A 922746-nucleotide genomic window follows, 5' to 3' on the forward strand; every position below is an offset into this window, starting at 1 on the left:
CGCGGAGCTCGCGTGCTGACATTGGTGGATTCGAGTCTTGCTCGAGCGCAGGAACTTGCGCGGACGTTGGCAGTGCAGTTTCCCACTCAGAGCGTGGTAGCGAAGCACACCGACGACCTGGCCGATGCACTCGCCGGCGCCGACGGGTTGATTCATGCCACCCCGATGGGAATGGCCGCGCACCCCGGTATGGCGTTCTCCCCGGATCTTCTGCGCCCGGACCTGTGGGTTGCGGAGATCGTGTACCGCCCCCTCGAAACAGAGCTCCTTCGCCAGGCGCGCTTGATCGGTGCCCCGACGCTCAGTGGCGGCGGGATGACCGTTTTCCAAGCCGTCGACGCCTTCCGGATCTTCACCGGTATCGAGCCGGACAGTGATCGGATGCTTGCCCACATGACCGCCCTTGTTCAGGGTGAGCAGGCGGCGGTAGCACGATGAGCACTCCGGTTCGAACGTCGATAGCAACCGTGTCACTCAGTGGCACCCTCGAAGAAAAGCTGGTTGCGATTGCCGCGGCGGGCTTCGACGGTTTTGAGGTGTTCGAGCCGGATTTTGTCGCCTCTCCGTGGTCGCCGAAGGAACTGCGCACGCGGGCCGCGGATCTGGGGCTGACCCTGGATCTGTATCAACCGTTTCGTGATTTCGATTCCCGGAGCGAGGATCAATTCGCCCGGAATCTTGTTCGGGCGCAGCGCAAGTTCGAGCTCATGGAAGAGCTGGGCTGCGAAACACTGCTTGTGTGTTCCTCGCCGTTGCCGACGGCAAGCCATGACGACGGTCAGTTGGTCGAACAATTCTCGGCGCTGGCAGAGCTGGCGTCCGAGCACGGCAAGAAGGTGGCGTACGAGGCGCTGGCCTGGGGCGGACACGTCAATACTTACCGGCATGCGTGGAAGATCGTCGAGGAAGTCGATCATCCGTCACTCGGAACCTGCTTGGACAGCTTCCACATCCTGTCCCGCGGTGACGATCCCGCTGGAATCCGGGATATCCCCGGTGAGAAGATATTCTTCCTGCAGTTGGCGGACGCACCGTTCATGGCGATGGACATCCTTCAGTGGAGCAGGCATCACCGAAACTTCCCGGGGCAGGGCAGCTTCGACCTGAGCACTTTTGCCGGGCACGTCCACGCCGCCGGCTACACGGGACCGTGGTCACTCGAAATCTTCAACGACGTGTTTCGTCGGGCCGACACACAGCGAACGGCAGTCGACGCCCACCGGTCGCTGCTCCACTTGGAGGAGCAGGTGTCCGCCGCCGTGTCGGTTGGGGACGGACCCGAGTTGTTCACGGCACCGGAGCGGACTCCGCTCGAAGGTATCGTCTCGCTGCGCGTCGCGGCCGGACCGGCCAAGCAGGATCAGCTTCACACGATGCTGTCTTCGGTGGGCTTTCACCTGGTCGGACGCCATCGTGATCACGATCTGCAGTTGTGGCGCCACGGCCTTCTGACCATCGCCGTCGACGCGACGGCTGGGACGGTGTGGAGCGCGCCCGGTCTCCCGGCCGACCTGCCGGTTCTCACTCAGATCGGTATCCGCGCAACTGAACCCGAGGTGTGGGGCCGGCGAGCACTCGCGTTGGAGGTGCCGGTCGAACAGGTGCGGTTGCCAGGTTCGGCGGACGAGAATGCCGAAGTTCCGGACGTCGTCCGCCTGAAGGTCACCGACGCGACGTCGATCGACCTACGCGGCCCAGGCAGTGCGGCGGCGTGGGAATCGGCGTTCGACATCTACCCGCTCTCGGCCGCCCGCAACCGCGCGGAGGCGTCGGTGCTCACGGGCATCGACCATGTTGCCCTTGCCGTCCCGGCCGAGAGTTGGGACTCCGTCATGCTGCTCCTGCGGTCTGTCTTCGAGATGCATCCCCACGAGGGGCTGGATGTCACCGATTCTGTGGGACTCATGCGGAGCCAGGCGCTCACCCTCGTTCAGGACGGTTCGGGAAACACTCTGCGCATCTCGCTGAACATGGTGGACGGCAGCCGAAGTGGGTTGCCCACCGTGCGCCGCGGCGGCGTCAGCCACGTTGCCTTCTCGTGTGAGAATATTTTTGCCGCGGCAGCCACCATGGCGGACTGGGGCTATGCGCCGCTTCCCATATCGCCGAATTACTACGAAGATCTCGAAGCGCGCTTCGGTCTCAATGCCGAACTGCTCGACCGTATGCGCGGCGCGGGAATCCTCTACGACGTGGATGCTCACGGCGAGTTCTTCCACCTGTTCACCCCGACCGTCGGCGCCGACCTGTTCTTCGAGGTCGTTCAACGCGTGGGTGGGTACGAGGGTTACGGCGAGGTCAACTCCGCTGTGCGACTGTCGGCTCAGCTGCGCGCGGAGTAGCGACGACCTCGATTCGGTGCGGGTGGGAATAGACGTTCATCGAATCGCCGCGGATGAAACCGGCAAGCGTCAGTCCCGACTCCTTTGCCAGTTCCACGGCAAGTGACGACGGAGCCGAGACGGCACCGAGGATCGGAATGCCGGCCATGACGGCCTTCTGGACGAGTTCGAACGACGCCCTGCCACTGACGATCAAGATCGTGTCGTACAGGGGTACTCGGCCGTCGGTGATGGCCCAGCCGATCACCTTGTCTACCGCATTGTGACGGCCGACGTCCTCGCGGAGAGCAAGCAGTTCGCCTGTGGTGGTGAACAATCCGGCTGCGTGCAAGCCGCCGGTGGTCTCGAAGATGCGCTGTCGTCGTCGAAGCGTGAGCGGCATTGACGACAGCGTGGTCGAGCGGACGGTGGTGGTGTCGCCGACCAACGGGTGCTTGGTGGTTGTCCGGACGGCGTCGAGTGAGGTTTTGCCACAGACACCGCACGCAGAACTCATGACGGTATGTCGGTCCGTGGTGTGATCCGGCAACGGCACTCCGGGAGCCAGGGCGATGTCGAGGACGTTGTACGTGTTTGCACCGGTCTCGTCGACGCCGTCGCAGTAGCGAACGATGCTGACATCGTCACGGGTGGCGATGACGCCCTCGCTGAGAAGAAATCCGTGCACGAGGTCGACGTCGTTGCCCGGTGTTCGCATCGTCACCGCCAGCACCTGGCCGCCGACCCTCATTTCGAGTGGTTCCTCGACGGCAAGTGTGTCGGGGCGGGTGAGCACTCGATCGCCCGAGATTCGAACGACCGGTGTTCGTGCGGTGACTCGTCCCATCTCAGGCGCCTGATGCTTCGAGTCGAACGGTGACGGCCTTCGAGACCGGCGTGTTCGACTTGGCTGCAACGTGTTCGAGGGGAACGAGCGGATTTGTCTCCGGGTAGTACGCCGCAGCATTGCCACGCGGCGTGTCGTAGGAGACGATGCGGAATTCCGTGACCCGCCGCTCTTCCAGTGTGCCGTCAGGTGTTGTCCACTCGGACACGATGTCGACGAGATCGCCGTCGCGGAATCCGAGTGCGGTGATGTCGTCGGCGTTGACGAGAATGACCTTGCGGCCGCCCTTGATCCCGCGGTAACGATCGTCGAGGCCGTAGATCGTGGTGTTGTACTGGTCGTGGCTTCGCATGGTCTGCAGAATCAATCGGCCGCTAGGGGTGGGCAGCCACTTCAGTTCGTTGACGCCGAAGTTGGCTTTGCCGGTGTGCGTGTGGAATTCGCGCGAATCGCGCGGCGGGTGTGGCAATTGGAATCCGTCGGGTTGGCGGACGCGGGTGTTGTAGTTCTCGCAGCCCGGCACGACGCGTGAGATGGAGTCGCGGATCAGGTCGTAGTTTCCCTCGAAGGCGGACCAGCGTACGGAGTGATCACTGCCGAGGAGTTCGCGGGCGAGTTGGCAGATGATGGCGACTTCACTGCGCAGGTATGGGCTGACCGGGTTCAGTCGCCCGCGCGAGAGGTGCACCATCGACATGGAATCCTCCACGGATACCAGCTGTTTGCCGCCGGCTTGGACGTCGAGGTCGGTGCGGCCCAAGGTGGGGAGGATGATCGCGGTTTGCCCGTGGACAACGTGGCTGCGGTTCAGTTTGGTGGAGACCTGAACGGTGAGTTCGCATTGGCGCAGCGCGGTTTCGGTGGCCGCGGTATCGGGACTGGCCTGGATGAAGTTGCCGCCCATCGCCATGAAGAAGCTTGCCTTGCCTGCGTTCATGGCCCGGATCGCGTCGACGGTGTCCCAGCCGTGCTTTCGCGGCGCCGTGATCTTGAACTCGGTGTCGAGAGCGGCCAGGAATTCTTCCGGCATCTTTTCCCAGATGCCCATCGTGCGATCGCCCTGGACATTGGAGTGCCCGCGAACGGGGCAGACACCGGCGCCTGGCTTGCCCATCATTCCGCGCATCAGCAGGAGATTGACGGCTTCCTCGATGGTCGCGACTCCGTGTGCCTGCTGAGTCAGACCCATCGCCCAGCAGATGACGGTGCGTTCGGAACGAGCGAGGGCCGACGCTGTTTCGGTCAGTTGCGCCATCGTCAGCCCGGTTGCTTCGAGAACGGTGTCGAGATCAACAGCGCGAACGTTCTTTTCGTAGTCATCCCAGCCCGCGCAGTACGTGTCGACAAATGCGCGGTCGACGACCGTGCCCGGGTTGCGGTCCTCTTCCTCGAGAAGAAGCCTGCCGAGTCCCTGGAACAACGCCATGTCGCCGCCGAGACGAATCTGCAGGAATTCGTCCGCGATGTCGACACCGTGACCGACCACGCCGGAGACCTTCTGCGGATCCTTGAAGCGTCGCAGTCCGGCCTCGGGAAGCGGGTTGACTGCGATGATCTTGGCGCCGTTGCCTTTTGCTTTCTCGAGTGTCGAGAGCATTCGAGGGTGATTGGTGCCCGGGTTTTGCCCGGCGATGAGTATGAGGTCGGCGTTCTCGAGGTCGGGAACCGTCACGGAGCCCTTGCCGATGCCGATCGACGCGGTGAGGGCGCTGCCCGATGATTCGTGACACATATTCGAGCAGTCCGGCATGTTGTTCGTGCCGTAGCTGCGAATCATCAACTGGTACAGGAACGCGGCCTCGTTGGAGGTGCGACCGGACGTGTAGAACACGGCTTCGTCAGGGGAGGTGAGGGAAGTCAGGTGATCGGCGATCAGCGCGTAGGCGCCTTCCCAATCGATGGGTTGGTAGTGCGTCGCACCGGGAGTGAGCACCATCGGGTGCGTCAGACGTCCTTGCTGACCGAGCCAGAAGTCGGTCTTGCCGTCGAGTTCCGCGATCGAGTGCTCGGCGAAGAACTCCGGTGTGACGGTGCGCAGAGTCGCTTCCTCGGCAACGGCCTTTGCGCCGTTCTCGCAGAACTCGGCAGGCTTGCGGTGACCTGGAGTTTCGGGCCACGCGCAACCGGGGCAGTCGAAACCGTGGCGTTGATTGAGCCTGGCCAAGGTGCGCGCGGTCCGGAGAGCGCCCATCTGTTCGACACCACGTTGCAACGAGACGAGGACAGCGGGAACGCCCGCGGCGTAATCCTTCGGGTGCGTGACCTCGAGGTCGGATTCGTCGATGTCCTTGATGGGGCCCTTGCGCGTCATGCCTCCATACTCTCCCGAATGCGACGGGTATGCCATGAAAGCGGAAATGTGTGTCGCGGCGCCTTGCCGGTACGCTCGCACGATGGGTGTGAACGTGCGGCCGGCTGAAACCGCAGATATTCCAGCACTTGCAGAAGTCCTCGCAGACGCGTTCGAGGATGACCCGCTGATGGTGTGGATACTGCCCGACGAGGAATCTCGCCGCGCGCGGTTGGCACGTTTGTTTGCCGCCGAAGTTCGCTATCACCACCTGGCCGGAGGTGGGTCGGAAGTAGCGGTCGACGAGAACGGCGTGATCGGGGGAGCGGCACTCTGGGATCCGCCGGGGCGATGGAAGCAGTCGACGTGGGAGTCCGTGATCAGTTTTCCGGCGGTGGTGCGCGCATTGGGAACCCGCATGATGGTGGGTGCCGAAGTGGGTGGGGTCCTCGAGAAGGCTCACCCACAGACGCCGCACTGGTATCTCGCCACCATTGGTACCGGAGCGCAGGCGCGCGGCGGCGGGTACGGCAAGGCGCTGCTGAACTCGAGGCTCGATCGGTGCGATCGCGATCGGATACCGGCTTATCTCGAATCCAGTAAGAAGGAGAACATCCCGTACTACAACCGTTTCGGATTCGTAGTGACCGATGAAATCGTGATACCTGATGGAGGACCTACCGTTTATCCGATGTTGCGGGAGCCGAAGTGATGTTGCCTGAACTGCACGGCGGTACGCCGTTCGACGAGTTGGACGATTACATCGCCTTGCCGAGACTGTCGGGTCTGGCACTCTCGGTGGACGGATCGAGGCTGATCTGTGGGCGCGCGGTTCTCGACGACACCGGTACCGAATACGTATCGTCGCTGTGGGAATTCGATCCGCAAGGCCGTCGGCAGGCCAGGCGATTGACCTGGGGCACAACCAGCGAGTCCGGTGCCACGTTTGCTTTCGACGGCGACATCCTCTTCACCGCAACACGTTCCGTGCCGGGGGAGGACTCGCCGCAACCGGCACTGTGGCGGTTACCTGCCGACGGTGGTGAGGCGAGCGTGGTGTGCCGTCGCGGCAGCGGCGTGTCTTCGGTGACGGCCGCGCGGTCGGCCCCGACCTTTGTTGCGCACACCCCGGTGATGGCGTCGGCGCGTGGGCTGGAGCACGACGACGAGATCCGCGCGGCCCGCAAGGACGGCAAGGTCACGGCGATGCTCCACACCGGATATCCGGTGCGGCACTGGGATCACGATCTGGGGCCGGATCAACCGCATCTTGTTGTCGGGGAATCCGATTCGGAGGGTGCTGTTGTTCTGCGCGACGTGACACCGAGCGCCGGTGCGGCACTGCGCGAGGGTTCGATGTCGATCAGCGCTGACGGTTTGTTTGTCGTGTCCACGTGGGCCGTGGGAGATTCCGGCGCTGCCCGTCGCTCGACCATCGTGCGGATCGACACGGTGAGTGGGGATCGAGCCACACTGGTGGACGACGCCGAGGCCGACGTGCACAGTCCGTCCGTGTCTCCGGACGGCACTCGCGTCGCGTTCATTCGCGAAACTCTCACAACTCCGGATCATGCGCCACGAGTGTCCTTGGGGCTCTACGATTTCCGAACGGGCGCCGTAACCGCTGTTGCCGACGGCTGGGATCGCTGGCCGACGTCGCTCGCGTGGCTCTCGGACGGATCGGGCTTGGTCGTCACTGCCGACGATGGCGGTCGCGGGCCCGTCTTCACCATCGATCTGTGGGGTCAGCCTGTGCGGCTGACCAAGGATGCTGCCGCCTACACCGACATTCGAGTGTCTGCGGAGGGTGAGTTCCTCTACGCGCTGCGCGCATCGTACGAGGCTCCGCCGCACGTGGTGCGTATTGCTCTTCGCTCGGGTGAGGTATTGCCGTTGCGCGGGCCGGACGCGTTGCCGGAACTGCCCGGCACCCTGACGGAGATCAGCGCCAGGGCGCAGGACGGGACACAGGTTCGGAGTTGGTTGGCGTTGCCGACCGGTGCTGCTGCTCATGCGCCGGTGCCGTTGTTGTTGTGGGTGCACGGTGGTCCGTTGAATTCGTGGAACACGTGGTCGTGGCGGTGGAACCCCTGGCTGTTGGTGGCAAAGGGGTACGCGGTGCTGTTGCCGGACCCGGCCTTGTCCACGGGATACGGCCAGGACTTCGTGCAGCGGGGGTGGGGCCAGTGGGGCAAAGCTCCCTTCACCGACTTGATGGCTGTGACCGACGCCGCCGTGGCGCTTCCCGAGATCGATCCGAACCGCACCGGCGCAATGGGCGGTTCATTCGGTGGCTACATGGCGAATTGGATTGCCGGCCATACCGACAGGTTCGACGCGATTGTCACCCACGCGAGCCTGTGGGCGCTGGATCAATTCGGTCCGACGACGGATTCGGCGTGGTATTGGCAACGGGAAATGTCACCAGAAATGGCCGTCGACAACTCACCGCACCTCTACGTGGCGGATATCAACACCCCGATGTTGGTGATTCACGGCGACAAGGACTACCGCGTTCCGATCGGTGAGGGGCTGCGCCTCTGGTACGAACTTCTTGCGGAGTCCGGATTGCCTGCCGACGCCGACGGAAAGACCGATCACCGGTTCCTCTACTTCCCGGACGAGAACCACTGGGTCCTCAAACCGACTCACACCAAAATTTGGTACGAGGTGGTGATCGCTTTCCTGTCCGAGCACATCCTGGGTGAGGACGTCTCCCTGCCGGAGATACTCGGCTGATCAGGACTGTCGGCGCCTCACATCGCGGCAAACGTCGCCGTGAGGAAAGAGTGATTGACCCGCAACGTCGGACACGAAGGCCCGAAACATCGGCATCCGATGATCGATATCGACCTTGATTCTCGGTCGAAGGGATGCAAGGAACGATGGGCGCTCAACTCGGTACTACTCAGCTCGGAACCACTAGTGTCGACACACTCTGCGCATACTGCGGAGTGGGTTGCGGTCTGGTGCTCGACATCATCACCGATCCGGAAACGGGACGTAGGAAAGCGGCACAGTCGTCGGGTCTGAAGACTCACCCCACGAATTTCGGGCGGTTGTGCACCAAGGGCAGCACAACTGCGGACATGTTGGCCGGACCTGGGCGCATGGAGTCCGCATACCTACGGCACAGTCGCGGCGGTGCGATCGAGGCAGCGGACATCGATGCTGTGATCACCGAGACGGCGCACCGGCTGCGCTCGATGGTCGACGAGCACGGCCCGGATGCCGTTGCGTTGTACGTGTCGGGGCAGATGTCTCTCGAGGCCCAGTACCTGTCGAACAAACTGGCCAAGGGATTCATCGGAACCAATCAGATCGAATCCAATTCTCGGCTGTGCATGGCCAGTGCCGGCACCGGTTACAAGCAGTCCCTGGGCGCCGACGGACCGCCCGGTTCCTACCAGGACTTCGAACACGCAGATGTGTTCTTCGTGATCGGCGCGAACATGGCGGACTGCCATCCGATCCTGTTCCTGCGGATGATGGAACGCGTCAAGGCGGGCGCGACATTGATCGTCGTCGACCCTCGACGCAACGCCACTGCCGACAAGGCAGACCTGTTTCTTCAGATTGCACCCGGCACGGATCTTGCGCTGCTCAACGGACTGCTGCACCTCCTGGTCGAGGACGGTCGCACCGATCCCGAGTTCATCGCCGAGTTCACCGAAGGCTGGGAGGTCATGCCCAGCTTCCTCGCGGAGTACACGCCGGACAAGGTCGCTGAATCCACCGGTATTCCCGAGGCGGACATCCGCGCCGCCGCCCGGTTCATCGGTGAGGCCGGCAACTGGATGAGCTGCTGGACAATGGGTTTGAATCAGAGTACCCACGGAACGTGGAACACCAACGCAATCTGCAACCTGCATCTCGCCACCGGCGCGATCTGCAAAACCGGTAGTGGCCCGTTCTCGCTGACCGGTCAGCCGAACGCCATGGGTGGCCGCGAAATGGGATACATGGGGCCAGGTTTGCCTGGTCAGCGTGCGGTGATGTTCGACGGCGACCGTGAATTCGTCGAGGACCGGTGGGGCATCCCACACGGGTCGCTGCGCACGGACGTCGGCGGTGGAACCATCGACATGTTCACCCGGATGGCGGCCGGAGAGATCAAGGCGTGCTGGATTATCTGCACCAATCCCGTTGCAACGGTGGCCAATCGAAAGACGGTGCTCGCCGGCCTGGAGCAAGCTGAGCTTGTCATCGCACAGGACGCATTCCTCGGCACCGAAACGAACGAATACGCCGACGTTCTGCTCCCGGCGTCGTTGTGGACCGAATCCGACGGAGTGATGATCAACTCCGAACGCAACCTGACGCTCTTTCAGCAGGCGTTGGACCCGGTCGGCCAAGCATTACCGGATTGGCAGATCATCGCCAGGATCGCGTGCGAGATGGGTTATGCCGACGCATTCACCTATACGTGTGCAGAGGACGTGTTCGAGGAGATCAAGCAGTTCTGGAATCCGAAGACCGGTTACGACCTGAGGGGGGTGACGTACGAGCGCCTCCGCAAGAACTCGATCCAGTGGCCGTGCCCACCCAACAGTGATCAGGACCGCCACCCCATTCGATACCTCAATGACGGTGTCAGTCAGCAATTGCTTGTCCGGGACGATGGCAGTACTCCGCGCCTCGCGTTCCCTACCGCCAGTGGCCGCGCGTCGTTCTTCGCCCGGCCACACATGCTGCCCGCCGAAATGCCCGACGACGACTACCCGTTCCTGCTCAACACCGGACGTCTGGCACATCAGTGGCACACCATGACCAAAACCGGCAAGGTCGCCAAACTCAACAAACTCAACCCCGGCCCATTTGTCGAAATGCATCCCGACGACGCCGCTCGGTTCGGTATCGCCGACAAGGACGCGATCGAGGTTGCCTCACGCCGCGGCCGCGCGGTGCTGCCCGCTCTGGTCACCGACCGGGTGCGCCCGGGGAACTGCTTTGCGCCATTTCACTGGAACGACGCATTCGGTGAATACCTGACCATCAACGCCGTCACCAACGATGCAATCGATCCGGCGTCGCAGCAACCGGAGTTCAAGGCCTGCGCTGTCACCTTGACCAAGGTCGCCGTCAGAGCGCCGGAAGCTACTCCCGTCGAGAGGACAACGCACGTGTCGAGGGTCGACGTTCTCGCTGATGTCTTCGGTCAAACCGATGCGCCTGCACCAGCATTCGATCCACTCGAACAGCAGTATCTCGCCGGACTTCTCGCCGCGCTGCGATCGGATGCCGACCGTACGCCTGGGGTTCCGACCTTGCCACCGACTGCGCCCTTCGATTCGGGCAAGCGGATGTGGGTCGACGGTGTCCTGGCCGGCTTGTACTCACGATCTCTCGTTTCGGGTGGCCCCCCGAAGCCCGACGCGCAGCGGGAACAGATCGTTGTGCTCTGGGCGTCGCAAACCGGCAACGCCGAGGAATTTGCCGCAGCCTGTGCGACTCGGTTGGGGGGAGTCGGCTTGCCGGTGCGGGTATACGGGATGGATGAGTTCTCGGTCGCCGATCTTGCGGACACTCGTGAACTGCTGCTGATCACCAGCACGACCGGCGACGGAGATCCGCCGGACAACGGCAGCGGATTGTGGGACGCGTTGACCGGGGACGAAGCGCCTTCGCTAGCCGGGACCCGCTATTCCGTCATCGCTTTCGGTGACTCCAACTACGACGACTTCTGTGGTCACGGGCGCAAACTCGACGCTCGGCTCGCGGAACTCGGCGCAACCCGCATCGTCGATCGTGTCGATTGTGAACCGGACTACGAGGACGATGCTGCCGGTTGGTTGGACGCAGTCGCGACTGCAGTGGGGGACGTGACTGCAGTAGGAGATCAGCCCAGCCCCGTTGTGGTCGGATCGTCTCGTGTGAGTTCACCGCCGGACAGTTCGCGCCAGTACAGCAAGAAATCTCCACTGATCACCAGCCTGACCCGAAATGTTGTTCTCAATCGCCCGGGTTCGACAAAAGATGTGCGCCAGTTGGGCTTTCATCTGCCGGAGGGCACCGTCAGTTACGAGGCCGGCGACGCACTGGGTGTCTGGCCCCGCAACAGCACTCCGATCGTGGACGAGTGGCTCTCGGTTTCCGGTCTCGACGGCGAGAGCACAGTCGAACTGGGGGAGTACGGCGCGATGACGCTGCGTACCGCGCTCTCCGAACGCCTCGAGATCACGCGCGTCAACAGTGATCTACTCCGATTCGTGCATCAGCGAACCCGGGACACTGACCTGGCGGAACTGCTGAAGCCGGAGAACAAGGCCGTGCTCAAGGATTGGTCGTGGGGCAGGCAATCCGTCGACGTGTTGGCCCAGTCTCCGGTTCGGGCTTCCGTCGACGACTGGCTCGGCGTGCTCAAACCTCTTCAACCGCGGCTGTATTCGATTTCGTCGAGCCCGAAGGAGAATCCCAACGAGGTGCAGCTGACTGTCTCCGCCGTCCGGTACAACGTTGTGGGCGTCCCGCGGCGCGGGGTGTGCTCGACGTACCTGGCCGATTACGCCGGTAGTGACGACATCGGCATTTACGTGCAAAAATCCAGTCATTTCCGGCCGCCGTCGGATCCTGCGGCGCCCATGATCATGGTGGGGCCGGGCACCGGCATTGCGCCCTTCCGAGCGTTCCTGCACGAACGACGAGCATTGGGGCATACCGGACCGAACTGGCTGTTCTTCGGGGAACAGCACGCCGCTACCGACTTCTATTACCGCGAAGAAATCGAAGAACTCCGCAGAGACGGATTCCTCACAGAACTCGACGTCGCGTTCTCCCGGGACCAATCGGAGAAGATCTACGTCCAGGACCGAATGCGTGAGCGGGGTGCGCTGCTGTGGGAGTGGCTGCAGAACGGCGCACACTTCTACGTGTGTGGTGACGCGGAGCGGATGGCCAAGGATGTCGACGGCGCCTTGAGCGGTGTGGTCGCACAATACGGAAAGCTTGCACCGCGTAGCGCCGAGGCATACGTCAAGGCACTGGCAGCGGAGAAACGCTACGTGCGTGACGTCTACTGATTTATGAAGCCTCAGTTGCGGCGGTGAGAGGTGCAAATTCACGCTGGACGGGGGAGTCATTAGGATCAAGGCGTGACCAGTGCAGCTCCAGAGAACCCGCAGACCCCCGCCGACGCCCTCCCCAAAAGCTGGGACCCCAGTGCTGTAGAGGCTGATTTGTATCAGGGCTGGGTGGATGCGGGTTACTTCCGCGCCGACGCCACCAGCGACAAGCCCGGATACTCGATCGTGCTTCCGCCGCCGAACGTGACCGGCAGCCTGCACATGGGCCATGCGCTCGATCACACCCTCATGGATGTGCTGAGCCGCCGCAAGCGGATGCAGGGCTTCGAAGTTCTGTGGCTGCCGGGCATGGACCACGCCGGTATCGCGACGCAGTCCGTCGTCGAGAAGCAGCTGGCAGCAGAGGGCACCAAGAAGGAAGACCTGGGCCGTGAAGCCTTCATCGAGAAGGTCTGGGAGTGGAAGCGCGAATCCGGTGGCACCATCGGCGGCCAGATGCGCCGCATCGGTGACGGTGTCGACTGGAGCCGCGAGCGCTTCACTATGGACGAGAACCTCTCGCGTGCGGTGCAGACCGTATTCAAGCGCATGTTCGACGAGGGCCTGATCTACCGCGCCGAGCGTCTGGTCAACTGGTCGCCCGTGCTGCAGACCGCGATCTCCGACATCGAGGTCAAGTTCGAGGACGTCGAAGGTGAGCTCGTTTCCCTTCGCTACGGTTCACTCGACGACAGCGAGCCGCACGTGATTGTCGCCACTACTCGTGTGGAGACGATGCTCGGTGATACCGCGGTGGCGGTTCATCCCGACGACGAGCGCTACAAGCACCTGCTCGGAACCACGCTCGAGCACCCGTTCACGGGCCGTCAGATCCCGATCATCGCGGACGACTACGTCGACCCCGAGTTCGGAACCGGCGCAGTCAAGATCACGCCGGCTCACGACCCCAACGACTTCGAGATGGGCGTGCGGCACAACCTGCCCATGCCCACCATCATGGACAAGACCGGCAAGATCGCCGACACCGGAACGCAATTCGACGGCATGGACCGCTTCGAAGCGCGCGTCAAGGTTCGCGAAGCTCTGGCCGAGCAGGGTCGCGTCGTCGCCGAGAAGCGCCCGTACCTGCACAGCGTCGGACACTCCGAGCGCAGTGGTGAAGCCATCGAGCCGCGCCTGTCGCTGCAGTGGTGGGTCAAGGTCGAAAGCCTGGCCAAGGCTGCCGGTGACGCAGTCCGTAACGGCGACACCGTCATTCATCCGGCCAGCCAGGAGCCGCGTTGGTTCGACTGGGTCGACAACATGCACGACTGGTGCATCTCGCGTCAGCTGTGGTGGGGTCACCGCATCCCCGTCTGGTACGGCCCCGAAGGCGAAGTTGCCAGCTTCGGTCCTGACGAGACGGCACCAGAAGGCTGGGTCCAGGACCCTGACGTTCTCGACACGTGGTTCTCGTCCGGTCTGTGGCCCTTCTCGACCATGGGATGGCCGGAGAGCACCGCCGAACTCGAAAAGTTCTACCCCACCAGCGTTTTGGTGACGGGTTACGACATCCTGTTCTTCTGGGTTGCTCGCATGATGATGTTCGGCACGTATGTCTCCGAAGACGAGTCGATCACTGCCGGAGCCGGCAAAACGGGTCCGCAAGTTCCGTTCAAGGACGTGTTCCTGCACGGGTTGGTCCGTGACCAGTTCGGTAGGAAGATGTCGAAGTCGCGTGGCAACGGTATCGACCCGCTGGATTGGGTCGAGCGTTTCGGTGCCGACGCCCTGCGGTTCACACTCGCCCGCGGTGCAAACCCCGGCAGTGACCTCTCCGTCGGTGAGGATTCCGCACAGTCCTCGCGCAACTTCGCTACAAAGCTGTTCAATGCCACCAAGTTTGCACTCATGAACGGCGCTGCACCGGCACCGCTGCCGGCGCGCAGTGAGCTCACCGACGCCGACCGGTGGATTCTCGATCGCCTGGATGCCGTTGCGGCCGAGGCCGATTCGGCGTTCGATCGCTACGAGTTCAGCAAGGCGTGCGAAGGCCTGTTCCACTTCGCGTGGGACGAGGTCTGTGACTGGTACCTCGAATTGGCGAAGGTTCAGTTTGCCGCCGACGAAACCGTCGCCGCCAACACCCGCGCGGTGCTCGGCAACGTGCTCGACGCATTGCTGCGCCTGCTGCACCCGGTCATCCCGTTTGTGACGGAGACCTTGTGGAAGGTCCTCACGGGCGGTGAATCGGTTGTTGTTGCCGAGTGGCCGACTCAGTCCGGCAATGCTGTCGACGCTGATGCTGCTACTCGCATCGAGGACACCCAGCGTTTGATCACCGAGGTTCGCCGCTTCCGAAATGATCAGGGCCTCAAGCCTTCCCAGAAGGTTCCGGCGCGCGCCTCCGGTCTCTCCGAAGCTGGTCTCGACGGCCAGTTTGCGTATGTGCAGGCTCTCGCCAAGCTCACCGAACCCGAAGAAGGCTTCACCGCCTCCATTTCGGTGGAGGTGCGCCTGAGCAAGGGCACAGTCACGGTCGATATCGACACCTCAGGCACCATCGACCTGGGTGCCGAGAAGAAGCGGCTCGAGAAGGACCTGACGGCAGCACAGAAGGAACTGGTCACCGCAGACAACAAGCTCGCCAACGAAGCCTTCCTCGCGAAGGCTCCCGACGCCGTCGTCGACAAGATCAAGACGCGCCGTCAGATCGCCGTCGAAGAGATCGAGCGCATCACCAACCGTTTGAAGGAGTTGGGCGACAAGTGAGCTCGGTAGAACCTCCGGAATTCGGGGAGTCCGGTTTCCCGCCGATCAGTTCGGTGCCGACTCCGGTCGACATCGCCGAGTTGGCGCTGGTCGAGGCAGAACTCGACAAGCGGTGGCCGGAAACCAAGATGGAGCCGTCACTCACGCGCATCGAGGCCCTCATGGATGTGCTCGGCTCGCCGCAGCACAACTATCCGTCCGTGCACGTCACCGGAACAAACGGCAAGACCTCGGTGACCCGGATGATCGACTCGCTCATGACCGCGCTGCATCGCCGCACTGGCCGGACCACCAGTCCGCACCTGCAGATCGCGACCGAGCGGATCAGCATCGACGGAGCGCCGATCTCCCCGCGTCTGTACGTGGACACGTTCCGCGAGATCGAACCGTACGTGCAGATGATCGATCAGCAGTCCGAAGCCGCCGGGGGACCGGCCATGAGCAAGTTCGAGGTGCTTACCGCGATGGCGTACGCCGCGTTTGCGGAAGCACCCGTCGATGTGGCTGTTGTCGAGGTCGGATTGGGTGGACGATGGGATGCCACCAACGTCATCGACGGCCAGGTTGCGGTCATCACCCCGATCAGCCTCGATCACGCCGAGTACCTGGGCAACGACCTCGCGGGAATCGCGGAGGAAAAGGCCGGGATCATCAAGAAGGGCCGCGAGAGCCTGGTGCCGGTCGACACTGTCGCGATCATTGCCGAGCAGACCCCCGAGGTCATGGAGGTGCTGCTGCGCCGCGCCGTCGAGGTCGACGCTGCGGTGGCCCGCGAAGGTTCCGAGTTCAAGGTGCTTGGCCGCCAGATCGCCGTCGGCGGCCAACAGCTCGAACTTCAAGGACTCAGCGGCGTCTACACCGAGATCTTCCTGCCGCTCCACGGTGAGCACCAAGCGCGAAATGCGGCACTAGCCCTGGCAGCCGTCGAAGCCTTCTTCGGGGCGGGGCCCGATCGGCAACTCGATCAGGACGCCATTCGCGCCGGTTTTTCCTCCGTCGTCAATCCTGGTCGCCTCGAACGAGTTCGGAGTGCGCCGACGGTTTTCCTCGACGCGGCACACAACCCGGACGGAGCGCGCGCACTCGCGGCGGCGCTGGCGGCCGAGTTCGACTTCCGCAAGCTCGTCGGAGTGGTCAGCGTCATGAAGGACAAGGACGTCGACGCGATCATGACCGCGTTCGAGTCCGTGTTCGACGAGATCGTGGTGACGCATAACGGTTCACCGCGCGCGATGGACGTCGAGGAACTCGCGAACATCGCCGTCGCCAAGTTCGGCGACGAGCGGGTGGTCGTCGCTCCGCAGTTGGTGGACGCCTTGGAGACCGCCATCGAAATTGCGGAACAAGTAGCCGAACCAGGCGAAGCAGTATCCGGGGCAGGTGTTGTGGTCACCGGATCCGTCGTGACAGCCGGCGCGGCCCGCACATTGTTCGGAAAGGACCCAGCGTGAGTACCCCGTCAGAATCGAACCCGGAGTCCGGGCGATCTCAGTTCGGCGCGCCGACCAAGGATCCGTGGAAGGGTTTCCGCGGAATTGCGTCGGGAACCTTGATTCTCGAGGTCATCGTTGTCCTGCTGACGATCCCCGTCGTGCAGGTTGTCGGCGACGGACTGAACTGGTTCTCCGGTACGTACATTCTGGGCTTGGCAGTGTTGATGATCCTGGGCTGCGGTATCCAGGGACGTCCGTGGGCGATGAAGTACAACATTGCTCTGCAGGTCCTGCTGATCCTCGGGTTCTTCGTTCACTACTCCATCGGCATCATGGGAATCGTCTTTGCCTTGGTGTGGGCGTACCTGGTCTACCTGCGTAAGGACATCGCGCGACGGATGGATGAGGGCCTGCTTCCGGGTCAGCGCGACTGACCATTTAGGCTGGCCGACGTGACTGAGCGCACCCTCGTACTGATCAAGCCCGACGCCGTTGCCCGTGGATACGTGGGAGAAATCCTGAGTCGTATCGAGCGCAAAGGCCTGACCATCGCAGCACTCGACCTTCGCACCGCTTCCGAAGACGTGGCTGGTAGCCACTATGCGGAGCACGCCGAGCGTCCGTTCTACCCGAGCTTGTTGGAGTTCATCACGTCCGGTCCGTTGGTTGCCGTAGTGCTCGAAGGCCCTCGCGCCATCTCCGCATTCCGTCAGCTCGCCGGCGGTACCGACCCCGTCGAGAAGGCACTACCGGGCACGATTCGTGGCGACTTCGGTCTCGAATCGCAGCAGAACCTGGTGCACGGAAGCGATTCCGTCGAATCTGCCGAGCGTGAGATCGCGCTGTGGTTCCCGGCTCTGTCGTCCATCTGACTCTTCGACGCGTTTCCCCGAGCAGTACTTGTCCCACATTGGTGCGCCCTTGCAAGTAACGGGCGCATCGGTGTGGGATACTGCTATTGGTTGAAGCGCAATTTTTGTTCGACGTGTGTTCAACCGGATGACACCCAAGTTTCGATGTGACACCAGGTTCGACGTGACATTGCGCTCGATGCCCTTTCATCGCTGCTATCGGTCAACAGGAAATCCCTGGACCTTTGCACGCTGGATGATCAGGCGCTCGGGCCACGAACCTCACGGACAACAGCCATCCAGCCAGGCACTTCATGTGTACGCAGTGAATAACGGGCACTACGGACCATGCGGAGCGAGACCTTACAATCTCGCACTCACTTCTGAGTGCGAGTACACACAGCGCGCCCCTGCGTGGCCGCGTGACAACTCGATTGCAGAGTTGGACGCGCCCGGGGGCTGAGGAGACTTACGTGGCCGATCAAGCCCCAACAGATTCAGAATCGAACGAAACTCCGGTCTTTCCGGACAAGATGCGCGTACATGCGCTGGCTAAGTTGCTGGGAATCACCAGCAAGCAGGTCCTCGCGGAGGCTGCTGCGCTCGGAACCGAGATTCGCAGCGCTCAGTCGAGCGTGCACCGTGATGTCGCCGAGCGCATCCATGCGTCTCTGCATGCTGTTGCCGATGCCATCGAGCCGGTAGCTGCAGAACTCGACGCTCTGATCGACCCCGTTGTCGAGAAGCCTGTCGAGACGCCTGAGGCTCCGTCCGTTGCGGAAAAGCCGGCCCGTGCGCGTCGTTCACGCAAGAAGGTTGTCGCAGAAGAGCCGGCAGTGGTTGAGTCCGCAGTCGCTGAGCCCGCTGTGGTTGACCCCGCGGTTGCCGAGATCGCCGCAGATCTTGATGCGGCCGCAGCGTTGCAGGTTAGCGAGCCCGAGCAGTCGGATCTCTTCACGTCCTTCGAAGCAGCGCAGACTCACGCACCCGAAGCGGAGCAGGCACCGGCTCAGGTCCCGCTCTTCCTGCAGCCTGACATGGAAGCGGTCGAGGTTGCGCCGCGTCGTCGCCGGGCTCGTCGTGAACCGGCAGCACCGGTGGTCGAGGAGAAGCCGAGCGCACCGGTCGAGACCGAGAGCGCACCGGCCGAAACAGCTGTCGTCGAGGCAGCGGCAGTCGAAGCTGGAGTCGAAGCAGCTGGAGTCGAAACCAGGCAGACCCCGGAGACCGTCACCGCACCGCAGGCTGAGGGCGAGAACGCCGAGGCTGAATCCGACGAGGAAGACGACGACCAGCCGCGTCGTCGTCGCCGTGGACGCCGTGGCCGTGGCCGTGGGCGCGGTGAGCAGGCAGGCGAACAGAATGAGGACGAGTCCGAATCGGACGAATCGACCTCCGAGTCGGCTCCTGATACCGCCAAGAGCACGTCGACGGACGTCGCGGTCAAGTCCGAAGAAGCCGAGAGCGACGCAGAGTCCGAGAGCAGCGAAGATTCCGATCTCGACGCGGATGGCAACAACCGTCGTCGCCGTCGTCGCCGTCGTCGTAAGACCGGCTCCGACAGCGGAGCCGATGCCACAACGACGTCCGAGGACGACCCGCCCAACACGGTCGTTCACGAGCGCGAACCGCGCAGCAAGACGCGTGTCGTGCGCGACGAGGTTCAGGGAATCAGTGGCTCCACGCGACTCGAAGCCAAGCGTCAGCGTCGCCGCGACGGGCGTGATGCGGGGCGTCGTCGTCCGCCGATCCTGACCGAGTCCGAGTTCCTGGCCCGCCGCGAGGCCGTTGATCGCGTGATGGTTGTACGCGATCGCGCCGACAGCGGTCAGCCGCACGCAACGACGCAGGTAGCAGTCCTCGAAGACGGCGTCCTCGTCGAGCACTTCGTCACCAACTCGGCCGCCGCGTCGATGGTGGGCAACGTGTACCTGGGCCGCGTCCAGAACGTGCTGCCCAGCATGGAAGCTGCGTTCATCGACATCGGGCGTGGACGTAACGGTGTGCTGTACGCCGGTGAGGTCAACTGGGAAGCTGCCGGTCTCGGCGGCAATTCCCGCAAGATCGAGCAGGCTCTCAAGCCGGGCGATCAGGTTCTGGTGCAGGTCAGCAAGGATCCGGTCGGACACAAGGGTGCCCGTCTGACCACGCAGATCTCTCTGGCCGGACGTTTCCTCGTCTACGTGCCCGGTGGTTCGTCCACCGGTATCAGCCGCAAGCTGCCAGACACCGAGCGCAAGCGTCTCAAGGAAATCCTGCGCGACATCGTTCCGGCCGACGCCGGCGTGATCATCCGCACGGCGTCCGAAGGTGTCAGCGAAGAGGAGTTGGCGCGCGACGTCACTCGTCTGCAGGCTCAGTGGGCGGGAATCGAAGAGCAGGCCGCCGCGGCGGACTCCGGAAAGTCGGGCAGCCCGCAGGCGCTGTACGAAGAGCCGGACATGCTGGTCAAGGTTATTCGTGACCTGTTCAACGAGGATTTCTCCAAGCTGGTCATCGAGGGCGACAAGGCTCACGGCACGGTGGAGAACTACATCAACTCCGTCGCTCCGGATCTCCTGCCGCGCCTCGAGAAGTACACGCCGAACAACGGCATCGACATTTTCCAGGCCCGTCGCATCGACGAGCAGTTGGCCAAGGCTCTCGATCGCAAGGTGTGGTTGCCGTCCGGCGGCACGCTGGTGATCGACCGCACCGAGGCCATGACTGTCGTCGACGTCAATACCGGCAAGTTCACCGGCGCCGGCGGCAACCTCGAAGAGACCGTGACGCGCAACAACCTCGAAGCTGCCGAGGAGATCGTTCGTCAGATGCGCTTGCGCGACATCGGCGGAATGATCGTCGTCGACTTCATCGACATGGTGCTCGAATCGAATCGCGATCTAGTCCTGCGTCGACTGACCGAATGCCTGGGCCGTGATCGCACGCGTCACCAGGTATCCGAGGTCACGTCGCTCGGTTTGGTCCAGATGACCCGTAAGAAGCTGGGCACCGGGCTGGTCGAGGCCTTCTCGACAACCTGTGAGCACTGCCACGGTCGCGGCATCATCGTCCATTCCGAACCGGTCGAGATGAAGACCGCTGACGACGGCGGTGCACGGTCATCGCAGCAGCGCAGCGAATCCGGAAGCTCACGCAAGAACAAGCGTGGCCGCTCGGACAAGCCGGCCGCCGCAGAGTCCAACGGACACGAAGCGTCGACGCCGGAGGTTCCGGCAGTCGACGCGACAGTCAAGCGGGCACATCCCGTGGCGTTGGCGATGGCTGCACATCACGACGAGCACAGTCACGACGAGCAGAGCGCTGTGCCGGCGGAGGTAGATGCATCCAAAAGTGCCGAGCCGACGCCGGTGGCCGCGGATTCGTCCGCTGCCGATTCTGGCCGGGCTACTGATGTTGCTGTGGATGGTGTTGCGGCGCAGGCAGATAGCGCTGGTGATGCCGCAGCAGTTGAGACCGCTCCGCGGAGTCGTCGTCGCAGTCGCAGGGCGTCTCGGGCTGCGGCAGCGCCCAGTGTCGAGGCACCGGAGGTCGGCACGGTCTTTGTCCTGCCGACGCCCGAACCTGTGGCGGAAGCCGTAGCGGAGCCTGTTGCTGCCGGCGCAGCGGCGCCGGTCGAAGACGACGTCGTTGTGGTCAAGAGGCCGCGTCGACGCCGAGCAGCAGCACGTCCGGCCGGTCCGCCGGTTGACGGCGAGTAAGAACTACCTCCTTTCGGAAATTGGCTTCGGTGCCCGACCCGCTGTGGCGGGCGCCGAAGCCATGACCCGAAGTTTCTGCTGGTAGACGCAGTAAATGCAGGATCGTTTCACCCCTCGGCGGGGCGGTTTGACCATGACGGTTGCTTTCCCGTAACCTTGCATAGTCGCCACCCGGCGGTAGAGATTCCGTGTGCCTAGAGTGCGGGAATGTCCCGATGCATCAGCATCGAGCCGAGGTGACATAAACCAGACCAGTCGCGATGCATTTGACGCCTCAGGCAGCAGCGCGAGCAAGTTCGAAGAAGCAAGGGGTAGCCCTCCGATGGCAACGTACGCGATCGTCAAGACCGGCGGAAAGCAGTACAAGGTCGCTGTTGGTGACCTCGTCAAGGTCGAGAAGATCGAGGGTGAGCCCGGCACTGCTGTCTCGCTTGCTCCCGTTCTCGTGGTTGACGGATCTGACCTGACCACCGACACGGCCAAGCTGGCCAAGGTCGCAGTCACCAGTGAGATCGTCGAGCACACCAAGGGCCCGAAGATCCGCATCCACAAGTTCAAGAACAAGACCGGTTACCACAAGCGTCAGGGCCACAGGCAGCCGCTTACGGTGCTCAAGGTCACGGGCATCAAGTAACCAGTTCTTTCTAGCTAATTTCACCCGAGGAGGGTCAATAGCATGGCACATAAGAAGGGTGCATCCAGCTCCCGTAACGGTCGCGATTCAAACGCCCAGCGCCTCGGCGTGAAGCGCTTCGGCGGCCAGTCCGTCAGCGCAGGCGAAATCCTGGTTCGCCAGCGCGGCACGCACTTCCACCCCGGCGTCAACGTCGGCCGTGGCGGCGACGACACCCTGTTCGCTCTCGCTGCCGGTGCAGTCGAGTTCGGCCAGAAGCGTGGACGCAAGACCGTGAACATCGTTCCGGCCGTCGTTGCGGCTGAGGTCTAGTCTCTCTCGCTAGTTGTGTGTCACAGGTGCTGCTGTTTTCAGTGAGGCCGTGACGCGTTCCAAGCTCCCAATAGGGGCGGACCAGGGTTGAAATAACCCGGTCCGCCCCTATTGTTTGTTTAAGCAGTACCTATTACCCCCCGAGCAACCCTGCTCACCAGAAGTTCAGCTCATCGCGTGAGACCCGCAATTGACTGAGGAAGGATCCGGCAGTCATGTCCCGATTCATTGACCGTGTTGTGCTGCACGTCAGCGCTGGAAAAGGCGGCAATGGTTGCGCCTCCGTACACCGCGAGAAGTTCAAACCGCTCGGCGGCCCGGACGGCGCGAACGGCGGACGCGGCGGCGACGTCGTTCTCGTCGTCGACGAGAACATCCACACTCTCCTCGACTTCCACTTCCATCCCAATGCGAAGGCCACCAACGGCAAGCAGGGTGCCGGCAGCAACCGTGAAGGTGCCAACGGCGAAGATCTCATCCTGAAGGTTCCGGACGGCACCGTCGTGCTCGACACAGACGGCAATGTCCTGGCTGACCTCGTCGGCGTTGGTAGCCGCTACGACGCCGCTCAAGGCGGACGTGGTGGACTCGGCAACGCGGCATTGGCCTCGAAGGCCCGCAAGGCCCCCGGCTTCGCGTTGCTCGGTGAAGACGGCGTCGAGCGTGATCTGGTTCTCGAGCTCAAGTCGGTTGCCGACGTGGGTCTGCTCGGATTCCCCTCCGCCGGTAAGTCTTCACTGGTTTCCGTCCTCTCGGCAGCCAAGCCGAAGATCGCGGACTACCCGTTCACGACACTGGTCCCCAATCTCGGTGTCGTCTCCAGTGGTGAGACCACGTTCACCGTCGCCGACGTTCCCGGACTGATCCCCGGTGCCAGCGAAGGCCGCGGTCTGGGTCTGGACTTCCTGCGCCACATCGAGCGCTGCGCCGTACTCGCGCACGTGATCGACTGCGCAACTCTGGATCCGGGACGCGATCCGATGTCCGACATCGACGCCCTCGAAGCGGAACTGGCCGCGTACACGCCCGCGCTGTCCGGCGACTCGGGACTCGGCGACCTCGACAAGCGCCCGCGCGTTGTCATCCTCAACAAGGCGGACGTGCCTGAGGCTGCGGAGTTGGCCGAGATGGTCACACCGGAGATCGAAGCCCGCGGATGGCCGGTATTCACGATTTCGGCCGTGAGCCGTGAAGGTCTGCGCCCGTTGACATTCGCGTTGGCGAAGATGGTGCGCGACTACCAGGAGGCTAACCCCAAGCCGGAGCCGAAGCGTCAGGTCATCAGGCCGATCAAGGTCAAGGATTCCAGCTTCACCATCGAGAAGGACCCCGATATTCCCGGTGGATTTGTCGTCCGCGGTACGCGTCCGGAGCGGTGGATCCGTCAGACGGCCTTCGACAACGACGAAGCCGTTGGCTACCTTGCCGACCGTCTCGCACGGTTGGGCGTCGAAGATGCACTGGTCAAGAAGGGCGCACAGCCCGGGGCGTCGGTCACGATCGGTGACGTCAGCTTCGAGTGGGAGCCGATGACTCCGGCCGGTATCGACTTGACCCGTACGGGCCGCGGTACCGATCCGCGACTCGATCAGGTCGAGCGCATCGGCGCCGACGAGCGTAAGCACGCTCGACGCGTTCGCCGCGGCCTGCTCGACGAAGACAGCTAACACACGCGAAACCAGAAGCGAGGGAACGGGACTGTGCTCGGTTCCACCAGGGAGTCGATTGCGTCGGCTCACAGTATTGTCGTGAAGATCGGGTCGTCCGCACTGACCAGTTTGGTTGCGGGCCTCGATACCCATCGGCTGGATCTGCTGGCCGACGCCATCGAAGCTCGCATGCGTGCGGGTTCGGACGTCGTTGTGGTGTCCTCCGGTGCCGTGGGTGCCGGATTGGCTCCACTGGGGCTCACCAAACGACCTCGCGACCTCGCAACAAAGCAGGCGGCAGCCAGCGTCGGACAGTTGGCGCTGGCTCATGCCTGGGGTACGTCCTTTGCGCGCTACGGGCGAACCGTGGGGCAGGTTCTGCTCACCGCTGACGACATCGCTCGGCGGACACAACACCGCAACGCTCAGCGCACCCTCGATCGACTTAGGGCATTGCACGCGGTGGCGATCGTCAACGAAAACGACACTGTCGCAACAACAGAACTCCGTTTCGGTGACAACGATCGACTGGCCGCATTGGTGGCTCACCTCGTCGGAGCAGACGCGCTGATTCTCCTGTCGGATGTCGACGGTCTGTACGACGGTGATCCCCGGAAGGGTAGTGCCACACTGATTCCCGAGGTCAACAGCCCCGAGGATCTTGACGGCGTCGTGGCCGGTTCGGGTGGCGCGCTGGGTACGGGCGGCATGGCGTCCAAGCTCTCAGCTGCCCGTTTGGCCGCCGATTCCGGTGTGCCCGTTCTGCTTGCGGCTGCGTCCGACGCGGCTGCAGCCTTGAGCGGCGCCGATGTGGGAACCGCGTTTGCCGCGCGGCCCACCAGGCTCTCGGCCCGCCGGTTCTGGGTGCGTCATGCCGCAGATACGCAGGGCGACGTGCATCTCGATGAAGGCGCAGTTCGGGCGGTCGTCACAAAGCGCCGTAGCTTGCTGTCTGCCGGAATCGTCGGTGTCTCAGGTGATTTCCATGCCGGCGACGTGGTGTCGTTGATGGGGCCGGGGGAGAAGCCCGTTGCCCGTGGTGTTGTCGCGTTCGATGCGTCGGAGATCGAGGAAATCCTCGGACGCTCCACCGCGGATCTGCCGGCGGATATGCAGCGTCCGGTTGTTCACGCCGATGACTTGGTAGCGCTGTAGCTTTCGCTCGCCGCGAGAGCGGAAAGTGCTTCGGTGCAACCGATGTCGAGTTTGAGGGCGGCTAATTCGTCACCGCGGGTGAGTCCACGATTGACTATCGCAACGGGCTTTCCCGCTTTCGCGGCGTAGCGGACGAACCGTAGTCCCGACATGACGGTCAACGACGAACCGGCAACCAGTACGGCGTCGGCTTCGTCGACCAGGTTGTACGAGCGGGCAACTCGTTCCTTGGGGACGGACTCACCGAAGTACACGATGTCGGGCTTGAGAATTCCGCCGCACGCGCCGCAGTCGACAACGCGGAAATGCGCGGTCGACTCGATGACCGCATCTGCGTCCGGTGCTATCTCGACTCCCTTTGCCGCAGCAACAGTTTCGGCGAATCCTGGGTTGGCTTCCTCGAGTTGTTCGGCCAGTGTTGTCCGCGAGATCAAACGCTGACAGTTCAAGCAGCGAACCTGTGCGTACGTGCCGTGTAGGTCGATGACATTGCGGGCTCCGGCCTTGGTGTGCAGGAGGTCGACGTTCTGGGTGATGACTCCGACGGCTCGGCCACTGCGCTCCAGCGTCGCCACCGCCCGGTGGCCCTGGTTTGGCCGGGAGCTGTCCATGTACCGCCAGCCGATGTGGTTGCGCGCCCAGTAGTGGCGCCGGAACGCGGAATCGCCGATGAACTGCTGGAAAGTCATCGGATTGCGCGGCGGGGAATCGGGTCCGCGGTAGTCAGGGATTCCGGAGTCGGTGGAGATGCCCGCGCCGGTCAGAATTGCGAGTCGGCGCCCGGACAGGAGCTCGGTAAGGGCGTCGAGGCGACTGTCACTGGTTGGCACCATTCCAGGATAGGCCGTCAGCGTCAGTAGGCGCGCGCTTCCACTTTCAATATATAGCCGACTGGGGGGCTTGCGGCAAGGCCGGGGCAGTGCCGCAGAATGGCTCTTCCGATCCCAGGTGACTGAGGGATCGGAAGAGCCATGGAAGTGGAGGGGCACGTGCCAACCCAGGGGTACGAAGACGAATTGAGCGCCGAGCAGGCTTACGTGGAGGGGCTTTACGCGCGGCTCGATGCCGAGCGTGCGCGAGTGAAGGGGAGGTACACCACAGCATTGCGGGGAGACGGCGGAAACCTCTTGCAACGCGACGACGAGGTGCGCGCCCTTGCCACCGAGGCAAAGCGGCTCGATGTGGCAGACAACGGGCTGTGTTTCGGACGGCTGGACAGTCTCGATGGTGAGCACAGTTACATCGGTCGCATCGGCCTTCTGGACGCGGACAACGAGTACGAACCTGTGCTGCTCGATTGGCGGGCGCCGGCATCACGTCCGTTCTACGTCGCCACCGCTGCTCACCCGGAAAATATGCGTCGACGCCGCCAGTTCCACACGCGCGGACGTCGTGTGGTCGATTTCACCGACGAGGTGCTCGGCCGGCCGGGTGGTACCGAGCGGGGCGACGCGGCGTTGCTCGCGGCGGTCAACGCACCGCGCGGCAACGGAATGCGCGACATCGTGGCAACGATTCAGGCGGAGCAGGACGACATCGTCCGGCTCGATCACCCCGGGGTACTGGTGATCGAGGGTGGACCGGGAACCGGGAAGACCGTGGTAGCGCTGCACCGCGTCGCGTATCTCCTGTACACCCAGCGGGCGCGGATGGAACGTCACGGCGTACTGGTGGTCGGGCCCAACCCGGCATTCCTCACCCACATCGGCCGGGTACTACCGTCGCTGGGCGAATCCGACGTGGTGTTCATGACGACGGGTGATCTGGTGCCCGGTCGCAGTGTCACGGCTGAGGACCTCCCGGAGGCTGCCCAAATCAAGGGTTCCCTGAAGTTCCTGGACGTGCTCGCGGCTGCTGTTGCCGACCGGCAACAACTGCCCACGGAACCGGTGGTGATCGAACTCGCGGACGCTACGGTGCGGATCGACGCCGAGACTGCGCAGTGGGCCAGAGAAGAGGCACGCGCCAGTGGTCACGCGCACAACGACGCCCGGGCGGTGTTCACCGAGGTACTCACGTGGGCGCTCACCGAGCGCGCGATATCACGGATCGGCCGGGGCTGGCTGAGCCGGTCGGATCGCGACGCGTGGGAACAACTGCGGGAGGACCTGATCGAGGAGCTCACGGAACATGCCGGGTTCATCGCCGCGCTTGACGAACTGTGGCCGATCCTGACGCCGGAAACGCTTCTTGCAGAGCTGTATACGTCTACCGCGCGACTGCAGGCGGCGGGCGGCGACGACGTGCTGCTGCGCGCGCAGGGTGACGCGTGGACGGTTTCGGATGTGCCGTTGCTCGACGAATTGGTCGACCTGTTGGGCCGGGACAAACCCGTCGATCAGGCCGCCCAGCACGAACGCAAGGAGGAAGCCGCCTATGCCGCCGGCGTGCTGGACATGATGATCAGCCGCGAGGACCTCATGGACGACGAGGACCATCTGCTGGCTCAGGACATGCTGTACGCCGAGGATCTGGCCGATCGCTTTGTCGAGCTCGATACCCGCGACCTCGCCGAACGTGCTGCCGCTGACCGGGATTGGACGTACCGGCACGTCGTGGTGGACGAGGCCCAGGAACTATCCGAAATGGACTGGCGGGTGTTGATGCGTCGCTGCCCCGATCGATCCTTCACCGTGGTGGGCGATCTTGCTCAACGACGGTCTGCCGCCGGCGCGACCACGTGGAGCGCGATGATGGAACCGTACGTGCCTGGCCGTTGGGTCTACCGATCACTGTCGGTGAACTACCGCACTCCCGCCGAGATCATGAGCGTCGCTGCGGCCCTGCTCGCGGAGTTTGCGCCGTCGGTCTTGCCGCCGGAGTCGGTCAGGTCGTGTGGCGTCGCCCCGTGGTCGAAGCGAGTCGACTCCGGTGAACTCGACTCTGCCATAGCGGAATTCGTACGCGATGAAGCCGGTCGCGAGGGCACAAGCATTGTCATCGGTCCACACGGTGTGCCGGGCACAGTGCCGGCGTCGGAGACGAAGGGCTTGGAGTTCGACGCCGTTCTGGTGGTGGAACCGGAACGGATCCTGGCCGAGGGTTCCCGAGGTGCAGCCGAACTGTATGTAGCCCTCACCCGTGCCACCCAACGCCTCGGCGTCCTGCATCATGGCCCGTTGCCGGTAGCCCTGGCCGAACTTGACGAAGCCTGAGGATCAGTAGCCCGCGATTGGATCGACCAGTGCTGCGAGGGTCTCTCCGTTCGCAAACCGCGTCACGTTCTTGGACACGTGATCGGCGAACGCGGCCGGCCGCACTCCGGGGGGATTGGAATCGTGGGGAGTGATGATGGCGTTGGTCAGATCCCACAGCGGGTGGCCGTCGGGTAGCGGTTCGGGATCGGTGACGTCGAGTCCGGCGCCGCCGATCCGTTCCGTCGCGATCGCGTCCACCAGCGCATCGGTGTCCACGAGGGAACCGCGGGCGACGTTGATCACCCAGGAGTGTGGCTTCATCGCGGCGAGTTGCGTCGCTCCGATGAGATGGCGGGTTTCGGGCGTTGCCGGGGCCGCGATGACGAAGTGATCTGCGCGAGAAAAGATTTCGTTCATACGCATTGCCGGGTAGGTCGACACGGCGCCGGGCACGGGGCTGCCGCTGCGATTGACTGCGATGCTGTCCGCCCCCTGTGCGGCCAGCATCGGGATCAACGCACGGCCGATCCCACCGGCGCCGATAATGGCCACGGTGGAACCCCGCAGTGTGCCGACCTTCGAGAAGAACTCGAACTGACGCCACGTCTTTGCCTCGATGTGGGCCGGCAGATGTTTGACTCCGGCCAGCAGCAACATCAGGGCGTGCTCTGCCACCGACGACGAGAACGCGCCCGCAGCAGACGTCCACGTGATGTAGGTGTCCTTCGGAATCACCCCGGCCTCGAACCAGTCCTCGATCCCGGCCGAGGGGAGCTGCACCCACCGGATCGACGGCGGCAAATCCCTCGGAAACGAATCCGGTGATCCGGCCCAGATCAGGGCGTCGGCCGACTCGAGCGGACTGATCAAACCGCCACCCCGAAGCACAGCACTGTCGAGCAGTGCATCGGGGGACGGGCCGATCGCTACACGTGGTGAGGTGTCAGTCGTCATGGTTTGACGCTACGCGGGCACCTCGACGAGTGGGTAGATTCCGTTCTCGTCATGTACCTCACGCCCGGTGACCGGCGGATTGAACACACACAGCATCCGCATTTCCGTGTCAGGTTCGACGCGGTGACGCTCGTGCCCGTTGAGCAGGTACATCGATCCGGGAGCGAGGTCGTACTCGGTGTTGTTGTCGAGGTCGATCAGCTTTCCGGTGCCTTCGACGAGCCAGACGGCCTCGACGTGGTTGGCGTAGTGGAAGGTGTTGACCGATCCTGCCTTGATGGTGGTCTCGTGGAACGAGAATCCGACGCGGTCGCCACCCAGGACGATGCGCTTGCTGCGCCAGTTGCCGTCCTCGCTGGTGATGTCACGATCGGTGTCGGTGATCTCGGTGGTGGTGCGCACGATCATGGGGGAGTTCCTTTCTCTAGCTGCATACCTTGACGGTCGCTTCGGCCAGAATGGAGAGGCCGTGTTCGATCTCGTCGTCGGTAATCGTCAGCGCGGGAAGCAATTTCACTACCTGGTCGGACGGGCCGGAGGTTTCCGCCAGCAATCCCTCGTCGAATGCCAGTTGGCAGACCTTGCCGGCCCGCTCGGGCTGCTCGAAGACGAGGCCCTGAACCAGGCCCCGGCCGCGGGTCGAGACCTCACCGGGGAACTGATCGGCGAGATTGGCGAAGCACTCGCTGATACGCGCGCCCTTCTTCAGGGTGCTCTTGGTGAGTGCGTCGTCCGACCAGTAGTGATCGAGTGCAACCTTCGACGTCACGAATGCCGGGTTGTTGCCGCGGAACGTTCCGTTGTGCTCGCCCGGGCCCCACACGTCGAGTTCGCGTTTGAACAGGGTGAGTGCCATCGGCATGCCGTAGCCGCCGATCGACTTCGAGAGTGTGACGATATCCGGAACGATGCCGGCCTCTTCGAAGGAGAAGAACGGACCTGTACGGCCACAACCCATTTGGACATCGTCGACGATCAGGAGGATTTCGCGATCGGAGCACAGTGTTGCGAGCGCCCGAAGCCACTCGGGGCGAGCGACATTCACGCCGCCCTCGCCCTGGACCGTCTCGACGATGACTGCGGCGGGACGGTTGATTCCGCTACCCGAATCGTCGAGGACGCGGGAGAACCACTGGAAGTCCTCGGTGACGCCGTCGAAGTAGTTGTCGAACGGCATCGGTGTCGAGTGCACGAGTGGTATGCCCGCGCCGGCGCGCTTCATCGAGTTGCCGGTGACGGACAACGCACCAAGAGTCATGCCGTGGAAAGCGTTGGTGAAGTTGATGACTGCTTCGCGGCCGGTCACCTTACGAGCCAGTTTCAGCGCGGATTCGACGGCATTGGTGCCGGTCGGGCCGGGGAACTGGACTTTGTAGTCCAGGCCGCGGGGTTCCAAGATGTTGCGCTGGAAAGTCTCGAGGAAGTCGCGTTTGGCAACGGTGGACATATCAAGTCCGTGGGTAATTCCGTCGCTGAGAATGTAGTCCACGAGTGCGGATTTCATGACCGGGTTGTTGTGCCCGTAGTTGAGTGCGCCGGCGCCGGCGAAGAAATCCAGGTAGTCGCGGCCGTTCTCGTCACGAATCCAGGATCCGGATGCGCTGGTAAATACTGCGGGCCAATCACGGCAATAGCTGCGAACCTCGGATTCGAGGGTTTCGAAAATGCTTGCTTCAACGGTATTCATATCTTCTTTGTTCCTCCGGGGCAGGTTGTTTACCAACGCGGAAACGCGCTAGTTGCCGATTCGGTACAGATCTTCGGCTTCGTGTCCATCGGGAAAGTTGTTGGGCGAGAACAGGCTCTGCCTACTGATCGGCACATCGCGCCGTCGGGCAAGCGCAGTGAAGAGTGCGATCGAAGCCTCGTTGTCGGGGCTGATCGTCGTCTCCATAGTTGTAACGCCGAGTGGTGCAGTGCGATCCATCAATGCGCCGAGCATGCGGCCGGCAATCGCCTTGCCGCGCTGGTCTTCGTCGACAGCCACCTGCCACACGAACAGGGTTTCCTGCTCGCTGGGGCGGGTGTAGCCGGAAACAAATCCGACCACACGTCCGTCTACTTCCGCAACGATGGACGTTGCACTGAAATCCCTGCACCACAACAGGTATGCATAACTCGAATTGAGGTCGAGCACTCGTGAATCACGTGCGATCTGCCAGAGCCGGACTCCGTCATCGATCTGTGGGCTTCGTAACAACACCGCGTCCGGCGCGGTGGTCGGGATAGCTCTCGTATCAACTGGCTTCATCGGTCATCTGAACGTAACAAGCATCGACACAGAAGTCATGCAGATGTCCGTTTAGGGCCGTGTGGAAGCGGGTACGGCCCAGGTGAGGCCATGTATGTGACGGTCCTCACATTATGTAACTTTTGGTGTTGTCCGAGCGACTATTTGGGGCTCGCGAGCGCCAGTGGGAGGATCGAGTGAGCGCCCGCTTGACGCAATGCGCGGGCTGCCATCGTGAAAGTCCAACCGGTGTCGGCCGTGGCGTCGACCAGGAGCACTGGCCCGCTGTGGGCACTCATATCCGGGACATCCCAGGCGTCAACCAATCCGGCTACGCGATAGGCGGAGTTTGCCGCTGAGACGGGCGGGTGTTCCGGGCGTAGTGACAGCACACCCAGATCTGTGAGTCGACCCACCTGAGCCAACTTTGCTGCGAGGCTGCTGACAAGCAGTGGGTGAGTGTGGGATTCGAGCGCCATCACACCGGTGGGTCGCTCGGCCCAATCCCAGGCCGCCAGCACGCTGATGCAGGCGCTGACCACTGCGTCCGGCGCCTCGGCATCGGGGCCGTCGAGCAACGCGCGCAGGCGCTGGCCCCAACCCAGATCCGACAGGCGACCGAGGATGCGTCCGGATTCGGGCCCGTCCTTGATCTTTCCCGAAAGGTTGACTCCCAGCTTGCTCAGCCCGGTCGGCCACATCTTGCGAGGTTCGAGGTCGAAACCGGGCCGCTGCAAGCGCGCCCGAGTCTCGTCGAGCGCTGCGCTGTCGACGGAAGTGTCGTACCGCTGACCGGTGCAGTTGTCGCAGCGTCCACACTGCGAGTTGTCCGGCGTGAGTCCGGGATCGTCGAGTTGTTCACGGAGAAAAGTCATTCGACAGGTGGTGATGCTCTGGTACTCGACCATGGCGGCCTGCTCGCTCAGGCGAGCTTCGTCGAGACGGCCGTAGCGTTCGGCGTCGTAGACCCACGGTTCGCCGGTGCTGATCCAGCCGCCCTTGACACGTTTGACGGCTCCGTCGACGTCGAGCACTTTGAGCACCATCTCCAGGCGCGTGCGATTCAGTTCGACAAGGGGTTCCAATGCCGGTGTCGATGTTGCCTTTTCGGTGTCCAGGTGCTCGATCACACTGCGTACCAGGTGTTCGCGAGGGAAGGCAACCGACGCGAAGTAGCTCCAGATCTGCTTGTCTTCGGCGCCGGGAAGCAGGATGACGTCGGCGCGATCGGTCGAACGACCGGCGCGGCCGACCTGCTGGTAGTACGAGATCGGCGACGACGGAGCGCCGAGATGGATCACGAAACCGAGATCCGGCTTGTCGAAACCCATTCCGAGTGCAGACGTTGCAACCAGAGCTTTGACGCGGTTGCCCAGCAAGTCCTGTTCCAGGGATTCGCGCTCGGTGGGGTCGGTCTGTCCGGTGTAGGCGGCGACGGTATGCCCACGCTCGGACAGCAGACTTGCCAGATCTCGGGCAGCTGAGACGGTGAGGGTGTAGATGATGCCGGAACCCGGCAAGGTGTCGAGCATCTGCGCAAGCCAGGCTGCGCGCGCTGTTGCCTCGGGAATGTGCACGACGGACAGGTGCAGCGATTCTCGCTCGAGTCCGCCGCGCAGGATCAGTGTTTCCTCGCCGCCCACACCCAGTTGTGCCGAGACGTCGGCCACTACCCGGTCATTGGCCGTAGCCGTTGTCGCGAGGACGGGAATGCCGTCGCCGAGTTCGGCGATCAAGGTGCGGATGCGCCGGTAGTCCGGACGGAAGTCGTGACCCCAGTCGGACACACAGTGCGCCTCGTCCACCACAACGAGGCCCGCATCAGCTGCCAATGACGGCAGCACCTGATCGCGGAAGTCGGGGTTGTTGAGACGCTCGGGGCTGACCAGGAGAACGTCGAGATCGTTGGCAGCTACCCGCGCGTGGATGTCGTCCCACTCGGTGACGTTGCCGGAGTTGATGGTGGCGGCTCGAACACCCGCTCGCTCGGCCGAGGCAACCTGGTTGCGCATCAGGGCCAACAGTGGCGAGACGATGACAGTCGGGCCGTGACCGGACGCACGTAGCAACTTCGCGGAGATGAAGTAGACCGCGGACTTACCCCAGCCCGTGCGCTGCACCACCAGCGCGCGCTTGCGCTGCACCACCAGAGCCTCGATAGCCGTCCACTGGTCCTCGCGCAGGCGGGCGTCTGGCCCGGCGAGTTCACGGAGCAGACGCTCGGCTTCATCGCGCAGTACGGGTGCAGTGGTGGCGGTCATGGCTTCCATGGTGCAGGACGGCACTGACAGGTGGGCGTTTCAGACCTTCTCGATCGGCTGCTGAAGTTCGGTTACCCAGCCGTCGGCGTCACCCGTGAACGCCAAGGTCACCTCGCGGCTCGGCCCGGCCGCGCGGTATCCGCCCTGCTCGATCCAGTGGCCAAGTGCCTGGTAGGCGGGTAGGCAGTTGTCCATCGACCCGGTGTGCAGGAGCGTCGCCATCTGGGGTTCGGCAGGCAGATCGGTCACGGTGAAGTCATATTCGTCACTGAGGTCCGTTTCTACTGGCAAAGCGGCGTGGACGACGGTTTTCGCCCCGTCATCGGCATCTTCGTAGTACGCGATCGCGGGGCCGGTCGGAACCATACCGGCGCGTCCTAATCCGGCGCTGAGCTGGTCGTAGAGTCCTTGGACAACCGGGCCGATCGACGACGGGTCCATGGCTTCGGCGGTGCCGGTCAACTCCGCCACCCGGACGGTGGGCACGGACTTCACGGAAACTTCGTAGTCGGTCATCTTTCAGCCTCGTTTCGGTAAGTGACGCTCGATGGAGGATCGGGTCGGCGATGACACCGCTGCGCCGTTCACAGTAGTTGCGAGAGCGCCTGCGATGGCGGCAAAGTGCAGAGCGCGATCGCTGTCGAGTACCCATTCCACCGCGAAGGCACCGGTGAAGGCGTCACCCGCGCCGGTGGTGTCTACGGGCGTCACCGTCGGGGAATCCGCGTGAACGGTCGTGTCGCGCTCGCGCAGATCGGCACCACCCGCGCCCAGTGTTGTGACGAGGTACGGAACTCGATCGGTGACCGAGCCGAGCTGGGTCGATTCGGTGTGATTCACGATCAGGATGTCCACCGAGCCGATCAGCTCTTCCGGAAGGTCCTGCACCGGTGAGGGATTGAGGATGACGACGGTGCCGTTGCGCCGGGCGTGTCGCGCCGCGGCGGTAACAGTGGCAAGGGGAATTTCGAGCTGGCACAGCAGGATATCCGCGCCAGCGATGGCACCGAGGTCGTCTTCGGTCAACTCGGTGACGGAAGCATTTGCGCCGGCAACCACGATGATGCTGTTTTCGGCGTCAGCGTCGACGGTAATTGCGGCAACTCCACTGGCACCGTTCACGCTACGCAGCAGTGAGGTATCCACCCCGGCGTCGGCGAGAGTGCTGCGCAATTGGGTAGCAAAACCGTCGTCGCCGACTGCGCCGATGAACGTGACGTCACCGCCTGCCTTTGCTGCCGCGATCGCTTGATTACTGCCTTTGCCACCTGGCGTAGTGGCAAAGGCAGTGCCGAGCAGGGTTTCACCGGGGGCAGGAAATCGGGGGACCGAGGTGGTCAGGTCCATGTTGATGCTGCCGACGACAACAATGCGGGGCTTGCTCATACCTCCAGGTTATCGGCGGCAGCAGTTTTCTTCCGTCGAACCCTGCGGATGATCCGCCTGGCCTCTTCGTCGGTGGACACCGCCGGTGGTGAGCCTTCGAGTGGCTTGCGCGCTGTTTCCGGAATCATCAGCACCGCGATGCCGCCGATGACTGCGGCGATCATCATGTACATCGGCGCGACAAGATTGCTACCGGTCGTACTCTCGAGTGCCGTCAAGACCAGGGGAGTGGTGCCGCCGAAGATCGACACGGCAAGGTTGTATCCGATTGCCAAGCCGCCGTATCGGATTCCGGTCGGGAACAGTGCGGGAAGGACCGAGGGGAACACTCCGACAAACAGGAGAAGCAGTCCGCCGAGAATGGCGAGTCCGAGGAAAACGGTGACGTAGTTGCCCACTCCGATCAGCAGGTACGCAGGCAGCGACAACACGAAGAATCCGATGAAACCGCTGAGCAGCAACGGCTTACGTCCCACCCGATCGGATAATTTGCCGACGTAGCTGATGCCGACCATCATGACGAGCATGACCACGATCATGAGAACCAGTCCGTGGGATTCGTCGTAGCCGAGGGTATTTGTCAGATAGGTCGGCATGTAGCTGAGCAGACCGTAGTGAGCGATGTTGTAGGTCGCGACCAGCACGATGCACAGAACAAGTGGTCGCCAGTTCTCGACCAGCGTTTCGCGCAGTTTCTTCCCCGTGGATTCGTCGGCGAGAGAACGTTCTTCGGCCTGTTCCATCTGCTGAAACGCGGGCGTCTCCTCGAGTCGAAGGCGCAGGTAGAGGCCGATCAGGCCGAGAGGCCCGGCAAGGAGAAACGGTATGCGCCAGCCCCACTGGAGGAGCTCTTCCGGGCTGACCACTGTTTGGATGATCGTCACAAGGCTCGCCGCGGCGACATAGCCGGCCAGGGTGCCGAATTCCAGGAAGCTGGAGAAGAAGCCGCGACGCTTGTCCGGCGCGTATTCGGCGACAAACGTACTGGCACCGCCGTATTCGCCGCCCGTGGAAAACCCCTGCAGTAAGCGAAGGAGTACGAGCAGTATCGGCGCGGCCATGCCGATGGATTCATAACTCGGTACGAGGCCGATGGCAAAGGTGCTGCCGGCCATCAGAATTATGGTGGTGGCCAGGACTTTCTTGCGGCCGATGCGGTCACCCAGTGGCCCGAAGAACAGGCCACCCAATGGCCGGACGATGAAGGCAGCAGCGAAGATCGCGAAGGTCGACAGCAATTGCGCACTGCCACTGGCCTCTGGGAAGAACACTTTGCCGATAGTGGTGGCCAGATAGGCGTAGACGCCGAAATCGAACCACTCCATGGCATTTCCGAGCATGGTCGCTTTGACTGCCCGTTTCACCGATGCGTCGTCGGTGACGGTGACATCAGGTGATTCGGCCACTTCGAGAGCGCTGATCGAGTTCTCTGGTGTTGTCATGACATGCGCTCCCCAGCGCAATCATCGAACCGAGCGGGGCACGTACCTGATGCACGCATCTTTGTCTTGCCCACTCGCCGATGAGCCGGTTGGGAACATGATGTCCGCGGGCCCTGTGGCTCGATGCGACCCCCGTCGCTCGGCTCTGGCTCGCGGCAGTGTCCGAAGCCCTGGTGGGCTCCGGACGTCCGGCAAGTAAGACATTCACGGTATCAGCCTCACCCCCGCATGGCGGCGAGGGACTCGGCTTCGAGGAGCGGACCGACGACGGAAACTTCGACATCTGCGGCGGCGATGATCTCCGCGCATCCCAGCTTGAATCGCGGACCGCCGTCGAGGATTTTCGAGAACTCTGATTCCGTCGCCGCAAAAACTATGTGGGTGATGCCCGCCCACACCATTGCGGCGCTGCACATCGGGCATGGTTCACCGCTCGCGAACATCGTCGCATTTGTAGTGGAACCGTCTGCGGCGCCGCGGATCGCGACCAATTCTGCATGCGCCGTCGGGTCACCGGAAGACGTCACTTCGTTGCGGCCTTCGGCAATGACGGTTCCGTTCTCGCCGACGAGTACGGCGCCGAACGGCCGATTGCCGCCACCTGCGGCTTCGGCCGCGAGTGCGATTGCCCGGCGGAGGTGGACGTTGTTCATGCCGTCAAATCCAATTCTGTTCCCACGCCGGCTGCGCGGGCACGGGATAGCAGTATTCGAGCGGTGACAAGGTCTTGAAGGCCGATTCCGACCGAGTTGAACAACGTGATCTGGTCGCTCGATGTGCGCCCAGGCTTCTGTCCGGTTATGACGTGTCCGATTTCGGTGTGAAGGTCTTCAGCGGTGATGGCGCCTTCGGCAATAGCGAGCAGGGCATCTCCGGATTTGGCAAGAGTCGTCGATGTGGCGTCGACGAATAGTGATGCCACTCGCATTCCGGCAGAATCGATTTCGCGCCAATCTCCTCTCGGAGGAGCGCCGACGGCATTGACGTGAAGGCCCGGGTGGAACCAGTCTCCCGACACGATCGGAGAGTGCGACGGCGTCAGCGTGCACAGAATATCGACTGCCGAGGTCACGGCCCTGGGGGATTCGGCTCGCTCGACGGCCAGGTTCAAATCGGCGATACGTTCCTCGAACGTCCGGATCGTGGACGCGGAGCGCGACCAGACGAGAACCTTGTCGATTCCGCGAACGCGTGCAATCGCGCGCGTGTGTTCCACAGCCAAGGTTCCCGCCCCGACAACGCCGAGTACGGTGCTCGTTTTTCTGGAAAGATATTCCGTGGCAACAGCACTGGCTGCGGCCGTACGGATTGCGGTAATTGCTCGCCCGTCGAGTACCGCTTCGCATTCGCCGGTTTCCGCACACGAGAGAATGATCGTAGAGCGCTGAGTCGGCAGGCCGCGAGCGGCATTGGCAGGCATGTCCGAAAGAAGTTTGACCGAACTCGACTGCGCTGTTGCCGCAGTCATCGGAATCGAGTTTCCGCCGTTCGGCAACGGCATCGCGGATGGTTGTGGGTTGAAAGCGTCGCCCCGAGCCAGGTCGGCATGGGCACGCTCGACAGCGTCGTAGATCTCGCTGCGGTCGATCAACGTCGTGATGTCGGAGTGGTTGAGAATCAAAGTCATGAATGGGTCCTTATCGGCTGTTGCCGGTGTAGGGAATGGTCAAGCAGGACGGTGCGCTACGGCTCCCGATGAATCCGCTGATCGCGACGATCGCGATGACATACGGCAGCATGACGAGCAGTGCGTATGGAATGTCGATGCCGAGAGCGGGCAATGCAAACTGCAGTGCTTGTGCGATTCCGAAGAACACGCAGGCATAGACGATGCCGAGTATTCGCCATCCGCCGGCGATGACGGCAACCACTGCGAGGTAGCCGAGGCCACCGGTCATGTTGTCGCTGAACGAATGAACTTCCGAGAGTGCAAGTTGCGAGCCGGCAAGGCCGCCCGCGGCAGCAGCAAGAAGGACACACAGATATCGAACGCGTCGTACCGGTAGTCCGGTCCAATCGGCCGAGAGTGCGTCCTCGCCGATAGCGTCGATGGTCAGACCGGGCACAGTCCGTTTGGAGAACAGAACGGCCATGGCAACGACGAGTGCGATGCAGAGATATCCGAGCAGGGTCTGGCCGAACAAGGTGGGCCCGATAAAAGGTATGTCACTGAGTACGGGGATATCGACGCTGTGGAATCCGTCGATCGATTGACCTTTTCCGTCGGACAGGAGTACTCGGGATCCGAAGGTTGTCAGACCCAAGGCGAGAGCATTTCCGGCGACTCCGATGACGATCTGATCTGCGCGTAGGTGAACGCTTAGATGAGCCTGTGCGATGCCGAAAACGGTGGCCGCGATGACTCCGGCCACCACACCGAGGACGGGGGAGCCGGTGGTAACAGTCGCAAGAACGCTCGCGAAGGCGCCGGTCAGCATCATTCCCTCCATGCTGAGGTTGAGTACACCGGCACGTTCACTGATCGATTCGCCGCTTGCCGCAACCAACAAGGGAATGGCGAAGCTGACTCCGCTGGTAACGATTCCGGTGATCACTGCAGTACTCATACCGATACAACTTCCTGGCTCGGTGCGGGCTTTCTCGTGCGCACGGCGGACGTCGTGGTCCACAGTGCGCTGCCTGCGATGAGGATGATGAGAACGGATTCGACGACTGACACGGTTGCCGCGGGAACACCCACTGCCAGTTGGAGATTGATGCCACCCGAGACGAGGAATCCGAGAAGTAGGGAAACAGCCGCGACTGCCGTCATGGACCCGCGGGCGAGCAAGCCGACAACAAGTCCGGTGAACCCCAATCCGGACGAGAAACCTTCGGCTAAAACGAAAGGTGCGGTGGCGACAATCATGCCCCCGGCGACTCCGGAAAAGGCCCCAGCGGCAGTCAGACTCAGGAATCGGGTTCGATCGACGGAGATTCCGAGACGGTGAGAAGCTTTCTGCGACAAGCCGACCGATTGCAGCTTCAGTCCGATAGCGCTGCGCTGGAGCAGGACTCCCACTGCGACGACTGCGACGAGTGCGATGAGCAGTGCGATGGTTGCGGGTGACTTGTGCAAGCCGAGTAGTGCAAGCTGGCCGGATTCTTTCAGCGGCTCGGACTGTGGAAGGGTCTCGGACGAAGTCACGGGCTGGCGCAGTAGCGCAGGTTCGTGAACAACGAGTACGACGGCCGCGAGACCCACGAAGTTGAGGAGGAGGGTCGTGATGATTTCGCTGGTACCGCGCCGAACCTTCAGGTACGCAGCGATCGACGCCCAGAATGCCCCACCGGCGGCAGCGGACGCCAGTACCAGGACGATGCCCAGTCCGGCCGGAACTCCCTCCGGAAGCGACACACCGACGGCTGTCGCGCAGATGCCTCCCAAGGCCATCTGGCCTTCGCCGCCAACATTGACCAAACCCGCCCGGTAGGCGATGGTGAAGCCCGCTGCGATGAGCATGAGCAGTGCTGCGTTGTTCAAGGACGTGCCGATGGCGAAGGGTGTCCCGAACATGCCGTCGAAAAGCGCTTCAGTGGTCTCGGCCGGGCCGGCACCGGCGGCCGCGGCGAGAAGGAGGCCGATCAGTGCGGCAATCGCGAGGGCGGCCGATCCGATGACCAGTGGGTGTCGTCTCACGCTGCCACTCCCATCATCAGTTCGGTGATCTTGTTCTGTGCAGCAGCAGAATTCGCATCAATCGGTCCCAGCAACTGCCCGCGGTAGGCCACGAAGATCCGGTCGCACACAGCCATCAGTTCGTCCAATTCGCTGGAGATGACAAGCACGGCAGTCCCGGCGTCGGCGACCCGGCGGAGTCTGTCGAGCACAAAGCTGACTGCGCCGATATCGAGACCACGGGTCGGTTGCGCTGCGACCACCGCTGCGAGCCCGTCGATCGAGAGTTCGCGGGCGAGTACAACTTTCTGCTGATTACCCCCGGACAACGAGTGCATCGGGGCGCCAGGGCCATCGGCGCGGATGGAGTATTCGTCGATCGCACTTGCCGTTCGGGCAGCCATCTTGGCGCGGTCGAGCAGTCCGAACCGCGTGTAATCCTTCAACCGGCCGAGAAGCAGGTTGTCGGTGACTGTCAACTCCGAGACGATCCCCTCAGCGTGTCGATCTTCGGGGACCACCCCGAGGCCGATCCTGGTTCGTGCTGCGGGGTCGAGACCCGTGATGTCCACCGCGTCGAGAAGGATTTTCCCGGTGTCTGCCGTTATTGCGCCGGAGAGGATCGAAGCCAACTCGCTCTGGCCGTTACCCTCGACGCCCGCGATACCGACGATTTCACCTCGATACACGGTCAGGTCGACACCGGTGAGTGCTTCGCTTCGATCCGGGCGCGTGAACGAGATGTTGGCGAGTGTCAGTCCGGGCTCGCGCGAAGCGGGGCGCCTGACCACCCGGGCGTGGGAGAGGGGCGCAGCAGAACCCACCATGTCGGTGAGAAGGTCGGAAATCGATGTATCCGTGAGAAGCCCACCGCCACTGACTTTTCCGCCGCGCAGTACCGTTGCCGCGTCGGCTGCGCGGGCGACCTCACCGAGTTTGTGCGTGATGAGTACGACTGATGTGCCGGCCGCGGCCAGTGCATGGCATGTTCCGATCAGTGAATCGATTTCACCGGGGTCGAGGACAGCAGTCGGTTCGTCGAGTAGCACCAGCTCGGGATCTCGTAGCAGAGCTTTGACAATTTCCACTTTCTGGCGAGATCCGACGGGCAGGTCGGACGTCAACGCGTCGAGGTCGACGGTCAAGCCGTACTGCTGTGAGATGACGTCGAGCTTGGCGGTCAGCGCATCGACCGGAAGGCGAAAACCTTTGGTGCCGAGCAGGAGATTCTCACGGACGGTCATGGTCGGAATCAGGGAAAAGTGTTGATGGACCATCGCAATTCCCGCAGCTATGGCGTCGGCGGGGGACTGCGGCGTATAAGTACGGCCGTTGAGTGTCATCGTGCCTGATGACGGTGTCGTGGAGCCGAAGACGATGTTGCACAGCGTCGACTTTCCCGCGCCGTTCTCGCCGAGGATGCAGTGCACCGAGCCCGGGGCGACGGTCATCGTGACATCGGTCAACGCGGATACCGATCCGAAACGCTTGCCAACGCCGTTCAGTGTCAGTGTGGCCATTGGTCAGTACAACTTCACGGTGCCATCGGCCACGGTTGCCTTGGCCTTCGTCAACGCGGCCGCGACTGCGGGGTCGCTGCTGCACAGCACGTAGTCGGTGCCGCCCTTGTCGGAAGTGAGTCCGAAGGGAACCTGTTCGGCGGCCCACGTGCCGTCGAGTGTCGAGGACACCGCGTATTCGATTTCGGTTCCGATGTCGGTGCGGACGTAGCCGAGATAGGTGGGATCGCTGCAGTCGCCGGGGATGGGTCCACCGCTCATGGTGCCGCCGGCTTCGCGGGCAGCCTGCTGCAATCCCTGCTTACCGAGGTTGACGATCTGTCCGAGAACGTCAGCGCCACCGGAAAATTCGGCGCTGGCAGCTTGCTTGGCCTTGGCTGGGTCGTTGAAGTCGCCGACATATTGTGGGCTGAGGACTCGAATATCCGGGCGCGTCAGTGTGGCTCCGGATTGGAATGCCGATGCTGCGTTGACAATTGCGGGGAGTTCCACGCCACCGACAAATCCGACGGTGCCGGTCTTGGACACGCTCGCAGCAACTGCGCCGGAAAGGAATTCGGCTTCGGCCTGCTGGGGGTCGTAGTAGGCCAGATTGTCGAGCGGAACTGCATCGGCCGGGCCGCCGATTTCGACGAACTTGACGTCGGGGAACTGTGCGGCGATTTTTCGGACGTCGGCGTCGGTTTGGCCGCCGACGGAGATGACCAGGTCGTTTGTCGACGCGAATCGCTGGAGGGCTTGCTGGTAGTCCGCTGCGGCGACCTGCTCGACGTAGCTGGCGTCGATCCGGTCGCCGTACGTCTCGACCATTCGCTGGTAGCCGAGGTAGCCGGACTCCATGAAGCCTGTATCCGAGATCGAACCGGGAAAGAAGACGCCGACGGAGAGGGCGTCACTCGACGGTTCGGAGTCGGCTGAACTGCAGGAAGTCAAGGTCAATGCGGTGGCTGCGACTGCTGCGAGTGCGAGAGGAAGTTTCATCGGGTTCTCCTGAGTTCGTTCGAGCACTTAGCGGTATACCGTTAAGTAGAAGAATGGAGGACCCGTATTTCGTCGGTGTTACCGATACGTAAGGGACTGCACACCGCGTCCCGGGGGATCGTGCACCGCTACGCTCAACTCGAGTGCAGAAGAAGATCGAAGGAGTGCCCGTGTCGACAGAAGTTCCGGTGGATACTCGAAAATCATTGCGAGACATCGCCTATGACGAGATTCGTGGCCGCATCGTCAATTTGGTGCTGGCTCCGGGCGCTCGACTGATCGAACGCGATCTGGCTGCTGAATTGAATGTCTCCCGCATCCCGCTGCGCGAGGCGCTCTCACTGCTGCAACAGGATGGACTTGTTGTCCTGGTGCCGAGGCAGGGAGCGATTGTCTCTCCGTTTACCGTCGACGACGTGCGGGACCTCTTCGATGTTCGCGAGAGTCTCGAAGTGCTGGCAGCGAGGCTGGCCGCTGAACGCGCGGACGCCGACTCGCTGAATGCGCTTTCTGCCCAGCTCGAAACAGCGCGGGCGGCAACCGCATTGAACGACAAGCCGGCGATTGCCGCGGCAAACGCACGGTTCCACTCGATGATTGTCGAGATGTCGGCGAACCCGCTGCTCGAGTCGTTGCTCAGGCCACTCGAGGCGCGCGTCCAGTGGCTGTTTCATCTCACCAAAGACCGTGATCCCGGACAACAGTGCGCCGAACACGAACACCTCTATGCGGCGATAGCCGAGCGCGATCCGGATCGCGCTGCTGCATCTGCATTTTCACACGTCCATTCCGGTCGGGAAATGAGCTTGCACCTCGCGTCGATCTGGGCCGAGCGCAGCATCGATCCCGTCGAAGCGACAAAGACTCGACGCCGCGGCCGCCTTCGAAGCTGAGGTGCCTGCGCCTGCCTTCAGAATGCGCGGGCGTACTGCGACGGAACTCGCGGTCCTACTTCGGCATTCAGCTCACGTGCGGCGCGCCGTGCCCAGTAGGGATCACGCAGGAGTTCGCGTCCCAACAGCACGGCCACCGCACTGCCGTCCTCGACGATCTTCTCTGCCTGCTCGGGTTCGGTGATCAGTCCGACTGCCGCTGCGGGAACCAGGGATTCGTTCTGGATCCGGCGGGCGAAGGGAACCTGGTAGCCGGGCTCGACCGGGATCTGTACACCCGGCGAATTACCGCCAGTGGACACGTCGACGAGGTCGACGCCGTAGTCGGTGAGGATGTTGGCAAGTGACACAGTCTGATCCGCAGTCCAACTGCCGACCTCGAGCCCACGCTCCTCGCTGACCCAGTCCGTGGCTGACACACGGACGAACAGGGGCAACTCGGCGGGCCACACTTCTCGAACCGCCGTGAGGATTTCGAGGAGGAAGCGGATGCGGTTCTCGAAACTGCCGCCGTAGTGATCCGTTCGCTTGTTACTGAGCGGGGAGAGGAACTGGTGGATCAGGTATCCGTGCGCCGCGTGAATTTCGACGACCTTGAACTCCGCCTGAAGCGCGCGGGTGGCTGCCGCCGCGAAGTCGGCGACGATGCCGGCAATCGCATCTGTTGTCAGTTCCGCGGGCGTTAGGTAATCACCGAATGCCACGGCGCTCGGGGCGACGGTCGTCCAGGACAGGCGGTCTTCCTGGTCGAGCGATCTACCGCCACGCCACGGAACCTTCGTCGACGCCTTGCGGCCGGCGTGCGCCAGCTGAATTCCGGGCACCGCTCCGAAGTACGCGAGCTGCGCGTTGATCTCGGCAAACGCGCGAGCCTGCCGCTCGTTCCAGATACCGAGATCGGCGGGGCTGATTCGTCCTTCCGGGCTCACAGCGGTCGCCTCGGTGAGGATCAGGCCGACACCACCGATAGCTCGGCTCGCCAGATGCGTTCGATGCCATTCGTTGGGCACTCCCACCTGATCGCCGATGACATCAGCGGAGTACTGGCACATCGGTGCCATCCACACGCGGTTGGGAATGGTGACGCCGCGCAAGGTGAGAGGTTCGAACAGCACGCTCACGGAGTAACTCCTGACTCGGGGAAGGGGAGGATCACCCGAAGGTGGTCGATCCCGTGCAACAGCGGTAACAGTCCGAATCATTCCCGAAAGGAACGCGTCGGAGCCAATGGCTAATGTGTATTCATGACTGCTGTAACTTCCACAGGCTCGGACACTCGCGACGTAGTGCACGAGGCTGCCCGCCGGGCGCGTAAGGCTTCGCGTGTCCTGGCGTTGCTGACCACAGCACAGAAGGACCGCGCGCTCCACGCCGCGGCCGACGCGGTTCTTGCCGCAAGTGATCAGATCCTGGCGGCAAATGCCGTCGATATCGACACCGCGAAGGCTGCGGGTACCGAGGAATCGCTGCTTGATCGATTGCGTCTGACAGCGGATCGCATCGAAGGCATCGCTTCGGGTCTGCGTCAGGTTGCCGGACTACCCGACCCCATCGGTGAAGTGCTCCGCGGCTCCACACTGCCCAACGGCCTGGAACTGCGTCAGCAGCGCGTCCCGCTCGGTGTTGTCGGCATGGTGTACGAAGCTCGCCCCAATGTCACCGTCGACGCGTTCGGTCTGACCCTCAAGTCGGGAAATGCTGCACTGCTTCGCGGTTCGTCGTCGGCAGTCAAATCCAACGAAGCTCTTGTGGTCGCTCTTCGTGCGTCGTTGACTGCGCAGCAGCTCCCCGAAGACGCCGTTCAACTTCTGCCGAGCGCAGACCGGTCCACGGTGACGCATCTGATTCAGGCCCGTGGTCTCGTGGACGTTGTCATCCCGCGCGGTGGCGCGGGCCTGATCAGTGCCGTCGTTCGTGATGCCACGGTCCCCACCATCGAGACCGGTGTCGGAAACTGCCACGTCTACGTACACTCGGCTGCCGATCTGGTGATGGCCGAGAAGATTGTGCTCAACTCCAAGACCCGTCGGCCAAGCGTGTGCAACACCGCCGAGACGATCCTGGTCGACAAAGCCATTGCCGACACCGCGGTTCCCGCACTGCTTCAGGCGCTGCAGATGCATGACGTTGTTGTTCACGGCGATCTGCCCGGCCTCGTTCCGGCCACCGAGGACGACTGGTCGAACGAGTACCTCACGCTCGACGTCGCACTGAAGGTTGTTGCCGACCTGGACGAGGCAGTCGAGCACATCGACACGTACGGCACCGGCCACACCGAGGCCATCGTGACGTCGGATCTCTCGGCTGCCCGCGAGTTCACCGCGCGCGTCGACGCAGCAGCCGTCATGGTCAACGCATCAACTGCCTTCACCGACGGCGAGCAGTTCGGATTCGGAGCCGAGATCGGCATCTCGACGCAAAAACTTCACGCACGCGGCCCCATGGGGTTGCCGGAACTGACGTCCACCAAGTGGATCGTCTGGGGCGACGGACACACCCGACCCGCCTGATCGTTCACCTGGACTTGCCCCACCCTTTTTAGGAGTTAACCGTGGACCGAGCTCTTCCCGATACAACACCGTTCTTCTCGAGCGTCGACGACGTCATCGAGCGTTTGGCCGAGACGGGTTACCTGTCCGACAAGGGCACTGCAACGGCGGTGTTTCTCGCCGACCGACTGGGCAAGCCCCTGCTCATCGAGGGACCGGCCGGTGTCGGTAAGACCGAGTTGGCGCGCGCGGTAGCCCAGACGACAGGCGCCGAGTTGGTGCGCCTGCAGTGCTACGAGGGCGTCGACGAGGCTCGTGCGCTGTACGAGTGGAACCACGCGAAGCAGATCCTGCGCATCCAGTCCGGCTCGGACCACAGCTGGGATTCCACCAAGGCTGATGTGTTCTCGGAGGAATTCCTTCTCGCGCGTCCACTGCTCAAGGCGATTCGCCGCGAAGACCCGACAGTCCTGTTGATCGACGAGACCGACAAGGCCGACGTCGAGATCGAGGGACTGCTCCTCGAAGTTCTCAGCGACTTCGCGGTCACCATCCCGGAACTCGGAACCATCACCGCAACACGTAAGCCGTTCACGGTGCTGACGTCCAACGCCACCCGTGAGCTGTCCGAGGCACTCAAGCGTCGTTGCCTGTTCCTGCATCTCGATTTCCCCGATGCAGACCTCGAACGTCGCATTCTTGCCAGCCGTGTCCCCGAACTGCCCGAAGCCATTGCCGAGCAGCTGGTCAACACCATCCGCGTTCTGCGCGGCATGCAGCTCAAGAAGGTTCCCTCGGTGTCCGAAACCATCGACTGGGGTCGCACGCTCCTCGCCCTTGGCATGGACACACTCGACGACGACGCCGTACGCGCAACACTCGGCGTCATCCTCAAGCACCAGTCCGATCAGGTGCGAGCCACCGCCGAACTTCGGCTGAACTGAGGTCTGGTCATGGCACTCGGAGGTACGTCACCGATCAAGCCGGGTGGACTGGCGGCGCCATACGGTCTGCCAGGTCACCTCGTCGATTTTGTCGAGGCCCTTCGCCGACGCGGCATCATGGTCGGCCCCTCCGAGACCGTCGACGCCGGCCAGGTCATGTCGGTCCTCGATCTTCTCGACCGTGAAGCGCTCCGCGAAGGGCTGGCCTGCTCGCTGCTGCGCCGGCCCACCCATCGCGCGACCTTCGACGCCGTTTTCGACCTGTGGTTCCCGCGGGCGATCGGCGACCGTGCGGTGGGCGACGTCGACGTCAGCCTGCCGCGTAAGCCTGACGGCAGCCTCGATCTGCAGGCGCTGCGGGAGCTGATCGCCGAACTGCTGACCGACGGCAGCGACGAGGCCATGGAGCTGACCGAGCTTCTCACTGCCGCGATGGTCGAAGAGCTGGGGCAGTACCAGTCGAGCAACGGACCGTCGTTCTCCGCATACCAGGCGTTGCGGGACGTCGCTCCCGAAACACTGCTCAACAAGATCCTCGAAGGACTACTCGGTAATCAGCAGGGCGGTAGTGAGGGCAAGGACAACTCCGACTATCAATCGGAGGTTGCCAAGCGGACAGCGGCCCAGCGCATCGCGGACTTCCGCAAGATGGTCGAGAAGGAAACGCGTCGACGTACGGCCGAGAATCTCGGCAAGGAGCGCGTCGCCACCTACGGTGTTCCGAAGCTGGCCGAAGAAGTCGACTTCCTACGCGCGTCCGACGCGGAACTCACGACGCTCAAGAAGAACGTGACTCCGCTGGCACGGTTGCTCGCCAGCAGACTTGCCGTCCGTCGCAGTCGCAGCCGAGCCGGTTCCATCGACTTGCGTCGAACCTTGCGTAAATCGATGTCGACGGGCGGGGTGCCGATCGATCTGGTGCAGCGCAAACCCAAACGCGCGCGTCCCGAACTTGTCGTGATGTGCGACGTGTCCGGTTCGGTAGCCGGGTTCAGCCACTTCACCTTGCTGTTGGTCAACGCTCTGCGAGAGCAGTTCTCCCGCGTACGCGTATTTGCGTTCATCGACACCACCGACGAGGTCACCCGGTACTTCGATTCGAATGCCGACCTCGGATCCGCGATGTCACGGATGGTTCGTGAAGCGGAGCTGATCACGTACGACGGTCACTCCGACTACGGCCACGCCTTCGGGGTATTCCAGGAGAAGTTCGCACAGAGCATCACCAGTCGCACATCACTGCTGGTACTGGGCGACGGTCGCAACAACTACCGCGACCCAAACCTGCAATCACTCGCGCAGATGGTTGCAGTGGCCAAGCACGCACACTGGCTCAATCCAGAGCCCAAGGGGCAGTGGGGGTCGGGCGACTCGGCTGCCAAGGTGTACAACGAGGTCATCAGCATGCACGAGTGCCGCTCCGCCCAGCAGCTGGCCGACGTGGTGTCCGGCCTGCTGCCGGTGTGAGACACGTAAGCTCGGCAGCTGTGCAGAAGGGACAATCGGTGGAACGTGCTCGACGCCTCGGCGTGATGGGCGGCACTTTCGACCCCATTCACCACGGTCACCTCGTCGCAGCGAGTGAGGTCGCCGACAGGTTCGGACTCGACGAAGTGATCTTCGTCCCCACCGGCCGACCGTGGCAGAAGGAGGCTCGAGGCGTCAGCCCGGCAGAGGACAGGTACCTCATGACGGTCATCGCCACCGCCTCCAACCCGCGGTTTTCCGTTTCCCGGGTCGATGTCGACCGTGAAAAAGTGACGTACACCGTGGACACACTTCGCGACCTGCGGGCTTATCATCCGGACGCGGAACTGTTCTTCATCACTGGTGCCGATGCGCTGGCCAGCATCCTTTCCTGGCAAGATTGGGAAGAGTTGTTCGCATTGGCAAAATTTGTCGGAGTATCGCGACCGGGTTTCGATCTCAACACCGAGCACCTGGCCGCTCACCTCGACACGATGCCCGCCGATGCGGTGACGTTGATCGAGATCCCGGCTCTTGCCATTTCGTCGACCGAATGTCGGCGTCGAGCAAGCGAAGACCGTCCTGTCTGGTACCTCGTACCGGATGGAGTGGTGCAGTACATCTCGAAGCGGAACCTGTATCGACCTGTCGACGCGGAGCGCCGTGACGGTGCGACAACCATGTCGGAACCGGCGCCTGGCAAGACGGCCGATTCGAACTAGAAGCAATACCAAGAAGACGAAACTGGAGAACATCGAGTGAGCGCAACAACCGAAGCCATCGACATGGCACGCATCGCGGCCCTGGCAGCCGACGAGAAGCTGGCCACTGAAGTGGTGGTGCTCGATGTGTCCGAGCAATTGGTCATCACGGACTGCTTTGTCATCGCATCCGCCGCTACCGAGCGTCAGGTGAACTCGATCGTCGAGAACATCGAAGATCGCCTCCGCGAGGCCGGCCACAAGCCGATCCGTCGTGAAGGCACCCGCGAGGGTCGTTGGGCACTTCTCGACTACGCCGAGATCGTTGTTCACGTGCAGCACGACGAGGAGCGCAATTTCTACGCTCTCGATCGTCTGTGGAAGGACTGCCCGGCAGTCGAGGTCGAAGGACTCGGCCTGAACATCCCGGGACCGGCTGACGCACACACAGTGTTCGACACCGACACGGTTGCCGAGCCGGACGCGCAGGAACCTTCACTGTGACCTCCTCGGCGCCGGGAGCGGCGTCGAATCCTGTGCGGCGGCTGATTCTGCTCCGCCACGGGCAGACCGTGTACAACGCCGATTCTCGGATGCAGGGGCAACTCGACACCGACTTGTCGGAGTTGGGGCGCACGCAAGCGAAGAGTGCTGGTCCGGTGATCGCCGACCGTGCGCCGCTGACTATCGTGTCCTCGGACCTCAAGCGCGCGTACTTCACGGCAGTCGCTGTCGGTGATGCGGCCGGGCTTCCGGTCCTCACCGACACGCGTCTGCGTGAGACGCACCTCGGCGGCTGGCAGGGATTGACCCACAGCGACGTCGACGAGCAGACACCTGGGCTCCGGGCGTCGTGGCGAGCTGACGCGACATTGGCCCCGCCTGGCGGTGAAAGCCGCATCGACGTTGCGAAGCGCAGTGTGCCGGTGGTGACGGAACTTCTGGCGGCACTTCCCGACTGGGCCGAGAGGCCGGTTGTCCTGGTGGCACACGGCGGCTTGATCGCGGCGTTGACCGCTGCACTGCTCGACTTGCCGATCGACCGCTGGGCGATTCTGGGCGGTCTCGGAAATACGAGTTGGGTTCAGCTCAGCGGACACGGAGATCCGGCTTCCATCGAATGGCGACTCGACGTATGGAATGCTTCTGCGAGTGTCGCAAATGACGTCCTCTGAGAGTGCCGACGGGCAGCGCCCCGTCCTTCTGGTTATTGCCGATTCGCTGTCGTATTTCGGCCCCAAAGGCGGACTGGCCGCCGACCATTCGCGGATCTGGCCCAACCTCGTCGCCGAGGAGTTGGGGTGGGACGTCGAGCTTGTCGCGCGCATCGGCTGGACGTGTCGCGACGCGTGGTGGGCGCTGACCCAGGACCCGCGAGTGTGGGCTGCTGTCCCGCGCGCCGGGGCTGTTGTGTTTGCCGTCGGCGGTATGGATTCTCTGCCGTCACCGCTGCCCACCGCGTTGCGTGAAACCATCCGCTACGTGCGGCCACCGGCCCTACGGCGCGTGGTCCGCGAGGGATACCAGTGGCTTCAACCGCGCCTGGCACCACTCGGCCGCCCCGTGGCGCTGCCACCGAAGCTGAGCGTCGAATACCTCGAGAGCTCACGAAACGCGTTGGAATACATGCGTCCCGAACTGCCGATGATCGCGACGTTGCCGTCCGTGCATCGCAGTGACGCGTACGCGAGTGTCCATGCCGGTCGTCCGGCCGCAGTATCTGCGATCACCGAATGGGCAACAGCCAACGAGGTACCCATCGTGGATCTTGCCGAGGCGGTACGCGAAAACGTGTTCTCCGACAATGGCAACCCGGACGGAATTCACTGGGGTTGGGACGGACACATCGGTGTCGCCCGGGCCATGACTGCCGCAATTCGCGCCGCCGAAGCTCAGCGTGCGCCCACGTCCGCAAGTGAGGTCGGGTAGCGAAGTGTCAGTTGTCGTCGTCACGGATTCGTCTGCCTGCGTCCCACACGAATCTTCCGAAGCGTGTGGGCTTCAAATCGTTCCGTTGCACATCCTTCGTGACAGCACTGATTTCCTCGAAGGCGTCGACACCATTCCCGACGACCTGTCCGGGCTCTCGACGGCTGGTGCCTCACCGGCAGAGCTGACCGAGGCCTACGGGCGCGCACTGGACCTGAGCCAGGGCGACGGTGTTGTCGCAGTCCACATCTCGCGGCAACTTTCGAGCACCTGGGACGCCGGGAGGCAGGCGGCCGAGGAATTCGGCGGCAAGGTACGCATCGTCGATTCAGCGTCCACCGGTATGGGTTTGGGATTCCCGGCCTTGGAAGCGGCGCGATTCGCAGCGACCGGATCTCCGCTCGACCTCGTGTACGACCGCGCCGTCGACGTAGCCGAACGCGGGCGCGCCTTCATCTTCGTCGACAAGCTCGACCAATTGCGTCGTGGTGGCCGGATCAGTACAGCGGCAGCTTTGTTGGGTACCGCCCTGGCGATGAAACCGCTGCTGCACCTGGTGGACGGCAAACTGGTCTTGAAAGAAAAAACTCGCACCAGCACCAAAGCGCTCGCGAGATTGGTTGATGCGGCAGTGGAGCGAGCGGGGCGCAGCCGCGTGGCCATCGCCGTCCATCACATGAAAGCTCGGGAACGAGCCGAGGGCATCGCCGCACAACTGTCCGAGCGAATCCCGAATGTCGCCGAAACCGTGGTCACCGATTTCAGCGCAGTCCTGGGCGTGCACGTAGGCGTAGGCGCGATCGGTGTTGTGGTGTGCCCACTTCCGGAAGATGTGCCCTGACCAGTCGGTTATCCACAGACTGACAGTTATCCCCAACACGATTTCTCTCGCTGCACAGATCAGTGGCCGCTCGCTAGCGTCGCCTCATGCGGATCAATCAAGAGCGGGAGAGGGTGCGTGATCGACTTTCCGCGATGAGCGGCGACGTCGCCCGTCCGGCAGTGCCCGAGTGGCTTCTGGATGTCGACGAAGAAGACGGATCTGAGGAGGATGCTCGGTATTCCGCGGTGCCCGAACGTTGGCGCGGTATGCGATGGAGTCCGCACCGGCGCGGTGCAATTGTGTTGGTTTTCATTGCGCTTGCTGCCGCAGGGCTCGGTGTTTTTGCACTGTGGTGGGATTCGCCGACAATCCAGGCGGTGCCGGCACTGCCTGCAGCTGTGGGAATTCCGGTCGCGACATCGAATCAGGCTCAGCCGTCAGCGCTCGTCGATGACTCTGGTCCGGCATCGGTGGTTGTCAGTGTTGTCGGGCTGGTGCACAATCCCGGATTGGTGACACTGCCCGATACCTCACGGATCGCTGATGCACTGAGCGCGGCCGGTGGGGTGCTCGACAACGCTGACACTCTCAGCTTGAACTTGGCACAGAAACTGTCCGACGGCGATCAAGTAGTTGTTGGTGCGGTGGGTGATTCGCCGGATCAGCAGATCAGTTCGACTACAGCGGGCGGGGGGTCGGCTACGCCGAGTGCATCCGCTCCCTCGGGTGCAAATGGGGCACCGATCAATCTGAATACTGCGACGGAAGCCGAACTCGACGGGCTTCCCGGAGTTGGACCCGTCACGGCGAGCGCGATCCTCGCATGGCGTACGTCCAACGGAAAGTTCACGGACATAGAACAATTGGGTGAGGTGGACGGCATCGGTCCGGCGCGGCTCGACAAGCTGCGAGCTCTGGTCACAGTTTGAACGGGGATGCAGAGCAGCGGATTCTCGACGCGAGGCTTGTGCCCGCAGCGGTTGCGGTGTGGGGAGCAACTGCTGCGGGCATCGTGTTCGGGTCCGGACTTGCGTGGTGCGTCGCGGTGACTTCGGGCATTGCCTGCGCCGGCCTGGCTGTTTGCGTGTGGCGGTGGGGATCTACGGACTGGATTCCGGTCCTATTGGTGGCCTGCGTATTCGGCGGTGCATTCAGCGCTGTGACTGCGTGGCGGATGGCAGATGTCGAAGCACATCCACTGGCGCGCGCTGCGTCGTCCGGAGGGTGGGTGACCGCGGAGGTGAACCCCACCGAGGACCCACGGGCGACGGCGTCGTCGATGGGTCCCGGTCAGGTGTATTTCCGGGCATCGGTGCGATCGGTGACCGTGGGTAATCAGCACTACGACGCACGCGGCGCCGTGACAGTACGCGCGCCGAGCGGGCTGTGGCCGGAAACGCTTCCCGGACAGGCGCTTACGATTCGGGGAAAGGTAAGCGTTCCATCGCGCTCGGATCTGACGTTGGCAGTGATCACCACCGAAGGCGGGCCGCTCGAGATCGGCGGCGCACCGTGGTATCAGCGGTGGGCCGGCGTCGTGCGGTCTCGATTTGCGGAGGTATGTGCTCAGGCGCTGGCTCCCGATGCGGCGGGCCTGCTGCCTGGTTTGGTCGTGGGGGACACCTTTGCCTTGTCTCCGGTAGTCAAGGACAACTTCACGGCGGCCGGTCTTTCTCATCTCACCGCCGTGTCCGGTGCAAACATCAGCATTCTCCTGGGCGCTGTGTTACTGCTGGTGCGGGCTGCCGCACTCGATCCGCGGATCGGGGCGGCACTTGCAGCTGTGACGATCCTGGCGTTCGTGATTGTGGCGCGGCCGTCGCCGAGTGTGCTTCGCGCCGCGGTGATGGGCACGATCGGATTGTTGAGTTTGGTGACGGGACGACGCAAACAGGCACTGCCCGCGTTGGGCGCGGCCGTCATCGTGTTGGTGATCGTGATGCCGGAACTGGCCGTTGACTGGGGATTTGTGTTGTCGACCACGGCAACCGGGGCATTGGTGATCCTTGCGCCCGTGTGGGTCGACGCACTTCGGCTGCGCGGTTGGCCGCGGTGGCTGGCAGAGATGACGGCAGTGTCGAGTGCCGCGTTTGCTGTCACCGCGCCGGTAGTGGCCGCGATGGCAGGCACGCTCAGTGTCCTGTCGATAGCCGCAAACCTGTTGGTGGCACCGGTGATCGGAGTTCTCACGGTATTGGGGGCACTGATGGCGCTGCTCGCCTTGGTAAGTGCGCCCGCGGCCGCACTTCTGGCTTTGGCTGTGCGGCCGCCGATGTGGTGGCTGCTCTCCGTCGCAGACCGGGCTGCCTCGGTGCCAGGGGCAAACCTCACCGTGCCGTCGGGATTGCTCGGGGCACTTGTAGTCCTGGGGCTGGTGCTTGTCTCGATACTCCTGCTGTGGAATCGCATCTCGCGGTGGCTACTCGGCGCAGTGCTGACGGGACTGGTGCTGGCACTGGCGTTTCACCACGTCTTCTCCGGTGGGCGGCTGGCGCCGGGATGGGCCATGGTGATGTGCGACGTGGGGCAGGGCGACGGACTGGTGCTGGCCACGGGGGATGGCCGGGTAATCGTGATCGACGTCGGGCCCGATCCGACGTCGATGGACCGTTGCCTGAACATGTTGGGGGTCGACGATATTGCGCTCGTTCTGATCAGTCATTTTCACGCCGATCACATCGCCGGACTCGACGCCGTGCTTGCCGGTCGTTCGGTGTCGGCTGTGGGTGTCGGCCCGATGTTGTTGCCGGAATCAGGTTTTCGCGATGTGGACGCGGCCGCACGAGCCCATGGAGTTCCGCTGGTCGGTCTGCGCGCCGGGTCCACGTTTGTTCTCGGGACGGTGCAGTTCGACGTTCTCGGTCCCGTGTTGCCGGTACCCCGTGATGTCGTGGACGCGGACGCGTCGGCCAACGATCAGTCCCTGGTGCTGATGGCGCACACGAGTGCAGGCCGCATACTGTTGACCGGCGACTCGGAAACCGCGGGTGAAGCGTCGATCATGCGTAGCGGAATCGACGTGCGGGCAGATGTCCTGAAACTGCCGCATCACGGCTCACGAACTACATCGAAAGCATTTCTCGAGGCGGTTCGCCCCCGGCTGACCTTGGTGAGCGCCGGCGCCGGCAACACCTTCGGGCATCCGCATCCGCAGGTGTTGAGCGAGCTGGAATCGTTGGGCGGCGTCGTGGCACGTACCGATCAAGGTGGCACGCTCGCGGTGTACGGAAGCGTCGACGGGTCCGTGTCCGTGGTGTCGGTACCTCGTGGGACGATCTTCGGGTGAGTACTCCGGCTGGCCTCGACCCGTTGCACCTCGTTCTCGGAGACGACGAATTCCTGATCGAACGGGCAGTGTCGACGTTGATCAAGGCCGTTCGTGGTGATCGTGGGCAGGGAATCTCGGATCTGCCCATCACCCGGATGCGTGCCGGCGATGCCAATGCGCCAGAACTTGCCGAACTGCTCAGTCCGTCGCTGTTCGCGGAAGATCGTGTGATCGTTCTGGAAGCGGCAGCGGAGGCCGGCAAGGACGCCGTTGCACTGGTACTCGACGCAGCCCGCGAACCGTCCGAAGGTGTTGTGCTGATTGTTCTGCACTCCGGTGGTGGACGCGCAAAAGCACTGGCGCCCGCGCTGGAGAAGTTAGGCGCCGTAGTTCATCAGTGCGCCAAACTCAACAAATCTCAGTTGACCGATTTTGTTCGGGCCGAGTTTTCGTCCGCAGATGTCAAGGTTTCACCCGCTGTCATCGGGGCAATGATCGAAAGCGTCGGCTCGAACCTGCGTGAGTTGGCATCGGCGTGTTCCCAGTTGGCTGCAGATACCGGCGGGAAGATCGACGTCGACGCTGTCCATCAGTACTACTCCGGCAGGGCCGAGGTGTCGGGGTTCGACGTCGCGGACAAAGTAATCGTCGGGGATACCCGGGGCGCGCTCGAAGCACTTCGCTGGGCTGACCAGATCGGAACCCCGCACGTTCTTCTGGCGGACGCCCTTGCCGACGCCGTGCATACCGTCGCGAAGGTCGGCCCGTATGCCCGGGGCGGTGATCCGTTCCGGTTGGCGTCGGAGCTCGGGATGCCGCCGTGGAAGGTCAAGAAGGCAATCAAGGAAGTGAAGGGCTGGGACCCGGCGTCGATCGGCGCAGCGATGCAGATTGTTGCCGCGCTCAACGCCGATGTGAAGGGTGCGGCCGTCGACTCGTCCTATGCGCTGGAATCAGCGGTGCGTAAGGTTTGTGCGCTGCGTAAGTAAGACGCGCTCGGCACGCCGTATTATTCGAACGCATTATTTGAACGCACAATAGCCGCTCTGGTCGAGTAGACCGGAGCGGCTATTGAAACACCACTGATGACGGCGAACCGTCAACGAGGATGTGTCAGATCTTGTTTGCAGCCTGCGCGAGTGCAGACTTCTTGTTTGCAGCCTGGTTGGCGTGGATAACGCCCTTGCTGGCTGCCTTGTCGAGCTTGCGGCTGGTGGCGACGAGGAGCTCGTTGGCCTTGTCCTTGTCACCGGCTGCCGCAGCCTCGCGGAATGAACGAATCGCGGTACGCAGCGAGGACTTCACCGACTGGTTACGGAGTCGGGCCGCCTCGTTGGTACGGATTCGCTTCACCTGGGACTTGATGTTGGCCACGCGTAAAATCCTTGTCGTCTTTAGCTGGTTACGGTCGAGAAAGCTGTGGGCGCACTGATGCACCGACTGGCAAGATTACCAGTCCAGGGTCGAATATCCCAAACCGCCGCACGATGCGCCTGATTGAGAAGGTTACACCGGGTTTGCGGGGATGTTTCCGCACTGCTCAAATCGCGGACGTGTAGCAGCATGTTTGCTATGACGCCGACGACAGACAATGTGGTGAATACAGGCTCGGCCACGACGCGGGCGCGTCCCTCCGGAGTGTTCGACGGATATGCGGACATCGGTCGCTACGAGTTGGCTTTCGACGAGATGTTCGACGCCGACGGATCAGTGCGCGAGTCCTATCGAGGGGTGTACTCCGCGCTGGCGCCGACGAGCAGTAAGGACCTCGGGGCCCGCGCAGACGCTCTTGGTCGCGCCTTCATCGATCAGGGGGTGACGTTCTCGCTCTCGGGGCAGGAAAGCCCCTTCCCGTTGGATGTGGTTCCGCGCGTTATCGCGGCGCAGGAGTGGGCGCACCTCGAAAAGGGCATCAAACAACGGGTCAAAGCGCTGGAGTTGTTTCTGGCAGACATTTACGGCGAACAGCGGATTCTGCGTGATCACGTGCTTCCCCGGCGGCTGGTCACCTCGTGTGAGCACTTCCACCGGGAGGCCACGGGAATTGTGCCGCCCAACGGCGTGCGTATTCACGTGGCCGGGATCGACCTGGTGCGGGACGAAGTCGGTGACTTCCGGGTGCTAGAGGATAATCTGCGATCACCGTCCGGGGTCTCCTATGTGATGGAGAACCGTCGGACCATGACGCGGGTGTTCCCGGACCTGTTCATGTCGCACCGGGTGCGCGCTGTCGGTGATTATGCAACTCATTTGCTGCGCGCCCTGCGAGCCGGTGCGGCCACGAACGAAGCCGACCCAACTGTGGTTGTTCTCACACCGGGTGTCGCGAATTCGGCGTACTTCGAACACTCGCTGCTCGCGCGACAGATGGGTGTCGAGTTGGTGGAGGGCCGCGACCTCTTCTGCCGCGACAACGTCGTCTACATGCGCACGACGGAAGGTGAACGTCAGGTCGACGTGATCTACCGACGGATAGACGATGACTACCTCGACCCGATGCACTTCCGCCCGGACTCGATTCTCGGTGTGGCCGGCGTGCTCAACGCGGCCCGGGCCGGCAACGTCGTGATTTCGAGTGCTGTGGGAAACGGCGTCGGAGACGACAAACTTGTCTACACCTATGTGCCGCAGATCATCGATTACTACCTCGGCGAGAAACCGTTGCTGCAGAACGTCGACACGTTCCGTTGCTGGCTCGACGACGAGTGTGAGGAAGTACTCGACCGCGTCGCGGAACTGGTGATCAAACCCGTCGAGGGGTCCGGTGGGTACGGCATCGTGTTCGGCCCGGACGCGAGCCCGGCGGAACTGGCCGAGATCACCGGAAAGATCAGAGCCGATCCGCGCGGCTGGATCGCTCAACCGGTGGTGCAGTTGTCGACAGTGCCCACGAAGATCGGGGACGTGTTGTCGCCGCGTCATGTCGATCTGCGTCCCTTTGCGGTCAACGACGGTGACGACATCTGGGTATTGCCCGGCGGGTTGACTCGCGTGGCGCTCCCGGAAGGCTCGTTGGTGGTCAACTCGAGCCAAGGCGGGGGAAGCAAGGACACATGGGTATTGGCCGCGGCGACATCAACCGACGCCGGAGAACTGGCGGGTGAGGAACTTGTCGGCGAACCGCCGGAATCCGCAGAACCTGACAAGGGCCCGGAACTGACTCCGTCACAACTGAATCAACAACAACAGTGATCACGCCGAAGCGGTCAACAGAACGGAGTGTGATGTAAGGATGCTTGCCAGAAATGCCGAATCTCTCTACTGGATCGGCCGTTACGTGGAACGGGCCGATGACACCGCGCGCATCCTCGACGTGACCGTCCACCAACTGCTCGACGACACGACCCTCGATCCGGATCGAACGTCGCGGTTGTTGCTTCGGGTCCTCGGAATCGACGCGCCGGAAGAGGAACTGGATGTGCGGTCGCTGACGGATCTTGTTGCGTTCAGTCGCAATCAGGTCGGATCGATCGTCGACTCACTGTCGAGCGCCCGGGAAAACGCTCGTGGCGCACGTGAGGTGACGTCCAGTGAGATGTGGGAGTGCCTGAACACGACGTACAACGGATTGGGGGAGCGCGAGCGAGCGTCGCGCTACCTCGGGCCACACGAGTTCTTCCGCTACGTCGAGGAACGCGCGGCAATGTTTGCGGGACTGGCGGATTCGACGCTCAGCCGCGACGACGGTTACCGGTTCCTGCTGTTGGGTCGCTCCATCGAGCGAGTCGACATGATCGTGCGCATGCTGCTGGCTCGTGCGGGGGACAAGCCGACGTCGCCTGCCTGGGTGTCGGTGCTGCGCTCGGCCGGCGCGCACGACACGTACCTCCGTACCTACCGTGGTGCTCTCGACGCGAACCGGGTCGTGGAGTTCATCCTTCTCGATCGGCTGTTTCCGCGGTCGGTGTTCCACTCGATTCGGCAAGCGGAGAAGTGCCTGGAGGAACTGGACCCGCAGCAGGCCAGCCGGGTCGGGATCCGCGCTGAGGCCACCCGATTGCTCGGTAGGGCACGAAGTGAGCTCGAGTTCCTCCCCCAGGGAGTGTTGCTCGAGGATTTGCAGTTGAGACTGTTGGGTTGGCAGGAGACGTGTCGCGAACTGGGTGAGGCTATTTCGTTGCAGTACTTCCATGCCGCGCCATGGGTCGCGTGGACTGACGCAAGTGCTGTCTACGCCGAGGCGACTGTGGAGGGGGAACTGTGAGTTGGCGAATGAGGGTTGTACACACGACCGGATATGCCTACGAAGCTCCGGTGACGTCGTCGTACAACGAGGTACGACTGACTCCACGGGGTGACAACCGGCAAACGGTCATCCTGAACCGCGTCGAGACCCAACCGGCTTCGCGTGCCTACCGGTACACCGACTATTGGGGTACTGCGGTGACGGCTTTCGATCTTCATGCGCCGCATAAGGAACTGGAAGTCACCGGTCTTTCCGTTGTCGAGACGGAACCGTTTGTCGCGCCGGAAGAAAAGGTCGGCTGGGACGAGTTGGCCGGTAATTCGATCAAGGATCGGTTCAACGAACAATTGAGTTTCACGGATTATGTCCCGCGAGACGAGAAGTTCACGGCAATTGCCGAAGAATTGCGACAGGGTTTATCGCCGGAGGAAGCGGTAGTGACCGTGTCGAAATGGGTGCACAGCGAAATGTCGTATGTGCCCGGGACTACCGGTGTCCACACGTCGGCGGTCGAAGCCTGGGCCGCACGCGAAGGTGTGTGTCAGGATTATGCGCATTTGACACTCGACATACTGCGCACCATGGGAATTCCGTGTCGATATGTTTCCGGATATCTGCATCCGACGCGCGATGCCGCTATCGGGGACACGGTGGTAGGGGAATCACACGCCTGGATTGAGGCGTGGACGGGTGCCTGGTGGGGATACGACCCGACAAACGTGATAGCTGTGAATGAACAACATGTCGCGGTCGGGATAGGTCGGGACTATTCGGATGTGCCGCCGCTGAAGGGAATCTATTCCGGCGGTCGATCGACAGATCTCGAAGTTGTTGTGGAGATCACTCGCCTTGCGTAAAGTCCGGCAAATCTAGACGCGTGAGCATTACTGCCGTTTCATTGACGAAGAAGGTGGGAATATGTCTCCAACTGCACAGGAATTAACCGAGGTCGAACCGATTTCGGACGTCAAGAAATATGTGGCCGAAGCGGTGGGGACATTTGTACTGGTGTTCTCCGCCGTCGGCACCGCCGTATTTGCCGGTGCGAAAGTCGGAAACCTCGGGGTTGCTCTGGCTTTCGGTTTGACCTTGCTGTTTCTGGTGTACGCCATCGGCCCGATTTCGGGTTGTCACGTCAATCCCGCAGTGACCGTCGGCCAATTTGCCATCGGGCGAATCTCGGCAGTGAATGCGGGCATCTACATCGTCGCTCAGATAATCGGTGGTCTTCTTGCGGGTGTTGTCATCTACACCGTCGCAAACAGCCTTCCTGCCTACAACAGAGTCGCAGACGGCCTGGGTGCTAACGGCTGGGGAGCGCACAGTCCGTCGGCCGAGAAAAATCTCCTCGGAATGGTGGTGTCCGACGGCTACGGCATCGGCGCCACGATGATCATCGAGATCTTGCTGACCGCGCTACTGGTGTTCGTCGTTCTGGCGTCCACCGACCAGATCTCCGACGTTCCGCTGGCCGGTGTGTCCATCGGCTTCACGCTCGCCGTGATCCACCTGATCTCGATCCCGATCGACAACACGTCCGTGAACCCCGCCCGCAGCCTTGCCGTCGCCCCGTATCAGGTCGGTGCCATGGGCCAAGTGTGGCTGTTCATCGTGTTCCCGATCATCGGCGGCGCACTCGGCGCACTGATCTATCGCGCGTTGTTCGGCCGATTCAATCGCTTGAACAGCTGAGCCGCCTCAACAGCTGAGCGTTTCGGTAGTGCTTTGTCCTTCGGGTCGGCTTCAGCTCCAGCTGAAGTCGGCCCGAAGTTTGGTGGCCACCAGTTCGAACTTCTTACGGTCCATGACGGCTCCTTCGCGGCGAATACCGGCTTCCGGGACGTCGAGAACACGATCCAACCTGATCCAACTTGGGCGGCCTTCGCTGTCCCACGGGCCGGACCCGATGGCGACCCAATCTCGCTCGCCGTTGCGCTTGCTCTGCGACGACAGCATCAAGCCCAGGAGTGTGTCCCCGTCTCGGCCGACAACCAGAACCGGGCGGTCCTTGCCCTGCGTCGGGTCCTCTTCGTAGGCGACCCAGGTCCAGACGATCTCGCCGGGATCGGCTTTGCCGTCGAGATCGGGGGAGTATTCGACCTTGCGGGCGCGATGCGCGGTGGGAACGGTGCGCGCCGCGACCGGTCGGCCGGACGGGCCCGTCGACGCGTTCGACGACTGCAGTTGGCGTAGCAGTGTCGGGCCCTTGTCCAGAGCGAAGTTACCGAGGGTTCTACCGAGCTGCTTCCACATGCTTGCCATGGCGACCGAGCATAATCGCATGGTGCGCGGGAACCCTGAGCGCTTGGTGCGGGCACACCCGAGTGCTCTGTGCGGGAACCGCTGGCGCGGCGGCGGTGAGACTTGGATATCCTAAGGGTTGACAGTGGCCCGGATCCGGGCCGGTGCCGGTCCGATTAAGGGGTCTCCCATCAGCAGCTTCGCCGACAAGACGTTCACGGATCCTGCGCAGATCCGGAACTTCTGCATCATTGCGCACATCGACCACGGTAAGTCGACGCTGGCAGACCGCATGCTGCAGCTCACCGGCGTGGTCGAAGAGCGGGCGATGCGCGCGCAGTATCTGGACCGCATGGACATCGAGCGCGAACGTGGCATCACCATCAAGGCCCAGAATGTGCGCCTGCCCTGGACTGTCAACGGTGAAGAGTTTGTCCTCCACCTCATCGACACCCCCGGCCACGTCGACTTCACGTACGAGGTCTCGCGTGCGCTCGAAGCGTGTGAAGGCGCGATCCTGCTGGTCGACGCAGCTCAGGGCATCGAAGCTCAGACACTGGCCAACCTGTACCTGGCGATGGAGAAGGATCTCAAGATCATTCCCGTCCTCAACAAGATCGACCTCCCGGCTGCCGATCCCGACCGCTATGCCGAGGAAATTGCGCACATCACCGGCTGTGAGCCCGGCGATGTCCTGCGCGTCTCGGGTAAGACCGGCATGGGCGTCAAGGAACTGCTCGACGAAGTAATCGTGCAGATTCCCGCACCCGTCGGTGATGCCGACGGTCCGGCTCGCGCGATGATCTTCGACTCGGTCTACGACGCGTATCGCGGCGTGGTCACGTACGTGCGTGTTGTCGACGGCCGGATCCGTCCGCGCGAGAAGATCACGATGATGTCCACCGGCACCACGCACGAACTGCTCGAGGTCGGCATCATCTCGCCCGAGCCGAAGGCCAGTATCGGCCTGGGTGTCGGCGAGGTGGGCTATCTCATCACGGGTGTGAAGGACGTTCGTCAGTCGCGAGTCGGTGACACTGTCACCACCACGCGCAACGGTGCCACTCAACCGCTCGTCGGCTACCGCGATCCCAAGCCGATGGTCTACTCGGGTCTGTACCCGATGGACGGCTCGGACTACCCCGTGCTGCGCGACGCTTTGGACAAGCTCCGCCTCAACGACGCGGCCCTGGCGTACGAGCCCGAGACATCGGTTGCTCTGGGATTCGGTTTCCGCTGCGGCTTCCTGGGACTGCTGCACATGGAAATCACCCGTGACCGTCTCGAGCGCGAGTTCGGTCTCGAACTGATTTCCACGGCGCCCAACGTCGTGTATCGCGTCGTGATGGAAGACGGGTCCGAGGTCATCGTCACCAACCCGTCGTACTGGCCTGAAGGCAAGGTTCGTGAAGTGTACGAGCCGGTCGCCAAGTGCACCGTCATCGCGCCGAGCGAGTACGTCGGCGCCATCATGGAGCTGTGCCAGTCGCGTCGTGGTGAGCTCGGCGGCATGGACTACCTGTCGGAGACCCGCGTCGAACTGCGCTACGAATTGCCCATGGGCGAGATCATGTTCGACTTCTTCGACGCGCTCAAGTCCCGCACAAAGGGCTACGCCAGCCTCGACTACGAAGAGGCCGGCGAGCAGCAGGCAGACCTGGTGAAGGTCGACATTCTGCTGCAGGGCGAGGCCGTCGACGCGTTCTCCTCGATCGTTCACCGCTCCAATGCCGGCGCCTACGGTGGCCGCATGACATCGAAGCTGCGCGAGCTCATCCCGCGTCAGCAGTTCGAAGTTCCGATCCAGGCCGCGATCGGCGCGAAGATCATCTCGCGCGAGAACATTCGCGCAATCCGCAAGGATGTCCTTGCCAAGTGCTACGGCGGCGACATCAGCCGTAAGCGCAAGCTGCTCGAGAAGCAGAAGGAAGGCAAGAAGCGGATGAAGACCATCGGCCGCGTCGAGGTTCCGCAGGAAGCATTCGTGGCAGCACTGACATCCGAATCGGTCGGCGAGAAGCCCAAGAAGTAGGAGCGCATGATCACCACCTGGTTGTCCCGAGAATTCGGAATCGAGATCCCCGTACTCGGGGCACCCATGGGTGGGCGGGCCGGTGGTGCCCTCGCCGGCGCGGTCTCCGCTGCCGGTGGGCTGGGTCTGCTGGGGGCGGCCAGGTACAACACACCCGAGTGGATCGAGGCCGAAGCCGACGTGGCTCGGTCGATCGGCGGGAAATTCGGTGTCGGGCTCATGACGTGGTCACTGCCCGAGAACGAATTGATGCTCGACACCGCGATCGCGGTCAAACCGACCATGATCACCTTGTCGTTCGGTGATCCCGCCGCCTATGTCGGCCGCATCCACGATGCCGGGATTCCTGTTGTGTCACAGATCAATACGCTCGAGGACCTTCGTATCGTGGAGGCCGCGGGAGTGGACGCCGTCATCGCGCAGGGCGGTGAGGCCGGCGGGCACACCGGCCGCATCGGGACGTTGCCTCTGCTGCAGGAGATCCTCGAAGCAACCTCGCTGCCGGTGCTCGCTGCGGGTGGAGTCGGGACCGGGCGCGGTCTGGCCGCGGTTCTTGCTGCCGGCGCGGAGGGCGTGATGATCGGGACCGCGTTGCTCGCCAGCCCCGAAACTGTCGGCCCGGATTACGCGCGTGATCGCGTCGTCGAAGCTGGGAGTGCGGACACCGTCTACACGTCCGTGTTCGACCGAGCGCGCAGTCAGCCGTGGCCGCAGCGTTGGGGTGGCCGAGCCATCGCCAACGACTTCACGGCAGCGTGGGACGGCGTCGATGCCGATGAGGAAACTCTCGCAAAGGCGTACGACCCGTCCGATCCGAACAACGGCGTCGTGTATGCCGGAGAAGCGGTGGGACTCGTGCATGGAACTCACCCCGCCGGTGACGTGGTTCGGCGGATCGGCGCGGATGCGGAGCGCCACCTATCTGCTGTGCGCCTTTCTTTAACCGCGGGCGGTTGAGAAAGGCGCACAGCAGGGGACTTACGTCGCGTTGTGCGCAGGCTGGAATGCGCCGGCTTCGGCGGCCTCCTCGGCGCGGATCACGTGCACCACGGCGTTGATCAATGCCAGGTGGGTGAACGCCTGCGGGAAGTTTCCGAGATGACGGCCGGTGTGTGCGTCGATCTCCTCGGCGTAGAGCTTGAGCGGGCTGGCAAATCCGAGTAGACGCTCACACAGGTGCTTCGCGCGCTCGAGTTCGCCGATCTCGACCAACGCCGAGACCAACCAGAACGAACAGATGGTGAATGTGCCTTCCTCGCCGCTCAATCCGTCGTCGGTGGTTTCGACGCGGTAGCGCAGAACCAGGCCTTCTTCGGTGAGTTCGTCGGCGATGGCAAGCACGGTTGCCCGGATGCGGGGATCGTCGGCCGGAAGGAAACGCAGGAGCGGCGCGAGAAGCAGCGATGCGTCGAGTGAATTGTGGCCGTATCGCTGGGTGAGCACACCACGAGAGTCGACGCCGTGAGCGAGGATATCCTCTTTGATCTCGTCGGCAATGGCGGACCACTGCTGCGCAAAGCTCTTCTCGCCCTGCATTTCTGCGAGCTTGGCGCCGCGGTCGAGAGCAACCCAGCACATGATCTTCGACGATGTGAAGTGTTGCGGTTCGCCGCGCACTTCCCAGATCCCGCGGTCGGGTTGACGCCAATGCTTGATGGCTTCCTCGACCTGCCGCTTGAGGAGCGGCCACAATGCTTCGGGGACACGCTCACGGGTGCGGATGTGGAGATACACCGAGTCGAGCATGGTGCCCCAGATGTCGTGCTGTTTCTGGTCGAACGCGCCGTTGCCGATCCGTACCGGCCGGGCACCGTCGTAGCCGGACAGGTGGCTCAGTTCGGACTCCTCGAGGGTTCGCTCACCGCCGATGCCGTACATGACTTGCAACGGGTGTGGTTTCCCGTGGTCGGAGCTGGAGACGTCGTAGATGAAGTTGAAGAAATCGTTGGCCTCGCGGTCCAGTCCGAGGGTGTAGAGGCCCCAGAGTGCGAAGGTGGAATCGCGAACCCACGCGTAGCGGTAGTCCCAGTTACGTTCTCCGCCAGGTGTTTCCGGGAGAGATGTCGTGGAGGCGGCAAGGAGGGCGCCGGTGGGGGCATAGGTGAGCCCCTTGAGGGTGAGTGCGCTGCGCTGGAGGTAGGCCCGCCACGGATGGTCCGGGAACTTGCCGATGGTGACCCATTCCCGCCACGATTTTGCGGTCTGCCACATCATCTCGGCGGCTTCGTCGAAGGTCTGCGGCGACGGCAGTTCGGACCACGACAGTGCGACGAACGCGTTGTCGCCCTCGACCAGCCGGGTGCGGGCACGGGCTTCGCGCCCCTCGAGTCCGAGGCGCAGATCGGTGGTGAGGCGCAGTGACGGATGATCGCCGGGCCGCGAGGAATGGCACGTGGCCGTCGCTTCCTCGTACACCTTGCCGGTGTACTCCCAGATTGCGGCACCCCGGTGGTAATCGAAGGCCGGTTCGCAGCTCATTTCGAGTTCGACAGTGCCGCTGACGCACTTCACAGTGCGGAGCAGGATGTGTTCTGCATCCCAGTCGGTGGGTGTGCGCCGATGAGTGCTGGAACGCTTGTCGACGTTGTGCCACGGGCCGAGAACCAACGCGTCGCGCACGACCAGCCATCCCGTCTCCGTCTGCCAGGTGGTCTCGAGAATGAGCCCGCCGGGAAGGTAGCGGCGAGCTGCCGGAACGTTCTGGCCGTACGGGCCGATCCGGAAGTGCCCTGCACTGCGATCCAGGATCGCGCCGAAGACGCTCGGAGAGTCGGGACGCGGGACGCACATCCACTCCACTGATCCGTTCCGGGCGATCAAGCAGGATGTCTCGCAGTCGGACAGAAATGCGTAGTCGTCGATGGGCGGGAAGGTGCTTCGGTGGTGGCCTGCCGTGGTGGAGGGGACGGCCTGCATTACTTCGTCGTCGACACTCATTCGGACATTGTCCGGCCAGATCTGAGGCACGTCCACTCCGCAGCTGTTCGGTGCCCGCGGCGGCGAACGATAGGGTGATGAGCGTGGAGCGAATTGCGGGTTGGTGGGACGGCGTGGAGCTGTGGATTGCCGGCCTTCCCTTCATCCCACAGGTCGTGTTGGTCCTTGCCGTTGTTGTTCCACTGTGTGCCGGCATCGCGATCGGTCTGGATCGTGGATTGTCAGCAGTGTTGTCGTCGCCGGTCTTCGAGTGGCTACGACGCACCCCAGCGGCAATCTCCGAGAAAACCCCCGAGAAATCTTTCAGAGAAGTCGAGGAAAACTGATGCCCCGCTCACGGGTCACTCTTGCACTGATCGCCCTGATCCTTCTTTGTATCGTGGCGTGGCTTCTCACTCGTTAGAGATTCGATTCGAGACCGCCGGAATGCTCTGCTAGAGTCCTCGACGTGTCCGAAGCAGCAGCTCCCCAGATCCGCCACCAGTTGGCGTTGATCGCTGTCGGCATGCTTGACGTCGCTGACGTCGCCTGTTGTTGATTTCCCTGTAGTTCGAATTCCTCGGTGGCGCACGTGCGCCCCGCTCGAACTCTTCTGCGCGTAGTTCGCGCCCCCCGACCATGGGCATCTTAAAGCCCCGTCGGCTCTTCATGTCCGAACATTCCGATGGATTCAGCCCCAGAGGTCTCGGACTTTCACGCTGTGTCAGCCCTTTTCTGTCAGCCCTCTCGGAAGGTATCTGCAATGAAACGCCGTTCCCGCACACTCCTCACTGCTATCGCGACCATGGGGGCCGTGGTACTCACAGCGTGCAGCGGTGGCTCGAGCGATACCGTCGGCGCCGATACGGTTGCCAGCGACGGTAGCGCCGGCACGATCAACCTGTTTGCCTACGCGGTCCCGAAGCCCGGCTTCGACAAGCTGATTCCCGCATTCCAGGCGACGGAAGACGGCAAGAACGTTGCGTTCAACCCGTCGTACGGCGCCTCGGGCGACCAGTCGCGCAAGGTGAAGGACGGCGCGGAAGCCGACTTCGTCAACTTCTCCGTCGAGCCCGACATCACTCGCCTCGTCGACGCGGGCCTGGTGGACAAGAACTGGAATCAGGACGCCTACAACGGAATTCCGTTCGGATCGGTTGTCACCATCGTGACGCGTCCCGGAAACCCGAAGGGCATCAAGGACTGGGACGACCTGCTCCAGCCCGGCCTCGAGGTTGTCACCCCGAACCCGTTCAGTTCGGGCTCGGCCAAGTGGAACCTGTTGGCGCCGTACGCGGCAAAGAGTGACGGCGGCAAGAACCCGCAGGCCGGCCTCGACTACATCACCGCGCTCGTCAACGATCACGTCAAGATCCAGCCGAAGTCGGGCCGCGAAGCATCGGAAGCCTTCTTGCAGGGCAGCGGCGACGTTCTGATCAGCTACGAGAACGAAGCACTGTTCATCGAGGGCAACGGAGATCCGGTCGAGCACGTCACCCCGCCGACGACGTTCAAGATCGAGAATCCGGTCGCTGTGCTGTCGAACAGCAAGGTTCTGGAGCAGGCAACGGCGTTCAAGGATTACCTCTACACCACCGAAGGCCAGAAGCTGTGGGCCGAAGCAGGATTCCGCCCGGTTGATCCCGCGGTTGCCGCCGAGTTCACCGACAAGTTCCCGGAGCCCACGAAGCTGTGGACCATCACGGATCTGGGTGGCTGGAAGACCGTCGACTCCACACTGTTCACCAAGGATACCGGTTCCATCGCCGTAATCTACGACAACGCAACCAAGTAAGACTGCCGTGACCGACACCATTGAACGCACACCCGTGACCCGCAAACCCAAACTCGCGCGGGTCACGGGAAGCGTCGGGCCACTCGGCATCGGCGTGGCCACACTCTGGCTTTCCATCATCGTCCTGCTGCCGCTCGCGGCGCTGACCGTCACCGCTTTCGACGACGGTATCGCCGGGTTCTGGGACGCCATCACCGCACCGGTCGCGCTGGCGTCGTTGCGGGTGACGCTGTTCGCCTCGATCGTCGTGGCGTTGATCAACGTCGTGATGGGCACGATCATCGCGTGGGTGCTTGTGCGAGACGAGTTCCCGGGCAAGCGAATTGTGAACGCGATGATCGACCTGCCGTTTGCGTTGCCGACCATCGTGGCGTCGATTGTTCTGCTGTCGCTGTACGGGCCGCAGTCACCGATCGACATTCACCTCAACGCAACCCAGCCCGGCCTGATCGTCGCGCTGGCATTCGTGACTCTGCCGTTTGTGGTGCGTTCGGTGCAGCCGGTTCTGATGGAGGTCGATCGTGAAGTCGAGGAAGCGGCAGCATCTTTGGGTGCGTCCAACTGGACGATCTTCCGTTCCGTTGTGTTGCCGACGCTGGCTCCTGCCGTGATTTCAGGAGCCGGCCTGGCGTTTGCGCGAGCGATCGGTGAGTACGGTTCGGTGGTTCTCATCGGCGGCAACATTCCGCGCGTGACGCAGGTGACGTCGCAGTACATTCAGCAGCAGATCGAAATCGATCGTCCGACCAATGCTGCTGCGGTGTCGGTGGCCTTGCTGCTCATCGCGTTCGTGACGCTGTTCGTGCTGCGTCTCTTCTCTTCTCGGGGTCAACGACGTGAGGAACGCGGCTGATGAACATTTCCACGAAATCGCGGATCGGACTGCGGTCCGTCGCGCTCCTGTACCTGTTCGTTCTTCTTGTGGTGCCGATCGGTGTGATCTTGACGCGTACGTTCGAGAACGGGATCGGCGCGTTCATCGACTCGATCACGACGCCTGCGGCGATTTCGGCACTGAATCTGTCGCTGCTCATCGTGGTGATCGTGGTACCGATCAACGTGATCTTCGGAATTGTCACCGCACTTGCCTTGGTGCGCGGGCGTTTTCCCGGTCGCGGTGTTTTGCAGTCCGTCGTCGACCTGCCGTTTGCGGTCTCGCCTGTTGTGGTCGGTGTGTCGCTGATCCTGCTGTGGGGCGCAAACGGATGGTTCGGCGGAATCGAGTCCTTGGGATTCAAGGTGATCTTCGGATTGCCTGGCATGGTGCTCGCAACCATCTTCGTCACGTTGCCGTTTGTCGTCCGCGAGGTCGAACCCGTCCTGCACGAGATCGGTGACGAGCAGGAGCAGGCCGCGGCGACGCTGGGGGCTTCGGGGTGGCAGACGTTCTGGCGCATCACGTTGCCCGCGATTCGGTGGGGCTTGACCTATGGAATCGTGTTGACCGTTGCCCGCTCTCTCGGTGAATTCGGGGCTGTCATCATGGTGTCGTCGGGCTTCCCAGGGGTATCCCAGACGTTGACCTTGCTCGTGCATTCGCGATACATCGACGATCACAACACCTTTGGTGCGTATTCGGCAGCTACTCTGCTGATGGGCATCGCCATCATTGTCCTGTTGCTGATGACGCTGCTGGACCGCAAGAGGAGCAACACATGATCACTGTGACCGGGGCGCGTAAGAACTACGGTGACTTCGCGGCGCTCGACGACGTGTCCGTCAACATCCCGTCCGGTTCCCTGACCGCACTGCTCGGGCCGAGTGGCTCCGGCAAGTCGACGCTATTGCGGTCGATCGCGGGTCTCGAGCAACTCGATTCCGGCACCATCACGATTGCGGGAAAGGACGTCACCGGCGTCTCCCCGCAGAAGCGTGACATCGGGTTCGTGTTCCAGCATTACGCCGCGTTCAAGCACATGACGGTTCGCGACAACGTCGCGTTCGGTCTCAAGATCCGTAAGCGTCCGAAGCCGGAGATCGAGAAGAAAGTCAACGAACTTCTGGAGATCGTCGGCCTCGACGGCTTCCAGCATCGTTATCCGGCACAGCTGTCCGGTGGTCAGCGTCAGCGGATGGCATTGGCGCGTGCCCTTGCCGTCGATCCGCAGGTGCTGCTGCTCGACGAGCCTTTTGGCGCGCTGGACGCGAAAGTTCGCGCAGACCTGCGCACCTGGCTCCGCCGGTTGCACGACGAAGTGCATGTCACGACGGTTCTGGTCACCCACGACCAGGAGGAAGCCCTCGATGTCGCGGATCGTATCGCTGTGCTGAACAAGGGACGGATCGAGCAGATCGGTGAACCTGCCGACCTCTACGACCGCCCGGCCAACGATTTTGTGATGTCCTTCCTCGGATCTGTCGCCAAGCTCAACGGCCAGTTGGTGCGCCCGCACGACATCCGGCTCGGCCGCGACCCCAGCATGGCTCTCGCTCAGGAAGCCGGAACCGCAGAATCGCTCGGCGTCACCCGGGCGACGGTCGAACGTGTGGTGTACCTGGGCTTCGAGGTTCGTGTGGACCTGCGCAACGAAGCGACGGGGGAGCTGTTCTCAGCTCAGGTCACGCGCGGAGACAGTGCTGCTCTGCATTTGGAAGCCGGCGAGACGGTGTACGCCCGTGCGACTCGGGTTCCGGACCTTCCGGAAGAGCCGGTGGACTCTCCGACGGTTGTGAGCCTCGTAGGCCAGGTGTGACGCGGTTTCTCACCCCTCGCGGCACACCATCACCGGGCACTGGGCGTGGTGAATGAGGCTCTGACTGGTGGATCCCACGATCGAGGCCATGAACGGGCTTCGACCGTGGCTTCCCACGACAACAAGTTGAGCCTCGGCTGAATGTTCGAGAAGCGCCTTCATCGGTCCACTTCTCTGCACGCTGCGAGTGACCTCGACCTCGGGGTACTTCTCGGTCCAGCCGGCGAGGCATTCGGAGAGCAGCGCGTTCTCGTGCTCCTCGTACGGACCCCAATCGGTGAACCGCCGCGCTTCGGAGTAGCCCCCGAGCGAGGCGTGTTCGTTCCAGGTGTGGACGGCAACGAGGGGCACACCGAGAAACGCCGCAAACTCGAAGGCGTGGCCGGTGGCGAGTTCGCTGAGTTTGCTGCCGTCGATACCGACGACGATGGGCCTGGTGTCGGTGTTGGCGTGATCGCCGCTGCCGCGGAAGACGGTCACCGGGCAATGGGCGCGGTTCACCACTCTGATCGTGTCGGATCCCAGAAACACCGACTGCATCTCGGTGGTTCCGGCTTGTCCGAGTGAGAGGATTCGTGCGGTTTTCGAGAGTTCGACGAGCGCTGCCGCCGTGGTACCGGAGACGAATACACGCTCGATGGTGACGTCGGTGTGGTCGTCACGAATGGCGTTCTCGGCCTCCTCGACCAACTTCGCACCTTCGATACGGACGTGACGATCGAACATCTCTTCGTCGGTCACGGCGCCGCCTTCGCTGAAATCCGGTTGTCCGCGCAGCACATGTGTCAGGCGCAGCGGTTCGTCGAATTTCCGGGCCGCAGACGCCGCCCATCGCGCAGCGTTCACCGCGCCGGGGGAGCCGTCGATTCCGGCCACGATTCCGTGTCGAACAGATGCACTGGTCATGGGAGTCTCCTCGCGTCGCCTCCTTCCAGTGTGTCCCTGCTCGCCTCGGGTTCGCTACACGGAAGCCTTTGCCCGCCGGGCAAGCACGTCGGTGGAGACCGAGGGCAGTGATCGACGTGGCCGCAATGACAGCAGGGCAGTGATGAATCCGTTACCGAGAAGTGTCATGTCGACGTTTTTCAGAACGGTTCTGCGCATCAGGGCGAGGATCGCTGCGACGCCTGTGACGGCCATCCACATGGGAAGCGGGTAGAGCGTGAGACGTTCACCGAGTCCGAAGGTGAGGGTTCGGCCGAGGAGAAGGACAGCACCGACGAGTCCTGTTGCCGCGCAAAGGCCTGACCACACTGCGATCCACCGCTGGTGGTTCCAGAACGAGACGGTGAGAAGCACGAGGACGGCGTGGCGGGCGACAAATCCGGGCAGGACAGCAGTCCAGTGGACGAAGGTTCCGTCGTTGGCGGGGAACATTCCGGTGGCAGCGGTACTCAAGGCCACGACGACTGCCAGTCCCAGTATCCATTTCTTCGTGCGACCGTCCGGAATGTACTTGTGCAGCAACGCTGCTCCGAGAATGGTGAGTGCGCCGAGGATCATGAACGCGGCATTCATCACGTCGTGTAGCGGTGAACACGAATCGGTGCTGCAGGTTGTGACGCCCAGCGAACTGATGGAATCACGCGCAAAACTGTAGGGAGTCTTCCAGGCGCCGGCTGTGAGGATCTCGACCAGTAGATACAGGACGGACAGGACCCAGGCGACGCCGGCGGTGCCGAGACGGAAATTGTGAGTGATCGTCTTGCTCCCAACTGGTTGGTGGAACCAACAGTACGGTAACAATCTGATAACGGCCTGTGAAATTGCTCAGGCGGAGCGAATCAACCGGCCGGGAAGAGTTTCAGCAGCGGCGTTGTATCGGTCGATCATCGTCTCGATCAGCAGGGCGTGGGCACCGATGGTGTCTGCAAAAACCGTGCCGTCGAAAGCGGTAGTTGCGGCAGCACTGAGGCGATCGGTCAGAAGGCCGGGTGCAAGAAACCATGGCGCAACAACTATGCGGTTGGCGCCGCCTTCGCGGAGTGCGGAAATTGCGGCCCCCACGCTGGGCTGCGCCGAGGTGGCAAAACAGACTCGAACACCGGACCACTTCGTTCCGGTAGCGAGGGCGCCGGGAATCTCGGCAGTTGCGGAGTTGGCTTCCGCGTCGGACGAGCCGACCGCGGCAACCGCTACACCCACCGACGGATCGTCGGGATGCGCACCGGCTTCGAGAATTCGCTCCCGCAGCGCCTCGATCAATCGATCGTCACGACCCAGTACCTCGGCTTGGGTCACGGTCAACTGCGGGTGGCGCAGTGTGGCCGCTGCGAGGAGCCCGGGCAGGTCGACGCGGGCGTGGAAAGCGTGGCCCAGCAACATCGGAACAACAACGGCGTGAGTGTGGCCGTCGTGTGCAACACCGTCAAGGACCTGATCGATGGACGGCGCATTGAGATCGAGAAACGCCAGCCGGACATCGAGACCTGGCTGGGCTTCACGAAGAGCCGCCACGGCAGCCGTGATCGCCCGAGCGGAACGGGGATCACGGCTTCCGTGTGCAACAGCAATGAGCGGAACCATCTTCTTAGACGCGCTCGCCCAATTCGACAGCGGAAATGACGTCGCCGACCAGGCCGGCTGCGAGAGTGTTTCCACCAGCGGGATCGATCAACAGGAAGCTGCCCGTGTGGCGGTTGACGGCGTAGTCGTCGGCCACGATCGGCTCGGCTACCCGGATCGAGATCTTGCCGATCTCGTTGAGCTCGAGTGTTTCCGGGCCCTGATCCGTGGTGAGATCCTGCTCGTTGAAGCGCTCCACCAAGCTGCCGACGATGGCCTGCGTCGTGCGTGTGCCGTGCTTGAGCAGCAAGCGTGCACCGGGGCGAAGCGGCTTCTCGGCCAGCCAGCAGACGGTGGCGTCGAATTCGCCGATGGGCTCGGGTGCGTCCGACGGCGACGCGATGGTGTCGCCGCGTGAGACGTCGACGTCGTCGGCCAGGATCAGCGTGACGCTGCGCCCGGCGTGAGCGACATCCAGTTCACCGTCGGCGGTGTCGATCCGGACGACAGTGGTGCGCGTACCCGAAGGCAGGATCACCACTTCGTCTCCTGGCACGACGGAACCGGCAGCAACCTGGCCGGCATATCCGCGGTAGTCGAGGAACTCCGCGGTGCGCGGGCGGATCACGTACTGAACCGGGAATCGCAGGCCGACGCGGTGCGGCTCGGCGTCGACCGGAATCGACTCGAGGTGCTCGATCAGCGTGGGGCCGGTGTAGTACGGGGTCTTGTCCGAGCGGATGGCGACGTTGTCGCCGTGCAGAGCCGACACCGGGATCTCGACGACGTCTTCGCTTGCCCAGCCCAGTGAGCTGGTGAGTTCGTTGAACTCTGCGGAGATCGAGGTGAAGACCTCTTCGGGGTTCTCGACGAGGTCGATCTTGTTCACGGCGAGAACGAGCTTCGGGACACCGAGCAAGGCGAGAACCGCTGCGTGCCTACGAGTCTGCGCGATGACACCCTTGCGGGCATCGACCAGCAGGATCACGAGCTGAGCCGTCGACGCTCCGGAGACCGTGTTGCGGGTGTACTGCACGTGGCCTGGTGTATCGGCCAGCACGAACGTGCGCTTGGGGGTCGCGAAGTAGCGGTACGCCACGTCGATGGTGATGCCCTGCTCACGCTCGGCGCGCAGACCGTCGACCAAGAGCGAGAGGTCGGGGGTATCGAGGCCGCGGTCCACCGACGCGCGGGTCACGGCGTCGATCTGGTCGGCGAGAACGGATTTGGTGTCGTACAACAGGCGGCCCACGAGGGTGGACTTTCCGTCATCGACGCTGCCGGCAGTTGCCAGTCTCAGCAAGTCGCTCATGATCAGAAATAGCCCTCTCGCTTGCGGTCTTCCATGGCCGCTTCGGAAACTCGGTCGTCGCCGCGGGTCGCGCCGCGCTCGGTCAAACGTGATGCCGCAACCTCGGCCAGGATGGCTTCATTGTCGGCTGCATCGGAGAGAACAGCACCGGTGGTCGAACCGTCGCCGACGGTGCGGTAACGCACCGAAAGGGTCTGCAGCTCTTCGCCTTCGGCCGGTCCACCCCAGACGCCGGGGGTCATCCACATGCCGTCGCGCTGGTACACCGGACGCTGGTGTGCGTAGTAGATGCTGGCGAGTTCGACGTTGTCGCGGGCGATGTAGCGCCAGATATCGAGCTCGGTGAAGTTGCTGAGCGGGAAGACGCGGACCTGCTCGCCGGGGGAGTGGCGACCGTTGTACAGGTTCCACAGTTCCGGGCGCTGCTTCTTGGGATCCCACTGGCCGAAAGCGTTGCGCAAGGAGAAGATTCGCTCCTTGGCGCGGGCCCGCTCTTCGTCGCGGCGAGCGCCACCGAAGACGGCGTCGAAGCGGTTCTCGGAGATCGCGTCCAGCAACGGAACGGTCTGCAGCGGGTTGCGGATACCGTCGGGACGCTCGGTGAGGCGACCGTCCGCGATGTACTCCTCGACGCTGGCCACGTGCAGGCGCAGGTTGTACTTCGCCACGACGTGGTCACGGAAGTCGAGGACTTCCTGCAGGTTGTGGCCCGTGTCGACGTGCAGCAGCGTGAATGGCAGCGGTGCAGGCCAGAAGGCCTTGATCGCCAGGTGCAGAAGAACCGTGGAGTCCTTGCCGCCCGAGAACAGGATGACCGGGCGTTCGAACTCGCCGGCCACCTCTCGGAAGATGTGGATCGCTTCGGACTCGAGGGCGTCGAGAGTATCGAACTGTGTGCCGTCGAGCTGAGGACGTGAAAGTGTCAAGTCAACTGTCATGATGCGTGCAACCCGCATTCTGTCTTGGAGGCACCGGCCCAACGACCGCTACGCGGATCGCTGCCGGGGGCTGGCTTGCTGGTGCAGGGCGCGCAGCCGATGGATGGATAGCCCTCGTCGACAAGCGGATTGACGAGGATGGAATGGGTGTCGATGTAGTTCTGCATCTCCTCGTCCGACCACGGAGCGATCGGATTGATCTTGACGAGTCCGAAGCCCTCGTCGAAGGAGATCAGCGGAGCGTTGGCGCGAGTAGGAGCTTCGACGCGGCGGATGCCGGTAACCCAGGCGCTGTAGCCGGACAACGTCTGCTTGAGCGGCGCGACCTTGCGAAGTGCGCAGCAACGGTTGGGATCGCGGGCGAAGAGGTCCTTGCCCTCCGCGATGTCCTGCTCACCGACGCTTGCCAATGCGCGAGCGTTGATGACGTTGACGCCGTACACCTGCTCGACAGCGTCACGCGTGCCGATGGTCTCGGGGAAGTGGTAGCCGGTGTCGAGGAAAAGTACGTCGACGCCCGGATGTACCTGTGCGGCAAGATGAACCAGCACACCGTCCTGCATATTCGATGCAACGATGTACGAGTCGCCGAACGTGTCCTCGGTCCACTGCAACAGTTCCTGCGCGATGGCTCCGTCGAGTTCTACGGCACCGCGTTCGGCGATCGCCCGAAGCTCGTCGACGGTTGCTCGCGAAATGTCCACTGTCATCGCAAATCTCCTTCGTCTGCTCGCACTGCCCATTCGGCGAACCGCTCACCTTCGTTGCGGTTCTTCGCGAACTGACGTACGACGCGGTCGATGTAGTCACCCATCTCGACGCTGGTGACCTTGTGCTGGCGCAGCTTGCGTCCGAAGGCGCTGTCGAATCCGAGGCTGCCTCCCAGGTGAACCTGGAAACCCTCCACTTGATTCCCGTCACCGTCGTCGACGAGCTGGCCCTTGAAGCCGATGTCCGCGACCTGCGAGCGGGCGCACGAGTTGGGGCAGCCGTTGATGTTGATGGTGATCGGCACGTCGAGCTGGCTGTTGATGTCGGCCAGACGCTCTTCGAGTTCCGGAACGAGAACCTGCGAGCGCTTGCGGGTCTCGGCAAACGAGAGCTTGCAGAACTCGATGCCGGAGCAGGCCATCAGGTTCTTGCGCCAGTGCGACGGACGGGCGGGAAGGCCCAGTGCGTCGAGGTCGGCGATCAGCGGCTCGAGCGTGTTGTCTGCAACGTCGAGGATGATGAGCTTCTGGTACGGGGTGAAGCGGATCCGGTCGCTGCCGGCCTTCTCTGCCGCGTCGGCGACCTGCGCCAGGATATCGCCGGACACGCGGCCGGCGATCGGCGCGAAACCGACTGCATTGAGGCCGTTTCGGGTCTTCTGGATGCCGACGTGATCGATCGGGCGCGTGGGCTTCTCCGGTGCGGGACCGTCGATGAGCGGACGCTTCAGGTACTCGGTCTCGAGAACTTCGCGGAACTTCTCGATGCCCCAGTCCTTGATGAGGAACTTGAGCCGGGCCTTCGCGCGCAGACGACGGTAGCCGTAGTCGCGGAAGATCGAGACAACACCTTCCCAGACGTCGGGAACCTCGTCGAGCGGAATCCAGGCGCCGACGCGTTGCGCGAGCATCGGGTTGGTGGACAGTCCGCCGCCGACCCAGAGGTCGAGGCCGGGGCCGTGCTCGGGGTGGTTCACGCCGATGAAGGCGATGTCGTTGATCTCGTGAACAACATCCTGCTGACCGGAGATGGCGGTCTTGAACTTGCGCGGCAGGTTGGAGTACTTGGGGTCGCCGATGTAGCGGCGCACGATCTCGTCGATCGCCGGAGTGGGATCGAGGACTTCGTCGAACGATTCGCCGGCCAGGGGAGAACCGAGGACAACGCGGGGGCAGTCACCGCAGGCTTCGGTGGTCTTGAGTCCGACGTCTTCGAGACGCTTCCAGATCTCCGGGACGTTCTCGATCTCGATCCAGTGGAACTGAACGTTCTCACGGTCGGAGAGGTCTGCGGTGTTGCGGCCGAACTCCTTCGAGATACCGGCGATGGTGCGCAGTTGCTCGACGTTGAGCGCGCCGGCGTCGCAGCGCACTCGCATCATGAAGTACTTGGCCTCGAGGAGATCGAGGTTCTCGTCGCCGGTGAAGGTGCCGTCGTATCCCTGCTCTCGCTGGGTGTAGAGGCCCCACCACCGCATCCGGCCGCGCAGGTCGCTCTTGTCGATGCTGTCGAAACCCTGCTTCGAGTAGATGTTCTCGATGCGCGCTCGCACGTTGAGCGGGTTGTCGTCCTTCTTGGCCTGCTCGTTGGCGTTGAGCGGCTCGCGGTATCCGAGGGCCCACTGACCTTCGGCGCGCTGCTTCGTGGGGCGAGCAGCGCGAGCGGGCCGTGCCTCGGCGGGCGCTGCCGAATCGGCAGTCGGGGCGGCGTCGGTTGTCGACGTCATCGATGAACTCCTGGATCTTCGGCGGTGTTGATCAGGCACGAGGCACGCAAACGCTGCAGCATTGTGACTCTGTCCGATCGGGGTGCACCGGACCGTGTCGAGTGAGGGGGCTGTCCTCGGGCTCGAAAGGCTTGCGGCCGGCAGATGTGCTCACCAAGCAGGCAGCGGAAACGCTGAAGGCTGGGGAAACAGGTGGAGATGAGCGGGGAAGGCTTGTTGATCAGTTGAAGATCAACAGCAACAGCAGTGCAGACACGTGGAACTGCACACGCGCTTGAAGTCGACGTGGCGACGCGCCACAAGTCGTACTCCTGGTCCGGTCATGCGGACCATTGTGCCACGTCAACTCGATAATTCCGACTCGGGGACCTATTTCCACGAAAAATGGGGGAAATAGCGTGCTCAGGGGACTTGGTGGTCCGGCCAGGTCGGCGAATAGGTCGGCACGCGCGATGCTGGGAGACTGGTGGAGTGAATGTCACCGCTACAACCCCCTTCGTGTTGCCCGCTCGCTCGCTCGAGGGCGTCGGGACGCGGCCGTTCGGGATCTATGTCCACGTCCCGTTCTGTGCGACGCGATGTGGCTACTGCGACTTCAACACGTACACCGCGGGCGAGTTGGGGACCTCGGCGTCGCCGCAGTCCTGGCTTGAAGGGCTCAAACGCGAACTCGACCTCGCGGCGCAGATGACCGGAGCACCGGCGGCCGAGACGGTGTTTGTCGGTGGCGGAACCCCGTCGCTGCTGGGCGGCGACGGTCTGTCCGAGGTGCTCGAGGCAGTACGGAGCAGTTTCGGTCTGGCTCCCGGTGCCGAGGTCACGACGGAATCGAATCCCGAATCGACGTCGCCGGAGTTTTTCGACGCCCTGCGCAGCGCCGGTTTCACGCGAATTTCTCTCGGTATGCAGTCGGCGGCCCAGCATGTGCTCAAGATCCTGGACCGCACGCACACACCGGGCCGGGCAGTAGCGGCCGCAAAAGAGGCGCGCGCGGCAGGGTTTGCGCACGTGAACCTCGACTTGATCTACGGAACGCCGGGGGAGCGGGATATTGATCTCGATGCTTCCTTGGATGCAGTTCTTTCCGCCGACGTCGATCACGTCTCGGCCTATGCGCTGATCGTGGAGGACGGCACTGCGATGGCGCGCAAGGTTCGCCGTGGTGAATTGCCCGCGCCCGACGACGATGTGTTGGCGTCGCGGTACGAACGGATCGACGCGCGGCTGTCCGAGGCTGGATTGTCCTGGTATGAGGTCTCCAATTGGGCGAAGGCGGAAACGGTCGAATCCGGGGATACCCGTTGCCGTCACAACCTCGGTTACTGGGACGGCGGCGACTGGTGGGGTGCCGGTCCCGGCGCGCACAGTCACGTCGGCGGAGTGCGGTGGTGGAACGTCAAGCACCCGGCGCGCTACGCGGAGCAACTCGCACAGGGTGAACTGCCCGTCGGTGGCAGTGAGGAACTGTCCGCCGACGACATTCACATGGAGCGGGTGATGCTGACCGCACGGTTGCGCACCGGCCTGCCATTATCGGAATTAACTGTGTCCGAACATGATTCGGCCGATCAGGTTGTCGCCGACGGTTTGGCGATCGTCGACGACGGCCATCTGATCCTGACCGATCGTGGTCGGCTGCTTGCTGACGCCGTCATCCGCACGGTACTGACCTGAGTAGCTACTTCGGGTAGGTGTTTGTCACCTGAGTGAAGTTGTCATCGCCCCAGGAGATGATGGTGCCGTCGGATTTCAGGGCCGACGAATGGTTGGCGCCGGCACTGACGGCGGTGAAGCCGCTACCCCTGGGCGTATTCGTGACCTGCTTGTCGTTGTCCCAGCCCCACGAGGTGATGGTGCCGTCGAATTTCAGTGCCACGCAATGGTGTGCGCCGGCGGCGACCGCAGTAAAACCGTTGCCCCGAGGAGAGCCGGTGACCACCCGGTGGCTGTCGCCTCCCCAGGAGACGACGGTGCCGTCGGATTTCAATGCCACCGAGTGGTAGTTGCCGGCGGCGATGGCAGTGAAGCCGTTTCCAGTGGGGGTGTTCGTGACCTGGTTGAAGCCGTCGTCTCCCCAGGATGTGATGGTGCCGTCGGCATTGAGCGCCACCGAATGGCTGTCTCCGGCGGCGATGGCGGTAAACCCGCTGCCGGTAGGTGTGTTCGTGACCTGTTTGTAGGTGTCCCAGCCCCAGGATGTGATGGTGCCGTCGGATTTCAGTGCCGCCGAATGGTAAGTGCCGGTGGCGATGGCGGTGAAGCCGCTACCGGTGGGGGTGTTCGTGACCAGCTTGGAGCCGTCGTTTCCCCAAGATGTGATGGTGCCGTCGGATTTCAGCGCCAGCGAATGGCTGCCGCCTTCGGCGTAGGCGGTGAAGCCACTACCTCGAGGGGTCTTTGCGGCGAGGGCGGAGCCGTCCCATCCCCAGGAGGCCACGTTTCCGAGTGGTTCGACCGGCATGTCATCTGGTCCGGCCGCAGCGATTGTCACAGCAGCAAGAGTGAGCACACCTCCAGTCAATACGACGGCGAGACCCTGTAAACGACTGACAGGGCGTAATCGGCGCCGGTGAACCATGGCTGTGCCTCTCTGCGGCAAAATCCCGCACAGGGGCGGTGTGGCACCGTCGGTAACCACTGAGCAAAGATAACGGACAGTTGGGTCAAAAGCACGCATTATTTAGGGCCATTTTTGGCCACTATGTGCGTGTGGACGAAACTGGCCACTGCGATGTGGTGGTGGGGGCTCAATTATTCGGGGCGATGCCGAACAGTAGTGCGTCGATTCCGGTTTCGAATGCCGTGTTGTTGTCTATCGATTCTGTTGTGGGTGCTGATTCTGTTGTGGGTGTGCTGATATCGGTGCTCGCATACAGTGCCGCCAGGTGCGGATAGTCGCCGTGGGCGAGTAGTGCGCCGATGTGTTCGGCCCCGCTGTTGGCAGAGGAGCGGGCGGACATTCCCGCAGATTCTTGCGCTGCGAAGCTGGTAACCCAGCCTGTGAGTAGTGCGATTCCGGTCATCGTCGCTGGTGCGCTCAGGCCGGTCGGTGACAGCGCGCCGACCATCTGGTCGAGGTAGCGCATCGACTGCGGGCCGAGGCCGGTCGGCTGGATCTGACTGAGCCAAGGGTGTCGGCGGTGAATCGCCCGCGACTGCACGGCGATGGCGAGGACGTCGGTGCGCACGTCTCCGGTCAGTGGCGGGTAGTCGTATTCGGCCCCGACGGAGTCGGCCATGAGTGCCATCAGGTCGTCCTTGCCGTTGACGTACCGGTACAACGACGCGGCGGCCGTGCCCAGTTCTTGTGCGACACCGCGCATCGACACTGCGCGGAGCCCCTGGTCGTCGGCGATTCGGACGCAGGTGTCGGCAAGTTGTTCCAGCGTGTAAGCCGGGCGGGGTCCTCGTTTGGTGTCCTCGCCTCGCAGCCACAGCGAGGCCGGTGGTCCGGCGTTGGTCATAGCACCAAGCATGCCCCACTTCGGTAGTTGCGAACACTGTTCGCAGTTGTCTATTCTCTAATTGCGAACAGTGTTCCCAATTGAGGAGGTAGACGTGCCGGCTATCGAAGTGGAATCAGTCACCAGGTGTTACGGAAAGCGCACGGTGGTCGACGGTGTGAATCTGAGCGTCCCCGCGGGGACTGTTCATGCGTTGCTCGGACCGAACGGTTCCGGCAAGACGACGATCGTGCGGATGCTTGCCACGCTGTTGCGGCCCAGTGCGGGCAGCGCTCGTGTTCTCGGTTTCGACACAGTCCTGGCCGCCGCGCAGGTGAAGAAGAACATCGGACTGGTCGGACAATTTCATGCCGTGGATCCTCGTCTGACCGGCGCCGAGAATCTCGCTATGTTTGCTCGGCTCAATGGATATGCGGCTAAGGCTGCGCGTCTGCATGTGGGGGAACTACTAGAAAGATTTGAACTCCTCGATGCTGCCGACCGGCAGGTGCAGACGTATTCCGGCGGCATGCGAAGGCGACTCGACATCGTCGCGGGAATGGTGGTGCGCCCGGCCGTTCTGTTCCTCGACGAACCGACGACGGGTCTCGATCCGCGAAGCCGACACGAAATCTACGAATACGTACGAAGTTTCGTGAACGACGGCACGACCGTCGTACTGACCACCCAATACCTCGACGAGGCCGACAAGCTGGCGGACAGCGTCACCATCATCGACGCCGGAAAAGTAGTTGCTGCCGGAACCCCGGACGAGATCGTCGAGGCTGTGGGAACAGGTCTCGACGTGGTGATCGCCGACGAGCACCGATGTGGTGAGGTCACCGAGATTGTCGGGCGATTCGGCGGCCGGCCAGGTGCTTCTCACGATTCGGCGACGGAACTGTCCTTTGCCTTCGACGGGCAGTCGATCGCGCTGCTGCCGATACTGCGGGCGCTCGACGACGCCGGAATTGCCGTGCAGGACATCGGGCGTCGCCGGGCAACACTCGACGACGCCTTCCTGGCCCTCACCGGCCACACCAGCGAGAGGATTTCCGCATGACCACGCCCACCCGAAGTGCCGTCTCGGCGTTTACCGGCACCCGAATTCTGTTCATGCGGATCGTTGCGGTGTATCGCCACGCGCCCGCACTGGTTGCAGTAACTCTTGCTGCGCCCCTTGGCATGATGCTGCTGTTCGGTTTCGTTTTCGGTGGTGCACTGTCCGGTGGCGCCGACGGGGTCGCGTATCGGTCGTATCTCACTCCGGGTGTACTTGTCCTTGTTGCGTCGATGGGCTTGGTGGTCACCGCTTCGACAGTGAATGCCGATCTGCACAGCGGCCTGACCGACAGGCTTCGCGCATTGCCCATCCATCCTGTTGCTATGCCTGCGGGTCTGGCACTGGCGGAAACCGTCACCGGCGCAGTGGCTTTGGCCGCTATGGCGGGAGTCGGGTATCTGTCGGGATGGCGGATCGACGCGTCGGCCACAGACGTGGCGCTTGCGCTAGTGCTGCTCGTCGCATTCCGGTGGGCACTCGCGTGGCTCGGGATCGTGCTCGGCAGTGCCATCCGGGACGAGCAGTTGCTCCAACAGCTCGCCCCGCTGATCTTCGGGACGATCATGCTCTCGAACGTCTTTGTCCCCACCGAGACCATGCCGAGTGTTGTTGCAACGGTGGCCGAGTGGAATCCCGTCAGTGCGGTGGTCGCGGCGCTGCGTGAGCTGTTCGGTTCGGGTACCAGTGTTGCGCCCGATGCATCGTGGCCCATGCAGCATCCCGTTGCCGCGGCGTTCGGGTGGACTGCGGTGCTGCTAGCGGTCGCGATCCCGATTGCAGTGCGGCGCTACTCGTCATCGCAGTAACCGCGCTGTCGCAGTAACCTCACCTGCGTGGCCCTCATACACAGTGCGCAATTGAATCCTCGAAGATCGAACTGCTCAGTGCTTGGGTGCCTGGGCAACCGTGGGTCGGATCCGCCGATACCTCGAGCCTCGAGCACATCGACGCGTACCGCTTCGATGATCCGGACGGCGAGGTCGGCATCGAGACGCATCTGCTCCGCACTGCGGACGGAGCGGTTCTCCAGATCCCGCTCACGTATCGAGGTGCTCCACTAGTCGGGGCGGAAGCCTTCCTGGTCTCCACCATGGACCATTCCGTCCTGGGGCAGCGCTGGGTGTACGACGCGTGCTGCGATCCGGTGTACGTCCGCGCACTGGCAACGACCATCGTCACCGGAGGAACCGAAGCGGCGCTGGAGTTCGCTGACCCCGGCAATGCCCGTGAGGTCACAACACATGTGTTGGGTAGCGGGTCCGGAGACGTTCCGTCGATCGGGGCGGTGAACTGCTCCACCGCGGGTTCGGCAACAACGATGGGTTCGGCAACAACGATCACATCCGGGATGCTGGAACTGACGGTGTTCAGAGTGATCGACGCCGGCGCTGAATTGGGTGAACTCACCCTGACCGGAACGTGGCCCGGCCAGGCTGAGCGCGCCTTGCTCGCGTCGCTGCAGATCGGTTAGTGCGAACCTTCGATAATTCCGGGCATCGCGTCGTAGTCGAAGACTCGCGCATGGAGAACGACGCGATTCCGCAGTGCTGAACGCACCGCCCGGTGCAGGCCGTCTTCGAGGTACAAGGTGCCCTTCCACTGGACGGCGTGTGGGAAGAGATCGCCGTAGAACGTGGAGTCCTCCGACAGAAGGCGGTCAAGCTCGAGGACCTTGGTGGTGGTCACGATCTCGTCGAGCCGGACCTGACGCGGCGGAAATTTGGACCAGTCACGAAGGGACAGTCCGTGGTCGGGATACGGCTTGCCGTCCATCACGCCCTTGAAAATCATGACTCCACAGTAAGGCCACCACCCGAGACTGGCGCTCGGGCGATTAGACTGCCAGTTGAGATCAGTGCACACAGCGCGCGGGAAACGGAGGTCGCAACGATGTCGAGTACCGACGACAGGCGATTCGAGGTTCTGCGCGCAATTGTCGCGGACTACGTTTCCACGCAGGATCCGGTCGGATCGAAGGCTCTGGTCGAGCGTCACAACCTTGGTGTGTCGAGTGCCACCGTGCGCAACGACATGGCGTTTCTCGAAGCCGAGGGCTACATCGCCCAACCCCACACGAGTTCTGGGCGCGTGCCGACAGACAAGGGATACCGTGAGTTCGTCGACCGCATAGCCGACGTCAAACCGCTGTCCGGGCCCGAGCGCCGCGCCATTCTGGAATTTCTGGAATCCGGCGTCGACCTCGACGACGTGCTGCGACGCGGTGTGCGTCTGCTGGCTCAATTGACCCGGCAGGTAGCCGTAGTTCAGTACCCGACACTCTCGGCGTCGTCGGTCCGTCATCTCGAAGTGGTGGCGTTGACCCCGGCGAGGTTGCTTCTCGTTCTCATCACCGACTCCGGGCGCGTCGATCAGCGCATCGTCGAGTTGGGTGACGTTCTGGTGGACGAGGATCTGTCCAGGTTGCGTGCACTGCTGGGCGGCGCGCTGGAAGGCAAGCGTCTGGCAGCAGCCTCCATCGCCGTCTCCGAACTGGCCGACGAGGCTCCCGACGATCTGCGCGACGCCGTTGTCCGGTCCGCGACGATCCTGGTCGAGACGCTGGTCGAGCATCCCGAGGAGCGTCTTGTCCTCGGCGGAACGGCCAACCTGACGCGCAACGCCTCCGACTTCTCCGGCCTGGCCGGATTCCCGGGTTCGTTGCGGGCGGTTCTCGAAGCGCTCGAAGAGCAGGTGGTGGTGCTGAAACTGCTGGCATCGACCCAGAACGCCGGGATGGTCACCGTCCGGATCGGTGAAGAAACTCAGGTCGAGCAAATGCGCGGGACCTCCGTGATTTCGACGGGCTACGGTGCGGCCGGTACCGTTTTCGGTGGTGTCGGTGTGCTCGGTCCCACTCGGATGGACTATCCGGGAACAATTGCATCGGTTGCCGCCGTTGCCAGATACATCGGCGAAGTCCTCTCCGAACGATGACGTGCGTCGCCGCAGGCCGACGCTCCTCTTCGTGAGGTACGAGGAAAACTAGAAGTAAGAGAAGGACGAGAGAAAAAACGTGGCACGGGATTACTACGGATTGCTCGGCGTCGACAAGAACGCGACCGATCAGGAACTCAAGCGCGCATACCGCAAGCTGGCTCGCGAACTGCACCCTGACGTCAACCCGGACGAGGCAGCGCAGGCCCAGTTCAAGGAGATCTCGACGGCGTACGAGGTTCTCACCGATCCGGAGAAGCGTCGCATCGTGGACCTCGGCGGCGATCCCCTCGAATCCGGTGGGGGCGGCGGTGGCGGCTTCGGCGGTGGATTCGGTGGCGGCGGCCTCGGCGACGTCTTCGAAGCGTTCTTCGGTGGCGGCGGTGGCGCAGGCCGTGGACCTCGCGGACGCGTGCAACCCGGTGCCGATTCCCTGCTGCGCACCAAACTGACTCTCGAAGAATGTGCGACGGGCGTCAGCAAGCACGTCACCGTCGAGACCGCGATTCTGTGTGACAGTTGTACGGGCGCCGGCACGAACGGTGATTCCAAGCCTGTCCGTTGCGAGACGTGTAACGGCGCCGGTGAAGTGCAGTCTGTCCAGCGTTCGTTCCTCGGCCAGGTCATGACGTCGCGTCCGTGCCCCACGTGCCGCGGCGCCGGCGAGACCATTCCCGATCCGTGCCACAAGTGTGGTGGCGACGGCCGCGTCCGCGCGAAGCGCGACATCACCGTGAAGGTTCCGGCGGGTGTTGCAGGCGGCATGCGTATCCGTTTGACCGCGCAGGGTGAGGTCGGCCCCGGCGGTGGACATCCCGGCGACCTGTACGTCGAGATCGTCGAGCAGCAGCATGAGGTCTTCGTCCGCGACGGCGAAGATCTGCACTGCACCATTCGCGTCCCCATGGTCGATGCGGCGCTGGGTACGACGGTCACCGTTGACACCATCATCGACGGCCCCAAGGAAATCGTCATCGAGCCGGGAACTCAGCCCGGTCACGTCGCCGTTGTTCGCGGACATGGTATGCCGAAGTTGCGGTCCGGTACGCGCGGCGATCTCCACGCTCACCTCGAAGTGGTCATCCCGAGCCGCCTCGACAACAAGCAGTCCAAGTTGCTCAAGGAATTCAAGTTGCTCCGCGATCGTGACGAGGCCGAAGTTGTCTCCACCGGGTCGCAGAACAGTGGCGGGTTGTTCTCGCGTCTTCGCGAAGCATTCAGCGGCCGCTGACAGTGGCTGCGACGGTCTTTTTCCTCGACCCCGTTCCGGGCGTCGGTGAGACTGCGGTTCTGGACGGTCCGGAGGGTCGCCATGCGGCGACCGTCCGCCGGATCGGTGTCGGTGAGCGCCTTGTACTGGCTGACGGCCGTGGCCGCGTCGCCGACGCCGAGGTGACCGCAGCCGGGAAAGACCGCTTGGAACTTCTGGTCAGTGACGTACAGGTACTCGAGCAACCGAAGCCGCTGGTGACACTCGTTCAGGCATTGCCGAAGGCGGAGCGTTCCGAGTTGGCTGTCGAGTTGGCCACCGAGGCCGGTGTCGACGCCGTCATTCCGTGGCAGTCACTGCGGTGCGTCGCCAAATGGGAAGGCGCGAAGCTCACCAAAGGCGTCGCTCGTTGGCGTAGTGCCGCGGTGTCGGCGGCCAAGCAGTCGCGCCGGGCATTCGTTCCGGAGATCGCCGAACTGCACAAGACCGCGGCTGTGGTTGCGCTGGTTCGCGAAGCCGTTGCGCGCGGCGCCGTCGTAGCTGTTCTGCACGAGTCGGCCACCACTGCGCTCGCGGCACTTCCCCTGGCAAGTGCGGAAGAAGTATTTCTGGTTGTCGGACCTGAAGGTGGGCTCGACGACTCGGAAATCGCTGCACTCTCGGAGGCGGGCGCAACTCCCGTGCTACTCGGCCCGACTGTGCTGCGAACCTCGACGGCCGGTGCAGTTGCATTGGGCGCCATCGGTGTTCTGACCGACCGCTGGGGACCGCGACCACTGCACTGAGCGGTATGTGATCTGAAGCCGATTGAGACCAAGCGCTCAGCGAAGTGTCAGCCAAGACCACTATCGTTGAATTGCCCGGCGGTGTTCCGCGGGCTCGTTCGGAAATCTCAGGAGGAAAGATGCGCTCACGTGCGCACAAGCGGGTTGCAGGCGCGGTGGCTGCCGTCGCGGCAATGATGCTGGCTGCGGGGTGCACCGTATCCACTGACGACAAGGCCGATCCGGCTGCGAGTGCTGTTGCCACAACGGCAACCAGTATCGCTGTCATCTCGGTGTCGCCCGCAGAAGGCGGCACTCCGATCAACCCACTCGACCCCATCACCGTCGAGGTCGCCAAGGGCACTTTGACGAGCGTCACCCTCACCAATCCCGAAGGTAAGGACGTCGCCGGAATCATCACCCCCGACAAGACGGCGTGGAAGCCGAGTGAACCACTCGGCTACGGCAAGTCCTATGACCTGGTTGTCGATGCAGTCGATTCGAATGGTGTTGCCACAACCAAGAATACGACGCTCTCGACGGTCGCCCCGAGTAATCAAACGCGGGCATACATCAACACCACCGGCGGCGCGTCCATCTCCGAGGGCGGCACGTACGGCGTCGGCACCGTCGTTGCGGTTCACTTCGACGAATCCATCGGAGACAAGGCCGCTGCTGAGAAATCGCTACTGGTGACGACCAATCCGCCCGTCACCGGATCCTGGTACTGGGTGGACAGCCAGAACGTGCACTGGCGCCCGCAGGAGTACTACACGCCGGGAACCACGGTGTCGGTGAGCGCAAACATCTACGGCAAAGAGTTAGGCAAGGGTCTGTACGGCGAGCAGGACGACACCGTCGCCTTCACGATCGGTGACTCTCACATCTCCATTGCCGACGACAACACCAAGATGGTGACCGTGTACGAAAACGGTCAGGTGATCAAGGAAATGCCGACGTCCATGGGCATGGGTGGAACCGAAACCATCGGCGACACCACACTGTCCTTCTGGACACAGCCAGGCACGTACACCGTCATGGACAAGGCAAACCCGGTCATCATGGATTCGTCCACGTACGGTCTGCCCATCAACTCGCGGCTCGGGTACAAGGAGACCATCAACTGGGCGACGCGTATCAGCACCGACGGTATCTATCTGCACGAGTTGGAAAGCACCGTCTGGGCTCAGGGCAACACCGACACGTCACACGGTTGCCTCAATCTCAGTGCGGCCAATGCCAAATGGTTCTTCGACTTCGCGCAGCCCGGTGACGTTGTCGAGATCAAGAACACCGGTGGCGCTCCGCTCGAGGTGTGGCAGAACGGCGACTGGACCCTGTCCTGGGACCAGTGGGCCGCGGGCAGCGCCCTCGCCTGAGCTAGGTTTTCCTGGTGTCTCGGATCAAGATCTCCTACGGTTCCCACGGTCAGCAGTTCGGTCATCTGTACGTTCCCGACACCGTTGACGGCCCAGTTCCTGTGGTCATGCAAATCCACGGCGGATTCTGGAGCGGGCAGTACGGGCTGAACCTCGGCACCGCGTTTGCCGTCGAACTCGCGCGAGCTGGTGTGGCGGTCTGGAACATCGAGTACCGGCGCCTCGGGGCCGGCGGCGGCTGGCCGGAGATGTCCACAGACGTGAAAACCGCGTACGACGCGATTCCCGGGATTGTGGCCGAAGCTACCGAGATCGAATTCGACCTGACGAAGGTTCGCCTTGTCGGGCACTCCGCCGGTGGGCACCTCGCAGTCTGGTTGGCGGGGGAGAAGGACGTGTTCACGCGCCCGGAGCGCGTTGTCGCGCAGGCCGCCGCACTGGATCTTGCGTCGGCGGCCGAGCGTGGTCGACGTATCAGCTACATCGAGGATCTTTTCGGCATCCCCTTCGAATCGGATCCGGATCTGTATCGGAGTGCGTCGCCGCAACATCGGTTGCCGATCGGCGTCCCCGTCGTGTGTGTGACGGGCAGCGATGATCTGCAGGTGCCGGCGAAGGTCAGTGCGCGGTATGTGAAGGCGGCGCAGGCAGCCGGTGATCCCGTGGCATTGCGTGTGGTCGAGGGCGAGGGGCACGATGCTTTTCTCTCGCCCGGGGCCGAGTCGTGGAGGGTCTCCCGTGAACTGGTTCTGGAAGACCCACCGGCTACGTCACACTGATACCAGAGCCTTTTTGCGCGGCAGGATGAACGCGACGACGATCGCGCCGACGAGCAGTGCGAGGCCGCCCGCCCAACTGGCGGCCGAGATCGCGTCGGCATACGCGGCACCGGCTGCGTCGAGTAGCGGCTGAGCTCGAGCCGCGGCCAATGGATTGTCGGCCATCTCTTCGGCGACCAGGGAAGCGCCGCCGACGGATTCTCCGGATACTTCGAGTGCGTAGGCGGCTTGCTCGGCCAGTTCGCCGGTCAGTTGCGGGACCTGCATTCCGCTGATGAATCCTGCAATCGAATCTTTGTAGCTTGCAGCCAGAATCGAGCCGAGGACGGCAATTCCGAGTGAACCGCCGAGTTCGATGGCAGTGTCGTTGAGACCGCCGGCGGCACCAAGATCGTCCTCGGAGAAGTTGTCCATGATGGCGTCGGTGGCCGGTGGTTCACTGAGGCCGATGCCGAGACCGAGCAGGATCAGCGGGACCGCGAACATCCAGTAGCCGGAGTCACCGTCCACCTGCGTGAGGATGAGGACGCCGATCGCAGCGATGAGCATGCCACCGACGATGGATGCGCGTACACCGATCAGCGGGGTGATCCGGCCGCTGACCACCGCACCGATCGACACGGCAATTGCCAAGGGCAACAGACGGACACCGGTCTCGAGTGCTCCGTATCCGAGAATGAACTGGAATTGCTGCGAGATGTAGTAGATAGCGCCGAATGCGGCCAGGAACAGAAGCAGTACGGCAAGTGTTGCGCCGCCGACCACACGCTGACCGAGTTTACGGACGTCGAGGAGCGGTTGGGGATGACGCAGTTCCCAGACGACAAACATCGCGAGGCCGAGTGCGGCAAGCACTGCTGCGCTGATGGGTCCTGCGGTCCACCCGAAGTGAAAACCGTTGATGATCGAGTAGACAAGTGCGCCGATGGTGACGACCGACAGCGCGCCGCCGATCCAGTCGATGCGGCCGAGGCGCTCGGCCTTGCTCGGCGGCACCAGGAATACGGCGGCCAGGGCCGCAATTGCTGCGATCGGGACGTTGATCAGGAATGTGGCACTCCAGGAACGACTTTCGAGAATCCACCCGGCCAGCAGAGGGCCGAGCGCGATGGCAAGACCCGAGGTGGCTGCCCAGGCCGCGATGGCGCGTGAGCGTTCGGATTTCGGAAAGGTCGCGACCAGGAGCGAGAGCGTCGCGGGCATGATGATCGCGGCACCGACGCCCATGATCATGCGGGCCGAGATGACGGCGGTGGTGGTGTCGGCAATGCTGCCGAAGACTGCGCCGCCGGCGAACACCGCGAGTCCGGCGAGGAGTGCACCGCGACGACTGTACTTGTCGCCGATCACGCCGAACAGCAGCATCAACGCGGCGTAGGGGACCGTGTAGCCGTCGATGACCCATTGAAGTTGTGTGCTGGTGAGTCCGAGGTCGCGGGTCATGTCCGGCGCCGCGACGATCAGTGCCGTGTTGGCCATGACCACGATCAACAAGCTCAGACACAGCACCCCGAGCGCGGCCCATCGCCGTGGATACGGCTGGTCCATTTCTGTGACCGGTTTGCTCACGAGTGTTGTCATGGCGCGACTCCGTTTCTGATCTATTTGCACAGTGCTGTGTAAGTTAATAACTTGCACACCATTGTGCAACTATCATTGATGTAGATCACACGAGGAAGGTGGACAACGCGTTGACGGAATCGGGAACTGCTGTGCCGGCAACGCGGCAGCGACGCAGTCAGGCGCGGGCGAACCGCAGTCGCATCATCGAAGCGGCGATCACAGCATTTGCAGTCGATCCCGACGCCAGCATGGACGACGTCGCAAAAGCCGCCGGCGTCGTGCGGCGGACCGTGTACGCACACTTCGAGAGCCGTGACGCCCTGATCAACGGAATCGTGGACGAGGCGTCCGCTGATCTGGTGGCGGCATTGAGTCGCGCGGGGGAGCCGCCAGAGAACCCGGAACTTGCGACCGCCGTGCTGGCGTTGTTGGCCTGGCCGGTGGGAGATCGGTTCCGGGTGCTGCTCAGTTTCGCCCGAAAGGAATTGGGTGAGCAGCGCATCCTCGACCTGATGGAACCCGCTCGCGCCTTGAGTATCAGGGTTGTCGAGCAAGGCCAGCGAGAAGGTATCTTCTCGACCTATCTGCCGGCCGAAACCTTGGTTGCGATGACCGAATCGGTGACCATCACGCTGTTCGACCAGGCAAACAGTGGGGTGATCACGGACTCGGGAGAGTCCTTCGCGATCGTGTGTCTCGTCCTGGTCGGGATCAGCCCGGACCGCAGCGCGGAGATAGTCGCGGACGCCTGGAAATGGATCCGAAAGTCAGTGCCGCCCGTTGCGCCCGGGGATTAACAAGTGGGCGGTGTCGGACTCGGGCGCTAGACTTCGAAGTATCGGAGCCCTCGGGTCGAGCGGGCTCTTTCGGACCAGGAAGCAGGCCATATTCTCCACGTGAGTGAACACAGTGAGTTCGGCGGCAACCGTACATCCACCGTTACCGAGCGCGCTCTGCCCGCAGAGCGCACCGTCCGATCGAGTATGGACCTGGCGCCGGAGACCGTGCGTCAACTACTGGGATCGACGGACGAAAATCTCACCGCGATCGAACGTGAGCTTTCTGCCGATATTCACGTTCGTGGCGGCACCATCACACTGTCCGGAACACCGGCCGACGTTGCTCTCGCGGAGCGGGTATTCGCCGAGCTGGCCGTGATGGCCAGGCGCGGGCAGCCCATCGCACCCGACGCCGTCCGCAGAACCATCGGCATGCTCACCAACGAGGTCGGGGAGTCCCCGGCCGAGGTGCTCTCGCTCGACATCTTGTCGCGGCGCGGCAAGACAATTCGTCCCAAGACGCTCAACCAGAAGCGCTACGTCGACGCGATCGACGAGAACACCATCGTCTTCGGCATCGGGCCGGCAGGCACCGGTAAGACGTACCTTGCGATGGCCAAGGCTGTGCAGGCCTTGCAGTCCAAGTCGGTCTCACGCATCATCCTGACCCGTCCGGCCGTCGAGGCGGGCGAGCGGTTGGGATTCCTGCCCGGCACGTTGCACGAGAAAATCGATCCGTACCTGCGCCCCTTGCACGACGCCTTGCACGACATGATGGATCCCGAAGCCATTCCGAAGTTGATGGCAGCCGGGGTCATCGAAGTAGCGCCACTGGCGTACATGCGTGGTCGCACCCTGAATGACGCGTTCATCATCCTGGACGAGGCGCAGAACACCACGGCCGAACAGATGAAGATGTTCCTCACCAGGCTCGGATTCGGATCCAAGATCGTTGTCACCGGAGACGTCACGCAGGTCGACCTGCCTGGCGGTGCGCGATCGGGACTACGGGCGGCATCCGAAATCCTCACGGGCATCAACGATATCCACTTCGCGAAGCTCGACAGCAGCGACGTCGTCCGCCATCGATTGGTCTCCGACATCGTCGACGCCTATGAACGCCACGAAACGGATCGCGACGGGGAGCCGAGGCTCGGCAACCGAGCACAACGCCGCGCTGCGCATGCTCATTCACCTCGACGGTAGGCTGAGCGACGCACCAACCCCTACTTTTCCCAGGAAAGAGCGTCGCACATGAGCATCGAGGTCTCGAACGAATCGGGCATGGACATCTCCGAACCGGAGTTGATCAGTGTCGCCCGTTTCGTGATCGCACGGATGGATGTCCATCCGGCGGCCGAGCTGTCGATGGTTCTCGTCGACTCCGCGACGATGGCAGATCTGCACGTCCGGTGGATGGATCTTCCGGGTCCGACCGACGTCATGTCCTTCCCGATGGACGAACTGGAGCCAGGCGGACGCCCCGACTCCCCGGAACCCGGACCGTCGATGCTCGGCGACATCGTCTTGTGCCCGTCGTTCGCGGCCGATCAGGCAGACAAGGCCGGGCATTCACTGGCCCACGAGCTTGCGTTGCTGACGGTCCACGGGGTGCTGCACCTCCTCGGCTACGACCACGCGGAGCCGGAAGAGGAGAAGGAGATGTTCGGACTGCAGAACAGTCTCCTCGAAGAGTGGTACGAGGATTTGCGTCGGATCGAACGCGAGGCCGCGCTGGCGGAGCGAGATCAGAAACTGCTCGGCAAGACCGGGTTCGTCGACGGCGCAGACCGATAATCGAACAGCCGGGGGATCTGTAGTGAGTAGCGCAATCGCGCTGTTGGTACTAGCCGTTGCTCTGGTCCCGGTCGGTGGACTCTTCGCCGCCGTGGATTCGGCGCTCAACACGATATCGTCGGCACGCATCGACGAGATGGCAAAAGAGGAGCGAGCAGGCGCGGAGCGCGTGCAACGCATTCTGACCGATCGTCCGCGCTACGTGAATCTCATGGTGTTGCTTCGCATTTTGTGCGAGATCACCGCAACAGTCGTGTTGGCGGGCGCACTCATCGATGTCATGTCGATGGGCTGGGCTCTGACAACCACGGCTGCTGTCATGGTGCTGGTCTCGTACGTGGTGATCGGTGTCGGGCCGAGGACGCTTGGTCGTCAACATGCGTACTCGATCGCTCTGACGGCGTCGTTGCCGCTGTTGTGGATCGGTGTTCTTCTCGGGCCGGTCAGTCGCATCCTCATTCTTCTGGGTAATGCGCTGACGCCGGGTAAAGGTTTCCGGAACGGCCCGTTCGCGTCGGAAATCGAACTGCGTGAACTGGTCGACATGGCACAGGCTCGCGGCGTCGTGGACGACGAAGAGCGTCGCATGATCCAGTCCGTGTTCGATCTCGGCGACACGTCCGCCCGCGAGGTCATGGTGCCGCGCACCGACATGGTGTGGATCGAGAACGACAAGAGCGCCGGACAGGCAACGTCGTTGGCAGTGCGCAGCGGACACTCGCGCCTACCGGTGATCGGTGAGAACGTCGACGACGTTCTTGGTGTCGTGTACCTGAAAGATCTGGTGAAACAGACCTATCACCTGCCCGACGGCGGCCGCAGTGTCAATGTCTGTGAGGTGATGCGTCCGGCGGTATTCGTTCCGGATTCCAAGCCACTCGACAGCCTGCTCGCCGAAATGCAGCGCGACCGCAACCACATGGCGATCCTCGTCGACGAGTACGGCGGAATTGCCGGCCTCGCGACCATCGAGGACGTCATCGAGGAAATCGTCGGCGAGATCGCGGACGAGTACGACGAAGACGAGACACCACCCGTCGAAGATCTTGGTGACGGGATGTTCCGCGTCTCGGCGCGCCTGCCCATCGAGGACCTCGGCGAACTGTTCGATCTGGAACTCGAGAACGACGAAGTCGAGACCGTCGGCGGTTTGATCGGTTACGTGCTCGGCCGGGTGCCGCTACCCGGATCCGAGGTGGAGTACGACGGTTTGATCCTGCGCGGTGAGGGAACGAACACCGGCCGTGGACGTGTGCGCATCAGCACGGTTTTTGTGCAGCGTGCGCCTCGCTCGGAAGACGATGCGGCAGAAGACAACGATGACTGAGCGAGACGTTCTACGAGGAGTAGGTATGAGTAAGAAGGAATTCCGGTCGGGGTTCGTGTGTTTCGTCGGCCGGCCCAATACGGGTAAGTCCACGTTGACCAACGCGTTGGTCGGCAGCAAGATCGCCATCACGTCCTCGCGTCCGCAGACGACGCGCCACACGATCCGCGGCATCGTGCACCGCGAGAATTCCCAGCTGATCCTGGTGGACACCCCGGGTTTGCACAAGCCGCGCACCCTGCTCGGCCAGCGCCTCAACGACCTGGTTCGTGACACGTACTCCGAGGTCGACGTCATTTGCCTGTGCATTCCGGCTGACGAGCCCATCGGCCCCGGTGACCGCTGGATCGTGCAGCAGGTCCGCCAGATGGCGCCGAAGACGACGCTGGTCGGCATCGTCACCAAGATCGACAAGGTCAGCCGCGACGCCGTCGGCAAGCAGTTGCTAGCACTGTCCACCCTGCTCGGACCCGAGTGCGAAGTTGTGCCTGTGTCCGCCCAGTCGGGTGAGCAGGTCGAGATACTGGTCGACGTGCTGTCCGGTCTGATGGACGAGGGTCCGGCCTTCTACCCCGACGGTGAATTGACGGATGAGCCCGAAGAGGTGCTCATGGCCGAACTCATCCGTGAGGCCGCGCTCGAGGGTCTGGGCGAGGAATTGCCGCACTCTCTCGCCGTCGTGATCGAAGAGGTCATTCCGCGTGAAGGACGCACCGAGAAGCAGGGCGAGATGCTCGACGTCCACGCTTTGCTCTATGTCGAGCGGCCCAGCCAGAAGGGCATCGTCATCGGCAAGGGCGGAGCGCGCCTACGGGAAGTCGGCACCAGCGCGCGTCTGCAGATCGAGAAGCTCCTCGGTGTGCGGATCTTCCTGGAGTTGCACGTCAAGGTTGCCAAGGACTGGCAGCGCGACCCCAAGCAGTTGGGCCGGCTCGGGTTCTAGGGCGCAGCCCCTTTGAGTACCAACAGGATCGACGACGCGACATCCGCGTTGTCGATACCTGTTGCCAGGCGGCGCAGTTGTAGGCCCACGATCATCGCGACGAGGTAGGACGCGACGGATTCCGGATCAGGTGCCCCGAGCGCGGTCAGGACTGCGACTCCCAAAGAGTCATACGCCGCAAAACACTCCGCGGCAATCTGGTGAAGTTCGTGATCGCGGCCTGCGGCGACGAACATTTCGAACGGTGCGATCCGCTCGACCACAAAAGCGATGTCCTGCGCGATGCTCTCCGTGGCCGCCGCCGCATCCTCCGCGCTCAAATCCTGGTCGCGGTACTGCTCGACGAGCTCGAGTATGCGGGCAGTCTCCTCGGCGGCAAACCGGGACAGTGCGGCCCGGAGCATGTCCGACTGGCTCGGAAAGTGATACGTGACGGAACCCAGTGACACCCCGGCGTCGGATGCAATGCGACGGTTACTCACACCGGAGATACCTTCGGTGGCAACGATGTGAAGTACCGCGTCGAGGATGCTTGTTCGGATGTCTACTGCGGCCATTTGGGCTCACCACCACTGTTGAGGACGACTCTGATCCCAGCGGAGCACCGACTCCAATTGCGAGGCGAGCGAAACCAGCAACGGCTCAGTGCTCTCGCTACCCATCAATTGTGCTCCGATCGGCAGTCCGGCGCTGCTGAATCCCGCGGGGATATTGATCGAGGGCCACCCGAGGACATTCCATGGCCAGGCATACGGGCACGCCGCAGTCATCACCTTGTCGGTTTCCCAGCCGCCGATACCGTCGATAGCGGTGACCGGGATCGGCGGAGTTGCCGTGGTTGGCGCAAGGACAACGTCGTACTTGTCGAAGATCGCGCCGATGCGCCTGCGCATCCTCGGCTCGGCCGCCCGAGCGGCACGCAACGGTGCCCCGCGAAGTAGCTTGCCGCTCTGTGCATTTCCGCGAGTTCTCGGGTCTGCGAGCGCCGGGTCGGGGAGGCGCCCGAGCCAATCGTGTACCCCGACGAGTGAGCGTGGCAGGAAGTTGAGGCCGAAGATCAGTCCGTAGGCGGGATCATCCACGACGACGCGATGGCCGAGACTGCGCAGCGTGTCGGCGACGGCATATACAGCCCTTCGCACTTCGGGATCGAGTGTGACCGGTGTAGCGGTGAACGGATTACGCAGGGAGAGAGCAATGTTCAGCCTTCCGGGATCGCGGCCGACCGCGTCGCTGACCGTGAGTGGCGTCGGCGTGTGTAGGTCGCCGTCATGGTTTCCGGCTGCTACGTCGAGGAGAAGGGCTGCGTCGGCGACCGTGCGGGCAAGCGGTCCGTTGACGGTCAGGCCGTAGAACGCTTCGGCGTCGGGCCACGTGGAGATGCGGCCACGCTGTGGTTTGATGCCGACCAGATTGGTCCAGGCCGCCGGTATCCGGATCGACCCGGCTCCGTCGGAACCGATTCCGGCGCTGACCAATCCGGCCGCAACCGCGGCTGCGGTACCGCCGGACGAACCGCCGGGAGTGTGCTCACGTGACCATGGATTGCGGGTGTATCCGAAGGCGCTACCGCTGGTGAGCGGCCACTGGCCTAGTTCAGGGCTGTTGGTCTTGCCGACGATGACAGCGCCGGCGGCGCGTAACCGTCGAACCATCTCGGAATCTTCCGTCTTGACGGGGAAGTCGCCGGGGCAACCGAATGCGGTGGGCTCGCCGGTGATGTCGACATCGTCCTTGACCGCGATGGGTACGCCCAGGAGCGGGAGTCGCTCACCGCGGGCAAGCCGGCGGTCTGCGTCGGCGGCTTCCTCGAGTGCTTTCTGGCGGCGAACGATCTTGAATGCATTGAGAGTCGACTGCGCTGCGTCGATGCGGTCGAGTGTCTCGGTCGTGGCCGTTACGGACGACGTGGCGCCCGACGTCAGACCGGCTACCTGATCGATCAAGGTAGGGGCATCGCGCAGTTCCGTATGCGGTCTCGGCGGCATTGAACTCCTTTATTCGGAACTTATCGAGCGACCGATCAGCAACGCGTTTCAGTATTGACGACGGTGGGTGGCGCGTCAAGATTCCGTCAAGACGGTTGTCCGCTGTGTAAACGGATCGTCAGAGAGCGTCAAAGCCGGCATTTTCAGGTCGAAGCTGGGAGAGCGCTCCTGGTGCGTCATGGCTGCGATGAACTGCAGCACGGTTTTTGATGTCGAAGAGGGAAGCTCATGGCCGACTTGGCCTACGTTGCTCTGATTCTTGGTGGTTTTCTCGTGTGCGCACTGGTTCTTCGCGCCTTACAAGCGAGCGCTCCCAAATGACGGTCGCCGGTGTTGTCAGCGTCGTGCTGATTGCCGTGGCCGCGGCTCTGGTTGTTTATCTCCTTGTTGCGCTCGTAGATCCTGAGAGGTTCTGATGTCGCCCGCTCTGGCAGCCGGACTGCAGATTGCGTTTGTTCTGATTGTGTTGGCGATCGCGTACGTTCCGGTCGGCGATTACATGGCTCGGGTGTACACCTCGACCCGTGATCTGCGGGTGGAGAGCGTCATCTACCGAGTCGGCCGGATCGATTCACGGGCTGAGCAGAAGTGGTACGGCTACGCCGCCAGTGTGCTGGGATTCTCGCTCGCGAGTGCGTTGCTGCTCTACTTCCTTCAGCGGATCCAAGGTGTATTGCCGCTCAGTGACGGGCTGTCAGGGGTGAGCCCGGCGGTGGCGTTCAATACGGCGATTTCCTTTGTGGCCAATACGAACTGGCAGTCATACACTCCGGAAACGACGATGAGCAATGTCGTTCAGCCGTTGGGTTTGGCTGTTCAGAACTTCGTATCGGCAGCTGTGGGTATGGCGGTGGCGATTGCGCTCGTTCGCGGCTTCGTCCGAGTAGCGAGGGGCGGTGAGATCGGGAACTTCTGGGTAGACCTCACGCGAGGATGCCTTCGTATCCTGTTGCCGTTCTCGTTTGTGATCGCACTGATCCTGTTGAGTCAGGGCGTGATTCAGTCGTTCCACAGCGGATTTGCGTCGACGGGTCTCGACGGAAATGCCGTCACCAATGCCCTCGCACCGGTGGCGTCGCAGGAAGCGATCAAGGAACTCGGAACCAACGGCGGCGGAATCCTTGCTGCTAACTCCGCCCATCCGTTCGAGAATCCGACGCCGCTCAGCAACATCGTCGAAATTCTGGCGATACTGCTGATTCCGGTCTGTCTGACAAGGACTTTCGGAACGATGGTCAGTGACCGCCGTCAAGGGCTGACGCTGCTCGCTGTGATGGGTCTGTTGTGGAGCGGATTGCTGGCCGTCACGTTGGCCGCTGAATCCGGTGCTCGCGGTGTCGCCGCAACCGCAGCAGGTTCGATGATGGAAGGTAAGGAAGTCCGCTTCGGGATTCCCGGATCGGCATTGTTCGCGGTGAGCACCACCGGAACATCCACCGGCGCAGTCAACTCCGCACACGACAGTATGTCTCCCTTGGGCGGCGGTGCGGTCCTACTCAACATGATGCTCGGAGAAATCGCTCCCGGCGGGGTCGGAACCGGTCTGTACGGCATCTTGGTCCTCGCGCTGATCGCGGTGTTTGTCGGCGGACTCCTGGTTGGCCGCACGCCCGAGTACCTCGGTAAGAAACTCGGCCGACGTGAAATCACCCTGGCAGCGCTCTCGATTCTGGTGATGCCTGCGCTGGTGTTGATCGGCACCGGCAGCACAGTGATTCTCGGGTCGACCTTGGGATATCAAGGAAACGGCGGAGATCCGGGTTCACCGGGGTCCATCCACGGCTTCAGTGAAGTGCTGTACGCCTTCGCGTCGGCGTCGAACAACAACGGCAGCGCATTCGGCGGTTTGACCGTCACGAGCGACTGGTTCCAGTCCTCGCTCGGTATCGCCATGCTGTTCGGCCGCTTCCTGCCCATCATCTTTGTGCTCGCATTGGCCGGAGCATTGGCGTCGCAGAAGAAGGTGGCGCCCACCGTCGGTACCCTGCCCACGTCGGGGCCGATGTTCACCGGACTCCTCACCGGCACCGTTGTGTTGGTTGCCGCACTCACATTCTTCCCGGCCCTCGCACTGGGCCCTATCGCGGAGGCGCTCCAATGACCATGAATACCGAAGCGACCCTCAATACCGAAGAAAAACCTGTGGCGGTGGACAGCGTCGACGGCGCCGTCCATTCCCACCACGTCAAGGCCGGCGCGTTCAACCCGCGGCAGATGATCACTGCACTACCGGGCGCCGTACGCAAGCTCGACCCGCGGCATCTCGCCCGCAATCCGGTGATGTTCGTAGTGTTCGTCGGCTCCGTCATCACGACGGTCATGGCGATTGCCGAACCGTCCGTCTTCTCTTGGGTGATCACACTGTGGCTCTGGTTCACGGTGATCTTTGCCAACCTCGCCGAATCCGTGGCCGAGGGGCGAGGTAAGGCACAGGCCGCCAGTCTGCGAAAGGTGAAGCAGGACACTACTGCCCATCGCATCACGCAGAGTGGTGCCATCGAGATGGTGTCCGGTACCGACCTCGTTGTCGGCGACCGGGTGATCGTGGTGGCGGGTGAGGTCATACCGGGCGACGGCGATGTCGTCGAAGGCATCGCGTCCGTCGACGAGTCCGCCATCACCGGCGAATCCGCGCCGGTGGTCCGCGAATCGGGCGGTGACCGGTGCGCCGTCACCGGTGGTACGACGGTACTTTCCGACCGCATCGTCGTAGAGATCACGGCGGCACCAGGCCAGTCGTTTGTGGACCGGATGATTGCGTTGGTCGAGGGCGCTTCGCGTCAGAAGACACCGAACGAGATTGCGCTCAACATCCTGCTTGCGTCGCTCACGGTGATCTTCCTGCTCGCGGTCGTTGCGATCGGTCCGATGGGGTTGTACGCCGGCCACGAACAGGATCCGATCAAATTGATCGCCCTTCTGGTGTGCCTGATCCCGACAACAATCGGTGCTCTGCTGTCCGCTATCGGCATCGCCGGGATGGATCGTCTGGTGCAGCGCAACGTGCTTGCGATGTCGGGACGCGCCGTCGAAGCTGCCGGGGATATCGACACACTGTTGATGGACAAGACCGGAACCATCACCTTCGGTAATCGCCGGGCCACGGCACTGCATCCCGCTCCGGGTGTCTCGGCGCTCGAACTTGCTGCCGCAGCGCGGTTGTCGAGCCTTGCGGACGGAACTCCCGAGGGGCGCAGCATTGTCGAACTGTGCGCCGCACAGTTCGGCCTGGGAACCGAACCGACAGCGGACGAGAACCGGGCAGAGTTCGTTCCGTTCACAGCGCAGACGCGTATGAGTGGACTGGACCTGCCTGGTCGCGAGATCCGCAAAGGCGCGGCCGATGCCGTCCTGGGCTGGATTGCGCGAAACGGCGGAACAGTCGATGTTGCCGTCACCGATTCCGTGGGCGAGATAGCCCAGGCGGGCGGTACACCACTTGTTGTGGCTGTGGCAGAGGGTGAGAAAGCGTCGGTTCTGGGCGTCATCGCACTCTCGGACGTCGTCAAGCCCGGTATGGCAGAGCGGTTTGCGGAACTGCGCGCCATGGGAATCCGCACGATCATGATCACCGGAGACAATCCGTTGACCGCCAAGGCCATTGCGGACGAAGCTGGTGTGGACGACTTCATGGCGGAAGCAACGCCGGAAGACAAGCTTGCCCTGATCCGAAAGGAACAGGAGGGTGGTCGCCTCGTGGCGATGACCGGCGACGGTACCAATGACGCTCCCGCACTGGCGCAATCGGACGTCGGCGTCGCGATGAACACCGGTACCTCGGCGGCCAAGGAGGCCGGGAACATGGTGGATCTTGATTCCGATCCCACCAAGTTGATCGAGATCGTCGAGATCGGCAAGCAGTTGCTCATCACTCGCGGCGCGTTGACCACGTTCTCGCTGGCAAACGACCTCGCGAAGTACTTTGCGATTCTGCCGGCTCTGTTCAGTGGTATCTACCCGCAGTTGGATGCGCTGAACATCATGCGACTGGCCACTCCCGAGTCGGCAATCGTCTCGGCCGTGATCTTCAATGCGCTTGTCATCATCGCGCTGATTCCACTGTCCCTGAAGGGCGTTCGATATCGGCCGTCGACGGCATCGGCGCTGCTCGGCCGAAATCTGCTGGTGTACGGACTCGGCGGTGTGATCACGCCGTTCATCGGTATCTGGCTGATCGATCTTGTTGTTCGTTTGATTCCCGGGATTGGGTGACCTGCCATGCGTTTCACTATCGGTTTTGCCAAACAGGTGTGGGCGGGCCTTCTGGTGCTGCTGTCGCTCACCGTGATTCTCGGCGTGATCTATCCCGCCGCGGTCTGGGGAGTTGGCCGGATCAGTTCCGGTTCCGCTGAAGGATCACCAGTGACCGATGCGGCCGGGTGCGTAGTCGGAAGTGCTTGGGTAGGCGTCGATCCGCAGGTGCCGGAGGGAGCGCGCGACCCGTTTTTCCACAACCGGGTTGTGGGCTCGGTTGCGGACGAGGACCCCTTTGCGACGGGTGATCCCGCCGCTGCGTTGCCCTTGAACCAGGGGCCTAGCAGTGAGATTCTTGCCGACTTCATCGCCGAGCGTCGGGCCGCCATCGCGGATCGCGAGGGCGTAGACCCGTCGTCCGTCCCCGTTGACGCCGTCACCGGTTCGGGCTCGGGCATCGATCCGCACATCAGCCCGGCTTACGCGCTGCTGCAGGTGCCCCGGGTTGCCTCGACCAACGGGATATCCGAAGACGCGGTACAGGAATTGGTGAGCGAGCACACCGACGGGCGGCAGTTGGGCTTCCTCGGTGAGGAGCGCGTCAACGTCCTCGAACTGAATCTTGCTCTCGGTTTGACGGCGCCTACGTGTGCCACGTCGACCGCTGGTGGATGATTGTCACGTGAGTTCTTCTGAGAAGGTCGGTACGCGCAAACGAGGTGAACTGCGCATCTACCTCGGCGCAGCGCCAGGCGTCGGAAAGACCTTTGCGATGCTCGGCGAGGCTCATCGCCGCCGGGCCCGTGGAACTGATGTGGTCGCGGCCGTTGTGGAATCACACGGCCGCGCCCGCACCGCCGAGCAGATCGGCGACCTCGAGATCATCGCGCCCAAGCTGGTCGAATATCGGGGCACACGGATGCCGGAACTTGATGTCGAGGCGGTGCTGGCTCGTCGTCCCGCCTTGGTGTTGGTGGACGAATTGGCGCACACCAACACACCGGGAAGTAAGAATCACAAGCGGTGGCAGGACGTGCAGGAGTTGTTGGACGCCGAAATCGACGTCCTCTCGACCGTCAACGTGCAACACCTCGAAAGCCTCAACGACGTAGTCGCGCACATCACGGGGGTCACACAGCAGGAAACGGTTCCGGATGAAATTGTGCGCGGTGCGGCGCAGGTCGAGTTGGTCGACATCACTCCGGAAGCATTGCGACGCAGACTGTCCCACGGAAACGTCTATGCCCCCGAACGAGTCGACGCGGCCCTCGGAAACTACTTCCGGCGCGGAAACCTCACCGCGCTACGCGAGTTGGCGCTTCTGTGGGTAGCCGATCAGGTGGACGCGGCGCTGGCGAAGTACCGGGCCGAGAACAAGATCACCGACACCTGGGAAGCGCGCGAGCGCGTTGTCGTTGCGGTGACCGGGGGACCGGAGTCGGAAACCCTGGTACGACGCGCTTCTCGGATCGCCTCCAAGTCGAGTGCCGAACTCATGGTGGTGCACGTCGTTCGCGGCGACGGCCTCACCGGTGTCTCGGCACCGGAGATGGGAAAGGTGCGCGCACTGGCAACCGGAGTGGGCGCAACACTGCACACCGTGGTCGGCGACGACGTACCGTCGACGCTCCTCGAGTTCGCGCGTGAGGAGAACGCCACGCAGTTGGTCTTGGGGACGTCGCGGCGGTCGCGGTTGGCCCGAATTCTCGACGAGGGGATCGGCGCGGCGGTCGTTCAGCAGTCCGGCGGCATCGACGTGCACATGGTCACCCACGAGGAAGCGACCGTCCGCCGTCGGATCTCTTTGTTCGGCCGATCCGAGCGACGCCTGCTGTCGTGGATTGCGGCAGTGGTGGTTCCGACGGCCGCAGCCGGACTCATGGGTTTGATCGACCGGATCTCCGGTGTGCAGGGCGAAAACGCGTTGTTCTTCGTGGTGGTGGTTCTGGTCGCGCTACTCGGTGGTGTTGGGCCGGCCATGGTGTCTGCTCTGATATCGGGACTACTGCTCAATTACTTCTTCACCGACCCCAAATACAGCTTCACGATTGCCGAACCCGACAACTTCATCACGACGGTCGTTCTGCTGATAGTGGCTGTGGCAGTGGCTGTTCTGGTGGATGCGGCCGCCAAAAAAGCGCGGGAAGCGAAGCGCGCTTCGGAGGAAGCGGAACTTCTGACACTGTTTGCGGGGTCGGTTCTCCGCGGCGCTGACCTGTCCACGCTGCTCGAGAAAGCTCGCGAAATCTACCGTCAACGTGGGGTTTCGGTGGTGCATCATGAGGACGGCGTAGTCGCGGCAGTGGGCGCCGAACCGCCGGCACGTGAGGCTGACGCGGATACCGTGTGCGAGGTCAACGACGGCGAATACGCGCTACTGCTATCGGGGCCGGAGCTGAGTGCGCGTGATCGACGGGTGCTGACCGTTGTCGCGCACCAGGCGGTCGGCATGATCCGTCAGGACAAGCTCACAGTCGAAGCGAGCAAAGCGGCAGCACTGACCGAGGCCGATCAACTGCGCCGAGCGTTGCTTTCGGCTGTGAGCCATGACCTTCGGACACCTCTTGCCGGCGTCAAGGCTGCTGTGTCGAGCTTGCGCAGCGACGACATCGAGTTCTCACCCGAGGACACGGCAGAACTACTGGCCACCATCGAGGAGTCTGCGGATCAGTTGACCGCTCTGGTCGGCAACCTGCTCGATTCGTCCAGACTGGCTGCGGGAGTGGTCAAGCCGACGTTGCGGGCGGTATACCTCGACGAAGTTGTTCACCGGGCGCTGCTCGGATTGGGCATCGGCGGCCGGTCGGACTCCCGATCCCACAGTGTGATCGTCGACGTGGGTACTGTTGCCGTGCAAGCCGATCAGGGTTTGCTCGAGAGAGTGATCGCCAACCTCGTCGACAACGCTTTGCGGTACGGCGGCAGAACACCGGTGCGGGTGGGAGCAGCACGCGTCGGAGACCGTACCGTCATCACCGTCGCAGATACCGGCCCCGGTGTACCGCGCGGCGAAGCCGAATCGATGTTCCAGCCGTTTCAGCGAATGGGGGATCGCGACAACACGGGCGGCGTCGGGCTCGGACTGTCCGTGGTTCGCGGATTTGTCGACGCGATGGGCGGAACGGTCAGTGCCACCGACACTCCGGGCGGTGGGTTGACGATGATGGTCGAACTGGCCGGTGCAGGAACGAATGGAAGCGAGTCATGAGCCGGATACTGGTTGTCGACGACGAACCGCAGATCTTGCGGGCACTACGCATCAACCTCACTGTGCGTGGATACGACGTGGTGACGGCGTCCACCGGAGCAGGGGCGCTGCGCGCTGCAGCGGAACGGCCGCCGGACGTGGTGATTCTCGACCTCGGTCTGCCGGACATGGACGGCACCGAAGTGCTTGCCGGATTGCGCGGCTGGTGTACCGCGCCGGTCATCGTGTTGTCGGCACGCACCGACTCCGCAGACAAGGTCGAAGCGTTGGACGCCGGTGCGGACGATTACGTCACCAAGCCGTTCGGGATGGACGAATTCCTGGCGAGGGTGCGCGCGGCGGCGCGACGAGGAGTATCGGCAACCGACACGTCGGAACCGTCGGTGGAGACGGCCTCGTTCACCGTCGATTTGTCGGCGAAGACGGTCAGCCGGCGCGGCGAGCAGGTACATCTGACGCCCACCGAGTGGGGAATGCTCGAGATGCTGGTGCGCAACCGCGGAAAGTTGGTCGGGCAGAAGGAACTTCTCCGTGAGGTGTGGGGACCGGCCTACGACACCGAGACCCACTACCTGCGGGTATATCTGGCTCAACTGCGTCGCAAACTCGAAGACGACCCGGCTCACCCCAAGCACCTGATCACGGAAGCGGGGATGGGTTACCGCTTCGTGGTGTGAGAGCTCGGTGGTGTGAGAATTCGGGTGGTGTCGGCTCAGGGGTGCGTGACGATCAGCAGTGGACACAACGCTCGGTGTAAGAGGTTTCGACTTGTCGAGCCCAGCAACATGGACTTGAAACCGCCGCGTCCCCGTCGGCCGACAACAACCAATTGCGCAGACTTCGACTCGGTGATTAGCTCTTGAGCAGGGTTGTCGTGCACCACAACTCGACGAACGACGACGTCGGGATACTGGTCCTCCCATCCGGCAAGCCGTTCGGCGAGAACTGCGTGCTCGGCAATAGCGACGGCATCCCAGTCGAGAGACTCGCCGTCGGGATCGGTGCGGAATGCTGTGGACAGGTGAGAATCGCTCCAAGCGTGGACGGCAACAAGTTCGACGCCGTGCAGCGAAGCCGTTTCGAAGGCTTGGGCCAGTGCAGGTTCGCTGTGTTCGCTGCCGTCGACGCCGACAACAACGGGACGGCCTCGCGCCGGTTCGTCCTCCGAAGGTAGTTCTCGGATCACGGCCACCGGACACCGGGCATGCAGGACAATCGCTGTACTGACAGAACCGAGAATCCCGTCAGCCCAACGGCCGAGGCCACGCGAGCCTACGACCAGCATTGCGGAGTCCGCTGATTGTTCGAGCAGAATGTCAACCGGGTGACCGAAACCGAGGTGCTCGGTGACAACCGGGCCGTCACCTGTTGCAGGCAGCGCCGCCGCTCGGCCACGGGACAGTCGGAGTTTTCCTTCCCGGCGCTTCGCGGCAAACTGCGGCGCAGCGAGAGTGAAAGCGTTTCCGTACGTGCTCGGTTCGCCGCGGATCGCGGCAACAATATGAAGAGGCCGCCGGCGGAGAACTGCCTCGTGCGACGCCCAGCGAACCGCGTCCAACGAGCGCGTCGAACCGTCCACTCCCACGACAATTGGTGCATTCATGCTCGTCCTCCTGAGTCGACAAGTTGAGGCAGTAAGACGGCAGCGCCGGTAATTCGGTCCTCGGCCAGGTCGACCAAGGCCCGATTCGCATCGGCTAGCGGATACGTGTTGGCGGTGATTTCGAGGTGGTGCTCGCCGGCAAACGCGAGGAACTCCCGAGCATCGCGCCGTGTGTTTGCGGTGACCGAACGAATTTCGCGCTCGTAGAACAAGTGGTGCCGATAGTTCAGGCTCGGTATGTCGGAGAGGTGTATCCCGGCGATCGACAGGATTCCGCCACGGTTCAACGCGGTGAGTGCAGTCGGAACCAGATCTCCGGCGGGAGCAAAGAGGATGGCTGAATCCAGCGGAGTGGGTGGACGGTCGCGGCTACCCTGCACCGAGGCTGCGCCGAGCTGAGAGGCCAGTGCGCGCGCCGATTCGCTGCGCGTCATGACGTGGACTTCTGCGCCCCGCGCAATCGCGACTTGCGCGGCAATGTGTGCGCTCCCGCCGAAACCGTAAATCCCCAGTCGCCCACCATCGGGGACCTCGGCGCGCTGAAGTGCCCGAAATCCGATGATGCCGGCGCATAGCAGCAGTGCGGTTTCGGCATTGCTGTACCCGTCCGGCAAGCGCAACGCGAATTCGGCTGTCGCCACGGCATATTCGGCGTAGCCGCCGTCGATGTCCCAGCCCGTGTACGTGGAGTTCGGGCACAGGTTCTCCCGGCCGCGCAAGCAGTACTCGCACGCGCCGCACGTGGAATGCAGCCACGGAATTCCGACGCGATCGCCAGGGGAGAAGTCCTCGACCGCCGTACCGACCTCTTCGACCACACCGACAATTTCGTGGCCGGGAACCACATTTGCGCGATGTACGGGCAGTTCGCCTTCGGCAATATGCAGGTCGGTGCGACACACTCCGCAGGCGAGAACCCGGACCAGTAATTCGCCCGAGGTAGGCACCGGCCGCGATTGCTGAACCTCGACCAATGGGTGCGTTCGGACCGGCCCAGGCTGGTGTACCTGCCACGAGGCCATTGGCGTCGAAGTTCCGGCGATGTCGTTCACCACTTAATCGTGCGCCTCAGCGCTTCCCCGTGGAAGAGGGCGAAGTGTGTCGGTGGCCTGTGCGAACATCTGTTCGTGTCGATGTCGTCAGATGCTCGCGGCGATCACCGGTCCGGTGGCGCCACGATCCTGCATGCCGATCTCGACTCGTTCTACGCCTCCGTCGAACAGCGAGACGATCCTGGTTTGATCGGGCGACCCGTCATCGTGGGCGGGGGTGTGGTGCTGGCGGCCAGCTACGAGGCCAAAGCGTTCGGGGTCCGTACCGCAATGAGTGGTGGTCAGGCGCGTACGTTGTGTCCGCAGGCAATTGTCGTTCCGCCGCGCATGGACGCGTACTCACAGGCGAGCAAGGACGTATTCGAGGTCTTTCATGACACATCGCCGCTGGTAGAGGGGATCTCGATCGACGAAGCCTTCCTGGAAGTCGGGGGACTGGCACTCATTGTCGGCACGCCACTGCAGATCGGCGCCAACCTCAGACGAGACGTGGCCGAGCAGGTTGGCCTCCCCATCACCGTCGGCATTGCCCGCACGAAGTTCCTGGCAAAGGTAGCCAGCGCCTATGCCAAACCCGACGGATTGCTGCTGGTGCCACCGGACGGTGAGCGTGAATTCCTGCATCCGCTGCCCGTGGAAAGGCTGTGGGGCGTCGGCAAGATCACTGCGCAGAAGCTGCGGAATTTCGACATCGCGACGGTGGGGGACATCGCGCGGCATGACGAGTCGTCCATCGTGTCGATTCTGGGTCGCGGCGCCGGCCGACACCTGTACGCGCTCTCGCACAACCGGGATCCGCGGCCGGTGCGTTCGTACGGCGGCCGAAGTTCGATGGGCGCTCAGCACGCATTGGGTCGAGGTGAGCACTCACGATCCGAACTCGAGGTGTCGTTGATGTCGCTGGTCGATCGGGTGTCGCGCCGCATGCGCTCCGCGCAACAAACCGGCCGCACCGTCACACTCCGGCTGCGTTTCGGCGATTTCACGCGGGCAACCCGTTCCCACACGCTGCGCCGTTCGACGGCGGAAACCACAGATCTGTTGAATGCGGCGATGGCGCTGCTGAGCGAAGCGGCGCCACTGATCGCCGACAAAGGCATCACGCTGATCGGTGTTGCCGTATCCAATCTGGACCGAAGCGGCGCGGAGCAATTGGAACTGTCCTTCGACGGCGGGCCGGATACCGCTGCCCTCGACTCCGCGATGGACAGTGTGCGGAAGAAGTTCGGCTCGGGGGCGCTCACGCGGGCAGTGCTGATCGGCCGCGATCCCGACGTTTCGGTGCCGCTGCTCCCGGACTAGCCGCTCGCTCAGCAGCGTCAGGACGTCAGCCGAATTGTTTCGTGCGTAGCGCTTGCGAGATCAGAAGCTGTGGCCTCGATCAATTGACGAGAAAGGTCGGCCAAAGCGCGTGCGACCGCAAGTTCGTCACCGATCTCGGGTACGTCTCGGTCGGCGGGATTGCAGCGCGCGAAACCAGCTCCTGCGAAGTGCGTGTCTTCCTGCGCCCGCAGTCGGGCAATCGCGCGAGTTCGGTTTGCCGTGTCGGATGTGTGTTCGTCGATGGTGATATCCACCGACCAGTGCTTTTCGTTCATGATGTGACCCCCTTCGGCGTACGTTCCATTGTCCTCGGTCGAGTGACGCGTGCGATAGGGCTGAAGGACGGTCTTCGATTGCTGCGTGGGTGGGCGTCGCAGCGCGCATGATTACTTGGCCGCCGAACAACCCCATGACGAGGAGTCACCATGAAGTCCTTCCGAAGTGCTGTCGAAGCGCGCGATACCGACGCCATGGAGGCGCTGCTCGCCGACAACGTGGTCTTCACCAGTCCTGTTGCCTTCATGCCGTATCCCGGCAAGGCGATCACGGCGTCGATCCTGCGCGGTGTGATGCGGGTGTTCGAGGATTTCCGGTATGTGCGCGAGATCGAGTCGGCAGACGGTCGCGATCATGCCTTGGTCTTCGAGGCAACAGTGGACGGCAAGCTCGTAAACGGTTGCGACTTTCTGCATTTCGACGACGACGGGCTGATCGACGAGTTCACGGTGATGGTCCGGCCGCTGTCGGGTGCCAATGCTCTTGCTGCCGCCATGGGTGAGCAGTTTCCGCGGATTCGGGAAGAGGCGATGAATGAGCTGAAGTGAGCACGGTTTGTGTGTAGTGAGCAGCTGTTTCGGCCTGCTGGAGTGCGTGTTCACTGCACAGAAACCATGTTCGCTTACCGTGTCGACGCCATAGGGGTTGTGTGAGACTCGTCGTAGCACTAAGTTGAGCCACATCGAGTTACAGGCACTGTGAGGAGACACCGATGGCCAGGTCGACATCGATCACCATGGACCAGTCGTACCGCGAGTTGCTGGCGACGCTTTCCGACGGCTCGGTGCACCGGAGGTTCGACCCCTATCTCGACATCGATTGGGACGCACCGGAATACGCGATCGATCCCGACGACCCCCGGTGGGTGCTGTCGTCGATATCCGATCCGCTCGGTGCCACGAGTTGGTATCAGGAGCAGTCCCTCGGGCGTCGCATCGCGATGGGGAAATGGCGCCAGGCCAATGTCACCAAGGTGGGTTCGGCGTTCGAGAGCATCCTGATTCGCGGAATGATGGACTACATCATGGCGCTGCCGAACCAATCCCCGGAGTTTCGGTATTGCCTGCACGAGATGACCGAAGAGTGCAATCACATTCAGATGTTCCAGGAATTCGTCAATCGGGTTGGCGTCGACGTTCCGGGGATGCGCCCGCTGTTTCGCCGAATGTCTCCGTATGTCGGCTTGCTGGGCGCTAGGTTCCCGGTCATCTTCTTCATCGGCATCCTGGCCGGTGAGGAACCGATCGATCACTTCCAGAAGGATCTCATCCGCGAAGGCAAGGACACCGTCCCGGTGATGTTGCGCACCATGGAGATTCACATCGCGGAAGAGGCCAGGCATATTTCCTTCGCGCACGATTTCCTGCGCACGCATGTTCCGAGACTGAGCCCGTTCGGCCGCGCGATGACGTCTGTCGCCTTCCCTGGCGCGATGCGTTGGCTGTCCGGCGAAATCATGGCACCGCCGAAGGAGTTTGCGGAAAAGTTCGACATTCCCGACTCGGTGATCCGGGAAGCATTTTGGGACAGTCCTACGTCGCGCCGAATCCTGGGTAACTACTTCGGTGAAATGCGCGCATTGGCAGACGAGTTGGGGCTGATGAATCCAGTCTCGCGGCGGGCTTGGAAGAAGTTCGGAATCGCCGGCGACAGGGCCCGGTATCGCGGTGAACCGAGGCGTTGGACAAAATCCCGTCGCTAGCGGTCGTATAAACCGTCGGTGCCGCGTGGGACACTTGTTCGGTGAGGTTGTATCGAGACACGGCGGTGGTGCTGCGCCTGCATAAGCTGGGCGAAGCCGACCACATCGTCACGTTGCTCACCCGTCAATTCGGGTTGGTGCGTGCCGTGGCCAAGGGTGTCCGCAGAACTACCTCCAAGTTCGGTGCGCGGCTCGAGCCGTTTGCGCATGTCGACGTCCAACTCCTGCCGGGTAAAAATCTGGACATCATCACGCAGGTCCAGACGGTGGACGCCTTTGCCACCGACATTGTCGACGATTACAGCCGGTACACCACGGCCTGCGCGGTACTCGAAACCGCGGAACGGCTAGCCGGTGAAGAACGTGCACCGGCGCCGCAACTTCAGCGGCTCACCGTCGGGGCCTTGCGGGCTATCGCCGAGCAGGGCCGTCCCGTCGAATTTGTTCTCGACGCTTTTCTTCTCCGGGCGATGGGTTACGCGGGTTGGGCGCCCGCGCTCGGGGAATGCGCCAAGTGTTCTTCTCCCGGCCCGCACCGCGCTTTCCATGTCGCGGCCGGCGGGGCGGTCTGTACGTACTGTCGCCCACCCGGATCTGCGACGCCGTCGCCCGGTGTCCTTGATCTGATGGAAGCGTTGCTGCGGGGGGAGTGGGAAGGTACCGACGTGGCACCGACCTCGCTGCGCACTCAGGCAAGTGGCCTGGTCGCAGCGCATTTGCAGTGGCATCTGGAGCGGCAATTGCGCACGCTACCGCTCATCGAACGGTCAAGGCCGCATGCGGCGGTCGAGGGAGCTGCAGCGGTGGGGCAGGATGGAACGCGTGATTCGACGACGCGAACCGCGCACCCCGCTTGATTCTGCTACAGATCGGGTGATCCGGCCCCCGGACCCACACCCGTCCGGAGCGAAACCGCCGATCCTGCAAACCGAACTGATCCCGCGCCATGTTGCGCTGGTGATGGACGGCAACGGACGCTGGGCTCAGGAGCGCGGTTTGCCGCGCACAGCCGGTCACGAGCGCGGCGAAGCCGTACTGATGGACACGGTGTGCGGGTGCATCGAGATGGGCGTCGAGTGGCTTTCCGCGTATGCCTTCTCCACCGAGAACTGGAAGCGCAGCCCCGACGAGGTGCGTTTCCTCATGGGCTTCAACCGTGACGTGATTCGTCGTCGACGCGACGAGATGAACGAGATGGGCGTTCGGGTTCGCTGGGCGGGCCGGAAGCCGCGATTGTGGGCGAGTGTCATCAAGGAACTCGAGATCGCCGAAGAGCTCACCAAGAACAACACGGTGATGAACCTGACGATGTGCGTCAACTACGGCGGGCGCGCCGAAATTGCCGACGCGGTCAAGGAAATCGCCAAGCGGGTGGCCGCCGGCGAGATCAATCCAGACAAGATCACCGAGGCCACCGTCGCGAAGTACCTCGACGAACCTGATATGCCGGACGTCGACCTGTTCCTGCGCCCCTCAGGGGAGCAGCGTACGTCCAACTTCTTGATCTGGCAGTCCGCGTACGCCGAAATGGTGTACCAGGAGAAGCTGTTTCCCGATTTCGATCGTCGTGACCTGTGGGCCGCGTGTGTCGAATATGCCTCACGCGACCGCCGATTTGGTGGAGTGAAATGACAGGTGAAAATATGACCGAGACCGACAACGCCGCACGACTGCAAGAGCGTGCCGCCGAAGCGCTGGCACATTTTGTGACCGTCGACGTGGCCGACGACGGTTCACTGGGTTTCCAGTACGCCGGCGCATTGTGCTCGGTTCAGGCGATGAACCTCTCCGAAGGCCTCGACGTTCTGTCGATGACGTGCGTGCTGGCGTGGGACCGTCCGGTCAGCGCCGCGCTGCACCGCAAGGTAGCCGAGCGCAACCGCACCATCCAGTTCGGATCCATCGCGGTGTTCGGGCACGGCAGTCTCGCAGATGTCATTCTGCGGTACACGTTCCCGGCAGCGGGACTGGAAGACGAAGCGCTCACTACGATGCTGCTCCTGGCGCTCACGGGAGCCGATACGGCTCGACAGGGACTACTTCCTTAAACCTGAACGCACCGATTCTTCGAGGAGTAGTCCATGACGCTCGAGATCCACAAGGCCTGCGAAGTCACCGACGAGCTGGTTGAAGCCTGCGCGAGACTCATTCCGCAGCTGTCGAAGTCGGCGCCACCAGTCACCGCGGCGTCGCTCGAGAAGGTTGTGGCCTGCCCCACGAACACACTTTTCGTGGCCAGGCTCGACGGTCGTATCGTCGGAACGCTGACCCTGGTCGTCTTTCCGACCCCGACCGGCTACCGCGCCTGGATCGAGGACGTTGTGGTCGACGGGGCGGCTCAAGGCCGACAGGTCGGATCCGCGCTGACCACAGCAGCCCTCGCTCGCGCCGAGGAGCTCGGTGCCCGCACTGTGGATCTGACCTCGAGGAGCTCGCGGGTAGCCGCGAATCAGCTCTACCGGAAACTCGGTTTCGAGCCGCGCGAATCCAATCTGCTTCGGTTTTCGCTGGCTGATTAAGTCGCGGCCGCGCAATCGCGGCAGGTACCAAAAATTTCGACGGTGTGACTGACGTCGGTGAAACCGTTGTCGTCGGCGATGGTCTGTGACCACTGCTCGACCATCGCGCCTTCCACCTCCACGGTGTATCCGCAATTTCGGCACACGAGGTGGTGATGGTGGCCGGAAGAGCAACGGCGATAGACGGATTCACCGGTGTCGGTGCGCAGGACGTCGATGGTTCCGGCGTCGGCGAGGGTCTGCAGGGTTCGGTAGACGGTGGTCAGGCCGATGGCTTCACCACGCTTGCGCAGTTCGTCGTGCAGCTCTTGCGCCGACTTGAACTCGCCGATGTCGTCGAGCAGTGCGGAGATCGCGCTGCGCTGTTTGGTCGATCGAATGCCGACAGTGGCGCTGCGCTTGAATGCAGACTGACCGGTGGTGTTCATGTTGGTGGTGATCATCCTTCTTCTGCGTGGGCGACAGCGTCCACGACTATGTGGGCCAGATGGTCGTCGGCCAGTCGATAGAGAACTTCGCGTCCGTGGCGTTCGCCACGCACGACGCCCGCAGCCTTCAGGACACGAAGGTGCTGGCTGATGAGCGGTTGGGTGACGCCGAGGGCGCCGACAAGTTCGTGGACGCACCGCTGCGACTGGTGGAGTTGGAGCACGATCGCGATGCGGACAGGTGCGGCGAGCGCTCGCAGGATCTCACCGGCCGCAGCCAGAGTTTCCTTGGGTGGAACCACGGCTGGGGGGACGGGTTCGAACGGGTCATGTGTGTGATCGAGCGCGTCGTGATCATGGTGGTTGTGGAGATCGCCGGTATCCGCAATGCTCACAGCGAGGCTCCTTCGAGGGGTGTGTCACAACGTTCCTGCGTAGCCATAAGACCACACTATTGCAAATCACATTCATTTTGATATGCACAAGTACGCATGTCAACCGTGGCGCGAAGTCCACTTCCGGGGCCGGTTAGTCTGGACATGCAAAAAGCGCAGGAAAACCGTGCATCTATTACCCAGATGGAGAGCAATCCAGTGGCACCCAAGTCCAAGATCGAAGCCGTCGTCAATCTCGCCAAGCGGCGAGGCCTGGTCTACCCGTGCGGTGAGATCTACGGAGGCACCAAGTCCGCATGGGACTACGGCCCATTGGGTGTCGAGCTCAAGGAGAACATCAAGCGTCAGTGGTGGCGGAACATGGTCACCAGCCGCGAGGACGTTGTCGGCCTCGACTCCTCGGTGATTTTGCCCCGCGAGGTGTGGGTTGCATCCGGACACGTCGGCGTCTTCAACGACCCGCTGGTCGAGTGCCTCAACTGTCACAAGCGTCACCGTCAGGATCACCTGCAGGAGGCGTACGCGGAGAAGAAGAAGCTCGACAACCCGGACGACGTCACGATGGACCTCATCGGGTGCCCCGACTGCGGCACCGTCGGCCAGTGGACCGAACCGCGCGACTTCAACATGATGCTCAAGACGTACCTCGGCCCCGTCGAGAGCGAAGAGGGCATGCACTACCTGCGTCCCGAAACCGCGCAGGGCATCTTCGTGAACTTCGCGAACGTGCTGACCACGTCGCGTAAGAAGCCGCCGTTCGGCATCGGCCAGATCGGCAAGAGCTTCCGCAACGAGATCACCCCAGGCAACTTCATCTTCCGCACCCGCGAGTTCGAGCAGATGGAGATGGAATTCTTCGTCAAGCCCGGCGAGGACGACGCGTGGCACAAGTACTGGATCGACTACCGCATGGACTGGTACACCGGCCTCGGTATCAACAAGGACAACCTGCGCCTGTACGAGCACGCGAAGGAAAAGCTCTCGCACTACTCCAAGGGCACCACGGACATCGAGTACCGCTTCCACTTCCAGGGCAGCGAATGGGGTGAGCTCGAGGGCATCGCGAACCGCACCGACTTCGACCTCTCGACGCACTCCAAGCACTCGGGCACCGAGCTGAACTACTTCGACCAGACAACCGGCGAGCGCTACACGCCGTACGTCATCGAGCCGGCCGCAGGTCTTACCCGTTCGCTCATGGCCTTCCTCGTCGACGCGTACACCGAGGACGAAGCCCCCAACGCCAAGGGTGGCGTCGACAAGCGCACGGTGCTGCGCCTGGATCGTCGTCTCGCTCCGGTCAAGGCCGCTGTCCTGCCGCTCTCGCGCAATGCGGATCTCACGCCAAAGGCAAAAGATCTTGCAGCGCAACTGCGTCAGAACTGGAACGTCGAATTCGACGACGCCGGCGCCATCGGCCGCCGCTACCGTCGTCAGGACGAGATCGGCACCCCGTTCTGCATCACGGTCGACTTCGACACCCTCGAAGACCAGGCCGTCACCGTTCGCGAGCGTGACTCCATGGCTCAGGAACGCGTCGCACTCGATCAGGTCGAGAGCTACCTTGCGACGCGACTGATCGGTTCTTAAGCCGTATCCGTCTCGGGCGGCCTTCCTCGATAACGAGGGAGGCCGCCCGTTTGCTGTTCCCGGCGGCCTTCGAGGCGTAAGAACAGACATATGAGACAACTCAGTGTGACCAACAGCGTGACTCTCGACGGTGTCATGCAGGCGCCGGGTGGGCCCGACGAGGACCGTCGTGGCGGCTTCGAGCACGGGGGATGGGCTGCGCCGTTCAGTGACGCGGTAATGGCGCGGAAGATGGGCGAGGGAATGGCTGCAAGATCGCAGCTACTCTTCGGGCGACGGACGTACGAGAGTTTTGCGTCGTACTGGCCGCACCAGACCGACAATCCGTTCACCGAAGTGCTCGACAACACGCAGAAATATGTTGCGTCGCGGACATTGACCGAACCGCTGCCGTGGAAGAACTCGACGTTGCTCCGCGGTGACGCCGCCGACGCGGTTGCCGAGTTGAAGGACACCGAGGGGCCGGATCTGGTGATTCTGGGTAGTGGGGAACTGATCACGTCGTTGGCGCAGCGCCAATTGATCGACACCTACATTCTGCTCATCCATCCTGTGGTTCTCGGAACGGGACGCAGGTTGTTTCCTGACGGCGCCGTACTCGCGCGGTTCACTCTCGCCGAAAGTGTTTCCACCACAACCGGAGTCATCATGGCGACGTATCAGTTGCAGTGAGTGGGGCGAAAATAATCGAGTTGCCAGCGCTGGGATTTGACGGCCTGCACACTGGTCGGCGTTACCCACGGCGGGTAGATGCGAATGGCGCGTTTACCGCCCGTGAAGTCTGTCGAAACCACTCGATTCGTGATGAGAGCGTCGACGGGAAAAATGAAGTGCCCCAGTTGTTCTCCGTCGTATACCTTCACGATGAACAACTCGACGCCGTCGGAAACATCGAACGGGCGGATCGGCCCGGCGTCCGATCGTCGCCACAGCGTCACGAACTGCCCGAGTTTGGTAGGAGTCGTCTTTGCGCGACGGTATACGGCGCTGCGCCCGTCGACAGTGAGGGAGTGAGCGCTGTACTCCGCGCCCTCGGGTTCGGGAATCGGTGTGGACCAGGTACATCCGTGAGCGTTCATCGGCAATGATGATGGCACGGGTCACCGACATCCCGGGGATTTCAGGCCGAGGGCACCTTGTCGAGGAACCCGAGAACAAGGGTCAATCGGCCGTCGTCATTTCGTTCGAGCACGTCGAATCCGTCGATCAGGGATTCTTTGCCGGCCGGGCCGAGCTTCCAGCCGAAGCGAGCTTGGCTGTGGTGTGCGTCCACCGGTCCGGCGAGGGTGAAGGTCATGCCCGGAAACTGCTGCTGCACAGCGCTGATCATCGCGTCGATCTGGCTGTGTCCGGTCACATCTGCCAGTGGATCGGTGTACCGGCCGTCGGCCGCGAACAGTTGCTCGATTCGTTCCTGACGAGCGCCGGCATCGGTTTCGTTCCACAGGTCGATGTAGGCGTGTGCGATTGCGTCGAAGTCACTCATGGCAGATCCTCCTGGTTGTCGAGGTCCGGGGTTTGTTTCCCGGCTGAGATCACTGTGCCAAGCGGATGTGTCGTCAGTCGATTACCTCGGAGGTCATGGCGTTGATTACACCTTGTCGCTACGTTGAGTGGATGACTCAGAGCACGCATGTGGGAGCCCAGCTGAAGTCGTGGCGTGAGAGACGACGGCTCACTCAGTTGGGGCTTTCCTCCGCTGCCGGAGTTTCGACGAGGCACTTGAGTTTCATCGAAACCGGTCGATCGAAACCCAGTAAGGACATGATTATCCACTTGTCCGAGTGTTTGGAAGTGCCGCTACGGCAGCGGAATACGCTGTTGTTGGCGGGCGGTCATGCACCGGCCTATTCGGAGAATGCGTTGGCGGAAACGCCGATGTCCGCGGTCAGCGACGCCATCAATCGCATCGTCGACGCCCATGGCCCGTACCCGGCTGTGGTGGTCGATCACCAGTGGGATCTGATCGTCGGCAATCGGGCGGTAAGCATCCTGACGGAGGGCGCTGCGCCGTTTCTTCTGGAGCCGCCGGTCAACGTTCTGCGGCTGAGTTTGCATCCCGAAGGCATGGCTGAGCGCATCGTGAACTTGGCGCAGTGGCGAAATCACGTGATCGCTCGGCTGCGCCGTGAGGTCGAGGTAACCGCCGACGCGCAGTTGGGTGCGCTGTTGGAAGAATTGCTGACTTATCCCAGCGGCGGCGAGTGGCATGAGGACGAGAGTTCACTGTTGGTGCCCTTGCGGATTCGCGCGGGCGACACCGAACTGGCGATGTTCAGTACCACCACCGTGTTCGGTACGCCGCGCGATGTCACTTTGGCAGAGATTGCGATCGAATGTTTCTATCCATCCGACCGCGAGACCGCGGAGTTCTTCAGAGCGAAATCAGAGTGACTTCTTGCCGAACTTCAGCTTCCAGGGAACCAGTGCCGATTCGAGCTGAACAGCCAGGCTCATCTTCGAGACGCCGTCGGTGCGCTCCTCGAAACGGATGGGGGTTTCGGCGATCTTCATGCCGCGCTGCACAACTCGGTAGTTCATCTCGACCTGGAAGGCGTAGCCGTTGCTCTGCACCGACTCGACGTCGATGGCGCGCAACGTCTTTGCGTGCCACGCCTTGAATCCGGCGGTGGCGTCCTTGACGTGCAGCCGAAGGATTGCGTTGACGTAGAAGTTGGCCCATGCCGACAGTGCCTTGCGGTGCCACGGCCAGTCGCCGGCCACGGCGCCGCCCTCGACGTAGCGCGAACCGAGCACCACCGCAGCGTCGGTTGTGGTGAGGATCTCGATCATGGCGGGGATCACTTCGGACGGATGAGACAGGTCCGCGTCCATCTGAATGACGATGTCGGCGTTCTCGGCGAGGGCCCGCGTCATTCCGGCGACGTACGCGCGGCCGAGTCCGTCCTTGGCGGTGCGATGCAGAACACCCACCGGGATGGGGCCGTCGATGCCGAGCTTGTCAGCTACCTCGCCGGTTCCGTCGGGGGAGTTGTCGTCCACCACGAGTACTGCCAGGTTCGGGATCTTCAATGCGGCGAGACGATCGACGAGCTTGGGCAGGTTTTCACGCTCGTTGTACGTGGGTACCACGACGGTAATCTGCGGAGCGACGTTGTTCATAACACCTTCGTATGATCTGTGATCCCGACTTGCCGGATGAAGCGTACGACGAGGTCGGTCGCGAACAAAGTCAGAATTTTACTACCTCGGGTAGTTGACTCAGAACCGGCCGCCGCCGCCACCGCCGCGACTGCCGCGTCCTCCACCGCCGCCGCCGAACCCGCCGCCGCCGAATCCGCCGCCCCGGCCGCTGCTGCTCGGACCGCCGTACGAACGCGGTCCACCGCCGCCGCCACGGAGAACGCTGTTGATCAGGATGCCGCCGAGAATGGCGCCTGCCGCGTTGCCGCCGCCGCCGCTGCCGCCGCGGGGACGCTGGTTTGCCTCCCATGTGCTGACGTCGCTCTGGGCCGCCCGCAGAGCATGAGTGGCCAGCGTCGTTGCAGCCTGCGCGTGCTGCAGAGCCGTCGACGGATCGGTGCCCTGCAACTGCTGAGCTGCCTGCAGATGGCGCTGCGCCTCGGCGTAGCGGGTGCGGGCATCGGCGCCGATGACGCCGCGTCGCGTATTGAGGAAATCGCCGGCAGCAGTGACCTGTGCCTGGGCCGCCAGGATGTCCTGCGCGAGGCGCTGCTGCGCCCGTTCGAGCTGTTGCTTCTGCTCCTGAGCCTCCGCGAGCAATGCGTCGAGCTGTGCGTCGGCGGCCACAATCTGGTTGAAGGCGCCGAGTGGATCACTGTCCTTCGATGTCTGTGCGTGAGCCAACGCGGCTTGTGCACCAGCCTTGGCGGCGGCCAATCGATCGCCGCCCTGGGCCAGGTAGGCGTCGGCAGCGGTGATGCCCTGCTGAACGTCGTCCATCGCGGCGGGGAGGGTAGCGATAGCGTTGCGGATGTCGTCTGCCGCGTGATCCACGGCGTCGAGAAGTTTGCGAGCCTGGTCCAGTGCCGCCTCCGCGGTCCGAATCGCTGTGACGGCGGCGCCCTGCTTACCGGCGGGCAAGGCAACGGCGTCGCGGCCCTGCTCGATGGATTGCTCGGCCAGAGTCAAGCGTTCTCCGGCCATGGTGACGTTGCCGGCGACCGGCGCCAGGGTCGGAGCGGGGAACTGGTTCTTCAGCTCGTTCAGGATCTTCTCGGACTCCGGCAGACGCACGCTGACGGCGACAACAGTCTGAGTCAGGGCATCGAGGCGAGCGGGCGCGTTGATGAGAAGATCACGCATCGTGTCGAACTCGTCGACCCGCGCATCGAGTTCCTGATCGGCACGGCCACACGAGGAAATGATGTCGATGAGCATCTGGCGCCGCTGCTCGGGTGACTCCGGGATAGCGTCGTCGAGTTTCTGCCTGATGCCGAAGGCTCCGGCGAGTGTCGCCTTGGCCTTGTCGAAAGCCTGGGCAAACGGCGCGACGGCCGCATCACCGAATTCGCTCCGCGCCAGTTCGAGTTCTTCCTGACTCGACGCGATGGCGTTGTCGGTCTCGACGAGAATGGCCTGAGCTCGCTCGTCCAGCGTCGGCAAGGGAAGTGCGTTCAAGGCGGCGATGTCGTCGGGTGCGATGTTCTTCGCGGCCTCGAGGCTGGCCTTGTCTCGATCGCTCTTCCGCTTGCGTGAGTACAGAACCACTCCACCGGTTCCGACGATGACCGCGCCGCCGCCGATGAGGAGTGTGCTTACGGACATGCCGCCGCTCTTGGCGTTTGCGTCACCGAGCGCGCCGGCGGTGGCAATGGCGGCTCCTGCCCAATCGCCGTCGGCGAGAGCAGGTTCCGTCGCGTCGGACTTGATGGAGTCGATGTCGGATTGTGTGATGTTTGTCAGTCCGGGCGGCACGTCGAGGTAGTAGGCGCCTTCCGTGGTCGCGACGGCAAGCAGGACGTCGGTGCCGCTGAGAGTGGATTTCGTTGCTGTCTGATCGGCCCACGCCTGGCCACCCATCTCGTTGAAGTCGGGGACAAACGCAACCCACAGATCGATCTGATGGTCTTCGCTGAGTTGGTCGAGCGCAGCTTGGATGTCCTCCTTCTGGCCGTCGTTGAGTACGCCAGAGGTATCGGTGATCTGGTTGGGAAGGACCAACGGCGGATCAGCCGACGCAGTGGCAGGACTGAAGATCAATGCCAGGATCGCGAAGATCGCCGCAACGGCGCTCGCGCTTCCCCAACGCCGGATCGGCCGGACGAATGCCCGGTCGTGGTCTGCTGGAGACGACTGCTCGATGTGTGCTGCGAAGGCCATGACGCAAATCTAACCGTTATGGCGCGTCGGCAGCGCGGGGGAGCGATCAGGGCTGGCACAATTGCGGGAGTGAAACCAGCTTTCGGCAACCGCTCCCGCAACTCTGCGCCCTCCGGGGCTGGCGGCGGCTTCGGCGAAGGTCTGGCTCGATGGACCCGACGCCTCATCGCCGGGGCTCTACTGATGACCTTCGTCTTGATCGGCGGAACCGCCGTCCGGGTCTGGCAGGTTGCGCGGATCGACGACACGACACCAGCCGACGCGATTGTTGTTCTCGGAGCCGCTCAGTATTCGGGAACTCCGTCGTCGGTGTTCGAAGCCAGGCTCGAGCAGGCGTACAAGCTGTACAAGCGTGGGGTAGCACCGCAGATCATCACCGTCGGCGGTAAGCAGGAGGGTGACGAGTACACCGAAGCCGCGTCCGGAAAGATGTATCTCACCGACCGCGGGATTCCGTCGAGTGCGATTACCGCCGTCGAAACCGGCTCGGACACCCTGCTGAGCATTGATGCCGTCAGTGACGAAATGGCTTCGCAGGGAATCAATTCCGCAGTTCTGGTCAGTGACCCGTGGCATTCCCTGCGCACTCGAACCATGGCCCGCGACACCGGCCTCGAAGCCTGGACCGCGCCCACCAGACAAGGGCCGGCCGTGTTCACCCGCGAATCCCAACTGCATGGCATCGCGCGCGAAACCGGCGCTCTGCTCTGGTACCAACTGACGCACTTCTCCGCTGATTTTCCCTACACGGCAGGGCAATAGGAACAACCGACATGACGGCACACACCACGTACGGCGGCGGAACCTATTCCGAGCACGATCTGGAGCGCCGCATTGTCGAGGCGCCGAAGCGAGCGGGATTGCCCGGAACTCAGATTGCCGCCGCCCAACATCGATCCGACTTCTCGCGGGATCGCGCTCGCGTGCAGCACTCCGCGGCGCTACGACGCCTGGCCGACAAAACCCAGGTAGTCGGTCCTCGCGATGGTGACACCCCGCGTACCCGGCTCACGCACTCGATGGAAGTTGCGCAGATCGGTCGCGGTATCGCCGACGGCCTCGGCTGTGATCCCGATCTCGTAGACCTCGCCGGTTTGGCCCACGACATCGGGCACCCTCCGTACGGGCACAACGGTGAGAAGGCACTCGACGAGGTCGCGAAAGACTGCGGCGGGTTCGAAGGCAACGCCCAGAACCTGCGCATCCTCACGAGCCTCGAACCCAAGATCTTGGGGCCAGGCGGACGCAGTGCCGGACTCAACCTCACCCGGGCTTCCCTCGACGCCGCGATCAAATATCCGTGGACCAGGCCGGAACCCGGAGCCAAGTTCGGCGCCTACGACGATGACGCCGATGTGTTGGCCTGGGTCCGCGACGGAGCGCCCGGGCGTCGGCAAGCATTGGAAGCTCAGGTCATGGACTGGGCCGACGACGTCGCCTATTCGGTGCACGACGTCGAGGACGGCGTGATCGCCGGCCGTATCGACCTTCGGTCACTGGCCGATCCGAGCGAGCAACGGGCACTCGCCGAGTTGGGTGCCTCGGAGTTTCGCGGCCTGGTGATCGACGATCTGATCGACGCTGCGCAGCGGTTGTCGGAACTGCCCGTCGTGCAGAGCGTCGGCAGCTACGACGGGACCCTGAACAGTTCCGTGGCATTGAAAAACCTGACCAGCGAATTGGTCGGACGCTTTGCGACGGCAGCCATCGCCCGCACCCGGCTGACCAACGGAGACCGGCCGCTGTCGCGGTACCAAGCAGACCTCGACATCCCCGAAGCGGTGGCATCCGAAGTAGCGCTGCTCAAAACCGTTGCGCTGTACTACGTGATGTCCGACAACGGGCACAAGGCCCGCCAAGACCGTCAACGTGACCGAGTTCATCGCGTCGCGGAATGGCTGCTGGCAACCGCGCCCGCCGGATTGGACCCCATCTTGCTGCCTGCCTGGGAGCGAGCGGAAAACGATGCGGCGCGCACCCGAGTTGTCGTGGATCAGATCGCGTCGTACACGGAGAGTCGCCTAGAGCGGGTCGACAAAGCCAGCCTCGGCGCGCAGGCCAGTTGGGGCTGACTGCTCAACTCGACGGCGTTTGCGTCAGCGCCCATTCTGCGACCCTGCGCGCACTCTCGGCTTCGCTGAGGTCCTCGACGCGCGTCATGATGGACCAACGCACGCCGAAGGGGTCGCGGATCGAGGCAAACCGGTCGCCCGAGACGAACGTGCTTACCGATTCACGAACGGTCGCGCCGGCTTGTACTGCGCGCTCGACGACGGCGTCGACATCTGAGCAGTACAGGCCCATCGAGTAGGAGTCGGCGTCGCCGGAAGGTGCCTCGACGAGGCCGTAATCGGGGTTGGGTTCGCCGAGTTGGAGCCGACCGTTTCCGAAATCGAGGTCGGCGTGGACGACGACGCCGCTGAACTCGGTGATGTCGACGACGCGTGCGCCGTACACCGACCGGTAAAATTCAATCGCGTCGGCGGCTCCCTTGATCGCCAGAAACGGGGTCAAGCTCGTCGAGCCGTGCGGGATGCCGTCTGTTGTGTGCTCGCCGGTCACGCCCTGCTGGGAAATGCTGTCTGCGTTCATGAAACGAAGGTAGCGCCGTCAGATGGGCTGTGGCTTGAAGATTTGCGACGAACGAGGAGGACGGCAGTTGGTCACGCCCAATGACAGTCGCGGGATTCTGTACCCGACCAAACTCCCGACGTTCCACCGCGAGCCGGCCGACGCCTCGTTGGAAGGGCGTATCCGCTGGTTCTGGATTCCGCGATGGCAGCTGGCGCCCGGCCGAACTGTCCGACAGGAAGTGCTGCCGTTCCCCGCTTCCAATCTCGTGGTCGAACCCGGCGGGGTGTCCCTGGTCGGCCCGTCGACAGGGGCGTCGCACCGTGACCTGTCCGGCAGTGGCTGGGCGGTGGGTGCGCTGTTGCGGCCGGCGGGTCTCGCGTCGTTGCGCGCTGATCCGCAGACCATCCAGAACACCGAAGTGCAGATCGCCGCGCCGGACTTGCATGAGGCAGTGATGTCGGCGATGGGTGAGGCTGACCACGAGGTGGGTAGGCAGCGTGCGATTGCGGCTTTCTCCGAGTGGGCGGCCGATCACATTGCGCCGGACGACGAGAGTGGTCGACAGGCAAATGCCATGGAAGACCTGATCGCTTCGGATCGGACAGTGATCCGTGTCGGTGATATCGCCGAACTTCTCGGCACCTCTGTCCGTGGTGTTCAACGCCTTGCCCAGCGATACGTCGGGTTGCCGCCCTTGGCAATCATTCGACGCTACCGACTTCAGGAAGCCGCACAACGGCTACGCGAAGATCCGTCGGTGAAGATCGCGCAAGTGGCGGCCGATCTCGGTTACGCAGACCACGCCCACCTGTCCGCCGACTTCCGCAACGTCCTCGGTTTCACACCGAACTCCTACCGCCAGGCTCCAGACCACCCGTGACGAACTTGCCGTGTCAAGCGCAGTTCGTGGACCGCCTAGACTGACATACGTGGCGGGCCGAATTTCTGACAGAGACATCGCGGCCATTCGCGAACGCACACGCATCGAAGACATCGTCGGTGAATACGTCTCGCTCAAGCGTGCGGGTGGCGACTCCATCAAGGGGCTGTGCCCGTTCCACGACGAGAAGTCGCCGTCGTTCCACGTTCGCCCCAACCACGGGCTTTATCACTGCTTCGGCTGCGGTGAGGGCGGCGACGTCTACTCCTTCTTGCAGAAGATGGATCACATCAGTTTTGTCGAGGCTGTCGAGCAGTTGGCCGACCGGCTGAACTACTCGATTTCCTACGAGGGCGGCGGTCCCTCGGTTCAGCGCGATCGCGGCACCCGTGCGCGCTTGATCGCGGCCAACGCGGCAGCGCAGGAGTTCTATGCGGCGCGCCTGCGGGAGCCAGACGCCCAAGCTGCGCGCGACTACCTCACCGAGCGGAATTTCGACGGCGCTGCGGCCTTGCAGTTCGGCTGCGGCTACGCCCCCGAAGGCTGGGACACACTCACAAAGCACTTGATGGCCAAGGGATTCGAGTTCAAGGAGCTCGAAGCCGCCGGCCTGGCCAAGGAGGGGCGACGCGGCCCGATCGACCGTTTCCATCGTCGACTCCTGTGGCCCATCCGGAGCGTTGCCGGCGACGTAATCGGCTTCGGTGCCCGCAAACTTTTCGACGACGACACCATGCCAGGCAAGTACGTCAACACCCCGGAAACCATCCTGTACAAGAAGTCTCAGGTCTTGTTCGGCCTCGATCTCGCGAAACGCGACATCGCCAAGGGGCATCAGGCTGTGGTGGTCGAGGGGTACACCGACGTCATGGCGATGCATCTGGCCGGCGTCAAGACCGCTGTCGCGTCGTGTGGCACCGCATTCGGCGAGGAACACCTCGCGATGCTGCGCCGACTCCTGATGGACGACAGCTACTTTCGCGGCGAAATCATCTACACCTTCGACGGCGATGCCGCGGGGCAAGCTGCCGCGATGAAGGCTTTCGAAGGTGATCAGAAGATGGCCGGGCAGACGTTTGTTGCCGTCGCACCCGACGGAATGGACCCGTGCGATCTTCGGCTGGCGTCGGGCGACGCCGCAGTCCGCGACCTCGTGGCGAGGCGAACCCCGATGTTCGAGTTCGTGGTCAAGTCGATACTCACCGAGCATGATCTCGACACAGCGGAAGGTCGCGTCGAGGCTTTGCGTCGTACCGTTCCCGTCGTCGCGCAGATCAAGGAATCGACTCTGCGTGACAGTTACGCCAACCTGCTGTGCGGATGGGTCGGGTGGGACGACCTGCCGTCCGTGCGTCGACGTGTCCGTGACGAAGCTCGCAAACGCGCGTCCACCCGTGGTTCTTCACCCGCCCCGAAGCGTCGTCAGGTCATTCCGGAGCCGAGCGACGACGCCCTTGCCCTCCCGATCGGCATCTCACGGCCCCGGCCCAACGACCCGGGGCTGTCCACGCAGCGAGCGGTGCTCAAAGCGGCCCTACAGTACCCAGGGATCGCCGGAACGGTGTTCGACTCACTGCCCGTCGAGACGTTCACTCATCCCGCCTACGTGGCAATCAGGCAGTCGATGTCCGACGCCGGCGGCACCAGCAAGGGCTTCGGCGGCGCCGAATGGATCGAGGTTGTCACCAAGGGAGTCGAAGATGTGACAGTTGCCTCAGTGATCTCCGAACTTGCCGTCGAACCGATGCCATGTGACGAGGACACAGTTCCCCGCTACATCAGCGGCGTGCTCGCGCGACTGCAGGAGGCTTGGGTCGGCGAACAGGTCGCAGACCTCAAATCGAAACTGCAGCGCATCTCACCCGCCGCAGCACCGGACGAGTACAACTCGCTGTTCGGCGACCTCGTCGCCCTCGAGCAGTACCGCCGACAGCTGCGTGAGCAAGCCGTCGGCGACAACAGCGTCTGACTAGCGGTTCTTCTTCAACTGGTCATGAGGGATCAGGATCGTGGTTTCCTCGTTGATCGGCTTCATGGGCTCCAATTTCGGCTGCGTGCTGAGCGAATCAGCCAGCTTCTGACGCGACGCGTCGAGCACCTTCTTCGTGGCAGGACTGGTCGCCACCGCCTTCGCGGCCCGACTGATCTGTTCGTACCGGGCCCGCCCTGCTTTCGTCCCCAGGACGTACCCAGCGGCAACACCGATTAACAAACGCATCATTCCTGCTTCCCTCCAGCACCGATCGTCCTGACTCCATCCTGCCTGATGACTCGCTGGGCAGGCGATTTGGTACTTCGGCGGTGGATTCGCTACAGTTTCTCAGGCAACGCCGGAACGGGCGAAGCGAGCAAGACAATCCCCTGTAGCTCAATTGGCAGAGCTTCCGACTGTTAATCGGACGGTTGCTGGTTCGAGTCCAGCCGGGGGAGCGTTCAGAAGAATCCCTGATCCGCAGCAATGCGGATCAGGGATTTTTTTGTTGCACGGTTATGTCGACGGCCTGTCACGGATTGTCACAAGTGATTTCTCGCGGCGGCGGCGTCTCAGCCCAAAACGCCCCCACCCTCGCAACGAGAGTGGGGGAGTCCTCGCTTCGAAGTTAAATCCTGTGACTTGCCTGGATATCGGCGAGCGCGTTGATGCGACGCTGCAGATACCGGGTGTGAGACCCGAACCAGACGGGTGCCCACAACCAGGTCATCACTGGCGATACTTGCACCGGCGAGTTCATCATCCCGTGCGCCTGATTCAGTCGCTTCGCAGTGCGAGATAGGCCCAGCAGTCCGTAGAACGGAATTATTTGTGACCACCATCGAGTCCAGCCCTCGCGCTCACTGCCGGTGAAGGCTGCGAGTTCGCCGTTGATGCGGTCGTACCAGACGAGATAGTAGATCCCTAGCGTGATGCCGGTCAGCCACCACAGCCCCCATGCGCCCTGTTTCCTGATTGTCGCTTGCTGAGTCGTCGCTTGAATCCCCTGCTGCGTCACTACGCTGCCCTTCGAATATTTGCCCACGCGTTGCTCGGTGGGTGCTAGATGGTCATACCAGACAGGCCGGTCGTAAGGTGATCGAATGCCTAGCCCGATGTCAGGGGGTGAGAAACATTGGAGTTGGGCCGGTATTCACTGCGACGGTCGATGCCGGGGAAGTTCTGTGCGACCAACGATGAATTCGAATATATGTGCGAAACTTTGAGCATGTCTGTCGAGTCTGCACCGACGAGTTGCCCCAGTGGGCACGCGCTCACCGGGGGCACTTGCCTCGTCGGGTGGGAGGTCTGTGGATGTGCAGAAGCCGAGAACGGTGGGCATCGGACGCACTACTGCCGAATTTGTGGCGAGACGGTGCGGACCCCGCCGTGCGCCGGCGCAATGCCGCAATCGAATCGGTGGACGAACCGGGCATGACGCCCCGTATTCCTGAGTCCGTCCGGTCGTGCCGTCTGTGAACGGTCGTGCCGTGCTTATCGTTGCGTCATGACAGCACCTTCATGGGCCGAGCTGGTCGGACGAAACATAGCCGCGGAGGCGATCTACGTTTCCGGGGAAATGCGAATGACCGGCAACACCGGTGACCACGACCTCGACGAGCGATTTCGATTCTGGCATGGGCCCAATGGACGCTGGCGTATCGAGAGTGGTGACGAGGTTGTCTATATTTCCAGCGCGGGTGGTGACGCGATCGTGCGCGTCGAGGGTCAGATGCAGCGTCAGAGAGGCGATTTCGGAACCGTCCACCTTGGGCATGCATTCAGTCCATTGGACCTGCTGGGGCCGGACTCCATGCTGCGGCGGCTGAGTGCGCGAATGGAAGCATCTGTTGCGCAGCCGGCCACGATTGGCGGAAGGGCGGCGTGGTCGATCACATTGACCTCACCGTCTGACGACAGAGCTCTGCTGACTTTCGACAGCGTTACCGGCGTCCTGGTGCAGTTTGCGGGGCCGAGAGAGAGCAGCCTGCTGGAGGTCTTCGATTTTACTGACCACGCTCAACTAGGCGCAGAGCTGTTCAGCTGGAATGGACCTGTCGTGGATGTGCCGATGGCAGGTCGACGACGACCCTCCGGGGACCCACGGAAGCAACGCGAACAACTTCTGGAAGTGCTCGCTGCCCAGATAGCGGCTCTCGAGAGGCCGCATGACGTTCTCCGAGCGATCGCAGCTGCGGACAGTGGACAGGCGGCACGTGACTCTGTCATCCAGCTTCTAGGCGTGTCGCCCATCGGAGCCGAAGCAGTGACAACGATGCAACTTATGGGATTCCGGTCTGATGTGGCAAGGCAACTCCGGGCCGAACTAGCGCGGCTGCAGGGCGAGTCGGCCGACTGAGATCTATTCGAATTGCCCGCTGGGGCTGTGGGTTTGGTTGACATCGAGCGTGACCTCGACATCCCCGGCAGGAACATCCGTGAGAAGGTGCACCGCGTCAGCGACCATGTCGGGAATCTGATCGAGTTGGCGTGCCTGGGTGAATGCGCCGTCGACCTCGGGCACCTCGACGGCCCACCAATCGCCGGATTTCGAGACTTTGGCGGTGACCTTCATCTGATGCCTTTCTTGTCGGTGGTCGTTCGAAGTCGGTGGTTGTTCGAAGCGAAAGCCCGGCGCAGGATTCTGCGCCGGGCTTCGGTGTTCATGGTGCGAGCAGCTACTTCGCTGCGCGGTCCGAAGGCTCGAACAAGCGAACGATGTGGGCCGGGTTGATGTAGTAGACCCCGTTGGGGGAGTTGAGCACCAACGTGTCCTCGGAGAAGTCCTTGACGGTGCCGTTGAGCTTTGCGCCGTCGGACATGATGATCCGGATCGTGGCCTTGGAGTTCTTGAATTCAGAGAGTGCAAGCTTCATGTGATGATCCTGTTCAGTGGGGTGTGCTCTCCAACGTTATCGGGTTCCGGCACCCGTGCGAACCAAGTCGAGGTACCCGCTTCGATATGAGTTACACCAGTCACACCCTGCCCGGTTGTGATTCGCGTCAGCGGTGCCGGTAACATTCGGACGCGCCGAGATGTCAGGCAACTCGGATGGGGCGGTAGCTCAGTCGGTTAGAGCCGTGGACTCATAATCCATTGGTCGCGGGTTCGAGCCCCGCCCGCCCCACAACTCTCTTCCACGATCGGCGATGGAATCAATACCCGCCGTGAGCGGACTATTCTCGATCCATGCCGATCACGCCGGACACAAAGAACTGGACCTGGGTGCTCGAACGCCCGTGCACAGAGTGCAGGTTCGACTCGACCACCATCACCTTCGCTGATGTTCCCGATCTGGTTCGCAGGAATGCTGCAGGCTGGGGTGAGGTGCTGCAGCGCGAGGACGTGACGGTACGGCCGAACAGCGAAACCTGGTCCGCGTTGGAGTATTCCGCCCATGTGCGTGACGTGTTCAGGATTTTCAGAGCCCGGTTGGAGCAGATGCTTCAATTCGACGATCCGCACTTCGAGAACTGGGACCAAGACGCAACAGCAATTGCCGATCGCTACAACGAGCAGGATTCGGCGACAGTTGCTTCGGAATTGGCCGACGCTGCTGCAGCCGTCGCGAGCGCATTCGAATCAGTCGCGGAGGGTCAGCTGGGGAGGCGTGGACTCCGCAGTGACGGATCGGCGTTCACCGTCGAATCATTGGCCATGTACTTCATTCATGATCCGATCCATCACTTGCACGACGTGTCGGGGTAGTCAGAGCCCACGCACCTCCTCGAGAGTTTTTCGGGCACCGACGGAGTGCAACGAGTCGAGTGTTGTTCGGAAGCTCGCGACAAATCGCCGGTTGTCGACCAGATCTCCGAAAACGGCCCGGTTGCCGATGAAGGCGAGTGGGTCGACCGCCTGCTTCTGGGCAAGGGGCACCAACGTGTCGGCCAATTGATCGACCACGGTGATCGGGTCGCCGTTCTCGTCGACGCCCTCGGCGTAGCGCGCCCAACTGGCCACGATGGCGGTGGACAGATTGATGGGCCCTCCGGTGTCGAGTTGCTTGCGGATGACCGGCAAGAGCCACTTGGGAATTCGATCGGACGATTCGGCACACAGACGCGCAATCGTGTCACGAACCTGTGGGTTCGAGAAGCGCTCGATGAGCGTCTTCTTGTACTGATCGAGGTCGACGCCGGGGACCGGGTCGAGGGTGGGGGTCGCTTCGAGGTTCATGTAATCGAGCAGGAACCCGGACAGGAGTTCGTCCTGGCATGCCTCGTGAACGAGTCGGTATCCGGCGAGATAGCCGAAGTAAGCGATGCCCTGATGGCTGGCATTGAGGAGGCGCAGCTTCATGAGTTCGTACGGGCGAACATCCGGCACCACATTCACGCCGGCATTTTCCAAAGGTGGCCGGCCCACCGTGAACTCGTCCTCGAGGAACCATGCGGTAAAGGGTTCCGCCGCGACAGGCCATTGATCGTCGACGCCGAATGCCTGGGCAATCTCGGCGGTCACCTCGGCTGTCGTGACGGGCGTGATCCGGTCGACCATGGAGTTGGGGAACGCACCGTTCTGCTCGATCCACTCTGCAAGTTCCGGATCTTTCAGGGCGGCAAAGGCTCCGAAAGCTGTTCGTGCGACGGCGCCGTTCCCTTCGATGTTGTCGCAACTCATGATCGTGAAGGGCGCGAGGCCGCGTTCTCGGCGAAGGGCGAGAGCATCGCAGACCAGTCCGAACGTCGTGCGGGGGACAGCTCCTGGCCGAAGATCATGTACGACATCGGGATTGGATGCCTCGAACTCACCGGTGGTGTGCGAGATGTTGTAACCGCCCTCGGTGATGGTGAGGGACACGATCTTTGTCGACTCCGACGCCATCTTCTCGATGACAGCACGTGGATCGTCCGGAGCAAACAGGTACTCGACAATTGACCCGATGACACGGCCTTCGAGCGTTCCGTCAGCATGCTTGAGCGCCAGCGTGTACAAACCGTCCTGGGCTCCGAGTGCATCCTTCATCCGCTTGTCCGACGGCATCACTCCGACACCGCAGATGCCCCAGTCGAAACCTTCTCCTTGGCGTAGGAGGGTATCGATGTACATGGCCTGATGCGCGCGGTGAAAGCCGCCGACACCAAAATGCACTATGCCGGTGGTGACTTTGCTCCGGTCGTAGTTCGGCACTTCGAGTGAAGCATCGAAGTCGCGCAAGGTCTTCGTGTTGAGTTCCATGAAAGTTCTAGTCTCCTTCGGCGACGATGACAACGGCCTTGATGCTGCCGGGGACGCGATCGGCTTCCAGTGCCTCGCGCGATCGTTCGAGTGAAAAGCGGGCTGTGACCATCGAATCCAGGTCGACGCGACCGGACGCGACCAGTGCCGCGGCGATCGGCCACGTGTTGGCGTATCGGAACACACCGGTGAGGACGAGCTCGCGACCCTGAATGATGGGGACGGGCAGCGGGATTTCGTCTGCGCCCATTCCGACCAACACTATTGTCCCGGCCGGCCGAACAGCATGGATGCCGTCGATCACGGCGGCTGTGGCTCCTGAGGCGTCGATGAACGCGTCGACGCCGAGTGAACGTACATCGCTCTCGCGGGGATCCACCACGGCGGTGGCGCCGAATTTCAGTGCCACCTCGCGTCGGGCGGCGTCGATGTCCGAGACGATGACCTCGGTGGCGCCAAAAGCCTTGGCTACCTGTGTCGTCACGATTCCCACCGGTCCGGCGCCCGCGATGAGGACTCGGGAACCACCGGTGATACCCGCCTTCTGGACGGAAGCGATGCCCACAGAGAGTGGCTCGAACAGCGCTGCGGCTTCATAGGACACGGAATCGGCGATGGGATGTGCGAAGTCTGCGCCAATGGTCACGTAGTCCGTCAACGCACCGTCTATGGGAGGCGTCGCGAAGAACTCCATGTGAGGGCAGAGGTTGTATCGGCCGGATTTCGATTCCGAACTGGTCGGATCGGGCTTCTGCGGCTCGATGGAGACCCGTTGTCCGATTCGACGGGGATCAACGCCGTCCCCGACGGCTGCGATCCGACCTGACGCCTCGTGCCCGAGAACGAGGGGAGCGTCGACCACGTAGGGGCCGATGCGGCCTTCGCGAAAATAGTGGGCGTCCGATCCGCATACGCCAACCGCATGGACGCGGACGAGCACTTCGCCAGGCCTGGGCGACGGTCGTGGTCTTTCCTCCATCTGCATCTTTCCGACTGAAATAAGGACATTTGCCCGAATTGTCGCAGGTAGATCGATGGATTCACCGGAAACTGTTGTGTGGGTCACAACGTAGATGTTAGCTTAATGAGCATAAGAACATCTAGTGAGCATTTGCTCACGACCAAAAGAATCAACCAAAAGAATCAACGAGGAGAACGCGTGAACCAGTCGGCTCAGCCAACGGGACTCAAGACGTCGAAAACGCCGGCGTCCGAGGATGTCCGACTCGCGCTGCGTGCGGCAACGATGTATCACCTCGAAGGTGCTACTCAGGCGGAGATCGCGGCAAAACTCGGTGTCTCGAGGCCGACTGCGGGCCGCTTGCTAGCTCGGGCGCGGTCGCAAGGCTTGGTCAGGGTCGAGATCTTGGTTCCGCCGGAGTTGGAAGGTTCGGTGAACACGGAATTGGAGTCCGAGCTCGAGAAGCGTTTCGGCCTGGCGGAAGTTTTGGTTGTCCCCGAAGCGAATTCGGATTCAGACGATCCCGACTACGATGCGTTGGGCCGTCGCGCTGCTGACGTGCTGGTTCGGCGTCTGCAGCCGTCGAGCGTTCTCGGATTCACGTGGGGGCCGGAAACCGTTGCAGTAGCGGGTTCTTTGCCGGACCGGGCGGCAAAGTGCTCGGCTGTGGTACAACTTGACGGCTCCATGACGGTGACCGACTATCAAACCGGCGTTGACTTCACTATCGGCCGATGTGCACAACAGTTGCAGGCCAATCCGATTCGCCTCAATGCTCCGTTGTACGCCGATCCGGCGACTGTGGAGTCGATGCAAAACGATTCGGTCATATCAAAGGCGCTGCAAGCTGGAACCGATTCCGACATCATGGTTTTCGGTGTTGGCGCCGTATCCACGGCCACCACGTTGTTTGCCGGTAGCTTTGTCGACTCGACCATGCTGGACGAGTTGGAAAGTCGCGGCGCGGTCGGCGAAATCGGGGGCCGTTTCTACACGATCGACGGAACTCCAGTGGAGGGGCCACTACCCGAGCGCACGGTATCCGTATCGCTCGACGCAGTGAAATCCTGTGATCAGACCATTCTGATTTCGGGGGGAACACACAAACGCCAGGCCGTTCTGGGCGCATTGCGCGGAGGTTTGGCACACGTACTCGTCACCGATGTCGAGTGCGCCCAGTGGCTGCTCGAAAGCTAGCTCTCACGAGTTCTGCCGGCTGAGCGTGCAACTGACACGTGAGTGTGAAGGAAGGTAATCCGTGAAAACAGGAAGACGAGTGTGGGGCGCTGCTGCTGCGGCTCTCTGCCTCCTGGTGTCGGGATGTGCGGGTGCGGGCGCACTCGGTGGTTCCGGCGAACGAACCGTCACCATTGCGATGGTGTCGAACTCACAGATGCAGGACGCCATCAAATTGGCACCCGCTTTCGAAGCCGAGAACCCGGGGATCGACCTCAAGTTCGTCAGCCTCTCCGAGAATCAGGCGCGCGCCAAGATCACGGCATCGACGGCTACGGGCGGCGGTGAATTCGATGTAGTCATGATCAGCAACTACGAGACGCCGCAATGGGCTGCCAATGGTTGGCTCGTGAATTTGTCCGAGTATGCCAATGCCACACCGGGTTACGACGAAAACGACTTCATTCCGTCCATCAAGACGTCCCTGTCCTACGAGGACAGCATGTACGCCGTTCCGTTCTACGGTGAGTCGTCGTTCCTGATGTATCGCAAAGACTTGTTCGACCAGGCCGGCATCACGGTTCCCGAAGATCCGACGTGGCAGGAAGTTGCCGGTTGGGCAGAGCAGTTCGACAACCCAGACGCCAAGATGTCGGGCATCTGCCTTCGCGGAAAGCCTGGCTGGGGCGAGGTCCTCGCACCACTGAACACCGTGATCAACACCTTCGGAGGTCGCTGGTACGACGAAGACTGGAATGCTCAGCTGACCAGTCCGCAGGTGGAAGACGCCGTTCAGTTCTACGTGGACACCGTCACGGAACATGGTCAACCAGGACCCGCGACCAGTGGATTCGGTGAGTGCGCAACACAATTCGCGCAGGGCAATACCGCAATGTGGTACGACGCGACGTCGGCGGTGTCGGTTCTCGAAGATCCCGCGTCGTCGAAGGTGTTCGGAAACATCGGCTACGCCAAGGCTCCGAAGGTCGAGAAATCAGATCCAGGATGGCTCTACACGTGGGCGCTCGGGATCCCGGAGTCGGCCCAGAACAAGGACGATGCGTGGAAGTTCATCTCGTGGATGACAAACAAGGATTACATCCAGCGAGTCGGCACGGAGCTCGGCTGGTCGAGGGTGCCGCCGGGAAGTCGTCTTTCGACGTACGAGATTCCGGAGTATCAGGAAGCCTCCAAGGCATTCGGTGAAATCACCCTCGAATCGATCAACAACGCAGATCCGAAAAACCCTACAGTGCAACCGGTTCCGTACACCGGAGTCCAGTTCCTCACCATTCCTGAGTTCCAGGATCTGGGCACTCGCGTCAGCCAGCAGATCAGCGCTGCCATCGCGGGTCAGAAGAGTGTGAAAGAAGCACTCGAACAATCGCAGCAGTATGCCGAGGTGGTCGGCAAGACCTATCAGGAGAACCGATGACTACGGTTGCTGAGCCCAGAACTGCGGTGGACGACGCGCCGCCGGTCCGAATCGACAAGAAGATCTCCCGCGCCGAGGGATGGCGTCGTCGAGGTCCGTTGTTGCCGGCGTTGATCTTCGCGATCGTCGTCACCCAGATTCCGTTCCTGTTCACGCTGTACTACTCCACGCAGTCGTGGAACCTCGTGCGGCCGGGATCACGGCATTTCAATGGGTTGGACAACTACATCGAGGTGTTCAAGGACAGTCAGTTCCGTGAGGTGGCTGTCAACACGGTCATCATGATCGTGGGAACGGTCATCGTGTCCGTGATACTCGGACTGGCGCTGGCACTGCTTCTCGACCGGGCGTTCCTCGGCCGCGGGATTGTGCGAACGCTGCTGATCACGCCGTTCCTCATCACCCCGGTCGCCGGCGCATTGCTGTGGAAGACAACGATGTTCGACCCGGTGTTCGGCATCGTGAACTTCGTTCTCCAGCCGTTCGGTGTCGGCCAGGTCGACTGGGTGAGCAAGTTCCCGCTCGCGGCAGTCATGATCAATCTGATCTGGCAGTGGACCCCGTTCATGATGTTGCTGATCCTGGCCGGGCTGCAGTCCATGCCCCGCGACATTCTCGAGGCCGCGCGAGTCGACGGCGCCAAGCCGTTTGCGATGTTCCGCGAATTGACGTTGCCGCATCTGCGCCGATTCATCGAACTCGGCGCCGTGCTCGGTGCGATCTACCTCGTGAACACCTTCGACGCGGTGTACATGATGACGGCGGGAGGGCCAGGAGTCGCCAGCTCGAACCTGCCGTTCTACATCTACCAGCGTGCGTTCCTCGGCTTCGACGTCGGTCAAGCTGCGGCGATGGGCGTCGTGACAGTGATCGCGACCATCATCGTGTCGACACTCGCGCTCCGATTGATCTTCAAGAGCTTCACCGGTAATGAGGAGGCTGCGTGATGACTACCGTAGATACGACAAGCGCGACGACCGACAAGCCCGTAGTGAAGAAAAAGAAAAGCAGCAAGTTCAGTCCCTGGTCGGTAGTGGCGTGGATTGCCGCTCTGGGCTTCTTCTTTCCGGTCTTCTGGATGGTTCTGACGGCGTTCAAGACCGAGGCCGATGCCTACACGGATCCGCCGAAGTTGTTCTTCACCCCGACACTCGAGCAGTTCCGTGCCGTTCTCGATTCGGGTCTGGGTACGACGCTGGCGAACTCGGCATTTGCCACGGGAATGTCCACCATTCTTGTTCTGCTACTGGGTGTTCCAGCGGCATTTGCGCTCTCGCTTCGCCCGGTGAAGAAGACGCAAGATGTGCTGTTCTTCTTCATCAGTACCAAGATGCTTCCCGTCGTGGCAGCGATCGTGCCGCTGTACGTGATCGTCAACGACATCGGATTGCTCGACAACATCTGGGCTCTGGTCATCCTGTACACGTCGATGAATCTGCCGATCGCTGTGTGGATGATGCGCTCGTTCTTCCTCGAAGTACCCAGCGAGCTCCTCGAAGCAGCCAGCATGGACGGCGCGAGTTTGTGGACCTCGGTTCGCGAGGTGATCTTGCCCCTGATCTCGCCCGGAATCGCTGCCACTGCGCTGATCTGCGTGATCTTCTCGTGGAACGAGTTCTTCTTCGCAGTCAACCTGACAGCTGTTCAAGCTCAGACGATTCCGGTCTTCCTGGTCGGCTTCATCACGGGCGAGGGCCTGTACTGGGCTCGCCTCTCTGCAGCAGCAACCATGGCGGCGTTGCCCGTCATCCTGGCCGGTTGGTTCGCCCAGAACAAGCTGGTGCGCGGCCTGTCCTTCGGCGCCATCAAATGACCCGGCGCAATCCACTAGTTCGCCCCACACTTTCAGGAGTTCGTCATGGCTGAAATCTCTTACCGGAAAGCGTCTTGCATCTACGAAGGTGCCGGAACCCTCGCTGTCGATTCGCTCGACCTCGATATCAAGGACGGTGAGTTCATCGTCCTCGTCGGACCTTCAGGATCAGGAAAGTCGACTGCGCTGCGCATGTTGGCCGGGCTCGAGGACATCGACTCCGGTGCAATCACGATCAACGGCAAGGACATGACCGATGTCCCGTCGAAGGATCGCGACATTGCGATGGTCTTCCAGAACTACGCCCTGTATCCCAACAAGACCGTCGGCGAGAACATGGGTTTCGCGCTGAAGATGCGTGGAGTTCCTTTGGAGGAACGAAAGAAGAAGGTTGCCGAAGCTGCAAAGCTCCTCGATCTGACGGAGTACCTGGACCGCAAGCCCGCCAAGCTGTCCGGTGGTCAGCGTCAGCGAGTTGCCATGGGACGTGCCATCGTTCGTGAGCCTCAGGTGTTCTGCATGGACGAACCGCTGTCCAACCTCGACGCGAAGCTGCGCGTCCAGACGCGTACGCAAATCGCGGCATTGCAGCGTCGACTCGGAACCACCACCGTATACGTCACTCACGATCAGGTGGAAGCGATGACGATGGGCGATCGCGTCGCAGTGCTCAAAGGTGGTAAGTTGCAACAGTTTGCGTCACCGACCGAGCTCTACGATCGTCCCGCAAACGCGTTTGTCGCCGGTTTCATCGGATCGCCGGGAATGAACCTGGTGACGGCGCCCGTCACGTCCGGCGGCGTTCGATTCGGATCCGTCGACGTTCCCTTGGAGCGAGAGCAGATGACGGCAATTGCTGTCGCCGGACTGGATTCAGTCACCGTCGGAATCAGGCCGGAACAATTCCAGGTGGTTCCCGCGGGAACCGGCATCGCCGCTCAGATCGATCTGGTCGAAGAACTGGGCAACGAGTCGTACATCTACGCCCATGTGCCGGGAACGGATGCCGACCCGATTTCACTCGTCGCACGTACAGGTGGGCGATCTCAACTGCAGTACGGCCAGACGCTCGGGTTCGAGCGGGTAGACGGACCGGTGCACCTCTTCGACCCCACGACGGGTGAGCGCGTGGGTAACTGAGTCCCCATCCGAAATCGTGCCCTGCTCGGCGCTCGAACTCGATCGCGCCGAGCAGGGCATTACCATGATCGCCTCAAAGTTAAGGTCTACCGATGAGTGATACCCGAAATCGATCCGTCGTGGTGTGTGGTGAGGGACTGGTCGACCTGGTGCCGGTGGGGGAGAACTTCTCACCCAAGCTCGGCGGCGGACCGTTCAACGTCGCACTCGCGTTGGGCAGACTCGGGTCGGCCGTCGGGTTTGTCTCCCGATTGTCGTCCGACGCGTTCGGTGATCGCATGATCGACTCGCTGACCGCGTCGGGCGTGGACACCAGTGCCGTGGAACGGGGTCCGGAGCCGACCACACTTGCCGTCGTCAATCTTTCCGACGACGGTAGCGCCCGGTACAGCTTCTATCTGGAGGGGACAGCGGATCGGCTTTTCAGTGCGCCGGAACTTCCCGACGCCCGCGCATTCTCGTTCGGAACCCTCTCGCTGGTCTTGGAACCCGGAGCGTCGGCGTACGAAGCGTTGCTGTTCGAGGCGCATCGACGCGGACGACTCACCATGGTGGACCCCAATATTCGACCGGCCGTCATCAGCGACCCCGACGCGTACCGTCGACGGTTCCGCACCTGGTTGCCGTCCATCGACATTCTCAAAGTGAGCGACGACGACGCGGCGTGGCTGGGTTCGGTCGACGGTCGTGAGTGGCTGGCCGACGGTGTCGGAGCAATCTTGTTGACGCGAGGCGGCGATGGATTGACAGTGCTGACATCGGGATTCGAGGTTTCGGTACCGGCGCCGACGGTTCGCGTCGCCGACACCATCGGAGCGGGGGACACGGTGCACGGCGCTCTGTTGGCTTACTTGGAGCGCCACGACGCACTCGATCCGGCAGCTGTTCGCAGCTTCACGGAACCTCAATGGCAGGCGGCGCTGGAGTTTGCGGCGCGTGCGGCTGCCGTCACGGTGTCACGACCCGGCGCGGACCCGCCGTGGTCGGCAGAGTTGTCCCACTGAGTTGTCCCACTGAGTTGTCCCACTGAGCGGGCCGATACCGAAATACCCGGCACGTGTTTTCCCTGCTCAATTGGACGTCTGACCTGCGGCACGAAAACTTTCGTTAGAACACGTTCCAATTTCCGCTATTTGTGGCTATGGTCACAGTGATAGATGCGGGTGTGCGAATGAAAGGGTGAACTGACGTGAAGACCAAGGGTGCAATCCTGTGGGGCCTGGGCGAGAAATGGTCCGTCGAGGAGATCGAGATCGGCGATCCGGTAGCCGGCGAAGTCCAGATCCGCATGGAAGCGGCCGGAATGTGCCACTCCGATCACCACATCGTCACCGGCGCCACGCCGATGCCGTCGTTCCCTGTGATGGGCGGCCACGAAGGCTCGGGCGTCATCACCAAACTCGGCCCCGAGGTCTCAGGTCTCGAGGTCGGCGACCACGTCGTGCTGTCCTTCATCCCGGCATGTGGAACCTGTCCCGCGTGTTCGGCCGGACATCAGAATCTCTGCGACCTCGGCATGGGACTCCTCAGCGGTCAGGCAATCAGTGACGGCACGTACCGAATTCAGGCTCGCGGCGAGAACGTGATCCCGATGTGCTTGCTGGGAACGTTTGCGCCGTACATGGTGGTGAACCAGTCCTCGGTGGTGAAGATCGACAAGGACATTCCGTTCGAGGTTGCCGCGCTTGTCGGTTGCGGCGTTCCCACCGGTTGGGGATCGGCGACGCACATTGCCGACGTCAAGCCAGGCGAGGATGTTGTCATCATGGGCGTCGGCGGCGTGGGAATCAGTGCGCTGCAGGGCGCCGTCGCATCCGGTGCGCGGTACGTCTTTGCCATCGACCCGGTGCCGTGGAAGCGTGAGCAGGCTCTGAAGTTCGGTGCCACCCACGCGTTCGAGAGTGCCGCTGCGGCAATTCAACCCATCATCGAGGCGACACACGGACGGATGGCGCAGAAGACCATCATCACTGTCGGTGAGATGAAGGGCGAATACGTCGAAGAGGCGATGATCCTTACGGCCAAGGCCGGACGTTGTGTTGTCACTGCGATGGGGCATCTGACGGACATGGACGTCAAGCTCAATCTGTTCCTGATGTCGATGCTGCAGAAGGACCTCCAGGGCAACATCTTCGGCGGCGGCAACGCCCGCCAGGACGTTCCGAACCTGCTCGCGATGTACAAGGCGGGCAAGCTCAACCTCGACGACATGGTCACCCGCACGTACACCCTCGAAGGTGTCAACGACGGCTACCAGGACATGCTGGACGGCAAGAATATCCGCGGCGTGATCCGTTACACCGAAGCGGACTGGTGATCTACAGCTGAATTCGTGGGCCAGTAGTCTGATCGGGTGCACAGTCTTGACGTCATCGATCAGTGGCCCGTCGACAATGCGGCAGCGGTCGTCCTCACGGGAGAACATTCCGGCGGGGGCGGCCGCATTTCTGCGTCGAACGGCGACCAGAACCGCGTGTTCCCATTGGCTTCGGTAACAAAACTCCTGTGCGCCTACGCAATTCTGATTGCCGTGGAGGAAGGCGCCGTCGAGCTGGATCAACCAGCAGGCCCCGAAGGATCCACGGTGCGGCATCTGCTGGCTCACGCGTCCGGCCTGGCCTTCGGGGAGCGGACCGTCCAAGCTCCCGTCGCGTCGAAGCGGATCTATTCGAGTGCGGGATTCGAGGTGCTTGCCGAATTGGTCGAACACGAAACCTCGATTCCGTTTGCCGACTACCTGGCTGAGGCGGTGTTCGAACCGCTGAAGATGACGAGTGCGGCGCTGGTCGGCCCGGCAGGCCACGGAGCGCAGGCATCGGCGGCCGACCTGGCCGGCTTCGCTGCTGAACTACTAGCCCCGACGCTGATTTCGCCGCAGACGTACAAAATGGCGACCTCGGTGCAATTCCCCGGGCTCAACGGTATTTTGCCGGGATACGGCTCCAAGCGGCCTAATGATTGGGGATTGGGCTTCGAAATACGCGGACAAAAGAATCCGCATTGGACCGGACTCGAGAATTCCGCGTCGACTTTCGGCCATTTCGGTCAGTCCGGAACCTTCCTGTGGGTGGATCCCGATATCGACGCTGCCTGCGTTGTCCTGACCGATCGCGCCTTCGGTGATTGGGCAAAGCCGCTATGGACTGAATTGTCCGATCACGTTATAACGGACATTCGGTAACAATTTTCTCTTGTTCCACTAGCGCAACACGGGTAACACAGGCACACTATTCAATCGAGCCTGCTTCACACATTCGACAGAGGTCGTTGGGGAAGACGTCCCTCGTCGAAGCAGGAGGCTCGAGTGCAACCGAATCACCTCGCGGAACTGACGACTGGTGTGGTCTTCATCCACTCGTCACCCGCAGCGCTGTGCCCGCACGTGGATTGGGCTTTGTCCGCCGCGTTGGGCTGTCCTGCCAAACTGCGGTGGACATCGCAGTTGGCAGACAATGGACTGCTGCGTGCAACAACGGATTGGTCGGGGCCCGTCGGAACCGGTGCCCGACTGGTGGATTCACTACGGGCGTGGCCGAAGCTTCGATTCGAGGTCACCGAGAACCCCAGTGCCGGCGTGGACGGTGAGCGCTACAGCCACGTTCCCAGTCTCGGGCTGTGGCGCGGTTCCACCAGTGCCAACGGAGACGTTGTTGTCGGCGAACTGCGGCTTCGATCCATCATCGACGCGGGCGGCGACATCGTCGGAGAAATCGACCGGGCAATGGGGGCGCCCTGGGACGAAGAGTTGGAACCGTATCGATGCTCCGGCGAGGGCGCTGAAGTGATGTGGTTGCACCGCCGCGTCAGCTGATCCGCAAGCGTGAATGAAAAGGTGAGCCTCGCCGTTATCGGCGGGGCTCACCTTGCGTTCGACGCGTTCTTACAGCGGAATATTCTTGTGCTGCCCACGCACATTCGGAGCGGCGGCAAGGGCGGCCGTGACGATACTGCGAGTTTTCGCGGGATCGATTTCCCGATCCACCACACCCATCTCGACGGCCCGGTCGACGCCGCCTGCGATGGCTTCGTGTTCAGCGGCCAACCGGTCGTGGAGGGCTTCGCGTTCGTCGTCGGGAGCGGCGGCGAGGGCGCGCTTGTGCAGGATTCCGACCGCGGCCTTTGCGCCCATGACGGCGACCTCGGAATTCGGCCACGCAAATACAGCCGTGGCACCGAGGGCCCGTGAATTCATGGCAATGTAGGCGCCGCCGTAGATCTTTCGGGTGACAACGGTGACGCGGGGGACGCTGGCTTCGGCAAAGGCATGCAACAGCTTTGCCCCGCGGCGGACGACGCCTTCCCATTCCATCGACACGCCGGGGAGATATCCGGGGACGTCGACGACTACGACGAGTGGCACACCGAAGGCATTGCAGAGGCGAACGAATCGCGCGGCCTTCTCGGCGCTCTCGGAGTTGAGGCAGCCGCCGAGTCGCAGCGGATTGTTGGCAATGACACCAACAGTGCGACCGGCCATCCGGCCGAATCCTGTGACGATGCTGCGCGCGTAGTTACCTTGCAGCTCTTCGAAACTCGACTCACCTTCGACGTTGTCGAGCAGTTCGTGAACGATCGGACGCACGTCGTACGCGCGCTTCGCCGACGCCGGCATCATCGCCCGCAAATCGGAATCGCCGAGTTCGGCGGCGCGCTGATCGAACGTGCCTTGGTCGCAGAGCATGGAGACGAGTCGACGGGCCCGATGCAGGGCGTCGGACTCGTCATGCGCGGCGATGTGTGCGACGCCTGACTTCTTGCTGTGGGTGTCCGGTCCGCCGAGCGAGACCATGTCGACCTGTTCGCCGGTCACACTGCGTACGACGTCGGGTCCGGTGACGAACACTCGACCTTCGGGCGCCATGATGACGACGTCGGTCAAAGCCGGTCCGTACGCCGCGCCGCCTGCGGCAAATCCGAGGACAACCGAAATCTGTGGGATAAGGCCTGATGCGCGGACCATTGCCTCGAAGACAAGTCCGACAGCGTGCAGAGCTTCGACGCCTTCAGCGAGGCGAGCGCCACCGGAATGCCAGAGCCCCACGATGGGGGTCTGCTCGTCGATGGCGGTGTTGATGGCGTCGACCAGATGCTTGCATCCGTCGAGGCCCATGGCGCCACCCATGACGGTGGCGTCGGAACAGTAGGCGATGGTGCGGACGCCGTCGATTTTTCCGGATGCGGCGAGCACACCTGACTTGTCGCGCGGGTGAAGCGGAACCGTGGTTCCCGGATCGAACAGATTCTCCAGGCGCGCAAGGGGATCACGCGGATCTGTCGACGATTCGGACTTAGTCACGGGGGCCAGGATGGTCATCGCGTCCTCCTTCAATACGTGCCTTCGGCAGAAATGCCGATCGGTGTGCCCGCGGGTGATGTTGTCATTTCCGTTCCAACATCACCCGCGGACAAGGTCAACGACTGGCTATGCCCGGCCGAAAGCGAGCGCAACATTGTGCCCACCGAAACCGAACGAGTTGTTCAGTGCGAAATCGAAACTGCCGGTTCGGGCTTCGCCCTTGACGACGTCGAGATCGATCTCTGGATCCTGGTTGTCGAGATTGAGCGTCGGCGGAATGATCCCGTCGCGCACAGCCAGAACCGTCAGAACGGACTCGAGGGCGCCGACAGCGCCGATCGAGTGTCCCAGTGCGGATTTCGGTCCGTACACCGCCGCGTGGTTGCCCACGGCGGAGTTGATTGCCGTTGCCTCCGCGATGTCGCCGATCGGCGTCGCGGTGGCGTGAGCATTGATGTGCTTGATGTCGGCCTTCGAGAGACCGGCCATCTCGATTGCCCGCGTCATGGCTCGAGCCGCGCCCAGACCCTCGGGATGCGGTGCCACGATGTGGTAACCGTCGGATGTGATTCCCGCGCCCAACAAACGTGCGTGAATCGTGGCGCCACGCGCCTTTGCATGCTCCTCGGTTTCGAGGATCATCAGCGCGCCGGCTTCACCGAACACAAATCCGTCGCGGTCCTTGTCGAACGGACGCGAAGCCGCGGTCGGATTGTCGTTATTGGTGCTCATCGCACGCATCATGGCAAAACTTGCGATGGGAACGGCGTCGATGAAGCTCTCGACTCCGCCGGCCACCACCATGTCCACGTCACCCATGACAAGCATGCGGTGCGCGTGGGCGATCGCTTCGGAACCCGACGAACATGCGGAAACGGGAGTGATGACGCCACCACGGGCGCCGAGCTCGAGTCCCACCGTTGCCGCCGGCCCGTTCGGCATGACCATCTGCACCGAGAACGGGGACACCTTGCGGTATCCACCTCCGCGAAGCTTGTCGACTGCGTCGATCAGCGTGTCGCCGCCGCCGAGTCCGGTGCCGATGACAACCGCGAGGCGGTCCTGATCGACCTCGGGACTGCCGGCATTGCTCCACACAGTCCGGCCGAGGGTCAGCGCGAGTCGTTCGACCCAGCTCATCCGTCGGATTTCAACTCTCGACAGACCCTCGTCCGGTGAAACTTTGAGGTGCCCGCCGATGCGAATCGGAAGGTCGAATTCGTCGATGAACGGGTCGTCGAGGACTCCGATGCCGCTTTCGCCGGCGAGCAAAGCCTTCCACGTGCCATCCACATCACCAGCCACCGACGTCGTCGTCGCGAGGCTCGTGACAACGATGTCGGGAAATTTCCCCCTGCGGGTAGAAGCGGAAGTCACGGTCGGCTCACTCTGCGTTCTTGGCTTCGGCGCCTTCGGCTTCGAGCTTCTGGATGTACGCGACGATGTCGCCGACGGTGCGCAGGCCGGCCAGATCCTCGTCCGGAACCTTGACGCCGTACTTGTCTTCCGTCTGAACTGCGATCTCGACCATGGACAGGGAGTCGATATCGAGGTCGTCGACGAACGACTTGTCAGCGGTGACCTCGGAAGGCTCGATTCCGGTGACCTCCTCGACGATCTGGCCGAGTTCCGCGATGATTTCTTCCTGAGTGTGGGCCACTGGTGTGGCTCCCTTCTTGATCGATTGAAGTGGTGAACCAAGTCCAGCTTCTGGTCAGCTGAACTCAGGGTGAAGCGCCCGGGCTAGGTCAGTCCGGACAGAGCGGAGATATCCTCCGGGTTCTTGAGGGCCACCGTCGGAGTGCCACGCATTTCGCGCTTGGCAATACCAACGAGGGTTCCGGCCGGCGGGAGTTCGACGATCGCGGTGACTTCTGCGGTCCGCAACGAAGCGGAGCAGAGGTCCCAACGAACGGGTCGAGTTACCTGCGCGGCAAGTTTGGTGAGAGCGTCCGCACCGGAGGAGACCGGTGCGCCGTCCGAGTTGGATAGCAGCGTGCGCGTGGGATCAGACGGGGTGATCTTGGCGGCAGCAGCTGCAACGGCGTCCTGGGCCGGAGCCATGAATCGGGTGTGGAAGGCACCGGCGACGGGAAGTGCCCGCACGCGAGCCTTCTCGGGTGCGCTGGCCGCAAGCTCTTCGAGGGCGCTGAGTAAACCGGCTGCAACAATCTGACCCGCAGCATTTCGGTTAGCGGCTTCGAGTCCGAGTTCCTCGATGCGGGCCAGTACCTCGGCTTCGTCACCGCCGAGGACCGCGGACATGCCGGTGGGCTCGAGTGCGCATGCCTTGGCCATCTCCGCGCCGCGCAGTGCTGCGAGTGCGACAGCTTCGTCAGCAGTGATGACGCCCGCGATTGCCGCCGCGGCGAGTTCGCCCACCGAATGACCGGCGGCAATGACGCCAGTTCCGAGGAGGCCCTGCGATTCGATTTCCTCGTAGGCAAGCAGTGCTGCTGCGACGACCAGGGGCTGAGTCACGGACGTGTCCGTGATTTCTTCCGCGGTCGCGGTGGTTCCGAGACGGACGAGGTCGAGACCTGCGGCTTTCGACCACATTTCCAGGCGGTCTTGCGCTCCGGGCAATGCCAGCCATGGGCTGAGCATGCCGGGTGTCTGAGAGCCCTGTCCCGGGGCAAGCAAGGAAATCACTTATTAAGAGAACACTGGCAGCAGTGAAGTTCGAGATGTCGGTGGCGATGAACTCTGGTGGTGTGTTTTGTAGGTTTCCCACAAATTCCCACGTCGCGTTTCCTCATCGGAATTGGACGCGAAAGGGTTACAAGGCAATTTGTCACACTGTGAACGGTGTGACGGGAGTGAACGTTGTGTCCGATTTGTTATCGATTTCGCTTAATCGGCCCACGGTAGCGGCTATACGCAGGACGTACGCGTCGCGTGGATTGGTTGGATCCCGACCGGTCACTTCGGTAATTCGTTTCAGGCGGTATCGCACCGTATTTGGATGAACAAACAGCTGACGTGCACAAGTCTCAACCGCACCTCCACAGTCGAGATAAGTGTCCAAAGTGTCGGTCAAGACGGAGCCACTTTCCGCCAACGGAGTAACGAGATGATCCTGGAGAGCGTCGACGGCAGCTTGATCGCCGAGTAGTGCGCGTTCCGGCAGTAGCTCCGTCGCAAACACCGGGCGCGGCGCTCCCCGCCATCCCACGACCGCTTTAATTCCGGCAAAAGCCTCAGACGCACTGAAATGCGCGGCGCTCAGACTTGGGGTCGTCGGGCCGATCACCACCGGGCCGCCGGCGAAGCTTCGCAGAAGATCCTGCATGAACTCGCTCTGCGCGGACTTGCTGGTCACGTCGCCGCTGACAACCATCACCAGGCGGCTGCCCTGAACGACTGCGAGTACCGCTCGGCCGTGGGCCGCAGCAGTGGCGTGGACGGTTCCTGCGACCGAGACCCGTTCATCGGGCGGCGGTGATCCGACGATGACCGTTGCCGGAGCAGTTGCATCCCAATTCAACGTGGCAGCGCGCGAGAGCATGTCCGAGCCGGTATCGCCGCGCACAACGGCGTCGACCACCAGTGCTTCCAGTCGGCTGTCCAATGCGCCACGCGATTCAGCGGCGCTGGCGTACACCGATGCGGCAGCAAATCCGAGTTCACGTCCGTACCGAAGAACGGCCTCGGTCAACGCGATGAGCTGCTGATCGTTGCGAGCCAACGCCGGCAACCACTTCTCGAAGAACTCCATGGCAACGCGAACCATGTCGACCGTCTGCCGCAGCGTCAGTCGCCGCGCCAACTCTTGAGGAATGACCGGAAAGGACTCGTATCCGAAGCTGATCTCCGAATCCAACTGCCTGAGCCATTCGAGGAAATTCACCACTGACGTCTGCACCAACAGTTGAACGTCTGCGCGGTGGGACGCGTCCAGGGTGTCGAAGAACGGGAGTTGTTCCTCCATGACCGTCACGGCTTCGGTCGCCAGCCGTCCGGAGAACTGTTTGACCCGCCGCAGCAAAGCCTCGGGCAGTGGATCGCGAACCTGACGCCGCCGCGACAGCGACGCCTGCAACCCGGAAGTCGACGACCGGATGCGTCGTACTCCTACCGGAGGTGCCCCGGATGCAGGCACATCAGAATCAGGATCAGGCATGACAAAAACCTACGCCCATCGCTGCGGATGTCGTGATGACACCCGCAGCAATGGGCGGAAGTGGTTCTCAGTAGCGGTGGAAACTATGCGCTACCGGTGTCCCCGGTCTGCTCGGGGGCAGCATTCACGTCGTCGATGCGGTACCGACCAGCTGCCTCGACGGCCTTGCTTCGGTCGATCGAACCTTCCTTGGCCAGACCGTTGAGCACGGCCACGGCGATCGACTCGGCATCGACGTTGAAGTAACGACGAGCGGCAGTGCGGGTATCGGAGAATCCGAAACCGTCGGTGCCCAGCGTGATGTAGTCGCCCGGAACCCACTGGCGGATCTGATCCGGGACAGCGCGCATCCAGTCCGATGCCGCCACAACGGGACCCTGCGCCGACGCCAACGCGTTGGTGGCGAAGGGAACCGGAGCGTCGACGCCCGGGTTGAGCAGAGCCTGACGCTCGCACTCGACACCCTCGCGGCGCAGTTCGCCCCAGGACGTGACGGACCAGATGTCAGCCGAGACACCCCAGTCGTCTGCGAGCATCTGCTGAGCCCGCAGGCCTTCCGGCATGGCAACACCGGAAACGAGGATCTGAGCCTTCGGGCCCTGCGCATCGGATGCCTTGTAGAGGTAGATGCCCTTGAGCAGTCCCTCGACGTCCAGGTCGGCAGGCTCGGCAGGCTGCACGTACGGCTCGTTGTAGATGGTGAGGTAGTAGAAGATGTTCTCGCCGCCGAAGCCGGCAACACCTTCTGTACCGCCGTACATACGACGCAGGCCGTCCTTGACGATGTGCGCCAACTCGTACGAGAACGCCGCGTCGTAGGTGACCGCGGCCGGGTTGGTGGATGCCAGGAGCAGCGAATGTCCGTCGGCGTGCTGCAAGCCCTCACCGGTCAGCGTGGTGCGGCCGGCAGTTGCGCCGAGAACAAATCCGCGGGCCATCTGGTCGGCTGCTGCCCACAGGCCGTCGCCGGTGCGCTGGAAACCGAACATCGAGTAGAAGATGTACAGCGGAATCATCGGTTCGCCATGCGTCGCGTACGACGTTCCGACCGCGGTGAACGACGCCGTCGAGCCGGCTTCGTTGATGCCCTCGTGCAGGATCTGGCCGACCGGGCTCTCCTTGTAGGCAAGCATGAGTTCGGCGTCGACAGACGTGTAGAGCTGTCCGTTGCGGTTGTAGATCTTCAGCGACGGGAACCACGAGTCCATACCGAAGGTGCGGGCCTCGTCCGGGATGATCGGCACGATGCGCTTGCCGATCTCCTTGTCGCGCAGCAGTTCCTTGAGGATGCGGACGATGGCCATGGTCGTGGCCACTTCCTGCTTGCCCGAACCCTTGCGGATGACGTCGTACGTCTTGTCCTCGGGAAGCTTCAGCGGTGCAGCGTCCGTATTGCGGGAGGGCAGGAAACCGCCGAGTGCCTTTCGGCGATCGAGCATGTACTGGATCTCGGGAGCGTCGTTGCCTGGGTGGTAGTACGGAGGCAGGTACGGATCCTTCTCGAGCTCGGCATCCGAGATCGGGATGTGCTGCATGTCGCGGAAGGCCTTCAGGTCGTCCAGCGTCAGCTTCTTCATCTGGTGCGTCGCGTTGCGGCCCTCGAAGTGCTTGCCGAGCGTGTAGCCCTTGATGGTGTGCGCGAGAATGACCGTCGGCTGGCCCTTGTGAGCCATCGCGGCGGCGTACGCGGCGTGAACCTTGCGGTAGTCGTGGCCACCACGCTTGAGGTTCCAGATTTCCGGATCGGTGAGGTCCTTGACCAGTTCCTTGGTACGCGGGTCGCGGCCGAAGAAGTGATCACGCACGAACGCGCCGTCGTTGGCCTTGTAGGTCTGGAAGTCGCCGTCCGGAGTCACGTTCATCAGGTTGACGAGCGCGCCGTCCTTGTCGGCGTGCAGCAGCGAATCCCACTCGCGGCCCCATACGACCTTGATGACGTTCCAGCCTGCGCCGCGGAAGAACGACTCCAACTCCTGGATGATCTTGCCGTTGCCGCGAACCGGGCCGTCGAGGCGCTGCAGGTTGCAGTTGACGACAAACGTCAGATTGTCGAGGCCTTCGGTCGCCGCGACGTGCGCAAGACCGCGCGACTCCGGCTCGTCCATCTCGCCGTCGCCGAGGAATGCCCACACATGCTGATCGGTGGTGTCCTTGATGCCGCGATCGTTGAGGTAGTGGTTGTACCGCGCCTGGTAGATGGCGTTCATCGGGCCGAGGCCCATCGATACCGTCGGGAACTCCCAGAAGTCGGGGAGCAGGCGGGGGTGCGGGTACGACGGGAGTCCGCCGCCCTTGTCGGCGTGGCTCTGCTCCTGACGGAAGCCGTCCATCTGCTCGGCCGGGATACGGCCTTCGAGGAATGCTCGCGCGTAGATGCCGGGGGAGGCGTGGCCCTGGATGAAGATGTGGTCGCCGCCGCCCGGATGATCCTTGCCACGGAAGAAGTGGTTGAAGCCCACCTCGTACAAGGCGGCGGAGGACGCGTAGGTGGAGATGTGGCCACCGACGCCGACGCCGGGGCGCTGCGCGCGGTGCACCATGATGGCTGCGTTCCAGCGGATCCAAGCGCGGTAACGGCGTTCGACTTCTTCGTCGCCCGGGAACCACGGTTCGTTCTCGGTCGGGATCGTGTTGACGTAATCGGTGGACGTCAGAGCGGGCAGTGCGACGTGCTTCTCGCCGGCGCGTTCGAGCATGCGCAGCATGAGGTAGCGGGCGCGGGTAGGTCCTGATCGATCCAGAAGTCCGTCGAAGGACTCGAGCCATTCAGTGGTTTCGTCCGGGTCGATGTCCGGCAGGTACGACGCGACGCCTTCGCGAATGACGCGAACACGGCCGTCCGCTCCAGGGGGTGCGCTGGGGGATGGTGAACCTGGCACTCCCGTGCCCCCGGACTCGGCGTTCGGCTCGGACGAGGGACCCTGGATCAGGTCAGACAACGTGTGCTCCTCAGAGGGGTTAGGGACGCGTGGTTGGGCGTCCTTACGTAGGTGACCGGGACCTTGTTAGGTCCGATCCACTTCCATGATGAATATGGCGCGTACCTCATCTTTCACCATCCCGGTCGGCCTGGCACACTGTGGCCCCGGTTACCGTCGGGTAGCGTTCTCGAGTTCGACGTTCGGCTGCAAGAGTTGCCGGTGGCAACGCGATGTGAGGGGGGATTCGTCGGTGATGAAGGCGGGACCGGTCAGGGGATCGGGAAAAAGCGTGGACCGGTATCGACGTCGTGGATTAGTTGTCGCGATCGGCGCGTTGACGGTGGGTTCTGTGGTGATCGTGGGGTGTTCGGGTGCCGTCGAGGGATCGCCGACTCCGAACAGGGTGCAGGCTGCTGCCTATCAGGCCGAGGTGACGGCGTCGATTGCGGCGTCGTCGTCGAAAGCTGCAGCCGACGCGGTCGAGACCGCGTTCCAGACCTGTGAAGAGCTGATACGCCGATCGAAGGACGACGTGGCCGTCTTCAACGCCTACATCGACGCCAACAACAACGACGAGTCCGACGTGACGAGCAAAGCGCAGGCAGCTGCGTCCTCGGCAGACGAATTCGCAGGGTGGCTCGACACCGCGACCGCGGACGTCCCCGCCTCGCTGTCCGGACTGTTCGGCGACCTGGCCGACAACCTCCGGTCGATCGCCGGCGTCGTCAAGCGCGACCATTCGCCGGACGAAATCAATTCGATCACCGATACGACCAATTCAATTCGGGATTCGATCCGCACCGAATGCGGAGCGCTGTGACCTGCAGATTTTCGGAGGCGTAGGGTTCCGGGCGTGTCTGCGGACACAAATCCGGAAAAGTTTTCGGCGTGGTCGGCTTGCGCTAACGCCTTCGACCATGTTCGCTTTCCCTAATCGAACGTTAAACGGTCGGTGCGCGGGGACTCCGTGCACCATCAACAAAAGGAGGACCCCACCGTGGTCGCCGCGGCGGATGCCCAGAACTACGCTCAGAAACTCGGGATTACTGCCGATATGGTGGTGCAGGAACTGGGCTGGGATGAGGATACCGACGACGGCATTCGTGCCGCGGTTGAGGAAACCATCGGCGGGGAAATGCTCGACGAGGATTCGGACGAAGTCATTGACGTCGTGCTGCTGTGGTGGCGCGACGAAGACGGAGACCTTGTCGACGCTCTGATGGATGCCATCGGTCCTCTCGCAGACGAAGGTTTTGTCTGGGTTCTCACACCTAAGACAGGGCGCGACGGACACGTCGAGCCCAGCGAGATCGCTGAATCTGCCCCTACAGCAGGACTGACTCAGACGTCTGCTGCGAACCTCGGTGACTGGTCGGCAAGCCGACTCGTTCAGCCGAAGGCTCGCCCGGCAGGCAAGCGCTGATCAAGCCGGCATCAAGCAACAGTGCATCGGATGACGCAAGTGCGACGTCCGATGCACTGTCGTATTTCCGAAACTTTTCCTATCGTCAGTGAAGGATGAAATCCATGCCTCTCGAAGTTGGTGCTCAGGCACCGGAATTCACGTTGAAGGATCAGAACAACCAGGAAGTCTCGCTCGCAGACTTCCGCGGTAAGAAAAACGTTCTGCTCGTCTTCTACCCGTTGGCTTTCACCGGAACATGCCAGGGCGAACTCTGCAAGGTCCGCGACGAGCTTCCGACGTTCGAAAACGACGACACGGCAATCCTGGCCATCTCCGTCGGCGCTTCACCGACACACAAGATCTGGTCCGCCGAGCAGGGCTACACTTTCCCGTTGCTCTCCGATTTCTGGCCGCACGGTGAGGTTGCGCAGAAGTACGGCGTGTTCAACGACAAGCTGGGCTTCGCTAACCGTGGAACCTTTGTCATCGACAAGGATGGAATCATTCGTTTTGCCGAGATGAATGGCCCCGGAGAGGCCCGTGACCACGCGCTTTGGGCAAATGCGATTGCCGCGCTAGAGTCTTAGAGCACTCCCGGTGAGGTTCTCGCCGGGAGTTCGGGCGTGTAGCTCAGTGGTAGAGCTCTGGTTTTACACACCAGCGGTCGGGGGTTCGAAACCCTCCGCGCCCACCGAATGACAAAACCCTGATCTGCGCTCCGGCGCGGTCAGGGTTTTGTTGTTTCTAGTCTCCGATGTATCCCGGTCTCCGGGTTAATCTGGCTGAGGAACCCCTTGACGCAGCGGGCCCGCCCACAGATGATCGAACTCTTGCACGTCGAACTCTGGAGCATCGGTGCCAACGCACGCCCAACATGTAGCTGTACTGATCATCGGAGCTGGGCCGACTGGCATTGCCGCCGCGACGTTGCTCGCCCAACGTGGTGTCGAGACCATGGTCGTCGAACGCCACCGCGGCATCTACCCGCTTCCTCGGGCGGTGCACCTCGACGACGAGGTTCACCGGATACTCCAAAAACTAGGTGTAGCTGACGAATTCGCCGCAATCAGCAAAACCGCCAGAGGGATGCGGTTGGTGGACGGCAGTTTGGAAACCCTGTTGGAGTTGCGCCGTGAGGGCGTCGGAGAACACGGCTGGCCCCAGGCGAATATGTTCGATCAGCCTGACCTCGAAAACCTGCTGAGGCGCAATCTTGCGGGCTTTCCCGCGGCCACCGTAGTCACCGGGGTGGAGGCGACTGTGACTCGTAGCGTGGGATCGGTTGTCGAAGTTGAACTGGTGGAACAGGATTCCGGAGGGAGGCGCACAGTCACTGCCGATTTTGTGCTCGGGTGCGACGGCGCGAACAGTCGGACCCGCGAGTTCCTCGACACGACGATGCGTGATCTCCATTTCGAAGAACTCTGGTTGGTTGTCGATGTGCGGTGCGGCGTCTCCCTCGACGTGTGGGATGGCGTCTACCAAGTGTGCGACCCGTCGCGCCCGTCGACGTTCATGCAGATCGGCCCAGACCGCTACCGGTGGGAGTTCCGGATCAATCCCGGGGAGAGTGTCGACCAACTCGCGTCGGAGGATTCCTTGCGCGCATTACTGGCGTCGTGGTTCCGCGAGGTGCCCTGGGAGGCAGCGGAAGTGCTGCGTCATACCGGATACACATTCCGTGCCGCTGTGGCCGACGTGTGGGGGCGCGACGGCGTCTTCCTGCTCGGCGATGCCGCGCACTTGACGCCACCCTTCATCGGGCAAGGCATGGGTGCAGGGTTGCGTGACGCGGCCAATCTGGCGTGGAAGCTGGCGGCGGTGGTGGACGGCACTGCTGAACGGTCGATCCTCGACAGCTATCAGGAGGAACGGAAACCGCATGTGACTCAGATTGTTCGAGCTGCTGTGGCGATCGGCTGGGTGATGGCCGGCGGAAAGGGCTTCATCTCGCAGGCGCGTCAAACCATCCTGACAGCGGTGTGCCGAGTGCCGGGGTTCAGTGGACCGGCGATGAAGTCGATTTCTCCGAGGCTGCGGGCAGGGCTGTTGGCGAGGCGCCCCGTGTTGGCGAGAAACCCTGTCGGATTGATGTTTCCGCAACAACATGCCGGCGACGACGATCGTCTTGGCACTGGTTTTGCTCTGGTGTATCGCGGTGAGATGGACACCCATCTCAGGGTTCTCGCGTCGGCGCTCGGAGCTGTGGAAGTGCTCGTCGGTAGTGACGAAACCGGTCGCGCGGTGTCGTCGTGGATGGATCGACACCGCGCCCGCGCAGTTCTCGTGCGCCCGGATCGGGTGGTGGCGGATTATGCAAAACTCGGGAACGGGCCTGCGCGCGAATCCACGTGGGCGCGTGCGCTGGTCGGTTCCCGAGTCGCGGCGAACTACTTGGACAGGATGATCGAGAACTGAATCTGGCCGGCATCCTCGACGATGATGTTGGCGAACATGGTGGGCTTGTCGATCTTGTAATCGGTCCACGTGACATCGATGGCGCCGGCGGCTTCGATTCCGGCAGCCGACCTACGGATATCGAAATCGGTTGTCACCGGACGGGTTTCGCCCTTCAAGGTGAGTTCGCCGGTGATCGGGATGGTGGTGATGGTGCCGTCGGCTGGGACTGTGCTCAGGTCAACGGGTTCGGTGATGGTGAACGTCGCCTTGGGGAACTTGCTGGCGTTCATCACGGAGTTGCTGAACTGGAAATCGCGTCGGCCGTCGTCGGTTGCGATGGTGGCAACGGCGACCTCGACGGTTCCCTCGGTCAGCTTCTCGGATTCGACGGTCGCGGTGCCGCTGACTTTCTCGGTCTGTCCGCGGACGAAGACCCGTTGTCCCTGGAGCGTTTCCCACACTTCGTAGCCGGCTTTCGATCCAGCTCCGACGGTCCACGTGCCGTCGATCTCTGCCGACGCGTCGGCGGGAGCGGCGTCGTCGCTCAGTCCGAGCGCATCCGGCTGATCACCGTGAATGAAATTTGCGTACACCCAGGGTCCGGCAAGTACGACTGCCAGCACTACGGCCACCGCGGAGCCGATCACCCACCACCATCGTTTGTTCATGAGGGCGAAGATTAGTGCAATTGTGAACCAGATGGGGGAGTTACGTTTTCGGGCGCCCCCGCAATGGTTGCCGCGATGGTTGCGCTGGCTGATAGCTCGGAGAGGTCTTGTTGCAATTCCTGAGCGCGCGTGCGGAACGCGTTGTCGTCGAGGACACGTCGGACGGCGGTGGCGATGGAACGCGCACGTGGGGTGCCGCGTCGCAGGTTGATACCGGTACCGGAGATTTCGACCCGGCGGCAGATTTCGGCTTTGTCCTCGGTGGTTCCGGCAACTACCAAGGGGACGCCGTGTGCGAGGGCGTAGTGCACGCCGCCCCAGCCTCCGTTGGTGACCATGACATCGACTTTGGGAAGAAGTTGATCGTAAGGGAGGAACTCCGCGACGCGGAGGTTCTCGGCGGTGGCCGACACGTCGGAGATCGGGCGGCCCCCCGTTGTGGCGACCACAAGTACGTCCTGATCGGCCAGGCCGCGAATTGTGGGTTCCATCAATCGATTCAGGTCACCGTTGTCGAGGGTCCCTTGTGTGACGAGCACCACTGGTCGGTCTCCGTCGAGGTCGTTCCACCAGGTGGGCGGAGTGAAATCGCTGCTCGATGTCGAGAGGATCGGGCCGCTGAACGTCAATCGGTGGTCGCGATCGCTGCGCGGATACTCGAACGATTCGGTGGTCAGCACAAATGTTTCATCGGCGAGTATGGGCCAGTTCAGAACAAACTCCGGGATCGGTGTGCCGGTCAGTTGTTGGTGTTGGCGGTCGGCGGACGACTGTGCGGCGCGCAGAATTCCATGTTCGAAGACAGCGTTGAGCGCCTGGTTGCGGATGCGTCCGACGCGGGTCGACGACGGTGGAAACCCCGGTCCGAACGGTGCGGTATCGATGCTCGTGCACATGAGAGGTGATGTGCAGATCGCGAAGACACGCGGGCGGGAAGCGGGTGATCCGCTCAGCAGCGGGATCAATCCCATGAACAAATTCTCGGCGGCAATGGCATCGACGGATGTGGATTCGATGATGCGTTCAACTGCCCTGAACTGCGCGGACATCGATGCGACGAAGATTCTCTCGAGGTCGAATCGGGAACGAAGTGGTCCGGGCCGACGTGACCGTCCGGGAAACGCGGCTTCCATGTTGTGCTCGTCGAAATCGCATTCGGGGGGAAGGGGGATGTGTGTGATTCCCGCTGAGTCGGCGCGCTGCGCGAACTTGTTGCCGGTCAGTATCGATACGGAGTGACCCGTTTCGATCAGAGCTTTTCCGACAGCGAGCATCGGAACAACGTGGCCTGTCAGCGGTGCGCTGCAGAGCAGTATCGAACTCACCGGTCTCCTTGTTTCTGTGTATCGGTCTCGGATGCATTGTGAGACTGGACAGTCCGCCAAACGACGTAGGTCCCCGTTTTGTTCTCCGATGTGATTTCATCTGAATTCTGCACACTGTAGAAGCTTCAACCAAGTGCCTCGGAGGCTCGACATGACTACCGCCTACATCAACAAGATCTCGACGGTCGTGCCAGAGCATGACATACACGATGCCTTCGTGGAGTTCGCAGACAATTCCTTCACTCTTCGGCGCAAGCAGTTGCTGTTCCGCCGTATGGCCGATCGGGCGCAGATTTCGCACCGATACTCCGGAATCAGCTCGGTTGACGACTTTTACAGCGGCGACCCCAACGGAATCAACACCGAAACGCGCATGATCGAGTTCGAACGCACCGCACCGGCACTGGCCGTGCGCGCCGTGAACGGTCTGAATCTCGGTGACCGTGCCTCCGAGGTCACCCACCTGATCGTCATCACGTGTACCGGATTCTATTCTCCCGGAATCGACTTCGAGATCATCAAACAGTGTGGGATCAGCCCGTCCGTCGAGCGCACGCAGATCGGGTTCATGGGCTGCTTCGCCGGCATCAACGGACTCAAGCTGGCGCATCACATCGTTCGTTCGGAGCCCAATGCGCGGGTCCTCGTGGTCAGCACGGAACTCTGCTCGCTGCATCTGCAGAAGTCCGAGGATCTCGAGACGATGCTCTCGTTCCTCGTGTTCGGCGACGGTTGTGCCGCCGTCCTGATCTCCGCCGAGTCCGAAGGGCTGGCGATGAATTCCTTCCAGGCAGTGATGGTTCCCGATTCCGCGGAACTGATCACGTGGAGAATCGGTGAGCTCGGCTTCGACATGGTGTTGTCCGGCAAGGTTCCCGGGACCCTGTCGCGCGCTTTGGACGATGAAAGCATGAAGCTGATTCTTGCCGGTGCGGACAAGAGTGACATCGGCTTGTGGGCTGTGCACCCCGGCGGTCGGTCCGTACTCGATGCCGTCGAAACGTCTTTGGAGTTGGCGCCGACCGATCTGGCCGCATCACGAAAGATCCTCAACGACTACGGAAACATGTCATCGGCCACCGTGCTCTTCGTGCTGGCAGAGATGATGGAGCAGAACAAGAACGGCGAGCACAGTGGAAAGGCCGGTTGTGCGATGGCTTTCGGTCCGGGACTGACCGCGGAAACCATGCGGTTCCAGGCCGTCTGAACCTGACGGCAGCGGGCGCGGGTAGAACTGTTCTGTGCTCAACGCGTCCAAGAACCGTCACCCTGTCACTGCTCGCGCCGCCGGCCTGCTCCTAGGCTTTGCGGCCGACCGCTACTTTGCCGACCCAGCAAGGTTTCATCCCGTCGCCGGTTTCGGTACGAGTGCGATTGCTCTGCAGCGGGTTTCCTACTCCGACAGCAAGGTTGCGGGCACCGTGCACGTAACGGTGTTGTTGACCGGAGTGGGGGCACTCGGACTGGTCTCCGAAAGCGTTGCTCGACGCGGCGGGTGGCTCGCACACGCCGGTGTTATGGCCGCGGCCACGTGGGCGGTGCTCGGCGGGACGTCGCTCGCGCGGACCGGACACGACATGGCGGTGCGGCTCGAGGAATCCAGGCGAAGTGGGGACCTCACCGATGCACGCGACCTACTCCCGTCGCTGTGCGGTCGCGATCCGTCGGTCCTGGACGAGGAAGGCCTCACCCGAGCGGCCCTGGAATCGGTGGCCGAGAATACGTCCGACGCGACCGTGGGCGCGCTGCTGTGGGGTGCCGTGCTCGGTATCCCGGGCTTGTTCGTCTACCGCGCCGCAAACACATTGGACGCGATGATCGGCTACCGCTCCGAGAAGTACCGCAACTTCGGATGGGCCGCAGCCAGGTTCGACGATCTGGTCAATCTTGTGCCCGCCCGATTGACCGGTGTGATCACCGCCGCATCGGCACCGTTGGTCGGCGGTTCGCCGCGCGAGTCCCTATCCGCGTGGCGTCGTGACGCGTCGGCGCATCCGAGTCCCAATGCGGGCGTGGCCGAGGCCACCGCTGCGGGAGCATTGGGTATCTCGCTCGGAGGACGCACGCAGTACTCCTACGGCGTCGAAATGCGTCCGGTGCTCGGAAACGGACCAGCCCCGACGCCGACGGATTTGCGCCGGGCGTCGAGGCTGTCCTCGATAGTTCAGATCGGAGCCGCGATAACGTCAGCGGCTGTTGCCGTAGCGGTCGGCAAGTTTGACTTCATTCGCCGTTCGCGGAACTGATTCGGGCTCCGGCTTTTTGCGACGCCCGATAGTGCGTGCCGGGGTCGGAGTCGGCGCTGGAGTCGAGTCGTCGCCAGCTGTATCGGCAGACTCTTCCTTCTCCTTGCGTCGCTCCCGCCATTCCGCACGGATGAAGTACGCCAGTCCGAGTGGTGCCATGATGCCGAATGCGAGCCACTGGAATCCGTACGAGAGATACGGGCCGGCGTCGAGTTGGGGGAGCGCAATGGTGCCGAGTCCGCCGGGCTGGTCGGGCTCGAGCTGGATGTACGCGTTGACAAGATCGGTGCCGATGAACTCGCCGATCGGGCCCGCGTCGATGGAGTAGACCTGCTTTGCGCCGTCTTCGAACATCGGAACTCGGCCGGGGGCCGTGCCCTCCGACAAGCGAACCCGGCCGTTCAAGGTGACGGGATCGGTGGGCGGCGCGGCAATCGGAGGCGCTTCCGCACCCGTGATCGGCCGCACGAAGCCGCGATTGACGAGGATGGTTCGGCCGTCGTCGAGGGCGAACGGAGTCAAGACCTCGTAGGCCGGTGCACCCTCGACGGACTGAAGGCGGACGAGGATGTCGGCATCGGGGACATAGGACCCGGTGGCTGTGATGTTTCGCCACTCGTCGGCCGGCGCGATGGTGCCGTCGGCGATGACATTGCCGATGGGCACGGTCTCCGCGTTGATGGAATTGGAGATCAGATCGTTGCGGTACTCGGTGGACGTGTTCTTTCCGAGCTGCCATGGCGCCAGCACGGTGAAGCACATGTAGGCGAAGATGCCGACCACAGCTGCCAGTACCAACCAACCGGGCCGCAACAAGAATCTGAGTCTCCGCACGACTACTACGGTATCCGTTCTTCCGAACTGAGTGAATTCAGCTCCGCGTCCTACAGTCGTTCGCGGATCCAGACCAGGATGTCCGGAATTGCCGCTTCGATCTGATCCTGGACCAGTTCGAAATCGGAGAAGTCACCGTAGTAGGGGTCCGGCACCGAGTCACCGTCGGCATCGGGGTCGAAGGAACGCAGCAGCCGACGTCGTTCCGCCGGAACGCCAAGGTGAGCGAGCTCACGATCGTGGCCGGTGTCGAGGGGTACGACGAGGTCCGCCGACAGGTGGTCGTCGTTGACCTGAGCTGCGCTGTGGCCGGTCGGGTAGTTGGCCGCGAGGAGAATCTTGTTGGTTCGTGAGTCGGCTTCCTCGCCGCTGTGCCAGCCGTCGATACCGGCGCTGGTCACCCGAACCTGATCGTCGAGACCTTCGCGTTGCAGATGGCCGAGCAGGATTTTCTCTGCCATCGGCGACCGGCAGATATTGCCGGTGCAGACAAACGTCACGTGCAGTACTGACTCAGTGCCGGCCATCGAGTAGTCCTCCCAGTTCGGTGGTCGACGCAACCGAGTGACGGGCGCCGTCCGCTTCGGATGCGTGACCGTAACCCCATTCGACGAACAGCGCGGGAATTCCGAACTTGGCTGCTCCCAGAACGTCGTGATCGCGATCGCCCACCATGATCACATCCGCGGTGCCGCCGTCGGTTGCGCTCACCGGGGTCAGCCCGAGTTCGGTCAACGAATGCGCGATGACATCCGGCTTGGCCCGACGGGAACCGTCGTCGCTGGCGCCGCCGATGAACTCGAAATAGTGGGCGAGGCCGAAGTGCTCGAGGATACGAATCGCAAACCGTTCCGACTTCGACGTCGCGACCGCCAAGCGGGTGCCGTGCGCGCTGGCCCGCGCGAGTACATCGTCCATACCGTCGAAGACCGAGTTTTCACTCCAGCCGACGGCGTCGTAGCGCTCGATGTACGCGCCGATCGCCGCCTCGACCTCGTCGGCGGGCATATCCATTGAGCGGAACGTGTCGATCATGGGCGGGCCGATGACTGCGGCGAGCATCTCTTCGGTGGGTTCGGGCCGGCCGACGGTAGCCAGCGCATGACGGAACCCGCGGTGGATTCCGGGGGCCGAATCGGTGATGGTTCCGTCGAGGTCGAAGAGGACAACGGGAAAACTATCGAGGGGAAGTGAGCTCACAGAAGGTCATTATCCCGCACGTGGGGAGCCCTGTCCGCGCCCGTAGTCTCGTCACCGTGAGTATCGCAGCGGACAACCTGGACAGTTTGCGTCACCACGGGGACGTCGACGCGCAGCCGGGGCTTCTCGATTTTGCCGTCAACGTCCAAGGAGACGGGCCTCCGGAGTGGCTTCGGGAGCGTCTGGCGCGCGAGCTGTCGAGCCTCGGTTCGTATCCGTCTGCGGCCGCGGAACTGCGGGCCAGGGAAACCGTCGCTGCGCGCCATGGCCGACGGCCCGACGAAGTGCTGTTGCTCTCCGGTGGGGCCGAGGGATTTGCGATGCTGCCCCGGCTCGGCTCGACATCGGCTGCGTTGATCCATCCCTCGTTCACGGAACCGGAATTGGCTCTGCGGGAAGCCGGTGTGCCCGTGACGCAGGTGATCCTGGAACCGCCGTATCTGTTGCGTGACGCAGCCGTCCCCGAATCGGCAGATCTGGTGGTTCTGGGTAACCCCACCAATCCGACGTCGGTGTTGCATCCGAAAGTCGATGTGCTTGCACTGCGTCGGCCGGGCCGAATTCTGGTCGTGGACGAGGCCTTCGGCGACGCGGTGCCTGGTGAAATCGAGAGTGTCGCTGATCAGTCTCTGCCGGACGTGCTGGTGCTGCGCAGTCTGACAAAGACATGGGCGCTGGCTGGTTTGCGATGCGGCTACGCGCTCGGAGCACCCGATGTGCTGACGCGGCTCACCGAAGGCCGGGCACATTGGCCACTCGGAAGTTTGCAGATCGAAGCGATCAGGGCCTGTTGTGAACCATCGGCGGTGGCGCAGTCGCAGGAGAAGGCAACTGCGATCGCCCGTGATCGCGAGTCGTTGTGCCGCGAGCTTCGCGCCCTCAGCTTTTCGGCCAACGGTATCTCGGTCCACGAGCCTGCGTCGGCACCCTTTGTTCTGCTCGAACTTGCCGATGGCGAAGCGATGCGTCTGCATTTGCGCGAGCGCGGCATCGCTGTTCGACGGTGCGATACGTTCCCCGGACTCGGCCCGAATCATCTGCGGTTGGCAGTCCGCCCGCCGCATCAGGTGTCGATCCTGATCGACGCGATGAAGGAGATCTTGTGAGCACAACCCTCGCCGACGTCATAGCTGTACTCGAGGCCGCGTACCCACCGGCATTGGCCGAGTCGTGGGACTCCGTCGGATTGGTGTGCGGTGACCCGGCCGATTCGGTGAGCCGCGTCGTTTTTGCCGTGGATCCCACCGAATCCGTGGTCGACGACGCAATAGCCTCCGGTGCAGACCTGCTGGTTGTGCACCATCCGTTGTTGCTGCGCGGAGTGGACACCGTCGGCGCGCACACGCCGAAGGGCGCCTTGGTGCATAAGCTGATCAAAGCGGGATGTGCCTTGTTCTCGGCGCACACCAACGCCGATTCGGCCGATCCCGGCGTCTCCGACGCTCTGGCGGACGCCTTGGGTCTGACAGTGCTGCGCCCGATCGAGCCGAAGCCTTCACAGCCCCTGGACAAGTGGGTGGTCATGGTGCCGATCGACCGCACCGACGCAGTGCAGGGCGCACTCTTCGAGGCCGGAGCCGGCCGCATCGGCGACTACAGCGAGTGCAGCTGGACGGTCACGGGCACCGGGCAATTCCTTCCCGGCGACAAGGCAACTCCCGCAATCGGAAGCGTCGGCGCGCTCGAGCAGGTCTCGGAAGATCGGATCGAGGTCATCGCGCCGCGCACCGAACGCGCGGCGGTACTCGACGCTCTGCGCACCGCACACCCCTACGAAGAACCGGCCTTCGACGTGTTCGAGCTGGCCACCTTCCCGAGTTCTCGGGGCCTCGGCCGCATCGGTGAGCTTCCGCACGCCGAAACGCTGCGTGAGTTCACGGCGCGAGTCGCAGGAGCACTGCCGTCGACGGAATGGGGCGTTCGCGCGGCCGGCGACCCCGACGCGATGGTGCGTACCGTCGCGGTCTGCGGCGGTTCCGGCGATTCGTATCTCGGTGTGGTGTCCGCGCTGGGCGTCGACGCGTACGTGACGTCCGACCTGCGGCATCATCCGGCGGACGAGCATCTGCGGGCCGGTGGACCGGCGCTCGTCGACGTTGCACATTGGGCCAGTGAATATCCGTGGTGTGCCCAGGCGAAGTCGGTGGTCGACGCCGCATTCGGGTCCGTTCCCGAGTGGCACAGTCGAGTCAGCACCATCCGCACCGATCCGTGGTGCCTGAGTGCGTCGTAGGTGGCCACCGATCAAGGTACGGTTGCACGAACATTTCAACAGCAGACCCGTCACCGGACATACAGCAGGAGTTACACAGCGTGAACGTCCAACCACAGGTGCAAGCCAAGCTTCTCGACCTCGCCGGCGTGGATGCGGAGCTCACCCGGATCGCACATCGACGCGGTGCGCTTCCCGAGCAGCAGGAAGTGGACCGTCTCGAGGCTGAGCGCATCAGCCGCAAGGACGCGTCCGTCGGCGTCGAAATCCAGATCGACGACATCGATCGCGATATCCGCAAGCTCGAAGGTGAGATCGACGCTGTCCGTCAGCGCGAAGACAAAGACCGCACTCTCTTGCAGAGCGGCAACGTAGCTGCCAAGCAGCTCACCGAACTCGAACACGAACTCGGCAGCCTTGTGCGTAGGCAGGGGCTGCTCGAAGACGAGTTGCTCGAGGTCATGGAACAGCGTGAGGCGCTGCAGGCAGATTTCGATCACGCCGGTGCACAGCTGTCGCAGGCAGAAGACGAATTGGTTGACGCCAAGCGTCGTCGCGACGACGCCGTGGCCGATCTGAACAAGGCGCAGGAGCGTTGCATCGCGGACCGTGAGCGTCTGGTCGGCGAGTTCCCCGCCGATTTCCTGGCTGTCTACGAAAAGCAGCGCACCCTCGGGGGACCGGGCGCAGCCCTGCTTCAGGCTCGCCGCTGTGGTGCCTGCCGGATCGAAATCGACCGCGGTGAGATCTCGCGCATTGCCGGCACGCCGTCCGACGTTGTTGTCCGTTGCCCCGAGTGCGGCGCAATCATGGTGCGTACCAAGGAGTCCGGTCTGTGAGTTTGTCACGAGTCATCGTCGAGGCCGACGGTGGATCGCGGGGAAACCCAGGTCCGGCGGGTTATGGCGCTGTCGTGTTCGACAGCTCTCGCACGGTGCTGGCCGAACGCAAGGAAAGCATCGGCACTGCCACCAACAATGTTGCGGAGTATCGCGGGCTCATTGCGGGATTGACCGCTGCCGGTGAACTCGGCGCCTCCGACGTTGATGTCCGGATGGATTCCAAACTGGTTGTCGAGCAGATGTCCGGTCGCTGGAAGGTCAAGCACCCGGACATGATTCCGCTCCAGCGCAAGGCCGCAGAGGTGGCGGCGCAGTTCGCGAGCGTGACGTACACCTGGATTCCCCGCGCGGAGAATTCGCATGCGGATCGGCTGGCAAACGAGGCGATGGACGCGGCTGCCGGAATGGAAACTGCCGGCCTTGACTCTGCAGGTATCGAGACCGCAAGCGAACCCGTCCCGGTGTCCACACCGAGAACTGCGCCCGCCGAGACCTCGTCCGAACCGCAGATCGCCGGTTCGCCTGGGTGGACGGCCAGCGTGGGCAAGCCGACGCGGATGTTGTTGCTGCGTCACGGTCAGACAGCGATGTCGGTCGATCGCCGTTATTCGGGCCGGGGTAATCCGATCCTCACGGCACTGGGGCGCGCTCAGGCCGCCGGCGCAGCAGCACGTTTCGGCAGTCGCGGTGGCATCGACGCCATTGTCTCGTCTCCGCTGGGACGCACGCGCGAAACGGCCGAGGAGTCGGCGCGGGTTCTCGGCCTGCCGGTGATCGAGCACAAAGGTCTGATCGAAACCGATTTCGGCGACTGGGACGGGCTCACGTTTCGTGAAGCGGCGCAGCGTGATCCGGAACTGCACACGGCATGGTTGTCCGACACGTCCGTGAAGCCGCCCGGCGGTGAGAGCTTCGACGAGGTTCGCGAGCGCGTTATTGCCGCGCGTGACGATCTGATCGCAACATACGGCGGGTCGACACTGCTCGTCGTCTCGCATGTGACACCGATCAAGACCCTGGTGCAATTGGCGCTCGACGCTGGTCCGTCGTTGCTGTATCGCCTGCACCTGGATTTGGCGTCGCTGAGCATCGCCGAGTTCTACCCTGACGGTGGAGCATCGGTGCGACTCGTTAACGACACGTCGCACCTGCGCTGACTACAGAACTAACCAGAGCGCGCTGACTGCCCCGAGAAGGGTCAGTGGCGTCGTAGCTAGACCGAGCAGTGTGAAGGTTGCCAGCGTGGGCGCAGCGTCCACGCTGGTGGCCACTCGCCGCCACAGCATTGTTGCGAGTGAGCCGACGTAGGTCAGATTAGGGCCGAGGTTCACCCCGATCAGCATGGCCAGTACCAGGCCGGTCGGGGCCGAGGGGCCAAGGGCCGCGATCATCAGCAAGGTGGCCGGCAGGTTGTTCACGAGGTTCGACGCGATCGCCGCGACCGCTGCCACCACGAGCAGCGAGACATAGCCGGTATCCGACGGCAGTATCCGTGCAACAGCGTCCCCGACGGGACCGTGTGCGACGCCTGCCACCACAACGCCGAGCACCAGCACAAATGCGCAGAACCACAGATCAGCCGCGTACACGATGCGCTTCAGGTCGGTTCTGCGGCGACGGAGAGCGATCGCAGACAGCACTGCCGCGCCGGCGACGGCCACCCACGCCGGTTCGATGCCGACGAATCCCGAAGCGGCAAAGCCGAACAGCGTTGCGCCGATGATCGACAACGGCAGCACGGGTGCGGGGGAGTGACGGATTTCCGGAACCGGTCCGTCGGTTGTGTCCGCGCGCAGCTCCGATCGGAAGAACCATCGAAAGATCACGTACTCGATCACGATCGTCACGATCCACGGCAGCGCCATCAGGGCGGTGAAGTGCAGGAAGGTCAGTCCAGTTGCCGAAAACGCAATGAGATTGGTCAGATTGGAGACGGGCAGCAGGGTAGACGCCGAATTCGAGAGGTGCGCAGCGGCATACGAGTTCGGTTGTGGGCTGGCGTTGATGGATCGGGCGGCAACGATCACGGCCGGCGTGAGCAGCACGACCGTTGCATCGAGGCTCAGTACCGCGGTTGTCACGGCCGCTGCGCCGAAGACGTAGGTGAGCAGGCGGCGCGGATCGCGGCGCGAGCCTTGCCGCAGTAGCTGACTCACCCAGTGGAAGACACCGAGAGCGTCGGCGGCATGCGCGAGAATCAGCACCGCAACCAAGAACACGACGGTCGGTGCCATTGCTGTCACTTCATCGCGGGCTTCACCGACAGTGACCGCGCCGGCGAGAACCACGGCAATCGCGGCGGGGCCGGCTACCACGATCTCGGGCAGCCCGCGTGGGCGAACGATCGCGAACACGAGCACAACGCCGACCAGAATGATCGGAAGCAGACTCACTTCAGAAGTTTGTGGAGTGTGTTCAGATTGCGGGTGGTGGTGTACGCCTTGAATTTCGGTTTACCGGTGTTCTTGCCGAAGGTGCTCTTGACGGTCATACCTTTCTCGACCTCCCAGTACAAAACGCCCTCACCCGGTGCTACCTGTTCGACTGCAGGGTCGAGCCCCGCGGCCGATTCGGCGAGCTCTGCGAGCACCGACGGCTCCGACGCGATCATCGCGTACGCGTGCCACCCTTCGCGGCCGGGGTCGAAGGGATATCCGTCGACGATGGCCTGCAGCGCTGCGGTGTCGAGCACGAACACCCAGGCTTCGTACCCGAATTCGCGGTTGAGGGCGGTTTCGATGGTTTTCTTCAGCGCGGGCACATCGGCGCTGGTGCTGTCGAAGAGGACATTGCCTGACGCCAGGACCGTTTTCACACGCTCGAATCCGAGTTCTGTGAAGACGCGCGCAAGGTCCACCATCTTGATGTTGATACCGCCGACATTGATGCCGCGTAGCAGGGCCACGTACCGAGTCATACAGCGACCATAGTTCGGGTCACCGACAGCCACCCGGTAACCTACTGGGGCGGACGAGTTGGCCGGGCGGCCGCGGATCAGGGAACCAGCGCGTAGTGCGCACAGGCCCCGAGTCGAGGAAAGTCCGGACTCCACAGAGCAGGGCGGTTGTTAACGGCAACCCGAGGCAACTCGCGGGACAGTGCCACAGAAAACAGACCGCCTGCCTTTCGGGGCAGGTAAGGGTGAAACGGTGCGGTAAGAGCGCACCAGCACCCCGGGTGACCGGGGTGGCTAGGTAAACCCCGCCCGGAGCAAGGTTGAAGGTCGCATCGCGTGCGGTGCGGCTGCGCAAGTGTTCGAGGGCTGCTCGCCCGAGCTTGCGGGTGAACCGCGTGAGGCACCCGGCGACGGTGTGTCCAGATGGATGGTCGCCACTCGTCACTTCGGTGTCGAGGACAGGATCCGGCTTATACGCCAACTCGTTCGCCCTGACTTTCTCAAGGCTTCGCAATCGCATACAACCCCCGCCGGCATGGCCGACGGGGGTTGTATGTCGTAGTTCGTGTGGCGGTTATCAGATGGGCTTGATGACCAACAGGGTCGCCCAGTAGGTCGCCGCGTCATGGCCCATGAGCGGGAGAAGGTAATCGTAAAGAATTGCGGACATTGCGCGCTCCAATTTCTGTTCGTAGCTTGTCGAGGGCGATCAAGCAGAACTCACCGTTCGATTGTCCGGTTTTCACCTGCCAGGCCAAGTCGAAAGAATAGCAGTCTCACAGCGATCTACAAGCCTGACTCCCACTGAAATGCCACACTGTATTCATGACTGATGAAGATCGACTCTGGTACTTCGATGTGTCCGATGGTTCTGTCTCCCAAGGCAAGGGTCCCTCATCTTTGACGAGAATGGGGCCGTACCCTGATCGGGAGTCGGCAGAGCATGCACTGCAGATCGCCGCGGAACGCAACAAAGCCGCTGATCGGGCCGACGACGACTGGAACAACTAAGTTCGGTTTATGCGCCGAATCGAAGGTGGAGGACGCGTGCCCCTAGGTCGAATAACGGTGCAGGGAATCGACTTCGGGACGATTCGGGCTGAGTTTTCGTTGCCCGACGCGTTCGGCAGTGCGGCGATGGTCGAGGCCGAGAATGCCCGAGATCGCCATGCGGACGGCCGACTGGACGCTACGCACATCGAGTTCGTCACCATCGATCCGCCCGGATCGATGGATCTCGATCAGGCAGTGCATCTGGAGAAGTCAGCAGACGGCTTTGTCGTCCACTACGCCATCGCGGACGTTGCCGCGGTGGTGGTTCCGGGCGCCGCGCTCGACGTCGAAACCCGGAGGCGGGGCCAAACCTTTTATCTCCCGGACGGTTCCGTACCCCTGCATCCGCGTGTGTTGTCGGAAGGTTCGGCCAGCCTCTTGCCGGACGTGGTTCGTCCGGCAGCGCTCTGGCGAATCGAACTCGACGTCAACGCCGAACCGACGTCGTGGTCCGTAACCCGAGCCCTCGTGAAATCCGTGGCGCGTCTGGACTATTCGACGGTTCAGGCCGACGCCGAGGCCGGCACCTTGCACCCCTCGATTGCGGCGCTGCCGGAATTCGGCCGTCTCCGCGGTGACTCGGCGGTAGCCCGGGGCGCCATCGAGTTGAAGTTGCCGGAGCAGTCCGTGGTGCGGGAAGAAGCCGGACCGGATCAATCCGGTCGGTGGCGAATTGTGTTGGAACCGCGGACGGAAGCCGACGACTGGAATGCCGAAGTGTCTCTGTTGACCGGGATGTGCGCCGGCCGAATGATGATCGACGCAGGTGTCGGATTGTTGCGGACGTTGCCGCCGGCCGAGCAATCGGCAGTGGACACGTTGCGGAGAACTGCGGTTGCGCTGGGTATTACGTGGCCGCCGGGCAAGACGGTGGGGCAGATTCTTGCCGGACTCGACGCGCAGGAGCCGTCCACGATGGCCTTGATGTCGGTAGCGCCGTCTTTGCTGCGCGGCGCCGACTATGCGGCGTTCGACGGCCAATTGCCCGATCTGACAGTGCATGCGGGCATCGGCGCGCCCTACGCTCACGTGACTGCTCCGCTGCGCCGGCTGTCCGATCGATTCAGTACCGAGATATGTCTGGCGATCAGTGCTGGTACGCCCGTACCGGATTGGGTGCGGACCGCGTTGCCTGAATTGCCGCCGATCATGAGCGGATCGGATTCCGTCGCGAACAAGGTGGATCGCGCATGTATCGATCTGACCGAGGTGACGTTGCTCGAGGGCCGCGTCGGCGAGGTATTCGATGCTGTGGTGATGCGATCCAAGGACGGCAAGCGCGCTGCCGAGGTGTTCATACCGTCGGTGACCGTGATCGCCAAGTGCGTCGGCACTCCCGACGACGGTGAGCGGGTGAAGGTGCGACTCACCGCCGTCGACACAGCTAAGCGGACTGTGGAGTTCAGCTTCCCGGCATAGAGCCGAGTTACCGGTAGGAGTCTGTTGCCTCGAGCAGGTGATGGGTGATGCCGGGTTCCATCGCGGAATGGCCGGCGTCGTCGACGATGACGAGCTTCGACTCCGGCCAGGTGTTATGGAGGTCCCAGGCGCTGGTGGCGGGGCAGACGACGTCGTAGCGGCCTTGCACGATTGTTCCGGGAATGCCGTGCAGGGCCGAACTCTTGGTCAGCAGTTGAGCTTCGTCGATGAAGCCGGCATTGACGAAGTAGTGGTTCTCGATCCGCGCGAAAGCCAGGGCAAAGCGTACTTCGGAGTTCTCCTCGACCTTCTCCGGTTTCGGGATCAGGAAGCTTGTCGAACCCTCCCATGCGGACCAGGCGACAGCGGCGCGCTCTGCCACATCCGCGTCGTCGGAATGCAGGAGGCGGTGGTAGACCGCAACCAGATCATCGCCGCGCTCGTTCTCGGGTACCGGTTCGAGGAACTTGGCCCAGCGTTCGGGGAACATATGACCCGCTCCGCCGTTGTAGTACCAGTCGATTTCGCTTCGGCGCAGGAGGAATATCCCGCGCAGCACGAGTTCGGTGACCCGAGTCGGGAAGGTTTCGGCATAGGCGAGTGCGAGAGTCGAACCCCACGACCCGCCGAACACCATCCACTTCTCGATTCCGAGATGCTCGCGTAGGGCTTCGATGTCGTGCAGCAGTTTGCCGGTGGTGTTGACCGACAGATCGGCGCCGTCGGCGACGTGCGGCGTCGACCGACCGCATCCGCGCTGGTCGAGAAGGATGATCCGGTATGCGTCGGGATCGAAGAACTGCCGCAGCGACGGGTGTGTCCCACCGCCGGGGCCGCCGTGCAGGAATACGACGGGTTTGCCGTCGGGGTTTCCGCTGATCTCCCAGTACATGCGTTGGCCGTCGCCGACGTCGAGAAAGCCCGACGTGTGTGGCTCGATCGGGGGATAGAGTTCGCGGAGTTCACCGGTTTCGGTCATCAGAAACCGACCATGCCCGAAGCGAGGTCGGGGATCTCCAGCGCGTACAGCGCGCCATCCCGGATTTCCGGGCACGTGGCCGCCATCGCCGTGTCGACGCGATCACGATGCGCAGCAAGGTCGATCAGATTGATGCCGTTCTGGCTCGCCCAGGACCCGACCAGGAGGTTGAGCGCGCCCTTGCCGAGCGTCGGGGTGACTGTTCGCCAATTCTGCAGTTCGGCTTCCATGTCCGAGCACAGCTGCTGCACCTGCGCTTCGGTGAACGTGCCCGCCGCGGCAGCGGTCGTGGTTGCCGCGGCCGATGTGGTCGGTGTTGCCGAGCTGGGCGCGGGAGAGGTTGTGGTCCCTCCCGCGCATCCGCTCAGAACCGTCACGAGAGCAGCCGAACCAACAACGGCAGCTGTGAAATGACGACGGTTACCGATCATGAACGCACCCCTGAATTTCTTTTCGAGAGACAGGCGGCGTTCGCCGGTCTCGGATCAGAAACTGTGCTCGACGGCTGGGAAGGCGCCTGTGCGAACTTCTGATGCATAGGCTGCGGCCGCGGAGCGCAGTTCGTCACCGACGTTACCGAAACGCTTGACGAACTTGGCTGTCTTACCGCTCGTGTAGCCGGCCATGTCCTGCCAGACGAGGACCTGGGCGTCGCATTCGTTGCCCGCCCCGATGCCGACGGTGGGGATGGTCAATTTGCGTGTGACCTGGCCCGCGATGTCAGCCGGAACCATTTCCATGACCACCGAGAAAGCGCCGGCTTCCTGCACGGCAATGGCGTCCGCCACAAGTTGGTCGGCACCGTCGCCGCGGCCTTGGACGCGGAATCCGCCGAGCGAGTTGACGCTCTGCGGGGTGAAGCCGACGTGCGCCATGACGGGAATACCGGCAGCAGTGATAGCGGCAATCTGCTTGGTCATCCGCTCGCCGCCCTCGAGCTTCACGGCGTGGGCGAGGCCCTCTTTCATGAAGCGGGTGGCAGTTGCCAGAGCCTGTTCGGCGGAGGCTTCGTAGGTGCCGAACGGGAGGTCGGCAACAACCAGTGCGTGGGGTGCGCCGCGAACTACACCGCGAACCAGCGGGAGAAGTTCGTCGACGGTGATCGGCACCGTCGTGTCGTAGCCGTATACGACATTGGCGGCGGAATCACCGACGAGGAGAACCGGAATGCCGGCTTCTTCGAAGATTCGGGCCGTCGAGTAGTCGTAGGCCGTGAGCATCGACCAACGTTCGCCGTTCTGCTTCATCTCGGCGAGGTGATGGACGCGGGTCTTGCGCATAGGAGCAGCCGGGGTAGCAGCTGCAGAACCGTACAGAGGAGTCTCGGACATCGTTGTCCCTTTCGTGCCTCGAGGCCTTAGGCGTTGATTGCCGTCGGGTCCCCGGGTGTGGGTGATGACACGATCAGTCTGCCACCGGAAACCGTCGGTGCGAATAGCAAAACCTGGTGCGATGGGTCACATCGGTTACCAGCCATCCGAAGTAGCGAATGGCTGGTAACCGCTGTTTCCTGGCACCATCGACGGTATGTCGAAGTTAGTTCGCCTCTCCGGTGTGTGTGCCGCAAGCGTCGCTGCTCTCCTGTTAGTTGCCGGTTGCACTGTTGCCGACGGCGACAATCCCTCCACCGATTCTTCAGGGTCCGGAACCTCTGCGGCACCCGCTTCGGTTCCGGCAGGGTTGGAGAAGTTCTACGAGCAGACCCTCGACTGGGGTTCGTGCGAACGATTTGCCACGCCAGGTGATTCGCCGCTCAGTAGTTCGGTCGACTGCGCCGCGGTGACGGTTCCCGTCGACTATGCGAATCCGACCGGAGACACGGCGCAGGTTGTCATCTCGCGAGCGGCAGCGACGGGGGATCGAATCGGATCGCTGCTGATCAATCCAGGTGGACCGGGTGCATCGGGGCTGGCGATGGCAACCCAGGGCTCCAGGACACAGCTCGCCGAGCGCTTCGACCGGATCGGGTTCGATCCGCGGGGCGTGGGTGCGTCGACGCCTCAGGTGCGCTGCCTGACGCCGGCGGAGTTCGATGCCGAGCGCGCGGATGTCGATATCGACATGACGCCCGAAGGGATTGCCGACGCGGAGCAGGACAGCAAGGACTACGCCGCCGCGTGCGTGGCGAACACCGGAACCGACTTCCTCGCCCACGTCGGCACGTATGAAGTGGTGCGCGATATGGACGTGATCCGCGGTGCGCTCGGTGATTCCGAGTTGAACTTCCTCGGGTTCTCGTACGGGACGCGAATCGGTTCGACCTACGCCGAAACCTTCCCGCAGAACGTTCGGGCGATGGTGCTCGACGGCGCGTTGGATCCGAATCAGGACGTCGTCGACGAAGTTGTACTGCAAGGAGAGGGCTTCCAGGTCGCGTTCGACGCCTTTGTCGCCGACTGCGTGTCGCAGCGGGACTGCCCGCTCGGAAGTGATCCGGCGCAGGCGCGCGAGAGATTGCAGGCGTTGCTGGAACCGCTGATCGACAACCCTGCCGACACCACGGATCCGCGCGGTCTCAGCTACGGGGACGCGATCACCGGTGTGCAGCAGGCGCTGTATTCACAGCAGTTGTGGACCACGTTGCGGATGGGGCTGTCCGGCCTGGCGGACGGCCGGGGTGATGCGCTGTTGAGTTTGGCCGACCAGTACGAGGGGCGAAATGACGACGGCACGTATTCCAATATCAACGATGCGTTCAATGCCATCCGGTGCGTCGACGATCCGGCTACAACCGATCGGGCAGAAGCCGGTGAGGCCGACACGCGGTATCGCGAGGCCGCACCGTTCCTCGACGACGGCCGAGGCACCGGTCAGGCGCCGCTGGATCTGTGTGCGTTCTGGCCGGTCCCGGCGACGGGCAGTCCGCATGAGCTCGATCCGCAGGCTCTGGCCGATGCCGGCCTCCCGACGCTGGTCGTCGTGTCGACGACGCAGGATCCGGCTACTCCGTATCAGGCCGGCGTGGATCTCGCGAAGCAACTCGGGGCCGCGCTCATCACGTTCGAGGGAACACAGCACACCGTTGTTCTGGACGGCGAACCGTGCGTCGACGACGCGGTCGTCAACTACCTCGTCTACCTGAAGGTCCCGGAGGACGGCCTGACATGTTAGCGCCTGTAGGCCCGCATGCAGGGGCTATGTGAGAGTGACGCATCACTCGGGTAACTCGTGCCGCTGATGTAACACAGATTTAACGTGGCTTGCTTACTCTCGCGTGCATGGATCGCCAAAAAGAATTCGTGCTTCGTACCCTGGAAGAGCGCGACATTCGGTTCGTCCGCTTGTGGTTCACCGACGTTCTCGGTTACCTCAAATCGGTGGCGATCGCCCCCGCGGAACTCGAAGGTGCCTTCGAAGAGGGAATCGGTTTCGACGGTTCCGCCATCGAGGGATTCGCCCGAGTGTCCGAAGCGGACACCGTTGCCCGCCCTGACGCGTCGACTTTCCAGATCCTGCCGTGGGCGCACAAGGACGGCGCGCAGCATTCGGCTCGCATGTTCTGCGACATCACCAACCCGGACGGTTCGCCGTCGTGGGCTGACCCGAGGCACGTGCTGCGTCGTCAGCTGAGCAAGGCCAGTGACCTGGGCTTCAGTTGCTACGTGCATCCCGAGATCGAGTTCTTCCTCCTCGAGAACGGTCCCTTGGACGGCACTCCGCCGATCCCGGCCGATTCCGGTGGCTACTTCGATCAGGCCGTGCACGATTCGGCTCCCAACTTCCGTCGTCACGCGATCGACGCTCTCGAGTCCATGGGGATCTCGGTCGAGTTCAGCCATCACGAGGCCGCTCCCGGGCAGCAGGAGATCGATCTCCGCTACGCCGACGCGTTGTCCATGGCCGACAACGTGATGACGTTCCGGTACGTCGTCAAGGAGGTCGCGATCGGCGAAGGCGTGCGGGCGAGCTTCATGCCCAAGCCGTTCAGCGATCAGGCCGGTTCGGCGATGCACACGCACATGAGCCTGTTCGAAGGCGACACGAACGCGTTCCACAACCCGGACGATCCGATGCAGCTCTCGGAGACCGGCAAGGCATTCATCGCCGGCATTCTCGAGCACGCCAACGAGATCAGTGCCGTCACGAACCAGTGGGTCAACTCCTACAAGCGCCTGGTCCACGGCGGCGAGGCTCCGACGGCAGCGTCGTGGGGACCCTCCAACCGCTCGGCGCTGATCCGCGTGCCGATGTACACGCCGAACAAGGCGTCGTCGCGTCGTGTCGAGATCCGCAGCCCAGATTCGGCATGCAACCCGTACCTGACGTTTGCGGTGCTGCTCGCGGCCGGTCTGCGCGGCATCGAGAAGGGCTACACCTTGCCTCCCGAGGCCGAGGACGACGTGTGGTCGTTGACCTCCGCCGAGCGTCGCGCCATGGGGTACAAGGAATTGCCGAGCAACCTCGACGGTGCTCTGCGCGAGATGGAGAAGTCGGAGCTGGTGGCCGAGGCTCTCGGCGAGCACGTTTTCGACTTCTTCCTGCGGAACAAGCGGCGTGAATGGGAGGAATACCGCAGCCACGTGACGCCGTTCGAGCTCAAGACCTACCTCGGCCTGTGATGGTCAAGCCGCCGTCCGCACGATCCGTGGTACCCGGGCCGGGCCGGCTCGGGTTGGTCGAGAACACCGCAGCCGACGAGCTTCGCCAACTCGGCTGGGTGGACTCGGAGAGCATCGAACTCCTGTGGTCACTCTCGCGTTCCGCCAACGCCGATCTTGCGTTGCGCACGTTGGTGCGCATCAAGGATTCGCTGGGCGACGGATGGAGTGACCTCGACGACGCGCTGCGTAAGGACAAGAGCCTGCGCGGACGGCTGCTCGGGCTGATCGGAGCGTCGGCGGCATTCGGTGATCACATCGTTGCCGATCCGTCCTCTTGGCGCATTCTCGACGGCACGTCACTGCCCACCAAAGCCGCCGCCACCACGGCGCTGCTCGGCGCCGTCGGCGCAACGTTGGACGAGGGCGCAACCCCAGGCTCGCAGACTTACCGTGCTGCGATGACCGGTCCGGACGCAGTTGTTGCGCTTCGGAAGTCGTACAAGGATCAGCTGATGTTGCTGGCCGCGTGCGATTTGGCGGCCACCGTCGAAAACGAACCCGTGGTTCCTTATCAGACCATCGGGCATCAGCTCTCGGATCTGGCCGACGCGGCACTGACTGCGGCTCTGTCGGTAGCGATCGCCACCGTGTGCCCCGAAGGCACGTGCCCCATCCGCCTTGCGGTTATCGCGATGGGCAAATGTGGTGCGCGCGAACTGAACTACGTGTCCGACGTCGACGTCGTGTTTGTTGCCGAACCGGCCGACGCCACTGCCTCTCGCGTAGCGGGCGAGTTGATGAGGATCGGCACGTCCGCGTTCTTCGAAGTGGATGCTGCACTCCGCCCCGAGGGTAAGCGCGGCGAACTGGTGCGTTCACTCGATTCCCACATCGCGTACTACAAGCGGTGGGCCAAGACGTGGGAGTTCCAGGCTCTTCTGAAGGCCCGTCCGATGACGGGTGACATGGAACTCGGGCGTCAGTATGCCGAGGCCATGAGCCCGATGGTCTGGACGGCGTCCGAACGTGAGGACTTCGTTCCCGAAGTGCAGGCCATGCGCCGACGCGTCGAGGAAATGGTTCCGCCCGAGATGCGTGAGCGCGAGCTCAAACTCGGTCGCGGAAGTTTGCGAGACGTCGAATTTGCCGTTCAGCTCCTGCAATTGGTGCACGGCCGCGCCGATGACACTCTGCACGTGCAGAGCACAGTCGATGCGCTGACAGCGCTGGCCGCCGGTGGTTATGTCGGCCGAGACGACGCCGCGAACCTCACGGCGTCCTATGAATTCCTGCGTCTCCTCGAGCATCGTCTGCAGTTGCAGAAGCTCAAGCGCACCCACACGTTGCCGCCGCCGGACGACGACGAGGCGTTGCGTTGGCTGGCCCGCGCCGCGCACATGCGTCCCGACGGCCGCCTCGACGCGCTCGGGGTGTTGCGCGCCGAGATCAAACGGAACTCCCATCGAATCCGCCGGTTGCACGCCAAGCTGTTCTACCGTCCGCTGCTCGAGTCCGTGGCGCGGATGGACAAGGAATCGTTGGCGCTGGGGCCGGAAGCTGCCGTTCGCCAGTTGGCGGCGTTGGGATACACCGCCCCCGAGAATGCGCTCGGGCACCTCACGGCCTTGACAGCGGGAGCGTCCCGCAAGGGCCGGATCCAGGCGCTGCTCTTGCCGACGCTACTCGAATGTCTTGCCGACACACCGGATCCCGACGCCGGACTGTTGGCGTACCGACGCTTGTCCGACGCACTGGTCGATCAGACCTGGTTCCTTCGGTTGCTTCGCGACGAGGCTGCCGTCGCCGAACGTCTGATGACGGTGCTTGGCTCTTCCGCGTACTTGCCGGATCTGCTGATCAAGGCACCAGACGTCATTCGCCTGTATGCGGATTCGCCGAGTGGCCCGCGTCTGATCGAACCGGTACCCGAGGACGTCTCGCGCGGTATTCTCACCGCCTCAGCGCGGCACAGTGACCCCAATCGCGCTGTCGCAGCGGCACGTTCGTTGCGTCGCCACGAGTTGGCGCGCATCGCGTCGGCCGACATTCTGGGAATGCTCGACGTTCCGGCGGTGTGCAAGGCGCTGTCGTCGGTGTGGGCCGCGGTACTCAACGCGTCGCTGTCCGCCGTGATCAAGGCCAGTGTTGCCGAACTGGGAACGCCCGCCCCTGCGGCGTTCTCCGTGATCGGCATGGGCCGACTCGGCGGCGGCGAACTGGGATACGGCTCCGACGCCGACGTTCTGTTCGTGTGCGAGCCCGTCGAGGGCGTCGACGAGACCGTTGCGGTCAAGTGGGCCAACAGCATTGCGGACAAGGTGCGCAAGCTTCTCGGTGCACCGAGCACGGATCCGCCGCTCGAGGTGGATACGGGACTGCGCCCCGAGGGACGCAACGGCCCGATGGTCCGCACCCTCGAATCGTACGACGCCTACTACGCAAAATGGGCGCAGGCGTGGGAGATTCAGGCACTGCTTCGCGCCCACCCGGTAGCCGGTGATCCCGATCTGGGTCTGCGATTCCTGCACATGATCGACAAGACCCGTTATCCAGAGGGCGGCGTCAGCGAAACGGCGGTTCGCGAGATTCGCCGAATCAAGGCTCGCGTCGATTCCGAACGTCTCCCTCGTGGAGCCGATCCCGCTACGCACACCAAACTGGGTCGCGGCGGACTGGCCGATATCGAGTGGACCGTGCAGCTGATCCAGCTGCGTCACGCCGACAAGATTGCGTCGTTGCACAATACGTCGACGCTGGAAACGCTGGACGCGATCGGCGCAGCCGAGTTGCTCAGTGAATCCGACGTGGAGTTGCTGCGCGATGCGTGGATCACGGCGACCAAGGCCCGCAATTGCCTTGTGCTGGTTCGCGGAAAGCCGACCGATCAACTGCCAGGACCGGGACGCGTCCTGTCCGCCGTGGCGCAGGTTGCGGGATACGGAGATGACTCGGGGGAGTTCCTCGACAACTATCTCCGCATCACGCGACGGGCAAAAGCGGTGGTGGAACGGGTGTTCGGCGGAGAGTAACGCCGACTTCAGTCTTCTCGGACGGATGCCGAGGCTGCAAACTTGCGGACCTCGGCGTCTCCCCACACATGTGCGGGAACTCCGCCGCCCAGGAGTTCACGGGCAAGGGCCGGCGACTGTGCGATCGGAACGTCGCTACCCGCGATGATCATATTTCCGTAGCGCCTGCCCTTGAGCATTGCGGGATCGGCGATGATGGCCAGGTGCTCGAACTGCGCACCGATGGTTGCAGCTTCGGCGCGCGCCCCCTGCAAGTCCGGGGTGTCGCCGCAGTTGACGAGGTAAATCCCGCCCGGCGCAAGGACGCGTCGTACGTGGGTGGTGAACTGCGCCGTGGTCAGTGGAACCGGAGTTGTGCTGCCCGCAAAGACATCTCGGATGATGATGTCCCGCGTCGAATCGGTGAGAGTTTCCGTGACCGCGCGCGCTTCGCCGACGCGGATGCGTAGCAGTGGTGCACGCGGCAGATCGAACCAGTCGCGAACCAATTCGGCTAATGCGCCGTCGATTTCGACAACAACCTGACGGGCGTCGGGGTACGTCGCGCAGATGTACCGAGCCATCGAACAGGCGCCGCCGCCGAGGTGCAGGACGCGCAGACGCTCTTTCGGATCGCGTTCCGAATCGACCAGGTGGGCGATCCAGCGCATGTACTCGAAGTCCAAGGTCTTCGGGTCGGCCAGATCGATGTGTGAGCTGGGAACACCGTTGATCTGCAGAATCCACCCCGTGTCCGAGTACTGATCACGAACAAGTTCACACGTGCCGGTGTCGATGGGGAAGACGCCGGGAACAGGTCCGTCGTCTCGGCGGTCGGGGGTGGTGCTGCGAGTCTTGGTCTTGCGCGTTCCTTTGGCCACTGCACCCACTCTAGGCGCTTGTGTTCTAGTGGCAGGTTCCGAGTTGCGTGCCCTGCTCGGTGCCGTATCGGTGACCGTGACCCGCGGGGACGTCGAGGGAGGCGAGCATGTCGACGCTGGTCTGAAGGAAACTGACCACCGGAATCCACTGCGGCATCGGGGCGTCCTGGACCGCGCGGCTCAGGTCTGGTGGCGTCGTCGCGAGGGCCGGCGACCACCACACCACAGGATCGGAGGTGTTGGCCAGAACGGTTGTCCCGTCCACTCGGGTAGCGCCGGCGGGCGGTCCGGCCCAGAGGACGGCGCACAACTGCGTCGGAAGGGACTCGGCCAGGGCAGCGCTGCCGCCCACGGCGCCAAGACTCTGGCCGTAGAGATAGAGGTCGGGGCGTTCGGTGGCGGGAAGTTCCGCGATGCGGGTGGCGACCGCGGTCAGCATTGCCTGCGCCGATTCCTCGGCATCGGAGCGTTGGAACAGAAATGCAGCCCAACTCGGTGCAGCGGAGTACTGCTGACCGACGATCGCGACGTCACTGCCGAATCGCTGCTCGATACCGTCGACGGCCCGAGTGTCGATCCACCCCGAACCGGTGGGGACGGCCACAACGACGGCGCTGCGAGCAAATCCGCCGACGCGGTCGAGTTCGGCCACCGCATGGTCGGCCCGCGATCCTGCGTCCGGTCCGGAGTTGAGATCGGCGTAGACACGCACCGAATCGGTCCCGGCGGCAAGGAACTTCAGCCCTTCCACTGACTGCGCAGACGCGGTGGCGATGCTGCCGAAAGCCAGCTGAAGTCCGAAGGCGCAGATCGCTGCTATGCCGATGGTGCGGGCAAAACCCAGGCGGTGCAGTACTTTCCGAATGCCCGATGCCACTGTGGTCAGGATCAGTACGGTCAGTGCAGCGATGCAGATGACTTCGATCCAGTAGCGAATTCCGACCGGCGGCGCCCCCATTGCAACGCGGAGTGAGTTCTGCCAGCCGTTGGCAGACGTAGCGAACAGCGCAACAACGGCGGTGGCAACGATCGCAATTCGGGTGCGCCAGGATCGAGTGTCGAACCGTTCCGATCGTGTCCGCAGCGGCAGTGCGTGCCATGCAGTCGTCAGTGCCCAGGCAACAAAGATTCCCACCGCCATGAGCACACCGCTGAAGAGTCCTTGCAGTACGGCGGTTCTCGGCAACAGGCCGGGTGCCAGAGATACTGCGGCCATCGAACCCGTGGCTACCGTTGCCGAGATGCGGGGGAGCGGGACCGCTGCGATCCGGGAGAGCACCGACGGTTGGACGGTATCGAGAACGCTCATGCTGCAACGGCTTTCTGCGAGTAGGCGCCGGCCGCGGCAGGTCGCCGTGGCCGAAGGAAGGTGAGTCCGAGTGCGGAGAGGCCGAGCACACCAGCGGCGGCGTATCCGAACCCGGATTCCTGAACCGGCGTCAGGTAGTTCTGACGCCACGAATTCCCGTTCACGGCAGTGGTTGCGATGTCGGCCATGGCAAAGCAGTAGGACCGCGACGCCGGGGATTCCCTCGTGTCACAGGCATCGTGCATTCGCTGGTCGAGTTGGCCGTCGAGCGCTTGCCGTGCCCATGGGCCGAGCTCGTCGCCGTGGAACTGTGCGTAGCGGAGCAGGTCGTAGCCAAGATCGTGGGCCTTGCAGGCGGAGTCGAACTCGTCGGGAAGGGGAACGGGGGACGAGCAGGCACCGTTCGGATTGGCGAGGTGACCGGCGACGATGACGGGTTCGTAGCCTGAGAACGCGGCAAAGTCGCGCGGCACGCTTGGTGCGGCATCAGAGCTGGTGACCGCTGCAACGGCCTGTGCGGCAAGGTGATTCTCCGGCGCTGCCGCTTGCACGTCGCGAGGCGCGGCACTGATGGTGACCGTCGCCGCTGCGACAACACTCAGCGCTGCCCAGGTTGCGCTACGCTGTGTCGCCCAGATAGCGCTGCGCTGGGGCAGCGTCGTTGCTCGTGTGATTCGCATGCAGTTGACGCTATGAACGGCGGGTGCACCTGAGCATCGCTCCGCAGAGTGGTTTGTCTGTGCTCTGGGGTGAGAGGAACCCTGGACCACTGATACTGCGGGGTTAGGGGTTTCTCACTCCGCAGTATGACGACTTTCGAGGGTTCGCTTTCTAGGCTGGACAGGTGATGAAGGCAGGAAAGATGAAAGTGGCGCAGGCGAGTGTGACCCGCGCGTCGCGGCGGTTGACCGGTGATCAGTTCGCGAACGTAGCTGTAGTTGTCGTGACGTTGATTCTCTTTACGGTCGCCTGGCCGACGTTGCACCTGACGCATGCGGTGTCACCGCCGATTCAGCCGTTCGTGGCTGCGTTGGCCGCGTTTCCCTTTGTCCTGATCCGAATCAATCCCGCTCTGGGATGGGCTGTTTCCGCGATCTCGGCGTTGGTGATTCCACACGTATTCGATCTCGTGCCCGGGTACGAATATCCCTGGCAGGTCGTTCACATCATGGTGATCATGGCTCTGCTTGCCGCGGTCAGTCTCACTGCTGCGGTACCGGTGGTGGGGGTTGCGTGGATCTCGACGGTCCTGTTGTTCTTTGCCGAGACGCCGGGCCAGGACGGTGCCGGGTGGGCGGTGGGTCTGACCGCGCTGGTGGTTTTTTGCTTCCTGATTCGGTGGCTTGTTCTTTCACGTCGTGCGTTGGCGAAGCAGGAAGAGGTAAATGAAGTCGAACGTGCCCGCCGAACCGTGTTGGAAGAGAAGGCCAGGATAGCCCGCGAGCTGCACGACATTGTCGCCCACCACATGTCGATGGTGGTGGTGCAGGCGCAGAGTGCGCCGTACCGACTCGGCGACGTGACGCCCGAGATCCGCGCCGAGTTCGATTCGATCGGTGACACGGGGCGCGCTGCGCTCAACGAGATTCGCGGGTTGCTGGGTGTACTGCGCAGCGACGCCGAAGCCACCCAGGTCGCGCCGCAACCGGGAGCGCTGCAACTCGACGAGCTACTGGCAGGCAGCGCCCGCGCGGGAATTCCGTTGGTATGGAACGTGGATGGTGATCGAACACGCGTGTCGGCGTCCACCGGTCTTGTCGTGTATCGCATCGTGCAGGAATCGATCACCAATGCCGTCCGGCATGCACCGGGTAGCCCCATCGAGGTGTCCGTCGAGTTCGGCCAAGCGTCCACGCAGGTTCGGGTGGTGAACGGACCGCCGGCGGGTGGCGGTGTCCCGACTTCCAGTGTCGCCAAGTCTTCGGATACCGCCGGTGGCAATGGAATCCGCGGGATGGTCGAGCGTGCGTCCGCCGTCGGCGGAATGGTTGACACGCAACTCCTGGCGGGCGGCGGGTTCGAGGTCCGCGCTATATTGCCGACGGTCGCCGCCTAGGCTGTCGGAGTGCCCATCACAGTATTCATCGCCGACGATCAGGCAATGGTCAGACAGGGATTCGGAGCCCTGCTCGCCGCGCAACCCGATATCAGCGTCATCGGAGATGCCCCCGACGGCAGGGTTGCGGTTGCCGAAGTAGCGCGCCTGCGCCCCGACGTCGTGTTGATGGACGTGCGGATGCCGGAGATGAACGGCCTCGATGCAGCGCGCCAGATTCTGGCAACGGGTGGGGAGCCACCGGTTCGGGTCCTCATGCTCACGACTTTCGACATCGATGACTACGTCTACGAGGCTCTGCGGATCGGTGCGAGTGGTTTCATGCTCAAGGACGCACCCGCCGAGGAACTGATTCGGGCGGTGCGCGTCGTCGCCGAAGGACATGCATTGCTGGCTCCGACCGTGACACGGCGGTTGATCGAGGAAGTGACGAGTAGGAGAACACCCACCCGGGTTCGTTCCAGCGCTCTCGATATGTTGACCCCACGCGAGCGTGAAGTGCTGGAACTGATCGCACGAGGGCTGTCGAACATCGAAATTGCCGAGCACCTGTTTGTCGCGGAACAGACGGTGAAGACACACGTCGGCAAGGTTCTCTCGAAACTGGACCTGCGAGATCGAGCACAAGCGGTTGTCGTTGCATACGAAAGTGGACTTGTCACACCGGGATGATTGCCGGGCTTGATCTGAAAAGTGACAATCCTGCGCCACCGCGCCTGCTGGGGGAAGATGGACAGCAGATCCTGCAATCACCAACTGTTGAGAGGTGCTTTTTACAATGCGAATCGGAGTCCTCACAGGTGGCGGCGATTGCCCAGGGTTGAACGCGGTTATCCGTGCGGTGGTTCGCACGTCGGACGGGCGGTACGGCAGTACCGTCGTCGGCTTCCGTGACGGCTGGCGTGGTCTGCTCGAAGATCGCAAGGTTCCCCTCGCGGCCGACGACCGCATCAATCGCATCCTCACGCGCGGCGGAACCATTCTGGGAACCGCACGCGTCAACCCCGACAAACTGCGGGCCGGACTCGATCAGATCAAACAAACTCTCGACGACAACGGAATCGATGTCCTGATCCCGATCGGCGGTGAAGGCACACTCACCGCGGCCAGTTGGCTCGCGGAGAGCGGTGTTCCGGTGATCGGAGTGCCCAAGACCATCGACAACGACATCGACTGCACCGACGTCACATTCGGTTTCGACACAGCGCTGGCCGTTGCCACCGACGCGATCGACCGCCTCCACACCACAGCGGAATCGCACCAGCGCGTCATGCTCGTCGAGGTCATGGGTCGACATGCCGGCTGGATCGCACTGCAGGCCGGATTGGCGTCCGGTGCTCACCTGACGTTGGTTCCGGAGCAGCCGTTCGACGTCGACGAAGTGTGCGCCATGGTCAAGAAGCGTTTCCAGCGTGGTGATTCTCACTTCATCTGCGTAGTTGCCGAAGGCGCGATGCCCGATCCCGCTTCCATGACTTTGCGTGAAGGCGGCATCGACGAGTTCGGACACAAGATCTTCACCGGCGTCGCGCAGCAGTTGGGCAACGAAATCGAGCGCCGTATCGGCAAGGAAGTCCGGACGACGGTTCTCGGCCATATCCAGCGTGGTGGCACCCCGACGCCGCACGACCGGATACTCGCCACCCGCTTCGGCGTCCACGCCACCGACGCAGCTCATCGCGGTGATTTCGGCCAGATGGTGGCCCTGCACGGTACGTCCATCGACCTGGTTCCTCTCGCCGAGGCAACCCGCAAGCTCAAGACCGTGCCCAAGGAGCGTTACGAGGAGGCAGCCGCATTCTTCGGCTGAGCGTCCGGCGCATAAACTAGTCACCATGACTGCTGTCGATGCGCCCGACATCCTCGATTACGACGAAGTGCTGACCAAGTACGAGCCTGTGATGGGTATGGAGGTGCACGTAGAACTCGGCACCGCTACCAAGATGTTCTGCCCGTGCCCCACCGAGTTCGGTGCCGAACCCAATACCCAGGTCTGCCCGGTCTGTCTGGGCCTGCCAGGTTCATTGCCAGTGGTGAACGCTGCTGCTGTCGAATCCGCGATCCGGATCGGTCTTGCGCTCAACTGCTCCATCACACCGTGGGGTCGATTCGCGCGCAAGAACTACTTCTACCCGGATCAGCCCAAGAACTACCAGATCTCCCAGTACGACGAGCCGATCGCAACCGAGGGCTACCTCGACGTGGTCCTCGACGACGGCACTACGTGGCGCGTCGAGATCGAGCGCGCCCACATGGAAGAGGACACCGGTAAGTCCCTTCACGTGGGTGGCGCTACCGGTCGTATCCACGGTGCCAGCCATTCGCTGCTCGACTACAACCGTGCGGGTGTTCCCTTGGTGGAGATCGTCACCAAGACCATCCACGGTGCCGGTGAGCGCGCCCCCGAGGTCGCTCGCGCGTACGTCACGGCGCTTCGTGATCTGCTGAAGTCCCTCGACGTCTCCGACGTCCGCATGGACCAGGGTTCGATGCGCTGCGACGCCAACATCTCGCTGATGCCGATCGGTTCCACCGAACTGGGTACCCGCACCGAGACCAAGAACGTCAACTCCCTCAAGAGCGTCGAGGTCGCAGTTCGCTACGAGATGCGTCGTCAGGCGGCAGTGCTCGACGCCGGTATCGAGGTCATCCAGGAGACGCGTCACTTCCAGGAAGCCGACGGCACCACCTCCGCTGGTCGACGTAAGGAAACCGCGGAAGATTACCGCTACTTCCCGGAACCCGACCTCGAACCCGTTGCCCCCAGCGCCGAGTGGGTCGAAGAACTGCGCGCCACCTTGCCCGAGTTGCCCTGGATCCGCCGCGCGCGGATCCAGAAGGACTGGGGGATCTCCGACGAGGTCATGCGCGACCTCGTCAATGCCGGTGCCATCGACCTGGTCATCGCCACCACCGAAGCCGGCGCTTCGCCAGAAGCCGCCCGATCCTGGTGGTTGTCGTACCTGTCACAGCAGGCCAACACTCGCGGAGTTGAACTCGGCGCGCTGCCGATCACGCCGTCCCAGGTCGCGCAGGTTGTTGCTCTCATCGACAGCGGCAAGCTCAACAACAAGGTCGCCCGTCAGGTTGTGGACCACGTCCTGGGCGGTGAGGGTGATCCCGAGCAGGTTCTGGCGGCACATCCCGAATTGGTTGTCGAGCGTGACGAGACCAAGCTCAAGGCTGCTGTCGACGAGGCACTCGCTGCCAACCCCGATATCGCAGACAAGATCCGCAGCGGCAAGGTGCAGGCCGCCGGAAAGATTGTCGGTGACGTCATGAAGGCCACCCGCGGCCAGGCTGACGCCGCACGGGTGAAGGAACTTGTTCTGGAGGCGTGCAGCTAGTCTGTCGCACACTCGAGTACTGAGCACTGATGCCCAGCCGAATCGAATTCGGCTGGGCATCAGTGGTTTACCGCTGTCGATCTACAAGCCAGGGACCACAACCGCGCGGCCGCTGAGCGTTCCGGCGGCCAAGCGTCGATACGCTTCCGCTCCGTTGTCGAGACTGAAGGTCTCGACCGCGATGTCGAAAATGCCGGCGTGCGCGAGGTCGATCAATTCGATCAACTCGTTGCGGGCGCCCCAGTACGGAACTGTCACCGAAGCCTCGTAAGGACTTTGGAAGAATCCAACTTTGGCGTGCGCCTGGCTGTCGCCGATCCCGACGATCGTGACGTCCGATCCGACGCCGGCAACCGCCATCGCGGTGTCGATGGTGGGCTGATAGCCGACGAAGTCGAGAACCAGTGCGGCGCCCTGACTTCCGGTGATCTTGCGGACGTTCTCGGCCGCGTTCTTGTCGGACAGGACAACTTCGTGAGCGCCCACCTTGGTTGCCAGTTCGAGCTTGTCCGCGCTCACGTCCAGTGCGATAACGGTAGCCGCCGAGAGGTGGCGGAGGAGTTGAATGGCAACGTGGCCGAGGCCGCCGGTTCCGATGACAATGGCGTACGAGCCTCCGCGAAGTTTTGGCAGGGACCGTTTGATCGCGTGATACGGCGTCAAGCCTGCGTCGGTCAACGGCACTGTCTTGACCGGGTCGAGGTCACCGATCGGGACAAGGTGGCGAGGAGAGTCGACGATCATGAACTCGGCCAGCGCGCCGGGGGCGCCCAGTCCGGGAGGGCGAATACCGAGTTCCTCTGCGCGAGAACAGTAGTTTTCGAGTCCCTGTGAGCAGTGCCAGCAATTTCCGCAGCCCCACGGGCCGTAGACCACGACGTTGGTTCCGATGTCGAGACCTTCGACGCCGTCGCCAACCGCTGCGACACGGCCGGCACCTTCGTGGCCGAGAGTGAGCGGCAGGCCGTAACTGTACTGCTCTTCCGGCAGGCTCATGATGAAGTCGTCCGAGTGGCAGACGCCGGCTGCGGTCACTTCCAGGAGCACTTCACCTGGACCAGGTTCGGGTTTGGGAATCTCCGTGAGTTCGGGTTCAGCGCCGATTCTCGTGTACTGGATTGCCTTCATTCCGACTCCTTTGTCCCGACTGCGTTGTCGTGGTTGGTCAACGGGTCCTGGCAGCGTGGTGATTAGTCCCGCTAACAAAAGGGTACGCGTCAGCGCATGTTCGGTCACGGGATCGGTGAGTCTGTTCAGAACGGTGGTGGGTCGTTGCCGTAGTCGATGTGTTTGCTAGGTGTGCGCTTTCGGGGCACATGCTGTCGGGGTGTGGAGATCGGGAAGGTTTGGCGGCGTTTGCGTTCCGCATTCTTCGCCGCCCGGTTTGAATCTTGACGCGGCGGTGTTTGCGTTCGCTTCGGATGCGGGCAGCTTTGTTCTCCAGTCGTGTCCGTCGTCTGGTGCCGCCTTCCGGTGGCGGTGGTTCCTGCATCCCGGCGAGTAGTCCGGCAGCTCTGGTGCGGTAGCAATGGCCGGTCTGCGAAGTCAGAGTGACGCTGCGGTCCGGATTCGGGGCGAGCTGCCACTTCCCGGAATGCTTGAGGCGGTGATGGTTGCGGCAGAACGCACTCAGATTCGACGCAACCGTCTTCCCACCCTTCGCGGGGTTGGTGTGGTTGAACGGATCGTTGTGGTCGAGGTCGCAGTTCCAGGCCGGGACATCGCAGTGCGGCCATTGGCAGCTTCCCTCGCTGACCCGCAGCCACGTGTCGAGTGCCGCGCCGGGGCGGTAGACCAACGCCGAAGCGGGCGCAGGTGCCGGTTCAGGTTCAGCGTCTGCCGGGACTCGCACTTCCCGAACGTCTGCGTCTTTCGCGATGTCGCGGGCATGCTCGGCGCTGATCACGCCGTACCCGTCGAGGTGAGCGGGTTCGTCGCTGCCGGGAGTGTCGCTGCCGGCGACGGTGGATTCGTGCATCACGACATGAACGAGTGGCCGGCGAATGATGATCATGCCACTGCGGTCCTGTGGGCAATCGGCGCGGTCGCAGTCGCACACCAACACCGTTGAACCGCTCACCAAAGCGCCCAACGCATCCGCTCGGCGCTGCTCATAGGTGCGGGAGTCGTGGCGGCACAACGACATCGCCAGTTCCCGCAACCGGCCGTCGAAGGCGCGGGCTTGTTCGGCCGGGATGCTGCCGAGGATGCGGGCCATCCCGTCTTCGGCGGCACTAACCCCCACGAACCGATCGGCGAGGGCTCGGCGTCGTCGTTCCCGCATGCCTTCCGGATCGACGCGGGCCACGATCCGGTCGATCGCCGCCGTCAACCGCCGACCCGTCAACCCCGTCCCACCGTCCACCGGTGGAGCCAACACCTGCTCGAGCAGCAAGCGTTCGACTTCGTCGATCAGCTCGTCGCTGACATTCGCGGTCGCGGACTCGATCAGCCCAACCCGGTAGAAGTCGAGTTCACCGCGGGCCATCGCCGCCCGCGTGCGATGCAACCGCGTCTTCAACGCAAAACCCAACCCGATGAGCTTCCCGGCAGCAGCCCGTCCCATCGTCAGGACCGCGCTGACCTCGGATTCGGCCAACTCGTGCGCCGACGACGTCCACGTGCCACCCTCGACATGCTCGGCGCTACGGCGGGTGAAGAACTCCGCGACCACGGCCAGTTTCCGCTCGACCAACATCGCCTCGCACGAATGCAATTCGGCCATCAAATCAACGAGGGCGCAATCAGTTTCGGTACCACTCAGCTGTGCCGAGATACCGAAACTTCCCACCCCTGGATCGAACATTCCCCCACCGTAATCGAAATCCTGTTCGATTGGGAGGGCTCCTGAAAATCAGTCGGAAAAGTCTGAATGCTGACTGGAAACTTCAGGGCGGCTTAGCTTTTGACGAGTATCAGTCGACTCCGCCGCCGCCGCTGGGCATGGGAATCTTCACTACCTTGTCGTCATTCGGGCCAGGTTCGCCCGCCGACTTGTTGACGGTGCTGACCCACAGCAATCCGTCCGCGCCCAACGCCAGGCCTTCGAGTTGACCGTAAGTATCCTTGGCAACAGCACCCGGCGGTGTGGTGATGGCGCCGGTACCGGGGTCGGTTGCCAGTGAAGCCACGGCTTTACCCGCGCCCAAAGCCACTGCAACAACGCCTTGTACTGCCACGCAGCCGCCTACTCCCGGGCGGTCGGGCCACGTCCAAGCCGGAGCGGTCACGGTACCGTCTGCACCTACCCGTTGGAGGCGATCCTCCAGTGCGGTGCGATCGGTGACCCACGTCGCGATGCCGGGTTCCACGCACACGCCACCGCCATTACCGATACCTGACAGGACAACGTCGGGGCGCGGGGGAGTGGCATTGGGGGCGAGGGATCGAACACGAAGCAGCTTGCCGGCCAGTGATGCGGGATCGTTTGCAGCAGCTGGATTTCCGGCATCTCCGGTCAGGACCATGAGTTGATCGGGTGCGGCAAACTCGAGGGAACCTCGGTTCCCGTTGGCGCCCCGAGGAATTCCTCCGAGGACTACCTTTGCGGTGTCGCCCGGCGCAATGCGGACCACACGATTGTCTGAGCCCGTCGTGACGTACGCGTAGATCAGGTTGTCTTCGACGAAGGTAGGGGACAGGGCAATATCGAGTAGTCCGCCGTCAGCACTTCCGTCGACGTCGATCTTGGCGACCTCGACGGGGATTTGGCCGGGGGCGACCTGCAGGATCCGGCCGGTCCGGCGTTCGGCAACCAGACCTGAGTTTCCGTCTGGCAGGGTGAGCAGTCCACCGGTGGTGTCGAGGCACGTTGCGATGACCGCCGGGTCGGCATCCACACACGGGCCGAGGGGGCCGCTGGGTGCTACGGGCGGAGCGGTAGTTGTCGAGGGTTGCGGGTTCTGCGGCGCAACTTCCGCGTTCGATTGGATGGTCGGTTCCGGAGTGAAAGGGCTTGCCGTCGATTCGTCGAAGTCGGCGCAACCGGAAAGGATGGACGCAGCGAAGGCGAGTGCCAAGGTTGCCGATGCGGCGCGTCGTGTTCTGCGCGACGTGTTGCGTCCACCCGTAGTCATGGTGAAGACGTTACGTAACCGATGCCCTGCGCCGCCACGCCGGAGTAGGTTCCCCGACCTCGTCGTGTCACCGCTTTAGGCTCTCCTACGTGACTGACGAGCGAAAAGACCCCAGCGAACTGTCGGAACCCGGCGTGGCGACGGGCAAAGTGTCCAGTCCTTACGACTCACCGACGGAGCAGTTTCCTCCGGTGAATGCCCGCAATTCGTTGCCGCGAACCGACGACGATCTCGATTTCGGTTCAGCGCAAGCAAATTCCGTGACCGAACAAATCCCGGCATATCGTCCGGGGTTACTTGATAAACCGACTGAGGTGCTCACACGCGATACCGCGTACGAGATGCCGGCCGATCCGGTCGCGGTCGCAGACCCGATTCCGGTGGCCGAAGATCCGCGGCCGAGCCGAGGAACACTGGATCTCGGTCTTTTGGCGCTCCGGTTGGCGGTGGGCGGCACCGCGTTGGTACACGGATTACAGAAGCTGACGGGTTTGTGGAACGGCCCGGGGCTGGGCGGCTTCGAAACGATGTTGGCCGAAGCGGGATTCGAACAGGCCAAGTTGTTGGCAATTTTGGGTGCGGTCGGCGAGGTGGCTGGTGGCGCACTGCTGATTTTGGGTCTGTTGACTCCGATTGCCGCGGCGTCGGTGCTGGCCGTGATGATCAATGCATGGGCGCTTCGTCAGTTGGCTGAGCCAGGTCTCGAGTACTTTGCGCCAAACGGAACCGAGTACGAGATGCTCTTGGGGATCTGCGCTGGTGTGATCATCCTCACGGGACCAGGGCGAATCGCGCTGGACGGCCGCCGAGGCTGGGCGAAGCGGCCCTTCATCGGTTCGTTGGTTGTGCTGATTCTGGGTATCGGTGCCGGCGTGTGCACGTGGATTTTCCTGAACGGGGCGAACCCGCTCATCTGATCCGATGTAGAAAAACAGCCGCCCGCCTCTCCGAAAAGGAAGGCGGGCGGCTGCTGTTTGTCGATCTGGGTTGATCAATCCTTGACGAGCACCGGTGCGGCATTGGCGGCCGGGATCGCCGTGCCGTCCTTCAGCTTGCGACCGAGTACCGATTTGCGGTGACCGTACGCGAAGTACACGACAACGCCGATCGCCATCCAGACCACAAATCGAATCCAGGTTTCGACCGACAGGTTGAGCATGAGCCAACCGCAGGCGAGAACCGCGAGAATCGGAACGAACGGCACCCACGGCACGCGGAATCCGCGCGGCAGATCGGGACGGGTGCGGCGAAGCACGATCACGCCGACGCAGACGAGCACAAAGGCGAACAGCGTGCCGATGTTGACCATCTCTTCGAGAGTTCCCATGGGGAAGAAGGCAGCGAGCACTGCGACGATGCCGCCGACGATCAGCGTGATGCGCAGCGGGATGCCCTTGCTGGTGGTCTTGGCAAGCTTCCTGGGCATCAGGCCGTCACGTGACATGGCAAACAGGACGCGGGTCTGGCCGAGCATCATGACCATGACAACAGTGGTCAGGCCGGCGAGGCCGCCGAAGTTGATGGCAGTTTGTGCCCATCCGATTCCGTTGGCTTCGAAGGCGGTGGCGAGCGTGGCACTCGAGTCGCCGACGAGCGGGCTACCGTCCTTGAGTTCGGTGTACTTGACCATGCCGGTCAGAACCAGGGTGACAGCGACGTACAGGACGGTCACGATCGCGACCGAGCCGAAGATTCCGCGCGGCAGCGACTTCTGGGGGTTCTTCGTCTCTTCGGCGGTGGTAGCGACGACGTCGAACCCGATGAAGGCAAAGAAGACCAGGCTGGCAGCGGCAAGGAGACCGTATGCGCCGTAACTGCTTCCGCCGGCTCCGGTCAGCCAAGCAAACAGCGTCTGGTGAATTCCGCTAGCCGTGCTCTCAGCGCCTTCGGCGGGCGGGATGAAGGGCGAGTAGTTCTCTTTCTTGATGTAGAACGCACCGACGACGATGACAAGGAGAACAACTGCGATCTTGATCGCGGTGATGACGGCAGAGACTCGGGACGAAACCTTGGTGCCGATCGCGAGAATAAGTGTGATCGCTCCGATGATGAGCAGTGCGCCCCAGTCGAAGCTGATGGATCCGATGTGAGCTGTGGTGCTTCCGCTCGCCCCGATCACATTGCCGAGATAGAGCGACCACCCCTTGCCGACTACGGCGGAGGCAAGTGCAAATTCGAGGATCAGGTCCCAGCCGATGATCCAGGCTGCGAATTCGCCGAAGGTTGCATACGAGAACGTGTACGCGCTGCCGGCGACGGGGACCGTCGAGGCAAACTCTGCGTAACAGAGGGCTGCAAGTGCACACGCGATGGCTGCAAGAACAAAGGCCAGTGAGATCGAGGGGCCCGCTACGTTGCCGGCTGTTCTGGCGGTGAGGGTGAAGATACCTGCGCCGATGACAACGGCGACGCCGAAGACCGTGAGGTCCTTCGCGGTCAGTTCCTTTTTGAGCTTGGTTTCAGGCTCGTCGGTGTCCGCGATCGATTGCTCGACGGATTTGGTGCGCCATATGCCGACTCCGGGCATGTATTGCTCCTTGATTGATTCCCGGCGACCTTGTGGGGGACGGGAGGTGGCTGACAGTTGTCGAATGTGATGTGGGTCTCATCGACTAGATGAGGGAACCATTGGTGAGCGCAGTGCGCAAGTCGCGGCCACTGAACTAAATAAAATGATCACTTCACTCGCCATCAACCCCCCGTACATATCTGTTTTGATCAGCTGGCTCCGTGCACACTACGGGAAGTGAATTCGATCACGCACATTTCGTACTAATGCGTCCGAATTGTCCGCAGCAGCAGCGCATTCCGGTCAGTCTCTCCGCGCGTCGTGTCGCGTCATTTCAGTACCTGTCGGTCGGTCTTGCTATCAATAAGCGATCAACCGCGACGCTCGCGGTACCCGACTTGAAGGAGATCGTGATGATCCAGGCCCATCTCGACGCGTTGCACGGGCTTCCGGCTTTCGACTTCCCAGCTGCGGGGGCGACTGATTCAGCACTGCCCGCTGCGGGTGCTGTGGCGTGGCGCATCTCGGTGGAACCGTATTCGGATGACTCGGAAGAGTTTTCCGAGGCCTGGGCACGGTTTGTCGAGAAGGTGGACCTGTCGGCGGTGCAGGCTCTGATCATCGGCCAGTGGGGTGAGTCGTACGAGGTCAACTCGTCGTCGATCGTGGAACTGGTTGTCGAGCAACGTCACCGGTTGACGTCGCTGCGGGCGCTATTTCTCGCGGACATCACACAGGAGCAGCAGGAGATTTCCTGGATTCAGCAATCCGACGTCACTCCTGTACTCGGCGCGTTTCCGGAGTTGGTCGAGTTCGGCATTCGTGGTGGCACGGAATTGCAGTTCCCAGAAACCAGTCATAGTGCGCTACGTCGATTGACCGTCGAGTCGGGTGGACTGCCCGCCGCAGTTGTCCACGGTGTGTCCTCTAGTAACTTCCCGGCGCTCGAGTTTCTCGATCTGTGGCTCGGGACAGACAATTACGGGGGAGACGCGACCATCGAGGATCTGGCTGTCATTCTCGGCGGTACGAAATTGCCGTCGTTGCGGCACCTGGGTCTGCGTAACAGCGAGATTCAGGACGATATCGCCAAGGCGATTGTTACTGCCCCGATTCTCGGGCAGCTCACCACGGTGGATCTTTCGATGGGCACGCTCTCGGATGACGGCGCCCAAGCGCTTCTCGGCACCAGTTCTTTTAAGGGTCTCGAGTTTCTCGACCTGCACTACCATTTTCTCAGTGATGCCGCGATCACGGAATTGACCCGGCATTGCGCCGAATTGGGAGTTCGGGTCGATCTGTCCGAGCAGACCGACGCGGATGAGTACGACGATGAGATCTGTCGATATGTTGCAGTCTCCGAGTAATCCCTCGTCGCCGCCTTTCCATTCGCGGTTCGTAGTTATCGGGGTTACGGGCAATCGTCGAGTTTCCGGGTTTGTCGACGCGGTCACGGCAGCGGGATTGCCGACTCCGCGTGTTCTGGGTTGGCGTGAGATTATCGGTCGAGATTATGGTTTCAACGCTGGCGAGATCGTTCGAATCGATTCGCCCGGAGAAGATTCCGTGGTGGACCGATACCTTCGCGGTACGGACGAGTCGACACGGGTTGAGGGCACCGGCAAGTGGTATCGACGATTCACTACCGAGATTCGCGAGATTACCGATCGAGCAGATCGCGTCGGTGCTCGGGTTCTCGGTGATGCGAACGAGATCGCGATGATGTTCGACAAACGGCGCTGCCATCGCCACCTCGACGCTGCCGGGGTACGGGTCCCCGCGGCGTTGGAGACTGCGCCCCGAAGCTACGCCGAACTCGAGCAACTAGCAGCCGACGCACACATGCCACGAGTGTTCGTCAAGCTTGCTCACGGCTCGTCGGCGTCGGGAGTGATTGCGCTGCAATGGGGTCCGCGCGGGCAGGTCCGGGCCGTCACGTCGGTGGAAGTGAGTGCTGATGGTGCGCTGCACAACTCACTTCGAGTGCGCACATATCGAACGAGGGCTGCCATCGCGTCAATTGTCGATCGGCTCGCGCCCGACGGACTTCATGTCGAAGCGTGGATACCCAAAGCATCGCTCGGCGGACGCACCGCCGACGTTCGTGTGGTGGTTGTCGGGGGTGTTGCCACCCATGCCGTAGTGCGGACCAGCGCTTCTCCGCTTACCAATCTGCATCTTGGCGGTACCCGCGGTGCACTCGTCGACGCGATGACTGTTGCAGGTGAGAACTGGTCACAGCTTCTGGAATTGAGTGAGCGGGCAGCAGCGTGTTTTCCGGCGGCACCCCATGTCGGAATCGACGTCTTGCCCGGCGTCGGGTGGCGACGCTTCACGGTGGGGGAGGTCAATGCGTTCGGAGATCTCCTGCCGGGGCTTACCGGTCTGCCCGGAAGCCCCGCCGAGGGAATGACTACGTATCAAGCACAAGTAGATTCGCTACAGAAATCGGAAAACGTGGAGTATGCCCGGTGAACAACCGTGACATGAACGACGTCGACATGAACGACGTCGACACGAGCTACCCCGACATGAATGAGGTCGTCGGGCAGGACGACATCCTGTTGCTCACGTTGGACACGCTCCGCTACGATGTCGCCTGCGAACTGGCCGCGAGTGGGCGCATTCCCACTCTCGCGTCGTACCTCCCCGGGGGACGGTGGGAAAAGCGCCATGCCCCGGGAAGTTTCACCTACGCCTCTCATCAGGCGATTTTTGCCGGCTTTCTCCCGACCCCGGCCAGCCAGGGTCCGCACCCTCGATTGTTCGCTGCTCGATTCGCCGGGAGTGAATCCACCGCCGACGGAACGTTTGTGTTCGAGGGCCCCAATGTGGTGGACGGTCTGCGGCAGGTCGGCTACCGCACTGTGTGTATCGGCGGGGTCGGGTTCTTCAACAAAGCCGCGCCCCTAGGTTCGGTGATGCCCTCGATGTTCGACGAGAGCTATTGGGAATCGCGCTTCGGTGTGACCTCTCCGGAATCCTTCGCAGCGCAAGTCGAGTGTGCCGAGACGGTGGTGGCCGGTCTCGAACCGGACCAGAAGCTTTTCCTGTTCGTCAATGCCGCTGCGCTGCATCAACCCAATTGGTTCCACCTTGCAGGTGCTAGCGCCGAGTCGGGAGACACCCTCCAGTCCCATGCTGCCGCACTCGAATACATCGACCGCCATATCGCACGACTGCTGCAGGCCATGAGTTCACGGCGGCGGTGCTTTGCCATCGTCTGTTCCGATCACGGCACAGCGTACGGCGACGACGGTTGGACCGGGCACCGGCTGGGTCACGACAGCGTGTGGACAGTTCCCTATGCACATTTCTTCGTGGAAGGGCCACAGCAATGAGTCTCGCAGTTACGGTACGTCCGTACCAAAATTACGTTTATGCGTATCCGCACAAGACGGCGTACCGGCCGCTACAGCATCGCCCGTCGTTGCAGAAATTGTGGGCGTCAGAGCCGAAAGACGCACTGTCGCTGTACCTACATATTCCGTTCTGCGAGGTTCGCTGCGGATTCTGCAATTTGTTCACTCGTATCGGCGCGCCGGGTGAGATGACCACCGCATACCTCGACGCACTCGAGCGCCAAGCACGTGTTGTGTCGGACGCTGTCGGCGACGGAACTCACTACGACGCCGTGGCCTTCGGCGGCGGCACCCCGACCTTTCTCGATGCCTCCGAACTCGACAGATTGTGCGACATCGCGGAACTCCGCATGGGCGCGGATCTTTCGTCTGTTCCGTTCTCGGTGGAGGCGTCGCCGTCGACGGTAACCGCCGATCGGATGTCCGTGCTGGCATCCCGCGGAACTACTCGCCTGAGTCTGGGAGTGCAGAGCTTCATCGACTCCGAGGCGAGGGCGGCAGCGCGGCCGCAGAAGCGGGCCGATGTCGACGCCGCGCTCGGGCGGATCCGGGACGCTCGAATTCCCGTGCTCAACATCGATCTCATCTACGGCATCGACGGTCAGACCGAGCAGACCTGGCGGCAATCCCTCGACGCGGCGTTGGCGTGGGAACCGGAGGAGCTGTATCTGTATCCGCTCTACGTTCGAGCGCTCACGGGTTTGGGCAAGAAAACAGCGGTCACGGAATCCGATGCCGAGTGGGACGAGCGGCGTCTGCGCTTGTATCGGTTCGGCCGCGACTACCTAGAGCAGGCCGGGTATCGGCAAGTCTCGATGCGTATGTTCCAGCGCGAGGGCGCGGTCATCGACGGGGCGGCCGACTACGCGTGCCAGACCGACGGCATGATCGGATTGGGGTGCGGCGCACGCTCGTACACCGCTGACCTTCACTATTCGTTCGATTACGCGGTGGACATGCGGGAGATCCGCGGGATCATCGACACGTTCATCGCCCGGCCGGCCGACGAGTTCGCCTACGCGGAAGTCGGTCGATTCATGACTCCCGATGAGACGCGTCGCAGGCATCTCGTGCAGTCGGTGCTTCAGGCCGAAGGGATGGATGTGTCCGACTATCTCGCGCGGTTCGGAACACTACCTACCGACGATTTTCCGGAGGAATTGAAGGCCTTCGAAGCGGCCGGGTGGTTGGCGGGTGATCTACAGTCCGATCGACTGAAACTCTCGCCCGAAGGTCTGGCGCACTCCGACGCGATCGGCCCGGCGTTGTTCTCAGCGAGTGTCCACCGGGACATGGCAGAGTACGAGGCCAAATGAACTCCTCGTTGTCGATTCTCTACCGCGGTCCGTTGGCGAGTTGTAATTACGACTGCCCGTACTGCCCGTTCGCGAAACGCCGTGATCCGCCAGCCGAATTACGCGCGGACAGAGCATCATTGGAACGGTTTGCAGCTTGGGTGGCCGAGCGGACGGATCTACGGTTGTCCGTGCTGTTCACGCCGTGGGGTGAGGCACTGGTGCGGTCCTGGTATCGGCGCACTCTCGCGGAACTGAGTTGGTTGCCTCACGTCGAACGGGTTGCGATACAAACCAATCTCAGCGCTCGCACCACGTGGCTTGCCGACGCAGACCCGTCGACGCTGGCGCTGTGGTGCACATTTCATCCGGGGCAGATCTCGCTCGAGAAATTTGTTGCGAAATGCCGGGAACTCGACGGCGGTGGCATCCGCTATTCGGTGGGGGTCGTCGGATTCCCGGAGCATCTCGATCTGGCCCGTGAGCTGCGGCAGAAACTACCCGAGAATGTCTACCTGTGGGTGAATGCGGCCGAGGGGCGAGTGTATTCGGACGATGAAGCGCAGGTCTGGACCGAACTGGACCCGCTTTTTCCCTACAGCCGGAACCCGCATCCGAGCGTCGGAAAAGCTTGCAGAACCGGAGAATCCGTCATCTCCGTCGACGGTGACGGCACTATTCGGCGGTGCCATTTTGTCCCCGAGGTGATCGGGAATCTGTACGACGGCAGCCTCGAACAAACACTGACCGCACGAGAATGTCCAAAAACGATGTGTGACTGTCACATCGGCTACGTGCATCTCGAATCGCTGCCGCTCTACGACGCTTTCGCCGGGGGAGTGCTCGAGCGCATACCGGCCACGCTTACGAGTTCGCTTGTGAGCAGGCAGTTACCCCTGCACGTAGTGCGGTGAAACAGAAGATCCCCGGCCGCGTTATCAACGCTGCCGGGGATCTTCGCTAGCTTCTGCTATCTACGGGACGTACCGAACCGCGCCCTTGTCAGCCGACGTTGCCAGCGCAGCGTAGGCGCGCAGGGCGGTGGTGACGGTGCGCTGACGGTCAACGGGGTGCCACGGACGCTCCGAGGCTTCCATCTTGGCGCGACGCTCGGCGAGGACGTCGTCGTCGACCAGGATCTCGAGTGTGCGGGACGCGACGTCGATGCGAACCTGATCGCCGTTCTGCACCAGGCCGATAACTCCGCCGGCAGCAGCCTCGGGGGAGATGTGGCCGATGGACAGACCGGACGTGCCACCGGAGAAGCGGCCGTCGGTGATCAACGCGCATTCCTTGCCGAGGCCTGCGCCCTTGAGGAAGGCGGTGGGGTGCAGCATTTCCTGCATGCCCGGTCCGCCCTTTGGTCCTTCGTAACGCACGACCAGGACGTCGCCGGCCTTGATCTTCTTCTGCAGGATCACCGAGACGGCTTCTTCCTGCGACTCGACGACCAGAGCCGGGCCCTGGAACGAGAACAGTTCCTCGTCGATGCCGGCCGTCTTGAGGATTGCGCCGTCGACGGCGATGTTGCCGCGCAGGACGACCAGGCCGCCTTCCACGGTGTAGGCGTTCTCGACGTCGCGGATGCAGCCACCGGCAGCATCGGTGTCGAGGGCAGACCATCGGTTGTCCGTCGAGAACGGTTCGATGGTGCGCACGCCGCCGGGAGCAGCATGGAACAGTTCGATCGCTTCGTCTGTTGCCTTGCCGGAGCGGATGTCCCAGTCGTCGAGCCACTGGTCGAAGCTCTTGGTATGCACGGTCGAGACGTCGGTTTCGAGGAGTCCGCCGCGGCGAAGCTCACCGAGCAGCGCGGGGATTCCGCCGGCACGATGGACGTCTTCCATGTGGTAGTCCGAGTTGGGGGAGACCTTGGACAGGCACGGCACCTTGCGGCTGATCGCGTCGATGGTGTCGAGGTCGAAGTCGACCTCGCCTTCTTGCGCCGCTGCCAGCGTGTGCAGGACGGTGTTGGTGGAACCGCCCATGGCGACGTCGAGAGCCATCGCGTTGCGGAACGCTGCCGGGGTCGCGATGTTGCGCGGCAGAACCGACTCGTCGCCGTCGCGGTAGTACTTCAGGGCAGCCTCGACCACGGTGGTGCCTGCGCGAGAGAAGAGTGCGTGACGTGCCTTGTGGGTTGCCAGCGTGGAGCCGTTGCCCGGCAACGCGAGACCGAGGGCCTCGGTGAGGCAGTTCATGGAGTTGGCCGTGAACATGCCCGAGCAGGATCCACATGTCGGGCACGCACTGCGCTCGACCTCGTCGAGGCCTTCTTCCGACACGGCGTCGTTGGCGGAGGCGGAAATTGCGGTGATGAGGTCGGTGGGGGCCTGGGCCACGCCGCCGACAACCACTGCCTTACCGGCCTCCATCGGTCCGCCGGACACGAAGACCGTCGGGATGTTCAGACGCATCGCGGCGTTGAGCATGCCGGGAGTGATCTTGTCGCAGTTGGAGATACACACCAATGCGTCGGCCGTGTGGGCGTTTGCCATGTACTCGACCGAGTCGGCGATGATCTCGCGGCTCGGGAGTGAGTAGAGCATTCCGCCGTGGCCCATGGCGATACCGTCGTCGACGGCGATGGTGTGGAACTCACGAGCGACGCCGCCGGCCTCACGAATGGCCTCGGCAACGATCTCGCCCACGTTCTTGAGATGCACGTGGCCGGGTACGAACTGGGTGTACGAGTTCGCTACGGCGACGATCGGCTTACCGAAGTCGGAATCCGTCATTCCTGTGGCGCGCCACAGGGATCGGGCTCCGGCAGCATTACGTCCGACGGTGGTGGTGCGTGACCTCAACGGGGGCATGGGCGTGTTCCTTATGTGATCGTTGCTGATCTACTTCTGCTGCGCGAACAACAGGGCTGTGTGCTTACGCGGCGAAAAGAATTGAAGCGAGGGCGATTCAACGCTACTCGCGTGCTACTTCTGTTCTGATTCGGGCTGGTCGTTCGACGGCTCGGATTCGGATTCGGGCTCAAGGGCGCTGCCGCTTGCGGACTGTTCGGCCCGTTCCGCTTCTTCGGCGTCGAAGGCGTCTGCCGCTGCCGCGTAGGGATCGGTGATGCGACCACCGCTGGCGATCGCAATTTCGGGGAGCCGGACAAAGCTGACGGCTGGCAGTGTCACCTCTGTTCCGTCGGTCAGTTCGGCGCGGGCCCAGCTGCGCTTCGGGAAACGGAAGCCCTTGACCTCGTCCCAGCTCAGCGTGCGGCTGGAGAACATCGAACGAACCTCGAGGCCGTCGGGGCTGACGGTGGTGCGGACTCGGGCGACGAAGTAGACGGCGATGATCGGCAGGATCAGCAACCAGCTGAATGCTGCGGGCCAGCCGAAGATCGGGAAGCTGACCGCGAAGAGCAGGAAGGCGCACGCCATGTAGGCGAGCTGCGAAATGCGGATGACGTGCCGAAGTGGTTTCGGCGTGTGGGATGATTGAACCGGTGGCACGGGCTGCTGCGAAGTTGACACCTCTACATCTTCGCATTGCAGCCGATGTATCTCAGATTCTGGGACGGTTGACTCACCAAGTTTGCCGTTCGCGACTAGCGCCTCTACTGTCGAGTGCGTGAAACAGAATGAGTTGCTCGTAATCGACCGGCGCGTCGTCGCCTGAGTCGATAATTTTCAACTCACCAGATAACGACGCGCCACCCTCGCTCAGCAGATGCTGACGGGGGTTTTTTGTTGCCCGGAGCCAAATCAGAGGATTTCCCAGTGAGCGCACCAACAGCACGGCCTCAACCCACGCCGCGCAAGTCAGGGACACCGAGCCCGACTACCGCGGCTGCCGCATCGCAGACGGCTACCCGTCGCCAGCTCCCCCCGGAGCGGGTAACGGGCGCGCAGTCTGTCGTTCGCGCCCTCGAAGAGCTCGAGGTCGACACGGTATTCGGCATCCCCGGCGGTGCCGTGCTGCCTGTGTACGACCCGCTCTTCGATTCGGTCAAGGTCCGTCACGTACTTGTGCGCCACGAGCAGGGTGCCGGCCATGCCGCCACGGGTTACGCGCAGGCCACCGGCAAGGTCGGCGTCTGTATGGCCACCTCGGGTCCCGGTGCAACCAACCTGGTCACGCCGCTGGCCGACGCTCAGATGGACTCCGTTCCGATCGTGGCCATCACCGGACAGGTCGCGCGTTCGCTGATCGGTACCGACGGCTTCCAGGAAGCCGACATCTCCGGTATCACCATGCCGATCACGAAGCACAACTTCCTGATCACCGACGGTATCGACATCCCGCGCATCATGGCCGAGGCTTTCTACCTGGCATCGAGCGGTCGCCCCGGCGCGGTCCTGGTCGATATCCCCAAGGACATCCTCCAGGCTCAGACCACGTTCTCGTGGCCGCCGGAGATGCGCCTGCCCGGATACCGTCCGGTCACCAAGCCGCACGGCAAGCAGGTCCGCGAAGCTGCGCGCCTGATCGCCGACGCCAAGTCTCCTGTCCTCTACGTCGGTGGCGGCGTCATCAAGTCCGAATCCTCTGCCGAGCTGCTCGAACTCGCCGAGCTGACGGGCATTCCCGTGGTCACCACGCTGATGGCCCGCGGCGCGTTCCCGGACAGCCACGATCTCAACTGCGGCATGCCCGGCATGCACGGCACTGTTGCCGCAGTGGCAGCACTGCAGCGCAGCGACCTGCTGATCACGCTCGGCGCCCGCTTCGACGACCGCGTGACCGGTCAGCTGAATTCCTTTGCTCCCGATGCCAAGGTCATCCACGCCGACATCGACCCGGCCGAGATCGGCAAGAACCGTTACGCCGACGTCCCGATCGTGGGCGACTGCAAAGAGGTCATCACCGAACTCATCGAGGCCATCCGTGCCGACATGGCCACGGGCACCACGTTCGAACTCACCGAATGGTGGGCGTACCTGAACGACATCCGTCGTACATACCCGCTGAGCTACGACCGTCCCACCGACGGTCAGCTGAGCCCCGAGTTCGTCATCTCGACCGTCGGCAAGCTCGCCGGACCGGACGCCATCTACTGCGCCGGCGTCGGCCAGCACCAGATGTGGGCAGCCCAGTTCGTCAGCTACGAGAAGCCGCGCACATGGCTCAACTCGGGTGGACTCGGCACCATGGGCTACGCGGTTCCCGCTGCCATGGGCGCAAAGATGGGCATGCCGGACACCGAGGTGTGGGCCATCGACGGTGACGGCTGCTTCCAGATGACCAATCAGGAACTGGCCACCTGCGCGCTCGAGGGTATCCCGATCAAGGTCGCCCTCATCAACAACGGCAACCTCGGCATGGTTCGTCAGTGGCAGACACTCTTCTACGAAGAGCGCTACTCCAACACCAACCTGGGAACGCACGGCGCCATCCGCATCCCGGACTTCGTCAAGCTCGCAGAAGCCTTGGGCTGCCACGGAATTCGTGTCGAGCGCGAAGAGGACGTCGAAGCTGCGATCCGTGAGGCGCAGTCCATCAACGACAAGCCTGTCGTGATCGACTTCATCGTCACCGCCGACGCACAGGTGTGGCCGATGGTCGCCGCTGGAACCAGCAATGACGAGATCATGGCGGCCCGGGGTATCCGGCCGCTGTTCGACGACGACGAGGCAGTAGCCGAGCCCGCCGTCATCCATGAAGCCATGTCACGCGAGCAAGCCGGACCCGCCGCGGGCACAGGGGAGGACCAGCAGTGAGCACCACCCACACCCTCAGCGTTCTCGTCGAGGACAAGCCAGGCGTGCTCGCTCGCGTCTCCGCCCTGTTCTCCCGCCGAGGATTCAACATCGAATCCCTCGCGGTGGGCGGCACCGAGATCCCCGAGATCTCTCGAATGACCATCGTCGTCACGGTCGACGAGTTCCCCCTCGAGCAGGTGACGAAGCAGCTCAACAAGCTGATCAACGTCATCAAGATCGTCGAGCAAGACGGTGATGCTTCCGTCGCTCGCGAGCTTGTGCTCATCAAGGTGCGCGCAGATGCAAGCGTGCGCACCCAGGTCATCGAAACGGTGAACCTGTTCCGCGCCAAGGTAATCGACGTCTCCCCGGAGTCCGTCACCATCGAGGCGACCGGTACCCGGTCCAAGCTGGATGCACTGCTGCGGATGCTTGATCCGTACGGTATCCGGGAGATCGTTCAGTCCGGGGTCGTGGCAGTCGGTCGAGGGCCGAAGTCGATCACGGCCACCCGCTAGTACTTTAGACACGTAATAATCCAAGGAGAGGTTGAGAACTGTGGCAGTCGAGATGTTCTACGACGACGATGCCGATCTGTCGATCATTCAGGGCCGCAAGGTTGCTGTGATCGGCTACGGAAGCCAGGGCCACGCCCATTCGCTGAGCTTGCGCGACTCGGGTGTCGAGGTCCGCATCGGCCTCAAGGAGGGCTCCAAGTCCCGCGACAAGGCTGAAGAAGCAGGCCTGACGGTCGGCACGCCGGCAGAGGTTTCCGAGTGGGCCGACGTCATCATGGTGCTCGCACCGGACACCGCCCAGGCAAGCATTTTCACCAATGACATCGAGCCCAACCTCAAGGACGGCGACGCGCTGTTCTTCGGTCACGGCCTGAACATTCACTTCGACCTGATCAAGGCTCCGGAGTTCGTCACCGTCGGCATGGTTGCGCCCAAGGGCCCCGGCCACCTGGTGCGTCGTCAGTTCGTCGACGGCAAGGGCGTTCCCGCGCTCATCGCCATCGACCAGGACCCCAAGGGTGAAGGCCAGGCTCTCGCTCTGTCCTACGCCAAGGGCATCGGCGGAACGCGCGCAGGCGTCATCAAGACCACGTTCAAGGAAGAGACCGAGACGGACCTCTTCGGCGAGCAGGCTGTGCTCTGCGGTGGCACCGAGGAACTGGTCAAGACCGGTTTCGAGGTCATGGTCGAGGCCGGCTACGCACCCGAGATGGCGTACTTCGAGGTTCTGCACGAGCTCAAGCTCATCGTCGACCTCATGTACGAAGGCGGCATCGCCCGCATGAACTACTCGGTGTCCGACACCGCTGAGTTCGGCGGCTACCTGTCCGGCCCGCGCGTCATCGATGCAGGCACCAAGGAGCGCATGAAGGCGATCCTGGCCGACATCCAGTCCGGCGAGTTCACCCGTCGTCTGGTTGCCAACGTCGAGAACGGCAACACCGAACTCGAAGGCCTGCGCAAGGCTAACGCCGAGCACCCCATCGAGGTCACCGGCAAGAAGCTGCGCGACCTGATGAGCTGGGTCGATCGTCCGATCACCGAAACGGCGTAATTAAGCTGTTTCAGCTTGTCTTCACTCCGGCCTGATGCCTGCTTCGGTCCAATTATCTTGGACCGGAGTGGCATTGGGCCGGAGGTCTTTGTCGGGCCAACTGAAGCCCGCCGTAATTCTCATTGAGAATTCGCCCGCAAAAGTGTCCACTATGTGGTATTGCCTACCGAGTTGTGGACGCCGAGACGGCGCGCACTAAACTACTGGGGGTTAAACCACCCCCACACCCACCTAATCAGGGAGTTTGCACGTGAGCCAGCCTGGCCGCCCCGTTGTTCTGATCGCAGACAAGCTCGCGCCGTCCACAGTCGAGGCACTCGGCGACGGTGTGGAGGTGCGGTGGGTCGACGGACCCGACCGCGCTGCCCTGCTCGCAGCTGTGCCCGATGCCGACGCGATTCTTGTTCGCTCCGCCACCACCGTCGACGCCGAGGTTCTGGCCGCAGGCACCAAGCTGAAGATCATCGGCCGCGCCGGTGTCGGCCTGGACAATGTCGAGATCCCCGCAGCCACCGAGCGCGGCGTGATGGTCGTCAATGCACCGACCTCCAACATCCACTCGGCAGCCGAGCACGCAGTTGCTCTGCTCATGTCGACGGCTCGCCAGATCCCCGCCGCAGACAAGACCCTGCGCGAAAGCACCTGGAAGCGCAGCAAGTTCAACGGCGTCGAGATCCTCGGCAAGACCGTCGGCGTTGTCGGCCTCGGCCGCATCGGCCAGCTGTTCGCACAGCGTCTCGCCGCGTTCGAAACCACCATCATCGCGTACGACCCCTACTTGCCCGCAGCTCGCGCAGCGCAGCTCGGCATCGAACTGGTCACCATCGACGAGCTCGTCGAGCGTGCGGACTTCATCTCCGTTCACCTCCCCAAGACCAAGGAAACGGCCGGCCTGATCAACGCCGAGCGTCTCTCCCGCGCCAAGGACGGCGTCATCATCGTCAACGCCGCTCGCGGTGGACTGATCGACGAAGATGCGCTGTACGACGCTCTGGTCTCCGGCAAGGTTCGCGGCGCCGGTCTCGATGTGTTCAACACCGAGCCTTGCACCGACTCCAAGCTCTTCGGCCTCGAGAACGTCGTCGTCACCCCGCACCTCGGTGCTTCGACGTCCGAAGCTCAGGACCGTGCAGGCATTGACGTCGCCAAGAGCGTTCTCCTGGCTCTGGCCGGCGACTTCGTCCCCGAGGCAGTCAACGTCTCCGGTGGCCCGGTCGGCGAAGAAGTTGCTCCGTGGCTCGAGCTCGTCCGCAAGCTCGGTCTCCTTGCTGCGACACTGTCTCCCGAAGCTGTTCAGACGGTCCAGGTTGTCGCCTCCGGCGAGCTGTCCGCTGAAACCGTCGACATCCTCGGCCTCGCTGCTCTGCGCGGCGTGTTCTCCGCAAGCAGCGACGAGGCTGTCACGTTCGTCAACGCTCCGGCACTCGCCGAGCAGCGCGGCGTCACCGTGTCCGTCGAAAAGCACTCCGAGGCACTCGCTCACCGCAGCGCAGTCGAGGTTCGTGCAGTTGCCGCCGACGGCACCGTCACCTCCGTCACGGGCGCACTCACCGGCCTGCAGCAGGTCGAGAAGATCGTCAGCATCAACGGCCGCAGCTTCGACCTGCGCGCCGAGGGTCACAACATCGTTGTCCACTACGGCGATCGCCCGGGTGTTCTCGGTGTGCTCGGTACCGTCCTCGGTAACTCCGGCATCGACATCCTCGCCGCAGCACTGAGCCAGGACGCCGAAGGCGAAGGCGCAACGGCGATCCTGCGCGTCGACAAGGTTGTCTCCGACGCCGATGTCGAGGCAATCGTCTCGCAGCTCGACGCCCGCGTTGCCCAGGTCGACCTTTCCTGATTGTTTTCACTGTGCGCCTTTGTCAACCCTTGCGGTTGATGAAGGCGCACAGTTCTACCGAATGAGGATTCAATGAAGCTTGCGGTCATTCCCGGTGACGGAATCGGTGTCGAGGTCACAGCTGAAGCACTCAAGGTGCTCGGCAAGTTGGTCCCCGATCTGGAAACCACCGAATACGATCTCGGTGCCCGTCGCTACAACGCCACCGGTGAACTGCTGCCTGCAGACGAGCTGGACCAGATCCGTCAGCACGACGCAATCCTGTTGGGCGCCATCGGCGATCCGCGGATCGTTGCGCCGGGCATCCTCGAGCGCGGTTTGCTGCTGAACATGCGTTTCCAGCTCGATCATCACGTCAATCTCCGTCCGGCGCAGCTGTACCCGGGTGCCACGTCGCCGCTCGCGGCGCAGCCCGAGATCGACTTCGTGGTGGTTCGTGAAGGCACCGAGGGCCCGTACACCGGTAACGGTGGCGCCATCCGCGTCGGCACCGATCACGAGATCGCGACCGAGGTGTCGATCAACACGTGGTTCGGCGCCGAGCGTGTTGTTCGTTACGCATTTGCGTTGGCGCAGACGCGTTCCAAGCACCTCACGCTGATCCACAAGACCAACGTGCTTTCCAACGCGGGAGCGATCTGGACGCGTGCGATCGAGACCGTCGGAGCGGAGTTCCCGGACGTCGAGACGGCGTACTGCCACATCGACGCTGCCACCATCTACATGGTGACCGACCCGTCGCGCTTCGACGTCATCGTGACGGACAACCTGTTCGGTGACATCATCACCGACCTGGCCGGCGCGGTGACCGGCGGAATCGGTTTGGCCGCAAGCGGAAACATCGATGCGTCCGGTACCAACCCGTCGATGTTCGAGCCCGTTCACGGCAGTGCCCCGGACATCGCCGGCAAGGGAATCGCAGATCCCACCGCCGCGATCCTCTCTGCCGCACTGCTTCTTCGCCATCTCGGACGCGAGGACGACGCCGCTCGCGTCGAGGCTGTGGTCGCTGCTGACCTGGCTACCCGCGGCGACGGCCCGATCTCCACCACCGAGATCGGCGACCGCATTACTGCAGCACTGTAAGCACCGCCGCTCTGTAAGATTCGTCTCACGGCTCTGACGCGCGTAAGCCTTACGGCTTGCGCGCGTCAGTCGTTTCCGGCATCCCGATAGACTTGCCAACATGCGTCTTGGTCGAATTGCCAGTCCCGATGGTGTTGCGTTTGTCAGTATCGAAGGTGAAGAGGATGCCCTCGTCGCCAAGGAAATTGCCGAGCACCCGTTCGGGAACCCCACCTTTACCGGCCGTAGTTGGCCACTAGCCGATGTGCGCCTGTTGGCGCCGATCCTTGCCAGCAAGGTGATCTGCATCGGCAAGAACTATGCGGATCATGTTGCCGAGATGGGCGGCGAGGCGCCGGCAGATCCGGTGATCTTCCTCAAGCCCAACACATCCATCGTCGGCCCCGGTGCGCCGATCGTGTTGCCGCCCAGTTCAACCGAAGTGCATTTCGAGGGTGAACTCGCGATCGTCATCGGGCAGCCGTGCAAGGACGTTCCGGCCGCAAAGGCCCTGAGTGTTGTTCTCGGATACACCGTTGCCAATGACGTGTCTGCGCGCGATCACCAGCGCCACGACGGTCAGTGGACCCGAGCAAAGGGTCATGACACGTTCTGCCCGCTCGGTCCGTGGATCGAAACGGCTTTGGATCCGTCGGACGTCGACATCAAGACCGAGGTCAACGGCGCAGTCAAGCAGGACAGCAGCACTGCTTTCCTTCTGCACGACATTCCGAAGATCATCGAGTGGATTTCGGCTGTCATGACTCTGCTCCCGGGCGACGTCATCCTCACGGGCACCCCGGCCGGGGTCGGTCCGATCGTTGACGGCGATTCCGTCTCGGTCACGGTGTCCGGGATCGGCACGCTCACCAACCCGGTGATCGCAAAACGCTGACCATCACGTTCGATCAGGGGCCTCATCCGTACGGGTGAGGCCCCTTTTCGATTTCTTGTCGGTTTGATAACTGTCTGTCCCGCCTTGCAGAAGAGTGAAATAGTTATGAGGTAGTTATCATCACAATTGCGTCCAATCAGCGTTACGGACGCGTAATTAGAAGTTCCTGAATGTGTATTTTTACCTGCATGTTTATCGCCAGAATAGGAACAAATACGACTAAAAGGGCAAATCGTATAGATGATAACCCTGGGTTTGCCAATGTAACGTTCATCCGTATTCTGGTCGATAACTGGTGTGATGCCAGTGGGGTATTAATGAGATTTCGGAAAATGGAGGCTGTGGCACATGGGCGCCTTTACTGCGTACCGGCGCACTCGGTCGATCGGGCCGAGTGAGTCCGCAGCACCGAAGTGGCGCGACAAGAAGCGATATCTGTGGCCGCTAGGTCTACTGGTGCCGCTCAGTCCGTTCGCGGCATGGTTCCTGGTGGAGAAGCTGACGCTGGGTCTGTTCTGGGCTGTCGGGGCCTGGTTGATCGTGATTGTGATTCCGCTTGTCGATCTGCTTGCCGGTGAGGACGGGAACAGTCCGCCGGACGAGAAGATTCCGGAGTTGCAGGCCGATCGTTACTACCGCTGGTGCACGTACCTGTTTCTGCCGTTGCAATACATCGGCCTCGTGTTTGCGTGCTGGTGCTGGGTGAATTCGCCGATGGCGTCGGGGGAGAAGTTCGCGCTCGCGATGACCGTCGGAGTCGTTGCCGGCGTTGGTATCAACGCGGCGCACGAAATGGGCCACAAGAGTGAGAAGCTCGAAAAGTGGTTGGCCAAAATCGCACTGGCGCAGTCTTTCTACGGCCACTTCTTTGTCGAACACAATCACGGTCACCACGTGCGGGTGGCAACACCCGAAGATCCCGCAAGTTCGCGGTACCGCGAGAATTTCTGGTTCTTCTTGCCGCGGAGCGTTATCGGGGGGCTGCGCTCCGGGTGGCAGATCGAGCGCGCTCGCCTCGAACGTGCGGGAGTGAGCACCTGGAGTTACAAGAACAACATCCTCAATGGATGGGCGATGAGTGTGGTGTTGTTCGGCTCGCTCATCGCGGTATTCGGCTGGGAGATCGCGCCGTGGCTCGTTGTGCAGGCCATTGCCGGATTCACCTTCCTGGAAACGGCGAACTACCTCGAGCATTACGGGTTGCTCCGCGCCAAGCGTGACGACGGTACATACGTTCGCTGCTCACCGGAGGACAGTTGGAACAGCGACCATGTCGTGAGCAATTTGTTCCTTTATCAATTGCAGCGTCACAGTGATCATCACGCCAATCCGCGTTTGCGCTACCAGAGCCTTCGCAGCGCCGCCGACGCACCGCAGTTGCCGGCGGGATACGCGGTCATGATCGTCTGTGCGTGGGTCCCGCCGTTGTGGCGCTCGATCATGGACAAGCGACTTCTTGCGTATTACGACGGCGACATGAGCCGGATAAACGTGCTTCCCGGACGCTGACGGTTGGCGCGCTCACCACTTTCAGGGAAAACGAAGAGTCGGCGGGACTAATCTGTAGTACGACCATCCATCATCGCCGAGCCAAGTGAGCCATGACCAACAGCGAAGTACGCGTCCGTTTCTGTCCGTCACCCACCGGAACCCCGCACGTGGGTTTGGTGCGCACCGCCCTTTTCAACTGGGCGTTCGCACGACATCACGGTGGAACCTTCGTGTTCCGCATCGAAGACACCGATGCTCAACGGGACAGCGAAGAGTCTTATCAGGCGATCCTCGACGCCCTGCGCTGGCTGGGTCTGACATGGGACGAGGGCCCCGAGGTCGGTGGACCGCATGCGCCGTACCGCCAGTCCGAGCGTCGTGATCTGCATCTCGACGTCGTCGCAAAGTTGCTTGCGGCGGGCGAGGCTTACGAGTCGTACTCGACCAACGAAGAGGTGGAAGCGCGGCACAAGGCAGCCGGACGCGATCCGAAGCTCGGCTACGACAATTTCGATCGGGATCTCACCGACGAGCAGCGCGCGGCGTACATCGCAGACGGACGTAAGCCGGTAGTTCGCCTTCGGATGCCTGATCACGACCTGACGTGGAACGACCTCGTTCGCGGCGAGACCACGTTCAAGGCCGGAACGGTGCCGGACTTCGCGTTGACGCGCGGCAACGGCATTCCTCTCTACACGCTGGTCAATCCCGTCGACGATGCGTTGATGAAGATCACGCACGTTCTGCGCGGTGAGGACCTCCTCTCGTCCACTCCGAGGCAGTTGGCTCTGTACGAGGCGATGATCCGGATCGGTGTTGCGGATTTCACGCCGTCCTTCGGTCACCTTCCCTTCGTGATGGGTCAGGGCAACAAGAAGCTCTCCAAGCGTGACCCCGAGTCCAACCTGTTCATTCACCGTGACCGCGGGTTCATCCCCGAGGGGCTGTTGAACTACTTGGCTCTGCTCGGATGGAGTATCGCGGACGACCACGACGTGTTCTCGCTCGACGAGATGGTTGCGGCGTTCGACATCTCCAAGGTCAATTCCAATCCGGCACGGTTCGACCAGAAGAAGGCCGACGCGATCAACGCCGAGCACATTCGCTTGCTCGAGCCGGCCGACTTCGCGGCCCGACTGAAGTCGTTCCTGGTCGAGCACGGCCACATCAGTGCCGACGTGGACGAAGCGACGTTCACTGTTGCGGCGGACCTCGTGCAGACCCGCATCGTCGTTCTGTCCGACGCGTGGGATCTGCTGAAGTTCCTGTTCGTCGACGAGGCGTCGTTTGCTCTCGATCCTGCTGCTGCGGCCAAGAACCTGAAGGAAGATGCGGGTCCGGTACTGGACGCGTCTCTTGCTGCACTCGACGCCGTCTCGGAGTGGACGGCGGCAAGTATCGAGGAAGCCCTCAAGAAGGCGCTCATCGAGGATCTGGAGCTCAAGCCGCGTAAGGCCTTCGCTCCGGTCCGGGTGGCGATTACGGGCTCTCACATCAGCCCTCCGCTGTACGAGTCGATGGAATTGCTCGGTCGCGACGTCTCTCTTGCCCGGTTGCGTGCCGGTAGGGCAGCAGTAAGCGCCTAAATAGGATTGTCTCCGGCCGGAAATGAAGTAAAAACGTCCCGTGACCATACGATTTGGTATTTGGGGCGGGGGTACTGGTAATCTTCTTTTCGGCCGGAGACGAGCCGCCAAGCATTACAGCGAAGCGGAGCGAGCAAGGCCAAGCAAGACCTTTGGGGTATGGTGTAATTGGCAACACAGCGGTTTCTGGTACCGCCATTCTAGGTTCGAGTCCTGGTACCCCAGCGAAAATCCGGTCGATTTTGCAGCCGGACTCAGACAAGCTAAGCTTGCTGAGCTTCCAGAGAACAGCCCGAAAGGGAAGTTCTTGAAGTGCGAAAAAATAGAACATGCTTAAAGCGTGTCCTGGCCCCGTCGTCTAGCGGCCTAGGACGCCGCCCTCTCAAGGCGGTAGCGCGGGTTCGAATCCCGTCGGGGCTACAAAAGAAAGACCCTTCGATCATCTGATCGGAGGGTCTTTCTTGTTATGCGCTCAATCAGTGAACAGTGGCGCCACAAAACAATCACCCCAGTCGAAATCGACTGGGGTGATTGTCATCTCATCTTCGGGATGGCCGCGTGCCTATCCGCTCTTGCGACGGAATTCGCGTTTGTGATCAGCGGAACCATGAGTGCTGTGGACCTTCGACTGACCGTCGCGATGATCGGCTGCAGTGGCGTTGCTGTGGTTCTTGCGCTCGAGTGCTTCGCGGAACTTGCGCTTGTTGGCCTCCGCCGGTGTTTCCGATTCAGACGTCGTTTCGGATTCCGGATTGGTACTGTCCTGCTCGCTCATCTGTGTGCTCCTTGGATTTTGGGCCTGTGGTCAAGCTACGCCTTCAGGAGCGGGAGCTGTAGACCCGGACAACGGCATCGCCGGCATTCCGAGTTTGCGGTGGTCCCAGGACCGTGTGCGCTCGGGGATGAAGCGTACCGCGACGCGTTTGTGGAGCATGGCGTCGACTGCTGGTCGTAGATCGTCGGAGTAAGGCCCGGTGTACCGCTCCCAGACGCTGATGCCGACCGCGAACAAGGCGTCGGGGTCGTCGACTATTTCTCCGACGCCCTCCATCGAGACGCCGCGGAGAGTGTCGTACGTGAGACCGTCCTCGATCAAGACCGACATCCGCGAGTCGCGTCGTAGGTTAACGGCTTTCTGGGATTTGGCCTTGGTCTCGAACCAGATCTCGCCGTCCACGATCGCAAACCACATCGCGATGAGGTGCGGCATGCCGTCGCCGCTCAGCGTGGCCATCGTTGCAGTACGGCTCTTTTCGACGAAGTCCGAGATTTCGGACTCCGTCATCGTGATCTGGCTGCGTTGTTTTCCGGTCATGACGGCAGTGATCTCCTCGGCTGCGGGTACTCCTGAAGTTCTTACTGTGGCACGGATTACATGATTACGTGTCCGATTACAGGCGCTTGTGCAGCGCTTCTGCCGCCGCGAGAAGGTCGGCTGCCCACCGTGCGCCGGGGCGCCTACCCATCCGGTCGATCGGTCCGGATACCGAAATCGCCGCCACGACAGTGCCGGAGCTGTCCCGTACCGGTGCCGCCACACTGGCAACTCCTGGCTCGCGCTCGGCCGCACTCTGGGCCCAGCCCCGCCGGCGAACTTCGAGAAGGACGCGCTCTCCGAAGGTCGCGTCGGCCAGAACCGCGCGCTGAGTCTGCGGATCTGCCCATGCGAGAAGGACCTTGGCACCCGAGCCGGCATTCATCGGCAGGCGCGCGCCGACCAGGACGGTGTCACGCAAGCCGGTCGGCGGTTCCATCGATGCGACGCAGACGCGTGCCGTACCTTCGCGTCGGTACAGCTGCACGCTCTCTCCGGTGATCTCACGCAAGCGGGGGAGGATGAGCCCCGCCGCGGCGATCAGAGGATCATTGGCAGTGGCAGCCAATTCGGCGAGGCCGGGGCCGGGACACCACAGGCCGTCGGAGTCGCGGGCGAGAAGTCGATGGACCTCGAGGCCGACGGCAAGGCGGTGTGCGGTGGCCCTTGGCAGGCCTGTGCGCGCACAGAGTTCGGAGAGGCTGCACGGTTCCTCGGCTACTGCATGAAGCACGCCCATTGCTTTGTCCAGCACGCCGATGCCGCTATGCTGTCTCATAGGTCGATACCAAGTTCTCGCATAGTGGGATAGTAGCGCATGATCTTCGACAGGTCAGCAGCATCCACTTTCGAGAATTTGATGCGCAGCATGAGAACTGTTGGGCTGTCGGACTTACATTTCACGCGCGGCGGGCCAGCCCGTAGTTCGCCGACGCGAGGCTACGTACAGAGGTGGAAGACATGGCACAGAAAGCACGCACTCTCGCCGAGAAGGTGTGGGACGACCACGTTGTAGTGAAAGGCGAGGGACAGAATCCCGACCTTATCTACATCGATCTCCACCTCGTCCACGAAGTGACAAGCCCGCAGGCATTCGACGGATTGCGGTTGGCCGGACGGAAGTTGCGCCGTCCCGATCTGACGATCGCCACCGAGGATCACAACGTCCCGACGATCGACATCGACAAGCCGATCGCCGATCCTGTCTCCAAGACACAGGTCGACACTCTGCGCCGAAATTGTGAAGAGTTCGGAGTTCGCTTGCACCGCATGGGCGATCTGGATCAGGGCATCGTGCATGTGGTCGGCCCACAGCTCGGACTGACTCAGCCGGGAACCACCGTCGTGTGCGGCGATTCGCACACCTCGACCCACGGCGCTTTCGGCGCTCTCGCAATGGGAATCGGCACCAGCGAGGTCGAGCATGTGATGGCAACGCAGACATTGTCGTTGCGCCCCTTCAAGACGATGGCTATCACCGTCGACGGTGAATTGCCGCCTGGCGTCACGAGTAAGGATCTGATTCTTGCTGTCATCGCCAAGATCGGCACCGGCGGTGGCCAAGGATATGTCCTCGAGTACCGCGGCGAGGCGATCCGGAAACTGTCGATGGAAGCGCGTATGACCATCTGCAACATGTCGATCGAGGCCGGTGCCCGTGCCGGCATGATCGCCCCCGACGAGATCACGTACGAGTTCATCAAGGGACGTCCGCACGCGCCGACCGGCGCGGACTGGGATGCAGCAGTGGCTGCTTGGGAACTGCTGAAGACCGACGACGGAGCGGAATTCGACAACGAAGTCCACATCGACGCCAGTGCTCTGACGCCTTTTGTCACGTGGGGAACCAACCCGGGACAGGGTGCGCCGCTCGGTGACCGTGTTCCGAATCCGGAAGAAATCGTCGAAGAGAACGAACGTCAGGCAGCCGAGAAGGCGCTCACCTACATGGGACTCGACGCCGGAATGCCGCTGCGTGAGGTCTCGGTCGACACCGTGTTCGTCGGTTCCTGCACCAACGGTCGAATCGAAGATCTGCGTGAGGTCGCCGGCGTTCTCGAGGGTCGCCATGTCGCAGAAGGTGTTCGGATGCTGATCGTTCCCGGTTCGATGCGGGTGCGCGCGCAGGCCGAAAGTGAAGGCCTTGGCGACATCTTTGTTGCCGCAGGAGCAGAGTGGCGCCAGGCCGGCTGCTCGATGTGCCTGGGTATGAACCCGGATCAGTTGGCGCCTGGTGAGCGTTCGGCCTCGACGTCGAACCGGAATTTCGAAGGCCGTCAAGGCAAAGGCGGGCGGACGCATCTGGTTTCTCCGCTCGTCGCTGCCGCCACCGCCGTCCGTGGAACGTTGTCGGCACCGTCCGATCTGGTCTGACGTACCTAACACTCGAGGAGAATTTTGATGGAATCCTTTAGCACGCACAAGGGAATCGGCGTACCGCTGCGGCGCTCGAACGTCGACACCGACCAGATCATCCCGGCTGTTTATCTGAAACGCGTGACGCGCACCGGGTTCGAGGACGGATTGTTCGCCGGCTGGCGCACCGATCCGAATTTCATCCTCAACCACGCGCCGTACGACAAGGGCAGCGTCCTGGTTGCCGGTCCGGATTTCGGAACAGGCTCGTCGCGAGAGCATGCCGTTTGGGCGCTATCCGACTTCGGTTTTCGCGTTGTGATCGCGTCGCGCTTCGCAGATATCTTCCGCGGCAACGCCGGAAAAGCGGGCCTGCTGGCCGCACAGGTGGAGCAGAGCGACGTCGAACTGCTGTGGAAGTTGCTCGAAGAACAGCCCGGACTGGAATTGACCGTCGACCTCGAGAACCGGACAGTGAGTGCCGGAACAACGGTGGTGCCCTTCAGTATTGACGACTACACGAGGTGGCGTCTGCTCGAGGGTCTCGACGACATCGGACTGACATTGCGCCAGGTAGAGGCGATTTCCGAGTTCGAAAAGTCAAGGCCGTCATGGAAACCGACTACCCTCCCGGCCCAAATTTCCCAGGGCTGAACGGAAATCGGGGATAGCGGGCAAGAAGAGAAATAGGTCACGATTTCGGGGCTACGTTGATTGAGAATTGGCGTGGCACATAGACTCTTGCCGTTATCAGGTTTACCGTAGTTCTCAGTCGGTCCTACGGTGGACCATTATTTGCGGAGGAATTTCAATGAACAAGGCAGAGCTCATCGATGTTCTGACTGAGAAGCTGGGTTCGGACAGGCGCACAGCAACCGATGCAGTGGAGCACGTCGTGGACACCATCGTCCGCGCCGTCCACCGTGGCGAGAGCGTGACCATCACCGGCTTCGGTGTCTTCGAGCAGCGTCGTCGTGCGGCACGTGTCGCACGTAACCCGCGTACGGGCGAGACCGTCAAGGTCAAGCCGACGTCGGTTCCGGCTTTCCGTCCGGGCGCACAGTTCAAGGCGGTTATCGCTGGCGGCCAGAAGCTTCCGGCCAGCGGCCCGGCAGTCAAGCGCGGCGTAGCAGCACCGGCCACCAAGGCAGCAGCCAAGAAGGCAGCAGCTAAGAAGGCAGCAGCCAAGAAGACGGCAGCCAAGAAGGCTCCGGCAAAGACGGCAGCCAAGAAGACGGTTGCCGCTAAGGCTCCCGCCAAGAAGGCTCCGGCCAAGACCGCAGCCAAGAAGACGGTTGCCGCTAAGGCTCCCGCCAAGAAGGCTCCGGCCAAGACCGCAGCCAAGAAGACGGTTGCCGCCAAGGCTCCCGCCAAGAAGGCTCCGGCCAAGACCGCAGCCAAGAAGACGGTTGCCGCTAAGGCTCCCGCCAAGAAGGCTCCGGCCGCCAAGAAGGCTCCGGCCAAGAAGGCTCCGGCCAAGCGCGCTTCCAAGTAGTCGCGCTCGGGCGAAAAGCCTGACGCTGGAAAGCAAGCAGTAAAAGCAAGAGGCGCGGCCCGCGATGACGATCGCGGGCCGCGCCTCTTGCGTTGTTTTCAGTACTCTTTTCTAATTGGTGACTTTCGGGAGCGGGCTGTCGAGATGATCAGCCGCGATCAGTCGGTCGCCCACGAGCGAGAGAACCCAGGTGCTGCCCTTGCGGTTGCGCGCTGAGGGCAGTGTTACACCCGCTGATTCGCTCCACCAGGCCATCAGATCCGGAATGACGCCTCCTTGGCTGCATATGACCGGTGTGCCGCCTGCAGAGGCAATCTCGAGTACCCGCGCACGGGCAGCTTCTGGATCTTCCGCGTATCCTTCTTCGCTCAGAAGTGGTTCGATCCCGATCTCCACTCCGAGAGCCTCGGCGAGCGGCATCACAGTTTCGATGCAGCGAGTTCGGTCGGCAGAATAGACGGTGTCCGCACCGAAAATGCGTAACTGCGACGCCAAGGCCGCAGCCTGTTCCTTGCCTTTGGCCTCGAGGGGGCGAAGTGTGTCGTCGCCCTTGTACCGCTTGCGACTTCCCGCTTTTGCGTGACGGACCAGCAGCACGGTTCGGGTATCGGGTGGTGCGGAGACAAAGCGGCGCAGGATCATCCGATCCATCGGATACGAGAGATGGTCAGGGACTTCGTCGATCGGAAGCCAGTGCAGAACGTCCACTTCGCTGTTCGGACCAAAATCTCCGTCGACGGCTTCTGCGGCCCAATACTCGACGCGCTTGAGTTTGCGGTGCCCAGGAACCGGATAGGTGACACCACCGAGGTGACGTCCGAAGCGGCCGGTGATCGACGTTTCTTCCTGCACTTCACGAACAGCGGCCGTCAGGAATGTTTCACCCGGGTCGAGTTTGCCTTTGGGAAAAGACCAGTCGTCGTATTTAGGGCGATGAACAACGGCGATTTCGACGGCCTCCGGATTATCGGGAGCCTTTCGCCATAACACTGCGCCGGCGGCAAAGATATTCGCTTTGACAGGTTTGTCAGCCATGGCAGCGACCGTCAGGATCCGCTGGATGTGCGACTGCGCATCAACGCATGTTGATGCTCGCGTACATCTTCGCCGTGTTCGGGGGAGGCGACCCAACTTCCGTCGGGATGGAGTACCCAGCAACGGGTGCGTGGGTCGAGCGCGGAATCGAAGATGTCGCCCAACTGCTTCGCCAACTTGGGATCCGTAACCTGAACCATCACCTCCACTCGGCGATCGAGGTTGCGGTGCATCATGTCTGCGCTGCCGATCCAGAATTCGTCGGCGGCCCGGAAATGGAACATGCGTGAGTGCTCGAGGAATCGTCCGAGAATGGAACGTACTTCGATGTTGTCGCTCAGTCCCGGTACTCCGGGCTTGAGCGCGCAGATTCCGCGAACCACGATCTCCACGGGCACGCCGGCCTTGGATGCCCGGTACAGCGCGTCGATAACCTGTTCGTCGACAAGTGCATTCGCCTTCATGCGGATGGCAGCGTCACGCCCGGCCAGCTTGTGCTCGATCTCGGCTTCGATACGTTCGACGATTCCGCGGCGCACACCGTACGGCGCGACCAGAAGGTTGCGGTAGTTGGTCTTGCGGGAGTAGCCGGTCAGCGAATTGAAGAGGTCCGTGAGGTCGGCGCCGACCTCCGGTGCGGCTGTGAACAATCCGACGTCCTCGTACAACCTCGCAGTCTTGGGGTTGTAGTTGCCGGTACCGATGTGGCAGTACCTCCGGATGGTCGAGCCTTCACGCCGAACCACGAGGCATGTCTTGCAATGAGTCTTGAGTCCGACCAGGCCGTAGACGACGTGCACGCCGGCCTGTTCGAGTTTGCGAGCCCACTTGATGTTGGCCTGCTCGTCGAAGCGAGCCTTGATCTCGACGAGAGCGACAACTTGCTTGCCGGCTTCAGCGGCGTCGATGAGCGCGTTGACGATCGGTGAATCACCGGACGTTCGGTAGAGGGTTTGCTTGATCGCGAGAACCTGCGGGTCGGCGGCCGCCTGTTCGATGAATCGCTGAACACTGGTGGAGAACGAGTCGTACGGATGATGGACGAGTACGTCGCCATCACGAAGTGTGGAGAACACGCTCTTGGGTGTTTCGCGTTCACCGAACGCCGGGTGCGTCGCCGGAACGAAAGGTGCGTCCTTGAGTGCCGGGCGGTCGACGGCGTAAACCTGCCAGAGGCAGGACAAGTCGAGCAGACCGGAAACCTCGATCACGTCGGCGGGGTCGACGTCGAGTTCACGAAGCAACAAGTCGAGCATGTGTTCGGTCATGTCGTCGGCAACTTCGAGACGGACCGGTGATCCGAAACGACGACGGGCAAGTTCACGCTCCAGCGCCTGCAGGAGGTCCTCGTCGCGATCCTCCTCGACCTCGAAGTCGGCGTTGCGTGTGATCCGGAAGGCGTGGTGCTCCACGATTTCCATTCCGGGGAACAGAACATCGAGGTGCGCCGAGATCAGCTCTTCCAACGGGATGAACGAGTCGATCGACGAGGTGGTGCTCTTGACGCGAACGAAGCGGCCGACGTTGTCGGGAACCTTCACTCGGGCGAAGTGCTCGCCGCCCGTCAGGGAATCCTTCACCGTCACTGCGAGGTTGAGACTCAGCCCGCTGATGTACGGGAAGGGGTGCGCGTGGTCGACGGCGAGTGGAGTCAGAACGGGGAACACCTGTTCGGTGAAATGCACCGAGAGGCGTTCGTGATCGTCGTCGCTGAGGTCGGACCAGCGAACGATCGAGATTCCTTCTGCCGCTAGGGCAGGGCGAACGGAATCGAGAAAGACGTGTGCGTGCTTGTCGGCAAGTTCCTGTGTCCGCTGCGCGATCAGAGCCAACTGTTCGCGCGGTGAGAGTCCGTCGGCAGAGCGGACGGACAGACCGGTTTCGTCGCGGCGCTTGAGACCGGCAACACGAACCATGAAGAACTCGTCGAGGTTGGACGCGAAGATAGCGAGGAACTTTGCGCGTTCGAGGAGGGGGAGTGACTCGTCGGCTGCCAACGCGAGAACGCGGGCGTTGAAGTCGAGCCAACTGAGTTCACGGTTGAGGTAGCGGTCTTCGGGTAAGCCACCGAGAAGGACTGCGGGAATTGCCTTCGTGGCTGCCGGCGGCGCACTCGGTATGTGCGTCGGCGATCCACTGACCGGTGGTCGCGCCGAAGGCTGCGGTGTCGAAGGCTGCTGCCCGTCACCGGTTTTTGCGGTGTTGGTGTCGCCAAGTTCTGGCGGTGTGGTCTCTACGTTGTTTGCGGACTTGCGGTGCTCGAGTGCTTCGCCGTTGCTCACCTGTCGATCATCCCCCACAATTGCGCGCTTCGACAATTGATGATCGAAAAAGGTCAATGCGTTTTGGACGTGGCGCGATGGAAGCGTGTCAGCGACGCGAGTGTTGCCGGTCCGACGCCGAGTGCGCGGGCGGTGTCGAGATCTGTTGCGGTGTCGACGTCGGTGCGAAGGCCCGGCCACTCTCCGGTGAGACGCCTGGCGCCGGAATCCGTGTGGCCACGCGCGGATTCGGGGCCGAATCGTGGATCGAGCGGCAGATCGGGATCACACGAGAACAGGGCCGCGGTCCCGGTTCCGTGGTGATCGACGACGATGGAACGGCCACCGGCGCGGGCGGCGTCGAGGGCTTCGAGCAGTTCGTCTGGTTGGAGCGACGGAAGATCCGCTTGGATGACAACAAGATCCACAGTGCCATGTTCGGTGCGGATGTGCGTGGCCGCTGCGTCGAGGGCAGAGTTGAGTGAATTCTCGGTGGACCTACTCGAATCTGGATCGGCGTACACGTTTACTCCCGCGGCGTACGCGAGTGCGGCGACTGTCGGATCCGGAGTCACGACAGTGACGCCGTCGATGGCAGGTACACCCGTAACCGTGGTGAGAGTGTCGTGAAGCATCGCGAGAACAAGATCGGCACGGGCGTCGACGTCGAGTTCGGCGGCCAGCCTGGACTTCGCGGATCGGAGGTCCTTCACCGCGACAATGGCATGCATCGGGCGCGGACGTTCCGATCTGGTTGCGCTCGGCCTCGCACTGGTCATCCTTCGATCTTGCCAGTCGGTTGCCGACATGTCTGTCTCTGCCTGTCTCACCGGGGCGTCTGGCGACTCCAGTTCGGTCCGGGCGATAGTCTGTGCAGGCGATTTCATTGCCGGGTCGCAACACAACCGGCGTCTTGGCGAACGTCACGAGGGGTAGACGAGGTGACTGTGTGAGTAAGGCAGCAGTATTGGGTGCAGGCTCATGGGGAACGGCGCTGGCGAAGGTCATGGCCGAGGCCGGCACCGAGGTGACGATGTGGGCTCGCCGGAAGGAAGTCGCCGACAGGATCAACGCGACGCACGAGAACAGTGACTACCTACCCGGTATCGCGCTGCCCGAGTCGATTCGTGCGACGGATCGTCACGAGGAAGCGATGGAGGGAGCAGACTTCGTCGTTCTGGCGGTCCCGTCGCAGTCGCTGCGGGGGAACCTCGAGCAGTGGAAGGATTCGATAGGTCCGAATGCCACCCTGTTGAGTCTGGCCAAGGGCATCGAAACCGGCACCTTGATGCGGATGAGCCAGGTGATCGTGTCGGTTACCGGCGTCGAACCCGGCCGTGTCGCCGTGCTGTCCGGACCGAATCTCGCGCGTGAGATCGCGAGCCGTCAACCGGCGGCGACGGTCATCGCCTGCACCGATTCTTCCCGTGCCTTGGCACTTCAAGATGCTTGTGCCACAGGATATTTCAGGCCGTACACCAACTCCGACGTGATCGGTTGTGAAATCGGCGGCGCGTGCAAGAACGTGATCGCGTTGGCATGCGGCATGGCGGCAGGCAGCGGTTTCGGCGACAACACTGTTGCCAGCATCATCACGCGCGGACTGGCCGAGACGATCCGACTGGGCGTCGCGCTCGGCGGCCAGGCATCCACGTTTTCGGGGTTGGCGGGCGTCGGCGATCTCGTTGCGACGTGCACGTCGGAGCTGTCACGAAACCGGACGTTCGGTGAGCACCTCGGCCGCGGCGGCTCCATGGAATCGGCGCAGCAGGCCACCAACGGTCAGGTAGCCGAGGGCGTGAAATCGTGCACGTCCGTGCGCGCACTCGCTGCCGGATACGACGTCGAAATGCCGTTGACCGATGCCGTCCACCGCGTCTGCCACGAGGGGATAGCGGTCAGCGAGGCGATCGGCCAACTGCTCGGCCGGCGGACCAAGCCGGAATGACGTCAGCAGACGGCTACGGCGATTCCACCCGGTGCGTGAGCAGCGTCGGGAGTGCGCACAGCCCTGGTCAACCCATGCAGTTGGGTCCGGTATTTGCTGCGCCGTACCAGCTTTCGGAGGACGAGGGGAGCGAGAGCGACACGTATGCCCGGGCATCGAATCCGGGGTGGCGTGGCCTCGAGGCGGCGCTCGGCATCCTTGAAGGTGCAGATCACGTCGTTGTCACAGGGTCAGGAATGTCGGCCGTCACGGTGACGTTGCGCAGCCTGCTTCAGGCCGGCGATACCGTCGTCGTTCCGTCGGACGGCTATTACCAGGTGCGTCGTTACGCGGAGGAAGCCCTGGCTCTACTGGGCATCGGCGTTCGCGAGGTGTCGACGACGGGCATGGGTGATGCGAGTTTCCCGGAGTTGCTGTCTGGGTTGCCGGGACGCATTGTCGTGGTCGCGGAGACGCCGTCCAATCCGATGCTCGACGTTGTCGATCTTCGGGCGTTGGCCGTGGTGTGCCACCGCGTCGGAGCAATCCTTGTGGTGGACAACACGACCCCGACTCCGCTCGGTCAACGTCCCCTCGAACTGGGAGCGGACGTCGTGGTGGCCAGCGGAACAAAAGCGCTGAGCGGGCACAGCGATCTGTTGATGGGTTACATCGCCACGGCCGACGCGGACATAGCCGCGAAGGTCGAGCGCGAGCGTCTGCTGTCCGGGACGGTGCTCGGTCCATTCGAAACATGGCTGGCGCATCGCAGTCTCGGAACGGCCGGCCTGCGATTCGGCCGACACTGTGACAATGCTCAGGCGCTCGCCGACATGTTGTCCGGCCATCCGGCTGTCATGTCCGTCCGTTACCCGGGGCTGCACACCGATCCGTCGTACGCCGTTGCGTCGGAGCAGATGCACAGGTTCGGTGGTCTGGTGAGCATCGAATTGGAATCCGCGGCGGCTTTCCATTCCTTTGTCTCGGCAAGTGAACTTGTTACTTCTGCGACCAGTTTCGGTGGCATCCACACCACAGCTGATCGGCGAGCTCGGTGGGGAGATCAGGTCAGCGAAGGGTTTGTCCGGATCTCGTGCGGCATCGAGGACACCGAAGATTTGTTGACGGATATACAGCGCGCCCTCGGTGGACTGACGTCCGGTCGGTAAATTATCCACTGGCCCGAGCGCGTGCCGAAGTCGATTCGACGGTACGGTTTGACGCGTGAATAACAGCCGCACCCGGGTAGCCGTGATCTTCGGTGGCCGGAGCAATGAACATTCCGTGTCGTGCGTATCCGCCGGGAGCGTCCTCGCGCACCTCGATCCGGAACGCTACGACGTCGTGCCGATCGGCATCACCGCCGACGGGGCCTGGGTTCTCGGTTCCACCGATCCGGAATCGCTGGCCATCAACGGTCGCGAGTTGCCCACAGTCGACAAGGACGGGACGGCGCTGACACTGACTGCTGACCCGACGCGTTCCGGTGCGCTGCTGGCGCTCGACGGAACCGACGTGGGTTCTGTCCTGGCAACTGTCGACGTCGTATTTCCCGTCCTGCATGGTGCTTACGGCGAGGACGGCACCATCCAGGGTCTCCTGGAAATGGCCGGAATTCCCTACGTCGGTCCCGGTGTGCTGGCTAGCGCCGCCGGTATGGACAAGGAATTCACCAAGAAACTGCTTGCCGCCGAGGGGTTGCCGGTCGGTAGGCAGGTGGTCCTGCGCCCGGGAACGGCGACACTGACCGACGAGCAGAAGGATCAGTTGGGGCTTCCGGTTTTCGTGAAGCCGGCTCGCGGTGGGTCGTCGATCGGCATCACGCGAGTCACCGGGTGGGACGGCCTCGAAGGTGCGATCGCTCATGCTCGCCTGCACGATCCGAAGGTGATCATCGAGGGCGCGATTATCGGGCGGGAAGTCGAGTGCGGTGTGCTCGAATTCCCCAGTGGCGACGTCAAGGCGAGTGTGGTCGCAGAGATCCGGATGCCCGCCGACGACGGTGACTCGGACGCGTTCTACGACTTCGACACCAAGTATCTCGACGACGTCTGCGAATTCGACGTCCCCGCACATGTGGACGCGGCTGTCAGCGATCAGATTCGCGAGTTGGCCGTGCGCGCGTTCACCGCACTCGATTGCCAGGGGCTCTCACGCGTGGACTTCTTTGTCACCGAGGACGGGCCGGTGATCAACGAGATCAACACGATGCCAGGATTCACGTCCATCTCGATGTATCCGAAGATGTGGAAAGCAACCGGAATCGATTACGGCACTTTGCTTTCGACGTTGGTCGACACTGCGCTCGCCCGCGGGACCGGATTGCGCTGACGGACGTGTTGCGCTGACGGACAGGGGCCGGGATTACCGGCCCCTCGTGTCACATCAGGGAACCGGGATCGGCGCCGGGTCGAGTGGCTGCTGCGGGATTGTTGCAGAGATGGTGTCCGAGATTTCCTGAATCGGAGTGGGGCCGGTGCCGTCGGGAACGGTGATTCCGATGTATTCGCCGCGGTCGACGGCAAACCAGGTGCTGGCCGCCAGGCCGATGTCGGTACCCGAGATCTGGAACCACTGGACGCCGTTGACTACCTGAAGTGCCGCGGCCTGATCGAATTCGGCGGGGCGGTCGAGTCCGCAGCGCAGGACGATCGGTTCACCCTCGCTGCGCTGCCACGCAGCGGCGCCGGCGGGTGCGGGTTCGACAAGTTCGGCCTTGGTGAAGTCGCCGATGTCCTCGGGGAGAGCATCAAGCAGCGAAACGCACGTCTCGGACTCCGCGTTGGGTGCCGGAACCGGGCCGAGTGCCACCGGTTCGAGCGTCGGGTTCTTTCCGGCGACCACGGCGGCGATCACCAACCCGACGATCAGGGCCACTGGCAGTGCGATGGCGGTGGCAATCAATGCCGGGCTACGACGCTCGACCTCGTCGAGGTCGTTATCGCCCTGGTCGTTCGTCTCGGGGGACGTGTTCTCAGACATGCTCAGTTCTTCGTTCGGTTCCGGGTTCGGTTGTTGCTGGGGAGCTCGCGTGCGCATCGGTAGAATTGCCACTGCTTTGACGGTACCGCAGGACGCTTTTGGTCCGATCTGCGCTGAGAAAAAAGGGAGTGCTCATCTCGTCATCAGGATCGACCTCGAACGAACAGGCATCTTCATCGCCCCGCACGGTTGCGCAGGTGGGGGAGTTCGACGTGATTGCCCGCTCCCTTGTCGGTCGAATTCAACCGCTGACGACGGAGTTGGGTCCCGGCGACGACGCGGCGATCGTGACCGCACCCGACGGCCGGGTTGTCATTTCCTCGGACATGCTGGTCGAGGGAAGGCATTTTCGGCTGGACTGGTCGCCGCCGCGCGACGTGGGACGTAAAGCGGTGGCACAGAATGCTGCCGACATCGTGTCGATGGGTGCGCGGCCGAGCGCCTTCACCGTGTCATTGGGCTGCCCACCGTCGACTCCGATCGACGTCATGGACGAAATCTCCGCCGGAATCTGGGATGCCGCAACGGATCTGGGTGCGGGCATTGTCGGCGGGGATCTGGTGCAGTCGCAGGACATTGTTGTCTCGGTGACGGTACTCGGAGATTTGGGTGGACGGCGGGCAGTCACGCGGGCCGGCGCCCAGGTGGGTGACCGTGTTGCCGTCGCCGGATTGTTCGGTTGTTCGGCAGCAGGTTTGGCGCTGCTGCTCGCCGGCGATCGATCGTTCCCGGATCTTCTCGCGCTCCATCGTGTTCCGGTCCCGCCGTACGAGTCCGCATGGGCAGCGGCCGATACTGCTCACTCCATGACCGACATCTCGGACGGGGTCGTCGCTGATCTTCGCCACCTCGCGTCTGCGTCAGGAGTCCAGGTCCGCATCGATTCGGGTGCTGTACCGACGTCGGCCGACGTACCGAAAGCTGCGGCCGCGCTGAAACTCGATCCGCTGGAGTGGATTCTCTCCGGTGGCGAAGATCACGGTTTTGCCGCGACCTTTGCAGCCGGTGAAGACCTGCCGTCGGGGTGGACGGTCATTGGGGAGGTCGTTGCCGGCGCCGGAGTTGTTGTGGACGGAGAACTGCGTGAATCCGGCGGCGGCTGGCACAGCTTTTCGGCCACGGGCACCACCGCGGTATAGGTTCTCCTCATGGCTGTTTATGCACTAGGAGACAAGGTTCCGGATATTCATCCGGACGCGTACGTACACCCGGACGCCGTGGTGATCGGCAATGTGAGCCTCGCTGCGGGAACGTCGATCTGGCCGCAGGCCGTACTGCGTGGTGACTACGGAACCATCTCGGTGGGAGTTGGATCGAACATTCAGGACGGCACCGTGATTCATTGCACGGTTACCGAGCCCACGATTATCGGCGCGGGATGTGTTGTGGGACACAACGCTCACATCGAGGGGTCCACGATCGAGGACGGGTGCTTGATCGCATCCGGGTCGATCGTGCTCAACGGTTCGGTGATCGGGGCGGGGTCGATAGTCGGAGCCGGCGCCGTGATCGCGCGCGGATTCGTAGTGCCACCGCGCAGCATGGCTTTGGGGGTGCCCGCCAAGATTCGCGAAGGCTACGAAGTTCCGCTCGGTCATCTCGAAGCGAATGTCGCGAACTACTCTGCCAACGCTGCACATTACCGCGGCGCCCTACGCAGGCTCGACTGATGGACACCCACATCGAATCCGGCTGGGCCACAGCGCTGGAACCGGTTTCGGAGCAGATCGCTCTGATGCAGAAGTTCCTCGACAACGAGACCGCCGCAGGGCGCGAGTTTTTGCCCGCGCGCGAGAATGTGCTGCGCGCGTTCACGAATCCGTTCGAGGACGTCAAAGTGCTTATCGTCGGACAGGATCCGTATCCGACCCCCGGTCATGCGGTGGGTCTGAGCTTTTCGGTTGCCCCTGATGTTCGACCAGTTCCCCGCAGTCTGGTCAACATCTACAAGGAATATCACCAAGATCTCGGTTTGCCGATACCCGATGACGGTGACCTGACACCGTGGTCGAATCAAGGTGTGTTGCTGCTCAATCGGGTACTGACCGTAGCGCCAGGGGCAGCGGCGTCACATCGGAAAAAGGGTTGGGAACCTGTGACCGAACAGGCAATTCGCGCTCTGGTGGCTCGATCTGCCCCGATGGTTGCCATTCTGTGGGGTCGCGACGCCGCGACGCTGACCCCGCTACTAGGGGATACCCCCATCATCGAATCTGCGCACCCGTCACCACTTTCGGCGTCGCGTGGGTTCTTCGGTTCACGTCCGTTCAGCCGGGCAAACCAACTTCTGACGGACATGGGGGCCACGCCGGTCGACTGGGATCTGGGATCAACCGCGAGCGTGACCGAACCACTCTGGTGAGAGCGATTCGGTCACGCGAGCCGAATCAAGCCTGCTTGGCAGCTACAAAATCGGGGCGTCGCTTCTCGACAAACGCGTCGACGCCCTCCCGGCCGATGGGACTGTTGGCGGCAGTCTTGATGGACGCTGCTTCGGCGTCGAGTTGTTCGGAGAGCGTGTTGGTTCGTGACGAGCGCAACAGTGCCTTGATGCCGGCGTACGACGAACTCGGTCCGTGTGCAAGCGTGCGGGCGAGCCGGGCTGCCTCTTCCTGAACCTCGTCGTCACCGACGAGGCGGGTGAGGATGCCGAGACGAACGGCTTCGTCGCCGCCGATAATGGAATCGCTCAGGAGGATTTCGCGAGCCCGTCCGGCGCCGACGATGCGGGGGAGTGACCAGGACATCCCGCCGTCCGGCGTGAATCCGATGGAAGGGTATGCAGGGCGAAGTTTGGTGCTGGTGCCGCCGATGGCGATGTCGGCAAGGCAGACCAGGCTCATGCCGGCGCCCGCTGCCCAACCGTGAATTCCCGCGACCACGGGAACCGATGCCGCATCCAGAGCACGCACGAAGGTGTGGAGGTTCTGGGCAACTCCTTCGACGTACTCGCCGCGATCCGGCGCTGACGCGAAGGCCCGGACGTTACCGCCCGCACAGAAGTTGGGGCCTTCACCGACCAGGAGAATGCTGCCGATGTCGTTTCCGAACGATTCCAGGGCCACTGCACCCTGGATCATCCCTTCGTCGTCGAGGGAGGTGCCGTTGGCGGCGGTGGAAATGGTGATGCGGAGTACGCCTTCTTCGAGCGTTACTTTGCTGAGGTCATCGATGGAAGTCACCTCACGCACATTACGGGTCAGGTGTCCGGGTCGTCACAGGAGGGACCCCGGCACAGGCACAACAAAAGGCACGACAAAAACAGCTCTGCCCCCGACACCGAAGTGTCGGGGGCAGAGCTTGCAATCGTTGTGCTCGGGCAATCAGCCCCGAGCGACCTTGCCTGCCTTCAGGCAGGAGGTGCACACGTTGACCTTACGGGTGTTACCCGGGGCAACCTCGGTACGAACAGACTGAATGTTCGGGTTCCAGCGACGATTGGTACGCCGGTGCGAGTGCGAGACCGACTTACCGAAGCCGGGCCCCTTGGCGCATACGTCGCAGACGGCAGCCATAGTCGCGAACTCCTTGTTAGAAATGAATATTGAAGTGGTCACCCTACACAGTAGGACGGCCAGAATGACAATTCGAATATACGCTGTGGATCTTGCGATACCGAATCGGTCTCCGACCGCTTACGGTGCAGTCGAGCGTGACAACACAGAACACTGTTGTAGACGATGCACCGAAGTGCACTGTTTGCAGCAATATTTGGTGTAGCCCGTTCGAGGCAACCGTGTAACAGTAACTGTTGACCGGTGGATTGACCAAACCGGCCTGCAAACCGGTGATTACGGAGTGTGCCCGACTACCCTCGACAGCATTCGTTTCCGTCCCCGAGGAGGGGACGTTTCCGCAGAGGGGAATTGCCAGTGGGGGACGCGCACCACCAGAGAACGGACGGGACGGCCGACGGTCTCCTGCTGCGCCGGTGGGCGCGACGCTCGGTCGATTGCCTCGAGGAGCGGCGCGGAGAGATCAACAGCCTCAACGTCTTTCCCATCCCTGATTCCGACACCGGCACAAATCTGCTGTTCACGATGCGTGCCGCGCTCGATTCGGCCGAAGCGCTCGGCGGCGACGTCACCAGCGCTACCCGCACCGCCAATGCGCTGGCGCGGGGCGCCGTGGCAGGAGCCCGCGGCAATTCCGGCGTCATCCTGTCCCAGGTGATTCGTGGGATTGCCGAGACGGTGCGCGGTGAGCGGATCAACGGACTCGATCTTGCGGAAGCGCTGCAGACGGGTACCGAGCTTGCGTCGCGCGCGGTGACGGACTTGGTCGAGGGCACCATCGTGACCGTTCTCCGAGCATCCGGTGAAGCGGCGGCGCAGTGCGTCGGCGTGGACCTCCAGTCCGTTGCGCTCGCCGCGGCAGATGCGGCCGCGAGCGCCCTGGTCAAGACACCGCAGCAACTCGACGTGCTGGCCTCGGCAGGCGTCGTGGATGCGGGCGGACTGGGCTTGCTGGTGATTTTGGACGCTCTGGTCGAGTCCGTGTCCGGGCACTCACCGGATCGGGTGGAACTGGGTGCCGGACGAAGCCGCGGTCTCATTGCAGAGGTCAGCAGACGCGACCATGACTGGGACCGGAAATCGGGTCCGCTCGAATGTGGCGACGATTCGGCGCAGGACTTCGAGGTGATGTACCTCGTCGACGAATCGGATGAGGATCTGATGGCGGCGCTCCGCACCCGGTTGGCGGTGCTCGGCGACTCGATAGTGATCGTCAGTGACGGATTCGGTGGCTGGTCGGTTCACGTGCATTGCTGTGATGCGGGCGCCGCAGTCGAGGCCGGCCTCGAAGCCGGCCGCGTGCACGGGATTCGGATCAGCAGTTTCCTCGTCGACCAACGTGATCAGTTGGTCGCCCGTCAGGAGATGCAGTTTCAGGGCCACGATGCGCGTGGTGTACTCGCCGTTGTGGCGGGGGACGGCGCCGCGGCACTGTTCGAGAGTGAAGGTGCCTCGGTACTGCGGTGCGACGAGGCGCCGGTGACCCGCGCACAGTTGCTCGGCCATATCCGCACCATGGATCGCACCGAGGTGCTGGTGCTGCCGAACGGCGCGCTGAGCGCTCAGGAATTGGTTGCGGTCAGTGCCGCGGCCCGAGATCCCCTGCATCAGGTGCTGCTGCTCTCGACATCCTCGATGGTTCAGGGGTTGGCAGCACTCGCGGTCCACGACGGAAGTCGCAACGTCGCCGACGACGGGTTCACCATGTCCGAGTCGGCTGCGGCAACTCGGTGGGGGTCTCTGCGGATCGCGGTGGAACGGTCGCTGACGTTTGTCGGAACCTGCGACCCGGGCGACGCCATCGGATTGATGGGCCACGAGGTGGTGGTCATCGGACCGGACGTCGAGGCGTCGGCAGCGCGGTTGATCGATCTTGCGCTGGGATCTGGTGGCGAATTGGTCACACTTCTCATGGGCGCCGACGCCGCCGACGGCTTGGCCGAGCGGATGGAAGCACATGTCATCAGCACCTACCCAGGCGTCGACGTGCTGATCTATCAGGGCGGTCAGCCGGGGGATCTGTTTCAGCTGGGCGTTGAGTGAGCGGTCGCCGGGGTGATCGTGTCGGGAGTTTTTGTGTCGGCGGCTACTGATATACGAATAGCTGTGCTTTTCGATCTGCTGCTTTTCGATCTGCGAGGAAACTGACATGGCAACGCTCGCCGACAACTTGGATCGGCTTCTGGGAAAGAAGACCGCGGACGCGTTGGCCGAGGCCTTCGAGATACGCACGGTCGAGGATCTCCTGCGCCACTATCCTCACCGGTACGCGTCGGCCGGTAAGGAACTTGCCGACAAAGAGCCCCCGGAGGGCGAGCACATCACGATCATTGCGCGGGTGGCGTCCGCGAGCGTGGTGAATATGAAGTCCCGGACGGGGCAGATGCTCAAGGTCTCGCTCACGACGGACACACAGACCGTCGACGTCACCTTCTTCAATCCGTACAAGGTGAAGCACGCCATCAAGCCCGGCGTGCGGGCGATGTTCTCGGGCACAGTCAAGTACTTCCGGAACAAGTGGAGTTTGACGCACCCCAGTTATCTGATCCTTCCGGAACCCCGTGCCGGGGAAGAAGATTCGGTGGTTCCTTTGAAAGCCGTCAAAGGGGCCGGCGATCTCGCGGGGCTGGCCCGTGCCAGTTCGGGGCCGGGCGCCGAACTCGACTACTCGATTTTCGAGCGTGAGTTCATCCCGCTGTATCCGGCGACGCGCGAGGTGGAGAGCTGGACGATCATGCGGTGCGTCCGACAGGTTCTCGATCAGCTTGATCCGGTTCCCGAACCACTTCCGGCCGAGACTCTCGCCGAACATCATTTTGTCGGGCTGGACGAGGCACTGAGGACGGTGCACCTGCCCGATACCAAGGACGACATCGAACGTTCCCGCGAGCGATTGCGGTTCGACGAGGCGCTGTCTCTGCAGTTGGTTCTGGCGATGCGACGTCACGACAATTCCGAGCGGGTGGCACCGGCGTGCGTGCCTGTCGCAGGCGGTATCGCCGAGCAGTTCGAGGAGATGTTGCCGTTCACACTGACGGAAGGGCAGCAAGCCGTCGCCGCGGAAATCGCGGCCGATCTCTCGCAGACTCACCCCATGAGCAGACTCCTTCAAGGTGAGGTGGGCTCGGGTAAGACCATCGTGGCGCTTCGGGCGATGCTGCAAGCGGTTGACGCGGGATATCAATGTGCACTACTCGCGCCTACCGAGGTGCTGGCCAATCAGCATGCCCGATCCCTGCGCGCGATGATGGGGCCGCTTGCAACCGGGGGAGAGTTGGGCTCGGCCGAGCACTCCACTCGTATCGCCTTGCTCACCGGTTCACTTCCGGTTGCCGCAAAACGTGCCGCGCTTCTCGACGCGGTGACCGGTGATGCGGGAATTGTCATCGGTACCCACGCGCTCATCCAGGACAGTGTCGAGTTCTTCAACCTCGGCATGGTTGTGGTCGACGAGCAGCACAGGTTCGGTGTGGAGCAACGAGATCACCTCCGCTCGCGTGCTCGCGACGGCCTGAGCCCCCACCTGCTGGTCATGACTGCTACTCCCATTCCGCGCACCATTGCCATGACGGTGCTCGGCGATCTGGAAGTATCCACCCTGCGCGAATTGCCTCGTGGGCGTAGCCCGATCAAGAGCAGCGTTGTGCCGGCAAAGCAGAAGCCCGCCTGGGTGGATCGGGCGTGGGCACGAATTCGCGAGGACGTCGCAGACGGGCGTCAGGCCTACGTCGTGTGCTCCCGGATCGGTGACGGCGAGCCTGCCGCTGGCGAGGACCAGTTCACCGAGGAGAAGCAACCCGAAACGAAGTCGGCAGTCGACGTCTTCGAGGAGTTGTCGAGCGGTCCGCTTTCCGAGCTGCGCGTCGGCCTCCTGCACGGTCGCCTGCCGTCAGATGAGAAAGACGTGGTCATGAGCGCGTTCAACGTCGGCGACATCGATGTGCTCGTCTGCACCACCGTCGTGGAGGTCGGTGTGGACGTGCCGAACGCGACGGTCATGGTGATCGTCGACGCGGAGCGGTTCGGCGTCAGTCAGCTCCATCAGCTGCGTGGCCGTGTCGGCAGAGGAAAGCACCAAGGGCTGTGCATTCTGGTGACGGGAAGCAACCCAGGTGGACCGGCGTACGAGCGGCTCTCTGCCGTTGCCGCCACCAATGACGGTTTCGAACTGGCACAACTCGATCTCGCGACACGACGTGAGGGAGACATCCTCGGAGCGGCCCAATCCGGCACCACGTCCAATCTGCGGCTGCTCTCACTCATCGCGCACGGCGACATTCTCGAATCCGCGCGAGACTTCGCGACCGGAGTTGTCGAACGCGACCCGACGCTCGCCCAGCACCCCGCACTTGCGTCGATGGTGAGCGCCGCTCTTGACTCCGATCGGATCGAATACCTCGAGAAATCGTGAGAAGTATGACGGCAAACTGAATACGAATAGCGGCAGGACCATCGGGTTTGTTTCTCGATTCAGTCTACGATGTGGGACGCCGCGTGCTTGTACACACGGAATTCGCGGTAGTTTTTCCCCATGTTCTCCAAAGTGCTCGTCGCCAACCGCGGCGAAATTGCGATCCGCGCCTTCCGCGCCGCCTACGAACTAGGTGCTGGAACTGTCGCGGTGTTCCCGTACGAGGATCGGAACTCGATCCACCGCCTGAAGTCTGACGAGAGTTATCAGATCGGGGAGAAGGGGCACCCGGTTCGGGCGTACCTGTCGGTGGAGGAGATCGTGGCCGCGGCACAAAATGCCGGCGCTGACGCGATCTATCCCGGTTACGGGTTCCTGTCCGAGAATCCGGATCTGTCGGCTGCGTGTGCGGAGGCGGGCATCAAGTTCGTCGGCCCGTCCGCGGAGATCCTCGAGCTGACCGGTAACAAGGCGCGGGCGATTGCCGCAGCGAAGGCTGCGGGTCTGCCGGTGCTGGCGTCGTCGGAGCCGTCGTCGGATATCGACGAGTTGCTCGCGGCGGCCGAGGACATGACGTTCCCGATCTTCGTGAAAGCCGTCGCCGGTGGTGGTGGCCGCGGTATGCGCCGCGTAGCCGAGCGATCACTGCTCAAGGAATCCATCGAAGCCGCGGCGCGTGAAGCGGAATCCGCCTTCGGTGATCCGACGGTGTTCCTCGAGCAGGCTGTCATCGATCCCCGCCACATCGAAGTCCAGATCCTCGCCGACGAGCACGGCAATGTTATTCACCTGTTCGAGCGCGACTGCTCGTTGCAGCGTCGCCACCAGAAGGTGATCGAACTCGCCCCGGCCCCGAATCTGTCGGAGGAGTTGCGGGCCAAGATCTGCGCCGATGCCGTGGCTTTCGCGAAGCAGATCGGTTACACATGCGCCGGCACGGTGGAGTTCCTTCTCGACACCCGTGGCAATCACGTCTTCATCGAGATGAATCCGCGAATCCAGGTGGAGCACACGGTCACCGAAGAGGTCACCGATGTCGACCTCGTTCAGTCGCAGCTCCTGATCGCGTCCGGTTCCACCCTCGACGACTTGGGTCTGACGCAGGACTCGATCAAGCTGCGCGGCGCGGCGCTGCAGTGCCGCATCACCACCGAGGACCCCGCCAACGGGTTCCGCCCCGACACGGGCCGGATCACCGCCTACCGCACGCCGGGTGGTGCCGGTATCCGCCTCGACGGCGGCGCAACTCTCGGTGCCGAGGTCGGCGCGTACTTCGACTCGATGCTGGTCAAGCTCACCTGCCGTGGACGCGACCTCGAGGCTGCCGTGGCGCGTGCGCGTCGCGCGGTCACGGAGTTCCGTATCCGCGGCGTCTCGACGAACATCCCGTTCCTGCAAGCAGTTCTCGACGATCCGGACTTCAAGGCCGGGCGGGTCACGACCTCGTTCATCGAGGAACGTCCCCATCTGTTGACGCAGCGCTCCTCGGCGGACCGCGGTACCAAGATCCTCACGTACCTCGCCGACGTCACGGTCAACAAGCCGCACGGCGAACGTCCTTCCGCGGTGTACCCGCAGGACAAGCTGCCCAAGATCGATCTCTCGACTCCGCCGCCGGCCGGTAGCCGCCAGCGGTTGCTCGAACTCGGTCCGGAAGGATTCGCGAAGGCGCTGCGTGAGCAGAAGGCTGTTGCGGTCACCGACACCACGTTCCGTGACGCACACCAGTCGCTGTTGGCGACCCGCGTCCGCACCAGCGGTCTGCTCGACGTCGCCGGTCACGTTGCCCGGTTGACGCCGGAGCTGCTCTCCATCGAAGCGTGGGGCGGCGCGACATACGATGTGGGACTTCGCTTCCTGCACGAGGACCCGTGGTATCGGCTCGCCGCACTGCGCGAAGCGATCCCGAACATCAACCTGCAGATGCTGCTGCGTGGCCGAAACACGGTGGGCTACACGCCGTATCCGGAAAAGGTCACCCGCGCCTTCGTGCAGGAAGCCACCGACACCGGTATCGACATTTTCCGAATCTTCGACGCGCTCAACAATGTCGACCAGATGCGGCCGGCCATCGACGCGGTCCGCGAGACCGGTACGGCCCTCGCCGAGGTTGCGCTGAGCTACACCGGCGACCTGTCGGATCCGAACGAAACGCTCTACACCCTCGACTACTACCTGAAGCTGGCCGAGGAAATCGTCAATGCCGGCGCACACGTCCTGGCGATCAAGGACATGGCCGGACTGCTCCGCGCCCCGGCCGCGACCAAGCTCGTGACCGCGTTGCGCTCCAACTTCGATCTGCCGGTGCACGTTCACACGCATGACACCCCCGGTGGACAGTTGGCAACGTACTTCGCCGCCTGGCAGGCGGGCGCCGACGCCGTCGACGGTGCTTCGGCGGCTCTGGCGGGCACCACCAGCCAGCCAGCGCTGTCGGCCATCGTGGCTGCTGCTGCGCACTCGGAGTTCGACACCGGACTGAATCTGCAGAACGTGTGCGACCTAGAGCCGTACTGGGAGGCACTGCGAAAGGTGTACGCGCCGTTCGAGTCCGGGCTTCCGTCTCCGACCGGGCGCGTCTACACCCACGAGATCCCCGGTGGCCAACTCTCGAACCTGCGCACTCAGGCTGTGGCACTGGGCCTCGGTGACCGCTTCGAAGAAGTCGAAGCCAAGTACGCCGACGCCGACCGCATGCTCGGGCATCTGGTGAAGGTGACACCGTCGTCGAAGGTTGTCGGCGACCTCGCCCTGCACCTCGTCGGTGCCGGTGTTCCGTCGGAGGAATTTGCCGCCGACCCGGCCAAGTTCGACATCCCCGACTCGGTTGTCGGCTTCCTGCGCGGCGAACTGGGCACCCCGCCCGGCGGCTGGCCGGAACCGTTCCGCAGCAAGGCACTCGAGGGCCGCGGCCCCGCGAAGCCGGAGACGCCGCTCTCCGCCGCAGACGAGGCGCTGCTCGAAGGCTCGTCGAAGGACCGTCAGGGCGCGCTGAACCGTCTGCTGTTCCCCGGCCCGACCAAGGAATTCCTCGAGCACCGCGACAAGTACGGAGACACCTCGCGGCTCTCGGCGAACCAGTTCTTCTACGGCCTGCGCCGCGGTGAAGAACATCGCGTCGAACTCACACCTGGTGTGCAGTTGATCATCGGACTCGAAGCGATCTCCGAACCCGACGAGCGCGGCTACCGCACCGTGATGTGCATTCTCAACGGACAGTTGCGTCCGGTCTCCATCCGGGACCGGTCCATCGCCAGCGATGTGCCCGTGGCGGAGAAGGCCGACAAGAACAACCCAGGTCACGTGGCCGCACCGTTCGCGGGCGTCGTGACGCTCGCGGTGAAGGAAGGCCAGAAGATCGAGGCCGGTGACACCGTCGCCACCATCGAAGCAATGAAGATGGAAGCGGCGATCACCACACCGCGCGGCGGCATCGTCTCCCGCATCGCGATCAGCGCAGTCCAGCAAGTCGAAGGCGGCGACCTCCTCGTTGTCGTCTCCACCGGGGAGAGCGCCGCAGAGTGACACGCATTATCTCGGGACTCGCAGGCGGTCGCCGCCTGCGAGTCCCGCCGAGCGGAACCCGGCCCACCTCGGACCGGGTCCGCGAGGCGCTTTTCAGTGCGCTCGAAGCGCGTATCGACCTCGACGGCTGTGCTGTCCTCGACCTGTTTGCCGGTTCCGGAGCCCTTGGCCTCGAAGCACTCTCCCGCGGTGCGGAGCACGTGATGCTCGTCGAGTCCGACGCAAAGGCAGCAGCAGTGATCAAGGACAACATCGGTGTTGTCGGGCTGCCTGGCGCGGTCCTGCGGGCAGCGCCGGTCGCTGCGGTCGTCTCCGGTCCGAGTGCTCGTGAATACGACATCGTCATCGCAGACCCGCCGTACGCGGTGACCGACGACGCGGTGGTGTCCATCCTCCAACACCTTCAGACAAACAAGTGGGTGGGGGAGGGCACGATCGTCGTTCTCGAGCGGTCGTCCCGATCACCGGAGACCGTCTGGCCGCACGGGTTCGAACCCGTCAAGGCGAAGAAGTACGGCGAGGCCAGGATCGAACTCGCAACCTGCTACGGTCTGGACTCATGACTGGCGCCGTTTGCCCCGGATCCTTCGACCCTGTGACCAATGGTCACCTCGACGTAATCGGAAGAGTTGCTGCGCAATTCGACGAGGTCGTGGTCACCGTGATGATCAACAAGAACAAGCGCGGAATGTTCACCGTCGACGAGCGTATCGAGATGCTCGAAGACGCGACGAGCCACCTGCCCAACGTTCGAGTGACGTCATGGCACGGGCTTCTGGTCGACTACGCGAAGCAAGAGGGGATCACCGCGATCGTCAAGGGTCTGCGCGGCGCCAACGACTTCGACTACGAACTGCAGATGGCGCAGATGAACAAGAAGCTCAGCGGTGTCGACACGTTGTTCGTCGCAACCAACCCCACCTACAGCTACCTGTCCAGCTCACTGGTCAAGGAAGTTGCCACCTTCGGTGGTGATGTCGCTGACATGTTGCCCGCAAAAGTGCATGCCCGATTGCTCGACCGCATCGCTGAACGGGCAGCCGAAAACAGCTGATACCCGACACACCGCCCCCAGACGCACCTGGTGGGCCGATCTTCCGGCAAACTTGTCGACAAGGAACGGGCGCAGATCCAGGTGGATCGGTGACGATGTGGGCCGATAGTTGGCCGGTGAAGATTGGGGTTGCTTGTGTACCGGGTATTCGAGGCGCTTGACGAACTGGTCGCGATTGTCGAAGAGGCACGAGGCGTTCCGATGACTGCCGGGTGCGTCGTCCCACGCGGCGACGTGCTCGAACTGCTCGACGACGTCCGTGACGCTATTCCGAGTGAGCTGGACGACGCCCAGGACGTCCTCGACCATCGTGACAAGTTGGTCTCGGACGCGCGTTCCACGGCGGACAAAACCGTCAGCAGTGCCAACGCGGAAGCAACGTCGACGGTCGAGAATGCCCGCGACGACGCCGATCGCATCCTGTCCGACGCCAAGGCTCAGGCGGACCGCATGGTCGCCGAGGCCAGCGCTCACGCCGATCAGTTGGTCGCCGATGCCGAGGCGGAAGCCGAGCGCACGGTCACCGACGGTCGACGCGAGTACGACGCCGTCACTGCTCGCGCGCGCGACGAGTCCGATCGCATGATCGAAGCAGGAAAGGCGTCGTACGACCGCTCGGTTTCCGACGGAGCCGAGGAGCAGGCACGTCTGGTTTCCCAGACCGAGGTCGTCCAGACCGCGCGCGCCGAGTCGGCTCGGGTGATCGACGCCGCGCACGCGGAATCTGATCGAATGCGCTCGGAGTGCGATCTGTACGTCGACACCAAACTTGCCGAGTTCGAGGAGTTCCTCAACGGGACTGTTCGATCCGTCGGGCGCGGTCGTCAGCAATTGCGGACGGGTTCGGGTGTGCCCGACTACCTCGACGACGATCGCCGCCAGGAGCGTCGCCGATAGGGTCCTTCACCGGATTGGGCCTGCTGTGCACTGTCGGGTATTGTGGGGTGGTTGCCCATCCAGTTTCAACAGTTAGGTGAGTTCTCTTTGTCAACGCATCGTCGTCATTCATCGCATCAGTCAACTGATGCGGGATTCTTGCTGGACACCGTCAAGTTAGGTCGGCGTCCAGGGTCGATGCGCACTGTCGAGAGAACGATCCAGTCGCCGAATCGCATCGGTCTCGATCTCATCGCGATCGAAGCAGGTTCGGACATAGATCTCGATCTTCGTATGGAAGCGGTATCCGAGGGCGTTCTCGTCACCGGTACCGTGCACGCACCCACTACGGGTGAGTGCTCGCGGTGTCTCGAGCCGTTCACGAGCGTTGTGGACGTCTATCTCACGGAGTTGTTCGCTTACCCGGACAGCGTCACCGAGGAGACAACCGAAGAGGGCGAGGTCTACCAGGTCGAAGACGAAGAAATCGATCTGGAACCGGTCATCGTCGATGCAGTCGGACTGGCGCTTCCGCTCCAGCCTTTGTGCAGTGACGATTGCCTGGGATTGTGCTCAGAATGTGGCATTCGCCTGGCGATTGCGGAATCTGGGCATGGGCATGACATACTTGATCCTCGCTGGGCTGGTCTCGCGGCCAAATTTGGCGTGGAATCAAACACCAGTGAAAATCTTGTGATCACCGAAGCCGAGGAGAAGTAGAAGTGGCTGTCCCCAAGCGCAAAATGTCGCGATCCAACACGCGGTCGCGTCGTAGCCAGTGGAAGACCACTGTGCCCACCCTCGTTACCTGCCCCAACCGTGGCTGTGGCGAGCAGACCTTGCCCCACATCGCGTGCCCGTCCTGCGGTACGTACAAGGGCCGCCAGGTAACCGCTGCTGTCTAGTTCTCCACGGAGAAAGACTATGACGAGCGACAATACAGTTTCAGCCGTTGGCGGCGAGGGCAATCACGACACGCTCCTCGCCGCTATCGGCGTCGATATAGAGCCTGGCCTCTTGACGCTGGCTCTCACCCACCGCTCGTATGCATACGAGAACGGTGGACTGCCGACAAACGAGCGCCTCGAGTTCCTCGGGGATTCCGTTCTCGGTCTCACTGTTACCGAAAATCTTTACCTGTCACACCCGGCCAAGTCCGAAGGTGACCTCGCCAAGATTCGTGCGAGCGTAGTCAACATGCACGCTCTGGCCGAGGTTGCGCGGACTTTGGGTGAAGGTGGACTCGGAGCGCATCTGCTTCTGGGCAAGGGCGAGGAAATGACGGGTGGCCGTGACAAGCCGTCCATCCTCGCCGACGGTATGGAATCCATTCTTGGCGCCATCCACTTGCAGCACGGAATCGATACCGCGCGCCGTGTGGTCCTCGACCTGTTCGACGACCTTCTGACCCGTGCTCCGCTTCTGGGTGCCGGTTTGGACTGGAAGACGAGTCTGCAGGAGTTGACCGCAGAACACAGTGCCGGTGTTCCCGTGTACGAGATCACGGCTACCGGCCCCGATCACGACAAGGAATTCACCGCCACTGTGCTTATCAGCGGCAATCCCTTGGGTGTCGGTGTCGGTCGGTCCAAGAAGGAAGCCGAGCAGAAGGCAGCAAGTACGGCATGGAAAGCGATGTCGGAGAAGGCTTCCGAGGGCGCTGCTGTAGCCGATGCTCCTGTCGATCTTGCCGGCTGAGTTCTTCTCTTGCCTGAACTTCCCGAAGTCGAAGTCGTTCGCCGCGGCCTACAGTCTCACGCTGTAGGTGCGGCGATCGAGGCTGTCGAAGTTCTCCATCCCCGCGCTATTCGCCGCCACGTTCTCGGGTCCGACGACCTGATCGGGCAGTTGACCGGACAGACCATCGCCTCGGCCGAGCGCCGCGGCAAATACCTGTGGCTGGTTCTGGAACCTGCCGGTGTCGGTGTAGTGGTTCACCTCGGGATGAGCGGTCAGATGCTCGTTCAGCCGCCCACTGTGGACTGGGAAAAGCACCTTCGTATCCGACTGGCTCTCGATTCCGGAGCCGATCTTCGGTTTGTCGATCAGCGCACCTTCGGTGGCTGGTCGATTTCGCCGTTGGTCGAGGTGGACGGGACGCTGTTGCCGGAGTCGGTCGCACACATCGCACGTGACCCGATGGACGAGGCATTCGATCTCGAATCGGTGGTGAGCGTTCTGCGCGGCAAGCACACCGAAATCAAACGTGCACTGCTCGATCAAACCGTGGTCTCCGGTATCGGCAACATTTATGCCGACGAATCATTGTGGCGGGCAAAGGTTCACGGCAACAGAATCGCCGAAACCCTGACAAAGCCTAAGCTGCGTGAGCTCGTGACGGCGGCCCGCAGTGTCATGGGTGAGGCGCTCGAGCAGGGCGGCACGTCCTTCGACGCGTTGTACGTCAACGTGAACGGCGAATCCGGCTACTTCGATCGCTCACTCTCGGCGTACGGGCAGGAAAATTTGCCGTGCCCGCGGTGTGGTGCGCCCATTCGGCGTGAGAAGTTCATGAATCGATCGTCGTTCAGTTGCCCGCGCTGCCAACCGGCACCCAGATCGCGGCGAAACGTAGCGTAGGTCGTCGCACTCGCCACTGCAGAAGGGTGGCAAGATTGCGGCATGGCTGAACAGATCGCTGACAACGCACCGGCACACACCGAACTCTGGGTCGAACGTACCGGCACCCGCCTCTACACCGGCAAGAGTTCGCGGGGCGCCGAAGTCCTCATCGGATCGGAATCGGTACCGGGTGTTTTCACACCGGGGGAACTTCTCAAGATCGCTTTGGCAGCCTGCTCGGGAATGAGTTCGGACTTCCCGATTTCGCGCCGTCTCGGTGACAACTACGACGCGACCATTCGAGTGTCGGGAACCGCGGATCGTGAGAACGAGGTGTACCCGCAACTGGACGAGGTTCTCGAACTCGACCTCAGTGAACTCGACGCCGACGCCCAACAGCGGTTGATCACGCTGATCGAACGATCCGTCGACAAGGTCTGCACTGTGGGGCGCACCCTCAAAGCCGGCACCAAGGTCACGTTGACCATCGACACGGACGCCTGATGCTGCGCGCCGGCAGTGTTGTCGCTGCGCTGGTACTGGGTTGTGCTGTAGCAGTGTCCACTCCGGCGGCAGCGGAGTCCACTGGGGCCGGCGACGGTTGTGGTGAGTGGAGGTCGACGCTCGTGACCTCCGGTGCGGGAATGCTCGAAAACCTGGAATTCGACAGGGCCGGGTCGATGGTGTTGTCGCAGTCGGCTCCCGTCGGCCCGGGAGCGCTGCTCACCGTGGCGCCGGACGGAAGCCGAAAGACTCTGGTGAGCAACGTGAACGGGCCGGGTGGGCTGGTTGCCCAAGACAGCGCCGTGTACTTCACCACCGGAAACACTGCAGTCTCAGGACTGTTCGGAATCGCGGACGGAACTTTGGGCAGAGTCGACGTCGGGGACGGGTCGGTGACGACGATTGCCGACGGGTTGGTGATGCCCAACGGCCTTGTGCCGCTGGACGGCAATCGGTTCCTGACGACGCGTACATTGACACAACCCGGACTGACCGTGATCGGCAGTGACGGTTCGGCGACGGTGGTGCGCGAGGATCTCGGAACCGTCGACGGGTTGGCTCGATCGGGGCAGAATATTTTTGTGACAACAACATTCGACCTCACCACCGCAATTCACATTCTGAACGCCGACGATCTGGGTGGAACTGTGCGGACTATTGCGTTGCCAGGGTTCGGTCCCGCGAACATGGCCGACGATTTGACCGTCGGACCGGACGGAGCGCTGTACGTGGCGTTCAACGCCGGTGGCAAGGTTGTGCGTGTTGATCCGGAGTGGGGCACCTCGTGTGAGATTGCTTCCGGTTTGCCGTTGACCTCGGCGGTGAAGTTCGGCGCCGGACCGGGGTGGGATCCGAATGCGCTGTACACCACCAGTTTCCTGGGTGACGTGCACAAGCTCGATCGGGTCGGCGGTGTGTCATGAGTGAGCCGGTGCGGTTGACGGCGTGGGTACACGGCTTTGTCCAAGGCGTCGGGTTCCGGTGGTGGACCCGGGCGCGCGCGTTGGAATTGGGATTGGTGGGGTACGCGTCGAATCAGCGCGACGGCCGAGTACTCGTTGTCGCGGAGGGTGATCGGGAGTCGCTCGAAAGGTTGCTGGAGTCGTTGCGCTCGGGCACCACGCCGGGAACTGTCGACCTGGTTGTCGACAGTTGGGACGCCGCGCGGGGAGACCTGTCCGGGTTCGTCGAACGCTGACCGCGATGACGGTAAAGTTCTCCGCATGCATCTCAAGAGTCTGACGCTCAAAGGCTTCAAGTCTTTTGCGTCGGCAACGACTCTGCGATTCGAACCCGGCATCACCTGCGTGGTCGGCCCTAACGGTTCCGGAAAATCGAATGTCGTCGACGCGCTGTCCTGGGTCATGGGTGAGCAGGGCGCCAAGGCATTGCGCGGCGGAAAAATGGAAGACGTCATCTTTGCCGGAACCTCCGGGCGGGCTCCGCTCGGCCGCGCCGAAGTGACCTTGACCATCGACAATTCCGACGGCGCTCTTCCGATCGACTACACCGAGGTGTCGATCACGCGGCGAATGTTCCGTGACGGCGCAGGGGAGTACGAGATCAACGGCTCGTCGTGCCGGTTGATGGACGTCCAGGAACTACTCAGCGACTCCGGTATCGGGCGCGAAATGCACGTCATCGTCGGCCAGGGCAGGCTCGCCGCGATCCTGGAATCGCGGCCGGAGGATCGCCGCGCATTCATCGAGGAAGCGGCCGGCGTGCTGAAACACCGGCGCCGCAAGGAAAAAGCGGTACGCAAGCTCGATTCCATGCAGGCCAATCTCGCCCGGTTGAGCGATCTCACCGCGGAATTGCGACGCCAACTCAAGCCACTCGGTCGTCAGGCCGAGGTTGCCAGGCGCGCCCAGACTGTGCAGGCAGATCTGCGTGATGCCAAGATGCGTTTGGCCGCAGATGATCTCGTGACCCGGCGCAATGCCCTGCAGGATCAAGCGCAGGACGAGAAGGTTGCGCGCGAGCAACACAATCAGGTGACCGCCGCGCTCGACGAGGCCAACCTCGAACTCGGGCGCCAGGAGCAAGCACTGGCCCGCCTGACGCCCGGCGCAGAAGCCGCGGCGCAGACGTGGTTCCAGTTGTCGGCGCTGGCGGAACGAGTCAACGCCACGGTGCGTATCGCACGTGAGCGTGCGCGTCACCTCGACTCCGAACCGGTTGGCGTGCGTGGCCAGGATCCCGACGAGATGGAGGCGCGGGCCGAGCGAATGGCGGCTGAGGAAGCCGAGTTGATCGAAGGCGTCGAGATTGCTCGTGCTGCGGCCGAGGCGGCGCGCGAACAATTGGCGGCAACGGAAGACGCTGCGGCAGAAGCGGAACGGGCACACATGGCCGAGGTACGCGCTGTGGCCGATCGCCGCGAGGGGCTCGCTCGACTGTCCGGGCAGGTAGACACCCTACGAACGCGCGTCGAATCCGCGGACGCCGAAGTTGCGCGGCTCACCGAATCGATCGACGAATCCCGACGCCGCGGGAATGACGCAGAAGCCGAGTTCGAGACGGTGCAGGAAAGTATCGGTGACCTCGATGCCGGCGAGGTCGGTCTCGACACCAATCACGAGCGCGCCGTCGAAGCGCTCACGATCGTCGATGCGCGGGTTGCCGAGTTGCGCGCCGAAGAGAAATCGAGCGGACAGCGCATCGCGTCGCTGACCGCTCGTATCGAAGCGCTCTCGATCGGTTTGGCCCGCAAGGACGGTGCGGGGTGGCTTCTGGAGCGCCACGACGGCGTCACCGGCGCGCTGGCCGACATGATTCGGGTGACGCCGGGCTACGAGAGTGCAATTGCCGCTGCGATGGGGCCGGCCGCGGATGCTGTTGTCGCGCAGTCGAGTGACGCCGCACGATCTGCGGTATCGGCATTGGCCGAACACGACGGTGGGCAGGCGGCGTTGATTGTCCACGGGCCGAACGACGTGTCCGCTCCGGTCGACCTCGGTCCTGGCATTCGCCGGGCCGTCGACGTCATCGAGTGCGCGGACGAACTGCGAGCGGGACTCGACGCTCTCCTGGGCGACGTGGTCTTGGTCGACACCCTTGACGAGGCGATACGAGTTGTGGCTGAACACAGCATGATTCGGGCCGTCGACCGCTCCGGGAACCTACACGGCCGGGGGTGGTTCGTCGGCGGTTCCGATCGACGCCCGAGCACGCTGGAAACCCAAGCGTCCATCGACGCATCCGCAGCCGAGTTGGTGCAGACACAATTGCGGGCCGAAGAGTTGGATGCAGCTTTGGCCGGCGCCCTGTCTGAACAGGCAATCCGGCAGGAAACCGCAGAACAGACTCTTGCCGCACTCAACGAATCCGATGCGGCGATCTCCGCGATCTACGAACAGTTGGGCCGACTCGGTCAGGCGGTGCGCGTCGCGCACGAGGAGTCGGAGCGACTGACGTTGCACCGCAGTCGCGCCGAAGCCCGTCGAGTCGAATCTCTCACTGCGCTGACCGAACTGGAGGAACGCCTGCGCCACGCGGAGGACAACGGCGGGCTCGAAGCCGGGGAACCGGAATCAACCGCCACCGACCGGGAAATGGCGGCGGCAGCGCTCGCGGAAGTACGCATCGTCGAAATGGATGCGCGACTGACCGTACGCACTGCCGAGGAACGCGCCGAATCCGTTCGCGGAAAAGCTGATTCGCTGCGCCGTGCGGCAGCCGCCGAACGCGAGGCGAGGGTGCGGGCAGAACACGCGTTGCGGGCACGGGCACATGCGGCCGCCGTGGCTGCGGCAGTCGCAGAATCCGGTCTGCGAGTGGTGAGCGAACTCGAGACCGTCGTGGCGGCAGCGGTTGCTCATCGCGACGACCTGGCGCGCGCCCGTACCGAATGCGTCGCCAAGCTCGACCAGGTTCGAGAGATCGTCAAGGCGCTGAACGGGCAGCTCGCATCGCTGACCGATGCCGTTCACCGCGACGAAGTTGCCAAGGCACAGGCAGCAATGCGCATCGAGCAATTGGAAGAGTCCATTCTCGAGCAGTACGGAATCGGACTCGACGATCTGATCGCGGAGTACGGCCCCGACGTCGAATTGCCGCCGACGGCTCTCGAGTTGGCGGAGTACGAAGAAGCCAAGGCGCGCGGCGAGCAGGTCACCGCTCCGGCGCCCGCTCCGTACGACCGCGCCACGCAGGAGCGTCGGGCCAAGCGGGCCGAGAAAGACCTCGCAACTCTGGGCAAGGTCAATCCGCTGGCGCTCGAAGAATTTGCCGCACTCGAAGAGCGGTACACATTTCTCTCCACTCAACTCGAAGACGTCAAAACAGCGCGCAAGGATCTCCTCGCGGTGGTCGCCGACGTCGACGCCCGGATCTTGCAGGTGTTCACCGAGGCCTACACCGACGTCGCCCGTGAGTTCGTAGGGGTCTTCGAGACACTGTTCCCCGGCGGCGAAGGCCGACTTGTCCTGACCGACCCGTCGGACATGCTCACCACCGGCATCGAGGTCGAAGCGCGACCACCGGGAAAGAAGGTCAAACGGCTCTCCTTGCTCTCGGGTGGAGAGAAATCCTTGACAGCGGTGGCCATGCTCGTCGCGATCTTCCGGGCCCGGCCGTCACCGTTCTACGTCATGGACGAAGTCGAAGCCGCTCTCGACGACACCAACCTGCGCCGCCTCATCGGGCTCTTCGAACAGCTGCGGGAAAAATCGCAGTTGATCGTGATCACGCACCAGAAACCCACCATGGAAATCGCGGATGCTCTCTACGGAGTGAGCATGCGCGGCGACGGCATCACGACTGTCATTTCCCAGCGATTGCGAGGGCAAGACCTCGCCGTTCGGTAAGCCTTGGTCACTTTCTGTTGCCGAGCCTGAAACAATGAGCCGGTGACTACCCAGGCTTGGATCATCATCGCGGCTGTCGCGGCCGTAGTACTTATTGCTCTTGTGGCGGGTTTCCTGCGCTACCGCAGCCGCCAGGTGTCGTTGAAGGCGCCCGAGACGAAGCCGGAGCTCGGTGCACCGGAGAAGGACAAGTCGGGCGGCTACAAAGCCGGCGGCGGGTTCAACTTCAGTGAGGGATCGACGGCAACGGCGCCACCGCCGGCACCGGCCCCGCCGGCAAAGCCGCCAGTTCCGGAGAAGCCAGTTCCGGAGAAGCCAGTTCCGGAGAAGCCGGTTGAGCCGGAACCGGCGCCGCCCGTTGTTGTAGAGCCGGTTGTCGAAGCTCCTGTTGTTGAGGAACCAGTTGTTGAAGAGCCGGTCGTTGAGGCGCCCGTCGTCGAAGAGCCGGTGGTTGAAAAGCCGGTTGTCGAGGCGCCCGTCGTCGAGGAACCGGTCGTTGAAGAGCCGGTCGTTGAAGCGCCGGTTGTCGAAGAGCCGGTCGTCGAGGCGCCGGTGGTCGAGGCTCCTGTCGTCGAGACGGCTCCTGTTGCTCCGGTCGAGCCCGCCCCTCGGGTTCTCGACGAGATCGAACCGACCGAAGGCCGACTTGATCGCCTGCGCGGTCGACTGTCTCGTTCACAGTCGGCAGTCGGCAAGAGCTTGCTCGGTCTGCTCGGTGGTGGCGACCTGGACGAGGATTCGTGGGAAGAGGTCGAGGACACCCTGTTGATCGCGGACCTCGGTTCTGCGACGACGGAAAAGATTGTTGCCACGCTGCGGGCGCAGATGGCAGCCCGCAGTGTTCGGACCGAGGCGGAGGCTCGCGCTTTGCTGCGTGAGGTACTCGTCGCGGAGCTTCGTCCGGAACTGGATCGCTCGATCCGGGCGCTTCCGCACGACAACCATCCGGCGGTTCTGCTTGTCGTCGGTGTGAACGGAACCGGCAAGACCACCACGACGGGCAAGCTGGCCCGCGTATTGGTCGCTGACGGGCGACGGGTGCTTCTTGGTGCCGCTGACACGTTCCGTGCTGCTGCGGCCGATCAGCTGCAGACGTGGGCCGAGCGCGTCGGCGCTGAGGTTGTTCGCGGAAAGGAAGGCGGCGATCCCGCTGCTATTTCCTTCGACGCCGTTACTCGTGGCATCGAGGAGGGCGTCGACGTCGTTCTGATCGACACCGCCGGCCGCTTGCACACCAAGACCGGTTTGATGGACGAGCTCGGCAAGGTCAAGCGTGTGATCGAGAAGAAGGCGTCGGTCGACGACGTTCTTCTGGTTCTCGACGCCACCGTGGGGCAGAACGGTCTCGCTCAGGCCCGCGTGTTTGCCGAAGTTGTCGATATCACCGGTGTTGTTCTGACCAAGTTGGACGGTACGGCGAAGGGCGGAATCGTCTTCCAGGTTCAGCATGAACTCGGGGTTCCGGTGAAGCTTGTCGGCCTCGGTGAGGGCGCTGACGACCTGGCTCCGTTCGAACCGGGAGCGTTTGTCGACGCACTGTTGGGCTAGCGCCCCCGTGCGCCTTTTCGGTAGTGCCCACTACTGAAAAGGCGCACAGGGATTCGAAGAATCCCAGTATGAAACTTACTTGCAACAAAGTTGGGTAATTGGTTCACGTCCGCGAAACGTAAGCGCGCCACGGACGAAACACCAGCCCAGCAGTCTTCTACTCAACGACGTGCCACCCGGCACGTGCGACTAGGAGGTAGTAAGTGAGTACCGACGATTTGTTGGCGAACTCCGGTAACGCCGCATGGATGCTGATGGCCGCATCACTGGTTCTGCTGATGACACCGGGTGTCGCGTTCTTCTACGGCGGCATGTCTCGGTCCAAGTCCGTGCTCAACATGATGATGATGTCCTTCGGTTCGATGGCCGTCATCGGTGTCATCTACGTGCTGTGGGGATGGTCCATGTCCTACGGCACCGAGAACATCGGTGGCATCTTCGCGAATCCCTTCGAGTTCTTCGGACTCAAGGACAGCATCACCGACGCGGACGGTAACTTCATTGCCGGTGCGTGGGGCTACCCCAATGTCATCGACATCGCCTTCCAGGTGACGTTCGCCATCATCACGACCGCACTTATCAGCGGTGCGTTGGCCGAGCGCGTGAAGTTCGGTACGTGGATGCTGTTCTCGGGCATCTGGGTCACGGTTGTCTACTTCCCGCTCGCTCACATGGTGTGGGGTGGCGGATTGCTCTCGGGTTCCGAGGACGGTATCGCCGCAAAGATCTTCGGCACCACCGATGACGGTGACGGTGGCCTCGTTGCCGCAGTCCCGCCGATCGACTTCGCCGGTGGCACAGTCGTTCACATCAACGCCGGTATGGCCGCTCTGGTTCTCGCTCTGATCGTCGGCAAGCGCGCCGGCTTCGGCAAGACCGCGTTCCGTCCGCACAACCTGCCGCTGGTCATGCTCGGTGCGGCTCTGCTCTGGTTCGGTTGGTTCGGCTTCAACGCCGGTTCCGCTTTTGCTGCCGACGGTTTTGCCGGTCTCGCCTGGGTCAACACCACCACCGCTACCGCCGCTGCAATCCTCGCTTGGTTGCTCACGGAGCGTATCCGTGACGGACATGCCACCAGCCTCGGTGCTGCTTCCGGTGCTGTTGCCGGTCTTGTTGCCATCACCCCGGCAGCTGGTGCACTGAACCCGGTCGGCTCGATCTTCCTCGGCGCAATCGCCGGTATTCTCTCCGCTCTGGCCGTCGGCCTGAAGTTCCGCTTCGGCTTCGACGATTCGCTCGACGTTGTCGGTGTTCACCTCGTCTCCGGCCTGTGGGGCACGATCGGTATCGGATTCTTCGGTACGTCGACCGGTCTCTTCTACGGCGGTGACTACAAGCAGTTGGTGGTTCAGATCGTGATTGCAGTTGTCGCTCTTGTCTTCACCGGTGTTCTCACCGCGATCATCGGCTACGCACTCAAGCCCCTCGGATGGCGCATCTCGGCCGAGGACGAGGCTCGTGGAATCGACGAGACCCAACACGCAGAGACCGCATACGACCTCGCGTGATCAGCACGTGATTAAAGTGAAATCGCAGCACTTCAGAGTTGGGAAAGGGATGAGCACATGAAGCTGATCACAGCAATCGTCAAGCCGTTCACGCTCGAGGACGTCAAAACCGCGCTCGAGCAGGCCGGGGTGCTGGGTATGACTGTCAGTGAAGTTCAGGGTTACGGTCGTCAGAAGGGCCACACCGAGGTGTACCGAGGCGCGGAGTACTCCGTGGACTTCGTACCGAAGGTTCGGGTGGAGGTCGTGATCGACGACGCGGCTGTCGACAAGGTGGTCGAGGTGATCGTAGAGGCTGCGCGCACCGGCAAGATCGGTGACGGCAAGGTCTGGGTCTCGCCGGTCGAGTCGGTCATCCGGGTTCGTACCGGAGAACGTGGTGGCGATGCACTCTGACCCGAATGGGTCCGGGAACTTCGGCCCTGGTTCCGTCGCTAAGGCGACGGGGCCAGGGCCGGTCTCGTCAGGGGGATCCGATGAAGCCGCGGACCTGGCCCGCGCACGCAAGGCATTACTCGACGGTGGACCCAAGAATCGTCGGCTCGACGCACCTTCGCTGCGACACGCACTGGTTGATCTCCACGAGTTCTGGCTGACCACCAAGGGCGCCGAATTGGGAATCAAGCCCGACTGCGGATTTGCGATTGTTGCTGTCGGCGGGCTGGGCCGACGCGAATTGTTGCCCTATTCCGATCTCGATCTGATTCTGTTGCACGACGATATGGACCCCGCTGTGGTGGCTCAGGTGGCGGAACGCCTCTGGTACCCGTTGTGGGACGCGCACATCAAACTCGACCACAGCGTGCGGACGCTGCCGCAGGCCTTGCAGGTCGCGGCAACCGATATCACCGCGTCGCTTGGCATGCTGGAAGCTCGCCACATTGCCGGCGACATGGAACTCACCAATTTGCTGATCAGCGGTGTGCGACGCCAATGGCGGATGGACATTCGCTCGCGGTTCGACGATTTGATCGCGCAGACCCAGTCGCGGTGGGCGAGCAGCGGCGAGATCGCCCATCGAGCCGAGCCGGATCTCAAGAGCGGGCGCGGGGGGTTGCGTGACGTGCAGTTGCTCAATGCCCTGTCCATCGCTCAGTTGACGGACGGCATGCCAGGGCTCGGTCCCAATTCGCCTGGCGGCGGTCTGGCACTGGCGCACCGGCGACTGCTCGACGTACGCACGGAGTTGCATCGCGTGGCCGGTCGGCCGCGGGATCAGCTGCGGGCGCAGGACGCCGACGAGATCGGCGCCGCCCTGCGGATCGGTGATCGATTCGATCTGGCTCGCCTGCTCAGCGAATCGGCGCGCATCATCAGCTATTCGGTGGACGTCGGAATCCGTACTGCCGGAAATTCTTTGCCCAAGCGTGGGTTGTCGCGGCTCCGGCGGCCTCCGGTGCGTCATCCTCTGGACGAGGGTGTCGTCGAGCATGCCGGAGAAGTCGTGCTGGCGCGCGATGCTCGGCCCAAGAAGGACTCAGGGTTGATCATGCGCGTTGCGGCGGCTGCCGCAACCGGTGGGATGCCGATCTCGGCGTCGACGCTCAATCGCTTGGCGGACAACGCTCCTGAACTGCGCGAGCCGTGGCCCAAGAACGCGGTCAACGATCTTCTGGTGTTGTTGGGGTCGGGTTCTCGGGCGGTGCCGGTCATCGAGGCTTTGGATCGCACCGGATTGTGGGGGCGACTGTTGCCGGAGTGGGGCACGATCCGGGATCTGCCACCGCGTGACGCCGTCCATACCTGGACGGTCGATCGGCACCTTGTCGAAACAGCCGCATACGCAAGCGGATTCACGACGCGGGTCGCGCGTCCGGATCTGCTGATGCTCGGAGCCTTGATTCACGACATCGGTAAGGGGCGCGGCGGCGATCACAGTGTGGTCGGTGCGGAACTGGCCACGGCAATCGGAAACAGGTTGGGGCTCTGGCCTTCCGACGTCGCAATGCTGTCCGCGATGGTGCGGTATCACCTGCTGTTGCCGGAAACGGCGACGCGACGTGATCTGGACGATCCGGCGACGGTGCAGGGGGTCGTCGATTCACTTGGCGGTGACGGAACGCTGCTCGACCTTCTTCATGCACTCGCCGAAGCAGATTCTCTGGCAACGGGTCCGGGTGTGTGGGGTGATTGGAAATCGTCGTTGATCGGCGAACTGGTGCGTCGATGCCGCTTGCTGATGGCGGGGGAGGATCTGCCGGCTCCGGATCCACTCGATCCCGAGCAGTTGTCCATCGCCGAGGACGGCGGTGTTCACGTGTCGTTGTCTCCGGCCGAGAACGCGCATACGTACGTCGTCACGGTCATTGCTCCGGATGCACCCGGCCTGTTGTCACGGGCCGCGGGGATTCTTGCGTTGTCGTCGCTTCGCGTGCATTCGGCTTCGCTCGGCGCCCACGCGGGATCTGCGGTCAACTCGTTTGTCGTGACTCCGCGTTTCGGGGCGCCGCCGCAAGCCGCGCTGCTACGGCAGGAGTTGATCCGCGCATCCGAGGGCGAGCTGAACCTGCTAGAGCTACTCGATGCCAAGGAAGAGGAAACTCGGGCGCAGCAGTGGGAAGATCCGATTGCGCTGAGTAAGAGTTCGGCGATCCCGGTCCTGTATGCGCAGGCACCGCCGCGGGTCATCTGGTTCGATTCGCCTGGTGAGGGTCAGGCGATCCTCGAGGTACGTACCGAGGATCGCGTCGGATTGCTGTGTCGTCTGGCCGCAGCTCTCGAACGCAGCGGCGCCGACATCAGGTGGGCAAAAGTCGCGACCCTGGGCTCGTCCGTCATCGACTCGTTCTGCCTCGAATTCGGTGGGGCCGATTCGCGGGCCAGTCGTGAGCGCGTCGAGGCCGCCGTTCTGAGTGTTGTGCCGCTGCCGCAGCCGGAGAAAAAGCCGCAGTAGCGACACGCCTGAAAGCGGTTACGTCCGCATCGGCTGGGATCGGTGCGGACGTAGCGGCTAGGCTGGTGCCCGAGAATATCCACGGCAAACTCGCACGACCTTCAGGAGCGCACTCGGTGTTCGAATCCCTTTCCGACAGATTGACCGGATCTCTCAAGGATCTGCGTGGTAAGGGTCGTCTGTCCGGCGCCGATATCGACGCGACCGCCCGTGAGATCCGCCTCGCACTTCTCGAGGCCGACGTTGCGCTGCCCGTCGTGCGCAGCTTCATCGCCAAGATCAAGGAACGAGCCAAGGGCGCCGAGGTGTCCGGTGCTCTCAACCCGGCGCAGCAGGTCGTCAAGATCGTCAACGAGGAACTGGTTCAGATTCTCGGCGGCGAAACTCGTCGGCTGCAGTTCGCCAAGAACCCCCCGACAGTCATCATGCTGGCCGGTCTGCAGGGTTCCGGTAAGACCACCCTCGCCGGCAAGCTGGCCAAGTGGCTCAAGGATCAGGGCCACACTCCACTTCTGGTCGCGTGTGACCTGCAGCGTCCCGGCGCCGTCACACAGCTGCAGATCGTCGGCGAACGCGCCGGTGCCGCCGTCTTCGCGCCGCACCCGGGTACGTCCATCGGCGGCGGCGAGAACGCTCTCGGCGTCTCCGCTGCCGACCCCGTCGAGGTAGCCCGAGCCGGCGTCGAAGAGGCGCGCAACAAGCAGTACGACGTGGTCATCGTCGACACCGCCGGCCGACTCGGCATCGACGCAGATCTGATGGAGCAGGCTGCCGGTATTCGTGACGCCGTCAACCCGGACGAGACAATTTTTGTTCTCGACTCGATGATCGGTCAGGACGCGGTCAGCACGGCCGAGGCGTTCCGTGAGGGTGTCGGCTTCACCGGTGTTGTCCTCACCAAGCTCGACGGCGACGCCCGTGGTGGCGCCGCGCTCAGCGTTCGTGAGATCACGGGCCAGCCGATTCTGTTCGCGTCGACGGGCGAGAAGCTCGAAGACTTCGACGTCTTCCACCCGGACCGTATGGCCAGCCGCATCCTCGGCATGGGCGATGTCCTGAGCCTGATCGAGCAGGCCGAGCAGGTCTTCGACGCCGAGCAGGCTGAAGCAACCGCCGCCAAGATCGGCTCCGGCCAGCTGACGCTCGAGGATTTCCTCGATCAGATGATGGCTGTCCGCAAGATGGGCCCGATCGGCAACCTTCTCGGCATGCTGCCAGGCGCAGGCGGAATGAAGGACGCGCTGGCCAACGTCGACGAGAAGCAACTCGACCGCATCCAGGCGATCATCCGCGGTATGACGCCCGCCGAGCGTGAAGACCCCAAGATCATCAACGCGTCCCGCCGTCTGCGCATCGCAAACGGTTCGGGTGTCAAGGTCTCCGACGTCAACCAGTTGGTGGACCGGTTCTTCGAGGCCCGAAAGATGATGGCCGCCATGGCCGGTCGCATGGGCATGCCCGGCGCCCGCAAGCAGGTGCGCAGCAAGAAGGGCAAGAAGGGCAAGAAGGGCGGCAAGGGTCCGACGCAGCCCAAGATGCGCGGAGGATTCCCCGGCATGGGCGGATTCCCGGGTATGCCCGGTGGCATGCCTGCCGGAATGCCCGACCTGTCGAACATGCCCAAGGGACTCGACCAGTTGCCACCCGGACTCGAAGGCATCGACCTGTCGCAGCTCAAGCTGCCCAAGAAGTAAGCCCGTGAGCGCCCTCCATCTGCGCGGCATCGGTCTGCCCGATGCTGCGCCCATCGAACTGTGGATTGTCGACGGCAGGATCACCTTCGAACCGGTCGCAGGCGCCGAGACGATTGTCGATGCTGGGTGGATCACTCCCGGTCTTGTCGACGCGCATTGCCATGTCGGTATTCGCTTCGGCGGGGGCGGCGGCGAGACCGTCGACGGTTTGATCGCTCAGGCACAGACCGAGCGCGACGCCGGTGTACTGCTGTTGCGTGACGCGGGATCACCCGTCGATACCCGATTCGTCGATGAGCGGGCCGATCTTCCCCGGATCATCCGTGCGGGTCAGCACATCGCTGCGCCCAAGCGCTACATCCCGGGGTTGCCGGTCGATCTCGACGACGAATCGCAGTTGCCTGCCGAGGTCGTGCGCCAAGCCAGGGCCGGTGACGGGTGGGTCAAGCTCGTCGGCGACTGGATCGACCGCTCTGTCGGCGACCTCGCGCCCCTGTGGAGCGACAAGATCCTGGTTGAAGCTATTGCGGCGGCTCACGCTGAAGGCGCCAAGGTCACGGCCCACGTTTTTGCCGAGGACGCACTTCCCGGCCTGATCAACGCCGGTATCGACTGCATCGAGCACGGCACCGGATTGACCGACGAGACCATCGAGATGATGGTTGCTCACGGCACCGCACTGGTGCCGACACTGATCAACATCGCGACATTCCCCGGAATCGCCGACTCCGCGACGCGGTACCCGATCTACGCGGCCCACATGCGCGATCTCCACTCGCGGCGCCATCGGACGATCGGTGCGGCGCACGAAGCCGGGATCCCGATCTACGCCGGCACTGATGCCGGAGGATCGATCCTGCACGGCCGGATCGCCGACGAGGTGGCTGAACTCCAGATCGCCGGGATGTCGTCACACGACGCGCTCGGTGCAGCCTGCTGGGACGCCCGGACGTGGCTGGGTGGATCCGGATTGGTCGAGGGTGCGCCCGCTGACCTGGTGGTATTCGACGAAGATCCGCGGGGAAACACCGCTGTGCTGGCGAAGCCCGCCCACGTGGTGCTTCGCGGCAATGTAATCGCCCGATAACGCTTGCCTGGATTTCATCCACAAGTAGGCATCTGGCACAATGGACGACTGTTCGTCGCAAACGGTTACGTACCGCTGCGACGGTCACAGGTTAGAGGCAAAACCGGGCCCCCAAATTCGTGGGGGTTGCTGAATTGCACGTGACACGCGCCGCATTGTTGTGCGCGCTGAAGGAGTACCGCAGCCATGGCTGTCAAGATCAAGCTCACCCGCCTCGGCAAGATCCGCAACGCTCAGTACCGCGTTGTCATCGCCGACTCCCGCACCCGTCGTGACGGCCGTGCGATCGAGACCATCGGCAAGTACCACCCCAAGGAAGAGCCGTCGCTGATCGACATCGATTCCGAGCGCGCTCAGTACTGGCTGTCCGTGGGCGCACAGCCCACCGAGCCCGTCGAGGCTCTCCTCAAGATCACCGGTGACTGGCAGAAGTTCAAGGGCCTCCCGGGCACCGAAGGCACCCTGCGTGTCAAGGAAGCCAAGCCCTCCAAGCTCGAACTGTTCCAGGCTGCACTCGCGCAGGCCGAGAACGAGCCGGTTGCAGAAGCAATCACCCCCAAGAAGAAGAAGGCTGCCAAGGCAGACGAGGCCAAGGCAGACGACGCCGCAGCCGACGCCGAGGCTCCCGCTGCAGACGCCGAGGCTGCTGACAAGTGAGTGCCGTCGTCGCTGATGCGGTAGAGCATTTGGTTCGCGGCATTGTCGCCAATCCTGACGACGTACGCGTCGAACTGATGACCGGACGCCGTGGACGTACCGTCGAGGTGCACGTGCACCCCGACGATCTCGGCAAGGTCATCGGCAGGGGCGGCCGCACCGCGACCGCTCTGCGCACCCTGGTCTCCGGTATCGGTGGCCGTGGCATTCGCGTCGACGTCGTCGACACCGATCAGTAGACGGCAGTATTTCACGTGGAACTCGTCGTCGGTCGTGTCGCGAAGTCGCATGGCATCAAAGGTGAGCTGGTCGTAGAGGTTCGTACTGACGAACCCGAAGAGCGCTTTGCCGTTGGAACTGTGCTGCGTGGGCATAAGCCACGCGAGTCCACTAGCAAGTCCTACACAGTAGAAGCCGCCCGGGATCATTCCGGGCGGCTCCTGCTGCGTCTCGAAGGCGTCAACGATCGCGGCGAGGCAGATGCCTTGCGTGGCACGTTGTTTGTCATCGACAGCAGTGAACTCGAACCGTCCGACGATCCGGACGAGTTCTACGATCACGAACTCGAAGGACTGAAGGTCGTTCTGGCCGACGGTACCGAGGTGGGTTCTGTGATCGAGGTATTGCACTCCGCCGCAGGCGAATTGCTTTCCATTCGCCGCACCGGTGAGGCATCGGGCGAGTTGTTGATCCCATTTGTCGCCGCCATCGTGACCAAGGTGTCGATTGCCGACGGCCTGGTTGAGATCACGCCTCCCGAGGGTCTGCTGGACCCTGACTTCGGTGACAAGTCGAACAGCGACAGCGACAAGTCGAACTCAGATCGCGACTGATCGATTCATGCGTCTCGACGTAGTCACCATTTTTCCCGAGTACCTCGAACCGCTTCGTGCCGCCTTGCTGGGCAAGGCAATCGAACGCGGCTTGATCTCGGTTGACGTCCATGATCTGCGTTCGTGGACCCATGACGTACACAAGGCCGTCGACGATTCCCCGTACGGCGGGGGACCTGGCATGGTCATGAAACCCACCGTGTGGGGTCCCGCCCTCGACGACGTCCTCGGCCGCTCCGATTCTTCCGGCCCGGATGATGCCGACACCATTTTGGTGGTGCCGACTCCCGCCGGTGTTCCCTTTACCCAGGCAACAGCGCATCGTTGGTCGAAGGCGCAGCATCTTGTGTTTGCCTGCGGCCGGTACGAGGGCATCGATCAACGAGTCTTCGACGACGCGGCCAAGCGGGTTCGCGTCGAAGAAGTCAGCATCGGCGATTACGTCCTGATCGGCGGCGAGGCTGCCGTACTGGTGATGGTGGAAGCCGTAGTTCGCTTGATGCCCGGTGTGCTCGGCAATCAGCTGTCGCACCAAGAGGATTCGTTCTCCGACGGTCTTCTCGAGGGGCCGAGCTACACCCGCCCGGCGGTCTGGCGCGACCTCGAAGTTCCGCCTGTTCTGCTGTCCGGCGATCACGCAAAGATCAAGGCATGGCGCCATGAGCAGTCGCTGCAGCGCACCGCCGAACGTCGGCCGGATCTGCTGCCCTAGCTGTTTCGCTTCAGCCAGGTGACGCTCGCGCCGTTGTCGAAGACTTCACTGGCCGTGGGCGTGAAAAGTATCGGCTCGAATGTACCGGCGATCATCGGTATCCCCGCACCCACGATGGCCGGGTACCTTTTGATTATCAATTCGTCGATCTCCGGTAGCAGTTCCCCGGCAAGTATTCCGCCGCCGCACAGCCAGATATCTTGTCCTTCTAGGGCTTTGAGTTCCTTGATCTTCGTTACCGGGTCCGTGCGCACCAGGTTGACTGCCGGGTCGTCGATATCCGGGAGCGTGGTCGATACGACGTATTGCCGAAGGTGCGCGTATGGACTGCTCACGCCGACGCTTCGTGCGGGCTCGTAGGAACCGCGGCCCATGAGGACGGTGTCGAAAACTCTGTTCGGTGGGTTGCCCATCCCGACGTGGGGCCGGATGTGCGTGGGTACGGTTTCCGGGTAACGCTCGTTCATCGACGCGGTCATCTGATCGGAGAGCGGAAAGAAATCGAACTCTCCTCCGGGGCCTGCGATGTATCCGTCCAGCGTTGTTCCGACGTAGTACACAAGCTTGCGCATGTACAACTCCGTTCGTAGTACTCTGTTTGTAGTGGTTTAATTTAGGGTCGTGACAGGAGCGGTGTCAAGTGCGAAAAAACCCGGAACGCCGGCTGGCGCTGATCGATGCGGCAATCGAGGTGCTGGCGCGAGAGGGCGCTAGAGGCTTGACATTTCGAGCCGTCGATACGCAGGCCGCCGTGCCGAACGGGACAGCGTCGAACTACTTCTCGAATCGCGACGACCTACTCACCCAAGCCGGTGGCCGGATCTACGAGCGACTGATTCCGGACGACCTCGAAGGGATGATCGATCCCGTCAACGGCACCGATCGTGAGCGCCTGGTGACGCTCATGCTCGACGTGGTCGAGCGGGTCACCTCATTCGGGACCGGATTCCTCGCATTGATGGAGTTGCGCCTCGAGGCGACGCGTCGGCCTGATCTTCGAGCGGTTCTGACGGTCCGCATCCGAGAAGACTTCGAACTCAACGTCGCCAACCATCTGGCCTCGGGAGTGCCAGGTGATGCGATGACCGTTCGACTGCTCTACATGTCGTTGAACTGGCTGGTTCTCGATCGGCTCACCCTGCCGGATCTCTTCGTGCAGGAGGACGTTCGTGCCGTCGTCGAGGCGGCGGTGGATCGGGCCTTGCCGCCACAGCGGTAGCAGGTCAGTGGTCGGTAACAGGTCAGTGGTTGTCGGTGCTGCGCCGGAACGAGAAGTATCGATGCCCCAGAAAACTCACGCCTGCCACAATCAGCATCACCACTGCCTGTGCCGGTAGTGGTGGTGCATGGAGAACCGACACCGCAAAAGTCCCCAGGATCAGATTCAGTACCAGCCCACCGGAATTGACGACGATAAACGCCCCGAGGTCGCGGGCGAGGTGACCCCGGACGCGGAAGACCAGAGTTCGGTGCAGCACAAACGCGATCAGGACGCTGATGCTGTAGGAACCGATCAGCGCGACCGGGTAGAGGTTGTCGTTGCCCAACGCGAGCATCCAGATGACGAACAGCCCGTATCCGATGGCTGTATTCGCCACTCCCACAACGGCAAATGCGATGGGCTGATGTTTCACGATTCGCAGCAGCGGGCCTGGGTCGGCAACCGGGGCGGTGTCCTCGCTCACGATGCGTTGTTCGTTGCGTCGTCGATCCGGTCGCGTCGACGGCCGCGCAGATACATCCATTCGAGTACACCGAGGCCGAGAATTCCGGCGACCATCGACGCGCCGCCGATCTTCCATCCCGGCGGACGCCAGGTTAGGACAAGTTCCGCGTCCTGAGTTCCGGCTGGAACATCCACGGTGACAAAGGACTTCGCAACAACGTCGATGGGAACAGACTCGCCGTTCAAGGTGGCGCGGTAGCCAGGCCAGCCGAGACGGGCGAAGACGACCTTCCCGCCGCCGCTCGAGCTGACTCGAAGAGTGCTCGACATGTTCGTCTCGGCGACCGACGTCGCTTCCACCCCTTCGGAGTGCGAGATTCGGCCGTTGCGGGCGGAGACCGAACCGTCGACGCGTTCGAGTACCGAGATGTAGTTGTCGTGGCCGGGGTAGTCGACCCATTTCCAGCCGTCGGGGGCCGGCTGGTTACGAGCATCGGGATACAACGCGTTCTGCAGAACCACGCGGTCCACGTTCATGAGATCGACCAGAGTGCGGCCGGTTTCGGGTTCGACGGCGAAGACCCGTGCGAACGCGTCAGGGCACACGCTCATGTCCCACCGCATGCACAGGAGATTGCCGAAGTAGTAGTGCCCGTTGGGGGTGTAACCGCTGGTGTAGGTGAGTTCCAGATCTTTCGGATAGTTTCCGAAAGCCAGTGAGCCGTATGCGCCGTCGAGGGTGCGTTGGTCGGGGGCGATGAGCGCGCGATCGGCGAGTTGCAGTGTTGTTCCGTCGAAGTCGGGGAAAGCTGCTTTCATGTCCGAGCGCGACTCCGGCAGGTTCCAGCTCATCGGTGTCGGTTGCGCGGCGCGCACCTGGGCGTAAGCGATGGGGGAGACTGCGGCAATAGCGAGGATGCAGGCCGCGGCCGTTCCCTTCGTTCGGCCGAGCCAGACCATCGCGGCGCCGAGAGCAGCGACGGCGACGGCCGAGATCACGTGCCATTCCAGGAGGCTGGGTGCAGCCGACGCCGAGCGGATCAGGAGTAAGCCCACCAGGATTCCGGCGGCCGCGCCGCGGCGACGCCAGTTGTCGGTGGTGGCGTAGCGCCCGAGCAGGATGCACACCAGAAGTAGCAGTCCGATCGCCACCATCGGGAGCACCCGAGCGGGCCAGCGGAGGGGGCCGATGGTGCTGGGTCCGGCAGTCCACATGAGTACTGCCACCGTGAAAATTCCGACGGCCGTCAGTTCGCGTGCGGCGCCGCGAGCTTTGCCCCAGTCGATGAATGCAAGCGCAGGAATCAGGAACCAGGCGATGTAGACCATCGGCATGGTCTGGATGTAACCCCACCACGAAACAAACGCGGGCATCGTGCTCGGCAGGCTGGCGTTGAGGGATTCCGACCACGGTACGGCGAGGAAGGCGTCGTTCTTGACCTCGGATGCGCCGCGCCAGGTGACGTCGGCGGTGAGCAGACTCGGCAGGTAGGTTGCGAGGCCCGCCAGCGCGGCACACGCGGAGACTGCGAGGAGCCGCAGCGATGGCAGCCAGCGTCGTTGGTAGGCCACTTCGCCGATGGCCACAGCAACGATCATCAGACCGGATTCGACTGCGGGAAACACGTATTGGACCGACATCGCGAGATACAGGAACACAAACGTCGGTATCGGACCGCTCTTGCCGCGGGAGTACCGGATCGCCGACGCCCAGGCCTGCACCATCCAGGCGGTGCCGGTAAAGGCCGTCATCCAACTGGCCTCGTCGAAGAACAGCAGGAAACCGGTGAAGGGAATCGAGACGCCGGCTACGGCCGCCCACGCGGGCTTGGAGCCGTATTCGAGGCAGATCCGAAATACACCGAGGCCGAGGATGATCGCGAAGATCAGCTTGACCAGCGTTGCGTACAACGCGAGGTTGTCGAAGGACGGCGCTATCAGGTCGATGAGCAGTTGTGGTGGGTTGAGAAGGCCGGCTTCCTCGATGGCGTAGTTCCCGGCCATCCAGTTCTCCGGCACCAGGACTGGTAGGTGGCCCTCGCGCAGATTTCGGCCCAACATCACCCACAACGGGGCGTACTGGGACTCGGTGTCATCGGTGTAGAAATGGCGTGCATTTGCCAGGACGACAGCGATGTATCCCGCGATAACACCGACCGCAGTACCGGCACCCCATTTGTACACGTCAGCTCTGGCGCGAATGCGAGTTTCCACCACGAGTTCCAGACCTTAACAGGATGGGGGAATCGTGCCATGACGCGTGCAGGTAAACCGTTGGCAAAGTACAAGAGTCGTACACGCGCGCGTGTTAAAGTTCGCGGCGGTGTGAGTCCGGTCGCACTGATCACTCGACCCTTCGTCGAGTTCCCGAAGGGAGCAGTAAGCGAGTGCACTCGATCTCCGTCGTGGTGCCTGTGTACCAGGGCGAACGCACGATTTCCGCGCTGGTCGACGAGCTGAACACTCTCACCGGTACCTGTGTCACTGCAGGTGGTGCCGAATTCTCGGTCGACGAGATCGTCCTTGTCCATGACAACGGGCCAGATCGCTCCGACGTCGTCCTTCTCGAGTTGGAACGCCGTTTCGACCACGTACGGGTGATTTGGCTGAGCCGCAACTACGGCCAGGACGCCGCAACGATTGCCGGTATGGCTGCTGCCCGCGGCGACTGGATTGTCACGATGGACGAGGACGGGCAGCATGACCCGGCGTCGATCAGCGCGTTTCTCGACACCGCACTGCGAGAACGTGCCGATCTTGTCTATTCGAAGCCGGTCAATACCCGCCCCCACGGATTCTTGCGGAACGTGACGTCGCGGGGCGCAAAGATGGTTCTGGCTACGGTGTTCGCGTTCCCGGCATCGGCGCAATTCGAGAGCTTCAGACTTGTTCGCGGCGACATCGCGAGACAACTGGCGGAGGTAGCCGCAAACGGTGCGTACCTCGACGTCGCTCTGACCTGGGTGGTGGGTAACACCGCCACCGTTCCGGTTAGCTTACGTGCGGAGGGCCGAGAGGAATCCGGCTACAACTACCGCCGGTTGTTCTCTCTGTTCTGGAAGATGGTGTTGTGCAGCGGAACCCGGGGTCTCCGATTGGTCAGCCTGCTCGGCGTGACTCTTGCGCTCGCCGGAGTGGTGGTCGCTGCGGTGATCTTCGTCCAGGCGGTGACCGGCGACAACAACGACCCTGAAGGCTGGGCATCGATGATCGTGGCGATGCTGCTCTGCTCGGGGGCAATTCTGTTCTCGCTTGGTCTCATTGCCGAATATCTCGGGGTTGCCCTGCATATTCTGGTGGGCAAACCCCTGTATCTCAAGGTCGATGCACCACGTCCGGGTGTAACTGAAATGGACGGTGTCACACGTGAACGCTGACCGCATCATCTTCAGTCGGCCCTACCGTGCCTCGAATGAATTGACCAATCTGGCAACGGTTCTGGAATCGGATCACATTCACGGCGACGGCACATTCACCGCCTCGTCCACCGCAAAGATCAAGGCGATCACCGGCGCCAAGCACGCCCTGCTGACAACCTCGTGCACACACGCGCTCGAACTCGGTGCACTTCTGTTGGAGATCGGGCCGGGCGACGAAGTCATCGTTCCAAGTTTTGCCTTCAGCTCCGCAGCAACCGCGGTCGCGCTGCGCGGGGCAACCGTCGTGTTCGTCGACATCGATCTGGAAACCGGCAACATCGATCCGGTCGCCGTCGCCGACGCGATCACACCGCGCACCAAAGCCGTGCTGGTCATGCACTACGGCGGTGTGGCAGCCGAGATGGAACCGCTGCTGGCACTCGCGAAGGAACACGGCGTTGCGTTGATCGAGGACAACGCGCACGGACTGGGCGGCACGTGGCGGGGCCGAACACTCGGCACCATCGGCACCGTCGGCACTCAAAGTTTCCACGACACCAAGAACATTCATTGCGGTGAGGGTGGCGCGCTGCTGCTCTCCGACGATGCACTGATGGAGCGCGCCGAGATCATCCGCGAGAAGGGCACGAACCGTGCTCGTTTCCTGCGTGGTCAGGTGGATAAATACTCGTGGCAGGACATCGGCTCGAGCTATCTGCCCAGTGAACTCAACGCGGCGGTGCTCGACGCTCAACTAGCCGAATTCGACGCGATTCATGCGGGCCGTCATCGCGTCTGGGACGACTACAGCGAGAACCTGTCCGATTGGGCGAAGAATCACGACGTTCAACTGATGACCGTTCCGGACGATTGTGAGCACCCCGCGCACCTGTTCTATGTCCGGCTGCCGAACGAGCGCAGCCGCGACGCCATGATCCGGCACATGGCCGAGCGCGGCGTAGTGGCACCCTTTCATTACGTGCCCCTGGACACGAGTGCGGCCGGACTGCGCTACGGCCGCACACCTGTGCCGTGCGTTCGTAGTCTGCAGTTCTCGACCACGATTCTGCGACTTCCGCTGTGGCCGATGCTCACAGCCGACCAGCAGGGCCGCGTCGTAGATGCTGCGGCGTCGTATCGCGTGTAGGTAAGACTTCTAGGGCCCGGACGCTTCCTGAACGGGCTTTTCGGTTGTGGGTGTGGAGGGCGACCATTCGTCCACCGTGCCGTCGGGGAAAATGATCTGCGCTACGCCCGTGATGGTGTCGCGGGCGTGGAGCGCACTCTCGTCGTTGGTGGCGTCTGTCATCGAGGTATCCGGGATGAGTCCGTAGTTGTCGTCGTCCTGATACTGAATATCCTCGCGCGTGGTGACAGTCACGATGAATCGGTTGTCCTCGCCGACGATGCCGGTGGTCAGATGGACCCACTGGTCGCTGACACAACACATCCATCCCTGTTTGACGGCAAGCACCGGTTCGTTGAAGAGAGCGTCCGGGAGGCCGAAGCGTTGGTCGTAGCCGTCGGCGGCAGTCGCCGTGGATTCGCGGAGGTGGTCGACGATCAGATTGATCCGGTCCGCCCCCAGCCCTGCGGTGTCGTCGAGGACTCCGTCGTAGAACGTGATCAGATCGCGCGCCGTAGTTTCGGTGTTCCACCACAAACCGTCGTACGGCGCAGTGGTGGAGGTCAACGAGTAGCGTTGCGCGACGCGGTTCACGAGGTCGGAGCCGCCGGCAGCGTCCCACAGGAGATTGGCGGCCGTGTCATCGGAAGATTCGAGCATGGCAACCATGAGGGCGCGGTCGTCGTCGCCGAGTGGGCGTTCGTCACGCGAATCTTGATAGAGCAGATCCTCGGCGATGAAAAGCTTTGCTACCGAGGCTGTTTCGATCTGCTGATCGCCGCCCACCTCGAGATAGTTGTTCGTGGTGCGGTCGAAGACGGCAATCGACGCCTCTGCGCCGCGATCAAGTGCGGCAGTACGGGCCTGTTCGAGTCGCACGTCAAGGGCCTGCGCGAGCGGCACGTTTGTATCGGGGAAGGGGGAGGTCTCGGTGGATGCTGCCTGGTTTGCGGCCGCGCTGCATGATGCCGCACAAGTAACTGCGGCAATCATTGCGATAACCCGGACGAACCGCGCAGTCATCAATTTCCCCCGGACTCCGGACACGGCGCTGTCTGCCGGTCTTCTTGTTCCAGGATAGCGGTAGGCTCGGTTCTCGTGATTCTCAAGACCGTGAACCAGCGCATTGCCGAGGAACTCGACGTCCGCGAAGGGCAGGTGGCTGCGGCCGTAGACCTGTTGGACGGCGGGGCCACCGTGCCCTTTATCGCCCGGTATCGAAAAGAAGTCACCGGCACTCTCGACGACGCTCAATTGAGACTTCTCGAGGAGCGGCTGCGCTACCTCCGCGAACTTGACGAGCGGCGCGACGCGGTTCTGGTCGAGATCGAATCCCAAGGAAAACTCGACGACGCCTTGCGTGGTCAGATCATGCTTGCCGACACAAAAGCGCGGCTAGAAGACATTTACCTGCCGTTCAAGAAGAAGCGCCGCACCAAGGCGCAGATCGCCCGCGAGGCCGGGCATGAGCCTGTGGCCGATGCTCTCATCGGGGATCCCACCACCGATCCTGCGCAGTATTCGGAGGAACAACTCGACGGTGCGCGATCGATCCTGGTCGAGCGCTTTGCCGAAGACGCGGACCTCGTCGGTGAATTGCGTGAGCTGATGTGGACCCGCGGGCAGGTTGTCTCCGCGGTTCGCAAGGGCAAGGAAACCGATGGCTCGAAGTTTGCTGACTACTTCGAGTTCTCCGAACCCTTCGCAAAACTTCCCTCCCACCGAATCCTCGCGGTACTGCGCGGAGAGAAGGAAGAAGTGCTGTCGGTGACGATGGCACCCGATACCGCGGAACTCGCACCGGGGGAGCGGACGGTATACGAAGGCCGCATCGCAACCCGGTTCGACATTGCGGATCGTGGACGCGCAGGCGACGGCTGGCTCCTCGACACCGTTCGATGGGCGTGGCGGACCAAGTTTGCAGTCACCCTCGGCGTCGACGTCCGGATGCGCCTGCGCCAGTCTGCGGAGAAGGACGCCGTCGACGTGTTCGCGACCAACCTCAAGGACCTTCTGCTGGCAGCGCCCGCCGGCGCTCGTCCGACTATGGGTCTCGACCCCGGATTCCGAACGGGCACAAAGGTTGCCGTCGTCGACGGAACGGGCAAGGTTGTTGCATACGAGACTATTTACCCGCATCAGCCCCACAACAAGCGAGACGCTGCTCTGGCCACACTGGCGAGCTTGGTAGCCAAGCACGGCGTCGAATTGATCGCCATCGGCAACGGCACCGCGTCACGTGAGACCGATACGCTGGCCGGCGACTTGATCACCAAGTCCGGCGCCACCAACCTCACCAAGATCGTTGTCTCCGAAGCCGGTGCGTCCGTGTACTCGGCGTCGGCCTACGCATCTGCGGAACTGCCGGACCTCGACGTGTCCATCCGCGGAGCCGTCTCCATCGCGCGTCGCCTTCAGGATCCCCTCGCCGAACTGGTGAAGATCGACCCGAAGTCCATCGGCGTCGGCCAGTATCAGCACGACATCACCGAATCGCTCCTCTCTCGTTCACTCAACGCCGTGGTCGAGGATGCTGTGAACTCGGTGGGCGTCGACGTGAACACGGCGTCGGTCCCGCTGCTGGCCCGTGTCTCGGGTATTGCCGGTTCGCTGGCGGAAAGCATTGTGTCGCATCGAGATCAGAATGGTCCGTTCCGAACGCGCAAGGCACTCAAGGACGTCTCGCGGTTGGGACCCAAGGCGTTCGAGCAGTGTGCGGGCTTCCTGCGCATCGCCGACGGCGACGACCCGCTCGATGCGTCGAGTGTGCACCCCGAGGCGTATCCCGTCGTCCGCAAGATCGTCGCGAGCGCAGGTGGTGACGTCAGTAGTGTCATCGGCAATGCGACGGCATTGCGCTCGGTGCGCGCCGCAGATTTTGTCGACGACCGCTTCGGCCTCCCCACCGTCACCGACATCATCGCCGAACTCGAGAAGCCGGGCCGTGATCCGCGTCCGGAGTTCAAGACGGCCACCTTTGCCGCCGGCATCGAGAAGGTCGCACACCTCAAGCCCGGAATGGTGCTCGAAGGCGTAGTCACCAACGTCGCGGCCTTCGGCGCCTTTGTCGACGTGGGAGTGCACCAGGACGGATTGGTCCACGTCTCCGCGATGTCGCACAGCTTCGTCAAGGACCCGCGGGAAGTGGTGAAGTCGGGTGACGTCGTCAAGGTCAAGGTGCTCGAAGTCGACGAGGCTCGCCAGCGCATCGCGCTGACACTGCGACTCGACGACGAGGTCGGTGCGCCGCCGCGAAAGTCCGACGGTCCTCGCGGTGGGCAGAACCCGCGTCAGGGTCAAGGCGGGCAGCAGCAGCGCCGCGGCGGTGGCCAGCAGCAGGGCGGTCGGGACAAGCGCCCGGACAACCGGGCGCCGGCGTCCGGGTCGATGGCCGATGCCTTGCGAAATGCGGGATTCGGCAAATAAGAGGGTTCGAATGATTCACCCCGCCCGGTTTGTCACAATTGAGCAGACCGGGTCGGGGGACTTCGTGGAGTGAGGGCAGTAATGGGCGAGTGGCTCGACCGCGAGATCGTCGCCCACGGCCGACTGCCGCTGTTGTTCTTTCTTCTCGGTTTTCTCGCTGCGTTCCTGTTCATTCGGCTCAGCGTGCGAATGATCCGCGCGCAGGTGAAGTGGTGGCCGGGCAACATCACTCCAGGTGGTCAGCACGTTCACCATGTGGTCTTCGGCGTTGTTGCCATGATCGCCTCGGGCGGCGCACTGATCGCGGTCTACGTGGACGGCTCCCAAACCACTGGCGCCGTCCTCGCCGCGATCTTCGGGATGGGCGCCGCGTTGGTGCTCGACGAGTTTGCGCTCATCTTCTATTTGAAGGACGTCTACTGGTCGGAGCAGGGCAGGACGTCGGTCGACGCGGTTTTTGTCGCCATCGCGGTGACAGGCCTCGTTCTGCTCGGCTTCCGTCCGCTAGAGCTGCTGGACTTGGCCGGCTTCCGCGAGGAAAGAAACCCCTGGATCAGATTGGCCTTCGTGTTTGTCGCTCTGATCAACTTCGGCCTGGCCGCGATCGTGATTCTCAAAGGCAAGATCTGGACGGGTCTCGTCGGATTGTTTGTCCTCCCACTGCTGATCATCGGAGCGATCAGACTCAGTAGGCCTGGTGCGCCGTGGGCGCGGTGGCGGTACACCCGCAAACCGAAAAGAATGAAACGGGCGCTCGAACGTGAACGAAAATGGCGACGCCCCGTTATCCGGGCCAAGATCTACGTCCAGGATCTGATCGCCGGGTCGCCGAGCGTCGAACATGCGATGGCTGCGGCGGAGGAGGAACTCGACCACACGATTCAACCGGCTCCGCCACCTCCGGTTTCGCCCTTACTGTCCGCGTCTGGCACAATGGACGGGTTGCCTGGACCAGGCAGCAGTACTTGATCTGGGCACGAACCAGTCGAGCGTCGTATCGGGCTTACCGAAGCGTCGCCGCTCGGTTCCTCTGCTCCTGCGAAATGCAAGGATGACACATGAACACTTTGGACTTCCTGGATAAGAAGTCGCTGCGCGACGACATTCCTGACTTCCGCCCCGGCGACACGCTCAACGTGAACGTCAAGGTTATCGAAGGCTCGAAGGAGCGCGTGCAGGTCTTCAAGGGCGTCGTTATTCGTCGTCAGGGTGGCGGCGTTCGCGAAACCTTCACCGTCCGCAAGGTTTCCTTCGGCGTCGGTGTCGAGCGTACGTTCCCGGTTCACAGCCCCACGCTGGCCTCCATCGAGGTTCTGACCCGCGGTGACGTTCGTCGCGCGAAGCTGTACTACCTGCGCGAGCTGCGCGGCAAGAAGGCAAAGATCAAGGAAAAGCGCTGATCTTTCTTATTGGCCCGGCACCGCGTACGCGCGGTGTCGGGCTAATCTGTTTCTGTGGCAGATTCTTCGAAGGAGCAGGCATTGTCGTCCGGACCCGAGAATCAGGATGGAACAGGTAATCCCGAGGAACAGAACACTCCTCGACCACAGACATCTCACCGCTCACCCAAGAAACAACGATCGTTCTTCCGGGAACTCCCGATACTGATCGGGGTGGCGCTGGTTCTCAGCATCGTTTTACAAGCATTCGTCTTTCGCGTTTTCCTCATTCCGTCCGAGTCGATGGAGCCGACCCTGCACGGCTGTGCAGGATGTACCGGTGACCGCATCGTGGTGGAAAAGATCGGATACCGCTTCGGCGATCCGCAGCCCGGCGACGTAGTCGTCTTCAAGGGCCCCGATTCATGGAACACCCACTACACCTCCACGCGGTCGGACAACGTCGTGATGCGCGGAATCCAGGAGGTCGGCTCGTGGGTCGGCCTGGTCCCGCCCGACGAGAACGACTTGGTCAAGCGCGTCATCGCCACCGGCGGACAAACCGTCGAGTGCTGTGACGAACAGGGGCGAATCCTCGTGGACGGCAAACCGCTCGACGAGCCCTACGTCAAGATGGACTACCCGTTCACTCCCGGCGTCCAGGATTGCCAAACCGCTGTTCAATCCGGCCGATGCTTTGCTCCCGTCACCGTGCCCGAGGGACACGTGTGGGTGATGGGCGACAACCGGAGCAATTCCGCCGATTCGCGCGCCCATGTGCAGGACGAGCTCCAGGGGACGATCCCGCTGGACAACATCATCGGTCAGGCACGCTTCATCGTTCTCCCGCCTTCACGGATGGGTAGCATCAGTTCACCTGATCCCCAAAGCAATTGAGTGCAGAAGACCGTGAGTAGTTCGAGTACTTGGCCACCCCGAGTGGTCATTCGCAGATCAACAGGTTTGCGAACGATGGAGTCTGCGCTGTATCGAACGGGGATGGGTCCGGTTGCCGGTGTCGACGAAGCCGGACGCGGTGCGTGCGCCGGCCCACTGGTCATCGCGGCGTGTGTTCTGGCGCCGAAACCGCATGTGGCCCTTGCTCGTCTCGACGATTCGAAGAAGCTCACCGAACGTGCCCGCGAAGAACTTTTTCCTGAGATCAAGCGGTTGGCATTGTCCTGGAGTGTCATTTCTGTCGAAGCCGAGGAAATCGATCGGATCGGCATCCATGTCGCCAACATCGAAGGGATGCGACGCGCTGTTGCCGGCCTCGAAACTCCACCCGGATATGTGCTCACCGACGGGTTTCGAGTTCCCGGACTGCCTGCGCCGTCGCTGCCAGTCATCGGTGGTGATGCCGCAGCCGCGTGCATCGCGGCCGCCAGTGTGCTCGCCAAAGTGACGCGCGATCACGTCATGGAAGAGATGGACGGAACCCATCCCGGATACGGCTTTGCGATCCACAAGGGATACAGCACACCCGTGCACATGGACGCGCTCGACGAGCTGGGCCCGTGCCCGGAGCACCGGATGACGTACGCCAATGTCGTTGCTGCGGGACTCCGGGTGGAGCAGCGCGCGGGGCATACGGGATGATGAAGGTTCAGACGAACTGGGAGGACTGGCTAAACCGATGAGTGCCGAGGATCTCGAGAAGTACGAAACCGAGATGGAGCTGTCGCTCTACCGCGAATACCGGGACATCGTCGGACAGTTCTCCTACGTCGTGGAGACCGAACGACGTTTCTATCTCGCCAACACGGTCGAGTTGCTGCCCCATAATTCGGATGGCGAGATCTACTTCGAACTGCGGATGTCCGACGCGTGGGTGTGGGACATGTACCGCCCCGCGCGATTCGTGAAATACGTGCGCGTCGTGACGTTCAAGGACGTCAACATCGAAGAGCTGGACAAGCCGGATCTGCGCCTGCCGGACTGAGCTTGGCTCACATGGACTTTTGCGCACAATGACGGCCTCGCCGATTTTCGGCGGGGCCGTCATTGTTCTTTGTTCGGGTCAATCGCCCTTCACATTGACGATCTGACGCAGCGTGTGACGGATTTCCACCAAGTCCTTGGCATCGTCCATCACGACGTCGATGTCCTTGTACGCTCCCGGAATTTCGTCGAGAAACGCCTTCGAACGCTTGTACTCGATGCCGACCATGGCCTTGTCGAGGTCGTCGATCGTGAACGTCCGCCTTGCCTTGTTCCTGGCGTAGACGCGACCGGCGCCGTGCGGGCTGGACTTGAACGACGGCACGTTGCCCTTGCCGACCACAACGTAGCTGGCCGTTCCCATGGACCCTGGGATGAGTCCTGGCACGCCCACGTCGGCCTTGATCGCCCCCTTCCTGCTCAACCACACACCGCGGCCCATGTGGAATTCCTTCTGGGTGAAGTTGTGGTGGCAGTTGATCCTCTCGAGTTCCTCGACGACAGCCGGCCCGCCGTCGCCCATGAAGTACGCGAAGTCCTTCACCACCCGATCCATCATTTCCTCACGGTTCAACAGAGCAAAATGCTGCGCCCAGTTCAGATCGGTGATGTAACAGTCGAATTCGGGTGTCTTCTCGACCAGGTAGGCGAGATCCCGGTCGGGGAGGTCGATGTGCCAACGGGCGCACAGATCCTGCGCGACCTTGATGTGGTGCTGTGCGATCTTGTTGCCGACACCGCGGCTACCCGAGTGCAGGAACAGCCACACGCCGTCATTCTCGTCGAGGGTGACCTCGATGAAGTGATTGCCCGACCCCAGCGTTCCCAACTGGAAACGCCAGTTGTTCTTGAACTTGTCGTAGAAGGGCAGTCGATCACCGGCCATCGATTCGAGCTCTGCGATACGGGTTTGCGCCGTTGCGGTCAGTGTTTTGTTGTAGACACCGGCAGACAGGGGGACCGAGCGTTCGATACTGTGGCGAAGCGCGCTCAGATCGCGACCGGTCAGATCCTGAGCGTTGTAGTGGGTTTTGACTGCGATCATTCCGCAGCCGATATCCACGCCGACGGCGGCAGGCATGATCGCGCCTTCGGTCGGGATGACCGAACCCACCGTCGCACCCGCACCGAGGTGCGCATCAGGCATCAATGCCAGATGTGGACGGACAAAAGGCATCTGGGACGTGCGCAACGCTTGCTCGCGAGTTTTCTCGTCGAGTATCGATGCCCAGTTCCACAGCCTTTCGGTGATCTTCTCCATCAGTTTTCTCCCACATAGTGCACGTCGAGGACCTGCTGGTCCTTGTGGTGTGCGGGATCAACCATGCGCGTCGAGAGGTGGTGTGTGCAACCGATTTTCAGGTCCGAAGACCGTCGGCAAGCTCGTAGATGCGGCCGACGTACTTCTCCTGGAAGGCTTTTCGGGCGGCTGCAGCTTGATGTTCTGCCCCCGCGTGCGTGTAGACGTACTCGAGATGGACCAAGCTTTCGCCGATGTCGACGCGGCGCTGATCGAGCACCGCCAGCTCCTCGACCAGCCGCGCCAACTCGCAGGTTGCGTCCGTTGTTTCGTCCATGGCGGTCCTCGATGTGCTCGTCGATACGTCCTGGTCCCAGGCTAGCACTCTTCGAACAGATATTCGAAGGTGAGTTTTGTCGTCAGCTGCCGGGGATGAAGCCCGGGTATACGAAGTGGCCCGGTCCACCGCCGGGGAGACCGGATCCGGACACGTTGGGCACATTGGCTTGGAGGCGAATCAATTTGTGCGGATTACCGTACTGATCGGCCTGCCAGCATCCGGTCAGAACTCCGTGAAATGCCGTGCACACAATGCGTGTGCTGGTGCCGAACGGTGACGTGAGCCGGTCTTGATTAACAAATGGATTCCAGTAATTCGGATTCTCTGGAGTGAGGAAATTCGAGTTGTCGAACGGTACCGATGGGCTCGGGTACGGAGGAATCGGCGGCCACTCGTCCTGGGCCTGCGCGATCGCCGTGCTGCCGAGGGTAACTGCTGCAACTGAAGCTGCGACGACGGCAGCTTGGGCGAAATGGCGCATTCGCGGTTTTGTCATCTGTCGAGAATAGGGGCGACGCCGCACATGACCGGGCGAATCCAGGCCACAGTTCAATGTCGAAATGGGCATCAACGTAGAAATGGGCAGAGCTACCAGCATGCGCTGGCGGCTCTGCCCATTTCCTTCCCCGAACTGAGTTAGCTCAAATTGCCGATCACATTGCCCAGGACTCCGCCGATGACGTTGGTCATCGACCCCTGCGGATCGGTGAGGGAGCCGAATACCTGACCCGATCCGGTGTTCACCGAACCGAAGCCCATGTCTTCGAGGCTGCCGGCGCCGGCCTCGACAGGATTCGGCTGCCGGATCGTGACGCACACGCCCATCGGGTTGATGTTCCAGTCGCCGGCCGCGAGCACGATGTTGGTGCCTGCGCCGCTGTCGAGCTGACTGCCGACAGTGGCATCATCGGGAACCTTGTAGGTGGTTTCCAGAGCGATGACGCCGCCGCCGGCCGTCGTCCACCCGCCGCCCTTGGCAACTACGGAAGTACCGTTGACGACGGCTGTGCCTGTGACATCTTCCCACTGTTGGTTTCCGATAAGCCATTTGACGTTAAGGCGAGCCTTGACCAACTGGAATCCTGCCGGGTGGAAGTCGCGGATCTGGTTGACGAGTGCTCCCGAACCCGACACTTTGGTGAGATAGGTGACCGTCTGCCCTGGTGCGACGGTGCCGTCTCCGACCACCTCTTTGCTGACGGTGTAAGGAAGTCCCCAGGAGCCGGCCCAATCATCGGTGACCGACTGGCTGAGCGCGCATGCGGGTGCGGCTTGTGCCACCGATGCTCCGAGTCCGACAGTGACGCCGGCGGCAAGGAGGACGAGAGACGTAGTGGTCGCTACTGCGTGGCGTAGTGAGCGGCGTGACATGTAGAACTCCATTCAGCGAAATGCAGCGGTCTTGTAGGTTCGAGCAAAAACTATAACCAGTTCTACTGGACCGACGTCCAGTTTTGGTGGGAATCGGAATATTGCCGGTATGCAACCGGACTTGTCGCTAATCGCCCACCTGCAAATGGGTAGTGCCGGGCCCTCAGAAGATTCGCAATCGTCGGGAATCGCTACTCGGGGAAGTGGTGGTGTCGATACAGCCGCCCATCCTCTGGAGTCTGCTGTCCGATTGACTAGCACATGAGGCACTGTTGTTCGAGCGAATGAATTGTTCGCGGTTTCGAACTCCGGGAGTAGGCGGAGTGAGCGTGATTCCATGCAGCAGTTCTCGTCGATTTGGCGTTTCTGGTCGCGCTGAGAGTCGTGAAGCTGAGAGTCGTGAATCAGTCTGGGACTTCTTCGCTGGTGTAAAGCTGCGCTGTTCCAACTGCTTCGTGCGCGGGGTCGATGTCAACTTGGTAGGCCGCAACGATTCGACAGACTTCGTTGTTGTAGTCGACAAGTCCCTCGACACGGATCATGTTCGGTCCCCAATTGAGCTCGACTGCCTGCATTTTGACACTCAGTTCGCCGTGGTCAGTCGATAGCATGAGGCTCGTGATCTCTGGTGACGGCATCCGATAGGGCTTGTCCTCAATCGCGAGAATGAGTAGGTAACGAACCATGGGGATCAAACTAGTGCAGTGAGGGGCGACCTGTGCCAGATCAGCTGGCCACCGATTGCCATTCGACGATCGTCAGCGCTGTCAAATGTCGAACAAGCATCAGCCTCGATCGAGACGGACTTTCCAATTTCGGAAGCTATAGTTCGACCCGTGGCCACCTTTGTATCCAACCTTGGAATCACAGTTGCCGATTGTCGGCGAATCATCGCAGATCCGATCCTGGACGGTAGCTCATTTATGCTCGACATCGATGGTGGCATCCAGAGTTTGGTTATAAGTTCCTTGTTGAGATCACGGGACGAATTGACGGTTCAGTGTGAGGGTCGGTTCTGCTTTGTCACACTGCACCTGCCAGACGACGTCGATGCGGTAGCTCAGGCCACGATTCTCTACAAACGCCGTCCCTGAGGCTCTCTGACTACTCGGGTCCCGTTGTTCTGTCGAATTCCACAGGCCTCGAGTTATCAACAGGTGGGTTTTCTTTTGTTGGGGTGCGCGGTTGGTGGGGCACTGTGACGGGTGGGACGCGTTTTGCATGGGCGGGCGCGCGGGACCGGAACGGTGGGGGCTGTGATGGCGGGGAATATGGCGTTGGGGGCGCGCGGCGAGGATGTGGCTGCGGAGTTCCTGGTCGGTGCGGGTTTGGAGATTGTCGAACGGAATTGGCGGTGTCGGTACGGCGAGTTGGATGTTATTGCGACGGTTGATGATCGGATTGTTTTTGTCGAGGTGAAGACGCGTAGTGGGGTGGGGTACGGGTCGCCGGCGGAGGCTGTGACGTTTGCGAAGCGCCGCCGGATTCGGGTGTTGGCGTTGCAGTGGCTCGGTGATTCGGGTCGGTCGTGGTCGAAGGTGCGTTTTGATGTGGTGGCGGTGTTGATTCGCCGCGATCAAGATCCGGTGGTCGAGCATTTTGTGGATGCGTTCTGATGGCGTTGGGGCGGGCGCATTCGGTGGCGGTCAGTGGCGTCGACGGTCAGATCGTGGAGATCGAGGCGGATATCGGGCGTGGTTTGCCTGGTGTGCAGTTGGTGGGGTTGCCGGATACGGCGTTGCACGAGTCGCGGGATCGGATTCGGGCGGCGGTGACGAATTCGGGGGAGGAGTGGCCGGACAGCAAAGTAATTTTGGCGTTGTCTCCTGCGACGTTGCCAAAGGTGGGAAGTGTGTACGATCTTGCTCTTTCCTTGGCGGTGTTGGATGCGGCAAAGAAATTGCCGCGCAAGGAGTTACGCGAGACGATTTTTTTGGGTGAGTTGGCGTTGGATGGCCGGTTGCGGTCGGTGCGGGGTGTGTTGCCTGCGGTTCTGGCGGCGAAGCGTGCGGGTTGGGGGACGGTGGTGGTTCCGCGTCAGGCGATGGCTGAGGCGGGGTTGGTCAAGGGGATCGAGGTGCTCGGTGCCGGTGATCTGGCTTCGGTGCTCTCGTGGTTGCGGGGTGAGATTTTCCTGCCTGTTCCGGAGCCTTTCGAGCGGGCGGTGGAGGTGGGTGTGCGTGATCTCAGTGAGGTGGTGGGGCAGGCGGATGCACGCTGGGCTATCGAAGTGGCTGCGGCCGGTGCACATCATTTGATGTTGACGGGTCCGCCGGGAATCGGGAAGACGATGTTGGCTTCGCGGCTTCCGGGGATATTGCCGCCGCTGACGGAGTCGGAGGCTCTGGAGGTGACGGCGATTCATTCGGTGGCTGGCGTGTTGACGGCGGAGCATCCGTTGATCGACATGCCGCCGTTCATTGCGCCGCATCACAGTTCGTCGGTGAGTGCGTTGGTCGGTGGTGGTAGTGGCATGGCAAGGCCAGGCGCGGTGAGTAGGGCGCACCGCGGGGTGCTCTTCCTCGACGAGTGCGCGGAGATCGGCGTCAAAGTGCTCGAAGCCTTGCGAACACCGTTGGAAGACGGCGAAGTTCGGATAGCTCGACGTGACGGAGTCGCTCGGTATCCGGCGCGTTTCCAGTTGATCTTGGCTGCAAATCCGTGTCCGTGTGCGCCGCCGCGTGACGCGGACTGCGTGTGTGCACCCGCGGCGAGGCGACGGTATCTGGGCAAACTGTCGGGACCGCTACTCGATCGAGTCGATATTCGGGTGCGGATGCAGGCAGTCGCAACGGGCGCGTTGATCGACGAAGTAGGCGAGAGCACCGAAAGCGTCCGAACCCGAGTATCCGCGGCGCGTGATGCCGCGGCGGAACGCTGGAGTGACTACGGATGGCGGACCAATGCCGAAGTTCCGGGCCCAGCGCTGCGACAGAAGTTCCGACTCTCACGCGACGCTCTGGCGCCCGTCGAGCGTGCGCTCCGCAAAGGCGTGATCACTGCGCGAGGTGCTGATCGGGCTTTGAGAGTTGCCTGGACAGTTTCGGACTTGGCGGGTGAATCAACGCCGGGCCCTGATCAGGTTGCAACGGCACTCGATTTCCGAGACAGGGGATTTCAGTGAGCACACATGACCCGCGACAACTCGCCTGGGCGTACCTGTCCGCGGTTGCGCAAGGGCCGAGCGTTCACTTGGCCGCGTTGGTCGAGCACCTCGGCGTCGAGGAGACGGCACGGGCCGTGAAATCCAGGGATCTGCCGCCGTCATTGGAGGAGAAAACCCGGGCTCGGGCGCATATCGACACTGCGCAACGCGATCTGGACCTGATGGCGGCGATGGGAGGAAGGTTGGTAACTCCGGATTCCCCGGAATGGCCGTCGTGGCGACTTCTCCCGTTCAACGATCTCGACGTGGCAGCAGGTGAAGTCCCACCATTTGTTCTGTGGGTCTTGGGTTCTCGTGATCTGACGGAACTGACGGAGAGATCTGTCGCGATTGTCGGTACGAGGGCGTCGACGGCATACGGTGAGCACGTGACCGCTGAGATAGCCGGTGACTTGGCAGTGGACGGATGGACGGTGACGTCGGGCGCAGCTTTTGGTATTGACGGCGCAGCGCATCGAGCAGCAATGGGAGTAGGTGGCACCACGGTTGCTGTGTTGGCGTGCGGAGTGGACCGCGCCTACCCGTCCGGTCATGCTCGATTACTGCGCCAGATCGTGAGTTCCGGAGCGGTGGTGAGCGAATACCCGCCGGGGACTACTCCGGCCAAGTTCAGATTCCTTGCCCGGAATCGACTGGTCGCTGCGCTGTCCGACGGGGTGGTCGTGGTTGAAGCGGGATGGCGAAGTGGTGCGAGGAACACGGCTAATTGGGCGCGGAAATTAGGTCGCCCGGTAATGGCAGTGCCCGGACCGGTGACATCATCGTCGTCTGCCGGCTGTCACAGAATGATTCGTGAGGGAGAGGCATATCTTGTTGCGAACGCGGTCGACGTCGTAGAAGTTTCCGGACCGTTCGGTGTTCTGAATTCAGAGCAGGACGCTGCTGCGGTTCGCGACATCGACTCGTTGACCGGTAATTCTCGACTCGTGTACGAGGCATTACCAGGAAGCGGTTCACGAAGCACAAATGAGTTGTCCGAGGCATCTGGGCTGCTGATTTCCCAGGTTCGTGCAACACTTCCACTGCTCGAGTTGGAGGGTTTTATCGACTCTGACGGAAGCGGGTGGTTTCGTACGAAATAGGCGTTGTGCAGTGGGTCTATTTTTGGCGTGATGGTGTGATCGGTCATTTGCCAGATCGTTGGCACAATGTTGTGTAGCGTGTCGGTTGGTTCTTCGAAAGACTGTTTATCGGCACGTCAGAGCGGTGCGGTGGGGCGCTGCACCGAATGAGAGGGGCGGCAGTTCAGGTCGGACTGTGCGGTAGGTTACGAATGCCGCTCGCGTGTCTCAGGAATGTCTCAGGTTGATGTGCTGATTTGCCGATTAGTCAGTATCGTCCAGAAAGGTGCGGGTTTCCATGTCGCGCCCGGTGGTCGAAATAGATTGCGCGCCAATGCTGTAGCGCTGGATCGAGGTAACTCGATGTCGCTAACTTATCGTTAATGCAAACCGCCGAGTCTGTTCGGTTTGTTTTTCGGTTCTGTGGGCATCTTTGTTATTGCTATGGAATTCTGTGTATTGTGAAGCGAAAGCAAATCGATCATTGAAAGAGGAGTGCAATGGCTGAGAAGCTGATTCGGCAACTCATTGACGACCTTGATGGTAAGCCGATCGACGATGGCTTCGGTGATCGAATTGAGTTCTCGTACCAGGGAACCGATTATGTGATCGACCTCCGGGCAACCAATGCGGAGAAGTTCGACGCAGCAGTCAAGCCGTTCGTTGATGCTGCAGCCAAGGTATCTGCACGTCGCGGCAAGAAGGCGCAGCTCCCATCTACGCAGGCTACATCGGGTTCTGGGCGTTCCAAGGAGACCTTGCAGGCTATTCGTGACTGGGCAGCAAAGAACGGTTACGAGGTCGCACCGCGCGGTCGTATCAAGGCAGAGATTATCGACGCATTCGATGCTGCTCACTAGAGCACATTGACCTTCGCTGGCACTTCACGGATTCCGTGGAGTGCCAGAGTTGTTTTTACTCTTTCTTTGCTGGCAGTGCCTCCGAATGAGCGAGTTGATCGCTGAAGTGAGGAGTTGTCCTTTCTTTGGCAATGATTCTTCATTCGGGTTGGTCGGTTTTCAGTCGATTAATTAGGTCATCGGAATCGGTATGTATCGCTGAGCGACGCTGACTGGCGTGGGTTGTCTTGGAATCAGCTTTCGGCCGCCACGCTCGCCATCCTGTACTCTACTTAGGTAACACTAACTTTGGAAGGATGTGGCTGTGGCCAAGCCGACGACAACCCTGACAGTTTTGCGAACTCAGAAACTGACTCCACACATGGTCCGCGTGTTCCTGGGAGGTCCGGGATTCGACAACTTCGCACCTAGTGAGTTCAGTGATTCGTATGTGAAAATCGAATTCGAGACACCGGAAGGTCAGGCTCTTCGGACCTATACCATCCGAAGTTACGACAGTAGTGCTCGCGAGATCGCGATTGATTTTGTTGTTCACGGGGACATCGGGATCGCTGGACCGTGGGCCGCATCAGTGGAAGCGGGCGCCAAGATAACAATCCGTGGGCCCGGCGGTGCCTTCGCGCCGGCAGAATCAGCCGATTGGCACCTCTATGCAGGCGATGAAACCGCCATTCCGGCAATATCAGCTTCCGTCGAGAGACTTTCGGGCGACGCGATCGGGTATGTAGTCGTCGAAGTTGGTAGTGCCGACGACGAGATTGCTATCAATGCACCGAATGGTGTTTCTGTGAAGTGGGTCCATCGAGGTGCGTCCTCGGACGCTGTTTCCGATGAATCCGCCGGCGACAATTCGCCGATTGTCACAGCAGTGAGAAACCTCGAATGGTTGCCGGGAAATCCGCAGGTATTCATTCACGGCGAAGCGCAGGCTGTCATGCATAATCTGCGCGCCTACGTCCGGAAGGAACGTGGAGTGCCGGCAGGTTCCGCGTCGATCTCGGGCTACTGGCGGCGTGGGCGCACGGAAGAGGGATTCCGGGTGTGGAAGTCGGAACTGGCAGCGGTTGAACGTTAGTTCGCAGCATCGGCCTTGCGGGCGAACAGCGCCAACGAGAGGGCCGCGAGTAACCCGAATGTCGGTATTGCGATGGCCATCGGTACGGCGGTATCCGGGCCCGCGATACCGACTAGTGGTGACACTGCTGCAGCCAATCCGAACTGACCCGCGCCCATCAATGCGGAGCCGGTTCCGGCTGCAGCAGTGACCTCGCCTTGTGCGAGCGCTGTCGCGTTGCCCATGATAAATCCGATGCTGGATACCGAAACGAACAGCGGAATGAGTAACGCGGCCGGGCTGGTTGAGTTGAAAAGCGCTGCAGTACAAAATAATACAGCTCCTGAGATTGTCAGCAGAGCAACTCCGAAGTTCAAGAGGGTGCGTGCGCTCAGGCGGCCGAGCAACCTCGCTGTGATTGTCGCCGCCACAACCATTCCCACTGCGTTGACCGCAAACACCATCGAAAACTGTGAAGGGGTCAATCCCAGGACGTTCTGCACGACAAACGGTGAAGCGGCGATGTAGGAGAACAGGGCGCCGAACCCGAATATGAAGGCCAGCGCGTAGCCGAGATAACGACGGTTTCCGGTGACATAGCCTAGGTTGGCGACGAGTGCTTTCAAACCGCCGCCGTGTCGACGCTCTGGCGGCAATGTTTCCGGAACGAGTGTGAGCACGCCGGCAACCATGACTGCGCCTGCGGCTGTCAGCACCCAGAAGATGCCTCGCCAACCAACCGGACCGAGCAGTACTCCACCGAGCAGTGGGGCAACGACTGGAGCGACGCCGCCGATGATCATCATGATGCTGAACAGTTTTGCCGCTCCGTTGCCACGGGCGCGATCGGCGATGCACGCGCGTGCGAGCACGATCGCAGCCCCGCCACTGAGGCCCTGGATCAGACGTGCACCGATCAGGAATTCGATGTTGGGTGCTAGAGCGCATGCCGCGCTTGCCAGCGTGGTGATCGCCGCGGCGCCGAGCAGAAGGCGTCGACGCCCTATTCCGTCGGAGATCGGTCCGATGATCAGCTGGCCGATTCCCAGTCCGGCCATGAATGTTGTCAGCGTCAATTGGACACTGGCGGCGGATGTATCGAGTGACTCGGCCATGATGGGAAGTCCCGGCAGATACATGTCGGTCGACAGTGGCGCTATTGCTGAAATCAGGGCAAGGATGCATAGCATTTTCAAGGGAATTGCTCGGTTCACCGGCCAACCCTATCGGCGAGGGTGCTTGAAGTTTCACGCGAGGCAGGCAACCTTATGAAGATGAGTGACGAATTACCGCGAGCGCTGTCGATCCACCTCGACGCGTATGCGGAGCACCTGAGGCTGGGGCGTGGACGGTCGGAGCACACCATCCGTGCGTACGTCGGCGATGCACGCTCGCTGTTGGAACACCTTGCTGCGCAGTCGACTGGAACCGATCTGGATGCTCTGGACCTTCGGGTGCTTCGTTCCTGGTTGGCACAGCAGTCCGCTGCCGGGACCGCGCGGACAACGGTGGCACGCCGCGCGTCTTCGGCGCGCGGATTCACCGCGTGGCTTGCGCGGACCGCGCGCATCGAGGTTGATCCCGGGGTGCGACTCGCTGCGCCACCAGCTAGGCGAACGTTGCCAGTCGTCTTACGTCAGAATCAGGCGATCGAGGCGATGGAAGCGGCGGAAAGTGGAGCGCAACAACATGATCCGATAGCTCTACGTGACCGGCTCATCGTGGAATTGTTGTACTCCACAGGAATTCGAGTCGGAGAACTGTGCGGCCTCGACATCGAATCGGTAGATGCGAACCGTCGATTGTTGCGAGTGCTCGGCAAGCGAAACAAAGAGCGTTCGGTGCCCTACGGCGTGCCGGCCGAATCGGCCATCGAACAATGGCTCGGGGTTGGCAGGCCACTGTTGGCATCGGAAAAATCGGGTAGTGCGCTGCTGCTGGGAAAGCGCGGCGGGCGGCTCGATCAACGCCAGGCGCGGTCGGTGGTGCACGAAACCGTCTCAGCTGTTTCGGGAGCGCCTGATCTATCGCCGCACGGTTTGCGGCATTCGGCAGCGACACATTTGCTGGAAGGTGGAGCTGACCTACGTGTCGTACAAGAACTGCTGGGACACGCGAGTCTGGCGACTACTCAGTTGTACACCCACGTCTCGGTGGAGCGTCTGCGTGCAGTCCACGATCAGGCGCATCCGCGAGCCTGAAAAGCTCGTCGAACGAGAGTTCCTCCCAGCCATTTGGTAGCGTCGAGACTCGGAAGGGCGGACCATCGGCACGGTTGGCACAATCGCGCTGCACCGCTCGTTGCTACGCAATATCCGGGGGAATTGTGAATCGCACAGATGTCGAACACCTGCCACAGGCCGGGGAACCGGCGTGGATTGCCGAAGTTGCTCCGGTTGTAGCTGCGCCTGCCGCGCCGTCCGAAGCGCGAGTGTGGCCGCAGGACTCCTGGTCGGCCCCGCCCCCGGTTTCGAACCAGATGAGCCAACAGCAAGTTACCAATCAAGATTTGGTAGCTGAAGCATTACTGAAGCGGTCCCGGCGAACGCCTCGCGGCGGGTGGCGACGTGGTGTTCACCGCGCGACCGGCGGATACGTCAACCTGGGGGAGTCCACCTCGGACCAGCGTCAACGCGCGTTGGTCGAGCGAATTGAACAACCGATACGGAACGACTACCGGATTGCACTCCTTTCTCTCAAGGGCGGCGTCGGAAAGACGACAGTCACCGTGGGTCTTGGATCGACCTTTGCTTCTCTTCGCGGAGATTGTGTTGTTGCCGTCGACGCCAACCCGGATTTCGGAACGCTGGGACAGCGCGTGCCGCTCCAAACCCGTTCAACTGTGCGCGATCTGATTGCATCGCGACCGGATATCAAGAGCTACTCGGACGTGCGCGCCCACACCTCCCAGGCGCCCAGTCGGCTCGAAGTTCTCGCGAGTGAACAGGATCCGGCGATCTCCGAGGCGTTCAGTGAGGACGACTATCGCCAGGTCATCGACATCCTGCAGGTGTACTACAACATCATCCTCACCGATTGCGGCACCGGCATCATGCATTCGGCCATGTCCGGGGTGCTCGATCTGGCCAACTCGCTGGTCCTGGTCAGCTCGCCCGCAGTTGACGGTGCACGAAGTGCTGCCGCCACTCTGGACTGGCTGCAACTACACGGATACGGGCATTTGGTGGAACGAACCGTAGTTGTCATCAGCGCCGCGCGGCCGGGTTCGAGCGTCATCGACATGGACGCGCTCACTGACTACTTCATGCGACGGTGCCGAGCGGTGACGGTTGTGCCATTCGACGAGCATCTCGCCGAGGGGTCGGTCATGGACCTGGAACTGCTCCGTCCGGCAACCAAGCGGGCCTTCATGGAGCTGGCCGCGATGGTGGCGGATGATTTTGCCGATGCGGCGGGCCGTCACGCTGTTGCTGAGTGGCGCTGAGCGTTCCCTAGCGTCCCAGCGGTTTGAGTCGCAGCGGCCGGTCATGGATAAGGCCGAGCGGATCCAGGTAGGTGCGATCGCGTCGTAGCCCCCAATGGAGACAGGCGGCAACAGCGCAGCCTTCGTGCCCGGGCTCGAGAGTGCCGATTACCGTCCCGAGGCCAACGCGGTCGCCCGCCGATACCACTGCGGTGACAGGTTCGTATGTGGTGCGCAATCCGCCGATGTGGTCGATGGACACCACTGGTTTGCCGGCAACCTGTCCGGCGAACACCACAACCCCGGGTCCGGCGGCAACTACGGCCTGTCCGGTCGAACCGGCCAGGTCGACCCCGCGATGTCCGGGCAACCAGTTCTTTTCGGGGTTGTCGAAGGTCCTTTCCACTCGCGGCCTTGGCATGAGTGGCCAATCGAACCGGTCTGCGGCGTCGGCGAGAGTCGGCCCGGCGCCGATCGTCACGGCAGTAACTCCGCACAGCACCAGGATTGTCCGGCGGATGGAATTCACTAGGGGCATCACTTCAGCCTGCAGTGCGCGTCCGCAGTGAAGGTGCAGATCAGGATGGTTTTCCACAGGTTCGGATTCCATCCACAGGTTTGATTCGGCACTGGCGTTGTAGTGCTGGTTATGGCATTGCGAGGCAAGGACGTACACTTGTCGAGCGGTCTGTGTTCGCACAGTCCGACTTCGCGCGCCCGCGCACGTTTTTTCGGCCTTCGGCTGGTCCTGTATTTCCGGATACGGGTCCGACGGCCGTGTGGGCGCCAGGGCGCAGTGCCACCGGCACCGCGCAGCAACCGAATGTGAAAGAGAGAACAACAATGCCTGTTGTAACTATGCGACAGATGCTTGACAGCGGTACCCACTTCGGGCACCAGACCCGTCGTTGGAACCCGAAGATGAAGCGTTTCATCTTGACCGACCGCAACGGCATCTACATCATCGACCTCCAGCAGACGCTGACGTACATCGACAAGGCGTACGAGTTCGTCAAGGAGACCGTTGCCCACGGCGGCACCGTCCTCTTCGTCGGCACCAAGAAGCAGGCGCAGGAATCCATCGCTTCTGAGGCAACCCGCGTCGGGATGCCTTACGTCAACCAGCGCTGGCTCGGCGGCATGCTCACCAACTTCACCACCGTCCACAAGCGTCTCATCCGCCTCAAGGAGCTCGAGGCAATGGAGCAGACCGGTGGATTCGAAGGTCGCACCAAGAAGGAAATCCTCATGCTCACGCGTGAGATGACCAAGCTGGATCGCACCCTCGGTGGTATCCGCGACATGGCCAAGGTTCCTTCCGCTGTGTGGGTTGTCGACACCAACAAGGAGCACCTGGCAGTTGCCGAGGCTCGCAAGCTGAACATCCCGGTCATCGCGATCCTGGACACCAACTGCGATCCTGACCTCGTCGACTACCCGATCCCGGGCAACGACGACGCGATTCGCTCCGCAGCGCTGCTCACCAAGGTTGTCGCTTCCGCTGTGGCCGAAGGCCTGCAGGCGCGTGCCGGACTGAGCGCCGACAAGGACGCGAAGCCCGAGACCGGCGCTGGCGAGCCCCTCGCAGAGTGGGAGCAGGAACTGCTTTCACAGGCAGCTCCGGCCGCAGAAGCAGCTCCGGCTGCTGAAGCCCCCGCTGCAGAGGCTGAGGCCCCCGCCGCAGAGGCACCGGCCACCGAGGCCTGATTCGTCGAAACCGGCCCTGACCAGAGTTCCTGTGGTCAGGGCCGTTTCACCGTTAGGCCCGTGCTTCATATTTAGTCCCTGGTCCGAAACAGACATATGAGGAGGCTCGCTAACCATGGCGAACTACACCGCCGCTGACGTCAAGCGGCTCCGTGAGCTCACCGGCTCCGGAATGATGGCGTGCAAGAACGCACTCGTAGAATCCGATGGCGATTTCGACAAGGCTGTCGAGCAGTTGCGCATCAAGGGTGCAAAGGATGTCGGAAAGCGCGCAGAGCGCACCACGGCTGAGGGTCTCGTTGTCGCCAAGGACGGCGTCATGATCGAGATCAACTGCGAGACCGACTTCGTTGCCAAGAACGAAGAGTTCATCAAGCTGGCCGACGAGATCGTGACCGTCGCCGCTGCAGGTAAGCCTGCTGACCTCGCTGCCCTCAAGGCACTCGAGCTCGACGGCAAGACCATCGAGACCGTCATCGCCGAGCAGTCCGCGAAGATCGGCGAGAAGCTCGAACTGAGCCGCGTCGCAACATTCGACGGCCCCGTTGCCGTGTACCTGCACAAGCGCAGCTCCGACTTGCCGCCCGCTGTCGGCGTTCTCGTCGAGTACACCGGTGAAGGCGACGCTGCTGCTGAGGCCGCTCGCGGCGCTGCAATGCAGGTCGCAGCACTCAAGGCCAAGTACGTCACGCGTGACGAGGTTCCCGAGGAGATCGTCGCTTCCGAGCGTCACATCGCCGAAGAGACCGCCCGCGCAGAGGGCAAGCCCGAGCAGGCTCTGCCGAAGATCATCGAAGGCCGCGTCAACGGTTTCTTCAAGGACGTCGTACTGACCGAGCAGTCTTCGGTTACGGATTCCAAGAAGACCGTCAAGGCGATCCTCGACGAGAACGGCGTGACCATCAAGCGCTTCGTGCGTTTCGAGGTCGGCGCCTCCGCTTAATCCGGAGCCCGTGCACATGGACCCCGCCAGAAGAGCAATGCTCATCCGGCGGGGTCTACGTGTACCTGGGGCCTCCGATGAGGCAGGATAAGAGTGCCTTCGGGAGCAGTCCCGGAAGATTGTTGTGTCGCCGGATCAAGTCGGCGATCGAATAAGGACTTATGGCCTACGGGTCTTGTATCGAACTGAGGAGAACAATGTCCGAACCAGCCAACGAACGTCCAGGATTCAAGCGGGTCCTGCTCAAACTCGGCGGCGAAATGTTCGGAGGCGGCAAGGTCGGACTCGACCCCGACGTGGTCACGAAGGTGGCTGAACAAATCGCGGAGGTCGTTCGATCAGGCGTGCAGGTAGCTGTGGTCATCGGCGGCGGTAACTTCTTCCGCGGCGCCGAACTGCAGCAGCGCGGACTCGACCGCGCGCGTTCCGATTACATGGGCATGCTCGGCACGGTCATGAACTGCCTGGCTCTGCAGGATTTCCTGGAGAAGGAAGGCGTCGACACCCGAGTGCAGACCGCGATCACGATGGGACAGGTTGCCGAGCCGTACCTGCCCCTGCGCGCACGCAGGCACCTCGAGAAGGGCCGCGTTGTCATCTTCGGTGCGGGTATGGGAATGCCGTATTTCTCCACCGACACCACCGCCGCGCAGCGCGCTCTGGAAATCGGTGCCGAGGTTGTTCTGATGGCAAAGGGCGTCGACGGCGTTTTCACCGCGGACCCGCGTCTCGATCCGACGGCAACGATGTACGACCAGATCACGCACCGCGAGGTCATCGAGCGGGAACTCAAGGTTGCCGACGCCACTGCGTTCAGCCTGTGCATGGACAACTCGATGCCGATCATGGTGTTCAACCTTCTTACCGAGGGCAATATCGCACGTGCGGTGTCCGGTGAGAAGATCGGAACACTGGTCAAGTCGTGAGCGACTCCCACGATCCGCTCGAAAATTCGACAGTGAACGACATGAATCAGAACGACATGGAGGAACAGCCGTGATTGATGAAGCGCTCTTCGAAGCCGAAGAAAAGATGGAAAAGGCTGTCGCGGTAGCCAAGGACGATCTCGGCTCGGTACGCACCGGCCGCGCTAACCCGGGCATGTTCTCTCGTATCGTGATCGACTACTACGGTTCGATCACTCCGATCACGCAGCTCGCGAGCATCAACGTTCCCGAGGCGCGCATGGTGATCGTGAAGCCGTACGAGTCTTCACAGCTGAACGCCATCGAGACGGCCATCCGCAACTCGGACCTCGGCGTCAACCCGTCCAACGACGGCAGCATCATTCGCATTTCGGTTCCGCAGCTCACGGAAGAGCGTCGTCGCGAGCTCGTGAAGCAGGCCAAGTCGAAGGGTGAGGATTCCAAGGTCACGCTCCGCAACATTCGTCGCAAGGCGATGGACGAGCTCAGCCGGATCCAGAAGGACGGCGATGCAGGCGAGGACGAAGTCGGCCGCGCAGAGAAGGAACTCGACAAGACCACGGCCAAGTACGTGCACACTGTCGAGGAACTGGTCAAGCACAAGGAATCGGAGTTGATGGAGGTCTAGACCTCCTCGCTTTCGTGTTTGTCGGTCGGTAGCAGATCAGGGAGTTTGGGTGCACGCACAAGAGGGAACCGCCGGCGGTCCCGTCACGGACGGGCCGACGGGGGGCGCTGTTGGCGCGCAGCCGCCGAAGTCGAAGGCGGGCAGGAATCTTCCCGCCGCCATCGGCGTCGGAGTTGGTCTCGGCGCATTGGTCATCGGGACACTGATCTTCCTGCCGCCGGGCTGGATTGCCGTCGTGGCGATTGCGATGTTCATCGCGACGTGGGAAGTTGCGACACGGCTTCGGGAAGCGGACATCGAAGTTCCACGGATCCCGTTGCTTGTCGGCGGTCAGGCAACGATCTGGCTCGGCTGGCCATGGGGCCCGGTTGGCGTGATCGGCGCTTTCACCGCCACGGTTCTGGTGTGCATGGTGTGGCGCCTTTTCGATCACGGACTCAAAGCCACTCCGAAGAATTTCCTGCGGGACACGTCGATCACGGTGTTCGTGTTGGCGTGGATCCCGCTCTTGGCGTCGTTCGGCGCTCTGATGGTTCTCGAAGACGACGGACCCGGTCGCGTGTTCGTCCTCATGATCGGCGTCGTGTGTTCCGACGTCGGTGGCTACGCCGCAGGCGTTCTGTTCGGGAAGCACCCCATGGTCCCGGCGGTCAGCCCGAAGAAATCCTGGGAGGGTTTCGCGGGGTCGATGATCTTCTGCGTAATCGGCAGCCTGCTGTCGGTGACGCTGATTCTCGACGCCAATTCGATGATCGGTGTCCTGCTCGGCGTTGTTCTGGTCATCGTCGCCACGGTCGGTGACCTCATCGAGTCGCAGGTCAAACGCGAACTCGGAATCAAGGACATGGGCACGCTCCTGCCCGGTCACGGCGGCATCATGGACCGTCTGGACTCGCTGTTACCGTCCGCATTCGTGACCTGGTTGATCCTGTACGCACTCGTGTGATCGAACGCAGCGTGACACCGATTCCCAGTCCGAATATCTGGCATTGGCCCGACGTGTACGAGGTGGAGAATCGTGCGCAGGACGTCGACGGCGCAATCTGGACGGCGATGCGTGCGGCTGTGGACTGGGCGGATCGTGACGTCGTGGACGTCGGCTGTGGGGCCGGTTTTCATCTGCCAGAGTTCGCGCGCACTGCGCGCCGGGTGGTCGGGGTCGAGCCGCACACGCCTTTGGTGCGATTGGCCCAGGATCGAACTCGCGACGACGCGAAGATCGACGTCGTTGCCGGGTCTGCCGAGTCGACCGGTCTGGCGGATTCGTCCGTCGATGTCGTTCATGCGCGCACGGCGTACTTCTTCGGGAAGGGCTGTGGCCGGGGCATCGCCGAGGCGATGCGAATCCTCAGGCCCGGGGGCGCATTGGTGATTGTCGATCTCGATGTCGGTGCGTCGCCGTACGGCGACTGGATGCGGGCCGATCTGCCCAAGTACGACCCGGCCGCAGTGGAAGCATTCTTCGAGGCTCAGGGATTTTCACTGAGCCGGGCTGACACCCGATGGGAATTTCGGAATCGGGACGATATGCGCAAGGTTCTCGGGATCGAATTCACCGAGAAAACTGCAGCGCGCGCGTTCTCGTCGGTGTCGGGTTTGTCGTTCCCGGTGCGCTATCGCGTGCACGTCCGATTCAAGCCGCGATCGTTGGAATTGCTGTGAATCTCTTCAGAAAGTCGCACGTCAGGCGCTCTTCATGAGCATGAGCGCCTGACGCATTCTGCACCGATTCAGAACTATGCCGAAATTAGTTCTGAGTCGGGATGTGGAAGAGGGTTGCCAGGGCGTGAATCTTCTTTGCCTTGGCCAGCCGCGGCAGGTCACTGCCATCACGTACGCGTGAGCCGTCCTCACCGAGATCGTCGATGACGTCCTGGGCCCAGGCGGCGTCGGCAACGGAGGGGCTCAAACCTGTGTTGACGGGTTCTGTTTGTGCCGGCGTCATGCAGAGCTTGCCTGCCATTCCGAGTGACAGCGTGATCGCACAATCGCGCGACAGCAGATCAAGGTCGGTACCCAACGTCGGGCCGTCGATGGGAGCGGCGATCCGGGCGGCACGGCTCGCGATGGTGAGCCGTGAGCGGGGATAGGACATGGATGTGGGGGAGTCGTCCATCCCGGTGTCGCGGCGGAAGTCGCCACTACCGAATGCCAGTCGGAACGTGCCCTCGGTTCGAGCGATTTCCGGTGCTGCCTCCAGTCCGACTGCCGATTCGACGAGAGCAAGAATCTTCGTGCCCTCTGGGAGGCGTTCGGCGGTGGCGTCTACCTGCTGACCGCTTTCGGTCTTCGCGAGCATGACGCCTTCGAGCCCTTGGAGGCCGGACAGCGCGGCGAGGTCCTCTTCCCAGAAGGGTGTGGTGGCGTCGTTGATACGCACCCAGGCACGGGCATGCCCGCTCAGGAACGCGACGACGTCTTCTCGGGCCTTCGGCTTGTGTGCCGGGGTGACCGCGTCCTCGACATCGAGAATCACGGCATCTGCAGCGCTGTTCAGCGCGGCGGTGAAGGTGTCCGGTTTGGACGCGGGGACAAGTAGCCAGGATCGCGCTTGTTCAGGTGCGATCCGCATGGTCACAGGTCTCTCCATGTGAGTGGTCACAGCAGGTCCTTTCCGGTGATTTGTACGACACCAATGATGCCTGGCAGACCACCGATCGACCCAATTGCGTAACTAGATTTCAGTCACAGCTGACGTTTGGCCGCGCGGCGAATCTGAACAATCCGGACACCGCCGGCAAGGGCCATGATGAGGGCGCCGGCAATCGCCGCCAGCAGGATGGTGATCCCGAGTGGGAAATCCAGTTGCCACGCCAGGATTTCGACCGACACGTTCTCGAGATTCTGCAGGATGAAGACAAGTAGCAGGATCAGCACAATTGCACCGATGACCAGGCCAACCCACGTTGTTGCCGCGCGAGTTCGGTCGGTGACGGCAGTTCCGGTGGGAGTCGGCGTGGGTTCTACTGGCGGCGCCGGGTCGTGTTTCTCCACGGCCGCCGTGTCATCGGTGGCGGGGAGTTGTGGGTCGGATCCGAACCCGTCGGCGGGTCCGTACACGGGTGCGTTCGAGGGATCCTCTGGTGTGCTCGACATGAGTTGATCATCACGCAAGAAGCACGAACATGCACGGGTTCTCGGCGCTCAATCGGGCCGAAGTAGGGGTGAACGCCAAATCAATGGGAGAATGGTGTAACTATGGCTGCCTCTCTTCCCCTCGTTTTCAATGCACCCAAGCGCGGAATGCCTCCTCGGCACCTCGCTGACCTCGACTCCGACGAGCGCAAAGAGGCGGTCAAGGAGCTCGGGTTACCGGCATTCCGGGCCGATCAGATCGCCCGCCAGTACTACGCCCGCCTCGAAGCTGATCCCGAGAAGATGACGGATCTGCCCGCAGCGGTGCGCGAGAAGGTGGGGGACTCGCTCTTCCCGAGGTTGCTGACACCCGTCAAGCATCTCGCGTGCGATGCCGGCGATACTCGCAAGACGCTATGGAAGGCGCACGACGGCACGCTTCTCGAGAGCGTCCTCATGCGGTACCCGGATCGCGCGACGCTGTGCATCTCCAGCCAAGCCGGCTGCGGAATGGCCTGCCCGTTCTGCGCCACCGGTCAGGGCGGCCTCGATCGCAACCTGTCGACGGCGGAAATCGTCGACCAGGTTCGCGACGCTGCTGCTGCCATGCGCGACGGTGAAATTGCGGGCGGACCCGGCCGTCTCTCCAATGTCGTCTTCATGGGCATGGGTGAACCGCTGGCCAACTACAAGCGTGTTGTCGCGGCCGTGCGTCGCATCACGTCACCGGCGCCGGACGGACTCGGACTGTCTCAGCGATCCGTCACCGTGTCGACGGTCGGCCTGGCCCCGGCAATCCGCAAACTCGCCGACGAAGGCCTGAGCGTCACGCTGGCGGTGTCCTTGCACACTCCTGACGACGAACTGCGCGACACCTTGGTACCGGTCAACAACCGGTGGTCGGTGGCTGAGGTTCTGCAGGCTGCGCGGTACTACGCAGATCAGACCGGCCGCCGTGTGTCGATCGAATACGCGATGATCAAGAACGTCAACGATCAGCCGTGGCGCGCGGACATGCTCGGAAAGAAACTCAAGAAGGCACTCGGAGGACTGGTTCACGTCAACCTGATTCCGCTGAACCCGACTCCGGGAAGTGAATGGGACGCGAGCCCGAAGGACGTCGAGCGGGAGTTTGTTCGCCGCGTCATCGCGCAGGGTGTGTCCTGCACGGTCCGCGACACCCGCGGCCAGGAAATCGCTGCCGCCTGTGGTCAGTTGGCTGCTGAAAACTGAAGTACCGCAACAAAAAACCTCCACGAACTCGAATTTCGTGGAGGTTTTTTTGTCTGCGTTGGTTATCGCGGGTGGCGACGGACGATCACGTCACGGATCAAGACGATCGCCATCAAAGCGGCGGTACCGATCAGCCACAGGTCTTCGACCTTGCCACTGTGATTGCCGATGATCATCAGGAGCAGGAATGCCGTGAAGAACCATCCGGCGATACGGAAAGTCTTGAGGCTTTCACCACTCCACCCCCATGCGGCAGAGGGAACCTCGGCCTCATCGACATGTGAGACCACGACGGGGGCGCTGGACTTGACGTCCAACTGGGTATCGGCCACGGTCGATCCTCCTGCTCAATAGGTTGCACTACTGCTCAATATGGTGGCATACGACCGACCGTCGTACGTAGTGGGGCGTCGATAAGGTTGTTCTCAGGTGTTATCGGCAACAATGGATGCGTGCAGGAAACCACACCCACCCGCGTCCTTCTCCTCGGCAGCACCGGTTCCATCGGTACACAGGCCTTGGAAGTCATCGCAGCCAACCCCGAACGGTTCGAGGTGGTCGGCTTGGCTGCGGGTGGCAACAACGTCGAGTTGTTGTCCGAGCAGATCAGGGCGACTGGCGTTACCGAGGTTGCGGTGGCGAATCCGGACGCCGCCGCCGCGCTCGACGGCGTAACTGCTCGATCGGGGCCGTCGGCCGCGGCGGAACTGGTTCGCGCCAGTGGAGCCGACGTTGTCCTCAACGCGTTGGTGGGATCACTAGGTCTGGAACCGACGCTGGCCGCTTTGGAGTCTGGCGCGCGACTGGCGCTGGCCAACAAAGAATCGCTGGTTGCGGGCGGCGCACTGGTGACCAAGGCCGCCGCACCCGGTCAGATCGTTCCGGTGGACTCCGAACATTCGGCACTGGCACAGTGCCTTCGCGGTGGCACAGCAGACGAGGTGTCTCGCCTGATTCTCACCGCATCCGGTGGTCCGTTCCGTGGATGGAGTGCCGATGCTCTTGAATCCGTGACACCCGAGCAGGCCGGTGCCCATCCCACGTGGTCGATGGGCCCGATGAACACACTCAACTCGGCGACGTTGGTGAACAAGGGGCTCGAATTGATCGAGACCAACCTTCTGTTCGGGATCGACTACGACCGCATCGACGTCACTGTCCATCCGCAGTCGATCGTGCACTCGATGGTCACGTTCCTCGACGGCTCCACCTTGGCGCAGGCCAGCCCGCCGGACATGAAACTCCCCATTGCGCTGGCACTGGGGTGGCCCGATCGGATTTCCGGTGCGGCATCGGCGTGCGATTTCACGAAGGCATCCACGTGGGAGTTCGAACCCCTCGACGAGACGGTCTTTCCCGCAGTCGCGTTGGCTCGTAGCGCGGGCAAGGCGGGCGGCTGTTTCACCGCGATCTACAACGCCGCCAACGAAGTTGCCGCGCAGGCATTTCTCGACGGCGTCATCACGTTCCCCACAATCGTCCGGACAGTGTCGGCAGTTCTCGACGACGCGTCGGAGTGGTCCGCAGAACCGACTACCGTAGACGACGTTCTGGCCGCAGACGGCTGGGCACGCACACGCGCGCGTCAGCTCGTGAAGCAGGAGGGCTAGAGCTTCCATGGTTTTTGCATTGGGCGTCATCCTGTTCGCCCTCGGAATCGGCGTGTCCATCGCCCTGCACGAAGCCGGCCACATGTGGACGGCAAAGGCGCTGGGCATGAAGGTCCGCCGCTACTACATCGGCTTCGGTCCCAAGATATTCTCCTTCCGTCGGGGTGAGACGGAGTACGGCCTCAAGGCCTTGCCGCTCGGCGGTTTCTGCGACATCGCCGGAATGACGGCGCTCGACGAGATGACGCCAGAAGAAGAGCCGCACGCCATGTACAAGAAAGCGGCGTGGAAGCGCGTCGTTGTCATGTCCGGCGGTATCGCGATGAACTTCATTCTCGGCCTGTTGCTGATCTACGGATTGCTCCTCGGCTGGGGCACGCAATCCACGGATCCTGCTCCAGCTGTTGTCGAGAAGCTCTCATGTGTCGCACCGACGCAGTACGGCCAGGACCAGAGCTGGGCGTTGGCGCCGTGTGAGGGAACCGGCCCTGCCGAAGCTGCCGGACTTGCCCCTGGTGATCGCATAACCGCGGTCGACGGAACACCGGTCGAGACGTTCAAGGAAGTGTCAACCGCAATCCGGGATACCTCCGGCACGGTGGATCTCACCGTCGAACGTGACGGCCAGATACTTCAGATTCCGGTTGCCGTGACCTCTGCCGAACGTTATGTCACGGGCGCAGGTAAGACGACGCCTGAGCTCACCAAGGTCGGGGCCGTCGGGATTGTCGGAGTCGAGCAGGCACGGGAGAGCTACAACGTGTTCACGGCCGTTCCGGCGGCCTTCGACTACACCGGCACGATCATGGTCGAGTCGGTGAAGGCGCTGGCAGATATTCCGTCCAAGGTCGGTGCGCTGTGGGAGTCGGTTACCGGTGGTGAGCGGGCGCAGGACACACCGATCAGTGTCGTGGGAGCGAGCGTGATCGGTGGTGAAGCTGCGGACCGCGCTGAGTGGCCGACATTTGTCCTGCTGCTCGCCTCGATCAACTTCTTCCTCGGCGTTTTCAACATCCTTCCGTTGCTGCCACTCGACGGTGGACACATCGCAGTGGTTTTCTACGAGAAGATTCGCGACTGGTTCCGTGCCCGGCGCGGACTTATTGCCGGGGGACCGGTCGACTACACCAAGCTTCTCCCGATCACTTACGTCTTCATCGTGATCGGTGGCGCGTTCATGTTGCTGACACTCACAGCTGACATCGTCAATCCGATCAAGATTTTCTAAGGCTGTGTGATCAGCGCAATCGTTTCGAGGCGCTCGCACAACCACGGCCCGGCTAAACTTGCAGTGAAGCTATGAAAGTAGGCACAGACGTGACCACCCCCATCGGTTTGGGAATGCCCTCCGCACCCGCAGCGATTCTCGCTCCGCGACGCACGACCCGTCAGTTGAAGGTCGGCAACGTGGGTGTGGGTAGCGATTTCCCCATCTCGGTGCAGTCGATGTGCACCACGAAGACGCACGACATCAATGCGACGCTGCAGCAGATCGCCGAACTGACCGCTTCCGGTTGTGACATCGTGCGCGTTGCCTGTCCACGCCAGGAAGACGCGGACGCTCTGGCGACCATCGCGAAGAAGAGTCAGATTCCGGTCATCGCGGATATTCATTTCCAGCCGCGCTACATCTTTGCCGCCATCGACGCCGGATGCGCCGCCGTCCGCGTCAACCCCGGCAACATCAAGGAATTCGACGGCCGTGTCAAAGAGGTAGCCAAGGCTGCCGGTGACGCGGGAATCCCGATTCGTATCGGCGTCAACGCAGGCTCGTTGGATCCTCGATTGATGGCGAAGTACGGCAAGGCCACTCCGGAAGCACTCGTCGAATCCGCGCTGTGGGAAGCCGGACTGTTCGAGGAACACGGTTTCGGTGACATCAAGATCTCCGTCAAGCACAACGACCCCGTTGTGATGGTCGAGGCTTACCGTCAACTCGCTGCAAAATGCGACTACCCGCTGCATCTCGGTGTTACGGAAGCCGGTCCGGCATTCCAGGGCACCATCAAGTCCGCAGTGGCGTTCGGCGCTTTGCTGGCAGAAGGTATCGGCGACACCATTCGTGTGTCACTGTCCGCGCCGCCGGCTGAGGAAATCAAGGTCGGCAACCAGATCCTGCAGTCCTTGAATCTGCGTCCGCGCAAGCTCGAAATCGTGTCGTGCCCGTCCTGCGGACGTGCACAGGTCGACGTCTACACGTTGGCCGATCAGGTGTCTGCTGGTCTCGAAGGCATGGAGATCCCGTTGCGCGTGGCCGTGATGGGCTGCGTTGTCAACGGACCAGGAGAAGCCCGCGAAGCCGATCTCGGAGTGGCGTCCGGCAATGGCAAGGGCCAGATTTTCGTGAAGGGTGAGGTCATCAAAACGGTGCCCGAAGCCATGATCGTCGAGACTCTCATCGAGGAGGCTATGAAGATCGCGGAAGCCATGGAAGGTGAATCTCCCGACGGCGCACCGGTTGTCACGGTGAGCTGATGAACCTGTCGGCACTGTGAGTTGAGCAATAGCCGGATGAAACCTTCCCGCAAGTTCCCGGTTCGTGGCAATCTGGGTGCACAAGTCTGCACGGCGCGGGCGCACTGAGAGCGGAGGGGTCAATCAATGCTGAAACTCCTCGGAGCCAAGCCGGTCGGGGGCCGCGATCTCGACGACGTTCGTCGTGTCCTCGACGCCGACCCCATTGCGTCGTGCATGATCGCTTCACGCGTCGAGGAATGCGGCGTTGATCCTCGCATGATCCACGGCGAACTGTGGAGCCGCGGCGGCCCGTCGTCGTCGTTGTGTTTTGCCGGCGCCAATCTTGTGCCTCTTCGCGGAGACATCGACAGCATCCGTGCGTTCGCGGATCGGGCGTGCCGGATTCCGCGAATGTGTTCGTCGGTGGTCGGCCGGGCCGAATTGGCCTTGCCGCTGTGGGAGATGCTCGAGTTGGATTGGGGGAGCGCGCGGGAGGTGCGGGCCGAACAACCTTTGCTCGCGGTGTCCGAACCCCTTTCATGTTTGTCCGATCCGTTGGTCCGGCAGGTCCGGCCCGACGAACTCGACATCTATCTACCCGCTGCCGTCGCCATGTTCATCGAAGAAGTGGGCATCGATCCCCGGACGAACGACGGCGGACGTGGATACCGTCATCGTGTCGCGAGCTTGATCGCGTCGGGCCGAGCGTGGGCAAGAATCGACGACGGCCAGGTTGTCTTCAAGGCCGAGGTGGGTTCCGTGTCGTCACGGTGCGGTCAGATCCAAGGGGTGTGGGTCAATCCCGAATTCCGTGGTCGTGGATACGGAGTGACGGGGACGGCCGCAGTCGCCGAATCGATCATGGCAACCGGCAGGGTCGCGAGTCTGTACGTCAACAGCTTCAACACGGTGGCACGGTCCACGTACGCGCGGGTCGGGTTCCGGCAGGTCGCAACATTTGCGACCGTTCTCCTCGATTGAGTCGTGCCTCCGCTGCGTCGAGTTTGTGTCGACTTAGTATGGGGTCCGATGAACACTCGGACTTTCACGCGTAGCCGCTCCGCCCAAATCCTGGCGTCCTGCACTGCTGTTTTGCTGGCGGTGGGGGTTAGCTCATGCACTCCGAAGCCGGCGGGGCCGGAACCTGTGGCTCAGCAGTTCTTGAGTGCGTTTGCAGACCGGGATATCGAGGAAGCAGCGGGGTTGACGGATCGACCTGACGCGGCCGGGGCTGTGCTGAGCGATACGTGGGACGAGTTGCAGGCCGAGTCGATGACGGCGGAGACCACCAAGGTCAAGATCGACGGCGATACCGCGACGGTTGGCTACACCTACGTCTGGCACCTCCCGAAGGAGCGTGTCTGGACGTACGACGGTGAAATGCAGATGGGCCGCAAGGACGGAGGCTGGTCCGTCCGTTGGAGTTCCACCGACGTCCACCCGAAACTCGGTGACAAGCAGACCATGTCGTTGCGGTCGAAACCGGCGCCCCGGGCTCGCGTCAACGAGCATTCGGGAACCGATGTTCTGGTTCCGGGAATCGTGTACCGGGTCAAGTTCGATCGCTCGAAGAGTTCCGACGTCGTCGGTGCGGCAAACGCCTTGGCCGCGACCTTGGCTCAGTTCGATTCCACGCTGTCGGGCCAGTCGATCGCAGAGTCGTCGACGGCTGTGAAGGGTGACTACCTGGTCACTCGTTTGCGTAGCGACGACTACGAGCGGGTAGCGGCGCAGTTGGCCGGGATTTCCGGGGTGAGCGTCTCCGATGAATCGGATCTGGTGTCCACCGATCCGGAGTTTGCACCGGACCTGCTGGGGCAGATAAAGAAGACGATCATCGACGAGGTAGACGGCAAGGCCGGGTGGAGTGTCGTCACGGTCAACCAGAACGGCGTCGATACCGATATCTTGACGGAGACTGCGCCGCAACCGGTTCCGTCGTTCACCATCAGTCTCGACCGCAATATTCAGATCGCCGCGCAACGTGCCGTCAATGTGAATGCGGATCAGGCGATGATGGTGGTGATCGAGGCTTCCACCGGCGCGATCCTGGCGGTAGCCCAGAACAAGGCGGCGGACCGCGACGGTCCGGTCGCGACGACGGGCCTGTACCCGCCCGGTTCCACGTTCAAGATCGTGACTGCGGGTGCCGCAATTTCCGGTGGGCAAGCGACACCGGAGACGATGGTACCGTGCCCCGGTCGCATCGAGATCGGTCAGCGAAGTGTCCCGAACTACAACGAGTTCTCACTCGGGACGGTACCGATGGCAACGGCGTTCGCCCGTTCGTGCAACACAAGTTTCGCGAAACTGGCCAGTGAGATGGAACCCGATGCATTGACCACTGCGGCAGCGCAGTTCGGTATCGGCCCCGATTACAACATCGTGGGATTGCCGACCGATTCCGGTTCGGTCCCGCCCGCGCCGGATCTGGTGCAGCGCACCGAGGACGGCTTCGGGCAGGGCTTGGTGGTCGTGAGTCCGTTCGGTATGGCATTGGCTGCAGCGACGGTGGCCCACGGGTCCACGCCGGTGCCGCAACTGATTTCGGGTCGGGAAACCGTCATCGACGGTGACCGCACGCCCATCAGTCCGGAGATGGTCGACGGTTTGCGCGGCATGATGCGCTTGGTGGTTACCAGTGGTACGGCTGAGCGCGTCGAGGATCAGGGTGAGGTGTACGGCAAGACCGGTGAGGCCGAGGTCGACGGCGGCTCGCATGCATGGTTCGTCGGGTATCGGGGTGACTTGGCTTTTGCGACTTTGGTTGTGCGCGGCGGAAGTTCGGACAATGCCGTCGGCGTAACGCGGGACATGTTCGCAGCTCTCCCGGAAGGTTACTGACCTTCAGCGTTCTGCGAGATGCTCCGGGTCGATCTCGGGGCCGCCTCGCCCGGATCGCTTGTTCACGGCGTAGGTGACGAGCCAGAGAACTGCTCCGATCCCGAGGAGAATCCCGGCGATCTGATATTGCACGACGGGACGGTCGGCGATAGGTGTGACCAGTAGGCCCGAGGTGATGGCGCCGAGGATTGGAAAGATTGTCGGAACCCGGAAGTGCTTGTGTTCCACGGGATGTCTGCGTAGCACCAGAACTGCGATGTTGACGATGGTGAAGACGCACAGCAGCAGTAGTGCGGTGGTTCCGCCCAGTTCCGGAACCTCGCCGACAAAGGTGATCAACCCGAATGCGACAAGCGTCGTGAAGATGATGGCGACATAGGGTGTGCGCCTGGTGCGGTGGACTTTGCCGAACGCCGACGGAAGTATGCCTTCGCGACTGATTCCGTACAGGAGTCGCGATGCCATCAGCATGTTGATCAGTGCCGTGTTTGCCACGGCGAACATCGTGATGAACGCGAAGATGCCAATGGGGAATCCGGGTGCCCCGGCCTGGACCACTTTGAGGAGTGGGGTGTCACCTTCGCCGAGCTCGCTCGGGCTTACCAAGGCAATTGCGGTGATGGAGACCAATATGTAGATGATTCCGGTGATCACCAGTCCGGTGAGGAGAACCTTCGGGAAGATCCGGGTCGGTTCCTTGCATTCTTCAGCCATGTTCACCGAGTCCTCGAAACCGACCATCGCGAAGAACGCGAGCGCGGTGCCGGCGATCACCGCGGAGAGGGTGCTGCGATCGCCGGTGTCGAATGTGGTGACTCGCGCGAAATCGCCGTCGCCGACGCCGAGTGCCCACAGACCGATCATGATGATGATCAACAGTCCGGACAATTCGATGCAGGTCAGCACTACGTTTGTCTTGACGCTTTCGCTGACACCGCGGAAGTTGACGATCGCCACTACCGCCATGAAGGCGATACCCAACAGCGTGATACCTATTCCGGTGGTGAAGTCGAGGTCGAATGCCTCGACAAAATTGGCTGCGAATGCCCGCGATGCGGTGGACGCGGATGTGATCCCGGAGCACATGACGGCAAAGGCAACCATGTACGTCAGGAAGTGGATGCCGAATGCTTTGTGTGTATACAGTGCTGCGCCTGCAGCTTTGGGATACTTGGTCACCAGTTCGAGGTAGCTGAACGCGGTGATCATCGCGATCACGAACGCGACGAGGAACGGTACCCAGACTGCGCCGCCTACCTGATTGGCGACCTTTCCGGTGAGTGCGTAGATACCAGTGCCCAGGATGTCTCCGACGATGAACAGGAGAAGCAGGCCGGGGCCCATGACGCGTTTGAGGCTCGGTTGTTCCGAGGATTGCTTGTTGTCCATGGTTTCCGACATCAGCGTCACCCTTCGTTGCGAGCGCTCTCGGCCATCCAGCCGTACATGCTCCTGGGCTGCGCCCAGTTTTACGGCAGTATGCCCAATCGTCGTGCCGTCACTACTGCTTCGTGGCGCGAGCTTGCGTCGAGCTTGCCCATTGCGCTTCTCAGGTAGCTCTTGACGGTTTCCGCGCTGACTGAGAGACGCTGTGCTGCTTCGATGTTGGTACATCCAAGGGCGACCTGTGAGAGGACGTCGATTTCGCGTGGCGTCAGGGTCACGGCCGAGGCCATGTCGCGGTCAGCGGGGCTAAGGATCGATGCGAGACGTTGCGAGAGTCCGCGGAGTTTGATCTGCAGATCGGTATCCGTGACGCTGTTTGCGACACTGCGCAGTTCGGCGTGCACGTCGCGGATCTCTTCGGTGGACATGCCGTCGCTGCTTGCGGCGGACGCGGCTTGCAGGAGCTGGAGGCGGCGGTCGACTTCGTCGCGGATCGCGAATTCCATCCCCAGTCGACGGGAGGCGGACACCATGACGTCGCCGGCGCGGTCGCCGAGTGGGGCGCTCTCACGGATTGCGGCATACAGCACAGCCCGAGATTTGCCGGCAACCATGACCGGAACGGCAATGATGGAGTGCAATCCCTCGCTCAGCACCGGTCGATCGAAGTGATGAGTGATGGATTGGGAGTTGCCGTAGTCGTGAACCAGGATCGGTGCTCGCTGCGCGACGGCGCGGCCACCCATGCCGAAGCGCGGCGGGATGGCGAGGCCCTTGAGGTTGTTGGTGCGCGTGCCGACAAATTCGGTGAGGTGCAGGGTCTCGTCCTGTACTTCACCGCCGAACAGCACGGGAACAACGCCCTGAGCGGCGATCGAACGGAGTTCGCTCCGCATGGCGTCCCCGTCTCGGGGGCGTAGAAGTGACGATGAACTTCGGGTCACGCCGCACCCCTTTCCGGGGGTAGTGAAGTTTCCTTGTGAGCTTGATCATAAGTGGTGGACACTGCGTATGACGAGTCGGTGATCAAACCCGCCGACCCACAATACGACCATGAAAAAGGAGCATGTTGATGAGCACCGATCCCACGGCGCGGGTGCGTGAGCTTTTGGATCAGTACGACACCCCCGAGGCCAGCGCCGCAGAACTGCTCTGCGACCGGCACCCCGCGGACGGCGTTGCCTTCACCGTCGTCGAGGCAGACCTTAGCTCAGTGGACCTCACGTACGGGTACCTACGTGAGCAGTCCGCTCGGTTTGCCGCGGCACTGTCGGACCTCGGAGTCGAACCGGGTGACCACGTCGCGACGCTCATGGGCAAGTCCGCCGATCTGGTGGTCGCGTTGCTCGGTATCTGGCGCCGCGGCGCAGTTCACGTGCCGTTGTTCACCGCGTTTGCCGCTCCGGCAATTGCGTTCCGCTTGACTGCCAGCGGCGCGAAGGTCGTCATTTCCGACGCGAATCAGCTGGAGAAGTTGGCACGGGGTGAAGACATTCCCGCCGACGCCCCGTGGCGCATCATCGTCGCGGGTGGCGCTGTCGGCGACGAGTTGGACTTCGGCACCCTGGTCGCGGCGCAGGACGCCGAGGATCCGAAGGGCGCTGCTCAGGCTGTCGGCGGCAACGGCCCGATGGTGCAGTTGTTCACGAGTGGCACCACGGGAACGCCCAAGGGCGTGCCGGTTCCGGTGCGTGCGCTGGCGTCGTTCCACGCGTATCAGGAGTTCGGTCTCGACGTCCGCGGCGACGACGTGTTCTGGAACGCCGCTGATCCGGGCTGGGCGTACGGCCTGTACTACGCGTTGCTCGGACCGTTGGCCGCAGGCACTCGAAGCCTGCTACTGCACGCCGGTTTCTCCGCGCCGTTGACGTGGCAGATCATCGAGAAGTTCGGTGTCACCAATTTTGCCGCAGCACCGACGGTGTACCGCAGCCTGCGCGCTGACAAAACACCTGTCCCCGCCGGTATCTCCTTGCGGCGCGCGTCGTCCGCAGGTGAGCCGCTGACGCCGGATGTTGTTGCGTGGTCCAAGGATTCGCTGGGCGTCGAGGTTCGGGATCACTACGGGCAGACCGAGCACGGCATGTTCATCGTCAACGCGTGGGCCGACGGTCTGCGTGAGGACGTACGCCCGGGTTCGATGGGTCTGCCATTGCCGGGCTGGTCCACCGCTGTGCTGGAAGACAATTCCGACGACATTGCTCCGGCCGGGACACCGGGCCGGGTGGCGATCGATACCCACAACAGTCCACTCATGTGGTTCACCGGGTACGTCGACGCACCGGAGAAGACGAAGCAGCGCTTCACCGAAGACGGACGCTGGTACATCACCGGCGACGCGGGCATGACGGATGAGGACGGTTTCTACTTCTTCTCCTCGCGTGACGACGACGTCATCATCATGGCGGGCTACCGCATCGGCCCCTTCGACGTGGAAAGCGTGCTGGTCATGCACGAGCACGTCATCGAGGCTGCGGTTGTGGGTATGCCGGACGAGTTGCGCGGAGAAGTTCTCGAGGCGTTTGTCGTTCTGCGCGAAGGCGTCGATGGTGACGACGATTTGGAGAAGGAACTGCAGACCCTGGTGAAGAAGAAGTTTGCCGCTCACGCCTACCCGCGTACGGTGCACTTCGTTCCGAGCCTGCCCAAGACTCCGAGTGGCAAGGTTCAGCGGTACATCTTGCGTAAGGGGTAATCCCACTGTGCGCCTTTGTTAACCGCGGGCGGTTGACAAAGGCGCACAGCAGGTTTTCAGAGTCCGAGTTGATCGGCAGTTTGTTCGGCCAGGGCAGGGCCGAGCGTCATTCCGCGCCCACCGGGACCGGCAACCACCCAGATGTTGTCGGCAGCTTGCGCGCGGTGAACCAGTTGTGTGGGATCGAGGCATTGGCTGTACACGCCGGCCCAACGCTTGACGATCGGTGGAAGATCGCGTCCGAGAAGGGTTTCCACGACGCCGGACAGGTGACGATACGGCTCCTCGTCCACGTCGAAGTTGAAGGGCTCCTCGTACTCGTGGGTGTCGCCGATCGTGAGCCCGCCGTGCAGGCGCTGGACGCACAGGAGTTGCATGCGGTGCTGTTCGGCAGTCGGCTCTTGAGGCTGGACTTTGTGGAGGGTATCCAGTGCGGGGCCCGCAAAGCCGGGGTAGTACCGGAAGCTGTCACCGTCGGCAATTGCGGTGGTGAGCTTTTCGCCGAGCGGCGCTGTCTGCATCATCTGCAGGCGCACTCGGCGAAGGGGAAGATCTCCGGCCAGGTCGCGGGCCAACCCGCCCAATGTGGCTCCGGGGCAGACGATTACCAGGTCTGCGTCGTAGCTGCGTCCGTGGTCGTCGCGAATGTGAACGCCGGATTCGGTGGTGGTGATCTCGCGGGCTTCCGTGCCGGCGTGGAATGTGTACCTTCCGGTGGCGCCGAGGTAGCCGCGGATTGCCGGGAGCGCTTGGCGCGATTCAACGGCTGCGTCGAGAGTGCAGTGCAAGCCGCCGAGGAACTTGCCTTGGAGTGCGGGGTTGATGACGCGAACTGCGTCGGCGTCGAGAAGTGAAAAGCCGCGGTGCTCGGCATCTTCTCGCCCAAACGCTTCCTCGGCTACCGCAACTTCCTCCTCCGTGCGCATCAGCGTGATGGAGCCGGCCGCGCGGTATCCGATTCCCGGGACGCGTACGGCTAGATCGGCCCATAGTTCTCGCGATCGGAGAGTGGCCTCGAGTTCGTGAGGCGCTCGCCCGGATACCCAGACCAATCCGAAGTTTCGTACCGTTGCACCACGGGCCTCGGGTTCACGTTCGAGATGGATGACGTCGTGTCCGCGGCGGATGGCCTCGTCGGCGTGCGTCGTTCCGAGTATCCCGCCACCGACAATCAAAATTTGCATGAAGCGATCATGACCTTTGGTCTAGACCAGCAAGGATCATCGAAACGAACAACAGGTTAACGATTGGTATAGACCAGTCACGGGGCGTCCATCGGTATGTCGGCAAGAAGTGCGGTACCGCTGCCGGCTCGAGAAATGATTTCCAACTGGCCGCCGAGGGCCTCGACGCGATCCCTGATTCCGGTCAGTCCGGACCCTTTGGCGGGGTCGGCACCTCCGGACCCGTCGTCGCGGACCGAGAGCTCGAGGTGCGTGCCGGTCGTTCTGGCTTGCAGGTGCACCCCCGACGCGCGGGCATGTTTAGCTGCGTTTGTCAGGGCTTCCGCTGCGACGTAGTACGCCGCTACTTCCGTGGATTCCGGCACTCGCGGGTCGAGGTGCAGATCCAGATCGACGGGAATCGCGGAGCGGCGGGCAAGGGCTTTCAGTGCTGGGCCGAGACCTCCCTTGGACCGGATTGCGGGATAGATTCCGCGTGAGATTTCTCGGAGATCGGCGGAGACATCGTTGAGTCCTGCCACGATGTCGGATATCTGTTCCTTGAGCGCGGCCGGTTCGGTATCCGCCGACGCTTCGGCGGACCGGAGCGCGAGCCCAAGCGAGACGAGGCGCTGTTGTGCACCGTCGTGCAGATCGCGTTCAAGTCTGTGCCGTGCGTCGTCGGCGGCGGCGACGATCCGGGCGCGCGACGCGGTCAGTTGTGTGTGGGCTTGAGCGTTGGCGATTGCGGTTGCCAATAGATCAGTGAAGTCGCCGACGCGCGCTTCGGTGTCTGGCGGCAGGGGATCGGGGCCGGTTGACCCGACCACCGCCGAGCCCCACAGGTTGCCGTCGACGACGATCGGGACGCCGACCTCCGAGTTCTGCGCCGAGTCGATCCGGGCGCAGTGGCCGGAGCGGAAGACTCGTGCCGCAATACTTTCGCCGTCGACGGGGTGGGGTGCACCGTGCGCAGACCCACCGACCGGTTCTGTGTTGGAGGCAACCAACATGGACATACCGTCAGGACTGAAGCAATACAGACCGGTCGATCGATTGCCCAGTATTCGGGTCAATTCCGCTGCGACGGAAGCGCATACGTCCGACGGGGAAGTGCCGTGCGCAATCAGGGTCGCAACGCGTCGGAGTGCGGCCTGTTGCTCTGCCAGTGCCCTGAGCTCCGCATGGCTCGCTTCGATCATCTGTTGGGCCACGCGGCGCTCCGTCACGTCGCGGCCGGCCGCATAGAGCGAATCGCGCGCCGGGACGGTGTTCCATTCGATCCATCGCGCGGAGCCGTCCTTGCAGACGAGTCGGGATTCGAATTGTGCAATTGGAAGACCTCGGGCCAGATCGTCGAGAGCCTCGATGGTTCGTGCTCTGTCGGCAGGATGGACAAGATCCAGGAAGGGTCGCTTCAACATTTCCTGTGACGTGTACCCGAGTGCCTTCTCGAACGCCGGGTTCACTCGCTTGCAGAAACCGTCGATGCCGCCGATGCAGAGCAGATCGGACGAAAGATCGAAGAACTTCTCGAGATCGTCGACGCCGACCGCGGATGCGTGATGGCTCGATTTGCGATCACGAGTCGAGCGCAACAACTCCGTCAGGCGGCCCAACAATCCGACCGTCTTACCCGGGGCGATTCTCGTCCGAAAAATATCCATGAGTAACCCGTTGCGACAAAAATTGCCGCGGCCATACCGCCCAGCGCTGACGAGGCATCGGTTTCCTGCTTCAGTCTACGGCGACGGCAGGTGACTAAGCCATCGCGCGTGCGCTTGGAGACTCGAGCAGTCAGCATGCTTGGAGGTAGGTGACAACGGCGAGTACTCGGCGGTGGTTTTCACCGGTCTCGGTGAGTTCCAGTTTGGTGAGAATGCTGCGGACGTGTTTCTCGACGGTGCCCGGTGTGACACACAGCCTGTGGGCGATACCCACGTTCGAACGTCCTTCAGCCATCAATGCCAGCACTTCTCGTTCGCGCGTGCTGAGGGCGGCAAGTGGGTCGTTGCGTCGGCGAGCCGTCACCAACTCCCGAACCAAGGCGGGGTCGATTACTGCCGCACCCTTGGCGATTCGCTGGAGGGTCTCGACAAAATCGTCCACGTCGGTGATGCGGCTCTTGAGCAGGTAGCCAATCCCTTGACCGCTTGCGAGCAACTCCATTGCCTGCTCGACGTCGGCGTGCGCCGAGAGGACCAGGATGCCGGTTTCCGGGAGTTCGTCGCGGATCACCTTGGCCGCGTCGAGTCCTTCGGTCGTATGAGTCGGTGGCATTCGGATGTCGACCACCACGAGATCCGGCGACATTTCCCGGACCGAATCCAGCAATTGCTCCGCGTCGCCGGCCTGACCCACAACGTCGACGCCCGAGCGGGTCAGCAGGCTTGCGAGACCTTCGCGGAGTAGGACGTCGTCCTCGGCCAGCACCACCCGGACTGCGCTGCGGCCGTTGCTGTCTCTATCTCGATGTGGTGCAACGAAACTGAAATCTGTCATCGTCGACTCCGAGACTCCCGGTCCATGACTGGGTGTTCACCCAAACGTCGCCGGGCCGATCAACTTCGAGCCTACCGAGTTGCGGTCTGCAGGTATACGCGAGGACGGCGATGTTGCTCCGGGGCGACTCGGTGGTGGCATTGAAGGTAGCGGGAATGGCGGCAGTGGGGGCAGTCGGTAGCGCAGATGGGCGTCAGCGGTGACGACATCGGTACGTGTGCCGACGATTCTGGGAGTCAGAAGTAATTTCGGGAGGCAACATGACCACATTGCAAGGAGCACCTGTGCCGTCAGCGCACTACCGACAAGCGTGACGGTCGTGGTCGGAAGATTGGTCTCTCGTGATCGCGACGTTCTTCCTCAGGAGGCACAGTTTCGTTATCGACAAGCGGAGCCTCGCCAGTGATAAGGATTGCGACAATGACGAATCGAATGGCGTATCAACGGATTGTAGGTACCAGATCGCACATAGAATTCCTCAATATCTTGGACGAGGAAGAATTCGATAGTCCGGATCGGACTATGGGAATTCTTCGAAACTGGGCCCGCCAGTATCTCACTGAGCCACACCAGGATTTGGGGCGAGCAGGTCCAGTGTGCCCATTTACCGGTCCATCGCTGGAACGGCGCCTTTTCTGGGCAGGAATCGTCCAAGGTGACAACATAGATTTTTCCTTGATGACAAAGATCGCGCAGGACATGGCCGACATATTTCCGGAGCTGAGTCCCAGTGACGGGAAAGATGCGATATTCAAGGCGATTCTGGCGATATTTCCGGATCTGACTGATTTCTCGGTCATTGATGCGGTTCAGTCGTATGGAAAGTCGACCTTCATCAACAAAGGCCTGATGCTGGGACAGTTCTATCCAGGGTGTACCAGGCCCGGTTTATGGAACGACGACTTCAAACCACTGGATGCACCGCTTCCGATGCTGGCGGTGAGGCACATGGTCAGCACGGACTACCCGTTCCTGACCGAACGTTCCGAATGGATGGCTGCGTATTTGAAGCGGTTTGCGCCAACTGTTCCGCCGCCTGCCCGCGCCTACATCGTCTCGAAACTGGAGTCTTAGCACGACGCGCTGGAGTTCGAACAATGGGCAGGAGTGCACCGTGAACGAATTGCACGATCAAGTTGCTGCGGCGGTCGAAGAATTCCAATTCCCGGTCATTGTTCATGACCACTCCACTTTTGATCTTCCAGTTTTATCGCCGAAAGATGTGTCAAGGACACTCGGGATTCCGCTGGGGCGGATCACGAAATCGATCCTGTTGCAACAACAGTCCGGAACCCGTCTTGTCCTTGCGGTGTGCCCGATCGATCGGCGGATCGACATGGCGTCGATTTCCCGTCATCTGGGGTTGGGTCGGCTGGAAGTGGCGGGTGAGGACAGCGTCGAGAAGAAATGTGGATATCAACGTCTCGGAGTGTCACCGCTCGGATTGCCGCGCGACATTGTGGTTGTCATCGACACATCTCTGATGGCCTACTCCACTGTCGTGGTCGGCGGCGGGAACGTCGGCGTCGAGGTCGAGCTGAGTCCGTGGGATCTTGCCGAAGCGTGCGATGGACAGAATGTGGAGATAACTGATGGATGAGATTCGACTCAGTAGCAACGACGCCCGCGTTCCCGAATCGAACGCGGATCCCGAACTTACTCCCGCCGATCCACCCTCAGATCCGTTTCCGCTGTCGTCTGCTCAATACGGTGTGTGGCTTGCGCAGCAACTCGTTCCGGAACTGCCGCACTGCATCGCCGAATACGTCGAGTTCCACGGAGAACTTGATCTTGCGCTGTTCCGCTCGGTGGCGGTAACCGCTGGACGAGAGGTCCAGTGGGCGTTCCTCCGACTGATCGAGGTCGATGGCGAGCCCCGCCAAATGCTTGATCCCAGTCAGGACAAGGAACTGGGATTTGTCGACTTTCGTGGTGAGCACGATCCGGTAGCGGCAGCACAAGCCTGGATGCGCGACGAATACACAACGCCGACGGATCCCATGCGTGAGCGTTTGATCGCGTCCTCGCTGCTGCAAGTCGGCGATGCTCACTACCTCTGGTACGGCCGGGCTCACCATGTAGCGCTCGACGCCTATGCCGCGGTGACGATGGTCAATCGCATGGGCGTGATCTACACAGCTGCTGTGGAGGGGCGTGAACCGCCGCCCAACCCGACAGCAGACCTGCGCACCTTGTACGAACTCGACTGCGCTTACCGTGCTTCAAGCCGCTTCGAGTCCGATCGCGCCTACTGGACCGAGCGACTGGGGGGCATGACTGAAGGCTCGAGTCTCGCCGAGCGGTATGCGATTCCGGTCGCCACCGACACGCTGGTGGCGTCGTCGTTGGAGGAGAATACTGTTGCGCGTCTGATGGATTCGGAAAGACACGCGAGCGGAACGTCGGCGGCCACCATCATTGCCGGGTTTGCCTGCTACCTCTCCCGGATGACGGGGCACACCGATGTCTGCGTGCAGATCCCCGTTTCCGGCCGGACAACCGCTGTGCTCCGCCGATCAGGCGGAATGCTCGTCAACATCGTTCCACTGCGGATTGATATCCGCCCCGGCGACACTGTTGGCGAACTGGTCGATCGTGTCCGACTCGAGTTGACCGGTGCACTGCGCCATCAGCGCGGCAATCTCGAAGAGATCGCCCGTGGCTTGAGTGCCGGTGCGCGGCGTTCCATGGCCACCGGGCCGATCGTCAACGTGATGCTGTTCCGTCAAGAGATCAACTTCGGATCGGTGTGCGGTGAGTTCCACGTGCTGACGTCAGGTCCGATCGACGATCTGCTGGTGAATATCTATCAAAGTGGCACTCCAGTAAGAACATTCGTCGAGTTCCGGGGAAATCCGGGTCGCTATACGGAAGGCGAGTTGCAATGCCATCATCGCGGCTGCGTCGCAGTTGTCGAGGAGTTCGCCGCGGCCGGCCCGGCGACACCGATTTCCACAATCCATGCTGCTACCGCGGTGGTGGGCAAGCGCCGGATGGAAACAGTGCAGCACCTGGGCTATTGGCGGCGCAGCCTGGCAGGTCTCCCGGCGCGGTTGGACCTGCCGACGGATCGGCGTCGCTCGACCGACAGGTCCCCGCTGTTGGAATCGCGCCAGGTCGAACTGGGTGCCGAGTTGCATCGCCAGCTTGAATCCATTGCCCGCGAGCGCGGTTCGACAGTGTTTACCGTGATGCACGCAGGTCTGGCTGTACTGCTGGCTCGCCTGGCTGCCGCCGACGACATCTCGGTGGGAGCGCCGGTTCGCAGGCGGAATGAGGCAGCTGACCCAGTCGTCGACGCGGTTGTCCTGCGGACTCGAGTCGATCCGGACATCTCCTTTGCCGACCTGATAGATCAGGTAAACCGATGCGAGCGTGATGCATTCGCTCATGCCCAGGTACCAGCGGAACGGGTCGCGGAGGCTGTAGGTTCGACTCTCTTCCACGTAATGCTGGGCGTCCGTGGCTGTGAGCCGACCACGGCGGCGGATGTGGCTCTCACCGCGCCCGACGGATGGAATCAGTCACGGAACTGCGACCTGAATATCACAGTAGGCGAAAGGTTTACCGATACCGGTCGACCTTCGGGCGTACAGGTGGATCTCGGGTTTGCCACCGACGTGTACAACCCGAAAACAATCGATATTCTCGCCGAGCGTCTGGTGCGTGTGCTCGAGTGTGGCGTCGCGAATTCCGAGGTTCGGATCTACGAGATGGATCTGCTTCTGCCGTCGGAGCATGAATACCTGACACCGGTACGGGGTGGGGCCGCACTGCCACCACGGAGTTTGCCGCTGCTTTTTGCAGAGGCCGTCGCTGCCGATCCGACCGCGATTGCTCTTGTGGGCGGCGATTGCACACTGACGTACGAAGAGCTGGATCGCCGATCGAATCGCCTGGCCCACTATCTGATCGGCCGTGAGATAGGACCCGAGTCGGTGGTGGCTATCGGACTGCCGCGGTCGATCGACTCGGTGATGGCGTTATTGGCCGTCACGAAGAGCGGTGCGGCGTTTGTTCCGGTGGATCCGGGATACCCGTCGGCGCGACTCGAACACATGCTCGTCGATTCCGGGGCGGTACTCGGTGTGGCGATCACCAGCTATGCCCGAAAACTGCCTCAGACGGTTCCGTGGCTGGTGCTCGACGACCAGGACACCGCTACCGAGATCGTGGGTTCCTCCGCTGCGCCGGTGACCGACGGGGAACGGACAGCGACTCTCGACATCGACCACCCGGCATACGTGATCTACACATCCGGGTCGACCGGGATTCCGAAAGGGGTGGTGGTGCCGCACCGTGGGTTGCTCGACCTGATGACGGAGCAGTGCACACGATTCGAGACGGGGCCGCACGCGCGAATATTGCACTGTGCGTCTCCGAGTTTCGACGCGTCGGTGTTCGAATTGATGTGGGCCTTGGGGTCGGGAGCCCGATTGGTGATCACGCCGCCAACCACATACGGCGGTGACGAACTCACGGCGCTGCTCGATCGCGAGAAGATCACACATGCCGTCCTCACACCTTCCGCGCTGGCATCACTGGACCCGCGGGGGCGAACCTCGCTCCAGTGCCTTGTTGTTGCCGGGGAGGCATGTTCGCCGGAATTGGCGGGTCGGTGGTCAGCCGGCCGGTTGATGTTCGACGCCTACGGCCCGACCGAGTCGACGGTCATGGCAAATGTCGGGGCGATCGAGTCGGGCAGTGAGCTACTGACACTGGGAGGTCCGATCCGCGGTCTCGCCGAAGTAGTCCTCGACGATCGGCTGCGACCGGTGCCGGTCGGAGTGGTCGGGGAGTTGTATCTGGGCGGCGTCGGCTTGGCGCGCGGCTATCGGAACCAGACGGGAAGAACAGCGTCGAGGTTTGTTGCCGATCCGTTCGGACCTCCGGGGCGCCGTATGTATCGCACCGGGGACATGGTGCGATGGCGCCACGATCAGGAGGGACGTCTGACAATCGAGTACTTGGGCCGCAACGATTTTCAAGTGAAGATCCGCGGTTTCCGGATAGAACTCGGCGAGATCGATGCGGCATTGACCGAACATCCGAGCGTGGCATTTGCGGTTACACTCGGACACACCGAACCCACTGGAAACACCGAACCCACTGCAAACACCAGCTTGGCATCGTATGTGCTTCCCGCCGGTGACAACAACGTCGACCCGGCTGAATTACGAACCCATGTCCGGGGATTGCTGCCCGACTACATGGTGCCGGCAACAATCACCGTGCTCGACGCTATCCCTCTGACCCCGGTCGGCAAGCTCGATCGCGGCGCCCTGCCAGAACCCGATGTCGGGGCATCAAGATCCGAGTTCCGGCAGCCTCGAACCCCCATCGAAGAGACCATCGCCGGTGTGTTCGGCGAGGTGCTGGGTATCGAGCACCTCGGCGCCGATGCACACTTCTTCGACCTCGGCGGAAATTCTCTGAGCGCGACCAAAGCTGTGGCGCGGATCAATTCAGCGCTCAACGAGGGAGTGAGCGTGCGGGACCTGTTCGACGAACCTACCGTGACGGCGCTCGCAGGCTGGATCGAGCGCACCGACGGACGGACGTCCGCGGGGCCCGCTTTGACGGCAGGTGTGCGACCCGAGAGAGTTCCGGTGTCCCTTGCCCAGCATCGTATGTGGCTGGTCAATCAATTGGACACATCGTCGCCCGCGTACAACATTCCCATCGCGCTCCGCCTGACCGGAGAACTGGATACGGACGCCTTCCGAGCGGCGCTGACAGACGTCGTCGAGCGTCATGACACCCTTCGCACGGTGTACCCCGGATCGTCGGACGGTCCGCACCAGGTGGTTGTTCCGACAGGGCAAGTGCTTCGGGATTTCAGTCCGGTCGACGTGGCAGGTGAGAGCGAATTGCTCGGGCGCATCGAGAGGCTTGCGTCGTCCGGATTTGATGTCACAGAAGAAGTTCCAGTACGAATAGCGTTGTTCAGGGATGGCCCAGAGCGGTACGTGCTGGTGATTGTGGTGCACCACATCGCTGCCGACGGTTCGTCGATGCCGCCGCTGGCCCGCGATGTGATGACCGCGTACACCGCGCGGGCGAACCGGCGAATCCCGGATTGGGCGGCGCTTGCGGTGACCTATGCCGATTACACCTTGTGGCAGCGCCGCCTGCTCGGCGTCGAATCCGATCCGGGTTCACTTGCCGGCGAGGAGCTCGCGTACTGGCAACAGGCGCTGTCGGGGTTACCGGCCGTCCTGCCGTTGCCGACGGATCGAGTCCGCCCGACGTGGCGGCAGATGCGAGGAAGCTCAGTGCACTTCGAGATCGCTGCGCAGTTACATCGCGCCCTGCAACTTCTTGCGCGCAAGCATGATTCGACGATATTCATGACCATGCATGCGGCGCTGGCCATCCTGCTCAGCCGGTTGAGTGGGAGCGGCGACATTGTGGTGGGAACTCCGGTAGCCGGGCGTGGTGAGGCTGCACTCGACGATATGGTGGGCATGTTCGTCAACACAGTGGTGTTGCGGACGGCAGTAACATCCGGGTCGTCGTTCGAGAAGGTGCTGGCGACGGTCCGAGAGAGCGATCTGGGGGCGTTCGCACACGCCCAGATCCCGTTCGAGCAAGTGGTCGAGGCAATCGATCCGGTCCGCTCGACCGCACACTCACCGTTGTTTCAAGTGATGCTCGAGTTCAGGAATGCCGCGTTGCCGGAACTGGCGCTCCCGGAATTGACCGTCGAACTTCTCGACGTGGACGTCGAGGTCGCCCGGTACGACCTGCACTTGAGTCTCGCCGAGGACTTCGATCCCGGCGACAATTCTCCCGCCGGGATGTCTGCGTCCTTCGGTTTTGCCGTCGACATTCTCGACCGGGATACCGTGCAGGGCTTTGCGGATCGATTTGTACGCATCCTCGAGGACATCGTGACTGCGCCGTCAACCCGAGTGGGGGATATCAGTCTCCTCTCGCCGGCGGAATGTGGTGAGTTGGTTCCGGTGTCGGGTGTTGCGGGTGGTCGGGTGTTGGTGTTGCCGGAGTTGTTGGCTGTGGGTGCGGCGGATCGGTCGGCGGTTGCGGTGGTGTGTGGTGATGAGCGGTTGTCGTATGGGGAGTTGGATGGTTGGTCGAATCGGTTGGCGCGGTTGTTGATTAGCCGTGGTGTTGGTTCGGGGTCGTGTGTTGCGGTGGAGTTGTCGCGGTCGGTGTTGTCGGTGGTGGCGTTGTGTGCGGTGGCGAAGTCGGGGGCGGCGTTTGTTGCGGTTGATCCGGGGTATCCGGCGGCGCGGGTGGAGTTCATGCTTGCTGATTGTGGTGCGGTGCTGGGTGTTACGTCTTCGGAGCATGTTGGGGGGTTGCCGGGTGCGGTGCCGTGGTTGGTGCTTGATGATCCCGAGTTCGAGGGTGCGTTGGCGGGGTTTGATGCTGGGCCGGTGACGGATGTGGATCGGGGTGGATCGCTGTTTCCGGATGGGGCGGCGTATGTGGTGTATACGTCGGGGTCGACGGGTGTGCCGAAGGGTGTGGTGGTGCCGCATCGGGGGTTGGCGAATTTGGTTGTGGATCAGTGTGTTCGGTTCGGTTTGGGTGCCGACTCGGTGGTGTTGCATGGCGCGTCGCCGAGTTTTGATGCTGCGGTGCTCGAGCAGTTGTGGGCGTTGGGGTCTGGTGGTCGGTTGGTGGTTGCTCCACCGGGGGTGTTCGGTGGGGAGGATCTTCGGGAGTTGTTGGTGCGGGAGAGGGTTTCTCATGTTGCGTTGACGCCGACGGTGTTGGGGACTGTTGATCCGGCTGGTCTGGAGGATCTGTCGACTGTGGTGGTGGGCGGTGAGGTGTGTTCGCCGGAGTTGGTGGCGCGGTGGTGTTCGCCGGGTCGGGTGGTGGTGAATACGTATGGTCCGGCGGAGGCGACGGTGCAGTCGAATGCGAGTGTGCCGTTGGTGGTGGGGGATCCGGTGACGATTGGTGGCCCGATTCGGGGTGTGGCGGAGGTTGTTCTTGATGGTTGGTTGCGTCCGGTTCCGGTGGGTGCGGTGGGGGAGTTGTATCTGTCGGGTCCTGGTTTGGCGCGCGGGTATGTGAACCGGGCGGGGTTGACGGCGTCGCGGTTTGTGGCGGATCCGTTTGGCGGCGGCGGGCGGAGGTTGTATCGGACGGGGGATGTGGTTCGGTGGCGCAGGGTTTCGGATAGAAGTTTGTCTCTGGAGTTTGTGGGTCGTGGTGATTTGCAGGTGAAGGTGCGGGGTGTTCGGATCGAGTTGGGGGAGGTGGAGTCGGCGTTGCTGGCCTGTGTGGGGGTGGCTGGGTCGGCTGCTGCGGTGCGGGAAGATCGGTTGGTCGGGTATGTGGTCCCGGAATCGTCTGTGACCCTAGATGCTTCGGTGATTGTGGATTGTGTGGCAGGGCGGGTGCCTGCGCAGATGGTGCCGGCTGCGGTGGTGGTGGTTGACGAGTTGCCGGTCACCCCTAACGGAAAGCTGGACCGCGACGCATTGCCCACGCCGGATCTTTCTGCCGTTCGGGCGGAATTCCGAGCTCCGGTATCCGACATGGAATCGGCATTAGCAGGGTTGTTCGAGGAGGTGCTCGGACTCGAATCGGTAGGCGTGGAGGATTCGTTCTTCGCCCTCGGCGGCGACAGCATCGTAGCGATTCAATTGGTCTCACGGGCAAAGGCGACCGGAATAGTTTTCTCCCCGCGGGATGTGTTCGAGCGTAAAACAGTGGCTGGGTTGGCGGAGATTGCGGTCTTCGGTGACGGACTGGAGGCAGCCACGTTGGAAGAACTGCCTGGGGGCGGGGTCGGGGAGGTTCCGTTGACGCCGATAATGCGCTGGCTCCTCGAACGGGGCACGTCGGGGTTCACTCGCTTCTCACAGGCACTGATGCTGAATCTGCCGGAGGCAATAGACGAACAGAGCTTGGCGAGCACGGTGCAAGCGGTGCTCGACCATCACGACATTCTCCGGGCTCGGCTCCGGCAGCAAGCCGGTGGCCGCTGGACGTGGGAGGTGTTGCCGGAAGGAGGGATTCGAGCGGACCGCCTCATCTGCCGGGTACCGATGAGAGGGAAGCCGGGAAGTTCCCAGTTCAATAACCTCGCGTCTGCGGAGTTGGATGCTGCGGCGGACCGGCTCGATCCCGGTGCCGGTGTGGTGATGCAGGTGGTGTGGTTCGAACCTGTGGAGGATGGCGCGCACGGCTGTGTTCTTGTGGTGGTACATCATTCGGCTATCGACGGTGTGTCCTGGCGAGTGTTGGTGCCGGATCTGGCGATTGCGTGGTCGCAGATCGTGGCTGGGGTGGAACCAGAGTTGCCGGCGGTTGGAACGTCGATGCGTCGTTGGGCTCATGGGCTTGTCGAGGAGGCCCGTCGGCCGGAGCGAGTAGCGGAACTCGACCGGTGGCGAGCGATGACGGCCGGCGACGATCCGGTGATCGGGTCGCGGCCCCTCGACCCGTCGGTCGATGTGAACGGATCGACGGATTATGTTTCCGTGGAGCTGCCCACCGACGTGACAGAAGCCTTGCTGACCACAGTTCCCCAGGCGTTTCACGGTGGGGTCAGCGACGGGTTGTTGGCTGCGTTGGCTGTTGCGGTCACGCAATGGCGGCGAGATCGCCGACCGATGTCGGCAGGTGCCCCGATTGCCACAACGCTCATTGCGCTCGAAGGCCATGGACGAGAGGAGAACGCGGTCCCCGGTTCGGATCTGGGTCGTACCGTCGGCTGGTTCACCACGAGTTTTCCACTGCGCCTGGATCTTGCAGACATTGATCTCGACGACGCCTGCGCAGGTGGCCCGGCATTGGCTGCCGCAGTCAAAGCTGTCAAGGAACAGATCCGGGCGGTACCCGATCACGGGATCGGGTACGGATTGTTGCGGTATCTCAACGAGGACACCGCTTTTGAGATGCGGGAGCTCGCAACACCGCAGATCGGATTCAACTATCTGGGGCGCGTCGGAGCATCAATCCCGGACGGAATCGGATGGTCGCCACTAGATGAAAATGGCAGGCTCGGCGGCTCCGACCGTGGGGGTGCTCAGGATCCTGACATGCCGATAGCGAGCGTCCTGGAGATCAACGCTATGACTCTCGGTAGCCAGGGCAAGCCCCGATTACGTGCGACGTGGTCCTTCCCAACGGGGGTGCTGACTGTCGACGAGGTGAGCGAGCTGGCACGGTTGTGGACCGAAGTGTTGACCGCGCTGGCCGACCATCCCATCGGGGGGCGGACACCGTCGGACCTGGCCTTGGTCAGTCTCGGCCAAGGTGAGATCGACGTGCTCGAGGACAGGTATCCCACATTGAGTGATGTGTGGCCGTTGTCCCCGCTTCAGTCCGGTTTGCTGTTCCATGCCCTGTTGTCCGAGGAGTCGGTAGACGCGTACGTCGTGCAATTGACCGTCGAATTGCGGGGTGAGGCCGATTCGGAGCGTTTGCGTCAGGCGGGTCAGGTGGTGCTCGATCGCTACCCGAATCTGAGGACGGCATTTGTCTCCGACCTCGAACCCGGGCCGGTGCAGGTGGTCCAGGAACACCTGACGGTCGTGTGGTCGGAGATGGACCTCTCGGAACTTGACGAGGAAGCGCGCCGCCTGGAATTGGATCGGGTGATGGCCTCTGACAGAGCACACCGTTTTGATCCCACGCGTGCGCCGCTGCTGCGCTGGTTGCTCATCACTACAGGTCCGCAGAGCTACCGGCTCGTAATGACCAATCATCATCTGCTGCTCGACGGTTGGTCGACGCCACTCTTGTTGCGTGAAGTGCTGCTGGCTTATGCCGCAGGTGAAGATGCCTTGCCCAGGGCGTACCCGTACCGCGACTACCTGGCGTGGATCAACCGGCAGGATACCGCTGGATCTGTGGACGAGTGGGTCAAACAACTTGCCGGCGCCCCGAGCCCTACCCTGGTCGCACCTGCCGATCCTGGTCGTCGGTACAGCGAGTCGCGGGATGTGTTCGGTGAGTTGACCGAGGAGCAGACTGCGGGGTTGATGTCGTTTGTTCGGGGTAGGGGGGTGACTGTGAATTCGGTGATCGAGATGGCGTGGTCGATTGTGTTGGGTGGGTGGACTTCTCGTGATGATGTGACGTTCGGTTCGACGGTGGCTGGTCGTCCTCCGCAGGTTGCGGGTGTGGAGTCGATGATCGGTTTGTTTGTCAATACGGTGCCGGTGCGGGTTCGGTTGGATCGGGGGGAGAGTCTTGGTTCGCTTCTCGGCCGGATTCAGGCTGAGCAGGCTGGGCTTTTGGATCATCAGTATGTGGGTTTGGCGGATATTCAGCGGGTGGCGGGGCCGGGTGCGGTGTTCGACTCGATGACGGTGTTCGAGTCGTATCCGGTCGATCGTGGTGGGTTGACTGCGGAGACGGATATTGCGGGTATGCGGGTGGTTGATGTGAGTGGTGTTGACGCTGCGCACTATCCGATCGGCGTCGTTGCGCACCTGGACAACCGACTACACATCAGAATCAAGTATCTACCGGAACTTTTCGACAACGACACGATGAGCAGTGCTGTGCAGCGGGTTCTGCGTGTCATCAACACCACAGTCGCAGATCCTGACCTACCACTTGCAGCACTGGACGTGCTCTCGCCCTCGGAGCGGCGGGAACTGGCTCCAGTTCAGGGTGGTTTGTCCGCGAAAGAACATGTGCTTCCGGAATTACTGTCGGCTGCGCGGGACCCGAACGCACTGGCTGTCGTGTGTGGTGATGAGCGGTTGTCGTATGGGGAGTTGGATGGTTGGTCGAATCGGTTGGCGCGGTTGTTGATTAGCCGTGGTGTTGGTTCGGGGTCGTGTGTTGCGGTGGCGTTGTCGCGGTCGGTGTTGTCGGTGGTGGCGTTGTGTGCGGTGGCGAAGTCGGGGGCGGCGTTTGTTGCGGTTGATCCGGAGTATCCGGCTTCCCGGGTCGAGTACATGCTCACCGATTCTGTGGTGACGGTGGGGATAACGAATTCGGATTGGCACAATCGATTACCTGGATTTGTGGACTGGGTGGTGCTCGACGATCCGGTGGCGGAGGTCGAGTTAGCGGGGTTGTCTGTTGCTGCGGTGACGGATGTGGATCGGGGTGGAACACTGCGTCCGGATTTGGCGGCGTATGTGGTGTATACGTCGGGGTCGACGGGTGTGCCGAAGGGTGTGGTGGTGCCGCATCGGGGGTTGGCGAATTTGGTTGTGGATCAGTGTGTTCGGTTCGGTTTGGGTGCCGACTCGGTGGTGTTGCATGGCGCGTCGCCGAGTTTTGATGCTGCGATGTTGGAGCAGTTGTGGGCGTTGGGGTCTGGTGGCCGGTTGGTGGTTGCTCCGCCGGGGGTGTTCGGGGGCGGCGAGCTTCGGGAGTTGTTGGTGCGGGAGAGGGTTTCTCATGTTGCGTTGACGCCGACGGTGTTGGGGACTGTTGATCCGGCTGGTCTGGAGGATTTGTCGACGGTGGTGGTGGGCGGTGAGGTGTGTTCGCCGGAGTTGGTGGCGCGGTGGTGTTCGCCGGGTCGGGTGGTGGTGAATACGTATGGTCCGGCGGAGGCGACGGTGCAGTCGAATGCGAGTGTGCCGTTGGTGGTGGGGGATCCGGTGACGATTGGTGGGCCGATTCGGGGTGTGGCGGAGGTTGTTCTTGATGGTTGGTTGCGGCCGGTTCCGGTGGGTGTGGTGGGGGAGTTGTATCTGTCGGGTCCTGGTTTGGCGAGGGGGTATGTGAATCGGGCGGGGTTGACGGCGTCGCGGTTTGTGGCGGATCCGTTTGGCGGTCCTGGGCGGAGGTTGTATCGGACGGGGGATGTGGTTCGGTGGCGGCGGGTTTCGGGTGGGGATCTCGCGTTGGAGTTTGTGGGTCGTGGTGATCTGCAGGTGAAGGTGCGGGGTGTTCGGATTGAGTTGGGGGAGGTGGAGTCGGCGCTGTTGGGTTGTGTGGGGGTGGCTGGGTCGGCTGCTGCGGTGCGGGAAGATCGGTTGGTCGGGTATGTAGTGCCGGAATCGTCTGTGAGTCTGGATATTTCGGTGATTGTGGATTGTGTGGCAGGGCGGGTGCCGGCGCAGATGGTGCCCGCTGCGGTGGTGGTGGTTGACGAGTTGCCGGTCACCCCTAACGGAAAGCTGGACCGCGAGGCCTTGCCCACGCCGGATCTTTCTGCTGTTCGGGCGGAATTCCGAGCTCCGGTATCCGAGATGGAATCGGCGTTAGCAGGGTTGTTCGAGGAGGTGCTCGGACTCGAATCGGTGGGCGTGGAGGATTCGTTCTTCGCCCTCGGCGGTGACAGCATCATGTCGATTCAGCTTGCTGCGCGGGCAAAAGCTCAGGGCATGGTCATCTCCCCGCGGGATGTGTTCGAGCGTAAAACAGTGGCTGGGTTGGCGGAGGTAGCAGTTGAGGAGGGTGGGGCCGACGTAGCGAAGTTTGAGGAAATGACGGGCGGTGGTGTCGGTGAGGTTCCGTTGACGCCGATAATGCGCTGGCTCGTCGAGCGAGGTGGTTCGGGGTTCACTCGCTTCTCGCAGGCAGTGATGCTGAATCTGCCGGAGGCAATAGACGAACAGAGCTTGGCGAGCACGATACAAGCGGTGCTCGACCATCACGACATGCTGCGGGCTCAATTGCGTCCCGACACACATGGATCGTGGGGCTGGAAAGTCCTGCCCGTCGGATCAATTCAAGCAGAGAAGATAATTCGGAAAGTATCGACCGGGCGGGGCGGTGCCGATTTCCGTGAGGTGACTGCATACGAGTTGGACGCTGCGGCGGACCGACTTGATCCCAGCACTGGCACCGTAGTGCAGGTGGTCTTGTTTGATCCCCCACATTCCGGCGATCAGGGTTGTGCGCTGGTGGTGGCTCACCATACGGTCATCGACGGGGTGTCGTGGCGGGTATTGATACCTGACCTGGCGATTGCGTGGTCGCAGATCAGTTCCGGTAGATCACCGGAACTGGAACCGGTCGGGACGTCTATGCGTCGTTGGGCCTACGGGCTTGTGGAGGCGGCTCGTCGACCGGAGCGGGTAGCCGAACTCGCGTTGTGGCAATCGATGGCTGGGGGCGAGGACCCCATGATCGGGTCTCGGCCCCTCGACTCCTCAATCGACGTGAGCACCACCGCGGACACCATCGAGATTGACTTACCCCCGGAAGTGACGGAGGCACTCCTCACCACAGTTCCGGAAGCGTTCCACGGTGGTGTGGTCGACGCTCTACTGGCGGCACTCGCCGTCGCGGTCACGACATGGCGGCGCGAAGATAGCCCCTCCCTTGCGGATGTGTTGATCGGGCTCGAGGGTCATGGGCGCGAGGAAGGTGCGGTCCCCGGCTCGGATCTGAGTCGAACCATCGGCTGGTTCTCCACGAGTTTCCCACTGCGGTTAGATCTTTCGGACATCGATCTCGACGATGCGTGTTCGGGTGGCCTGGCCTTGGGTGCTGTTGTCAAATCTGTCAAGGAACAGCTTCGGGCGGTACCCGATCACGGGATCGGCTACGGGCTTTTGCGCTATCTCAACGAGGACACCGGACTGGTGTTGGGGGAGTTGCCAACACCGCAGATCGGCTTCAACTATCTCGGCAGGGTTGGCGCCGGTGCTGTATCGAACGGGTCCGGGGCGGCGTGGATTCCGATCAACGGAGACAGCGACCTGGGTGGTGCACAAAATCCGGATACGCCGTTGCCGGCTGTGCTCGACATCAATGCGCTCACCGTCGACGGCGAAGACGGCAGGCCGAGACTGCGCGCAATCTGGTCGTTCCCCACAGGGATACTGGGCAAGGGCGATGTTCAAGTGGCCGCGAGGATGTGGTCCGAAACGCTGGCAGCGCTGGCCGCCGACTCGGGTAACCCGGGTGTCGGTGGCCGGACTCCGTCGGATCTGGACTTGATCAGTCTCGGTCAAGGTGAGATCGATCTGCTCGAGGACAGGTACCCCGCATTGAGTGATGTGTGGCCGTTGTCCCCGCTGCAGGCAGGTTTGCTATTCCATGCGTTGGCGTCCGAGGGATCGGTGGACGCCTATGTTGTGCAGTTGGTTGTCGAATTGCGGGGTGAAGTTGACTCGCAGCGATTGCGCCGTGCCTGCCAATCGGTGCTCGATCGCAATCCGAATCTGCGGACCGCCTTTCGCACCGACGTCGGATCTCAGCCGGTGCAGGTGGTGCACGATTTCGTCGAAGCACCGTGGTCGGAGATCGACCTTTCCGGATTGGACTCCGGCGCCCGCGCTCGTGCTTGGGATCACCTGATGGCGGAGGATCGCGCTACCCGCTTCGAACCGACTCGAGCTCCGCTGTTGCGGTGGAAGTTGGTCAGCACCGGCCCGGGAAGCTATCGCCTGGTGATGACCAATCATCATCTGCTGCTGGACGGTTGGTCGACGCCACTGCTTCTGAAGGAAGTGCTGGTGCTTTACGCAACCGATGGCGCGGCGCTGCCCCGGGTACGTCCCTATCGGGACTTTCTAGCCTGGATCGCCGGGCAGAACAAGACAGAGTCACTTGACGTCTGGGCCAAGGCATTCGACGGTGTCGACGAGCCGACGTTGGTTGCGCCTGCCGATCCTGGTCGTCGGTATCGCGAGTCGCGGGATGTGTTCGGTGAGTTGACCGAGGAGCAGACTGTGGGGTTGATGTCGTTTGTTCGGGGTCGGGGGGTGACTGTGAATTCGGTGATCGAGATGGCGTGGTCGATTGTGTTGGGTGGGTGGACTTCTCGTGATGATGTGACGTTCGGTTCGACGGTGGCTGGTCGTCCTCCGCAGGTTGCGGGTGTGGAGTCGATGATCGGTTTGTTTGTCAATACGGTGCCGGTGCGGGTTCGGTTGGATCGGCGGGAGACTCTTGGTTCGCTTCTCGGCCGGATTCAGGCTGAGCAGGCTGGGCTTTTGGATCATCAGTACGTGGGTTTGGCGGATATTCAGCGGGTGGCGGGGCCGGGTGCGGTGTTCGACACGATGACGGTGTTCGAGTCGTATCCGATCGATCGTGGTGGGTTGACTGCGGAGACGGATATTGCGGGTATGCGGGTGGTTGATGTGAGTGGTGTTGACGCTGCGCACTATCCGATCGGACTGGTCGCTCACGTCGACGCGGTAGTGCACCTGACAATCAAGTTCCTCCCAGATCTCTTCGACCACAACGTGATAGACGAGATGATGCAGCGAGTCCTCCGTGTGATCGACGCAGCGGTTACCGACCCGGACCTGTCAATCGGCGCGCTGAACGTACTCTCGCCGGCGGAATGTGGTGAGTTGGTTCCGGTGTCGGGTGTTGCGGGTGGTCGGGTGTTGGTGTTGCCGGAGTTGTTGGCTGTGGGGGATCCGAACGCACTGGCTGTTGTGTGTGGTGATGAGCGGTTGTCGTATGGGGAGTTGGATGTTCGGTCGAATCGGTTGGCGCGGTTGTTGATTAGCCGTGGTGTTGGTCCGGGGTCGTGTGTTGCGGTGGCGTTGTCGCGGTCGGCGTTGTCGGTGGTGGCGTTGTGTGCGGTGGCGAAGTCGGGGGCGGCGTTTGTTGCGGTTGATCCGGAGTATCCGGCTTCCCGGGTCGAGTACATGCTCACCGATTCTGTGGTGACGGTGGGGATAACGAATTCGGATTGGCACAATCGATTACCTGGATTTGTGGACTGGGTGGTGCTCGACGATCCGGTGGCGGAGGTCGAGTTAGCGGGGTTGTCTGTTGCTGCGGTGACGGATGTGGATCGGGGCGGAACACTGCATCCGGATGAGGCGGCGTATGTGGTGTATACGTCGGGGTCGACCGGTGTGCCGAAGGGTGTGGTGGTGCCGCATCGGGGGTTGGCGAATTTGGTTGTGGATCAGTGTGTTCGGTTCGGGCTAGATGCCAACTCGGTGGTGTTGCATGGCGCGTCGCCGAGTTTTGATGCTGCGATATTGGAGCAGTTGTGGGCGTTGGGGTCTAGTGGCCGGTTGGTGGTTGCTCCACCTGGGGTGTTCGGTGGGGAGGATCTGCGGGAGTTGTTGGTGCGGGAGAGGGTTTCTCATGTTGCGTTGACGCCGACGGTGTTGGGGACTGTTGATCCGGCTGGTCTCGAGGATCTGTCGACGGTGGTGGTGGGCGGTGAGGTGTGTTCGCCGGAGTTGGTGGCGCGGTGGTGTTCGCCGGGTCGGGTGGTGGTGAATACGTATGGTCCGGCGGAGGCGACGGTGCAGTCGAATGCGAGTGTGCCGTTGGTGGTGGGGGAGCCGGTGACGATCGGCGGGCCGATTCGGGGTGTGGCGGAGGTTGTTCTTGATGGTTGGTTGCGGCCGGTTCCGGTGGGTGTGGTGGGGGAGTTGTATCTGTCGGGTCCTGGTTTGGCGAGGGGGTATGTGAATCGGGCGGGGTTGACGGCGTCGAGGTTTGTGGCGGATCCGTTTGGCGGCTGCGGGCGGAGGTTGTATCGGACGGGGGATGTGGTTCGGTGGCGCAGGGTTTCGGATAGCGGTTTGTCTCTGGAGTTTGTGGGTCGTGGTGATCTGCAGGTGAAGGTGCGTGGTGTTCGGATCGAGTTGGGGGAGGTGGAGTCGGCGCTGCTGGCATGTGTGGGGGTGGCTGGGTCGGCGGCTGCGGTGCGGGAAGATCGGTTGGTCGGGTATGTGGTGCCGGAATCGTCTGTAATCCTGGATATTTCGGTGATTGTGGATTGTGTGGCAGGACGGGTGCCTGCGCAGATGGTGCCGGCTGTGGTGGTGGTGGTTGGCGAGTTGCCGGTGACGCCGAATGGGAAGATCGATCGGGATGCATTGCCCACACCTGACTTCGAAGCCCAGCGCGCAGAATATCGGCCGCCTCGAGAAGGCACGGAAGCCGCCGTCGCCGCGGCGTTTGCAGATGCACTGGGTATATCGCGAGTGGGCGCCGACGACAATTTCTTTGCACTCGGAGGCAATTCGTTGACAGCCACCGCAGTGGCTGCGCGATTGCATCAATCGATTGAGACCGAAGTGCCGGTTCACTGGATTTTCACCGAGTCGACGCCCGCGACGTTGGCGCACCGAATTGCGACGTGCACAGCGGAGACGAACGACGCGGTCGGGGTAATGCTTCCCCTGCGGGCCACGGGGAATCGTGAACCGCTCTTTTGTGTCCATCCCGCGATCGGGTTGGCGTGGTGTTTCAGTGGATTGGTGCAGTATGTGGATAGTGACCGCCCGATCTACGGAATCCAATCACCAGCACTGACAGATTCGTCCGTGCATTTCGATTCGCTCGACGATCTCGCGGCCCGCTACGTCCGTGAGATCCGATCCGTGCAGCCACACGGGCCCTATCATCTGCTCGGATACTCGGTGGGTGGCCAGATCGCACATGCAATGGCGGAAAGGCTTCGTCGTGACGGTGCTGACGTTGCAACGCTCGCGATGATGGACAGTCGCTTGATGACGGAGGTTGACGCTCCGATGCCGTCTGTTGCGCGATTGGTCGCCGAGTTCGCCGAGGTTGATTTACCCGATGCGCTCGAGGAAGACCCCACATTCGATCAGGTCGCGGAGTTGCTGCGCCGCAAGGGCGGATTCTTTTCGACACTGACGGCCGATCACCTCGAGACTTTGTACCGGCAGTACTGCAAGCTGGTCGATGATGCCGTGGCGCACCACCCGTCGAACCTTGATCTCTCCGATCTTCTCTACTTCAGCTCTGTGGAGTCGCGCGAAGCCGACAGGAATGGAGGACCCGAAGGCTCGATCGGGGCAGCGGACTGGAAGGACTACGTCGTGGGAGATATCCACGAGTACAAGATCCCCACGACGCATGAGCAGATGACGAGCCCTCCGGGTTTGGCAGTCATCGGTCCGATCCTGGATCGCCACCTGGCGTCGGTTGGCCTAGTGGCCGGCGCCGAGTTCGATGAGGACAACACCGGCGGCAATCAGCGCAATGCCCGCCGCCATGAGCTTCGTCAGGGCTTCGCGAAACAGGATTCGGCACGCGAGGGCAGTTAGCGCCACCCCGCAGGCCGTCCAGATTCCGTACGCCACTCCGAGGGCAAGGCCGGCGTCGAGCGCGAGTGTCAGAAACGCGAAGGAGGCCACATAGCCCACGCCCACCACGACGAACCATTTCTTGTTGCTTCCAGTTTGCGACGCCATACGCAGCGCCAGGGTGGCGGAAACCTCGGACAGGATCGCCGCGATCAGAAATATCCAGGTCACGCGGTGTCACCCGATTCGCGAGTGGCGGCTGCTTGCGAGCCGAGTTCGACACACAAGACTCCACCGATGACCAAGGCAATGCCAAGTCCCATCGTCGCGGTCAAGGGATCGCCGAAGAGAAGCGTTGCGAGAATTGCGGTCAGGACAACTCCGGTCGCTCCCCAGATTCCGTATGCAACACCAAGTCCCATACCTGCGCGGAGAACGAACGACAGCGCGGTGAAGGCTGCCACGTATCCCACAGCGACCACTACGTACCAGGCAGGGTAATCGAGAGCTGCGCGCAACGAGAGCGTGGCGGTGACCTCGGTCACGATTGCGGCAATCAGTAGTAGCCATTTCTTCACAAGCCGTGATTCTGTCAGAGCAGTAGCCGCTGCTCCGACGGAGAACTTGCGGCGACGCAGATTCTCGACTGGCATCACTCCCAGGTGCAGCGCCTGGACTCGGTGATCGATCGCGCTTCGGCCCCGTCCGGCGGAGGTTTCCTCGACAGCGAGTACCTGGCAGCGGCCCACGCCGTCGTCCAACGGAATGTTCGAGCTGTACGGGCTCGATGACACACAACCGGCTTCGACGACGCTCAGACGTGGACGCGGATCCTGCAGTCAACGACTTGCCGTGCTGGAGGCGCTGGCCCGCAGTCGCGGGAACTGGAGTGCGTCCGGCTAGCACCGTGATCGGGGGCTAGGCTGTTCGGCATGTCTGTGCGTACACCGTTGGTCCCCGGAACCGTCTCACCTGTCCTTGCTGTGCCCTCGAAGATCGAGCGGCCCGAGTACGCGTGGAAGCCGACAGCCAAGGAAGGCAACGAGCCTTGGGTCCAGACGCCGGAGACCATCGAGGCGATGCGCGTCGCGAGCAAGATCGCCGCGCGGGCGTTGCAGGAAGCGGGCAAGGCCGTTGCACCTGGCGTCACGACTGACGAGCTGGACCGCATTGCTCACGAGTACATGATCGATCACGGTGCGTACCCGTCGACGTTGGGCTACAAGAGCTTTCCCAAGTCCTGCTGCACCTCCCTCAACGAGGTGATCTGCCATGGAATCCCCGATTCCACGGTCATCCAGGACGGTGACATCGTCAATATCGACGTCACCGCATACATCGGCGGCGTGCACGGCGACACCAACGCCACCTTCCTCGCCGGTGATGTATCCGAGGAGCATCGACTTCTTGTCGAGCGCACCCACGAAGCCACGATGCGGGCGATCAAGGCCGTCAAGCCGGGCCGCGCGCTCAACGTGATCGGTCGGGTCATCGAGTCTTATGCTCACCGATTCGGATACGGCGTCGTGCGTGATTTCACGGGCCACGGCATCGGCGAGACCTTCCACAACGGCCTCGTGATCCTGCACTACGACGAGCCCGGCGTCGAAACGATCATCGAACCCGGAATGGTCTTCACCATCGAACCGATGATCAACCTCGGTGGCATCGACTACGAAATCTGGGAAGACGACTGGACCGTGGTCACCAAGGACCGCAAGTGGACGGCTCAGTTCGAGCACACCCTGGTTGTCACCGACACCGGTGCCGAGATCCTGACTCTGCCTTGACCCTGCGCGGTGCCCTGCTCGTAGCGGGTACGACCTCCGACGCGGGCAAGAGTGTCCTTGTCGCCGGGTTGTGTCGGATGCTGGCGCGTCGCGGTGTACGCGTCGCGCCCTTCAAGGCGCAGAACATGTCCAACAACTCCGTCGTCACTCTCGACGGCGGGGAGATCGGCCGTGCTCAGGCACTTCAAGCCCGTGCCTGCGGTCTCGAACCGAGTGTGCGGTTCAACCCGGTACTGCTCAAGCCGGGAAGTGACCGGACATCGCAGCTGGTCGTTCGTGGTAAGGCGATGACAACTGTCGGTGCGCGGGACTACATGCAGCACCGTGCGTGGCTGCGCGGCGTCGTCGCGGAGGATCTGGCGTCTTTGCGTAGCGACTTCGACGTCGTGATTTGTGAGGGTGCCGGTTCACCGGCTGAAATCAATTTGCGGGCAACCGATCTCGCGAACATGGGATTGGCGGAAGCGGCTTCCATTCCGGTGATCGTGGTCGGCGACATCGACCGCGGTGGGGTGCTGGCTCATCTGTTCGGAACGGTCGCGGTTCTCTCGCCGAGTGATCAGGCCTTGATTGCCGGCTTTGTGATCAACAAATTCCGTGGTGACGTCGGGCTGCTCGAGCCCGGCCTCGAACAACTCCGCGAACTGACCGGACGCCCGACGCTGGGTGTCATCCCGTTTGCCGACGATCTGTGGCTCGACGCGGAGGATTCGCTGGGAGTCACCGGTAATGCACCGGTGGGTCGCCCCGGACGGCCCGTCGGTTCGGCGTGGTTGACGGTCGCGGCAGTTCGGTTGCCGCGCATTTCCAATTCGACGGACGTCGAAGCTCTCGCCTGCGAACCGGGGGTTGCGGTTTCGTGGGTCACCGACCCGGCACGTATTCGCGACGCAGACCTCGTGGTGATTCCAGGCAGCAAGTCCACCGTGAGTGATCTCGAGTGGTTGCGCAGCACGGGCCTGGCCGACGAGATCATCGCTCGAGCAGGCCGCGGGCAAGCCATCCTGGGAATCTGCGGTGGTTATCAGATGTTGGGCAAATCCATCGTCGACGACGTCGAATCAGGATCGGGCACTACTGCCGGACTCGGATTGCTCGACCTCGACATCGAATTCGCTTCGGACAAAGTGCTGGCTCAGGTCGACGGTCACTCCGACGGTATTCCGGTGTCCGGGTACGAGATTCATCATGGACGGGTGATCCGCAACAACGATCTTCCGTTGTTGACCGCTGCCGACGGTTCGCCGGAAGGAAGTGTTCGAGGGTCGGTTCGCGGCACCCACTGGCATGGACTTCTGGAAAGCGACGCCTATCGCCGCACCTTCCTGACGGACATTGCCGGTGTGGGGTTTGTCGTGGCGCCGGATACCTCGGTGGCTGCGGTTCGTGAACAGCAACTCGACCTCCTTGCAGACCTCGTCGAGAAGTACCTCGATCAGGATGCTCTCGAGGAACTGATCGGCGGGGGAGTGCCGAATGGATTGCCCGTCATCACCTCTCACGTGAATTACGTCTAACGCTCGCTAGTTTCCTACGCGGTGATCGGGACAGCCGTTCCCGTTACAGCGATGCCTCCCTGTGCCGGAATATCGACGAGTAGGACGCTCGGACGGCCGACGTGTCTGCCCTGGTGGATTGTGATGCGCCGAGGAGTGTCAGCGGGATCGAGTGCCCGCAGGTATCCGCCGGTGGAAGCTGCCGCAGATCCTGTTGCCGGGTCTTCGGTGATGTTGCCCGCGGGGAAGAGATTTCGGGCTTCGAAAGTGTTGGCGTCCAATTGATGCAGGAAGGTCACGGTTCCGGCCCAGCCTTGTGCGTCCATGAGTGTGCGCATTGCCGCGGGGTCGAATGTGAACTGGTCGAAGGTCGATTTGTCACCGAGAACCACAATCGGATGGGTGTTTCCGGCATACGACAGCTGCGGCGGAAAGTTGGTGTCGATTGCCGACGAGTCGATGCCCACGAGGCCGAGCAGTGCAGTGAGCACGGCATGGTCGATGGGCGAGACTGCAGGTTCCACGCTGGTGAACGTTGCGAGAATGCCTGATGCCTCTGTTGTGGTCGTGATCGACACCGGTCCGACGGATGTCTCGAACGTGAAGGTTCCTGCGCCGTCGCGTTCGGTAAGCGCGACCGCGGTGGCAATGGTGGCGTGACCGCAAAACGGAATTTCCGCAATAGGGGAAAAGTATCGAATAACGTTGTGTTGCTTGTCTTCCTCGGATCCAGGCTTGGTGACAAATGCAGTCTCCGCGTATCCGATGTCCGTCGCGATGGCCTGCAACTCCGCGTCGCTCAGCCCCCGTGCGTCCAGCAACACTCCTGCGGGATTGCCGCCCGCGGGATCGGAGCTGAATGCGGTATATCGAAGGATATCGGGTGTGATGGCCATGAAGCGATTATCTCTCGTGGACGTGCCGACACGAAAGAGCCGGATGGTCGGAACCGGACTGCGAGCGTTTCGATCAGCCCGCGTAGCGCCAGCTGTAGGCGCACAGCAAGCCCCAGGTGGCCGCGAATCCAGCGACCTTGAGCCGCGTTGCGGTTCCGGGCAGCGTCGATCCGAAGATTGCGGCGTCACCGAGATCGGCTGCGGCTCGGAACGCGACAGCGCCGCGACGCGCCGGCCCGTACGGTGCCATGGCCAGCAGAAGTCCGCTCGCGACATCCCGCGCTCCAACCGCCCTGATCACGGTCGCTACTTCCGGTGCGATGCTGCCGTCAGCCTTGGTGAGTTTGCACGGCTTCGCAAGAATTCTCGGTGAGAGGACGAGGGCGGCGCTGTAGGCGGCGGTCAGGACACCGAGAGCTTGAGGGAGCAATCGCGCAGTGGGGATTGGTGTCATGATCTCTGTGTACCCACAATCCGTTGTCCTACCTCCGTCGCACATACCGTTTGTTTGTGCTGAGGACTCCAGCTGGACGCTCGTCGTCCGTGGATGGCATCAGGGGTCGGCCTTCAGTGTCATGTCCAAGGTCACGGTCACAGCCCACATCTCGGTAGGGCCTGCGACTGCGGACGGACACTGCTCCAGAGCGACGCTGTCCACCAGCGTTTGCAGAACGAACCAACTGAATGAGGTTGTACTGGTGTCGACCATTGCAGACGTCGTCCCGGTGAGGATCACCGACACGCTGCCAGGGTCGGCTCCGACGGTGCACGTGAGAGTGCTGCAGGTAGGCGTGTGGCGCAAAAGAGTGCTCGCTGCTTCGTCGACCGCGAGAACGAGGTCTGCCACAGCGTCGGCTGCTAGGTCGTGGTGTCTGCCCCTCGACCGGACGAGAGCTCGCAGGATATGGAGCTGATCAGCGGTGGCGGCTACGGACAGTGAAGGTAAAGGGAAAGACTCGTCGACAACCATGAGTGCTCCTACGATGCGATGCGTTGCGGTGTCGTGTCAGGAAGCAGCGGCGGCGGACCGTCCTGATGACTACCAGTGCGCGCATCAAAAGGTGCTCTTTCCAGTGGCCTCCCGTCGAAACGATTCGGCAGGGACAGGCCAGATGCCGTCTGTAGTGCATTCGTAGCCGGATCGAATGCGGATGGGTCGGACGTGGGAAATATCAGGTGTCGAACTCGGCAGCAAGATCCCTGGCCTGCGTCAGCTTCGTCGCCGCCCGCTCCGCGGCTTCCTCGGCGGTGCGCCGAGCGGACTCGGCAAACCGGCACTCCTGCTCGGCCTGTGACAAAGCCTCTCGGAGATCGGAGACCTTCTGCGCCGCCTCGTTCACCCTCGCAGTAGCCGAGTCGAGTTCCGAAGTAGCCTGATGCGCAGCAGTTTCCGCGTCACTGACGCGAGCCTGGGCCTGTTTTCGCGCGGCCCCAGTCGGCTGTCCTTTCGGCTCGGCGTCGGAAGGCGCCGGTGCGGTCGGTTCAGGTACCGATGCGAGCGCGGCAGGGCCGAAGCCGCTGTACGACACTGAGCCCAGCATCCGGCCGCGACGTAGATCGGCGCCGATATCGGGTTCGGAGAGCGCCGCCGACAGTGACTGCCCGATCTCGCGCATCACTGTCTCCGACAGCGGGCGGCCACGATCTTGTGCCGCGGCCGAGGCGCGTTCGGTCAGCGCTGAGATGACGGCCGCTCGCCGGGAAGCCAGAGACCGCAACTCTTCAGCGCGTAGGGCCTGTTGTGCGGATCGCAGTGCTGCCCCGAGTTCGAGCAAGCGATCGACGCTTTCCGGCTCGACCCGAACGAGAAGGTTGAGAGCCCAACCCGTTGTTGTGGGTTTGCGCAGGGCATTCAGATTTTTCGCCAGCGTCGTATCGCCCAACTCCTTGGCGCGCGCGACTGCGGCGCGTCGCGCGCCGATGAATTCGGACGGGTCGAGTGCGTAGAGTTCGTCGGCTGTGCTGTCGAAGTCCACACATCATTGTTACACCGGGAACGCCGTGGCACCGCGATCGCCAACGGGAGTCGTACTCGGACTCGCTGGGCATACATCCGGTATGGGTCAGGTTATGAAACTCGTCGTTGTTGTCAGCGCCGTGATCGCAGTAGTTGGATCGTTCATCGGTTCGGGAGCCTGGATCGGCACGCCTATCGCGGAGGCAGCAGGAGGTGCACTGAGCGCTACGTCAACGCTGGTGGCACCGGCCGGGACTGCGTTCTCGATCTGGTCGGTTGTCTACGGCGGATTTCTCGCATACGCGATCTGGCAGTTCCTGCCGGGCAGAACTGTGCGTCACGAGGCCTTGCGTCCCGCGATAGCGGTGTCGATGCTCCTCAATGCTGCCTGGATTCTCTCGGTGCAGGCCGGATTGTTGTGGCTGAGCGTCGTGATTATCGCGAGTCTGCTGGCCGTGCTTGCGCGAGTGTTCGTGCTGCTTCAGCGACAGCGCCCGGAGAACGGGATCGACGCGGTGATCACGGACGGCACCATGGGTCTGTATCTCGGCTGGGTGTGCGTCGCAACCATTGCCAACGTCACTGCCTGGCTCGTCGATCTAGGTATCACGAGTGCCGCGACGACGTGGGCAGTCATTGTTCTCGCCGTCGCTGCCATGGTCGGAGTTGGCCTTGCGACCGGTTCGCGCGGCGCGATCGCGCCGTCGATCGGCATTGTGTGGGGACTCGCGTGGGTGGCGCAGGGCCGACTGGGTGGCGAAGTGGCGAACACGGCGGTCGGTATCTCGGCAGTGCTTGCCGCCCTGTTGGTCGGTGTCTATACCGCCGGCGTCAGGCTCGACCTGACCGGCGCGCACCCGGCGAAATGAATTTTTGATCCCGGTTGGTGAGAGAAGTCATCCCGAAGCGATTCCGGTTTACCTAGATTCATGAATCGAAGTATTTCTCCACCTTGAAGTAATTCTCTACGTAAAGAAGAGGCATTCTGTGAAGATCCTGATTGTTGGCGGAACTGGCATGATCGGTGCCCACACGGCACTTCACCTTCGCGACATGGGAAACGACGTCACCGTCGCGGCGCGTAATCCACTCGCCGATGACTCGCCTGTGCGAGATTTCCCGGTCCTGCTCGGTGACTACACGGAACAAACTTTCACAGCGGATCAACTGGCACCGTTCGACGCGATCGTCTTTGCCGCCGGTCAGGACGTGCGACACATGGGCCGCGGCGTCGACGAGGCGGAATTCTGGGAGAAGACACAGTCCGGTGGGGTGCCGCGGTTCGCGGCCCTGGCCAAAGAGGCTGGTGTTGCCCGGTTCGTCCAGGTGGGAAGCTACTACCACCATCTGCGTCCCGAATTGGCAGAGACGATGCCGTACATCGCTGCGCGAAAGGCTGCCGACGAAGGAGCACGGGCGTTGGCCGACGAGACCTTCAATGTCTCGACGCTGAACCCGCCCTCAATTCTCGGCGTCATCAGTGGAACGTCTGCCAAGCGTTACCGCAAGATGTTCTCGTGGGCTGCGGGCAACGAGGCACAGATTCCTGATTTCGCTCCGGCCGGCGGCACCAATTTCATGTCGGTGCGGTCTTTGGCGGAAGCGATCTGGGGCGCGCTGCAACACGCGGAATCCGGCAAGGCATATCTGATCGGCGACCAGAATCTCACCTACCAGCAGTATTTCCAGTTGCTGGTTGCTGCGGCAGGCGGCGACCGGGAGATCGGCGAACGCAATGAGGAGCACCCCATCCTTCCGGACAGCTTCATCGTCCAGGGGCGCGGCAACGTCATCTCCTACGAGCCGTCTGACGCCGACACCGCGCTCCTCGGTTACACCCGGAACGACTGTGCGCGAGCACTTACCGAGATGCACGAGACAGTGAAGGAAGCCGTCGACGCACGCTGACGTCGTGGCCCGCTGTCCTTTTGGTGATCCTGTTTCGGTGTGTCGCCAAGCCCACGCCAGTGGACAGCGGGCCGGCCGGCCCAGCGAGCCAGGCCGCGGCTTGCGGCCGCGCTACGCGCCGCTACCGCGATCCTCGTCTTCAGTCCTCGTCAGGGTAGTTCCAGTCGAACACAACCTTCGCGGGCGGAACCGCCTCCGCGACGCGAAGCTGCAACGACTTCTCGAAGGTGGGACGCCACTTGTAGAAACCGCTGAAAATTACGGGATGCTGTGACACGACGTGCACGTCACGGGTCCCTTCGGGATTTTCTCGCCGTGAGATGACCACCTCACGTTCGAGCCGATTTTCCTCAACTACCTGCTCGAACAATGTGTAGATCGCGTCGGCGTCTGCCGGCGTGAGGCCATACACACCAAAACGGACATCGATATTCACAGACATCCGACAACTGTAGGTCGAGGTTCACCCGACAGTTGCATTGAGGTGACGGATGTTCGGCTCGGGTGCACGCGATTTCCGTTGTCCCGCACACCAACGCCTCTGTCAGGTCAGGCTTTCGGATCCGGGTTTTGGTTGTGGCTGGTGTGCCCCTGGCCGGAATCGCTTGGTGCGGCATCGTCTGGCGGGGCCGGGGTGCCGGGCGAGTTGCCTTCCGCTGTCGGAGTTGGGGTCGCAACCTCATCGGGTGTTTCTCCGATGGCTGGACCGCTCGCAGTGCTTGTCTCGGCGTTGTGGTGGCTAGCTTTTTTGGCAAGGTCGCCGACCTTGTGTTGCACCTGCGGTGCCTTCTCCTTGACGGTTTCCGCCACTTCGCTCACTTTTTCCTGGACAGTCGGGTTGTGCCACAGTTCGAGGGACTGGTCCCTCATCTTTTCGTAGGTTTGTCGTCCGGATCTGGTGCCCACGACGAATCCCGCAGCGGCGCCCGCTATGAAGATCAGTGCTTTCTGCATGACGTCTCCTGGTGTCGTCCGGCATGGAACGAGGTGGACGAGTTGTCACTGATCGCTCGTCCACCCACGAATACCCGTCAACAAGCCTGCTAACCGCGCGAGCGGCGGTATGACGGAGCGTCTTAACGATCAGCGGTGTCTTCCAAGGACATTGCGCGCGCGGAGTGGCCATCGCTGGTGATGTGAGCTTCGGCGCGCATCCGGTCGACCATGTGTGGGTAGTGAAGTTCGAACGCGGGGCGTTCTGATCGAATTCTGGGAAGTTCGGTGAAATTGTGCCGGGGCGGGGGACAACTGGTTGCCCACTCGAGCGAGTTTCCGAATCCCCACGGATCGTCGACCGTGACCACTTCGCCATATCGGTAGCTCTTGAAGACGTTCCACACGAACGGCAACGTGGATGCACCGAGAACGAACGCGAAGAGCGTGGACACGGAATTCAGCATCGTGAACCCGTCGGAAGGTAGGTAGTCGGCGTATCTGCGCGGCATTCCTTCTGCGCCCAGCCAGTGCTGCACAAGGAATGTGCCGTGGAATCCGACAAACGTGGTCCAGAAATGCCAGACGCCGAGCCGGTCGTCCAGCATCCGGCCGGTCATCTTCGGGAACCAGAAGTAAATGCCGGCAAACGTCGCGAACACGATTGTGCCGAACAGAACGTAGTGGAAGTGCGCGACGACAAAATAGCTGTCCGTGACGTGGAAGTCGAGTGGTGGGCTCGCGAGGATGATGCCAGTCAATCCGCCGAACAGAAACGTGACCAAGAAGCCGAGGGAAAACAGCATGGGTGACTCGAAAGTCAACTGTCCCTTCCACATTGTGCCGATCCAGTTGAAGAACTTGACTCCGGTGGGCACCGCGATCAGGAAGGTCATGAAGGAGAAGAAGGGCAATAGAACGGCGCCGGTGGCAAACATGTGGTGTGCCCAGACGGCGATGGACAGCGCCGCAATGGCGAGAGTGGCGTAGACCAGGCCGTTGTAGCCGAAGATCGGTTTGCGGCTGAAGACCGGCAATATCTCCGAAATGATGCCGAAGAAGGGGAGGGCCACGATATAGACCTCGGGGTGGCCGAAGAACCAGAACAAATGCTGCCACAGGACGGCACCGCCGTTGCTCGCGTCGTAGACGTGTGCGCCGAGGTTTCGGTCGGCGAGGAGTGCCATCAGGGCTGCAGTCAGGATCGGAAAGGCGATCAGGATCAGTATCGACGTGATGAAGATGTTCCAGGTGAAGATCGGCATGCGGAACATCGTCATTCCCGGCGCGCGGAGGCAGATCACGGTGGTGATCATGTTGACCGCTCCGAGAATGGTTCCGACTCCGGCCAATGTAAGACCGGTAATCCAGAGGTTGGCTCCGGCGCCGGGTGAGAACGTGTCGGTGGACAACGGCGCGTACGCAGTCCAACCGAAATCGGCCGCGCCGCCAGGGGTGACGAACCCACTGATCGTAGTAATCGCGCCGAACAGGTAGAGCCAGTAACTGAGGGCGTTCAATCGGGGAAACGCGACGTCAGGTGCTCCGATCTGCAGCGGCAGTATGTAGTTCGCGAAGCCGAAGACGATCGGGGTCGCGTACAGCAGAAGCATGATGGTGCCATGCATGGTGAACAGTTGGTTGTACTGCTCGTTGGACAGGAACTGCATTCCTGGAACAGCTGTCTCGGCACGCATCATCAACGCCATCACGCCGCCGATCAAGAAGTAGGCGAACGACGTGAACAGATACATCAAGCCGAGTTTCTTCGGATCTGTGGTCGTCAACGTGTCAAGAAGCGCCTGGCCCTTCCGCAGGCGGCGTGGGGGATACGGCCGTCGGCCTACGAGGGCGCGGACTGGTACTGCGGTCATCAGGTCTCCCATCGCACGTATGGAAGCGCGACTGCAAGAGTTGTTACCCGTACTTGAAGCTGGCGAAACAGCGCTGAACTATCTCGGATGGTGTGGGTTCTCGGCGGATCCCGGTGCGGAACAATATCCATTCCTGCGTCGTTGTCCGGGCTATGAGCGACGATACGGAAGTCCGGGACGCACTCTTCGAGCTTGTTGCCAATGGGAAACAGGGTGTTTTGGCAACCATCAAGCGGGACGGTAGGCCGCAACTGTCCAACATCATCTATCGCTGGGATTCCGAGTCGCGAACGGCATCGATCTCGATTACGGCGGACCGCGTCAAGAGCAAAAATGCCGAGCGGGACCCGCGGGTGTCACTGCATGTGAGTGCTCCGGATTTCTGGAGTTATGCAGTGATCGAAGGCATTGCGAAGTTGACTCCATCAGCTTCCGATCCACACGACGAGGTGGTCGACGCGCTGGTTGATCTCTATCGAGACATCAGTGGCAATGGGCATCCCGACTGGGAGGACTACCGCCGCGCGATGGTGGCGGAACGCCGCCAGATCCTGAGTGTGCGAGCAGATCATGTGTACGGCATGTCGGGCACCGGTTAATAACGTTACGAGATACTATGTAATGGTGAATTCGGAGACTCCACGCGCCGGCCGGCCGCGCGACCCGGGCAAGGACCAAGCTGTGCTGGTTGCAGCGCGCCGCCTCCTGGCCGAAGTTGGCTACCAGCAGACGACGATTGCCGCCATCGCCCGGTCAGCCGAAGTGAATACGCCGGCTATCTACCGCCGATGGCCGACTCGCGAAGCATTGATCGAAGAAGCAGTGCACGGGACCGGAGGCCATCCGTTGCCCGAGGTGTCCGGAGACCTCCGAGCAGACCTCGCGACGTGGGTGCGGATCTTCCTGGTTCGAGCCGCGCGACCTGCGGCCAGGGCCGGAGTTCCCGGACTGCTCGCGGACTCTCAGAGTGAGGACGCCCGGCAGCGATTACTGGCCATCGGCGCGCCGGTTCGCAAGGCCTTTCAAGAGATGTTGGACGGTGCCGCCGAGCGGGGAGAAATCCCGGCCGACGTCGACGCGACGTTCCTGTTCGATCTACTCTCGGGCGCCACCACTATGCGTGGTCTCACGCGTGGCGCCGAGGACGAGGACCGTTTCGTCGATTCACTTGCAGGTTCGCTGTTCGTGTTGGCAGTGCATGCAAGCGAGACGATCGGTCTGAAAGCAGGGCACGAATGAAGATCGATCTCCAGTTGGATTCACGTCCCGAAGACTCGGCAGCGCGCGCGAAGGAACTTGTAGCGCTGGGCGCCGACGGTCTTTTCACGTTCGAGGGCGCACACGACGTTTTTGTCCCGCTCGTCGCAGCTTCAGGTGTGGTCGAGGCGGACCTCATGACCAATGTGGCGATCGCGTTGCCCCGCAGTCCGTTGCACCTCGCTCATGTTGCAAACGACATACAGGCATTGAGCCGCGGTCGATTCCGGCTCGGTTTGGGTTCGCAGATCCGTCCCCATATCGAGCGACGCTACGGTAGCGAGTGGTCGCGGCCAGCCGCACGAATGCGGGAAACAGTACTTGCGATCAAAGCGATCTTCACTGCGTGGGAAGAGCGTTCGCCCCTGGATTTCGTGGGCGAGTTCACCCAGCACACGCTCATGCCACCAACGTTCGATCCTGGACCTAATCCGTACGGTCCGCCGGAAATCTGTCTGGGGGCGTTGGGGCCCTTGATGACTCGGGCTGCTGCGGAAGTGGCAGACGGGTTGCTGGTCATGCCCTTCAACAGTGCCCGTCATTTTCGCGAGCGGACCATGCCCGCGATCGAGGAGGGGCTCGAACTCGGCGGGCGTACCAGGGCGGATCTTGCGATCTACCCGCAGGTGCTGGTTGGTGTCGGGCGCACCGCAGACGAACTCGCCGACGCCGAGCGCGGGGTCCGGAGTCTGCTCGGGTTCTATGGTTCTACGCCGGCGTATCGGCCGGTGTTGGAGGTCGACGGCTGGGAAGATGTTCAGCCCGAACTCAACTCGCTCTCCAAGCGGCGCGAGTTTGCTGCCATGACGGACCTGATCGATCGAAACATGATGAACACGCTTGCAGTGGTGGGCACCCCCGAGGAATGTGCGGCAAAGATCGTCGCGCGATTCGGCGACCACGCTGAGCGCGTGTGCTGTTACTTTCCTGCATACTCGGTATCTGATTCCCATGTTGCGGAGATGATTTCGGCGCTCGGGAAAATGCGATGACAAGCGGGGTGCTGGTGGAGGTGGACGGCGGCGTAGCCGTAGTCACCCTTGACCGGCCGGAGCGGCGCAACGCGTTCACCGGGGCGATGGGTCGAGCACTGGGTGAGGCGTACCGGAATCTTGACGCCGATGACGACGTTCGTGCCATCGTGCTGACCGGTGCGCCGCCGGCATTCTGTGCGGGCGCAGATCTAGAGGGAGGCGCGGACACGTTCGATGCGCCTGTCGGTGACGGCTTTTCGGCATCGCCGATCAACCCACCGGCCTTCGATTTGCGTAAGCCCGTGATCGCGGCGGTGAACGGACACGCGATAGGTATCGGACTGACTATCGCGATGCAAACAGACATCCGGATTTTTGCCACGGATGCCAAGTATGCGATTCCGCAGGTTCGCCGGGGAGTGTTGCCCGACGCGATGTCACATTGGACCGTTCCGCATATTGCCGGTATGGCGGTTGCTGCCGATATCCTGTTGACCGGTCGCACATTTGACGGTGCGGAGGCTGTTCGGCTGGGACTCGCGAGCCGTTGCCTGCCCGCAGACGACGTGTTGCCCGCCGCCCTGGGCATCGCTCGGGATATCGCGGTGAATGTTGCCCCCATGTCGGTTGCGCTGTCCAAACGTCTCTTGTGGCAGTCGGCCAGACACGGCTACGGTCCCGAGCGGGTAGCGGACCTCGAGACAGAGTTGCACTTGCGTGTGATGGGTGAGCCCGACTCGTCCGAGGGGGTTCGCGCCTACCTGGAACGGCGTGACCCACACTGGGTCTCACGGCTGTCATCCGACTGGCAGGAGATTGCTCCGCAATGACTCAGTGTGGGGTCAGGCCGCGCTAGGCGTGTGCCAACAACTGTTCGAGGCGGCGGCTACAGAATGCGGTGATGTCCGCGTGCTCACCGAGTTGTAGGTGCGTGGACAGTCGCAGTAGCGGAACCGATAACAGCACCGCAGCGAGCACCTCGTTGAACAACAGGTTCCGGACCGGCCATCCTGTCAGTTCCTCGTAGCGGGCGATCGTCTGCTCCCGGGTCGGTGTGCCAGGCAGAGATGGGTGACCCTCGAACTCGCTGCAGGCCCAGTCGAGGAACAGCATCCACGCCAGGTCGGCTTCGTGATCACCCAGATACGCCATTTCCCAGTCGAGTACACCGGCAACGGAATGGTCCGGGCTGTAGAGGATGTTCGACATGCGCGCATCGCCCCAACACAACGTGACATGTTCGGGCTCGTAGATATTCGCGCGGAGCCACGACAGTGCCTTCTCCATTACCGGCGACAGACTCGGCGCTGCCCAACGCACGGCCCAGTCGAGATAGTTCACGGCCTGCTCGATCGGTTTGTCCCCGAACCTCGGCATGGAGAGAAAGTCGAGGCGAAGCTCGCCGGGGTCGAGTTGATGGATGCGGGCCATCGTCTCGACGCAGCCCCACCACATCCGCGCCCGACTCTGCTCGTCTGCCTCGAAGTAGTTTCCGGCGGTGTGATACGACGGAAAATCGCTGGGAGCCTCGGCATTTCCGATGCGTTCCATGACGTAGTACGGCCCGCCGAGAGCATTATCGGCGTTGTCTATCCAGAGCATCCGGGGGACAGGCAGATCGGTACCGGCAAGTCGCTTCGACACCAAATACTGGCGTCGTAGGTCGTAGTCGGGAAACAGGGAGATCTCGGGTGGGCGTCGGAATACGAAGCCCGCCCCCGAATTTTCGGACCCTTCCAGCTCGAACAGGTACGTCTCGGTCGAGAACCCGCGCTCGGTGCGTTGCCAGGCGACGATCTTCGCTTCCTGTGCGCCTGGAATCTGTTCGCGAACAACGGGTTCCAGGGTCGATGCCAGGGCTTCCGTGTCGACACGTTCAGTCATTGTGTGCGTCCGTCCGGTTTGCCGACCAGTCCGTGTACCCGTACCGGGGGTTCACACCCATGAAAACCATCTCGACCAGTCCGTGCCCGATCTTGTCACCCATCCGAACCTCGCACAGTGTTTCGCTGAGCATGCTCACTTGGCGGATCTCTTCGAGGTTGGTGATGTCCACTGTGAAGCTGTCGCTGAAGTCCTTGCCGCGGTACATGCCCGAGGCGTAACCGCGGTATTCGTCGTAACCGGCTAGTCCCGGCCAGAAATCACACACCGGATTCACTTCGATGACGTCGGTGGTTCGGTCGGCGCGATGCACGGTGAAGGTACCGGATTTCACGACGCGCAGATCGTCACGGAACTTCAGGTCGTGTTCGACGTCGATGATGGGTAATGGGTCCTTGTCGCTGGCGATCGGGAAGAGCACCTCGCCCTCGAACTGCCAACGCGCTCCCGTGCTCGTTTCACGCTGCGCGAAATGCACTACCTCGTCGTCGAATTGGAAGATCCCCATGTAGTACAGGACTCCCTCCGGAACCTCCGACGGCTGCAGGTTCGCGCCCTCCGACAGGCTGCCGCCCCCGCCGCCGTGGCGAACGCCCCACGAGTGGTCACGGCCGAACCACCAGTTGTCGGGATCGATCTCGATGCGCTCGCCGTCGATCTCGATCCAGCCGGTGATCGTGCCGTTCTGGTAGAAGCGACGGGCGTCCTCGCGCACTCTGCCACGGGTGCGGTGGAATGCTGCCGTCTGCTCGTAGACCGGAAAGTCGCCGGAGAAATCGAGTTGCAGGCTCAGTCCGTGCTCGTTCGACTCGACGGTCGAGCGAACCTTGCGCAGCGGTTCGACGATCTCGTAGGTGTACGGCCCGACGCTCCAGGCCGCAAGAGCGCCGGTCTGCGGGTTCAGTTCGGTCGACAGACGAACCACGCGAGCCTCTTCGCCCTTGCGTGTGACCATCGCGTAGGCGTCGAGGACGTTGCGGTTCGGGTATTTGGCCAGGCCGGTCATGACGGAGACCTCGCCGGTTTTGTCGAACCCGTACATCACGATGCGTTCGGTCCAACGCAGGTCGCTTTGCGAGACGTGGTCGAGTGTCGTGGGTAGTTGGTGGATGAGCAGTTCGTCGTGCGGAGTGATCACTGCGGGCCCTCTCGTGATGGATGGATGCCTTCAATCTATTACGGAGCGCATCGCAACGTAATAGTTTTCGGCAAATATATCTCCGGTAATGTCCGCGGATGTGGATGAACGCAGAGATCGTCGAACCGGTACCGCTGGCGTGGGGAGGCCCCGCGATCCTCAGGTAGACCTGGCCGTTCTCGCCGCCACCCGGGAATTGCTCGTAGAGCTCGGCTACCAGAAAACCACCATCACGGCGATCGCCCGACGAGCAAACTTGGGTACGGCAGCGATCTATCGGCGCTGGGCAACCCGCGAATCGATTATCGAAGAAGCGGTCTTCGGCATGCAGAATGGTGCATTGCCCGCGACTACCTCGAACTTGCGCGCGGACATACTGATCTGGACGCGATGGTTCCTCACCCAAGTGGCGGAACCGGCAACTCGCGCAGCCATTCCGGGCTTACTCTCTGCATATCAACAAGAGGAAGGCGCGTATCAGCGACTGGTTCTCAGCTCCGAGTATCCCGCCCGACTGGCACTCCTCGAGCGGGTGCGCGCCGAGTACCCGGAGCGGTCCGAGGCGGACGTTGCCGCCGCTACCGATGTCGCCTTCGATTTCCTCGTTGCGGCCACGATTGTCCGCGGACTCACCAGTGGACTCACCGACGCCGACGCTTTCTGCACCCGAACCGCCGCATCATTGGCGCTGCTGATCACCTCTACGCGCAGCGATATCAACGAGGAGTAATTGCATTCAGGCTAGGTAAGGGATTCGACACTTCGCGTCGGTCGGGCCGCTGATACTGCGCGCGGAGGATAACGGCCACAGTGACATCTGTGGCAACAATCCGGAATCAATTCGAGCTCGAAACCATTCGGTTGGCGTCAATTCCAACTATTTTCGCGAAAGTCTTGGATCAGTCCAGAAATCCGCGTCATAGTAGTGGGGTGTCCTCGACGCCGGACTTTCCAGCACAACTGCGTGACGCAGAGCTCCGTGTGACCCGACCACGGGTTGCGGTGCTCGAAGCGCTGCATGCGCGTCCACATGCCCCGACGGATTCGATTTTCGATGCTGTTCGGGCGGTTCTACCGGGAGTGTCTCGCCAAGCGGTGTACGACGTACTGCATGCGTTGACCTCAGTGGGAATCGTGCGGCGGATTCAGCCTTCCGGTTCAGTGGCTCTCTACGAGTTGAGGGTTGGTGACAACCATCATCACGTCGTCTGCCGATCGTGCCGGACGGTGTCGGACGTCGACTGCGCAGTTGGCGAGGCACCTTGTCTGACGCCACCGGATTACGACGGCTTCGAGTTCGTCGAAGTCGAAGTTGTCTTCTGGGGGATGTGCCCCGACTGCGCGGCATCACAGAGTTCGCGATCACACCCGTGATCGGAGTCGGATCTATTTGCTCATGGAGGGATTAACGTGTCCGATAGTTGCCCGATGGCCCCTGAAGGAAAGTCGCAGGGGGGAAGCGAAAGTGAAAATCCCGCGATCTCGGCTCCGACGCCCACGGCGCATCGCCCGATGACAAACCAGGACTGGTGGCCGAACCAGCCAAACCTTTCGGTGTTGCGTGTTCATTCGCCCAAATCCAACCCTCTGGGTTCGGACTTCGATTACGCGGCGGAGTTCGCGAAACTCGACGTCGACGCTCTCAAGCGCGACGTCATCGACTTGATGACAACGTCGCAGGACTGGTGGCCCGCAGACTACGGTCACTACGGTGGGCTGTTCATTCGGATGAGTTGGCACGCCGCGGGTACCTACCGCATCGCGGACGGCCGCGGCGGTGGAGGTCAAGGCGCACAACGGTTTGCGCCGCTGAACAGTTGGCCGGACAACGCAAGCCTCGACAAGGCTCGCCGCTTGCTGTGGCCCGTCAAACAGAAATATGGCAAGCAGATCTCGTGGGCCGACCTTCTGGTTTTTGCCGGCAACTGCGCCTTGGAGTCGATGGGGTTCAAGACCTTTGGCTTCGGGTTCGGTCGCGAGGACATCTGGGAGCCGGAGGAAATGTACTGGGGCCCGGAGGACTCGTGGCTCGGAGACGAGCGGTACAGCGGCGACCGTGAGCTGTCCGGTCCGCTCGGCGCGGTGCAGATGGGTTTGATCTACGTAAACCCGGAGGGGCCGAACGGGCAGCCCGATCCGGTCGCCGCTGCCCGCGATATCCGCGAAACCTTTGCGCGCATGGCGATGAACGACGTCGAGACGGCGGCGCTGATCGCCGGCGGACACACCTTCGGTAAGACTCACGGGGCCGGCCCCGCCGATCTCGTCGGGCCCGAACCCGAAGGCGCTCCGATCGAACAGCAAGGCTTGGGCTGGAAGAGTTCCTTCGGCACTGGCGTGGGGAAGGATGCGATCACCAGCGGCCTCGAGGTCGTGTGGACGAATACGCCGACGCAGTGGGACAACTCGTTCCTGGAAATTCTCTACGGCTACGAGTGGGAACTGACCAAGAGCCCCGCTGACGCGTGGCAGTGGACGCCCAAGGACGGCGCCGGTGCCGGCACGATCCCGGACCCGTTCGATTCGTCGGTGAAGCGTTCTCCGACCATGCTGACCACCGACCTTTCGCTGCGGCTCGATCCCGCATACGAGAAGATCACGCGCCGTTGGCTCGATCACCCGGACGAATTTGCCGAGGAGTTCGCCAAGGCCTGGTACAAGCTGCTGCACCGCGACATGGGACCTGTCACTCGCTATCTCGGTCCGTGGATTCCGGAACCGCAGCTGTGGCAGGATCCTGTTCCCAACGCCGCTGCCCCGGTGATCGGCGATGCGGATATCGCTGCCCTCAAGAGCAAGGTACTGGAGTCCGGGCTGTCGATCTCGCAGTTGGTGTCTACCGCCTGGGCGTCGGCGGCGAGTTTCCGTGGCACCGATATGCGCGGCGGCGCAAACGGAGCCCGGATTCGCCTCGAGCCGCAGAAGAGTTGGGAGGCAAACAGTCCCGCCGAGTTGTCGACGGTATTGAGTGCACTCGAGCAGATCCAGCAGGACTTCAATTCCCAGTCCGGCGGAGCGAAGGTCTCGCTTGCCGATCTGATTGTTCTGGCGGGAACCGCGGCGGTCGAGAAGGCCGCCAAGGACGCCGGCCACGAAGTCTCTGTCTCGTTCACCCCCGGTCGGGCGGACGCGTCGCAGGAACAGACGGACGTGGAGTCCTTTGCGGTTCTCGAACCCCGGGCAGACGGATTCAGGAACTACCTGCGCGGCGGGGAGAAGATTCCGGCCGAAATCCTGCTTGTCGACCGGGCATACATGTTGACGTTGACCCCACCGGAGATGACGGTGCTGGTCGGCGGCCTTCGCGGGCTGAACGCCAACGTCGGGGGTACCGCCCACGGTGTGCTGACCGATCGGCCGCAGGCGTTGACCAACGACTTCTTCGTCAATCTCCTCGACATGGGCACGGAGTGGAAGCCGTCCACGTCGTCGGAGAACGTCTACGAGGGTCGTGACCGGGCCACCGGTGACGTCAAATACTCTGCCACTGCCGTCGATCTTGTCTTCGGATCGAACTCGGAACTGCGTGCTCTCGCAGAGGTGTACGCAAGTGCGGACGCACAGCAGAAGTTCGTGGAGGACTTCGCGAGCGCGTGGACCAAGGTGATGGAACTCGATCGGTTCGACCTCGGCTGATCGCCGCCCTGCTGAATACGTAAGGCCCACCCGGCAATCAATTGCCGGGTGGGCCTTACGCATTCGGTCAGGGAGTCACATTCGGTCAGGGAGTCACAATCGCAAATGCCGGATCGGGACTGTCGAGTAGCCCGAGGAGTCGCTGTATCGTCGCGGGGTCGCCGGAATGCTCGATACCGTCCAGTCCGCCGCCGGCCAGCAACCCGAGCAACTGGGCTTTGGTCAACGTGAGGGTGAGATCGGCGGTTGCCTTGGTCCGCGGGTTGGGTGTCTGTATCAGCGCGCCATTGGAGAGAGTCATGCGGACTTTTGTGTCGAGATCGGTGAAAATCCACTCGATGCAGAGCTTTTCACCCCCGGCGCGGGGCCCGTTGACGCGGATGGCGAGTGTGTCGAAGAGTTGCTCCACCGTCAGTGCCGCTGCCATTCCGGTGCCGAGATCGATGGGTGGTGGGGTGATTTCGCCGCGCAGTTCCTTCGCCCCGGTGAGGTAGAAACCGCGCCAGGTCGGATTTTCGGCGCCGTAGCCGAGCGTGGTGTAGAGATCTGCGAGAGCGTTTTTCGCTTCCGTGTTGTCTGGTTCGGCAAATACAGCGTGCTTGAGCAGTTCGGCCGCGAACCGCGTGTCACCGGCATCGATGTAGCCGCGCGCCTTGTCGAGCACTGCCGGTACGCCACCGATCACGTCGACGTATCGGGCCGCCAACTGCTCCGGCGGGTGCTGCCAGAGTGAGCTGGGATGACCGTCGAACCAGCCCATGTATCGCTGGTAGATCGCTTTGACGTTGTGACTGACCGATCCGTAGTAACCGCGCACGTGCCAGGCGTCGTCGAGCGACTCGGGAAGCGTGATCGCCTCGGCGATTTCGCTGCCGGTCAGTCCGATGTTGACCATCCGCAACGTCTGATCGTGCAAGTACGCGTACATGTCCCGCTGCTCTGTCAGGAACTGCACGATATTCTCGGATCCCCATGTGGGCCAATGGTGTGACGCGAATACGACGTCGGAATCCGGCGCGAACAATTCGACAGCCTCGTCGAGGTAATGGGACCAGATGCGTGGGTCACGTACCAGCGCGCCCCGAAGTGTGAGGATGTTGTGCAGGTTGTGCGTGGCGTTTTCGGCGACGCACAATGCGCGGCTGCCCGGAAAGTGGAAGTTCATCTCCGACGGCGCTTCGGTGCCCGGCGTGATCTGGAAGACGATCCGCACTCCGTCGACGGTTTCCTCCTGCCCGGTACGGGTGATGTCGACAGTTGGGGGGATCAGACCCACCGATCCACCGGATGTCTGAATGCCGAGTCCGAGACTGGCTTGGCCCTCTGGTCCGACGTCCAATGTGTAGCCATATTGGTAGTTCGCGCGACGGTTCATTGCCGTTCCCGCATAGACGTTTTCCGATACCGCGTGTTCGAGAAATCCTTCGGGCGCGATGATCGGCACGTCGCCGGCGCCGTCCGGCAGAACTCCCATCACGCCGCCGAAATGGTCTGCGTGTGAATGGGTATAGATCAAGCCGGTGACCGGACGGTCACCGCGGTGCTCGCGGTAGAGCGCAAGACCTGCGGCAGCGCACTCGGCGGAGATCATCGGGTCGATCACGATGACGCCGGTATCGCCCTCGACGATCGTCATATTGGAAATATCGAACCCGCGGATCTGATAGATCCCGTCGGTGACCTCGAAGAGTCCGTTCTTGACGCAGAGCTGCGCCTGGCGAAACAGGCTCGGATGAACTGTTTCCGGGCACGGTTCGTCGAGATAGCTGTAGCCGGACAGATCGAAAACAATCCGTCCGTCGGCGTTCTTGATGGTAAGCGGTTCGAGCGTGGCGATGAAGCCCCGCTCGGCGTTGTCGAAATCCGTGCGGTCGGAGTAATCCAGCGCCATATCGATGCAGCTCCCTCGAAGAGTCGATGATCACGTCCTCACATGGTCGAATTCCGCACGGCTCTGCGCATCATCCGCGGCGGGTGAATCGAGTGGCACCGAACGCGACCGAACGCCTCGTGCCGACTCGCCGTCGCAGGCAGATCAGCCGGAGGTCTCACTTTTGTGCGGCAATAGTTTTCGAGTTCGCGCGCACGCGGGCCTTGTCGCCGCTGGGGCCGAACAGGTGCAGGATCTCGACAACCTGGTCATCTGCCGGGCCGAACCAATGGGGCTCCGCGGTGTCGAACTCCGCGACTTCTCCTGGCCGGAGGACAACCTCGTGCTCGCCGAGAATCAGGCGTAGGTCGCCGGCGAGAACGTATAGCCACTCGTATCCGGCATGTGTGACGAGTTTCGGCGGGCGAGGCCCGATTACCTGCTTGAAGACCTGAACCCGGCCCGGGTAGCGCGTCAACGGCACTACAGCGCTCCCGTTTCGGCGGCGACTCGGTGTGAGGTGAACTCTGGGGTCCCCGGTGGCGGGCGCCCCAACCAGTTGGTCCAGTGCCACACGGTGGGCTCGGGCAAGAGGCACAAGCAAATCGAGGGTAGGGCGACGCTTGCCCGACTCGAGTCGTGACAGTGCGCTGACGGAGATACCGGTGGCGTCGGACAGAGCTTCGAGGGTCATGTCGCGATCGCGACGAAGTGCCCGCAATCTCGGTCCGATATCGCTGAGCATCTTCTCCAGTTCGGTATCCATGTGCTCATCTTTGCAGTTTCCGCAAATTTCCTACCGAGTTTGCAGGCTCGGTTGCGACGATCCTTTCGACAGGCGACCACGGCACAGCATCAGCACAAAGGGAGTCCAACCATGAAACCTTCGAGCGGAATCGACAGACCGCAGGCGATCGGAATGCATGCCCGACGGCGGTGGGGCGTCCTGGCAATCTGCTGCACGAGTTTGTTCGTGGTCGGATTGGACACGACCATCGTCAATGTCGCGCTGCCGACGATCGGGGCAAGTTTCCACGTCGGCATCCCTGGTCTCGAATGGGTCGTCAACGCATACACACTCGTTCTGGCGAGCTTACTGATCTCGTCCGGAGCCCTGGCCGACAGGTTCGGCCGTAGACGCGTTTTCCAGATCGGACTCGTCGTGTTCGGAGTCGCGTCGATAGCGTGCGCACTTGCGCCGTCGGTAGGCGTGCTGATCGCCGCGAGAATTGCACAGGGCGTTGGCGGTTCGATGTTGAGTCCGGTCGCGCTCGCAATCGTGGTCAACGTGATGACCGACCCGAAGGAGCGAGCCAAGGCGATCGGCGTGTGGGCCGCGGTCTTCGGTCTGAGTATGGCCGTCGGGCCGATCGTCGGTGGAGTGCTCATCGAGAGCTTCGGTTGGCGCTCCGTGTTCTGGGTCAACGTCCCGGTGATCGTGATTGTCCTTTTGTTGACTGCTGTATTCGTGCCGGAATCGCGCGCTCCGCAGGCGAGAAGGCTCGACCTGCCGGGACAAATACTGTTGGTCGCTGTTGTGGGCGGTGCGGTGGGGCTGCTCATCGAGGGCCCACGAATCGGATGGACGTCACCCGGTGCTGTGGTCGGTTACATCGCAGTCGCGCTCGCTCTGGCTTCGTTCATTGCTGTCGAATCGAGGAAAGCTGAACCACTCGTCGACCCTGCACTGTTTCGGCACAGACCGTTTTCCGCGGCGGTTCTCGGCGCAGTTGTGGTGTTCGTGGCATTGAACGCGACGCTGCTGCTCGGCACGCTCTACCTGCAACAAGCGTGTGGCATGACCCCGGCCACCGCGGGCGTCGTCATTCTCCCGATGGCTGTTGCAGCAACCGTGTGCGCACCGTTGTCGGGGATTCTGGTCGGACGCGTCGGGCCGCGGTTACCGCTGCTGATCGCCGGCGGCTTCACCGCGTTGGGTGGCCTGTGTCTCGTATCGCTCGACAACAACACCGGTCTTCCGACTGTGCTTGTCGCCTACCTGTTTCTCGGTATCGGGTTCGGTTTCTCGAATGCCCCCATCACCAACACTGCTGTCAGCGGACTGCCTCAATCGCAAGCTGGACTCGCTGGTGGAATCACATCCAGTGCAAGACAGTTCGGCGCTGCTCTCGGCGTCGCACTGGCCGGTGGCTTTGTCGCGAACACTGTCGATTCGGACGTCGCGCAGGCGTCACACGCGGGGTGGATGCTCGTTGTCGCGTGCGGGTTGGTGGTTCTTGTCATCGCGTGTGCATCGGCTCAGCCGACATTGGCTCAGTCAGCATCGGTTCACCCAGCACGGGTGATTCCAACTACCCCGCCCGCCCGATAGAGATGGGGGTGTAACCGATCGTCGTAACCGAACGGGGAGTGCCATGTGCCAGACACCCAAGGACGCAACACCGGCCACTGTGACGGTGAATCGCGAAGCAGTCGAGCGATATGCGATGGAGGACCGGCAAGACTTCGTGGACGCGGATCGTGGCTTGATCGCTCCGCTACCGGGCAATGTGCTCGGCGACGACGGGCATGTGGTCTTCGATCCCGAGGCGATGGAATACATCGGTGACGACGTTCCCGCGCCGGACACCGTCAACCCCAGTCTGTGGCGCCAGAGTCAGGTAATCCGCAGAGGTGGGCTCTACCAGGTGACGGATCGCCTCTATCAGGTGCGAAACAACGACCTGGCCAACCTGACGGTCGTAGAAGGTGACGAAGGTCTGATCGTCATCGACTGCATGGCGGGTGTGGAATCGGCCCGTCAAGGCATGAAGATGATTCGCGAGCACGTCAGCGACAAGCCGGTTGCGGCAATTATCTACACGCATACGCACATCGACCACTACGGCGGCGTCAAGGGAATCGTCGATGTCGACGACGTTGCGTCGGGGAAGGTGCCGATCATCGCGCCGGGCACGATTGCCTCGTTCGACAAGTTTGCAATCGGTGAAAATGTTGTTGCCGGCAATGCGATGGCCAGGCGGTCGTTCTATGCCTTCGGTGGATTACTCGACCTCGGTCCGAAGGGTGCAGTGTCCTGCGGAATCGGTGTGCTCAGCACCAAAGGGCCTCGGATCTCGTATATTTCCCCCACCGACGGCATCACCGAAACCGGAACGAAACGCGAAATTGCGGGTCTGGAGTTCGAATTCCTTTATGCGCCGGACACCGAGGCTCCGGAGGAAATGCATATCTGGATCCCCGAACTCGCGGCCTTGACCTGTGCGGAGAACGCCAATCATTCGCTCCATAACATCCAGACCCTGCGGGGTGCGCGTACTCGCGACGCCCGCAACTTCGCTCGGTATCTGGACGAGACTCTCGAACGGTGGGGAGACGACGCGGCTGTTCATTACGGTCCGCACACGTGGCCGGTGTGGGGCAACGAGAACCTGGTTACCTTCATCGAATCCCAAAGAGACACATACAAATACATTCACGACCAGGCGCTGCGTCTGGCTAACAAGGGATACACACCACTCGAAGCTGCCGAGGTCATCGAGCTACCGGACGAACTCGGCCGCAAGTGGTACAACCGCGGATATCACGGAACACTGCACCACGACGTTCGCGCCGTGTACACCAAGGAACTCGGAATGTGGGACGGCGATCCGGTGTCGCTCCATCCGCATCCACCGGTGGAGTCGTCCAGACGGTTTGTCGATCTTCTTGGTGCACAGAAGATTCTGGACGAGGGCAAGCGAGCCTTCGATGCGGGGGACTACCGCTGGGCAGCTGAGATCCTGCACAAGTTGGTGTTCGCGCAACCAGAGAACATCGAGGCGAAGAACCTCCAGGCCGACGTCTACGAACAGATGGGGTATCAAGCCGAAGGGCCGCAGTGGCGCGGGATTTACCTGACAGCTGCCCTGGAATTACGTGAGGGCTCGCAACCCCCGCCATACATCACGGCTAGTGAGGACAGTGTCCTCGCGATGCCCATCGACATCCTGTTCGACTTCGTCGCAGTACATCTCATCGGCGACAAGGCAGCTGACGTCGATCTCCGTATCGATTTCGTGTTCACCGACCACGACGACGAGACATGGACGACGTGGGTGAAGCGCGGCGTTCTCAATGCGAGGCGGGGTGCGGCGTCGAACACGCAGCTGACGGTCTCGGGGCCGAAACCTGCGCTGATCGGCGCACTTCTGCAACCAGGTGCAGCGCCCGAGTTGGCCAGGGCCGGGAAAATCTCGCTCGACGGCGACGATTCGGCTTTGAAGACGCTCGGAGGGTTATTGGATACCTTCGATCCCACCTTCAATATCGTCACGCCGTAACCCAGAGACGAAGGGAGAGTTTCTCGATGTGTACGCGATTGGTTTACCTAGGACCGAACGACACCGTGATCACTGCCCGGTCGATGGACTGGAAGCTCGATCTCGGTACCAATCTGTGGGCATTTCCCCGTGGCATGGAGCGTGAAGGCTGCGCCGGGGCGAATTCGATAACGTGGACGTCGTTGTACGGCAGTGTTGTGGCTTCCGCTTACGACATGTGCACGACGGATGGGGTGAATGACGCCGGACTGTCCGCAAATCTGTTGTGGCTCGTTGAATCCGAGTATCCGGAATACGACGGATCAACGCCTGGCTTGTCGATTGCTGCGTGGGCGCAGTACGTGTTGGACCGGTGTGGGAGCGTCGCGGAAGCCGTCGAGGTGCTGGCAGCGGAGCCCTTCACCATCGTGACTGCGGCCGTTCCGGGAGAAGACCGCCTGGCAACACTGCACATGTCGCTCTCGGACGCCAGCGGTGACAGTGCCATCATCGAGTACATCGGTGGCCGACAGACAATTCACCACAGTCGTGAGCATCAGGTGATGACAAATTCTCCGAACTTCGACAAACAACTCGCCGTCAACGAGTACTGGAAGCAGATCAACGGAACCGTCATGTTGCCCGGTACCAATCGAGCTGCGGATCGTTTTGCCCGTGCCTCGTTCTACGTCGACGCAGTCCCGAAGACCGACGATCCGAGGGCAGCATTGGCCGCGACCTTCAGTGTCATTCGGAACGTGTCAGTGCCCCTGGGTATTTCGACTCCCGACGAGCCGAACATCTCATCGACACGGTGGCGCACCGTTGTCGATCACAAACGCGGACTGTACTTCTTCGAATCGGCTATGACGCCGAACACTTTCTGGGTGGATGTGTCGTCGATCGATCTGAGTGAGGGGTCAACCGTCCGGAAGCTCGAACTCGGGCCGGACGAGAGCACAGTCTACTCGGGTGATTCCACTGATCAGTTCAAACCCGCTGAACCGTTCACATTTGCCGGGTTGTAGGGGTGGGCGATGCTGCGGTGACGGAACAGCTACCGACCGCTCGCCACTGTTGCCCTGGCCGCGTGGGGGGCTTTCGGTTTGGCATCCTCCCATGGGAGAAGTGCTTTTGACCTCCAGACCTGTCACCCGTTCAGGGCGGCGCAGGGCGAACAGCGGGCCGTCGATGCCCAGCTAGTTTCAGCGTTTTGCCGGGGTGAAGTCTCCGGGACGCCAGCTGCCGTCGAATGCTGCGGCTTCGGGTCCGTAGATACGGATGTATGCGAACCATCCGCGACCTGGAACCGTTTCCAGCCAGTTGTCCGCCGCGTCGTCTGGTTGGGTCGGACCGAAGTGCAGCGTGATCTCATTGCCAGAGGTCAGAGCCGATGACAGTTCGAACAACGATCTGAGCGCTCCCTTGTTGCCGTCCGTCTGCACTTGCGAACGTGTTTGCGCGTCGTAGATGGTGACGGACCAGAAGAGCTTGCCAGGGACCGGCAGCGGGATAGTGAGTGTGTAGGCGTTGGCGCCGTCCAGGTATGTTCCGGTGTTGTCGCGTGTGGCGAGCCAATACAGCGATCCACTGCCCTCCACGCGCCGGAACATCGCCGGCGACGCGACGATGGCCTGCGCGAACCACCGCTCACGGGCTTCGAGATCGAGACCTGCGGGTGTCTCGAAGTCCGCGTTGTCGGGAACCAATCCCACCCATTCCCACTGCCGATCGGTCCAGGCGGCCTGGTCAGGGCGTGTTCCGGCGAATGCCGTCACCAACATTTGATCACGGCCGATTCGGGCGGCCTTCGTGAGTGCTGCGGCGTCGCGGTCTGTCGGTGCGAACGGGGTTCCTTTCCCGATTCCGAGTCCGTCGAGCAGTCCGTGCATTGGCCGGAACTCCTCGACAAGCGGTTCTTCCTCGAGGATGCCGTGCAGGACTCGCCAGAATTCGAGGTTGTCCTCCCACCGCAGACAGGTGCTGTCGACGGTCTTGGTGCTGGTGTCGATCACATCGAGTAGTTTGTCGGTGCCGAGGCGGTAGATCTTCACTCGGAGGAGTGCGTCCTTGGCTGCATCGAGATCGCCCCCTACCGGGAGGGCTCGTACTGCCACCAGCACTTTGAAGGAATTCGACCGACTGACGTCATGATCTGCCGGTACTTCTCCGGTGTGATCGGGGGGAAGTATGGCGTATTTTCCTCCAGCGCCCTGGTCGGGCCCGGGGATACCCATATCGGTGATCCACCTGTGGTGATGATCGTCGACGAGACCGATGTACGCTCCGGGCGGTAATTCGATGACCATCGGTCCCTCAGTGAGGTCCAAAGCCGCTGCCCCGTAGGGGGTATCGGAGTTAAGTGTGAATCCGACCTGTCGAGGGGTTGTCGCTGCAATTCCCATCGCCTTGTTGTCGTCGAAACCTAGTTCGCGGTTGCCGTTGAAAATCCCCTCAATGGACACTGTCGGGTACCAAAACCGGTAGGCGACGAGTGCGCGCTCCAGATAGGCGTCCTCGTGGGCTTTCTTCGCGGTCGCAGCGGTCGGGTAGCCCCCGGAGAATTCATAGGGTGTCTCAGATGTCGGATGTGTTTGGTCCATGCCACAGATCATCAACGGTCAGTATCGACGACGGCATCACCCGCGTCGGATGATCTCCGGAGCTCTGGCAAGCATTGCGTCCGACGCAGTGGCAGATCGATTTGCGGGGTAGTCGCGTGAGGGGCGCGCGACTCTATTCGGAGCCGCTACCCGATTCTGTTGTCACACGGAGAGTTACAGAAGTGGCGACGGCTGGGACCTCTGAAAGCTCGGCCGGAGCGCACCGATGGAATGTCGACGACTTACTTGGCGGCGCTCTTGCGAGGCCGACCGCGTCGAACTGCCTTAGTCGGAGGCGTGGACTTTGCGGCCGGCTCAGCCGGGGGATCGTCGCGCCAGTGAATCTCGATTTCGATTTCGACTTCGTTGCCGTCCACCTCGATCTCGAGTTCCCACCGAACCTGTTCAGGGACAGCGATTTCAATCGAGTCGCCGCCCGATCCCAGTTCCACTTCCGAGCCGCTGGCGAGAGCTTGCCCGAGCGCGATCAGTCGCTCGGCGACTTCCGCTCGCGAGAGTGCGGACTTACTTTTGATCTCCAATTTGGGCACGATCACTCCTGACCTCGGCGGATTCATTGTTCACGGTAATTGGACCATCGAAAGATTGTGGGAGTTTCGCGCGACCGCTGATTACCGCGCTCCTGTGTGAGTTGTCATTTTCAGTCCGCTGCTCGCCGACCTGGGGATTGGATCGCGTACCGTTGCCTTTCATGGAACTGACTCGAGTAGCGGTGGGCAAGGGGTCGTGCACCGTTCGGATCGACGGACCGGTCAGTAAGCACGCGGTCCTCCTTCTTCCGGGCAAGGGCGACCCTGTCGACGTATACGACAAAGTGTGTGAACGCCTCCACAATTCGGATTTGCGCACGGTTGCGGTCGAATCGATCGAGAATCTCGACGAGAAGACGGCAGTAGTTCTGCTGGACGAGTTGAACATCGCCTGGGTGAACCTGGTGGGACACCGGGAAGGGGCAGACCTCGCGTGGCTGTTGGCGGCGCGCCAGTTCGGCCGCTTCGCGAGCTTGATTTCGGTGGATCGTGGCCATCCGTCGGCGGCCGACATCGCCGGAGTTCCGCCGGTGGAGGTGCCGACAACCATCGTGGTCGGCAGTGCTGGGCGGGCGATCGCCGACGCCAGTGGACGGTTTGTGTACTCCGATTTCCGGGTGGCCGAAGTGCCTGACGTCGATGACATCGTGAAGTCCGCGCCCGCTGAACTCGCTACGGAGATCGTGTTGCGCACCAGCCCCTGGTAGACCCGAGAACCACCAAGGCGGGCATCCCCGAGGGGGTGCCCGCCTTGCGCGTTCCAGATGTCGAGCGTTTTAGATATGGAGCGTTTTAGATATCGAGTCCGAGCAACGCGTTCTCGACGACCTCGGCCAGGGCCGGGTGGATCCAGTACTGCCCACGGGCCATGTCCTGAGCGGACAACCCGAAACTCATGGCCTGGATGAGTGGCTGGATAACGGTCGGCGCGTGGGTTCCCATGACGTGAGCGCCCAGGAGACGGCCGGTGCCGCGTTCCGCGATGACCTTGCAGAGACCTTCCTGATCTTCCATCGCCCAGCCGTAGGCGACGTCGCCGTACGCCTGGACCTTGACGGTGATGTCGAGTCCGGCGTCGCGCGCCTGCTTCTCCGTCATTCCGACATCGGCGATTTGCGGATCGGTGAACACTGCGGCCGGGACAAACCGGTGATCGGTGGCGCGCAGCCCGGAAGTGTCGTTCCACGCGTCCTGGAGCAGGTTGTGCTGAACAACACGCGCCTCGTGGTTGGCCACGTGCTTGAGCTGATAGGGGGAGGAGACGTCGCCGAGTGCAAAGACGCCCTCCGCGGTGGTGCGCTGGTACTCGTCGACGACGATGGAGCCGTTGTTGTCGAGTTCGATGCCGGCCTTGTCGAGGTCCAGGAGATCTCCGTTGGGCTTGCGGCCCACTGCAACCAGCAGAACGTCGCCGGAAACGACTGTGCCATTTGCCAGTTCGACGGCGATGTTCTCACCGTCCGCGCGGACCGACTGCATCGGTGATCCGAGGTGCACGTCCCACTTCTTGACGGCGAGTTCGGTGAAACGCTCCGAGATCTCGTCGTCGAGATGACGCAGGAGGCGCCCACTGCGGCCGATGATCGACACGCGAGAACCCAAGGCGGAGAACACATGTGCAAACTCGGTGGCAATGAAGCCCGAGCCGACGATGACGAGGTGCTCGGGGAGTTCCGGCAAGCGCATGATGTCTTCGTTGGTGTAGTACTTCACACCAGAGCCGGCGATCTCCTCGGGAATGATCGGGCGTGAACCGGCCGCGATCACAACCTGGTCGGCAGTGATGGTCTCACCCGTGCCGGTGTTGATGGTCTTCGGTCCGGTGAAGGTGGCGTGGCCGCGATAGACGGTGGTGTTCGGGCTGTCCTCGCTGCGGTAACGTTCGCCGCCCGCGGAGATGGGATCGATCCGGCCGAAGACGCGCTTGACGATGTCGGACCAGCGGACGCCGTCCAGGGTGGCGTCGACGCCGAATTTCTCGGCATGCGACACCGTGTTCGCGACCTCTGCCGCGTAGACGAACATCTTGGTCGGTATGCAACCGACGTTGAGGCAGGTGCCGCCGAAGGTGCCTTCCTCGAGGATGGCGATTTTCTTGCCGTCGAATCGCTCGTCGGGCAACGAATTCCCCGAGCCGCTTCCGATGATGGCAAGGTCGTAATGCGTCACTGCGCGTTCTCCTGTGTGGTGGTGTCTGCGTCGGCGGTCAGGTGGCGCTCTAGCCACTCCAGCCACTGATCGAGTTCGGAAAAGGCTGTGGCCAACGGCTTCTGAGTCGAGAGGAAGACGTCGTGGCGCGCGCCGTCGATGGGAACGATGGTAGTCCGATCACCGAGGCAACCTGCCCACCGTGCGATCTGCCTCACATCCAGGACGGAATCTGCCAGGTCGACGCCGGGGTGGTACGCCCTGGCGAACTCCGATTTCTTCGAGCGCAGGATCAGTGCCGGCACACCGATGTCCAGGCCGCGGTGCAGTTGCGCGTGTCCGCTGCGCACGGCACGCATCCACCCGAACGTGACCGGGCAGCCTTCGAGCGGCTTCCAGTCGAGGTTGTAGTCCCACTCGCCGTTGGCGGAGACGTGGAGGCTCGAACCGTACGTCGGCAAGCCGGTGCCGGGGATGACAGTCTTCGCGGACACCCGTCCCAGTGCGTCGATGGCGGCGGTGCCGACGCTGCGCACCATCGCCGGACCTTGCAGGTCGAACCACGGGCTGTTGAGCACAAGACCCGCGATGCCGTGTCCTGAGCTGCCGCCCGGCTTGCGCTGGAGTCGGTCCAGCCACAGCGGAACGATGAGCCCACCGGTCGAATGCGCCATCAGGAGCAGTTCGCTGCCGTCGGTTTCGGAGTTCACGATGCGCAGGGCCTCGTTGAGTTCGGCGTCGTACAGTGCGAGATCCGACACATAGTGAGCGGTGTGGCCCGGTTTCAGTGAACGCCCGCACTTGCGCAGATCCAGTGCAAAGAAGGCGTAGCCCTGCTCGGCAAAGTGCTCCGCCAGATGTTTCTGGAAGAAGTAATCGGTGAACCCGTGTACGTACAGAACTGCACGGTTCGCCCGAACTGCCTCGCCAGGCGGCTGATAGCGGACGAGTGTCGCGTCGACCTCACCCTCACCGTCCGGATCGGTTCCGAGAGGAATGGTCAGCTGCTGATATCCGTCTCCGAGGACGTCTGGAACCCATGTAGTCACAGATCACAATCTAATCGTCGTTTCCCGGCGGCGTTGTAGAGCACAATTGGGGGTGGTAAACGGCGCACTTACGCCCAGGTAACCTATTCGGCGTAACACAGCAGGCGGATGCGCGCACGGCTAATGACAAGGAAGTCGATTCTCCAGTGTCGAATCAGAACGCGGTAGAGACGAAGACGGATGTAGTGCTCGTAGGTGCGGGCATCATGAGTGCCACGCTTGGCGCATTGTTGCGCCAGCTGCAGCCGGACTGGTCGATCTCGACCTTCGAGAGGCTCGACGCCGTCGCAGCCGAGAGCAGCGACCCGTGGAACAACGCGGGAACCGGTCACTCCGCGCTCTGTGAGCTCAACTACACCCCCGAGAACTCGGACGGTACGGTCGACATCAAGAAGGCCGTCAACGTCAACGAGCAGTTCCAGGTGTCCCGGCAGTTCTGGGCACACGCTGTCGAGCAGGGCGTGTTGACGCAGCCCAAGGAATTCATCAACCCCATCGCGCATGTGAGCTTCGTTCACGGCGAGGCAAACGCCAAGTACCTGCGTGCCCGCTACGACGCACTTGCCGGCCACCCGCTCTTCCGTGGCATGGAGTACATCGACGATCCGGCCGAGTTCACCAAGCGCCTGCCGCTGATGGCAAAGGGCCGCGACTTCTCGGATCCCATCGCCCTCAACTGGAGCCAGGACGGCACCGACGTCGACTTCGGAGCGCTCACCAAGCAGCTCGTCGGCTACATCGGCAAGACCGGCGGCAACATGTACTTCGGTCACGAGGTCACCAACCTCACCCAGAACTCCGACAAGACGTGGACTGTCAAGGTCACCAACCGTCGCACCGGTGAAAAGCGCGTCGTGCGTTCACGATTCGTGTTCGTCGGAGCCGGTGGCGGCGCTCTGCACCTGCTGCAGAAGTCGGGCATCAAGGAAGCCAAGGGCTTCGGCGGCTTCCCCGTCAGCGGCGCGTTCCTGCGGTGCACCAACCCTGAGCTGATCGACCAGCACAGTGCCAAGGTCTACGGCAAAGCTGCCGTCGGCGCACCGCCCATGTCGGTTCCGCACCTCGACACGCGTGTCATCGGCAACAAGCCAGGCCTGCTGTTCGGACCGTACGCCGGCTGGTCACCCAAGTTCCTCAAGCAGGGTCGCGTCACGGACCTGCCCGGTTCGGTCAAGCCCAACAACATCCTCTCGATGCTCGGCGTCGGCGTCAGCGAACTCGGTCTGGTCAAGTACCTGGTCAGTGAGCTCACCAAGAGCGAAACCGGACGTATCTGGGACCTGCGTGAATTTGCGCCCAAGGCCGAGACCAAGGACTGGGAGCTCATCACCGCAGGCCAGCGCGTTCAGGTGATTCGCCGGGCCAAGGGCAAGGGCGGCGTCCTCGAATTCGGTACCGCCGTGGTGGCTGCCGAAGACGGAAGCATCGCCGGACTGCTCGGTGCGTCACCCGGAGCGTCGACGGCTGTTCCCGCGATGCTCGACGTGCTCGAGCGCTGCTTCCCGACCGAATTCCAGGGCTGGAAGGGCAAGCTGCGCGAGATGGTTCCGTCCATCGGCGTCAAGCTCACCGACAACGAAGGACTTTTCAACCAGGTCTGGGATTGGTCCTCGAAGGTGCTCGAGCTCGATTCCTCGGCGTCAACCGATTCTCTTCCGGTCGCGGAGACCGCTGCAACTGTGTGATAGTCGCAACCATGACGGCAACAGCAGCATTGAAGCGTTCATGGGCACTCGACCTCGACAACAAGACGTTCTACGAGTTGTTGAAGCTTCGGGTAGAAGTATTTGTCGTTGAGCAGGCCTGCCCGTACCCCGAGTTGGACGGGCGGGACCTGCTGACGGAAACCCGCCATTTCTGGCTGGAGCAGGACGGCGAAGTGGTGTGCACTCTCCGGCTCCTCGAAGAGCACGACGACGGCACGAAGAGCTTCCGTATCGGTCGACTCTGCACATCACGTGAAGCACGCGGACAGGGCCATACGACGCGATTGCTGCAAGCTGCGCTGGCCGAAGTGGGCGAAGCGCCGTGCCGCATCAACGCTCAGACCTATCTGGTCGACATGTACAGCAAGCACGGCTTCAAAGCTGACGGCGAAGAGTTTGTCGAGGACGGTATTCCACACACCCCGATGCGCCGCGGTGGCGGCGAGGCGTTTGTGCTTGCCAGCTGAAACGCAGTCATACACCCGACCCAGTCGGCTCACGCAATTGTGGGCCGACTAGGGTTTTTTCGATACCGAATGCTCGCGGGGAAGTCCTGTTCGATTCAGGTGCGGTCCCGCCACTGTAAAGATCTCACGAGATCCCAGCCAGATTGCCGCGACGTTCGGATGAAGCCAAGTTCTCGGCGAGGAAACCGAGAGGTGGAGGGATGTCGACGTGCGTGTAGAAGACGATCAGGCAGCGGTGGCGGGTTTCCCGTTCAGCGCGGTAGTAGGCCAGGACCAACTGCGATTGGCGTTGATCCTGTGCGCCGTACACCCCGGAATCGGTGGCGTGCTGGTTCGTGGTGAAAAGGGCACGGCAAAATCCACCGTCGTTCGAGCCTTGACGGCTTTGCTACCGGCTGTCGACGACGCCGGTGTGAGCCGTCCGGCCAGGCTGGTCGAACTGCCAGTCGGGGCGACGGAGGACCGCGTGATCGGCTCGATCGATCTCGAGAAGGTATTGCGCGACGGTGAGCGCGCCTTCCAGCCCGGACTCCTGGCCGCAGCGCATCAGGGGGTTCTGTACGTCGACGAGGTGAATCTCCTGCACGATCACCTCGTGGACGTTCTTCTCGACGCGGCCGCAATGGGCCGAGTGCATGTCGAGCGGGACGGAATTTCGCACTCGCACGCCGCGAAGTTCGTTCTCGTCGGAACAATGAATCCCGAAGAGGGAGAACTGCGTCCACAGCTGCTGGATCGTTTTGGCCTGGCGGTCGACGTGTCGGCGTCTCGCGACGTGGATGTGCGGATGGAGGTAGTGCGTCGACGCCTCGACTACGAGCGCGATCCACAGGCGTTTGCCCGCAGGTATGCGCCGGCCGATCAGGAACTCGCCGCCGAAATCCTTTCTGCGCGTGACAAACTGGATGGCGTGGAGCTGAGCAACCGCGAACTTCGGCGCATCGCGTCGCTGTGCGCTTCTTTCGACGTGGACGGTATGCGCGCCGATCTTGTTCTCGCCCGTACTGCCACCGCTCATGCTGCGTGGCGTGGCGGCAGCGAGGTCACCGAGGAAGACGTACGAGTCGCAGCGGAACTGACACTGCCGCATCGCCGCCGACGCGATCCCTTCGACGAGCCGGGCCTCGATCAGCAGCAACTCGACGACGCGATGGATCGTGCAGACGATGATGTTCGGGCCGGCGAGCCTGAACCACCCGAGAATCCTGAAGGCGGCAAACCTGACGGCGGGGAATCCGACGGCGGTGAACCCGATGACGGGGGCCCTGATGATGACGGCCCCGACGATGATGGGCCGCAAGACGATCCGGACGGTCCGGGCGGCGGAGTGCGCGCCACCGATCGGCCGTCTGCGCCGCCGAGCAGCGCGTTCAAGGCCAAACTTCTCGAAGTTCCCGGTGTCGGTGAGGGTGCGCCCGGTCGGCGTTCACGATCCACGTCGACGCGCGGACGCGTCGTGCGGTCCACCACCGACCGCGGGCACGGTCTGCACCTGACGAGCACGGTGTTTGCCGCTGCGGAATCGCAGATTGCGCGGGGCCGGACGGTGGGCCGACTGCGGTTGGCGCCGGCCGACCTGCGCGGCGCGATTCGTGAAGGGCGCGAAGGCAATCTGATCGTGTTCGTGGTGGACGCGTCGGGGTCGATGGCGGCGCGCGACCGGCTCTCCGCTGTGACCGGCGCCGTTGTCTCGCTACTCCGCGACGCATACCAGCGCCGTGACAAGGTTGCCGTCATCACGGTCCGGGGCCGCGAAGCCGAACTGGTTCTGCCGCCGACGTCGTCCGTGGACATCGCTGTTCGCCGGTTGCAGTCAATGCGAACAGGTGGCAAATCACCACTCGCAGAAGGCTTCTTGCGTGCCCGTGAGGTGATTCTGCGTGAGCGGCTCAGGGATCCGCAGCGCCGCGCGCTCATGGTTGCGCTGACAGACGGGCGTGCTACCGGCGGCAAGGACGCGCTGCACCGCGCTCGCGTGGCCGCGCACTTACTGGCCGATGCATCGGTCGCTTCGATCGTCGTGGACTGCGAAACCGGGCTCGTCCGTTTGGGGTTGGCCGCCGAATTGGCCCGAGAACTACGAGGTGGATGCGTCCGCCTTGCCGAATTGTCAGCTCAGCAGGTCGCGGGTGTCGTCCGCGCCGCCGCCTAACGTTTTCATTTCAGGAGATCACCATGCCTAAAGGCGTACCCGACACTGTCCCCGACGACGGATTGACCACACGTCAGCGTCGTAACGCACCGGTGCTTGCCGTCCACACCGGACCGGGAAAGGGCAAGTCCACCGCAGCATTCGGGATGGCGCTGCGTGCCTGGAACCAGGGATTCGACATCGGCGTCTTCCAGTTCGTGAAGAGCGCAAAGTGGAAAGTCGGCGAGGAAGCCGCCTTCCGCGCACTCGGAAACCTGCACGACGAGAGTGGCGTCGGCGGTCCGGTACAGTGGCACAAGATGGGTGAGGGCTGGTCGTGGACTCGTAAAGCGGGTAGCGAGGAAGACCATGCGGCAGCAGCTGCGGAGGGATGGCAGGAGATCGCCCGTCGCCTCGCCGACGAAACGCACCGCTTCTACGTCCTCGACGAGTTCACCTATCCGCTCAAGTGGGGCTGGGTCGACGTCGACGAGGTTGTGCAGACCCTGCGTGATCGGCCGGGAAATCAGCATGTGGTGATCACCGGCCGTGACGCGCCGCAGGCGTTGATCGACGCAGCCGACCTGGTGACCGAGATGACCAAGATCAAGCACCCGATGGACGCCGGCCGAAAGGGCCAGCGAGGCATCGAATGGTGAGTTCGTCCACTCCCGCCGTTGTCATCGCCGCACCCGCATCGGGTAGCGGAAAGACCACGGTGGCAACGGGATTGATCGGTGCACTCCGGCGATCCGGCAGCAGTGTTGCACCGTTCAAGGTGGGTCCGGATTACATCGACCCGGGCTATCACGGACTTGCGGCGGGAAGGCCAGGACGCAATCTCGACACAGTGCTCGTCGGCGAAGAACGCATCGCTCCGCTCTATCAGCACGGCACCGCCGACTGCGATATCGCGGTGGTCGAAGGCGTCATGGGCCTCTTCGACGGCAAGATCGACGAAGCCAATGCGCAGGCATCCGCAGAAGGGTCGACGGCGCAGGTGGCCGCGGTTCTGGGTGCACCGGTTGTTCTGGTCATCGACGCTCGCGGCCACAGCCAGAGCCTGGCCGCCGTGTTGCACGGCTTTGCCACCTACGACGCTAGTGTGCGGATCGGCGGCGTCATCCTCAACCGCGTCGGCAGCGCCCGGCACGAGCAGGTTCTGCGCCACGCGTGCGACAAAGTGGGGATACCGGTACTCGGGGTTGTTCCGCGCCTGGCCGAACTGGAAGTGCCGTCGCGCCACCTGGGGTTGATTCCGGCTGCCGAGCACGGCACCGCGGCAGTCGCCGCGGTGGACGCGATGTCGGAGTTGATCGCAACTCACGTCGATCTCGGCGCGGTGCGCGCATTGGCCGCATCGAATGTTGTTGCACCTGTGTGGGATCCAGTACAGGAAGTGGGGGAGCATCGCAGCTCGCGGCCCGTGGTGGCAATGGCGGGCGGGCCTGCCTTCACCTTCGGGTACGCCGAACATCGTGAACTTCTCACTGCCGCAGGCGCGGACGTGCAGGTCTTCGATCCGCTGCGCGACGAATTGCCCTCCGGTACTGCCGCGTTGGTCCTTCCCGGCGGATTTCCGGAGGAGCATGCCGTTGACCTCGCGTCGAATACTGTTCTGCTGGCGCAGGTTCGAGAATTGGCCGACGGCGGTGGGCCGATCCACGCCGAGTGCGCGGGACTGCTCTACCTCGCCCGCAGCCTCGACGGTCATGCCATGGCCGGAGTTGTCGGCGTCGACGCCGTTTTCGGTAAACGACTCACACTCGGTTATCGGGAGGCGGTGGCGTTGACGGACTCAAGTCTCTTTGCGGCGGGTTCGCGCGTCGCCGGGCACGAATTTCACCGAACGTCTCTCGTCAGCGCCGACGCCGACGGGTGCGCAACCGCGTGGGGTTGGCGACCGTGGGACGGCGGCGCAGTGCGCGAGGGATTTGTTCGCGGCGGAGTTCACGCGTCGTATCTCCACACACACCCGGCGGGTCAGCCCGAGTCGATCGCCACCTTTGTCGAGGCCGCGCGTGGCTGAGGTCTATGTCGGACTCGGGTTCACTACATCTGCCTCTGCTGTCGAGATCGTCGACGCTGTGCGAGGGATACTGCCGCAGGGCGCGACGCTCGTTGGTCTTGCCACCGCCGCGGTCAAAGCCTCCGCCCCGGCTCTGGTCGACGCCGCGCAGATCCTGTCAGTCGATGTCACGGCGTTCACGTCGGAAGAACTTGCAGCCGTGAACGTTCCGTCACCGTCAACGCGCGTAGAGCAGGCTGTCGGTACTGCGAGCGTTGCCGAGGCGGCAGCGATCCTGGCTACCGGTCACGGACAGTTGACAGTAGGTAAGACCTCGACCGGTGCGGTGACAGTAGCCGTGGCCAGTAAAGTTCCCCCAGCGAGCGCAGGTTTTCCCGCGAGCACAGCTTTTCCAGCGAGCACAAAGATCGACGATGAAATGGAGTGCGAGTGAGCGAGCCCACCGCAGACGAGACCAACTACCTGGTCGGACTCAACCTGACCGATCGACGCGTTGTCGTATTCGGCGGCGGGACGGTCGCTCAGCGCCGCCTCGGCCTGCTGGTCGCGTCGGGCGCAGCAGTTCACGTCATCAGCCGCGAGGTCACGCCGGCAGTCGAGGGTATGGCAACGGCGGGGCAGATCACACTCGAGTTGCGTCCGTACCAGGAAGGTGACCTCGAGGGCGCCTGGTACGCAATCGCGTCGACGGACGAACCGGAGACCAATGCGGCAATCGTCGCGGAGGCCGAGCGTCATCGAGTCTTCTGCGTGCGCGCCGACAATGCAAGGCACGGCACCGCCGTCACACCCGCAAGTGCCGAGTACGACGGTATGAGCATCGGCGTCCTGGCCGGCGGCGATCATCGTCGTTCGGCGGCCGTCCGTACCGCCGTGGTCGAAGGTCTGCAGTCCGGTGTCCTCGCGGATACGGCCGAACCGGCGGCGCCTGGCGTTGCACTGGTCGGCGGTGGGCCAGGTGACCCGGATCTGATCACGGTGCGCGGTCGACGGTTGCTGGCCCGCGCCGACGTTGTTGTTGCCGACCGCCTGGCGCCGCCGGAGTTGCTGGCTGAGCTCGGTCCTGATGTCGAGGTCATCGACGCCGCGAAGATTCCGTACGGCCGGGCCATGGCGCAGGAAGCCATCAACGCGGCGCTGATCGACAACGCGAAGGCCGGAAAGTTCGTCGTGCGGCTCAAGGGCGGCGACCCCTACGTCTTCGGTCGTGGCTACGAAGAACTCGAAGCGTGTGCCGCAGCCGGTGTACCGGTGACCGTAGTGCCCGGAATCACGAGCGCGATTTCGGTACCGTCGGCAGCCGGCATTCCCGTCACGCATCGCGGTGTCACGCACGAGTTTGTCGTCGTGAGTGGGCACGTTGCTCCGAATCATCCGGATTCGCTGGTCGACTGGTCGGCTTTGGCGAAGCTGCGCGGCACGATCGTGCTGCTCATGGCCGTCGAACGCATTGATCAGTTCGCGGCTGCACTCATCGAGGGTGGGCGTGCCGCGAGCACTCCGGTCACGGTGATCCAGGAGGGCACACTGCGTACGCAGCGTGAGGTGCGGGCCGATCTGGCGACCGTTGCTCAGCGCGTCAAGGACGAAGAGATCAAGCCCCCGGCCATCATCGTGATCGGACCGGTGGCGGGCTTTTCCGTCAACGCTGGGTAACGTGAAGTCTTGTGTCTGATTCCCCAAAATCTGAAACCGCTCAATCCGCGGCCCCAGCGGTCAATGCGCCGGTAGCGACCCGAGTCATCGGACTCGCCATCATCGTCCTGAGCGGTTTGCAGATGATGGTGGTGCTCGACGGCACCGTCGCCAACCTTGCGCTTGCGCCGCTTCAGGCTGATCTCGGCCTCAGCGACAGCGGCCGAAATTGGGTGCTGACGTCGTATGCCCTGGCGTTCGGCGGGCTGATGTTGCTCGGTGGGCGACTCGGTGACGCGTACGGCCGCAAGAAAATGTTCATCGCGGGCGTTGCGCTGTTCACCGTGGCGTCGTTGCTGTGTGGTTTGGCGTTGAACGAGGGCATGCTGATCGCGGCGCGGGCACTGCAAGGTGTTGGCGCGGCCGTTGCATCGCCGACGGCTTTTGCTCTGGTTGCCACTACATTCGCCGCAGGTCCGGCTCGTAATCAGGCCATCGCGATTTTTGCCGCCATGACCGGTGTCGGTTCGATCGCCGGTCTGATCATCGGCGGCGCGTTGACCGAGGTGTCATGGCGACTGATCTTCCTCATCAACGTCCCCATCGGAATCGTGCTCGTGGGGATGGCATTCCGGGCTCTGCGCGAAACAACGCAGACTCGGCTTGCCCTGGATGTTCCCGGCGCAATTCTGGCCACGCTCGGCTGCACCGGCATCGTCTTCGCATTGACCGAGGGACCGGAAATGGGCTGGGGGAGCGTCGCTGTTATCGGTGCGCTGGTCGCCGGACTGATCGCTCTCGGAGCATTCCTCTTCGTCGAACGCACCGCCAAGAATCCGTTGCTCCCGTTCTCGTTGTTCGCGGACCGGAACCGCGTTGCGACCTTCCTGGCGATCTTCTTCGTCGGTGGCGCGATGTTCAGTATGACCGCGTTTGTTGCGCTCTTCGTGCAGGACATCATGGAGTACTCGCCGCTGCGCGCAGGTTTGGCGTTCATTCCGTTTGCCATCGGACTAGGTGCCGCAGCAACGGTCGCGTCGAAGTTGGCGGTGCGTGTACAACCTCGCTGGCTCGTGCTGACCGGTGTGCTGATCATGATCGTCGGACTTCTCTACGGCTCCACCCTCGACTCCAGTTCCACCTACCTTGCCAACCTTTTTGTCCCCGTCATCGGCATCGGATTCGGTATCGGACTGGCGATGGTGCCGCTGCCCCTGTGCGCGATCGCCGGTGTCCCCGAGACGGAGATCGGCCCGTTGACCGCCATTTCCCAGGTTGCGCAGACGCTTGGCGGCCCACTCGCGCTGTCGGTCATCGGCGCGATGGCAACGTCGAAAACTCTCTCGCTCGGCGGTATTTCGGGCAAGGCTGCCGACATGAATCCGGCCCAGCTGATTGCCCTCGGAGAGGGGTACACCTTTGCGCTTGTCGGCTGCGCGATCTGCGCGGTACTTGCCGGCATTGCGGCCGCGTGCATCAGATTCACCCCGGCCCAGGTAGCTCAGGCGCAGGCTGCGGAGAAGGCAGCTCAGGGAATTAGCTGATCAGCCCTGTTTTTGTGCGTCGCAACTGGATACGATCGTTGCAAGAGGGCCGAGATTCTCGAAGGATCGGAGTGCCGTGATGCGGATCGCGGATATCTTGCGCAACAAGGGCAACAGCATTGTCACCATCGACGCTCACACCACCGTCAACGCGTTGCTGTGCGATCTTGCCCGCCACAACATCGGCGCCATGGTCGTCCTCGACGGCGACGCTGTTGTCGGAATCATCTCCGAGCGCGATGTCGTGCGGCGTTTGCACGAGCGGGGTCCGGAATTGCTGGCCACCGAAGTGTCCGAGGTGATGACAGCGTTGATGTACACGTGCGTGCCTGCTGATTCCGTGGACAGCATTGCCGCGATCATGACCGATCGCCGAATCCGCCATCTGCCCGTCATCGAAGACGGCGAACTGCTCGGAATCGTCAGCATCGGTGACGTGGTCAAGAGCCGGATCGACGAGTTGCAGAGCGAGCGCGATCACCTCGAGTCGTACATCGACCAGGGCTGATCGATGGGCTGTCTCACGGTGGCTACTCTCGTGTGATGGCTGCAATCCAGGATTCCACAGCAGGCACGGACACTACCGTTGCCGGCCTCGAGAGCACGTTCGCTGACGAGCTTGGCGCTTTGACAGTTCCGTGGCAAGGTACTGCCGCACCTGACCCGCAGTTGCTCGTCGTGAACGAGCGGCTGGCTGCGTCGTTGCGCTTGGACGTAGAAGCGCTGCGAAGTGTGGACGGGGTTGGCGTCCTGTCCGGGTCGACGGTGCCGGTTGGGGCAAAACCGGTGGCGATGGCGTATGCGGGTCATCAGTTCGGTGGATACGCACCGATCCTCGGGGACGGTCGGGCGTTGCTACTCGGTGAACTGTCGACCGGTGACGGTCGGCGAGTGGATCTGCATCTCAAGGGCTCGGGGCGCACGCCGTTCTCTCGGGGCGGTGACGGGTATGCAGTTGTCGGGCCGATGCTGCGCGAATATCTGGTCAGTGAGGCGATGTATGCCCTCGGTGTCCCCACTACACGCGCGTTGTCCGTCGTGGCGACGGGCCGGGACGTTCGCCGCAACGGCGCAGAACCCGGTGCCGTGCTTGCACGGATTGCGTCGAGTCACCTTCGAGTGGGGACCTTCGAGTTCGCGGCCCGACAGGGCGAGGTCTTGCAGTCGCTCGCCGATTACGCGATCGCCCGGCACTATCCGGAGCTGACCGAACTGCCGGCAACGGGTGCACACAATCGGTACCTGAGGTTCCTCGAGGGGGTGGTCGAGGCGCAGGCGTCACTGGTGGCGCGGTGGATGCTCATCGGTTTTGTACACGGAGTGATGAACACCGACAACACGACAATTTCGGGGGAGACCATCGATTACGGTCCGTGCGCCTTCCTCGACGCGTTCGATCCGGCGGCAGTGTTCAGCTCGATCGACAGCGGCGGCCGCTACGCGTTCGGCAATCAGCCCGCCGTCTTGAAGTGGAATCTGGCGCGCTTGGCAGAAACACTGTTGCCGCTGATCGATTCCACACCCGACGATGCGATTTCCGCGGCGTCGGCAGTTCTCGACACCTTCGACGAGCGTTACGAGGGCCACTACGCGGCCGGCATGGCGGCAAAGCTCGGTCTGGCCCACCCGATTGTCGATCGGGCGCTAGTCGACGATCTGCTGACATTGTTGGCGGAACACGGTGCTGATTGGACGGGCAGTTTCCGTGCTCTCGCGGACGAACTGCGCGGAAATTCGGCGCCCCTCGATGACCTCGTGCCACGGGATCACATCGCGCCCTGGTTGCAGCGGTGGCACGACGCCCTGACGGAACAGGGACGCGAGGCCGTGGAGACCGCGAGCGCGATGGATCGCGTCAACCCGCTATACATTCCGCGTAATCATCAGCTCGATGCTGCTCTGTCTGCCGCGACCGACGGGGACCTCGTTCCCTTCGAGAAGCTGCTCGAGGTTGTCACGCATCCGTTCGACCGACGCGACGAGTGGTCCGACTACACCGAGGCGGCCCCGCAGTCTTTCAGTGAAACGTTCCAAACCTTCTGTGGCACTTGATTTATGATCGAACACCGCCAGCACCTCACTGCCGGCGGGCCGCTTGATCATGCGCGTTCCACCGGGAGCCACAGTTCGCACGTGGCCGTACTGAAATCATCGGCGCGGTCGAGAACTGCGACGATCGACGGACCCGGCCGGAGTCGCCACGGGTTCGACGGAAACCAGTCCGTCGCGGTCGCTGCCCAGGTCGCCTGCAACGCAGCCGGATACTCGCCCTCGGTGCGGAACACCGCCCACCTACCGGCGGGAACCTCGATCATGTCGAGATCGTCGGGCACCGGCGTCGTGTCGGTGACGGTGACGGTGACGCCGTGCAGGTAGGTCAACTCGCTTCCCTCGGTGTAATCCGGGTCGACCTCGGCGCTCACTTGGAGTAGGCCGGCCGGTTCGGTGTTGCCCAGCGCTTTGAGGCAGGCGTGCGCTGCGGTCGGCAGAGAAGCGATGTGGGCTTGGATGTGGGGGTTGACGCCCTCGTGGATGAGGGGCACGCGCGTGGCGTGGCCGACGAGGCGGAGCGCCGGTCGATCGGTGATGCGGGTGTCCATGGTGATGTTCCCTTCTACGGTCAGGCGGAACCTGAGCTGCGGTTGCGTTCGAAGGGGGCCGCCATCTCGCTTGACGTCGCCGGGGCTGACGCCGTGCACGGATCGGAAGGCTCGGCCGAAGGCTTCGGTCGACCCGTAGCCGTAGCGGACCGCGATGCTCAGCAGGTTCCCGTTTCCGAGAACGTCTGCCGCTGCGACCGACATGCGGCGACGCCGGATGTACTCCGACAGCGGCATGCCCGCCAGGGACGAGAACATCCGCCGGAGGTGGTATTCCGTCGTGCCGAGCTCAGTCGCCAATGAAGCCACATCGAGGTCGTCGTTTAGACGATCCTCGACAAGTTCGACCAGTCTGTTCAACTCCGCGATCATGGCGCCTCCTTCGACACCCACACTTCCGGGTCGTCCCGATCGGCACCCTACTATCGCGGTCCGATCGGATCGTCTTCGTACGCGCAGTCGTCCTCCGACATTCCGTTTTCAGAAGTGCTGTGCACAAACTGTCCAGCTGACTTTGCGGTGCAGGGTTGATCGGCTGGTGAAGTCGTCAATCCGTCAGGATGATCAATTCGCGCTCCGACGCGATTTCCACGCGCAGGCCCGCCTTCGACGCGACTCGGGCAACTCCCTTGATGTCGCTGGGTTCGGCGCGCGAGACCACCAGGGCGCGCGCGAGCAGACCCTTGTGATGCTTGTTGAAGTGACTGACCACGGTGCGGGTGCCGTCCGGCTTTTCGGTTAGCACGGTGGCGATTAGTGCGTCAGGAACAGGTCCGAGGTCTTGGTAGGTGCCGGATCGTAGATCGATGACAAGGCCGTCGGCTTCGGCGGCCAAGGCCTTCGGCAGCTCCGGCTTCCACAGCGAGCGCAGCGTCCCCATCCCCGGCAGCTTGGACCCGCCGGAGAGGCGGTAGGCGGGAATCAGATCACCTGCGCGGACGGCACCGAACAGGGCAGAACCGATAGCGATTCGATCGAGTGCCTTGGCCTTCTGAGCGCGCGTGAACGACTTCGCGTCAAGGGCGTCGAACAGCACACCGGTGTAGCGTTGCAGCGCGGGGCGGGTTGCCGAGACCCACAGTTTCGCGTTGCGTTCCACCTCGTCCGCCTGGGTCGGTCCGAGTCCCAGAGCCTGGCACGAGGCGTCGACGTCGGCGGCCAGATCGACGAGCGTCTGCACCAGCAATTCGCGCGTTTCGGTCAACTGGGGCATCGACAGTTCAGCCAGATCGAGGGGCGCGTCCTTGCCGCCGTCGGACTTGGTTTCTGAGGGAGGCAGCAATACAAGCACCCCGATACCGTACCGACGCCCGCGGACGGTACAGCGCCGACTATCCTTGTACCTCGTGATTACCCGTCTGTCCCACCTGTTCCTGCGTACCCTGCGTGACGATCCCTCGGACGCCGAAGTTGCGAGCCACAAACTGCTGGTTCGCGCCGGCTACGTGCGCCGAATCGCTCCAGGCGTCTACTCGTGGTTGCCACTGGGATTGCGGGTGCTGCGCGAGGTCGAGCGCGTTGTCCGCGAAGAGATGAATGCCATGGGAGGCCAGGAAATCCTGCTCCCCGCATTGCTGCCGCGTGAACCCTACGAGGCATCCAACCGGTGGACCGAATACGGCGCCGGACTGTTCCGCCTCAAGGACCGCAAGGGCAACGACTACATGCTCGGCCCGACCCACGAGGAGCTTTTTGCTCTGACGGTCAAGGGTGAGTACAACTCCTACAAGGATTTCCCGGTCACCCTGTACCAGGTGCAGACCAAGTACCGCGACGAAGAGCGTCCGCGCGCCGGCATTCTGCGTGGCCGCGAGTTCGTCATGAAGGACTCGTACTCCTTCGACCTCACCGACGAGGGTCTGACGGCGTCGTACCAGGCGCACCGCGACGCGTACGAGAAGATCTTCACGCGGTTGGGCGTCAAGTACGTCATCGTCTCGGCTACGTCGGGCGCGATGGGCGGCAGCGCATCCGAAGAGTTCCTCGCCGAGAGTGAGATCGGCGAAGACACCTACGTGCGCTGCCTCGAATCCGGTTACGCCGCAAATGTCGAGGCCGTCAAGACGGTTGTGCCCGAAGCCATTCCGTTCGACGGACTGCCTGAGGCCAAGGTCTACGACACCGCGAACACCCCCACCATCGACACCCTGGTGGACTGGGCGAACGGTGCCGACCTCGGCCGCACGATCACCGCTGCCGACACCCTCAAGAACATCATGGTCAAGACCCGCCTGCCCGGCGGCGAATGGGAACTTCTCGGCATCGGCATCCCCGGCGACCGTGAGGTCGACGAAAAGCGCCTCGAAGCTTCGCTCGAGCCCGCCGAGTTCGTGATGATCACCGAGACCGACTTCAAGAACAACCCGTTCCTGGCCAAGGGCTACATCGGCCCGAAGGCGCTGCAGGCCAACGGTGTTCGCTACCTCGTTGATCCGCGCGTCGTGGACGGCACCAGCTGGATCACCGGCGCCGACGAAGACGGCAAGCACGTTGTCGGCCTTGTTGCCGGTCGCGACTTCACACCCGACGGAACCATCGAAGCCGCCGAGGTTCGCGACGGCGACGCATCTCCCGACGGAGCCGGCACGCTGGTCTCGGCCCGCGGTATCGAAATCGGTCACGTCTTCCAGCTCGGCCGCAAGTACACCGATGTGTTCAACGTCGACGTCCTCGCCGAGAACGGCAAGCCGGTTCGCCCGACCATGGGTTCGTACGGCGTCGGCGTCTCGCGCCTCGTGGCCGTCATCGCCGAGCAGCACCACGACGAGAAGGGCCTGCGTTGGCCCGCTGAGGTCTCACCGGCCGATGTCTACCTCGTCATCGCGAACAAGGACGAGACCGCTCGCGAAGGCGCCGAAGGCCTCGCGGCGCAACTCGACCGTGCCGGACTCGAAGTGATTCTCGACGACCGAAAGGCGTCGCCTGGCGTGAAGTTCAAGGACTCCGAGCTGATCGGTGTTCCGCTGATCGTTGTCGTCGGCCGTGGTTGGGCCGACGGTAAGGTCGAAATCCGCGACCGCTTCACCGGCGAAAGCCGCGAAATCGACGCCGATTCGGCAATCGAGGAGATCATCGCCGCAGTTCGCGGCTGATCCCAGAAGATGTGCGGGCCGCCGCAGACACCGTTCGAGGTGTCTGCGGCGGCCCTTCTTTTCTGCCACAATCGTTCCTATGGAACGCGAACCGGATTGGGCAGAAGTCGACGGTTACCTTGTCTCCACGTTGGTAGGTGAAGATCCGGTCCTCGATGCGGCACTCGCCGCCAACACCGCGGCCGGCCTGCCGCCTATCGACGTAGCGCCGAACCAAGGCAAGTTGCTCCATCTGTTTGCTCGAATGTGCCTGGCGCGCAACGTCCTCGAAATCGGAACCCTCGGCGGGTACAGCACCATCTGGTTGGCCCGCGCCGTCGGACCGTCGGGACGCGTCATCAGTCTCGAATTCGAGCCGGCACACGCCGAGGTGGCGCGCGCCAACATCGAACGCGCCGAACTCGCCGATCGGGTCGATATCCGCGTCGGCGCTGCCCTCGACAGCCTGCCGTTGATCGCGAAGGAAGAACTCGGTCCCTTCGACCTGGTGTTCATCGACGCGGACAAGGAAAACAACAGCGAATACGTGCGGTGGGCCCTTGCACTGTCGCACCCGGGAACCGTCATCGTCGTCGACAACGTCGTGCGTGGGGGACACGTCTCGAATCCGGACATCGACGACGAGCGAGTCAAGGCCAGTCGGGCCGTCCTCGAGATGATCGCGGCCGAACCGCGACTCGACGGCACCGCGATCCAGACTGTCGGATCGAAGGGGTGGGACGGGTTCGCCGTTGCAGTAGTCAACGAGTGAGCGCACACTCGAAGCGGTGAGGATGCTGGGGGCAGCAAAGGCGGTATGGCAGTGGGTGCGGAGCGCACCCGGGACGTATATCTGGTTGTTGGCCCTGCTCTTCACCACACTGTTCCTGCGGCATCTTCCCGACAATGTCGAGGAACACTTTCTCGGTAAACGCTCCACTAATCTGCATCACCTCTCCGAAGACCCGATCCGCGTCCTGTTCTCGAGTGCCTTCTGGCTCGAAGGTGGTGGCTGGCTGGGGTATTTGGTTCTGTTCACTGTTTTTCATGCCACGGCAGAGCGCTGGCTCGGGACGTGGCGGTGGTTGTGCGTTGTCGTGATCGCGCACGTCGGCGCCACCTACATCAGTGAAGGTGTTCTCTACGAAGGCATTCGGCACGGATATGTCGCAGAGTCGGCGGTCAACACCCTCGACGTCGGGGTCAGCTACGGATTGGCCGGTGTCGTCGGTGTTCTCGTGTACCGGATTTCGAAGCCCTGGCGTTACGTCTACCTCGGTGCAGCAGTGATTTTCTATGCGGTGCCGTTGATCTTTGCTACGACATTCACTGCGGTCGGGCACATGTCGGCGTTACTTCTCGGAGTGGCGTGTTATCCGCTGACGCGGGCTCGGACGGGGGTGTGGAATCCGGCGGATCTATTGCCGTCGCGGAGGACCGCGCCGGCTTCGTGAACTCTTCCCAACCTAAGTTACTCACTGGTAGGTTTACGGCATCGACGAAAGGTATGACGTGTCTGACACCGACGGATTGCTGTTCAACCCCCACACCGAAGATTTTGCCCGTTTTGATCCCGAGACTCGCAGGCTGCTGCTGGCAACAGTCGAATGGTTCGAAAGCCGTGGCAAGAATCAGCTCCTGCATGACGATCGCGAAGCTGTTTGGGTGTCGGACTTCCTCGACTTCGTCAAGAAGGAGAAGTTGTTCGCGACATTCCAGACTCCGGCGGCCTACGCCGACGGCGACGAGAACCGTCGCTGGGACGGTGCCCGCAATGCGGCACTGAGTGAGGTCTTCGGCTTTTACGGACTCGCGTACTGGTACGCGTGGCAGGTCACGATCCTCGGACTCGGACCGATCTGGATGAGTGACAACGACGCCGCAAAGAAGCGTGCAGCGCAGGAACTCACCGACGGCGGAGTCATGGCGTTCGGACTCTCCGAGCGCGACCATGGCGCCGACGTCTACTCCACCGACATGCTTCTCACTCCGGCCGACGGCGACGTTGCCTTCCGGGCCAGCGGTGAGAAGTACTACATCGGCAACGGCAACGTCGCCGGAATGGTGTCGGTATTCGGCCGTCGCACCGATGTCGACGGACCCGAGGGGTACGTGTTCTTCGTTGCGGACAGCGCGCACCCGAACTACCACCTCGTCGACAACGTCCTCCGTGGTCAGATGTACGTCAGCAACTTCCGCTTGGAGGACTACCCGGTCCGCGAGGAAGACATCCTGCACACCGGTGTCGCTGCGTTCGAGGCAGCGCTCAACACCGTGAACGTCGGAAAGTTCAACCTCTGCACCGGTTCGATCGGAATCAGCGAGCACGCGTTCTTCGAGGCAATCACCCACGCGCAGAACCGAATTCTGTACGGAAATCCCGTCACCGACTTCGCTCACGTCCGAGCGGCGTTTGTCGACGCGTACTCCCGGCTGGTTGCGATGAAGCAGTTCAGCGCGCGGGCTGTCGACTACTTCCGCAGTGCGAGTCTCGATGACCGTCGCTACCTTCTGTTCAACCCGATGACCAAGGCCAAGGTCACCTCAGAAGGTGAGCGCGTTGTCGGACTTCTGCACGACGTGATTGCTGCCAAGGGCTACGAGAAGTCCACGTACTTCCGCGAAGCCGCGCAGGTGATCGGCACACTGCCCAAGCTCGAAGGCACCGTTCACGTAAATGTGGGCTTGATCCTCAAGTTCTTGCCGAACTACCTCTTCAATCCGGCAGAGTTCCCGGAGATTGTCACGCGCGACGACGCTGCGGACGACGAGTTCTTCTGGAATCAGGGACCGACTCGCGGCGCCGCGAAAATTCAGTTCCACGAGTGGAAGCCGGTGTACGAGAAGAACTCCGGTATCCCGAATGTCGCTCGTTTCTACGAGCAGGCGATCGCGTTGACCGAACTGCTGACGTCGGCGGCCCCGGACGCGGCGCAGCAAAAGGATCTCGATTTCATGCTCAACGTCGGGCACCTGTTCTCGCTCGTCGTGTACGGGCATCTGATCCTCGAGCAGGCTGACATCGCCGGACTCGACGCCGATGTCGTGGGTCAGATCTTCGACTTCCAGATTCGCGACTTCTCCGGCTATGCGATTGCGCTGCACGGGAAACCGTCGTCGACACCGGAACAGCAAGCTTGGGCGCTCGCAGCTGTGCGCAAGCCCGTCGTAGACAGTGAGCGCTTCGACCGCGTGTGGCAGCAGGTCAAGGCCTACGACGGCGCATACGAGATGCGCGCATGAGCGCGGTGGCAACCCGCGATCAGTTGATGGCGGTAGTCGAGGGATCTCCCAAAGCTGTCGGTGCACACGATCGTTCGGCGTGGGTGTCGCTGTTCAGCGCAGACGGTCAGGTCAATGATCCTGTTGGTTCGCGTCCGCACAACGGGCGGGCGTCGATCGAGAAGTTCTACGACACATTCATTGCCCCGAACACCATCACGTTCCATGTCGAGCGCGACATAGTGTGTGGCCGAACAGTGTGGCGCGACCTCAGCCTCGCCACCGAAATGTCGACGGGCGTTGTCCTGAACGTGCCGATGCATCTGCGCTACGACCTGGTGGGCGAGCCGGATTCGTTGCAGATCGGAACCCTCTACGCCCATTGGGAATTGGCGACTATGTTGAGTCAGCTTGCCACCGCGGGCGCAGCAGGCGTCAAGGCTGCGGCCAAGCTGACGCCGCAGTTGCTGTCCAACCAGGGGATCGGGGGAGCGATTGGCTTCTCCAGCGGCATCCTCGGGGTCGGGTCCAAGGGCAAGCGGGCGGCAACACGATTCCTCGACGCCGCAAAGGTCGGCCGGATTCCGCCCATTCCGGTCGAGCTTCCGGCGGGCACGCACCTGTCTACCGCAGACGCCAACGATCTTCTGGCCGGCGTGAGCCGGGGCAAGGTCCTCGCTGCCGGCCGCACGGTCACGGCAAGCGTTGTCGTCTGCGGTGAACCGGCCATCGCGCTCTTCGGATTCGAGGCCTCGGGGCATCGGATCAACCGGGTGCGGTTCTTCACCGAGAGCTGACGTTATTGGCTCGGCGCACCGATTCCGGCGCGCCGAGCCTGCGTCGTCCTTGTTTAGAGAGCGCCGAGATCGGCGGACAGCCAGGTGTGCGGTTTCATGTAAATTGCGACCTGCTCGCCCAGTTGAGAGCGGGCAAAGTCGAGATAACCGTCAACCTTGTCCGGGGTCAGATATCGCCGCGATACTTCGACCAGCATCTCGTCGGTTCCAGGCACGATTTTGTCGACGGAACCTTCGACGCTCACATAGCGGATGGTCGGCTCGAGTCGTTGAGCCATGAGGGAGAAGTGCCCAGCAGACTCTATGAGCTGGGCCTTTTTCGATCCTTTTCCCGTGAGAATCCAGGGGCTGCCACCTGGTGAATAGAGATACCAGATCGGGACTGTCAACGGACCGCGCTCGGAGTTGTTCGCCACCGACAGCGCTGCTACGTGCGGCTCGGCCAGAAACTGTTCACGCTCATTCTCGGAGAGTGCCATCACCTGAGACTACAGCGGCATTCGACAGGCTGGCCAGCGTTGTGGCGCCCTCATTTCGGGACGAGTTGATCGGCCAGGATCCGGGCGGCTTCCTCGAAACGATCTGGATGTGAACCGCCGAAGTTCAGACGAATGTATGCGGCGGTTGGTTCCGCCGGAAACCACTCGGCCCCAGGGGAAATCGAGAGGCCGTGCGTGAGGCACCTGGTTGCAAACGTTTCGGAATCGGAGCCGTCCGGCAGGCGAAGCCATAAGTTGAGACCACCGGCGGGTTTGTGGGTGAGCGTGAGTTCCGGTGCATGAGTATCCAATTCGCGGATCAGATGGTCACGCCGTTCGCGCAGTAGTTCGCGAACGTTTCGCCGATGAGTAACCCACGAAGGTTGGGTGAGGACGTCGACCGCCGCAGCTTGCAGAATCCCGGAAACGTACAGGTCATCGATGGTGCGATCGGTTTCGATTCGTCGTCGCGCCGGACCGCGTGCAACAACGGCCGCGACCCGTAGTGCCGGCGACGTGCTCTTGGTGAGCGACCGGACGTAGATCACGTGGCCGTCGGGGTCGTTCGCAGCCAGGGGAGTGGCGTCCATGTCGATTCCGAAATCGTGCGCCCAGTCGTCTTCGATCACGAATACACCGTGATCGCGCACGACCTTCATGATCGATTGCCTCTCAGCGTCCGACCAGAGTGCTCCGGTTGGGTTGGCAAAATGTGGTTGCGCATAGAACAAGCGCGCTCCGGAGAGTTCGAACGCGGTGGCAAGATCCTCCGGATCCGGCGCGTGCGTCCCGCGGGCGACGGGCACAACGCTCAGCCCGGCCTGTTTGGCTGCTGCGATGGCACCCCAGTACGTGGGCGACTCCATCACGATGGCATCGCCGGGACCTGCAAGCGCCCGGAACGTCGAAGACAGTGCACTCTGCCCTCCGGGTGTGATCAGGACGTCGGAATCGCGCACCGTGGTAGCGCCGCCCGTGGTGAGCTCGTGGGCGAACCACTCGCGGAGTTCTCCAAGCCCTGCGGTGTGCGGCCGACGTGCCGCAAGTGAGCTCCGCGCAGCCCTCGACAGTGCTCCGCGGATCTGACGAAGGGGAAGCAACTCGTCCGTTGGGTAGCCGCTGTGCAGCGAGATCGTGTCTGCCGTAACCGTGAGCATGCTTGATCCGATGGGATTGGCGTCGACCCGGCTCGGCCCGAGACTGGTTGTCTGCCAGGAATAGTCGGATATCTGAGGCACTCGCGTGCGGGCGACGAAATTTCCCGAACCTGGGCGGGTTTCCACCAGGCCTTCACCCACGAGTTGGCGGATTGCGTGCTGCACAGTGACAGGCCCCACGCCGTGCGTTGCGGCCAGCGCCCGAGTGGAGGGGAGTTGCATTCCGGCGGTCGACGACGCGATCAGCGTGCGTAAGCCGTCGACTACCCGTCGGCTACTGCTATCGTGGGACATGAATGACAATAGTAGCGCTATCGCGAACGAATCGGCACCGCTATCGGGTCTGTGGTGGGGGCTCCTGGGAGTTCTGGCGTTTTCGTTCACGGTTCCACTGACCAGAATCGCAGTCGCTGACCTTGATCCGTTGTTCATCGGCGCCGGCCGGGCTGTAGTGGCGGGAGGGTTGGCGACGATTGCGCTGCTGGCTTCGCGCGCCGCCATTCCCAGCCTTCGGCAGTGGGCACGGATTGCCCTTGTCACCATCGGAGTTGTTCTCGGGTTCCCTCTACTCACCACGTTTGCAGTGCAAACATCACCGGCCAGTCATGCCGCCGTCGTGATCGGGCTATTGCCTGCCGCGACGGCCGTACTGGCCGTACTTCGGGGGAAAGAACGGCCGAGTCAGGCATTTTGGTGGGCGAGTGCGGCCGGCGCGATATCGGTGGCAGTGTTCGTCGCATGTGCAGGCGGCGGACTCGGTTCGTTCCACCTCGCGGATCTTCTGCTGGTCGGGGCAGTGATCTGTGCTGCTCTCGGGTACTCCGAAGGAGCGTTGCTGGCCCGCGAAATCGGATCATGGCAGACAATCGCCTGGGCGTTGATTCTTGCACTGCCCGTTACGGCCACCATGACCGTTGTGTCGATGGTGAATACGTCCGTCCACGCCGACGCCAATTCATGGCTCGCGTTTGCCTACCTCGGTGCCATCAGCATGTTTCTCGGCTTCTTCCCCTGGTACCGAGGCCTGGCGATGGGGCCGATCTCCACAGTCAGTCAGACGCAGCTGGTTCAACCGGTTCTCAGCATCGCGTGGTCGGCCTTGATCCTGGGCGAGGAATTGTCGCTGTCCATCGTCGCTGGCGGCATCGTGGTCATCGGCTGTGCGTGGCTTGCGCTCAAGGCGCGCGTAGCGGCGCCGGGCACCGTGGGGGTGCGCGGCGCCGCTACGGCGTCCGGTGTGCGTGGCTCAGAAGAGCGGGCCGCCACCGAATGCAGCACGATGTGACGCCGGCTGCTTGCCGTTGGCGTCGGTGATTCCGTAGTCGAGTGCAGTTTCCGCGGTGATCAGCGTGTGCCCGCTGCGGGAGTTGACGTCGGGATCGTTGGCCAGTGCCGTGATGACCTGCCCGACGAACTCCGGGGTTTCCGCTTCGGCGAGGGAGAAGCCCTCGAAGCTCTCCATTCCGCTGGCTTCCATTCGCTCGTTGCGAATCAAGCCGAGCCAGAAGGACACTGCGGTGACTCCGGTTCCCTTCAACTCGACGGCCATGTCCGCAGCCATCTTGTCGAGGCCGGTCTTCGACATTCCGTACAGCACCGAGTGCAGGTATCCGCGGCTGCCGAACGACGAGATATGGCCGATGACACCGCTTCCGCGCGGGACCATCAACTTGGCGGCTTCCACGGACGCGACGTAATGCGCGCGCAAACCGATTCCGATCAGGGAGTCCCAGTCGGCGACGGGGCGCTTCCAGAACGGATCCGTGAAACCTGCGTAGCCGGCAGGGTTGGCCCACACGTTGTTGACGAGGAGATCGAGATGCCCGGACTGCTCGTCGGCAATGCGGGCAAAGAGATCGACGATTTGCTGATCATCGCTGTGATCACACTGCACGGCGATTCCCCGGCCACCACGCTCGGTGATCTCCGCGGCTGCAGCGTCGAGTGGGCTGTTGGTGCCGACTTCACCGCGCGCGGTCACGTACACGGTCCAGCCGTCGCTGCCCAGCGCCAACGCGATTCCTTTGCCGACACTGCGACTCGCGCCGGTTACCAGTGCAACCTTTGATCCAGTCATTCTTGACTCCCCACTGATCCCTCGGCGAGGACGGTCTCGGCTGACAGCGGAGTGGTCATCGACCACGTCTCCGTGAAGTGGCAGCGACTCATCTTCCACGCTCCGTCCTCGATCACATACGCGTCGTCGTATTCGCCCGTCATCAATTTCTGAGTCCGAGCGACGGTGTCGATCTGGCGGAACTGCAGCGTCCATCGTCCGAGCGCGGAAGTCTCCGAAGTTATTTCGATATCGGGGTGAAGTCCGTGGTGCATGTCGAGGACCGCGTAGTGGCCGTCGACTTTGCGCAGGGCGACTGCAGTGAAGATGTCGGCCATCGGGCCCGCGTCGTCGAATGCTCCCAGCTGGCCGTAGTCGATGGACGCGCCGCTCTTGATGAAACTGTTGCGGAACGCGACCGGGTCCTTGGCATCACAGGCGCGCCAGTAGTTGTACTTGAGCTTTTTGATCTCTTCGATCTGCTCGAGGGCGTCGATGCGTTGTGCAAGATCCAACGTCGGTCCTTTTCGTCCGGTTTTACGTGATGTGTCGGAACCCGACTCTATGGTGCGTTCCATCACACATGTGACGTAAATCCCAGTGGCCGGTCAGGTGTCCGAGTCGGATGCAGGCGCGGTGCCGGTGGCGGAGAGTGTTGTTGCGGCCGATTCGCCGAAGACGCTGACGCACAGTTCCCCTAACGCGGGATCCTCGTCGATGTGGTCCGGCGCTTTCATCGCGAGCAGATTGTTGATGAGCATGCCGTTGGCGATGAACATCCGGGCCTGCTCGGGGGTGCAACCGGTTCGATCACGCACCAGGCTGTAGATCTTCGACATCGCGAACCGTGAGACGGTGGCGATGTCGTCTGTGCCGGTGGCGAACCCGTGCAGCATGACGAGCAGTAGGTCGCGGTCCAGGATCAGCTCGCCGTAGGCGGAACCGAGTTCGGCCCAGAACTCCGGATCGTCAGGCTCGATATCAAGTGTGTCCAGCTTTTCGGTGAAGGTTCGGACGATTTCGTCGAGTGCTCGCGCGAACACCGCCCGGAACAGTTCTGCTTTCGTTCCGAACATGCGCACGATGTACGGCTGCGAGACACCGGCTTCCTTCGCGACCGCATCGGTGCTGGTGCCGGAGTATCCGCCGCGGGCGAAGGCCCTGGTGGCTGCTGCAAGGACAAGTGCCCGGCGCTGGGGCGCGCTCATCCTTCGCTTGGGTGGGGCGGAATCTTCGCTCGGCATATTGACAGGTTATCAGTTGATAACTTAGCGTCGAATAAGTAATCAACTGATACCTAATCGAAGGCGTGCAATGACTGTTTTGGCGAATGCCGGTGCCGCACCCGGTTCGGAAGGGACCCGCAGGCGATCAGTACCGGTTGCGATTGCGATCGTCGCGGCGTCCCTGCCGATGTTCATGGCAACCCTCGACAATCTGGTGATGACCAGCGCATTGCCGGTGATCGAGAAAGATCTGAATGCGTCCGTGAGCCAGTTGCAGTGGTTCATGAATGCGTACACGCTTGCGTTTGCGACGCTGATGTTGTCGGCGACGACGCTCGGCGATCGCTGGGGTAGGCGACGCATGTTCGTCGGCGGGATCGGACTGTTCACCGCGGCGTCAATTGCCTCCGCGCTCTCGACATCGGCAGGACTGTTGATCGCGGCACGCGCCGTTCAAGGCGTCGGCGCTGCTGCCATCATGCCGCTCTCGCTGACACTGCTCGTGGCTGCGGTTCCGGAAGCCAAGCGCGCCATGGCAATCGGCATCTGGGGTGGAGTATCGGGGCTCGGTATCGCGATGGGTCCGGTGGTGGGCGGCGCTGTGGTCGACGGTTTTTCGTGGCAAGGGATCTTCTGGATCAACGTGCCGGTAGCAATCGTCGCAGTTCCGCTCGCAATGTATGCACTGCGCGAATCGACCGGGCGGAAGCAACCTTTGGACGTCGCCGGGGTCGCGCTGGCCGGACTTGGTGTGTTCCTCGCTGTCTGGGGCATCGTTCACGGAAACGACGACGGTTGGGGTTCCTTCGGTGTTGTCGCATCGCTGGTGGGTGCCGTAGTTGCCTTGGGGCTGTTCATCGTTCGCGAACGAACCACGTCGCACCCCGTGATGCCGTTGCGTCTGTTCCGATCCAGAAGCTTCTCGATGGCAAACGTGATCGGACTGACCTTCTCGATCGGCATCTTCGGTGCGGTGTTCCTGCTCTCGCAGTACCTCCAGATCGCGATGGGGTTCACACCGTTCGAAGCCGGGTTGCGGACGCTTCCATGGACCGCGGCGCCGATGGTCTTCGCCCCGATCGCGGGCTTCCTCGCCCCGAAAGTGGGACTGCGGCCGCTGCTTCTCACCGGTCTCGGTCTACAAGCCGGCGCGTTGTTCTGGTTGGCTGCTCGCATCGGTCCCGACGCCACGTACGCGTCACTCGTCCCCGCACTTCTCATGGCCGGAATCGGCATGGGGCTGACCTTCGCGCCCAATGCCACCGCGGTACTCGTCGACATGGACGCGCCGGATCACGGCACGGCCAGTTCGACCAACGCAACACTTCGCGAGATCGGCGTCGCATTGGGAATCGCAGTCCTGACAGCGGTGTTCCTGGCCGCAGGTGGAGCGTTGACGCCGCTGGGATACAGCGAAGCACTGACGCCGGCCCTGCGAGTCGGCGGATGTTTTGTACTGGTCGCGGTAGTGGCGGCATGGTTTGTGCCGACTCGGAAGTGAGTTTTGCTGTGCGCCTTTATCAACCGCGGGCGGTTAATGAAGGCGCACAGCACTATTCGCCGGGAAACGCCGATGTTGCGGGAGTTGTCCCGAGTGCGAGGTTCCAGCCGGCCCCGCGGATCGAGGCGTCTGTGAGCGCCTCGACTCCGAAAGTGCGGAGATCGTCGGAATCGGCCTGTTCGATCAACGCGCGATACGCAGCCGCGGTATCGGCTTCGATCTGTGCCGCCAACTGCGCCGCCGTGATGGCGTCGGTGACCGGGAAAGGGATGTCGTAGCCGGCGGCGGCAATCGGGGGAGTGAGGCCCGCGTCGACGGCGATGACGGACAGAGCGTCACGGCGCGCCCGGTGGGTTGCCATGTGGGTGGCAACCTCGCTGGCCCGAGCCGGGTTGGAGAACGCTGCGACGACGCCGTAAGCGAAGATTGCGGCGTTCTCGGATTCGATGGCGTCGAGCACGGCTGAATCACTGGTTGTCGATGTGCGCAGAATGCTCATGGCAGCAGTACCGCCGTCTGGGTGGCGCACGCCGCGCTGATCGAACCGAGCAGTCCGGCGCGATAGCCCGATGTCGTCCGAGCGAGATCGGCAGCGCTGCGAGCGGACTCCGCTAACGACGCCCGCACAGCGTCGATCCCCGCGGGCGCTGCGGGTGCGGTCGACGACGCTGACGGCGTTGACGTGGTGCCGGCACCCCCGCCTGCCGCTCGCGCGATCTCGGCGTCGAGGGCATCGGCATGAGCGGTGCGCTCCGCGCTGATCGTCGTGAGCGCGGCAACACGTTCCGGTGCGAGCGCGATCGAATTGCTTGCAGCGGCGGCGTCTGCTCGTGCGCGATCGGCCTGCGAGGTCAGCTGGTCGACTTCTACGGCGGCCTGGGCGGAGCCGTTGTCAGTACACGCTGTGGCCGCGAAGGCGATGGCGCCGATCGACGCCGCACCTGCGATCTTCAGCGCACTCCGGCGGGAGTGGGAGGTGGTGGATAGGGGCGTCAGCACTCGTCCATGGTGCCAGGTACCGCGCGATTCGTTCGAATCAGGCAAACGTGTTCACGTGTGATGTGTAACGGTCGGTCTGGTCGCAGGCATCTCGAAGGGGCGGTACTCTTGGATGCTTGGCCGGACAGTGTGGCGAATGGTGTCTTTGGCATGCCCACAAACTGGGTACCTGCTACTTCGAGACCTGCATCACACAGGCCTGAGCCACACAGACTGACAACACCGAGTCGATGCGAGTCGACGACAACTGAAACGAGGAGTTCGCGAGATGCCGGTGCCATCCAAGGACAGGGTTATCGAGCTGGTCTCCGAACTCGTGCAGTCCAAGGGCTACGACGTCGAGGACGTCGTAGTCACTAATGCGGGCAAGCACAGCGCCGTTCGCATCATGGTCGACAGTGACGCCGGTATCGAACTGGATGCCGCTGCCGAGATCAGTCGGCTCGTCTCCGAGTTGTTCGACAGCCTCGAGGAAATCGGGGAAGCGCCGTACACGCTCGAGGTCACGTCGCCCGGGATCGATCGGCCGCTGACAGCAGAGCGACATTGGCGTCGCGCACGTGGGCGCAAAGCACGCATCGATCTTGCCGACGAGACCGTCGTCGGTCGAATCGGTGTCCTCGGCGAGGATTCGGTTGCAGTGGTGATGAACGGTCGCGGCGGGCTGACAGTCCGCGAGATACCACTGGCAGACGTGCAGAAAGCTGTTGTGCAGGTCGAGTTTTCGAAGCCGAGCGACGCAGAGCTGGAGCTTGCCGGAGGAATCCCGGAGGGTCGGGCAGTGCATACGGACCTCGACGAGTCCGATGCACAGGTGCTCGATTCCGAAGAAGACGTAGAAGACGTAGATAACGAAGAAGGGTTCGACAAGTGAATATCGACATTGCAGCGTTGCGAGCGATCGAGGCCGAAAAAGGCGTCCCGATCGAAACGGTGATCGCCACGATCCAGACTGCGCTGCTGACGGCATACCGACACACCGAGGGCCACAAGCAGAACGCTCGGATCGACGTCAATCTCAAGACCGGATCGGTGCGAGTCATGGCTCACGACACCGACTCCGACGGAAATATGGTGGGCGCCGAGTGGGACGACACCCCCGAGGGCTTCGGCCGGATCGCGGCGACCACCGCGCGTCAGGTGATTCTTCAGCGTCTGCGTGATGCCGAGCACGAGCGCAGTTTCGGCGAGTACTCGACGCACGAAGGTGAAATCGTTGGTGGTGTGATCCAGCGAGACACCCGCGCGAACTCGCGTGGCATGGTTGTCGTGCGAATCGGCAGCGACGCGCATGGCACCGAAGGCCTGCTCCCGCCGGCCGAGCAGGTTCCGGGTGAAAGCTACGAGCACGGCGAGCGCATCAAGTGCTACGTCGTCGGGGTTGCCCGCGGCGCGCGCGGCCCGCAGATCACGCTGTCGCGCACCCACCCGAACCTGGTTCGGAAGCTGTTTGCGCTCGAGGTTCCCGAAATTGCCGACGGCAGCGTCGAGATCATCAATGTTGCCCGCGAAGCTGGTCACCGTTCCAAGATCGCAGTTGCGTCGCGCGTTCACGGGCTCAATGCGAAGGGTGCATGCATCGGTCCCATGGGGCAGCGCGTGCGTAACGTCATGAGCGAACTTGCGGGCGAGAAGATCGACATCATCGACTACGACGAGGACCCCGCGACATTTGTGGGCAACGCACTCTCTCCGTCGAAAGTGGTCTCCGTCACTGTTGTCGACCTCGATGCCCGTGCAGCTCGGGTTATCGTGCCTGATTTCCAGCTGTCGCTAGCCATCGGCAAGGAGGGTCAAAATGCCCGCCTTGCTGCACGGTTGACCGGTTGGCGTATCGATATTCGAAGCGATGCAGCACCGGTCGACGACGCGTCGGATCGCTCCGGCGCGTCAAACGGATAACGGTGGAATGCAGTGTTCCAGACAGTTCGACGGTAGAGTAGACGATGGTTCGACGTGAGTCCTCGGATTTTGCGCGCGCGACGCCCGGTTCGCCGGTCAGAACGTGTGTGGGATGCAGGGAACAAGGGTCGGCTGCCGATCTGTTGAGGGTCGTGGTTGGTGGGCAGGGGCCGGAGGGTTCCCTGCTTGTCCCCGACGTATTGCGAAGGCTCCACGGTCGAGGTGCATGGCTGCACCTGGATCCGAGTTGCCTGAGCCTGGCAGAGCGGCGCCGAGCATTCAGCAGAGCACTGCGAGTGTCCGGAAATCTGGACACGTCCGCTGTCGACCAGCTGGTCGACGCAGTTCACACAAAAGCAGTACCTCTCGAGAAGAACAGGCACAAGCACTCATGAGCACACCGTGAAGCACCAACGATGAACGTCCATCGGCTATAACCCGAGGTCGTGTGGGACCCACATCTGTGGGATGCCTCCTGCTCGACCTCATCAGTGAGGAGAGCAGTGGCAGGCAAGGCCCGCGTACACGAGTTGGCTAAAGAGCTCGGTGTTACCAGCAAGGAACTACTCGCAACGCTCAAAGAGCAGGGCGAGTTCGTAAAGTCTGCGTCATCCACAGTGGAGGCGCCCGTCGCACGTCGTCTGCGGGAATCATTCCCGTCTGCCGGTGGTGCAGAAACCAAGCCCGCGTCCGGCGATGCAGCGGCAAAGCCCGCAGCAAAGCCAGGCGCACCGTCGCCGTCGGCAGCAAAGCCCGGCGCACCGCGTCCCGGGCAGCGTCCCGGCCCCAAGCCGGCTGCACCGGCTCCCGCAGCACCGGCAGCCCCGGCTGCTGCAGCTCCGGCCCCGGCAGCACCGTCCGCTCCCGCAGCACCGGCTCCTACGACGCCGGCAGTTCCCACGCCGACGTTCAATGCGCCCGCTGCACCCAGCAACGCTCCGAAGCCGGCTCGTCCGGCTCCGGCAGCTCCCGCGGCACCGGCAGCACCCGCTGCAGCTGCTCCGGCAGCACCGTCGACCGGTGCAAAGCCCGGTGGACCTCGTCCGATGCCCAAGGCTCCGCGCGTCGGAAACAACCCGTACTCCTCGGCTCCGGCTGAGCGTCCGGCACCACGTCCGGCTCCGGGCCAGAGCGGTCCTCGTCCGGGCGCTCCGCGTCCCGCGGCGCAGGGTGGATCTCGTCCGGCTCCCGGCCAGGGTGGACCCCGTCCGGCTCCCGGCCAGGGCGGTCCTCGTCCGGCTCCCGGCCAGGGCGGTCCTCGTCCGGCTCCCGGCCAGGGTGGACCCCGTCCGCCCGCAGGTCAGGGTGGACCCCGTCCGAGCCCCGGCTCCATGCCTCCTCGCCCCAACCCGGGTGCAATGCCTGCTCGTTCCGCTCGTCCCGGCGGCGGTGGCCGTCCCGGTCAGCGCGGCGCAGCAGCAGGCGCATTCGGTCGTCCCGGCGGCGCTGTTCGTCGTGGACGTAAGTCGAAGCGGGCAAAGCGCGCCGAGTACGAGAGCATGCAGGCTCCCGCAGTCGGTGGCGTCAGGCTGCCTCGCGGCAACGGCGAGACCATCCGTCTCGCTCGCGGCGCGTCGCTGTCCGACTTCGCAGACAAGATCGATGCGAACCCCGCAGCACTTGTGCAGGCACTGTTCAATCTCGGCGAGATGGTCACGGCAACGCAGTCGGTCAACGACGAGACGCTGGAGCTTCTCGGCGGTGAAATGAACTACGTCGTTCAGGTCGTCAGCCCTGAGGACGAAGACCGTGAGCTGCTCGAACACTTCGACCTCACCTACGGCGAGGACGCCGGCGGAGAAGAGGACCTCGAGTCCCGTCCGCCTGTGGTCACCGTCATGGGCCACGTCGACCACGGTAAGACCCGTCTGCTCGATGTGATCCGTAAGGCCAACGTCCGTGAGGGCGAAGCCGGCGGCATCACGCAGCACATCGGTGCTTACCAGGTGCTCACCGAACTCGAGGGCAACGAGCGTCTCGTGACGTTCATCGACACCCCCGGTCACGAGGCCTTCACGGCCATGCGTGCTCGTGGTGCCAAGGCCACCGACCTCGCGATCCTTGTTGTCGCAGCCGACGACGGTGTCATGCCGCAGACGGTGGAAGCGATCAACCACGCCCAGGCGGCCGACGTGCCGATCGTGGTCGCGGTCAACAAGATCGACAAGGAAGGCGCTAACCCGGACAAGATCCGTCAGCAGCTGACCGAGTACGGACTGGTCGCCGAGGAATACGGCGGAGACACCATGTTCGTCGACATCTCGGCGAAGCAGGGTCTGCACATCGATCAGCTTCTCGAAGCTGTGCTGCTGACCGCGGATGCTTCCCTGGATCTGCGCGCAAACCCGGACATGGATGCACAGGGTGTTGCGATCGAGGCTCACCTCGACCGTGGCCGTGGCCCCGTTGCCACAGTGCTCATCCAGCGCGGAACGCTGCGCGTCGGCGATTCCATCGTCGCCGGTGATGCATACGGCCGCGTCCGCCGCATGGTGGACGAGCACGGCGAGGACGTCCACGAGGCACTGCCTTCGCGTCCGGTTCAGGTCATCGGCTTCACGTCCGTCCCCGGTGCAGGCGACAACCTGCTCGTGGTCGACGAGGACCGTATTGCCCGTCAGATCGCTGACCGTCGCAATGCACGTAAGCGCAACGCGTTGGCAGCGAAGAGCCGCAAGCGCATCAGCTTGGACGATCTCGATGCAGCTCTGAAGGAACATTCGCAGCTGAACTTGATCCTCAAGGGCGACAACTCGGGAACCGTCGAGGCTCTCGAAGAGGCACTGCTGGCTATCCCGATCGACGACGAGGTGCAGTTGCGCGTCATCGACCGCGGTGTCGGTGGCGTCACGGAGACCAACGTCAACCTGGCAGCGGCTTCCAACGCGATCATCATCGGCTTCAACGTCCGTGCCGAAGGCAAGGCGACCGAGCTGGCGAACCGCGAGGGTGTCGACATCCGGTACTACTCGGTGATCTACCAGGCCATCGACGAGGTCGAGAAGGCTCTCAAGGGTCTGCTCAAGCCGGTGTACGAAGAGGTCGAGCTGGGCAAGGCGGAGATCCGCGCGATGTTCCGTTCGTCCAAGATCGGCAACATTGCCGGTTGCTTGGTCACGTCGGGCAGCATCCGTCGCAACGCCAAGGCACGTCTCATCCGCGACAGCAAGGTTGTCGCCGAGACGGTCACCATCTCCTCGCTCAAGCGGGAGAAGGAAGACGCCACCGAGGTTCGCGAAGGCTACGAATGTGGTCTGACCGTCACCTACTCCGATATCAAGATCGGTGACGTTCTGGAGTGCTACGAGCTTCGTGAGAAGCCGCGCGACTAGTAGTCGCCGCGGGCGCTGGGGGCGCTCGTGAGTATTGACTGACATGGACTCTCCTGGACATTGACCACAATGTCCGGGAGAGTCCATTCGGCTATGCCGACGAGGAAGCGGTCTGGGACGAGAAACGGTCTGGGGGAATATGTTCGTAGGTGCATTGGAGTTCGACATTCTTTTCGGAGATGTCCACTCCCTCAAGGAAAAGCGTTCGCTGGTGTCGCCGATTCTGACCGAACTGCGACGTTTCGGGATCAGTGCGGCGGAAGCCGGGGAACAGGGGCGTCTTCGCCGCGCCTTGGTCGGTGTTGCTGCGGTCAGTTCGTCGATGGATCATCTGCACGACGTACTCGATCGTTGTGAGCGAGCGGTTGCGGCGCGACCGGAAATGCAGTTACTTGCCGTACGTCGGCGTGTCTTCGGTCCCGAGGACTGATTTGGTCGGTGGGCGGCGATGCACAAGACTGGTGTCGGTAATAATTCTTGTAAATCGAACATTGTGAACGATCGAGTTATCTCGTATCGGATGTGCGTGAAATCGAATGTCCGTGGAATCGAAAGTCCAGGGAGAAGGAGACAGAGATCATGGTGGATCCCGCCCGGGCCCGTAAGCTCGCAAAACGAATCGGCACGATTGTCGCGACCGCAATCGACCACGAGATCAAGGATCCGCGGCTTGCTTTTGTGACCATCACCGACACGAAGGTCACCAACGACCTGCACGATGCGACCGTGTACTACACCGTGATGGGTGAAAAGGTCGATTCCGCACCCGACGTCGAAGCTGCTGCAGCCGGTCTCGAGAAGGCCAAGGGTGTTCTGCGGTCGAAGGTGGGCGCCGGCACCGGTGTCCGTTTCACCCCGACGCTGACGTTTGTCGCGGACACCGTTCCCGACACTGCGCGCCACATGGAAGAGCTGTTGGCTCGTGCGCGTGCCGCCGACGGCGAGCTCGCCAAGGCTCGCGAGGGAGCTCAGCCTGCCGGTGATGCAGATCCGTACAAGGAGCCACGAGTAGCTGCTGACGACGATGACGACGTCGTTGCCTCGGATGCTCGAGATCTCGACTGACCCGCAGCGAGGATGACGATCACCGCACGCGCTGACGGAGACCCTTGCGAGGATCCTTGCCGGGCAGGCTTCGCGCGGGCAATCGAAGTGCTGGATGCGGCTCGGACGGCAACTATTCTGTGCCACATCCAGCCTGACGCAGACACTATCGGCAGCGGTCTGGCATTGGGGTTGGCGCTCGAGCGCCGGGGCGTTTCGGTTCAGGTTGCCTTCAGCCGGCCTGCGCACCTGCCCGAGTCCATGCTCGGATTTCCCGGTCTGCATCTGTTGGTTCCACCGGCTTCCGTGCGTTCCGAAGTGGACGTCCTGATCACCGTCGACGTGGGAAGCGCCGGGCGCTTGGGCGCTCTTGCGGATCGGTTGGCTGGTGCGGCCAGCACTGTCGTCGTGGATCATCATCGATCCAATTCGGAATTCGGTGCGATCAACGTCGTGGACGAATCCGCAGCATCGACGACGGCTCTGCTGGCACGGTTGTTCGATTTTTGGGGCGTGGAGATCGATCGAGACGTGGCCCATTGCCTGTATGCCGGTCTGGTGACCGATACGGGGTCCTTCCGTTGGGGCGGGCCGTCGACGCATGTTCTTGCGGCCCGGCTGTTAGCCACCGGTATCGACGGCGACACCATCGCTCGGCAACTTCTCGACACGCATCCGTTCGGCTGGCTGCCGATGCTGTCGTCGGTGCTCGGCTCGGCGACGCTGGTACGAAGCGCTGCGGGTGGTCGCGGTCTCGTGTACGCGGTAATCCGCCGAGACGACATCGGAGATCTGCGGTCCGAGGAAATCGAGAGCGTTGTCGACATCGTCCGGACGACGTCGGAAGCCGAGGTTGCCGCTGTGCTCAAGGAATCGGAAACCGGCAGCTGGTCGATATCGTTGCGCGCGAAGACCGATGTCGACGTCTCGGCTGTCGCGGAGAGACTCGGTGGCGGTGGACATCGGCTCTCGGCCGGCTACACCTCGACCGATTCGAGTGAGCAGACGGTTGCAGCGTTGATTGCCGCACTGGGGTGAGTGTCCGATCGTGACCGCATCCGATAGTCCTGTGCCAGCAACTGCGACAAAATCCGGCGCCGAGGTCGACGTGACCGGCCGTCGTATCTTCGGGTTGGCGTTGCCTGCGCTAGGTGTGCTGGCAGCCGAGCCGCTCTATCTCCTGTTCGACATCGCAGTCGTGGGACGGCTCGGAGCCCTTCCGTTGGCGGGTCTGGCGGTGGGCGGGCTCATCTTGTCGTTGGTGAGCACTCAGTTGACGTTCCTCTCGTATGGAACCACCGCTCGCGCGGCTCGACTGCACGGCGCCGGCCGCGATCGCGAGGCGGTGGGTGAAGGTGTTCAGGCAACGTGGTTGGCGTTGGTGATCGGGCTGCTGTTGGTGGCGGTGGTGCAGGCGATTGCCGGGCCGTTGACGTCGGCGGTGGCGGGCGGTTCCGATATCGCGGATGCGGCCGAGAGTTGGTTGCGCATCGCGGTACTGGGTGTGCCGCTCATTCTGGTAGCCCTCGCCGGCAACGGTTGGATGCGAGGGCTGCAGAACACGATCCGTCCGCTGCGATTCGTTCTTGTGGGACTGGGGATTTCGGCAGTTCTGTGCCCGATCCTGGTTCACGGATTATGGGGTGCGCCGCGCCTCGAACTCGAAGGTTCGGCGGTTGCGAATCTTGTCGGTCAGAGTATTTCCGGCATCTTGTTCGCGTGGGCGTTGTTCCGCGAACCAGTCTCGGTCAGACCACGTGTGTCGATCATGCGCGCGCAGATGGTCATGGGCCGCGATTTGATTCTCCGCAGCCTCGCTTTCCAAGCCTGTTTCGTGTCGGCTGCGGCGGTTGCGTCGCGATTCGGAGCAGCCGTGGTGGGCGCGCATCAGGTGGTTCTGCAGTTGTGGAACCTGGTTGCGCTGCTTCTCGATTCATTGGCGATCGCCGCGCAGACGCTGATCGGGGCCGCGCTGGGAGGCGGATTTGCGGTTGCTGCCAAGAAAATGGCGTGGCGGATCACAGTGTGGTCGACGGTCTTCGCAGTGCTGTTGGCCGTTCTGTTTGCCGCCGGGCACTCGGTGATCCCGCAACTGTTCACGGCAGACGACGAGGTGCTGGCGCAGATGTCGATCGCCTGGTGGTTCTTCGTCGCGATCATGCCGGTCGCGGGAGTCGTGTTTGCCCTCGACGGAGTTCTCCTCGGCGCCGGTGATGTGACCTTCATGAGAAATGCCACCATGGCGTGTGCGGTGGTCGGATTTCTGCCGGCAATCTGGATGTCGCTGGCCTTCGACTGGGGGTTGGCCGGAATCTGGGCGGGCCTGACCGTGTTTGTCGTACTGCGGATGATTGCGGTGTCCTGGCGTGCGCTGTCGGGAAAGTGGGCTGTGACGGGAACCGAGACAACTGCACATGCAGTCGAGCGTTCGAGTGAGGAAGCTGAGGGATCGTGGCAGCAAAGCTGATGGCAGTGAGCGACATCCATGTCGGTCACAACGGCAACAAGCCGATGACGGAGGACCTGTTCCCGGACTCGCCGGACGACTGGTTGATCCTGGCCGGCGACGTGTCGGAGAAGACCGACGATATTCGCTGGGCGCTCACGCTCCTGCGTTCGCGCTTCGCGAAGGTCATCTGGATTCCCGGCAACCACGAACTGTGGACCACGGCCAAGGACCCGGTGCAGATTCACGGCGCTCCGCGGTACGAGTACCTGGTCAACATGTGCCGCGAGATCGACGTCATCACGCCGGAGGATCCGTTCCCGGTGTGGGAGGGCGAAGACGGTCCGGTGACGCTCGTCCCGATGTTCCTGCTCTACGACTACTCGTTCCTGCCCGTCGGGGCGCGAGACAAGGAACACGGCCTCGAGATCGCGCGGGACAAGAACGTCGTCGCCACCGACGAATTTCTGCTGTCGTCGCAGCCGTACGCAACCCGCGACGCGTGGTGCCGTGCCCGCATCGCGTACACGCAGGAGCGTCTGGACGCGTTGCCCGAAGGTACGAAGACCGTGCTGATCAATCACTTTCCGTTGGTTCGTCAACCGACTGACGTGCTGATCTATCCGGAATTCGCGCTGTGGTGCGGTACGACGCTGACCGCGGACTGGCATGTGAAATACAACGCCGTGTGCTCGGTCTACGGGCACCTGCACATCCCGCGAACCACCTACTACGACGGCGTCCGCTTCGAGGAAGTGTCGCTCGGATACCCACGGGAGTGGCGTCGGCGCGGCCTGCCCGAGAAACTGTTGCGGCAGATTCTGCCGGTGCCGGAGTACCCGCCGGGAACGTTGAACAAATGGGGCGGCCACTTCAAGGTGACGCCGGAGCAGGAAGCCGAAGTCGAGCGTATGCGCTCGGGTCGCTAGAAAGGCACCGACACGTGATCGAACAGATTCTGCCCGGCGGCATCGCGATTGCCGAGGCGTTCGAGGATCCGCCTGGACTTGTCCCGCATCCCAGCGAAGAGGCGCTGATCGGCCGTGCGGTGGAGAAGCGTCGTCGCGAATTCGTGACGACGCGCAATCTTGCCCGCACCGCCATGGGGAAACTGGGTGTCCCGGCGGCCCCCGTCATGCGGGGGGAGCGGGGAGCGCCGTTGTGGCCGAAAGGCGTTGTCGGCAGCCTCGCGCACTGCGACGGATATCGCGGCGCGGTGCTGGCGTACTCGATGCAGGTTCGTTCGCTCGGTATCGACGCCGAACCCCACGGACCGTTGCCGGACGGGGTGCTTCCGGCCGTCAGCATCGAGGACGAGCGCACCTGGCTGGGCGAGCAGGCCGGCGACGGTCGCGTCCACTGGGATCGAATCCTGTTCTGCGCCAAGGAAGCCACGTACAAGGCGTGGTTCCCCCTGACACAACGGTGGTTGGGGTTCGAGGACGCACACATCACGTTCGAATCCGAATCGGATACGTCTGGCACGTTCCGATCCAAGTTGTTGGTCCCGGGGGAGACGACCTCCGGTGCGCCGCTCACCGAATTCGACGGTAGGTGGATGGTGTCCGACGGACTGATCCTGACGGCAATTTCGGTGCAGTGAGTCCGGCTGGCAGAATCGAGACCCGTGTCAGCTCGCGAAAAGCCTTCCTCCGGACTTGTCGGCGCCGGAATCTTGATCGTCGACAAAGAAGCAGGCCTCACCAGCCATGACGTAGTGGCCCGGTGCCGCAAGCTGTTGAATACTCGCAAGGTCGGCCATGCGGGAACGCTTGATCCCATGGCAACCGGTGTGCTGGTTCTCGGCGTGGAGCGTGCCACCAAACTGCTCGGACTGCTGGCACTGACCACCAAGGCGTATTCGGCGACCATCCGGTTGGGTGCGTCGACGACCACCGACGACGCGGAAGGTGAAGTACTCACCTCAACGGATGCGTCGGCCGTGACGGATGAGGAGATCGCCGCAGTAGTGGCGACGCTGACCGGTGACATCGAGCAGATCCCGGCCAGTGTCAGCGCCATCAAGGTGGACGGTCAGCGGGCTCACGCTCTGGTACGAGCCGGTGAAACCGTCGAACTTGCCGCGCGTCCGGTGACGGTGTCGACGTTCGAGATTCTTGCCCGACGCGACATCGAGGGCGGATTTGTCGACCTCGACGTCGACGTGGAGTGCTCGTCCGGCACTTACATTCGTTCGCTGGCGCGTGATCTCGGGCGAACGTTGGGTGTCGGCGGTCATCTGACGGCACTGCGTCGCACGCGCGTCGGACCGTTCACTCTCGAACACGCGCGCACGCTCGAAGATCTCGCCGAGGCTCCCGGCGTGAGTCTCGATATCGACCAGGCCGCCCAGACTGCGTTCCCACACCGTCAGATCACAGTGGCCGAGGCCGAAGCCATCAGCCAGGGGCGGTGGCTCGAACCGATCGGGCTCAAAGGTGTCTACGCGGCCATCGATCCCAGCGGCCATACGATTGCCCTGCTGCAGGAAAAGGGAAAGCGTGCGAGCTCGGTCATGGTCGTCCGCCCGGCGACACTGCGTCAAGATTAGTCACTCCGGACCAGGCTATTCAGACCAGCCAGATGGCTTGGGCGACAGGGCTTCCCAGATCTATACAGTCGGGGTTGTCGCCCAAGCGTACGGAGACGGTGCCGGCAAAATCGCGACGCTCCTCCACGGTGATCTCGACGTCGAGTGTGACGCCGACGGAATCGAAGTAGCGAAGCATCTCCGGATCGGAGTCGGAAATACGCGCAACCCGCCCGCGCTCACCGTTGGCGAAGTCGCTGAGCTGGCGCGCCGGGGGAGTGGGAATCGACCCGTCGGCGGCCGGGATGGGGTCGCCGTGCGGATCGCGTTCGGGGAAGCCGAGTTTGGCATCGATGCGCGAGATCATCAGGTCGGAGACGGCGTGCTCGAGAATTTCGGCTTCGTCGTGAACCTCGTCCCAGCCGTAGCCGAGTTCGTGAACGAGATACGTTTCGAGCAATCGGTGGCGTCGCACCATGGAGACAGCTGCCGCCCGGCCAGTGTCCGTCAACGCGATCGATCCGTATCGGGCGTGATCGACCAGACCCTGATCGGACAGTTTGCGGATGGCTTCGGACACCGTGGAGGCGGAGACGCCCATCTTCTCGGACAGCAACTTCGTGGAGATGCGTTCGAGTGACCACTCCTGAATGGTCCAGATGACCTTCAGGTAGTCCTGCGCGACCGAGGACAGTGCAAGCGTGTCGATCGATCCGTCCGGGTGGGAATCCGCGTCGCCGGATTCGGCGGCACCATCCGGTGCAGAGTGTGTATCGGAGGGTCCAGTCTTGTGAGCTGCCACGACACTTAGCTTAGGCTACGAATTGCGGAAGTTCCGTACCTGCGACGTAGTGCAGTGGCAGACCGCTCGGCGGGTCCAACCGAAACTACTGACGGTGCGCCCCGTAGGCTGCCTTTCGTGCTGAGGTGGCGTGGTCTCGACGAAGTTCCGGCCGATTGGGGTCGTTGTGTGCTCACTATCGGTGTGTTCGACGGTGTGCACCGTGGGCATGCCCAATTAATTGCCCGGGCAGTAGCCGCGGCGCGAAAGCGCGGGGTTCCCAGTGTGCTCATGACGTTCGATCCGCACCCCATGGAAGTTGTGCGACCGGGTAGTCATCCGGCTCAGTTGACGACGCTGGCGCGTCGTGCGGAATTGGCCGAAGAGTTGGGCATCGACGTCTTCTGCGTCATGCCGTTCACCGCGGATTTCATGAAGCTGACTCCGGAGCGGTACGTCCACGAAATCCTGGTGGAGCGCCTGCACGTTGCCGAGGTTGTCGTGGGCGACAACTTCACGTTCGGCAAGAAAGCCCTGGGTAACGTCGATCTGCTTCGCGAAATGGGCGATCGATTCGGATTTGCCGTCGACGGTGTCCAATTGCTCGCCGAGCATGCGGTGACGTTCTCGTCGACCTACATTCGCTCGTGCGTCGACGCCGGTGACATGGCTGCGGCAACCGAGGCGCTCGGTCGACCGCATCGCGTCGAAGGTGTTGTGGTGCACGGCGACAAGCGTGGCCGTGAACTCGGATTTCCGACGGCAAACGTTGCGCCTCCGGTGTTCTCGGCTATTCCGGCCGACGGCGTTTACGCGGCCTGGTTCAGCGTTCTGGGGGCAGACGAGGAGTTGGGCACGCTCGTACCGGGAAAGCGGTACAAGTCGGCAGTGTCCGTCGGCACCAATCCGACATTCTCCGGTCGCGCTCGCACCGTCGAGGCTTTTGTTCTCGACGCCGACGCAGATCTGTACGGACAACATGTCGCCGTCGACCTGGTGGCGCGGATCCGTGGGATGGAGAAGTTCGATTCCATCGAGTCGTTGATCGCGGAAATGAATCGCGATGTCGAGCGCGCTCGTGAAATTCTGGATCACGACTCGGAACAGAGCGTCGGCTGACGCCCGGGAACAGAGTGTCGGCTGACACACTTGCCGTCGACCGGTAAATCGATCGCAACGGTCCTGGTAGAATCTTCTCTCGGTGTGTGCTGCGGTTTGCGGCGGCCGCGTCCGATCTAGTTCCTTTCACGCAAACGTCATCACAGGAGTGAATCAAGTGGCATTGACCACGGAAGAAAAGAAGGCCGTTCTCGGCGAGTACGGCTTGCATGAGACCGACACGGGATCGCCCGAAGCTCAGGTGGCAATGCTCACCAAGCGCATCACCGATCTCACCGAGCACCTCAAGACCCACAAGCATGACCACCACTCACGTCGTGGACTGCTCTTGATGGTCGGTCGTCGTCGTCGTCTGCTCAAGTACGTGGCAAAGACGGACGTCGCTCGTTACCGTGCGCTCATCGAGCGCCTCGGCCTGCGTCGCTAGATTTTGTCACGACGCTGATCGAAAGCAACACGGCAGGCTCCGGTTTGCCGAACACTCCGTTAGCCGGCGAAGCCACGCATATACTGGGCTTCGCTGGCTTTCGGCGTTAGCTGCCGCAAGGCAGTTTCCGCTGTCGGCGCATTTGCACAGTTGGTGCAGTGCGAAGTCAGCACACCGTATGCATCAGAGAACGTGGTGTCGGTTGTCGGTAGTGGTTCTCCGGACCGGGCGAATGCCCTGTGGTTCCGGCGGACTTCGATCGACGGCCGCCCCGAACGTCAGTGACGTCCCGAAGCAGAGACCAGTTCGCACGTAGGAACCTCTGCAATTCAAGAGGGGGACGTCCCTCGGTGCGCAGTTTCCACCAGGAGGGTGGGAACGCCCGCGCGGGTACGGCGAAGACGAGAGGGAAGTGAAGAGAAAAAGATGACAGAGAATTCCGTAGTAGAGGTCGACGAAGGCGTGTTCGAATCCACCGCCGTGATCGACAACGGGTCCTTCGGTACCCGCACCATCCGTTTCGAGACCGGACGCCTTGCTCAGCAGGCCGCCGGTGCCGTCGTTGCCTACCTGGACGACGAGACCATGCTGCTGTCCGCCACGAGCGCCAGCAAGCACCCCAAGGAGCATTTCGACTTCTTCCCCCTGACGGTGGACGTCGAAGAGCGCATGTACGCAGCGGGCCGCATCCCCGGCTCGTTCTTCCGTCGTGAGGGACGCCCCTCCACCGACGCGATCCTGACCTGCCGCCTCATCGACCGGCCGCTGCGCCCGTCGTTCGTCGACGGTCTGCGTAACGAGATCCAGGTCGTCGTCACGGTCATGAGCCTCAACCCGCAGGATCTGTACGACGTCGTGGCTATCAACGCCGCATCCGCGTCGACGCAGATCGCGGGCTTGCCGTTCTCCGGTCCTGTCGGTGGCGTGCGCGTTGCACTCATCGTCTCCGAGGACAACAAGGCCGGCCAGTGGGTTGCATTCCCGACGGTCGATCAGCTCGAGAACGCCGTCTTCGACATGGTCGTCGCCGGCCGCGTCGTTTCCGGCAGCGGTGACAACGCCGACGTCGCGATCATGATGGTCGAGGCCGAGGCCACCGACAACGTCATCGCGAAGATCGCCGACGGCGCTCAGGCTCCCACCGAGACAATCGTCGCCGAAGGCCTCGAGGCTGCCAAGCCGTTCATCGCCCGTCTGTGCGCTGCGCAGGCAGCACTGGCATCCAAGGCTGCAAAGCCCACGGGTGACTACCCGGTCTTCCCGGCGTACCAGGACGACGTATTTGCTGCCGTCGAGGCTGCTGCGTCCGAAAAGCTCAATGCCGCACTGACAATCGCTGGCAAGCAGGAACGCGACGACAAGACCGACGAGGTCAAGGTCGAGGTTCTCGAGCAGGTTGCACCGAACTTCGAAGGCCGCGAGAAGGAACTGGGAGCAGCGTTCCGCTCGCTCACCAAGAAGCTGGTTCGCCAGCGCATCCTGCGCGATCAGTTCCGCATCGACGGCCGCGGCGTCACGGACATCCGTTCGCTGTCCGCCGAGGTTGCGATCATCCCGCGCGCACACGGTTCCGCACTGTTCGAGCGCGGCGAGACCCAGATCCTGGGTGTCACCACACTCGACATGGTGAAGATGGCTCAGCAGGTCGACTCGCTCGGCCCCGAGACCAGCAAGCGCTACATGCACCACTACAACTTCCCGCCGTACTCCACCGGTGAGACGGGTCGCGTCGGTTCGCCGAAGCGTCGCGAAATCGGTCACGGCGCACTTGCTGAGCGCGCACTCATGCCGGTTCTGCCCAGCGTCGAAGAGTTCCCGTACGCGATTCGCCAGGTCTCCGAGGCGCTGAGCTCCAACGGTTCCACCTCGATGGGCTCCGTGTGTGCTTCCACGCTTGCACTGCTCAACGCCGGTGTGCCGCTGAAGGCTCCGGTTGCCGGTATCGCCATGGGCCTCGTCTCCGACCAGGTCGACGGCGAAACCCGTTACGTGGCACTGACGGACATCCTCGGCGCCGAAGATGCTTTCGGTGACATGGACTTCAAGGTTGCCGGTACCAAGGACTTCGTCACGGCTCTGCAGCTGGACACGAAGCTCGACGGCATCCCGTCCAAGGTCCTCGCCGGCGCACTCGCGCAGGCCAAGGATGCTCGTACCACGATCCTCGAGGTCATGGCAGAGGCCATCGACACCCCGGACGAGATGAGCCCGTTTGCACCTCGCGTGACGGCCATCAAGGTCCCGGTCGACAAGATCGGCGAGGTCATCGGCCCCAAGGGCAAGATGATCAACTCCATCACCGAGCAGACCGGTGCCAACATCTCCATCGAAGACGACGGCACCGTGTTCGTCGGCGCCACCGATGGACCGTCTGCACAGGCCGCGATCGACATGATCAACGCCATCGCCAACCCGCAGCTCCCCAAGGTCGGCGAGCGGTTCCTGGGCACGGTCGTCAAGACCACCGCCTTCGGTGCCTTCGTCTCGCTCCTGCCGGGTCGCGACGGTTTGGTGCACATCTCCAAGCTGGGCAGTGGCAAGCGTATTGCCAAGGTCGAAGACGTGGTCAACGTCGGATCCAAGATCCGTGTCGAGATCGCCGATATCGATGCTCGCGGCAAGATCTCGCTGATCCCCGTGGAAGAGGGCAACGACGACGCTGCCGCTCCGGCTGCTGAAGAGGCTGCTTCCGAGTAGCACTTCTTCTCGGTTTGTTCGATGCGGCCCCGCGCGGATTTCCGTGCGGGGCCGCATCTGTACTGTCTGTAGACACATACTTTCCGGACCTGATCATTCTCCGCACCGAGGACTGCTGAACTTTTTCATGGCCAAGACCCCAGGCAAGACCACTGCCAAGACCTCAGGCACGACAACTGCCAAGAATGCTGCGAAGAAGACGCGCAGCCGCAGTACTGCACTCGCAACTCCGATCGACGCTCTTCCCGAATCCGGAGTCCAGCGGACAGTTCTGCCTGGCGGACTCCGCGTTGTCACGGAGTTCATCCCGGGTGTGCGCAGTGCGTCGGTCGGCGTCTGGGTGGGCGTCGGATCGCGTGACGAGCAGCCCAGCGTTGCCGGCGCGGCCCATTTCCTCGAGCACCTGCTGTTCAAGTCGACGCCGTCGCGGACAGCGCTCGACATCGCGCAGGTCATGGACGGAGTGGGCGGAGAACTCAACGCGTTCACGTCCAAGGAGCACACGTGCTTTTACGCGCATGTGATCGACGAAGATCTGCCGATGGCCGTGGATCTTGTCGCCGATGTCGTTTTGCGCGGCCGGTGCCGGTCCGCTGACGTCGATGTCGAGCGGCAAGTGGTCCTCGAAGAGATCGCGATGCGCGACGACGATCCGGAGGATCTCCTCGGCGACGCGTTTCTGACTGCTCTGTTCGGTGACCACCCGGTGGGTCGCCCCATCATCGGCAGCGTGGATTCCATCGAGTCGATGTCCCGCAATCAGTTGCATTCCTTCCACGTGCGCCGGTACACGCCGCAGCGGATGGTTCTTGCCGTCGCCGGAAACGTCGACCACAAGCAGGTGGTGACATTGGCGAAACGCGCATTTGCCGGTCACCTCGAGCGTGGTGTGAAGCCGGCACCGCGCCGTGAAGGAACTTTGCGTCTGCGCACGATGCCGGAACTGAGTTTGACGCATCGTGACAGCGAGCAGGTTCATCTTGCGCTCGGTGTGCGGGCTTTCGGCCGTCACGAAGGTCATCGGTGGGCGCTGTCTGTGCTCAATACCGCGGTGGGCGGCGGCTTGAGTTCGCGTCTGTTCCAAGAGATTCGGGAACAGCGTGGTTTGGCATATTCCGTATATTCCGGGGTGGACACGTTTGCGGACACGGGGGCGTTCTCGGTCTACGCGGGGTGCCAGCCGGAAAACCTGGGTGAGGTCACCACGGTGATCCGCGAGGTTCTCGCTCAGGTGGCCGCAGGCGGCATCACGGACGCGGAGATTGCGCGCTCCAAGGGTGCGCTTCGGGGCAGTCTTGTTCTGTCACTGGAAGATTCGGGTTCGCGGATGAACCGTATCGGTCGCAGTGAACTCAACTACGGAAACCATCGCAGTGTCGCCCAGACATTGGCGTCCATCGACGCCGTCACTGCGGAAGAAGTTCTCGAAGTGGCGCAGACTCTGCTGACACGGCCGTTTGCCGCCGCCGTGGTCGGTCCGTACAAACGTGTGCGGGATCTGCCGGCGTCAGTGCGTGGGATTGTCCGTTAGTCGGTAACCAGCGAAATCAGGGTGCGCAGTTGAAGATTCGTGGAGCAGTGCTCGAAGAAATCGGACGGAGCCGCCCGTACGCGTCGTCGATGCCGATCACGGTGTCGGAACTCGAACTTGATGCTCCCGGTCCCGGTGAGATCCTCGTGAGGATCGAGGCGGCCGGACTGTGTCACTCGGATCTCTCCGTCGTAGACGGCAATCGTGTTCGCCCGGTGCCGATGCTGCTGGGGCACGAAGCGGCGGGTCGGATCGAGCAGATCGGTGACGGCGTGGACGCCCTGCGGGTGGGGGATCGTGTTGTCATGACGTTCCTGCCTCGGTGCGGCGAGTGCGCCGGCTGCGCAACCGACGGCCGGATGCCGTGCACGGTGGGCAGTGCCGCAAACAACGACGGCAGTCTTCTCGGCGGTGCGCACCGACTGCAGCGCGACGGTGTGAGTGTCAAGCATCACTTGGGAGTATCCGGATTTGCCACGCACTCTGTCGTGAATGCCAAGTCGGTGGTGGCCGTCGACGACGACGTACCGGCGGATGTTGCAGCTGTGCTGGGCTGCGCGGTCCTGACGGGTGGCGGAGCGCTACTCAATGCGGCAAAACCCCGTTCCACCGACACCGTGATGGTTGTCGGTTTGGGCGGCGTCGGTATGGCAGCAATTCTGACGGCCCGAGCGTTGGGTGTCGCGACGGTCATCGGCGTCGACGCGCTCGAGTCGAAGCTGGCTCAGGCACTCGAACTGGGCGCGACCGATGTCTTCACACCGTCCGGTTTGTCCGAGAGTGGTGTGCGCGCAGACATTGTGGTGGAAGCTGCGGGCAATGCTCGCGCGTTCGAGACTGCCGTGTCCGCCACGGCTGCGGGTGGCACCACTGTCACGGTGGGACTGCCCGCGCCGGACGCGCGTTCGTCGATTTCGCCGCTCGGACTGGTCGCGGAAGCTCGGACCGTCATCGGCAGCTATCTCGGCTCGGCAGTCCCGGCGCGTGACATCCCGATCTACGCGCAATTGTGGCGCGACGGAAAGCTACCGGTCGAGAAGCTCATCTCGTCAAGAATCGAGCTGAGCGACATCAATTCGGGGATGGACGAACTGGCGGACGGGAAAGCAATCCGACAGGTCATTATTTTCGACTCAGAGCACGACTGAACAGGGATTTTGTCGGGTGAGGGCATGGCCTCTCCGGCCAAGTCGAGCACGCATAGCCCTCGCAGATCGTTATCCGATGTAACGCTTCTCCCGAACTGGACGACTACTCGAATGACGTTGCGTGACGCCCCGGGGGTCGGTCGTACGTTTTCCGAAAGTGGATTGGGGAGAAAATATGCCGGTTCGTGGGTTCTTTTCACGACATCGAATACTTGCGGGCGCACTGGCGCCTGCAGCGCTCGGCGTTGCAGCGCTGGTAGCTGTGGCGGTAGCCGTGGACTCACCGCAGTCCAGCACGATCGAGACGCAACTGACGTCGTCGGTCACCGAATGCCACGACATGGTGAGCATCGCAGTTGCCGGTCGGCACGACACTCCGGACGCGAACACGGTCAAGATGCTGCTCGGTGCGGACGGTAAGCCGCTACCTGCCGCGCTGTCAGGCGATTACACGAGTGACCGCGTCGATCAGGTGATCAATCCGGCCGGTTCGGTCAACACGACCAAGCCAGGTTCGTATGCGGCCGTATATATCGCATACCCGGCAAACATGGCGTCGTACGAGGATGCCGTTGCCGCCGGCGCGGCAAACACCCAATCCGTGATGAGTGCGATCGCGAAGGAATGCCCCAAGACGCAGTTCTCGATCGTCGGGTACAGCGAGGGTGCTGACGTCGTCCGCCGTGTTGCCATGGACATCGGAAATCAGGAAAGCAACGAGTTCGGGGTAGACCCGGACAAGGTTGTCGGTGTGGTCATGCTCGCGGATGCGGGACGTGAAGAGGGAGACGGCACGTTCATCGGCGCCCAGAATCCGTTCACGAACCCAGACAATTTCGACACGAAGTACCAGAATGGCACGTCGGCAACCCCAGGTCAGGGCGTCCTCCCCGACACGGCGGGCAGCTTCGGCAAGCTGAACGGCAAAGTCGCCTCGTTCTGCTCCGACGGTGACTTCACGTGCTCGGCTCCGAGCAATATTTCGCTCTTGCTCCTGGCTGCGAACGTCGGACGCCAGCTGAACATCGACGATCTCGAATCCCAGGGACTCACCCCGACCACCGGTATCAACGTTGCCGTTGTGCTCGGTCAGATCGTCTTCGAAGCATTCAACGACATTTCATCCGATCCCGATTGGATGAAGGGTGACGAGACCTTCCTCCAGGTGATGCTGAAGGTATCGGATCCTGACTACAAGCCAGGTACGGCCACCACGGTGACCACCGTGGCCGACGAAGACTCGATTACCGCCGAGAAGGTCTCTCCGCTGGCGTACCTGCCGCAGAAGCTCTTCAAGGAGATCGTCGGACTGATCGCCACCAACCAGAACACGATCCCGGTGATCATGAGTGATCCGTACCAGATGACACTCGGTCCAGACGTCGGACATCACTTCGACTACTGGCGCGACGCCGATGCCGCGAACGGCAAGCCGTTGACTTCTGCGCAGTACGCAGCAGCGTGGCTTACGTATCTCGCGCAGCAGGCCAAGGACGGTAAGCCCGTCGATACGACGGCAAAGCCCACGGCTGTAGAGCTTGCCGCTGCCGTCGACGCGTACATGGCTGACGACGCAGCCGAAGGCGATGTCGCTGCCGAAGGCACCGATAATCAGGCTCCTGCCGGAACCACAGGTTCGACGGACTCCGCCACCGCGCCGGGAACGTCGCCGGATGCTCCTGTCGCCGGATCTGTTTCCGAGACCTCAGGTGCAGTTGCAACACCGAGCGAATCGGTGGTGCCCACCACGGGCGCAGCAGTCTCGAGTGCTCCGACATCGGAGACAGCGAGTTCAAGTGCGGCCGCCACTACCACCACGACGGTGACGTCTACGACGACCACAACCAAGGCGCCGACCACGGGACAGTAGCCTCTCCCCGGCAAGCATCAGGCTGCGATCCGCATTTACATGCGGATCGCAGCCTTTTTCTATGCCACGGTTTTTCTAAGCCACCGTTTTTCTAAGCCATGGCTCTGCCCTATCGTGGAACGTACGGTCCCTTCACATGTGAATTGCGGGTCTGCCGTGCATGAACTGTCGATTGCCCAGAGTGTGGTCGATGCCGTGTGCGAGAAGGCAGGCGCCCGACGCGTATGTGGTGTCCGACTCGAAGTGGGACGACTGTGTGCTGTTGTGCCTGATTCGCTGCTCTTCTGCTTCGACGTCGTGACCGCGGGTACTCAGGCCGAAGGCGCGAGTCTGCGCATCGACGAGATCGCGACGAGCGTGCGTTGCCGGCAATGCGGCGAGGTTTTCTCACCGCCGGACATGATCTTGCTCTGCCCCTGTGGCAGCGCCGACGTCGAGATCCTCGCCGGGCGTGAACTACGGATATTGTCGATGGAAGTGAGCTGATCATGTGCGCAACATGCGGCTGCGGTGAGGGCGCGGGGGTGCGAATCTCCGGTGAATCGGGGCAGTGTCAGGATCATGAGCACCCGCACGACCACGAGCACCCGCATAGTCACGATCATTCACACAGTCACGATCATTCACACAGTCACGAACATTCCCACAGCACGACCGTTGTTCTGGAACAACAGGTACTCGCCAAGAACGACGAAGTTGCCACCCGCAATCGCGAGTGGATGCGCCGGCGCCGGATTGCCGCACTCAATGTTATGAGTTCGCCGGGCGCGGGTAAGACAACGTTGCTGGTTCGCACGATCAACGACTTGCGCGGCCGATTTCCCGTTGCCGTTATCGAGGGCGACCAGGAGACTGCGCTCGATGCCGAGAGGATTCGGTCAACGGGATCTCCTGTCGTTCAGGTGAATACGGGTGCGGGTTGCCACCTGGATGCGGAAATGATCGATCGGGCTATTAACGTGAATCGGCCGCTCGACGATTCTCTACTCTTGATTGAAAATGTGGGAAATCTAGTGTGTCCCGCACTTTTTGACCTCGGCGAGGAAGGCAAGGTTGTCCTAATTTCTACGCCGGAGGGTGCCGACAAGCCGATGAAGTATCCGCATATCTTTGCCGTCGCGGACCTCGTCATCGTCAACAAGATCGATTTGCTTCCCTATGTGGAATTTGACGTCGAGGCATGCATCCGTCAAGCAAAATCGCTGAATCCTGCTGTGCGCGTTGTTGTTTTGTCGGCAACGACGGGTGAGGGTTTGTCGCAGTGGTATGACTGGATCGATTCTCGAATGGCGCTTTCCTGAGTTGTCGTTGACAACTGATCTGCTCGGGTACTTAATGAAATGAGTGGGTGCCACGTTGCGGGCCGAATATCGGCTCGGGTGGTGTTCGATACCGGCGGCAGGAATCCGGTGGAACCAGACCCGGTGTAGCAAGTGGTGCCGTCGCACACGTGAAAGCGGCTGATATGACTACTCAGAATGCGACTGCGGACACCGCAGCAGCGAAGGCGGAAGAAACTCTCATCCATGTTCTGTGGATCAACGCCGGGCTCAGTTGTGACGGCGATTCGGTGGCGTTGACCGCGGCCACGCAGCCGAGCATCGAAGAGATTGCACTCGGTGCGCTGCCCGGCTTGCCCCAGGTTGCGGTGCATTGGCCACTGATCGACTTCGAGTGTGGGCCAGAGGGCGGCGCCGACGATTTCCTGGAATGGTTCTGGAAGGCGGATCGGGGTGAACTCGATCCGTTTGTCCTTGTTGTCGAAGGGTCGATCCCGAACGAGAAACTGCACGACGAGGGCTACTGGTGCGGTTTCGGCAACAACCGCGAGACGGGGCAACCGGTCACGACCAGTGAGTGGCTGGACAGGCTGACCCCCAAAGCGACTGCGGTTGTTGCTGTCGGCACGTGCGCGACGTACGGCGGAATTCACGCCATGGCGGGAAATCCGACCGGCGCGATGGGCGTACCGGACTATCTGGGATGGACGTGGAAATCCAAGGCCGGTATCCCGATCGTCTGTGTGCCGGGATGCCCGATCCAACCGGACAATCTGTCGGAGACCCTGACCTATCTGTTGTACATGGCAACTGATCAAGCGCCGATGATTCCACTGGACGAATCGCTGCGACCACAATGGCTGTTCGGCGCGACGGTGCACGAGGGCTGTGATCGCGGTGGCTACTACGAGCAAGGAGAGTTTGCCACCGAATACGGTTCGCCCAAGTGCATCGTGAAACTGGGCTGTTGGGGTCCGGTCGTGAAATGCAATGTGCCCAAACGTGGTTGGATCAACGGAGTGGGTGGATGCCCCAACGTTGGCGGCATCTGCATCGGGTGCACCATGCCGGGGTTCCCGGACAAATTCATGCCGTTCATGGACGAACCACCCGGCGGCAAGCTTTCGTCCACCGCTGTGGGTATGTACGGCAGCGTGATTCACAGTCTGCGCCGGATCACCGGTCACACCTTGGACAAGGAACCGCATTGGCGCGAACGGGGTTCGAAGTTGCTCACCGGCGCCACTCGCACGTGGTGAACAACTCGAGATACATCGAAACTGGGAGGCACTGACATGACGGCCATCGTTCCCGAACCCACCTCTACCGCGGATCGTGACGGTCTGGTGGAGATGGCGTGGGATCCCATCACCCGCATCGTCGGAAGTCTGGGCATCTACACCAAGATCGACTTCGCGAACCGGGAAGTTGTGGAATGCCACAGCACGTCGTCGATCTTCCGCGGCTATTCCCTGTTCATGAAGGGGAAGGATCCGCGCGACGCGCATTTCATCACCAGTCGTATCTGCGGTATTTGTGGAGACAACCACGCGACGTGCTCGTGCTACACCCAGAACATGGCGTATGGCGTAAAACCACCGCATCTGGGCGAGTGGATAGTCAATCTCGGTGAAGCCGCAGAATACATGTTCGACCACAACATCTTTCAAGAGAATCTTGTTGCGGTCGACTACTGCGAGAAGATGGTGTCCGAGACCAATCCCGGTGTCCTGGCGCAGGCGGAGCACACCCGCTGCCGGCACGAGGATCAGCACGGTTACCGCACCATCGCCGACATCATGCGCACTCTCAATCCGTTCACCGGCGAGTTCTACCGTGAGGCCCTTCAGGTTTCACGTTCGACCCGTGAAATGTTCTGTCTGATGGAGGGCCGTCACGTTCATCCGTCGACGCTCTATCCGGGCGGCGTCGGAACAGTGGCCACCATCGAACTGATGACCGACTACATGACGCGGTTGATGCGCTACGTGGAGTTCATGAAGAAGGTCGTGCCCATGCACGACGATCTGTTCGACTTCTTCTACGAAGCCCTGCCCGGTTACGAGAAGGTAGGTCTGCGTCGGACTCTTCTTGGATGCTGGGGGTCGTTCCAGGATCCGGAATTCTGCAATTTCGAGTACAAGGACATGACCGAGTGGGGACGCAAGATGTTCGTGACCCCCGGAATCGTGGTCGATGGCAAACTGATCACGACCGATCTGGTCGATATCAATCTCGGTATCCGAATCATGCTGGGCTCTTCGTATTACGAGGATTGGAAAGACCAGGAGATGTTTGTCGAGACCGACCCTCTCGGTAACGCGGTGGATCGGCGTCACCCCTGGAATCAGCACACCAACCCTCATCCGCAGAAGCGTGATCTGGAGGACAAGTACAGCTGGGTGATGTCGCCTCGATGGTTCGACGGCAAAGACAATCTTGCTCTCGATACCGGCGGCGGCGCACTCGCCCGCTTGTGGAGCACGGCGCTGGCGGAGTTGGTCGACATCGGCTACGTCAAGTCCACCGGACACAGCGTGCAGATCAATCTGCCCAAGACAGCGCTGAAGGGGCCGGTCACACTCGAGTGGCACATCCCCGAACACGGGAGCAACACGCTCGAAAGGAACCGTGCACGTACGTATTTCCAGGCATACGCGGCCGCATCGGCGTTACATTTTGCGGAGAAGGCTTTGGTGGAGATTCGCGCCGGCCGGACCAAGACGTGGGAATCGTTCGAAGTTCCGGACGAGGGTATCGGCTGCGGCTTCACCGAAGCCGTCCGCGGAGTTCTTTCCCACCACATGGTGATTCGGGACGGCAAGATTGCGAACTACCACCCGTACCCGCCAACTCCGTGGAACGCGAGCCCGCGTGACAGCTACGGCACTCCCGGGCCGTACGAGGATGCGGTGCAAGGTCAGCCGATCTTCGAGGAGAACGATCGGGACAATTTCAAGGGTATCGACATCATGCGCACAGTCCGCAGTTTCGACCCGTGCCTGCCGTGTGGCGTTCACATGTATCTCGGTGGCGGTAAGACCATCGAGAAACTGCATTCGCCGACACAATCCGTGACGGGGGAGTAGCCCGTGGTGCACGGTGACAGGGAGCGCGGTGACAGGGAGCGCGGTGAGAACGCGAGCGGTGCACCGCCTGGTGACTACTGGCGTGGAGCGGGCGAACGCATCGAAACTCTGTTGCAGGCCAGCGCAGGGGGCGGACCGGTAGCACGTGATCGTGCAGAGCAACTGGTGCGTGAAGTAGTGCAACTCTACGGCGCAGCTCTCGAACGCACTGTGCACCTTGCGGATTCCGCGATGGTGGATGAGATGACCCGTGACGACCTGATCTCGAGCCTTCTGCTCGTGCATGGCCTACATCCGCACGACGTGGAAACCCGCATACGTACGGCGCTGGACAGTGTGCGCCCGTACCTCGGGTCGCACGGCGGCGACGTCGAGTTGATCGAGGTGACCGATGGTGTGGTGCGGTTGCGGCTGCTCGGTAGCTGCAACAGTTGTCCGTCGTCGTCCGTCACGCTCGAATCGGCCGTGCAGGACGCCGTGACGGCTGCGGCGCCCGAGACGAGCGGCATCGAGGTCGAGACCCCAACCGAACATGAGCCCAAAGCTGGTGTGATCTCGGCGCAGTCGCTGTTCTCGCACATCCACCACGACGCCGCCGGCCACTGGATCGGTGTGCCGGAGTTCGCCGAGGTCGGCGAAGGTGAGGTGGCAGGTTTTTGTGTCGAAGGCGCAGATCTGTTGGTATGCAGGCTCGGCGACACCCTGTACGCCTACCGCGATCACTGTCCGGTCTGTGATCGCTCGATGGCGGGGGCGATGCTGGAGCGAATGATGGGGCGACCCGCACGTAGCGGCGTGGTGCTGACCTGTCCGAACTGCGGCACTCACTACGACGTCCGAACTGCAGGCGCGCGCGTCGATGCCCGTGCCGGTGTTGATGCCGGGGCGGAACATCTTGCGCCCCTGCCGCTTCTACCTCGCGACGGGGTCCTGTCGGTGGCAGTGCCTGGCAGTGCTGCACCGGGAAGTTCAGCAGCTGACGTTCAGGTATCGGTGATGTAGTGGCAAAATCCACTGTGGGAGAGGTTCTCACGAGAATAGCGTCGGCGCGATCGGTGCCAACCGGTCCGCGATGCGAGATGTGCGCGGTCGGCATCGGCGAGGACCATCAGCATGTCGTCGATGTCTCGGTGCGCGCCCTGATGTGCGTCTGTCGACCGTGTTACCTCCTTTTTGCCCCGGTGGACGCTGATCTGCGGTACAAGGCAGTTCCGGATCGATACGATGAACTCGACGATTTCGAGCTGGGCCCTGGTCGATGGGAATCACTGGAAATTCCGGTGAATCTGGCGTTCTTCTTCCGCAATTCCGTGTTGGACAAATTCATCGCGTTTTATCCCGGTCCGGCGGGGGCCACGGAATCCGAGCTACCCATCGAAGCTTTCGAGGCGGTGCTGCGGGAAAATCCTCGAACGAGCACGATGCGAGCAGACGTCGAGGCCTTGATTGTTCACGTTGTTCCGGGCGAGGTGGCTCCCCGATGTTTCATTGTGCCGATCGACGCCTGTTACGAGTTGGTAGGGCGATTGCGGAAGGTGTGGCGCGGTTTCGACGGCGGCCAGGATGCGCACACCGAGATCGCGGAGTTCTTCCACAGAGTCGAGGAACGGTCGCGATGACCGCCTTGGAGTTCTCCGTCGTGGACATCATGGTCGACCCGTACGCGGTGACCCCCAATCTCGTAGTGAAACTGAAGATTTCGGAGTCCACCGGAACACCTGTCCGGGCGCTGGCCGTGCGAGCACAGGTTCGGATCGAACCACACCGCCGGCCGTACTCCGCATCTGAAGAAGACGCGCTGCTCGATTTGTTCGGTCGGCGTGAACGTTGGTCGAGTACGCTACGAACCTTCCTCTGGATGGAATGCTCGACGGTGGTCCAGGGGTTCTCCGGAGTCACCGCCGCCGATCTTCCTATGCCGTGTACGTACGACGTCGCGGTGACCGCATCCAAGTACATGCATGCCCTGCAGGACGGCACGGTGCCGGTAGTCGTGCTACTGAGCGGCACCGTCTTCACCGACGGCAGTCGCGGATTCTCGGTCGAGCAAATTCCGTGGGACAGATCGGCGTCGTACGAGATGCCGGTGGCCACGTGGAAGCACATGATCGAGACGCATTACCCGGGTTCGGGTTGGGTACGCCTCGATCATGACACCATTGCCGAACTCACCCGGTTCAAAGCCACACACGGTTACACCGACTTGGAATCCACGGTCGGCGCGCTCTTGGCGGGGATCGAGGTGCCGCAATGACACACGCGGGTGTCGACCATGACGTTCGAGCCGTAGCCGACGCGATCCTGTACGAGGGGTACCTGCTCTACCCGTACCGGGCGAACTCGGGAAAGAACCAGTCACGCTGGCAGTTCGGTGTGCTCGGTCCACCGGGGGCATCAGAGTTGGGTGTCGGTGAGCAATCAGGGATGTCGGCCCAAGCCGTCGTGGCCGCGGATGCCGGCGAACTGCGTGTCACGTTGCGGTTTCTCCACCTTCAGCGCCGAACAGTCCAACGACGTATCGATCCGGACGGCTGGGAGTCAGTGCATCACGTGACTTCCGGTGACCACGAATGGATTTCGTGGGACGAAGCAAGTGAATGTGAGATCGAGTCGGGTCCGTACCGGCTCACGGACCTTGGCGAAGGGCGAAGCCTGGCCTTCGAGGTTCCGGCCTTTTCGGAGATCGAACCGATCCTGGATGCGACCGGCGCATCTATCGGTCGGATTGTGCGCACCCGGGCTGCGCTGTCCGGACTCGTTGATCTTCGGGCTGCGTCGGGGAGGCCTGATCAGGTTGTGCTGTCGATGGATGTTCGAAACACCACCGCGATCGTGGCCGTCGACAAGCATTCGGCGCCGGCGTATTCCATGCTCGGGGCGCATGTGATCATGCAGTGCGATACGCCGTCGTTCATCTCACTTTTCAGCGTGAATGACGAGCAGACACACGAATACCCGTTGATTCAAGATCGGTGCTATCCGGTGTTGGCCGGTACCCCGAATCCAGCGTTGCCGGACCGCTCGACCACGGTTCTGGTATCGCCGATCATTCTGTACGACTTTCCCGTGATCGCGGGGCAAAGTGAAGGATCGCTGTTCGATTCCACCGAAATCGACGAGATCCTGTCGCTGCGCATTCTGACGATGACGGACGAGGAGAAAGCGCAGGCGCGGGCGACAGATCCGAAAGCCGCCGAGATCATCGATCGTTGTGAGGCCCTGACACCCGAAGGGTTTGCCGACCTTCACGGAGTGCTTCGTGATCCTCATGCCGGGCAGGAAGACGGGCAGGGAAACTCGGCTCCCATGCTTCCCGAAGTGCCAGACGGTGTCGACTGGTGGTCGCCCGAGGCCGATACGAGGGTGTCGCCGCGAATCGACGGCATCTTGGTGGGCGGTGTGCGGATAGCCGGGGGAAGCACCGTACGCGTGCATCCGTCGCGGCGGGCCGACGCTCAGGACCTGTTTTTCGACGGCAAGCTCGCTCGCGTTGCCACCATCCACGAAGACGTGGACGGCGACATTCACGTAGGGGTGACGCTGCTCGACGATCCCGCGGCCGACCTGCACAACTGGTACGGCCGCTATCTGTATTTTGCTCCGGACGAGGTGGAACCGGTGCCCGGAGCGCAGACGCAGAGCAATCGAGAGGAGAACACACAATGAGGGGCATGGGAATGCTGTCGACGGTACTTCTCGGCGCAACAGCGATCGCTGCGGCCGTCGTGTTGGTGGTGTCGATGCCGGATATTCAACGGTATCTACGGATGCGAAAGATGTAGTCACGCATGCGCGTTCTGGTTGCGGGTGTCGGGAATATCTTTCTCGGCGACGACGGGTTCGGGCCCGAAGTCGTGCGGGTGCTGCAACAGGAGCAACTGCCGGCGGGAGTGCAGTTGGTGGACTACGGAATTCGAGGGGTGCACCTGGCCTACGACCTTCTGGAATCGTGGGAGGCCTTGGTGCTGATCGACGCGCTGCCGCCGAGCGGGAAACCCGGCGCGGTCGAGGTATTCGAGCTGGAGGCCGAAAGGGATGACAGCACGGCAAGGTTCGACGCGCATTCGTTGGATCCGAACTCCGTGTTCTCCAGTCTGCGGGCGCTCGGTGGAACAGCGCCGCGAACGTTTGTCGTTGGTGCGCACGTCGAATCGGTGGACGAGGGGATGGGATTGACACCACAGGTTCAGGCTGCCGTGAGCGGCGCCGCGTCAGTTGTCATGGGCCTTGTCAGGTCGATGGCGGCGGACGCCGCAACCGCTGATCAGGGGGCATGACCATGTGCCTGGGTATCCCTGGACGCGTCGTGGCGCTGCTCGACGGATACGGCGGACAACTGGCGCTCGTCGATGTGGAAGGTGCGGCGCGCAAGGTGAATATCGGGATGCTCGATGAGAATACCGTCGGCGCAGGTGACTGGGTTGTCATCCATATGGGCTTTGCCGTCGAGAAGGTGGACGCGACCGGCGCTGCCGAGGCGCTTGCGGGTTTGGAGCTGATGGGTCGATCACGCCCCGAGGTCGAGGGCGAGGGCGGGGGCGAGCCATGATCACCGCCATCCGACTTCATGTTCAGGGGGTGGTGCAGGGAGTCGGATTCAGACCGTTCGTGTATTCACTCGCAACCGAATTGGGGCTGACGGGCACGGTGGGCAACTCGCCGCGAGGAGTGGTGATCGACCTCGAGGGCGAGGATCTATCGCTCGCGGAGTTCGCGACAGTACTGCGGGTGCGCCAGCCGCCGTTGGCCAGGATCGACTCGGTGGAGTGCGTGCCTGCTCAGGCGTGTGGGCGGGCCGGGTTTCGGATCGTGGACACGGACACGACGACTGCAGGGCGGACGTTGGCACCGCCTGATGTTGCGACCTGCGACGATTGCCTGCGCGAGATGGCCGACCCGGGGAACAGGCGGTATCGGCATCCGTTCATCACGTGCACCAACTGTGGTCCACGGTTCACGATCATCGAGGAACTTCCGTACGACCGGGCAGCGACAACGATGCGCGGGTTTCCGATGTGCTCGGAATGCGCGGCCGAGTACGCCGATCCACGTAATCGTCGCTTTCATGCGCAGCCGATTGCGTGTCCGCAGTGTGGCCCGACCCTGACCTTCGTCGATACAGACGCAGATGCTGCTGCCGTGCCCGTGAACGGCGAAAATGCCGTACACCGGGCGCGAGAGTTTTTGCGCGACGGCAAGATTGTTGCAGTCAAAGGCATCGGGGGGTATCACCTGGCGTGCGATGCCCGAAACGAGTCGGCAGTACAGGAACTACGAGCTCGTAAGCGCCGCCGCGGTAAGCCGCTTGCCGTGATGGTGCGAGATATCAACGGTGCGTACGCGGTGGGACGGGTCAACGAGACGCAGTCGCGGGCGCTGACCGAATGCTCGCGCCCGATCGTGTTGGTGGACAAGGCGTCGAAGTACGACCTTGCGCCTTCGGTTGCGCCGGGAATCCCGGACATCGGAATTATGCTGGCGTACAACCCGATCCAGAACCTCCTGCTCGGTCTTCCCGGTGATGCGGCTGGGCCGACAGCGCTGGTGATGACGTCGGCGAACCTCGGTGGTGAACCAATCCTGTTCCGCGGCACTGATCTGGAAAGAGTGTCCGCACTGGCAGACAGTGTCCTGACCCACGATCGCCCGATTCGGGTGCCGTGCGACGATTCCGTCCAGCGTGTAGTCGACGGCCGCCGAGTGATGCTTCGCCGTTCCCGCGGATATGCACCTTTGCCGATCGAACTGCCATTGGACGTCGCACCGATTCTGGCGGTGGGCGCAGATCTGAAGAACACCTTCGTGATTGCCGACGGAACGTCCGCCTGGCCGAGTCAACATATCGGAGACATGGGTGATGTTGCCGTGTTGGACGGGTTCGCGGCGGCCCGGACACACTTCGAATCGATTACCGGCGTCACCCCGAGTCAGGTTGTGTGCGACGAACATCCCCGGTACCACTCGTCGGCGTGGGCCAGAAGGCATGCGGCGGGACGGCCGGTGCGCACTGTGGGACATCATCACGCGCATATCGCCGCGGTGATGGGTGAGAACGGCTGTGACGGCTCCGAACCGGTTATCGGAATGGCCTTCGACGGAACGGGCTACGGAGCGGACGGAGCGGTGTGGGGCGGGGAGATGCTGCTCGCCACGTACAAAGGTTTCCGTCGTCTAGCGCATCTCGGGTACGTAGCGCTGCCGGGCGGTGACGCCGGCGTGGAACGTCCGTACCGCATGGCGATGTCGCACCTGCGTTCGGCGGGAATCGGCTGGGACAGTGAGCTTCCACCAGTTGCAGCGTGTCCGGCTCGTGAACGCTCCGTCCTCGGTCATCAGTTGGAGACGGGATTCGGCTGTGTGGAGACTTCCAGTATGGGGCGGCTTTTCGATGCCGTTGCCGCACTTGCCGGTGTCCGCCAAAGTGTGGAGTACGAGGCTCAGGCAGCAATCGAATTGGAAGGCATATCCCGGGGAATCGACTGCGGCAGTGAGTACTACGTGTTCGGTGAACGCGAAGATGCCGGCGGGTCGTGGATCGCCGATCCCGGTCCGGTCATACGTTCCGTGGTTGACGACTTACGGAACGGTGTGTCGGCAGGTGTGATCGGTGCGCGCTTCCACGAGAGTGTTGCGCGTTTGGTAGTGACCTGGGCGCAGGCAGCGCGCGCCGCAGCCGGCGTCGACGACGTTGCCTTGAGTGGCGGTGTCTTCCAGAATCCGTTACTCCTGGCGCGGGCGCGGGTACTGCTGTCAGACGCTGGATTCCGCCCGCTGACGCACCACGAGTTACCGCCGAACGACGGTGGTCTTGCGTACGGCCAAGTGCTGGTCGGGAGTTCGCGATGAAGTCAGGAGGGTAGCCATGTGTTTAGCCGTACCGGGACGTATCGAATCGCTCGAGGATCGTGACGGAACCACGATGTCCGTCGTCAACTTCGGGGGAGTCCGCAAAGAGGTGTGCCTCGAGTACATTCCGGGCGCCGCGGTCGGAGAGTACGTCGTTGTTCACGTCGGGTTCGCGATTCAGAGGCTCGACGAGGAATCAGCACAACGCACACTTGCGGAGTTCGAGCATCTCGGCGTGCTCGACGAGGAGTTCGGCGACGGATTTGCTCGCGCAGCCAAGGCTCTGGGAGTCGATCAGAAGGAGAATCAATCATGAAGTATCTGGACGAATTCTCCGACCCCGAGTTGGCCGGTAAATTACTCGATCAGATTCGCACACTCGCTACCCGCCGATGGGCGATTATGGAAGTCTGTGGTGGCCAGACGCATTCGATCATCCGCCATGGAATTGACCAATTGCTGCCCGAGCAGATCGAGATGATTCACGGGCCGGGGTGCCCCGTCTGTGTGACGCCGCTGGAGATCATCGACAAAGCGCTCGAGATCGCCGCTCGCCCGGACGTGATCTTCTGCTCGTTCGGTGACATGTTGCGAGTACCAGGTAGTGCGTCCGACCTGTTTCGGATCAAGAGCGCTGGTGGTGATGTGCGCGTGGTCTATTCGCCGCTCGACGCGCTGACCATCGCGAAGGAGAATCCGGACCGGGAGGTCGTGTTCTTCGGGATCGGGTTCGAAACCACTGCGCCCGCAAACGCGATGACCGTATATCAGGCGCACCGACTCGGCATCAAGAACTTCTCGTTACTTGTCTCCCACGTGCTCGTCCCGCCCGCGATGGCGGCGATCATGGACTCCCCGGAGTGTCGGGTACAGGCGTTTCTCGCCGCAGGTCACGTGTGCAGTGTGATGGGAACATCGGAGTACCCCGCTCTGGCAGAGAAGTACCGGGTGCCTATCGTCGTCACGGGGTTCGAACCCCTCGATTTGCTCGAGGGCATCAGAAAGACCGTGCTGCAGTTGGAAACCGGCAGGCACGAGGTGGAGAACGCCTATGCACGGGCTGTGACGGCCCAGGGAAATGTGGCAGCCAAGGCGATGCTCGACGATGTGTTCGTAGTATCCGACCGGACGTGGCGCGGTATCGGTCCCATCCCGGACAGCGGTTGGCAGTTGGCGCCGAAGTATGCGGAATTCGATGCGGAACAAAGATTCTCGGTAACCGACATTCACACCGACGAGTCATCGGTGTGCCGTTCCGGAGAAGTTCTCCAAGGCTTGATCAAGCCGAACGAGTGCGCTGCCTTCGGGAAGGAGTGCACGCCGCGTAATCCGTTGGGGGCCACCATGGTCTCGTCCGAAGGTGCGTGCGCCGCCTACTACCTGTACCGACGCTTGGAACTGCAGGAGGCGGGTCATGGGAGCTGACAACAGTGCGGTGGTGGACCCTGGGGCGTGGGTCTGCCCGCTGCCGCTCCGTGATTCGCCGAACATCGTCATGGGACACGGCGGTGGTGGCGCGATGTCCGCCGAGCTGATCGAGCACTTGTTCCTACCCGCATTCGGCGACGCGGCCGACGCGGAACTCGGAGACTCCGCGGTGCTCGACATCGGTGGCGTTCGGGTGGCATTCTCGACGGACTCGTACGTGGTCAAACCGATGGTGTTTCCGGGTGGAAACATCGGCGATCTGGCCGTGAACGGCACGGTCAACGACCTTGCTATGGCCGGCGCGCAACCACTCGCCATGTCGACTGCTTTCATTCTCGAGGAGGGGACGCCGCTCGCCGAAATAGCCACGGTGGCGGCCACGCTTGGCGACGCGGCTCGCTCAGCCGGAGTGCGTCTGGTGACCGGCGACACCAAGGTGGTCGACGCCGGTCACGGCGACGGAGTCTTCGTGAACACGGCGGGCATCGGCATCGTGCCAGCTGGTGTCGACATACGGCCGAACCGGGCCGAGGTCGGTGATGCAGTGATCGTCAGTGGTGACATCGGAGTTCACGGCGTGGCGGTGATGAGTTGCCGGGAGGGCCTGGAGTTCGGAACCGAGGTGCGCAGCGACTGCGCCGCACTGAACGGCCTGGTTGCGGACATGATCGCCACCGGCGCGGACATCCACGTCCTTCGCGACCCGACGCGCGGCGGAGTTGCAGCGACGCTCAACGAGATTGCCCAGGCGTCGAATGTCGGCGTTGCGATCGTGGAACGGAACCTGCCGATTCCCGACGCCGTTCGGGATGCCTGTGGATTGTTGGGTCTGGATCCGCTGTACGTGGCCAACGAAGGCAAATTGGTTGCGTTTGTCGCACCCACCGACGTCGACCTCGTGCTCGATGCCATGCGTGGACACCCGTTGGGAAGGGGGGCAACGGTGATCGGGGAGTGCGTGAGCGCGCACTCCGGAATGGTGGTTGCCCGAACCGCGCTTGGTGGCAATCGGGTAGTGGATCTCCCTGCTGGTGAACAGCTTCCGCGGATCTGTTGATGACCGGCGTTCACGTTAGCGGCCCGGCTCTGTTTGCGAGGTACGCATATCCGCCGAACGAATTGGGGTATTGCGGAGCCGACGATCCGTCGGCGCTCTTGCGTCAGGCGGCCGGAACGGTGACAGAGCAGGACCGAGGCCGAGCGCAACAGTTCGACGGTGCGTGGCCGTATCTCGAGGCACTGGCCCGGGCATCGGGCGTGGACGACCCACTCGACCCACGCGTGATCGAGGCTTACTGGTTGGGTGGGTCGCTGCTGGATTCGGTGAACTCGGAAGAGTTGGTGGCGCACCTACGGCATGAATTCGGGACGCGCAACGACGGAGGGTTGCTCCCAGATCTGGATCGCCGAGATCGCGCTCTTGCGCATCACAGTTTCCACGTTCTTGCCGTGTATCCGTGGGTGCGCCTTCTTCGGAAGCACGGTGCGGTGCCACTGTCCATCCTCCAGAACTGCCGAATCAGGTGGGGCGAAGTACGTGAAGTAGGTGACGAGTATGCCGAGGTGGAGTCCTCGCCGCTCGCGTTCGACGGTAACCGACTGACCCGCGGTCCGAAGGCGATCGAACACGTGCGGTGGAACGTCGACGGCATTCCACTTGCTCCCGCTCCGGTGCGAGGGAACGTGGTAGCGCTGCACTGGGATTGGCTGTGCGACAGCATTTCGGTGAAGCAAGCCGAGGCCTTGGATCACGCCGAAGAGGCGGCACTCGAGATCGTCAACCTGCGACTGCGGGAGCGCAGAATGTAGGCGCGTCAGGCGGTGCTAGTCCAACGACGCACAGGCAGTGCACCACGGGCGACCGTCGACGCCGTCGACTCGATCCGACGGGTTGATGCGCTCGGCAAGGATGCAGCTCTCGTTGTCGTGGTAGACGTCGAGATCGGAAGGAACCGTCGAGTGGAACGCCGGGACCTTCATGTGCACCTCCGTTGTGGCTCGTCAGGTTTCGAGCCGAATGGGCTAATGATCGCACCCTGGGCATCATTTCGCTCGACGGTGGCACGACCAGGTGGGGTGCTTTGTCTCACCGAGCATCCGATGTGTGACTCTGCCCTCTGCTCCGACGGCGCGCGCCGACGGGCGATCCCGCGGGGATAGGCTGAACACATGCGCGGAGAGTACAAGGTTCCTGGTGGCAAGCTCGTTGCAGTCGATGTCGAGGTCGAGGACGGGCAGCTGTCCGACGTAGCGGTTTCCGGCGATTTTTTCCTCGAGCCGGACAGCGCGCTGGATGACATCAACGGAGCGCTGACGGGTATGCCGGCCGATGCCAACGTGGAACAGCTGGCGGACGCCATCATCGCGACGCTCGACGAGTCCGTGTCGATGATCGGGTTCACTGCGGAGTCGGTCGGCATCGCGATTCGCCGCGCGCTCGGTCATGCCACCAGCTGGGCGGACCACACATTCGACGTCATTTCGCCGGCGGTCCTCGATCCCGCGATGCACGTTGCGCTGGACGAGGTCATCGCGCGCGAGGTGGCGTCCGGTGAGCGTCCGGCCACTTTGCGTTTCTGGGACTGGGATTCGCCGCTGGTCGTGATCGGCTCGTTCCAATCCGTACGCAATGAAGTCGACTCGGAAGCTGCTGCGCGCCACGGTATCGGTGTTGTGCGCCGGATCTCAGGCGGCGGTGCGATGTTCATGGAACCGGGTAACTGCATCACGTATTCGTTGGTGGTACCCGCGTCGTTGGTGGAGGGGCTGAGTTTCGAACGGTCGTACGCCTTCCTGGACCAGTGGGTGATGGGCGCGCTTGCCGAAGTCGGAATCACCGCGCGCTATGTACCGCTCAACGACATCGCCTCGGACAAGGGCAAGATCGCCGGCGCAGCCCAGAAGCGGTTCGCCGACGGCACAGTCGTTCATCACGTGACGATGGCCTACGACATCGACGCGGAGAAGATGACGCAGGTTCTGCGAATCGGCCGAGAGAAGATGTCCGACAAGGGAACCAAGAGCGCGGCCAAACGAGTGGACCCGCTCCGCTCTCAGACCGGAATGACACGCGCCGCGATCCTGACAGCGTTCGAGAATTACTTCCGATCGCAGCACGACACCCGCACCAGTGCCTACACCGAGGCAGAGTTGGCGCAGGCGCGTGAGCTGGTGGAGACCAAGTTCAGCACCGAGAAGTGGACGCACCGCGTGCCGTAGGGTGCGTCCACCTCGAGCTGTTTTCAACCAAGTTATGCGGTGTGAGGAGCGGGTTGCTCTTCGGTGGACGGAGAGTCGCCTGCTTCTGCACTGCGACGCGTCACGGTGAATGTTGCAGCGACGCAGAGTATTGCGACAACGAAGCACGCCAGCGTGTACCAGAGATTCCCGATCGGGTCTCCGTTGCTGGTCGAACCGTCGACGGCACCGAAGAAATCGGGTAGGGCGCTGGCCCAGAGAACGGCCATGATGCACAGGTACACCACGCTGTAGTACTGGACAAACCTGTTGGTGTACGGGGGCGCGTCAGACGGCTGCGTACGCAACCGGGTCCACTGGCGGATCAGCAGTGCTATCGCGACAACCGAGAGGATCACCAGCTCCGCTGCGTAGAGCACTCCTCGGACCGTGTCGCTCCCCGCGCCGAAGACTGTCGCGGGCAACGGCAGGATGAACGTGCCCACTGAGGCCAGGACGCCGATGACGATTGTGCGCCAAACCAATTGGAGCCCGGTGAAGTGTTGGCCGTCGTCGACGTGGCGGCCAACGAAGAACTGGACGCAGAATGCCAGCGACATCGGCCACAAGGCTGCGAACACAACAACGCTCGGCAGTGGGACGGCGTCGAACATCGGTTGGTTGATCGGGTTGGCTGTCGACCATTCCCACCACCGAAGCTGCGGTCCGAGATGGTCGAAGATCTCGTAGAACGCGTGGTGAACGAAGCCCACGCAGACTGCGCCGGCGAGCACACCGTACCGACGGAAAACGCCCAGCATCTTGACGATTTCGAAGGCCAGCGTTGCCATCAGCGGATAGATCGCGATGATGTAGAGGGGGAGTCTGCCCCACAGGAAATCGACGGTGAACACGTTGTGCGCGAACATCGTATCCACGTGCTTTTCGATGCCGAAGGCCGCGGGAAAGTACAGCGGCGGTTCGATGATGAACAGATAGGCGGTGGCGCCGAACCAGAGTACGAGATTGGTGGGATCGCCGTTTCGCCGCAAGCGCACGATCGCGAGAACCAGAGCGAGCACCGAGCCGATGATGATGGTCCACTCGAGAACCGGCAGAGTCCAGTTCTCGAGCCCGAAGGGATTGCGGATTTCGACCAGACCGCCCGCTTCTGCGCAGGAGAAGCCGAGTTCCGTGGCGAGTTGATCGAAGGTGGGGGAACAAAGATCAGCCATTGTTCGACCGCCCTGTGCTGTTCGATTCAGCTGTATACCAGCGGGTTACGTCGTATCCGGCTTCGAAACGTTCGAACCACACGTCGGCCAGGGCGGGCAAGTTCTCGGTGGCGGGGTTGTGCTTGGGCAGTTGGCTGCGGATAACTCCCCGCAGCGCGGTGAGTTGCTCGCCGAGCGGCAATACGTCGAACGCGCGAGACATCGGACCGTTGTCCTGCGCCTCGAGCCCGGGTAAACGCTTTCGAAGAAACTGCATGTTGCGATACGACGCGAACATGGCCATCGCGTCGACCTGCCGATCTTCGCGCGGCACATGCTTGTTGAAGCCCAGGGAGGCCAGCCTGATCACTTTCATGACGTGCCGGAAAATTGACGGTGCCATGCGCATCCGGTAGAGGTCGCTGCCGACGACGGAGTCGAAGATGATGAGGGCGGAACTTCGGTGTTCGACTTCCTCGACGAAGTGCCAGATGAACAGCGACGCAACCCTGTCGTCGCCGGGGCGGAAAAGTGCAGATTCGTTGTCGAGCATCAGCTTGAACACCGAGGTGAAGGTTGCTTCGAGGTCGGCGGTGTATGCCAGTCGGTAGTTCACCGACGTTTCTGCAGTGAGTTTGTCGAACTCGCCGACCACGTCGTCGAGAGTTTCCTGCAGACCGGGATATCGCCTGATCAAGCCCTTGACGTGCTGGCGATGTGCCGAAGAATGCTGTCCCTCTTGGCGCATGAACGCGTCGGCTTCCTCGGCAACTGCGCGATCCGTCAACAGCGGTTTGGTTTGCATGATGAGCTTGACGATCATCTTCTCGAAACCGATGGCCAGGAAAGAGACGGCATTGGCCATGCTCGAGAATGCCGGATTCTCCTCGTTCCACAGGAAGGGGACGTCGTAGTCCTCGAAAGCAAAATTCATCTTTCGGACGTGTAGATCAGTCACTTCTCGAAACCTCGTCTTTCCGGACGGTCGGGTAGGTGGCTGCCCGGATGCCCCGATAGCCACGCTCTGAATGTGACCATACACAGATTGGCGTTTGTGTATGGTCACAATTCCGTGATGCGCACAGAATTGGTGTCGACTGGCAGTGTTAGCCTGGGTTTCTCGATTCGAGTGAGGAATACAGGCAGTGGCGCGAAGACGTGGGTGGGGCGGAAATCCGCCAGTCGACGATGACGACGCAACTCGTCGAATCGTCACCGCGGCAGTCGATTTGATCGGGCGAACGGGCTCGGCAATCAGCATCGCCGATATCGCGGAGTCGCTGGGTGTGATCCGTCAGACGGTGTATCGGTACTTTCCCAACTCCGACGCCCTGATGCGCGCAGCGGCAATCGCATCGGTCGCCGGATTTCTGGATCGGCTCACTGCCCATGTGAGCGGCATCGAAGATCCCGTCGACGCGATGACCGAAGGCGTTGTCTACACACTGACCGAAGTCCGCAGAATCCCACATCTTGGCATCTTGCTGACGGGAACGTACTCGAACCTTCACCCCGACGGTCTCACATCGGATGAGGCTCAGGCCTTCGGAATTGCGATGATCAACCGCTTCGACGTCGATTGGAAGAAGTACGGCTACGACGACGCTGCTCTTCGGGAACTCGTCGAATACGTCTTGCGCACGATGCAGTCGTTTTTCATATCCCCCGGTAATCCACCTCGGAGCGACGACGAACTACGGCAATACCTGCGCCGTTGGATGGGCGCTGGGATCACTGCACAACCACAGTCCTAGATCACGGTCAGTACGATCGCTCCGGCGCAGGAAAGAACGACAACGATGATCGCCAGCAGATCAGCTCGACGCGGACGCTTCGGATAGGCGGCGATCAATCCCGTTCCGCCGCGTGCGGAGATGGCTTCACCCATCTCGGCGGATCTCCGGATCGCCACCGACATCGTGGTAGTGATCAGATCGATAATCGTGTTGTCGGACGCGCTGTGCACCACGCCTTTCGGCCGGAGTCGGCGAGCCGCGGCCAGCGTGAGCATTTCCTCGATCAGGAGGGGGAGTGAGCGAATGCAGAGCGCTGCCGCTGTTGCCCACTCGTCCACCGGGATTCGTAGGAACCGCAGCGGACGTCCGAGTGTCGCCAGTGCGGGTGCGACGTCGCTCATCGAGGTGGTCCAGGCCAACATCAGTGACGCGCACAGCAATATGATTCCGAAGGTGACTGCCCGAAGGTAGAGGTACACGGCGTCGAGACCGATCGGGAGATTGACCAGGGCGCCGCCCAGCAGTAGCAGCCATATCCACCATGGTGGGCGCGGGATTGCCGTCGGTGGAATGTGGCCGATGGCGGCAGTAATGGCGAGCAGTCCAGTGATCACGGCAATGGACGGCCACGACGGCGCGATCACCATGACAAGGCTGATGAGAACCACGGCAATGATCTTCGTGCCGGCCCATAGTCGGTGGATCGGTGAGGTGGTGGGAACTTCGCGCAGGAGTGTGGTCATCGCCGGGTCTCTTCCAGTGTGACGGGATTTTCGGTCAGGACACCGTCAGCGAGATGAATTGTCCTGCTGCACACGCCATCCATGCCGTCGACGTCATGGGAAATCACGACCAGCGCGGTGCCGTTGCGCCTGATCCAGGTCAGGACATTCATGATGGCCGCTCGCCCGGGTGGGTCGAGGCCTGCGAGGGGTTCGTCGAGGATGAGCATCTGGGGCTGTCGGACGAGCAGTCCGGCGAGCACCACTCTGCGCATCTGCCCGCCACTGAGTTGATCGATGCTGCGGCTGGCAATGCGGCGATCAAGTCCGACAGCGTCGAGTGCCCAGGAAACCTGCGTCGACCCGATTTCGGGCCCACCGGCGGCCTCGATGTCTTCGGATACGGTTCGACGTTGCAGTTGCAGCCGCGAGTGTTGGAAGGTCAAGCCCACCGAACCCACCTGCCGGGCAATCGGTTTGCCGTCGAACAATGCCGTGCCCGACGTGGGTACCGTTAATCCGGCCATGATCCAGGCCAGTGTGGATTTTCCGGAGCCGTTGCCGCCCAGGACCAGTACGCCGTCACCTGAGCCGATGGTGAGATTGACGTCGGACAGCGCGGTGCGCGACCACGGAGTCCGATTGTTGTAGGTGTGCGAGAGGTTCTTGATTTCGAGCAGGGCTTTGGTGCTGCGCGGCCAGTAGGTGGGAACCGTCGGCGCTCCGGTGCCGACCATCCAGCCCGGCTCATGTTCGATCTGCCGGCCGTTCTCGAGCTGGATAACCCGGTCTGCTTGGCGGGTGTCGGCCTGATGATGGGTGACAAGAACAACGGCCATATTGTGCCGACGGGGGAGAGCTGCCAGCAGTTCCACCAGTTCTTCTCGACCGGTGCGATCGACCATCGCGGTGGCTTCGTCGGCGATGAGCAACGCGGGTCGACGCGCGAGGGCAGCGGCGACAGCGAGGCGTTGCATCTCGCCACCCGAGAGTGACGACGTTTCACGCATCGCCATTCCACCCAGCCCGACTTCGGTCAAGAGCGCCTCGATGTCCGGAACATACTCGGGTTGCAGGCCCCACACCACGTCGTCGGCGACGCGCGTTCCGAGGATCTGGCTTTCGGGTCGCTGCAAAACCACCGCCGTACCGTCGCGATGTCCGAGTCCCGCAGCGCCAGGTCGAACCAGGAGTCCGGTGGACGGTGCCCGGCCGGCGAGAAGGCGCGTCAAGGTCGATTTTCCGGAACCGTTGTGCCCGACGACGGTGACAAATTCGCCGCGGTCGATCGAGAAGTTGATGTCCGTCAACGCCGGCGACGAAGAACCCGGGTAGGTGAAGCCGACGTGTTCGAGCGTCAACGGCAACGGGTTGATCGACCGGTCGTCGGGCGTCGTGGCCAGCGGATCCACCGTGGGAAGTGCGGCCAACCGATCGAGAACTGCGCCGAGAACAAAGTAGGAGACGACGGTGCTGATGATGATGCCCAGCGTCGCGGACGCGGCGATCCAGAGCCACCAGTAATCGATGATGGCTCCGATACTGCTTTCGATCGCATCCGCGATCCCGATGAAGTACGGAAATCTTCTGAGAATTTCCGCGACGCCGCGAGCCGTGTTGTCGAGTGAATCCAACAACAGATTTCGTAGCGGCGAGAGAATGAGCAGCAGAACTATCGAGAACAGGGCCAGAATCGGCCCGACAACGAACGACGCCAGTAGCGCGGAAAAGAATCCGCGCCCCCGCCTTTTTACGTTGCCGATAATTCCGCCCAGTAGGGCGCACAGCGCAACGGCTGAGGCAGAACCGGAGCCGGCGGCAACAAACGCGACTGCGGTGGCCGTAACCCCGGAGGCGACCACAGCGCGGATTCTGAACCGCTGAGCAACGATCCCCATCGGAACGGCCGCAACAAGGTGGAGAGCACTCGCCAGAGGAATAACTGTCGCGATGACGGAAAGAGCGACCGTGAATCCGGCCATCACGGCACCGGTCGCCACCTCGAGTGGACGCAAGTTGCCGGTTGGCTGAATTTCTGGGCGGTTGCTCACCAACTCCAGTGTGCCAGTCGTGACGAAACTCCTGTTGCACTGATGGTGAGCCCATCTGCCCGGTTGCGTAGGCTTTACCCCACAACAATGCATCGGACGGAGCGTGGAAGACGTGAGTGCAGCACCCATCAGGGTTGGGGTTCTGGGAGCCAAGGGCAAGGTCGGCCAGGCAATCTGCGCAGCAGTCGAGGCTGCCGCTGATCTGGAACTGGTTGCGCAGGTAGATACCGGCGATCCGATCGAGACGTTTGTCGACACCCGCACTCAGGTCGTGGTCGACTTCACACATCCCGATGTCGTGATGGGAAACCTGGAGTTTCTCGTGGCCAATCGCATTCACGCCGTGGTCGGCACTACAGGGTTCGACGAGAGTCGGCTTGCGACGGTGCAGTCGTGGGTCGACGCCCAGCCCACCACAGGGGTCCTGATCGCGCCCAACTTCGCGATCGGTGCTGTGCTGTCTATGCGCTTCGCGGCTGCCGCAGCTCGATTCTTCGATTCCGTCGAAGTTATCGAACTGCACCATCCTTACAAGGCTGACGCGCCGTCCGGCACTGCGTACCGCACTGCGGCGATGATCGCTGCTGCGCGGGCCGAAGCTGGTGTCGGTCCCAGTCCTGACGCCACGACCACTGAACTCGACGGTGCCCGCGGCGCCGATGTAGACGGTGTGCGCGTGCATTCGGTGCGCATGGCCGGGATGGTCGCGCACCAGGAGGTCATTCTGGGCACACAGGGCGAGACGCTCACCATCCGTCACGATTCCATCGACCGAAACTCCTTTGCTCCGGGTGTCCTGCTCGGCGTTCGCCAGATCGCGTCTCGCCCCGGCCTTACCGTCGGCATCGATTCGTTCCTGGATTTGTGAGCACTACAGAGCCGTGAGTACCAAGAACATGAACAACAAAACCACCCGCACGCTCATCTTGATCACGGCAATCTGCATTGCCTTGGCAGTGTACTTCGTGCTGCTCGGCCAACGCGGAATTCAGCTCATCCAAGACGGCGGCGGCGTGGCCATCGGCCTGGGGATCGGTGTGCTCATCCTGCCGTTCCTGGGACTGTGGCTGGTGATCGCAACATTGCGAGCGGGATTCACCCATCAGCGCCTGGCTCAGCAGATCCACGACGAAGGCTTGGCCGTCGATGCGTCGACGCTCCCGAAATTGCCGTCGGGCCGGATCGAGCGCGCAGCAGCCGACGAGTTGTTCGCGACGGTCAAAGTTGATTGGGAAGCTGATCCCGACAACTGGAAGCAGAACTTCCGTCTTGCCCGCGCCTACGACTACGCGGGTGACCGAAGCCGTGCCCGCGAAACCATGCGCCGGGCAGTGGAATTGGAACGACGCGAGCGCGGCAAGTAGACCCGTCTACTCCGGAACGGTGGTGGGGTACGCCGGATCCGGAGTGGTGGGGTCGAACGGCGGCGGGTTGTCCGGGTCGAAGCTCAACGGCGGAATCGAACACGTCGCTCCCACTTCGGGATACGTCGCGGGATTGAGTCGAAGCGCCGAGATGAACTGATCGATTCGGATGTCGGATGCTTGGTCGAGCTCGAGTTGATGTCCCCACGACTGCAACGAGATCGGAGCGTCGAGCGTTGGATACGGTGACATCAGCATATGGCTGTTTCCGCTGACCCTTTCAGCGAGGAGCTCGACGTCGCCGGCTGAAACAAGGTCAGGGTTGTACGTGATCCAGACCGCGCCGTGTTCGAGTGAATGAACGGCATTTTCGGTTCGGATCGCCTGTGGATACACAATTCCGGTGCATTTAGCCCATACCCCGTCGTGCCGCCCGCCGAACGGTGGTGAATGTGTGTATGCCACACGCTCATTGGGCTGGACGTGAAGTGCCGTTGGGTATTCGACATACACAACCCCGTCGATCGCTTCCGACGGATCAGGGTTGTCGGCGCTCGGAACAAACGCATCGGGGAGCGGCGTGCCAGTGACCGCGTGGGTGCAGCCCGCTGCCCCGAGGGCAACGGTGCATACCAGTGCAATGGCAGCGCCGCTCATCCGAATTCGTGTATTCACCCCGCGATGATAGCGGTCCCGCGGATTGACCCCGAGTCTACGAACCCGTTGAGCCCAGGGGTCCCGCCGAGCCTCCCGCCACGGCAAGGGCGGTTGCTCCGCGAAGGATGAGCAGTGGCGGCAGTGGCCCCTGGTAGGCCTCGGATCCGCTGATCAGATCTCCGTCGTTGTTGAATGCAATTGCCTCGCCCTGTGGTTCGTTCGGGAGCGGAACCCGAATCGCTCTGGCGGACAGAGCTTTGACTACGTCACCGTCGGGGGCTGAATACAGGTAGACGTCGGTGTACGTGCGCAGAGCGACCACCGTGCCGTCGGTGCTGACTGCGCCGCCGGTGACGGCCATTGTTCCCGCTCCGTCGACCGGACCGCCGGGAGTTGTGGTCGGAGAGAATTGCAGGTGTCCGACCTTGTTCAGTTGTGTCGGGACAGTGGTGCTCAGGTCATGCACATTCTGATTACCCGCCGGTGCGTAGATATCGCTCGACCCGAGGTAGTCCTTCGTCACGATGACGGGGAGTCCGTCATGCGAGATGAGCAAGGTCTCGGCGTCATGTGCGCCGTCGGGATAGGTCAGCACACGTGGTGTGGCAGCTTCTGCGCCCGACGGATCGAATCCGATCAGCGCCACGGACGTACGGATCTTGTTGTTGTCCCCGATGTCGGCAAGCCACAGAGTGCCGTCGGTAGTGGAGTCGAGATCCTCGACATCGTAGGTCTCAGTCCCCACCGGTATCCAGCGAGTGACGTGGCAGCCTGCGTCGAGTTCGGCAATCCTGTTGTCCGCCCCGCTGTCGCCGATGGCGTACATTCCGGTGGACGTATCCGCCAACCCGGACAGTTCGGTGAGGCCGGTGTCAGTCGGGGTGCACAACACCTCGAAGGTTGGAGATACCTGCTGCGCAGATGCGGTTCCGAACTGAATCCCGGTGACGAGGATCGTCACTGCGCCGACGACCATCGCAGCGTGGCGGGTTGAGGCGCGCATTCGATTCACAGGGAACCCTCCAGGCGAGAAGCCAGAGACGAATTAGGATGTATCGCCCAAAACGGTACTGAACGCCCGACCTGTTGGTGTCAAAATGAGTGCATCGACCGGTAGTGAGCCACTATTCGGCAAGATCTTCGGCTAGATCGAATGCGCTGAGAATCGTTCGGAACTTGGTACTGGTTTCACGCAATTCCGTATCGGGATCTGACGACGCGACGATTCCGCCACCGGCATAGGCCTTCGCCGAGAGGCCGTCGGCCGCGATCTCAGCGCATCGGATGGCAACCATCCATTCGCCGTCGCCGGTCCGATCGCACCATCCGATGGCACCTGCGTAAAAGCCACGATCGTCCTCGGTCCCGGTGATGTGATCGCGAGCGGCATCGGTCGGTGTTCCGCAGATCGCCGGAGTGGGGTGCAGTGCAAGCGCGAGCTCCAGTGCCGTTGTGTTCGGGTCGGCCAGTACCCCTTCGATCTTGGTTCCGAGGTGCCAGAGTTGAGGCGTGCGGAGCAGTTCGGGAGTGCTTGGCGCTGAGAATGATCGGCACAGCGGTCCGAGAACCGCGCTGATCGAATCGACGACAAATTTGTGCTCGGACAAATCCTTGGTGGACGCCAGGAGTTCCTGGGCGTGTGCTTCGTCTTGCTTCGAATCAGGGTGTCGTGCAATCGAACCTGCGAGCGGGTGGCAGGTGACGATGTCTCCGCGGCGTTCGATCAGGACTTCCGGCGTTGAACCGACCAAAGCGCGCCCGCGGTATTTCCCGCCGGCGGGGGAGAGGTCTACGCAGAACCCGTTGTGCGAGTGATCGAGCGAGATCAATTTTCTCGTGAGTGCTGTGGGCGAGATCGGCGATTCGGTTGCGATCGCGAGCGTGCGTGCGAGAACAACCTTGTCCAGTTCGCCGGCCTGCAGTCGCGTGATCGCACCGCGAACTCGCCGGGTGTGCTCGAGAGGGCTTGGTTCGCATCCGGCAACTTTCGCGGAAGGAAGATTCACCGCACCGGAGTGATGGAGATCACCCCTCGTTCGGGTGAAACTCAGCGGCGCGGTGAGCGCGCACGGTGTTGAGGGAGCGAAGGGGAGGGCGCCCACAACCGAGTCGATCCGCCCTGTCTTGAGTCCCTCTACAGCGTCGAACGCCGAGTCGAATTCTTCCACCACTCCGGAGGTCTGAACCGAGGTCTGCCTGCGGGAGAGCAGGAAAACTGAATCCGCTCCGTTGTCAGATCGGTTGGTGTGCAACGGGTATTCGGCGACTTCGGCCAGTGCAAACATGGACGCCCTTCCAGATTGTCCGGAACTATTGCTATGTTGAGGCTAGCCTTAGTTGTGCGAGATTTGTGTGTCCAGTTTCAAGTTGGGTACCAACGTACCAATATGGTTAGGCTGGCCTAAAGTCATTCCGTATTCGTACTATACGAGGAGATCGATGAGCAGCACTGTGGACCGGGCCCGGATTGTGCGTGACGTTGCCGAAGTTCTGTCGATGAGGGCAGAACAACTCGGCGACGACACGGATCTGACCAATGAGGGCCTGGACTCGGTGCGGCTCATGATGCTGGTCGAACAGTGGCGCGCCGACGGAGCGGATGCAGATTTTGCCGTGTTGGCGGAAGAGCAGACCGTCAATGCATGGGTTGAGGTTCTCTGCTCGCGGTAAGCGGCCTTGCCTGTAGTAAGCGCGTCGTATTCTCGTGGACGTGAAGACTTTGTTGGTGGTTCACCATTCGCCCTCGCCCGCGACGCATGAATTGCTTGATGCCGTGCTGGCAGGCGCGCATGATCCGGAGATCGAGGGCGTCGAAATTATTGCTGTCCCGGCATTGGCAGCGACCGTGCCCGACGTACTCGGTGCTGACGGATATATTTTCGGAACCACCGCGAACTTCGGCTATATGTCCGGGGCATTGAAGTACTTTTTCGACACCACCTATTACCAATGCTTGGGTGCGGTGTCCGAGCGTCCATATGGGTTATGGGTGCACGGAAACAATGACACTGCCGGTGCTGTGTCGTCGGTGCGGACACTGGCAACCGGTCTCGGTTTGGTTCCGGTGGCCGAGCCGCTCGAAGTGATTGTGCCCGTGGACAAAAACGTGCGTGAGCAGTGCTACGAATTGGGCGGAACCGTCGCTGCCACCGTGATGGGCTGACGCATTCCGTTTCGGGTTCGATCCCACATTTTGATACAGCAGCGGTGTTGTCGGAAATGAAGTAGTTGTTCTTTCAATAAGATTCGGTATTTCACCTGCGGTAATTGTCGGAAAGCGTCGACTTGGCGGCGGTTGCGAAAATTGCCCTGAGTGAGTCTTCCACTTTGCCGCATATTTAGTTTAGGCTGCCCAAAATGAGGTTAGGCCACCCTTGCGTGGCACGTCCGCGGCGAAAGGATCAGTGTGAGCGTTTTTCCAGGTTCGAACTCCATTGAGGCAAGCGAGAATTTGCTTGCACTGACAGGAGCTCAGCTCGGAATCTGGAACGCGCAGAGACTTGATCCGGAATCGCGGAGTTATCTCGTCGGCGAGGTGCTCGAGATTGTCGGCGACGACGCGATCGATACCGCACTTCTGGCAGATGCCATCCGGGCGACGATCGGCGAGGCCGAGACCATGCGGCTGCACATGATCGAGACGCCTGACGGACCTCGACAGATCGTTTCCGACGCTCCCGTCGGTGACATCCCGATAGTCGACCTGCGGGCGGAGCGTGACCCGGTTGCGGTTGCGCACGCCCTCGTCGACGCCGAACGAGGCCGGGCGTCGGAGTACTGCCGGGCGATGGTGGAACGCCCGCTGTACACGTACTCGCTGATCAGGCTCACCGATCGCGAAGTCTGGTGCATCCAGCTCTATCACCACCTGATCGTCGACGGATACAGCGCGGCAATGATCTCGCGCCGCGTGGCCGACCATTACACCGCGCTCGCGCGTGGAAGTGACGTAGCACCAACACGATTCGGCTCGATCGAGCAGCTGATTGCCGAGGACGAGGAGTACCGCGGCGGTGAGCAGTTTGCCGAAGACCGCGACTACTGGCGTGACGCCCTTACCCCGTTGCCGCCGTTGGACGGTCGAGGCAGGCAGGTTGCCGGTCCCGCCGAGCGAACCGTTGCGGTCCGCAGTGTGATGTCGGCCGACACCCTGACCAAGCTCAAGGCAGTGGCGGCCACAACGGGTACGACCTGGGCCGAAGGTCTTATTGCCTGCTACGGAGCATTCTTGCATCGCCTGCTGGGTGAGTCGGACGTTGTCATCGCGATGCCGCTGATGGCTCGGGTCGGTCGCACGGCGCTCCGGACTCCCGCGATGGCTGTCAATGTGCTTCCACTGCGCCTGACGGTCCGCAGCGGTGACCGGCTCGGCGACCTCAGCAAGCAGGTCGCGGCGTCGATGAAGAGCATGCGTGCTCATCAGCGTTACCGCGGAGAGAACCTGGCCCGCGATCTCGCGGTGGCCGGCAGCGGTGCGTTGCTTCACGGAATCGGCATCAATCTCAAGGCATTCGACTTCGCATTGGACTTCGCAGGTGCTGTGGGCGTGCTGCGCAACGTTGCAGGCGGTCCGCCGGAAGACCTCGGCTTGACTGTTACACCCATTGCCGACGGTGAGGTGCTCCTCGGGTTCGAGGTGGACGCCCGCACCAACACTCGTGAATCGGTGCAGCGACGCCTCGCGGGATTTGTCAGCATCATCGACGCGATGGTCGGGGAGGACGATCCGGCTGTCGGGCAGGTGGACGTACTCTCCGTCGCCGAGGCCGACCGGATTCTGGTCGACCGTGAGAGCGCGCCGAGCGCCGGCCGGATCGAGCACGTTGCAGATGTGTTCGATCGTGTTGTCGCCCAACAGTTAGAGGCCGCGGTCCTGGTGTGCGGCGACGATTCTCTGACCGGCGGCGAGCTGGGCGCTCGCGTCTACCGACTGGCGCGCGCGTTGCGAGCCCGCAGCGTCGGACCTGACGACATAGTCGGGATCGCATTACCGCGCACAGCCGACATGGTTGTTGCACTCCTCGCGACGCTCCAAGCCGGGGCCGCGTACGTGGCATTGGATCCGGAGCATCCGGTAGAGCGCCTGCGGGCTCTGGTCGACGACGCGAAGCCCAAGGTTGTGCTGACCACTGGTGCACTGGCGGAGCAACTTTCGGGGGATTCCCGGCCGGATCCAGTAGTCGTGGAGTCCGAAACGCTGCGCGAGGAACTCACGGGTTACTCCGATCTACCTATCTCTGCGAGTGAACTGGCTGCTCCGCGTCACGCGGACCACCTCGCCTATGTCATCTACACATCCGGATCGACGGGGACACCCAAAGGCGTTCTGGTGCGAAGCGGCGGACTCGCGCATTTGCTACACCACCACAGTGCGACGATCTACCGTGACGCTGCGAACCGAGTGGGCGGGCGGCAACTGCACACCGCTCATACGGCCTCGTTTGCCTTCGACGCATCCCTCGACCAGCTGCTGTGGCTGCTGTGTGGACATCGAGTGCATGTGTACGACGAAGTGCTTCAGAAGGACGCCGACGCACTGGTTTCCGCGTTCGCGCGCGATCGGATCGATGTCGTCGACACCACCCCCTCGATGGCTACGGCACTGGTCGACAGTGGATTGTTGGCGGGCGCACACCCACTTGCGTTGTTGGTTGTCGGCGGTGAGGCCGCGCCGCCTGCGCTGTGGGATGCGATCATCGCTGCGAACGTGCCGGCCCAGAACCTGTACGGACCCACGGAAGCAACCGTCGACGCGATTGCGACTTCCGTCCACGGCGCCGAACCCCGAATTGGCTACCCGCTCGCGGGAACTCGCGCGTATCTCCTCGACAGCGCGTTGAAGCCGGTTGCCGACGGCGAGCGTGGAGAGCTCTATCTGGCTGGTCCTCAGTTGGCCAGGGGATATCTCGGGCGGGAAGCCGCGACCGCTGAACGATTTGTTGCCGACCCCTTCGGGGCTCCCGGTGACCGCATGTACCGGGCCGGCGACCTGGCTCGCTGGGTGCCGGGCCGCGGATACGAATTCATCGGCCGCGGCGACAAGCAGGTCAAGATCCGTGGTCATCGCATCGAACTCAGTGAGGTCGAAGCGATTCTGGGTGCCGTGCCCGGCGTCGGCGCGGCCGCAGCCGTCATTCGCACCGACGGTGGACGCCCCAGTTTGGTGGGTTACGTCGTGGCTGTGGCCGGTGCTACTTTGCCGCCGCAGGGCGAACTGCGCCGTGATCTTGCGACGCGAGTGCCGGATCACCTGGTGCCTTCGGTTGTTGTTGTCTTGACCGAACTTCCCGTGACTGTCAACGGAAAACTTGATCGCGCGGCGCTACCTGCTCCGGTTCTGGAATCAGAAGGTCGTGCCGCATCCACACCCCGCGAGCAGATCCTCTGTGCTGTGGTGGCGGAGGTTCTGGGACGGGACCGAGTTGGTGTCGACGAGGACTTCTTCGGTCTCGGTGGTGACAGCATCACCGCCATCAGCGTCAGTAGTCGGCTACGTGTGCGCGGAGTGCTCATTGCTCCGAAAGAGCTTTTGGCGCAGCGCGATTTGGGGACCATCGCAGCGGCGGCCCGCGAGGTCGCCGACGATGACAACCGCGCCGCTGCTGTAGTCGACGTAGCGACCGGCTCAGTGATCGCACCACCGATCGTGCGCGCATTGACCGACAAGAACCCCACCGACGAGTCCATTGCCGGTTACGCACAGTGGACCGCTGTGCGTATCGACGAGATGGTCGCGTTCGACGACATCCGATCAGGGGTCCAGACGATCCTCGATCGCCACGATGCACTGCGACTTCTACTGCGACGGGGAACTTGCGGCGCCGCCACCGAATTGATCGTTCGTGACTCGGGTGCCGTGCGCGCAGAGGGGCTCGTGAGTGAGATCGCGGGAAGTGCTGACACTGAACTGATCCAGCGCACCGCCGAAGCAGCTGCGGCGCAACTCGATCCGCGTGCAGGCAATCTCCTGCGCGTCGTGTTGCTGCGAACCCCAACCGATCAACCGGATCAGTTGATCGTCATTGCGCACCACTTGATCGTCGACGGCGTTTCCTGGCGGATTCTGCTTCCCGATCTGCACGAGGCAACTGATGCTGCGCGCGAACGTCGATCCGCCACGCTCGGCGTCTCAGGTAGTTCGTGGCGTCGGCACGCGGGCGTGCTCGCGGAGTTCGGGGTCTCGGGCACACTGCGATCCGAACTCGACTACTGGAAGACCGCCGCCGGCATCACGGCAATCGGCGGTGGAGGCGCTGCTCCGATCGGCGCTCGTCGACTCGACCCCACGACGGACACCGTGAGTACCGCGGCCCGCACCACAACCGTAGCGTCGGCAGCAGTGACCGAAGCGGTTCTGACCACGCTTCCTGCGGCGTACCGAGCGCGGGTAGACGAGGTATTGCTGGCAGCGTTGATGTTGGCGTTGCGTTCGTGGCAGAACAGTCGTGGGCACGAATTGGGTCACACGCAGACGGTGACCGTCGAAGGACACGGCCGTGATCCGCTGACCGAAGACACCGACTTCGCCGGAACGGTCGGCTGGTTCACCAGCGAGTTCCCGGTATCGGTGCCCACCGACGCGATTTCGAGCCGCGACGCACTGACCGACGCTCTGAGCGGTGGCGCGGCGGCCGGAGATCTGCTGCGTAGCGTCAAGGAGGCGAAGCGCGCTGTTCCGGGCGGGGGCGTCGGCTACGGGGTACTTCGCTACCTCGATCCTGTTGCGGAACCGGAATTCTCCGACGTCGTTGAGCCTGAACTTCTGCTCAACTATCTGGGACGCTTCCCGTCGTTGCCGGGAACCGGGTGGAGGCTACCCGAGCATGACGCATTCTCCGTGATCGAACCGGCATCCAAGGCGATGTCGGAAGTGTTGGCGCTCAATGCGTTTGTTCGCGAAGACGGTGACCCCCAATTGGCTGTCGAGTGGACGGCAGCGGGCCGGGTGTTGGACGCCGCGATCGTCGATGAACTGCACGGACATTGGGACCAAGCTCTAGCGGCGCTCACCGCGCATGCAGCGCTGTGTGCCGGCGGGTTGACCCCCTCCGACTGCTCGGCTCATTGGGTCGATCAGGACGGCATCAATGAACTGGAGTCGGTTCACGGCCCGCTCGCCGATCTTCTTCCGTTGTCCCCGTTGCAGGAAGGGTTGCTGTTCCACGCCGTTCGAGATGGCGTTGCGGACGTCTACACTCTCACTGCTCGTTTTGATCTCACCGGACCGCTGGACGACGCGCGGCTGGCCGACGCATTCGAGACGGTCATCGACCGGCATCCGAACCTGCGCGCAGCGTTCCACTACGAACAGTTCGATCGGCCGGTGCAGGCAATTCCGCGTTCGGCCAAGGTCGCCTGGCGATCGGTCGATCTGACGGCGGTACCGAAGGCGGCAGCACTGCGTTCGGCGCAGCGCCTGGAGGACGAGGCTGCCGAGCACATCTTCGACGTCGGACTGCCGCCGCTGCTGCGCGCCCTACTGATTCGTCTACCCGGTGATGTCCATCGGCTGATCCTCAATGCGCATCACCTGCTCACCGACGGCTGGTCCACGCCCATCGTCCTGCGTGAATTGATGAACGTTTACCACGACGGTGACGCCGGTCTGCCGACGCCGACTCCGTACGGCGACTACCTGGCATGGATCGCCGACCGCGACGAGGATGCGCAACGGGCAGCGTGGAGCAAGCGTCTGCGTGGGCTGACCACTCCGACGCTCGTTGCTGACGGACAGTCGGAACGAGGCGTGCCGGTGCAGGTTCCGGTACCGCTGTCGGACACGGACGCCTCGGCGCTGATCGAACTCGGACGCACCCGCGGTTTGACTGTCAACACACTGGTCCAAGGGGCCTGGGCTGCAGTCCTTGCCGAGCTGACGGGGCAGTGGGACGTTGTTTTCGGAGCGACAGTCTCCGGTCGTCCCGCCGATCTTTCCGGTGTGGAAGCTATGGTCGGATTGTTCAGCAACACGATTCCAGCGCGGTTCGACATCGCTGCCGACGTGCCTCTTCTCGAGCAGTTTGCCGGTTTGCAGAACGCACAATTCGATATGCAGGAGGTCGAGCACGCCAGCCTGGCGGAGATCGAGCGAATCGCGGGAATCGGGCAAATGTTCGACACACTTCTCGTTTTCGAGAATTTCCCGAATTCCGGAGCTGGCCAGCCCAGCTCGCACGAGCTGCGCGTCAGTAGCTTCACGAACCGTGGTGTCACGCACTACCCGATGACGCTGATGGCACCGCCGAGCCTGGGCCTCGATCTTGTGCTCTACCACGATCCTGTTGCCATTCCCGCAGACACCGCTGCGCGGGTGGTGACGCGATTGGGTGAGATTCTGGGCGGTGTTGTTCATTCGCCGTCGTTGCCCGCGGGGGACCTCCTCGACGTCGTGAAGCGCGTTTCGATGCGCAGACCTTCCCCGGCGCCGATCAAGTCGGATGTGGCAGCGCCTGGTGCCGTGGATCCTGTCGTCGTGGACGCACTGTGCCGTTGCGCTGCAACGGTGTTGGATCTTCCCGTAGTGAACCCGGCTGATAACTTCTTTGCCCTCGGCGGTCATTCGCTGACCGCTATGCGTTTGGTGGGAAGCCTGCGCAAGCTGGGCTTACGCGTATCGGTTTCGGATGTGTTCGATACGCCGACCCCGTTGGGGCTGGCCGGCGTCGCACGGATTGACGACACGAAGTTCGTTGCGCTCGAGCTGGACTCGACCGTGGCAGCGCCCGTGGACGTTGTCGGGGATCAGAGCGAGGCGCCGCGCGGCGGCGCCGAGCCGGGAAATCCTGACGACGAAAAGTACTGGGTTCAGGTGCTCGGCGGTCTGCCGTTCGACGTGGATCTTCCCTACGATCGAACTCCGTCCCCGGCGTACCGTGCCCACACGTACATTCGGCAGCTGGGCGAAACCGTCGACCGGGATTCGATGCTGCTCGCTGCAGTTGCCGCCGCGCTGAGTACCTTCGGTGCCGGCCGCGACATAGCGGTCGGATTGGTCGACGCCGAAGCGGAGTCGATCATCCGGGTCGATCTGAGCGGCCGACCGACCTTTACCCAGGTCGTGGACCGGGTCGAGAACGCCATGTCCGGCGCCGGTTTGCATTCCGACGTGAGTCTCGATCGACTCGCGAACCTACTGGATCGTTCTCGGGCAAGTCTGTGTGCCGCTCGCGTGGGGCGTGCCGACGCAGTCGTCGATCTCGAGTTTGTGCGCGCTGGTTCCGAGATTCACCTGACCGTCAATGCCGAGGTGTACGACGGATCCACCGCGGACGCCCTCCTCGACACCGTGATCTCGGTACTCGAGCGCGGCGCCCGGCACGGGGACCTTCCCGTTCCCGAATTGCTGCCGACGGTGGCTCGTCCGCATAACGACCCACCGCGGCGAGTTGACGCTCCAGCGGGAATATCGATCCTGTTCGAGCGGAATGTCGTCGCAGCACCCGACGTCATCGCGCTGGTCTCCGGCGAGTCGACGCTCACCTACCTCCAATTATCGCGCCGGGTGGACGAATTGGCGCGCGAACTTGTTGCCGCCGGTGCCGGGCCGGAGCAGGTTGTTGCCGTTGCCCTCGACCGATCCGTGGATCTGGTCGCAGCACTGCTGGCTGTTCTGCGCGTCGGCGCGGTGTACCTGCCACTCGATGTCGATTATCCGGCCGAGCGGCTCGAATTCATGATCGAGGACGCGGCACCTGTTTGTGTTCTGACGAGTTCCGATGTGGCAGGGCAACTTCCCTCGACTGTGTCCGCGGTGGTGCTCGTGGACACAGCACGGACGAGTTCCGATGTTGTTCTTGCAGAACCGCGACCGGCCGGTGAGCACCTTGCCTACGTCATCCACACCTCGGGTTCGACGGGTCGACCCAAGGGAGTGATGGTCAGCACTGCCAATCTCGCGGCGTTCGCCGAGACTGTGATCGGCGATCAGTGGATCAGGCCAGGCGATCGCATTGTTGCGGTGACGACGGTGTCGTTCGATATCGCCGCGCTGGAATTGTTGTGTCCGCTGGCTGCCGGTGCCACCGTTGTGCTCGCCGATCGGGGGACGGTCCGTGATCCGGATGCCCTGCTCGAGTTGATCACGCAAAGCCGTGCCACCGTCATGCAGGCAACTCCGTCGCTGTGGCGAGTTGTCACGGAACACGAGAATGCGCATCGCCTTCTCCAGGTTCGAGCGTTGGTGGGTGGAGAAGCACTTCCGCAAGACCTGGCCGATGATCTGGTGACATTCTGCCCCTCGGTGCGCAACGTGTACGGACCCACGGAAGCGACAGTGTGGGCGACATCGGCGGTACTCGATCGCGATGATCGGGTCACGATCGGGCGACCATGGACCGACGTCCACGCACGGGTACTCGACGACGATCTGCGGAACGTTCCGGAAGGTGTTGCAGGCGAGCTGTACCTGGGCGGTTCGCAGGTGGTACGCGGATACTTGAACCGACCCGATCTGACGGTCACCAGGTTTGTGGCGGATCCGAGCGTGCCGGGCGCCCGCCTGTACCGCACGGGTGATCTGGTTCGACGCAGGAACGGTGTGTTGCATTTCTTGCGACGTGCGGACGATCAGGTGAAGGTCCGCGGGTTCCGTATCGAACTCGGTGAGGTCGAGGGCGCGCTCTGCGGTGTGAGTGGTGTATCTCGAGCGGCAGCCACCGTCCGAGTAGATGCGGCAGGCATCGGAAGTCTGCACGGATACGTGGTGGCTCAAATCGGTACCGGCCTCGATTCGGCTTTGGTTCGCAAGGAAGTTGCGCTGCTGCTTCCCGAACACATGGTGCCGCAGACACTGACGGTGCTGGATGCGCTTCCGTTGACGCTCAACGGAAAAGTCGACCGCAAGGCGCTTCCCGAAACGGCGCCGGATCGGTTGCGGCACCCCTTGGTGACCGTCGACTCCGATCGGCGGATACGTCTCGACATTCTCAGTCCGGGTTGGCGGGATGTGTTGCCTCTCGGTCCGTTGCAGGAAGGCATGTACTTCCAATCGGTACTCGACGGTGCCGGCGGCACTGACGTCTACCACATGCAGCCGAAATTCACGTTCTCGGCGGAGGCCGATGTGGACATTTCTGCGCTGCGCGCGGCGGGTGATGCACTTCTGCGCCGCTACCCGAACCTGCGTGCCGGCTTCACTCACGCCGGGTTCGACGCTCCGGTTCAGTTTGTTCCGCTGGCAGCCTGCATGCCTTTCCGGGAAGTTGACCTGAGCACTACTCCGGTCGGCGAGATCGAGGGTGCAGTACAGGCACTCGACGAAGAAGAGTTCGCCACCGTCTTCGATCTGAGCGCTCCACCGCTGATCCGAATGGTTCTGGCGTGGTTGCCGGGCGGCGGCGCGCATCTCGTTTTCACCCAGCATCACTTGCTGACCGACGGTTGGTCGCAGACGCTGATGTACGCGGAACTGTTTGCGCTGTACGAATATGCTCGTTCGAACGGCACAGATCCGGTCCACCTCGACTCGGCGTTGGAAACTCCGGCGGATTTCCGTGATCACCTGCGCTGGATCGCCGAGGCAGATCGCCCGGAGGCTCTTTCGTCGTGGAAGAACTATCTGGCAGACCTCGAACAGCCGACGCTTGTCGGCGGCACCGGTTCCGGCGGTAGTGCGCCTCTTCCGGTGTTCACGCGAGTTGTGTTGGAACAGAGCATCAGTAGTGACGTACGGGACCTTGCGCGCAGGACCGGTGTGACCCTGTCTACGGTTGTCTCCGCGGCCTGGGGACTGGCTCTGCGAGCAGTGACCGGTCGTGACGACGTGGTCTTCGGTTCTACGGTGTCCGGGCGTACGCCTGAGGTGGACGGCGCGGACCGCATGGTGGGTCTGGCGCTCAACACCATTCCGGTGCGCATGAATGTTCGCCCCGGGGAGCGGATCTCCGACCTCCTCGGACGGTTGTTCCGCGAGCAGGGTTCACTCCTCGAACATCACCATGTGGGTCTCGGCGACGTTCAGCGCGCGGCCGGATTTGCCGCACTGTTCGACACGCTCTACGTTTTCCGTAATACCCCTCGCGACGAACAGGCACGCCAGGACACGTTCGGGCGCAGTGGAATCGTCGGATTCGACGCGGTGGACGGCACCCACTACGCGCTCACACTCGATGTTGATCCCGGTGGGGGTGACGCGTCGATGGCGCTTGTTCTCGAGAACCGGCCGGATCTGGTTCCGGGCGATGTGGCGCACGACGTTCTGGCTCGTACCGAAGCCATCCTCGAACTGATGGCGCGTTCCGAGGCGGCGACAGTGGCCGACACGGCGGTTCCGCGCGCCCAGACGCCCACCGAGTTCGTGTCGCAGCACGTCACTATGCCCCTTCCCGGAGAGCCTGGCGGCAGCGTCGACGCGTTGCTGCGAGAACGCGCGTTGGCGACACCGGACGACACCGCACTCGTATTCGGCGATGTCACGTTGAGCGCTGCGCAGATGAATACGCGAGTTGATCGGTTGGCGCGAATACTTGCGTCGTCCGGCGCTGGGCCGTCCGGCGTTGTTGCGCTTGCACTTCCGCGGACAGCGGATCACGTGGTGGCGATCTTTGCCGTCATGCGAGCCGGAGCTGCCTACCTTCCGTTGGATCTGGCGCATCCCGCCGCCAGGCTGCGGGAGTTGATCGAAGACAGCAATGCGGCCGTGGTGATCACCACCGCCGATCAACACGATCTCGTCGCTGCCGAGGGTCGGACAAGCATTGTCATCGACCTGCCGAACATCGTTGACATTCTTGACGGCCGCGCCGAGACACCCACTGTTGCCGATGCAGCGGTAGGCGGTCCGACATCGGCGGATCAGCCTGCCTACGTGATCTACACGTCGGGCAGCACGGGCAAACCAAAGGGCGTCGTGGTGGGCCACCGCGGCCTGACCACGATGTACCACAACCACAAGGCCGAAATCTTCACGCCGGCCGAAAACAGCGCTGCCGGGCGACGATTGCGCATCGCGCACACGGTGTCCTTCTCCTTCGACATGTCGTGGGAAGAACTGTTCTGGCTCCTCGCCGGTCATGAGGTTCATGTGATCGACGAGCAGGCACGGCTGGATCCGGTGTCGTTGGTCAAGCACTACCAGTCCGTCGGCATCGATGTGGTGAACGTGACGCCCTCGTATGCACGGGAATTGATGGCGGCCGGACTTCTCGACGGTGATCACACTCCGGCGCTGGTCATGCTCGGCGGCGAAGCGGTTCCCGCGGAATTGTGGTCGCGGTTGCGTGATCAGGACGGCGTCGACGGCTACGACCTGTACGGCCCCACCGAGTTCACGATCAATGCGATGGGCTCGCCAGTTCGGGCAAGTGACACCCCGTGCTTGGGGCGGCCGATCCTCAATGCGTCGGCGCGGGTGCTTGATTCAGGCCTGCGCGAAGTCCCGCTAGGGGCGGCGGGGGAGTTGTACATGTCCGGTGACGGAACAGCGATGGGCTACCTCGATCGGACCGCTCTGACGTCGTCGGTATTTGTCGCCGACCCTTTCAGCGTCGGCGGGCGCATGTACCGGACCGGTGACGTGGTGCGTCGACGGCGCGACGGCGAACTCGAATACCTCGGACGCGCAGACCATCAGGTGAAGATCCGAGGAATCCGGATCGAGCTGGGAGAAGTGGAATCTGCACTGGCAGCGTGCCCCGGAGTGCTTCGCGCCGCGGCGACCGTTCGGCGTGACAACGGTTCGGCGCCACGGCTGATCGGCTACGTGATTCCCGAAACGGGTTGTGCACCGGGAGACCTCAGGGCGGTCATGCGGGAACGTGTACCGGCGCACCTGGTTCCGTCGGATATCGTCACCGTCGCTTCGATTCCGCTGACACCCAACGGAAAGCTGGATCGAGCGGCCTTGCCCGCACCGCCGACCCGGGCAGCGGCACGCGCGCCTCGCACCGAAACCGAAAAGCAACTGTGCCAGGTCTTCGCGCATGTTCTCGGTGTCGACACCGTCGATCCGGAAGAGAGCTTCTTCGACCTCGGTGGAGACTCGTTGCGTGCCATGCGATTAGTGGGTGAAGTAGAACACGAACTCGGCGTCGGAGTGGGCGTGGGAACGTTGATGGCTCGCCCGAGCGTTGCCGAGCTTGCTGCTCATATCGCAAGCCCCCTTGACGTGGACCTCAGCCGTGATCACCTGGTGTCGCTGCGGGCCGAAGGCGCCGCCGAACCGTTGTTCTGTGTTCACCCTGCGGGCGGATTCGTGTGGCCTTTCGCACCGCTGACCGGGGTGCTCGAGGCTGATCGTCCGGTGTTGGGCCTGCAGTTGCCGACGCTCGCGGGCGACACTCTCGAAGCTACGAACGTGGATCAACTTGCATCGATGTATGTCGAGACGATTCGCGGCGTGCAACCGGACGGTCCCTATCACCTCCTCGGATATTCGTTCGGTGGCAACGTCGTTCACGCGATGGCTGCGCAGTTGGCGGAGGCGGGACACACGGTAGGATTCACCGGCCTGATCGACACCCACCCGCTCGGAACCAGGTCCGCTGAGAACCGGGAAGACCGCAGCATTGAACAGGACTTGGCAGCGGCACTCCCGCCGGAACTCCTTGCGCAGGCACCCGCCCTGGTCGAGTTGGTGCGAACCGGATTTGATGCCACTCGTTCACTGGCGTCGGGATCGGTGGACCCGAATTACGCCGGGTCGGTTACTCTGATCACCGCTGACACGGGTGTGTCCGGGGAAGTGCTGGCTGATCGCTGGCGCACAATCCGGGGGGACCAGGAACTTTCAGTCCACCACCTACCGTTCGACCACGCCGGATTGGTGACCCCAGCCGGTTGGGCGGCAATTGCGCCACTGCTCGACAGTCATCTGTCGCAGCCCACAAACCACACAGTTGGAAACACAATGGGAGTTGAATGATGAAGTCCACACCGCCCCTCGCGATTCGAAGTTGGCGACGATTCGTCGCGATTGCGGGTCTGTTGATCGTTGCACTCGTTGCGATGATCGGTTGCAGCAGCGCGTCCTCGGACGAGCCTGCAAAGGCAGACGAACCTACGACGCGTGTGATCGAAACCGAGAAGGGTTCTGTCACCGTACCGGCGTCGGCAGAACGGATCGTGGTGCTCAGCGGTGGCCTCGCCGGTTACCTCTATGCACTCGACGCACCCGTAGTCGCAACCGACACACGCGTTTTGGGTGTGACGAACCTCGACGGCGGCTTCCCGCCGGCGTGGGCAGCGGATGCAAAGGCCCAGGGCACCAAGGAACTGCCCGCCGGTGAGCAGCTCAACATCGAAGCCGTCGCCGCAGCTGCGCCCGACCTGATCATCGGTGGTGGACAGGGTGTCACCTCGGTGCAGGCTGAGGAGCTCTACGACCAGCTCACAGCAATTGCGCCGACCGTCCTCGTGCCGCGCACCGTTGCCGCATGGGACAAGCAGCTCGAGATCGTCGCCGACGCCGCCGGACGCTCCGACCAGGTTCCGGCTCTGATGGATGCATACGACGCCAAGGTCAAAGAGGTAAAGGGCAAGATCACCGTTCCCGAGGGCAACGTCGTCTACATCCTCTCGCTCGCGAACAACAAGCCGTACCTCGTGCCGCCGACTGCCGCTCTGCCCGCAATGCTTGCAGAACTCGGATTCAAGGCCGACGACGTCATGACCAAGGCCGGAAACCCGCAGCTCTTCGGCTCGGGTGACTCGTTCGAGGTCAGCCCGGAAATGCTCTCGCAGGTTGCCGACGCCCCTGTCGCATTTGTCATTCCGGTATCCGGACGCCCGATGGCAGAACTTGCCACCGATCCGCTGTACTCGCAGCTTCCTTCCTTCAAGGCCGGAACGACGTTCGAGCTTCCCGCCACCAGCTACCGTCCTGACTACGACGGCGCAATGGCGACCCTCGACCTGATCGGTCAGACCTTCGCATGACCCGACTCGGTGGGCTGGTCATCGATGTATCACCATTGCGGACCAGCCGTCCCTTCCGGTACGCGTTCTCCGCGCGAATGATCTCGCTGCTCGGGATCGGACTACTTGTCGTAGCCGTTCCCGCGCAGACGTACCAGCTCACCAAGTCGACCTTGCAGGTTGCCGGAGTGTCCACGGCGATGGCCGTCGCCATGTTCGTCGGCAGCCTGTTCGGTGGGGTGCTCGCGGATCGATACGATCGGCGACGCACTATCCAACTTGCCCGCAGCGCTGCGGGTCTCGGATTTGTGATCCTCGGGTGCAACGCTCTGCTTCCGCATCCGTCCATGTGGGTCATCTATGTCGCAGCGGCGATCGACGGCTTGGCCGGCGGCGTCAGTAGCTCGGCCCTGATGGCTTTGATGCCGGCGCTGCTGCCCCGCGAGAAGATGGCGGCAGCCGGCGCGCTGGTGGCGTTGACCACCGATGTCGGGACGATGATCTCGCCGGCGATTGCCGGAGTGATCATCGCCTCCGGCGGTATTCCTGTGACGTACTTCGTGGCCGCCGCGGCCACGGCGGCCACGGTTACTCTCTTCCAAGCTGTCGGACCGGCGCCGGCGCCCGGCACCGACCACGAAAGCCCCGTCCGCGCTCTCGTGACGGGAGTGAAGTTCGCGGGTACCCACACCGTGATCCGCGGAATCCTGATCAGCGGATTACTGGTCATGTTTGTCAGTGGTCCGATGGTCCTGCTTCCGGCCTTTGTCGACGACGTACTCGGCGGTGGCCCAACGATGCTGGGTCTGCTGTACGCGGCACCGGCAGTGGGCGCGGTGATCGGTTCGCTGACCAGCGGATGGACTGGGCGCGTTCACCGCAACGGCGCGGCTATGTTGATATCGGTCGCGCTCATGCCGCTCGGTTTGGTGATTCTCGGGGCCTCGGGGGCTGTATTCCTCGCCTTCCTCGGCCTTGCCGGATTCGGACTCGGACGAGCCCTCAACGACATCTTGCGATTCGCCGTCCTGCAACAGAACACGCCGGACGAATTGCGTGGACGCGTGTCGAGTCTGTGGATGGTGCAGGCCGTCACAGGTACGGCGATCGGGTCCATGGCAGCGGGATTCCTCGGCCAGTGGCTCGAACCGGGAACTGCACTGCTGGCCCTGGGTATTGCAGGCCTGACGTTGGGACTGATACTCCTCGCAACACTGGGTTCGGTGCGGCGGGTAACTTCAGAGGTAATCGTGCTCGATCGCCCAGACTCTCACCCGGAAAATGCGGTGCCCGTGGCCACTGCTGCGCGGGAAAAGGAAGGTAGTTCATGAATCGAGGAGACCATCTCGCGACCATTGCCGACGTGCTGGCGGGAACCAGCGGCGCAAAAGTGCCGTACCCCATCGGCATTCGTGAACTCGAAGTTGTTCGTAGCACCATGGTCGGATCAGGGTTGTTGCGGTTGACGTTGGGTGGACCCGAACTCGAAGGGTTCGAGTCGCACGCTCCGGATGAACATGTGCGGCTGGTCTACCCGAATGAGGACGGAACACTTCGCCTGCCCGAGCGTGATGGGACAATGCTGAAATGGCCTAGACCGCTTCCGATCTCGCGTGAATACACCGTCCGTCGGTACGACCCGGATCTGGCGGAATTGGACATCGACTTCGCCCTGCACGAAGGTGGCTTCGCCTCCGATTGGGCCCAGGCCGTGACGCCGGGTACCCGGATCCATGTGGCAGGTCCGCCCGGTGGCGTCATCGTGCCGTGGACGTACGACAGGTACCTCCTCGCCGGCGACATCACGGCGCTGCCCGCGATCGCCCGGTGGCTCGAGATGCTGCCGGAAGCTGCATCCGGGTGGGCGTTCATCGAAATTACCGACGCTTCACAGGAAATCGAGTTGACGGTCCCGGAGGGTGTCGAGGTCCGGTGGCTGCACCGCGGTGACGTTCCGGCCGGACATTCCGATCTGCTCGAGCAGGCAGTGCGAACTGTCACCGTTGCTGAAGATGAGCGTATCTACGCCTGGATCTCCGGGGAAGCCACGAGCCTCAAGCCGCTTCGCAGGTTCGTTCGCGACAACTTGAAGTTGGACAAAGGCGACTACCTGATAACGGGTTACTGGAAGCGTGGCGTCGCAGATTTCGACGAGGACGACGAAGACTGAACCAGAAAGGCGTCCCCGCGGGGACGCCTTTCTCGGGTTTTCAGAAGAACGTGTGGACTGACCCTACGACGCGATAACGTGCATCTACCTCGGGAATCAGTGACCACTTGTCGAAAGTTGTGCACGGGTGCGAGATTCCGCAGCCCAGGAGATCACCGACACGCACGTCGAAATTTCCCGGCAGATCGACGTAAGCGTGCTGATCGTTGAGTGCAGAGATGGACAGTTCCCGAGCCGACTGATTGGAGCCGTCTCGGCGTCGCCACAGTACTGTGGGAAAGCCTGCGTCGGAACCCACGTCGCGACGACCGAAGCCGAGGATCGCCCGGCCCGGCTCGGGTAGGGAGAGCACAACGCCCCAGACCTCGGCAGCTGCCCGCAAAGTCCGCGGACCATCGGCCCATGGCGAGGTATCGGCGTAGAGGCCGTGATCGTGAGTGATGTAGCAACCACTGCGCAGTACGACGCGCACACCGTTACCTGTTGCCCAACGGCCGGCCAACTCGCGGACTACCAGATCGTGGAATGCGCTGCCGCCGAAGGTGACCAGGGGGAGCGGGGCTTGTGTCGAGTTGTTCTCGAACAGGTTCTCCGCCACGCAGATTTCTGTGAATACTCGCGCGGATCTGAGATACGAATCGACAGAGATTCGGCGGGCAGCCACTGACGCGCCCGGCATCATGCCCTCGAACCCCTCGACTCCGGTGAGGACGAGTGACTGGGTCTGTGACGCTGCGCGGGCGACGTCGAGTGCCTGGTCGAGTGTGCGTGCCCCGGCGCGACCGTTGTCGTAGCCGAGTTCGACGAGTACTCGGATTCTGCTGCTCGGTGAGACTTTCGCGATCAAGCTCTCCATGAGTTGGACGCTCTCGATCGAGTCGACCAGGGTAGCGACGAAGAACCCGGGATCTGTTTGCTGCACATCACAGATCCATCGAATGCCCGCCGGGTCGAGTACTTGGCTCGCGATGATGATGGTGTCGACGCCGAACTCGCGGAGAATGCGGGCCTGCGCGACCGTCGCCGCGGTCATTCCCCACGCTCCGGCGTCGAGTTGTCGATGAACCAATTCCGGACTCATCGTGGTCTTGGCATGAGGTGCCAGGTCGACATCGTGGTCGGCGCAGAACTTTGCCATGAGGTCGACATTGTGTGAGATCGCCTCCCGATCGAGTGTCATCACCGGGAGTGGGAGGTCGCCGTCGAGAGCGGAGATCCCCAACGCTTCGAGGTCGGAACTGCGCAGACCGTTGAGGTCGGTTCCGAAGGCTTTGTGCTGCCAGCCGATCGGTGGGTTCGTGTGGTCGGTCATGCCGTCGTTTGTGCCTTTGGCTGGTAGTGACGTATTCATGAGTGAAAGACTTTCTGTCAGTGCCTTTTCGGTCACGATCGGTGAATTGGTCGACCCGGCAGCGCATCCTCGACGAGGAGGCCTCCACGACCCCACGGGCGGCCATGAGCACTCGATCTCCCGGAGCGCAGGCGTGGACCGGTGGTAGAGCCGTACGCAGTGGGTGATGATCTCCTTCGGGAACCGGTATCTCTTGTACTTCAAATACCATCGCATCATCGCAGATGAGACATTTTCAACAACCTGACAGTGGCGTGTGAAGCCCTGCTGCCCTGAAAGTGGCTGAACCCCAAATAACTTGACAATGCCCTTCTGTGTCTTCCTCGGGGCGCGGTGCAACACGTAAATAACCTCTTCGAAACGGGCGAGGTAGAATGTGTGAAGCGCGTCATCGGAAGTACGAACCCGTATTTCGCGGCAATGCGTGATCTTCCGGGCAACGTGCAGGACGGACGATCTCAGATGCCAGATCGGGCGAGTCCAGCAAGGGTTCGATCCAGATGACGGGAAGCCGATGGAGGGCGTCGGGGCCGGTATCAATACGGATATATACCGTATTCTCACCGACTTGGTCAGTGTGCGCGATCGCAAACGCTCAACCCGCCTCGCTCGGTGTGCCTCACGGACCAGATGCCTCTGTGCCGGTACATCCATTTGCTCACGCTGTCAGACCACGCACGCGTAGTGATCTACGAAAAGCGAAGGAGTGGAGGCAGTTTCAACCGTCGATAACACCCTGCATGAAACCCGCAGCCTGCTGCTGGCGAGCAACTTTCCCTTCCAATCCGTAACCATTGGGGGTCGAGCGAATTCGGTATCATGCATCCGAATGGCTCGGAGCCGCTCGCTTCGGGGCTCCGATCCCAACGACGCGGACACCGTCTGGATGTTAGAACGCCAACTCGCGCTCATGTACCGCGCGCGCGCTTCGATGTACCCGCCACGCCAACGACGCACTCGACAACCTCTACGAAGAAGGTCCCGTGCCTATCGCGGGAAGTCTCCGAACGAACGAGTCACGGCTGCGAATTCCGGATCGCGCCGCCCAATGGATTACGAAAGTCGATGTTGTGCAATCGGACTGCTCAGTTTCTGAGCATGCCTTGTCGGCACGCGAAGATCAACCCGGGTGAGATTCACTATTGCGAAATGTTCTTCCCGTTCCAGTCGGTGAGTGTCCAACCTGTCTCGGGAGTGCCCGTGATGACGATGTACCCGGTGTTCGGGAGACGGTCGGTTGTCACCAACGTGAGATCGGGATTTCTTACGTTCATGAGAACCCAGGTCGGGATCGATGCGCCGTGGGAAAAGACGATCGGGTGGGTGTCGCCGCTGGCGTAGATTTTCTCAACAGCACTGTCGAAACGTTGGTCGAACTCGTTGCCGTCTATCCCTCCGGGTATCCGCGCGTCACGGTTTCCCTTCAACCAGTCAGAGGTGGCAGCGTAGGCGACTCTTCCTTCCTCTTCTGGCTTTCCGTCAAATTCGCCGGCTTCGATTTCTTGCAGACCTGGCAGCACCTCGACTGTCGCGTCCACCGCTTTCGCCATGGGGTCTGCAGTCTGCTGCGTTCGAATCATCGTAGAGGCGTAGACCCCGTCGTAGTCGAGCTTGCTGAAGGTGTCCGCCGCGACTTGAGCCTGGTTTCGGCCCTTTTCAGTGAGCTCTGGCCCCGGCACTGAGGTGTCGATGACTCCGGAAACATTGCCGGCGGACTCGGCGTGTCGCATGAAGGTAATTGCGATCGGCTCCCGCGCGTTGACGGCTTCGCTCGAACCCGTGCCGAATGAGCCTCCGGAGGCAAATAGCGCAACGGCAACTACCGCGTTGGTAAAACTCGGGGGGACGAGGGACACGAGAACCTTCTTTCGTGGGAAGCAAAAATTGCGCCAGATTACAATCATCTAACTAAGTTAACTGAATATACCTATAATCATCGGCTGGACACCTGAAATCCGAAAATGTCCTGGCTTTTGCGCAGACGACAGAAGGAACTAGCCTGTCGGCTCCTCCACGATGCCGTCGTCTCCACTGCCAGCTGGTAAGCGTGCGGATTGACGCAGAAGTCCAACACGAGTATCGATCGGGTTGGGCTACAGTCGAATCCGCCGTCGACAAACTCTCCGGTAGAACAGTGCAGACGCCGCTCAACTGGATCCGAAAAGCGCAATCCGACGCCTCGCGCGTCGGAGAGGTTGGGAGGCTAATCGAGAACATGCCCCTTCATACGCCAACCCAAGTTCTCCTGATCGGTCAGCGAAAAGGTCGTTCATATCGAGCGAACTTCGAGAAGAGGTACATCGCTAGGGGATTCCGCATTTGTGTGATGCGCGCTACATAGTGTACAAAGTGGTCTACGTTTATATTGAACTCTTTTGCTGCTGCCCGGCCCGCGGGCAGCACTTGTGGAGGGATTGCCAGAACAGATGACGACCTTCGCGAACTTGTCAGCGAGCTGCGGGATCAAACCTGAGATCAACATGGCCGGTACTGGCGCCGCAAGGCGTTATCGCTCAGCCGACGCCGCAGTCAACCGGACTGTCCACCTGTTCAGTATCATCGTGTACGAAACGCTCGGCGCAGAGCTAATCGGCTATGCGCGTGAGCATCTCGCCTATTTCGAGGCGCAACGCCGAGTTCGCGAGGCGAACCATGGTCATTCACGGATCATGACAGCCTCGTTGGGGGCAGTAGCCCTGCCTAAGCGATGCTCCCCGCGAGTTGCGAATTTGAGGCCGGTTAGTGCGCCGAGAGGAGGACCTCGTTGTAGCCACCGCGGCGCCACCGACCGGTTTGGAAGACCATCAACTGGGGTCTTCGCGCGGCTCGTGGAGCTGTTGAATGCTATTCCCGATCGACACTGAACTGCTCCAGAGCAGAGGCACGTTTATGCGTCAGTTGTTTCTTCGACAAACACAGGAGTAAAGGAATGAAATCTCGGCGATTAACGGTGGCTGTCGCGTCGGTTCTCATGACAGGAGTGGCCTTGGCGGGATGCTCGAGTTCCTCCGGGGTCCCCAATAATGCTGTGGGAGAACCTAAGAGCGGTGGCACCTTGTCCTGGGCCGTGACCGGTGAGACCGCATCTATGGACCCGGCCGTCTGCAGTACGGTTGCGCCCCCACGATGCTCGACGATCTTCGGGACCCTGCTGCGCTACGACAACGCGACCGCAGAATTCACTCCCTACCTGGCCGAGTCATTCGAGAGCGTGGACGGGCAGAAGTGGACCTTGAAGCTGCGCGAGGGAGTCACGTTCAGCGACGGAACCCCGTTCGATGCCGCCGCCGTGGTGTTCAACTGGGACCGGATCAAAAATCCGCAGACGCTTTCGCCCGCGATACGCGCCACGAACGGCATGACATGGCAGGTTGTCGATCCACTGACCGTCAATGTCATGTCAGAGTCGCCGAACTATCAGCTCCCGTGGCAGCTGGTCAAGGGTCTCGGTGCGATCGGCTCACCCACGGCGATCCAGGCTGCGGGTGCGGAAGTGGGGAACACGCCGGTCGGTGCCGGCCCATTCGTGCTCACGCGGTGGACGCGCGGTACCCAAATGGAACTAACCCGCAACCCCACCTACTTCGAACAGGGCTTGCCCTACCTCGACGGCTTGACCACAAAGGTAATCAACTCCGAGGACCAACGGTTGAACGCTCTACGTAGTGGCGAGGTCGAGGTCGCCACGTCCTCCTTCAAGAAAGACACCGAAACCGTCGCAGGCATAGGTGGCTACGACATCTACGACACCCCTCTGGTCGGCGGTACCGGATTGATGTTCAACTACACCGATCCGGCGATTCAGGACCAGGATCTTCGCCAAGCCATCCAGCACGCCATCGATGGGAGCCAGATCAACAACGCTGTGGCCCCCGGCGAGGCAGCGGCCGATACGTTCGTCAGGACCGATGACCACGCACTTGGCACCTTTCCGGCGCTGGATCTCTCCGAAGCGCAGCGTCTCTTCGACAAATATCTGAAGAAAACAGGCAAGACCGGTGAAACCATTTCCCTGCTGACCTACGCGGGTTTTCCAGTCATGGAACAGACTTCCCAACTGCTCCAGGCACAGCTGCAAGAGATCGACGGACTTACCGTACGGCTCGAACCTGTCGACAACACGACGATGCTCAAGCGAAAGAGGCAGCGCGAGTACCAGATTGTGGTCACCGCCAATCTGTCCGAGGACCTCGACTCACTGTATGACATGTTCCACAGCGACGGAGCGCTTAACGCCATGGGCTACTCGAATCCCAAGGTCGATGAAGCCCTCGACATCACGCGCGCATCCGCGAATCCTGACGAAGTCACCAGTGCCTACCAGGTCGTCAACGGCGAGATCTCGAAAGACGCCCCGTTCCGAATCTGGCAGAACATCTCAGGTTACCTCTACGCAGATGACAAGGTGGAGGGAATCGCCGCCACAGGAACTGCCGCAGGTGCCGCGTTCCAATGGGAGCGCGCCTGGTTCAACTGATCGGGGCTGCGAAGACAAAACTTCGGTAGCCGAGAAACTTGACTTGGGGCTAATATCGTTGTCCAACAGCAAATTCCTTTCTGACCAATGCGCTCGGTGGAGGAATCGCCAAGAAGATTGTCGATTGGTGCATGAGCAACATCGCGGAACTGCCAACGCCCGTTTCGCTCGACCTGGTCGACCTCACCCCCGCCGCGGTCGACGCGGTCCTGGGCAAGTATCAGGCGGGTTCGCTGACAATGACGGTCGCCCCTGGTGACGGGGGAATCGGCATCCGGATGGGTAGCGCAAAGGACCTCGGCGAGTACGAGGACATCGTCTGGCCGCCGGCGATCCCGATTGCCTTCGTCAACGACAACAACTTCGCCGCTCGTGCGGACACCACTCGGGCGTTGGGACGCTTTGTCACCGACGACACCGGACGCGCTGTGATGCTGGAATTCGGCGGGCGTACCGCTAAGCGAGTGGCTTAGACCGGTAGGGGACGACGCCGAGACCGAAGCGGGTAGCGTGGAGGATGCCGAGGGCAAATCGAATGTGTGCCGTCACGCCACGTCGTCCTCGGCATCCACATCGGCCGGAAGTTGAATGGTCGAGAATGGAGAACCGCCATGGCCTCGAACCCGACCGATGTGTCGAATTCTGTCGACGTTTCCCAGTCACCTGCCGCGCATCAGGCGCAAGGATCGGCAGATTCGACGCCGTCCTGTCCGGCTTGTGGGCACAGTCTGGAATCCCACGATCCCCTCGGAATTCGATTCTGCGGTGTGACCTCGGAGCGGAATCTTGACCGAAAATGCATCTGCCCGGATGAGCATGTGAGCATGCAGCACTACACGCGCTATTGAACACCACCCAGAATTAACGCACTGCATTGACAATTTAATGCAGTGCGTTATAGCGTCCTCGCATGGCATCAGTAGATCCCAAAAGTGCAATGGTCGATGTCGCCGAGCGGTTGCTCGGCACCCAGGGAGTCGACGCGCTCTCGATGCGAGATGTGGCAAACATTGCGGGCCAACGCAATACGTCTGCTGTGCAGTATCACTTCGGTGGACGCGATCAACTGCTCATTGAAGTGTTCCGTCGCCGAATGGTGGCAATCGCAGAGGATCGACGTGCCTTCTTGGCGACAATCGACGCAGCCGGCCGTGGCCGCGAATTGCGAGCACTCGTCGAGGTCTCGATCGTTCCTTTTGCATCCTCGGTGAGCAGATCCGTCGACGGCGCGAACTACGCCGAATTCATTGTCAGACTCCTTCCTACGGTGGACTATTTTGGTTCAGATCTTGATTCCCCCGGCAATGTGAACCGAGAAATCCATCAAAGGTTGGTGTCTTCATTGACACATCTGACGGAGAATCAGGCTGCTGAGCGAGTCGAGATGATGTTCACTATGGCGTTCTCGGCGATCGCACTACACCTGAAACGTGGTGCGCTCGGAATTGGCTCTGCTTCAGCAACTTTCGACGACTATGTCGAACATGTCCTGGTGGTGGCTGTTGCTGCGTTGTCCGCTGGGCAATCAGTGTGACTGTTGACAAACAGAAATGAGCAAAGATGGACGTTTCCTCTCGTTCCGAAGCCGATAATGCTGCGTTGGATGCAGCCTGGGCAAAAATGTGTGACGACCTGCGGTCCGCAGGCACTCTTGTGGCACGTGACCCGGTGGCAGTCGATCCCACGATGCGCTCGGCGGGATACCGATACTTGCTGAATCTTCTCAATGCGGGGCTGGAGCAGATGGTGTTCAGTGCCGACCCGCAGTACCCGGAAGTCGGCCACCTCCAAGATAATACGAAGCGTTATGCGACTGAGTCTCCGGACTGCTTGTTCGGTCACGCAACTCTCGATGCGGTCGGTACATATCGACTGACAGGTACCGGCGGGTGCGCGCGATATCTTGGGCTGACGTTGTACGACTCCGTCAATCTGTACGAGAACCTGGACCGCGCTGCGCTCGAGCGCAGAGATTTTGCGGCAGCGTTCAAGGCCGCAACGGCCGGCACCCTTGGCGCGATGTCGAATCCCGGCGGAATCACCTTGGATGCAAACGGCGACTTCGAGGTGATCATCAGTGCTGAGCGCCATGACGGGAACTGGCTGCCGATGGACGCCGCTGCGACGAAGCTGATGATCCGTCAGTACTTCTACGACTGGGAAAATGAAGAGCCGTATCACATTTCGCTCGAGCGGCTGGACTTCTCAGGAACCGGGCCGGTGCCGGACCCCGTGGTGATCGCCAGTCAGGTGACGAGAGTCGGTGAGTTCGTCGACGGATTCTCGGACTACTGGGCAGCAATGTATGCGGCCCGCGCCGGTGAGCGCAACGTACTGCGAACACAGCCACCCGTCAGTGAGACCTACGCTTCCGATACCGGGTACATCGCCTACGGCGGAGGAAGTTTCGAGATCGGCGACGACGAAGCCGTCATCATCGAGGTGACACCACCGGACTGCCATTTCTGGAATATCCATCTCGGCGACTACTGGGGCCAGTCGCTGGACTACACGTTCCGCCAGACGTCGCTCAACGGACACCAAGCAGTGCTCGACGGTGGGGTCTTTCGGGCTGTTCTTGCACATCGTGATCCGGGAGTGGCCAATTGGCTCGACACGGCCGGAAACCGCTTCACTCGTTGCGTGTACCGATGGTGGCTCGCCGGCAGTGACGATCTGCCGACGCCCACCGTGCGAGTCGTGAAGTTTGCTGACCTGGCCGAGGAACTACCCGGGGTCGAACGGATTTCGGCGGACGAAAGAAAGTCGATGCTCGATCGTCGCCGTCGTGCGGTACTGGCTCGCTATCAGCGATAGAGCCGACTATTCTGCGCGGGAGAACACCGCTACCAGGAAGCCGGAATCGTCGGTGAACGGTCGTAGGTCCCACGTGGAGAGCAGCAGATCAACCGTAAGCCCGCTGGCTGACGCGTCGGCCAGGAAGTCCGAGAATTCGTAGTCGCGGCCGGCGCCGAAACCGACGACCACGCGTCCGGTCGGGGAGATATGACGGGCGAACCCGGCCAGCACGGTCCGTCGGGTCGACGGCGCGAGGAAGGTCACCACATTGCCGGCGCACACGATGACGTCGAAATCGGCCGCAACTCCACGACTGGGCAGATCCAACTCCGCAAGATCGCCGACGAGCCACGTGGGTCCGGGGTAGTCCGCTTCCGCTGCGGCGATCAGTACCGGATCAACATCGACGCCGACAACCTCGTGGCCGGCTTTCTGCAGGTGACCTCCCAGGCGTCCCGGCCCACAGCCTGCGTCGAGAACCCGGCCGCCGCGGCTGAGCATTGCGTCGATCAGCCGAGCCTCACCGACAATGTCATTGCCTTCCGCTGCCATGGTCCGGAAGCGTTCGATGTACCGCGTGGAATGTGATGGGTCGGCAGTGGTGATTTCTTCCCACTGGCTGGGTGTGCGCTGGCTGGGGGCCGGTTCAGTCATCTTGTGATGGTACCGAGCCTCATTTTCTCCTGACTGAGGATGCCAACCGTCAGGAGGAGCAGCGCGAGGATGTACGACGCCATGATCCAGATGTCGGTGGGTTCGGGCTGCCACTTGTCTGCTTGGCCCAACAGAATAATGGCGTCCGAGAAGAGAAAGAGTGCTCCGCCCAATCCTGCAGTCTTGTTGTAAGCCAATGAGGTTGCCGCGGTGCAGACCAGGATTGCGGCGTAGATCGGGACGGGAATCTGGAGTTCGCCGAGGCCGGACCAGGTGTAACCAACAAGGGCGACGGCGGCGGCGGTGTAGGCGAGGAGAACCCACGGGTTTTTACGGATACCTTGCAGTGCTCCGCGCGAGATGAAGAAACGGATGAAGCAGATGTGGCCGATCGCGAAGGCCGCCATTCCGACGATGAAGGTGCCGTCCCAGAGAAGGAACAGATCGCCGAAGGCGCACGCGATAAGCGCGGCGGCGATAATTTTCGGTCCGTGATCCACCAGAACCCAGGCGGCAAGGAGCGGAGCAAGCATCACTTTTGTGATGCCATCCCACGGCGTCACGTCCGCGCCGTTGAGGATCAGGTGCGCGACGGCAACAATCGCGAAGGCAACAAACCACGGACTCCGCACGATGAGCTTTTCCACTGTCATCGATCCACCGTATCGGGACTTAACGGATGAACTCCGCTGCTCGCTCGGCAAGATCGAGTGCCGGTTGCGGCAGCACTCCGAGGATCAGTGTCACGCCGGCGCCGAGGCCGATGACACTGCTGGTGAGCGCACTCGGAACAACGACGCTCGGGGCGTCGTCAACAGGATCGGTGAAGAACATCAACACGATGACTCGCACGTAGAAGTACGCCGCAATCGCGCTGCACAGGACACCGACAATCACGAGTGGGGCCGCGCCGCCCTCCGCGGCGGCTTGGAACACCGCGAACTTGCCGATGAATCCACTGGTCAAGGGAATTCCGGCAAAAGCGAGGAGGAACAGTGCAAACACGACTCCGATCAACGGTGAGCGTCTACCCAATCCGGCCCAGCGATTCAGTGTGGCAACTTCGCCGTCAGAGTCACGCACCAGAGTGACAACCGCAAAAGCGCCGAGCGTGCTGAATCCGTACGCGAGTAGGTAGAACATCGTCGAAGACAGACCCGCATCCGAATCGGCGACCACCCCGGTCAGGATGAATCCGGTGTGTGCGATGGCCGAGTACGCCAGCATTCGCTTCATATCGGTCTGCGTGAGAGCGACAACGGAACCGACAACCATCGTGGCGATCGCAACGCCCCACATCAGTGGACGCCAATTCACGTACTCGTTGGGCAGCGCCACGTAGAACACTCGCAGGATGGCTCCGAAGCCGGCGATCTTGGTGGCAGTAGCCATGAAACTGGTGATCGGGGTCGGTGCACCCTGATACACGTCGGGAATCCACGAATGGAAGGGCACTGCGCCGACTTTGAACAACAGACCTACTGCAAGCAGGGCGGTGCCGAGCCACAGGAAGGAATCGTTCTCCGTTCCGATTCGTGCCGCATCGGCGATACCGGAGAGCGTGACCGTGCCGGCATAGCCGTAGAGCAGGGCAATGCCGAACACGAAGAACGCCGACGAGAATGCCCCGAGCAGAAAGTATTTCATCGCCGCTTCCTGCGACAGGAGACGGCGTCGTCGCGCCAATCCGCACAGCAAGTACAGCGGAAGTGAGAACACTTCGAGCGCAACAAACATCGTGAGGAGATCGTTGGATGCGGGGAAGAGGAGCATTCCGCCCACCGCAAAGAGCGTCAGTGGGAACACTTCTGTTTGTGCAACACCGGCTTTGGTTGCTTCTTGTTCGGCAACGCTGCCGGGAACGCTCGACGCTTGAGGCGTGAAACTCCCCAGCGCGTCCTCGTGATTCTCGGCAGGCACCGTATCGCCTGATCCGCGCTCGGCGATCAGCAACACGGCCGGAATCGCAACCAGCAGAATGGTGCCTTGCAAGAACAGGGTGGGACCGTCGACGGCAACGGATCCCGCCATTGCCAGTGATCGAGTGCCCGCGAGTGCGACGACAGCCACAAATGCCGCAGCCAATCCGCCGATACCGAGGACCAACTGGACGGGGTAGCGCACGGAGCGAGGTGCAAACGCTTCGACCAGCACTCCCACCACCGCGACACCGAATACGATCAGCATCGGTGACAGCAGGCTGTATTCGACACTCGTGGAATGGGATGCAGGCTCCGCGAGAAGGGCCAATCCGTCGAAGGAACTCATTTGTGGGCACCTTCCTCGGTACTGGCATCGGCATCGGCATCGGCGATCACGGGTGTGGGCACCTCATCGACGACGGTGTGGCTGACCGCAGGGGTAATGATGTCGAGAGCCGGTTTGGGGTAGATGCCCAGGAAGAGCAGGAGCGCGATCAACGGCGCCACCACAACAAGTTCGCGGCGAACCAAATCGCGGATTTTGTCGGAGCCTTCTTTCTCGGGACCACCCATGATCCGCTGGTAGAGCCACAGGATGTAGATCGCAGACAGGACCAGCGCACTGGTCGCGATGATGGCAGCGACGTGATAGCGCGTGTATGTGCCGATCAGGACCAGGAATTCGCTGATGAACGGCGCCAGGCCGGGAAGCGAGAGAGTGGCAAGTCCGGCAACGAGGAAGGTGCCGGCAAGAACCGGTGCAACTTTCTGCACACCGCCATACGCCGCGATGGCGCGTGTACCACGCTGCGAGACAAGGAAACCCGCGATCAGGAACAGTGCCGCCGTCGAGATTCCGTGGTTGACCATGTACAGAGCGGAACCGGCCTGGCTCTGACTGGTCATCGCAAAGATCCCCAGAATGATGAACCCGAAGTGCGAAATCGACGTGTACGCGATCAGGCGCATGATGTCGGTCTGCCCGATCGCGAGAATCGCGCCGTAGACGATGCCGATCACTGCGAGCGTAATGATCCATGGCGCAAACGTCGCGGACGACTCCGGAAACAGTTGCAGACAGTAGCGAATCATCGCGAAGGTACCCACCTTGTCGACGACGGCCATCATCAGAACAGCTGTCGACGGCGTGGATTCCACCGCCGAATCCGGCAGCCAACTGTGCAGCGGCCAGAGTGGGGCCTTGACCGCAAACGCAAACATGAAGCCGAGGAACAGTGCGTTGAGTACACCTGGCCCGACACCCAGATCGCCGTTCGCAGCTGCTGCGGCGATGGCTTGGAAGTCGAAAGTTCCTGAGGTGAATGGGCTCTCCGCGCGGGCGGTCACCACGTAGAGGCCAACGACTGCCGCGAGCATGACCAACCCGCCGAGCAGGTTGTACAACAGGAATTTGACCGCGGCGCGTGACCGGTTGGCACCACCGAAACCACCGATCAGGAAGTACATCGGTATCAGCATTGCCTCGAAGAAAATGTAGAAGAGCAGAACGTCGAGCGCGCTGAACGACAGCAGCACCATCGATTCGACTACGAGGATCAAGGCGAAGTACGTGTGCGGCAAGCGTCGTGGCGGTTCGTCCGGGGTCTCCGCCGGCACCGCGGGGACGTCGTTCCATCCGGCAACCAAGAGTAGCGGCACCAGTACTGCCGTCAGTAGAACGAGAACAAGCGCGATGCCGTCCAGTCCCAGGCTGTAACTGGTCCCGAATGCGGGTATCCAACTGTGCCTTTCGACGAATTGGAACTGCTGTCCGCCGCGGTCGAACGTGATGGCGAGGGCCACACCGATCGCGAGGACACCCAACGACACCGCAAGAGCAACGGATTTGGCGACATGAGACATCCGGGCCGGAAGTGCGACCACCACGGCGGCGCCAACCAGGGGGAGTAGCCACAGGAATGTCAGAGCGGGGAAGCCGGCGTTTGTCACAGATTCGTTCACCACAGTGTCACCGCCATCATCGTCGCGACCACCAGCGCTGCACCCACGAACATCACCAAGGCGTAGGAACGGACGAAGCCTGTCTGCAGCTTGCGGACCAGGCCGGAAAGTCCGCTGACCGCCCCGGCAAAGCCGTCGACCGCACCGTCGATGCCTTTGGTGTCGACCACCTCCAACGTCTGGGTGAGCTGTTGGCCGGGCTTCATGAACACCGCTTCGTTGAATGCGTCGCCGTACAGATCACGACGGGCGGCGACGGTCAGCGCGGACACGGCAGTCGGCGCCTCTACCGGGATTTCCCGAGCTGCGTACTCGCGGTAGGCAACTCCGACGCCGAGTGCGACCACAACCAGGGCCATCAGGGTGATGGTCCACGCGGGTATCGGCGGCTCCACGTGATGGGCGCCGACAACGGGTTCGAGCCAGTTCTGCAAGCTGGACCCGATGGTCAGCAGCATGCCGGCGCCGACGGATCCCACCGCGAGCACAATCATCGGAGACGTCATCACGGAAGGGGATTCGTGTGGATTCTGGTTGTCCCATCGAGGTTTCCCGAAGAAGGTCATGAGCATCACGCGGGTCATGTAGAACGCGGTGAGTGCGGCACCCAGCAACGTGACCAGGCCGAGGACTATGCCCTTGACCCCGCCGTCGCCGATGGCAACTTCGATGATCTTGTCCTTGGAGAAGAAGCCCGCAAACGGCGGAACACCGATGATGGCAAGGTATCCGAGCCCGAACGTGACAAACGTCAACGGCATGAAGGCTCGCAGTCCGCCGTAGCGTCGCATGTCGGTTTCGTCGTTCATCGCGTGCATCACCGAACCGGCGCCGAGGAAGAGACCGGCTTTGAAGAATCCGTGGGTGATGAGATGCAGGATCGCGAACGCGTATCCGGCGGGCCCCAAACCGGCTGCGAGCACCATGTACCCGATCTGGCTCATGGTCGACGCGGCGAGAGCCTTCTTGATGTCGTCCTTCGCGCAGCCGATGATCGCGCCGAACAGGAGCGTGACCGCTCCGACGATCACCACCACTGTTTGGGCGTCGGGTGCCAGGTCGAAGATCGGGTTGGAACGCACGATGAGGTAGACACCCGCAGTGACCATGGTTGCCGCATGGATCAGCGCCGACACCGGGGTTGGGCCTTCCATCGCGTCGCCCAGCCAGGACTGCAACGGCACCTGCGCGGACTTCGCGCACGCCGCGAGCAACAACATGAGACCGATGGCCGTCAGAACCCCTTCACTTGCGCCCGAGGCGTTGCCGAAAACTGTGGTGAACGACAGCGATCCGAAAGTGTTGAACATCACCATCATTGCGATCATCAGGCCGATGTCGCCGACTCGGTTGACCACAAATGCCTTTTTTGCCGCGGTCGCTGCCGTCGGCTTGTGCTGCCAGAACCCGATGAGCAGGTACGACGCCAATCCGACGCCTTCCCAGCCGACGTACAGGCCGAGGAAGTTGTCGGCGAGGACCAGAAGCAGCATCGCCGCCAGGAACAGATTGAGGTAGGCAAAGAACTTGCGGCGCTCGGGGTCGTGGTCCATGTATCCGACCGAGTAGATGTGGATCAGCGAGCCGACACCGGTGATGAGGAGAACAAAGCACATGGAGAGTTGGTCGAGTTCGAGGCCGAACTGGACCTGCAGACTGTCAACGGGCACCCAGCTGAACAGGTGCTCGTTGATGCTCCGATCGGCGGTGTCGCGGCCGAGCATGCTGACGAAGAACGCCACTCCCACGGCAAACGACGCCAACGCCATGACGCACGCGAACAGATGCCCCCAGGTGTTGGTGCGACGACCGGCAAGGAGTAGGACGGCAGCGCCGCACAGCGGCAGGGCAGGCAGTAACCAGATGGCGGACGTGATTCCTCCTGACATATCAGTACTTCAGCAGGTCTACGTCGTCGACGGATACAGAACGCCGAGATCGGAAGATAATCATGATGATTGCCAGGCCCACAACCACTTCCGCGGCGGCCACCACCATGGTGAAGAACGCAAAGATCTGGCCGTCGAGGTTGCCGTGCATCCGCGCGAACGTGACAAACGCGAGGTTGGCGGCGTTGAGCATCAGTTCGATGCACATGAACACGACAATGGCGTTGCGTCGTAGGAGAACTCCGGCCGCGCCGATGGTGAACAGCAGAACCGACAGGTAGAGATAGTTCTCGGGATTCATCGGTTGTTCTCCTCTCTGCTTGTCGGATCCTGCATGCGCGGCGTGAGGGCGCTCGAGACCGAGATGTCCGACGCCGAGCCGTCGGGCAGCCGCGCCGGTATGTCGACAGCGTTGTTCCGGGCATAGACGCCGGGACTGGGCAGCGGTGTGGCCGAGCCCTTTTCGGGATTGTGCTCGTCGCTGCCCAAATACTTGAATCGCTGCTGCGAGAGTTCGCGTTGACTCATCGACGCCTCGATCTTCTCCCGGTGCGCCAGCATCATCGCGCCCAGTGTGGCCGTGATAAGCAGTGCGCCGGTCAATTCGAAGGCCCAGACGTAGCGAATGAAGATCAGATCGGCGAGCGCGTCGATGTTGCCCTGCTCGAGGTTGGTGAACCCGGTGAATCCCGAGATCGATGCGTTGCCGAGTCCGCCGATCAGCAGCAGACCAAAGCCGAGACCGATCACGATCGCGCTGACGCGTTGTCCCCGCAGAGTTTCGACCAGCGAGTCCGAGGAGTCGACGCCTACCAGCATCAGCACGAACAGGAACAGCATCATCACCGCACCCGTGTACACGACAACCTGAACAACTCCGAGGAACAAGGCACCTTGAACTATGTAGAACACGGCCAGGATGATCATGGTCATCGCCAGGAACAGTGCCGAATACACAGCTTTCGGGGCCGCAACAACTCCGAGCGCGCTGATCACGGCGAGAGTGCCGAGAATCCAGAACTGCACGGCCTCACCCGTCGACGTCGACGTCAGCGTTCCCTGTGCGAGAACCTCCGCGGTGATCGCGCTGATCATTGTTCCGGCTCCTGGCCGGCCGCCGCGATGTCGCCGCGGTAGTAGTCGTCCTGCGTGGTTCCCGGGCGCAATGCGTGCGGAGGCGCATCCATGTCGGGCTTCAGGGGTGCGAGCAAGCGGTCCTTCTCGTAGATCAAACCGGCGCGATTGTCGTCGGCCATCTCGTATTCGTTGGTCATGGTCAGCGCACGGGTGGGGCACGCCTCCACACACAATCCGCAACCGATGCACCGCAAGTAGTTGATCTGGTACACCTGGCCGTACCGTTCACCGGGGGAGTATCGCTCGTCTTCGGTGTTGTCCGCGCCTTCGACGTAGATCGCGTCGGCGGGGCACGCCCACGCGCAGAGCTCGCAGCCGATGCACTTCTCGAGACCGTCGGCATACCGATTGAGTTGGTGGCGACCGTGATAACCCGGCGCCGTCGGCCGCTTCTCTTCCGGATAGAACTCGGTTTCCGGCTTCTTGAACATGGTCGAAAGCGTGACGCCGAATCCGGCAAGGGGTCCGAGGAATTCAGGCATGGGAGTCCTCCGATGTTTCGGTGGGTGCAGCTGTCTCGGTGGGTGTAACCCCGGTTCGGCTGAATGCAGAAACCGTCTGACCAGGCATCGGCGGCACAGGGAAGCCGCCGGCCATGGGATCGAACGGCGTGGGATCGAAAGGCGCGGTTGCGGTTGCGGTTGCGGCAGGTGGTTGCTCGACGTCGCGTCGGCGGCCCCGGTAGAGACCACCGACTGCAAGAACAAGCGCGCCGCCCAGAACCACACCGACGCACAGCAGCACCAGCCAGGTGTTGTACCCCGCGTTGCGGAAGGCGCGTACCGAGGCGATTGCCATGACCCACACCAATGCTGCCGGGATGAGGATTTTCCACCCGAGATTCATGAACTGGTCGTAGCGCAACCGGGGAAGCGTGCTGCGGAGCCAGATGAAGATGAAGAGGAAGAACCAGACCTTGCCGATGAACCACAGCACCGGCCACCACCCCGAATTTGCGCCGTCCCAGAGATTGAACGGGAACGGCGCGTGCCAGCCGCCGAGGAAGAGTGTCGTGGCCAGGGCCGAGACCGTCACCATGTTCACGTATTCCGCGAGCATGAACATCGCGAACTTGAGTGACGAGTACTCGGTATGGAATCCGCCTACCAGTTCGCCTTCGGCTTCGGGAAGGTCGAATGGCGCGCGGTTTGTTTCGCCGACCATGGCAACTACGTAGATGAGGAACGAGGGAAGGAGCAGGAAGACGTACCAGGATCCTTCCTGGGCGCTGACGATCCCGGACGTGGACATGGTTCCGGCGTAAAGGAATACGGCGGCAAACGACAAGCCCATCGCCACTTCGTACGAGATGACCTGCGCCGTGGATCGAAGAGCGCCGAGCAGCGGATAGGTCGATCCGGACGACCACCCGGCAAGAACGATTCCGTAGACCCCGACGGAGGTGACGGCGAGGATGTACAGAACACCGACGGGAAGGTCTGTGAGTTGCAGCGGCGACCACGTCCCGAAGATCGACACTTCGGGGCCGAAGGGGACTACCGCAAATGCCATGAACGCGGGAACGACGGCAATGATCGGAGCCAACATGTAAATCGGTTTGTCGACGCCGGAGGGTGTGATGCCTTCCTTGAGAGCCAGTTTCACGCCATCTGCCAGGCTTTGCAGCAATCCGCGCGGGCCAACCCGGTTGGGGCCGACACGCATCTGCATTCGGGCCATGACCTTGCGCTCGACGTAGATCGCGATCAGCGTCGTGAGCAACAGGAACACGAAGATGACGAGCGCCTTGGCGATCACCAGCCACAGTGGATCGTGCCCGAACGCCGAAAGATCCACGGGTTCAGCGATAAACGTGACAGTGCTCATTGCGGCACCTGATTGGAGATCGTGACTATGTCGCCTGGGGATACTCCCAGCGTTCGATTGACTTCGCTGCCGGTCGAATTGAGGGGGAGCCAGACAACTCGCGGCGGCAGATCCGTGATGGCCAGTGGCAGCGTGATAGTTCCCCGGCCCGAGCTGACCGACACAGGCTGACCTTCGATTGCTCCGATCTCCGTGGCAGTGCTCGCGCACAGCCGCACAACCGGTTCGTGGGCTGTTCCGGCCAGGTTGGGATCACCGTCCTGTAGTCGTCCTCGGTCGAGAAGTAGGTGCCAACTCGACAGGACGGCTTCGCCGGGTTGTGGTTCGGGACGCGCCGACGCGGGGGAGCGGGGAGCGGGTACCCGCTTGCCCGACCACGTTCCGAGCGCGAGGATCTCGGCGTGCGCGGTGGCAGCGTCGGGAAGTCCAAGGCTGATGCCCATCTCGGTCGCAATCGCCTGGAGGACTCGTTGATCAGGCATCACACCGGTGGTCCGCAGGGCAGTCTCGAAGGGACGCTCGCGGCCCTCCCAGTCGATGAATGTGCCAGGTTTCTCGGCGATGGCCGCCACCGGGAACACAACATCGGCCAGTTCGGTGACGCTGCTATGTCGAATCTCGAGGCTGACGACAAAGCCGGCGGATTGAACGGCGGCGCGGGCAGCGTCGGGATCCGGCATGTCGGCAAGATCGACCCCACCGATCAGCAGAGCGCCCAGCGCTGAGTCCGATCCCAACATCTGTGTTGCACTCAGTCCATGCTCGGTGGGTAGTTCCGCCGACCAGGTCGAGGAAATATCTTCGCGAGCAGCAGGGTCGGATACCGGTCTGCCCCCGGGGAGCAGTCCCGGCACAGCGCCGACTTCGACGGCGGCCCTATCTCCGGCGCGACGCGGAATCCACGCGAGCCGTGCACCGGTGGTTTCGGCCAATCGCTGTGCCGCCGAGAGTCCGCCGTCGATGGCGCCAAGTCTTTCGCCGACCAGAATGACTGCACCAGGCTGACGTAGCAGCCGGCCGACTTCGCCGTCGGGATCACTCAGTGAATCCAGAAGGACAGGTTCGCCCCCTGGTGACGCCTGCAGAAGTGTGCCGGCCATTTTCTGTAGACCTCGGGTTGTAAAAGGAGCGAGAGACAGAACCCGAGTCTGCTGTGTCCGCGCAGCCTTGCGGAGGCGAAGGAAGACGATGGGCGATTCCTCTTCCGGTTCGAGTGCCACCAGAAGTGCGACCGGGGCAGCCTCGAGGTCTGCGTAGGTGACAGATTCATCGAGTGATCGGCCGGCGACGTGAGCGCCGAGAAATTCGGATTCCTCCTGGGACTGGGCGCGAATCCTGAAGTCGATATTATTGGTGCCCAATGCGATACGTGCAAACTTGCTGTATGCGTACGCGTCTTCCATGGTGGACCGTCCACCCACCAGTACGCCCGCATTGCCCCGTGATTCGGCAAACTTCCGGGCCACCATGTCAAGGGCGAATGGCCACGACGCGGGAACCAGCGCGCCCTCGCGGTCGCGGATCAATGGAGTGGTGATCCGGTCGCGTTGTGTTGCATACGAGAAGGCGAATCGCCCCTTGTCGCAGTTCCACTCCTCGTTGACGTCCGGGTCGTCGCCGGCGAGGCGCCGCAGTACCTTCCCGCGACGATGATCGGTCCGTTGGGCGCACCCGTCAGCGCAGTGTTCGCAGACGCTGGGACTGGACACCAGATCGAAGGGACGAGCGCGAAAGCGGTACGACGTATTGGTGAGAGCGCCGACGGGGCACACCTGAATGGTGTTTCCGGAGAAGTACGACTCGAAGGGTTCGTTGGCGTAAATCCCGACCTGCTGCAACGCTCCGCGCTCGAGGAGATCGATGAACGGGTCACCCGCAATCTGCTGCGAGAACCGGGTACACCGCGCGCACAGAACACACCGCTCCCGATCGAGCAGAACCTCGGAAGAGAGTGGAATCGGCTTGGGATACGTCCGCTTCTCCTCGCCGAACCGGGATTCGGTCCGGCCCGTCGACATCGCTTGATTCTGCAGTGGGCACTCGCCGCCCTTGTCGCACACCGGGCAGTCGAGAGGGTGATTGATGAGGAGCAGCTCCATCACTCCGCGCTGCGCCTTCTCGGCGACGGGCGAGGTGACCTGGGTGTTGACAACCATTCCGTCCGCGACCGTCGTGGTGCAGGACGCAAGCGGCTTGCGTTGGCCCTCGACCTCGACGATGCATTGTCGGCACGCGCCCACGGGATCGAGAAGGGGGTGATCGCAGAATCGGGGAATGACGGTACCGATCATCTCCGCGGCACGAATGATCAACGTGCCCTTGGGAACCTGGACCGTGGTGCCGTCGATGGTGAGGGTGACGAGGTCCGACGGGATTACGTCACCGGTTTCGACATCAGCCGCTGCAGTCATGAGGTGTACGCTCCTGTCGCCAGAACGGACCGCGCGGGATCGAACGGGCAGCCGTCTTGATCGAAATGCATCAGGTACTCGTCGCGGAAGTACTTCAGCGACGACATGATCGGACTGGTCGCCCCGTCGCCCAAGGCACAGAAGGACTTTCCGAGAATGGTGTCGGAGATGTCGAGCAGTTTTGTCAGGTCGGACTCGGTTCCGCTTCCACCTTCGAGACGACGCAGAATCTGCACGAGCCAGTACGTGCCTTCGCGACAGGGAGTGCATTTGCCGCACGATTCATGGGCATAGAACTCCGTCCACCGCAGCACCGCCCGCACGATGCACGTCGTGTCGTCGAAGATCTGCAGAGCCTTGGTGCCCAGCATGGATCCGGCGGCGCCGACACCCTCGTAATCGAGTGGAACGTCCAGGTGTTCATCGGTGAAAATCGGTGTCGACGATCCGCCGGGTGTCCAGAACTTGAGAGTGTGGCCGGCCCGGACGCCGCCGGCGTAACCAAGCAGTTCGCGCAACGTTATGCCGAGAGGCGCCTCGTACTGCCCGGGAGTCGTGACATGACCGGACAAGGAGTACAGCGTGAATCCGGGTGATTTTTCCGTACCCATCGACTTGAACCATTCGGGGCCGTTTTGGATGATGGCCGGCACGCTGGCGATGGATTCGACGTTGTTGACCACTGTCGGGCACGCATACAAGCCCGCCACTGCCGGAAACGGCGGCCGCAATCGCGGTTGCCCGCGGCGGCCTTCCAATGAATCGAGCAGCGCGGTCTCCTCACCGCAGATGTACGCGCCCGCGCCGGCGTGCACCACCAGATCGAGATCGAAGCCGGAACCCTGGATATCGCGTCCCAGGTAACCGGCCGCGTAGGCCTCCGAAACCGCAGTCTGTAGGCGTCGTAGCACCGGGACAACCTCGCCGCGCACGTAGATGAACGCCTTGGCCGCGCGAATTGCATAGGCCGCGATGATGACTCCCTCGACCAACGTGTGAGGGGTTGCCATCATCAACGGCATGTCCTTGCATGTTCCGGGTTCCGACTCGTCGGCATTGACCACGAGGTAATGCGGCTTGTTGTCGCCCTGCGGGATGAAACTCCACTTCAAACCGGTGGGGAATCCGGCGCCACCACGGCCACGCAGACCCGCGTCCTTGATGGTGGCAATCACGTCGTCGGCGGTGCCCGCGAGTGCCTTGCGCAACCCCTGATAACCGTCGTGCCGAAGATAGGCGTCGAGAGTCCACGAATGGGGTTCGTCCCAGTGCCGGCTCAGTACAGGCGCAAGTGCCATGTCATTTCCCTTCGCCGGAGCTGGGATTGTCGGTGGACTGCGCCGCGACCACTCTCAGTCCCGCGAGAGTTGCGGCACCACTGGTCTGAGCCTCGGCAGCTTCGGCGCGGGTATCCGCGAATCCGGCCAGGGTGCGGGCGGTTTCGCGGAAAGAACACAGCGTGGCACCGCGACTGGGGGTGACACGGTCGCCGCTACGGAGTGCATCGACCAACGTGCGTGCAGACTCGGGCGTCTGGTTGTCGAAGAACTCCCAATTCACCATCACGACCGGTGCGTAGTCGCAGGCGGCATTGCACTCGATGTGTTCGAGAGTGATCTTGCCGTCCGACGTGGAAATCGAATGTGACGCCTCGTCACGCGAGCCCGCCGATTCGAGGTGCTCCTCGAGCGCCTCGAAGATGGCATCGCCGCCCATGATCGCGCACAGAGTGTTGGTGCAGACGCCTACCAGGTACTCGCCCGTCGGTCCGCGCCGATACATGGAGTAGAAGGTGGACACTGCCGCGACTTCGGCACCGGTCAAGCCGAGTTTGCCTGAGCAGAAGTCGATTCCGGCCGGCGTGATGTAGCCGTCCTCGGATTGGACAAGATGCAGTAGTGGCAGCAGCGCGGATCTGCTGGTAATCGCGCCTTCGCCTGCCGAATCGTCACGGTATCGCGCAATGACGGCCTCGGCGTCCGCGTCGAGTCGTGCCAGGACATCGGCAGGGTAGCTGCTTCGAGCCCCTGGTCGCACCAACTGGGTGGGCTCTTCGGGCCGTGGACCGAGTTCGAGGAAGACGCGGGTGCCACCGTTTTTCGTGGAGTCTGTCATCGGTCCACTCCGCCCATGACTGGATCGATGCTGGCCACCGACGCGATCACATCGGACACCATGCCTCCCTCACACATCGCAGCTACCGCTTGGAGATTCGTGAACGACGGATCCCGGAAATGCACTCGGTACGGACGGGTGCCGCCGTCGGACACCATGTGAACGCCGAGTTCTCCGCGTGGCGATTCCACGGCCACGTACACCTGACCGGCCGGAACGCGGATACCCTCGGTCACCAATTTGAAGTGGTGGATGAGGCCTTCCATCGACGACTCCATGATCTTGCCGACGTGCTTCTGCGAATTGCCGAGTCCGTCATCACCTACCTGGAGATCTGCAGGCCACGCAATTTTCCGATCGTCGACCATGATCGGTCCCGGGGCCAGCTTGTCGAGGCATTGTTCGACGATCTTCAAGGACTCCTTCATCTCCTCCACCCGAATGAAGTACCTTCCGTAACAATCGGACCCGGTGTGTGTGATGACGTCGAACTCGTAGTTCTCGTAACCGCAGTAGGGCTGCGCTCGACGCTGATCGTGGGGGAGGCCGGTGGCCCGAAGTACCGGACCGGTGATGCCGAGCGCCATGCATCCGGTGAGGTCCAGGTATCCGATGCCGCTGGTTCGCGCCTTCCAGATCGTGTTGTCGGTGAGCATCAACTCCATGTCGCGCAGGCGATTCGGCAGAACCTTCAACAGTTCGCGGATCTTCGGAATCGAACCTGCGGGTAGATCCTGAGCCAGTCCGCCTGGACGGATGAACGCATGATTCATTCGAAGGCCGGTGATGGTCTCGAAGACGTCGAGTATCAGTTCGCGCTCGCGGAACCCGAACAGCATGGCAGTGACAGCGCCCAACTCCATACCGCCAGTAGCCAACGCAACAAGGTGCGAGGAGATCCGGTTGAGTTCCATCAACATCACGCGCACAACGGTGGCGCGTTCCGGGACGTCATCGGTGATACCGAGTAGCTTCTCGACGCCCAGGCAGTACGCGGTTTCGTTGAAGAACGGAGACAGATAATCCATACGGGTGACAAAAGTGACGCCCTGAGTCCAGTTCCGGTATTCGAGGTTCTTCTCGATTCCGGTGTGCAGGTAGCCGATTCCGCATCGCGCCTCGATTACCGTCTCGCCCTCGATCTCGAGAATGAGACGGAGCACGCCGTGCGTCGACGGGTGCTGTGGACCCATGTTGACGACGATGCGTTCGGCACCGGCATCGGATCGGCCCGCTGCCGCCGCGGCGACTATCTGGTCCCAGTCCTGACCCGAGGCGGTGTAGACCGTCTCTTGCGATGGTGTGTCAGCCATGTTGTTCATCAGATGTACGACCTGCGCTCGTCGGGTGGCGGGATATGTGCGCCCTTGTATTCGACGGGGATTCCGCCCAGTGGGTAGTCCTTGCGCTGGGGGTGGCCCCGCCAGTCGTCCGGCATCTCGATGCGAGTGAGCGACGGATGGCCGTCGAAGATGATGCCGAAGAAGTCGTAGGTTTCGCGTTCGTGCCAGTCGTTGGCCGGGTAGGTGCCCACCAGCGAGGGAATGTGCGGATCGGAATCCGGTACCGACACCTCCAACCGGATACGACGATTGTGGGTGATCGACGAGAAGGGGTACACCGCGTGCAGTTCGCGTCCGGCATCCTGTGGGTAGTGAACGCCGTTGACGCCGAGACACAATTCGAACCGCAAGTCCGGTTCGTCGCGAAGACGCCGGGCCACCTGGGGTAGGTGCGAACGTTCGATGTGCAACGTCAACTCGTCGCGGAAGATCACCACCTTCTCGACCGCGTCGTCGAAGGCAGTTCCGTTGTCCGACAGTGCAGCCGACAATCCGTCCGCTATCTCGTCGAAGTATCCGCCATATGGCCGCGTCGCAGCATCCGGTGCGGCGGCAGGGCGGGCCAACCGGTTGTAGCCGGATGTGTCGCCACTGCCGCGTGCTCCGAACATTCCGCGGCGGTCGGAGGATTCATCGGTCATCGCAGCAGTCCCTTGATGTCGATCAGAGGAGTGGACGCCAGTGCGGCGCGCTCGGCAGCGGCGCGTGCTTCTTCGCGGTTGACGCCGAGTGGCATGTCCTGAATCTTTTTGTGCAGTTCGATAATTGCGTTGAGCAGCATCTCCGGACGTGGCGGGCATCCAGGCAGGTAGATGTCGACCGGCACGATGTGGTCGACACCCTGGACTATCGCGTAGTTGTTGAACATTCCGCCCGACGACGCGCAGACACCCATGGAGAGCACCCATTTGGGTTCGGCCATCTGGTCGTAGACCTGCCGCAGGACCGGCGCCATCTTTTGACTGACCCGTCCGGCGACGATCATCAGGTCTGCCTGCCGGGGTGACGCGCGGAAGGCTTCCATGCCGAAGCGCGCCAAGTCGAATCGGCCGGACGTAGTCGACATCATCTCGATGGCGCAGCACGCAAGTCCAAAGGTTGCCGGCCACAGCGATCCCTTGCGGAAGTAGCCGGCCAGGCCCTCGACAGTTGTCAGGAGAAAACCGCTCGGAAGCTTTTCTTCAAGACCCATATTCGACTCGTTTCCGTCGTGAGAGTTGCCGTCGGATGCGTGTGCACTTGCTGTGTTTGCAACTGCGGGGAAATCAGGTCAGTCCCAACTCAGACCGCCTCGTCTCCATTCGTAGGCATACGCAACCGAGACGTTCACGACGAACAGGCCCATGGCCGCGAGTCCGAACAAACCGAGCGAATCGAAATGGACTGCCCAGGGATAGAGGAAGACGATTTCGATGTCGAAGATGATGAACAGCATGGCCGTCAGATAGAACTTGACGGGAAACCGTCCGCCACCGACGGCGCGGGGCGCCGGTTCGATGCCACATTCGTAGGCTTCGAGTTTCGCGCGGTTGTACCGGCGAGGCCCGACGACGGAGGCAAGAACGACTGACACCACGGCAAAGGCCATCGCAATGGCACCCAGAACGAGAATTGGCACATACGCGTTCATGTCGCACCGAACCTCTCTCCGTTTAGCGTGACGCCCCGTGAATGACGCTGCCCCAGAAGGCCCTGCTGTCCCTGCCAGATCGATACTGCCAGCATCTCGCCGATCGTGTGACCTGTGACACTTACCCTAGGTGGTGCCTCCGACATTGGGGCTGATTTTCGAACTGTGGAGTTTTGCTCCCGAGATGCCGAAGTGCTCGCCGCCGCAAGGGAACTGTGTAGGCGCCGGCCGATCAGAGGTTCAGGCGAACGCGGAGCAAACGAATGACGGCCGACGCCAGTTCGATCGGGTCGAGTGGTTGGGAAACGGCAGCTTCCGCGCGTGACCACGACGCGAGCCAGGCGTCGTCGGGTCGACCGGTCAGAATCACGATCGGCGGGCAGTTCGCGATCTCGTCTTTGAGTTGCTTCGCGACGCCCATGCCCCCGGCCGGGCTTGCCTCGCCGTCGAGAATGGCGAGGTCGATGCCGCCGCGGTCGAGTCGATCGATCACCACCGGTGCTGTGGCCACCTCGACGTATTCGATCGGTGGGAGATCCGGATGGGGGCGCTCGCCGAGGGCGAGGCGGACCTGTTCGCGCGTGTGGGCGTCGTCGCTGAAGACGAGCACACGCACGGTGGCGGGGGTGCGAGGAGGTGCTGCCGCGTCGGACACGAGGCCGACGTTACCCCGCGACTATCCGTCGCGGCAGTGAATCATGAACTTCACCAAGGACTTTCCGTCGAGTGCGGCGGTCCGGGGGGTTCGTGAAATGCGGCAACCCTCGCGTCCGAGCTTGCGGGACGCGAGGGTTGCGCGCGAATAGTGCTGACTGTCAGAAGTTTTCGACGAACTTCGTCAGTCCCTTGCTGGCGGTCTCCAGCGCCGTCTTCTGGGCTTTCTTCACCAGGAATCCCGGCAGCGGAATCTTGGGGTCGATGGTCAGTTCGAAACTGATCTTCGTTCCGCCATCGGTGGGGGTGAGGGTGTACGAGCCGTCCTGCTGGTTCTGCTGTCCACTCTCGACGAGGGTCCAGCTCACCTTCTCGTCACCGTCGAAGGTGTAGTCCACAACTTGCTCGTCGTTGATGCCGAGAATCGACACGGCCATCCGGACGCGATGCGGCCGACCGTCGTCATGTGTGGTCTCGATCGTGATCTTCTTGTGCGCAGACGACCATTCGGGCAACCGGTCCACCGCCGCAACCGCTGCCATGACCGTGGCCGGATCGGCCTTGATCTCGAATTCCTTGACGCCCGAAACGGCCATACGTCTTACTCCTTACATGCCTGACGGCAACAACTTCGTGGACTTGCTCGGACGCAATTAGATCAGTCCATGCCGTTCTTACGCATCTGATCCCGCAAAGCGCCTTGTACGGCTTGCGACACCCACGAATTCAAGGAGACGCCGTTCTGATTTGCGGCTTCCTCGGCGCGGGCCTTGATCTGCTCCATCATGCGCAGGGTGACCCGGCTGATGTCGCCGCTGACGTCGTCGAACGAGTAGACGTTTTCCTTGGCGGGCTCCTCGGCCCCGGAATCCTTCGATGCTTTCTGGACGTCGACCAGAATGTTGTTGCCGTCGAGATGGACCTTGACGTCGCGGTCCTCGATCTCGGCCCCGATTTCCTTGGCGAGCTCGGTTGCCGCAGCCAGCAGAACGAGGCGTATCGACGGTTCCATGGCGGCCGCGAGTGACGCCGCGATGCGACGGGTGTGGTCGTCGCCGAGTTCGGCCGCCGTGACGAGGTCATCGTGCAGCTTTGCGGTGTACTCCGAAATATCCATGACACCACAGTGACGTCAAAAGTGACGTCAGTCAAGGTGCCGTCTGGCGTCAGGGCTTCCCAGGTGGTTTCTGCCTATAGAGTTGCCGCGCAGCAAGGCCGGAAGCGTCCGGTTGGCCTGACAGCCGGAAGTGTCCGGCGGACTCGAGGAGTATGTAGTGCCGCACACGGTGTCACTGAAAGTGCAGATGGTGGCAAAGTCCGAGTTCTTCCCGCCGGACGACATCGACTGGGAAACCGATGCCGACGGCGGTGAGGCACTTGCGGAATTCGCCGGCCGCGCCTGCTATCAGAGTTGGTCCAAGCCCAACCCGCGCACAGCCACGAACGCCGGATACATTCGACATCTCCTAGAAGTCGGGCATTCGTCTGTCCTCGAACATGCGACGGTCAGTTTCTACATCACCGGAATCTCGCGCTCCTGTACCCACGAACTGATCCGTCACCGCCACTTCTCGTACTCGCAACTCTCCCAGCGGTTCGTTAGGGAGAACGATGCAAGCGTCGTGGTCCCGCCGGCTGTCGAAGGTGACCCGGAACTCGAAGCGCTGTTCCTGGCCGCCACCGAGGAAAGTCGACGGGCCTACGGCGAACTGCTCGCTGCGTTGGAAGGCAAATTGCAGTCCGTCCCCGGCGCACCCGTGCGCGGCAAGCAAGCGCGTCAAGCCGCTCGCTCGGTGCTGCCCAATGCCACGGAAACCCGTCTCGTAGTCAGCGGAAACTACCGTGCTTGGCGACACTTCGTGGATATGCGCGCCACCGAGCACGCGGACGTCGAGATCAGGCGCGTCGCGATCGAGTGCTTGCGGCAACTTCAAACCGCTGCGCCAAATGTGTTCGGAGACTACGAGATTCTGCGCAGAAGTGACGGATCGGAAATTGCCGTCAGCTCGTTCGCTGCCGAGTGAAGTTACGTTCGCGACTCGACTGAAGACTCGTGTGCAGAAGTAAGCGACTGACCGGGTAACCTTCTGACCATGACCTACGGTGATTCCGCTTCTCTCGTCGAGCGTCCGTTCGGCACCATTTCCGTTGCGATGGTGACCCCGTTCACTGCCGACGGGAAGCTGGACGTCGACACGGGCGTGCGCCTCGCAGCCCATCTCGTCGACAACGGCTGCGACGGCCTTGTCCTTGCCGGCACAACGGGTGAGTCTCCGACCACCACCGAATCGGAGAAGCTCGACCTGCTCCGCGCGGTAATCGACGCCGTTGGCGACCGCGCCAAGATCGTTGCCGGAGCCGGCAGCAACGACACTGCACACAGTGTCGAACTCGCCCGCGACGCGGCCCGCGTCGGCGCTCACGGCCTTCTTGTTGTCACGCCGTACTACTCACGTCCCCCGCAGGCCGGGCTCTACGCGCACTTCACCGCAGTTGCCGACGCCACCGACCTGCCCGTCATGCTCTACGACATTCCGCCCCGCTCCGTTGTCCCCATCGAGACGGAGACAATCCGTCGTCTTGCCGAGCATCCCCGCATCAAGGCCGTCAAAGACGCCAAGGGTGATCTCAACGCGGGTGCAGAATTGATCGGCACCACCGAACTTCAGTTCTTCTCCGGCGACGACCCGTTGAACCTCCCGTGGCTCGCAGTCGGAGCCACCGGCTTCGTCAGCGTCATCGGACACCTGGTTCCTGGTCGACTGCGTGAGCTTCACACCGCATTTGTCACCGGCGACATCGCCCGTGCACGCGAAATAAACCTCAGTTTGATCCCTGTGATCCGTTCCGTCGCCCGTTTGGGTGGCGTCAGCGCGTCGAAGGCGGGTCTGCGACTCATCGGTATCGATGTCGGAGAACCGCGCCTTCCGCAGGTTGCACCCACTAAAGAGCAGATCGACGGTTTGGCCGCCGATCTGCATGCGGCAGGAGTTTTGTAAATGACCCGTCCCCCCCGACGTCGTAGTGCCAGTCGCCAAGCCGGACCGCCTTCGATCCCGGCACCCGAATCAGCTACGCCGGCAACCCCGCCGGCAGCTCCGGCTCCGGTAGCAGCTGAGCCTGCTGCCGCGGCGTCGGCCCCGAAAAAGGCTGCACCGCAAAAGGCTGCACCGCAAAAGGCTGCAGCCCAGAAATCGGCGCCGCAAAACGCAGCACCGCAAAAACAAGCCCGGAAGAGCGCTGCAGGCAACCGCCCGTCAGCCGGCAAGTCCGGTAACTCGCGTTCCGGGAACAAGCGTCCCGACAACCGTCCGCAGGTGGACCCGACCGCGCGTCTGGGCATGCCGCCCAAGGCCCCGGCCAGTGGACTTCGTGTTGTTGCGCTCGGCGGTATCGGCGAAATCGGCCGAAACATGACCGTGTTCGAACACAAGGGCAAGTTGCTGATCGTCGACTGTGGCGTTCTGTTCCCCGAGGACCAGCAGCCCGGCGTCGACCTCATCCTCCCGGACTTCCGTTACATCGAAGACCGCATGGACGACGTCGAAGCCGTCATCCTCACGCACGGCCACGAAGACCACATCGGCGCGTTGCCGTTCTTGTTGCGCCTTCGCGCGGACATTCCCGTCATCGGTGCCAAGTTCACACTCGCGCTCGTGGCGGCGAAGTGCCGTGAACATCGCCTGCGCCCCAACCTCGTCGAGGTCGTGGAAGGTGACTCCACCACGCACGGTCCGTTCGACTGCGAGTACTTCGCAGTCAACCACTCCATCCCGGACGCGCTCGCCATTGCGATCCGCACCGACGCCGGAGTTGTACTGCACACCGGTGACATCAAGCTCGATCAGCTTCCGCTCGACGGGCGCCTGACCGACCTCGCCGGATTCTCCCGCCTCGGTGACGAGGGTGTCGACCTTTTCCTCGTCGACTCCACCAATGCGGAAGTGCCGGGATTCGTCACGCCCGAACGCGAAATCGGCGGCGTGCTCGACAACGTCATCGGCAAGGCCAAGCAACGCGTCATCGTGGCGTCGTTCGCCAGCCACGTGCACCGTATCCAGCAGGTTGTCGACGTCGCGGCGCGGTACAACCGTCGCATCGTGTTCGTCGGCCGGTCGATGGTCCGGAACATGCAGATCGCACAGGATCTCGGCTACCTGCGGGTGCCAGACGGTCTGGTCGTCGACATCGATACCGCAGCCACACTTCCCGATGATCGACTGGTTCTCATCTCCACGGGTTCGCAGGGCGAGCCTCTCGCAGCGCTCTCGCGGATGGCTCGCGGTGAGCATCGCCAGATCAACATTCGTGCCAACGACCTCGTCGTTCTTGCGTCCTCGCTGATCCCTGGCAACGAGAACTCCGTCTTTGCCGTGGTCAACGGCTTGGCCAAGCGTGGCGCCACTGTCGTCACGCAGCAAAGCGCCAAGGTCCACGTATCTGGTCACGCCTCCGCCGGTGAGTTGCTGTACCTGTACAACGCGGTGCGCCCCACCAATGCCATGCCGGTGCACGGTGAATGGCGCCACCTGCGCGCCAATGCAGCCCTGGCCAAGGCGACGGGTGTTCCGGAAGAGCGCATCGTGCTGGCCGAGGACGGCGTTGTCGTCGACATGGTCGACGGTCTTGCCGAGATCGTCGGACGAGTTCCGGTCGGACATGTGTACGTTGACGGACTCTCCGTGGGCGATGTCGGCGAGCCGACGCTCTCGGACCGTCTGGTGCTCGGTGAGGGTGGCTTCATCGCCATCACCATCGTCATCAACGAGTCGACGGGACGCGCGGTCAGTACCCCCGAGGTGTCCGGACGTGGATTCTCCGACGACCCGACCGCTCTCAAGGACGCTGCACAACTCGTGGAAGCAGATCTTCTGCGCCTCGCGGGCGAAGGAATCACCGACGCACATCGCATCGCACAGTCGGTGCGTCGCGTGGTCGGCCGTTGGGTTGCGGACAAGTACCGTCGTCGCCCGATGATCATTCCGACGGTTATCGCGGTTTCCTGAGCGACTTCTCCCGGTAGTGGGAGAAGTTTCGCGTACGTTGGCGAAGGTGACCTTCGCATATGACGAACGACTCGCCCTGGTGGACAGCATGGTCGAATTCGGCCCCGATGCACCTACCCTGTGCGGGGAGTGGACAAATCGTGACCTGGCAGCACATTTGATCGTCCGGGAGCGGCGTCTCGACGCCGCTCCCGGAATCATGATCAGTGCCTTGGCCGGACATACCGAGAGCGTCAGAAAAGCGGCCGCATCGCGCCCGTGGGAAGAACTACTCCGTGACGTTCGAAGCGGACCGCCGCGCTGGTCGCCGATGTACTGGCTCGATTCTCAGGTCAACACCACCGAGATGTTCGTCCATCACGAGGATGTGCGCCGAGCGCATCAGCATTGGGTGGCCAGGGCGCTGCCACAAGATCGTCAGGCGGATTTGTGGAAGTACGCACGCCAGGTAGCCAAGCTGGGGTACCGGAAGTCCGACGTCGAAGTGATCTTCGAATTGCCGTCGGGTGAAAGTGCCGTTGTGCACAAAGCAGATACCCGGACGGTCGTTCTGCAGGGAGAGCCGGCCGAGCTCTTGTTACACGCTTTCGGACGCAACGAAGTGGTGATCGAAGCAAAAGGAGAACTGGCCGACGTCCAGTCCGTCATGGGCTTGGATCGCGGTTTCTGATTCGGCGCTCGATCCATTCGCTAGGCGTAGCGAACATCACGATTCGCACGTATGAACGGTGTTGCTGGTGTTGCGGATGGTCCGGATGGGGTTGCACCGACTAGCCTGAACGTCATGGCAGGTAAGTCGAGCGCCCGAGGATCCGGTACAGGTTCGAGTACAAGCACGTCCGCGTCCAGGGCATCGACCAGGTCGTCAGCGTCAACTCCCGCGGCAAAGTCGCGAACACGAACAGTCTCCACCCCCCGCAACGTCACGACAGCGTCGCACGCCGGTGGCCGCGCGGGAGCGGGTAAGGGAGCCAAATCGACCCCGAGGAAAGCGCCGGCGAAGAAGGCAGCCCCCAGGAAGGCGTCCGGTGCGTCCTCGGCGGCTCGTCGGCCGGTCGCAAAATCGAAGCAGAGCGCAAGCCCGCTCGATGTTGTCGGCAAAGGCATCGCAGCCGGGTGGTCGCTGGCCGCCCGTGGCGTCGGCGCTACCACTCGTACGGTGAGCAAAGTCGGCGATATCGAGGCAGGCCACCGACGCGACGGAATTGCCCTCGGGCTCATTGCTTTCAGTGTTGTCGTCGCGGGCAGTGTGTGGTTCGCGGCGGGTGGACCGATCGGCGGCGGAATCGAAACGGCCGTTCGCGCGGTGTTCGGTGCTGTGTCGGCCGTTCTGCCGATCTTGTGTGTCGGAATCGCAATCCTGCTGATGCGCACGGAGCCGCGCCCCGAGATCCGGACCCGTCTCATCATGGGTTCGCTGCTGGTGGGGCTACCCGCACTGGGCTTGTGGCACATCGGTTCCGGTGCAGAGACAACTGCGGACACACGTGAAATCGGAGCCGGATTTGTCGGCTCTGTTGTCGGCGGACCATTGACCAATGGTCTGACGGCCTGGCTCTCGGTGCCGTTGCTGGTGATCGCTGTCGGCTTCGGAATCCTGTTGTTGACCGGAACCACCCTGCGACAGGTCCCCGGTAAGTTTCAGTCCTTCTTCGGATCTCCGTCCGGCGACGACGACGAATTCGAGGACTACGGCAGCGAATTCGACGACGACAGCTACGGTCGCGACTACGGGGGAGGCTCGTACGAGTCATCGGAGTTCGATGCCGACGGTTATCCGGTGGACACGTATGCGGAGCCTCCGCTGCGGCCGTCCAAACGGTCGAGCCGCCGGGCGCCGATCGACAACTACCCGACGGACGAATTCGAATCCGGCGACAAGAAGACCGAAATCCTCGACCTGTGGTCAGCGGACCCGGACGAAGTTGCCCCGGCAGCGGACGAGACCGCCTCGGCTGCGGAAGCGCCGGTCGCCGAAAAGCCGGTGACCCGGACCAGACCTCCCGCGCGATCGGTTCCGGTGGCGAAGCCGGCACCCAAGCCCGAGCCGGAACCCGAAGAGGCCGAGAGCTTTGTCACCGATCGTGTGACGGACGGCGACTACAACCTTCCGCCCACATCGCTGCTGATCGACGGCGACCCGCCGAAACTGCGCAGTTCGGCGAACGACGCGATGATCGAGGCGATCAGCGAGGTACTCGAACAGTTCAAGATCGATGCTGCCGTCACCGGATTCACGCGCGGACCGACAGTAACGCGATACGAGGTGGAACTCGGTCCTGGCGTCAAGGTCGAGAAGATCACCGCGCTCGCTCGAAACATCGCGTACGCGGTGGCCACCGACAACGTGCGTCTTCTCGCTCCGATTCCGGGCAAGTCGGCCGTGGGCATCGAGGTGCCCAACTCGGACCGCGAACTGGTCCGCTTGGCCGACGTGCTGACGGCGCCGAGCATGCGACGCGAACACCACCCGCTCGTGATCGGACTGGGTAAGGACATCGAGGGCGACTTCGTCCATGCGAACCTCGCGAAAATGCCCCACTTGCTGGTTGCCGGTTCCACCGGCTCGGGTAAGTCGAGCTTCGTGAACTCGATGCTCGTGTCGCTGCTGACCCGCGCGACTCCCGACGAAGTTCGGATGATCCTGATCGACCCCAAGATGGTCGAACTGACGCCGTACGAGGGTATTCCGCACTTGATCACGCCCATCATCACCCAGCCGAAGAAGGCGGCGGCCGCGCTTGCGTGGCTGGTCGAGGAGATGGAGCAGCGCTACCAGGACATGCAGGTCAACCGGGTACGCCACATCGACGATTTCAATGCGAAGGTGAAATCCGGCGAAATCACCGCACCGCTGGGTAGCGAACGCGTCTACCGGCCGTACCCCTACATCCTGGCGATCGTCGACGAGTTGGCAGACCTCATGATGACCGCTCCGCGTGACGTCGAAGAGGCCATCGTGCGAATCACCCAGAAGGCACGTGCCGCGGGTATCCACTTGGTGCTCGCGACACAGCGCCCGTCCGTCGACGTCGTCACCGGTCTGATCAAGACGAACGTGCCGTCCCGATTGGCGTTTGCGACGTCGTCCCTGACGGACTCGCGAGTCATCCTCGATCAGCCGGGAGCCGAGAAGCTCATCGGTATGGGTGACGGACTGTTCCTCCCCATGGGTGCCGGTAAGCCGACCCGTATGCAGGGCGCATTCATCACGGACGAAGAAATCACCGCGGTCGTGGATTTTGCGAAGAACCAAGCAGAACCCGAGTACACCGAAGGCGTCACCGCTGCGAAGGCCGGCGAGAAGAAGGACGTCGATCCCGATATCGGGGACGACATGGACGTGCTGCTCCAAGCTGTCGAACTTGTCGTGACCAGCCAGTTCGGTTCCACGTCGATGCTGCAACGCAAACTGCGCGTCGGGTTCGCGAAGGCCGGACGACTCATCGACCTCATGGAGAATCGTGGAATTGTGGGACCGAGTGAAGGGGCCAAGGCTCGCGAGGTGCTGGTGAAGCCCGACGAGTTGGACGGATTGTTGTGGTCCATTCGGGGCGGCGATCCGGAGGATAGTTCATCCGACGACTAGTGACGTGGGTCGGCGGGTAACCGTCGGCAGACGATCGGAGGCTGCTCGTGCATGTGACACCGTTGACGTGGGTTATCACGATAGTGGTGATACTCGGCCTGTTTGTCTTCGATTTCTTCGCGCATGTCCGGACGCCTCATGCACCGACCTTCCGTGAGTCGGCCTTCTGGTCGACGGTCTACATCTCGATCGCGATAATTTTCGGCCTGATCGTGATGTGGATCTGGGGGACGACGTACGGCGGCGAGTACTTTGCCGGCTACGTCACGGAGAAGGCGCTGTCCGTAGACAACCTTTTTGTGTTTGTCATCATCATGTCGACGTTTGCGGTCCCGCCCCAGTACCAGCAGAAGGTCCTGCTGATCGGAATCGTGCTCGCATTGGTGATGCGAGGGACTTTCATTGCTGTGGGCGCTGCGGCCATCAATGCCTACAGCTGGGTGTTCTACCTCTTCGGAGCCTTCCTGATCTACACCGCCTACACGTTGGTCCGCGACCACGGGCACGAGAAGGAAGCCGAAGAGAAACGTGACAGCCGAATCATCAGCATTGTGAAGCGAGTACTGCCCACCACCGAGGAGTACGACGGCGACAAATTGATCACCAGGATCGACGGCAAGCGTGTCATTACGCCGTTGATGTTGGCGCTCATTGCCATCGGATTTGCGGACGTGTTGTTCGCGCTGGATTCCATCCCGGCGATCTACGGTCTGACCCAGGAGCCGTACATCGTGTTCACCGCCAACGCCTTTGCGTTGATGGGCCTACGCCAACTGTATTTCCTCATCGGCGGACTGCTCGAGCGGTTGGTCTACCTCTCGTACGGGCTGTCGATCATCCTCGCGTTCATCGGCGTCAAGCTTGTCCTGCACGCATTGCACGAGAACACGCTGCCGTTTGTCAACGGCGGCGAACACGTCAGCGTGCCGGAGATTTCGACGGCATTGTCCCTGTCCGTCATCATCGGTGTGTTGGCCGTGACCACGGTCGCGAGCCTGATGAAGACCCGCGACCGCGCCTGAGTAGGTTCAGGCCAACTGACCCAGTACCGGCACCCACTCGGTGATCCGGATATTCGCGACTAGATCGGCTTTGGCAAACGGATCGTGCGTGAAGAGAAGTGCCACGGTGTCGGCGTCTGCCGTGTCGACGATGATGAGTGCTCCGAGGCCGTCGGCGAACGGGCCGGACGTCACGACGATGTCGCGCTCGAGAAGATCACCGAGCCATGCCCGGTGATCGGGGCGGAGGGCGTCGCGCTCGGCGTTTTTTGCGGGGTCATAGGTGTATTCGACGAGGAACAACGACATCGGGACCGCTTTCGGGATGTGAGTGAACCGATCAGAGCGTCAGAAGCATACGGGTATTTCCGAGGGTGTTGGGTTTGACGTAACTGAGATCGAGGAACTCGGCGACACCGGCGTCGTATGACCGGCACATCTCGGTATAGACCTCGGCGGTGACCGGAGTTCCTTCGATTTCGACAAAGCCGTGGCGGTGGAAGAAGTCGGTCTCGAAGGTCAACACGAACAACCGCTCCAATTCCAACTCGCGTGCAACTTCGATCAGTTTGTCGACCACCTGGAAGCCTGCTCCCTGGCCCTTGACGGTGGGATCGACTGCCACAGTGCGAATCTCGCCGAGGTCCGCCCACAGGACGTGCATCGCCCCACAACCCAGAATTTGGCCGTCTTTTTCGGCGACCCAGAACTCCTGCACAGCCTCGTACAACGTCACCAGGTTCTTTTCCAGCAGGATCTTGCCGGCATAGATGTCGATGAGGCGTTTGATTTCCGGGACGTCGGATGTTCGTGCCCGCCGCACGATCAAGTGGCTTTCGGTGTCGCTGCGCGCGGTGGAAGTCATGTGGTGCACATTAGTCAATGGGTCTACCGATATTCTGAGTCGCGTGCCTGTCCGCTCCACGAAATACCCCGCCCGCCCGGTCACCGTCCGGGTTCGGCCCGCCTTCCGCGCGGTGATCCGATGAGTTCCCCGCGTGATCAAGCAGATGCCCATCGGGCTGCTGTAGGGCCCACTGGAGAAACACCGGCCGACAAACCCGTCCCACTTTTCAATATCGCGAACATCTTGACAATGATTCGGATCATTCTTGTTCCGGTCTTTCTCGTCGTGCTTTTTGTCGACGACGGTCAGTCGACGTCGTGGCGTCTGGGCGCGATGGCGATCTTCATCGTCGCCGCGGTGACCGACCGGATCGACGGCCAGTTGGCCAGGAAATACGGTCTGGTCACCGACTTCGGCAAGTTGATGGATCCCATCGCGGACAAGGCACTGATCGGCGCTGCGCTTATCGGGTTGTCGGTACTCGGTGACCTGTCGTGGTGGGTGACCGGCGTGATCATCGCCCGCGAACTCGGAATCACGCTGCTGCGTTTTGCCGTGCTCCGCCATGCCGTGATTCCTGCCGGCAAGGGCGGCAAGCTCAAGACCCTCGTCCAGGCCGTAGCGATCGGTTTCTACCTGTGCCCTTTGCCGAGCAGCTGGGACGTGGTCAGCTGGCTCCTGATGGCCGCGGCGGTTGTGCTGACCGTCGTCACCGGCCTCGAATATGTTGTTCAAGCCATCAGATTGCGCGCCGGCGTCCGGTTCGCCGAACGAGACGGACACTGACCTGTGCGCGATCCGCTGCTCGACCTCGGTGTCGGCGAACTGATCGCCGCGTTGGTGGTGGCGGGGGAGAGCGTCGCGGCTGCCGAGTCGCTGACGGCCGGACTGTTCACTGCTGCGCTGGCGTCGGTTCCCGGATCGAGCCAAGTCCTGCGCGGCGGCCTGGTGGTGTACGCCACCGATCTGAAAGCGACGCTGGCAGGCGTAGATCCAGATGCGTTGGCACTCGACGGCCCGGTGTCCGCATCCACGGCGATTGCTCTGGCCGACGGTGCCCGCACTCGGTGCGTCGCCGATTGGGGTGTCGGACTGACCGGTGTAGCGGGGCCGACCGAACAAGACGGGAACCCTGTCGGCACGGTGTTCTTGGGGATTGCCGGGCCCGACGGAACTCTGTGTGAGCGTCTGTCGTTGACAGGAGAGCGGTGGGAGATTCGAATCGCTGCAGTCGCGGCAGCCGTGTCGCGGTTATGTGATCGTGTTGAAGAGCGCTGGGCACGATAGGCTCGGGAACCAATCGGTCGAGTTCGGACGTTGACTGTTGTGAAGGTGTGCAACAGCCACGGTGTCGAGACGGTACCGATGTGGCCAGGTGACGGTGCGGACCTGTGAAAAGACAGGTTCGGCACGACGGATGAAGGAGGAGCGAGATGGCGCTGCTATTGCGTGAGGCAATCGGTGACAGTCTCCGGCGTACGCGCGTTTCGCAGAGTCGCACGCTACGTGAGGTGTCGAACAGTGCGCGTGTGAGCTTGGGCTACCTGTCCGAGGTGGAACGTGGACGCAAGGAAGCGTCGAGTGAACTGCTGGCCGCGATCTGCGATGCGCTTGCCGTACCGCTGTCCGACGTGTTGGTCGACGTCAGTGAAACTCTGGCCACCAAGAAGTCCAACTCTGCGCTCGGTCGTCCGGTTTCCGGTGCCGCGCCGACCGGTGCAGCCGCTGCTGTGTCGGCACAGGTGTCCGGTTCGCCGTCCATCGCCCGGGATACCCGAGTGGTGATTCCGGCGCCCAACGCGCGCAGTTTGGCTGCTGCGTAGCTACTGGCCGCTTGAACCCGATAGATTCGGTAGATATACCGGTATGGCAGTGCAGGGTCAGGGCAGTTGGAGCGCAGCCCTGATGTATTGGTGAGTTTCGGTGTGCGACGGTCGTTCACCGGGTCGCGTAGCGCGCGGCGCATCAGATGGAGGCAGGATCAAACCCATGGCTAATCCTTTCGTCAAGGGCTGGAAGTACCTGATGGCGCTCTTCAATTCGAAGATCGACGAGAACGCCGACCCGAAGATCCAGATCCAGCAGGCGATCGAGGACGCGCAGCGTCAGCACCAGGCGCTCTCGCAGCAGGCCGCGTCGGTGATCGGTAATCAGCGTCAGCTCGAAATGAAGCTCAGTCGTCAGCTCGACGAGGTCGAAAAGCTCAACGCCAACGCGCGTCAGGCCGTCAACCTCGCCGATCAGGCTGCCGCTGCGGGCGACAACGACAAGGCGATCCAGTACACAAATGCCGCTGAGGCTTTTGCCGCTCAGCTCGTGACCGCCGAGCAGGGTGTCGAGGATCTCAAGGCGCTGCACGATCAGTCGTTGCAGGCTGCTGCGCAGGCGAAGAAGGCCGTCGAACAGAACGCTATGACGCTTCAGGCCAAGGTTGCCGAGCGCACGAAGCTGCTCAGCCAGCTCGAGCAGGCCAAGATGCAGGAACGCGTCAGCGAATCGCTGCGATCCATGGACAGCACGCTGTCCGCACCCGGCAACACGCCAAGCCTGGACGCCGTTCGCGACAAGATCGAGCGTCGCTACGCAAATGCCCTGGGCTCGGCCGAACTTGCCCAGAACTCGGTGCAGGGTCGGATGATGGAGGTCCAGCAGGCTTCCGTGCAGATGGCCGGGCACAGCCGACTCGAGCAGATTCGCGCATCCATGAAGGGCGAGGCACTGCCGTCCGGTGGGACTGCGGCGGCACCTGCGCCGACATCAATCGAAAAGCAGCCGCCTGCTGCCGGAACCACCGGCCAGTAGATCCACGGTCTGCAGTTTTCCAGAGATACACGATTCGACACACTGATGTTTTCTTCACGAGGTGGCCGGCCTGAGCGAGAGCCCAGGTCGGCCGTTCCTGTTTCCATGTCCGGCGCATTCGGTGCGCTGGGCCGTACTGCAGATTCGCTCCGCGAAGTGACGGCGTCCGCTGCGGAGGCAGCCCGGCGGTGGCAAGATCCGCGGGCAAAATTCGAGCGCAAACGAGCACGTGCGAGGCGACGCGCCCAGCGCTGGGGATTCATCTCCGGTGGAACCGTGATCGGCACTGCCGGGCTTGCGGTGGCGTCGGCGCCGGAATGGTCCGTTGTTGTCGCTGGTGGGGGAGCCGCACTGTTTGCGGTACCCGCTGTTGTTGCAGTCGGGCGCTACCGGTCGATGAACGCCGGGCCGCCGCCCGCTCCGATCCGGCGGCGACTGCCACCGTCGTCCTCGCGCGCGTTCATACCGATGTCACGACTGGTCGGAGCAGAAACGTCGCTGTTCGAAATTCTTGGTGTGCTGCGACGCGCAGACACCATCGATCCCGGCGAACTCGACGAGATCACCGTGACTGCAGATTCCGCATTGCGCGCGATGTTTGCGGTGTCGTCCGATATCGCGTCGATGGAACGGGCCGTGACATCGACCCCCAAGGTTGCCGAGACACTCGAACCGACTATCGCAGGTGCCGTTCGCGAACTGCAGGCGGGACTCGGTCAGTACGAGGATCTCGTCAATTCAGCCGCAACCTTGACGGCGCCGCACACCCCGTCTGCCCTGGTGGGATTCAACCGTGAACTGTCGGCTCTGCACGCGGCCGCAGAGCGTCTGTCCAGCCTGGCCGACGCGATCGGCGAGGTCGACGAGATCACCCAGAAGTATCGCTGAGCTGGTCCGCGTTCAGTCGTCAGCTCCGCGCGCAGCCAGTGCCTCACCCATCGCGTCGGCGGTCATGAGGGTTCCGATGATGACGGGAACGGCAAAGGATCGCAGTGAGAAGCCGAGACCGCGGGCCTTGCGTGCTTCGGACACCTGTGTGATGACCTCGAACATCAACGGGATGCACCGGATGGTCATCGCCAGCAAGAGCGCGATTCTTTCGGGATTGACCCCGAATCGGCGCAGCGGGGTGAGGAAAGCCGTGATGGCGTCGAGCATTTCCGAAATGCGGGTTGTCAGACCCATGAGCGCGGCCAGCGCGATCGACAGGATCAGAACGCCACAGACGACGGCCGCGCGCTCCCACCCGGCGACGAGTATCTGGAATCCGCCGATGAACAGCAGCATCCACAATGCTGGGCGCAGATGGGCGATCGCGATGCGGAACGGAATACGCGCGGCCACGTAGAGCGCAACAACAACAACGGTGGGTGGCACCAATTGCCAAGGGCTGCGCACGAATACCGATACCGCGACGATTGCGACGATCAGCGCGAGAAGTTTGTAGCCAGGCCGCGCCCGATGGAGGATGGACGTGCCGGCGCGGTAGTGGCCGAGTGTGGTCACGAGACGAGGGAACGGTAGAAGTCGACGGACTCCGCGGGCGGGCCGTCGGCCACGACAAGCCCTCGATCGATCACCAGAACTCGATCGAACGAGGAGAGCAGATCCAGTTGGTGGGTCACCACGATCAACTGCTGTGTGAGGGACGCGAAGACAGAGCTGATGAGCTGCGAGTTGCGCAGATCGAGCAGCGTTGTCGGTTCGTCCGCCACCAGTACCTTCGGCTCGGTCACCATGATGGCGGCCAGGGCAAGAAGTTGTTTCTGACCGCCGGACAGTTGGTGGGTGGGATGGTCGCTGTGTGACGCCAATCCGAAGCGCTCGAGGACCGACGAGACTTTCTGGGCCCGTTCAGCCTTGCCGAGTCCGCTTCGCCGCAGCGAAAACTCGATGTCCTCGGCGACGGTCGGCATGACAATCTGATGATTGGGATCGGTGAACACAAAGCCGACGTGCTTGCGTACGTCGCGTCCCTTCTTGGCGGTATCCAAACCGTCGATACGGACGGAACCTGTTGCCGGAATCACCAATCCGTTGATCATGCGGGCAAGCGTCGACTTGCCGCTTCCGTTTGCACCGACAATCCCGATGCGCTGCTCGGTCAGTGTCAGGTCGACACGATCGAGCACGGTGCGTTCGCCGAAACTGTGCCCGACGCCTTCGAAGATGATCTCGCTCATCGAGGAATCAGTTCGCCACTGCTGTTTTTGCGCGTGCGGCGACGCTGTCACGAAGCAGTGCCGGATACGCACGATGGACCTGAGCGGCGACCACTGCGGTGACAACGGCTTTCGCAGCATCGAGGGGGATGAAGGCGGCGTTGGCGGTCCACGCGGCGAGGAAGGTCATGTGTCCACGGATCATCATCCCGGCGATTCCGAAGAGGTAGAGAACAACAACACCGCCGAGAAGGTTGATGCCGATTCCAGGAATGATTCGGTACTTCGGGAGCATCTTCGTCGTCAGCCATCCGATGACAAACGCCGCAGGTATCCAGCCGATCAAGAACCCGGCAGTGGGACTCGACAGCGCAAATAATGCAGTCCGCCCGCCGGCGAGCACCGGTAGCCCGACCAGGCCGAGCGCGATCACGGTCAGCACCGCCAGTACGGCCTTGCGAGGCCCGAGGAGCGCACCGGCCATCATCACACCGAGTGATTGAAGGGTGATCGGCACACCGGAGATTCCGATGTTGATCGCCCCCGGTAGACCCAACGCGATGATGAGGGCCGCGAACACTGCAACGTGCGCGAGGTCGCGGGCCGGAATTCGGGTGGTAGACACGGCGAACGTGCTCCTTAGGGCGTACTGGATGGAACTTCGCGAGTCTACGTCAGCGCGAATCACGGGTGTTTTGGATGCATGCCCAGTCTCGTCATGGTTGATCAGGGTGAACCCTGATCTTTACCTGATCTTGCCGGTGAGCTGCTGCTTTGTCCGGCCGAACGTGTCAGGCTGGTGTCACGGACTTTCTCTAAGCCAGTCCGAAAGCTCACGGCAAGGAAGGTACGTCATGTTCTGGAAAATCGTGTTGGCTGTGGTCCTCGTGTGGATCGCGCTTGCAGTGGTCGGCGCGTTGATCAAGGGTCTGTTCTGGATTCTGGTGGTCGGCGCGCTGGGCGTCGGCATCTACTTCCTCGTGAAGGCGATGTCGGGCAACGATGAAAACACACCCGTTTCGAGGATGTGACAGGCACAATCGTGCGGTATGGAACCATTCCCCGAGGACTGGCAGCGCGCGATTGTGGTCGTCGCCCATCCGGATGACATCGAGTACGGCGCAGCTGCAGCGGTAGCCCGCTGGACGGATCAAGGCAAGGACGTCAGATACGTACTCGCGACGAGCGGGGAAGCCGGGATTGCAGGACTGCCGCCGGCGGAGTCCGGACCCATCCGCGAGGCAGAAGAGCGTCGCAGCGCCGCTGTTGTGGGAGTGAGTGAAGTCGAGTTCCTGGGTCTTCCTGATGGTCGACTGATTGCCGGACTCGAATTGCGTTCCGTCTTGGCAGCCGCGATCAGGCGGCACCGGCCGGAACTGGTGGTGACGATGAACTTCTCGAACACCTGGGGCCCTGGCTATCTCAACAGTGCCGATCATCGAGCGCTGGGAATCAGTGTCCTTGACGCGACCGCGGACGCGGCCAACGAGTGGATCTTTCCGGAACTGTCGGACGTCGGACTCGAACCGTGGACCGGAGTTCGGTGGGTTGCAGCGAATTCGATGACACCGACTCACGGCGTCGACGTGAGTACAACGGTGGCGCGAGCGGTGGATTCCTTGGCAGAGCATTCACGGTATCTGGCGGCGCTGAGTGAGATTCCGGTACGCGTGCAGGCGCAGGCTCAGATCGACATGGTGTCGGGGCCGAAACCCGGCTTCGAGGCCGACCGTGCCGTCGGGTTCGAGTTGTACTATTTCTGATAGTCGGAACACGCCGTGTACTGGTCGCACTGCCGGACGGCGCGTCGGGTAGCGTGTTACACACGATGGCAATCCGTAACGCAGATGATCAAGTCCTGCCGCGAAAGGGCGACGGTCAGCGCACTCCAAACCTCGCGATCGACAATCTCATTCTTGATGCCGCGCGATCGTGCGTGCTCGATTTCGGTATGCAGCGCACCACGTTGGCCGAGATCGCTCGGCGCGCCGGCGTCAGCCGGCCGACGGTCTACCGGCGCTGGACGGATACCAGAGCAGTTGTCGCAGACCTCCTCACTCGCGAAATTCGGGAGGTCCTCCCCGACATACAGACGACGGGTTCGGCTCGGGATCTTCTTCTCTCCGCAGTGGTCGACGTTGTCGCCGAGATCCGCGATCATCCGCTGTTCGTGAAGATCCGGTCGACGGATCAGGAATTGCTGACCACCTACATCGTGGATCGCATTGGTGCCAGCCAGAAGTCGATACTCGAACTCATGACTGCTGTGGTGACAGCCGGGCAGCAGGACGGATCGATCCGTCACGGAAATGCTGACGAGATAGCGTCCATGCTGTTGCTGATGGCACAGTCGGTGGTGTTCTCGGCACCGACACTGCAGGATCGACTTTCTGCCGATGCAGCGGTGCAGCAGTTGAGAATTGCGGTGTCGGCGTACCTGACGCCGACTGCAGGAACGGACGGTTAGAACGATGGCCGACAGCGATCTCACTGCACCGAATGCCGATCCGTCGGCGCTCAACGCCGCCCGTCGGACCCGCGAATGGGACGAACTCTCACGCGGAAGTTCTGTGGATCTTCTGGTTATCGGCGGCGGAATCACCGGTGTCGGTGTGGCTTTGGACGCCGCGACGCGTGGCCTGAGCGTTGTGTTGGTGGACAAGCACGACCTGGCCTTCGGTACCAGTCGGTGGAGTTCCAAGCTCGCTCACGGCGGACTTCGGTATCTTGCGTCGGGAAATATCGGTATTGCCCGTGAGAGTGCAGTCGAACGCGGAATCCTGATGACTCGAACGGCGCCGCATCTCGTACGGGCGATGCCGCAACTCGTACCGTTGCTCCCGCAGACGTCGTTCTTCGGAAAGTCTCTGGTGCGTACCGGGTTTCTAGCCGGTGACGTATTGCGGGCAACGGCTCGGACACCGTCGTCGGTGTTGCCTCGCTCGCGCGCGGTGAGCGCGTCTCGGGCACGGGAGTTGGTGCCGGCGGTACGGCAGGCGGACCTTCGCGGTGCGCTGACGGCCTACGACGGTCAGTTGATCGACGACGCTCGACTGGTTGTGAACATCGCCCGCACAGCGGCATCTTTCGGTGCTCGGATTCTGACCAGGGTGGGTGCCTACGAGGTGTCCGGTACGTCCGCGACGTTGCGAGACGAGTTGACCGGAACCGAGTTTCTGCTGCGGGCTCGGACAGTGGTCAACGCGACGGGCGTGTGGGCAGATCAGGTGGATCCCAGTATCACCCTGCGTCCGAGTCGCGGCACGCATCTGGTGCTCGACGCGAAATCGCTGGGTAATCCCACTGCCGCACTGACGGTTCCGATTCCGGGTGAGACCAATCGGTTTGTCTTCGCGTTGCCGGCGCAACTCGGCCGGATCTATCTCGGTTTGACCGACGAAGCGGCGCCCGGCCCCGTACCCGACGTACCGCAAGCGTCGGACGCGGAAGTGGATTTCCTTCTCGCTACGGTCAATACGGCTTTGGAAGTTCCGTTGACCCGGGCCGATGTGCTCGGCACTTTTGCGGGTTTGCGACCGTTGCTCGATACCGGCGGGGGATCGACTGCTGACCTGTCGCGTAATCACGCGGTGGTCCGGTCGGCAACCGATGTGATCACGGTTGTCGGTGGCAAGCTCACGACGTATCGCAAGATGGCGGAAGACGCCGTCGACTGCGCGGTCGAAGCGGGCGGATTGAACGCGGGTCCGTGCCGAACGCGCAACCTGCCGTTGGTCGGTGCCGCGTCGCGCGCTGTGTTGGACCAGGTTAGAGCGCCCGCCGGGCTGGTGGCGCGGTACGGCACCGAAGCAGAAGCGGTGGTCGGGTTGGGCGATGACGGACTTCGTCAGGTAGCCGGGCTGGATATCTGCGCCGCCGAACTCGCCTTCGCGGTGTCTCACGAGGGGGCACTCGACGTGGACGATCTCCTGGATCGTCGGACGCGTATCGGTCTGGTGGCTTCCGATCGTGAACGTGCCTTGCCGGAGGCGGAGCAGGCATTCCGGGCGGTATGACCGGTCGTTGTGGCGTGTGACACGCTGATGCGGTGCGAGTAGCCGTTGTTGCCGGGCCGGACCCGGGTCATGCTTTTCCCGCAATAGCGTTGTCGCTGGCGCTGATCGCCGCGGGCGACGAGCCGATCCTGTTTACCGGGTCGAGATGGGTGGAGAAGGCCCGTGCTGCGGGAGTGAACACCGAACCTCTCAAAGGCTTGGCGCCGAGGCCCGGCGACGACGACCTTGACGCCGGTGCGCGGATACACTCGCGGGCGGCGTACATCTCGACCGAACTGCTGCCCGATCTGAAAGCGGTAGCCCCGGATCTGGTGGTCTCGGACATCCTCACTGCCGGAGGTGGATTGGCTGCCGAGCGACTGGGAATTCCGTGGGTGGAGCTCTCGCCTCATCCGCTGTACTCGCCGTCCCGAGGCCTGCCGCCCATCGGGAGCGGGTTGGCTCCCGGCGTCGGGCTGCGCGGACGCCTGCGCGACACGGTGATGCGAGCGGCAACGGGTCGTTCGATCAAACAAGGACTGGCTCAGCGATCCGAGGCGCGCGTCGGAGTCGGACTTCCCGCAGTAGATCCAGGTCCACATGCACGATTGATCGCGACGATTCCAGCGCTGGAAGTTCCGCGGCCGGATTGGCCTGCCCACGCGCACGTCGTCGGGCCGCTGTTGTGGGAACCGACTCGCGAGATTCTGGAACCGCCGCCAGGTTCGGAACCGTTGGTCATGGTGGCGCCGTCGACCGCGCATACCGGTGCGGTGGGAATGCTCGAGCAGACCGTCGACGGCCTGGAAGGGTCAGGGCTGCGGCTGATCGCGTCGGTTCTCGACGGTTCGGACGCGCTGTATCCGGATTGGGTTCGTGCCGGGCTCGGCCGCCAGGACGTGATGCTGCGCGACGCTTCGGTTCTGGTGTGCGGAGGTGGGCACGGAATGCTGGCGAAGGCTCTGTCGGCCGGCGTGCCGACGGTGGTTGTTCCCGGCGGCGGCGATCAGTGGGAGTTGGCCAATCGTGCCGCTCGCGCCGGTAGTGCGGTGATCGTACGACCGGCTGATGCCGGATCCATCAGGGACGCAGTACTGCAGGTTCTTTCCCAGCGCAGCTTCGCCGACGCGGCCGGCGCTGCTGCGGCGACGGCATCCGACGTCCGCGACCCGGTGGCGGTGTGCCGGGAAGTTGTGGCCGGGGGAGTGGCGGCCTGACCTGTGCGGAGTGTGCACAGCTGCCTGGGTGGACTACCGTGGCGCCCGTGCGATTGACCGAGTTTCACGAATTGGTACGAGAAGAGTTCGGGCAGGTACGAGGTGACTCGATGCTGCTCGACCACGTCATCCTGAGCCTTGGCGGACTGACTGCCGCAGAGGCTATCGAGGCAGGCCAGGACCCCCGCGAGGTGTGGCGAGCGTTGTGCGCGGAGTTCGACGTGCCGCCGTCGCGTCGCTAGTTTGTTTCGGCAATGTTCGATCCTTGCCTGTGTTTCGAACAGATGTTCGTCTATGCTGAGTGTGTTCGGTGGTAACTGCCGCTTCCGCGACTGCAGGGTTCGAGTGGGTCGGCACGATGAATCAAAAGTTTGTCGGTAGCCGGATCTACTCTGATCGCAACACCACTGAAGAGACTTGAGAATGGGGATCACGATGGCACCACAGGCACCAGATCGGGACAAGGCGCTCGACCTCGCGTTGGCGCAGATCGACAAGAATTTCGGCAAGGGTTCGGTGATGCGCTTGGGCGAAGGCGTTCGCCAGCCCATCGCGGTGATCCCCACGGGTTCCATCGCGCTCGATGTCGCGCTGGGCATCGGCGGCCTGCCTCGTGGTCGAGTCGTCGAGATCTACGGCCCGGAATCCTCGGGTAAGACCACCGTTGCATTGCACGCAGTTGCCAATGCGCAGGCCAACGGCGGCATCGCTGCATTCATCGACGCGGAACACGCACTCGATCCGGATTACGCGGCCAAGTTGGGTGTCGATACCGACGCACTGCTGGTCTCCCAGCCCGATACCGGTGAGCAGGCGCTCGAGATCACCGACATGTTGATCCGCTCCGGCGCTCTCGACATCATCGTTGTCGACTCCGTGGCAGCGCTTGTTCCCCGCGCTGAAATCGAAGGCGAAATGGGTGACAGCCACGTCGGTCTCCAGGCTCGTTTGATGAGCCAGGCACTGCGAAAGATCACCGGTGCCATGAACAACTCGGGCACCACCGTCATCTTCATCAACCAGCTTCGCGAGAAGATCGGTGTGATGTTCGGTTCACCCGAAACCACCACTGGTGGTAAGGCTTTGAAGTTCTATGCGTCTGTCCGTCTGGACATCCGCCGTATCGAGACGCTCAAGGACGGTACCGACGCAGTCGGTAACCGCACCCGCGTCAAGGTGGTCAAGAACAAGGTCGCTCCGCCGTTCAAGCAGGCCGAGTTCGACATCCTCTACGGCCAGGGCATCAGCAAGGAAGGCTCGCTCATCGACATGGGTGTCGAGCACGGGTTCATCCGTAAGTCCGGCTCCTGGTACACCTACGAAGGCGACCAGTTGGGTCAGGGCAAGGAAAACGCTCGAAAGTTCTTGCTGGAGAACACCGATATCCGTGACGAGATCGAGAAGAAGATCAAGGAAAAGCTGGGTATCGGTGCCGATGTCACCGCTACCGATGAAGCTCCCGCCGACTTCTGATCCCTGTCATGGAGTACATCGACGATGACGGTGGCAGCGACACCGGTTATCGAAGGTCTCGCTCGCGGTCCGATCGGGCGGGCAGCCGTGGTGGCAGCGATCACCGCGGCGAACGCAGGCAGCGCGGCGAAGGTACACAGCGCGCCGAGGGTGGCACGGAGGCGCAGGCAAAGGATGCTTGCCTGCGCCTCCTGAGTGACCGCGCGCGCAGTCGGTCCGAGTTGGAAAAGAAGCTGATCAGCCGGGGATACGAGACCGACATTATTACTCGGGCACTCGATCGTCTCCAGGAGATCGGTCTCATCGACGACGCGGATTTTGCCAACCAGTGGGTGCATTCACGTCACACCTATTCGGGCAAAGGCAAGAAGGCGTTGGCCGTCGAACTTCGACTCAAGGGCGTCGATCAGGATGTGGCAACTGAAGCGTTGTCGCAGATCGATGCAGAAGACGAGCGCGAGCGGGCAGCTGATCTCGTTCGAAAGAAGTTGCGCAACAAGCCGGTCGACGATCGCGACAAGGTGATGAGACGTCTGGTGGCGATGCTTGCGCGCAAGGGCTACTCGGCGAGCATGTCGTACGAGGTCGTCAAAGCCGAGATGGCTGCCGCGGAGCCGTAGGCGACAAAACTATGCGGAGCCGTAGGCGACAAAACTACGCGGAGCCGTAGCAACAAAATTAGAAGCGGGGTGTGTCACCGAATTCGGTGACACACCCCGCTTCTGGTGTCGGTGAAGCAATAGGTCGATCAGTTCACGGCTTGGTCAGATCCATTCCCGGAACCGACACCGCAACATCGGCGACAGGCGGAGCGATCGGGCCCTTGCCCTTTCGCTTTCCGGACCTCAGTCGTTTCTCGACCTTGGTTGCCAGGTAAGTCAGCGAAGAGTTCAAGATGATCATGATGACAGCAGCCACCATGAGCGCCGGCAGGTAGTTCTGGAACGCAGCACCCAGCTGGGTGGACTGTCGAACAAGTTCGGTGTAGCCGATGATGTAACCCAGAGCTGAATCCTTGAGCGCAACAACCATTTGCGATATCAGTGCGGGGAGCATGGTTGTGACTGCTTGGGGTAGCAAGATTGTCACCATGATTTGAGATTTGCGCATACCGAGAGCTTTGGCGGCTTCACTTTGTCCGCGGGGGAGTGAGTTGATTCCCGAGCGTACGATTTCCGCGATCACCGATCCGTTGTAGAGCGTCAAGCTCACCACGACGGCCGTAAGCGCCAAGTAGTCGAGTTTCACGATCTTGTATTCGGCAAGAACGGCGTACATGAAGATGATCAGCAGAAGCACGGGAATCGCACGGAACAATTCCACGATGACACCACTGATAATTCGCACAACGCGGTGATCGGACAATCTGCCGATTCCGAGAATTGCGCCGAGGATCAGTGCAAGCACGATGGACAGTGCTGCCGCAATCAAGGTGCCCTTGATGCCGGGAAGCAGATACGTCGTCCAGACGTTCGCCTGCAGGAACGGATCCCATTTGGCGGAGGTCAGCTGCCCCTTGTCGTCGAGCGCGCGGTACACGACATACGCGATGGTGAGGGCGAGGACGGCTACGACAACCGAAGCGAATCGGTACAGTGCCCGTGCCTTCGGGCCGGGTGCGTCGTAGAGAACCGTTGCTTGCTTAGTCATCGTGCGACCTCGAATTTCTTGGCGAGCTTACCGAAGAGCAATCCTGTCGGCAGGGTCAAGATGACAAAGCCGACTGCAAAGATTCCTGCGGTCACGAAGAGTGCGGCTTCGTTTTCGAGAATCTCCTTCATCAATTTCGATGCCTCGGACACGCCGATGACGGCGGCGACGGTGGAGTTCTTGGTCAGAGCAATCAGGACGCTACCGAGCGGTGCGATCACAGCGCGGAAAGCCTGCGGAAGAACGATGAGTCGGAGGTTCTGCAGGAAGGTCAACCCGAGGGACCGTCCTGCTTCTGCCTGTCCGGCATGGACGGTGTTGATTCCGGCGCGGATCGACTCGCACACAAACGACGCGGTGTAGACGCTCAGTCCGAGGACGGCCAAGCGGAAGTTGTTGTCGATCACGAAGGTTGACGAACTGGTCGATGCGAGGCTGATGTCGAGAGTTTGGTACAGACCGAACACACAAAAGAGCAGGATCAGGGTGAGCGGCGTATTGCGGAAGACAGTGACGTAGGCGGCGCCGAGGAATCGGGCGACAGGTACGGGAGACACCCGCATCGCGGCAACAATCACTCCGAGTATCAATGCGCCGATCGCCGAGAAGATCGTGAGCTGGATCGTGGTCCAGAACGCTTCGAGGATCTGGCTTCCGTAATCGTCGAGTATTTTCACTTACGGTCTCCCCAGTTCATGGGTCGTTGTTGAAAGTGCTTGCCCAGGTGGGGTTTCCGTACATGGAAACCCCACCTGGAATGGCTACTGCTCAGTTGGATCAGTACCGGTCGACAGTGGGCGGAGCGGGCATCGTGTAACCGGACGGGCCGACCGTCTCGGTGAATGCTTCTGCCCACGCTCCGGAAGAGATCATCTTCTCGATGGCATCGTTGATCTTGCCGCGGCCTTCGGAATCGTCCTTGGCCAAGCCGATTCCGTAATTTTCGGTCGTGAACGGCTCACCGGCGATACGGAATGCACCGGGGGACTGTGCCGCGTAGCCGGCGAGAATGATGTCGTCGGTCGTGACTGCGTCGACCTTGCCGTTGCGCAGCGCTTCGACGCACGCCGAGTAGGTGTCGAATTCCTGGAGCTGGACGTCCTTGGCGTAGGTGTCCTTCACCTTCTGGGCGGGGGTGGACCCAGCCACCGAGCACAGGATCTTGCCACCGTTCAGTGATTCGGGACCGGTGATGTCGGTGTTGTCCGCATTGACGAGCAGTGACTGGCCGGCGACGAAGTACGGTCCGGCGAAGCCGACCTTTTCCTTACGTGCGTCGGTGATGGAGTACGTCGCGACGATGTAGTCGACCTCGCCGTTCTGGATCAACGTCTCACGCTGGGCGGACGGTGACTCCTTGAACGTGATGTTCTCGGGCTTGACGCCCAATTCGTTTGCAACGTACTTCGCGACCTCGACGTCGAAACCGGTGTACGTGCCGTCCGCGTTGCGCAGGCCGAGTCCTGGCTGGTCGAACTTGATGCCGATGGTGAGCTTGCCGTCAGCGGCGTTCTCGCTGACCGTCTTGCTCTCCTCGCCGCCGCCGCAGGCGGTGGCTGCGAATGCAATGGCCATGATTCCGATTCCGAAACGGACGGAACGATTGATCTTCATGGAGATCCTCTCAATTGTGTCGACATTCGAACTGTGCAGTCGAGACGGGTGTCTTGTGGACGTCGGTGCAGGAGTTGATCAGTGAGTGAGGATCTTTCCGAGGAAGTCCTTGGCCCGATCCGACTTGGGGTGGGTGAAGAACTCTGTCGGGTTGGTGTCTTCGACGATCTGGCCGTCGGCCATGAACAGCACCCGATCGCCGGCCTTGCGGGCGAATCCCATCTCGTGGGTGACCACAAGCATGGTCATGCCTTCCTTGGCGAGGGAGGTCATGACGTCGAGGACCTCGTTGACCATCTCGGGGTCAAGAGCGGAGGTCGGCTCGTCGAACAGCATCACCTTCGGCTGCATCGCGAGCGCGCGAGCGATGGCGACACGCTGCTGCTGACCACCGGAAAGTTGTGCCGGGTACTTGTCGGCCTGATTGGCGATGCCGACCCGTTCGAGCAACTGCAGTGCCGTCTTCTTGGCGTCTTCCTTCTTCGCCTTGCGGACCTTCATCGGTGCGAGCATGACGTTCTCGAGAATCGTCTTGTGCGCGAACAGGTTGAAAGACTGAAAGACCATGCCGACGTCGGCGCGAAGTGCGGCAAGGGCTTTGCCCTCCTCAGGGAGGGTTTTGCCGTCGACGGCGATGGTGCCTGAATCGATGGGTTCGAGCCGGTTGATGGTTCGGCACAGTGTCGACTTACCGGAGCCCGACGGACCGAGGACGATCACTACTTGGCCCTTGGGTACCTCGAGATTGACCTCTTGCAGGACGTGAAGTTCCCCGAAGTGTTTGTTCACCGAGGTCATCGAAATCATGGATGTGGAATCGCCGGAGGTAGTCGGCGTCGTCGCATCGTCGGCTTGGGTCATAACCGAGAACCTTAGGCGTAGTTTCCGTCTGTGCCCCGCATTTCGTCAGGGTTCCGCGTAACGGTAGTGAAAATTTTACGCCGTTGACGTTTATGTGGCGCTTTGTCGGTTTACCTGGGCGTTATTACACGCCGTAGTGGACGTGAGCTAGGCTGAAGCGTGTCACTGATCGACGAAAAGACCCCTACCGCGCCTGCGGCGACCACCGCTGAAGCCTCGGCAACCACCGCAGTGCCCCCTGCCCGCACGTATGAAGTGCGGACTCACGGATGCCAGATGAACGTCCACGATTCCGAACGTCTGTCGGGACTTCTCGAAGATGCGGGCTATCGCAAGGTGGAGTCCGGTGTCGATCCCGATCTGGTGGTCTTCAACACCTGTGCCGTCCGCGAGAATGCCGACAACAAACTGTACGGAACACTCGGTATGTTGGCGCAGAACAAGAAGGCCAAGCCCGACATGCAGATTGCTGTCGGTGGATGCCTTGCACAGAAGGATCGCGAGACCGTCGTCAAGCGGGCGCCGATTGTCGACGTGGTCTTCGGAACGCACAATATCGGTTCGCTGCCCGCGCTGCTCGACCGTGCGCGTCACAATCAACGGGCCGAGGTCGAGATCCTCGACGCGCTGGAGGCATTTCCGTCGACGCTGCCCGCGAAGCGTGAATCTGCCTATGCCGGTTGGGTTTCCATCTCGGTTGGCTGCAACAACACCTGTACCTTCTGTATCGTCCCGGCGCTGCGCGGCAAGGAAGTAGATCGTCGTCCGGGCGACATCCTGGCCGAGGTGCAGGCCCTCGTGAACGAAGGCGTGTCCGAGGTGACTCTGCTCGGTCAGAACGTCAACGCCTACGGCGTGTCGTTTGCCGACCCCGAGCAACCGCGTGATCGCGGGGCTTTTGCGTCCCTGCTGAAGGCCTGCGGAAACATCGAGGGACTCGAGCGCGTCCGATTCACGTCACCGCACCCCGCCGAATTCACCGACGACGTCATCGACGCTATGGCCACCACTGCCAATGTGTGCCCGCAGTTGCACATGCCGTTGCAGTCCGGGTCCGACAAGGTCCTCAAGGCGATGAAGCGTTCCTACCGCAAGTCGAAGTACCTCGGAATCATCGAGAAGGTGCGTGCCGCGATGCCGCACGCCGCGATCACCACCGACATCATCGTGGGCTTCCCCGGCGAAACCGAAGAGGATTTCCAGGAAACCCTCGATGTCGTACGCAAGGCGCGGTTCTCGAATGCGTACACGTTCCAGTACTCCATCCGCCCGGGCACGCCTGCGGCAGAGATGGAAGACCAGATCCCCAAGGACGTGGTCCAGGAACGCTACGTGAGGCTTCTGGCGGTGCAGGAAGAAGTCAACATCGAAGAGAACCGCAAACTCGTGGGCACCGAAGTGGAGCTCCTTGTTGCGGCAGGTGAGGGCCGTAAGAATGCGGCGACGCACCGAATGAGCGGTCGCGCACGCGATGGGCGTTTGGTGCATTTCCGGCCCGAAGGCAACGTGAACACCTCGATTCGCCCCGGCGACGTCGTGACGGTGGTCATCATGCACGGCGCGCCGCACCACCTCGTTGCGGACGACGGAGTGCTCACCCATCGGCGCACGCGCGCCGGAGATTCTTTCGACCAGGGCATCACGCCCAAGACCGCACCGATCGGTGTCGGTCTCGGACTGCCGAAGATCGGTGCCCCAGCCCCACAACCCGTTCAGATGGGATGCAATTCATGAGTTCAGCACACGACAACAGAACGTCGCCTTCCGGTGACGATGCCTCGTTCGAGGAATACCGTTCCGATCTCGACGCCGTCGAGCGGAAGATTGCCGGCGAAATCGATCCGGGTGTTCGAGCGATGGTTGTTGCGATTGCCGTTCTGGTGCTCGTCGGAACGCTTGCGCTTCCGCACGCCGGGGCAGCCAACGGCTGGGACGTCTTGGCGTTCAACCAGGACGCGGTTTCCGAGCGAATCGCACTGTTCTCGCGACTGTATGTCTGGTTTGTTGTGATCTTCGGCATCGGATTCTCGATGCTCGCCTTGGTCACGCGTCGTTGGTCGGTGGCGTGGATCGCGCTGGCCGGTAGTGCCGTCGCAAGTGCGCTCGGCATGATGGCAATTTGGTCGCGTCAGACAATTCCCGAAGCGTTCCACGTAGCCGGACCGTCGATCGGACTTGTCATCGGCTGGTTCACCGTCATATTCCTGACGTTCCACTGGCTCAAGGTCGTCTGGGCGCGCACGACAATCCAGTTGGCTGCCGAGGAACAGCGCCGGATCGCTGCGGCGGAAGCTGAGAAGAACCAGGAGTGGAACGCCGGCTGACCCCGCGTAACCGGGGCCGGCCGACGGTAAATCCGCTCAGTCGTTAACTGCGCCTTCGGCTGCTCAGTCGTTCACTGCGCCTTCGGCTGCGTCTGCCCACTCTTGCCACTGCTTGGCCTGAGCGCGCGCCTTCTCCGCATCCTTGGTCTTGCCGGCAGCTTCAGCCTTGGCGGCCTGCTCCTCGAACTGCGTGACCCGTTCCTTGAACTGGGCTACGCGGGCGAGGGCCTCCGGGTCGGTACGACGCCACTGTGCGTCGACGGCGTCACGGACCTTGCTCTCGAGAGCGCGAAGCCGCGCCTCGAGGTCCTGCATGCGATCACGCGGGACCTTGCCGATGGCGTCCCACTTTTCCTGCAGGTCACGCAGTGACGCGCGGGCACTGTCGAGGCCGTGCTCGGGATCGATGTTGGCGTGCGAGGCCAACAGCGCTTCCTTGGCTTTTGCGTTCTCCTCGAACTCTGCGTCACGTTCCGCGGCCGCGGCATTACGCGCTGCAAAGAAGACGTCCTGCGCGGTCTTGAACCGGTCCCACAGAGTGTCGTCAGCCTCGCGAGGGGCGCGGCCTGCGGCTTTCCACTCGGTCAGAAGATCGCGGAACTGCCCCGCTGTCGGTCCCCATTCGGTGGACGTCGACAGCTTTTCGGCGCGCTCGACCAATTCTTCCTTGGTGGAGCGGGCGCTGGCCCGGTCGCGGTCCAATTCAGCGAAGTGGGCGCCGCGTCGTCGATTGAAGGATTCGCGGGCCTTGGAGTACCTCTTCCACAGGGCGTCGTCGACCTTACGATCGATACCCCGGATGGTCTTCCACTCGTCGAGAATTTCGCGGAGACGATCGCCTGCGGTCTTCCACTGGGTGGATTGTGTACCGATCTGCTCAGCCTCGGCGGCAAGGGCTTCCTTGCGTGCAGTATTGGTTGCCCGCGACTGCTCCTTCTCCTCCTTGGCGTGAGCTGCGGCTTCGTCCGACCCGGCAACAATGTGATCGAGGCGTGTGGCAAGAGCGTCGAGATCGCCGATCACGGCTGCCGTGGGAAGCGTTTCCAGGAGCGCAACGGCTGCGGCCTTGGTTTTCTTCGCATCACCGGCACCCGAGGTCAGTCGCGCCTCGAGCAGAGTGACCTCGGTGGCGAGGTCGTCGTAGCGGCGACCGAAGTGGGCCAGCCCCTCGGCGGCGTCACCGGCCTGCCAGGATCCGATCTGGCGTTCTCCGTCGGCAGTCTTCACCCAGGCGGTGCCGTCTTCCTCGACGCGGCCGAACTTGCTCGGGTCGCTTGCCGGGGTAGTCGGTACTGCCGGCCGACTGGCAGCCGGTCCTGGCCGTGGCGCGCCTGGCCGCGGTCCACCTGGTTTCGGAGCGCCCGGTTTGGGCGTCGACGCGCTCGGCTTGGCAGCACCGGGGGTTGGTGTGCCGGGTGCCGAGCTGGTCTCTGTTCCGGTGGTGGGTTCGCTGTTCTCGGTCATCGGTCCTCGTCTCTGCCGCGCGTCACGGCTGCCTGATCGCATTCCTGGTTCCATTGAACCCGGTACTCACGTTCTACGACTATTGAATCAGGTAACAGGGTGTCAGGTTGTCACCTCGGGTTGGACTAGCGTGGCATCTGTGTTCACAGCTGCCGCACTGGTCCCGTCACCCCCACTTCTTGTTCCCCAATTGTCGGGCGACTCGGCTCCGGCCGGCGAGGTCAGGGCGGCTGTGCTCCAGGTAGTTCAGGAACTGGCAGCCACGGCGACGCGATGGATCGCCGTGGGCGCCGACACCGAGAAAGTCCTGGAAACGGCTGGAACAGCAGGCGTGGGACGGGGAGAAGTCGGGACCTTTGCCGGCTTCGGAGCTGACGTTCGCACCCGACTCGACGGCGATGCCCGCGGGCCGGTCAATCCGGAGCTGCCGTTGACTGCTCTGGTCGCGGGCTGGCTCCGCGAGCAGGCCGGGCCGGACGTGTCCGTCGATGTACACCTGATTTCAACTAACGCGTCGGTGGACGAATGCCGCACACTCGGCGCGCGGCTGCGTGAACTCCTGGACGCCGGAGACGAGCCGGTCGGCCTGCTGGTCCTCGCTGATGGAGCGTCGACCTTGACCCCCAAGGCGCCGGGCAGCTTCGACGAGCGAGCCGCGCCAGTTCAGGCAGTGATCGACGCTGCGCTCGAGCAGGGTGATCGGGCGGCGCTTCTGGACCTGGATCCTGCGCTGTGCGACGAGATAGGTGCGTCGGGCCGGGCCGCGTGGCAGGTCTTGGCGTCGGTCTTCACCGAGCAACCCGACGCGGTGGTGCACTACAGCAGTGCGCCGCTTGGCGTCGGCTATCACGTCGGGATGTGGCGCCGGTGAGCAAAACCGCGGATTCTAAAGCTGGAAATTGTCGACCCATCGCCGTGGTCGGTCCGACGGCTGCGGGCAAGTCCGATCTTGCGCTCGATCTGGCGCAGGAGTTCGGCGGCGAGATCATCAACATCGACGCGATGCAGCTCTATCGCGGCATGGATATCGGAACTGCAAAACTTCCACCCGGTGAACGTCGGGGGATTCCGCATCACCTGCTCGACGTGCTCGATGTCACCGAGACGGCCACTGTGGCGCGGTACCAACATGACGCCATGACAATCGCGGAGCGGCTGATGGCGGAGGGCAAAGTACCCGTCATCGTCGGTGGTTCCATGATGTACGTGCAGTCACTTCTCGACGAGTGGGCCTTCCCGGCTACGGACCCTGTTGTGCGTGCGCGGTGGGAGGCTGTTCTTGCCGACGAGGGGATTGCGGCGGTGCATGCCGCGCTGGTGGCGGCGGATCCCACCGCGGCTGCGTCGATCCTTCCGACCGACGGTCGCCGCATGGTGCGGGCGCTGGAGGTGGTGGAGTTGACCGGTCAGCCCTTCGCGGCATCAGCTCCGCAGATCGGTGAACCTCGTTGGGGCACAAGGATATTAGGTGTCGATCGGGAGACGGAACGGTTGGATGCGCGTATTCGACTGCGTACGGAGTTGATGTTCGACACCGGATTGGTCGGTGAGGTCGAGGCGTTGATCGAGCAGGGTCTTCGCGACGGCGTGACCGCGCCGCGAGCGATCGGCTATGCACAGGTGCTGGCGCATCTCGACGGTGAGTACAACCTCGCTGAGGCGCTCGAACGTACCTTCATCGGGACTCGACGATACGTTCGGCGTCAGCGGTCGTGGTTCCGTCGCGATCCGCGAGTGCACTGGCTCGACGGCGGCGCTGACGATTTGCTGGACGCCGCGCGCGCAGCTGCTGTGGGGGAAATGCGCTAGTTGCACGGACCGGTGTGTAACGAATCCCCGAATTCAGCTATCTTACAGTTATGGCAATCGGTCATGGCGACCAGCTGACGAAGGGTGAAGAGAACATGGTGCAGACGGCGGCGCACGCTCGAACGCCCCGCAGGCGCAAGACAACTCTGCCCTTGGTTCTTCTCCTCGTCGTGTTTCTCGCAGCGGGTGCCATCCTTGTCTACCTGGCTGTCAGTGCCGCGGGAAAACCGATCAGCGCACCATTGCCCGATGCTCCGTTCGAGGTCGGAACAGCGCCGGACCCCGGCATGATCTGGGCTGCGGCACCGACCGATCTGCCTCCGAACACACTCGCGATCCCGGACCTCGACGTGCGGGCCGACATCGTGACCAGTGGTCTGGGCGCCAATCGCGGCATGATCCTTCCGCACCCCGACAAGGTCTCGCACTTCCTCAACGACGTACATTTCGGTGAGCCGGACGGCACCAATCTTGTTGCCGGGCACGTCGACGACGGCGACCGCACCCACGGCGCGCTCTGGCCGTTGCACCAGATCAAACCGGGAACGCCGATCTACGCCACCGACGACGCGGGCACCATGTACACGTACACCGCGGCGAGTCTGAAGCTCTACGAGAAGGTGGCGTTGCCGGCCGAGTTCTTCGAGGACGCGGGTGCACCGAGGCTGGTTCTGGTTACCTGCGGCGGCCCGACGGTTCCTGATCCGTCGATGCCCTCCGGATTCACTTATGAGCACAACCTGGTGGTCACGGCCTCGCCGGCGTAAGGGTCCGGTAGGTCCGGATAGGATGGCGCTCATGGATTTCAGCAAGGGTCACGGCACTCAGAACGACTTTGTCGTGCTTCCCGATCTCGATGTCGCGATCGATCTCGAGCCGGCGCGCGTCGCCGCGCTCTGTGACCGTCGTCAGGGATTGGGCGCCGACGGGATTCTGCGTGTCGCGCGGGCCGGTGCACTCGCCGATGCCGGTGTCCTGACCGAGATTCCGACGGGAATTGCCGCCGACGACTGGTTCATGGACTACCGCAACGGCGACGGCTCGATCGCCGAGATGTGTGGCAACGGTGTTCGGGTGTTCGCGCATTACCTGACTGCCTCCGGCCTCGAGAACCGTCGCGAGTTCGTGGTCGGCAGCCGGGCCGGAGCGAGGCCGGTGGTAGTTCACGCCACAGGCGCCACCGCGGGTGATGTGACCGTAGGCATGGGAACCGTCACCGAGCTGGGGACCAGCAGCGCCAGCATCGAAGGCAGGGCCTTCACCGGGCTGGGAATCGATGTCGGCAATCCGCACCTGGCCTGCGTCGAGAAGGATCTGCACGCCGAGCAGTTGGCGGCCCTCGATCTGTCCATCGCACCGGCATTCGATCCGGCGTTCTTCCCGCATGGCGTGAACGTTGAATTCGTGACGCCACTCGAAGACGGCGGCGTCAGCATGCGGGTGTACGAGCGCGGTGTCGGCGAGACTCGCTCGTGTGGCACCGGAACTGTTGCCGCAGCCGCTGCGGCGCTGCGCCACGACGGTCGCAGCGACGGCACCGTCACCGTCAAGGTTCTCGGCGGCGCGGTTCAGGTTGCGATCGACAAGGGTGTTGCCGAGCTTCGCGGACCGTCGGTTCTGCTCGCAGCCGGATCGATCAGCGATGACTGGTGGCGATCACTTGCGTGAGCTGCGTATGCCGTGCGCGAAAAGCGGATGCGCCGCTGTGAGGTTTCGTGGGAACATGGATCTTGTATGACGAAATCACATGACAATCAAGAATCCACTGCAGACGAGTCTGCAGAATCGTTTGCTGCCGACTCAGGTGCCGACTCTTCACCGGCAGGCGAGCAGGCCGAGTACACAGCTGACGAGTCCGACTACGCAGCGTCTTCCGGTTCCGGAACGCCGTCGGTTGGTGAAATGCAGCTTTCCGAGCGTGGTGCATTGCGCCGCGTTGCGGGACTGTCCACCGAGTTGGAAGACGTCACCGAGGTCGAGTACCGCCAGTTGCGCCTCGAGCGTGTTGTCCTGGTCGGTGTCTGGACCCAGGGAACTGCTGAGCAGGCAGAGTCCAGCATGGCCGAGTTGGCTGCACTGGCGGACACGGCCGGTTCAGAGGTTCTGGACAGCTTGGTACAGCGCCGCGACAAACCCGATACGGCTACGTACATCGGTTCCGGCAAGGCCCAGGAACTACGTGAAATCGTGCTCTCGACCGGCGCCGACACGGTCGTCTGCGACGGTGAATTGACACCTGCGCAGCTCACCGCGCTGGAGAAGATCGTCAAGGTCAAGGTCATCGACCGCACCGCCCTGATTCTCGATATCTTTGCTCAGCACGCCACGTCCCGCGAAGGTAAAGCTCAGGTCGCTTTCGCTCAGATGGAGTACATGCTTCCTCGCCTGCGTGGTTGGGGCGAGTCGATGTCGCGCCAGGCTGGTGGCCGTGCCGGCAGCAACGGCGGTGTGGGCCTGCGTGGTCCCGGTGAGACCAAGATCGAAACCGACCGTCGACGCATTCGTGAGCGCATGGCAAAACTGCGGCGCGAGATCAAGGCCATGAAGGCGGCCCGCGACACCAAGCGGACGCGTCGATTGCGCAGTGACATCCCCGCTGTTGCCATCGTCGGCTACACCAACGCCGGTAAGTCGAGCTTGCTCAATTCGCTCACCGGGGCAGGCGTACTGGTGGAAAACGCACTGTTCGCCACCCTGGATCCGACTACTCGTCGGGCGTCGCTCGAAGACGGCCGCGAGTACGTACTGACCGACACCGTCGGTTTTGTTCGGCACCTTCCTACCCAGTTGATCGAGGCATTCCGCTCGACCCTGGAAGAGGTTGCCGACGCGAATCTGCTGATGCACGTCGTGGACGGTTCCGATGCATTGCCCACCGAACAGATCAAAGCCGTTCGGGAAGTGATCACGGACGTTCTGCGCGAGACCAATTCGCCTGCGCCTCCGGAGTTGATCGTGGTGAACAAGATCGACGCCGCAGATCCGGTGACGCTCACGCAATTGCGTGCGTTGCTTCCCGGCGCCGTGTTCGTCTCCGCCAAGACGGGCGAGGGAATTGCGGAACTGCGAGCCCACCTTGCCGAGGTTCTGGTACGCCCCGACGTGGAAGTCGACGTTCTGGTTCCGTACCACCGCGGCGATCTGATGGCCAAGATCCATTCCGACGGAACAATTCTGGAGTCGGCTCACGAGGAATCGGGAACCCGGGTTCACGCGCGCGTTCCACAGATGTTGGCGTCGGCTCTGGTCGAGTACGCACCGAGTGCGTAGTTGGTCGAGTACGCACCGAGTGCGTAGTTCGCGCCTCGCGACTGTCGCCGCCACCGGTGCGCTGGTGGTCCTGCTGTCCGGAAGTGCTGGAGCGCAATCGAATACACCCGTCCCGGAGACGGGTGTATTCGAGCCACTCTGCACACCGACCGATCCCGGACTCGAGGAACTCTCCGGCATGGTGGCCGTCGGCGACCGGATCTACGCCATCGGGGACAGTGGGAACGACGAAGTTGTCCTTGAACTGAACACCGATTGTGTTGTGCGAAACCGGATTCCCGTGCCGATCGACCCGTACGACATCGAGGATCTCGCGTGGTACGACGGATCGCTGATTCTCGCGGACATCGGCGACAACCTCAGGACCCGCGAGACCGTTGCGTTCATCACGCTCGACCCCGCGTCGGGTAGCGCGTCGTTGCATCGCGCGACCTACCCAGACGGACCGCACGACGCCGAAGCAGTGCTGGTCGATCGAAGTGGCCGCGTATTCGTCGTCACGAAGGAACTTTTCGGAACGAGCAGTATCTACACACCAGCGCAGGGCCAGAGTATTTCCGCGCTGGCCGAACCCGGGCCGACACCGCTGACGCGAGTCGGAACACTCAGCACAGGGGACGGGACTGCCGCTTCGATGTTCACCGGCGGCGCGGTGTCGGCAGACAGTTCGGTGGTGGCGCTGCGGAATTATTCGGATGTCTATCTCTACCGGGTCGGCGAGAAGGGGATAGGCGCCGCACTCACCGAGGGGCAGCCGCTACGCATCCCGACGCCGTATCAACCTCAAGGTGAGTCCGTCACGTTCACGGAAGCCGGCGATCTGGTGATCGGTTCCGAGTCGAAGGGCGGAGCGCTCCCGCCTCTGTACGTCTTGCGCGGCGCAGTCGAGATGGCACTGGTGTCGCAAAACGGAGAGTCAGCGGGCGAAGAGTCGAGCAACGCAGCGGTGTGGGGCATTGCCGGCGGTGTTGTTGTGATCGCCATCGGCGGTGGTTTGCTCGTCCGCTTCCGAAGGCACAGATAGAAACACAGCAGATAGAAACACCAAAGCCGGACACTCATACGAGCGTCCGGCTCTGGTGACGGATATTCAGGCGTCGAGATCGGCAGCAACCAACTCGGCAACCTTCTCGAGGGCGTCGATGTCGTCGGATTCGATGGTGACTTCGGCACCCTTGGCGGCGCCGAGCGTCATGATCATCAGCGCCGAGCCTGCGTCCACGGGTTCTTCGCCGGCAACGGCGAGAGTCACGGTGGCTCCGGAGGCGCCCACCGCTTCGGCGATGAGGGCAGCGGGGCGCGCGTGGAGGCCAACTGCGGAACCTACGGCAACTGTCTTACTTGGCATGAGAACTCCTCAGGGTGGTGGTGGGTGTGATGTCGATCATGCCGCAGCGGGCACGATTTCGGGGTCCAACTCGGCGTCTGTCGGGCCACTGCGGATGAACTGTTTTGCGCCGATGACCGCCAGCGCAGCTACGACGGTTCCGGCGGCGAGAGAAACCAGGAACCAGCCGATTCCGCCGACTGCGAAGAATACGAAGATTCCGCCGTGCGGAGCGCTCAGTGTGACGTCGAATGCCATGATCAGACCGCCGGTGATGGCGCCGCCGGCCATCATCGAGGGAATGACACGCAACGGGTCGGCAGCGGCAAAGGGGATGGCGCCTTCGGAGATGAAGGCAGCGCCGAGCAACCAGGCAGCTTTTCCGTTTTCACGTTCTGCTTCACTGAACAACTGGGGGCGCAGGACGGTGGATGCAAGTGCCATTGCGAGCGGCGGGACCATGCCGGCCGCCATGACGGCGGCCATGATGCGCAGCGATGCGGGGTCGTCGACGTTCAGACCGGCTACGGCGAAGGCGTAAGCAGCTTTGTTGACCGGTCCGCCCAGGTCGAAGCACATCATCAGGCCGAGGATGATGCCGAGGAAGATGGCGGAGCTACCCGAGAGTCCGTTGAGCCAGTCGGTGAGTCCGGTGGTGATCGCGGCCAAGGGGCGGCCGAGGACCAGGAACATCAGCGCGCCGACGATCATGGTGGCGAACAGCGGAATGATCACGACGGGCATCAATCCGCGGAGCCACTGCGGTACGGAGATCCGGCCGATGTACAGCGCGACCACACCGGCGATCAGACCGCCGACGAGGCCGCCGATGAATCCGGCACCGACAAAGACGGCTACCGCGCCGGCCGTGAAACCGGGGGCGATACCTGGCCTGTCGGCGATCGCAAAGGCTATGTAACCCGCGAGCGCCGGCACGAGGAAGCTGAAGGCCAGCGAACCGATCTGGAAGAGTACGGCGCCGAGGTAGGTGGCGAGGCCGCCGTCAGGCAGGTTTGTCAGTGAGTTGTTGAGAACGATGTCCCCGGCGGGACCGGAGATTTCGTAACCGCCGAGGAGGAAGCCGAGTGCGATGAGCAACCCACCGGCGGCGACAAACGGAATCATGTAGCTGACACCGGTCAGAAGGACCTGCCGCAGGTGCGTGCCGAACCCGACGTCGCCGGTCTCGCCGTCATCCGCGCCGGCAGCGGCAGTCCCGTCCACCGTTGCCGCTGAGGGATTGTCAGCGGCGCGGAGTGCTTCGGCCAGCATCTTGTCCGGTTCGTTGATCGCCCGTTTCACTCCGGACGCCACGACGGGTTTACCGGCGAACCGCTCGCGGCCCTTCACCCCGACATCGGTGGCAAAGATGACGGCCGCGGCACTTGCGATCAGCGACGGAGAGAGCGGTGTGCTGCCGCTCGAACCCTGTGTTTCCACGTGGACCGCGACACCGGCGCGTTCACCGGCGGCGACGAGGGAATCGGCGGCCATGTAGGTGTGAGCGATGCCGGTGGGGCAGGCCGTGACGGCAACGACGTGACGCTCGGCAGCGGCAGGCGCGGCCGGTTCCGGCGGCGTCGACTCGGCTGAGTGTTTCGCTGTGGAAACAGCGGCAGCTGCCGGCTCTGGAGTAGACGGCTTTGCCGGTGCCGGATTGAGCACCTCGTCGACCAACCGCACGATCTCATCCGGCGTCGGGGCTTCCCGAAGGGATGTGACAAATGCGGGTCGCACCAGGGCGCGAGCCAGCGACGACAGGAGCTTCATGTGTTCTGCGCCGGCGCCCTCGGGGGCGGCGATCAGGAACACCAGGTCGGCAGGACCGTCCGGGGCTCCGAAGTCGACCTTCGGATCGAGGCGCGCAAACCCCAGCGACGCCGACGTCACGGCCTCGGCGCGGCAATGCGGGATCGCGATTCCGCCGGGTAGGCCGGTGGCGGACTGCGCTTCGCGGGCCAGGGCGGCGTCGACCAGACCGTCGGCGTTGTCGGCGCGTCCCGCCGCGGTCAGTCGCGCGGCCAGCGCACGGATGACGTCCTCTTTCGAGGCGCCGAGATTGGTGTCGAGTGAGATCAGTTCTGGGCTGATGATCGGGGAGCCGGAACTGCGTGCGGTGGGTTCGGACATGTCGATTTCCTTACGGCGTCAGGCGAGTTCGGTGGGCAGGGCGGGTGCGGATGTGGCAGACGAGATCGTGACGCCTGCAAGATCGACTTGATCTGGAGTCGGGAGGGTAGTGCCGGGGAGGGAGGCGGCAGCGCTTCCGTAGGCGACAGCGTGGCGAAGGCATTCCCCTGGATCAGCCCCGGCGGTCGCGGCGAGGATGTATCCGGCAAGTGAGGAATCGCCCGCGCCGACGGTACTGACCGCGACGATCGGGGGAGCGGTGGCAATCCAGGTGCCTTCGGCGGTGACCAATACGGCTCCCGCTGCTCCGAGAGTTGCGAGCACCGCGCCGACACCGCGTTCGACCAGAAGAGTGGCCGCAGCGATCGCCGGCCCCGGATCGCCTTCTTGTGCAGCATTTTCCAGGGCATTGCCGTCGACGCCGGTGAGTTGCGCCAACTCCTCGCCGTTGGGCTTGAGGAGATCCGGCGCCGTGAGCGGAAAGTTCTCGGCAAGAGCGGACAGTGGCGCGTCGGAGGTGTCGACCGCGACCTTGCAGGGGTGATCGCGCAGTGCCGCAACAAGTTCGCCGTACCAGCCGGGATCGACGCCAGGTGGAATGGAACCGGACAGCACAATCCAGCTGGCTACATCTGCTCGTGAAACGAGTTCGCGTGCCAGGTTGTCGAGTGTTGTGCCGGAGAGGGCCGCGCCAGGTTCGTTGATCTTTGTTGTGGTTCCGTCCGGTTCGGCGACGGTGATGTTGGTGCGAGCGAGGCCCTCGGTTGCGACGCCGAGGTGGGGGATTGCGCCATCTGCAAGTGTGCTGAGAAGCGGGTCGCCCGGGTTTCCGGGAAGAATCGCGAGAACCTCGAGTTTCGCCGCGCTCAGGACGCGTGCCACGTTCACCCCCTTGCCGCCCGGATCGCTGCGCGTGGAGTGGGCTCGCAGGACTGAGCCACGCTGGAGTGGTTGCTCCAGTTGCACCGTTCGGTCGATGCTCGGGTTGGCTGTCAGGGTGACGATCATGCGATGACTACCTCGATTCCCTGGTCGTGGAACTCGGACGTGTCGGTCGGGGTGATGTCCTCGTCGGTGATGAGGACGTCAATGCTGCTCAACGGCGCGAAGCTGATGAGATGCTCGCGGCCCACCTTGCTTGAATCTGCCAGTACCACTACGTGATTGGCGGCCTTGACCAGTGCTCGTTTGACTGCTGCCTCCTCGCTGTCCGGGGTGGACAGTCCGTGTCCGAGGCTGATGGCATTGGTGCCGATGAAGGCGACATCGACACGCAAGGTGCCGAGCAGTCGTAGTGCGTCCTCGCCGACCGCTGCTTGGGTGACTCCGCGAACCCGGCCGCCGACGAGGATGAGCGATACCGAGTTCATCGACGCGAGTCGCGCTCCGATCGGAACGGAATTGGTGATCGCAGTGAAGTCGAGATCGGTCGGAATTTCGGTGATCATCCGACCGGTGGTGGTGCCGGCGTCGAAGAGTGCGCTACCGCCGTTCGGCGGCAGGTACGACAGCGCACAACGGGCGATGCGGTCTTTCTGTTCTGCGCGGGTTTGATCACGTTCTGCCATGCCGGGTTCGGTGGCGTGCAGTGAGGCGGTGGGTACTGCGCCGCCGTGGACGCGTCGTACCTGCCCGATTCGTTCGAGGAAGGCCAGATCGCGTCTGACGGTTTCGGTGGTGACGCCGAAGGTCTCGGACAGTGCCGCCACGGACATGCGTCCTCGCTGCGACACCATCGTGCCTATCGCTTGTTGGCGTTCTTCCGCGTACACAGTCTCTCCGTTGCTGGTGCCGGTCGTGATTCGCGGGTGCGGTGCGAGTCACAGTCAATGTTGCTTTATGTTGTTTTACGCCCGAGTGTGTTGACATGTCAAGAGTTGCGAGTAATCTTCGTCACAACAAAGCTGAACAGGAAGTCGGCGCGGCGTGGGACCTACGGTTGGTGGCCAGTCGGGCAAATCGTTTCTAGGAGGACCGATGACCGAACAGATCGATATCGCGAGTGTGCATGGAACACCGGTTGTTCCCGGAGTCGCTTACGGCCCGGCAATCTGGCCTTCCCGGCGCCCCGAGTTGATCGCAGAAGCCCCACCGCTGGACGAGTCGGTTCGGGCAGCCGCCCAGGACGATTTCATCGCCGCGGCCAAGACGGTGGAAGGGCGACTGCTTGCCAGGGCGGCCTCTGCGACCGGCGCTGCCGCTGAGGTGCTCACCGCCAATGCGGCTATGGCAGCTGACCGGGGCTGGATCGGAATAGCGCAAAAATCTATCGCTGCCGGGGTGCCTCCGGTTCAGGCCACCATCGCAGCGACCGAACAGTTCGTGACGATGTTCACGAAACTCGGCGGGGTGATGGCAGAGCGTGTGACGGACCTCAAGGACATTCGCGATCGGGTGATCGCCGAGCTGTCCGGACTGCCGGAACCCGGAATTCCCGCCCCCGAGACGCCGTCCGTTCTGTGCGCCGACGATCTTGCGCCGGCTGACACGGCTGGTCTCGACGCGACCAAGATCATCGGGCTCGTCACGGTTCTTGGTGGTCCCACCAGCCACACCGCGATCATCGCGCGCCAACTGGGGATTCCGTGCATCGTCGCCGTCAAGGATCTCGAGACGGTGCAAGCCGGTACTCCCGTACTGATCGACGGGACCACCGGAGAGGTGATCAGCAATCCCGATGCAGACAAGGCAAAGGCGCTGGTCGAGCAGTCCAGACTCGAGCGTGAGCGGGTCAGCACCTGGGTGGGTCCAGGGCGCACAGCCGACGGCCGGCCCGTCGACGTACTGGCCAATGTCCAGGACGGCGCGGGTGCCCGGGCGGCAGCGCTCACTGCTGCCGACGGTATCGGACTGTTTCGGACCGAACTGTGTTTCCTCGGGCGTGAGACGGAGCCGACGGTCGACGAGCAGGCCGCAATCTACACCGAAGTTCTGGAAGCGTTTGCGGGCAAGAAGATCATCGTCCGCACCCTCGATGCCGGGTCGGACAAGCCATTGAAGTTCGCCAATCATCAGGAGGAGGCGAATCCCGCTCTCGGTGTTCGAGGCGTCCGAATTGCCTGGCAGGACATGGGAATTCTCGATCGGCAACTCGACGCGATCGCCGCTGCAGCAGCTCGTACGGGCTCGTCGCCGTGGGTCATGGCGCCGATGATCGCGACCCCGGCGGAAGCTAAACGCTTTGCCGAGGCCGTCCGAGTCCGTGGCCTCGTTCCCGGCGTCATGGTCGAGGTCCCGGCTGCGGCTTTGCTTGCTGATCAGATCCTCGAGCACGTCGAGTTTCTCTCCATCGGCACCAACGACTTGGCTCAGTACACGATGGCCGCCGATCGGATGTCGTCCGAACTCGCGGAGCTCACCGATCCGTGGCAACCGGCGGTGCTCGCATTGGTTGCTCGTACCGCGCAGGCCGGTCAGGCAGTCGGCAAGCGCGTCGGTGTGTGCGGAGAGGCGGCGGCGGACCCGTTGTTGGCGTGCGTTCTTGCCGGACTCGGTGTTTCGTCACTCTCGTGTGCTGCCGCGTCCGTTGCGGGCGTCGGCGCCAAGGTCGGTTCCGTCACCATGGAGCAGTGTGTCGCTGCGGCTGCCGCAGTACTTGCCACTGGCGATCCGGCGTCGGCACGAAAGGCTGCTGCACTCGCCCTGAGTTGAACCGAATGAGGTCGCAGTACCAGCACTGACCTAGTATTTCGGGCTGTGACTAAACGAGAAACGACGACCGGGGCCAGCGGAATCGGTTGGACTGTCCACGGTGACGGTAAACGAATTGCCGACGGCGCCGTGGTGCGCCCGGACGAACGGCTCAGTTGGCCCCGAACCGTCGGCATCGGGATGCAGCATGTCATCGCGATGTTCGGTGCGACACTGCTCGTGCCGACGATTACCGGCTTTCCGGTCACGACCACTTTGCTGTTCTCGGGTATCGGTACCGCGCTGTTCTTGATCATCACCAAGGGACGGATTCCGAGTTACCTCGGTTCGTCGTTTGCGTTCATCGCGCCGCTGACCGCGTCGGCTGGGTCCGGCCCGGCCGCGCAGCTCGGTGCGGTCATGGCGGTCGGTATCGTGCTGATGCTCATCGGTGTAGCCGTGCGCGTGATCGGCGGACGGGTGATCGACGCGGTCATGCCCCCTGTGGTGACCGGTGCTGTCGTGGCGTTGATCGGTCTGAACCTGGCGCCGACCGCAGCCGCGTCGTATCAGTCGCAGCCCCTGATCGCGACAGTGACGTTGTTCTCGATTCTTCTGGTCACCGTGGTCGGACCGGGCTTGCTCGGCCGGCTCGGAATCCTGGTCGGCGTCGTGATCGGCTGGGTTTTTGCCGCAATCTACGGCGGCCTCGACAGCGAGCGTGTTACTGCACTGCGCGAGGCCGATTGGTTCGGTGTCCCGAGCCTGCACGGCCCGTCGTTCGACTGGTCGGTCATCGTATTGGCGCTGCCTGTCGTGATCGTTCTGGTGGCCGAGAACGTCGGACACGTCAAGGCTGTGTCGGCGATGACCGGAAAGTCGTTGGACGACCTGGCCGGAAACGCACTCTTTGCCGACGGCCTCGCAACTACGTTGGCCGGCGCGGGCGGAGGATCGGGTACTACGACGTATGCCGAGAACATCGGCGTGATGGCGGCTACCCGCGTCTACTCGACTGCGGCGTACTGGGTCGCGGCGGCCACGGCGGTCGTCCTGGCTTTCTCGCCCAAGTTCGGCGCGCTGGTGTTCACGGTTCCCAACGGCGTCATCGGTGGCGCGACCATGGTGCTGTACGGCCTCATCGGCATTCTCGGTGTTCGGATCTGGATGGAAGCGAAGGTCGATTTCACCGATCCGGTGAATCTCACCGTGGCCGCTGCCGCACTGGTCGCCGGTATCGGCAACCTGACACTCACCATCGGCTCGGTGGAACTCGGCGGCATCGCCTGGGGCTCGATCGGCATCCTCGTCGCCTACCCTGTCATGCGCTATCTAGCTAAATTCCGTACTTCGAGTAACAGGTAACCGGTACAGTCACGAATCGTGATCGTTCGAGTCATCGACGCGTGCTCGCAGGAGTTCTACCGTCAGAACGACAGTCAGGTGGGACGAGTGGACATCCGTTCGCCCCGTGATGCATCGAAGCAGTAGGAGCTGGCGTGGAACGTACCCTGTTCGAACCGGAGCATGACCTTTTCCGGGAGTCCTTCCAGAAGTTCTTGGCACAGCATGTTGCACCCTTCCACGATCAGTGGGAGGAGCAGAACATCGTCGATCGTGGCGTGTGGGTCGAAGCCGGAAAGCAGGGCTTTCTGGGAATGGCCGTTCCCGAGGAATTCGGTGGCGGCGGTGTAAAGGACTTCCGCTACAACGCGATCATCACCGAGGAAGCCACCAAGGGTGGGTACAGCGGGCTCGGCTTCACCCTTCACAACGACGTTGTGGCGCCGTACCTACTCGATCTGTGCAACGACGAACAGAAGCAGCGCTGGCTACCGGGATTTGCATCGGGCGAGCTGATCTCCGCGATCGCGATGACCGAACCCGGCACGGGCAGTGACCTGCAGGGCATCAAGACCAAGGCAGTTCGCGACGGTGACCACTGGATCCTCAACGGGTCCAAGACGTTTATCACCAACGGCATCAACGCCGATCTCGTCATCGTGGTGGCATGTACCGATCCAGACAAGGGCGCACAAGGCTTCAGCCTCTTTGTGGTCGAGCGCGACATGCCGGGCTTCGATCGCGGACGCAACCTCGACAAGATCGGCATGAAGGCACAGGACACCGCCGAACTCAGCTTCACCGACGTTCGGGTTCCCGCTGCCAACTTGCTCGGTGAAGAGGGAATGGGCTTCCTCTACCTGATGAAGAACCTTCCGCAAGAACGTCTTTCCATCGCAGTGGTAGCTGCCGCGGCCATGGAATCCGTTCTCGAGAAGACCATCCAGTACTGCCGAGACCGCAAGGCATTCGGCAAGTCGATCGGCAGCTTCCAGAACACCCGATTCGTGCTGGCCGAATTGGCGACGGAGACCACCGCCGTCCGTGTTCTCGTCGACAAGTTCATCGAGCAGCTCAACGCCGAGAAACTGACGGTTCAGGAAGCCGCAATGGCCAAGTGGTGGACCACCGAGGCCCAGGTCAAGCTGATCGACCGTTGCCTCCAGCTTCACGGCGGCTACGGATACATGAAGGAATACCCGGTTGCCAAGGCGTACATGGATTCCCGCGTGCAGACCATTTACGGCGGCACGACTGAAATCATGAAGGAAATCATCGGACGGTCCCTGAACCTCTGATCGAAGCAGCGACAACTATGGCCCCGGCATCAGCCGGGGCCATAGTTGGTTTTTGATCTGTACGCGTCAGATCTTGCGCATCACGGTGACTACCTTGCCGAGAATGACGGCGTTGTTACCGGAGATGGGTTCGAACAGGGGATTGTGCGGCATCAGCCACACGTCCTTCTTGACCCGCTTGAATGTCTTGACCGTCGCCTCGCCGTCGATCATCGCAGCAACGATGTCGCCGTTCTCGGCGACATTCTGCTGACGCACGACTACCCAGTCACCGTCGCAGATCGCAGCTTCGACCATGGATTCACCGACAACCTTGAGCATGAACAGCGATCCCTGCCCGACCAATTCGCGGGGGAGCGGGAACACGTCTTCGACGGCTTCTTCCGCAAGAATCGGCCCGCCGGCAGCGATGCGACCGAGGACCGGCACAAATGCAGGCTCAGGAAGCGGATCGCCCGCGGCGCTACGAATCTCCGACGCATGCCTCGTCACCGAAGCGATAGCGGTGTCGGCGGCAACCTCGTCCAGTCCTCGGACATCCACCGCTCGAGGGCGATTGGGGTCGCGGCGAATGAAGCCCTTGCGCTCGAGTGTGCGGAGTTGATGCGCGACCGACGACGTCGACGTCAGTCCCACCGCATCGCCGATCTCCCGGATGCTGGGCGGGTATCCACGCTCGCTCACCGAATCCCGGATCACTTCGAGAACGCGGCGCTGCCGCTGGGTGAGAGCTTCGGCTGACGTCGCGGCAACGCCTGCCGTTGCGGCACTTGTGGAGCGATCGTCCTTCATGGCGTTGAGCCTTCCGTGTTTGCGGTGATTGCTTGTCTGCGGTGATTGCTTGTGGACGAGCGGTGGATATCAGGATTATCGGAGGTGCTGTGACTTATTCGGTCGAACTTTGTTGTCTCGGTCGAGCTTTGTTGTCGGTGGTGCGTGGTTCTCTGTGCGTACATGTCGCCCCGGGAGTCCCAGTTCGGAATTCCCATTGTGTGACCTGACACGAATCTAGTCGCATTTGCTCGCGGTTTCAAACATCTGTTCGACCTGTGTCGCTCGAATAGAAGACTTTGTCAGTCAGACGTGGTAGAAATTCGAACATGCGTTCCATCGAACGCAGGTTCGAACCGCAAACGAGTTCGAATGAGCCGGTGTAGATCCGCGGAGGTCAAGATGGGCAACGCAGCACTGAAGTACGACGCAGCTTTCGAGTACGACCCAGCTTCTGATCAGGCTCTTCCGGATCCTCGGGTGGCGCCGAAGTACCACGCGTCGTTCTACGATGCCGCGCCATACGACGAGGCCGTCGGGGCGATGGCTTACCGCGTCCGCCGCGAGACGCCGGAATTCCGCGGACGTCGTGACTCCGTTCGTGAGCCGGTTGGTGATCGCCGATTCGATCGAGATTCGGATTCTTCACGGCCACATAGCGGAAACTTCGAACACCGCAATCGAGTGGGAGTGTCGCGGGCGCCTCATATTGTCCATGTCGATCGTGTCGGTTCCGACGGGGTTGGTTGGCGGAGCATGGCCACGGGAGTGCTGTTGACGGCCGTGGCGGTGCTCGGTTTGGTAGGGCTCGCGGCTGTGTCCACAAGTGGTGCTTCGGATCCGGTCGGTGCTACCTCCGTTGTGCGCGTCGCAGCGGGTGAATCGTTGAGCGACATCGCAGCCGATATTGCTCCCGGTCAATCGGTGGGGGTCGTCATCGAGCGGATCATGGATCTCAATGCAATGAATGATTCCAGGCTGAAGGTAGGCCAGACGCTGATTGTTCCTGCCGCGCAGGGGCGTTGATGTAAGCGCAGTGCAAGTCGAGGTCTCGGAGTGCGCGGGTGATCGGCACTCGATGGCCGGAGAAGGACCGAGCATGCGTTCGGGTGGTGTCGAACGAGTAAGCTGTGAGCTTGACAGTCACACCACCTCGGGTGGTCGCGCATCTGCTCTGTGGATCCTCCGAAGATTTGCAGTTGGTGGGAATCTTCAATTGCGGCCATTCCTGGCAACGAAGAAGGAACCGCGATGCATTGCCCGTTCTGCCGGCACCCTGACTCCCGAGTGGTCGACTCGCGTGAGGCGGATGAAGGTCAGGCAATTCGCCGTCGTCGTTCGTGTCCCGAATGTGGTCGTCGCTTCACGACTGTCGAGACAGCGGTGCTGTCAGTTGTCAAGCGCAGTGGTGTCACCGAGCCCTTCAGCCGCGAGAAAGTCGTGAAGGGTGTGCGCCGCGCGTGCCAGGGTCGTCATGTCGACAACGATTCGTTGAATTTATTGGCTCAGCAGGTCGAGGATGCCGTGCGTGCTTCCGGTTCGGCCGAGATTCCGAGCAACGAAGTGGGATTGGCGATCTTGGACCCCTTACGCAACCTCGACGAGGTGGCATATCTCCGGTTTGCGTCGGTCTACAAATCCTTCAGCTCCGCAGAAGATTTCGAGCGAGAAATTACCGATATGCGTCATCGCGTGGATGCCAAGGCGTCCGGTGAAGAAGCTGTCGCCGTCGACTGAGTCACGTCGAGGGATCGTCCTTAGATAACGCTCCGAGAACAAATAGGGCTTTTGCCCCTATTTCTCGGCGACAGACGCCTACGCTCGACGAGTACGTTCAGCGGTCCGAGTCGGAATCGCAGCATTCGGGCCGAAAGTCCGCATCTGTCGTTACGGAGGCGTTATGCCCTTGAACGGAATTCTCGCAGTAGTCAACAGCCTGGTCACGTTAGGTCTGGCCAACACTGTCGCAACAATTGGTGGCTCGGTCGCCAATGTGAACATTGTGCAGTGAACCCCTGACGGTCAGCGTTTGATCGCCTCGATTGCTTTGAGTACCCGCTTCTCCGAGACTGGAGTTGGGGTTCCCAGAGACTGTGCGAACAGTCCCACCCGAAGTTCCTCGATCATCCACGAGATGGCGTCGACATCTTTGGCGGTACGACGCTCTTCCGGCAGCGAATTCAGCAATCTGTCGTACGCGGCGTACACCCGATCGAGAACGTCCATGGCTTGGTGGTCGCGATGAGCGCTGGCAGGAAGCGCTTCGAGCCGGAATGTCGCGGCCGCCAGGTACCGGGGTAGCTCGCGTAGTCTCGCCGAACCCAATTCTGCGACAAAGCCGGGGAAGAGGAGCGATTTCAGTTGCTCGCGAACGTCTTCGGCGGCTTCTCCGCGCGATCGCTGGAGGACGACATTCAAGCGGTGTGATTGTTCGAGGATCGGAACGATCATGCGCAGTATCGCGGACACGCGCCCGGCCAACTCCGATCGGGCTGCTTTGACGAGTGCCTCGAAAGCCTCCGGTGTCCGTACCGGTCCACCTTTGGCAGCGATGATCTCGTTGGCTGCGGCTACACGGCAGTCCTCGACCAACGCTTCCAGGCTTCCGTCCGGATTCTGTCCCAGCATGAGTCGGTGTGTATTCGACAGCCCTGATGTGACTGCCTTGAGTTGGGTTGGCACCGCCGCGAGAAGAAGAGCCCGAGTGCCCTCGCGCATCGCCTGTGCCTGCGCTGCAGGGGTACTGAGAACCCGTACTGCCACACCGCCGTTTTCCGGCACCAGCGCCGGGTATCCGGTGACCTGCTGGCCGCCGATGCTCCTGGTGATGGTCGGCTCCAGTGCGCCCAGCGTCTCGGAGGTCCACACCGTCGAGGCTGCCCGCTCGGTACCGGTCGCTGCTTTGGCAACTTCCTTCTGAACTCGCGGGGCGAGTGTGCGTCGTAGCTGAGCCAGATCCTTGCCCTTGGCCAGAACTTTTCCGGATTCGTCCTCGACCACAAACGTCATTCGAAGGTGATCAGGAAGGGCGCTCGGATCAAAATCCTTCGCGTCGATGTGCGTTGCGCCCAGACGCGACAGCTCGCGCGCCATTGCCGTGAGCAGTGGTTCGGATCGTGGTTTCACGGAAGCCAGTGCTGCGCTTGCATAGTCAGGCGCCGGAACAACCTGCCGCCGGATGGTCTTGGGCAGCGTCTTGATCAATGCCGACACCAATTCGACACGCATGCCCGGTACCAGCCAGTCGAACCCGACGGGTTGGAGTTGTGCGAGGAGACCGACGGGAATGTGCGCGGTGACGCCGTCGTCGTCCTTGCCTGGTTCGAATTGATAGGTCAGTGGCAACAGCATGTCGCCCTGACGCCAGGCATCGGGGTATTCGCCGCCCAGAACCGTTGCGGCATCGGAATTCACGACGGTTTCGGGCGTGAACGTCAACAGGTTCGGGTCTTGCCGGCGTGCTGTCTTCCACCACTTGTCGAAGTGTCGCGCGGACACAGCTTCGGCGCCGACGCGTGAGTCGTAGAACTCGTAGAGCGTCTCGTCGTCGACCAGGATGTCGCGTCGGCGGGCCCGGTTCTCGAGTTCTTCGACGTTGTCGAGCAGTGCGCGATTTTCGTGGAAGAACTTGTGCTGTGTAGTCCATTCGCCCTGCACCAGCGCATGGCGAATGAACAATTCGCGCGAGGTTTCCGGATCGATTGACGAGTAGGTGACAGCGCGTCCGGTGACCAGGGGTACGCCGTAGAGCGTCACGCGCTCGTACGCCATGGCCGAACCACGCTTGGAGGACCAATGCGGCTCGGAGTAGGTCCGTTTGACCAGGTGTGGTGCCAGTTTTTCGGCCCATTCCGGTTCGATGCGCGCGGACATGCGGGCCCAGAGCCTGGTTGTCTCCACCAGTTCGGCGGCCATTACCCAGCGGGGTGGCTTCTTGAACAGGCCCGAGCCGGGGAAGATCGCAAAACGGCTTCCGCGAGCACCGAGGTAGTCGCGCTTTTCGCCTTCGCGAAGTCCGATGTGGGAGAGCAGGCCGGCCAGCAAGGATTGGTGGACCGAATTCTCGGATGCGGGAAGTTCGTTGACCGACCAGCCGAGTCCGCGAGTGATCTGACGCAACTGCCCGTGCAGATCCTGCCATTCGCGGATGCGTAGCCAATGCAGGAACTCGTTGCGGCACATCTTGCGGAATTGGCTCGAGGACAGATCGTTTCGCTGCTCGCGGAGGTAGTCCCACAACTTCAGATAGGCGAGGAAGTCGGAGTTCTCCACCGTGAAGCGGGCGTGCTTCTCGTCGGCGGCCTGCTGGAACTCGGCGGGCCGCTCTCGTACGTCCTGAATGGACAGTGCAGCGACGATGACGAGCGTCTCGTGCAGCGCTCCGTTTGTCTTGGCTTCCACCAACATTCGAGCCATGCGAGGGTCGACGGGAATCTGCGCCAGTTCGCGGCCGATCGGAGTCAGTTCCGGATGCGACGCGTCGGATCCTCGTGCGATAGCGCCCAGTTCTTCGAGTAGTCCGATGCCGTCTTTGATGGCTCGCGAATCCGGGGGCTCCACAAACGGGAATGCGGCAATATCGCCGAGACCCAGCGCCGTCATCTGCAGGATCACAGACGCGAGGTTGGTGCGCAGGATCTCCGGTTCGGTGAACGCCGGCCGGGCTTCGAAGTCCTCTTCGGAATACAGCCGGATGCAGATACCCTCGGCGACACGGCCACAGCGACCGGACCGCTGACGCGCTGATGCCTGGGAAATCGGTTCGATCGGCAGCCTTTGCACCTTGGTGCGGACGGAATATCGCGAGATGCGCGCTGTTCCGGGATCGACGACGTAGCGAATGCCGGGAACCGTCAGAGATGTTTCGGCGACGTTGGTGGCCAGGACAACTCGTCGGCCGGTGTGCGGAGAGAACACTTTGTGCTGTTCGGCTGCCGACAGGCGTGCATACAGTGGAACGATTTCGGTGTTGCGAAGCCTGCGGTCGCGCAATGCATCTGCGGTGTCACGAATCTCGCGTTCACCAGACAGGAAGACGAGGATGTCACCCTCGCCCTCTGCGCTGAGTTCGTCAACAGCTTCGCAGACGGCGTCGACCGGATCTCGGTCGTAGCTGATATCTCCGGATTCGACAGTCAATGGGCGGTAACGCATTTCCACCGGGAAGGTTCGCCCGGACACCTCGACGATCGGCGCGGGCTTCCCGTCGACGGCAAAGTGCTGAGCGAACCGCTCGGGGTCGATGGTCGCCGAGGTGATGATGACCTTGAGGTCGGGTCGGCGGGGGAGTAGCTGCGCCAGATACCCGAGGATGAAGTCGATGTTGAGGCTGCGTTCGTGAGCCTCGTCGATGATGAGAGTGTCGTAGCGGCGCAACATCTTGTCGCGCTGAATCTCCGCAAGCAGAATGCCGTCGGTCATCAACTTCACGTACGTGCGGTCGGAAACTTGATCGGTGAATCGCACTGTGTAGCCCACGGCGTCGCCGAGTTCGGTGTCGAGTTCTTCGGCTATTCGCTCGGCGACCGTTCGCGCGGCAAGGCGCCGGGGCTGAGTATGGCCGATCAGTCCGCGAACTCCGCGTCCCAGTTCGAGGCAGATCTTCGGGATCTGAGTGGTCTTGCCAGAACCTGTCTCGCCGGCGACGATCACCACCTGGTTTTCGGAAATCGCGCGGGCAATGTCGTCTTTGCGTTGACTGACCGGCAGTGCCTCGGGGTAGGACACTGCGGGCACGTTCGCCGCGCGTTCGGCCAGCCGGATGCGCGCGGATTCGATCTCCTGGGCCAGTGTTGCCAGGTTCTCCGGCGTGCGGGCGCGGTCGAGTTTGCGCCGCAGACGGTTCTCGTCACGGAATGAGACTTCGGACAGGGCGCGTTTCAGGTCGCTTCGTCGTGGTGAGAGCGGGGCCGGTGGTGTTGTAGACATGCTGACGGACAGCTTATCGAACGCCGGGAAATCTCACTCCCGCAGCGTGCGTTGTGACACGATCGGGCAGTGACGACATTTGCGACATCCACTCCGATGGCGGTACGCATTCTCCGCCTTGCGTTTGCGGTCTACGGGCTGACCGCCTTGTTATGGATCCCGCTACGCAACGCCGAGGGATTCTCCCTGGTGAACTATCTCAGCTATTTCACTATCGAGAGCAATATCGCCGCAGCCGTCGTACTGATTGTCGGAGGGCTGCGGGATCCGCAGTCGCGCACCTGGCAGACAGTTCGAGGCGCCGTGACGCTCTACATGGTGATCACGGGCATCGTCTACGCGGTGCTGCTCTCGGATGTCGATGTGACGCTGAACGACACCTGGATCAATGTCGCCCTGCATCAAGTACTGCCGTTGGTGATGCTTGCCGACTGGGTGTTTTCGCCCTCGCGCCACCGCATCTCCGAAGGGTCGGCCTTGACGTGGCTCGCCTTTCCCGCCCTGTATGCCGTGTATTCGCTGGTTCGCGGAGCGATCGTCGACTGGTACCCGTATCCCTTCCTCGATCCGCGAGCCCACGGTTACGTAGCCCTGGTGATCGGGCTTGTTGTGCTTGCCGTGGCAATGGCGCTGATGGCGCTGGCGGTGAACGCCGTCGGCAAGCTAGGGGCGCGGTGGCGGTACGGCGACGCCGACCGGGACTCTGTCGCGATGTGAGATGTGGACCGCGGGCTGCTACTCCGCCGGAACTTCCTGCAGCCCGAGAGTGTTGCCGCTGGCAAGAACCTGATCGAGACGGTCGATGTTGGGGTGCTTGCCGCGGTTCGCGCGGGCATCGTCTGTGTGCTCGGCAAAAATCGCCAGCGCAGCCGTTGCGGCCTCAGGAGTGATTGCGCCGTAGACCTGGGCGAGGTGGTTGTAGACCTTGACCGAACCAGATTTGCCCGGCTTGTTCTCCACGGTGTCGATGACGGTGCCGTCGGTGTCGAGCACGTTGATGGCGGCGAGGTGATCGATCGAGGGGAGGGCAGCAAGATTCTCGGCAAAAGTCATGGTGATGAGATTACGTGCCCAGGGCGGCGATCCCCACGCAGGGCAGCATCACGCGGGAGACGATTTGTGGTGTCGATATAGTTGCTGCACATCGTGTGCACACCAGCATCGTTGGTATTCGTTTGGACTCGAAGGGGAAAAAGATGGCTTCGGCACTGTGGCACGGGTTCGCGGATATGGGCGCGGTCGAGAAGAACGGCGCATTTGTCGTCTCTCGCGGTGAAGGCGCGTACATCTGGGACTCGCAGGACAATCGGTACCTCGACGCAACTGCCGGGCTCTGGTTCACGAACGTGGGCCACGGCCGCACCGAGATCGCCGACGCCGTTGCCGCTCAGCTGTCGAAGATCGCTCACTTCTCCAACTTCGGCGATTTTGTCCCCGAAACCACGCAGGCACTGGCTGAGCGGCTCGCGAAGATCGCGCCGGTTGCAGGCAGCAAGATCTTCTTCACCTCCGGTGGTTCCGATTCCGTCGACACCGCAGCGAAGTTGGCGCGTCGGTACTGGCATGAGGTCGGCCAGCCCGACAAGAACATCATCGTCGGACGCCAGAAGGCCTACCACGGAATGCATGTTGCGGGAACAGCTCTCGCCGGTATCCCCGTCAATCGCGAGGGGTACGGCGAGCTGATGGCCGATGCTGCCACCGTCGGCTGGGACGACGCCAAGAGCCTCCTCGAACTGATCGAGAAGGTCGGCGCGAACAAGATCGCCGCATTCTTCGCCGAGCCCATCATCGGCGCCGGCGGGGTGTACCTTCCGCCCGAGGGATACCTGGCCGAGGTCCGAGACATCTGCCGTGAACACGACATACTGTTTGTCGTCGACGAGGTTGTCACCGGTTTCGGTCGTATCGGTGGCGAGTGGTTTGCATCCACTCGCTTCGATCTGCAGCCCGACATGATGACCACAGCAAAGGGTTTGACCTCCGGATACGTTCCGATGGGTGCCGTGTTCATCGCACCTCGCGTCGCCGAGCCGTTCTACAACGGTGCTTGGTGGCGTCACGGCTACACCTACGGCGGGCACGCCGGAGCGGCAGCTGCAGCCATGGCAAACCTCGACATTCTCGAGCGTGAGAACCTCCTCGCCGAGTCCAAGCGGCTCGAAGCGTCGTTGCACACGCACTTGCAGCCGCTGGCCGAGCATCCGCGGGTTTCCGAGGTCCGCAGTGGACTCGGGGCCGTCGCCGCCGTTCAGCTGGCAGACCCGGCCGAGGCACTGCCGTTCGTGAAGACGCTGCGCGAGCACGGAATTTCAGGTCGCGCGGCAGGTCAGGGAGCGATGCAGATTTCCCCGACCTTCGTGATGACGGACGATCAGGTGGCCGAGATGGCTGCGGGAATCCTCGCCGCTCTCGGATAAATTTGCGAACTAGCTGCGGCGTCGGAAGAGTTTCTTCATCCGGCGCCGCAGTGTGCTCGGTACCGGCTCCAGCTCGATAGTGTCCTGCTCTGACGCCCTGGCGTACGCCTGCGTGTATCGCTCGTGGAGGACGGAGCGAATCTCGTCGGGGGAGTACGCCCGACGCGCACGCTCGTTCCGCACAGCGAGGACCCCGGTGGCCGCGACCCCCATAGCGCCGGCGAGGCCCACGAGCTTCCATATGTGCGAGGCACGAAGTGTCATGCCTCTAGGCTAAAGGTTATGGACCGACGATCACGCTCTCAGGTGACCCTCGACGAGGCAGCCAGTGTCACCCGCACTGGCGATATCTGGATCTTCCGCGGAGATTCCACGGCCGACAAGGCAATTCAGACGCTCACTAACAGTCCGGTCAACCACGTCGGCATGTCGGTGGTGATCGACGATCTGCCACCGCTCATGTGGCATGCAGAGCTCGGTCATTCGTTGCAAGACATGTGGACCGGTCGTTTCCAGCGTGGCGTTCAGCTCCATGATCTGAAGGCCGCCGTGCAGGTGTGGGGAGCCAAGTACGGGCAGCAGGGTTGGCTTCGGCAGCTCGACACCCCGGTGACCCGTGAACAAGAGGATGCGCTGCTGCGCACCATAGCCCGCCTGGACGGCACGCCGTTTCCCTCCACCGCCAAGCTCGCGTCACGATGGTTCGGCGGGCGCGTCCCGAAGTTCCGGAAGAAGCCCGAATCGCCTGCGTCGGGCATCGAAAGTGCCTACTGCGCCGAGGTTGTCGCGCAGACGTACGAGGCAATGGGCCTGATGGTGGGAAACCGTCGCATCAACTGGTTCGATCCCGGCAAGTTCTGGAGCGGCGATCAACTGCCGCTTGCACCCGGCGTGGCACTCGGCGACGAAATTGCCGTGACGCTCAGCGCCGCAGACCTCGAGGCAGGACGGAATCCGGCAGGCCAGTCACAAAGTTCGTGACTGCTCGGCAACCACGCGTCCGCCCACTTCGAGCCATCCTTCGGGCGAGTAGGTGGTGTGCAGGATCGATCCCCGTCCCTGGGTGATTCGAAGCGATTTTCGTAGGTGATCAGTGATGCGTAGGGCCGCCGATCCGGTAGCTTCGTCCTCGGCGATTCCCATTTCCGGAGCGAACATCCTTGAGCGGATGGACGATTCGAGTTTGTCCTGCCACGCCCACAGGTAGGAGTGATCGGTTTCGTAGTCCGACGGAACCGCGTCGATTACGTCATCCACCGTTTCCAGGGGGTAGAGAGCAAACTCCGGTGCCCATTCGGCGCGGGCGCGAACCCACGTGAGGTTACTGCTGCGGCGTACGTCGAGTTCGCCGGCGGGGACACCGAGTGTGGTCACCGGCCGTGCCTGATCGTGCAGCCACCAGGTGAGACCGACCGTGGGATGACCGGCAAAGGGGAGTTCTGCTGCCGGAGTGAAGATCTGGGCACTCGCCCGAGCGGCGCCCACTTCGGGGAGATCGACAAAAATCGTTTCGCTGTACCCGAGCGTCGCGGCGACTTCTTGCCGTTCGGATAGTTCGACCAGTGATGCGTCGACAATCCCGAGTGGGTTGCCGTGCTTTCCGTTCTCGTCCGTGAAGACCCGGACCACACTCACTTCGATGCCCATCGGTCCACAGTAGCGCGCCGGAAAAACGAATAAACCCTCCCCACCGTGGAAGGCGGGGAGGGTCTTTCGTCTACTGCGTCGGTCTGGGATCAGACCTGTGCGGCAGCGAGGATTTCATTGGCCTCGACAGCCTGCGCGACACCCATGACGATGGAACCGGCACGGATCGCTTCGAAGATGACCTCGCGGGAAACGCCTTCCTGACGGAGGGTGTTCTCGTGAGCTTCGAGGCAATGGTTGCAGCCGTTGATCGCGGAAACCGCGAGCGACCACAATTCGAAGTCGGCCTTGTCGACGCCCGGGTTGCCGATGATGTTCATCCGCAGGCCCGCACGAAGGTCGTCGTACTTACCGTCAAGGTAGCCCTTGGTGCGGTAGAAGACGTTGTTCATGCCCATGATCGCCGCTGCGCCGAGCGCTGCGTTGTACGCCTCAGCGGACAGGTTGTCTGCCGCCTCGGCTGCGATTTCCTTGAGCGTGGTCGCCGACTTGGTTGCAGCGGCCGTTGCGAGGAGGGTGCCCCACAGCTGCTGCTCGTTCAGAACCGTGGTGCGCGCAATGGAACTCAGGTTGAGCTTGAGATCCTTGGCGTACTCGGGAAGCGAATCTTTCAGGTTGTCGACGCTCATGATCAGACGCTCGCGTTCAGCAGCTCGCCGGCGTTGATCGTCGGGTCGCCCTTCTTCCAGTTGCAGGCGCACAGCTCGTCGCTCTGCAGAGCGTCGAGAACGCGGAGAACCTCGTCGACGTTACGGCCGACGGAACCGGCTGTGACGGAGACGAACTGGATCTCGTTGTTGGGGTCGACGATGAACGTCGCGCGGTCTGCAACGCCGTCAGCGTTGAGGACGCCGGTGGCCTCGGCAAGCTCGCGCTTGAGGTCCGAGAGCATCGGGAAGGGGAGGGTCTTGAGCTCGTCGTGCTGTGCACGCCACTGGAAGTGAACGAACTCGTTGTCGACGGAAGCGCCGAGAACCTGTGCGTCGCGGTCTGCGAACTCGTCGTTCAGCTTGCCGAATGCTGCGATCTCCGTGGGGCACACGAACGTGAAGTCCTTGGGCCAGAAGAAGACGATGCGCCACTTGCCTGCGTAGTCGTCGCTCGTGATCTGAGTGAAGTAGTCGTCGGGCTGCTGAGCGTCGACCTTGGAGAGGTCGCCGCCGATAACGGCCTTCAGGTTGTATGCCGGGAACTGGTCGCCGATTGTCAGCAGAGCCATATGTCTCGTCCTCCTACTTGTCTTGTGAACAGGTTTTTCTCACACGCACGATCACGAATGTTTGTGATCGAAAGTTCTCGATACCGTCGAAGCGGGTCTCACCGTCATGGTGCGCGACCGGCGCTTTTTGGTATGAGTCCATTCTGCATCAAAGTGGTCAAAAGGTAAAGGTGATAGGTGGCACTACACTGATAGCCATGGCTGATCAGACTTATCAACCTTCCTTGTCACAGCTGCGTGCCTTCGTATCGGTGGCCGAACATCGGCACTTCGGCACCGCCGCAGCACGTTTGAGTGTGAGCCAACCCACACTCTCGCAGGCGTTGGCCGCACTCGAATCGGGCCTCGGCGTGCAATTGATCGAACGCAGCACCCGGCGTGTCCTCGTCACAGGCGACGGTCAGCGGCTTCTCAGCCAAGCGAAACTGATTCTCGAGGCTGCCGACGGATTTGTCGCGAGCGCCGCCGGAATGGGGGATCGATTGGCCGGCCCACTTCGGATCGGGCTGATTCCCACTGTCGCGCCGTACATCCTGCCGTCACTGCTGCCGGCATTGCGGACGTCCATGCCAACGGTTGCACCTCACGTCATCGAGGACCAAACCGCACGACTGCTCGACTCGCTCCGCTCCGGTGCCCTCGATCTGGCCTTGCTCGCCCTGCCGGCTGGTGCGCCTGGGTTGATCGAGATACCGCTCTACGACGAGGATTTTGTTCTGGTCGTCCCAGCAGACCACGCGCTGGCAGGACGCAGCGATCTCACCGCTGACGTCCTCGACGAACTGCCCTTGCTGCTTCTCGATGACGGGCATTGCCTGCGGGACCAGACACTGGATCTGTGCCGTTCCGTCGACGCCCACCCGCTCTCCGGGGATACGCGGGCAACATCCTTGGCGACGATCGTGCAGTGTGTCGCCGGCGGGCTCGGTGTGACCTTGGTCCCCGAATCGGCTGTGCCGGTGGAGAGTCGGCGGGGTGAACTCGCCACGGCGACATTCACGGCACCTGCCCCTGGCCGGACAATCGGACTGGTATTCCGCTCGTCCAGCGGCCGCGCCGAAGGGTTCAGGCAGTTGGCGGAGCTGGTGAAATCCGTTGCGCCGGGGCGGACGATCCCTCAATGACCCCTGTCGTTGTGACCGGAACCAGTACTGCTCGATTCCTTCAGATCGATATTTGACGGGTTTGGCATCCGGAAACCCCGGAAGAAACTCCGGAGCCTTGTGGAAATTCCACATCTCTCCGGGTTCAATGGTCTTGGCGTCGAATGTAGCCGGATTGGCCTCGAGGATTGGCCGACGAGGTGCAGTGTTGCTGTTCAGTCGGCGAATAGGCCTATTTCGTATTCGCGGTTCTCTGTTATCTCGATGGGTTTACAAGTGTATTTCGCGAACTCGAGTACTTTGTCGAGGGGAACGCCACTCTGACGGGAAATTTGGAGTCGTGTCGTCGATCCCGAGGATTTCCTTCACGATCTCAACAGCCATATCATGCAGAGCGTAATCTTTGACTAATCGATTATTTCCATTGTCGAAAGCTTCGAGATGCCACATGTTTCACTTTCCATGTCTGCGGCTGGCGTCGGCGGGTTTAGTCGGGCGATCCGGCATTGGAGTCGAAATCGCCTAGATGCGTGCCGTTCTTACAGTACTCAGTCAGCGAATAGTCCAACGAAATATTCGCAGTTTTCGATTACGTCGATAGGTTCGTGGGTGTACTTCGCGAACTTGAGAACTTTGTCGAGTTGAACGCAACTGAAACGTGCGACGACGGGTAGATCGAAGTTGTTGTCGTCGATGCCGAGGATTTCCTTCACGATCTCGGCAGTCATGTCGTGCAAGAGGTATTTTTCGGTGCGAAATTCGGTCTCGTTGTCGAAAGCTTCGAGGTACCACATGTTTCACTTTCCTGCTCGACGACTTGGTGCGGCGCGGATGGTCTGGCCGCATCAATTGAACTTGTCGGGTTCGAGCTGACAATCGAGGCCCAGGCTCGGTTCAATCCGTTAGATCTGAGACTTCAAACTCACTATTTCGGTCTATCTTGAAGGGTTCGTTACTGTATTTAGTGAACTCGGGCACTTTGTCGAGGGGTACGTCATTCTAGGATCCAGACGGGTAAGTCGAAGCCGCTGTCGTCAACGCCGAGAATATCTTTCACGATTTCGGCAATCATATCGTGCAAAAGGTAGATCTCGGTTTGTAATTCGGCGTCGTTGTCGTAGGCCTGGAGATGCCACATAAACTTCTCTCCTGGTTTGCGGGTGGAGTGGCGGGTCCGGAGTCGTGAAGTCGATCTGATGAACCGTCGGGCTCGACTGGTATTCGAACTCTCGATGGTTGTTACTCAGTTAAGAATGCTACTTCGTATTCACAATTTTGGTCTATCTTGAAGGGTTCGTTAATGTATTTAGCGAACTCGGGAACTTTCTCAAGAGGTACGTCATTTTGACGTATCCCAACGGGTAATTCGAAGTCGCTGTCGTCGATATCGAGAATTTCTTTCACGATCTCAACGGACATTTCGCGTAAGAGGTACTCCCCGGCTAATAATTCAGTATCGTTGTCGAAAGCTTCTAAATACCACATGTCTCACCTTTCTGTTCGGCGGCTTGGGTCGGCGGGTTTGGTCTGTGTGCCTGTATTCGCATCTTATTCTCCTAGATGCGTGCCGTTCTTGTTGTATTTCTCGACGGCACCGTGCTGATAGTCCCATTCGTAGATGTTGCCTTTGTCATCTTTCCAGCGCTTTCGCTCGTTCATTCTCTTGACTAGTTTGGCATTCGGGAATCCGGGGAGGTGCCGCGGTGCGGGATAGTAACCGAGCGTGTTTCCTCCGCCGCCGGTGTTGGCATTGAAGGTAGTCGGGTTGGCTTCGAGCAGTGGTTGCAGCTCGTTGACCGCACCCACAGCAGCAGCCCCCGCCGCGGCGACGCCACCGACCACCGTTACGGCGACCGCGTCCACGGCGCCGAGTACCCCAACGACGCTGGCAGCGATCACACTTCCCGTCGCTCCGGCCGCGGCGACGGTACCAGCACCGAGGGTAAAGAGTGCGGTGACTGCGCCGGCCAAAGCCCCGACGATGATGGCTTTGCCGACGATGTCGAAGATCTTGCGGTGAGCCTCCTCGATTGTCTGTGCCCACTCGTCGCAGGCGGCGGCCAGTGTGTCGTACTGATCGGCGACGGCGTTGGTAGTGACGAAGACATTGTCGAGTTGAGCCAGGACCTGCGGCATCTCGTCGGAGTCGAGTTCCTCGAGGGCGACCCACGCTGTACCCGTTGCATCGTTTGCATCGCGCAACCCCTCGGCGGCTGTGCGCCACGCTCGCCCGAGTGCTTTCAATTTGTCGGGGTTCCCGTTGGGCCACATGTGTCCCTGCAGCCACGTAGTAATCAACTCCCACCCGAGCGGCGGGTCGGTATCGCCGCCGAGCGCCCCGTAAAACGCCGGCGCCGACACGGTCGGAAGCTGCGACGCCGGCCCCTCCGGGGGCTCCGGCGGGTTGGTATTCGATCGCTCGGTGTTGGCGTGGTTGACACCGGTCGCCGCGAGTAGATCGTGCAGTTTGCTGAACGCGTTGACAATGTTTGTTCCGGCGGCGACGGCATCAAATGCGGCGGGGTCATAGCTCGCGGCCCACCCGGCTCCCGCGTTGTCGGTTCCGGCGCACCCCCAGTTGGTTTGGAGCGTTTCACCGAGCAGACGGATCACACTGTCAGTGCTGTTGCTGACCGTTTTGTACTGTGTGGCAGCGTCGATGAGGACTGCGGGGTCCATTGTGATCGGCGCCATCAGGGCCACATCCCACTGTTGTGTCGCGCGTTGGCGAGATAGCGATCGTGCGCGCCCTGGGCCATCGATTCGAGTTCGGACAGTGCAGTGCGCATGTCTTTCAGTTCGCGGTGCAAGGTTTCGTGTTTGGTGCGGTGGGCATCGGCGGCATCGCCGTCCCAGTCGACGTTGAGGGCCACGACTTCCCGTTCGACGTCGGTGATGCGGGCTTCGACGCGCATGCCGATCTGCTTCGCCCTGCCGACGAGACCGAGGATTTGCTCGGTGTCGGCAGAGTACCGGCCCATCAGAAGTCCATGTTCAGTCGAGTACCCGAAATGCTGCCGGCATTCTGGTCGTCGGTCCTTCTGTACTCGGTAGCTGCTTGATGCAGCAGTCCGGCGTCCTCGGTGAGTGCGCCCGCGACCTGGCGGGCGGAGTCGACCCACTCGGCCCACAGTGCGGCGTGGGTTCGGGACGCGTCCCCGGTCCATTCGGCTGTCATCAAGGATTCGGCATCGCGGCGCAACGTTTCCACGTCGTCCCAGAATTCGTCGGCGAGGTCTGAAATTCGAGTCGCTGTTGCGTGCATCTGTTCGGGATCGCAGCGCATCATTGCCCGCCAATTGATTTCTGGTACAGGTATTTTGCCTTTTTTGCGCTGGTAATGCCCACGATGGATCTACGCATTTACTGGTCCCCCCGGGCAGTGTAAATCTCGATGGAGTCTAGACCAATGTCGTCGCATGTCACTAACGCGAGGTGTTTGTCCGGAGTGTGCGGGCAGAGGTTTGGGCATGCACATTTTCGCCGACGGGTGTCAGCGAAAGTGGACTCGAGATGTGTGACTACTTCGCAGCGATGACCGCTCCGGGATTGAGAATTCCTAGGGGATCAAGCGCATCTTTGATTTTCCGGTTCAACGCCATGACGTCCTCGCCTAGCTGAGCTGGCAACCAGTCGCGCTTGATCCGGCCCACACCGTGTTCGCCGGTAATGGTGCCGCCCAGCGCAATTGCGAGATCCATGACCCGTCCGAATGCGATCTGGGCGCGCTCTGTCATATCGGGATCAGACGGATCGAACACGATCAGTGGATGAGTGTTTCCGTCGCCGGCGTGCGCCACGGTGCAGATAAGGACATCCAGGTCCGCGGCGATGGCTTCCACCCCCGTGATCAATCGTGGCAGCGCTCGCATCGGAACGCCGACATCTTCGAGGAGCAGATTCCCCAACGCCTGAACGGCTGGAAACACCGCCCGTCGGGCCGCAGTGAACGCATCACCCTCGGCCTGGTCGTCTGTCGCGAAAACTTCGGTGGCCCCGTTGTTTTCGCACGCTGCGACAATGCTCTCGATCTCGAGTACACCAGCGGCGCCGTGGGCATCGGATTGGGCCAGAATCAGTGCGCGAGCCTTCCGGTTGAGCCCCATCCGCACAGAATCCTCGACAGCGTTGATGCTGGCGTGATCCATGAACTCGAGCATCGCCGGACGCATTTTGCCGGTGATCGCCAAGACCGCGTCGGCAGCTTCCTCGACGGAATCGAACGACGCGACGACAGTTGAAGCGGGCGGCTGCGCCGGAATCAGACGCAAGGTGATCTCAGTGATGATGCCGAGAGTGCCTTCGCTGCCGACAAACAGTTTGGTAAGTGAGAGTCCTGCAACATCTTTCAGGAGCGGGCCGCCCAGTGACACTGCAGTGCCGTCGGCGAGCACTACCTTCAGGCCGAGCACATAGTCGGTGGTGACGCCGTATTTCACACAACAGAGTCCACCGGCGTTGGTAGCGGCATTGCCACCGATGGAACAGATCTCGAACGACGACGGGTCAGGCGGGTACCAGAGCCCATGCTCTGCGGCAGCTTTCTTGACCTCGGCGTTCATCAAGCCGGGCTGAGTTACGGCCACCCGAGCTACCGGGTCGATGGTGATCTCGCGCATTCGCTCGGTGCTGACCATGATGCAACCGTCGACGGCGCTGGATCCACCGGAGAGTCCCGATCCGGCACCGCGCGGAACCACGGGAATGCGATGTTCGGTGGCCCAGCGCATCACGGCCTGGATATCTTCGGTGCAGGTGGCCCGGACAACGGCCAGCGGGTTGCCTGCATTCGGATCGGCTGCCCAGTCTTGGCGGTAACCGGCCGTAAGGTCCGGATCGCGCAGGAGCGCACCATCCGGCAGCGCAGCGATCAGTTCTGCCAGGACCGTCGAATCAACCGAAGTCATAACTCCATCATGCGCGCAGAACTTGGGGATGCGAGGTGAGTTGGCGGAACTCCCCGCTAGCGGCCCTTCGGTTTGCCCGTGAACCGGCCACCCGAACTCTTGGTGCCGCCCGACTTGCCGCTACCCGCTTTGCCGCCGGCCTTGGCTTTGCCGCCGCTGGTATTGCGGCCCGAGACGCTCTTTGCCGTTCCGGCACTCTTGGCTTTGTGATCGGCTTTCGCGGCCTCGGCACGACGTTCCTTCGCTGCCTGCTTGGCCTTGACCGAACCCTTGATCTTCTCGGCCGGCTGACCATTGCGTCCGCGTGAACTCTGAGCGGTACGTCCTCGCACGATGCCGATGAGTTCTTCGACCAATTCTGTGGTCTTGGACTCCAGCCAAGCCAAAGCAATAGGGGACTCGGGAGCACCGGCAACAGGACGGAAAGTCAGATCCTTGCGGTGGTGCAACCGCGCCACCGAATGCGGAACAACAACAACGCCGATGCCGGCCGCAACCAACTCGATGGCGTCGGCGATCGTTTCCGGCCGCTCGGCTGCTGCCTTACCTGGACGCGTCGGCCACTCGAGGGTGTCTTCGAGAGGGTTGAGCACAATCTCGTCGCTCAGATCGGCGACGGAAATCTGGTCTACAGCGGTGAACACGTGATCTTTGGGGATCACCACCACCGGCGTCTCCGCATATAAGGAGATCGCGCTGAGCTCAGTGCGATCGATCGGTAACCGAACCAGGCCGGCGTCGGCCTCGCCCGCCCGTAGCGCTGCCACAACCTCGAGAACCGGAAACTGGACCAACTCGAGACGGACGTCGGGAAGCCGCTCGTGCCACACTCGAATCCACTTGGTCGGCGTTACCCCGGGGGCATACGCGAGTCGAAAAATTGCCGGACTATCCGCGTTGCTCACCCGGCAAGGTTACCGCCTTGGTAAAACGCGACGCGATGGCTGGCTACTCTTGTTGCATGACGTCGAACAAAACGCCCCAGACGATGAAGCCGACGACGGCTGCCAAGAAGCTGGGTGTGTACCTGGAAGCAACACCGAAAGAGTTCCAGGAAGGCGACGTGACCCGTGAAGAACTGACCGCGCTTCAGACCGAAGCTCCGGAGTGGCTGCTGGAACTGCGCCGCACCGGCCCGCACCCGAAGCAGGTCATCGCCGCAAAGCTGGGCATCTCCATCGCCGGGCTTGCTCGCGGCGGCGTCGAAGAGGCGCTCACCACGGATCAAGTTGCTGCCCTGCTGGAAGAAAAGCCCGAATGGCTGGAGAAAGAACGCGCACTGCAAGCGGAGGTGCGCGCCGAGAACCTCCGTATCAAGGAGAAGCGCGCTTCGCGCCGCAATCAGCCGCGCAAGGCTCGTAGGGGCTAAAGCCGCCGTGCGCCTTTCTGGTAGTGCCCACTACCAGAAAGGCGCACAGGGCGTCAGCCCTCGACGATGCTGAGCTCGTCGAACACGATTTCACCCAACGCGTCGGACTCCGGGATATCGACGACACCGAGCAGTGCCCAGCCGTGATCACCTTCCGGGTCCTCGAGCACCTGACGCACTCGCCAGAACTCGCCTTCCTCGACTACCTGGAACAACGCCGGCCCACGCGCCGACGGTCCCGTTCCGATCGAGCTGTACTCCTCGAAGTAGGGGAGCAGTTGCTCTTCCCACTCGGCGGCGTCGATACCGTCGTCGAGGTTTTCCAGTTCGTTCCACTGTCGCCGCGACGCGAGGTCGATCCGACGGAACATCGCGTTGCGCACCATGACGCGGAACGCGCGCGGGTTGGCCGAGATCGGGCGCGGAATGTCGGCGCCGAATGCAACCTCTTCGGTGTCGGCTTCGGCTCCGGGGTCGGTGAGCGACTCCCACTCGTCGAGCAGGCTCGAGTCGACCTGTCGGATCAACTCACCCAGCCACTCGATGATGTCTTCGAGTTCTTCGGTACGCGCTTCGGTGGGAACGGTCTGGCGCAGCGCGCGGTAGGCGTCCGCGAGGTAACGCAGAACCAGCCCTTCGGAGCGGGTGAGCCCGTAGTGACTGATCAATTCGGCAAACGTCATGGCACGTTCGATCATGTCGCGCACGACGGACTTGGGGGAGAGCGCAAATTCGGTGATCCACGGATGGCCGCCGCGGTACATCTCGAAGGCGGGGAACAGTAACTCCGCCAACGGTTTCGGCCAGGTGACCTCTTCGAGGAGTTCCATACGCTCCTCGTACTCGATGCCGTCCGCTTTCATCTGGGCAACAGCCTCACCGCGGGCGAAGTGCTGCTGACCCATCAACACCTGACGGGGGTCGTCGAGCGTCGATTCGATGATGGACACGACATCGAGTGCGTACGTATCGGATTCGACGTCGAGGAGTTCGAACGCAGCGAGAGCAAACGGCGAGAGTGGCTGATTCAAGGCGAAGTCGCGCTGCAAGTCCATCGTCAACCGCGCCATCCGGCCGTGCTCGTCCGGTTCGTCGAGGCGTTCCACGATGCCGGCGCTGAGCAATCCGCGGTACAGCGAGATCGCCTTGAGGATGTGCTTGCGCTGCGCCGGACGTGATTCGTGGTTGTCCTCCAACAGATGTCGCATCGCGTCGAAGCAATTACCCGGTCGGGCAATGACATTGAGCAGCATGGAGTTGCTGACGGAGAACCGCGACACCAAGGGTTCCGGTGATGCCGCAACCAGGCGGTCGAATGTCGCTTCGCTCCACGAAACAAATCCTTCGGGAGCCTTCTTGCGTTGAATTTTCTTGATCTTCTTCGGATCGTCGCCCGCCTTGGCGACTGCTCGCAAATTGTCCACTTCGTGTTCCGGCGCCTGCACCACGACGGTACCCATCGTGTCGTAGCCGGCGCGGCCGGCGCGACCTGCGATCTGATGGAACTCACGAGCCTTGAGGTGGCGGGTGCGGACGCCGTCGTACTTGGCCAGACCCGTCAGCAACACAGTGCGGATGGGGACGTTGATGCCGACGCCGAGTGTGTCGGTACCGCAGATGACCTTGAGCAGACCGTCCTGGGCAAGGACTTCGATGAGCCGTCGGTACTTGGGCAACATGCCGGCATGGTGAACGCCGATGCCGTGGCGAACCAACCGGGAGAGTGTCTTGCCGAATCCCGTCGTGAAGCGAAATCCGCCGAGCGCCTCGGCAATTGCTTCCTTCTCCGTCTTGGAGCAGAAGTTGACGCTCGTCAGCGCTTGCGCTCGTTCGAGAGCTGCGGCCTGCGTGAAGTGCACGATGTACACGGGCGCCTGGTTGGTGGTGACCAACTCTTCGATGGTCTCACCGACCGGCGTGGTGGCGTACGAGAACATCAGGGGGACAGGGCGTTCGGTACCAGACACGACGGTGGTGGGCTTGCCGGTGCGACGAGTGAGGTCCTCGGAAAAGAAGTCCACCTCGCCCAGAGTTGCGGACATCAGCAAGAACTGGGCGTGCGGTAGTTCGATCAGCGGGACCTGCCACGCCCACCCGCGATCCGGTTCGGAGTAGAAATGGAACTCGTCCATCACTACCTGGCCGATATCGGAATCGGGGCCCTCTCGCAGCGCGAGATTTGCGACGATCTCCGCTGTGGCACAGATGATGGGAGCCGACGAGTTGACGGCAGCGTCGCCGGTCATCATGCCGACGTTCTCCGCGCCGAACACCTCGCAGAGCGCAAAGAACTTCTCGCTCACCAACGCCTTGATGGGCGCGGTGTAGTACGTGCGCTTGCCCTGGGACATCGCGTAGAAGTGCGCGCCGATCGCCACCATCGACTTTCCGGAACCGGTTGGGGTCGCCAAAATGACGTTTGCACCCGAGACCAGTTCCATCACAGCCTCTTCCTGGGCAGGATAGAGCGTCAAACCACGCTCGATCGTCCAGGATAAGAAGGCGTCGAAAACGGAATCGGGATCCGCGTTGTCGGGGAGCAGTTCCGTCAGCAGCACTTGTACAGGTTAGCCGCTGGCGGTGATCAGGTTGCGCTGCGCTCGTCCGAGCCCATCGCATCGAGTACCGCCATGCGTGTCGACGACGAACCGGTGATGGTGTTTTCACCAACCCCGGCAATCAGCATGTGCCGCCAGTGCGCCTCGTCGAATACCAGTGGCGCGGTGCTCGCGAGGAACTCCTCGATCACCTGAAGGAAATGCATGGGGTCGTCGCGGAAGGGGAAGTGTCCGGATCCACGGAAAACTTCGAGTCGGGAGTTGGGCATCGCCGCATGCGCGAGGTGCGCGTGCGAGACGGGAATCACGGAATCCTCGTCACCCCAGATCAACTGAACCGGCAGATTCTCGGTCAGGTAACACCGATCGAGCATCGTGACGACCTGACCTCGCCAGTCGACTACCGCGCGCAACGTCCGCAGGTATGCCTCGTAGGCAGTGGGGTCTGGTAGTTCGGCGAGAACACGAATCAGGTCGGGAGTGTCGTGCAGCATGGTTCCCGGGCGCAGGTTCGATCCGTGAACGGCGCCGGCGAGACTACCGGCGAAACGCACGATCGGCATCGCTCCGGGAATGCGCAGAAGTTTGAGGACCTCGTTGACCACCGGCACCGACATCAACCGAAGAATCGGATGGACGTCTTTGGTGATGCCGCCGGTCGAGACCAACACGAGTCGATCGACCATGTCGGGGAACTGGTATGCAAATTGCATCGCCACGCCGCCGCCGAGTGAATGCCCGATGACACTGACGTGTTCGATGCCCAGAGTGGACAACAAATCGCGCATGCCGTTGGCGTAGGCCGCTACCGAGTAATCGGCACGAGGCTTGTCGGAGCGACCGTGCCCGAGAAGATCGGGGGCGATGACGGTGTAGTTCTTGGCCAGATGGGGGATGATCTCCGTCCACGTGGACGAGTTGTCGCCAATGCCGTGCAGGAGCAGAACTGCAGGGCCGTCGCCGGCAATGCGAAAAGCTCGACGGTAACCGTGAATCGTCCGAAACATCATCCGCGGTTCCTCGTCGGGAACTGGCCGGAGCTGCCGCGTTCGGGGTCTGCTCATGTCGCCTCCAGTATCAGCGCGTGACCGCTGTTGACTGAATCGCTCCGATTTGTTGAGCCGTCAACAAAAGTCACGCAGAATTTGAGGCTATCCGACAGATGTATCGAGAACAACATCTCAGGTAACGACGAGGTTGCGGAATGCGCACGATGTGCGCAATTCCGCAGCTCATATGTCAGTTTCGGTCGGATTCGCCGTCATCCGGCGTGTCGAACTCTCCATTGCCTGCCTGTTCGGCCAGGAACCGCTCGAATTCGGCACCGATCTCGTCTCCACTGGGAAGGTCGGCCTCACCGGCGAGCAGTGACGCCTGCTGTTCCTGTGCTGTCACGAAGGTGTCGTACTGGCGCTCGAGAGCGTGGACCACGGTCTGAACTTCTTCGTTTCCGGCAATGTGCTCGTTAACCTGTTCGAGGACGCGCGCCGAAGCCTCACCCAGAGCGGCGAGTGGCAATTCGAGCCCGGACACCTCTGCGACATTCTCCAGCAAGGTCTCGGACGCAGCCGGGTAATCGGTCTGTGCCAGGTAATGGGGAACGTGAACGGAGAAACCGACGGCTTCGTGGCCGTGCTGGCTCATCCGGAATTCCAGCAGCGACGACGCACTGCCGGGAACCTGAAGTTCGCCGGACCAGCGCTGGTGGTCGCCGATCAGGTCCTTGTTCGTGGAATGAGCCGTCAAGCCCAACGGGCGGGTGTGCGGAATCGCCATCGGGATCGCATTGAGCCCGATGGTCTGGCGCACGCCCAGCTGTTCGGCGAGCAAGCGGACAGCGGTGGTGAATCGCTCCCACTTGAGATCGGGTTCCATACCGGCAAGCAGCAGGAAGGGCGTTCCCACCGTGTCACGAAGCGCGTAAAGGTTCAGAGAGGGGGCGTCGTAGTCCGAGAAGTGATCGGCCTTGAACGTCATCGTGGGGCGGCGTGATCGGTAGTCGATCAACTCGTCCACGGCAAACGACGCGACAAGTTCGGTTTCGAGGCTCTCGCGCAGATGCTTCGTCGCAAGTTTCACGGCGTGACCCGCGTCGGAGTAGCCCTCGAGTCCGTGGATGAGAACCGGGCCCTGGCCGTCGGCAGCCGACAACTGGGGCGCCGGGAATTCCAGCTCGTACATTTTCGACTGGTCGTCCATCGCAGTCCCCTTCTTTCACGGTGCTTGTTTCCAGTGTCCACTATCGGCGGTTGCCGATTCGCAGTGGAGTCGGCAGTGGAGTCGTCTTTCGCCGAGGTTCCTTTGGTGGAACGTGTCCGACGGGCTCGGGCATTCCCGAATTCCGACGCGGATGCGTTCGCCAGGAGCGAAGCGTGCGGGTCAGGGTTCGACTTTTGGGGTTCGACGTTTGGGGTTCGACGTTTGGGGTTCGACGTTTGGGGTTCGACACCGTCGCGCAGCGGGCGGAGATCCACGATCCGGGAGATAGGACATGGCAGAGTGACGAACAGGTACTGCCGTGGTGGATTTCTCCCATTCGGCTGCAGCCGAATGGAGGCACACGTGATGGTCGGTCGGGGATCGGGCAGGTCGAGGCTCGCAGGCGTCGTGGCTGTGGTTGCTGCGCTCGGATTGTTATCGGGGTGTTCCTCGTCGATTTCCGGGGAAGCTCAGCCGGATGCCGGCGGACAGACACCCGCCGTAGCGGGGTCGAGCGCTCCCAGTGCGGCAGGGTCGACGCCACCAAGCACAACGGCTTCATCCAAGGCTGCGCCGCTAGCGGACCTGTTGCTGACTCCTGCAGAGTTTCCGCCGCCATTCGACGCGGTAGTACTTCCCGCGCAAGCTGTTCCGATGGCCGCGCCGGATCTGGTGGGTGTTCCGCGCGGAGCAACCGTCGACCCCGCAGACTGCGCCCCACCCGAACAGGACTACGGGCCGACGGGCACCGTCATGGCTGTTGGCACCGACAATGCGAGTAGGTCGACAATCTCGGTGGAGCTCACTCGGAGTGACACCAGCCTGACCTCGTTGGAAGCGCAGACCGAAGACTGCACCTCGATGAAGGTGACCGCAAACGGAGTGACGTCGACGGTCACGACGGTCATTTTGCCGCCTTCGCCGATCAATGCCGATCAGACGTTGTCGTTGCGGCGGACGGTATCCACACCATCCTCGGCCACCGGGGACCAAACGATGTTGACGCTGATGGCCCAGGTCGGTGATGTGCGCATTGCTGCCACGCTGATGACATTCGGTGCAACCGAGCCGTCCACCGCGCCGCTGGACGAGGCTTTCACCGCCGCTGTTCAGAAGGTTCGCGCGGGCAGCTGAGAATCATGCACGAGGCACCGACACTCATCACGTAGTCGGTGCCTGTGTTCGTGATTCATCCACAACAAAATTGGTTCTGCACAGCTGAGCTTCATGAGCTTCGTTTTGCCAGGTCGAGCGCCGCGGGCTGGTGGTTGCTCTTGACATGGTCTACCCATGACAACATCACCGTTTTCCCGGGAATTCGAATCCTCCGACGACCAGGCGCAGAGTTGGGCGTCGCGTGAGTCCGAACACCTTTCGGAACCAGGCGAGCTGATCGCTGCGATCCCAGCGTTGATGGGGTTCAGCCCCGAAGATTCCGTCGTCGCGTTGTGCCTGATGGACACCACACCAAAAACACTCGGACCGATCATGAGGCACGACTACTTTCCGAACATCGGCTCCGAGCTCGCTCCGGCGATGCACTCGGCCCTCGAGCAATTTGTTCGAGTCTGTGCGACAGAAGGAACAGTCGCGGTGATCCTGGTAATGATCGGAGACCATCCGTTGGGGGAATTATTCGACATCGCAGCGGAATTCAACGACATGCTTACCGGCAACGGCGTCGAACTCGTCGATGTGTTCGCAGTACCGCTGATCGCGAGGGGTCGCGACTGGATGAGCATCCTCGCGCCGGATCGGCATGGGCGCCTGCCCGATCCCGGTTCGTCCTCTGTCGCGGCCGCCCAGGTCCTCGGCGGCCGTGTCATCCGAGCGTCGCGGAGCGAGTTGGTGCGCTCGGTTCGTGGGCAATCGAGTAACCACGCGACGATCGGGTCGTTGATCGACCGGGGGCGCGCGCAGATCGCGTCGGCGCGGTGCGAGGCGCACTGCTCGAACGATCCCTTCGCTCAGGTGCGCCGGGAGGTCGAGGAAGTTCTGGCGTTTGTCGAGCGGATGCGGCGCGGAGTATTTCCCGACGCCCGTGAATGTGCGCACCTGGCACTGGTGTTGTCGGACGTGCGCGTCCGGGACACTGTCATGGGTCTAGCGGCAACGGAGTACGCAGATTCCGCGGAAGCGTTGTGGATGATCTTGACGCACGAACTTCCGGTTCCCGAATGTTCTTATCCCGCTACACTTCTGGGATTCTTTGCCTATGCCCGCGGTGATGGCCCACTCGCCGGTATCGCGCTCGCATATGCACTGGAAGCGGACCCTGAATACAGTCTGGCCGGCTTGCTCGACAACTCGCTGCAGGCCGGCATGCGACCGGACGGAATTCGCAGGCTGGCGGGAGTCGGACTCGACCTCGCCCGGGACTTCGACGTGAGTGCGATGCCCGAGGCGAGGTGAGTTGGACCTGGAGGACTTAAGCGTCGCAGATCTACCGAGCGGAGTGCGATGCAGAACCGAGGTCTTGCAGGAACTGCCAAGCATCCGCGACGATCACGTCGAGATCGGTGCGCGTCGGGGTCCACCCGAGTTCGGCAATTGCCTTGTCGCTGGACGCGATCAAGACGGCCGGGTCGCCGAGACGGCGTGGAGCGTCCTCGACATTGATCGGATGTCCGGTCACCCGAGCACACGAAGCAATGACCTCGCGGACGCTGAATCCGGCACCGCTACCGAGGTTGTAGATGCGATGCTCGGACGGCGTGGACTTCTCCAAGGCGAGGAGATGAGCCTCGGCGAGATCGAGCACGTGGATGTAGTCCCGCACGGCAGTTCCGTCGGGCGTGGGCCAATCGGTGCCGAAGACCGAGATCTTGTCCCGCTGCCCGAGTGCAACCTGCAGCACCAACGGGATCAAATGTGTTTCGACAACCCGGTTTTCACCGGCAGACTTGTAGGCACCGGCGACATTGAAGTAGCGCAAGCTGGTGGCGGCAAGACCGTGCGCGACGGAGTACGACGTGATCGCGTGGTCGATGGCGAGCTTCGACGCTCCGTACGGATTGGTAGGCCGAGTCGGAGCAGTCTCCATGATCGGAGTCTGCTCCGGCTCGCCATACGTCGCCGCAGTCGACGAGAACACCAACCTCGGAGTCCGAGAGGCGCGGATGGCCTCGAGGAGCGCGAGGGTTGTTACTACATTGCCCTGCCAGTACTTTTCGGGATGCAACACCGATTCGCCGACGAGTGACTGCGCGGCAAAATGCAGAACACCGTCGAAAATCGGGGAGTTGCCGAGGACCTTCGCCGCCGTCTTGGCTACATCACCTTCGATGAAGTCGGCGCCGGCTGGGACGGCGTCGGCATTTCCGGTGGAGAGGTCGTCGATCACAACGACCTCGTGTCCGCGTTCGAGTAGTACTGTGCTGCAGACACTGCCGACGTAGCCGGCACCGCCGGTAACCAAAAGTTTCATGAAATTCCTCAGACCAGCTTTACCTGTACGGCGTGCGCCATTTCTTCTGCCAACTCCACACCGTCGTGGCCGGGCACGATGATCGTCACTGAACCCGGGCGGGTTTCGACGGTCACCCTGGCGTCCGGAACGACGCCGGCGTCTCGCAGTTGCGCGATCACATCGGGATCGGACTGCACGTGCTCGGCGAGCCTGCGCACAACCACAGCCGTCGGCTTGCCCGCCGGAACATCGGTGAGGCGCATCAAGGTTTCGGCGGGATTGCTCGGCCCGTCCAGGCCCAATTGATCCAGCCCGGGAATCGGATTACCGTACGGCGACGTGGTCGGGTTGTTCAGAACGACGACGAGTCGGCGCTCGACGTCCTCGCTCATCACATGCTCCCAGCGGCACGCCTCTGCATGCACGTCTTCCCACTTCAAGCCGATGATGTCCACCAACAGGCGTTCTGCCAAGCGGTGCTTGCGCATGACCGAAACGGCCAAGTCGCGGCCCTTGTCGGTGAGCTCCAGGTGTCGATCGCCGGCAACCATCAGCAATCCGTCGCGCTCCATGCGCGCAACGGTCTGGCTCACGGTGGGTCCGCTCTGCTCGAGCCGTTCGGCGATCCGCGCCCGGAGTGGGACAACGCCCTCTTCTTCCAAGTCGTAGATCGTCCGGAGATACATCTCCGTGGTGTCGACTAGATCCTTCACACTCAACCCCTTCGTCAACGGCCATTCTACCGTTCGGTTCCGGAAACTTGTGCCGCTCCATCAGCGGCGAGTCCGGCTGTTCGGCCGGTGGCGACATCCCTGGTGTGACGGCCTGGACACACTTTCGAGAACAGTGTGGTGCACGGCACCAGTCGAACACGAAGTAGCGTGTTCCCATGACCGCCTCGATCAGATCTGACGAGGACCCCACGATGCCTCGAGCGAATCGAGTTGTGGTGTGGAGTCCGGAGTACCTGAGTTATCGGTGGAGTAACGATCACCCGATGAATCCGACCCGCCTCGACCTGACGATGGAACTCTCGCGTGGCCTGGGACTGCTCGAGGGAATCGAGTTCCTCGAGCCGACACCTGCCAGTGACTTCGACCTCCTCCGCATACACACGCCCGCCTACCTCGCCGCCGTCAAATCAGCGGGCCACTCAGCATCCAACGGTGTTACCGGTGCGGATGTTCCCCACGGTCTCGGGACCGAGGACAACCCGGTCTTTCCGCAGATGCACGAGGCGAGCGCAATTCTTGCCGGTGGTTCCCTGGCCGCTGCCAAGGAAATCGCGTCGGGGCGCACACGTCGGGCGGTCAGTATCGGCGGCGGAATGCACCACGCGATGGCGGACTGGGCCTCGGGATTCTGTGTCTACAACGACGCGGCTGTCGCAATCTCCTGGCTGCTCGACAACGGGTACGACCGCATCGCGTACATCGACGTCGACGCACATCACGGTGACGGCGTGCAGCACGCTTTTCTCGGCGACCCACGAGTCTTGACGGTGTCTCTGCATCAGCATCCGGCAACACTGTGGCCCAATACCGGTTGGTCCAGCGAAGTCGGGGACGGCGCGGCGGAGGGTACGGCTGTCAACATCCCGGTGTTGCCGGGAACCGTAGACGCATTGTGGCTGCGGGCATTTCACGCGGTGGTGCCCGGTGCGATCGCCGCGTTCCGGCCCCAGATCATCATCAGCCAGTGTGGTGTCGACTCGCATCGGGAAGACCCGCTCGCTGATCTGGCGTTGACCGTCGACGGTCAACGAGCAGCGTTTATCGCGATGCGTGATCTTGCCGACCGCTACTCCGAAGGACGATGGCTGGCGGTCGGTGGTGGTGGGTACGGGTTGGTGCGGATCGTTCCGCGGGCGTGGACGCATCTCATCGCGGCAGCGCTTGATCGTGACATCGATGTGAACACGCCACTTCCGGACGGTTGGAAGGAAAAGACCGGGGCGATGGCACCGGGCGTCGAACTTCCCGAGGTCATGGGGGACGGCGGCGACATCAACTTCTCGAAGTGGGACGGGCCGGGCGGTACGCCCGAAACCGGAGTGGCGTCGGTAGACAGAGCGCTCACCCGCATCGATTCCGCCATCATCGCGACGCGCCGCGCTGCGTTTCCCCTTCTCGGACTCGACCCGGAGGATCCCCGTGACTGAACAGTCCGACCCCAAGTCCGACCCTAAAAAATCCGACACCGAAGCCAAGACAGACGCTGCGGTCGACGCGGCACACAACTATCCGCACGAGTGGGTTGTCGACGTGCTCGCCTCGGACGGCGGCGCGGTTGCCCTGCGGCCGATCGTCCCCGAGGACGCGGACAAGCTTGTCGAATTCCACGGCAAGCTCTCCGAGCGCACGCGGTATCTGCGGTACTTCGGCCCTTACCCCACAATGTCAAAGCGCGACGTCACGAACTTCACGACGGTCGATCACCACAATCGGGTCGCGTTTGTCATGATGCTGGGCGACGAGATCATCGCCGTCGGCCGGTACGAGCGTCTCCTCGACGTCGGTGACGGCAAGTCGGCGGAAGTGGCATTTGTTGTCGCCGACGCCCATCAGGGTCGCGGCCTTGGCCCCATCCTGCTCGAGTACCTGGCAGCGGCAGCCGCGGAAAACGGGCTGACGATGTTCGTGGCGGAGGTCCTGTCCGAGAACCGCAACATGGTCACCGTCTTCCGCGAGGCCGGATATCAGGTCAGTCGAACGTTCGACGGGGGAGTGCTGCGCCTGGAGTTCGCGATCGACCCCACAGAAGCCCTTGTCTCCGTGCGTAATTCCCGTGAGCGGGCGGCTGAGGCCAGGAGTATGGGAAACGTGCTCAGTCCGCGGTCCGTTGCCGTGATCGGAGCGTCGGCCGACCCGGCGAAGGTCGGCAACGCCGTACTGACCAACCTTCTGCGTGGCGGGTTCACAGGCCCTGTCTATCCGGTCAATGCCGAACATCGTTCCGTACACGGAGTTCGGGCATACAAGACTGTTCGCGAGATTCCCGACGACGTCGATCTTGCGGTGGTTGCCGTCCCCGCCGAATCCATCAGTTCGGTTCTCGACGACTGCCTCGACAAGGGTGTCAAGGCGCTGGTTGTCGTGTCGTCGGGTTTCAGCGACAGCGGCCCGGACGGTCGCGCATCGGAGCGGAAACTTGTCCATGCGGCCCGCGCGCACGGGATGCGTCTCATCGGGCCCAATGCGCTGGGCGTGGCAAACAACGATCCAGCGATTTCCCTGAACGCGACGCTGGCGCCGGTTCTTCCGGCGGCAGGCAACGTCGGGTTCTTCTGCCAGTCTGGTGCTTTGGGAATCGCGATCCTCGACGAGGCCGCGCGCAGTCGAATCGGGTTGTCGGCCTTCGTCTCTGCCGGTAACCGTGCCGATGTGTCCGGCAACGACCTTCTGCAGTACTGGGATTCGGATCAGTCCACCGAAGTGGTGCTCCTGTACTTGGAGAGCTTCGGTAACCCGCGAAAGTTCTCCCGGATCGCAAGGCGCGTGGCGCGTAAGAAGCCGATCGTGGCAGTCAAGAGCGGACGCCACGCAGTGCCACCCGTGCTGGCGGCCACCGGAGTCGAGATCGACGATTCCATTGTCCGCGCGCTGTTCGAGCAGGCCGGTGTCATCCAGGTCGGGTCGATCTCCCAATTGTTCGACTGCGCACTGCTGTTCGGTTATCAACCGTTGCCGGCCGGCCCGCGTCTGGCAGTCATCGGTAACTCCACTGCTCTTGGTGTACTGGCCGCAGACGCAGCCCGTAGCGAAGGGCTCCAAGTCAGCGATCCGATCGACCTGGGCGCGCAGGCCAGTCCCGAGTTGTTTGCGTCAGCGGTGCGTGATGCCTTGGCGTCCTTCGACGTCGACGCCGTCATCGCGGTCTTCGTTCCACCGGTCGCCATCCCGGTCGAACCCTTCGCGAAAGCGCTCAAGGATGCGGTAGCGGGATCGGACAAGCCCATTCTCACGACGTTCCTGGCCGCGGAGGGAGTGCCGGAGGTGCTGACTGTCCGCGATGACGCCGGCAATCCGACTCGGGGATCGGTGCCGTCGTATCCGGGACCGGAGCGTGCGGCACTGGCGTTGGCGCGGGCCTGGCGATATGCCGAATGGCGAAGCAAGCCCGCGTCCAAGGTGGTGCGGCCAGCCGGCATCGACTCCGAGCGGGCTCGCCAGATGGTTGCCGCCTGGCTCGAAAACTCGCCCGGTCGTTGGCTTTCCGACTTCGAGGCATCGGAACTTCTGGCGTGCTACGGCGTCGACGTCGTCGAATTCCGCTCGGTCCTGAGCGAAGACGAAGCCGTAGAGGCAGCCGACGCACTCGGGTACCCCGTGGTGGTGAAGGCAACCGGCGAACTATGGCGCCATCGCCCGGATCTTGGTGGTGTTCGCCTCGACCTTGTCGGGCCGGATTCGGTTCGACTCGCGTACAGCGACCTTGCTGCCGCGTCGGGGGAGCCGCTCCTGCACGTGCAGAAGATGGCGCCAAAGGGCATCGGGTGTGTTGTGGCCGTGCAGGACGACCCGTCGTTCGGTTCACTGATCTCGTTCGGCCTGGCCGGCGTGATCTCGGATCTCCTCGGTGACCGGGCTTACCGAGTCCTGCCGCTGACCGAGGACGCCGCCACCGAATTGATCGACGCTCCCAAAGCCGCGCCGCTGCTCTCCGGCTACCGCAACGCCGTCCCCGTCAACAAGGGTGCGCTGGTGGATCTGGTGCAGCGGATCTCGACGTTGGCCGACGATATCCCCGAAGTTCGGGAGCTTGCCTGCGAGCCGGTACTGGCGTCCGCTGTCGGCGCCGAGATCACGGACGCCCGCGTGCGCATCGGACCGGAACCGAGCGCTGTGGATCTGGGACCCAGACGACTGCGCTGAACCCCCGCGTTCGACACCCAGCGTTCAATACGAAAAGCCGGCCACCGTACGTTCCCGATGGGAGAACATACGGTGGCCGGTGAGTGTCACACGGCGCCGCGATCAGCTGGCGTAGGAGCGCAACTTCTCGGCACGATCGCCGACACGGAGCTTGCCCATAACCTCGCGCTCGATCTGGCGCACCCGCTCGCGGGAGAGCCCGAAGAGCTTGCCGATCTGGTCGAGGGTGCGCGGCTGGCCGTCGTCGAGGCCGTAGCGCAGGCGGATGACCTGCTGCTCACGCTCGTCGAGGGTGCCGAGCACGCTGCGGACGTCGCTGTGCAGCAAACCGGCGATGACGGCGTTCTCGGCCGATGTTGCCTCGGCATCTTCGATGAAGTCGCCCAAAGGTGCTTCTTCGTCGCTGCCGACGGGCATGTCCAGGCTTACCGGGTCGCGGCTGTGGTCGAGAAGATCCGCGATCTTGTGTGCCGGGATTCCCGACTCCTCCGCCAATTCGTCGTCGGTCGCTTCGCGTCCGAGCTGCTGATGGAGTTCGCGTTTGATGCGGGCCAGCTTGTTGACCTGCTCGACGAGGTGGACTGGCAGGCGGATGGTGCGGCTCTGATCAGCCATTCCGCGGGTGATGGCCTGGCGAATCCACCAGGTGGCGTACGTCGAGAACTTGAAGCCCTTTGCGTAGTCGAACTTCTCCATCGCGCGGATCAAGCCGAGGTTTCCCTCCTGAATCAGATCCAAGAGGGGCATGCCGCGACCGGTGTACCGCTTGGCCAGCGATACGACGAGTCGCAGGTTCGCTTCCAGGAGGTGGCTGCGTGCCGACTCTCCCTCACGAACGATTGTTGCGAGATCCCTCTTCTTGGCAGCTGTCAGGCGCTTTCCCGTAGCCAGAACGTGGCTGGCGTACAGCCCCGCTTCGATTCGCTTCGCCAGTTCGACTTCGTCTGCTGCTGTCAGCAGTGCGGTGCGACCGATTCCGTTCAGATAGACACGGACCAGGTCTGCTGACGGGCTCTGGGCGTCCAGATCCGCAGCGCTCGGACGAATGCGAGTAGTGGTGCTGGGGCTTGTCATGACTTGCCTCCCTATCGGCGGTCTCTCACAAGGTTCAACGCGTGAGAGTTCCGAGATAGTTCCCGCAGCGATTTCGTCGAAATTGCTCTGACCTGCTGTGTTCCCCGGGCAGTCCTGAGAAGTTGCTGAGAACCCGAAAATCTGCAACCCAATCGGAACTCGACTACGTGACCGGCAACACCAATCCGTGACGTACGAGTGACACGAGCAGAGTGACGACGCCGGCACTGAGAACTTCGGGGTCTTCACCGTTTGCGGCGGCAAGAAGCTCGACCAATTCCTCGACCACAAGTCCGTCGGCCCGCAGGCCCGCCATTAGTGCGGCACCGAGGTCGTCGATCTCATGCTGCCAGTGTGGTCCGTTGCCACGGTGAATCCGAGTGACAACCTGCTGCCACCCTTCTTCGCCGGGAAGATAGACGCGTTCGAGGGCGGTGTTCGGATCGACGACAAACCGCTCCTGCAGCACGTCGTGTTCACGCAGCCAGGCAACCCGGTCGAAGTACGCCAGCGCCTCGGGCCCGAGCGGGTCGGAGAAACCGTGCAGGAGATCTTCGGCCATCAAGTCCGTCGGCGAGTCCGTTCGGCGCAAGAAGACGAAGCCGAATCCCACACCTTCCACGTGCGATTCCTCGAGATGATCCAGCCACGCATTGGCGCGTTCCTCGGTGGCGGGGTCCCGCGGGTCCTGGCCGCCGTCCTTGAGCCACGTCCCGACGTACAGCGCGGGATCCGCGACGTCACGCTGCACCACCCAGGCGTCGACACCGTGTGCCGGCAGCCACGACGCGATCCGCGATCGCCAGTCTTCGCCCTCGACATGGACCCACGACGCCAGCAGCGCTGCGGTGCCACCGGGATTCAGATAGTCGACGGACCGCGAGATCATCAGTTCGCTGGCCCCGTCGAGATCGAGACCGGAATCTCGATAGGTGTGGTGAACGCGGGCCTCGCCGACGACAAAGGGGGGATTGGCGACAACCTGGTCGAAGGTTCGTCCTTCGATCGGTTCGAACCACGAACCCTGATGCAATTCGACGTCGAGGCCGTTGAGCGCCATAGTTGCTGCGGTGAGATCGATCGCGCGCTGATTGATGTCCGTCGCGGTGACGGAATCAGCGTAGGTCTTGGCGTGCAGGGCTTGGATTCCGCAGCCGGTGCCCACATCGAGAACTGTTCCGACGCGAGACGTCGGTGTTGCCTGCAGCAACGACAGTGAGGCGTGTCCAACACCGAGGACATGGTCGGCGGTCGTGGACTGCTTCGGCCGAATTCCACCGTCCAGATCCGAAATCACCCAATGATCGCCGGCTCCGACGTCGATGGGCCGCAGATCCACGGCGGCACGTACAGCGGAGCCGGCTGAATTTTCGAGCAGACCGGCTTCGATCGCATCGTCGACGGTCAGCGGCGCCAACGCGGCGGCGACGTCCTCGCGAGCACAGTCGTCGGCGAGAAGGAACAACCGGATGAGAACACCGATTTCTCCGTGCTCACGGCTCGCGCGTCGCACCGGAACCGGTTCACTGCGACCGAGCGCTGCGTGAACTTCCGGACCGAGCAGCTCGAGCAGGGTGTCGGTGTCGAACCGATTGCGCAGCAGAGCCGTGCGCAGCGCAGGGGTGATGGACAGGAGAGTTGTGCTCACCCGGACATTCTCGCAGGCGACGAATTTCTACCAGGTGATGCGTCAGCTCTCGATGATGTGGTGCGGACTCGACTCGATCTCGCCGGCGCCTCGGCGTCGGCCGTCGTAGCGACTCGGCTCGTCCTTCGTGCGCGGTGGTCGATCATTTGCGATGAGGACCGCGATCCACGGAAGTGGGATGGACGCACCGATAATCAGCATCGAGACCCAGCCGTTCTCCCAAATGCCATACGCGATGGCAGCCAGAATCAACGCGGGGAAACGGAAAGCCATGATCGTCATGTACTTCCGCACGCGCGCTTTGTGCTGCTCGTCGATGGACAGCTGTGCTTCGGTGATCAATACGGGATTGTCGGGTGTTCCGGCTTCGTCGGGGTGACCGAACGCGCCATTTCTTGCCATAGCTCCACTGTTCCACTCTCGGCCGACAATTGCACACGCGGCCCGACGCTCGCACCGCTGCCGCGTAGACGGCATTATTGGAGGTATGAGCACCCAAACCAAGGAACGTCCCGACGTCTCGACCGACGAAACGACCGATGACGACACCCCGAAGGTCTTTCACTACGTCAAGAAGAACAAGATCGCCGAAAGCGCCGTGATGGGCACCCATGTGGTTGCACTGTGCGGCGAGGTCTTTCCGGTCACCAAGTCTGCGAAGCCGGGATCGCCCGTGTGTCCCGACTGCAAGAAGATCTACGAAGGACTTCGCAAAGGCGAATGACCGGGCAATCGGGAACGGCGTCGTTGCGCCGGATCCGATCCGCAGTCCGAACTCGGCGACTCGACAGTGTCAGTGCAGTCGGTCGCCGGGTTCGTTTCTGCTCCGATGCCGTCGCAATCCTTGACGTCTGAGCTGGCACGGCCGTCCGAGCTGGCACAGCCGTCCGAGTTGGCGCGCCGACTTCGCGGCCGACCGTAGGTCGGTACTGCCGCCGGATCGGACTTGTCACCGGACACCCGAATCGGACTTGTTGCCAGGTGCCACGTCAGAGTGGTCACCGGCCCGGCGCTGTTGTCGTCGTCCTGCTGTGCGGCCAGCCACTCGCGGACCTGTTCCAGGCGCGTCGCTCGCGCCGGCCAGAATTCTTGCACCGTCGCGTTGAACTCGGCGCCGAGCACCACTGCAAAGCCGAGGAAGAATGTGAACAGCAGGAAGGCGATCGGCGTCGCCAAGGCTCCGTAGGTGTAGCCGGTGCCCGTGACAAATCCCAGGTACCAGCGCAATCCGGTGCTCGCGGCCATGAAGAACACACCGGCCACCAGTGCGCCCGCGAGAAGTCGATGCCACGGCAGGGACTTCGGTAGCGCGACTTTGTACAGCGTTGTCAGGCCGATGATGACCAGCAGGCCTACGGCCGGGTAGTAGAACGTGTCGACCAGGTTGGAGCCCACGTCGTACCACGACGGCGGCAACACACGTCCGATCATGGTCGGGCCGAGCGCGACCATCGGCAGGATGAACACGGCCATCCCGAGGAACATCACGTAGAGCAGTAGCGCAAAAATTCGCTGCCAGATCGCGTTACGGGCATCCTTCTGCCCGTGCGCTTCGACAATCGAATCCACGAACGTCGAGATCGCCGACGAACCGGCCCACAGCGACAGCAGGAAGCCGACCGAGATGATTTCCGGCCGGCCGCGCTGGAGAACGTCGGTGACCGTCGGCCTGATGATCTGATCGACGACGTTTTCGCTGAAGATCGTCCCGCTGAACGTGACGATCTTCGACTCGATGATCTCGACCGTGTTCGGTCCGAACCAGCCGCCGATGTAACCGATCATGCCGAGCAATCCCAGCAGTAGCGGCGCCAGTGAGAGTGTCTGCCAGAACGCAGCCGTTGCGGCTTTGCCGAAGATCGAGTCGTCCCAAGCCTTGCTCAGAGTGCGGCCGATCAGCTGGCCCGTGCGGCGCAGCGGATGCCATCTGCGGTGATGCAGATCACTTCCGTGCGTTTTCGGGCACGCCTTTTCACTCATAATCACTCCAGCATTCCTGATGACACACCTCGTTGCCCAACCGTGGCGTCGCCGTGTCGCATATTTTTCCGCGGTGAGGTTGTGTCTCCGATCTCGCGAAACCTCGCCGCGGGGAGGGGATCGACAGTGAATCCGGCCATGCCCGGGCGCTTCGGGTGCGGCTTTCGTCGGTAGCGACAGTTAGGCTCGTCGCCGGACATTCATGAAAAATCTAGGAGCGCGAGGCAACAGTGCGATTCCAGCGGAGGCGCGCTTATGACGTCTGAGACAACGACGACAGAAGTGACAGGGGCAGCCGAAGTGAACAACTCGACCGAGAGTGCCGGAGCGCAACCGACGGCCTCGACAGGGTCGCTTCGCGCGTGGCAGCGGCGGGCACTCACCAAGTACTTGGCGAGCAGTCCTCGGGACTTTCTCGCGGTGGCAACACCGGGTGCAGGTAAGACGACATTTGCTCTGCGAGTGGCGTCGGAACTGCTTCGCGACCGGACTGTCGACCAGATCACCGTCGTTGCGCCCACCGAGCATCTGAAGCATCAGTGGGCGGAGTCGGCGCAACGTTCGGGCTTGTCGTTGGACTCGCGGTTCTCCAACTCCACCGGCCAGACGTCCAGTGACTATCACGGCGTCGTTCTGACGTATGCCCAGGTGGCGGCGCATCCTACTAAGCACCGAGTCCGGACCGAAGGTCGCAAGACCCTCGTGATTCTCGACGAGATCCACCACGGCGGTGACGCAAAAAGTTGGGGTGAGGCAATTCAGGAGGCGTTCGGCGACGCCACCCGGCGCTTGGCACTGACCGGAACTCCGTTCCGAAGTGACGACAGCGCAATACCTTTCATTCAGTACGAGCCCGACAAAGAGGGATTGCTCCGATCCAAAGCCGATCATTCCTACGGCTACTCCGACGCGCTCAAGGACGGCGTTGTCCGTCCGGTTGTCTTTCTCGCGTATTCCGGTGAGGCCCGCTGGCGCAACAATGCCGGCGAAGAGTTCACCGCCCGACTGGGTGAGCCGCTCAGTGCCGAGCAGACCGCCCGAGCCTGGCGCACCGCACTCGACCCTGCCGGCGATTGGATTCCCGCCGTCCTGCAAGCAGCAGACACCCGTTTGGGGCAGCTGCGTTCCACCGGTATGCCCGACGCCGGTGGGCTGGTCATCGCCACAGACCAGACTGTTGCTCGCGAATACGCCAAGGCGTTGACCGCGATCACGGGGGAGGAGCCCACCGTGGTCCTCTCCGACGATCCCACCGCGTCCAAGCGCATTGCGGAATTCGGTGCGAGCGACCAGAAATGGATGGTCGCCGTGCGCATGGTGTCGGAGGGCGTCGACGTTCCGCGTCTGGCCGTCGGCGTGTATGCGACCAGTGCATCGACACCGCTGTACTTCGCGCAGGCCATCGGCCGATTCGTGCGTTCACGGCGTAAAGGCGAGACCGCAAGCGTCTTCCTTCCATCGGTACCGGTCCTGTTGGACCTCGCCGCTCAGTTGGAGGCCCAGCGCGATCACGTCCTTGGCAAGCCGCACCGCGAAAAGGACGGCCTCGACGACGATCTTCTCGCCGACGCCAACAAGCAGAAGGACGAACTCGGCGAGGAAGAGAAGGCGTTCACGTCCCTCGGTGCCGACGCCGAGCTCGACCAGGTGATCTACGACGGTGCCTCGTTCGGAACGGCCACGTTCTCCGGCAGCGACGAGGAAGCCGATTATCTCGGTCTGCCCGGTCTGCTCGACCCCGATCAGATGCGTGCACTCCTACGGCAACGCCAGGCAGAACAGGTGAACAACAACTCCGCCAAAGCGTCGGCTCCGGCGCCGACTGCCGCAGTGGTCGCCGAGCGCGCTGCTACCGCCGATCAACTGGGTGCCTTGCGACGCGAGCTCAATGGTCTGGTCGCGATGAATGTGCACCGCACCGGACGGCCTCACGGAATCATTCACGCCGAACTGCGTCGCGTGTGCGGTGGCCCGCCGACGGCAATCGCGACGGTCGATCAGCTCACCGAGCGCATTGCGATTCTGCGTAGCTGGTAGAAATCCTGAAGACGGCAAAACGGGCGATCACAGTGATTGTGATCGCCCGTTTCGGCGTTCATGGTGCGCCTCGCGAAGAGGCCACCCCCGGCTGACAGGTTAGTTTGCGGGTTCACTCTCGGAGACGACGGCATTCATCTCGCGAAGTCGATCCGCGTGTTCGGTTGCGTGGTGTCCGCAGAAGAGAAGCTCGCCACCGGTGGGAAGCACGGCGCGTACGCGTGCTCCGGCACCGCACCGGTCGCACCGGTCGGCAGCGGTCAACTGTGGGCTGGTCAGTGTTCCGGGCATGACTCCTCCGTACTGGCTTGACGGCTTTCGTGCCGCGTGCCTGGGGCCTGGTCCGCCGCGTCGGAATGGCGCGGTAGATCCACTCTTACAGACGTTTGGCGTTCATGGGTTGTTCCCAGAAGAGTTTCTTAGTGTTGTGTCTCACTGGAAATGCGCTGGGCAGGCATTCTGTGTGCAGAATTGTTCGCTGAGAGCTGATTCAAATCCGCGTGTACAGAGCGATATTCTGGGGCGATGAACCAGGAAACCGAAACGGGCGCCGACGCATCGGCCGAGTTGCTCCATATGTGCACACGCGTCGAATGGGAGCGTGCGCAAGAGGTCGGGCAGCGCGTTCCCGACGGATTTGCCGCCGAGGGTTTTGTGCACATGTCGACGCCCACCCAGGTTCATCTACCGGCGAACCGGATCTTCGCGGGCCGAGACGACATAGTGTTGCTCTCCCTGGATCCGGCTCTGCTGGGAGCTGAAGTCAAGTGGGAACCGGGGGTGCCGTCGGATCCTGATTCGATGCGTTTCCCGCATCTGTTCGGGCCGATTCCCGTCGCGGCTGTCACCGCCGTTACTGCGTACATTCGCGACGAGAACGGTGCATTTCCGTCCCTGCGGTGACGCGATGGAATACGCAGCGCAGCACCGGTCGACGATAATTTCGCCCTCCTGCGAAACTTGTCACAGATCGGCGCTACCGTTGATATATGAATGTAGAAGTCACCCCTCTGCCGGGCATCGGGACTCGTAAGGATTTTGTCCTGGCCTCCGGTCGCCGCGTGGGTGTCGTCACTCATCGTGACGGACATACGGACCTCATCGTGTCCAAGGAAAACGATCCTGATGCGTGCGCCGCGTCGTTGCCGCTCACCACGGAAGAGGCCGCTGCACTGAGCAACCTGCTTGGTGCGCCGCAACTCGTGGCCCAGCTCGAAGACGAACACAGTGACATACCCGGGATCAGAACCAAACAGCTGTACATCAAGGACGGTTCCCGATACGACGGACAGACACTCGGCGACACCGGGATGCGGACACGCACCGGCGTCTCGATCGTCGCCGTGATGCGTGCCGGGCAGGTGAATCCGTCGCCGAACCCCGACTACACGTTCACCGGAGGTGATCTGCTGGTGGCAGTCGGTACACCCGACGGCTTGGCTGCCGCTGCAAAAATCCTGACCAACGGCTGACTGGCAGGTGGATACAACCACACTTGCACTCATCGAACTGGGCGCGGTCTTCTTCGCGCTCGGTCTTCTGGGAAGGCTCGCAGCACGATTCGGCATGTCGCCGATCCCGTTCTACCTGATCGGTGGCCTGTGCTTCGGTCAGGGTGGATTCATCCAACTCGGCGATATCGGCGAATTTGCGCACCTCGCAAGCGAAATCGGTATCGTTCTCCTCCTGCTCCTGCTGGGACTCGAGTACACCGCAGCCGAATTGATGACCGGGCTCAAACGGTCGAGGGTTGCCGGCATCGTCGACATCGTTCTCAACGCCACACCGGGCGCGGTAGTCGGTCTGATGCTCGGGTGGGGTGTTGTCGGCGCGACGGTCATGGCCGGTGTCACCTACATCTCGTCGTCGGGAATCATCGCGAAAGTTCTCAGCGACCTCGGACGTCTGGGCAACCGCGAAACACCCGTCGTTCTCTCGATCCTCGTGTTCGAGGATCTTGCGATGGCGGTGTACCTGCCGATTCTGACGGCGATGCTGGCGGGTGTCAGCTTCATGGGTGGACTCGAAGCTGTGGGAATTTCGCTGCTGGTCATCACCGTCGTTTTGGTGGTGGCCTTGCGATACGGACGGTATGTCTCGGCTCTGCTGGACAGTCCCGACAGTGAGACATTGCTCCTGAAGTTGCTTGGTGCTGCACTGCTGGTGGCCGGCGTCAGTTCCGCGATGCAGGTCTCCGCGGCGGTGGGGGCCTTCCTGCTCGGCATCGCGATTTCGGGTTCGACGGCACACAACGCCAGTCGGGTGCTCGAGCCCCTTCGTGATCTTTTTGCGGCGATGTTCTTCGTGGTGTTCGGACTCAGCACCGATCCAAGCACCATTCCGCCCGTGCTCGGGTGGGCTGCGATCTTGGCAGTCGTCACCGCGATCACCAAACTGATCACCGGGGCCTGGGCGGCAAAACGTCAGGGCGTGGCCCGCATGGGCCAGGCCAGGGCGGGCGCGGCACTGATCGCCCGCGGCGAGTTCTCGATCATCATCGCCGGTCTGGCAGTGTCCGCGGGTGCCGTGGAACCGGAACTCGCAGCGCTCGCAACGGCATACGTGCTTCTGATGGCCGTGATCGGTCCGGTTGCGGCGCGAGTTGTCGAACCGGTCACCTCGTTGTACATCAGAGTTCGCACAAAGTCCTGATTGCGACAATATTCTGGTTGGATGCCCAACGGATTCGCTCGTCCCGCCGCGACAGTGGCGTGTGCCTTCCTGATCGCGTGTGCTCCGGTTCCCGCGTTTGCGGGCGGGATTCCCACCACAGACCAAGGCGTGGCGGCAGCGCAGGTTGTGGTCGATCGATCGCTGCACCTCGAGGGTGCGTCGAATGCGAGGGACGTCGGCGGCTATCGAACGTCGGATGGACGTACGGTTCGGATGGGACAGGTCTTCCGGACCAATGCACTCGACAAACTGACGCCCTCGGATCTTGCGGTGCTGCACCAGCGCGGCGTGGCGTCGGTCGACGACTTCCGGACGGTCGTCGAACGTGCCATGTCCCCGGACCGCATCCCGGAGGGTGCCCGGAGCAATTGGTTCGACGTGATCGGGACCAACCCGGCGAACTTCCCGGCTCTGGCGGATATGCCGTCGATGTACACGGTCATGGTGAGTGATCCCGGAGCGAGCCGAGCATTCCACGACGCACTGGCGAGTATCGCTGACACGGACGGCGCTGTCCTGTACCACTGTTCGGCAGGCAAGGACCGAACCGGCTGGATGACTGCCGTTCTGCTGACACTGCTCGGTGTGTCCCGCGAAGACGTGAACGCCGACTACATGCTGAGCAACCAGTACCTGACCGGTCCCCGCACCGGCATAGCCTTCGTGGACGGTGTCGAGCAGTCGTGGCTGGATACGTCGTTCGCGACAGTCGAGCGCATCTACGGCAGTTTCGACAACTACGTCCGGGACGGCCTTCAGTTGAGCCAGGACGATATCGCACGGCTCGAGGACAAACTCTTGGCCTGACGCTGTACGAAAGAAAAAGAGCCGCTCCCCGAAGAACAGGGGAGCGGCTCTTTTTGTGGAGCTGGTGTGACTAGTCGAGGTAGTCGCGCAGTACCTGCGAACGCGACGGGTGGCGCAGCTTCGACATCGTCTTCGATTCGATCTGGCGAATACGCTCACGCGTGACGCCGTAGACCTGTCCGATTTCGTCTAAAGTCCTCGGCTGGCCGTCGGTGAGGCCGAAGCGCAGGCGAACCACGCCGGCTTCGCGCTCGGACAGCGTCTCGAGGACCGACTGCAGCTGATCCTGCAGCAAGGTGAACGAGACGGCGTCAACCGCGACAACAGCTTCGGAGTCTTCGATGAAGTCACCGAGCTGGCTGTCGCCCTCGTCGCCGATGGTCTGGTCGAGAGAGATGGGCTCACGCGCGTACTGCTGGATTTCCAGCACCTTCTCCGGCGTGATGTCCATTTCCTTGGCGAGCTCTTCCGGCGTGGGCTCACGGCCCAGGTCCTGGAGCAGCTCTCGCTGGATACGGCCGAGCTTGTTGATGACCTCCACCATGTGCACCGGGATACGGATGGTGCGTGCCTGGTCGGCCATTGCGCGGGTGATGGCCTGACGGATCCACCACGTTGCGTAGGTCGAGAACTTGTAGCCCTTGGTGTAGTCGAACTTCTCGACTGCACGGATCAGGCCCAGGTTGCCTTCCTGGATGAGGTCCAGGAACGCCATGCCGCGGCCCGTGTATCGCTTCGCGAGCGAGACGACGAGTCGGAGGTTGGCTTCGAGGAGGTGGTTCTTGGCGCGATTGCCGTCGCGGCAGATCCAGCTCATGTCGCGGCGCTGAGCTGCAGGCAGCTTTTCGCCCTTGTCAGCAAGATCCTGCATGATCTGCACGGCGTACAGACCGGCTTCGATGCGTTTGGCGAGTTCGACTTCCTCTTCGGCGTTGAGGAGTGCGACCTTGCCGATCTGCTTGAGGTAGGCGCGAACGGAGTCGGCGGACGCCGTGAGTTCGGCATCCTTACGAGCCTGACGAAGTGCCTCGGACTCTTCCTCGTCCCAGACGAAGTCGCCGGACGCTTTGTCCTTGTCGGTCGGTTCCTCGGTGGCGGGCTCTTCATCCTCGCCGACTGCGACGACCTCGACCTCTTCGAGGTCTCCGTCCGTGATGTCGATGTCTTCCAACTCGACGTCGCCGTCTTCTACATCAGGATCCCCAGCCTTCTTGGGGCCTGCCTTCTTTGCTGCGGCCTTCTTCGCCGGAGCTTTCTTGGCGGGGGCCTTCTTAGCTGCTGCCTTCTTGGCGGGGGCCTTCTTCGCCGGTGCCTTCTTGGCGGCCGGAGCTGTGACGGTGGCCGCCTCCACGGCTGAAGATTGTGGCTCTGACTCTGATGGAGAATCAGCAGTCTGACGTGTATCGGTGGCTGCCACGTACGCCCTTTCGTGACGGTGTCGTGCGGCGTCACGCCAGAGTGGTGATCCGGCGGAGAGGTCAATGGTTGTGGCCGGCGCGCAGCCGGACTCCACCATTGTAACGACTCTCAGGAAACTCTTACGTCACGACGGGCGTTAACGGCTTTTTTCGGACCGGATTAACCCCTTGTTTCACCTTTTCACTTGGCCCATCGCCAGCGGAATCACCCTAAATTTTTGATGCGGCGAGGGCGGCGCCTGCGATTCCGGCGGTGTTCAGGAGTGCGGCCGGAACGACTGGCGTGCGGTTGGTCAGCAGCGGAATCCACTTCTCGTGTTTGCGACTGATCCCGCCGCCGGCGATGAACAAATCGGGCCAAGTCAGATCCTCGATCGTGGTGAGCACCTTCGAGACCTCGACGGCCCAGTGCTTGTAGCTCAGCTCTTTTTTCTCCTTCACCGACGACGCAGCTCGATGTTCGGCTTCCTTGCCGTCGACTTGGAGGTGGCCGAACTCGGTGTTGGGCAACAGAACTCCGTTGTGCAGAATCGCCGACCCGATGCCGGTTCCGAAGGTCAGCAAGATGACAACCCCGGACGCGTCCTTGCCGGCGCCGTAGGTGTCTTCGGCGATACCTGCGGCATCGGCGTCGTTCAGAACGGTGACGGCCCGGCCGCCGAGAGCCTTGCCGAACAGTGCAACAGCGTCGGTTCCGATCCAGGACTTGTCGATGTTGGCGGCGCTGCGAGCGACGCCACCGGTGACGACCGACGGCAGGGTGATGCCGACCGGTCCGGCCCAGCCGGCTTGCTCGACGATCTGCGTCACAGTCGTGGCGATTGCCTCGGGAGTCGAGGGTTGCGGGGTCAGGATCTTGATGCGCTCACCGATCATCTCGCCGGTGCTCAGATCGATGAGAGCGCCCTTGACTCCACTGCCGCCTACATCGATTCCGAAACCTGTCGTTGTCATCGTCCTGCGCTCCTGAGGGCTCGAATTCGAATGTCGCGATCTGACCGAATCAAACACTAACCCGATTGGGTACGCGTGGTGCGGCGCAACGAGGGATGTGTTGCGATGGTGGTGTGCGCCCACAAGAGATTTCCCTGTCCGAGTTGTCCACGGATTCGCTCGATCCTGCCGAACTGAGAGTGGTGGCGGTGGCCGTCGCGGAACGCGCTGCTGCGCACGTTCGCGCCCGTCGTCCGGAAGTGTTCGGCGTCGTCGGTTCGGGTGAGAGCGAGAACGGTTCCGACGCCGGAACCGTTGCGGCCAAGAGCACACCGACCGACCCGGTGACGATCGTCGACACCGAGACGGAACAGGTGATCCGGGATCTGCTTGCGACGCTGCGGCCGCACGATTCGATTCTCGGTGAGGAAGGTGGCGGAGACGCAGGCGACGTCGTAGGGGTCCGCTGGGTTGTCGATCCCATCGACGGAACTGTGAACTTCCTCTACGGAGTTCCGGCGTTCGCGGTGTCGGTAGCGGTGCAGATCGACGGAGTTTCCGTGGCCGGCGCGGTAGTCGATGTGTCTGCAGGGGCGACGTATTCGGCGCACCGCGGTGGCGGCGCCACGATGACCACCGAGGACGGTCCGGTCAGTGAGCTCGCCGCCAACCCGGTGACCGAGCTGTCAATGGCTTTGGTGGCTACAGGTTTCGGATACGGCGCTCAGCGACGCAAGGCACAAGGGCGGTTCATCGCGGAGATTTTGCCCCAGGTGCGCGACATCAGGCGGATCGGTTCTGCGGCGCTGGATTTGTGCATGGTGGCGACCGGTCGCGTCGATACCCATTTCGAGCACGGACTGAGCCCATGGGATTGGGCTGCCGGTTCGTTGATCGCCGAGGAAGCCGGTGCCGTGATCTGCATTCCGGGCCCGAATTCGACGTCTGCGGCGGGCGACATCGTCTACGCGTGCGCCCCGGGGATCGCCGACGAGTTCGCGGCGATGCTCACCGCATGCGGTGCGGACCGCCCGATCAGCACCTAGCGGTTCGCGCCGCCTTCAGGAGATCGATGTCCATTGCCGCGGCTTCGGCATTCGCGGGTTGCTCGGCGAGGGCGCGGAGCACCTCGCCGGCATCGGTGTTGGGGGAGACCTTGCTGAAGTACGTGCCCAGCGCAAAATCGACCGTGTCGTCGGTCCGGCCGTCCCTGATCAGTTCTGCACACGGAGCGACCAGCCACACGGCACTGGCCGCAGCGATTCCGTTCTCCCCGAAGCGGATCTGGCCCTGGCATTGCATGTTCTGATCAACGTAGACCGGGTCGTTGCCCACTTGTACGTCTGGAGCGCTGGCAAAGCCGTAGTCCTTCAGCTGGGCGGCTACCTGCGAGGCCTGACCGCTTTCACCGTTGGCGTTGAAGACTCGAACCTTGGTCGCAGCCAGCGGCGCCGGTTCCACGTCGAGCAGCGTGGTTCGGTCCACAACCGAACCGAGGGGCATCGGTTGTGGGGCGGCCGGATCGGACGATGCCTGCGGGCGATTGCAGGCGACCGTATCGCTGATTTTTGCGTCAGCCGTGAGGATCTTGATCCACAGCGCGCTGCCGAGGACGGCGAGTACCGCGAACACCGCGACGACCGGCCACACCCGTCGGCGCCGGAACGGACGACCTCGGTCGTCGGTCGCGCTGCCTTCGGTGATCAGAGAAACCACGGTATCCCTCGACTTTCTGGACGAGTTGGAGCTTCGTCGTCAAGCCGAGCAGAGCGGGCGTGACGTTCGGTGCCTACCTTAGAGGGCGCGCGGTTCAATCCCGTTCAGGTGTGTGGTGACTGGCCGTCAACCGAATTTCGCCGAGTTGATACGTCGGTGCTGCTGCGGTGATACCGCGGTGATTTCAGGGGAGTTTTCGGGGTCGAAGATCACAAAATGCTGTGTAGTTGGTGACGATTCGCAGACTTTTTTCGGAAATGACCGAATGGGTTACTACTTTCGCGCTTACTTCGGCTACTGTCTGGCGGCCCAGGTCGTTCGACTGGGCGTCGGCTCCATGCCGTAATGACAACCAAATGAGGCACAGATCACGTTCTCGGGAGAAGTTTCCGGGCACTTTTCCACCCGCTGCCACGTTGTGCAGCGACAGGGAATGATCTCCATGCCACGGCGGTTTCCATGCGCATGACGGGATCTACCGGATTCCAGGCGTTCATGGGACCGGGATACACGAGAAGGATGAGGGGTAAGCGACATGGCAACTGACTACGACGCACCGAGGCGTACAGAGTCCGACGAGGTTTCGGAGGATTCGCTCGAAGAGCTGAAGGCGCGGCGCAACGAGGCGCAGTCGGCTGTCGTCGATATCGACGAGACCGACACTGCAGAATCCTTCGAGCTGCCCGGTGCAGACCTTTCCGGCGAAGAGCTGTCGGTTCGGGTCGTTCCGAAGCAGGCCGACGAGTTCACGTGTTCGAGTTGCTTCCTGGTGCATCACCGCAGCCGTCTGGCGAGCGATGCAAACGGACAGCTCGTGTGCATGGACTGCGCAGCCTGATAGTTCTTCGCAGCTTTACATTGCGTCCCGACGGTCGACCCGATGTCTTCGGGTCGACCGAGGGATCAAGGCGGTCGTGAGACCGCCTACTACTTTGCTCAGTCTTCGCTGAGAGCTTTGACCAGTGCTTCGGGTCGACGTGAGCTCACGAGCCAGTACGGCGTCGGATCTTCCGGATCATCGAGGACGATCAAGACCATGGTCTTGACCCACGGTCGGTGCTGGACAAAAGCAGACGGGTCGAGCTGGCGACCCATCGCGGCACTCTTTGCCGAAGCAGGTACAGCAGCGGCGCGTGAGATCAGATTCACTGGAATGTGCGCTCGGCCAACATGCAATTCCTTGACCCCGCCGGTTTCGACAACCTCGACGCGGGTGCGGCTGAGCCAGAACGACAGCCAGATCGGGATGGGTAGCAGCACCACGTACGCGAGCAGCGACACCAGGCCCGGGCGCCCCATGTGGACTTCCGCTGCCAGGAGCGCGGCCACGGCGATTCCGGCGATCCACCACCCGATGGGCAGCCAGAGGCGCTCGGAATAGAGCGTCGTGGACGCAGGGGCTGTGGTAGCGACGTCAGGTCGAGATGTTTCGGGCACGAGTCAAGGATAGTCCGTCTCGCGCAGTGGTCCTCTAGGTGCTCCGCGCCCGGTAGTCCTCTCTCCAGTCTGCGCCGAGTAGTCTTGGCCGACGTGAGCGATCATCTCTCCATCGCCTTGAAGCGACTGGACCCAGACCTGCCGGTTCCGCAGCGTGCACATCCCGGTGATGCCGGTGTGGATCTGTGCTCCACCAGCGATGTCACTATCGAGCCCGGCCGCCGTACCCTCGTTGGTACGGGTATTGCGATTGCCTTGCCGGTCGGCACTGTCGGACTCATCCATCCGCGTTCCGGACTTGCCGCAAAATCGGGTTTGTCCATCGTGAATGCGCCGGGCACCGTGGATGCAGGTTATCGAGGCGAGCTCAAGGTGTGTCTGATCAATCTCGACCCGGACACAGCGGTCGAGATTCGTCGCGGCGACCGAATTGCGCAGCTCGTGGTTCAGCGCGTCGAACTGCCGGTATTCGAGGAAGTGGAGTCGCTCGACGACACCGCCCGAGGTACCGGTGGATATGGTTCGAGCGGCGGACACGCGATACTCGACACCGATGCAGGTGTGAGTCCTGTCGTAGAGGGAGTCTGAAACATGTTCGGACGTAAGAAGAAGTCAGATGTAGACGAGGAACCGACAGGTTTCTTCGAGGACGAGGATGTCGACCAGGTCGACGAATCCGACGACGCAGACGACACGGTGAGCGAAGAGTCCGAGGGCCCGTACGACATCGCGGACATCGAGTCCGACGATCCGACTGCCGGTCGGAACGGTCAGCGACTCGATCTCGGTTCTGTTCTGGTTCCGATGCCTCCTGGCGGCCAACTGCAGGTGGAGATGGCGCCAAACGGGTCACCCCAGGCCGTGCACCTGGTCACCGAACACGGACGGGTCACTGTCGCCGCCTACGCGGCACCGAAATCGCCTGGCCAGTGGCGTGAGGTTGTCGCCGAACTGGCGCAGTCCTTGCGAGACGACAATTCGCCGGTCAGCATCGAGAACGGTCCGTGGGGTCGCGAACTGGTCGCGGAGACCGCTGCCATGGATTTGCGTTTCATCGGTGTCGACGGTCCGCGGTGGATGGTTCGGTGTGTTGTGGCCGGTCCGAGTGGATCGACAGCCGCCGGCGCGCCGCTGGTTGCTATTGCGCGCGACATTCTGCGCGATACCGTCGTCAATCGCGGAGCGGAGCCACATCCGGTGCGGACTCCGCTGCCGGTGGTGCTGCCGCAGGCGTTGGCCGAGCAGCTCGCTGCCGCGCATGAGCAGCAGATGGTCGCGCAGCAGCAGGCCGCAGCTCAGCAACAAGTCGATCAGCAGATCGCTGCGAGCCAGCAGGTGCAGCAACAGCCGCCCACGCCGCCGGTCCCGCCGCAGCGCCGGGGCGAATCCGGTTCTGCCATGCAGCAATTGGGTCAGTAACTCACGTTTACTTCAGGCGCTCGCGGCGGTTGAGAGAATCCGGCCGCCGTGAGCGCCTCGAGGCAGGTGGCCCCGAGTATCGCGGCGTCGTGGCCGATCTGGTCGAGCTCGAGTGTGCCCACTTCGGCGCGGGGGAGCGCGGCCGCCCATTCGTAGCCGACGGTCGCCGGATGAACCGGATCGTCGAGCGCTATCGCGATTCCGACCGGAACGTCGATCTCCGTAAGAGCTGGTTCGGTCAGCGAGCAATACGTCGCGGCTTCGTCGAGAGCCGCCGGCAGATCCGGCCACTGCGAACGCCACGAACGTTCCAGTTCGCGTCCCAGCCAGGCCGGGCTGGAGGCGAGCATCGCTGCAATGACCGATTCCAGACCTTCGCTGCGCAGCTGTGACGAGGTGAACCGTGCGCTCGCCGCTGCCGGTGCGTGATCGGGTGCTCCAGTCCACGGTGGCAACGCCGCCAATACTCCCGACGTCTTGTCCGGATTGAGCGCTGCCCACTGCAAGGCGACGGCAGCACCGATGGACACACCACCGACAAGGATTTTCCCGTATTCGGTGGCTGCGGCATCCATCGCGTCGAGGTAGCTGCCGACGACACGCCGAGGGTCCGGTTCGATTGCGACGGTGCGCACACTTCGAGCGCTGAGCGGCCCGCGGAACGCGTGGTCCACGAAGTGTGCGTCAGAGCCCGTACCAGGGAGAACGACGGCAACGGACGGTGAATGTGTGAGCGCCATTACCTGATCTTGCCTGGTGCCCCGAGATCGCCGATCGACCGGTGTGGTTACCCGCTCGTAATGGGGCTACAGTGGCGAACACACAGCCCTTCCGTGACGCGAAACCCGTGCGTCACATTTGTTCGCAGGAGCGCGCAATGGCACCCGCCGCCGCAGGATATTTTCGCCGACTGACTCGTCGCCTCACCGAGGATGTCGATCAGTTGGATGCACAGGAAATGACCGAGTCCATCGAGGCCGTGGGAGGCCGGAAAGCATGCGACTGTCGGCGCGGTGAAGAAGTCACGATGGAGGGTCGACTCCGTAGCGTCGACGCGTGTCCGAAGTCGGGCAATGCCAGTATCGAGGCGGAATTCTTCGACGGCACCGAGGTCATCAACCTCGTCTGGATCGGCCGCCGCCGCATTCCGGGCATCGAGACCGGCAAGACCATCCTGATCCGTGGCCGCGTCGGCGAGCGGGACGGGCGCAAGGCAATCTTCAATCCGTACTACGAGCTGCGCGGCGAGTAGCCGCAGCCGTAGGACCAGACACAGCGCATTTGCCGCATAACGCGGCGCGTGTGGCACCCTCGACAGGTGAGCGAACCCAAACAGCAATCGGTGATGGACCAACTCGGTGGAGTGAGTGGTCTCGTCTACACGTCGCTGCCGATTCTGATCTTTGTTCCGGTCAACAGCATCTGGAACCTCACCGCTGCCATCTGGGCGGCAGTGGGCGTGGCCGTGCTGATCGCAGCGTGGCGCGTCTTCCGTAAAGAGTCGATCCAGCCGGCAATTTCAGGCGTTTTCGGTGTCGCCGTATCGGCGTTCATCGCGCACCGCACCGGAGATGCGAAGGGCTACTTCCTCTTCGGGATTTACACGAGCCTCGCCTATGGTGCCGCATTTGTAGTGTCGATACTGATTCGCTGGCCCCTGGTCGGCATCATCTGGGGTTTTCTCAACGGTCACGGCAACCTGTGGCGTCGACACAAAGGCGCGGTGCGGGCTTACGACATCGCTACCGCGGCATGGGCGTTGGTGTTCGGCGCCCGGTACGTCGTGCAGTCGCAGTTGTACGACACAGATCACACGGGTTGGCTCGCGGTGGCACGTATCGCGATGGGGTGGCCGCTCGCCGGCCTGGCGTTTGTGGTCACCATTTGGGCTGTGCGCAAGGCAGATCGGATTGTCGAGCCCCCGCCTACCGAGAGCGATATCGAAGCGGTAGGCGAGGAGCCAGGCGATCAGCCGGATCAGCGCGACGTCAGCTGACCAGATCCTGATACTCGGGGTGCTTGCCGACGAACTTCACGACGTACGGGCACACCGGGTGTACTTTCAGCCCGCGTGATCGCAGTTGGTCCAGTGCGCCGCTCACCAGGATTGCTGCCAATCCGAATCCCTCGAAACGGGGATAGATCTCGGTGTGATTGAACGAGAGCACGTCGCCGGCAGTGGTGTAGTCCTCGATCCCGGCAAGCTCGCCGTCGACGTGAATCTCGAAGCGGCTCTGAGCCGGATTGTCGACGACAACGGTATTTTCGGGTGCAGCGGCCATGATTATCCCTTTCGTTGTGTGATGTCGGTGTCAGGCGTCGAGGCTCGTTGTCAGGCGTCGAGACGCAGCGCCGTTCGGAGCTGGTCCTCGGTGTCGATAGCCGCGACGAAAAGAAGTTCGTCGCCGCCTTCGATCGGGTCGTCGAGTTCGGGAACGATGACGCGGCCTCCGCGCAGGATCGTCACGAGCGCGCAGTCTCGGGGGAGTTCGAGCCGCTTGACGGGCTTGCCGGCGAGGGGAGTGTTGTCTGGCAGGGTGATCTCGACGAGGTTGGCCTGCCCCTGACGCAGAGTCATGAGTTTGACCAAGTCGCCGACCGAGACGGCCTCTTCGACCAGCGATGCCAGCATCCGGGGGGTGGAAACGGCGACGTCGACGCCCCACGACTCGTCGAACAGCCATTCGTTTCGCGGATCGTTGACGCGGGCGACAACGCGGCGCACGCCGAATTCCGTTTTTGCGAGCAAGCTCAGTACGAGGTTGGCTTTGTCGTCACCGGTTGCGGAGATCACCACCTCGTACTCCTCCAGCGAGGCCTCCTCGAGTCGGCTGAGCTCACAGGCATCGGCATGTACCCAGGTGGCTTCGGGCACTGACTCGGGTTCGACGTGTTCGATCTTGCGTTCGATCAGCATGACGTCGTGGTTACTGCGAATCAGCTCGCGCGCAATGGAGCGACCTACGGCACCTGCGCCGGCGATGGCGACCTTCACCTGGAACTTCCAATCACGTTGTGGTGCATCATGTTTTCGGGCAGTGCGGTCGGGTGTGACGTGTGCATAGCAGCCGCCTCAGTCGTCGCTCGGCGGCGGATTGCCGGCAAGTGCGATCGCTTCGGCGACGGTGCCGGACACCGCTGCGATGTACACCTGGTCGTCGGCTTGGATGACGGTCTTGCGATCGGGGAGAACGCCGGTACCGAAGCGGATGATGAATGCCACCCGGGAATTGGTCGCGCCTTCGAGAACCGAGATGGATTTACCGGCCCAATCCTCGTGTAGCGCAAGTTCGGTGATCGCGACGTTTCCCGACGGATCGCGCCACTTTGCCGTCTGGCTTTCCTTGGTCAACGTGTGCAGGAACCGGTCGGTCGACCATGGAACTGTTGCCACGGTGGGGATGCCGAGGCGCTCGTACACAGCGGCGCGCTTCGCGTCGTAGATTCGTGCGACGACGCGTTCGACACCAAAAGTCTCGCGCGCGACCCGGGCCGCGATGATGTTGGAATTATCACCCGACGAGACTGCCGCGAAGGCGTCGGCGCGCTCGATGCCTGATCGAATCAGTACGTCGCGGTCGAAACCCATGCCGAGGACTGTGGTTCCCGGGAAATCATGGTCGAGACGCAGAAATGCACTCTGATCGCGGTCGATGACCGCAACTTCGTGTCCGATCCTGGTCAGGGACGCGGCGAGGGAAGATCCCACACGACCGCATCCCATGATGACGACATACACGACCTACTCCGTTCATGGACTTTCGACGCGATTGCACGCCGAAACGAACCGTACATCGCTGAGCGGGAAGAGCAAGTCTCGACTGGCGCAATTCCGTTGTGATTGCGGGGATGACGGTGCAGTTCTACGGCGGATGACTCCATTTCAGGCTCGACGGCTTACGCTTTGGACGTGTCTAAGCTCTCGACCGCGACCAAGCGGCTCTTGCTCGGCCGGCCGTTCCGAAGTGACAAACTCGGGCACACGCTGCTACCCAAGCGGATTGCGCTCCCTGTGTTCGCGTCCGACGCCATGTCGTCCGTTGCCTATGCCCCCGAAGAAATCTTCCTGGTTCTCTCCGTTGCGGGCATTTCGGCGTACGCCTACACGCCGTGGATCGGCCTGTCGGTCGCCATCGTGATGGCTGTCGTGGTGGCGAGCTACCGCCAGAACGTCCACGCGTATCCGTCCGGTGGTGGTGACTACGAGGTGGCGACGGTCAATCTCGGGCCGACAGCGGGCTTGACCGTGGGCAGCGCGCTGATGGTCGACTACGTGCTCACTGTTGCTGTATCGATCTCGTCAGCGGCGTCCAACATCGGTTCGGCACTGCCGTTCGTGGCTCAGCACAAGGTGTTGTTCGCGGTGGCGGCGATCGTCCTGCTGACGGCGGTGAACCTACGCGGCATCCGGGAGTCGGGAACTGCATTCGCGATTCCGACCTACGCCTTCATCGTCGGGATGTTCTTGATGTTGGCGTGGGGGTTCTTCCGGATCTACGTGCTCGGTGAAGATGTTCACGCGGAATCGTCGTCGTTCACACTCAATGCCGAGGACTCGCATCTGTACGGAATTGCCTTCGCGTTCCTGATCGCGCGCGCGTTTTCCTCGGGTTGTGCCGCGCTGACCGGCGTCGAGGCAATCAGCAACGGTGTGCCGGCCTTCCAGAAGCCGAAGTCGCGCAATGCTGCCACGACCTTGCTGCTGCTCGGTTCGATCGCCATCGTCTTGCTGATGGGCATCATCATCCTGGCTCAAAAGATCGGCATCGTCTACGCCCACAATCCGGCAGAACAGCTGGTCGGCGCTCCTGAGGGTTACCACCAGAAGACACTGATCGCGCAGATCGCCGAAGCTGTGTTCAACGGATTCCCGATCGGATTCTTCTTCATCGCGATTGTCACCGCGCTGATCCTCGTGCTGGCAGCGAACACCGCGTTCAACGGATTCCCCGTCCTCGCATCCATCCTGGCTCAGGATCGCTATCTGCCACGTCAGTTGCACACTCGCGGCGACCGCCTGGCATTCAGCAACGGCATTTTGTTCCTGTCGGCTGCAGCCATCGCGTTTGTGGTCATCTTCGGCGCTGAGGTCACCAAGCTGATCCAGCTGTACATCGTCGGTGTCTTCGTCTCGTTCGTGCTCAGTCAGACCGGCATGATCAAGCACTGGACGCGCCACCTGAAGTCCGAGACGGACAAGGCACAGCGCGCTCGTATGCAGCGGTCGCGGGTCATCAACTCGATCGGTCTCGCGATGACCGGTGCCGTGCTGATCATCGTTCTGATCACCAAGTTCGCAGCGGGTGCCTGGATCGCAATCGTCGCGATGGTGGCCATCTTCGGCGTGATGAAGCTGATCAGACGCCACTACGACAGCGTTGCCGCCGAACTCGAGGAGCAGGAGTGGGACGGTGTGCTTCCCAGCCGCACGCACTCGATCGTGCTTGTCTCGAAGCTGCACATGCCGACGATGCGCGCCCTGGCCTATGCGCGAGCAACACGACCGGACACGCTCGAGGCAATCACCGTCAACGTCGACGAACCTGACACCCGCGCGCTCGTTCGGCAGTGGGAGAAGAGCGACGTGACGGTGCCGCTCAAGGTGATCGAGTCGCCGTACCGCGAAATTACGAAGCCGGTTCTCGACTACGTCAAGCGAGTGCGACGTGACGCACCCCGTGACGTGGTCACCGTGTTCATCCCCGAGTACGTGGTCGGCCATTGGTGGGAGCAGATCCTGCACAACCAGAGCGCATTGCGACTCAAGAGCCGTTTGCTCTTCCAGCCCGGCGTCATGGTGACGAGTGTTCCGTGGCAGTTGAGTTCGTCGGCAAAGGCCAAACCCCTCGATATCGAGAAGACAGCCGGCGCTACTCGTCGTGGTTACGACGCCGGAGAAAAATGATTGATCAAGAAGATGGAACGGCAGGCGTAGTTCGTTGAGTGAGAATTGGACCGGGCAGACCTTCGAGGCCGAACTGGGCAAGCCCGGTCACGGCGGGTTTGTTGTTGCCCGCCACGAGGGGCGTGTGGTGTTCGTCCGTCACGGCTTGCCAGGGGAGCGGGCACTGGTTCGCGTTACCGAGGACAAGGGCGGATCGTTTGCGCGCGCCGACGCGGTATCCATTCTCGAGGCGTCGCCGCATCGGATCGACCCGACGTGCCCTATCGCCGGACCCGGAGGAGCAGGTTGCTGCGACTACTCGCATGCCGATCTGCAGATCCAGCGAGAGATGAAATCTCTGGTGGTGGCCGAGCAGTTGCAGAGATTGGCCGGCGTCGAACGCGACGTGCAGGTTGAGGAACTGCCGGGCACCGGCGACGGCACCGGGTGGCGGACTCGCGTTCGGCTCGCCGTTGACGGAAACGGTGAGGCGGGGTATCACGCGTTTCGCAGCAATCACATTGTCACGGACCTGCGATGCACCCAGATCGAGGAACGTGCCTACGACGGATTGGCCGGAGATCAGTGGTCTCCGGGCAGTGAACTGCAGGTGGTCCTCGACGCCACCGGTGCCAGGCATGTGGTCGAGATCAGTGCGCCCACCATCGCGAAGGCGGGGCGCCGTGCGCCCGGTCGGCGCGGGGCGACGGCTCGCCGTGCTGCGAGCAGCGGCCCGCGGAAAACTCGTGTTGCGATCGGTAATGACACCGTGCGTGAGCGCGTGGGAACCCGCGAGTGGGAATTGTCCGCGACGGGCTTCTGGCAGGCGCATCGTGGTGCCGCGCAAGCATATTCAGATGTTGTGCGAGACTGGGCCGGTGTCGGCTCCGGTGCTACCGCGTGGGATCTGTACGGCGGGGTCGGAGTGTTCGCGGCGGTACTGGCCGATCTTGTCGGATCGGATGGCGTCGTGGAATCCGTGGAGTTGTCGGCGCGGGCAACATCGGACGGCCGGGCAGCGTTGTCCGATCTGGAGCAGGTCCGATTCCACACTGACCGGGTGGAGAAGATCGTCGCAAGCGCGTCATTGTCTTCCGCGCCGGGTGTGATTGTTCTCGATCCGCCGCGAGCGGGCGCCGGCCGACCGGTGGTGGAGGCGATCGCGTCGACCGGCACCGAACGTGTGATTCATATCGGGTGTGATCCGGCATCGTTCGGCCGGGATATCGGTCTGTATCTCGAGCAGGGATTCCGCATCGGTGGACTCCGTGCCTTCGACGCCTTTCCCCAAACACATCATGTGGAATGCATAGCTCTGCTCGAGCGTTGATCACTGTCAGGGTCTGATCGCTGTCGGTTAGCTGATTCCCGAATCGGGTGTGACCCTTATCGCGTCGCCAGAGGTTGCTTGAGCTATGCAACTAAATGTATAGTTGCGTTCTGCAAGTAGTTTTCGCGTAGATCGTTGTCAGGGGTTCTCATGTCAGTGCAGCCGGATACGGCCCAAGCTCTTGTCGACACGGTTTTCCTGTTCGGCAGATCCTTGCGGGCCGTGGTGACGCACAGCGCTGAAAGCGTGTTGCCCCCGGCGCTGATCAGTGTGTTGTTCATGCTGGCAGCTAAAGGGGAGTGCAGACAGAACGAGCTGGCAGTAGACCTCTGTGTCAGCCAGTCCTCGCTCAGTCGGCAGATGTCCGATCTCGTGGATGCCGGGTATGTCGAGCGAAGTCCCGACCCCGCAGACAAGCGAGCGTTCCGGATCCGGGTCTCGGACGAGGGGCACAGCGTTCTCGAGGAAACGAAACAACGGCGAGCGGCGCGATTGCGCAGCATGCTCGAAGACTGGAGCCAGGAAGAGGCCATGGCCGCAGTGTCATCGCTACAACGTCTCAACGAGACGTTCGGCGCAGCGCTCCATCGTCAGGCCTCACCTGCAGTCCCGCACCCGGCCTTGCCGGTCGCGGGCGTAGAAACTATTGGGAGATAAGCACATGTCAGCCACAGTTGGAGAAACTCGGGCTAGTACCGAGAGCAGTGCGATGACGCACAGCGAAATTTTGAAAGTCCTCACCGGCCTCATCGCGGCACTCTTTACCGCGCTGCTGAGCAGCACCATCGTCTCGACGGCTCTCCCGACCATCATCGGTGAATTGCACGGAACGCAGACGCAGTACGCCTGGATCATCACGGCGGCACTGCTCGCGACGGCCGCGTCGACGCCCATCTGGGGCAAATTGTCTGACCTCTTCAACAAGAAGTTGCTGGTCCAGACGTCGATCGTGATCTTCGTGGTCGGTTCCATCATCGCCGGCGCAGCGCATAACGTGCCGCTGCTTCTTGGCGCCCGCGTGATTCAGGGCATCGGCATGGGTGGTTTGACTGCCCTCGTCGTGGCCATCATCGGCTCCATCATTCCGCCGCGTGATCGTGGTCGGTACTCCGGCTACATGGGTGCTGCCATGGCTGTCTCGATGTCCGGTGGACCCGTTCTCGGCGGTGTCATCGTCGACACGGTCGGTTGGCGCTGGTGCTTCTACGTGTGTGTTCCGTTGGCAGTCATCGCACTGTTCCTCCTGCAGCGCACATTGCACATCGAGACCGAGAAGAAGGAAAACGTCTCCATCGACTGGTTGGGTGCCACCTTGCTCACCGCCGGTGTCAGCGTTCTGCTGATCTGGGTTTCCTTCGCCGGTCAGGATGACTACTACGCCTGGTTCTCGATGCAGTCGCTGTACTTCGTCTTCGGTGGACTTGCCTTGCTGGCTCTGACGATGTTCGTCGAATCCAAGGTCAAGGATCCGATCCTGCCGATCAAGATCATCACCGAGCGCACCACCGCGTTGGCAATCATCGCGTCGGTCGCAGTGGGTGTCGGCCTGTTCGGTGCGACGACCTTCCTGACGCAGTACTTCCAGACAGCTCGCGGTTTCGATCCGACGGCAGCCGGACTGCTCACCATCCCCATGGTGGCAGGCATGCTCGTCGCCTCGGTCGGCTCGGGTCAGATGATCACCAAATTCGGTCAGTGGAAGCCGTTCGTTGTTTCCGGCGCAGTGCTGCTGCTCATCGGTTTCGGTCTGCTCTCGACGATCGACCACGCGACCAACCTGTGGACCATCGGAATCTTCATGGCCATCGTCGGTTTGGGCACCGGCATGCTGATGCAGAACATCGTGCTCGCGGTCCAGAACACCGTCAGCGTCGAAAACATCGGCGCGGCAAGCAGTATCGTTGCGTTCTTCCGTACCTTCGGTGGTGCGATCGGCGTGTCGGTACTGGGTTCCATCCTGGCAAGTCGCGTCGGCACCCTGACCAAGGAATCCGTGTCCGCACTGCCGCCCGAGCAGCAGATGGTTGCAGGCAAGAGCTTGCAGGACGGACTCGACCTGAACAACATGCCCGACTTCGTCGGACAGATCGTTCGATTCGCGTACGGCGACGCAACGGGACGCATCTTCCTGGTCGCAGCCGTTGTTGCCATCGTCACCTTGGTAGCGGTTTCCTTCATCCCGAACCGGGCACTGCGGACCACGATCGACATCGTTGTACCCGAGGCGGACGAGGTCAACCTCGAAAAGTCGGCTTCACGCTGATCACGCCATAGACCATCGAACACGGAGCGAGATCGTTTCCTCGATCTCACCGTGTTCGACGGCCAGCGGAGCAGAATCTGCCCGAGCCGCGGCAAATACACCGTGCACCGGGACCATCTGGTCGGCGCCCTCGACAATCTCGAGGGTGTCGACCAGATTTTTCCGTGCCAGGGCCGCGAACTGTGCGGCCTTTGATTGTGCTGACGCCCAGGCAGATTCGCGGGCGAGCTCGGCCAGCGCCGTTCGATCCTCGAGGTCGAATGCCACGCTGTCGAGTCGGATCGCGTCGCCGGAGGCGGACACACAATCAGCGATAACGGCGGCGGGAGAATGCGAGCTGTTCGCACTCAACTCGCGCACTACTATTCGAAATGTCGTCGACGCAGTGAACCCGGTGGTTTCTGCTCGGCCGCCGTCCACCCACTGAGTCTGCGGGTGGATGCTCAATCCTGTTGTCACGAGGTCGGCTCCGCGGATGCCGTGTGCGTGCAGTACGTCCGTCAATGCGGTCGAGTGCCTGGCCAGGGCACCGAACGCGTCGGCAACTGCCGGGTCTGTCACCGAGATGCCAATCGACAACCGGGCAATGTCGGGAGTGGCTGTTGCGCGGCCGATTCCACTGACCGTCACGCTGGTCGCGTCCGACTGTTCCGAATGCGTGAAGGTCATTGGGCTTCTCCGATCAGATGCGTCCTGCGCCGATAACGCTGCGCAAGGTCATGTCGAGTTGTTCGTACGCGCCCGATGCCAGGCTCTCGAGCAGCGCAAGTTTGAGTTCCGGTGCCGCAGAGGTCAGTTCGTTGTACCGCGCAGTCGTGAGGACAGCCACAACCACAGTGGTGTCGGCCCGGACGTCGTTGAGGAACCGGGAGTTCAGGAACATCGTCATCTCGCCGAACGTCATTCCGGCGGACAACGTCGCGATCCGGTGCGTGAGGCCTTGAACGTCGGTGAACGTCGTGCTGACCTGTCCTTGCAGAATCAAATAGAACCCTGACGCCGCATCACCGCGGCGGGCGATAGTTTCGCCCCTGGCATACGTTCGGCTCTCGAGCTGAGACACGAAGGCAGACACCTGTTTCGGTGACAACGCGTCGAGGACGGGGTGATCCTCGATCGACATGCTCGCCGGCTGACGCTGCTGTGAGCAGTGGAGCGTCAGGAGAGCGTCCTCGCACCACGCCATCGCCGCGTCGAGGTCGGCAAAAACCCGTCCGCCGCGTTGCGCGGGATTGATGCTCGAACTTGCCTGTCCGAGAAGCCCGCTCGGATCCACCAATGCCACGGCGCAACCCTTGTCGGCCAGTTGGGTCCGCAGAGCCGTGATCATGCGAATCGCCACGTCGCTGGCGTCGTCGACCCGTCGTACGTCGATCACGACCACTTCGAGTCCTTCGTCCACCGAACCGATCTCGCGCACGGCGGACTCCGCGCCGGTGAACAGGAGATCGCCGTGCAGTTCGTAGATCCGGCTCCGCTTGCCGACGTCTTCGAGAACAGCCTGTTCGGTGGGTGTGCGCCTGACTCGGGAAGGAGCCTGAGTCACGTTATAGCGCGCGCGGATCGACGACCTCGACGCCCGCGTCACATGGAGGAAGTGAAGTTCCAACTCCTTGGACAGCGCCTTTGCCGCGGCCACACCACGAACGCTGTTTCCGTGAGCATCGAGTCTGGGGGAGTAGACGGCGATCCCGATCTGCCCGGGAAGAACTGCCATGACGCCGCCGCCGACGCCACTCTTGGCGGGTAACCCCACTTCGACCAGCCACTTCCCGGCGCCGTCGTACATTCCACACGTCGACATGACGCTGAGGACCTGTTCGACGCCGACGGCGGTGAGTGCGCGCTCGCGGGTCAACGGATTGACGCCGTTGTTGGCCATCGTCGCGGCCATCAGGCTCAGGTCGCGGCACGTCACGTCGATGGAGCACTGACGGAAGTACAGGTCGACGGCGTCGTTGGGGTCGCCGGAGATCACATCGAACGAGCGCAGCATGTGTCCGATCGCGCGATTGCGATGTCCGGTGCGCGCTTCGGATTCGTAGACGGCTTCGTTGAACGGCAACTCCCGGCCTGCGTAACGCGAATATGCTGCGCGAATTCGTTCGAAGCGGGTTGCTTGATCTGCACCCGTCACCAGCGAGGCCGCGGTGATCGCGCCCGCGTTGATCATCGGATTCCGTGGTCGCTCGGTGAGGGGATCGAGGCTGATCTCGTTGAACGGCTCACCGGACGGTTCGACGTCGATCTTGGCGTCGACGGCCTCGGCACCGCGATCAGCGAGAGCGAGTGCGTACGTGAACGGCTTGGAGATCGACTGGATCGTGAAGGGATGTCGGGAATCGCCGATTTCGTAGACGTATCCGTCGATGGTGGCGAGGCAGATCCCGAACGAATCGGGGGCGACGGCAGCAAGTTCGGGTATGTAGTCGGCGACTTCTCCGGCATCGAGTGATCGGACGTCGTCGAAGACTCGGGCGATCAGATCGTCAACCACGTTTCCCATAGGATGACTGTAGGCGGACGAGTTCGACAATTTGTGGTCGCCGAGCGGATGTCTACAAGACCGGCCATCCGTTTTGTCTGTGATTGCAGTCACGGACCGCCGCCCCGGTGGTGCTGTAACTCGAAGTTATAGGTGAATACCGCCGAGTCCGCGTGTCGGTTCGCTGAGTCGCTCCGTAGACTGACAGAACTGTCGTACAGACAGCCGCGGCGCGCACCGGTGCAGCTGTGAAGCACGGAAGGAGCGATCTCGTTGGGTGTTCTTGCCCGCATTCAAGGTCCTGACGATCTACGTCAGTTGAGCCACGCCGAGGTTTCGGAGTTGGCTGACGAGATTCGTGAGTTCCTGGTGCAGAAGGTCGCTGCCACCGGTGGTCACCTCGGCCCCAATCTCGGGGTTGTCGAGCTGACCCTTGCCCTGCATCGAATTTTCGATTCTCCGCAAGATGCCATCATCTTCGACACCGGGCATCAGGCGTATGTCCACAAGATCCTGACCGGACGCAAGGATCAGTTCGAGACCTTGCGCAAGCAGGGTGGTTTGTCTGGGTACCCCTGCCGTGCCGAGAGTGAGCACGACTGGGTCGAGTCCTCCCACGCTTCAGCTGCACTGTCTTATGCCGACGGTTTGGCAAAGGCGTTTGCGCTGACCGGTCAAGATCGACACGTTGTCGCCGTTGTCGGTGACGGTGCGCTCACCGGCGGAATGTGTTGGGAAGCCCTCAACAACATCGCGGCCGGCAAGGATCGTTCCGTAGTGATCGTCGTCAACGACAACGGTCGTTCGTATGCGCCTACCATCGGCGGACTTGCCGATCACCTTTCTGCGCTGCGTACCGCTCCGAGCTACGAGCGGGCCCTCGACAACGGTCGCAGGATGGTCAAGAAGCTTCCCTGGGTGGGTCGCGCTGCTTACTCGGTACTGCACGGAATGAAGGCCGGTCTCAAGGACGCGGTCAGCCCGCAGGTCATGTTCACCGACCTCGGCATCAAGTACCTCGGCCCTGTCGACGGCCATGACGAGCAGGCCATGGAATCGGCGTTGCGCCGGGCCAAGGCATACGGCGGACCGGTGATCGTTCATGCCGTCACCCGTAAAGGCAACGGTTACGCGCACGCCGAGAACGACATCGCGGATCAGATGCACGCAACCGGGGTCATCGACCCCGTGACCGGTCGCTCCGACAAGACGCCGGCACTCGACTGGACATCAGTTTTCTCCGCCGAGTTGATCGAGCAGGCTTCGCGCCGCGAGGACATCGTGGCGATCACCGCCGCGATGGCCGGCCCGACAGGCCTGGCCGCGTTCGCGGAGAAGTTCCCCGACCGCATGTTCGACGTCGGTATCGCGGAGCAGCATGCGATGACGTCGGCAGCTGGATTGGCGCTCGGCGGATTGCACCCGGTGGTCGCTATTTACGCGACCTTCCTCAACCGTGCCTTCGATCAGCTGCTCATGGATGTTGCGCTCCTGAAGCAGCCGGTCACGGTAGTTCTCGACCGTGCCGGCGTCACCGGGGTCGACGGCGCCAGCCACAACGGGGTTTGGGACTTGTCCCTGCTCGGTATCATTCCCGGAATTCGTGTTGCGGCTCCACGTGACGCCGTCACGCTCCGTGAAGAATTGGACGAAGCACTCAAGGTCGACGACGGTCCCACCGTCGTCCGGTTCCCGAAGGGCGCTGTCCCCGAGGGGATTCCGGCGATCAAGCGGCTCGACGGAATTGACGTGCTTCGCGAGTCCGACGGAGATCGCGGCGATGTGCTCCTCGTTGCCGTCGGACCATTTGCCTCCTTGGCCCTCGCGATCGCCGATCGTCTCGACAAGCAGGGCATCGCGGTGACCGTTGTCGATCCGCGTTGGGTTCTGCCCGTCTCGGACGCATTGGTCAAGGTTGCCGACAAGTTCGCGCTGGTTGTCACTCTCGAAGACGGCGGGGTGCACGGCGGTATCGGATCGACGGTTTCCGCAGCGTTGCGGGCTGCGGGTGTTCACACCGCGTGCCGCGACATGGGTGTGCCGCAGCAGTTCCTTGATCACGCCTCCCGTGAAGCCATCCATCAGGAACTGGGTCTGACGGCGCAGGATCTGTCCCTGAAGATCACCGGTTGGGTGGCCAGCATGGGTGGCTCCGCGGTTCACGTTAACGGGGATGCGCCTGCACGTGGCGACGCCCCTGCCCAAGGCTGAGTAACGCTTCATACAGATCGGCACTACTGGAAATTGCTTCCCAGCAGTGCCGATACGTATATGAGCTGGTGCTGCAATTACTGCACCGATTCGAGTGTGCTGCCTCGAGTTTCCTTTACGAATCTCAGCACCACGAACAGGGACAGCAGTGCCATTACCGCGTAGGCGCCGTAGGTGAGCGACAGATTCCAATCGGCCAGCGACGGGAAGGTCCAGGACACCAGGAAGTTGGCGACCCAGTTTGCTGCAGTGGCGAGACCGACTGCGGTGGCGCGCACACGGTTGGGGAACATCTCGGAGATGAGGACCCAGACGACCGGTCCCCATGACAGCGCGAAGAAGAACACAAACGCGTTTGCACCGATGAGGGCGATGGTGGCGTTGGCGCCGCTGAGTGTCGCGACGGATTCGCCGATCTCGTTCTTTGTCACTGTTGCCGAATGGAAACAGATAGCCGCGGTGCCGAGTGAGATTGCCATACCGGCGGAACCGACCAGCAGCAACGGCTTTCGTCCGACGCGGTCGATGACGGCAATCGCGACGAAGGTGCCGACGATGTTGACCAGCGCACTGACGACGCTGATCAGGAGCGAGCGGTCTGCGCCGAATCCGACGGCCTGCCACAGCGTGCTGGAGTAATAGAAGATGACGTTGATTCCGACCAGCTGCTGGAGTGCTGCCAAGGCGATGCCGAGCCAGACCAGGTACGAGACACCGAGTCGTTTCGAAAAGAGCTCGCGCACAGTGGTTTTGGCCTGCTTGAGTTTGAGAGACTCGCGAATTTCGTTCATCCGGCCGGTGACGGCGTCATGGTCGCCGCCTTCGAGGTCGGAGATGATCTTGCGCGCCCGATCGTCCTTGCCTTGAGCGACGAGGAAGCGCGGAGACTCCGGGATCGTGGTGGTCATCACGAGATACAGAAGTGCAGGTACTGCCTCGAGCATCAGCATCCACTGCCAGGCTTCGAGGCCCGCGATCTGATTGCGCGCGCCACCGGCAGCGGCTTGCAGGGCGTAGTTGACCAACTGTGACACCGCAATTCCGAGCACGATGGCCAATTGATACATCGAACCGAGGCGGCCGCGGATAGCGGCCGGCGAGATCTCCGCGATGTATGCCGGCGCGATCACCGACGCAAAACCGACAGCGACGCCACCGACGATGCGCCAGAATGTCAGGTCGTAGACACTGAACGGAACGGCCGAACCGACGGCGCCGACAACAAAGAGCACTGCCGCGATCTGCATGACGCGGATGCGACCGAGTCGATCAGCTAGTGACCCCGCTATCCAAGCGCCCAATGCTGCGCCGAGCAGGGTCAGGGACACGGTCAGGCCGGTGGCACCTGCGCCGATGTCGTATTTGTCGCGGATCGCTCCGACGGCTCCGTTGATGACAGCTGTGTCGTATCCGAACAGGAATCCGCCGAGCGCGGCAGCGCCGGCAAAGAGAACTGCATGTCCGACGGCGGCGCGTGTAGCGCCGGAACCGCCACTGTCGGTGGTACCGCTGAATGCCATTCCTGCCCCCTCCGGGCCAAGTGAACGATGCCCCGCTGCGTCGTCCGCGTGTAAAAGCACTCTGGACGCTACGCCCACCACGCGCGATTTGGCGGTTAGTCGAGTCTTGTTATCCACCTGAGTTGTTCGGGACATTCATCGGCGACGCCGATCGCGCGTCAGGTTGATGCGATCCGTTCGGCCTTTGCGGCGAAGTCCGCGAGATCCGCAGCCATCATCTTTCGGGTGATTCGAAGCCCGAGGCGCCCGAATACAGCACCGAGGACTTTGGACACGGCCGACTGGGCTTCGGAAACACCGGCGAAGTTCATTTCGAGGAGCGTGCCGCCGGGTGCGGGCTTCAGCGTGAATCCGGACGTGTAGTCCATGCCGTTCGAATGTGCTTTCACCACAGTGCGAATGGGCGCCTCGACCTCCACGACCCACATTTCCTCGGATGCTTCCTTGCCCATCAGCTTGCGGGTTTCACGCCACCTGGTGCCCACGGCGTACCCCTCACCGGCAAGCCGTTCGATACGGGTTACGCCGGTGAGGGTGTCGACCGCGCCGTCGAGGTCGGTGACGACCTGCCACACGGTGTCCACGGGTGCATTGACAACTCTGGTCACGGAAGTAGCAAGTTCAGGCATGCGCAGAGCCTAGGTCGTGACACCGACAAGCGGGGGTTACTTACTGTCAGCCGGCGCGGTTGGCAGCTTCCGTCAACGACGGCGTTATCTGGTCGAGGACCCACGGGGTGCTCAGTACGTTGACGTTGCTGAGGCCGCCGATGACTCTGGTGTCGCTGAGGAAGACCGTCGATCCGCGCTTGACGGCGTCGAGTGCGCTGACCGCGGGAATGCTTGCCGGGTCGGTGGTTCCGTCGGTGAAGCCGACAATCACGTCGGCGTCGATGTCGGCGATGTTCTCGTAGGAGAGCGTCGTGAAGAACGACCCACCGGCATTGGCAGCGCCGAGCTTTTCGACGCCAGGAGCGTTGACAAACCCGAGTTCGTTCAACACCTGCACACGGGGATCCGTCGGGAGGTACACGTTGACGTTGCTGGCGTCGGTGTCGAAGTTGACGACGGCAATGGTCTTTCCGGCGTATTCGGGATGCGCAGCGGCAGTGTCGGCGAGAGTGGTGTCGAGGCCCTCGATCAATGCGTCGGCTTCGGTCGGCTTGCCTACGGCCTTTCCGACAATGCGTGTCTGGTCCTGCCAGGTTGTCTGCCACGCATCGCCGGGATAGGCGACAGTCGGCGCAACCTTGCTCAGCTGTTCGTAGACCGATTTCTCGAATCCTTCGTATGGGGCAAGGATCGCGTCGGGAGTCAGGGAAGCCACGATTTCGACGGGCGGCTCGCCAGTGGCCGGCATGTCGAACAGCGTGGTCTTGTCAGCGTCGAAGTATTCCTGTGCCCACGGCATCACTCCGTTGTCGTCGGCCCCGTATGTGTACTTGGGCTGTCCGACCGGAGTGAGACCGAGGGCGTAGAGGATGTCCTGAGCGTTCCAGCCGAGGGTGACCAACCGTTCCGGTTGGGTTTCGATCGTGGTGGTGCCGAAGACGTTGTCGATGCTGACCGGGAAACCCTCCGAGTTCGCCGGAGCAGACGAGGAGTCCGAATCGGATGAGCAGGCTACGAGTGCGGTGGCGGTGAGTGCAGCCAGACCCAGTGCTGCCCATCCGCGAACGGTAGTTTTCATGTAGGAAAGCCTAACCTGTTCCGGCGGCCTGAGAGCGACCTCTTCGGGATCAGTCGAACTGGCATCCACTCACCGGTACTCCATTGAAGCGATCGCGGAGGTAGTCGAATGCGTTGTTCGGGCCGAATCCGTCGATGATTTCCGGACCGAAGTGGTTAACAAAGGTTGTACCGGGTGCGATCGGTGGCAGGTCGTTGGTTCTGAAGGTGACCGTGGCACCGCGTGAGCACCACGACTGCGCAAGGCTGCGAGCCTGGGAATAGGGGATGGTGTCGTCGTTGATTCCGCTGGTCACGAGAACTGGAGACGTAGGCGTCAGGTTGCCGACCTGTTGTTCATCGAGAATCGTTGCCGCTTCAGGGATCTCGTCCAAGTGTGCAAGGAGGGGCCGGCCGTCGACCGTCAGTGCGTCGGTGCGCATGAAGGGGTGTTTCACGATGATGTCGCCGACACATTCGGTGGACAGTTGATCAAGAACCGCGCGCCCTTGCGGCGTGATTCGCTTGTCCAACGATGTATTCAGGTCAGGATAACGCGCGAGCAATCCGTTGATGTTGAATCCGACGACCCCGCCGATCAGGTTGCCGTCGATCTGTCCGAGTACCGATCGCAGATCAGCGGGAGGAGCGCCAGCCCAGGTTCCCGCGAGATTGAGTTCCGGTGCGTAGCTCGGCTGGAGTTCGGCCGCTGCTGCAGCCGCTCCGCCGCCCTGCGAGTATCCCCAGAAAGCCAAGGGAGTGTCGGAGCCGGTTCCACTGAGAATGTTCGCCGCCCGGGCGGCGTCGAGCATTGCGTGTGCTTCTTCGATTCGATTGACGTAGGTGTGGACGCCGGGGGTGCCCAGGCCGATGTAGTCGGTGACAAAAACGCGGGCCCCCAATGCATTCCAGGTTCCGGCGGAGAACAGTTCCTGATTTGCGGACATCGACAGTGGATCGGTTTGGATCAGCAGTGCGTCGGGAAAGGCACGCGATGGTGCGCACTGGTCGCCTTGGCCCATCGTGCCCGGTCCGATGACAACGGTTGGTCGCTCGCCGGTCCCTTGCCACGGCTTCGACGAGTCGATGTAGGTGCCCGTCACCGCGGCGGGCGTGCCGTCCTGGAGTCGTGATGTGTACATGACTCGTTGCGCCGGCGCGGGCCACGGACCGTTGTAGTCGGGTAGTGATGCCCGCAGGGTCATCGGTTCGGTGCGAATGACACTTCCGGGAACTTCTGGGAATTCCGCCGGCGGTTGATAAAACTCCGGGATCGCCGGAGCGGCAGCGGCTGGGTTGATCGCGGTGACGGTGCAGAGCGTCGTTGCGACGACGGACATGCCGACCACTGTGGCCATCCGGAGTCGTCGAGTGAGCGTGCGCCGAAATTCTGCGGACAACTTCTTCATGGAAGCCTCTCGATGCGTGTCGACGACAGCGCACGAGTTGCTGCGATCGACAGAAAGAAGTGTGAAAGACGGTCCTCGGCAGAGTCCCGCGTGCCGGATCGGAACGCCGTACGCATAGGTGCGGCAATCGATCTCGGCAGTGCTCGGAAAGTGTGGTGCGGAGCCCACCCCTATGAGCTACCGGCGAGTAACAACATAGCCGATAATTTCGTGAACTGGGTCACGAACGTGTGATTTCGCCCGAAAATCTTCACGAATGGTTCGAAAATCGTCGTGACCTGCGGCCTTGTTGCAATCCTGGTTTGGGTGAATCGGGTAGTAATAGGCGATAATTGTCCGGTGCGGTCGCAGCAGAAGATCTTGAACGCCACGCTTCGACTGATCGAGGGTGGCGGGTTCGAGGCCGTCAACATGGCGGCGATCGCTCATGAGGCCGGTGTGTCGCGCCAGACTGTCTACTCCAACTTCGGGTCCCGTGAAGAAGTGGTGTCGAAGGCGATGTCCGATCTTACGGTCGAGATGTTGAGTGGTATCAAGGCTCGACTGGCTACTGTGGAGAGCGCCTGCGAATACGTCGTCGAATTCATCGTGGCGTCGCGGGCCGAGGTGCGGGCTCACCCAGTGCTGACGACGTTGTTGCTCGCCGAACGGGGTGATCCGGTGTTCTCGGCGGAAATGATGGTACGTGCCAAACCTGTTGCACACGAGTTTCTTTCACCCATTGTCGAGCGAGGGCTCGCAACCGAGGAGGAGTTGGACGGCATTATCGAAATTGCCGTTCGACTGGGTTTGTCGGTCATCGCGTTCGACAGTGAGTCCATCCACTCCGACGACGATTTACGAACCTTTCTCACCCGCTGGCTTCAACCCGCAATGGGTTCCACAGCCTAGATATCAGCCTTCTCTTCAACTTTTCTTGACACTTTTCCGGTAAGTGTCTAGTTTTGGACTCGCTCGGTTGTTTTGTCCATACGGAACTAGGCACTTCCCCCTGATTTCTGGTGCCCCGTGAGTTTTCGCCGCCGGCACATCGGCGATTCACCAAGGGAGCACAGCTATGTCTGCACTGAAACGGCGAGCCTTTCTGTCCGGAGTCGCCGCGGCAATGGCCGCAGTGGCGATACCGAGTGTTGCTCGGGCCGGTACCTCTGCCAGAACCGTCGGGGTGCCACTCACCCGCGAAGAACACCGCGTTGTCGTGATCGGTTCAGGATTCGGTGGCGGCGTGACCGCGCTTCGTCTGGCCGAGGCGGGCGTTCCGGTTACGGTGCTGGAGAGGGGAATTCGGTGGCCGTCGGGTCCCAATGCCGAGACATTTCCCCATCCGGCCAGTCCTGACAAACGGATCCTGTGGCACCAGTCCAATCCGACGCTCTTCGGGAGAGAAGTTGCTTTCGAGCCGTACGTCGGGTTGCTGGAGACGGTGTCCGGGGAGAACATGACATCGATCTGCGCGGCCGGCGTTGGCGGTGGATCGTTGGTGTATCAGGGTATGACGCTGCAACCTGCCGAATCCGTCTTCAGCGAGCACTTTCCCGAGCAGTTGGACTACGCGACGATGGACCGCGTCCACTATCAGCGCGTGGCATCCATGCTGCAACTCGCCGTAGCGCCGGACGAGCTGGTCGAGAGTCCGAATTACGAGGCTGCCCGTGTATTCGCCCGCAATGCAACGCGTTCCGGGCTTCCGGTGTCGAAGATTCCGATGCCGATCGACTGGGACTTTGCGCTGGCCGAACTGCGCGGTGAGATGAAAGCCTCGTACACCAACGGCGATGGCGCACTGGGCGTGAACAACGGCGGCAAGCACTCCGTCGACGTCACCTACATTGCCGCCGCAGAAGCCACAGGATTGGTGAAAGTCGAGACGCTGCACCAGGTTACCGACGTCGAACGCGCGGAAGACGGCCGATGGCGGGTATATGTGAACCGCACCGACATGTCCGGGCGGGTGCTCGAGAACAAGATCCTGACGACAAAGGCGCTGGTCATGGCCGCGGGCAGCGCCAACACGACCAAGTTGCTCGTGCGGGCCGGTGCGCAGGGGCGGATTCCCGATCTGCCCGGCGAGTTGGGCGGCGGCTGGGGCACCAACGCCGACCGCATCTACATCTGGTCCGACCCCACCGAGAATTTCGGTAGCACCCAAGGCGGCCCGGTTGTCTACGGAAGCCGGAACTGGGACGACCCGGATTCGGCGTTCACCCTCATTCAGGCGTCGTTCCCGCCGGTGCCGTTCGATGCGCACAGCACGGTAATGGTCGGATTCGGTGTCAGTAGAGACCGAGGCCGGTTTGTGTACGACTCCGCGCGGGACGAGGCAGTGCTCCGTTGGCCGAAGGACGGCGACTCTGCTATCCAGCTAGGCCACATCGGGCCGGCCGCCCACAAGATCGCCGGGAACACCGGCATCCTCACCGACACGAATGCGCTGCTGTCGTCGACGTGGCATCCGCTCGGCGGCGCGTGTATGGGAACGGTCTGCGATCTCGAAGGTCGCGTGCAGGGCCAGCGCGGACTGTACGTGCTTGACGGTGCCTTGATGCCGGGTAATGCTGCTGCGTGCAATCCGTCGATGACTATCGCTGCCGTGGCGGAGCGGGCACTTGACTACATTGTGAAAGAGGATGTCGGAACAGTGTTTTGAGCTGCCGCACAGTGTGAACTATCGCGAACGGCGCACCCGGAAAATTCGAGTGCGCCGTTCGGCTTTGTCAGAGCGAGAGAATCAGACGCTTGCAACACCAGGCGCGAGGAAGCGCTTGCCGTTGACGGCCTCGGAGGTGCCGGTGCGGTCCAGGTACGGCGTGATGCCACCGTTCCAGAATCCGAATCCGCCGCCGAGCAGCAGGCAGAGGTCGATGTCCTCGGCTGCCGCTACGACGCCTTCGTCGAGCATGATCTGGATTTCCTCGGCGAAGGCACGGCGTGTGCGCTCGAGTACTTCTTCCGAGGTGGACACCTTGTCACCTCGAGGCCACAGCGCGGCAACCTCGGGATCGACAGCTTGGCCGTTCTCGCCCCAGGTCCAGACGCCGGGCTTGCGGGCTTCGACCAGTGCTTCGAGACCGGGCGAGCTCTTGAACCGTTCCGGGTACGACGCCTGCAGGGTCTCGCCGGTGTGCAACGCGACTGCGGGTCCGACGAGGGCCAGCAGGGTGAACGGCGACATCGGCATACCGAGTTCGGCGATGGCATTGTCCGCGACGTCGAAGGGGGTGCCTTCGTCGACGGCGGACATGACCTCACCCAAGGTGCGGGTGACGAGGCGGTTGAAGACGAAGCCGGCCTTGTCGCCGCACAGGACAGCAGACTTCTTCAGTGACTTCGCGGTGGCGAAAGCCGTTGCGAGCGTAGCGTCGTCGGTCTTGCTGCCCTTGATGATCTCGAGGAGCGGGAGAACGGCAACCGGGTTGAAGAAGTGGAAGCCCACCACGCGCTCGGGATGCTTCAGCTCGGACGCCATCTCCGTGATGGAGAGCGACGAGGTATTGGTCGCGAGGATGGTTTCGGGAGCGATAAACTGCTCGAGTTCCGCGAAGACCTTCTTCTTGACATCCATATTCTCGAAGACGGCTTCGATGACGAAGTCGGTCTTGGCAAACGCGGCCTTGTCGAGTGAGCCGGAGACGAGGGCCTTGAGACGGTTCGCGGCGTCGGGGGACAGGCGCCCCTTGCCGAGGAGCTTGTCGATCTCGGTGTGGACGTAACCGACACCCTTGTCGATGCGCTCCTGGTCGATGTCGGTCAGGATGACCGGCACCTTGAGCTGGCGGACGAAGAGCAGCGCGAGCTGGCTGGCCATGAGACCGGCACCGACGATGCCGACGCCGTTGACCTTGCGGGCCAGCGAACGGTCGGGCGCTCCGGCGGGACGCTTGGCGCGCTTGTTCACCAGATCGAAGGCATACAGGCCGGCGCGGAGCTCGTCGGTCAGGAGGAGATCGGCAAGCGCCTCGTCCTCGGCCGCAAAGCCCTTGTCGAGCGAAGCCGCATCCGTGATGTCGGTGGTGCGAGCCAGTTCGAGCAGCTCGACAGCCTTGACGGCGCCGGGAGCGTTGCCCTTGGTCTTACCGTCGACGATGGCCTTCGCACGGGCGATCGCGTCGTCCCAGCCCTGGCCGCGATCGATCTCGGGGCGAGCGGGGGTGACGGTACCGGCGAGAACCTGCGCGGCCCAGGCGAGTGACTGCTCGATGAAGTCGGCGGAATCGAGAACGACGTCGACGACGCCGAGTTCGAGTGCCTTCTTGGGGGAGAGCACCTTGTTCTGGTTGAGCGAGTTCTCGATCACCACGGTGACGGCGTTGGACGGGCCGACGAGGTTGGGGAGCAACTGCGTGCCACCCCATCCGGGGACCAGGCCGAGGAATGCTTCCGGAAGACCGAGTGCGCCCGCGTTGGCGGCAACCGTGCGGTAGTGGCTGTGCAGGCCGACCTCGAGGCCACCGCCCAGTGCGACACCGTTGATGAAGGCGAACGTGGGAACGGAGGACTCACGCAGGCGTCGGAACACCTTATGGCCCAAGCGGCCCAGCTCGAGTCCCTGCTCACGTGAGGTGATCGCGGGAACACCCTTGAGGTCCGCACCGGCGGCGAAGATGAACGGCTTGCCGGTCACGGCGATGGCGACCGGGTTCGCGGCAAAAGCTTCGTCCAGTGCGGCGTCGAAGGATGCGAGCCCGCCGGGGCCGAAGGACGACGGCTTGGTGTGGTCGAAGCCGTTGTCGAGGGTGATCAGTGCAAACGGGCCCTCGATGCCGGGGACCGAGATGATCTTGGTGTACGCGTTCGTCACGACCTCGTCGGCGAATGCTGTTGCAATATCAGACATTTAGTTAACTCCTGCCTGGTAGTCAGCGTGGTTCGGGTTCTCCCAGATGACGGTGCCACCCATGCCGAGGCCGATGCACATGGTGGTCAAGCCGTAGCGCACGTCGGGGCGTGTCGCGAACTGGCGGGAGAGCTGCGTCATCAGGCGCACGCCCGACGAGGCGAGGGGGTGGCCACACGCGATGGCGCCGCCCCACTGGTTGACGCGGGGGTCGTCGTCGGCGATGCCGTAGTGCTCGAGGAACGCGAGAACCTGAACCGCGAACGCTTCGTTGATCTCGAAAAGTCCGATGTCCTCGATCTTCAGACCGGTGCGTGCCAGAAGCTTCTCGGTGGCGGGGACCGGTCCGATACCCATGACCGCGGGGTCGACGCCCTGGTAGGCAAAGCCGACCATGCGCATGCCGACAGGCAGTCCGAGCTCCGCTGCGGTGTCTTCACCGGCGAGAAGTGCTGCCGTGGCGCCGTCGTTGAGGCCTGCGGCGTTACCGGCGGTGATGCGCCCGGCGGGGCGGAACGGCGCTTTGAGCTTCGCGAGGTCTTCGACGGTGGTTCCGGGGCGCGGCGGCTCGTCCTCGGTGGCGAGCCCCCAACCGGCTGCGCTGCGGGTCGCGACGGGAACCAGCGTGTCGGCGATGAAGCCGGCCTTCTTGGCAGCGTCGTACTTGTTCTGGCTGTTCACGGCGTAGGCGTCCGTGCGGTCTTTGGTGATGGTCGGGAACCGGTCGTGCAGGTTCTCTGCGGTGTTACCCATCACGAGTGCGCTCGGGTCGACCAGACGGTCGGCGAGGAAGCGCGGGTTGGGGTCTGCGCCCTCACCCATCGGGTGGTGGCCCATGTGCTCGACGCCACCGGCGACAACAACGTCGTACTGGCCGAAGCCGATGCCCGACGCGGTGGTAGTGACGGCGGTCATCGCGCCGGCGCACATGCGGTCGATGGCAAATCCGGGGACGGTTTCGGGCAGGCCGGCGAGGATCGCGGCGGTGCGGCCGATGGTCAGTCCCTGGTCACCGGTCTGAGTGGTGGCAGCGATCGCCACTTCGTCGATCCGCGCGGGATCCAGCTGCGGATTGCGACGAAGCAGTTCGCGGATGGCTTTGACGACCAGGTCGTCTGCACGCGTCTCGGCGTACATGCCCTTGGGGCCTGCCTTGCCGAACGGGGTGCGAATGCCGTCGACAAAGACGACGTTGCGTTGGTTGTGTGTGGATGGAGCCACGCGAATTCCTCCTGATGGAGATGCCCACCACGCGCTGGGCGGATGGGACTTACGGTTCGGCAATCACGGCCAAGCGTCCGGCCTTGTAACAAGCGTACTACTGCCCATTACTCACCGGTAACTTAACGGGTCGAATTGCTCCACCCACACCCGCAACCCCGTCAGGATTCGCCGTTTGCCGCTGCTTCCTCCTCGGCTGCGACCGCGTCGTCCTCTGCCGGAACTATCGAGTTCAGCGCCTCGGCGAGGACCGGCACGGTCAAGGTGCGCTGCCACAATCGGGCGCCGCCGGACGTGAGCTTCGTCTCGATCGCAGCCGTGACCACGGCGATGTCCGATCCCGGCGCGATTGTCCAGTCCCAGCACAGACGACGCACCAGCTCCGGTTGCAGCAGATTCTCGACGGGGACCGATACTTCGGAACTGAGATCCGACAAGGCTGCGCGGGCTGCGGTCAGACGATCGGCGGCTTCGGGATCCTGACGCGCCCACCGTCCGGGAGCTGGCGGGCCGATGTTCGGCGGAGTCTTCGGGGGAAGCTCGCTGTCCGGCAGGGACCGAGCTGATTCCAATGCAGTCATCCAGATTCGTGAATAGCGTCGTTGCCTCGGTCCGCCGAACACGGGCAGCGACCGCAGCGCATCCATCGACCGGGGATCCTTGAGCGCCGCGTCGATGATCGCCGAATCCGGCAGCACTCGGCTGGGAGACACGTCGCGCTTACGTGCGAGATCTTCACGCGCCTGCCACAGCGCCCGGACCGCAGCCAATTGGCGAGTGGTCTTCAGTGACGTGATGTGCGACGTGCGGCGCCAGCGATCCGGCTTCGGCTTCGGCGGGCCGGCAAGTCGAATGTGCTCGAATTCTTCTTTCGCCCAATCCAATTTGCCTTGTGCACGCAGTTCGGCTTCCATGGCGTCGCGCAATTCCAGCAGCACTTCGACGTCGAGCGCGGCGTAGTTCAGCCATGGTGCCGGCAGTGGCCGTGTCGACCAGTCGGCGGCGCCGTGGCCCTTGCGAAGCTCGACATGCAACGTGCGTTCCACGATCGCGGCCAGACCGACCCGTTCGAATCCGGCCAGTCGGCCCGCCAATTCAGTGTCGAAAAGTACAGCCGGATACAACCCCAACTCGGCCAGTCCGGGCAGATCCTGATCTGCGGAATGCAGAACCCACTCCAGAGGGTTGATCGCCTCGGCCAGCGGTGCCATGTCCGTGGCGGTGGGGATCGGATCGATCAGAAACGAGCCGGCGCCCTCACGTCTGAGCTGAATCAGATACGCACGGGCGGAGTACCGGAATCCCGACGCACGCTCGGCGTCAACAGCCAAAGGCCCGGTGCCCGCTGTCAATTCAGCGGCAGCCTTCGCGATCCCGTCTGCGGTGGTGATGACATCAGGCACACCGTCACGCGGCACCAGGAGTGGTTCGACATCGGACGTGGGCTCGGTTGCATCATCGGTGACTTCGGACATGATCGATAACTCTACGTCGCAGAAGGCGTCGTAGTTGCGCAACCTTCCCCGTCACTTTCTTCGTCGCCTTTCTCGGCTGCTCCCAGGAGTTCGTCGAGCGCCAGGGCGAATCCTTGCGCGAGTTCGTGCAATTGGGGTGCCAGGTCCGTGCAACTGACAATGCCCACATCTACTTTGCCGTCGAGCGACATCACCGTCACATTGAGTCCGGCGCCGTGAAAGATGGGTCCCAGTGGGAACATTCCCGTAATGCGTGCGCCCAGGAAGTACAGCGGAACCGGCGGGCCGGGAACGTTCGACACCACGAGATTCGACACGACGGGGTGCCGTTCTGCGAGCTTGAGTGAGGAGTAGACGCGCATTGCGGCGCCGAAAACTGCCGGCGACGCAAATTGTGACCAGTCTTGAAGCATGTTTGCGCCCAACGCCTCGTTATGATTTTTCGAGGTCGCGTTGTATTCGCTGATCGCGCGCAAGCGGTCGAGTGGGTCGACGATCTGGGTGCCCAGTTGCGTGAACATACCGGAGATCTGGTTTGTGCCGGCGCGGTCGGATTTCCCGTGAACCGACACGGGAACCATCGCGACCAACGAATCCTCGGGAAGCTCGCCGCGCTCCTCGAGGTAGTTGCGCAGCGCTCCGGCGCACAGCGCAAGAACGACATCGTTGACCTTGACGCCGTGACGGTCCTTCACGGCTTTCACTTTGGCCAGGTCGAGCTGGGCGAAGGCAATATTGCGATGACCGGTGATGGCGCCGTTGAACGACGTTCGAGGGGCAGTGAACGGCGCAGGCATCGCTCTGCCTTTGCGGGCGCGGGTCACCCATTTGGGCAGCATCGCGATACCGCCGGGGACGAGGCGCGCCAGCCGCGCAGGCCTGGAAATTACGGCGAGGAGGCCGCCGACAGCGATGTCGAGTGTGCCGGCGTCACCGGCGCTCTCGGCTGTGGTGTCTACCAGTGCGGGGGATTCCGGTTCCAGACTGCACAGTTGAGCCAGGATGTTGGCACCGGTAATGCCGTCAGCGGCACTGTGATGGATCTTCGACATGACGGCGATGGTTCCGTCGGCAAGTCCTTCGATGACCCACATTTCCCACAGCGGACGGGAACGGTCCAACGGTTGGCTCGCGATATGTCCGGCAAGTTCTGCCAGCTCGTCGTGGCCACCTGGCGCCGGTACCGATGTGCGATGGCAGTGTCGTTCGATATCGAAGTCGTGGTCGTCCACCCAGACGGGGTAGTCGAGGTTCAAGCGTGAATCTTTCAGCTTGCGCCGGAACGTCGGCATCGCTGCCATGCGGGAGTCCAGCTCGCCGAGTAGTGATCGGTAGCGGTAACCGCCCGGGATGGTCGACGGGTCCAGTATCACCAGGCCGCAGACGTGGAGTAGCTGTGTCGACGTTTCCAGGTACAGGAAGGTGGCATCAAGTCCGCTGAGACGCTGCATCTACCGATTTTAGAACGGGTTCTAGTTAGATTTCGGTGGAATGATCAAACCGGCGTTGGGGATCAGTCGTTCTTTCGCGACAATTCTGTTACCCCGGCGGGTGGTAGGCCCGCGGCGTAGGCCAGCACTTCGCAGAATGCCTCGACGTGATGTCCCAATTCCGTTGACGTGGCAGTCCAGGAGGCCCGCAGTTCCAGTTGATGCGCCCGCGGAGGGCCTGCGATGTCGCCGTAGCGAACCGACGTTGTTGCCGTGACCGTGCCGCCGAGCGCTACAAACGGAGCGCCGCCGGCTTCGAGGGCGTCCACCAGCCAACTCCACGCAACTTCGGGCAATAGTGGATCAGCGGCAAGTGATTCGTCGAGATCGGCCTGGATGTAGGCGACCAGACGCATGGTGCCGTTCCAGGCTTCGTCCCCGTCTGGGTCGAAAAGCAAGATGAGTCGACCGAAGGCGTCACCCTCCGATTGCTCGGACACGGTGTCCGATTCGGGGTGAAGCACCTCGGCACCGATTGCGTGGCTGTACGGGGCAAGTCGTTGTGGCGGGCGTATCGGACCGACTTCGATCTCGGACCGGACCTGTGCTGAGCCCATTGCGGCGATTGCGGCACGGAATTCGGCCGGGTCAGCGGTGGATCCGGAAGTTGTCACAGGTCAGGACGTTAGTCGGGGAAAAGGTCCCTGAGGTGGAGGCGCGCCGATCAACTGTGACGTGCTCCGCACAGATAAGTGTGAGCACCGTCACGAAATGTGACGTGGACTTTTCTGCGCGCCGAACATGGCAGCATTGGGAGCGGTCGAATACACATGTTGGCGGAGAGCGCGAGGATTGATGAGCGGGTTGGACAACTTGAATTCAGGCACCATCGGGTCAGCGGAGTACAGCGCACGGCGCGTGCTTCCGGATGCGCCGTTGTTGGCGGCGGCCACCGGTCGGACGCCGGTGCGGCGTCCCGTGTGGTTCATGCGGCAGGCCGGCCGCTCGCTGCCCGAGTATCGCGAGATCCGCGCCGGAATCGGAATGTTGGAGTCCTGCTTCGATCCGGCGTTGGTCTGTGAGATCACGATGCAGCCGGTGCGTCGCCACGACGTCGACGCCGCAATTCTCTTCTCGGACATCGTGGTGCCGCTGAAAGCAGCCGGCATCGACCTCGACATCGTTGCCGGTGTCGGTCCGGTGGTTGCCAATCCTGTTCGCTCGATCGACGATGTCGCGTCCCTGCCGCGGTTGGTGCCCGACGAGGTCGGCGCAATTGCGCAGGCTGTGCGTCTGCTCACCGCCGAGTTGGGTTCGGTGCCGTTGATCGGGTTTGCCGGAGCGCCCTTCACGTTGGCGTCGTACCTGGTCGAAGGTGGACCGAGCCGCAACCACGAGAAGACCAAGGCGCTCATGCTGTCGGATCCGGCGACGTGGCACCAGCTCCTCGGCAAGATCGCCGACATCACGATCTGCTTCCTGCAGGCGCAGCTCCACGCCGGTGTCGACGCTGTTCAGCTGTTCGATTCCTGGGCAGGCGCCCTCTCGCTCGCGCAGTACCGCGAGTTCGTACTTCCACACTCCGAGCGCGTGTTGGCCGAGGTGGCGAGCGCAGGAGTGCCGCGTATCCACTTCGGTGTTGGTACCGGTGAACTGCTCGGCGCCATGGGTGAAGCCGGGGCTGACGTCGTAGGCGTCGACTGGCGTATTCCGCTCGACGTTGCCGCGAGGCGAGTCGGTCCGGGCAAGGCGCTGCAGGGCAACCTCGATCCGGCAGTGCTGTTCGCGGGTCCCGAGGCGGTCGACCGTGAGGTCAGACGCATCGCGGCTGAAGGTGACCGCGCTATCGAGGCCGGCGCCATCGGGCACATCTTCAACCTCGGACACGGTGTTCTTCCGGATACCGATCCGGCGGCAATCACGGCGGCGGTGGAGCTGGTGCATTCGCTGTGAGGACAACGCGTCCGTCGGTAGCGGTGATCGGGGGCGGAATCTCCGGCCTGGTCGCCGCCTACCGGCTTCGCCGTAGCCTCGGAGCGGACGCCGAGATCACGATCGTCGACCACAGCCGCAGGCTGGGCGGAAAGTTGCGAACGGTCGATATCGGCGGCGGGCCGATCGATGTCGGCGCCGAGGCGTTCATTGCGCGTCGGCCCGAGGTTCCGGCACTTCTGGCCGAGCTCGGTCTCACGGACCAGATCGTGTATCCGGCGGGACGCACTCCGTTGATCTGGTCGCAGGATTCGTTGCATCGTCTCCCCGTAGGCACGTTGATGGGCATTCCGGCGAGTGCCGACGCGGTCGAGGATCTAGTCGACGACGCAACCCTGGCGCGGATCGCGGCCGAACCGGAGCGCCGGATCGACTGGACTCCGGGTTCGGATAGCAGTGTGGCCCAACTTGTTTCGGATCGCTACGGCGATCAGGTAGTCGCCCGCTCGGTTGATCCACTGCTCGGGGGTGTGTACTCCGGATTGGCGGAGAACATCGGAATACGGGCCGCATTGCCGACCCTCGCGGCGGCGTTGGACGCCGGAGCGCGGAGCCTGTCGGAAGCCGTGTCGGCGGCGCTACCGACGCCGGCTCCCGGGCCGGTCTTCGGTGCGTTGAAGGACGGATACGGAGTGCTCCTGGATGCACTCCGGGAGGCAGCTGCCGCGCATGTCGTTCACGCGGAGGCCGGAGTCGTGCGCGCCGACGGGAGCCGCTGGTTCATCGATCCGGTCGGCGCCCTCGATGCGATTGTCCTGGCAGTTCCCGCTCCGAACGCCGCAGTGCTTCTCGCTGACGTCGCGCCACAGGTCGCCCGGATCGCGGCTCGGATCGAGCTGGCGTCCTCGGCTGTCGTGGCGATGCGTCTGCCGGGCAATGTCGAGTTGCCGGAGAATTCGGGAATCCTCGTCGCGACGGACGCAGATCTCACGGCCAAGGCATTCACGCTGTCCAGTCGCAAGTGGACCCATCTCGCCGATCGGGGCGAGCATCTCGTGCGGGCGTCGTTCGGCCGCTTCGGTGCCGCAGACATCGTCGATCGCCCCGACGACGAACTGATCGCTCTGGCCCGCGCTGATCTTGCAACAGTGACGGGAATCACTGCGAGTCCGGCTGCGTCCTTTGTCCAGCGCTGGCATGGGGGACTGCCGCAGTACGCACCAGGTCACGTGCAGAAAGTGGCTGAAATCGAACAGTCGGTCGCAGCGTTGGACGGTATCGAGGTGGCCGGTTCGTGGCTACACGGCGTCGGCGTTCCGGCGTGTGTTGCCACTGGCACGACGGCGGCGACACGGATTTTCGAACGGGTGGCACGATAGAGGTATGGCACGCCTTGATTTCGACAAACTGAACTCTGAAATCCGATACCTCATGTTCTCCGTGTTCCAGGTGGAACCCGGTGTGCTGGGCGACGATCGGGAAGCTGCGGTCAAGGACGCCCGCTTGTTCTTCGAAGGTCTCGAAGACAAGGGCGTCGTGGTTCGCGGAATCTACGACATCGCCGGCATGCGCGCAGACGCAGACTTCATGATCTGGACCCATGCAGCCAGCATCGAGCAGCTGCAGGCCGCGTACTCGGACTTCCGCCGCACCACGACACTGGGCAAGATCAGTGCTCCGGTGTGGAGCAACTCCGCCGTGCACCGTCCGGCCGAGTTCAACAAGAGCCACGTGCCGTCGTTCATCGCGGGTGAGGATCCGGGCGACTACATCTGCGTCTACCCGTTCGTTCGGTCGCTCGAGTGGTACCTGCTTCCCGACGAGGACCGTCGCAAGATGCTCGCCGATCACGGTATGGCGGCACGCGGATACAAGGACGTTCGCGCCAACACGGTGCCGTCGTTTGCGCTCGGCGACTACGAGTGGATTCTTGCCTTCGAGGCACCGGAACTCATTCGCATCGTCGATCTCATGCGCGACTTGCGTGCCACCGAGGCTCGTTTGCACGTGCGCGAAGAGGTTCCGTTCTTCACCGGACCGCGTGTCGACATCGAGAAGCTGGTTCTTTCCCTTCCCTGATCGAAAGTAGCTGCTGTGGACACCACGCCGAATCGGCGTCATCAGCACATGTCTCACTGGGGCATGTTCACTGCCGAATCGGTAGCCGGCGAAGTCACTGCGGTGCATCCGTACGAGGGAGATTCCAATCCTTCGCCGATGCTCGGCAACTTCGCCGGTTCGGTGCGCAGTCGCAGCAGAGTGGCCGGCCCGGCAGTGCGTCGTGGCTGGCTCGAGAACGGTCCAGGCCCCACGGAAAAGCGGGGCTCTGACGAGTTCGTCTCGGTCGAGTGGGACGAACTGACAGAACTGCTGTCCCGCGAATTGCGCCGGGTCGTTGACACTCACGGCAACAACGCGATCTTCGGTGGTTCATACGGATGGGCCAGCGCCGGTCGATTCCACCACGCGCAGAGTCAGGTTCACCGGTTCCTGAATCAACTCGGTGGTTACACCAAATCGGTACACAGCTACTCGCTCGGAGCAACGGGCGTCATCATGCCCCGTGTGGTCGGGACCCACAGTCAATTGTTCGAACGCTCCACGTCGTGGGACGTCATCGCGCAACATTCCGATCTGTTGGTGTGCTTCGGTGGGGTGCCGATCAAGAACACTGGCGTCAATGCCGGTGGTACCAGTGAGCATCCGACTCGCGGCGCGATCGACGCACTCCGTCGTCGCGGCGGAAAGATCGTCTCGATCAGCCCGTTGCGTGACGATCTCGACGGTGAATGTGACTGGATCGCACCGATTCCCGGGACCGACGTGGCGATCATGTTGGCGCTGGCGTATGTCCTCGCTTCGGAGGGTTTGCATGACATCGCATTCTTGAACCGGTACTGCGTCGGCTACGAGCGATTCGAGGAGTACCTGCTCGGACGCAGTGACGGTATCGCGAAGGATCCTCACTGGGCCCAGGAGATTTCAGGAATCCCTGCCGAGATACTGGTCGACCTGGCCCGCCGCATGGCCGCCGGTCGCACGCTGGTCTCTGTCACCTGGTCACTTCAACGCATCAAACACGGTGAGCAAGCCCCGTGGATGGGGGTGACTCTCGCCGCGATGCTGGGTCAGATAGGGCTTCCCGGAGGGGGATTCGGACACGGCTACGGTTCGATGAACGAGCCGGGAATGACGTCGATCCCGTACCCGCTGCCCACCTTCCCGCAAGGACGGAATCCGGTCACGGACTTCATTCCGGTCGCTGCGGTATCGGATCTTCTGCTCTCGCCCGGCGAAGACTTCGACTACGACGGCAGACGCCTCACCTATCCCGACATTCGCCTGGTCTACTGGGCAGGCGGCAACCCGTTCCACCATCATCAGGACATCCCGAGGCTGCGGCGGGCTTTGGCACGTCCGGACACGATCGTCGTTCATGATCCGTACTGGACGCCGATGGCCAGACACGCCGACATCGTGGTGCCATCGACCACGTCATTCGAACGCTCCGATCTCAGTTGTACGCGCAACAACGCGTTGCTGGTCGCGATGCACCAGGTCACCGAACCGTTTGCAGGTGCGCGCGACGACTACGAGACCTTCGCGGCACTTGCCGACGCGCTGGGATTCGGTGACACGTTTACCGAGGGACGATCGTCGCAGCAATGGATCGAGCACCTCTACGGTCAGTGGCAGCCGAGCGTCGCCGCGGACGGTGGAAACACCCCGTCGTTCGAGGACTTCTGGGCCGATGGTCACTACCGGATGCGTACGCGCGGCGACGAGGTTCTGTTCGGCGACTTCCGCGAGAATCCCGAGAAGTATCCGCTTGGCACACCCAGCGGAAAGATCGAGATATTCTCCGAAACCATCGAATCTTTCGGCTACGACGACTGCGTCGGCCATCCCCGATGGTACGAGCCTGATGAATGGCTGAAAGGTCCACGTGCGGAGGCTTTTCCGCTGCACCTCATCGCCAACCAGCCCAAGACGCGGCTGCACAGCCAACTCGATCACGGCGCCGTGAGCCAGGCGTCGAAAATTCACGGGCGAGAACCGATTCGGATGCATCCCGATGCAGCGGCAGAGCGAGGCATTGTCGGCGCGGACGTGGTGCGGGTGTTCAATGATCGCGGCGCGTGCCTGGCAGGTGTTGTCGTCGATGCAGACCTTCACCCGGGCGTTGTCCAACTTGCGACGGGAGCCTGGTACGACCCACTCGATCCGGCCGACCCGGACTCGCTGTGTGTCCACGGAAATCCCAATGTTCTGACCCCGGACGTCGGCACGTCGCTGCTGTCACACGGATGCACCGGACAACACGTCCTGGTGCAGATCGAGAAGTTCGAGGGGGAACTTCCCCCTGTTCGCGCATTTGATCCGCCGGTGCTGAATCTACGCTGACGGAACCGATCGAGGCCAGGCCGCGTCGAACTTGGTGAGCACCTGATATCCGGGTGAGCACGTCGAGCGAGGTGGGGGCCATCGTGAGTACAGCGCAGTGGAATTCGGCACGGGGGAGATCGGAAGTCCTTCGCGGGCAGATTGATTCAATGATGGAGGACCTGCACGAGCGGACGCGGTTACTTGCGCTCGCGCAGGAGAAGATCGCGTTGTCGACTGCGCGTGCTCTGTCGGCTGACGGGTTGGTGGAGGTTGTCGTCAATGCCTCCGGAGCCGTTGTCGGCGTGAAATTCTCATCGGACGCGTGTGCGAAATCAACGCCGAAAAAGCTTGGTGCGTCGGTACTGGCGGCGTCGACGGCTGCGTCGGCAGACATGCGCAGGCAAAACGCCGAGATATTGAAGCCGTTCACCACTACGACGCAGTTGGATCTTCCAGATCTGATAACCGGAGCGCCCAGCGTGCGCGGTCTGTCCGCAGTGCCTCAGATAGCCGAGCACATGGAACAGGATTGGGATCAGACCGTTCTCAGGAGCGCGGGCAATGTCTGAACTGTGGATCGATGTTCAGATTGTGCGTGCATTGGCACCGCGATTCGTGGGACTCGCCGAAGACATCGAGAGGTCGAAAGCGGATCTCGAACGGGAAATGACTGCCGAAGGCTCGAGCTGGGGAAATGACGAGGTCGGCAACACTTTTGCCGCCGCCTACCTTCCGGGCTCGGAGTCGGTGATTGCCGGTATCTCGATGATGGCCGGCGTCATGCGGAATCTCACGGATGCGCTGTACCGGACTTCGGACAACTTCGAGGGCGTCGACGCGGAACTTGCCGACAACTTTGCAGGTGGTCTCTGATGGGAATCGAGATACCGGGATACCTGCAGGCCGTTGCCAGTGTGGCAGTGGGTAGCGACTGGCCGGAGGGGGACGAGACTTCCTTGTGGCGATTGGGTGACGCGTGGACCGAGATTGCAGACCATCTGACCAGTGCATCCATGGGTGGTGATGTCACACTGAGAGGAGTACTGACAGCAATCACCGGTGAGACGCACGATGCATTCTGGCAGGATTCCGGTGGCGTCGCTGATGTCTTTGATCGATTGATTGCTGCCGCAACGGAATTAGCGGAATCCTGCAATGCTACGGCGACGGAGATCGAGTACACCAAACTTGCGATCATCGCGGCGTTGATCGCGCTGGCGCTCGAGTTGGCGGCCATGGCAGCGGCAGCGATTCCCACTCTCGGGCTGAGTGCGGTAGGAGCAGGCGCAGCGGAGGTCGCTACCGCGGTTACTGTCCGAATGCTGTTGCGCCAATTACTGACCGGGGTGCTCGAAGCCGCTGCGGTGGAAGCAGCGTCGGCCGTCTTCTCCGGCCTGGCCATTCAGCTGGGCCAGATAACAATGGACCATCGCGAGTCCGTGGATGTCGGCAAGGTCGTGACCGAGGGGCGCGAGGGGTTTGTCACGGGCGCGGTGGATGAGTTGTCCACATCCGGCGGCGCACTGAACTGGAATTTCTGACGCCGTAACCGGGCCTGAGTGCGCACAACATTCACTCGCGTGCGGCCACGAGCTCGCTGTCCGCGGTGGATTTCACTCCGATGAGTGGAAGCAACGCGACGGCGGCAATCAGTGCGAGTGAGCCGCTGACCACCAGAAATCGCCAATCGGCGAGCCACGCTCCGAGCAGTGGTGAGCCGGCTCGGGCCAACGCTGTCGGAATGGTGATCGCGGCAAGGACACTCGCGAAGTGGGTAACGCCGAAGTTGTCGGCCAGTATCGACGGCCGCGCGATGACGCCGACGCCTTGGCCGAGACCCACAGCAGCGACGCACAGCAACGTCAGGGGTATCGACAAGCCCGCGAGTGGTAGCAACAGTAGGCCGAACCCCTGTATGGCGAAGGCGCACGACGTGACCGGTGTGATGGCCAGACGGGTGCCCGCCACTGTGAGTATCAGCCGCGAGAGAATCTGCAGGACACCGACGGCGATGGGCACTGATGTTGCGACCGCAACAGAGTGACCTTGGTCGAGCAAGTATGCGATCACGAGTAGGAGGAAGGCCGACGCCGATCCTGCCTGAGCGACGAAAGCGATCAGCAGCAACCAGAACCGGCGCTGCCGCAGTGCTGCACCGAACGGCGTTCCTGACCTTGCCCGGACTCGGTTGCGATGAGCGGCGCGCGACGGTACGGCCCACAGATGACCCGGAACCGCGGTAGTGACGAGTATCGCCGACAGGATGATCAAGGTTGTGCACCAGCCGAATTCGCTGTTCATCCAACCGAGGAGTGGATACACCAGATATGTCGACAGTCCGGCGATCATCGTGACGGTGAGAATCGCCTGATTTCGTTGATGCGCTTCGGTCGCCACCACGATCACCGCGAAGGTCGACTCGTACGTCGACATTGCCAGTGCCAGCCCGATCAAGGCAAACGCAACGTACAGCGACATCAGGTCGGTTGCCTGTGACCACATCAGTACCGAGCCTGCTCCGATCACCGAGCCGGTGGCCATGAGCGTGCGTCCGCCCCGCCGGTCGAGGATGCGACCGACGGGCAAAGCGGCCAGTCCGCCCACCAGCGTCGATACTGTGGAGGCACCTGCCACGGCGGTGCGTGAGACATCGAGATCGGTGGCGATGGGAATGAGAATCACCGGCAGGATCTGGATCATCGCGATGAAACTGATGGTGTTCGTGAGCGCGAAGACCATCACCAGATGGCGTCGATACTTAGGGCTGAGAGAAGTTGGAGTGTCGGTCTCGGCGGTCATCCGCGAAGTAGCGGAAGCAGCTGGCTGCCTTGGCGTTCGATCTCGGGCAAGTACGGGGTGTCGGACAGAACGAAGTGACTGATCCCGAGATCTTCGTATTTACGTAGCGATTTTGCAACGTCTTCGGCGGAACCGACCAGCCACGTGGTTGCCGCGCCACCACCGCCCACTTTGCCGGGCGTGGTGTAGAGGTTGTCATCGAGTACCTCACCGCGCGAGGCCAGATCGAGCAGGCGTTGTTGGCCAACTGCGCTTCGACGGTGTGGATTCTGCGCCAGCGATTCGGGTGCACCTAGTTCGCGCTGGCGGGCTGCCATCTGTGCGACTTTTTCCTCGGCTTCTTTCCACGCCTGCTCTGTTGTGTCTCGGACAAAGGTGGTGATCCGCAAACCGTATTCCAGTGGGGCGTGTTGCCGTTCGATCTGTCGACTCAGTGCCTCGAGTCTGTCGATGCGTTCGGCGACACCGTCAAGTGTTTCGCCCCAGAACAATTGGACATCGGCCTCCGCGGCTGCGACTTTCTCGGCGGCCTCCGAGGCGCCGCCGAAGTAGAGCTTCGGGTGTGGACGGCCCGGCCGAGTCTCGATGCGCGGCCCAATGGTCGAGTTCTCCACGTGGAAATGCTCGCCGCGGTAGGTCACGTTCTCTTCGGTCCACAGTTTGCGAACGAGTTGGAGGAACTCCTGGGTCCGCGCGTAGCGATTCGCTTGATCACCATCGGTATCTCCGTAGGCAGCGAGATCGTCCTTGCCGGACACGATGTTGACGCGGACGCGACCGCCGGTGAGGTGATCGAGTGCCGCCGCAGACGCCGCAAAGTTAGCCGGGCGCCAGTATCCGGGGCGGATCGCGATGAGTGGCTCGAATGTGGTTGTCCGCGCGGCCAATGCAGTGGCCACCGTGAAGGTGTCCGGACGCCCCCAGCCTGCGCCGATCAGGGCACCGGTCCAACCGTTCTGCTCCAGCGCGAGTGCCTGGCGAGTGAGGGTTTCGAGGCTGTTGTGACCGGCCTGCGTGTTGTCGCCGCGGTGGCCGGGCTCAACCTGATTGGGGATGTACCAGAGGAATTCGGTGCTCATTGGTTCTTCCTGATCTGTGCGAGATGGGACAACTGCGCGTCACGTACTTCGGCTGTTTGTCCTTGCACCAGGACGAAGAGGGCTGTGCGTGCGTACAACTGCGCGGTGTTGTCGCGAACGATGCCCCGTCCCGCTCGGGCTATGACAAGGGCGTGAGTGAGGGTGACGAGTGCTTCGCCCATGGCAACTTTTGCCGCAAGACGCTCATCGATTCTGTGCCTTTCGTTCCCCGCGCTCTTGGCTGCGTCGGAGAGTGCGTATGCGTCGGTCCGAAGCTGCGCGATCCGGGGGCGCCACAGGTCGGCGAGCTCACGGGAAGTGGGATGAGCCTGCTCGAGTTCGCCGAGGACTCTGTCGGCAAGCCCGAAATGATGTGGCCTGGCGTCGCTTGCCGTGCTGAAATCGGTTGTGCGGTACTTGGATAGAGGAACCCTGCTGATGACATGCGCTTCCGGTACGAACACTTCGGACAATGTCACTCGTTCCGTTCGACTACCGGCCACGGCACTCAACTCCAGGTCGGAGGACTGAACACGCTCGTTGATCGGTACCAGTGCGGTCACAACGGTGCGGGTCGAGCTTTCGACAGCAGCCACCATCAAGACGGTGTTCAGGCCCCAACCGCTGACCCACGAGATAGTGCCGGAGAACGTCCAGCCGGCAGATTCACGCGTCGCCGCGATGAAGTGGTCGGGGTATCGCCGGACGTCGCTGATCGCCGCTCCGGTGAGTAGGCGTCCGCGCAGAATCGGGTGGGCGATCGGGGGTAACTCGGTGCCTGCCGCGTGTGCATCGGCCAGTCGCCCGACCACTGGTGCATGCTGCGCCCATACGAGCCACGTGTTCAGGCAGGCACCGGCCAGGACTTCGTGGAGGAGTCGATCACTATGTCGGTCGACATGTGCCCCGTCGAACTCGGCCGGCGCCAGATGGTTCAACAGGTGGAGGTCGGAGAACTCGACAATGCGTTCAGGGGTTACTCCGTGCCGATCCGTTTCGAGCGCGGTCGGTAGCAGTACGGCGTCGGCATACTGCTTGGCACTGGCCACCAACGGATGCGTGTTGACAGCCGTAACTGCCTGAGCTCTCACGTGTGTGGCGAGTTCGGAGACAGTCATACAGGCACGATTCCTCTCGAGGTGTACTGGATTTCGGCAGCGGCGAAGAGGGGATTCGGATCGTCGCGAGAAAAACTCGCTGTTGCGATCGCATGTGTCCCTACAGAGAAATCTACTGCGGCGGAGCAATTTTCACCAGATTGTGATCATCGTGAATGCAAGAGGTGACGTTTGCTCCTGGATCGGGTTGACTTCCATTCAGTGTCTACCGGACCTCGACGGGCTGCGTTCTCGTTCAGTCGCGACGGTGATCGTCCGTCTCTCCCTTCGGAGCCCTTCAAGAAAGGCAAATTCCTTTGTTCACCAATAGTTTTCAACGTGCCGTCAAGTCTGCGGCGGCCGTGACAGTACTGGCCGTAGCACTTGCCGCCTGTGGTGGCGCGTCGGCGTCGGACGGCACCGCCGGAACACCGGTGGACGGCGGGACGCTGACCTTCTACGACCCTGTCGATTACGCGGCGTGGAAACCTACGAACTCGCTGTGGTCCAACAGCCAGGTTTCCAACAATCTTGCTGAGCGGCTGATCTGGCAGGACCCTGAAACGGGTGAATACAGGCCATGGTTGGCAGAGTCGTACCAGGTCAGCGATGACCATCTGTCGTACACATTCACGCTGAAGTCCGGCGTTACATTCAGCGACGGCACTGCGCTGAATGCCGGAGTGGTCAAGGCGAACTTCGATCAGCACGGCATCGGCGACCCGCAGAAGGGCATCACCGTGGATCCGTTCTGGACCGATTACGCCGGCACCGATGTGGTCGACGATCGGACGGTTGTCGTCAAGCTGGCGAAGCCCAATGTCGGCTTCATTCAGATCCTGTCGAACTACCGTGCCAGCTCGATCCTCGGGCAGTCGCTGCTGGATCGAGATCTCAACGGTCAGAGTGATATTCGTAACTGGGTGGGAACAGGCCCCTTTGTGGTCGAGTCGGTGAACGGAACCAGCGGCGTCACTCTCGCACGACGCGACGATTACAACTGGGCGCCCGAAGGTTCGGGTCATTCCGGCCGAGCCTACTTGGAGAAGATCGTCTTCAAGACAGTTCCGGAAGCCGGAACGCGAGTCGGCGCATTGCAGTCGGGTGAGGCAGAGATCGCGCGCAACATCGCGCCGTACGACGAGGAAACTGTGGCAGCGGGCGGCGGAGTCCTGCTACCGATTTCGGTGCAGGGTGAGACCAACGACCTGACCCTTCAGTTGAAGGATCCGGAAGCGCCAACTCAGGACAAGCGGGTCCGTCTCGCGTTGCAGGCGGCCACCGATCGCACGGAGATCAACCAGACTGTGCTGTCCCCGAACTACCCGGTTCCGTCCAGTGCACTGGTTCAGGGAACGCCGCTTCGTGGTGATTCGAGCAGCTATCTCACCTACGACCTCGACAAGGCCAAGTCGCTGCTCGACGAAGCGGGTTGGAAGCCGGGAGCAGACGGGGTCCGGGAGAAGGACGGCAATCGATTGGCCTTCCACTTGCGGGTGGCACCCTACTATCAGGTCTCGCAGTCGGTTCTGGAAGTTGTTCAGTCGCAGTGGCGAAAGGCCGGCGTCGACGTCACGCTGACGCGCCCGTCGTTGACGGAATACGAGTCCCAACTGGCTTCCGCGCCGGACTGGTACTTCACGCAAGGTCAGACGTCCACCGCGGAACCCAGTGTCCTGCGCACGTCGTATGGCAGTGACCGCCAGAACGGGACCAAGAACTTCCAGAAGGACGAAAAGTTCGATCAACTCTTGGCGGCGCAGTCGTCTGCATTCGATCCGAATGATCGCAAGACCGCGATCCAGGCGATCGAAGATCACATCTTCGGCGAGGGCTACTCGATACCGCTCTACGACGAGACCCAGGTCTTCGGCCTCGCTTCCAGCGTCCACGGTTTTGCCACTGAATCCACCGGCCGGTCGTGGTTCTACGACACATGGGTTTCGCAGTGAGAGGCAACGGAGGAATGCGCAATTACACCCTGAAGCGAATCGGGCAGTCGATCTTGGTGATGTGGGCCGCCTACACCCTGTCCTTCTTTCTCCTCAGCGCATTACCTGGGGACGCGGTGAACAACCGCATCCAGAACCCGGAGGCCCAACTGTCCCCGGAGTCCGCGCGGGCGCTGGTCGAGTACTACGGACTTGATCGGCCGTTGCTGGAGCAGTATGTCAGTGGTCTGGGTGGAATCCTGCGGGGAGACTTGGGGTATTCGCTCACCAATGGCACACCGGTGACCGGCCTCATCGGCGATGTCCTACCTAGCACGCTCCAACTTACCGGTCTGGCATTGGTTTTCGGCCTCGTCCTGGCAGCTGTCATCGCCGTGGTCGCGAACTATGCTCCGTGGGCGTCGGTGCGAAGTGTGGTTGGTTCGGTACCGGCGCTGTTCGGTTCGGTACCCACTTTTGTGGTGGGAATCCTTGTACTGCAATTCTTGTCGTTCAAGTTGCATGTGATTCCGTCGTCCGACGACGGTTCGTTCCTGGCACTACTGGCTCCGGCCGCGACATTGGCTATTCTCATCGCTGCACCGCTAGCGCAGGTGTTCAGCACCTCGATAACCACAACCCGCGACTTGCCATTTGTTCACGTACTGCATGCAAAGGGCGCTGGGGAGGGGTATGCCTTCCGCCGGGGCGTACTACGAAACTCTGCATTGCCGGTACTGACGCTTCTCGGACTTGCCTGCGGCGAACTGATCGCCGGATCTGTGGTGACCGAGGCAGTCTATGCTCGACCAGGACTCGGCCAGCTGACCGTGAATGCGGTCGGTACCCAGGATCTCCCGGTTCTCCAGGGAGTGGTGTTGGTTGCGGCTTTGGCATACGTGGCGGTCAACCTCGCGGTCGACCTGGCGTACCCGTACATCGACCCGCGGGTTCTTGTCGACGGTCGAAACTCACGCGTCACCGCTCGTAGAGCCCGAACGAAGCTGGTACGTCCCGGATTCGGCGTCAAGGCAACTGGCGTCGCTTCTGTACCCGTTTCGGTTCAGCGCCGGCTGCCGGCGGAGGTGTCGATGCCATGACCGTCATCATCGACGACACAACGGCGCAGAATACGCCGCCGACGAGCGGTGCAGAGCCAGACGCGACTGCGTCGATCGTTCGAGAAACGGTGCGATGGGCTGCCCGGAACTGGGGTTTGGTGCTGTCGACCGCCATTTTTGCACTCGCGGTGCTGTGGGCGCTCCTGCCAGGTGTGTTCACCAGCTTTGATCCGATTGCCGTCGACAACGGCCGTAAGTTACTACCTCCGTCCGGCGAACACTGGTTTGGTACCGACCTTCTCGGTCGCGACATGTACGCACGTGTCGTCTACGGCGCACGGGCGTCGCTACTGGGCGCCAGCATGGCGGTCGCCGTCGCGGTGATCGTCGGTTCGGTGCTCGGCGCAGTTGCCGGTTGGTTCGGTGGGTTCGTCGACACCGTGGTGATGCGACTCATCGACGTTGTGCTGTCCGTCCCCGGTTTCTTGCTCGCTATCACGATCGTGGTGGTGTACACGGCAAAAGTGGGGCAGGCGGGCTTGATTCCTGCCGCGATTGCAGTGGGTCTGACCTCGGCGGCGACGTTCGCGCGATTGATCCGGTCCGAGGTACTCACCGTGCGGGCAAGTAACTACGTCGAGGCGGCGATCACCAGCGGCGCAACCACGTTCACGGTTCTGCGGCGCCACGTGGTTCCGAACTCGTTGGCGCCGACCGTATCGCTGATCGCCGTTCAACTCGGGATCGCCATCATCTGGATTGCCTCACTGAGCTTCCTCGGACTCGGTGCTCAGCCACCGAATTCTGAATGGGGACTGCTTGTTTCGGATGGGCGGCAGTTCATTGCCACTCGAGGATGGCTCACACTCTATCCCGCACTCACCATCATCGCGGTGGTTCTGGCGACCAACAACATCGCTCGTCACCTCACGACAAGGAGTTCGCGATGAGCCTGGATCCAGTCTTGTCCGTCAAAGGACTCACCGTTGGCTATCGGACGAATCGCACGCTTGCGCCAGTGGTGCACGATGTCAGCTTCGACGTCGGCCCCGGTCAGGTTCTGGCGCTGGTGGGGGAGTCGGGGTCGGGTAAGACCACCACCGGCCATGCGATCCTCGGCTTACTCCCCACGAACGGCGAAGTGATCTCGGGTTCGATCGTCTTCCGTGGTCAGGAGCTGACCGCGTTGAACCCCAAGGGGTGGCGCGAGATCCGTGGCCGGTCGGTGAGTCTGATTCCGCAGGACCCGACGGTGTCCCTCGATCCGGTCCGCCGGGTGGGGCATCAAGTCGAAGACGTGGTGCGTCTTCATACCGACCTCGGCGCGGATGCGCGGCGTGAGCGTGTTCACGAACTGTTCGCGCTCGTCGGTTTCGACGATGTCGAACGCCGATACGGGCAGTATCCGCACGAGTTGTCGGGGGGAATGCGGCAACGAGTGCTGGTTGCAGCCGCAGTGGCCGCGGAACCTGATCTGATCATCGCCGACGAACCCACGTCGGGACTCGATGCGACCGTGCAGAAACAGGTCCTCGATCTCATCGACAGCCTGCGGGCTCGATCGTCGACGAGCATGGTTCTGGTTACCCATGATCTTGGTGTTGCCGCAGACCGCTCCGATCTCATCGGAGTCATGCGCAACGGGCATCTGGTGGAAGTCGGACCGACAGCGGAGGTTCTCGCGAATCCACGGCATGCCTATACCCGGCATTTGTTGAACAGCGTGCCATCGCGGTTGTCGGTGCGCGAGAATCGAGGCTCTGTGCTCGCGGCACGGAAGTCGGTTATCGAGGTCGCGGACCTGCACAAGGATTACGGCGAAGTCCCTGCCGTGGACGGTATTTCGTTCCACGTTCGGCAGGGTGAGACTTTTTCGATCGTCGGCGAATCCGGTAGCGGAAAGTCGACCACTGCCCGAATTCTCGCGGGATTGACCACTGCGACGTCCGGGCGCGCGTCCGTGCTTGGTTCGGACATCACTGCACTGAGCCGCTCGGAGTTTCGGCCACTGCGCCGTGACCTGCAAATCGTGTATCAAAACCCGTACTCGTCGTTCGATCCCCGGTTTACGGTCTTCGACGTAGTCGAAGAACCGCTGCGGTCTTTCCAGAAGGCGCACTGGGGACGACGCCGGGGAAACGTCGACCGCGTGGCGGCTGCGTTGGAAGCCGCGGCACTACCAGCTGACTTTGCGCGCCGTCATCCACGTGAACTGTCCGGTGGCCAACGCCAACGTGTGGCAATCGCCCGTGCACTGGTGGTCGAACCGAAAGTTGTCGTGCTCGACGAGCCGATCTCGGCGCTGGACGTGTCTGTGGCCGCACAGATTCTCGAACTCCTACAGCGCCTTCAACAAGAGCGCGGGCTCACTTACGTTTTCATCTCGCACGACTTATCTGTTGTTTCCGCAATCTCAGATCGAGTTGCGGTGATGCAGCGCGGACGCATTGTCGAGCAAGGATCCGTGGAACAGGTCTTTTCGAATCCCACGGACGACTACACCGTCCGGTTGCTCGAGGCGATCGCCGGGCGCGAACTCACCACTACCCGAGGAACCCCATGACTACTCGACCCGACACCCTCGATGCCGCTCTGATCCGGTTCAGGTCCATCTTCGGTGAACTGGCAAAAGGTGCCGGAGAACGTGATCTGTCCGGCGAACACCCGTATGAACTGGTACAGGAGCTTGCCGACGCCGGATTCGGCAAGCTGCGAGTCCCCCGCGAGTACGGCGGATTCGACGTCGATTTGCCGACCTTGTTCGCCCTGCTCGCGGAGGCCGGGCAAGCCGACGCCAACGTGCCGCAGATCTGGCGTGGGCACTTCACCACCACCGAGATTCTGCGGCTGGAAACCGATTCCGAGGTGAGGGGGTATTGGTTGACTACGGTCGCCGGTGGTGCGGTGTTCGGCAATGCGCAGTCGGAGCCGGCCGACCGTGTTGCCGGCCTTGATTCGGGCGGCGGATGGGGCACGATCACCACACGGGTCAGGCGCAGTGACGCGGGCGAGCGGGTTGTCTCCGGTACCAAGTTCTATTCGACAGGCTCCCGCTTCGCGGATTACATTCGGGCGGCGGTCGTGGACGGCGACGGGCACCGGGAGTTCGTGGTGCTCCCCGCCCGGCACCAGGGGGTTGAGCATGTCGACGACTGGGACGGTGTCGGACAACGCCAGACCGGTAGTGGTACAACAATTTTCACTGATGTCCCGGTGGAGTCCAACGGCGAGATCGGCCGCTATACCGAATCTTTGCGCGGGCTGGACTCGTTCGTTCAGATCGTGCATCTGGCGAACCTGGTCGGGATTGCGCGCAGTGTCCTGGCTGAGACCATCGATATCGTCCGTAACCGAACCCGCACCAGTCGGCATGCCCTGACGCAGGATGCAGTCGCCGATCCGGACGTGCTCGGTGTTGTCGGAACCCTCTACTCCCGCACGCTGACGGCGGAAACTCTGCTCGGTCACGCCGCGCGTCGGTTGGACGAGGCACATGCCACCGGTGACGAGGCGGTGTATTCCGACGCCTATATCCAGGCCTCTGCTGCGCAGGTAGCAGTCATCGACGCTGTTCTGGCCGCCGCCAGTGATGCGTTCAACGCGGGCGGTTCGTCCACAGCTCGTAGGCGAGCGCACCTGGATCGACATTGGCGCAACGCGCGCACGCTCGCGTCACACAATCCGGTCATCTACAAGCCGCGGGTGATCGGCGACTACTACGTCAACGGAAATGCGCCGGTATCAGGCTATTACGCCGATCGGCCGTCGGCAGCCAACGCTGCGGACCAGAGCGAAAGGGTTCAGCTGTGAGCGGGCAACTGCATCTGAACGTCAACATCCTCAATGCCGGTGTCTTCGGAGGCTCCTGGCGGTTCCCCGATACCGACGCGCTGGCGAGCTACACGATCGAGCACTACACAGCAATCGCCAAAAAGGCCGAGGCGGCCAAGCTCGACGCGGTTTTCCTCGCCGACGGTCCTCTACTGGACACGAGTATCAGGCACCGATCCGGCAACAACCTGGAGCCCACAACAGTATTGGCGCGGGTGGCCGCACAGACCGAGAAGATCGGACTGGTCGGGACACTGTCGAGTTCGTACAACGATCCGGAGGAAATCGCCAGGCGACTCGGAGACCTCGATTACGTCAGCGGTGGGCGATTCGGTTGGAACGTAGTGACAACGGCGGGGCCGGTCGCAGCGCGCAACTTCGGCCATACCGGCGAGCCGGAGCACGGTCTCCGCTATCGCCGAGCCGCGAGTGTGGTCGACCAGGTGGTCACCAAGTGGGGAGCGCGAACTGAACTCGTATCACCGCAAGGACGGCCTGTCATAGTGCAGGCAGGAGGCTCCAGTGACGGAAAGCGGTTGGCCTCGCAGATCGGTGAAGTGATCTTCTCCGCGGAACAGGACCTGGGCAAGGCGCGAGCATTTCGCACCGAGATCCGCGAAGGTGCAAGGAAGTTCGGTCGTTCCCCGGACGAGGTGGTCGTTCTTCCCGGGCTGTCGACAGTGTTGGGCAGCACGGAGGCGGAGGCTAGAGCGCGGCGCGAACTCCTCGACGAGTTGCTGCCCGATGCGTACGCCCGCGATCGGCTTGCCGGACAACTCGGATTCTCCCTGGACGGACTCGACGACAATGCGCCGATTCCTCCTGAGCTACTGAGAAATCCGGATCACGCCGGCGGATCTCAGACATTCTACCGGGTTGTCCTCGGCATCATCGAGCGCGAGAATCCGACCCTGCGTCAACTGTTGAAGAAGCTGTCCGGAGGTGGCGGTCACCGCATAGTCGTCGGCACTCCGGAACAGATCGCCGACGACATCGAGCGGTGGTTCCGCCATGGCGCGGCCGACGGATTCAACGTGATGCCGGATGTATTGCCTTCGGGGTTCGACGATTTTGCCGACCATCTCGTGCCGGAGTTGCGCCGGCGAGGCCTGTTCCGCACCGATTACGAGGGGACCACTCTGCGTGATCACCTCGGGCTCGGTGTGCCTGGCGTCCCATACACCACCACAGACGAGTACCCGCTCGTGAGCGCGGAATGAGGAGAAACAAATGACCGTGTTCGTGGAGTTGGCGGTGGGTGAGTCGGCGGGACAAGTATCAGTCTCCGCCGCAGATGCAATCGCACGAGTTGCCCAGAGCGTGAACGCAAGTGGCATCAGACTTGTCGACGAGGTCGAGAGCCTGCGCACGATCGATCCTTCGATTGTCGGCAGCTACCTCGCTGGTCGGTACGGACACCTCGGGTACCTGATCGATGCGCGGACAACGCACAATGCGCCGTACAACCTGGCTCGGCGAGTGCTGTCGCTGGATCGTGCGACAGACGGCCGCGTGGGTGTTGTCCTCGCGCCAGGGGAGGGCGACGAGGTCAGCGATGCGACAACCCCAGACCCCCAGGCATCGGAGACATCCGAACGGTGGGTCGAGTATGCGGACATCGTCTCGCGGCTGTGGGAGTCGTTCCCGCGCGCGGCACTGCTCGGAGACCAGGAACGTGCCACCTTTGTCGACGACACGTTGATCGCACCGATCAATCACGAAGGTCGGTTCTATCGCGTGGCCGGACCGTTGGACGGACCGGCGTCGGTGCAAGGTCGCCCCGTGGTCGTGGCTGCCGATCCCGACGCTCTGGGATGGTCGCGGATCGCTGCGGTTGCGGACGTCGTCATCGTGGAGCGCAACAACATCGACGGGGCCGACGCTGCCCTGTCGGGCGCACTTCATTCCGTTGGACGCCGGCGATCCGATGTTGCCCTGCTGGCCCGGTTGACCGGTGCCGTCAGTGCGGTAGAACTCAAGCAGTGGGCGCCTGACAACGGTGTCGACGGATTTGTCCTCGCGACAAGTGGACGTGACGAAGCTGCGATTGTGGACCTTGTCAGGGACGTGGTGCCTCAACTTGCGGGACCGATAGGGCGCACGCTGCGTTCGACACTCGCACTGCGTGAGAGCGCAGAGGTGTTTGCATGACCGCCGTACATGTGTCTCCGGCACCCGTACCGGAGCACGGCGTGGAGCGTCGGGAGGAATCTTTGACTGTCGCCGGGATCCGAGCAGCTGCCGCTCCGGTGTTGACCCGCCTCGGTGCCACTGCTCGGGCTCGCGAAGAGACACGGGACTATGCGTTCGATGATGTCCGTGAACTTGCCGATCTCGGAATTGCCCTTACCGGCATCGCCACTGCCGAAGGTGGCGGCGGAGGAACCGTCAGAGATGTCGTGGAGCTGGTCATCGACATTTCCCGTGCGGATTCCAATGTCGCGCAGGCGCTTCGGCCGACATTTTTGGCTGCGAACCAGGTCGCCAGTCGTGAGGACGTTCCGCTTCGGGAGATCAATCTGGAGCGTTTGCGTCAACGCGCGTTGTTCGTGGGTACCGGCAACGAGCGCAACGGCGGGGCGAGTGGAAGCGTATCCACCACAGCCCGGCGCCACGGTGATGGTTATGTCGTCAACGGACGAAAGTTCTATTCGACGGGCGCGTTGTACGCGACGTACTTCTCGTCGCAAGCAGTCACCGAGGACGGCACCATCATCCGATTCACGGTGCCCGTTGATCGCGCGGGCGTAGACCGACGTGACGACTTCGACGCTATCGGCCAGCGGCTGACGCAGAGCGGTTCCACCTGGTTCAACGATGTGTGGGTCTCGGATGACGAGGTTGTCGTCGCGGAGGACTCGCGTCCGGACAATCCGTGGCAGGGCTCCTTCGCGCAGCTCTATCTCGCGGCGGTACAGGCGGGCATTGCGGCGCGCGCGCTCGATGATGCGGTGTGGTTCGTGCGGGAGCAGGCTCGTCCCATCAAGCACAGCTCGGCGACACAGAGCGTCGATGATCCGTACGTGCGGGCGACCGTCGGAGAACTCGGTGCGCGGGTACGGGCAGCACGCGCGGTGGTGTTGTCGGCTGCCGAAGAGCTCCAGAACTTGCGGGGATTGGCGGGCGAGGATGCGCGGCGGGCCGGCGCGAATGCCGCCGTTGTCGTCGCCGAATCAGGCGTCATCGCGATCGAGTCTGCGCTTCGCGCTTCGGAATTGCTCTTCGATGTCGGTGGCGGTTCGATTACGAACCGCGAGTGGGGTTTCGACCGTCACTGGCGTAATGCCCGCACGGCTGCGAACCACAATCCGCGTCAGTGGAAAGCGGCAGTCGCCGGCGCCTATCACCTCACCGGGGAAGAGCCCCCTCTCACGGGGTTGTTCTGAAACAGATTTGTGCACAGCACCATTCATGTGAAAGGAAATCAATGACCATCGAGGTTGACCGTGTACTCGGCCGAACCGGTGTCCGGATCACTCCACTGACGCTCGGGACGATGAACTTCGGCCGCTGGCAAGAGGAAGGGGAGAGCCTTCGGATCATTTCGTCCGCTCTGGATCTCGGTGTCTCGGCTATCGACACCGCGGACGTGTACGCCCAGGGTGTTTCCGAAGAGATTGTCGGGAAAGCGCTCACAGGTCGGCGCGACGACGTGTTCCTCGCGACGAAGTTCCACGGCCAGATCGGGACCGACCCTCGTCACGCGGGCAATTCACGCCGCTGGATCACGCGGGCGGTCGAGGACAGCTTGCGCAGGCTGCGTACCGATTACATCGATCTCTATCAGGCACATCGCCCGGATCCGGATACGAGCCTGCTCGAGACGTTGCAGTCACTCAACGACCTGATCCGTCAGGGCAAGATCCGGTACTACGGAACCTCCGCGTTTCCGGCACATCAACAGGTCGAAGCCCATTGGCTTGCCGAGAAGTACGGTCTTGTCGCCCCTCACACCGAGCAGCTTCCTTACTCGCTGCTGGTGCGTGGCGTCGAGCGTGAGGTGTTCCCTGTGGCGAGGAAGTACGGTGTTGGCGTCCTCTCCTACGGCCCGCTTGCCGCCGGGTGGTTGTCCGGCAAGTATCGGTTGGGCGCGCAGCAACCGGAATCGGCTCGTGCCGAACTGATCCCGGGTCGCTTCGACGTGAGTGCCGAGCGCAACCAACGCAAACTGGTGGCAGCTGATGCACTTGCCCAGCTTGCGGAGGACAACGGACTCACACTTGTCGATCTGTCGATCGGATTTGCCCTCAATCATCCGGCGATCAGCAGTGTCATCATCGGCCCCCGAACGCAAGAACATCTCGAAGCGTATGTGAAGGCCGCGGCGGTGCAGCTGAGCGATCAGATCCTGGATCGCATCGATGAGATCGTCGACCCGGGTACACAATTCTCCGAGCGAGACACCGGGCGAGACACTCCGTCGTTGACACCGGCCGAGCTTCGCCGCGACCACCGCTGACCTACTGAAAACTACTGAAAACTACCGAAAGACATTCACACTCATGAGCTATGGCACTTTCGAAACCACCTACACTGCTGATGCCGAGCGCTACACCAAGATTCCGTACCGCAGAAGCGGTGCGTCGGGGCTCGACCTTCCCGCGTTCTCTTTCGGGCTGTGGCAGAAGTTCGGTACCGACTACGCGTTCGAAACGCAGCGGGAGATCATCCTGCACGCTTTCGACCTGGGGATCACCCATTTCGACAACGCGGACCGGTACGGCCCGCCGCACCGCGCCGCGCAACAGAACTTCGGAAGGGTTCTGGCGAAGGATCTGGCGTCCTACCGCGACGAGATCATCCTCTCGACGAAGGCAGGCAACGCGATCGGGCCCAGCCCGTATCTGAAGGGTGGATCCCGCAAGTCCTTGCTGGCCTCGCTCGATCACAGTCTGCGTGATTTCGGCACTGACTACGTCGACATCTTCTACAGCCACAGCCCAGACCTGTCGACTCCCATCGAAGAGACTGTCGGAGCCCTGGTGTCAGCTGTGCAGCAGGGCAAAGCGCTCTATGTCGGACTCTCGAACTATCTACCAGAGCGTGCGCACGAAGCCGCAGTGTTGCTCCGCGAGGCCGGCGTTCCGTTGCTCATTCACCAGCCGAGGTATTCGATCTTCGATCGGCGTATCGAGCAGAACGGATTGCTCGAACTGGCGCAAGAGGACGGCTTCGGGCTGATCGTGTATTCGCCGCTGGCTCAGGGTCTGCTCACGAACAAGTACCTCGAGACGATCCCCGCCGATGCCCGAGCAGTCAACAGCACCTTCCTCAGTCCCGATGTCCTCACCGACACCTATCGGCAGCGTGCATCCGAGCTCAACAAACTGGCGGAATCACGTGGACAGTCGTTGGCGCAGTTGGCGCTTCAGTGGGTCTTGCGGCAGCCAGCAGTCACGTCGGCGTTGGTGGGGGCCAGCTCGACGTGGCAGCTCGACCACAATCTGCAGGCACTGAGCTTCCCGGAGTTGACCGACGAGGAACTCGCCATCATCGAAGAGCACGGTGTTCACGGCACCGGGCTGAACCTCTGAGATGACGTCCGTCGCAGCGCCGATCGGTGCGGGCATCGAGGATGGACGACCGTTCCGGCTCAATTTCCTCCTCCATCTGGACCGGGATCTGTCACCAGCGCAGGCCTATCGCGAGGCGATCGAATTGTTCGTTGCCGCTGAGGAATTGGGATACGACTCCGGGTGGGTGATCCAGCGTCATTTCCGTCAGGGCAACGAACATATCTCCGCTCCGCTGGTCACGCTTGCGGCGATCGCCCAGCACACAAGCAGAATTCGTTTGGGCACCGGGGTATTGGTGCTTCCCCTCGAGGATCCGCTGAAGGTTGCCGAGGACGCTGCGACGCTTGACGTACTCAGTAATGGACGGTTGGAACTCGGTCTGGGTTCAGGGCCTTTCCCGGGGGCCTGGGAAGCGTTCGGGCGAGATCTCTCCGACAAACAGCGGTTGGTTGACGAGTCGATCGACCGACTGCCCGGCGCACTCGAGGGGAAGTCTCTCAACAGTGCCGGGGAGGTCCTGTACCCACCTGGTCACGGCGTACGGGGTCGATTGTGGCAGGCCACGACGAGTGAACCCACGCACGCTCACGATGCGGCGAGAGCAGCAGCTCTCGCCGGCGACGGCTTGCAGTTGTCCAGGGCCACAACGTTCCGGGGTGGGAGCGCGCGAGAGGCACAGGAACGACAGGCGGCGTGGATCGACAGCTACCGCGGCGCCTGGAATGACCCCGTGCGCTCGCCACGGGTACAGGTGTCGCGCGCGGTGTATCCACATCCGGATCGGGAAGTGGCAACACGATTGGTGACCCCGGGTGTGCAGCGTTGGCAGAGTTGGAGCACGTCGGGAAAACAGACCCGCAGCCAGAGCGTCGAGGACTATCTGGCGGCTGACAACGCACTGATCGGACCCAGCGAGACACTGGCAGCTGAACTTGCCGCCGACCCGGCACTGCGTGACATCACCGATTTGCTGGTGAGCTTTGTTCCCGGGGTGCCAGACCGGGATGAACATCTCCGATTGCTCGAAACCAGCGCCCGGGAGCTGGCCCCTTTGCTGGGCTGGCGATCGGCCGCTGCGTCCGTCCCTTCATAACCCGATTGTGAGACTTCTGCGATGACTGGATTGCACCTGAACTTGTCCCTCATGACGCCGGGTCATTTCCGGCACGCGTGGCGGTTACCGCACGCTGATCCACTGGCCTATCTCGATATCGATCATTTTGTGCGGCTCGCTCAGATCGCAGAATCGGCCAAGATCGACGCCGTCTTCCTCGGCGATGGGCCGGCGTTGCGCGGCGAGATCGAGGAGGCACCTGGAACCGGAATCGATCCGCTGGTGCTACTCGGCCATCTGGCGGCGATCACCGAGAACCTTGGTGTCGTAATTACCAGTTCGACGACCTATAACTCGCCGTACAACTTGGCACGTCGATTTCAAGCACTCGACCATGTCACCAAGGGGCGTGCCGCCGTCAACATCGTGACCACCGGGACACCGGCGGCAGCTGCGAACTTCGGCCTGTCCGAGCACCCGGACAAAGAATCTCGTTATCGGAGGGCGTGGGAGTTTCTCGAGGTGGTGACTGGTCTGTGGGACAGCTGGGGACCGGATTGGCTTGTCGCGGACAAGAAGTCAGGTCAGTACGCGGACGTCTCCCAAATCCGCTCCAGCGACCATGTCGGGGAGTTCTTTTCGGTGGCCGGCCCGCTTCCTGTCCCGCCGGGGCCACAGGGTCGTCCGGTGTTGGTGCAGGCAGGCGGGTCGGAAGGCGGGTTGAAACTGGCCGGAGATTTTGCCGACGTCGTATTCACGGTGGCACAGACGCAGTCGAAAGCGGTTGCCTTTCGAGATGACATCCGGCGTCGGGCCGTCGCTGCCGGTCGCGGGCCCGATGACGTGAAAATATCACTCGGAGTTGTTGTGCTGGTTGCGGCGACCGAGGAGCAGGCCCGAGCTCGAGAAAAGGAACTGTATGCGACATTGCCGATCGAACGATTGACTGCAGTTCTGCTTGCGAATCTGGGCTTACCCGAAGGCTCGTTCGGTCCCGACGACGTGATTTCCGAAGCCGACCTGCCGGGAACGATTCCGACAGGTGCGTTCTCGACCGGGTTCAGTGTGTCGACGCGCGCCTTGATTCACGAGGGTCCGCTCACGCCGCGTGAACTGGTGACGCGTGGCGCAGGCGGTTCGGGGCATCGCCTTGTGGTGGGTTCGGCTGAGCAGGTTGCCGACGATCTGCAGGAGTGGTTCGAGGCCGGAACAGCGGATGGTTTCACCATCATGCCTGCGGATACTGCCGTCGACCTCGAGAACTTCGCAAACCTGGTTGTACCGATCCTGCAATCACGCGGTCTGTTCCAGCGTGAGTACACAGCACCAACTCTGCGAGAGAGATTTGGCCTGTCCTTCGGGGACCGTCGACGCCCGCAGTCGCATCGGTCCGGAACCGAGTTGGTTGCAGTCCCGGTGTAGACGGCGGACATCGCAACGAGCGCGTGATCTGTTGTTATCGCGGCAAATCTCAACCCGATGGGCACCGACTTCGAGGTCGGTGCCCATCGGTGATGGAGCGGATGGCAGGATTCGAACCCACGTGGACGGTTTTGCAGACCGCTGCCTCGCCTCTCGGCCACACCCGCGCTGGCAATCAATTATGTTTGTAGAAAACAGCATTCGCCAGAGTTGTGATCACGAAGAGTTGATCGGACTGAAGTGTCGAGTATCTTTGAGCCGCAACGAGTTAAAGCAAATCTAAACAATCCTCGTAGATCAGCTTGCTTGTTCTTCGGGCAACCGCTGTGCAGACTCAATTGCGTGCACGTGCATCTAACTGTGCATCTATTTTCCGTACCCGAGAACCATGAAGGACCACTATGTCGCCGCAGAACGAACCAGCGTTGGTCACTCCGGTAATCGCCGCAGCAGCAGTGGCCGGAGGGGCGTTGCTCATCGATGTGCGCAGCGCGAAGGGCCGCAACGAGAATGGCGCAATTCCAGGAGCCGTGGTCGTCGACCGCAATGACCTCGATGCCGAGTTCGGACTCGACTCGCCCGCCAAGCACTCGGAGGTGAACTCGCTCGATCAACCGATCGTCGTGGTGTGTGGCTCGATTGCCGGTTCCGCGCCGGTTGCCGAGGGGCTTCTTCAGCGCGGGTTCGTGAACGTGGTCCACGTCGACGGCGGTTTCCCGGCGTGGAAGGCGGCGGGTCTGACCGTTGCCGAACCTGTTTCGCCGCAGTCGTAATTCGTTTCTCGATGTCGATGCGTGGAGGTTCGGCCATTTCGTTGCCTGGCGACGATCTCGATTCGATGGAAACCGGTACCGTGCTGCGTGCCGGCGTGCGGGTCATGGCCAAGGGGAGCCTGGGGTATCGGATAGCGACTCCACTGTCGATCATCGCCGGACTGATCAACGGTTCCACGATGGTTTTCAGTGCTGTCGCCATCGGCTGGGCCACCGATCATCTGATCATCCCGGCCTTCACGGATGCCGAGGTTTCGGCGCGGTCGTGGTGGATCGCTTTGGGCGCCATCGCCGGAGTGTCACTTCTTCGAGTGATCACCATCGTCACTCGAGCGGTCGCGGCCGCATACGTGCAGTATGGCAACCAAGCGTCGACCAGGCGTGCGTTGATACGGCAGTATGCCAAGCTCGGCGTTCCCTGGCATCGGCGGCACTCCACCGGGCAGTTGCTTTCCAACGTGGTCTCCGACGTCGAAGTTCAGTGGGCGCCCATGCAATTCTTCGCTTTTGCGATGGGCAGTGTGTTCATGCTCCTGGTGGCGCTGGCGAACATCGCGCGCTCGGACCGGTACCTCGCGGTGGTCGCGCTGATGCTGGTGTTCGTCGTGCTTCTGGCTAATTTCGTGTACCAGCGGGTGATGTCACCGCGTGCTCGTGACGCGCAACGAGCCAGAGCCGCGGTCAGTAGCGTCGCGCACGAGGCCATCGAGGGCGAGCAGGTTATCCGCACGCTGGGGATCGTGGACAGTGAGTCGGCACGATTCGTGCGCGCCGCCGAGAACACCCGCGTTGCGAATACTCGGATGTCCTTTGTCAGTGCGGCCTTCGATCCCTTCGTCGAACTTGCCCCGACGGCAACGGTATTGGTGGTGCTGCTCATCGGTTCTGGCCGAGTGTCCGCGGGCGAGCTGACTGTTGGCACGCTGGTCGAGACCATCTATCTGTTCCTGACGATGGCCTTGCCGCTGGGCATGATCGGCCGGTTCCTCAGCATTCTGCCGCTGGCCGTGGTGGGGAACAAACGCACTGCTTCGGTACTCGATTCCGTCGACTACACGCAGTTCGGAACCGAAACGCTGGCCGGTGAGAAGGCTTTGGGGGTGCACGTAGAGGCGGTGCGTTTCACGTACGACGGGGCACTTGGTGAAGCCATCGGCCCGGTGGAGTTGCGTTTCGACGCCGGTGATGTCGTTGCCGTCGTCGGTGCCACCGGATCCGGGAAAACGACGCTCGTCCGCATCCTGGCCAGGCTTGCCGATCCTGATACGGGCATTGTGCGCTACGACGGTATCGACGTGAGAAGCCTCGCGGACGGAGAAATCGAAACCCGGGTAGCAGTGGTGAGCCAGACGTCCTTCTTGTTCGACGACACGATTCGAGGGAATGTCACGTTGGGTCGCGATATCGACGATCTCCAGGTTTGGCGGGCTCTCGACGTGGCCGAGGCCGCAGAGTTCGTCCGAGGCATTCCCGGTGGGCTGGACGCCGCGGTCGGGAAACGAGGTGCCTCACTCAGCGGTGGCCAACGTCAACGGATCGCGCTGGCCCGCGGTCTGGCCGGCTCGCCGTCCTTGCTGATCCTCGACGACGCGACCAGCGCACTCGATCCCACAGTCGAGCGCGACGTGCTCGACAACATTCGTCGCGAATTCGTGAGCGAACGCGGCGGCGACCGTCGATGTACCGTCGTGATGACAGCGGCGCGCAAGAGCACGGTTACTCTGGCCGATCGCGTCTTGTGGATGAACGGCGGTGTGATCACCGCTTCCGGCACTCACACAGACCTTCTCGCGCAGTACGACGGCTACCGGCAAATAGTCGACGCCTACGCCGACGGAATGGACATCGACGAGTTGGACGCGGCCGGCGGCCGGTCATGAGTGAGTCCCTGGCGTCGAAAGTCCGAGCGACTCGAGTGCTGTACCCCGGTCTCCTCCGCGGAATGTGGTTGACCGTTCTACTGGCGTTTGTCGCTGCCAGCGGACGAATCGTGGTTCCGCTGACGGTGCAGTACGCCCTCGATCACGCACTGCTGCACGGCAATGCCGACAATGACAATTCGACTGTGCTCCTCGGCGCGGTGGGGGTGGGTGCACTCGGCGTCGCGGCAGCGGGAACGGCGTCGTGGTTGCTCAACCGCCGGTTGATCCGCACCAGCGAAAACGCGTTGGCGGCACTGCGCACAGCTGCATTCACTCACATCTTCAGGTTGCCGCCCGCGAGATTCGACGACACAGCCCGCGGATCGCTGGTCGCCCGCGTCACCAGCGACGTCGACACGGTGTCGCAGTTCGTCCAGACCGGTGGTGTCACACTGGTTGCGAACTGCGCACAGATGTTGGTCGCATCGTCGATCATGCTGGTGTACAGCTGGCAGTTGGCACTGTTGGTGATCGGTGTCTCCGTGATCGCGGTGGTGACCATGCGATTGATCCAACGAGTGATCGCCCGCCGATTCGGCGAAGTCCGAGTAGCCGTCGCGAATCTGTACGACGGTGTGTCCGACATGGTGAACGGCGCCGAGGTGACTCGTTCGCACGGAGCCGACGCACGTATCCAGGCGCGAGTGGACGGACTGATCGACACGACGAGGAAATCGCTGTTGCACACCCAATTGCCGTTGGGCGTCAACATGTCTCTGGGTGAAGCCGCCAGCGGAACCATCACAGCTGCGGTCGTGCTCTTCGGCGCCGCCGTGGGTACCGGTCACATCGAGTGGATGGATCTGACTGCGGGTCAGTTGGTCGCATTCCTGTTCCTCATCACGTTCTTCGTGCGCCCGCTGCAGTTCTCCGTGTCGATTCTGGGGGAGTCGCAGAGTGCGGTAGCAGGATTGCGCAGAGTGTTCCACTTGCTTTCCGAGCCTTCGGTCACCGTGGGAGCTGGTGCGGGTACGCCGCTCCCCGTCGGCGGCGTCGGCGTCCGGATGCGCGCGGTCGATTTCTCGTACAACCCGAGCAGGCACGCGATCCGCAGCCTGGACCTCGACATCGAGCCACATGAGCACGTGGCTGTGGTCGGCGAAACCGGCTCGGGAAAAACGACTTTCGCGAAACTATTGACCCGTCAACTCCTGTCGACCAGCGGATCGATCGAGCTCGGCGGAGTCGACATCCGCAGGATCACCGACAGTTCGTTCGCCCGTCGTGTCGCCATCGTCCCGCAGGAAGGGTTCCTGTTCGACCGCTCGGTGTTCGAGAACATCGCAATGGGGAGTCCCGGCGCCACCCGTACCGACGTCATGGACGTGTTGTGCGATCTGGGCCTCTCCGAATGGGTGCAGGGTCTCGGTTCCGGGCTCGATACGCTCGTGGGAACGCGAGGCGATGCGTTGTCCGCAGGCGAGAGACAACTCGTGGCCCTGGCGCGGACCGCTGTGGTGGATCCCGATCTGCTGGTACTCGACGAAGCAACCAGCGGAGTGGATCCCGCCATCGATGTCACCGTGCAGCGCGCACTGGCCCAGCTGACCAAGGGACGCACGACAGTCACGATTGCTCACCGCATGATCACCGCGGAGACCGCAGACAGCATTCTGCTCTTCCACGACGGTCTATTGGTGGAACGAGGATCGCACGCCGAATTGACTGCAGCAGGTGGGCGGTACGCTGCCCTCCATCAGGCATGGAAGACCATGAACAGTCTCTGACCCGCTATCCCGGCCCCGGCCGTCGTCGGTGAAGTTCTTCTTAAATGATTGCGTAGCCCCGATGGGTTGTTGTGACGCGGAATTACTTCGATAGTGGACGTGACAGCAGTGCATGCGTTCGGCATCGCACATGATCGGCTCGGTTATCAGGAGTTAGACGTGTCCAACAACAACGACGGCGATCTCGGTCGTCACAGCAGCAGCGACGGCGTGGTCCACGCACGTCCGCTGCTGTGTTGTCTCAGTTGTTGACCCACTCCTGATCGAGATTCACCTCGTTGCGCCCCGACTCCGGGCGCACTTCGTCCACTCGCATGATGTCCACGGCAGTCAGTCCCCTTGGGTGTCGTCTGTCGTTTCGCGCATCGGTGTATTTGAAAAACCGCACAATAGGAGCACTTTCGTGAAATCTATCCGCCATTGGCGCGCTGTCGGCGCACTTCTTCTTGCAGTCGGTATCGCGGCCACCGGATGCTCTGCGCAGGCGAAGGTCGCTTCGGCGCAGGGAGGTGATCCGGTCTCCGGTGGAACACTGCGATTCGCGGTTCTCGATGCCCCGGCCAACCTCGATCCACATTCCGGGAGTAGCTATCCGGAGTCGTTGATCACCAGCAACACCAGCGACAAACTGACCTACCAGAACCCCGAGACAGGAGAGATCGAACCGTGGCTCGCGACGTCGTGGGAGTACAACGACGATCTGACCGCGTTCACGTTCCACCTGCGTGACGATGTCACCTTCAACGACGGCAGCAAACTGGACGCTGCGGTGGTGAAGGAGAACTTCGATATTCTCGGGCTCGGCAACGAGGCACTCGGCGTTCCCGCGGTGACCGCGTACTGGGTCGGGTTCGTCAGCAGTGAAGTGATCGATCCACTGACGGTGAAGGCTACCTTCAACCGACCGAATGCCGGTTTCCTGCATGCTCTTTCACACTATTTCTCAGGAATTGTCGGACACTCGACACTCCAGCTGAGCAAAGCGGACCGCGCGCTCCCGCAGAACATCGTCACCACCGGTCCGTACACCGTGACCGAGCAGATCTACCAGGAGAAGACGGTGCTCACCAAGAGGGCAGGGTACGACTGGGCGCCGGCAAGTCGAGCGCACAGCGGCGAGGCCTACCTCGACACGGTGGAGATTGCGGTGATTCCCGAGGCAAGCGTTCGGACGGGTGCGCTGAAGTCGGGTGAGGTCGATGCGATTCTCGATGTCAATTCGACGGACGAGGCACCGCTGAAGGCTCAGGGGTATCAGATTGTGTCCCAACTGATTCCCGGACGCGACATCGCCTTCGACTTCAAGACCGACGTATTTCCGACCGACGACATCGCTGTGCGCAAGGCAGTCAATCTGGGCTGGAGTCGTGACGCCCTGAAGAAGACCGTGCTCACGGACAGCTACGCGGTGTCGACCTCGGCGATCTCCTCGCGGGTTCCCGGATGGAAGGACTTCAGTGCCGATCTGACCGAGAACCAGGACGAGGCGGCGAAGATCCTCGATGCGGCTGGCTGGAAGTCGGGTGCCGACGGTATCCGTGAGCGTGACGGAAAGCGGCTCACTCTCGAGCTTCTCGGCATCGACAATCTGGTGGTCAACAAGCCCGCGTACGAGCTGATTCAGCAGGACCTGGCCAAGATCGGTATCGAGCTCGATCTGGCGGTTCTCCCGATCCCCGACTTCAGCGCGGAATCGAAGAAGTCCGGCGTCTACAACATTCAGGTCGCCAACACGAGTCGCGCCGATGTCGCAGTCCTCGAACAGACGTACTCTCCGCTGTTCTCCAACGCCGGCAAGCTTGCAAAGGACAATCCGCTGTATCAGCAGGCAGTCGACGTTCTACTCGGAGTGAGCGCCACGCTCGATCCGACGGCGCGCGCGCAGGCGGCGGCAGATGCGCAGGAGTTCATCCTCGACACCGCAGCCTTGACCTCGCCGGTGTACAACCCGGCTCAGGTCACGGCGGCAGATCCGAAGGTACACGGGATCAGCTACGAAGCGCAGTCGCGGAATGTCTTCTACGACACGTGGATCGAGAAGAGCTGAGCCATGACCCGTTACGTGCTGGCCAAACTGGGCCAATCGCTTTTCGTCATCTGGGCTGCTTACACTTTCACGTTCGTGCTTCTCTACGTACTGCCTTACGACGCTGTCGATGTCATGTTCAGTCCAAGTGACGGTGACCTGGTCAGTGATGCGCAGAAGGATGTGGTCCGCGATCAGCTGGGAATGAGCGGGTCGGTATTCGAGCAGTACTTCACTCGTCTGCTGCGCGCCGTGCAGGGTGACTTCGGACAGTCGACGCGGACGGGTGAACCTGTCTTGTCGATGATCGCCCAAGTCCTGCCGCAGACGGTGATCCTGGCCGCAGTTGCACTGACCATAGCGGTGGTCTTTGCTTTTGCACTGGCACTCGGTGCGGCCTACACGCGCAATCGATGGTTGGCCAACACCCTCGCAAGCATCCCGGCACTTGGAGTATCCGTCCCGGTCTTCCTGGTGGGATTGGTCATCTTGCAGGTGTTCTCGTTTCAGCTCGGCTGGTTTCCGTCGATCGGCAATGACGGCGTCGCTTCGCTGATTCTGCCGGCGGTGACCTTGGCGATCCCCGTCAGTGCTCCCATCGCCCAGCTGCTGGTGAAGAACTTCACCATCGGATTGGGATCACCGTACGTCGCGGTGTCGACGGCAAAGGGCGGAACGCGGCTCTGGGTTCTGGTCAACGACGTGGTGAAGAACGCCGCGCTTCCGGCTCTGACAATTGCCGGCATCACCCTCGGCAACCTACTGGCGGGAGCGGTGATCGTGGAGACGATCTATTCACGATCCGGTCTGGGCAGGTTGACGGAGACCGCGGTGCGGACCCAGGACGTGCCCTTGGTCCAGGCGGCAGTCGTGTTCGCAGCGTTGGTATTCGTGACGGTGAACTTCCTGGTCGACATCGTCTATCCGTTGCTCGATCCGAGATTGCGCACTGCCGTGCTCAATTCGAAGTCGGGTGTGTCAGCCAAGGATGTCGACTCCGCGCAGAAGAAGCCCGTCGAACAGGAGTTGGTGCTCTCATGACCGCAGTAGTCGACATCCCCCGCACGGCCGTCGCGGAGGAGCCGTCGCCGGGGTACTCGGCCGGGCTGCGCCGCCGAGCACGCGAGATCGTGTCTGCGCCCGGCCTGGCCTTGTCCTGGATTGTCATCGTCGTGGTGATCTTGTGGGCGCTCGTGCCCGGTCTCTTCACGAGCAAGAGCCCCTATGACGGTGACGTCGACGCGAGCTTTGCGCCGCCGAGTTTCGAGCACCCGTTCGGTGCCGACCGGCTCGGACGTGACTTGTTGGCACGCACCATCTACGGAACGTCGACGACGTTGACGGCGACGTTGGTCGCAGTGGCTGTCGGTTTTGTCATCGGCTCCGCGACAGGTCTTCTCAGTGGCTTCATCGGTGGGCGTACGGACGGTGTCGTGATGCGTTTTGTCGATGTGCTGCTTGCCATTCCCGGCCTGCTCCTGGCGATGACCGTCGTGACTGCGCTTGGCTACGGAACACTGAACGTGGCGGTCGCCGTCGGAATCACCGCCATCGCAGCCTTCGCTCGTGTCATGCGCTCCGAGGTTCTCAAAGTAGCGCACACCGAATTCGTCGAAGCCTCTTACGGATCCGGGGCGAAGTTCGGACGGGTTGTTCTGCAGCATGTTCTTCCCAATTCACTCGCCGCGGTCCTTTCTCTGGCTGCGCTCGAATTCGGTGCGGCGATTCTTGCTGTCGCAGCGCTCGGCTTCCTCGGCTACGGCGCGCCGCCGCCGCAGCCCGAATGGGGGCTGGCGGTATCCGAAGGCCGCGACTATCTGGCCGTGTATCCGTGGATCGCGATCTTTCCGGGAATCGTGATCGCGGTAGTAGTCCTGTCCACCAATCGAATCAGCAAGTCGTTAGGAGAGTCGCGATGACCGAGCTTCTCGAATCACCTGTCGGTACCGAGCCGGCCCCGACGTCGACGCCGCTGTTGGCGATCGACAGGTTGAGTGTCAGCTATGTCCGAGGTAGAGGCCGGGCCGTCGCGGCCGTGCGTGATGTGAGCCTGATCGTCGAGGCCGGCGAGTTCGTGGCGGTGGTGGGTGAGTCCGGTTCGGGAAAGAGCACCACCATTCATTCTGCGCTGCAGTTACTTCCGTCGTCGGCGCGGGTCGACAGCGGCACCATTCGCTTCCGCGGAGAGGACACCACCGGCTGGAACGACAAGCGACTGGCCAAGGTTCGGGGTCCGTTCGTCGGATTCGTTCCGCAAGATCCGGGTAACTCGCTCAATCCTGTCAAACGCGTCGGCACTCAGGTACTCGATGCTGTCGGTCTGCACCGACGTATAGGCAAGTCAGCAGCCAAGGCCGTGGCGTTGGAAAAGCTTCGTCTGGCCGGACTTTCGGACGTGGAGCGGTTGTACTCGCAGTTTCCGCACGAGCTGTCGGGAGGTATGAAGCAACGTGTTCTGATCGCCATCGCACTCGCGAACGATCCGGAGTTGCTGATTGCGGACGAGCCCACATCGGCGTTGGACGTGACAGTGCAGAAGGTGATCCTCGATCACCTCGAGCACCTGCGCTCCACACTCGGCTTGGGCATTCTGCTCATCACTCACGATCTGGGGGTCGCCGCGGAGCGAGCCGACCGTCTGATCGTCATGCAGGGCGGAACAATCGTCGAGCAGGGCATTACCGAATCGGTGGTCGACGATCCGGCGAGCCCGTACACGCGGCAACTGCTCGAGGCCGCACCGTCGTTCCAGCTCGGCCGATTGGCGCCAGACGTCGGCGTCGAACCGGCGAACGGCGACACGGTGAATGGCGACAGCGGGGAGGTGGTACTCCGAGCAGACGGGATCACCAAGCACTTCTCAGTGGTCGACGCGACCGGCGCGCGTGATGTCTTCACCGCGCTCGACGACGTCTCGATACGGCTACGCCGCGGAACGACGCACGCGGTGGTGGGGGAATCCGGCGCCGGGAAGTCGACGCTGGCCCGCGCCGTGGTGGGGTTGACGACTCCGGATCTCGGAAAGGTGTACTTGCACGATGACCCGATCTCGGGATTGTCGAATCGGGCACTGCACCCTGTTCGTCGACGGATCCAGCTGGTGTATCAGAATCCGATGTCCTCGCTCGACCCCAGATTCACGATCGAGCGCACCATCGCAGAGCCGTTGCGAACCTTCGGGATCGCCAAGGACCGCAAGGAGATCCGCGCGCGGGTGACCGACCTGCTGGCAGCTGTTGCACTCGGCCCTGAGTATCTGCTTCGCAAACCAGCGGAACTGTCGGGTGGTCAGCGTCAGCGAGTTGCCATCGCTCGCGCACTCGCCGCCGATCCGGAAGTGCTCGTCCTCGACGAGGCGGTCTCCGCGCTCGACGTGTCGGTGCAGGCCCAGATCCTACGACTGCTCGTCGATCTTCAAGCCGAACGTGGGCTGACCTACCTGTTCGTCACACACGATCTGGGAGTCGTGCGTCTGGTGGCCGACGATGTCACGGTTATGCGGGCCGGTCGCACCGTGGAGTCGGGAGCCGTCGAGCAGGTACTGGGGAATCCGAGCAGCGACTACACCCGTGCACTTGTCGCCGCCGTACCGCATGTTCACCGGCAGGAACTGGTCGACGATCACAGGACCCACAGCCGTACGATCGGAGTTGCGTCATGACGTCCACGCTCGAAACGCCCACGAATCCGCTTCCACCCGGTCCGATCGATCCAGGTCCGGTGACACGGAGACTCGGGTTGGCCGAACTCTTCTCGAAGATACGTGTCGGGGCATCCGACCGAGATCGTGACCACGACATCCCCTACGGCTTGGTGGACGAACTTAAACAGGCAGGAATAGGCGCGTTGCGTCTACCTGTCGAGGCGGGCGGCCACGGCATCAGTCTCGTCGAATTGTTCGATGTGGTAGCTGATCTGGCCTCCGCGGACCCGTCCATCGCGCATGCGCTGCGCAACCACTTCGGCTTCGTCGAGAATGCACTCTCCCTGTCGGTCGTCGGAATCCGAGGACGACTCCTCGAAGAGACAGCGCGCGGTAAGTTGGTGTTCGGATCGTACGGTGAACGGACCACGCCCACGTCAGGCGACGCCCAGGCGGACTTCACAACCACCGTGCGTAAGCGGGACGGCCAACTTCTTCTGCGTGGTGAAAAGTTCTACTCCACTGGCAACCTGTACGCGGACTATCTGGTTGTGAAGGGGAATTGGGAGACCGGAAAACCGGTGACCGTGGCGATTCCCGCCACGCGGGTGGGTATCGATCGGACAGATGACTGGGACGGAATCGGCCAGCGACTCACCGGAAGTGGCTCGACCAGATACGTCGACGTGATCGTGCGCGACGACGAGGTCCTTCCTGAAGACGGTCCGTCCGTCGACAAATACGAGGCATCGTTTGCGCAGTTGTATCTCACGACGGTCATCGCCGGAATTGTTCGCAACATCGTCGCGGATTCCGTGGAGGCAGTCAACGCCCGTAGTCGCAACTATTTTCACGGTCAAGCCGACCATCCATCGGGGGAGGCGGTGGTGCACCATACGATCGGGCAGATATCGGCGTACTCGTTTGCCGTGACATCGGCAGTGCGCGCCGCAGCCCAGGTGCTGGACGCGGCGGTGCGGGCAACCGATCCGGACGAGCGCGCCGAACTGAGACTGGCTGCTGCTCTTGATGTCTCGAAGGCGAAGGTGATCGCCGACGAACTCGCCGGCAAGGCCGGATGGTTGTTGTTCGAAACTGGCGGTGCATCCACCACCAGCCAGTCGAAGAATCTCGACAGACATTGGCGAAATGCCCGGACGCTGTCCTCGCACAATCCCGGTAGTTACAAACTGCGCTATCTCGGAGCTTACGAGGTGAACGGTGAGTTGCCGCCGCCGATCAGCTACTTCTGAATTCCCTTCCGCAGCTGTAGCAATCTGGAACTTCGGTCTGTTGTTTCCGAGTGTTTCGCGCTGAGGTTGCTCGAATCCCGGTGATCCCAACTCTGTAGAGGCGCCGGGATTTCCAGCACAATGTGTTATCGGGCGCTCCGCTCAATTGCCTGGCCGCGAGGACACATCATGTATGACATACGACGATTGATTCTGCTCCACGACCTCGCGGAACTGACGACGATGACCTCGGTCTCCGAACGTCACGGAATCACGACATCTGCAGTTTCCCAGCAGATGCGTCTCCTCGAAGAGGAGGTCGGCACAGTTCTCACGCGTCGGGAGGGACGAGTCCTGCGCCTCACCCATGCCGGCCGGGTTCTGGTCGACCACACCGCACGCATCATCGCTGCGCTCGAGGAGGCTGAAAGCGCTGTCGCTGCCACCGGTGAATCGGTCACGGGTGTCCTCACCCTCGCGACGTTTACCACCGCTCTCACCCGACTCGCGATTCCCGCAGCAACCCGTCTTCATCGGGAACATCAGGGTCTGCGAGTCCGATTGGTGGACGCGGTACCGGTCGATTCCGTACCGGCAGTGAGGCAACAAGAAGTCGACCTTGCGATCACCTACACGTATTCGTTTCGTACGAGCGAACTCCCCGTCGGATTGAGCTCGGAGTTCCTGTTCACCGATCCGCTCGTGCTGTTGGCGCCGGCACCGCTCCGTGAGCGGGCTCAGCTGTACGGTCTCGAAGCAGTTGCCGATGCCGACTGGATTGCGGCCAAGGACGGTGCTCCGTCGATTGCGTCGATCATGTTCTCCTGCAGGCAATCCGGGTTCACCCCACGAATCGAGCATCGTTCGGCAAGCTTCAGTGCCATGGCGGAGATGGTCGATCACGGCTTCGGTGTGACGGTGCTGCCGGAGATGGCTGTGCCGGAGTCGGCCAAGCACCTCGTTGCCTGCCCTGTCGCCAACGGAGCCCGCGAGATCGGTGTGACGTATCGTCAGGCCTCGCTCGAGCGACCGGCGGTGGCTGCGGCGATCCGCGCGCTGAGGATGGCTGCGGTACCGCTGCGTCTCGCGTCGTGAAGTCTGCCGCGATCGGTACCCATGTCCTTCAGGTCGCGGATTTCATGTATTCAGTTACGAAGGAGGCGAACATTGATGACCCGTCAGGTCCATCTCAACGTCAACATCCTCAACGCCGGTGTGTTCGGTGGTTCCTGGCGACTTCCGGGAACCGATCCGCTGGCGAGTTTCGGCCTCGCACACTATGTGGACATCGCGCGCAAGGCCGAGGCCGCTAAGTTCGACGCAGTATTTCTCGCCGACGGTCCGGCGATCCGGGAAGATTTGCGCTATCGGCCGTTCAACAGTCTCGAACCGTCGGTGGTGCTCGCTGCGGTGGCCGCGTCGACGTCCAGGATCGGATTGATCGGCACACTGTCTTCGAGTTACAACGATCCGTATGACGTGGCAAGACGCTTTGCGACGCTCGATCAACTCAGCGGCGGACGGTCAGGGTGGAATGTCGTCACCACGGCGGGCCGGGAATCAGCGCGCAATTTCGGTTTCGACGACGAACCCGATCACGGCCGGCGGTACGAACGTGCGGCAGAGTTCGTCGAAGTGGTACGAAAGCTTTGGAACAGTTGGGAACCCGACGCGTTGGTGGGGGATAAATCTGGCCAGGTGTTCGCCGACACCACACGGATTCACCGTACCGACCATCACGGCGAACACTTCGACGTGGCAGGCCCGCTCAACGTTCCGCGGTCACCACAGGGTGAGCCGGTGGTTGTGCAGGCGGGTGCCTCACGTGACGGGCGGGCACTGGCGGCCAGGGTCGGCGAGGTGATCTTCACGGCGGCGCAGACCGAGGACGAGGCCCGGGAGTATCACCACGATGTGAAGGCGAGGGCGCGCGGATACGGCCGAGGGCCCGAGGACGTCATCGTCCTGCCTGGACTGTCGACCGTGATCGGCAGTACGGAAGCCGAGGCTCATGAGCGTCGTGAGCTGTTGGCCGAAATGGTGCCTCCCGAGTACGCGCTCGACCGCCTTGCGGGTCAGTTGGGGGTTCCTCGCGAGAGCTTGGTTCTCGACGGCTCGTTGCCGTGGGAGCTCTTGGCCGATCCGGACGACGCGGGTGGATCGCAGACGTTCTACAAGATCGCGGTCAGTCTCGCCCGGCGCGAGAGCTTGACCGTTCGGCAGCTGTTGAGGCGACTGGGCGGAGGTGCCGGACACCGGATCGTCACCGGCACTCCGGAACAGATAGCCGATGCCATCGTAGATTGGGTGGACAAAGGCGTTGCCGACGGATTCAACCTGATGCCGGACGTGCTCCCGAGCGGATTCGACGATTTCGTCGATCACGTCGTGCCGGAGTTGCAGCGCCGCGGTGTTTTCCGCACCGACTACGACAGCACCACGCTTCGTGGACATCTCGGGTTGGCCGCTCCTCACCATGCGATTTCGTCGTCGCACGTCGAACAGGTGGTGGCGTGATGAGTCGTTCGCTGCACTTCTTCGTCAACGTCGGTAGCGCGGGCTACCACTCGGCGGCCTGGCTCGACCCGGAACTCGATCCCAGCGCCTTTGTCACTCTCGACCACTACCGCCGCGCCGCCGAGACCGCCGAGCGCGGCAAACTCGATGCGTTGCTGTTCCCGGATATCCCGGTCCAGCACCCGGGCATCGGCCGTGGACCGGCGGCCTCCCTCGACCCGGTGCTACTGACCAGTGCGCTCGCGGTGTCCACCACCCGGATCGGTCTGATTCCCACTGTGTCATCCACCCTGAATCTGCCGTACAACCTTGCTCGTCGAATTCTCTCGCTGGATCACGTGAGCGGTGGTCGTGCCGGATGGAACGTGGTGACGACGTTCGAGCCGAATGCGGCCAAGAACTTCGGAATCGACCACCTTCCGGAACGCGACGAGAGATATCGCCGTGCAGCGGAATACGTAGAACTTCTCGAAAGATTGTGGGACAGTTGGGAGTACGGCGCTCTGATCGGTGATCAAGAGAACGCGCGCTTTGCAGATCCGGATCTGGTACACGCTGTCGAGCACCGAGGCGAGTTCTACTCCGTTGCCGGCCCGCTCAACGTCACGAGGTCGCCACAGGGACGACCGGTTCTGGTCCAGGCAGGATCCTCCTCTCGAGGGCGGGAATTCGCCGCAGCCCATGCCGAGGCGATCTATGCCACCCAGTTCGGACTCGACGCTTCAGGAGAGTTCTCCACGGAGATCAGGTCGAAAGCTGCTGCACTCGGCCGTGATCCGGATCAGATCAGGATTCTGCCCGGACTGGTGCCGATCGTTGCAGAGACCGAACACGCGGCGCGAGAGAAGTTCGACGAACTTCAAGCGCGCCTTCGTCCAGAGAGTGCACCCGTTCGCCGGCTCGCATCGTGGTTGGGATTCCCGGACGAAGAGTTCGACCTGGATTCGCCGCTCCCCGCGCATGTGCTGGACCTGCCGTCCGGTCGTGTCGGCCCCCAAGGATTCTTCACTTCGCTCGCCGATTATGCAGCATTGACCGGCCACACTGTTCGTCATCTGTTGACCGAATTCTTGGGCGGTCATCGTGTGGTAATCGGTGATCCTGTACAGGTGGCTGATCATATCGAAACCTGGTGGCGGAGCGGCTCTGTGGACGGATTCACGATTATCCCCGCTGTCCTGCCTCGATCACTGGAGGACTTCGTCGACCTTGTCGTTCCGGTTCTTCAGGAGCGGGGCATTTTCCGGTCCGAATACGGCGGTGTCACGTTGCGCCATCACCTCGATCTGCGTGAACCTGCGAATTCCTTTGCGTCCTAAAGGTGACTCCGTCCGTGCGTACGCGTTTTCGTCCACACTGCGTCGATGTAAGGGCAGAGCCGGTTGCATTCACGATGATCCTGATTGTGGCACTGCAGCGTTCGCTGGAGAAACATAGCGGTATCAGGTTCAGTCGTGTAGACCTTTGACAGGAGCAGACCAGTGACGGACGTCCTCGAAGTTTCCACCGATGTGCTGGTAATAGGTGGTGGTCCCGCCGGCGCCTGGGCAGCGTTGCGTGCCGCCGAGGCCGGTGCGGACGTCGTCCTGGTCGACAAAGGGTATTGCGGGACGAGCGGGGCGACTGCGCCGTCGGGCACAGGTGTCTGGTACGTCGAACCCGAACCTGCGGCGCGCGCAAAGGCCAAAGCAGGGCGTGAGGCACTCGGCGGATTTCTCGCCGATCACCATTGGATGGACCGCGTCCTCGAGCAGACGTATACCAACATGGACCTCCTGGCGGTAGAAGGCAGATACCCGTTCCCCGTCGACGCGCGTACCGGTGAGCAGATCCGCACCGGTGTGCAGGGGCCGGAATACATGCGCAGAATGCGCGCCTGGATCCGCCGCGCCGGAGTGCGAATTCTCGACCATTCGCCCGCGCTGGAGTTGTTGGTGGACAACCAAGGTCGCGTGCGGGGCGCCAGCGGATATCGGCGTCACGAGCTTCACGACTATCGAGTGTCCGCAGGTGCTGTCGTGGTCGCGAGCGGCGGATGTGCCTTTCTCTCAGGCGCATTGGGTACCAACGTCGATACCGGTGACGGCGCACTGATGGCAGCTGAGGTGGGGGCCGAGTTCTCCGGAATGGAGTTCTCCAACGCATACGGAATTGCTGCGGCCGGATCCACCATCACGAAGACGGCGTACTACGCCTACGCAACCTTTTTCCATGCTGACGGGAGCGTACTCGAAGGGGCCGGCTCGGCGAAGGGGCGATCTGTCATCGCGAGAACCTTGAAGTCCGAACCCGTCTTCGCGCAGATCGACCGTGCGGACGTCGAGGTGCAGCGTCGAATGAGGATGGGGCAGCCCAATTTCTTCCTGCAATTCGATCGCCGCGGAATCGACCCCTTCACCGAAAGGTTCGAGGTCGGGATGCTCGCCGAGGGGACCGTGCGCGGTACTGGTGGAATCAACGTCGTCGACGACGATTGCGCCACGACTGTCCCCGGACTGTTCGCTGCTGGGGACGCTGCAACTCGCGAACGTATATGCGGAGGGTTCACCGGCGGTGGCAGCCACAACGCGGCCTGGGCGATGTCGTCCGGTTCATGGGCAGGATCGGGTGCCGCGAGGTACGCGCGGTCGGTGGGGCGTGGATCAAGGATCGGTCTCCGCGGAGCGGGGACGGTAGGGCTACGTCCCTCGTCCAACTCTCGCCTGACTGCTGTCGACGTGGTGAAAGCTGCTCAGGAGCAATTGCTTCCCTTCGACAAGAACTACTTGCGGAGCGGAGATCGAGTGTCGGCGGCGCTCGACGAACTCGAATTGCTCTGGAGTGCGGCGAGTGTGGGTCTGGGTGGCGCGCCCGCTGAACGGATGGCAGCTCGTCAGGCGGCGGCGATCACCGCTGTGGGTCGGTGGATGTATCACTCGACCTTGGTGCGGACTGAAACTCGGGGGATGAGCAAGAGAGACGACTTCCCCGAACTCGACGTCGCGCAGCATCATCACATCTTGACCGGAGGACTTGACACGGTGTGGACCACTACGGTCGATCCCGCCGGTGCAACACTGGTGGCGTCGTGATCGAACTGGTGTCAGCACCGGACTGCATCGGGTGCGACAAGTGTGTAGAAGTCTGTCCGACAGATGTTTTCGATCGCACGCCATCAGGTGTTCCCGTGATCGCGCGCCAATCGGACTGCCAGACGTGCTTCATGTGCGAGGCATACTGCCCGACCGATGCCTTGTACGTGCATCCGCAATCGGCACCAGTGGGAAGTGCCGATGTGATCGAGCGCGATCACATCGGACGCTACCGGGAGAAGATCGGGTGGGGAAAGGGGAGGACACCTGGGGCGCTTACCGCAGTGGGACCCGAGGTGCCCCGCCCGATCACAACCTGACGACAATCGTTGCAGCCGTTCCGAGATCGTCTCTTCGAGCGGGAGCCGGCCGGTGATGAACGGCGCCAGGTCTACAACCAGCTCGTGATCGCGGACGTGATCGTCAGCGAAGCCGAGCTCAGCTGCGGGGTTGTACGAAGGCCTTCTCGAAACAGTTCGAAAACGGCATTACTTCATAGGGCGAGAAGATCGGGATCCGCGAGTATCCGCTCTTTTCGTACAACCTGACTGCATCGGGTTGACGGTCCCCGGTCTGGAGAATCAGCCGTGGCCGACCAGCCTGCTTGGCCGCATCCTCGACTGCGTCCAACAGGAGCGTGGATACGCCGGAGCCGCGATGCGAGGGCCTGACGTACATCCGCTTCAACTCCAGATCGGCGCCGTTCCAGCGAAGCGTGGCATGACCTACTGCTTGTGGTTCTTCGGCCTCGCTGCCGTTGGCGTACGCCACCACAGTCAGGTGAACTGATTGTGGGTCAACCGAATTTGCGGCGGCACGGTCCGTGGTGGATACGCGATCGGAGTAGCGTGGCCCCACTTCGGCAGCCATTTCGCCGCGTAATGCCTCGGCATCAGGATGGGACCACGACACCTCACGAACATGAAGGGATGAAGTCTTGATGTCGTGTGCCATGTGTAGTGTCCATCCTGACGCAGACGATGAGATCAATTCGACACGAATAGTATCGGCAAGCGCATGCCGCGGGGTGTGGAGTGCGACAACAGGAAGTCAGGATTCGGGGTCTATCCCGAGTTTCGTATGAAGGGCGTTGGAGTAGTCTCCCGCATCGAACGCCGCGATCCACTGGCTTACGGGACCAGGCCCGTTAATGCGGTAAATATCGCTTGAATATATTGTGGCAGTGTTGGATTCGATTTCATATGTGCTCGGCGAGTGGCCGTCGCTGCGCACGGTAATGGAATGCGGGATCGACGAAAGTGACCGCCCAGTGACGGTCGAATCACGGCATATGGATCGGAATGGATCCGTTTCGATCCGAGTGATTTCAACTGGCCGCCGACAAGCGTGGAGTGAGTGTCACGAGAAGGCGGCACTGTTAGTGGGCCTGCAAGAGACTTCGGGGTGCAGCGTTTGACGCTGCGCACCGAAGCATCAACGCCTTCAGTGACTCGATGAAGTCGGGTTCAGCTGGGCTTCCTTCTGGGCGTCGAGAGTTTCCTGGGAAACCGGAGCTCGCAGTAGTGCTTCCCATCCGTCGATCAGAGCGGACAGTTCAGCATGGGTGGGTCGGGTGCCGCGTCTGTCGTAACCCGCCAATACCCGGAGATAGCTGGTGTAAACGATCTGAATGCGCTGCAGTCGAACATCTTCCGCAAGTTCGACAAGGCTGACGTTGAGGCTCTGGTTGACGGCGGATCCGCTTGTTGTCACAGTCGGATCTGCGGTGGTGAAGACGCGGCCGAGGATTTCCGTCTCCATCAACCGATCGAGTAGTGCGACGTAGTGGTTGTCGGGGCTGATGCTGTTGGCCAAGGGTTGCACAATTGCCCATAATGCCTCGCGCGTAGTCATATTCGCGCCCTGTGAGCTTGTTCGGAGCATCATTGCTTGTCTGTCTGCGTTGATGTCGGGCAGGCGGTACGCGAATATCGCGTGCAGCAGATTTTCCTTCGAACCGAAGTAGTAGGCGATTACCGATGCATTCTGCTGGCCTGCCGCGATGCGGATTTCAGAGATGGAGACGCCCTCATAGCCGCTGAGTGCAAAAAGCCGCTCCGCGGTTTCGATGAGTTGTACGCGTGTCTGTTCTCCCGCGCGGTATCGGCCACGTTTTGAGGTCACACTGGTCGACCCTACCGGCGACAGTGTTGTGGCTGGACTCGTCGGGTCGAATATAGCCGGACTGCAAGAGCATTGGTGAATTCTCTGCGTGAGTTGCTGGCAGCATATCGACCAAGCTGACGTCTGTCAATGCTTAAATCATCGAAATTTTAACGATGCTCAAAATAAGAAACATTGATTACTTTGAACGCAGTCCGATTTGCACACCCACGTATATGTTTCGAGGAAGATTGATGACCGCAATCGCAGAACCCACGACAACTACAATCGTGCCCCTCGCCGGCAAGATCGGCGCCGAAGTCCGGGGCCTGCGAGTGGACTCACTGACGGATGCCGATGTTCAATTGGTCAAGGACGCGCTGTACCGCTACAGCGTGCTCTTTTTTCCGGAACAGGGCCTCGATCCGGCGATCCACCGCGCGTTTGCGCAGCACTTCGGTGAGGTTGTTCTCCCACACGAGCACTTGTTGAACCTTAGCGACGAGGGTTACCGCGAGATCAGCGTGATCGGCACAGAGAACGGAAGCGCGTACCAGGCCAACCGTTGGCACTGCGACGTGTCCTGGCGTGACGCGCCGTCCAGGTTCAGCGTTCTGCACATGCAGGTCCTTCCGGAATTCGGCGGTGACACCATGTGGTCCAACCAGTCCGACGCACTCGACGCTTTGTCGGAGCCGCTGCGTGAACTCCTCTACGGCCTGACCGCAAAACATCGCATCGCACCGAGGGAGAATGTCCCCGAAGCCGACCACCCGTTGGTGATCCGGCATCCCGAGACCGGACGCGAAGCGCTTTTCGTCAACGACCTGTTCACCAGCTACATCAACGAACTCGACGCACAAGAGAGCGCCGCGATCCTGGGTGTACTCAAGGCAGTGTCGATCCGACCGGAATTCACCGTCCGTCGCCGCTGGACTGTTGGCGAAATCGCTATCTGGGACAACCACTTTGTCCAGCACAACGCGATCTACGACTACGCGGATCAGCCGCGCCGAATTCATCGCATCGAGGTTGCTCCGGAAGCTCCCATCCCGGCTCGCTGACTCTGACGTCACCTCGCGCTTCTCCAAGCTGCTCACGAACCACTGTCCGCGAGCAGCACGATCTTTCATCCCGATCAACAGCAGCACCTGCCCGTGCAGGGCCCCTCGAAAGGTTTCTCCGTGAACAGCCGCTCCGTCCTCAGACGTCCCTCCCTGCGGGGGATAGTCGCCGTTGCTCTCTTCGGTGCACTCACCGTGACGGGATGTAGCTCGGCAGTGGATCAGGCGGCCGCCGGCACGGAGGTCGTAGATGGCGGTGTGCTGCGGATCGGCGACAGTGGGGATCTGACCCCGGCGTCGTTCTTTTCAGGCGTACCGGTAAATGCTGCGCTCTCCGGGCTTGTCTACGACACGCTGATTACCTACCCGGCAGGAAGCCTCGACCCCCAGCCGGCGCTTGCCGAATCGTGGCAGGTGTCTGATGACGGGTTGACGATCACGCTTACGCTGCGGCCCGATGTCACGTTCCACGACGGACGCCCGATGACGTCCGACGATGTGCAGTTCAGCCTCGAAACCTATGCGGACCCAGCGCGTTCCGGACAGCTCGCGCGAACTGCGCAGCTGATCACCAACTACGCCAGGCCTGATGATCACACGATTGTGCTTACTCTCGCGCATCCGGCGGGTAACTTCTTCGATCTGCTCGACGTCGTGCCCGTCATCGACCGCAACACCATGGCCGACTTCGATTCGGGGAAGGGCTACAACGGAACCGGAGCTTTCACCTTCGCAAACTGGCAACCCGGAAGCGGAATGACCTTCGAGGCCAATGAGCAGTACTGGGGTGGTGCGCCCAACCTCGACGGCGTCGAGTACGTCATTGTTCCCGACGCGCAGACACGGGTGTCGCAACTTCGGTCAGGACAGCTGGATTTGCTGCTCAACGCAGCTCCGCGTGACGCCGATATGCTCGCCGCCGACTCCAATTTCGAGGTCGTGGACCAGACCGGCGTGTTGCGCACGTGGTACATCGGCGCGAACGTGCAGGCTCCGGGCCTGGGTGATGTTCGCGTCCGCCAGGCAATCGCGAATGCCGTGGATCGCGAACGCCTACTCGAAGACGTCTATCAAGGGCATGGCAATTCCGACAACCTGCCGTGGCCGGAATACTCGCCGGCGTTCGATGCGAGCCTCAACTCCACGTACAACCATGACGTCGACAAGGCAAAGGCCCTCGTCGCCGAGGTCGGCGCCATCCCGGTCATTCCGATCAGCTACACCGCGGGATCGAGTGAGTCGGAATCCATCGCGCAAATCATTCAAGCGGACCTTGCCGCAGTCGGTATCACGACGGTTATCGAACCGATCGATGCTGCGACATCGGTCAAGAACCTGATCGGTGGCACGTACGGCGGACTCTGGATCACCTCGCACGTATTTGCGCAGTACACACCCTCAACCTTGCCAACCAGTGCCTACCCGTTCAACGCCTACAAGAACACGTCCAATTTCATCGATGCGGATTACCAGGCTGCCACCGAAGCGGTGTGGCGGATCACGGATCCGAAAAGCCCGGAAGCGTCTGCGGCATACCAGGTTCTGAACCACGAACTGCTCGACAACGCCGTCGTGATCGGACTGCTCAACGCAGACAACACCCTCGCAATGTCCGCCGCGGTCCACGATGTGGACTGGTCGAAGAGGGCGGAACTCGACCTGAGTAATGCCTATCTGAGTGAGTGATCGGTCATGCTCTCGTATGCACTTCGGCGCCTGCCCTCGGCCCTGCTGGTTCTGGCAGTGGGTTCGGTGCTGATCTTCACCCTTTTGCGGCTGGTACCTGGTGACCCGGCCAGTGTGTTGGCCGGTGCAGATGCCACTCCGGAAGCTCTGGAAGCCCTGCGTGAAGAGCTGGGGCTGAACGGTTCTCCACTCGGTCAGTACTTTTCGTGGCTTGGCGGAATCCTCACCTTCGATCTCGGTCGGTCGTTGATTCTCGGCGGTGAGATCTCCACGCTGATGCTCGACGCACTTGGCAATACCTTGCTCCTCTCGGTCACCGCCCTGGCGATTGCGATTGCTGTAGCGCTCACCTCGAGCACGGTGTCGGTCATCATCGATCGGCGGTGGCTCAACAGCATTGTGACCACATTCGGCACGGTCGCCGTCGCGATCCCGAACTTCGTGACGGGCGCGCTCCTGGTGGTGTTGTTCGGTGTGGTCTGGGCGGTATTGCCGGCCGGCGGGATTCCCCGCAAAGGCTTCCTGGACGACCCGGGCATCACGGTGCAGTATCTGATTCTCCCCGCGGTATGTCTCGGGCTTCCGATTGCGGCCGCGCTGACCCGGTTTCTCACCGAGTCGCTTCGCAGTCAACTTGCGGAGCCGTACGTCACAACGGCTCGTGCCCTTGGTATTTCGCGTCGACGGATCATTCTGACTCAGGTGCTGCCCAACGCTCTGCCGTCGACCGTGACGGTATTGGGGATGCAAATCGGTCATCTACTCGGTGGAGCCGTACTCGTCGAGGCCATCTTTGCCTGGCCAGGCCTCGGAAACCTCATCGAACGCGCGATCTCGAGCCGGGATTACCCGGTGGTTCAAGTGATGCTGCTGTTCTCCGTGGTTCTTTTTGTCATCGTTCAGCTCGCCACGGATCTCGTCAACGCGTGGCTCGACCCTCGAATTCGATTGGGGAGTCAGTCATGACCATATCGCTCGAGAAGTCCACCGACGGAACCGGCGCAGATCGCGACGACCGCTGGGCAGCACTGCGAAGCGGTCGCGGACTGATCGGCGCCGCGTTGGTCGGGGCTGTAGTCCTTGCCGGACTGCTAGCCCCGTGGCTCGCTCCGTTCGCGCCGGACGAACAGATACGTGGAGCGACTCTGCTCGGCCCGAGCAGTGATCATTGGTTCGGTACGGATTCGGTTGGCCGCGACGTATTTTCGCGGACGCTGTACGGCATACGAATCGATTTGCTGGTGATCTTCGTTGCTGTCCCGTTAGGAGCTCTGATCGGCTCGTTTCTCGGCCTTGCCGCATCGCGCGCCGTCTGGCTTGATACCGTGCTGCAACGCTCGTTCGACCTGATTCTGGCATTCCCGACCATCGTTCTCGCTATTGCATTGACGATGGTCATCGGCCCGGGAATCATGACGATCTCGGTTGTCATCGTGCTCGCCGAAATCCCGGTGTTCGGCAGGCTCATGCGCACGTCAGTGCTGACGGTGCGCGAGCTGCCGTACGTCGAATCCGCCCGAACCCTGGGTGCGAGCGAAGGCTGGATACTGCGACGCCACGTACTGCCCAACTGCCTCGAACCCCTCACCGTTCAACTTGCGTTGGCAATGTCGGTCGGCGTGTTCATCGAAGGCGCGATGAGCTTTCTGGGACTCGGAGTTATCCCGCCGATGCCGTCGCTCGGATCACTCATCAAGGAGGGAACCCAGAATGCCTATCACTCGCCGTATTTTGTCTTCGGTCCTCTCCTGGTCGTTGTTGTTCTGGTCCTCGGACTGCTCCTGATTTCGCAAGCGCTGGCTGCCCGGTCCCGGCGCCGGTAACCACTCTTCTCCCGAACAAGGACACCTCTCGTGCGCACTGCTCTCCTCTCCGTCCGCGACCTGCATATTGCCTTCGAGCAGCAGCCGCCCGTCGTCAACGATGTCACTCTCGAGGTGTGTCGGGGCGAGGTCGTAGCTCTCGTGGGGGAGTCCGGTTCGGGTAAGTCGATGACAGCCCGTGCGATCCTCGGCCTTCTCCCTGATGGAGCCGCGGCGGGCGGTTCGATCGATGTGGACGGCACATCCGTACTCGACGCGACCGAGGACGAATTGAATCGGCTGCGTGGCTCTACGGTCGCGCTGATCTTCCAGGAACCGCAGAGCGCGCTCAATCCAGTCCGTCGTGTCGGATGGCAGATCCGAGAGGCGATTCGCGCCCATCGCACGGTCTCTTCCCGTGATGCTCGCGTCCGCGCAATCGAACTTCTCGAGCAGGTGGAGATTCCAGATCCGCAGCGCCGCGTCGATTACTTTCCGCACCAACTCTCGGGTGGCCAGAAGCAGCGCGTTGCGATCGCGCTGGCCCTGGCCAACGACCCCGATCTACTGATCGCCGATGAACCGACCACCGCGCTCGACGTCACCGTGCAAGCCGAGATCCTGGCGCTGCTCGACCGGATCCGTCAGCGGACCGGAATGGGAATCCTGCTCATCACCCACAACATGGGAGTTGTTGCGCAGCATGCTGATCGGGTGATCGTCCTCCGAGATGGCGAAGTTGCCGAGACTGGCGACACGCACACACTGTTTGCCGCGCCGGCCCACCCGTACACCCGTCGACTGCTGGCCGCAGTGCCGCGCCTTCCCGAGGGTGCCGCAGCGGCTGCGATCACTCCGGAGTCGACCGAGGGTACTGTGCTCGAATTCGACAGCGCCACAGTGCAGTTCCCGGCCAGGCGCGGTAGTCCCGCCTTTCTGGCAGTCGACGGCGTGAGCCTGACGGTCAGCAGGGGAGAGGTCCTCGGTCTTGTCGGTGAGTCGGGTTCCGGGAAGACCACGATCGGCCGCGTTGCTGCCGGCCTGGTGCCGTTGGCGGCGGGACGTGTTCTGTTCGGTGGCCACGATCTTGCTGAAACGCCGTCCCGTCAGCTGCAAGAACTACGCCGTGATCTGGCATTTGTTCACCAGGACCCCGCTGCGTCTCTCGACCCGAGACTGACGATCGCAGCAACCATCCGTGAGCCGTTCGACGTCCACAAGATCGGTACGGCGGGGGAAAGGCGCGCTCGCGTACTCGAACTGCTCGACGCCGTTCGGTTGCCCAGTACGTTGGCCGACCGTTTCCCACATCAGCTCTCCGGTGGGCAGAGGCAGCGCGTTGCACTCGCCCGCGCACTGGCGCTGACGCCCAAGCTGGTGATTGCGGACGAGCCGACCAGCGCGCTCGACGTGTCGGTGCAGGCCGAGGTGCTGGAGCTGTTCACCGAGGTGCAGCGTGATCTCGGGTTTGCTTGCCTGTTCATCAGCCACGACCTTGCCGTTGTCCACCAGGTCGCGGACCGGGTTGCAGTGCTGCGATCCGGCTCCGTTGTCGAGATAGGCAGCGTCGACGCGGTCTTCACCGCACCGCGTGATGCCTACACGAGGGCCTTGATCGACGCCGTTCCGGTGCCTGACCCCGCGCACGCCCGCGATCGCTCGACTGACTTGGCCTCGCTCGCTGTGTAATCGGCACCCCAGTTTCAGCTTGGGGCCGCAATGCACACAAGTCTCCCTCGGATGGCTGATCCAGCCACGCAGGGGAGACTTGTGTGCACTTGTACCTGTCTCAGGGACCCCGAGGACTACTTCGCGGGATTCAGTACCAGTGAGATTGAGTTGATGCAGTACCGCTGATCCGTCGGAGTGGGGTAGCCCTCACCCTCGAAGACATGGCCGAGGTGGCTGTGGCACTTCTTGCAGATAACTTCGACGCGTCGCATTCCCAGGCTCACGTCTTCCTTCAGGATGACGGCGTCGGAGTTGGCCGGATCGAAGAACGACGGCCACCCGCAATGCGATTCGAACTTCTCGGTGCTGCGGAAAAGTTCGGCGCCGCACGCCCGGCAGGAGTACACACCTTCGGTGGTGGTGTCGGTGTATTCGCCCACGCCGGGCCGTTCGGTACCGGCCTGACGCAGGACCGCGTACTCGGCCGGGGTCAGTTTTTCGCGCCACTGCTCGTCGGTGAAGGTGACTTCGGGGGCGTTATCTGTAGAACTCATGCCTACACGCTAATCCTTTACTGCAGGTTCGGCTTTGCTTGCAGGTGGGACGGCATCCACAGGAGGATCGAGGAGGTAGGCGGGATCGATTCCGCGGTCCAGGCGTCCCTCGCGCCGGGCAACCAGATACCGGTAACCGAGGACGCAGAAGATCACGATCAGCAGCAGGCTCCACCCGAGAGTGCTCTTCATGTACTCCGCTGCCCGGCCGAAGGCGGGCCAACGGAAGGACCACCAGTCGTCGAATGTCATGCACCCGTACACGGCAAGCCAGGCCGGCCAGTTCCGCATGACGGAGTTCTTGAGAATCACCGACATCAGGAGCGGGAACAGCATCATCGAGTAGTACATCTGCCCGAGCGACGGCAGGAGGAACGACGCGGTCATGATCACGCCGGTCGTGGTAGTGAGGAAGAACAGATCGTCATTGCGGTAGTACCGGTAGAGCAGCCACAGCGAGATCAGGACCATGGCGGCGAAGACCGCGCGCAGGGTGAGGACCAACCAATCGGGCAGGCCGAAGTAGGCGCCGTTACCGACTATCGAGCTGTTGAAGTAGTCGCGTGATTCCAGCAGGTACGGAACCGTGCGTTCGACAAATGCCATCGGATCTGCCGAGAGAGGCACCGCGACGACGGTGAGGATGAACGGTATGCCGAGTGCTGTGACAAAAACCTTCCACTGACCACGAACCAAGGGGAGCAGCAGCAGCGGCGCAAGTGTGGGTTTGACGGCCAGAGTGATGCCGATCGATGCGCCTGCCCATAGATCTTTACGGCGCATCAGGAGCAGCAGGAACGCCATCTCGCTGAGCAGCACGATGCCGTTGATGTTGGTGAACACCAGAGTGTTGGTGACGGTCTCCGACGAGAACGCGGCCAGTACGAGAATTGGCGCGGCGATGGAGCTGATTGTCAGATCGAACAGCCGTAGCAGCAGATAGAGCGCGACCAGGATCGCAATCGCGTTGGCGCCGATGAACAGCCAGCGCGAGCGCTCGGGATCGAGGATGGCCAGTGGTGCCATCAGCAAGGATCCCGATGGGGGATACAAGTAGTGCGGATCTACCGTGTTGAAGTCCGCGGTGTAGACCTCGCGGCCGTTCCAGAATGCCAGCGCGGCGTTGTAGACGGGCCGGAAATCATCGGTGATCGACCCGTTGACGGCTTTGACGACAACGCGATTGATCACGGTCATCACGGCGATCGGCCACAAAACGTAGTTGACGACTTGTTGGGTTGTCCGCCCGGTGCGAGGCTCGATTTGTCTAAGGAACACTTCGGAACGGTACACCGAGACGCAAACAGATCTGGGGATGCACCCTGCAATGGTGGGTGACGGCCGTCATATTCGGCTAGGCCGGGCACACATTGCCGTTGGCCGGCAGGCTCTGATTGTCCAGGTAGGACACCGCGGCCTGTTGCACGCAGGCAGATTGCATCGCGGGGTGTCCGGAGCCTTGCCAATCGAGGCTGGCGAACCGGGCGCCGGCGTTGGTGACAACTCCGGTGACGGTGGCCAGCCCGGTGTTGCCGACGGCGGGGTCGGCTTGACCGCTGAGGACCAGAACAGTCGGTTTCAACGCGGTGGGCAAGGGTGTCGGAGCGGTTGTCGGCCAACTTGCGCAGGCCGACAATCCGAGTGCGGCTTCGTTCCCGAACACGGGGTAGGACTTACCCCACGTTTGTTGCAGTTCGCGGATGCGCCCCACTCCCGGCCACTGAACGCCGTCGGTGCAGCGTCCGACAAACTGACCGTCACTGGCGAGGGCTTTCTCTGCGGCTGCGGCACGTTCGCGCATGGGTACGGGGTTTCCGGTTCCGAGCGCACTGAGAGCGTCGGCCAGAGACGTTGTGTCCAGTTGACGATTCTGGCTCGCGATGGCAAGACTTGCCGAGATTGCGCGGGTGATGGACGCCGCGGACAAGGGCCGGAACTCACCGGCTCGCGCGCGTTCGGTCAATGCAACGACGGCCGCGCGGGGGTCGGGTCCGAGTGAGCAGGACAGCGCCGCGCAGCGAGTGGCAAACGCCGTCAACGCTGCTTCCTGGCCTTGGACTCGGCTTTCCTCCTCGGTGGTGGCATCGGTGGCGATCGGTGCGGGCGAGTCGAGGATCAATCGTGCAATGTTGTCGGGATATGTTGCGGCGTAACTCAATGCGATATCCGAACCGGAGCCTGCAGCCCACAGCGCGATGGTGTCGACGCCCCATCGCGTGCGCAGTGCGTTGATGTCGTCGGCCGCGGCGTCGGCTCCGAATTCGAGTTCCTGCGGATCGAGATAGTCGGTGCAGGAGATTGTGGCGTCGTGCCCGAGGGTGGCGACGGCGTCGGCTGCGTCTCCGCTGAAACTCGGCTCGAATTGGCCGAGATCGGCGAGTCCGCGCCGAGTATCGGGTTCCATGCATTCGATGGGCGTCGAGCGGTCGATACCGCGGCGGTCGAGAGCCACAACCGGGTGGGCTGCGAGGACGGCCGTCAGTCCGGTGGCAGAGAGCATGGCCAATGTGCTTCCCGACGACCGATCGGTTCCGGAGGTGAAGACAATCGGGTAGGCGTCAGCAGGAGTAGCCGACGTTCGGGCCCGGGTCGCCGCAGCCGTGAATGTTCCGTCGATGCGGCCGCTGGTGTCGATGGGAGCGCTGAATTCGGCGCATTCGACGATGACGCCCGTGCTGGCGGCCGCCAACGCGGCGTCGGCAAGAGATGTCCCGCTACAGTCGCGCCACGGGAGATCGCTGGTCGGGACGGCCGGAGCGGGAACCGGGGGAGGTGTCGCCTGTGACGTATCGGAACTCCCGGGGGTGCCACCGGTGTGACCTTCGACGGCGACGTCCGGGCGAATGGAGGGCCCTGCGCCACAGGCACAACAGGTCGCCAGGACAACTGCAATCAAAGCCGCTCTGCGCATGCCGACCAGAGTGCCAGGTTCAGTGCCGAGGACGTTGACGAACCCACCGCGACAGCACCGTGCCGTCGGAGTCCGTGAGGATATGTGCAGGCATCATCGGGGTGGGAAGGGACTGTGCGGAGAGGGAAATCCGCCCCGCGTTGCCGCCGACCAATTGCGGAGACGTCGTCACGCATAGTTCGTCGACGGCGTTGTCCGTGATCAGTTGGCCGAACAGGGACGGTCCGCCTTCGCACAGAATTCGCGGCAAATTCAGAGCGGATGCTGTGTTCTCGATGTCGACACTGCGCACAGCCGCGCCGACGCTTCGGTGAACGTCGGCACCGGCATCGTTCAACCTCGATACGGCAGCGGCGTCTGCGTCGGAGCCGACCAGCAGAATCGGTGGGACTTCGGCGTCACGGAAAAGCCGGCTTTCGGGGTCGATCGACGCGCGTGACGAGACAACCAAGATCGGAGGCACAGGGGCGAGCCCCGACGCGACCCGGCGTGCCCGAGCGTCGTCGCTCATCACGGCGCCGCCGTAGTTCTCCGCACGCGCGGTTCCGGCTCCGACGACAACCACGTCGCAGAGTTCGCGCAGCGTGTCGAACACCGTCTTGTCCGCCGGGGTGCCCAGACCGCCGCTGAGCCCACTGACGGAGACGGCACCGTCGATGCTGGACACGAAGTTCACCCGAACCCACGGATGCTGCAAGTTTTCCGGATATGAATAGAGCTCTCGGAGCCGCTGCGGCTGATCGGGTGTGAAGTAGGTCGCAAAATCCAGATGGTGCATATGAGAGATCACACCACGTAGATACCCTTGATGGATGCCTCAACGTCTTGTCGATCGCAGTCCGGTGGTACCCGCCGATCAATTGGTCGCTCAAATGGTTCCACCCGCAATGTTCGACGACGTGAGCTTCGCGTCCTACATCCCGGATCCCAACGAGCCGAGTCAGGCAGCTGCTGTTGCCAAGACCGAGGAATTCTCCAAGCGTGTAGCCAAGATTCGGGCCGGCGGTCGTCGCGGATTGTTCGGTAAGAAGACTCAGGCCACGGGCGCCGGTCTGTACCTCGACGGCGGCTTCGGTGTCGGTAAGACGCACCTTCTGGCGTCGATCTTCCACAGCGTTCCGTCGCCCAAGGCATTCGGCACGTTCGTCGAACTGACGCACGTGGTCGGCGCACTCGGCTTCAACAAGGCCGTCGAGGCATTTTCCGAGCACAGCGTTCTGTGCATCGACGAATTCGAGCTCGATGATCCGGGCGACACCATGCTGGTCTCTCGCCTGTTGTCCGAGCTGTCGACGCGCGGTGTGTCGATCGTCGCGACGTCCAACACACTCCCGGGTCAGCTCGGTGAGGGCCGCTTCGCCGCGCAGGACTTCATGCGCGAGATCAAGAAGCTCGGCTCGATCTTCGAGACCATTCGCGTCGACGGTCCCGACTACCGTCACCGCGATCTGCCACCCGCTCCGGAGCCGATTTCCTCCGAAGAGTTGGTCGCGCGCGCAGAGTCCGTCGACGGCGCAACGCTCGACAACTTCGACGAGCTGTGCAAGCACCTCAGCACATTGCACCCGTCGCGATACAACAAGTTGGTCGAGGGTGTTCGTGCTGTCTACATCGACGGCGTCCACCCCGCGACAGACCAGTCGGTTGCGCTTCGGTTCGTGGTTCTTGCCGACCGCCTGTACGACGCGAGCATTCCGGTGACGGTGTCCGGCGCTCGCCTGGACGAGATCTTCACCCCGGAGATGCTGGCCGGCGGTTACAAGAAGAAGTACCTGCGCGCCATGTCGCGTCTGCTTGCGTTGTCTCGTTTCGAGGTTGCCGCGACCTAGTTCACCGGTCGCTCCATCACAAAATCGTGATGGAGCTGGGTGCCCACGACAAAGGTCTTGGTCCCTACCCGTGTGAAGCCATGCTTTGCGTAGAACTTTTGCGCTCGCGCATTTTCCTGGTTCACTCCGAGCCAGATTCCCGCACTGCCACTTTCGTGGGCGTGAGCGACCACCGCGGCCATCAATGACGCTGCGGCGCCGCTTCCGTGATTTCCGGGAAGCACGTACAGCTTGCTCAATTCCGTCGTCGGGCGCAGTGTGAGTGCCGACCGCACGTCGGGATCGGACGGTTCGGCGTCGATGAGCATCGCGTAGCCGACTATGGCGTCGCTCGAGATCACTTTGAGAACCGTCCGTGTCGGGTCGGTCAGGTATTCGGAGAACTTGTCGACCGAGAGCACGTTGTCGATGAAGGCATTGATGTCGTCGTCGGATGCATCGGGCGGGCAGGCGAGCGGAAACGTCACCGCGGCCACGTCGGCGATTGCTTCGGAATCCCAGATTCCTGCCCGGTCAACGGTGATGCTCACGTCACTTCGTCCTTCCCTGCACGCGCAATGGTCGCTCAAGTACACCACTTGCCGTGTCAGTGACGGCTATCCGGCTTTCTCAGCCGCCAGGCTCTCGGCGCGTTTCGGGGCAAACGCGGGTGCAAGCGCAATCAGAATCACGCAGAACGCCAGCGGGATGAGGAACCCGATCCGCAGGTCGCTGAATGCGGCAACAGCTCCGACGATTCCGCCGCCGACAACGGTGCCTACATAGTTGAAGAGGTTGATGCGAGCGATGACGGTATCCACCTGATCGGGTGGCGCCATCCGACCGGCAGCGCTGAAGCAGATCGGGGCGATCACCGGAAGGCCAAGACCGACGATCAGGAACCCGGCGATCGCAATCGCAGGAGATTGCGCCGTCACGACAATCGTCATGCCGATCACGCCGATCACTGATCCCATGCGGACGACGGCAGTTTCACCGAACTTGCCCACCCAGTAGTCGCCGGTCAATCGCGCAACCAAAGCTGCGATTTGGTAGGCAGCCATCGACAGAGCGGCAGTGCTCGCGTCGGCAAGCAGGACGTCTTCGAGGTACAGGGTCGACCAGTTGCCGATGCTGAAATCGACTGCGTAGAACAGTGCCATCGCGATGCCGAGCAGGACAAACGCTCGCATCGGGACCGTGAGCGTGACGGAGCCACCGGTATTCGTATCCGCGACGGTTGTTGCGCTTCGATCGAGCAATGACGGTCCGAATACCAGAAGCAGCAGGGCCACAATCACTCCCGCGACCACCTGGGTAACCCGTACCGAGATGTCGAGTCCTGCGGTTGCCGAGATGTAGAGCGCGCCGGCAATGGCCCCGACGCTCCAGGCTGCGTGGAACGAGCTGAGAATGAAGCGTCCCTTGGCGTGCTGGATCGAGACGGCCTGCATGTTTGCTGCCGCATCAACGATGCCGAGGCCGATTCCGTAGACAGCGAGGCAGACAAAAAAGAGTGCAGAGTTGGGGGCCAGTCCGGTGGCGCCGCCGAAGACCGCGATGACGGCCAGTCCTGTGCGGAGCGTGGTCTTGCTCGATGTTCGAACTGCGAGTCGCTCGGCGAGAACGCTGCCGAGGCCGGCGATCACTGACACCGACACAACCGCAACGACCAGCAACGACTCGCTGAGCGCAAACAAGTCCCGGTACGCGGGCAGTTGCGTCAGAATCGACGCGAGAAGAAAACCCTGGAGTCCGAAAGCCACGGAGGTGGCGATCCGAGCCTTCGTCAGGCTGCGGGTGTGATCCGTCATCGAATGTGGCCTTGTCTGTGGTTGGGCACTGCCCGCCGAACGCTACTTGATACTTGGTACTGGTCGAGTGTCCAACAAAGTCGCGTGTCGCGCAGCATTCTTTGATTAACTGACGGCTATGAGTGCACATCCAACAGCAATCTTTCCCCCCGAGTTTGTGTGGGGAACCGCGACGGCTGCGTATCAAATTGAAGGCGCGGTGACCGAAGACGGTCGGGGACCGTCGATTTGGGACGATTTCTGCACTCAACCCGGTGCTGTGGTGCGTGGCGAGACCGGCGTCGTTGCTGCTGATCACTACCACCGCTGGGAATCCGACGTCGCTCTCATGGCGCAGCTGGGACTTGACGCGTATCGCCTGTCGCTGTCGTGGTCGCGAATCCTCCCTACCGGATCAGGTGACGTGAACCAGAAGGGGCTCGATTTTTACGACCGCGTGATCGACAGGCTCTGCGAGTCCGGAATTACGCCCGCCGTCACGCTCTTTCACTGGGATCTGCCGTCAGCTCTGCAAGAGCAAGGGGGCTGGATGAATCGCGACACCGCGTATCGGTTGGGGGAGTACGCGCAGATTGTGGGCGAACGGTTTGCCGATCGTGTCGGCCTGTGGATGCCACTCAACGAGCCTGTTGTCCACACTCTGTACGGCCACGCCCTAGGAGTTCATGCCCCGGGACTTGCCTTGGGATTCGCCGCCTTCCAGGCCGCACATCACCAGCTCCTCGGGCATGGTCTGGCAGTCGACGCGCTGCGGTCGGCAGGCTGCTCGGGCATTGGCATCGCGTCCAATCACGCTCCGGTGCGCGCCGCAACGGATTCGGCGGAAGACGTGATGGCCGCAGACATCTACGACCACGTCGTCAACTGGATGTTCGCCGACCCGATACTGCTCGGAAAGTATCCGGCCGACGAATTTGCGCAGATCCTCACCGGACCGGTCGACGAGGATCTGACGATCATCAATGCGCCCCTCGACTGGTACGGCATCAACTACTACGAGCCGACGATGATCGCTGCCCCTGTCGAGGGCCAGGGCACCGACGGCGTTCTCGAGATCGATTTACCGCCGGGACTTCCCTTTGCTCCGGTGGCGATAACCGGTTACCCCACAACCGATTTCGGATGGCCGATCGTTCCCGAAGGACTTGGCGAGATCCTGCGAACATTCCAGTCGCGGTTCGGTGAGTCCCTGCCGCCGATCTACATCACCGAGAGCGGATGTTCGTTTCACGACACCTTGAACAGTTCGGGCGAGGTCAGTGACACTGCTCGAATCGAGTACCACGACGCACATCTACGGGCCCTGCGATCGGCCATGGACGACGGTGTCGACGTGCGCGGCTATTTTGTGTGGTCGCTGCTGGACAACTTCGAGTGGGCAGCCGGCTACCAGGAACGATTCGGCCTGGTCCACGTCGATTTCGACACCCAGAAGCGCACCCCGAAGGCTTCGTTCGAGTGGTATCGCAGCTTGATTGCGGCTCAGAAGGCAGCGCGGGTTTAGCGTCCAGGTTTGCGTTCTGGCGCCTGGCCGCCTAGCCTCACTCACATGAAGCGCATTCTCGTAGTACACCGCCGTAGCGGGGTCTGAATCGGACCGACCCCCCGCTGCGGGTCGTCGTGCTACCAGTTGGTCCTCCACTTCATTCCAGGAAGACCACGACAATGACTTACAACTTCGCCTTCGCTTCTGATTCTTCTTATTCCTTTGCCGGCGATCCTTTTGCTGCGCGTCATGGAAAATCCCTGCCTGCCGGCTTGCGTTCCGAATGTGCTGAGATGTCGTGGAACGAATTCGAATCCACCTACGCGGCAATGAGTGGCCCGGTCCGTCTGGGCGCATGGTCGAGCGAGAAGATTGCGCCCGGTCGCTGGACGTACGAAGCAACTCTCGGTTTGGGGGAGCGCATCGCGACGGCCTCCGCCACCGCAACCGGTCCAATTTCTGCGATGACGTCGATGCTGCACGATGCAGGAATCGCGCTGGAGATCCTGTCATTTCACCAGCACCAGATCGGCCACCGCACAGCCACCTTCATTTTCACGGAGTGCAATGGTCGTCGGAATTGGGCTATGGGCATCGGTGAGTCGGCAACAGAGTCATCACTTCGCGCGATGACGTCAGCAGCAAACCGTTTCTCGAACTGAAGCGTCGCCTTTACTGCTCGCTCACGCTGATACGGGAACCTTTGTCGGGATTCTGTATCAGCGCGAGTGGTGCAGCAAGTCTTAGTGCACAACGCAGAAAGCCGGAATCCCGTAAGGATTCCGGCTTTCTGCGTATTTCCGTGGTGCGCGATACTGGGATTGAACCAGTGACCTCTTCCGTGTCAGGGAAGCGCTCTCCCGCTGAGCTAATCGCGCGGGTCTGGAGATGAAAATGGAGCGGACGACGGGATTCGAACCCGCGACCCCAACCTTGGCAAGGTTGTGCGCTACCAGCTGCGCCACGTCCGCATGTGCATTGAACTCCGTTGCCGGCGCTCAGTGCGTGTCTAACCTATCAGACCCGCAAGCGGGTCTTGACCATCAGGCCCGAGGGCCTGACGTGGTGCGCGATACTGGGATTGAACCAGTGACCTCTTCCGTGTCAGGGAAGCGCTCTCCCGCTGAGCTAATCGCGCGAGGTGGAGACGGGAATCGAACCCGTGTGCACGGCTTTGCAGGCCGTTGCCTCACCACTCGGCCACTCCACCGTAAAAGGTTGAGTTACACCTCTCGAGCGGACGACGGGATTCGAACCCGCGACCCCAACCTTGGCAAGGTTGTGCGCTACCAGCTGCGCCACGTCCGCATCGCACCGTGTTGCTTGGGGAGTTGGTTGCTCTCCTCGGTGCGTTGAAAACATTAGCCGACGGTGTCGGATTCATACAAATCACCAGCTCAGTAGGCGTTTCGGTAGTGGAATCGCTCAAAATTGCGATGTTGCGGGCCGGCCGAGTGCGTTCGTGAAGTTCTTAAATGGGTGAAATTGGGCGTTCTGGGAGGAGAATGAATGCCAACCTGGTGATTCGTAATCGGTGCGCGAGCGTGTTAATGTTCCAACTCGTTCGAGCGCATGCGTTCGAACAGTTCGTAAGGTCCCGTGGCTCAGTGGGAGAGCGTCCGCTTCACACGCGGAAGGTCGCTGGTTCGATCCCAGCCGGGACCACAAGTACAGACTGAAGGCGTTCCCGAGAGATCGGGGACGCCTTCAGTCGTTTCTGCGCCCGACGTGCCAATCCGGGCGCACTCGAGATTTCGGTAACCTGGGTCGCAAAGACGTGCTCTTCTATGGAAACAGGTGAGGGAAGTTGACTACCAAAAAGGTCGACCCTCCCGTCGACGACTCCGACCTGACGCTCTTTCGCGAAGCCGAGTCTCGTATCCACGAAGCTGAGTCCCGCTGGTCGAGGTGGCGCGCGCACATTGCCGCCCGCCCGAGCTTGAATCTCGCGTATCGAATCGCGGTTGGTTTTGTCGGTCTCGTCGTATTGGCGGCCGGTGTACTGGCCATCCCTTATCCCGGACCTGGCTGGCTTATCGTCTTTGCCGGCCTCGGAATCCTGGCGTCGGAGTTTGCCTGGGCGCATCGACTGCTGCATTTTGCCAAGGCACGGTACGACCGTTTCATGACGTGGTTCGGCAAACAGTCCCTGTTCGTCAAGGGAATCGGCGTTCTGTTCACCACAGTGGTCGTTGTTGCAACATTGTGGCTTCTGGGCACCTTCGGCCTGATCGGGACTTGGGTTGGCCTCGACTACTCCTGGCTCGAGTCGCCACTCTGAGGTGAAAGTGGCTTGTTAACTTCAGTCGGTTGACTCGTCGGGTCGGCAGGGTAGATAACATGATCGTGCACGTGCTCGCTGTGGGTGCGATGCACGTCTTACTTGCCGCAATACATTAGGAGCACATCGCCGTGACCAGTCCCGCGCCAGAGCACTCAGCCGCCCCACTTCGGGTGCCCGCGGGGACGACCGCCGGGACTGCAGTGCGTGAGGCCGGATATCCCTCGAAGGGACCGGACGTCATTGTCGTCGTTCGTGACAGCGAGGGAACGCTCAAGGATCTGTCGTGGACCCCGGAGGTCGACGTCGAGGTTGAGCCTGTAGCCGCGTCCACCGAGGACGGCCGCAGCGTGATCCGCCACTCGGCCGCGCACGTCTTGGCGCAGGCAGTGCAGAAGGAATTCCCCGACGCGAAGCTGGGTATCGGCCCGCCGATCACCGACGGTTTCTACTACGACTTTGCTGTCGATCGTCCTTTCACCCCGGAGGATCTGGCCAAGCTCGAAAAGCGGATGAAGCAGATCATCAAGGGATCGCAGCGATTCTCCCGCCGCGTGGTCGATTCCATCGAAGACGCTCGCGTCGAATTGGCAGACGAGCCGTTCAAGCTCGAGCTCATCAACGACAAGTCGGGCATCGACGATCCGGAGATCATGGAGGTCGGTGGCAACGAACTGACCATCTACGACAACCTTGATCCGCGGACCGGCGACACCATCTGGTCCGACCTGTGCCGTGGTCCCCACATCCCGACCACCAAGCACATCCCGGCCTTCAAGTTGACCCGAAGCTCCGCTGCCTACTGGCGCGGCAACCAGGACAATGCCGACCTGCAGCGCGTCTACGGCACCGCATGGGAATCCACCGAGGCTCAGGATGAGTACTTGGAGCTCTTGGCCGAGGCCGAGCGCCGCGATCACCGCAAACTCGGTAGTGAACTCGACCTCTTCAGCTTCCCGGACGAGTTGGGCTCCGGTCTGCCGGTCTTCCATCCCAAGGGCGGAATCATCCGCACCGAGATGGAGAACTACTCGCGCAGCCGCCACATCGAGGCCGGCTACGAGTTCGTCAACACCCCGCACATCACCAAGGGGCATCTGTACGAGGTTTCGGGTCATCTCGACTGGTACCGCGACGGAATGTTCCCCGCAATGCACATCGACGCGGAACTGAACGAGGACGGCACCGTGCGCAAGCCGGGCCAGGATTACTACCTCAAGCCGATGAACTGCCCGATGCACAACCTGATCTTCCGTGCACGTGGTCGCTCGTACCGCGAATTGCCGTTGCGGCTCTTCGAATTCGGCTCCGTGTACCGCTACGAGAAGTCCGGCGTCGTCCACGGTCTGACGCGCGTGCGCGGCATGACTCAGGATGATGCGCATATCTACTGCACCCGCGAGCAGATGCGCGACGAGCTCACCACCACGCTGCAGTTCGTGCTGAATTTGCTCAAGGACTACGGTCTCGACGATTTCTATCTGGAGCTGTCCACCAAGAACCCGGACAAGTTCGTCGGTAACGACGACGTCTGGGAAGAGGCGACCGCAACACTCGCCGAGGTCGGCGAAGCTTCCGGTCTGACTTTGGTGCCGGACCCGGGTGGAGCCGCGTTCTACGGCCCCAAGATTTCCGTTCAGGTCAAGGACGCGCTCGGCCGCACGTGGCAGATGTCGACCATTCAGCTCGACTTCAACCTGCCTGAGCGCTTCGACCTCGAATACACCGGCAGCGACGGCGTCAAGACGCGGCCGGTCATGATCCACCGCGCGCTGTTCGGTTCGATCGAGCGATTCTTCGGTGTGCTGACCGAGCATTACGCGGGCGCATTCCCGGCCTGGCTCGCGCCGGTGCAGGTTGTCGGCATCCCGGTCGCCGAGGCGTTTGTCGATCATCTCTTCGACGTCACCAAGAAGCTCAAGGCGGCCGGCGTTCGAGCCGAGGTCGATTTCAGCGACGACCGGATGCAGAAGAAGATCCGCAACCACACCACGCAGAAGGTTCCGTTCATGTTGCTCGCCGGTGAGCGCGACGTCGAGGCAGGCGCCGTCAGCTTCCGCTTCCGTGATGGAACCCAGATCAACGGCATTCCCACCGACGACGCGGTTCGGATCATCACGGAGTGGATCGCTCGACGCGAAAATGCCTCTCCGACTGCGGAACTGGTTCAGCCAAGCGTGGCGCCATGAGTATGCCCGGTAGCGACGGTCCAGGTTCGTTGATCGATCAGGGTGTCGGTGATCCAGACCATCTTCAGCGGATCTGGTCGCCCCACCGGATGTCGTACATCACGGAGGCGCCCAACACGCCCGGCACGACCGGTGAACCGTTCATCGACATTCCCAAGATGTCGGACGAAGAAGGGTTGATCGTCGCCCGCGGTGAGCATGTGTACGCGGTCCTGAACCTGTACCCGTACAACCCCGGCCATCTGATGGTGGTGCCGTACCGCAAGGTCGCCGCACTCGAGGACCTGACGCCCGAGGAAAGCGCCGAGTTGATGGCGTTCACGCAACGCGCGCTGCGGGTCATCAAGAGTGTGTCCAACCCGCACGGTTTCAACGTGGGGCTCAACCTCGGCGCTGCCGCGGGTGGATCGCTGTCCGAGCACCTTCACCAGCACGTGGTTCCGCGTTGGGGTGGCGACGCCAACTTCATCACTGTCTTGGGTGGTGTGAAGGTGATGCCGCAGTTGTTGCGCGAGACCAGGGGATTACTCGCTCGTGCTTGGCAAGAGTGAGCGAACCGAGTTGATTCGACGGGTCCCGCTTCGGGACTCACGAGGTGGAGGTTTCCAGAGGTGTTGAGCTTCTTCGGACGCGCATCGGTGTCCAAGGTGACGGCACCGATGGGCCAAGCTCTGATCAAGACCGGATTGACGCCCGATGCGGTCACGATCATCGGCACGGTCGCGAGCATCGCCGGCGCCGTGACACTGTTCCCGTCCGGTCATCTGTTCTGGGGAACCATCTTCATCTGGTTCTTTGTCATGTTCGACATGCTGGACGGTGCGATGGCTCGCGCCCGTGGCGGCGGAACCCGCTATGGCGCGGTTCTCGACGCCACGTGTGACCGTGTTGCCGACGGTGCGATTTTTGCGGGCCTGGCCTGGTGGGCCGTCTACCACGAGAACAACAAGTGGCTCCTGGTGGCAACACTGATCTGCTTGGTTACCAGCCAGGTCATTTCTTACGCGAAGGCCAGAGCCGAGGCGAGCGGTCTGACGGCTGATGGCGGTTGGATCGAGCGTCCGGATCGTCTGGTCATCGTCTTGGTCGGTTCCGGCCTCACCGGCCTCGGATTGCCGTGGGCGATCCACATCGCCATGTGGGTTCTTGCCGCGGGCAGTATCGTGACTGTTTTCCAGCGTGTGCTTGCGGTGCGGAATTCGCCTGGTGCACGGGAGCTTCTACCGATCGCACCGGCTGCATCCGACACCGAAGGTGAGTCCGACAAGTGAGTGTTGCCGAGCGCGCTACCGATTTGGGTTACGCCGCCGGGTGGAGACTGGTTCGCAGTCTGCCGGAGTCCGTCGCGGTCAAGCTTTTTGACGCCGGCGCGGATTTTGCAGTGCGCAAAGGTGGTCCAGAACAACTGCGCAAGAACCTGGCCAGAGTTCTCGGAACGACGCCGGCTGAGGTTCCGGATCAGCTGATCAAGGAGTCGATGCGCTCGTACGCGAGGTATTGGCGTGAGGCGTTCCGATTGCCGTCGATGGATTTGGCGGTGACGGGCAAGGCACTGAGCGATCTGGTCGAGGGTCAGGAGTACCTCGAGAAGGCAATGGCAGACGGCAAGGGCGCTGTGTTGGCCTTGCCGCACAGCGGCAATTGGGACATGGCCGGCGTGTGGTGTGTTCAGCAGTGGGGTGGCTTGACCTCGGTTGCGGAGCGGCTGAAGCCGGAATCGCTGTACGAGCGTTTTGTGGAGTATCGCGAGAGCCTCGGCTTCGAGATCTTCCCGCTGAGCGGCGGGGAGCATCCACCGTTCGTTGAACTGTCGAAAGATCTGCACGAGAACAAAATTGTGTGCCTGCTAGGGGAGCGCGACCTAGCGAAAAAGGGCGTGCCGGTGACGTTCTTCGGCGAACCCACTCGCATGCCCGCCGGCCCCGCAAAGCTTGCCATCGACACCGGAGCGGCCTTGTTACCGGTGCACTGCTGGTTCACCGACGACGGTTGGGGATTCAAGATCGATCCGCCGATCGACGTGTCCGAAGGCGTCGGCCCGGCCACTCAGGCGCTAGCCGACCAGTTTGCGATCAACATCGCAGCGCACCCGGCGGATTGGCACATGCTTCAACCACTCTGGCGTTCCGACCTTTCCGAATCGCGGCTCGCCCGCATGGAGGGTGAATGAAAATCGGCATGATCTGCCCGTATTCGTTCGACGTACCCGGTGGGGTGCAAGCGCATGTGGTGGATCTGGCCGAGGTGTTGATCGAGCGCGGGCACAAGGTCAGTGTGTTGGCGCCGTCGTCGGATGACGACGAACTGCCCGAGTTCGTCGTCTCGGCAGGCAAAGCCGTCGCGATTCCGTACAACGGTTCCGTCGCGCGGTTGTCCTTCGGGCCTACCGCGAATGCGCGTTTGCGTAAGTTCATCGCCGAAGGTGACTTCGACGTTCTGCACATTCACGAGCCGAACGCGCCCAGTCTGTCGATGCTTGCGTTGCGCATTGCGGAGGGGCCGATTGTCGCGACGTTCCATACGTCGACCACGAAGTCGTTGGTACTGAGCACTTTCCAAGGCGTATTAGCTCCCTACCTCGAAAAGATCAGTGGCCGCATCGCTGTCTCGGAGTTGGCCCGTCGGTGGCAGGTCGAGTCCCTGGGATCCGACGCCGTCGAGATCCCGAACGGCGTCGACGTTGCTGCGTTTGCGGGGGCGGAACTTCTACCCGGCTATCCGCGCGAAGGTGGAACCATTTTGTTCCTCGGTCGCTACGACGAACCGCGCAAGGGGATGGCGGTGCTGTTGGGTGCATTGCCCGCGCTGGTCGAGCGTCATCCGAACCTCGAGGTCATTGTCGTCGGGCGCGGCGACGAGGACAAGCTTCGTAAGGAAGCCGGTCGGTACTCCCGCCACTTGCGTCTGCTCGGTCAGGTCAGTGACGAGGAGAAAGCGTCGGCGTTGCGTAGTGCCGACGTGTACTGCGCACCCAATCTCGGTGGTGAGAGCTTCGGGATCGTGCTGGTGGAGGCGATGGCAGCGGGGACCGCAGTCGTGGCCAGTGAACTCGACGCCTTCCGCCGGGTGCTTCGCGACGGGCAGGCCGGATTGTTGGTTCCGATCGGGGATTCCGACGCACTTGCCGTGGCTATCGATTCGGTTCTCGGTGATCCTGACCGTCGTAGGGCTTTGGTCAATACTGCGACCGCGGTGGTTGCCGAATACGACTGGCCTGTTGTGGCCGAACAGATCCTGCGGGTCTACGAGACCGTGACCGTGGGCGGCACCGGCGTGCATGTGGTGGGATCGTGACTTTTTCTGCACTAACAATTTTTGTCCTCGGGCTCATCGCTGCGGTTGTTCTGGTCATCGGGCTCTGGGCGTACGCAACGGCAAACCGGTTGGACCGCTTGCACGTCCGGTCGGATCAGTCGTGGCTGGCGCTCGATGCGGCGTTGTCGCGTCGGGCCGCTGTGGTTCGCGCTGCGGCGGTCGACATGAGTGCCGAGGATGCTCGACGGTTCGTGAAGCTGGCGGATGCTGCCGAACGTGCCGATCGGCAGGACCGTGAGCTGGCGGAGAACCGACTCTCCAATGCGCTTGCCGCATATGGAACGACGTCGCTGCGGCCGCAGTTGGTTGCGGAGCTGGCTGACGCGGAGGCTCGGGTACTGATCGCTCGGCGGTTCCACAACGACGCTGTCCGTGACACCCTCGCGTTGCGAACCCGTAGGTTGGTCCGTTGGCTTCACCTGGGTGGAACCGCGCCGCTGCCACAGTATTTCGAGATCACCGAACGGACCACCGCGGCCGCAGTTCCCGAGGGCATTACCGTGGATACGGCTCGGACGTCCGCACGAGTGGTGCTGCTCGATCGACAAAACCGCGTGCTGCTTCTGCGCGGCCACGATCCGAAGATCCCGGACCGGCAGTTCTGGTTCACCGTCGGCGGGGGAATCGAGCGTGGCGAACAAATTCGGGCCGCTGCAGTTCGTGAGGTGGCCGAGGAAACAGGGTTGACGATCGCGCCGGAAGACCTCCGTGGACCGCTGTGGCGCCGCGTCGCGATCTTCCCGTTCGACGGCGAATTGATCCGCTCGGAGGAATTGTTCTTCACCACTCGTACCTCTGGCTTCACTCCGGTGTTCAAGGGCCACACCGAATTGGAACAACGTGCGATTTCCGGCTACCGGTGGTGCAGCGCTGACGTCATTCGTGAACTGACAAAGGCTGGGGAGCCGGTGTATCCGCTCGATTTGGCAAACTTGCTGGCAGAAGCTGCGACCGTCGCTGATGGCACCGAAGATCCGGAAGTCCGCTCGATCCGCTGATCGCATTTAAGGCCAGCAATGGCAAATTGGCTACGGAATCAAAGGCCGGTTCGTTCTACAGTTCTGGGGTTCGATCATCACGCCACTATTGCAGGAGTTTGCTGTGAGCACCCCCGATTCCGCCCCCACCACTGCCGTTGGCACCGCACGCGTCAAGCGCGGTATGGCCGAGATGCTCAAGGGTGGTGTGATCATGGACGTGGTCACCGCCGAGCAGGCCAAGATCGCCGAAGACGCCGGCGCTGTAGCTGTCATGGCACTCGAGCGCGTCCCCGCAGACATTCGCGCCCAGGGCGGCGTCTCGCGTATGAGCGATCCGGACATGATCGACAGCATCATCTCCACCGTCAGCATCCCCGTCATGGCGAAGGCGCGTATCGGCCACTTCGTCGAAGCGCAGATCCTGCAGAGCCTCGGCGTCGACTACATCGACGAGTCCGAAGTTCTCACCCCGGCCGACTACGCCAACCACATCGACAAGTGGAAGTTCACGGCTCCTTTCGTTTGTGGTGCTACCAACCTCGGTGAAGCACTGCGTCGTATCAACGAAGGTGCGGCCATGATCCGCTCCAAGGGTGAAGCCGGCACCGGAGACGTCTCCAACGCCACCACCCACATGCGCACCATCCGCGCGGAGATCCGTCGTCTCACCTCGCTTAGCGAGGACGAGTTGTACGTCGCGGCAAAGGAATTGCAGGCTCCGTACGAGCTCGTCGTCGAGGTTGCCAAGGCCGGCAAGCTTCCCGTCACCATGTTCACCGCCGGTGGCATCGCCACCCCGGCCGACGCCGCGATGATGATGCAGCTCGGCGCCGAGGGCGTGTTTGTCGGATCGGGCATCTTCAAGTCCGGTAACCCGCAGCAGCGTGCCGAGGCCATCGTCAAGGCCACGACGTTCTTCGACGACCCGGACGTGCTGGCCAAGGTTTCTCGCGGTCTGGGCGAAGCAATGGTCGGCATCAACGTCGACGACCTGCCCGTCGGACATCGTCTCGCCGAGCGCGGTTGGTGATTTTTTCCAGGGCGGTAATCTGACTTGGTGCCTGATCGTCAATCCCTTGCGGCTCTACTCCCGTTGGGATTGGCGATGGCGTTGGTCGGTGCCTCGTTCGGAGCGGTTGCGGTAGCGGCGGGGGTGTCGTTGCCGCAGGTTATTGCTCTGTCGGGCATCGTCTACGCGGGCGGAGCTCAGTTTCTTGTGGTGGCGGCGGTGGTTGCGGGTGCAGCCCCCGCCGCTGTCGTTTTTGGTGGGCTGCTTCTCAACGCGCGTCACCTGCCGTACGGATTGGTGCTTGCCGACGTTCTGCGGGGGAGTTGGCGCTCACGCATCTTCGGCGCGCACCTGATGACCGACGAAGCTACAGCTTTCACCACAGCGGAGCTTGCGTCGCACGGTGACGTGGCTCGTGCCCGCAAGACGTTCTTCGCTGCGGGAATCACGCTGTTTCTTGCGTGGAATATCGGTACCGCGATCGGCGCAGTCGGCGGCAATCTTCTGGGCGAGCCCAACGCGCTCGGTATCGACGCGGCATTTCCGGCAGCACTGCTGGCGCTCACCGCCGGAGCGTGGCGAGACCGGCTCGACCGCCGGGTTGCGTTGCTGGGGGCGGCCATTGCGGTGGTTTTGACGCCTGTGCTGCCTGCCGGTCTTGGCGTCATCGGCGGCTTGCTCGGTTTGATCGCTGCGGGCCGTAACCGATGAGTTGGTGGATCATCGGCCTGATTGCCTTGGGAACCTTTGGCTTTCGTATTTCCGGGCCAGTGTTGCGGGATCGAATTCATCTCAGTCCGCGGGCGGTACGCATGCTCGGGTTGGGCGCAACCGCACTGTTGGTATCGCTGGCCGCTACGCAGGCCGTGTACTCCGGTGACGGTTTTGCCGGGTGGGCGCGGGTGCTCGGTGTTGCTGTCGCAGGCGTACTGATTTGGCGCCGTGCACCATTCGTGGTGATTGTGGTGGGCGCGGCGACGGTGACCGCGTTGTTGCGTCTGGCCGGCGTTACGTGATGAGTGCTCAAATGAATCACCGTGCGTGAATGGGTGTGAAACCTCTTGTCGATCCCCGATGTGCCGCAGTCGGCCCGGTATCTCAGTCAGTGCGGAGCCGACGTTGCCCAGGACGGACGCCATACGGTTTCCGGGAGCGGTGTCAGGTTTCCGAAGTGCTTGATGATCGCCGCTAGTGAAGGGTGTGGATTCGCGGTGCGGAGAATGAGCGAAAGCGGATATGCGAGAGTTGGATTCACGATCGGTATGCGGCGCAGGTCGTAGTTAGTCGGCCAGATGTAGCGGTCGCGCGCACCGACGAGAGTGGCCACGTCCGCGGAGTCCGCGAGGGTCTCGAGAAGGACCTCGTCGCCGAAGTGCGGGCCGGTGGCGTCGATGCGTAAGTCGAATTCGGTGGCGAGCTGATCGTAGAACTCACCCCATTCGGTGCGGGGCGCGATACCCGGTACCCAGATCCGATGCCTGCGCAGCTGAGGTGGCGTCAGTGTTCGCGAGGAGGCAAGTGGATGTCGTGGTCCGACAAGGAGTTCCAATGGGGAATCGAAAGCGTGAATCGTGCGCACGTCGCGCGGCAACATCGTCGGATCTGTCACGGTGCGAAACGTGGCGTCGATCTCGCCCGCTTCGACGGCGGCGACGGCTACGCGCGGGTCGTTGACTCTGAGAGTCACTACGTCGAGATTGATTTCGGGATGTGACCGCCAGTAATCGTGCAGAATAACGGCCTGCGCGCTACGCAGGCCGAGAACGTCGATTCGAAGTGCCCGCGAACCTGGTCGGACCGCAGTGATGGCACGCTCGACTCCCGTGACGATGTTCCGCGCATGCGGGAGAAATGCTTGTCCGTCGAGTGTCAGCTCGACTCCGCGGGCGGTACGGGTGAACAACCGAACTTCCAGCTCGCGTTCCAGGGCGGCGATACGCTTCGAGACGGCTTGTTGTGTCACACCCAGCTCGTTGGCTGCATGTTGCAGCTGTCCGAGCTCTGCTGCCCGTACGAATGATCGCACTGCTTCGGTATCCATTCACCCAGCCTATTCATGCACAACTGATCGTTGTGGCTTGCCGACTGTCGGTTGTTTGATCGTGCGTCGGTACAGCTGGTGTGATTCATGCCGACGTCGGCGTTGCAAAGGGGAGTTGTATGCGGGTGGACTTGGGGCGCAGTTTCGGCTGGCTGTGGACGGCCTACGCCATCAGCACCTACGGCACGTGGCTTGCCTTCGGAGCGTTCGCCCTCATTGCTGTGCAAGTGCTGCACTCATCGGCATTCGCAGTCGCGCTCCTGGGATCGGCGGGACTTGCCGTTGCCGCGATCGTTGCGTTCCCGCTCGGGCCGTGGGTCGAGCGCAGGGCAAAACGGCCGGTGATGATCGCGACGGACCTGGCCCGATTCTTCGCAATGGCGAGTGTTCCGATCGCGTATTTCTTCGACATCCTGACCTATGGGCAACTGCTGGTTGTCTCGGTTGTCTCCGGAACCGCAGGTATCGTCTTCTCTGCCGCTTCCGGCGCATATCTGAAACATGTCGTCCGCAGCGATCACCTCCTTGTCGCAAACGGAAGATTTGAAAGCACGAGTTGGGTGGCAACCGCGGCGGGGCCGCCCCTTGGCGGCGCGCTCATCGGACTGCTCGGTCCAGTCGTCACAGTCGCGGCCGACGCCTTCAGCTTTCTGCTGTCCGCTCTCGGGGTTCTCCGCATTCGTGGCGACGACGTCGAGGCGCCTGGAGGCGCGCCCACCAGAGTGCGCGCCACTGACCTGTTGAACGGCTGGCGGCACATTCACGCCGACCGTGTGCTTCGACGTCTGTTTCTCAATTCCGTGATAGTCAGTGGCCTGATCATGGCAACCAGCCCCCTCCTGGCCGTCCTCCTTCTCGGTCAATACCATTTCCCCGCTTGGCAATACGGTCTTGCGTTCGGCATCCCAGCACTCGGGGGTTTCGCGGGTGCCCGCCTTTCCGCGCCACTCGTCGCTCGGTACGGGCGCCACCGCGTTATGATCGTCTCCGGTTGGCTGCGCTCGATCTTCCCGCTCGGCCTCGCGTTCACCCAACCCGGCGTCGCCGGACTTATCACGGTGATTGTCGTTGAGGGCCTGTTGATCACGTGTATGGGCATCTTCAATCCCATTAATGCGACCGAACGCTTGCAGCGCACTTCTGCCGATCACGCCGCGCAGGTCCTCACCACATGGAGCGTCAGCAGCAAACTCGCTCAGGCGACGCTCATGTTGGTGTGGGGCGTGCTCGCGACACTCACCAGTCCGCTGGCCGGGATCACGACGGCAGGCGTTCTCCTACTTGCCACCCCGCTCCTGCTGCCCACACGGGCGCATATGACCGCGCCCGAGGCTGGAGTGTCGGATAAAGGCGTCCGGGCAGGATGACTCACGCAAACGTGGCGTCCAGATCTAGAACAATATTTCAGGTCTATGCAAATGCGCGATGCGCTGGTCGGTCAGAACATGATGTATCACCGGCATCCGAATCAGCATATTATCTGTATATTTCGTGATCCGGCGGCGATGGACATCTACGCGACCAAGCTCTACTCTGAGGCTCACCAATAAATAGAGCACAGTTTCATTTCTTGAATTCGATTCGGTAGGTGAACCGACGGTGGAGGAGTTGCAAGTATGGCGTCGTACGAGGACATTCCGATCATCGACACTCTCATTGGCTTCCGTGAAGCCTGTGGGCACGAGTACGACTTCATCACTGAGCAGACCAAGGACCGGGAAAGTCGGGAGTCGTTCGAGTTTCCGGCCGAGTACATGTTCAAAGGCGTGCCCAAGGAATTGCCCACCGACGACCCGGTGTCGGTGACGTTGCGTGAGATGGACAAGCACGGTATTGAGATCGGTATGGTTACCGTGGCGACAGAGTCGGGTAGGACTGCAGTGCAACGGTTCCCCGACCGTTTTGTGCCACAAGGCTCCGCTGTGGACCCCAACGACATCATGGGCACCCTGTCGACAATGACGCGTGAGTACGAGGAATTTGGCATCAGATCAGTGAGTTCCTTTGCCGCGGGCACTTTTCCGCAGGTAGCACTCAACGCGCCCCAGATGTACCCCATCTACGCGAAGTGCGTCGAACTCGATATCCCGATCTTTGCGTGCGCCGGTATCGCGGGGCCGCGCTTGAAATCTGCTGTACAGCATGTGGAACTCATCGACGACGTGATGTTCGATTTCCCCGATCTGGTGTTCGTCACCAGGCACGGCTGTGAACCGTGGGAGGAATTGGCAGTCAAGCTGATGCTGAAGTGGCCGAACTTGTACTACTCGACGTCGGCTTTCGCGCCGAAGCACTACCCCAAGGCGATAGTCGATTACGCAAATTCGCGTGGCGCCGACAAGATCATGTATGCGGGCTACTTTCCGGCCGGATTGACGTTGGACCGCATCTTCACGGACATGCCGCACGTGCCGTTCAACGACGACGTGTGGCCGAAATTCCTGCATTTGAACGCCCGCAAGGTTCTGAAGTTGAAGGAGTGATCGCGCAGTGACCGATGCATCTGTCGCCTTTCCGCTGAACCCAGACGACATGACGACGTCCCAGCTCGAACGTCGTAAGGCGCTCACCGACACTGTTATCGAGATGCTCGCCGATATGAGCCCGGACAAGGTCCAGATGCGCGAGGTTTCCGAACGGTCGGGCGTCGCGCTCGGAACGGTGTACCGCTATTTCCCGGCCAAACAGCAACTCTTGGCGGCGTCGATAGTTGCGTGGAACGACATCCTCGCCGATCGGCTTGCACGTGAACAAGCGAGTGGACGTGCGCGGTATGGCGGCCACGACTCAGTCCTTGATCGAGTCCTCGACCTGTATCGCCGCCAGATGAAGGCATTCCACCGCCGGCCCCACTTTGCGCGGCTCGAGGTCGACATGCAGACGTCGGACGACCCTTACGTTCGGGACACGATGGACGAGCGAGCCGCCGCCAACCGCTCGGTGATCTTCAGTCTGATGGACGGAGTCCCGGCTGAGTTGGCTCGTCTGGCGTCGCTTTCCATTGGCAGTGTGATGCTTAATTCGTTGATCTTGTGGACCACTGGTCGCATCGGCTATCCAGAGGCGCTGCGCAATGTGGAGGAGACCTGTCGACTGGTCTTGCGCGACTACTCCTAGAAGTGAGTCGTTTACGGGATCTGGGGAATCGGGTCCGGTGGATAGGGGTTGGGCGGCGTTGGAGTCGGGGGTACCGGCGGTGGCGTCGGCGGTACGGGTTCCGGCGCTGGCGGGATTGGTTCAGGCACGGGGTTCGGCGGAACCGGATCGGGCCCGGTACCCGACGGGGTGTTGTACGCCAACGCAAAAGGATCGATCATGCCGGTCGTGTTCCCCAATACTCCGTTCGCCAACCCTGAGGTGGGTTTCGGGTTTCAGTGTTGGACTCGCCGGGTAGCTGATCGCTGGCAGCGCGAACAGCAGCACAACGAGAGGGGCTTGTGATGAGTGAGCATCCGCGCGAGCGAATCGAATACCCCGGGCACACCGGCGACATGAGTGAAAAACCCCGCGACGAGATGAACGGTTACGTCGGGCGGGGCCTGCTCGACGGCAAGCGTGCGTTGATCACAGGTGGCGATTCCGGTATCGGAAGGGCTGTGGCTGTTGCATTTGCCAAGGAAGGAGCCGATGTCGCGATTGCCTATCTCGAGGAAGACGCCGACGCCCATCACACCGCCGCACTTGTTGCGCATCAAGGCAGAAAGTGTCATCTGATGCGGGGCGACCTCGCGGATCCGTACCACTGCAATGATGTGGTCGGGCAGACGGTGGACGTGCTGGGAGGCTTGAATATCCTCGTCAACAATGTTGCCTACCAACAACCGGTCGATGACTTCGTCGAGCTGTCGGACGAGCAGTGGCGTCGGACCTTCGCGGTGAACATCGACAGCTATTTCCACGTCAGCAAGGCAGCGGTTCCCCATCTGAGAGGCGGTGGGTCGATCATCAACACGGCGTCGATCAACGGCCTGCGCGGAAATAAGAGCTTGATCGACTACTCGGCGACCAAGGGGGCCGTCATTGCGCTGACGTACTCACTGTCCCAGTCGTTGCGTGAGCGATCGATTCGCGTCAATTGTGTTGCCCCTGGCCCGGTATGGACGCCGCTGATACCGGCGACATTGGACATGGACAAGGTGGAGTCTTTTGGTCAACAGGCACCGTACGGGCGGGCAGCCCAGCCGGACGAGATCGCACCCTCGTACGTGTTCTTTGCCTCGGAAACTATGTCGTCTTATTACTCCGGGGAGGTGCTTGCGCCGATCGGCGGAGAAACGCTGCCCGGTTGACGGCAAATTCCGACAATTGCCTTCTGCCTGATCTCCAGAAGCGGCGTCGGCTAGGTTAGTCGTGTGGGGGACACCAGGGGAACTGATCCGATTGTCGTCGAGCCGCAATCGCAGGAGCAGGTCGGTGATTCGACGGGCCGCAAGCCGCGGCGGCGATTCCTTCGCGTGGTGCGATGGATCTGCGTCTCCGTGCTCGCGATAGTTGTTGGTGCTGTTGCGATCTCGACCATCAATCATCGGTGGCAAACTCCACGGGACAAGCAAGCCATCGAGGCGCTGATCGGTCCCTCGCACCGTTACGTCGAGGTGGACGGACATCGGATGAGCGTTGCGATTCAAGGCTCCGGCCCACGTACCATCGTCCTCATGCCAGGTTTGGGTACACCTGAGCCGATCCTCGATTTTGCGCCCCTCGCGCGACGCCTCGCTGAGGCGAACACGGTGGTTACCGTCGAAAACTTCGGGTTGGGACTCAGTGACGGCACAGACGCACCGCGAACCAGCGAAGCAATCGTCGACGAGACCCGTTCTGCGCTGAGTGCCCTGGGGTTGAACGGACCCTATGTTCTTATGCCGCATTCCCTTTCCGGTCTGTACGCGATGTGGTGGGTTACCAACCATCCTGACGAGGTGGCCGCGGTAGTAGGAGTCGACGACGAGCGATATACGTCCGAACTTGCCGAAGGTGCGCCGGAGTGGCCGGGCTGGATGTCTACGGTCACGGCGCTCGGCGGGGTACGGGACTTGATCTACTTGGATATGAATACCGATTACCTGGGGCTCGCGGCCGACTACCGAGAAAGTCTCGGCGACGCCGCCGAATATACCCCTGAGCAGCAAGAACTCTATTTGCGTTCCTACTCGTGGGTATTGAATTCAACGATGCTCGCCGAGACCGCGCACGAAGCTGAGAATGTACGAGGCGTCGAGGGCGCTACCTTGCCTCCGACTATGCCGGCCATGTCTATTCTCGCGTCGTCGTCACTCACAGCCGACCCGGAATGGGAGTCGTCGCACCGCGCGGCAATTACCAACCCGTCGATTCAACGGGTCGAAATATTGGACGGCCACCACTACCTGTTTCACGCGAACGCGTCCGAGATTGCCGACATGACCCAGCAGTTTCTGGACGAACACGTCCAGCCTCGGTGAGCAAGCAATTCAGGACGTAGCGCCGTCGCTATACACAGCTACGCGAGTTCGGGGGTCGTTGTGAACCCGCGGTAATTGTCGGCGGCGATTTGAGTGCAGAGGTTTCGATAGTTTCCGACGCCGCCGATATATGGCATGAAAATTCTCGGTTTACCGGGAACGTTGGCGCCGAGATACCACGAATCCGCTTGCATATAGAGACTATCCGCGGCAATGGAGGTCACGTGGTCTACCCACTGCTCTTGAGCGGCATGGGTAGCTTCGGCGAACTGCGTGCCGACGCGGCGCATGTGGTCGATGTAGTCCACTACCCACTCGACGTGCTGTTCGATCGAGACCACGACGTTGGACAAGACCGAGGGGCTGCCTGGTCCGGTGAGGACAAACATGTTGGGGAAGCCCGCAACCGCAACGCCGAGATACGTGCGTGGCCCAGCCGCCCAGGTCTCGCGTAGTGCTATGCCATCTCGCCCGCGGATGTCGATGGCGTTCAACGCGCCGGTCATGGCGTCGAATCCCGTGGCGTAGACGATCATGTCGAGTTCGTGCAGTCCCGCTGAGGTCTGGATTCCCTCGGGCACAATGTGCTCGATCGGTGCGGCGCGGAGGTCCGCCAGCGTGACGTTGTCGCGGTTGAAAGTCTCGTAATAGTCGGTTCCGATGCACAACCGCTTCGAACCCAATGGATACCCCTTGGGGCACAGTGCCTCTGCCGTAGTGGGATCTTCGACTGTATCGCGGATCTTCGATCGTACGAATTCAGCGGCGGTCTCGTTGGCGTCGACGCTGATCATGATGTCGCCGAAGGCGTTCTGGAAGGCGATTCCGCCGCCGGCCCAGCGGCTCTCGTATTCCTTGTCACGGACTTCCGGCGCGGTTTCGAGTGCCAGTCCGACGGGCGGCGGGAGAATCCAGCCACCGTGGGATTCACGCAGGTTCTGGCGGCGGGTGGGGTAGTCGGCCTTGATCTCGTCGAGTTCGTCGGGTCCGAGTGGCCGGTTGCGCGCTGGGATGACAAATCCCGGGGTCCGCTGGAACACGGTGAGGTGTTCGGCCTGCTCGGCGATGAGCGGGATCGCCTGTACCCCGGACGATCCGGTACCGATGACGCCCACGCGCTTACCCGTGAACTCGACGCCCTGAGACGGCCAGTGTCCGGTGTGATGGACCTCGCCGCGGAAATCCTGCTGGCCGGCTAATTCTGGCATTCGCGCGGATGAGAGTGCACCGGTTGCCATGACGACCCACCGACCGGTGACAGAATCTCCGTCGTCGGTCGTGATCGTCCACAATCCCGCCGTTTCGTCGAAATCGGCTGATGTCACACGAATTCCGAATGTGATCTCCTTGCGCAGGTCGAATCGATCGGCGACGTGCTCGAGATACGAGAGAATCTCAGGCTGCGCGGGGAAGCGTTCTGTCCAGATCCATTCCTGCTGAAGGTCGTCGTCAAATGAATACGAGTAGTCGGCGCTGTCGACATCGCACCGGGCGCCGGGGTAGCGGTTCCAGAACCAGGTTCCGCCGACGCTGCTACCTGCTTCGAACCCTCGAACGGAGAGGCCTCGTTGCCGAAGGCTGTGCAGCGCATAGAGGCCGGCGAATCCGGCGCCCACGACAATTGCGTCGCAATCTGGAGTCTGCGGAGGGTTGTTCAGCATGGGGACTGCCTCGATTCACGGTGAGGGGCGGGGACGACGGGATGTGCCAGTAGCATCAGTGCAGGCTGTGAGTACGCCGCACGCTGTTCGGATGTAACGGGAGGAATGCAAACGTGGACGCAGGGCCCAACGACAGGCCGGCGCAATTGGATCCCGCGTCGTTGCCCAAAGGTCAACAGGCGCGGCGCCAACACATCATCGATGTCGCCGGCGAGTTGTTGGTTGCGGACGAGTTCGAGCGCATCCAAATCCGTGATGTTGCAGAGGGTTCCGGCGTTGCGCTCGGAACTGTATATCGGTATTTCACGTCCAAGGAGCACCTGTATGCGGCGGTGTTGCGAGACTGGTCGGCGACGGATCCGATCAAGCACGGAAACCCGGTTGATACGTCGCGCTCGCCCGCCGAGCGGATACGGGTGCGCTTGCACCACTCGGTCCGTCGGTTCGAGGAGTATCCGAGTTTTCTTCGTCTGCAAAGCACACTCAGACAGTCGACGGATCCGATCGTGTCCGAGATCTTTGCCGAATTCTCCGACCAGGTGCTGATCTCGTATCGCGCGCAACTTGCCGATCTGCCCGCGGGCGACGCTGCGGACATCGTGTCGATTGTGACCGCTGTGTTGACTCATCAGTTGGTACTTTTCGGATTGGGACGTCAGGAAGCCGCCGAGGTTCATCGACTGCTCGATCGCACTGTCGACATGATCTTTTCGTTGAACGGCACGGTCTGAGCGAAGGCGGCGTTCGACGCTCGTAAACACAGCCGCACGCCGACTCGCGATTTTGATGTGACCGTTGTCATATTCACAGACTAGAGTTAGATTCTAGTTCATGACAAGCGGTGTGCAGGAGCGAAGTGCGTTGGATCCGGCATTTCAGGCCGTCGCGGACGCGGCGTCGGGGGCAGGGCTTCCGCCGATGGTTGAGCTGTCTCCAGCGGATGCGCGTGAGCGGATACGAGGTGCGCTGCAGGCCTGCGCACCTGGGCCCGAGGTGGCGTCGATCGAAACGCATGCAGTAGGTGACGGGGTTTCGGTGCGGATCTACCGGCCGGTGGACGAGACACACGCCGGTACCGTCGTGCATTTCCATGGCGGAGGTTGGGTCACCGGGGATTTCGATTACGCGGACCCGATGTGCCGGCTGCTCGCCGAGACTGCTGGCGTCCCGGTAGTGAGCGTGGATTACCGGCTGGCACCGGAACACCCGTTCCCGGCCGCCGTGGATGATGCGTTGACGGTGCTGCGCTGGGTCGCTTCAGAATCCGAAGGGCTGGATCCACGGATTGTCGTCACGGGTGACAGCGCCGGCGGCAATCTCGCAGCGGTGAGCGCGCAATTGATGCGGTCCGATGACGCCGTCAACCTTTTGGGGCAGGTGCTCATCTATCCGGTGGTGGACGCCGATCTGACGCGGGATTCCTACGTCGCCAACTCAGGAGTGTTCCTCGGTGCACGGGAGATGGGATGGTTTCTCGATCATTACTGCCCCGACGTGGACGCCCGGACCTCTCCCGATCTTGCACCGATTCGCGCTGCGGACCTGTCCGGGCTGCCGCCGGCCGTCGTAGTTGTCGGTGGACACGATCCGTTGCTGGACGAGGGCCTCGAATATGCCGAGCGGCTGCGCGGTTCCGGGGTGCCCGTCGAGGTGCAGCACCTCCCAAGCCTGCCGCACGGATTTCTCCAGTTCACGGCTGTATCGGCGGCTGCGGCAGCGGCCGCTGCCGCAGTCGCAGCAGCAACAGCGCGTTTGTTCGAAGGCGTTGCCCAGCAGTCCGATTCGACGGAGGCAGTAGACCATGCATGATCTGGTGATTCGCGGTGGGACCGTTGTGGACGGAACGGGCAGCGTGCCGCGGCGGGCAGACGTGGCTGTCGACGGCGGCACGATCACCGTCGTCGGTGTGGTACCCGAGGCAGGGCGTCGTGAGATCGACGCGTCCGGAAAGCTTGTCGCCCCCGGGTTTGTCGACATCCACACGCATTACGACGGACAGGTCACGTGGGACACGTTGTTGACACCGTCGTCGTTGCATGGCGTCACCACCGTGGTGATGGGTAACTGTGGAGTTGGCTTTGCACCCGTCAAACCCGAGCAGCGCGACTGGCTGATCAGCTTGATGGAAGGCGTCGAGGACATTCCCGGAAGTGTTCTCGCTGACGGGATGAGCTGGAACTGGGAGTCTTTTCCCGACTATCTCGACGCGATCGATACGCCGCATGCCATCGACTTTGCCGCGCAACTGCCACACGGCGCACTTCGCACGTATGTAATGGGGGAGCGCGGAGGTGACCATCTGGCCCGGCCGACCGACGCTGAAATGGACCGGATGCGTGACCTTGTTGCCGAGGCAGTCGAGGCTGGTGCGCTCGGTTGGTCGACGTCGCGGTCTGCGGTGCACAAGACGTCTGCCGGCGAGCCGACGCCCAGTCTGACGGCGTCTCGGGAGGAGTTGACCGGGCTGGCACATGGTCTGGCGAAGGCAGGGGCCGGTGTCATCGATTTCATCTCCGATTTCATGGACGAACCTGAGGAGATGGAGTTTGTCAGCGCCATAGTCGAGGCAGCGCAGCGGCCGATGTCCGTGTCCATCGTCCAGAGCGACCGGGCGCCGGACAAGTGGCGGTCACTACTGGATGGGCTGGCGGAAGTCTCTGCGCAACAGAATATTCCGATCACCGGCCAGGTGGCGCCAAGAGCTGTCGGAGTCATGCTCGGCTGGGAGCTGAGCTGGCATCCGTTCATGGCGTATCCCAGCTATGCGGCACTCGCGGATCTTCCTCGCGAGGAGAGAGTGGTGCAGCTGTCCCGCCCCGAGGTCAAAGCGGCCCTTCTGGCGGAGAATCCGGTATCGGACAGTGAGTTCGTGCAGAGACTCTCGACCAAGTTCGAGAGCGTCTACCTTCTTGGCGACCCGCCCAACTACGAACCGGGACCGAATGATTCGGTCGCTGCGCTTGCTGAGCGTTCCGGTGTGTCGCCGGTCGAGGTTGCCTACGATGCGATGATGGCGCAAGACGGGCGTGGTCTGCTGTATTTCCCGATGCTCAACTACGCGGGTGGGAATCTGGATGCCGTCCGCGAGATGCTCGCTCGGCCGGATACCGTGCCGGCGCTCGGTGACGGTGGTGCGCATTGCGGCGCTATCTGCGACGCAAGCTTTCCGACAACACTGCTCACGCACTGGGGTCGTGACCACCGGAACCCCGAATTATTGTTTCCCATCGAGTGGTTGATCAAGCGGCACACCGTAGACACAGCCGCGGTGGTTGGTCTACTTGACCGCGGGCAGGTACTGCCGGGGTACCGGGCGGACCTGAACGTGATCGATTTCGACCGTTTGCAGGCCGATCACCCGGAAGTGCTGTACGACTTGCCAACCGGTGGTCGTCGGCTGATGCAGACTGCCACCGGCTATGTCGCAACTGTTGTCGCGGGTGAAGTTGTCTTCGAGGAGGGCGAGCACACCGGCGCCCTACCAGGACGACTGGTGCGTGGCGCTCGGCCGATTCCCGAATCAATCACGCGCTGAACGGTATATCCTCCCGAACACCCTAGGAAAGAAGGTCTTCATGCGTCGTAGTTCATTCGCTCGTGCCGCGACCACGTTCACTGCTCTGGCGGCGGCGACTGTGCTTGTTGCAGGCTGCGCCGGGGGCGGTTCGGGTTCGGAGACCGATACGTCGGACGTGACGACCGGACTGGTCGGCGATCAGGGGGACGGAGGTGAACCGACGTCTGGTGGAACGCTGTCCTTTGCGACGTACAACGGCGTCAGCAGCCTCGATCCAGCCGACCGGCAGGATGGCGGTGCGACCGGCGGCAACGAAATGGCCGCGATCTACGACCTCCTCGTGCGGTACGACCCCGAAACGAAGGCGTTCGAACCGCAACTCGCACAATCGCTCGAAGCCAACGGAGACAACAGCGTCTGGACGTTGACGCTTCGCGACGGAGCGAAGTTCAGCGACGGGACACCGGTTGACGGCGCCGCGGTGCTGTGGAGCATCAACCACTATCTGGAGAAGAAGGGGACCCACACGCAGGTGTGGAAGGCAACCGTTGCCGACGTACAGTCGCCCGATCCGGCTACCGTCGTCTTCACGTTGAAGCAGCCGTGGAACGAGTTCCCGATCATGTTCACCACCGGTCCGGGGATGATCGTGGCACCGTCGTCGATGACAACAGGAGCATTCGCGCCGATCGGAGCGGGCCCCTTCGTCGTCGAGAAGTTCGCCTCTCAGGATGAACTGGTGCTCGCGGCCAACCCCGCGTACTGGAACGGCAAGCCGAATCTCGACACATTGCGCTTCCCGGCGATCGTCAGTGAGCAGGCCAAACTCGACGCCCTGCACACCGGTGGTGTCCAGGCCGCATACCTACGAGGCGCAGAGGTTGTTCATAACGCTCTGAGCGCGGGAGACGTGGGATACGTCTACACCGTGAATATGGGCGGTGTCGGCAACATCAATCAGCGTGAGGGGCGAGCGGCGTCCGACGTCCGGGTTCGTAAGGCGATCGTGGCGGCATTCAACCCCGATACGTTCAACGAGCGGGTCGAAGCCGGCTACGGAATGCCCGGCAGCGATATGTTCCAGTCGTGGTCGCGGTGGCACGGATCCGTCGCCGGAAACGGGTACGACCCCGAGGCTGCAAAGAAGTTCCTGGGCGAAGCCAAGGCGGACGGATACGACGGCAAGCTCACCTATGTGGGCTTGAACGACCCGGCCACCCAGCGCAGTGCGCTGGCGTTCCAGGCAATGCTGCAGGCCGTCGGATTCACGGTCGAGATCGTGTACACGACCAGCATCAACGACCTCGTGAAAACCATGTACGCCCAACATGATTACGACATCGGGTATGCAGGCTTCAACGTGCTCGACGAATCGCCGTTCGTCCGGATGTACGGCAACCTGTACAGCGAATCGTCGTCGAATGTGATCGGGTACAAGAACGCGACCATGGATTCCCTTCTGATCGAGATGCAATCGGCGCCGACCGACGAAGATCGCACGAAAGTGATCGAGAAAATCCAGACCCTTGTCAACGAGACGGCTCCCATGCTGGTCGTCAACACGGGTAAGTACTTCATTCCGTGGAGCAAGAACGTCTACGGAATCACGCCGAGCGCCGACGGCATCATGCTGTTCGGAAACGCTTGGATCACACCTGATTCGACGTCGTAGGACAGCGAGATGCGGGGCCGCTCAGTGGGGAATCCACTCGGCGGCCCCGTCGTTCTTGTTCAGCGTGATCGAAAACCTTCCCGAACCCCACCACGTTAGGTAGACATCGATGGTGGACACTTCGATCTGGTACCGATCATTCGCGGAAGTGGAAGCGCGAGGAAATTCGGCGATCTACGAGGACTGGGGTTTCGGGGTCTCACAGGACCCAGCGGTCCTCGCCCTCATCGATCGACTTCCAGAACCCCGACGGCAACCGAACCTGGTCTTCGGCGCCAGCCGTCATCTCGGTGCCCCGATAGCTCCGTACGAGTCGTTTCGTCGGTGGGTGAGTGCGCACTGGTTCGAGGTCGAACAACTCGCACGCACCCGGACTACCCAGACCAACGAAACGGGTCGCGACGCCGTGCTGCTTCCCGTCCTCGGACTGTTGAAGGGTCCGTTCGCCCTGATAGAGGTCGGCGCGTCCGCTGGCCTGTGTCTGTATCCGGACCGGTACAGCTACCTCTACGACGGCAACCGGTATCTGCATCCGGTAGACGGTCCGTCCACGGTGCTGCTCGAATGTGCGACGACCGGAAATCCGCCGATTCCGCAAAAGGCCCCAGAAGTGGTGTACCGGGCCGGTATCGACCTCAATCCACTCGATGTGACCAACGCCGACGACATGAGTTGGTTGGAGAGTCTCGTGTGGCCCGAGCAGGAGCATCGCAGACAGCGATTGCGAGACGCTGCCGCCCTCGCTCGAGAGGATCCGCCACATCTGATTCGCGGTGATCTCAATTCCACCATTGCAGACCTCGTCGAGCAGACACCTCGAGGCACAACTGTGGTGGTCTTTCACAGTGCTGTTCTCAGCTACCTCGCCCCGTCGGATCGAGCGGCGTTCGTGGACACTGTGGGTTCGCTTCCATGTCACTGGATTGCCAATGAAGGGGTCGGAGTCCTTCCGGCCATCGACAACCGGTTGACGACGTCAACGCAGACGCGTCGCGGTAAGTTTGTCGTCTCTCTCGACGGTGTACCTCATGGGTTAGCCGGTGCCCATGGCCAGTTTCTCGACTGGACGAACGAAACTCACACGGCATCACATTGATTGACTCGCGATCCGATACGCGTGGAATGCTTGACCCTCACATTGATGTGAGGGTTGACAATCGGTCCATGGCAGATGACATCGCTTCACAGCAAAAAGTTCTCGGCACCAACCAACGTCTTCCGGACAAGCTTCCGAGAGTCCCGCTACTGGCCTTGTTCGCGTGCGTCTTCATCACCAGCCTGACTGAGACTCTCCCGGCTGGAGTGCTACCCGCAATCAGTGACAGTCTCGATGTCAGTGAATCCGCTGCCGGGCAGACGATCATGGTCTACGCGCTGGGAACGGCGCTGACGACGGTTCCTTTGGTTGCAGCGACGGCGTCGTGGTCCCGGAAAGTGTTACTGCTGAGCGCGATTCTCGGGTTTGCGGTCGCCAACACCGTCACCGCATTTTCTTCCGACTATGTTCTGACGATGACCGCTCGCTTTGTCGCGGGAGTTGCTGCGGGGATTGCGTGGGCGTTGCTTGCCGGGTACGCCAGAAGTCTTGCCCCGAAACACCTCGAGGGCCGCGCCATCGCGGTGGCTATGGCAGGAATTCCGCTGTCTCTGGCGTTCGGAGTTCCGTTCGGAACATTCTTGGGAAATGCCGCCGGGTGGCGTGCGCCGTTCTATCTCATGTCGGGTCTGGCTGTTGCGCTACTCGTTGTGATCGGGTTGACAGTTCCGGATCGTCCTGGCCGGCCGCGAAACCGGAAACAGCGGAGCATGTTCGGCGCTGCACGAATCCCCGGTGTCGACGCAGTTCTGATCGTGACGTTCACTGTGGTGTTGGGGCACACGATCATGTACGCGTACATTGCCCCGTTCCTCGAGGCGATCGGTATGGGAGGCGATACCGACCTCATTCTATTGACGTTCGGAGTGGCATGCCTGATCAGCATTGTTGTTGTAGGTCAACATATTCACACGAAGCTTCGGACCTTCTCCGTGGTCAGTGCCGTCTTGATTGCAGTTGCCGCAACCGTTCTGGCCGTCACGACCGAGGATTCACTGCTCGTCTATGTCGCTGCCGCAATATGGGGCCTGGGGTGGGGAGGAATTCCGACTCTGCTGCAAACGTCGGCAGCGGTTGCCGCAGGCTCGCACGCAGACGACGCTCAGGCACTTCTTACAACGCTGTGGAATGGCGCTATGGCTGCAGGAGCGGTGTTGGGCGGAGTTCTACTGACCCTCAACGGCGCTCGATCTCTGCCGTGGTGGACGGTGACACTCGCCCTACTCTCCGTGGTGATCATGTTGACCGCTCGCGGTGGCGGGTTCCGATCTCCCGCACACATCCATCAGGAAGATCAGGTTCGCATATGAACGCACCACAGTCCCACCGCTTACCCATAATCGGCATCGCTTTGGAACCTGCCGGATGGCATCCAGCGGCGTGGCGACTACAGGGTCACACCCCGACCGAACTGTTCACTGCTCCGTATTGGTTGGCGTTGTTGCGTGACATCGATGCATCCGTCGTAGATTTCGTGACCTTCGAGGAATCGATTGGGCTTCAGTCGTCGGACTTCCGGGCAATGGACGGCAAGGAGGACCAGGTGCGCGGTCGACTGTCGCCGGTCGCGCTGACCGCGCTGGCCGTATTCGGAACACAACAACTTGGCGTGATCGCCGCGAGAAACCTCACCCACAGCGAGCCGTACAGTATCGCCACCGAAATAGCATCGCTCAACGTCCTGAGCGGAGGCAGAGTCGGGCTTCGTGCCCAGATCACTTCGCGAAGCATCGACACACATCATTTCGTTCGCCCACAGCCCGTTCCGGAACTGAAAGAGTCCGACATCTACTTTCCCGAGAAGATCGGAACCCGACTGGCACCAGTTTTCTCGAAAGCTACCGAGTCGATTGAGATACTCCGAGCACTGTGGTCGACATGGACGGAAGACGCACTCTTGGACGGGACGGACGGACGATTCGTCGATGTCAACAAGATCTCGGCCCAGCCAATCACGACCGCGACCTACGACATCGCAGGCCCACTCGGCGTCCCGGTCACCACGGCTATGCAACCCGTCGTTCTCGCGTTGGCACATCACGCCAACGTCCCCTACAAGTTGGCGACCGCGGCAGCCGACGTGATTCTGGTGACGCAGACTCCGAGCGCGAACGGGGTCTCCATCGGCGACGTATTGAACGCTGTGGAAACTGAATGCACTGCAGTGCAACGAGACTTGATCGCTAGACCGCTGACTATCCTGGTGGATCTTGTCGTCTTCCTCGGTGCGACTCGCCACGAGGCAGTGACCATGAAGAGGGCACTCGACGAACTGTCAGGCGCACCGTATTCGTCGGACACCGAAATATTTGTCGGTTCGGTGGGTGAACTCGTCCGTCGGATCGAAGAGCTTGTGGCAGCTGGTGCAGACGGTGTGCGACTACGGCCGGCGGTGAACGGCTCGGATATCCCACTCGTCCTTCAGCAACTCGGCTTAGTGTTCGGATCGAATCGCCTGACCGGCACGCTGCGTGAGCGCCTGCACCTCGGTTCGCTCGAAACATCCTCAACTACATGAAGATAGGCGAGCTTTCGACGGCCACGCGGGTATCTCGGCGGCTGTTGCGCTACTACGAGGAACAAAGCCTGATCGCTCCGAGACGATCCGAAAACAGCTACCGGGACTACGACGAACGTATGGTCGATCGGGTTTTCCAGATACGAGGGCTGTTGGAGATGGGATTTCCGACGCGAGTGATTCGGCAGATCCTTCCGTGTCTGGATCAAGAACGCGTCATCCATATGAATGATGTAACACCGGAGATGCTGGCGATGCTCGAGGCGGAAGCGTCCGGGCTGGACGAGAAGATTCACTTTCTCGTCAAGAATCGCGACGCGATCCGTGAGTACATTGCGGACGTGCGGCAGCGACATACCGTTCCAACCAATACATGAGTGGGGGTTCACCCGTTCGGGGTGATGTTCGCCCTACTGAATCTCGGGAAACTGTTCACACGCTATTCTGCCGATGAAGGGGACGTCATGACTGCTCCGAACCAAGCTCCCGCGAACCATCCTGTCCGACAGGGCTTTGCGATTGGTACTACGGTAGCGGCGGCTGCCCTGCTGTTTGTCGCAGGTGTCGTTGCTCTCCTGCAAGGTATCGCTGCTCTCGCCGACAACAATATCGTAGTGGTCGGAACCAACTACGCGTTCAAATTCGACGTCACGACGTGGGGTTGGATACATATCATCCTCGGAATCATCGGCATTGCGGTGTCGTTGGGGCTGTTCGTGGGACAGACATGGGCCCGCGGGATGGCCTTTGTCATCGCAGCGCTCTCGATCGTGGCCAATTTCCTGTGGCTGCCGTACTACCCACTGTGGTCGATCGTGATCATTGCGCTCGATGTCGTGGTGATCTGGGCAGTTGCGACCTGGCGGCCCGACGCTACAAAAACGATCTGATCAGCTCACCGGTGTACCCCAGATCCGCCTCATCGGCTCGTCGGGCATCTCGAGGGTTGCGGTATCACGCCAACAGCACCAGGGGGCGGGCAATGCTCGAGAGTGAGCTTCGATGACTTCGAGCGGATAGGGCGATGAGCAAGCCGGTCGAGCATGGATTTATTCGCGGACGCCGTCGGTGGCGAGCGGGGTTGAGCCAGCTTGTTTCGATCTTTGCCGGTGTGAGTTTGGGTCTTTTGATGCCACTCGTCGAATTCGGGCCAACAGTCCCAGCCCGCCAGGTGACCGATATGTTGGTTGCGGTAGGGCTGGGATTGCTGGGTTCCATCGCGGTTATATTCTCGTTGCTGTTTCTTGTTGTACAGTGGGCAGCAACAACTTTCACACCCCGGCTGACGCTGTTCCGCGACGATCCGATCGTGTGGCGAACCTTCGCTTTCGCGGTGGGGCAGGCCGTATTCTCCATCACCGCAGCACTCGCCATCGGCAACCGCGCCCGAGTTTCCGTGGTCGTTCCCATTATCGCGGTACTACTCCTGCTCGCCATGCTGGCATTTCTGCGAGCGCTTCAGATTCACTCTTTTGCCGCTATCCAGCTGGCACCGGTTCTGAAATCGATAGGCAGTCGGGGCCGCGCAGTCCTTGGCGCGTACTACAGCACGAGGGGTTCGGAATCACCGTCACCGCCATTGGCGCTGCCTGCCGATCACACAACCATCGTATGGCCCAACCCGCCAGCCGTGCTGCATGAGATCATCATCGACGATTTGCTCGAGGCAGCGACAGTTGCTCAGGTAGTCGTCGTTCTTCAGGTCATGCAAGGCGATACACTGCTGTACGGTGCGTCCGTTGCCGACGTACATCGTGGGTCACTCTCGGCACCAACATTTCTCGATGCTCTGGTCACTGGCCACGAACGCACATTCGACGGTGACCCGTTACTCGCGCTCCGGCTCTTGGCAGACATCGCTCTGAGAGCCCTGTCTCCGGCCGTCAACGATCCGGCCACCGCGGTGCAAGCTCTAGACGAAATCGAAGATCTGCTTACCCGCGTGGCGTCTGTCGACACCGCGCCGACATACATCACCGACTCTTCCGGGCACGTCCGAGTAGTGCTGTCTCGCCCAACTCTGGACGACTATGTCCAGATCGGGCTCGATGACGTGATCGCCAGCGCCACTACGTCACCCATGACCGTCGATCGGCTCCGCGCACTGTTGATGCGGCTTACGACCCACTGCCGACCCGAACATGCCGCGATGCTCGAAGCCCGACTCAACCGGATCAACGGTCTTGACGGTCCTCTGTCGCCCTTCGATACCGTCGGAAAATCTCAGTGAGGTCGGTCGAACGGTGGATACGTGAATTCGACGTAGTGCGATGCAGGAAATTGAGGGGTTCGCGATGATCGCAGGTGGTTGGATCTGGTTCCTTCCGTTGCCATGGGAATGGCGAATTGCGCTGTCGAAAGCCATCCCATGCGAACTCGGTGGTACACAGTGCTATTGATGCACTGAAATGTCGATACCTGACTGACTCTTCGCACGAGAGGGCCGCCGGCACCCGACGGAATCCAGCGGCTTCATGATGTCGGTAGCAGTCTTGGGTCTCGCGAAGTGGGTGTCACCGAGCTGCCCCGTAGACTTCCGGCGGATGTCAGTGCCAACAGCCAGGAGTCGTCAGTGAGCATCGAAGTTCCGCCCCACCCTCCGCGGCGAGTGCCGATTCTCGGCGACATCATCGGGCTGGACCCAGTCAAGCCGATGCAGAACACGGCACGGATTCTGGCGTCGCTCGGTCCGATCTACCAGCGTCGAATTCTGACAATGCGATTGAGCTTCATCGGCGGGGTCGACCTGGCCGAGGATGTGAATGACGAAAAGCGCTGGCAAAAGAACCTTGCCCGGCCGCTACGTCAGCTGCGGCCGATTTCGGGTGACGGATTGTTCACAGCCGAAAATGACGAACCGAACTGGTCCAAAGCTCACGCGATCTTGATGCCCGGCTTCACACAAGCGGCGATGCGCAGTTATCACGACACCATGCTCGATGTCGTCAGGGAGATGGTCGGGGCCTGGGACCATGCCGATGCTCCCGTCGACGTGTCCGAGGAGATGAGCAAACTGACCCTCGAGACAATTGGCAGAGCAGGATTCGGCTATCGATTCAATTCCTACGATCGCGAGGACATCGATCCGTTTGTGACGGCGATGCTCGGAGCTCTGGAATACATTCAGCAGAAGGGCCTCCCGATTCCGGGCCGGGCATTATTCGACCGCCGACGCCGTCGCCGCCACACCACGGACGTCGAATATCTGAACGCGGTGGTCGATCGAGTTGTCGAAGATCGGCAAGTGAACAGTGCCGATCGACCTGACCTCCTGACCTTGATGCTGGAGTCGGTCGACCCGGCCACCGGGGAAAGGCTTGATCCGGTCAACATCCGCTACCAGATCTTGACCTTCCTCGTTGCCGGCCACGAGACCTCAGCCGGCGCTTTGTCTTTTGCCCTGTGGCTGTTGTCCCAGCATCCCGAGGAAGCCGTAAAGGCTCGGGCGGAGGTTGACGCGTTGTGGCCGTCCCGGGAGATTCCGGCGGTCGAGTTCGATCAGGTGGGAAAGTTGCGCGCGGTACGGCGAGTGCTCGACGAAACACTTCGGCTGTGGCCGACGGCTCCGGGGTATTTCCGCGAAGCCAAGGAAGACACTCTCCTCGGCGGGAAATACGCCTTCAAGAAGGGCGACTGGGTCATGGTTGTCCTGCAGCGAGTGCACTGCGACAAAGCAGTGTGGGGCGCGGACGCAGACGAATTCCGTCCGGATCGATTTCTCCCCGAACAGGTCAGGGCGCGGTCCGGTGCCGCATACAAACCATTCGGCACCGGACCGCGCGCATGTATCGGACGCCAGTTCGCATATCACGAAATGCTCATGGCACTCGCAGTGATCCTGCATCGCTACGAGTTCACAGCGGACCCGTCCTACGAACTCGAGGTTCAGGAGCAACTCACGATGCGTTCGCGAGGCTTTGCACTGACGGTTACTCGTCGCTAGTTCAGTTCAGGACTTGCCTGCGGTGTAATCGAGGACGATACGGCCGTCGATCTGACCGGCCTCCATGTCGGTGAAAATGCTGTTGATGTCCTCGAGCTTCCGAAGAGAATAGGTGGGTTTGATCAGCCCCCTGGCGAAAAAGTCCACAGCTTCGGTCATGTCCTTACGGGTACCGACAATCGAGCCACGCACAGTCAATCCCAAGAGCACTGTGGTGAAGATGTCGAGGGGGAATTTCTCGGGTGGGAGCCCGACCAGGGAGACGGTGCCGCCGCGGCGCAAACTGCCGACCGCTTGGGGGAAGGCGTGTGCGTTGACGGCTGTGACCAGTGCTCCGTGAACTCCGCCGCCGGTGAGGGCGCTGATGGTTGCGGCAGGATCATCCACTGTGCTTGCGTTGACGGTGTGTTCGGCGCCGTGTTTGGTGGCGAGTTCCAGTTTGGCGTCGTCGACGTCGACGGCAACCACGCGGAGCCCCATCGCGACGGCATACTGCACCGCGATGTGTCCGAGGCCGCCGATTCCGGAGATCAGTACCCATTGCCCTGGTCGTGTGTCGGTGACTTTCAGTCCTTTGTAGACCGTGACACCGGCACACAGGATCGGACCCACCGCGGAGAGATCAACCCCGGCGGGAATGATCGGCGCGTAGCGGGAGTCGACGAGCATGTACTCACCGAATGATCCGTCAACCGAGTAGCCACCGTTCTTCTGGTTGGGGCACAAGGTTTCCCACCCGGTTTCGCAGTACTCACATTCTCCGCACGCACTCCACAGCCAGGCGTTTCCGACAGTGTTTCCGACGCTGATCCGGGTAACCGACTCGCCAACCGAGATGACCGTCCCGACGCCTTCGTGGCCAGGGACAAACGGTGGCGACGGCTTGACCGGCCAATCGCCGTGCGCTGCATGTAAATCGGTGTGGCAGACACCGGAATACTCGACGCGAACCAAAGCTTCGAAGGGGCCTGGTTCCGGGACTTCGATATCGTCGATCGTCAACGGTTCGGTGAACGAATGTACAACCGCAGCTTTCATGGTGCCCATATCTGCACTACTCCTCGCATCAGTCGACTACTTCACGGGACGCAGAGTTATGGCTGGCGTGCGTCCGTCTTCATCATGGTCCCTTTCGCTCTGATGCGCGAAGGTTCGGGGAGAATCCCTGTGCGCAACACTGTGGCATGACTGCGAAACGCGCCTGCTTGGCCCGTTGGCGGTGTACGGCTATGCCTTACAACAGTTTCAAGTATCGCTGGGGGATCAGTTGCCGACAAACGTCGTTCCGTCCCGGTCAGCGGGCTGGGCGCTCTCGCTCCCCGAGCGGGCTCTGCACTATGACAGGCAGCCATTACACATGACGAGGTAGGAGAGCAATGGACATCGCGAAGTACGGGCCGTGGGCAGTAATTGCAGGTGGATCGGAAGGCGTGGGAGCGGAATTCGCCACCCAGTTGGCCGATCAAGGTTTCAACCTGGTGCTGTTGGCGCGCAAAGAAGGGCCACTCGCGGAAGCAGCTGATGCCAGCCGCGCTCGAGGCGTCGAGGTTCGCACGCTGTCGGTTGATCTCCTGGCTTCGGATGCACTTGATCGCATTCGGCAGATAACAGATGACATCGACGTCGGCTTGTTCATCTACAACGCGGGAGCCAACACCTACGGTCACGAATTTGCCACCGGCGATCTCACTCGATTTCAGTCCGTCATAGATTTGAACATCACCAGTCAACTGCTGCTCGTCCACCACTTCGGAGGTCGGCTCCGAGAACGCGGACGTGGTGGAATCTTGCTGGTGGGCTCGCTGAGCGGCTATTTGGGCTCGGCCCAGATCAGCGTTTATTCGGCGGTGAAATCTTTCTGCAGAACTTTCGCCGAAGGGCTGTGGCTCGAGATGCAAGACCATGGCGTGGATGTGCTCGAATTGGTTCTCGGCCTCACTCGAACCCCGGCTATGGCCCGCGCAGGTTTGAACATGGACACACCGGGCCTTCGCATTTCGGACCCTCGCGATGTTGCCGCCCAAGGGCTTGCGAATATCGCCAACGGTCCCGTCGTGGTGGTGAAAGAGCACGAAACGGCGGCAATCAGAAATAGCGGCCACAATCGGGCCGAGTTGCTTCTGGCATCCCAGGCTGCGGCACGAAAGCTGCTTCCCCCGCCAACTGTCTAACCGCGGTTCATATCCGAAACTTCTTGTGCTCCTTGTGGAAAGGATTGATCAGATGTCATATCGCCCCACGAGCTTGCGTCGAGCGGCCCGAACGTGTGTTGCGCTCGCATCAGCTGGTTCGTTCGTGCTAGCCGGCGCAAGCGCTGCTACCGCGACGCCGATTGATCTACCGTTCTCAGGATCGTCGGAACTCGGCTCGAGTGCGCCGGCTGCCGTCGTAGCACCCCGACTTGCATCGGTGGACAATTTTCGCGATGTGGCAGGTCGGGAAGCCGGTTACGTCGGAACCGGCGGCCTGCATGTGCGCCAGGGAGTGTTCTACCGCGCCAACGCGATAACCCCGAGCGCCGAGGACCTCGCGACACTCGAGTCGCTCCATCTGACCGCGGTGTATGACCTGCGGACCGAGGCCGAGATCGCGGCGAACCCGAACACTCTGCCCAGCGGGGTTCGTTACGAGAAAATTCAGGTCCTTGCGGCTGATCCGAGCGGCGACGTCGCCTCCATTGCCACAAAAGAGCAAGCGCTGGCGTATGTCCAGTCCGGCTACCGGTCGACCGTCAGTGATTCCGTCTCCCGTGCCGGATTCGGTGAGCTGTTGACCCAGCTCGCAGATACCCCCGGTGCGCAGATTTTCCACTGCACCGCAGGCAAGGATCGCACCGGCTGGGCATCGGCGCTGCTACTGAGCATTGCAGGTGTATCTCGAGAGACGATCATGGAGGACTATCTGCTCACCAACGAGTACTCCGCGGCGTCGATCGACGCAAAGGTGGCTCGTATTGCCGCCGCAAAGGGTCAGGAGTACGCCGAGGTTTATCGGTTGCTCCTCGGGGTCGATGCCAGTTATCTGCAGGCGGCATTCGACGAACTGGACAACAACTACGAATCCTTCGACAGCTATCTCGTCGACGGACTCGGCTTGGACGTGGAAACGATCATCAAGCTGAAACTCAAGCTTCTGGTCTGAGTTCGCGTGAGAGGAAATGAAACCGCTGGGCGCGTGACCGATGTGATTGGTCACGCGTCCAGCAGTTTTATGTCGAATGCCGGGACTACTGGTGTAGTCGCAGACCTGCTATCTTGAACGTCGTTCAAGTATCTGAAGGAGTGGGCATGTCAAGTCTCGAGGGCGCCCAGGCGTCGCCGGTCGGCATTCAAGCAAGGGAAATGGCTCAGATCGCGGTCTTCGCGGCGCTGATCGCTGCATTGGGTCTTCCCGGCGCTATCTCGATCGGTATCAGCGGCGTGCCTATCACGCTGCAGACGCTCGGAGTTATTCTCGCCGGTGCGATCCTCGGTGCACGGAAAGGTGTTGCGGCAGTTGCCGTCTTCATGGCACTGACACTGATGGGATTGCCACTGCTGTCAGGCGGACGCACCGGACTCACTGCCCTCGCTGGGCCTAGCGCCGGCTACCTGATCGGCTGGATTCCCGCGGTACTGTGCATCGGCTGGCTCACTGCCAGGATCTTGCCGAAGTACCCGCTTGTGCTGGGTATTTTGATCAACGCGTTTGGCGGAATTGTTGTCGTGTATCTGTTCGGCACGGCAGGGCTCATCCTGCGGACCGACATGGGTATCGGTGCGGCACTGAGTACCAACGTGGCATTTATCCCCGGCGATGCGTTGAAGGTGGTTGTCGCGAGTGTTGTCGCCAAGGGGGTACACCGAGCATATCCAGGACTGATTCGTCGGTGATCGGAGCACTCGGGGGACACGGCGACCAGCGGGCGCTCGATCTCGGCGGCACAGTTCTCACCTATGCAGAACTGGACGCCGCCATCGAGCGATCGCCGCAGGCTGCCGTGTGTGACGCGTCGGCGCTGCCGGTGCTGGAAGCGCTGATCTGCATCTTTGCTGCCGCGCGGCGTGGAACCGCGGTGATCGTGGAGGATCCGGCGACGCGACCCGAGCGCGGCGAAATCGATCCGTCGTCGTTCCTGCTTGTTGCCACGTCGGGTTCCAGTGGCCGGCCACGTCCGCTGGCCAGGACAGCGGCGTCGTGGTTCGACAGCTTCCCCGAGTTCACCACCATCACCGGCATCGAGGCACACGATCGAGTGCTGATCACCGGGCCGCTCCACGCAACGATGCACCTGTTCGGCGCTGTTCACGCATTGTGGCGAGGCGCGTGTGTCACCGACGACCCAACGGAGGCGACGGTTGTACACGCGGTTCCCGCCGTGTTGCGACGCGTTGTGGTCGAGGCGCCGCGGTTGCGAACTGCTGTTGTTGCCGGGACCGTGCTGGACGACGGTGCCCGGGCCGCAGCGTCGGGGATCGAGATAGTCGAATACTACGGCGCTGCAGAGCTTTCCATTGTCGCTGCCCGGCGGGTGCCTGAGCCGATGCGTTTACTCGACAGCGTCGACGCCGAGATTCGCGACGGACTCTTGTTTGTCCGTTCGCCGTATCGTGTGCTGGGTGCGGCGGAGTGGTTCGGTGTGGGGGACAGAGCGATCCTCGGCTCGAACGGGGAGTTGACGATTCTCGGCCGCGGGGAGTTTGCGATCAACGTCGGCGGAACCACGGTCATGGCCGAGGACGTCGAGCGAACCCTGGAGTCAATGGACGGCGTCAGAGGCGCCGCCGTAATCGGTTCGCCGCATTCGGTTCTCGGAGAGACGATCACAGCTGTGATCGAGCGCGACGACGCCGTCACTCTCCAGGCAATTCGTGCGCAGGCGCGGGCGTTGTTGGCACGAGAAGCCATGCCGAGTCGCTGGATCACCGTCGACGAACTGCCACGTACCGGTAGTGGCAAAGTCGCTCGAGGGTTCGTGAAAGAGTTGCACTCATGAATTCCGCTCCTGTTCTGGTGGCCGCACGGCGAAGCCCGATCGGTAATGCAGGCCATGGATTTGCAGACCTCACAGCGACGGATCTCGCCGCCCCGGTACTCGGCGAAGTAGATGCTGTGCTGCGTCGATCCGGCATCGAGGCCGACGTGGACGACGTTATTCTCGGAAACTGCATGGGCCCCGGCGGCAATCCTGCTCGTATCGCAGCGCTTGCGGCCGGGCTGGGATTCTCTATCCCGGGCGTCACCGTTGACCGACAATGCGGTTCGGGCCTCGATGCGGTCATGCAGGCCGCGCTGCGCGTACGCAGTGGAAACGACACGCTGATCCTGGCGGGTGGCGTCGAATCCGCCAGTACTGCTCCGTGGCGATACTGGCCGCCCACTTCGGGCGGTGAACTGACGCGATACACCCGGGCGCCGTTTGCTCCGCAGGGCTTTGCCGATCCCGATATGGGTTGTGCGGCAGATGATCTCGCGCGATTGCGTGGCATCAGCCGCGAGCGCCAGGATGCGTATGCAACGCGTTCGCACACGCTCGCGGCAGCGTCGGATTTCTCGTCCGAAATTGTGCCGATCGGCGCCGTCGCCGCTGACCAGCGGATTCGTCGCGGCATGACCGAAGCACGGTTGGCGAGGCTTCGTCCAAGTTTTGGGGTCGACGGCACCGCAACGGCCGGGAACTCGTGTGGCATCTCGGACGGCAGCGCAGTGCTCGCTGTGACGACGGCGTCACTCGCGCAGGGAATGCCGGCGCTCCGAATTCTCGGCACAACTGTTGCCGGGTCCGATCCGGCATTGCCGGGACTCGGGCCGGTTCCCGCCGTTCGCTCGCTGTTCGCAAAAACCGGAATCGGTGCGTCCGACCTGGGTATTGTCGAAATCACCGAGGCGTTTGCCTCCGTAGTCCTGGCAGTATCGGACGAACTCGGACTCGACGAATCCATCATCTGCCCGCAAGGCGGGGCAATTGCGATGGGCCATCCGTGGGGCGCTTCGGGAGCTGTTCTGTTGGTGCGCTTGGCAAGTCAGATGCTCGCCGACGGCGGCCCGGAACTGGGGCTTGCAGCGTGCGCAATCGGCGGCGGTCAGGGCATTGCAATGCTGGTCGAGCGTGTTTCGTGAGGCTGCAACGATGAGCGAACTTCTGGCGGAACGAATTGCTCGACTAGTTCGCAGCAATCCGTCGACGGTCGCAGTTGTCTCGTCGCGCGACGAGATCAGCTACGCCGATTTCTGGGCGCGGGTGTGCCGGGTCGCCGCGGGACTGGCGTCGATGAACCGAGTTGCGGTACTGCCGACCTCGGACGTCGAATCGTTGGTGGTTGTCGCGGCTGCGATGCGGACGGGTACCAGTGTGGTCCTGCTTCATCGCCATCTGCTCGGGCCGCAGTTGGCGCGGGTGCTCGAGCTGTCCGTTCCCGGAGCCGTTGTCGCGGAATCGAAGCAGCACAGGCGGTTGCGCAGGCTGGGGTTCTCGGGTGAACTTGTCACCGCGGTTGATCTCGAAAGTGACGGGGCGTCGAATCAGGCTTCGGCCGAGTCCGAACTGTTGATCGGTGTCACGTCGGGCACTACCGGCGAGCCGAAGCTCTTCGTCCGAAATCAGTTGTCCTGGGCACGAACTCTTGATCGATCGGATGCCGTGTTCGACGTCGGTGTCGGAGATCGAGTGTCCGTACCGGGCGTCCTCGATCACACCCACTTTCTGTACGGAGCGCTCCATGCGCTCACCCGCGGTGCCACTGTCGATCTCCGTGGCGCGGAAACAGCGGTGAAAACGGGTGCAACCCATCTGTATTCGGTTCCCACGATCGCCTGGGACCTCGTGCGATCAGGCATCGGCCCGGTCGACTGTGTCCGTGAAGTGATCTCGTCGGCCGCTCGGTGGCCGCGTGCCGGGCGTCATGCGCTGCAGGCGATATTGCCGAATGCTTCGTTGGTGCACTTCTACGGCGCATCGGAATTGAGTTTTGTGTCCTTCGATCGAGGGCTCGGTGACCTCGACGAGTTTTCGGCCGGCGAGCTGTTCGACGGCGTCGACACCGAGATTCGCGACGGACTTGTGCATGTGAAGAGCGACATGCTGTTCGACGGTTACCTCACCGAAACCGGGGTGGTAAACGGGCCGGTCGACGGGTGGATGACTGTCGGCGACAGAGGGCATGTGGAGGCCAGGCGTCTGCAATTGCTCGGTCGTGAGAGCGAGATGCTGATCCGTGCGGGCCTCAAAGTGGAACCAGCGGCCGTCGAAGCGGCATTGACCTCACTGCCTGGGATTGCCGAGGCCGCGTGCATCGGTGTTCCTGACGCACGCATGGGGGAGGCCCCGGCGGTCGCGATTGTTGTCAGCGATCAAGGTTTACACACCGACACGATTTGGCGGCATCTGCGAACAACTCTTCCCAGTCCGAGTATGCCGGTGCGAATTCTTCGAGTCGATCAGTTGCCGCGCACTCCGCGGGGAAAGGTCGATCGCTCCGCTCTTGCGATTACTCTCACGGAGTCAGAACGGTAGATCACACCGGGCTTCGGCAGTTCCGCGTGGCTGTGGATTGGGATGTGGCAGACAATTTAGTCGTGCACATGAAGACCGGACGCTTGTAGATCACGTGGCGTTCGACATTTGTAGGAAAAGTTGTCGATCTTTGTCTCTAGTGTCGCCGGTGTGGGCATCCGTAGCGTCAGGGAGGTCGGACAGCCGGCACGTGCACGCTTTCAGATCTCCTTCCATAACACGAGAAAAGAGCCAAGGATGCCGTACATCACCACCTCTGACGGAACCGAGATCTACTACACGGAGCATGGCACCGGCCAACCCGTACTGCTGAGCCACGGGTGGCCACTGAGTTCCGACGCGTGGCAAGTCGAGCTCAAGTTGTTCGCGGACGCCGGGTACCGGGTCATTGCGCATGATCGTCGTGGCCACGGCCGCTCGTCGAAGACCTACACCGGCAACGACATGGACACGTACGCTCGCGACCTCGCCGAGCTCGTTGAAACCTTGGACCTGAAAGAGCTTGTAGTCGTGGGTCATTCGACGGGTGGCGGTGAAGTTGTACGGTACGCGGCGCAGCACGGAAAAGGCCGTGTGACAAAGGTGATCACCGCCGGTGCCGTCCCGCCGATCATGGTCAAATCGGACGAGAATCCCGAAGGCACGCCCATCGAGGCGTTCGACGGAATCCGCGCTGGTGTGCTGAAAGACCGGTCGCAGTTCTACAAGGATCTGAGCGAGTCGTTCTACGGCGCAAATCGTGACGGCGCTGAGGTCTCGCAGGGCGCGAAGGACGACTTCTGGCGACAGGGAATGTTGGTGAACCTTGCGGCAGCATACGACTGCGTCAAGGCATTCTCGGAGACGGATCAGACGGCGGACCTCCAGGCGATCGACGTACCGATGTTGATCGCGCACGGCGACGACGATCAGATCGTTCCCATCGCCGCTGCTGCCGAAAAGTCCGTCAAGCTCGTCAAGAACGGCACCCTCAAGGTGTACCCGGGAGCCCCGCACGGCATTTACGGCGCATATCAGGATGCCCTCGACCAGGATATTCTCGCGTTCATCAAGAGCTAGCGTCGTGCGTTGGTGGTCCCGCACAGTCAGACCCGAGCGGGACCACCTTTGCGCTGCCCGTCCGAGTCCCCGGCGGGTAGCGCCGTACCACGTCAGTTCGGTGGGTGCGGTGCCTGCTTTCTCAACGATTGAGCAGGGCCTTGGCGGTGCGGACTTCGGGGATGCCGATCTTTGTGGCTGTGACGAGGAATGTCGGTGCTCCGAGGACGAGTACGGCGACCAGTGATGCTGCTGCGGCCGTGCGAGGGTTGTCGATCAGTTGGTGTGAGGCCCAGACTGTCATGACGCAGACCCCGCCGGCGGCTATCGACGCCCATAGCACCTTCGAGAATGTTGCAAGCACTGTGTGGAAGCCGAGCAAGCCGTAGCGGTGACGCAACACGAAGTGCCCGCTGACGGCACCGACGACGTAGGACAGTGAACTTGCGACCGGCAGCATCACCACGATCACCTGGTTTGGTAGACATGCGAGAGCGAGTGTAACGACGGAGACCTTTGTGACCACCATTGCGGCGTTGATCAAGGCTGGCGTGCGCATGTCATTGCCGGCGTAGAAGACCCGCAGTTGCAGCATGACCAACGCGAACGGCGGAAGCCCGAATGCCGACAGTGCCAGCGCCACACCGATAGTGCGAGCGGCATCGATATCGACGCGTCCGACGAACATTACCGTGGTCAGTATCGGCCCGAGAAGGGTCATCGCGACCGCGGCGGGGACGAGCGCAACAACCGAGTACCGGGCAGCGCGGCCCATGTCGGTGACCAGAGCGTCACGGTCCCCGAGCGCCACCGCGCGGGAGATGCGCGGCATGAGCACGGTCAGCAGGGACACCCCGAGGATGCCGTACGGCACCTGGAACAGCAGGTCGGCGTACGTATAGGTCGAGACTCCGCCATGGCTGAATGCAACTCTGAGCACGAACGTGACGCCTGCCTGACTGATCGCGACATACAGCAGCACCCAGCCGAGCAGCCTTGCCCCGACGCGGACCGGGCGCCACGTGTACGGCACCGGGCGTACCCGCCAACTCCACCGGAATCCGGTACGACGCAACGCGGTCACCGTCCACACAGCCTGTCCCACGATGCCGATCGTTGTCCCGATGCCTAAGACGAGAACCTGTGCGGTGGTCATCGTCGACGGCAGCAACGTCACAGGTCCCGGTATCGCAGCGAACACCACGACCATCGCGAGCACGATCACGTTGTTGACCACCGACGCCCAGGCCGCCGGCGCATAGCTTTCGCGGATATTCAGCACGGCTGTCGCGGTCGCTGCGATCGCGTAGAAGAAGATCTCGGGCAACAGCAAGTACGCCAGCGCGGTTGTCAGCTGTGTCTGTTCCGTATCCGACACCAAGGCGGCGACGAGGAACGGGGCGCACGCCACCGCTATGGCGGTGATGACAGCGGCGCCGAGAATCGTCGCCAGCAGCAGGCGTTGGGTGAAAACCCGCGAATAGGTTCTCCCGCGGAGTCGTGCCCTTGCCAGAACAGGGATCAGGACGCTGCTCATCACGCCGCCGAGGAGCAGTTCGTACACCATGTTCGGCATGCTGTTCGCGCCGTTGTAGGCGTCACCGACCACAGCAGTGCCTAGCACCGCGGCCAAGGCAAGGGTGCGGATAAAGCCGGTTGCGCGACTTGCTGCGGTCGCCACCGCGACCGCACCGGTTGTACGCGCGAATCCGTTTTGAGAAACCGCCATTCGACCATCGTGCCCTAACGTCGCTCATCGAGGAGGCTGTGCAAGCGCGGCACTGTCGACGAGCCGTAGGTAGGGTGTGCCGGTGATCATCGCCGTCGAAGGGCCTAGTGCCGCAGGTAAGACCACGTGGTGCCGAGCCAGTCGCAGGCGGTTCGTCGCTGAATACAGCCCGACGGGTCAGGATCCGGACGGATCCGACGCTATGGAACAGGCGGCATACTGGGCGCGGGTGAATGCACACCGTTGGATGCAAGCGTTAGCGCTCGAGGATGCGAGTAGTGACGCGATATGCGACAGCGATCCGCTGAAACTGCACTACAGCTGGTATCTGGCCGCTGTGGGGGTGGAACCGATTACCCGATTCGAGCACGAGTTCGCCGCAGTTCGGCAGATGTTTGCACAGCGTCGACTCGGATTCGCAAATTGGCCGGGTCATTCACGGTTTCCCCACTGAGGGTGACATCGTCACGCCGGCACAACCGCGCCCGAATCGTTACGACCTGAACTTGCTCGACAGATTGCTCGACGAACTTCCCACAGTGGCGCACTAACGTTGTCCGCCTGAGTACTCGTCAAGAAGTGCCGTTGTACGAGAAGCAAGTTCGGTGGTCGACCCTGTCCACCCCAGGATCCGGATCGAGGCATCAGCGATCACCTCCGGCGAAGGTGAGGCACTGGAACCTTCCGCTTCAGCGTCCGACCTTGTGTTGATCACGGTCTCGACGAGACGGAACGGTAGTTGCGCGATCTGGAGATCGACTTCGCGGTCAGGATTGATCTGGACCAGCGCGTCACGGGCGAATGCGGTGTACAGATCCATGAGTGTTCCGCGTTGAGCTCGGAACGGTTCGAATCGTTCGGTCCGTAGCTCCGGTAGCAGGTAGAGGGCACCAAGGTTCCATCGCGAGTTTGCGAGTTGCTGCGCGTCGAACCAGGTCAGGGCGTACATACGCACTGCGGCGGATTCCGGGCTCTCGCGCATGTCTTCCGCAAAAGCCAAGGGGGAGGTGACTGTCCCGACAAGCAGCGCGGTCAGCAGGTCGTCCTTGTTTGCGAAGTGGTGGTAAAGCGACGCCTGCCGGATGCCCACCGCATCGGCGATCATTCGGGTCGACGTACTGGTGAAGCCTCCGGTAGTGAACAACTCGGCCGCGGCATCGAGAATCTCGTCGCGTGCCGTTGCTCCGGGACGCTTGCGTGTCGACAGCCGTGGGCGGCCGGCTCCGGTTGTGGTCATCACACCATCCTTCCATCACTGCGGTCTACGAGTGCGCGCCGCAACACGGGAATCATGGGTCGCGGCGACGGTGCGCCGGTGCGGCGAAAGGGAGACGAATCACGAGAGGCGGCAACCCATTCCGCCGCATCGATACCCGACAGGTCGAGGAGGAACCCGGTCGAGCTTACGAGTTGGTGCAGGAGCAGGGTGCCGGTACGGCCGTTTCCTTCGCGAAACGGGTGCGCGTGGTTGTAGGTGACATAAACAGTGGCCAGTGCGTACGCCAGGCGTCCGCGGTCCGCGCGGTGCCAGTCCGTCGCGGCAATCGCGATCTCGACTTCACGCAGATAACGGCCGATCGTCCCGACCGGCGCGAAACCGTCCCCGTTCTTGGTGATGTCGACGATGCGTTGCTGCCCCGCCCATCCGAACACGTCACCGAACACACGCCCGTGCAACCCGAAGATGTACTCGGCGTCCACCTGGCGCGGAGTCGGCGCTTGTTGCAGATGCGCTTGGAGCAGGCGGGCTGCGGTCGCGGCGTACTCGACGTCCCGAAGCTGGGTCTGGTCTCTGAATCCGAAGTTGTTGCGCAGCACAGAAGTCCCGGTGACCAGGTACGGACGAGGTAGCGCCAGTCGTAACCTCCGACGCGGGACCGCGCGCATGGACGCGGCACTACGGTGGCGTTCGATGTAGTCCTCGTAGGTGAACGTGCCGACGGCCAGCGCGTCCAGATCGGTGAGGTCGTCGCCAGTGGGCTGCCATCCCTCGAGTCGCTCGGCCGCCACGGTCTGAAGGACCGCGTGACGCTGAGCGGCGGTCAATTCCGTCATGCCGGCGGCCCCGTGTATGCGAGTTTCCTTTGTATCCCTGCGATCTCGCGGACGGCGCTCGCGAGCAGACTCCGGTACAGGGGCGTCAGCGAGTCCAGTGCCAGGACGTCGGTCGGGGTCTCGCCTCGCTCGATCTGCTCGCACTGATGCCGTAGCCGGATCTGAGCCAGCACGTCGAACGACTCGGCGAGCATCGTCGCGTCGTCGTCGGCCAGAATTCCCGAGTTCGCTGCCGTTCGCAGTCGCACGATGGTTGACGGGTCCGCGCAGCCTGCGGCGAGCCCAGCCCACCGCGCGATGTTCACGATCGGCATCACGCCTTGTGCCTTGATGTCGACGGAATCGGTGCGGCGGGTGAGACGCTCGCGCAGTGAATGCATCCGCGCCTTACCTTCGACTGCTTCCTTGAGCAGCAGTCGAAGCGCGTCGGGATCGAGTCGCTCGGATACGACGGGGGACAGAGCAAGTCGGTTGTCGCCGATCGCGATGCGACTGTCGGCGAGCAGTGACACCATGACGATGCCCTGATCGGCATAAGGATCGGCGAGCCAGCCGTCCAGTCCCCGCAGCCAGTCGGATTCGGAACGCGCGAACCGCGGGCTCGACGCTACCGCCCCGTTGGCGTCCGAGGGGAGTCCGCAGCGCTCCAGTAATCCGTGCACCCGCTTTCCGTACGCGGTTTCGCGGACCTGCTGTTCGGGACTGTCGTCGTTCGCCCAGATCAGGGCACTGTCCACGTCGGAGCTTGGCATGGCCTCGCGGCGGGCGATGCTGCCGAGTGAGAGCCAGGTCGAACCGGGAGGGCCTTCGGCGAGCAAGCTCGCGGCTCGGGTGACGGCGGCGTCCATGAGTACCGACGCGATGGCGCTGACGTCGAGCGCCGCCACACGCGCTCGCCAGAGTCCCACTGCAAGCTCCGGTATCCGTGCTGTCGCAGCCACGAGCTCGTCGGCGTCGGCGGCCTGAGAAATTTTGCCGCGCACCAGAAATCCGCTCCGAGTTGCGGTGGCGAACAGATCCGCGTCCTCGACCACACCAAGAATGTCGCCGCGAGCGGACAGTACCGGCAGGTGCCGCACGCCGCGTTCGAGCATGTCGAGCAGCACGTCCGCGCCGAGCCGGTCAGCGTTGGCCGTGTGTACGGGAGTGGTCATCACCTCGGAAACGGGGGTGGTGGTGCCCAGTCCGGCCGCGACAATCCTCCGACGGAGGTCTCCGTCGGTGAAGATGCCCAGCGCATTCTCACGCAGGGGGATAAGTACGTACCGTCGGCCGGCTGCAGTCATGGCGCGGGCAGCGTCTGCGGCGCTTGTCTCAGGCGCGCAGGTCAACGCAGGACCACGCAACAACTCGCCTACCGGGAGCATCGATGGATCGCGGACGACATTCATGGCCTTTATCTAATGCTGTGCCGCTCTGTCGGGTGTCACCGACTACCAGCGTGAGGGTTCGGAAACGTTTCGGTAACCGATGTCATCGACTCGCAACGCAATCGCTACACAGCGAAACATGAGAGACACCAGTAGGGAACGGGAGCGCAGAAAACTGTCAACTGACAGGAATACAGCCCCCAGGCCCCAGGAGAATCAATGACGATCGCGGCACCTAAGCCCAGCGACGACAACGACCTCGCCGAGTTCGGCTACGAGCAGCAACTGCACCGCTCGCTCGGCAAGTTCGCCTCGTTTGCGGCCGGCTTCTCGTTCGTCTCCATCCTGACCACGATCTTCCAGTTGTTCGGACTCGGCTTCAGCTTTGCCGGACCGGCATTCTTCTGGACGTGGCCCTGTGTGTTCCTGGGCCAGTTCATGGTGGCGCTGAGCTTTGCCGAACTTGCTGCGCGGTATCCGATCTCAGGCGCCATCTACCAGTGGTCCCGGCGGATGGGCGGCGAGATCATCGGGTGGTTTGCCGGTTGGTTCATGATCATCGCGCAGATCGTTACCGCCTCTGCGGCGGCGATCGCCCTGCAGGTGGTGTTGCCAAACGTGTGGAGCGGATTTCAGATCGTCGGCGAGGACAGCTCGCTGACATCGTCGAGTGGCGCGACCAACGCGGTACTGCTCGGTTCGGTGCTGTTGGTGCTCACGACAACGATCAATTGCGTTGGCGTGAACTGGATGTCGCGCATCAACAATATCGGCGTGACCTGCGAGATCATCGGCGTCATTGCGGTGATCGGCATGTTCTTCACCCACGCCCAGCGTGGCCCGCAGGTGGTATTCGACACCGGCGCCGCAGGCAGCGAGCCCGGCTACATCTGGGCCTGGATCGTCTCGGGATTGATGGCCGCGTACGTCATGGTCGGCTTCGGCTCGGCAGGCGAACTCGCCGAGGAGACCCGCAATCCGCGTCGCGTCGCACCGCGCACCATTCGGTTGGCACTGTCGGTGTCTGCTCTTGGTGGTGGCCTGATGATCGTCGGCGCGCTGATGGCAGCGCCGAGCCTCACCGACGGTCGGCTCGCCACCGAAGGCTTGCCGTACGTGCTCGGCGCAATCCTGAGCTCCCCGTGGGGCACCCTGCTGCTGATCGACGTCGCTATCGCGGTATTCGTCTGTACCCTCGCGATTCAGACCGCCGCGTCGCGGTTGATGTTCTCCATGGCCCGCGACGGCCGCCTCCCCGCATCGAAGACCCTCTCGAAGGTCAACGCCCGCACCGGAACTCCCATCGCGCCGTCTGTCTTGATCGGTATTGCCTGCATCCTCGTCCTCGCGGTCAACGTCGGGAACTCGGCAATCTTCACGACACTGTCGAGTGTGTGCATCGTGCTGATCTACCTTGCCTACCTGATGGTCACCGTTCCGCTGCTGCGCCGACGGTTGCAAGGCTGGCCGCACGGAGATGTCCAGTACGACTCCGAAGGCCGAAAGCTGTTCTCACTGGGAGTCTTCGGAGTCCCGGTCAACATCGCGGCGGTGCTGTACGGAGCCGCAATGGTGATCAACCTGTCCTGGCCGCGCGCCGAAATCTTCAACCCGTCCGGTGACATGCCGATCCTGCAATGGGCCGCCCCGATCACCGTCGTTGCCGTCGTCCTGGCGGGCGCTCTCTGCTACCCGCGCGGCAAAACCGTTCCGAACCCCGTCACGATTGGAGCTACGAAGTGACCACGACCGACACTGCCACCGACACCACAACAGCCGCCCGCGAACACGCCCGCTCGCAGGCCCGTGCGATCACCGACTCGATGCCCGTCCTTCCCGCCTCCGATTGGCCCACGCCTCCGGCCGGTATCGACGCTGACCGGCTCACCTGGGCGGAGACTGTGCCCGGCGGCCGCTACACCTCGAAGGTGCTGGCCCGCGGCACGCGGCTCCGATTGCGCGACATCGCCGGCAGTGCCTGCGCGAACCTGCTGCTGTACCGGGCCGACGCTCCGCACGAGCGGCTCAACATCGCCGATACCGTCAAGGTTCCGTGGCAGGCGTACCTGAGGGTGGGGCATCCGCTGCTCTCCGACCAGGGACGGGTGCTGGCCACCGTTGTGGCCGATACCTCCGGTCACCACGACGCGTTCTGCGGAACCACTTCACTGGCCACGAACACAGCCAAGTACGGCGAGGGATCCGTCCATTCGGGAGCGCCCGCCGGCCGGGAACTGCTGACACTGGCTGCGGCCAAGCACGGTCTGACCGCCCGCGACCTGCCGCCGGTGCTGACGCTGTTCCACGGAGTGCGCGTCGAGTCCGACGGCGGACTCGCCAGTACCGGAAATGCCGGCGCCGGAACGGAGTTGGAGTTGCTGATCCATCTCCCGGTGATCGTGCTGATCGCCAATACCGCACACCCGCTTGACCCGGCCACCACGTTCGGCACCACATCCCTCGAGGTAGTGGCATGGACGGCACCCGAGGATCTGGAGGCTCTGCCGAACAACGATCCCGAGTACCGCCGCGCAGTCCTCAACACCGAGGACGCCTGGAACGCCGCCAAGCCCGTCAATGAAGCACAGCCCGTCAATGCAGCACAGCTCGGAAGGGACGCCAAATGACCACCGCCGTAGACACTCCCGCACTTGTCCCCGGAGCCGTGATCCTCGATGACACTGTCGGCGCCCGCGGACCCTGGTCCGCGATCGTGCGGGCCGGTGACGTCCTGACCATCGTCGACCTGCACGGCAATCAAGCCGTCGACTCGCTCTTCTATGCTGCCGATGATCACGCTGTTCGGTACTCGGCCGCCGCAACTGTTGCAGCTCAGCGCAATCTGTTTCTCACTACAGGGTCCGTGCTTCGCGCCGACGACGGAACAGCTCTGATGACGCTTGTCGGTGACGAGGTCGGCAACCATGACACCGTCGGTGGCGCGTGCTCGCAGGAGTCGAACACCCTGCGCTACGGCCACCACACCAAGCATCAGCACGCGTGTGTCGAGAACTTCCTGATCGAGGGAGCCAAGTGGGGCCTTGGTAAACGAGACTTGGTCTCCAACATCAATTTCTTCATGAACGTACCGGTCGACGCGGACGGCACACTCGGCATTGTCGACGGGCTCTCCGCGCCGGGTAAGCGCCTCGCCCTGCGCGCTGAGATCGACACGCTTGTACTCGTATCGAACTGCCCGCAGATCAACAACCCCTGCAACGGTTTCGACCCCACAGAGGTACGGATGATCGTGACCCGTCCGGAGGAAGAGCGATGACCGAGATCACCGTTCAGCGCCCCGGTATGTTGAGCACCGTCCAGGACTGGCCAGGCCGCGTCGGCTACTGGCAGATCGGTGTTCCCCCGTCAGGCCCGATGGACGACCTGTCCTTCAGGCTCGGCAACGAAGCACTCGGGAACGAACCGGGAGCCGCCGGGCTCGAATGCACGATGGCCGGACCAGCACTGCGATTCGCCGAGGCCACCGTCGTGTGTGTCACGGGCGCACCTGCCATTGTCCGAGTGAACGGACTGCAGGTCCGAGCCTGGGCGCCGGTGCAGGTTCCCGCCGGCGGTGTCCTCGACGTCGGGGCGACAACAGGTCCGGGACTACGGATCTACGTGCTGGTCCGCGGCGGGATCGACGTGCCCGACTACCTGGGCAGTGGAGCGACGTTCACTCTCGGCAAGTTCGGCGGTCACGAGGGGCGGACGCTACGCGAGGGTGACGTGTTGAGCTGCGGAGCGGGGCCATGCAACCCCGATGCCGCCCAACCAGTTCCGATGGAACACGTACCGGTGATCGGTGGCCGCTGGGAGATCGCCGTTACCGAGGGTCCACACGGCGCACCGGAGTTCTTCACCCGCAACGATATCGACACGCTGTACGCCACCGACTACGAGGTGCACTTCAACTCCGATCGCACGGGCGTCCGGTTGATCGGTCCGCAGCCTGACTGGGCGCGCAACGACGGCGGCGAGGCCGGACTGCACCCCTCCAACATTCACGACAACGCCTATTCGGTTGGCGCACTGGACTTCACCGGTGACACCCCCATCCTGCTCGGGCCGGACGGTCCGAGTCTCGGTGGATTTGTCTGCCCGGTTACCGTCGTATCCGCGGAACGGTGGAAGCTCGGCCAACTGAGCCCCGGCGATACGGTTCGATTTGTGCCGATCCGCGCCGATCGTGCCGCGTCGAAAGGTCAACTGGGCCTGAGTCGGCGCGCGAGCCTGCCGGCAGTGTTCAGCGACGGCGGCGACGGGGACGACGGAGTGATCGCCCGCCGCGACGGCAAGACTGCGGTGACGTATCGCCGCTCGGGCGACGACAACGTTCTTGTCGAATACGGGGACATGACGCTCGACCTCGCGCTCCGGGCGCGGGCGCACGCGCTGCATCAGCGACTCGAGGCAGAGAAGCCCGCTGGGCTACTCGATCTCACCCCCGGCATCCGGTCGCTGCAGGTGCGCGTCGACCCTGATGTGCTTCCGGTGTCGAAGCTGATGGGTTTGCTCGCCGACGCTGAGGAACAGATCCCGGATTCGTCCGAACTCGTGGTCCCCAGCCGATCGGTGCGGATGCCCTTGTCCTGGGACGACCCGTCCACCCGCGAGGCGATCAAGCGGTATATGCACGGTGTTCGTGCCGATGCGCCGTGGTGCCCGTGGAACATCGAGTTCATTCGGCGGATGAACGGGCTGGACTCGGTCGCTGACGTCTTCGACACGGTCTTCGACGCCGAGTACCTCGTCCTCGGACTCGGCGACGTCTATCTCGGTGCGCCGGTTGCCACTCCGCTCGACCCGCGTCACAGGTTGGTCACCACCAAGTACAACCCGGCACGTACCTGGACGCCGGAGAACGCGGTCGGTATCGGCGGAGCGTACCTGTGCATTTACGGCATGGAGGGGCCGGGCGGCTACCAGTTCGTGGGACGCACCACCCAGGTGTGGAATCACCGTTATCCCGAGAAGTCCGGACCGTTCGAGGACGGTACGCCCTGGTTGCTACGGTTCTTCGACCGGATCTCCTGGTATCCCGTCGAGCCGGACGAGTTGCTCGAACTGCGCGCCGAGACGGCGGCAGGTGGGCCCGGCGGCGTGCAGATCACCGACGGCAGTTTCTCCCTCGCCGAACACGAGCAGTTCCTGACCGACAATGCGGACGCCATTTCGGCATTCCGTGCAACCCAGGCAGTCGCGTTCGGCGCCGAGCGGGACGCCTGGTCAGCTGCGGGTGAGTTTGCCCGCACGACAACAACAGTCAAGGAGGTAGCCGCGTGAGCGCGACCGAGCGGGTATCGGCGGCATATCGGTCGATCGAGCGCGTCGACCGGCCGGAGATCTGGATACACCTGCGCCCCGAGGTCGACGCGATGGCCGAGGCCGCGCGCGTCGATGCCTCCACCGCTGACCTGCCGCTACGAGGTCTGGTGCTCGCAGTCAAGGACAACGTCGACGTGGCAGGCTTACCCACCACCGCCGGATGTCCCGAGTTCGCCTACACACCTGCGGTCGACGCGGCCGCCGTTTCGGCTCTGCGGGCGGCGGGCGCAGTAGTGCTGGGTAAGACGAATCTCGACCAGTTCGCCACCGGACTGGTCGGCACACGCAGCCCCCACGGCGCGGTACGCGACTCGCGTCGGCCGGAGTACATCTCGGGTGGCTCGAGTTCTGGATCCGCGGTAGCTGTTGCGCTCGGGCTGGTCGACATCGCGATCGGTACCGACACCGCAGGGTCCGGCCGTGTTCCAGCAGGTCTGCAGGGCATTGTCGGCATCAAGCCGACCGTCGGGGTCGTCTCGACCGAGGGAGTGGTCCCGGCGTGCAGTTCCTACGATTGCGTGACCATTTTCGCCGCGGATCTGGCCGGCGCCGAGTCTGCGATGGCCGTGATGGCATCAGGCGCACGGGGCGGCCAGTGGCCGAGCGACGTCCGGTTGGCCGCGCCGCCGCGGCCACGCGTCGCAGTTCCAGCTGTGTTGCCCGGACTCGACGAGCAGTGGGCGGCAGCGTTCGGAGCAGCTGTCGGACGGCTGCGGGCTGCGGGTGCCGAGGTAGTCGAGATTGACCTGACGCTTTTCCTCGACGCCGCGAAGCTGCTGTACGACGGTGCGCTTGTCGCTGAAAGATATGCGGCGGTAGGCGAATTCGTCGACGCGCACGCCGATGCGGTGGACCCGACGGTACGTTCGATCATTGCGCCGGCCGGAGTCATACCGGCACATCGACTACTCGCGGACCGGGAATTGTTGGCGCAGTTGCGGAACCGGGCGATGAAGGAGCTCGACGGACTCGATGCCCTCATGGTGCCGACGGCCCCGGAACATCCGACGATCGCCGACGTTGCGGGCGATCCGATCGGCGTGAACTCCCGTATGGGCACGTACACCAACTTCTGCAATCTCTTCGACCTGTCAGCTGTCGCGGTTCCAGCTGGTAGGGCAGGCGATGCGCAGTTCGGGGTGACGGTGCTGGCGCGTGCGTTCGAGGACGGCGTCGCTGCTGACATCGCGGCGATGGTGAATGGCGACCAGGCAACCGGATGGACTTCAGCGCCCGCGGACACGGTCGAGTTGGCAGTATTCGGCGCTCACCTGCGCGGTCAGCCGCTCGAGCATCAGCTGACCGGGCTCGGTGCCCGCTGGTGTGGGCCGGTAGCCACCGCTCCGCGCTACCGACTCAGCGCGCTGGACACCACGCCACCTAAACCAGGATTGATCCGGGTGAGCGAGGGCGGCGTGTCGATTGTGGGGGAGCGCTGGCAACTCACTCCCGCCGCACTCGGCACATTTCTCGCGGCACTGCCGACGCCGATGATGCTCGGATCGGTCGAATTCGACGACGGCAGTTGGGGAACCGGGTTCGGCTGTGACCAGGAAGTAGCGTCCACGGGCAAAGACATCAGCGAGTACGGAGGTTGGCAAGCTGCACTGGCGGCCGGGGCGGTGGGTTGACCTGGCAGTGCTATGTCCGCGTTTTCGCTCAGCTCTGGGTGTGATCCAATTTCACGGCGCGGCCGGTGATTTCGGATGCGGTGATCTCGACAACGTTGTACTTGGGCGTCGGAATCCAGGACCGCAACCCCAATTCGTCGATCCTGGCGGTTTCGGTGAATGACGTGATCACGCGAGCGGTTCCACGTATTACGACGCTCCATCCCTGTTCTGGGCCAACGTGATCGGCTTCGAACAGAACGCGATCGTTGATGGTCAGTTCGACGAGTTTGGCTCCCTCCGCGGTGCGGAAGTAGATGTGGTTGTCATCGACCACGTAATTGACCGGGAAAATGTCCACGTGTCCGGAAGCTCCGACCACAATCCGGCCCAATGTGGCTTGGCTCAGCAGCTTCCAGCTTTCTTCGGCTGCGAGTACGGCGACTGGTGAGTTCGAGGAGAGATCGTTGGCGGTCATGTCTTATTTTCTCACGCGAGAGGGGACTAATCGGGCGAGTTGGACGAAGATCACTAGTCAGCGGGTCGGTGTTGGCGCCGCGGGTACCGCCGCGGGGTCACCGCCGGGTACGCCGCCCCCGCCGTAGAAGGTGGGAATGATGCCCTTGGCCAGAACCAGCGCCGATCCCTCACCGCTCGGTACCGTCGCCAGGTTGGTGGCGATCACAATGGTGAGGTCGGTGTTCGGGTCGTGGGCCATGAACGACATGAATCCGGGAATCTGGCCGTCGTGGCCGATCAGGGCAGGTCCGAAGCGTGCGATGCCCAAACCGTAGCCGGCGGCCGAGGGATTGCTCGGATCAGTGGGTTGAATGCTGTCGAGGCGAATCTTCTGCATGTCGTCATTCAGCAACCCGCCGCCGACAAGGGCTTTGACGTAGGTAGCCAGATCTCCGACCGTCGAAATTGCGCCGCCCGCCGTCCACGTCCAGGACGGGTTGGCATCGGTCTCGTTGTTCGGCTTCAAGGTGCCGGCCAGCGCTGCGCTCAGTTCTGGTTCGGGTAGTGCGAAGGTGTCGATCGTGGAGACATTGGTACCGAAGGAATAGCCCTGCGGATGGGGGTCGGGGATCGAGGAATCGGTTGCGGCCGGTAACGACGTGTGTGTCAGCCCGAGGGGTTCGTAGATGCGCTCCTGGAATGCCTGTGCCGCAGTCATATCGGTGAGTTCTTCGATGACCAGGCCGAGTAGCACGATGTTGGTATTGCTGTACTCGAACTTCTCGCCCGGAGCAAAATCGACGGGGTGGGAGAACGCGATGGCCAGCAATTCCTCCGGTGTCCACGCCTTCTGCGGGTCGTTGTCGAGCGTCGCGTTGAATTGTGGGTCGAAGGAATAGCTGTACAGCCCGCTGTGCATGTCGGATAGCTGCGCAATGGTGATCGTATCGCCGTTGGGCACCCCGTCGATGTATTTACCGATGGGATCGTCCAGGCTGAGCTTTCCTTCCTGCACCAACTGGAGAATGACCGTCGACGTCATGGTCTTGGTATTGCTTCCGACGCGGAAATAGTCGTCCAGTGACATGGGTTTGTCCTCGCCGATGACCTGTGTGCCGAATGTCGCGGTCCAGTCGCCTTGCGTCGGCGACGAGATCAGCACCACTGCGCCGGGAATGACGTTGTCTTTCATCAGTTTCTCGATGGTCGGCTGCAAGGTTGCCGCGTACGCCGGTGCCGGGGCATTGTTTGACGACGTGACCTGAGTCTGCGACACGTCAGTGGAATCGCTCTCCTCCGACGAGGTGCCGCACCCGGTCAGGGCGACGAGACTCATCGTCAAAGCGACGGCTGCTGTTGTGCTGTGACGGCGCATGGGTTCTCCCGGTCTGCGATCGCGAATTCAGCTGTAACTTGAATCGTAAAGAACGACCGTGTCCGTTTTAGGTGTTTCGCGTGTCTGCGCTGGTTGAATTCGCTGAATTTGTCCACCATCAGGCATTGTGTGACTGTCGGTGAGAATTCGGCGGATGCGGAGAACGGGAGTAGCGATGGCGACGATCGAAGAAATTCTGGAACTGGAACGCCTCGAACGCGACATTTTCCGAGGGATAATTGCGGAGACCACGCTGCCCCGAACATTCGGTGGGCAAGTGGCAGGTCAGGCACTTGTCTCGGCCGTGCGCACCGTTGATCCGGAATTCTTGGTTCATTCCCTGCACGGATATTTTCTCCGACCCGGAAACCCGAAGGAGCCCACTGTCTTTCTGGTCGACCGCGTGCGCGATGGCCGATCTTTTGCCACACGACGGGTGACAGGAATCCAAGACGGGCAGGCGATCTTCACGATGTCGGCGTCGTTCCACGTTCAAGACGAGGGCATCGAGCACCAGGACGAGATGCCGCCTGTGCCCGACCCTGAGACGCTGGGCCTGGCCACCGACTCCGACGACGGCGAGACCGCGTGGCTGGCTCGCGAATGGGCAGACTGGGACCTACGGCTCGTCCCACAAGCTGATATCAGCAAGCGTCCAGGCGCCGCGGCTCAGCAGCAAGTGTGGTTCCGCTCGCGGGAGGCACTACCGGATGACCCGGTCTTCCACGTGTGTGCCCTCGCGTACATGAGCGACATGACCTTGCTGGGATCCTCTCGTATCCCGCACAAGGACACACCAATGCAGGCCGCATCGCTCGATCACGCAATGTGGTTCCTGCGCCCGTTTCGGGCGGACGAGTGGTTGTTGTACGACCAGACCTCGCCGTCGGCCGGGTTCGGTCGCGCGCTGACTCAGGGACGGATTTTCGACCGACGCGGAAACATGGTCGCCGCGGTGGTTCAGGAAGGTTTGACGCGTCACCTTCGTACTCAGTAGACGCGAACGGCAGGTCGAGCGGGGTGGTCGTAACGCACGTCCAGATCGATCCGGTCGGTCACACCATCCTGATGCTCGAGTAGCGGGTCGACGGTCCACAGCTGTGCAGGCGGTGTGTGCCGCCGGATCGCCGCCTCGGACATGTTCAATCGGACGGTGACGTCGAAGTCGAGACCGCGGCCAAGCAGCATCGGTCCGGCGACAATGATCACCGTTCGCTCGTGAACGGTTCGGCGGGATGAGCGTGCCGACCGGTCTGCTGTCTCGTCCCACAGTTGGGGAAGCCACGTACGACGCGCCCGCGCCGCCGTCACGACTTCACGGTCCAGAGCGTCGTAGTCGAACCACATCGTTCGATAGCTCAGCGGATCTTCGTGCCCGAACTCGAGCCGCAACGACGCCGGCCGCACGTAGTCGTGAAGAGAGACAACAGCACTCGGACGTTGCCGCGCCTGCGCGGCAACACCGATCAACTCGGCTAGTTCGACCGGCCGAGCGCAATCAGCACCGTCCAGCGCCACCACCGCAACTGTCGGGTGTGATTCACACAGCGATACAACCTGTTCGGCCAGTGCCTGCGGGGTCGAGGGGATGAAGGCGTTCACACCACCATGGTGCCGTGTGCGGGCGGCGAACCGATAATGTGAACCCGTTGCCCGCCGGCGCTGTCGGCCTCTACTCTGCCGGAGGACACATGATTGGTATCGAGGAGATCCTCGAGCTCGAAACGCTGGAAAAGGATATTTTCAGAGGGGCAGTTCACCCCACTGTCATGCAGCGCACCTTCGGTGGACAGGTAGCCGGCCAGTCTCTGGTATCCGCAGTCAGCACCGTTGACGAGCGCTTCCACGTGCATTCGTTGCACGGATATTTTCTGCGGCCGGGTAATCCCAAGATTCCCACGGTGTATCTCGTGGACCGGATCCGTGACGGGCGCTCGTTCTGTACACGCCGGGTGAACGCCGTCCAGGACGGGAAGACGATCTTCTCGATGTCGGCGTCGTTCCACGTCGAAGACCAGGGCATCGAGCATCAGGACCGGATGCCGAATGTCCCGATGCCGGAGGAACTGCCGGACCCGTTGACCATTCCCGATTTTGCCGGAACACCGCTTCACGAGGAGTGGCGGAACTGGGATCTGCGAATCGTGCCTGCAGACGTTGCGAACTCGGCACCGGATATGCCTGCGCAGCAGCGGGTTTGGATCCGTTACCGCAACACCTTGCCGGATCGCCCACTTCTGCACATCTGCACCTTGGCCTATCTGAGTGACATGACGCTGCTCAACACCTCGAATGTGCCGCACAAGGACGTGAAGACGCAGAATGCCTCACTCGATCATGCGATGTGGTTCCTGCGTCCGTTCCGGGCCGACGAATGGCTGATGTACGACCAGACGTCGCCGTCGGCCGGGTTCGGGCGAGCGCTGACGCAGGGGCGCATTTACGATCGAAGCGGCAATATGGTGGCAGCGGTAGTCCAGGAAGGCTTGTCGCGGATCGAACGCGAGCCCTCGGTTAGTGAAGACCCCTCGGGTAGTGAAGACAAGGTAGGAACACAGGCATGACTCGTCCGTTGATCGGCGTACTCGCACTCCAGGGTGACGTGCGGGAGCACCTTGCTGCCTTGGCGGATTCGGGGGCGGACGCCGTGGGCGTGCGCCGTCCCGAGGAACTCGACAAGGTTGACGGCATCGTGATTCCCGGCGGTGAATCGACAACGATGAGCCGGCTTTTGCAGGTTTTCGAACTGCTCGAACCGCTTCGCGAACGGCTTCGCGGTGGGTTGCCTGCCTACGGTTCGTGCGCCGGCATGATCTTGCTGGCCAGCGAGGTGCTCGACACCCGGCCCGATGCCGAGCACCTCAATGCTATTGATATGACCGTGCGCCGCAACGCTTTCGGACGTCAGGTCGATTCGTTCGAATCGGACCTCGAATTCGAGGGCATTGTCGGAGATCCTGTCCGGGCCGTGTTCATTCGCGCGCCGTGGGTGGAACGGGTAGGCCCGGGCGTCGAGGTTCTTGCCCAGGTGCCGGCGGCAGCAGGCGAAGCTGCCGGCCGGATCGTGGCTGTTCGGCAAGGTTCGGTGATTGCGACGTCGTTCCATCCGGAGGTGACGGGGGACCGTCGTGTGCACGAGCTCTTCGTCGACCTGGTTCGGGGCTAGATTTCGCGAGCGCCAGCCTGTTGGACGAGTGAATTGAGGAGTCGGACACCATCTTCCGGGTGGTCGACGGTGACGGCGAAAACGCGCCCGGTCTCGAGCGTGAGCACGATTGCCTCGCCGGAGCGCAGTGTCACCGCCGTGCCGCGTGGAGTGATGCGATAGCCGTATCCACCCCACTCAATGGGCCGGATGGCGTCGGCGGACGCGGACTTCACTCTCGAGATGGCAATCTTCTTCCACCGGATGCCCCACGAGCTGATGCTCAGTCCGGAATTATCCACGCGGACCGTGACGGACGCGAAAGCTGCTGTCATGACGGTGGCGGCGAGCAGGATGACAGCTACCCACCAGTCGGAATATGCGGCGGTGCCGACCGTGAGTGCTGTCAGACCGGCGGAGAGGACCCACGGCCAGACGCTGTGTGCGCGGCCGATCCACGCTGCGCGTTCGGTGGCAGTGAGCGGTGTGTCCAGCGTCGGGGTGGGGAGCAGCGGTTCGACATTGGCTCCGCCCCGTGAGGTGAGCGCCCAAGCGGCGATTCCCGTCATTGCCGCAGCGATGGGAAGAGCTATCCACCACCCGATACGTGCGTTCTCCGGGGCGCCGGCGTCGAGGGTCAAGGCAACGCTGAGGATCCAGATCGTCGCTGACGTCGCGGCTGCGGTGGCTGTGACGGACAACAGCAGGGGAGCGGAGTCGCCCGCACGAATCGCCGTGACCGCGGCAACGACGGAGGCGATCAACGACACCACCAGTGTGATGGCGAAGAACGTTGTGGTTGTGGCGAATCCGTCCGGCGTCGATCCGGACCAGTGACTGGCGACAGTGTGCGGAAGCTGATCGCCCCACAGTAGGCGTGCCACGATCAACACCGCCGTGGGGATGAAGGTCAACGAGGCTGCGGTCCAGAGCCGGACCTTGCTGGTCGTCATTGTGTGCTGGTCTCCTTGATGAGGTCGAGCATGTGGGCTGTGTCGAGACCCAGATTGCGGGCCTGGCGGACAAACTCTCGTGCTGATTCGTGGAGAGCTGTTGCGCCGGAATCGAACTCGGCGCGGATGACGGCGCCGCGCCCGCGTCGTAGATCGATGAGGCCCTCGTCGCGCAGCGCCGCGTACGCACGCAGAACGGTGTGCAGATTGACGTCAACCGACTCGGCGAGTGCGCGAGCGGACGGAAGTCGATCGCCGGGGCCGACCTCGCCGCGGATGACGGCCCCGCGCACTCCGGCCGCAATCTGATCGGCGAGTGGCGTCGCCGAGGCGTGATCGATGCGAATCAACATGTTTGCATTCTATGCAAACAATCTCGTGTTTGACGAATTAGTGTGCGGGGGATGCAGCATGTGGCGACGTGGGACGGGTAACATCGTCAGAGCTGAAAGAAGCGCATTCGGCGTGCGCAACACAGCAGGAAAGGGGCTTGAATCGCATGAGCGGCCACTCAAAATGGGCCACCACCAAGCACAAGAAGGCTGTGATCGACGCACGTCGTGGCAAATCCTTCGCGAAGCTGATCAAGAACATCGAGGTGGCGGCACGAACCGGCGGTGGCGATCCCACGGGCAACCCCACGTTGTTCGATGCCATTCAGAAGGCTAAGAAGACGTCTGTCCCCAACGACAACATCGAGCGTGCGCGCAAGCGCGGCGCAGGTGAAGAAGCTGGCGGCGCGGACTGGCAGACCATCATGTACGAGGGCTACGGGCCCAACGGTGTTGCTGTGCTGATCGAGTGCCTGACCGACAACCGCAACCGCGCAGCTGGTGAAGTTCGTACCGCGATGACGCGCAACGGCGGCAACCTTGCCGATCCGGGTTCGGTCTCATACCTGTTCGCTCGCAAGGGCGTCGTGACGCTCGAGAAGAACGGGCAGTCCGAGGACGACGTGTTGATGGCAGTTCTCGATGCCGGCGCAGAAGAGGTCACCGATCTCGGCGAGACCTTCGAAATCGTCTGTGAGCCACAGGATCTTGTCGCGGTTCGCAGTGCTCTGCAGGAAGCCGGGATCGACTACGACTCCGCCGAAGCCGATTTCCGTGCATCCGTAGAGGTTCCGCTGGACGTCGACGGCGCCCGCAAGATCTTCAAGCTCGTCGACGCGCTCGAGGATTCCGACGACGTGCAGAACGTCTACACGAATATCGATCTGTCCGACGAGGTGCTTGCAGCACTCGACGCCGACTAGGTCGACGCTGAACTAGTTCGACGCAGCCATACTCAACCCGGCCGTGACGGTAATCGTCGCGGCCGGGTTGCGTGTTGATGTCGGCAGTTCGCCCGTGCACCGCTAAGCTATCGAACAGCTGTTCGGTGTGGAGAGGTGTGACAAAAGTGCGCGTGCTCGGAGTGGACCCTGGCTTGACCCGTTGCGGGTTGGGTGTGGTCGATGGGAGTAACGGCAGAGTTGTGCGTCCCATTGCCGTCGACGTGGTGCGTACGCCTGCTGACATGGACCTCGGACCTCGCCTGCTCCGAATCTCGGATGCGGCGGAACTGTGGATCGAGCAGTACAAACCTGACGTCGTTGCCATCGAGCGGGTATTCGCGCAACACAACGTCAGTACGGCAATGGGGACGGCGCAAGCCGGTGGTGTTGTTGCGGTTGCGGCCACGCGCCGTGGCATTCCCGTGTTCTTTCACACGCCCAGCGAGGTGAAAGCGGCTGTCACCGGGAGCGGAACTGCAGACAAGGCGCAGGTCACCGCGATGGTGACTCGAATCCTCAATCTCAAAACCGCTCCGAAACCCGCCGACGCGGCGGACGCACTCGCGTTGGCGATCTGCCACTGTTGGCGGGCACCCATGATCGAACGAATGGCGCGCGCCGAGGCAATGGCTGCGGAACAGATGCGTAAGTATCAGGCAAAATTGGCCGAGACCACGAAGAAGGCAGGTTCACGATGATCGCGTCGGTTCGCGGCGAGGTACTCGACATAGCTCTCGATCATGCGGTTATCGAGGCTGCGGGTGTCGGTTACCGCGTCAACGCAACGCCGGTGACGCTGGGTGCGTTGCACCGGGGGAGCGAGGCGAGGCTTTTCACCACGATGATCGTGCGTGAGGATTCGATGACGCTCTACGGTTTCTCCGATCTCGAGTCCAAGGATCTGTTCAGCCTTCTCCAGACGGTGTCGGGCGTCGGCCCTCGCCTGGCGATGGCCACGCTTGCGGTACTCGAGCCGGATGCGCTGCGGCGAGCGCTCTCGGAGGGCAATCTCACCGCGTTGACGAGAGTGCCTGGCATCGGAAAACGTGGTGCCGAACGCATGGTTGTGGAACTGCGAGACAAGGTCGACGCAGTACCGACGACCGCCGGGGTGTCGGGGGCAGTCGCAGCAAATGCGATCCGTGATCAGATTGTCGAGGCCTTGGAAGGGCTCGGGTTCCCGCTCAAGCAAGCCGAACAAGCCACGGATTCCGTTCTCGCGGAAACACCCGCCGCAACTACGTCCGTCGCACTTCGATCCGCTCTCTCCCTGCTCGGTAAAACTCGATGAATTTCGACCCGATCGACGACTTCGACGACGAATCCCAGGTCAGCGCTGAATTGGTGGCGGGGGACGGTGAGGTCGAGGCAAGTCTCCGGCCCAAGAGCCTGGACGATTTCATCGGTCAACCGCGCGTGCGCGAGCAATTGCAACTGGTACTCACCGGGGCAAAGATGCGCGGTGGAACACCCGACCACATTCTGATGTCCGGACCGCCCGGACTCGGCAAGACGTCGATGGCGATGATCATCGCGGGTGAGCTGGGTTCTTCACTGCGGTTGACGTCAGGTCCGGCTCTCGAGCGGGCCGGTGATCTTGCGGCGATGTTGAGCAATCTGGTGGAGGGTGACGTTCTCTTCATCGACGAGATTCATCGGATCGCCCGTCCCGCCGAGGAAATGCTGTACCTCGCGATGGAGGACTTCCGAGTCGACGTCGTGGTCGGCAAGGGTCCAGGTGCTACGTCGATTCCGCTGGAAGTTGCGCCGTTCACCCTCGTAGGGGCGACCACCCGATCCGGCGCCCTTACCGGTCCGCTGCGAGATCGGTTCGGGTTCACCGCGCACATGGATTTCTACGAACCCGATGAGCTGCAACAGATTCTGATGCGATCGGCGGGCATCCTCGGCGTGAATCTCGAAGTTGATGCCAGTGCCGAAATTGCTCGACGCTCGCGAGGGACGCCGCGTATCGCCAACCGGTTGCTGCGGCGAGTGCGAGATTTTGCCGAAGTGAGGGCAGATGGGATCGTGACGATGGAGGTCGCCCGCGCCGCTCTCGCCGTTTACGACGTCGACCAACTCGGACTGGATCGTCTCGACAGATCTGTGTTGAGTGCGCTCGTGCGTTCATTCGGCGGCGGCCCGGTGGGAGTGTCCACCTTGGCGGTTGCGGTCGGTGAGGAACCGTCGACTGTCGAAGAGGTGTGCGAGCCGTTCCTGGTTCGCGCCGGGATGATCGCCAGGACCCCGCGCGGTCGTGTTGCCACTGCTGCAGCCTGGAAACAGCTCGGCATGACGCCGCCACCGGACGCCGCTGCGGGTGGTATCGAGGTTCGCGCAAGGGAGCCACAAGCGTCGTTGTTCGACCCGGACGCAGAGTGATTTCGCGTTGTCGGAGCCTCCCGTTAGTGGCGAACTGTCGGGTTTCCTAAGGAACTAGTGGCACACTGGTGTCTTGCGTAGGTCCATCCGGGGCCCGCGTGGCGAAAAACATGCTACAAAACCGAGGTTGATCAACACATGTCGAGTTTGCTTTTCCCCCTCCTGATCCTCGCACTGCTGGTGCCGATGTTCCTGGGCATGCGCAAGCAGAAGAAGGCCATGGCCGCGACTTCCGAGATGCAGGATTCGTTGCAGGTGGGCGACCGTGTGCAGACCACGGCCGGCCTGTACGCGACCATCACGTCGTTGGACGACGACACCGTGGAACTGGAGATTGCGCCCGGCGTCGTCACCACCTGGTCGCGTCTGGTTATCCGCGAGCGTGTCAGTGATGTCGTCGAGGATTACAGTGACGACGAAGACGTGTCTTCCGAGTTCGAAGAATCGGCGACTGACACCGAAATCCGACTCACCAAGGATTCCTGAACGCAGTCACGTCGTGACCCTGCTCTAGAGTTACTGTGTAGTTAACGCATCGCCGCACGTTCGAACGGCGCAACTCGAGCGGTCGTGGACCGCTCACGTCCGGCACCTAATGAGGAGACTTAAAGATCGTGGCACCTTCCACCGGAACGGTGCATCCAGCCCGCTACCTGGCCCTGTTCGGGGTCCTGGTCGTGGCGCTGTATGCGCTGGTGTTCTTTACTGGCGATAAATCGGCCACACCGAAGCTCGGTATCGACTTGCAGGGTGGAACGCGTGTCACGCTGACCGCGCGCACGCCGGACGGCAGCGCGCCCAGTCAGGACAGTCTGAAGCAGGCTCAGGAAATCATCGAGACCCGTGTCAACGGGCTCGGCGTATCCGGGTCCGAGGTTGTCATCGACGGTGACAATCTGGTCATCACGGTGCCAGGCGACGACAGCGCGCAGGCGCGGTCGTTGGGTCAGACGGCTCGTTTGTACATCCGTCCGGTTACCGGATCGATCGATGTAGCTACCCGCGACGCCAATCGAACGGCTGTTACTCCCGGCGCCGAAACACCGGCGGCGGAAACACCGGCAGCAGAGGCGCCCGCAACGGAGGCACCGGCCACACAGGCTCCGCAGAACCGCCCGTTCCCAGCGCAAGAACCGGCAACCAGCGAACCCGCTCCCACATCGGAAGCAGCGCCAACTACAGAGCCGGCGGCACCGGCCGCTCCGAGTGACTCCGCCGACGCCAGTGACGCCGCCGCAGCCGAGATCGCCGCTGCGCGAGCGCTGCGTCAGAGCACCGATCCCACGGTTCAAGAGCAGGCCGTCGCCAATCTCGATTGCTCCGTGGCCGATCCGCTGCGTGGTAACGACGATCCGACGCTTCCGCTCGTCGCGTGCTCTCAGGACGGCGCGTACATCTACCTTCTGGGCCCGTCGATCATCGACGGCCAGGAAATCGCGGACGCGTCGTCGGTGTTCAATTCACAGCAGTCACGTCATGAGATCAGCCTGTCGTTCAAGACCACAGGTAGTAACACCTGGGCACAGTTCACCTCGGCAAACATCGGCAAGCAGGCAGCCTTCGTCCTCGACTCGAAGGTTGTCAGTGCGCCCACGATTCAGGGCGCAACGCCCGCCGGTAGCGCCACCTCGATCACCGGTAGCTTTACCGCGGAAAGCGCCAAGGAACTGGCGAACACCCTGAAGTACGGTTCGCTGCCGCTGTCGTTCGCAGCCTCGGAAGCCGAGACTGTATCGGCGACACTCGGACTGGCATCGTTGGAAGCAGCGTTGATCGCTGGTGCGGTGGGCCTCGTTCTCGTACTCGTGTACTGCCTCGTCTATTACCGAATGCTTGGCGTGCTGACGGCGCTGTCCCTCGTCCTCTCGGGTGTCATGGTGTACGCCATCATGGTGCTGCTGGGCAGGTACATCGGGTTCACCCTCGACCTCGCCGGCATGGCAGGTCTGATCATCGGTATCGGTATGACTGCCGACTCGTTTGTCGTGTTCTTCGAACGCATCAAGGACGAGATGCGTGAGGGCCGCAGTTTCCGTTCCGCAGTACCCCGTGGTTGGGCCCGTGCCCGCCGCACCATCCTCTCGGGTAACGCGGTGAGCTTCATCGCAGCCGCCGTTCTGTACGCACTGGCGGTGGGCCAGGTGCGCGGATTTGCGTTCACCCTCGGCTTGACCACCATCCTCGACGTCGTCGTGGTCTTCCTCGTGACGTGGCCTCTGGTTCATCTGGCTTCCCGTTCGGCGTTCTGGTCCAAGCCCAGCGTCAACGGATTGGGAGCAGTCCAAGAGGTAGCCCGCGAACGTAAGGTTGCCGCCGCTGCGTCGGCTAAGGAGACACGAGCATGAGTGAGTCCAACAACAACTCTGCCGGAGATTCCTCGGCGGACCGGGAAGCACGTTCCGTGACAGCCGATTCCGGGGTCGACCAGGCGTCGATGCCGAAACACAGTCTGCTGTCGCGTCTGTACACCGGGACCGGCGCATTCGAGGTAGTCGGCAAGCGTCGGTTCTACTACGGCCTGACCGGCGCACTCGTGGCAATCGCACTGCTGGCAATGCTGATCCGCGGTTTCACGTTCGGTATCGACTTCGAGGGTGGATCGCGCATCCAGTTCCCGGCCGGAGACGGAGTCGAGACGTCGCAGGTCGAAACCGTCTACTCCGAAGCTCTCGGTTTCGAACCGGAGAGTGTTCAGACGGTGGGTTCGGGTTCGAGTGCCACAGTGCAGATTCGGTCGGAAACGCTCGATGCGCAGCAGATCGTGACGCTCCAGAATGCACTCTTCGACGAATTCCAGCCCGAGGACAGAAACGGTAATCCGTCCCGCGATGCCATCAGCTTTGCCGATGTGAGCGAGACGTGGGGTGGTCAGATCACCAAGAAGGCTCTGCTCGCGCTGATCGTCTTCCTGGTCATCGTAAGTATCTATATCGCGGTTCGGTTCGAACGAGACATGGCGATAGCCGCGATCATCGCGTTGTTCTTCGACATCATCGTGACCGCGGGTATCTACGCGCTCGTCGGATTCGAAGTCACACCTGCGACGGTGATCGGTCTGCTCACCATTCTCGGTTTCTCGCTGTACGACACCGTCGTCGTGTTCGACAAGGTGGAGGAGAACACGAGAGGCATCCTGCATCTGACGCGTCGCACGTACGGTGAACAGGCGAACCTCGCCGTCAACCAGACGCTCATGCGCTCGATCAACACAACGGTCATCAGTGTGTTGCCCGTGATTGCCCTGATGGTGGTCGCGGTGTGGATGCTCGGCGTCGGAACGCTCAAGGACCTGGCCCTCGTCCAGTTGGTCGGCATCGTCGTTGGCGCCTACTCGTCGATCTTCTTCGCGACCCCGCTCCTCGTGTCGATGAAGGAACGATGGGGACCTGTGGCCGTTCACACCCGCAAGGTTCTCGCTCGCCGGGCTACGCTTGCCGAAAAGGGTCTCGGTGCCAAGACCGCAGAGTCTGTCGGTGCCGGAGCATCGGTAACGCAACGTGCCGCAGTTGCTCCCGCGCCTGGCGCTCGGCCGACCGGAAAGCGGAAAAAGAAGGCTCACTGATCATGCTCCAAGCGAGGCGAGCAGTAGTTCGCTCACTGTCGTTTGTTGCTGCCACCGCGGTGGTCACAGGTTCGTTGGCGGCCTGCTCGGAGGACGACACCGAGCAGGCTCCGTCCATCGGATACGCAATCGACAACACGATCACCACGTACAACGGCAACACGACGGCCGGGGCCGTCTCGGGAACGATGGCGGCGCTCAGCCGGGTGCTACCCGGCTTCACCTTCACCGGGCCGGTCGGCGCTCCGGTATCGGACACAGACATCGGTACCGCGGCGCAGTTGCCGGGTGAGGCGCTGACGGTGTCGTACACGCTCAATCCCTCGTCCGTGTACTCCGATGGTGTTCCGCTGACCTGCGACGACCTGGTTCTCACGTGGGCCGCATCGAGTGGCCGATTCACGAAAACCGTCGACGGCGCGGACGTGCCGATGTTCGATGTAGCCAACACGTTGGGGTACTCCGATATCGACCGGGTGCAGTGCCAGCCCGGTGCAAAAGACGCGACCGTCGTGTTCAAACCCGGCCGCGCGTTCACCGAGTGGCGTTCCCTGTTCGGGGCGACGGCACTGATGCCGTCGCACATCGCGATGCAACACGCCGGCGTGCCAGACCTGGTGTCGGCCGTGAATTCGGATGACACCGAGGCACTGACGAAGATCGCCGATTTCTGGAACACCGGGTGGAACATGACGCCCGGTCAGTTGGATACGTCGGTATTGCCGTCCTCGGGCCCGTACCGAGTCGAGGACTACACCGAAGACGGTGGGCTGGTGCTGGTCGCCAACGAGCGGTGGTGGGGCAATGCACCGGCCACTGACCGCATCGTGGTCTGGCCCCGTGGAGTGGACCTCACCAAGGATGCTGTCGACCAATCGATCGAAGTGATCGACGTCGGTTCCGGTTCGGCCGGGGACCTCAGCGCGCTCTCCGGTTTCACCAGCGAGCAAATCCCGTCGAGGTCCATCGAGCAATTCATCTTGTCGACGTCGGGGGTTCTGGGCGACGAAGCAGCCCGGCGGGCATTCGGGCATTGTGTGCCTCGGTCGACGCTGTTCGATCAGTACGGAAGCACGCCAGACGCGCCGGCGGTCGGCGTCGGATCCGGAACGGTGGATTCGCGTCTCGTAGTCCCCGATTCGTTGGTGTACAGCGATGCCGCGGCGACCGACGGTAATCGATACAGCGCAGCGGACGTCGCAGCCACCAAGGTCTCGTTGTCCGAGGCCGGATTGGATGCGTTGACCGTGCGTGTCGGGTACCTGGCTCCGGATCCGGTGCGGTCCCAGATCGTGGCCGACGTGAAGGCGGCGTGCGAACCTGCCGGAGTCACGATCGAGGACGTCAGCTCCCCGGATTTCACACCGGACGCACTGCGCACGGGTGGCGTCGACGCGGTGCTGGCCGGCACCGCCGGTCAAGCGGGTGCAGCGGGCATGGCGGACATGATCGACGCGCGCGGCGCACTGCGGTCGGGTAACTCCTCGAATTTCGGTGGATACGGAAATGCGCGGGTCGATCAGATCATCGACCAGTTGGACACCGATCCTGCAATAGCTGCGCAATTGGGACTGTCGGTGGAGGCGGAGAACATCCTCTGGACGCAGGTGCCTACTATTCCTCTGTTCAATCAGGTGCGAACTGTTGCCGTCGCTCAAGGAATGAGTGCCGTGGTTGCCAATCCGACTCGATCGGCCAGCGGCTGGAACATGGACAGATGGGTATTGCGTAGATGACGATTTCGAATGAAATCAGTGTGGGTGGGACAAGGATGACGTCAGACGAATTGAAGGCAGTGCATCTGGCCGCGTCGGATGCCGTAGTCCGGTTGACACGGTGGGCCGACAATTTCCCAGGTCCGGGTGTGCGTTTTGCAGACCTGACGCCGGTGTTCGCGGACGCCGAAGGTTTCAGTGCTGTTCTCGACGGTTTGATTGCATGTGCACCCGATGTGGACACGATTGCGGCCGTCGACGCGCGTGGTTTCCTGCTCGGAGCCGGTGCTGCCGCTCGAATGGGCGCCGGTGTGGTTGCGGTGCGCAAGGTGGGCAAACTGCCGCCACCGGTTCTCTCACGTTCGTACAGCCTCGAATACGGGTCGTCGACGCTCGAGATTCCGGCAAACGGGTTCGATCTCACCGGACGGAATGTTCTGGTCATCGACGACGTTCTGGCTACCGGAGGGACATTGGAAGCAGCCGTGCAGTTGGTGGAACTGGCCGGCGCCACCGTCGTCGCGGTGGCCGTGGTGCTCGAGATCGAGGAACTCAGGGGCCGTGATCGGTTCGTAAAGTACCCGCTGACGTCCCTGGTCAAGGTCTGAGTACTAAAGTTGGCTCCTGGGGGTCTGGTAGACCTCCAGGGCAATTTCCCGTTGCAGGGCGGTTGCCTAACCAACTCGGTGGTAGGAGGTGGCGACATGACGTCGAATCTTGATCGATCACAGAACTCGGGTGCAGTGTCGCAGGAATCGGGTACCAACCCGGCTCCGGATACGACACCATCGAAGTCCGGTGCTCCGGACGACAGTTCCGCTTCGTCGCAAACAGCAGGCAATCGGATCGGTCAGAGTGCAGCCGTACCGGCGTCGGCGTCTCGCCGCGTTCGAGCTCGCCTTGCTCGGCGCATCACGGGGCAGCGTAATGCCACCATCCGCCCGGTTCTCGAGCCGCTGGTCAGTTTGCATCGTGAGCTGTACCCGAAGGCCGATCTGGCGCTTCTCCAGCGCGCGTACGACGTCGCGGAGGAACGACACTCCAGTCAGCGTCGTAAGTCCGGCGATCCCTACATCACGCACCCGCTGGCTGTCGCGAGCATCCTTGCCGAGTTGGGGATGGACACCACCACGCTGGTGGCCGCATTGCTTCACGACACCGTTGAGGACACCGGTTACTCGCTCGAAGAATTGACGCGCGATTTCGGCGACGAAGTTGCGCACTTGGTCGACGGCGTCACCAAACTCGACAAGGTTGTCCTGGGCACCGCCGCCGAGGGCGAGACCATCCGCAAGATGATCATCGCGATGGCGCGTGATCCTCGGGTGCTGGTCATCAAGGTTGCCGACCGCCTGCACAACATGCGGACCATGCGCTTCCTGCCGCCGGAGAAGCAGGCACGCAAGGCTCGCGAAACTCTCGAAGTTATTGCACCCCTTGCTCATCGGCTTGGAATGGCGACAGTCAAGTGGGAACTCGAAGACTTGTCGTTCGCGATCCTGCACCCCAAGAAGTACGACGAGATCGTGCGTCTGGTTGCCGATCGCGCGCCGTCGCGGGACACCTACCTGGCGAAGGTGCGGGCCGAGATCAACTCCACGCTGTCCGCGTCGCGGATCAATGCGGTGGTTGAAGGACGGCCAAAGCACTACTGGTCGATCTATCAGAAGATGATCGTCAAGGGCCGCGACTTCGACGACATCCATGACCTGGTCGGCGTCCGCATTCTGTGTGACGAGGTCCGTGACTGTTACGCGGCAGTCGGTGTTGTGCATTCACTGTGGCAGCCGATGGCGGGGCGGTTCAAGGACTACATCGCGCAACCGCGGTACGGCGTGTATCAGTCGCTGCACACCACGGTCGTGGGTCCGGAGGGCAAGCCCCTCGAGGTCCAGATCCGTACGCAGGACATGCACCGGACGGCCGAGTTCGGTATCGCCGCGCACTGGCGGTACAAGGAGACCAAGGGCAAGCACGCCGGCGACATCGCCGAGGTCGACGACATGGCGTGGATGCGCCAGCTACTCGACTGGCAGCGTGAAGCGGCCGACCCGGGGGAGTTCCTCGAGTCGCTGCGCTACGACCTTGCCGTCAAGGAGATCTTCGTCTTCACCCCCAAGGGTGACGTGGTGACCTTGCCTGCAGGTTCGACGCCGGTCGACTTTGCCTATGCCGTGCACACCGAGGTGGGCCACCGCTGTATCGGTGCCCGCGTCAACGGACGTCTGGTCGCCCTCGAGCGCAAGCTCGACAACGGCGAGGTGGTGGAAGTCTTCACGTCGAAGGCGGCCACCGCAGGCCCCAGCCGTGACTGGCAGTCGTTTGTCGTCTCCCCGCGGGCCAAGGCAAAGATTCGTCAGTGGTTCGCGAAGGAACGACGCGAGGAAGCTCTCGAATCCGGTAAGGATCAAATCGCCAAGGAAGTACGACGCGTCGGACTTCCGTTGCAGCGCTTGATGAATGCCGAGTCGATGAGCACGATCGCGAACGAGCTTCGGTACCCGGACGTCTCGGCGTTGTACACCGCGGTGGGTGAGAGCCAGGTCAGTGCGCACCACGTCGTACAGCGTCTGGTGGCTCATCTCGGCGGCGTCGGCGCAGTCGAGGAGGAACTGGCCGAACGGTCGACACCGTCGAACATGCCGGTGCGTACTCGCAGTACCGGCGACTCCGGCATCCTGGTTCCCGGTGCTCCGGGCACGGTGGCAAAGCTTGCCAAGTGCTGCACACCGGTGCCTGGCGATTCCATTCTGGGCTTCGTCACGCGCGGCGGCGCGGTCAGTGTTCACCGCACGGATTGCACCAACGCCAATTCGCTGCACGACCAGTCCGAACGGATCATCGACGTCGAGTGGGCACCGTCCGCGTCGTCGGTGTTCCTGGTCGCGATCCAGATCGAGGCGCTCGATCGTCACCGCTTGCTTTCCGATGTGACCAAGGCGTTGGCAGACGAGAAGGTCAACATCTTGTCTGCGTCGGTCAACACGTCCGGTGATCGAGTTGCCATCAGCAAGTTCACCTTCGAGATGGGTGACCCGAAGCATCTGGGCCACGTTCTCAACGTGGTCCGCAATGTGGAAGGCGTGTACGACGTGTATCGAGTGACGTCGGCGTCGTAGTTCTCTCACACCGACTGGCGCCGAGCAGATTCCCTGCTCGGCGCCAGTCGCTTACGTGCGCCTGGAAGGTCTTGCCGCTGCAGCGATTCCGGCGTGCCAGCCGGGAGCCCGCCCGCCGCGCGGTGGCTCGATTCCGGAAAGATCGACGCCGCATCGGGTCAAGACCCAGGCCACAACGGAATTCGAGTTCCACATGTCACCTACGCCGACGGCATCCCGTCCCCAGGCGAAGGTGGGAACCGTTCGAATCTCGTCGAGGATCTGCTCGGCAACTGCCGAATCCGCCGATAGACGCAGCGGACTCTCGACAGCTTCCTCGATATCGTCGACCGTTCCGTTCCGCCAACAGTGCACTTCGTACCGGAAGTACTTCGATCTACCGGCCCAGTGCGCGCCGACCGGACCTTCCGCGACAACACCGCGATCGGGTTCCTTGTGCTGCCACACCGGAGTCATCTCGATCGAATAGACGTTGGGCGGCACTGTGATTCGCAGCGCGCAATGGTAAAGCGGCACCGGTGTTCGATGAGTGAACCAGGCGCTCAACCGTTCGTAGACAATGCCGTTGAAGCGCACCACATGTCCGCCAGCGCCGAGCGGAAGCCAGTACAGATCTACGGCGGTCACGTGTGTCCTTCGACCTTCACCGATCCGGGTGGGCGGCGAGGGTCGAGCAGATGCTGTCGGCCCAAGCGGCGATGTCGTCCGGCGATCGGAAATCGCCCTCGGTCGCTTTTGCCGCTCTGGTCGCAATGCGCTCGGTGAACGAGAGCACCGACGGATCGAGTTTGCCGCCGAACATGTGGTGCTCAACGGCCCAGGGGGTGTTGATCCACTTGAGATTGTCGGCATTGTCACCAGGGGTGATTGGGCCGCTGGAGAACAACCACACCGGACGCTTCTGCAGGGCATCGAGATCGCGATCCATCAGACGGGTCGCATCCTTGAGCCATTTCCCGAGGTAGATCGCGCTGCCGAGAACGACGGCGTCATAGCCTTCGACCGTGTCGACGTCGTGGGCTTTCTTGACATCGACCTGAGGCTCGATATTCCGTGCCCGCAACCCCGAAGTAATCGCGCGGCCTAACTGCTCACCGATTTCGGCAGTCGATCCGTGCTTGCTCGCTGTTGCGATCAGAATCCTCATGCAGTGATGATCCCGCTTTGTCGGTCATACAAAACGGAAAAGGGCGATACGAGAGGAATCTCTCGTATCGCCCCTTTTTGTGCTGGCAGATCAGGCGACTACTGCTGTTTCGATGGTGATCGGGGTGTTCGGGGCACCGCCGCCGGTGGCTCCCATGCTGCCGTCGTCACCGTCGGCGGCGATCTTCTCGATGGTTGCAAGACCGGCCTCGTCGATGGTCCCGAAAACGGTGTAGTCGGGCGGGAGGAGTGAATCGTCGTATACGAGGAAGAACTGGCTACCGTTGCTGTCCGGCTGTGATGAATGAGCCATGGCCAGAGTGCCGCGCGGGTAGACGACCGGCAACGACAGTGCCGGATCGTTCTCGGCGTACACGGTGGTCGGGTACTCGTTGGCAAAGCCGAATCCCGGTCCGCCCGTGCCCTGGCCCGAAGGATCTCCGCACTGGAGGATCTGCAAGCCCGGGCTGGTGACGAGGCGATGGCACGGGGTGTCGTCGAAGTACTTCTGCTCGACCAGGCTGACCATGCTGTTGACGGTGCACGGGGCGGCTGTGCGGTTGAGTTCCATACCGATCGGTCCGGCGGTGGTCGTCAACTGGACGTTTACGGTGCCCTCGGCGGGGACTCCGGTGGACGTCGGCGTGTCAACCGTCTTGGCTGCACCCGCCGCCGGGGCATAGGTGCAGTCGACCGTGGCACCAGCAGGCGCCGGAACGGCGGGCAACTGTTCGAACTGCGACATGTCGAGTGGTGCTGACTTCGTGGTCGACTTCGCGCTCGCCTGAGTGCTCGACGACGCGGAATCGGACTCGGAGTCGTTACTGGAACACCCAGCGAGGACGAGGGCGGTGACGCCGACGGCCGCGATCAGAAGGGACGTGCGTTTCATCAGTCGATCCTTACAGTCTTGATATCGGTGGTGAGGTTCGGCGTGCCGTCGCCCTCGGGCGTGCTGCCACCCGCCGCGATCTTGTCGAGCGTCGCAAGCCCGGTCTCGTCGATCGTGCCGAATACGGTGTAGTCAGGCGGGAGCTGTGAATCGCCGTAGACGAGGAAGAACTGGCTGCCGTTTGTGCCGGCCCCGGCGTTGGCCATCGCGATCATTCCGCGGCTGTACGTCACCGGCATCTGAGCGGCCGGGTCTGCGGCGTCGAAGGCAGTGGTCGGGTACTCGTTGTCGAAGCGGTAACCGGGTCCGCCGCTACCGGTGCCCGACGGGTCGCCGCACTGCAAGACCTGCAATGAGGGGCTCGTCGTCAGGCGATGGCATGTCGTGGCGTCGAAGTAGTTCTGACCCGCGAGGCTCACAAAGTTGTTGACCGTGCACGGCGACTTCGTTCCGTCGAGGACGAGGCCGATATTGCCCTGCGACGTCTCCATGCTGATGCTCGGCGTCGCGTCCGGCGCCGTGGTGGGGATGCCGTCCGCGCGTGGCGGGTTGTTCGGCTTGGATGCCGGCGCAGCGTCAGTCGGGTAAGCGCACGAGACGGTCTCTGCCAAGGGCGTGAGCAAACCGGCAGGCATGGCGGCGGCCGTCTGCTCAGACGTCGATGTGGCGTCGTCAGCGGTGTTCTCGGTGCTGCTGTCGTCACCTCGGGTGAGCAGGACGATCCCGGCGACGACGGCAACAGCCACGACGACACCAGCAGCCGTGTAGACGATTGTCATTTGCTTGCGCTTACGCGCCCGCTCGGCGCGGCGTTCGAGCTGGCGCTCGAGCTTGCGTTTTGCCGCCTGGCGGCGCTGCTCGTTACTCGGCACTGCTGGAGTCCTCCATATTCACGGGTGGAACTGCGTCTGGTCGGTATAACTTCAGTTGTCGGAAAGTCTCCCACTGCAACCTGAGAACTTACTGGCGGGGCAGCAGCTTTAGGCTGTACGTGACACCGTGTTGCCTGATTCGCCCTTCGAAGAGGAGTTACCTCAAGTGCTCGTGACTGGTTTTCCGGCCGGGATGTTCCAGACCAACTGCTACATACTCGCTCAGGACGATGCCTGCGAGTGTGTGGTGATCGATCCGGGTCAGGACGCTGCTGAGCCGCTGTTCGAGTTTCTCGACTCCAAGGACATGTCGGTGACGGCCGTGCTGCTGACGCACGGGCATCTCGATCACATGTGGTCTGCGCGTGAGGTCTGCGAGCGGTACTCGGCGCCGGCCTACATTCACCCGGATGATCGCTACATGCTCACCGACCCTGCCCGGGGAATCGGTCCGACGATGAAGGACTTCATCAAGGACATGTCCTTCGTCGAACCGGACGAGGTCATCGAATTATCCGACGGGGACTCGTTCGAGCTCGCCGGAATGTCCTTTTCGGTCGATCACACGCCGGGCCATACGCAAGGATCTGTTGTCTTCCGCACCCAGGCGGGTACTGCAGAAGGTCCGGTCGATCTGGCTTTCACAGGCGACACCCTGTTCCAGGGCTCGATCGGGCGAAGTGACCTTCCCGGTGGCAACCACGAGCAATTGCTCGATTCCGTCGCGAAGAAACTTCTGATTCTCGCCGACGCAACAGTCATCCTCCCCGGGCACGGCGACAACAGTTCCATCGGCGCCGAAAGAAGCTCCAATCCGTTTCTCGTTGGACTCAGCGGACAGAAATAAGGAAAAGTAACCACTCGTGAGTAAAGCCAGCACCTTCTCTGCACCCAAGGGCGTCCCGGACTACGTTCCGCCGCAATCCGCCGAATTCGTCGCCGTCCGTGACGGATTGACGCGCGCCGCACGTCTGGCCGGATACGGCCACATCGAATTGCCGATCTTCGAGGACACCGCACTGTTCGCCCGCGGCGTTGGCGAGTCGACAGACGTCGTCAGCAAAGAGATGTACACGTTCGCCGATCGCGGCGATCGTTCCGTGACTCTGCGCCCTGAGGGCACGGCCGGAGTCATGCGCGCCGTGATCGAGCACAACCTCGACCGTGGCACGCTTCCCGTCAAGGTAAGCTACGCGGGCCCGTTCTTCCGCTACGAGCGTCCGCAGGCGGGTCGCTATCGTCAGCTGCAGCAGGTGGGCGTCGAGGCCATCGGTATCGACGATCCGGCGCTCGACGCCGAGGTCATCGCTATTGCCGACGCCGGGTTCCGCTCGCTGGGACTCGACGGCTTCCGTCTCGAGATCACCTCGCTCGGCGACGACACCTGCCGCCCGCAGTACCGTGAACTGCTGCAGAAGTTCCTCTTTGCACTTCCTCTCGACGAAGAAACCCGTCGCCGCGCCGAGATCAATCCGCTGCGTGTTCTCGACGACAAGCGCCCCGACGTCCGGGCGATGACGGCAGATGCGCCGCTCATGCTCGATCACCTGTCGGACAGCTGCAAGGCGCACTTCGACGAGGTCCTGAGCCACCTCGACGCGTTGGGCGTTCCGTACGTCGTCAATCCGCGCATGGTCCGTGGCCTCGACTACTACACGAAGACGACGTTCGAGTTCGTCCACGACGGTCTGGGCGCGCAGTCCGGTATCGGCGGCGGCGGTCGATATGACGGACTGATGGAGCAGTTGGGTGGACAGCCGTTGTCCGGCATCGGTTTTGGTATCGGTGTCGACCGCACGGTGCTGGCGCTCGAAGCTGAGGGCAAGTCCGTCGCTCCGCCGGCGCGTGTCGATGTGTTCGGCGTGCCGATGGGATCCGAAGCGAAGGGTAAGTTGGTTGCCATTGCACATCAGTTGCGTGGCAATGGCATTCGTGTCGATCTGGCCTACGGAAACCGTGGCGTCAAGGGGTCGATGAAGGCTGCCGACAAGTCCGGTGCGGCCTTTGCGCTTGTCCTGGGTGAGCGTGAACTCGAAGAAGGTGTTGTTGTCCTCAAGCACCTCGCGACGGGTGAGCAGGAGTCGGTTTCGCTCGATGAAATCGTCGACAGGCTCGGGACTCTCGTTGTCTCGTGACGTAGAACCGGTTTCGCTTGATCTTGTCCCGATCGCGCTGATTGCGCCGAGACTCAAGCGGATTGCCGTTGTGGTGATTGTGCTCGGTGTTGTGGTCGGCCTGGTCGTGAGCGTCTTTGCCTCGACGACGGTGGCGCTGCTGGTCGGCTTCATCATCGCCGTTCCGACGTCGCTTGCGATCTTGATGACCTTGCGTCGACACATCACGTTGTACGGCAAGAAGATTCGGGCGCAGGCGGGTTTCCGCACCGGTGAGGTCGACGCGGCGGAGGTGGTCACCGCCGAGCTCATGGTGCGCACGGGGCGGATCAGCGAAGTCAGTATGAAGTTGACCGACGCGCGATCCAGCGTGCGAATTCCCCTTGCTCTCTACACCGCAGGGGGAGGGCGCGAGCTGGAAATCCTGGCGCTCCGCAAGCTGGCCGACGCCTTGGCGTCGAGTGAGTTGGTGCCCGCGGCAGCTTTGTCGTCGGTGCTGATCGAGCAACTGCGCGCGGAAGCGCGTGGTGCCGGTTTGGCGGAGCGGCCACTGTACCGGGCAGTGGAGCTGGTGAGCGCAACGGGAAGAGTGCCGAGAACCACACTCACGGACCACGAAGTGGCGGGTTTGCTGGACTAGCGTGGAAGTCGTTCGCAGAAGTGAAAGCAGAACGGCAAGTGGAGGAGTCGGCAATGAGTGTTTCGCCAGTAACCGTCACGGTGACCGGAGCGTCGGGTCAGATCGCCTACGGATTACTTTTCCGGATCGCTGCAGGTGACATGCTCGGACCCGATGTTCCGGTTCGCTTGCGACTGCTCGAAATTCCTTCTGCCGTGTCCTCTGCCGAGGGGGTGGCGATGGAACTCGAAGACGGCGCATTCCCGTTGCTGGACTCCATCGACATCACCGACAATCCCGACGTTGCGTTCTCCGGCGCAAACGTCGGGATGTTGGTGGGCGCTCGGCCGCGCAGCAAGGGCATGGAGCGCGCCGATCTGCTCAGTGCCAACGGCGCGATCTTCACTGCACACGGCAAAGCGATCAACAACAATGCGGCTTCCGACGTGAAGTTGCTGGTGGTGGGCAACCCCGCCAACACCAATGCGCTGATCGCGATGAACAACGCTCCCGATGTTCCGAACGTACGCTTTACAGCATTGACCAGGCTCGATCACAATCGCGCCATTGCGCAGGTGGTCAAGAAGACCGGTGCGGCGGCAGCGTCGGTTCGTAGGGTATCGATCTGGGGTAATCACTCCGCGAGCCAGTACCCGGACCTGTCTCACGCGACGGTCGCGGGCAAGCCGGCGCTCGACGTGATCAATGACCGCGAGTGGGTAGAGAACGATTTCATCCCGACGGTGCAGGTGCGGGGTACGGCGATTATCGCGGCCCGTGGATCGTCGTCAGCGGCGAGTGCGGCAAGTGCGTCGATCGATCACGTCCGCGACTGGGTCGGCGGAACGGCCGAGGGGGACTGGGTGTCGATGGCGGTTCCGTCGGATGGTTCGTACGGCGTTCCCGAGGGCTTGATCTCGTCGTTCCCCGTCACGTGTGCCGGTGGCGAGTACAGCATCGTTCAGGGGCTGTCGATCGACGAATTCTCGCGCGCTCGCATCGATATTTCGGTGAACGAGCTGGAACAAGAACGAAACGCGGTGCGCGAACTCGGGTTTGCCTGAACCGGACTCGGCCCCAAATTAGCGGAGCCGTTTGCTGTCGCAGCGCTCGGTGCGGTTCCGCCGCGTCGCGCGCTGATTGCGCCCCCGCGCGCCTGATCAATGCTGCGGGGGCTCATTCGTGCTGCGGGAGTGAACTGGTTCGTCCTGCGTGGTGGAGAAACTGCGACGCTTTCCTAAAAAGAGACCCGACGAACATGTTCGTAACGAACATGTTCGTGTAGGGTTTCGGTATGCCAACTCCCAGCCGCAGTCGCCGTGAACGGCCGGCAAAACCCGCGCTTTCTCGCGAGGGGATCATCGCCGCGACTATCGAGATCGTGCGCGCCGAGGGGCTCGAGAAGGCAACTATGCGTCGTGTCGCGCAAGCGCTCGACACAGGTCCTTCCGCGTTGTACGTCTATGTCGCGAACACTGCCGAACTGCATGGCGGCGTCCTCGACGAACTCGTTCGGACGCTGGAAGTGGCACCCGACGGAGACTGGCAAGATCGGCTGGTGACGCTACTGCGCGACTACGCGGACGTTCTATTCGCGTTCCCCGGTTTGGCGAGATCGGCACTCGTGCTTCGTCCGTCTGGCCCGAATTCGCTCCGGATATTCGATCGGGTGCTCGGGCTGTTGATCGACGGCGGGGTTGATCCTGCGCGTGCGGCTTGGGGTGCTGATCTGCTTCTCCAGAATGCCACCGCGGCTGCCGCCGAGCACAGTGCTCCAAGTTCCAGTGACATCGACGCGTCCGTTGATGACGAGGCCGCATGGGAAGGACTTGTGCGCGCGGTCCGGACTGCCGACCCCAAGGATCTCCCTAGCATCGCCGCCCACGCCGATGCAATTCTCGGCGGCACACCTGCCGAGCGCATGACGTGGTCGATACGCGCTCTCATTGCCGGTATCGCGGCCACTCCGACATCGTTCACGCGCCATGAATTGTCCTGACTGAAACTACTTTTCGAGGAGAACCATGACTACTCACTACCCCATTGCGATCATCGGTGGGGGACTCGGTGGCCTCATCGCTGCCCGCGTCCTCCATGTTCACGGCATCACGTCGGCTGTGTTCGAACTCGAGCCCAGCCGCAGCACCCGAGTGCAAGGCGGCATGCTCGATATCCACGACCACAACGGCCAGAAGGCCATACGCGCCGCCGGTTTGTGGGAACCCTTCTGCGCGTTGATTCACCCTGGTGGCGAAGCAATGCGCATACTCGATCACGCCGGAACAATCCTTCGGGAAGAGGCTGATGGCGGCACTCTCTCGCGACCCGAGGTAGACCGCGGCCACCTCCGCGACATGCTCATAGATTCTCTACCCGACGAGGCTATTCATTGGGGGCACAAAGTCACCCGAATCAGTCAGGTCGAGGGCGTTGCCGGTCGCCACGAGGTTTCCTTTGCGGACGGTGGGAGCATCACTACCGACCTCCTCATCGGTGCCGACGGCGCCTGGTCGAAAGTCCGGCCGCTCGTCTCCGACGCCTGGCCGACGTACAGCGGGATCTCCTTCATCGAAGCGGACCTGCTCGACGCCGATGAACGTCACCCCTCGGCGGCTGCGGTCATGGGCGGCGGCATGCTTTTTGCATTCCGCGGAAACATCGGAATCCTGGGCCACCGCGAAAGTGATGGGAGTCTGCACAGTTACTTGGGTGTCCGTGCCGATGAGAACTGGATTGACACTATCGATTTCACTGATGTTCCCGCGGCAACGAGTGCGATTCTCCGATTGCTCGACGGATGGGACAACTCCCTTCGTGACTTGATTGCCCGTGCCGACACCGGCTTGACTCCGCGCCGCATCGTCGCCCTCCCTATAGATCATTCCTGGAAGCGCGTCCCCGGCGTCACCCTCCTTGGCGACGCCGCGCACGTGATGTCCCCATTCGCAGGAGAAGGCGCGAATCTTGCGATGTACGACGGTGCGTTGCTCGCCCTGGCAGTCAGCGAACACTCCGGTGACGTCGAATCTGCGCTCGCGGCCTATGAAGCAGAGCTATTTCCGCGAGCAGCCAAGGCTGCTGCCGAATCTGCCGAGAGCCTCGAAATTCTCTTCAGTGAGAATTCGCCGCAGGGGTTGGTAGACATGTTCGCCGGCTTCGACGAGCAGGATGCTGCGGCGGCGACAACGTGACAGAATCTCAATTGCTTTCGGTCATTTCGGGGTAACAAGCCAAGTCGCAGTAGCAGCCTCCTTGTCGAATATTGCTGTGCATCAATGACTCTCGAGTGAATATTTTTGGAACCTGTCCGAAATGCCTCTTGAATCGAATGGTTGTTCGAGTATAATTGGGGTCACGGGTGGGGAGGCCTTGATGACTACGGTTAGCGATTTTGTTTCGGTGGGGGATGTTGTTGCCGGTTCGGCTGTGGGTGTGCGGGGCAGGTTGTGGCGATTGCGACCGGCTGAGGTTCGGGATGTCGCTGTTTCCGTGTCTGCGGAAATCCTTCGGTTGGAAGCGATTCGGGTTGCCGCAGTGGATGAGTTGGCGCTCAATCCGGATGAGCAGGTGCTGTGCTACCGCGGTGTTGGTCGCTGGTTGGCGGCGAATACGATGCTGCAGAACGCGGCCGGTAACAAGATCGCTGCCCTCGGTGCCGCTTTGCGGGGGTTCCCGGATATTGCTGCGCAGTTCGAGGCCGGTGATCTCTCGCTCGATCATGCGGCAATGATCGCCTCGTTCTGCGAATCTCCACCAAAAGGTATGCCCGACAGGGCGTTACCGTCCTGCATGAAAACCCTTCTCGCTGCCGCATCCGGGGTCGAGGCGACCACCATCAAACTCCGCTACGCGATTGCAGTTCTGGAGCGGATTTTCGAATCCGACCAGGCGCCGCCCGGTGAGGATGATGACCTCAATGTCTTGCGGATTGCTCCGACGCTCAACGGTCGGGTGGCGATCAAGGGTGATTTCGATGCACTCACTGGTGAAATGTTGTTGTCGGCTCTCTCGGGTTTGTCGATGCCGAAACCAGCGGCGGACGGAACCCCGGATCAGCGATCGGCAGCCAAACGCACCGCCGACGCCTTCACGGAACTGATCCGCCGCTACCTCGACAACGCCATGACCGGTGTTGACGGTGGTCAGCGTCCACACGTGAACGTGCACATCACCGCGAAAGATCTTGCCGAGCATCGCGAATGCGCGACCATGCGCAGCGAAACCGCATCGGATGATGGCGAGTTCTACGGCAGTGCATTCGATGGCGACGAGCCTGAGGTCGAGGATCTTGACGTCGGATACATGCCCTGGATGGGACCACTGAGTGTGAGCCTGACCCGAATGCTCGCCTGCGATTGCATGCTCTCCACCGTGTTGATGGACGGCAACGGTGCACCGCTCGATGCGACGCCGCACAAACGCCTCGTCACACCCGAGCAGCGGACTGCGCTGATCGCTCGGGACAAAGGCTGCGCCTTCCCGAACTGTGATGCGGTTCCGGCTTGGTGCGACGCCCACCACATAAAACCGTGGTCAGTGGGCGGTCTGACGGTGATGGACAATCTCACCCTCCTCTGCCGTAGCCACCACCGACTGATCCACAGCACCAGTGGGTTTCGCGGTATCTGGGAAGTCAAGATGGGCGATGATCATAAACCGTGGTTCATCCCACCAGCTGCGATTGACCCGAAACAACGACGCCGACGCTCCACCACCCGCCAGGGACCAGTCCACCGAGACTGAATCCGGCTGCGCCGGAAATAGATACCGCGCCCAAGCTTCGCATCACCAGCTAAGACGATGCGAGGCCCACACGCATGCGCCGGTTCAACTAGATTTCGAAAGCATCCTCGAGTCCAGGCTCGTTGTTCAGTGTCTCGGGTTTCAATTTGAGCAGATAGCAGAAGTACATCGCTCCTACTGTGATCAAGCCGGCCACCACCAATACCGGGGTCAAGGTTCCCGACGCAATCAGTACGAACAAGCTGAACAGTATCCACACGAGCGCGGCAATCGCGATCGGCAACTCGAAGCGACCGAGGTCGAACGCGCCCGGCTTGTGATCGAGTCGCCTGCGTACGGCCAGATAGAGGACGATCGTCATGCCGTAGAGGAGGAACGGAATGATCGTTGATGCCAGGATCAATTCGAGCAATGCGGCACCTGGTAGTGCGATCATCAAGACGACGCCGATGACAAGAACCAGTATCGTCGCCGGGATCGGTGTCTTGGTACGAGGATTGACTCGCCGCATCAGTCGGTGCGCAGGGAAGCGTGCATCGCGGGACATCGCAAAAATTATTCGTGACACTCCAGTCATCACGACCAGTCCGGCGGCAAAGAACGCTAATGATATCGCTACCAACAATATTCGCTCCACCACTGGACCAAGTTGATCTCGCATGATCGCCGCAACCGGTGAGCCGCTTTCGGTTATCTGGGGGATGTCGTCGATGGCGACGGTCAGCGCGATCAGGAAGAACATTCCCAGAATCCCGGCTGCCACTACCGATCCGACGATTGCGAGGGGGACACTCCGAAACGGGTCTCTGGCCTCTTCAGCCATGTTCGCTGCGGCGTCGAATCCCTGGAGCGTGGCAAAACCCAGAATCATCGCCGCCATCACCCCGCCGCCGACGGAAAAGTAATCGGGAGCGCCTTCGGTGATACCACGCGATGTGAGGTTGTCGGTTGTGCCGTTTCCCGTCACCACCACAGCAACGATCAGCGCAATGCCGAGCACCACAACAATCGCCAATTCGACACCTACAGCGGCTGAGTTAACCAGTGCGACAATCCGTGTCGAGGCAATGGCGAGCACAGTCTGAATCAGCAGAATGACTACGGTGATTACTCGTGCCGTGTCCTCGTTCGGTTCCATGTTGAGCAGGGGCATGAGGCACTGACTGGCAAGCGCATTGTCGATTGCGCTCACACCGATCGCCAACGCCCAGACTGCCAGCCAGCCGAATACCCAGCCCACTTTGGGGTTCGCCAGCCGCGACGCCCATTGGTAGGAAGACCCGCTGAGCGGAATGCGGGCTGCGAATTGCGCGTAAACCAACGCCACCAGGATTTGCCCGCATACTGCCACGACCCACAACCAGATTCCGACTGGTCCTGCGTTGGCAAGGACGGAATCGAAGGTTCCGAAGATGCCGATTACCACGGAGATGAACGCAAACGAGATCGCGAACATCTGGAATGAGTTCAGAGTTCGCTTCAGTTCGGGTTCGTAGCCTGCGCGTCGTGAGACATTGTCCGCGGTTGGGTCATCTGCCAGCGACTTTGTCACCGTGGTGACCTCGTATCTCTGAAGAGGTGTCTCGAAGACGTTCTTCGCAGTCCCACGCTAACGCAGGTGGCACGCGGGAGCCGGCCGGTTCCCCGGAATAACCTGGATAAACGTGATTGGGCCAGGAATATGTTGTGGGGCTTTGTTTTAACCGCATCTCGGCAACTAGCGGTTAACGCTGTCTATGCCTGCGCTCGTGGGTGGATAAAATCGAAGCCGCAGTGGCCGCGATCGTTCGATCGTTGTCCTGGGTCAGCCGGGCGAGAGCTCCGTGTGCCGATGGACCGGGAATCTCCGCAAGCGCCTGAGTAATTCGCAACCGAGTCGGTGCGTCGGCGATGCTGTCGAGTGTGGTCTGCATCTGATCGACGATCGTGTCGGGTGATGGCGAGACGTCCGTCAAGACGCCGAGAACTTCGGCAGCCTCGACGTCGAGCTGGCCTGTCAAGACCATTTCGAGGAGGGCAGGGATCGCGTCGACGCTTCCCCGAGCGCCGAGAGCGAGAGCCGCGCGTGAGCGGACGGTGGCGTCGGAATCCTCGAGTGCTTGTCTCAGATGTGTGGTTGCCTCCGAGGTGTGTACGGCTGCAATTGCGGCAACGGCGCGGCGTCGGACGTCGACCTCCTGAGACTGGAGGCCGACGGCGAGATTTGTGACTCCCTGACCGGCGGCCCTGGCCAACGACCACTGGAGCGCGCCGGCGACATTGAGGTCGTCTTCCGTCAATGCAGCCTCGACCAATGCGTCGATGGGCAACGACGCATTGCCCTCCTGATTCAGGATTGCTTGTTGACGGCGGGCAGCAAACTCCGACTCGAGCGCACGCAACAGGGTGACCATTCGTAAAACGTCCTCCCACTCCGACGGTGCCGTGGCGTCGACGCGTTCGAGTTTCGTGAGCAGTTCCTGTTCGGCAGCGATGCGCTGGCGCGTGTGTTTGATGAGATCACCCACCAGATCGGCGGGAGCAAAATCGGGCTCGTCCAGGGCGCGTCTGGTTTCGTCCAACGAGAGCCCGAGCGTCCTCAGGCTCTCGACATGGAAGAGCCGGCGGATGTCGTCGGCTGAGTACTCGCGGTAGCCGCCGGACGTGCGGCCGGTGGGCTCCACCAGGCCCAAGGCGTCGTAGTGACGCAACATTCGCGTACTGACACCGGACTGCCGCGAGACTTCGCCGATCAACATCTTTACTCCTGTTCTCTACGTGTGCGGCCCGACGATCGCTACACGCTGCGCCAATTCCATTGCGAGGGTGAAGCCACTGTCGGGATCCAAGTAAAGCCGCTTAGTTGCAACTGCATGTGCGCGAACCTTTGGATCAGGACTCGTCGCAGCCGCGTCGAGGATCGGTAGGACGGAATCTCCGAGACTCACCAGCGCCCGGCTGAGGCTGAGGTGCATGTCCGTGTCGCCTCGTCCGAGTTCAGTGGCCAGATCAGCCGCAAGCGCGGCCTCGTCGCCTGGTCGTACGAGTGCCACGGCCGCCCGCCAGGCGCTGCGCGCGACCTCGTCGTGGTCGTCATGCAGCAGTGCTATCACGGCAGGCCAGGACACAGGGTCCCCGATCTTGGACAGGGTGTGCAGCGCCTGGCTGCGAGCCTGGACGGAGTCGGATTCGAGCTCGCCGATCAGTCTCGGCACTGTCACTTCGGCGGGGAGTCGGCACAATGCCCAGGTAAGCATGTCGCGGACAAAGAAATCCGGTTCAACAGCGCATCGATCGACAAGGGCTTCCATCAAGCCCGGATCACCCCGGGTACCTAAAGCGAGTGCAGCCCGAAGCCGGTCCGACGAATCCGCTGCAGCCAGCGCGTCGACGAGATGGGTATTCGACCCACCGTTATTGGTTGTGTTCATGACAACCACCTCCTTCGTCGACCATTTGAGTGCTTGTCACTGTGTCAAGGTCAAGCCCGTTGTCGGTAGTCGTTGATGACCGTGGTGGAAAACCTGTACGACGGTCATCTGGCTCCAGATTCGAGTTGTTCGACGGCCGGCATTCTCGGCGCGAAATGCGTGCAGAGGTCGCGTACGCACTTGAGGCAATGAATGCACTCACGTAGTCCTGCAACGGAGCGATGGAAAACTGCGCGAGCCGGTAGTGATAGTTATCGAAGCGCCGAACAGCCAATCTGCATTGATTGTCTCTCATGTGGTGGACCACAGCAGGAGCGAAGAATTGGTTGCCACGGACCAGGCGGTGCTGGTGGATCTCTTGGCGGACGGAGACGCAGACGAACTCGAGTTCACAATCGTTGGATGCTCTGTTTTTGCCGCGACGGCAATCGAGCACTACAGCGCGGGTTGACTACTGACGCTGATGGCCTCGTGCCTGGCACTCTCAACTTCGCGTGGACATTGGGGGGTATTGTCGCGAGATGGTCGCGCGGTCGCCGGTTCGCGTCGAGCACCTCGTCGACCGACGACATAGACGCTCGGAGTTCCGCTTCGAGGCAGGTTTTGGCTTTGGTCGAGGTTCGAGATGATCGCTTGCGTGTCTGCCGCGCCGCTCGGTCAGTTGGGTCGATCGTTTAGTTGGGTGATTGCCGGCAAGGGGTTGCGGAGTCTAGGTTCTGCTGTCTCACTGTTCTGCTGTCTCACTACTGAAAATTTCAGCGGTACTCGACTTGTGAGTTGCCCCGAACTTACAGTTAATCATTAGCTCCGGCCGCGGAATTTGATTTGTGACGGAAATTGAGCGGAGCTTCTGCACTGTCTGAGCGTCCAGGGCGAATCACCGATCAGAGACAGTCTCTTGCAGTGCAAATTGCCCTGATCTGTTGGGAAACGAGAGGTGCGTCCATCAACAATGGCGTTATGTCGGTTACGATTTCTCGATGTAGTTCTCCCTCGGGTAGCCGAATCTGCTTGCCGAGGTGGATAAGGCGGAAGCGTGGATGATTTATCTCTCTGGCGGCAAGGAATCTGTATCTGCTGGTCGAGATTCTTTAATGTCGGATGCTAAAATCGGCGTAGTGCCCAGGTATCCGTGAGGAGGTGTGCAGTGGCGTTGGAGTCTCAGTCGCATTCACTGCGCGGTGTTTACGGGATCTCGGTGATGTCGGAGCTATCCGGAGTCGGGCCTCAGACGTTGCGTTTGTACGAGCGGCGGGGGTTGTTGACGCCTACTCGCACTGGTGGTGGAACGCGTCGGTACAGCGAGTCAGATTTGGAGACTTTGCGTCGTATTACCGGGTTGGTCGATGACGGGGTCAATTTGGTTGGTGTGCGGTTGATTCTTTCGCTCGAGGCGGAGAATTCGGTGCTTGCGGCGCGGATTGCTCAGTTGAGTGAATCTGCCGACAGCCTTGCTTGATTGAACACGCGATTTGCTGGAAGTCTGCGTCTGCAACGATCTTGTTTTCCTCGGACACAAGGATTTTCGTCGTTATGTCGACCGCGTCCGTGAGCGGTGGTTGTGCGGTTCGGTAAGAAGCTCCGTCGATACGCGGTCGGTGCGGGATTGAAAGAACCGCGGACCGCCCGTGTTCGGGTGAAATTCTGGCGTCGGATGCCGGTGGGGGAGCTTTTGATCGATTGTGGCCGGAAACGCCCCACCGCGTGAGTCTGCGAGGTGGGGCGTTTCCAGACTGTGCGACCACCTACTGCGTGACATGCGAAGCCGAGCAGGTGCTCGCAGGTTGCTACAGGTGAGGCTTCAGTTGAATCTTGACTGCTCCATCCTGCTTTTTCTGAAAGATCTCGTACGCGTGCGGTGCCTGTTCCAATGGCAGTTGGTGGGTTGCGAAGGTGTCGACTCCGAGGGGATCGTCGTCCGTCAGGAGCGGAATGATGTCGTTGACCCACTTCTTGACGTTGGCTTGGCCCATTCGCAGTTGAATCTGCTTGTCGAACAAAGTCATCAGAGGAAGTGGGTCGATCTTTCCGCCGTACACGCCGATCACCGAGATCGTTCCGCCGCGTCGGACGATGTCAATTGCCGAATACAACGCGCCTAAACGGTCGAGACCGGCGGTGCGCATTGCCGGTGCGGCAATCGCGTCGGGAAGTAGTCCGATGAATTGCTGCGCGAGCTTCGCGATTGGCGACCCGTGAGCCTCCATGCCGACAGCGTCGATCACGGAATCCGTTCCGCGGCCGTCGGTGAGAGCGCGGACGGCGTCGCCGATCTTGTCGCCGTAGTCGTCGAGGTTGAGTGTTTCAACGCCGCGCTTTTCCAGGCGTGCGAGGCGTTCGGGTACCCGGTCGATGCCGATGACTCGAAACCCTTTGTGTTGAGCAATGCGAGCGGCCATATCTCCGATCGGTCCGAGGCCGAGGATCGTCACGGAACCACCCGGTGGCACTGCGGCGTACTCAACCGATTGCCAGGCCGTCGGCAGCACGTCGGAAAGGTAGACGAAGCGTGAATCGTCAGGTCCTTCAGGTACTTTGATATGAGTGAACTGCGCTTGTGGGACCCGCAAGTACTCAGCTTGTCCGCCTGGTACCGAGCCGTAAAGTTCGGAGAATCCGAACAATGCCGCGCCGGTGCCTTGGTCACGGACCTGCGTCGTTTCGCACTGCGTGTACAAGCTGGAGTTGCACATGAAGCAGTTGCCGCATGAAATTTGGAAGGGGATGACGACACGGTCACCGACTTCGAGATCAGTGATGTCGGATCCGATCTCCTCGACAATCCCGATGGGCTCGTGACCGAGGATGTCCCCCGGGTTCATGAACGCGCCCAAGGTCTCGTACAGGTGTAGGTCGGATCCACAGATGTTTGTGGTCGTGACTTTGATGATGGCGTCGGTGGGTTCGACGATGGTGGGATCGGGAACTGTTTCGACGCTGATCTTCCGCTTACCTTGCCATGTAACTGCGCGCACGTTGATCGACCTCTTCTCGCTGGAATGTTGTCGCCGTTCGCCTGCCCTAAACGACTGAAGTGCAAACAAAATCGGCCGGGCCATCAGTGGCTCGTCACGTGCCCTGGAGTCTCCAGGGCTATGGGTTTACATGGGGAACCATCCCCATGTACGAAGAAGAACGACGGAGAATGGCTCCTCTGCAGTTACAGAACTGATCTTCCTCGGCGGTGCAGCGTGACTGCCGATTTCGGCCGCACCGGGAGCCGCTCACTGACAACTTGTCAGAGTCGGCTCCATACTCGATGCGACTTGAGCAGTGTGACCACTTGTTCAAGTACCGATACGCTGTCCTCGCCGGTCACGACGCCGTCCGCCGCAGTGAGTTCTGCGGTTTCGAGAAGTTCCGTCGCGTCATTCCATGCGCCGATGGCCTTGCCGTGCCGGAACATTTCCGACAGGAGGATATTCACTCGTGGGTCTGCAGGTGCCCCGGCGAGCAGGAGAGCGTCGAATTCGATCGATCGTGCGGTATCGAAGGTGCGCGAGACGGGGACAGTGACCGAGTCCGAGACCAATTCACCGCCGTGGGGGCCGATCACCAATGGCACCATTGCGTCGGCTGCTATAGCTGACACCGCTGCGGTGACTGCGGCGAGGTCGGAGTTCTCATCGGCGACGATGCCGATCACCCGGCCGGTGACCGGCCATTGCGCGCCGATCTGGGACAGGGCAGGGCTAGGTGTCGGTGCGTCGTCGAACGGGACGGACGGCTTCGGGGCCGGGAGGCCAAGGCCCGCGGCGACCTTCGCGCACAGGTCGGGATCGATGTTGGCGATCACACCGAGGGCTCGTTCCTTGATCGTTTGTTCGTAGCACTTTCCTAGTTCAAAGGTGTACGCCTGTGCCACATGGTCTTGTTCGATGACAGTGAGACTGCTGTAAAACAGGCGCGCCTGTGAGTAGTGGTCGTCGAATGTTGCTGGCGCGCCGCGAAGTTTTGTAGCGGCCTCGAGCGCTACCGGTACTTCGACGAATGCGCCGACTTCTGCGCCGGCCATGAAGGGACAACCGCCGTCGAGGGAGTTCGGCTTGTAGGGGGCGACACCGGAATGTACTGCGCTTTGGTGCATTCCGTCGCGGAACGTGTCGTTGACCGGTGCGTGTGGGCGGTTGATCGGGATCTGACCGAAGTTGGGTCCACCCAGCCGGCTGATCTGGGTGTCCAGGTAGGAGAACAGGCGGGCCTGTAGTAGCGGGTCGTCGGTGACGTCGATACCGGGCACGAGGTGCCCTGGGTGGAAGGCGATCTGTTCGGTTTCGGCGAAGAAATTGGTCGGGTTCGCGTTGAGCGTCATCACCCCGATCGGTTGAACCGGGGCCAGTTCTTCAGGAACGAACTTGGTGGGATCGAGGAGGTCGATGCCCTCGAACATCTGCTCGGGGGTGTCGGGGAAGATTTGGATGCCCAGTTCCCATTCCGGGTACGCACCGGCTTCGATGGCGTCGGCGAGATCGCGGCGGTGGAAGTCGGGATCGAATCCGTTGATCAGTTGTGCTTCTTCCCATACCACCGAGTGCACGCCCAGGCGGGGCTTCCAGTGGAACTTCACGAGCGAGGTTTCTCCGTCGTCGTTGAGAAGCCGGAAGGTGTGAACGCCGAATCCTTCCATCATTCGATACGACCGGGGGATACCGCGGTCGGACATGTTCCAGAGGGTGTGCGCGGTGGCTTCGGTGTGGAGGGAGACGAAATCCCAGAACGTGTCGTGTGCGCTTTGTGCTTGCGGGATCTCGCGGTCGGGATGTGGTTTCGCGGCATGGATGATGTCGGGGAATTTGATTCCGTCTTGGATGAAGAAGACCGGGATGTTGTTGCCGACCAGGTCGAATGTTCCTTCGGCTGTGTAGAACTTGGTGGCGAAGCCGCGAGTGTCTCGGACCGCGTCTGCGGAGCCGCGTGAGCCGAGCACTGTGGAGAAGCGGACGAATACGGGGGTTTCGACTCCTCTGCGGAGGAAGCCTGCTTTAGTCACTTTTTCAGCGGCACCGAAGGCGCGGAACACTCCGTGGGCGCCGGCGCCGCGGGCGTGGACGACGCGCTCGGGGATCCGCTCGTGATCGAAGTGGGTGATCTTTTCCCGTAAGTGGTGGTCCTGGAGCAGAGTTGGGCCGCGTTCTCCGGCTTTGAGGGAGTGGTCTGTGTCGTAAAGGCGGGCGCCCTGTGCGGTGGTCAGATATTCGCCCTGCTGCGAGCGCGCCGACGGTGGTCCTTCGACAGCTGCGGCTGTCGCAGTGCGCAGTTGAGGGGAGCGTTGATCGGCCTTCGGGGGCAACGGAATGCGTGGCTTGACCGGTTCCTCCAGCGGCGGAGTCGCCTGGCCGGGCGCTCCGGAGATCGGAGGGCTCTTTTTAGATATTTTTTTGGACACGATGACTCCTCGATTCTCTGTCAGAAACTTGTCAGAAATATGTGTCGTGGAGAGAGCGCGGGAGCGCACTTTGCGGTAGGGCTTTTTCCGTTCCCGATGAAGTGTCGGTACGGGGTGAACCTCGACGAATGGATCAATCGCGGAAATTTTGGCTCGCCCGCATTTCACTCCGTCAGCGATGCGTGTTGCTGTTCAACCCGGTGGTACGGGCCAGTGATGTTTTGTGGATCAGCGAATATCGTTGGAATCCCCGAACGCTGCCTATTTCTGATCATCACGCACGTCGGGTACGGTGCGGTAGCTTGTCCAAGAAAACCTTCCTGCGGTGCGGGTATCGCCTCTGGTCCGCTCTATCGCGAGTGTGGATCGGTTGCAGGTCCTTGTGTGGTGGCGCCGCCCTCGTCGGACCAGGTTTCGCCGCCGGAAGGATCCGATTGCACGTCCCCGACTGCGTTTTCGCTGCTGGGATCTGTGTGGACAGTCTCGATGTCGTCGGGTGGACCCTCGCCTGTACGTGCTTGCTTGTCGGTCAAAGTACCTCCGGGGTTCATCTCGGCTCGTCGGCCGAGGGGAATCGACTATCGTTGCTGCCGTCCATGTTTCGCGCCTGGCATTCAGTTATTCGAGATGCGACGATGCTCGACGTGTCTCATGCGCGAAGTGGCTGAAGTTCACATCGGGTCCTCGTGAGTGAGAGCCCGGTAGCTTTTTGCGCCAGCTCGGTCCACTGCTGCTTTCACGACGGCGAAAACTGCTCCCTGGAGCGCCGCCGCGATCAGGACTTCTTTGCTCGATCTGTTGAGATCTTGCGGGTCGGGGGCTTTTTCGTCATGCCCGACGCGCTTCCAGATCTGTTGAAACACCGCTCCAGCGGCGATTCCACCAATCACGCTCGTTGCGAGGGAAAGCGGTTTGTACATTGCTTTGGTTATTGCGCTCATTGTGTGAATTCCTCCATTGATGTCGTTCTGTTAGAAGGAAGCGATCGCTGCGGCGCCGAGCGATGTTCTGCCATGATCGAACCCGGCAACAAGCGTTGCTGCCGTTGGAAGATGCGATGTTCGCGTTGCGTCACGGTTCCGGAGTTCTCCTCACTTATCGCCGGTAGCTATCCGGCTGAACGCCGTACAACGGCGGGTTCAGTCTTGGCGCGCTTTGTCGGCTGACTCTTGGCTGATGAGTAAGTCTTCGGTGAGGTGTGGATGGTTGTATGCGCTCAGTCGTTTCTGCGGCACTGCAGCCACGTTCGCGCCGTCGTCAGTGCTCAGTCCCGGTATCGTGAATCGGACATACGTCTTCCTCTCTTGAGATGTCGAACTGTTCGCGCGAATGTGTGCGTGCAGTTGCGGCATCATCGCCAAAGATCGTCTCTGTCTGTTCAGCCGATGCTTGCGGCCAATTCCTTCCTCATGGGGTCCCCGAACATCGGGGCGATCCGGAACTCGAGCTCCCGGTGTTCACAGTTGAACTTCCGGGGTTTGATCGCGCCGGGCCGAGCGGACTGGATGTCGATCGCTGTCATCGTCCTCCTGAAGCCAAGTGTGCAGTAGCGGCAGTATGTGCAGTTTCAGGCGCTCTAAATCTATATCAGGAGAAGTAGATAATTGGCAAGCCTGGACGGGCGAAACTGGAGGCGAAAACATGGTTTGCATCACCAGTTTTTGGGCCGTTGCCAGATGAAATGCTTGTTTGTGTCGCATTTGGGGGGCGAAACCTCCCCTTCCCCTTCCGTGAAATCTGTGTCTTACGGGATAGATTTATTGCTGTCGATTGATGAGCTCCGGGTCGCAGATTGTGCCTGAAACGTCTGCAGTGACATTGAAGCGGTGCTGCTTGATGCCCTGCCGGTCGTGCAGTGCACATCGAGATTGGGGCGAGAAACGTGTTGCGCAATGGATTATCCGACAGTTTCACTGAGTAGGAAGAGTCTGCTGCGGAGCTGGCGGTGGACCCCAATTTCCACGCGGGTTAGATGTTTCCGGCTCACCGATACAGCCGAACGTTATCTGGTGAAAAACACTCGCAATTGGGAACGTAGTCGCTGCGTAATCGCTTGCGCAGTCATAGGTTCGGCACTGATTGTCGGCGGTAGCCGAATGTCGACGCCACTCGCTGTAGTTGACACATCGACTGTGAGAGGTGAGCGGTGCCAGGGGCCGGGATTCTCCTCTGTGGCGAGTTAGTGCAGTCGGATGTGCGGTCCTTCGGAGTCGATATGGGCGATCGACAAGGCTGCGGGATCCGGCGCGGCCGCTACTGGGTGAGACGCTCGACTAGGCGGTAAGACTCGCGGCGGTGTGTTCTCGGGTGCCCGGCACCGGTGGCATTCGTCGATCGCCATATGTGGCGGGCTCACTATGTGCCGGCAGTTCGTCGGCCCGGATGATGGAGTGGGCTGGGAGTTCGAGTATTCTTCGATCCCGGTCGGGAGTCGGCGCTCCGACCTGCGCGTAGATGATTTTTATGGTGACACTGCGGGTGGAAGGAAGAATGGCAGTGGAGACATCGGAGAAGTCGGTTCTGGATGTTTATGGGCGGATTTCGCAGGTGGCGCGGACGGTGCACGGAACGCTTACCGGTGGTGTTATGGCACCGTCGGAGGTGCTCGAGGAGGTCGCCGAGGCTGCGGTGAAACTGCTCCATGGTGTCGATCATGCGGGGATCACCTTGGTGCGCCGCCATCGTCCTGGACATCGTCCTGAGCATTTCGAGTCGGCTGAAGCGACCGGTAGAGTGCCGACGCGGTTCGACGAATTGCAGCACGAGCACGGTGAGGGGCCGTGTTTCGATGCGATCTGGTCTCGTCAGACGGTGCGGATAGTCGACGTGATTTCGGATTCGCGGTGGCCCGCGTTTATGACTGCGGTGTGGGAGCAGACTCCGGTTCGGTCTGTGTTGTCGATCCAGCTTTATACCGATGGCGACGAACTCGGCGCGTTGAACCTGTTCTCGGACAATGCCGGCGGGTTCGACGCCGAAACGGAAGAGCAGGCGATCAATCTGGCTACCCATGCGGCCATTGCGCTTTCGAGTGCACGTCGCGGTGAGCAGTTTCGCAGTGCGCTGGCCTCACGTGATCTGATCGGCCAAGCCAAGGGCATGCTCATGGAACGTTTCGACGTCGATGCCATAGCGGCGTTTCAGATGCTTCGAACGCTCTCGCAGGAGATGAACGTGTCCGTGCTCGAGTTGGCGAGAAGGGTGGTCCTCCGCGAGGTTCCGGTTGGTAACGAGTAACGCCGAATATGGGAAGTGTTTCGCTGGGAAATGTTGTGGCAGAGCAGTTTCGCTGCTCTCTGCCTGATGGATGCGTGGCCGGCGACCCATCGGGCAGGGAGTGCGCCTAGTTCGGCCCCGTTGGTTCGATTCTTTCAGGCCGAAATCGACGGCGTATCGGATCAACGTCTCGCCGAAGCGACACACCAAAGGCTCGTCGACGCTTTCGATTCTGCCCTCCATCACCTTGAGGCTCTCGGCAACAAGTTGTTGCCGATGTTGACTTCGGGAGTATCAGCAGCCCCGCGACGTCACTCCCAGCTGATGTCGCCGGTCTCGACAATCAAAGCTGAGCGTCGGCCGATTAGTGCATCTGATTGATCCGCGTCGCAAGAGCTGCGTTCTCGGCCTCGAGTGAGAGGATCAATCCGATTCCGACTAAGTTCACTCCGTTGGCGATCAATTCGCTAATGCGACGTAGCGTGGTCAGATCCGCTTCGCTGTAGCGGCGGGTTCCGCCATCGGTGCGCGTCGGGGTCAACAACCCTCTTCGGTCGTAGAGCCTTAAGGTCTGCGGTCCGATGCCGGACAACTCCGACATCACCGAGATCCCGTACACGCCGCGCAGTGAGGGCGGTTGACGTTCGAAAGTCACGGTGAACCTCCTCATCGTAATCGGCTGATCGTAATGGGTTGTCACGCGACCTTAACATCTGTGACCATAAAATCTATATCTACGGGTGTAGATTTGGCTCAGTCGGCACTGGCTTACCTCCAGAGTTTCCCGCATTTCAGCTGTTCAGGGCGTGCATCAGTCTTTTCGGGAAAGGTCTCGCCTAAGTTGTTGCTCTTTCGGGCATGCGAATTATCTGTGTTGGCCGATGTAGATTTAAAGAACGTGGATGCTTAGACGGGCGCTCGTACATCCCTTCACCTCGCGAACGCGATGACGGCGATCGACATCCCGTTCGCTCATAGCGGCGACATTGCCTCGGGCAGTTCCACCGTGAACACGCCGGAACCCGCGCTAGGAATCGCCGCCAAGATATTCGGGCATCCCGTATCAGAAGAGTTGACCGTGGATATCGGCTGAGCGGGTGGCCGAAACAACACGATGGCCGGTTTTTGCGGCTAACGCCATATCTCGCTGATCCCGGGTTCGCAGGTCCAAATCTTCGCAGGTCCAAATCTCTGAGGGGTTATCGCTCGAACGTTGTTTGATGGCTTTGAGAGCGGATCGACCGTCGGGGTCTCCATAGCGTGTCCGGGCGGGTGTGTTTCCCGATTTCGCCCGACCGGACGGCAGTCTCACGGAGAAGTGCCCGTTGAATGGCAAGTGCCCGTTGAATGGCAAAGTGTCGCCTATCGGTTCAGTCCTGCCCAATGCTCCTCCGCAACAGAAGTTTTGGAACCATGAAGGCAACTCGATGCCCACACCGACATGGGCCCAGCACTGAGGTGATCGATGACGGAATCACGCTCGTTGGAATCGAACGATTTCTTGCTGGAAGCCGAGAATTCGATTCTGGCCGCGATCTCTCAGCTGAGCGACACGACTGACGACCCGGCTTGAGCTGGTGCCATGACATCGGTTGATGCGGTTGTATCAGGCCGTGCCATGTCACCGAAGTCTGCGTCCGCGACAATCTTGTTACCGTCGGCTTCGAGGCGGGTGAGTGCGGAATCGAACGCGTCTACGAGCCATGGGTCTGCAGCCTCGCCGAGCAGTGTGTCCGGTATCGACTCGATGTTGGTTTGAAAGACACGAACCGTCCAGGATCCACTTGTATCGGGCTCGTCCGAGAGGCCCCGGCCGGTGTTGGTGGCCAGGACGTAGCGGTTGTATTCGAGGTCGACGCGGATGGCGTAGTCACCGGCAAGGTTGACCACGTTGGCGGGGCGATGGGTAGCGGTGGCCAATGCGATCAGTGCGTCGTTGTACTTTTCCGAGAATTTCTTCGTAAGGGGCATGGCTGTCCTACCTGTCTAGGCGTGGCCGTTGCAATATTGCAATGGCTGATGAAGACAGTTCGTTGCCGCGGCTTGACGAGGAACTATGAGTGATCCTATCTCAGGTAGACCGGATACACCCATGCTGCCCATCTTTGGGTGGTCAGAGATGCAGGTGTTCAGAGATGCGCTGTGGCGCTCAACCATGCACTCGTAGACCTACTCGAAGATGACGGCTACGCCCGTGGCGACGAGTTCCTCTCTGTTGCCTGTGCATTGTGGACACCATGACCACACCGTTTACCGTCACCTACGTCGAGCATCCCGGCCCGGCCGCTGACAGCGGCTTGTGGTATCACCCGAACTTCGAGCCGAAACTGTTCAAGACGCTCATGGAAAGGCCTGGCGATCCGGCCGGTCTCGCACGACGTGGAATAGACGCGGTCTGCGCCCGGCTCGGACGACAAGCAAACGGGCCGGCAAAGCGCCCGAGTCCGTCCATCGGTCCTGTGAATTGCGATAACGATCTGAATTGAAGAGTTTGCCGAGCAGACTAGCGTCCAGCGCTCGAAAAGCGCTGGACCGCAACCCGCGGGGGACATCACTATTTCAGGCCGCGAGACCCGTCTGCGGAATCGTTGAGGTGCATGGCTGTAAATCTGCGCCCGTTGGATATCGGGGTCCGGCGGCTCAGAGTGTGGCGATCACCTACGGAACGAAAAAGGTTGCGACACCAGGGGTAATCGTTCCGGCCGTAGATAGAACCGCGACTGCGATTTGCCCGGTGCCGGTCTGCAGGGTCGCTTCGGCCGGGTATCCGTGCAGTCCGTCAGACAGTCGGGCGGTTCCGGACGTCCCGGTCGACAAGTTCAACCAGCGCACTTCCGACGAGAGCAGGCACCCCCACCGGCCTTCTTTGCCTCCGGTGATCCTCAGCGTGCCCGCTTGTTCGCCGACCACGGCCACACAGCGGACCGCGGGTGCGTCGAAGCTGCCATTCGGGTTCCCGTACGGAGCCGGATCGATCTGGAACGGAACGGTGACTGCAGCGGAGGCCGCGGCTACCGGCGCCAGAGCCGATCCGATCACTACGGACGAGCAGATGGCCAGTCGGCGAACGAGATTCATTACGGTGCCCTCCAGCAGGCGGGAAATTAGGTGTCGCGCCCATCCTTCACCCGGACTGCAGTCGTGGCAAGGCGAGTCCGAGCTCTCGGATTGGAGAAGTTGGGTCGCTGGGTTACTGATCTGCCAGGCTCCCGAATTGGTTTCCATCGCTTCCGAGTGTCGCGTAGGTTAGGTGATTTCCGCTGTTTACCCAGCACTACACCTTTCGTGACGAGACCCTCACCGATACGTCGTTCCAGTGGGCGCCGTGGTTGCAATGTTTGTTCTGCTCGGCCCGTACTTCGCATGGTGGCCTTTCCGTACCTGGCGTACGACACGAATCGTTGTTGTCGCCGCACCGGATTTGTTGGTTATCGTCGCGGCCAAGCTGGTATGGCTGGTGAAGCTACCCGGTGGCACGCGATTTTTGCTCTCGCTCATCAATGTCGGCGGCCCGTGGTACCAGTTCGAGGACGGCTCGTAGCAAAACCAGGTCAATCAGAGCAGTGTTGCGCCGAAGTCGGTCAGGTCCGGCTCTCAGTTCAGTATCCGACGCAGCTGTCTCGCCTGGGCCGCGAGTTCGACTGTTGCGGTGAATAATTCGGTCTCGTCGACGCACAGCGTGTCTGTTGCCCACACGGTGCGATGGCGCAGGCGGTGCCACGGTGAATCCGACGGTGTGGTGGGAGCAAAATGTGCGCTGAACTCGACGGTGGGAATTGCAACAGGCATCGTCAGGGTCGCAAAAAGCCCGGGCGGCAATGCGTCGAGTAGGACTGCAGAGCGCTCTGTCGTCGTGAAATCGAGATTGTCGAGCAAGCGAATCCAGACATCGAACTCGGGGGAGTCGCCACCTGCAAACGGTCGGGCGGCGTTGATCGGGCGAATGTCGAGATGCTGTGAGAACGGTACGAAGTCGATCGGTATCTCGAGGCGTGGCAGAGTCGACGGGTCGTCAGAGGCCGGTTCCACTGATGAGGTCGTCCGGACTGTGTGGCCGACATCGCGCGCGAGACGAACGAGCGCGGTAGCGGAATCGGCAAGTGCGACCCGGCAACTGACGGTACGGCCGCCATGCACGTCATCGACTGTCAGGGCGGCTACGCCGGGTGGGACCGGCCGATCGAGGTGCGCGCTGACCGCGGCAGGCGAGGCGCCGGTGGCGTCGACTGCTGCTCGGATCATGCTCGCGACGAGGAGGCCACCATGGATTCCGTCGAAACTCTTCCAGCTCGCCTCGAAAGTGGCGCTGTGCGATGTCGTGGTGGTGACAGTCATATCGAGGGCTCCCGTAGTTCGGCTGACATCTGACTTGTGCTTTCTATAGTCAGAACCCTAAGGTCTGACTATGGTAATTACAAGCCAGGCCTAGGTGGATATGAACCTACTGATCCACGGATCGGGCGCGCTCTCGAGGATGCGATCGGTCTCGTTGATACTGATACTGACGGATATTGCTGATGGCGCAGTATCTTCGCTTTCGCGTTGGCTTCGTACGTGTCGGTCGACGCACCGCGAACTCGGCTCGGCGTTGGCAGTTGCGGATTCGAAGCAGACACTTCGCTTTACGTATCTCTCGACTGTCCTGCTGGTAGGCCTTGTGCTCAACAGCCTGTTCGGCTGGTCCCAGATCAGATTGCGGCGTTGGCGATCGCCGTCTTCGCTGCGAAGGAATGCGTCAGGGGGAGGTCTATCAGTCGAGTACGTCGAAGACTGACTGATACCAAGGCTGACCGTGTGGACCTCGACCCCCGACGCTCGTGACCCCAAATTTCTCACATCGACGATCAACTGCCAGGTACGCCTAGATCACGGCTCCGCCGCTCAGTACGCTGACCAGTCCGATCGCGATGAACGCCACTACGTAAAGCGGACCCCTGATGGGGTCTCCGGCACTTGCTCCCTCGTGAAGCCAATTGAGAATGTCGATGGAACCCATATGCACACTCCTGCTCTCGTTTGGACGACCATTCACGGATTCAATCGCCCACACATTCGCCAGTGTTACTCATATCGGACAAAATCGACTCCAGTCACCCGCTGGCTCAACGTCTCTCGAACGTAGTGTGCACGTACCCGTCGAGTGTGTGGGTTGTCTCAGAGCCCGGTGAACAATGCCTGGTCGGGATCTTCTGATCCGATCACCGCGGGAGTGACCATGGGGAGATCCCCGATGACAGCGTTGTTGTCCGATACCTCGATCAGGTAACCCGGTGTGGTCCTCGAACTGTCCTGTTGCCCCCGGGCACCACCCATCGCTCCTGCTCCACCACCCATCATGGCGCCTCCTGGACTCGTGCCGGTCACTGCACCACCAGCAGTTCCCGACGGCGCAAAGGGGGTAGGGGATTGGCTGGTCGACGAAAGGGGTTGTAGCGCTGCAATTCCTGAAGGTCCGACGACGCCACCGCCACCTGAGGAGGCTCCGAACGTTCCGCTGCCCGCGCGGGTGGTGGCCGCGGGCCCGATTGCACCACCCGCACTTCCGAGTTGGTGTGACACGCCTGCGCCCGAAGCGGCGAACGGATTTCCAGTGCCCCAGAGTTTGTCGACGCCCGAGTTCAATGCCGCGGCGGCGTGCGCTGCGCTGGTCTGCGCCGGTCCGGATGGTGTGGCGCCGGCTGCTGAACCACCGGTGGCGGACTGTAATTGTGTAGCTCCAGCGGTAGCGCCGTCCATCAGCTCTGATGCTTGTTGGGCGAGCGGTGCAGCTGCAGCGAGTGCATCGCTGACTGGTGGTGCCGGAACCGGGATCGAACCGGCAAGGGAGTTCATCGTGGCAGTGTGTGCGAGCATTTCCGAGCGGGTCGCATTTACTGCTGCGATGGCCGCCTGCATGTGTTCTGCCGCTGCCGCGAGCAGCATGGCCTGCCCGGGCGGGGTCAACGCTATCGGCGCTGCCGCTACCACTGCCGAGGCAAATGATTGTGCGATGGTCGCCAATTGAGCGTTGCCACGCTGCACGGATTCCGCCGCTGCAGCAGTGGTTTGGGAGATTGCATTCCCGCGATCGCTGAGCTCTGATCCGCTGCGTTGAGCTACCTCGTTGATCTGTGTAGCGGCCTGGTTACCTGCGCCGCTCCATGTTTGGCTCACTGAGGAAAGCCCCTGTGTGGACAGTCCGGCTGCCTTGTCGATGAGTGCACTGGCCGAACTGAGGACGTTGACCGGATCAACACCACTGAAGACCCCCGAACCGAGGCTCTGCGCAAGCTGGATCAGCGGTGTGAACAGTTGGTCCACGCCGGGCAGGGACGGCAGTGAAATTCCTTGCATGATCAGATCGGCGGCGCTCTGCGGGAGTTCCGGCGTGGGCGGCGCTATGAGGAAATCAGGAATCGCCGAGTTCTCGACGGGCTCGGGCAGTTCCAGGCCGAGAACGGGTGCAAGCGCACTGCCCTGGAGAAACTCGAGAACCGTCGTAGGGTCGTCCGGAGTGCTCATGCAAGGTCCCCGTTGGTGGCAGCGGTACGTCGGAGGTCGGCGGCGCCCGCCTGGTCGGTGCCGTCGTATGTGCTCGCGGCCGCACCGGCCGTCGCAGCAGTGCCGGCATAGTACGCGGCAAGTGCCGCAACGTCTTTGGTGTGCGTCGCCTGTGCACGTGCGAAGGCTTCGAGGAACTCGAGTCCGACGGGCCCGACTGCCGGTGCTACGGCTGCGAGGTTGGCGTTCAGATCCATTACCGCGGCGTGGGCAACCTGACCGGCAGATTCTGCTGCTGTAGTGCCGTACGTGCGGATGTCGTCGGTGACGACAGAAAGCTCGCTCATCATTACCCCCGTAGTTGGTAAGCGTCTTCGCAGGACTCTAACGGAATGAATTGGTCGAGTGCATGTTCGTGTGTGCCGACACCTTTGAGAGACTGAACCCATGAAAACTGCTTCGGACGTTATTGCCCGACTTGCGTCCGATCCCACCCGTTCCGGATTGGTGATGGACTTCGACGGGGTTCTCGCTCCGATAGTCGACGATCCGGCCGCGAGCGCTCTCTTGCCGGGCGCCGCCGAGGTACTCGACGCGCTGTCACGTCATCTCGCAATGGTGGGCTTGCTTTCCGGTCGTCCCGTCTCTTTCCTTCGTGAGCGGGTGCCCGGCGAGAATGTTGTCCTCATGGGCTCGTACGGAGTCGAGACGTGGGTTGACGGGGAAATTCGAGTGTTGCCGGCCGTAGCGCAGTGGCAGCCGGCGGTTGCGGAGGCAGAGGCCGAACTACGGCGAATGATTGATGCCGCAGGCGTCCCAGGGATTCACGTCGAGGGAAAGGGGCTTGCCGTCGCTGTGCATTGGCGGCAGGCACGCGAGAGAGTTGCCGCTGCGGCGTTCGTGGAGCATGTGGTGCGTGAGGTCGCAGCGAAGACCGGGCTGCGCCGCGAGCCGGGCAAGCTCGTTGAGGAGTTGCGCGCTCCTGTAGACGAGGACAAGGGGACGGGATTGCAGCGGGCGATCCGGGCCGCTGGCGTCGATGCGGTGGCATACGCGGGTGACGACCGGGGTGACTTGCCGGCATTTGCGGCCGTGTTGGCGCTCGGCGGCGACGCATTGGTAGTCGGCGGCGTCGACATCGCGCCGGAAGTTGCCGCAGTCGACGGGGTTGCGTTCAGTGATCCGGAAGAGTTCTTGGTGTGGATGAAGGACCTGGCGACGGTTCTCGATGCACAAATTTGATAACAAGGCCGTGATTTCCGTGCGGCGAGTCACAAAAAGTCTGTGATGGTCGTCACGTAACGGATGGATAACGATCGGTATGGTTGAAGCTCGAATCAAACCTCCGACCTGCAATTTTCTGCCGATTTCGGGCGGGCTAATGATACGGGCGTGCCAAAAAATTGCTCCGTGACCTTTCCGTGACCATCGCCTAGCGTCGTTGGCAGTCCGAAACAGCCGGACAAACACCGGCCCGCAACTGCGTGCTTCTGCCCCGCGGGTCCGGTACTCCCCAAACCTTCGCGGGGCAGGAGTGAAACAGGCGAGTCGTTCGATACGGCACACATGTGCCAGGTCCGATGTCGTCCGCGGTAGCGGAGAGGATTTACCTGATGACCAGCATTACTTTCAAGCGCGCCCTCGGCGCAGTTGCAACAGCCGGCGCAGTAGTAGCCATCCCGCTCGCGATGAGCACCGGCACCGCCTCCGCAGCCGGCCACGACTGGTCCGGAGTCGCGAACTGCGAGTCTTCCGGAAACTGGGCAGCCAACACCGGAAACGGCTTCTACGGCGGCCTGCAGTTCACGCAGAGCACGTGGGAGGCATACGGCGGATCGGGCAACGCTGCCAACGCAAGCCAGTCCGAGCAGGTCCGCGTCGCCGAGAACGTTCTCGAAGGCCAGGGCGTCGGCGCATGGCCCGTGTGCGGCCAGTACCTGACCGGCGGAACCACTGCAGCCACCTACCAGGAGGCTTCTGCACCCGTCACGGCTGAGGCCAGCGTCGAATCCGCTCCTGTTGCCACTACCGGCGGCAACTACGTGATCCAGGTCGGCGACACCTTGTCTTCGATCGCTTCAGCTCACGGCATCTCGCTCGACGCTCTTGCAGGTCAGGTCGCAAACATCAACCTGATCTTCCCCGGACAGAGCCTGTCCGTCTAACCACCCTTGTGGTTGAACACTTCTGAATGTGTCCGGAGCGATTGCGCTCCGGACACATTCGGCGTTTGTGCAGTTCGGATGTATCTAGGGTTCGATATCCGGTAGCGCGGATGCTGATGCCTCGTACTCGAGTCGGCGTTGCACCCCGGCTACTTCTCTCACCGCATTGCCGAGCAGGCTGCGCGAGAGGGGAGTGAGGTCCGCGACCACGATCTCGTCGGTGGGCATCATGCCGGCGGCAAACTGATCCGTCTGGTGACGGACTCGGATCTGCTGGAGAACCTCGAAAGACTCGATGAGCACCCGCGTGTCGTCGGCGGGGAGGAAACCGGTGTCGGCAGCAACCTTCAGGCGTTCGACGGTGGTGCTCGTACGTGCGCCTACGGACGTGCCGGCCCAGCGTGCGATATTCACGATCGGTTGAACAGCTGTGGATTTCAGGTTGACGGTACCGGTACGGCGTGTCACCACGTCCCGCAACGAATGTAGTTTTGCCTTCTCGCCCACGGCTTCTCGAAGTAGTAGTCGCATGACGGCCGGGTTGAGGCGTAACTGATCCAAGGCTTCGGGCCTCGGATCGAGGGCAGGATCTCCGGCAACAACGCGGGCGTCTGCCAGCATCGACAGCATGACGAGGGCCTGGTCCTGATAGGGATTGGCTACCCACTTGCGTAAGGCGCGGCGCCACTGCGGGAGCGTACGTGCGAATCGTGCCTGAGTTGCGACTGCGTTCTGCGCGTCGCGAGGGAATCCACACCGGTCGAGAATCTCGTGGATCCGCTGCGCCGCATCCGCACCTTCGCGGTGCGACTCTCCGCCCCACACCAACGCGCTGTCGATGTCCGACGACGGCAGAGCCTCGCGCCGGGCCGCGCTGCCGAGTGACAGCCAGGCAAAGTCCGGGCGTTCGTCGCCGCCCACCACCAGTTCGATTGCGCGCCGCACCGTCACGTCGATCAAGACCGATAGCGTGCCACTGATATCGATGGGTGAGACCCGTGCGTCGACCAGGCCGGTGACCAGCTCAGGTACAGCTCGGGCCGTGGCAATGAGTTCGACGTCGGTCTTGGCAGTCGCAAGGGCGGCGCGAAGTTCGAAGCCCTGATTTGTTGCCGACGTCAGAAGGTCGCTCAGTTCGAGCACCCCCAGAAGTTCGCCGGACGCCGTGACGACGGGAAGGTGGCGCAATCCGTGTTCGAGCATGTCCGTGACAGCGTCGGCTCCGAGTCGATCCGGATCCACCGTCACGGCAGACGGCGTCATCACCGTGGAGACCGGGCGAGCGCTGTCGATTCCTCCGACAACAACTCGGCTGCGCAGATCGCCCTCCGTGAAGATTCCGTAAGTGCTTGCATCTGTGGGAATTACGACGGCTCGACGCCCGGCTTCGGTCATCAGTACAGCGGCATCGCGGATGGAGGATTCCCCGGAACATACAATTGCCGGTCCCCGCAACAGATCTCGTACCGCACGCATGGCTGGGTTCGGTACCGAGATTCGCGCGGTGTAGCCCGTCATGGCTCCATTGTCGCAGGCATGTCCGATTGATCGTCATGTCGGTCGCGGCGTCACAGGCCGCCAAGGCGTGCGAGCGCGTCGAGCGCGACGTCGGTAGTGCGCCACAGTGCGTCGATCTCCTGTTCGGTGCCGGCCTTCGTATACGGGTTCTGTAGTGCAAAACCGTTGGTCAACGTGATCGTGTTGTATCCACTGTCGGCGGCCCTGAGCAGAAGCTGGGACGGTTCGGAGTTTCCGGTCAGCCGATCGAGCCCCTCACCGACGAAGTAGAACCGCCACAGTGGGCCCAAGTCGGCGCCGTATTCGGCTTTGGTGTCGGAAACTATCGAACCGCCTTTTGTCGCGATGGAATCGACGATCTTGTAGAAATCGGGGATATCGACGGGCTGGGTGGTAGCGGTGGCCACGGTGTAGGCGAGATCGACTGTGAGGTGTGCGTTGTAGCCTGCCATGGCGACGCGCGCGGGACTGATGTCGCATTGGCGCGTCAACAAGTAATAGTTGCTCCATGCGGGATCGGTAGGAGCGCCGGTGAATTCGGCGTGGATATTGGTCAGATAGCGGCGCAATAGTTCGTAACTGACTGAATTTGACCAGGATCTGTTGGTGAATGCGGCCGGATCGCGCTGCAGGGGCATGACCGCCTCATGTTCGACGGCATCGAGACCGATCGAGAAGAGTCCGCGCCAATCATGATGTGATACAAGGATTGTGGTGATTTGGTGATGCCGCTCGACTGCGGACTCCAAGCGTTCGAGGCCTTCTCCGTGCAGCGTCGATACGTCGCTGAGGTACGCAATTCTTTCGACCTCGCCGGCAGTCAGTGGAGTTCCGCAGGCTATGGATAGATTCTTGCCCGGATCCGCAGCTACGGATCCGGGCAAGAGTAGAGCGAATGTGAAACTCAGTGCGATCGCTGTGGTCACGATTCGGCTCGATTTCATCGGCTCACAGTAGTTGAACCGATTCATGATTGCCGGGTTGGCAATCAGCTCAGAACTGCAGTCAGCTCAGAACTGCGTCGGCTTCGATCTCGATGAGTAGAGCGGGGTCGATCAACGAGCTGACCTCGAGGATTGTCGTAGCCGGACGGATGTCGCCGAATACTTCACCGTGAGCGAGTGCGGCCTGCTCCCACTGCGACATGTCGCGCAGGTACATGCGGGTGCGGATGACATCGCCGAGCGAAGCGCCGGCTTCTTCGAGTGCGGCCTTGATGGTGTCGAGGGCGGCACGGGTCTGATCGTTCAGGGTTTCGCCGGGGGCGGTGGTGCCTGAAACCGCAACCTGATTGCCGATGCGGACGGCGCGGGAGTAACCGATCTTCGGCTCCCATTCGGAACCGGACGAGATGTTGATTCTGTTGGACATGGCGTTGATTCTGCCAACAACTGATCGACCGTGGTGAAGCACGGGTCGCTTCCACGGTTCATCTTGACATAGCATAGAACAAGTGTTCGACTTGGGGTTATGAGGTGGTCGGGTCAGGCATTGGATGCAGACGACGGAGCGTTGCCCGGGCTCGAGCGAGCCGGGTTGGTCCGCTCGGTGCAGACGCCTGAGTTCGAGGGCATCACGTTCCATGAGGTGCTGTGTAAGAGTGCGCTCAACAAGATGCCGGAAGCATCGACGTTGCCATTCAACTACACGGTCAATGCGTTTCGCGGTTGTTCCCATGCGTGCCGGTACTGCTTCGCGCGGCCGAGCCATGAGTACCTCGACCTCGACGCCGGCCGGGACTTTGATTCGCAAGTTGTCGTGAAGACCAACGTTGCGGCGGTTCTGCGCAAGGAATTAGCGCGAAAGTCATGGAAGCGTGAGCCCGTAGCGCTGGGCACCAACACCGATCCGTATCAGCGGGCCGAAGGCCGATACCGATTGATGCCCGGCATCATTCGAGCGATGACAGAATCCGGTACGCCCTTTTCGATCCTTACGAAAGGGACTTTGCTGCGCCGAGATCTGCCGTTGCTCAAAATGGCTGCCACCCAGGTCGATGTCGGTATCGGAGTGTCGCTGGCGATCAACGATCCCGTCTTACAGAAGCAGATCGAACCTGGCACACCATCGCCGCGCGCTCGACTGGAGATGATCCGGGCAATCACCGACGCCGGATTCTCGTGCAACGTGATGGTCGCGCCGGTCATCCCGTTCCTCACAGATTCGAGCCAGCACCTCGACGAACTGTTTGCCGCACTCGCCGACGCCGGTGCCACCGGCGTGACGGTCTTTCCGATGCACCTTCGCGGCAGTACGCGCGGATGGTTCCTGAACTGGCTGGCGCAAGAGCATCCCGCGCTGATCCGCCGGTATCGCGAACTTTACGGACGCGGTGCCTACGTCACGCCGGAGTACAAGAGTTGGCTCAAGAAGCGCGTCGAACCGCTGGTGGAGCGTCATGGATTGGCGGGACCCTCGCAGCATCGTGAGCTCGAGAGACCGCGGGTTGAACGCGAATTGGTCGGTGCCGGAGCGGCATTGACGCTTTTCTGAGAACGCTGCTTGGTACGGTCAGGCATGAACACTCCGGTGGTGATCGACTGGTTACGGTTTCGGTGGTTTGTGCCGCCGAAGTTGGGAGAAACCATCCGTTGGGGATTGTCGTGGAACCCTGACAGTCCGCGGAGGTGGGCTGCGTTGGAGCCGACCTGGTCGTGTGTCGTGGACGTTCGCCGAAGTTCGAATCCGATAGTGCGGCGGTTGACTGCAGACCCGGATATTGATGTGGTACAACAACCTTCGATCGGCGGTGTGGGCAATCTGCAGTTCACGTTCAACGCTGATCTACCGATTCCGTCGCAGATCGAGGTGTCCGGTGCGCTGCATCTACGTGCGGGCACGATGCGGAAGAATTCGAATGCGTCGCAGGCCTGGCGGGATTTCGACGCGGACGCCGTTACTTCAGGAGTTGTTCGTGGACTTCGACTAGTGTCCATCGTTTCGGATATGCAGCCTGATCTGCGGCAACCGCACGGTTCGCGCTGGGGGTGGGCATCGATGCAGTTCGTTTCCGGGACCGAACAGTTCTACGAGTTGGCGCACCCGCCGCAGGGATTGCGTTCCTATCAACTAACCGACCGGGAGTGGGGGCCACGCCGGGAGGATTTCTTGGTGGTCGACCTCGAGACGGATGAGATCGCGTAGCCCGGAAAATACGTTGCGCGAGGTAACGATCGTGAGTAGCGTCGGTTCGGCCTGATTCAACTGTCGAAATGGAGTTCCACCGTGCTGCCGCTCACCGAACGCGAAATTCGCGCGTCGTTCGTGAATTGTTCGAAAGGTGACGCAAAACGGTTGCCGGTGCCACGGGATCTCGAGAAGCGGCCATGGCAAGACCTGGATTTCTTCGGGTGGAATGATCCGACCATGCCCGGGCGGGGATATCTGGTGATCCCGCAGGGCGACGAGTTAGTCGGTATCGCCCTCCGATACCAAACCGGCAAATCAGGACGCGCACAAATGTGCACCATTTGCCTTACGACGCATGGCAGCGGGGGAGTGTCACTGCTGACCGCCGCCAAGATCGGTGAGGCCGGCCGACGCGGCGACACCATTGGCACCTATATGTGTACTGACCTGGCCTGTCCGCTGTATGCGCGCAACAAGCGGCGGCCGTCGGCAGGCAACCGGTATCAGGAAAATCTCACCGAGCAGGAGAAGGCTGACCGCGTGGTTACGAACATCGCGGCGTTTGTGGCCATGTTGCGGTAGTAGATGCGTCGGAGCTAACACGTCTTGCAAACAGTGAGCACACATTTCAGCGTGCCGGAAGCCGTGCCAGCTTGACGAAACCACTGTCAGCTTCCCCGCGGAAATCGGCGAGAACGGGCGCGGACGTGGCACGATCAAACCTGTGACAAGTAGACCCGCGACCACGCAACAACTGCGCGACCTCGCGCTTCTTCGGCGTGTTCGTGACCGGATCGACCGGGAGTACGCGCAACCCCTGGACGTGGAGGCGCTTGCCCGCGGAGTGAACATGTCGGCCGGGCACCTCAGTCGCCAGTTCAGGCTGGCGTACGGCGAGCCGCCGTATTCCTATCTGATGACACGACGCATCGAGCGCGCCATGGCGCTGCTGCGTCGCGGTGATCTCAGTGTCACCGACGTGTGTTTTGCCGTTGGCTGTTCATCGCTCGGTACCTTCAGCACTCGTTTCACCGAGTTGGTCGGCGTTCCACCGAGCGTCTATCGAGACGAGGCTGCCGGCGTGACCGAGAGCATGCCGTCCTGCGTGTCGAAACAGGTGACAAGACCGATCAGGAATCGAGAAGCGCCGGCCCCCAGCCGCAGATAGCGTGACATTCATGGACATCACCATTGCATCGAGTTTCCTTCCGCAGGACGACCCGGAGGCCGCCCTTTCCTTCTACCGCGACTTGCTCGGTTTCGAGGTCCGCCTCGACGTCGGCTACGACGGGATGCGCTGGATAACCGTCGGCCCGCCCGACCAGCCCAACACGTCGATCGTGTTGCATCCCCCGGCCGTCGATCCGGGTATCACCGACGAGGAGCGTCGCACCATCGTCGAAATGATGGCCAAGGGCACCTATGCCGGTATTCTGTTGGCCACCAAGGATCTCGACGGTACTTTCGAGCGGCTGCAGGCCGGCGACATCGACGTCGTCCAGGAGCCGACCGAGCAACCGTACGGTGTTCGGGACTGCGCCGTCCGCGACCCAGCAGGCAACTTGATCCGCATCCAAGAGCTCCGCTGAGTCAACTGAAGAGAACCGCGGCCACCCACACAGGGCGACACTGTGTGGGTGGCCCTCACCTGAGAGATGGAGACATGATGAGCACGGCTGAAATGGCGGAGCGAGAGCTACATGTTGCGGACACCCACGACCTGATCCGCGTGCAGGGCGCGCGCGTGAACAACCTCCAGGACATCAGCGTCGAAATCCCCAAGCGCAGGCTGACGGTCTTCACCGGTGTCTCGGGTTCGGGCAAGAGCTCATTGGTGTTCAGCACCATCGCCGCGGAGTCGCAGCGGATGATCAACGAGACGTACAGCGCCTTCGTTCAGGGGTTCATGCCGACTCTGGCGCGGCCGGACGTCGACGTGCTCGACGGCTTGACCACGGCGATCATCGTCGATCAGCAACGGATGGGCGTCGACCCTCGCTCGACGGTAGGTACTGCCACCGACGCCAACGCGATGCTTCGCATTCTCTTCAGTCGTCTCGGTAAGCCGCATATCGGTTCGCCCCAGGCATTTTCGTTCAATGTCGCGTCGGCCTCCGGTGCGGGTGCGCTCACCGTGGAGCGCGGTGGCCGTCAGACGAAGGAACGGCGGACCTTCAGCATCACCGGTGGAATGTGTCCGCGTTGTGAGGGGCGCGGCTCGGTCAACGATTTCGACCTGACGGCGCTGTACGACGACACCAAGTCGCTCAACGATAGTGCGATCACTGTTCCTGGCTACAGCATGGACGGTTGGTACGGCCGGATTTATCGGGGATGCGGCTATTTCGATCCCGACAAGCCGATCAAGAAGTACACCAAGAAGGAACTGAACGACCTGCTCTACAAGGAACCGACGAAGATCAAGGTCGAAGGAATCAACCTGACGTACACGGGACTGATTCCGCAGATCCAGAAGTCGTTCCTGTCCAAGGATGTCGACGCGATGCAGCCGCACATCCGGGCGTTCGTTGAGCGGGCAATCACGTTCACCACGTGCCCCGAGTGCGATGGCACTCGGCTGAGTGAGGGTGCGCGATCGTCGAAGATCAAAGGCATCAACATCGCTGATGCGTGTGCGATGCAGATCAGCGATCTCGCGGAGTGGGTCGGCGGTTTGAAAGAACCGTCAGTGGCACCATTGCTGACGACGCTCGGTGAAACGCTCGACTCGTTCGTGGAGATCGGCCTGGGCTATCTGAGCCTGGACCGGCCGTCGGGGACACTGTCCGGTGGTGAAGCTCAGCGCACCAAGATGATTCGCCATCTAGGGTCCTCGCTCACCGACATCACGTACGTGTTCGACGAACCCACGACTGGCCTTCATCCCCACGACATCGCGCGCATGAACGACCTACTGCTGCAGTTGCGTGACAAGGGAAATACGGTCCTTGTCGTCGAGCACAAGCCGGAGACGATCGTTATCGGCGATCACATCGTCGATCTCGGCCCCGGCGCCGGTGCCGCGGGCGGAACTGTCTGCTTCGAGGGCACCGTCGACGGCTTGCGGGCCAGTGACACGGTCACGGGACGTCATTTCGACGACCGAGCTGCACTCAAAGCGAGCGTGCGAAAGTCAACGGGCGCAATGGAAATCCGTGGCGCAACCTCCCACAACTTGCAGAACGTCGACGTCGATGTGCCACTCGGTGTGCTGGTTGTGGTGACGGGCGTCGCCGGGTCCGGGAAGAGTTCGTTGATCCATGGCTCGCTCGCGAAGCGGGAGGGAGTGGTGTCGATCGATCAGGGCGCGATCCGCGGTTCGCGTCGGAGCAACCCTGCAACGTACACCGGTCTGCTCGACCCCATCCGCAAGGCGTTTGCGAAGGCCAACGGTGTGAAGCCGGCGCTGTTCAGCGCCAACTCCGAGGGCGCCTGCCCCACATGCAACGGCAACGGCGTCATCTACAGCGATCTGGCGATGATGGCCGGCGTTGCGACGGTGTGTGAGGAGTGCGAGGGGAAGCGGTTCCAGGCCGATGTCCTGGAGTACAAATTCGGAGGGAAGGACATCAGCGAGGTTCTAGCGATGTCGGCCGCCGAGGCTGAAGAGTTCTTCGGTGACGGTGAGGCTAAAACCTTGGCCGCACACAAGATTCTGGTGCGACTCGTGGATGTGGGGCTCGGCTACCTCACCATCGGCCAGCCCCTCACGACGCTGTCGGGTGGTGAACGTCAGCGCATCAAGCTTGCCACGCACCTGGCCGAAAAGGGCGGCGTGTATGTCCTCGACGAGCCGACCACAGGCCTTCACTTGGCTGACGTCGAGCAGCTGCTCGGACTACTGGATCGACTCGTCGACTCCGGGAAGTCGGTTATCGTCATCGAGCATCACCAAGCGGTCATGGCACATGCAGACTGGATTATCGATCTTGGTCCCGGTGCCGGTCACGACGGTGGACGGATTGTGTTCGAGGGCACGCCGAGCGATCTTGTCGCCGATCGCTCAACCCTGACCGGCCAGCATCTCGCGTCGTACGTAGGCGCCTGATCACGAGGATTTGACCCTCTTTGTCCTGATCCACAAAATCAGGACAAAGAGGGTCTTCCGTGCCTAGGCTCGAAACAACTGGGCCGACGCACTGGGCAGGGGCCTGCTCTGGAGTTCGCATGACGACTTCACACAGCCCTTGGGCAGGGTGGGCAATCGCCGCCGCAGTAATGACCCTCGTCATCGCCGGGTGTTCATCGTCGATCGACACCACCGGACCGACCGTGCTCACGACGTCGACCATCGACAGTCGAGGGGGGATCCCGCGCGGCTATCCGACCGAAACCGACGTCACGTCGCCGTTGGTGATCTCGGCGCTCGGGCCGAATCCGATCCCTGTCACCGGGACTGACGGAATGCTGCACGTGGCCTACGAGATCGAAGTGCTGAACTTCTCACCGCGGCCCGCGACCATCACAAAGATCGAAACGCTGGCCGGGGGACCGGACGGGACCGTCGTATCGACCCTCGATCAGGGCCAAGTATCTGCGCGTTCGATTCTGGTAGGTAACTTTTCCTGGACGCCGTTCACCGAGATCCCGGTGGGGCGCACTGTGCTGATGGTGCTCGACGACGAGTACGAGAGCCCTGACGATGTTCCATCCGTAGTGACCCATCGACTGACTGCGACGTTCGGCCAAGCAACGCCGGAGGACGCTGCCAGTGCTGCGCGATATCCCGATAACGTCGCGCAGTTCGGTGGAACAGTTATGACCAGCACAGACTTGCCGGTGGTTATCGGTCCTCCATTAGCCGGCGACAGTTGGGTGGTCGGGGACGGTTGCTGCGGGCTCTCGCAGCATCGCGCCGGGATGATGGCGGTCGGTGGCAGGATCAACGGCACCGAGCGATTTGCCGTCGACTGGCTGAGGATCAACCCGGATGCAGTCCCGCTCAGCAGGTCTCGTGGTGACGGATCGAAAAATGAGGACTACTTCGCCTACGGCGCGCCTCTGCTGGCGGTGGCCGACGGCACCGTCGTGGCTGTCGTCTCGGGCGAGCAGGATCAAGTGCCGCAACAAGTTCCGAAGGACATGCCGTTCGATCAATTGGGTGGCAACTACGTCATCATCGACATCGGCAACGGAAACTATGCGTTCTATGCCCACCTGAAACCGATGTCGGCGACTGTGAATGTAGGGGATCTGGTGACCACGGGTCAGGTGATCGGGAACCTCGGCAACTCGGGCAACACCTCAGAAGCGCATCTGCACTTCCATGTGTCACGGGCGGCGGTGCCGCTGTCCGGCGACAATGTGCCCTACGAGATCGACAGCTTCACGTTTGTCGGATCGGCAGATACCGGCGCTCTCGTCGAGGGACCGAACGAGGGCGACCGCACCGACCAGTTGCCGCTCGACGGGGCAGTCGTCAATTTTCCGCCTGTGCCCTGATTTTCAGACTTTCTCGGACATCAACCTTCCATCCGCTCGTGTCGGTCTACTGTGAGTCCATGGGGCGAAGGGGCAGACACGCTGCAGTATTGCTGTCGATCGGGACGTTGGCGCTGACCGGTTGTGTGTCCAATTCAGATGATCCGAAAACCTTTGCTGCCGTGGTGACCGTCATCGGGGACGCTGAACGAGCCGATCCGGATTCCGGACAGTGCATCGTCGGAACAATCCCGGTGGCGCCGAACGACACGATATTCGTTGATGGAGGAAGCGGCGCCGCATCGACAAGGTCTGTGCTCGAAGTCGATTCCGTGGAACAGAATCCCGATGGCACCGGTACCTGCGGGTATGTGGCGCGCTTCGATGCCATCCCCGCGAATCAACGCAATTACTCACTCACGGTCAGCAGTTCAGCGCCCTACGCGGGGAGTTTCACGTCACCGGATTTCACCGCGGACGAACTAGCGAAGGGCGCGACATTCCATCTTCATGCGTCGACTCCTGAACCATGATCAGACCCGCGAGCCGGTGGCGCCTGTGATGTCAGTCTGGCCACTGCCACGGTGGGATACTGCGGATCATGAATTGGAAGAGTCCCACCGAGACAGGATGGTCTGTGCGTATCGCGGCGGACCTCTCGTCCGTCGCGATATTCGATCCTGCCGGAATAGTGCGCGCCGAACTCTTTCCAGCCGCAGGCGACGAGTTCAACGCGCATTTCGGCAGGTTGAAGCGGGAGACGCTGGCCGAACGGATCGATCGATTCGGCCCCGCGCTGACCAAGGGTACGCCCGCGACCTTACGATTCCCGGACGGTACCGCTGTGAGCGTTACGGACGAGAAGCGTCATGGGATGCGGCGCAGGAACAAACTCTGCGAAGTTGCGGTCGCTGGGCGTCACTACCGGTTCGAACATTCCTCAGGTCGTAAGGCAGTAGCGCGGCGCGACGGAGACGAGTTGGCTCGGTACGTGCGTGCGCGTGGACTTCGTGCGATCGAGGTGTCACGCAAAGGTTCGTCCGCGACGGACGACATCGACGAGTGCGTGCTGACGCTGTTTCAGAAGGTCATCTTGCCGGGGCGTGAAGGTGCATTCGGCGAGATCATGTCCGCCCTCAGTATCTGAACATCTGGCGCATCGTCGGACAGTTGAGACAACTCGACGAAGCGCTTGCCTGTCCAGGCTCCGAATCCCTTCCCTGCGATAGATTTTCGGCAGCCCCGCCAGTGCTACCTTCGCTGCACCTGTTCGAGGTTGTTTCACGGAACAGGCTGTCAAGACATCCTTAGCCTAGGTGGGTGCGCACACGGAAGGCGTCCGATCAGATCCCGGCAGCGTTCGGGTCAATTTCCTTTCCCGAATCGCACCTGTGCGATAAGCTGCGCTTTGGCAGCAGTTCACAAGCATCCTGGGCTGCGGTACTGGCGCTGGCCATTCTGGCGGAACTCTCGAGCGCGTACTCCCTGACAGCGAGCGGATCGCTGCGTTCCATTACTCACTTTAACTGGCACAGGGTGTCTTGGCTTGACCAACCCTACAACAGAATCGAGTGAAATCTTATGTCCATCAACACAAGTACTATCGGCACGGAGCGTTCGATCATCGAGAACATGCTCGACCAAAGCCGTGAGGCATTGATCGAGGCCGTACGAGGCCTGTCTGAAGCTGACTCCCGCCGACGGCTCGTCGCCTCGCTGACGACACCGATCTCGTTGATCAAGCATGCCGCTGCCGCGGAACGGATCTGGTTTCAACGGATTTGGGCAGGACTCGATGAATCCGAATGTGATGGATACTCGCGTCGCGACGAGGGCACCTTCGCTGTCGCCGACGACGAGTCGCTGGCAGATGTCATTGCGGAATTCGAGCGCGCCAGCCAACGATCACGGGTGATCGTGTCCCGTTTCGACCTTGACGACAACGTGGACAACCCGCGCGAGGGAAAAGTCAGCATGCGATGGACACTGCTTGCCATGACCCAAGAGTTCGCCCGGCACGCAGGTCACGCCGATATCCTTCGTGAACAGATCGAAAAACCCATTCAGTGACAGCCGAATTCGTGATTGAGTACCGCTGCGCAACTTGCGCAGTCATCGGAGCTACTGACGGAAGTTCCGTTCTTCGCCAACCGTGCGAAGTCTGCGGCCTTACGCGCTGCAGACATACGCGTCGAGCGGTCGAAGTTCGTTATCCGAGTGTTCGTTCGAACAATGTGACGCTCAACGAGTCTGCGTCGAAATCGCGTCGACCAACCTCGCGGAACCCGCACCGCCCGTAGTAGTTACGCAGCGCGAGATTTCGCTAATCAGCAGGGATCGGCCGGCGCTGACGTCGCGGGATACACAACCTCGGGTTGGGGTCACATCCACGTCATCTACCGAGACCCCACCAATGACTATGTCAACAGTGTTACGCAGCAGGAAGCTTCCGGCATGGGCGGCGGGGGAGCGCCGGCAGGGTCGATGGGCACCCGCCGAACGGCGGCTGACACTGTGAATTGAGCGTTAGCAGGGGATCACTCACGCCCTCGCTTCCGGCCCTATGTAACGTCGACCGTTATGTGAGTGTTAGCCTACGCTAACCTAAATCCTGACGTGATGGTGAGAACCCACTCACCACGCAACGGCCTCAACGAATTGGGCCATCAGGAAGACCCGAGCGCCTAACGGAGACGACGCGATGAGCATTCAGACGGACTACGACCTCGATGAGTCGAGAGACGAGGACGTCGGTCGCCATCCACAAACCGCCGCGCCGCGCCGCGGCGTTCATTGGCCGACCGTTGCGGTTTCCGCGTGCGCGGCAATGGTTGTCGGAGTAGCTATCCCCGGGCTCGTTCTGTTCGGTATGCAGCTCGGTGACCAGGAACGTCAGGTGGTCGTGACCATGGCTTCACCGGCGGGGGCCGGCACTGCGGACACGACGGCCGCTGCGGCCAACAACGGCGTCACGGTGCTCGAACCTCAGGTTCCGGCGCCGGCGGCCGCCCCCGCACCTGCAGCGTCGGCCGCGGTCAGCGCCCCGGCAGCGGGCGCAGCACCTGCCTCGCCCAGCGCTCCGGCGGCGAGTGCCGCGCCGGCGGTTGCATCGGCACCCGAGGGGCCGTCGACGCCGGACGTCGCCGAACTGAACAGTCAACTCCAGCGCGGACTCAACTCGGCGACAAGTGACGCGGAGGTCGCTTCCGCGCTCGAAGGCGGCGCAGCCGGCGTACCCACCGTGCGCGCTGTGGGAAGCGCCTTGAACATCGCGGCCGGAATCTACCGCTGGGATCTCACGGACCCGGTCACGGTGACCGACGAGGTGGCGCGCGCCCAGCTCGTGACGTCGTTGCCCGGCTCTGCGCCGGGACAAGCGACCCTCAAATGGTATTGGATAGACGGGCAGTGGAAATTGAGTAACGACAGTCTTTGTTTCTTGGCGCATCGCGCTATGGCCACGTGCACCGTCCCGGGTAATCCCGGCGGACCGAATGGACACCCGCTGTGAAGCGCGCGCTCTCCGCCGCATTTGTTGCCCTCGCACTTCTCCTGACCGCGTGCGGCGGGAACTCCCTCGACACTGCCGAGGGGGAAACAGTCACCGTCACCGGCAAATTCGGTGAAGCCCAGGTACCACTCGGCGCCGAGCGGGTGCTCCCGTTGTCGCCGCAGGACGCGGACATGGTGATCTCGATGGGTGTCGCACCCATTGCACTGCCCACCGATACGAACATTCTCGTCTCGACAAACGGCGTCGGGGCGTGGCCTTGGCAGGTCGATGCATTGGCCGACATGGGGTATCAGGTGTTGCCGCCGAACCCCGGTGGTGGCGTCGACGCGCTGTTGTCCGCCGGTGACAAGGAGATTCCGACACTGCTGTTCGAGGGTGACCCGCAGTCGTACGTCGAACAAATTGTGGCCCTTGATCCCGACGTCATCGTTGCAACGGGGCAATGGAGTCTCAATGAGCGTGCCTATGAGCAGCTTTCGAGCATTGCCCCGGTCGTGCATTTCGATGAACAGGCAAACGTGGAACCGTGGCAGGGCTCGACGCGCAAGATCGGCAAAGCACTCGGTCGAGAGGATGAAGCGCAGGCCGCCGTCGGATCGGCCGAAGCCGACCTGGTCGCCGTCCGCGCAGCGCATCCCGAATTCGAGGGCGTGAATTTCAACGCGGTGATCGGAGATCTGAACGGGCAGCTGTACATCCTCGCCGGTGAGGATCGCGGTATCGGAATGCTCATGAAGGACTTGGGTTTCCAACTGACCGACTGGGCGCAGACAGTGCCGACCGATGCTGACGGGCGAGGAGTGATCAGCTACGAGTATGTCGCCCAACTCGACACCGACATCGCGGTTGTCATCTCACCAGCGGGGGACATCGACTACATGCGCGACAACGAGCAGTGGCGCAATCTGTCTGCAGTCCAGCGCGGATCGGTTGTGTCGATTGCCCGCAACTCCGGAGTGCCGAATGCCCTTGGATTTCCGTCCCCGATTTCGCTGCCGTGGGGAGCGGACCGAATCACCAACGCGCTGAGTACCGCAGTATCACGCACTTCGTGAGCTGAGCGGACGTGAATCTCCAGGTGTAGACAGCGCGTCGTAGCCCCGAGTCAGGGGAGTCGTCTCGCTTGCAGCCACATCGTCGGAAGGGTTGGCAGAGCATCTGCCAGCCCTTCCGTTTTGTGGGAAGAGTGGCCAGGTTCAGCTAGATCAGATTGGCGAATTCCCTTTGGCGGAACGTTTCATTCGCAAAGTCAAATAGTCAGTGGACGACGGAAACATTTAATTTACCGAATATATTTCGGAAGTTCGATCGACCCAACGCACACCAGAAACCGACCACGTCACCAACCGTTCACTCACCTCGCAACATCTACGAGAAGGGGGTTGGCCGTCAGAAAGACCCGAACCCCACGATGCCGGCAACATCATCAGGGTTGAACCGGTGAAGCATCACTGAATTGTTCTCGTTGCCGCCGACGGTGGTGACAATGCCGGCGTCATTGCGGAGCACGATGTTGACGTGCTGCCCGAAGGGGCTGGAATCGTCGTACAGAATCGTGTCGCCGGTCTTCAGTCGATAGTCCTGACCGAGCGGCACAAATGTTCCGACGGATTCGTAGTACTCCTGCAATGTGTAGACGCCGGGGATTCGCCACGAACCGGAATTGGGGTTCGAATACGGCATGCCGATTTTGTTCATATTCCAGCTGACAAAGTCAGCGCACCAGGATTCTTCGACACCTTCGGCATACGTGGTGCCGGGTGCACCGGATTCCCATTCCTTCTCGAGTGTCGCCAGTAGTTCACTCTGTGACTGACTGAGTGTGCTGCGGTCGAGGGTGGGGAAGGCGTCGAGTGTCTCGCCGGCAAGCGCGTCGTTGCTACGCGTGACCCACCAGAATCCGCCGGCGATGACAATTGCCAGCACGGCGCAGAATCCGACCAGAACCACAAACGTGGATCTGGTCGGATTCTTGTCTGCTGACATCACGCCACAATAGCGAACAATCGGTTTCTACTCGATCGGCGCTGCCGAGCGGTCGATAGTGGTGGCCAGCGGCTTCTCCTTGACGAAGAGCAGGAGGATCACCGCTGCGACTACCAGCGGAACGAGGTACATGAAGATCGGGGCGAGCGCGTCGTTGTAGGCGCCTACGATGATTTCGCGGATTTGATCCGGCAATTTCCAGAGGATTCCCGGAGTCAACGAGTTCTCTTCACCGCCGACACCGCCGCCGCCGGCTGGCAACCGCTCCGCGAGCAGATTCGACAACCGGGATGCGAAGAGGCTGCCGACGATCGCGCTACCCAATGAGGCGCCGATCTGGCGGAAGAAGTTGTTCGACGCTGTTGCGGTGCCGACTTCGGCTGCGGGGAAGGTGTTTTGAACGATCAGGATCAGGATTTGCATGACCAGACCGAGACCGACACCCATGATCGCGATATAGATTCCGAACACGACAAGTGAGGTCGACGGAGTCAGCCTGGAAAGTAAGACCAAAGAGACGGCGACGATGGACGTGCCGACGATCGGAAAGGCTTTGTAGCGCCCGGTCTTGCTGACGATCTGCCCGGAACCGATCGAGGACACCAGCAGTCCCGCCATCATCGGAATCATCATCAGGCCGGCTTCGGTGGCGTTCTTGCCGGTCACCATCTGAATGTAGGTAGGAAGGTAGGCGAGAGCGCCGAACATCGCGATGCCGATGATCAGTCCGGCGGTGGTGGTCAGTACGAAGTTGCGCTCCGAGAACAGGTGCATGGGAATGACAGGTTCGGTTGCTCGTCGCTCGACCATGACAAAGGCAATTGCGCTGACGATGCTGCCGATGATCAGCCCGATGATGACGGCCGAATCCCAGTCGTAAGTGTTGCCGCCCCACGTCGTGAACAGGATCAAGCAGGTTGCCGAGGTTGCAACCAGGATCATGCCGGGGTAGTCGATGGACGGCTTGCCAAGCTTGGGCTTGGGTAGATGCAGGAATGCCGACGCACTGGCTATCGCGAGCAGACCCAACGGGACGTTGATCCAGAACGCCCACCGCCAACCGATGCCTTCGGTGAACCAACCGCCCAGGAGTGGGCCCGCGACCGACGCGAGGGCAAAAACGCCGCCCATCGCGCCCATGTAGCGGCCGCGCTGCCGGGCCGGAACAACGTCGGCGATGATGGCCTGCGACAGCAGAATAAGACCGCCGCCGCCGAGTCCCTGAACTGCCCGGCCGGCGATGAGCGTGGTCATGTCGTGGGACAAACCGCCGATTACAGAACCGACGATGAAAATGCTGATCGCACCGATGAACAGCCCTTTGCGGCCGATCAGATCGCCCATTTTTCCGTAGACCGGCATCATGATCGTCGACGCCAGGATGTATGCCGTTGTCACCCACACCATGTGGTTGACGCCGTTCAGTTCGCCGACGATGGTGGGCAACGCCGTGCTGAAGATCATCTGGTCGAGGGATGCCAGAAGCATCGTGATCATCAGGCCGACGAACACCAGGATGATGGATCTTTTGTCCGACGTGGTGTCGGGTTCGTCTGCGCTTGTGGGTGCAGCTTCTCGAGTGGACATAGGGCTCCTTGGTGACGAGAGCGGTAGACGAGCTAGTGGGCGGACCGCAGGATGTGGGCCATCAACGTCAATGCGGGATCCACGAGTTCGGCTCGCGGACGATCTCTTTCGCTTTTCTGCCAGGCACGAAACACGTATCGCATCGAGGCTCCGGCGATGATCACGGTGGCGGTGGCCTCATCGGCCGCCGCCATATCGGCGGGTAGTCGACCATGGGTTGGTCGTTCGAGTAGTTCCTCCGTGAGCATCCGGGTGAGCGTGTCCTCGAGTTCGTGGAACGTGGCCAGATGCTGTTGGAGCAAGGTCGGGTGTCGCTCGAACAATTGGCGTCGGTGGACGAGGAGATCGGGTCGTTCGTCCATGATCTTCATCGCTTCGGCGAAGACGGCCAGCGCTCCGTGGAGGGGGTCGTTCGGGTGGGCGTCGAGTAGTTCCGAGATCACCTCTGTGGGCGGGACGACTATCGCGATTCCGCCGATCGCTGCGTCCTTGGTAGGGAAGTAGTTGAAGAATGTGCGCGTGGACAGATCGCAGGCTTCGCAGATTCGTTCCACAGTCACTTCGTCGTAACCCAGTTCCAGCACGAGTTCGACGGCGGTGCGTTCGATCAGTTCGCGTGTCGCAATTCGCTTACGTTCTCGAAGGCCTAGTGTTTCGCTACCCATGCCTTCAATAATTGCACAGAGTGCAAACTTTCATCGAGTGCAAAATATTTACCAATCACTGGTTATGAAGTGCAAAAGTCGAGCCGAGGGGGCGGCGGATAGGCTGATCGCGTGGAAGACACCTTGCCGCCGTGCCCTGAATGTTCCAGTGAGTTCACCTACGAGATGGGTGCGCTCATGGTGTGCCCCGAATGTGCACTCGAGTGGTCGACGGAAGACTCGGCCGCCGAAGAAGATGGCGTCATCAAGGACGCCGTCGGAAACGTACTCACCGACGGTGACACCGTGACGGTCATCAAGACACTCAAGGTCAAGGGCAGCCCCACCGGCATCAAATCCGGCACGAAGGTGCGAAACATCCGTCTGGTCAAGGGGATCGGTGATCACGACATCGACTGCAAGGTTGACGGTATCGGCCCGATGCAGCTGAAGTCGAGCGTCGTCAAGAAGGTCTGACGAACCCCGTCAACTCCGGGGTGCTCCGCTCGCGATTCGGGATCGCTCGGCCATGCCGTCACTTTTCACGATCACGTACACCAGCCCCGACACGAAGGGCACGAGGAGCAGGAAACACACCCAGAGTGCGCGCATCCACCCCGATGTCTGACGGTCACGGAACAGATCGGCGCTGATCTCGAACAGCAGTACCAGGTAAGACAGCAGCGCGAGAGAGATGACGCCGAGCCAGAAGACCGTCCAGAAAGAATCCATGTCTCGCGCTCCCGGGATCAGTGGTCGGTCGAGTGGTTGGAGTTCCCACTTCGGCTGCGGAATTCGTTGACGGCAGCTTCGATGGTCGGGAAGAAATGCGTCGCGTCGAATCGGTCGCCGACGCCGAATCTGATGAGTTTGTCTTTGATCGGCCCCTTCATCTCGGCAAACGCCAGCCGGATACCTTTGCCTTCGAGGTAGGTGTCGAGATCGACCAACTCGTCGACTGCGGTGGTATCGAGGCCGGTAATCGGCTCTGCTGCAATGACTACCCATTCGACGGGCGCCGGCGCATCGGCGACTACGGAGCGTACGTACTCGTCGAAGATCTCACCGTTTGCGAAGAAGAGGGGAGCGTCGAAGCGCACCAGCACCAGGCCGGGAATGCGCTGTCCATCTGGATGTCGTTCGACGTCGTGAAATCCCGGTAGGTGTGCGATCTCCACGAGTTCGGTGCGATGTGGCTGCCAGACTTGCGCTACCACCGCGACAAACGACAGGCCGATCGCCACGAGAATGCCCTGGAGTACTCCGACAAGCGCAACGCCGAGGAAGGCTGCGACAGCGAGGCCGAACTCCACGGTGCTCATGCGCCACATCCGGACCATTCCACCCACGTCGATCAGCGCGCAGGCCGCGACGATGACCACGGCTGCGAGTGTTGCATCGGGTAGGTACGCGGTGAGGCCTGGGGCGACGAGGACAAAGACCAGCACGGCGAGCGCGCCGACAACACCTGCCAATTGTGTATGGGCGCCGCTTTGTTCGGCTACAGGTGTTCGTGAGCCGCTCGCCGAGATGGGGAACCCGCCGAACAGTCCACCTGCCACATTGGCGACGCCGATTGCCTTCATTTCGGTGCTGCCGTTCACGTCTTCACCGTGCCGGGCGGCAAAGGTCCGGGAGAGAACGCCGGTGTCGGCAAATGCGATCAGAGCGATACCGGCCGCAGGTCCGATCAGGTGTCCTACGTCCTGCCAGCTGACGCCTCCCACGGAGGGCAGAGGGAGACCTTCAGGGAGAGCACCGACCATTCCGATGTCATCCGTGAGACCGGCCGCGGCGGACAAAATGATTGCGCCGACGACGGCCACCAGGACTCCGGGGACAACGGGGACCCAGAGTCGGAACGCGACGATGACAGCAAGCGACCCGATTCCGACCGCGGCAGCAACGGGGTCGATGTCCCCGCCTGCCACGGACTTTCCGATCTCACCTATTTCGCCGAGCAGTCCGGACGCGTCAACGGAGAACCCCAGCAGTTTGGGAATCTGACCGATAACAACCACAAGCGCAATGGCATTGAGGTAGCCGAGTCGGATGGGTTTCGAGAGCAGCTCGGTGACAAAACCGAGGCGCAGGAACCCCCCGATCAGGAGGATGAGCCCGACGAGGATGGCCAGGACGCCGGCCAGGGCAAGTGCGTTGTCTTCATCGCCGACGATCGCCAGTGGCAGGATCGCGGCGGCGATAAGTGGCGCGAGCGACGAGTCAGGCCCCAGGACAAGGATTTTCGACGGTCCGACGAGTGCGTACGCGAGGAGCGGCACGATGGTGGCGTACAGGCCGGCGTATGCCGGGAGGCCAGCAGCTTCGGCATACCCCATGCCCGCGGGAATCAGCAGGGCTGTGAGGACAAGTCCGGCGGTGATGTCCGTACGCAGCCATTCGCGGTGATACCCCCGGGCCGTTGCGATCCCAGGCAGCCGACCCAGCCCCTTTGTCCACGACATATCGCGAATCCTTCCCGTCGCAGCCACAAAGTTCAGAAATCCGTTAAATCGGTCGCCCGGAGTGGGTACGACGAGTGTGCATCATTGCGCGTGAGCACGCTGTGGGGCTACCGCAGCGGTGGGGGAGACAATGGTGTGCGACTTCAGGAGGCGTCGGCGTCGGAACGCCTTGTCCAACTCCACGACGATCGGAATGATCAGCGACCACCCGAGGCAGGCGAGCCACTGGCTACCCGTCAATGAGGTGGTCATGAGGAGATCCTGGAGTACTCCGGCCTCGACGGCGAAGACCGTGACGACGGTCGGGATAGCCAAGATCTTGAGCGCGCCGAGCACCGGTGGAATGAGGCCGGATTCCGGATCGCGGCGCATGGTCAGGCCGGCGAAGATGGAGCCCAACGACAGCACCACAAACGCCATGGTCATGGGAATATTTGCCTCGGTGGTACTCATCTCGCCTGGGGCTAGCAGCATTGCGGCAAGTGTGACGGCAAACTGCAGGATGCCGTAAGCCAGCCACTGTATGACCGCCCGTCGGTTGGCTATCGGCGTCTTGGGGTCACGGGGTGGTTTCTTCATCAGGTCCGGCGGCGGCGGGTCGAGCATGATGACCGCAACGGGGAACAGGGTGATGAAGAAGTGCTGGAACAGCACCATCAGCGGGGTGAGCGCAACACCTTCGTTGATATTGAAGATGCTCGCGGCCAGGAAGAGCAGAACCAGCGAGAACAATTTCGACATCTGGTAGCGAATGTAGGACACGATCTTGCCGTAGATATTGCGTCCCAAGCTGATTGCGGTGATGAGGGTCCCGAAGTTGTCGTCGGTGAGCACCATCTTGCCCGCCTGTTTTGTCACTTCGCTGCCTGACCCCATGGCGACGCCGATGTCGGATTTCTTCAGTGCGGCGGCGTCGTTGACGGCATCACCCGTCATCGCGACAACCGCACCGTTTTTCTGCATGATGTCGACCAGACGCAGTTTGTCCTGCGGGGTGACGCGGCCGAAGACATGCAGGTTCGGCATTGCGTCCGACAGCTCCTCGTCGGTCATGGCCTGAAGTTCGCCGCCGCCGATCGCCCCTGGTCCCAGTCCGAGTTCGGCTCCGATCGCCGACGCGGTGATCGCGTGATCGCCGGTGATCATGCGGACATGGATGCCCGCCGTGTGGGCAGTGCGCACCGACTCGATCGCTTCCGCGCGAAGGGGATCGATGATGCCGGCCATGCCGACAAACGTGAGGTCCTCGACAAACGACATGGGGTCAGCCCCAACGGCTGATTCCTGCCCGTCGAGTCGTCGAACGGCAAACGCCAGCACCCGGAGACCCTTCTCGGACATAGCCCGGTTCGCGGCAGTCAGTTCTTCGCGGACCTCGTCGATCGGTACAGGTCGGCGGCCGGGCAGGAACGCTGCCCCGCACCGAGCCAGGACCACGTCCGGACCGCCCTTGACCAGTTCCACGAATTGGTTGCCGCCGTCCACCTGGAGATGATGGAACGTCGCCATGAACTTGTATGCCGAGTCGAAGGGAACCGTCGCGACCCGCGGGTACGTCTTTCTGGTGAGTGGGGCGTCGACGCCGATCTTTGCCGCGAGAACAACAAGCGCTGCCTCGGTGGGGTCGCCCACAACTTCGCCGGCATCGGAGACTGTGGCGTCGCTGTCCAGGCACAGACCGTAGGCAAGCAGCGTGAAGTCCGGCGGCGCCTCACCCGCGACCTGCGTGATTCTGCCGCTCTTGGCGTAACCCTCGCCCTCGACGATGTACCACCGGCCGTGGACGTACAACGACCGTACGGTCATCTGATTCATCGTCAGTGTGCCGGTCTTATCCGAGTTGATGGCGCTCGTCGCGCCGAGTGTCTCGACGTCGGTGAGGTTTTTCACGACGGCCTTCGCGTCGGCCAGTTGACGAGCTCCATACGCCAACATGGCCTGGACGAAAGTGGGAAGGCCGGTCGGGATTGCGGAAACTCCCATGGCAATACCCAGCAGGAGAAGCGTTGTCAGATCTTGGCCACGGATCACGCCGATAACCACGATGATTGTCACTGCGCCCCACGCGATGATCCCGAGCAGTTTGGTGAGCGAGTCGAGTTCGCGTTGCAACGGCGATTTGCCGGGTGCAACTGCCGACAACATCGACGCGATCTGCCCTATCTGGGTGTGCATCCCGGTTTCGGTGACCACCATGGTGGCGGTACCGCGGGTGACCGAGGTGTTCTGGAACACCAGGTTGCTTCGGTCACCCAGGGGAATGTCTGTGCTGCCCAGCGTCTTCGGATCCTTCGGGATGGGTGCGCTTTCACCGGTCAACGCTGCTTCTTGAGTTTCCAAGGTGGTGGAGGTGAGGAGGCGTCCGTCGGCGGCGACGATATCGCCCGCTTCGAGTTCGACGATATCGCCAGGCACCAACTCAGTAGCGTCGAGCTGGATCAGAGTCCCATCGCGGATTACCCGTGCTTGGGGCGTCTGCATCTTCGCCAGTGCGTCCACGCTGGCGCGGGCCTTCACCTCCTGCCGGGTGCCGAGCACGATGTTGAGTACGACGAGTACCGCAACGACGATGGCCGTGGGGATTTCGCCGATGACGATGCTGACCACAGCTACCGCGACAAGCATCAGATTCATCGGGTCCCTCAACTGCGCCAGCGCTATCGACCACATCGAGGGTGGTGGCGTCGACGCAATTTCGTTGGGCCCGTGCTGACGTCGACGGTCCACCACGTCCTCGGCACTCAGTCCCGACTCCTGATCAGAAGTCAGTGCTGCGAGGACGGATTCGGCACTCTGGGCATGCCAGGGCGTGTTCTCGGCCGGGTCTGTGTGCGCTCGATTCTGCGGCGCGGCTTCCGTGGGGCTCATGTGCCGCACGTCCTTTCCCTGGGCAGGATTTTCAGTAGGGGGTAGGAATCCAGTGCAGCGGTTGCTGGGGTGTCTTGTATCCGTCGGGGCGTTGTCGGTGTGGCAGTTTGATATCGGGATGTTCCAAAGGTTCGTACGGAATCTGACTCAGGATGTGGCTGATGATGTTGAGCCGGCCGCGCTTCTTGTCGTCGTTGACCGCGACATACCAAGGCGCCCATCCGGTGTCGGTATAGCGGAACATCTCGTCGCGGGCCCGTGAATAGTCGTACCAATGGCTGTACGACTTCAGATCGAGGCCCGACAACTTCCAGATTTTCCGCGGGTCGTCGATCCGGCTCTGCAGGCGCAGCATTTGCTGTTCCTCACTCACCTCAAGCCAGTACTTCAACAGAATTACCCCGGATTCCACAATTGCGCGTTCGACTGTCGGGATGAGCTGGAGGAATTCGTGTGCTTGCTCGTTGGTGCAGTAGCCCATGACCCGTTCGACTCCGGCACGGTTGTACCAACTGCGATCGAAGATGACTATCTCGCCGGCTGCGGGTAGATGCGGCACATACCGTTGGATGTACATCTGGGATTTTTCCCGTTCAGTCGGGGCCGGGAGGGCAACAACGCGGAAGACACGAGGGCTCACTCGCTCGGTGATCGCTTTGATCACCCCACCTTTTCCTGCAGTGTCACGGCCCTCGAACACGATGCAGACCTTGGCGCCGGAGGATTTGACCCACTCCTGCAATGCGACGAGTTCTGCGTGAACAGGCTTGAGATCACGGCGGTATTCCTTGTACTTCATCGGCTTTTCTGTCACGGCTGAGGAGGGTTCCACGCCGGCAACTCGGGGAGCTTCGAGCTCAGAGTTCTTGTGTTTCTTGTGCTTCGACTTCTTTCCCACGCTCGCTCCTCGACACCCATATTCCGGACAGTGCTTCCACGCAGGACGTTCTTGATCAAACACACCCTTTGCTTGTGTATGCCCCGTGATTGGCAAAGTTATTCCTGGCTTGATCGAATCCCGAATCGTGATGCTTTCGAATCTATTTCGAGTCTTGACGGCAGCGGGCTACCGGACAGACGATTAGCCGATGACCGGCGACGAAGAGTTGCTCCAGGTCGAACAGGTGATTGCACGGCTGATCACCCGCTATCCGACCGTCTCACCCGCAGATATCGAACGAAGCGTGCGGATGATTCACGCACGATTCAAAAGAGGACGGATACGAGCATTCGTCCCGCTCCTCGTTGAAAAGGCGGCGCGAAGTGACATTGCCCGCGCTGCGTCCGAGATCGCTATGTAGTACCCGCTATGTAGTACCTCTGTCATTCATCTGTGGTACGTATTATCGGTACGAATTCTCGGTACGTATTACCAACGGAGATAATGCATTTCGGGAGATGCCGAGTGCCGGTCGGCTAACGGGCGGTTACCGGCGCAGTGGCAACAGTTGATTCACAAGTAGGACGTCATAGGTCGTGACCTGACTTCCTATCCGGAAACACCGACAGTACGGAGTTGGCGAAAATGGAAGGCTTCTGGGAGTTTTTCTGGTTCATGTTTGTCTGTCTCGCATTTGTCGCCTACTTGAGCGTGTTGTTCTCGATCATCACGGATCTGTTCCGAGATCATGAGATGTCAGGCTGGTTCAAGGCGATCTGGATCGTTTTCCTCTTTGTCGTGCCCTTCCTGTCGGCGATGATCTATGTGATCGTCCGGAATGACGGTATGACTCAGCGCTCGATTGCCGCAGCGCAAAAGCAGATGCAGGCACAAGGCGCGTACGTGCGCGAGGTCGCTGGACAATCTTCGGCTGATCAGATCACAGCCGCCAAGGGCCTTCTCGATGCCGGCGCGATCAACGAGGACGAGTTCCGGGCGCTGAAGGCAAAAACCATCATGCAGTGAAGACGGTGCTGCAACAGAATCAGAATACGACGACGACGTGTGTTGTGGATGACGTGTGTTGTATTCGCAACAGAATTCGGCCTGGTTCGCTGTCCTCATTCGTCCAGGCGTCAGGTGACAACCTCTGGGGTTCTGGTTACTCTCCGCGCGCGTTCAGTTACGCCTCGATGACATCGAGCGAATCTTCGGCTGAGGGAGGTAGTTTCACCGCTACGAGTACGGGTGGCGCCGAATGGTCGCCCTCCTTCCCGAATATGACGAAGCCGCCGGCACCTTACGGTGTCCGGCGGCTTCACCACATTCAGGATCGGCGAAACGAGGAGCTGTCAGCTTGTCGCGTTCGCGGGCTGTTCTTGGCTGACTCGCCCTCGGACGAAGAAGATAGCGACGACGGCGAAGAGGACCAGCAGGATTGTGATGAACGTGGCGACGACGGTGGCGCCGCTGGCTCCAGTCACGGAGGTGTCGAGTCCGCCCGTCGAGAGGATCGTTGTGGGGTCGGTGAGGCCATGCAACACGATCGCGGCCCAGATTGTGCCCGTCACGCGCATAGTCAGATACATGCACATCCCGAAACCGAACGTGTAGACGACGGTCGCCAGAACGGTTGACACTTCCATCCCGGAGATGAAGTTGACCGTGTGCATCAGCGCGAACAGCAGCGACGACACGACCGCGACGAAGCGTTCGCCATGGCCGGCGTCACGCAACATTTTCACCGCAATACCGCGGGTGAGGAGTTCCTCGGCAATGCCAACGCACACCCCGAGGGCAAGTAGCGAGATGATCTCGCCGGCTGACCACGCGCTCCAGTCGGTTCCGGTCAGGTGCGCTGCAATGGCGGCGGCTACGAGAATCGGGCCGATCCACATCCAGCCGCGGCCACGTATAGGTTGCGGGCCGAAAATACTGCGTAGCCAGCCCAGCTTCACTATGAATATCAGCAGCGCGACAGCACCGATCGCGATAGGCAATGCGAGGCCGAAAATGATGCTCGAGGCGCTTGCGACCACGTTGTCGCTATCGATCTGATCGGAGAAAACGCGCGAGATCACCTGTCCAACTGCGAGGTAGAAAGCTAGATAGACGACGACTATCAACAGCAGCTTCCACAGGGTGGGGCGGCTCCAGAAACCCGACTTTTCGGGAGTTGTATTGGTCACTGACAGATCGTACGGGATCTCCAGGAATTCGCGCGTCAATCGAAATTCGCGCTGAAGCCTCTGTCGACCAGGCCGAGAAAATTGATGTAAGTACCAGATTTATTGTGCCGGATCACGATTCGTGATGGCATACCAGCATGTGGTTGGCGCCTTTTTGGAATTCGTAGTCGACCTCGACGTTACGGCCGGCGATGCCGCGAGCTCGCAGTTCGGACAGCAGCTCGACAAGTTGTGAGTACGGCTCCGCCGATCCAATCGCCACCAACGGAAAGATGCGCAGCTCTCCTGAGGTGACGCGCATCAATTCGGTAATCGCGTCGAGGTGGAAGGCGTGGTCGAGGCTGTCGGCGTAGCTGAACAACAGATGAGAGCTGAGTACCAGATCGAAGGCGTCGTCAGGGAAAGGCAGTGCGGGCAACCGACCTGGGATGTAGTGACCGGGGTGTTGGCGAATATGAGCTGCGAACTGGTGGGCGGCGTGCTGCCTGACATGTTGGTGTTCATCGGGATCAGCGAAGAAAGTCCACTCGTACTCTTCTGCGTGTGCGCGGACATATCGATTGCCTCGCTCCGTCTCCGATGTGGCAATAGTAGCGAGATTGTCGGGGCTGTTTCCGAAATAGGCTGCATCGCATGCAGTTACGTTGCCGCCGAGGTTGCTCACCGCACTGGTGAAATCCGCGGCGCCGCTGGGGCAGTCGAGGATTCGCACGGACAGGTCATCGTCGGTGAGGGCGAACATCGCCTGGTATTCGGCAAGCGAACGAGAACTGATCAGCATCTTGCCGATCCCGTCGACGCGGTTGTCATTTTCAAAGGTCATGTGTGGTCCTCACAGTAGGGGGCACCTCACTGCGTCAACCGGGATAGATGTAGGCAACGATCGTCGGCCGCGCGCGAGGCGGCCGGAAAGTGCACAGTTCAAGGCCGCAGTGAATGCGGCCACCAGAGCTGTACGAAAGTCGTCACCGGCCAATTACAGCACACGATCTGGTGGTGGGTTGGAGAGAACCGGCGCGCTTGCTCGACTTCTGAGCGATATACCTCGAGAATCAACACCATGGACACCGTGAAGTTCTTCGAGTGGGTCACCGAATTGTTCGAAGTACTCGGTGTTGTCGCGATGGTTTTCGGGTTTGTATTCGCCTTTGGCATTGCCGGCCGGTCGTGGTTCCGTACTCGCAACGGTAGTGCCGCGTTCAAGACTCTCCGCGAAACCCTCGGCGCCGTCATTCTTCTCGGACTGGAGATTCTGGTTGCCGCAGATCTAGTCAAAACCGTGACGTCGTCGCCTTCTCTGACAGATGCTGCAGTACTCGGAATGATCGTCTTGATTCGAACCGTTCTGAGCCTGTCGATTCAGATTGAGATCGACGGGGTACTTCCATGGCGCAAGGCGTTGGTGTCGAGTCCCCAATTGCTGGCCCGCGCAGCACGCGGATCAGGTGGGGACGCGACGTCCGACGCCTCGCAGCCGTAGCAAGGGCCGTCGACTCCGCAGGCCCACCGAGGACTGAAAGGTCGGGCAGATGACTGCAGTACCGGTTGACAAGGTTGCGCCAGCTGACAAGGCAGTTCCTGCGCAGCACCCCACCGTTGACGAGCGGAGGGAAGATGGTCGGCAGGCTCGCCGAGATACGCCGCTCGCGATGCTGGCCGAACTTGCCGACAGCGACCGCGACCCGATTTCACTCCTGGAATCTCAGGCCGAAGCGCGGGTGCCTGAATTGGTGCCGATTCGTTACGGCCGCATGTCTGCGTCGCGTTTCTCGTTCTTTCGTGGCGCGGCCCTGGTTATGTGCGACGACCTTTCACGCAATCGCAATTCCGACATGAATACCCAACTGTGCGGAGATGCGCATCTGAGTAATTTCGGGGTCTACGCCACGCCGGAGCGCAAACTTGCATTCGATATCAACGATTTCGACGAGACCTACCCAGGTCCATTCGAATGGGACGTCAAACGCTTGGCTGCGAGTTTGGCGATAGCGGGTAAGGACAACGGCTATTCGGGTAAGGAACGAAGGAAGATAACTGTTGGTTGTGCCGCCGAATATCGGGAAACGATGATTCGCCAGGCGGAATTGGGAAACCTTGCGGTGTGGTATTCGCACATCGAACCAGAGGACGGCCTCGAAGAACTGAGTATTCAGATCAAGAAACGAATGCTTGAACGGGCGCGTTCCACTCTCGATAAGGCACGCCGACGGGACAGCGTTCAAGCCGCGTCGAAATTCACCGAGATTGTCGATGGCAGAAGGCGATTCATCAGTGATCCACCGTTGATCGTGCCGGTCGAGGAGCTATACGACGGGCGGGATCTCGAGGATGTCGAGGAGGTGCTCCACGGACGAATTCGTTCGTACCGCAGCACCCTTCAGTGGGATCGCCGCGTGCTGCTACAGAGCTTCGAGATGATGCACATCGCGCGCAAGGTGGTCGGCGTCGGCAGTGTCGGCACGAGAGCCTGGATGATCTTGATGAAGGGACGCGACGCCGATGATCCACTGATCCTGCAGGTGAAGCAGGCGTTGCCGTCGGTGTTGTCCGGCTACGTGAACGGCCCGATATTCCGCAATGAGGGGGAGCGGGTGGTGAATGGTCAGCGACTGATGCAGGCCAGCAGCGATATCTTTCTAGGCTGGGAGCGAGGGCCAGGTCCGGACGAGCTCGAGCATGACTTCTACATCCGCCAACTTCGCGACGGCAAGGGCTCTGCGGTGATCGAAGGCATGAAACCCGAAGGTATGGAAGCGTACGGCCGTTTATGCGCGCGGGTTCTGGCCTATGCACACGCTCGATCGGGCGACCGCATTGCGATTGCCGAATATCTTGGCGAGGGAACGGAATTCGACTTCGCGATCAGTGAGTTTGCGGCGGCGTACACCAAACGAAATGCTCGTGATCATGCCGCACTTATGACAGCGATCGACACGGGACGGGTGACCGCACAGACCGGAATCTGACCCGCCCAGGAATTGCTGGAGCGCCGTCAGGTTGTGTAACGCGCTCGCATCGTCGCAGCACCGGGCCCGGTGAGATCGTCGCAGTACACGCGCCGACCAGCCATGGCCATGGTGAGAGCCAAGGTCGTGCCGCTGACGAGTGGACCGTCTCCAGTCGAGAATGGCCCGTCGGTCGCTTCGACGCGAAGACCTTTGATCGTGCTGCGACTGGGCACAGTAAAGTCCCGTCGAGCGTAGAAACGAGCAACTTCGGTGAGCGTCTCGACGGCTGGAATGTACGAGAGACCGAGCGGACGCCGGATGTCCTGGGCGTGGACTACCACCTCGCCGAGCCACGCCACAGTGGGCCCTGGCGCCGAGGTTCTGCTGGTGATCACCCGTCGGAACCGTTCGAGGGTCTCGTCCGGGGTCGCGCCTCGGTACTCGGCGAGGCGCCGGTCGTTGTGTAGGTCGAAGTCGAACCGTGTGCCCAGGACACTGACAAACCAACGAAGTGCCCCGACGCTCGCCGCCGCTGTGAGATGCGCGACGACGTCCTCGACAGTCCACCGCCCGCACAGTGACTGCTGATTCCACTGTGCCTGATTCAGACCGACAAGCTCACCGAGCAGAGCGGTGCGCTCGGTTTCGACAGCAGACCACAGGGCGCTTCTCTGCATATCGCGCTTAGGCATAGACGCCGTCCAACCAGCCTTTCCAGCCTGCGCTGGCTGCTTCGCCGTCAGCGCCTGCTGCAAACAGGTGGTGTGCCACATCGACATTGCCGCCGAAGGCATTTCGGCCGTAGAACCGAAGTAGCGCGTCGTCGGTACGCAGTCCGACAAACCAGTCGTTGAGGTAGTCGACCACAGCAGTGATCGTGCCGATGCCGGGAACGTCGAAAGTCACGGTGTCGTCGACGGCGGTGTCGGATCCGATTCCGAGTGCGCTGCGCAGAGTTGCCATCGCTGCGGGTGCGCCGGATGCTTCCGGACCTTCGGCGCTCACGTAGGTGGCGCTGTGCCCGGCGAAGTAGCGCACGTACTGGCCAAGGCTGTGGAGGTAGAAGTCTGTGTGCTTGCTTGCTCCGTCGTACTGATTGTCCCAGTCGTCGGCAAAGACGCCGGCATGGACGTAGCGCACCACGGCCGTGCTGTTGTCGCGGGCTTCCACGAGGTATTCGAGGTGATTGAACCAGCCATCGGGGCCGTCCATGTGGATGCCGAGTTCGGTGGGCGGTTCCCAGGTAGCGATGACGGGACTGTCGGGGCGCGAGCCGTCGGCCGGAATCTCGAGAGGCGATGGGAACATCCATCCGGCAGTCTCGGCGGAGATGGCGGCCCAGATCTGCTCCGGGGTTCCGGGTACAACAACTTCGCGGCGGATTTCGAACTTCTTCGACATGGCTAGTTCTCCGATTCGGGTGAGTGTGTGGACGGTTTCAGGCTTGGGTGAAGCGCTACGACGAGGCGGTGCGGGCGGCCGGTCGCGGTGTTGCCGTCGTGGTATTTGGCAACCAGTCCGTTGACTGCCTCGCCGAGTTCGCGGGCGAAATCCGCTCGGTCGGAGGCTGTCGCGAATGTGATGTCACTGTCGATGGCATACGACGCGAGGGGCTTTCCGGCGGCGGTTGCTCCGGCGATCAACTCACCGACCTCTCGGACGACCCGCGCTGCCACCGCGACGAGCCATCGCGCCGAGAGCTGGTCTGGGAACTTCCGTGGATCCGGAGCCAGCGCGGACATCGCGGCGGGGGAGATGACGTACGACGCGGCGCTTGCCTGCATGACTCGTTCGGTCATGTTTCCGCGTTTGCGTTCCTCGACGAGATGGACGAGTCCGTGTTCTTCGAGGGTTCGCAGGTGGTAGTTGACTTTTTGGCGGGTCAGTCCGACGAGGGGTGCCAGCGCAGCAGCCGACGACGGGTTCACAAGCGCGGCGAGGATTTGCTGCCGAACCGGGTCGAGTGACGCTTCCGCGACAGCAGGTTTGTCTATGACTGCGACTTCCAACATGAGAAAACCATCCCACCGACAGAATTACTTGTCAAGACAAAATAATTTGTCGGTGGGATGGTTGTTGGGCAAGCTCTACTTGCTCAGCGCCGCGGGATTGTTCAAATCACGCGCCGAGTAGGTGTCGCATGCAGACACCTGGCCGGTCTTGTATCCGGCTGCAAACCACAACTGCCGCTGTTGGGATGAACCGTGAGTCCAGCCTTCGGGGTTGACCCGCCCGCTGGTCGACTGTTGGATCCGGTCATCGCCGACCGACGATGCGGCCGACAGTGCATCGCGGATATCGTTCTGCGACAGCGACTTCAGGAATGGTTGGCCGGTCGCTTCGTCGGGGATGGTGTCGGCGTAATGTGCCCACACGCCGGCGTAGCAGTCTGCCTGCAGTTCGGTGCGCACAGCGCCTGACTCTGCGCCCTGCGGGTCGCCCTGCGCGCGGCTGATATCCCCGAGTTGATTCTGGATGTGGTGACCGAATTCATGGGCAACGACGTACTCCTGCGCCAAGGGGCCGGCGCTTGATCCGAATCGGTCGACCAGCAATTGGAAGAAGCTTGTGTCGAAGTACGCGGTCTGATCGGCGGGGCAGTAGAACGGACCGACTTCGCTGGTTGCCTGACCGCAGCCCGTACTGACCGATCCACTGAACAGGACGACCTCGGGGCGGACGTACGCCGTCCCGGTTTGTTTGATCAGTTGCGCTTCCCAGACGTCGTCGAGGCTACCGACGGTAAGTGTGACGCGGCAGTTGACGTCGTTGTTGGCATCGGTACCGGTGCAGTCGTCGACCGAGCTGAGCCCGCTCGCGGAACTCGATGTTTCGGTGGAGGTGCCCAGTAGCGAACCGGGATCTCCGCCGAACAGAAGCGCAAGAATGAGCACGATGATGCCGCCTGCGCCGCCGCCGATTGCCACCTTGCTGCCCCGGCTTCCGCCCCCGCCGCCTTGAACCTGAACGCGTCCCGCTTCACCACGGGCCCCCTCGTTGAAGGTCATCTATGTCCGCTTTCTGCTGTCGTGAACAAGTGCTTGCCGTCACTTCTGGTGGATAGCTTCGCATGCGAGGCGGGTGCGCGTTTCCGGTCTGGGCTGTTCGCTCCGTAGGATCGCAGGCAAAGTAGTCGGTCGTCGGTTATTGAAGTTGTTCGAAAGGAATCCCGTGCTGCGCACACATCTCGCCGGTTCATTGCGACCCGAGCAGGCAGGGCAGACCGTAACGCTCACCGGTTGGGTAGCCAGGCGTCGTGATCACGGCGGAGTGATCTTCATCGATCTCCGTGATGCATCCGGTGTTTCGCAGGTAGTTTTCCGGGCAGGTGACGTCGCCGAGCAGGCGCACCGTCTGCGCGCGGAATACTGCGTTCGCGTGACCGGTGTCGTCGAGGTCCGCCCCGAGGGAAACCAGAACTTCGAGATCCCCACCGGCGCAATCGAGGTCAACGCCACCGAGCTCGAGGTGCTCAACGAGAGTGCTCCGCTGCCGTTCCAGCTCGACGATCAGGTCGGCGAGGAAGCGCGTCTGAAGTACCGCTACCTCGACCTGCGTCGTGAAGGACCCGGACACGCAATTCGCTTGCGCTCCAAGGTGAATGCCGCTGCGCGTGGCGTCCTCGCGCACCACCAGTTCGTCGAGGTCGAGACCCCGACACTCACGCGTTCCACCCCTGAAGGTGCCCGCGACTTCCTGGTTCCGGCGCGTTTGCAGCCCGGTAGCTTCTACGCTCTGCCGCAGAGCCCCCAGCTCTTCAAGCAGCTCCTCATGGTGGGTGGCATCGAGCGCTACTACCAGATCGCGCGCTGCTACCGCGATGAGGATTTCCGCGCCGATCGCCAGCCGGAGTTCACTCAGCTCGACATCGAGATGGCGTTCGTCAACCAGGACGACGTCATGCTGTTGGCCGAGGAAGTCCTGACCGCGTTGTGGAAGCTCGTCGGCCACGAGATCAAGACGCCGATCGCGCGCATGACCTACAACGAGTCGATGCGTCGTTACGGCAGCGACAAGCCCGACCTGCGTTTCGACATCGAACTCGTCGAGTGCATGAAGTTCTTCAAGGACACCACGTTCCGCGTGTTCCAGGCCGAGTACGTCGGCGCTGTTGTCATGCCGGGTGGCGCAAGCCAGCCGCGTAAGCAGCTCGACGCGTGGCAGGAATGGGCCAAGCAGCGTGGCGCCAAGGGACTTGCCTACGTGCTGGTCGGCGAAGACGGAACGCTCGGCGGACCGGTTGCCAAGAACCTCACCGACGCCGAGCGCGAGGGTCTGGCCGCTCACGTCGGCGCACAGCCAGGTGACTGCATCTTCTTCGCGGCGGGTGCAACCAAGCCGATGCGCGCGCTTCTCGGTGCTGCCCGCGGCGAGATCGCCCGCAAGAAGGATCTTATCGACCCCAAGGCCTGGGCCTTCGTCTGGATCGTCGACGCTCCGATGTTCGAGCCGGCCGCCGACGCCACCGCGTCCGGTGACGTTGCTCTCGGCCATTCGGCGTGGACCGCGGTGCACCACGCGTTCACCTCGCCCAAGCCCGAGTTCTTCGACACGTTCGACACCGATCCCGGAACCGCTCTCGCCTACGCCTACGACATCGTCTGCAACGGCAACGAAATCGGCGGCGGCAGTATCCGTATCCACCGCAAGGACATTCAGGAACGAGTGTTCAAGGTGATGGGTATTTCCGAGGAAGAGGCGCAGGACAAGTTCGGCTTCCTGCTCGACGCCTTTGCCTTCGGCGCACCCCCGCACGGCGGAATCGCCTTCGGTTGGGACCGCATCACCGCGCTCCTCGCCGGCATGGATTCCATTCGTGAGGTCATCGCGTTCCCGAAGTCGGGTGGCGGTGTCGATCCGCTGACGGACGCACCTACCCCGATCACGGCGCAGCAGCGTAAGGAATCCGGCGTCGATGCGAAGCCGGAGAAGAAGGCTGACGCTGCCGGTGGCGACACCGCAGACGGCAAGTAGAACCGACCCCAGATCGCCATGCTGCACCTGAGGGTGATCTGCCCGCCCGAGCGCACCGAGGAAGTTCTCGGTGCGCTCGAGGCGGAATGCGGGGCTACCCACATTGTGGTGTCGCGTGGCATTGCCATCGATCCGCGCGGCGATGTCGTGCAGGCCGATGTTGCCCGCGAGTCTGCGAACGACGTCATAGTCGCGATGCAGGATCTCGGAATCCCTGAGCACGGCGCGGTGACGCTGGTTCCGGTGGAGACAGTGTTGTCGGCCGCGGCACGCAAAGCAGAACACGATGCACCTGGTGACGGCGCCGAGACAGTGGTCTGGGAAGAACTGTTGTCCCGGACTCGGGAGGAATCGACTCTCAATGGATTGTTTGTCGCTTTCCTGACTATCGCCTGCCTCCTGGCCGCAATCGGTGTAGTCACGGATTCACCGGTCACCATCGTCGGAGCGATGGTTGTGGGGCCGGAATTCGGCCCGCTGGCCGCGCTCTCGGTTGCCCTGGTTCGACGTGATCGAAAGCTACGTAGACGTTCGATTCTTGCGTTGGTCGTCGCGTTCCCGGTGGCGATGGGTATCACTCTGCTCGCCACCTTTGTGGTGAAGTTCTTCGACTGGATGGACGTCACCACCCTCGAATCACTGCATCAAGTCGACTTCATCTACAAAGTGGGACCGATCTCGTTTGTTGTCGCCCTCCTGGCCGGTTCTGCGGGCATGTTGGCCTTGATATCGGCGAAATCCGCCGCACTGGTCGGCGTGTTCATATCAGTGACTACAGTCCCGGCGGCCGGTTTCGCAGTAGTTGCTGCGGCTAACGGTGAATGGCGTATCGCCGGGCTGTCGTCGCTTCAGCTCGCCGTCAACATGCTGGGAATTGTCACCGCTTGCACACTCGTATTGTGGTTCAAGACCCGAGCCGATGAAGAGTTTGCTGCAGCGCTGAAAGGCATTTCAGGTTTGATCGGCGACGAGAAAGCGCGCTGACAGTAGAGAGCGAAGACGCATGATTCCAGCAACTTACGGGTAAGTTGATCAGTGATGACCGTATTACTGGCAGACCCCGTATCCGAAGTCGTGGCAGCTGCCGAGCAGTTGCTCACGCGCCGCACCGGAGCACCCGTTACCCTCGTGGATCCCACGGATCTGGGTGGCAGTGGACGCACCATCGTGCTGCGCGTTCGAGTTGCCGAAAACCCGTTTTCCCTACCTCGCACATTGGTGATCAAGCAGGTCCGTGATCCCTATCTGGGTGTCAAGAACGGCGTTACCCCGCCCGCTGAGGCAATCCACGTGTTCGATCCTGATACCGCGTTCCTGCGTGAAGCCGTGTCGTACCAATTCGCCAACGCATTGGCCAAGGACGCCCGTCCCGGCGCGGAACTGCTGGCATACGACTTGGACGCCAGGCTCCTCGTGCTCAGCGACCTCGGTGACGCCACCGCGATCAGCGTTCTTTTCCAGGACAGCGACGCAGACACCGTCACGAATACCCTGATGGCAATGGCCCAGGCAATGGGTCGCATGCACGCCGCCACCGTAGGACGTGAAGAAGATTTCACAGCCCTGCTTCGACGTGCCGAGGTTGTCCACAGTTCCGACGAAGTGGCTGATCAGGTGGCGCGCGTCATCACCGACGTACCGTCGATGTTGGCGGACACACTGGGTGTTGTTGTCGATCCGAATATTCTCGAACAGGTTCACCACGCGCAGAATCTGTTCAGCGGTGGGCGATTCCGCGCCTTCAGTCCGTCCGATCTGTGTCCGGACAACATCATCGTCAACGGCGAAGGTGTTCGATTCCTCGACTACGAGTGGGGTGGATACCGAGACGCGCTTCTCGACATCACGTACGCACTCGTGTCGTTCCCGGGATGCCTGTGCAACGTCGACCTGACCGAGGAACGCGCGTCGGCGATGGTCGACGCGTGGCGTTCGGAAGTGGTGGGCTTGTGGCCGGCGCTTGCCGACGAAGCCGAATTGGGTCGAGGACTGGTCGAGGCTCAGCTCATCTGGGTATGGCTGAGCACCTACATGTTCCTGCCCAATGATCATTCGCGGATAGCCGCAGTGCGCGAGCACCATCTGTCGATTCCGCGTTCGGATGCGTTGCTGCGCCGTTGGGCACGGTTGGCGCGATCAGCCGAACTCGCAGGCAACGTCGCTGTGCATGACCACGCGAACGAGGTTGTCGCTGCACTCCGCGCACACGCTGAGTAACGCACACACGAACCGATAAAGCGCCCGTGCCGGAGCACGGGCGCTTTTGCATGTCGAAGCTCAGTTGTCGGCGAGAGCGTCCGCCTCGGACAGATCCGTTGCCGCCAGCGCCGTCGCGAGATCGGGATGCCGGAAGGTAGACGTGACCTGGTCCTCGACCACCCGGAACGCCGACGCAATGGTGGCGGTCTTGCCGGGTTCTGCGGCCCACGTCGCAGTCTGCTCGACAACGACAACTCCGTGGTGGACGTACATCTTGCCGGGAACAAGCGTCAAACCGGCGTTCGACGCCCACTCGCTCAGTGCTGCTAATCCTTGCGTTGCCCCGTCGGCTCCACCCACCTCGATATCGTCGCTCGACAACTGCAGGAGCGTGTCGATGTCTTGGCTGTTGAGTGCGTCATGCCACGCGAGAACGGTGGCGATCTCAGAAGTGCTCATGGCGACACGCTATCCAATTCGGCCCGACCGTGCTTTCCAGTTGGGACTTCGACGCGTCGGTACCTTCTAGTAGCGTCGTTTTGTGAGCGATTGGCAAGCTGAAGACAGCGTGGTGGCAGATGACGGCCTGTTCGAGGCAACTCCGGAAGAATCCGAGATCGTGGATGAACCAGATGTCGTCTCGGTAGCCGAGCGCGCCTTGTCCTCGTTGCCGCCCGGTGCTCCGCTGGCTGTCCGCATGCGCCCGCGCACTCTTGGTGAGGTTGTCGGCCAGCAGCACCTACTCGGGCCCGGTGCGCCGCTGCGGCGAATGGTCGAGGGATCCGGTGCCGCATCGGTACTTCTGTACGGGCCTCCTGGTACCGGCAAGACCACACTGGCGTCGTTGATTTCCGGCGCGACCGGTCGGCGTTTCGAGGCGCTGTCTGCACTGTCGGCCGGTGTCAAAGAGGTTCGCGGTGTGATCGAACTGGCTAGGCGACGGCTCCTGAACGGCGAGCAGACCGTCCTGTTCATCGACGAGGTACACCGATTCTCGAAAACCCAGCAGGATGCGTTGTTGGCCGCTGTCGAGAATCGGATCGTCCTGTTGGTGGGCGCTACCACCGAGAATCCGTCGTTCTCCGTGGTGTCGGCGTTGCTGTCCCGTTCGCTGGTTCTGCAATTGCAGGCGCTCACCGCAGCCGATGTTCAGGAGCTTCTCGAGCGGGCAGTGATCGACGAGCGTGGGTTCGGTGGCTCAGTCACCATTGCCGGCGACGCGATGGAACATCTGGTGCGGCTGGCGTCCGGTGACGCCCGCCGTGCGCTCACTGCTCTCGAGGCAGCAGCAGGCGCTGCGCTCGACACCGCTGGCGGCCAACCCGGACCCGTCGAAGTCGATCTCGCGACCGTGGAGGCCAGTGTCGACAAAGCCGCCGTTCGGTACGACCGTGACGGCGACCAGCACTACGACGTCATCAGCGCATTCATCAAGAGCATTCGAGGTTCCGACGTAGACGCGGCGCTGCATTACCTTGCGCGCATGCTGACTGCGGGGGAGGACCCGCGATTCATTGCGAGGCGACTGGTGGTTCACGCCAGCGAAGACATCGGGATGGCCGATCCGATGGCATTGCAGACGGCGATGGCTGCTGCTCAGGCCGTGCAGTTGATCGGAATGCCGGAGGCACGTCTCGCGCTTGCCCAGGCCACGATCCATCTCGCGACCGCGCCGAAATCGGGTGCCGTCATCGAAGCGCTGGGTGCGGCCATGGCCGATGTGGCTGCCGGAAAGTCAGGTCTCGTGCCGCCGCATCTACGTGACGGTCATTACAAGGGGGCTGAGAAATTGGGAAACGCGGTCGGATACAAGTACCCACACGACACCCGCGACGGCGTTCTACGGCAGCAATATCCACCGGACGAACTGGTCGGTGTCGACTATTACAAGCCGACTGGCCACGGAAATGAGCGGGAGATCGCCGATCGAGTGGGAAAATTGCGTCGAATCGTGCGGGGTTGAAGCTGTAATCGTGCGGGGTTAAAGCTGTAAGGTCCCTGCACGCTAGGCTGGACAACGACAGTTCGACGCTCATGAAGGTAAGGACCGGTTAGTGCAAACCCACGAGATCCGCAGGCGATTCCTCGACCACTTCGTCAAGGCCGGCCACACTGAGGTGCCCAGCGCGTCGCTGATTCTCGACGATCCGAACCTTCTGTTCGTCAACGCCGGCATGGTTCCCTTCGTGCCGTTCTTCCTCGGCCAGCAGACGCCGCCATACTCGCGTGCGACGTCTGTGCAGAAGTGTGTTCGCACCTTGGACATCGAAGAGGTGGGCATCACCACCCGCCACAACACGTTCTTCCAGATGGCCGGCAATTTCTCCTTCGGTGACTACTTCAAGAAGGAAGCCATCTCGCACGCCTGGGCGCTGCTGACCGGTTCGGTTGACGACGGCGGCTACGGCATCGACCCGACGCGCCTGTGGGCCACTGTCTTTCACGATGACGACGAAGCATTTGCGATCTGGCGCGACGAGGTCGGCGTGCCGGAAGAGCGCATTCAGCGCCGCGGCATGAAAGACAACTACTGGTCGATGGGCATCCCCGGACCGTGTGGGCCCTGCTCGGAAATCTTCTACGACCGCGGCGCCGAGTATGGCGTAGAGGGCGGCCCGGAAGCCGACGAGGATCGCTACATCGAGATCTGGAACCTCGTGTTCATGCAGAACGAGCGCGGCGAAGGCACCACGAAGGGTGACTACCCGATCCTCGGACCCCTGCCGAAGAAGAACATCGATACCGGCATGGGCGTCGAGCGTGTTGCCTTCCTCTTGCAGGGCGTCGAAAACGTCTACGAGACAGACCTTCTCCGTCCCGTCATCGAGAAGGCCGCTGAGCTGACCGGCAGCGTGTACGGCACCGATCACACGTCCGATGTTCGTTTCCGCGTCATCGCCGACCACGCCCGCACCGCCGCGATGCTGATTGCGGACGGCGTCAATCCCGGCAACTACGGCCGCGGCTACGTGCTACGCCGGTTGCTTCGCCGCATCGTGCGCTCGGCCAAACTGCTCGGCAGCGAGCAGCCCACCATGCGCGAGTTCATGATCGTCGTCCGCGACACCATGGCTCCGTCGTACCCGGTTCTCGAAACCGACTTCACGCGCATCGAGAATGTTGCCGTCGGTGAGGAAACAGCGTTCCTCAAGACTCTGGCATCGGGATCGGCCTTGTTCGAGAACGCTGCCGAGACGGTCAAGTCGTCCGGAAAGTCGGTCATTGCCGGCGACCAGGCATTTGCCTTGCACGACACCTACGGCTTCCCGATCGACCTGACACTCGAGATGGCGTCCGAGGCCGGTCTCACCGTCGACGAAGACGGCTTCCGCACCCTCATGGCCGAGCAGCGCAAGCGCGCCAAGGACGACGCTCAGGCTCGTAAGCACGCGCATGCCGACCTCACGGTCTACAAGGAACTGCTCGATCGCGGTCCCACCGAGTTCACCGGCTTCAACGAACTGGTCTCCGAAGCTCATGTCCTCGCGCTCATCGTCGACGGCGTTCGTGTGCCGGTCGCCAAGGCGGGGCAGTCGGTTGAGGTCATCCTTGACCGCAGCCCGCTCTACGCAGAGTCCGGTGGACAGATCGCCGACATCGGATCGCTCACGGCGCCGGGACTCGAAGCCAAGGTCAACGACGTTCAGAAGATCGCCAAGAAGGTCTGGACGCACAAGGTCACCGTCCAGAAGGGCGAGATCACCGAAGGCGACATCGTTCTCGCACATGTCGACGCCGAATGGCGTAAGGGTGCAACCCAGGGACACTCCGGTACCCACATGGTGCACGCAGCGCTGCGTCAGGTGCTCGGCCCCAACGCCGTTCAGGCCGGCTCACTCAACAAGCCCGGCTACCTCCGCTTCGACTTCTCTTGGCAGGGTGCGCTTTCCGAGTCCCAGAAGCAGGACATCGAAGTTGTCACCAACGAGGCTGTCGCGTCCAACTTCGCGGTCAACACGTTTGTGACGGACCTCGACAAGGCCAAGTCGATGGGTGCCATGGCACTCTTCGGTGAGAACTACGGCGACGAGGTTCGCGTCGTCGAAATCGGCGGCCCGTTCTCGATGGAACTCTGCGGCGGCACGCACGTCGGAAGTTCCGCTCAGATCGGTCAGGTCACTCTGCTCGGTGAGCAGTCCGTCGGCTCCGGCATCCGCCGTGTCGAGGCGTACGTCGGTTTGGATTCCTACCGTTATCTGGCCAAGGAGCGCGCGCTTCTGGCCGGACTGTCCGCATCGCTCAAGGTTCCGTCCGAAGAGGTTCCGGCTCGCGTCGAAGCGCTTGTCGAGCGTCTCAAGGTGGCCGAGAAGGAACTGGAGCAGACCAAGGCCAAGGCTGTTCTGGCTGCAGCCGGTGAGTTCGTCGACAAGGCCAAGCGCATCGGCAGTGTGCTCGTGATCGCAGAACCTGCACCCGCCGGCGTCGGAGCCAACGACCTGCGCACGCTCGTCACCGACATCAAGGGTCGCCTGGGCTCGGAGCCCGCAGTGGTCGCATTGCTCGGCGACACCGACGGCAAGGTGCCCTTCGTGGTTGCCACCAGTAAGGCTGCGCAGGCGCTCGGCGTGAAGGCAGGCGACCTCGTCGGCTCGTTCGGACCGAAGATCGGTGGTCGAGGCGGCGGAAAGCCCGACATGGCTCAGGGGTCGGGTTCCGACGCCTCCGGAATCCCGGCGGCGCTCGATGCGATCCGGGACCGGGTCGCAGAACTGGCGGGCGGCAGCTAACGGTGGCAGCGGCTGTGCAGGGTCCCGATCGCCCCGGCGTCGACGACCCTGGCCGCGGACGCCGCGTCGCGATCGATGTTGGCAGTGTCCGGATCGGGGTTGCGTCCAGCGACCCCGACGGGATTCTTGCGACACCGGTCGAGACTGTGCCTCGCTCGAAGGAACGTGGACCCGACGCGCCGGATATCCGGCGGATTATCGACATCGTGTCCGAATACGAGGCCGTGGAGGTTATCGTCGGACTGCCACAGACGCTGCGCGGCGAGCAAGGCAAAGCCGCCGGCATCGCCACTGCATTCGCAAAACGACTGCAGCGGGCCGTCGAACCGATCCCGGTGAGACTGTCCGACGAGCGACTGACGACGGTCACGGCTGCGCGCAACCTCCGCGAAAGTGGAGTCAAAGCTCGCGGTCAGCGTCCGATGATCGATCAGGCTGCGGCAGTGGAGATCCTGCAAGGCTGGCTGGACGAGCGGAGTAGAGCAGTGAAACCAGGGGAGTCGTCGGGGGACACGCCTGTGTCGGAGTCCGATCGGTGAGCGGGCGGTGGGATGAGGGCGGCTCCGGCCGGCCCACCGGTTCATTCGATTTCGACAACGACGAGACCATGGTCATGCGTGCGCTGCCACAGACCATCGAGCCGCCGCACATGTCCAGGGCTGAGGCGCGCAAACAACGCGAAGCGCAGTCCAAGCGAGCCAAACGGGGCAAGAAGGTCGGTGTCCTCGCGCTCCTTGTCTTGGTGATCGCGGTTCTGGGCGTGGGTGCCTACGGTGCGACGTGGTACATGAACCGCACTCAAGCGGCGGCCGACTACGCCGGGCCGGGCGGGGCGCCCGTCGTGATCCAGATCCTTCCGGGTGAAACTGCCTCGGAGATCGGTGCCACGCTTGCCGAGAAGGACGTGGTTGCCAGTTCGGCGGCGTTCTACAACGCGGCCGTGAGTAACTCGGCGGAGATCCAGAAAGTTCAGCCCGGTTTCTACCAGGTACCTGTACAAAGCAGTGCAGCAGACGCTCTGGATACGTTGGTCACTCCTGAATCTCGTGTCGGCCTGGTCGTCGTTGCCGCAGGGCGTCAACTCCACGACAGCAGCGACGCGCAGACCGGTGCTCTCAAGAAGGGCATCTACAACCTCATCGAGGAAGCCAGCTGCGTCGGATCAGCCAGTGCACAGACTTGTGTGACGGCCGACGAATTGAATACTGCGGGAGCGTCTTCCGATCTCGCTGCGTTGGGCGTTCCCTCGTGGGCGATGTCGTCCGTGCAGGGTGTGCCGGACAAAGACCGTCAACTCGAAGGCCTCATTGCGGCAAGTAGTTGGGATTTCGATCCCACCGGAACGCCGACGGAAATCCTGCGGACACTAGTCCAAGGCAGCGCCGAGAAGTACGAAAGCACCGGCATTCTGACAGCCGGATCCGGCGTCGGACTCTCGCCGTACCAACTGTTGGTCGCGGCGTCGCTGGTCGAGCGTGAGGCTCTGCCCGACGACATGTCGAAGGTCGCCCGCGTGATCGTCAACCGCTTGGCCGTAGATCAGCCGTTGCAGTTCGACTCCACTGTCAACTACTCGCTCGACACCACCGAAGTTGCGACGACGGATGATGATCGCGCGCGGGTGACGCCGTGGAACACCTACGCAATGCCGGGATTGCCCGCAACCCCGATTGCGTCACCGAGCATCGAAGCGCTTCAGGCAGTCGAATCCCCGGCCCTCGGAGACTGGCTGTACTTCGTCACCATCAACATGCAAGGCGAAACGCTCTTCACCCACAGTTACGACGAGCACCTCGCCAACATCGTTCTAGCGCAGGAAAGCGGGATTCTCGACAGTGGTCGGTAGCACCTCAACCGCACGCAAGGCAGCAGTTCTCGGCAGCCCCATTCAGCATTCGAAGTCCCCGTTGCTACATCTCGCGGCGTACGAGGCCTTGGGTCTGACCGACTGGACCTACGAGCGGATCGAATGCACGGGGGAGCAGTTGCCCGCGCTTGTCGACGGGCTCGGGCCCGAATGGGTTGGGCTGTCGGTCACGATGCCGGGCAAGATCGCAGCCCTCGAATACGCGTCGGAGCGCACCGCGCGCGCCGTTGTCATCGGGTCGGCAAACACGTTGGTGCGCATCGACGGTGGATGGCGGGCTGACTGCACCGATGTGGACGGTGTCAGCGGTGCGTTGATCGCCGGCGGTGTCGGTGATCTCACCGGTGCCCCCGCCGTGGTGGTCGGGGCCGGCGGAACGGCTCGGCCGTCGCTGGTTGCCTTGGCGGATATGGGTGTTCGCAACGTGACTGTCGTCGCCCGCGATCCGGGTCGTGCATCGGGCGCCATCGAATGCGGCGCTGCGGTTGGCTTGGACATTGATCTTGTTGCCTTCGATGATCCTCGTCTCGGCGGAATCTGTGCCGATTCGGCAGTTCTGGTCAGCACCGTTCCCGCTGATGCGGCGGCACCCTTTGCCGCGGAACTGGGTAAGGCACCTTTTGTCCTCGACGCGATTTACAACCCCTGGCCGACGCCGCTGGCCTCGGCCGTCGAGGCCGCCGGTGGCACCGTGATCGGTGGCCTGGCGATGTTGCTCAATCAGGCCTTCGGGCAGGTTGAGCAGTTCACGGGTAAGCCCGCACCACGTGAGGCGATGGCTGCCGCTATCGCTTAGTGGTCCTGGTCAGAAGTTCGTCGGGGGTGGTTTCCAGGCGGTGGGGTCGGCGAGGTAGAGCACTCTTTGAGTCCGTCGAGGACGAATTTCGGTACCGCGACCTCACCGGACCGTCTTGCCCTTGGTGGTCCCGCTGTAGTGCTTGCTGCCCAACTGAACCTCGGTGTCGGAGACCGTCAGTCGCGCCCGGGTGAAGTTCATATCGCGGACTCGCAGTGCGATGGCCTCACTCCAGCGGCAGCCACAGTAGGCGAGCACCAGCACAAGGAGCCCGTGCCCGTGACGGTCTGCCTCGGTCGATAGTCGGTCTACGTCTTCGGCCGTCAGGTAGATGTGCCGATTGCAGTCCCGCGGTTATCGGTGAAGGTGGGTACCTGGTCCTCAGGCCGGGGCGATACCGAGTTCCGCACCCACGTACGACATGTCGTCGACGCCCTGGGCATTCGAGAATGCCGTGAAAGCAAGCTCGTTGGGATGTGCCACTCCAGCGACGTCGCGCAAGGTCACCATTGTCCGAACGGCCAGTTCGTGCATGGTGGGATGCGTCGTGTCCCTTCCGGTCGGCGGGCCCAGCCAGATCGGCGCGTCGACAGCCCCGTGGTGATCGGGCGTCCACTGCCACCCGAGAACGCTCATCAGCCGGTTGATTTCCTTCAGGTCCGATCTTGCAGCATCCCCGAAACCACACTCGCTGTCGATGTCACCACCGGAGTTGTAGAACTGTACGTCAACCTGGTTGTTCGATCCTTTTTGAGGGGCATCCAGGATGACATTGCCCAGCCACGGCAAAGTGGCCAGAACCCACTCGAACCGCGTGACGAACTCGTCCCACCCTGAGCACCGTGCCGGAAGGCCGGACAACGTCGGACGGTCGGAAGCGACCTCGCCCACCCGCTGTGTGGGGGTGGGGCCGAAGTTGTTGTAAGAGCTGACGCGGAGCCGGTCAGGAGTCGTACCTAATCCGTCGCGCAACACCGCGACGATTGCAGCGGCGATCTCGTATCGTTGGTCGTCGGCATTGTGGCGCCATCCCGTTCTCCACTCCCGCGCATACTCCTCGACACGCTGGCCCTCGTGTTCGACGTCGTGATCGCGGCCGATATGGATTTCGACAGACTTCCACAACGGCTGGTCGCGTGGCACCCAACGACCGGACTCACGGTCACGGACCTGGGAAAACAAGGTGGTCCGCTGCGACTGGATCACCGCCCGTAATCGGGCAGCCGTCACCGGTTCATCGGGCACCGTCACCCTGATATCAAGTCCTTTGTCATCTTCTCGGAACAGGATCCGTTGCCCGGTCAACGTGTCGCGCAGTTGAAGGCTGTCGCCATCCGTCGGCGAAATCAGCGTCTCGTTTTCATCCCAGTCCGGGTACAGCACCAGTTGGATGTCCTCGAACAGACTGGTCCAAACGTCATCAGCCACAACCACTCCCCGTTTCCGAAACCTCCCGACAAACCTCCCGACAACCTACCGACACGCCCCGACACGTACGTTTCCGACGCCAACAAACCATCCGCCTCGGTAGCCGGGCGACAATCTCCAGACTGTCGAACGCACTACATTGCCGCATACCGATCGTTCGGTAACGCTTGGGGTCTGGTGACAAGAAACGGAGCGCTACAACGCCACAGCCACGCCGTTCCAATGGAGCTACACCTGCGGCCACCTGTATAGACACTTGCAGCGCCTTGAGCGCGACGCCACACTCCGGGATGCCGCGTGACCCCCGACGAACTTCTGGCGATGACCACTTAGCTTTATCCACAGTGCCGCCGTAGTGCACAGCACGATTTCGTAGGCTGCGGCCGGTCGACGGTCGGCTCATGCTCAATGCCATGTGGATGTTGGTGGGGTTGGCAACTGCGGGTGCTGTTGGCGGTTTTGGTGCGCGTTTTCTTGCTGACGATTGGTTGCGCCGAAACCTGTATGCCGGGATTTCAGTCCGTTGCGGTGTGCCTGAATTGTGCGTCGCGGTGGGCTGGTTGCTTGTCGGTGTAGCGACTTCATCTGCACTACAGCTTGTTTCGGGCCTGGCGTTCGTGTGGTGGTGTGTGGCCGTGTCACTTGTCGATGTGTCTGTGCGGCGGTTGCCGAACACTTTCACTGTGCCCGCCTATGGTGTCGTTATCGTCGGCGCCTTGTTTGCGGGAACGCTCTGGGCAGCGCTGATGGGATCGGTAATGCTCTCGGGAATCCACCTTGTGCTGCACCTGATTTCGGCAGGCTCCCTGGGCGCAGGTGATGTGAAGCTGGCACTTCCGCTGGGTGCGATCACGGGGTTGGGTGGTGCCCAGGTCTGGCTGCTATCCGCTTTTCTGGCTCCGGTGATCACATTAGTGGTGGCCGTTCTGCTGGCGCGGCGGTCGCAGGTCCCTCATGGGCCGTCGATGTGCGGCGCCGCGCTACTTGCCTGGACGATCGGGTGAGCGTGTTCAGCGTCCGTAGTGGTAGCGGCACGCAGCGATTCGGACCTGGTCGTCGGCGATTTTGTGTAAATCAGACGATGCTCGTCAGTGATCCGCCTCGACCAGTAACCTTGAAATCTATGTTTGAGTGGTTCGGGTTTTCCGATTCCTTCGTTACCATTCGCGCTGCTCCTCTCGTTCATTCGTGAGAGCGTCGGTGCGTGAACACCAACGAGTGGGCAGACGGCTACCGCCCGCAAGCTGAAGACAGTCCCTTCACTCTCATCGTCGAGGGCGAGGTTTTCGCCGTCACGGTGCGCGAAAATGGCAGTGAGGATTACACCTGGGAATCCGGACCGAACAAGAACTACGGGTTCGGTGGTGGCCCAGCCCAGGTGGCCGGTGTTCCGGGTTTCGATGTTCCGGATGGCGAGGTTCCGGACGCCGAGCCGTACCTGTCGACGATTGACGATCACCGCAGGTCGATCAGAAACTTCCTCGGCATGATCGACCCCGAATCCGGGTACATCGAATAACCACGCGCGGATGACGGCGATGGCCGAATGATCACTCGTTATTGTCAATCGTCGTGAGAGTGCGTGTCCGCGGTGTCTGGGAATTGACCCCTTCGCAACCCGAAACTCGCAAACGGTTCGGCGTCGGCGTTCTCAGGTGATCGTGCGATACGCGGATCTTTCGCAAACACGCTGGTTAGGGCGGCCAAGAGTCGAGGCATTCACTAATCAATGCTGGTTCATCTTGGATGAGCGCACGGCAGGGTGCGTATCTGTTGGGCTACCGGTGTAACGAAAGTCAGTGGATCACCGGGCGAGTGCGACTTCGGAGAGGATGGTGTCGTTTCGGTCGGAGAATTCGTTGGCGGCACGGTAGACGATCGACACCGCGTGGGCTGTCGCCGGACCAGCGAGTGCGATTGTTCCGAAGATCATCCAACGAATGACATCGGGGAGAGGTGGAGTGGAAGAAGCGGCTGGCGACTCGAGTAACAAGAAGTTGGCGATTGCGCCGAGTGCTCCGAGCAGTCCGAGCGCTGCCACTGATGATCGTCGAACCCACTTGTTTTCGGAGAACACCACAACAGCACCGAGTGTCAGTACCGAGATGACCGTCATAGCGGTGACTATCCAATACTCGGAAGGCTGTCCATCGCGGACTGCGAACGATGTGGACAAAGTCGCGGAACCGGTCAGCATCGCTGCGCCCCACAGCAGTCCGACGATCATGATGCACCTACGCATGGGACTAGCCTTCGACCTGGTGCAATTCTCAGACGAGACGGACGCTTCGGATGTCATGGGCAGATCTTTGCATCGGGTACCGACAGGGGCCACTGGGGTCGATGTGCTGTCGTGGACGAGCGGGGACTGAGAAGTCGCGATTGGTCAACTGTCAACGGTTTTCAGAAGGCTGACCAAAGTACCGGTTACCGCAGGAGATGCCAGTCGGGGCTGGGATGAAGATTGAAAAGCCTTTCGTGTCAGCCGAATCGGAAACGATTGACCTTATGGAATGTGGTGAGTGCGCCAGTCCCGTGCGAACGTGTCCAGCGTGGCGGTCAGTGTTCGTCGTAGTGCTCACCATGTGCGGCGTGTCGATGGCCATCGTGGACGTAGTCCGTGTGATCGCCGTGCGGAACGGCGACGTGGCCACACCCTTCGCCGTGGACGTGATCATGGCCTTCGTGGACGACGTGCTCCGACGTCTCACATTCGTCGACATGATCGCCGTGGGGACGATGTAGGTGCCCGTCGTGCGCGTAATCGACATGGTCACCGTGCGGAACGGCGACGTGGCCGCACCCTTCACCATGGCTGTGTTCATGTTCCGAGTGTTGTTGATGTTCTGTTGTCATCGAAAACCCTTTCACTGGAAGAATCAGTCAGGCGATGGTGAACGCTGCCTGCCGTGTGCGATCTTTTGCCGGTGAGACACGCTTGCCGCGTTCAGGAGTTGTGTCACTTCCGCTCCCCCGACGCGGGGCAGACGCCCTTGCCGTCGCCGTTGAAATGAGGCGGCGTCGCACGGTTGCATGTTGATCTGACAGTGCCGACATTACTCCGGTGCGCCACAGGACATGCGGAAACTGTGGAGTCGCGGCGTCCTGAATTTCGGTATAGGCGTTGCGAAGTCGTTACATCGGACGATGGTCCGGGGTAGCGACTTCGCGAAGCGCAATGATTGGTTGCGTATGCGACTTCAGCTGGGTATTCTGATATGCAACCAAAGGTTGCAGAAGAGGTGCCGGTATGGAGTACGGACAAATCGAGCGGTCGATCTACGTCGAAGCCGCACCCGACGTGGTTTACGAGGTCATCAGCAGTCCTGAGCATTTGAAGGAGTGGTGGTCCGACGAGGTTGTCGACCTGGAACCGGTTCCGGGCTCTGTCGGCGAACTCGTGTGGGGAGAGCGGACCTCGCCTGACAGTCATGTTGCCCGGATCGAGGTGGTCGACGCTGCGCCACCCCGATTGTTTTCATTCCGATGGGCTCACTTGTCCGATGACGGGGTGCCCCCAATGAACAGTCTGTTGGTGACATTTGAGCTGGTGCCCTCGGGAGAGGGCACGACGCTGCGTATGACGGAAACCGGGTTCCGTGAAATGGGCTGGGAGGTCGCAGTTCTCGAGGAGCAGTACAACTCTCACGTCGAGGGGTGGAACCGGCACCTGCCGCGGCTTGTCGAGTGCGCAGCCCGACTGGGTGCGAGCGGATGAGCCTTATCGACGACGACCTCTGGACAGCGATCGGGGACCCCACACGCCGACGAATGCTCGACTTGCTGTTGGCAAATGGGGAGGGGACGGCGACCACTCTGAGTGATCAGCTACCCGTAACCCGTCAAGCTGTCGCGAAACACCTCGGCGCTCTCGACCGCGTTGGTTTGGTACATGTGACGCCCGCCGGCCGAGAGAGGCTCTACCGGGTCGATGCCGCGCAACTCGCCCGCGCCGTAGCGCAGCTGAATGCAGTCGGTTCGTCGTGGGATGCCCGGTTGCAGCGCATCAAACGGATTGCGGAAGCAATCGAACATAACAACCGGAAATGAGAAGAAGGAGGAACCCGCGATGGTCGACATTCTGCACAGGGTTGGGATCAAGTCGTCCTCTGTCGGCGATGTCTACGCAGCGTTGACGACAGTTGACGGTCTGGCCGGCTGGTGGACCAGCGATACGGACGGAGATCCGAATATCGGAGGCACGCTTCAATTCCGCTTCGGTGAAGGCCGGATTGATATGAAAGTGGTAGAACTCCAGCCCGACAAACGAGTGCTGTGGGAGGTGACCGCAGGGCCGGAGGAATGGCTCGGGACCCGCGTGGTGTGGGACCTCCGACGCGACGGCGATTTCACCGTCGTCCTCTTCGCGCATGAAGGGTGGAAGGAGCCGGTGGAGTTTCTGCACCATTGCAGCACCAAGTGGGCGCTCTTCCTGATGAGCCTGAAGTCGAAGGTCGAAACCGGCACTGGCGCACCGGATCCCCGCGACGTCAAGATCGACAACTGGAACTAGGTAGTGGAGTAGTTCCGCTCCTGCCAGGCGCGGTAGACCTCGATTGCGCCGTCGTGGGGTTGGTAGTCCATCGGTAGTCGGCGCTCAACCGGGTCCTTGGCGAATTCTCCGTAGAAGGTGCTCAGTTCGAAGTACTTGCGGTCGTCGACGTAATACGGTTCGTAGTCGGTGCGTTGCGTGAGGAATACGACCCGGTCCGGACTGCAGTAATACAGCGAACCGAGACACATCGGGCAGGGATGCGCGAGCACATAGATGGTGCACCCGGTCAGATGCTCGGTGCCCAGTGCGGTGCAGGCGGCACGGATCGCGAGGATCTCCGCGTGCGCTGTCGGGTCGTTCGTCTGGGCCACCAGGTTGGGGCTTTCGGCGAGGATCTCACCGTCGCGGGCGATGACGGTGGCGAAGGGCCGGCCGCCCTCGGCGACATTGGCATTGGCGATATCGATGGTTCGTTGAATAGGGTCCATGACAGTCCTTGTCTGACAGTGTGTTTCAGGAAGGTGTTCAGGGGCGGCGGCCTCGGGAGCAAGGCCGCCGTCACGCCGAAGCTAGAAGGGCTTGGTCGGCAGGTACTTGCCGTCGAGCGTGATGACCGCGCGCTCGCCGCCATCCGGATCGGCAACCTTCTTGATGTCGAGCTTGAAGTTGATTGCACTGATAATGCCGTCGCCGAACTGCTCGTGCACCAATGCCTTGAGGGTGGTGCCGTAGACCTGAAGCATCTCGTAGAAGCGGTAGATGGTCGGGTCGGTGGGCACGCCGCCGGGGATGGAACCGCGCAGGGGGATGGTCTGTAGCAATCGCACCGCGTCCTCGTCCAGACTGAGCTTGTCCGCGACGACCTTCGCGGCGTCGGCGGGAAGTGCATGCTGACCGAGGAGGGCTGCGGTTACAAAGGCCACACTCAGCCCCGTGTCGTCGGTCAGCTCCTGCCAGGACAGGTCTTTTCGGGCTTTGGCGTCGATGACGGCTGCGGCGAGTTCTTCGCGGGGTCCCTGGGCGAACTGTGACTGAATCATAATGATTTCCTTCTTTATTTTGGATGGGGGATCAGGCGGGGACGCCGGGCATTGTTGTCACGGCGCAGGTCTGGGGGTGTTCGACGAGCGAGACGAACCGGCGGGTGCCGCCGTCGAGGGCTTCGATCGAGCCGGTTTCGATGTCGTAGACCCAGCCGTGCAGGTTCAGTCGACCTTGTTCGAGTGCGAGAGCGACCGAGGGGTGGGTTGCGAGGTTGGTCAACTGGGCGATGACGTTCTCGTGGACCAGTGCGTTCAGTTTCTCGGCTGCCGAGCCGTGCGTGCGGGCGGCGTTGACGACCCTCGCGGAGTCTGCGTGCTGGAGCCAGTGCGCGACGGCAGGCATCTCGTCGAGGGGCTTGCCGGTGGAGATCGCCGTCATCGCGCCGCAATCGGAGTGGCCGAGGATCACGATGTCGGTGACACCGAGAACTGCGACCGCGTACTCGACGGTGGCGGATACGCCGCCCGGTTGCGGCCCGTATGACGGGACGATGTTGCCGGCGTTGCGGATGACGAACAGATCGCCGGGTTCGCGTTGGGTTATCAGTTCCGGGACCACTCGGCTGTCAGAGCAGCTGACGAACAGGGCCTGCGGGTTCTGAGTCGTCGCGAGTTCCTTGAAAAGTCCGGAGCGTTTCTGAAAGGCGTCCTTCTGGAATGTCAGAAAGCCGTTGATGATGTCGTGCATGTTGCCTCCTTGCAATGGTGATGACTCAAGGATGACCTCGATGGTCGATAGTGTCCAAGACTTGTTATTCATTATTTCGATAGACAGTGCCTATAGTTCTAGTGATGGAGCTACGTCATATCCGTTATCTGCTTGCGGTCGCCGAACATGGAAACTTCACCCGGGCGGCGGAGTCGCTGCATGTGTCGCAGCCGACTCTGTCCCAGCAGATCAAGCAGCTCGAATCCGCTCTGCGGGTGCAGTTGCTGGACCGGTCCGGGCGAACGGTACGAACCACCGACGCCGGCGAGGCTTTCCTGCATTACGCGCGGCGAGCTCTGCAGGATCTGGATGCCGCCGAGCGCGCGATCCACGATGTCCAGGACCTCAGTCGCGGCTCGCTGAGGCTGGCGACGACGCCCACCTTCGCGGCCTACCTGGTGGGTCCGTTGATGGACCGATTCACGACGCGCCACCCAGGCATTGCCGTCACCGTTCAGGAGATGACTCAGGACCGAATCGAGGCGGAGTTGGCACGCGACGGACTCGACGTCGGCATTGCGTTTGCGGACGTGCGCTCGGAGGAGATCGAGAGCGAGTCGCTGTTTGTCGAAACTCTCAGTCTCGTTGTCGGTGTAAAGCATTCGCATGCCGGTCGGTCGAAACCACTGCCTGCGAAGACACTGGAGGATCAGGCGCTGGTGTTGCTCAGCAGTGATTTCGCGACGAGGCTTCACATCGATAGGTACTTCAAGCATCAGGACATCACACCTCGGACGGCTATCGAGGTCAGCTCGATCGGCGCGATCGTGGAGATCGTCCGCCGCGGCAGTCTCGCGACGGTGCTGCCTGACGCGATCACCCTCGAACAACGGGGCCTGTCCTCGATTCCGCTGTCACCGGCATTGCCTACGCGTACGGTGGCCCTGCTCCGACGGAAGGGTGCCTATCGCACGGCCGCGGGCCGGGCCTTCGCCGAAATGGCCTCGACCTGGGACCACCTAAACGGGTGGCCCGGGTGAGGCTCATCTGCTCATGTGCAGACCGTCGATTCACGAGCTGTCGCTGCCTTAGGCAGTGACAGGAGCGCATTGACGCCCGGGACCATCGTCACTATTACCGAACCCGGCCGGAATGTCCGGCGAGCCTACCCAACGGGAGTACCGGCCGGCCGATACCGTCGCCCAACATCGGAAATGTCCGATTTCTCGATTGAAAACAGGAGGTCGCTTTGTCCCGATGTTCGGTGCGACGAATTGCGGTATCCGTGGCCGTTGCGGTGACGGCGTCCGCTGCTGTATTGGCGGGAACCTCTGTCGCGGAGGCGCAGCCCACTCTGTTCGACCTACTGGGAGGCGCCTCCACAGGTAGTGCGGGTAGTGCAGGCGATACAACCGACGACGCGACAACACACAGTGGCGATGCGACGTACTTTCATGCCGGTCTCGGTAGTTGCGGCGGTATGTCAGCAGACACCGACTACGTGGTTGCCATATCCGCAAGGATCTGGACCAGGGCGTTGTGCGGAAAACAAATTCTGGCCTCGAGCGGGCCGAGATCCGTAACTGTCACCATCGTAGATACCTGTCCAGGCTGCGCTGCCGGTGATCTTGATCTTTCACCAGCCGCGTTCAAGAGGTTGGGTAATCTTTCGGACGGAAGAATTCCTGTTACATGGCGGTTCGTCGGCTGATCTCGTCCGTGAATCGGGCACCGACTGAGGAGGCTCACCTTTCTGGCTCCGGGACCTAGCTGCCGTTCGGGGGCGTGCTACCGGGCCCACCTGTACCTGGTGCGCCGCCAGTGCCGGGTGCGCCCGCGCCACCGCCCATACCCGTAGCTTCCTGCTGGACAACACTTCCGGCGTAGTCGTTACTCGGGTCTCGGTAGATGGTGTGGACGTGGCCCCAACCTGAGGTATTCACGCCTTCGACGTCCGCGCCGGCAGATCCCTGCTGCGCGGCAAACTCGACGTAGACATCCGGTCCGGAGATCTGGAAGTAGATGCCATCGCCCTGCGTCATGTCGTACTCGGTTGCACCGGACCAGTTCACGTACGTTTCGTCGAGGCTCGCCTCGATCTTCGCGAGCGCGTCCGCAGTGGTCTCCTCGTCTGCAATGCCAACCCAGTTCGCGATCACGCCGAGCAGCAACTGCTTCTGCTCGTCCGTCAGGTCTGAACCGGAAAGCCCTGTGCCAGTCGGGTAGTCACAAGTACTGCCCGGCGCGCACACCATATTCGCTACGGTCTCGCCCTGATGCAACTGAGCCCTCTGCTCATCGGACAAGCTGTCGTAGAAGACAAACGCGCTCGTGTAGATACCATCGAACGGCTGAACCTCGTTGCCGTCGGCATCGGTGTAGACGGCGGGCTGTATGCCCAGGTGAGTCGGTGCGAACGTGATGGAGTCGGCGGAGCCGTCGAGCGTTGCGTTGATGCCGAGGTGGTGTCCGCCGAACTGAACTGCCCACGCATCCGTGTTCGACGGATCGCCGAAGAATGCGATGTAGTACTGACCGAGAGAATCTTCCGTCGACGTACTGTTCTCGTGCAGATATTCGTCGCCGCCCATGATGCCGGTGACGGTGTCGTAACCTGCCTCGCTCAGCAGTGCTTCGAGTACCTTCATGGCGGCCGCTCGTTGCTCATCGGTCAGTTCGGAGATATTGAGTCCCGCTCGATCGACGAACGTCACCGGAAAGTTCGACCACGACGTCGTTTTGGTTTCGTCGTCGTAGGCGTAGAGAACCGCCTCGCGCTGCTCGGCTGACAATGTCTGCAGAAATGCTTCGGTCGCTGCTGCGGTGTCGGTGATCGTTTCGGCTGTGGTCGTCGAGTCAGTCGAGTTCGCAGACGCGACAGTGGACGACACCGTCGACGTGGACGCCGACGTTGCCGAGTTGGTACCGGCTGTCTCGGCGGTGCACCCGCCCAGAAGCAGCCCGCCGGCCAGCAGGACGGACACGAAGGCAATGCGGCGGCGACCAGGACTGGCTGAGGAAGTACTCGGAGAGCGTCGGATCATCATGGAGCCAAAAGTATTTGCGATACCTGCATGTTCGCTGTGACTGCTCTGGACGGTCGCCGTGAGAAATCTGGGTGCATGCTGTCGGGGAAGTATGTGGAGTCGAAATCAGGACATACACGGCATCATCGCTCATCATTGAGGATGTGACCGGCGATCATCGCGCGAGATCGACAGCCAACCGCACGCTCGAGGTAATTCCTCCCGGTGCGGGAGCAGCCGCGATGTCTTCGGGAATAGTGTCGGTGGCCTTGCACCTGGTGGGATTCGAGGTCTTTTCGCTGGCATGGCTGGGGATCGGCACAGCAATCTGGCTTGTTCTGGCTGTCGTGTTCGTATCGCGGTTGGTTGACAATCGCGCTCGGTGGATCGACGAGGCCGACACTCCGCCGGCTCTCACGGGAGTGGCCGCGACAACCGTGTTGGGTACTCGGGTTGTACTGCTCGACTGGGACTCGGTCGGTTATGTCGCGCTCGCGATTGCGCTGGTGGCGTGGATCGTGCTCATACCGGCGGTAATTCGACACTGGACCTCGCCAACCGTCGGCGTGCACTTTCTGCTGTGCGTCGCAACGCAGGGTTTGGCCGTACTCGGTGCGACGCTTGCTGCCACGACTACGGCGCACTGGATTGCGCTTCCGTCGGCGGCTGCGTTTGTGCTCGGCCTGGGGTTCTACGTGTTGGTGCTCGTACGGTTCTCGTTCAATCAGCTCCGAGTCGGGGCCGGTGATCACTGGGTGTTCGGCGGCGCCCTGGCAATCTCGACGCTCGCGGCCGGAAAACTCACAGCGGCAGCGCCCGTCGTGGGCTGGTCGGAAACGCTACACCTGTCGTTTCAACGATTGAGCATCGTGCTCATGATTCTCGTGCTCGGCTGTTACGGCGTGCTGTTTATATGCGAATTGATCTGGCCTCGACTGGAATACGACGTCAGACGTTGGTCGACGGCTTTCCCGATGGGGATGACGTCGGCGGCGTCGTTAACCGTTGCGGGGACGGCGTCGACCCCGTGGTTGAAGATAGTTGGCGAAATTCTGCTGTGGCCGGCAGTAGTCCTGTGCGTAGTTCTGCTGATCGCATCTGTGTGGCGATTGTGGACTGTGAGTTCACCAACCCCGACGGTGGGGGCGTGAGCCGACGGGTTCGCCCTTCCGGGCGTCGTCGCGACTGCGGTAGACGATGTACGGCCGAAACAGGTATGCGACCGGCGCGCTGAATACGTGTACCAGGCGCGTGAACGGCCACAGTGCAAACAACACCATCGCGATCGTGACGTGAATGTGGAAGTCGAGTGACGCCTGTGCCATGAGATCACCACGGGGCTGGAAGATCCAGATGGATCGGAACCACGGGGAGACCGTCGTCCGGTAGTTGGATTCTTCGCCGAACGCTCCGGATCCCAGCACTGTCGTGGCGAGACCAGCGACGATTGCGGCGATCAGTACGACGTACATCAGCTTGTCGTTCCAGGTCGTGGCCATGAACACCGGTCCCCGGGTCCGCCTGCGATACACCAGGATCCCGGCGCCGACCAAGGTTGCCAGGCCCGCGATCGAACCGAGAACGAGGGCCTGCAGGTGATAGATGTGGTCGCTTACCCCGATTGCGTCGGTCCAGGATTGCGGGATCACCAGGCCGATGACATGTCCGATGATGACCACCAGAATGCCGAAATGGAACAGGGGGCTGCCAATTCTCAACAATCGATGCTCGTACAGTTGCGACGACCGCGTCGTCCAGCCGAATTTGTCGTAGCGATAACGCCACCATGTGCCGCTCATGAAGATTGCCAACACGACGTACGGCACTATGTCCCAGTAGATTTCACCGACAGACATCTCACGTCACTCCTTCGCGGCGGGGTGGGACGGTCAGGGTGAAGAGTGGGAGTCCGACAGATTCGGCGGGTGGCCCCGAGGCGGCGAGCTGCTGGGCGCGACGCATGTCGTTGTCGGAAGCTGGGGGCAGTGTGTTGCACACTGCCCTGAGAACTGGAGCGTACGGCGAGTCCACGTCGGTCAGTGACGATCGGATCATGTCCAATGGAACGCGATGCGCCGAAAGCAGCTTCGCGCCGGTATCCGGGTCGACGAGAGCAGCGAATTCGAGGACGACAGTCAGGTGGTCTGCCGACTCGCTTTTCGGCGGATCAACTCCGGCCGCGCGATAGGCGTCGGCGATGGCGAGGATTTCACGCCCGCGATTGCGGGTGTCACCTGCCGTCCAGTACGTGAGGTACAGCGTGCTGCGCCGTTTCAGATCGAATGTCTCGACGTACTGCGCCGCCGCTGTGAATTCCTGGCTGTCGCAAAGAAAGCGGTGAGTGAGAGTGAGTTGCTCTCGGGGAGCTGACGGGAGATGCCCGAGAATGTCCCCGACAACCGCGAGCCTTTCGCCTTGTCCACTGTCGGGGTACGCCAACAACAAACCGGCAGCGTGCCACACCAAGCGGTCCTGCCCGGCGCTGCGCCGACGTCGGCCGAAGCTGATCATTGGTTCTCGCCTCGATCAGGAAAGAGTCCGCTCGGCGAACCTTTGCCATCCCAGTTCAGAAGGTTGACCCGGGACGGGTTGGTCGAGTTGGCGGACATTTCGCCAGTGGTTTGACGCTCGCGTAGCGCGTGAAAAGTCTCGACTGCCACCGGGACCGGACCGCCACTGGCTTCGCCGAACGGGCCGGACTCGTGCATGCCGGGTCCGCCGTCGAAATCGAGCGAACACTCGGTGGCGCTCTCTTCGAGTTTGTGCCCGTCGACGGCGTAGGCGGTGGGAATGATGTACCGCTCGTCGTACTTCGCCAAGGCAAGGAGGCGATACATCTCGTACATGCTTTCCTCGGTCATTCCCACGGCCTCGGGTATATGCGGCTGCGGTTCGCGTCCTAGGTTGATGTCGCGCATGTACGACCGCATAGCAGCCAGCCGTCGCAGAACTCCGTCGATCACACCGGTGTCACCTGCGGAGAAAAGGCCGGCGAGATATTCGATCGGAATTCGCAACGAGTCGAGAGCCCCGAAGAGGTTTCCGACGTCTTCCCCATCGTGACCGTCGCGGCTCACGGCGTCGACGACGGGGGAGAGGGGCGGGACGTACCAGACCATCGGCATGGTGCGGAACTCCGGATGAAGCGGCAGCGCGACGCGATAGTCCTTGATCAGTGCGTGGATGGGAGATTTCTGCGCTGCTTCGATCCATTCGTCCGAGATGCCCTCTGCGCGAGCACCTTCGACGACCTCGGGATCATTCGGATCAAGCAGCACGTCGAGTTGCGCCTCGTACAGGTCTTTGTCATCCGGAACTGTCGCGGCCGCGAGAACCTTGTCCACGTCGTAGAAGATGAGGCCGATGTATCGCAAACGGCCGACGCAGGTCTCCGCGCACACCGTCGGCAAGCCCACTTCGACGCGGGGATAACAGAACGTGCATTTCTCGGCTTTACCGGTCTTGTGGTTGAAATACACCTTCTTGTACGGGCATCCGGACACGCACATGCGCCAGCCGCGGCACTTGTCCTGGTCGACGAGCACGATCCCGTCCTCCGACCGCTTGTACATCGCACCCGACGGGCAGGACGCAACACACGACGGATTGAGGCAGTGCTCGCAGATACGCGGCAGGTAGAACATGAACGTGTCTTCGAGTTGGAGTTTGACCTCCGTGCTGATCTTTTTCAGAATCGGGTCGTCGGGAACGATTTCGGGTGAGCCGGCCAGGTCGTCGTCCCAGTTGGCGGACCATTCAACCTTCATGGGTTCACCGCTGATGAGGCTTCGCGGCGCGGCTACCGGCATATGTTCCCCGAGGGGAGCCTGGGTGAGATTCTCGTAGTCGTAGGTCCATGGTTCGTAGTAGTCCTGAATGGACGGCATCTTCGGATTCGCGAAGATGCGCGAGAGCTTCTTCAATCGGCCACCGTCACGCAGTCGAAGTCGGCCGTTCTTGTCGCGAACCCACCCGCCGTTCCACTTCTCCTGGTCCTCGTACGTGCGCGGATATCCCTGGCCCGGACGGGTTTCCACATTGTTGAACCACACGTACTCGGTACCTGATCGGTTGGTCCACGCCTGCTTGCATGTCACGGAACAGGTGTGACAGCCGATGCACTTGTCGAGATTCATCACCATCGCCAGTTGCGCCATGACTCGCATCAGTACGTCACCTCCTGCGAGCGACGACGCACCACGGTCACTTCGTCGCGTTGGTTTCCGGTGGGCCCGAGATAGTTGAAGGCAAATGACGTTTGCGCATAGCCGCCGGCAAGGTGGGAAGGTTTGATCAACAGTCTGGTCAACGAATTATGGATGCCGCCACGCTTTCCCGTTGTCTCCGTGAGCGGCACGTCGATGGTGCGTTCCTGGGCGTGATAAACGAAGACCACGCCGTCCGGCATTCGATGCGACACGATCGCCCTGCACACGACGACACCGTTACGGTTGACGGCTTCGACCCAATCGTTGTCCGATACCTCGATTTTGGCGGCGTCGCCGGGGCTCATCCACATCGTCGGCCCGCCCCTCGAGAGGGAGAGCATGAACAGGTTGTCCTGGTACTCGGAGTGGATCGACCATTTCGAATGAGGCGTCAGATAGCGGACGCTGAGACCGATTCCGCCGTTGCGATCTCCGAGAGCAGGTTCGCCGAACAGGCTTGCCATGTCGAGTGGTGGGCGGTAGATCGGTAGTTGTTCGCCCAGTTCCTCGATCCAGTCGTGATCGAGGTAGAAGTGCATTCGACCGGTGAGCGTGTGGAAGGGTTTGAGCTCCTCGATGTTGACGGTGAACGGCGCGTAGCGTCGGCCACCGGTTTCGCTGCCTGACCATTCCGGACTGGTGATCACCGGGACAGGTCGAGCCTGTGTGTCCGCGAAGGTGATTCGGCGTTCCTCACTGCCCGACGCCAAATGTGTCAGTGGTCTTCCGGTTCGTTTCTCCAGTTCGGCGAACCCTTGTACTGCGAGCCTGCCGTTCGAAGTTCCGGACAGCGCGAGGATTGCCTCAGCCATCTTTTCGGCAGTATCGAGTGCCGGTCTACCTGCGGCAGCACCCGAATCGAAGACCCCGTGTTTGGCGGCGAGTTCTTCCACCTCACGCTTCGGATGTGTCGTGACGCCCTTGGTGGTGAGGCCGGCCTTCTCGACCAGCGGGCCCAGTGCAGCCCACTGCTCCGCGACGGCGGGATAGTCGCGTTCGACGACGACGAGGGGACCCATCGTCTTGCCCGGGACGGGTGTCTTTCCTTGCGAGTGCCAATCTTGTTCTCTACCCGAGGCGTAGGCCATAGCGCCGGGTGTGTCGTGTTGCAGTGTTCCCATCACGACGTCCCGGCGTTTTCCGAGATGCTTTTCCGCCAGCACGCTGAATGCCTTGGCAACCGCGCCGAAAGCGTCGAAATCCGAGCGGGTTTCCCACGGCGGGTCGATAGCGGGGGAGAATGCGTGAAGGAACGGATGCATGTCCGTGCTCGACAGGTCGTGTTTCTCGTACCACGTTGCCGCAGGCAGCACCACGTCGGAAAGCAAAGTTGTGGACGTCATCCGAAAGTCGATCGACATCAACAGATCGAGTTTCCCCTCGGGGATGTCGTCGGTCCACGTTATGTCATTGGGGCGCAGGTTCTCCGGCGTCGGCTCGGCCTGCAGGTTCGAGTCCGTGCCGAGTAGGTGGCGAAGGAAGTATTCGTTTCCCTTGCTCGACGACCCGAGTAGATTTGCACGCCATACGCTCAGCACTCGCGGCCAGTTCTGGGGATTGTCGGGATCGGTGACAGCGAGTTTGAGTGCACCCGACGATAATTGGTTGGCAACGTGCTCAGCGACATCACATTCGTGTGCATCTGCCTCGTCAGCCAGATCGAGGCTCGATCGATCGAACTGGGGATAGAAAGGTGTCCATCCCATCGACACGGCCGATGTCATCACGTCCATCGTGTGTCGGCCACTGAAATTACCTCGGCCAACGGGGCTGGAGAGTGCATCAGCTTGGTAACCGTCGTAGCGCCACTGGTCGGTGTGGACATACCAGTAGGAAGTTCCGGCCATCTGACGCGGTGGCCGGAGCCAATCCGTCCCCATTGCCACTGTCGCCCAACCTGTGACGGGTCTGCATTTTTCCTGGCCGACGTAGTGCGCCCACCCGCCGCCGTTGCGTCCCATCGACCCGGTGAGCAGCAGGAGGCTGAGAACTGCTCGATAGGTGGCATCGCCGTGGAACCACTGACAAATACCCGCACCCATGATGATCATCGATCGGCCACCCGATTCGACTGCGTTGGTGGCAAATTCACGCGCTATGCGAATCACTTGCGCGGCGCTGACGCCGGTTATCGATTCCTGCCACGCGGGGGTGTATGGCTCAGCCGGGTCGTCGAAGCCGGACGGCCACTGCCCCGGCATTCCGTCGCGCTGCACCCCGTACTGGGCGAGCATCAGATCGAAGACAGTGCACACCAGTCGATCACCCACACGGCGCACCGGTACACCCCGGACCATGGTTTCGCCGTGACCATCCGGTGTGTCGAAGCGCGGAAGATGTATTTCTGCAGTTTCACCCCAATCGGTGTCGACGCTCAGAGCAGGAACGATGTCGCCGAGGTCGAGATTCCACTTTCCGACACCTTCGTCGCCGAAGCGGAAACCGAGAGAGCCGTTCGGTACAACCATCTCATCGGTGGCGCGGTTGAGCACAACCGGCTTGAATGCAGCATTTTCGCTCGCCTCACCCAGATCGGCGGCGGTCAGGTTCTTGCCGGCGACAAGTCGGCCGTCGCGCTCCTCGATGGTGACGAGGAACGGAAGGTCGGTGAATTGCCGCACGTAGTCGTCGAAGAACGGCTCACGCTGCTTCACGAAGAACTCCGACAGGACGACATGGCCCATCGCCATCGCCATGGCTCCGTCGGTGCCGGCGGCGCACGGCATCCACTCGTCGGCGAACTTGGTGTTGTCCGCGTAATCGGGGCTGATAGCGACAACCTTGGTTCCGCGGTACCGAACCTCGGCCATCCAATGAGCGTCTGGGGTGCGGGTGACCGGGACGTTGGATCCCCACATCAACAGATACGACGCGTCCCACCAATCCCCGGACTCGGGCACGTCTGTCTGGTCACCGAACACTTGAGGTGACGCCACCGGGAGGTCCGCATACCAGTCGTAGAAGGACGTCATGACGCCGCCGATGAGTTCGATGAACCTCGATCCCGCTGCGAAGGACACCATCGACATCGCCGGAATGGGGGAGAACCCCGCAATGCGGTCTGGCCCGTACTTCTTGATGGTGTGCACGTGTGCCGCGGCGATCATCTCGGTGGCCTCGGCCCACGTGACGCGTACCAGGCCACCTTTTCCCCTGGCCTGCTGGTACTTTCGCCGACGCTCCGGATCAGCTTGAATGTCGGCCCACGCATCTACCGGATCACCGAGTCTGGCCAGTGCGTCGCGGTACATTTCGACGAGAACACCACGTGCGTACGGGTAGCGGACTCTCGTGGGTGAGTACGTGTACCAGGAGAACGCGGCACCGCGTGGGCAGCCGCGCGGTTCGTACTCAGGACGGTCCGGCCCCACCGTTGGATAGTCGGTCTCCTGGGTTTCCCAGGTGATGATGCCGTCCTTGACGTAAATCTTCCACGAACATGAACCGGTGCAATTGACTCCGTGCGTGGAGCGCACCACTTTGTCGTGGCTCCAACGATCGCGGTAGAAGATATCGCCTTCGCGGCCGCCCGTGCGGTTCACGGTGCGAAGGTCGTCCGAGAATTTCCCAGGAGTGAAGAAGCGCCCGCCGCGGAGCAGGATGTCCTCGGCGCTGCTACCGATGTGTTCGACCACTGTGCACTTCCTTCACGTCTTCTCCATTGCCACAGCGATGGAAAATCTGACGAACGAGCATGCACGTCCATAGAACCGCAAATTCGGACTCGTCGCGACGGTTCGGGCGAAATGGACAGTCACATTTCAGTGGCGTTCTTCGAGTCCAACAGCTTCCCGGAGTCGTTTGGCGGCAGTTCGGAGCTCGGGATCATCGAATGCGGATGAATCCAGCATTGCTGCCAGTGCCTCGGCGATGACGTTGAGCTTTTCTTGCGACGCTTCGCTCGCGCGGCGGCCGGCATTCTCGAGCAGCACTACCAACAGCAGTGTGAAAACACTCGCGACTGTATGAATGGCAACCTGCCAGGTCTTGAGATCCGTCCACCACGGCAAGCTGATAAACCAGGCCACCACGATGGCGACACACAGGAAGAAGAACGGTGCCTGACTGACTCGCAACTCTGCATGTTCGACGAACACGTCAAACCGCGAGCGGCGGTTACCGCCACTGCGGGTTTGAGCAGCGTCGCTGCTTCGCTCCATGACCAGAACTTTAGTCGGCGACGATCGATTGCGCGTGTGTTTACGCGTGCATGACTGCGGTGAAGGTCATGCGGTCACCGCGGTAGAGGGATCGTCTCTGTTCGATCGGAACACCATCGATGTCGTAGGACACTCGGTTGAGGAGGAACATCGGGGTCCGCGGGTCGACGTTGAGCAGTGATACTTCTCGGGCATCGGGGAGTACTGTCTCAATGCTGTCGACGACGCGATCGAATTGTATTCCGCGTGTGCGCAGTTCGGTGTAGAGAGAATCTCTGTAGTCGAAGGTCTCCATCAGGCCGGGGATTCTGTGGGCGGCGATGCGGGTTGTTTCCAGTCCGACACGGACGTTGTCGGTCGTGAACACTCGCTCGAGTTGCACCACTGCGTCACCTGGTTCAATGTGCAGGAGATCCGCGAGGTGCTCGTCAGCGCCGTCCATCGACCACCCGACCAGAATTCGAGTAGCGGTCATGCCTTTGTTGCGAGCGGCCTCGGTGTACGAGCCGATAGCAAGCGGCAGAACGACTTTAGGGTCAGCGACAACGGTTGTTCGACCGCGCCGCTCGATGCGGCCGGCAACGAGCAACTCCCGCATCGCCTGACGCAGGGTTTCCCGAGATACGTCGTATCTCTCGGCGAGATCTCGTTCGGAGGGGAAAGAGTCGCCTGGTGACAGGTCGTCGAGAAGCGCGTCGAGATTCTTGCGCACGATTTGATGCTTGAGCATCCGAGGTTCTGCGTCGACCGCCATGCGTCAGACACTACCATTTCTTGGTCTAGACCAAGATGTCACCGTTAGTTCATTGTCAGTTCACGCAACGGATTCGCCTTGGTCTATACCAACATGCATCGTATGGGTCATGACGAATTCGACCGCGACACAAGCGCTTAGCGAAACTTCCCTAGTTGGACCTGCCATTGAACTGGTTGTCATGGACATGGCCGGTACCACCGTCGCCGACGATGGTCTTGTCATCGACGCCTTTGATGCAGCGGCCACTGCGGTGGGTCTCGCCGAGTCCGGCGCAGACCGCGAAGACGCTCGCCGCTACGTCCTCGAAACGATGGGCCAGTCCAAAATCGAAGTCTTTCGAGCACTCTTCGGCGCAGAAGACCGCGCCCAAGCCGCCAATCACGCCTTCGAAGCGGCGTACGACGCGCGAATCGACGGCGGCGTGACCTCAGTGCCCGGTGCTGCCGACGCCATCACACAACTCCGGGAGGCCGGCGTTGCAGTGGTGTTGACGACCGGCTTTGCTCCGGCCACGCAGCATCGCATTCTGGATGCCTTGGAATGGCACACGATCGCTGATGGCTATCTGGCGCCGGGGGATTCGTTCCGAGGGCGTCCGCATCCGGATCTCGTGCTTGCTGCTGCACTGCAGTGCAGAGTCAGTGACATGGCGGCTGTCGCCGTGGTCGGTGACACCGCGAGCGATATCCGATCGGGTCGACGCGCAGGTGCGTCCGTCGTCGCCGGCGTCCGCACCGGCGCCCACCGGAGTGAGGTTCTGATCGATGCCGGCGCGACCCACATCCTCGATAGCATCACCGATCTCCCGAGCCTCGTCCTTCGCTGAATTCGCTAGCCCTGAACTCGACTGATGCCTTATCTTCCCTGCCTTCACTCGACCGAACGGACCACGACATGAGTACCCGCACTCTTCGCCGCGCCAGCATTGCTGCGGCCCTTCTTTCCACCGCCGCACTCGTCGCTGCCGGTTGTTCCAGCTCCGGTGCTGAAACCACAACTGAACAGGGATTCCCGAAAACCCTGACACTGGCCGCAATTCCGGCTGAAAACTCCACCGACCTCAAATCCAGCTACGACCCGGTGATCGAACGACTGGAACGCGAGACCGGGGCGAAAGTCGAATTCGTCCAGGCATCCGATTACGCGGGCGTGGTCGAAGGTCTCATCGCCGGCAACGTCGACCTCGCGTTCTTCGGTCCCTTCGCCTATGTCGTCGCCGGTATCAACGGTGCACAGATGACGCCCCTCGGGGCCGTCGTGAAGAACGAAGGAACTCCTCCCGGGTACCAGTCGTACGCAATCACCCGCTCGGACAACAATTCCGTCAATAGTCTCACCGACTATGCAGGCAAAAAGGTCTGCTTCGTCGATCCCAGTTCGACATCCGGATTTCTTTACCCCACGGCCGGACTCATCGAAGAAGGTGTCATCGCCTCCGGTTCGGAAGCAGACATCTCCGCCGCAGTCACCCCCATCTACGCAGGCGGACATGACGCGTCGGCGCTCGCAGTCAAGAGCGGTGACTGCGACGCCGGTTTTGCATTCGACACGATGGTCGACAAGACCATGATCGACAACGGTGAGCTGAAGCCAGGTGAGCTCAAGACTGTCTGGAAGTCGGAGATGATCGCAGGATCGTTGTTCGCTGCCAACGACGAACTCGGTGCCGACGCGATCGCGAAGCTGAAGGCGGTCTTCAGTGAAGGTATGAACTCCGCGGCCTTCCAGGCTGACGGCATCTGCACCGACGAATGCCGCATCACCGACGAACGCGCCTGGGGCGTCGTACCGGCACAGGACAGCGATTACGACGGCGTCCGCCACGTATGCGAGGTCACCGGTTCGCAGAAGTGCCAAGGCTGATCATGCCCACACCCCCGAACGACATAGTCATCAGCGCACGCGACGTCACGAAGACCTTCGGTTCCACCACCGCACTCCAGAACGTCAACCTCGACGTGCACCGCAGTGAAATGCTCGTGCTGCTCGGTCTTTCGGGCTCCGGCAAGTCCACACTGCTGCGCTGCATCAACGGACTCCATCCGATCACCTCTGGCAGCGTTACCGCGCTGGGCACCCGCATCGACTCAGCTCCGGCGCGTGACGTGCGGGAACTGCGCAAGAACATCGGATTCATCTTCCAGCATTTCAATCTCGTCGGACGCCTCAGCTGTCTCGAGAATGTTCTCGTCGGAGGTCTCGGACGACTGCGCATCCCGCGCTACGGGACGCTGACGTATCCGAAGTCGATGCGCATCGAGGCTCTCAACTGCCTCGACCGGGTTGGACTCGCAGATCTGGCCGAGCGCCGCGCCGATACCCTCTCCGGTGGACAGCAACAGCGCGTGGCCATCGCGCGCACCCTGATGCAGCGGCCGAGCATCGTGCTCGCCGACGAACCGGTGGCCTCGCTCGACCCGGAGAACGCCGGTGTTGTCATGGATCTGCTGCAGCGGGTGTGCACCGAGGAACAGCTGACCGTCGTGTGCACGCTCCATCAGGTCGACCTCGCGCTGGGCTGGGCACACCGGCTCGTCGGCCTTCGCGACGGAGAGGTAGTTCTCGATCGTCCGGCGAGCGGGCTGCGACGCGAGGATGTCATGCCGATCTACCAACGCCTCGCACCCGAGCGTGACGCGCTGTCGGTGGTGGGATCGACGTGACCACCACGCTCGGTCAACCACCACCGAAAACTGATTCCCCGCAGACAGTTACGCGAAATAGACGTTGGCTACTACCCGCGTTGAGTGTGGCTGCAGTGGTTGCGACGCTTCTGTCGGCGCAGTACATCAACTTTGCACCCGCGACACTGATCGACGGCCTCGAAGATGTTCAGCGCCTACTCGGACGCATGCTCCCGCCCCGCGTGGACGACACCGGGCGTATCGTCTCGCTCGCCTTCGACACGCTGCTGATGGCCGTGCTTGGTACTGTCCTGGCCGCGATCGCTTCCATTCCCTTGGCTTTCCTCGCTGCGCGCAATACAACTCCGCATCCGTGGGTGTACAGCGTCGCGCGGGCCGTCATCACGTTCTGTCGGGCCATGCCCGACCTACTGTTGGCAGTGCTGTTCGTCCGAGCACTGGGCATCGGTGTCCTCCCCGGGATTCTTGCGCTGGCGCTGCATTCGATCGGCATGCTCGGCAAGTTGTTTGCCGATGCCATCGAGCAAACCGACAGCGGACCGCGGGAAGCGATCCGAGCCACCGGGGCCGGATACCTGCGTGAAATGATCAATGCTGTTGTACCCCAGGTTGTTCCCGCTTGGATCGGCGCGTTCGTCTACCGCATCGACATCAACCTGCGCATGTCGGTGGTTCTCGGATTTGTCGGTGCCGGCGGAATCGGGTTTGCGCTACAAGATGCGTTGCGGGGACTGATCTACCCGCGCGCCCTGGGGATCGTGCTCGTCATTCTGGCCATCATCGCCGCGATGGAATTGGTGGCGATCGCCGTACGGCGCACGCTGCTCGTCCCGTCGATCGGTGGACCCCGCCGTGATCGAGCGATGCGTATCGGTGCTTCGACGTTGCTGATCGCGGCCTGCATCGCCTCGTTTGTCGTACTCGAGATCGACCCCAGAGCGCTGTTGACGTGGGTTGGGCCTTCCGTGGAGGTCTTCGGGCGCATGGTGCCGCCCGATTTCTCCTCGCTCGGTGCCGAACTGCTCGACGCCACCGTCCAGACTGTCGCAATCGGCGTCGTATCCACGGCTATCGGCGTCGGACTTTCGATCCCGGTCGGAATCCTCGCTGCTGCCAATGCGACGCCGCATCCTGTGCTTTATTGGCTCGCGAGGGCGTGGATCGTCGTGGTGCGTGCCGTACCCGAACTTATTCTCGCCGTCGTGTTCGTTGCGGCCGTCGGGCTTGGCCCGGTGGCGGGTACGTGCGCCCTGGCGATCGGCTCGGTGGGATTTCTGGGCAAACTTGTTGCCGACGCTGTCGAGGAGATCGACCCGGGGCCGCTCGACGCAGTGACTTCGGTGGGTGGCGGTTGGTGGAATCGAATCTTCAGTGCTGTTCTGCCACAATCTATTCCTTCGATTGTCGGATCCAGTCTGTATCTACTCGACGTCAACATCCGCACGTCAACCGTCTTGGGCATCGTTGGCGCCGGCGGCGTGGGATTCCTGCTGTTCGAGTCGATTCGCACTCTGAACTTCCAGATCGCCGGTGCGATCGTCATCGTCATTTTTGTCATCGTCTACATCGTGGAAAGGATTTCCGGATGGATCAGATCACTCCTCGTTTGACGCGGGCAGCCGTATGGACACGCGATGGCGTCGACATCCGGGAAATGGAGATTCCCGAACTGGGTTCGGGGGAGGTCCTCGTGCGTGTCAGCCTCGCCACGGTCTGTGGCAGCGACCTGCACACTGTGTCCGGACGCCGCGACGCGCCGTGTCCGTCGATCCTCGGGCACGAAGCCGTCGGGCGAGTGGTCGCCATCGGTTCTGGCACAAACCCTGAGGTGGTGGGGGAGTGCGTGCGCCCACTCGCGGTCGGTGACCGAGTCGTGTGGTCGGTGACGGTCCCGTGCCATCGCTGCCCACGCTGCGCCAAGGGTTTCACTGCCAAATGCGTGAACGTGCGCAAGGTTGGGCACGAATCAGCGCTAGGGCCATGGACATTGAGTGGGTCGTACGCCGCACATATCGTTCTGCCGAGCGGGACCGCGATCTCGCTGGTTCCCGATTCATTGCCCGACGCGGTGGCCGCACCGGCAGCGTGTGCAACCGCGACCGTGATGGCAGCGCTCGAAGCGGCGGGGGATCTCACTGACAAACGAGTGCTGATCTACGGGGCTGGGATGCTTGGTGTCACGGCTGCCGCTGCTGCAACGGAGGCCGGTGCCGTAGTGCAGACGGTCGAGCCGAATCCATTGCGGCAAAGTCAATCTCATCAGTTCGGTGCCGACGACGATGATGATCGGCTGCTCACCGATATTGCAATCGATTTCTCCGGTGCCCCGGCTGCAGTGAACGCCGCCCTGCGCCGCCTCGACCTGGGAGGTCGTCTTGTACTCGCCGGGTCAGTCAGCCCCGGCCCTGCGGTTTCAGTGGACCCGGAGGATGTTGTTCGTCGGTGGCTGACCATCACTGGTGTGCACAATTACGAACCGCGACATCTCGGTCAGGCAGTTGCGTTCCTCGCAGCGACGAGTGAGAAATATCCGTGGGCAACTCTCGTTGACGAACCTGTGCCGCTCGACGCAATGGAGGACGTTCTTCAGCCCCCATTGTCGCCTGTCGTACTCAGATCATCGGTCGCCCCCTAGTAGGCCACAAGGTTCGTGTATCACGGAACCTTGTCGATGCAGGAGAGAAGGCTGCCGTCACCGTGTTCCGGAGCGTTCCATTCGGGAGAGGATGGTCGTAGGAACATGGAGTTGAATCGATCGGGTTCACATCACAAAGAGCGGGCGATCGCTTCCGCTTGGGCACCCAATCTGGCCAATCTCAGGTCAACGAACGGTGTGAGAGCGCCACCCATTCTGTTTGTGACGAAGGCTAGTGCCAGGCCGGTTTCCGGGTCGGCGAATGCGCCCGATCCGCCCAGTCCGTAGTGCCCGAAGGCATGTGGCGATTGATTGCGGTGGGCAACGAACGCCGAGTGATAGCCGAGTCGCCAGTTCATCCGAATTCCGAGAACGTAGTCGCGAGCAATCGTCTGCACCTCTCCGACCTGTTCGAGGGTTTCTTCGCTCAGGAACCTGTCTTCTCCGACGACCCCCTTGTTCGCCAGTGCTGCGTACATACGGGCGAGGGCGCGCGCAGTGAAAACGCCGTTCCATCCGGGCATGACGTAATCGTGGATGGAAGGATTGTGGACAAGTTTGTCGAACCCCTCCGGCATGCCGGCATCGGCGATATTTCGCAGTGCCGGCATTCGTGCCAGCGCGTAGGAAGCCGTGTCCCATGGCACCTTGAACGGATTGATCCGGGGGAAGAGTTTTGCAATTCGATGGCGTTGACCTTCGGGCACCTGGAACCAGAACTCTTCGATTCCAAGGGGTTCTGCGATTTCGGTGCGGACAAGATCGGTGAACGATGAACCGGTTGCCCGGGTTGTAAGCTCCGCGACGAGGGAACCGAACGTGACTGCGTGATATCCGGGCGTAGTGAGGCGGCGTCGGTCCGGTGTAGCTGACGCGAGAGCGCTGACAATGCTGTCGTGATCGAGCAGAGCCAACTGTCCCGGAACCAGGCCACGTACACGATGTAATCCGGCTTGGTGAGTCAACAGTTGCCGTACCGTGACGGCGTCCTTGCCGGCACTCGCGAACTCGGGCCAGTATTCGGCGACAGGTGCGTCGTATTCGATCAGCCCGCGTTCTGCGAGACGGTGCAGAACCGTACTCGCAACACCTTTTCCGGTGGAGAAGGACATGGATACGGTCTCTGGTTGCCAGCGCGTGTCACGGGCCGCCCACCCAGACCAGATGTCGACAACTGGCTCGCCGCCGAAGTAGACCGCAAGCGCGCCGCCACCGCTCGAGGGCCGCTCGAAGAGTCGGAAGAACTGCCCGGCCAGCTGACCGAAACGAGGATCGACGAGCATAACGCGTTGCCCGGAAAGCTCGGAACGCATCGGCACCGGTATTTGAGTCGGGCGGATGCTCTCGACCTCGCGGGGACTTGTCATGATGTGTACTTCTCATTCGATCGGAGGTCGTTGACTACTACCTCGCTATGTGCAACACCGAACACAGCTGCAGGATTCCCTGTTAGCGCAGGGAGAACCGCGCGTGACCATGGCATCAGGCCTCCCAGGAGTCGCCGGAACGCACTTGACCCTGAGAATCCCGCCCGGACATCCGGACAGGTAGAGCCGAAGAACTCTCATGGCAAGGGCTTCCGGCATGTTGATCGAGAACTCGGGCCGCCTGTCAAGACGAGCAGAAAGACCCTGTGGGCCGATCGGAAAAGAGCGCACGATAGGAGAAGAGGCGTGGGGCGCTGCGAGACCGGGCGTGTTCATTGCCGAAGGGAGAATGTAGGAGGCCTCGCTGTGATGTATAACCACCATCTCAGTAGTTGGGGTTGGGATTACGCACTGATGTTCATTGGTATGGCACTGTTTTGGAGTTTGTTGATCGTCGGAATCTTTCTGTTGATTCGTTATGTCGGACATGGCTCCGCGGATCCTCCACCTAGATCCCTACTGCGCCGCAGCGCAGAGAGGATGCTTGCCGAGCGGTTCGCCCGTGGGGAGATCGACGAAGACGAGTACAAGAACCGCTTGACCGTTCTCAGGACACAATCATCTCCCTGAGTGACTCCACAGGGCGTAACGAAAGGAGTGATCGCAGTGAACGCGATGCAGATGTGTCACACCTTTATGATGTGTCTTCACGGTTTGGGCGTACTTCCGCCCATGCACATGATGCCGGTGATGTGACTAGTCAATTCATATGATTTTGCAATTCGAGCAGCGCATTGAATGAGCTGAACACCGGCGCGTCTCGTCCCGTAGCGGATTGAGGTCGACGTTGCCGCTCGGCGCGGAAGCAGGCGAGAAGTCCACGGTGGTCTCCGCGCGAATACTGCTGAATGTCAACACGATGCGATGCCCAGTGGCAGAAAGTACGGCGCAAGACGAACCGAGGAATAGAGCGAAATGGTCAAGCACTGGCTGGTGACGGATGCTGAAGGCAATGACATCCGAGAGCCTTACCGGACGCGGATCGCGGGGGCAGGTCGGCACCTTCCCGTCACACGGCTCACGACCGACGAATTGATGACGACAACACGGCATTCGACCCATATCGATCTCGAACGTTTGACCGGGATTCACGAGCGCCGCGTCAGTGTGGGTGATGAGGATTCCTACACCCTTGCAACGGCGGCCGCACGGGATGCCTTGGAGAAGTCGGGCCGTTCGATTGAGTCGATAGACGTAGTGATCAGCTGCAGCATCACCAAGTTTCGTGATGGTCTCACTCAATGGATTGAACCCACGATGAGCGGTGTCGTCGCGCGGGCTCTCGGAGCGAACAAGACCATGACGTTCGATCTTTCAAATGCATGCGCAGGGATGCTCACCGGTGTCATGGTGGCCAACAATTGGATACGCCAGGGTGTCGTCGAGCGGGCTTTGATCGTGAGTGGTGAATATATTTCCCAACTCGGCCGCAATGCCGCGCAGCATATCCACAACATCATGAGTAAAGAGTTGGCCTCGTTGACATTGGGCGATGCGGGCGCAGCGCTTGTCCTCGAACGGGCGCCCGCCGGTGCCGTCGGGATCCGACTTGCCGGATTCACCACCGTGGCCGATTACAGCCGTTTATGTCTCGCTTACCCGAAGGGCGGTGCTCCGGGCGCTCGCATGTTTACCAATTCGCGCGCGATTCAGAAGGCAGCCATCGCCGACACCCCGCTGCTCCTACATGAGGTACTCGACTCACTCGAGCTGTCGATACACGACATCGACCATGTGATCACTCATCAGACTTCCGCGCGGGCAATCAAGAAGGGTATGGCTCAGATGGAGGCGTCGTTCGGAGACAGTCCGCGGCATGACGCGGTCATCACAGTCGACCGATACGGGAACACAGCGTCGACAACCCACACGGTGGCGTTGGTCGAGGAACTCGAGGCCGGCCGTATCCAGCCGGGAGAGACTGTCGCGTTGATCTCCTTGGCCTCTGGGTTGGAGATCGGGGTAGTTCTAGTGGAAATCGATGGAGAACTGGTGGCGCGCTATGGGAACGATCATTGAGCAGTTGTCCCTCACCCGGGGTGGATGGCGGAGTCGGCACAGTGCACTTCACCTCGCGTCAGCGGCGGCGCGGTCCTGCCTCGACAAGGCCGGATGTCGCCCCGACGACCTCGATCTCCTCCTGAACGCAGGTCTGTATCGCGACCGAAATCTCGGTGAACCGGCCCTTGCCGCTCTCATTCAAGACGATATCGGCGCCCATCCAGAGGATCCGCACACCGGCGACCATGGAACGTTCTCCTTCGATGTCGCGAACGGTACTTGTGGCGTGTTGACCGCGCTGCAGATTGTTGACGGATTTCTTCGTTCCCGTGTGATCGAACGCGCACTCGTCGTCGCCAGTGATGCCGACCCGGGGCACGGGCTCAGCGAGGGGTTTCCCTTCTCGGCAGTGGGGGGAGCGGCGTTGTGCTGCTGGACCGATGATCACTATGGGCTCGGCCAGGTGCATTGGGTGAATCGTATCGATGGAGGGGACTCGTTCCGGGCGACGGTTGGTCAGAACGACAACCGGAATGTGTTGCGTTTCCATGAGTCAAGTTCGCTCGACGAGGACTACGCTGCGGCGGGTTACGAAGCAGTCGCCACATGTCTGCAGGAGGCGAAACTGGAACTGGCAGAAGTCGATTCCGTCGTGGCCGCGCCCGCCCGCCCTGGGTTTCGGGCCGCACTTGCGGCGAAGCTGGGGATGCCGGAGTCATGCGTCACCGTGGCTGACGACGAGCACATGCACACCGCAGGACTGATCGCGGCTTTGGAGAGGGAAGAACACAGAAATTCGACATGTGGGAGCACAGTGCTCGTCGCAGTGGGAGCGAGTGTGACCGCGGGCGCGGCTCTTTACACGCAGTCGATCCCGCGTTTGTGGGCGACAACAGATACGGCAACCAGCGGTGGTTTCAACCCTTGACTCAGGATCACTGGATCCGATAATCGCACCGACCAGCAGCCATAGACCCAATGTCAGGGCGCTGAGCGTAGTGATCACGAAGGTGACGGGTGCTCCAAGCGGCTACGCCGCGAATGTGAGCCAGAGGGCGATGATTCGGAGGATAACAGGCCTTCGGCGCGCTTTTCGGGCGTTTGTGCCTGTGATGATCGGCCGAAGGTAATCACTGATGGGCCATTTGTCATCAATTCGAATGATCCTGCGCCGAAACGTGGTTCACGTTCTTGTCCGGCCGTATGGTCGTTGTGTCGAGATTCGACATGTGGGGCGAATCTTGGTGTGGATAGAGGGTCGCCGTGTCGTGTGCTCGGCGCGGATGACAGTAATACCCCCGGCCTTGGAATGAGGTCGGGGGTATCCGCACTAGAGCGTCGGCATCGGGTTGAGGGCACCAATGCAGCCGGGCGGCCATGACAGCAGTCCGGCTGCTGTACCTCGTAGTTACCGGTATGTAAGTGGCAGACACCTACGAGGAGCATTATGTTCATCTTCGCGTCATCGACGTTGTCGACGGTGCCAGACCCCGCTAGTCGCGACTCCCATCCCTGTCAGCGGGGTCTGTTTGTTGTTTTTCTCTCGTCCACGTGGCTGATCACCGACATGAGAGGCAGCTGACCTGCCTTCGCTCGGGCGTAATCGGCGCCCTGCTCTTGAATTTTCTGAAAGCGCCGCAAACCCCTGCGGCCTTCACATGTGAATCAAACCGGAGGACCCGCTTACGTGTGTCATCTGGCCGATTCGTCATTTTGTATCGGGAACAGGGTGAGCGAACCCCGATGTGCACCCGCCGTCGAGGATGAATTCGGAGCCGGTCGAGTACGTCGCTTCGCAGACTATGAACCGCACCATCGAGGCAACCTCCTCGGGGCTTCCGCAGCGCGGGATCGGTTGCTCGGCAATGCATGAGGAACCGAATGGCGCTGTCATTGCATTGTCGATCGGTCCGGGGTGAACGGAGCAGACCCGTATGTTGTACGGGCTGAAGTCAAGCGCGGCAGTCTTCGTAAGCCCTCGAAGGCCCCACTGGCTTGCAACGTACGCTCCGAGTCCTCCGTAGCCGGTCAGAGCAGCGGTGGAGGAAATATTCACGATGGCGCCACTGTCTGATCTGATCAGTGACTGTGCAGCGCAATGCATTCCGAGCCAGGCGCCGTACAGGTTGGTGTTCAGGACGTGTCTGAACTGCGTCGGATGTTGCTCTTGAATGCTGCCGGACTCGAGAATGCCTGCATTGTTGACGAGAACGGACAGGGGGCCGAATGTCGTTTCTGCTGTGTCGATGGCGGATTTCCAGCTTTCGGTTTGTGTGACGTCGAGACGTTGGAAGGCCACCTGGTTGCCCAGCTTCGCTGCGCTTTTTTCGCCCTCTGTATCAAGGAGGTCTCCGATCAGGACTCCGATACCTTCTTCCGACAGGGCTTTGGCTATAGCTGCGCCCATCCCGCGCGCCCCACCGGTGACGAGTGCACTTTTTCCCTTGACGTCGTTCACGGCGCCCTCTCAGTCGAAGTTATTGGCCTTGCTGTCGAGGTAACTGATGATCCGTTGACGAGCGAGGCGTTCGCTCAATTCGAGGAGAGCCTTCGACGATTCCCATGACAGGTCGGCCAGAGCGCCCTCGACGACGATGTCGATACATTCCGGGGAGATGCGTCCGGAGAACTCGGCGGCGAGGCGGTTGACGGTCAGGGATCGCTGTGCGGACTGCGATGTCTCTGGGGATGCGGACGGTTCGAGGTGTGTGGTCATTGTCAGCCCGATCAGTCTGATGTGCTTAGTGGTGGTCGGATTTTCGGTCAGGAAGCAACGGGGGAATGGACGATCAACAGAGGGCACGACACCGTATGCATGAGGTGCCGGCTTGTGGAACCGAGAAGCATCGAAGAAATTCCGCCGCGCCCGCGTCGTCCCACGACGACGAGTTGTGCTGATGTCGATTCGGCATTCAACTGCCGTGCAGGGCGGTCTTTGACGACGACCCGCCGAACCGCGACATCGGGGTACTTTTCTTTCCACCCGGCGAGTCGTTCAGCGAGCACGGCGTGTTCGGCGGTAGCGATCGCGTCCCAGTCGAGGGCGACACCGTTGGGGTCGGAGGTGAAGGCGGTCGTGAGATGAGAATCGCGCCAGGCATGGACTGCAACGAGATCGACTCCGTGCAGGGATGCAGCTTCGAATGCTTCGGCGATGGCAGGTTCGCTGTTTTCCGTGCCGTCGACACCCACTACCACCGGACCGTCGAGCGGCGATCGGTTCGCGCCAGTAATGTGTCGGACGATCGCCACCGGACATGGAGCATGCAACACCACTGCCGCGCTTGTGGAGCCGAGGACACCTGATGCGAATTGATCAAGCCCGTGCGACCCCACGACAAGCATTGCGGCGTCGTGCGATTCGTCCAGCAGCAGTTCGACAGCATTGCCGAATCTCAAGTGCTTGACGATGGTGAGTCGTGTGGACTCGGCTGAGTTCAGTGCCTCCGCATGGGCTTTCGAGAGCCGTTCCTCACCTTCGTAGCGTTGATCCGGGAACTCAGGTGCTTGCAGCGCTACGGCGTTTCGGAAAGTAGTTTCCGTACCGGGCATCGTGGCGACCAGGTGCAGTGGGCGTGCCCGTAGCGCGGCTTCTCGAGCAGCCCACCGAACGGCGTTCGACGCGGCGTCGGAACAGTCGACTCCGACGACAATCGGTGCGCGCATGGTCATGAGTTGCCTTCCGGTTCCAAGTGGCGTGTTCGCCGGGGTGTGTCGATAATCGATTCTGCCCAACTGTGCACCGACGCCCAATGCGGAAGTCCTCTTCCGGAGCTCCGCCCGGGATGCGAGCTATTCGCCGAATCCGAGGACAGTGCGATCGAGTTTGCCGGAGAACGATCGGTTCCCAACTCGAATTGTTCCGCGGCGACCTGCCTGACGCGAGAGTCACCAGGTGCATGAAAAAGGGCCTTTGGACCATCTCACTTGTGTTCCGACGGCACGGGTTTGACGCGGGTTATCCCACTAACGTCAAGAGTGACGATCACCCTGTGATCGATGACGCCAACGCAGGAGGGCACAAGCACAATGGAATCTCGGGAGTCTGCACACTGTGTGAGCGCGATAGGTGAGATGGTGGTCATCGACGGACCGGGTGAGGCTCGGTCGTTTCCCGTCGGTGTGTGGATGATGACCGACGGCCGGAGAGTCGTAGTGGTCGGTGAGGGTGGCCCGATTTCGGTAGGTGTCGTCGACGGAACGCTCTTGAGCGCCGCTGTGCATGCACGGTGGCCGGGCGCCGTGGTGCTCGAGAGGCGACCGGAGGTCGGCAGCGCACCCGACCCGCGGGGGTATTCCGCGCGATACGTCGAGGTTCGGGACGACGGTTCACGCACGGACCCTGCGTTTGCAGATCTTGCGAAAGCAGGGTTTGTAGTGGGACCGGTCAACTGAGGCATCGCCACCGAACCACTCCGACATCACGGAAACCAGGAGAGAGAACATTGTGCACACGCCGTTGGAGCTGACTCGATGACACGGGCTCCGGCAAGCCCGCTCGGCCGCCGAATGTCGGAGATACCGGAAGCTTTGGCATCCCGAGATCAGTTGACCGCCCTTGTGCGTTCCCGGCAGCCAGCAGTATTCCTGGACTTCGACGGCACACTCTCGAACATCGTGAACGACCCGGCCGCTGCCACCCTGGTCGACGGTGTCGCACACGAGCTTGCCCGGCTCGCACACTGCTGCCCGGTAGGTGTGATCAGCGGCCGCGATCTGTCAGACATACAGACTCGAGTTGGCATGACCGGGATCTGGTATGCGGGGAGTCACGGTTTCGAAGTCGTCGGACCAGGCGGACATCACTACCGGAACGACACAGCCCTGTCGTCGGTGCCGGATCTCGAACGTGCCACGCACATGCTTCGAGACCGCCTGTCCAGCATTCCGGGAGTTGTAGTGGAGCACAAGAATTTTACTGTTGCCGTCCATTACCGAACAGTGGATATGGACATGGTCGACGAGGTGGTCGCCACGGTCCACAAAGTCGCGGATCGAGCCGGGCTCCGTGTCACCAGCGGGCGCAAGGTCGCCGAGCTTCGCCCCGACGTCGACTGGGACAAAGGCCAGACACTGGACTGGATTCTCGACCACCTCACAGACACCGACAACGTACTGCCGATTTATATCGGCGACGACTTCACCGACGAGGATGCCTTTGCCGCGGTGGCGGACCTCGGAGTCGGTATCGTGGTGCGTCACTTCGAGGACGGCGATCGACGGTCGGCTGCCAGATTCGCGGTCGACAGCCCCGACGAGGTCTGCCACCTGTTGCAATGGCTGGCCGATCTGCTGGGAAGCCATTCGGCGACAGTGCCGGAGCCGAGTGATCCTTGGACAGTGTTCTTCGACGGGTACGACCCGAACACCGAGAAACTTCGAGAGGCACTCTGCACGGTAGGTAACGGTGCTTTCGCCACTCGCGGTTGCGCACCTGAATCCAGCGCAGGCGCCGGGCACTACCCGGGTACGTACGCGTCCGGCATATTCAACCGTCTCCAGGACGAAATAACCGGGAGCACCCTCGACAACGAAAGCATGGTGAACCTGCCCAACTGGTTGCCGGTGACATTCCGGATCGACGGCGGGCCGTGGTTCAAACTCGACACTGCGGAAGTGCTCGAATTCCATCAGTACTTTGATCTTCGCCGGGCAATTCTCACTCGCCGCTTCCGGATCCGCGACAACGCGGGTCACACCACCACGATCGTCCAGCGAAGATTTGTTGCCATGCACCTCTCGCATGCCTGTGCCCTCGAGATGACAATTGTGGCCGAAAACTGGTCGGGCCGACTCGAGATCCGTTCGGAACTCGACGGCACGGTCGAAAACACACTGGTCGAGCGCTACCGCGGACTCAGCAGCCGTCACCTCGCACTGACGAAGGCCGCCGCACTCTCCAACGACTCGGTGCTGCTTGTGGTGCAGACCAACCAATCTCGAATACCGGTGGCGATGGCAGCCCGGAATACGGTGTGGCGTGACGGCGATCCCTTCCCAAGCCGATACCGGCTAGTCGAGGGCGACGGCCGCATCGGGCACGACATCACCGTGGACCTCGACACGGGCTGTTCTGTCACTCTCGAGAAAATGGTGACCGTGTTCACCGGCCGTGATCACGCGGTGTCCGAGCCAGCTGACGAAGCCGAACGCTGGCTCTCCCGGCTGGGCCGTTTCGATGTGGTGCTCGACCGTCATGTGCTGGCGCTGGTGTCTCTGTGGGACCGTATGGGCATCGACTTCGAGGGCCACGGCCACGCGCTGCGCGTCGTACGGTTCCATGCCCTTCACGTGTTGCAGTCGGTCTCACCGAACACCGCCGACCGTGACGTAGGCGTACCGGCACGCGGACTGCATGGGGAGGCGTATCGAGGCCATATCTTCTGGGACGAGCTGTTCGTTTTTTCGGTGCTGAACCTTCGGATGCCCACGCTGACCCGATCATTGCTGCGGTATCGATACCGCCGTTTGGGGGAGGCCCGCCGGGCGGCGAGCGAAGCCGGTCACCAGGGCGCGATGTTCCCGTGGCAGTCGGGCAGTGACGGTCGAGAGGAGAGCCAGCAACTGCATCTCAATCCGAGATCCGGTCGCTGGCACCCGGACCCAAGTCGGCGCCAGCACCATATCGGCATCGCGATCGCCTACAACGTATGGCAGTACTATCAGGTCACTGGAGATATGGAGTACCTGATCGATTGCGGTGCAGAGGTTTTGGTGGAAATTGCACGTTTCTACGCCAGCCTCACCTCCTTCGACTAGGCGCTCGGTCGATATGTCATCCGAGGCGTCATCGGCCCTGACGAGTTCCACTCCGGATACCCGAACGCCCCTTTCGGTGGGATCGATAACAACGCATATACCAATGTCATGTCGGTCTGGGTGATGCTGCAGGCACTCGAAGCGCTCAACGTGGTCCCGCTTCAGATTCGCTCGGACCTGACTCGGACGCTGGGACTGACCACAGTGGAAATCGATCGGTGGAGGGATATCACTGCCCACATGTTCGTCCCGTTTCACGATCAGGTCATCAGCCAGTTCGAGGGATATGCCGACCTTCCGGAACTGAATTGGGAAGAGTATCGCCGCCGCTACAGCGACATCCAACGCCTCGATCGAATACTCGAGGCCGAGGGTGACGACGTCAACTGCTACAAGGCATCGAAGCAAGCCGACGTCATGATGCTGTTCTACCTGCTCTCCTCCGACGAGTTACGGTTCATCCTCGGCGGTTTGGGCTATGAGTTCGCCGGTGACGCCATACCGAGAACCATCGACTACTACATGGCACGCACTTCGCACGGCTCGACGCTGAGTGGCGTTGTCCATTCCTGGGTGCTGGCACGAGCAAACCGCGATCGCGCGATGGAGTTCTTCGACCTGGCGCTCAAATCCGACATCGCCGATATTCAGGGGGGAACCACCGCGGAGGGAATTCACTTAGCTGCCATGGCCGGCAGTGTCGATCTGCTGCAACGATGTTTTACCGGGCTCGAGACGCGAGGTGACCGACTCATCTTTTCCCCGCACTGGCCGGAGCAACTAGGCACCCTCGAGTTTCCCATTTTCTACCGGGGCCATCGACTGCGTCTGTGTATCAATCGCAAGGTAGTGCAGGTCAGCGCCGCGGCGGGGACCCAGCCACCAATCGAGGTCGAGTGCCGTGGTCAGGTCGTGCAACTTCACCCGGGCGCCACAGTCCAACTGACCTAGCGGCCAGGTCTTTCGGCCGTCTGTTCATCGCTCATCGTGGTGTATTGCGGTCCTGGGTTGTCATGGCACGAGCACTGCGGCACCGATAGTTCTGTCTGCTGCAAGATCGACCAAGGCGCGATTGGCTTGGTCGAGAGGATAGGTGACGGTGCTGATGTCCAGGTGATGGCGCCCGGCGAATTCGAGGAATTCGACGGCATCGCGGCGAGTATTCGCTGTGACCGAACGTATCTCGCGTTCGTAGAACAGGTGCCTCTGATAGTTCAGAGACGGGACGTCCGAGAGGTGTATGCCGGCGATCGAGAGGATTCCACCTCGGTCCAACGCTTCGAGTGCGGTGGGAACGAGGTCACCGACCGGTGCAAAGAGGAGGGACGAATCGAGCACCGTTGGAGGGCGGTCGTACGCGCCCTGTACGGAGGTGGCACCCAGGCTGGTCGCAAGGGCACGCGCAGATTTGCTGCGTGTCATGACATGTACTTCTGCTCCTCGGGCAAGTGCTACCTGGGCGGCGATGTGGGCGCTCCCGCCGAAGCCGTAGATTCCCAGTCGGCCATCCTCTGGCAGGGACGCACGGTTCAGGGCACGAAACCCGATGATTCCTGCGCAGAGTAGCGGCGCCAGTTCGACATCGGAGTATCCGGATGGCAGGGAGAGTGCGAACTCTGCTGATGCGCAGACGTATTCGGCGTATCCGCCATCGACATCCCAGCCGGTGTACGTCGAATGCGGGCACAAGTTCTCTGCGCCGCGAAGGCAGTAACGGCATCGGCCGCACGTCGAATGCAACCAGGGAATTCCGACGCGGTCACCGGGAGCGAACGACTCGACGCTGCTTCCGACCTCCTCGACCACCCCGACAATTTCGTGGCCCGGGATCACACAGACTCGGTGTACCGGCAGATCACCTTCGGCGACATGGAGATCGGTGCGGCACACCCCGCACGCGAGAACTCGAACCAGAATTTCGCCGGCGCCGATCGTCGGGCGCAGGGTCCGTACCTCGACCAGGGGATGGGTTCTGATCGTTCCGGGGTTGCGTGCCTGCCACGCTGTCATAGATGCCGAAGGTCGGGCGCTGTGGCTCACGTCGGTCACCGATGACTGTTGACGATCATCAGTGGACACTGTGCCTCGTGTAGAACTTCTCGGCAGGTGCTTCCGAGGAGCATTCCACTGAATCCGCCGCGCCCACGGCGACCGAGAACGATCAATTGTGCGCGTCCGGAATGGTCGATCAGATTCTTGCCTGGCTTGTCCTTGACCACTACGGTTGTCACACGCACGTCCGGGTATCGGTCACCGTATCCGGCGAGGCTTTCCGCGGTGAGGGCGCGTTCGGTGTCGTGGCGTGCCTCCCAATCGACTTCCCGGAACTTCGAGAAAACAACGTCGAGGGCGATATCCGACCAGGCGTGTACCGCGACGAGGTCGACCCCTCGCAGTGAGGCTTCTTCGAAGGCTGCGGCGATAGCGGGTTCACTGTGCACGCTTCCGTCGACACCGACGACGACAGGACGTGTGTCGGTGTCTTGGTCCTCGTCGAAGTTTCCACGAAGGACGACCACAGGACATAGCGCGTGCACCGCCAGGGATGAGCTCACCGAACCCACCAACCCGCCCGTGAATTCTCCATGACCCCGGGTTCCTACAGCCAATAATCTTGCAGTCTTGGAGATTTCACGGAGAACGACGACAGGTGGATCGTTGGCAAGTTCGACGTCGACCGCGAGTTCATGCTCTCCCGCTGCGGCGGTCGCCAGTTCGGTTGCTTCCGCCAAGCGTCTTTTCGCCGATGCCGCCTGCTCGTCGAAGTAGAGAGCAGGCATGCCGATCGGAACACCGTAGTTCGAGGGGGTGAACATGGTGGTCACTACAAGTAGGGGCGCGCTGCGAAGAGCAGCGTCGCGCGCACCCCAGGACACTGCCTGACGTGATTGCGCCGATCCGTCGTATCCGACAACTACAGAGGGGTTGATTCTCACGGCTGATCTCCTTCGGCTCGAGGCAAGAACGACGGGACTGTTATTGAATCGTCGGCTAGTGGCAGTCCTGACAGCAGAGGAGAAAGTCATTTCCGGTGTCATTCCCTTCTGCGCGTTATCTGGTTTCCGATATCTGTGAGGCGGTGACAATCGGCACTTCTGTAGATGCCTCGGTGCTGCGACGCTTCTACTGACAGCAGTATCCGGAACCTTTGTTCGGTTGACACTGGAGGAGAAGGGGAAATGGACATCACCAGACCCGATTCGAGCGTGTTGCAGCTTGCCGTCGAGTTGGCATGTCGGGCACCCTCTTTGCACAACAGTCAGCCGTGGCGATGGGAGCACTCTGGTGGTGAGCTGAAGCTTTTCGGTGACCGCACCAGGCTACTTCCGGCAGCTGATCCCACCGGTCGACAATTGCACATCAGTTGTGGTGCCGCGCTGCACCATCTGAGTGTGGGTTTGCTTGGCTTGCGGTGGACTACTGACATTCGATACGAACGCCGCGCCATCTCCCCGGACTTGCTTGCCACGATCGGCTTCCGGCGTGATGCGCGTCCGCGCTCGCATGACTTCGACATGCTGACGGCGATTCGCCGTCGTCGGACTGATCGCCGGGCTTTCGGTACTTTTGAGGGGATCGACGCTCTGATCGTGAGCGCTGTCGACCAGGCGCAGGAGTTGAACGTCAGCGTTATCGCCTTGGATGAAGCTCAGAGGGAAGGTCTTGTCGAGGCAACGCGGTCGACGGCGGCTGCTCGACGGTACGACGCGGAATATCAAACCGAGCTGCATTGGTGGGCTGGGCATTCCATGACGTCAGGAGGGATCCCGGAGACGTCCCTGGTGGCAGGTTCAGGTGGGGTTCCGATCGGCCGAACCTTTCCCGTGCGGCAGAATGCGCCGACCGATGCGGCAGGATTTACTGACGAGTCGACAGTGCTCGCGCTCGGTACGCCATCGGACAGTCGCACGGACTGGTTGCGCTGTGGCCACGCCCTGTCCGCGATTCTGCTCGATGCCACGGTGCGAGGGGCAGCGACGTGTCCGCTGTCTCATGTGACCGAAGTGCCGAGAAGTCGTTCGATCATTCAACGGATGGTGCCCGAAATCGGAACACCGCAGATGCTTGTGCGTATCGGCCGGGCCCCGACCGGTACCCGCCCACAACCGACGCCGCGCCGACCCGTGACCGACGTCTTCTGGAGTTACTGATTCGTTCACTCTGCGATGGGTAGCCGGGGAGTGTGGGTAATCGCGCCTATCCACGTGGGAGAACGGACGTATCGATGATCGATGTATTTCTGGTCGACGACCACGAAGTTGTGCGTCGTGGTCTTGCGGAGTTGCTCGACGACGATCCGGATCTGCGGGTCGTCGGTGAAGCGTCGAGCTACGCGCATGCGCTGGCGCGGATCCCGGCTCTTGTGCCCGATGTTGCGGTCCTCGACGTCCGGTTGCCGGATGGTAACGGGATCGAACTGTGTCGCGAGTTGCTCTCGAAACTGCCCGGACTGCGGTGCTTGATACTCACCTCCTTCGAAGACGATCAGGCGATGCTGGACGCGATCCTGGCCGGAGCCAGTGGGTATGTCGTGAAAGACATCAAGGGGCTGGATCTGACCCGTGCCGTCCATGACGTCGGATCGGGAAAGTCGCTGCTCGACAACCGTGCCGCCGCGGCGCTGATGGCGAAGCTTCGGACCGATGCGGCGGAGAAGAACGGCCCCTTCGAAGAACTGACCGATCAGGAGCGCGTGTTACTGGGTCTACTGGGCGAGGGTCTGACGAACAGGCAGATTGCCGCGAGGATGTTCCTGGCGGAGAAGACCGTGAAAAACTATGTCTCGCGTTTGTTGAGCAAACTGGGTGTCGAACGTCGCACCCAAGCTGCGATTCTCGCTACGAAAATGCATGAGCATCTGCCACCGAAATGACTAACGACGAGCTGGATCACGAAAGACTGTTCGGACATCCTCCAAACGAATGTGATGCCCGATCAGACGAACTCATTCGCGTCGACGGGTTTTTGGAAGCGTTGCTTGCAGTCTCGGCAGGACTTGATCTGGATGTAACGCTGCGTACCATCGTCAAATCCGCAATTTCCTTGGTCGACGCAAAACACGGTGCGCTCGGTGTCCTGGGTGAAGGTCACGAATTGAAGCAATTCGTGTTCGAGGGAATCGACGAGGCGACTCGCGCGCAGATCGGGGACCTCCCGCGTGGTCGTGGTGTGCTCGGCGTGCTGATCTCGGACCCGAAACCCTTGCGTCTGGACGATCTGTCCCAGCACGAGGCGTCTGTCGGGTTCCCTCAGCACCACCCCCAGATGCACAGTTTTCTCGGTGTACCGATCCAAACCAGAGGGGTGGTGTTCGGCAATCTCTATCTCACAGAGAAGACGAACGGGCAGTCCTTCACCGAGCACGACGAGATGATCGTAAAGATCCTCGCGTCGGCAGCCGGGATCGCGATCGAAAACTCACAGCTCTACGCACAGGCAAACATCAAGCAACAGTGGCAGTATGCGACAGGTGAGGTTGTCACGGCCTTGCTTGCAGGTGCGGATCCAGTCGCGGTTCTTCAGCTCATCACCGACAGATCTCTGTCACTGACACAATCGGATTGCGCGTTCCTGGCAGTGCCACCTGATCCGGAACTGACGTCCGCTGATCCTGTCGAATTGGTCATCACGGTCGCGAGCGGCCCTGGCACCGACTTACTCGTCGGCCACGGCATTCCGTTGGACTGCTCCACGTCAGGGCAGGCCTACCGGCTGAAGAAGCCGATCAGCACGAACTCGCTGGCGTTCGATCCGGGGTTCGACGACGAACATGATTACGGTCCGGCAATCGTTCTCCCTCTACGCGATGGACAACAGGTCTCAGGAGTACTGGCTGTCCTGAAAGTTCGGGAGTCCCAAGCTTACCGACCGGACGAAGTGGAGAAGATGTCGGCATTTGCCGATCAGGGAGCGGTCGCGCTTCGGTTGGCCCATAATCAACGTCGGTTACGTGAGCTCGACGTACTCGCCGACCGTGATCGGATCGCGCGTGACCTCCATGATCACGTCATTCAACGCGTATTTGCGGTCGGGTTGTCGATTCAAGGCACCTTGCAACGTGCGCGGACACCGGAGGTTCAGCGCAGGCTCACGGCAACTATTGACGATTTGCAGGACATCATTCAGGACATACGTAGGACTATCTTCGATCTGCATGCATTCGGGGATGAAGTCCCCACCCTTCGAGGCCGTCTGCACAGCGTGATCGCCGAGGTTACCGCGGACACCGACTTGAAGGTCTCGCTGCAAGTGAAAGGTCCACTTACTGTGGTAAGTCCGAAGGTCGCGGACCATGTCGAAGCCGTGCTGCGGGAAGGACTCAGCAATGTGGTCAAGCACGCGCATGCGTCGTCGGCGACGGTTACTGTCGAGGTGCTCGATGATCTGACGATGACGATAGCCGATGACGGAGTCGGGGTTCCGTTAGGAATCCGTCGGCGGGGACTACGCAACTTGGCTGAGCGTGCGGCAGAACTCGACGGAACATTCGACCTGCTCAACACCACCCGCCCCGGCACCACCTTGGTGTGGTCCGTTCCGCTTCCAGACAGGGGCGAGTGACGATGCCCCGGATTCTGATCGAGTATGCGAGCGCCAAGGGATCCACGGAAGGAATTGCCCGAAGGATCGGAGAATGCTGTGAGAATCTGGGAGCGGACACGAAAATTGTTTCGGCGGAACAAGATTCAGATCTCGGCCGGTTCGACGCTGTGATATTGGGCAGTGCAGTACATGATCGGGACTGGTTGCCCCCGGCTCGCACTGCGGTGGATCGACTGCTCGCCGGCGAACAGGTGCCACCGGTGTGGGCGTTCTCGGTGTCCACCTGGGGCGAGACATCGAGTCTTGTTGCTGACCGACTTACGCGGCGCATTCGCGCGACGGCCAGGGAGCCGAATACCGTCGCGCGACTCAGGTCAGGATCTGACCTACGCGACCATCGACAGTTTGCCGGCGTGGTCAGACGCGGCGATTGGCCACTGTTCGGGCGATGCGTGTTTGCCCTCATGGGCGGCAAGTACGGTGACGCGCGAGATTGGTCCGACATCGAACAATGGGCCGAGGGAATCGTCACGAACCTTCGAAACGAACTCGAGAACTCGCCCTGAAGCCAGGGTGATGATCATGATGACCAACGGCCGTAGCGAGACCAGTGGCGATCGGCGCACGATCGAAAGATGCCCGCGGTGCGCTCTGCCGTGGGAAATTCCAGACGAGAGTGATCGAACATGGTGCACTACGCAAGCGCGGATGCCGAAACGATCTCGAGTGCCGTTTCATACGCATGCCTGGCTCCGTCCGTCCACAACATTCAACCGTGGTCCTGGCGATTGCGGCGTGGTGAACTAAGTCTGTACGTCGATCGTCGCCGCTCGATCCCAATCGAGGACCCTAGCGGTAGGCAACTGGTCATCAGCTGTGGCGCAGCGCTCCATCACCTGCGAGTTGCTCTGGAACACAATCTCCTCGAACCGATCGTTGTGACACTCCCTGACCACACCGACCCGGATCTGTTGGCCTCGATCACGTTCCGGGGTCGAGCGGAACCGATAGGTTCCAGCGCAGCCCTGTTCTCGACCTTGGAGCGTCGACGGACCGACAGACGCCCCTTCGATCCACCTCGGGCTGGGGCGTTGACCGGTTTGGCAGTGAACGCGCGCGAATTCGAGGCGTCTATGACGGTCATCGTGCGCCGCTACGGCGCGATGCTCGACAAGGCGTCCAGGATCGCCGCGCAGGAGCACCGCAGTGATACCGCCTATTGGAACGAACTCGAGGCGTGGACTACTCCGGATGGTGCCGAGTCCGGCGTGCCTCTTGGTGCATTGCCCGATGCGCTCTCCTCACACGAGGACGTATCCGCCCGAGCATTCCCTTCCGGGCACCTGAAGATCCAACGCGGTGCACGCGATAATGCTGCGTTGGTTCTGCTCAGTACTGCATCGGATACGCCGAAAGACTGGTTGAACGCGGGACAGGCAGTGTCGTCGGTATTGCTACACGCAACTGCCTCGCATCTCGCCACCTGTCCACTGACACACCTCACGGAGGTGGAGGCAAGTCGGGAGATCGTGCGCGACGTCGCATGTAGGTCGGGCGAGACATTCCAGAATCCGCAGATCATGATCCGGATCGGATTATCATCGCATTCCGCGGAGACAGCATCGGGGCAAGCGCAGTTGGGAGCTACAGAACCCGTTGTCTCGGGTAGGCGCACGGTCGAGGAGGTCCTGACCGTCGTACCGTGATTACGCACCGTCGACGGGTGAATGCCCTGATGAATTCCACACATTCACCGCGGCTTCGATGCTGACGTCGATGTCGATGTTGGTGTCGATCGAAACGGATTCAGGCCACGGATCCTGTCCGGCTTCGATAGCGGCCGCCGTTGTGGCGGTGGCGTCGGACAGCGATTCCGTGCGCATCGCAATTCGTTGTACAGCAACAGGTAACGGCGTACTGCAGCAGATTTCTATCAACGCCGACGACGTGGACAAACACAATCCCTGAGCGTTGTGTCGATACCTGGAATCTGACCATGTCGCATCCAGGATGACGGACTGTCCCATCGTCAGCTGCCGGTGCGCCCGTGCCAACATCTCGGCATAGACCGTGTCCAGAGCTGCGGGGGAGTAGAGACCTTGCCGGTACTCGTCGGCCGCGCCGGTGAGTGTGCCATCCTCCATCAGTTCGCGACGCAGTCGGTCACTCGAAATGACAACAGCGCCGGTATGTTCGGCGAGACCGACCGACAGTGTTGATTTACCCGAACCTGGGAGTCCGCCGACCAGGCACAACCGCACCTCGGCACGCCGAAGGTGAGAACAGGCAAGAGCGAGGTGGCGTTCGAGTCGCGCGATGCTGCCCGTTCCACCTTGCCTCATACGCAGTGCATCGACTTTCGCGCGGACAGTCGCACGATATGCGATGTAGTGGTCGATCAGCGCCCGCGGTGGAAGATCCTGCGACAGCGCGACTATCGTGGTGAGAAACTCGTCCGCTAGATCCTCTCGCCCGAGGAATTCCAGGTCCATGGCGAGGAAACTTGCATCGTCTATCGTGTCGACGAATCTGAGTTGGTCGTCGAAGTCGAGGCAATCGAGGATTCGAGGACCGTCAGGAAGGACGAATATGTCGTCGGACAGCAGGTCGCCGTGTCCGTCAACGATATGTCCGTCGGCAATTCTCCTGTCGAACAGCACTGTTCGGCCCAACAAGAACGTCTCGGCCATTGTGTTGATCTCATCGACGCTGCCGACGGGAACGGTGCCGACACATAGTTCTCGTAGTTCGGCAATGTTCGATTTCCACCGGGCGCCGACACTCTCTGCTGTCGCTTGCTCGTCTATCCACGCGCCTCGGATAGCTCGGCGGTGGAAATCGGCTATCAGGGAAGCGATACTGTGCACTTCGCCCGCGGCGTCCTGATCTGAGGTGATCATCGATGACAGTCGCCGGTCCTCAGGCATCCGGGCCATCACCAGTATCGGCTCTCTTGTTGCGTCGAGCGGATCGTTGAGCTGTGTTACGCCCAGATACACGTCCGGGCTCATCCTGCGGTTGAGTTCGAGTTCGCGGAGCAGCGCCGTCTGTCGTTGCGTAGGTGTTCCGAAATCCAGGTAGGCGGTCGATAGCGCTTTTTTGATCTTGTACGCGCGCTCACGGACAAGAAGGACCACACCTGTAGTCGTCTCGTGTACATCGATGTACGAGTCCCGCGTATCCACCTGAATTTGCTCCTCGAATTGCCGAGACAGTGTCGGTTTGCGTCCCCTCTTGCCTTCAAGTGTGTTCGGAAGCCGGGGCGGTTGTCACGGGGTCTTGCGGTGATCGAACCAGGCATTACGGCACTACCGGATATTCGATCGGCCAAGCCACGCTGGAATCATGCCGGTGACTCGAGACCTGCTCGCGCGTTTGCCGTCCAACGCAGAGACGGTCCTATTGGTCGTAACGGTCACGACGTTGACTGCCGGCGCTCTCGCCTGGGTATTCGACAGTCGTCCGTCAGCGGAGGCATTGTGGGCAGCGGGGGCGATCGTGGCTGTGATCCCCGCAGCATGGTGGGTCATCGATGCGCTACGCCGAGGTCGAGTGGGCGTGGACGTCATCGCCGTCCTTTCCCTCCTCGGAACGCTGTGGATCGACGAATATCTCGCCGGTGCGTTGATCGCCGTCATGTTGGCGACCGGTCGCACGCTCGACGCCGCAGCCAACCGCAGAGCGACGCGGGATCTGCGTTCTCTTCGCGACCACGTACCGGGCACTGCGCAACGCGAGCATGACGGACAACTCGAGACAGTGAAACTCGACGAGATCGGTCCCGGAGATCTGATATTGGTCGGGCCTGGCAGCGTGGTGCCCACCGACGGTTGGATTGTCGGCGAGCCGGCACTGCTGGACGAATCTGCACTGACCGGCGAGGCCAACGTCGTGGAAAGACCTGTGAGCGACGCCGTGCGGAGCGGTGCGGTCAATGCCGGTGGGGCCTGCCGCATCGAGGCAAGTCGCGATGCGCAATCGAGCACCTACGCAGGAATCGTTCGGTTGGCGCAGGACGCGGCAGCCGAGAGCGCACCGGTTGTGCGACTCGCTGATCGGGTAGCGGGTTGGTTCCTTCCGGCCACGTTGATCATATCCGGTTCCGCGTGGGCCGTCAGTGACTCCTTCCCTCGGGCTGTCGCGGTGCTGGTTGTCGCGACGCCGTGCCCGTTGTTGTTGGCCGCTCCCGTTGCCATTGTCTCCGGACTTTCGCGCGCTTCGCGCATCGGCGTGATCGTCAGGTCGGGTGGAGCGCTCGAGAAGCTCGGAAGCGCCCACACCCTCGTTATCGACAAGACAGGTACTCTGACCAGCGGACAGCCGACACAATCAGATGTTGTATGTGGTGATAGCTACGACAGTGCGACGCTCCTTCGATTGGCGGCATCTGCCGATCAGGTATCGTCACACATTCTGGCGGAAGCGATCGTTCGCAGTGCCCGCACACGTGGATTATCGCTCAGCACACCAGAAATGGTGACTGAGCGACCCGGTTATGGTGTTGTTGCGACGGTCGACGGCCGAATTGTCACAGTGGGGAGAATTGACGGGACTGTCGATCGTCCCGAATGGGTTGCCGCAGTGGAGAATCGTGCGCGTCTGGACGGAGCCGTGATTGCCTGGGTGAGTGTCGACGGCACTCTCAGTGGCGCAATTCTCCTGCTCGACCCGATACGGACGGACGCGCCGTGGACGATACGGCGACTGCGCTCAGCCGGGATACGCAAGATTGTCATGCTGACGGGTGACCGACCAGAACCCGCAGTCGAGGTCGGATCTGCATTGGGGCTCGATTGCGTTCATGCAGAACAAGAACCGGACGACAAAGTCGCACGTGTCCGCGAAGAGTCGGCCCAGGCGGTGACGCTGATGGTCGGTGACGGAATCAACGACGCACCGGCCTTGGCGGCAGCATCGGTCGGAATCGCGATGGGCGCGCGCGGCGCGACAGCTTCGTCGGAGGCGGCCGACGTGGTTCTGACAACCGATCGACTCTCCCGCGTTGCCGACGCTATGGACATTGCCCGTCGATCCCGCCGAATCGCGTTACAGAGCGCGATACTCGGAACAACACTGTCGCTCGCCGCGATGATCTTTGCTGCCTTCGGATTCCTGATTCCCGCAGTCGGTGCCTTGTTACAGGAGTTGATCGATGTTGCCGTGATACTCAACGCGTTACGTGCACTGAACGGCGGAAGATCCACGGCTCCGGTACTCGATCCGCCGTTGTTGACGATGCTCCGAGGATTTTCCTCTGACCATCGAAAGATGCGAGATGAACTGGAAGTAATCCGTGTCACCGCAGAGGCGGTGGTGAGTGGAGATCGTACGTCGGCTTTGCGTCGACTTCATGAGACCGACAGATTTCTCCAAGACGTGATTCTTCCCCACGAGCGTTCCGAGGGCGCGAATCTCTACCCGATGCTGGAGCGTTCGATTGGTGGCGCGGATTCGATCGCGACAATGGCCGGCGCGCACGCCGAAATCGAGCGGCTCAGTCGAAGGTTGGGCTATCACGTCAGAACCGCGGACCTCAATGGTGCGGTGAAAGCGGATCAGGTACAAGACCTCCTTGCCTGCCTGTACGGGCTGTATGCCGTACTGAGGCTGCACTTCCGCCAAGAGGAACAAAGCTATTTCGTTCTTGCCGACGAGCCGGAAACGGAGGATGAGGATGCGCGTGGTTGATTTCGTTCCGGAGGTTTTCAGTTTTCACGCCTGCTGCTGAAATTTGTTCTTCCACTCCATGTCCCACATCCGATCGTTGTGCCAACCGATCATTGTTCGTGCTGCGGAAATCATCATGCACATCGCGAAAACGGTCGCACCGTACAACACGATCGCAGCGGCCACTCCGTCTACGGCCGCAATCGACGTTTCTGGTGGTGGTGGAACCTGGTCGCCGTTGCCGTTCGTCCAGACCTTGATCGTGTCACCGGCATGCGCACCGAAGTGTGCAATCACCGGTTCGGTGCGGGAGTTTCCGTTCACCGTCCACGTCACGACTTTCCTCGCGGCACCGGCAACTGTTGTCTCCGAACCTATCGGGGTTGCTGGAATCTCGGGAGTCGATGGAACCGATGGAGAGGTGTTTGCGACTGTTCCGTTCCACTGTCGGTAGGTGTTGTACTGCTGTTCGATTCGGGCTCGGCCGGATGTGTAGACGGAAGTCCCGATTGCCGCCGAGACAGGTATTCCGAGAGCGCCGATTGCGCATGCGGCGATAATCAGAGAGGACAGGAGTCGGTCCGAGGGGCGCATCAGCCGGTTCGAGGACCACGGCACCTGATTCCACCAGCGAATGGGCCGAGTGCTCGAGCGAATCAGATAGCTGCGCATGGTGTCCGCCTTCCGGAGCGGCATGAGTTGACGGGCTACGTCACGAACGGATGGTGTTGAGGGCGTTGTCGTCGAAGATTGTTTCGTTGACGGTGTTTTCATTCGACCCGCGGCTGGACAGCTCTTCGGCAGAAGTAGTTTCCCGTTGGAGGAACGACCCCAGTTCGCCGATTGCGCTCATCAGCGGCGCGGGGAATACGACGGTGGTGTTCTTCTCGACACCGAGTTCGGCAAGGGTCTGCAAATTACGCAGTTGGAGTGCCAACGGGTGGGCCATCATGGTGTCCGACGCTTCGCCGAGTCCGGCGGCGGCACGCGCTTCACCTTCGGCTGCAATGATCTTCGCTCTCTTCTCCCGTTCGGCCTCAGCTTCGCGAGCCATCGCTCGCTTCATGCTCTCGGGCAGCTGAATGTCCTTGAGCTCTACCAGCGTTACCTCGACACCCCAGTCCAGCGTGGTTGTGTCGAGTATCTGACGAATGCTGGTGTTGATCACCGCTGTCTCGGACAAGACTTCGTCGAGAGAGTGTTGACCTACTACGTTGCGAAGAGTGGTTTGGGCGATCTGGTTGATGGCGGAACTGACATTTTCGATAGTGACCACTGATTTCTCGGCATCGATGACGCGGTAGTAGGCAACTGCCGCAATGTCGACGCTTACATTGTCACGGGTGATGATTCCCTGCGATTGGATCGGCATCGTAACGATACGCATGGAGACCTTGGTCATCCGGTCGATCGCGGGAATGATGAGCGTGAGGCCGGGATTGCGCACCGCGATGATCCTTCCGAGCCGGAAGTGAACACCGCGCTCGTACTGGGTGACCACTCGCACTGCCATGGCGAAAAGCAGAAATGCGACGACGATGACGATGATGACGACGACGATCGTTGCGTTCATGGTGATTCCTGGTTCTGTGCAGAACGGACTCGAACTGCCCAGTCCCGCTGGAGGCCAGGACGTGAGGGACGTGTTCCGTTTACCGTCCAGCCTCGCGCCCATCTGACCGTCGTCTACATGGTCGAATGTCACTAGTTGCATGGCCTGCGACCTCGATTCCGATCTGGCAGGTCGTGAGCCACGATTTGACGACCGATGACCCTGGTATTGCGCTCGTGTACGGAGAAACCTCGAACCGAGTAACTGTTCGCGGAATTTCGATCCGTGTGGGAGGTGCGTGTGTCCGAAACGGTCATCGATTCGGAATCGGATGCGGTGAATCCGCGTGAATCCGTCGAACGGATGTTTCGTGATCTGAGGTCAGGTCGGCACGGCCTCTCGTTGAGGGAAGCGGAGCGTCGAGCTATTGTCCACGGACCGAACGAACTCCAGCGTCGGCGCGGGCGTGAGTGGCCAGGTCAGGTGCTTCGGCAGTTGACTCATCCGCTCGCGCTGCTTCTGTGGATGGCTTCGGCGCTCGCGGTTGTCAGTGGCGCTACCCCGTTAGGCGTGGCAATCGTCTTCGTGATTCTGGTCAATGCGGTCTTTGCGTTCGTCCAGGAATTACACGCCGAGCAAGCGGTGGAGGCGCTCTCTGCATTCCTTCCTTCTCAGGCGACAGTGTTGCGGGACCGGGTCGAGACAGTCGTTGACGCGCGGGCCCTCGTTCCGGGCGATGTTGTCGTTCTCGACGAGGGGGGCCGGGTATCGGCAGATGCACGGTTGGTGTCCGGTTCCGTCCAGGTCAATCTGTCGGCACTGACCGGAGAGTCCATTCCCGTCTCCATTTCCGCTGATTCAGGTGGCGGCACAGGTCCTCTTGTGGCGGCTCGGGACATCGCCTTCAGCGGGACGGACGTGTTGGGCGGCAAGGCAATCGGATTGGTCTTTGCCACCGGCATGAAGACTGAGATCGGACGAATCGCGGCTCTGTCCGAACGGGTAGGACGGGACGAAAGCCCGCTCGAGAAGCAAGTGAAGAAGGTGGCGTGGCTGATTGCCTGCGTGGCCGTCGTGATGGGTGCGGCGTTCATACCACTCGGGAGTCTGATTGCGGGACTGTCCTGGAGGGATTCGGTGAACTTTGCAATCGGGCTCCTTGTGGCCAACGTTCCGGAAGGACTTCTGCCGACCATCACGCTGGCTTTGGCTGTCGGAGTACGCACACTCGCCAGGAGGGGTGCTCTGGTCAAACGGATTTCGGCGGTCGAGACGCTCGGTTCCACGAGCGTGATCTGCACCGACAAGACCGGGACACTGACTGTCAACCGTATGCACACGATCAAGATATGGACACCGGGTGGTGTTCTCACTTTCGACGGAAACAATCAACCTCAGCCTGACGAATCCCTGCCGCGCCGGATGGCACACGCCGTCGCATCCTGTTGCTCTGCTGAACTACGCGACGACACGCCGACCGGAGAGAACACGAGCACCGGGGATCCCACGGAGTTGGCGATGTTGCGCGCAGCGGTTCTGATCGGCGAGCCTCTATCTCCCACGACGAAAGGCCATGACGCCACTTTCCCGTTCGATCCCGAACTACGCCGGATGTCGACGGTGGATCGAGTCGACGATCGGTTCGAGATCTACGCGAAGGGCGCGCCGGAGGAAATCCTGTCCCTGTGCACGCACATCGCAGAACCCGAACGGGCGCAGCGCAACATTACGGCTGAAGATCGCTCCGACCTTGCTGCGCTGGTGCATGATTGGGCAGGCGAGGGCCTGAGACTGATCGCGGTGGCAGAACGCTCGGTCAGCGTTGCCGGCGGAGAACTATTCGATCGTGGCGAGGCCGAACGAGAGATGACGTTGCTCGGCATCGCCGCGATGATCGATCCGCCACGACCCGAAGTCAAGAACGCTGTAGCGAAATGCCATTCGGCCGGAATTCGCATCATCGTGGTGACAGGCGATCACGGCCTGACCGCCCGCGGAATTGCCGAAAGTGTGGGGATCGGGCACAGAGGTTTGCAGGTGGTGACCGGAGCTGAACTCGAAGATATGTCGGAGAAGGACCTCGACGCGCTCCTCTACACCGAAAACGAGATCATCTTCGCGCGCAGTTCGCCCGAGGAGAAGCTGCGGATAACGGACGCTCTACGCGCCGGTGGATATGTGGTCGCGATGACCGGCGACGGCGTCAACGACGCTCCGGCACTGCGAAGGTCGGATATCGGGGTCGCAATGGGCAGATCCGGCACCGATGTCGCCCGGGAAGCAGCGACGATGGTGCTCACCGACGACAATTTCGCCACCATCGTCGAAGCCGTCCAAGCAGGGCGCAGGGTCTACGACAACGTCCGGAAGTTCATCGTCTACATTTTTGCGCACGCCACACCGGAAGTGGTGCCTTTTCTCGTCTACGCGCTGTCCGGAGGGCAGATTCCGCTTCCTCTGACAGTGATGCAAATACTGGCGATCGACTTGGGTACCGAGACGTTGCCGGCGTTGGCACTGGGCCGCGAGCAAGAAGAACCCGGACTGATGGACAGGGCGCCGCGAAAAGCCTCGCAAAATGTCGTGGACAAAGCGATGCTGATTCGGTCGTGGGGATTGCTCGGTGGGGTCTCGGCAGCGGCAGTCATGGGCCTGTTCATGGCAACTCTCCTATCAGGAGGGTGGACTTTCGGGGCGGACGTGTCGACTGGCTCGCTCGAGCACACCTGGAAGCTGGCCACGACAATGAGTTTTCTCGGGATCGTGTCCTGTCAGATCGGCACGGCGATGGCATCGCGCACCGAGCATGCGTCTCTGCAGCAGATCGGACTGTTCTCGAATCGGTTGTTGCTGTGGGGAATTGCGTTCGAAGTGGCATTCGCCGCCATTGTGGTGACGGTACCGCCATTGCTGCGAGTATTCGGAACAGTGACACCAGAGTGGTACCAGGTTCTGTGGCTACTGCCGTTGCCGATCCTGGTGTGGGGGTGTGACGAGATATGGAGGTGGACGCGGCGGCGCCGATCCGGGCAGGCGTAGCCGAAGCTACGGTCCACTCTCGGTTGTGTCGTCGGGTTCTCGTACGCTCGACTCCTGGGCGCTCACGAGGATTCTCAGTTCACTCTCCAAAAACGTTGGTAAAAGATCGATTTCGGGGACAGAATCGTAGTCGGCTGTGATGCCGAACGCGAATTGGCCGCTGTAGCTCAGTAGTGCGAATCCGAGCCGCAAGCGCACGGCAATCGGCACGAAAGGGTAGATGCTGACTATCTCTCGACCCATCAGTCGGCATTTCCTTGTAGGTCCAGGGATGTCGGTGACAACGGTGACGATGCTTTGCTGAGGAACCCGCGCCGCAAGTCGCACGAACCATGCAGACGATACGAACGGGACATACTGGGCGAGCGTCGTGACAAAGTGACCACTGCGAGATTCCCCTCCTCGCTTGTACCGTGAGAGTCTCTCGTGAATCACCTGAAGTCGGTCGACAGGATCGGGTACGTCCACGGGAAGGAACGGGAGAAGAAGAGAAACCTCGTTGTGCGGCGATACATCGCCGCCGGGTGTCCGAACCGACACCGGCACGAGGCAACGCACTGAGTGCCCGTCGGGGTCCTCGTTGCGGTGCAGAAGAAGTGAACGAAGAGCACCAGTCACACAAGCCAGTGCCACGTCGTTGACGGTTACGTCGAACGTCGAACAAATTGCCTTCACGTCCTGCATCCGAACGTTGGCCGTGGCGTATCTCCGCTGACTACCGATCGGCCCGATCAGCGTCGTTCGGCGGCTCGGGGTCAGCACATCGCCGAGAAGGTGTGCAAAACCCGCGGCTCTCCGCAGTAGCTGGCGAGACACACGGACAGGTGCGCCCAGCGCGGCGGTCGAAACACCGATGAACGTGCTGTACAGGGACGCCGATTTCTCCGATGCGGTACCGCTCGTGCTCGTGGTGTTGTCACCAACCGGTTCGGATTCCGGCGGCGAGTCGAACAGTACGTCGAACAAGCGAGCGCCACTGACCCCGTCCACCAGCGAATGGTGCGCTTTCGTCAGTACTGCCCACCGATCTGCTTCGAGGCCTTCGATCAGCCAGCACTGCCAGAGTGGGCGATCTCGATCCAGCCGCTCGGACATGATCCACGCCACCGTCGCGGCAACGTCTTGCAGTCGCCCGGGCGAGGGCACTGCGATCCTCATAACATGGCGCGCCGGATCGAAGTTCGGATCCGCCGTCCACGTCGGGGCCGCCAGATCGACGGGAACTGTATGGAGACAGTCCGTGCCGTGTGGGATGAATCGTATCCGTGAGCTCAATCGCTCGAGAAACTCGCGATCGGTCGGTACGGGGCCTTCGGCTATCACCAATGCCCCGATGGCGAGACTCGCGTGGGAATCCGAATCCTCGACTTCGAGAAACCCGGCATCGAGTGGAGTTAACTTGTCCGACATTACCTTTCACCTTCCTCGCGCGTGCTGAACGAATCGGCTCAGGAAGTCAGGTGAATAGACTCATGCGTGATGCCCACGAGATCCGCTCTGGTGGCTTCGATCAATTGTCGCGACAGGTCGGCAAGAGCGCGCGAGGCTGCGAGTTCGTCACCGATTTCGGGTACGTCGAGGTCGGACGGGTTGCAGCGCGCGAACCCCGCGCCGGCGAAGTGCGTGTCATCCTGTGAATGCAGTCGCGCGATCGCGCGAGTGCGGTTACCGTTTGCTGATGTGTGCTCGTCGATGGTGATGTCCACCGACCAGTGTTTTTCGTTCATGGATCGACTCCTCTGCATTCACGTGTCGCTGGTCTCACCGATGACACGTGACCACGACCTCGCGACCCTTTCGCCGTTGTTGCTGCGACTGACACATGTTGTCTCCGTGACGGAATGGTGTGGTTCGCGGTACGGGCACTTTTTCATTGTCCTGGGGTGAACGACCTGTGGAATAGAGGCGAAGTGCCGTATTCGACGGCGAAAGTCCGTGATCTGTTCGACGAAGGGATCTTCGCAGGGTTGACGATCTCTTCGATGATCGCGGATACAACTACGGAGACGGACGCCGCAACGGGGGGTGAAAGTCCGATGCCGAAACCGATGTCTTGTGCCTCGACTGTATAGATCGCCACGCGGCGTGGTTTTCGGTCGAGTGCAGCCCCTAATGCCAGCGCTTCGACGATGCCCAGTCCATGTGAGCTGGTGCAGTGTCCGCAGTGTTCGTTCGGCCATCTCGTGAATCGACGTATCCTTCCCGGTTGCCGTGAACTATCGACAGCGTGTGTCTGGAGATACGAGTCGACAAATACCGCCAACTCCGAGCCGGACCAGGTATCGATCAGCGTGGAAGCCTCGCCGTTCGTGGCCACTACACGGGCGCCGGCAGGGTGCAGGTGCCGTATCGCTTGCGCTACGGCAAGTCCGACGCCGTCGTCGCGGCGAAAGTCGTTGCCGATCCCGATCACCGTGACGGTCATGCGCGGTCGATCGTCAGATCGAGGAAATGGGTGGCACAGGAGATGCAGGGGTCGTAGTTCCGGATGGTTTTCTCGCACAGCTTTGCCAACTCGGTGTCTGTCAACATCAGATTCGCGGCGAGGGTCTTGCGGAGGTCGTCTTCGATTGCTGCCTGATTTTGTGAGGTGGGCGGAATGATGGTGGCGCGCAGGATCCGGCCTTCTGGATCGAGTTGATAGCTGTGGTACAGCACGCCCCGCGGTGCTTCGCTGACGCCGTACCCGGTCGCGGCCTGGGGCGAGACGTCGACGTACGGTTGATCCGGTCGTTGGTACTCGCGTATCAGTCGTAACGCCTCGTCTACCGCAAATACGGTTTCTACCGCGCGCACCACAATGCTCTGAAAAGGGTTGCGGCACACTGCTCCCAAGCCTGCTTCGGTGGCCGCTTGACGTGCGGTATCCGATAGTTCGGCGGAGTTGAGACTGTATCGCGCCAACGGCCCCGTGAGATAGGCGTGGCCGTCGAAGTATGCGTGCAGCGCCGTCGAATGAGGAACTTGGCGTTCCTCGACATGATCGCAGAACTCTGACGGCGCGAAAATCGATCCGGATACGGTTGTCAGCGAACCATTTTCGATCGGATACCGGCCAGTGTGTGTAAGTGCGAGCAGATCGTAATCGATCTCGGCATCGGGGAAGTCGAAGTGCGACACCCACCGCAGCGTCGCGAGAGCGTCGTCGAGCGCCGTGCGCAATTGTTCGGCGAGAGGCCCGAGTTCGCTGAGCGTCGGCGCTCGATAGAAGCCGCCGAGGCGCACATTGACCGGGTGGATCGATCGACCACCGATCAGGTCGAGTATCGCGTTTCCTGCTTTCTTCAAGGCCAGGCCACGTTCGACGTCTGGACGCGCGATGCGGGCGAGTTCGACGGCATCGCTCACGTTCAGGAAGTCAGGAGCATGGAGCAGATAGATGTGCAGAGTGTGGCTGGCGATCCACTCGCCGCAATAGAGGAGTCGGCGCAGATCGAGAATCGGTTGGTCGAGGTCGGCACCGCAGGCCTGCTCGATCGCGTTGCATGCGCTGACTTGATAAGCAACAGGACAGATTCCACAAATCCTGGAGGTGATGTCGGGAGGTTCGCGGAAATCGCGGCCACGGAGAAACGACTCGAAGAACCGTGGGGGTTCGTAGATGTTCAACTCAGCGGCCTCGACACGGCCATCTCGGACCGTGAAGGACAGGCGGCCTTCCCCTTCCACACGTGCAAGGGAACCCAGCGTCACCCGGGTGGTATTCCGGGCGCTGTCATTGTCCATCTCGCCTGATCCCGTCGAACTCGGGGGAGGAGACGTTGAAGGTCGAGAAGACCCGCTCGATGCCCTCGTCGGTCATCCCGCAGATGCGCAGCCACCCCGACATGGCAGTCAAGTTCGGATCGGACGACGGACCGAAACATCCGTAGCACCCCCTCGACTGCGCGGGGCACAGCGCGCCGCAGCCGGAATGTGTGACCGGCCCCAGGCACGGTGGGCCGTCGGAGACCATGACGCAGGTAAGACCGCGTCGTTTGCACTCGGCGCAAACACTGGTGTCCGGGATATTGGGCTTGCGTCTGGCCAAATACGACGAGATCACCTCGAGTAGTTGTCGACGATCGATAGGACAGCCCCGCAATTCGAAATCGACCGGCACATGGGCGGCGATCGGTGTGGCGGTGGCGAGAGTATCGATGTATTCGGGGCTCGCATACACAACGGACATGAACTCGGTGATGTCCGCAAAGTTCCGCAGGGCCTGTATCCCACCAGAAGTCGCGCAGGCCCCGATCGTCACCAAATATTCGGAGTTGTCCCGGATTCGGTGAATACGTTCGACATCGGCAGCGGTGGTGATCGACCCCTCGACCAGCGAGAGGTCGTAGGGCCCCACTTCCACAGCACTCGACATCTCGAGGAAGTGCGAAATGTGAACGGTCTCGGCCAAAGGGAGCAATTCGTCTTCACAATCGAGCAGCGTCAACTGGCATCCATCGCAGGATGCGAACTTCCAGACCGCCATGGTCGGGGTGCTCATCACAACTCCTTCACTACGAGAAGTGGCTCGGCTACGGAATAGTCGACCACCGGACCGTCACGACAGAGTAGAAGTTCGCCGAGTTGGCAATGCCCACACAGCCCGGCCCCGCACTGCATGTTCCTCTCGAGTGAAACCCGAATATTCTGCGGTGCAATCCCTTTACCGATCATGGTGCGAGCCGACATCCGCATCATCGGCTCAGGCCCGCACAGAAGAACCGTCGTGGATTCGGGTTCGAGAACACCTCTTCCGAGTGACTGCGTGACAAAGCCGACATGCCCGCGCCAGGCAGGATCGGCCACGTCGACGGATAACTCGACGTCCACCACGTTTCCCCTACTCCAGGTATCGAGATCCGCGCTGTACAACAGATCGGATGGTCGGCGAGCGCCGACATGGAGGGCGATACGACGAAATCGACCGCAAGCCAGTGCCTCCAGGACCGCCGAACGCACTGCCGCCAAGCCGACCCCACCGGCGACGACAATCAGATCATCCTTCGCAGACTCCAGATCCCATCCAGCTCCGAAAGGCCCTCGTATGCCGACGACATCACCGACACACGCTTCGTGCAGTGCGCGACTGACCGCCCCGACAGCCCGAACAGTATGGACCACAGTGTGATCGGTACGAGTGGGGTCTCCACTGATCGACAAGGGAATCTCACCCACCGCCCGCGCATAGACCATCATGAACTGTCCGGAACGGAACCCGGGGAACTCATGCTCGGGTGCGGCTAGGGTCAGGGTCGAAGTATCGCTGTTCTCGTCTCGGCGGGCGACAACCGTGCACGGCGTCGGGACGAGCCGATCACCGAACATGTTCGTGTGCATAGAGATCGAGCAGGCGTGCGCGCGTAGCCTGCAGTCGGTGGAGGAGCGTGTTCGCCAGGATCGAGTAGATCGCCCGTCCGAGATCCGGATCGCTCTCGGCGACGGACTGCAGCACTGTGGCATCGATCTCGACTGCGGTCACGGGAGTGACCGCAGTCGCTGTCCACCGCCATTGTCGAGGTGGTTGGAACCAGGAAACGCCTAACACTTCGCCGACGGAGAGCGTTTCGACAGTTTCGTCGCCGCGTCCGGGAATCGTTGTGGTGAGGGCAATTCGGCCTGACTGAAGTAACCAGCACCTGTCAGCGAGGCCGCTCTCGTGAAACAGCACGGTACCTTGCGTGAACTGCACTTCGTGAGAGATGGCAGCGAGTTCATGACGTTGATCGTCGGCCAGATCTTCGATTTCTCTCGGACAGTGCTCGCGGGTGTGATCGTTCATGAGTGACCACCGGTATTGCTGTCGGGTTCCACATTCAAGGCACCAGTCAGGCGGGCCGCTTCTGCCGTGATGTCGATTCCCACCGGACACCAGTCGATGCATCGACCGCACCCGACGCATCCGGACGAGCCGAATTGGTCGTGCCAGGTGCCGAGTTTATGAGAAATCCACTGGCGATAACGGCTTTCGCCGCTGGTCCGTACTATGCCGCCGTGCAGTTGTGAATAGTCCAGGTCGAAACACGACGACCAGTGCTGCCAACGTTCTACATGGTCACCTGTGAGGTCGGAGACGTCCTCGGAGGTGGTGCAAAAGCATGTCGGACAGACCATTGTGCAGTTTCCGCACGTCAAGCACCGCGAGGCGACGTCCTCCCAGACATCGGCGTCCCGAGCGTCGCAGAGCATGCCGCGAAGGTTGATGTCGGGCATTTCGCGGCCCATGTGGTGTGCCGCGTCGGCGACAGCTCGTGCGGCCTCGGTAGTTTCCCGGTCAGTGGCTTGTCTGCTTCGGACGAATGCGAGTATCCGTGCTCCGTCTTCGGTGCCGACCCGTGTAATGAATCGGTGGCCGTCGTCGTCGATTCTTTCGGTCAGAGACAAGTCGTACCCGCTTCTGGCTTCGGGGCCGGTATTCATCGACGCACAGAAACACACCCCGCCGGGTTCGGTGCAGTTGGCGGCGATGACGAACAGATTCTCGACAAGACCGGTACTCGAACGTCCGCCGGCGGCCAGGACCGTCTCGAGTATTCCGATCGCTGCAAGGTCACACGCGCGTACGCCGAGAAAGGCATATTTCACCGGCGCGGTCGCCGGCGCGTGGAACATACCGTCCTGGGATTGGCTCCACAGTTGTTGACGCGCTGGATGAAGATACTGCTTCCACGATTGCGGCCCGGCAGAGTGACCGAAGACGGCGGCATCTGCCCGCCGACGCAGTCGATATCGACCAGGACCGGTCTCTACACCCCAGCCCGCCGGCAATTGGTCACCGGATACGAGCGTATCGAGAGCGATGGCGCTGTCGCGGATCGTGGGGCCGATGACACGGTAACCCTCGGCGGACAATACTGTGATCAGGTCGTCGAGCCCGCGTCGGTCTATGACGACGTGATCGCGAGTGACCTCGGTCGGTGATCTGGTGCCGGTCATGGGTCCTCCTTGCGGGCGACATCCGTATTTCTCCACAATCCAGTGTTCGCGGGGTGACTGTCGGCGGGTAGTGGGCGAAGGACGGTATTCGATGACAAAAGTCTCTGCCCACTACAGCCAATGCCACGGTTCAATCGGGAGGTATCCCTCCAGCCGAATCAGGTGATGAGCGATGGCCGCGACGGGCAGCGGAATCGACACGACAACAGTTCGGTGCCTCGGCGCAGATGACGCCGGTGCGGTGCAGCGATTACATGCGCGTCTCGACCAGCACGATTCGTACATGCGATGGTTCGGGCCGCAGCCGAAACAGCTCACCGCCTTTTCCGATCAGTTGTGCGAGTGCAACAAGCGGCGATGCGCTCTGGGTGCGTTCATCGGCGACGAATTGGTTGGGGTCGGCAACTTCGTCATGTTGGACGGGGTTTCACCGACCACGGTGGAGTTCGCCCTCGTAGTCGCGCAGGATGAGCGGCTGCACGGAATCGGTACCTCACTCTTGGATGGACTCGAAGATGAGGCATACCGACACGGTGCGCGGCGCATGGTGGCCGAGGTGATGGGGGAGAACGCACCCATGCTTCAAGTCATCCGGGAACGAGGATGGGCACATTCACTCCGTCGTGACGGATCCACACTTCATCTAGAGGTGAAACTTCATGTCGCAGAATAGCTCGCGTGTCGTGACGGTGACGATGAATCCTGCGCTCGATATCTCCACCAGCGCACCTGCAGTGCATGCCACGGATAAGATGCGCTGCGCAGCCCCTCGCCGCGACCCCGGGGGAGGTGGACTGAATGTGGCTCGAGTTCTGCATGCACTCGGGGAGGACGCGACAGCGCTCCTTCCGTCGGGCGGGCACTGTGGGCAGGCGGTTCAGGATCTACTGACTGGTGAGCAGGTGCGGTTCTCTGCGGTGCCGATCACCGGTTCTACCCGCGAGAGCTTTACCGTCGACGACCTGTCGACGGGTTTCCAGTACCGTTTCGTGCTGCCCGGCCCGACAGTTGCCTATGCAGAGGTGGAGTCGTGCCTCGAGCGTGTGCGCGACTTCGCAACCGATTCCCGCTTTGTCGTCGTGAGCGGAAGCCTGCCTCCAGGGGTAGACGCCGATTTCTGTCAGCGTCTTTCCGACCTGCTGGCCGACACACCGACCCTGCTGGTCGTAGACACCTCCGGCGTCGCGTTGCGGGCCTTGCAGCGGGGCGTCTACCTCGTCAAGCCGAGTGTTCGAGAGCTCCGTGATTGGGTTGATCTGCCTCTCGAGTCTCGGGCGGAACAAGCAGCGGCGGCGAGAAGCATTGTTGAACAGGGAGTGTCCGAGGTGGTGGTTGTCTCGCTGGGGGCGGAGGGAGCTCTGGTGATTACGGCTGATGTATCCGAGTATGTTCCCTCGGTGGATGTGGCGTCGATCAGTGGAGTCGGTGCAGGTGACAGCATGGTTGCGGGCATCGTGTATTCGCTCGTGCATGATCGTTCGCTGATCGAAGCCGTGCAGTTCGGTGTTGCGGCGGGTGCAGCGATGCTGCAGACGCCAGGAACTGCGCCGTGCAGACCTGCGGATGTCGAGGCCTACTTCGACGTGATCGTGGAACGTTCCACCCTTGGAGTTCTCCCGTTCTGATTCATTGAGGGGGTTCAGTTCTGGCCTGGTGCAACATGATGCGACGTTCCGCAACAGCTATTGTGTGGCGGGTCGCGTCTACCGCGTCGGGAGTCACAGAGACAGACGTGATTCCTTGTCTCACCAGATGTTCCGCCAATGCAGGATCGGTGGACACAGCTTGGCCGCAGAGTGAGGTCGTCAAACCTGCGGCGGTGGCGCGTTCGATGATCGTGTCGATGGTCTCCAGCACTGCAGGATCCATGGTGTCGAAGAGATCCTTGCAGATTTCCGAATCCCGGTCTACGCCCAGCACCAATTGTGTGAGGTCATTGGTTCCGATGGATATTCCGTCGATGCCCATTGCTGCGTAACGCGGTATCCAATACGCCACCGAGGGTATCTCGGCCATGACCCATCGCAACATACGACGATCCGCCCCGAGAGGATGCGCGTCCAACTGCGCGAGGCATTTGGACAGTTCCCACCCGGTTCGAACAAACGGAATCATGAGATGAACGTTCGGGTGGCGCTTACGGGTTTCGGTGATGACATCGAGATCGAGTGCAAACAATTCGGGTTCACGGATGTAGCGGAAACATCCGCGGTAGCCGATCATCGGATTGTCTTCGTGCGGTTCGACCTCGCCACCTTCGAGGTTCGCAAATTCGTTGGTACGGAGATCGATGGCGCGATAGATAACGGGACGTGCACCGAATGCGGCTGCGATCCGCGAGAGAGCCGAAGACATTGCGGTTACGTACTTCTCGTGTAGGCCACGCGCAATCATCGTGCGGGGATGCAGTCCTTCGAGGGCGTCCATGATCAGAAACTCTGCCCGGAGCAGGCCGACACCGTCGACATCTGTGGCGGCTACTCGCTCCGCAGCCTCCGGTGTTGCCAGGTTGACGTAGACGGATGTTGCCGTTGTCGGTCCGCGGTGCGGCACGGCGGAAGGTGCGATCTGGGTTGTGGGTGCGCTCGTCGTTGCGGCCGCCGCAGTATCTCGCGCGCGGACCGTTCCCGCGGTTCCGTCGACAGTGATCAACATTCCGTCGGTTAGATCTGATGTTGCCGTGCGTGTTCCGACGACGACCGGCCGACCGAGTTCGCGGCCGACAATGGCGGCGTGGCACGTGATGCCCCCGCCATCGGTGACAATTGCGGCAGCGCGCCGGAGAACAGGCAGCCAGTCCGGTCGGGTCATCGGTGCCACAAGAATTTCGCCGTCGAGGAGATTGCGACCGTCGGCCACCGAACGCAGGACCCGTGCCCGGCCGGTGGCTGTGCCCGGTCCGGCTCCCAGTCCGTGTGCCAGGATCTGTGCGCTCGACACATCTGCCTGTGTGTCAGGTGGTTTCGCTTCTGTATGCTGCCCCAGCGTGGTGATCGGGCGTGTTTGGACCAGCCACAGTTGCTGCCCGCTGTAGGCGAATTCGAGGTCCTGCGGTCGCTGATAGTGATCTTCCACGGCTGCCGCAAGAACCGCGAGCCGGTGGATCTGATCTTCGGTGAGGATCTGTTGTTCACGTTGCAGCAGAGGAATTTCCGACGATTGTTCAGTCCCCTCCGATAGTGCAATCGCGAAGGATTGCGAGCCGATATGCACATCGAGCACGGAAAAGTCCGGTTTTGACACCACATACGTATCTGGTTCCACCTGCCCGCCCACGACTACTTCGCCCAGGCCGGTAGCAGCTTCGATCACGATGCGATCTCTCGCGCCGGTGCGTGGATCGGCGGTGAACACGACGCCGGACTGTTCAGCATCGACCATGCGTTGGACAACAACTGCCAACGACGGCTCTTCGGTTACCCCTTGGAGACTGCGGTACGTCAATGCTCGATCCGACCACAGCGATGCCCAACACTTTCGGACCGCGTGGATCAGATTCCTGTCGCCTGACACGTTCGTGAAGCTATCGTGGATACCGGCGTACGACGTGTCAGCCGCGTCTTCGGCCGGCGCTGACGAACGGACGGCGACGCGTGTCGTCGAAGGGCCGAGGACACGATAAGCGTCGATAATCTCCGCGCGCATCGCATCGGGGAGGACTGCCGAGCAGATCGCGTCTTTGGTGCTGTCAACGTGTGGCAGAGGCCCCGTTTTCAGCAGTTCTCGAAACCCGGAAGCTTCCATTGCGTCGAGATAACCTGCAGTGTTGATTACAAATGCCGGGGGAACCGGGAATTTCGACCGCATCAGTTCGCCGAGGTTGGCGGCCTTGCCGCCGATAGTGGGAGCATCGCCGGGGCCGACCGCATCGATCGGTACAACCCACCTGTGTGTGGCGACTGGATGCGTGGCGGCTGAACGGCTCGTCTTCATGGGCTCTCCCGATCGGAGGGGGGGCCGCTCACCTGATCGCGGCCGACAGTGTTCAGCGAACTCTGGTGCGTGTCGGGTCGACAGAGGCGGAAGTCACTGCACTCGATGTCGATTACCAGTACACGCGCGGTGCCCAGGACCCTTCCGCCCGAAATCGGATTCCGTCACGCTGGATACATCAGCCCCTCGACACCGGCTGCCCCAACTGGGCAGCCAAAGGAGATCGTCATGCTCGCACGCCACATCATGAGTAGTCCGGTGACGACGATCGATCAGGCGGCGAGTACGGACCAATGCCTGCAAGTAATTTCTCGGTCGGGGTTTTCGGTGCTTCCGGTGATCGACGAACACAAGCACCTTGTCGGGATCGTCTCCGAGGGCGACCTTCTCCGGAGCAGGTTTCACGGTGCGTCGCAGGAAGATCAGGTCGTGTCCGTAGACGAATCCGTCGCTGACGTGATGACCAAGCCGGTCATTGCGATGACCGCAGACGCTGAGATCAACGCCCTCGCCTCGGCGATGCTCCGCTCTGGACTGCGTGCGGTGCCGATTGTCCAGGAGGGCGATGTCATCGGAATAGTGACGCGCCAGGACCTGATCGGCCTCTTGGCGCTTGATCCTGATCGCATCGTCGACGAAGTGCGGCATCGACTTGACCTCTACGGCGGCCCGGATCTGTGGGCAGTGGGATTTGTCGACGGAACACTTACTGTCAGTGGCATTTCCGAGGACGATCCGCAGCGAGGAGTCGTCATCGCACTTGCATCGTCGGTGCCTGGAGTAGACGAGATACGACTACAACCCTGAACAGAAACAGATGCGATGACGGGTGACGAGAACTGGATCGAGTAGCAATGAATGCAGCGTGCGCACGATCGATGACGCAGACGGACCTGATGTCGTGGCGGATGGAAAAGGATCCGATTCTTCGCTCCACCATCGTCTCGATTGTTTTGCTGGACAGAAGTCCTGACCAAGATCGAATGATCGAAGTCATGCATCGCGCCATCGATGTGGTGCCGATGTTCAGATGCCGAGCGGTACCGAGCTCGATTCCTGGGATTCCACCTCGATGGGTAGACGATCTTGACTTCGATCTCAGCTGGCACCTGCGTCGGTTGACCGTGCCGAAGCCAGGCACCTGGAAAGAGGCCCTCGACTTCGCACGCACAGCTGGGATGGCCGCATTCGACAAGGATCGTCCGCTGTGGGAGTTCACAGTGCTCGACGGACTGGCTGACGGTGGTGCTGCACTGGTGGTCAAGGTCCATCACTCTCTCACCGACGGGGTCGGGGGAATGCAACTGGCACGTGAAATCACAGACGAGACAAGAGAAGGGGAATCGAGCCGATCCGCGCGGGAGACTGTGACGTCTATTGATCATCCGACCGGTACCAACGCCGTAGCGATCTCACTGGGGACGGCGTTTGGGTCTGCCGTTCGGCAGGGTGCACGTGCATTGCGGCATCCTGCCGATACCGGCCGCGGCGCCGCACGAATCATCGGTTCGGCACTGCGTATGACACGACCGGCGACTACCACATTGTCACCGGTGATGACTGCTCGTAGTACGCGTCGAAGTTTCGGTGTGGTCGAGTTTCCGGTCGCGGCGCTTGCGGCAGCCGCGACTGCCACAGAGTGCTCGATCAACGATGCGTTCTTGGCTGCTGTTCTCCTCGGAATGGCTGAGTACCACCGCCGCCATGGCGCTGTGCCGCCGGATCTGATGGTGACCTTGCCGATCAGTCTGCGTACCGATCGAGACCCATTGGGCGGCAACCGAATATCATTGGCGAGATTTGCGTTACCACTCGATATTGCGAGTCCGGATCAGCTGATGCGCCGAGTCCACGACATCGTCGACAGCTGGCGCAATGAACCTGCAATTCCGCTCTCTCCGCACTTGGCTGCGATGCTGAATATGCTGCCGGTTGCGGTGACCGGCGACATGCTCAAGCACATGGATTTTGTCGCTTCGAACGTCGTAGGTTCCTCGGTACCTCTGTATCTTGCGGGCGCGGAGATCACCAGGCAATTTGCGTTCAGTCCCACTCTCGGCTCGGCATTCAACGTGACGTTGATGTCGTACACGACGCACGTGTGTATCGGAATCAACGCGGATGCTGGTGCGACTCCTGATCTGTCGGTGCTGATGGCGGCACTTTCCGATGGTTTTCGTGCGGTGCTGGCTCTGTGTCCGCAGGGAATTGACGCTCCAGTGATGGTTTCATGCTGATCAGCGGGGACCATGAGCAGCATGCCTTCGAATTGTGTACCGGAGATTTTCGGAGCGTGGGTGCATTTTTCAAGGCCAGGTACCGACTGGGAGTTGTGGGGGCCTGCCACCCAACCGGAGGGAAAAGTAACGTCCACTCCCGAGCGGGTAACTCGGGATCATTCCGACCAGGAGGACGGCGACTTTCCATGAACACCTACCCAGCAGGCAGCTGCACGAGCGAGGTCCCGACAACGGAGGTTGCGTCACCCTTCGCCGTTGGCGAAACTCATGATCACTGCGGTGCCAACCTGATTACAGAGCCTTTGGCGGGGCGGAGCAGTGCAAACACGTTGAAGTTTCGGCCCAGTGTATTAGCCATCCGCGAAGAATATGGAACCGGAGCGCACGATAGCTCCGTGCGTCGGCACGGCTACGCCTTGAAGCGCCACAGCCGATCAACGGTCGCTGCCCCCGACCGACAGCGAACCCCGCTCCGGCAACGGAATCTATGGCTTTCGCTCTTGGACCAGCCGCCACCATACTGCATCGGTCGGACTCATGGCGCCTTCCGGCATGGCCTTTCCTGCCGACAGCGTGTCCGCGAGGACGTAGTCACGAAATGCGCCTGGCAGCACACGATAGCGAATCGAATCGAGAGAGCACACCAATGCGAGAATCCACCACAACGTGCACACGTATTCTCGAGCGGACCTTTCTCCATCCCACTGATAGAATCCGCGGTACCGGTTTTCTTCATCAGCAGTCAGCCACAGTTTCGAGACAAATCCGGGAAAGCCAACGAAAAGCGGTGTGTTGAAAAGGCTTTCGGCCCGAAACAGGGCGTGTGCACGGCCATGAATACCCCGCAGTCGGAATGTTACGACGAGGACAACCGGGTCGGCAGGGGGCGGTCCCTTCACGATGGTTTCCCGGTAGACGATTCCAGTTGTGCCGTCCGCGAAAGTCATTTCTTGCCCTATGCGCTCTGTCGGTTGACAGATGCGGCGCTGGGCGACGAGGTTCACCGTCCGTGCAACGCAGCCGAGGAGACGTAATACCGCGACTCGCATAGGTGGGGGCCGTAATGCGGACCCTTCCTCATAATCATGGATAGATGTGTGCTGCATTGAATTTCGTGTATTCATGGCATATTTCGTCGAATGGCGCGGTGTTCATGTGTCAGGCTCGTAACCAGTCTCTGCGTTGGATGAGGGGTCCCTGCTTTTACCCTTTCGTGGTCTTGGTGGCAGAGCCTGGGCCGAAGGTCATCGTTCGGCTCCTATCCCATTCCGCCTGACAGCTGTCATCTGGTGCAGGATCGACCAAAAGTCACACAATTTCGTAACCGTGGTCAGGATCAGTTGGTGGCGGCACCATCTTTGTGATCGAAGATGCGTCTAGGCGTTGCGCTATGTTGCCGCCCCTCCCACGGTGCGGCTTCGGAATGAGTGGCACCATTCGGGTTCGGGATGGAGAGCAGACTTTTCACGTGCAGAGTGACCTTCAGATCTATGTGACGTTCGCCCAGGCGACGCGTGGTACACACGCCGAATCTCCGTGCTCCGGCAACAATCAAAGTCGGTGAGCTGAGGTTATCTGGGTGAGCACAGCATCCCGTCTTCCATAGAGTTCATAGCAGTCTGTCGAGATGGAACGGGTTCAACCAGTCCCGGTCTCATGTGGCCGCACTCGCTGGGCCAACTGGCGACGAATGGCAGTTTCGTGTCCTCGGCCTGTCGGGTAAGGCACCGTTGGGTGTCTGAGAGTCTGCTCTAACAGCGGTGTGCCGAGTCGAGGGCCTCCGGCCGCTGGTGAGAACACACGCATGCGGTTCCGTCTACGGTGACGCTTGCGCGCGGGCCCGATCGAAATTTCTGTCGGAAAGAGAACCCTGTCCCGCTGTCAATCGGTTGAACTGGCAAACTGTTCTACTGCCTCGAGCGCCTCGCATCCGTAGACGACAGAGGGCCCTCCGCCCATCATCATTGCGATACCGATGGTCTCCATGACCTCGGCACGAGAAGCCTCCGCTTTCAGCGCATCATGCACGTGGTATGCGATGCATCCACCGCTGTGCGTAGACGCTCATACATTTCTGGATAGTTAGCCACAGCTCCTCCTTCGAGCGGCCTCACCTTTCGATCCTACGGCGCATGTGCGTCTGCTGGGCGGTGATAATTCCGTGGCAGCGGCGAGAGACGGTTCGTAATCTGTTTTCGCATAATTTGTACCGACTGTGGTGATGATCGGAAGCAGTACGACGCAGTCCTTCTCGAGCGCCGGACCAGCAGCTCGGACTAAATCTACTCACGCCGGAACGTCAGCCCTCTCCACCCGTACGGTCAGCGCACGCATTTGTCTCTCACGGTGAGAAGAAGCCGACGGAACCCAACGATTCCGAGGAGCGGCAGTACCTACCGATGCGATGATCACTGAGGTGCGCGTGCGGAAGACGAATCGGGTCAGGCCACCTACCCCGTAATCCCCACACATGCCCGGGGATCGTGACCAGAGCCAACACCATTGACAAACCAAGTAGGTTGTACGCCAATCGAATCGATCGGCCAGGGGCGGCGAGGGGTGCGAAAGCGGTGCTGGCCAGACCTGCAGCGAGGGTGAGGATCATCAGCGTTTTGACGTAGTTGTCGCCCTATCAGCGGGGTCAGGGCGGCGAATGCCGGTGGATAGGGCACCGCGCCCATCGCGATACCGGCGATCTCCCACCCCGCGAAGAAGATCGGGAGCGTGAGAGCCGTCGCGATGATCACCAGCGTGGGCGCCGTGAGGGCGGAACGGACGGTCACGACCCAGCGGGACCCGTGGCGATCGAGGACTCTGCACCGACGAGTGAACGACTTCTTCACCTAATCAGTACGTCTATCCATATACCCCTGGGGGTACTTGACATACCCCAGGGGGTATATGGCATCCTGTGTTCATACCATCCTCCAGATTCAGGAAAGGTTGTTCGATGATCCTCGAGCAGTACTACATCGAGTGCCTCTCGCATGCGTCGTACCTGATCGGCGACGAGAGCACAGGCCGTGCCATCGTGGTCGACCCGCGGCGCGACATCACCGAATACCTCGAGGACGCAAGCCGCCATGACCTGATCATTGAAGGGGTCGTCAACACGCACTTTCACGCGGACTTCGTCTCCGGCCACCTCGAGTTGCTCGAGGCGACCGGCGCGTGGATCGGTTTCGGCGAAATCGCGGACACCGACTACCCGATCCGCAGACTTCGCCATGGCGAACACCTGACACTGGGGGAGGTGGACATCGAGATCCTCTCCACTCCCGGCCACACGTGGGAGTCGATCAGCCTGCTGGTGCGCGAGAATCGAGATGCAACGCCGTCCGCTGTGCTGACCGGGGATTCGCTGTTCATCGGCGATGTCGGCCGCCCCGACCTGGCTAATCTCGGCGACGGCACCAGTACCGACCTGGCTCGGGCGATGTACCGCACCGTCCACCAGACACTGCTGGCGTTGCCCGATTCGGTGACCGTGATGCCGGCCCACGGCGCTGGATCGTCTTGCGGCAAGAACCTCTCCGCCGAGTTGACCTCCACCATCGGCGAGCAGCGCCGCACGAACCCGTCGGTGCAGCCGATGAGTGAAGATACCTTCGTTGCTCTGATCACCGACGGTCAGCCTGCGGCCCCGGGGTACTTTTCTACGGATGTGGCCCTGAACAAATCGAATCGCGCTCTCCTCGAACAAGATCGGCGCATCGCCGAGCTGACACCGGAGGAGCTCCGGACGGAAATGGCCAACGGAACTCGCGTTCTCGACGCCCGCACCCCGGACGACTTCGCTGGCGGGCATCTGCGCGGCTCGATCAATGTCGGATTCGACGGCAGGTTCGCCGAAACCGGTGGCATGGTCGCCGATATCGGCGAGCGCATCGTACTCATCACCTATCCGGGTGAGGAACAGATTGCGGCGATGCGTTTGGCGCGCATCGGATCCGACAACGCACTCGGCTACCTCACTGTCGACGCCGATGGCATCTTTCCGAACTCGCTCACAGACCTTGTCCGTACCGCGCCGCGTACTGCTGCGGTCGAATTGGAGGGGCTCCTGGATTCGGATGCGGTGACCTTGATCGACATCCGAAATCCCGGCGAGCGCGACTTCGGGGTCATCGACGGTGCCCGGTCGATTCCGCTCGCCCAGCTCCGCTCTCAGCTCGCGGACCTGCCACGTAACAAGCCCATCGTCGTGCACTGCGCCGGCGGCTGGCGCTCGTCCGTCGCCGCGTCACTGTTGCGGGCCGATGGCATCGAGAACGTCAGCGACCTGGTCGGCGGATACTCGGCCTGGGTCGAGCGGTCGTTCGAATAGTGCCTAATCACGAAAACTCTCGTGCCCATACGTGGCACAACGTCTGACAAGGAGATACCAGATGTGTTACCCCACGACATGTTCTTCCTGTTCCAAGACCACCTGGGCAGGATGCGGCCAGCACTCAGATCAGGTCATGGCAGGTGTCCCGAAAGCGCGGCGCTGCACCTGCGCCCCTGCTCCTGACTCGGGGTCCGGGTTCTTCCGATCCCTTTTCGGCCGCTGACCGGCGCACCGGATACTGCTGCGCACGCCCCTCCCATTCACCGCATCTTCAGGAGTTAACCAATGACCGGCAAATCTACTGTCGAGGAAGGCGTTACGTCGGCCTCTCGATCATCCGGCGGAGCGCTCGGGCGTATGGGCGCGGCCATGGCAGGCAATGCGAAATGGGTATTCGGCGTCTGGCTGATCGTCCTCGTAGCCCTCGGCGCCGCCGCACCATCGGTGTTCAGCTCACTCGCGGGCGCCGGATGGCAAGCCAACGGGTCGAAATCGGTCCAGGTCCGCGAACTGGCACAGGAACACTTCGGCGGTAACTCCTCCGCCGCGGTCCAGGTCGTGGTCCATTCCGGCGACCGCACCGTCGACAGTCCCGAAGTGCAGCGAACGCTCACTGCGGTCGCGGATGTCTTCGCCGGGGACACCCGTTTCGGTGCCATCATCGCACCGCAACCGGGAATGTCCATCAGCCCGGACGGGCACACCGGAATTCTCATCGCGGGCGCGAACGCGTCCACCGACGAGATGGTCAAGGCAGTGGACGATCTCAAGGGGGAGTTGACCGCTCTGTCCGGAGACGGCATCGAGGTCTACCCGACCGGCGCTTCGGCACTGTGGAGTGATTTCAACAAAGCCAACCACGACGCGATGATTCAGGCCGAACTGTTCTCCTGGCCTGTCACCCTCGCGATCATGGTGCTCGCGTTCGGGTCCCTCGTAGCCGCAGGGCTCCCGTTGCTGTTGACCCTGGCCGGACTCGTCGTCTCGGCAGGTGGCCTGGTCCTACTCAACCAGGTCACTCCGATATCGGTGTGGGCGATGAACTTCGCGATGATGTTCGCTCTCGCTCTCGGTATCGACTACGCCTTGTTCATCGTCGCCCGCTTCCGCGACGCGATCGCGCGCGCCTCCTCGAAGCAGGCAGCTGTGGCGGAAACCATGGACACGGCGGGCAAAGCCGTTGTCCTGTCCGGTATCACAGTGCTGGTCAGTTTGTCGGCCGTGCTTCTCGTTCCGGCCCCTGCGGTGCGGACGATGGCGATCGGCATCATGCTCGCCGTCTTCTTCGTTCTGCTGGCCTCGATGACGCTTCTTCCGGCGACTCTGGGCGCGCTGGGTGGCAAAGTCAACGCCGGCTCGCTTCCCTACGCGAAGCGGCAAGAGCATCGTTCTCCGCGGTTCGCCGCCTGGGGTGAGATGTTGCATCGTCACCCGTGGCCGTTTGCTATCGGTTCCGTCCTGGTGCTGATCGCGTTGTCGATCCCGGTCCTCGGCCTCAAGGTAGCAATGCCTTCCATTGAAGTCGTCCCCGCCGACGCCCCGGTGCGCCAAGGTTACGAGCTCGTCCAGGCCCAGATGGGTGAGGGTGCGCCGGGGATGCTGCAGATCATCGCTCCCGCCGCCGAAGCCTCGCAGACGGCGCAGGCTGCCGCCGCGGCCGAAGGTATCGCCATGGTGACGCCGCCGCAACCCGCCCCGGACGGTAGTGACTATGTGATGTTGCAGGCCATGCCGACCGTCGACCCGTCGGATGCACAGATGGGCACCATTCTCGACACCTTGCGTGCGGACCTCCCCTCCGGCGCGCTCGTGGGCGGCGCGCCGGCGGAGAACCTCGATCTGCAGCAAGCGCTGAACGACTACTTCCCGCTGATCGTCGGCATCATCTTGGTGCTCGGGTTCGTGTTGCTGCTGGTGGCTCTGCAAGCGCCACTGATCGCCATCCTGGGCACCGTGGTCAGCCTGCTTTCTACCGCAGCCGCATTCGGCGTTGCGAAGTTGATCTTCCAGGACGGGTACGGTGCATCCCTGCTCGGATTCACCCCGCAGGGCTTTCTCGATGGCTGGGGGCCGGTGTTCTTCTTCGCGATGATCTTCGCGATCGCCATGGACTACACCGTGTTCCTCCTCGCGACGGCGAAAGAACACTACGAACGGTCCGGGGATCCTAAGGTCGCACACATCGCCGGCTTGGCGCATTCCGGACGAGTGATTTTCGCCGCCGCCGCGGTGATGGTGGCCGTGTTCTTCACTTTCGCGCTCGCTGACCCGTTACCACCGAAGGAGATGGGCATCATTCTCGGTGTCGCAGTCCTACTCGACGCGGTCCTGATCCGCCTCATCCTGTTGCCGGTGCTACTGCGGTTGACCGGACATGCCGCGTGGTGGTCCCCGGCGTGGTTGCGGAAAGTGCTGCCCGACATCAGTTTTTCGCACTGACTGAGTTGGCCGACAGCCACGGCGGTTCGGCAGGTATGTGACGGACAGACCTGCCGAACCGCGAGCTATAAATACCCCTAGGGGTATAATTTAGTTTAGCGATTCATCTTCGAAAGGAATTCCCATGGTCGGCGACGATGACAGCATCGCATTGGTACTCAACCGGCTCCGCCGCGCTCACGGCCAACTCGCCGGGGTGATCTCGATGATCGAACAGGGCCGCGACTGCAAAGACGTCGTCAGTCAGCTCGCCGCGGTCTCGCGGGCCCTGGACCGGGCGGGCTTCAAGATTGTCGCTACCGGCCTGCGCGAATGCATGACCGGCGATACCGAGAACGGTAAGGAGCCGATGACCGAAGCCCAACTGGAAAAGCTTTTCCTCGCGCTCGCTTGACCCGCGGGTATCGCGGAACAACGAATCGGAAAGGAAGACACAGATCATGACAGCTCTCCCTCGGCATCACGGCTGGACTATCGAACGGGTCGTTCCCCTGCTGGGCGGGGTGGTCGTCTTACTCAGTGTGGCCTTGACACTCGCCTTCTCCACCTGGTGGCTCATTCTCACTGCATTCGTCGCTGCGAATCTCCTGCTCTACAGCGCAGTGGGGTGGTGCCCGATGAGCCTGATACTCCAACGCCTCGGTATCCCACGACTCGGCACCCGCTGACCGATCCCAGACCCCGGATCCCCGAAAAAGGACATAGATCATGACATCGAGGATTACCGCATTCTGCGCGCCTGCAATCCGCCGTTGGCGCATCGAGCCGTCGACGTCATGCGGCAGATCGGACTACTGCTGCCGTGCAACGTCGTCGTGCGCGCCGACCGCACCGCCGAGAACAGCGTCATCGTCGATGCGATGAACCCCGCCCCCATGGCCGAGGTGACCGGCGAGCCGGCACTGGGGGCCATCGCCGACGAAGCGACCACCAGACTGCAAGCTGCGCTCGATTCACTTAACACGCAACCACACTGACTCGTGACAACGCGGCAGATCCTCGACCGCCGATGAACGGAAACGGATTCCGATGACCCTCGCAATCGCACTCGCGGCCGGCGCTGTCATCGGCATCCTTCTCGGACTCCTCGGCGGTGGCGGTTCCATTCTCGCCGTACCGGTTCTGGTGTTCGCCCTCGGCCTCGACATCGACCAGGCGATCCCGATCTCACTGATCGTGGTCGGTGTCGCCTCCGCCGTCGGAGCCATCCCGAAAGTTCGTGCCCACCTGGTGCAGTGGCGACTGGCCGCCGTGTTCGCCGCTGCAGGTATCCCCGCAACCTTCATTGGTAGTGCCCTCGGGCGACTGCTCCCGCAGTCCGTCGTGATGACCGGGTTCGCCGCGGTCATGATCGTTGCCGGTGCTCGTATGCTCGCCGACCGCGGCAATACCGGGACCGCCTGCAGCGTAGGTGATTCCGGTATCAATTGGCGTCGCTGCGCACCTCGTGCGATCCCGGCCGGATTCGCCGTCGGTGTGCTGACCGGGCTCTTCGGCGTCGGCGGCGGATTCCTCATCATCCCCGCCCTTGTCCTGATGTTGGGAATAGACATGCAGATCGCGATCGGAACCTCGCTTCTGATCATCGTCGCGAACTCCGCCGCCGGCTTGATCTCACATCTCGGTAGCGGCGTCGCCATCGATCCGGCCATCACGATCAGTTTCAGCGGAGCTGCGATCGTTGCCTCCTTGGTCGCCGGAAGGTTCGGCAACCGCGTCAACACCGGGTCACTCCAGCGCTGGTTCGCGTACCTGGTATTCGCCGTTGCCGCCTACATTCTGTTCGATACTCTCGCGCTGAGCCGCTGACATACGGCACCGGAAATCGTGTGGGGTTGCCGGTGGATCAGGCCATGTCAGCAGTTTCGCGAGTACGGCCTCCCGGTGCACCGGGGCGCGCAGATGAGGCGCCATATGATCGTGAGAGCCTGGACAAGCAAGGTGTCGGAGGATCTTGTCATGGGCACGCTGCGCGAAAGGCCAGAGTCGCGTCGCCCCGATGGCGTGATAGCGGGCTTCGCCCGGCGAGATCGGGACCGAATTCTTCGTCAGCTCAGTCGATCTGAGCCGCGTGTGTGAAGTTTTTCGCGCTGATCCACATCTCACCGCCGGCCTCGGTGGTCGTCTTGCCCTGTTCCATCACCAGCAGGGGCCCGATCTCGGCGTTCTTACGTGTCAGCTCGAGAGCGCACGATTGCAGCAGCTCTTGCCGGTATGCGCGGTCGGTCTTACCCTGTGCGAGGGCCGAGTCTGCGTTCCGGACGGCCTGATCCAGCTCCTCCTCGGTCGTGATTGGAATACGCCCGATCTCCTCGAGCGTGGCGGGATTGATCGATACGAGCTCGTTCATCGTCTGTTGTCTCATCGTCGTGTGCCAGTGGCTCAGTGTCCGAGCCACTGCGGCGGGCGCTTCTCGAAGAATGCGCTGATGCCCTCCTTCATGTCGTCCGATTCGAGGAAGACCTCGATCGCTCGTTCGGTGGCCTGCCATCCGAGTGCGTCCTCGTCGACGGTCAGGGTGCGTAGCGCACGCAGACTCTCACGTACCGACATCGGGGACGAGAGGCAGATGTCTTCGGCGAGCGCCATGGCTTGATCGAGCGCGCATCCCGCGTCGGCCACCTCGTTGACCAGTCCGAGTTGGTAGGCCCGGTCCGAGTCCAGTGTGCGACCCGAGATAAGTAGTTCTCGCGCGATGTTCGGTGGCAATGCCCGCGCGGCCCGAAAGAGGGCGCCCGATGTCGCGACGAGTCCGCGACGGGTCTCGGGGAGGCCGAAACTTGCTGTACGGGAAGCGATGAGCGCATCGCAGGCAAGTGCGATTTCGAATCCTCCGCCGAGGGCCGGTCCCTCGACGGCGGCGATCAGAGGGGTGCTCCGCCGCCGTCGGATAATCCCGTACTCGCCGCCGCGTTCGGTTCTCAGGTCGGCGCGCTCGCTCAGGTCGGTGCCTGCACTGAAGATCGTCGTTGTCCCTGTGATGATTCCGGCCCACAGAGCCGGATCGTCGTCGAGTCGGTTGAGGGCCTCGTCGATTCCCTCTGCCATGGTGCGGTCGATCGCGTTGCGTTTGTTCTCCCGATCGAGGCGGATGAGCAGGATCCTGCCGTGCTGTTCTTGGATTACGCTCATGCGCCTACAACCTCCGCGACGGTCGCGCGAGCCCAGCGGTAGTCCGCCTTTCCGGCGGGAGAGCGCACGATGGCGGGAACGACGACGATCGAACGCGGGATTTTGTACCCGGCGATCGAGGCCCGGCAATGTTCGGCGATCTCATCGGTGTCGATATCCTCGAAGTCCTCGCGAAGTTGCACCACAGCCGAGACTTGTTCGCCGAAAAGCGCGTTCGGTGTGCCGGCGACGACGGCATCCATCACGGCGTGATGACTCTTGATGGCAGCCTCGACCTCTTCGGGGAACACCTTCTCACCGCCGGTGTTGATACACACCGAGCCGCGGCCGAGCAGCACGATCGAGCCGTCCGGTTCGACCCGGCCCATGTCGCCGAGGATCGACATCCGTACCCCGTCGACCACGGGGAAGGTCTCTGCGGTCTTCTCCGGCTCGTTGAAGTACCCGAGTGGTACGTGTCCAACACGAGCAATGTATCCGAGCATCTCGGAGCCGGGCTCGATCGGACGCAGTTCTTCATCCACGACCAGCATGTTGGGGTTGCCCACGACACGCATGTTGCCGTCCGCGTCGATCTCGAGTGTGCCGTCCACCCCGGATTCCGATGCTCCGAATCCGTCGCGCAAGAACAAGTTCGGCATCAGTTCGAGAAGCTGGTTCTTCGAGCTGCGTGACCACAGTGCACCGCCGGAGCTGACAAGTGTCAGCGAGGTGAGGTCGTAGTCGGAGCCGTGGCGGGCTATCGCATCGGTGAACGGACGTGCCATCGCGTCACCGACGACCGTGACGCAGGAAAGCTGCTCGTCCTGAATGAGACGGAGCGCTTCGACTGGTTCGAAGCTGCGCATCAGAACCTGCTTTGCGCCGCTGAAGAAGCCGCTGAACACCGAGTACACCGCTGCGCCGTGCATGAGCGGTGCCGGGAGCAGAAACGCCATGGAGTGGGAGTTGGCTGCGACAGCGTCGGCGAGGTCGGCGGTGTTGGTGAAGGCGGCACCTCCGTGGTTTCCACCCGCGAGTGCGGCCATGAAGAAGTCCACGTGTCGCCACACCACTCCCTTCGGCATTCCGGTTGTGCCCCCGGTGTAAATGGCGAATCTGTCGTCATCGCTGCGTGGGCCGAAATCCCGGTCCGCCGATTGGGTTCGCATCGCGTCGTCGAAGTCATTGAGAGGCAAGGATATCGACGTCGGATCATCCACGGATCCGAATACCAGTACGTCCTTGATGCCAGGGCAGGCGGGGAGGGCGCCGGCGATGATCGGAACGAACTCGCCGTCGACGATCAACGAGACGATCTGAGAGTTGTTGTAGAGGTACGTCAGCTCGTCTTCGGTGTACCGGTAGTTGATGTTGACCGGCACCGCACGAATCTTGAGGCATGCCAGCAGGGCCTCGACGAACTGGGTGCTGTTGCGCATGTGGATGCCGACATGTTCACCCACCTGGACACCTTGCTTGGCGAGGTAGTGCGCGAGTCGGTTGGCCCGTTGGTCGAGCTGGGAGAACGTGCGACGCTCATCGCCGCAGACCAGGGCGGTGCGGTCGGGAAGTTTGTCGACAACGGCTTCGAAGAGGTCTGCAAGGTTCAACGACATGTGAGGGATCCTTCTCGAGTGGAACGAAGACTGGGGCAGCGGCGGGCCGTCAGCTCAGGACACCCAGTCCACGACTGTTCCGATGTCCGCCCGATCGGTGCGGAAGCCGTTGGCGGGGTGGGATTCGTCGGCATAGCCAAACGAGATCGAGCACACCACCTTTCGGCTAGAGGGAAGGTCGAAGAAATTACGCAGGTAAGGCGCGCTCCCGGCGAGAGCAGCCTGCGGAACAGCGGCGACACCGAGGCTGTGCGCGGCGAGCAGGAATGTGTTGACGTACAAGCCACAGTCGATCGCGCCGTAAACGCCGAGTGCCTCGTCGGTGGTGATGATCGCGGCGTGGGGAGCGTCGAACAGATCGAAGTTCTTCATGGTCTGCTCGGACGAGGCTTGGCGATCACCCGCCGCGATGCCCACGCTCGAATACAACTGCATCGCGCACTCCTTACGGCGCGCGCCGTACACACCCCGGTACTCGGCTGGGAAAGGGAAATCCGGTGCCTGCGGGGACGTTTGAACATACTCGGCGAGTCCCTTCCGGAAGCGCTCGGTGCCTTGCCCTTCGGTGATCGAAACCTGCCAGGGCTGCGTGTTGCACCATGAGGGAGTGCGCTGTGCCATCTCGAGGATCTGCTCGATCATCTCACGCGGAACGGGGTCCGGTTGGAACGCACGACAGCTGCTGCGCGACTCGAGTATGAACCGCAGATCAGTGTGGACAGGTAAGGCGGGTACTTCGGTCACGGGGACACTCCTGTAAATGGCCGGAAGATAGGGAATCCGGAGATGGGGCGGTAGTCATATCTTGGTTCTGGGCTGCAGTGGATCATCCGAATTAACACCGGTGACCACCGCGAGTCAAAAGCATTGTCCACAAGCGCATTACGGCAGATGTATGCCATGTGCGGGCCCGGATCGGGCGTTATGTTCCTCAGCGCGCGAAACTCGGATGGTCTCGAAAGCTGCGAAGTCCCGAGAATGCAATGACCAGCCGAGGTGGCGACGATTCGCTCTTGGCTCGTCGCGATGCGAAGTCGCAGTTCCCTGCCGGGTTACCGCGAGATGCCGGTGGGCTTGCTTCCTATGATCGAAATGCGTTCCATCACACGGCGCGCGGGGTAGTAGTCGCTCGACGCGTAGTGCTGGCACGTCCGGTTGTCCCAGAAAGCGATGGTATTCGGCTTCCACCGCAACCGAACCTGCAACTCAGGGCGCATCAGGTGACGGTACAGCAGGCGCAGGAGTTCGTTTGATTCCTGCTCTGATACACCCAGAATTCGTTGTGTGAATGCAACATTGACAAAAAGTACGCGCCGACCGGTTTCCGGGATCACTCGCACAACGGGGTGGTGCACCGGTGGGAAGCTCGGTCGGAGCTTGTCGATCGCTTCCTGTGGCATCCCGGACCCGAACGAGGTGATCCAGTCGTGTTCGGCTTCGAGGTGATCGATCCGGGCCTTGATGTCGCCGGGAAGCAAGTCGTATGCCGCGCCGGTGTCGGCCCAGAGTGTGTCGCCGCCGACAGTGGGGATCTCGATGGCACGTAAAACTGCTGCGAACGAGGGGAATTCGTGCCATGTGACGTCGTTGTGCCAGATGTTCTCGGCGCCGACGGCGGCTGCGTCCTTGGCGAGGGTGGCGACGTCGACGTCGCTTTGTCCTGGTTGGGTGTACTGGTAGAACGGGTGCTGTTCGAGGTCTCCCCATGCTTCGGCAAAGGCACGGTGGTCCGCGCGTTCGATGTCCTGGTCCCGGAAGAACAGGACTTTCCATTCGAGCAGTGCGCGGCGCAGTTCCGCCATGACCTCGTCCGACAGATTTCCGCCCAGTCGTATTCCGGAGATTTCGGCACCGATGGTCGGTGTCTGTGGTTCTAGTGAGAACACTTCGTAGGGAGGAGTTTCCACATTCTCTGCGGTTCGCGGGGCGATGATCGGTCCGAAGTATGCGAGGGGATCGGTCGGTGTGGGTGCTGCAGTAGCGGGAAGTGCATATGTCATGAGGATGCTCCTGAGGATTTGGTTGTCATCGAGGTCGGTGCCTCGAGCATGGCCACGCAGGTATCGACGAGATCGCAGACGATCGCCGTACTCTCTGCGGGAGTGCGATCGCTTCCTTCGTGTGCCGCGAGCACTGTCATGTTGTGCATGACGATGCCATCGGTGCGCCAGATCGCGATCGGGTTCGGTGCCGGACAGAGTTCGATCAGCAACTGCCGGACGTGCTTGTAGCTTTCTGCTCTCAGGTGCTTCTCAATCATGTCAGCGAGAGCGGGATTGAACAGGGCTTGGACAAGGAACCGCGCGTAGCGACTACCGGAGCGACCGAGAGTTTCGGCTGCCAACGGCCGGACAAGGGCCTCGACGGCTTGTCGGGTAGTAGGCGGCGTGCCCAGTCGCGTTATCTCGTCGAGCTTTTCTTGTCGACGCGTATCAACGGGGGACATCCGAGCTTCGACAAGGGCTTCGATGAGACCCTCCCGGGAACCGAAATGGTATTTCGCTGCAGATTTGTTCGATTGGTTCGCTGTGAGTTGGACGTCCTTGAGAGTCAGTGCGTGCAAGCCACGTTCGGCGACGATGTGTTCGGCCGCTTCGATCATCGCCAGTCGAGACGTGGTCTGCGTCATACCCACACATTAAGGTTGCAACCTTAATGTGTCAAGACTCTCTGGTGGCTGTGTCATCAGGGAAGGAACCTTCAATTTTTCACGCTCTGTGCTTCACACTGATTGTCCGAGAGGCGTTGATACATAACGTTCAGTGCCGGAATGCCATTCGTGTTGGATCCCGGAGGGCTTCTCCGAAGTCGTCGATACCGAAGACCTGACTGAGCAGTATCGGAAAATCTTGCCGGATACAAGGTTCCGCAAACAATCGTTTTCATTCCGCACATCCGACGTTCCCCCGCAGGCGATCACAGTGCGATCCTCTCCCTCGGCATGCGCACATGACATTTTTCGACTGCTCGGCGCATTCGGGTGGTCTGCATTCGTGAACCGGCTACGCGAATCCCTGAAAGAAAGGGGGTTTTGCTTCGGGTTCAAATTTTCCAATGATGTTTGGGAATAGTTGATTTGAGAATGGTGATGATTTCCGGGTGCGTCAGCGCCCGCGTTTGTGCAGAGCACGGGCTGCCCGACTGTCTGTCGATGTAGGGATATCGGCCGAGGGCCGTTATTGCTCCGGGATGCTTCCGGGCCGCTGCGTTAGATTCGTCATGAGTTAATTGCGAATGCGAGAGAACGGCTGATGGGTTCGGGGATTGCTCGGTGTTCAATGCGCATCAAATGCCCTATGACCTCCCATGAGGGGCCGGAACGCGTATTTATCGCCGCGTGCAGGCTAAACGACATCGCTATTTCGGCGACACCGGGCGAGCCTTAGGGACGAAGCCTTCACGCGTTGACGTCCGAAGGATCGGTACATGAGACGATCCGCCAATGACGAAACATCACAGGGCTGAGGTTAAGCGCGGTGAGGCGCGCAGAACCGACAGCCCGATTGCAAACGTGGCTAGTCATTGCACTGTACATTTTCACTGCGTTTGCGGTTATCTGCGTCACATGTACGGCAAGAGCCGCCCGACGTGAGTGTGAAGGGGCAGGTCACAATTGCGTTGCGGGAGACTTTCATTCGCGTCTCGCGGGATCAAAGTCCAGTACGTCGGTGCGTTGCGTGTCAAGGTCCTAGCATGTGGTGGATTGCCGAAATTATCGTCGGGTGGACCGCAGTGGGTGCCTGCGTTGCGATCTGGCTAGGTCGCGCCATCAACAATGCGGAGATGCAGGAACCGTACCGCTTCTCGCGCTGAGCATTACCGGCGGCGCGAGGCGGAAGTTTCCGCGCCGCACCGGGAGCGCTCGGCAGTTAGCGCAACTGGTTCGCTGTGCGCGCAGCGGCGCGTCGGCCGCCACGAGTTGTGGCCGGTCTTCTCCGGCCACTATATGACACGTCTCGATGATGGCCCGGGAGCGATGGCGGGGTGACGCCATCGTCGAAACCTCACCGCCGATGACGTCTCACACGATCGCAGCGGTACGACGTTGCTGCGAAAAACGCCATCGCCCGTGGGCGTACTAAAGCCTCGTCCACCGAAATCCGAAGCTTCGCTGCAAACATCCCGACGCGATATGAATGCTCCACGCCAGAGCTGACTGTTCGATGGGGAGAAGCGCATGCGTGCACTGTGCAGAGTGCGTGGTGGTTAGAATGGCACGCCGGTGTCAGTAAGCGATCAGAGGGGTCGCGACCTCAAACCCTCGTTGTGACTGAGAAGAGCAGGCGTTTTGTGGTGCGATCGAAATCGGCGGTGGCGCACTCGGACTGTCGGCAGGACGGTCGGCCGGCAATCGAGGCGTCGGGGGTGTCCCTATTGTTTCGTCAAGCATTGTTTTCGTCAAGCGGAAGTCACGGCGGGTGATCGATAGGGTTCGTGAGCATGGCGTAGAGGACATCGCAGCGGCGACTGGCGAGGCAGATGAGGGCGGCGCCCAAGCTTTTTTCCTTCGGCTCGCTTTCGGCAGTAGTAGGTGCGACTGGCGGTGTCGTGCAGTGCGGCGAACGCTGAAAGGAACAGGGCGCGTTTGAGTTTGCGATTACCTGATCGGGCGGGGTGTTCCCTGTGGATCGAAGTCCCCGAGCAGTGGGTCGCGGGTGCGATCCCGGCGTAGGCGGCGAGGTGAGCGGTGGAGGCGAATGCTGAATCATCGCCGACTTGAGCAAGATTCGTGCGCCGGCCGAAGACCCCGATGCCCGGCGTGGAGATCAACCGGGAAAGAGTGTGGTCTTCTGGCATCCTCTCCACGTCCTCGCTGATTGATTTGCGTTGCTGAAGAATCGCTTTCAGCGAATCAGCACGTTTTGGGACCACGATCTCGGCAGCTGTCGTTCCTGGAACAGCAACGGGCTGCGCCTCGAGTGCGGCGTGGAGGTCGGCGACCTACCGGGTGCCCATGCGCGGTGCAATTTTGGTGGCATTGATTGTCCTGCAGGAGGGTTGAGCGTTGCTGCGAGGTGTGCAACGTCGGCGCCGATACCGCTTAAGTCAGTGTGGGAGAAATCGGACGTCAGTGCCGTCGCAAGAGGAGAGCCGCCGCCGACCACCGTGGAGTCGGTTGATGCGCCGGGTGTCTTTACTCAGAACGGTTCCGAACGCTCCAAGAACGCCGTTGTGGCTTTTGTCGATGGAGCATCTTTCTGGACTCCCACTTCCCCTGGCGAGCATTCCCTGATGGCGTACCAGACTTCGGCAGGAGGGCCGATCGAAACGGTGACGGTAAACCCGGGTGTGCTGCTCGGGCCCGGTTGTATCTCGCACCCTGACGGAAATCGCGGTGTGAGCCCACGGGTGCGTCTCGACGGTCGACATATACAACCATTTGGTTGTATGTTTGTGGTGTGAACGGAGACGACGAGGATCGCGCGGACGCACTGTTCCGTGCGCTTTCGGACCGGACGCGGCGCGACATTATGCGCCGTGTGCTGGCCGGGGAGCACTCGGTTTCTGCGCTCGCTGCGAAGTACGACATGAGCTTCGCTGCCGTGCAGAAGCATGTCGCTGTGCTGGAGAAAGCCGGCCTCATCACCAAGCGACGCACCGGTCGAGAGCATCTCGCCAGCGGCGACGTGACGGCGTTGCGGTCGGTGGCGGCCATGCTCACCGAACTGGAGCAAGCGTGGCGCGGCCGCATCGGACGTATTGACGAACTCATCGCATTCGACTCGCCCAAGGAGGGCTGAACCATGCCTGTTACCGATGTCCAGCAGGACGTAGACACCCGAACATTGACCATCGTCGCGGAATTCGCCGCGCCGGTGGAACGTATCTGGCAGGTCTACGCCGACCCACGCCAGTTGGAGAAGGTTTGGGGCCCACCGACTTACCCGGCGACCGTGGTGGAGCACAACCTCACTCCCGGGGGTCGCACGACCTACTATATGACCGGCCCGGATGGTGAGAAATTTGCAGGCTACTGGGAGATTACGGCCACCGACGAACCGACGAGCTTCTCGTTCGATGACGGCTTCGCCGACGAGGATTTCACCCCGAATCCCGAGATGCCGGTTTCGAAGAACGTCTTCACTTTCACCGAGCACGACGGTGGCACGCGCGCGACCTACGTGAGCACTTACGAATCCGTCGAGGCGTTGCAGCAGGTGCTTGATATGGGTGTCGTCGAGGGTGCTTCGTCGGCGATCAACCAGATCGACGATCTGGTCGCTTCCTGAGCGGCGACAGTGTTACCGGATTTCGTCGAAGTCTGGGAGTGACCAGGATTTGTCGAAGAAGGGCTCGGTGGCCGCGTACATGCGGAAGTAGACGAACCAGCCGTCCTCGGCAACCGTCTTCATCCAATTGTTGTCGGCTGTTTCGGGTGCCGACGGACCGATGTAGAGGTCGATGCTGCCATCTTCGTTGAAGTCCAACATCTCGTCCCGGCTGTCCAGGCTGACACTGCGAATGTCATTGCCGCCGTTCTCATACGGCCGACGTGTGTTCTCGCTGTAGAGAGTGAGAGACCAGAACTGTGCGACGGGTACGTCGGCGGGCACGTGCAGGCGATAGGTCCGGTCGGCGCGCACCAGGCGACCCTCGCTGTCCCGCTTCGAGGTCAGGTAGACCTGCCCGACACCGGGAGTTGGGTGAACCATGCCCTTGGTGGTCGTGACTGCCTCGTAGAACAGAGTGGCGCGCTGATCGAGTTGCAGAATTGTGTCGGTCTCCTGTTCGATCTCGAAGTCGATGAGTTTGTACCAGCTCGTACCTGCCCAGTAGGGGGTCGTGTGCCGCGGGTTGACCTGCATGGTGCGGACCAGCAACTCGCCGAGCGCGGCGCCCTCGAGGAGAAGCCGCTGCTGGCGCTCATCAGGTGCAAACGATTCGCCTTTGACGATACCCAGGGGCTCGAGCATCGCCATCAGGGCTTTGTCGACTTCTCGGACAGGTTCTTCACCCAATACCGTCGCGAGGTCGTCCCAATAGCCGAGGCCGCGCGATGGTGTTGCGCTCCATTCGGTATCGACCCCTTCGATGAAGTTCACGGGTGTGGGCGCGGAACCGATCCGCGCGAGAGCGAGGCCTCGTTTTGACGAGGCCATCACGTCCGCGTCCTGGGTTAGCACCCGGAACGCAATAAAGATATTGACTGTCGCCGAACGTGCCACATATCTACCGGAGTCCTCGAACGGTGCGGCATCGTCGTTCGGGCCGAGGATGACGTAGCCGCCACCCTTGCCTTGGTCAGGCCCGGTCAGGCCGAGATCGACCACTGGTCGCTGCCAGAAGTCCAGGACGCCGCCCGCGGTTGGGCCGGCGGGGTAGTCGATGAGAACCGGTCCGTCAGCGAGAGTGCTGAAATTGATGATGTACGGCGTGGTGAGGTTTGCGGTGACGATGCCTCGCTTCTCCCGTAAAGTCTCGTACACGACGAAGTCGCCGAAGTTGTTGGCGCCAAACGTTTTTGCTGCGCGGTCGCGCCAGGTGACGAACCCGACGAGCGGAAGCGCCCACAGATAGGCCTGGGCGGCGCGCTGTACATCTAGTTGGTCGAAGAGTAATTCGGCGGACGCGTCGGTCGGGAATGTGTGCTCGAGTTCGATTGTGCCGAACGAGGTATTGATGACCTCGTCACCGGTCAACCGTGCATCGCGAAGGGTGGACATACTCCGTACCTTTCGTCCCAGGTCTCGATCCGGGCAAATACGACGGATCGTCGTGGGGACGCTACCTGTAGGAAGCCGCTGACATGGTCGATCAGCCAGTGCTGCGCCGGATCGTTTGCCGATCGTCACATATGACCGCCGGTGGCACTCGATGAGCGCCACCGGCGTCCTGCGAATTAGGCCTGCGGCTTGATCACGTTCGCGTTGAGGTACTTCGTGGAGATGCGATCGGCATCCAGATCGGTGCCCCAGATGCTCTTGTCGTTGGCGATGAGGTACTTGGGGTCGCACTTGAACTCGCCGGCTTTCGCCGGGAAAACCTGTGAGTATTCGGCGCCCTTCAGCGCTGTCATGAGGCCGCAGGTGGCCGGCATGTTCTTGCCCGGATCGGTAACAGCGTGCAATCCGCCGCCGTCCCAGTCGTGGATCGACGACAGTTCGTTGACCATGCACTGGCGCGTCAGGTCGCTGCCGCACTCATCCGCCGCGGTGGCCCAGAGCAGGAACGACGATGCAGCCTGCATACCGAGGAGTGCCGTCTTGCCGCCACCTGCGGATACCAGGTCGGAGTACTGCTTCACAGCCGGAACCTTGTCGGCATTCTCGAGCATCTGGAAAATCATGTCCGCGTTCAGGTTGTCGAGCAGTCCGGTGTCCTTGTTCCAGGCCGAAACAGCCTCGCCGTACCAGGTGGCCTCACCGAAGAAGATCGGGTCCATACCGACCTGATCGAGAGACTTGACGAAGTTCAGCTCGGCCGGGCTGGCCGAACGCGAGGTCCAGATACCCTTGACGCCACATTCCTTGAACTTCTCGGCAAACGGCACGTAGCTGGATTCGCCCTCGTAGTTCAGAGTCACGCCGCAGTCCTTGAGCTTGAAGCCCGCAGCCGCGGCCATCGCGCGTGTCTTGGTGGTGGAGTTGATGATTGCCGGCATCGTGCTGTTGACGACGTCGAAGTCGTTCAGCAGGTCCGGGTGCATCTCGGCCATCTGGAACCATGCTGCCGCATTGGAGTAGTCGACGGGCATCGGCACACCCTGGAATGACATCGGACCATTGGTTGCGTCCGGTGACACCGTGAATCCGGGAACGGCAACCATGTTGCAGGCCACGCGGGTCTGCTCTGCGGTCTGGTCCATCGCGAATCCGTGACCGACCAACATGAACTGGCTGGCGCAGGCTTCCTGCATGACCGAGTTGGCCTGCGTCATCGCCGCGTCGTAGTCGGTGCCGACAACCTTGCGGCCGTTGATGCCGCCCTGATCGTTGCACCACGAGATGAGCGCGCTGACGGCGTCACTCATCTCCTTGTTGAGGCCTGGCGACTTCACGTAGCCGCGGTCGTCGCCGAAGCCGATCTTGATCTCGGTGTCGCTGACACCCTGATCCGTCGCGCCCTTCGCATCTCCGTCGCCGCACGGCGAATCCAGGGTTCCGAACTTGGCATCGGAACTCTTCGACGCCGCGTCCGCTGTCGCAACGGATGCACCGTTCGACGTCGCTGACGGGTCGTCACCACGAGCACCGGAACAGGCGGACACCAGAGCGGCGGTGGCGGCAATCGCCACAACCAGCTTCGTGGTCTTGTTGGGCTTCACTTCGAGGTTCTCCTTTTGCAGACGGCACAGCAGTTCACAGGCGGCACTGCCTGGGCAGTTGCACTGAGAGCCGTAGATAATCAGCGATCGGACAATGCCGAATGCGACTTCCCGATGGGTGAGATACGAAAGTGAAGTGCGACACAGAGCGATGGCTTTTGTGGCTCTGGTCATGCTTTTTCGGCCTGTTTCAGCCTCGAACCGTCGTGCGGGTCCCTGAACCCGGTCTTGGATGACGGGATCATTCAATACCGGTCACCGCGCCCTCGGATTTCCCAGGGGCGCGGTGGTGGATTACATGCCCGAGCCGCCCGAGAGCATCGCGATCGTCAGGAGGATGCCGCCGACAATTCCCGAGAATGCGCCATCGCTGTTGAGTAGCCATTCGTTCAGAGATCCCATGGAGTGCCTCTCGTAGTTTGTCCAGTTGTCGAGCCGAGCCTATCGGCGGATCGTGTCCGACATGTCGCTTTCTGTTGATATCGGGATGTGAGGTGCTTCGATGTGGGACAAGAGAACTCGAGGCTTATCGGATGGCCTCCATTGTCTGTTTGAAGATGCCCAGGCCGTGTTCCATTGCGGCGCCCATCGCAGTGGCGAGGTCATCCGGTTGTACGTCGTGGATCCACACGAATCGGCTGCGCCCGTCGCTGTGGGGGAAGACTTGCATCGACGCGTTGTCGTGTGTCGGCGCCATGGTGCCACCGATGACGGAGTAGGCGAGTCGGCGCGATGGGTCGTCGAGAGCGACGAGCCGTTCACGCGCGACGGTTCCGTCCGAGAAAGTGGCGATTCTGATTTCGGGCTCTTCGAGTTTGCTGTTGATCACGAATCCCGGCGCCATCCGAACGGGCCCGTCAGCGAAGTCGCTGATAACGCCCCACACGTCCGCAGGGTCCGCATCGATAACGATCTCTTTCTGCACAGAGGCCATTTTCTGCTCTTTTCTGTAGAGGGCGCCCTGGTCGCTTCTGGAAACCACGTTACGAGGCAGCTAGGACAACTACTGACCTAATTGTCGGCTGTGCTGAGTTGGTCGAGGAGCTTGTCCAAGAACTCGTGTTCTTCGACGACAAGGTCACCGTCGAGTTGGGCTCGTATCCAGCTGTTGGGGAAACTGCTTCGGTGCAGTAAGTGAGAGCCGCGTCCCCGCGGGGACGTTCCGGGACCGTGCCTTTACGTTTACGTTCGAGGTGTCGTGGTGGATGGGGCTGGCACCCGATCTTCGTGGCGACCCGTCGGAGGGGCCGTCAACCCTTCAACTGCGTTCGAGGAGACTTGGAGGACGTCGCACACTCAATGCCCCTTCCGGTGTGACATCGAGCAATCGGGCAGAGGTCGAAGGACCACTGTCACAACCACAGTCCGCGACGTGGAAAGATAGTCGTCGTGCTGCGTTGGATAACTGCTGGAGAATCCCATGGTCCCGCCCTCGTCGCGATGCTCGAGGGCATGGTTGCGGGGGTCGAAGTGACCTCTGAGGCCATCTCGTCCGAACTTGCCCGTCGTCGACTCGGCTATGGCCGTGGCGCGCGGATGAAGTTCGAGGCTGACAAGGTCACCATCATCGGTGGTGTCCGCCACGGCTTTACGCTCGGTGGCCCCGTTGCCATCGAAATCGGCAACACCGAGTGGCCGAAGTGGGAAACCATCATGTCCGCCGACCCGGTCGATCCGGATCTGCTCGCCGATCAGGCCCGTAATGCACCGTTGACGCGTCCGCGTCCCGGCCACGCCGATTACAGCGGCATGCTCAAGTACGGCTTCAATGACGCCCGTCCCATTCTCGAGCGTGCGAGTGCTCGTGAGACCGCTGCCCGTGTTGCTGCCGGAACCGTGGCTCGCTCTTTCCTGCGTCAGGTGTTCGGCGTCGAGGTTGTCTCGCACGTCATCTCCATCGGTGCATCCGAGCCCTATGTCGGACCGGTTCCTGAGGGCAAGGATCTGGACGCGATCGACGCGAGCCCGGTCCGCGCTTTCGACAAGGCCGCCGAAGAGTCGATGATCGCCGAAATCGAAGCTGCTAAGAAGGACGGCGACACCCTCGGTGGCGTCGTCGAGGTTGTCATTCACGGCCTGCCTGTCGGTATCGGAACGTTTGTCAGCGGCGCCGAGCGTCTCGACGCGCGACTTGCTGCTGCCCTCATGGGAATTCAGGCCATCAAGGGTGTCGAGGTTGGCGACGGTTTCGAGACCGCGCGTCGCCGCGGCAGCGAGGCTCACGACGAGATCCGCCCCGGCCCGGACGGCATTGTCCGTTCCACCAACCGTGCAGGCGGTATCGAAGGCGGCATGACCAACGGCGAGGCACTGCGGGTTCGCGCCGCGATGAAGCCGATCTCAACGGTGCCGCGCGCATTGGCGACGGTCGACATGGAAAGCGGTGAAGAGGCAGTTGCCATCCATCAGCGCAGTGACGTCTGCGCAGTTCCGGCTGCCGGTGTCGTTGCGGAATCCATGGTTGCGCTTGTTGTCGCTCAAGCCGCACTCGAAAAGTTCGGCGGTGATTCCATTGCCGAGACCACAGCGAACTACCGGCGCTACGCCGACGGTATCGCAGCCCGACCGCCTCGCTGAGAGCGTCCGAGCGGAAGGTCCTGCCACGATGAAACCGAAAGCTGTACTTATCGGGCCACCCGGCGCTGGTAAGTCGACCATCGGCCGTCGTATCGCGCAGGCGTTGGAACTCGACCTGGTTGACACTGACGCCGAGATCGAAAAGACGACCGGACGGACGATTCCCGACATCTTCACGCACGACGGCGAGCCACGCTTTCGTGAGATCGAGGAAGATGTGGTTCGGGAAGCGTTGGCCAGCACGGACGGCATTGTCTCGCTCGGTGGCGGTGCGATCTTGTCGGAGCGCACGCGCGCATTGCTCGACGGTCACACCGTGATCTACCTCGAGATCAGTGTCGCCGAAGGGCTGCGCCGGACAGGTGCCAACAATCACCGACCGCTTCTGGCGGGCGGCGATCCCAAGGTGAAATATCAGGAATTGATGCGGCGTCGGCGTCCGTTGTACCGGCGTGCCGCCACCATCCGGATACGCACAGACGGTCGGAGTCCGTCGCGCGTCGTCGCGCAGTTGGTATCCAAACTTGAAGACAAATGATCAACCGGAGCGGAGCAGTGGAGCAGTGACCGAACCCGTAGTTGTAGAGGTGAAGACCGCAAGTCCTTACCCGGTTGTGATCGGGCGCGGTCTGCTCGGCGACATCGTCGCCGAGTTGGAGGGCACGCGGACCGTCGCGATTTTCCATCAGCCACCGCTCGCGGAAACCGCTGAGGCCGTGCGCGGCGCATTGGCGGAGAAGGGAATCGACGCTCACCGCATCGAAATCCCCGACGCCGAGGACGGCAAGGATCTGGCTGTGGCCGGCTTCTGCTGGGACGTGTTGGGACGTATCGGCCTGACCCGCAGCGACGCGATCATGAGCCTCGGCGGCGGCGCCGCGACAGACCTCACCGGTTTTGTGGCAGCAACATGGATGCGCGGCGTCAAGGTTGTGCACGTCCCGACCACATTGCTGGCGATGGTCGACGCGGCAGTGGGCGGCAAGACGGGCATCAACACCGAAGCCGGCAAGAACCTCGTCGGTGCGTTCCACGAACCGGGCGCGGTGTTCATCGATCTCGCGACTCTCGAGACGGTGCCGCATAACGAGATCGTCGCCGGTTTGGCAGAGGTCATCAAGACGGGCTTCATTTCCGACCCTGTCATCCTGGACCTGATCGAGGCAGACCCGAAGGCTGCGTTGGATCCGTCGGGAACTGTTCTGCCCGAACTGATTCGACGTTCCGTCGAGGTCAAGGCCAAGGTTGTCGCAGCCGATCTTCGCGAGTCGGATCTTCGCGAAATCCTCAACTACGGACACACGCTGGCGCACGCGATCGAGCGCCGTGAGCAGTACAAGTGGCGTCACGGCGCCGCTGTGTCGGTAGGCCTGGTGTTCGCTGCCGAATTGGGTCGCCTGGCCGGGCGCCTCGACGACGCGACAGCCGATCGGCACAAGTCGATCCTCGAATTAGTGGGCCTCCCGACGTCGTACGACGACGATGCCTTTTCTCAGTTGCTCGCCGGAATGCAGACCGACAAGAAGAACCGCGCCGGACTGCTTCGGTTCGTTGTTCTCGACGGCTTGGCCAAGCCCGGCAGGCTCGAAGGCCCGGATCCGTCGCTGCTGGTTGCGGCGTACTCGGCTATTGCCCGCCCGCCCAGGGCATCCGGCGGAACGGTTCGCCTGTGAAAATCAACGTCGTCAACGGACCGAATCTCGGCCGCCTCGGTAAGCGTCAGCCGGAGGTGTACGGCGCGACCACGCACGACGATCTGGTCGAACTGTGTGTCGCGACCGGTAAGGAATTGGGCGTCGAGGTGGTTGTTCGTCAGAGCGATCACGAAGGCGACCTGCTCGGCTGGATTCACGACGCGGCGGATGCCGGCGAACCGGTAATTCTCAACGCCGGCGGATTGACTCATACCTCTGTCGTATTGCGTGATGCGTGCGTCGAGCTCACCGCCGGTCTGGTCGAGGTTCACATCTCGAATGTTCATGCGCGCGAGGAGTTTCGGCACAATTCTCTCCTCAGTCCTATCGCGGCCGGCGTGATCGTCGGATTGGGTGTTGCCGGATACCCACTGGCGATCAGGTTCCTCGCCGAGCGCGGTTGAAGTACGTAGACACAAGAAACCCACACACGGCTGAGGGCTCCGAGGACGATTTCCTCGGAGCCCTCAGTCGTGGACGCTACTGTTCGCGCTTGCCCAGGTCGATGGCGGGAAAGACGGTTGTGTCGGCGTCGGATTCCTCGACCGTCATGGCAGCGCCGCTGTACGCGTGCTGGGTTGTGGGGGAGTCGTAGCCCTCGCTGACGGGGACAGGTTCATGGTGGCGCTCATGCGACGGAGTTTGCGGGGCCGTGCCGTGCTTGCGCTGCTCACGGCTCGTGAAGAACCGGCCGACGGTAACGGCGACCATCGCGGGAACGAAGATGAGCAGAATCGTGAAGGCCGCACCGGCGGTGATTTCGAAGAACAGACCCTGTTGGGTCAGTTCGAGGGCCGGGACGAGGCTCAGGAGCCAGCTGGCTGCGCCGGCGACGAAGCCACCGACAACGGCGGCTTTGAGCCACAGCATCAGGAGGTCTGCACCGTCGTCCGGCTCGGGGAACTGGCGACGATCACGGATCCCGTCGATTCCGCCCCAGATCGCAGCAAGTGCGATGACGATGAACAGGGAGAGCCATCGCAGGGTGGAGCCCTGGAGTGGCCACTGAGCGATCGCCATACCAAGCAATGCGCGAAACACAACATGTATCAGGGCCATGCCGAGGCCACGTACTAACCACGCGTTCATACCTACAGCCTAACTAGAACAGATTCCACTTGTGGCCTAACCCACAATTATTGCTGTAACCGCGCGTTTCGGATTGAGAGGGACACCGCGACGAGCGGGTAGGTTCGAGTCATGTCAGTTGATCATCGGTCCCGCCGTGATGCCCTCCGTACGCTTCTGGTTGAGCGCGAACTCGACGCGATTCTCGTCACAGACCTTCTGAACATCCGCTACCTCACCGGGTTCACCGGTTCGAACGCCGCGCTGGTGGTGAGCGCTCGAGATGCTGATGGCGACGAGGATGCGACAGTAATCTGCACGGACGGTCGTTACGTCACGCAAGTTGCCGAACAGGTGCCGGATCTGCGGGCCGAAATCGATCGTTCGAGCGCAGCGCATCTGATCGGAACCTTCTCGGGCGACGTCCTGGCTTTCGAGGCGCACGTCGCGACGTTTGCCGAGCACCGATCCTGGACGGAGTCGGCGCCGTCCGTCCGGTTCGAACCGGTGAGCGGGCTTGTCGAGAAACTACGGATGGTCAAGGACGAGCACGAGATCGGATTGTTGCGTGCCGCGTGTGCGGCAGCCGATGATGCGTTGGCGCAGTTGATCACTCGCGGGGGACTGCGGCCGGGTCGCACCGAACGCGAGGTGGGCCGCGAACTGGAAAACCTCATGTTCGAGAACGGCGCCGACGGAATCTCCTTCGAGACGATCGTGGCAGCCGGATCGAACTCCGCGATTCCGCATCACCGACCCACCGGTGCGGTATTGGCGTCTGGCGACTTCGTGAAATTGGACTTCGGCGCCCAGGTCGGCGGGTATCACTCCGATATGACTCGCACCTACGTACTGGAGACTGTTTCCGATTGGCAACGGGACGTCTACGAACTGGTTGCCAAGTCCCAAGCGGCCGGCTGCGCGGCCCTGGTTCCCGGTGCAGAATGTGCCGCCGTCGACGCTGCGGCACGCTCGGTGATCGACGACGCAGGGTACGGCGAGTTGTTCCTGCACGGCCTCGGACACGGTGTGGGGCTGGAAATCCACGAAGCTCCCGGAATCGGGAAGCTCGGCACCGGTACACTTCTTTCCGGCGCGGCGGTGACCGTCGAGCCGGGCGTGTACTTCTCCGGGCGCGGAGGCGTACGGATCGAGGACACGCTCGTTGTTCGTGAGCAGGGGCCAGAGCTGCTCACACTGACCGCAAAAGACCTTACCGTCATCTGAGACGGTTTCCCGACCCCCTAGGAGACGCGAAGCAAGTGGCTTCCACCAGTGATTTCAAGAACGGTCTGGTTCTGCAGATCGAAGGCCAGCTGTGGACGATTATCGAGTTCCAGCATGTCAAGCCCGGCAAGGGCCCTGCCTTCGTGCGTACCAAGCTCAAGAACGTGCTCTCGGGCAAGGTAGTGGACAAGACGTTCAACGCCGGTGTGAAGGTCGAGACCGCCACGGTCGACCGCCGCGACATGACCTACCTGTACCACGACGGTAGCGACTACATCTTCATGGACGGCGACACCTACGACCAGATTCCGATCAGCGAAACTGTCGTCGGCGAGCAGTCGCGTTTCCTTCTCGAGAACATGGCCGTTCAGGTTGCGACTCACGAGGACGTCCCGCTTTTCGTCGAGCTCCCGGTCACGGTCGAGCTTGTCGTTCAGCACACCGATCCGGGCCTGCAGGGCGACCGCTCCACCGGTGGCACCAAGCCTGCCACCCTCGAGACCGGTGCCGAGATCAACGTGCCGCTGTTCATCAACACCGGTGACAAGCTCAAGGTCGATTCGCGTGACGGTAACTACCTCGGGCGTGTGAATTCCTAAAGTGTCCGGCACTCATAAGAAACTCGGTGCGCGCCACAAGGCGCGCAAGCGTGCTGTCGACTTCCTTTTCGAAGCCGAGGCACGTGACCTCGACCCGGTAGAACTGGCGTCGGAGCGTTCCGATCTGTCCGTCAAGGACGACGCAGTAGCTCCCGTTGCCCCGTACACGGTCACCTTGGTGTCCGGAGTTGCGGAGAACCTCGACCGGATCGATCAGGTCATCTCGTCGCACCTGCAGGACTGGACGCTCGAGCGTCTGCCCGCAGTCGACCGCGCGATTCTGCGTATTGCCGTGTGGGAGCTCTTCCACGCGACGGACGTCCCGCCGGTTGTTGCCGTGGACGAGGCCGTCGAATTGGCAAAGCAGTTGTCGACGGACGACTCGCCCGGATTCGTCAACGGAATCCTCGGCCAGGTTGTCCTCGTAGCTCCGCAGGTTCGTTCGGCCGCTGCGGCGACTTCGCAGCGCGCGCAGGACACCGAATCGGGTACCGAGTAGCTCTACCGTTCCGCGTATTTCAGTACTACCGCCCGCCGTGCGAGCTTAGGTTGTGTGTCTGCACACAACCCGTCATGACGACGGCTCGCGCGGCGGGTTTCAGGTCTGTCGGCTGATAGGGTGGGGAACCGTCAGACATCCTTTAACGATCCGTCCAGTGAGGCGGAGAAGGAGGTCGCTGTATGAGCGTGCCCGAAGGGTCTCGCCCATCCGATCTTGCAGGTCCAGATACAACGCAGGCCAGTGACGCCGAGACCCGCGAATTGCTGTCCGCCCAGGATGTGGGCCGGACCGTCGCGCGAATCGCGCACGAGATCATCGAGAAAACGGCACTCGACGGACCAGAAGGTACTGCGCCCCGCGTCGTCCTCATCGGTATTCCCACCAGGGGCACCACCATCGCGACACGTCTTCGCGACAAGATCGAAGAATTCTCCGGTGTGCGTACACCCATCGGATCTCTCGACATCACGCTCTACCGTGACGATCTCCGCACCAAGCCGCACCGCCCCCTCGAACGGACCTCCGTTCCCGAAGGCGGCGTCGACAACGCGTTGGTCGTACTCGTCGACGACGTCCTGTTCTCCGGCCGTACCGTCCGCTCCGCCTTGGACGCTCTTCGTGACCTGGGACGCCCGCGTGCGGTGCAGCTTGCGGTCCTGGTCGACCGCGGCCACCGCGAACTCCCGCTGCGCGCCGATTACGTCGGCAAGAACGTTCCCACCGCGAGGTCTGAGGACGTCAAGGTACTCCTTCAGGAACACGACGGCCGGGACGCTGTGGTCATTTCCGGAGGTAAGAGCGCGTGAAGCACCTTCTCTCCATCGCAGACCTCAACCGAGAGTCCGCGATCGAACTTCTCGACGAGGCCGAACGCTTCGAGCAGGCACTCCTGGGCCGTGAAGTTCACAAGCTCCCGACACTTCGTGGCCGCACAGTGATGACGGTGTTCTTCGAGAACTCCACCCGCACTCGGGTGTCCTTCGAGGTGGCCGGTAAGTGGATGAGCGCCGACGTCATCAACGTCAGTGCATCCAGCTCGTCGGTGTCGAAGGGTGAATCGCTTCGCGACACCGCGATGACACTGCGTGCTGCCGGCGCCGACGCTCTGATCGTTCGTCACCCCGCGTCGGGCGCAGCTCATCAGATCGCCCAGTGGACCGGCACCGCATCGGACGGTGGCCCCGCGGTCATCAACGCCGGCGACGGCACTCACGAACATCCCACGCAGGCGTTGCTCGACGCTCTGACCTTGCGTCAACGTCTTGGCGACATCGAGGGCAAGCGGATCGCCATTGTCGGCGACATCCTGCACAGTCGTGTCGCGCGTTCCAACGCGTTGCTTCTGTCGATGCTCGGCGCCGAGGTTGTCCTCGTTGCCCCGCCGACGCTGCTGCCGATCGGCGCACACACGTGGCCGGTCACCGTTTCGCATTCACTCGACGCGGAACTGCCCGGACTCGATGCAGTCCTGATGCTGCGGGTCCAGGCCGAACGCATGAACGGCGGATTCTTCCCGTCGCAGCGCGAGTATTCGATCAATTACGGCCTGTCCGAGAAGCGTCTCGGAATGCTGGCCGATCACGCGGTGGTCCTGCACCCCGGCCCGATGCTGCGCGGCATGGAAATTGCCTCGGCCGTCGCAGATTCCCCCAAAGCTGCTGTGCTGCAGCAGGTTACCAATGGTGTGCACATGCGCATGGCTGTCTTGTTCCGGCTTCTGGTCGGTTCAGAGGACGGTGCGATGTGACAAGCAATCAGAACGGAGAATCACCGGTGAGTGTCCTGCTCCGCGGCGTACTGATCTACGGAGAAGGGGAAGCCGTCGACGTCCGCGTCGGCGACGGAGTCATTCTCGAGATCGGCGTGAACCTGGATCCGGCCACCGCATCCGAGGTGATCGACGGCAGTGGTCAGATCCTGCTTCCCGGATTTGTCGACCTGCACACGCATCTGCGTGAACCCGGTCGTGAAGACACGGAAACCATCGAAACAGGTTCTGCGGCAGCCGCTCTGGGTGGATACACCGCAGTCTTCGCGATGGCGAACACCAGCCCTGTCGCCGATTCCGTGGTCATCACCGATCACGTGTGGCGACGTGGCCAGGAAGTCGGCCTCGTCGACGTCCATCCCGTCGGAGCTGTCACTGTCGGCCTCGAAGGCAAGCAGCTCGCCGAGATGGCAACCATGGCCGCAGGTGTCGGCAAGGTCAAGATGTTCTCCGACGACGGTCATTGCGTCGACAACCCGCTGATCATGCGCCGCGCGCTCGAATACTCCAGCTCGCTGGGCGTTCTCATCGCGCAGCACGCCGAGGAGCCGCGTTTGACGGTCGGCGCAGTTGCCCACGAGGGCCCGACGGCCGCTCGCCTCGGATTGGCCGGCTGGCCACGCGCCGCGGAAGAGTCCATCGTTGCCCGCGACGCACTCCTTGCCCGTGACGCCGGCGCCCGGGTCCACATCTGCCACGCGTCGACAGCGGGAACCGTCGAACTCGTCAAGTGGGCTCGCGGACAGGGTATTTCGATCACTGCCGAGGTCACCCCACACCACCTGCTGCTCGACGATTCGCGTCTCGAGACGTACGACGCCATCAACAAGGTCAACCCGCCACTTCGTGAGGCCAGCGATGTTGCTGCCCTGCGCAAGGGCCTGGCCGAGGGCATCATCGACTGCGTGGCCACCGATCACGCTCCGCACGCCGAGCAGGACAAGTGCTGCGAGTTCGCCGCTGCGCGCCCCGGCATGCTCGGCCTCGAGACGGCGCTCTCGATCATCGTGCAAACGATGGTGGAGCCCGGACTGCTCGACTGGCGCGGCGTTGCTCGCGTCATGAGTGAGCGTCCCGCAGCGATTGTCGGCCTCGACGATCAGGGCCGCCCCATCGAGGTAGGGGAGCCGGCCAACCTGACGTTGATCGATCCCTCCGCAGAATGGACCGTGCACGGCAAGGCACTGGCGAGTGTCGCGAGTAACACTCCGTATGAGTCGATGACATTGCCTGCTCGGGTCACGACCACACTGTTACGTGGCCGCGTTACTGCACACGACGGATCGCCGCGGCTGCTGAGCAGCAAGGAGTAGGCGTCATGGAGATGGAAAGAGTTCTGTGGATTGTCGGTCTGGTGGTCTTCTGGGCCGCGATGATCGGTTTGATGTTCATCGGCTGGCGTGGCCGCGCCCGACGACAGAAAGACAAGATCGGCGAGCTGCCCACGGTGCCGGCGACGTTGGGTGAATTGCTGGTCATGCCGACCACCGGCTTGTACGTCGGTAGCACCATCGCGCCCAGCTGGCAGGACCGCATTGCGGTCGGAGATCTCGGATTCCGGGCGACCTGCGAGATCAGTCGCTACTCCAACGGCATCCTGGTCGAGCGTGACGGGGCGTCCGCTATCTGGATCCCCGAGAAGTCGATCCGCGCGATCCGCACCGAGAGCGGTCTCGCAGGCAAGGTCATGAGCAAGGACGGGGTCCTGGTCATCCGCTGGGAGTTGCCGAGCGGAACCGAGATCGACACGGGCGTGCGCGGCGACGACAAAATGGTGTACCCGGACTGGGTCAAGCCGGTTACTGCTTCGAACAAGACGAACAACAATGAAGACGCAAGCTCTGGCGACATCGAGCAGAACGGAAAGAACGCATGAGCGGCTTTGACAGCAGCCCCGCAGTACTGGTCCTCGAAGACGGACGGGTGTTCCGCGGAACCACCTTCGGCGCGGTTGGACAGACGCTGGGCGAAGCGGTGTTCAGCACCGGCATGACCGGCTACCAGGAAACGCTCACCGATCCCAGCTACCACCGCCAGATCGTGGTCTCCACTGCGCCACAGATCGGCAACACCGGCTGGAACGACGAGGACGACGAGTCCGTCGGACCGACCGGGGACAGCGCCGGCGCGAAGATCTGGGTTGCCGGATACGTCGTTCGTGACCCCTCCCGGGTGACCTCGAGCTGGCGCGCGACGGGTTCGCTGCAGGCCAAGCTCGAAGAGCAGTCGATTGTCGGCATCGCCGGTATCGACACTCGCGCCCTGGTGCGTCACCTGCGTACTCGCGGTTCGATGAAGGCCGGAATCTTCTCCGGTGAGGCCATCGCCGCCGACGACGAGTTGGTCCGACGGGTTCAGGATCAGCCCACCATGCTCGGCGCCGATCTTGCCGGTGAGGTCAGCACCACCAGCGGCTACATCGTCGAGCCGAAGGGCGGCGAGGCGCTGTACACGGTTGCCGCCATCGACCTCGGTATCAAGACGAACACCCCGCGCATGTTCGCCGAGCGCGGCATTCGCGTCCACGTACTGCCGTCCAACGCGAGCCTCGAGCAGATCCTCGACCTCAAGGCCGACGGTGTGTTCCTCTCCAACGGCCCGGGCGACCCGGCCACCGCCGACGGCGCAGTGCACCTGACGAAAGAGGTCATCGGACAGGGCTTGCCGCTGTTCGGTATCTGCTTCGGCAACCAGATCCTGGGCCGCGCCCTCGGCCTGAGCACGTACAAGATGAAGTTCGGCCACCGCGGCATCAACATCCCGGTGATCGAGCATCAGACGGGTCGCATCGCGATCACCGCTCAGAACCACGGCTTCGCACTCGAAGGTGAAGCCGGCCAGGAATTCGACACCCCGTTCGGTCGCGCCGTGGTAAGCCACACCTGCGCCAACGACGGAGCCGTCGAAGGTGTTCGCCTGCTCGACGATTCGGCCTTCTCGGTGCAGTACCACCCGGAAGCCGCAGCCGGCCCGCACGACGCCGCGTATCTCTTCGACCGCTTCACCAGCCTGCTCTCCGCACGGAAAGAAACCGGAGTCAAGAACTAATGCCACGCCGTACAGATCTCAAGCACATCCTGGTAATCGGCTCCGGTCCGATCGTCATCGGTCAGGCCTGCGAGTTCGACTACTCGGGCACCCAGGCTTGCCGCGTCCTCCAGGAGGAGGGCCTGCGCGTCAGCCTGGTCAACTCCAACCCGGCCACCATCATGACGGACCCCGAGTTCGCCGACGCTACCTACGTCGAGCCGATCACGGCCGAGTTCCTCGAGAAGGTCATCGCCAAGGAAGCGTTGCAGGGCAACAAGATCGACGCCGTCCTCGCGACGCTCGGCGGTCAGACCGCTCTCAACGCCGCTGTGGCGCTGCACGAGCAGGGCATCCTCGAGAAGTACGACGTCGAGCTGATCGGTGCCGATTTCGACGCCATCCAGCGCGGCGAGGATCGCCAGAAGTTCAAGGACATCGTTGCCAAGGTCGGCGGCGAATCCGCGAAGTCGGCTGTGTGCTACACGATGGACGAAGTACACGCCACGGTTGCCGAACTCGGCTACCCGGTTGTCGTACGCCCTTCCTTCACCATGGGCGGCCTCGGTTCCGGTATGGCGTACAACGTCGACGATCTCAACCGGATCGCCGGCGGCGGTCTGGCTGCATCGCCGACCGCCAACGTCCTGATCGAGGAATCCATCCTCGGTTGGAAGGAATACGAACTCGAACTCATGCGTGACAGTCGCGACAACGTCGTGATCGTCTGCTCCATCGAGAACGTCGACCCGGTTGGTGTCCACACCGGCGACAGCGTCACGGTCGCCCCGGCGATGACGCTGACCGACCGCGAGTACCAGGCAATGCGCGACCTCTCCATCGACATCCTGCGTGAGGTGGGCGTCGACACCGGCGGCTGCAACATCCAGTTCGCGATGGACCCGGCCGACGGCCGCCTGGTTGTCATCGAGATGAACCCGCGCGTCTCCCGTTCGTCGGCACTGGCATCGAAAGCGACCGGGTACCCGATCGCGAAGATGGCCGCCAAGCTGGCCATCGGATACACGCTCGACGAGATCGTCAACGACATCACCAAGGAAACCCCGGCCTGCTTCGAGCCGACGCTCGACTACGTCGTCGTCAAGGCTCCTCGCTTTGCGTTCGAGAAGTTCCCCGGCGCCGACGGAACTCTGACCACCACGATGAAGTCGGTGGGTGAGGCAATGAGCATCGGCCGCAACTTCACCGAGGCATTCGGCAAGGTCATGCGCTCGCTCGAGACCAAGCGTGCGGGTTACTGGACGGGCCCCGAGGTTGAAACCGAGAGCCTCGAAGCTCTGCTTGCCGATATCAGCGTTCCGCAGGACGGCCGCATGTACGGCATCGAGAAGGCATTTGCCCTCGGCGCCACCATCGAGCAGCTCTTCGACGCCACGAAGATCGACCCGTGGTTCCTCGATCAGTTCCAGCAGATCCACGAACTCGGTGAAAAGCTGCGCGTTGCAGAAACTTTCGATGAAATTGCGTTGCGTCAGGCCAAGTATCACGGTCTTTCGGATCGTCAGATCGCGGCCCTGCGCCCCGAACTCGGCGGCGAGGACGGTGTTCGCGCTCTGCGTGACGAGCTCGGTGTCCGCCCGGTCTACAAGACCGTCGACACGTGCGCCGCAGAGTTCGAAGCCAAGACGCCGTACCACTACTCGACGTACGAACTCGACCCCAACGCCGAGTCCGAGGTCGCCCCGCAGACCGAGCGTCCCAAGGTCCTGATCCTCGGATCAGGCCCCAACCGCATCGGTCAGGGCATCGAGTTCGACTACTCGTGTGTCCACGCTGCGCAGACTCTGTCCGAGGCCGGCTACGAGACCGTCATGGTCAACTGCAACCCCGAGACCGTCTCGACGGACTACGACACCGCTGATCGCCTGTACTTCGAGCCGCTCACGTTCGAGGACGTGTTCGAGGTCTACCGCGCCGAAGCACAGTCGGGCACCGTTGCCGGCGTCATCGTCCAGCTCGGTGGCCAGACTCCGCTCGGGTTGGCCAAGCGCCTCGAAGCTGCAGGCGTTCCGATCGTCGGAACCAGCCCCGCTGCCATCGACCTCGCCGAGGATCGCGGCGAGTTCGGTCGAGTGCTGACCGAAGCCGGTCTGCCCGCACCGAAGTTCGGTACAGCCACCACGTTCGACGGCGCCCGCGACATCGCGGCAGGCATCGGCTACCCGGTGCTGGTGCGTCCGTCGTACGTGCTCGGTGGACGCGGCATGGAGATCGTGTACGACGAGGCTTCACTCGCCAACTACATCTCCCGGGCCACGGAAATCTCCGACGACCGCCCCGTGCTGGTCGACCGCTTCCTCGAAGATGCGGTCGAGATCGACGTCGACGCTCTCTGCGACGGCACCGAGGTGTACCTCGCGGGCGTCATGGAGCACATCGAGGAAGCCGGCATCCACTCCGGTGACTCGGCATGTGCGCTGCCGCCCATCACGCTGGGCCGTGCAGACCTCGAGAACGTTCGCCGCTCCACCGAGGCTCTGGCCAAGGGAATCGGCGTCAAGGGCCTACTCAACGTGCAGTACGCACTCAAGGACGACATCCTCTACGTCCTCGAGGCGAACCCGCGCGCCAGCCGCACCGTCCCGTTCGTCTCCAAGGCGACGGCTGTGCAGTTGGCCAAGGCCTGTGCTCGCGTCATGCTCGGCGAATCGATCGCCGAACTGCGGGTCAGCGGAATCCTGCCTGCAGAGGGCGACGGCGGAAACACCCCGGCCGGCGCACCGATCGCGGTCAAGGAAGCAGTACTGCCGTTCAACCGGTTCCGCCGCGCCGACGGAACCGGTGTCGACACCCTGCTGAGCCCGGAAATGAAGTCCACCGGCGAGGTCATGGGCATCGACTTCGACTTCGGCACTGCCTTCGCCAAGTCGCAGACCGCTGCCTACGGATCGCTGCCCACCGAAGGCGCCGTATTCGTCTCGGTTGCCAACAAGGACAAGCGTTCGCTGATCTTCCCGGTCAAGCGTCTTGCGGACCTGGGCTTCACGATCCTCGCGACAGACGGCACCGCAGAGGTCTTGCGCCGCAACGGTATCGAGTGCACCAACGTGTACAAGCAGTCCGGTGAAGAGGTGCCTGAGGGTGCTGTGACCATCGTCGACCAGATCCGCAGCGGTGAGGTCGCCATGATCATCAACACCCCGTACGGCAACTCCGGCCCACGCGTCGACGGCTACGAGATCCGCAGTGCCGCTGTGGCGTCGAACATTCCGTGCATCACGACAGTGCAGGGCGCTTCGGCTGCCGTTCAGGGCATCGAAGCTGTTCTGCGCGGCGACATCGGCGTTCACTCCTTGCAGGAACTGCACGCCGGACTGCGTCAACCGTCCGCACAGTCGTGACCCTCAGTTGGGGTCAGCGCCTTCGGTCCGCGACTGCGGACCGGGGGCGGCTGTGTGTGGGCATCGACCCGCATCCAGCTCTTCTCGACGCGTGGGGCTTGCCCCGTTCCGCTGACGGCTTGGCGAAGTTCGCGGACATCTGCGTCGAAGCGTTCACCGGTGAAGTTGCACTCGTGAAGCCGCAGGTTGCTTTTTTCGAGGCGTACGGCAGCGCAGGATTCGCCGTGCTCGAACGCACGATCGCGGCTCTTCGCGACGCCGGGACGCTCGTCGTGGCTGACGCCAAGCGCGGCGACATCGGTTCCACCATGGATGCGTATGCACAGGCGTGGCTCGGTGAATCGCCGCTGACCTCGGATTCGGTGACGGTGTCGCCGTACCTCGGGTTCGGCGCCTTGGCTCCGGCACTGGACCTTGCCCGCGAGCACGCGCGCGGAATCTTCGTGCTCGCGCGCACGTCCAACCCCGAGGGCGGCGGATTGCAGCAATCTTCTGCTGGCGGTGTGTCGGTGGCGCAGTCGATTGTCGACGACGCCGTTGCCGCCAACGCAGACGGCCGTGACACTGTCGGACTGGTTGTAGGCGCTACTCGCGATCACGGCTTGGACCTGACCGACTTCAACGGTCCGATCCTGGCTCCGGGACTCGGCGCTCAAGGTGCGACAGCCGCCGATCTGGCCGAGATCTTTGCCGGTTCGACGGAGTTGCTCCTGCCGAACTCGTCGCGCGGTGTTCTCAAGTACGGACCGTCTATCTCGGCGCTCCGCGAGGCAGCCATGCGTGATCGGGACGAGATCGAAGCAGCGTTGGCGAACTGATCCGTGAGCGATCACGACGTATCCAGTGGTGTCGGATCGCGGTGGTACCGTCCTGCGGTGAGTGGATTGGACGGATTGTGGACGCGTCGCTGGTGGCGCGTCGGGGTGCTTGTTGTGGTGTGTGGGTTGTTGGCCACCGCGTTTCAGGCTCTGACCGGTGTACACGGCGACGACCTCGCGGTGTACCGGACGGCCGGGCAGGCCGTCTTGGATGGCACAAACCTCTACGACGGCTCGTTCAACGCCCGATTGCCGTTCACGTATCCACCGTTTGCCGCCGTCGTTGCCGTCCCGGTGGCGATCGGCACCTGGGGTTTCATGCAGTGGACGTGGAGTTTCATCAGTCTTCTGATGCTGGCCGCGATCATCGTACTGAGCTACCGGGGAGTGCCGCTCACACGTAAGCGACCGCTGTCGGTGTACGTGGGATTCCTGATTCTGTGGACGATTGCGTCGCCGATTTCGGATCACCTCGGGTACGGGCAGGTTGGACTGTTTCTGACGTTCCTGTGCCTGATCGACGTCCTCGCGCGGCCGAAGTGGCTGCCCGAGGGCGTCCTGGTCGGCATAGCCGGAGCTGTCAAACTCGTGCCCATCGTCTACCTCGGCTACTACGTCATCACCGGGAAGTGGAAGGCCTTTGCGGGCGGCGCTGCGGGTTTCGCGGGAGCAACCGCCGTAGGTTTCGCGATACTGCCACGAGCGAGCCTCGACTACTTCGGTGACATCGCATCGCTGTCGGGACGCGTCGCCGTGGGAGACCCGGCGGTCTTCGGAAATCAGTCGCTCCGTGGAATGGCGCTGCGGGTGCTTCCCGACGCCATGGTGGGGCCTGTGTGGCTGGCTGCGTGTGTTGTTCTTGCCGGGCTGGGGATTCTTGCGACTCGGCGTGTACAGCGCTTACGCGGGGATCTGGCGGCGTTTACCGTGGTCGCGCTGCTTGCCGCTGTAGTGACACCTATCGCGTGGACCCATCATTTCGTGTGGCTGGTGCCAGCCGTTGGCGTGCTCTTGACGCCGCCGCGGGGGAGGAGCACGATTCCCGCCTGGTCGTTGGCCGCCGCTGCACTGACTGCAGCAGTGGTGCTGTTCCGGTTGCCGCGCGTCGGCGCAGACCTCGACGTCCCGGTTGTCGGCTTTGTCTTGGAGAATTCTTTACTCTGGGTTGCGTTTGCTGTCCTCGTAGCGTTGGTCGTACCGGGTGCGGACCGAAATGCCGGTGCCGACGCGAGCGCCGGCGATCCGAAATCTTCGCTTTCTGCGTGAGTTTCGCTCGCGACACGCGCAAACGCGTCGAATTGCGTCGAAAAATTTGACTGTGGCACCGGGCACGTTTGGTGGCGGTGCGGCCGACGCCTGGGGCAACCTTGGGTGCTATTCGGTAGATTTACCGAAAAGCCCTGTGTTACAATAGTTTTCGCAATCATATTAACGTCCATGTTGTTTTGTTTCGGTCGAGATAGCGCTGTCGTGCACATCGATTTCGAGATACGTTTCAGAGCGCATAACCCACCGTGATCTGCACCGGACCGCGGGGGGTGGGTTAGCAATTCGCGCCAGGCGTGAGTACGGTCGCTATCGCTGCTGGTTATCCAGTGGAATAGACAAAATTTGCACACGACGAGACGGAGGAACCGTGGCCCTTCCCCAGTTGACTGATGAGCAGCGCGCTGCTGCTTTGGAGAAGGCAGCTGCTGCCCGCAAGGCCAGGGCTGAGCTCAAGGAGCGCCTGAAGCGTGGCGGCACCGACCTTAAAGAGGTCCTCAAGGACGCCGAAGACAACGAAATCTTGGGCAAGATGAAGGTTTCTGCACTGCTCGAGGCTTTGCCGAAGGTGGGCAAGGTCAAGGCTCAGGAGATCATGACCGAGCTGGAGATCGCTCCGACCCGTCGCATCCGCGGCCTCGGTGATCGTCAGCGTCGGGCTCTGCTCACCAAGTTCGACTTCGAGGTCTGAGTCGAACCGTGAGAAAAACTGGCGCAACAGTAGTGATGAGCGCTGCGAAAACAGTTTCTTATGAGTGCTGAGGCTGTGTCAGAGAGCAAGACTGCAGTGCGGAGGGGTCGGCTGGTTGTACTAGCCGGCCCCTCGGCTGTCGGTAAGTCGAGTGTGGTCCGCGAACTGAGGACTCGGTTGCCCGAGTTGATGTTCAGCGTGTCGGCAACGACCCGCGATCCTCGCCCGGGTGAGGTGGACGGCAAGGACTACCGCTTCACCACTCGCGACGAGTTTCAGCGGATGATCGATTCCGGTGAGCTCCTCGAATGGGCCGACATTCACGGCGGACTGCAGCGATCGGGCACACCAGCGGCTCCCGTCGAAGAAGCTCTCGAAGCAGGACGACCCGTACTGGTCGAGGTCGATCTGGCCGGAGCCCGTGCGGTACGCAAGGCAAAACCCGAAGCTCTCCTGGTGTTCATGGCTCCGCCGAGTTGGGATGTTCTCGTCCAGCGACTCACCGGGCGAGGCACCGAATCCGACGAGGTCGTCGCGAGGCGCTTGGAGACGGCGCGAGTCGAATTGGCCGCCCAGGACGAGTTCGACACGGTCATCGTGAACGAGGATGTAAGCCGTGCTTGCGATGAGTTGGTATCCTTGTTGGTTGGGAACTGATTTTCATCCATCCAGGTGCATAAAATCGATTCATGTAGGCCTTCATTCAAGATCTAATTCAGGAGACACAAGAGTGAGCAGCACTTCAGCCGCATCCGCCGCAAGCCAGGGCGCTCTGCCTGCCTACGACACTCCGCTCGGCATCACCAACCCGCCGATCGACGAGTTGCTCGAACGCACCTCCTCGAAGTACGCCCTGGTCATCTACTCGGCCAAGCGTGCTCGCCAGATCAACGATTACTACAACCAGCTCGGTGACGGCATCCTCGAGTACGTCGGCCCCCTCGTCGAGCCGGGCCTGCAGGAAAAGCCGCTTTCCATCGCGCTGCGCGAAATCCACGCTGATCTGCTCGAGCACACCGAAGGCGAGTGAGCACGTCGTCTGCCGCTCCCGAATCGGTTTCGGGCACCGGGGGAGTAGCGGAAACTTCCGGTACGGCGCGTAAACGCATCGTTGTCGGTGTCGGCGGGGGTATCGCGGCGTACAAAGCGTGCGCGATCATCCGCAGCTTCACCGAGAGTGGTCACCACGTTCGCGTGATTCCCACCGAGTCCGCACTGGAATTTGTCGGCAGAGCAACTTTCGAGGCGCTCTCCGGCAATCCGGTGCACACCGGTGTCTTCGCCGATGTACCGCAGGTGCCGCATGTCCGACTCGGGCAGGAAGCGGACCTTGTTGTCATCGCGCCGGCTACGGCCGATCTGATGGCACGTGCCGTCATGGGCCGAGCTGACGATCTGTTGACCGCAACATTGTTGACCGCTCGTTGTCCCGTCGTCTTCGCTCCGGCGATGCACACCGAAATGTGGGAACACCCCGCAACGGTGTCCAACGTCGCGACCCTGCGTTCGCGCGGAGTCCACGTGATCGAACCGGCATCAGGACGATTGACCGGCAAGGACACCGGTGCTGGTCGCTTGCCCGAACCCGACGAGATCGTGGGCCTCGCGTCGTTGCTCCTCGAGCGCAGCGACGCTTTGCCTCGTGACCTCGAAGGTCGTCGAGTTCTGGTCACCGCCGGTGGTACCCGCGAACCGCTCGACCCGGTTCGTTTCCTCGGCAACCGCAGTTCGGGCAAGCAGGGGTACGCCCTGGCTCGCCTGGCCGCGCAGCGAGGTGCACAGGTCACGCTGATCGCCGGATACACGGCCGATCTAGCGGATCCAGCAGCTGTCGACGTCGTCCACATCAAGACCGCCGAAGATCTTCGATTGGCCGTCGAGAAGCATGCCCCCGGGCAGGACGGCATCATCATGGCCGCTGCCGTCGCCGATTTCCGGCCCACCACGGTGGAGGGAAGCAAGATCAAGAAGGGTGCAAACGAACCCGACTCGATCCCCCTGACGCGCAACGCGGACATCCTTGCCGGCCTCGTCGAATCGCGTCGGGCCGGTGACCTTGCCGCGGACACCGTCATCGTCGGATTTGCGGCTGAGACCGGTGACGCACACGGTGACGTCCTGAGTTACGCCCGTTCGAAACTTGCTCGTAAGGGCTGCGATCTCCTTGTGGTCAACGCAGTCGGCGAGGGCAAGGCATTCGAAGTTGATCACAACGACGGTTGGCTTCTCGGCTCCGACGGATCCGAGGCGGCACTGGAACACGGTTCGAAAGCGTTGATGGCCAGCCGCGTGCTGGATGCGCTCATTACGTTATTCCCGTAGAGGGGTGAGGGGCTTCTCACCCGTTTCGGGTGAGCGTAAGGGTGTTGCGCCGAGCGTTCAACGGATATCGTCGGCGCAGCTACACCCTGAATAAGCGACAAAACGGCCACCACACGGTGGTCGTGTTATTTCAATAAGCTGTAGTCATGAACTCAAGGCGTCGAGAGGGAGATCTGTGAGCAAGTCCGGCAGTCGGCTATTCACCAGCGAGTCCGTCACCGAGGGGCACCCGGACAAGATCTGTGACGCGATCAGCGACTCCATCCTCGACGCGATCCTCGCGCAGGATCCGCGTGCCCGCGTCGCCGTGGAGACACTCGTCACCACTGGCCAGGTTCACGTCGCCGGTGAGGTCACGACCACGGCATACGCCGACATCCCCAAGATCGTCCGCGACACAGTTCTCGAGATCGGGTACGACAGCTCTGCCAAGGGCTTCGACGGCAACTCGTGCGGTGTCAACGTCGCGATCGGTGCTCAGTCCCCGGAAATTGCTCAGGGCGTTGATCATTCGCACGAAGCTCGGGTCGACGGAACTCTCGACGACGAAATCGACCGTCAGGGCGCCGGCGATCAGGGCCTGATGTTCGGCTACGCCACCACTGATACGCCGGAACTGATGCCGCTTCCCATCGCGATGGCTCATCGCTTGTCGCGTCGTCTGACCGAGGTTCGCAAGAGCGGCGTCCTGCCGTACCTGCGTCCGGACGGCAAGACTCAGGTCACCATCGAGTACGACGGTGACAAGCCGGTTCGTCTCGACACCGTCGTCATCTCCACCCAGCACGCCGCAGACATCGACCTCGACAACCTGCTCACCCCGGACCTTCGCGAGAAGGTGCTCAACTCGGTACTGGCAGACATCAATGTCATTGATCTGGACACCTCCGACGTGCGTCTGCTCGTCAACCCGACGGGCAAGTTCGTGCTCGGTGGCCCGATGGGTGACGCCGGTCTGACCGGACGCAAGATCATTGTCGACACCTACGGCGGAATGGCTCGCCACGGCGGCGGCGCATTCTCCGGCAAGGACCCGTCAAAGGTCGACCGCAGTGCGGCATACGCAATGCGCTGGGTTGCCAAGAACGCCGTTGCGGCCGGCCTCGCCGATCGCATCGAAGTTCAGGTTGCCTACGCGATCGGCAAGGCTGCTCCCGTCGGCTTGTTCGTCGAGACGTTCGGTACCGAGAAGACCGACCCGGCTCGGATCCAGCAGGCCATCACCGAGGTATTCGACTTGCGGCCCGGAGCGATCATCCGCGATCTCGATCTGCTTCGTCCGATCTACGCACAGACTGCGGCGTACGGTCACTTCGGACGCACCGACATCGATCTCCCGTGGGAGAGCACGGATCGTGCGGACAAGCTGCGCAGCGCAGCAGGTCTCTGATAACTGACGTACAGACGGGGCGCGGGTGGGCGCGGAAAGAGTAGCGGCAGAGGTTGATCCGGTTGCCCGGGTGCTCCCGATGCTCCCGCTCGCCCACCTCGACCGAGAGTTCGACTACCTCGTTCCCCGTGAACTCGAAGCGGATGCGCAACCCGGTGTACGGGTGCGCATCCGCTTTGCTGGTCGTCTGGTCGACGGGTTCATCGTCTCCCGCGAGGCGACCAGCGATCATCAGGGCAAATTCGGGTGGCTCGAACGTGTCATTTCGGCCGAGCGAGTCCTCACTGCCGAGATAGCGCAACTGGTCGACCGCGTTGCCGAACGCTATGCAGGCACCCGGGCCGACGTGCTTCGACTAGCCGTTCCGCCGCGTCACGCCAAGGTGGAAGGCGAGCCGTGGGAACTCAGCGGTGACATCGCCGCGCCCACACTGGACGAACGAGGCTGGCACCTCTATCAGTACGGCGACGCGTTTGTCACCGCTGTCCGCGAACTGCGTGCTCCGCGAGCGGTGTGGCAGGCGTTGCCCGGTGAGGATTGGCCACTGCGGTTGGCGGAACTCGCCGGTTCGGTAGCGGCGGCAGGCAAGAGTGCGGTCATCGTCGTTCCGGATCAGCGTGATCTAGATCGAGTTCTTGCCGCCTGCGAGAAAGTATCCGGACCTGAAGCGGTAGTAGGACTTTCAGCGGGACTTGGCCCGGCTATGCGCTATCGGCGGTGGCTTGCGGCCCTTCGCGGAAGCGCCCGCATCGTCGTCGGCACGCGAAGCTCCGTTTTTGCCCCCACGCCGGACACCGGCCTTGTTGTCGTGTGGGACGACGGCGACGACAACCTGTCCGAGCCCCGCTCGCCCTACCCGCACGCCCGTGAGTCCGCGGTATTGCGGGCGCATGTGGCCGGGTGCGCCGTGGTGATCGGCGGTTTCTCCCGAACTGCGGAGTCTCAGGTGCTCGTCGATTCGGGGTGGGCCCACGATTTGGTCGCCGCTCGGGATGTGGTCAGGCACTGCTCACCCAAGATCACCGCATTGGCGGATAGTGATCACGCGTTGGCCCGCGACCCCGGTGCGAGGGCAGCACGGTTGCCGGCGATCGCTTTTGCCGCGGCCAGGCGAGCATTGGCCGACGGCCGTGGCGTGTTGGTGCAGGTGCCGCGTCGTGGGTACGTTCCGACACTCGCGTGCGGGAAGTGCCGGGCGCCGGCGCGGTGCCGCCGTTGCAACGGACCGTTGGCGTTGCCATCTGCAGCAGGTCCCGACGGTGCCGGAATTCCCGAGTGCCGCTGGTGCGGCGTCGCCGACGCGGCCTACCGATGCCATGCGTGTGGAGCCAAGGCGTTGCGTGCCGTTGTGGTCGGGGCGGGCCGAACAGCTGAGGAACTCGGTCGCGCGTTCCCCGGGGTGAAGGTTGTGCTGTCCGGTGGCGGCGATGTGGTCAAGGAAGTTGCCCAGGGCCCGGCGCTGGTGGTCTCGACCGTCGGCGCGGAACCGGTGATGACCGGGGGCTATGGTGCTGCTTTGTTGCTCGACGGGTGGGCATTGCTCGGGCGCGCAGATCTTCGCGCCGAGGAAGAGACTCTGCGGCGCTGGATGTCTGCCGCCGCCTTGGTGATTCCACTGTCCGACGGTGGCGAGGTAGTAGTGGTCGCGGATTCGGGAATCCCGACAGTTCAGGCTTTGGTCCGGTGGGATCCGGTTGGGCACGCCCGCAGTCAGTTCGACGAACGCGACGAGGTCGGCTTTCCGCCTGCCGTCCATCTGGCGGCCATCGACGGTGGTAGCGCCGCGATTACTGAACTGGTCGCTTCTGCCGATCTGCCTGCGAGCGCGGTTCTCCTCGGGCCTGTGGAATTGCCTGCGGGGGAGAGGCTTCCGTATTCCGGTGAGGACGAGGCGGGCGTAGCTCCCGAGCGTCTGCTGATTCGAGTGCCGCGCAAGGACGGCCGGGCACTGGCTGACGCTCTAGCTCATGCTCGCGCAGCCCGGAGCGCCCGAAAATCCTCCGGACCTGTGCGTATTCAGATTGACCCGCGTCGAATCGGCTGAGAAATTTCTTGGTGGCCTGGCGCTTTGCATGATTGCGGATGTGTGCTGCCTATACTGACCACTGTCTGACGAGGGAATACCGGTGAGAATCCGGAACTGACGCGCAACGGCGATGGGATTTCCCACGAGTCCGAATACTCGTCCGGCACCACATCGAGGATGGCGATTGCCACATGTCGGGCTCCGCGACCGAGCCCCTGATCGAAGGACGACTTTCCGTGCCCACCGCACCACTGACGCGCGCACTCACTGCCGCGACCGGATTGCTCTGCACCACCGCACTACTGACCGGGTGCTCCAGCGCTACTGCGCCGGACGCCGCGACCCCGACTACCGTTGCTGCTGATGCAGCGGGCCCTACAACTTACCCGTTGACACTCGAAAATTGTGGTGTGTCAGTGACATTCGATTCGGCGCCGCAACGAGCTGTGTCGCTGTACCAGAGTGCGACGGAGATTTTGCTCTCGCTCGGTCTCGGCGACCGGATGGTAGGCACCTCCACCTGGTTCGATCCTGTTCTCGCTCCTCTCGCGGCCCAGAACGACCTGGTGCCGAGACTGGCCGACAATGACGCGTCGCTCGAAGTGGTACTCGACACCGAACCCGATCTGGTGACGTCGGCGAGCGCCCACACCTTCACCTCAGCCGTTGTTGCGGAACGCTCCCGATTCGCGGAACTGGGAGTTCCCACGTATCAGTCGCCGTCTGTCTGTACCGATGCCGTCGTGGAGGGGGAGAACGTCTCGCGTACCGCGACTCTGACCATCGACACGCTGTACCGGGAGATTCGTGAGCTGGCGGCGATCTTCGACGTGCAGGATCGTGGCGCAGAGTTGATTGCCGAACTGCAGTCGCGGCTATCGGAAGCGGCGGCCGGTGTTGCCGGTTCGGGAAGAACGCTCGCTTTCTGGTTCTCCGGACTCGAGGCTCCGTACATGGCCGGATGTTGTTCGGCCCCAGGTCTTCTTGCCGACGAGGCAGGCGCCGTCAACGTATTTGCGGATCTGTCCGACGACTGGCCGGAAGTGAGTTGGGAAGCGGTAGCCGACCGCGACCCGGATGTGTTGGTGCTCGGTGACCTTCACCGTCGGCGAGTAGACGGTGATTCGTTGGAAACAAAAATCGCCTTTCTCGAATCGAATCCGGTGACCGCGCAGATGACTGCCGTGCGGAACCGCAACTACGTCACATTGTCCGGGGCCGAGATGGATCCAGGGATCCGCGAGATCGACGCACTGGAAAAACTCGCAGACGGACTGCGCTCGACGGTGGGCTGATACTGCTCGAGACATTGCACCTTCGATCTGTGCGATATATCGTCGAACTATCAGCGATATCGGCGAAGGGTAGCAACAATGGACAGGCATTTTCCCGACGGCGACCGTGGGCGCGGGCATCGTCGAGGGCGGTTCGGGCCCGACGGCGGACCTGGCCCAGGGTTCGGTCCCGGCGCGCACTTCGGACGTGGGCGCGGACGCGGCGGGCGCGGGCGTCGAGGTGACGTTCGCGCGGCTGTTCTGCTCCTCATTGCCGAAGAACCGATGCACGGCTACGAACTGATTCAACAGATCGTCGAACGCAGTGGCGGAGTGTGGAAGCCGAGTCCGGGATCGATCTACCCCGCACTGTCGCAACTCGAAGACGAAGGCCTCGTGATCATCGACAAGGTCGCCGGACGGAAGACTGCAAAACTCACCGAGGAAGGTGCCGCGTACGTCGAGCAGCACCGGGCGGATCTCGGTGCACCGTGGGACGAGGTTCGCGACAGCGTCGGCGCTCCCGAGCAGGATCTGCGTGAGCTGATCGGGCAACTGATGGGTGCTGCCGGTCAGGTCGCCGCAGTGGGTACACCAGCGCAGGTCAAGGCCGCTGCCGATGTTCTGATCGAAGCGCGTCGAGCGTTGTATCGCGTTCTTGCCGACGACGGGTCCACCGATACCGACAGTTGAGTGCGGCACTCGTGTTGGTGTGTCCGGTCACTATCGCCGGCGAAGCATGAACTACCTTGGGTAGCAATATAATCACTTCGATAATCAGGAGAGTTCATGAGTGTCCACGACTTTGCCGTCAAGGCTGCCGACGGATCCACCGAGGATCTGAGCCAGTACAAGGGCAACCTTCTGTTGGTCGTCAACGTGGCAAGCAAGTGTGGATTCACACCGCAGTACGAGGGCCTCGATGCCCTGTACCGGGAGAACAAGGACCGCGGCCTTCGGGTCATCGGATTCCCGAGCAATCAGTTCGGAGATCAGGAGCCTGGCCAGGACGCTGAGATCCAGGAGTTCTGCAGCACGACCTACAACGTCACCTTCCCGGTGTACGCAAAGATCGAGGTCAACGGCGACAACGCGGACCCGCTGTACGAGCACCTCCGCAGCGAGGCACCCGGTGAATTCGGGCCCGAAATCGGATTCCTGTTCGAGCATGTCAGCAAGACGCGCCCCGAGGCGATCGGTACCGACGAAGTGAAGTGGAACTTCACGAAGTTCCTCGTCGATCGTGACGGAGCGGTAGTTCGCCGGTTCGAGTCGACGGTCACCCCCGAGCAGATCGCCGAGGAAATCTCCGAGCTGCTGTAATTTTCGGAGCTGCTGTAAGCAGGTCTACCAACTGAATATTTAGTCGCAATCCCGGGAGCCCCTGCGTGGTCTCCCGGGTTTGCTGTCTTAAGCGTCGGACCTGTTGATTTCGATCGCACAACGCAGCACAACGTGCCAAAGTTCGTCGAGATCGACGTCGGCGATTGCGAAACCTTTTGCGGTGGAATGGTGGTCTTGCCCGATCAATCCGGCTAGTTCGGCGAAACCCGGGTGCTGACGTACAACCTCGTATTGGTTCCAGGTTCCGTAGGCCATGAGTTGGCAGGTTTTGTTGATCCACAATTGGATGGGTGCGTACCGGAGTCCATAGGGGTGGCTCGCAACGTCATGTCACCTCACAAAATTTGACAGATAGTCTGTTGAACACAAAATTTGACAGATAGTCTGTTGAAAAAATTTCGATAGAGACAGCTCACATCCAAGACCTTAGAAGAAATAAGCAGCTACCCTGGCTAATGAGACTAGGGAGAATCGCATGGACGAACGTGCCGACCGGCTGCGGGAAGACGTGGCGCTGTTCAGTCGAAGGATTCGGACGAAGAGTTCCGGGCATTTGTTGACTCCAACCCAACTGCAGGCACTTGCGCATCTGGATCGGGTGGGCGCGATGAGTGCGCGTGCGCTTGCCGATTTGGAGCGGGTAGTCCCGCAAACCATTGCGCGTACTGTGCTTCTCCTCGAGGAGAAGGGGATGGTGACGCGCACCGTCGATCCACATGATGCTCGCGCGAGTTTGATCTCGATCACGGACATCGGCCGTAGGACCCTGGACGTGGACCGCGCCGCCCGTAGTGAATGGCTTACGTCCGTGCTGACGGAGGAGTTCACCGACGTCGAACGTGAGTTGCTTTATCTCGCAGGACGTTTGCTGCGGCGTGCGGCTGAGTCGACCGATACAACACCGGCGCAGGAGTCAGTGATGCGCGCATGACCGCCGTCGAGGACCAGGCAGATACCAAGGCCTTGCCTGTTCCGTTCCGGGTGAGTGGTGCGGCAGCGACCGGCAGCATTCTGCAACCGCTGAATTCGTCGATGATTGCCGTGGCAATTGTTGGTATCGCCGCTCAGTTCGGTTCGAACGGCGGCGTTTCCTGGATCATCTCCGCGATGTACATCACGACCGCTGTTGGTGCCCCCATGATGGGTCGGCTCGGTGCATTGCTGGGCGCTCGTCGGGTATTTCTCGGAGGCTTAGCCCTGGTCGCCATCGGATCGTGCGTCGGGATGCTTGCCCCGAATGTCGGTTGGTTGATCGGTGCGTACGTGATCCTCGGATTCGGCATTTCAGCCCACATGCCCAACGCGATGACCATGGTCCGCAGCTACTCCGAGCGCTACGGGCGCCAGCCGCGTACAGCGATTGCAACGTTGGTTGTCTGCAGTCAGTCCGTTGCAGCTCTTGGTCCCACTGTCGGTGGTCTCCTTGTGGGGGCTTTCGGGTGGCAATCGATCCTGTGGGTGAATCTTCCCGTCGTAGTGCTCAGTGCTGTTGTGGTTATGCGTGCTGACGTGGGCTTTGCCGGCGGTGGGCGAGTGTCGGTTCGGGAAGCGCTCCATGCTCTCGATGTGGTCGGAATCGGATTGTTCCTCGTGACGATCACGTCGACGATGGTGCTGCTGGTTTCGTTGCCGGGGAACCCGACGTGGTGGCTGCTTCCCGTTGCGGTGACGGGACTCGGTCTCTTTGTCTGGTGGGAGCACCGCGCTCCGGAGCCGTTTCTGGATGTCGAGGCCCTGGCACGTAACCGCGCGCTCAGTGCCACTCTGGGTCGGACATTGCTCACGTACACGTGCTTCTACTGCGTCTTTTTCGGAATTCCGCAATGGCTGCAGTACGCGCGGGGGATGAGCCCGATCGAGGCCGGCTTGACGATGCTGCCCGTCGCGGGGGTCAGCGTGGTGGCCACCATGATCGGGTCTCGCACATACCGGCGGTACGGCGCCCGTCGCACTCTGTTTGTCGGTACGTGTGCGCTGCTGGTCGGCGGGGTGTTGATCGCTTCGGTCGAAAGCTCGACTGCACCGGTCTTGGTGCTTCTCCTTGTTGCCGCGGTACTTGGTATACCGAACGGTTTCAACAACATCGGCAATCAAAGCCTGATCAATGCGGTGACAACCGTGGACGAAGTTGGTGCTGCGATCGGCGTTTACCGCACAGTCGCGTTCATCGGCGCGAATCTTGCGGTTGTGGTGTTGCAGGTAACGGCCGGTCATCAGATCGACGACGCTGGTCTGCACCGGACTGGTTGGTTCATCGCAGTTTCAGGATTGGTCCTTCTTGTCGGGATCATGTTCTCGCGCAACATGGGACCGGCCCGCGCTGTCGATTCCCCGACTTCGTCTGCCTGATCTCGCTGTCGATCAGCTCGCTGCGGCGCGTCGCAGATCTTCGCACGTGCTCCGGTAAATCTGTGCCAGATCAGCCTCGGCGCCGTTGTCCAGGCGTTCTGCCCAGGTATCGACCGCGATACGTGTTGTCATCGCGGCACTTTCGACGAGTAGTCGAGCGTAAGGGCGGGCATTCTCGCCGCCAAGTTTGATGGCAACTCGGTCCGTCAGTTGGATCAGTGCCATGGATTCTGTGGCAAATGACGATGCGCACAGATGGGGGTCGGATGCGAGGAGGCGTCGAACTCGCAGTATTCGATCTCGCCTGTCAGGAGAGGCCTCCAGTCTCTCGATGATGTTCCCGTAGATTTCCTGCATCCCTGTCAGAGTCACGTCGTCGGCAGGGATCGCATCGAGCCATTCGACGATTTCCGTCTCGAACTCGACCTCGACGCTGAGGGCCGAGTCTTCCTTGGTGGCGAAGCATCGAAAAAATGTGCTGGGCGAGACTCCGGCGCGGCGCGCGATTTCGTCAACCGTCGTCGCCGACGAGCCGTGGAGTTCGAAAAGTTCCAGAGCGGCCCGGGATATCTCGAGGCGAGTTTCCTGGCGGCGGCGTTCCCGCAGGTCGGGAGCGCGTTTTGCCGCGGGGACCTTGACGCTGTCGTGTGTGGTCATCCGCAGTCCTCCATGCGGCTCAACTTACCAGCCGAAATCAACTTGACAGTGACTCTCAAGATGATTGATATTGTCAGTTAAATAAGTTGATTTGTCTTCTAAGACCAGAGAGTTCTCAGTAGCGCATGCATATTCAAGAGACGGAAGCCCAACCGGAATCGGTTGACCTCGACCGCGGTAGCAAATTGTTGATCACCGTGCTGGTCGTCGCAGCGTTCGTGATGATCCTCAACGAGACGATCATGAGCGTGGCACTGCCACGTTTGATGGTGGACCTGGATATCACCGCCAGCACAGCACAGTGGCTGACCACTGGATTCATGCTGACCATGGCCGTCGTGATTCCGACGACGGGCTACCTGTTCCAGCGATTCACTCTCCGGCAAGTATTCGCAGCAGCGATGACGCTCTTCAGCGTCGGCACGCTCCTCGCGGCGTCCGCACCCGGATTCGAACTTCTTCTGGCGGGTCGAGTGATCCAAGCCGGTGGTACCGCCATCATGCTTCCACTCCTCATGACCACGGTCCTGCGTGTTGTTCCCGCTCATAAGCGCGGCGCCATGATGGGCGTCATCTCCATCGTGATCGCCGTCGCTCCGGCGATCGGTCCGACACTCTCCGGTGTGATCCTGCGATCGCTGGACTGGCGCTGGATGTTCTGGCTTGTGTTGCCGATCGCCCTGGTTGCGTTTGCCATCGGCTCCGCGTTGGTCAAGAACCTCACCACTACCGGCGCAGCACCGTTCGACGGGTTGTCGGTTGTATTGTCCGCGTTGGCATTCGGTGGCATCGTCTACGGACTCGGTAGTCTCGGACATTCCGCCGAGGGATCCGGCGTGCCGGTGTGGGTACCGCTGGTTGTCGGTGTCGTGGCGCTGGTCGTGTTTGTTCTGCGTCAGTTGTCGCGGCAAGAGGACGGGCGCGCCCTCCTGGACATGCGGCCATTCCTCACGCCGACGTTCAGCATCGGATTGGCCATGTTGGCGATCAGCATGATGGCCCTGTTCGGTGCGCTGATTCTGCTGCCGTTGTACCTGCAGAATGTGCTCGGCCTCGACACGTTGAAGACCGGTTTGTTGCTTCTCCCCGGTGGTTTGCTCATGGGCATTCTGGCACCGTTCGTCGGTCGGGTCTTCGACCGCGTCGGTCCGCGCCCGCTGGTCATCCCCGGTGTCGTCGTGGTCAGCGCCGCGTTGTGGCTGATGACGCTCCTCGACACGGAGACCGGCTTGCCGATGGTTGTCGGCATCCATTCGATGCTGATGGTGGGTCTGGCATTGGTGATGACTCCGCTGATGACGTCGTCGCTCGGATCGGTCCCGTCGGAGTTGTATTCCCACGGCAGTGCGATTTTCAATACCGGTCAGCAGTTGGCCGGTGCGGCGGGAACCGCGTTGTTCGTCACGATCATGTCGAACACAGCCGCCTCCCAACTCGCCGATGGTGCGACTGACATCGCTGCTCAGCAATCGGGTATCCACACCGCATTCATGTGGGGTGGCGTCATATCCCTGATCGCGGTGGCAGGTTCGTTCTTCATCCGGAAGCCGGCAGTGACCAGCTAGGGATGCGTGTTCGTCTGCACTTATGATTGGCCTTGGTGTGGATCGGGATCGGGGCGGGAGTGCTGAACTATGTCGGGTAGAACAAGAATTGCAGGATTGGTGTTGGCTAGCGCCTGTCTGGTGGCGCTACCAAGTGTTGCCGGCGCGCAGTCCGGGGCGAGCGTTCCCACACACGTCGGACCGGCACAGATAAGCCGTCACGCGGCAACCGCATATGCAGAGACTCGCCCCGATTCGGCGCCGGCCGGGTCCAATAATTTCGACTGCAGGCCCACGGCCGAGCATCCACGTCCGGTGTTGCTTGCACATGGCACGGACACTCAGGCGTACACCGACTGGGCGGCTGTGGCGCCTGCCCTCGCTGCCGATGGCTATTGCGTTTTTGTTCTCAACTACGGCGGGGATCCTGAGGAAGATACCTTCGGCGTCGGCGACATCGTCTCGAGTGCAAGCGAATTCAGTGCCTTTGTCGATCAGGTGAGATCGAGGACGGGCGCTGATCGCGTCGATGTCATCGGGTACTCGCAGGGCGCCACGGTAACTCGGTACTACACCAACAAACTTGGTGGTTCGCAGTTTGTCGACCACTGGATCGGGCTGGCCTCGCCGACGTACGGCGGTGTGATGTTCGGGCTCGTGCCGCTCGTTCGGGCAATACCCGGCGGCGAAGAATTTGTCGAGGACACTTTCTCGGTTGCCGTGCGCGAGCAGATGGAGGGATCGGATCTGCTACGCAGCCTCAACAACGGCGGCGACACCGTGCCAGGGGTGCGATACACCACCATCGGCTCGCAGGTCGACGAAGTGATCCAACCGTCAGGCAACATCGCGTTGCGGGACTCAGGCGCCGAGAACATCGTCCTGCAGGACCTGTGCCCGCAGAACCTGACCGGGCACTTCCGGATGCCGTACGACCCTTACGTGATCGACATCATCCGCACCTCGCTCGATCCCGATGCCGAGCGGCACGCACCGTGTACGGCCGTCCCGCTCGGCACCGATATTCCGCAAGTGGTGATCGACGCAAATTCCTGACTTCTGCACTCGATTACGACCCCAGAAGTTGCCGACAGTCACGACCGATATGCCGCGCGGTACAAGCTGGGCTCAGCACTCCCTAGACTGAGGGTTCCATTCGTACAAAATCCGGGAGCGCTTTCGTGACTTGCAGTCCACCACGTTCGAGCGGCCAGCGAGCTGATCACAGTCTCGGCAGCCCTGAGAATAGGGAGGGCTGACATGCGCGTTGTATTCGCCGGAACGCCGGAACCTGCCGTCCCGTCCTTGCGTCGACTCATCGAGTCGGCCAATCACGAGGTCGTTGCCGTGGTGACGCGTCCTGACGCCGTTGCCGGTCGCGGACGAAAAGTCACCCGGTCACCCATCGGCATGCTCGCGGACGAACACGGCATTCCGGTGTTGACTCCCGTCAAGGCGTCAGATCCCGAATTCGCGGCCGAGCTGAAAAGCTACGAGCCGGACTGTGCGCCCGTTGTCGCTTACGGAAATCTGTTGCCGCAGAACGTACTCGACATCCCGAAGTTCGGTTGGGTGAATCTGCACTTCTCGCTGCTTCCCGCGTGGCGTGGTGCTGCGCCGGTACAGGCAGCGATCAGCGCCGGTGACGAGGTCACCGGTGCCAGCGCCTTCCGCCTCGAAGCGGGCATGGACACCGGACCGGTGTACGGCGTGATGACCGAACGCATCCGCGATACCGACACTGCCGGCGATCTCCTAGGGCGACTGGCCGAAGGTGGCGCCGGCCTGCTCGAATCAGTGCTCGACGGAATCGAAGCCGGTGCAATCACGGCGGTTCCTCAATCCGACGACGGCGTCTCGTACGCGCCGAAGGTGACCGTCGACGCGGCCCGGGTGCGCTGGGATCGTCCTGCTGCGGCCGTTGACCGCCACATTCGGGCGGTCACGCCTGCGCCGGGCGCGTGGACGATGATCGGTGACCTGCGGGTCAAGCTCGGACCGGTCACCTTGACTGACGACGTGCTGGCAGTCGGCGAGATCGCAGTACGCAAGGACGGTCTTTACATCGGTACCGCTACGACGGCGGTGCGACTCGGGCAGATACAGCCCCCGGGCAAGAAATTGATGTCGGCAGGGGACTGGGCACGCGGTGCCCGACTCGACGCGGAGGTACGAGCAGCATGACCGAATCACGACGACCAGCCCGCCAGGCCCAAGGCCCCGGCGACAAGCGGAACGGGTCGCGAAACAACAAGCCGAAGCAGGCCAAGCGGCCAGATCCGACGGCTGGACTCGATCAGCCGCGTCTCGCAGCTCTCGACGTGCTGCGCGCGGTCCGTGAGCGCGACGCTTACGCAAACTTGGTTCTGCCCGGATTGCTCCGCGATCGCAAACTCGACTCCCGCGATGCTGCCTTGGCAACAGAACTGGCGTACGGCGCTGCCCGCGCGCAGGGGTTGCTCGATGCTGTGATCGTGCACGCGTCGGGTCGTCCGATCGAGGAAATCGACGGCAACCTTCTCGACGTGCTGCGGTTGGGTTCTTACCAACTGCTGCGCACGCGCGTCGCGCCGCACGCTGCCGTCGCGACGTCCGTCGACCTCGCACGCGCTGAATCCGGCCAGGGGCGAGCAGGATTCGTCAACGCGGTACTGCGCCGGGTGTCCGAACGCACTCAGGACGAGTGGGTGGAACTGCTGGCGCCGAAGGACCCGATCGGGCACCTCGCGTTCGAGCACGCGCACCCTGTGTGGATCGCACAGGTCTTCGCCGATTCGCTCGGCGCTGCGGCCGGTGAACTCGAAGACGTCCTGATTGCCGACGACGCCCGCCCCGCCGTGCACCTCGTTGCGCGGCCCGGCGAAATCTCGGCCGAAGAGCTGGCGCTGGTCACCGGCGGCGAGATCGGCCCGTATTCGCCGTACGCCGTGCATCTCGACGGCGGCGATCCTGGCCAGCTCGATGCGGTGCGTCAGGGCTTGGCCGGTGTGCAGGACGAAGGCAGCCAGCTGGTTGCTCGCGCCCTGACTCTCGCACCGCTCGACGGTGACGACGGTGGCCGCTGGCTCGATCTCTGCGCTGGTCCCGGCGGCAAAGCAGCGCTTCTCGGAGCGCTGGCAGGAATCGACGGTGGGCGCCTCGACGCCGTCGAACCCGTCGCCCACCGCGCGGAACTGATCCGCAAGACCACCCGTGAGCTACCCGTCGACGTACACGTGGCGGACGGCCGCGAGTCCGGCCTCGAACCCGGCTACGACCGCATCCTCGTCGACGCACCATGCACCGGACTGGGCGCGTTGCGTCGGCGTCCGGAAGCGCGGTGGCGTCGCCAACCGTCGGATGTCGCACCGCTGGTGAAGTTGCAGCGTGAATTGCTCGCCGCGGCAATCGAATTGGTGCGTCCCGGTGGTGTGGTGCTGTACTCCACGTGCTCGCCGCACTTGTCGGAAACGCTGGCTGTTGTTGCCGATGCGGTCCGCCGTCATGGCGTCGTCGAACTCGACACCAAGGAGCTGGTGCCCGGTGTGCCGGACGTCGGCGACGGCAATTCGGTTCAATTGTGGCCGCACCGCCATGGCACGGATGCAATGTTCATGGCGGCATTGCGTAAACCACTGGCGTAGGTAGCTGTGCGCCGTTTTGGTAGCGGGACCTACCAAAACGGCGCACAGGGGTGGGGAGGTGACTTCCGGCCCCCGGAGTCGTATGGTTCCCTCCATGGTTACGTGGGAACAGGTTGTCGTACTCGCTTCGGCGCTTCCGTCAGTGGAGGAATCGACGTCGTACAACACCCCGGCACTCAAGGTGGCAGGCAAGACATTTGCGCGCTTGCGAACCGAAGCCGAGGGTGCATTGGTCGTGATGTGTGGTCTGGACGAGAAAGAGGCGCTGCTCGCCAGTGGGGAAGCGCCGTTCTTCACGACGGATCACTACCACGGGCACGGTTCGATCCTGGTGCACCTCGAACTGATCGAGGAGGATCAGTTGGCGGAAATGCTCGAGGACGCATGGCGGATCAAGGCTCCGTCGAAGGTGCGCAAGCTTCGCGCCGCAGTCAAGCACTGACAGATTTTCGACCGCACCGACGGGCGTGCACAGGGGCGCAGACGCCACGGCTAAACTCGGGCACGTGGCTTCCCCGATGATTGCACCGTCCATTCTGTCCGCCGATTTTGCACGCCTCGCCGACGAAGCGGCCGCCGTTGCCGGTTCTGATTGGCTTCACGTCGACGTGATGGACGCGCATTTCGTTCCGAATCTGACACTGGGTCTTCCGGTGGTCGAAAGCCTGCTCAAGGCAACGGATATTCCGCTCGACTGCCATCTGATGATCGACAACCCCGAGCGCTGGGCGCCGCCGTATGCCGAGGCCGGTGCATACAACGTCACGTTCCACGCCGAAGCCACCGATGATCCGCGTTCGGTTGCCCGCGACATTCGCGCTGCCGGTTCCAAAGCAGGTCTGAGCATCAAGCCAGGAACCGACATCGAGCCTTACCTCGAAATCCTCAAAGATTTCGACACGTTGCTGATCATGAGCGTCGAGCCGGGCTTCGGTGGGCAGTCCTTCATGCCGCAGGTCCTCGAGAAGGCCCGCACGATTCGTAAGCTCGTCGACTCGGGCGAGCTGAAACTGCTTGTCGAGATCGACGGCGGCATCAACGCGGACACGATCGAACAGGCCGCAGAAGCGGGCATCGATTGCTTTGTCGCCGGTAGCGCCGTGTACGGCGCGAGTGACCCCGGAGAAGCTGTGCGCAAGCTTCGTGCGCAGGCCGCATCCGCGTCGCCGCACCTGACGCTGTCGGTCTGAGAACACCGACATGGCAAAGGCTGTTCCGGTGTCGAGTTCTGATCTCGACGCCGCAATGCAGATCGCGTTGACTGCTGCTGATTCCGCACGCGGGTTCACCAGCCCCAACCCGCCCGTGGGCGCCGTCATTCTGGGCGCCGACGGAACCATTGCGGGCGTGGGCATGACTCAGCCCCCAGGTGGTCCGCATGCGGAGATCGTGGCTCTTACCGAAGCCGGCCGGGCAGCGCGCGGCGGCACGGCGGTGGTCACGCTCGAACCTTGCAACCATCAGGGGCGGACCGGGCCGTGTTCACAGGCGTTGATCGACGCCGGTGTGGCGGCCGTGGTTTATGCCGTCGGCGACCCCAATCCTGAAGCGTCCGGTGGTGCAGCGACGCTGATGCGCGCCGGAATCTCGGTCACGTCCGGACTACGAGCGGCTGAGGTCGAAGCGGGTCCGCTGCGCGCCTGGCTGCACAAGCAGCGCACCGGCCGTCCGCACATCACGTGGAAGTACGCGGCGAGCCTCGACGGCCGCAGCGCTGCCGAAGACGGCACGAGTCAATGGATCACGGGTCCGGCTGCTCGAGCACGCGTACATGCCCAGCGGGCGCAGGTCGACGCAATCGTGGTGGGTACCGGCACGGTCTTTGCAGACGATCCCTGGTTGACCGCGCGTCAGCCGACGGGGGACCTCGCGGCCCATCAGCCGGTGCGCGTGGTAGTCGGGAAGCGTGAAATACCCTCGACTGCAAGGATTCTCGACGACGCGGCTCCGACGCTGATCTTGAATACGGAGAGTATCGACGAGGTTGTCGAGGCGCTCACCGAATATACGGACGTGCTGCTCGAAGGCGGACCACGCCTGGCGGGTGCATTCCTGGCCGCAGGGTATGTCGACGTCATCGAGGCGTACATCGCTCCGATCCTGCTCGGCGGGGGAGCGTCGGCGCTGGTCGACGCGGGAGTACACACCATCGCCGATGCTCGCCGGTTCCACTTGGAG

The 922746-nt window shown here is 62.0% G+C and carries 845 protein-coding genes, 12 tRNA genes, 1 other RNA gene and 7 pseudogenes (2 of these 865 running past the window's edge); 534 read left to right on the forward strand and 331 right to left on the reverse strand.

Going from position 1 to position 922746, the window contains the following annotated elements:
- On the forward strand, positions 1-438 hold the end of the coding sequence (locus RG2_RS09155) for a shikimate dehydrogenase (RefSeq protein ID WP_033232868.1). It extends 441 nt beyond the left edge of the window; 438 of the gene's 879 nt are visible here — the last part of the coding sequence; the start codon falls outside the window, past its left edge; its stop codon occupies positions 436-438.
- Complete coding sequence (locus RG2_RS09160) at positions 435-2342, forward strand: sugar phosphate isomerase/epimerase and 4-hydroxyphenylpyruvate domain-containing protein (RefSeq protein ID WP_033232870.1); 1908 nt, start codon at positions 435-437, stop codon at positions 2340-2342. Before RG2_RS09155 ends, RG2_RS09160 begins: the two co-directional genes overlap by 4 nt.
- Here RG2_RS09160 and fdhD read toward each other — a convergent pair.
- Positions 2299-3168 carry a formate dehydrogenase accessory sulfurtransferase FdhD gene (gene fdhD / locus RG2_RS09165; RefSeq protein ID WP_033232872.1) on the reverse strand — a complete coding sequence of 290 codons (870 nt, stop codon included), beginning with the start codon at positions 3166-3168 and terminating at the stop codon, positions 2299-2301. The two genes, RG2_RS09160 and fdhD, sit on opposite strands and share 44 nt — an antisense overlap.
- 1 nt (position 3169) lies before the next feature.
- Positions 3170-5479 (reverse strand): FdhF/YdeP family oxidoreductase, encoded by a 2310-nt coding sequence (locus tag RG2_RS09170; RefSeq protein WP_172936710.1) that lies wholly within the window; start codon positions 5477-5479, stop codon positions 3170-3172.
- An 82-nt stretch (positions 5480-5561) separates the two neighbouring features.
- Here RG2_RS09170 and RG2_RS09175 point away from each other — a divergent pair, with 82 nt between their 5' ends.
- The 12 genes from RG2_RS09175 (at position 5562) to proB (ending at position 24966) form a co-directional block, all read left to right on the forward strand.
- Positions 5562-6170 (forward strand): GNAT family N-acetyltransferase, encoded by a 609-nt coding sequence (locus tag RG2_RS09175; RefSeq protein WP_033232876.1) that lies wholly within the window; start codon positions 5562-5564, stop codon positions 6168-6170.
- Positions 6170-8197, forward strand: coding sequence for an alpha/beta hydrolase family protein (locus RG2_RS09180; RefSeq protein ID WP_033232878.1), 2028 nt, complete (start codon positions 6170-6172; stop codon positions 8195-8197). Before RG2_RS09175 ends, RG2_RS09180 begins: the two co-directional genes overlap by 1 nt.
- 146 nt (positions 8198-8343) lie before the next feature.
- Positions 8344-12477, forward strand: coding sequence for a bifunctional nitrate reductase/sulfite reductase flavoprotein subunit alpha (locus RG2_RS09185; protein WP_033233166.1), 4134 nt, complete (start codon positions 8344-8346; stop codon positions 12475-12477).
- Positions 12478-12549: 72 nt separating this feature from the next.
- Positions 12550-15231, forward strand: a complete 2682-nt coding sequence (locus RG2_RS09190) for a valine--tRNA ligase (RefSeq protein WP_033232882.1) — start codon at positions 12550-12552, stop codon at positions 15229-15231.
- A gap of 44 nt (positions 15232-15275) precedes the next feature.
- Positions 15276-16682, forward strand: coding sequence for a bifunctional tetrahydrofolate synthase/dihydrofolate synthase (gene folC, locus RG2_RS09195; RefSeq protein ID WP_033233167.1), 1407 nt, complete (start codon positions 15276-15278; stop codon positions 16680-16682).
- Positions 16679-17098 carry a DUF4233 domain-containing protein gene (locus RG2_RS09200; protein WP_033232883.1) on the forward strand — a complete coding sequence of 140 codons (420 nt, stop codon included), beginning with the start codon at positions 16679-16681 and terminating at the stop codon, positions 17096-17098. Before folC ends, RG2_RS09200 begins: the two co-directional genes overlap by 4 nt.
- An 18-nt stretch (positions 17099-17116) precedes the next feature.
- Positions 17117-17536, forward strand: a complete 420-nt coding sequence (ndk, locus tag RG2_RS09205; RefSeq protein WP_033232885.1) for a nucleoside-diphosphate kinase — start codon at positions 17117-17119, stop codon at positions 17534-17536.
- A gap of 452 nt (positions 17537-17988) precedes the next feature.
- Positions 17989-21216, forward strand: a complete 3228-nt coding sequence (locus RG2_RS09210) for a translation initiation factor IF-2 N-terminal domain-containing protein (protein ID WP_033232887.1) — start codon at positions 17989-17991, stop codon at positions 21214-21216.
- A 322-nt stretch (positions 21217-21538) separates the two neighbouring features.
- Positions 21539-21850, forward strand: coding sequence for a 50S ribosomal protein L21 (rplU, locus tag RG2_RS09215; RefSeq protein WP_033232889.1), 312 nt, complete (start codon positions 21539-21541; stop codon positions 21848-21850).
- A 42-nt stretch (positions 21851-21892) separates the two neighbouring features.
- The gene (gene rpmA / locus RG2_RS09220; RefSeq protein ID WP_003944532.1) at positions 21893-22162 is read left to right on the forward strand and encodes a 50S ribosomal protein L27; all 270 of its coding nucleotides are present in this window, start codon (positions 21893-21895) and stop codon (positions 22160-22162) included.
- Positions 22163-22377: 215 nt separating this feature from the next.
- Positions 22378-23829, forward strand: a complete 1452-nt coding sequence (obgE, locus tag RG2_RS09225) for a GTPase ObgE (RefSeq protein WP_033232892.1) — start codon at positions 22378-22380, stop codon at positions 23827-23829.
- A gap of 33 nt (positions 23830-23862) precedes the next feature.
- Positions 23863-24966 (forward strand): glutamate 5-kinase, encoded by a 1104-nt coding sequence (gene proB / locus RG2_RS09230; protein WP_033232894.1) that lies wholly within the window; start codon positions 23863-23865, stop codon positions 24964-24966.
- Here proB and RG2_RS09235 read toward each other — a convergent pair.
- Complete coding sequence (locus RG2_RS09235) at positions 24939-25799, reverse strand: NAD-dependent protein deacetylase (protein ID WP_033232896.1); 861 nt, start codon at positions 25797-25799, stop codon at positions 24939-24941. The two genes, proB and RG2_RS09235, sit on opposite strands and share 28 nt — an antisense overlap.
- A 156-nt stretch (positions 25800-25955) precedes the next feature.
- On the opposite strand from RG2_RS09235, the gene helR reads away from it, so the two are divergent.
- On the forward strand, positions 25956-28121 hold the full coding sequence (gene helR / locus RG2_RS09240; protein WP_174557350.1) for an RNA polymerase recycling motor ATPase HelR: 2166 nt from the start codon (positions 25956-25958) through the stop codon (positions 28119-28121).
- A 3-nt stretch (positions 28122-28124) separates the two neighbouring features.
- Here the strand turns inward: helR and RG2_RS09245 are convergent, their stop codons facing one another.
- The 14 genes from RG2_RS09245 to RG2_RS09310 form a co-directional block, all read right to left on the reverse strand.
- The gene (locus RG2_RS09245) at positions 28125-29057 is read right to left on the reverse strand and encodes a D-isomer specific 2-hydroxyacid dehydrogenase family protein (RefSeq protein WP_033232897.1); all 933 of its coding nucleotides are present in this window, start codon (positions 29055-29057) and stop codon (positions 28125-28127) included.
- 9 nt (positions 29058-29066) lie between these two features.
- Positions 29067-29465 carry an ectoine synthase gene (locus tag RG2_RS09250; RefSeq protein ID WP_033232898.1) on the reverse strand — a complete coding sequence of 133 codons (399 nt, stop codon included), beginning with the start codon at positions 29463-29465 and terminating at the stop codon, positions 29067-29069.
- Positions 29466-29481: 16 nt separating this feature from the next.
- On the reverse strand, positions 29482-30744 hold the full coding sequence (ectB, locus tag RG2_RS09255; protein WP_033232899.1) for a diaminobutyrate--2-oxoglutarate transaminase: 1263 nt from the start codon (positions 30742-30744) through the stop codon (positions 29482-29484).
- A 48-nt stretch (positions 30745-30792) separates the two neighbouring features.
- Positions 30793-31308 (reverse strand): diaminobutyrate acetyltransferase, encoded by a 516-nt coding sequence (gene ectA, locus RG2_RS09260; RefSeq protein WP_033232901.1) that lies wholly within the window; start codon positions 31306-31308, stop codon positions 30793-30795.
- Positions 31309-31448: 140 nt separating this feature from the next.
- A complete protein-coding gene (locus RG2_RS09265) occupies positions 31449-33548 on the reverse strand; it encodes a RecQ family ATP-dependent DNA helicase (RefSeq protein ID WP_116538800.1) in 2100 nt (699 codons plus the stop codon).
- Between the two features lie 39 nt (positions 33549-33587).
- Positions 33588-34064, reverse strand: coding sequence for a GyrI-like domain-containing protein (locus tag RG2_RS09270; protein WP_051730376.1), 477 nt, complete (start codon positions 34062-34064; stop codon positions 33588-33590).
- Between the two features lie 3 nt (positions 34065-34067).
- Positions 34068-34934 (reverse strand): ribokinase, encoded by an 867-nt coding sequence (locus RG2_RS09275; RefSeq protein ID WP_033232903.1) that lies wholly within the window; start codon positions 34932-34934, stop codon positions 34068-34070.
- Positions 34931-36376: an MFS transporter gene (locus tag RG2_RS09280; RefSeq protein WP_033232904.1), complete on the reverse strand. Its 1446-nt coding sequence runs from the start codon at positions 36374-36376 to the stop codon at positions 34931-34933. Before RG2_RS09280 ends, RG2_RS09275 begins: the two co-directional genes overlap by 4 nt.
- A 218-nt stretch (positions 36377-36594) precedes the next feature.
- Entirely contained in the window at positions 36595-37029 is a 435-nt protein-coding gene (locus RG2_RS09285; protein ID WP_033232905.1) for a nucleoside deaminase, read from the reverse strand.
- Positions 37026-38003 (reverse strand): ornithine cyclodeaminase family protein, encoded by a 978-nt coding sequence (locus tag RG2_RS09290; RefSeq protein ID WP_033232908.1) that lies wholly within the window; start codon positions 38001-38003, stop codon positions 37026-37028. The genes RG2_RS09285 and RG2_RS09290 overlap by 4 nt, the downstream gene beginning before the upstream one ends.
- A gap of 10 nt (positions 38004-38013) precedes the next feature.
- On the reverse strand, positions 38014-38943 hold the full coding sequence (locus tag RG2_RS09295; protein ID WP_033232910.1) for an ABC transporter permease: 930 nt from the start codon (positions 38941-38943) through the stop codon (positions 38014-38016).
- The gene (locus RG2_RS09300) at positions 38940-40016 is read right to left on the reverse strand and encodes an ABC transporter permease (RefSeq protein WP_033232915.1); all 1077 of its coding nucleotides are present in this window, start codon (positions 40014-40016) and stop codon (positions 38940-38942) included. Before RG2_RS09300 ends, RG2_RS09295 begins: the two co-directional genes overlap by 4 nt.
- A complete protein-coding gene (locus RG2_RS09305; RefSeq protein ID WP_033232917.1) occupies positions 40013-41515 on the reverse strand; it encodes an ABC transporter ATP-binding protein in 1503 nt (500 codons plus the stop codon). The genes RG2_RS09300 and RG2_RS09305 overlap by 4 nt, the downstream gene beginning before the upstream one ends.
- Positions 41516-41518: 3 nt before the next feature.
- Positions 41519-42496: a BMP family protein gene (locus RG2_RS09310; RefSeq protein WP_033232919.1), complete on the reverse strand. Its 978-nt coding sequence runs from the start codon at positions 42494-42496 to the stop codon at positions 41519-41521.
- Between the two features lie 170 nt (positions 42497-42666).
- Between RG2_RS09310 and RG2_RS09315 the strand changes: the two genes are divergently transcribed.
- A complete protein-coding gene (locus RG2_RS09315; RefSeq protein ID WP_033233170.1) occupies positions 42667-43389 on the forward strand; it encodes a GntR family transcriptional regulator in 723 nt (240 codons plus the stop codon).
- A gap of 17 nt (positions 43390-43406) precedes the next feature.
- Here RG2_RS09315 and RG2_RS09320 read toward each other — a convergent pair whose 3' ends face one another.
- Positions 43407-44510 (reverse strand): NADH:flavin oxidoreductase/NADH oxidase, encoded by a 1104-nt coding sequence (locus RG2_RS09320; RefSeq protein WP_033232921.1) that lies wholly within the window; start codon positions 44508-44510, stop codon positions 43407-43409.
- Between the two features lie 123 nt (positions 44511-44633).
- Between RG2_RS09320 and RG2_RS09325 the strand changes: the two genes are divergently transcribed.
- The 11 genes from RG2_RS09325 to holA all read left to right on the forward strand — a co-directional run bounded on the left by RG2_RS09325 (position 44634) and on the right by holA (position 55999).
- The gene (locus tag RG2_RS09325; protein WP_033232923.1) at positions 44634-45899 is read left to right on the forward strand and encodes a glutamate-5-semialdehyde dehydrogenase; all 1266 of its coding nucleotides are present in this window, start codon (positions 44634-44636) and stop codon (positions 45897-45899) included.
- Positions 45900-45940: 41 nt separating this feature from the next.
- Positions 45941-46822, forward strand: a complete 882-nt coding sequence (locus tag RG2_RS09330) for an AAA family ATPase (RefSeq protein WP_033232924.1) — start codon at positions 45941-45943, stop codon at positions 46820-46822.
- Between the two features lie 9 nt (positions 46823-46831).
- The gene (locus tag RG2_RS09335; RefSeq protein WP_033232925.1) at positions 46832-48289 is read left to right on the forward strand and encodes a vWA domain-containing protein; all 1458 of its coding nucleotides are present in this window, start codon (positions 46832-46834) and stop codon (positions 48287-48289) included.
- Between the two features lie 20 nt (positions 48290-48309).
- Positions 48310-49011 carry a nicotinate-nucleotide adenylyltransferase gene (gene nadD, locus RG2_RS09340; RefSeq protein ID WP_072782446.1) on the forward strand — a complete coding sequence of 234 codons (702 nt, stop codon included), beginning with the start codon at positions 48310-48312 and terminating at the stop codon, positions 49009-49011.
- A 36-nt stretch (positions 49012-49047) separates the two neighbouring features.
- Positions 49048-49494, forward strand: coding sequence for a ribosome silencing factor (rsfS, locus tag RG2_RS09345; protein ID WP_033232927.1), 447 nt, complete (start codon positions 49048-49050; stop codon positions 49492-49494).
- Positions 49491-50165: a histidine phosphatase family protein gene (locus RG2_RS09350; RefSeq protein ID WP_033232929.1), complete on the forward strand. Its 675-nt coding sequence runs from the start codon at positions 49491-49493 to the stop codon at positions 50163-50165. Before rsfS ends, RG2_RS09350 begins: the two co-directional genes overlap by 4 nt.
- Complete coding sequence (gene octT, locus RG2_RS09355; protein WP_033232931.1) at positions 50152-50919, forward strand: diglucosylglycerate octanoyltransferase; 768 nt, start codon at positions 50152-50154, stop codon at positions 50917-50919. Before RG2_RS09350 ends, octT begins: the two co-directional genes overlap by 14 nt.
- Positions 50920-50923: 4 nt before the next feature.
- Positions 50924-51760, forward strand: a complete 837-nt coding sequence (locus RG2_RS09360; protein ID WP_033232933.1) for a DegV family protein — start codon at positions 50924-50926, stop codon at positions 51758-51760.
- 86 nt (positions 51761-51846) lie between these two features.
- On the forward strand, positions 51847-52671 hold the full coding sequence (locus tag RG2_RS09365) for a ComEA family DNA-binding protein (RefSeq protein WP_033232935.1): 825 nt from the start codon (positions 51847-51849) through the stop codon (positions 52669-52671).
- The gene (locus RG2_RS09370) at positions 52668-55028 is read left to right on the forward strand and encodes a ComEC/Rec2 family competence protein (protein ID WP_033232937.1); all 2361 of its coding nucleotides are present in this window, start codon (positions 52668-52670) and stop codon (positions 55026-55028) included. Before RG2_RS09365 ends, RG2_RS09370 begins: the two co-directional genes overlap by 4 nt.
- Positions 55025-55999 carry a DNA polymerase III subunit delta gene (gene holA / locus RG2_RS09375; RefSeq protein WP_033232939.1) on the forward strand — a complete coding sequence of 325 codons (975 nt, stop codon included), beginning with the start codon at positions 55025-55027 and terminating at the stop codon, positions 55997-55999. The genes RG2_RS09370 and holA overlap by 4 nt, the downstream gene beginning before the upstream one ends.
- A 124-nt stretch (positions 56000-56123) precedes the next feature.
- Here holA and rpsT read toward each other — a convergent pair whose 3' ends face one another.
- Positions 56124-56384, reverse strand: a complete 261-nt coding sequence (gene rpsT, locus RG2_RS09380; protein ID WP_033232941.1) for a 30S ribosomal protein S20 — start codon at positions 56382-56384, stop codon at positions 56124-56126.
- 198 nt (positions 56385-56582) lie between these two features.
- Here rpsT and RG2_RS09385 point away from each other — a divergent pair, with 198 nt between their 5' ends.
- From RG2_RS09385 to RG2_RS09400, 4 genes are all read left to right on the forward strand, one after another.
- A complete protein-coding gene (locus RG2_RS09385) occupies positions 56583-58202 on the forward strand; it encodes a circularly permuted type 2 ATP-grasp protein (protein WP_033233172.1) in 1620 nt (539 codons plus the stop codon).
- A 40-nt stretch (positions 58203-58242) separates the two neighbouring features.
- On the forward strand, positions 58243-59214 hold the full coding sequence (locus RG2_RS09390) for an alpha-E domain-containing protein (protein WP_033232943.1): 972 nt from the start codon (positions 58243-58245) through the stop codon (positions 59212-59214).
- Between the two features lie 8 nt (positions 59215-59222).
- Entirely contained in the window at positions 59223-60053 is an 831-nt protein-coding gene (locus tag RG2_RS09395; protein ID WP_033232944.1) for a transglutaminase family protein, read from the forward strand.
- A gap of 61 nt (positions 60054-60114) precedes the next feature.
- Positions 60115-60888: an aquaporin gene (locus RG2_RS09400; protein ID WP_033232946.1), complete on the forward strand. Its 774-nt coding sequence runs from the start codon at positions 60115-60117 to the stop codon at positions 60886-60888.
- 51 nt (positions 60889-60939) lie between these two features.
- Here RG2_RS09400 and RG2_RS09405 read toward each other — a convergent pair whose 3' ends face one another.
- Entirely contained in the window at positions 60940-61458 is a 519-nt protein-coding gene (locus RG2_RS09405; protein WP_033232949.1) for a type II toxin-antitoxin system PemK/MazF family toxin, read from the reverse strand.
- Positions 61459-61576: 118 nt separating this feature from the next.
- Here RG2_RS09405 and lepA point away from each other — a divergent pair, with 118 nt between their 5' ends.
- Positions 61577-63469 (forward strand): translation elongation factor 4, encoded by a 1893-nt coding sequence (gene lepA, locus RG2_RS09410; RefSeq protein ID WP_033232951.1) that lies wholly within the window; start codon positions 61577-61579, stop codon positions 63467-63469.
- A gap of 6 nt (positions 63470-63475) precedes the next feature.
- Positions 63476-64426, forward strand: a complete 951-nt coding sequence (locus RG2_RS09415; protein ID WP_033232953.1) for an NAD(P)H-dependent flavin oxidoreductase — start codon at positions 63476-63478, stop codon at positions 64424-64426.
- A 21-nt stretch (positions 64427-64447) separates the two neighbouring features.
- Here RG2_RS09415 and RG2_RS09420 read toward each other — a convergent pair whose 3' ends face one another.
- Positions 64448-66406 (reverse strand): glycoside hydrolase family 15 protein, encoded by a 1959-nt coding sequence (locus tag RG2_RS09420; protein ID WP_033233173.1) that lies wholly within the window; start codon positions 66404-66406, stop codon positions 64448-64450.
- A gap of 83 nt (positions 66407-66489) precedes the next feature.
- Here RG2_RS09420 and RG2_RS09425 point away from each other — a divergent pair, with 83 nt between their 5' ends.
- The 6 genes from RG2_RS09425 (at position 66490) to RG2_RS09445 (ending at position 70873) form a co-directional block, all read left to right on the forward strand.
- Complete coding sequence (locus tag RG2_RS09425; RefSeq protein WP_033233174.1) at positions 66490-66732, forward strand: hypothetical protein; 243 nt, start codon at positions 66490-66492, stop codon at positions 66730-66732.
- A gap of 122 nt (positions 66733-66854) precedes the next feature.
- A complete protein-coding gene (locus RG2_RS32690; protein WP_309599224.1) occupies positions 66855-66944 on the forward strand; it encodes an Ms4533A family Cys-rich leader peptide in 90 nt (29 codons plus the stop codon).
- A gap of 204 nt (positions 66945-67148) precedes the next feature.
- Positions 67149-68180: a sulfate ABC transporter substrate-binding protein gene (locus RG2_RS09430; RefSeq protein ID WP_033232955.1), complete on the forward strand. Its 1032-nt coding sequence runs from the start codon at positions 67149-67151 to the stop codon at positions 68178-68180.
- Between the two features lie 7 nt (positions 68181-68187).
- Positions 68188-69033 (forward strand): sulfate ABC transporter permease subunit CysT, encoded by an 846-nt coding sequence (gene cysT / locus RG2_RS09435; protein WP_033232957.1) that lies wholly within the window; start codon positions 68188-68190, stop codon positions 69031-69033.
- Positions 69033-69839 (forward strand): sulfate ABC transporter permease subunit CysW, encoded by an 807-nt coding sequence (gene cysW, locus RG2_RS09440; protein WP_033232959.1) that lies wholly within the window; start codon positions 69033-69035, stop codon positions 69837-69839. Before cysT ends, cysW begins: the two co-directional genes overlap by 1 nt.
- Entirely contained in the window at positions 69836-70873 is a 1038-nt protein-coding gene (locus RG2_RS09445) for a sulfate/molybdate ABC transporter ATP-binding protein (RefSeq protein ID WP_033232961.1), read from the forward strand. The genes cysW and RG2_RS09445 overlap by 4 nt, the downstream gene beginning before the upstream one ends.
- Positions 70874-70882: 9 nt before the next feature.
- Here RG2_RS09445 and RG2_RS09450 read toward each other — a convergent pair whose 3' ends face one another.
- From RG2_RS09450 to RG2_RS09480, 7 genes are read right to left on the reverse strand one after another with little or no spacing between them, the layout of a single operon-like run.
- Positions 70883-71779 carry a universal stress protein gene (locus RG2_RS09450; RefSeq protein WP_033232963.1) on the reverse strand — a complete coding sequence of 299 codons (897 nt, stop codon included), beginning with the start codon at positions 71777-71779 and terminating at the stop codon, positions 70883-70885.
- Between the two features lie 54 nt (positions 71780-71833).
- Positions 71834-72619 carry a DUF998 domain-containing protein gene (locus tag RG2_RS09455; RefSeq protein WP_051730377.1) on the reverse strand — a complete coding sequence of 262 codons (786 nt, stop codon included), beginning with the start codon at positions 72617-72619 and terminating at the stop codon, positions 71834-71836.
- Between the two features lie 24 nt (positions 72620-72643).
- Entirely contained in the window at positions 72644-73399 is a 756-nt protein-coding gene (locus tag RG2_RS09460; protein ID WP_033232965.1) for a sirohydrochlorin chelatase, read from the reverse strand.
- 4 nt (positions 73400-73403) lie between these two features.
- Positions 73404-74690, reverse strand: coding sequence for a sulfate adenylyltransferase subunit 1 (locus tag RG2_RS09465; RefSeq protein ID WP_033232967.1), 1287 nt, complete (start codon positions 74688-74690; stop codon positions 73404-73406).
- A gap of 2 nt (positions 74691-74692) precedes the next feature.
- Complete coding sequence (cysD, locus tag RG2_RS09470) at positions 74693-75628, reverse strand: sulfate adenylyltransferase subunit CysD (protein WP_033233176.1); 936 nt, start codon at positions 75626-75628, stop codon at positions 74693-74695.
- Complete coding sequence (locus RG2_RS09475) at positions 75625-76338, reverse strand: phosphoadenylyl-sulfate reductase (protein WP_033232971.1); 714 nt, start codon at positions 76336-76338, stop codon at positions 75625-75627. The genes cysD and RG2_RS09475 overlap by 4 nt, the downstream gene beginning before the upstream one ends.
- Positions 76335-78065, reverse strand: a complete 1731-nt coding sequence (locus RG2_RS09480; RefSeq protein ID WP_033232972.1) for a nitrite/sulfite reductase — start codon at positions 78063-78065, stop codon at positions 76335-76337. The genes RG2_RS09475 and RG2_RS09480 overlap by 4 nt, the downstream gene beginning before the upstream one ends.
- Before the next feature lie 471 nt (positions 78066-78536).
- On the opposite strand from RG2_RS09480, the gene hemW reads away from it, so the two are divergent.
- Positions 78537-79739, forward strand: a complete 1203-nt coding sequence (hemW, locus tag RG2_RS09485) for a radical SAM family heme chaperone HemW (protein WP_033232973.1) — start codon at positions 78537-78539, stop codon at positions 79737-79739.
- A 4-nt stretch (positions 79740-79743) separates the two neighbouring features.
- Here hemW and RG2_RS09490 read toward each other — a convergent pair whose 3' ends face one another.
- Both RG2_RS09490 and RG2_RS09495 read right to left on the reverse strand, forming a co-directional pair.
- Complete coding sequence (locus tag RG2_RS09490) at positions 79744-80556, reverse strand: RCC1 domain-containing protein (RefSeq protein ID WP_165826307.1); 813 nt, start codon at positions 80554-80556, stop codon at positions 79744-79746.
- 256 nt (positions 80557-80812) lie between these two features.
- A complete protein-coding gene (locus RG2_RS09495) occupies positions 80813-81529 on the reverse strand; it encodes a TetR/AcrR family transcriptional regulator (protein WP_033233178.1) in 717 nt (238 codons plus the stop codon).
- Positions 81530-81623: 94 nt separating this feature from the next.
- Here RG2_RS09495 and RG2_RS09500 point away from each other — a divergent pair, with 94 nt between their 5' ends.
- From RG2_RS09500 to RG2_RS09510, 3 genes are all read left to right on the forward strand, one after another.
- Positions 81624-82571: an ATP-binding cassette domain-containing protein gene (locus tag RG2_RS09500; protein WP_051730380.1), complete on the forward strand. Its 948-nt coding sequence runs from the start codon at positions 81624-81626 to the stop codon at positions 82569-82571.
- On the forward strand, positions 82568-83377 hold the full coding sequence (locus tag RG2_RS09505) for an ABC transporter permease (RefSeq protein WP_033232975.1): 810 nt from the start codon (positions 82568-82570) through the stop codon (positions 83375-83377). The genes RG2_RS09500 and RG2_RS09505 overlap by 4 nt, the downstream gene beginning before the upstream one ends.
- A gap of 86 nt (positions 83378-83463) precedes the next feature.
- Positions 83464-84042: a maltokinase N-terminal cap-like domain-containing protein gene (locus RG2_RS09510; RefSeq protein WP_230590057.1), complete on the forward strand. Its 579-nt coding sequence runs from the start codon at positions 83464-83466 to the stop codon at positions 84040-84042.
- On the opposite strand, the gene RG2_RS09515 is transcribed toward RG2_RS09510, so the two are convergent.
- Positions 84039-84362, reverse strand: coding sequence for a type II toxin-antitoxin system VapB family antitoxin (locus RG2_RS09515; protein WP_033232977.1), 324 nt, complete (start codon positions 84360-84362; stop codon positions 84039-84041). The genes RG2_RS09510 and RG2_RS09515 overlap by 4 nt on opposite strands.
- Before the next feature lie 99 nt (positions 84363-84461).
- On the opposite strand from RG2_RS09515, the gene hrcA reads away from it, so the two are divergent.
- The 5 genes from hrcA to RG2_RS09540 all read left to right on the forward strand — a co-directional run bounded on the left by hrcA (position 84462) and on the right by RG2_RS09540 (position 89637).
- Positions 84462-85505, forward strand: coding sequence for a heat-inducible transcriptional repressor HrcA (hrcA, locus tag RG2_RS09520; RefSeq protein ID WP_033232979.1), 1044 nt, complete (start codon positions 84462-84464; stop codon positions 85503-85505).
- 79 nt (positions 85506-85584) lie between these two features.
- Complete coding sequence (gene dnaJ, locus RG2_RS09525) at positions 85585-86736, forward strand: molecular chaperone DnaJ (RefSeq protein ID WP_033232981.1); 1152 nt, start codon at positions 85585-85587, stop codon at positions 86734-86736.
- A 2-nt stretch (positions 86737-86738) separates the two neighbouring features.
- Entirely contained in the window at positions 86739-87500 is a 762-nt protein-coding gene (locus RG2_RS09530) for a 16S rRNA (uracil(1498)-N(3))-methyltransferase (RefSeq protein ID WP_033232983.1), read from the forward strand.
- A 119-nt stretch (positions 87501-87619) separates the two neighbouring features.
- A complete protein-coding gene (locus tag RG2_RS09535) occupies positions 87620-88858 on the forward strand; it encodes a L,D-transpeptidase (RefSeq protein WP_033233180.1) in 1239 nt (412 codons plus the stop codon).
- Positions 88859-88872: 14 nt separating this feature from the next.
- Positions 88873-89637: an alpha/beta hydrolase gene (locus RG2_RS09540; RefSeq protein ID WP_033232985.1), complete on the forward strand. Its 765-nt coding sequence runs from the start codon at positions 88873-88875 to the stop codon at positions 89635-89637.
- Here RG2_RS09540 and RG2_RS09545 read toward each other — a convergent pair.
- Positions 89629-91218, reverse strand: a complete 1590-nt coding sequence (locus RG2_RS09545; RefSeq protein WP_033232987.1) for an MFS transporter — start codon at positions 91216-91218, stop codon at positions 89629-89631. The genes RG2_RS09540 and RG2_RS09545 overlap by 9 nt on opposite strands.
- Before the next feature lie 98 nt (positions 91219-91316).
- On the opposite strand from RG2_RS09545, the gene RG2_RS09550 reads away from it, so the two are divergent.
- From RG2_RS09550 to era, 5 genes are all read left to right on the forward strand, one after another.
- Complete coding sequence (locus tag RG2_RS09550; RefSeq protein WP_045066997.1) at positions 91317-91997, forward strand: TetR/AcrR family transcriptional regulator; 681 nt, start codon at positions 91317-91319, stop codon at positions 91995-91997.
- Positions 91998-92096: 99 nt separating this feature from the next.
- The gene (locus RG2_RS09555) at positions 92097-93185 is read left to right on the forward strand and encodes a PhoH family protein (RefSeq protein WP_033232988.1); all 1089 of its coding nucleotides are present in this window, start codon (positions 92097-92099) and stop codon (positions 93183-93185) included.
- A gap of 48 nt (positions 93186-93233) precedes the next feature.
- The gene (gene ybeY, locus RG2_RS09560) at positions 93234-93776 is read left to right on the forward strand and encodes an rRNA maturation RNase YbeY (RefSeq protein WP_033232989.1); all 543 of its coding nucleotides are present in this window, start codon (positions 93234-93236) and stop codon (positions 93774-93776) included.
- Between the two features lie 22 nt (positions 93777-93798).
- A complete protein-coding gene (locus RG2_RS09565; RefSeq protein ID WP_033232990.1) occupies positions 93799-95103 on the forward strand; it encodes a hemolysin family protein in 1305 nt (434 codons plus the stop codon).
- Positions 95104-95128: 25 nt separating this feature from the next.
- Positions 95129-96046 (forward strand): GTPase Era, encoded by a 918-nt coding sequence (gene era / locus RG2_RS09570; RefSeq protein WP_033232991.1) that lies wholly within the window; start codon positions 95129-95131, stop codon positions 96044-96046.
- Here era and RG2_RS09575 read toward each other — a convergent pair.
- A complete protein-coding gene (locus RG2_RS09575; protein ID WP_033232993.1) occupies positions 96043-96603 on the reverse strand; it encodes a TetR/AcrR family transcriptional regulator in 561 nt (186 codons plus the stop codon). The two genes, era and RG2_RS09575, sit on opposite strands and share 4 nt — an antisense overlap.
- 6 nt (positions 96604-96609) lie before the next feature.
- Positions 96610-98034: an amidase gene (locus RG2_RS09580; protein ID WP_033232995.1), complete on the reverse strand. Its 1425-nt coding sequence runs from the start codon at positions 98032-98034 to the stop codon at positions 96610-96612.
- Between the two features lie 317 nt (positions 98035-98351).
- Here RG2_RS09580 and kdpF point away from each other — a divergent pair, with 317 nt between their 5' ends.
- The 6 genes from kdpF (at position 98352) to RG2_RS09610 (ending at position 106113) form a co-directional block, all read left to right on the forward strand.
- Entirely contained in the window at positions 98352-98450 is a 99-nt protein-coding gene (kdpF, locus tag RG2_RS09585; RefSeq protein WP_033232997.1) for a K(+)-transporting ATPase subunit F, read from the forward strand.
- The gene (gene kdpA / locus RG2_RS09590; protein WP_033232999.1) at positions 98450-100135 is read left to right on the forward strand and encodes a potassium-transporting ATPase subunit KdpA; all 1686 of its coding nucleotides are present in this window, start codon (positions 98450-98452) and stop codon (positions 100133-100135) included. Before kdpF ends, kdpA begins: the two co-directional genes overlap by 1 nt.
- 113 nt (positions 100136-100248) lie before the next feature.
- Positions 100249-102246: a potassium-transporting ATPase subunit KdpB gene (gene kdpB, locus RG2_RS09595; RefSeq protein ID WP_230590070.1), complete on the forward strand. Its 1998-nt coding sequence runs from the start codon at positions 100249-100251 to the stop codon at positions 102244-102246.
- A gap of 6 nt (positions 102247-102252) precedes the next feature.
- Positions 102253-102903 carry a potassium-transporting ATPase subunit C gene (locus tag RG2_RS09600; RefSeq protein ID WP_033233003.1) on the forward strand — a complete coding sequence of 217 codons (651 nt, stop codon included), beginning with the start codon at positions 102253-102255 and terminating at the stop codon, positions 102901-102903.
- A 7-nt stretch (positions 102904-102910) separates the two neighbouring features.
- Positions 102911-105436 (forward strand): sensor histidine kinase, encoded by a 2526-nt coding sequence (locus RG2_RS09605; protein ID WP_033233005.1) that lies wholly within the window; start codon positions 102911-102913, stop codon positions 105434-105436.
- On the forward strand, positions 105433-106113 hold the full coding sequence (locus tag RG2_RS09610) for a response regulator (RefSeq protein WP_033233006.1): 681 nt from the start codon (positions 105433-105435) through the stop codon (positions 106111-106113). Before RG2_RS09605 ends, RG2_RS09610 begins: the two co-directional genes overlap by 4 nt.
- A gap of 35 nt (positions 106114-106148) precedes the next feature.
- Here RG2_RS09610 and RG2_RS09615 read toward each other — a convergent pair whose 3' ends face one another.
- Both RG2_RS09615 and RG2_RS09620 read right to left on the reverse strand, forming a co-directional pair.
- Positions 106149-107039: a universal stress protein gene (locus RG2_RS09615; RefSeq protein ID WP_033233008.1), complete on the reverse strand. Its 891-nt coding sequence runs from the start codon at positions 107037-107039 to the stop codon at positions 106149-106151.
- Complete coding sequence (locus tag RG2_RS09620; protein WP_033233183.1) at positions 107036-108061, reverse strand: zinc-dependent alcohol dehydrogenase family protein; 1026 nt, start codon at positions 108059-108061, stop codon at positions 107036-107038. The genes RG2_RS09615 and RG2_RS09620 overlap by 4 nt, the downstream gene beginning before the upstream one ends.
- Before the next feature lie 111 nt (positions 108062-108172).
- On the opposite strand from RG2_RS09620, the gene dinB reads away from it, so the two are divergent.
- Entirely contained in the window at positions 108173-109393 is a 1221-nt protein-coding gene (dinB, locus tag RG2_RS09625; RefSeq protein WP_051730390.1) for a DNA polymerase IV, read from the forward strand.
- 17 nt (positions 109394-109410) lie between these two features.
- On the opposite strand, the gene RG2_RS09630 is transcribed toward dinB, so the two are convergent.
- Positions 109411-109689 carry a DUF1876 domain-containing protein gene (locus RG2_RS09630; protein ID WP_033233013.1) on the reverse strand — a complete coding sequence of 93 codons (279 nt, stop codon included), beginning with the start codon at positions 109687-109689 and terminating at the stop codon, positions 109411-109413.
- Positions 109690-109839: 150 nt separating this feature from the next.
- Here RG2_RS09630 and RG2_RS09635 point away from each other — a divergent pair, with 150 nt between their 5' ends.
- The 6 genes from RG2_RS09635 to RG2_RS09660 all read left to right on the forward strand — a co-directional run bounded on the left by RG2_RS09635 (position 109840) and on the right by RG2_RS09660 (position 113911).
- On the forward strand, positions 109840-110238 hold the full coding sequence (locus RG2_RS09635) for a nuclear transport factor 2 family protein (protein ID WP_033233015.1): 399 nt from the start codon (positions 109840-109842) through the stop codon (positions 110236-110238).
- Between the two features lie 164 nt (positions 110239-110402).
- A complete protein-coding gene (locus tag RG2_RS09640) occupies positions 110403-111392 on the forward strand; it encodes an AurF N-oxygenase family protein (RefSeq protein ID WP_033233017.1) in 990 nt (329 codons plus the stop codon).
- Between the two features lie 41 nt (positions 111393-111433).
- A complete protein-coding gene (recO, locus tag RG2_RS09645; protein WP_033233019.1) occupies positions 111434-112249 on the forward strand; it encodes a DNA repair protein RecO in 816 nt (271 codons plus the stop codon).
- A complete protein-coding gene (locus RG2_RS09650; protein WP_045067006.1) occupies positions 112206-113024 on the forward strand; it encodes an isoprenyl transferase in 819 nt (272 codons plus the stop codon). Before recO ends, RG2_RS09650 begins: the two co-directional genes overlap by 44 nt.
- Positions 113021-113440 carry a YbjN domain-containing protein gene (locus tag RG2_RS09655; protein WP_106939767.1) on the forward strand — a complete coding sequence of 140 codons (420 nt, stop codon included), beginning with the start codon at positions 113021-113023 and terminating at the stop codon, positions 113438-113440. Before RG2_RS09650 ends, RG2_RS09655 begins: the two co-directional genes overlap by 4 nt.
- Before the next feature lie 33 nt (positions 113441-113473).
- Entirely contained in the window at positions 113474-113911 is a 438-nt protein-coding gene (locus RG2_RS09660; RefSeq protein ID WP_033233025.1) for a GNAT family N-acetyltransferase, read from the forward strand.
- Here the strand turns inward: RG2_RS09660 and RG2_RS09665 are convergent.
- Complete coding sequence (locus RG2_RS09665; protein WP_230590059.1) at positions 113908-114354, reverse strand: Fur family transcriptional regulator; 447 nt, start codon at positions 114352-114354, stop codon at positions 113908-113910. The genes RG2_RS09660 and RG2_RS09665 overlap by 4 nt on opposite strands.
- Positions 114351-114734: an ArsR/SmtB family transcription factor gene (locus RG2_RS09670; protein ID WP_033233027.1), complete on the reverse strand. Its 384-nt coding sequence runs from the start codon at positions 114732-114734 to the stop codon at positions 114351-114353. Before RG2_RS09670 ends, RG2_RS09665 begins: the two co-directional genes overlap by 4 nt.
- 198 nt (positions 114735-114932) lie before the next feature.
- Here RG2_RS09670 and RG2_RS09675 point away from each other — a divergent pair, with 198 nt between their 5' ends.
- Both RG2_RS09675 and RG2_RS09680 read left to right on the forward strand, forming a co-directional pair.
- On the forward strand, positions 114933-116324 hold the full coding sequence (locus tag RG2_RS09675; protein ID WP_033233186.1) for a glycine--tRNA ligase: 1392 nt from the start codon (positions 114933-114935) through the stop codon (positions 116322-116324).
- 90 nt (positions 116325-116414) lie between these two features.
- Entirely contained in the window at positions 116415-116996 is a 582-nt protein-coding gene (locus tag RG2_RS09680) for a dihydrofolate reductase family protein (protein ID WP_033233038.1), read from the forward strand.
- Here RG2_RS09680 and RG2_RS09685 read toward each other — a convergent pair.
- Together RG2_RS09685 and RG2_RS09690 are read right to left on the reverse strand one after the other, a co-directional pair.
- Positions 116984-117403, reverse strand: coding sequence for a MepB family protein (locus tag RG2_RS09685; RefSeq protein WP_202026262.1), 420 nt, complete (start codon positions 117401-117403; stop codon positions 116984-116986). The genes RG2_RS09680 and RG2_RS09685 overlap by 13 nt on opposite strands.
- Positions 117404-117444: 41 nt before the next feature.
- The gene (locus RG2_RS09690; protein ID WP_033233042.1) at positions 117445-117810 is read right to left on the reverse strand and encodes a nuclear transport factor 2 family protein; all 366 of its coding nucleotides are present in this window, start codon (positions 117808-117810) and stop codon (positions 117445-117447) included.
- 131 nt (positions 117811-117941) lie between these two features.
- On the opposite strand from RG2_RS09690, the gene RG2_RS09695 reads away from it, so the two are divergent.
- On the forward strand, positions 117942-118718 hold the full coding sequence (locus RG2_RS09695) for a helix-turn-helix domain-containing protein (protein ID WP_033233045.1): 777 nt from the start codon (positions 117942-117944) through the stop codon (positions 118716-118718).
- Here RG2_RS09695 and RG2_RS09700 read toward each other — a convergent pair.
- Positions 118710-119447 carry a polyprenol monophosphomannose synthase gene (locus RG2_RS09700; protein ID WP_033233048.1) on the reverse strand — a complete coding sequence of 246 codons (738 nt, stop codon included), beginning with the start codon at positions 119445-119447 and terminating at the stop codon, positions 118710-118712. The two genes, RG2_RS09695 and RG2_RS09700, sit on opposite strands and share 9 nt — an antisense overlap.
- A gap of 99 nt (positions 119448-119546) precedes the next feature.
- Positions 119547-121628, reverse strand: coding sequence for a TPM domain-containing protein (locus RG2_RS09705; protein ID WP_033233050.1), 2082 nt, complete (start codon positions 121626-121628; stop codon positions 119547-119549).
- Between the two features lie 69 nt (positions 121629-121697).
- On the opposite strand from RG2_RS09705, the gene RG2_RS09710 reads away from it, so the two are divergent.
- Positions 121698-122390, forward strand: a complete 693-nt coding sequence (locus RG2_RS09710) for a YdcF family protein (protein WP_033233188.1) — start codon at positions 121698-121700, stop codon at positions 122388-122390.
- An 11-nt stretch (positions 122391-122401) separates the two neighbouring features.
- Positions 122402-123700, forward strand: a complete 1299-nt coding sequence (locus RG2_RS09715) for a deoxyguanosinetriphosphate triphosphohydrolase (RefSeq protein WP_033233052.1) — start codon at positions 122402-122404, stop codon at positions 123698-123700.
- A gap of 4 nt (positions 123701-123704) precedes the next feature.
- Here the strand turns inward: RG2_RS09715 and RG2_RS09720 are convergent, their stop codons facing one another.
- A complete protein-coding gene (locus RG2_RS09720) occupies positions 123705-124220 on the reverse strand; it encodes a VOC family protein (protein WP_033233054.1) in 516 nt (171 codons plus the stop codon).
- A gap of 67 nt (positions 124221-124287) precedes the next feature.
- Between RG2_RS09720 and RG2_RS09725 the strand changes: the two genes are divergently transcribed.
- Complete coding sequence (locus RG2_RS09725) at positions 124288-125082, forward strand: helix-turn-helix domain-containing protein (protein WP_033233189.1); 795 nt, start codon at positions 124288-124290, stop codon at positions 125080-125082.
- 49 nt (positions 125083-125131) lie between these two features.
- Positions 125132-127051 (forward strand): DNA primase, encoded by a 1920-nt coding sequence (dnaG, locus tag RG2_RS09730; RefSeq protein ID WP_033233056.1) that lies wholly within the window; start codon positions 125132-125134, stop codon positions 127049-127051.
- On the opposite strand, the gene RG2_RS09735 is transcribed toward dnaG, so the two are convergent.
- The gene (locus RG2_RS09735) at positions 127052-127303 is read right to left on the reverse strand and encodes a hypothetical protein (protein WP_033233058.1); all 252 of its coding nucleotides are present in this window, start codon (positions 127301-127303) and stop codon (positions 127052-127054) included. It lies immediately after the preceding gene.
- Positions 127304-127439: 136 nt separating this feature from the next.
- Here RG2_RS09735 and RG2_RS09740 point away from each other — a divergent pair.
- Positions 127440-127512 (forward strand) — tRNA-Asn (locus tag RG2_RS09740).
- 170 nt (positions 127513-127682) lie between these two features.
- Here RG2_RS09740 and RG2_RS09745 read toward each other — a convergent pair.
- Positions 127683-128099 carry a DUF4234 domain-containing protein gene (locus tag RG2_RS09745; protein WP_033233060.1) on the reverse strand — a complete coding sequence of 139 codons (417 nt, stop codon included), beginning with the start codon at positions 128097-128099 and terminating at the stop codon, positions 127683-127685.
- Between the two features lie 462 nt (positions 128100-128561).
- Between RG2_RS09745 and RG2_RS31465 the strand changes: the two genes are divergently transcribed.
- Complete coding sequence (locus RG2_RS31465; RefSeq protein WP_133637966.1) at positions 128562-129413, forward strand: hypothetical protein; 852 nt, start codon at positions 128562-128564, stop codon at positions 129411-129413.
- 3 nt (positions 129414-129416) lie between these two features.
- Here the strand turns inward: RG2_RS31465 and RG2_RS09760 are convergent, their stop codons facing one another.
- Positions 129417-129629, reverse strand: coding sequence for a hypothetical protein (locus tag RG2_RS09760; protein ID WP_033233066.1), 213 nt, complete (start codon positions 129627-129629; stop codon positions 129417-129419).
- A gap of 103 nt (positions 129630-129732) precedes the next feature.
- The gene (locus RG2_RS32255; protein ID WP_230590060.1) at positions 129733-129930 is read right to left on the reverse strand and encodes a hypothetical protein; all 198 of its coding nucleotides are present in this window, start codon (positions 129928-129930) and stop codon (positions 129733-129735) included.
- Positions 129931-130108: 178 nt separating this feature from the next.
- Here RG2_RS32255 and RG2_RS09770 point away from each other — a divergent pair.
- Positions 130109-130182, forward strand: a tRNA-Ile gene (locus RG2_RS09770).
- 62 nt (positions 130183-130244) lie between these two features.
- Positions 130245-130763 (forward strand): DinB family protein, encoded by a 519-nt coding sequence (locus RG2_RS09775; protein WP_033233067.1) that lies wholly within the window; start codon positions 130245-130247, stop codon positions 130761-130763.
- Here RG2_RS09775 and RG2_RS09780 read toward each other — a convergent pair whose 3' ends face one another.
- A complete protein-coding gene (locus RG2_RS09780; protein ID WP_033233069.1) occupies positions 130764-132236 on the reverse strand; it encodes a mannitol dehydrogenase family protein in 1473 nt (490 codons plus the stop codon).
- Positions 132237-132243: 7 nt separating this feature from the next.
- The gene (locus RG2_RS09785; RefSeq protein WP_033233190.1) at positions 132244-133254 is read right to left on the reverse strand and encodes an NAD(P)-dependent alcohol dehydrogenase; all 1011 of its coding nucleotides are present in this window, start codon (positions 133252-133254) and stop codon (positions 132244-132246) included.
- Between the two features lie 141 nt (positions 133255-133395).
- On the opposite strand from RG2_RS09785, the gene RG2_RS09790 reads away from it, so the two are divergent.
- The 9 genes from RG2_RS09790 to RG2_RS09830 all read left to right on the forward strand — a co-directional run bounded on the left by RG2_RS09790 (position 133396) and on the right by RG2_RS09830 (position 142572).
- Positions 133396-134394 (forward strand): sugar-binding transcriptional regulator, encoded by a 999-nt coding sequence (locus tag RG2_RS09790; protein WP_033233071.1) that lies wholly within the window; start codon positions 133396-133398, stop codon positions 134392-134394.
- A 61-nt stretch (positions 134395-134455) separates the two neighbouring features.
- Positions 134456-135808 (forward strand): ABC transporter substrate-binding protein, encoded by a 1353-nt coding sequence (locus tag RG2_RS09795; RefSeq protein WP_033233073.1) that lies wholly within the window; start codon positions 134456-134458, stop codon positions 135806-135808.
- Positions 135805-136755, forward strand: a complete 951-nt coding sequence (locus RG2_RS09800) for a carbohydrate ABC transporter permease (RefSeq protein WP_033233075.1) — start codon at positions 135805-135807, stop codon at positions 136753-136755. Before RG2_RS09795 ends, RG2_RS09800 begins: the two co-directional genes overlap by 4 nt.
- Positions 136755-137621, forward strand: coding sequence for a carbohydrate ABC transporter permease (locus RG2_RS09805; protein WP_033233079.1), 867 nt, complete (start codon positions 136755-136757; stop codon positions 137619-137621). Before RG2_RS09800 ends, RG2_RS09805 begins: the two co-directional genes overlap by 1 nt.
- Positions 137622-137666: 45 nt before the next feature.
- Positions 137667-138761: an ABC transporter ATP-binding protein gene (locus RG2_RS09810; RefSeq protein WP_033233081.1), complete on the forward strand. Its 1095-nt coding sequence runs from the start codon at positions 137667-137669 to the stop codon at positions 138759-138761.
- Between the two features lie 92 nt (positions 138762-138853).
- The gene (locus RG2_RS09815; protein WP_033233083.1) at positions 138854-139765 is read left to right on the forward strand and encodes a carbohydrate kinase family protein; all 912 of its coding nucleotides are present in this window, start codon (positions 138854-138856) and stop codon (positions 139763-139765) included.
- 185 nt (positions 139766-139950) lie between these two features.
- Entirely contained in the window at positions 139951-141078 is a 1128-nt protein-coding gene (locus tag RG2_RS09820; protein WP_033233085.1) for an NDMA-dependent alcohol dehydrogenase, read from the forward strand.
- Positions 141079-141114: 36 nt separating this feature from the next.
- Positions 141115-141942 carry a serine hydrolase domain-containing protein gene (locus tag RG2_RS09825; RefSeq protein ID WP_033233087.1) on the forward strand — a complete coding sequence of 276 codons (828 nt, stop codon included), beginning with the start codon at positions 141115-141117 and terminating at the stop codon, positions 141940-141942.
- Between the two features lie 123 nt (positions 141943-142065).
- On the forward strand, positions 142066-142572 hold the full coding sequence (locus tag RG2_RS09830; protein ID WP_033233089.1) for a DUF3145 domain-containing protein: 507 nt from the start codon (positions 142066-142068) through the stop codon (positions 142570-142572).
- Positions 142573-142641: 69 nt separating this feature from the next.
- Here the strand turns inward: RG2_RS09830 and RG2_RS09835 are convergent, their stop codons facing one another.
- From RG2_RS09835 to aceE, 6 genes are all read right to left on the reverse strand, one after another.
- Positions 142642-144075: an acyl-CoA carboxylase subunit beta gene (locus tag RG2_RS09835; RefSeq protein WP_033233092.1), complete on the reverse strand. Its 1434-nt coding sequence runs from the start codon at positions 144073-144075 to the stop codon at positions 142642-142644.
- 108 nt (positions 144076-144183) lie between these two features.
- Positions 144184-145434, reverse strand: coding sequence for a KasA/KasB family beta-ketoacyl-ACP synthase (locus RG2_RS09840; protein ID WP_033233094.1), 1251 nt, complete (start codon positions 145432-145434; stop codon positions 144184-144186).
- 7 nt (positions 145435-145441) lie between these two features.
- The gene (gene acpM / locus RG2_RS09845) at positions 145442-145717 is read right to left on the reverse strand and encodes a meromycolate extension acyl carrier protein AcpM (RefSeq protein WP_033233096.1); all 276 of its coding nucleotides are present in this window, start codon (positions 145715-145717) and stop codon (positions 145442-145444) included.
- Between the two features lie 83 nt (positions 145718-145800).
- On the reverse strand, positions 145801-146709 hold the full coding sequence (locus tag RG2_RS09850; protein ID WP_033233098.1) for an ACP S-malonyltransferase: 909 nt from the start codon (positions 146707-146709) through the stop codon (positions 145801-145803).
- A 142-nt stretch (positions 146710-146851) separates the two neighbouring features.
- The gene (locus tag RG2_RS09855; protein ID WP_072782448.1) at positions 146852-148180 is read right to left on the reverse strand and encodes a PucR family transcriptional regulator; all 1329 of its coding nucleotides are present in this window, start codon (positions 148178-148180) and stop codon (positions 146852-146854) included.
- 83 nt (positions 148181-148263) lie between these two features.
- Complete coding sequence (gene aceE / locus RG2_RS09860; RefSeq protein ID WP_033233102.1) at positions 148264-151119, reverse strand: pyruvate dehydrogenase (acetyl-transferring), homodimeric type; 2856 nt, start codon at positions 151117-151119, stop codon at positions 148264-148266.
- A 235-nt stretch (positions 151120-151354) separates the two neighbouring features.
- Here aceE and RG2_RS32260 point away from each other — a divergent pair, with 235 nt between their 5' ends.
- From RG2_RS32260 to mhpA, 5 genes are all read left to right on the forward strand, one after another.
- Positions 151355-151921 (forward strand): Rv2240c family protein, encoded by a 567-nt coding sequence (locus RG2_RS32260; protein ID WP_045067034.1) that lies wholly within the window; start codon positions 151355-151357, stop codon positions 151919-151921.
- 177 nt (positions 151922-152098) lie between these two features.
- Positions 152099-152524, forward strand: a complete 426-nt coding sequence (locus RG2_RS09870; protein ID WP_033233108.1) for a DUF3052 domain-containing protein — start codon at positions 152099-152101, stop codon at positions 152522-152524.
- Positions 152525-152628: 104 nt separating this feature from the next.
- On the forward strand, positions 152629-153093 hold the full coding sequence (locus tag RG2_RS09875; RefSeq protein WP_033233192.1) for a peroxiredoxin: 465 nt from the start codon (positions 152629-152631) through the stop codon (positions 153091-153093).
- Between the two features lie 32 nt (positions 153094-153125).
- Positions 153126-153197: transfer RNA gene (locus RG2_RS09880), tRNA-Val, on the forward strand.
- A 164-nt stretch (positions 153198-153361) separates the two neighbouring features.
- Positions 153362-154924, forward strand: coding sequence for a bifunctional 3-(3-hydroxy-phenyl)propionate/3-hydroxycinnamic acid hydroxylase MhpA (gene mhpA, locus RG2_RS09885; RefSeq protein ID WP_033233110.1), 1563 nt, complete (start codon positions 153362-153364; stop codon positions 154922-154924).
- Here mhpA and RG2_RS09890 read toward each other — a convergent pair.
- Positions 154897-155574 carry a YceI family protein gene (locus tag RG2_RS09890; RefSeq protein WP_033233111.1) on the reverse strand — a complete coding sequence of 226 codons (678 nt, stop codon included), beginning with the start codon at positions 155572-155574 and terminating at the stop codon, positions 154897-154899. The genes mhpA and RG2_RS09890 overlap by 28 nt on opposite strands.
- Before the next feature lie 11 nt (positions 155575-155585).
- Positions 155586-156899, reverse strand: a complete 1314-nt coding sequence (locus RG2_RS09895) for a nucleotide disphospho-sugar-binding domain-containing protein (RefSeq protein ID WP_051730382.1) — start codon at positions 156897-156899, stop codon at positions 155586-155588.
- A gap of 151 nt (positions 156900-157050) precedes the next feature.
- Between RG2_RS09895 and RG2_RS09900 the strand changes: the two genes are divergently transcribed.
- Positions 157051-158106, forward strand: coding sequence for a type III polyketide synthase (locus RG2_RS09900; RefSeq protein ID WP_033233112.1), 1056 nt, complete (start codon positions 157051-157053; stop codon positions 158104-158106).
- Between the two features lie 34 nt (positions 158107-158140).
- Positions 158141-159145, forward strand: a complete 1005-nt coding sequence (locus RG2_RS09905; protein ID WP_033233114.1) for a cobalamin biosynthesis protein — start codon at positions 158141-158143, stop codon at positions 159143-159145.
- On the opposite strand, the gene RG2_RS09910 is transcribed toward RG2_RS09905, so the two are convergent.
- From RG2_RS09910 to RG2_RS09920, 3 genes are read right to left on the reverse strand one after another with little or no spacing between them, the layout of a single operon-like run.
- The gene (locus RG2_RS09910; protein WP_033233116.1) at positions 159086-159979 is read right to left on the reverse strand and encodes an SURF1 family cytochrome oxidase biogenesis protein; all 894 of its coding nucleotides are present in this window, start codon (positions 159977-159979) and stop codon (positions 159086-159088) included. The two genes, RG2_RS09905 and RG2_RS09910, sit on opposite strands and share 60 nt — an antisense overlap.
- Positions 159980-160029: 50 nt before the next feature.
- Positions 160030-160506: a low molecular weight protein-tyrosine-phosphatase gene (locus RG2_RS09915; RefSeq protein WP_033233118.1), complete on the reverse strand. Its 477-nt coding sequence runs from the start codon at positions 160504-160506 to the stop codon at positions 160030-160032.
- Positions 160493-161179, reverse strand: a complete 687-nt coding sequence (locus RG2_RS09920) for an HAD-IA family hydrolase (RefSeq protein WP_033233120.1) — start codon at positions 161177-161179, stop codon at positions 160493-160495. The genes RG2_RS09915 and RG2_RS09920 overlap by 14 nt, the downstream gene beginning before the upstream one ends.
- Positions 161180-161235: 56 nt before the next feature.
- Between RG2_RS09920 and cobC the strand changes: the two genes are divergently transcribed.
- The 4 genes from cobC (at position 161236) to RG2_RS09940 (ending at position 165390) form a co-directional block, all read left to right on the forward strand.
- Complete coding sequence (gene cobC, locus RG2_RS09925) at positions 161236-162285, forward strand: Rv2231c family histidinol phosphate aminotransferase CobC (RefSeq protein ID WP_033233122.1); 1050 nt, start codon at positions 161236-161238, stop codon at positions 162283-162285.
- The gene (locus RG2_RS09930; RefSeq protein WP_033233124.1) at positions 162282-163412 is read left to right on the forward strand and encodes a Nif3-like dinuclear metal center hexameric protein; all 1131 of its coding nucleotides are present in this window, start codon (positions 162282-162284) and stop codon (positions 163410-163412) included. Before cobC ends, RG2_RS09930 begins: the two co-directional genes overlap by 4 nt.
- 80 nt (positions 163413-163492) lie before the next feature.
- Positions 163493-164230, forward strand: coding sequence for a zinc ribbon domain-containing protein (locus RG2_RS09935; RefSeq protein ID WP_033233126.1), 738 nt, complete (start codon positions 163493-163495; stop codon positions 164228-164230).
- Positions 164227-165390, forward strand: a complete 1164-nt coding sequence (locus RG2_RS09940) for a bifunctional RNase H/acid phosphatase (protein WP_033233129.1) — start codon at positions 164227-164229, stop codon at positions 165388-165390. Before RG2_RS09935 ends, RG2_RS09940 begins: the two co-directional genes overlap by 4 nt.
- Here the strand turns inward: RG2_RS09940 and RG2_RS09945 are convergent, their stop codons facing one another.
- Both RG2_RS09945 and RG2_RS09950 read right to left on the reverse strand, forming a co-directional pair.
- On the reverse strand, positions 165391-166626 hold the full coding sequence (locus RG2_RS09945) for an SLC13 family permease (protein WP_033233130.1): 1236 nt from the start codon (positions 166624-166626) through the stop codon (positions 165391-165393). It lies immediately after the preceding gene.
- Positions 166623-167150: a DUF1697 domain-containing protein gene (locus RG2_RS09950; protein ID WP_033233132.1), complete on the reverse strand. Its 528-nt coding sequence runs from the start codon at positions 167148-167150 to the stop codon at positions 166623-166625. Before RG2_RS09950 ends, RG2_RS09945 begins: the two co-directional genes overlap by 4 nt.
- Before the next feature lie 54 nt (positions 167151-167204).
- Between RG2_RS09950 and rnpB the strand changes: the two genes are divergently transcribed.
- The 3 genes from rnpB (at position 167205) to RG2_RS09965 (ending at position 169601) form a co-directional block, all read left to right on the forward strand.
- Positions 167205-167618, forward strand: an RNA gene (gene rnpB, locus RG2_RS09955) — RNase P RNA component class A.
- Between the two features lie 336 nt (positions 167619-167954).
- A complete protein-coding gene (locus RG2_RS09960) occupies positions 167955-168140 on the forward strand; it encodes a hypothetical protein (RefSeq protein WP_033233133.1) in 186 nt (61 codons plus the stop codon).
- A 9-nt stretch (positions 168141-168149) separates the two neighbouring features.
- The gene (locus RG2_RS09965) at positions 168150-169601 is read left to right on the forward strand and encodes an RNB domain-containing ribonuclease (protein WP_051730383.1); all 1452 of its coding nucleotides are present in this window, start codon (positions 168150-168152) and stop codon (positions 169599-169601) included.
- Positions 169602-169608: 7 nt separating this feature from the next.
- Here RG2_RS09965 and pip read toward each other — a convergent pair whose 3' ends face one another.
- Genes pip through panB form a run of 3 tightly spaced genes read right to left on the reverse strand, consistent with a single transcriptional unit; the run spans position 169609 to position 171911 of the window.
- The gene (gene pip, locus RG2_RS09970) at positions 169609-170580 is read right to left on the reverse strand and encodes a prolyl aminopeptidase (RefSeq protein ID WP_033233134.1); all 972 of its coding nucleotides are present in this window, start codon (positions 170578-170580) and stop codon (positions 169609-169611) included.
- The gene (locus RG2_RS09975; RefSeq protein ID WP_033233135.1) at positions 170580-171011 is read right to left on the reverse strand and encodes a lipoprotein; all 432 of its coding nucleotides are present in this window, start codon (positions 171009-171011) and stop codon (positions 170580-170582) included. The genes pip and RG2_RS09975 overlap by 1 nt, the downstream gene beginning before the upstream one ends.
- 54 nt (positions 171012-171065) lie before the next feature.
- Positions 171066-171911, reverse strand: a complete 846-nt coding sequence (gene panB / locus RG2_RS09980; RefSeq protein ID WP_033233144.1) for a 3-methyl-2-oxobutanoate hydroxymethyltransferase — start codon at positions 171909-171911, stop codon at positions 171066-171068.
- 196 nt (positions 171912-172107) lie between these two features.
- On the opposite strand from panB, the gene RG2_RS09985 reads away from it, so the two are divergent.
- The 3 genes from RG2_RS09985 to RG2_RS09995 all read left to right on the forward strand — a co-directional run bounded on the left by RG2_RS09985 (position 172108) and on the right by RG2_RS09995 (position 178150).
- Positions 172108-173691: an alpha/beta hydrolase gene (locus RG2_RS09985; protein WP_033233145.1), complete on the forward strand. Its 1584-nt coding sequence runs from the start codon at positions 172108-172110 to the stop codon at positions 173689-173691.
- A gap of 107 nt (positions 173692-173798) precedes the next feature.
- Positions 173799-175139 (forward strand): glutamine synthetase family protein, encoded by a 1341-nt coding sequence (locus tag RG2_RS09990; protein WP_033233146.1) that lies wholly within the window; start codon positions 173799-173801, stop codon positions 175137-175139.
- Positions 175139-178150, forward strand: coding sequence for a bifunctional [glutamine synthetase] adenylyltransferase/[glutamine synthetase]-adenylyl-L-tyrosine phosphorylase (locus tag RG2_RS09995; RefSeq protein WP_033233147.1), 3012 nt, complete (start codon positions 175139-175141; stop codon positions 178148-178150). The genes RG2_RS09990 and RG2_RS09995 overlap by 1 nt, the downstream gene beginning before the upstream one ends.
- An 8-nt stretch (positions 178151-178158) precedes the next feature.
- Here the strand turns inward: RG2_RS09995 and RG2_RS10000 are convergent, their stop codons facing one another.
- Genes RG2_RS10000 through RG2_RS10010 form a run of 3 tightly spaced genes read right to left on the reverse strand, consistent with a single transcriptional unit; the run spans position 178159 to position 180999 of the window.
- Positions 178159-179010 carry a spermidine synthase gene (locus RG2_RS10000; protein ID WP_033233197.1) on the reverse strand — a complete coding sequence of 284 codons (852 nt, stop codon included), beginning with the start codon at positions 179008-179010 and terminating at the stop codon, positions 178159-178161.
- 25 nt (positions 179011-179035) lie between these two features.
- Positions 179036-180319 carry an alpha/beta-hydrolase family protein gene (locus tag RG2_RS10005; RefSeq protein ID WP_033233148.1) on the reverse strand — a complete coding sequence of 428 codons (1284 nt, stop codon included), beginning with the start codon at positions 180317-180319 and terminating at the stop codon, positions 179036-179038.
- Positions 180316-180999, reverse strand: a complete 684-nt coding sequence (locus RG2_RS10010) for a membrane protein (RefSeq protein WP_033233149.1) — start codon at positions 180997-180999, stop codon at positions 180316-180318. The genes RG2_RS10005 and RG2_RS10010 overlap by 4 nt, the downstream gene beginning before the upstream one ends.
- Positions 181000-181166: 167 nt before the next feature.
- On the opposite strand from RG2_RS10010, the gene RG2_RS10015 reads away from it, so the two are divergent.
- The 4 genes from RG2_RS10015 to gatB all read left to right on the forward strand — a co-directional run bounded on the left by RG2_RS10015 (position 181167) and on the right by gatB (position 185722).
- The gene (locus RG2_RS10015; protein ID WP_033233150.1) at positions 181167-182375 is read left to right on the forward strand and encodes a sensor histidine kinase; all 1209 of its coding nucleotides are present in this window, start codon (positions 181167-181169) and stop codon (positions 182373-182375) included.
- 9 nt (positions 182376-182384) lie between these two features.
- On the forward strand, positions 182385-183047 hold the full coding sequence (locus RG2_RS10020) for a response regulator (protein ID WP_033233151.1): 663 nt from the start codon (positions 182385-182387) through the stop codon (positions 183045-183047).
- 106 nt (positions 183048-183153) lie between these two features.
- A complete protein-coding gene (locus tag RG2_RS10025; protein ID WP_033233152.1) occupies positions 183154-184185 on the forward strand; it encodes an ATP-dependent 6-phosphofructokinase in 1032 nt (343 codons plus the stop codon).
- A gap of 25 nt (positions 184186-184210) precedes the next feature.
- The gene (gatB, locus tag RG2_RS10030; RefSeq protein ID WP_033233153.1) at positions 184211-185722 is read left to right on the forward strand and encodes an Asp-tRNA(Asn)/Glu-tRNA(Gln) amidotransferase subunit GatB; all 1512 of its coding nucleotides are present in this window, start codon (positions 184211-184213) and stop codon (positions 185720-185722) included.
- Between the two features lie 81 nt (positions 185723-185803).
- Here gatB and RG2_RS10035 read toward each other — a convergent pair whose 3' ends face one another.
- The 3 genes from RG2_RS10035 to RG2_RS10045 all read right to left on the reverse strand — a co-directional run bounded on the left by RG2_RS10035 (position 185804) and on the right by RG2_RS10045 (position 189798).
- A complete protein-coding gene (locus tag RG2_RS10035) occupies positions 185804-186850 on the reverse strand; it encodes an NAD(P)-dependent alcohol dehydrogenase (protein ID WP_033233154.1) in 1047 nt (348 codons plus the stop codon).
- Positions 186851-186887: 37 nt separating this feature from the next.
- Positions 186888-188528, reverse strand: coding sequence for an HNH endonuclease signature motif containing protein (locus tag RG2_RS10040; protein ID WP_165826303.1), 1641 nt, complete (start codon positions 188526-188528; stop codon positions 186888-186890).
- A gap of 109 nt (positions 188529-188637) precedes the next feature.
- Positions 188638-189798 (reverse strand): PQQ-dependent sugar dehydrogenase, encoded by a 1161-nt coding sequence (locus tag RG2_RS10045; RefSeq protein WP_033236596.1) that lies wholly within the window; start codon positions 189796-189798, stop codon positions 188638-188640.
- An 89-nt stretch (positions 189799-189887) separates the two neighbouring features.
- Here RG2_RS10045 and RG2_RS10050 point away from each other — a divergent pair, with 89 nt between their 5' ends.
- Complete coding sequence (locus tag RG2_RS10050) at positions 189888-190715, forward strand: DoxX family protein (protein WP_033236595.1); 828 nt, start codon at positions 189888-189890, stop codon at positions 190713-190715.
- A 74-nt stretch (positions 190716-190789) separates the two neighbouring features.
- Here RG2_RS10050 and RG2_RS10055 read toward each other — a convergent pair whose 3' ends face one another.
- Positions 190790-192325, reverse strand: a complete 1536-nt coding sequence (locus tag RG2_RS10055) for an amino acid permease (protein WP_072782451.1) — start codon at positions 192323-192325, stop codon at positions 190790-190792.
- 395 nt (positions 192326-192720) lie between these two features.
- On the opposite strand from RG2_RS10055, the gene RG2_RS10060 reads away from it, so the two are divergent.
- From RG2_RS10060 to RG2_RS10080, 5 genes are read left to right on the forward strand one after another with little or no spacing between them, the layout of a single operon-like run.
- Positions 192721-193674: an STM4015 family protein gene (locus RG2_RS10060; RefSeq protein WP_174557351.1), complete on the forward strand. Its 954-nt coding sequence runs from the start codon at positions 192721-192723 to the stop codon at positions 193672-193674.
- Entirely contained in the window at positions 193640-194782 is a 1143-nt protein-coding gene (locus RG2_RS10065; protein WP_230590370.1) for an STM4014 family protein, read from the forward strand. Before RG2_RS10060 ends, RG2_RS10065 begins: the two co-directional genes overlap by 35 nt.
- Positions 194779-195648, forward strand: coding sequence for an STM4013/SEN3800 family hydrolase (locus RG2_RS10070; protein WP_230590369.1), 870 nt, complete (start codon positions 194779-194781; stop codon positions 195646-195648). The genes RG2_RS10065 and RG2_RS10070 overlap by 4 nt, the downstream gene beginning before the upstream one ends.
- Positions 195645-196985 carry an STM4012 family radical SAM protein gene (locus RG2_RS10075; RefSeq protein ID WP_033236592.1) on the forward strand — a complete coding sequence of 447 codons (1341 nt, stop codon included), beginning with the start codon at positions 195645-195647 and terminating at the stop codon, positions 196983-196985. Before RG2_RS10070 ends, RG2_RS10075 begins: the two co-directional genes overlap by 4 nt.
- Positions 196982-197878, forward strand: coding sequence for an STM4011 family radical SAM protein (locus tag RG2_RS10080; RefSeq protein ID WP_033236591.1), 897 nt, complete (start codon positions 196982-196984; stop codon positions 197876-197878). The genes RG2_RS10075 and RG2_RS10080 overlap by 4 nt, the downstream gene beginning before the upstream one ends.
- A 60-nt stretch (positions 197879-197938) precedes the next feature.
- On the opposite strand, the gene ilvD is transcribed toward RG2_RS10080, so the two are convergent.
- Together ilvD and RG2_RS10090 are read right to left on the reverse strand one after the other, a co-directional pair.
- Positions 197939-199780: a dihydroxy-acid dehydratase gene (ilvD, locus tag RG2_RS10085; RefSeq protein WP_033236590.1), complete on the reverse strand. Its 1842-nt coding sequence runs from the start codon at positions 199778-199780 to the stop codon at positions 197939-197941.
- A 114-nt stretch (positions 199781-199894) separates the two neighbouring features.
- Complete coding sequence (locus RG2_RS10090) at positions 199895-200422, reverse strand: PH domain-containing protein (protein ID WP_033236614.1); 528 nt, start codon at positions 200420-200422, stop codon at positions 199895-199897.
- Positions 200423-200689: 267 nt separating this feature from the next.
- Between RG2_RS10090 and RG2_RS10095 the strand changes: the two genes are divergently transcribed.
- From RG2_RS10095 to RG2_RS10140, 10 genes are all read left to right on the forward strand, one after another.
- Entirely contained in the window at positions 200690-202630 is a 1941-nt protein-coding gene (locus RG2_RS10095; protein WP_033236589.1) for an acetolactate synthase large subunit, read from the forward strand.
- Positions 202627-203130 (forward strand): acetolactate synthase small subunit, encoded by a 504-nt coding sequence (gene ilvN / locus RG2_RS10100; protein ID WP_033236588.1) that lies wholly within the window; start codon positions 202627-202629, stop codon positions 203128-203130. Before RG2_RS10095 ends, ilvN begins: the two co-directional genes overlap by 4 nt.
- 52 nt (positions 203131-203182) lie before the next feature.
- Entirely contained in the window at positions 203183-204184 is a 1002-nt protein-coding gene (gene ilvC, locus RG2_RS10105) for a ketol-acid reductoisomerase (protein WP_172937779.1), read from the forward strand.
- A gap of 250 nt (positions 204185-204434) precedes the next feature.
- The gene (gene serA / locus RG2_RS10110) at positions 204435-206027 is read left to right on the forward strand and encodes a phosphoglycerate dehydrogenase (protein WP_033236586.1); all 1593 of its coding nucleotides are present in this window, start codon (positions 204435-204437) and stop codon (positions 206025-206027) included.
- Positions 206028-206099: 72 nt separating this feature from the next.
- Positions 206100-207113 (forward strand): 3-isopropylmalate dehydrogenase, encoded by a 1014-nt coding sequence (locus RG2_RS10115; protein WP_033236585.1) that lies wholly within the window; start codon positions 206100-206102, stop codon positions 207111-207113.
- A 100-nt stretch (positions 207114-207213) separates the two neighbouring features.
- The gene (locus RG2_RS10120) at positions 207214-207987 is read left to right on the forward strand and encodes a fumarylacetoacetate hydrolase family protein (protein WP_033236584.1); all 774 of its coding nucleotides are present in this window, start codon (positions 207214-207216) and stop codon (positions 207985-207987) included.
- A gap of 348 nt (positions 207988-208335) precedes the next feature.
- Positions 208336-209496: an alkane 1-monooxygenase gene (locus RG2_RS10125; RefSeq protein WP_045067164.1), complete on the forward strand. Its 1161-nt coding sequence runs from the start codon at positions 208336-208338 to the stop codon at positions 209494-209496.
- 92 nt (positions 209497-209588) lie between these two features.
- Positions 209589-211064, forward strand: coding sequence for a glutamate--tRNA ligase (gene gltX, locus RG2_RS10130; RefSeq protein WP_033236583.1), 1476 nt, complete (start codon positions 209589-209591; stop codon positions 211062-211064).
- A gap of 153 nt (positions 211065-211217) precedes the next feature.
- A tRNA-Gln gene (locus RG2_RS10135) sits at positions 211218-211289 on the forward strand.
- Positions 211290-211411: 122 nt separating this feature from the next.
- Positions 211412-211484 (forward strand) — tRNA-Glu (locus RG2_RS10140).
- 142 nt (positions 211485-211626) lie between these two features.
- Here RG2_RS10140 and RG2_RS10145 read toward each other — a convergent pair.
- The 3 genes from RG2_RS10145 to RG2_RS10155 form a co-directional block, all read right to left on the reverse strand.
- Positions 211627-211839: a DUF5302 domain-containing protein gene (locus tag RG2_RS10145; RefSeq protein WP_033236582.1), complete on the reverse strand. Its 213-nt coding sequence runs from the start codon at positions 211837-211839 to the stop codon at positions 211627-211629.
- Positions 211840-211869: 30 nt separating this feature from the next.
- The gene (locus tag RG2_RS10150; protein WP_033236581.1) at positions 211870-212379 is read right to left on the reverse strand and encodes a pyridoxamine 5'-phosphate oxidase family protein; all 510 of its coding nucleotides are present in this window, start codon (positions 212377-212379) and stop codon (positions 211870-211872) included.
- Positions 212380-212455: 76 nt separating this feature from the next.
- Complete coding sequence (locus RG2_RS10155) at positions 212456-213157, reverse strand: IclR family transcriptional regulator (protein ID WP_033236580.1); 702 nt, start codon at positions 213155-213157, stop codon at positions 212456-212458.
- 182 nt (positions 213158-213339) lie between these two features.
- Here RG2_RS10155 and leuC point away from each other — a divergent pair, with 182 nt between their 5' ends.
- From leuC to RG2_RS10170, 3 genes are all read left to right on the forward strand, one after another.
- On the forward strand, positions 213340-214752 hold the full coding sequence (gene leuC, locus RG2_RS10160; protein WP_033236579.1) for a 3-isopropylmalate dehydratase large subunit: 1413 nt from the start codon (positions 213340-213342) through the stop codon (positions 214750-214752).
- Between the two features lie 27 nt (positions 214753-214779).
- Entirely contained in the window at positions 214780-215388 is a 609-nt protein-coding gene (gene leuD, locus RG2_RS10165) for a 3-isopropylmalate dehydratase small subunit (protein WP_033236578.1), read from the forward strand.
- Positions 215389-215545: 157 nt separating this feature from the next.
- Complete coding sequence (locus tag RG2_RS10170) at positions 215546-216229, forward strand: HU family DNA-binding protein (protein WP_033236577.1); 684 nt, start codon at positions 215546-215548, stop codon at positions 216227-216229.
- 111 nt (positions 216230-216340) lie between these two features.
- On the opposite strand, the gene RG2_RS10175 is transcribed toward RG2_RS10170, so the two are convergent.
- From RG2_RS10175 to cofC, 3 genes are all read right to left on the reverse strand, one after another.
- Positions 216341-217264: an NUDIX hydrolase gene (locus RG2_RS10175; protein WP_033236576.1), complete on the reverse strand. Its 924-nt coding sequence runs from the start codon at positions 217262-217264 to the stop codon at positions 216341-216343.
- A gap of 11 nt (positions 217265-217275) precedes the next feature.
- Positions 217276-219384: an RNA degradosome polyphosphate kinase gene (locus RG2_RS10180; RefSeq protein ID WP_230590374.1), complete on the reverse strand. Its 2109-nt coding sequence runs from the start codon at positions 219382-219384 to the stop codon at positions 217276-217278.
- 215 nt (positions 219385-219599) lie between these two features.
- Complete coding sequence (gene cofC / locus RG2_RS10185; RefSeq protein ID WP_033236612.1) at positions 219600-220304, reverse strand: 2-phospho-L-lactate guanylyltransferase; 705 nt, start codon at positions 220302-220304, stop codon at positions 219600-219602.
- Between the two features lie 170 nt (positions 220305-220474).
- Here cofC and RG2_RS10190 point away from each other — a divergent pair, with 170 nt between their 5' ends.
- Genes RG2_RS10190 through RG2_RS10200 form a run of 3 tightly spaced genes read left to right on the forward strand, consistent with a single transcriptional unit; the run spans position 220475 to position 223783 of the window.
- Positions 220475-221473: an NAD(P)H-dependent glycerol-3-phosphate dehydrogenase gene (locus RG2_RS10190; protein WP_033236574.1), complete on the forward strand. Its 999-nt coding sequence runs from the start codon at positions 220475-220477 to the stop codon at positions 221471-221473.
- Positions 221470-222621, forward strand: coding sequence for a cystathionine gamma-lyase (locus tag RG2_RS10195; protein ID WP_033236573.1), 1152 nt, complete (start codon positions 221470-221472; stop codon positions 222619-222621). The genes RG2_RS10190 and RG2_RS10195 overlap by 4 nt, the downstream gene beginning before the upstream one ends.
- Before the next feature lie 55 nt (positions 222622-222676).
- Positions 222677-223783, forward strand: a complete 1107-nt coding sequence (locus RG2_RS10200) for a D-alanine--D-alanine ligase family protein (protein WP_033236572.1) — start codon at positions 222677-222679, stop codon at positions 223781-223783.
- A gap of 54 nt (positions 223784-223837) precedes the next feature.
- Here RG2_RS10200 and RG2_RS10205 read toward each other — a convergent pair whose 3' ends face one another.
- Positions 223838-224434, reverse strand: a complete 597-nt coding sequence (locus tag RG2_RS10205; RefSeq protein ID WP_033236611.1) for a DUF3515 domain-containing protein — start codon at positions 224432-224434, stop codon at positions 223838-223840.
- A gap of 128 nt (positions 224435-224562) precedes the next feature.
- Here RG2_RS10205 and RG2_RS10210 point away from each other — a divergent pair, with 128 nt between their 5' ends.
- From RG2_RS10210 to RG2_RS10220, 3 genes are read left to right on the forward strand one after another with little or no spacing between them, the layout of a single operon-like run.
- Positions 224563-225573: a thiamine-phosphate kinase gene (locus RG2_RS10210; RefSeq protein ID WP_371851311.1), complete on the forward strand. Its 1011-nt coding sequence runs from the start codon at positions 224563-224565 to the stop codon at positions 225571-225573.
- A 9-nt stretch (positions 225574-225582) separates the two neighbouring features.
- The gene (locus tag RG2_RS10215) at positions 225583-226104 is read left to right on the forward strand and encodes a gamma carbonic anhydrase family protein (protein ID WP_033236571.1); all 522 of its coding nucleotides are present in this window, start codon (positions 225583-225585) and stop codon (positions 226102-226104) included.
- Positions 226104-226796 (forward strand): uracil-DNA glycosylase, encoded by a 693-nt coding sequence (locus RG2_RS10220; RefSeq protein ID WP_033236570.1) that lies wholly within the window; start codon positions 226104-226106, stop codon positions 226794-226796. The genes RG2_RS10215 and RG2_RS10220 overlap by 1 nt, the downstream gene beginning before the upstream one ends.
- A gap of 25 nt (positions 226797-226821) precedes the next feature.
- On the opposite strand, the gene RG2_RS10225 is transcribed toward RG2_RS10220, so the two are convergent.
- Positions 226822-227616, reverse strand: coding sequence for an enoyl-CoA hydratase-related protein (locus tag RG2_RS10225; protein ID WP_033236609.1), 795 nt, complete (start codon positions 227614-227616; stop codon positions 226822-226824).
- 141 nt (positions 227617-227757) lie between these two features.
- On the reverse strand, positions 227758-227949 hold the full coding sequence (gene rpmB, locus RG2_RS10230) for a 50S ribosomal protein L28 (RefSeq protein ID WP_003942669.1): 192 nt from the start codon (positions 227947-227949) through the stop codon (positions 227758-227760).
- A 357-nt stretch (positions 227950-228306) separates the two neighbouring features.
- On the opposite strand from rpmB, the gene RG2_RS10235 reads away from it, so the two are divergent.
- The 24 genes from RG2_RS10235 (at position 228307) to trmD (ending at position 256621) form a co-directional block, all read left to right on the forward strand.
- On the forward strand, positions 228307-229992 hold the full coding sequence (locus RG2_RS10235; protein ID WP_230590367.1) for a DAK2 domain-containing protein: 1686 nt from the start codon (positions 228307-228309) through the stop codon (positions 229990-229992).
- A gap of 106 nt (positions 229993-230098) precedes the next feature.
- Positions 230099-232360, forward strand: coding sequence for an ATP-dependent DNA helicase RecG (gene recG / locus RG2_RS10240; protein WP_033236569.1), 2262 nt, complete (start codon positions 230099-230101; stop codon positions 232358-232360).
- A 120-nt stretch (positions 232361-232480) separates the two neighbouring features.
- Positions 232481-235885: a pyruvate carboxylase gene (locus RG2_RS10245; protein ID WP_033236568.1), complete on the forward strand. Its 3405-nt coding sequence runs from the start codon at positions 232481-232483 to the stop codon at positions 235883-235885.
- The gene (rsmD, locus tag RG2_RS10250; RefSeq protein WP_033236567.1) at positions 235882-236448 is read left to right on the forward strand and encodes a 16S rRNA (guanine(966)-N(2))-methyltransferase RsmD; all 567 of its coding nucleotides are present in this window, start codon (positions 235882-235884) and stop codon (positions 236446-236448) included. The genes RG2_RS10245 and rsmD overlap by 4 nt, the downstream gene beginning before the upstream one ends.
- Positions 236445-236939 carry a pantetheine-phosphate adenylyltransferase gene (gene coaD, locus RG2_RS10255; protein ID WP_033236566.1) on the forward strand — a complete coding sequence of 165 codons (495 nt, stop codon included), beginning with the start codon at positions 236445-236447 and terminating at the stop codon, positions 236937-236939. Before rsmD ends, coaD begins: the two co-directional genes overlap by 4 nt.
- A 135-nt stretch (positions 236940-237074) precedes the next feature.
- A complete protein-coding gene (locus RG2_RS10260) occupies positions 237075-237836 on the forward strand; it encodes a DivIVA domain-containing protein (protein WP_033236565.1) in 762 nt (253 codons plus the stop codon).
- Positions 237837-237974: 138 nt separating this feature from the next.
- On the forward strand, positions 237975-238535 hold the full coding sequence (locus tag RG2_RS10265; RefSeq protein ID WP_033236564.1) for a YceD family protein: 561 nt from the start codon (positions 237975-237977) through the stop codon (positions 238533-238535).
- Positions 238536-238537: 2 nt separating this feature from the next.
- A complete protein-coding gene (gene rpmF, locus RG2_RS10270; protein WP_007729318.1) occupies positions 238538-238720 on the forward strand; it encodes a 50S ribosomal protein L32 in 183 nt (60 codons plus the stop codon).
- A 19-nt stretch (positions 238721-238739) separates the two neighbouring features.
- Complete coding sequence (gene rnc / locus RG2_RS10275) at positions 238740-239513, forward strand: ribonuclease III (RefSeq protein ID WP_033236563.1); 774 nt, start codon at positions 238740-238742, stop codon at positions 239511-239513.
- A gap of 9 nt (positions 239514-239522) precedes the next feature.
- Positions 239523-240395: a bifunctional DNA-formamidopyrimidine glycosylase/DNA-(apurinic or apyrimidinic site) lyase gene (gene mutM / locus RG2_RS10280; protein ID WP_033236562.1), complete on the forward strand. Its 873-nt coding sequence runs from the start codon at positions 239523-239525 to the stop codon at positions 240393-240395.
- A gap of 42 nt (positions 240396-240437) precedes the next feature.
- Positions 240438-240881, forward strand: coding sequence for an OsmC family protein (locus RG2_RS10285; RefSeq protein WP_033236561.1), 444 nt, complete (start codon positions 240438-240440; stop codon positions 240879-240881).
- Positions 240881-241804 carry an SMP-30/gluconolactonase/LRE family protein gene (locus RG2_RS10290; protein WP_033236560.1) on the forward strand — a complete coding sequence of 308 codons (924 nt, stop codon included), beginning with the start codon at positions 240881-240883 and terminating at the stop codon, positions 241802-241804. The genes RG2_RS10285 and RG2_RS10290 overlap by 1 nt, the downstream gene beginning before the upstream one ends.
- A complete protein-coding gene (locus RG2_RS10295) occupies positions 241801-242079 on the forward strand; it encodes an acylphosphatase (protein WP_033236559.1) in 279 nt (92 codons plus the stop codon). The genes RG2_RS10290 and RG2_RS10295 overlap by 4 nt, the downstream gene beginning before the upstream one ends.
- Before the next feature lie 25 nt (positions 242080-242104).
- Positions 242105-245689 (forward strand): chromosome segregation protein SMC, encoded by a 3585-nt coding sequence (gene smc / locus RG2_RS10300; protein WP_033236558.1) that lies wholly within the window; start codon positions 242105-242107, stop codon positions 245687-245689.
- Between the two features lie 42 nt (positions 245690-245731).
- Entirely contained in the window at positions 245732-247237 is a 1506-nt protein-coding gene (ftsY, locus tag RG2_RS10305) for a signal recognition particle-docking protein FtsY (protein WP_033236557.1), read from the forward strand.
- Between the two features lie 248 nt (positions 247238-247485).
- A complete protein-coding gene (locus RG2_RS10310) occupies positions 247486-248745 on the forward strand; it encodes an ammonium transporter (protein ID WP_045067926.1) in 1260 nt (419 codons plus the stop codon).
- A gap of 57 nt (positions 248746-248802) precedes the next feature.
- On the forward strand, positions 248803-249141 hold the full coding sequence (locus RG2_RS10315) for a P-II family nitrogen regulator (RefSeq protein WP_033236555.1): 339 nt from the start codon (positions 248803-248805) through the stop codon (positions 249139-249141).
- Complete coding sequence (locus RG2_RS10320) at positions 249131-251638, forward strand: [protein-PII] uridylyltransferase (RefSeq protein ID WP_033236607.1); 2508 nt, start codon at positions 249131-249133, stop codon at positions 251636-251638. Before RG2_RS10315 ends, RG2_RS10320 begins: the two co-directional genes overlap by 11 nt.
- 116 nt (positions 251639-251754) lie before the next feature.
- Positions 251755-253332 carry a signal recognition particle protein gene (gene ffh / locus RG2_RS10325; RefSeq protein WP_033236554.1) on the forward strand — a complete coding sequence of 526 codons (1578 nt, stop codon included), beginning with the start codon at positions 251755-251757 and terminating at the stop codon, positions 253330-253332.
- A gap of 4 nt (positions 253333-253336) precedes the next feature.
- Positions 253337-254419: an amidohydrolase family protein gene (locus RG2_RS10330; RefSeq protein ID WP_033236553.1), complete on the forward strand. Its 1083-nt coding sequence runs from the start codon at positions 253337-253339 to the stop codon at positions 254417-254419.
- A gap of 186 nt (positions 254420-254605) precedes the next feature.
- Complete coding sequence (gene rpsP / locus RG2_RS10335) at positions 254606-255076, forward strand: 30S ribosomal protein S16 (protein WP_033236552.1); 471 nt, start codon at positions 254606-254608, stop codon at positions 255074-255076.
- Positions 255073-255315: an RNA-binding protein gene (locus RG2_RS10340; protein ID WP_033236551.1), complete on the forward strand. Its 243-nt coding sequence runs from the start codon at positions 255073-255075 to the stop codon at positions 255313-255315. Before rpsP ends, RG2_RS10340 begins: the two co-directional genes overlap by 4 nt.
- 15 nt (positions 255316-255330) lie before the next feature.
- Positions 255331-255909 (forward strand): ribosome maturation factor RimM, encoded by a 579-nt coding sequence (gene rimM, locus RG2_RS10345; RefSeq protein WP_033236550.1) that lies wholly within the window; start codon positions 255331-255333, stop codon positions 255907-255909.
- 7 nt (positions 255910-255916) lie between these two features.
- Positions 255917-256621 carry a tRNA (guanosine(37)-N1)-methyltransferase TrmD gene (trmD, locus tag RG2_RS10350; protein WP_033236549.1) on the forward strand — a complete coding sequence of 235 codons (705 nt, stop codon included), beginning with the start codon at positions 255917-255919 and terminating at the stop codon, positions 256619-256621.
- On the opposite strand, the gene RG2_RS10355 is transcribed toward trmD, so the two are convergent.
- Entirely contained in the window at positions 256618-257193 is a 576-nt protein-coding gene (locus RG2_RS10355) for a dihydrofolate reductase family protein (RefSeq protein WP_033236548.1), read from the reverse strand. The genes trmD and RG2_RS10355 overlap by 4 nt on opposite strands.
- Before the next feature lie 68 nt (positions 257194-257261).
- Between RG2_RS10355 and RG2_RS10360 the strand changes: the two genes are divergently transcribed.
- Entirely contained in the window at positions 257262-257840 is a 579-nt protein-coding gene (locus tag RG2_RS10360) for a TetR/AcrR family transcriptional regulator (RefSeq protein ID WP_033236547.1), read from the forward strand.
- Positions 257841-257862: 22 nt separating this feature from the next.
- Here RG2_RS10360 and RG2_RS10365 read toward each other — a convergent pair whose 3' ends face one another.
- Both RG2_RS10365 and RG2_RS10370 read right to left on the reverse strand, forming a co-directional pair.
- Positions 257863-258306, reverse strand: coding sequence for a GtrA family protein (locus RG2_RS10365; RefSeq protein WP_033236546.1), 444 nt, complete (start codon positions 258304-258306; stop codon positions 257863-257865).
- A complete protein-coding gene (locus RG2_RS10370) occupies positions 258303-260501 on the reverse strand; it encodes a membrane protein (protein WP_033236545.1) in 2199 nt (732 codons plus the stop codon). Before RG2_RS10370 ends, RG2_RS10365 begins: the two co-directional genes overlap by 4 nt.
- A 173-nt stretch (positions 260502-260674) precedes the next feature.
- On the opposite strand from RG2_RS10370, the gene RG2_RS10375 reads away from it, so the two are divergent.
- Positions 260675-261664, forward strand: a complete 990-nt coding sequence (locus RG2_RS10375; RefSeq protein WP_033236544.1) for a glycosyltransferase — start codon at positions 260675-260677, stop codon at positions 261662-261664.
- Positions 261654-262793 (forward strand): dTDP-4-amino-4,6-dideoxygalactose transaminase, encoded by a 1140-nt coding sequence (gene rffA / locus RG2_RS10380; protein WP_033236543.1) that lies wholly within the window; start codon positions 261654-261656, stop codon positions 262791-262793. Before RG2_RS10375 ends, rffA begins: the two co-directional genes overlap by 11 nt.
- 9 nt (positions 262794-262802) lie before the next feature.
- Here the strand turns inward: rffA and RG2_RS10385 are convergent, their stop codons facing one another.
- Complete coding sequence (locus tag RG2_RS10385) at positions 262803-263795, reverse strand: serine hydrolase (RefSeq protein ID WP_033236542.1); 993 nt, start codon at positions 263793-263795, stop codon at positions 262803-262805.
- Positions 263796-263870: 75 nt separating this feature from the next.
- Here RG2_RS10385 and RG2_RS10390 point away from each other — a divergent pair, with 75 nt between their 5' ends.
- From RG2_RS10390 to RG2_RS10415, 6 genes are all read left to right on the forward strand, one after another.
- Positions 263871-266198 (forward strand): Tex family protein, encoded by a 2328-nt coding sequence (locus RG2_RS10390; protein ID WP_033236541.1) that lies wholly within the window; start codon positions 263871-263873, stop codon positions 266196-266198.
- Positions 266199-266279: 81 nt separating this feature from the next.
- Positions 266280-267167 carry a hypothetical protein gene (locus tag RG2_RS10395; RefSeq protein WP_033236540.1) on the forward strand — a complete coding sequence of 296 codons (888 nt, stop codon included), beginning with the start codon at positions 266280-266282 and terminating at the stop codon, positions 267165-267167.
- A gap of 89 nt (positions 267168-267256) precedes the next feature.
- Positions 267257-267598: a 50S ribosomal protein L19 gene (gene rplS, locus RG2_RS10400; RefSeq protein WP_033236539.1), complete on the forward strand. Its 342-nt coding sequence runs from the start codon at positions 267257-267259 to the stop codon at positions 267596-267598.
- Positions 267599-267652: 54 nt separating this feature from the next.
- Positions 267653-268474: a signal peptidase I gene (gene lepB, locus RG2_RS10405; RefSeq protein ID WP_033236538.1), complete on the forward strand. Its 822-nt coding sequence runs from the start codon at positions 267653-267655 to the stop codon at positions 268472-268474.
- A gap of 12 nt (positions 268475-268486) precedes the next feature.
- A complete protein-coding gene (locus tag RG2_RS10410) occupies positions 268487-269176 on the forward strand; it encodes a ribonuclease HII (RefSeq protein ID WP_072782561.1) in 690 nt (229 codons plus the stop codon).
- A 37-nt stretch (positions 269177-269213) separates the two neighbouring features.
- The gene (locus RG2_RS10415) at positions 269214-269519 is read left to right on the forward strand and encodes a DUF2469 domain-containing protein (RefSeq protein WP_003942715.1); all 306 of its coding nucleotides are present in this window, start codon (positions 269214-269216) and stop codon (positions 269517-269519) included.
- A 78-nt stretch (positions 269520-269597) separates the two neighbouring features.
- Here the strand turns inward: RG2_RS10415 and RG2_RS10420 are convergent, their stop codons facing one another.
- The 5 genes from RG2_RS10420 to RG2_RS10440 all read right to left on the reverse strand — a co-directional run bounded on the left by RG2_RS10420 (position 269598) and on the right by RG2_RS10440 (position 273155).
- A complete protein-coding gene (locus RG2_RS10420; protein WP_033236536.1) occupies positions 269598-270779 on the reverse strand; it encodes an RtcB family protein in 1182 nt (393 codons plus the stop codon).
- A gap of 97 nt (positions 270780-270876) precedes the next feature.
- On the reverse strand, positions 270877-271095 hold the full coding sequence (locus tag RG2_RS10425; RefSeq protein WP_033236535.1) for a hypothetical protein: 219 nt from the start codon (positions 271093-271095) through the stop codon (positions 270877-270879).
- Between the two features lie 82 nt (positions 271096-271177).
- Positions 271178-271594 carry a hypothetical protein gene (locus tag RG2_RS10430; RefSeq protein WP_033236534.1) on the reverse strand — a complete coding sequence of 139 codons (417 nt, stop codon included), beginning with the start codon at positions 271592-271594 and terminating at the stop codon, positions 271178-271180.
- 140 nt (positions 271595-271734) lie between these two features.
- Positions 271735-272469 (reverse strand): hypothetical protein, encoded by a 735-nt coding sequence (locus RG2_RS10435; protein WP_033236606.1) that lies wholly within the window; start codon positions 272467-272469, stop codon positions 271735-271737.
- A gap of 404 nt (positions 272470-272873) precedes the next feature.
- Positions 272874-273155: a hypothetical protein gene (locus RG2_RS10440; RefSeq protein WP_033236533.1), complete on the reverse strand. Its 282-nt coding sequence runs from the start codon at positions 273153-273155 to the stop codon at positions 272874-272876.
- A 150-nt stretch (positions 273156-273305) separates the two neighbouring features.
- Here RG2_RS10440 and RG2_RS10445 point away from each other — a divergent pair, with 150 nt between their 5' ends.
- The 6 genes from RG2_RS10445 to RG2_RS10470 all read left to right on the forward strand — a co-directional run bounded on the left by RG2_RS10445 (position 273306) and on the right by RG2_RS10470 (position 278631).
- Positions 273306-273563 (forward strand): hypothetical protein, encoded by a 258-nt coding sequence (locus tag RG2_RS10445; RefSeq protein WP_116538755.1) that lies wholly within the window; start codon positions 273306-273308, stop codon positions 273561-273563.
- Positions 273564-273728: 165 nt separating this feature from the next.
- Positions 273729-274085, forward strand: coding sequence for a YraN family protein (locus tag RG2_RS10450; RefSeq protein ID WP_033236531.1), 357 nt, complete (start codon positions 273729-273731; stop codon positions 274083-274085).
- Positions 274085-275593 carry a YifB family Mg chelatase-like AAA ATPase gene (locus RG2_RS10455; RefSeq protein WP_033236530.1) on the forward strand — a complete coding sequence of 503 codons (1509 nt, stop codon included), beginning with the start codon at positions 274085-274087 and terminating at the stop codon, positions 275591-275593. Before RG2_RS10450 ends, RG2_RS10455 begins: the two co-directional genes overlap by 1 nt.
- Entirely contained in the window at positions 275590-276717 is a 1128-nt protein-coding gene (dprA, locus tag RG2_RS10460) for a DNA-processing protein DprA (RefSeq protein WP_033236529.1), read from the forward strand. Before RG2_RS10455 ends, dprA begins: the two co-directional genes overlap by 4 nt.
- A gap of 479 nt (positions 276718-277196) precedes the next feature.
- The gene (locus RG2_RS10465; RefSeq protein ID WP_033236528.1) at positions 277197-277556 is read left to right on the forward strand and encodes a histone-like nucleoid-structuring protein Lsr2; all 360 of its coding nucleotides are present in this window, start codon (positions 277197-277199) and stop codon (positions 277554-277556) included.
- 304 nt (positions 277557-277860) lie between these two features.
- Positions 277861-278631 carry a siderophore-interacting protein gene (locus RG2_RS10470; RefSeq protein WP_033236527.1) on the forward strand — a complete coding sequence of 257 codons (771 nt, stop codon included), beginning with the start codon at positions 277861-277863 and terminating at the stop codon, positions 278629-278631.
- Here RG2_RS10470 and RG2_RS10475 read toward each other — a convergent pair.
- The gene (locus tag RG2_RS10475) at positions 278628-279800 is read right to left on the reverse strand and encodes a multidrug effflux MFS transporter (protein ID WP_033236526.1); all 1173 of its coding nucleotides are present in this window, start codon (positions 279798-279800) and stop codon (positions 278628-278630) included. The two genes, RG2_RS10470 and RG2_RS10475, sit on opposite strands and share 4 nt — an antisense overlap.
- 78 nt (positions 279801-279878) lie before the next feature.
- On the opposite strand from RG2_RS10475, the gene RG2_RS10480 reads away from it, so the two are divergent.
- Positions 279879-280811: a tyrosine recombinase XerC gene (locus tag RG2_RS10480; protein WP_033236525.1), complete on the forward strand. Its 933-nt coding sequence runs from the start codon at positions 279879-279881 to the stop codon at positions 280809-280811.
- A 278-nt stretch (positions 280812-281089) separates the two neighbouring features.
- Positions 281090-282055, forward strand: a complete 966-nt coding sequence (locus RG2_RS10485; protein ID WP_371851314.1) for a MinD/ParA family ATP-binding protein — start codon at positions 281090-281092, stop codon at positions 282053-282055.
- 7 nt (positions 282056-282062) lie between these two features.
- Here RG2_RS10485 and RG2_RS10490 read toward each other — a convergent pair whose 3' ends face one another.
- A complete protein-coding gene (locus RG2_RS10490) occupies positions 282063-282572 on the reverse strand; it encodes a M23 family metallopeptidase (protein ID WP_033236605.1) in 510 nt (169 codons plus the stop codon).
- Positions 282573-282877: 305 nt separating this feature from the next.
- Here RG2_RS10490 and rpsB point away from each other — a divergent pair, with 305 nt between their 5' ends.
- The 6 genes from rpsB to RG2_RS10520 all read left to right on the forward strand — a co-directional run bounded on the left by rpsB (position 282878) and on the right by RG2_RS10520 (position 287900).
- Entirely contained in the window at positions 282878-283741 is an 864-nt protein-coding gene (rpsB, locus tag RG2_RS10495) for a 30S ribosomal protein S2 (protein WP_033236523.1), read from the forward strand.
- Between the two features lie 115 nt (positions 283742-283856).
- A complete protein-coding gene (gene tsf / locus RG2_RS10500) occupies positions 283857-284684 on the forward strand; it encodes a translation elongation factor Ts (RefSeq protein WP_033236522.1) in 828 nt (275 codons plus the stop codon).
- A gap of 197 nt (positions 284685-284881) precedes the next feature.
- Complete coding sequence (pyrH, locus tag RG2_RS10505; RefSeq protein WP_033236521.1) at positions 284882-285610, forward strand: UMP kinase; 729 nt, start codon at positions 284882-284884, stop codon at positions 285608-285610.
- A gap of 70 nt (positions 285611-285680) precedes the next feature.
- Positions 285681-286238 (forward strand): ribosome recycling factor, encoded by a 558-nt coding sequence (gene frr / locus RG2_RS10510; RefSeq protein WP_033236520.1) that lies wholly within the window; start codon positions 285681-285683, stop codon positions 286236-286238.
- A gap of 49 nt (positions 286239-286287) precedes the next feature.
- The gene (locus RG2_RS10515; RefSeq protein ID WP_033236519.1) at positions 286288-287184 is read left to right on the forward strand and encodes a phosphatidate cytidylyltransferase; all 897 of its coding nucleotides are present in this window, start codon (positions 286288-286290) and stop codon (positions 287182-287184) included.
- 11 nt (positions 287185-287195) lie between these two features.
- Complete coding sequence (locus RG2_RS10520; protein WP_165826301.1) at positions 287196-287900, forward strand: class I SAM-dependent methyltransferase; 705 nt, start codon at positions 287196-287198, stop codon at positions 287898-287900.
- Between the two features lie 85 nt (positions 287901-287985).
- Here the strand turns inward: RG2_RS10520 and RG2_RS10525 are convergent, their stop codons facing one another.
- Positions 287986-288828 carry an HpcH/HpaI aldolase/citrate lyase family protein gene (locus tag RG2_RS10525; RefSeq protein WP_033236518.1) on the reverse strand — a complete coding sequence of 281 codons (843 nt, stop codon included), beginning with the start codon at positions 288826-288828 and terminating at the stop codon, positions 287986-287988.
- A gap of 95 nt (positions 288829-288923) precedes the next feature.
- Positions 288924-289334, reverse strand: a complete 411-nt coding sequence (locus tag RG2_RS10530) for a LapA family protein (RefSeq protein ID WP_072782454.1) — start codon at positions 289332-289334, stop codon at positions 288924-288926.
- A 102-nt stretch (positions 289335-289436) separates the two neighbouring features.
- On the opposite strand from RG2_RS10530, the gene rlmN reads away from it, so the two are divergent.
- Positions 289437-290546: a dual-specificity RNA methyltransferase RlmN gene (gene rlmN / locus RG2_RS10535; protein WP_033236517.1), complete on the forward strand. Its 1110-nt coding sequence runs from the start codon at positions 289437-289439 to the stop codon at positions 290544-290546.
- 62 nt (positions 290547-290608) lie between these two features.
- Here the strand turns inward: rlmN and RG2_RS10540 are convergent, their stop codons facing one another.
- The gene (locus RG2_RS10540) at positions 290609-290878 is read right to left on the reverse strand and encodes a DUF2631 domain-containing protein (RefSeq protein WP_033236516.1); all 270 of its coding nucleotides are present in this window, start codon (positions 290876-290878) and stop codon (positions 290609-290611) included.
- A 120-nt stretch (positions 290879-290998) separates the two neighbouring features.
- Here RG2_RS10540 and dxr point away from each other — a divergent pair, with 120 nt between their 5' ends.
- The 5 genes from dxr to RG2_RS10565 all read left to right on the forward strand — a co-directional run bounded on the left by dxr (position 290999) and on the right by RG2_RS10565 (position 297457).
- The gene (dxr, locus tag RG2_RS10545) at positions 290999-292156 is read left to right on the forward strand and encodes a 1-deoxy-D-xylulose-5-phosphate reductoisomerase (protein ID WP_033236602.1); all 1158 of its coding nucleotides are present in this window, start codon (positions 290999-291001) and stop codon (positions 292154-292156) included.
- Positions 292157-292163: 7 nt separating this feature from the next.
- Complete coding sequence (locus tag RG2_RS10550) at positions 292164-293384, forward strand: M50 family metallopeptidase (protein WP_033236515.1); 1221 nt, start codon at positions 292164-292166, stop codon at positions 293382-293384.
- Between the two features lie 89 nt (positions 293385-293473).
- Positions 293474-294631, forward strand: coding sequence for a flavodoxin-dependent (E)-4-hydroxy-3-methylbut-2-enyl-diphosphate synthase (ispG, locus tag RG2_RS10555; protein WP_033236514.1), 1158 nt, complete (start codon positions 293474-293476; stop codon positions 294629-294631).
- Positions 294632-294757: 126 nt separating this feature from the next.
- Positions 294758-295594 carry a GNAT family N-acetyltransferase gene (locus RG2_RS10560; RefSeq protein WP_033236513.1) on the forward strand — a complete coding sequence of 279 codons (837 nt, stop codon included), beginning with the start codon at positions 294758-294760 and terminating at the stop codon, positions 295592-295594.
- A gap of 48 nt (positions 295595-295642) precedes the next feature.
- Complete coding sequence (locus RG2_RS10565; RefSeq protein ID WP_051730722.1) at positions 295643-297457, forward strand: penicillin-binding transpeptidase domain-containing protein; 1815 nt, start codon at positions 295643-295645, stop codon at positions 297455-297457.
- Positions 297458-297460: 3 nt separating this feature from the next.
- Here RG2_RS10565 and RG2_RS10570 read toward each other — a convergent pair whose 3' ends face one another.
- Together RG2_RS10570 and RG2_RS10575 are read right to left on the reverse strand one after the other, a co-directional pair.
- Positions 297461-298858, reverse strand: a complete 1398-nt coding sequence (locus RG2_RS10570; RefSeq protein WP_033236512.1) for an APC family permease — start codon at positions 298856-298858, stop codon at positions 297461-297463.
- Positions 298859-298926: 68 nt separating this feature from the next.
- Positions 298927-299739, reverse strand: a complete 813-nt coding sequence (locus RG2_RS10575; protein WP_051730721.1) for a LuxR C-terminal-related transcriptional regulator — start codon at positions 299737-299739, stop codon at positions 298927-298929.
- A 176-nt stretch (positions 299740-299915) separates the two neighbouring features.
- Here RG2_RS10575 and RG2_RS10580 point away from each other — a divergent pair, with 176 nt between their 5' ends.
- Positions 299916-301538: an AMP-binding protein gene (locus RG2_RS10580; protein ID WP_033236600.1), complete on the forward strand. Its 1623-nt coding sequence runs from the start codon at positions 299916-299918 to the stop codon at positions 301536-301538.
- A gap of 56 nt (positions 301539-301594) precedes the next feature.
- Here RG2_RS10580 and RG2_RS10585 read toward each other — a convergent pair whose 3' ends face one another.
- The 3 genes from RG2_RS10585 to RG2_RS10595 form a co-directional block, all read right to left on the reverse strand.
- On the reverse strand, positions 301595-302722 hold the full coding sequence (locus tag RG2_RS10585) for a TIGR03364 family FAD-dependent oxidoreductase (protein WP_033236510.1): 1128 nt from the start codon (positions 302720-302722) through the stop codon (positions 301595-301597).
- Positions 302723-302799: 77 nt separating this feature from the next.
- The gene (locus RG2_RS10590) at positions 302800-304368 is read right to left on the reverse strand and encodes a sensor histidine kinase (protein WP_080711844.1); all 1569 of its coding nucleotides are present in this window, start codon (positions 304366-304368) and stop codon (positions 302800-302802) included.
- A 130-nt stretch (positions 304369-304498) separates the two neighbouring features.
- A complete protein-coding gene (locus tag RG2_RS10595) occupies positions 304499-305203 on the reverse strand; it encodes a response regulator (RefSeq protein ID WP_045067232.1) in 705 nt (234 codons plus the stop codon).
- Between the two features lie 420 nt (positions 305204-305623).
- Here RG2_RS10595 and RG2_RS10600 point away from each other — a divergent pair, with 420 nt between their 5' ends.
- From RG2_RS10600 to RG2_RS10610, 3 genes are read left to right on the forward strand one after another with little or no spacing between them, the layout of a single operon-like run.
- A complete protein-coding gene (locus RG2_RS10600; RefSeq protein ID WP_133637965.1) occupies positions 305624-306277 on the forward strand; it encodes a DUF6875 domain-containing protein in 654 nt (217 codons plus the stop codon).
- A gap of 40 nt (positions 306278-306317) precedes the next feature.
- Entirely contained in the window at positions 306318-306803 is a 486-nt protein-coding gene (locus tag RG2_RS10605; protein WP_033236508.1) for an aminoacyl-tRNA deacylase, read from the forward strand.
- Positions 306796-324111: a non-ribosomal peptide synthetase gene (locus RG2_RS10610; protein WP_072782471.1), complete on the forward strand. Its 17316-nt coding sequence runs from the start codon at positions 306796-306798 to the stop codon at positions 324109-324111. The genes RG2_RS10605 and RG2_RS10610 overlap by 8 nt, the downstream gene beginning before the upstream one ends.
- Here RG2_RS10610 and RG2_RS10615 read toward each other — a convergent pair.
- Both RG2_RS10615 and RG2_RS10620 read right to left on the reverse strand, forming a co-directional pair.
- Entirely contained in the window at positions 323995-324321 is a 327-nt protein-coding gene (locus RG2_RS10615) for a DMT family transporter (RefSeq protein ID WP_033234953.1), read from the reverse strand. The genes RG2_RS10610 and RG2_RS10615 overlap by 117 nt on opposite strands.
- Positions 324318-324668: a DMT family transporter gene (locus tag RG2_RS10620; RefSeq protein ID WP_033235034.1), complete on the reverse strand. Its 351-nt coding sequence runs from the start codon at positions 324666-324668 to the stop codon at positions 324318-324320. Before RG2_RS10620 ends, RG2_RS10615 begins: the two co-directional genes overlap by 4 nt.
- A 354-nt stretch (positions 324669-325022) precedes the next feature.
- Between RG2_RS10620 and map the strand changes: the two genes are divergently transcribed.
- The gene (map, locus tag RG2_RS10625; protein WP_033234952.1) at positions 325023-325880 is read left to right on the forward strand and encodes a type I methionyl aminopeptidase; all 858 of its coding nucleotides are present in this window, start codon (positions 325023-325025) and stop codon (positions 325878-325880) included.
- Positions 325881-325882: 2 nt separating this feature from the next.
- A complete protein-coding gene (locus RG2_RS10630) occupies positions 325883-327397 on the forward strand; it encodes a cobyric acid synthase (protein WP_033235033.1) in 1515 nt (504 codons plus the stop codon).
- A gap of 14 nt (positions 327398-327411) precedes the next feature.
- On the opposite strand, the gene RG2_RS10635 is transcribed toward RG2_RS10630, so the two are convergent.
- From RG2_RS10635 to RG2_RS10650, 4 genes are all read right to left on the reverse strand, one after another.
- The gene (locus RG2_RS10635) at positions 327412-328272 is read right to left on the reverse strand and encodes a PhzF family phenazine biosynthesis protein (protein ID WP_033234951.1); all 861 of its coding nucleotides are present in this window, start codon (positions 328270-328272) and stop codon (positions 327412-327414) included.
- Positions 328273-328345: 73 nt separating this feature from the next.
- Positions 328346-328726, reverse strand: coding sequence for a hypothetical protein (locus RG2_RS10640; protein ID WP_033234950.1), 381 nt, complete (start codon positions 328724-328726; stop codon positions 328346-328348).
- Positions 328727-328825: 99 nt separating this feature from the next.
- Positions 328826-329242 carry an ATP-binding protein gene (locus tag RG2_RS10645; RefSeq protein ID WP_133637964.1) on the reverse strand — a complete coding sequence of 139 codons (417 nt, stop codon included), beginning with the start codon at positions 329240-329242 and terminating at the stop codon, positions 328826-328828.
- Positions 329243-329444: 202 nt separating this feature from the next.
- Positions 329445-330248, reverse strand: coding sequence for a hypothetical protein (locus RG2_RS10650; RefSeq protein ID WP_033234949.1), 804 nt, complete (start codon positions 330246-330248; stop codon positions 329445-329447).
- Between the two features lie 94 nt (positions 330249-330342).
- Between RG2_RS10650 and RG2_RS10655 the strand changes: the two genes are divergently transcribed.
- Positions 330343-331098, forward strand: a complete 756-nt coding sequence (locus RG2_RS10655; RefSeq protein ID WP_051730574.1) for a TspO-related membrane protein — start codon at positions 330343-330345, stop codon at positions 331096-331098.
- 118 nt (positions 331099-331216) lie between these two features.
- Positions 331217-332137, forward strand: coding sequence for an NAD-dependent epimerase/dehydratase family protein (locus tag RG2_RS10660; RefSeq protein ID WP_033234948.1), 921 nt, complete (start codon positions 331217-331219; stop codon positions 332135-332137).
- Positions 332138-332276: 139 nt separating this feature from the next.
- Here the strand turns inward: RG2_RS10660 and RG2_RS10665 are convergent, their stop codons facing one another.
- From RG2_RS10665 to ctaD, 3 genes are all read right to left on the reverse strand, one after another.
- Entirely contained in the window at positions 332277-332579 is a 303-nt protein-coding gene (locus tag RG2_RS10665; protein WP_033234947.1) for a hypothetical protein, read from the reverse strand.
- A 107-nt stretch (positions 332580-332686) separates the two neighbouring features.
- The gene (locus RG2_RS32265; protein ID WP_230590181.1) at positions 332687-333091 is read right to left on the reverse strand and encodes a YtxH domain-containing protein; all 405 of its coding nucleotides are present in this window, start codon (positions 333089-333091) and stop codon (positions 332687-332689) included.
- 122 nt (positions 333092-333213) lie between these two features.
- Complete coding sequence (gene ctaD / locus RG2_RS10675) at positions 333214-334944, reverse strand: aa3-type cytochrome oxidase subunit I (RefSeq protein ID WP_033234946.1); 1731 nt, start codon at positions 334942-334944, stop codon at positions 333214-333216.
- A gap of 152 nt (positions 334945-335096) precedes the next feature.
- Here ctaD and RG2_RS10680 point away from each other — a divergent pair, with 152 nt between their 5' ends.
- The 4 genes from RG2_RS10680 to RG2_RS10695 are packed head-to-tail and all read left to right on the forward strand — an operon-like array spanning position 335097 to position 338005.
- Positions 335097-335543, forward strand: a complete 447-nt coding sequence (locus RG2_RS10680) for a PPOX class F420-dependent oxidoreductase (RefSeq protein ID WP_033234945.1) — start codon at positions 335097-335099, stop codon at positions 335541-335543.
- A gap of 22 nt (positions 335544-335565) precedes the next feature.
- The gene (locus RG2_RS10685) at positions 335566-336183 is read left to right on the forward strand and encodes a TetR/AcrR family transcriptional regulator (RefSeq protein ID WP_033234944.1); all 618 of its coding nucleotides are present in this window, start codon (positions 335566-335568) and stop codon (positions 336181-336183) included.
- Positions 336180-337193: a TIGR03617 family F420-dependent LLM class oxidoreductase gene (locus RG2_RS10690; protein ID WP_033234943.1), complete on the forward strand. Its 1014-nt coding sequence runs from the start codon at positions 336180-336182 to the stop codon at positions 337191-337193. Before RG2_RS10685 ends, RG2_RS10690 begins: the two co-directional genes overlap by 4 nt.
- On the forward strand, positions 337190-338005 hold the full coding sequence (locus RG2_RS10695; RefSeq protein ID WP_033234942.1) for an enoyl-CoA hydratase/isomerase family protein: 816 nt from the start codon (positions 337190-337192) through the stop codon (positions 338003-338005). Before RG2_RS10690 ends, RG2_RS10695 begins: the two co-directional genes overlap by 4 nt.
- 22 nt (positions 338006-338027) lie before the next feature.
- On the opposite strand, the gene RG2_RS10700 is transcribed toward RG2_RS10695, so the two are convergent.
- A complete protein-coding gene (locus tag RG2_RS10700; protein ID WP_033234941.1) occupies positions 338028-339059 on the reverse strand; it encodes a phosphotransferase family protein in 1032 nt (343 codons plus the stop codon).
- Complete coding sequence (locus RG2_RS10705; protein ID WP_033234940.1) at positions 339052-340197, reverse strand: Rv3169 family protein; 1146 nt, start codon at positions 340195-340197, stop codon at positions 339052-339054. Before RG2_RS10705 ends, RG2_RS10700 begins: the two co-directional genes overlap by 8 nt.
- 100 nt (positions 340198-340297) lie before the next feature.
- Here RG2_RS10705 and RG2_RS10710 point away from each other — a divergent pair, with 100 nt between their 5' ends.
- From RG2_RS10710 to katG, 3 genes are all read left to right on the forward strand, one after another.
- Positions 340298-340927 (forward strand): helix-turn-helix domain-containing protein, encoded by a 630-nt coding sequence (locus tag RG2_RS10710; protein WP_230590179.1) that lies wholly within the window; start codon positions 340298-340300, stop codon positions 340925-340927.
- Between the two features lie 200 nt (positions 340928-341127).
- Positions 341128-341571, forward strand: a complete 444-nt coding sequence (locus tag RG2_RS10715; protein ID WP_033235028.1) for a Fur family transcriptional regulator — start codon at positions 341128-341130, stop codon at positions 341569-341571.
- Between the two features lie 54 nt (positions 341572-341625).
- Positions 341626-343833 (forward strand): catalase/peroxidase HPI, encoded by a 2208-nt coding sequence (gene katG / locus RG2_RS10720; RefSeq protein WP_080711756.1) that lies wholly within the window; start codon positions 341626-341628, stop codon positions 343831-343833.
- A gap of 85 nt (positions 343834-343918) precedes the next feature.
- Here katG and RG2_RS10725 read toward each other — a convergent pair whose 3' ends face one another.
- The gene (locus tag RG2_RS10725) at positions 343919-345724 is read right to left on the reverse strand and encodes an alkyl/aryl-sulfatase (protein ID WP_033234938.1); all 1806 of its coding nucleotides are present in this window, start codon (positions 345722-345724) and stop codon (positions 343919-343921) included.
- Positions 345725-345881: 157 nt separating this feature from the next.
- A complete protein-coding gene (locus tag RG2_RS10730) occupies positions 345882-346469 on the reverse strand; it encodes a helix-turn-helix domain-containing protein (protein ID WP_033234937.1) in 588 nt (195 codons plus the stop codon).
- A 111-nt stretch (positions 346470-346580) separates the two neighbouring features.
- Between RG2_RS10730 and RG2_RS10735 the strand changes: the two genes are divergently transcribed.
- The 3 genes from RG2_RS10735 to RG2_RS10745 are packed head-to-tail and all read left to right on the forward strand — an operon-like array spanning position 346581 to position 350993.
- Complete coding sequence (locus tag RG2_RS10735) at positions 346581-348035, forward strand: MFS transporter (RefSeq protein WP_080711755.1); 1455 nt, start codon at positions 346581-346583, stop codon at positions 348033-348035.
- 43 nt (positions 348036-348078) lie between these two features.
- Positions 348079-349986 carry an alkyl/aryl-sulfatase gene (locus tag RG2_RS10740; protein WP_033234936.1) on the forward strand — a complete coding sequence of 636 codons (1908 nt, stop codon included), beginning with the start codon at positions 348079-348081 and terminating at the stop codon, positions 349984-349986.
- Positions 349987-350012: 26 nt separating this feature from the next.
- Entirely contained in the window at positions 350013-350993 is a 981-nt protein-coding gene (locus RG2_RS10745; protein ID WP_033234935.1) for a linear amide C-N hydrolase, read from the forward strand.
- A gap of 177 nt (positions 350994-351170) precedes the next feature.
- Here the strand turns inward: RG2_RS10745 and RG2_RS10750 are convergent, their stop codons facing one another.
- Positions 351171-352568 (reverse strand): DUF1254 domain-containing protein, encoded by a 1398-nt coding sequence (locus RG2_RS10750; RefSeq protein ID WP_033234934.1) that lies wholly within the window; start codon positions 352566-352568, stop codon positions 351171-351173.
- 242 nt (positions 352569-352810) lie between these two features.
- The gene (locus tag RG2_RS10755) at positions 352811-353119 is read right to left on the reverse strand and encodes an amphi-Trp domain-containing protein (protein ID WP_033235026.1); all 309 of its coding nucleotides are present in this window, start codon (positions 353117-353119) and stop codon (positions 352811-352813) included.
- Positions 353120-353280: 161 nt separating this feature from the next.
- Here RG2_RS10755 and RG2_RS10760 point away from each other — a divergent pair, with 161 nt between their 5' ends.
- Positions 353281-353826 carry an alpha/beta fold hydrolase gene (locus tag RG2_RS10760; protein ID WP_033234933.1) on the forward strand — a complete coding sequence of 182 codons (546 nt, stop codon included), beginning with the start codon at positions 353281-353283 and terminating at the stop codon, positions 353824-353826.
- Positions 353827-353911: 85 nt separating this feature from the next.
- Here RG2_RS10760 and mtr read toward each other — a convergent pair whose 3' ends face one another.
- Positions 353912-355288, reverse strand: a complete 1377-nt coding sequence (mtr, locus tag RG2_RS10765) for a mycothione reductase (protein WP_033234932.1) — start codon at positions 355286-355288, stop codon at positions 353912-353914.
- Positions 355285-356316, reverse strand: coding sequence for an alpha/beta hydrolase (locus RG2_RS10770; protein ID WP_033234931.1), 1032 nt, complete (start codon positions 356314-356316; stop codon positions 355285-355287). Before RG2_RS10770 ends, mtr begins: the two co-directional genes overlap by 4 nt.
- A 146-nt stretch (positions 356317-356462) precedes the next feature.
- On the opposite strand from RG2_RS10770, the gene mqo reads away from it, so the two are divergent.
- The 10 genes from mqo to RG2_RS10820 all read left to right on the forward strand — a co-directional run bounded on the left by mqo (position 356463) and on the right by RG2_RS10820 (position 367880).
- Positions 356463-358001: a malate dehydrogenase (quinone) gene (mqo, locus tag RG2_RS10775; protein ID WP_072782477.1), complete on the forward strand. Its 1539-nt coding sequence runs from the start codon at positions 356463-356465 to the stop codon at positions 357999-358001.
- An 11-nt stretch (positions 358002-358012) separates the two neighbouring features.
- On the forward strand, positions 358013-358489 hold the full coding sequence (locus RG2_RS10780; RefSeq protein ID WP_033235024.1) for a GNAT family N-acetyltransferase: 477 nt from the start codon (positions 358013-358015) through the stop codon (positions 358487-358489).
- 235 nt (positions 358490-358724) lie between these two features.
- The gene (locus RG2_RS10785) at positions 358725-360641 is read left to right on the forward strand and encodes a magnesium chelatase subunit D family protein (RefSeq protein WP_033235023.1); all 1917 of its coding nucleotides are present in this window, start codon (positions 358725-358727) and stop codon (positions 360639-360641) included.
- 23 nt (positions 360642-360664) lie between these two features.
- Complete coding sequence (cobO, locus tag RG2_RS10790; RefSeq protein WP_033234930.1) at positions 360665-361279, forward strand: cob(I)yrinic acid a,c-diamide adenosyltransferase; 615 nt, start codon at positions 360665-360667, stop codon at positions 361277-361279.
- Positions 361273-362649 (forward strand): cobyrinic acid a,c-diamide synthase CobB, encoded by a 1377-nt coding sequence (locus RG2_RS10795; RefSeq protein WP_033234929.1) that lies wholly within the window; start codon positions 361273-361275, stop codon positions 362647-362649. Before cobO ends, RG2_RS10795 begins: the two co-directional genes overlap by 7 nt.
- Complete coding sequence (locus tag RG2_RS10800; protein ID WP_072782481.1) at positions 362642-363082, forward strand: cobalamin biosynthesis protein; 441 nt, start codon at positions 362642-362644, stop codon at positions 363080-363082. Before RG2_RS10795 ends, RG2_RS10800 begins: the two co-directional genes overlap by 8 nt.
- Positions 363079-364305 carry a uroporphyrinogen-III C-methyltransferase gene (cobA, locus tag RG2_RS10805; RefSeq protein ID WP_033234928.1) on the forward strand — a complete coding sequence of 409 codons (1227 nt, stop codon included), beginning with the start codon at positions 363079-363081 and terminating at the stop codon, positions 364303-364305. Before RG2_RS10800 ends, cobA begins: the two co-directional genes overlap by 4 nt.
- 11 nt (positions 364306-364316) lie before the next feature.
- A complete protein-coding gene (locus RG2_RS10810; RefSeq protein WP_033234927.1) occupies positions 364317-365828 on the forward strand; it encodes an MFS transporter in 1512 nt (503 codons plus the stop codon).
- Positions 365829-365907: 79 nt separating this feature from the next.
- Positions 365908-366336, forward strand: coding sequence for a CBS domain-containing protein (locus RG2_RS10815; protein ID WP_033234926.1), 429 nt, complete (start codon positions 365908-365910; stop codon positions 366334-366336).
- A gap of 35 nt (positions 366337-366371) precedes the next feature.
- Complete coding sequence (locus RG2_RS10820; RefSeq protein ID WP_051730555.1) at positions 366372-367880, forward strand: protein adenylyltransferase SelO; 1509 nt, start codon at positions 366372-366374, stop codon at positions 367878-367880.
- A gap of 47 nt (positions 367881-367927) precedes the next feature.
- On the opposite strand, the gene RG2_RS10825 is transcribed toward RG2_RS10820, so the two are convergent.
- Together RG2_RS10825 and yaaA are read right to left on the reverse strand one after the other, a co-directional pair.
- Entirely contained in the window at positions 367928-368800 is an 873-nt protein-coding gene (locus RG2_RS10825) for an AraC family transcriptional regulator (RefSeq protein WP_033235021.1), read from the reverse strand.
- A 175-nt stretch (positions 368801-368975) separates the two neighbouring features.
- Entirely contained in the window at positions 368976-369719 is a 744-nt protein-coding gene (yaaA, locus tag RG2_RS10830) for a peroxide stress protein YaaA (RefSeq protein WP_033234924.1), read from the reverse strand.
- Positions 369720-369774: 55 nt separating this feature from the next.
- On the opposite strand from yaaA, the gene RG2_RS10835 reads away from it, so the two are divergent.
- The 5 genes from RG2_RS10835 (at position 369775) to RG2_RS10855 (ending at position 375518) form a co-directional block, all read left to right on the forward strand.
- Positions 369775-371520, forward strand: a complete 1746-nt coding sequence (locus RG2_RS10835; RefSeq protein ID WP_033234923.1) for a proline--tRNA ligase — start codon at positions 369775-369777, stop codon at positions 371518-371520.
- Positions 371521-371599: 79 nt separating this feature from the next.
- Positions 371600-372271 carry an O-methyltransferase gene (locus RG2_RS10840; protein ID WP_033234922.1) on the forward strand — a complete coding sequence of 224 codons (672 nt, stop codon included), beginning with the start codon at positions 371600-371602 and terminating at the stop codon, positions 372269-372271.
- A gap of 22 nt (positions 372272-372293) precedes the next feature.
- A complete protein-coding gene (locus RG2_RS10845; protein WP_033234921.1) occupies positions 372294-372953 on the forward strand; it encodes a rhomboid-like protein in 660 nt (219 codons plus the stop codon).
- Between the two features lie 58 nt (positions 372954-373011).
- A complete protein-coding gene (locus tag RG2_RS10850; protein ID WP_033234920.1) occupies positions 373012-374742 on the forward strand; it encodes an acyl-CoA dehydrogenase family protein in 1731 nt (576 codons plus the stop codon).
- Positions 374739-375518, forward strand: a complete 780-nt coding sequence (locus RG2_RS10855; protein ID WP_033234919.1) for a nuclear transport factor 2 family protein — start codon at positions 374739-374741, stop codon at positions 375516-375518. Before RG2_RS10850 ends, RG2_RS10855 begins: the two co-directional genes overlap by 4 nt.
- Positions 375519-375571: 53 nt before the next feature.
- Here the strand turns inward: RG2_RS10855 and RG2_RS10860 are convergent, their stop codons facing one another.
- Positions 375572-375997, reverse strand: a complete 426-nt coding sequence (locus RG2_RS10860; protein WP_033234918.1) for a pyridoxamine 5'-phosphate oxidase family protein — start codon at positions 375995-375997, stop codon at positions 375572-375574.
- 50 nt (positions 375998-376047) lie between these two features.
- Positions 376048-377448 carry an aminotransferase-like domain-containing protein gene (locus tag RG2_RS10865; RefSeq protein ID WP_033234917.1) on the reverse strand — a complete coding sequence of 467 codons (1401 nt, stop codon included), beginning with the start codon at positions 377446-377448 and terminating at the stop codon, positions 376048-376050.
- Here RG2_RS10865 and RG2_RS10870 point away from each other — a divergent pair.
- The gene (locus tag RG2_RS10870) at positions 377447-378439 is read left to right on the forward strand and encodes a DMT family transporter (RefSeq protein WP_033234916.1); all 993 of its coding nucleotides are present in this window, start codon (positions 377447-377449) and stop codon (positions 378437-378439) included. The two genes, RG2_RS10865 and RG2_RS10870, sit on opposite strands and share 2 nt — an antisense overlap.
- On the opposite strand, the gene RG2_RS10875 is transcribed toward RG2_RS10870, so the two are convergent.
- The 3 genes from RG2_RS10875 to RG2_RS10885 all read right to left on the reverse strand — a co-directional run bounded on the left by RG2_RS10875 (position 378401) and on the right by RG2_RS10885 (position 380454).
- On the reverse strand, positions 378401-379231 hold the full coding sequence (locus tag RG2_RS10875) for an SDR family NAD(P)-dependent oxidoreductase (protein WP_033234915.1): 831 nt from the start codon (positions 379229-379231) through the stop codon (positions 378401-378403). The two genes, RG2_RS10870 and RG2_RS10875, sit on opposite strands and share 39 nt — an antisense overlap.
- Complete coding sequence (locus tag RG2_RS10880) at positions 379228-379725, reverse strand: nuclear transport factor 2 family protein (RefSeq protein ID WP_033235020.1); 498 nt, start codon at positions 379723-379725, stop codon at positions 379228-379230. The genes RG2_RS10875 and RG2_RS10880 overlap by 4 nt, the downstream gene beginning before the upstream one ends.
- 93 nt (positions 379726-379818) lie before the next feature.
- Positions 379819-380454 (reverse strand): TetR/AcrR family transcriptional regulator, encoded by a 636-nt coding sequence (locus tag RG2_RS10885; RefSeq protein ID WP_033234914.1) that lies wholly within the window; start codon positions 380452-380454, stop codon positions 379819-379821.
- Positions 380455-380524: 70 nt separating this feature from the next.
- On the opposite strand from RG2_RS10885, the gene RG2_RS10890 reads away from it, so the two are divergent.
- Positions 380525-381937, forward strand: coding sequence for a DHA2 family efflux MFS transporter permease subunit (locus RG2_RS10890; protein ID WP_033234913.1), 1413 nt, complete (start codon positions 380525-380527; stop codon positions 381935-381937).
- A 52-nt stretch (positions 381938-381989) separates the two neighbouring features.
- Here RG2_RS10890 and RG2_RS10895 read toward each other — a convergent pair whose 3' ends face one another.
- Positions 381990-382436, reverse strand: coding sequence for a ferritin-like domain-containing protein (locus tag RG2_RS10895; protein WP_033235019.1), 447 nt, complete (start codon positions 382434-382436; stop codon positions 381990-381992).
- Positions 382433-382936 (reverse strand): hypothetical protein, encoded by a 504-nt coding sequence (locus tag RG2_RS10900; protein WP_033234912.1) that lies wholly within the window; start codon positions 382934-382936, stop codon positions 382433-382435. Before RG2_RS10900 ends, RG2_RS10895 begins: the two co-directional genes overlap by 4 nt.
- 268 nt (positions 382937-383204) lie before the next feature.
- On the opposite strand from RG2_RS10900, the gene rimP reads away from it, so the two are divergent.
- From rimP to truB, 11 genes are all read left to right on the forward strand, one after another.
- Positions 383205-383810 (forward strand): ribosome maturation factor RimP, encoded by a 606-nt coding sequence (gene rimP / locus RG2_RS10905; protein ID WP_033234911.1) that lies wholly within the window; start codon positions 383205-383207, stop codon positions 383808-383810.
- Complete coding sequence (gene nusA, locus RG2_RS10910; protein ID WP_033234910.1) at positions 383807-384838, forward strand: transcription termination factor NusA; 1032 nt, start codon at positions 383807-383809, stop codon at positions 384836-384838. Before rimP ends, nusA begins: the two co-directional genes overlap by 4 nt.
- Before the next feature lie 44 nt (positions 384839-384882).
- Entirely contained in the window at positions 384883-385233 is a 351-nt protein-coding gene (locus tag RG2_RS10915) for a YlxR family protein (RefSeq protein ID WP_045067292.1), read from the forward strand.
- Positions 385234-385341: 108 nt separating this feature from the next.
- Positions 385342-388170: a translation initiation factor IF-2 gene (gene infB, locus RG2_RS10920; RefSeq protein ID WP_072782486.1), complete on the forward strand. Its 2829-nt coding sequence runs from the start codon at positions 385342-385344 to the stop codon at positions 388168-388170.
- 139 nt (positions 388171-388309) lie between these two features.
- On the forward strand, positions 388310-388600 hold the full coding sequence (locus RG2_RS10925; RefSeq protein WP_033234909.1) for a DUF503 domain-containing protein: 291 nt from the start codon (positions 388310-388312) through the stop codon (positions 388598-388600).
- Positions 388601-388749: 149 nt separating this feature from the next.
- Positions 388750-389235 carry a 30S ribosome-binding factor RbfA gene (rbfA, locus tag RG2_RS10930; protein WP_033234908.1) on the forward strand — a complete coding sequence of 162 codons (486 nt, stop codon included), beginning with the start codon at positions 388750-388752 and terminating at the stop codon, positions 389233-389235.
- A 12-nt stretch (positions 389236-389247) separates the two neighbouring features.
- Positions 389248-390252, forward strand: coding sequence for a DHH family phosphoesterase (locus RG2_RS10935; RefSeq protein ID WP_033234907.1), 1005 nt, complete (start codon positions 389248-389250; stop codon positions 390250-390252).
- 10 nt (positions 390253-390262) lie between these two features.
- A complete protein-coding gene (locus RG2_RS10940; protein ID WP_080711754.1) occupies positions 390263-391681 on the forward strand; it encodes an MATE family efflux transporter in 1419 nt (472 codons plus the stop codon).
- The gene (locus RG2_RS10945; protein WP_033234905.1) at positions 391666-392589 is read left to right on the forward strand and encodes a metallophosphoesterase family protein; all 924 of its coding nucleotides are present in this window, start codon (positions 391666-391668) and stop codon (positions 392587-392589) included. The genes RG2_RS10940 and RG2_RS10945 overlap by 16 nt, the downstream gene beginning before the upstream one ends.
- A gap of 14 nt (positions 392590-392603) precedes the next feature.
- Entirely contained in the window at positions 392604-393263 is a 660-nt protein-coding gene (locus RG2_RS10950; protein ID WP_033234904.1) for a 4'-phosphopantetheinyl transferase family protein, read from the forward strand.
- A 24-nt stretch (positions 393264-393287) separates the two neighbouring features.
- Positions 393288-394211, forward strand: a complete 924-nt coding sequence (gene truB, locus RG2_RS10955; protein WP_033234903.1) for a tRNA pseudouridine(55) synthase TruB — start codon at positions 393288-393290, stop codon at positions 394209-394211.
- A 19-nt stretch (positions 394212-394230) separates the two neighbouring features.
- Here truB and RG2_RS10960 read toward each other — a convergent pair whose 3' ends face one another.
- On the reverse strand, positions 394231-394992 hold the full coding sequence (locus RG2_RS10960) for a metal-dependent transcriptional regulator (RefSeq protein WP_033234902.1): 762 nt from the start codon (positions 394990-394992) through the stop codon (positions 394231-394233).
- A gap of 117 nt (positions 394993-395109) precedes the next feature.
- Here RG2_RS10960 and RG2_RS10965 point away from each other — a divergent pair, with 117 nt between their 5' ends.
- The 22 genes from RG2_RS10965 (at position 395110) to RG2_RS11065 (ending at position 418215) form a co-directional block, all read left to right on the forward strand.
- On the forward strand, positions 395110-396090 hold the full coding sequence (locus RG2_RS10965; RefSeq protein WP_045067300.1) for a bifunctional riboflavin kinase/FAD synthetase: 981 nt from the start codon (positions 395110-395112) through the stop codon (positions 396088-396090).
- Between the two features lie 157 nt (positions 396091-396247).
- Positions 396248-396517 carry a 30S ribosomal protein S15 gene (gene rpsO / locus RG2_RS10970; protein WP_033234901.1) on the forward strand — a complete coding sequence of 90 codons (270 nt, stop codon included), beginning with the start codon at positions 396248-396250 and terminating at the stop codon, positions 396515-396517.
- A gap of 426 nt (positions 396518-396943) precedes the next feature.
- Positions 396944-399214, forward strand: coding sequence for a polyribonucleotide nucleotidyltransferase (locus tag RG2_RS10975; protein ID WP_033234900.1), 2271 nt, complete (start codon positions 396944-396946; stop codon positions 399212-399214).
- 127 nt (positions 399215-399341) lie between these two features.
- Complete coding sequence (locus tag RG2_RS10980; RefSeq protein WP_230590176.1) at positions 399342-400745, forward strand: M16 family metallopeptidase; 1404 nt, start codon at positions 399342-399344, stop codon at positions 400743-400745.
- Between the two features lie 29 nt (positions 400746-400774).
- Complete coding sequence (locus RG2_RS10985) at positions 400775-401893, forward strand: alcohol dehydrogenase catalytic domain-containing protein (protein WP_033234899.1); 1119 nt, start codon at positions 400775-400777, stop codon at positions 401891-401893.
- A 175-nt stretch (positions 401894-402068) separates the two neighbouring features.
- Positions 402069-403763 carry a cutinase family protein gene (locus RG2_RS10990; RefSeq protein WP_033234898.1) on the forward strand — a complete coding sequence of 565 codons (1695 nt, stop codon included), beginning with the start codon at positions 402069-402071 and terminating at the stop codon, positions 403761-403763.
- 156 nt (positions 403764-403919) lie between these two features.
- On the forward strand, positions 403920-404249 hold the full coding sequence (gene hypA, locus RG2_RS10995) for a hydrogenase maturation nickel metallochaperone HypA (RefSeq protein WP_033234897.1): 330 nt from the start codon (positions 403920-403922) through the stop codon (positions 404247-404249).
- A 2-nt stretch (positions 404250-404251) separates the two neighbouring features.
- The gene (gene hypB, locus RG2_RS11000; RefSeq protein ID WP_033234896.1) at positions 404252-405064 is read left to right on the forward strand and encodes a hydrogenase nickel incorporation protein HypB; all 813 of its coding nucleotides are present in this window, start codon (positions 404252-404254) and stop codon (positions 405062-405064) included.
- A 164-nt stretch (positions 405065-405228) separates the two neighbouring features.
- Positions 405229-406302: an NADH-quinone oxidoreductase subunit B family protein gene (locus tag RG2_RS11005; protein ID WP_033234895.1), complete on the forward strand. Its 1074-nt coding sequence runs from the start codon at positions 405229-405231 to the stop codon at positions 406300-406302.
- Positions 406303-406338: 36 nt separating this feature from the next.
- A complete protein-coding gene (locus RG2_RS11010; RefSeq protein WP_033234894.1) occupies positions 406339-408132 on the forward strand; it encodes a nickel-dependent hydrogenase large subunit in 1794 nt (597 codons plus the stop codon).
- A 3-nt stretch (positions 408133-408135) separates the two neighbouring features.
- On the forward strand, positions 408136-409134 hold the full coding sequence (locus RG2_RS11015) for a NifU family protein (RefSeq protein ID WP_503826448.1): 999 nt from the start codon (positions 408136-408138) through the stop codon (positions 409132-409134).
- Positions 409135-409148: 14 nt separating this feature from the next.
- Positions 409149-409751, forward strand: coding sequence for a DUF5947 family protein (locus tag RG2_RS11020; RefSeq protein WP_080711763.1), 603 nt, complete (start codon positions 409149-409151; stop codon positions 409749-409751).
- On the forward strand, positions 409748-410386 hold the full coding sequence (locus tag RG2_RS11025) for a DUF6084 family protein (RefSeq protein WP_033234892.1): 639 nt from the start codon (positions 409748-409750) through the stop codon (positions 410384-410386). Before RG2_RS11020 ends, RG2_RS11025 begins: the two co-directional genes overlap by 4 nt.
- Entirely contained in the window at positions 410383-411798 is a 1416-nt protein-coding gene (locus tag RG2_RS11030; protein WP_033234891.1) for a hypothetical protein, read from the forward strand. Before RG2_RS11025 ends, RG2_RS11030 begins: the two co-directional genes overlap by 4 nt.
- Positions 411795-411914 (forward strand): DUF6893 family small protein, encoded by a 120-nt coding sequence (locus RG2_RS32695; RefSeq protein ID WP_371851312.1) that lies wholly within the window; start codon positions 411795-411797, stop codon positions 411912-411914. The genes RG2_RS11030 and RG2_RS32695 overlap by 4 nt, the downstream gene beginning before the upstream one ends.
- 6 nt (positions 411915-411920) lie before the next feature.
- Positions 411921-412409, forward strand: a complete 489-nt coding sequence (locus tag RG2_RS11035; RefSeq protein ID WP_033234889.1) for a hydrogenase maturation protease — start codon at positions 411921-411923, stop codon at positions 412407-412409.
- 2 nt (positions 412410-412411) lie between these two features.
- Positions 412412-412681 carry a HypC/HybG/HupF family hydrogenase formation chaperone gene (locus RG2_RS11040; RefSeq protein ID WP_033235014.1) on the forward strand — a complete coding sequence of 90 codons (270 nt, stop codon included), beginning with the start codon at positions 412412-412414 and terminating at the stop codon, positions 412679-412681.
- The gene (gene hypF, locus RG2_RS11045) at positions 412678-414978 is read left to right on the forward strand and encodes a carbamoyltransferase HypF (protein ID WP_033234888.1); all 2301 of its coding nucleotides are present in this window, start codon (positions 412678-412680) and stop codon (positions 414976-414978) included. Before RG2_RS11040 ends, hypF begins: the two co-directional genes overlap by 4 nt.
- Positions 414979-414994: 16 nt before the next feature.
- A complete protein-coding gene (locus RG2_RS11050) occupies positions 414995-415294 on the forward strand; it encodes a HypC/HybG/HupF family hydrogenase formation chaperone (protein ID WP_033234887.1) in 300 nt (99 codons plus the stop codon).
- Entirely contained in the window at positions 415291-416403 is a 1113-nt protein-coding gene (gene hypD, locus RG2_RS11055) for a hydrogenase formation protein HypD (RefSeq protein ID WP_033234886.1), read from the forward strand. Before RG2_RS11050 ends, hypD begins: the two co-directional genes overlap by 4 nt.
- Positions 416393-417463: a hydrogenase expression/formation protein HypE gene (hypE, locus tag RG2_RS11060; RefSeq protein WP_033234885.1), complete on the forward strand. Its 1071-nt coding sequence runs from the start codon at positions 416393-416395 to the stop codon at positions 417461-417463. The genes hypD and hypE overlap by 11 nt, the downstream gene beginning before the upstream one ends.
- Positions 417463-418215: a DUF6390 family protein gene (locus RG2_RS11065; RefSeq protein ID WP_033234884.1), complete on the forward strand. Its 753-nt coding sequence runs from the start codon at positions 417463-417465 to the stop codon at positions 418213-418215. Before hypE ends, RG2_RS11065 begins: the two co-directional genes overlap by 1 nt.
- 15 nt (positions 418216-418230) lie before the next feature.
- Here RG2_RS11065 and RG2_RS31765 read toward each other — a convergent pair whose 3' ends face one another.
- On the reverse strand, positions 418231-418386 hold the full coding sequence (locus RG2_RS31765; protein WP_165826299.1) for a hypothetical protein: 156 nt from the start codon (positions 418384-418386) through the stop codon (positions 418231-418233).
- Positions 418387-418575: 189 nt separating this feature from the next.
- Here RG2_RS31765 and lplAB point away from each other — a divergent pair, with 189 nt between their 5' ends.
- The gene (lplAB, locus tag RG2_RS11070) at positions 418576-419625 is read left to right on the forward strand and encodes a lipoate-protein ligase LplAB (RefSeq protein WP_033234883.1); all 1050 of its coding nucleotides are present in this window, start codon (positions 418576-418578) and stop codon (positions 419623-419625) included.
- A 32-nt stretch (positions 419626-419657) separates the two neighbouring features.
- Here lplAB and RG2_RS11075 read toward each other — a convergent pair whose 3' ends face one another.
- On the reverse strand, positions 419658-420818 hold the full coding sequence (locus tag RG2_RS11075; RefSeq protein WP_033234882.1) for a hypothetical protein: 1161 nt from the start codon (positions 420816-420818) through the stop codon (positions 419658-419660).
- Entirely contained in the window at positions 420811-421755 is a 945-nt protein-coding gene (locus RG2_RS11080) for a metal-dependent hydrolase (RefSeq protein ID WP_033234881.1), read from the reverse strand. The genes RG2_RS11075 and RG2_RS11080 overlap by 8 nt, the downstream gene beginning before the upstream one ends.
- Before the next feature lie 187 nt (positions 421756-421942).
- Between RG2_RS11080 and RG2_RS11085 the strand changes: the two genes are divergently transcribed.
- Positions 421943-422551 carry a TetR/AcrR family transcriptional regulator gene (locus RG2_RS11085; RefSeq protein WP_033234880.1) on the forward strand — a complete coding sequence of 203 codons (609 nt, stop codon included), beginning with the start codon at positions 421943-421945 and terminating at the stop codon, positions 422549-422551.
- On the opposite strand, the gene RG2_RS11090 is transcribed toward RG2_RS11085, so the two are convergent.
- Together RG2_RS11090 and RG2_RS11095 are read right to left on the reverse strand one after the other, a co-directional pair.
- Complete coding sequence (locus RG2_RS11090) at positions 422548-423276, reverse strand: energy-coupling factor transporter transmembrane component T family protein (protein ID WP_033234879.1); 729 nt, start codon at positions 423274-423276, stop codon at positions 422548-422550. The two genes, RG2_RS11085 and RG2_RS11090, sit on opposite strands and share 4 nt — an antisense overlap.
- A complete protein-coding gene (locus RG2_RS11095; RefSeq protein WP_080711753.1) occupies positions 423273-425306 on the reverse strand; it encodes an ATP-binding cassette domain-containing protein in 2034 nt (677 codons plus the stop codon). The genes RG2_RS11090 and RG2_RS11095 overlap by 4 nt, the downstream gene beginning before the upstream one ends.
- 103 nt (positions 425307-425409) lie before the next feature.
- On the opposite strand from RG2_RS11095, the gene dapB reads away from it, so the two are divergent.
- Both dapB and RG2_RS11105 read left to right on the forward strand, forming a co-directional pair.
- Positions 425410-426174: a 4-hydroxy-tetrahydrodipicolinate reductase gene (dapB, locus tag RG2_RS11100; RefSeq protein ID WP_033234877.1), complete on the forward strand. Its 765-nt coding sequence runs from the start codon at positions 425410-425412 to the stop codon at positions 426172-426174.
- A 28-nt stretch (positions 426175-426202) separates the two neighbouring features.
- Positions 426203-426670, forward strand: a complete 468-nt coding sequence (locus RG2_RS11105; protein WP_033234876.1) for a hypothetical protein — start codon at positions 426203-426205, stop codon at positions 426668-426670.
- Positions 426671-426676: 6 nt separating this feature from the next.
- Here RG2_RS11105 and RG2_RS11110 read toward each other — a convergent pair whose 3' ends face one another.
- The 3 genes from RG2_RS11110 to RG2_RS11120 form a co-directional block, all read right to left on the reverse strand.
- Complete coding sequence (locus RG2_RS11110; protein ID WP_033234875.1) at positions 426677-427345, reverse strand: thioredoxin-like domain-containing protein; 669 nt, start codon at positions 427343-427345, stop codon at positions 426677-426679.
- Between the two features lie 37 nt (positions 427346-427382).
- Positions 427383-428330: a hypothetical protein gene (locus RG2_RS11115; protein ID WP_051730569.1), complete on the reverse strand. Its 948-nt coding sequence runs from the start codon at positions 428328-428330 to the stop codon at positions 427383-427385.
- Between the two features lie 121 nt (positions 428331-428451).
- The gene (locus RG2_RS11120) at positions 428452-429612 is read right to left on the reverse strand and encodes an isochorismate synthase (RefSeq protein WP_051730551.1); all 1161 of its coding nucleotides are present in this window, start codon (positions 429610-429612) and stop codon (positions 428452-428454) included.
- Positions 429613-429766: 154 nt separating this feature from the next.
- Here RG2_RS11120 and RG2_RS11125 point away from each other — a divergent pair, with 154 nt between their 5' ends.
- The 6 genes from RG2_RS11125 to RG2_RS11150 all read left to right on the forward strand — a co-directional run bounded on the left by RG2_RS11125 (position 429767) and on the right by RG2_RS11150 (position 446348).
- Positions 429767-429997: a phosphopantetheine-binding protein gene (locus RG2_RS11125; protein ID WP_033234874.1), complete on the forward strand. Its 231-nt coding sequence runs from the start codon at positions 429767-429769 to the stop codon at positions 429995-429997.
- A gap of 40 nt (positions 429998-430037) precedes the next feature.
- Entirely contained in the window at positions 430038-430490 is a 453-nt protein-coding gene (locus RG2_RS11130) for a flavodoxin family protein (protein WP_033235011.1), read from the forward strand.
- A 243-nt stretch (positions 430491-430733) separates the two neighbouring features.
- Positions 430734-443186 (forward strand): non-ribosomal peptide synthetase, encoded by a 12453-nt coding sequence (locus RG2_RS11135; protein ID WP_033234873.1) that lies wholly within the window; start codon positions 430734-430736, stop codon positions 443184-443186.
- Positions 443186-444199 (forward strand): Fe2+-enterobactin ABC transporter substrate-binding protein, encoded by a 1014-nt coding sequence (locus tag RG2_RS11140; RefSeq protein WP_033235010.1) that lies wholly within the window; start codon positions 443186-443188, stop codon positions 444197-444199. The genes RG2_RS11135 and RG2_RS11140 overlap by 1 nt, the downstream gene beginning before the upstream one ends.
- The gene (entS, locus tag RG2_RS11145) at positions 444196-445509 is read left to right on the forward strand and encodes an enterobactin transporter EntS (RefSeq protein WP_033234872.1); all 1314 of its coding nucleotides are present in this window, start codon (positions 444196-444198) and stop codon (positions 445507-445509) included. The genes RG2_RS11140 and entS overlap by 4 nt, the downstream gene beginning before the upstream one ends.
- A complete protein-coding gene (locus RG2_RS11150) occupies positions 445506-446348 on the forward strand; it encodes a siderophore-interacting protein (protein ID WP_033234871.1) in 843 nt (280 codons plus the stop codon). Before entS ends, RG2_RS11150 begins: the two co-directional genes overlap by 4 nt.
- Positions 446349-446388: 40 nt before the next feature.
- Here RG2_RS11150 and RG2_RS11155 read toward each other — a convergent pair whose 3' ends face one another.
- Both RG2_RS11155 and RG2_RS11160 read right to left on the reverse strand, forming a co-directional pair.
- Positions 446389-447660, reverse strand: a complete 1272-nt coding sequence (locus RG2_RS11155) for an alanine racemase (protein WP_230590174.1) — start codon at positions 447658-447660, stop codon at positions 446389-446391.
- 1178 nt (positions 447661-448838) lie between these two features.
- Positions 448839-449603 carry a histidine phosphatase family protein gene (locus tag RG2_RS11160; RefSeq protein WP_080711752.1) on the reverse strand — a complete coding sequence of 255 codons (765 nt, stop codon included), beginning with the start codon at positions 449601-449603 and terminating at the stop codon, positions 448839-448841.
- Positions 449604-450628: 1025 nt separating this feature from the next.
- Here RG2_RS11160 and RG2_RS11165 point away from each other — a divergent pair.
- The 5 genes from RG2_RS11165 to RG2_RS11185 all read left to right on the forward strand — a co-directional run bounded on the left by RG2_RS11165 (position 450629) and on the right by RG2_RS11185 (position 454993).
- A complete protein-coding gene (locus tag RG2_RS11165) occupies positions 450629-452176 on the forward strand; it encodes an ABC transporter substrate-binding protein (protein WP_072782489.1) in 1548 nt (515 codons plus the stop codon).
- 131 nt (positions 452177-452307) lie between these two features.
- Entirely contained in the window at positions 452308-452649 is a 342-nt protein-coding gene (locus tag RG2_RS11170) for a hypothetical protein (RefSeq protein ID WP_033234869.1), read from the forward strand.
- 138 nt (positions 452650-452787) lie between these two features.
- Positions 452788-453024, forward strand: a complete 237-nt coding sequence (locus tag RG2_RS32065) for an RGCVC family protein (RefSeq protein WP_072782492.1) — start codon at positions 452788-452790, stop codon at positions 453022-453024.
- A gap of 62 nt (positions 453025-453086) precedes the next feature.
- Positions 453087-453710 (forward strand): TetR/AcrR family transcriptional regulator, encoded by a 624-nt coding sequence (locus RG2_RS11180; protein ID WP_033234868.1) that lies wholly within the window; start codon positions 453087-453089, stop codon positions 453708-453710.
- Between the two features lie 26 nt (positions 453711-453736).
- Positions 453737-454993 (forward strand): DUF1214 domain-containing protein, encoded by a 1257-nt coding sequence (locus tag RG2_RS11185; RefSeq protein WP_080711751.1) that lies wholly within the window; start codon positions 453737-453739, stop codon positions 454991-454993.
- Positions 454994-454999: 6 nt separating this feature from the next.
- Here the strand turns inward: RG2_RS11185 and RG2_RS11190 are convergent, their stop codons facing one another.
- The 19 genes from RG2_RS11190 to RG2_RS11280 all read right to left on the reverse strand — a co-directional run bounded on the left by RG2_RS11190 (position 455000) and on the right by RG2_RS11280 (position 473636).
- Positions 455000-455629: a class I SAM-dependent methyltransferase gene (locus RG2_RS11190; protein WP_033234867.1), complete on the reverse strand. Its 630-nt coding sequence runs from the start codon at positions 455627-455629 to the stop codon at positions 455000-455002.
- On the reverse strand, positions 455626-456282 hold the full coding sequence (locus RG2_RS11195; RefSeq protein WP_033234866.1) for a lysoplasmalogenase: 657 nt from the start codon (positions 456280-456282) through the stop codon (positions 455626-455628). Before RG2_RS11195 ends, RG2_RS11190 begins: the two co-directional genes overlap by 4 nt.
- Positions 456283-456301: 19 nt before the next feature.
- Positions 456302-457897 carry an NADH-quinone oxidoreductase subunit NuoN gene (gene nuoN / locus RG2_RS11200; protein WP_033234865.1) on the reverse strand — a complete coding sequence of 532 codons (1596 nt, stop codon included), beginning with the start codon at positions 457895-457897 and terminating at the stop codon, positions 456302-456304.
- Positions 457894-459516 carry an NADH-quinone oxidoreductase subunit M gene (locus tag RG2_RS11205; RefSeq protein WP_230590173.1) on the reverse strand — a complete coding sequence of 541 codons (1623 nt, stop codon included), beginning with the start codon at positions 459514-459516 and terminating at the stop codon, positions 457894-457896. The genes nuoN and RG2_RS11205 overlap by 4 nt, the downstream gene beginning before the upstream one ends.
- Positions 459510-461402: an NADH-quinone oxidoreductase subunit L gene (gene nuoL / locus RG2_RS11210; RefSeq protein ID WP_033234864.1), complete on the reverse strand. Its 1893-nt coding sequence runs from the start codon at positions 461400-461402 to the stop codon at positions 459510-459512. The genes RG2_RS11205 and nuoL overlap by 7 nt, the downstream gene beginning before the upstream one ends.
- A 1-nt stretch (position 461403) precedes the next feature.
- Positions 461404-461703, reverse strand: a complete 300-nt coding sequence (gene nuoK, locus RG2_RS11215) for an NADH-quinone oxidoreductase subunit NuoK (RefSeq protein WP_033234863.1) — start codon at positions 461701-461703, stop codon at positions 461404-461406.
- The gene (locus RG2_RS11220; RefSeq protein ID WP_033234862.1) at positions 461700-462497 is read right to left on the reverse strand and encodes an NADH-quinone oxidoreductase subunit J; all 798 of its coding nucleotides are present in this window, start codon (positions 462495-462497) and stop codon (positions 461700-461702) included. The genes nuoK and RG2_RS11220 overlap by 4 nt, the downstream gene beginning before the upstream one ends.
- Positions 462494-463021 carry an NADH-quinone oxidoreductase subunit NuoI gene (gene nuoI, locus RG2_RS11225; RefSeq protein ID WP_033234861.1) on the reverse strand — a complete coding sequence of 176 codons (528 nt, stop codon included), beginning with the start codon at positions 463019-463021 and terminating at the stop codon, positions 462494-462496. Before nuoI ends, RG2_RS11220 begins: the two co-directional genes overlap by 4 nt.
- Entirely contained in the window at positions 463014-464276 is a 1263-nt protein-coding gene (nuoH, locus tag RG2_RS11230; RefSeq protein WP_371851315.1) for an NADH-quinone oxidoreductase subunit NuoH, read from the reverse strand. The genes nuoI and nuoH overlap by 8 nt, the downstream gene beginning before the upstream one ends.
- A gap of 86 nt (positions 464277-464362) precedes the next feature.
- Entirely contained in the window at positions 464363-466777 is a 2415-nt protein-coding gene (locus RG2_RS11235; RefSeq protein ID WP_033234859.1) for an NADH-quinone oxidoreductase subunit G, read from the reverse strand.
- Complete coding sequence (nuoF, locus tag RG2_RS11240; RefSeq protein WP_033234858.1) at positions 466774-468075, reverse strand: NADH-quinone oxidoreductase subunit NuoF; 1302 nt, start codon at positions 468073-468075, stop codon at positions 466774-466776. Before nuoF ends, RG2_RS11235 begins: the two co-directional genes overlap by 4 nt.
- A gap of 1 nt (position 468076) precedes the next feature.
- Positions 468077-468892 (reverse strand): NADH-quinone oxidoreductase subunit NuoE, encoded by an 816-nt coding sequence (gene nuoE / locus RG2_RS11245; protein WP_033234857.1) that lies wholly within the window; start codon positions 468890-468892, stop codon positions 468077-468079.
- Positions 468889-470205: an NADH dehydrogenase (quinone) subunit D gene (nuoD, locus tag RG2_RS11250; protein ID WP_072782567.1), complete on the reverse strand. Its 1317-nt coding sequence runs from the start codon at positions 470203-470205 to the stop codon at positions 468889-468891. The genes nuoE and nuoD overlap by 4 nt, the downstream gene beginning before the upstream one ends.
- 8 nt (positions 470206-470213) lie before the next feature.
- The gene (locus RG2_RS11255) at positions 470214-470876 is read right to left on the reverse strand and encodes an NADH-quinone oxidoreductase subunit C (protein WP_033234855.1); all 663 of its coding nucleotides are present in this window, start codon (positions 470874-470876) and stop codon (positions 470214-470216) included.
- Positions 470873-471427, reverse strand: a complete 555-nt coding sequence (locus tag RG2_RS11260; RefSeq protein ID WP_033234854.1) for a NuoB/complex I 20 kDa subunit family protein — start codon at positions 471425-471427, stop codon at positions 470873-470875. The genes RG2_RS11255 and RG2_RS11260 overlap by 4 nt, the downstream gene beginning before the upstream one ends.
- Positions 471428-471505: 78 nt before the next feature.
- The gene (locus RG2_RS11265) at positions 471506-471865 is read right to left on the reverse strand and encodes an NADH-quinone oxidoreductase subunit A (protein WP_033234853.1); all 360 of its coding nucleotides are present in this window, start codon (positions 471863-471865) and stop codon (positions 471506-471508) included.
- Between the two features lie 232 nt (positions 471866-472097).
- The gene (locus tag RG2_RS11270; protein WP_033234852.1) at positions 472098-472520 is read right to left on the reverse strand and encodes an Rv3143 family two-component system response regulator; all 423 of its coding nucleotides are present in this window, start codon (positions 472518-472520) and stop codon (positions 472098-472100) included.
- A gap of 160 nt (positions 472521-472680) precedes the next feature.
- Complete coding sequence (locus tag RG2_RS11275; RefSeq protein ID WP_033234851.1) at positions 472681-473115, reverse strand: SRPBCC family protein; 435 nt, start codon at positions 473113-473115, stop codon at positions 472681-472683.
- Between the two features lie 62 nt (positions 473116-473177).
- Complete coding sequence (locus tag RG2_RS11280; protein WP_033234850.1) at positions 473178-473636, reverse strand: toxin-antitoxin system HicB family antitoxin; 459 nt, start codon at positions 473634-473636, stop codon at positions 473178-473180.
- A gap of 157 nt (positions 473637-473793) precedes the next feature.
- Between RG2_RS11280 and thyX the strand changes: the two genes are divergently transcribed.
- The 4 genes from thyX to RG2_RS11300 all read left to right on the forward strand — a co-directional run bounded on the left by thyX (position 473794) and on the right by RG2_RS11300 (position 478195).
- Positions 473794-474543 carry an FAD-dependent thymidylate synthase gene (gene thyX / locus RG2_RS11285; RefSeq protein ID WP_033235005.1) on the forward strand — a complete coding sequence of 250 codons (750 nt, stop codon included), beginning with the start codon at positions 473794-473796 and terminating at the stop codon, positions 474541-474543.
- A 69-nt stretch (positions 474544-474612) separates the two neighbouring features.
- Positions 474613-475518: a 4-hydroxy-tetrahydrodipicolinate synthase gene (gene dapA, locus RG2_RS11290; protein ID WP_033234849.1), complete on the forward strand. Its 906-nt coding sequence runs from the start codon at positions 474613-474615 to the stop codon at positions 475516-475518.
- On the forward strand, positions 475519-477525 hold the full coding sequence (locus RG2_RS11295; protein WP_033234848.1) for a ribonuclease J: 2007 nt from the start codon (positions 475519-475521) through the stop codon (positions 477523-477525).
- Between the two features lie 46 nt (positions 477526-477571).
- Positions 477572-478195: a TIGR03085 family metal-binding protein gene (locus RG2_RS11300; RefSeq protein ID WP_033235004.1), complete on the forward strand. Its 624-nt coding sequence runs from the start codon at positions 477572-477574 to the stop codon at positions 478193-478195.
- A gap of 20 nt (positions 478196-478215) precedes the next feature.
- Here the strand turns inward: RG2_RS11300 and RG2_RS32270 are convergent, their stop codons facing one another.
- Complete coding sequence (locus RG2_RS32270; RefSeq protein ID WP_072782570.1) at positions 478216-478632, reverse strand: hypothetical protein; 417 nt, start codon at positions 478630-478632, stop codon at positions 478216-478218.
- 52 nt (positions 478633-478684) lie between these two features.
- Here RG2_RS32270 and RG2_RS11310 point away from each other — a divergent pair, with 52 nt between their 5' ends.
- Positions 478685-481114: a DNA translocase FtsK gene (locus tag RG2_RS11310; RefSeq protein WP_230590171.1), complete on the forward strand. Its 2430-nt coding sequence runs from the start codon at positions 478685-478687 to the stop codon at positions 481112-481114.
- A gap of 47 nt (positions 481115-481161) precedes the next feature.
- Positions 481162-482136 (forward strand): TerC family protein, encoded by a 975-nt coding sequence (locus RG2_RS11315; protein WP_033234847.1) that lies wholly within the window; start codon positions 481162-481164, stop codon positions 482134-482136.
- A 6-nt stretch (positions 482137-482142) separates the two neighbouring features.
- Here the strand turns inward: RG2_RS11315 and RG2_RS11320 are convergent, their stop codons facing one another.
- Together RG2_RS11320 and RG2_RS11325 are read right to left on the reverse strand one after the other, a co-directional pair.
- Positions 482143-482424 carry a YciI family protein gene (locus tag RG2_RS11320; protein ID WP_033234846.1) on the reverse strand — a complete coding sequence of 94 codons (282 nt, stop codon included), beginning with the start codon at positions 482422-482424 and terminating at the stop codon, positions 482143-482145.
- A gap of 31 nt (positions 482425-482455) precedes the next feature.
- A complete protein-coding gene (locus RG2_RS11325; protein WP_033234845.1) occupies positions 482456-482980 on the reverse strand; it encodes an amino-acid N-acetyltransferase in 525 nt (174 codons plus the stop codon).
- A 120-nt stretch (positions 482981-483100) separates the two neighbouring features.
- On the opposite strand from RG2_RS11325, the gene pgsA (RG2_RS11330) reads away from it, so the two are divergent.
- From pgsA (RG2_RS11330) to pspM, 5 genes are all read left to right on the forward strand, one after another.
- Positions 483101-483748, forward strand: coding sequence for a CDP-diacylglycerol--glycerol-3-phosphate 3-phosphatidyltransferase (gene pgsA, locus RG2_RS11330; RefSeq protein ID WP_033234844.1), 648 nt, complete (start codon positions 483101-483103; stop codon positions 483746-483748).
- Positions 483749-483751: 3 nt separating this feature from the next.
- Positions 483752-484249, forward strand: a complete 498-nt coding sequence (locus RG2_RS11335) for a CinA family protein (RefSeq protein WP_033234843.1) — start codon at positions 483752-483754, stop codon at positions 484247-484249.
- Between the two features lie 146 nt (positions 484250-484395).
- Positions 484396-484785: a helix-turn-helix domain-containing protein gene (locus tag RG2_RS11340; protein ID WP_033234842.1), complete on the forward strand. Its 390-nt coding sequence runs from the start codon at positions 484396-484398 to the stop codon at positions 484783-484785.
- A gap of 166 nt (positions 484786-484951) precedes the next feature.
- Positions 484952-485764, forward strand: a complete 813-nt coding sequence (locus RG2_RS11345) for a PspA/IM30 family protein (protein WP_033234841.1) — start codon at positions 484952-484954, stop codon at positions 485762-485764.
- A gap of 105 nt (positions 485765-485869) precedes the next feature.
- On the forward strand, positions 485870-486652 hold the full coding sequence (pspM, locus tag RG2_RS11350; RefSeq protein WP_045067380.1) for a phage shock envelope stress response protein PspM: 783 nt from the start codon (positions 485870-485872) through the stop codon (positions 486650-486652).
- Positions 486653-486664: 12 nt separating this feature from the next.
- Here the strand turns inward: pspM and RG2_RS11355 are convergent, their stop codons facing one another.
- From RG2_RS11355 to RG2_RS11365, 3 genes are read right to left on the reverse strand one after another with little or no spacing between them, the layout of a single operon-like run.
- Entirely contained in the window at positions 486665-487270 is a 606-nt protein-coding gene (locus RG2_RS11355) for an energy-coupling factor transporter transmembrane component T family protein (protein ID WP_033234840.1), read from the reverse strand.
- Positions 487267-487947, reverse strand: a complete 681-nt coding sequence (locus tag RG2_RS11360) for an energy-coupling factor ABC transporter ATP-binding protein (protein WP_033234839.1) — start codon at positions 487945-487947, stop codon at positions 487267-487269. The genes RG2_RS11355 and RG2_RS11360 overlap by 4 nt, the downstream gene beginning before the upstream one ends.
- A gap of 7 nt (positions 487948-487954) precedes the next feature.
- Positions 487955-488551 (reverse strand): biotin transporter BioY, encoded by a 597-nt coding sequence (locus RG2_RS11365; RefSeq protein ID WP_033234838.1) that lies wholly within the window; start codon positions 488549-488551, stop codon positions 487955-487957.
- 229 nt (positions 488552-488780) lie between these two features.
- On the opposite strand from RG2_RS11365, the gene RG2_RS31770 reads away from it, so the two are divergent.
- The 8 genes from RG2_RS31770 (at position 488781) to recX (ending at position 495231) form a co-directional block, all read left to right on the forward strand.
- Positions 488781-488957: a hypothetical protein gene (locus RG2_RS31770; RefSeq protein ID WP_033234837.1), complete on the forward strand. Its 177-nt coding sequence runs from the start codon at positions 488781-488783 to the stop codon at positions 488955-488957.
- A gap of 18 nt (positions 488958-488975) precedes the next feature.
- Positions 488976-489689: a PIG-L deacetylase family protein gene (locus RG2_RS11370; protein WP_033234836.1), complete on the forward strand. Its 714-nt coding sequence runs from the start codon at positions 488976-488978 to the stop codon at positions 489687-489689.
- Between the two features lie 65 nt (positions 489690-489754).
- On the forward strand, positions 489755-490393 hold the full coding sequence (locus RG2_RS11375) for a TetR/AcrR family transcriptional regulator (protein WP_033234835.1): 639 nt from the start codon (positions 489755-489757) through the stop codon (positions 490391-490393).
- 4 nt (positions 490394-490397) lie between these two features.
- Complete coding sequence (locus RG2_RS11380; RefSeq protein ID WP_033234834.1) at positions 490398-491942, forward strand: glycerol-3-phosphate dehydrogenase/oxidase; 1545 nt, start codon at positions 490398-490400, stop codon at positions 491940-491942.
- Positions 491943-491974: 32 nt separating this feature from the next.
- Entirely contained in the window at positions 491975-493138 is a 1164-nt protein-coding gene (locus RG2_RS11385) for a glycosyltransferase (protein WP_033234833.1), read from the forward strand.
- Positions 493139-493185: 47 nt separating this feature from the next.
- Positions 493186-493380 (forward strand): DUF3046 domain-containing protein, encoded by a 195-nt coding sequence (locus RG2_RS11390; RefSeq protein ID WP_033235000.1) that lies wholly within the window; start codon positions 493186-493188, stop codon positions 493378-493380.
- Positions 493381-493573: 193 nt separating this feature from the next.
- On the forward strand, positions 493574-494611 hold the full coding sequence (recA, locus tag RG2_RS11395) for a recombinase RecA (protein ID WP_033234999.1): 1038 nt from the start codon (positions 493574-493576) through the stop codon (positions 494609-494611).
- Between the two features lie 8 nt (positions 494612-494619).
- A complete protein-coding gene (gene recX / locus RG2_RS11400; protein WP_072782495.1) occupies positions 494620-495231 on the forward strand; it encodes a recombination regulator RecX in 612 nt (203 codons plus the stop codon).
- A 133-nt stretch (positions 495232-495364) separates the two neighbouring features.
- Here the strand turns inward: recX and RG2_RS11405 are convergent, their stop codons facing one another.
- From RG2_RS11405 to gluA, 4 genes are all read right to left on the reverse strand, one after another.
- Entirely contained in the window at positions 495365-496261 is an 897-nt protein-coding gene (locus tag RG2_RS11405) for an amino acid ABC transporter permease (RefSeq protein ID WP_033234832.1), read from the reverse strand.
- Positions 496258-496938 (reverse strand): amino acid ABC transporter permease, encoded by a 681-nt coding sequence (locus RG2_RS11410; RefSeq protein ID WP_033234831.1) that lies wholly within the window; start codon positions 496936-496938, stop codon positions 496258-496260. Before RG2_RS11410 ends, RG2_RS11405 begins: the two co-directional genes overlap by 4 nt.
- A 100-nt stretch (positions 496939-497038) precedes the next feature.
- Positions 497039-497875 (reverse strand): glutamate ABC transporter substrate-binding protein, encoded by an 837-nt coding sequence (locus RG2_RS11415; protein ID WP_033234830.1) that lies wholly within the window; start codon positions 497873-497875, stop codon positions 497039-497041.
- A gap of 78 nt (positions 497876-497953) precedes the next feature.
- Complete coding sequence (gluA, locus tag RG2_RS11420) at positions 497954-498682, reverse strand: glutamate ABC transporter ATP-binding protein GluA (protein ID WP_080711761.1); 729 nt, start codon at positions 498680-498682, stop codon at positions 497954-497956.
- 285 nt (positions 498683-498967) lie between these two features.
- Here gluA and miaB point away from each other — a divergent pair, with 285 nt between their 5' ends.
- Positions 498968-500470: a tRNA (N6-isopentenyl adenosine(37)-C2)-methylthiotransferase MiaB gene (miaB, locus tag RG2_RS11425; RefSeq protein ID WP_033234998.1), complete on the forward strand. Its 1503-nt coding sequence runs from the start codon at positions 498968-498970 to the stop codon at positions 500468-500470.
- Positions 500467-501060, forward strand: coding sequence for an Rv2732c family membrane protein (locus RG2_RS11430; protein ID WP_033234997.1), 594 nt, complete (start codon positions 500467-500469; stop codon positions 501058-501060). The genes miaB and RG2_RS11430 overlap by 4 nt, the downstream gene beginning before the upstream one ends.
- A 63-nt stretch (positions 501061-501123) precedes the next feature.
- Here RG2_RS11430 and RG2_RS11435 read toward each other — a convergent pair whose 3' ends face one another.
- The gene (locus RG2_RS11435; protein WP_033234828.1) at positions 501124-502524 is read right to left on the reverse strand and encodes a DUF349 domain-containing protein; all 1401 of its coding nucleotides are present in this window, start codon (positions 502522-502524) and stop codon (positions 501124-501126) included.
- 139 nt (positions 502525-502663) lie between these two features.
- Here RG2_RS11435 and RG2_RS11440 point away from each other — a divergent pair, with 139 nt between their 5' ends.
- From RG2_RS11440 to RG2_RS11465, 6 genes are all read left to right on the forward strand, one after another.
- Positions 502664-503395: a class III extradiol dioxygenase subunit B-like domain-containing protein gene (locus tag RG2_RS11440; RefSeq protein ID WP_033234827.1), complete on the forward strand. Its 732-nt coding sequence runs from the start codon at positions 502664-502666 to the stop codon at positions 503393-503395.
- On the forward strand, positions 503392-504333 hold the full coding sequence (gene miaA / locus RG2_RS11445; protein WP_051730547.1) for a tRNA (adenosine(37)-N6)-dimethylallyltransferase MiaA: 942 nt from the start codon (positions 503392-503394) through the stop codon (positions 504331-504333). Before RG2_RS11440 ends, miaA begins: the two co-directional genes overlap by 4 nt.
- 50 nt (positions 504334-504383) lie before the next feature.
- Positions 504384-505100, forward strand: coding sequence for a class F sortase (locus RG2_RS11450; protein WP_230590169.1), 717 nt, complete (start codon positions 504384-504386; stop codon positions 505098-505100).
- 31 nt (positions 505101-505131) lie between these two features.
- A complete protein-coding gene (dapF, locus tag RG2_RS11455; RefSeq protein ID WP_033234994.1) occupies positions 505132-506001 on the forward strand; it encodes a diaminopimelate epimerase in 870 nt (289 codons plus the stop codon).
- A gap of 66 nt (positions 506002-506067) precedes the next feature.
- Positions 506068-507603, forward strand: a complete 1536-nt coding sequence (gene hflX / locus RG2_RS11460; protein WP_033234826.1) for a GTPase HflX — start codon at positions 506068-506070, stop codon at positions 507601-507603.
- 19 nt (positions 507604-507622) lie between these two features.
- Entirely contained in the window at positions 507623-508627 is a 1005-nt protein-coding gene (locus RG2_RS11465; RefSeq protein WP_033234825.1) for a hypothetical protein, read from the forward strand.
- Between the two features lie 66 nt (positions 508628-508693).
- Here RG2_RS11465 and RG2_RS11470 read toward each other — a convergent pair whose 3' ends face one another.
- From RG2_RS11470 to RG2_RS11485, 4 genes are read right to left on the reverse strand one after another with little or no spacing between them, the layout of a single operon-like run.
- Positions 508694-508951: an HPr family phosphocarrier protein gene (locus RG2_RS11470; protein WP_033234824.1), complete on the reverse strand. Its 258-nt coding sequence runs from the start codon at positions 508949-508951 to the stop codon at positions 508694-508696.
- Positions 508952-508987: 36 nt separating this feature from the next.
- On the reverse strand, positions 508988-511060 hold the full coding sequence (locus RG2_RS11475) for a PTS fructose transporter subunit IIABC (protein WP_033234823.1): 2073 nt from the start codon (positions 511058-511060) through the stop codon (positions 508988-508990).
- A gap of 18 nt (positions 511061-511078) precedes the next feature.
- Positions 511079-512068, reverse strand: coding sequence for a 1-phosphofructokinase (gene pfkB / locus RG2_RS11480; protein ID WP_033234822.1), 990 nt, complete (start codon positions 512066-512068; stop codon positions 511079-511081).
- On the reverse strand, positions 512065-512832 hold the full coding sequence (locus RG2_RS11485; protein WP_033234821.1) for a DeoR/GlpR family DNA-binding transcription regulator: 768 nt from the start codon (positions 512830-512832) through the stop codon (positions 512065-512067). The genes pfkB and RG2_RS11485 overlap by 4 nt, the downstream gene beginning before the upstream one ends.
- Positions 512833-513037: 205 nt before the next feature.
- Between RG2_RS11485 and RG2_RS11490 the strand changes: the two genes are divergently transcribed.
- The 3 genes from RG2_RS11490 (at position 513038) to RG2_RS11500 (ending at position 517332) form a co-directional block, all read left to right on the forward strand.
- Positions 513038-514711 (forward strand): phosphoenolpyruvate--protein phosphotransferase, encoded by a 1674-nt coding sequence (locus RG2_RS11490; protein WP_033234820.1) that lies wholly within the window; start codon positions 513038-513040, stop codon positions 514709-514711.
- Positions 514712-514756: 45 nt separating this feature from the next.
- Positions 514757-516055 carry a uracil-xanthine permease family protein gene (locus tag RG2_RS11495; protein WP_045067399.1) on the forward strand — a complete coding sequence of 433 codons (1299 nt, stop codon included), beginning with the start codon at positions 514757-514759 and terminating at the stop codon, positions 516053-516055.
- 134 nt (positions 516056-516189) lie between these two features.
- Positions 516190-517332 (forward strand): acyl-CoA dehydrogenase family protein, encoded by a 1143-nt coding sequence (locus RG2_RS11500; RefSeq protein WP_033234819.1) that lies wholly within the window; start codon positions 516190-516192, stop codon positions 517330-517332.
- 66 nt (positions 517333-517398) lie between these two features.
- On the opposite strand, the gene lexA is transcribed toward RG2_RS11500, so the two are convergent.
- Complete coding sequence (gene lexA / locus RG2_RS11505) at positions 517399-518124, reverse strand: transcriptional repressor LexA (protein WP_033234818.1); 726 nt, start codon at positions 518122-518124, stop codon at positions 517399-517401.
- A 381-nt stretch (positions 518125-518505) separates the two neighbouring features.
- Between lexA and RG2_RS11510 the strand changes: the two genes are divergently transcribed.
- On the forward strand, positions 518506-519129 hold the full coding sequence (locus RG2_RS11510) for a LysM peptidoglycan-binding domain-containing protein (protein WP_051730546.1): 624 nt from the start codon (positions 518506-518508) through the stop codon (positions 519127-519129).
- Between the two features lie 225 nt (positions 519130-519354).
- A complete protein-coding gene (gene nrdR, locus RG2_RS11515) occupies positions 519355-519840 on the forward strand; it encodes a transcriptional regulator NrdR (RefSeq protein ID WP_033234817.1) in 486 nt (161 codons plus the stop codon).
- Between the two features lie 285 nt (positions 519841-520125).
- Here nrdR and hrpA read toward each other — a convergent pair whose 3' ends face one another.
- Positions 520126-524031 carry an ATP-dependent RNA helicase HrpA gene (hrpA, locus tag RG2_RS11520; protein WP_033234816.1) on the reverse strand — a complete coding sequence of 1302 codons (3906 nt, stop codon included), beginning with the start codon at positions 524029-524031 and terminating at the stop codon, positions 520126-520128.
- A gap of 96 nt (positions 524032-524127) precedes the next feature.
- On the opposite strand from hrpA, the gene RG2_RS11525 reads away from it, so the two are divergent.
- Positions 524128-524748, forward strand: a complete 621-nt coding sequence (locus RG2_RS11525) for a Pr6Pr family membrane protein (protein ID WP_033234815.1) — start codon at positions 524128-524130, stop codon at positions 524746-524748.
- Between the two features lie 18 nt (positions 524749-524766).
- Here RG2_RS11525 and RG2_RS11530 read toward each other — a convergent pair whose 3' ends face one another.
- Positions 524767-525084: a DUF2322 family protein gene (locus RG2_RS11530; RefSeq protein ID WP_033234814.1), complete on the reverse strand. Its 318-nt coding sequence runs from the start codon at positions 525082-525084 to the stop codon at positions 524767-524769.
- Between the two features lie 143 nt (positions 525085-525227).
- Between RG2_RS11530 and RG2_RS11535 the strand changes: the two genes are divergently transcribed.
- Entirely contained in the window at positions 525228-526451 is a 1224-nt protein-coding gene (locus RG2_RS11535) for an aminotransferase family protein (RefSeq protein WP_033234813.1), read from the forward strand.
- A 9-nt stretch (positions 526452-526460) separates the two neighbouring features.
- Here RG2_RS11535 and RG2_RS11540 read toward each other — a convergent pair whose 3' ends face one another.
- On the reverse strand, positions 526461-526715 hold the full coding sequence (locus RG2_RS11540) for a hypothetical protein (protein ID WP_033234812.1): 255 nt from the start codon (positions 526713-526715) through the stop codon (positions 526461-526463).
- A gap of 18 nt (positions 526716-526733) precedes the next feature.
- Here RG2_RS11540 and RG2_RS11545 point away from each other — a divergent pair, with 18 nt between their 5' ends.
- Entirely contained in the window at positions 526734-527432 is a 699-nt protein-coding gene (locus RG2_RS11545; RefSeq protein WP_033234811.1) for a hypothetical protein, read from the forward strand.
- Here RG2_RS11545 and RG2_RS11550 read toward each other — a convergent pair.
- The 3 genes from RG2_RS11550 to RG2_RS11560 form a co-directional block, all read right to left on the reverse strand.
- Positions 527418-528098, reverse strand: a complete 681-nt coding sequence (locus RG2_RS11550; protein ID WP_033234810.1) for a PhzF family phenazine biosynthesis protein — start codon at positions 528096-528098, stop codon at positions 527418-527420. The two genes, RG2_RS11545 and RG2_RS11550, sit on opposite strands and share 15 nt — an antisense overlap.
- An 89-nt stretch (positions 528099-528187) precedes the next feature.
- Positions 528188-528727 (reverse strand): alkylhydroperoxidase, AhpD family, encoded by a 540-nt coding sequence (ahpD, locus tag RG2_RS11555; protein WP_033234809.1) that lies wholly within the window; start codon positions 528725-528727, stop codon positions 528188-528190.
- A gap of 2 nt (positions 528728-528729) precedes the next feature.
- The gene (locus tag RG2_RS11560; protein WP_033234808.1) at positions 528730-529317 is read right to left on the reverse strand and encodes a peroxiredoxin; all 588 of its coding nucleotides are present in this window, start codon (positions 529315-529317) and stop codon (positions 528730-528732) included.
- A 197-nt stretch (positions 529318-529514) separates the two neighbouring features.
- Here RG2_RS11560 and RG2_RS11565 point away from each other — a divergent pair, with 197 nt between their 5' ends.
- On the forward strand, positions 529515-530441 hold the full coding sequence (locus RG2_RS11565; protein WP_033234807.1) for a LysR substrate-binding domain-containing protein: 927 nt from the start codon (positions 529515-529517) through the stop codon (positions 530439-530441).
- 249 nt (positions 530442-530690) lie between these two features.
- Here RG2_RS11565 and RG2_RS32815 read toward each other — a convergent pair whose 3' ends face one another.
- The 9 genes from RG2_RS32815 to RG2_RS11600 form a co-directional block, all read right to left on the reverse strand.
- Entirely contained in the window at positions 530691-530870 is a 180-nt protein-coding gene (locus RG2_RS32815; RefSeq protein ID WP_116103997.1) for a DUF7683 domain-containing protein, read from the reverse strand.
- Between the two features lie 98 nt (positions 530871-530968).
- A complete protein-coding gene (locus RG2_RS11570) occupies positions 530969-531214 on the reverse strand; it encodes a DUF7683 domain-containing protein (protein WP_033234806.1) in 246 nt (81 codons plus the stop codon).
- A gap of 200 nt (positions 531215-531414) precedes the next feature.
- A complete protein-coding gene (locus RG2_RS31775; protein ID WP_155276686.1) occupies positions 531415-531558 on the reverse strand; it encodes a hypothetical protein in 144 nt (47 codons plus the stop codon).
- A gap of 101 nt (positions 531559-531659) precedes the next feature.
- Complete coding sequence (locus tag RG2_RS32820; protein ID WP_033234805.1) at positions 531660-531905, reverse strand: DUF7683 domain-containing protein; 246 nt, start codon at positions 531903-531905, stop codon at positions 531660-531662.
- A 63-nt stretch (positions 531906-531968) separates the two neighbouring features.
- Positions 531969-533114: a colicin E3/pyocin S6 family cytotoxin gene (locus tag RG2_RS32070; RefSeq protein WP_207787501.1), complete on the reverse strand. Its 1146-nt coding sequence runs from the start codon at positions 533112-533114 to the stop codon at positions 531969-531971.
- The gene (locus tag RG2_RS11585; RefSeq protein ID WP_033234803.1) at positions 533114-533401 is read right to left on the reverse strand and encodes a WXG100 family type VII secretion target; all 288 of its coding nucleotides are present in this window, start codon (positions 533399-533401) and stop codon (positions 533114-533116) included. The genes RG2_RS32070 and RG2_RS11585 overlap by 1 nt, the downstream gene beginning before the upstream one ends.
- Entirely contained in the window at positions 533401-533775 is a 375-nt protein-coding gene (locus RG2_RS11590) for a WXG100 family type VII secretion target (protein WP_307718109.1), read from the reverse strand. The genes RG2_RS11585 and RG2_RS11590 overlap by 1 nt, the downstream gene beginning before the upstream one ends.
- A gap of 166 nt (positions 533776-533941) precedes the next feature.
- Entirely contained in the window at positions 533942-535327 is a 1386-nt protein-coding gene (locus RG2_RS11595; RefSeq protein ID WP_033234801.1) for an FAD-binding oxidoreductase, read from the reverse strand.
- A 56-nt stretch (positions 535328-535383) separates the two neighbouring features.
- Positions 535384-536232: a LysR substrate-binding domain-containing protein gene (locus RG2_RS11600; RefSeq protein WP_033234800.1), complete on the reverse strand. Its 849-nt coding sequence runs from the start codon at positions 536230-536232 to the stop codon at positions 535384-535386.
- A gap of 56 nt (positions 536233-536288) precedes the next feature.
- On the opposite strand from RG2_RS11600, the gene RG2_RS11605 reads away from it, so the two are divergent.
- Positions 536289-536696, forward strand: a complete 408-nt coding sequence (locus RG2_RS11605; protein ID WP_033234799.1) for a DUF5997 family protein — start codon at positions 536289-536291, stop codon at positions 536694-536696.
- Between the two features lie 53 nt (positions 536697-536749).
- On the opposite strand, the gene RG2_RS11610 is transcribed toward RG2_RS11605, so the two are convergent.
- From RG2_RS11610 to RG2_RS11620, 3 genes are all read right to left on the reverse strand, one after another.
- Positions 536750-539254 carry a DEAD/DEAH box helicase gene (locus RG2_RS11610; protein WP_033234798.1) on the reverse strand — a complete coding sequence of 835 codons (2505 nt, stop codon included), beginning with the start codon at positions 539252-539254 and terminating at the stop codon, positions 536750-536752.
- A gap of 26 nt (positions 539255-539280) precedes the next feature.
- The gene (locus RG2_RS11615) at positions 539281-540318 is read right to left on the reverse strand and encodes an alpha/beta fold hydrolase (protein ID WP_033234797.1); all 1038 of its coding nucleotides are present in this window, start codon (positions 540316-540318) and stop codon (positions 539281-539283) included.
- A gap of 175 nt (positions 540319-540493) precedes the next feature.
- Positions 540494-541453 carry a proteasome assembly chaperone family protein gene (locus tag RG2_RS11620; RefSeq protein ID WP_033234796.1) on the reverse strand — a complete coding sequence of 320 codons (960 nt, stop codon included), beginning with the start codon at positions 541451-541453 and terminating at the stop codon, positions 540494-540496.
- A 366-nt stretch (positions 541454-541819) separates the two neighbouring features.
- Between RG2_RS11620 and RG2_RS11625 the strand changes: the two genes are divergently transcribed.
- Together RG2_RS11625 and RG2_RS11630 are read left to right on the forward strand one after the other, a co-directional pair.
- On the forward strand, positions 541820-542587 hold the full coding sequence (locus RG2_RS11625; RefSeq protein ID WP_051730545.1) for a DUF5642 family protein: 768 nt from the start codon (positions 541820-541822) through the stop codon (positions 542585-542587).
- Positions 542588-542743: 156 nt separating this feature from the next.
- Positions 542744-543865 (forward strand): DUF4192 domain-containing protein, encoded by a 1122-nt coding sequence (locus RG2_RS11630; RefSeq protein WP_033234795.1) that lies wholly within the window; start codon positions 542744-542746, stop codon positions 543863-543865.
- A 31-nt stretch (positions 543866-543896) separates the two neighbouring features.
- Here RG2_RS11630 and galE read toward each other — a convergent pair whose 3' ends face one another.
- Positions 543897-544880, reverse strand: a complete 984-nt coding sequence (galE, locus tag RG2_RS11635; RefSeq protein WP_033234794.1) for a UDP-glucose 4-epimerase GalE — start codon at positions 544878-544880, stop codon at positions 543897-543899.
- 8 nt (positions 544881-544888) lie between these two features.
- The gene (locus RG2_RS11640; RefSeq protein WP_033234793.1) at positions 544889-545575 is read right to left on the reverse strand and encodes an iron-dependent transcriptional repressor DtxR; all 687 of its coding nucleotides are present in this window, start codon (positions 545573-545575) and stop codon (positions 544889-544891) included.
- Between the two features lie 176 nt (positions 545576-545751).
- Here RG2_RS11640 and RG2_RS11645 point away from each other — a divergent pair, with 176 nt between their 5' ends.
- Entirely contained in the window at positions 545752-547023 is a 1272-nt protein-coding gene (locus tag RG2_RS11645; RefSeq protein WP_033234792.1) for an acetoin utilization protein AcuC, read from the forward strand.
- Positions 547016-549736, forward strand: a complete 2721-nt coding sequence (locus RG2_RS11650; RefSeq protein ID WP_033234791.1) for a bifunctional acetate--CoA ligase family protein/GNAT family N-acetyltransferase — start codon at positions 547016-547018, stop codon at positions 549734-549736. The genes RG2_RS11645 and RG2_RS11650 overlap by 8 nt, the downstream gene beginning before the upstream one ends.
- A 102-nt stretch (positions 549737-549838) precedes the next feature.
- On the opposite strand, the gene RG2_RS11655 is transcribed toward RG2_RS11650, so the two are convergent.
- From RG2_RS11655 to RG2_RS11665, 3 genes are all read right to left on the reverse strand, one after another.
- Positions 549839-550810, reverse strand: a complete 972-nt coding sequence (locus RG2_RS11655; protein WP_033234790.1) for a sigma-70 family RNA polymerase sigma factor — start codon at positions 550808-550810, stop codon at positions 549839-549841.
- A gap of 163 nt (positions 550811-550973) precedes the next feature.
- Entirely contained in the window at positions 550974-552458 is a 1485-nt protein-coding gene (locus tag RG2_RS11660; protein ID WP_033234789.1) for a DUF7782 domain-containing protein, read from the reverse strand.
- Positions 552459-552500: 42 nt separating this feature from the next.
- The gene (locus tag RG2_RS11665; RefSeq protein WP_033234788.1) at positions 552501-552860 is read right to left on the reverse strand and encodes a DUF3099 domain-containing protein; all 360 of its coding nucleotides are present in this window, start codon (positions 552858-552860) and stop codon (positions 552501-552503) included.
- 85 nt (positions 552861-552945) lie between these two features.
- Here RG2_RS11665 and RG2_RS11670 point away from each other — a divergent pair, with 85 nt between their 5' ends.
- Complete coding sequence (locus RG2_RS11670; RefSeq protein ID WP_033234787.1) at positions 552946-553182, forward strand: DUF3039 domain-containing protein; 237 nt, start codon at positions 552946-552948, stop codon at positions 553180-553182.
- Here the strand turns inward: RG2_RS11670 and RG2_RS11675 are convergent.
- The gene (locus RG2_RS11675; RefSeq protein WP_033234786.1) at positions 553155-554438 is read right to left on the reverse strand and encodes a YihY/virulence factor BrkB family protein; all 1284 of its coding nucleotides are present in this window, start codon (positions 554436-554438) and stop codon (positions 553155-553157) included. The genes RG2_RS11670 and RG2_RS11675 overlap by 28 nt on opposite strands.
- A 255-nt stretch (positions 554439-554693) precedes the next feature.
- Between RG2_RS11675 and RG2_RS11680 the strand changes: the two genes are divergently transcribed.
- On the forward strand, positions 554694-556475 hold the full coding sequence (locus RG2_RS11680; RefSeq protein WP_033234785.1) for a DEAD/DEAH box helicase: 1782 nt from the start codon (positions 554694-554696) through the stop codon (positions 556473-556475).
- Positions 556476-556574: 99 nt separating this feature from the next.
- Here the strand turns inward: RG2_RS11680 and RG2_RS11685 are convergent, their stop codons facing one another.
- Positions 556575-556766 carry a DUF7455 domain-containing protein gene (locus tag RG2_RS11685; RefSeq protein ID WP_033234784.1) on the reverse strand — a complete coding sequence of 64 codons (192 nt, stop codon included), beginning with the start codon at positions 556764-556766 and terminating at the stop codon, positions 556575-556577.
- A 234-nt stretch (positions 556767-557000) separates the two neighbouring features.
- On the opposite strand from RG2_RS11685, the gene RG2_RS11690 reads away from it, so the two are divergent.
- The 4 genes from RG2_RS11690 (at position 557001) to RG2_RS11705 (ending at position 559955) form a co-directional block, all read left to right on the forward strand.
- A complete protein-coding gene (locus RG2_RS11690; RefSeq protein ID WP_033234783.1) occupies positions 557001-557378 on the forward strand; it encodes a DUF952 domain-containing protein in 378 nt (125 codons plus the stop codon).
- A gap of 86 nt (positions 557379-557464) precedes the next feature.
- Entirely contained in the window at positions 557465-557947 is a 483-nt protein-coding gene (locus tag RG2_RS11695) for a cation:proton antiporter regulatory subunit (RefSeq protein ID WP_033234782.1), read from the forward strand.
- Positions 557948-557954: 7 nt separating this feature from the next.
- The gene (locus RG2_RS11700) at positions 557955-559127 is read left to right on the forward strand and encodes a cation:proton antiporter (protein ID WP_033234781.1); all 1173 of its coding nucleotides are present in this window, start codon (positions 557955-557957) and stop codon (positions 559125-559127) included.
- A gap of 21 nt (positions 559128-559148) precedes the next feature.
- Positions 559149-559955 carry a tyrosine-protein phosphatase gene (locus tag RG2_RS11705; RefSeq protein ID WP_033234780.1) on the forward strand — a complete coding sequence of 269 codons (807 nt, stop codon included), beginning with the start codon at positions 559149-559151 and terminating at the stop codon, positions 559953-559955.
- A gap of 70 nt (positions 559956-560025) precedes the next feature.
- Here the strand turns inward: RG2_RS11705 and RG2_RS11710 are convergent, their stop codons facing one another.
- Together RG2_RS11710 and ppgK are read right to left on the reverse strand one after the other, a co-directional pair.
- Complete coding sequence (locus RG2_RS11710) at positions 560026-561471, reverse strand: RNA polymerase sigma factor (protein WP_202025569.1); 1446 nt, start codon at positions 561469-561471, stop codon at positions 560026-560028.
- A gap of 112 nt (positions 561472-561583) precedes the next feature.
- Entirely contained in the window at positions 561584-562327 is a 744-nt protein-coding gene (gene ppgK / locus RG2_RS11715; protein WP_033234779.1) for a polyphosphate--glucose phosphotransferase, read from the reverse strand.
- 95 nt (positions 562328-562422) lie between these two features.
- Between ppgK and RG2_RS11720 the strand changes: the two genes are divergently transcribed.
- Positions 562423-563352: an inositol monophosphatase family protein gene (locus RG2_RS11720; RefSeq protein ID WP_051730544.1), complete on the forward strand. Its 930-nt coding sequence runs from the start codon at positions 562423-562425 to the stop codon at positions 563350-563352.
- Here the strand turns inward: RG2_RS11720 and cei are convergent.
- Entirely contained in the window at positions 563342-564022 is a 681-nt protein-coding gene (gene cei / locus RG2_RS11725) for an envelope integrity protein Cei (RefSeq protein WP_033234778.1), read from the reverse strand. The genes RG2_RS11720 and cei overlap by 11 nt on opposite strands.
- 535 nt (positions 564023-564557) lie before the next feature.
- Here cei and RG2_RS11730 point away from each other — a divergent pair.
- The gene (locus tag RG2_RS11730; RefSeq protein WP_003942593.1) at positions 564558-564860 is read left to right on the forward strand and encodes a DUF4193 domain-containing protein; all 303 of its coding nucleotides are present in this window, start codon (positions 564558-564560) and stop codon (positions 564858-564860) included.
- Between the two features lie 98 nt (positions 564861-564958).
- On the opposite strand, the gene RG2_RS11735 is transcribed toward RG2_RS11730, so the two are convergent.
- Positions 564959-565459: a DUF3093 domain-containing protein gene (locus RG2_RS11735; protein WP_033234777.1), complete on the reverse strand. Its 501-nt coding sequence runs from the start codon at positions 565457-565459 to the stop codon at positions 564959-564961.
- A gap of 93 nt (positions 565460-565552) precedes the next feature.
- On the opposite strand from RG2_RS11735, the gene dut reads away from it, so the two are divergent.
- Complete coding sequence (dut, locus tag RG2_RS11740; protein ID WP_033234988.1) at positions 565553-566047, forward strand: dUTP diphosphatase; 495 nt, start codon at positions 565553-565555, stop codon at positions 566045-566047.
- A gap of 3 nt (positions 566048-566050) precedes the next feature.
- On the forward strand, positions 566051-566878 hold the full coding sequence (locus RG2_RS11745; RefSeq protein WP_033234776.1) for a DUF3710 domain-containing protein: 828 nt from the start codon (positions 566051-566053) through the stop codon (positions 566876-566878).
- On the opposite strand, the gene RG2_RS11750 is transcribed toward RG2_RS11745, so the two are convergent.
- Positions 566872-567618, reverse strand: coding sequence for an alpha/beta fold hydrolase (locus tag RG2_RS11750; RefSeq protein WP_051730543.1), 747 nt, complete (start codon positions 567616-567618; stop codon positions 566872-566874). The two genes, RG2_RS11745 and RG2_RS11750, sit on opposite strands and share 7 nt — an antisense overlap.
- A gap of 137 nt (positions 567619-567755) precedes the next feature.
- On the opposite strand from RG2_RS11750, the gene RG2_RS11755 reads away from it, so the two are divergent.
- Positions 567756-568130 carry an OB-fold nucleic acid binding domain-containing protein gene (locus RG2_RS11755; RefSeq protein WP_033234775.1) on the forward strand — a complete coding sequence of 125 codons (375 nt, stop codon included), beginning with the start codon at positions 567756-567758 and terminating at the stop codon, positions 568128-568130.
- A 66-nt stretch (positions 568131-568196) separates the two neighbouring features.
- Positions 568197-568874 (forward strand): DUF3159 domain-containing protein, encoded by a 678-nt coding sequence (locus RG2_RS11760; RefSeq protein ID WP_033234774.1) that lies wholly within the window; start codon positions 568197-568199, stop codon positions 568872-568874.
- Here the strand turns inward: RG2_RS11760 and RG2_RS11765 are convergent.
- The 3 genes from RG2_RS11765 to RG2_RS11775 form a co-directional block, all read right to left on the reverse strand.
- Entirely contained in the window at positions 568867-569160 is a 294-nt protein-coding gene (locus tag RG2_RS11765; RefSeq protein ID WP_033234773.1) for a GNAT family N-acetyltransferase, read from the reverse strand. The two genes, RG2_RS11760 and RG2_RS11765, sit on opposite strands and share 8 nt — an antisense overlap.
- 50 nt (positions 569161-569210) lie before the next feature.
- Positions 569211-569873, reverse strand: a complete 663-nt coding sequence (locus RG2_RS11770) for a potassium channel family protein (RefSeq protein WP_033234772.1) — start codon at positions 569871-569873, stop codon at positions 569211-569213.
- Between the two features lie 78 nt (positions 569874-569951).
- Positions 569952-570617 carry a potassium channel family protein gene (locus RG2_RS11775; protein ID WP_033234771.1) on the reverse strand — a complete coding sequence of 222 codons (666 nt, stop codon included), beginning with the start codon at positions 570615-570617 and terminating at the stop codon, positions 569952-569954.
- A 171-nt stretch (positions 570618-570788) separates the two neighbouring features.
- On the opposite strand from RG2_RS11775, the gene RG2_RS11780 reads away from it, so the two are divergent.
- The 4 genes from RG2_RS11780 (at position 570789) to RG2_RS11795 (ending at position 576355) form a co-directional block, all read left to right on the forward strand.
- Positions 570789-572783, forward strand: coding sequence for an APC family permease (locus tag RG2_RS11780; protein WP_033234770.1), 1995 nt, complete (start codon positions 570789-570791; stop codon positions 572781-572783).
- Positions 572784-572817: 34 nt separating this feature from the next.
- Positions 572818-574092: a class I SAM-dependent RNA methyltransferase gene (locus tag RG2_RS11785; protein ID WP_033234769.1), complete on the forward strand. Its 1275-nt coding sequence runs from the start codon at positions 572818-572820 to the stop codon at positions 574090-574092.
- A 150-nt stretch (positions 574093-574242) separates the two neighbouring features.
- Entirely contained in the window at positions 574243-574749 is a 507-nt protein-coding gene (locus RG2_RS11790) for a MarR family winged helix-turn-helix transcriptional regulator (RefSeq protein WP_033234768.1), read from the forward strand.
- A gap of 4 nt (positions 574750-574753) precedes the next feature.
- Positions 574754-576355 carry an MDR family MFS transporter gene (locus RG2_RS11795; RefSeq protein WP_051730542.1) on the forward strand — a complete coding sequence of 534 codons (1602 nt, stop codon included), beginning with the start codon at positions 574754-574756 and terminating at the stop codon, positions 576353-576355.
- Here the strand turns inward: RG2_RS11795 and RG2_RS11800 are convergent, their stop codons facing one another.
- Both RG2_RS11800 and glsA read right to left on the reverse strand, forming a co-directional pair.
- Positions 576356-577024, reverse strand: a complete 669-nt coding sequence (locus tag RG2_RS11800) for an SIMPL domain-containing protein (protein ID WP_033234766.1) — start codon at positions 577022-577024, stop codon at positions 576356-576358.
- 13 nt (positions 577025-577037) lie between these two features.
- Positions 577038-578861: a glutaminase A gene (gene glsA / locus RG2_RS11805; RefSeq protein ID WP_033234765.1), complete on the reverse strand. Its 1824-nt coding sequence runs from the start codon at positions 578859-578861 to the stop codon at positions 577038-577040.
- A 252-nt stretch (positions 578862-579113) separates the two neighbouring features.
- Here glsA and dxs point away from each other — a divergent pair, with 252 nt between their 5' ends.
- Positions 579114-581051, forward strand: a complete 1938-nt coding sequence (gene dxs / locus RG2_RS11810; protein ID WP_033234764.1) for a 1-deoxy-D-xylulose-5-phosphate synthase — start codon at positions 579114-579116, stop codon at positions 581049-581051.
- A 77-nt stretch (positions 581052-581128) separates the two neighbouring features.
- Here dxs and RG2_RS11815 read toward each other — a convergent pair whose 3' ends face one another.
- The 4 genes from RG2_RS11815 to RG2_RS11830 form a co-directional block, all read right to left on the reverse strand.
- Entirely contained in the window at positions 581129-582571 is a 1443-nt protein-coding gene (locus RG2_RS11815) for a sugar porter family MFS transporter (RefSeq protein ID WP_033234763.1), read from the reverse strand.
- 158 nt (positions 582572-582729) lie between these two features.
- Positions 582730-583200: an SRPBCC family protein gene (locus tag RG2_RS11820; protein WP_033234762.1), complete on the reverse strand. Its 471-nt coding sequence runs from the start codon at positions 583198-583200 to the stop codon at positions 582730-582732.
- Positions 583201-583246: 46 nt separating this feature from the next.
- A complete protein-coding gene (locus tag RG2_RS11825; protein ID WP_033234986.1) occupies positions 583247-584260 on the reverse strand; it encodes an iron-siderophore ABC transporter substrate-binding protein in 1014 nt (337 codons plus the stop codon).
- Between the two features lie 49 nt (positions 584261-584309).
- Entirely contained in the window at positions 584310-585647 is a 1338-nt protein-coding gene (locus RG2_RS11830; protein ID WP_051730568.1) for a lipase family protein, read from the reverse strand.
- A gap of 339 nt (positions 585648-585986) precedes the next feature.
- Here RG2_RS11830 and RG2_RS11835 point away from each other — a divergent pair, with 339 nt between their 5' ends.
- Positions 585987-586538, forward strand: a complete 552-nt coding sequence (locus tag RG2_RS11835) for a TetR/AcrR family transcriptional regulator (protein WP_033234761.1) — start codon at positions 585987-585989, stop codon at positions 586536-586538.
- 166 nt (positions 586539-586704) lie between these two features.
- Positions 586705-588294 (forward strand): GMC oxidoreductase, encoded by a 1590-nt coding sequence (locus RG2_RS11840; RefSeq protein WP_033234760.1) that lies wholly within the window; start codon positions 586705-586707, stop codon positions 588292-588294.
- 81 nt (positions 588295-588375) lie between these two features.
- Here the strand turns inward: RG2_RS11840 and RG2_RS11845 are convergent, their stop codons facing one another.
- From RG2_RS11845 to RG2_RS11865, 5 genes are all read right to left on the reverse strand, one after another.
- The gene (locus RG2_RS11845) at positions 588376-590481 is read right to left on the reverse strand and encodes a 3-hydroxyacyl-CoA dehydrogenase NAD-binding domain-containing protein (RefSeq protein WP_033234759.1); all 2106 of its coding nucleotides are present in this window, start codon (positions 590479-590481) and stop codon (positions 588376-588378) included.
- Complete coding sequence (locus tag RG2_RS11850; protein ID WP_033234758.1) at positions 590482-591702, reverse strand: thiolase family protein; 1221 nt, start codon at positions 591700-591702, stop codon at positions 590482-590484. It abuts the gene before it with no gap.
- Between the two features lie 161 nt (positions 591703-591863).
- Positions 591864-593177, reverse strand: coding sequence for a ribonuclease D (locus RG2_RS11855; protein WP_051730566.1), 1314 nt, complete (start codon positions 593175-593177; stop codon positions 591864-591866).
- Between the two features lie 11 nt (positions 593178-593188).
- Positions 593189-594628, reverse strand: a complete 1440-nt coding sequence (locus RG2_RS11860) for a WS/DGAT/MGAT family O-acyltransferase (RefSeq protein WP_045067450.1) — start codon at positions 594626-594628, stop codon at positions 593189-593191.
- A gap of 62 nt (positions 594629-594690) precedes the next feature.
- Positions 594691-595281, reverse strand: a complete 591-nt coding sequence (locus tag RG2_RS11865) for a DUF3000 domain-containing protein (RefSeq protein WP_033234757.1) — start codon at positions 595279-595281, stop codon at positions 594691-594693.
- 181 nt (positions 595282-595462) lie between these two features.
- On the opposite strand from RG2_RS11865, the gene hemE reads away from it, so the two are divergent.
- The 7 genes from hemE to RG2_RS11900 all read left to right on the forward strand — a co-directional run bounded on the left by hemE (position 595463) and on the right by RG2_RS11900 (position 602466).
- Positions 595463-596560: a uroporphyrinogen decarboxylase gene (gene hemE, locus RG2_RS11870; RefSeq protein WP_033234756.1), complete on the forward strand. Its 1098-nt coding sequence runs from the start codon at positions 595463-595465 to the stop codon at positions 596558-596560.
- Positions 596557-597918 carry a protoporphyrinogen oxidase gene (locus RG2_RS11875; protein WP_033234755.1) on the forward strand — a complete coding sequence of 454 codons (1362 nt, stop codon included), beginning with the start codon at positions 596557-596559 and terminating at the stop codon, positions 597916-597918. Before hemE ends, RG2_RS11875 begins: the two co-directional genes overlap by 4 nt.
- 4 nt (positions 597919-597922) lie before the next feature.
- The gene (gene hemQ, locus RG2_RS11880; protein ID WP_033234754.1) at positions 597923-598618 is read left to right on the forward strand and encodes a hydrogen peroxide-dependent heme synthase; all 696 of its coding nucleotides are present in this window, start codon (positions 597923-597925) and stop codon (positions 598616-598618) included.
- 48 nt (positions 598619-598666) lie between these two features.
- Positions 598667-600943, forward strand: coding sequence for a molybdopterin-dependent oxidoreductase (locus tag RG2_RS11885; protein ID WP_051730565.1), 2277 nt, complete (start codon positions 598667-598669; stop codon positions 600941-600943).
- Between the two features lie 83 nt (positions 600944-601026).
- Positions 601027-601494 carry a YbaB/EbfC family nucleoid-associated protein gene (locus tag RG2_RS11890; RefSeq protein WP_502702372.1) on the forward strand — a complete coding sequence of 156 codons (468 nt, stop codon included), beginning with the start codon at positions 601027-601029 and terminating at the stop codon, positions 601492-601494.
- Entirely contained in the window at positions 601487-601798 is a 312-nt protein-coding gene (locus RG2_RS11895) for a WXG100 family type VII secretion target (RefSeq protein ID WP_033234752.1), read from the forward strand. Before RG2_RS11890 ends, RG2_RS11895 begins: the two co-directional genes overlap by 8 nt.
- Complete coding sequence (locus RG2_RS11900; protein WP_051730541.1) at positions 601798-602466, forward strand: WXG100-like domain-containing protein; 669 nt, start codon at positions 601798-601800, stop codon at positions 602464-602466. The genes RG2_RS11895 and RG2_RS11900 overlap by 1 nt, the downstream gene beginning before the upstream one ends.
- 31 nt (positions 602467-602497) lie before the next feature.
- On the opposite strand, the gene RG2_RS11905 is transcribed toward RG2_RS11900, so the two are convergent.
- The 3 genes from RG2_RS11905 to RG2_RS11915 are packed head-to-tail and all read right to left on the reverse strand — an operon-like array spanning position 602498 to position 605921.
- Complete coding sequence (locus tag RG2_RS11905; protein ID WP_033234751.1) at positions 602498-603724, reverse strand: MFS transporter; 1227 nt, start codon at positions 603722-603724, stop codon at positions 602498-602500.
- Entirely contained in the window at positions 603721-604803 is a 1083-nt protein-coding gene (locus tag RG2_RS11910; protein ID WP_033234750.1) for an LLM class flavin-dependent oxidoreductase, read from the reverse strand. The genes RG2_RS11905 and RG2_RS11910 overlap by 4 nt, the downstream gene beginning before the upstream one ends.
- Positions 604800-605921, reverse strand: coding sequence for an acyl-CoA dehydrogenase family protein (locus RG2_RS11915; protein WP_033234749.1), 1122 nt, complete (start codon positions 605919-605921; stop codon positions 604800-604802). The genes RG2_RS11910 and RG2_RS11915 overlap by 4 nt, the downstream gene beginning before the upstream one ends.
- A gap of 296 nt (positions 605922-606217) precedes the next feature.
- On the opposite strand from RG2_RS11915, the gene RG2_RS11920 reads away from it, so the two are divergent.
- The 12 genes from RG2_RS11920 to RG2_RS11975 are packed head-to-tail and all read left to right on the forward strand — an operon-like array spanning position 606218 to position 620715.
- Positions 606218-607852 carry an ABC transporter substrate-binding protein gene (locus tag RG2_RS11920; RefSeq protein WP_033234748.1) on the forward strand — a complete coding sequence of 545 codons (1635 nt, stop codon included), beginning with the start codon at positions 606218-606220 and terminating at the stop codon, positions 607850-607852.
- Between the two features lie 14 nt (positions 607853-607866).
- The gene (locus tag RG2_RS11925) at positions 607867-608931 is read left to right on the forward strand and encodes an ABC transporter permease (RefSeq protein WP_033234747.1); all 1065 of its coding nucleotides are present in this window, start codon (positions 607867-607869) and stop codon (positions 608929-608931) included.
- Positions 608928-609842, forward strand: coding sequence for an ABC transporter permease (locus RG2_RS11930; protein ID WP_033234746.1), 915 nt, complete (start codon positions 608928-608930; stop codon positions 609840-609842). The genes RG2_RS11925 and RG2_RS11930 overlap by 4 nt, the downstream gene beginning before the upstream one ends.
- Entirely contained in the window at positions 609839-611455 is a 1617-nt protein-coding gene (locus RG2_RS11935; protein WP_033234745.1) for a dipeptide ABC transporter ATP-binding protein, read from the forward strand. Before RG2_RS11930 ends, RG2_RS11935 begins: the two co-directional genes overlap by 4 nt.
- Positions 611452-612702: an acyl-CoA dehydrogenase family protein gene (locus RG2_RS11940; protein WP_033234744.1), complete on the forward strand. Its 1251-nt coding sequence runs from the start codon at positions 611452-611454 to the stop codon at positions 612700-612702. Before RG2_RS11935 ends, RG2_RS11940 begins: the two co-directional genes overlap by 4 nt.
- Positions 612699-613943, forward strand: coding sequence for an LLM class flavin-dependent oxidoreductase (locus tag RG2_RS11945; protein ID WP_033234743.1), 1245 nt, complete (start codon positions 612699-612701; stop codon positions 613941-613943). The genes RG2_RS11940 and RG2_RS11945 overlap by 4 nt, the downstream gene beginning before the upstream one ends.
- Before the next feature lie 10 nt (positions 613944-613953).
- Complete coding sequence (locus RG2_RS11950) at positions 613954-614874, forward strand: LLM class flavin-dependent oxidoreductase (RefSeq protein WP_033234742.1); 921 nt, start codon at positions 613954-613956, stop codon at positions 614872-614874.
- Positions 614871-616109, forward strand: coding sequence for an acyl-CoA dehydrogenase family protein (locus RG2_RS11955; RefSeq protein ID WP_080711750.1), 1239 nt, complete (start codon positions 614871-614873; stop codon positions 616107-616109). The genes RG2_RS11950 and RG2_RS11955 overlap by 4 nt, the downstream gene beginning before the upstream one ends.
- 41 nt (positions 616110-616150) lie before the next feature.
- Entirely contained in the window at positions 616151-617182 is a 1032-nt protein-coding gene (locus RG2_RS11960) for an aldo/keto reductase (RefSeq protein ID WP_033234741.1), read from the forward strand.
- A gap of 43 nt (positions 617183-617225) precedes the next feature.
- Positions 617226-618257 (forward strand): aldo/keto reductase, encoded by a 1032-nt coding sequence (locus RG2_RS11965; protein WP_033234740.1) that lies wholly within the window; start codon positions 617226-617228, stop codon positions 618255-618257.
- Between the two features lies 1 nt (position 618258).
- Positions 618259-619332, forward strand: a complete 1074-nt coding sequence (locus tag RG2_RS11970) for an LLM class flavin-dependent oxidoreductase (RefSeq protein WP_033234739.1) — start codon at positions 618259-618261, stop codon at positions 619330-619332.
- A 21-nt stretch (positions 619333-619353) separates the two neighbouring features.
- Positions 619354-620715 carry an NtaA/DmoA family FMN-dependent monooxygenase gene (locus RG2_RS11975; protein WP_033234738.1) on the forward strand — a complete coding sequence of 454 codons (1362 nt, stop codon included), beginning with the start codon at positions 619354-619356 and terminating at the stop codon, positions 620713-620715.
- 93 nt (positions 620716-620808) lie between these two features.
- Here RG2_RS11975 and RG2_RS11980 read toward each other — a convergent pair.
- A tRNA-Cys gene (locus RG2_RS11980) sits at positions 620809-620882 on the reverse strand.
- Positions 620883-621116: 234 nt separating this feature from the next.
- On the opposite strand from RG2_RS11980, the gene RG2_RS11985 reads away from it, so the two are divergent.
- From RG2_RS11985 to RG2_RS12045, 13 genes are all read left to right on the forward strand, one after another.
- Positions 621117-621488 carry a rhodanese-like domain-containing protein gene (locus RG2_RS11985; protein WP_033234737.1) on the forward strand — a complete coding sequence of 124 codons (372 nt, stop codon included), beginning with the start codon at positions 621117-621119 and terminating at the stop codon, positions 621486-621488.
- A gap of 11 nt (positions 621489-621499) precedes the next feature.
- The gene (locus tag RG2_RS11990; protein ID WP_051730540.1) at positions 621500-623368 is read left to right on the forward strand and encodes an ABC transporter ATP-binding protein; all 1869 of its coding nucleotides are present in this window, start codon (positions 621500-621502) and stop codon (positions 623366-623368) included.
- Positions 623365-625137 carry an ABC transporter ATP-binding protein gene (locus RG2_RS11995; protein ID WP_072782498.1) on the forward strand — a complete coding sequence of 591 codons (1773 nt, stop codon included), beginning with the start codon at positions 623365-623367 and terminating at the stop codon, positions 625135-625137. Before RG2_RS11990 ends, RG2_RS11995 begins: the two co-directional genes overlap by 4 nt.
- A 403-nt stretch (positions 625138-625540) precedes the next feature.
- A complete protein-coding gene (locus RG2_RS12000; RefSeq protein ID WP_033234736.1) occupies positions 625541-627184 on the forward strand; it encodes an ABC transporter substrate-binding protein in 1644 nt (547 codons plus the stop codon).
- Positions 627185-627187: 3 nt separating this feature from the next.
- The gene (locus tag RG2_RS12005; RefSeq protein WP_051730538.1) at positions 627188-628204 is read left to right on the forward strand and encodes an ABC transporter permease; all 1017 of its coding nucleotides are present in this window, start codon (positions 627188-627190) and stop codon (positions 628202-628204) included.
- Complete coding sequence (locus RG2_RS12010) at positions 628201-629082, forward strand: ABC transporter permease (protein WP_033234735.1); 882 nt, start codon at positions 628201-628203, stop codon at positions 629080-629082. Before RG2_RS12005 ends, RG2_RS12010 begins: the two co-directional genes overlap by 4 nt.
- Complete coding sequence (locus RG2_RS12015; protein WP_051730537.1) at positions 629079-630824, forward strand: dipeptide ABC transporter ATP-binding protein; 1746 nt, start codon at positions 629079-629081, stop codon at positions 630822-630824. Before RG2_RS12010 ends, RG2_RS12015 begins: the two co-directional genes overlap by 4 nt.
- Entirely contained in the window at positions 630821-632059 is a 1239-nt protein-coding gene (locus RG2_RS12020; protein ID WP_051730536.1) for an acyl-CoA dehydrogenase family protein, read from the forward strand. Before RG2_RS12015 ends, RG2_RS12020 begins: the two co-directional genes overlap by 4 nt.
- Before the next feature lie 168 nt (positions 632060-632227).
- Positions 632228-633133 (forward strand): LysR family transcriptional regulator, encoded by a 906-nt coding sequence (locus RG2_RS12025; protein ID WP_033234734.1) that lies wholly within the window; start codon positions 632228-632230, stop codon positions 633131-633133.
- A 75-nt stretch (positions 633134-633208) separates the two neighbouring features.
- Positions 633209-634555, forward strand: coding sequence for an LLM class flavin-dependent oxidoreductase (locus RG2_RS12030; protein WP_033234733.1), 1347 nt, complete (start codon positions 633209-633211; stop codon positions 634553-634555).
- On the forward strand, positions 634555-635874 hold the full coding sequence (locus RG2_RS12035) for an NtaA/DmoA family FMN-dependent monooxygenase (RefSeq protein ID WP_033234732.1): 1320 nt from the start codon (positions 634555-634557) through the stop codon (positions 635872-635874). The genes RG2_RS12030 and RG2_RS12035 overlap by 1 nt, the downstream gene beginning before the upstream one ends.
- Before the next feature lie 162 nt (positions 635875-636036).
- Positions 636037-637626: an FAD-dependent oxidoreductase gene (locus RG2_RS12040; protein ID WP_033234731.1), complete on the forward strand. Its 1590-nt coding sequence runs from the start codon at positions 636037-636039 to the stop codon at positions 637624-637626.
- Positions 637623-637946 carry a 4Fe-4S dicluster domain-containing protein gene (locus tag RG2_RS12045; RefSeq protein ID WP_033234730.1) on the forward strand — a complete coding sequence of 108 codons (324 nt, stop codon included), beginning with the start codon at positions 637623-637625 and terminating at the stop codon, positions 637944-637946. The genes RG2_RS12040 and RG2_RS12045 overlap by 4 nt, the downstream gene beginning before the upstream one ends.
- Before the next feature lie 118 nt (positions 637947-638064).
- Here RG2_RS12045 and RG2_RS12050 read toward each other — a convergent pair whose 3' ends face one another.
- The gene (locus RG2_RS12050; RefSeq protein WP_033234729.1) at positions 638065-638580 is read right to left on the reverse strand and encodes a GNAT family N-acetyltransferase; all 516 of its coding nucleotides are present in this window, start codon (positions 638578-638580) and stop codon (positions 638065-638067) included.
- Between the two features lie 489 nt (positions 638581-639069).
- Positions 639070-639750 carry a TetR/AcrR family transcriptional regulator gene (locus tag RG2_RS12055; protein WP_033234728.1) on the reverse strand — a complete coding sequence of 227 codons (681 nt, stop codon included), beginning with the start codon at positions 639748-639750 and terminating at the stop codon, positions 639070-639072.
- 233 nt (positions 639751-639983) lie between these two features.
- Between RG2_RS12055 and RG2_RS12060 the strand changes: the two genes are divergently transcribed.
- The 5 genes from RG2_RS12060 (at position 639984) to RG2_RS12080 (ending at position 645970) form a co-directional block, all read left to right on the forward strand.
- Positions 639984-640793 (forward strand): TauD/TfdA dioxygenase family protein, encoded by an 810-nt coding sequence (locus tag RG2_RS12060; protein WP_033234727.1) that lies wholly within the window; start codon positions 639984-639986, stop codon positions 640791-640793.
- A 120-nt stretch (positions 640794-640913) separates the two neighbouring features.
- Positions 640914-642479: an ABC transporter substrate-binding protein gene (locus tag RG2_RS12065; protein WP_033234726.1), complete on the forward strand. Its 1566-nt coding sequence runs from the start codon at positions 640914-640916 to the stop codon at positions 642477-642479.
- 6 nt (positions 642480-642485) lie between these two features.
- Positions 642486-643445: an ABC transporter permease gene (locus RG2_RS12070; RefSeq protein WP_033234725.1), complete on the forward strand. Its 960-nt coding sequence runs from the start codon at positions 642486-642488 to the stop codon at positions 643443-643445.
- Positions 643442-644302 (forward strand): ABC transporter permease, encoded by an 861-nt coding sequence (locus tag RG2_RS12075; protein ID WP_033234724.1) that lies wholly within the window; start codon positions 643442-643444, stop codon positions 644300-644302. Before RG2_RS12070 ends, RG2_RS12075 begins: the two co-directional genes overlap by 4 nt.
- A 30-nt stretch (positions 644303-644332) precedes the next feature.
- Positions 644333-645970 (forward strand): ABC transporter ATP-binding protein, encoded by a 1638-nt coding sequence (locus RG2_RS12080; RefSeq protein WP_033234723.1) that lies wholly within the window; start codon positions 644333-644335, stop codon positions 645968-645970.
- Positions 645971-646086: 116 nt separating this feature from the next.
- Here RG2_RS12080 and msrB read toward each other — a convergent pair whose 3' ends face one another.
- The 4 genes from msrB to RG2_RS12100 form a co-directional block, all read right to left on the reverse strand.
- Positions 646087-646506, reverse strand: a complete 420-nt coding sequence (gene msrB / locus RG2_RS12085) for a peptide-methionine (R)-S-oxide reductase MsrB (protein ID WP_033234722.1) — start codon at positions 646504-646506, stop codon at positions 646087-646089.
- A 9-nt stretch (positions 646507-646515) separates the two neighbouring features.
- On the reverse strand, positions 646516-647799 hold the full coding sequence (locus tag RG2_RS12090) for a glycosyltransferase family 87 protein (RefSeq protein ID WP_033234721.1): 1284 nt from the start codon (positions 647797-647799) through the stop codon (positions 646516-646518).
- 61 nt (positions 647800-647860) lie between these two features.
- Complete coding sequence (locus tag RG2_RS12095) at positions 647861-649417, reverse strand: alpha/beta fold hydrolase (RefSeq protein WP_033234720.1); 1557 nt, start codon at positions 649415-649417, stop codon at positions 647861-647863.
- Between the two features lie 19 nt (positions 649418-649436).
- Positions 649437-650195: a pyrimidine reductase family protein gene (locus RG2_RS12100; RefSeq protein WP_033234719.1), complete on the reverse strand. Its 759-nt coding sequence runs from the start codon at positions 650193-650195 to the stop codon at positions 649437-649439.
- Positions 650196-650229: 34 nt separating this feature from the next.
- Between RG2_RS12100 and zapE the strand changes: the two genes are divergently transcribed.
- On the forward strand, positions 650230-651246 hold the full coding sequence (zapE, locus tag RG2_RS12105) for a cell division protein ZapE (protein ID WP_033234718.1): 1017 nt from the start codon (positions 650230-650232) through the stop codon (positions 651244-651246).
- Here the strand turns inward: zapE and RG2_RS12110 are convergent.
- Both RG2_RS12110 and RG2_RS12115 read right to left on the reverse strand, forming a co-directional pair.
- Positions 651243-651776, reverse strand: coding sequence for a GNAT family N-acetyltransferase (locus RG2_RS12110; protein ID WP_033234717.1), 534 nt, complete (start codon positions 651774-651776; stop codon positions 651243-651245). The two genes, zapE and RG2_RS12110, sit on opposite strands and share 4 nt — an antisense overlap.
- A gap of 66 nt (positions 651777-651842) precedes the next feature.
- Positions 651843-653039, reverse strand: a complete 1197-nt coding sequence (locus RG2_RS12115; RefSeq protein ID WP_033234716.1) for an MFS transporter — start codon at positions 653037-653039, stop codon at positions 651843-651845.
- 118 nt (positions 653040-653157) lie between these two features.
- Between RG2_RS12115 and RG2_RS12120 the strand changes: the two genes are divergently transcribed.
- Positions 653158-654543 (forward strand): GH1 family beta-glucosidase, encoded by a 1386-nt coding sequence (locus tag RG2_RS12120; protein ID WP_033234715.1) that lies wholly within the window; start codon positions 653158-653160, stop codon positions 654541-654543.
- A 161-nt stretch (positions 654544-654704) separates the two neighbouring features.
- Positions 654705-655187: an alpha-isopropylmalate synthase regulatory domain-containing protein gene (locus RG2_RS12125; RefSeq protein ID WP_033234714.1), complete on the forward strand. Its 483-nt coding sequence runs from the start codon at positions 654705-654707 to the stop codon at positions 655185-655187.
- Positions 655188-655328: 141 nt separating this feature from the next.
- Here the strand turns inward: RG2_RS12125 and RG2_RS12130 are convergent.
- From RG2_RS12130 to RG2_RS12150, 5 genes are all read right to left on the reverse strand, one after another.
- Positions 655329-655403 (reverse strand) — tRNA-Val (locus RG2_RS12130).
- 17 nt (positions 655404-655420) lie between these two features.
- Positions 655421-655496, reverse strand: a tRNA-Gly gene (locus RG2_RS12135).
- Between the two features lie 92 nt (positions 655497-655588).
- A tRNA-Val gene (locus RG2_RS12140) sits at positions 655589-655663 on the reverse strand.
- Position 655664: 1 nt separating this feature from the next.
- A tRNA-Cys gene (locus RG2_RS12145) sits at positions 655665-655735 on the reverse strand.
- Between the two features lie 25 nt (positions 655736-655760).
- Positions 655761-655833, reverse strand: a tRNA-Gly gene (locus RG2_RS12150).
- A 285-nt stretch (positions 655834-656118) separates the two neighbouring features.
- On the opposite strand from RG2_RS12150, the gene RG2_RS12155 reads away from it, so the two are divergent.
- From RG2_RS12155 to RG2_RS12205, 11 genes are all read left to right on the forward strand, one after another.
- Positions 656119-656190: transfer RNA gene (locus tag RG2_RS12155), tRNA-Val, on the forward strand.
- 214 nt (positions 656191-656404) lie between these two features.
- Positions 656405-656806, forward strand: a complete 402-nt coding sequence (locus tag RG2_RS12160) for a TIGR02611 family protein (RefSeq protein WP_165826376.1) — start codon at positions 656405-656407, stop codon at positions 656804-656806.
- A gap of 131 nt (positions 656807-656937) precedes the next feature.
- Positions 656938-658995 carry a threonine--tRNA ligase gene (thrS, locus tag RG2_RS12165; RefSeq protein WP_033234712.1) on the forward strand — a complete coding sequence of 686 codons (2058 nt, stop codon included), beginning with the start codon at positions 656938-656940 and terminating at the stop codon, positions 658993-658995.
- Entirely contained in the window at positions 658992-659546 is a 555-nt protein-coding gene (locus RG2_RS12170; RefSeq protein ID WP_080711748.1) for an ATP adenylyltransferase, read from the forward strand. The genes thrS and RG2_RS12170 overlap by 4 nt, the downstream gene beginning before the upstream one ends.
- Before the next feature lie 60 nt (positions 659547-659606).
- On the forward strand, positions 659607-660266 hold the full coding sequence (gene pgsA, locus RG2_RS12175; RefSeq protein ID WP_033234710.1) for a phosphatidylinositol phosphate synthase: 660 nt from the start codon (positions 659607-659609) through the stop codon (positions 660264-660266).
- The gene (locus RG2_RS12180; RefSeq protein WP_033234709.1) at positions 660263-661165 is read left to right on the forward strand and encodes a phosphatidylinositol mannoside acyltransferase; all 903 of its coding nucleotides are present in this window, start codon (positions 660263-660265) and stop codon (positions 661163-661165) included. The genes pgsA (RG2_RS12175) and RG2_RS12180 overlap by 4 nt, the downstream gene beginning before the upstream one ends.
- Positions 661162-662289, forward strand: coding sequence for a glycosyltransferase family 4 protein (locus RG2_RS12185; protein ID WP_033234708.1), 1128 nt, complete (start codon positions 661162-661164; stop codon positions 662287-662289). The genes RG2_RS12180 and RG2_RS12185 overlap by 4 nt, the downstream gene beginning before the upstream one ends.
- The gene (locus RG2_RS12190; protein WP_033234707.1) at positions 662286-663308 is read left to right on the forward strand and encodes an NUDIX hydrolase; all 1023 of its coding nucleotides are present in this window, start codon (positions 662286-662288) and stop codon (positions 663306-663308) included. The genes RG2_RS12185 and RG2_RS12190 overlap by 4 nt, the downstream gene beginning before the upstream one ends.
- Positions 663309-663411: 103 nt before the next feature.
- Positions 663412-664320, forward strand: coding sequence for a pyridoxal 5'-phosphate synthase lyase subunit PdxS (gene pdxS, locus RG2_RS12195; protein WP_033234706.1), 909 nt, complete (start codon positions 663412-663414; stop codon positions 664318-664320).
- A gap of 27 nt (positions 664321-664347) precedes the next feature.
- Positions 664348-665010, forward strand: coding sequence for an AzlC family ABC transporter permease (locus RG2_RS12200; RefSeq protein WP_230590165.1), 663 nt, complete (start codon positions 664348-664350; stop codon positions 665008-665010).
- The gene (locus RG2_RS12205) at positions 665007-665315 is read left to right on the forward strand and encodes an AzlD domain-containing protein (RefSeq protein WP_033234704.1); all 309 of its coding nucleotides are present in this window, start codon (positions 665007-665009) and stop codon (positions 665313-665315) included. The genes RG2_RS12200 and RG2_RS12205 overlap by 4 nt, the downstream gene beginning before the upstream one ends.
- 86 nt (positions 665316-665401) lie before the next feature.
- Here the strand turns inward: RG2_RS12205 and RG2_RS12210 are convergent, their stop codons facing one another.
- Entirely contained in the window at positions 665402-666340 is a 939-nt protein-coding gene (locus RG2_RS12210) for a LysR family transcriptional regulator (RefSeq protein WP_033234703.1), read from the reverse strand.
- A gap of 119 nt (positions 666341-666459) precedes the next feature.
- Here RG2_RS12210 and RG2_RS12215 point away from each other — a divergent pair, with 119 nt between their 5' ends.
- The 5 genes from RG2_RS12215 (at position 666460) to RG2_RS12240 (ending at position 671781) form a co-directional block, all read left to right on the forward strand.
- Complete coding sequence (locus RG2_RS12215; RefSeq protein WP_033234702.1) at positions 666460-667707, forward strand: MFS transporter; 1248 nt, start codon at positions 666460-666462, stop codon at positions 667705-667707.
- A gap of 249 nt (positions 667708-667956) precedes the next feature.
- Entirely contained in the window at positions 667957-668823 is an 867-nt protein-coding gene (locus tag RG2_RS12220; RefSeq protein WP_033234701.1) for an amidohydrolase family protein, read from the forward strand.
- A gap of 49 nt (positions 668824-668872) precedes the next feature.
- Positions 668873-669457, forward strand: a complete 585-nt coding sequence (locus RG2_RS12225; RefSeq protein ID WP_080711759.1) for a TetR family transcriptional regulator — start codon at positions 668873-668875, stop codon at positions 669455-669457.
- A gap of 323 nt (positions 669458-669780) precedes the next feature.
- Positions 669781-670629 carry an SDR family oxidoreductase gene (locus RG2_RS12235; RefSeq protein ID WP_033234699.1) on the forward strand — a complete coding sequence of 283 codons (849 nt, stop codon included), beginning with the start codon at positions 669781-669783 and terminating at the stop codon, positions 670627-670629.
- Between the two features lie 63 nt (positions 670630-670692).
- Complete coding sequence (locus RG2_RS12240; protein WP_230590163.1) at positions 670693-671781, forward strand: alpha/beta fold hydrolase; 1089 nt, start codon at positions 670693-670695, stop codon at positions 671779-671781.
- Between the two features lie 38 nt (positions 671782-671819).
- Here the strand turns inward: RG2_RS12240 and RG2_RS12245 are convergent, their stop codons facing one another.
- Positions 671820-673442, reverse strand: coding sequence for a flavin-containing monooxygenase (locus RG2_RS12245; RefSeq protein ID WP_033234698.1), 1623 nt, complete (start codon positions 673440-673442; stop codon positions 671820-671822).
- A gap of 113 nt (positions 673443-673555) precedes the next feature.
- Here RG2_RS12245 and RG2_RS12250 point away from each other — a divergent pair, with 113 nt between their 5' ends.
- The 11 genes from RG2_RS12250 (at position 673556) to RG2_RS12300 (ending at position 686188) form a co-directional block, all read left to right on the forward strand.
- Entirely contained in the window at positions 673556-674173 is a 618-nt protein-coding gene (locus RG2_RS12250) for a TetR/AcrR family transcriptional regulator (protein WP_033234697.1), read from the forward strand.
- 100 nt (positions 674174-674273) lie between these two features.
- Positions 674274-675251 (forward strand): alpha/beta hydrolase, encoded by a 978-nt coding sequence (locus tag RG2_RS12255; RefSeq protein ID WP_230590162.1) that lies wholly within the window; start codon positions 674274-674276, stop codon positions 675249-675251.
- Entirely contained in the window at positions 675244-676977 is a 1734-nt protein-coding gene (locus RG2_RS12260; RefSeq protein ID WP_033234695.1) for an N-acyl-D-amino-acid deacylase family protein, read from the forward strand. Before RG2_RS12255 ends, RG2_RS12260 begins: the two co-directional genes overlap by 8 nt.
- Before the next feature lie 40 nt (positions 676978-677017).
- Entirely contained in the window at positions 677018-678631 is a 1614-nt protein-coding gene (locus RG2_RS12265) for an ABC transporter substrate-binding protein (RefSeq protein ID WP_033234694.1), read from the forward strand.
- A gap of 109 nt (positions 678632-678740) precedes the next feature.
- Positions 678741-679727 carry a DUF2332 domain-containing protein gene (locus RG2_RS12270; protein ID WP_230590161.1) on the forward strand — a complete coding sequence of 329 codons (987 nt, stop codon included), beginning with the start codon at positions 678741-678743 and terminating at the stop codon, positions 679725-679727.
- 68 nt (positions 679728-679795) lie between these two features.
- Positions 679796-681037 carry an MFS transporter gene (locus RG2_RS12275; protein WP_116538752.1) on the forward strand — a complete coding sequence of 414 codons (1242 nt, stop codon included), beginning with the start codon at positions 679796-679798 and terminating at the stop codon, positions 681035-681037.
- The gene (locus tag RG2_RS12280) at positions 681034-682245 is read left to right on the forward strand and encodes an LLM class oxidoreductase (RefSeq protein ID WP_051730534.1); all 1212 of its coding nucleotides are present in this window, start codon (positions 681034-681036) and stop codon (positions 682243-682245) included. Before RG2_RS12275 ends, RG2_RS12280 begins: the two co-directional genes overlap by 4 nt.
- Entirely contained in the window at positions 682242-682622 is a 381-nt protein-coding gene (locus tag RG2_RS12285) for a MerR family transcriptional regulator (protein WP_033234693.1), read from the forward strand. The genes RG2_RS12280 and RG2_RS12285 overlap by 4 nt, the downstream gene beginning before the upstream one ends.
- Before the next feature lie 87 nt (positions 682623-682709).
- On the forward strand, positions 682710-683135 hold the full coding sequence (locus tag RG2_RS12290) for a DUF7144 family membrane protein (RefSeq protein WP_033234969.1): 426 nt from the start codon (positions 682710-682712) through the stop codon (positions 683133-683135).
- A 134-nt stretch (positions 683136-683269) separates the two neighbouring features.
- Complete coding sequence (locus tag RG2_RS12295) at positions 683270-684475, forward strand: DUF2254 family protein (protein ID WP_051730533.1); 1206 nt, start codon at positions 683270-683272, stop codon at positions 684473-684475.
- A gap of 342 nt (positions 684476-684817) precedes the next feature.
- The gene (locus RG2_RS12300; protein ID WP_033234967.1) at positions 684818-686188 is read left to right on the forward strand and encodes a cytochrome P450; all 1371 of its coding nucleotides are present in this window, start codon (positions 684818-684820) and stop codon (positions 686186-686188) included.
- 6 nt (positions 686189-686194) lie between these two features.
- Here RG2_RS12300 and adhP read toward each other — a convergent pair whose 3' ends face one another.
- A complete protein-coding gene (gene adhP / locus RG2_RS12305) occupies positions 686195-687235 on the reverse strand; it encodes an alcohol dehydrogenase AdhP (RefSeq protein WP_174557353.1) in 1041 nt (346 codons plus the stop codon).
- Positions 687236-687564: 329 nt separating this feature from the next.
- Between adhP and RG2_RS12310 the strand changes: the two genes are divergently transcribed.
- The 7 genes from RG2_RS12310 (at position 687565) to RG2_RS12340 (ending at position 694739) form a co-directional block, all read left to right on the forward strand.
- The gene (locus RG2_RS12310; protein ID WP_033234692.1) at positions 687565-688359 is read left to right on the forward strand and encodes an SDR family NAD(P)-dependent oxidoreductase; all 795 of its coding nucleotides are present in this window, start codon (positions 687565-687567) and stop codon (positions 688357-688359) included.
- Between the two features lie 52 nt (positions 688360-688411).
- Positions 688412-689329, forward strand: a complete 918-nt coding sequence (locus RG2_RS12315; protein WP_033234691.1) for a tyrosine-protein phosphatase — start codon at positions 688412-688414, stop codon at positions 689327-689329.
- A 146-nt stretch (positions 689330-689475) separates the two neighbouring features.
- Entirely contained in the window at positions 689476-690060 is a 585-nt protein-coding gene (locus tag RG2_RS12320) for a biotin transporter BioY (protein ID WP_172935402.1), read from the forward strand.
- Complete coding sequence (locus tag RG2_RS12325; protein WP_051730532.1) at positions 690057-691163, forward strand: AMP-binding enzyme; 1107 nt, start codon at positions 690057-690059, stop codon at positions 691161-691163. The genes RG2_RS12320 and RG2_RS12325 overlap by 4 nt, the downstream gene beginning before the upstream one ends.
- On the forward strand, positions 691160-692287 hold the full coding sequence (locus RG2_RS12330; RefSeq protein ID WP_033234690.1) for a thiolase family protein: 1128 nt from the start codon (positions 691160-691162) through the stop codon (positions 692285-692287). Before RG2_RS12325 ends, RG2_RS12330 begins: the two co-directional genes overlap by 4 nt.
- 10 nt (positions 692288-692297) lie before the next feature.
- Positions 692298-693680: an AMP-binding protein gene (locus RG2_RS12335; RefSeq protein ID WP_033234689.1), complete on the forward strand. Its 1383-nt coding sequence runs from the start codon at positions 692298-692300 to the stop codon at positions 693678-693680.
- 237 nt (positions 693681-693917) lie between these two features.
- The gene (locus RG2_RS12340; protein WP_033234688.1) at positions 693918-694739 is read left to right on the forward strand and encodes an alpha/beta fold hydrolase; all 822 of its coding nucleotides are present in this window, start codon (positions 693918-693920) and stop codon (positions 694737-694739) included.
- A 121-nt stretch (positions 694740-694860) separates the two neighbouring features.
- On the opposite strand, the gene murJ is transcribed toward RG2_RS12340, so the two are convergent.
- Positions 694861-696447 carry a murein biosynthesis integral membrane protein MurJ gene (murJ, locus tag RG2_RS12345; RefSeq protein WP_033234687.1) on the reverse strand — a complete coding sequence of 529 codons (1587 nt, stop codon included), beginning with the start codon at positions 696445-696447 and terminating at the stop codon, positions 694861-694863.
- An 82-nt stretch (positions 696448-696529) separates the two neighbouring features.
- Between murJ and RG2_RS12350 the strand changes: the two genes are divergently transcribed.
- Positions 696530-696901 carry a hypothetical protein gene (locus RG2_RS12350; protein WP_230590160.1) on the forward strand — a complete coding sequence of 124 codons (372 nt, stop codon included), beginning with the start codon at positions 696530-696532 and terminating at the stop codon, positions 696899-696901.
- A 93-nt stretch (positions 696902-696994) separates the two neighbouring features.
- Here RG2_RS12350 and RG2_RS12355 read toward each other — a convergent pair whose 3' ends face one another.
- From RG2_RS12355 to RG2_RS12365, 3 genes are read right to left on the reverse strand one after another with little or no spacing between them, the layout of a single operon-like run.
- Entirely contained in the window at positions 696995-697684 is a 690-nt protein-coding gene (locus RG2_RS12355; RefSeq protein ID WP_033234686.1) for a TetR/AcrR family transcriptional regulator, read from the reverse strand.
- Positions 697684-698502, reverse strand: a complete 819-nt coding sequence (locus RG2_RS12360) for a Fic family protein (protein WP_033234685.1) — start codon at positions 698500-698502, stop codon at positions 697684-697686. The genes RG2_RS12355 and RG2_RS12360 overlap by 1 nt, the downstream gene beginning before the upstream one ends.
- Entirely contained in the window at positions 698499-699893 is a 1395-nt protein-coding gene (locus tag RG2_RS12365) for a putative nucleotidyltransferase substrate binding domain-containing protein (RefSeq protein WP_051730531.1), read from the reverse strand. Before RG2_RS12365 ends, RG2_RS12360 begins: the two co-directional genes overlap by 4 nt.
- A gap of 198 nt (positions 699894-700091) precedes the next feature.
- Between RG2_RS12365 and RG2_RS12370 the strand changes: the two genes are divergently transcribed.
- The 5 genes from RG2_RS12370 to atzF are packed head-to-tail and all read left to right on the forward strand — an operon-like array spanning position 700092 to position 706831.
- Entirely contained in the window at positions 700092-701615 is a 1524-nt protein-coding gene (locus RG2_RS12370) for an amino acid permease (protein ID WP_033234684.1), read from the forward strand.
- Positions 701612-702499: an urea amidolyase associated protein UAAP1 gene (locus RG2_RS12375; RefSeq protein WP_033234683.1), complete on the forward strand. Its 888-nt coding sequence runs from the start codon at positions 701612-701614 to the stop codon at positions 702497-702499. The genes RG2_RS12370 and RG2_RS12375 overlap by 4 nt, the downstream gene beginning before the upstream one ends.
- Complete coding sequence (locus RG2_RS12380; RefSeq protein WP_033234682.1) at positions 702496-703149, forward strand: urea amidolyase associated protein UAAP2; 654 nt, start codon at positions 702496-702498, stop codon at positions 703147-703149. The genes RG2_RS12375 and RG2_RS12380 overlap by 4 nt, the downstream gene beginning before the upstream one ends.
- Positions 703146-705158, forward strand: coding sequence for a 5-oxoprolinase/urea amidolyase family protein (locus RG2_RS12385; protein WP_033234681.1), 2013 nt, complete (start codon positions 703146-703148; stop codon positions 705156-705158). The genes RG2_RS12380 and RG2_RS12385 overlap by 4 nt, the downstream gene beginning before the upstream one ends.
- On the forward strand, positions 705155-706831 hold the full coding sequence (atzF, locus tag RG2_RS12390; RefSeq protein ID WP_072782504.1) for an allophanate hydrolase: 1677 nt from the start codon (positions 705155-705157) through the stop codon (positions 706829-706831). Before RG2_RS12385 ends, atzF begins: the two co-directional genes overlap by 4 nt.
- Positions 706832-706859: 28 nt before the next feature.
- Here the strand turns inward: atzF and RG2_RS12395 are convergent, their stop codons facing one another.
- Both RG2_RS12395 and RG2_RS12400 read right to left on the reverse strand, forming a co-directional pair.
- The gene (locus RG2_RS12395; protein WP_033234680.1) at positions 706860-707288 is read right to left on the reverse strand and encodes a pyridoxamine 5'-phosphate oxidase family protein; all 429 of its coding nucleotides are present in this window, start codon (positions 707286-707288) and stop codon (positions 706860-706862) included.
- Positions 707289-707345: 57 nt separating this feature from the next.
- On the reverse strand, positions 707346-708644 hold the full coding sequence (locus tag RG2_RS12400) for a serine hydrolase domain-containing protein (RefSeq protein WP_080711746.1): 1299 nt from the start codon (positions 708642-708644) through the stop codon (positions 707346-707348).
- A gap of 175 nt (positions 708645-708819) precedes the next feature.
- Here RG2_RS12400 and RG2_RS12405 point away from each other — a divergent pair, with 175 nt between their 5' ends.
- Complete coding sequence (locus RG2_RS12405; RefSeq protein WP_033234679.1) at positions 708820-709641, forward strand: acyl-CoA thioesterase; 822 nt, start codon at positions 708820-708822, stop codon at positions 709639-709641.
- On the opposite strand, the gene RG2_RS12410 is transcribed toward RG2_RS12405, so the two are convergent.
- Entirely contained in the window at positions 709635-710246 is a 612-nt protein-coding gene (locus RG2_RS12410; RefSeq protein WP_033234678.1) for a hypothetical protein, read from the reverse strand. The genes RG2_RS12405 and RG2_RS12410 overlap by 7 nt on opposite strands.
- Positions 710247-710335: 89 nt before the next feature.
- Here RG2_RS12410 and RG2_RS12415 point away from each other — a divergent pair, with 89 nt between their 5' ends.
- A complete protein-coding gene (locus RG2_RS12415; protein ID WP_033234959.1) occupies positions 710336-711208 on the forward strand; it encodes an acyl-CoA thioesterase in 873 nt (290 codons plus the stop codon).
- A complete protein-coding gene (gene pdxT / locus RG2_RS12420; RefSeq protein ID WP_033234677.1) occupies positions 711205-711810 on the forward strand; it encodes a pyridoxal 5'-phosphate synthase glutaminase subunit PdxT in 606 nt (201 codons plus the stop codon). The genes RG2_RS12415 and pdxT overlap by 4 nt, the downstream gene beginning before the upstream one ends.
- Here the strand turns inward: pdxT and RG2_RS12425 are convergent.
- Both RG2_RS12425 and RG2_RS12430 read right to left on the reverse strand, forming a co-directional pair.
- The gene (locus RG2_RS12425; RefSeq protein ID WP_033234676.1) at positions 711807-712742 is read right to left on the reverse strand and encodes a hypothetical protein; all 936 of its coding nucleotides are present in this window, start codon (positions 712740-712742) and stop codon (positions 711807-711809) included. The two genes, pdxT and RG2_RS12425, sit on opposite strands and share 4 nt — an antisense overlap.
- Positions 712739-713095 (reverse strand): GntR family transcriptional regulator, encoded by a 357-nt coding sequence (locus RG2_RS12430; protein ID WP_033234675.1) that lies wholly within the window; start codon positions 713093-713095, stop codon positions 712739-712741. Before RG2_RS12430 ends, RG2_RS12425 begins: the two co-directional genes overlap by 4 nt.
- A gap of 146 nt (positions 713096-713241) precedes the next feature.
- Here RG2_RS12430 and RG2_RS12435 point away from each other — a divergent pair, with 146 nt between their 5' ends.
- The 10 genes from RG2_RS12435 (at position 713242) to RG2_RS12480 (ending at position 724799) form a co-directional block, all read left to right on the forward strand.
- On the forward strand, positions 713242-713997 hold the full coding sequence (locus RG2_RS12435; RefSeq protein WP_033234674.1) for a YebC/PmpR family DNA-binding transcriptional regulator: 756 nt from the start codon (positions 713242-713244) through the stop codon (positions 713995-713997).
- Positions 713998-714143: 146 nt separating this feature from the next.
- Positions 714144-714716: a crossover junction endodeoxyribonuclease RuvC gene (ruvC, locus tag RG2_RS12440; protein WP_033234673.1), complete on the forward strand. Its 573-nt coding sequence runs from the start codon at positions 714144-714146 to the stop codon at positions 714714-714716.
- Entirely contained in the window at positions 714713-715309 is a 597-nt protein-coding gene (ruvA, locus tag RG2_RS12445; protein ID WP_033234672.1) for a Holliday junction branch migration protein RuvA, read from the forward strand. Before ruvC ends, ruvA begins: the two co-directional genes overlap by 4 nt.
- A complete protein-coding gene (ruvB, locus tag RG2_RS12450) occupies positions 715306-716403 on the forward strand; it encodes a Holliday junction branch migration DNA helicase RuvB (RefSeq protein WP_033234671.1) in 1098 nt (365 codons plus the stop codon). The genes ruvA and ruvB overlap by 4 nt, the downstream gene beginning before the upstream one ends.
- A gap of 138 nt (positions 716404-716541) precedes the next feature.
- Positions 716542-716889, forward strand: coding sequence for a preprotein translocase subunit YajC (yajC, locus tag RG2_RS12455; RefSeq protein ID WP_033234670.1), 348 nt, complete (start codon positions 716542-716544; stop codon positions 716887-716889).
- Between the two features lie 128 nt (positions 716890-717017).
- Positions 717018-718748 (forward strand): protein translocase subunit SecD, encoded by a 1731-nt coding sequence (gene secD / locus RG2_RS12460; protein WP_033234669.1) that lies wholly within the window; start codon positions 717018-717020, stop codon positions 718746-718748.
- A complete protein-coding gene (gene secF / locus RG2_RS12465) occupies positions 718745-719965 on the forward strand; it encodes a protein translocase subunit SecF (RefSeq protein WP_033234668.1) in 1221 nt (406 codons plus the stop codon). Before secD ends, secF begins: the two co-directional genes overlap by 4 nt.
- A 2-nt stretch (positions 719966-719967) precedes the next feature.
- Positions 719968-721701 (forward strand): ABC transporter substrate-binding protein, encoded by a 1734-nt coding sequence (locus RG2_RS12470; RefSeq protein ID WP_033234667.1) that lies wholly within the window; start codon positions 719968-719970, stop codon positions 721699-721701.
- A gap of 35 nt (positions 721702-721736) precedes the next feature.
- Positions 721737-722288 (forward strand): adenine phosphoribosyltransferase, encoded by a 552-nt coding sequence (locus tag RG2_RS12475; protein ID WP_045067526.1) that lies wholly within the window; start codon positions 721737-721739, stop codon positions 722286-722288.
- A gap of 96 nt (positions 722289-722384) precedes the next feature.
- Positions 722385-724799 (forward strand): RelA/SpoT family protein, encoded by a 2415-nt coding sequence (locus RG2_RS12480; RefSeq protein WP_033234665.1) that lies wholly within the window; start codon positions 722385-722387, stop codon positions 724797-724799.
- Positions 724800-724850: 51 nt separating this feature from the next.
- Here the strand turns inward: RG2_RS12480 and RG2_RS12485 are convergent, their stop codons facing one another.
- The 4 genes from RG2_RS12485 to RG2_RS12500 all read right to left on the reverse strand — a co-directional run bounded on the left by RG2_RS12485 (position 724851) and on the right by RG2_RS12500 (position 727709).
- Entirely contained in the window at positions 724851-725426 is a 576-nt protein-coding gene (locus tag RG2_RS12485; protein WP_033234664.1) for a hypothetical protein, read from the reverse strand.
- A 16-nt stretch (positions 725427-725442) separates the two neighbouring features.
- The gene (locus RG2_RS12490; RefSeq protein ID WP_051730530.1) at positions 725443-725946 is read right to left on the reverse strand and encodes a flavodoxin domain-containing protein; all 504 of its coding nucleotides are present in this window, start codon (positions 725944-725946) and stop codon (positions 725443-725445) included.
- 90 nt (positions 725947-726036) lie between these two features.
- The gene (locus RG2_RS12495; protein ID WP_033234663.1) at positions 726037-726837 is read right to left on the reverse strand and encodes a peptidylprolyl isomerase; all 801 of its coding nucleotides are present in this window, start codon (positions 726835-726837) and stop codon (positions 726037-726039) included.
- A complete protein-coding gene (locus RG2_RS12500) occupies positions 726837-727709 on the reverse strand; it encodes a peptidylprolyl isomerase (protein ID WP_033234662.1) in 873 nt (290 codons plus the stop codon). The genes RG2_RS12495 and RG2_RS12500 overlap by 1 nt, the downstream gene beginning before the upstream one ends.
- Before the next feature lie 166 nt (positions 727710-727875).
- Between RG2_RS12500 and RG2_RS12505 the strand changes: the two genes are divergently transcribed.
- The 7 genes from RG2_RS12505 (at position 727876) to RG2_RS12535 (ending at position 735185) form a co-directional block, all read left to right on the forward strand.
- Positions 727876-728556, forward strand: a complete 681-nt coding sequence (locus RG2_RS12505; protein WP_033234661.1) for an MBL fold metallo-hydrolase — start codon at positions 727876-727878, stop codon at positions 728554-728556.
- Between the two features lie 16 nt (positions 728557-728572).
- Entirely contained in the window at positions 728573-729844 is a 1272-nt protein-coding gene (hisS, locus tag RG2_RS12510) for a histidine--tRNA ligase (RefSeq protein ID WP_033234660.1), read from the forward strand.
- Positions 729804-730463 (forward strand): hypothetical protein, encoded by a 660-nt coding sequence (locus tag RG2_RS12515; protein ID WP_371851313.1) that lies wholly within the window; start codon positions 729804-729806, stop codon positions 730461-730463. Before hisS ends, RG2_RS12515 begins: the two co-directional genes overlap by 41 nt.
- Positions 730464-730516: 53 nt before the next feature.
- Positions 730517-731506, forward strand: a complete 990-nt coding sequence (locus RG2_RS12520; protein WP_033234659.1) for a malate dehydrogenase — start codon at positions 730517-730519, stop codon at positions 731504-731506.
- 230 nt (positions 731507-731736) lie between these two features.
- Positions 731737-732441: a TetR/AcrR family transcriptional regulator gene (locus RG2_RS12525; RefSeq protein ID WP_033234658.1), complete on the forward strand. Its 705-nt coding sequence runs from the start codon at positions 731737-731739 to the stop codon at positions 732439-732441.
- 25 nt (positions 732442-732466) lie between these two features.
- A complete protein-coding gene (locus RG2_RS12530; RefSeq protein WP_033234657.1) occupies positions 732467-733633 on the forward strand; it encodes an FAD-dependent oxidoreductase in 1167 nt (388 codons plus the stop codon).
- A 181-nt stretch (positions 733634-733814) separates the two neighbouring features.
- Positions 733815-735185 (forward strand): HNH endonuclease signature motif containing protein, encoded by a 1371-nt coding sequence (locus RG2_RS12535; protein ID WP_072782507.1) that lies wholly within the window; start codon positions 733815-733817, stop codon positions 735183-735185.
- Positions 735186-735273: 88 nt separating this feature from the next.
- Here the strand turns inward: RG2_RS12535 and RG2_RS12540 are convergent, their stop codons facing one another.
- From RG2_RS12540 to RG2_RS12550, 3 genes are all read right to left on the reverse strand, one after another.
- Entirely contained in the window at positions 735274-736737 is a 1464-nt protein-coding gene (locus RG2_RS12540) for an APC family permease (protein ID WP_230590159.1), read from the reverse strand.
- A gap of 172 nt (positions 736738-736909) precedes the next feature.
- Entirely contained in the window at positions 736910-737923 is a 1014-nt protein-coding gene (locus RG2_RS12545) for a MerR family transcriptional regulator (protein ID WP_033234655.1), read from the reverse strand.
- A gap of 15 nt (positions 737924-737938) precedes the next feature.
- A complete protein-coding gene (locus RG2_RS12550) occupies positions 737939-738595 on the reverse strand; it encodes a HEAT repeat domain-containing protein (protein ID WP_033234955.1) in 657 nt (218 codons plus the stop codon).
- Positions 738596-738917: 322 nt separating this feature from the next.
- Between RG2_RS12550 and RG2_RS32275 the strand changes: the two genes are divergently transcribed.
- Both RG2_RS32275 and RG2_RS12560 read left to right on the forward strand, forming a co-directional pair.
- On the forward strand, positions 738918-739046 hold the full coding sequence (locus RG2_RS32275; RefSeq protein WP_255285222.1) for a hypothetical protein: 129 nt from the start codon (positions 738918-738920) through the stop codon (positions 739044-739046).
- A gap of 696 nt (positions 739047-739742) precedes the next feature.
- The gene (locus RG2_RS12560; protein WP_033234653.1) at positions 739743-740054 is read left to right on the forward strand and encodes a MerR family transcriptional regulator; all 312 of its coding nucleotides are present in this window, start codon (positions 739743-739745) and stop codon (positions 740052-740054) included.
- 328 nt (positions 740055-740382) lie between these two features.
- Here RG2_RS12560 and RG2_RS12565 read toward each other — a convergent pair whose 3' ends face one another.
- The 5 genes from RG2_RS12565 to RG2_RS31780 all read right to left on the reverse strand — a co-directional run bounded on the left by RG2_RS12565 (position 740383) and on the right by RG2_RS31780 (position 745503).
- Positions 740383-741570 carry a zinc-dependent alcohol dehydrogenase gene (locus tag RG2_RS12565; RefSeq protein WP_033234652.1) on the reverse strand — a complete coding sequence of 396 codons (1188 nt, stop codon included), beginning with the start codon at positions 741568-741570 and terminating at the stop codon, positions 740383-740385.
- Between the two features lie 263 nt (positions 741571-741833).
- The gene (locus RG2_RS12570; RefSeq protein ID WP_084724321.1) at positions 741834-743969 is read right to left on the reverse strand and encodes a catalase; all 2136 of its coding nucleotides are present in this window, start codon (positions 743967-743969) and stop codon (positions 741834-741836) included.
- 362 nt (positions 743970-744331) lie between these two features.
- A complete protein-coding gene (locus RG2_RS12575) occupies positions 744332-744514 on the reverse strand; it encodes a hypothetical protein (RefSeq protein ID WP_133637963.1) in 183 nt (60 codons plus the stop codon).
- A gap of 138 nt (positions 744515-744652) precedes the next feature.
- Positions 744653-744922: a DUF4235 domain-containing protein gene (locus RG2_RS12580; RefSeq protein ID WP_033236141.1), complete on the reverse strand. Its 270-nt coding sequence runs from the start codon at positions 744920-744922 to the stop codon at positions 744653-744655.
- 437 nt (positions 744923-745359) lie between these two features.
- Complete coding sequence (locus RG2_RS31780; protein WP_155276694.1) at positions 745360-745503, reverse strand: hypothetical protein; 144 nt, start codon at positions 745501-745503, stop codon at positions 745360-745362.
- 968 nt (positions 745504-746471) lie between these two features.
- On the opposite strand from RG2_RS31780, the gene RG2_RS12590 reads away from it, so the two are divergent.
- Complete coding sequence (locus RG2_RS12590; protein WP_033236143.1) at positions 746472-747218, forward strand: GAF and ANTAR domain-containing protein; 747 nt, start codon at positions 746472-746474, stop codon at positions 747216-747218.
- Positions 747219-747561: 343 nt separating this feature from the next.
- On the opposite strand, the gene RG2_RS12600 is transcribed toward RG2_RS12590, so the two are convergent.
- Positions 747562-747852, reverse strand: coding sequence for a MerR family transcriptional regulator (locus RG2_RS12600; RefSeq protein WP_033236145.1), 291 nt, complete (start codon positions 747850-747852; stop codon positions 747562-747564).
- 291 nt (positions 747853-748143) lie between these two features.
- Between RG2_RS12600 and RG2_RS31785 the strand changes: the two genes are divergently transcribed.
- Complete coding sequence (locus RG2_RS31785; RefSeq protein WP_155276695.1) at positions 748144-748290, forward strand: hypothetical protein; 147 nt, start codon at positions 748144-748146, stop codon at positions 748288-748290.
- Positions 748291-748736: 446 nt separating this feature from the next.
- Here RG2_RS31785 and RG2_RS12605 read toward each other — a convergent pair whose 3' ends face one another.
- Positions 748737-749168: a hypothetical protein gene (locus RG2_RS12605; protein ID WP_051730679.1), complete on the reverse strand. Its 432-nt coding sequence runs from the start codon at positions 749166-749168 to the stop codon at positions 748737-748739.
- Between the two features lie 266 nt (positions 749169-749434).
- Between RG2_RS12605 and RG2_RS12610 the strand changes: the two genes are divergently transcribed.
- Positions 749435-749683, forward strand: coding sequence for a hypothetical protein (locus RG2_RS12610; RefSeq protein ID WP_133637962.1), 249 nt, complete (start codon positions 749435-749437; stop codon positions 749681-749683).
- A 172-nt stretch (positions 749684-749855) separates the two neighbouring features.
- On the opposite strand, the gene RG2_RS12615 is transcribed toward RG2_RS12610, so the two are convergent.
- Complete coding sequence (locus RG2_RS12615; RefSeq protein ID WP_033236147.1) at positions 749856-750275, reverse strand: hypothetical protein; 420 nt, start codon at positions 750273-750275, stop codon at positions 749856-749858.
- Between the two features lie 247 nt (positions 750276-750522).
- Between RG2_RS12615 and RG2_RS12620 the strand changes: the two genes are divergently transcribed.
- A complete protein-coding gene (locus RG2_RS12620) occupies positions 750523-750738 on the forward strand; it encodes a hypothetical protein (protein WP_133637961.1) in 216 nt (71 codons plus the stop codon).
- 53 nt (positions 750739-750791) lie between these two features.
- Here the strand turns inward: RG2_RS12620 and RG2_RS12625 are convergent, their stop codons facing one another.
- Positions 750792-751532: a thioesterase family protein gene (locus RG2_RS12625; protein WP_051730680.1), complete on the reverse strand. Its 741-nt coding sequence runs from the start codon at positions 751530-751532 to the stop codon at positions 750792-750794.
- A gap of 223 nt (positions 751533-751755) precedes the next feature.
- Between RG2_RS12625 and RG2_RS32700 the strand changes: the two are divergent.
- A pseudogene (locus tag RG2_RS32700) lies at positions 751756-752018 on the forward strand (hypothetical protein); the annotation flags it as partial.
- Positions 752019-752058: 40 nt separating this feature from the next.
- Here RG2_RS32700 and RG2_RS32280 read toward each other — a convergent pair.
- The 3 genes from RG2_RS32280 to RG2_RS12635 all read right to left on the reverse strand — a co-directional run bounded on the left by RG2_RS32280 (position 752059) and on the right by RG2_RS12635 (position 754024).
- On the reverse strand, positions 752059-752193 hold the full coding sequence (locus RG2_RS32280; protein ID WP_255285223.1) for a hypothetical protein: 135 nt from the start codon (positions 752191-752193) through the stop codon (positions 752059-752061).
- 158 nt (positions 752194-752351) lie between these two features.
- Entirely contained in the window at positions 752352-753698 is a 1347-nt protein-coding gene (locus tag RG2_RS12630) for a hypothetical protein (protein ID WP_033236150.1), read from the reverse strand.
- Positions 753695-754024, reverse strand: a complete 330-nt coding sequence (locus tag RG2_RS12635) for a type VII secretion target (RefSeq protein WP_051730690.1) — start codon at positions 754022-754024, stop codon at positions 753695-753697. Before RG2_RS12635 ends, RG2_RS12630 begins: the two co-directional genes overlap by 4 nt.
- 100 nt (positions 754025-754124) lie before the next feature.
- Between RG2_RS12635 and otsB (RG2_RS12640) the strand changes: the two genes are divergently transcribed.
- Positions 754125-754919, forward strand: a complete 795-nt coding sequence (gene otsB / locus RG2_RS12640) for a trehalose-phosphatase (RefSeq protein ID WP_033236151.1) — start codon at positions 754125-754127, stop codon at positions 754917-754919.
- A 371-nt stretch (positions 754920-755290) separates the two neighbouring features.
- Positions 755291-755842: a LysM peptidoglycan-binding domain-containing protein gene (locus RG2_RS12645; protein WP_033236152.1), complete on the forward strand. Its 552-nt coding sequence runs from the start codon at positions 755291-755293 to the stop codon at positions 755840-755842.
- An 84-nt stretch (positions 755843-755926) separates the two neighbouring features.
- On the opposite strand, the gene RG2_RS12650 is transcribed toward RG2_RS12645, so the two are convergent.
- The 3 genes from RG2_RS12650 to RG2_RS12660 form a co-directional block, all read right to left on the reverse strand.
- On the reverse strand, positions 755927-757360 hold the full coding sequence (locus RG2_RS12650; RefSeq protein WP_230590338.1) for a putative nucleotidyltransferase substrate binding domain-containing protein: 1434 nt from the start codon (positions 757358-757360) through the stop codon (positions 755927-755929).
- A 50-nt stretch (positions 757361-757410) separates the two neighbouring features.
- Entirely contained in the window at positions 757411-758304 is an 894-nt protein-coding gene (locus RG2_RS12655) for a DUF5995 family protein (RefSeq protein ID WP_033236254.1), read from the reverse strand.
- Positions 758305-758365: 61 nt separating this feature from the next.
- Positions 758366-758731, reverse strand: coding sequence for a RidA family protein (locus RG2_RS12660; protein ID WP_033236255.1), 366 nt, complete (start codon positions 758729-758731; stop codon positions 758366-758368).
- Positions 758732-758830: 99 nt separating this feature from the next.
- Here RG2_RS12660 and RG2_RS12665 point away from each other — a divergent pair, with 99 nt between their 5' ends.
- From RG2_RS12665 to RG2_RS12725, 13 genes and pseudogenes are all read left to right on the forward strand, one after another.
- The gene (locus tag RG2_RS12665; RefSeq protein ID WP_033236153.1) at positions 758831-759853 is read left to right on the forward strand and encodes an Rv2578c family radical SAM protein; all 1023 of its coding nucleotides are present in this window, start codon (positions 758831-758833) and stop codon (positions 759851-759853) included.
- Between the two features lie 24 nt (positions 759854-759877).
- Positions 759878-760504, forward strand: coding sequence for a hypothetical protein (locus RG2_RS12670; RefSeq protein WP_033236154.1), 627 nt, complete (start codon positions 759878-759880; stop codon positions 760502-760504).
- Positions 760505-760585: 81 nt separating this feature from the next.
- Positions 760586-761071 (forward strand): FBP domain-containing protein, encoded by a 486-nt coding sequence (locus RG2_RS12675; protein ID WP_033236155.1) that lies wholly within the window; start codon positions 760586-760588, stop codon positions 761069-761071.
- Between the two features lie 142 nt (positions 761072-761213).
- Positions 761214-761657 (forward strand): helix-turn-helix transcriptional regulator, encoded by a 444-nt coding sequence (locus RG2_RS12680; protein WP_033236156.1) that lies wholly within the window; start codon positions 761214-761216, stop codon positions 761655-761657.
- A gap of 10 nt (positions 761658-761667) precedes the next feature.
- Positions 761668-762078, forward strand: a complete 411-nt coding sequence (locus RG2_RS12685) for a VOC family protein (protein ID WP_033236256.1) — start codon at positions 761668-761670, stop codon at positions 762076-762078.
- A gap of 77 nt (positions 762079-762155) precedes the next feature.
- Positions 762156-764537: an ATP-binding cassette domain-containing protein gene (locus tag RG2_RS12690; protein ID WP_033236257.1), complete on the forward strand. Its 2382-nt coding sequence runs from the start codon at positions 762156-762158 to the stop codon at positions 764535-764537.
- A 119-nt stretch (positions 764538-764656) separates the two neighbouring features.
- Complete coding sequence (locus RG2_RS12695; RefSeq protein WP_033236157.1) at positions 764657-765931, forward strand: M23 family metallopeptidase; 1275 nt, start codon at positions 764657-764659, stop codon at positions 765929-765931.
- 59 nt (positions 765932-765990) lie between these two features.
- Positions 765991-766443 (forward strand): hypothetical protein, encoded by a 453-nt coding sequence (locus RG2_RS12700; RefSeq protein ID WP_051730691.1) that lies wholly within the window; start codon positions 765991-765993, stop codon positions 766441-766443.
- A 68-nt stretch (positions 766444-766511) separates the two neighbouring features.
- Entirely contained in the window at positions 766512-767057 is a 546-nt protein-coding gene (locus RG2_RS12705; protein WP_033236158.1) for a hypothetical protein, read from the forward strand.
- A 434-nt stretch (positions 767058-767491) separates the two neighbouring features.
- The gene (locus tag RG2_RS12710; RefSeq protein WP_033236159.1) at positions 767492-767980 is read left to right on the forward strand and encodes a DinB family protein; all 489 of its coding nucleotides are present in this window, start codon (positions 767492-767494) and stop codon (positions 767978-767980) included.
- 246 nt (positions 767981-768226) lie between these two features.
- Positions 768227-768433, forward strand: a pseudogene (locus RG2_RS32285) (hypothetical protein); the annotation flags it as partial.
- Between the two features lie 178 nt (positions 768434-768611).
- On the forward strand, positions 768612-769421 hold the full coding sequence (locus tag RG2_RS12720; RefSeq protein ID WP_033236160.1) for an MTB12 C-terminal domain-containing protein: 810 nt from the start codon (positions 768612-768614) through the stop codon (positions 769419-769421).
- Positions 769418-770479, forward strand: coding sequence for an ABC transporter substrate-binding protein (locus tag RG2_RS12725; protein WP_033236161.1), 1062 nt, complete (start codon positions 769418-769420; stop codon positions 770477-770479). The genes RG2_RS12720 and RG2_RS12725 overlap by 4 nt, the downstream gene beginning before the upstream one ends.
- Before the next feature lie 334 nt (positions 770480-770813).
- On the opposite strand, the gene RG2_RS12730 is transcribed toward RG2_RS12725, so the two are convergent.
- Genes RG2_RS12730 through RG2_RS12740 form a run of 3 tightly spaced genes read right to left on the reverse strand, consistent with a single transcriptional unit; the run spans position 770814 to position 773662 of the window.
- Positions 770814-771410, reverse strand: coding sequence for a CHAP domain-containing protein (locus RG2_RS12730; protein ID WP_106939785.1), 597 nt, complete (start codon positions 771408-771410; stop codon positions 770814-770816).
- 27 nt (positions 771411-771437) lie between these two features.
- A complete protein-coding gene (locus RG2_RS12735) occupies positions 771438-772997 on the reverse strand; it encodes an MDR family MFS transporter (protein WP_033236163.1) in 1560 nt (519 codons plus the stop codon).
- Positions 772998-773029: 32 nt separating this feature from the next.
- Positions 773030-773662 (reverse strand): TetR/AcrR family transcriptional regulator, encoded by a 633-nt coding sequence (locus tag RG2_RS12740; protein ID WP_033236164.1) that lies wholly within the window; start codon positions 773660-773662, stop codon positions 773030-773032.
- Positions 773663-773773: 111 nt separating this feature from the next.
- On the opposite strand from RG2_RS12740, the gene RG2_RS12745 reads away from it, so the two are divergent.
- A complete protein-coding gene (locus RG2_RS12745) occupies positions 773774-774118 on the forward strand; it encodes a zinc ribbon domain-containing protein YjdM (protein ID WP_033236165.1) in 345 nt (114 codons plus the stop codon).
- A 9-nt stretch (positions 774119-774127) separates the two neighbouring features.
- On the opposite strand, the gene RG2_RS12750 is transcribed toward RG2_RS12745, so the two are convergent.
- The 4 genes from RG2_RS12750 to ppk2 all read right to left on the reverse strand — a co-directional run bounded on the left by RG2_RS12750 (position 774128) and on the right by ppk2 (position 779872).
- Positions 774128-774373, reverse strand: a complete 246-nt coding sequence (locus tag RG2_RS12750) for a PLDc N-terminal domain-containing protein (protein WP_033236166.1) — start codon at positions 774371-774373, stop codon at positions 774128-774130.
- 17 nt (positions 774374-774390) lie between these two features.
- Positions 774391-776106, reverse strand: a complete 1716-nt coding sequence (locus RG2_RS12755) for a SulP family inorganic anion transporter (RefSeq protein ID WP_033236167.1) — start codon at positions 776104-776106, stop codon at positions 774391-774393.
- An 81-nt stretch (positions 776107-776187) separates the two neighbouring features.
- Entirely contained in the window at positions 776188-778974 is a 2787-nt protein-coding gene (locus RG2_RS12760; RefSeq protein ID WP_033236168.1) for a cation-translocating P-type ATPase, read from the reverse strand.
- 31 nt (positions 778975-779005) lie between these two features.
- On the reverse strand, positions 779006-779872 hold the full coding sequence (gene ppk2, locus RG2_RS12765; protein WP_033236169.1) for a polyphosphate kinase 2: 867 nt from the start codon (positions 779870-779872) through the stop codon (positions 779006-779008).
- Positions 779873-780062: 190 nt separating this feature from the next.
- Between ppk2 and RG2_RS12770 the strand changes: the two genes are divergently transcribed.
- Together RG2_RS12770 and RG2_RS12775 are read left to right on the forward strand one after the other, a co-directional pair.
- Positions 780063-780275 carry a three-helix bundle dimerization domain-containing protein gene (locus tag RG2_RS12770; protein ID WP_033236170.1) on the forward strand — a complete coding sequence of 71 codons (213 nt, stop codon included), beginning with the start codon at positions 780063-780065 and terminating at the stop codon, positions 780273-780275.
- A gap of 224 nt (positions 780276-780499) precedes the next feature.
- A complete protein-coding gene (locus RG2_RS12775; protein ID WP_033236171.1) occupies positions 780500-780880 on the forward strand; it encodes an SHOCT domain-containing protein in 381 nt (126 codons plus the stop codon).
- Positions 780881-781206: 326 nt separating this feature from the next.
- On the opposite strand, the gene RG2_RS12780 is transcribed toward RG2_RS12775, so the two are convergent.
- Entirely contained in the window at positions 781207-782043 is an 837-nt protein-coding gene (locus tag RG2_RS12780) for a CPBP family intramembrane glutamic endopeptidase (RefSeq protein WP_033236259.1), read from the reverse strand.
- A gap of 112 nt (positions 782044-782155) precedes the next feature.
- Positions 782156-782866, reverse strand: a complete 711-nt coding sequence (locus RG2_RS12785) for a class I SAM-dependent methyltransferase (protein ID WP_033236172.1) — start codon at positions 782864-782866, stop codon at positions 782156-782158.
- Between the two features lie 237 nt (positions 782867-783103).
- Between RG2_RS12785 and RG2_RS12790 the strand changes: the two genes are divergently transcribed.
- Positions 783104-783523, forward strand: coding sequence for a DUF1622 domain-containing protein (locus tag RG2_RS12790; protein WP_033236173.1), 420 nt, complete (start codon positions 783104-783106; stop codon positions 783521-783523).
- Between the two features lie 49 nt (positions 783524-783572).
- Complete coding sequence (locus tag RG2_RS12795; protein ID WP_051730681.1) at positions 783573-785009, forward strand: DUF2252 domain-containing protein; 1437 nt, start codon at positions 783573-783575, stop codon at positions 785007-785009.
- Between the two features lie 26 nt (positions 785010-785035).
- Here the strand turns inward: RG2_RS12795 and RG2_RS12800 are convergent, their stop codons facing one another.
- From RG2_RS12800 to ypfJ, 4 genes are all read right to left on the reverse strand, one after another.
- The gene (locus RG2_RS12800) at positions 785036-785683 is read right to left on the reverse strand and encodes a maleylpyruvate isomerase family mycothiol-dependent enzyme (protein ID WP_033236174.1); all 648 of its coding nucleotides are present in this window, start codon (positions 785681-785683) and stop codon (positions 785036-785038) included.
- The gene (locus RG2_RS12805) at positions 785676-786392 is read right to left on the reverse strand and encodes an SRPBCC family protein (RefSeq protein ID WP_033236175.1); all 717 of its coding nucleotides are present in this window, start codon (positions 786390-786392) and stop codon (positions 785676-785678) included. Before RG2_RS12805 ends, RG2_RS12800 begins: the two co-directional genes overlap by 8 nt.
- A gap of 2 nt (positions 786393-786394) precedes the next feature.
- A complete protein-coding gene (locus tag RG2_RS12810; RefSeq protein ID WP_033236176.1) occupies positions 786395-787003 on the reverse strand; it encodes a winged helix-turn-helix domain-containing protein in 609 nt (202 codons plus the stop codon).
- Positions 787004-787078: 75 nt separating this feature from the next.
- Positions 787079-787999 carry a KPN_02809 family neutral zinc metallopeptidase gene (ypfJ, locus tag RG2_RS12815; RefSeq protein WP_033236177.1) on the reverse strand — a complete coding sequence of 307 codons (921 nt, stop codon included), beginning with the start codon at positions 787997-787999 and terminating at the stop codon, positions 787079-787081.
- Between the two features lie 163 nt (positions 788000-788162).
- On the opposite strand from ypfJ, the gene aspS reads away from it, so the two are divergent.
- From aspS to RG2_RS12830, 3 genes are read left to right on the forward strand one after another with little or no spacing between them, the layout of a single operon-like run.
- Entirely contained in the window at positions 788163-789965 is a 1803-nt protein-coding gene (aspS, locus tag RG2_RS12820; RefSeq protein ID WP_033236178.1) for an aspartate--tRNA ligase, read from the forward strand.
- 18 nt (positions 789966-789983) lie between these two features.
- Positions 789984-790949: a DUF389 domain-containing protein gene (locus RG2_RS12825; RefSeq protein ID WP_033236179.1), complete on the forward strand. Its 966-nt coding sequence runs from the start codon at positions 789984-789986 to the stop codon at positions 790947-790949.
- A gap of 54 nt (positions 790950-791003) precedes the next feature.
- Complete coding sequence (locus tag RG2_RS12830) at positions 791004-792182, forward strand: protein kinase family protein (protein ID WP_033236180.1); 1179 nt, start codon at positions 791004-791006, stop codon at positions 792180-792182.
- 60 nt (positions 792183-792242) lie between these two features.
- On the opposite strand, the gene RG2_RS12835 is transcribed toward RG2_RS12830, so the two are convergent.
- Positions 792243-792623 (reverse strand): nuclear transport factor 2 family protein, encoded by a 381-nt coding sequence (locus tag RG2_RS12835; protein ID WP_033236181.1) that lies wholly within the window; start codon positions 792621-792623, stop codon positions 792243-792245.
- Positions 792624-792783: 160 nt separating this feature from the next.
- Between RG2_RS12835 and RG2_RS12840 the strand changes: the two genes are divergently transcribed.
- From RG2_RS12840 to RG2_RS12860, 5 genes are all read left to right on the forward strand, one after another.
- Positions 792784-794127 (forward strand): replication-associated recombination protein A, encoded by a 1344-nt coding sequence (locus tag RG2_RS12840; protein ID WP_230590343.1) that lies wholly within the window; start codon positions 792784-792786, stop codon positions 794125-794127.
- A 91-nt stretch (positions 794128-794218) separates the two neighbouring features.
- Positions 794219-796891 (forward strand): alanine--tRNA ligase, encoded by a 2673-nt coding sequence (alaS, locus tag RG2_RS12845; RefSeq protein ID WP_033236183.1) that lies wholly within the window; start codon positions 794219-794221, stop codon positions 796889-796891.
- Positions 796892-796893: 2 nt separating this feature from the next.
- Positions 796894-797430, forward strand: coding sequence for a Holliday junction resolvase RuvX (gene ruvX, locus RG2_RS12850; RefSeq protein WP_033236184.1), 537 nt, complete (start codon positions 796894-796896; stop codon positions 797428-797430).
- Complete coding sequence (locus tag RG2_RS12855) at positions 797427-798737, forward strand: endolytic transglycosylase MltG (RefSeq protein WP_033236185.1); 1311 nt, start codon at positions 797427-797429, stop codon at positions 798735-798737. Before ruvX ends, RG2_RS12855 begins: the two co-directional genes overlap by 4 nt.
- On the forward strand, positions 798727-799554 hold the full coding sequence (locus RG2_RS12860; RefSeq protein ID WP_033236186.1) for a shikimate dehydrogenase: 828 nt from the start codon (positions 798727-798729) through the stop codon (positions 799552-799554). The genes RG2_RS12855 and RG2_RS12860 overlap by 11 nt, the downstream gene beginning before the upstream one ends.
- A gap of 381 nt (positions 799555-799935) precedes the next feature.
- Here RG2_RS12860 and RG2_RS12870 read toward each other — a convergent pair whose 3' ends face one another.
- Positions 799936-800982 carry a TY-Chap domain-containing protein gene (locus tag RG2_RS12870; RefSeq protein WP_133637960.1) on the reverse strand — a complete coding sequence of 349 codons (1047 nt, stop codon included), beginning with the start codon at positions 800980-800982 and terminating at the stop codon, positions 799936-799938.
- Positions 800983-801383: 401 nt separating this feature from the next.
- Between RG2_RS12870 and RG2_RS12875 the strand changes: the two genes are divergently transcribed.
- On the forward strand, positions 801384-801986 hold the full coding sequence (locus tag RG2_RS12875; protein ID WP_072782510.1) for a prepilin peptidase: 603 nt from the start codon (positions 801384-801386) through the stop codon (positions 801984-801986).
- Positions 801987-801992: 6 nt separating this feature from the next.
- Here RG2_RS12875 and RG2_RS12880 read toward each other — a convergent pair.
- Positions 801993-802147 (reverse strand): annotated as a pseudogene (locus RG2_RS12880) (Txe/YoeB family addiction module toxin); the annotation flags it as partial.
- A gap of 39 nt (positions 802148-802186) precedes the next feature.
- Between RG2_RS12880 and RG2_RS12885 the strand changes: the two are divergent.
- Positions 802187-802501, forward strand: a complete 315-nt coding sequence (locus RG2_RS12885) for a hypothetical protein (RefSeq protein ID WP_033236189.1) — start codon at positions 802187-802189, stop codon at positions 802499-802501.
- A 285-nt stretch (positions 802502-802786) separates the two neighbouring features.
- On the opposite strand, the gene RG2_RS12890 is transcribed toward RG2_RS12885, so the two are convergent.
- Positions 802787-803209 carry a hypothetical protein gene (locus tag RG2_RS12890; RefSeq protein WP_033236190.1) on the reverse strand — a complete coding sequence of 141 codons (423 nt, stop codon included), beginning with the start codon at positions 803207-803209 and terminating at the stop codon, positions 802787-802789.
- A gap of 332 nt (positions 803210-803541) precedes the next feature.
- Entirely contained in the window at positions 803542-803838 is a 297-nt protein-coding gene (locus tag RG2_RS32295) for a hypothetical protein (RefSeq protein ID WP_072782512.1), read from the reverse strand.
- Between the two features lie 394 nt (positions 803839-804232).
- Here RG2_RS32295 and RG2_RS12900 point away from each other — a divergent pair, with 394 nt between their 5' ends.
- From RG2_RS12900 to RG2_RS12910, 3 genes are read left to right on the forward strand one after another with little or no spacing between them, the layout of a single operon-like run.
- Positions 804233-804700: an SRPBCC domain-containing protein gene (locus RG2_RS12900; RefSeq protein WP_033236193.1), complete on the forward strand. Its 468-nt coding sequence runs from the start codon at positions 804233-804235 to the stop codon at positions 804698-804700.
- Entirely contained in the window at positions 804697-805032 is a 336-nt protein-coding gene (locus tag RG2_RS12905; protein ID WP_033236194.1) for an ArsR/SmtB family transcription factor, read from the forward strand. The genes RG2_RS12900 and RG2_RS12905 overlap by 4 nt, the downstream gene beginning before the upstream one ends.
- A 19-nt stretch (positions 805033-805051) precedes the next feature.
- Positions 805052-805495 carry an SRPBCC family protein gene (locus RG2_RS12910; RefSeq protein WP_033236195.1) on the forward strand — a complete coding sequence of 148 codons (444 nt, stop codon included), beginning with the start codon at positions 805052-805054 and terminating at the stop codon, positions 805493-805495.
- Here RG2_RS12910 and RG2_RS12915 read toward each other — a convergent pair.
- The 3 genes from RG2_RS12915 to RG2_RS12925 all read right to left on the reverse strand — a co-directional run bounded on the left by RG2_RS12915 (position 805492) and on the right by RG2_RS12925 (position 807208).
- Entirely contained in the window at positions 805492-805965 is a 474-nt protein-coding gene (locus tag RG2_RS12915) for a nucleoside deaminase (RefSeq protein ID WP_033236196.1), read from the reverse strand. The genes RG2_RS12910 and RG2_RS12915 overlap by 4 nt on opposite strands.
- Positions 805966-806046: 81 nt before the next feature.
- Positions 806047-806517: a cyanase gene (cynS, locus tag RG2_RS12920; protein WP_033236197.1), complete on the reverse strand. Its 471-nt coding sequence runs from the start codon at positions 806515-806517 to the stop codon at positions 806047-806049.
- A gap of 31 nt (positions 806518-806548) precedes the next feature.
- On the reverse strand, positions 806549-807208 hold the full coding sequence (locus RG2_RS12925) for a carbonic anhydrase (RefSeq protein WP_033236261.1): 660 nt from the start codon (positions 807206-807208) through the stop codon (positions 806549-806551).
- Positions 807209-807312: 104 nt separating this feature from the next.
- Here RG2_RS12925 and cynR point away from each other — a divergent pair, with 104 nt between their 5' ends.
- Positions 807313-808209: a transcriptional regulator CynR gene (gene cynR / locus RG2_RS12930; RefSeq protein ID WP_033236198.1), complete on the forward strand. Its 897-nt coding sequence runs from the start codon at positions 807313-807315 to the stop codon at positions 808207-808209.
- Between the two features lie 440 nt (positions 808210-808649).
- Positions 808650-808880 (forward strand): RlpA-like double-psi beta-barrel domain-containing protein, encoded by a 231-nt coding sequence (locus RG2_RS32705; protein ID WP_371851316.1) that lies wholly within the window; start codon positions 808650-808652, stop codon positions 808878-808880.
- Positions 808881-808935: 55 nt separating this feature from the next.
- Here RG2_RS32705 and RG2_RS12940 read toward each other — a convergent pair whose 3' ends face one another.
- The gene (locus RG2_RS12940; RefSeq protein ID WP_051730682.1) at positions 808936-810216 is read right to left on the reverse strand and encodes a DUF3500 domain-containing protein; all 1281 of its coding nucleotides are present in this window, start codon (positions 810214-810216) and stop codon (positions 808936-808938) included.
- Between the two features lie 143 nt (positions 810217-810359).
- Between RG2_RS12940 and RG2_RS12945 the strand changes: the two genes are divergently transcribed.
- The gene (locus RG2_RS12945) at positions 810360-811346 is read left to right on the forward strand and encodes a tellurite resistance/C4-dicarboxylate transporter family protein (RefSeq protein WP_051730693.1); all 987 of its coding nucleotides are present in this window, start codon (positions 810360-810362) and stop codon (positions 811344-811346) included.
- Here the strand turns inward: RG2_RS12945 and narI are convergent.
- The 6 genes from narI to RG2_RS12975 all read right to left on the reverse strand — a co-directional run bounded on the left by narI (position 811320) and on the right by RG2_RS12975 (position 819317).
- The gene (gene narI / locus RG2_RS12950; RefSeq protein WP_033236199.1) at positions 811320-812051 is read right to left on the reverse strand and encodes a respiratory nitrate reductase subunit gamma; all 732 of its coding nucleotides are present in this window, start codon (positions 812049-812051) and stop codon (positions 811320-811322) included. The genes RG2_RS12945 and narI overlap by 27 nt on opposite strands.
- 1 nt (position 812052) lies before the next feature.
- Positions 812053-812706, reverse strand: a complete 654-nt coding sequence (gene narJ, locus RG2_RS12955; RefSeq protein WP_033236200.1) for a nitrate reductase molybdenum cofactor assembly chaperone — start codon at positions 812704-812706, stop codon at positions 812053-812055.
- Positions 812703-814361, reverse strand: coding sequence for a nitrate reductase subunit beta (gene narH / locus RG2_RS12960; protein ID WP_033236201.1), 1659 nt, complete (start codon positions 814359-814361; stop codon positions 812703-812705). The genes narJ and narH overlap by 4 nt, the downstream gene beginning before the upstream one ends.
- On the reverse strand, positions 814361-818038 hold the full coding sequence (locus RG2_RS12965) for a nitrate reductase subunit alpha (protein ID WP_033236202.1): 3678 nt from the start codon (positions 818036-818038) through the stop codon (positions 814361-814363). Before RG2_RS12965 ends, narH begins: the two co-directional genes overlap by 1 nt.
- A 126-nt stretch (positions 818039-818164) precedes the next feature.
- Entirely contained in the window at positions 818165-818563 is a 399-nt protein-coding gene (locus RG2_RS12970; RefSeq protein ID WP_033236203.1) for a low affinity iron permease family protein, read from the reverse strand.
- A gap of 40 nt (positions 818564-818603) precedes the next feature.
- Positions 818604-819317: a GntR family transcriptional regulator gene (locus tag RG2_RS12975; RefSeq protein WP_174557355.1), complete on the reverse strand. Its 714-nt coding sequence runs from the start codon at positions 819315-819317 to the stop codon at positions 818604-818606.
- Positions 819318-819426: 109 nt separating this feature from the next.
- Between RG2_RS12975 and RG2_RS12980 the strand changes: the two genes are divergently transcribed.
- From RG2_RS12980 to RG2_RS13000, 5 genes are all read left to right on the forward strand, one after another.
- The gene (locus RG2_RS12980) at positions 819427-820146 is read left to right on the forward strand and encodes a phosphonatase-like hydrolase (RefSeq protein WP_051730683.1); all 720 of its coding nucleotides are present in this window, start codon (positions 819427-819429) and stop codon (positions 820144-820146) included.
- A gap of 68 nt (positions 820147-820214) precedes the next feature.
- A complete protein-coding gene (locus tag RG2_RS12985; RefSeq protein ID WP_033236205.1) occupies positions 820215-821183 on the forward strand; it encodes a phosphate/phosphite/phosphonate ABC transporter substrate-binding protein in 969 nt (322 codons plus the stop codon).
- A gap of 2 nt (positions 821184-821185) precedes the next feature.
- Positions 821186-821983: a phosphonate ABC transporter ATP-binding protein gene (gene phnC / locus RG2_RS12990; RefSeq protein ID WP_033236206.1), complete on the forward strand. Its 798-nt coding sequence runs from the start codon at positions 821186-821188 to the stop codon at positions 821981-821983.
- Positions 821980-823575, forward strand: coding sequence for a phosphonate ABC transporter, permease protein PhnE (gene phnE / locus RG2_RS12995; protein WP_033236207.1), 1596 nt, complete (start codon positions 821980-821982; stop codon positions 823573-823575). The genes phnC and phnE overlap by 4 nt, the downstream gene beginning before the upstream one ends.
- Entirely contained in the window at positions 823551-824600 is a 1050-nt protein-coding gene (locus RG2_RS13000; RefSeq protein ID WP_033236208.1) for a zinc-binding dehydrogenase, read from the forward strand. The genes phnE and RG2_RS13000 overlap by 25 nt, the downstream gene beginning before the upstream one ends.
- Positions 824601-824731: 131 nt before the next feature.
- On the opposite strand, the gene RG2_RS13005 is transcribed toward RG2_RS13000, so the two are convergent.
- The gene (locus RG2_RS13005) at positions 824732-825913 is read right to left on the reverse strand and encodes a serine hydrolase domain-containing protein (RefSeq protein WP_051730694.1); all 1182 of its coding nucleotides are present in this window, start codon (positions 825911-825913) and stop codon (positions 824732-824734) included.
- A 1029-nt stretch (positions 825914-826942) separates the two neighbouring features.
- Between RG2_RS13005 and RG2_RS13015 the strand changes: the two genes are divergently transcribed.
- Together RG2_RS13015 and RG2_RS13020 are read left to right on the forward strand one after the other, a co-directional pair.
- Positions 826943-828046 (forward strand): 3-oxoacyl-ACP synthase III family protein, encoded by a 1104-nt coding sequence (locus RG2_RS13015; RefSeq protein WP_033236211.1) that lies wholly within the window; start codon positions 826943-826945, stop codon positions 828044-828046.
- Positions 828030-828956 (forward strand): 3-oxoacyl-ACP synthase, encoded by a 927-nt coding sequence (locus tag RG2_RS13020; protein ID WP_051730684.1) that lies wholly within the window; start codon positions 828030-828032, stop codon positions 828954-828956. Before RG2_RS13015 ends, RG2_RS13020 begins: the two co-directional genes overlap by 17 nt.
- 780 nt (positions 828957-829736) lie before the next feature.
- On the opposite strand, the gene RG2_RS13025 is transcribed toward RG2_RS13020, so the two are convergent.
- From RG2_RS13025 to RG2_RS13035, 3 genes are read right to left on the reverse strand one after another with little or no spacing between them, the layout of a single operon-like run.
- Positions 829737-830486 (reverse strand): SDR family oxidoreductase, encoded by a 750-nt coding sequence (locus RG2_RS13025; protein ID WP_033236212.1) that lies wholly within the window; start codon positions 830484-830486, stop codon positions 829737-829739.
- 9 nt (positions 830487-830495) lie between these two features.
- Positions 830496-830744 (reverse strand): hypothetical protein, encoded by a 249-nt coding sequence (locus RG2_RS13030; protein WP_033236213.1) that lies wholly within the window; start codon positions 830742-830744, stop codon positions 830496-830498.
- A gap of 47 nt (positions 830745-830791) precedes the next feature.
- Entirely contained in the window at positions 830792-831700 is a 909-nt protein-coding gene (locus tag RG2_RS13035) for a universal stress protein (protein WP_033236266.1), read from the reverse strand.
- Between the two features lie 384 nt (positions 831701-832084).
- On the opposite strand from RG2_RS13035, the gene RG2_RS13040 reads away from it, so the two are divergent.
- Together RG2_RS13040 and otsB (RG2_RS13045) are read left to right on the forward strand one after the other, a co-directional pair.
- On the forward strand, positions 832085-832423 hold the full coding sequence (locus tag RG2_RS13040; RefSeq protein ID WP_133637959.1) for a hypothetical protein: 339 nt from the start codon (positions 832085-832087) through the stop codon (positions 832421-832423).
- 78 nt (positions 832424-832501) lie between these two features.
- Positions 832502-835738 (forward strand): annotated as a pseudogene (gene otsB, locus RG2_RS13045) (trehalose-phosphatase).
- A 60-nt stretch (positions 835739-835798) separates the two neighbouring features.
- Here the strand turns inward: otsB (RG2_RS13045) and RG2_RS13050 are convergent.
- Both RG2_RS13050 and RG2_RS13055 read right to left on the reverse strand, forming a co-directional pair.
- The gene (locus tag RG2_RS13050; RefSeq protein WP_033236215.1) at positions 835799-836797 is read right to left on the reverse strand and encodes a zinc-binding alcohol dehydrogenase family protein; all 999 of its coding nucleotides are present in this window, start codon (positions 836795-836797) and stop codon (positions 835799-835801) included.
- A 35-nt stretch (positions 836798-836832) separates the two neighbouring features.
- A complete protein-coding gene (locus RG2_RS13055; protein WP_033236216.1) occupies positions 836833-837723 on the reverse strand; it encodes a universal stress protein in 891 nt (296 codons plus the stop codon).
- Positions 837724-837966: 243 nt separating this feature from the next.
- Between RG2_RS13055 and RG2_RS13060 the strand changes: the two genes are divergently transcribed.
- The 5 genes from RG2_RS13060 to RG2_RS13080 all read left to right on the forward strand — a co-directional run bounded on the left by RG2_RS13060 (position 837967) and on the right by RG2_RS13080 (position 843036).
- Positions 837967-838938 (forward strand): Acg family FMN-binding oxidoreductase, encoded by a 972-nt coding sequence (locus RG2_RS13060; protein ID WP_033236217.1) that lies wholly within the window; start codon positions 837967-837969, stop codon positions 838936-838938.
- 74 nt (positions 838939-839012) lie between these two features.
- The gene (locus tag RG2_RS13065) at positions 839013-839660 is read left to right on the forward strand and encodes a response regulator transcription factor (protein ID WP_033236218.1); all 648 of its coding nucleotides are present in this window, start codon (positions 839013-839015) and stop codon (positions 839658-839660) included.
- Positions 839657-841348 carry a sensor histidine kinase gene (locus RG2_RS13070; protein WP_080711823.1) on the forward strand — a complete coding sequence of 564 codons (1692 nt, stop codon included), beginning with the start codon at positions 839657-839659 and terminating at the stop codon, positions 841346-841348. The genes RG2_RS13065 and RG2_RS13070 overlap by 4 nt, the downstream gene beginning before the upstream one ends.
- A 2-nt stretch (positions 841349-841350) precedes the next feature.
- A complete protein-coding gene (locus tag RG2_RS13075) occupies positions 841351-841896 on the forward strand; it encodes a flavodoxin domain-containing protein (RefSeq protein WP_033236219.1) in 546 nt (181 codons plus the stop codon).
- Between the two features lie 120 nt (positions 841897-842016).
- Complete coding sequence (locus RG2_RS13080; RefSeq protein ID WP_033236220.1) at positions 842017-843036, forward strand: Acg family FMN-binding oxidoreductase; 1020 nt, start codon at positions 842017-842019, stop codon at positions 843034-843036.
- Here RG2_RS13080 and RG2_RS13085 read toward each other — a convergent pair whose 3' ends face one another.
- Positions 843037-844515, reverse strand: a complete 1479-nt coding sequence (locus RG2_RS13085) for a bifunctional aminoglycoside phosphotransferase/ATP-binding protein (RefSeq protein ID WP_051730686.1) — start codon at positions 844513-844515, stop codon at positions 843037-843039.
- A gap of 160 nt (positions 844516-844675) precedes the next feature.
- Here RG2_RS13085 and RG2_RS13090 point away from each other — a divergent pair, with 160 nt between their 5' ends.
- The gene (locus tag RG2_RS13090; protein WP_033236222.1) at positions 844676-847018 is read left to right on the forward strand and encodes a heavy metal translocating P-type ATPase; all 2343 of its coding nucleotides are present in this window, start codon (positions 844676-844678) and stop codon (positions 847016-847018) included.
- A gap of 24 nt (positions 847019-847042) precedes the next feature.
- Here RG2_RS13090 and RG2_RS13095 read toward each other — a convergent pair whose 3' ends face one another.
- A complete protein-coding gene (locus tag RG2_RS13095) occupies positions 847043-847669 on the reverse strand; it encodes an Rv1733c family protein (RefSeq protein ID WP_033236223.1) in 627 nt (208 codons plus the stop codon).
- Between the two features lie 40 nt (positions 847670-847709).
- A complete protein-coding gene (locus tag RG2_RS13100; protein ID WP_051730695.1) occupies positions 847710-848570 on the reverse strand; it encodes a slipin family protein in 861 nt (286 codons plus the stop codon).
- A gap of 279 nt (positions 848571-848849) precedes the next feature.
- On the opposite strand from RG2_RS13100, the gene RG2_RS13105 reads away from it, so the two are divergent.
- On the forward strand, positions 848850-851588 hold the full coding sequence (locus RG2_RS13105) for a cation-translocating P-type ATPase (protein WP_307718107.1): 2739 nt from the start codon (positions 848850-848852) through the stop codon (positions 851586-851588).
- A 6-nt stretch (positions 851589-851594) separates the two neighbouring features.
- Here the strand turns inward: RG2_RS13105 and RG2_RS13110 are convergent, their stop codons facing one another.
- From RG2_RS13110 to RG2_RS13145, 8 genes are all read right to left on the reverse strand, one after another.
- Positions 851595-852998, reverse strand: a complete 1404-nt coding sequence (locus tag RG2_RS13110; protein WP_033236224.1) for a WS/DGAT/MGAT family O-acyltransferase — start codon at positions 852996-852998, stop codon at positions 851595-851597.
- Positions 852999-853036: 38 nt separating this feature from the next.
- The gene (locus tag RG2_RS13115; protein WP_033236225.1) at positions 853037-853315 is read right to left on the reverse strand and encodes a DUF1876 domain-containing protein; all 279 of its coding nucleotides are present in this window, start codon (positions 853313-853315) and stop codon (positions 853037-853039) included.
- Positions 853316-853458: 143 nt separating this feature from the next.
- Positions 853459-854013, reverse strand: coding sequence for a hydrogenase maturation protease (locus RG2_RS13120; RefSeq protein WP_051730687.1), 555 nt, complete (start codon positions 854011-854013; stop codon positions 853459-853461).
- Positions 854010-855314, reverse strand: coding sequence for a Ni/Fe hydrogenase subunit alpha (locus RG2_RS13125; protein ID WP_033236226.1), 1305 nt, complete (start codon positions 855312-855314; stop codon positions 854010-854012). The genes RG2_RS13120 and RG2_RS13125 overlap by 4 nt, the downstream gene beginning before the upstream one ends.
- Positions 855304-856071 (reverse strand): NADH-quinone oxidoreductase subunit B family protein, encoded by a 768-nt coding sequence (locus RG2_RS13130; protein ID WP_033236227.1) that lies wholly within the window; start codon positions 856069-856071, stop codon positions 855304-855306. Before RG2_RS13130 ends, RG2_RS13125 begins: the two co-directional genes overlap by 11 nt.
- The gene (locus RG2_RS13135) at positions 856071-856895 is read right to left on the reverse strand and encodes an FAD/NAD(P)-binding protein (RefSeq protein WP_165826293.1); all 825 of its coding nucleotides are present in this window, start codon (positions 856893-856895) and stop codon (positions 856071-856073) included. Before RG2_RS13135 ends, RG2_RS13130 begins: the two co-directional genes overlap by 1 nt.
- Positions 856885-857349: a Crp/Fnr family transcriptional regulator gene (locus tag RG2_RS13140; RefSeq protein WP_051730688.1), complete on the reverse strand. Its 465-nt coding sequence runs from the start codon at positions 857347-857349 to the stop codon at positions 856885-856887. The genes RG2_RS13135 and RG2_RS13140 overlap by 11 nt, the downstream gene beginning before the upstream one ends.
- Positions 857346-858503 (reverse strand): 4Fe-4S dicluster domain-containing protein, encoded by a 1158-nt coding sequence (locus tag RG2_RS13145; RefSeq protein WP_033236229.1) that lies wholly within the window; start codon positions 858501-858503, stop codon positions 857346-857348. The genes RG2_RS13140 and RG2_RS13145 overlap by 4 nt, the downstream gene beginning before the upstream one ends.
- 172 nt (positions 858504-858675) lie before the next feature.
- On the opposite strand from RG2_RS13145, the gene RG2_RS13150 reads away from it, so the two are divergent.
- Both RG2_RS13150 and RG2_RS13155 read left to right on the forward strand, forming a co-directional pair.
- Complete coding sequence (locus tag RG2_RS13150) at positions 858676-859176, forward strand: GNAT family N-acetyltransferase (RefSeq protein ID WP_033236230.1); 501 nt, start codon at positions 858676-858678, stop codon at positions 859174-859176.
- On the forward strand, positions 859163-860128 hold the full coding sequence (locus RG2_RS13155; protein WP_033236231.1) for a 1-phosphofructokinase family hexose kinase: 966 nt from the start codon (positions 859163-859165) through the stop codon (positions 860126-860128). Before RG2_RS13150 ends, RG2_RS13155 begins: the two co-directional genes overlap by 14 nt.
- Before the next feature lies 1 nt (position 860129).
- Here RG2_RS13155 and ppsA read toward each other — a convergent pair whose 3' ends face one another.
- Entirely contained in the window at positions 860130-862436 is a 2307-nt protein-coding gene (gene ppsA / locus RG2_RS13160; RefSeq protein WP_033236232.1) for a phosphoenolpyruvate synthase, read from the reverse strand.
- A gap of 228 nt (positions 862437-862664) precedes the next feature.
- Between ppsA and RG2_RS13165 the strand changes: the two genes are divergently transcribed.
- Entirely contained in the window at positions 862665-863243 is a 579-nt protein-coding gene (locus tag RG2_RS13165) for a CBS domain-containing protein (protein ID WP_033236233.1), read from the forward strand.
- A gap of 71 nt (positions 863244-863314) precedes the next feature.
- Positions 863315-864673: a wax ester/triacylglycerol synthase domain-containing protein gene (locus tag RG2_RS13170; protein WP_174557356.1), complete on the forward strand. Its 1359-nt coding sequence runs from the start codon at positions 863315-863317 to the stop codon at positions 864671-864673.
- Between the two features lie 488 nt (positions 864674-865161).
- Here the strand turns inward: RG2_RS13170 and RG2_RS32075 are convergent, their stop codons facing one another.
- Together RG2_RS32075 and RG2_RS13180 are read right to left on the reverse strand one after the other, a co-directional pair.
- Positions 865162-865680 carry a YdhR family protein gene (locus tag RG2_RS32075; RefSeq protein ID WP_230590340.1) on the reverse strand — a complete coding sequence of 173 codons (519 nt, stop codon included), beginning with the start codon at positions 865678-865680 and terminating at the stop codon, positions 865162-865164.
- A gap of 877 nt (positions 865681-866557) precedes the next feature.
- Positions 866558-866725, reverse strand: a pseudogene (locus RG2_RS13180) (carboxymuconolactone decarboxylase family protein); the annotation flags it as partial.
- Between the two features lie 901 nt (positions 866726-867626).
- Here RG2_RS13180 and RG2_RS13190 point away from each other — a divergent pair.
- The 7 genes and pseudogenes from RG2_RS13190 to RG2_RS13215 all read left to right on the forward strand — a co-directional run bounded on the left by RG2_RS13190 (position 867627) and on the right by RG2_RS13215 (position 873254).
- Positions 867627-869003 carry an MBL fold metallo-hydrolase gene (locus tag RG2_RS13190; protein WP_033236237.1) on the forward strand — a complete coding sequence of 459 codons (1377 nt, stop codon included), beginning with the start codon at positions 867627-867629 and terminating at the stop codon, positions 869001-869003.
- A gap of 61 nt (positions 869004-869064) precedes the next feature.
- Entirely contained in the window at positions 869065-869229 is a 165-nt protein-coding gene (locus RG2_RS32835; RefSeq protein ID WP_502702392.1) for a DUF8730 family Cys-rich protein, read from the forward strand.
- A gap of 62 nt (positions 869230-869291) precedes the next feature.
- Complete coding sequence (locus RG2_RS13195; protein WP_072782518.1) at positions 869292-871445, forward strand: MMPL family transporter; 2154 nt, start codon at positions 869292-869294, stop codon at positions 871443-871445.
- A 124-nt stretch (positions 871446-871569) separates the two neighbouring features.
- Positions 871570-871839, forward strand: coding sequence for a metal-sensitive transcriptional regulator (locus tag RG2_RS13200; RefSeq protein ID WP_033236239.1), 270 nt, complete (start codon positions 871570-871572; stop codon positions 871837-871839).
- Positions 871840-871885: 46 nt separating this feature from the next.
- Positions 871886-872113, forward strand: coding sequence for a YgaP family membrane protein (locus RG2_RS13205; protein ID WP_033236240.1), 228 nt, complete (start codon positions 871886-871888; stop codon positions 872111-872113).
- Between the two features lie 42 nt (positions 872114-872155).
- Positions 872156-872422: pseudogene (locus RG2_RS13210) on the forward strand (DUF302 domain-containing protein); the annotation flags it as partial.
- Between the two features lie 52 nt (positions 872423-872474).
- Positions 872475-873254 carry a sulfite exporter TauE/SafE family protein gene (locus RG2_RS13215; protein WP_033236241.1) on the forward strand — a complete coding sequence of 260 codons (780 nt, stop codon included), beginning with the start codon at positions 872475-872477 and terminating at the stop codon, positions 873252-873254.
- A 244-nt stretch (positions 873255-873498) separates the two neighbouring features.
- Here RG2_RS13215 and RG2_RS13220 read toward each other — a convergent pair whose 3' ends face one another.
- The 7 genes and pseudogenes from RG2_RS13220 to RG2_RS13250 form a co-directional block, all read right to left on the reverse strand.
- Positions 873499-873795 carry an aldehyde dehydrogenase family protein gene (locus tag RG2_RS13220; RefSeq protein ID WP_033236242.1) on the reverse strand — a complete coding sequence of 99 codons (297 nt, stop codon included), beginning with the start codon at positions 873793-873795 and terminating at the stop codon, positions 873499-873501.
- 32 nt (positions 873796-873827) lie between these two features.
- Positions 873828-874577 carry an enoyl-CoA hydratase-related protein gene (locus RG2_RS13225; RefSeq protein WP_033236243.1) on the reverse strand — a complete coding sequence of 250 codons (750 nt, stop codon included), beginning with the start codon at positions 874575-874577 and terminating at the stop codon, positions 873828-873830.
- Complete coding sequence (locus tag RG2_RS13230) at positions 874574-876175, reverse strand: acyl-CoA synthetase (protein ID WP_033236244.1); 1602 nt, start codon at positions 876173-876175, stop codon at positions 874574-874576. Before RG2_RS13230 ends, RG2_RS13225 begins: the two co-directional genes overlap by 4 nt.
- A 54-nt stretch (positions 876176-876229) precedes the next feature.
- Positions 876230-876919, reverse strand: coding sequence for a nitroreductase (locus RG2_RS13235; RefSeq protein WP_033236245.1), 690 nt, complete (start codon positions 876917-876919; stop codon positions 876230-876232).
- Between the two features lie 308 nt (positions 876920-877227).
- Positions 877228-878175 (reverse strand): TauD/TfdA dioxygenase family protein, encoded by a 948-nt coding sequence (locus tag RG2_RS13240; RefSeq protein ID WP_033236246.1) that lies wholly within the window; start codon positions 878173-878175, stop codon positions 877228-877230.
- Positions 878172-878804 (reverse strand): TetR/AcrR family transcriptional regulator, encoded by a 633-nt coding sequence (locus tag RG2_RS13245; protein ID WP_230590342.1) that lies wholly within the window; start codon positions 878802-878804, stop codon positions 878172-878174. Before RG2_RS13245 ends, RG2_RS13240 begins: the two co-directional genes overlap by 4 nt.
- 1780 nt (positions 878805-880584) lie before the next feature.
- A pseudogene (locus RG2_RS13250) lies at positions 880585-881161 on the reverse strand (transposase); the annotation flags it as partial.
- A 413-nt stretch (positions 881162-881574) separates the two neighbouring features.
- Between RG2_RS13250 and RG2_RS13260 the strand changes: the two are divergent.
- Together RG2_RS13260 and RG2_RS13265 are read left to right on the forward strand one after the other, a co-directional pair.
- The gene (locus RG2_RS13260; RefSeq protein WP_033236247.1) at positions 881575-881916 is read left to right on the forward strand and encodes an ArsR/SmtB family transcription factor; all 342 of its coding nucleotides are present in this window, start codon (positions 881575-881577) and stop codon (positions 881914-881916) included.
- Between the two features lie 3 nt (positions 881917-881919).
- Complete coding sequence (locus RG2_RS13265; RefSeq protein ID WP_033236248.1) at positions 881920-882405, forward strand: SRPBCC family protein; 486 nt, start codon at positions 881920-881922, stop codon at positions 882403-882405.
- Between the two features lie 12 nt (positions 882406-882417).
- On the opposite strand, the gene RG2_RS13270 is transcribed toward RG2_RS13265, so the two are convergent.
- The 3 genes from RG2_RS13270 to RG2_RS13280 all read right to left on the reverse strand — a co-directional run bounded on the left by RG2_RS13270 (position 882418) and on the right by RG2_RS13280 (position 886374).
- A complete protein-coding gene (locus RG2_RS13270; protein ID WP_045067671.1) occupies positions 882418-883839 on the reverse strand; it encodes a DUF1214 domain-containing protein in 1422 nt (473 codons plus the stop codon).
- A 176-nt stretch (positions 883840-884015) separates the two neighbouring features.
- Complete coding sequence (locus RG2_RS13275) at positions 884016-885440, reverse strand: ABC transporter substrate-binding protein (RefSeq protein ID WP_045068037.1); 1425 nt, start codon at positions 885438-885440, stop codon at positions 884016-884018.
- A gap of 526 nt (positions 885441-885966) precedes the next feature.
- Positions 885967-886374, reverse strand: coding sequence for an SRPBCC family protein (locus tag RG2_RS13280; protein ID WP_033232169.1), 408 nt, complete (start codon positions 886372-886374; stop codon positions 885967-885969).
- 455 nt (positions 886375-886829) lie between these two features.
- Between RG2_RS13280 and aroC the strand changes: the two genes are divergently transcribed.
- Genes aroC through aroQ form a run of 4 tightly spaced genes read left to right on the forward strand, consistent with a single transcriptional unit; the run spans position 886830 to position 890115 of the window.
- Positions 886830-888017, forward strand: a complete 1188-nt coding sequence (gene aroC, locus RG2_RS13285) for a chorismate synthase (protein ID WP_033232168.1) — start codon at positions 886830-886832, stop codon at positions 888015-888017.
- A 28-nt stretch (positions 888018-888045) separates the two neighbouring features.
- Positions 888046-888555: a shikimate kinase gene (locus RG2_RS13290; RefSeq protein WP_033232167.1), complete on the forward strand. Its 510-nt coding sequence runs from the start codon at positions 888046-888048 to the stop codon at positions 888553-888555.
- 25 nt (positions 888556-888580) lie between these two features.
- Positions 888581-889690: a 3-dehydroquinate synthase gene (gene aroB, locus RG2_RS13295; protein WP_033232166.1), complete on the forward strand. Its 1110-nt coding sequence runs from the start codon at positions 888581-888583 to the stop codon at positions 889688-889690.
- Positions 889687-890115, forward strand: a complete 429-nt coding sequence (gene aroQ / locus RG2_RS13300) for a type II 3-dehydroquinate dehydratase (RefSeq protein ID WP_033232165.1) — start codon at positions 889687-889689, stop codon at positions 890113-890115. Before aroB ends, aroQ begins: the two co-directional genes overlap by 4 nt.
- 76 nt (positions 890116-890191) lie before the next feature.
- Here the strand turns inward: aroQ and RG2_RS13305 are convergent, their stop codons facing one another.
- Positions 890192-890800, reverse strand: a complete 609-nt coding sequence (locus tag RG2_RS13305; protein WP_033232164.1) for a B-4DMT family transporter — start codon at positions 890798-890800, stop codon at positions 890192-890194.
- Positions 890801-890911: 111 nt separating this feature from the next.
- Between RG2_RS13305 and RG2_RS13310 the strand changes: the two genes are divergently transcribed.
- From RG2_RS13310 to RG2_RS13405, 20 genes are all read left to right on the forward strand, one after another.
- Positions 890912-892006 carry a M24 family metallopeptidase gene (locus RG2_RS13310; RefSeq protein ID WP_033232163.1) on the forward strand — a complete coding sequence of 365 codons (1095 nt, stop codon included), beginning with the start codon at positions 890912-890914 and terminating at the stop codon, positions 892004-892006.
- Between the two features lie 35 nt (positions 892007-892041).
- Positions 892042-892605: an elongation factor P gene (gene efp, locus RG2_RS13315; RefSeq protein ID WP_033232162.1), complete on the forward strand. Its 564-nt coding sequence runs from the start codon at positions 892042-892044 to the stop codon at positions 892603-892605.
- Between the two features lies 1 nt (position 892606).
- On the forward strand, positions 892607-893104 hold the full coding sequence (gene nusB, locus RG2_RS13320) for a transcription antitermination factor NusB (protein ID WP_033232161.1): 498 nt from the start codon (positions 892607-892609) through the stop codon (positions 893102-893104).
- Positions 893105-893286: 182 nt separating this feature from the next.
- The gene (pyrR, locus tag RG2_RS13325) at positions 893287-893913 is read left to right on the forward strand and encodes a bifunctional pyr operon transcriptional regulator/uracil phosphoribosyltransferase PyrR (RefSeq protein ID WP_033232160.1); all 627 of its coding nucleotides are present in this window, start codon (positions 893287-893289) and stop codon (positions 893911-893913) included.
- A complete protein-coding gene (locus RG2_RS13330; RefSeq protein WP_033232159.1) occupies positions 893910-894854 on the forward strand; it encodes an aspartate carbamoyltransferase catalytic subunit in 945 nt (314 codons plus the stop codon). The genes pyrR and RG2_RS13330 overlap by 4 nt, the downstream gene beginning before the upstream one ends.
- Positions 894851-896188, forward strand: coding sequence for a dihydroorotase (locus RG2_RS13335; RefSeq protein ID WP_033232158.1), 1338 nt, complete (start codon positions 894851-894853; stop codon positions 896186-896188). Before RG2_RS13330 ends, RG2_RS13335 begins: the two co-directional genes overlap by 4 nt.
- Before the next feature lie 11 nt (positions 896189-896199).
- Positions 896200-896751 carry a PH-like domain-containing protein gene (locus tag RG2_RS13340; RefSeq protein WP_033232258.1) on the forward strand — a complete coding sequence of 184 codons (552 nt, stop codon included), beginning with the start codon at positions 896200-896202 and terminating at the stop codon, positions 896749-896751.
- Entirely contained in the window at positions 896748-897923 is a 1176-nt protein-coding gene (carA, locus tag RG2_RS13345; protein WP_033232157.1) for a glutamine-hydrolyzing carbamoyl-phosphate synthase small subunit, read from the forward strand. The genes RG2_RS13340 and carA overlap by 4 nt, the downstream gene beginning before the upstream one ends.
- Complete coding sequence (carB, locus tag RG2_RS13350) at positions 897923-901264, forward strand: carbamoyl-phosphate synthase large subunit (RefSeq protein ID WP_033232156.1); 3342 nt, start codon at positions 897923-897925, stop codon at positions 901262-901264. The genes carA and carB overlap by 1 nt, the downstream gene beginning before the upstream one ends.
- A complete protein-coding gene (gene pyrF, locus RG2_RS13355) occupies positions 901261-902082 on the forward strand; it encodes an orotidine-5'-phosphate decarboxylase (protein WP_072782525.1) in 822 nt (273 codons plus the stop codon). Before carB ends, pyrF begins: the two co-directional genes overlap by 4 nt.
- Before the next feature lie 57 nt (positions 902083-902139).
- The gene (locus RG2_RS13360) at positions 902140-903348 is read left to right on the forward strand and encodes a glycosyltransferase 87 family protein (RefSeq protein ID WP_230590039.1); all 1209 of its coding nucleotides are present in this window, start codon (positions 902140-902142) and stop codon (positions 903346-903348) included.
- A 370-nt stretch (positions 903349-903718) separates the two neighbouring features.
- On the forward strand, positions 903719-904039 hold the full coding sequence (gene mihF, locus RG2_RS13365; RefSeq protein ID WP_033232153.1) for an integration host factor, actinobacterial type: 321 nt from the start codon (positions 903719-903721) through the stop codon (positions 904037-904039).
- A gap of 60 nt (positions 904040-904099) precedes the next feature.
- Positions 904100-904696 carry a guanylate kinase gene (gene gmk, locus RG2_RS13370; protein ID WP_033232152.1) on the forward strand — a complete coding sequence of 199 codons (597 nt, stop codon included), beginning with the start codon at positions 904100-904102 and terminating at the stop codon, positions 904694-904696.
- Positions 904697-904769: 73 nt separating this feature from the next.
- Positions 904770-905069 carry a DNA-directed RNA polymerase subunit omega gene (gene rpoZ / locus RG2_RS13375; RefSeq protein WP_033232151.1) on the forward strand — a complete coding sequence of 100 codons (300 nt, stop codon included), beginning with the start codon at positions 904770-904772 and terminating at the stop codon, positions 905067-905069.
- On the forward strand, positions 905066-906361 hold the full coding sequence (coaBC, locus tag RG2_RS13380; RefSeq protein ID WP_033232150.1) for a bifunctional phosphopantothenoylcysteine decarboxylase/phosphopantothenate--cysteine ligase CoaBC: 1296 nt from the start codon (positions 905066-905068) through the stop codon (positions 906359-906361). The genes rpoZ and coaBC overlap by 4 nt, the downstream gene beginning before the upstream one ends.
- 175 nt (positions 906362-906536) lie before the next feature.
- Positions 906537-907751, forward strand: coding sequence for a methionine adenosyltransferase (gene metK / locus RG2_RS13385; protein WP_033232149.1), 1215 nt, complete (start codon positions 906537-906539; stop codon positions 907749-907751).
- Positions 907752-907776: 25 nt separating this feature from the next.
- Entirely contained in the window at positions 907777-909795 is a 2019-nt protein-coding gene (locus RG2_RS13390; protein WP_174557357.1) for a primosomal protein N', read from the forward strand.
- A 173-nt stretch (positions 909796-909968) separates the two neighbouring features.
- Positions 909969-911072 (forward strand): ABC transporter substrate-binding protein, encoded by a 1104-nt coding sequence (locus RG2_RS13395; protein WP_080711636.1) that lies wholly within the window; start codon positions 909969-909971, stop codon positions 911070-911072.
- Positions 911073-911150: 78 nt separating this feature from the next.
- Complete coding sequence (locus tag RG2_RS13400; protein ID WP_045067677.1) at positions 911151-911744, forward strand: PadR family transcriptional regulator; 594 nt, start codon at positions 911151-911153, stop codon at positions 911742-911744.
- A gap of 96 nt (positions 911745-911840) precedes the next feature.
- Positions 911841-912374: a glutathione peroxidase gene (locus RG2_RS13405; RefSeq protein ID WP_033232146.1), complete on the forward strand. Its 534-nt coding sequence runs from the start codon at positions 911841-911843 to the stop codon at positions 912372-912374.
- 87 nt (positions 912375-912461) lie between these two features.
- On the opposite strand, the gene RG2_RS13410 is transcribed toward RG2_RS13405, so the two are convergent.
- Positions 912462-912650 (reverse strand): hypothetical protein, encoded by a 189-nt coding sequence (locus tag RG2_RS13410; protein ID WP_051730343.1) that lies wholly within the window; start codon positions 912648-912650, stop codon positions 912462-912464.
- Between the two features lie 220 nt (positions 912651-912870).
- On the opposite strand from RG2_RS13410, the gene RG2_RS13415 reads away from it, so the two are divergent.
- On the forward strand, positions 912871-913326 hold the full coding sequence (locus RG2_RS13415) for a MarR family winged helix-turn-helix transcriptional regulator (protein WP_033232145.1): 456 nt from the start codon (positions 912871-912873) through the stop codon (positions 913324-913326).
- Positions 913323-914744 carry an MFS transporter gene (locus RG2_RS13420; RefSeq protein WP_033232144.1) on the forward strand — a complete coding sequence of 474 codons (1422 nt, stop codon included), beginning with the start codon at positions 913323-913325 and terminating at the stop codon, positions 914742-914744. The genes RG2_RS13415 and RG2_RS13420 overlap by 4 nt, the downstream gene beginning before the upstream one ends.
- Before the next feature lie 12 nt (positions 914745-914756).
- Here RG2_RS13420 and RG2_RS13425 read toward each other — a convergent pair whose 3' ends face one another.
- Entirely contained in the window at positions 914757-915401 is a 645-nt protein-coding gene (locus tag RG2_RS13425) for a TetR/AcrR family transcriptional regulator (RefSeq protein WP_051730342.1), read from the reverse strand.
- 125 nt (positions 915402-915526) lie between these two features.
- Here RG2_RS13425 and RG2_RS13430 point away from each other — a divergent pair, with 125 nt between their 5' ends.
- From RG2_RS13430 to ribD, 7 genes are all read left to right on the forward strand, one after another.
- The gene (locus RG2_RS13430; RefSeq protein WP_033232143.1) at positions 915527-916966 is read left to right on the forward strand and encodes an MDR family MFS transporter; all 1440 of its coding nucleotides are present in this window, start codon (positions 915527-915529) and stop codon (positions 916964-916966) included.
- Between the two features lie 69 nt (positions 916967-917035).
- The gene (locus tag RG2_RS13435) at positions 917036-918001 is read left to right on the forward strand and encodes an esterase/lipase family protein (protein WP_033232142.1); all 966 of its coding nucleotides are present in this window, start codon (positions 917036-917038) and stop codon (positions 917999-918001) included.
- A gap of 204 nt (positions 918002-918205) precedes the next feature.
- Complete coding sequence (gene fmt, locus RG2_RS13440; RefSeq protein WP_033232141.1) at positions 918206-919129, forward strand: methionyl-tRNA formyltransferase; 924 nt, start codon at positions 918206-918208, stop codon at positions 919127-919129.
- Positions 919126-920568 carry an RsmB/NOP family class I SAM-dependent RNA methyltransferase gene (locus RG2_RS13445; RefSeq protein ID WP_033232140.1) on the forward strand — a complete coding sequence of 481 codons (1443 nt, stop codon included), beginning with the start codon at positions 919126-919128 and terminating at the stop codon, positions 920566-920568. The genes fmt and RG2_RS13445 overlap by 4 nt, the downstream gene beginning before the upstream one ends.
- 94 nt (positions 920569-920662) lie before the next feature.
- The gene (locus RG2_RS13450; protein WP_033232253.1) at positions 920663-921010 is read left to right on the forward strand and encodes an MmcQ/YjbR family DNA-binding protein; all 348 of its coding nucleotides are present in this window, start codon (positions 920663-920665) and stop codon (positions 921008-921010) included.
- Positions 921011-921074: 64 nt separating this feature from the next.
- Positions 921075-921758, forward strand: a complete 684-nt coding sequence (rpe, locus tag RG2_RS13455; RefSeq protein ID WP_033232252.1) for a ribulose-phosphate 3-epimerase — start codon at positions 921075-921077, stop codon at positions 921756-921758.
- A 10-nt stretch (positions 921759-921768) separates the two neighbouring features.
- A protein-coding gene (gene ribD / locus RG2_RS13460; RefSeq protein ID WP_033232139.1) for a bifunctional diaminohydroxyphosphoribosylaminopyrimidine deaminase/5-amino-6-(5-phosphoribosylamino)uracil reductase RibD crosses the window boundary here: on the forward strand, positions 921769-922746 show its 5' portion. It continues 75 nt past the right edge of the window; only the first 978 of its 1053 coding nucleotides appear in the window; the start codon lies at positions 921769-921771; the stop codon falls past the right edge of the window.

Origin of the sequence: Rhodococcus globerulus NBRC 14531 (genome assembly GCF_001894805.1) — a bacterium.
GTDB classification, from domain to species: domain Bacteria; phylum Actinomycetota; class Actinomycetes; order Mycobacteriales; family Mycobacteriaceae; genus Rhodococcus_F; species Rhodococcus_F globerula.

What these genes read in the sequence shown, in the direction of transcription:
- hemE (WP_033234756.1), top strand. Translation starts at nt 595,463, where the DNA reads ATGAGCGGGTTGGACAACTTGAATTCAGGCACCATCGGGTCAGCGGAG.
- RG2_RS09395 (WP_033232944.1), top strand. Translation starts at nt 59,223, where the DNA reads ATGAGGGTTGTACACACGACCGGATATGCCTACGAAGCTCCGGTGACG.
- RG2_RS09900 (WP_033233112.1), top strand. Translation starts at nt 157,051, where the DNA reads ATGACTACCGCCTACATCAACAAGATCTCGACGGTCGTGCCAGAGCAT.
- RG2_RS13220 (WP_033236242.1), bottom strand. Translation starts at nt 873,795, where the DNA reads ATGAACGAGCTCGTATCGATCAATCCCGCCACGCTCGAGGAGATCGGG.
- dapA (WP_033234849.1), top strand. Translation starts at nt 474,613, where the DNA reads ATGACCTACGGTGATTCCGCTTCTCTCGTCGAGCGTCCGTTCGGCACC.
- rbfA (WP_033234908.1), top strand. Translation starts at nt 388,750, where the DNA reads ATGGTGGATCCCGCCCGGGCCCGTAAGCTCGCAAAACGAATCGGCACG.
- RG2_RS12650 (WP_230590338.1), bottom strand. Translation starts at nt 757,360, where the DNA reads ATGACGGGCTACACCGCGCGAATCTCGGTACCGAACCCAGCCATGCGT.
- RG2_RS12405 (WP_033234679.1), top strand. Translation starts at nt 708,820, where the DNA reads ATGGCGACGATCGAAGAAATTCTGGAACTGGAACGCCTCGAACGCGAC.
- RG2_RS10980 (WP_230590176.1), top strand. Translation starts at nt 399,342, where the DNA reads ATGGCCAAGACCCCAGGCAAGACCACTGCCAAGACCTCAGGCACGACA.
- RG2_RS10125 (WP_045067164.1), top strand. Translation starts at nt 208,336, where the DNA reads ATGGGCGCCTTTACTGCGTACCGGCGCACTCGGTCGATCGGGCCGAGT.
- RG2_RS10355 (WP_033236548.1), bottom strand. Translation starts at nt 257,193, where the DNA reads ATGCGCAAGCTTGTGTACTACGTCGGAACAACGCTGGACGGATACATC.
- RG2_RS13230 (WP_033236244.1), bottom strand. Translation starts at nt 876,175, where the DNA reads ATGTCGTTGAACCTTGCAGACCTCTTCGAAGCCGTTGTCGACAAACTT.
- RG2_RS11345 (WP_033234841.1), top strand. Translation starts at nt 484,952, where the DNA reads ATGGCTAATCCTTTCGTCAAGGGCTGGAAGTACCTGATGGCGCTCTTC.
- RG2_RS10035 (WP_033233154.1), bottom strand. Translation starts at nt 186,850, where the DNA reads ATGAAGGCAATCCAGTACACGAGAATCGGCGCTGAACCCGAACTCACG.
- RG2_RS10815 (WP_033234926.1), top strand. Translation starts at nt 365,908, where the DNA reads ATGCGGATCGCGGATATCTTGCGCAACAAGGGCAACAGCATTGTCACC.
- RG2_RS09995 (WP_033233147.1), top strand. Translation starts at nt 175,139, where the DNA reads ATGGTCAAGCCGCCGTCCGCACGATCCGTGGTACCCGGGCCGGGCCGG.
- RG2_RS11275 (WP_033234851.1), bottom strand. Translation starts at nt 473,115, where the DNA reads ATGGCCGTTTCGGGCGTCAAGGAATTCGAGATCAAGGCCGATCCGGCC.
- RG2_RS10610 (WP_072782471.1), top strand. Translation starts at nt 306,796, where the DNA reads ATGGATGAGATTCGACTCAGTAGCAACGACGCCCGCGTTCCCGAATCG.
- RG2_RS12225 (WP_080711759.1), top strand. Translation starts at nt 668,873, where the DNA reads ATGACGACGTCCCAGCTCGAACGTCGTAAGGCGCTCACCGACACTGTT.
- RG2_RS13070 (WP_080711823.1), top strand. Translation starts at nt 839,657, where the DNA reads ATGACTAACGACGAGCTGGATCACGAAAGACTGTTCGGACATCCTCCA.
- RG2_RS09965 (WP_051730383.1), top strand. Translation starts at nt 168,150, where the DNA reads ATGCGCCGAATCGAAGGTGGAGGACGCGTGCCCCTAGGTCGAATAACG.
- RG2_RS11010 (WP_033234894.1), top strand. Translation starts at nt 406,339, where the DNA reads ATGACGGCCATCGTTCCCGAACCCACCTCTACCGCGGATCGTGACGGT.
- RG2_RS09280 (WP_033232904.1), bottom strand. Translation starts at nt 36,376, where the DNA reads ATGACAACACCAGAGAACTCGATCAGCGCTCTCGAAGTGGCCGAATCA.
- RG2_RS13155 (WP_033236231.1), top strand. Translation starts at nt 859,163, where the DNA reads ATGTCGCAGAATAGCTCGCGTGTCGTGACGGTGACGATGAATCCTGCG.
- cynR (WP_033236198.1), top strand. Translation starts at nt 807,313, where the DNA reads ATGGAGCTACGTCATATCCGTTATCTGCTTGCGGTCGCCGAACATGGA.
- RG2_RS32815 (WP_116103997.1), bottom strand. Translation starts at nt 530,870, where the DNA reads ATGTGGCATCTCGAAGCTTTCGACAATGGAAATAATCGATTAGTCAAA.
- RG2_RS12315 (WP_033234691.1), top strand. Translation starts at nt 688,412, where the DNA reads ATGTCATATCGCCCCACGAGCTTGCGTCGAGCGGCCCGAACGTGTGTT.
- RG2_RS09630 (WP_033233013.1), bottom strand. Translation starts at nt 109,689, where the DNA reads ATGAACGAAAAGCACTGGTCGGTGGATATCACCATCGACGAACACACA.
- recA (WP_033234999.1), top strand. Translation starts at nt 493,574, where the DNA reads ATGGCACCACAGGCACCAGATCGGGACAAGGCGCTCGACCTCGCGTTG.
- RG2_RS12075 (WP_033234724.1), top strand. Translation starts at nt 643,442, where the DNA reads ATGACCATATCGCTCGAGAAGTCCACCGACGGAACCGGCGCAGATCGC.
- RG2_RS12235 (WP_033234699.1), top strand. Translation starts at nt 669,781, where the DNA reads ATGAGTGAGCATCCGCGCGAGCGAATCGAATACCCCGGGCACACCGGC.
- RG2_RS11525 (WP_033234815.1), top strand. Translation starts at nt 524,128, where the DNA reads ATGGCGGTACGCATTCTCCGCCTTGCGTTTGCGGTCTACGGGCTGACC.
- RG2_RS11545 (WP_033234811.1), top strand. Translation starts at nt 526,734, where the DNA reads ATGGACCGACGATCACGCTCTCAGGTGACCCTCGACGAGGCAGCCAGT.
- RG2_RS10640 (WP_033234950.1), bottom strand. Translation starts at nt 328,726, where the DNA reads ATGACACCAATCCCCACTGCGCGATTGCTCCCTCAAGCTCTCGGTGTC.
- RG2_RS12760 (WP_033236168.1), bottom strand. Translation starts at nt 778,974, where the DNA reads ATGAGCCCCACGGAAGCCGCGCCGCAGAATCGAGCGCACACAGACCCG.
- kdpF (WP_033232997.1), top strand. Translation starts at nt 98,352, where the DNA reads ATGACGGTCGCCGGTGTTGTCAGCGTCGTGCTGATTGCCGTGGCCGCG.
- RG2_RS11925 (WP_033234747.1), top strand. Translation starts at nt 607,867, where the DNA reads ATGCGCAATTACACCCTGAAGCGAATCGGGCAGTCGATCTTGGTGATG.
- entS (WP_033234872.1), top strand. Translation starts at nt 444,196, where the DNA reads ATGACCCGACTCGGTGGGCTGGTCATCGATGTATCACCATTGCGGACC.
- RG2_RS11360 (WP_033234839.1), bottom strand. Translation starts at nt 487,947, where the DNA reads ATGAGCGAGATCATCTTCGAAGGCGTCGGGCACAGTTTCGGCGAACGC.
- RG2_RS11510 (WP_051730546.1), top strand. Translation starts at nt 518,506, where the DNA reads ATGGGCAACGCAGCACTGAAGTACGACGCAGCTTTCGAGTACGACCCA.
- RG2_RS13415 (WP_033232145.1), top strand. Translation starts at nt 912,871, where the DNA reads ATGGACGAACGTGCCGACCGGCTGCGGGAAGACGTGGCGCTGTTCAGT.
- RG2_RS11665 (WP_033234788.1), bottom strand. Translation starts at nt 552,860, where the DNA reads ATGGCAAGAAATGGCGCGTTCGGTCACCCCGACGAAGCCGGAACACCC.
- RG2_RS11165 (WP_072782489.1), top strand. Translation starts at nt 450,629, where the DNA reads ATGAAATCTCGGCGATTAACGGTGGCTGTCGCGTCGGTTCTCATGACA.
- coaD (WP_033236566.1), top strand. Translation starts at nt 236,445, where the DNA reads ATGACTGGCGCCGTTTGCCCCGGATCCTTCGACCCTGTGACCAATGGT.
- RG2_RS11280 (WP_033234850.1), bottom strand. Translation starts at nt 473,636, where the DNA reads ATGGATATTTCGGAGTACACCGCAAAGCTGCACGATGACCTCGTCACG.
- RG2_RS12590 (WP_033236143.1), top strand. Translation starts at nt 746,472, where the DNA reads ATGGCAGTGGAGACATCGGAGAAGTCGGTTCTGGATGTTTATGGGCGG.
- RG2_RS11755 (WP_033234775.1), top strand. Translation starts at nt 567,756, where the DNA reads ATGGCACCCGCCGCCGCAGGATATTTTCGCCGACTGACTCGTCGCCTC.
- ectB (WP_033232899.1), bottom strand. Translation starts at nt 30,744, where the DNA reads ATGAATACCGTTGAAGCAAGCATTTTCGAAACCCTCGAATCCGAGGTT.
- RG2_RS12260 (WP_033234695.1), top strand. Translation starts at nt 675,244, where the DNA reads ATGCATGATCTGGTGATTCGCGGTGGGACCGTTGTGGACGGAACGGGC.
- msrB (WP_033234722.1), bottom strand. Translation starts at nt 646,506, where the DNA reads ATGAGTTCTACAGATAACGCCCCCGAAGTCACCTTCACCGACGAGCAG.
- RG2_RS13280 (WP_033232169.1), bottom strand. Translation starts at nt 886,374, where the DNA reads ATGGCCTCTGTGCAGAAAGAGATCGTTATCGATGCGGACCCTGCGGAC.
- RG2_RS11965 (WP_033234740.1), top strand. Translation starts at nt 617,226, where the DNA reads ATGAGCTATGGCACTTTCGAAACCACCTACACTGCTGATGCCGAGCGC.
- RG2_RS11430 (WP_033234997.1), top strand. Translation starts at nt 500,467, where the DNA reads ATGAGTTCAGCACACGACAACAGAACGTCGCCTTCCGGTGACGATGCC.
- RG2_RS13430 (WP_033232143.1), top strand. Translation starts at nt 915,527, where the DNA reads ATGCATATTCAAGAGACGGAAGCCCAACCGGAATCGGTTGACCTCGAC.
- RG2_RS11645 (WP_033234792.1), top strand. Translation starts at nt 545,752, where the DNA reads ATGACCGCCTCGATCAGATCTGACGAGGACCCCACGATGCCTCGAGCG.
- RG2_RS13005 (WP_051730694.1), bottom strand. Translation starts at nt 825,913, where the DNA reads ATGCGTTCCGAGCTTTCCGGGCAACGCGTTATGCTCGTCGATCCTCGT.
- RG2_RS12775 (WP_033236171.1), top strand. Translation starts at nt 780,500, where the DNA reads ATGGAAGGCTTCTGGGAGTTTTTCTGGTTCATGTTTGTCTGTCTCGCA.
- RG2_RS10195 (WP_033236573.1), top strand. Translation starts at nt 221,470, where the DNA reads ATGACGTCAGCAGACGGCTACGGCGATTCCACCCGGTGCGTGAGCAGC.
- RG2_RS13130 (WP_033236227.1), bottom strand. Translation starts at nt 856,071, where the DNA reads ATGAGCACCCCGACCATGGCGGTCTGGAAGTTCGCATCCTGCGATGGA.
- RG2_RS11150 (WP_033234871.1), top strand. Translation starts at nt 445,506, where the DNA reads ATGAATCGAGGAGACCATCTCGCGACCATTGCCGACGTGCTGGCGGGA.
- RG2_RS12285 (WP_033234693.1), top strand. Translation starts at nt 682,242, where the DNA reads ATGAAGATAGGCGAGCTTTCGACGGCCACGCGGGTATCTCGGCGGCTG.
- RG2_RS13305 (WP_033232164.1), bottom strand. Translation starts at nt 890,800, where the DNA reads ATGAACGCGTGGTTAGTACGTGGCCTCGGCATGGCCCTGATACATGTT.
- RG2_RS12070 (WP_033234725.1), top strand. Translation starts at nt 642,486, where the DNA reads ATGCTCTCGTATGCACTTCGGCGCCTGCCCTCGGCCCTGCTGGTTCTG.
- RG2_RS12790 (WP_033236173.1), top strand. Translation starts at nt 783,104, where the DNA reads ATGGACACCGTGAAGTTCTTCGAGTGGGTCACCGAATTGTTCGAAGTA.
- RG2_RS13050 (WP_033236215.1), bottom strand. Translation starts at nt 836,797, where the DNA reads ATGACAGCGTGGCAGGCACGCAACCCCGGAACGATCAGAACCCATCCC.
- pyrR (WP_033232160.1), top strand. Translation starts at nt 893,287, where the DNA reads ATGAGCGTGCCCGAAGGGTCTCGCCCATCCGATCTTGCAGGTCCAGAT.
- RG2_RS13265 (WP_033236248.1), top strand. Translation starts at nt 881,920, where the DNA reads ATGCCTGTTACCGATGTCCAGCAGGACGTAGACACCCGAACATTGACC.
- RG2_RS10575 (WP_051730721.1), bottom strand. Translation starts at nt 299,739, where the DNA reads ATGCGGAGCGAACTCCGTTCGATCGCCGCTCAGGGCGTTGTTCCCGTG.
- RG2_RS10820 (WP_051730555.1), top strand. Translation starts at nt 366,372, where the DNA reads ATGGCTGCAATCCAGGATTCCACAGCAGGCACGGACACTACCGTTGCC.
- nuoI (WP_033234861.1), bottom strand. Translation starts at nt 463,021, where the DNA reads ATGCCTGAATTCCTCGGACCCCTTGCCGGATTCGGCGTCACGCTTTCG.
- RG2_RS09250 (WP_033232898.1), bottom strand. Translation starts at nt 29,465, where the DNA reads ATGATCGTGCGCACCACCACCGAGATCACCGACACCGATCGTGACATC.
- RG2_RS09405 (WP_033232949.1), bottom strand. Translation starts at nt 61,458, where the DNA reads ATGGCAAGCATGTGGAAGCAGCTCGGTAGAACCCTCGGTAACTTCGCT.
- RG2_RS12905 (WP_033236194.1), top strand. Translation starts at nt 804,697, where the DNA reads ATGAGCCTTATCGACGACGACCTCTGGACAGCGATCGGGGACCCCACA.
- RG2_RS10220 (WP_033236570.1), top strand. Translation starts at nt 226,104, where the DNA reads ATGGACACCCACATCGAATCCGGCTGGGCCACAGCGCTGGAACCGGTT.
- narH (WP_033236201.1), bottom strand. Translation starts at nt 814,361, where the DNA reads ATGCGAGTCATGGCGCAACTGGCGATGGTGATGAATCTCGACAAGTGC.
- RG2_RS13165 (WP_033236233.1), top strand. Translation starts at nt 862,665, where the DNA reads ATGCTCGCACGCCACATCATGAGTAGTCCGGTGACGACGATCGATCAG.
- ctaD (WP_033234946.1), bottom strand. Translation starts at nt 334,944, where the DNA reads ATGACCGCAGTACCAGTCCGCGCCCTCGTAGGCCGACGGCCGTATCCC.
- rnc (WP_033236563.1), top strand. Translation starts at nt 238,740, where the DNA reads ATGACGAGCGACAATACAGTTTCAGCCGTTGGCGGCGAGGGCAATCAC.
- RG2_RS09505 (WP_033232975.1), top strand. Translation starts at nt 82,568, where the DNA reads ATGACCACGCCCACCCGAAGTGCCGTCTCGGCGTTTACCGGCACCCGA.
- RG2_RS09600 (WP_033233003.1), top strand. Translation starts at nt 102,253, where the DNA reads ATGCGTTTCACTATCGGTTTTGCCAAACAGGTGTGGGCGGGCCTTCTG.
- RG2_RS10825 (WP_033235021.1), bottom strand. Translation starts at nt 368,800, where the DNA reads ATGATCGCGGAGTTGAACAGACTGGTCGAACTTGTCGAGGATCGTCTA.
- RG2_RS09545 (WP_033232987.1), bottom strand. Translation starts at nt 91,218, where the DNA reads ATGACAACACTCGTGAGCAAACCGGTCACAGAAATGGACCAGCCGTAT.
- RG2_RS31785 (WP_155276695.1), top strand. Translation starts at nt 748,144, where the DNA reads ATGACGGCGATCGACATCCCGTTCGCTCATAGCGGCGACATTGCCTCG.
- RG2_RS11405 (WP_033234832.1), bottom strand. Translation starts at nt 496,261, where the DNA reads ATGACTAAGCAAGCAACGGTTCTCTACGACGCACCCGGCCCGAAGGCA.
- nuoK (WP_033234863.1), bottom strand. Translation starts at nt 461,703, where the DNA reads ATGAATCCCGAGAACTATCTCTACCTGTCGGTTCTGCTGTTCACCATC.
- RG2_RS13140 (WP_051730688.1), bottom strand. Translation starts at nt 857,349, where the DNA reads ATGAACGATCACACCCGCGAGCACTGTCCGAGAGAAATCGAAGATCTG.
- RG2_RS32065 (WP_072782492.1), top strand. Translation starts at nt 452,788, where the DNA reads ATGGCCTCGAACCCGACCGATGTGTCGAATTCTGTCGACGTTTCCCAG.
- RG2_RS10590 (WP_080711844.1), bottom strand. Translation starts at nt 304,368, where the DNA reads ATGGATATTTTTCGGACGAGAATCGCCCCGGGTAAGACGGTCGGATTG.
- RG2_RS09465 (WP_033232967.1), bottom strand. Translation starts at nt 74,690, where the DNA reads ATGAGCGACTTGCTGAGACTGGCAACTGCCGGCAGCGTCGATGACGGA.
- RG2_RS31770 (WP_033234837.1), top strand. Translation starts at nt 488,781, where the DNA reads ATGTTCTGGAAAATCGTGTTGGCTGTGGTCCTCGTGTGGATCGCGCTT.
- kdpB (WP_230590070.1), top strand. Translation starts at nt 100,249, where the DNA reads ATGATCACTGCACTACCGGGCGCCGTACGCAAGCTCGACCCGCGGCAT.
- RG2_RS10065 (WP_230590370.1), top strand. Translation starts at nt 193,640, where the DNA reads ATGAGATCTGTCGATATGTTGCAGTCTCCGAGTAATCCCTCGTCGCCG.
- pip (WP_033233134.1), bottom strand. Translation starts at nt 170,580, where the DNA reads ATGACCGAAACCGGTGAACTCCGCGAACTCTATCCCCCGATCGAGCCA.
- RG2_RS12270 (WP_230590161.1), top strand. Translation starts at nt 678,741, where the DNA reads ATGGTGGACACTTCGATCTGGTACCGATCATTCGCGGAAGTGGAAGCG.
- RG2_RS11560 (WP_033234808.1), bottom strand. Translation starts at nt 529,317, where the DNA reads ATGGCTCTGCTGACAATCGGCGACCAGTTCCCGGCATACAACCTGAAG.
- RG2_RS10530 (WP_072782454.1), bottom strand. Translation starts at nt 289,334, where the DNA reads ATGTCGAGCACACCAGAGGATCCCTCGAACGCACCCGTGTACGGACCC.
- RG2_RS10175 (WP_033236576.1), bottom strand. Translation starts at nt 217,264, where the DNA reads ATGGCTGACAAACCTGTCAAAGCGAATATCTTTGCCGCCGGCGCAGTG.
- RG2_RS12975 (WP_174557355.1), bottom strand. Translation starts at nt 819,317, where the DNA reads ATGGCGGTCGACGCAGAACCTCGGATGCTCAAGCATCAAATCGTGCGC.
- RG2_RS10735 (WP_080711755.1), top strand. Translation starts at nt 346,581, where the DNA reads ATGAAACCTTCGAGCGGAATCGACAGACCGCAGGCGATCGGAATGCAT.
- RG2_RS12910 (WP_033236195.1), top strand. Translation starts at nt 805,052, where the DNA reads ATGGTCGACATTCTGCACAGGGTTGGGATCAAGTCGTCCTCTGTCGGC.
- RG2_RS09310 (WP_033232919.1), bottom strand. Translation starts at nt 42,496, where the DNA reads ATGAAACTTCCTCTCGCACTCGCAGCAGTCGCAGCCACCGCATTGACC.
- ruvA (WP_033234672.1), top strand. Translation starts at nt 714,713, where the DNA reads ATGATCGCGTCGGTTCGCGGCGAGGTACTCGACATAGCTCTCGATCAT.
- RG2_RS10045 (WP_033236596.1), bottom strand. Translation starts at nt 189,798, where the DNA reads ATGACTACGGGTGGACGCAACACGTCGCGCAGAACACGACGCGCCGCA.
- RG2_RS13100 (WP_051730695.1), bottom strand. Translation starts at nt 848,570, where the DNA reads ATGAACGCAACGATCGTCGTCGTCATCATCGTCATCGTCGTCGCATTT.
- ruvB (WP_033234671.1), top strand. Translation starts at nt 715,306, where the DNA reads ATGAATTTCGACCCGATCGACGACTTCGACGACGAATCCCAGGTCAGC.
- RG2_RS12100 (WP_033234719.1), bottom strand. Translation starts at nt 650,195, where the DNA reads ATGCACCATCTGGATTTTGCGACCTACTTCACACCCGATCAGCCGCAG.
- RG2_RS10585 (WP_033236510.1), bottom strand. Translation starts at nt 302,722, where the DNA reads ATGCAAATTTTGATTGTCGGTGGCGGGATACTCGGAACGACGCACGCC.
- RG2_RS11415 (WP_033234830.1), bottom strand. Translation starts at nt 497,875, where the DNA reads ATGAAGATCAATCGTTCCGTCCGTTTCGGAATCGGAATCATGGCCATT.
- RG2_RS10700 (WP_033234941.1), bottom strand. Translation starts at nt 339,059, where the DNA reads ATGACTGAACGTGTCGACACGGAAGCCCTGGCATCGACCCTGGAACCC.
- RG2_RS11065 (WP_033234884.1), top strand. Translation starts at nt 417,463, where the DNA reads ATGACCGGCGTTCACGTTAGCGGCCCGGCTCTGTTTGCGAGGTACGCA.
- RG2_RS11550 (WP_033234810.1), bottom strand. Translation starts at nt 528,098, where the DNA reads ATGGGCATCGAAGTGAGTGTGGTCCGGGTCTTCACGGACGAGAACGGA.
- murJ (WP_033234687.1), bottom strand. Translation starts at nt 696,447, where the DNA reads ATGGCGGTTTCTCAAAACGGATTCGCGCGTACAACCGGTGCGGTCGCG.
- RG2_RS32695 (WP_371851312.1), top strand. Translation starts at nt 411,795, where the DNA reads ATGAGGGGCATGGGAATGCTGTCGACGGTACTTCTCGGCGCAACAGCG.
- RG2_RS13215 (WP_033236241.1), top strand. Translation starts at nt 872,475, where the DNA reads ATGACCCTCGCAATCGCACTCGCGGCCGGCGCTGTCATCGGCATCCTT.
- RG2_RS09775 (WP_033233067.1), top strand. Translation starts at nt 130,245, where the DNA reads ATGCCGATCACGCCGGACACAAAGAACTGGACCTGGGTGCTCGAACGC.
- RG2_RS12025 (WP_033234734.1), top strand. Translation starts at nt 632,228, where the DNA reads ATGTATGACATACGACGATTGATTCTGCTCCACGACCTCGCGGAACTG.
- RG2_RS11845 (WP_033234759.1), bottom strand. Translation starts at nt 590,481, where the DNA reads ATGTCTGATATTGCAACAGCATTCGCCGACGAGGTCGTGACGAACGCG.
- RG2_RS12370 (WP_033234684.1), top strand. Translation starts at nt 700,092, where the DNA reads ATGACGATCGCGGCACCTAAGCCCAGCGACGACAACGACCTCGCCGAG.
- RG2_RS13290 (WP_033232167.1), top strand. Translation starts at nt 888,046, where the DNA reads ATGAAACCGAAAGCTGTACTTATCGGGCCACCCGGCGCTGGTAAGTCG.
- RG2_RS12545 (WP_033234655.1), bottom strand. Translation starts at nt 737,923, where the DNA reads ATGTTGATCGGCGAAGTCTCGCGGCAGTCCGGTGTCAGTACGCGAATG.
- RG2_RS09800 (WP_033233075.1), top strand. Translation starts at nt 135,805, where the DNA reads ATGACTACGGTTGCTGAGCCCAGAACTGCGGTGGACGACGCGCCGCCG.
- RG2_RS11625 (WP_051730545.1), top strand. Translation starts at nt 541,820, where the DNA reads ATGGTCGGTCGGGGATCGGGCAGGTCGAGGCTCGCAGGCGTCGTGGCT.
- ppgK (WP_033234779.1), bottom strand. Translation starts at nt 562,327, where the DNA reads ATGACAACGACAGGTTTCGGAATCGATGTAGGCGGCAGTGGAGTCAAG.
- RG2_RS10055 (WP_072782451.1), bottom strand. Translation starts at nt 192,325, where the DNA reads ATGCCCGGAGTCGGCATATGGCGCACCAAATCCGTCGAGCAATCGATC.
- RG2_RS12490 (WP_051730530.1), bottom strand. Translation starts at nt 725,946, where the DNA reads ATGAGGATTCTGATCGCAACAGCGAGCAAGCACGGATCGACTGCCGAA.
- RG2_RS12580 (WP_033236141.1), bottom strand. Translation starts at nt 744,922, where the DNA reads ATGAGCGCAATAACCAAAGCAATGTACAAACCGCTTTCCCTCGCAACG.
- RG2_RS11190 (WP_033234867.1), bottom strand. Translation starts at nt 455,629, where the DNA reads ATGACTGAACCGGCCCCCAGCCAGCGCACACCCAGCCAGTGGGAAGAA.
- RG2_RS11050 (WP_033234887.1), top strand. Translation starts at nt 414,995, where the DNA reads ATGTGTTTAGCCGTACCGGGACGTATCGAATCGCTCGAGGATCGTGAC.
- RG2_RS11655 (WP_033234790.1), bottom strand. Translation starts at nt 550,810, where the DNA reads ATGACAAGCCCCAGCACCACTACTCGCATTCGTCCGAGCGCTGCGGAT.
- RG2_RS12470 (WP_033234667.1), top strand. Translation starts at nt 719,968, where the DNA reads ATGCTCCAAGCGAGGCGAGCAGTAGTTCGCTCACTGTCGTTTGTTGCT.
- RG2_RS10525 (WP_033236518.1), bottom strand. Translation starts at nt 288,828, where the DNA reads ATGGAGAGACCTGTGACCATGCGGATCGCACCTGAACAAGCGCGATCC.
- RG2_RS10690 (WP_033234943.1), top strand. Translation starts at nt 336,180, where the DNA reads ATGAAGATCGATCTCCAGTTGGATTCACGTCCCGAAGACTCGGCAGCG.
- RG2_RS10935 (WP_033234907.1), top strand. Translation starts at nt 389,248, where the DNA reads ATGACGATCACCGCACGCGCTGACGGAGACCCTTGCGAGGATCCTTGC.
- RG2_RS11140 (WP_033235010.1), top strand. Translation starts at nt 443,186, where the DNA reads ATGAAGTCCACACCGCCCCTCGCGATTCGAAGTTGGCGACGATTCGTC.
- RG2_RS10860 (WP_033234918.1), bottom strand. Translation starts at nt 375,997, where the DNA reads ATGGCACTCTCCGAGAATGAGCGTGAACAGTTTCTGGCCGAGCCGCAC.
- RG2_RS09275 (WP_033232903.1), bottom strand. Translation starts at nt 34,934, where the DNA reads ATGAGCAAGCCCCGCATTGTTGTCGTCGGCAGCATCAACATGGACCTG.
- cofC (WP_033236612.1), bottom strand. Translation starts at nt 220,304, where the DNA reads ATGACCAGTGCGAGGCCGAGCGCAACCAGATCGGAACGTCCGCGCCCG.
- fmt (WP_033232141.1), top strand. Translation starts at nt 918,206, where the DNA reads ATGCGCGTTGTATTCGCCGGAACGCCGGAACCTGCCGTCCCGTCCTTG.
- recG (WP_033236569.1), top strand. Translation starts at nt 230,099, where the DNA reads ATGGCAACGCTCGCCGACAACTTGGATCGGCTTCTGGGAAAGAAGACC.
- RG2_RS10600 (WP_133637965.1), top strand. Translation starts at nt 305,624, where the DNA reads ATGACGAATCGAATGGCGTATCAACGGATTGTAGGTACCAGATCGCAC.
- lexA (WP_033234818.1), bottom strand. Translation starts at nt 518,124, where the DNA reads ATGAAGGACGATCGCTCCACAAGTGCCGCAACGGCAGGCGTTGCCGCG.
- RG2_RS12435 (WP_033234674.1), top strand. Translation starts at nt 713,242, where the DNA reads ATGAGCGGCCACTCAAAATGGGCCACCACCAAGCACAAGAAGGCTGTG.
- RG2_RS12030 (WP_033234733.1), top strand. Translation starts at nt 633,209, where the DNA reads ATGACCCGTCAGGTCCATCTCAACGTCAACATCCTCAACGCCGGTGTG.
- RG2_RS11995 (WP_072782498.1), top strand. Translation starts at nt 623,365, where the DNA reads ATGAGTGAGTCCCTGGCGTCGAAAGTCCGAGCGACTCGAGTGCTGTAC.
- RG2_RS12530 (WP_033234657.1), top strand. Translation starts at nt 732,467, where the DNA reads ATGACTACTCACTACCCCATTGCGATCATCGGTGGGGGACTCGGTGGC.
- RG2_RS09365 (WP_033232935.1), top strand. Translation starts at nt 51,847, where the DNA reads ATGCGGATCAATCAAGAGCGGGAGAGGGTGCGTGATCGACTTTCCGCG.
- RG2_RS12800 (WP_033236174.1), bottom strand. Translation starts at nt 785,683, where the DNA reads ATGCCTAAGCGCGATATGCAGAGAAGCGCCCTGTGGTCTGCTGTCGAA.
- RG2_RS11970 (WP_033234739.1), top strand. Translation starts at nt 618,259, where the DNA reads ATGACGTCCGTCGCAGCGCCGATCGGTGCGGGCATCGAGGATGGACGA.
- RG2_RS13240 (WP_033236246.1), bottom strand. Translation starts at nt 878,175, where the DNA reads ATGACATATGCACTTCCCGCTACTGCAGCACCCACACCGACCGATCCC.
- RG2_RS10430 (WP_033236534.1), bottom strand. Translation starts at nt 271,594, where the DNA reads ATGACAAAACCGCGAATGCGCCATTTCGCCCAAGCTGCCGTCGTCGCA.
- RG2_RS09915 (WP_033233118.1), bottom strand. Translation starts at nt 160,506, where the DNA reads ATGGCCGGCACTGAGTCAGTACTGCACGTGACGTTTGTCTGCACCGGC.
- RG2_RS11265 (WP_033234853.1), bottom strand. Translation starts at nt 471,865, where the DNA reads ATGAACGCGTATGTGCCAATTCTCGTTCTGGGTGCCATTGCGATGGCC.
- adhP (WP_174557353.1), bottom strand. Translation starts at nt 687,235, where the DNA reads ATGGGCACCATGAAAGCTGCGGTTGTACATTCGTTCACCGAACCGTTG.
- hrcA (WP_033232979.1), top strand. Translation starts at nt 84,462, where the DNA reads ATGTCGAGTACCGACGACAGGCGATTCGAGGTTCTGCGCGCAATTGTC.
- RG2_RS12770 (WP_033236170.1), top strand. Translation starts at nt 780,063, where the DNA reads ATGACCGGCGACGAAGAGTTGCTCCAGGTCGAACAGGTGATTGCACGG.
- pdxT (WP_033234677.1), top strand. Translation starts at nt 711,205, where the DNA reads ATGACTCGTCCGTTGATCGGCGTACTCGCACTCCAGGGTGACGTGCGG.
- RG2_RS12185 (WP_033234708.1), top strand. Translation starts at nt 661,162, where the DNA reads ATGAAAATCGGCATGATCTGCCCGTATTCGTTCGACGTACCCGGTGGG.
- RG2_RS12210 (WP_033234703.1), bottom strand. Translation starts at nt 666,340, where the DNA reads ATGGATACCGAAGCAGTGCGATCATTCGTACGGGCAGCAGAGCTCGGA.
- nuoE (WP_033234857.1), bottom strand. Translation starts at nt 468,892, where the DNA reads ATGACAGACTCCACGAAAAACGGTGGCACCCGCGTCTTCCTCGAACTC.
- RG2_RS11565 (WP_033234807.1), top strand. Translation starts at nt 529,515, where the DNA reads ATGGCTGATCAGACTTATCAACCTTCCTTGTCACAGCTGCGTGCCTTC.
- RG2_RS09975 (WP_033233135.1), bottom strand. Translation starts at nt 171,011, where the DNA reads ATGATCGGTAACCGTCGTCATTTCACAGCTGCCGTTGTTGGTTCGGCT.
- recX (WP_072782495.1), top strand. Translation starts at nt 494,620, where the DNA reads ATGGAGTACATCGACGATGACGGTGGCAGCGACACCGGTTATCGAAGG.
- RG2_RS10080 (WP_033236591.1), top strand. Translation starts at nt 196,982, where the DNA reads ATGAACTCCTCGTTGTCGATTCTCTACCGCGGTCCGTTGGCGAGTTGT.
- RG2_RS10795 (WP_033234929.1), top strand. Translation starts at nt 361,273, where the DNA reads ATGGTGAGTTCGTCCACTCCCGCCGTTGTCATCGCCGCACCCGCATCG.
- RG2_RS11975 (WP_033234738.1), top strand. Translation starts at nt 619,354, where the DNA reads ATGACTGGATTGCACCTGAACTTGTCCCTCATGACGCCGGGTCATTTC.
- RG2_RS10285 (WP_033236561.1), top strand. Translation starts at nt 240,438, where the DNA reads ATGGCTGAACAGATCGCTGACAACGCACCGGCACACACCGAACTCTGG.
- RG2_RS12660 (WP_033236255.1), bottom strand. Translation starts at nt 758,731, where the DNA reads ATGTCCAACAGAATCAACATCTCGTCCGGTTCCGAATGGGAGCCGAAG.
- RG2_RS12425 (WP_033234676.1), bottom strand. Translation starts at nt 712,742, where the DNA reads ATGACGACCAGCAAGGTCCGGCTCTGGACCGCAGCCTCGTTGACCTTC.
- RG2_RS12875 (WP_072782510.1), top strand. Translation starts at nt 801,384, where the DNA reads ATGCTCAATGCCATGTGGATGTTGGTGGGGTTGGCAACTGCGGGTGCT.
- RG2_RS11155 (WP_230590174.1), bottom strand. Translation starts at nt 447,660, where the DNA reads ATGACCGACCACACGAACCCACCGATCGGCTGGCAGCACAAAGCCTTC.
- RG2_RS13405 (WP_033232146.1), top strand. Translation starts at nt 911,841, where the DNA reads ATGAGTGTCCACGACTTTGCCGTCAAGGCTGCCGACGGATCCACCGAG.
- rpsB (WP_033236523.1), top strand. Translation starts at nt 282,878, where the DNA reads ATGCCTGTTGTAACTATGCGACAGATGCTTGACAGCGGTACCCACTTC.
- RG2_RS10480 (WP_033236525.1), top strand. Translation starts at nt 279,879, where the DNA reads ATGAAGATGAGTGACGAATTACCGCGAGCGCTGTCGATCCACCTCGAC.
- RG2_RS12690 (WP_033236257.1), top strand. Translation starts at nt 762,156, where the DNA reads ATGAGCACGGCTGAAATGGCGGAGCGAGAGCTACATGTTGCGGACACC.
- RG2_RS11170 (WP_033234869.1), top strand. Translation starts at nt 452,308, where the DNA reads ATGAGCAACATCGCGGAACTGCCAACGCCCGTTTCGCTCGACCTGGTC.
- RG2_RS10885 (WP_033234914.1), bottom strand. Translation starts at nt 380,454, where the DNA reads ATGCCGAGCGAAGATTCCGCCCCACCCAAGCGAAGGATGAGCGCGCCC.
- hemQ (WP_033234754.1), top strand. Translation starts at nt 597,923, where the DNA reads ATGGCACGCCTTGATTTCGACAAACTGAACTCTGAAATCCGATACCTC.
- RG2_RS12115 (WP_033234716.1), bottom strand. Translation starts at nt 653,039, where the DNA reads ATGACGGATCACACCCGCAGCCTGACGAAGGCTCGGATCGCCACCTCC.
- RG2_RS12395 (WP_033234680.1), bottom strand. Translation starts at nt 707,288, where the DNA reads ATGACCGCCAACGATCTCTCCTCGAACTCACCAGTCGCCGTACTCGCA.
- RG2_RS10890 (WP_033234913.1), top strand. Translation starts at nt 380,525, where the DNA reads ATGACTGTTTTGGCGAATGCCGGTGCCGCACCCGGTTCGGAAGGGACC.
- RG2_RS11795 (WP_051730542.1), top strand. Translation starts at nt 574,754, where the DNA reads ATGTCAGCCACAGTTGGAGAAACTCGGGCTAGTACCGAGAGCAGTGCG.
- RG2_RS32295 (WP_072782512.1), bottom strand. Translation starts at nt 803,838, where the DNA reads ATGACAACAGAACATCAACAACACTCGGAACATGAACACAGCCATGGT.
- RG2_RS09835 (WP_033233092.1), bottom strand. Translation starts at nt 144,075, where the DNA reads ATGACCATCCTGGCCCCCGTGACTAAGTCCGAATCGTCGACAGATCCG.
- RG2_RS11955 (WP_080711750.1), top strand. Translation starts at nt 614,871, where the DNA reads ATGACCGCCGTACATGTGTCTCCGGCACCCGTACCGGAGCACGGCGTG.
- RG2_RS10655 (WP_051730574.1), top strand. Translation starts at nt 330,343, where the DNA reads ATGAAACTCGTCGTTGTTGTCAGCGCCGTGATCGCAGTAGTTGGATCG.
- RG2_RS11990 (WP_051730540.1), top strand. Translation starts at nt 621,500, where the DNA reads ATGTCGATGCGTGGAGGTTCGGCCATTTCGTTGCCTGGCGACGATCTC.
- RG2_RS11885 (WP_051730565.1), top strand. Translation starts at nt 598,667, where the DNA reads ATGTCTCACTGGGGCATGTTCACTGCCGAATCGGTAGCCGGCGAAGTC.
- RG2_RS13135 (WP_165826293.1), bottom strand. Translation starts at nt 856,895, where the DNA reads ATGTTCGGTGATCGGCTCGTCCCGACGCCGTGCACGGTTGTCGCCCGC.
- RG2_RS10150 (WP_033236581.1), bottom strand. Translation starts at nt 212,379, where the DNA reads ATGACCGGAAAACAACGCAGCCAGATCACGATGACGGAGTCCGAAATC.
- RG2_RS10010 (WP_033233149.1), bottom strand. Translation starts at nt 180,999, where the DNA reads ATGCGAATCACACGAGCAACGACGCTGCCCCAGCGCAGCGCTATCTGG.
- ppsA (WP_033236232.1), bottom strand. Translation starts at nt 862,436, where the DNA reads ATGAAGACGAGCCGTTCAGCCGCCACGCATCCAGTCGCCACACACAGG.
- RG2_RS11320 (WP_033234846.1), bottom strand. Translation starts at nt 482,424, where the DNA reads ATGTCGTTGTTCCTCGTCGAATACACCTATGACCCCGCAAAAAACGCC.
- RG2_RS09335 (WP_033232925.1), top strand. Translation starts at nt 46,832, where the DNA reads ATGGCACTCGGAGGTACGTCACCGATCAAGCCGGGTGGACTGGCGGCG.
- RG2_RS10915 (WP_045067292.1), top strand. Translation starts at nt 384,883, where the DNA reads ATGGTTCGACGTGAGTCCTCGGATTTTGCGCGCGCGACGCCCGGTTCG.
- RG2_RS13410 (WP_051730343.1), bottom strand. Translation starts at nt 912,650, where the DNA reads ATGGCCTACGGAACCTGGAACCAATACGAGGTTGTACGTCAGCACCCG.
- RG2_RS11295 (WP_033234848.1), top strand. Translation starts at nt 475,519, where the DNA reads ATGACCCGTCCCCCCCGACGTCGTAGTGCCAGTCGCCAAGCCGGACCG.
- RG2_RS12525 (WP_033234658.1), top strand. Translation starts at nt 731,737, where the DNA reads ATGCCAACTCCCAGCCGCAGTCGCCGTGAACGGCCGGCAAAACCCGCG.
- ypfJ (WP_033236177.1), bottom strand. Translation starts at nt 787,999, where the DNA reads ATGACCTTCAACGAGGGGGCCCGTGGTGAAGCGGGACGCGTTCAGGTT.
- RG2_RS10155 (WP_033236580.1), bottom strand. Translation starts at nt 213,157, where the DNA reads ATGAGACAGCATAGCGGCATCGGCGTGCTGGACAAAGCAATGGGCGTG.
- RG2_RS10760 (WP_033234933.1), top strand. Translation starts at nt 353,281, where the DNA reads ATGGAACTGACTCGAGTAGCGGTGGGCAAGGGGTCGTGCACCGTTCGG.
- RG2_RS12415 (WP_033234959.1), top strand. Translation starts at nt 710,336, where the DNA reads ATGATTGGTATCGAGGAGATCCTCGAGCTCGAAACGCTGGAAAAGGAT.
- glsA (WP_033234765.1), bottom strand. Translation starts at nt 578,861, where the DNA reads ATGGGAAACGTGGTTGACGATCTGATCGCCCGAGTCTTCGACGACGTC.
- panB (WP_033233144.1), bottom strand. Translation starts at nt 171,911, where the DNA reads ATGTCCGAGACTCCTCTGTACGGTTCTGCAGCTGCTACCCCGGCTGCT.
- RG2_RS10120 (WP_033236584.1), top strand. Translation starts at nt 207,214, where the DNA reads ATGCGTCTTGGTCGAATTGCCAGTCCCGATGGTGTTGCGTTTGTCAGT.
- RG2_RS12810 (WP_033236176.1), bottom strand. Translation starts at nt 787,003, where the DNA reads ATGTTGGAAGTCGCAGTCATAGACAAACCTGCTGTCGCGGAAGCGTCA.
- RG2_RS11855 (WP_051730566.1), bottom strand. Translation starts at nt 593,177, where the DNA reads ATGTCCGAAGTCACCGATGATGCAACCGAGCCCACGTCCGATGTCGAA.
- cysW (WP_033232959.1), top strand. Translation starts at nt 69,033, where the DNA reads ATGAACATTTCCACGAAATCGCGGATCGGACTGCGGTCCGTCGCGCTC.
- RG2_RS09235 (WP_033232896.1), bottom strand. Translation starts at nt 25,799, where the DNA reads ATGGTGCCAACCAGTGACAGTCGCCTCGACGCCCTTACCGAGCTCCTG.
- RG2_RS09460 (WP_033232965.1), bottom strand. Translation starts at nt 73,399, where the DNA reads ATGGTTCCGCTCATTGCTGTTGCACACGGAAGCCGTGATCCCCGTTCC.
- RG2_RS11960 (WP_033234741.1), top strand. Translation starts at nt 616,151, where the DNA reads ATGACCATCGAGGTTGACCGTGTACTCGGCCGAACCGGTGTCCGGATC.
- rlmN (WP_033236517.1), top strand. Translation starts at nt 289,437, where the DNA reads ATGGCTGCCTCTCTTCCCCTCGTTTTCAATGCACCCAAGCGCGGAATG.
- RG2_RS12015 (WP_051730537.1), top strand. Translation starts at nt 629,079, where the DNA reads ATGACCGAGCTTCTCGAATCACCTGTCGGTACCGAGCCGGCCCCGACG.
- RG2_RS11900 (WP_051730541.1), top strand. Translation starts at nt 601,798, where the DNA reads ATGGGAATCGAGATACCGGGATACCTGCAGGCCGTTGCCAGTGTGGCA.
- RG2_RS11490 (WP_033234820.1), top strand. Translation starts at nt 513,038, where the DNA reads ATGACCGAACAGATCGATATCGCGAGTGTGCATGGAACACCGGTTGTT.
- RG2_RS12655 (WP_033236254.1), bottom strand. Translation starts at nt 758,304, where the DNA reads ATGAAATCGAGCCGAATCGTGACCACAGCGATCGCACTGAGTTTCACA.
- RG2_RS11940 (WP_033234744.1), top strand. Translation starts at nt 611,452, where the DNA reads ATGACTACTCGACCCGACACCCTCGATGCCGCTCTGATCCGGTTCAGG.
- RG2_RS10015 (WP_033233150.1), top strand. Translation starts at nt 181,167, where the DNA reads ATGAAGGCAGGAAAGATGAAAGTGGCGCAGGCGAGTGTGACCCGCGCG.
- RG2_RS10450 (WP_033236531.1), top strand. Translation starts at nt 273,729, where the DNA reads ATGGCGGGGAATATGGCGTTGGGGGCGCGCGGCGAGGATGTGGCTGCG.
- RG2_RS11800 (WP_033234766.1), bottom strand. Translation starts at nt 577,024, where the DNA reads ATGACCTTCACGCATTCGGAACAGTCGGACGCGACCAGCGTGACGGTC.
- RG2_RS13435 (WP_033232142.1), top strand. Translation starts at nt 917,036, where the DNA reads ATGTCGGGTAGAACAAGAATTGCAGGATTGGTGTTGGCTAGCGCCTGT.
- RG2_RS11905 (WP_033234751.1), bottom strand. Translation starts at nt 603,724, where the DNA reads ATGACCGCCGAGACCGACACTCCAACTTCTCTCAGCCCTAAGTATCGA.
- RG2_RS09660 (WP_033233025.1), top strand. Translation starts at nt 113,474, where the DNA reads ATGACGCTCGAGATCCACAAGGCCTGCGAAGTCACCGACGAGCTGGTT.
- RG2_RS12430 (WP_033234675.1), bottom strand. Translation starts at nt 713,095, where the DNA reads ATGTTGATTCGCATCGATCACGCCTCGGCGACGCCACTCGCCGATCAG.
- pgsA (WP_033234844.1), top strand. Translation starts at nt 483,101, where the DNA reads ATGAGTTCCCCGCGTGATCAAGCAGATGCCCATCGGGCTGCTGTAGGG.
- hypB (WP_033234896.1), top strand. Translation starts at nt 404,252, where the DNA reads ATGTGCGCAACATGCGGCTGCGGTGAGGGCGCGGGGGTGCGAATCTCC.
- RG2_RS10895 (WP_033235019.1), bottom strand. Translation starts at nt 382,436, where the DNA reads ATGAGCATTCTGCGCACATCGACAACCAGTGATTCAGCCGTGCTCGAC.
- nuoL (WP_033234864.1), bottom strand. Translation starts at nt 461,402, where the DNA reads ATGTCAGGAGGAATCACGTCCGCCATCTGGTTACTGCCTGCCCTGCCG.
- rimP (WP_033234911.1), top strand. Translation starts at nt 383,205, where the DNA reads ATGCCGGTGCCATCCAAGGACAGGGTTATCGAGCTGGTCTCCGAACTC.
- RG2_RS13145 (WP_033236229.1), bottom strand. Translation starts at nt 858,503, where the DNA reads ATGACCGGCACCAGATCACCGACCGAGGTCACTCGCGATCACGTCGTC.
- RG2_RS12795 (WP_051730681.1), top strand. Translation starts at nt 783,573, where the DNA reads ATGACTGCAGTACCGGTTGACAAGGTTGCGCCAGCTGACAAGGCAGTT.
- RG2_RS09385 (WP_033233172.1), top strand. Translation starts at nt 56,583, where the DNA reads ATGACGCCGACGACAGACAATGTGGTGAATACAGGCTCGGCCACGACG.
- RG2_RS10925 (WP_033234909.1), top strand. Translation starts at nt 388,310, where the DNA reads ATGTTCGTAGGTGCATTGGAGTTCGACATTCTTTTCGGAGATGTCCAC.
- RG2_RS12630 (WP_033236150.1), bottom strand. Translation starts at nt 753,698, where the DNA reads ATGAGCACTCCGGACGACCCTACGACGGTTCTCGAGTTTCTCCAGGGC.
- RG2_RS11985 (WP_033234737.1), top strand. Translation starts at nt 621,117, where the DNA reads ATGTCGCCGCAGAACGAACCAGCGTTGGTCACTCCGGTAATCGCCGCA.
- RG2_RS11450 (WP_230590169.1), top strand. Translation starts at nt 504,384, where the DNA reads ATGGCAATCGGTCATGGCGACCAGCTGACGAAGGGTGAAGAGAACATG.
- RG2_RS12700 (WP_051730691.1), top strand. Translation starts at nt 765,991, where the DNA reads ATGGGGCGAAGGGGCAGACACGCTGCAGTATTGCTGTCGATCGGGACG.
- RG2_RS13340 (WP_033232258.1), top strand. Translation starts at nt 896,200, where the DNA reads ATGGAAAGAGTTCTGTGGATTGTCGGTCTGGTGGTCTTCTGGGCCGCG.
- RG2_RS13020 (WP_051730684.1), top strand. Translation starts at nt 828,030, where the DNA reads ATGGGAACGATCATTGAGCAGTTGTCCCTCACCCGGGGTGGATGGCGG.
- RG2_RS10865 (WP_033234917.1), bottom strand. Translation starts at nt 377,448, where the DNA reads ATGTCCCACGATAGCAGTAGCCGACGGGTAGTCGACGGCTTACGCACG.
- RG2_RS12615 (WP_033236147.1), bottom strand. Translation starts at nt 750,275, where the DNA reads ATGAATCTCGTTCGCCGACTGGCCATCTGCTCGTCCGTAGTGATCGGA.
- RG2_RS10745 (WP_033234935.1), top strand. Translation starts at nt 350,013, where the DNA reads ATGTGTACGCGATTGGTTTACCTAGGACCGAACGACACCGTGATCACT.
- rpmB (WP_003942669.1), bottom strand. Translation starts at nt 227,949, where the DNA reads ATGGCTGCCGTCTGCGACGTATGCGCCAAGGGGCCCGGCTTCGGTAAG.
- RG2_RS12170 (WP_080711748.1), top strand. Translation starts at nt 658,992, where the DNA reads ATGAGTATGCCCGGTAGCGACGGTCCAGGTTCGTTGATCGATCAGGGT.
- leuC (WP_033236579.1), top strand. Translation starts at nt 213,340, where the DNA reads ATGGCACAGAAAGCACGCACTCTCGCCGAGAAGGTGTGGGACGACCAC.
- RG2_RS09705 (WP_033233050.1), bottom strand. Translation starts at nt 121,628, where the DNA reads ATGGCCTTCGCAGCACACATCGAGCAGTCGTCTCCAGCAGACCACGAC.
- RG2_RS11745 (WP_033234776.1), top strand. Translation starts at nt 566,051, where the DNA reads ATGTTCGGACGTAAGAAGAAGTCAGATGTAGACGAGGAACCGACAGGT.
- map (WP_033234952.1), top strand. Translation starts at nt 325,023, where the DNA reads ATGTCTGTGCGTACACCGTTGGTCCCCGGAACCGTCTCACCTGTCCTT.
- RG2_RS09430 (WP_033232955.1), top strand. Translation starts at nt 67,149, where the DNA reads ATGAAACGCCGTTCCCGCACACTCCTCACTGCTATCGCGACCATGGGG.
- RG2_RS13120 (WP_051730687.1), bottom strand. Translation starts at nt 854,013, where the DNA reads ATGACCGTCACGGTGATCGGGATCGGCAACGACTTTCGCCGCGACGAC.
- RG2_RS09635 (WP_033233015.1), top strand. Translation starts at nt 109,840, where the DNA reads ATGAAGTCCTTCCGAAGTGCTGTCGAAGCGCGCGATACCGACGCCATG.
- RG2_RS09535 (WP_033233180.1), top strand. Translation starts at nt 87,620, where the DNA reads ATGCGCTCACGTGCGCACAAGCGGGTTGCAGGCGCGGTGGCTGCCGTC.
- RG2_RS11910 (WP_033234750.1), bottom strand. Translation starts at nt 604,803, where the DNA reads ATGAGCACCGAATTCCTCTGGTACATCCCCAATCAGGTTGAGCCCGGC.
- RG2_RS10005 (WP_033233148.1), bottom strand. Translation starts at nt 180,319, where the DNA reads ATGAGCGTTCTCGATACCGTCCAACCGTCGGTGCTCTCCCGGATCGCA.
- RG2_RS09295 (WP_033232910.1), bottom strand. Translation starts at nt 38,943, where the DNA reads ATGAGTACTGCAGTGATCACCGGAATCGTTACCAGCGGAGTCAGCTTC.
- RG2_RS10455 (WP_033236530.1), top strand. Translation starts at nt 274,085, where the DNA reads ATGGCGTTGGGGCGGGCGCATTCGGTGGCGGTCAGTGGCGTCGACGGT.
- RG2_RS10725 (WP_033234938.1), bottom strand. Translation starts at nt 345,724, where the DNA reads ATGGCGCTGGATTACTCCGACCGCACGGATTTCGACAACGCCGAGCGG.
- RG2_RS09875 (WP_033233192.1), top strand. Translation starts at nt 152,629, where the DNA reads ATGCCTCTCGAAGTTGGTGCTCAGGCACCGGAATTCACGTTGAAGGAT.
- RG2_RS32835 (WP_502702392.1), top strand. Translation starts at nt 869,065, where the DNA reads ATGTGTTACCCCACGACATGTTCTTCCTGTTCCAAGACCACCTGGGCA.
- nrdR (WP_033234817.1), top strand. Translation starts at nt 519,355, where the DNA reads ATGCATTGCCCGTTCTGCCGGCACCCTGACTCCCGAGTGGTCGACTCG.
- RG2_RS10490 (WP_033236605.1), bottom strand. Translation starts at nt 282,572, where the DNA reads ATGCCCCTAGTGAATTCCATCCGCCGGACAATCCTGGTGCTGTGCGGA.
- secF (WP_033234668.1), top strand. Translation starts at nt 718,745, where the DNA reads ATGAGTGAGTCCAACAACAACTCTGCCGGAGATTCCTCGGCGGACCGG.
- nuoN (WP_033234865.1), bottom strand. Translation starts at nt 457,897, where the DNA reads ATGAGTTCCTTCGACGGATTGGCCCTTCTCGCGGAGCCTGCATCCCAT.
- pyrH (WP_033236521.1), top strand. Translation starts at nt 284,882, where the DNA reads ATGTCCGAACCAGCCAACGAACGTCCAGGATTCAAGCGGGTCCTGCTC.
- ilvD (WP_033236590.1), bottom strand. Translation starts at nt 199,780, where the DNA reads ATGCCCCCGTTGAGGTCACGCACCACCACCGTCGGACGTAATGCTGCC.
- RG2_RS09715 (WP_033233052.1), top strand. Translation starts at nt 122,402, where the DNA reads ATGACGGCACACACCACGTACGGCGGCGGAACCTATTCCGAGCACGAT.
- RG2_RS31465 (WP_133637966.1), top strand. Translation starts at nt 128,562, where the DNA reads ATGACAGCACCTTCATGGGCCGAGCTGGTCGGACGAAACATAGCCGCG.
- RG2_RS13395 (WP_080711636.1), top strand. Translation starts at nt 909,969, where the DNA reads ATGTCGGGCTCCGCGACCGAGCCCCTGATCGAAGGACGACTTTCCGTG.
- RG2_RS09270 (WP_051730376.1), bottom strand. Translation starts at nt 34,064, where the DNA reads ATGACCGACTACGAAGTTTCCGTGAAGTCCGTGCCCACCGTCCGGGTG.
- RG2_RS12830 (WP_033236180.1), top strand. Translation starts at nt 791,004, where the DNA reads ATGACCGTATTACTGGCAGACCCCGTATCCGAAGTCGTGGCAGCTGCC.
- RG2_RS11915 (WP_033234749.1), bottom strand. Translation starts at nt 605,921, where the DNA reads ATGACTGTCTCCGAACTCGCCACACACGTGAGAGCTCAGGCAGTTACG.
- kdpA (WP_033232999.1), top strand. Translation starts at nt 98,450, where the DNA reads ATGTCGCCCGCTCTGGCAGCCGGACTGCAGATTGCGTTTGTTCTGATT.
- RG2_RS11930 (WP_033234746.1), top strand. Translation starts at nt 608,928, where the DNA reads ATGACCGTCATCATCGACGACACAACGGCGCAGAATACGCCGCCGACG.
- RG2_RS11470 (WP_033234824.1), bottom strand. Translation starts at nt 508,951, where the DNA reads ATGCCAAGTAAGACAGTTGCCGTAGGTTCCGCAGTTGGCCTCCACGCG.
- RG2_RS09515 (WP_033232977.1), bottom strand. Translation starts at nt 84,362, where the DNA reads ATGATTTTCAAGGGCGTGATGGACGGCAAGCCGTATCCCGACCACGGA.
- RG2_RS13015 (WP_033236211.1), top strand. Translation starts at nt 826,943, where the DNA reads ATGGTCAAGCACTGGCTGGTGACGGATGCTGAAGGCAATGACATCCGA.
- RG2_RS11340 (WP_033234842.1), top strand. Translation starts at nt 484,396, where the DNA reads ATGGCGCTGCTATTGCGTGAGGCAATCGGTGACAGTCTCCGGCGTACG.
- RG2_RS12380 (WP_033234682.1), top strand. Translation starts at nt 702,496, where the DNA reads ATGACCACCGCCGTAGACACTCCCGCACTTGTCCCCGGAGCCGTGATC.
- RG2_RS13150 (WP_033236230.1), top strand. Translation starts at nt 858,676, where the DNA reads ATGGCCGCGACGGGCAGCGGAATCGACACGACAACAGTTCGGTGCCTC.
- era (WP_033232991.1), top strand. Translation starts at nt 95,129, where the DNA reads ATGAGTAAGAAGGAATTCCGGTCGGGGTTCGTGTGTTTCGTCGGCCGG.
- RG2_RS10875 (WP_033234915.1), bottom strand. Translation starts at nt 379,231, where the DNA reads ATGACTGGATCAAAGGTTGCACTGGTAACCGGCGCGAGTCGCAGTGTC.
- RG2_RS10060 (WP_174557351.1), top strand. Translation starts at nt 192,721, where the DNA reads ATGATCCAGGCCCATCTCGACGCGTTGCACGGGCTTCCGGCTTTCGAC.
- RG2_RS10975 (WP_033234900.1), top strand. Translation starts at nt 396,944, where the DNA reads ATGACAGAGAATTCCGTAGTAGAGGTCGACGAAGGCGTGTTCGAATCC.
- narI (WP_033236199.1), bottom strand. Translation starts at nt 812,051, where the DNA reads ATGTCTGTCGGTGAAATCTACTGGGACATAGTGCCGTACGTCGTGTTG.
- RG2_RS10580 (WP_033236600.1), top strand. Translation starts at nt 299,916, where the DNA reads ATGAGCACCGATCCCACGGCGCGGGTGCGTGAGCTTTTGGATCAGTAC.
- RG2_RS09480 (WP_033232972.1), bottom strand. Translation starts at nt 78,065, where the DNA reads ATGACGTCGACAACCGACGCCGCCCCGACTGCCGATTCGGCAGCGCCC.
- RG2_RS12480 (WP_033234665.1), top strand. Translation starts at nt 722,385, where the DNA reads ATGACGTCGAATCTTGATCGATCACAGAACTCGGGTGCAGTGTCGCAG.
- hypF (WP_033234888.1), top strand. Translation starts at nt 412,678, where the DNA reads ATGATCACCGCCATCCGACTTCATGTTCAGGGGGTGGTGCAGGGAGTC.
- RG2_RS11825 (WP_033234986.1), bottom strand. Translation starts at nt 584,260, where the DNA reads ATGAAAACTACCGTTCGCGGATGGGCAGCACTGGGTCTGGCTGCACTC.
- RG2_RS09640 (WP_033233017.1), top strand. Translation starts at nt 110,403, where the DNA reads ATGGCCAGGTCGACATCGATCACCATGGACCAGTCGTACCGCGAGTTG.
- RG2_RS12355 (WP_033234686.1), bottom strand. Translation starts at nt 697,684, where the DNA reads ATGACCACAACCGGAGCCGGCCGCCCACGGCTGTCGACACGCAAGCGT.
- RG2_RS13245 (WP_230590342.1), bottom strand. Translation starts at nt 878,804, where the DNA reads ATGACGCAGACCACGTCTCGACTGGCGATGATCGAAGCGGCCGAACAC.
- RG2_RS12515 (WP_371851313.1), top strand. Translation starts at nt 729,804, where the DNA reads ATGAAATCGTCGACAGGCTCGGGACTCTCGTTGTCTCGTGACGTAGAA.
- gluA (WP_080711761.1), bottom strand. Translation starts at nt 498,682, where the DNA reads ATGATTTCGATGACCTCGGTGAACAAACACTTCGGGGAACTTCACGTC.
- RG2_RS11195 (WP_033234866.1), bottom strand. Translation starts at nt 456,282, where the DNA reads ATGACAGTGGAAAAGCTCATCGTGCGGAGTCCGTGGTTTGTTGCCTTC.
- RG2_RS11030 (WP_033234891.1), top strand. Translation starts at nt 410,383, where the DNA reads ATGACACACGCGGGTGTCGACCATGACGTTCGAGCCGTAGCCGACGCG.
- RG2_RS11605 (WP_033234799.1), top strand. Translation starts at nt 536,289, where the DNA reads ATGACGTCGAACAAAACGCCCCAGACGATGAAGCCGACGACGGCTGCC.
- octT (WP_033232931.1), top strand. Translation starts at nt 50,152, where the DNA reads ATGACGTCCTCTGAGAGTGCCGACGGGCAGCGCCCCGTCCTTCTGGTT.
- narJ (WP_033236200.1), bottom strand. Translation starts at nt 812,706, where the DNA reads ATGATCAGCTTCGGCCGACGTCGGCGCAGCGCCGGGCAGGACCGCTTG.
- RG2_RS09620 (WP_033233183.1), bottom strand. Translation starts at nt 108,061, where the DNA reads ATGGCCTCGTGGCAGGTACACCAGCCTGGGCCGGTCCGAACGCACCCA.
- leuD (WP_033236578.1), top strand. Translation starts at nt 214,780, where the DNA reads ATGGAATCCTTTAGCACGCACAAGGGAATCGGCGTACCGCTGCGGCGC.
- RG2_RS09170 (WP_172936710.1), bottom strand. Translation starts at nt 5,479, where the DNA reads ATGACGCGCAAGGGCCCCATCAAGGACATCGACGAATCCGACCTCGAG.
- RG2_RS12605 (WP_051730679.1), bottom strand. Translation starts at nt 749,168, where the DNA reads ATGCCCCTTACGAAGAAATTCTCGGAAAAGTACAACGACGCACTGATC.
- RG2_RS13205 (WP_033236240.1), top strand. Translation starts at nt 871,886, where the DNA reads ATGACAGCTCTCCCTCGGCATCACGGCTGGACTATCGAACGGGTCGTT.
- RG2_RS10395 (WP_033236540.1), top strand. Translation starts at nt 266,280, where the DNA reads ATGGGCGAGTGGCTCGACCGCGAGATCGTCGCCCACGGCCGACTGCCG.
- RG2_RS10870 (WP_033234916.1), top strand. Translation starts at nt 377,447, where the DNA reads ATGAATGACAATAGTAGCGCTATCGCGAACGAATCGGCACCGCTATCG.
- phnC (WP_033236206.1), top strand. Translation starts at nt 821,186, where the DNA reads ATGCCCACACCCCCGAACGACATAGTCATCAGCGCACGCGACGTCACG.
- RG2_RS09185 (WP_033233166.1), top strand. Translation starts at nt 8,344, where the DNA reads ATGGGCGCTCAACTCGGTACTACTCAGCTCGGAACCACTAGTGTCGAC.
- dinB (WP_051730390.1), top strand. Translation starts at nt 108,173, where the DNA reads ATGTCGTCAGATGCTCGCGGCGATCACCGGTCCGGTGGCGCCACGATC.
- RG2_RS11530 (WP_033234814.1), bottom strand. Translation starts at nt 525,084, where the DNA reads ATGACTTTTGCCGAGAATCTTGCTGCCCTCCCCTCGATCGATCACCTC.
- RG2_RS09950 (WP_033233132.1), bottom strand. Translation starts at nt 167,150, where the DNA reads ATGACTCGGTACGTGGCCCTGCTACGCGGCATCAATGTCGGCGGTATC.
- RG2_RS11105 (WP_033234876.1), top strand. Translation starts at nt 426,203, where the DNA reads ATGAACAACAAAACCACCCGCACGCTCATCTTGATCACGGCAATCTGC.
- RG2_RS10290 (WP_033236560.1), top strand. Translation starts at nt 240,881, where the DNA reads ATGCTGCGCGCCGGCAGTGTTGTCGCTGCGCTGGTACTGGGTTGTGCT.
- trmD (WP_033236549.1), top strand. Translation starts at nt 255,917, where the DNA reads ATGCGTCTCGACGTAGTCACCATTTTTCCCGAGTACCTCGAACCGCTT.
- RG2_RS11630 (WP_033234795.1), top strand. Translation starts at nt 542,744, where the DNA reads ATGACAACATCACCGTTTTCCCGGGAATTCGAATCCTCCGACGACCAG.
- RG2_RS10075 (WP_033236592.1), top strand. Translation starts at nt 195,645, where the DNA reads ATGAGTCTCGCAGTTACGGTACGTCCGTACCAAAATTACGTTTATGCG.
- nuoF (WP_033234858.1), bottom strand. Translation starts at nt 468,075, where the DNA reads ATGGCACTTGCGCCTGTACTGAGCCGGCACTGGGACGAACCCCATTCG.
- hypD (WP_033234886.1), top strand. Translation starts at nt 415,291, where the DNA reads ATGAAGTATCTGGACGAATTCTCCGACCCCGAGTTGGCCGGTAAATTA.
- RG2_RS11185 (WP_080711751.1), top strand. Translation starts at nt 453,737, where the DNA reads ATGGACGTTTCCTCTCGTTCCGAAGCCGATAATGCTGCGTTGGATGCA.
- RG2_RS11710 (WP_202025569.1), bottom strand. Translation starts at nt 561,471, where the DNA reads ATGGTGGAGTCCGGCTGCGCGCCGGCCACAACCATTGACCTCTCCGCC.
- RG2_RS11180 (WP_033234868.1), top strand. Translation starts at nt 453,087, where the DNA reads ATGGCATCAGTAGATCCCAAAAGTGCAATGGTCGATGTCGCCGAGCGG.
- cobO (WP_033234930.1), top strand. Translation starts at nt 360,665, where the DNA reads ATGCCTAAAGGCGTACCCGACACTGTCCCCGACGACGGATTGACCACA.
- RG2_RS11380 (WP_033234834.1), top strand. Translation starts at nt 490,398, where the DNA reads ATGGCCGACAGCGATCTCACTGCACCGAATGCCGATCCGTCGGCGCTC.
- RG2_RS09990 (WP_033233146.1), top strand. Translation starts at nt 173,799, where the DNA reads ATGGATCGCCAAAAAGAATTCGTGCTTCGTACCCTGGAAGAGCGCGAC.
- RG2_RS09960 (WP_033233133.1), top strand. Translation starts at nt 167,955, where the DNA reads ATGACTGATGAAGATCGACTCTGGTACTTCGATGTGTCCGATGGTTCT.
- RG2_RS12730 (WP_106939785.1), bottom strand. Translation starts at nt 771,410, where the DNA reads ATGTCAGCAGACAAGAATCCGACCAGATCCACGTTTGTGGTTCTGGTC.
- RG2_RS10685 (WP_033234944.1), top strand. Translation starts at nt 335,566, where the DNA reads ATGGTGAATTCGGAGACTCCACGCGCCGGCCGGCCGCGCGACCCGGGC.
- hypE (WP_033234885.1), top strand. Translation starts at nt 416,393, where the DNA reads ATGGGAGCTGACAACAGTGCGGTGGTGGACCCTGGGGCGTGGGTCTGC.
- RG2_RS31780 (WP_155276694.1), bottom strand. Translation starts at nt 745,503, where the DNA reads ATGACAGCGATCGACATCCAGTCCGCTCGGCCCGGCGCGATCAAACCC.
- RG2_RS12385 (WP_033234681.1), top strand. Translation starts at nt 703,146, where the DNA reads ATGACCGAGATCACCGTTCAGCGCCCCGGTATGTTGAGCACCGTCCAG.
- RG2_RS13065 (WP_033236218.1), top strand. Translation starts at nt 839,013, where the DNA reads ATGATCGATGTATTTCTGGTCGACGACCACGAAGTTGTGCGTCGTGGT.
- RG2_RS32270 (WP_072782570.1), bottom strand. Translation starts at nt 478,632, where the DNA reads ATGCCTTTGCCGACAACATCGAGCGGGCTTGCGCTCTGCTTCGATTTT.
- RG2_RS11860 (WP_045067450.1), bottom strand. Translation starts at nt 594,628, where the DNA reads ATGCAGCGTCTCAGCGGACTTGATGCCACCTTCCTGTACCTGGAAACG.
- RG2_RS11125 (WP_033234874.1), top strand. Translation starts at nt 429,767, where the DNA reads ATGAGCAGCACTGTGGACCGGGCCCGGATTGTGCGTGACGTTGCCGAA.
- RG2_RS10565 (WP_051730722.1), top strand. Translation starts at nt 295,643, where the DNA reads ATGAACACTCGGACTTTCACGCGTAGCCGCTCCGCCCAAATCCTGGCG.
- RG2_RS11235 (WP_033234859.1), bottom strand. Translation starts at nt 466,777, where the DNA reads ATGACTGCAGCGGCTGATGTCGAAACCGGTGACGTAATCCCGTCGGAC.
- RG2_RS13125 (WP_033236226.1), bottom strand. Translation starts at nt 855,314, where the DNA reads ATGGACAATGACAGCGCCCGGAATACCACCCGGGTGACGCTGGGTTCC.
- RG2_RS12825 (WP_033236179.1), top strand. Translation starts at nt 789,984, where the DNA reads ATGCTGCACCTGAGGGTGATCTGCCCGCCCGAGCGCACCGAGGAAGTT.
- RG2_RS09690 (WP_033233042.1), bottom strand. Translation starts at nt 117,810, where the DNA reads ATGAGTGACTTCGACGCAATCGCACACGCCTACATCGACCTGTGGAAC.
- cynS (WP_033236197.1), bottom strand. Translation starts at nt 806,517, where the DNA reads ATGATTCAGTCACAGTTCGCCCAGGGACCCCGCGAAGAACTCGCCGCA.
- ahpD (WP_033234809.1), bottom strand. Translation starts at nt 528,727, where the DNA reads ATGAGCGTCGACAACCTGAAAGATTCGCTTCCCGAGTACGCCAAGGAT.
- RG2_RS09780 (WP_033233069.1), bottom strand. Translation starts at nt 132,236, where the DNA reads ATGGAACTCAACACGAAGACCTTGCGCGACTTCGATGCTTCACTCGAA.
- RG2_RS09325 (WP_033232923.1), top strand. Translation starts at nt 44,634, where the DNA reads ATGACTGCTGTAACTTCCACAGGCTCGGACACTCGCGACGTAGTGCAC.
- RG2_RS12665 (WP_033236153.1), top strand. Translation starts at nt 758,831, where the DNA reads ATGAGGTGGTCGGGTCAGGCATTGGATGCAGACGACGGAGCGTTGCCC.
- obgE (WP_033232892.1), top strand. Translation starts at nt 22,378, where the DNA reads ATGTCCCGATTCATTGACCGTGTTGTGCTGCACGTCAGCGCTGGAAAA.
- RG2_RS11620 (WP_033234796.1), bottom strand. Translation starts at nt 541,453, where the DNA reads ATGGACGACCAGTCGAAAATGTACGAGCTGGAATTCCCGGCGCCCCAG.
- RG2_RS10730 (WP_033234937.1), bottom strand. Translation starts at nt 346,469, where the DNA reads ATGGATACCGAACTGGAGAAGATGCTCAGCGATATCGGACCGAGATTG.
- RG2_RS09985 (WP_033233145.1), top strand. Translation starts at nt 172,108, where the DNA reads ATGTCGAAGTTAGTTCGCCTCTCCGGTGTGTGTGCCGCAAGCGTCGCT.
- RG2_RS11435 (WP_033234828.1), bottom strand. Translation starts at nt 502,524, where the DNA reads ATGACCGAGAACAGCGAACCCACCACCGGAACAGAGACCAGCTCGGCA.
- RG2_RS32260 (WP_045067034.1), top strand. Translation starts at nt 151,355, where the DNA reads ATGAAGGCGGGACCGGTCAGGGGATCGGGAAAAAGCGTGGACCGGTAT.
- RG2_RS10385 (WP_033236542.1), bottom strand. Translation starts at nt 263,795, where the DNA reads ATGACTGCGCGGTTCGTCCGGGTTATCGCAATGATTGCCGCAGTTACT.
- RG2_RS11705 (WP_033234780.1), top strand. Translation starts at nt 559,149, where the DNA reads ATGCCCAACGGATTCGCTCGTCCCGCCGCGACAGTGGCGTGTGCCTTC.
- RG2_RS10680 (WP_033234945.1), top strand. Translation starts at nt 335,097, where the DNA reads ATGAGCGACGATACGGAAGTCCGGGACGCACTCTTCGAGCTTGTTGCC.
- RG2_RS09610 (WP_033233006.1), top strand. Translation starts at nt 105,433, where the DNA reads ATGAGCCGGATACTGGTTGTCGACGACGAACCGCAGATCTTGCGGGCA.
- RG2_RS12890 (WP_033236190.1), bottom strand. Translation starts at nt 803,209, where the DNA reads ATGATCGTCGGACTGCTGTGGGGCGCAGCGATGCTGACCGGTTCCGCG.
- RG2_RS10310 (WP_045067926.1), top strand. Translation starts at nt 247,486, where the DNA reads ATGCTGATGGCCGCATCACTGGTTCTGCTGATGACACCGGGTGTCGCG.
- RG2_RS12205 (WP_033234704.1), top strand. Translation starts at nt 665,007, where the DNA reads ATGAGTTGGTGGATCATCGGCCTGATTGCCTTGGGAACCTTTGGCTTT.
- RG2_RS11935 (WP_033234745.1), top strand. Translation starts at nt 609,839, where the DNA reads ATGAGCCTGGATCCAGTCTTGTCCGTCAAAGGACTCACCGTTGGCTAT.
- RG2_RS11950 (WP_033234742.1), top strand. Translation starts at nt 613,954, where the DNA reads ATGACCGTGTTCGTGGAGTTGGCGGTGGGTGAGTCGGCGGGACAAGTA.
- RG2_RS13035 (WP_033236266.1), bottom strand. Translation starts at nt 831,700, where the DNA reads ATGACCATGCGCGCACCGATTGTCGTCGGAGTCGACTGTTCCGACGCC.
- RG2_RS11160 (WP_080711752.1), bottom strand. Translation starts at nt 449,603, where the DNA reads ATGATTGTAATCTGGCGCAATTTTTGCTTCCCACGAAAGAAGGTTCTC.
- RG2_RS10420 (WP_033236536.1), bottom strand. Translation starts at nt 270,779, where the DNA reads ATGGAGAAGATCACCGAAAGGCTGTGGAACTGGGCATCGATACTCGAC.
- RG2_RS12670 (WP_033236154.1), top strand. Translation starts at nt 759,878, where the DNA reads ATGAACACTCCGGTGGTGATCGACTGGTTACGGTTTCGGTGGTTTGTG.
- RG2_RS32820 (WP_033234805.1), bottom strand. Translation starts at nt 531,905, where the DNA reads ATGTGGTATTTAGAAGCTTTCGACAACGATACTGAATTATTAGCCGGG.
- RG2_RS12050 (WP_033234729.1), bottom strand. Translation starts at nt 638,580, where the DNA reads ATGGCACACGACATCAAGACTTCATCCCTTCATGTTCGTGAGGTGTCG.
- RG2_RS12220 (WP_033234701.1), top strand. Translation starts at nt 667,957, where the DNA reads ATGGCGTCGTACGAGGACATTCCGATCATCGACACTCTCATTGGCTTC.
- RG2_RS09810 (WP_033233081.1), top strand. Translation starts at nt 137,667, where the DNA reads ATGGCTGAAATCTCTTACCGGAAAGCGTCTTGCATCTACGAAGGTGCC.
- RG2_RS12940 (WP_051730682.1), bottom strand. Translation starts at nt 810,216, where the DNA reads ATGATGATCCGACGCTCTCCGAGTACTTCCTCAGCCAGTCCTGGTCGC.
- RG2_RS09655 (WP_106939767.1), top strand. Translation starts at nt 113,021, where the DNA reads ATGACAGGTGAAAATATGACCGAGACCGACAACGCCGCACGACTGCAA.
- RG2_RS10435 (WP_033236606.1), bottom strand. Translation starts at nt 272,469, where the DNA reads ATGTCACGCCGCTCACTACGCCACGCAGTAGCGACCACTACGTCTCTC.
- RG2_RS10855 (WP_033234919.1), top strand. Translation starts at nt 374,739, where the DNA reads ATGAGCGCGGTGGCAACCCGCGATCAGTTGATGGCGGTAGTCGAGGGA.
- RG2_RS09265 (WP_116538800.1), bottom strand. Translation starts at nt 33,548, where the DNA reads ATGACCGCCACCACTGCACCCGTACTGCGCGATGAAGCCGAGCGTCTG.
- RG2_RS13080 (WP_033236220.1), top strand. Translation starts at nt 842,017, where the DNA reads ATGGTGCACTACGCAAGCGCGGATGCCGAAACGATCTCGAGTGCCGTT.
- RG2_RS12255 (WP_230590162.1), top strand. Translation starts at nt 674,274, where the DNA reads ATGACAAGCGGTGTGCAGGAGCGAAGTGCGTTGGATCCGGCATTTCAG.
- RG2_RS09450 (WP_033232963.1), bottom strand. Translation starts at nt 71,779, where the DNA reads ATGACCAGTGCATCTGTTCGACACGGAATCGTGGCCGGAATCGACGGC.
- RG2_RS12020 (WP_051730536.1), top strand. Translation starts at nt 630,821, where the DNA reads ATGACGTCCACGCTCGAAACGCCCACGAATCCGCTTCCACCCGGTCCG.
- RG2_RS10990 (WP_033234898.1), top strand. Translation starts at nt 402,069, where the DNA reads ATGCCGGTTCGTGGGTTCTTTTCACGACATCGAATACTTGCGGGCGCA.
- RG2_RS12720 (WP_033236160.1), top strand. Translation starts at nt 768,612, where the DNA reads ATGAGCATTCAGACGGACTACGACCTCGATGAGTCGAGAGACGAGGAC.
- RG2_RS13195 (WP_072782518.1), top strand. Translation starts at nt 869,292, where the DNA reads ATGACCGGCAAATCTACTGTCGAGGAAGGCGTTACGTCGGCCTCTCGA.
- RG2_RS12290 (WP_033234969.1), top strand. Translation starts at nt 682,710, where the DNA reads ATGACTGCTCCGAACCAAGCTCCCGCGAACCATCCTGTCCGACAGGGC.
- RG2_RS12900 (WP_033236193.1), top strand. Translation starts at nt 804,233, where the DNA reads ATGGAGTACGGACAAATCGAGCGGTCGATCTACGTCGAAGCCGCACCC.
- RG2_RS10750 (WP_033234934.1), bottom strand. Translation starts at nt 352,568, where the DNA reads ATGGACCAAACACATCCGACATCTGAGACACCCTATGAATTCTCCGGG.
- RG2_RS09680 (WP_033233038.1), top strand. Translation starts at nt 116,415, where the DNA reads ATGAGACAACTCAGTGTGACCAACAGCGTGACTCTCGACGGTGTCATG.
- fdhD (WP_033232872.1), bottom strand. Translation starts at nt 3,168, where the DNA reads ATGGGACGAGTCACCGCACGAACACCGGTCGTTCGAATCTCGGGCGAT.
- RG2_RS12330 (WP_033234690.1), top strand. Translation starts at nt 691,160, where the DNA reads ATGAATTCCGCTCCTGTTCTGGTGGCCGCACGGCGAAGCCCGATCGGT.
- RG2_RS12320 (WP_172935402.1), top strand. Translation starts at nt 689,476, where the DNA reads ATGTCAAGTCTCGAGGGCGCCCAGGCGTCGCCGGTCGGCATTCAAGCA.
- RG2_RS13445 (WP_033232140.1), top strand. Translation starts at nt 919,126, where the DNA reads ATGACCGAATCACGACGACCAGCCCGCCAGGCCCAAGGCCCCGGCGAC.
- RG2_RS11475 (WP_033234823.1), bottom strand. Translation starts at nt 511,060, where the DNA reads ATGTCCGAACCCACCGCACGCAGTTCCGGCTCCCCGATCATCAGCCCA.
- otsB (WP_033236151.1), top strand. Translation starts at nt 754,125, where the DNA reads ATGAAAACTGCTTCGGACGTTATTGCCCGACTTGCGTCCGATCCCACC.
- RG2_RS12265 (WP_033234694.1), top strand. Translation starts at nt 677,018, where the DNA reads ATGCGTCGTAGTTCATTCGCTCGTGCCGCGACCACGTTCACTGCTCTG.
- RG2_RS12695 (WP_033236157.1), top strand. Translation starts at nt 764,657, where the DNA reads ATGACGACTTCACACAGCCCTTGGGCAGGGTGGGCAATCGCCGCCGCA.
- RG2_RS12970 (WP_033236203.1), bottom strand. Translation starts at nt 818,563, where the DNA reads ATGGAGCGAAGCAGCGACGCTGCTCAAACCCGCAGTGGCGGTAACCGC.
- RG2_RS12060 (WP_033234727.1), top strand. Translation starts at nt 639,984, where the DNA reads ATGACCGCAATCGCAGAACCCACGACAACTACAATCGTGCCCCTCGCC.
- RG2_RS12095 (WP_033234720.1), bottom strand. Translation starts at nt 649,417, where the DNA reads ATGCGCAGAGCGGCTTTGATTGCAGTTGTCCTGGCGACCTGTTGTGCC.
- RG2_RS10040 (WP_165826303.1), bottom strand. Translation starts at nt 188,528, where the DNA reads ATGTTCGATCCAGGGGTGGGAAGTTTCGGTATCTCGGCACAGCTGAGT.
- RG2_RS12335 (WP_033234689.1), top strand. Translation starts at nt 692,298, where the DNA reads ATGAGCGAACTTCTGGCGGAACGAATTGCTCGACTAGTTCGCAGCAAT.
- RG2_RS10205 (WP_033236611.1), bottom strand. Translation starts at nt 224,434, where the DNA reads ATGTCTGAGAACACGTCCCCCGAGACGAACGACCAGGGCGATAACGAC.
- gmk (WP_033232152.1), top strand. Translation starts at nt 904,100, where the DNA reads ATGAGTGCTGAGGCTGTGTCAGAGAGCAAGACTGCAGTGCGGAGGGGT.
- RG2_RS10295 (WP_033236559.1), top strand. Translation starts at nt 241,801, where the DNA reads ATGAGTGAGCCGGTGCGGTTGACGGCGTGGGTACACGGCTTTGTCCAA.
- RG2_RS11115 (WP_051730569.1), bottom strand. Translation starts at nt 428,330, where the DNA reads ATGCGCGCCTCAACCCGCCACGCTGCGATGGTCGTCGGCGCAGTGACG.
- RG2_RS11720 (WP_051730544.1), top strand. Translation starts at nt 562,423, where the DNA reads ATGTGTTGCGATGGTGGTGTGCGCCCACAAGAGATTTCCCTGTCCGAG.
- RG2_RS10465 (WP_033236528.1), top strand. Translation starts at nt 277,197, where the DNA reads ATGGCTGAGAAGCTGATTCGGCAACTCATTGACGACCTTGATGGTAAG.
- RG2_RS11820 (WP_033234762.1), bottom strand. Translation starts at nt 583,200, where the DNA reads ATGCCTGAACTTGCTACTTCCGTGACCAGAGTTGTCAATGCACCCGTG.
- RG2_RS09695 (WP_033233045.1), top strand. Translation starts at nt 117,942, where the DNA reads ATGACTCAGAGCACGCATGTGGGAGCCCAGCTGAAGTCGTGGCGTGAG.
- rplS (WP_033236539.1), top strand. Translation starts at nt 267,257, where the DNA reads ATGAACACTTTGGACTTCCTGGATAAGAAGTCGCTGCGCGACGACATT.
- cysD (WP_033233176.1), bottom strand. Translation starts at nt 75,628, where the DNA reads ATGACAGTTGACTTGACACTTTCACGTCCTCAGCTCGACGGCACACAG.
- RG2_RS11690 (WP_033234783.1), top strand. Translation starts at nt 557,001, where the DNA reads ATGAACCAGGAAACCGAAACGGGCGCCGACGCATCGGCCGAGTTGCTC.
- RG2_RS10740 (WP_033234936.1), top strand. Translation starts at nt 348,079, where the DNA reads ATGTGCCAGACACCCAAGGACGCAACACCGGCCACTGTGACGGTGAAT.
- RG2_RS10485 (WP_371851314.1), top strand. Translation starts at nt 281,090, where the DNA reads ATGAGCCAACAGCAAGTTACCAATCAAGATTTGGTAGCTGAAGCATTA.
- RG2_RS11535 (WP_033234813.1), top strand. Translation starts at nt 525,228, where the DNA reads ATGGCTTCGGCACTGTGGCACGGGTTCGCGGATATGGGCGCGGTCGAG.
- RG2_RS10665 (WP_033234947.1), bottom strand. Translation starts at nt 332,579, where the DNA reads ATGTCTGTGAATATCGATGTCCGTTTTGGTGTGTATGGCCTCACGCCG.
- RG2_RS32070 (WP_207787501.1), bottom strand. Translation starts at nt 533,114, where the DNA reads ATGGCGCCGATCACAATGGACCCCGCAGTCCTCATCGACGCTGCCACA.
- RG2_RS09580 (WP_033232995.1), bottom strand. Translation starts at nt 98,034, where the DNA reads ATGCCGCCGAGACCGCATACGGAACTGCGCGATGCCCCTACCTTGATC.
- RG2_RS09685 (WP_202026262.1), bottom strand. Translation starts at nt 117,403, where the DNA reads ATGAACGCTCACGGATGTACCTGGTCCACACCGATTCCCGAACCCGAG.
- RG2_RS11595 (WP_033234801.1), bottom strand. Translation starts at nt 535,327, where the DNA reads ATGACTTCGGTTGATTCGACGGTCCTGGCAGAACTGATCGCTGCGCTG.
- RG2_RS11220 (WP_033234862.1), bottom strand. Translation starts at nt 462,497, where the DNA reads ATGATCAGCGCGATCACCGCGGAGGTTCTCGCACAGGGAACGCTGACG.
- RG2_RS11895 (WP_033234752.1), top strand. Translation starts at nt 601,487, where the DNA reads ATGTCTGAACTGTGGATCGATGTTCAGATTGTGCGTGCATTGGCACCG.
- RG2_RS12475 (WP_045067526.1), top strand. Translation starts at nt 721,737, where the DNA reads ATGACGTCAGACGAATTGAAGGCAGTGCATCTGGCCGCGTCGGATGCC.
- RG2_RS09615 (WP_033233008.1), bottom strand. Translation starts at nt 107,039, where the DNA reads ATGAATGCACCAATTGTCGTGGGAGTGGACGGTTCGACGCGCTCGTTG.
- RG2_RS10315 (WP_033236555.1), top strand. Translation starts at nt 248,803, where the DNA reads ATGAAGCTGATCACAGCAATCGTCAAGCCGTTCACGCTCGAGGACGTC.
- RG2_RS13000 (WP_033236208.1), top strand. Translation starts at nt 823,551, where the DNA reads ATGGATCAGATCACTCCTCGTTTGACGCGGGCAGCCGTATGGACACGC.
- RG2_RS10840 (WP_033234922.1), top strand. Translation starts at nt 371,600, where the DNA reads ATGGAACGCGAACCGGATTGGGCAGAAGTCGACGGTTACCTTGTCTCC.
- RG2_RS12805 (WP_033236175.1), bottom strand. Translation starts at nt 786,392, where the DNA reads ATGTCGAAGAAGTTCGAAATCCGCCGCGAAGTTGTTGTACCCGGAACC.
- RG2_RS12755 (WP_033236167.1), bottom strand. Translation starts at nt 776,106, where the DNA reads ATGTCGTGGACAAAGGGGCTGGGTCGGCTGCCTGGGATCGCAACGGCC.
- hflX (WP_033234826.1), top strand. Translation starts at nt 506,068, where the DNA reads ATGACGAAATCACATGACAATCAAGAATCCACTGCAGACGAGTCTGCA.
- RG2_RS12635 (WP_051730690.1), bottom strand. Translation starts at nt 754,024, where the DNA reads ATGAGCGAGCTTTCTGTCGTCACCGACGACATCCGCACGTACGGCACT.
- RG2_RS32280 (WP_255285223.1), bottom strand. Translation starts at nt 752,193, where the DNA reads ATGGGTTCCATCGACATTCTCAATTGGCTTCACGAGGGAGCAAGTGCC.
- RG2_RS09445 (WP_033232961.1), top strand. Translation starts at nt 69,836, where the DNA reads ATGATCACTGTGACCGGGGCGCGTAAGAACTACGGTGACTTCGCGGCG.
- RG2_RS09665 (WP_230590059.1), bottom strand. Translation starts at nt 114,354, where the DNA reads ATGATCACCACCAACATGAACACCACCGGTCAGTCTGCATTCAAGCGC.
- RG2_RS10845 (WP_033234921.1), top strand. Translation starts at nt 372,294, where the DNA reads ATGCTGGGGGCAGCAAAGGCGGTATGGCAGTGGGTGCGGAGCGCACCC.
- RG2_RS11090 (WP_033234879.1), bottom strand. Translation starts at nt 423,276, where the DNA reads ATGACCACACTCCTGCGCGAAGTTCCCACCACCTCACCGATCCACCGA.
- RG2_RS12980 (WP_051730683.1), top strand. Translation starts at nt 819,427, where the DNA reads ATGACGAATTCGACCGCGACACAAGCGCTTAGCGAAACTTCCCTAGTT.
- RG2_RS12550 (WP_033234955.1), bottom strand. Translation starts at nt 738,595, where the DNA reads ATGAACACAACCAATAACGGTGGGTCGAATACCCATCTCGTCGACGCG.
- RG2_RS13095 (WP_033236223.1), bottom strand. Translation starts at nt 847,669, where the DNA reads ATGCGCAGCTATCTGATTCGCTCGAGCACTCGGCCCATTCGCTGGTGG.
- RG2_RS12280 (WP_051730534.1), top strand. Translation starts at nt 681,034, where the DNA reads ATGAACGCACCACAGTCCCACCGCTTACCCATAATCGGCATCGCTTTG.
- RG2_RS32705 (WP_371851316.1), top strand. Translation starts at nt 808,650, where the DNA reads ATGTCAGCAGACACCGACTACGTGGTTGCCATATCCGCAAGGATCTGG.
- RG2_RS32265 (WP_230590181.1), bottom strand. Translation starts at nt 333,091, where the DNA reads ATGCAGAAAGCACTGATCTTCATAGCGGGCGCCGCTGCGGGATTCGTC.
- RG2_RS12310 (WP_033234692.1), top strand. Translation starts at nt 687,565, where the DNA reads ATGGACATCGCGAAGTACGGGCCGTGGGCAGTAATTGCAGGTGGATCG.
- RG2_RS12495 (WP_033234663.1), bottom strand. Translation starts at nt 726,837, where the DNA reads ATGAAACGCACGTCCCTTCTGATCGCGGCCGTCGGCGTCACCGCCCTC.
- RG2_RS13310 (WP_033232163.1), top strand. Translation starts at nt 890,912, where the DNA reads ATGTCAGTTGATCATCGGTCCCGCCGTGATGCCCTCCGTACGCTTCTG.
- RG2_RS09890 (WP_033233111.1), bottom strand. Translation starts at nt 155,574, where the DNA reads ATGAACAAACGATGGTGGTGGGTGATCGGCTCCGCGGTGGCCGTAGTG.
- RG2_RS11830 (WP_051730568.1), bottom strand. Translation starts at nt 585,647, where the DNA reads ATGAAGAAGTTGTCCGCAGAATTTCGGCGCACGCTCACTCGACGACTC.
- RG2_RS11750 (WP_051730543.1), bottom strand. Translation starts at nt 567,618, where the DNA reads ATGGCGCTCACACATTCACCGTCCGTTGCCGTCGTTCTCCCTGGTACG.
- carA (WP_033232157.1), top strand. Translation starts at nt 896,748, where the DNA reads ATGAGCGGCTTTGACAGCAGCCCCGCAGTACTGGTCCTCGAAGACGGA.
- katG (WP_080711756.1), top strand. Translation starts at nt 341,626, where the DNA reads ATGGCCCCTGAAGGAAAGTCGCAGGGGGGAAGCGAAAGTGAAAATCCC.
- RG2_RS13030 (WP_033236213.1), bottom strand. Translation starts at nt 830,744, where the DNA reads ATGACCACACACCTCGAACCGTCCGCATCCCCAGAGACATCGCAGTCC.
- RG2_RS11615 (WP_033234797.1), bottom strand. Translation starts at nt 540,318, where the DNA reads ATGAGCAGACCCCGAACGCGGCAGCTCCGGCCAGTTCCCGACGAGGAA.
- gatB (WP_033233153.1), top strand. Translation starts at nt 184,211, where the DNA reads ATGACTGCTGTCGATGCGCCCGACATCCTCGATTACGACGAAGTGCTG.
- RG2_RS10695 (WP_033234942.1), top strand. Translation starts at nt 337,190, where the DNA reads ATGACAAGCGGGGTGCTGGTGGAGGTGGACGGCGGCGTAGCCGTAGTC.
- RG2_RS12685 (WP_033236256.1), top strand. Translation starts at nt 761,668, where the DNA reads ATGGACATCACCATTGCATCGAGTTTCCTTCCGCAGGACGACCCGGAG.
- RG2_RS11815 (WP_033234763.1), bottom strand. Translation starts at nt 582,571, where the DNA reads ATGGCATTCAGCGGTACCACCGACAGTGGCGGTTCCGGCGCTACACGC.
- RG2_RS11025 (WP_033234892.1), top strand. Translation starts at nt 409,748, where the DNA reads ATGACCGCCTTGGAGTTCTCCGTCGTGGACATCATGGTCGACCCGTAC.
- RG2_RS12295 (WP_051730533.1), top strand. Translation starts at nt 683,270, where the DNA reads ATGAGCAAGCCGGTCGAGCATGGATTTATTCGCGGACGCCGTCGGTGG.
- RG2_RS10025 (WP_033233152.1), top strand. Translation starts at nt 183,154, where the DNA reads ATGCGAATCGGAGTCCTCACAGGTGGCGGCGATTGCCCAGGGTTGAAC.
- RG2_RS10170 (WP_033236577.1), top strand. Translation starts at nt 215,546, where the DNA reads ATGAACAAGGCAGAGCTCATCGATGTTCTGACTGAGAAGCTGGGTTCG.
- RG2_RS11695 (WP_033234782.1), top strand. Translation starts at nt 557,465, where the DNA reads ATGAATGTAGAAGTCACCCCTCTGCCGGGCATCGGGACTCGTAAGGAT.
- RG2_RS11370 (WP_033234836.1), top strand. Translation starts at nt 488,976, where the DNA reads ATGGAACCATTCCCCGAGGACTGGCAGCGCGCGATTGTGGTCGTCGCC.
- RG2_RS09575 (WP_033232993.1), bottom strand. Translation starts at nt 96,603, where the DNA reads ATGGCCGCAGTAGACATCCGAACAAGCATCCTCGACGCGGTACTTCAC.
- RG2_RS11120 (WP_051730551.1), bottom strand. Translation starts at nt 429,612, where the DNA reads ATGTTTGCACTGGCCGAAGTCGCCGAATACCCGTTGCACACCAACCGA.
- RG2_RS12705 (WP_033236158.1), top strand. Translation starts at nt 766,512, where the DNA reads ATGAATTGGAAGAGTCCCACCGAGACAGGATGGTCTGTGCGTATCGCG.
- pspM (WP_045067380.1), top strand. Translation starts at nt 485,870, where the DNA reads ATGTCCGGCGCATTCGGTGCGCTGGGCCGTACTGCAGATTCGCTCCGC.
- RG2_RS12740 (WP_033236164.1), bottom strand. Translation starts at nt 773,662, where the DNA reads ATGGGTAGCGAAACACTAGGCCTTCGAGAACGTAAGCGAATTGCGACA.
- RG2_RS11675 (WP_033234786.1), bottom strand. Translation starts at nt 554,438, where the DNA reads ATGAGTGAAAAGGCGTGCCCGAAAACGCACGGAAGTGATCTGCATCAC.
- carB (WP_033232156.1), top strand. Translation starts at nt 897,923, where the DNA reads ATGCCACGCCGTACAGATCTCAAGCACATCCTGGTAATCGGCTCCGGT.
- RG2_RS12520 (WP_033234659.1), top strand. Translation starts at nt 730,517, where the DNA reads ATGAGTGTTTCGCCAGTAACCGTCACGGTGACCGGAGCGTCGGGTCAG.
- RG2_RS13425 (WP_051730342.1), bottom strand. Translation starts at nt 915,401, where the DNA reads ATGACCACACACGACAGCGTCAAGGTCCCCGCGGCAAAACGCGCTCCC.
- RG2_RS09415 (WP_033232953.1), top strand. Translation starts at nt 63,476, where the DNA reads ATGATCACCACCTGGTTGTCCCGAGAATTCGGAATCGAGATCCCCGTA.
- RG2_RS13075 (WP_033236219.1), top strand. Translation starts at nt 841,351, where the DNA reads ATGCCCCGGATTCTGATCGAGTATGCGAGCGCCAAGGGATCCACGGAA.
- rplU (WP_033232889.1), top strand. Translation starts at nt 21,539, where the DNA reads ATGGCAACGTACGCGATCGTCAAGACCGGCGGAAAGCAGTACAAGGTC.
- RG2_RS11040 (WP_033235014.1), top strand. Translation starts at nt 412,412, where the DNA reads ATGTGCCTGGGTATCCCTGGACGCGTCGTGGCGCTGCTCGACGGATAC.
- dapF (WP_033234994.1), top strand. Translation starts at nt 505,132, where the DNA reads ATGGATTTCAGCAAGGGTCACGGCACTCAGAACGACTTTGTCGTGCTT.
- RG2_RS09285 (WP_033232905.1), bottom strand. Translation starts at nt 37,029, where the DNA reads ATGAACAACGTCCACCTCCGCCGGGCAATCGCACTCGCGGCCGAAGCC.
- RG2_RS13420 (WP_033232144.1), top strand. Translation starts at nt 913,323, where the DNA reads ATGACCGCCGTCGAGGACCAGGCAGATACCAAGGCCTTGCCTGTTCCG.
- RG2_RS10595 (WP_045067232.1), bottom strand. Translation starts at nt 305,203, where the DNA reads ATGACAGATTTCAGTTTCGTTGCACCACATCGAGATAGAGACAGCAAC.
- RG2_RS10645 (WP_133637964.1), bottom strand. Translation starts at nt 329,242, where the DNA reads ATGGTTGTCGACGAGTCTTTCCCTTTACCTTCACTGTCCGTAGCCGCC.
- RG2_RS11075 (WP_033234882.1), bottom strand. Translation starts at nt 420,818, where the DNA reads ATGGCTGATCTTTGTTCCCCCACCTTCGATCAACTCGCCACGGAACTC.
- RG2_RS09175 (WP_033232876.1), top strand. Translation starts at nt 5,562, where the DNA reads ATGGGTGTGAACGTGCGGCCGGCTGAAACCGCAGATATTCCAGCACTT.
- RG2_RS09305 (WP_033232917.1), bottom strand. Translation starts at nt 41,515, where the DNA reads ATGGCCACACTGACACTGAACGGCGTTGGCAAGCGTTTCGGATCGGTA.
- smc (WP_033236558.1), top strand. Translation starts at nt 242,105, where the DNA reads ATGCATCTCAAGAGTCTGACGCTCAAAGGCTTCAAGTCTTTTGCGTCG.
- RG2_RS13450 (WP_033232253.1), top strand. Translation starts at nt 920,663, where the DNA reads ATGGTTACGTGGGAACAGGTTGTCGTACTCGCTTCGGCGCTTCCGTCA.
- RG2_RS12535 (WP_072782507.1), top strand. Translation starts at nt 733,815, where the DNA reads ATGACTACGGTTAGCGATTTTGTTTCGGTGGGGGATGTTGTTGCCGGT.
- RG2_RS12645 (WP_033236152.1), top strand. Translation starts at nt 755,291, where the DNA reads ATGACCAGCATTACTTTCAAGCGCGCCCTCGGCGCAGTTGCAACAGCC.
- RG2_RS10425 (WP_033236535.1), bottom strand. Translation starts at nt 271,095, where the DNA reads ATGGACGAAACAACGGACGCAACCTGCGAGTTGGCGCGGCTGGTCGAG.
- RG2_RS09760 (WP_033233066.1), bottom strand. Translation starts at nt 129,629, where the DNA reads ATGAAGGTCACCGCCAAAGTCTCGAAATCCGGCGATTGGTGGGCCGTC.
- hrpA (WP_033234816.1), bottom strand. Translation starts at nt 524,031, where the DNA reads ATGTCTACAACACCACCGGCCCCGCTCTCACCACGACGAAGCGACCTG.
- RG2_RS13090 (WP_033236222.1), top strand. Translation starts at nt 844,676, where the DNA reads ATGCCGGTGACTCGAGACCTGCTCGCGCGTTTGCCGTCCAACGCAGAG.
- gltX (WP_033236583.1), top strand. Translation starts at nt 209,589, where the DNA reads ATGACCAACAGCGAAGTACGCGTCCGTTTCTGTCCGTCACCCACCGGA.
- tsf (WP_033236522.1), top strand. Translation starts at nt 283,857, where the DNA reads ATGGCGAACTACACCGCCGCTGACGTCAAGCGGCTCCGTGAGCTCACC.
- RG2_RS11375 (WP_033234835.1), top strand. Translation starts at nt 489,755, where the DNA reads ATGGCAATCCGTAACGCAGATGATCAAGTCCTGCCGCGAAAGGGCGAC.
- RG2_RS12340 (WP_033234688.1), top strand. Translation starts at nt 693,918, where the DNA reads ATGCCGTACATCACCACCTCTGACGGAACCGAGATCTACTACACGGAG.
- RG2_RS13060 (WP_033236217.1), top strand. Translation starts at nt 837,967, where the DNA reads ATGGACATCACCAGACCCGATTCGAGCGTGTTGCAGCTTGCCGTCGAG.
- RG2_RS09855 (WP_072782448.1), bottom strand. Translation starts at nt 148,180, where the DNA reads ATGCCTGATCCTGATTCTGATGTGCCTGCATCCGGGGCACCTCCGGTA.
- RG2_RS11260 (WP_033234854.1), bottom strand. Translation starts at nt 471,427, where the DNA reads ATGGGTCTTGAAGAAAAGCTTCCGAGCGGTTTTCTCCTGACAACTGTC.
- RG2_RS12275 (WP_116538752.1), top strand. Translation starts at nt 679,796, where the DNA reads ATGGCAGATGACATCGCTTCACAGCAAAAAGTTCTCGGCACCAACCAA.
- RG2_RS10440 (WP_033236533.1), bottom strand. Translation starts at nt 273,155, where the DNA reads ATGGTTCGTTACCTACTCATTCTCGCGATTGAGGACAAGCCCTATCGG.
- RG2_RS12360 (WP_033234685.1), bottom strand. Translation starts at nt 698,502, where the DNA reads ATGACGGAATTGACCGCCGCTCAGCGTCACGCGGTCCTTCAGACCGTG.
- RG2_RS10570 (WP_033236512.1), bottom strand. Translation starts at nt 298,858, where the DNA reads ATGTCGGAAACCATGGACAACAAGCAATCCTCGGAACAACCGAGCCTC.
- RG2_RS11730 (WP_003942593.1), top strand. Translation starts at nt 564,558, where the DNA reads ATGGCAACTGACTACGACGCACCGAGGCGTACAGAGTCCGACGAGGTT.
- ectA (WP_033232901.1), bottom strand. Translation starts at nt 31,308, where the DNA reads ATGAAGCCAGTTGATACGAGAGCTATCCCGACCACCGCGCCGGACGCG.
- RG2_RS09805 (WP_033233079.1), top strand. Translation starts at nt 136,755, where the DNA reads ATGACTACCGTAGATACGACAAGCGCGACGACCGACAAGCCCGTAGTG.
- RG2_RS09815 (WP_033233083.1), top strand. Translation starts at nt 138,854, where the DNA reads ATGAGTGATACCCGAAATCGATCCGTCGTGGTGTGTGGTGAGGGACTG.
- RG2_RS13270 (WP_045067671.1), bottom strand. Translation starts at nt 883,839, where the DNA reads ATGTCCACCCTTCGCGATGCACGGTTGACCGGTGACGAGGTCATCAAT.
- RG2_RS11255 (WP_033234855.1), bottom strand. Translation starts at nt 470,876, where the DNA reads ATGACCGATGAATCCTCCGACCGCCGCGGAATGTTCGGAGCACGCGGC.
- RG2_RS09650 (WP_045067006.1), top strand. Translation starts at nt 112,206, where the DNA reads ATGGAACGCGTGATTCGACGACGCGAACCGCGCACCCCGCTTGATTCT.
- RG2_RS10115 (WP_033236585.1), top strand. Translation starts at nt 206,100, where the DNA reads ATGAAGCTTGCGGTCATTCCCGGTGACGGAATCGGTGTCGAGGTCACA.
- RG2_RS32255 (WP_230590060.1), bottom strand. Translation starts at nt 129,930, where the DNA reads ATGAAGCTTGCACTCTCTGAATTCAAGAACTCCAAGGCCACGATCCGG.
- RG2_RS09180 (WP_033232878.1), top strand. Translation starts at nt 6,170, where the DNA reads ATGTTGCCTGAACTGCACGGCGGTACGCCGTTCGACGAGTTGGACGAT.
- RG2_RS13200 (WP_033236239.1), top strand. Translation starts at nt 871,570, where the DNA reads ATGGTCGGCGACGATGACAGCATCGCATTGGTACTCAACCGGCTCCGC.
- RG2_RS10780 (WP_033235024.1), top strand. Translation starts at nt 358,013, where the DNA reads ATGACGGCAACAGCAGCATTGAAGCGTTCATGGGCACTCGACCTCGAC.
- zapE (WP_033234718.1), top strand. Translation starts at nt 650,230, where the DNA reads ATGCCTCAACGTCTTGTCGATCGCAGTCCGGTGGTACCCGCCGATCAA.
- rpmA (WP_003944532.1), top strand. Translation starts at nt 21,893, where the DNA reads ATGGCACATAAGAAGGGTGCATCCAGCTCCCGTAACGGTCGCGATTCA.
- RG2_RS09400 (WP_033232946.1), top strand. Translation starts at nt 60,115, where the DNA reads ATGTCTCCAACTGCACAGGAATTAACCGAGGTCGAACCGATTTCGGAC.
- RG2_RS12915 (WP_033236196.1), bottom strand. Translation starts at nt 805,965, where the DNA reads ATGGACCCTATTCAACGAACCATCGATATCGCCAATGCCAATGTCGCC.
- RG2_RS09160 (WP_033232870.1), top strand. Translation starts at nt 435, where the DNA reads ATGAGCACTCCGGTTCGAACGTCGATAGCAACCGTGTCACTCAGTGGC.
- RG2_RS10475 (WP_033236526.1), bottom strand. Translation starts at nt 279,800, where the DNA reads ATGCTATGCATCCTTGCCCTGATTTCAGCAATAGCGCCACTGTCGACC.
- RG2_RS10245 (WP_033236568.1), top strand. Translation starts at nt 232,481, where the DNA reads ATGTTCTCCAAAGTGCTCGTCGCCAACCGCGGCGAAATTGCGATCCGC.
- RG2_RS09720 (WP_033233054.1), bottom strand. Translation starts at nt 124,220, where the DNA reads ATGAACGCAGACAGCATTTCCCAGCAGGGCGTGACCGGCGAGCACACA.
- RG2_RS13225 (WP_033236243.1), bottom strand. Translation starts at nt 874,577, where the DNA reads ATGAGCGTAATCCAAGAACAGCACGGCAGGATCCTGCTCATCCGCCTC.
- RG2_RS10550 (WP_033236515.1), top strand. Translation starts at nt 292,164, where the DNA reads ATGGTTTTTGCATTGGGCGTCATCCTGTTCGCCCTCGGAATCGGCGTG.
- RG2_RS09420 (WP_033233173.1), bottom strand. Translation starts at nt 66,406, where the DNA reads ATGAGTGTCGACGACGAAGTAATGCAGGCCGTCCCCTCCACCACGGCA.
- RG2_RS12005 (WP_051730538.1), top strand. Translation starts at nt 627,188, where the DNA reads ATGACCCGTTACGTGCTGGCCAAACTGGGCCAATCGCTTTTCGTCATC.
- RG2_RS11325 (WP_033234845.1), bottom strand. Translation starts at nt 482,980, where the DNA reads ATGACTTCCACCGCGCGCAGCGACACCGAAAGCCACTTGATCGTGCGG.
- RG2_RS13190 (WP_033236237.1), top strand. Translation starts at nt 867,627, where the DNA reads ATGATCCTCGAGCAGTACTACATCGAGTGCCTCTCGCATGCGTCGTAC.
- lplAB (WP_033234883.1), top strand. Translation starts at nt 418,576, where the DNA reads ATGCGCGGAGAGTACAAGGTTCCTGGTGGCAAGCTCGTTGCAGTCGAT.
- RG2_RS09700 (WP_033233048.1), bottom strand. Translation starts at nt 119,447, where the DNA reads ATGAACAACGTCGCTCCGCAGATTACCGTCGTGGTACCCACGTACAAC.
- RG2_RS12125 (WP_033234714.1), top strand. Translation starts at nt 654,705, where the DNA reads ATGACTTACAACTTCGCCTTCGCTTCTGATTCTTCTTATTCCTTTGCC.
- RG2_RS12735 (WP_033236163.1), bottom strand. Translation starts at nt 772,997, where the DNA reads ATGTCCACTCGAGAAGCTGCACCCACAAGCGCAGACGAACCCGACACC.
- RG2_RS12120 (WP_033234715.1), top strand. Translation starts at nt 653,158, where the DNA reads ATGAGTGCACATCCAACAGCAATCTTTCCCCCCGAGTTTGTGTGGGGA.
- RG2_RS11570 (WP_033234806.1), bottom strand. Translation starts at nt 531,214, where the DNA reads ATGTGGTACCTCGAAGCTTTCGACAACGAGACCGAATTTCGCACCGAA.
- nuoD (WP_072782567.1), bottom strand. Translation starts at nt 470,205, where the DNA reads ATGGCTGACACACCATCGCAAGAGACGGTCTACACCGCCTCGGGTCAG.
- RG2_RS13400 (WP_045067677.1), top strand. Translation starts at nt 911,151, where the DNA reads ATGGACAGGCATTTTCCCGACGGCGACCGTGGGCGCGGGCATCGTCGA.
- RG2_RS09495 (WP_033233178.1), bottom strand. Translation starts at nt 81,529, where the DNA reads ATGACCAACGCCGGACCACCGGCCTCGCTGTGGCTGCGAGGCGAGGAC.
- RG2_RS12750 (WP_033236166.1), bottom strand. Translation starts at nt 774,373, where the DNA reads ATGGATTCTTTCTGGACGGTCTTCTGGCTCGGCGTCATCTCTCTCGCG.
- RG2_RS13115 (WP_033236225.1), bottom strand. Translation starts at nt 853,315, where the DNA reads ATGAACGAAAAACACTGGTCGGTGGACATCACCATCGACGAGCACACA.
- RG2_RS12010 (WP_033234735.1), top strand. Translation starts at nt 628,201, where the DNA reads ATGACCGCAGTAGTCGACATCCCCCGCACGGCCGTCGCGGAGGAGCCG.
- RG2_RS12365 (WP_051730531.1), bottom strand. Translation starts at nt 699,893, where the DNA reads ATGAATGTCGTCCGCGATCCATCGATGCTCCCGGTAGGCGAGTTGTTG.
- RG2_RS12985 (WP_033236205.1), top strand. Translation starts at nt 820,215, where the DNA reads ATGAGTACCCGCACTCTTCGCCGCGCCAGCATTGCTGCGGCCCTTCTT.
- RG2_RS12245 (WP_033234698.1), bottom strand. Translation starts at nt 673,442, where the DNA reads ATGCTGAACAACCCTCCGCAGACTCCAGATTGCGACGCAATTGTCGTG.
- RG2_RS12785 (WP_033236172.1), bottom strand. Translation starts at nt 782,866, where the DNA reads ATGACCTTTGAAAATGACAACCGCGTCGACGGGATCGGCAAGATGCTG.
- RG2_RS09245 (WP_033232897.1), bottom strand. Translation starts at nt 29,057, where the DNA reads ATGACGACTGACACCTCACCACGTGTAGCGATCGGCCCGTCCCCCGAT.
- RG2_RS12215 (WP_033234702.1), top strand. Translation starts at nt 666,460, where the DNA reads ATGCGGGTGGACTTGGGGCGCAGTTTCGGCTGGCTGTGGACGGCCTAC.
- RG2_RS11765 (WP_033234773.1), bottom strand. Translation starts at nt 569,160, where the DNA reads ATGGCCGCTGCACCCGAAAATACCGTTGTCGTCGACAATCCGGCTCAG.
- RG2_RS11790 (WP_033234768.1), top strand. Translation starts at nt 574,243, where the DNA reads ATGTCAGTGCAGCCGGATACGGCCCAAGCTCTTGTCGACACGGTTTTC.
- RG2_RS11005 (WP_033234895.1), top strand. Translation starts at nt 405,229, where the DNA reads ATGACTACTCAGAATGCGACTGCGGACACCGCAGCAGCGAAGGCGGAA.
- RG2_RS12610 (WP_133637962.1), top strand. Translation starts at nt 749,435, where the DNA reads ATGACCACACCGTTTACCGTCACCTACGTCGAGCATCCCGGCCCGGCC.
- RG2_RS12035 (WP_033234732.1), top strand. Translation starts at nt 634,555, where the DNA reads ATGAGTCGTTCGCTGCACTTCTTCGTCAACGTCGGTAGCGCGGGCTAC.
- RG2_RS09290 (WP_033232908.1), bottom strand. Translation starts at nt 38,003, where the DNA reads ATGACTTTGATTCTCAACCACTCCGACATCACGACGTTGATCGACCGC.
- RG2_RS10560 (WP_033236513.1), top strand. Translation starts at nt 294,758, where the DNA reads ATGCTGAAACTCCTCGGAGCCAAGCCGGTCGGGGGCCGCGATCTCGAC.
- RG2_RS12625 (WP_051730680.1), bottom strand. Translation starts at nt 751,532, where the DNA reads ATGACTGTCACCACCACGACATCGCACAGCGCCACTTTCGAGGCGAGC.
- RG2_RS11840 (WP_033234760.1), top strand. Translation starts at nt 586,705, where the DNA reads ATGTCTGCACTGAAACGGCGAGCCTTTCTGTCCGGAGTCGCCGCGGCA.
- RG2_RS09390 (WP_033232943.1), top strand. Translation starts at nt 58,243, where the DNA reads ATGCTTGCCAGAAATGCCGAATCTCTCTACTGGATCGGCCGTTACGTG.
- rpsP (WP_033236552.1), top strand. Translation starts at nt 254,606, where the DNA reads ATGGCTGTCAAGATCAAGCTCACCCGCCTCGGCAAGATCCGCAACGCT.
- RG2_RS12400 (WP_080711746.1), bottom strand. Translation starts at nt 708,644, where the DNA reads ATGCGCCGTCACAGCACAACAGCAGCCGTCGCTTTGACGATGAGTCTC.
- RG2_RS09735 (WP_033233058.1), bottom strand. Translation starts at nt 127,303, where the DNA reads ATGATGCGTTTGTTAATCGGTGTTGCCGCTGGGTACGTCCTGGGGACG.
- yajC (WP_033234670.1), top strand. Translation starts at nt 716,542, where the DNA reads ATGTCGAGTTTGCTTTTCCCCCTCCTGATCCTCGCACTGCTGGTGCCG.
- RG2_RS11035 (WP_033234889.1), top strand. Translation starts at nt 411,921, where the DNA reads ATGCGCGTTCTGGTTGCGGGTGTCGGGAATATCTTTCTCGGCGACGAC.
- RG2_RS12710 (WP_033236159.1), top strand. Translation starts at nt 767,492, where the DNA reads ATGTCCATCAACACAAGTACTATCGGCACGGAGCGTTCGATCATCGAG.
- RG2_RS13170 (WP_174557356.1), top strand. Translation starts at nt 863,315, where the DNA reads ATGACGCAGACGGACCTGATGTCGTGGCGGATGGAAAAGGATCCGATT.
- RG2_RS11685 (WP_033234784.1), bottom strand. Translation starts at nt 556,766, where the DNA reads ATGCCCGGAACACTGACCAGCCCACAGTTGACCGCTGCCGACCGGTGC.
- RG2_RS10215 (WP_033236571.1), top strand. Translation starts at nt 225,583, where the DNA reads ATGGCTGTTTATGCACTAGGAGACAAGGTTCCGGATATTCATCCGGAC.
- RG2_RS31775 (WP_155276686.1), bottom strand. Translation starts at nt 531,558, where the DNA reads ATGTGGCATCTCCAGGCCTACGACAACGACGCCGAATTACAAACCGAG.
- RG2_RS12925 (WP_033236261.1), bottom strand. Translation starts at nt 807,208, where the DNA reads ATGCACGACATCATCAACGGCTTTCTGACATTCCAGAAGGACGCCTTT.
- RG2_RS10320 (WP_033236607.1), top strand. Translation starts at nt 249,131, where the DNA reads ATGCACTCTGACCCGAATGGGTCCGGGAACTTCGGCCCTGGTTCCGTC.
- RG2_RS10415 (WP_003942715.1), top strand. Translation starts at nt 269,214, where the DNA reads ATGAGTGCCGAGGATCTCGAGAAGTACGAAACCGAGATGGAGCTGTCG.
- RG2_RS11670 (WP_033234787.1), top strand. Translation starts at nt 552,946, where the DNA reads ATGAGCACCCAAACCAAGGAACGTCCCGACGTCTCGACCGACGAAACG.
- RG2_RS10635 (WP_033234951.1), bottom strand. Translation starts at nt 328,272, where the DNA reads ATGGCCATCACACCCGATATCCTTCGATATACCGCATTCAGCTCCGAT.
- RG2_RS09475 (WP_033232971.1), bottom strand. Translation starts at nt 76,338, where the DNA reads ATGACAGTGGACATTTCGCGAGCAACCGTCGACGAGCTTCGGGCGATC.
- pfkB (WP_033234822.1), bottom strand. Translation starts at nt 512,068, where the DNA reads ATGATCGTCACCCTGACAGCCAACCCGAGCATCGACCGAACGGTGCAA.
- RG2_RS11680 (WP_033234785.1), top strand. Translation starts at nt 554,694, where the DNA reads ATGACGTCTGAGACAACGACGACAGAAGTGACAGGGGCAGCCGAAGTG.
- ybeY (WP_033232989.1), top strand. Translation starts at nt 93,234, where the DNA reads ATGAGCATCGAGGTCTCGAACGAATCGGGCATGGACATCTCCGAACCG.
- RG2_RS13110 (WP_033236224.1), bottom strand. Translation starts at nt 852,998, where the DNA reads ATGTCGGACAAGTTAACTCCACTCGATGCCGGGTTTCTCGAAGTCGAG.
- galE (WP_033234794.1), bottom strand. Translation starts at nt 544,880, where the DNA reads ATGAAACTTTTGGTTACCGGCGGTGCCGGCTACGTCGGCAGTGTCTGC.
- RG2_RS12835 (WP_033236181.1), bottom strand. Translation starts at nt 792,623, where the DNA reads ATGAGCACTTCTGAGATCGCCACCGTTCTCGCGTGGCATGACGCACTC.
- RG2_RS31765 (WP_165826299.1), bottom strand. Translation starts at nt 418,386, where the DNA reads ATGAAGGTCCCGGCGTTCCACTCGACGGTTCCTTCCGATCTCGACGTC.
- ilvC (WP_172937779.1), top strand. Translation starts at nt 203,183, where the DNA reads ATGTTCTACGACGACGATGCCGATCTGTCGATCATTCAGGGCCGCAAG.
- RG2_RS10145 (WP_033236582.1), bottom strand. Translation starts at nt 211,839, where the DNA reads ATGAGCGAGCAGGACAGTACCAATCCGGAATCCGAAACGACGTCTGAA.
- RG2_RS11585 (WP_033234803.1), bottom strand. Translation starts at nt 533,401, where the DNA reads ATGGGCCGGTACTCTGCCGACACCGAGCAAATCCTCGGTCTCGTCGGC.
- RG2_RS11540 (WP_033234812.1), bottom strand. Translation starts at nt 526,715, where the DNA reads ATGACACTTCGTGCCTCGCACATATGGAAGCTCGTGGGCCTCGCCGGC.